Annotated in this window: 849 protein-coding genes, 19 tRNA genes, 2 other RNA genes, 10 pseudogenes and 1 riboswitch (2 of these 881 only partly in view); of the genes and pseudogenes, 469 read left to right on the top strand and 411 right to left on the bottom strand. The window is 64.5% G+C overall.

Annotation, left to right across the window (positions count from 1 at the left end):
* The 11 genes from ACLBKT_RS09550 to ACLBKT_RS09500 form a co-directional block, all read left to right on the top strand.
* Positions 1-192, top strand: partial view of a YbjN domain-containing protein gene (locus tag ACLBKT_RS09550; protein WP_234032071.1) — the 3' portion only. The gene continues 315 nt to the left of window position 1, outside the view; the window shows 192 of its 507 coding nt (coding positions 316-507); its start codon lies beyond the left edge, outside the window; the stop codon is at positions 190-192.
* Positions 193-303: 111 nt separating this feature from the next.
* Positions 304-1098 carry a pyrroline-5-carboxylate reductase family protein gene (locus ACLBKT_RS09545; RefSeq protein WP_410182678.1) on the top strand — a complete coding sequence of 265 codons (795 nt, stop codon included), beginning with the start codon at positions 304-306 and terminating at the stop codon, positions 1096-1098.
* A gap of 141 nt (positions 1099-1239) precedes the next feature.
* On the top strand, positions 1240-1986 hold the full coding sequence (locus tag ACLBKT_RS09540; RefSeq protein ID WP_410182677.1) for a Bax inhibitor-1 family protein: 747 nt from the start codon (positions 1240-1242) through the stop codon (positions 1984-1986).
* Between the two features lie 190 nt (positions 1987-2176).
* A complete protein-coding gene (locus ACLBKT_RS09535) occupies positions 2177-3106 on the top strand; it encodes a hypothetical protein (RefSeq protein ID WP_410182676.1) in 930 nt (309 codons plus the stop codon).
* A 117-nt stretch (positions 3107-3223) separates the two neighbouring features.
* Positions 3224-3299, top strand: a tRNA-Ala gene (locus ACLBKT_RS09530).
* A gap of 255 nt (positions 3300-3554) precedes the next feature.
* Positions 3555-3761, top strand: a riboswitch (cobalamin riboswitch).
* Positions 3762-3874: 113 nt separating this feature from the next.
* The gene (locus tag ACLBKT_RS09525; protein ID WP_410182675.1) at positions 3875-5821 is read left to right on the top strand and encodes a TonB-dependent receptor plug domain-containing protein; all 1947 of its coding nucleotides are present in this window, start codon (positions 3875-3877) and stop codon (positions 5819-5821) included.
* 13 nt (positions 5822-5834) lie between these two features.
* A complete protein-coding gene (locus tag ACLBKT_RS09520) occupies positions 5835-6347 on the top strand; it encodes a hypothetical protein (RefSeq protein ID WP_410182674.1) in 513 nt (170 codons plus the stop codon).
* Complete coding sequence (locus ACLBKT_RS09515) at positions 6344-7258, top strand: cobalamin-binding protein (RefSeq protein WP_410182673.1); 915 nt, start codon at positions 6344-6346, stop codon at positions 7256-7258. Before ACLBKT_RS09520 ends, ACLBKT_RS09515 begins: the two co-directional genes overlap by 4 nt.
* 48 nt (positions 7259-7306) lie before the next feature.
* The gene (gene cgtA / locus ACLBKT_RS09510; protein ID WP_410182672.1) at positions 7307-8383 is read left to right on the top strand and encodes an Obg family GTPase CgtA; all 1077 of its coding nucleotides are present in this window, start codon (positions 7307-7309) and stop codon (positions 8381-8383) included.
* Positions 8349-9509, top strand: coding sequence for a glutamate 5-kinase (gene proB / locus ACLBKT_RS09505; RefSeq protein WP_410182671.1), 1161 nt, complete (start codon positions 8349-8351; stop codon positions 9507-9509). The genes cgtA and proB overlap by 35 nt, the downstream gene beginning before the upstream one ends.
* The gene (locus ACLBKT_RS09500; RefSeq protein ID WP_410182670.1) at positions 9506-10423 is read left to right on the top strand and encodes an NAD-dependent epimerase/dehydratase family protein; all 918 of its coding nucleotides are present in this window, start codon (positions 9506-9508) and stop codon (positions 10421-10423) included. The genes proB and ACLBKT_RS09500 overlap by 4 nt, the downstream gene beginning before the upstream one ends.
* Before the next feature lie 104 nt (positions 10424-10527).
* On the opposite strand, the gene ACLBKT_RS09495 is transcribed toward ACLBKT_RS09500, so the two are convergent.
* The 10 genes from ACLBKT_RS09495 to ACLBKT_RS09450 all read right to left on the bottom strand — a co-directional run bounded on the left by ACLBKT_RS09495 (position 10528) and on the right by ACLBKT_RS09450 (position 19371).
* Complete coding sequence (locus ACLBKT_RS09495) at positions 10528-11313, bottom strand: phosphoadenylyl-sulfate reductase (RefSeq protein ID WP_410183674.1); 786 nt, start codon at positions 11311-11313, stop codon at positions 10528-10530.
* On the bottom strand, positions 11303-11764 hold the full coding sequence (locus tag ACLBKT_RS09490) for a DUF934 domain-containing protein (RefSeq protein WP_410182669.1): 462 nt from the start codon (positions 11762-11764) through the stop codon (positions 11303-11305). Before ACLBKT_RS09490 ends, ACLBKT_RS09495 begins: the two co-directional genes overlap by 11 nt.
* Positions 11757-13424, bottom strand: a complete 1668-nt coding sequence (locus ACLBKT_RS09485; protein WP_410182668.1) for a nitrite/sulfite reductase — start codon at positions 13422-13424, stop codon at positions 11757-11759. Before ACLBKT_RS09485 ends, ACLBKT_RS09490 begins: the two co-directional genes overlap by 8 nt.
* Positions 13424-13861, bottom strand: a complete 438-nt coding sequence (locus tag ACLBKT_RS09480) for a hypothetical protein (RefSeq protein ID WP_410182667.1) — start codon at positions 13859-13861, stop codon at positions 13424-13426. Before ACLBKT_RS09480 ends, ACLBKT_RS09485 begins: the two co-directional genes overlap by 1 nt.
* A 14-nt stretch (positions 13862-13875) precedes the next feature.
* Complete coding sequence (locus ACLBKT_RS09475; RefSeq protein WP_410182666.1) at positions 13876-14175, bottom strand: DUF2849 domain-containing protein; 300 nt, start codon at positions 14173-14175, stop codon at positions 13876-13878.
* A complete protein-coding gene (gene cobA, locus ACLBKT_RS09470; RefSeq protein ID WP_410182665.1) occupies positions 14172-14984 on the bottom strand; it encodes a uroporphyrinogen-III C-methyltransferase in 813 nt (270 codons plus the stop codon). The genes ACLBKT_RS09475 and cobA overlap by 4 nt, the downstream gene beginning before the upstream one ends.
* A gap of 67 nt (positions 14985-15051) precedes the next feature.
* Positions 15052-16065 carry a mechanosensitive ion channel family protein gene (locus ACLBKT_RS09465; RefSeq protein ID WP_410182664.1) on the bottom strand — a complete coding sequence of 338 codons (1014 nt, stop codon included), beginning with the start codon at positions 16063-16065 and terminating at the stop codon, positions 15052-15054.
* A complete protein-coding gene (metC, locus tag ACLBKT_RS09460) occupies positions 16062-17255 on the bottom strand; it encodes a cystathionine beta-lyase (RefSeq protein ID WP_410182663.1) in 1194 nt (397 codons plus the stop codon). Before metC ends, ACLBKT_RS09465 begins: the two co-directional genes overlap by 4 nt.
* Entirely contained in the window at positions 17252-18109 is an 858-nt protein-coding gene (locus ACLBKT_RS09455; protein ID WP_410182662.1) for a sulfurtransferase, read from the bottom strand. Before ACLBKT_RS09455 ends, metC begins: the two co-directional genes overlap by 4 nt.
* A 146-nt stretch (positions 18110-18255) precedes the next feature.
* Positions 18256-19371 (bottom strand): hypothetical protein, encoded by a 1116-nt coding sequence (locus ACLBKT_RS09450; RefSeq protein ID WP_410182661.1) that lies wholly within the window; start codon positions 19369-19371, stop codon positions 18256-18258.
* 144 nt (positions 19372-19515) lie between these two features.
* On the opposite strand from ACLBKT_RS09450, the gene queF reads away from it, so the two are divergent.
* Positions 19516-19989 carry a preQ(1) synthase gene (gene queF / locus ACLBKT_RS09445; RefSeq protein WP_410182660.1) on the top strand — a complete coding sequence of 158 codons (474 nt, stop codon included), beginning with the start codon at positions 19516-19518 and terminating at the stop codon, positions 19987-19989.
* A 90-nt stretch (positions 19990-20079) separates the two neighbouring features.
* On the opposite strand, the gene ACLBKT_RS09440 is transcribed toward queF, so the two are convergent.
* Positions 20080-22272, bottom strand: coding sequence for a putative bifunctional diguanylate cyclase/phosphodiesterase (locus ACLBKT_RS09440; protein WP_410182659.1), 2193 nt, complete (start codon positions 22270-22272; stop codon positions 20080-20082).
* Between the two features lie 300 nt (positions 22273-22572).
* On the opposite strand from ACLBKT_RS09440, the gene ACLBKT_RS09435 reads away from it, so the two are divergent.
* From ACLBKT_RS09435 to ACLBKT_RS09410, 6 genes are all read left to right on the top strand, one after another.
* Positions 22573-28086, top strand: a complete 5514-nt coding sequence (locus ACLBKT_RS09435) for an AMP-binding protein (protein WP_410182658.1) — start codon at positions 22573-22575, stop codon at positions 28084-28086.
* A 104-nt stretch (positions 28087-28190) separates the two neighbouring features.
* Positions 28191-31883 (top strand): SDR family NAD(P)-dependent oxidoreductase, encoded by a 3693-nt coding sequence (locus tag ACLBKT_RS09430; RefSeq protein ID WP_410182657.1) that lies wholly within the window; start codon positions 28191-28193, stop codon positions 31881-31883.
* Positions 31884-31902: 19 nt separating this feature from the next.
* Entirely contained in the window at positions 31903-32829 is a 927-nt protein-coding gene (locus ACLBKT_RS09425; RefSeq protein ID WP_410182656.1) for an acetyl-CoA carboxylase carboxyltransferase subunit alpha, read from the top strand.
* A gap of 43 nt (positions 32830-32872) precedes the next feature.
* A complete protein-coding gene (locus ACLBKT_RS09420; protein WP_410182655.1) occupies positions 32873-33607 on the top strand; it encodes a hypothetical protein in 735 nt (244 codons plus the stop codon).
* Positions 33608-33996: 389 nt separating this feature from the next.
* Positions 33997-34539: a serine hydrolase domain-containing protein gene (locus ACLBKT_RS09415; RefSeq protein ID WP_410182654.1), complete on the top strand. Its 543-nt coding sequence runs from the start codon at positions 33997-33999 to the stop codon at positions 34537-34539.
* A 25-nt stretch (positions 34540-34564) separates the two neighbouring features.
* Positions 34565-36412, top strand: a complete 1848-nt coding sequence (locus ACLBKT_RS09410) for a DUF885 domain-containing protein (protein ID WP_410182653.1) — start codon at positions 34565-34567, stop codon at positions 36410-36412.
* 482 nt (positions 36413-36894) lie between these two features.
* Here ACLBKT_RS09410 and ACLBKT_RS09405 read toward each other — a convergent pair whose 3' ends face one another.
* The 3 genes from ACLBKT_RS09405 to ACLBKT_RS09395 all read right to left on the bottom strand — a co-directional run bounded on the left by ACLBKT_RS09405 (position 36895) and on the right by ACLBKT_RS09395 (position 40393).
* Positions 36895-37179: a hypothetical protein gene (locus ACLBKT_RS09405; RefSeq protein WP_410182652.1), complete on the bottom strand. Its 285-nt coding sequence runs from the start codon at positions 37177-37179 to the stop codon at positions 36895-36897.
* 50 nt (positions 37180-37229) lie between these two features.
* Positions 37230-38624: a hypothetical protein gene (locus ACLBKT_RS09400; RefSeq protein WP_410182651.1), complete on the bottom strand. Its 1395-nt coding sequence runs from the start codon at positions 38622-38624 to the stop codon at positions 37230-37232.
* Positions 38625-38707: 83 nt separating this feature from the next.
* Positions 38708-40393 (bottom strand): hypothetical protein, encoded by a 1686-nt coding sequence (locus ACLBKT_RS09395; RefSeq protein ID WP_410182650.1) that lies wholly within the window; start codon positions 40391-40393, stop codon positions 38708-38710.
* 774 nt (positions 40394-41167) lie between these two features.
* On the opposite strand from ACLBKT_RS09395, the gene ACLBKT_RS09390 reads away from it, so the two are divergent.
* The 4 genes from ACLBKT_RS09390 (at position 41168) to ACLBKT_RS09375 (ending at position 45432) form a co-directional block, all read left to right on the top strand.
* Positions 41168-41536: a ribonuclease HI gene (locus ACLBKT_RS09390; RefSeq protein WP_410182649.1), complete on the top strand. Its 369-nt coding sequence runs from the start codon at positions 41168-41170 to the stop codon at positions 41534-41536.
* Between the two features lie 544 nt (positions 41537-42080).
* Positions 42081-43652, top strand: coding sequence for a recombinase family protein (locus tag ACLBKT_RS09385; protein ID WP_410182648.1), 1572 nt, complete (start codon positions 42081-42083; stop codon positions 43650-43652).
* Entirely contained in the window at positions 43649-44545 is an 897-nt protein-coding gene (locus ACLBKT_RS09380; protein WP_410182647.1) for a plasmid partitioning protein RepB C-terminal domain-containing protein, read from the top strand. The genes ACLBKT_RS09385 and ACLBKT_RS09380 overlap by 4 nt, the downstream gene beginning before the upstream one ends.
* A complete protein-coding gene (locus ACLBKT_RS09375) occupies positions 44542-45432 on the top strand; it encodes a plasmid partitioning protein RepB C-terminal domain-containing protein (protein ID WP_410182646.1) in 891 nt (296 codons plus the stop codon). Before ACLBKT_RS09380 ends, ACLBKT_RS09375 begins: the two co-directional genes overlap by 4 nt.
* 408 nt (positions 45433-45840) lie before the next feature.
* Here the strand turns inward: ACLBKT_RS09375 and ACLBKT_RS09370 are convergent, their stop codons facing one another.
* From ACLBKT_RS09370 to ACLBKT_RS09360, 3 genes are read right to left on the bottom strand one after another with little or no spacing between them, the layout of a single operon-like run.
* Positions 45841-47295: a TniQ family protein gene (locus ACLBKT_RS09370; protein WP_410182645.1), complete on the bottom strand. Its 1455-nt coding sequence runs from the start codon at positions 47293-47295 to the stop codon at positions 45841-45843.
* Between the two features lie 8 nt (positions 47296-47303).
* The gene (locus ACLBKT_RS09365) at positions 47304-48200 is read right to left on the bottom strand and encodes a TniB family NTP-binding protein (RefSeq protein WP_410182644.1); all 897 of its coding nucleotides are present in this window, start codon (positions 48198-48200) and stop codon (positions 47304-47306) included.
* Positions 48193-50394 carry a Mu transposase C-terminal domain-containing protein gene (locus ACLBKT_RS09360; protein WP_410182643.1) on the bottom strand — a complete coding sequence of 734 codons (2202 nt, stop codon included), beginning with the start codon at positions 50392-50394 and terminating at the stop codon, positions 48193-48195. Before ACLBKT_RS09360 ends, ACLBKT_RS09365 begins: the two co-directional genes overlap by 8 nt.
* A 114-nt stretch (positions 50395-50508) precedes the next feature.
* Here ACLBKT_RS09360 and ACLBKT_RS09355 point away from each other — a divergent pair, with 114 nt between their 5' ends.
* Complete coding sequence (locus tag ACLBKT_RS09355) at positions 50509-51759, top strand: hypothetical protein (protein WP_410182642.1); 1251 nt, start codon at positions 50509-50511, stop codon at positions 51757-51759.
* A gap of 577 nt (positions 51760-52336) precedes the next feature.
* Positions 52337-53518: a tyrosine-type recombinase/integrase gene (locus ACLBKT_RS09350; RefSeq protein WP_410182641.1), complete on the top strand. Its 1182-nt coding sequence runs from the start codon at positions 52337-52339 to the stop codon at positions 53516-53518.
* Positions 53519-53534: 16 nt separating this feature from the next.
* On the opposite strand, the pseudogene ACLBKT_RS09345 reads toward ACLBKT_RS09350, so the two are convergent.
* Positions 53535-53812, bottom strand: a pseudogene (locus ACLBKT_RS09345) (IS630 family transposase); the annotation flags it as partial.
* Positions 53813-55040: 1228 nt separating this feature from the next.
* Here ACLBKT_RS09345 and ACLBKT_RS09340 point away from each other — a divergent pair.
* Both ACLBKT_RS09340 and ACLBKT_RS09335 read left to right on the top strand, forming a co-directional pair.
* Positions 55041-55409: a hypothetical protein gene (locus ACLBKT_RS09340; RefSeq protein ID WP_410182640.1), complete on the top strand. Its 369-nt coding sequence runs from the start codon at positions 55041-55043 to the stop codon at positions 55407-55409.
* Positions 55396-56064, top strand: a complete 669-nt coding sequence (locus tag ACLBKT_RS09335; RefSeq protein WP_410182639.1) for a YiiX/YebB-like N1pC/P60 family cysteine hydrolase — start codon at positions 55396-55398, stop codon at positions 56062-56064. The genes ACLBKT_RS09340 and ACLBKT_RS09335 overlap by 14 nt, the downstream gene beginning before the upstream one ends.
* On the opposite strand, the pseudogene ACLBKT_RS09330 reads toward ACLBKT_RS09335, so the two are convergent.
* Positions 56043-56219, bottom strand: a pseudogene (locus ACLBKT_RS09330) (ATP-binding protein); the annotation flags it as partial. The gene ACLBKT_RS09335 and the pseudogene ACLBKT_RS09330 sit on opposite strands and share 22 nt — an antisense overlap.
* 49 nt (positions 56220-56268) lie before the next feature.
* On the opposite strand from ACLBKT_RS09330, the pseudogene ACLBKT_RS09325 reads away from it, so the two are divergent.
* Positions 56269-56550: pseudogene (locus ACLBKT_RS09325) on the top strand (type I restriction endonuclease); the annotation flags it as partial.
* Positions 56551-56820: 270 nt separating this feature from the next.
* On the opposite strand, the pseudogene ACLBKT_RS09320 reads toward ACLBKT_RS09325, so the two are convergent.
* Positions 56821-56998, bottom strand: a pseudogene (locus ACLBKT_RS09320) (IS5/IS1182 family transposase); the annotation flags it as partial.
* A 741-nt stretch (positions 56999-57739) separates the two neighbouring features.
* Between ACLBKT_RS09320 and ACLBKT_RS09315 the strand changes: the two are divergent.
* Both ACLBKT_RS09315 and ACLBKT_RS09310 read left to right on the top strand, forming a co-directional pair.
* Positions 57740-58105 (top strand): excalibur calcium-binding domain-containing protein, encoded by a 366-nt coding sequence (locus ACLBKT_RS09315; RefSeq protein WP_410182638.1) that lies wholly within the window; start codon positions 57740-57742, stop codon positions 58103-58105.
* A gap of 96 nt (positions 58106-58201) precedes the next feature.
* A pseudogene (locus ACLBKT_RS09310) lies at positions 58202-59191 on the top strand (IS110 family transposase); the annotation flags it as partial.
* A 482-nt stretch (positions 59192-59673) separates the two neighbouring features.
* Here ACLBKT_RS09310 and ACLBKT_RS09305 read toward each other — a convergent pair.
* Positions 59674-60477, bottom strand: a complete 804-nt coding sequence (locus ACLBKT_RS09305) for a DUF805 domain-containing protein (protein WP_410182637.1) — start codon at positions 60475-60477, stop codon at positions 59674-59676.
* Positions 60478-60501: 24 nt separating this feature from the next.
* Here ACLBKT_RS09305 and ACLBKT_RS09300 point away from each other — a divergent pair, with 24 nt between their 5' ends.
* The 8 genes from ACLBKT_RS09300 to ACLBKT_RS09265 all read left to right on the top strand — a co-directional run bounded on the left by ACLBKT_RS09300 (position 60502) and on the right by ACLBKT_RS09265 (position 72162).
* Complete coding sequence (locus tag ACLBKT_RS09300) at positions 60502-62061, top strand: hypothetical protein (protein WP_410182636.1); 1560 nt, start codon at positions 60502-60504, stop codon at positions 62059-62061.
* Between the two features lie 15 nt (positions 62062-62076).
* Positions 62077-62652, top strand: a complete 576-nt coding sequence (locus ACLBKT_RS09295; RefSeq protein ID WP_410182635.1) for a hypothetical protein — start codon at positions 62077-62079, stop codon at positions 62650-62652.
* 49 nt (positions 62653-62701) lie between these two features.
* Positions 62702-64306: a tubulin-like doman-containing protein gene (locus ACLBKT_RS09290; protein WP_410182634.1), complete on the top strand. Its 1605-nt coding sequence runs from the start codon at positions 62702-62704 to the stop codon at positions 64304-64306.
* Between the two features lie 16 nt (positions 64307-64322).
* On the top strand, positions 64323-67973 hold the full coding sequence (locus tag ACLBKT_RS09285) for a hypothetical protein (protein ID WP_410182633.1): 3651 nt from the start codon (positions 64323-64325) through the stop codon (positions 67971-67973).
* Entirely contained in the window at positions 67973-69118 is a 1146-nt protein-coding gene (locus ACLBKT_RS09280; protein WP_410182632.1) for a hypothetical protein, read from the top strand. The genes ACLBKT_RS09285 and ACLBKT_RS09280 overlap by 1 nt, the downstream gene beginning before the upstream one ends.
* Before the next feature lie 16 nt (positions 69119-69134).
* Positions 69135-70199, top strand: coding sequence for a TonB family protein (locus ACLBKT_RS09275; RefSeq protein WP_410182631.1), 1065 nt, complete (start codon positions 69135-69137; stop codon positions 70197-70199).
* A gap of 53 nt (positions 70200-70252) precedes the next feature.
* A complete protein-coding gene (locus ACLBKT_RS09270) occupies positions 70253-71551 on the top strand; it encodes an SH3 domain-containing protein (protein ID WP_410182630.1) in 1299 nt (432 codons plus the stop codon).
* Positions 71552-71622: 71 nt separating this feature from the next.
* Positions 71623-72162 (top strand): hypothetical protein, encoded by a 540-nt coding sequence (locus ACLBKT_RS09265; protein WP_410182629.1) that lies wholly within the window; start codon positions 71623-71625, stop codon positions 72160-72162.
* A 77-nt stretch (positions 72163-72239) separates the two neighbouring features.
* On the opposite strand, the gene ACLBKT_RS09260 is transcribed toward ACLBKT_RS09265, so the two are convergent.
* Positions 72240-72464, bottom strand: coding sequence for a hypothetical protein (locus ACLBKT_RS09260; RefSeq protein WP_410182628.1), 225 nt, complete (start codon positions 72462-72464; stop codon positions 72240-72242).
* Between the two features lie 420 nt (positions 72465-72884).
* Positions 72885-73610, bottom strand: a complete 726-nt coding sequence (locus ACLBKT_RS09255) for a hypothetical protein (RefSeq protein WP_410182627.1) — start codon at positions 73608-73610, stop codon at positions 72885-72887.
* 595 nt (positions 73611-74205) lie between these two features.
* Between ACLBKT_RS09255 and ACLBKT_RS09250 the strand changes: the two genes are divergently transcribed.
* Entirely contained in the window at positions 74206-74925 is a 720-nt protein-coding gene (locus ACLBKT_RS09250; RefSeq protein WP_410182626.1) for a uracil-DNA glycosylase family protein, read from the top strand.
* Positions 74926-74942: 17 nt separating this feature from the next.
* On the opposite strand, the gene ACLBKT_RS09245 is transcribed toward ACLBKT_RS09250, so the two are convergent.
* The 8 genes and pseudogenes from ACLBKT_RS09245 to ACLBKT_RS09210 form a co-directional block, all read right to left on the bottom strand.
* Positions 74943-75521: a hypothetical protein gene (locus ACLBKT_RS09245; protein WP_410182625.1), complete on the bottom strand. Its 579-nt coding sequence runs from the start codon at positions 75519-75521 to the stop codon at positions 74943-74945.
* A gap of 4 nt (positions 75522-75525) precedes the next feature.
* The gene (locus ACLBKT_RS09240; RefSeq protein WP_410182624.1) at positions 75526-75906 is read right to left on the bottom strand and encodes a DUF3768 domain-containing protein; all 381 of its coding nucleotides are present in this window, start codon (positions 75904-75906) and stop codon (positions 75526-75528) included.
* A gap of 46 nt (positions 75907-75952) precedes the next feature.
* On the bottom strand, positions 75953-76534 hold the full coding sequence (locus ACLBKT_RS09235) for a tyrosine-type recombinase/integrase (RefSeq protein WP_410182623.1): 582 nt from the start codon (positions 76532-76534) through the stop codon (positions 75953-75955).
* Positions 76535-76894: 360 nt separating this feature from the next.
* Positions 76895-77262, bottom strand: a pseudogene (locus ACLBKT_RS09230) (integrase core domain-containing protein); the annotation flags it as partial.
* A 361-nt stretch (positions 77263-77623) separates the two neighbouring features.
* Complete coding sequence (locus ACLBKT_RS09225; RefSeq protein ID WP_410182622.1) at positions 77624-78472, bottom strand: hypothetical protein; 849 nt, start codon at positions 78470-78472, stop codon at positions 77624-77626.
* Positions 78473-78493: 21 nt separating this feature from the next.
* Positions 78494-80308 (bottom strand): M23 family metallopeptidase, encoded by a 1815-nt coding sequence (locus ACLBKT_RS09220; protein WP_410182621.1) that lies wholly within the window; start codon positions 80306-80308, stop codon positions 78494-78496.
* Positions 80309-80403: 95 nt separating this feature from the next.
* Positions 80404-80787: a hypothetical protein gene (locus ACLBKT_RS09215; protein WP_410182620.1), complete on the bottom strand. Its 384-nt coding sequence runs from the start codon at positions 80785-80787 to the stop codon at positions 80404-80406.
* Positions 80788-80887: 100 nt separating this feature from the next.
* On the bottom strand, positions 80888-81145 hold the full coding sequence (locus ACLBKT_RS09210; RefSeq protein ID WP_410182619.1) for a hypothetical protein: 258 nt from the start codon (positions 81143-81145) through the stop codon (positions 80888-80890).
* Positions 81146-81361: 216 nt separating this feature from the next.
* On the opposite strand from ACLBKT_RS09210, the gene ACLBKT_RS09205 reads away from it, so the two are divergent.
* The 5 genes from ACLBKT_RS09205 (at position 81362) to ACLBKT_RS09185 (ending at position 91112) form a co-directional block, all read left to right on the top strand.
* Positions 81362-82126, top strand: a complete 765-nt coding sequence (locus ACLBKT_RS09205) for a hypothetical protein (RefSeq protein WP_410182618.1) — start codon at positions 81362-81364, stop codon at positions 82124-82126.
* A gap of 29 nt (positions 82127-82155) precedes the next feature.
* Complete coding sequence (locus ACLBKT_RS09200) at positions 82156-83529, top strand: MFS transporter (protein WP_410182617.1); 1374 nt, start codon at positions 82156-82158, stop codon at positions 83527-83529.
* Positions 83530-83606: 77 nt separating this feature from the next.
* The gene (locus ACLBKT_RS09195) at positions 83607-90146 is read left to right on the top strand and encodes a Calx-beta domain-containing protein (protein ID WP_410182616.1); all 6540 of its coding nucleotides are present in this window, start codon (positions 83607-83609) and stop codon (positions 90144-90146) included.
* A gap of 336 nt (positions 90147-90482) precedes the next feature.
* A complete protein-coding gene (locus ACLBKT_RS09190) occupies positions 90483-90785 on the top strand; it encodes a DUF2752 domain-containing protein (protein ID WP_410182615.1) in 303 nt (100 codons plus the stop codon).
* Between the two features lie 3 nt (positions 90786-90788).
* The gene (locus ACLBKT_RS09185) at positions 90789-91112 is read left to right on the top strand and encodes a TM2 domain-containing protein (RefSeq protein ID WP_410182614.1); all 324 of its coding nucleotides are present in this window, start codon (positions 90789-90791) and stop codon (positions 91110-91112) included.
* A gap of 1351 nt (positions 91113-92463) precedes the next feature.
* Here the strand turns inward: ACLBKT_RS09185 and ACLBKT_RS09180 are convergent.
* Positions 92464-92712 (bottom strand): annotated as a pseudogene (locus tag ACLBKT_RS09180) (transposase); the annotation flags it as partial.
* A 221-nt stretch (positions 92713-92933) separates the two neighbouring features.
* Here ACLBKT_RS09180 and ACLBKT_RS09175 point away from each other — a divergent pair.
* The 4 genes from ACLBKT_RS09175 to ACLBKT_RS09160 all read left to right on the top strand — a co-directional run bounded on the left by ACLBKT_RS09175 (position 92934) and on the right by ACLBKT_RS09160 (position 96355).
* Positions 92934-93806 carry a CsgG/HfaB family protein gene (locus tag ACLBKT_RS09175; RefSeq protein ID WP_410182613.1) on the top strand — a complete coding sequence of 291 codons (873 nt, stop codon included), beginning with the start codon at positions 92934-92936 and terminating at the stop codon, positions 93804-93806.
* A gap of 2 nt (positions 93807-93808) precedes the next feature.
* The gene (locus ACLBKT_RS09170; protein ID WP_410182612.1) at positions 93809-94741 is read left to right on the top strand and encodes a hypothetical protein; all 933 of its coding nucleotides are present in this window, start codon (positions 93809-93811) and stop codon (positions 94739-94741) included.
* Positions 94742-95411: 670 nt separating this feature from the next.
* Entirely contained in the window at positions 95412-95831 is a 420-nt protein-coding gene (locus ACLBKT_RS09165; RefSeq protein ID WP_410182611.1) for a hypothetical protein, read from the top strand.
* A gap of 182 nt (positions 95832-96013) precedes the next feature.
* Entirely contained in the window at positions 96014-96355 is a 342-nt protein-coding gene (locus tag ACLBKT_RS09160) for a hypothetical protein (protein ID WP_410182610.1), read from the top strand.
* Positions 96356-96572: 217 nt separating this feature from the next.
* On the opposite strand, the gene ACLBKT_RS09155 is transcribed toward ACLBKT_RS09160, so the two are convergent.
* The 4 genes from ACLBKT_RS09155 to ACLBKT_RS09140 form a co-directional block, all read right to left on the bottom strand.
* Positions 96573-96648, bottom strand: a tRNA-Thr gene (locus ACLBKT_RS09155).
* Between the two features lie 22 nt (positions 96649-96670).
* Positions 96671-97558, bottom strand: a complete 888-nt coding sequence (locus ACLBKT_RS09150; protein ID WP_410182609.1) for a hypothetical protein — start codon at positions 97556-97558, stop codon at positions 96671-96673.
* Entirely contained in the window at positions 97555-97911 is a 357-nt protein-coding gene (locus ACLBKT_RS09145) for a hypothetical protein (RefSeq protein WP_410182608.1), read from the bottom strand. The genes ACLBKT_RS09150 and ACLBKT_RS09145 overlap by 4 nt, the downstream gene beginning before the upstream one ends.
* Complete coding sequence (locus ACLBKT_RS09140) at positions 97908-99221, bottom strand: replication-associated recombination protein A (protein ID WP_410182607.1); 1314 nt, start codon at positions 99219-99221, stop codon at positions 97908-97910. Before ACLBKT_RS09140 ends, ACLBKT_RS09145 begins: the two co-directional genes overlap by 4 nt.
* A 119-nt stretch (positions 99222-99340) precedes the next feature.
* Here ACLBKT_RS09140 and ACLBKT_RS09135 point away from each other — a divergent pair, with 119 nt between their 5' ends.
* The gene (locus tag ACLBKT_RS09135) at positions 99341-100003 is read left to right on the top strand and encodes a PadR family transcriptional regulator (protein ID WP_410182606.1); all 663 of its coding nucleotides are present in this window, start codon (positions 99341-99343) and stop codon (positions 100001-100003) included.
* Positions 100004-100088: 85 nt separating this feature from the next.
* Positions 100089-100523 carry a hypothetical protein gene (locus tag ACLBKT_RS09130; RefSeq protein WP_410182605.1) on the top strand — a complete coding sequence of 145 codons (435 nt, stop codon included), beginning with the start codon at positions 100089-100091 and terminating at the stop codon, positions 100521-100523.
* A gap of 13 nt (positions 100524-100536) precedes the next feature.
* Here ACLBKT_RS09130 and ACLBKT_RS09125 read toward each other — a convergent pair whose 3' ends face one another.
* The gene (locus ACLBKT_RS09125) at positions 100537-101727 is read right to left on the bottom strand and encodes a glycosyltransferase family 4 protein (RefSeq protein WP_410182604.1); all 1191 of its coding nucleotides are present in this window, start codon (positions 101725-101727) and stop codon (positions 100537-100539) included.
* Between the two features lie 165 nt (positions 101728-101892).
* Between ACLBKT_RS09125 and ACLBKT_RS09120 the strand changes: the two genes are divergently transcribed.
* The 4 genes from ACLBKT_RS09120 (at position 101893) to ACLBKT_RS09105 (ending at position 106389) form a co-directional block, all read left to right on the top strand.
* Positions 101893-103071 carry a phosphoserine transaminase gene (locus ACLBKT_RS09120; protein ID WP_410182603.1) on the top strand — a complete coding sequence of 393 codons (1179 nt, stop codon included), beginning with the start codon at positions 101893-101895 and terminating at the stop codon, positions 103069-103071.
* 117 nt (positions 103072-103188) lie between these two features.
* Positions 103189-104775, top strand: coding sequence for a phosphoglycerate dehydrogenase (serA, locus tag ACLBKT_RS09115; RefSeq protein ID WP_410182602.1), 1587 nt, complete (start codon positions 103189-103191; stop codon positions 104773-104775).
* A 100-nt stretch (positions 104776-104875) separates the two neighbouring features.
* Positions 104876-106000, top strand: coding sequence for an ATP phosphoribosyltransferase regulatory subunit (locus tag ACLBKT_RS09110; protein WP_410182601.1), 1125 nt, complete (start codon positions 104876-104878; stop codon positions 105998-106000).
* On the top strand, positions 106000-106389 hold the full coding sequence (locus tag ACLBKT_RS09105; RefSeq protein WP_410182600.1) for a RidA family protein: 390 nt from the start codon (positions 106000-106002) through the stop codon (positions 106387-106389). The genes ACLBKT_RS09110 and ACLBKT_RS09105 overlap by 1 nt, the downstream gene beginning before the upstream one ends.
* Positions 106390-106444: 55 nt before the next feature.
* On the opposite strand, the pseudogene ACLBKT_RS09100 reads toward ACLBKT_RS09105, so the two are convergent.
* Positions 106445-107224, bottom strand: a pseudogene (locus tag ACLBKT_RS09100) (alpha/beta hydrolase); the annotation flags it as partial.
* Between the two features lie 3 nt (positions 107225-107227).
* Positions 107228-107503 carry a hypothetical protein gene (locus tag ACLBKT_RS09095; protein WP_410182599.1) on the bottom strand — a complete coding sequence of 92 codons (276 nt, stop codon included), beginning with the start codon at positions 107501-107503 and terminating at the stop codon, positions 107228-107230.
* Positions 107504-107644: 141 nt separating this feature from the next.
* On the opposite strand from ACLBKT_RS09095, the gene ACLBKT_RS09090 reads away from it, so the two are divergent.
* The 3 genes from ACLBKT_RS09090 (at position 107645) to ACLBKT_RS09080 (ending at position 110765) form a co-directional block, all read left to right on the top strand.
* Positions 107645-108934, top strand: a complete 1290-nt coding sequence (locus ACLBKT_RS09090) for an adenylosuccinate synthase (protein WP_410182598.1) — start codon at positions 107645-107647, stop codon at positions 108932-108934.
* Between the two features lie 175 nt (positions 108935-109109).
* Positions 109110-109664: a murein L,D-transpeptidase family protein gene (locus tag ACLBKT_RS09085; RefSeq protein ID WP_410182597.1), complete on the top strand. Its 555-nt coding sequence runs from the start codon at positions 109110-109112 to the stop codon at positions 109662-109664.
* A 105-nt stretch (positions 109665-109769) separates the two neighbouring features.
* Positions 109770-110765 carry a MarR family transcriptional regulator gene (locus tag ACLBKT_RS09080; RefSeq protein ID WP_410182596.1) on the top strand — a complete coding sequence of 332 codons (996 nt, stop codon included), beginning with the start codon at positions 109770-109772 and terminating at the stop codon, positions 110763-110765.
* Positions 110766-110767: 2 nt separating this feature from the next.
* On the opposite strand, the gene ACLBKT_RS09075 is transcribed toward ACLBKT_RS09080, so the two are convergent.
* The 4 genes from ACLBKT_RS09075 to argH are packed head-to-tail and all read right to left on the bottom strand — an operon-like array spanning position 110768 to position 114498.
* Positions 110768-111607, bottom strand: coding sequence for an NAD(P)-dependent oxidoreductase (locus tag ACLBKT_RS09075; protein WP_410182595.1), 840 nt, complete (start codon positions 111605-111607; stop codon positions 110768-110770).
* 7 nt (positions 111608-111614) lie between these two features.
* Entirely contained in the window at positions 111615-112874 is a 1260-nt protein-coding gene (lysA, locus tag ACLBKT_RS09070; protein ID WP_410182594.1) for a diaminopimelate decarboxylase, read from the bottom strand.
* 11 nt (positions 112875-112885) lie between these two features.
* On the bottom strand, positions 112886-113125 hold the full coding sequence (locus ACLBKT_RS09065; protein WP_410182593.1) for a hypothetical protein: 240 nt from the start codon (positions 113123-113125) through the stop codon (positions 112886-112888).
* On the bottom strand, positions 113122-114498 hold the full coding sequence (gene argH, locus ACLBKT_RS09060; protein ID WP_410183673.1) for an argininosuccinate lyase: 1377 nt from the start codon (positions 114496-114498) through the stop codon (positions 113122-113124). The genes ACLBKT_RS09065 and argH overlap by 4 nt, the downstream gene beginning before the upstream one ends.
* Before the next feature lie 154 nt (positions 114499-114652).
* Between argH and ACLBKT_RS09055 the strand changes: the two genes are divergently transcribed.
* Positions 114653-115096, top strand: coding sequence for a TlpA family protein disulfide reductase (locus ACLBKT_RS09055; protein ID WP_410182592.1), 444 nt, complete (start codon positions 114653-114655; stop codon positions 115094-115096).
* A 1-nt stretch (position 115097) separates the two neighbouring features.
* Here ACLBKT_RS09055 and asd read toward each other — a convergent pair whose 3' ends face one another.
* Entirely contained in the window at positions 115098-115946 is an 849-nt protein-coding gene (gene asd / locus ACLBKT_RS09050) for an archaetidylserine decarboxylase (protein WP_410182591.1), read from the bottom strand.
* Between the two features lie 45 nt (positions 115947-115991).
* Positions 115992-116744 carry an SDR family oxidoreductase gene (locus tag ACLBKT_RS09045; RefSeq protein WP_410182590.1) on the bottom strand — a complete coding sequence of 251 codons (753 nt, stop codon included), beginning with the start codon at positions 116742-116744 and terminating at the stop codon, positions 115992-115994.
* Positions 116745-117236: 492 nt separating this feature from the next.
* On the opposite strand from ACLBKT_RS09045, the gene ACLBKT_RS09040 reads away from it, so the two are divergent.
* Positions 117237-117506, top strand: coding sequence for a GlsB/YeaQ/YmgE family stress response membrane protein (locus ACLBKT_RS09040; protein WP_410182589.1), 270 nt, complete (start codon positions 117237-117239; stop codon positions 117504-117506).
* Positions 117507-117716: 210 nt separating this feature from the next.
* Here ACLBKT_RS09040 and ACLBKT_RS09035 read toward each other — a convergent pair whose 3' ends face one another.
* Positions 117717-118253, bottom strand: coding sequence for a sigma-70 family RNA polymerase sigma factor (locus tag ACLBKT_RS09035; RefSeq protein ID WP_410182588.1), 537 nt, complete (start codon positions 118251-118253; stop codon positions 117717-117719).
* On the bottom strand, positions 118253-118429 hold the full coding sequence (locus tag ACLBKT_RS09030; RefSeq protein ID WP_410182587.1) for a NepR family anti-sigma factor: 177 nt from the start codon (positions 118427-118429) through the stop codon (positions 118253-118255). Before ACLBKT_RS09030 ends, ACLBKT_RS09035 begins: the two co-directional genes overlap by 1 nt.
* A 180-nt stretch (positions 118430-118609) precedes the next feature.
* On the opposite strand from ACLBKT_RS09030, the gene ACLBKT_RS09025 reads away from it, so the two are divergent.
* From ACLBKT_RS09025 to ACLBKT_RS08995, 7 genes are all read left to right on the top strand, one after another.
* Entirely contained in the window at positions 118610-119389 is a 780-nt protein-coding gene (locus ACLBKT_RS09025; protein ID WP_410182586.1) for a response regulator, read from the top strand.
* Between the two features lie 79 nt (positions 119390-119468).
* Positions 119469-120977 carry a sensor histidine kinase gene (locus ACLBKT_RS09020; protein WP_410182585.1) on the top strand — a complete coding sequence of 503 codons (1509 nt, stop codon included), beginning with the start codon at positions 119469-119471 and terminating at the stop codon, positions 120975-120977.
* 52 nt (positions 120978-121029) lie between these two features.
* On the top strand, positions 121030-121440 hold the full coding sequence (locus tag ACLBKT_RS09015) for a response regulator (protein WP_410182584.1): 411 nt from the start codon (positions 121030-121032) through the stop codon (positions 121438-121440).
* A complete protein-coding gene (locus tag ACLBKT_RS09010; RefSeq protein WP_410182583.1) occupies positions 121437-122495 on the top strand; it encodes a sensor histidine kinase in 1059 nt (352 codons plus the stop codon). Before ACLBKT_RS09015 ends, ACLBKT_RS09010 begins: the two co-directional genes overlap by 4 nt.
* 70 nt (positions 122496-122565) lie before the next feature.
* Positions 122566-122808: a hypothetical protein gene (locus tag ACLBKT_RS09005; protein ID WP_410182582.1), complete on the top strand. Its 243-nt coding sequence runs from the start codon at positions 122566-122568 to the stop codon at positions 122806-122808.
* An 81-nt stretch (positions 122809-122889) separates the two neighbouring features.
* On the top strand, positions 122890-123465 hold the full coding sequence (locus ACLBKT_RS09000) for a hemerythrin domain-containing protein (protein WP_410182581.1): 576 nt from the start codon (positions 122890-122892) through the stop codon (positions 123463-123465).
* Between the two features lie 227 nt (positions 123466-123692).
* Positions 123693-123938 carry a hypothetical protein gene (locus tag ACLBKT_RS08995; RefSeq protein ID WP_410182580.1) on the top strand — a complete coding sequence of 82 codons (246 nt, stop codon included), beginning with the start codon at positions 123693-123695 and terminating at the stop codon, positions 123936-123938.
* A gap of 326 nt (positions 123939-124264) precedes the next feature.
* Here the strand turns inward: ACLBKT_RS08995 and ACLBKT_RS08990 are convergent.
* Positions 124265-124340 (bottom strand) — tRNA-Val (locus ACLBKT_RS08990).
* 124 nt (positions 124341-124464) lie between these two features.
* Here ACLBKT_RS08990 and ACLBKT_RS08985 point away from each other — a divergent pair.
* Both ACLBKT_RS08985 and ACLBKT_RS08980 read left to right on the top strand, forming a co-directional pair.
* The gene (locus ACLBKT_RS08985) at positions 124465-125055 is read left to right on the top strand and encodes an N-acetyltransferase family protein (RefSeq protein WP_410182579.1); all 591 of its coding nucleotides are present in this window, start codon (positions 124465-124467) and stop codon (positions 125053-125055) included.
* A gap of 20 nt (positions 125056-125075) precedes the next feature.
* Complete coding sequence (locus tag ACLBKT_RS08980; RefSeq protein WP_410182578.1) at positions 125076-126065, top strand: asparaginase; 990 nt, start codon at positions 125076-125078, stop codon at positions 126063-126065.
* Positions 126066-126159: 94 nt separating this feature from the next.
* Here the strand turns inward: ACLBKT_RS08980 and ACLBKT_RS08975 are convergent, their stop codons facing one another.
* The gene (locus tag ACLBKT_RS08975; RefSeq protein WP_410182577.1) at positions 126160-126465 is read right to left on the bottom strand and encodes a YdhR family protein; all 306 of its coding nucleotides are present in this window, start codon (positions 126463-126465) and stop codon (positions 126160-126162) included.
* A 78-nt stretch (positions 126466-126543) separates the two neighbouring features.
* Here ACLBKT_RS08975 and ACLBKT_RS08970 point away from each other — a divergent pair, with 78 nt between their 5' ends.
* Positions 126544-126903: a winged helix-turn-helix transcriptional regulator gene (locus ACLBKT_RS08970; protein WP_410182576.1), complete on the top strand. Its 360-nt coding sequence runs from the start codon at positions 126544-126546 to the stop codon at positions 126901-126903.
* Between the two features lie 502 nt (positions 126904-127405).
* On the opposite strand, the gene ACLBKT_RS08965 is transcribed toward ACLBKT_RS08970, so the two are convergent.
* The 3 genes from ACLBKT_RS08965 to fmt form a co-directional block, all read right to left on the bottom strand.
* A complete protein-coding gene (locus tag ACLBKT_RS08965) occupies positions 127406-128518 on the bottom strand; it encodes a zinc-binding dehydrogenase (RefSeq protein WP_410182575.1) in 1113 nt (370 codons plus the stop codon).
* A 110-nt stretch (positions 128519-128628) separates the two neighbouring features.
* A complete protein-coding gene (gene truA / locus ACLBKT_RS08960) occupies positions 128629-129381 on the bottom strand; it encodes a tRNA pseudouridine(38-40) synthase TruA (protein ID WP_410182574.1) in 753 nt (250 codons plus the stop codon).
* A gap of 105 nt (positions 129382-129486) precedes the next feature.
* Positions 129487-130392: a methionyl-tRNA formyltransferase gene (fmt, locus tag ACLBKT_RS08955; protein ID WP_410182573.1), complete on the bottom strand. Its 906-nt coding sequence runs from the start codon at positions 130390-130392 to the stop codon at positions 129487-129489.
* Positions 130393-130515: 123 nt separating this feature from the next.
* Between fmt and recR the strand changes: the two genes are divergently transcribed.
* Positions 130516-131112, top strand: coding sequence for a recombination mediator RecR (recR, locus tag ACLBKT_RS08950; protein ID WP_410182572.1), 597 nt, complete (start codon positions 130516-130518; stop codon positions 131110-131112).
* On the opposite strand, the gene ACLBKT_RS08945 is transcribed toward recR, so the two are convergent.
* Positions 131109-131483, bottom strand: a complete 375-nt coding sequence (locus ACLBKT_RS08945; protein ID WP_410182571.1) for a DUF1330 domain-containing protein — start codon at positions 131481-131483, stop codon at positions 131109-131111. The genes recR and ACLBKT_RS08945 overlap by 4 nt on opposite strands.
* A gap of 80 nt (positions 131484-131563) precedes the next feature.
* On the opposite strand from ACLBKT_RS08945, the gene ACLBKT_RS08940 reads away from it, so the two are divergent.
* From ACLBKT_RS08940 to ACLBKT_RS08930, 3 genes are all read left to right on the top strand, one after another.
* Positions 131564-132136 carry a peptide deformylase gene (locus ACLBKT_RS08940; protein WP_410182570.1) on the top strand — a complete coding sequence of 191 codons (573 nt, stop codon included), beginning with the start codon at positions 131564-131566 and terminating at the stop codon, positions 132134-132136.
* A 238-nt stretch (positions 132137-132374) separates the two neighbouring features.
* Positions 132375-133805 (top strand): DNA recombination protein RmuC, encoded by a 1431-nt coding sequence (locus ACLBKT_RS08935; RefSeq protein ID WP_410182569.1) that lies wholly within the window; start codon positions 132375-132377, stop codon positions 133803-133805.
* A 5-nt stretch (positions 133806-133810) separates the two neighbouring features.
* Entirely contained in the window at positions 133811-134326 is a 516-nt protein-coding gene (locus ACLBKT_RS08930; RefSeq protein ID WP_410182568.1) for a DUF3291 domain-containing protein, read from the top strand.
* Positions 134327-134537: 211 nt separating this feature from the next.
* Here the strand turns inward: ACLBKT_RS08930 and ACLBKT_RS08925 are convergent, their stop codons facing one another.
* The 7 genes from ACLBKT_RS08925 to ACLBKT_RS08895 all read right to left on the bottom strand — a co-directional run bounded on the left by ACLBKT_RS08925 (position 134538) and on the right by ACLBKT_RS08895 (position 139952).
* Positions 134538-135332, bottom strand: coding sequence for a TrmH family RNA methyltransferase (locus ACLBKT_RS08925; protein ID WP_410182567.1), 795 nt, complete (start codon positions 135330-135332; stop codon positions 134538-134540).
* A gap of 93 nt (positions 135333-135425) precedes the next feature.
* Positions 135426-135704 (bottom strand): HPr family phosphocarrier protein, encoded by a 279-nt coding sequence (locus tag ACLBKT_RS08920; protein ID WP_410182566.1) that lies wholly within the window; start codon positions 135702-135704, stop codon positions 135426-135428.
* 11 nt (positions 135705-135715) lie between these two features.
* Positions 135716-136141, bottom strand: coding sequence for a PTS sugar transporter subunit IIA (locus ACLBKT_RS08915; RefSeq protein WP_166545569.1), 426 nt, complete (start codon positions 136139-136141; stop codon positions 135716-135718).
* A 110-nt stretch (positions 136142-136251) separates the two neighbouring features.
* Positions 136252-137166 (bottom strand): RNase adapter RapZ, encoded by a 915-nt coding sequence (rapZ, locus tag ACLBKT_RS08910; RefSeq protein ID WP_410182565.1) that lies wholly within the window; start codon positions 137164-137166, stop codon positions 136252-136254.
* Positions 137163-137639 carry an HPr kinase/phosphorylase gene (locus tag ACLBKT_RS08905; RefSeq protein WP_410182564.1) on the bottom strand — a complete coding sequence of 159 codons (477 nt, stop codon included), beginning with the start codon at positions 137637-137639 and terminating at the stop codon, positions 137163-137165. The genes rapZ and ACLBKT_RS08905 overlap by 4 nt, the downstream gene beginning before the upstream one ends.
* On the bottom strand, positions 137636-139180 hold the full coding sequence (locus ACLBKT_RS08900; protein ID WP_410182563.1) for a stimulus-sensing domain-containing protein: 1545 nt from the start codon (positions 139178-139180) through the stop codon (positions 137636-137638). The genes ACLBKT_RS08905 and ACLBKT_RS08900 overlap by 4 nt, the downstream gene beginning before the upstream one ends.
* Positions 139173-139952, bottom strand: coding sequence for a response regulator transcription factor (locus tag ACLBKT_RS08895; protein ID WP_410182562.1), 780 nt, complete (start codon positions 139950-139952; stop codon positions 139173-139175). The genes ACLBKT_RS08900 and ACLBKT_RS08895 overlap by 8 nt, the downstream gene beginning before the upstream one ends.
* Before the next feature lie 354 nt (positions 139953-140306).
* Between ACLBKT_RS08895 and ACLBKT_RS08890 the strand changes: the two genes are divergently transcribed.
* Positions 140307-141923 (top strand): phosphoenolpyruvate carboxykinase, encoded by a 1617-nt coding sequence (locus ACLBKT_RS08890; RefSeq protein WP_410182561.1) that lies wholly within the window; start codon positions 140307-140309, stop codon positions 141921-141923.
* 121 nt (positions 141924-142044) lie between these two features.
* The gene (locus ACLBKT_RS08885) at positions 142045-142374 is read left to right on the top strand and encodes a hypothetical protein (protein WP_410182560.1); all 330 of its coding nucleotides are present in this window, start codon (positions 142045-142047) and stop codon (positions 142372-142374) included.
* 29 nt (positions 142375-142403) lie between these two features.
* On the opposite strand, the gene ACLBKT_RS08880 is transcribed toward ACLBKT_RS08885, so the two are convergent.
* The 3 genes from ACLBKT_RS08880 to ACLBKT_RS08870 form a co-directional block, all read right to left on the bottom strand.
* Positions 142404-143963: a hypothetical protein gene (locus ACLBKT_RS08880; protein ID WP_410182559.1), complete on the bottom strand. Its 1560-nt coding sequence runs from the start codon at positions 143961-143963 to the stop codon at positions 142404-142406.
* Between the two features lie 108 nt (positions 143964-144071).
* Positions 144072-145697, bottom strand: a complete 1626-nt coding sequence (locus ACLBKT_RS08875) for an FAD-dependent oxidoreductase (RefSeq protein ID WP_410182558.1) — start codon at positions 145695-145697, stop codon at positions 144072-144074.
* 84 nt (positions 145698-145781) lie between these two features.
* Positions 145782-147632 carry a DUF885 domain-containing protein gene (locus ACLBKT_RS08870; RefSeq protein WP_410182557.1) on the bottom strand — a complete coding sequence of 617 codons (1851 nt, stop codon included), beginning with the start codon at positions 147630-147632 and terminating at the stop codon, positions 145782-145784.
* Between the two features lie 72 nt (positions 147633-147704).
* Between ACLBKT_RS08870 and ACLBKT_RS08865 the strand changes: the two genes are divergently transcribed.
* Entirely contained in the window at positions 147705-147917 is a 213-nt protein-coding gene (locus ACLBKT_RS08865; RefSeq protein ID WP_410182556.1) for a hypothetical protein, read from the top strand.
* A gap of 30 nt (positions 147918-147947) precedes the next feature.
* Here the strand turns inward: ACLBKT_RS08865 and ACLBKT_RS08860 are convergent, their stop codons facing one another.
* Both ACLBKT_RS08860 and ACLBKT_RS08855 read right to left on the bottom strand, forming a co-directional pair.
* A complete protein-coding gene (locus tag ACLBKT_RS08860) occupies positions 147948-148628 on the bottom strand; it encodes a TonB family protein (RefSeq protein ID WP_410182555.1) in 681 nt (226 codons plus the stop codon).
* A 304-nt stretch (positions 148629-148932) separates the two neighbouring features.
* Positions 148933-149589 (bottom strand): alpha/beta hydrolase, encoded by a 657-nt coding sequence (locus ACLBKT_RS08855; RefSeq protein ID WP_160760491.1) that lies wholly within the window; start codon positions 149587-149589, stop codon positions 148933-148935.
* A gap of 90 nt (positions 149590-149679) precedes the next feature.
* Here ACLBKT_RS08855 and ACLBKT_RS08850 point away from each other — a divergent pair, with 90 nt between their 5' ends.
* The 3 genes from ACLBKT_RS08850 (at position 149680) to ACLBKT_RS08840 (ending at position 152214) form a co-directional block, all read left to right on the top strand.
* Positions 149680-150684, top strand: a complete 1005-nt coding sequence (locus ACLBKT_RS08850; RefSeq protein WP_410182554.1) for a cysteine desulfurase family protein — start codon at positions 149680-149682, stop codon at positions 150682-150684.
* A 103-nt stretch (positions 150685-150787) separates the two neighbouring features.
* Positions 150788-151882 carry a cysteine desulfurase family protein gene (locus ACLBKT_RS08845; protein ID WP_410182553.1) on the top strand — a complete coding sequence of 365 codons (1095 nt, stop codon included), beginning with the start codon at positions 150788-150790 and terminating at the stop codon, positions 151880-151882.
* A complete protein-coding gene (locus tag ACLBKT_RS08840; protein WP_410182552.1) occupies positions 151879-152214 on the top strand; it encodes a 2Fe-2S iron-sulfur cluster-binding protein in 336 nt (111 codons plus the stop codon). Before ACLBKT_RS08845 ends, ACLBKT_RS08840 begins: the two co-directional genes overlap by 4 nt.
* 1 nt (position 152215) lies before the next feature.
* Here ACLBKT_RS08840 and ACLBKT_RS08835 read toward each other — a convergent pair whose 3' ends face one another.
* Both ACLBKT_RS08835 and ACLBKT_RS08830 read right to left on the bottom strand, forming a co-directional pair.
* Entirely contained in the window at positions 152216-152752 is a 537-nt protein-coding gene (locus tag ACLBKT_RS08835) for a type 1 glutamine amidotransferase domain-containing protein (protein WP_410182551.1), read from the bottom strand.
* Positions 152753-152859: 107 nt separating this feature from the next.
* Positions 152860-153744 (bottom strand): DUF4349 domain-containing protein, encoded by an 885-nt coding sequence (locus ACLBKT_RS08830; protein WP_410182550.1) that lies wholly within the window; start codon positions 153742-153744, stop codon positions 152860-152862.
* Between the two features lie 197 nt (positions 153745-153941).
* Here ACLBKT_RS08830 and parC point away from each other — a divergent pair, with 197 nt between their 5' ends.
* Positions 153942-156251, top strand: coding sequence for a DNA topoisomerase IV subunit A (gene parC, locus ACLBKT_RS08825; RefSeq protein WP_410182549.1), 2310 nt, complete (start codon positions 153942-153944; stop codon positions 156249-156251).
* 211 nt (positions 156252-156462) lie between these two features.
* On the opposite strand, the gene ACLBKT_RS08820 is transcribed toward parC, so the two are convergent.
* Genes ACLBKT_RS08820 through ACLBKT_RS08800 form a run of 5 tightly spaced genes read right to left on the bottom strand, consistent with a single transcriptional unit; the run spans position 156463 to position 160549 of the window.
* Positions 156463-157656 (bottom strand): CCA tRNA nucleotidyltransferase, encoded by a 1194-nt coding sequence (locus tag ACLBKT_RS08820; protein WP_410182548.1) that lies wholly within the window; start codon positions 157654-157656, stop codon positions 156463-156465.
* Positions 157646-158254, bottom strand: coding sequence for a CoA pyrophosphatase (locus tag ACLBKT_RS08815; RefSeq protein ID WP_410182547.1), 609 nt, complete (start codon positions 158252-158254; stop codon positions 157646-157648). Before ACLBKT_RS08815 ends, ACLBKT_RS08820 begins: the two co-directional genes overlap by 11 nt.
* A complete protein-coding gene (locus ACLBKT_RS08810; RefSeq protein ID WP_410182546.1) occupies positions 158251-158805 on the bottom strand; it encodes a DUF1285 domain-containing protein in 555 nt (184 codons plus the stop codon). The genes ACLBKT_RS08815 and ACLBKT_RS08810 overlap by 4 nt, the downstream gene beginning before the upstream one ends.
* A 50-nt stretch (positions 158806-158855) precedes the next feature.
* Positions 158856-159386 (bottom strand): GNAT family N-acetyltransferase, encoded by a 531-nt coding sequence (locus ACLBKT_RS08805; RefSeq protein ID WP_410182545.1) that lies wholly within the window; start codon positions 159384-159386, stop codon positions 158856-158858.
* Positions 159386-160549: a PQQ-dependent sugar dehydrogenase gene (locus ACLBKT_RS08800; RefSeq protein WP_410182544.1), complete on the bottom strand. Its 1164-nt coding sequence runs from the start codon at positions 160547-160549 to the stop codon at positions 159386-159388. Before ACLBKT_RS08800 ends, ACLBKT_RS08805 begins: the two co-directional genes overlap by 1 nt.
* Between ACLBKT_RS08800 and ACLBKT_RS08795 the strand changes: the two genes are divergently transcribed.
* From ACLBKT_RS08795 to folP, 3 genes are all read left to right on the top strand, one after another.
* Positions 160548-161171: a ribonuclease HII gene (locus ACLBKT_RS08795; RefSeq protein ID WP_410182543.1), complete on the top strand. Its 624-nt coding sequence runs from the start codon at positions 160548-160550 to the stop codon at positions 161169-161171. The two genes, ACLBKT_RS08800 and ACLBKT_RS08795, sit on opposite strands and share 2 nt — an antisense overlap.
* A 340-nt stretch (positions 161172-161511) precedes the next feature.
* Positions 161512-162636, top strand: a complete 1125-nt coding sequence (locus ACLBKT_RS08790; RefSeq protein ID WP_410183672.1) for a site-specific DNA-methyltransferase — start codon at positions 161512-161514, stop codon at positions 162634-162636.
* Between the two features lie 93 nt (positions 162637-162729).
* Positions 162730-163842 (top strand): dihydropteroate synthase, encoded by a 1113-nt coding sequence (folP, locus tag ACLBKT_RS08785; RefSeq protein WP_410182542.1) that lies wholly within the window; start codon positions 162730-162732, stop codon positions 163840-163842.
* Between the two features lie 32 nt (positions 163843-163874).
* On the opposite strand, the gene ACLBKT_RS08780 is transcribed toward folP, so the two are convergent.
* The gene (locus ACLBKT_RS08780; protein ID WP_410182541.1) at positions 163875-164021 is read right to left on the bottom strand and encodes a hypothetical protein; all 147 of its coding nucleotides are present in this window, start codon (positions 164019-164021) and stop codon (positions 163875-163877) included.
* A 14-nt stretch (positions 164022-164035) separates the two neighbouring features.
* Between ACLBKT_RS08780 and ACLBKT_RS08775 the strand changes: the two genes are divergently transcribed.
* Positions 164036-165226, top strand: coding sequence for an alkaline phosphatase D family protein (locus ACLBKT_RS08775; RefSeq protein WP_410182540.1), 1191 nt, complete (start codon positions 164036-164038; stop codon positions 165224-165226).
* Positions 165227-165293: 67 nt separating this feature from the next.
* Here ACLBKT_RS08775 and ACLBKT_RS08770 read toward each other — a convergent pair whose 3' ends face one another.
* Positions 165294-166067 carry an SDR family NAD(P)-dependent oxidoreductase gene (locus ACLBKT_RS08770; RefSeq protein ID WP_410182539.1) on the bottom strand — a complete coding sequence of 258 codons (774 nt, stop codon included), beginning with the start codon at positions 166065-166067 and terminating at the stop codon, positions 165294-165296.
* A 33-nt stretch (positions 166068-166100) separates the two neighbouring features.
* On the bottom strand, positions 166101-167546 hold the full coding sequence (locus tag ACLBKT_RS08765) for a sigma-54-dependent transcriptional regulator (RefSeq protein ID WP_410182538.1): 1446 nt from the start codon (positions 167544-167546) through the stop codon (positions 166101-166103).
* A gap of 288 nt (positions 167547-167834) precedes the next feature.
* Between ACLBKT_RS08765 and ACLBKT_RS08760 the strand changes: the two genes are divergently transcribed.
* The 16 genes from ACLBKT_RS08760 (at position 167835) to ACLBKT_RS08685 (ending at position 181123) form a co-directional block, all read left to right on the top strand.
* Positions 167835-167957 carry a hypothetical protein gene (locus tag ACLBKT_RS08760; RefSeq protein WP_286165985.1) on the top strand — a complete coding sequence of 41 codons (123 nt, stop codon included), beginning with the start codon at positions 167835-167837 and terminating at the stop codon, positions 167955-167957.
* Between the two features lie 12 nt (positions 167958-167969).
* Positions 167970-169091, top strand: a complete 1122-nt coding sequence (locus tag ACLBKT_RS08755) for an NAD(P) transhydrogenase subunit alpha (protein WP_410182537.1) — start codon at positions 167970-167972, stop codon at positions 169089-169091.
* 4 nt (positions 169092-169095) lie between these two features.
* Positions 169096-169461 (top strand): PH domain-containing protein, encoded by a 366-nt coding sequence (locus ACLBKT_RS08750; protein WP_410182536.1) that lies wholly within the window; start codon positions 169096-169098, stop codon positions 169459-169461.
* 9 nt (positions 169462-169470) lie between these two features.
* Positions 169471-169860 carry a hypothetical protein gene (locus ACLBKT_RS08745; protein ID WP_410182535.1) on the top strand — a complete coding sequence of 130 codons (390 nt, stop codon included), beginning with the start codon at positions 169471-169473 and terminating at the stop codon, positions 169858-169860.
* 1 nt (position 169861) lies between these two features.
* The gene (locus ACLBKT_RS08740; RefSeq protein WP_054117330.1) at positions 169862-170143 is read left to right on the top strand and encodes an NAD(P) transhydrogenase subunit alpha; all 282 of its coding nucleotides are present in this window, start codon (positions 169862-169864) and stop codon (positions 170141-170143) included.
* Between the two features lie 164 nt (positions 170144-170307).
* The gene (locus tag ACLBKT_RS08735) at positions 170308-171702 is read left to right on the top strand and encodes an NAD(P)(+) transhydrogenase (Re/Si-specific) subunit beta (RefSeq protein ID WP_410183671.1); all 1395 of its coding nucleotides are present in this window, start codon (positions 170308-170310) and stop codon (positions 171700-171702) included.
* A gap of 4 nt (positions 171703-171706) precedes the next feature.
* A complete protein-coding gene (locus ACLBKT_RS08730; protein WP_410182534.1) occupies positions 171707-172048 on the top strand; it encodes a hypothetical protein in 342 nt (113 codons plus the stop codon).
* Positions 172049-172258: 210 nt separating this feature from the next.
* On the top strand, positions 172259-173464 hold the full coding sequence (locus ACLBKT_RS08725; RefSeq protein WP_410182533.1) for a parallel beta-helix domain-containing protein: 1206 nt from the start codon (positions 172259-172261) through the stop codon (positions 173462-173464).
* A complete protein-coding gene (locus ACLBKT_RS08720; protein ID WP_410182532.1) occupies positions 173461-174480 on the top strand; it encodes an SO2930 family diheme c-type cytochrome in 1020 nt (339 codons plus the stop codon). Before ACLBKT_RS08725 ends, ACLBKT_RS08720 begins: the two co-directional genes overlap by 4 nt.
* Entirely contained in the window at positions 174477-175460 is a 984-nt protein-coding gene (locus ACLBKT_RS08715; protein ID WP_410182531.1) for an alpha/beta fold hydrolase, read from the top strand. Before ACLBKT_RS08720 ends, ACLBKT_RS08715 begins: the two co-directional genes overlap by 4 nt.
* A gap of 94 nt (positions 175461-175554) precedes the next feature.
* A complete protein-coding gene (locus ACLBKT_RS08710; RefSeq protein ID WP_410182530.1) occupies positions 175555-176259 on the top strand; it encodes an aspartate/glutamate racemase family protein in 705 nt (234 codons plus the stop codon).
* A 297-nt stretch (positions 176260-176556) separates the two neighbouring features.
* Positions 176557-177720, top strand: a complete 1164-nt coding sequence (locus tag ACLBKT_RS08705; protein ID WP_410182529.1) for a deoxyguanosinetriphosphate triphosphohydrolase — start codon at positions 176557-176559, stop codon at positions 177718-177720.
* Complete coding sequence (locus ACLBKT_RS08700) at positions 177713-178435, top strand: NAD(P)H-binding protein (RefSeq protein WP_410182528.1); 723 nt, start codon at positions 177713-177715, stop codon at positions 178433-178435. Before ACLBKT_RS08705 ends, ACLBKT_RS08700 begins: the two co-directional genes overlap by 8 nt.
* Positions 178432-178884, top strand: a complete 453-nt coding sequence (locus ACLBKT_RS08695) for an ABA4-like family protein (RefSeq protein ID WP_410182527.1) — start codon at positions 178432-178434, stop codon at positions 178882-178884. Before ACLBKT_RS08700 ends, ACLBKT_RS08695 begins: the two co-directional genes overlap by 4 nt.
* A 60-nt stretch (positions 178885-178944) precedes the next feature.
* Complete coding sequence (locus ACLBKT_RS08690) at positions 178945-180507, top strand: long-chain-fatty-acid--CoA ligase (protein WP_410182526.1); 1563 nt, start codon at positions 178945-178947, stop codon at positions 180505-180507.
* 16 nt (positions 180508-180523) lie between these two features.
* The gene (locus ACLBKT_RS08685; RefSeq protein WP_410183670.1) at positions 180524-181123 is read left to right on the top strand and encodes a DUF938 domain-containing protein; all 600 of its coding nucleotides are present in this window, start codon (positions 180524-180526) and stop codon (positions 181121-181123) included.
* Here the strand turns inward: ACLBKT_RS08685 and ACLBKT_RS08680 are convergent.
* The 3 genes from ACLBKT_RS08680 to ACLBKT_RS08670 form a co-directional block, all read right to left on the bottom strand.
* The gene (locus tag ACLBKT_RS08680) at positions 181120-181251 is read right to left on the bottom strand and encodes an Entericidin EcnA/B family protein (protein ID WP_410182525.1); all 132 of its coding nucleotides are present in this window, start codon (positions 181249-181251) and stop codon (positions 181120-181122) included. The two genes, ACLBKT_RS08685 and ACLBKT_RS08680, sit on opposite strands and share 4 nt — an antisense overlap.
* A gap of 96 nt (positions 181252-181347) precedes the next feature.
* Positions 181348-181479, bottom strand: a complete 132-nt coding sequence (locus ACLBKT_RS08675; protein ID WP_410182524.1) for a hypothetical protein — start codon at positions 181477-181479, stop codon at positions 181348-181350.
* A gap of 65 nt (positions 181480-181544) precedes the next feature.
* Positions 181545-182456: a DMT family transporter gene (locus ACLBKT_RS08670; RefSeq protein WP_410182523.1), complete on the bottom strand. Its 912-nt coding sequence runs from the start codon at positions 182454-182456 to the stop codon at positions 181545-181547.
* A 65-nt stretch (positions 182457-182521) separates the two neighbouring features.
* On the opposite strand from ACLBKT_RS08670, the gene ACLBKT_RS08665 reads away from it, so the two are divergent.
* A complete protein-coding gene (locus ACLBKT_RS08665) occupies positions 182522-182761 on the top strand; it encodes a hypothetical protein (RefSeq protein ID WP_410182522.1) in 240 nt (79 codons plus the stop codon).
* Positions 182762-183009: 248 nt separating this feature from the next.
* On the opposite strand, the gene ACLBKT_RS08660 is transcribed toward ACLBKT_RS08665, so the two are convergent.
* Positions 183010-184533 carry a CpaF family protein gene (locus ACLBKT_RS08660; protein ID WP_410182521.1) on the bottom strand — a complete coding sequence of 508 codons (1524 nt, stop codon included), beginning with the start codon at positions 184531-184533 and terminating at the stop codon, positions 183010-183012.
* Positions 184534-184727: 194 nt separating this feature from the next.
* Here ACLBKT_RS08660 and glmS point away from each other — a divergent pair, with 194 nt between their 5' ends.
* Positions 184728-186563 carry a glutamine--fructose-6-phosphate transaminase (isomerizing) gene (glmS, locus tag ACLBKT_RS08655; protein ID WP_410182520.1) on the top strand — a complete coding sequence of 612 codons (1836 nt, stop codon included), beginning with the start codon at positions 184728-184730 and terminating at the stop codon, positions 186561-186563.
* Positions 186564-186714: 151 nt separating this feature from the next.
* Positions 186715-189024: a putative bifunctional diguanylate cyclase/phosphodiesterase gene (locus tag ACLBKT_RS08650; protein ID WP_410182519.1), complete on the top strand. Its 2310-nt coding sequence runs from the start codon at positions 186715-186717 to the stop codon at positions 189022-189024.
* Between the two features lie 9 nt (positions 189025-189033).
* Here the strand turns inward: ACLBKT_RS08650 and purQ are convergent, their stop codons facing one another.
* Positions 189034-189723 (bottom strand): phosphoribosylformylglycinamidine synthase subunit PurQ, encoded by a 690-nt coding sequence (gene purQ / locus ACLBKT_RS08645; RefSeq protein ID WP_410182518.1) that lies wholly within the window; start codon positions 189721-189723, stop codon positions 189034-189036.
* A complete protein-coding gene (gene purS / locus ACLBKT_RS08640) occupies positions 189723-189965 on the bottom strand; it encodes a phosphoribosylformylglycinamidine synthase subunit PurS (protein WP_410182517.1) in 243 nt (80 codons plus the stop codon). The genes purQ and purS overlap by 1 nt, the downstream gene beginning before the upstream one ends.
* A 289-nt stretch (positions 189966-190254) precedes the next feature.
* Between purS and ACLBKT_RS08635 the strand changes: the two genes are divergently transcribed.
* Complete coding sequence (locus tag ACLBKT_RS08635) at positions 190255-192486, top strand: TonB-dependent receptor (RefSeq protein WP_410182516.1); 2232 nt, start codon at positions 190255-190257, stop codon at positions 192484-192486.
* A gap of 81 nt (positions 192487-192567) precedes the next feature.
* Here ACLBKT_RS08635 and ACLBKT_RS08630 read toward each other — a convergent pair whose 3' ends face one another.
* From ACLBKT_RS08630 to infA, 7 genes are all read right to left on the bottom strand, one after another.
* Positions 192568-195438 (bottom strand): M16 family metallopeptidase, encoded by a 2871-nt coding sequence (locus ACLBKT_RS08630; RefSeq protein WP_410182515.1) that lies wholly within the window; start codon positions 195436-195438, stop codon positions 192568-192570.
* 70 nt (positions 195439-195508) lie between these two features.
* Positions 195509-196312 carry a phosphoribosylaminoimidazolesuccinocarboxamide synthase gene (gene purC, locus ACLBKT_RS08625; protein ID WP_410182514.1) on the bottom strand — a complete coding sequence of 268 codons (804 nt, stop codon included), beginning with the start codon at positions 196310-196312 and terminating at the stop codon, positions 195509-195511.
* A gap of 41 nt (positions 196313-196353) precedes the next feature.
* Positions 196354-196428: transfer RNA gene (locus tag ACLBKT_RS08620), tRNA-Phe, on the bottom strand.
* Between the two features lie 130 nt (positions 196429-196558).
* Positions 196559-196738: a DNA gyrase inhibitor YacG gene (locus ACLBKT_RS08615; RefSeq protein WP_410182513.1), complete on the bottom strand. Its 180-nt coding sequence runs from the start codon at positions 196736-196738 to the stop codon at positions 196559-196561.
* Positions 196735-197688: a ribonuclease gene (locus ACLBKT_RS08610; RefSeq protein WP_410182512.1), complete on the bottom strand. Its 954-nt coding sequence runs from the start codon at positions 197686-197688 to the stop codon at positions 196735-196737. Before ACLBKT_RS08610 ends, ACLBKT_RS08615 begins: the two co-directional genes overlap by 4 nt.
* Positions 197689-197729: 41 nt before the next feature.
* A complete protein-coding gene (locus tag ACLBKT_RS08605; RefSeq protein ID WP_410182511.1) occupies positions 197730-198302 on the bottom strand; it encodes a Maf family protein in 573 nt (190 codons plus the stop codon).
* 15 nt (positions 198303-198317) lie between these two features.
* Positions 198318-198563, bottom strand: coding sequence for a translation initiation factor IF-1 (gene infA / locus ACLBKT_RS08600; protein WP_007163491.1), 246 nt, complete (start codon positions 198561-198563; stop codon positions 198318-198320).
* Between the two features lie 235 nt (positions 198564-198798).
* Here infA and ACLBKT_RS08595 point away from each other — a divergent pair, with 235 nt between their 5' ends.
* Positions 198799-201978 carry a TonB-dependent receptor domain-containing protein gene (locus ACLBKT_RS08595; protein WP_410182510.1) on the top strand — a complete coding sequence of 1060 codons (3180 nt, stop codon included), beginning with the start codon at positions 198799-198801 and terminating at the stop codon, positions 201976-201978.
* Positions 201979-202048: 70 nt separating this feature from the next.
* Here the strand turns inward: ACLBKT_RS08595 and ACLBKT_RS08590 are convergent, their stop codons facing one another.
* On the bottom strand, positions 202049-203233 hold the full coding sequence (locus tag ACLBKT_RS08590; protein ID WP_410182509.1) for an NAD(P)/FAD-dependent oxidoreductase: 1185 nt from the start codon (positions 203231-203233) through the stop codon (positions 202049-202051).
* A gap of 65 nt (positions 203234-203298) precedes the next feature.
* Here ACLBKT_RS08590 and uvrC point away from each other — a divergent pair, with 65 nt between their 5' ends.
* Positions 203299-205260: an excinuclease ABC subunit UvrC gene (uvrC, locus tag ACLBKT_RS08585; protein ID WP_410182508.1), complete on the top strand. Its 1962-nt coding sequence runs from the start codon at positions 203299-203301 to the stop codon at positions 205258-205260.
* Positions 205261-205349: 89 nt separating this feature from the next.
* On the opposite strand, the gene ACLBKT_RS08580 is transcribed toward uvrC, so the two are convergent.
* The 3 genes from ACLBKT_RS08580 to ACLBKT_RS08570 all read right to left on the bottom strand — a co-directional run bounded on the left by ACLBKT_RS08580 (position 205350) and on the right by ACLBKT_RS08570 (position 209871).
* Entirely contained in the window at positions 205350-206255 is a 906-nt protein-coding gene (locus tag ACLBKT_RS08580) for an OmpA family protein (RefSeq protein ID WP_410182507.1), read from the bottom strand.
* Between the two features lie 188 nt (positions 206256-206443).
* Positions 206444-208267, bottom strand: a complete 1824-nt coding sequence (locus tag ACLBKT_RS08575; RefSeq protein WP_410182506.1) for a DUF885 domain-containing protein — start codon at positions 208265-208267, stop codon at positions 206444-206446.
* Positions 208268-208374: 107 nt separating this feature from the next.
* Positions 208375-209871, bottom strand: coding sequence for a carotenoid oxygenase family protein (locus ACLBKT_RS08570; protein ID WP_410182505.1), 1497 nt, complete (start codon positions 209869-209871; stop codon positions 208375-208377).
* 151 nt (positions 209872-210022) lie between these two features.
* Between ACLBKT_RS08570 and ACLBKT_RS08565 the strand changes: the two genes are divergently transcribed.
* Complete coding sequence (locus ACLBKT_RS08565) at positions 210023-210838, top strand: universal stress protein (RefSeq protein ID WP_410182504.1); 816 nt, start codon at positions 210023-210025, stop codon at positions 210836-210838.
* A gap of 113 nt (positions 210839-210951) precedes the next feature.
* On the opposite strand, the gene ACLBKT_RS08560 is transcribed toward ACLBKT_RS08565, so the two are convergent.
* The 8 genes from ACLBKT_RS08560 to hisG form a co-directional block, all read right to left on the bottom strand.
* Positions 210952-211875 (bottom strand): acyl-CoA thioesterase, encoded by a 924-nt coding sequence (locus ACLBKT_RS08560; RefSeq protein WP_410182503.1) that lies wholly within the window; start codon positions 211873-211875, stop codon positions 210952-210954.
* Positions 211876-211897: 22 nt separating this feature from the next.
* Positions 211898-212776 (bottom strand): cupin-like domain-containing protein, encoded by an 879-nt coding sequence (locus tag ACLBKT_RS08555; protein ID WP_410182502.1) that lies wholly within the window; start codon positions 212774-212776, stop codon positions 211898-211900.
* Positions 212773-213918: a GNAT family N-acetyltransferase gene (locus ACLBKT_RS08550; protein WP_410182501.1), complete on the bottom strand. Its 1146-nt coding sequence runs from the start codon at positions 213916-213918 to the stop codon at positions 212773-212775. Before ACLBKT_RS08550 ends, ACLBKT_RS08555 begins: the two co-directional genes overlap by 4 nt.
* 181 nt (positions 213919-214099) lie before the next feature.
* A complete protein-coding gene (locus ACLBKT_RS08545; RefSeq protein WP_410182500.1) occupies positions 214100-216217 on the bottom strand; it encodes a sodium-translocating pyrophosphatase in 2118 nt (705 codons plus the stop codon).
* Between the two features lie 178 nt (positions 216218-216395).
* Positions 216396-217253, bottom strand: a complete 858-nt coding sequence (gene thiL, locus ACLBKT_RS08540; protein ID WP_410182499.1) for a thiamine-phosphate kinase — start codon at positions 217251-217253, stop codon at positions 216396-216398.
* Between the two features lie 138 nt (positions 217254-217391).
* Positions 217392-217856 carry a transcription antitermination factor NusB gene (gene nusB / locus ACLBKT_RS08535; RefSeq protein ID WP_410182498.1) on the bottom strand — a complete coding sequence of 155 codons (465 nt, stop codon included), beginning with the start codon at positions 217854-217856 and terminating at the stop codon, positions 217392-217394.
* On the bottom strand, positions 217853-219148 hold the full coding sequence (gene hisD, locus ACLBKT_RS08530; protein ID WP_410182497.1) for a histidinol dehydrogenase: 1296 nt from the start codon (positions 219146-219148) through the stop codon (positions 217853-217855). Before hisD ends, nusB begins: the two co-directional genes overlap by 4 nt.
* Positions 219145-219837 carry an ATP phosphoribosyltransferase gene (gene hisG, locus ACLBKT_RS08525; protein ID WP_410182496.1) on the bottom strand — a complete coding sequence of 231 codons (693 nt, stop codon included), beginning with the start codon at positions 219835-219837 and terminating at the stop codon, positions 219145-219147. The genes hisD and hisG overlap by 4 nt, the downstream gene beginning before the upstream one ends.
* A gap of 45 nt (positions 219838-219882) precedes the next feature.
* Between hisG and ACLBKT_RS08520 the strand changes: the two genes are divergently transcribed.
* Positions 219883-220968, top strand: coding sequence for a DUF2332 domain-containing protein (locus ACLBKT_RS08520; protein ID WP_410182495.1), 1086 nt, complete (start codon positions 219883-219885; stop codon positions 220966-220968).
* A gap of 153 nt (positions 220969-221121) precedes the next feature.
* Here ACLBKT_RS08520 and ACLBKT_RS08515 read toward each other — a convergent pair whose 3' ends face one another.
* From ACLBKT_RS08515 to ACLBKT_RS08495, 5 genes are read right to left on the bottom strand one after another with little or no spacing between them, the layout of a single operon-like run.
* The gene (locus ACLBKT_RS08515) at positions 221122-222015 is read right to left on the bottom strand and encodes an alpha/beta fold hydrolase (RefSeq protein WP_410182494.1); all 894 of its coding nucleotides are present in this window, start codon (positions 222013-222015) and stop codon (positions 221122-221124) included.
* On the bottom strand, positions 222015-222824 hold the full coding sequence (locus ACLBKT_RS08510; RefSeq protein ID WP_410182493.1) for an SDR family NAD(P)-dependent oxidoreductase: 810 nt from the start codon (positions 222822-222824) through the stop codon (positions 222015-222017). The genes ACLBKT_RS08515 and ACLBKT_RS08510 overlap by 1 nt, the downstream gene beginning before the upstream one ends.
* 21 nt (positions 222825-222845) lie before the next feature.
* A complete protein-coding gene (locus ACLBKT_RS08505; protein WP_410182492.1) occupies positions 222846-223736 on the bottom strand; it encodes a pirin family protein in 891 nt (296 codons plus the stop codon).
* Positions 223733-224185, bottom strand: a complete 453-nt coding sequence (locus tag ACLBKT_RS08500) for an NUDIX hydrolase (protein WP_410182491.1) — start codon at positions 224183-224185, stop codon at positions 223733-223735. The genes ACLBKT_RS08505 and ACLBKT_RS08500 overlap by 4 nt, the downstream gene beginning before the upstream one ends.
* Positions 224182-224448 (bottom strand): BolA family protein, encoded by a 267-nt coding sequence (locus ACLBKT_RS08495; RefSeq protein ID WP_410182490.1) that lies wholly within the window; start codon positions 224446-224448, stop codon positions 224182-224184. Before ACLBKT_RS08495 ends, ACLBKT_RS08500 begins: the two co-directional genes overlap by 4 nt.
* Positions 224449-224527: 79 nt before the next feature.
* Here ACLBKT_RS08495 and ACLBKT_RS08490 point away from each other — a divergent pair, with 79 nt between their 5' ends.
* Positions 224528-225124, top strand: coding sequence for a J domain-containing protein (locus ACLBKT_RS08490; RefSeq protein ID WP_410182489.1), 597 nt, complete (start codon positions 224528-224530; stop codon positions 225122-225124).
* A 3-nt stretch (positions 225125-225127) separates the two neighbouring features.
* On the opposite strand, the gene aac(6') is transcribed toward ACLBKT_RS08490, so the two are convergent.
* From aac(6') to ACLBKT_RS08465, 5 genes are read right to left on the bottom strand one after another with little or no spacing between them, the layout of a single operon-like run.
* Entirely contained in the window at positions 225128-225574 is a 447-nt protein-coding gene (aac(6'), locus tag ACLBKT_RS08485) for an aminoglycoside 6'-N-acetyltransferase (protein ID WP_410182488.1), read from the bottom strand.
* On the bottom strand, positions 225571-226023 hold the full coding sequence (locus ACLBKT_RS08480) for an SRPBCC domain-containing protein (RefSeq protein ID WP_410182487.1): 453 nt from the start codon (positions 226021-226023) through the stop codon (positions 225571-225573). Before ACLBKT_RS08480 ends, aac(6') begins: the two co-directional genes overlap by 4 nt.
* A complete protein-coding gene (locus ACLBKT_RS08475) occupies positions 226020-226655 on the bottom strand; it encodes a glutathione S-transferase family protein (RefSeq protein ID WP_410182486.1) in 636 nt (211 codons plus the stop codon). Before ACLBKT_RS08475 ends, ACLBKT_RS08480 begins: the two co-directional genes overlap by 4 nt.
* 3 nt (positions 226656-226658) lie before the next feature.
* Positions 226659-227030 carry a DUF1428 domain-containing protein gene (locus ACLBKT_RS08470; RefSeq protein WP_410182485.1) on the bottom strand — a complete coding sequence of 124 codons (372 nt, stop codon included), beginning with the start codon at positions 227028-227030 and terminating at the stop codon, positions 226659-226661.
* Between the two features lie 52 nt (positions 227031-227082).
* Positions 227083-227922 carry an oxygenase MpaB family protein gene (locus tag ACLBKT_RS08465; RefSeq protein ID WP_410182484.1) on the bottom strand — a complete coding sequence of 280 codons (840 nt, stop codon included), beginning with the start codon at positions 227920-227922 and terminating at the stop codon, positions 227083-227085.
* A gap of 115 nt (positions 227923-228037) precedes the next feature.
* Here ACLBKT_RS08465 and cobS point away from each other — a divergent pair, with 115 nt between their 5' ends.
* Both cobS and ACLBKT_RS08455 read left to right on the top strand, forming a co-directional pair.
* Positions 228038-229027 carry a cobaltochelatase subunit CobS gene (gene cobS, locus ACLBKT_RS08460; protein WP_410182483.1) on the top strand — a complete coding sequence of 330 codons (990 nt, stop codon included), beginning with the start codon at positions 228038-228040 and terminating at the stop codon, positions 229025-229027.
* 49 nt (positions 229028-229076) lie between these two features.
* On the top strand, positions 229077-231260 hold the full coding sequence (locus ACLBKT_RS08455; RefSeq protein WP_410182482.1) for a transglycosylase domain-containing protein: 2184 nt from the start codon (positions 229077-229079) through the stop codon (positions 231258-231260).
* Here ACLBKT_RS08455 and ACLBKT_RS08450 read toward each other — a convergent pair.
* The 10 genes from ACLBKT_RS08450 to pyrE form a co-directional block, all read right to left on the bottom strand.
* Positions 231257-231652, bottom strand: coding sequence for a PaaI family thioesterase (locus tag ACLBKT_RS08450; protein ID WP_410182481.1), 396 nt, complete (start codon positions 231650-231652; stop codon positions 231257-231259). The genes ACLBKT_RS08455 and ACLBKT_RS08450 overlap by 4 nt on opposite strands.
* Positions 231645-232124, bottom strand: coding sequence for a PaaI family thioesterase (locus ACLBKT_RS08445; RefSeq protein WP_410182480.1), 480 nt, complete (start codon positions 232122-232124; stop codon positions 231645-231647). The genes ACLBKT_RS08450 and ACLBKT_RS08445 overlap by 8 nt, the downstream gene beginning before the upstream one ends.
* A gap of 88 nt (positions 232125-232212) precedes the next feature.
* Positions 232213-232398: a hypothetical protein gene (locus ACLBKT_RS08440; RefSeq protein ID WP_410182479.1), complete on the bottom strand. Its 186-nt coding sequence runs from the start codon at positions 232396-232398 to the stop codon at positions 232213-232215.
* Positions 232399-232887 (bottom strand): Holliday junction resolvase RuvX, encoded by a 489-nt coding sequence (gene ruvX / locus ACLBKT_RS08435; protein ID WP_410182478.1) that lies wholly within the window; start codon positions 232885-232887, stop codon positions 232399-232401.
* Positions 232869-234014 carry a DUF3089 domain-containing protein gene (locus ACLBKT_RS08430; RefSeq protein ID WP_410182477.1) on the bottom strand — a complete coding sequence of 382 codons (1146 nt, stop codon included), beginning with the start codon at positions 234012-234014 and terminating at the stop codon, positions 232869-232871. The genes ruvX and ACLBKT_RS08430 overlap by 19 nt, the downstream gene beginning before the upstream one ends.
* A 30-nt stretch (positions 234015-234044) precedes the next feature.
* Positions 234045-234935, bottom strand: coding sequence for a signal peptidase I (lepB, locus tag ACLBKT_RS08425; RefSeq protein WP_410182476.1), 891 nt, complete (start codon positions 234933-234935; stop codon positions 234045-234047).
* A gap of 9 nt (positions 234936-234944) precedes the next feature.
* Positions 234945-235349: a holo-ACP synthase gene (acpS, locus tag ACLBKT_RS08420; protein ID WP_410182475.1), complete on the bottom strand. Its 405-nt coding sequence runs from the start codon at positions 235347-235349 to the stop codon at positions 234945-234947.
* 106 nt (positions 235350-235455) lie between these two features.
* Complete coding sequence (locus tag ACLBKT_RS08415) at positions 235456-235623, bottom strand: hypothetical protein (protein WP_410182474.1); 168 nt, start codon at positions 235621-235623, stop codon at positions 235456-235458.
* 113 nt (positions 235624-235736) lie between these two features.
* Complete coding sequence (locus ACLBKT_RS08410) at positions 235737-236480, bottom strand: pyridoxine 5'-phosphate synthase (RefSeq protein ID WP_410183669.1); 744 nt, start codon at positions 236478-236480, stop codon at positions 235737-235739.
* Positions 236481-236483: 3 nt separating this feature from the next.
* Complete coding sequence (gene pyrE, locus ACLBKT_RS08405) at positions 236484-237065, bottom strand: orotate phosphoribosyltransferase (RefSeq protein WP_410182473.1); 582 nt, start codon at positions 237063-237065, stop codon at positions 236484-236486.
* Positions 237066-237309: 244 nt separating this feature from the next.
* Between pyrE and coxB the strand changes: the two genes are divergently transcribed.
* From coxB to ACLBKT_RS08325, 16 genes are all read left to right on the top strand, one after another.
* Positions 237310-238329, top strand: a complete 1020-nt coding sequence (coxB, locus tag ACLBKT_RS08400; RefSeq protein WP_410182472.1) for a cytochrome c oxidase subunit II — start codon at positions 237310-237312, stop codon at positions 238327-238329.
* A 37-nt stretch (positions 238330-238366) separates the two neighbouring features.
* The gene (gene ctaD, locus ACLBKT_RS08395) at positions 238367-240085 is read left to right on the top strand and encodes a cytochrome c oxidase subunit I (RefSeq protein WP_410182471.1); all 1719 of its coding nucleotides are present in this window, start codon (positions 238367-238369) and stop codon (positions 240083-240085) included.
* A gap of 81 nt (positions 240086-240166) precedes the next feature.
* A complete protein-coding gene (locus ACLBKT_RS08390; protein ID WP_410182470.1) occupies positions 240167-241093 on the top strand; it encodes a heme o synthase in 927 nt (308 codons plus the stop codon).
* Complete coding sequence (locus ACLBKT_RS08385) at positions 241090-241221, top strand: hypothetical protein (RefSeq protein ID WP_286165987.1); 132 nt, start codon at positions 241090-241092, stop codon at positions 241219-241221. The genes ACLBKT_RS08390 and ACLBKT_RS08385 overlap by 4 nt, the downstream gene beginning before the upstream one ends.
* On the top strand, positions 241221-241820 hold the full coding sequence (locus ACLBKT_RS08380; protein WP_410182469.1) for a cytochrome c oxidase assembly protein: 600 nt from the start codon (positions 241221-241223) through the stop codon (positions 241818-241820). Before ACLBKT_RS08385 ends, ACLBKT_RS08380 begins: the two co-directional genes overlap by 1 nt.
* Before the next feature lie 34 nt (positions 241821-241854).
* A complete protein-coding gene (locus ACLBKT_RS08375) occupies positions 241855-242724 on the top strand; it encodes a cytochrome c oxidase subunit 3 (protein WP_410182468.1) in 870 nt (289 codons plus the stop codon).
* Positions 242724-243098: a DUF983 domain-containing protein gene (locus tag ACLBKT_RS08370; RefSeq protein WP_410182467.1), complete on the top strand. Its 375-nt coding sequence runs from the start codon at positions 242724-242726 to the stop codon at positions 243096-243098. The genes ACLBKT_RS08375 and ACLBKT_RS08370 overlap by 1 nt, the downstream gene beginning before the upstream one ends.
* On the top strand, positions 243095-243664 hold the full coding sequence (locus tag ACLBKT_RS08365; protein WP_410182466.1) for an SURF1 family protein: 570 nt from the start codon (positions 243095-243097) through the stop codon (positions 243662-243664). The genes ACLBKT_RS08370 and ACLBKT_RS08365 overlap by 4 nt, the downstream gene beginning before the upstream one ends.
* 13 nt (positions 243665-243677) lie before the next feature.
* Complete coding sequence (gene thrC / locus ACLBKT_RS08360) at positions 243678-245090, top strand: threonine synthase (protein WP_410182465.1); 1413 nt, start codon at positions 243678-243680, stop codon at positions 245088-245090.
* Complete coding sequence (locus ACLBKT_RS08355) at positions 245090-245977, top strand: class I SAM-dependent methyltransferase (protein ID WP_410182464.1); 888 nt, start codon at positions 245090-245092, stop codon at positions 245975-245977. Before thrC ends, ACLBKT_RS08355 begins: the two co-directional genes overlap by 1 nt.
* Before the next feature lie 105 nt (positions 245978-246082).
* The gene (locus ACLBKT_RS08350; protein ID WP_410183668.1) at positions 246083-246469 is read left to right on the top strand and encodes a dihydroneopterin aldolase; all 387 of its coding nucleotides are present in this window, start codon (positions 246083-246085) and stop codon (positions 246467-246469) included.
* 4 nt (positions 246470-246473) lie between these two features.
* Positions 246474-246791 (top strand): Rossmann fold domain-containing protein, encoded by a 318-nt coding sequence (locus tag ACLBKT_RS08345; RefSeq protein WP_410182463.1) that lies wholly within the window; start codon positions 246474-246476, stop codon positions 246789-246791.
* Positions 246784-247851, top strand: a complete 1068-nt coding sequence (moaA, locus tag ACLBKT_RS08340; protein WP_410182462.1) for a GTP 3',8-cyclase MoaA — start codon at positions 246784-246786, stop codon at positions 247849-247851. The genes ACLBKT_RS08345 and moaA overlap by 8 nt, the downstream gene beginning before the upstream one ends.
* 1 nt (position 247852) lies before the next feature.
* On the top strand, positions 247853-248104 hold the full coding sequence (locus tag ACLBKT_RS08335; protein ID WP_410182461.1) for a MoaD/ThiS family protein: 252 nt from the start codon (positions 247853-247855) through the stop codon (positions 248102-248104).
* Positions 248104-248565 (top strand): molybdenum cofactor biosynthesis protein MoaE, encoded by a 462-nt coding sequence (locus ACLBKT_RS08330; RefSeq protein WP_410182460.1) that lies wholly within the window; start codon positions 248104-248106, stop codon positions 248563-248565. The genes ACLBKT_RS08335 and ACLBKT_RS08330 overlap by 1 nt, the downstream gene beginning before the upstream one ends.
* A gap of 69 nt (positions 248566-248634) precedes the next feature.
* Positions 248635-249072, top strand: coding sequence for a hypothetical protein (locus tag ACLBKT_RS08325; protein ID WP_410182459.1), 438 nt, complete (start codon positions 248635-248637; stop codon positions 249070-249072).
* Positions 249073-249124: 52 nt separating this feature from the next.
* Here ACLBKT_RS08325 and ACLBKT_RS08320 read toward each other — a convergent pair whose 3' ends face one another.
* Complete coding sequence (locus ACLBKT_RS08320; RefSeq protein ID WP_410182458.1) at positions 249125-249814, bottom strand: Crp/Fnr family transcriptional regulator; 690 nt, start codon at positions 249812-249814, stop codon at positions 249125-249127.
* Positions 249811-250311: a hypothetical protein gene (locus ACLBKT_RS08315; protein ID WP_410182457.1), complete on the bottom strand. Its 501-nt coding sequence runs from the start codon at positions 250309-250311 to the stop codon at positions 249811-249813. The genes ACLBKT_RS08320 and ACLBKT_RS08315 overlap by 4 nt, the downstream gene beginning before the upstream one ends.
* A 235-nt stretch (positions 250312-250546) precedes the next feature.
* On the opposite strand from ACLBKT_RS08315, the gene rplU reads away from it, so the two are divergent.
* The 4 genes from rplU (at position 250547) to ACLBKT_RS08295 (ending at position 252617) form a co-directional block, all read left to right on the top strand.
* Entirely contained in the window at positions 250547-250927 is a 381-nt protein-coding gene (gene rplU, locus ACLBKT_RS08310; protein ID WP_410182456.1) for a 50S ribosomal protein L21, read from the top strand.
* Positions 250928-250941: 14 nt separating this feature from the next.
* The gene (rpmA, locus tag ACLBKT_RS08305; protein WP_068351314.1) at positions 250942-251211 is read left to right on the top strand and encodes a 50S ribosomal protein L27; all 270 of its coding nucleotides are present in this window, start codon (positions 250942-250944) and stop codon (positions 251209-251211) included.
* Between the two features lie 211 nt (positions 251212-251422).
* Entirely contained in the window at positions 251423-251959 is a 537-nt protein-coding gene (locus ACLBKT_RS08300; protein ID WP_410182455.1) for a GNAT family N-acetyltransferase, read from the top strand.
* A gap of 61 nt (positions 251960-252020) precedes the next feature.
* Positions 252021-252617, top strand: a complete 597-nt coding sequence (locus tag ACLBKT_RS08295) for a TetR/AcrR family transcriptional regulator (RefSeq protein ID WP_410182454.1) — start codon at positions 252021-252023, stop codon at positions 252615-252617.
* Here the strand turns inward: ACLBKT_RS08295 and ACLBKT_RS08290 are convergent.
* Positions 252614-253342 carry a YgfZ/GcvT domain-containing protein gene (locus tag ACLBKT_RS08290; protein ID WP_410182453.1) on the bottom strand — a complete coding sequence of 243 codons (729 nt, stop codon included), beginning with the start codon at positions 253340-253342 and terminating at the stop codon, positions 252614-252616. The genes ACLBKT_RS08295 and ACLBKT_RS08290 overlap by 4 nt on opposite strands.
* 137 nt (positions 253343-253479) lie before the next feature.
* Here ACLBKT_RS08290 and pyrC point away from each other — a divergent pair, with 137 nt between their 5' ends.
* Positions 253480-254523 (top strand): dihydroorotase, encoded by a 1044-nt coding sequence (pyrC, locus tag ACLBKT_RS08285; RefSeq protein WP_410182452.1) that lies wholly within the window; start codon positions 253480-253482, stop codon positions 254521-254523.
* An 82-nt stretch (positions 254524-254605) separates the two neighbouring features.
* On the opposite strand, the gene rarD is transcribed toward pyrC, so the two are convergent.
* Entirely contained in the window at positions 254606-255511 is a 906-nt protein-coding gene (gene rarD, locus ACLBKT_RS08280; protein WP_410182451.1) for an EamA family transporter RarD, read from the bottom strand.
* 351 nt (positions 255512-255862) lie between these two features.
* Here rarD and ACLBKT_RS08275 point away from each other — a divergent pair, with 351 nt between their 5' ends.
* Positions 255863-256555, top strand: coding sequence for a hypothetical protein (locus tag ACLBKT_RS08275; RefSeq protein ID WP_410182450.1), 693 nt, complete (start codon positions 255863-255865; stop codon positions 256553-256555).
* A 10-nt stretch (positions 256556-256565) separates the two neighbouring features.
* On the opposite strand, the gene astD is transcribed toward ACLBKT_RS08275, so the two are convergent.
* Both astD and ACLBKT_RS08265 read right to left on the bottom strand, forming a co-directional pair.
* Positions 256566-257990, bottom strand: a complete 1425-nt coding sequence (astD, locus tag ACLBKT_RS08270) for a succinylglutamate-semialdehyde dehydrogenase (RefSeq protein WP_410182449.1) — start codon at positions 257988-257990, stop codon at positions 256566-256568.
* Positions 257991-258077: 87 nt separating this feature from the next.
* On the bottom strand, positions 258078-259499 hold the full coding sequence (locus tag ACLBKT_RS08265) for a protein adenylyltransferase SelO (protein WP_410182448.1): 1422 nt from the start codon (positions 259497-259499) through the stop codon (positions 258078-258080).
* Positions 259500-259572: 73 nt separating this feature from the next.
* Between ACLBKT_RS08265 and ACLBKT_RS08260 the strand changes: the two genes are divergently transcribed.
* From ACLBKT_RS08260 to ACLBKT_RS08240, 5 genes are all read left to right on the top strand, one after another.
* Positions 259573-260439, top strand: coding sequence for an alpha/beta fold hydrolase (locus ACLBKT_RS08260; RefSeq protein ID WP_410182447.1), 867 nt, complete (start codon positions 259573-259575; stop codon positions 260437-260439).
* Between the two features lie 86 nt (positions 260440-260525).
* Positions 260526-261575: a glycosyltransferase gene (locus ACLBKT_RS08255; protein ID WP_410182446.1), complete on the top strand. Its 1050-nt coding sequence runs from the start codon at positions 260526-260528 to the stop codon at positions 261573-261575.
* A 164-nt stretch (positions 261576-261739) separates the two neighbouring features.
* Positions 261740-262540, top strand: coding sequence for a tetratricopeptide repeat protein (locus ACLBKT_RS08250; RefSeq protein WP_410182445.1), 801 nt, complete (start codon positions 261740-261742; stop codon positions 262538-262540).
* 34 nt (positions 262541-262574) lie between these two features.
* Positions 262575-263912, top strand: coding sequence for a PQQ-binding-like beta-propeller repeat protein (locus ACLBKT_RS08245; protein WP_410182444.1), 1338 nt, complete (start codon positions 262575-262577; stop codon positions 263910-263912).
* Positions 263913-264060: 148 nt separating this feature from the next.
* Positions 264061-265485 (top strand): methyltransferase family protein, encoded by a 1425-nt coding sequence (locus ACLBKT_RS08240; protein ID WP_410182443.1) that lies wholly within the window; start codon positions 264061-264063, stop codon positions 265483-265485.
* 2 nt (positions 265486-265487) lie between these two features.
* Here the strand turns inward: ACLBKT_RS08240 and ACLBKT_RS08235 are convergent, their stop codons facing one another.
* The 3 genes from ACLBKT_RS08235 to ACLBKT_RS08225 form a co-directional block, all read right to left on the bottom strand.
* Entirely contained in the window at positions 265488-265790 is a 303-nt protein-coding gene (locus ACLBKT_RS08235; protein WP_410182442.1) for a putative quinol monooxygenase, read from the bottom strand.
* Between the two features lie 14 nt (positions 265791-265804).
* The gene (locus ACLBKT_RS08230; RefSeq protein WP_410182441.1) at positions 265805-267175 is read right to left on the bottom strand and encodes a glutamate--cysteine ligase; all 1371 of its coding nucleotides are present in this window, start codon (positions 267173-267175) and stop codon (positions 265805-265807) included.
* Positions 267176-267297: 122 nt separating this feature from the next.
* Positions 267298-268050, bottom strand: a complete 753-nt coding sequence (locus ACLBKT_RS08225; protein ID WP_410182440.1) for a 16S rRNA (uracil(1498)-N(3))-methyltransferase — start codon at positions 268048-268050, stop codon at positions 267298-267300.
* A 39-nt stretch (positions 268051-268089) separates the two neighbouring features.
* On the opposite strand from ACLBKT_RS08225, the gene ubiA reads away from it, so the two are divergent.
* Entirely contained in the window at positions 268090-269010 is a 921-nt protein-coding gene (gene ubiA / locus ACLBKT_RS08220; RefSeq protein ID WP_410182439.1) for a 4-hydroxybenzoate octaprenyltransferase, read from the top strand.
* 7 nt (positions 269011-269017) lie between these two features.
* Positions 269018-269647: an SOS response-associated peptidase gene (locus ACLBKT_RS08215; RefSeq protein ID WP_410182438.1), complete on the top strand. Its 630-nt coding sequence runs from the start codon at positions 269018-269020 to the stop codon at positions 269645-269647.
* A 106-nt stretch (positions 269648-269753) separates the two neighbouring features.
* Here ACLBKT_RS08215 and ACLBKT_RS08210 read toward each other — a convergent pair whose 3' ends face one another.
* Positions 269754-270125: a VOC family protein gene (locus tag ACLBKT_RS08210; protein WP_410182437.1), complete on the bottom strand. Its 372-nt coding sequence runs from the start codon at positions 270123-270125 to the stop codon at positions 269754-269756.
* Between the two features lie 118 nt (positions 270126-270243).
* Between ACLBKT_RS08210 and soxR the strand changes: the two genes are divergently transcribed.
* From soxR to ACLBKT_RS08195, 3 genes are all read left to right on the top strand, one after another.
* Positions 270244-270696 carry a redox-sensitive transcriptional activator SoxR gene (soxR, locus tag ACLBKT_RS08205; RefSeq protein ID WP_410182436.1) on the top strand — a complete coding sequence of 151 codons (453 nt, stop codon included), beginning with the start codon at positions 270244-270246 and terminating at the stop codon, positions 270694-270696.
* A 144-nt stretch (positions 270697-270840) separates the two neighbouring features.
* Positions 270841-271734, top strand: coding sequence for an ABC transporter ATP-binding protein (locus tag ACLBKT_RS08200; protein WP_410182435.1), 894 nt, complete (start codon positions 270841-270843; stop codon positions 271732-271734).
* Between the two features lie 14 nt (positions 271735-271748).
* Positions 271749-275354 carry a M1 family aminopeptidase gene (locus ACLBKT_RS08195; protein ID WP_410182434.1) on the top strand — a complete coding sequence of 1202 codons (3606 nt, stop codon included), beginning with the start codon at positions 271749-271751 and terminating at the stop codon, positions 275352-275354.
* On the opposite strand, the gene ACLBKT_RS08190 is transcribed toward ACLBKT_RS08195, so the two are convergent.
* Together ACLBKT_RS08190 and ACLBKT_RS08185 are read right to left on the bottom strand one after the other, a co-directional pair.
* Positions 275351-275890, bottom strand: a complete 540-nt coding sequence (locus ACLBKT_RS08190) for a SixA phosphatase family protein (RefSeq protein ID WP_410182433.1) — start codon at positions 275888-275890, stop codon at positions 275351-275353. The two genes, ACLBKT_RS08195 and ACLBKT_RS08190, sit on opposite strands and share 4 nt — an antisense overlap.
* Positions 275887-278514, bottom strand: coding sequence for an ATP-dependent DNA helicase (locus ACLBKT_RS08185; protein WP_410183667.1), 2628 nt, complete (start codon positions 278512-278514; stop codon positions 275887-275889). The genes ACLBKT_RS08190 and ACLBKT_RS08185 overlap by 4 nt, the downstream gene beginning before the upstream one ends.
* A gap of 402 nt (positions 278515-278916) precedes the next feature.
* Between ACLBKT_RS08185 and ACLBKT_RS08180 the strand changes: the two genes are divergently transcribed.
* Both ACLBKT_RS08180 and ACLBKT_RS08175 read left to right on the top strand, forming a co-directional pair.
* The gene (locus ACLBKT_RS08180) at positions 278917-280533 is read left to right on the top strand and encodes a lysine--tRNA ligase (RefSeq protein WP_410182432.1); all 1617 of its coding nucleotides are present in this window, start codon (positions 278917-278919) and stop codon (positions 280531-280533) included.
* Positions 280530-281063, top strand: a complete 534-nt coding sequence (locus ACLBKT_RS08175) for a DUF1003 domain-containing protein (RefSeq protein ID WP_410182431.1) — start codon at positions 280530-280532, stop codon at positions 281061-281063. Before ACLBKT_RS08180 ends, ACLBKT_RS08175 begins: the two co-directional genes overlap by 4 nt.
* A 10-nt stretch (positions 281064-281073) precedes the next feature.
* Here ACLBKT_RS08175 and ACLBKT_RS08170 read toward each other — a convergent pair whose 3' ends face one another.
* Positions 281074-281736 carry a prolyl hydroxylase family protein gene (locus ACLBKT_RS08170; protein ID WP_410182430.1) on the bottom strand — a complete coding sequence of 221 codons (663 nt, stop codon included), beginning with the start codon at positions 281734-281736 and terminating at the stop codon, positions 281074-281076.
* Positions 281737-281817: 81 nt separating this feature from the next.
* Positions 281818-283059, bottom strand: coding sequence for an RcnB family protein (locus ACLBKT_RS08165; protein WP_410182429.1), 1242 nt, complete (start codon positions 283057-283059; stop codon positions 281818-281820).
* A gap of 179 nt (positions 283060-283238) precedes the next feature.
* Here ACLBKT_RS08165 and ACLBKT_RS08160 point away from each other — a divergent pair, with 179 nt between their 5' ends.
* A complete protein-coding gene (locus ACLBKT_RS08160; RefSeq protein ID WP_410182428.1) occupies positions 283239-283823 on the top strand; it encodes a pyridoxamine 5'-phosphate oxidase family protein in 585 nt (194 codons plus the stop codon).
* A 52-nt stretch (positions 283824-283875) separates the two neighbouring features.
* On the opposite strand, the gene ettA is transcribed toward ACLBKT_RS08160, so the two are convergent.
* Positions 283876-285549: an energy-dependent translational throttle protein EttA gene (gene ettA, locus ACLBKT_RS08155; protein WP_410182427.1), complete on the bottom strand. Its 1674-nt coding sequence runs from the start codon at positions 285547-285549 to the stop codon at positions 283876-283878.
* A 120-nt stretch (positions 285550-285669) separates the two neighbouring features.
* Between ettA and ACLBKT_RS08150 the strand changes: the two genes are divergently transcribed.
* Complete coding sequence (locus ACLBKT_RS08150; protein WP_410182426.1) at positions 285670-287082, top strand: M28 family peptidase; 1413 nt, start codon at positions 285670-285672, stop codon at positions 287080-287082.
* A gap of 122 nt (positions 287083-287204) precedes the next feature.
* Entirely contained in the window at positions 287205-288026 is an 822-nt protein-coding gene (locus ACLBKT_RS08145; RefSeq protein WP_410182425.1) for an SDR family NAD(P)-dependent oxidoreductase, read from the top strand.
* 267 nt (positions 288027-288293) lie between these two features.
* Here ACLBKT_RS08145 and ACLBKT_RS08140 read toward each other — a convergent pair whose 3' ends face one another.
* From ACLBKT_RS08140 to ACLBKT_RS08105, 8 genes and pseudogenes are all read right to left on the bottom strand, one after another.
* A complete protein-coding gene (locus ACLBKT_RS08140; protein WP_410182424.1) occupies positions 288294-288818 on the bottom strand; it encodes a hypothetical protein in 525 nt (174 codons plus the stop codon).
* 50 nt (positions 288819-288868) lie between these two features.
* Positions 288869-289765 carry a CPBP family intramembrane glutamic endopeptidase gene (locus ACLBKT_RS08135; protein ID WP_410182423.1) on the bottom strand — a complete coding sequence of 299 codons (897 nt, stop codon included), beginning with the start codon at positions 289763-289765 and terminating at the stop codon, positions 288869-288871.
* Between the two features lie 51 nt (positions 289766-289816).
* Positions 289817-289927 (bottom strand): annotated as a pseudogene (locus ACLBKT_RS08130) (M13-type metalloendopeptidase); the annotation flags it as partial.
* Between the two features lie 472 nt (positions 289928-290399).
* Entirely contained in the window at positions 290400-291149 is a 750-nt protein-coding gene (locus tag ACLBKT_RS08125; protein WP_410182422.1) for a hypothetical protein, read from the bottom strand.
* A gap of 172 nt (positions 291150-291321) precedes the next feature.
* Positions 291322-291744 carry a hypothetical protein gene (locus ACLBKT_RS08120; RefSeq protein ID WP_410182421.1) on the bottom strand — a complete coding sequence of 141 codons (423 nt, stop codon included), beginning with the start codon at positions 291742-291744 and terminating at the stop codon, positions 291322-291324.
* Positions 291741-292226, bottom strand: a complete 486-nt coding sequence (locus ACLBKT_RS08115; RefSeq protein WP_410182420.1) for a CPBP family intramembrane glutamic endopeptidase — start codon at positions 292224-292226, stop codon at positions 291741-291743. The genes ACLBKT_RS08120 and ACLBKT_RS08115 overlap by 4 nt, the downstream gene beginning before the upstream one ends.
* 309 nt (positions 292227-292535) lie before the next feature.
* Entirely contained in the window at positions 292536-293216 is a 681-nt protein-coding gene (locus ACLBKT_RS08110; protein WP_410182419.1) for a hypothetical protein, read from the bottom strand.
* Positions 293217-293249: 33 nt separating this feature from the next.
* The gene (locus tag ACLBKT_RS08105; protein ID WP_410182418.1) at positions 293250-293993 is read right to left on the bottom strand and encodes a hypothetical protein; all 744 of its coding nucleotides are present in this window, start codon (positions 293991-293993) and stop codon (positions 293250-293252) included.
* Here ACLBKT_RS08105 and ACLBKT_RS08100 point away from each other — a divergent pair.
* From ACLBKT_RS08100 to ACLBKT_RS08090, 3 genes are all read left to right on the top strand, one after another.
* Complete coding sequence (locus tag ACLBKT_RS08100; RefSeq protein ID WP_410182417.1) at positions 293967-295292, top strand: helix-turn-helix domain-containing protein; 1326 nt, start codon at positions 293967-293969, stop codon at positions 295290-295292. The two genes, ACLBKT_RS08105 and ACLBKT_RS08100, sit on opposite strands and share 27 nt — an antisense overlap.
* A gap of 27 nt (positions 295293-295319) precedes the next feature.
* Positions 295320-295766, top strand: a complete 447-nt coding sequence (locus tag ACLBKT_RS08095; protein ID WP_410182416.1) for a hypothetical protein — start codon at positions 295320-295322, stop codon at positions 295764-295766.
* A 210-nt stretch (positions 295767-295976) separates the two neighbouring features.
* Positions 295977-301940 carry a beta strand repeat-containing protein gene (locus ACLBKT_RS08090; protein ID WP_410182415.1) on the top strand — a complete coding sequence of 1988 codons (5964 nt, stop codon included), beginning with the start codon at positions 295977-295979 and terminating at the stop codon, positions 301938-301940.
* Between the two features lie 267 nt (positions 301941-302207).
* Here ACLBKT_RS08090 and ACLBKT_RS08085 read toward each other — a convergent pair.
* The 4 genes from ACLBKT_RS08085 to ACLBKT_RS08070 all read right to left on the bottom strand — a co-directional run bounded on the left by ACLBKT_RS08085 (position 302208) and on the right by ACLBKT_RS08070 (position 305292).
* Positions 302208-302284: transfer RNA gene (locus ACLBKT_RS08085), tRNA-Pro, on the bottom strand.
* Positions 302285-302322: 38 nt separating this feature from the next.
* Positions 302323-302395, bottom strand: a tRNA-Ile gene (locus ACLBKT_RS08080).
* A gap of 83 nt (positions 302396-302478) precedes the next feature.
* The gene (locus ACLBKT_RS08075) at positions 302479-303480 is read right to left on the bottom strand and encodes a polysaccharide deacetylase family protein (protein WP_410182414.1); all 1002 of its coding nucleotides are present in this window, start codon (positions 303478-303480) and stop codon (positions 302479-302481) included.
* Positions 303481-303507: 27 nt separating this feature from the next.
* On the bottom strand, positions 303508-305292 hold the full coding sequence (locus tag ACLBKT_RS08070) for a histidine kinase dimerization/phospho-acceptor domain-containing protein (protein ID WP_410182413.1): 1785 nt from the start codon (positions 305290-305292) through the stop codon (positions 303508-303510).
* A gap of 274 nt (positions 305293-305566) precedes the next feature.
* Here ACLBKT_RS08070 and ACLBKT_RS08065 point away from each other — a divergent pair, with 274 nt between their 5' ends.
* The 3 genes from ACLBKT_RS08065 to ACLBKT_RS08055 are packed head-to-tail and all read left to right on the top strand — an operon-like array spanning position 305567 to position 306854.
* Positions 305567-306028, top strand: a complete 462-nt coding sequence (locus tag ACLBKT_RS08065) for an Lrp/AsnC family transcriptional regulator (RefSeq protein WP_068862764.1) — start codon at positions 305567-305569, stop codon at positions 306026-306028.
* A complete protein-coding gene (locus tag ACLBKT_RS08060; protein WP_410182412.1) occupies positions 306025-306471 on the top strand; it encodes a GFA family protein in 447 nt (148 codons plus the stop codon). Before ACLBKT_RS08065 ends, ACLBKT_RS08060 begins: the two co-directional genes overlap by 4 nt.
* Positions 306472-306494: 23 nt before the next feature.
* Entirely contained in the window at positions 306495-306854 is a 360-nt protein-coding gene (locus tag ACLBKT_RS08055; RefSeq protein ID WP_410182411.1) for a hypothetical protein, read from the top strand.
* 33 nt (positions 306855-306887) lie between these two features.
* Here ACLBKT_RS08055 and ACLBKT_RS08050 read toward each other — a convergent pair whose 3' ends face one another.
* Both ACLBKT_RS08050 and ACLBKT_RS08045 read right to left on the bottom strand, forming a co-directional pair.
* Positions 306888-308198 (bottom strand): NAD(P)/FAD-dependent oxidoreductase, encoded by a 1311-nt coding sequence (locus ACLBKT_RS08050; RefSeq protein ID WP_410182410.1) that lies wholly within the window; start codon positions 308196-308198, stop codon positions 306888-306890.
* Between the two features lie 137 nt (positions 308199-308335).
* Complete coding sequence (locus tag ACLBKT_RS08045) at positions 308336-308701, bottom strand: hypothetical protein (protein ID WP_410182409.1); 366 nt, start codon at positions 308699-308701, stop codon at positions 308336-308338.
* A 67-nt stretch (positions 308702-308768) separates the two neighbouring features.
* Here ACLBKT_RS08045 and ACLBKT_RS08040 point away from each other — a divergent pair, with 67 nt between their 5' ends.
* Positions 308769-309359 (top strand): TetR/AcrR family transcriptional regulator, encoded by a 591-nt coding sequence (locus ACLBKT_RS08040; protein WP_410182408.1) that lies wholly within the window; start codon positions 308769-308771, stop codon positions 309357-309359.
* Between the two features lie 6 nt (positions 309360-309365).
* On the opposite strand, the gene accC is transcribed toward ACLBKT_RS08040, so the two are convergent.
* The 7 genes from accC to ACLBKT_RS08005 form a co-directional block, all read right to left on the bottom strand.
* Positions 309366-310715: an acetyl-CoA carboxylase biotin carboxylase subunit gene (gene accC / locus ACLBKT_RS08035; protein ID WP_410182407.1), complete on the bottom strand. Its 1350-nt coding sequence runs from the start codon at positions 310713-310715 to the stop codon at positions 309366-309368.
* Positions 310716-310719: 4 nt separating this feature from the next.
* Positions 310720-311247 carry an acetyl-CoA carboxylase biotin carboxyl carrier protein gene (gene accB, locus ACLBKT_RS08030; RefSeq protein ID WP_410182406.1) on the bottom strand — a complete coding sequence of 176 codons (528 nt, stop codon included), beginning with the start codon at positions 311245-311247 and terminating at the stop codon, positions 310720-310722.
* Between the two features lie 106 nt (positions 311248-311353).
* Positions 311354-311794, bottom strand: coding sequence for a type II 3-dehydroquinate dehydratase (locus ACLBKT_RS08025; RefSeq protein WP_410182405.1), 441 nt, complete (start codon positions 311792-311794; stop codon positions 311354-311356).
* Positions 311791-312072, bottom strand: a complete 282-nt coding sequence (locus tag ACLBKT_RS08020; RefSeq protein WP_410182404.1) for a Txe/YoeB family addiction module toxin — start codon at positions 312070-312072, stop codon at positions 311791-311793. The genes ACLBKT_RS08025 and ACLBKT_RS08020 overlap by 4 nt, the downstream gene beginning before the upstream one ends.
* Positions 312069-312323: a type II toxin-antitoxin system Phd/YefM family antitoxin gene (locus ACLBKT_RS08015; RefSeq protein WP_410182403.1), complete on the bottom strand. Its 255-nt coding sequence runs from the start codon at positions 312321-312323 to the stop codon at positions 312069-312071. The genes ACLBKT_RS08020 and ACLBKT_RS08015 overlap by 4 nt, the downstream gene beginning before the upstream one ends.
* Before the next feature lie 62 nt (positions 312324-312385).
* Positions 312386-312799 carry a holin family protein gene (locus ACLBKT_RS08010; RefSeq protein ID WP_410182402.1) on the bottom strand — a complete coding sequence of 138 codons (414 nt, stop codon included), beginning with the start codon at positions 312797-312799 and terminating at the stop codon, positions 312386-312388.
* A 68-nt stretch (positions 312800-312867) separates the two neighbouring features.
* On the bottom strand, positions 312868-313770 hold the full coding sequence (locus ACLBKT_RS08005; protein WP_410182401.1) for an HpcH/HpaI aldolase/citrate lyase family protein: 903 nt from the start codon (positions 313768-313770) through the stop codon (positions 312868-312870).
* A 137-nt stretch (positions 313771-313907) separates the two neighbouring features.
* On the opposite strand from ACLBKT_RS08005, the gene ACLBKT_RS08000 reads away from it, so the two are divergent.
* The 3 genes and pseudogenes from ACLBKT_RS08000 to ACLBKT_RS07990 form a co-directional block, all read left to right on the top strand.
* Positions 313908-314384, top strand: a complete 477-nt coding sequence (locus ACLBKT_RS08000; protein WP_410182400.1) for a (2Fe-2S)-binding protein — start codon at positions 313908-313910, stop codon at positions 314382-314384.
* On the top strand, positions 314384-316651 hold the full coding sequence (locus ACLBKT_RS07995; RefSeq protein ID WP_410182399.1) for a molybdopterin cofactor-binding domain-containing protein: 2268 nt from the start codon (positions 314384-314386) through the stop codon (positions 316649-316651). Before ACLBKT_RS08000 ends, ACLBKT_RS07995 begins: the two co-directional genes overlap by 1 nt.
* A pseudogene (locus tag ACLBKT_RS07990) lies at positions 316545-317132 on the top strand (NTP transferase domain-containing protein); the annotation flags it as partial. The gene ACLBKT_RS07995 and the pseudogene ACLBKT_RS07990, both read left to right, overlap by 107 nt.
* Positions 317133-317158: 26 nt before the next feature.
* On the opposite strand, the gene ACLBKT_RS07985 reads toward ACLBKT_RS07990, so the two are convergent.
* Positions 317159-318163 carry an XdhC family protein gene (locus ACLBKT_RS07985; RefSeq protein ID WP_410182398.1) on the bottom strand — a complete coding sequence of 335 codons (1005 nt, stop codon included), beginning with the start codon at positions 318161-318163 and terminating at the stop codon, positions 317159-317161.
* 109 nt (positions 318164-318272) lie between these two features.
* Positions 318273-318349, bottom strand: a tRNA-Pro gene (locus tag ACLBKT_RS07980).
* Between the two features lie 256 nt (positions 318350-318605).
* On the opposite strand from ACLBKT_RS07980, the gene yajC reads away from it, so the two are divergent.
* The 3 genes from yajC to secF are packed head-to-tail and all read left to right on the top strand — an operon-like array spanning position 318606 to position 321558.
* Positions 318606-318935 (top strand): preprotein translocase subunit YajC, encoded by a 330-nt coding sequence (yajC, locus tag ACLBKT_RS07975; RefSeq protein WP_410182397.1) that lies wholly within the window; start codon positions 318606-318608, stop codon positions 318933-318935.
* Positions 318936-318992: 57 nt separating this feature from the next.
* A complete protein-coding gene (secD, locus tag ACLBKT_RS07970) occupies positions 318993-320567 on the top strand; it encodes a protein translocase subunit SecD (protein WP_410182396.1) in 1575 nt (524 codons plus the stop codon).
* Between the two features lie 13 nt (positions 320568-320580).
* The gene (secF, locus tag ACLBKT_RS07965; RefSeq protein WP_410182395.1) at positions 320581-321558 is read left to right on the top strand and encodes a protein translocase subunit SecF; all 978 of its coding nucleotides are present in this window, start codon (positions 320581-320583) and stop codon (positions 321556-321558) included.
* 34 nt (positions 321559-321592) lie between these two features.
* On the opposite strand, the gene ACLBKT_RS07960 is transcribed toward secF, so the two are convergent.
* Positions 321593-322771 (bottom strand): glycosyltransferase, encoded by a 1179-nt coding sequence (locus tag ACLBKT_RS07960; RefSeq protein ID WP_410182394.1) that lies wholly within the window; start codon positions 322769-322771, stop codon positions 321593-321595.
* A 10-nt stretch (positions 322772-322781) separates the two neighbouring features.
* The gene (locus ACLBKT_RS07955; RefSeq protein WP_410182393.1) at positions 322782-323360 is read right to left on the bottom strand and encodes a helix-turn-helix domain-containing protein; all 579 of its coding nucleotides are present in this window, start codon (positions 323358-323360) and stop codon (positions 322782-322784) included.
* Between the two features lie 129 nt (positions 323361-323489).
* Between ACLBKT_RS07955 and ACLBKT_RS07950 the strand changes: the two genes are divergently transcribed.
* Positions 323490-323969, top strand: a complete 480-nt coding sequence (locus ACLBKT_RS07950; protein ID WP_410182392.1) for a DUF6456 domain-containing protein — start codon at positions 323490-323492, stop codon at positions 323967-323969.
* Here ACLBKT_RS07950 and ACLBKT_RS07945 read toward each other — a convergent pair.
* Together ACLBKT_RS07945 and ACLBKT_RS07940 are read right to left on the bottom strand one after the other, a co-directional pair.
* Positions 323954-324562, bottom strand: coding sequence for a uracil-DNA glycosylase family protein (locus ACLBKT_RS07945; RefSeq protein ID WP_410182391.1), 609 nt, complete (start codon positions 324560-324562; stop codon positions 323954-323956). The genes ACLBKT_RS07950 and ACLBKT_RS07945 overlap by 16 nt on opposite strands.
* Positions 324559-326403, bottom strand: coding sequence for an ABC-F family ATP-binding cassette domain-containing protein (locus ACLBKT_RS07940; RefSeq protein WP_410182390.1), 1845 nt, complete (start codon positions 326401-326403; stop codon positions 324559-324561). Before ACLBKT_RS07940 ends, ACLBKT_RS07945 begins: the two co-directional genes overlap by 4 nt.
* Before the next feature lie 115 nt (positions 326404-326518).
* Between ACLBKT_RS07940 and ACLBKT_RS07935 the strand changes: the two genes are divergently transcribed.
* From ACLBKT_RS07935 to ACLBKT_RS07905, 7 genes are all read left to right on the top strand, one after another.
* Entirely contained in the window at positions 326519-327259 is a 741-nt protein-coding gene (locus ACLBKT_RS07935) for an SIMPL domain-containing protein (protein ID WP_410182389.1), read from the top strand.
* Between the two features lie 48 nt (positions 327260-327307).
* Positions 327308-327619, top strand: a complete 312-nt coding sequence (locus ACLBKT_RS07930; RefSeq protein WP_410182388.1) for a PepSY domain-containing protein — start codon at positions 327308-327310, stop codon at positions 327617-327619.
* 123 nt (positions 327620-327742) lie between these two features.
* Positions 327743-328420 (top strand): response regulator transcription factor, encoded by a 678-nt coding sequence (locus ACLBKT_RS07925; protein ID WP_160760637.1) that lies wholly within the window; start codon positions 327743-327745, stop codon positions 328418-328420.
* Positions 328421-328538: 118 nt separating this feature from the next.
* Positions 328539-329882, top strand: coding sequence for a sensor histidine kinase (locus ACLBKT_RS07920; protein ID WP_410183666.1), 1344 nt, complete (start codon positions 328539-328541; stop codon positions 329880-329882).
* Positions 329883-329973: 91 nt separating this feature from the next.
* Positions 329974-330591, top strand: a complete 618-nt coding sequence (locus ACLBKT_RS07915; RefSeq protein WP_410182387.1) for a sigma-70 family RNA polymerase sigma factor — start codon at positions 329974-329976, stop codon at positions 330589-330591.
* A complete protein-coding gene (locus ACLBKT_RS07910) occupies positions 330588-331535 on the top strand; it encodes a hypothetical protein (protein ID WP_410182386.1) in 948 nt (315 codons plus the stop codon). Before ACLBKT_RS07915 ends, ACLBKT_RS07910 begins: the two co-directional genes overlap by 4 nt.
* Before the next feature lie 79 nt (positions 331536-331614).
* Positions 331615-332013, top strand: a complete 399-nt coding sequence (locus tag ACLBKT_RS07905; protein ID WP_410182385.1) for a hypothetical protein — start codon at positions 331615-331617, stop codon at positions 332011-332013.
* On the opposite strand, the gene ACLBKT_RS07900 is transcribed toward ACLBKT_RS07905, so the two are convergent.
* Complete coding sequence (locus tag ACLBKT_RS07900; protein ID WP_410182384.1) at positions 332010-332318, bottom strand: chorismate mutase; 309 nt, start codon at positions 332316-332318, stop codon at positions 332010-332012. The two genes, ACLBKT_RS07905 and ACLBKT_RS07900, sit on opposite strands and share 4 nt — an antisense overlap.
* A 69-nt stretch (positions 332319-332387) precedes the next feature.
* On the opposite strand from ACLBKT_RS07900, the gene ACLBKT_RS07895 reads away from it, so the two are divergent.
* From ACLBKT_RS07895 to ACLBKT_RS07855, 9 genes are all read left to right on the top strand, one after another.
* Complete coding sequence (locus tag ACLBKT_RS07895; RefSeq protein WP_410182383.1) at positions 332388-333398, top strand: polyprenyl synthetase family protein; 1011 nt, start codon at positions 332388-332390, stop codon at positions 333396-333398.
* A 106-nt stretch (positions 333399-333504) separates the two neighbouring features.
* Positions 333505-335931: an ATP-dependent helicase HrpB gene (gene hrpB, locus ACLBKT_RS07890; RefSeq protein WP_410182382.1), complete on the top strand. Its 2427-nt coding sequence runs from the start codon at positions 333505-333507 to the stop codon at positions 335929-335931.
* A gap of 112 nt (positions 335932-336043) precedes the next feature.
* Entirely contained in the window at positions 336044-336322 is a 279-nt protein-coding gene (locus ACLBKT_RS07885; RefSeq protein WP_410182381.1) for an ETC complex I subunit, read from the top strand.
* 98 nt (positions 336323-336420) lie between these two features.
* An RNA gene (gene ffs, locus ACLBKT_RS07880) (signal recognition particle sRNA small type) lies at positions 336421-336515 on the top strand.
* 59 nt (positions 336516-336574) lie between these two features.
* Positions 336575-338389: a DNA polymerase III subunit gamma/tau gene (locus tag ACLBKT_RS07875; RefSeq protein ID WP_410182380.1), complete on the top strand. Its 1815-nt coding sequence runs from the start codon at positions 336575-336577 to the stop codon at positions 338387-338389.
* A gap of 13 nt (positions 338390-338402) precedes the next feature.
* Positions 338403-338744 carry a YbaB/EbfC family nucleoid-associated protein gene (locus ACLBKT_RS07870; protein WP_410182379.1) on the top strand — a complete coding sequence of 114 codons (342 nt, stop codon included), beginning with the start codon at positions 338403-338405 and terminating at the stop codon, positions 338742-338744.
* Between the two features lie 7 nt (positions 338745-338751).
* The gene (locus tag ACLBKT_RS07865) at positions 338752-339057 is read left to right on the top strand and encodes a DUF1905 domain-containing protein (protein WP_410182378.1); all 306 of its coding nucleotides are present in this window, start codon (positions 338752-338754) and stop codon (positions 339055-339057) included.
* Positions 339058-339138: 81 nt separating this feature from the next.
* Positions 339139-341547, top strand: a complete 2409-nt coding sequence (gene lon / locus ACLBKT_RS07860; protein ID WP_410182377.1) for an endopeptidase La — start codon at positions 339139-339141, stop codon at positions 341545-341547.
* A 230-nt stretch (positions 341548-341777) separates the two neighbouring features.
* Positions 341778-342050, top strand: coding sequence for an HU family DNA-binding protein (locus ACLBKT_RS07855; protein WP_166545733.1), 273 nt, complete (start codon positions 341778-341780; stop codon positions 342048-342050).
* Positions 342051-342143: 93 nt separating this feature from the next.
* Here ACLBKT_RS07855 and ACLBKT_RS07850 read toward each other — a convergent pair whose 3' ends face one another.
* Entirely contained in the window at positions 342144-343046 is a 903-nt protein-coding gene (locus ACLBKT_RS07850; protein ID WP_410182376.1) for a hypothetical protein, read from the bottom strand.
* A gap of 25 nt (positions 343047-343071) precedes the next feature.
* The gene (gene rlmB / locus ACLBKT_RS07845) at positions 343072-343863 is read right to left on the bottom strand and encodes a 23S rRNA (guanosine(2251)-2'-O)-methyltransferase RlmB (protein WP_410182375.1); all 792 of its coding nucleotides are present in this window, start codon (positions 343861-343863) and stop codon (positions 343072-343074) included.
* A gap of 169 nt (positions 343864-344032) precedes the next feature.
* Here rlmB and ACLBKT_RS07840 point away from each other — a divergent pair.
* Positions 344033-344118: transfer RNA gene (locus tag ACLBKT_RS07840), tRNA-Tyr, on the top strand.
* A gap of 138 nt (positions 344119-344256) precedes the next feature.
* Here ACLBKT_RS07840 and ACLBKT_RS07835 read toward each other — a convergent pair.
* Positions 344257-346638 carry a YbcC family protein gene (locus ACLBKT_RS07835; RefSeq protein WP_410182374.1) on the bottom strand — a complete coding sequence of 794 codons (2382 nt, stop codon included), beginning with the start codon at positions 346636-346638 and terminating at the stop codon, positions 344257-344259.
* A gap of 25 nt (positions 346639-346663) precedes the next feature.
* Complete coding sequence (locus ACLBKT_RS07830) at positions 346664-348229, bottom strand: proton-conducting transporter membrane subunit (protein ID WP_410182373.1); 1566 nt, start codon at positions 348227-348229, stop codon at positions 346664-346666.
* A gap of 130 nt (positions 348230-348359) precedes the next feature.
* Between ACLBKT_RS07830 and ACLBKT_RS07825 the strand changes: the two genes are divergently transcribed.
* The 16 genes from ACLBKT_RS07825 to rpmE all read left to right on the top strand — a co-directional run bounded on the left by ACLBKT_RS07825 (position 348360) and on the right by rpmE (position 364198).
* On the top strand, positions 348360-349274 hold the full coding sequence (locus ACLBKT_RS07825) for a LysR family transcriptional regulator (protein WP_410182372.1): 915 nt from the start codon (positions 348360-348362) through the stop codon (positions 349272-349274).
* 12 nt (positions 349275-349286) lie between these two features.
* Positions 349287-350429: a beta-ketoacyl-ACP synthase III gene (locus ACLBKT_RS07820; protein ID WP_410182371.1), complete on the top strand. Its 1143-nt coding sequence runs from the start codon at positions 349287-349289 to the stop codon at positions 350427-350429.
* A 48-nt stretch (positions 350430-350477) separates the two neighbouring features.
* Positions 350478-351230, top strand: coding sequence for a phosphatidylserine decarboxylase (locus ACLBKT_RS07815; protein ID WP_410182370.1), 753 nt, complete (start codon positions 350478-350480; stop codon positions 351228-351230).
* Positions 351227-352120, top strand: coding sequence for a CDP-diacylglycerol--serine O-phosphatidyltransferase (gene pssA / locus ACLBKT_RS07810; protein WP_410182369.1), 894 nt, complete (start codon positions 351227-351229; stop codon positions 352118-352120). The genes ACLBKT_RS07815 and pssA overlap by 4 nt, the downstream gene beginning before the upstream one ends.
* 481 nt (positions 352121-352601) lie before the next feature.
* Positions 352602-353384, top strand: a complete 783-nt coding sequence (gene rpsB / locus ACLBKT_RS07805) for a 30S ribosomal protein S2 (protein WP_410182368.1) — start codon at positions 352602-352604, stop codon at positions 353382-353384.
* 130 nt (positions 353385-353514) lie between these two features.
* Positions 353515-354441, top strand: coding sequence for a translation elongation factor Ts (gene tsf / locus ACLBKT_RS07800; RefSeq protein ID WP_410182367.1), 927 nt, complete (start codon positions 353515-353517; stop codon positions 354439-354441).
* A 151-nt stretch (positions 354442-354592) separates the two neighbouring features.
* A complete protein-coding gene (pyrH, locus tag ACLBKT_RS07795; RefSeq protein ID WP_410182366.1) occupies positions 354593-355312 on the top strand; it encodes a UMP kinase in 720 nt (239 codons plus the stop codon).
* A gap of 23 nt (positions 355313-355335) precedes the next feature.
* A complete protein-coding gene (gene frr / locus ACLBKT_RS07790; RefSeq protein WP_101792687.1) occupies positions 355336-355893 on the top strand; it encodes a ribosome recycling factor in 558 nt (185 codons plus the stop codon).
* A gap of 101 nt (positions 355894-355994) precedes the next feature.
* Entirely contained in the window at positions 355995-356678 is a 684-nt protein-coding gene (uppS, locus tag ACLBKT_RS07785; protein ID WP_410182365.1) for a polyprenyl diphosphate synthase, read from the top strand.
* The gene (locus ACLBKT_RS07780; RefSeq protein ID WP_410182364.1) at positions 356665-357426 is read left to right on the top strand and encodes a phosphatidate cytidylyltransferase; all 762 of its coding nucleotides are present in this window, start codon (positions 356665-356667) and stop codon (positions 357424-357426) included. The genes uppS and ACLBKT_RS07780 overlap by 14 nt, the downstream gene beginning before the upstream one ends.
* A 7-nt stretch (positions 357427-357433) precedes the next feature.
* Positions 357434-358600 (top strand): 1-deoxy-D-xylulose-5-phosphate reductoisomerase, encoded by a 1167-nt coding sequence (gene dxr / locus ACLBKT_RS07775; protein ID WP_410182363.1) that lies wholly within the window; start codon positions 357434-357436, stop codon positions 358598-358600.
* 16 nt (positions 358601-358616) lie between these two features.
* A complete protein-coding gene (gene rseP, locus ACLBKT_RS07770) occupies positions 358617-359714 on the top strand; it encodes an RIP metalloprotease RseP (protein WP_410183665.1) in 1098 nt (365 codons plus the stop codon).
* 228 nt (positions 359715-359942) lie between these two features.
* Positions 359943-362675: an outer membrane protein assembly factor BamA gene (gene bamA / locus ACLBKT_RS07765; RefSeq protein WP_410182362.1), complete on the top strand. Its 2733-nt coding sequence runs from the start codon at positions 359943-359945 to the stop codon at positions 362673-362675.
* Entirely contained in the window at positions 362675-363361 is a 687-nt protein-coding gene (locus tag ACLBKT_RS07760; protein ID WP_410182361.1) for an OmpH family outer membrane protein, read from the top strand. The genes bamA and ACLBKT_RS07760 overlap by 1 nt, the downstream gene beginning before the upstream one ends.
* Before the next feature lie 19 nt (positions 363362-363380).
* Positions 363381-363857 (top strand): 3-hydroxyacyl-ACP dehydratase FabZ, encoded by a 477-nt coding sequence (fabZ, locus tag ACLBKT_RS07755; protein WP_410182360.1) that lies wholly within the window; start codon positions 363381-363383, stop codon positions 363855-363857.
* Between the two features lie 113 nt (positions 363858-363970).
* Positions 363971-364198: a 50S ribosomal protein L31 gene (gene rpmE / locus ACLBKT_RS07750; RefSeq protein ID WP_410182359.1), complete on the top strand. Its 228-nt coding sequence runs from the start codon at positions 363971-363973 to the stop codon at positions 364196-364198.
* 69 nt (positions 364199-364267) lie between these two features.
* Here rpmE and ACLBKT_RS07745 read toward each other — a convergent pair whose 3' ends face one another.
* Positions 364268-364585 (bottom strand): TraR/DksA family transcriptional regulator, encoded by a 318-nt coding sequence (locus ACLBKT_RS07745; RefSeq protein ID WP_410182358.1) that lies wholly within the window; start codon positions 364583-364585, stop codon positions 364268-364270.
* The gene (locus tag ACLBKT_RS07740) at positions 364585-365220 is read right to left on the bottom strand and encodes a prolyl hydroxylase family protein (protein ID WP_410182357.1); all 636 of its coding nucleotides are present in this window, start codon (positions 365218-365220) and stop codon (positions 364585-364587) included. Before ACLBKT_RS07740 ends, ACLBKT_RS07745 begins: the two co-directional genes overlap by 1 nt.
* A gap of 232 nt (positions 365221-365452) precedes the next feature.
* On the opposite strand from ACLBKT_RS07740, the gene ACLBKT_RS07735 reads away from it, so the two are divergent.
* From ACLBKT_RS07735 to ACLBKT_RS07685, 11 genes are all read left to right on the top strand, one after another.
* Positions 365453-365529, top strand: a tRNA-His gene (locus tag ACLBKT_RS07735).
* Positions 365530-365577: 48 nt separating this feature from the next.
* On the top strand, positions 365578-366645 hold the full coding sequence (locus ACLBKT_RS07730; protein ID WP_410182356.1) for a Leu/Phe/Val dehydrogenase: 1068 nt from the start codon (positions 365578-365580) through the stop codon (positions 366643-366645).
* Between the two features lie 98 nt (positions 366646-366743).
* Entirely contained in the window at positions 366744-367502 is a 759-nt protein-coding gene (gene ccmC, locus ACLBKT_RS07725; protein WP_410182355.1) for a heme ABC transporter permease CcmC, read from the top strand.
* Positions 367502-367642 carry a heme exporter protein CcmD gene (locus tag ACLBKT_RS07720; RefSeq protein ID WP_301749847.1) on the top strand — a complete coding sequence of 47 codons (141 nt, stop codon included), beginning with the start codon at positions 367502-367504 and terminating at the stop codon, positions 367640-367642. The genes ccmC and ACLBKT_RS07720 overlap by 1 nt, the downstream gene beginning before the upstream one ends.
* A gap of 13 nt (positions 367643-367655) precedes the next feature.
* Entirely contained in the window at positions 367656-368117 is a 462-nt protein-coding gene (gene ccmE, locus ACLBKT_RS07715; RefSeq protein ID WP_410182354.1) for a cytochrome c maturation protein CcmE, read from the top strand.
* Between the two features lie 27 nt (positions 368118-368144).
* A complete protein-coding gene (locus tag ACLBKT_RS07710) occupies positions 368145-370130 on the top strand; it encodes a heme lyase CcmF/NrfE family subunit (RefSeq protein ID WP_410182353.1) in 1986 nt (661 codons plus the stop codon).
* Positions 370131-370134: 4 nt separating this feature from the next.
* A complete protein-coding gene (locus tag ACLBKT_RS07705; RefSeq protein ID WP_410182352.1) occupies positions 370135-370665 on the top strand; it encodes a DsbE family thiol:disulfide interchange protein in 531 nt (176 codons plus the stop codon).
* The gene (locus ACLBKT_RS07700) at positions 370662-371090 is read left to right on the top strand and encodes a cytochrome c-type biogenesis protein (RefSeq protein WP_410182351.1); all 429 of its coding nucleotides are present in this window, start codon (positions 370662-370664) and stop codon (positions 371088-371090) included. Before ACLBKT_RS07705 ends, ACLBKT_RS07700 begins: the two co-directional genes overlap by 4 nt.
* Positions 371087-371734: a tetratricopeptide repeat protein gene (locus ACLBKT_RS07695; protein WP_410182350.1), complete on the top strand. Its 648-nt coding sequence runs from the start codon at positions 371087-371089 to the stop codon at positions 371732-371734. The genes ACLBKT_RS07700 and ACLBKT_RS07695 overlap by 4 nt, the downstream gene beginning before the upstream one ends.
* A gap of 138 nt (positions 371735-371872) precedes the next feature.
* Positions 371873-373816 carry a potassium transporter Kup gene (locus ACLBKT_RS07690; RefSeq protein WP_410182349.1) on the top strand — a complete coding sequence of 648 codons (1944 nt, stop codon included), beginning with the start codon at positions 371873-371875 and terminating at the stop codon, positions 373814-373816.
* 41 nt (positions 373817-373857) lie between these two features.
* A complete protein-coding gene (locus ACLBKT_RS07685; RefSeq protein ID WP_410182348.1) occupies positions 373858-374295 on the top strand; it encodes a VOC family protein in 438 nt (145 codons plus the stop codon).
* On the opposite strand, the gene ACLBKT_RS07680 is transcribed toward ACLBKT_RS07685, so the two are convergent.
* The 5 genes from ACLBKT_RS07680 to ACLBKT_RS07660 all read right to left on the bottom strand — a co-directional run bounded on the left by ACLBKT_RS07680 (position 374296) and on the right by ACLBKT_RS07660 (position 379594).
* Entirely contained in the window at positions 374296-374946 is a 651-nt protein-coding gene (locus ACLBKT_RS07680) for an inner membrane-spanning protein YciB (RefSeq protein ID WP_410182347.1), read from the bottom strand.
* Positions 374946-375869 carry a signal recognition particle-docking protein FtsY gene (gene ftsY / locus ACLBKT_RS07675; RefSeq protein ID WP_410182346.1) on the bottom strand — a complete coding sequence of 308 codons (924 nt, stop codon included), beginning with the start codon at positions 375867-375869 and terminating at the stop codon, positions 374946-374948. The genes ACLBKT_RS07680 and ftsY overlap by 1 nt, the downstream gene beginning before the upstream one ends.
* Positions 375866-377041, bottom strand: coding sequence for a MiaB/RimO family radical SAM methylthiotransferase (locus ACLBKT_RS07670; RefSeq protein WP_410182345.1), 1176 nt, complete (start codon positions 377039-377041; stop codon positions 375866-375868). Before ACLBKT_RS07670 ends, ftsY begins: the two co-directional genes overlap by 4 nt.
* The gene (gene dapF / locus ACLBKT_RS07665; RefSeq protein WP_410183664.1) at positions 377038-377841 is read right to left on the bottom strand and encodes a diaminopimelate epimerase; all 804 of its coding nucleotides are present in this window, start codon (positions 377839-377841) and stop codon (positions 377038-377040) included. The genes ACLBKT_RS07670 and dapF overlap by 4 nt, the downstream gene beginning before the upstream one ends.
* A gap of 91 nt (positions 377842-377932) precedes the next feature.
* Positions 377933-379594, bottom strand: a complete 1662-nt coding sequence (locus ACLBKT_RS07660) for a putative bifunctional diguanylate cyclase/phosphodiesterase (RefSeq protein ID WP_410182344.1) — start codon at positions 379592-379594, stop codon at positions 377933-377935.
* Positions 379595-379773: 179 nt separating this feature from the next.
* Between ACLBKT_RS07660 and ACLBKT_RS07655 the strand changes: the two genes are divergently transcribed.
* Together ACLBKT_RS07655 and ACLBKT_RS07650 are read left to right on the top strand one after the other, a co-directional pair.
* Positions 379774-380181 carry an EVE domain-containing protein gene (locus ACLBKT_RS07655; protein ID WP_410182343.1) on the top strand — a complete coding sequence of 136 codons (408 nt, stop codon included), beginning with the start codon at positions 379774-379776 and terminating at the stop codon, positions 380179-380181.
* 169 nt (positions 380182-380350) lie between these two features.
* Entirely contained in the window at positions 380351-380521 is a 171-nt protein-coding gene (locus tag ACLBKT_RS07650) for a CsbD family protein (RefSeq protein ID WP_410182342.1), read from the top strand.
* A 57-nt stretch (positions 380522-380578) separates the two neighbouring features.
* Here ACLBKT_RS07650 and ACLBKT_RS07645 read toward each other — a convergent pair whose 3' ends face one another.
* Positions 380579-382285, bottom strand: a complete 1707-nt coding sequence (locus ACLBKT_RS07645; RefSeq protein WP_410182341.1) for a thiamine pyrophosphate-binding protein — start codon at positions 382283-382285, stop codon at positions 380579-380581.
* A gap of 178 nt (positions 382286-382463) precedes the next feature.
* Between ACLBKT_RS07645 and ACLBKT_RS07640 the strand changes: the two genes are divergently transcribed.
* On the top strand, positions 382464-382655 hold the full coding sequence (locus ACLBKT_RS07640) for a hypothetical protein (RefSeq protein WP_410182340.1): 192 nt from the start codon (positions 382464-382466) through the stop codon (positions 382653-382655).
* Here the strand turns inward: ACLBKT_RS07640 and ACLBKT_RS07635 are convergent.
* Complete coding sequence (locus ACLBKT_RS07635) at positions 382645-383973, bottom strand: MFS transporter (RefSeq protein WP_410182339.1); 1329 nt, start codon at positions 383971-383973, stop codon at positions 382645-382647. The two genes, ACLBKT_RS07640 and ACLBKT_RS07635, sit on opposite strands and share 11 nt — an antisense overlap.
* Before the next feature lie 163 nt (positions 383974-384136).
* Here ACLBKT_RS07635 and pgsA point away from each other — a divergent pair, with 163 nt between their 5' ends.
* Both pgsA and ACLBKT_RS07625 read left to right on the top strand, forming a co-directional pair.
* Positions 384137-384745, top strand: coding sequence for a CDP-diacylglycerol--glycerol-3-phosphate 3-phosphatidyltransferase (pgsA, locus tag ACLBKT_RS07630; protein ID WP_410182338.1), 609 nt, complete (start codon positions 384137-384139; stop codon positions 384743-384745).
* Between the two features lie 97 nt (positions 384746-384842).
* On the top strand, positions 384843-385124 hold the full coding sequence (locus ACLBKT_RS07625) for a hypothetical protein (RefSeq protein ID WP_410182337.1): 282 nt from the start codon (positions 384843-384845) through the stop codon (positions 385122-385124).
* A 12-nt stretch (positions 385125-385136) separates the two neighbouring features.
* Here the strand turns inward: ACLBKT_RS07625 and ACLBKT_RS07620 are convergent, their stop codons facing one another.
* The 3 genes from ACLBKT_RS07620 to rnd form a co-directional block, all read right to left on the bottom strand.
* Positions 385137-385313, bottom strand: a complete 177-nt coding sequence (locus ACLBKT_RS07620) for a hypothetical protein (RefSeq protein WP_410182336.1) — start codon at positions 385311-385313, stop codon at positions 385137-385139.
* A gap of 25 nt (positions 385314-385338) precedes the next feature.
* Positions 385339-386235, bottom strand: coding sequence for a hydrogen peroxide-inducible genes activator (locus tag ACLBKT_RS07615; RefSeq protein WP_410182335.1), 897 nt, complete (start codon positions 386233-386235; stop codon positions 385339-385341).
* A 104-nt stretch (positions 386236-386339) separates the two neighbouring features.
* The gene (gene rnd / locus ACLBKT_RS07610) at positions 386340-387545 is read right to left on the bottom strand and encodes a ribonuclease D (RefSeq protein ID WP_410182334.1); all 1206 of its coding nucleotides are present in this window, start codon (positions 387543-387545) and stop codon (positions 386340-386342) included.
* A 255-nt stretch (positions 387546-387800) separates the two neighbouring features.
* Here rnd and aspS point away from each other — a divergent pair, with 255 nt between their 5' ends.
* Complete coding sequence (gene aspS / locus ACLBKT_RS07605) at positions 387801-389594, top strand: aspartate--tRNA ligase (protein ID WP_410182333.1); 1794 nt, start codon at positions 387801-387803, stop codon at positions 389592-389594.
* Here the strand turns inward: aspS and ACLBKT_RS07600 are convergent.
* Positions 389591-390607 carry a histone deacetylase family protein gene (locus ACLBKT_RS07600; protein WP_410182332.1) on the bottom strand — a complete coding sequence of 339 codons (1017 nt, stop codon included), beginning with the start codon at positions 390605-390607 and terminating at the stop codon, positions 389591-389593. The two genes, aspS and ACLBKT_RS07600, sit on opposite strands and share 4 nt — an antisense overlap.
* A gap of 120 nt (positions 390608-390727) precedes the next feature.
* On the opposite strand from ACLBKT_RS07600, the gene ACLBKT_RS07595 reads away from it, so the two are divergent.
* From ACLBKT_RS07595 to ACLBKT_RS07570, 6 genes are all read left to right on the top strand, one after another.
* Entirely contained in the window at positions 390728-391708 is a 981-nt protein-coding gene (locus ACLBKT_RS07595) for a tetratricopeptide repeat protein (protein WP_410182331.1), read from the top strand.
* A gap of 81 nt (positions 391709-391789) precedes the next feature.
* A complete protein-coding gene (locus tag ACLBKT_RS07590) occupies positions 391790-392026 on the top strand; it encodes an acyl carrier protein (RefSeq protein WP_017666217.1) in 237 nt (78 codons plus the stop codon).
* 193 nt (positions 392027-392219) lie between these two features.
* The gene (fabF, locus tag ACLBKT_RS07585; RefSeq protein ID WP_410182330.1) at positions 392220-393479 is read left to right on the top strand and encodes a beta-ketoacyl-ACP synthase II; all 1260 of its coding nucleotides are present in this window, start codon (positions 392220-392222) and stop codon (positions 393477-393479) included.
* 10 nt (positions 393480-393489) lie between these two features.
* The gene (gene mltG / locus ACLBKT_RS07580) at positions 393490-394446 is read left to right on the top strand and encodes an endolytic transglycosylase MltG (RefSeq protein WP_410182329.1); all 957 of its coding nucleotides are present in this window, start codon (positions 393490-393492) and stop codon (positions 394444-394446) included.
* A 57-nt stretch (positions 394447-394503) separates the two neighbouring features.
* Positions 394504-395034 carry a 2'-5' RNA ligase family protein gene (locus ACLBKT_RS07575; protein WP_410182328.1) on the top strand — a complete coding sequence of 177 codons (531 nt, stop codon included), beginning with the start codon at positions 394504-394506 and terminating at the stop codon, positions 395032-395034.
* 114 nt (positions 395035-395148) lie between these two features.
* Positions 395149-395225, top strand: a tRNA-Met gene (locus ACLBKT_RS07570).
* Positions 395226-395378: 153 nt separating this feature from the next.
* On the opposite strand, the gene ACLBKT_RS07565 is transcribed toward ACLBKT_RS07570, so the two are convergent.
* Positions 395379-395504 carry a hypothetical protein gene (locus ACLBKT_RS07565; protein ID WP_410182327.1) on the bottom strand — a complete coding sequence of 42 codons (126 nt, stop codon included), beginning with the start codon at positions 395502-395504 and terminating at the stop codon, positions 395379-395381.
* A gap of 30 nt (positions 395505-395534) precedes the next feature.
* Between ACLBKT_RS07565 and ACLBKT_RS07560 the strand changes: the two genes are divergently transcribed.
* The 4 genes from ACLBKT_RS07560 to ACLBKT_RS07545 all read left to right on the top strand — a co-directional run bounded on the left by ACLBKT_RS07560 (position 395535) and on the right by ACLBKT_RS07545 (position 398024).
* Positions 395535-395807 (top strand): hypothetical protein, encoded by a 273-nt coding sequence (locus tag ACLBKT_RS07560; RefSeq protein ID WP_410182326.1) that lies wholly within the window; start codon positions 395535-395537, stop codon positions 395805-395807.
* The gene (locus tag ACLBKT_RS07555; protein ID WP_410182325.1) at positions 395804-396853 is read left to right on the top strand and encodes an AAA family ATPase; all 1050 of its coding nucleotides are present in this window, start codon (positions 395804-395806) and stop codon (positions 396851-396853) included. Before ACLBKT_RS07560 ends, ACLBKT_RS07555 begins: the two co-directional genes overlap by 4 nt.
* 31 nt (positions 396854-396884) lie before the next feature.
* Positions 396885-397763, top strand: coding sequence for a hypothetical protein (locus ACLBKT_RS07550; RefSeq protein WP_410182324.1), 879 nt, complete (start codon positions 396885-396887; stop codon positions 397761-397763).
* Positions 397764-397829: 66 nt separating this feature from the next.
* Positions 397830-398024: a hypothetical protein gene (locus ACLBKT_RS07545; RefSeq protein ID WP_410182323.1), complete on the top strand. Its 195-nt coding sequence runs from the start codon at positions 397830-397832 to the stop codon at positions 398022-398024.
* A gap of 262 nt (positions 398025-398286) precedes the next feature.
* On the opposite strand, the gene ACLBKT_RS07540 is transcribed toward ACLBKT_RS07545, so the two are convergent.
* Entirely contained in the window at positions 398287-398910 is a 624-nt protein-coding gene (locus ACLBKT_RS07540) for an outer membrane protein (RefSeq protein WP_410182322.1), read from the bottom strand.
* 1059 nt (positions 398911-399969) lie between these two features.
* On the opposite strand from ACLBKT_RS07540, the gene ACLBKT_RS07535 reads away from it, so the two are divergent.
* The 3 genes from ACLBKT_RS07535 to ACLBKT_RS07525 all read left to right on the top strand — a co-directional run bounded on the left by ACLBKT_RS07535 (position 399970) and on the right by ACLBKT_RS07525 (position 402354).
* A complete protein-coding gene (locus tag ACLBKT_RS07535) occupies positions 399970-400278 on the top strand; it encodes a hypothetical protein (protein WP_410182321.1) in 309 nt (102 codons plus the stop codon).
* Between the two features lie 75 nt (positions 400279-400353).
* Complete coding sequence (locus ACLBKT_RS07530; protein ID WP_410182320.1) at positions 400354-401301, top strand: tyrosine-type recombinase/integrase; 948 nt, start codon at positions 400354-400356, stop codon at positions 401299-401301.
* 270 nt (positions 401302-401571) lie between these two features.
* Positions 401572-402354, top strand: coding sequence for a hypothetical protein (locus ACLBKT_RS07525; RefSeq protein WP_410182319.1), 783 nt, complete (start codon positions 401572-401574; stop codon positions 402352-402354).
* A gap of 53 nt (positions 402355-402407) precedes the next feature.
* Here the strand turns inward: ACLBKT_RS07525 and ACLBKT_RS07520 are convergent, their stop codons facing one another.
* Both ACLBKT_RS07520 and ACLBKT_RS07515 read right to left on the bottom strand, forming a co-directional pair.
* Positions 402408-402701 carry a hypothetical protein gene (locus tag ACLBKT_RS07520; protein ID WP_410182318.1) on the bottom strand — a complete coding sequence of 98 codons (294 nt, stop codon included), beginning with the start codon at positions 402699-402701 and terminating at the stop codon, positions 402408-402410.
* Between the two features lie 291 nt (positions 402702-402992).
* Entirely contained in the window at positions 402993-403721 is a 729-nt protein-coding gene (locus ACLBKT_RS07515) for a protein NO VEIN domain-containing protein (RefSeq protein ID WP_410182317.1), read from the bottom strand.
* Between the two features lie 71 nt (positions 403722-403792).
* On the opposite strand from ACLBKT_RS07515, the gene ACLBKT_RS07510 reads away from it, so the two are divergent.
* Both ACLBKT_RS07510 and ACLBKT_RS07505 read left to right on the top strand, forming a co-directional pair.
* Positions 403793-404134: a hypothetical protein gene (locus ACLBKT_RS07510; RefSeq protein ID WP_410182316.1), complete on the top strand. Its 342-nt coding sequence runs from the start codon at positions 403793-403795 to the stop codon at positions 404132-404134.
* Between the two features lie 168 nt (positions 404135-404302).
* The gene (locus ACLBKT_RS07505; protein ID WP_410182315.1) at positions 404303-405034 is read left to right on the top strand and encodes a hypothetical protein; all 732 of its coding nucleotides are present in this window, start codon (positions 404303-404305) and stop codon (positions 405032-405034) included.
* Between the two features lie 132 nt (positions 405035-405166).
* Here the strand turns inward: ACLBKT_RS07505 and ACLBKT_RS07500 are convergent, their stop codons facing one another.
* Entirely contained in the window at positions 405167-406858 is a 1692-nt protein-coding gene (locus ACLBKT_RS07500) for a hypothetical protein (protein ID WP_410182314.1), read from the bottom strand.
* 313 nt (positions 406859-407171) lie between these two features.
* Complete coding sequence (locus ACLBKT_RS07495) at positions 407172-409916, bottom strand: NACHT domain-containing protein (RefSeq protein ID WP_410182313.1); 2745 nt, start codon at positions 409914-409916, stop codon at positions 407172-407174.
* 635 nt (positions 409917-410551) lie between these two features.
* On the opposite strand from ACLBKT_RS07495, the gene ACLBKT_RS07490 reads away from it, so the two are divergent.
* The gene (locus tag ACLBKT_RS07490; protein ID WP_410182312.1) at positions 410552-410950 is read left to right on the top strand and encodes a hypothetical protein; all 399 of its coding nucleotides are present in this window, start codon (positions 410552-410554) and stop codon (positions 410948-410950) included.
* A gap of 217 nt (positions 410951-411167) precedes the next feature.
* Here the strand turns inward: ACLBKT_RS07490 and ACLBKT_RS07485 are convergent, their stop codons facing one another.
* A complete protein-coding gene (locus ACLBKT_RS07485; protein WP_410182311.1) occupies positions 411168-412370 on the bottom strand; it encodes a methionine gamma-lyase in 1203 nt (400 codons plus the stop codon).
* A 106-nt stretch (positions 412371-412476) separates the two neighbouring features.
* Between ACLBKT_RS07485 and ACLBKT_RS07480 the strand changes: the two genes are divergently transcribed.
* The 5 genes from ACLBKT_RS07480 (at position 412477) to ACLBKT_RS07460 (ending at position 416584) form a co-directional block, all read left to right on the top strand.
* On the top strand, positions 412477-412935 hold the full coding sequence (locus ACLBKT_RS07480; RefSeq protein WP_410182310.1) for an Lrp/AsnC family transcriptional regulator: 459 nt from the start codon (positions 412477-412479) through the stop codon (positions 412933-412935).
* 300 nt (positions 412936-413235) lie between these two features.
* Positions 413236-414255 (top strand): CHASE2 domain-containing protein, encoded by a 1020-nt coding sequence (locus ACLBKT_RS07475; protein ID WP_410182309.1) that lies wholly within the window; start codon positions 413236-413238, stop codon positions 414253-414255.
* Between the two features lie 435 nt (positions 414256-414690).
* Positions 414691-415815, top strand: a complete 1125-nt coding sequence (locus tag ACLBKT_RS07470) for a TonB-dependent receptor plug domain-containing protein (RefSeq protein WP_410182308.1) — start codon at positions 414691-414693, stop codon at positions 415813-415815.
* Positions 415815-416024, top strand: coding sequence for a hypothetical protein (locus tag ACLBKT_RS07465; protein ID WP_410182307.1), 210 nt, complete (start codon positions 415815-415817; stop codon positions 416022-416024). Before ACLBKT_RS07470 ends, ACLBKT_RS07465 begins: the two co-directional genes overlap by 1 nt.
* A 200-nt stretch (positions 416025-416224) precedes the next feature.
* A complete protein-coding gene (locus ACLBKT_RS07460) occupies positions 416225-416584 on the top strand; it encodes a glycine cleavage T C-terminal barrel domain-containing protein (RefSeq protein WP_410182306.1) in 360 nt (119 codons plus the stop codon).
* On the opposite strand, the gene ACLBKT_RS07455 is transcribed toward ACLBKT_RS07460, so the two are convergent.
* Genes ACLBKT_RS07455 through ACLBKT_RS07435 form a run of 5 tightly spaced genes read right to left on the bottom strand, consistent with a single transcriptional unit; the run spans position 416522 to position 422647 of the window.
* Complete coding sequence (locus ACLBKT_RS07455; RefSeq protein WP_410182305.1) at positions 416522-418993, bottom strand: 2Fe-2S iron-sulfur cluster-binding protein; 2472 nt, start codon at positions 418991-418993, stop codon at positions 416522-416524. The two genes, ACLBKT_RS07460 and ACLBKT_RS07455, sit on opposite strands and share 63 nt — an antisense overlap.
* Complete coding sequence (locus tag ACLBKT_RS07450; protein ID WP_410182304.1) at positions 418990-419262, bottom strand: sarcosine oxidase subunit delta; 273 nt, start codon at positions 419260-419262, stop codon at positions 418990-418992. Before ACLBKT_RS07450 ends, ACLBKT_RS07455 begins: the two co-directional genes overlap by 4 nt.
* A complete protein-coding gene (locus ACLBKT_RS07445; protein ID WP_410182303.1) occupies positions 419262-420509 on the bottom strand; it encodes a sarcosine oxidase subunit beta family protein in 1248 nt (415 codons plus the stop codon). Before ACLBKT_RS07445 ends, ACLBKT_RS07450 begins: the two co-directional genes overlap by 1 nt.
* Before the next feature lie 44 nt (positions 420510-420553).
* A complete protein-coding gene (locus tag ACLBKT_RS07440; RefSeq protein ID WP_410182302.1) occupies positions 420554-421186 on the bottom strand; it encodes a TetR/AcrR family transcriptional regulator in 633 nt (210 codons plus the stop codon).
* A 36-nt stretch (positions 421187-421222) separates the two neighbouring features.
* Positions 421223-422647, bottom strand: coding sequence for an APC family permease (locus ACLBKT_RS07435; RefSeq protein WP_410182301.1), 1425 nt, complete (start codon positions 422645-422647; stop codon positions 421223-421225).
* Between the two features lie 339 nt (positions 422648-422986).
* Here ACLBKT_RS07435 and ACLBKT_RS07430 point away from each other — a divergent pair, with 339 nt between their 5' ends.
* The 6 genes from ACLBKT_RS07430 (at position 422987) to ACLBKT_RS07405 (ending at position 431311) form a co-directional block, all read left to right on the top strand.
* The gene (locus tag ACLBKT_RS07430; RefSeq protein WP_410182300.1) at positions 422987-424798 is read left to right on the top strand and encodes a gamma-glutamyltransferase; all 1812 of its coding nucleotides are present in this window, start codon (positions 422987-422989) and stop codon (positions 424796-424798) included.
* A gap of 28 nt (positions 424799-424826) precedes the next feature.
* On the top strand, positions 424827-426068 hold the full coding sequence (locus ACLBKT_RS07425; RefSeq protein WP_410182299.1) for an amidohydrolase family protein: 1242 nt from the start codon (positions 424827-424829) through the stop codon (positions 426066-426068).
* A 40-nt stretch (positions 426069-426108) separates the two neighbouring features.
* Positions 426109-427809 (top strand): DUF885 domain-containing protein, encoded by a 1701-nt coding sequence (locus ACLBKT_RS07420; RefSeq protein ID WP_410182298.1) that lies wholly within the window; start codon positions 426109-426111, stop codon positions 427807-427809.
* Positions 427810-427949: 140 nt separating this feature from the next.
* The gene (locus ACLBKT_RS07415) at positions 427950-429134 is read left to right on the top strand and encodes a spinster family MFS transporter (protein WP_410182297.1); all 1185 of its coding nucleotides are present in this window, start codon (positions 427950-427952) and stop codon (positions 429132-429134) included.
* 129 nt (positions 429135-429263) lie between these two features.
* Positions 429264-429746 (top strand): MaoC family dehydratase, encoded by a 483-nt coding sequence (locus ACLBKT_RS07410; protein ID WP_410182296.1) that lies wholly within the window; start codon positions 429264-429266, stop codon positions 429744-429746.
* Positions 429743-431311 (top strand): class I adenylate-forming enzyme family protein, encoded by a 1569-nt coding sequence (locus ACLBKT_RS07405; protein WP_410182295.1) that lies wholly within the window; start codon positions 429743-429745, stop codon positions 431309-431311. The genes ACLBKT_RS07410 and ACLBKT_RS07405 overlap by 4 nt, the downstream gene beginning before the upstream one ends.
* Before the next feature lie 279 nt (positions 431312-431590).
* Here the strand turns inward: ACLBKT_RS07405 and ACLBKT_RS07400 are convergent, their stop codons facing one another.
* Positions 431591-432457, bottom strand: a complete 867-nt coding sequence (locus ACLBKT_RS07400) for a LytTR family DNA-binding domain-containing protein (protein ID WP_410182294.1) — start codon at positions 432455-432457, stop codon at positions 431591-431593.
* A gap of 116 nt (positions 432458-432573) precedes the next feature.
* Between ACLBKT_RS07400 and ACLBKT_RS07395 the strand changes: the two genes are divergently transcribed.
* Both ACLBKT_RS07395 and ACLBKT_RS07390 read left to right on the top strand, forming a co-directional pair.
* Complete coding sequence (locus ACLBKT_RS07395; protein WP_410182293.1) at positions 432574-433050, top strand: DUF2141 domain-containing protein; 477 nt, start codon at positions 432574-432576, stop codon at positions 433048-433050.
* 11 nt (positions 433051-433061) lie between these two features.
* The gene (locus ACLBKT_RS07390) at positions 433062-434489 is read left to right on the top strand and encodes a carotenoid oxygenase family protein (RefSeq protein ID WP_410182292.1); all 1428 of its coding nucleotides are present in this window, start codon (positions 433062-433064) and stop codon (positions 434487-434489) included.
* Positions 434490-435020: 531 nt separating this feature from the next.
* Here ACLBKT_RS07390 and ACLBKT_RS07385 read toward each other — a convergent pair.
* Together ACLBKT_RS07385 and ACLBKT_RS07380 are read right to left on the bottom strand one after the other, a co-directional pair.
* Entirely contained in the window at positions 435021-435680 is a 660-nt protein-coding gene (locus ACLBKT_RS07385) for a response regulator (RefSeq protein WP_410182291.1), read from the bottom strand.
* 52 nt (positions 435681-435732) lie between these two features.
* On the bottom strand, positions 435733-437628 hold the full coding sequence (locus tag ACLBKT_RS07380; RefSeq protein ID WP_410182290.1) for a sensor histidine kinase: 1896 nt from the start codon (positions 437626-437628) through the stop codon (positions 435733-435735).
* Between the two features lie 173 nt (positions 437629-437801).
* On the opposite strand from ACLBKT_RS07380, the gene ACLBKT_RS07375 reads away from it, so the two are divergent.
* The 12 genes from ACLBKT_RS07375 to ACLBKT_RS07320 all read left to right on the top strand — a co-directional run bounded on the left by ACLBKT_RS07375 (position 437802) and on the right by ACLBKT_RS07320 (position 448184).
* The gene (locus ACLBKT_RS07375; protein ID WP_410182289.1) at positions 437802-438203 is read left to right on the top strand and encodes a lysozyme inhibitor LprI family protein; all 402 of its coding nucleotides are present in this window, start codon (positions 437802-437804) and stop codon (positions 438201-438203) included.
* Complete coding sequence (locus ACLBKT_RS07370) at positions 438200-439216, top strand: DUF4424 family protein (RefSeq protein WP_410182288.1); 1017 nt, start codon at positions 438200-438202, stop codon at positions 439214-439216. Before ACLBKT_RS07375 ends, ACLBKT_RS07370 begins: the two co-directional genes overlap by 4 nt.
* Before the next feature lie 119 nt (positions 439217-439335).
* The gene (locus ACLBKT_RS07365; RefSeq protein WP_410182287.1) at positions 439336-439653 is read left to right on the top strand and encodes a hypothetical protein; all 318 of its coding nucleotides are present in this window, start codon (positions 439336-439338) and stop codon (positions 439651-439653) included.
* 46 nt (positions 439654-439699) lie between these two features.
* Positions 439700-440491 (top strand): hypothetical protein, encoded by a 792-nt coding sequence (locus ACLBKT_RS07360; protein WP_410182286.1) that lies wholly within the window; start codon positions 439700-439702, stop codon positions 440489-440491.
* 89 nt (positions 440492-440580) lie between these two features.
* Positions 440581-441426, top strand: a complete 846-nt coding sequence (locus ACLBKT_RS07355) for a hypothetical protein (protein ID WP_410182285.1) — start codon at positions 440581-440583, stop codon at positions 441424-441426.
* A gap of 83 nt (positions 441427-441509) precedes the next feature.
* On the top strand, positions 441510-442379 hold the full coding sequence (locus ACLBKT_RS07350) for a hypothetical protein (protein ID WP_410182284.1): 870 nt from the start codon (positions 441510-441512) through the stop codon (positions 442377-442379).
* A 202-nt stretch (positions 442380-442581) separates the two neighbouring features.
* A complete protein-coding gene (locus tag ACLBKT_RS07345; protein ID WP_410182283.1) occupies positions 442582-443013 on the top strand; it encodes a copper resistance protein CopC in 432 nt (143 codons plus the stop codon).
* 270 nt (positions 443014-443283) lie between these two features.
* Positions 443284-443724 carry an RrF2 family transcriptional regulator gene (locus ACLBKT_RS07340; RefSeq protein WP_410182282.1) on the top strand — a complete coding sequence of 147 codons (441 nt, stop codon included), beginning with the start codon at positions 443284-443286 and terminating at the stop codon, positions 443722-443724.
* A gap of 143 nt (positions 443725-443867) precedes the next feature.
* The gene (locus ACLBKT_RS07335; RefSeq protein WP_410182281.1) at positions 443868-444035 is read left to right on the top strand and encodes a YezD family protein; all 168 of its coding nucleotides are present in this window, start codon (positions 443868-443870) and stop codon (positions 444033-444035) included.
* Between the two features lie 85 nt (positions 444036-444120).
* On the top strand, positions 444121-446562 hold the full coding sequence (locus tag ACLBKT_RS07330; RefSeq protein WP_410182280.1) for a TonB-dependent receptor: 2442 nt from the start codon (positions 444121-444123) through the stop codon (positions 446560-446562).
* A 28-nt stretch (positions 446563-446590) separates the two neighbouring features.
* Positions 446591-447364, top strand: a complete 774-nt coding sequence (locus ACLBKT_RS07325) for a sulfite exporter TauE/SafE family protein (protein ID WP_410182279.1) — start codon at positions 446591-446593, stop codon at positions 447362-447364.
* 16 nt (positions 447365-447380) lie between these two features.
* Positions 447381-448184, top strand: coding sequence for a lipid II flippase Amj family protein (locus tag ACLBKT_RS07320; RefSeq protein ID WP_410182278.1), 804 nt, complete (start codon positions 447381-447383; stop codon positions 448182-448184).
* Here the strand turns inward: ACLBKT_RS07320 and chrA are convergent.
* Positions 448181-449500: a chromate efflux transporter gene (gene chrA, locus ACLBKT_RS07315; protein WP_410182277.1), complete on the bottom strand. Its 1320-nt coding sequence runs from the start codon at positions 449498-449500 to the stop codon at positions 448181-448183. The genes ACLBKT_RS07320 and chrA overlap by 4 nt on opposite strands.
* A 327-nt stretch (positions 449501-449827) precedes the next feature.
* On the opposite strand from chrA, the gene ACLBKT_RS07310 reads away from it, so the two are divergent.
* The 3 genes from ACLBKT_RS07310 to ACLBKT_RS07300 all read left to right on the top strand — a co-directional run bounded on the left by ACLBKT_RS07310 (position 449828) and on the right by ACLBKT_RS07300 (position 452321).
* Positions 449828-450601, top strand: coding sequence for an SDR family NAD(P)-dependent oxidoreductase (locus ACLBKT_RS07310; RefSeq protein WP_410182276.1), 774 nt, complete (start codon positions 449828-449830; stop codon positions 450599-450601).
* 244 nt (positions 450602-450845) lie between these two features.
* Positions 450846-451175, top strand: a complete 330-nt coding sequence (locus ACLBKT_RS07305; protein ID WP_410182275.1) for a DUF6481 family protein — start codon at positions 450846-450848, stop codon at positions 451173-451175.
* Positions 451176-452321: a JmjC domain-containing protein gene (locus tag ACLBKT_RS07300; protein ID WP_410182274.1), complete on the top strand. Its 1146-nt coding sequence runs from the start codon at positions 451176-451178 to the stop codon at positions 452319-452321.
* Positions 452322-452336: 15 nt separating this feature from the next.
* On the opposite strand, the gene ACLBKT_RS07295 is transcribed toward ACLBKT_RS07300, so the two are convergent.
* Positions 452337-452885 carry a pseudouridine synthase gene (locus tag ACLBKT_RS07295; RefSeq protein ID WP_410182273.1) on the bottom strand — a complete coding sequence of 183 codons (549 nt, stop codon included), beginning with the start codon at positions 452883-452885 and terminating at the stop codon, positions 452337-452339.
* 229 nt (positions 452886-453114) lie between these two features.
* Here ACLBKT_RS07295 and ACLBKT_RS07290 point away from each other — a divergent pair, with 229 nt between their 5' ends.
* Positions 453115-453912 carry a transglutaminase-like domain-containing protein gene (locus ACLBKT_RS07290; protein ID WP_410182272.1) on the top strand — a complete coding sequence of 266 codons (798 nt, stop codon included), beginning with the start codon at positions 453115-453117 and terminating at the stop codon, positions 453910-453912.
* Positions 453913-454160: 248 nt separating this feature from the next.
* Entirely contained in the window at positions 454161-455180 is a 1020-nt protein-coding gene (locus ACLBKT_RS07285) for a fatty acid desaturase (protein ID WP_410182271.1), read from the top strand.
* 19 nt (positions 455181-455199) lie between these two features.
* Here ACLBKT_RS07285 and ACLBKT_RS07280 read toward each other — a convergent pair whose 3' ends face one another.
* The 4 genes from ACLBKT_RS07280 to ACLBKT_RS07265 all read right to left on the bottom strand — a co-directional run bounded on the left by ACLBKT_RS07280 (position 455200) and on the right by ACLBKT_RS07265 (position 459789).
* Positions 455200-456705, bottom strand: coding sequence for a helicase HerA domain-containing protein (locus tag ACLBKT_RS07280; protein WP_410182270.1), 1506 nt, complete (start codon positions 456703-456705; stop codon positions 455200-455202).
* A 72-nt stretch (positions 456706-456777) separates the two neighbouring features.
* Complete coding sequence (locus tag ACLBKT_RS07275) at positions 456778-457416, bottom strand: class I SAM-dependent methyltransferase (protein ID WP_410182269.1); 639 nt, start codon at positions 457414-457416, stop codon at positions 456778-456780.
* Positions 457416-458630 carry a DUF3419 family protein gene (locus ACLBKT_RS07270; RefSeq protein ID WP_410182268.1) on the bottom strand — a complete coding sequence of 405 codons (1215 nt, stop codon included), beginning with the start codon at positions 458628-458630 and terminating at the stop codon, positions 457416-457418. The genes ACLBKT_RS07275 and ACLBKT_RS07270 overlap by 1 nt, the downstream gene beginning before the upstream one ends.
* 196 nt (positions 458631-458826) lie before the next feature.
* A complete protein-coding gene (locus tag ACLBKT_RS07265; protein WP_410182267.1) occupies positions 458827-459789 on the bottom strand; it encodes a threonine/serine dehydratase in 963 nt (320 codons plus the stop codon).
* Between the two features lie 68 nt (positions 459790-459857).
* Here ACLBKT_RS07265 and ACLBKT_RS07260 point away from each other — a divergent pair, with 68 nt between their 5' ends.
* From ACLBKT_RS07260 to ACLBKT_RS07245, 4 genes are all read left to right on the top strand, one after another.
* Positions 459858-461084, top strand: coding sequence for a saccharopine dehydrogenase family protein (locus ACLBKT_RS07260; protein WP_410182266.1), 1227 nt, complete (start codon positions 459858-459860; stop codon positions 461082-461084).
* Positions 461085-461125: 41 nt separating this feature from the next.
* Positions 461126-461536 (top strand): GxxExxY protein, encoded by a 411-nt coding sequence (locus ACLBKT_RS07255; RefSeq protein WP_410182265.1) that lies wholly within the window; start codon positions 461126-461128, stop codon positions 461534-461536.
* Positions 461537-461599: 63 nt separating this feature from the next.
* Entirely contained in the window at positions 461600-461950 is a 351-nt protein-coding gene (locus ACLBKT_RS07250) for a DMT family protein (RefSeq protein ID WP_410182264.1), read from the top strand.
* Positions 461950-463143, top strand: coding sequence for a carboxynorspermidine decarboxylase (locus tag ACLBKT_RS07245; protein WP_410182263.1), 1194 nt, complete (start codon positions 461950-461952; stop codon positions 463141-463143). The genes ACLBKT_RS07250 and ACLBKT_RS07245 overlap by 1 nt, the downstream gene beginning before the upstream one ends.
* Here the strand turns inward: ACLBKT_RS07245 and ACLBKT_RS07240 are convergent.
* Positions 463136-464122, bottom strand: a complete 987-nt coding sequence (locus tag ACLBKT_RS07240; RefSeq protein ID WP_410182262.1) for a DUF3137 domain-containing protein — start codon at positions 464120-464122, stop codon at positions 463136-463138. The genes ACLBKT_RS07245 and ACLBKT_RS07240 overlap by 8 nt on opposite strands.
* 67 nt (positions 464123-464189) lie before the next feature.
* Between ACLBKT_RS07240 and ACLBKT_RS07235 the strand changes: the two genes are divergently transcribed.
* The 3 genes from ACLBKT_RS07235 to ACLBKT_RS07225 all read left to right on the top strand — a co-directional run bounded on the left by ACLBKT_RS07235 (position 464190) and on the right by ACLBKT_RS07225 (position 467513).
* Positions 464190-464747: a LemA family protein gene (locus ACLBKT_RS07235; protein WP_410182261.1), complete on the top strand. Its 558-nt coding sequence runs from the start codon at positions 464190-464192 to the stop codon at positions 464745-464747.
* A gap of 212 nt (positions 464748-464959) precedes the next feature.
* Positions 464960-466165, top strand: a complete 1206-nt coding sequence (locus ACLBKT_RS07230) for a type III PLP-dependent enzyme (protein ID WP_410182260.1) — start codon at positions 464960-464962, stop codon at positions 466163-466165.
* Between the two features lie 160 nt (positions 466166-466325).
* On the top strand, positions 466326-467513 hold the full coding sequence (locus tag ACLBKT_RS07225; RefSeq protein WP_410182259.1) for an acyl-CoA dehydrogenase family protein: 1188 nt from the start codon (positions 466326-466328) through the stop codon (positions 467511-467513).
* Positions 467514-467598: 85 nt separating this feature from the next.
* Here the strand turns inward: ACLBKT_RS07225 and ACLBKT_RS07220 are convergent, their stop codons facing one another.
* The 4 genes from ACLBKT_RS07220 to ACLBKT_RS07205 all read right to left on the bottom strand — a co-directional run bounded on the left by ACLBKT_RS07220 (position 467599) and on the right by ACLBKT_RS07205 (position 471071).
* A complete protein-coding gene (locus ACLBKT_RS07220; protein WP_410182258.1) occupies positions 467599-468780 on the bottom strand; it encodes an acetyl-CoA C-acyltransferase in 1182 nt (393 codons plus the stop codon).
* Between the two features lie 140 nt (positions 468781-468920).
* Complete coding sequence (locus tag ACLBKT_RS07215; protein ID WP_067401388.1) at positions 468921-469370, bottom strand: MaoC family dehydratase; 450 nt, start codon at positions 469368-469370, stop codon at positions 468921-468923.
* A 101-nt stretch (positions 469371-469471) separates the two neighbouring features.
* Positions 469472-470854 carry a DUF5935 domain-containing protein gene (locus ACLBKT_RS07210; RefSeq protein ID WP_410182257.1) on the bottom strand — a complete coding sequence of 461 codons (1383 nt, stop codon included), beginning with the start codon at positions 470852-470854 and terminating at the stop codon, positions 469472-469474.
* The gene (locus ACLBKT_RS07205) at positions 470847-471071 is read right to left on the bottom strand and encodes a hypothetical protein (RefSeq protein ID WP_410182256.1); all 225 of its coding nucleotides are present in this window, start codon (positions 471069-471071) and stop codon (positions 470847-470849) included. The genes ACLBKT_RS07210 and ACLBKT_RS07205 overlap by 8 nt, the downstream gene beginning before the upstream one ends.
* A gap of 88 nt (positions 471072-471159) precedes the next feature.
* Here ACLBKT_RS07205 and ACLBKT_RS07200 point away from each other — a divergent pair, with 88 nt between their 5' ends.
* From ACLBKT_RS07200 to ACLBKT_RS07180, 5 genes are all read left to right on the top strand, one after another.
* Positions 471160-472413, top strand: coding sequence for a TIGR04063 family PEP-CTERM/XrtA system glycosyltransferase (locus ACLBKT_RS07200; RefSeq protein WP_410182255.1), 1254 nt, complete (start codon positions 471160-471162; stop codon positions 472411-472413).
* A gap of 7 nt (positions 472414-472420) precedes the next feature.
* Positions 472421-473371 carry a hypothetical protein gene (locus ACLBKT_RS07195; RefSeq protein ID WP_410182254.1) on the top strand — a complete coding sequence of 317 codons (951 nt, stop codon included), beginning with the start codon at positions 472421-472423 and terminating at the stop codon, positions 473369-473371.
* Between the two features lie 276 nt (positions 473372-473647).
* Positions 473648-478288: a glutamate synthase large subunit gene (gene gltB, locus ACLBKT_RS07190; protein WP_410182253.1), complete on the top strand. Its 4641-nt coding sequence runs from the start codon at positions 473648-473650 to the stop codon at positions 478286-478288.
* 118 nt (positions 478289-478406) lie between these two features.
* The gene (locus ACLBKT_RS07185) at positions 478407-479843 is read left to right on the top strand and encodes a glutamate synthase subunit beta (protein WP_410182252.1); all 1437 of its coding nucleotides are present in this window, start codon (positions 478407-478409) and stop codon (positions 479841-479843) included.
* 89 nt (positions 479844-479932) lie between these two features.
* Positions 479933-481168: a hypothetical protein gene (locus ACLBKT_RS07180; protein WP_410182251.1), complete on the top strand. Its 1236-nt coding sequence runs from the start codon at positions 479933-479935 to the stop codon at positions 481166-481168.
* A gap of 4 nt (positions 481169-481172) precedes the next feature.
* On the opposite strand, the gene ACLBKT_RS07175 is transcribed toward ACLBKT_RS07180, so the two are convergent.
* The 3 genes from ACLBKT_RS07175 to murI form a co-directional block, all read right to left on the bottom strand.
* Positions 481173-481865 carry a nitroreductase gene (locus tag ACLBKT_RS07175; protein ID WP_410182250.1) on the bottom strand — a complete coding sequence of 231 codons (693 nt, stop codon included), beginning with the start codon at positions 481863-481865 and terminating at the stop codon, positions 481173-481175.
* Positions 481866-481949: 84 nt separating this feature from the next.
* Positions 481950-483170, bottom strand: coding sequence for a 5-aminolevulinate synthase (gene hemA / locus ACLBKT_RS07170; protein ID WP_410182249.1), 1221 nt, complete (start codon positions 483168-483170; stop codon positions 481950-481952).
* A gap of 173 nt (positions 483171-483343) precedes the next feature.
* Positions 483344-484144: a glutamate racemase gene (gene murI, locus ACLBKT_RS07165; RefSeq protein WP_410182248.1), complete on the bottom strand. Its 801-nt coding sequence runs from the start codon at positions 484142-484144 to the stop codon at positions 483344-483346.
* Positions 484145-484258: 114 nt separating this feature from the next.
* Between murI and plsY the strand changes: the two genes are divergently transcribed.
* From plsY to ACLBKT_RS07135, 6 genes are all read left to right on the top strand, one after another.
* Complete coding sequence (gene plsY, locus ACLBKT_RS07160; protein WP_410182247.1) at positions 484259-484846, top strand: glycerol-3-phosphate 1-O-acyltransferase PlsY; 588 nt, start codon at positions 484259-484261, stop codon at positions 484844-484846.
* A gap of 16 nt (positions 484847-484862) precedes the next feature.
* Positions 484863-485999 (top strand): DNA-processing protein DprA, encoded by a 1137-nt coding sequence (dprA, locus tag ACLBKT_RS07155; RefSeq protein ID WP_410182246.1) that lies wholly within the window; start codon positions 484863-484865, stop codon positions 485997-485999.
* A 58-nt stretch (positions 486000-486057) separates the two neighbouring features.
* Positions 486058-486360, top strand: coding sequence for a GIY-YIG nuclease family protein (locus tag ACLBKT_RS07150; protein ID WP_410182245.1), 303 nt, complete (start codon positions 486058-486060; stop codon positions 486358-486360).
* Positions 486361-486493: 133 nt separating this feature from the next.
* Complete coding sequence (gene topA, locus ACLBKT_RS07145) at positions 486494-489064, top strand: type I DNA topoisomerase (protein ID WP_410182244.1); 2571 nt, start codon at positions 486494-486496, stop codon at positions 489062-489064.
* A 113-nt stretch (positions 489065-489177) separates the two neighbouring features.
* The gene (locus tag ACLBKT_RS07140; protein ID WP_410182243.1) at positions 489178-489480 is read left to right on the top strand and encodes a hypothetical protein; all 303 of its coding nucleotides are present in this window, start codon (positions 489178-489180) and stop codon (positions 489478-489480) included.
* Between the two features lie 2 nt (positions 489481-489482).
* The gene (locus tag ACLBKT_RS07135; protein WP_410182242.1) at positions 489483-490121 is read left to right on the top strand and encodes a PleD family two-component system response regulator; all 639 of its coding nucleotides are present in this window, start codon (positions 489483-489485) and stop codon (positions 490119-490121) included.
* 568 nt (positions 490122-490689) lie between these two features.
* On the opposite strand, the gene era is transcribed toward ACLBKT_RS07135, so the two are convergent.
* From era to lepB (ACLBKT_RS07120), 3 genes are all read right to left on the bottom strand, one after another.
* Positions 490690-491607, bottom strand: a complete 918-nt coding sequence (era, locus tag ACLBKT_RS07130) for a GTPase Era (protein ID WP_410182241.1) — start codon at positions 491605-491607, stop codon at positions 490690-490692.
* A gap of 196 nt (positions 491608-491803) precedes the next feature.
* Positions 491804-492535 carry a ribonuclease III gene (gene rnc / locus ACLBKT_RS07125; protein ID WP_410182240.1) on the bottom strand — a complete coding sequence of 244 codons (732 nt, stop codon included), beginning with the start codon at positions 492533-492535 and terminating at the stop codon, positions 491804-491806.
* Complete coding sequence (lepB, locus tag ACLBKT_RS07120) at positions 492484-493335, bottom strand: signal peptidase I (protein WP_410182239.1); 852 nt, start codon at positions 493333-493335, stop codon at positions 492484-492486. The genes rnc and lepB (ACLBKT_RS07120) overlap by 52 nt, the downstream gene beginning before the upstream one ends.
* A 49-nt stretch (positions 493336-493384) precedes the next feature.
* Between lepB (ACLBKT_RS07120) and pgi the strand changes: the two genes are divergently transcribed.
* From pgi to ACLBKT_RS07100, 4 genes are all read left to right on the top strand, one after another.
* Entirely contained in the window at positions 493385-494947 is a 1563-nt protein-coding gene (gene pgi / locus ACLBKT_RS07115; RefSeq protein WP_410182238.1) for a glucose-6-phosphate isomerase, read from the top strand.
* Between the two features lie 392 nt (positions 494948-495339).
* Complete coding sequence (locus ACLBKT_RS07110) at positions 495340-496902, top strand: DEAD/DEAH box helicase (RefSeq protein ID WP_410182237.1); 1563 nt, start codon at positions 495340-495342, stop codon at positions 496900-496902.
* Between the two features lie 130 nt (positions 496903-497032).
* Entirely contained in the window at positions 497033-498388 is a 1356-nt protein-coding gene (gorA, locus tag ACLBKT_RS07105; RefSeq protein ID WP_410182236.1) for a glutathione-disulfide reductase, read from the top strand.
* A gap of 60 nt (positions 498389-498448) precedes the next feature.
* A complete protein-coding gene (locus ACLBKT_RS07100) occupies positions 498449-499474 on the top strand; it encodes an NAD-dependent epimerase/dehydratase family protein (RefSeq protein WP_410182235.1) in 1026 nt (341 codons plus the stop codon).
* Here the strand turns inward: ACLBKT_RS07100 and ACLBKT_RS07095 are convergent.
* Positions 499471-500574, bottom strand: coding sequence for an NAD(P)/FAD-dependent oxidoreductase (locus tag ACLBKT_RS07095; RefSeq protein ID WP_410182234.1), 1104 nt, complete (start codon positions 500572-500574; stop codon positions 499471-499473). The two genes, ACLBKT_RS07100 and ACLBKT_RS07095, sit on opposite strands and share 4 nt — an antisense overlap.
* A gap of 72 nt (positions 500575-500646) precedes the next feature.
* Between ACLBKT_RS07095 and ACLBKT_RS07090 the strand changes: the two genes are divergently transcribed.
* From ACLBKT_RS07090 to ACLBKT_RS07055, 8 genes are all read left to right on the top strand, one after another.
* Complete coding sequence (locus ACLBKT_RS07090) at positions 500647-501369, top strand: SDR family oxidoreductase (RefSeq protein ID WP_410182233.1); 723 nt, start codon at positions 500647-500649, stop codon at positions 501367-501369.
* Positions 501370-501451: 82 nt separating this feature from the next.
* Complete coding sequence (locus tag ACLBKT_RS07085; protein ID WP_410182232.1) at positions 501452-502957, top strand: acyl-CoA carboxylase subunit beta; 1506 nt, start codon at positions 501452-501454, stop codon at positions 502955-502957.
* Between the two features lie 2 nt (positions 502958-502959).
* Complete coding sequence (scpA, locus tag ACLBKT_RS07080) at positions 502960-505113, top strand: methylmalonyl-CoA mutase (RefSeq protein WP_410182231.1); 2154 nt, start codon at positions 502960-502962, stop codon at positions 505111-505113.
* Positions 505114-505229: 116 nt separating this feature from the next.
* Complete coding sequence (gene bioB / locus ACLBKT_RS07075; RefSeq protein WP_410182230.1) at positions 505230-506240, top strand: biotin synthase BioB; 1011 nt, start codon at positions 505230-505232, stop codon at positions 506238-506240.
* Between the two features lie 107 nt (positions 506241-506347).
* On the top strand, positions 506348-507199 hold the full coding sequence (locus tag ACLBKT_RS07070; protein ID WP_410182229.1) for an alpha/beta hydrolase: 852 nt from the start codon (positions 506348-506350) through the stop codon (positions 507197-507199).
* A 107-nt stretch (positions 507200-507306) separates the two neighbouring features.
* Positions 507307-508095, top strand: coding sequence for a heme-dependent oxidative N-demethylase family protein (locus tag ACLBKT_RS07065; protein WP_410182228.1), 789 nt, complete (start codon positions 507307-507309; stop codon positions 508093-508095).
* An 89-nt stretch (positions 508096-508184) separates the two neighbouring features.
* Positions 508185-510245 carry a biotin carboxylase N-terminal domain-containing protein gene (locus ACLBKT_RS07060; RefSeq protein WP_410182227.1) on the top strand — a complete coding sequence of 687 codons (2061 nt, stop codon included), beginning with the start codon at positions 508185-508187 and terminating at the stop codon, positions 510243-510245.
* A 142-nt stretch (positions 510246-510387) separates the two neighbouring features.
* Positions 510388-510663 carry a hypothetical protein gene (locus tag ACLBKT_RS07055; RefSeq protein WP_410182226.1) on the top strand — a complete coding sequence of 92 codons (276 nt, stop codon included), beginning with the start codon at positions 510388-510390 and terminating at the stop codon, positions 510661-510663.
* A gap of 15 nt (positions 510664-510678) precedes the next feature.
* Here the strand turns inward: ACLBKT_RS07055 and ACLBKT_RS07050 are convergent, their stop codons facing one another.
* The 3 genes from ACLBKT_RS07050 to ACLBKT_RS07040 are packed head-to-tail and all read right to left on the bottom strand — an operon-like array spanning position 510679 to position 512812.
* Positions 510679-511137, bottom strand: a complete 459-nt coding sequence (locus ACLBKT_RS07050) for a GNAT family N-acetyltransferase (RefSeq protein WP_410182225.1) — start codon at positions 511135-511137, stop codon at positions 510679-510681.
* Entirely contained in the window at positions 511134-512252 is a 1119-nt protein-coding gene (aroB, locus tag ACLBKT_RS07045) for a 3-dehydroquinate synthase (protein WP_410182224.1), read from the bottom strand. The genes ACLBKT_RS07050 and aroB overlap by 4 nt, the downstream gene beginning before the upstream one ends.
* Positions 512243-512812, bottom strand: coding sequence for a shikimate kinase (locus ACLBKT_RS07040; protein ID WP_410182223.1), 570 nt, complete (start codon positions 512810-512812; stop codon positions 512243-512245). Before ACLBKT_RS07040 ends, aroB begins: the two co-directional genes overlap by 10 nt.
* A 38-nt stretch (positions 512813-512850) precedes the next feature.
* Between ACLBKT_RS07040 and ACLBKT_RS07035 the strand changes: the two genes are divergently transcribed.
* From ACLBKT_RS07035 to ACLBKT_RS07015, 5 genes are all read left to right on the top strand, one after another.
* Positions 512851-513051 (top strand): hypothetical protein, encoded by a 201-nt coding sequence (locus ACLBKT_RS07035; RefSeq protein ID WP_410182222.1) that lies wholly within the window; start codon positions 512851-512853, stop codon positions 513049-513051.
* A complete protein-coding gene (locus ACLBKT_RS07030) occupies positions 513048-514949 on the top strand; it encodes a hypothetical protein (protein ID WP_410182221.1) in 1902 nt (633 codons plus the stop codon). Before ACLBKT_RS07035 ends, ACLBKT_RS07030 begins: the two co-directional genes overlap by 4 nt.
* A complete protein-coding gene (locus tag ACLBKT_RS07025) occupies positions 514949-515833 on the top strand; it encodes a tyrosine recombinase (protein WP_410182220.1) in 885 nt (294 codons plus the stop codon). The genes ACLBKT_RS07030 and ACLBKT_RS07025 overlap by 1 nt, the downstream gene beginning before the upstream one ends.
* Before the next feature lie 9 nt (positions 515834-515842).
* The gene (locus tag ACLBKT_RS07020; protein ID WP_410182219.1) at positions 515843-516787 is read left to right on the top strand and encodes an acetyl-CoA carboxylase carboxyltransferase subunit alpha; all 945 of its coding nucleotides are present in this window, start codon (positions 515843-515845) and stop codon (positions 516785-516787) included.
* Positions 516788-516895: 108 nt separating this feature from the next.
* Complete coding sequence (locus ACLBKT_RS07015; RefSeq protein WP_410182218.1) at positions 516896-518371, top strand: M48 family metalloprotease; 1476 nt, start codon at positions 516896-516898, stop codon at positions 518369-518371.
* Positions 518372-518485: 114 nt separating this feature from the next.
* On the opposite strand, the gene ACLBKT_RS07010 is transcribed toward ACLBKT_RS07015, so the two are convergent.
* Together ACLBKT_RS07010 and ACLBKT_RS07005 are read right to left on the bottom strand one after the other, a co-directional pair.
* Positions 518486-518665 (bottom strand): Flp family type IVb pilin, encoded by a 180-nt coding sequence (locus tag ACLBKT_RS07010; protein WP_410182217.1) that lies wholly within the window; start codon positions 518663-518665, stop codon positions 518486-518488.
* 113 nt (positions 518666-518778) lie between these two features.
* A complete protein-coding gene (locus tag ACLBKT_RS07005; RefSeq protein ID WP_410182216.1) occupies positions 518779-518961 on the bottom strand; it encodes a Flp family type IVb pilin in 183 nt (60 codons plus the stop codon).
* 136 nt (positions 518962-519097) lie between these two features.
* On the opposite strand from ACLBKT_RS07005, the gene ACLBKT_RS07000 reads away from it, so the two are divergent.
* On the top strand, positions 519098-519475 hold the full coding sequence (locus tag ACLBKT_RS07000) for an NUDIX domain-containing protein (protein ID WP_410182215.1): 378 nt from the start codon (positions 519098-519100) through the stop codon (positions 519473-519475).
* 57 nt (positions 519476-519532) lie between these two features.
* Positions 519533-519609, top strand: a tRNA-Arg gene (locus ACLBKT_RS06995).
* A 52-nt stretch (positions 519610-519661) separates the two neighbouring features.
* Here the strand turns inward: ACLBKT_RS06995 and ACLBKT_RS06990 are convergent.
* Positions 519662-520051 (bottom strand): metallopeptidase family protein, encoded by a 390-nt coding sequence (locus ACLBKT_RS06990; RefSeq protein WP_410182214.1) that lies wholly within the window; start codon positions 520049-520051, stop codon positions 519662-519664.
* Positions 520052-520250: 199 nt separating this feature from the next.
* Here ACLBKT_RS06990 and folE point away from each other — a divergent pair, with 199 nt between their 5' ends.
* The gene (gene folE / locus ACLBKT_RS06985) at positions 520251-520877 is read left to right on the top strand and encodes a GTP cyclohydrolase I FolE (RefSeq protein ID WP_410182213.1); all 627 of its coding nucleotides are present in this window, start codon (positions 520251-520253) and stop codon (positions 520875-520877) included.
* Here folE and ACLBKT_RS06980 read toward each other — a convergent pair.
* A complete protein-coding gene (locus ACLBKT_RS06980) occupies positions 520855-521805 on the bottom strand; it encodes a phosphatase PAP2 family protein (protein WP_410182212.1) in 951 nt (316 codons plus the stop codon). The genes folE and ACLBKT_RS06980 overlap by 23 nt on opposite strands.
* 254 nt (positions 521806-522059) lie before the next feature.
* On the opposite strand from ACLBKT_RS06980, the gene ACLBKT_RS06975 reads away from it, so the two are divergent.
* From ACLBKT_RS06975 to ACLBKT_RS06965, 3 genes are all read left to right on the top strand, one after another.
* Positions 522060-522509 (top strand): hypothetical protein, encoded by a 450-nt coding sequence (locus tag ACLBKT_RS06975; protein ID WP_410182211.1) that lies wholly within the window; start codon positions 522060-522062, stop codon positions 522507-522509.
* Between the two features lie 135 nt (positions 522510-522644).
* Positions 522645-523157, top strand: coding sequence for a c-type cytochrome (locus ACLBKT_RS06970; RefSeq protein ID WP_410182210.1), 513 nt, complete (start codon positions 522645-522647; stop codon positions 523155-523157).
* Positions 523158-523163: 6 nt separating this feature from the next.
* Positions 523164-523856 carry a cytochrome b/b6 domain-containing protein gene (locus ACLBKT_RS06965; protein ID WP_410182209.1) on the top strand — a complete coding sequence of 231 codons (693 nt, stop codon included), beginning with the start codon at positions 523164-523166 and terminating at the stop codon, positions 523854-523856.
* A gap of 47 nt (positions 523857-523903) precedes the next feature.
* Here the strand turns inward: ACLBKT_RS06965 and ACLBKT_RS06960 are convergent, their stop codons facing one another.
* Positions 523904-524383, bottom strand: a complete 480-nt coding sequence (locus ACLBKT_RS06960; RefSeq protein WP_410182208.1) for a peroxiredoxin — start codon at positions 524381-524383, stop codon at positions 523904-523906.
* 189 nt (positions 524384-524572) lie between these two features.
* Here ACLBKT_RS06960 and ahcY point away from each other — a divergent pair, with 189 nt between their 5' ends.
* The 8 genes from ahcY (at position 524573) to trxA (ending at position 537577) form a co-directional block, all read left to right on the top strand.
* Positions 524573-525997, top strand: coding sequence for an adenosylhomocysteinase (gene ahcY / locus ACLBKT_RS06955; protein ID WP_410182207.1), 1425 nt, complete (start codon positions 524573-524575; stop codon positions 525995-525997).
* A 101-nt stretch (positions 525998-526098) separates the two neighbouring features.
* Positions 526099-528459, top strand: coding sequence for a PAS-domain containing protein (locus ACLBKT_RS06950; RefSeq protein ID WP_410182206.1), 2361 nt, complete (start codon positions 526099-526101; stop codon positions 528457-528459).
* On the top strand, positions 528456-528920 hold the full coding sequence (tsaE, locus tag ACLBKT_RS06945; RefSeq protein ID WP_410182205.1) for a tRNA (adenosine(37)-N6)-threonylcarbamoyltransferase complex ATPase subunit type 1 TsaE: 465 nt from the start codon (positions 528456-528458) through the stop codon (positions 528918-528920). The genes ACLBKT_RS06950 and tsaE overlap by 4 nt, the downstream gene beginning before the upstream one ends.
* Entirely contained in the window at positions 528917-529906 is a 990-nt protein-coding gene (locus ACLBKT_RS06940; RefSeq protein ID WP_410182204.1) for an aminoglycoside phosphotransferase family protein, read from the top strand. The genes tsaE and ACLBKT_RS06940 overlap by 4 nt, the downstream gene beginning before the upstream one ends.
* Positions 529903-530619, top strand: coding sequence for a nucleotidyltransferase family protein (locus tag ACLBKT_RS06935; RefSeq protein ID WP_410182203.1), 717 nt, complete (start codon positions 529903-529905; stop codon positions 530617-530619). Before ACLBKT_RS06940 ends, ACLBKT_RS06935 begins: the two co-directional genes overlap by 4 nt.
* Entirely contained in the window at positions 530612-533668 is a 3057-nt protein-coding gene (gene addB, locus ACLBKT_RS06930; protein WP_410182202.1) for a double-strand break repair protein AddB, read from the top strand. Before ACLBKT_RS06935 ends, addB begins: the two co-directional genes overlap by 8 nt.
* The gene (gene addA, locus ACLBKT_RS06925) at positions 533665-537186 is read left to right on the top strand and encodes a double-strand break repair helicase AddA (RefSeq protein WP_410182201.1); all 3522 of its coding nucleotides are present in this window, start codon (positions 533665-533667) and stop codon (positions 537184-537186) included. Before addB ends, addA begins: the two co-directional genes overlap by 4 nt.
* Positions 537187-537256: 70 nt before the next feature.
* Positions 537257-537577, top strand: coding sequence for a thioredoxin (trxA, locus tag ACLBKT_RS06920; protein ID WP_101793476.1), 321 nt, complete (start codon positions 537257-537259; stop codon positions 537575-537577).
* A 72-nt stretch (positions 537578-537649) separates the two neighbouring features.
* Here the strand turns inward: trxA and ACLBKT_RS06915 are convergent, their stop codons facing one another.
* Both ACLBKT_RS06915 and argJ read right to left on the bottom strand, forming a co-directional pair.
* Entirely contained in the window at positions 537650-538444 is a 795-nt protein-coding gene (locus ACLBKT_RS06915) for an inositol monophosphatase family protein (protein WP_410183663.1), read from the bottom strand.
* Positions 538445-538446: 2 nt separating this feature from the next.
* Positions 538447-539673 carry a bifunctional glutamate N-acetyltransferase/amino-acid acetyltransferase ArgJ gene (gene argJ, locus ACLBKT_RS06910; protein WP_410182200.1) on the bottom strand — a complete coding sequence of 409 codons (1227 nt, stop codon included), beginning with the start codon at positions 539671-539673 and terminating at the stop codon, positions 538447-538449.
* Positions 539674-539760: 87 nt separating this feature from the next.
* Between argJ and ACLBKT_RS06905 the strand changes: the two genes are divergently transcribed.
* From ACLBKT_RS06905 to ACLBKT_RS06895, 3 genes are all read left to right on the top strand, one after another.
* On the top strand, positions 539761-540036 hold the full coding sequence (locus ACLBKT_RS06905) for a hypothetical protein (RefSeq protein ID WP_410182199.1): 276 nt from the start codon (positions 539761-539763) through the stop codon (positions 540034-540036).
* Positions 540037-540156: 120 nt separating this feature from the next.
* Positions 540157-542919, top strand: coding sequence for a preprotein translocase subunit SecA (gene secA / locus ACLBKT_RS06900; RefSeq protein ID WP_410182198.1), 2763 nt, complete (start codon positions 540157-540159; stop codon positions 542917-542919).
* Positions 542920-542962: 43 nt separating this feature from the next.
* On the top strand, positions 542963-543718 hold the full coding sequence (locus ACLBKT_RS06895; RefSeq protein ID WP_410182197.1) for a sulfite exporter TauE/SafE family protein: 756 nt from the start codon (positions 542963-542965) through the stop codon (positions 543716-543718).
* 61 nt (positions 543719-543779) lie between these two features.
* Here the strand turns inward: ACLBKT_RS06895 and ACLBKT_RS06890 are convergent, their stop codons facing one another.
* On the bottom strand, positions 543780-543920 hold the full coding sequence (locus ACLBKT_RS06890; protein WP_410182196.1) for a hypothetical protein: 141 nt from the start codon (positions 543918-543920) through the stop codon (positions 543780-543782).
* 379 nt (positions 543921-544299) lie between these two features.
* Here ACLBKT_RS06890 and ACLBKT_RS06885 point away from each other — a divergent pair, with 379 nt between their 5' ends.
* The 5 genes from ACLBKT_RS06885 to ACLBKT_RS06865 all read left to right on the top strand — a co-directional run bounded on the left by ACLBKT_RS06885 (position 544300) and on the right by ACLBKT_RS06865 (position 547404).
* Positions 544300-545052: a tyrosine-type recombinase/integrase gene (locus ACLBKT_RS06885; RefSeq protein ID WP_410182195.1), complete on the top strand. Its 753-nt coding sequence runs from the start codon at positions 544300-544302 to the stop codon at positions 545050-545052.
* A gap of 38 nt (positions 545053-545090) precedes the next feature.
* Entirely contained in the window at positions 545091-545315 is a 225-nt protein-coding gene (locus tag ACLBKT_RS06880; RefSeq protein WP_410182194.1) for a hypothetical protein, read from the top strand.
* Positions 545316-545415: 100 nt separating this feature from the next.
* The gene (locus tag ACLBKT_RS06875; RefSeq protein WP_410182193.1) at positions 545416-546282 is read left to right on the top strand and encodes a ParA family protein; all 867 of its coding nucleotides are present in this window, start codon (positions 545416-545418) and stop codon (positions 546280-546282) included.
* On the top strand, positions 546282-546710 hold the full coding sequence (locus ACLBKT_RS06870; RefSeq protein WP_410182192.1) for a hypothetical protein: 429 nt from the start codon (positions 546282-546284) through the stop codon (positions 546708-546710). Before ACLBKT_RS06875 ends, ACLBKT_RS06870 begins: the two co-directional genes overlap by 1 nt.
* Complete coding sequence (locus tag ACLBKT_RS06865; RefSeq protein WP_410182191.1) at positions 546703-547404, top strand: hypothetical protein; 702 nt, start codon at positions 546703-546705, stop codon at positions 547402-547404. The genes ACLBKT_RS06870 and ACLBKT_RS06865 overlap by 8 nt, the downstream gene beginning before the upstream one ends.
* A gap of 216 nt (positions 547405-547620) precedes the next feature.
* Here ACLBKT_RS06865 and ACLBKT_RS06860 read toward each other — a convergent pair.
* Together ACLBKT_RS06860 and ACLBKT_RS06855 are read right to left on the bottom strand one after the other, a co-directional pair.
* Positions 547621-547695, bottom strand: a tRNA-Asn gene (locus ACLBKT_RS06860).
* A 145-nt stretch (positions 547696-547840) separates the two neighbouring features.
* Complete coding sequence (locus ACLBKT_RS06855; RefSeq protein ID WP_410182190.1) at positions 547841-548635, bottom strand: NAD kinase; 795 nt, start codon at positions 548633-548635, stop codon at positions 547841-547843.
* A gap of 132 nt (positions 548636-548767) precedes the next feature.
* Between ACLBKT_RS06855 and ACLBKT_RS06850 the strand changes: the two genes are divergently transcribed.
* Positions 548768-549610 carry an EAL domain-containing protein gene (locus ACLBKT_RS06850; RefSeq protein ID WP_234031880.1) on the top strand — a complete coding sequence of 281 codons (843 nt, stop codon included), beginning with the start codon at positions 548768-548770 and terminating at the stop codon, positions 549608-549610.
* 231 nt (positions 549611-549841) lie between these two features.
* On the opposite strand, the gene mfd is transcribed toward ACLBKT_RS06850, so the two are convergent.
* Together mfd and ACLBKT_RS06840 are read right to left on the bottom strand one after the other, a co-directional pair.
* Positions 549842-553342 carry a transcription-repair coupling factor gene (gene mfd, locus ACLBKT_RS06845; protein ID WP_410182189.1) on the bottom strand — a complete coding sequence of 1167 codons (3501 nt, stop codon included), beginning with the start codon at positions 553340-553342 and terminating at the stop codon, positions 549842-549844.
* A gap of 50 nt (positions 553343-553392) precedes the next feature.
* Positions 553393-553671: a succinate dehydrogenase assembly factor 2 gene (locus tag ACLBKT_RS06840; protein WP_410182188.1), complete on the bottom strand. Its 279-nt coding sequence runs from the start codon at positions 553669-553671 to the stop codon at positions 553393-553395.
* Between the two features lie 165 nt (positions 553672-553836).
* On the opposite strand from ACLBKT_RS06840, the gene recG reads away from it, so the two are divergent.
* Positions 553837-555912 (top strand): ATP-dependent DNA helicase RecG, encoded by a 2076-nt coding sequence (recG, locus tag ACLBKT_RS06835; RefSeq protein WP_410182187.1) that lies wholly within the window; start codon positions 553837-553839, stop codon positions 555910-555912.
* On the opposite strand, the gene ACLBKT_RS06830 is transcribed toward recG, so the two are convergent.
* From ACLBKT_RS06830 to ACLBKT_RS06820, 3 genes are all read right to left on the bottom strand, one after another.
* Positions 555909-556409, bottom strand: coding sequence for a low molecular weight protein-tyrosine-phosphatase (locus ACLBKT_RS06830; protein WP_410182186.1), 501 nt, complete (start codon positions 556407-556409; stop codon positions 555909-555911). The genes recG and ACLBKT_RS06830 overlap by 4 nt on opposite strands.
* A gap of 148 nt (positions 556410-556557) precedes the next feature.
* Entirely contained in the window at positions 556558-557940 is a 1383-nt protein-coding gene (locus ACLBKT_RS06825) for an ABC1 kinase family protein (RefSeq protein WP_410182185.1), read from the bottom strand.
* 95 nt (positions 557941-558035) lie between these two features.
* Positions 558036-558809, bottom strand: coding sequence for an SDR family NAD(P)-dependent oxidoreductase (locus tag ACLBKT_RS06820; RefSeq protein WP_410182184.1), 774 nt, complete (start codon positions 558807-558809; stop codon positions 558036-558038).
* A 78-nt stretch (positions 558810-558887) separates the two neighbouring features.
* Between ACLBKT_RS06820 and ACLBKT_RS06815 the strand changes: the two genes are divergently transcribed.
* The 9 genes from ACLBKT_RS06815 (at position 558888) to ACLBKT_RS06775 (ending at position 568733) form a co-directional block, all read left to right on the top strand.
* Positions 558888-559358 carry a DUF3429 domain-containing protein gene (locus tag ACLBKT_RS06815; protein ID WP_410182183.1) on the top strand — a complete coding sequence of 157 codons (471 nt, stop codon included), beginning with the start codon at positions 558888-558890 and terminating at the stop codon, positions 559356-559358.
* Positions 559359-559467: 109 nt separating this feature from the next.
* Positions 559468-561837: an EAL domain-containing protein gene (locus tag ACLBKT_RS06810; RefSeq protein WP_410182182.1), complete on the top strand. Its 2370-nt coding sequence runs from the start codon at positions 559468-559470 to the stop codon at positions 561835-561837.
* Between the two features lie 626 nt (positions 561838-562463).
* Positions 562464-563570, top strand: coding sequence for a glycosyltransferase family 4 protein (locus tag ACLBKT_RS06805; RefSeq protein ID WP_410182181.1), 1107 nt, complete (start codon positions 562464-562466; stop codon positions 563568-563570).
* A complete protein-coding gene (locus tag ACLBKT_RS06800; RefSeq protein WP_410182180.1) occupies positions 563567-564499 on the top strand; it encodes a glycosyltransferase in 933 nt (310 codons plus the stop codon). Before ACLBKT_RS06805 ends, ACLBKT_RS06800 begins: the two co-directional genes overlap by 4 nt.
* Entirely contained in the window at positions 564496-565539 is a 1044-nt protein-coding gene (locus ACLBKT_RS06795) for a glycosyltransferase (protein ID WP_410182179.1), read from the top strand. Before ACLBKT_RS06800 ends, ACLBKT_RS06795 begins: the two co-directional genes overlap by 4 nt.
* The gene (locus tag ACLBKT_RS06790) at positions 565536-566639 is read left to right on the top strand and encodes an acyl-CoA dehydrogenase (protein WP_410182178.1); all 1104 of its coding nucleotides are present in this window, start codon (positions 565536-565538) and stop codon (positions 566637-566639) included. The genes ACLBKT_RS06795 and ACLBKT_RS06790 overlap by 4 nt, the downstream gene beginning before the upstream one ends.
* Positions 566640-566647: 8 nt before the next feature.
* Positions 566648-567301 (top strand): PIG-L deacetylase family protein, encoded by a 654-nt coding sequence (locus tag ACLBKT_RS06785; RefSeq protein WP_410182177.1) that lies wholly within the window; start codon positions 566648-566650, stop codon positions 567299-567301.
* On the top strand, positions 567298-567879 hold the full coding sequence (locus ACLBKT_RS06780) for an SAM-dependent methyltransferase (protein ID WP_410182176.1): 582 nt from the start codon (positions 567298-567300) through the stop codon (positions 567877-567879). Before ACLBKT_RS06785 ends, ACLBKT_RS06780 begins: the two co-directional genes overlap by 4 nt.
* Positions 567876-568733, top strand: coding sequence for a glycosyltransferase family 2 protein (locus tag ACLBKT_RS06775; RefSeq protein ID WP_410182175.1), 858 nt, complete (start codon positions 567876-567878; stop codon positions 568731-568733). The genes ACLBKT_RS06780 and ACLBKT_RS06775 overlap by 4 nt, the downstream gene beginning before the upstream one ends.
* 137 nt (positions 568734-568870) lie before the next feature.
* On the opposite strand, the gene ACLBKT_RS06770 is transcribed toward ACLBKT_RS06775, so the two are convergent.
* Positions 568871-568947, bottom strand: a tRNA-Pro gene (locus tag ACLBKT_RS06770).
* A 112-nt stretch (positions 568948-569059) separates the two neighbouring features.
* Here ACLBKT_RS06770 and thyA point away from each other — a divergent pair.
* The 5 genes from thyA (at position 569060) to ACLBKT_RS06745 (ending at position 573978) form a co-directional block, all read left to right on the top strand.
* On the top strand, positions 569060-570028 hold the full coding sequence (gene thyA, locus ACLBKT_RS06765) for a thymidylate synthase (protein ID WP_410182174.1): 969 nt from the start codon (positions 569060-569062) through the stop codon (positions 570026-570028).
* Positions 570029-570139: 111 nt separating this feature from the next.
* Complete coding sequence (locus tag ACLBKT_RS06760) at positions 570140-571435, top strand: thiamine pyrophosphate-dependent enzyme (RefSeq protein ID WP_410182173.1); 1296 nt, start codon at positions 570140-570142, stop codon at positions 571433-571435.
* A complete protein-coding gene (locus ACLBKT_RS06755) occupies positions 571432-572487 on the top strand; it encodes an alpha-ketoacid dehydrogenase subunit beta (protein WP_410182172.1) in 1056 nt (351 codons plus the stop codon). Before ACLBKT_RS06760 ends, ACLBKT_RS06755 begins: the two co-directional genes overlap by 4 nt.
* A gap of 8 nt (positions 572488-572495) precedes the next feature.
* Positions 572496-573785: a dihydrolipoamide acetyltransferase family protein gene (locus ACLBKT_RS06750; protein ID WP_410182171.1), complete on the top strand. Its 1290-nt coding sequence runs from the start codon at positions 572496-572498 to the stop codon at positions 573783-573785.
* 116 nt (positions 573786-573901) lie between these two features.
* A tRNA-Asp gene (locus ACLBKT_RS06745) sits at positions 573902-573978 on the top strand.
* 44 nt (positions 573979-574022) lie between these two features.
* On the opposite strand, the gene ACLBKT_RS06740 is transcribed toward ACLBKT_RS06745, so the two are convergent.
* From ACLBKT_RS06740 to ACLBKT_RS06720, 5 genes are all read right to left on the bottom strand, one after another.
* Positions 574023-574274 (bottom strand): DUF2842 domain-containing protein, encoded by a 252-nt coding sequence (locus ACLBKT_RS06740; protein WP_410182170.1) that lies wholly within the window; start codon positions 574272-574274, stop codon positions 574023-574025.
* Positions 574274-574852: a 5-formyltetrahydrofolate cyclo-ligase gene (locus ACLBKT_RS06735; protein WP_410182169.1), complete on the bottom strand. Its 579-nt coding sequence runs from the start codon at positions 574850-574852 to the stop codon at positions 574274-574276. Before ACLBKT_RS06735 ends, ACLBKT_RS06740 begins: the two co-directional genes overlap by 1 nt.
* Positions 574853-574995: 143 nt before the next feature.
* Positions 574996-575169, bottom strand: a non-coding RNA gene (gene ssrS, locus ACLBKT_RS06730) — 6S RNA.
* Between the two features lie 11 nt (positions 575170-575180).
* Positions 575181-575645: a cell division protein ZapA gene (locus tag ACLBKT_RS06725; protein ID WP_410182168.1), complete on the bottom strand. Its 465-nt coding sequence runs from the start codon at positions 575643-575645 to the stop codon at positions 575181-575183.
* Between the two features lie 6 nt (positions 575646-575651).
* Positions 575652-575882, bottom strand: coding sequence for a hypothetical protein (locus tag ACLBKT_RS06720; protein WP_410182167.1), 231 nt, complete (start codon positions 575880-575882; stop codon positions 575652-575654).
* Positions 575883-576101: 219 nt separating this feature from the next.
* Between ACLBKT_RS06720 and tkt the strand changes: the two genes are divergently transcribed.
* The 6 genes from tkt to ACLBKT_RS06690 all read left to right on the top strand — a co-directional run bounded on the left by tkt (position 576102) and on the right by ACLBKT_RS06690 (position 582359).
* Positions 576102-578099, top strand: coding sequence for a transketolase (gene tkt / locus ACLBKT_RS06715; RefSeq protein WP_410183662.1), 1998 nt, complete (start codon positions 576102-576104; stop codon positions 578097-578099).
* Positions 578100-578114: 15 nt separating this feature from the next.
* Positions 578115-579122: a type I glyceraldehyde-3-phosphate dehydrogenase gene (gene gap, locus ACLBKT_RS06710; protein ID WP_410182166.1), complete on the top strand. Its 1008-nt coding sequence runs from the start codon at positions 578115-578117 to the stop codon at positions 579120-579122.
* Between the two features lie 116 nt (positions 579123-579238).
* A complete protein-coding gene (locus tag ACLBKT_RS06705; protein WP_410182165.1) occupies positions 579239-580444 on the top strand; it encodes a phosphoglycerate kinase in 1206 nt (401 codons plus the stop codon).
* Positions 580445-580446: 2 nt separating this feature from the next.
* Positions 580447-580872, top strand: a complete 426-nt coding sequence (locus ACLBKT_RS06700) for a YybH family protein (RefSeq protein WP_410182164.1) — start codon at positions 580447-580449, stop codon at positions 580870-580872.
* A gap of 2 nt (positions 580873-580874) precedes the next feature.
* Complete coding sequence (locus ACLBKT_RS06695; RefSeq protein WP_410182163.1) at positions 580875-581327, top strand: PaaI family thioesterase; 453 nt, start codon at positions 580875-580877, stop codon at positions 581325-581327.
* Positions 581328-581474: 147 nt separating this feature from the next.
* Positions 581475-582359 carry a fructose bisphosphate aldolase gene (locus ACLBKT_RS06690; protein ID WP_410182162.1) on the top strand — a complete coding sequence of 295 codons (885 nt, stop codon included), beginning with the start codon at positions 581475-581477 and terminating at the stop codon, positions 582357-582359.
* Positions 582360-582362: 3 nt separating this feature from the next.
* Here the strand turns inward: ACLBKT_RS06690 and ACLBKT_RS06685 are convergent, their stop codons facing one another.
* Positions 582363-582770: a hypothetical protein gene (locus ACLBKT_RS06685; protein WP_410182161.1), complete on the bottom strand. Its 408-nt coding sequence runs from the start codon at positions 582768-582770 to the stop codon at positions 582363-582365.
* Between the two features lie 79 nt (positions 582771-582849).
* Between ACLBKT_RS06685 and thiE the strand changes: the two genes are divergently transcribed.
* Both thiE and ACLBKT_RS06675 read left to right on the top strand, forming a co-directional pair.
* Positions 582850-583479, top strand: coding sequence for a thiamine phosphate synthase (gene thiE / locus ACLBKT_RS06680; protein WP_410182160.1), 630 nt, complete (start codon positions 582850-582852; stop codon positions 583477-583479).
* 64 nt (positions 583480-583543) lie between these two features.
* Entirely contained in the window at positions 583544-584533 is a 990-nt protein-coding gene (locus ACLBKT_RS06675) for a hypothetical protein (RefSeq protein WP_410182159.1), read from the top strand.
* A gap of 46 nt (positions 584534-584579) precedes the next feature.
* Here ACLBKT_RS06675 and ACLBKT_RS06670 read toward each other — a convergent pair whose 3' ends face one another.
* Positions 584580-585002, bottom strand: coding sequence for an elongation factor P (locus ACLBKT_RS06670; RefSeq protein ID WP_410182158.1), 423 nt, complete (start codon positions 585000-585002; stop codon positions 584580-584582).
* Between the two features lie 237 nt (positions 585003-585239).
* Between ACLBKT_RS06670 and efp the strand changes: the two genes are divergently transcribed.
* From efp to ACLBKT_RS06655, 3 genes are all read left to right on the top strand, one after another.
* A complete protein-coding gene (gene efp, locus ACLBKT_RS06665) occupies positions 585240-585803 on the top strand; it encodes an elongation factor P (protein ID WP_410182157.1) in 564 nt (187 codons plus the stop codon).
* A gap of 99 nt (positions 585804-585902) precedes the next feature.
* Complete coding sequence (locus ACLBKT_RS06660; protein ID WP_410182156.1) at positions 585903-586721, top strand: inositol monophosphatase family protein; 819 nt, start codon at positions 585903-585905, stop codon at positions 586719-586721.
* Between the two features lie 134 nt (positions 586722-586855).
* Positions 586856-586940: transfer RNA gene (locus tag ACLBKT_RS06655), tRNA-Leu, on the top strand.
* Positions 586941-586959: 19 nt separating this feature from the next.
* Here ACLBKT_RS06655 and ACLBKT_RS06650 read toward each other — a convergent pair.
* Genes ACLBKT_RS06650 through ACLBKT_RS06635 form a run of 4 tightly spaced genes read right to left on the bottom strand, consistent with a single transcriptional unit; the run spans position 586960 to position 593528 of the window.
* Positions 586960-588126: a M14 family metallopeptidase gene (locus tag ACLBKT_RS06650; protein WP_410182155.1), complete on the bottom strand. Its 1167-nt coding sequence runs from the start codon at positions 588124-588126 to the stop codon at positions 586960-586962.
* Between the two features lie 13 nt (positions 588127-588139).
* Positions 588140-591193 (bottom strand): TonB-dependent receptor domain-containing protein, encoded by a 3054-nt coding sequence (locus ACLBKT_RS06645; protein ID WP_410182154.1) that lies wholly within the window; start codon positions 591191-591193, stop codon positions 588140-588142.
* Positions 591194-591195: 2 nt separating this feature from the next.
* Entirely contained in the window at positions 591196-592143 is a 948-nt protein-coding gene (locus ACLBKT_RS06640; protein WP_410182153.1) for an alpha/beta hydrolase, read from the bottom strand.
* A complete protein-coding gene (locus ACLBKT_RS06635; protein WP_410182152.1) occupies positions 592140-593528 on the bottom strand; it encodes a dicarboxylate/amino acid:cation symporter in 1389 nt (462 codons plus the stop codon). Before ACLBKT_RS06635 ends, ACLBKT_RS06640 begins: the two co-directional genes overlap by 4 nt.
* A gap of 210 nt (positions 593529-593738) precedes the next feature.
* Here ACLBKT_RS06635 and ACLBKT_RS06630 point away from each other — a divergent pair, with 210 nt between their 5' ends.
* Genes ACLBKT_RS06630 through ACLBKT_RS06620 form a run of 3 tightly spaced genes read left to right on the top strand, consistent with a single transcriptional unit; the run spans position 593739 to position 597674 of the window.
* A complete protein-coding gene (locus ACLBKT_RS06630; RefSeq protein ID WP_410182151.1) occupies positions 593739-595421 on the top strand; it encodes an ATP-binding protein in 1683 nt (560 codons plus the stop codon).
* Positions 595418-596743: a sigma-54-dependent transcriptional regulator gene (locus tag ACLBKT_RS06625; protein ID WP_410182150.1), complete on the top strand. Its 1326-nt coding sequence runs from the start codon at positions 595418-595420 to the stop codon at positions 596741-596743. Before ACLBKT_RS06630 ends, ACLBKT_RS06625 begins: the two co-directional genes overlap by 4 nt.
* Positions 596744-596774: 31 nt before the next feature.
* A complete protein-coding gene (locus ACLBKT_RS06620; protein ID WP_410182149.1) occupies positions 596775-597674 on the top strand; it encodes a hypothetical protein in 900 nt (299 codons plus the stop codon).
* 21 nt (positions 597675-597695) lie between these two features.
* Here ACLBKT_RS06620 and ACLBKT_RS06615 read toward each other — a convergent pair whose 3' ends face one another.
* From ACLBKT_RS06615 to ACLBKT_RS06605, 3 genes are read right to left on the bottom strand one after another with little or no spacing between them, the layout of a single operon-like run.
* Positions 597696-599258 carry a sensor histidine kinase gene (locus ACLBKT_RS06615; protein WP_410182148.1) on the bottom strand — a complete coding sequence of 521 codons (1563 nt, stop codon included), beginning with the start codon at positions 599256-599258 and terminating at the stop codon, positions 597696-597698.
* A gap of 9 nt (positions 599259-599267) precedes the next feature.
* Positions 599268-599993, bottom strand: a complete 726-nt coding sequence (locus ACLBKT_RS06610) for a response regulator transcription factor (protein ID WP_410182147.1) — start codon at positions 599991-599993, stop codon at positions 599268-599270.
* A gap of 16 nt (positions 599994-600009) precedes the next feature.
* Positions 600010-601551: a DUF4153 domain-containing protein gene (locus ACLBKT_RS06605; RefSeq protein ID WP_410182146.1), complete on the bottom strand. Its 1542-nt coding sequence runs from the start codon at positions 601549-601551 to the stop codon at positions 600010-600012.
* Between the two features lie 160 nt (positions 601552-601711).
* Between ACLBKT_RS06605 and ACLBKT_RS06600 the strand changes: the two genes are divergently transcribed.
* Together ACLBKT_RS06600 and ACLBKT_RS06595 are read left to right on the top strand one after the other, a co-directional pair.
* On the top strand, positions 601712-603571 hold the full coding sequence (locus ACLBKT_RS06600) for an SLC13 family permease (RefSeq protein WP_410182145.1): 1860 nt from the start codon (positions 601712-601714) through the stop codon (positions 603569-603571).
* Positions 603572-603593: 22 nt separating this feature from the next.
* Positions 603594-604919, top strand: a complete 1326-nt coding sequence (locus ACLBKT_RS06595) for an amidohydrolase (RefSeq protein ID WP_410182144.1) — start codon at positions 603594-603596, stop codon at positions 604917-604919.
* Between the two features lie 247 nt (positions 604920-605166).
* On the opposite strand, the gene ACLBKT_RS06590 is transcribed toward ACLBKT_RS06595, so the two are convergent.
* Both ACLBKT_RS06590 and ACLBKT_RS06585 read right to left on the bottom strand, forming a co-directional pair.
* A complete protein-coding gene (locus ACLBKT_RS06590; RefSeq protein ID WP_160760846.1) occupies positions 605167-605346 on the bottom strand; it encodes a hypothetical protein in 180 nt (59 codons plus the stop codon).
* Between the two features lie 100 nt (positions 605347-605446).
* Positions 605447-607045, bottom strand: coding sequence for an isocitrate lyase (locus ACLBKT_RS06585; protein ID WP_410182143.1), 1599 nt, complete (start codon positions 607043-607045; stop codon positions 605447-605449).
* A gap of 180 nt (positions 607046-607225) precedes the next feature.
* Here ACLBKT_RS06585 and ACLBKT_RS06580 point away from each other — a divergent pair, with 180 nt between their 5' ends.
* On the top strand, positions 607226-608578 hold the full coding sequence (locus ACLBKT_RS06580; protein WP_410182142.1) for a short-chain fatty acyl-CoA regulator family protein: 1353 nt from the start codon (positions 607226-607228) through the stop codon (positions 608576-608578).
* A gap of 4 nt (positions 608579-608582) precedes the next feature.
* Here ACLBKT_RS06580 and ACLBKT_RS06575 read toward each other — a convergent pair whose 3' ends face one another.
* Positions 608583-609023, bottom strand: a complete 441-nt coding sequence (locus tag ACLBKT_RS06575; RefSeq protein ID WP_410182141.1) for a nuclear transport factor 2 family protein — start codon at positions 609021-609023, stop codon at positions 608583-608585.
* A 254-nt stretch (positions 609024-609277) separates the two neighbouring features.
* Here ACLBKT_RS06575 and ACLBKT_RS06570 point away from each other — a divergent pair, with 254 nt between their 5' ends.
* From ACLBKT_RS06570 to ACLBKT_RS06550, 5 genes are read left to right on the top strand one after another with little or no spacing between them, the layout of a single operon-like run.
* Positions 609278-610663, top strand: a complete 1386-nt coding sequence (locus ACLBKT_RS06570; RefSeq protein WP_410182140.1) for a TIGR03013 family XrtA/PEP-CTERM system glycosyltransferase — start codon at positions 609278-609280, stop codon at positions 610661-610663.
* Positions 610642-612780, top strand: a complete 2139-nt coding sequence (gene prsK, locus ACLBKT_RS06565; protein ID WP_410182139.1) for an XrtA/PEP-CTERM system histidine kinase PrsK — start codon at positions 610642-610644, stop codon at positions 612778-612780. Before ACLBKT_RS06570 ends, prsK begins: the two co-directional genes overlap by 22 nt.
* Positions 612780-614144, top strand: coding sequence for a PEP-CTERM-box response regulator transcription factor (prsR, locus tag ACLBKT_RS06560; protein WP_410182138.1), 1365 nt, complete (start codon positions 612780-612782; stop codon positions 614142-614144). The genes prsK and prsR overlap by 1 nt, the downstream gene beginning before the upstream one ends.
* Positions 614128-615612: a tetratricopeptide repeat protein gene (locus tag ACLBKT_RS06555; protein WP_410182137.1), complete on the top strand. Its 1485-nt coding sequence runs from the start codon at positions 614128-614130 to the stop codon at positions 615610-615612. Before prsR ends, ACLBKT_RS06555 begins: the two co-directional genes overlap by 17 nt.
* 51 nt (positions 615613-615663) lie before the next feature.
* Positions 615664-616641, top strand: a complete 978-nt coding sequence (locus ACLBKT_RS06550; RefSeq protein WP_410182136.1) for a bile acid:sodium symporter family protein — start codon at positions 615664-615666, stop codon at positions 616639-616641.
* On the opposite strand, the gene panB is transcribed toward ACLBKT_RS06550, so the two are convergent.
* Complete coding sequence (gene panB, locus ACLBKT_RS06545) at positions 616638-617510, bottom strand: 3-methyl-2-oxobutanoate hydroxymethyltransferase (RefSeq protein WP_410182135.1); 873 nt, start codon at positions 617508-617510, stop codon at positions 616638-616640. The genes ACLBKT_RS06550 and panB overlap by 4 nt on opposite strands.
* A 191-nt stretch (positions 617511-617701) precedes the next feature.
* On the opposite strand from panB, the gene ACLBKT_RS06540 reads away from it, so the two are divergent.
* From ACLBKT_RS06540 to ACLBKT_RS06505, 8 genes are all read left to right on the top strand, one after another.
* On the top strand, positions 617702-619264 hold the full coding sequence (locus ACLBKT_RS06540) for an amino acid permease (protein ID WP_410182134.1): 1563 nt from the start codon (positions 617702-617704) through the stop codon (positions 619262-619264).
* 99 nt (positions 619265-619363) lie between these two features.
* Entirely contained in the window at positions 619364-620158 is a 795-nt protein-coding gene (locus tag ACLBKT_RS06535; protein WP_410182133.1) for a recA-like protein, read from the top strand.
* Positions 620079-621677, top strand: coding sequence for a DUF6504 family protein (locus tag ACLBKT_RS06530; RefSeq protein WP_410183661.1), 1599 nt, complete (start codon positions 620079-620081; stop codon positions 621675-621677). The genes ACLBKT_RS06535 and ACLBKT_RS06530 overlap by 80 nt, the downstream gene beginning before the upstream one ends.
* Before the next feature lie 56 nt (positions 621678-621733).
* On the top strand, positions 621734-622066 hold the full coding sequence (locus tag ACLBKT_RS06525) for a PilZ domain-containing protein (RefSeq protein ID WP_410182132.1): 333 nt from the start codon (positions 621734-621736) through the stop codon (positions 622064-622066).
* Positions 622067-622145: 79 nt separating this feature from the next.
* A complete protein-coding gene (locus ACLBKT_RS06520; RefSeq protein WP_410182131.1) occupies positions 622146-623384 on the top strand; it encodes a putative DNA modification/repair radical SAM protein in 1239 nt (412 codons plus the stop codon).
* Entirely contained in the window at positions 623384-624850 is a 1467-nt protein-coding gene (locus ACLBKT_RS06515) for a UdgX family uracil-DNA binding protein (protein ID WP_410182130.1), read from the top strand. The genes ACLBKT_RS06520 and ACLBKT_RS06515 overlap by 1 nt, the downstream gene beginning before the upstream one ends.
* A gap of 86 nt (positions 624851-624936) precedes the next feature.
* Complete coding sequence (locus ACLBKT_RS06510; protein ID WP_410182129.1) at positions 624937-628677, top strand: error-prone DNA polymerase; 3741 nt, start codon at positions 624937-624939, stop codon at positions 628675-628677.
* A gap of 9 nt (positions 628678-628686) precedes the next feature.
* Positions 628687-629406: an extensin family protein gene (locus ACLBKT_RS06505; RefSeq protein ID WP_410182128.1), complete on the top strand. Its 720-nt coding sequence runs from the start codon at positions 628687-628689 to the stop codon at positions 629404-629406.
* Here ACLBKT_RS06505 and phoB read toward each other — a convergent pair.
* The 8 genes from phoB to recJ form a co-directional block, all read right to left on the bottom strand.
* Positions 629403-630092 carry a phosphate regulon transcriptional regulator PhoB gene (gene phoB, locus ACLBKT_RS06500; RefSeq protein WP_410182127.1) on the bottom strand — a complete coding sequence of 230 codons (690 nt, stop codon included), beginning with the start codon at positions 630090-630092 and terminating at the stop codon, positions 629403-629405. The two genes, ACLBKT_RS06505 and phoB, sit on opposite strands and share 4 nt — an antisense overlap.
* A gap of 226 nt (positions 630093-630318) precedes the next feature.
* Positions 630319-630987, bottom strand: a complete 669-nt coding sequence (gene phoU, locus ACLBKT_RS06495; RefSeq protein ID WP_410182126.1) for a phosphate signaling complex protein PhoU — start codon at positions 630985-630987, stop codon at positions 630319-630321.
* Entirely contained in the window at positions 630987-631754 is a 768-nt protein-coding gene (gene pstB, locus ACLBKT_RS06490; RefSeq protein WP_410183660.1) for a phosphate ABC transporter ATP-binding protein PstB, read from the bottom strand. Before pstB ends, phoU begins: the two co-directional genes overlap by 1 nt.
* 17 nt (positions 631755-631771) lie before the next feature.
* A complete protein-coding gene (gene pstA / locus ACLBKT_RS06485; protein WP_410182125.1) occupies positions 631772-633010 on the bottom strand; it encodes a phosphate ABC transporter permease PstA in 1239 nt (412 codons plus the stop codon).
* A gap of 44 nt (positions 633011-633054) precedes the next feature.
* The gene (pstC, locus tag ACLBKT_RS06480; RefSeq protein ID WP_410182124.1) at positions 633055-634440 is read right to left on the bottom strand and encodes a phosphate ABC transporter permease subunit PstC; all 1386 of its coding nucleotides are present in this window, start codon (positions 634438-634440) and stop codon (positions 633055-633057) included.
* 127 nt (positions 634441-634567) lie between these two features.
* Complete coding sequence (locus ACLBKT_RS06475; protein WP_410182123.1) at positions 634568-635821, bottom strand: sensor histidine kinase; 1254 nt, start codon at positions 635819-635821, stop codon at positions 634568-634570.
* A gap of 114 nt (positions 635822-635935) precedes the next feature.
* A tRNA-Glu gene (locus ACLBKT_RS06470) sits at positions 635936-636010 on the bottom strand.
* A gap of 92 nt (positions 636011-636102) precedes the next feature.
* Positions 636103-637914 carry a single-stranded-DNA-specific exonuclease RecJ gene (gene recJ / locus ACLBKT_RS06465; RefSeq protein WP_410182122.1) on the bottom strand — a complete coding sequence of 604 codons (1812 nt, stop codon included), beginning with the start codon at positions 637912-637914 and terminating at the stop codon, positions 636103-636105.
* An 82-nt stretch (positions 637915-637996) separates the two neighbouring features.
* Here recJ and ACLBKT_RS06460 point away from each other — a divergent pair, with 82 nt between their 5' ends.
* From ACLBKT_RS06460 to ACLBKT_RS06450, 3 genes are all read left to right on the top strand, one after another.
* A complete protein-coding gene (locus tag ACLBKT_RS06460) occupies positions 637997-638485 on the top strand; it encodes a flavodoxin family protein (RefSeq protein WP_410182121.1) in 489 nt (162 codons plus the stop codon).
* A gap of 64 nt (positions 638486-638549) precedes the next feature.
* On the top strand, positions 638550-639383 hold the full coding sequence (locus ACLBKT_RS06455) for a hypothetical protein (RefSeq protein WP_410182120.1): 834 nt from the start codon (positions 638550-638552) through the stop codon (positions 639381-639383).
* Positions 639384-639944, top strand: coding sequence for an AHH domain-containing protein (locus ACLBKT_RS06450; protein ID WP_410182119.1), 561 nt, complete (start codon positions 639384-639386; stop codon positions 639942-639944).
* Here the strand turns inward: ACLBKT_RS06450 and ACLBKT_RS06445 are convergent.
* The 6 genes from ACLBKT_RS06445 to ACLBKT_RS06420 form a co-directional block, all read right to left on the bottom strand.
* Positions 639905-640909 carry an NAD(P)H-dependent flavin oxidoreductase gene (locus tag ACLBKT_RS06445; protein ID WP_410182118.1) on the bottom strand — a complete coding sequence of 335 codons (1005 nt, stop codon included), beginning with the start codon at positions 640907-640909 and terminating at the stop codon, positions 639905-639907. The two genes, ACLBKT_RS06450 and ACLBKT_RS06445, sit on opposite strands and share 40 nt — an antisense overlap.
* An 83-nt stretch (positions 640910-640992) precedes the next feature.
* Positions 640993-642054 (bottom strand): amidohydrolase family protein, encoded by a 1062-nt coding sequence (locus ACLBKT_RS06440; RefSeq protein WP_410182117.1) that lies wholly within the window; start codon positions 642052-642054, stop codon positions 640993-640995.
* A gap of 33 nt (positions 642055-642087) precedes the next feature.
* Entirely contained in the window at positions 642088-642873 is a 786-nt protein-coding gene (locus ACLBKT_RS06435; protein WP_410182116.1) for a DUF2189 domain-containing protein, read from the bottom strand.
* A 65-nt stretch (positions 642874-642938) separates the two neighbouring features.
* Entirely contained in the window at positions 642939-644627 is a 1689-nt protein-coding gene (gene leuA / locus ACLBKT_RS06430; RefSeq protein ID WP_410182115.1) for a 2-isopropylmalate synthase, read from the bottom strand.
* A 205-nt stretch (positions 644628-644832) separates the two neighbouring features.
* Positions 644833-645294, bottom strand: coding sequence for a hypothetical protein (locus ACLBKT_RS06425; protein WP_410182114.1), 462 nt, complete (start codon positions 645292-645294; stop codon positions 644833-644835).
* 73 nt (positions 645295-645367) lie between these two features.
* A complete protein-coding gene (locus tag ACLBKT_RS06420; RefSeq protein ID WP_410183659.1) occupies positions 645368-646519 on the bottom strand; it encodes an alpha-hydroxy acid oxidase in 1152 nt (383 codons plus the stop codon).
* Between the two features lie 163 nt (positions 646520-646682).
* On the opposite strand from ACLBKT_RS06420, the gene ACLBKT_RS06415 reads away from it, so the two are divergent.
* On the top strand, positions 646683-647174 hold the full coding sequence (locus ACLBKT_RS06415) for a YHS domain-containing (seleno)protein (protein WP_410182113.1): 492 nt from the start codon (positions 646683-646685) through the stop codon (positions 647172-647174).
* 58 nt (positions 647175-647232) lie between these two features.
* Here the strand turns inward: ACLBKT_RS06415 and ACLBKT_RS06410 are convergent, their stop codons facing one another.
* The 6 genes from ACLBKT_RS06410 to miaA all read right to left on the bottom strand — a co-directional run bounded on the left by ACLBKT_RS06410 (position 647233) and on the right by miaA (position 653172).
* Positions 647233-647895 (bottom strand): YceI family protein, encoded by a 663-nt coding sequence (locus tag ACLBKT_RS06410; RefSeq protein ID WP_410182112.1) that lies wholly within the window; start codon positions 647893-647895, stop codon positions 647233-647235.
* A 71-nt stretch (positions 647896-647966) separates the two neighbouring features.
* Positions 647967-648566 carry a DUF4329 domain-containing protein gene (locus ACLBKT_RS06405; RefSeq protein ID WP_410182111.1) on the bottom strand — a complete coding sequence of 200 codons (600 nt, stop codon included), beginning with the start codon at positions 648564-648566 and terminating at the stop codon, positions 647967-647969.
* An 18-nt stretch (positions 648567-648584) separates the two neighbouring features.
* Positions 648585-649604 carry a ketol-acid reductoisomerase gene (ilvC, locus tag ACLBKT_RS06400; RefSeq protein ID WP_410182110.1) on the bottom strand — a complete coding sequence of 340 codons (1020 nt, stop codon included), beginning with the start codon at positions 649602-649604 and terminating at the stop codon, positions 648585-648587.
* Between the two features lie 123 nt (positions 649605-649727).
* Positions 649728-650243 carry an acetolactate synthase small subunit gene (gene ilvN / locus ACLBKT_RS06395; RefSeq protein ID WP_410182109.1) on the bottom strand — a complete coding sequence of 172 codons (516 nt, stop codon included), beginning with the start codon at positions 650241-650243 and terminating at the stop codon, positions 649728-649730.
* 27 nt (positions 650244-650270) lie between these two features.
* Positions 650271-652016: a biosynthetic-type acetolactate synthase large subunit gene (gene ilvB / locus ACLBKT_RS06390; protein WP_410183658.1), complete on the bottom strand. Its 1746-nt coding sequence runs from the start codon at positions 652014-652016 to the stop codon at positions 650271-650273.
* A 199-nt stretch (positions 652017-652215) separates the two neighbouring features.
* Positions 652216-653172, bottom strand: coding sequence for a tRNA (adenosine(37)-N6)-dimethylallyltransferase MiaA (gene miaA / locus ACLBKT_RS06385; RefSeq protein ID WP_410182108.1), 957 nt, complete (start codon positions 653170-653172; stop codon positions 652216-652218).
* On the opposite strand from miaA, the gene serB reads away from it, so the two are divergent.
* The 3 genes from serB to ACLBKT_RS06370 all read left to right on the top strand — a co-directional run bounded on the left by serB (position 653165) and on the right by ACLBKT_RS06370 (position 655825).
* A complete protein-coding gene (serB, locus tag ACLBKT_RS06380; protein ID WP_410182107.1) occupies positions 653165-654049 on the top strand; it encodes a phosphoserine phosphatase SerB in 885 nt (294 codons plus the stop codon). The genes miaA and serB overlap by 8 nt on opposite strands.
* 120 nt (positions 654050-654169) lie before the next feature.
* Positions 654170-655015 (top strand): Coq4 family protein, encoded by an 846-nt coding sequence (locus tag ACLBKT_RS06375; RefSeq protein WP_410182106.1) that lies wholly within the window; start codon positions 654170-654172, stop codon positions 655013-655015.
* Positions 655016-655027: 12 nt separating this feature from the next.
* On the top strand, positions 655028-655825 hold the full coding sequence (locus ACLBKT_RS06370; RefSeq protein ID WP_410182105.1) for a Coq4 family protein: 798 nt from the start codon (positions 655028-655030) through the stop codon (positions 655823-655825).
* A gap of 4 nt (positions 655826-655829) precedes the next feature.
* Here the strand turns inward: ACLBKT_RS06370 and ACLBKT_RS06365 are convergent, their stop codons facing one another.
* Genes ACLBKT_RS06365 through ACLBKT_RS06350 form a run of 4 tightly spaced genes read right to left on the bottom strand, consistent with a single transcriptional unit; the run spans position 655830 to position 659630 of the window.
* Complete coding sequence (locus ACLBKT_RS06365; protein WP_410182104.1) at positions 655830-656237, bottom strand: DUF3052 family protein; 408 nt, start codon at positions 656235-656237, stop codon at positions 655830-655832.
* A 3-nt stretch (positions 656238-656240) separates the two neighbouring features.
* On the bottom strand, positions 656241-658481 hold the full coding sequence (gene purL, locus ACLBKT_RS06360; RefSeq protein ID WP_410182103.1) for a phosphoribosylformylglycinamidine synthase subunit PurL: 2241 nt from the start codon (positions 658479-658481) through the stop codon (positions 656241-656243).
* Between the two features lie 29 nt (positions 658482-658510).
* On the bottom strand, positions 658511-659188 hold the full coding sequence (locus tag ACLBKT_RS06355; RefSeq protein WP_410182102.1) for a hypothetical protein: 678 nt from the start codon (positions 659186-659188) through the stop codon (positions 658511-658513).
* A 16-nt stretch (positions 659189-659204) separates the two neighbouring features.
* Positions 659205-659630 (bottom strand): DUF2177 family protein, encoded by a 426-nt coding sequence (locus ACLBKT_RS06350; RefSeq protein ID WP_410182101.1) that lies wholly within the window; start codon positions 659628-659630, stop codon positions 659205-659207.
* Positions 659631-659714: 84 nt separating this feature from the next.
* On the opposite strand from ACLBKT_RS06350, the gene ACLBKT_RS06345 reads away from it, so the two are divergent.
* The 12 genes from ACLBKT_RS06345 (at position 659715) to ACLBKT_RS06290 (ending at position 670291) form a co-directional block, all read left to right on the top strand.
* Entirely contained in the window at positions 659715-659987 is a 273-nt protein-coding gene (locus ACLBKT_RS06345; RefSeq protein WP_410182100.1) for an exodeoxyribonuclease VII small subunit, read from the top strand.
* A 4-nt stretch (positions 659988-659991) separates the two neighbouring features.
* Complete coding sequence (locus ACLBKT_RS06340) at positions 659992-660903, top strand: polyprenyl synthetase family protein (protein WP_410182099.1); 912 nt, start codon at positions 659992-659994, stop codon at positions 660901-660903.
* Between the two features lie 34 nt (positions 660904-660937).
* The gene (locus ACLBKT_RS06335; RefSeq protein WP_410182098.1) at positions 660938-661702 is read left to right on the top strand and encodes an AIM24 family protein; all 765 of its coding nucleotides are present in this window, start codon (positions 660938-660940) and stop codon (positions 661700-661702) included.
* 37 nt (positions 661703-661739) lie between these two features.
* A complete protein-coding gene (coaD, locus tag ACLBKT_RS06330; protein ID WP_410182097.1) occupies positions 661740-662252 on the top strand; it encodes a pantetheine-phosphate adenylyltransferase in 513 nt (170 codons plus the stop codon).
* Positions 662253-662339: 87 nt separating this feature from the next.
* Complete coding sequence (locus ACLBKT_RS06325; RefSeq protein ID WP_410182096.1) at positions 662340-663068, top strand: peptidylprolyl isomerase; 729 nt, start codon at positions 662340-662342, stop codon at positions 663066-663068.
* Between the two features lie 42 nt (positions 663069-663110).
* Positions 663111-664148 carry a tRNA preQ1(34) S-adenosylmethionine ribosyltransferase-isomerase QueA gene (gene queA, locus ACLBKT_RS06320; RefSeq protein WP_410182095.1) on the top strand — a complete coding sequence of 346 codons (1038 nt, stop codon included), beginning with the start codon at positions 663111-663113 and terminating at the stop codon, positions 664146-664148.
* Between the two features lie 9 nt (positions 664149-664157).
* On the top strand, positions 664158-665099 hold the full coding sequence (locus tag ACLBKT_RS06315) for an ABC transporter ATP-binding protein (RefSeq protein WP_410182094.1): 942 nt from the start codon (positions 664158-664160) through the stop codon (positions 665097-665099).
* Positions 665099-665866, top strand: a complete 768-nt coding sequence (locus ACLBKT_RS06310) for an ABC transporter permease (protein ID WP_410183657.1) — start codon at positions 665099-665101, stop codon at positions 665864-665866. The genes ACLBKT_RS06315 and ACLBKT_RS06310 overlap by 1 nt, the downstream gene beginning before the upstream one ends.
* A gap of 161 nt (positions 665867-666027) precedes the next feature.
* Positions 666028-666588 (top strand): outer membrane beta-barrel protein, encoded by a 561-nt coding sequence (locus ACLBKT_RS06305; protein ID WP_410182093.1) that lies wholly within the window; start codon positions 666028-666030, stop codon positions 666586-666588.
* A 122-nt stretch (positions 666589-666710) separates the two neighbouring features.
* Positions 666711-667847, top strand: coding sequence for a tRNA guanosine(34) transglycosylase Tgt (gene tgt / locus ACLBKT_RS06300; protein WP_410182092.1), 1137 nt, complete (start codon positions 666711-666713; stop codon positions 667845-667847).
* Positions 667848-667901: 54 nt separating this feature from the next.
* Positions 667902-669926 (top strand): alpha/beta hydrolase family protein, encoded by a 2025-nt coding sequence (locus ACLBKT_RS06295; protein WP_410182091.1) that lies wholly within the window; start codon positions 667902-667904, stop codon positions 669924-669926.
* 53 nt (positions 669927-669979) lie between these two features.
* The gene (locus tag ACLBKT_RS06290) at positions 669980-670291 is read left to right on the top strand and encodes a chorismate mutase (protein ID WP_410182090.1); all 312 of its coding nucleotides are present in this window, start codon (positions 669980-669982) and stop codon (positions 670289-670291) included.
* 78 nt (positions 670292-670369) lie between these two features.
* Here ACLBKT_RS06290 and rpsD read toward each other — a convergent pair whose 3' ends face one another.
* From rpsD to ACLBKT_RS06240, 10 genes are all read right to left on the bottom strand, one after another.
* Positions 670370-670984, bottom strand: coding sequence for a 30S ribosomal protein S4 (gene rpsD, locus ACLBKT_RS06285; protein WP_166546283.1), 615 nt, complete (start codon positions 670982-670984; stop codon positions 670370-670372).
* A gap of 184 nt (positions 670985-671168) precedes the next feature.
* Entirely contained in the window at positions 671169-671441 is a 273-nt protein-coding gene (locus ACLBKT_RS06280) for a hypothetical protein (protein WP_410182089.1), read from the bottom strand.
* 83 nt (positions 671442-671524) lie between these two features.
* Complete coding sequence (locus ACLBKT_RS06275; protein WP_410182088.1) at positions 671525-672271, bottom strand: RNA methyltransferase; 747 nt, start codon at positions 672269-672271, stop codon at positions 671525-671527.
* A gap of 7 nt (positions 672272-672278) precedes the next feature.
* Positions 672279-672740 carry a transcriptional regulator NrdR gene (nrdR, locus tag ACLBKT_RS06270; RefSeq protein WP_066528190.1) on the bottom strand — a complete coding sequence of 154 codons (462 nt, stop codon included), beginning with the start codon at positions 672738-672740 and terminating at the stop codon, positions 672279-672281.
* 8 nt (positions 672741-672748) lie between these two features.
* Complete coding sequence (locus tag ACLBKT_RS06265) at positions 672749-672961, bottom strand: hypothetical protein (RefSeq protein ID WP_410182087.1); 213 nt, start codon at positions 672959-672961, stop codon at positions 672749-672751.
* 13 nt (positions 672962-672974) lie between these two features.
* Positions 672975-674294, bottom strand: coding sequence for a serine hydroxymethyltransferase (gene glyA / locus ACLBKT_RS06260; protein ID WP_410182086.1), 1320 nt, complete (start codon positions 674292-674294; stop codon positions 672975-672977).
* Complete coding sequence (locus ACLBKT_RS06255) at positions 674291-674770, bottom strand: RpiB/LacA/LacB family sugar-phosphate isomerase (RefSeq protein WP_410182085.1); 480 nt, start codon at positions 674768-674770, stop codon at positions 674291-674293. Before ACLBKT_RS06255 ends, glyA begins: the two co-directional genes overlap by 4 nt.
* 108 nt (positions 674771-674878) lie before the next feature.
* Positions 674879-676906 carry an RNA polymerase sigma factor RpoD gene (gene rpoD, locus ACLBKT_RS06250; RefSeq protein ID WP_410182084.1) on the bottom strand — a complete coding sequence of 676 codons (2028 nt, stop codon included), beginning with the start codon at positions 676904-676906 and terminating at the stop codon, positions 674879-674881.
* A gap of 73 nt (positions 676907-676979) precedes the next feature.
* On the bottom strand, positions 676980-678839 hold the full coding sequence (gene dnaG / locus ACLBKT_RS06245) for a DNA primase (protein WP_410182083.1): 1860 nt from the start codon (positions 678837-678839) through the stop codon (positions 676980-676982).
* A 141-nt stretch (positions 678840-678980) separates the two neighbouring features.
* On the bottom strand, positions 678981-679433 hold the full coding sequence (locus ACLBKT_RS06240; RefSeq protein WP_410182082.1) for a GatB/YqeY domain-containing protein: 453 nt from the start codon (positions 679431-679433) through the stop codon (positions 678981-678983).
* Between the two features lie 140 nt (positions 679434-679573).
* Between ACLBKT_RS06240 and carA the strand changes: the two genes are divergently transcribed.
* The 5 genes from carA (at position 679574) to ACLBKT_RS06215 (ending at position 685577) form a co-directional block, all read left to right on the top strand.
* On the top strand, positions 679574-680755 hold the full coding sequence (gene carA / locus ACLBKT_RS06235; RefSeq protein WP_410182081.1) for a glutamine-hydrolyzing carbamoyl-phosphate synthase small subunit: 1182 nt from the start codon (positions 679574-679576) through the stop codon (positions 680753-680755).
* A 10-nt stretch (positions 680756-680765) separates the two neighbouring features.
* Positions 680766-681365 (top strand): hypothetical protein, encoded by a 600-nt coding sequence (locus ACLBKT_RS06230; protein WP_410182080.1) that lies wholly within the window; start codon positions 680766-680768, stop codon positions 681363-681365.
* A 3-nt stretch (positions 681366-681368) separates the two neighbouring features.
* Positions 681369-684695 (top strand): carbamoyl-phosphate synthase large subunit, encoded by a 3327-nt coding sequence (carB, locus tag ACLBKT_RS06225; RefSeq protein WP_410182079.1) that lies wholly within the window; start codon positions 681369-681371, stop codon positions 684693-684695.
* Positions 684696-684808: 113 nt separating this feature from the next.
* Positions 684809-685285: a transcription elongation factor GreA gene (gene greA / locus ACLBKT_RS06220; RefSeq protein WP_410182078.1), complete on the top strand. Its 477-nt coding sequence runs from the start codon at positions 684809-684811 to the stop codon at positions 685283-685285.
* A gap of 4 nt (positions 685286-685289) precedes the next feature.
* Complete coding sequence (locus ACLBKT_RS06215) at positions 685290-685577, top strand: hypothetical protein (protein WP_410182077.1); 288 nt, start codon at positions 685290-685292, stop codon at positions 685575-685577.
* A 31-nt stretch (positions 685578-685608) separates the two neighbouring features.
* Here the strand turns inward: ACLBKT_RS06215 and ACLBKT_RS06210 are convergent, their stop codons facing one another.
* From ACLBKT_RS06210 to ACLBKT_RS06185, 6 genes are all read right to left on the bottom strand, one after another.
* Positions 685609-686097, bottom strand: a complete 489-nt coding sequence (locus ACLBKT_RS06210; RefSeq protein ID WP_410182076.1) for a GNAT family N-acetyltransferase — start codon at positions 686095-686097, stop codon at positions 685609-685611.
* A 19-nt stretch (positions 686098-686116) separates the two neighbouring features.
* The gene (locus ACLBKT_RS06205) at positions 686117-686347 is read right to left on the bottom strand and encodes a DUF4170 domain-containing protein (RefSeq protein ID WP_410182075.1); all 231 of its coding nucleotides are present in this window, start codon (positions 686345-686347) and stop codon (positions 686117-686119) included.
* Positions 686348-686430: 83 nt separating this feature from the next.
* On the bottom strand, positions 686431-687009 hold the full coding sequence (locus ACLBKT_RS06200; RefSeq protein WP_410182074.1) for a hypothetical protein: 579 nt from the start codon (positions 687007-687009) through the stop codon (positions 686431-686433).
* Positions 687006-687374, bottom strand: a complete 369-nt coding sequence (locus ACLBKT_RS06195; protein ID WP_410182073.1) for a hypothetical protein — start codon at positions 687372-687374, stop codon at positions 687006-687008. Before ACLBKT_RS06195 ends, ACLBKT_RS06200 begins: the two co-directional genes overlap by 4 nt.
* Positions 687371-687808 (bottom strand): phage holin family protein, encoded by a 438-nt coding sequence (locus tag ACLBKT_RS06190; protein ID WP_410182072.1) that lies wholly within the window; start codon positions 687806-687808, stop codon positions 687371-687373. Before ACLBKT_RS06190 ends, ACLBKT_RS06195 begins: the two co-directional genes overlap by 4 nt.
* 21 nt (positions 687809-687829) lie before the next feature.
* Entirely contained in the window at positions 687830-688447 is a 618-nt protein-coding gene (locus tag ACLBKT_RS06185) for a hypothetical protein (RefSeq protein ID WP_410182071.1), read from the bottom strand.
* Between the two features lie 201 nt (positions 688448-688648).
* Here ACLBKT_RS06185 and eno point away from each other — a divergent pair, with 201 nt between their 5' ends.
* Positions 688649-689929 (top strand): phosphopyruvate hydratase, encoded by a 1281-nt coding sequence (eno, locus tag ACLBKT_RS06180; RefSeq protein ID WP_410182070.1) that lies wholly within the window; start codon positions 688649-688651, stop codon positions 689927-689929.
* Between the two features lie 44 nt (positions 689930-689973).
* On the opposite strand, the gene ribH is transcribed toward eno, so the two are convergent.
* The 9 genes from ribH to ACLBKT_RS06135 form a co-directional block, all read right to left on the bottom strand.
* Positions 689974-690393: a 6,7-dimethyl-8-ribityllumazine synthase gene (gene ribH / locus ACLBKT_RS06175; RefSeq protein WP_410182069.1), complete on the bottom strand. Its 420-nt coding sequence runs from the start codon at positions 690391-690393 to the stop codon at positions 689974-689976.
* 7 nt (positions 690394-690400) lie between these two features.
* Complete coding sequence (locus ACLBKT_RS06170) at positions 690401-690796, bottom strand: hypothetical protein (RefSeq protein ID WP_410182068.1); 396 nt, start codon at positions 690794-690796, stop codon at positions 690401-690403.
* A 6-nt stretch (positions 690797-690802) separates the two neighbouring features.
* The gene (gene ribB, locus ACLBKT_RS06165; protein ID WP_410182067.1) at positions 690803-692050 is read right to left on the bottom strand and encodes a 3,4-dihydroxy-2-butanone-4-phosphate synthase; all 1248 of its coding nucleotides are present in this window, start codon (positions 692048-692050) and stop codon (positions 690803-690805) included.
* Between the two features lie 163 nt (positions 692051-692213).
* A tRNA-Lys gene (locus tag ACLBKT_RS06160) sits at positions 692214-692289 on the bottom strand.
* 117 nt (positions 692290-692406) lie between these two features.
* Entirely contained in the window at positions 692407-693540 is a 1134-nt protein-coding gene (rodA, locus tag ACLBKT_RS06155) for a rod shape-determining protein RodA (protein WP_410182066.1), read from the bottom strand.
* Entirely contained in the window at positions 693537-695672 is a 2136-nt protein-coding gene (mrdA, locus tag ACLBKT_RS06150; RefSeq protein ID WP_410182065.1) for a penicillin-binding protein 2, read from the bottom strand. The genes rodA and mrdA overlap by 4 nt, the downstream gene beginning before the upstream one ends.
* Positions 695672-696226: a rod shape-determining protein MreD gene (locus ACLBKT_RS06145; RefSeq protein WP_410182064.1), complete on the bottom strand. Its 555-nt coding sequence runs from the start codon at positions 696224-696226 to the stop codon at positions 695672-695674. The genes mrdA and ACLBKT_RS06145 overlap by 1 nt, the downstream gene beginning before the upstream one ends.
* A complete protein-coding gene (gene mreC / locus ACLBKT_RS06140) occupies positions 696226-697173 on the bottom strand; it encodes a rod shape-determining protein MreC (RefSeq protein ID WP_410182063.1) in 948 nt (315 codons plus the stop codon). Before mreC ends, ACLBKT_RS06145 begins: the two co-directional genes overlap by 1 nt.
* A gap of 47 nt (positions 697174-697220) precedes the next feature.
* The gene (locus tag ACLBKT_RS06135) at positions 697221-698264 is read right to left on the bottom strand and encodes a rod shape-determining protein (protein ID WP_160760924.1); all 1044 of its coding nucleotides are present in this window, start codon (positions 698262-698264) and stop codon (positions 697221-697223) included.
* A gap of 195 nt (positions 698265-698459) precedes the next feature.
* On the opposite strand from ACLBKT_RS06135, the gene mutL reads away from it, so the two are divergent.
* A complete protein-coding gene (mutL, locus tag ACLBKT_RS06130) occupies positions 698460-700334 on the top strand; it encodes a DNA mismatch repair endonuclease MutL (protein ID WP_410182062.1) in 1875 nt (624 codons plus the stop codon).
* Between the two features lie 55 nt (positions 700335-700389).
* Here mutL and ychF read toward each other — a convergent pair whose 3' ends face one another.
* The 8 genes from ychF to ACLBKT_RS06090 form a co-directional block, all read right to left on the bottom strand.
* Positions 700390-701490 carry a redox-regulated ATPase YchF gene (ychF, locus tag ACLBKT_RS06125; RefSeq protein WP_410182061.1) on the bottom strand — a complete coding sequence of 367 codons (1101 nt, stop codon included), beginning with the start codon at positions 701488-701490 and terminating at the stop codon, positions 700390-700392.
* 82 nt (positions 701491-701572) lie between these two features.
* Positions 701573-702079 carry a topology modulation protein gene (locus tag ACLBKT_RS06120; RefSeq protein ID WP_410182060.1) on the bottom strand — a complete coding sequence of 169 codons (507 nt, stop codon included), beginning with the start codon at positions 702077-702079 and terminating at the stop codon, positions 701573-701575.
* 5 nt (positions 702080-702084) lie between these two features.
* Positions 702085-702666 carry an aminoacyl-tRNA hydrolase gene (gene pth, locus ACLBKT_RS06115; RefSeq protein WP_410182059.1) on the bottom strand — a complete coding sequence of 194 codons (582 nt, stop codon included), beginning with the start codon at positions 702664-702666 and terminating at the stop codon, positions 702085-702087.
* Between the two features lie 91 nt (positions 702667-702757).
* A complete protein-coding gene (locus tag ACLBKT_RS06110; RefSeq protein ID WP_410182058.1) occupies positions 702758-703369 on the bottom strand; it encodes a 50S ribosomal protein L25/general stress protein Ctc in 612 nt (203 codons plus the stop codon).
* A gap of 129 nt (positions 703370-703498) precedes the next feature.
* The gene (locus tag ACLBKT_RS06105) at positions 703499-704428 is read right to left on the bottom strand and encodes a TraB/GumN family protein (protein WP_410182057.1); all 930 of its coding nucleotides are present in this window, start codon (positions 704426-704428) and stop codon (positions 703499-703501) included.
* Between the two features lie 16 nt (positions 704429-704444).
* The gene (locus tag ACLBKT_RS06100) at positions 704445-705356 is read right to left on the bottom strand and encodes a TraB/GumN family protein (RefSeq protein ID WP_410182056.1); all 912 of its coding nucleotides are present in this window, start codon (positions 705354-705356) and stop codon (positions 704445-704447) included.
* Between the two features lie 79 nt (positions 705357-705435).
* Positions 705436-706131 carry a hypothetical protein gene (locus ACLBKT_RS06095; protein ID WP_410182055.1) on the bottom strand — a complete coding sequence of 232 codons (696 nt, stop codon included), beginning with the start codon at positions 706129-706131 and terminating at the stop codon, positions 705436-705438.
* Positions 706118-706312 (bottom strand): helix-turn-helix transcriptional regulator, encoded by a 195-nt coding sequence (locus tag ACLBKT_RS06090; protein WP_086607507.1) that lies wholly within the window; start codon positions 706310-706312, stop codon positions 706118-706120. The genes ACLBKT_RS06095 and ACLBKT_RS06090 overlap by 14 nt, the downstream gene beginning before the upstream one ends.
* A gap of 308 nt (positions 706313-706620) precedes the next feature.
* Between ACLBKT_RS06090 and ACLBKT_RS06085 the strand changes: the two genes are divergently transcribed.
* From ACLBKT_RS06085 to ppdK, 3 genes are all read left to right on the top strand, one after another.
* Positions 706621-707553 (top strand): glycine--tRNA ligase subunit alpha, encoded by a 933-nt coding sequence (locus tag ACLBKT_RS06085; RefSeq protein ID WP_410182054.1) that lies wholly within the window; start codon positions 706621-706623, stop codon positions 707551-707553.
* Positions 707553-709790, top strand: coding sequence for a glycine--tRNA ligase subunit beta (gene glyS / locus ACLBKT_RS06080; protein WP_410182053.1), 2238 nt, complete (start codon positions 707553-707555; stop codon positions 709788-709790). Before ACLBKT_RS06085 ends, glyS begins: the two co-directional genes overlap by 1 nt.
* Before the next feature lie 122 nt (positions 709791-709912).
* Entirely contained in the window at positions 709913-712585 is a 2673-nt protein-coding gene (gene ppdK, locus ACLBKT_RS06075; protein ID WP_410182052.1) for a pyruvate, phosphate dikinase, read from the top strand.
* Here ppdK and ACLBKT_RS06070 read toward each other — a convergent pair.
* Positions 712582-713346: a methyltransferase gene (locus ACLBKT_RS06070; RefSeq protein WP_410182051.1), complete on the bottom strand. Its 765-nt coding sequence runs from the start codon at positions 713344-713346 to the stop codon at positions 712582-712584. The genes ppdK and ACLBKT_RS06070 overlap by 4 nt on opposite strands.
* 56 nt (positions 713347-713402) lie before the next feature.
* Between ACLBKT_RS06070 and ACLBKT_RS06065 the strand changes: the two genes are divergently transcribed.
* From ACLBKT_RS06065 to ACLBKT_RS06050, 4 genes are all read left to right on the top strand, one after another.
* Positions 713403-714098 (top strand): ComF family protein, encoded by a 696-nt coding sequence (locus tag ACLBKT_RS06065; RefSeq protein WP_410182050.1) that lies wholly within the window; start codon positions 713403-713405, stop codon positions 714096-714098.
* Between the two features lie 401 nt (positions 714099-714499).
* On the top strand, positions 714500-714889 hold the full coding sequence (hisI, locus tag ACLBKT_RS06060) for a phosphoribosyl-AMP cyclohydrolase (RefSeq protein ID WP_410182049.1): 390 nt from the start codon (positions 714500-714502) through the stop codon (positions 714887-714889).
* 37 nt (positions 714890-714926) lie between these two features.
* Complete coding sequence (locus tag ACLBKT_RS06055; protein ID WP_410182048.1) at positions 714927-715412, top strand: MerR family transcriptional regulator; 486 nt, start codon at positions 714927-714929, stop codon at positions 715410-715412.
* A 54-nt stretch (positions 715413-715466) separates the two neighbouring features.
* The gene (locus tag ACLBKT_RS06050) at positions 715467-717272 is read left to right on the top strand and encodes an acyl-CoA dehydrogenase C-terminal domain-containing protein (protein WP_410182047.1); all 1806 of its coding nucleotides are present in this window, start codon (positions 715467-715469) and stop codon (positions 717270-717272) included.
* A gap of 69 nt (positions 717273-717341) precedes the next feature.
* Here ACLBKT_RS06050 and ACLBKT_RS06045 read toward each other — a convergent pair whose 3' ends face one another.
* The 6 genes from ACLBKT_RS06045 to tyrS form a co-directional block, all read right to left on the bottom strand.
* Positions 717342-718820, bottom strand: a complete 1479-nt coding sequence (locus tag ACLBKT_RS06045) for a M20/M25/M40 family metallo-hydrolase (RefSeq protein WP_410182046.1) — start codon at positions 718818-718820, stop codon at positions 717342-717344.
* 113 nt (positions 718821-718933) lie between these two features.
* Entirely contained in the window at positions 718934-719539 is a 606-nt protein-coding gene (locus ACLBKT_RS06040) for a hypothetical protein (protein WP_410182045.1), read from the bottom strand.
* An 80-nt stretch (positions 719540-719619) separates the two neighbouring features.
* Positions 719620-720540, bottom strand: coding sequence for a cysteine synthase A (gene cysK, locus ACLBKT_RS06035; RefSeq protein WP_410182044.1), 921 nt, complete (start codon positions 720538-720540; stop codon positions 719620-719622).
* Positions 720537-721844 carry an MFS transporter gene (locus ACLBKT_RS06030; protein ID WP_410182043.1) on the bottom strand — a complete coding sequence of 436 codons (1308 nt, stop codon included), beginning with the start codon at positions 721842-721844 and terminating at the stop codon, positions 720537-720539. The genes cysK and ACLBKT_RS06030 overlap by 4 nt, the downstream gene beginning before the upstream one ends.
* Positions 721845-721871: 27 nt before the next feature.
* Complete coding sequence (locus ACLBKT_RS06025; RefSeq protein WP_410182042.1) at positions 721872-722210, bottom strand: PilZ domain-containing protein; 339 nt, start codon at positions 722208-722210, stop codon at positions 721872-721874.
* A gap of 79 nt (positions 722211-722289) precedes the next feature.
* Positions 722290-723519, bottom strand: coding sequence for a tyrosine--tRNA ligase (gene tyrS / locus ACLBKT_RS06020; RefSeq protein WP_410182041.1), 1230 nt, complete (start codon positions 723517-723519; stop codon positions 722290-722292).
* A 77-nt stretch (positions 723520-723596) separates the two neighbouring features.
* Here tyrS and ACLBKT_RS06015 point away from each other — a divergent pair, with 77 nt between their 5' ends.
* Positions 723597-724112 carry a DOMON-like domain-containing protein gene (locus ACLBKT_RS06015; RefSeq protein ID WP_410182040.1) on the top strand — a complete coding sequence of 172 codons (516 nt, stop codon included), beginning with the start codon at positions 723597-723599 and terminating at the stop codon, positions 724110-724112.
* On the opposite strand, the gene ACLBKT_RS06010 is transcribed toward ACLBKT_RS06015, so the two are convergent.
* Positions 724109-724612 (bottom strand): TspO/MBR family protein, encoded by a 504-nt coding sequence (locus ACLBKT_RS06010; protein ID WP_410182039.1) that lies wholly within the window; start codon positions 724610-724612, stop codon positions 724109-724111. The genes ACLBKT_RS06015 and ACLBKT_RS06010 overlap by 4 nt on opposite strands.
* A gap of 88 nt (positions 724613-724700) precedes the next feature.
* On the opposite strand from ACLBKT_RS06010, the gene ACLBKT_RS06005 reads away from it, so the two are divergent.
* Together ACLBKT_RS06005 and ACLBKT_RS06000 are read left to right on the top strand one after the other, a co-directional pair.
* Entirely contained in the window at positions 724701-725900 is a 1200-nt protein-coding gene (locus ACLBKT_RS06005) for an exo-beta-N-acetylmuramidase NamZ domain-containing protein (RefSeq protein ID WP_410182038.1), read from the top strand.
* Positions 725901-726004: 104 nt separating this feature from the next.
* Positions 726005-727300, top strand: coding sequence for a spinster family MFS transporter (locus tag ACLBKT_RS06000; protein WP_410182037.1), 1296 nt, complete (start codon positions 726005-726007; stop codon positions 727298-727300).
* Here the strand turns inward: ACLBKT_RS06000 and ACLBKT_RS05995 are convergent.
* Together ACLBKT_RS05995 and ACLBKT_RS05990 are read right to left on the bottom strand one after the other, a co-directional pair.
* Positions 727297-727425 (bottom strand): hypothetical protein, encoded by a 129-nt coding sequence (locus ACLBKT_RS05995; RefSeq protein WP_410182036.1) that lies wholly within the window; start codon positions 727423-727425, stop codon positions 727297-727299. The two genes, ACLBKT_RS06000 and ACLBKT_RS05995, sit on opposite strands and share 4 nt — an antisense overlap.
* 81 nt (positions 727426-727506) lie before the next feature.
* The gene (locus tag ACLBKT_RS05990) at positions 727507-728691 is read right to left on the bottom strand and encodes a vWA domain-containing protein (protein ID WP_410182035.1); all 1185 of its coding nucleotides are present in this window, start codon (positions 728689-728691) and stop codon (positions 727507-727509) included.
* Between the two features lie 131 nt (positions 728692-728822).
* Between ACLBKT_RS05990 and ACLBKT_RS05985 the strand changes: the two genes are divergently transcribed.
* Positions 728823-730223: a methyl-accepting chemotaxis protein gene (locus ACLBKT_RS05985; protein WP_410182034.1), complete on the top strand. Its 1401-nt coding sequence runs from the start codon at positions 728823-728825 to the stop codon at positions 730221-730223.
* Positions 730224-730259: 36 nt separating this feature from the next.
* On the opposite strand, the gene ACLBKT_RS05980 is transcribed toward ACLBKT_RS05985, so the two are convergent.
* Positions 730260-731117 carry an AAA family ATPase gene (locus ACLBKT_RS05980; protein WP_410182033.1) on the bottom strand — a complete coding sequence of 286 codons (858 nt, stop codon included), beginning with the start codon at positions 731115-731117 and terminating at the stop codon, positions 730260-730262.
* Positions 731118-731198: 81 nt separating this feature from the next.
* Entirely contained in the window at positions 731199-732509 is a 1311-nt protein-coding gene (locus ACLBKT_RS05975; protein WP_410182032.1) for a serine hydrolase, read from the bottom strand.
* Positions 732510-732619: 110 nt separating this feature from the next.
* Here ACLBKT_RS05975 and ACLBKT_RS05970 point away from each other — a divergent pair, with 110 nt between their 5' ends.
* Positions 732620-733813: a glycosyltransferase family 87 protein gene (locus ACLBKT_RS05970; RefSeq protein ID WP_410182031.1), complete on the top strand. Its 1194-nt coding sequence runs from the start codon at positions 732620-732622 to the stop codon at positions 733811-733813.
* Position 733814: 1 nt separating this feature from the next.
* On the opposite strand, the gene parE is transcribed toward ACLBKT_RS05970, so the two are convergent.
* Positions 733815-735815 (bottom strand): DNA topoisomerase IV subunit B, encoded by a 2001-nt coding sequence (gene parE / locus ACLBKT_RS05965; protein ID WP_410182030.1) that lies wholly within the window; start codon positions 735813-735815, stop codon positions 733815-733817.
* Between the two features lie 56 nt (positions 735816-735871).
* On the bottom strand, positions 735872-737077 hold the full coding sequence (locus ACLBKT_RS05960; RefSeq protein WP_410182029.1) for a penicillin-binding protein activator: 1206 nt from the start codon (positions 737075-737077) through the stop codon (positions 735872-735874).
* Between the two features lie 38 nt (positions 737078-737115).
* Here ACLBKT_RS05960 and rsmI point away from each other — a divergent pair, with 38 nt between their 5' ends.
* From rsmI to ACLBKT_RS05940, 4 genes are read left to right on the top strand one after another with little or no spacing between them, the layout of a single operon-like run.
* Positions 737116-737973, top strand: a complete 858-nt coding sequence (gene rsmI / locus ACLBKT_RS05955) for a 16S rRNA (cytidine(1402)-2'-O)-methyltransferase (RefSeq protein WP_410182028.1) — start codon at positions 737116-737118, stop codon at positions 737971-737973.
* Complete coding sequence (locus ACLBKT_RS05950) at positions 737970-738347, top strand: YraN family protein (RefSeq protein ID WP_410182027.1); 378 nt, start codon at positions 737970-737972, stop codon at positions 738345-738347. Before rsmI ends, ACLBKT_RS05950 begins: the two co-directional genes overlap by 4 nt.
* A 17-nt stretch (positions 738348-738364) precedes the next feature.
* Entirely contained in the window at positions 738365-739333 is a 969-nt protein-coding gene (gene gshB, locus ACLBKT_RS05945) for a glutathione synthase (protein WP_410182026.1), read from the top strand.
* A gap of 31 nt (positions 739334-739364) precedes the next feature.
* Positions 739365-739982 (top strand): DedA family protein, encoded by a 618-nt coding sequence (locus tag ACLBKT_RS05940; protein WP_410182025.1) that lies wholly within the window; start codon positions 739365-739367, stop codon positions 739980-739982.
* Here ACLBKT_RS05940 and ACLBKT_RS05935 read toward each other — a convergent pair.
* Positions 739973-740878, bottom strand: coding sequence for a tyrosine recombinase XerC (locus ACLBKT_RS05935; RefSeq protein ID WP_410182024.1), 906 nt, complete (start codon positions 740876-740878; stop codon positions 739973-739975). The genes ACLBKT_RS05940 and ACLBKT_RS05935 overlap by 10 nt on opposite strands.
* Positions 740875-742053, bottom strand: coding sequence for a radical SAM family heme chaperone HemW (gene hemW, locus ACLBKT_RS05930; RefSeq protein ID WP_410183656.1), 1179 nt, complete (start codon positions 742051-742053; stop codon positions 740875-740877). Before hemW ends, ACLBKT_RS05935 begins: the two co-directional genes overlap by 4 nt.
* A gap of 90 nt (positions 742054-742143) precedes the next feature.
* On the opposite strand from hemW, the gene ACLBKT_RS05925 reads away from it, so the two are divergent.
* Positions 742144-742647, top strand: coding sequence for a CAP domain-containing protein (locus tag ACLBKT_RS05925; protein WP_410182023.1), 504 nt, complete (start codon positions 742144-742146; stop codon positions 742645-742647).
* A 4-nt stretch (positions 742648-742651) separates the two neighbouring features.
* On the opposite strand, the gene rdgB is transcribed toward ACLBKT_RS05925, so the two are convergent.
* Together rdgB and rph are read right to left on the bottom strand one after the other, a co-directional pair.
* The gene (gene rdgB / locus ACLBKT_RS05920; protein ID WP_410182022.1) at positions 742652-743278 is read right to left on the bottom strand and encodes an RdgB/HAM1 family non-canonical purine NTP pyrophosphatase; all 627 of its coding nucleotides are present in this window, start codon (positions 743276-743278) and stop codon (positions 742652-742654) included.
* Complete coding sequence (gene rph / locus ACLBKT_RS05915; protein ID WP_410182021.1) at positions 743275-743988, bottom strand: ribonuclease PH; 714 nt, start codon at positions 743986-743988, stop codon at positions 743275-743277. The genes rdgB and rph overlap by 4 nt, the downstream gene beginning before the upstream one ends.
* Positions 743989-744142: 154 nt before the next feature.
* On the opposite strand from rph, the gene hrcA reads away from it, so the two are divergent.
* The 3 genes from hrcA to ACLBKT_RS05900 all read left to right on the top strand — a co-directional run bounded on the left by hrcA (position 744143) and on the right by ACLBKT_RS05900 (position 746145).
* Entirely contained in the window at positions 744143-745186 is a 1044-nt protein-coding gene (gene hrcA, locus ACLBKT_RS05910; protein ID WP_410182020.1) for a heat-inducible transcriptional repressor HrcA, read from the top strand.
* 17 nt (positions 745187-745203) lie between these two features.
* Positions 745204-745773 carry a nucleotide exchange factor GrpE gene (locus ACLBKT_RS05905; protein WP_410182019.1) on the top strand — a complete coding sequence of 190 codons (570 nt, stop codon included), beginning with the start codon at positions 745204-745206 and terminating at the stop codon, positions 745771-745773.
* A gap of 111 nt (positions 745774-745884) precedes the next feature.
* Positions 745885-746145, top strand: coding sequence for a hypothetical protein (locus tag ACLBKT_RS05900; RefSeq protein ID WP_410182018.1), 261 nt, complete (start codon positions 745885-745887; stop codon positions 746143-746145).
* Between the two features lie 9 nt (positions 746146-746154).
* Here ACLBKT_RS05900 and ACLBKT_RS05895 read toward each other — a convergent pair whose 3' ends face one another.
* Both ACLBKT_RS05895 and ACLBKT_RS05890 read right to left on the bottom strand, forming a co-directional pair.
* Positions 746155-746679 (bottom strand): vgr related protein, encoded by a 525-nt coding sequence (locus ACLBKT_RS05895; RefSeq protein ID WP_410182017.1) that lies wholly within the window; start codon positions 746677-746679, stop codon positions 746155-746157.
* A 2-nt stretch (positions 746680-746681) separates the two neighbouring features.
* Positions 746682-747167, bottom strand: a complete 486-nt coding sequence (locus tag ACLBKT_RS05890) for a copper chaperone PCu(A)C (protein ID WP_410182016.1) — start codon at positions 747165-747167, stop codon at positions 746682-746684.
* A gap of 169 nt (positions 747168-747336) precedes the next feature.
* Between ACLBKT_RS05890 and dnaK the strand changes: the two genes are divergently transcribed.
* Both dnaK and dnaJ read left to right on the top strand, forming a co-directional pair.
* A complete protein-coding gene (gene dnaK, locus ACLBKT_RS05885; protein ID WP_410182015.1) occupies positions 747337-749259 on the top strand; it encodes a molecular chaperone DnaK in 1923 nt (640 codons plus the stop codon).
* A 128-nt stretch (positions 749260-749387) separates the two neighbouring features.
* Positions 749388-750530, top strand: a complete 1143-nt coding sequence (gene dnaJ, locus ACLBKT_RS05880) for a molecular chaperone DnaJ (RefSeq protein ID WP_410182014.1) — start codon at positions 749388-749390, stop codon at positions 750528-750530.
* A gap of 75 nt (positions 750531-750605) precedes the next feature.
* Here dnaJ and ACLBKT_RS05875 read toward each other — a convergent pair whose 3' ends face one another.
* Positions 750606-752933, bottom strand: a complete 2328-nt coding sequence (locus ACLBKT_RS05875) for a patatin-like protein (RefSeq protein WP_410182013.1) — start codon at positions 752931-752933, stop codon at positions 750606-750608.
* 73 nt (positions 752934-753006) lie between these two features.
* Here ACLBKT_RS05875 and radA point away from each other — a divergent pair, with 73 nt between their 5' ends.
* The 8 genes from radA to rnr all read left to right on the top strand — a co-directional run bounded on the left by radA (position 753007) and on the right by rnr (position 762816).
* Positions 753007-754374 (top strand): DNA repair protein RadA, encoded by a 1368-nt coding sequence (gene radA / locus ACLBKT_RS05870; protein ID WP_410182012.1) that lies wholly within the window; start codon positions 753007-753009, stop codon positions 754372-754374.
* 12 nt (positions 754375-754386) lie between these two features.
* Positions 754387-754932 (top strand): CvpA family protein, encoded by a 546-nt coding sequence (locus ACLBKT_RS05865; RefSeq protein ID WP_410182011.1) that lies wholly within the window; start codon positions 754387-754389, stop codon positions 754930-754932.
* A gap of 5 nt (positions 754933-754937) precedes the next feature.
* Positions 754938-755378 carry an iron-sulfur cluster assembly scaffold protein gene (locus ACLBKT_RS05860; RefSeq protein ID WP_410182010.1) on the top strand — a complete coding sequence of 147 codons (441 nt, stop codon included), beginning with the start codon at positions 754938-754940 and terminating at the stop codon, positions 755376-755378.
* 49 nt (positions 755379-755427) lie between these two features.
* Positions 755428-757059 carry an MFS transporter gene (locus ACLBKT_RS05855; RefSeq protein ID WP_410182009.1) on the top strand — a complete coding sequence of 544 codons (1632 nt, stop codon included), beginning with the start codon at positions 755428-755430 and terminating at the stop codon, positions 757057-757059.
* Positions 757052-758137 carry an alanine racemase gene (alr, locus tag ACLBKT_RS05850; RefSeq protein WP_410182008.1) on the top strand — a complete coding sequence of 362 codons (1086 nt, stop codon included), beginning with the start codon at positions 757052-757054 and terminating at the stop codon, positions 758135-758137. The genes ACLBKT_RS05855 and alr overlap by 8 nt, the downstream gene beginning before the upstream one ends.
* Positions 758138-758223: 86 nt before the next feature.
* Entirely contained in the window at positions 758224-758790 is a 567-nt protein-coding gene (phaR, locus tag ACLBKT_RS05845) for a polyhydroxyalkanoate synthesis repressor PhaR (RefSeq protein ID WP_410182007.1), read from the top strand.
* Between the two features lie 60 nt (positions 758791-758850).
* Positions 758851-760395: an aminoacyl--tRNA ligase-related protein gene (locus ACLBKT_RS05840; protein ID WP_410182006.1), complete on the top strand. Its 1545-nt coding sequence runs from the start codon at positions 758851-758853 to the stop codon at positions 760393-760395.
* Between the two features lie 51 nt (positions 760396-760446).
* Positions 760447-762816, top strand: coding sequence for a ribonuclease R (rnr, locus tag ACLBKT_RS05835; protein ID WP_410182005.1), 2370 nt, complete (start codon positions 760447-760449; stop codon positions 762814-762816).
* Positions 762817-762819: 3 nt separating this feature from the next.
* On the opposite strand, the gene ACLBKT_RS05830 is transcribed toward rnr, so the two are convergent.
* Complete coding sequence (locus ACLBKT_RS05830; protein WP_166548103.1) at positions 762820-763272, bottom strand: universal stress protein; 453 nt, start codon at positions 763270-763272, stop codon at positions 762820-762822.
* Between the two features lie 151 nt (positions 763273-763423).
* Between ACLBKT_RS05830 and ACLBKT_RS05825 the strand changes: the two genes are divergently transcribed.
* The 7 genes from ACLBKT_RS05825 (at position 763424) to ACLBKT_RS05795 (ending at position 769961) form a co-directional block, all read left to right on the top strand.
* Positions 763424-764881, top strand: coding sequence for a 2-oxo acid dehydrogenase subunit E2 (locus ACLBKT_RS05825; RefSeq protein WP_410182004.1), 1458 nt, complete (start codon positions 763424-763426; stop codon positions 764879-764881).
* Complete coding sequence (locus ACLBKT_RS05820) at positions 764878-765450, top strand: hypothetical protein (protein WP_410182003.1); 573 nt, start codon at positions 764878-764880, stop codon at positions 765448-765450. Before ACLBKT_RS05825 ends, ACLBKT_RS05820 begins: the two co-directional genes overlap by 4 nt.
* Positions 765447-765845, top strand: a complete 399-nt coding sequence (locus ACLBKT_RS05815) for an acyl-CoA thioesterase (RefSeq protein ID WP_410182002.1) — start codon at positions 765447-765449, stop codon at positions 765843-765845. Before ACLBKT_RS05820 ends, ACLBKT_RS05815 begins: the two co-directional genes overlap by 4 nt.
* Before the next feature lie 2 nt (positions 765846-765847).
* Complete coding sequence (lpdA, locus tag ACLBKT_RS05810; protein WP_410182001.1) at positions 765848-767257, top strand: dihydrolipoyl dehydrogenase; 1410 nt, start codon at positions 765848-765850, stop codon at positions 767255-767257.
* Positions 767258-767277: 20 nt separating this feature from the next.
* The gene (locus ACLBKT_RS05805; protein ID WP_410182000.1) at positions 767278-768132 is read left to right on the top strand and encodes a class I SAM-dependent methyltransferase; all 855 of its coding nucleotides are present in this window, start codon (positions 767278-767280) and stop codon (positions 768130-768132) included.
* A 100-nt stretch (positions 768133-768232) separates the two neighbouring features.
* The gene (locus ACLBKT_RS05800) at positions 768233-769399 is read left to right on the top strand and encodes an aspartyl/asparaginyl beta-hydroxylase domain-containing protein (RefSeq protein ID WP_410181999.1); all 1167 of its coding nucleotides are present in this window, start codon (positions 768233-768235) and stop codon (positions 769397-769399) included.
* Positions 769400-769466: 67 nt separating this feature from the next.
* Positions 769467-769961, top strand: a complete 495-nt coding sequence (locus ACLBKT_RS05795) for a hypothetical protein (RefSeq protein WP_410181998.1) — start codon at positions 769467-769469, stop codon at positions 769959-769961.
* Between the two features lie 67 nt (positions 769962-770028).
* Here ACLBKT_RS05795 and ACLBKT_RS05790 read toward each other — a convergent pair.
* Positions 770029-770118: transfer RNA gene (locus ACLBKT_RS05790), tRNA-Ser, on the bottom strand.
* Positions 770119-770299: 181 nt separating this feature from the next.
* On the opposite strand from ACLBKT_RS05790, the gene ACLBKT_RS05785 reads away from it, so the two are divergent.
* The 9 genes from ACLBKT_RS05785 to mazG are packed head-to-tail and all read left to right on the top strand — an operon-like array spanning position 770300 to position 778269.
* Positions 770300-771349 carry a lytic transglycosylase domain-containing protein gene (locus ACLBKT_RS05785; RefSeq protein WP_410181997.1) on the top strand — a complete coding sequence of 350 codons (1050 nt, stop codon included), beginning with the start codon at positions 770300-770302 and terminating at the stop codon, positions 771347-771349.
* Positions 771350-771401: 52 nt separating this feature from the next.
* Positions 771402-772586, top strand: coding sequence for a D-alanyl-D-alanine carboxypeptidase family protein (locus tag ACLBKT_RS05780; protein WP_410181996.1), 1185 nt, complete (start codon positions 771402-771404; stop codon positions 772584-772586).
* On the top strand, positions 772583-773215 hold the full coding sequence (gene tmk, locus ACLBKT_RS05775) for a dTMP kinase (RefSeq protein ID WP_410181995.1): 633 nt from the start codon (positions 772583-772585) through the stop codon (positions 773213-773215). Before ACLBKT_RS05780 ends, tmk begins: the two co-directional genes overlap by 4 nt.
* Positions 773212-774168: a DNA polymerase III subunit delta' gene (locus ACLBKT_RS05770; protein ID WP_410181994.1), complete on the top strand. Its 957-nt coding sequence runs from the start codon at positions 773212-773214 to the stop codon at positions 774166-774168. Before tmk ends, ACLBKT_RS05770 begins: the two co-directional genes overlap by 4 nt.
* Positions 774161-775714, top strand: coding sequence for a methionine--tRNA ligase (gene metG, locus ACLBKT_RS05765; protein ID WP_410181993.1), 1554 nt, complete (start codon positions 774161-774163; stop codon positions 775712-775714). Before ACLBKT_RS05770 ends, metG begins: the two co-directional genes overlap by 8 nt.
* Entirely contained in the window at positions 775714-776490 is a 777-nt protein-coding gene (locus ACLBKT_RS05760) for a TatD family hydrolase (protein ID WP_410183655.1), read from the top strand. Before metG ends, ACLBKT_RS05760 begins: the two co-directional genes overlap by 1 nt.
* Positions 776487-777269, top strand: coding sequence for an MBL fold metallo-hydrolase (locus ACLBKT_RS05755; protein ID WP_410181992.1), 783 nt, complete (start codon positions 776487-776489; stop codon positions 777267-777269). The genes ACLBKT_RS05760 and ACLBKT_RS05755 overlap by 4 nt, the downstream gene beginning before the upstream one ends.
* A 56-nt stretch (positions 777270-777325) precedes the next feature.
* Positions 777326-777463, top strand: coding sequence for a hypothetical protein (locus tag ACLBKT_RS05750; protein ID WP_410181991.1), 138 nt, complete (start codon positions 777326-777328; stop codon positions 777461-777463).
* Between the two features lie 38 nt (positions 777464-777501).
* Positions 777502-778269, top strand: a complete 768-nt coding sequence (mazG, locus tag ACLBKT_RS05745; protein ID WP_410181990.1) for a nucleoside triphosphate pyrophosphohydrolase — start codon at positions 777502-777504, stop codon at positions 778267-778269.
* A gap of 4 nt (positions 778270-778273) precedes the next feature.
* Here mazG and hflX read toward each other — a convergent pair whose 3' ends face one another.
* The 7 genes from hflX to dusB all read right to left on the bottom strand — a co-directional run bounded on the left by hflX (position 778274) and on the right by dusB (position 787649).
* The gene (gene hflX, locus ACLBKT_RS05740; protein ID WP_410183654.1) at positions 778274-779596 is read right to left on the bottom strand and encodes a GTPase HflX; all 1323 of its coding nucleotides are present in this window, start codon (positions 779594-779596) and stop codon (positions 778274-778276) included.
* Positions 779593-780177, bottom strand: coding sequence for an RNA chaperone Hfq (hfq, locus tag ACLBKT_RS05735; RefSeq protein ID WP_410181989.1), 585 nt, complete (start codon positions 780175-780177; stop codon positions 779593-779595). Before hfq ends, hflX begins: the two co-directional genes overlap by 4 nt.
* A 159-nt stretch (positions 780178-780336) precedes the next feature.
* Positions 780337-781719, bottom strand: coding sequence for a sigma-54-dependent transcriptional regulator (locus tag ACLBKT_RS05730; protein WP_410181988.1), 1383 nt, complete (start codon positions 781717-781719; stop codon positions 780337-780339).
* Positions 781720-781765: 46 nt separating this feature from the next.
* Positions 781766-784003 carry an ATP-binding protein gene (locus ACLBKT_RS05725; protein WP_410181987.1) on the bottom strand — a complete coding sequence of 746 codons (2238 nt, stop codon included), beginning with the start codon at positions 784001-784003 and terminating at the stop codon, positions 781766-781768.
* A 72-nt stretch (positions 784004-784075) separates the two neighbouring features.
* The gene (ntrC, locus tag ACLBKT_RS05720) at positions 784076-785521 is read right to left on the bottom strand and encodes a nitrogen regulation protein NR(I) (protein ID WP_410181986.1); all 1446 of its coding nucleotides are present in this window, start codon (positions 785519-785521) and stop codon (positions 784076-784078) included.
* 14 nt (positions 785522-785535) lie between these two features.
* Positions 785536-786630: a two-component system sensor histidine kinase NtrB gene (locus ACLBKT_RS05715; protein WP_410181985.1), complete on the bottom strand. Its 1095-nt coding sequence runs from the start codon at positions 786628-786630 to the stop codon at positions 785536-785538.
* Positions 786631-786632: 2 nt separating this feature from the next.
* Complete coding sequence (dusB, locus tag ACLBKT_RS05710; protein ID WP_410181984.1) at positions 786633-787649, bottom strand: tRNA dihydrouridine synthase DusB; 1017 nt, start codon at positions 787647-787649, stop codon at positions 786633-786635.
* A 79-nt stretch (positions 787650-787728) separates the two neighbouring features.
* On the opposite strand from dusB, the gene ACLBKT_RS05705 reads away from it, so the two are divergent.
* Genes ACLBKT_RS05705 through ACLBKT_RS05695 form a run of 3 tightly spaced genes read left to right on the top strand, consistent with a single transcriptional unit; the run spans position 787729 to position 789999 of the window.
* Positions 787729-788901, top strand: a complete 1173-nt coding sequence (locus ACLBKT_RS05705; protein ID WP_410181983.1) for a bifunctional 2-C-methyl-D-erythritol 4-phosphate cytidylyltransferase/2-C-methyl-D-erythritol 2,4-cyclodiphosphate synthase — start codon at positions 787729-787731, stop codon at positions 788899-788901.
* Positions 788898-789479, top strand: coding sequence for a hypothetical protein (locus tag ACLBKT_RS05700; protein WP_410181982.1), 582 nt, complete (start codon positions 788898-788900; stop codon positions 789477-789479). The genes ACLBKT_RS05705 and ACLBKT_RS05700 overlap by 4 nt, the downstream gene beginning before the upstream one ends.
* A 7-nt stretch (positions 789480-789486) precedes the next feature.
* Positions 789487-789999, top strand: coding sequence for a CinA family protein (locus ACLBKT_RS05695; RefSeq protein WP_410181981.1), 513 nt, complete (start codon positions 789487-789489; stop codon positions 789997-789999).
* Here the strand turns inward: ACLBKT_RS05695 and ACLBKT_RS05690 are convergent.
* The 3 genes from ACLBKT_RS05690 to ACLBKT_RS05680 all read right to left on the bottom strand — a co-directional run bounded on the left by ACLBKT_RS05690 (position 789960) and on the right by ACLBKT_RS05680 (position 792873).
* Positions 789960-790421, bottom strand: coding sequence for a type II toxin-antitoxin system RatA family toxin (locus ACLBKT_RS05690; protein ID WP_410181980.1), 462 nt, complete (start codon positions 790419-790421; stop codon positions 789960-789962). The two genes, ACLBKT_RS05695 and ACLBKT_RS05690, sit on opposite strands and share 40 nt — an antisense overlap.
* A complete protein-coding gene (lipA, locus tag ACLBKT_RS05685; RefSeq protein ID WP_410181979.1) occupies positions 790421-791380 on the bottom strand; it encodes a lipoyl synthase in 960 nt (319 codons plus the stop codon). Before lipA ends, ACLBKT_RS05690 begins: the two co-directional genes overlap by 1 nt.
* A 140-nt stretch (positions 791381-791520) precedes the next feature.
* Entirely contained in the window at positions 791521-792873 is a 1353-nt protein-coding gene (locus ACLBKT_RS05680; RefSeq protein WP_410181978.1) for a hypothetical protein, read from the bottom strand.
* 319 nt (positions 792874-793192) lie between these two features.
* On the opposite strand from ACLBKT_RS05680, the gene gyrA reads away from it, so the two are divergent.
* On the top strand, positions 793193-796003 hold the full coding sequence (gene gyrA, locus ACLBKT_RS05675; RefSeq protein WP_410181977.1) for a DNA gyrase subunit A: 2811 nt from the start codon (positions 793193-793195) through the stop codon (positions 796001-796003).
* Here gyrA and ACLBKT_RS05670 read toward each other — a convergent pair.
* Positions 795996-796661, bottom strand: coding sequence for a lysoplasmalogenase family protein (locus ACLBKT_RS05670; RefSeq protein ID WP_410181976.1), 666 nt, complete (start codon positions 796659-796661; stop codon positions 795996-795998). The genes gyrA and ACLBKT_RS05670 overlap by 8 nt on opposite strands.
* Before the next feature lie 78 nt (positions 796662-796739).
* Between ACLBKT_RS05670 and trmFO the strand changes: the two genes are divergently transcribed.
* Entirely contained in the window at positions 796740-798125 is a 1386-nt protein-coding gene (trmFO, locus tag ACLBKT_RS05665; protein ID WP_410181975.1) for a methylenetetrahydrofolate--tRNA-(uracil(54)-C(5))-methyltransferase (FADH(2)-oxidizing) TrmFO, read from the top strand.
* 3 nt (positions 798126-798128) lie between these two features.
* On the opposite strand, the gene ACLBKT_RS05660 is transcribed toward trmFO, so the two are convergent.
* On the bottom strand, positions 798129-798590 hold the full coding sequence (locus tag ACLBKT_RS05660; RefSeq protein ID WP_410181974.1) for a hypothetical protein: 462 nt from the start codon (positions 798588-798590) through the stop codon (positions 798129-798131).
* Between the two features lie 44 nt (positions 798591-798634).
* Positions 798635-799300, bottom strand: coding sequence for a hypothetical protein (locus ACLBKT_RS05655; protein WP_410181973.1), 666 nt, complete (start codon positions 799298-799300; stop codon positions 798635-798637).
* Positions 799301-799512: 212 nt separating this feature from the next.
* Between ACLBKT_RS05655 and ACLBKT_RS05650 the strand changes: the two genes are divergently transcribed.
* The 3 genes from ACLBKT_RS05650 to ACLBKT_RS05640 are packed head-to-tail and all read left to right on the top strand — an operon-like array spanning position 799513 to position 802822.
* Positions 799513-801522 carry a pilus assembly protein TadG-related protein gene (locus ACLBKT_RS05650; protein ID WP_410181972.1) on the top strand — a complete coding sequence of 670 codons (2010 nt, stop codon included), beginning with the start codon at positions 799513-799515 and terminating at the stop codon, positions 801520-801522.
* Entirely contained in the window at positions 801519-802136 is a 618-nt protein-coding gene (locus ACLBKT_RS05645) for a TadE/TadG family type IV pilus assembly protein (protein WP_410181971.1), read from the top strand. The genes ACLBKT_RS05650 and ACLBKT_RS05645 overlap by 4 nt, the downstream gene beginning before the upstream one ends.
* Positions 802133-802822 (top strand): TadE/TadG family type IV pilus assembly protein, encoded by a 690-nt coding sequence (locus ACLBKT_RS05640; RefSeq protein WP_410181970.1) that lies wholly within the window; start codon positions 802133-802135, stop codon positions 802820-802822. Before ACLBKT_RS05645 ends, ACLBKT_RS05640 begins: the two co-directional genes overlap by 4 nt.
* A 30-nt stretch (positions 802823-802852) precedes the next feature.
* On the opposite strand, the gene ACLBKT_RS05635 is transcribed toward ACLBKT_RS05640, so the two are convergent.
* The 4 genes from ACLBKT_RS05635 to ACLBKT_RS05620 form a co-directional block, all read right to left on the bottom strand.
* A complete protein-coding gene (locus ACLBKT_RS05635; protein ID WP_410181969.1) occupies positions 802853-804226 on the bottom strand; it encodes a pyruvate dehydrogenase complex E1 component subunit beta in 1374 nt (457 codons plus the stop codon).
* Between the two features lie 3 nt (positions 804227-804229).
* Positions 804230-805243, bottom strand: a complete 1014-nt coding sequence (gene pdhA / locus ACLBKT_RS05630; protein WP_410183653.1) for a pyruvate dehydrogenase (acetyl-transferring) E1 component subunit alpha — start codon at positions 805241-805243, stop codon at positions 804230-804232.
* Positions 805244-805445: 202 nt separating this feature from the next.
* A complete protein-coding gene (locus tag ACLBKT_RS05625) occupies positions 805446-805745 on the bottom strand; it encodes an FtsB family cell division protein (protein ID WP_410181968.1) in 300 nt (99 codons plus the stop codon).
* A 116-nt stretch (positions 805746-805861) separates the two neighbouring features.
* On the bottom strand, positions 805862-807025 hold the full coding sequence (locus ACLBKT_RS05620) for an acyl-CoA dehydrogenase family protein (RefSeq protein WP_410181967.1): 1164 nt from the start codon (positions 807023-807025) through the stop codon (positions 805862-805864).
* A gap of 149 nt (positions 807026-807174) precedes the next feature.
* On the opposite strand from ACLBKT_RS05620, the gene ACLBKT_RS05615 reads away from it, so the two are divergent.
* Both ACLBKT_RS05615 and ACLBKT_RS05610 read left to right on the top strand, forming a co-directional pair.
* Positions 807175-808092: a haloalkane dehalogenase gene (locus ACLBKT_RS05615; RefSeq protein ID WP_410181966.1), complete on the top strand. Its 918-nt coding sequence runs from the start codon at positions 807175-807177 to the stop codon at positions 808090-808092.
* A complete protein-coding gene (locus ACLBKT_RS05610) occupies positions 808089-809294 on the top strand; it encodes an MFS transporter (RefSeq protein ID WP_410181965.1) in 1206 nt (401 codons plus the stop codon). The genes ACLBKT_RS05615 and ACLBKT_RS05610 overlap by 4 nt, the downstream gene beginning before the upstream one ends.
* Here ACLBKT_RS05610 and ACLBKT_RS05605 read toward each other — a convergent pair.
* The 4 genes from ACLBKT_RS05605 to grxC all read right to left on the bottom strand — a co-directional run bounded on the left by ACLBKT_RS05605 (position 809295) and on the right by grxC (position 811110).
* Positions 809295-809371 (bottom strand) — tRNA-Arg (locus ACLBKT_RS05605).
* Between the two features lie 180 nt (positions 809372-809551).
* Positions 809552-810019: a DUF1178 family protein gene (locus ACLBKT_RS05600; protein WP_410181964.1), complete on the bottom strand. Its 468-nt coding sequence runs from the start codon at positions 810017-810019 to the stop codon at positions 809552-809554.
* Between the two features lie 6 nt (positions 810020-810025).
* On the bottom strand, positions 810026-810847 hold the full coding sequence (locus ACLBKT_RS05595; RefSeq protein ID WP_410181963.1) for a carbon-nitrogen hydrolase family protein: 822 nt from the start codon (positions 810845-810847) through the stop codon (positions 810026-810028).
* On the bottom strand, positions 810847-811110 hold the full coding sequence (gene grxC / locus ACLBKT_RS05590; protein WP_301749408.1) for a glutaredoxin 3: 264 nt from the start codon (positions 811108-811110) through the stop codon (positions 810847-810849). The genes ACLBKT_RS05595 and grxC overlap by 1 nt, the downstream gene beginning before the upstream one ends.
* A 164-nt stretch (positions 811111-811274) precedes the next feature.
* Here grxC and ACLBKT_RS05585 point away from each other — a divergent pair, with 164 nt between their 5' ends.
* Entirely contained in the window at positions 811275-811754 is a 480-nt protein-coding gene (locus ACLBKT_RS05585; protein ID WP_410181962.1) for an Hsp20 family protein, read from the top strand.
* Positions 811755-812183: 429 nt separating this feature from the next.
* On the opposite strand, the gene ACLBKT_RS05580 is transcribed toward ACLBKT_RS05585, so the two are convergent.
* The 3 genes from ACLBKT_RS05580 to tpiA all read right to left on the bottom strand — a co-directional run bounded on the left by ACLBKT_RS05580 (position 812184) and on the right by tpiA (position 815228).
* On the bottom strand, positions 812184-813821 hold the full coding sequence (locus tag ACLBKT_RS05580; protein WP_410181961.1) for a CTP synthase: 1638 nt from the start codon (positions 813819-813821) through the stop codon (positions 812184-812186).
* 127 nt (positions 813822-813948) lie between these two features.
* Entirely contained in the window at positions 813949-814332 is a 384-nt protein-coding gene (secG, locus tag ACLBKT_RS05575; protein WP_410181960.1) for a preprotein translocase subunit SecG, read from the bottom strand.
* A 122-nt stretch (positions 814333-814454) separates the two neighbouring features.
* Positions 814455-815228: a triose-phosphate isomerase gene (tpiA, locus tag ACLBKT_RS05570; RefSeq protein WP_410181959.1), complete on the bottom strand. Its 774-nt coding sequence runs from the start codon at positions 815226-815228 to the stop codon at positions 814455-814457.
* 244 nt (positions 815229-815472) lie between these two features.
* Between tpiA and ACLBKT_RS05565 the strand changes: the two genes are divergently transcribed.
* The 9 genes from ACLBKT_RS05565 to lexA all read left to right on the top strand — a co-directional run bounded on the left by ACLBKT_RS05565 (position 815473) and on the right by lexA (position 824875).
* On the top strand, positions 815473-817404 hold the full coding sequence (locus ACLBKT_RS05565; protein WP_410181958.1) for a SurA N-terminal domain-containing protein: 1932 nt from the start codon (positions 815473-815475) through the stop codon (positions 817402-817404).
* Between the two features lie 83 nt (positions 817405-817487).
* A complete protein-coding gene (locus ACLBKT_RS05560) occupies positions 817488-818978 on the top strand; it encodes an anthranilate synthase component I family protein (protein WP_410183652.1) in 1491 nt (496 codons plus the stop codon).
* 170 nt (positions 818979-819148) lie between these two features.
* Positions 819149-819817: a phosphodiester glycosidase family protein gene (locus ACLBKT_RS05555; protein ID WP_410181957.1), complete on the top strand. Its 669-nt coding sequence runs from the start codon at positions 819149-819151 to the stop codon at positions 819815-819817.
* A complete protein-coding gene (locus ACLBKT_RS05550; protein WP_410181956.1) occupies positions 819814-820425 on the top strand; it encodes an anthranilate synthase component II in 612 nt (203 codons plus the stop codon). The genes ACLBKT_RS05555 and ACLBKT_RS05550 overlap by 4 nt, the downstream gene beginning before the upstream one ends.
* Entirely contained in the window at positions 820422-821414 is a 993-nt protein-coding gene (gene trpD, locus ACLBKT_RS05545; protein WP_410181955.1) for an anthranilate phosphoribosyltransferase, read from the top strand. Before ACLBKT_RS05550 ends, trpD begins: the two co-directional genes overlap by 4 nt.
* Before the next feature lie 106 nt (positions 821415-821520).
* The gene (gene trpC / locus ACLBKT_RS05540) at positions 821521-822321 is read left to right on the top strand and encodes an indole-3-glycerol phosphate synthase TrpC (protein ID WP_410181954.1); all 801 of its coding nucleotides are present in this window, start codon (positions 821521-821523) and stop codon (positions 822319-822321) included.
* Entirely contained in the window at positions 822318-822803 is a 486-nt protein-coding gene (gene moaC / locus ACLBKT_RS05535) for a cyclic pyranopterin monophosphate synthase MoaC (protein WP_410181953.1), read from the top strand. The genes trpC and moaC overlap by 4 nt, the downstream gene beginning before the upstream one ends.
* Positions 822800-823981 (top strand): molybdopterin molybdotransferase MoeA, encoded by a 1182-nt coding sequence (locus tag ACLBKT_RS05530; RefSeq protein ID WP_410181952.1) that lies wholly within the window; start codon positions 822800-822802, stop codon positions 823979-823981. The genes moaC and ACLBKT_RS05530 overlap by 4 nt, the downstream gene beginning before the upstream one ends.
* Positions 823982-824182: 201 nt before the next feature.
* On the top strand, positions 824183-824875 hold the full coding sequence (lexA, locus tag ACLBKT_RS05525; RefSeq protein WP_410181951.1) for a transcriptional repressor LexA: 693 nt from the start codon (positions 824183-824185) through the stop codon (positions 824873-824875).
* 87 nt (positions 824876-824962) lie between these two features.
* Here lexA and ACLBKT_RS05520 read toward each other — a convergent pair whose 3' ends face one another.
* Positions 824963-827314 (bottom strand): ComEC/Rec2 family competence protein, encoded by a 2352-nt coding sequence (locus tag ACLBKT_RS05520; RefSeq protein ID WP_410183651.1) that lies wholly within the window; start codon positions 827312-827314, stop codon positions 824963-824965.
* A gap of 91 nt (positions 827315-827405) precedes the next feature.
* Here ACLBKT_RS05520 and gltX point away from each other — a divergent pair, with 91 nt between their 5' ends.
* Genes gltX through ACLBKT_RS05505 form a run of 3 tightly spaced genes read left to right on the top strand, consistent with a single transcriptional unit; the run spans position 827406 to position 830378 of the window.
* Positions 827406-828842, top strand: a complete 1437-nt coding sequence (gene gltX / locus ACLBKT_RS05515; RefSeq protein WP_410181950.1) for a glutamate--tRNA ligase — start codon at positions 827406-827408, stop codon at positions 828840-828842.
* A gap of 43 nt (positions 828843-828885) precedes the next feature.
* Entirely contained in the window at positions 828886-830172 is a 1287-nt protein-coding gene (locus tag ACLBKT_RS05510) for a citrate synthase (RefSeq protein ID WP_410181949.1), read from the top strand.
* Positions 830173-830192: 20 nt separating this feature from the next.
* On the top strand, positions 830193-830378 hold the full coding sequence (locus ACLBKT_RS05505) for a hypothetical protein (RefSeq protein WP_410181948.1): 186 nt from the start codon (positions 830193-830195) through the stop codon (positions 830376-830378).
* On the opposite strand, the gene ACLBKT_RS05500 is transcribed toward ACLBKT_RS05505, so the two are convergent.
* The 4 genes from ACLBKT_RS05500 to ACLBKT_RS05485 form a co-directional block, all read right to left on the bottom strand.
* Positions 830379-831788, bottom strand: coding sequence for a sensor histidine kinase (locus tag ACLBKT_RS05500; RefSeq protein ID WP_410181947.1), 1410 nt, complete (start codon positions 831786-831788; stop codon positions 830379-830381). It lies immediately after the preceding gene.
* Positions 831788-832708, bottom strand: coding sequence for a hypothetical protein (locus tag ACLBKT_RS05495; protein WP_410181946.1), 921 nt, complete (start codon positions 832706-832708; stop codon positions 831788-831790). The genes ACLBKT_RS05500 and ACLBKT_RS05495 overlap by 1 nt, the downstream gene beginning before the upstream one ends.
* Positions 832709-832765: 57 nt before the next feature.
* Positions 832766-833962 (bottom strand): hypothetical protein, encoded by a 1197-nt coding sequence (locus ACLBKT_RS05490; RefSeq protein ID WP_410181945.1) that lies wholly within the window; start codon positions 833960-833962, stop codon positions 832766-832768.
* Positions 833963-834074: 112 nt separating this feature from the next.
* Positions 834075-834398 carry an Hpt domain-containing protein gene (locus ACLBKT_RS05485; protein WP_410181944.1) on the bottom strand — a complete coding sequence of 108 codons (324 nt, stop codon included), beginning with the start codon at positions 834396-834398 and terminating at the stop codon, positions 834075-834077.
* A gap of 69 nt (positions 834399-834467) precedes the next feature.
* On the opposite strand from ACLBKT_RS05485, the gene ACLBKT_RS05480 reads away from it, so the two are divergent.
* Positions 834468-837017: an ATPase gene (locus ACLBKT_RS05480; protein ID WP_410181943.1), complete on the top strand. Its 2550-nt coding sequence runs from the start codon at positions 834468-834470 to the stop codon at positions 837015-837017.
* Here ACLBKT_RS05480 and ACLBKT_RS05475 read toward each other — a convergent pair.
* The 23 genes from ACLBKT_RS05475 to ACLBKT_RS05365 form a co-directional block, all read right to left on the bottom strand.
* Positions 837014-837301, bottom strand: coding sequence for a DUF1467 family protein (locus ACLBKT_RS05475; protein ID WP_410181942.1), 288 nt, complete (start codon positions 837299-837301; stop codon positions 837014-837016). The genes ACLBKT_RS05480 and ACLBKT_RS05475 overlap by 4 nt on opposite strands.
* Positions 837301-838956 carry a ribonuclease J gene (locus ACLBKT_RS05470; RefSeq protein WP_410181941.1) on the bottom strand — a complete coding sequence of 552 codons (1656 nt, stop codon included), beginning with the start codon at positions 838954-838956 and terminating at the stop codon, positions 837301-837303. Before ACLBKT_RS05470 ends, ACLBKT_RS05475 begins: the two co-directional genes overlap by 1 nt.
* 26 nt (positions 838957-838982) lie before the next feature.
* Positions 838983-839777: a type III pantothenate kinase gene (locus tag ACLBKT_RS05465; RefSeq protein WP_410181940.1), complete on the bottom strand. Its 795-nt coding sequence runs from the start codon at positions 839775-839777 to the stop codon at positions 838983-838985.
* A gap of 17 nt (positions 839778-839794) precedes the next feature.
* On the bottom strand, positions 839795-840505 hold the full coding sequence (locus ACLBKT_RS05460) for a biotin--[acetyl-CoA-carboxylase] ligase (RefSeq protein ID WP_410181939.1): 711 nt from the start codon (positions 840503-840505) through the stop codon (positions 839795-839797).
* On the bottom strand, positions 840502-841980 hold the full coding sequence (gene nuoN / locus ACLBKT_RS05455; RefSeq protein WP_410181938.1) for an NADH-quinone oxidoreductase subunit NuoN: 1479 nt from the start codon (positions 841978-841980) through the stop codon (positions 840502-840504). The genes ACLBKT_RS05460 and nuoN overlap by 4 nt, the downstream gene beginning before the upstream one ends.
* Positions 841980-843557 (bottom strand): NADH-quinone oxidoreductase subunit M, encoded by a 1578-nt coding sequence (locus tag ACLBKT_RS05450; protein WP_410181937.1) that lies wholly within the window; start codon positions 843555-843557, stop codon positions 841980-841982. Before ACLBKT_RS05450 ends, nuoN begins: the two co-directional genes overlap by 1 nt.
* 14 nt (positions 843558-843571) lie before the next feature.
* A complete protein-coding gene (gene nuoL / locus ACLBKT_RS05445) occupies positions 843572-845563 on the bottom strand; it encodes an NADH-quinone oxidoreductase subunit L (protein WP_410181936.1) in 1992 nt (663 codons plus the stop codon).
* Between the two features lie 121 nt (positions 845564-845684).
* On the bottom strand, positions 845685-846005 hold the full coding sequence (gene nuoK, locus ACLBKT_RS05440; RefSeq protein WP_410181935.1) for an NADH-quinone oxidoreductase subunit NuoK: 321 nt from the start codon (positions 846003-846005) through the stop codon (positions 845685-845687).
* The gene (locus tag ACLBKT_RS05435; protein ID WP_410181934.1) at positions 846002-846625 is read right to left on the bottom strand and encodes an NADH-quinone oxidoreductase subunit J; all 624 of its coding nucleotides are present in this window, start codon (positions 846623-846625) and stop codon (positions 846002-846004) included. The genes nuoK and ACLBKT_RS05435 overlap by 4 nt, the downstream gene beginning before the upstream one ends.
* A 143-nt stretch (positions 846626-846768) precedes the next feature.
* Positions 846769-847257: an NADH-quinone oxidoreductase subunit NuoI gene (gene nuoI / locus ACLBKT_RS05430; protein ID WP_069310315.1), complete on the bottom strand. Its 489-nt coding sequence runs from the start codon at positions 847255-847257 to the stop codon at positions 846769-846771.
* Positions 847254-848387 carry an NADH-quinone oxidoreductase subunit NuoH gene (gene nuoH, locus ACLBKT_RS05425; RefSeq protein WP_410181933.1) on the bottom strand — a complete coding sequence of 378 codons (1134 nt, stop codon included), beginning with the start codon at positions 848385-848387 and terminating at the stop codon, positions 847254-847256. Before nuoH ends, nuoI begins: the two co-directional genes overlap by 4 nt.
* Positions 848388-848542: 155 nt before the next feature.
* Positions 848543-850558: an NADH-quinone oxidoreductase subunit NuoG gene (gene nuoG, locus ACLBKT_RS05420; protein ID WP_410181932.1), complete on the bottom strand. Its 2016-nt coding sequence runs from the start codon at positions 850556-850558 to the stop codon at positions 848543-848545.
* Entirely contained in the window at positions 850558-851850 is a 1293-nt protein-coding gene (gene nuoF / locus ACLBKT_RS05415) for an NADH-quinone oxidoreductase subunit NuoF (protein ID WP_410183650.1), read from the bottom strand. Before nuoF ends, nuoG begins: the two co-directional genes overlap by 1 nt.
* Positions 851837-852025 carry a hypothetical protein gene (locus ACLBKT_RS05410; protein ID WP_166546950.1) on the bottom strand — a complete coding sequence of 63 codons (189 nt, stop codon included), beginning with the start codon at positions 852023-852025 and terminating at the stop codon, positions 851837-851839. Before ACLBKT_RS05410 ends, nuoF begins: the two co-directional genes overlap by 14 nt.
* Positions 852022-852165: a hypothetical protein gene (locus ACLBKT_RS05405; protein ID WP_410181931.1), complete on the bottom strand. Its 144-nt coding sequence runs from the start codon at positions 852163-852165 to the stop codon at positions 852022-852024. The genes ACLBKT_RS05410 and ACLBKT_RS05405 overlap by 4 nt, the downstream gene beginning before the upstream one ends.
* A gap of 124 nt (positions 852166-852289) precedes the next feature.
* On the bottom strand, positions 852290-852958 hold the full coding sequence (gene nuoE, locus ACLBKT_RS05400; RefSeq protein ID WP_410181930.1) for an NADH-quinone oxidoreductase subunit NuoE: 669 nt from the start codon (positions 852956-852958) through the stop codon (positions 852290-852292).
* On the bottom strand, positions 852958-853263 hold the full coding sequence (locus tag ACLBKT_RS05395) for a nuclear transport factor 2 family protein (protein WP_410183649.1): 306 nt from the start codon (positions 853261-853263) through the stop codon (positions 852958-852960). The genes nuoE and ACLBKT_RS05395 overlap by 1 nt, the downstream gene beginning before the upstream one ends.
* A 23-nt stretch (positions 853264-853286) precedes the next feature.
* Positions 853287-854498: an NADH-quinone oxidoreductase subunit D gene (locus tag ACLBKT_RS05390; protein WP_410181929.1), complete on the bottom strand. Its 1212-nt coding sequence runs from the start codon at positions 854496-854498 to the stop codon at positions 853287-853289.
* The gene (locus ACLBKT_RS05385; protein ID WP_410181928.1) at positions 854495-855286 is read right to left on the bottom strand and encodes an NADH-quinone oxidoreductase subunit C; all 792 of its coding nucleotides are present in this window, start codon (positions 855284-855286) and stop codon (positions 854495-854497) included. Before ACLBKT_RS05385 ends, ACLBKT_RS05390 begins: the two co-directional genes overlap by 4 nt.
* A gap of 6 nt (positions 855287-855292) precedes the next feature.
* The gene (locus ACLBKT_RS05380) at positions 855293-855871 is read right to left on the bottom strand and encodes a NuoB/complex I 20 kDa subunit family protein (RefSeq protein ID WP_410181927.1); all 579 of its coding nucleotides are present in this window, start codon (positions 855869-855871) and stop codon (positions 855293-855295) included.
* Positions 855868-856242: an NADH-quinone oxidoreductase subunit A gene (locus ACLBKT_RS05375; protein ID WP_160761620.1), complete on the bottom strand. Its 375-nt coding sequence runs from the start codon at positions 856240-856242 to the stop codon at positions 855868-855870. Before ACLBKT_RS05375 ends, ACLBKT_RS05380 begins: the two co-directional genes overlap by 4 nt.
* A gap of 139 nt (positions 856243-856381) precedes the next feature.
* Positions 856382-857590, bottom strand: a complete 1209-nt coding sequence (locus ACLBKT_RS05370; protein ID WP_410181926.1) for an SMP-30/gluconolactonase/LRE family protein — start codon at positions 857588-857590, stop codon at positions 856382-856384.
* Positions 857587-859017: a coniferyl aldehyde dehydrogenase gene (locus ACLBKT_RS05365; RefSeq protein WP_410181925.1), complete on the bottom strand. Its 1431-nt coding sequence runs from the start codon at positions 859015-859017 to the stop codon at positions 857587-857589. Before ACLBKT_RS05365 ends, ACLBKT_RS05370 begins: the two co-directional genes overlap by 4 nt.
* A 175-nt stretch (positions 859018-859192) precedes the next feature.
* Here ACLBKT_RS05365 and ACLBKT_RS05360 point away from each other — a divergent pair, with 175 nt between their 5' ends.
* Positions 859193-859729, top strand: a complete 537-nt coding sequence (locus tag ACLBKT_RS05360) for an MAPEG family protein (RefSeq protein ID WP_410181924.1) — start codon at positions 859193-859195, stop codon at positions 859727-859729.
* Between the two features lie 158 nt (positions 859730-859887).
* Positions 859888-861084, top strand: coding sequence for a thiolase family protein (locus ACLBKT_RS05355; RefSeq protein WP_410181923.1), 1197 nt, complete (start codon positions 859888-859890; stop codon positions 861082-861084).
* Between the two features lie 20 nt (positions 861085-861104).
* Here ACLBKT_RS05355 and ACLBKT_RS05350 read toward each other — a convergent pair whose 3' ends face one another.
* Positions 861105-861602, bottom strand: a complete 498-nt coding sequence (locus ACLBKT_RS05350; RefSeq protein ID WP_410181922.1) for an SH3 domain-containing protein — start codon at positions 861600-861602, stop codon at positions 861105-861107.
* A gap of 96 nt (positions 861603-861698) precedes the next feature.
* Here ACLBKT_RS05350 and ACLBKT_RS05345 point away from each other — a divergent pair, with 96 nt between their 5' ends.
* Positions 861699-862712: a 2-hydroxyacid dehydrogenase gene (locus ACLBKT_RS05345; protein WP_410181921.1), complete on the top strand. Its 1014-nt coding sequence runs from the start codon at positions 861699-861701 to the stop codon at positions 862710-862712.
* A 25-nt stretch (positions 862713-862737) separates the two neighbouring features.
* Here ACLBKT_RS05345 and ACLBKT_RS05340 read toward each other — a convergent pair whose 3' ends face one another.
* The 6 genes from ACLBKT_RS05340 to ACLBKT_RS05315 form a co-directional block, all read right to left on the bottom strand.
* The gene (locus ACLBKT_RS05340) at positions 862738-864141 is read right to left on the bottom strand and encodes an NAD(P)H-dependent flavin oxidoreductase (protein ID WP_410181920.1); all 1404 of its coding nucleotides are present in this window, start codon (positions 864139-864141) and stop codon (positions 862738-862740) included.
* A 92-nt stretch (positions 864142-864233) separates the two neighbouring features.
* Positions 864234-864962, bottom strand: coding sequence for a class I SAM-dependent methyltransferase (locus tag ACLBKT_RS05335; protein ID WP_410181919.1), 729 nt, complete (start codon positions 864960-864962; stop codon positions 864234-864236).
* Positions 864963-864967: 5 nt separating this feature from the next.
* Entirely contained in the window at positions 864968-866095 is a 1128-nt protein-coding gene (gene prfB / locus ACLBKT_RS05330) for a peptide chain release factor 2 (protein WP_410181918.1), read from the bottom strand.
* A gap of 89 nt (positions 866096-866184) precedes the next feature.
* The gene (locus ACLBKT_RS05325) at positions 866185-866733 is read right to left on the bottom strand and encodes a peroxiredoxin (protein WP_410181917.1); all 549 of its coding nucleotides are present in this window, start codon (positions 866731-866733) and stop codon (positions 866185-866187) included.
* A gap of 42 nt (positions 866734-866775) precedes the next feature.
* Positions 866776-869310, bottom strand: a complete 2535-nt coding sequence (locus ACLBKT_RS05320; RefSeq protein ID WP_410181916.1) for a penicillin-binding protein 1A — start codon at positions 869308-869310, stop codon at positions 866776-866778.
* Positions 869311-869364: 54 nt separating this feature from the next.
* Positions 869365-870264, bottom strand: coding sequence for an N-acetylmuramoyl-L-alanine amidase (locus ACLBKT_RS05315; protein WP_410181915.1), 900 nt, complete (start codon positions 870262-870264; stop codon positions 869365-869367).
* A 426-nt stretch (positions 870265-870690) separates the two neighbouring features.
* Here ACLBKT_RS05315 and ACLBKT_RS05310 point away from each other — a divergent pair, with 426 nt between their 5' ends.
* Complete coding sequence (locus tag ACLBKT_RS05310; RefSeq protein ID WP_410181914.1) at positions 870691-873486, top strand: ribonuclease E/G; 2796 nt, start codon at positions 870691-870693, stop codon at positions 873484-873486.
* Positions 873487-873547: 61 nt separating this feature from the next.
* Here the strand turns inward: ACLBKT_RS05310 and ACLBKT_RS05305 are convergent, their stop codons facing one another.
* Entirely contained in the window at positions 873548-874180 is a 633-nt protein-coding gene (locus ACLBKT_RS05305; protein WP_410181913.1) for a class I SAM-dependent methyltransferase, read from the bottom strand.
* Positions 874181-874250: 70 nt separating this feature from the next.
* Complete coding sequence (locus tag ACLBKT_RS05300; RefSeq protein WP_410181912.1) at positions 874251-875006, bottom strand: SDR family NAD(P)-dependent oxidoreductase; 756 nt, start codon at positions 875004-875006, stop codon at positions 874251-874253.
* A gap of 141 nt (positions 875007-875147) precedes the next feature.
* On the opposite strand from ACLBKT_RS05300, the gene ACLBKT_RS05295 reads away from it, so the two are divergent.
* Genes ACLBKT_RS05295 through zapE form a run of 3 tightly spaced genes read left to right on the top strand, consistent with a single transcriptional unit; the run spans position 875148 to position 877569 of the window.
* On the top strand, positions 875148-875927 hold the full coding sequence (locus ACLBKT_RS05295) for a succinate dehydrogenase iron-sulfur subunit (RefSeq protein WP_410181911.1): 780 nt from the start codon (positions 875148-875150) through the stop codon (positions 875925-875927).
* Between the two features lie 32 nt (positions 875928-875959).
* Positions 875960-876457 (top strand): PaaI family thioesterase, encoded by a 498-nt coding sequence (locus ACLBKT_RS05290; protein ID WP_410181910.1) that lies wholly within the window; start codon positions 875960-875962, stop codon positions 876455-876457.
* A complete protein-coding gene (zapE, locus tag ACLBKT_RS05285) occupies positions 876454-877569 on the top strand; it encodes a cell division protein ZapE (RefSeq protein WP_410181909.1) in 1116 nt (371 codons plus the stop codon). The genes ACLBKT_RS05290 and zapE overlap by 4 nt, the downstream gene beginning before the upstream one ends.
* On the opposite strand, the gene ACLBKT_RS05280 is transcribed toward zapE, so the two are convergent.
* The 12 genes from ACLBKT_RS05280 to ACLBKT_RS05225 all read right to left on the bottom strand — a co-directional run bounded on the left by ACLBKT_RS05280 (position 877566) and on the right by ACLBKT_RS05225 (position 892707).
* Complete coding sequence (locus tag ACLBKT_RS05280; RefSeq protein ID WP_410181908.1) at positions 877566-879464, bottom strand: XrtA/PEP-CTERM system amidotransferase; 1899 nt, start codon at positions 879462-879464, stop codon at positions 877566-877568. The two genes, zapE and ACLBKT_RS05280, sit on opposite strands and share 4 nt — an antisense overlap.
* Positions 879465-879475: 11 nt before the next feature.
* Complete coding sequence (gene xrtA, locus ACLBKT_RS05275; protein WP_410181907.1) at positions 879476-880480, bottom strand: exosortase A; 1005 nt, start codon at positions 880478-880480, stop codon at positions 879476-879478.
* Positions 880470-881690, bottom strand: a complete 1221-nt coding sequence (locus ACLBKT_RS05270) for a TIGR03087 family PEP-CTERM/XrtA system glycosyltransferase (RefSeq protein ID WP_410181906.1) — start codon at positions 881688-881690, stop codon at positions 880470-880472. The genes xrtA and ACLBKT_RS05270 overlap by 11 nt, the downstream gene beginning before the upstream one ends.
* A complete protein-coding gene (locus tag ACLBKT_RS05265) occupies positions 881690-882751 on the bottom strand; it encodes a FemAB family XrtA/PEP-CTERM system-associated protein (RefSeq protein ID WP_410181905.1) in 1062 nt (353 codons plus the stop codon). The genes ACLBKT_RS05270 and ACLBKT_RS05265 overlap by 1 nt, the downstream gene beginning before the upstream one ends.
* On the bottom strand, positions 882748-883707 hold the full coding sequence (locus ACLBKT_RS05260; protein ID WP_410181904.1) for an XrtA system polysaccharide deacetylase: 960 nt from the start codon (positions 883705-883707) through the stop codon (positions 882748-882750). The genes ACLBKT_RS05265 and ACLBKT_RS05260 overlap by 4 nt, the downstream gene beginning before the upstream one ends.
* 4 nt (positions 883708-883711) lie before the next feature.
* Complete coding sequence (locus tag ACLBKT_RS05255; RefSeq protein ID WP_410181903.1) at positions 883712-884884, bottom strand: XrtA/PEP-CTERM system-associated ATPase; 1173 nt, start codon at positions 884882-884884, stop codon at positions 883712-883714.
* A 15-nt stretch (positions 884885-884899) separates the two neighbouring features.
* A complete protein-coding gene (locus ACLBKT_RS05250) occupies positions 884900-886570 on the bottom strand; it encodes a preprotein translocase subunit YajC (RefSeq protein WP_410181902.1) in 1671 nt (556 codons plus the stop codon).
* Complete coding sequence (locus tag ACLBKT_RS05245) at positions 886567-887547, bottom strand: AAA family ATPase (protein WP_410181901.1); 981 nt, start codon at positions 887545-887547, stop codon at positions 886567-886569. Before ACLBKT_RS05245 ends, ACLBKT_RS05250 begins: the two co-directional genes overlap by 4 nt.
* A 16-nt stretch (positions 887548-887563) precedes the next feature.
* Entirely contained in the window at positions 887564-889084 is a 1521-nt protein-coding gene (locus tag ACLBKT_RS05240; RefSeq protein ID WP_410181900.1) for an XrtA system polysaccharide chain length determinant, read from the bottom strand.
* A gap of 15 nt (positions 889085-889099) precedes the next feature.
* The gene (locus tag ACLBKT_RS05235) at positions 889100-889741 is read right to left on the bottom strand and encodes an XrtA/PEP-CTERM system exopolysaccharide export protein (RefSeq protein ID WP_410181899.1); all 642 of its coding nucleotides are present in this window, start codon (positions 889739-889741) and stop codon (positions 889100-889102) included.
* Between the two features lie 198 nt (positions 889742-889939).
* Positions 889940-891166: a pyridoxal-dependent decarboxylase, exosortase A system-associated gene (locus ACLBKT_RS05230; RefSeq protein ID WP_410181898.1), complete on the bottom strand. Its 1227-nt coding sequence runs from the start codon at positions 891164-891166 to the stop codon at positions 889940-889942.
* Positions 891163-892707, bottom strand: a complete 1545-nt coding sequence (locus tag ACLBKT_RS05225) for an acyl-CoA ligase (AMP-forming), exosortase A system-associated (RefSeq protein WP_410181897.1) — start codon at positions 892705-892707, stop codon at positions 891163-891165. The genes ACLBKT_RS05230 and ACLBKT_RS05225 overlap by 4 nt, the downstream gene beginning before the upstream one ends.
* Before the next feature lie 57 nt (positions 892708-892764).
* Between ACLBKT_RS05225 and ACLBKT_RS05220 the strand changes: the two genes are divergently transcribed.
* From ACLBKT_RS05220 to ACLBKT_RS05205, 4 genes are all read left to right on the top strand, one after another.
* On the top strand, positions 892765-893715 hold the full coding sequence (locus ACLBKT_RS05220) for a GNAT family N-acetyltransferase (RefSeq protein ID WP_410183648.1): 951 nt from the start codon (positions 892765-892767) through the stop codon (positions 893713-893715).
* A gap of 105 nt (positions 893716-893820) precedes the next feature.
* Positions 893821-894117: an acyl carrier protein gene (locus ACLBKT_RS05215; RefSeq protein ID WP_410181896.1), complete on the top strand. Its 297-nt coding sequence runs from the start codon at positions 893821-893823 to the stop codon at positions 894115-894117.
* A 33-nt stretch (positions 894118-894150) separates the two neighbouring features.
* Positions 894151-894840, top strand: a complete 690-nt coding sequence (locus tag ACLBKT_RS05210; RefSeq protein ID WP_410181895.1) for a hypothetical protein — start codon at positions 894151-894153, stop codon at positions 894838-894840.
* Positions 894837-895628 carry a hydrolase 1, exosortase A system-associated gene (locus tag ACLBKT_RS05205; protein WP_410181894.1) on the top strand — a complete coding sequence of 264 codons (792 nt, stop codon included), beginning with the start codon at positions 894837-894839 and terminating at the stop codon, positions 895626-895628. Before ACLBKT_RS05210 ends, ACLBKT_RS05205 begins: the two co-directional genes overlap by 4 nt.
* On the opposite strand, the gene ACLBKT_RS05200 is transcribed toward ACLBKT_RS05205, so the two are convergent.
* The 8 genes from ACLBKT_RS05200 to ACLBKT_RS05165 form a co-directional block, all read right to left on the bottom strand.
* The gene (locus tag ACLBKT_RS05200) at positions 895625-896821 is read right to left on the bottom strand and encodes a class I SAM-dependent RNA methyltransferase (protein ID WP_410181893.1); all 1197 of its coding nucleotides are present in this window, start codon (positions 896819-896821) and stop codon (positions 895625-895627) included. The genes ACLBKT_RS05205 and ACLBKT_RS05200 overlap by 4 nt on opposite strands.
* The gene (locus tag ACLBKT_RS05195; protein ID WP_410181892.1) at positions 896818-898206 is read right to left on the bottom strand and encodes an NAD(P)H-hydrate dehydratase; all 1389 of its coding nucleotides are present in this window, start codon (positions 898204-898206) and stop codon (positions 896818-896820) included. Before ACLBKT_RS05195 ends, ACLBKT_RS05200 begins: the two co-directional genes overlap by 4 nt.
* The gene (locus tag ACLBKT_RS05190) at positions 898203-898550 is read right to left on the bottom strand and encodes a hypothetical protein (protein WP_410181891.1); all 348 of its coding nucleotides are present in this window, start codon (positions 898548-898550) and stop codon (positions 898203-898205) included. Before ACLBKT_RS05190 ends, ACLBKT_RS05195 begins: the two co-directional genes overlap by 4 nt.
* Positions 898531-900252, bottom strand: coding sequence for a dihydroxy-acid dehydratase (gene ilvD / locus ACLBKT_RS05185; RefSeq protein ID WP_410181890.1), 1722 nt, complete (start codon positions 900250-900252; stop codon positions 898531-898533). Before ilvD ends, ACLBKT_RS05190 begins: the two co-directional genes overlap by 20 nt.
* A 41-nt stretch (positions 900253-900293) precedes the next feature.
* Entirely contained in the window at positions 900294-901010 is a 717-nt protein-coding gene (locus ACLBKT_RS05180) for an N-formylglutamate amidohydrolase (RefSeq protein ID WP_410181889.1), read from the bottom strand.
* An 87-nt stretch (positions 901011-901097) separates the two neighbouring features.
* Positions 901098-901901 (bottom strand): 4-(cytidine 5'-diphospho)-2-C-methyl-D-erythritol kinase, encoded by an 804-nt coding sequence (locus ACLBKT_RS05175; protein WP_410181888.1) that lies wholly within the window; start codon positions 901899-901901, stop codon positions 901098-901100.
* A 7-nt stretch (positions 901902-901908) separates the two neighbouring features.
* On the bottom strand, positions 901909-902709 hold the full coding sequence (locus tag ACLBKT_RS05170) for a hypothetical protein (protein ID WP_410181887.1): 801 nt from the start codon (positions 902707-902709) through the stop codon (positions 901909-901911).
* A 16-nt stretch (positions 902710-902725) separates the two neighbouring features.
* On the bottom strand, positions 902726-904375 hold the full coding sequence (locus ACLBKT_RS05165; protein WP_410181886.1) for an electron transfer flavoprotein-ubiquinone oxidoreductase: 1650 nt from the start codon (positions 904373-904375) through the stop codon (positions 902726-902728).
* A gap of 126 nt (positions 904376-904501) precedes the next feature.
* Between ACLBKT_RS05165 and ACLBKT_RS05160 the strand changes: the two genes are divergently transcribed.
* Positions 904502-905311: a hypothetical protein gene (locus ACLBKT_RS05160; RefSeq protein ID WP_410181885.1), complete on the top strand. Its 810-nt coding sequence runs from the start codon at positions 904502-904504 to the stop codon at positions 905309-905311.
* On the top strand, positions 905308-906492 hold the 5' portion of the coding sequence (locus ACLBKT_RS05155; protein WP_410181884.1) for a lytic transglycosylase domain-containing protein. 573 nt of this gene lie beyond the right edge of the window; only the first 1185 of its 1758 coding nucleotides appear in the window; it begins with the start codon at positions 905308-905310; the stop codon falls past the right edge of the window. The genes ACLBKT_RS05160 and ACLBKT_RS05155 overlap by 4 nt, the downstream gene beginning before the upstream one ends.

The following is a 906492-nucleotide window of genomic DNA, read 5'->3' as shown; positions in this document are numbered from 1 at the left end:
CTGCTTTACCGCCACGGTGCCCTGCTGGGCGAGCACGGCCGGCTGAGCATCGACATGGCGCAGGCGCTGGTCGAATGCGCGATCGACGAATGCGACCGGTTCTACCCGGCATTCCAGTTCGTGCTGTGGGGCGGCAAAACCCCGCGCGAGGCGCTGGATGCCGCGATGGTTGACGCGGCGGGCGAGGCTTAACACAACGTCCCTTCGGGCTGCGCTGGTCGAAGCCGCGTGTTTTCTTTTGTCCCTCTATTGGAAGTCGAAGAACAGCCCTTCGACTGGCTCAGGGCGAACGGGTGTTGTGATATGCTGAACCACCTCCTCATCATCGGCTGCGGCAATATGGGCGGAGCGATGCTGGCCGGGTGGCTGGCGGCGGGCGAAGATCCGGCGCGGTTTGCCGTGCTCGATCCCGCTTTGCCCGAAGCGCCCGAGGGCGTGGCGCTCTACCGCGATGCCGCCGAAGTGCCGAGAGCGCATGATGCCGTGCTGCTCGGGTTCAAGCCGCAGCAATTGGGGGCGCTCGGGCCGGGCTTGCAGGAGCTGAACGAGGGGCGGACGGTGTGCTCGCTCCTCGCCGGGATCACCCGCGCGCAGCTCGCAGCGGCTTTCCCGACCGCCAGCGCGCATATCCGGGTGATGCCGAACCTGGCTGCGCGTATCAACAAGTCGCCGGTAATCCTGTGCGAGGCCGGACTGGGCGAGGCAGCCCGCACGGCCGCCTTCGCGCTGTTCGACACCCTTGGCAGCGCCGTGTTGCTGGCGGACGAGGCGCAATTCGATCTTGTCACCGCGCTGGCCGGTTCGGGGCCGGGTTTCGTCTATCGGTTCATTGACGCGCTGGCAGGAGCGGCCGTCGATCTCGGGCTCGACGAGCAGACCGCTGCCAGCCTCGCGCTTGCCACGGTCGAGGGCGCGGCGGCTTTGGCAGCGGCATCGGATGTCGGGCCGGCCACGCTCGCCGACCGGGTCGCCAGTCCCGGCGGGATGACGCGCGAAGGCCTCAACGTGCTCGACGAAGGCGCAGCCCTGCGCCGCCTGCTGGCCGATACCTTGCGGGCCACGCGCGACAAGGGTGCGGCGCTGTCGAAAGGTAGTTAAGATTAACATCGGTTAAGCTGAATGGATTGCGCGCTTTGCAATCCGGTTTCGCTTGAAATGCGCCAAGGAAACCCCGATATTCCCCCCATTGGAGAGCGCGGGCATGTCCGTGCTCCGATAGGAAAGGCTAAGGGTTTCGCAATGGCTGACTGGAATGACACCTCGCGCAATGCGCAGCGTTTGGGCTCCGTGCCCCGCGCCGGAGGCGATGTCGCCGGCCGCGCAAGCTATGATGAGGGCCTGCGCAAGCACATGCTCTCGATCTACAACTACATGACTTCGGGTATTCTGCTGACCGGGATTGTCGCGCTGCTGGCCTTCACCAGCGGTCTGGCGGCGACGATCTTCACCGGCGGGATCCTGCGCTGGATCGTCGCGCTGTCGCCGATGGCCATCGTTTTTGCGATGAGCTTTGGTGCCAACCGCTTCAGCACCGCCACGCTTCAGCTGATGTTCTGGGGCTTCGCCACGCTGATGGGTCTGTCGCTGTCTTCGGTGTTCCTGGTTTACACCGGCGGCTCGATCGCCACGACCTTCTTCGCCACCGCGGCGGCCTTTGCCGGCCTGTCGCTCTATGGCTACACGACCAAGCGGAGCCTCTCCGGCATGGGCAGCTTCCTGATCATGGGCGTGATCGGCCTGCTGGTGGCGATGGTCATCAACCTGTTCCTGCAGAGCCCGGCGTTCCATTACGCCATCAGCTTCATCGGCGTGCTGATCTTCGCGGGTCTCACCGCCTATGACACGCAGCGCCTGAAGAATGAGTATGAGTATCTGCGCGGCACCCAGTTCGCTGGCAAGGCCGTCGTACTTGGCGCGCTGAGCCTCTATCTGGACTTCATCAACATGTTCCAGTTCCTGCTCAGCTTCCTCGGCAATCGGGAATAACCAATCTGCATCAGGCAACCGCCTGACACAGGTGTTGAAATGTCGGATGCCCGGGGCCTTCCACAGGCTCCGGGCATTTGCTTTGTCGGCGCGGGCGGCTATCCCCGACGCTTCAGGTTGGAGCAAGCCGGCGGCGCACATGGTTGCCCCGCCACTGGCAGCACCGCCCGCAGCAGGAGAGGTTAATTCAATGAGCGCGGCCCCGCACACGTCCCCGTCCTCGTCATCGGCGCAGGAACGCACCCGCACGCGCACGCCATTCGGCCTGGCGATCACCACTCTGACCATGGGCGGCGCGCTGCTGTCGGCCTGCGCGACCCCGGCACCGCCCCCGCCCCCGCCGCCGCCCCCGCCGCCGCCCCCGGCGGTGGTTGAAGCCGTGCCCTACCGTCCGTTGCCGCCCGGCGGGGCGCACTACGTGATGGACATTCCTCCGCGCGGGCCCGATGGGCGGCGCGTCACCGTCAATAGTGGCCTGACCGATGACCAGCTGGTCTGGAACCTGCGCTCGGCCTGGAATGTCGCGGCGCTCAATTGCCTCACACCCGAATATGAGCCGATCCTCGAAGGTTATCGCGCCTTCCTCACCAAGAACGTCAAATCGCTGAAGGCGGTGAATGACCGGCTCGAAAAGAGCTACACCAGCCGCTTCCGGGTCCGCCGCGATGCGATCGTGGCGCGCGATGGCTATACCACGCAGGTCTACAATTTCTTCGCCGAGCCCGCCGCCCGCGCCGGGTTCTGCCGCGCCACGCTCGACATGGCGAACCGCGCGCTGGCCGCACCGCCGACCGATGTGCTCGCCTTTGCCCGCGCGAATTTTGACGGGCTGTTGCTGCCGTTCGACCAGTTCTTCACCGAATACGAAGCCTATCAGCAAGCGTCAGCGAAATGGGACGACAAGTGGGGCGCGCAGTATGGCGCCTCGCAGCCCGGATGGGTCGCGGTGCAGCAGGCCCGCGCCAGCGGCGTCATCGTGCCAACGGTGGCAGCGCAGACTGTGATCGACCCTGTAACCGGGCTTCCGGTCCCGGTGATCCCCGTCAACGAGGGCGTGGTTTCGCAGCCGATCGTCGAGCCGATGGCGGCACCCCCGGCGGAGCGCAAATCCGGGCAATAATCGCACGTGTTGAGCGTGGCCATTCGGCGAAATCTTGCGTTGCAAGGGCCCGCGCTTCTCGCTAATGCGCGCGCTCGCCCGCTTCCTGCAAGGAAGGGCGGGCGCGAAACCTGGAACGGGGCCGTAGCTCAGATGGGAGAGCGCGTCGTTCGCAATGACGAGGTCAGGGGTTCGATCCCCCTCGGCTCCACCAGTGAAACGCAAAAGGCCCTCCCTCCGCGGGGAGGGCCTTTTGCGTTTTTGTTTTCGTCCTCAGGCGCCGTGTAAGCGGCGGCGGCCGTTCGGCCTTGCGGCCCTTTGGGCCGATACACCGCGACCATCGCAGTCCCCTTGTTGTCATCCCGCGCAGGCGGGGATCCAGCTCGTTTGGAGTGCTCCGGCGAAGGTAGTTGGTTCCCCGTATGCGCGGGGAAGACAAGAATGTCATGACAACGCCGCTTGCTGTCAGCTTCGCCTGACGCTATCCAGTTCTCGCGTTTCGGTAACGGGAATGCGGTTTGATTCCGCAGCTGTCCCTGCAACTGTAAGCGGTGAGTATCAGGTCGCGCGCCCTCTTCCACGGGGGCAGCCACTGGAGCGGCAACGCTCTGGGAAGGTGAGCACCGGATGCGCTGATCCGTGAGCCAGGAGACCGACCGGGGCGTGTCGCTCTTTGCTTGGCTCAGGGATTGGCCAGGCGCGGAAACTGACTTTCGTTGTGAGCGACATCGCTGGGCTGTGAGGGAGGTTCCCTCGCGGCCATCATGTTGCTTATGACGGGAGGAATCCGTGAAGAATTTGACATTGTTGGGCAGCGTCGCAGGGGCGGCGCTGGTTTGGGCTGTGCCTGCCTGGGCGCAGGATCCGGGCGCGGTCGCAGATGATTGCTCCGATGGCGGATGCATCGTCGGTCCGGCGATTGTTCCGATCCTCGTCTCGGCGAGCCGCGGCCAATCGGTGACCATCAGGGATTACACCGGATCTTTCTCCGTCATCACGGCCGAACAACTCGAAGACCGCCAGACCCGTGACATCGCCGACATTCTGCGCGACATTCCCGGCGTGGCGGTCGCAGGCGTCGCGGGCCAGACCCAGATCCGCTTGCGCGGCAGCGAAGCCAACCACGTCCTCGTGCTGGTCGACGGGATCGAGGTCTCCGATCCCTTCGCGGGCGAGTTCGACGTGGGCACTTTGCAAGCCGAACCCGGCGCGCGGCTCGAAGTGCTGCGCGGGCCGCAGTCCGCGCTCTACGGCTCGGACGCGATCGGCGGGGTGGTCGCCTATGAAAGCGCCTCCGGGCGCAGCCTCCCCGGATTTGCGGCAAGGGTCGAGGGCGGCACGCAAGGCACCATCAACGGTGCGGCGCGCTACGGCACCAGCGGCAACGACTGGGACGCGGCGCTCTCCGCGGTGGTGGTCAGCACCGATGGCCAGCCCAACGCCCGCAATGGCGTGCGCGATATCGGCCGCGACAGCTACACCCTCGCAGGCAAGGGCAGCGTGGCGGTGAGCGACACCCTCACCCTGCGCGCCGCGGCCCGTTTCATCCGCACCGAGGGCCAGTCGAACGACAGCGATTTCAATCCCGCCAGTCCCACCTTCGGCTTCACCGTCGACAGCCCCGGCGTGACCTACACCAACGAGGCGATCTACGCGCTCGTCGGAGCGCGGCTCAAGACGCTGGACGGGCGCTGGACGCACGATCTCTCGGCGCAGATTGCCAATGTCGACCGCGAAACAGACAGTCCTTTCGGTCTCACCTCGGCCAGCGAGGGCGACCGCTTCAAGGCCTCCTATGTCAGCGCGCTCGATGTGGCAGATGACCACAACCTCACCTTCGCCGCCGATTACGAGGTCGAAGGCTTCCGCAACGCCACCCCCGGCGGCTTCGTGTTCGACGAGCGGCGCGAGATCGAGCAGGTCGGGTTGGTCGGCGAATACCGCTACAGCGGGCAGGCCCTCGACTTCTCGGCAGCGATCCGTCACGACTTCAACGATCTGTTCCGTGATGCCACCACTTTCCGCGTTGGCGCAGGCTGGCGCGTCACCGACAGCACGCGGCTGCGCGCGGCGGGCGGGAGTGGGGTCAAGAACCCGGGCTTCTTCGAGCTCTACGGCTTCGTCGACGGGCGTTTCATCGGCAATGCGAGCCTGAGGCCCGAGAAGTCGAACGGCTGGGAAGTCGGCATCGACCAGCGCCTCGGCAACCTCGCCAGTCTGGCCGTGACCTATTTCGACAGCGAGCTCGAAGGCGAGATCTTCACCACCTTCCCGCCGCCGAACTTCATCGCCACTCCGGCCAACCGCACCACCGTGAGCGAGCAGCGCGGGGTCGAGGTGTCGCTCGCCGCGCAGCTGGCCGAGCAGTGGAGCCTCGACGCGGCCTATACCTACCTGGATGCCGAGGAAAACGGCGTGGAGGAAGTCCGTAGGCCTCAGCACATCGCCAGCGCGGCGCTGACCTGGAGCGCGCCGCGCGATGCCGCTTCGGCCACGCTGGTGGTGCGCCACAATGGCGCGACGCCCGATGTCGCCTTCACCGATCCGAGCTTCGTGCCGGTGCGGGTGCAGCTCGATGATTACACCCTCGTCAACCTCAACGCCCGGGTGAAGCTGGCCCAACGCCTCGACGCCTTCGCCCGCGTCGAGAACCTGCTCGATGAGCGTTACGAGCAGGTGTTCAGCTTCGTCTCGCCGGGCCGGACGGCGGTGGTGGGAATCGAGGCGCGGTTCTGAGGAGGGCTGGACGATGACCGATCTCAACAAGTCGCTCGCGTCATGGGCGCTTCCCGCGATCCTTGCCGCGACCACGCTCACCGGCTCGGTGGTGCTGGCCTGCATGATGCCCTTCGCCGCCATCGCTACCATCGCTGCGCTCGCCATGCCAGTGCGGCGCGGGCTGGCGGCGGTGGTGCTGTGCTGGCTCGGCAATCAGGTGCTCGGCTTCGGCCTGATGGGCTTCCCGTGGGATGCGCCGACCTTCGCGGCGGGCCTCTCGCTGCTCGCTGCGAGCCTCATCGCCTTTGCCGCCGCGCGCGCTGTGCCGGGGCGGGGTGGGGCGGTGCCAGCCTTCCTTGCCGCCTTCGCCGCGTTCGAGCTGAGCCTCTTCGCCTATGCGCTGCCCTTCGGTGACCCGGCGCTGTTCACGCCCGACATCGTCGGCCTGATCGCGCTCAACGACGCGCTGTGGTTCGCCGGACTGTGGCTTGGCTGGCAGGTGCTCGCGCGCATCCCCGCGCTGGCCGTGCAAACGGCCCGATGAGCGCGCCCCTGCGCATCGTCTCGCTGCTGCCCAGCGCCACCGAGATTGCGGTGGCGCTGGGTTTGCAGGACAATCTGGTCGGCCGCTCGCACGAATGCGATTTCCCGCCCGCAGTGAAGGCGCTGCCGGTCTGCACTTCGACCAAGCTGGAGAACGGCCTGACCTCGCAAGCCATCGAAGACCGGGTGAAGGCGATCGTCGAGAAGGGGCTGTCGGTCTATGATGTCGATGCGCCGCTGCTGAAATCCTTGAGGCCCGACGTGATCCTGACGCAGGCGCAATGCGCGGTCTGCGCCGTGACGCCCGCCGATCTGGAGGAGGCGCTGGCAACATGGGTGGGCACGCCGCCCCGGCTGGTCTCGCTCGCGCCCGACGATCTGGCGGATGTGTTCGGCGATCTCGCCCGCGTGGCCGATGCCGCTGGCGTGCCCGAGCGTGCGCCGGAGGCGAAGGCGCGGATGCAGGTGGGGCTGGGCGCACTGCCGCCTGCGCCGGCGACCCGCCCCCGGATGCTGGCGATCGAGTGGATCCAGCCGCTGATGGTGGCGGGCAACTGGGTGCCCGAACTCGTCACCGCCGCCGGGGCCGAGCCGCTGCTCGCCGATCCCGGCACCCATTCGCACTGGATCACCTTCGACGCGATTGCAGCTGCCGATCCCGATATCATCGCGCTGATGCCCTGCGGCTACCAGCTCGCCCAGACCCTCCCCGAAGCCCGCGCGCTGCTGGCACAGCCGCCGTGGCAGGCCATCAGGGCGGTGCGCGAGGGGCGGGTCTTCGCGGTCGACGGCCATCACTTGTTCAACCGCCCCGGCCCGCGTCTGGTCGAAAGCGCCGAGGTGCTCGCCTGCCTGATCCATACGCCCGACGCCGTGCCGGAGAGGCTCCAGCCTTTCATCCAAAAGCTCTAAAATGCCATTCTCCTCGCAATTGCAGCAGGAATTGCATAAGGGGCGCCCATGCATTTCCTCGACCAGGCCAAGATCTATGTGAAGTCCGGCGGAGGCGGCCCCGGGGCCGTCTCGTTCCGGCGTGAGAAATACGTCGAGTACGGCGGCCCCGATGGCGGCAATGGCGGGCGCGGGGGCGACATCGTGTTCGAGGCCGTCGCGGGGCTCAATACGCTGATCGACTTCCGCTACTCGCAGCACTTCAAGGCGCCGCGCGGCGGCCACGGCATGGGCAAGGACCGCACGGGGGCGAGCGCCGAGCCGCTGGTGATCAAGGTGCCGGTCGGCACGCAGATCCTCTCGGAAGACAAGGAAGAGGTGCTCGCCGATTTCACCGAGGTGGGCCAGCGCATCGTCTTTCTCGAAGGCGGGATGGGCGGGCGCGGGAACGCCTCCTACAAGACCTCCACCAACCGCGCCCCGCGCCAGCACCAGCCGGGCATTCCGGGCGAGGAAATGTGGGTGTGGCTGCGGCTGAAGCTGCTCGCGGACGTGGGTCTTGTCGGCCTGCCCAATGCGGGCAAATCGACCTTCATCAACGCGGTCAGCAATGCGCAGGCGAAGGTCGGCGACTATGCCTTCACCACGCTCGTCCCCAAGCTCGGGGTGGTGCGCCACAAGGGCCGCGAATTCGTGCTGGCCGACATTCCCGGCCTGATCGAGGGTGCGGCGGACGGCGTCGGGATCGGCGACCGCTTCCTCGGCCATATCGAGCGCTGCCGGGTGCTGATCCACCTCATCGACATCACCGGCACCGACGACGCCGACCCGGCCGAGGCGATGCGGATCGTCGAGGAGGAGCTCGCCGCCTATGGTGACAAGGAACACACCCGGCTTGACGAAAAGCCCCGGCTGGTGGTGCTGAACAAGCTCGATCTGGCCGACGCCGAATTGGTCGAAGGCTTCCGCAAGGAACTGCTTGAGGCAGGTGCGGAGCAGGTCTTCGCGGTCTCGGGCGCGACCGGCGCGGGTATTCCCGATCTGCTCGACGCGGTGCTCGGCTACCTGCCTGCCTCGACCGCCACCGAGACGAAGGCCGAGGAAATCGAGGATGATGGCGACGCGCCCGCGTGGTCGCCGCTCTGATCCCACCATGCTGACGACCCTTGCCGACATCACCGCCGCGCGGCGGATCGTGGTCAAGATCGGTTCGGCGCTGCTGGTCGGCGGCGGGCAGCCGCGTGAGGGGTGGCTGACGCGCATGGCGGCCGATCTGGCGGCGCTGCGCCAGGCGGGCGCGCAGGTGATCGTGGTGAGTTCGGGCGCCATCGCGCTCGGCGCGGCGCGGCTGGGGCTGGCGAAAGGCGGACGCGGGAGCCTCGCCGATGCGCAGGCCGCTGCCGCCGTGGGCCAGATTGCCTTGGCGGACCTGTGGTCGCGGGCCTTGGGCGGGGAGGGCATCACCGCGGCGCAGATGCTGCTGACCCTGGGCGACCTTGAAGACCGCCGCCGCTATCTCAACGCCTCGGCCACCCTCGACCGATTGCTGGAGGCGGGCACGATCCCCGTCATCAACGAGAACGACTCTGTCGCCACCGAGGAAATCCGCTTCGGCGACAATGACCGCTTGGCCGCGCGCGTGGCGCAGGCGGCCAATGCCGATGTGGTGCTGCTGCTCTCCGATGTGGACGGCCTCTATGACCGTGACCCGCGCGAGCCCGGTGCGGCGCTGGTGCCGGTGGTGGAGGCGGTGACGCCGGAGGTCATGGCGATGGCGAGCGGGGCTTCGTCCTCCGGCCTCGGGTCGGGCGGGATGGTGTCCAAGCTGCAAGCCGCGCAGATTGCGACCCGCGCCGGGATCGCGCTCGGCATCCTCAACGGGACGCACGAGGCCCCGATTGCGAAGGCATTGGCTGAGGGCACGGGGACGCTGTTCCTCCCCGTCAGCGCCGCCTCGGCCCGCAAGGCGTGGCTGGGCGGTCGACTTGCTCCGGCGGGCGAATTGCGCGTCGACAAGGGCTGTGCCGAGGCATTGCGGAGCGGGGCGAGCCTGCTCGCGGCGGGGGTGGTCGGCGTCTCGGGCCAGTTCCGGCGCGGCGATCTCGTCAGCGTGCTCTCAATGCGGGGCGAACGCCTCGCGCAGGGCCTTGCCGAGTATGACGCGGCCGAAATGCAGCTGATCGCCGGCAAGCGCGCCGAGGATCAGGCCGAGCGATTGGGCTATGCGCCGCGCTCCTGCGTGATCCACCGCGACCACATGGTCTTGCTGTGAGCCTCATCGCCATCACCGGCGTGACCGGGTTCGTCGGCTCGGCGGTGCTGGACGAGGCGCTGCGCCAAGGCCACACAGTCCGCGCACTTGCCCGCCGCGAGCAGGCCCCGCGCGAAGGTGTGGAATGGCTGCGCGGCGATCTCGGCGATGCGGCGGCGCTGGCGGCTCTGGCCCAAGGCGCGGACGCGGTGATCCACGTTGCGGGCCTTACCAACACGCCGGACCCCGCCGCCTTCGAAGCGGCCAATGTCACCGGCACCGCCAACGTCATCGCCGCGATGAAGCAGGCAGGGGCGCGGCGACTGGTGTTTGTTTCCTCGCTCTCGGCCCGGATGCCCGCGCTCTCGGCCTATGGCGCATCCAAGGCCAAGGCCGAGGCGCTGGTTGAGGCCTCTGGTCTCGACTGGACCACGGTGCGCCCGCCCGGCGTCTACGGCCCGCGCGATGTCGATTATCTGGAAATGTTCCGCACCGCCAAACTGGGCTTTGTCCCCCTGCCACCGGGTGGGGCGAGCTCGATCATCCATTCGCATGATTTGGCCCGCTTGCTGGTAGCGCTGGCGGCCAGCAACGCCGCTGCGACGAAGAAGCAGACCTACGAGCCCGACGACGGGCGTGAGGGCGGGTGGAGCCACAAGGAGCTCGCCGCCGCAATCGGCCGGGCGGTGGGCAAGAGCAGGGTCTTCGCGCCGCATCTGCCGCGCGCCGTGCTCGATGCCGCCGCCGCCGCCGACCGCATCGCGCGCGGCGACCGCGCCAAGCTCACGCCCGACCGCGTCGGCTACATGGCGCACCCCAACTGGGTCTCGCGCTTCGACAGGAAGCCCCCGCCGGGCCTGTGGCAGCCGCAGATCGCAGGCGAGGTGGGGCTGAAGGCGACGGCGGAGTGGTACCGCCGCGAGGGGTGGCTTTAGCCAATAGTCTCACCCCGTCCCGGGCTCGACCCGGGACCCAGCTATCTTTGTCGGCAGGCAAAACAGCGGGGCCCCGGGTCAAGCCCGGGGCGGGGGTTCCGGGTTTACAGGAACGGTTCCTCGCCCGGCTTGTGGATGCCGCATTCGGTCTTGTCCCAGCCCTTCCACCGGCCCGAGCGCGGGTCTTCGCCCGGCGCGACCTGTGAGGTGCAGGGCGAGCAGCCGATCGAGGGGTAGCCCTGCGCGATCAGCGGGTGGCGGGGGAGATCGTGCTGGATGAAGTATCCCTCGATCTGGCCTGCATCCCAATCGATCAGCGGGTTGATCTTGAGCCGGCCCTGCGCGTCCGAGGTGTCCACTTCGAAGCGCGGCAGGTTGGCGCGGGTCTTGGCCTGAAACGCCTTCCTGCCGGTGAAGCTGGCGTCGTAATTCAGCAGCGCCTTTTCCAGCGGCTTGACCTTGCGGATCTCGCAGCAGCCATCGGGATCGTAGGACCACCGGAGGCCGGTCTCGTCCCGCTTGGCCAAGTCCTCGGCATCCGGCGTCAGCACCACCAGATTGAGGCCGAGCCGCGCAACCAGTTCATCGCGATAGGCCAGCGTTTCGGGGAAATGCTTGCCCGTGTCGAGAAACAGCACCGGGACCGACGGATCGACGCTGGCGATCAGGTGCAGCAAGACCGCGCTCTCCGCGCCGAAGCTGGAGACCACCGCGAGGTCGCCCGCCAGCCCGTCACGGATCACCGCTTCGAGCATTTCCGAGGTGCTGCTGCCGCGAAACATGTTGTTGAGCCGCACGGCGTCATGCTCGGTGAAGCGCGGCGCGAGGTCGAGGATGTCGGGCGTGTGCGCGATCATCCCGATCTTGGCGATGGAAACGTCAGGCTTCATGGCGCTTGTCCGCAATGGTGCGGCGGCCATCAGCCGCGCGCTGATACACGTTTTCCCACGTCGCAAAGGCGCGGCGCGCATCCTCCTCGTCGAGGCGCTTGTCGGGGGCGAAGCTGTCGAACCCGCAGCGGCGCATGTGCGAGAGCTGGTCGATCAGCACCTGACCCACCGCGCGCAATTCGCCGGTATAGCCGGCCTCGCGCAGGATGCGCGCGGCCGAGTAGCCGCGCCCGTCACCAAAGCTCGGGAAGTTGATCTCGACCAGTGCGAGGCGATCAAGAAAGGGCAAGAGCAGCCGCGCATCGTCGCCCGGCTCGATCCGCACAGCGGCGGCGTTGGTCTGGTCGCAGCAGGCGTCCACCGTCACTGTGCCGTGATCGACGGGCTCATCGTCGCGAAAGCGAAACTGCACCTCGTCGGGCGAAGCGCCGAGATTGGTGGTATCAACCATACAAGGCCTCCTTGAACGGCTCCATGCCGATGCGGCGGTAGGTGTCGAGGAAGCGCTCGCCCTCTGCGCGCGACGCGAGATAGACGTCGGTGACCTTCTCGACCGCGGCGACCACCCCGTCCTCGTCGAAGCCGGGGCCGGTGATCTTGGCGAGGCTGACGTCCTCGGCTTCCGAACCGCCCAATGAGAGCTGGAAGTTCTCCTTGCCCTTCTTGTCGACGCCGAGGATGCCGATGTGGCCCGCGTGGTGGTGCCCGCAGGCGTTGATGCAGCCGGAGATTTTCAGCTTCAATTCGCCGACCACTTCGGTGCGGCCGGTTTCGGCGAAGCGCTCCGAAATGCGCTGGGCGAGGGGGATCGAGCGGGCGTTGGCGAGGCTGCAATAATCAAGGCCCGGGCAGGCGATGATGTCCTCGATGGTGTCCATGTTGGCCGCGCCGAGACCCGCTGCGTCGAGCGCCTGCCACACCGCCGGAAGATCGGCGATGGCGACATGGGGCAGCAGCAGGTTCTGGGTGTGCATCACCCTGAGCTCGTCGAAGGAATATTCGCGCGCCAGCCGGGCGACGACGCGCATCTGCTCCGAGGTCGCATCGCCGGGGATGCCGCCTGCGGGCTTGAGGCTGATGACGGCGGACACGTAATCGGGATGGCGGTGGGGATGGGTGTTGCGGCGGACCCACTGCCCGAACGCGCTGCCCTGACCGCCGTTCGCCTCGAGCGTAGTCGAGAGGCGCTGCTCGAAGGGTGTCTCGACTTCGCTCGACACGAACGGAGGATCGACGAAATGCGCCTTGATGCGTTCAAGTTCGGCAGTCGGCGGCTCCACCCCCACGCTCAGCATGTGGGCGAATTCTTCCTCGACCTGCCGGGTGTATTCCGCTGCGCCCAGTTCATGGACGAGGATCTTGATCCGCGCCTTGTACTTGTTGTCGCGCCGACCGTAGCGGTTGTAGACCCGAAGGCAGGCCTCGGCATAGGTGATCAGCTGGTCGAGCGGCACGAAGTCGCGGATCAGCGGGGCGATCATCGGCGTGCGGCCCATGCCGCCGCCGGCGTAGAATTGCGCGCCGATCTCTCCGTCACGCTTGACGATGCGGATGCCGATATCGTGAAGCCGCATCGCGGCGCGGTCCGTTTCGGAGCCAATCACCGCGATCTTGAACTTGCGCGGCAGATAGGTGAACTCCGGGTGGAAGCTCGACCATTGGCGCATCAGCTCGGCATAAGGGCGGGGGTCCACCACCTCGTCCGCCGCCGCACCCGCGAAGTGATCGGCGGAGATGTTGCGGATGCAATTGCCGCTGGTCTGGATCGCGTGCATCTCGACCTTCGCCAGATCGGCGAGGATATCGGCGGCGTCTTCCAGCTTGATCCAGTTGTACTGGATGTTCTGCCGCGTGGTGAAGTGCCCGTAGCCGCGGTCATACTTCTCCGCGATGTCGGCCAGCGCCTCCATCTGGCCAGCGTTGAGCGTGCCATAGGGGATGGCGACGCGCAGCATGTAGGCGTGAAGCTGGAGGTAGAGCCCGTTCATCAGCCGCAAGGGCTTGAACTGGTCCTCGGTCAGCTTGCCTTCGAGGCGGCGGCGGGCCTGATCGCGGAATTCCTCCACGCGGGCATCGACCATCGCCTGGTCGTAGGAATCGTAACGGTACATCAGCGGGTTCCAGTCAGAACGGGGAGGCGCTCGGTGCCGAGGATGGTACCAAGCTCGCGCAGGGTCTTGCCCTCGACGGGCACGGTCTTGTGCGCGGCGCGGATGGCACCGAAGGCGGCCTGCGTGGCGGGTTCGTCGTAGCCGAGCGCGGTGGGGTAGCCGACCTCGACAAGCAGATCCCACTCGCCATCGGGCGCGGGGTTGGCGATCAGGCGGTAGGAGGTGAACAGCCCCTGCTCCACCGCCTTGGCGTCCATCGCGAACCAGTTGAGGTGGATGAAGGCGGTGAGGTTGGCGCGCTCGCCGGGGAGCGCCTTGAGGCGGGTCCACTCGACCACCATCGTGGTGCGGGCCTGCGCCGGAGCGGGCGCGGTTTCGGCGACGGCGGGCGCAGCGGCGAAGGCGAAGGCCGAGGCCAGCCCAAGGGCGGGGGTCATGGCAGGCAGGCGCATCAGATCACCCAGTCCCAGCCGGTCTTGTCGGCGGTCGGCACGGCGAGGTCGCGGCGCACCGTGGGGCCGAGCGCGCGCACGCGGTCCTTGATATGCGCGGGGCGGACGTGGCCGGCGGCGTCGATGCTCGCCTCGATCGCGTAGGGCACGTTGACCCGGCGCGCGGCTTCCTCGCGGGCAAGGATTTCTTCCGCGTCATCGCCAACATCGACGGCATCGTCGACGAACAGGGACCAGCCGCTGCCGTTCCACCAGGTGACAGCGCCCGAGCGCAGGTCGTTGCCGGTGAGGATTTTCATGCACTATCTCCGTCATCCCGGGCGTGACCCGGGATCGCTTCCAGCAAGGCGCGAACCTCCGACCGATCCTGACTTTCGTCAGGATGGCGGGAGAGGCGTGCGGTGACGTCGCCGATGACGATGAGCGCGGGGCTCTTCACCGCTTCCCGCTCCACCAGTTCCGGCAGGCCCGCCAGCAACCCGCGCAGCACCCGCATTTCCGGGCGCGCGGCGTTTTCGATCACGGCGACGGGCATCGAGGGGGCGAGACCGTCCGCCATCAGCTTCTCGGCGATCTGCGGCGCGGTGGAGACGCCCATGTAAATCACCAGCGTGCGGCCCTTGCCCGCGAGGCCCGACCAGTCCTGCTCGGCGAGGCCCTTGCACTGGCCCGCGACGAAAGAGACGATGCTCGAGGCGTCACGATGCGTGAGGGCGATCTGCGCCGCCGCGCCTGCGCCCTGCGCCGCAGAGATGCCGGGGACCACCTCCACGGGGACGCCAGCGGCGCGCGCCGCCTCGGCCTCCTCGCCGCCGCGGCCGAAGATGAACGGATCGCCGCCTTTCAGTCGCACCACATCGTGTCCGGACTGTGCCTCGCGCACCAGCAGGGCGTTGATCGCCTCCTGCGGCAAAGTGTGGCGCGCGCGCTGCTTGGCGACCGAGATCAGCCGTGCATCGGGCCGGGCAAGGCCGAGGATGTCCGGCCCGATCAGCCCGTCATGGACGATCACTTCCGCGCGCTCGATCAGGCGGGCGGCGCGCAGGGTCAGGAGGTCCACCGGACCCGGCCCCGCGCCGACGAGATAGATGGTGCCACTCTGCTGCATGACCCGGCAGATGGGCCAGCGCGCCGATCCGTTCCAGCGAGAATGGTTTGGCCGCGGCGAAGCGGAACTATTGCGCCTCGGGCTTGGGCAGTTCGCCGCGCTGTTCCAGCACCGCGATCAGGCGCTCCAGCTCGCCGCTTTGCCGCAGGCGCAGATCGCGCTGGGGATAGGGAATCTCCACCCCGTGCTCCTTGAACAGCGCCCATAGGTGCTTGATCACCTCGCTGCGGACATTGCCCACGCCTTCCTCGGGATCGTTGATCCAGCAGTGGATGGTGAAATCGACCGAATTGTCGCCAAACCCGCCCCACCACACCGTCGGCGGCGGGGTATCGAGCACGCGCCGCGCGTTTCTGGCGGCCTTGAGCATCAGCTCTTCGGCCAGCGCCATGTCGGTATCGTAGCTCACCCCGACGGGCACCTGAATGCGGACATTGCGCGAGGAATAGGACCAATTCTCGACCTGATTGATCATCAGGTTTTCGTTCGGAATCAGATATTCGCGCTCATCCCGGGTGACGACCGAGATCGCGCGGATGCCGATCTTGCGGATCTGGCCGAAGGTCTGCACCCCGGCCTGATCGGTCACGGCGATGACGTCCCCCGGCTTGATCGACTTGTCCATCAGCAGGATGATGCCGGAGATGAGGTTGCCGAAGGTCTTTTGCAGGCCAAACCCGATGGCGAGGCCGAAGGCGCCGGAGAACACGGTCAGCGCTGTCAAATCAATGCCCAGCAGGTCGACGCCGATCAGAAAGGTCGTGATCCAGATCACGATGGTGGCGACCTTTTCGGCGAGCACGCGCTGGGTGCCGTCGAGCGCGGTCAACCGCCGCAGCGCGCTCCGGGTGAGCCGCGTCGCGGCCCAGGCAAAGGCGAGCACCAACAGGATCGCGGCGACCGTGAACAGCACGTCGAAGGACGAAATGCGCCAATCACCGACCTCGACCGCGAAGCTGTCGAGCCGGTTGAGGATCCCGCCGATGGTCTCGCTGCGCTCCCCCACCTCCTCGCGCAGATTGTCCGCGCCGCTGACGATCTCGGCGGAGTCCGGGGCTGGCGTGGGGGCGGGCTGGGTCATCCGGCTTGCGCCAGCGCTTGCGCCAGGTCGGCGATCAGGTCGTCCGTATCCTCCATCCCGATAGAGAGCCGGAGCGCAGGCCTGCCTCCGGTCGCGCAGGGCATCACGCTGCGATAGGTCCGGGGCGTGATCGGCAGAACGAGGCTCTCGAACCCACCCCAGCTATAGCCGATCCCGAACAGATCGAGCGCGTCGGCCACGCGGGCCGAGGCGTGCGGATCATCGCTCGCCAGCACGAAGGCGAACAGCCCGCAGCCGCCGGTGAAATCGCGCGCCCACACAGCATGGCCGGGGTACGAAGGCAGCATCGGGCAGAGCACCTTGGCCACTTGCGGCTGAGCCTCAAGCCATTGGGCGATTCTCAGCGCCGAGCGGGTCTGCGCTTCCAGCCGCAGGCCCATGGTGCGCAGGCCGCGCGCGGCGAGCGCCGCATCATCGGGCGCGACCACCTGACCCAGTTCCTGCGCGGTGCGGCGCAGGGCCGTGTACCAGCGCTTGCCCGCACTGGCGCTGCCCATCATCAAATCGGAATGCCCGCCGACATGCTTCGAGAGACTCATCATCACGATGTCGCAGCCGTGTTGCAGCGCGGCGAAGCCCAAGGGGCTGGCCCAGGTGTTGTCGACCATGCTCACCGCGCCATGCTGCCGGGCGATGGCGGCCAGAGCGGGGATATCGCAGACCTCGAAAGTAAGACTGCCGGGATTTTCCAGCCACACCGCCTTCACCGGGTCGGCGAACAGCGCGGCATAGGCGTCCAGATCGCGCGGGTCGAAAAAGGTCGTCGTCACCCCCATCCGCGTCAGCAGCCCCGTCGCCATGCTGCGCGAGGGGTCATAGGCGTTGTCGGCCATCAGCAGCCGGTCGCCGGGTTTGAGCACCGCGAACATGCACCCGGCAATCGCCGCCACGCCGCTGGGGTAAAGCTGGGTGCCGTAGGCGCCCGGCTCGATCTGGGTGAGCGCTTCGGCCAGCGCCCACTGGGTCGGCGCGCCGCGGCGGCCATAGAAGAACTGCCCGTCGGCATTGTTGCCGCCCGCCGCGTGGCGATCAGCGTCCTTGTCATAGAGGTGGGTGGAGGCGCGCCACACCGGCGGGTTCACCACCGGCCCGGTCCATTCCTTGCGCCGTCCGCCCCGCACCAGCCGGGTGGCGGGCTTCAAAGGCTTGCCGCTATCGCTGCCGCTCATGCAGCGGGGCCCTGAAGCTTGGGGGTATCGGGGTCCGCGCCCCATTCGCTCCAGCTGCCATCATAGAGCGCGGTGTCGTGCTTGCCGATCAGGTGCATCGCGAACATCAGCACGCTCGCGGTGACGCCGCTGCCGCAGGTGGTGGTGACGGGCTGGTCGAGGTCGATCCCGGCGTCGATCAGCGCGGCGCGGATGGCGTCCGGCGACTTGTAAGTGCCGTCAGCGTTCAGCACGCCGCCGAAGGGCAGGTTCAGCGCGCCCGGAATGCGGCCATTGGGGCCGCCATGCACCGGGTCGATCCCGGTGCCATAGACCCGGTCAGCCCCGCGCGCGTCGAGCACCTGTTCGCGGCCGCTGGCGATGTTGGCGAGCATATCGGCCTTGCTGCGCACCCGCCGCGGCGGGGCGAGGTGGACGGGCGCGATGGTTGCGCCATGCTCCGCGCCGCTGGTGAGCGCGCGGCCCTCTGCGCGCCATTTGCCGAGGCCGCCATCAAGGATCGCGACATTGTCCCATCCCATCGCGGTCAGCACGAACCACGCCCGCGCCGAGGTGCGGATCGCGCTGTCATCATAAAGGATGATCGCGTCTTCGCCCCGCACCCCCAGCAGGCCGAGCCGCGCGGCGAGCTGGTCGGGGGTGGGGAAGGCGTAGGGCACGCTCGATCCGGCATCGAACAGGCTGGCCAGCCCAAGGAAGCGCGCGCCGGGGATGTGGCCGGCGGCAAACTCCGCCCCGGCATCGCGCGCGGCGGAGGGCAGGTGATAGGAGGCATCGAGCACGGCAAGGCCGGGCGCGCCAAGGTTGTCGGCGAGCCAGTCGGTCGAAACGAGCGAAGAAGGAAGCTTGGTCATGGGCCGGACCCTAGCGTGCCGCGGGCGGCGGCGCAAAGGGGGCGCGGTCTGCGGGACGAGAGGGGTGGTGTGCGGGGGGCCGAGCTGGTCCCTCCGCGTCCCGGACGCGATCCGGGATGGGGAGGCGGCGCGTCTCAGCCAGCGAATCAGGCCGCGGCTGCGGCCGGAGGCAGCGACACCGCCTGCGCCACCAACCCGGCGATCCGGCCCGGCGGCGCATCAAGCAGGATCGGGTGGACGCGCCCGCTTGCCGAAGGCGGGCCGATCACGAAGCTGCGGTTGATCGGGAGCAGGCCCTCACCTTCGAGCGTGATGTGGACGAGCGGCACGAACAGCGGTGTCATCCCCTGCCGCAGCGGCTGGATCGCAGACAGCGGCATCTGCACTTCGCCGGTGATGCTGCGCGCCTGTTGCGGGCCGACGCGCGCGATCCCCGCAGTAGACTGTGCCGCTCCGACAGAGGGCGCAGCGCCCGCACTCGCCCGCGCGCAGGCGAGCTGTATCGCGGCGTTGAGGTCGGTCACCGCGCGGTCTGATCGGTTGGCGATGTTGAGGCGGTATTGCAGCGTGAACATCATCAGGCTGCGGGTCGCCGAGACGATCTCGAGCGTGAGGTCGAGCCGGGGCGCGTTGTCGAGGGGGGCGGGCGCTGCGGTGTCACCGGCATCGACCGGCGGAGCGAGGCGCACCATCTTGGGCTTGCGCCGCCGCCGCCAAATTGCAAACCCGCCCAGCACGGCGATCGCAGCGAGCGCGCCTGCCACAAGCGGCCACCCGCCGACCCCATCGAACAGCGGTTCGCCCACAGCCACGCTCGGGCTGGTCGGCGGCGCGGCAGGGACCGCTTGTGGCCCGGCAGGCGGGAGCGTGAGGATATCGCCAGCGGCGCTGTCCGAAGGCGTGGCGGCGGGCGCGATGGCGGGGGACGCTGGTGCGCTGGCGCCCACTTGCGGCGCGGGTCGGGGCGCGGCTGACGGGCTGGGGGTGAGGATGTCGCGCGGGCTCGGGCTGGGCGAGCGTGCCGCGCTCGGTGAAGGGAGCGGCGCGATCACTGGCGAGGGCGCGGCACTCGGCACGGCGCGCGGCGGGATGGCCACCCCGGCGCGTTCGTCGGCAGGGCCCGCCGGGGCAGGGCTGGGCGTGGGTGTCGCTTCGGGCAGAGTGAAGGTGTCGGGTTGCTGCTGGGCGAAAAGCGGAGCGGGCAGCGCCAGCGCGGCGGCCGTCAGGCAAGCGGGAAAAAAGCGGGCAGGCAAGCGGATCATGGCGCGGTGCAGCTCAACTGAGTCGGGAAAGCCGGGAATTGTGGGCGGGGCAGGGTGAACCTGCGCTGTCCCCATAGGGATTTGCGTGCCGCCGCGTCCAGTTCCCCGCTTGCGTCCCTGCGCGCTTCAAGGCAACAGCGCGGCATGGAAAGCACACCCGATACGCCCGCGCGCGCGCCGCAATTTCTCGGCCGCGATACCCCGCTGCCGGCCTCGCCCGAAGAAGCGGTGCTCGACTATGTCCCCAATCCGCGCCCCGGCTTGACCTTTGTGGTGCGGTTTGTCTCGCCCGAGTTCACCTCGCTGTGCCCGGTGACCAACCAGCCCGATTTCGCGCATCTGGTGATCGACTATGTGCCGAACGAAACCATCGTCGAGAGCAAGAGCCTGAAGCTGTTCCTTGGGTCGTTCCGCAACCACAACGGCTTCCACGAAGACGTGACCGTGGGGATCGGGGTGCGCCTGTTTGAGGAGATGCGCCCGCACTGGTTGCGGATCGGCGGCTATTGGTATCCCCGCGGCGGCATTCCGATCGACGTGTTCTGGCAAAGCGGTGCGCCGCCCGAAGGTCTGTGGCTGCCCGATCAGGGCGTGCCGACCTATCGCGGTCGCGGCTGAGGACGCACAGCGGTCATCACGTGGTTGTCGGCGCGTAAGCGAGTGGTTGCGGGTTCATTCGCTGTTCCACGTGAAACACGTGGGCGTGCTTCAGAGCCCAGGCGCGCTCAGCTCTAGCTGCACGAACTTGGGCACGGTCTTGTTCGCCTCGCGCCACTTGGCGAGCGGGAAGGCCCCTGCGCCGAGCGCCGCCAGCGGGATTCCCGCTTCGGCGAGGGAATAGGGCGAGATGCGGTGCCGGGTCATGAACCCGCCACTGCCATCGCTGATCAGCGAGGTTTCGAACTTCAGACCCTGGCTGTTCTCGGTGGCGTTGACCACCTTGCTCACCACCAGCTGCCCATGGCCGAGATCGAGCACCACGTCAGTCCCGACCGGCACCCCGGCCAGCCCGGTAATCCGCGCGCCGGTCTTGGACAGGTTGCGCAGGATCACGTCGTAATAATGATCCTCGTGGATCAGCCCGACCTTGCGGAAGATCGTGATCCGCTCGGCGCGGTGGCGGGGCGGGCCGCTGGGGCGGAAAACACTTGATGCTTCGGAGAACTGTGCGAGCACCTGATCCTGCGTGATCGGCCGCGAGAAGATGTAGCCCTGAACCAGGTCCGCGCCGCGGGCCTTGACCAGTTCCAGCTCGTCCATCGCCTCGACGCCCTCGGCAACCGTCTCCATGCCGAGCGCCTTGGCGAGCGCGACGATCGCGGTGATGATCGCGGGGTTGGTGTCGCCATTCTCGGTGCAGCCGCGCACGAAGCTCTGGTCGATCTTGATCTTGTTGAAGTGGCCGTGCTTGAGGTAGCCGAGCGAGGAATAGCCCGTGCCGAAATCATCAAGCGACAGGCGCACGCCCAGCTTCTTCAGATCGCGGAAGATCGCATCGACCGTCTCCAGATCGCCCACGAACACGCTTTCGGTGATCTCCAGCTCAAGTCGGCCCGGCGCGAGGCCCGAGGCCTGCAACGCCGCTGCCACCGCCTTGCGATAGCCGGGTCGGATAAACTGCTTGGCCGAGACGTTGACCGCCACCCGGATGGTATCGGGCCAGGACAACGCATCCATGCACGCCTGCTTCAGCGCCATTTCGCCGATGCGGATGATGAGATCGTCATTCTCGGCGACGGGAATGAACTGCGACGGGCTGATATCGCCCTCGTCCTCGTCGTGCCAGCGCAGGAGGGCTTCGAAGCACTTCACTTCGTTGGTGTTCGGATCGACGAGCGGCTGATAGGCAAGTTGCAGCTCCCCGCGATCCACCGCATCGCGCAAGCGGTCGCCCAGCATCGCTGTCTTCGAAGCGGCATCGCGCAATTCGCTGGTGAAAAAGCAGAAGGTGCCGCCGCGGGTTTCCTTGGCAGAGTACAGCGCCATGTCGGCCGAGCGGGTCAGCTCGTCCGTCTCCACCCCGTCATAGGGCGCAATCGCGATGCCGACCGACGTGCCGATGATCGCCCGGCGGCCATTGATCTGGTAGGGCTGCGAGATCGACTGGACAATGCGATTGGCCAGCTCGCCCAGCGTGCCGCGGTCATCCATGTCGGGTAGCAAGACCTGGAACTCGTCGCCGCCCAGCCGGCCCACTTCGCCCGCGTCCTTCACGATCGAGGACAGGCGCTGGGCCACCTGCTTGAGCAATTCGTCGCCCGCGGGATGGCCCATGGTGTCGTTGACCTGCTTGAAGCGGTCGAGATCGAGCATCATCAACGCGCAGCTGCGCTGGCTGACCCGAAAGGCGGACAGCATCGCCGTCAGCCGTTCGTTGAGCTTGCGGCGGTTGGCGAGTCCGGTCAGCTCGTCCACCTGCGATTGCCGCGCGACTTGCGTTTCGTAAGCATATTGCGCCGAGATATCGACAGCGCTGCCGCGATAGCCCCTGAAGTTGCCCGCCGCGTCAGACAGCGGCCGCCCGTTGAGCCGCCACCAGCGGGTGGCACCGCGCCCATTGGGCACCGCGACGATCTGCTCGTCCAGCTTGGAACGGGCCTTGAGCTTGAAGGCGAGACTGCGCTGCGACGGGCCACCGTCTTCCTCGTCGACATCATGAAACAGCTGCGTCAGCGGCTTGCCGATCATCGCCTGGCTGTCAGTGCCGAGATCGACCATAGCGCGTTGCGACAAAAAGCTCAGATGGCCCTCCGCGTCGGTCGCCCAGAACATGCCGATGCCGAGCTCCTCGACTTCGCCCAGCACAGCCGCACCGTCGGGACGCGGTTCCGCGACCGGGGTCTGCGCGTCTGGCACGGGGCGCTTGGGCTCACGCGCGGATTTGAGAAAGCCAAGGGGCATTGCTCGTCCTTGTTTGGGGGCTGGCTGGCGCAGCACTCACGACGGTCACGAGGGATAGACCAAACGTGATTGATAAACCGTTACAGCTAACGTCACGCGCGGGGGCGCAGGCTCAAGCGTGAGAATATCGCGGCAAAGGGTGCGGAACTGTTTTCGATGCGCGGCGTTGTCGGGACAGGTGGCTGCCGTGGCATATTCTTGCTCACGATCGCTGCCTTGTGTAATTTTGCTGCATTGTCGCCGAGCGTGGGGGATCGCGCACTGCGGATCTTTTGCGAATCGGGGGACGGCGTCATTCCTGTGAATAGCTTGCTTGCGAATGCGCCGGTGGCGCTGACCAATCCTGTCCGCACGCGTGCCGACTGGGAGGCGATGCGTGCCGCGGCGCTGGCTGATCCCGGCGCGTTCCACGGGGCGATTGCGGCCCGCAACATGCATTGGTTCGTGGCCGATGTCGGCCCGTCGGGCGCGTGGATCGCCAAGGGTGACGATGGCCGGTGGTCCGGCTGGGATGCCGCTTCCGCCGCGCCCGTCAGCCCGGTTCTGCCCGCAGACTTTACCCCGTGGACGGCCGGGTTCGATGGATCGAATGCCCCGCACTGGCGCTGGTTCGTGGGCGGGCGCACCAATGCGGCGTTTTCGGAATTGGATCGCCATGTGCTGGCCGGGCACGGCGAGGAAGCGGCATTGATCTTCGAGGGTGACCGCTGGGACATGAGCGCGAACGGCGGCAAGGGCGCGCCGATCGACTGCTTCACCATCAGCCGCAAGCGCCTGCTACTGGAAGTGGCCAAATGCGCCGTGGCGCTGGAGGCGCTGGGCCTGAAGCCGGGTGACCGCATGGCATTGAACATGCCGAGCATCGTGCCGCAGATCTACTGGACCGAGGCCGCCAAGCGGATGGGCGTGGTCTATACGGCGGTGTTCGGGGGCTTCTCGGACAAGACCCTGTCCGACCGCATCGCCGACACCGGCGCGCGGGTGATCGTCACCAGCGACGGTTCCTACCGCAACGCGCAGGTCGCGGCCTTCAAGAACGCCTACACCGACCCGGCGCTCGATAACTTCGTGCCGGTGACGACGGCGCTCGACATCCTCGGCGGGCTCGATCTGGAATTGCCCGAGGGCGGGCATGACACGATCCTCGATACCGTGCGCGAGGCGCTCGCGGGGGAGATCACGGTCGACCGTTCGGACGTGATGCGCGGCGTGGGCCGGGCGCTGATCAATCTTGGGGCGGAAGGGCGTATAACGTCAGCCGATGCCGCCCGCGTGCGGATCGCGATTGCCTCCAGCCTCGTCACCCTGCCGCCGCGCGTGGAGGCGGTGATCGTCTGCCGACACACCCATCAGCCCGACATGATCTGGCGCGAGGAGCGGGACCGCTGGAGCCATGAACTGACCGACGCGGCGCTGGTGACCGTGCTGGAGAAGGCGCGCGCTGCGGGCTTTGCGGTGCAGTCCGAAGCCGAGCTGATGGCGCTGCCCGATACCGATTTCATCCACGCGATCTGGGCTTCCTCGAAGCCGTTGCCGGTCGATGCCGACTATCCGATGTTCTTCATCTACACCTCGGGTTCGACCGGCAAGCCCAAGGGGATCGTCCATTCGCACGGCTATGCGGCGGGCGTGGCCGAGACCATGGCGGCAAGCTTCGACGCGCGTCCCGGCGACACCCTGTTCGTGGTCGCCGATCCGGGCTGGATCACCGGGCAGAGCTATCTGATCTGCGCGCCGCTGATGACGCGGGTGACCTCGCTGGTGAGCGAAGGCTCGCCGGTCTTCCCCCACGCGGGCCGCTTCGCCTCAATGATCGAGCGGCACAAGGTGCGCATTTTCAAGGCGGGGGTGACGTTCCTCAAGTCGATCATGTCCGATCCGGCCAACCTCGCCGAGGTCGAGCGCTACGACATGAGCGGCTTGCGCGTGGCGACCTTCTGCGCCGAACCCGTCTCGCCGAGCGTGCAGGCCTTCGGGATGGAGCACGTCACACCGCGCTACATCAATAGCTACTGGGCGACGGAGCACGGCGGGATCGCGTGGACGCACATGTTCGCCAATGACGATTTCCCGCTGCGGCCCGATGCGCACGCCTATCCGTTGCCGTGGATCGTGGGCGACGTGTGGGTCGAGGATGAAGCGGGCAAGGGCGCGGATGCTCCCTTCGCCCGCTCGGACGATGGCGGCGTGCCTTGGCGCAAGGCGGAAATCGGCGAGAAGGGCGAAATCGTCATCGCCGCGCCCTATCCCTACCTCGCGCGCACCATCTGGGGCGACATCGCGGGCTTCAAGGTCGCGGATGGCCGGGTCGATCCCGCCTGGCGCGGCGATGCCAAGCGCTGGGAGGAGGGCTACTGGAAGCGCTGGAGGGGTGCATGGGCCTATACCCAGGGCGACTTCGCGATCCAGCATGCGGACGGTTCCTTCTCGCTGCATGGGCGGAGCGATGACGTCATCAACGTCTCGGGTCACCGCATGGGCACCGAGGAAATCGAGGGCGCGGTGCTGCGCGACAAGGCATTGGCGCCGGACTCGCCGGTCGGCAATGTGCTGGTGGTCGGCGCCCCGCACCGCGAGAAGGGGCTGACCCCGCTCGCCTTCGTGGTGCCGGTGGCGGGTCGCAAGCTGACGCATGAGGACAAGCGCCGTCTGTTCGATCTTGTGCGCACCGAGAAGGGCGCTGTCGCGGTTCCCGCCGATTTCATCGAGGTCAGCCAGTTCCCCGAGACCCGCTCGGGCAAATACATGCGCCGCATGGTCCGCGCGCTGGTGGTGGGCGAGGACGTCGGGGACATCACGACGCTCAGGAACCCCGAGGCGCTGGACGAACTGCGCACCGTCATCACCGACTGGCAGCGCAAGCAACGCATGAGCGACGAACAGGCGCTGTTTGACCGGCACCGCTACTTCCTCGTGCAATACAACACCGTCGCACCCGGCAAGCAGGTCGCGACGGTCACGGTCACCAATCCGCCGGTCAATGCCCTGAACGAACGCGCCATCGACGAGCTGGTGCTGGTCACCTCCACCCTCGCGCGCGATGACTCTGTGGTCGCTGTTGTGTTCACCGGCGAGGGCACCAGCTCATTCGTCGCCGGAGCGGACATCCGGCAGATGCTCGAGGAGATTCACACGGTCGAGGAGGCCATGGTGCTGCCCAACAACGCGCACCTCGCCTTCCGCACCATCGAGAGCATGAACAAGCCTTGTGTGGCGGCGGTGCAGGGCGTCGCGCTGGGGGGCGGCATGGAGTTTGCGCTCGCCTGCCATTACCGCATTGCCGAGCCGGTCGCGCGTTTCGGCCAGCCCGAAATTCGCCTCCGGCTGCTCCCCGGATATGGCGGCACCCAGCGCCTGCCGCGCCTGCTCGCCGACCGGCGCGGGGCGGAAGGCGTGCGCGATGCGCTCGACCTTATCCTTGGCGGGCGCAGCATCACGGCGGAACAGGCGGCCGCGATTGGCGTGGTCGATCAGCTTGTGGACGGCGCCGAGGACGCGCTCTCCGCCGCCCATGCCGCGGTGCGCGACTTCGTGAAGCGCGGCCCGGCCAGCGCGCTCGGCTTCGCTTTCGCGGAACGGCAAGCGGCGACGGTGCGCTGGGAGGCGGCATCGGACATCAGCCTCGACGCGGTGCTGGAGGACGACTTCCTGCAGCGCATCCTCAGGCAGCTCGCATGGGCGGGCCGCGACGTCGCAGGGGCGCGGGCGCTGGACGCGGTGCGCACCGGCCTCGAACACGGCATCACCCAAGGGACAGCGCGCGAGGCGCGGCTGTTCTCCGAGGCCATCGTCGATCCCGAGGGCGGCAAGACCGGCATCAAGCAATTCATGGACAAGGTCGCGCCCCCGCTCCCGGTGCGGCGCGATGGCGTGTGGATCGACGCCGAGCATGAGATGCACGCGCAGGCGTTGGAAGCGGCAGGCGATCTGCTCCCCGTCGGCGCGCCCTTCTATCCCGGCGTCACCCCGATCCCGAGCCACCAATATGCCTTCGGCATCGCCCGCGATCCCGATACCGGCCAGCCCCGCTTCGGCCCGCCCGCGAGCCATGAGAAGGAGCTGATCGTCAAGGTGCCAGAGCCTGCGCCCAACGAGGCGCTGCTCTACATGCTGACCAGCGAGGTCAACTTCAACGACATCTGGGCGCTGACCGGCATCCCCGTCTCGCCCTTCGATGCGCATGAGGAGGACGTGCAGATCACCGGATCGGGCGGGATCGCGCTGGTTGCTGCGCTCGGCTCGGAGACGCGCGCGCAGGGGCGGATCAAGGTCGGCGATCTGGTGACGGTCTATTCGGGGACGAACGACCTCCTCAGCCCGCAAGTCGGCAATGATCCGATGTATGCGGACTTCTCCATTCAGGGCTACGAGACCGAGACCGGCAGCCACGCGCAGTTCCTGACGGTGCAGGCCCCGCAGATGCACAAAGTGCCGCCCGATCTGACGCTGGAGCAGGCGGGGAGCTATGTGCTGAACCTCGGCACCATCGCGCGCTGCCTGTTCACCACCTTGCAGATTGCGCCGGGGCGGACGCTGTTCGTCGAGGGCGCGGCGACGGGGACGGGGCTCGATGCCTTGCGGTCTTCGGTGCGCACCGGCTTGCAGGTGACGGGGCTGGTATCCTCCGAGGAACGCGCAAAGTTCATCACGCAGGTGCAGGGCGCGGTGGGCGCGATCAACCGCAAGGATGCGCGTTTCGCCGACCTCTACACCGTGGTGCCAGAGGACAAGGCAGAAGCGCAGGCGTGGGAAGCCGCAGGCGCGCCGCTCATCGAGGAATACAAGGCACTGAACGGCGGCAAGCTTGCCGATTATGTCGTCAGCCATGCGGGCGAGACGGCCTTCCCGCGCTCGTTCCAGCTGTTGGCCGAGGGCGGCACGCTCGCCTTCTACGGCGCCTCGTCGGGCTACCACTTCAGCTTCATGGGCAAGCCGGGGACGGCGAGCCCCGAGGAAATGCTCCGCCGTGCCGCGCTCAGGGGCGGAGAGGCAGTGCTGATCTTCTACGGGCCGGGGTCGAGCGAACTGCTCGACGAAACCGGTCTCGAAATGATCGAGGCCGCGCGCCGCTTCAACGCCAAGAGCGTCATCGCCACCACCACCGACGGCCAGCGCGAATTCCTGCAATCGCTGGGGCTGGAGGACGCGATCGAGGGTATCGTCTCCCTCGAAAGCATCCGCCGCCGCGAGGGCGCGAATTTCCACTGGCCCGACACCATGCCGCGCCTGCCCGATGCCAAGGCCGATATCGAGGTCTTCAAGGCCGCGGTGCGCGACTATCAGGACCGGGTGATGAAGCCCTTCGGCTCGGCGGTGGGCAAGATCCTGCGCTCGCCCGACAATCCGCGCGGCAGCCCCGATCTGGTGTTCGAGCGCGCGGGGCAGGACACGCTCGGCATCTCGACCTCGCTGGTCAAGCCCTTCACGGGTCGCGTGATCTTTGCCGAAGACCTGACAGGCTGCCGCTTCACCTTCTACGCGCCTCAGGTCTGGACCCGCCAGCGGCGCATCTTCATGCCCACCGCGCAGATCTTCGGCACGCACCTGTGCAACGCCTACGAGGTCGCGCGGATGAACGACATGATCGCGGCCGGCCTGCTCGAAGTGACCGAGCCCGAGGTGGTGCCGTGGGACGGGTTGCCCGAAGCGCACCAAGCGATGTGGGACAACCGGCACACGGGCTCGACCTACGTGGTCAACCATGCGCTGCCCGAAATGGGCCTGCGAAGCCGGGATGCGTTGCTCGAGGCGTGGGCTGCATTGGGGGCCGCGTTGAGTGCGACATCTGCAACTTCCGGGGAACCGGAAGCCTAGCCCGCGCATTGCGCTTTTTGAAACGTTCGAAGCTCTCCTCCCCAGGGTTTGAACGAAACGCAAAGCGAAGCCCCGCTTCGCGGTAATTCTGTGAGGAGAGAGTCATGGCCAAATTGAAAGCCGTTGCCGCTGCGCCTGCTCTGCAAGGCGATATTCCGGGCCGCCTCGCCGGCAAGATCGCCGTCGTCACGGGGGCCGCGGGCAATCTCGGCGGGCACATCGTCACCCATTATCTTGCAGAAGGTGCAACCGTGGTGATGACGGGGCGCACCCCCGACCGCACCAAGGCGGCGGCCGAGGCGCTGCTGAAGGCGACCGGTGCGGACCCGGAGCGGCTCGCCACGGTGGCACTGGATGGCGGCGACATCGCCTCGGTCCGCGCCGCCATCGCCGAGGTGGTAAAGCAGTTCGGCCGGATCGATATTCTCGTGAACAACGCCGGGAGCGCCGGGCCCAAGCAGCCGATCGAGAATCTGCCGCTGTCGGCGGAGGAATTGGCAGCGCTCCAGAAGACCGGCTCGACCGACAGCGAGACTGTGGGTCAAGCGCTGCGCAACATCTTCGGAGTCGCCTGGAATGTCGCGCGGGTGGCCGCCGAGCACATCCCGGAAGGCGGCTCGATCATCAACGTCTCGACCATCTTCAGCCGCACGCCCTATTACGCGCGCGCCGCCTACGTCGTCCCCAAGGCGGCGATGAATGCGTGGAGCCGCGAATTGTCGCTGGAGCTCGGGCCGAAGGGCATCCGCGTCAATCTGGTCTACCCCGGCCCGATCGAGAGCGAGCGTATTCGCAATGTCTTCGCTGCGATGGACGCCGCGCGCGGGGACGCGGCGGGGACCACCGCGACGCAGTTCTTTGACATGATGAGCCTCGAGCGGGCAACGGGCGGCAACGAAAAGGCCAAGACCTTCCCCACGCCGACCGACATCGCCACCACCTGCGTCTTCCTCGGTTCGGACGAGAGCGCGGCCTACAACGGCCACGATTTCGAGGTCACTCACGGGATGAGCGTGCGCAAGGAACAGCGCTCGACCTACCTTGCGCGGCCCACCATGCGCTCGATGGACGGCACGGGTCTGGCCGTGCTGATCGCGGCGGGCGACGACTGGGAAGAGGCGCTCGAAATCGCGCAGGTGCAACTCGCCTGCGGGGCCGAGGTCGTGCTCGGCCTGCCGCGCGCGGCGGATGTCGCCATTGCCGAGAAGCGCAGCGCGGCGCTCGGCCTGTCTGACAAGCTCTCAATCATCCGCTTCAGCCGCAAGGACCCCGCGGCGATGGAAGCCGCGCTCGAGGACTATACCAAGGGCGGCACCCCCATCAGCGGCGCGCTGTTCCTGCCGGCCCTGGGCGCAGGCGAACTGAGCGGTGCGATCACCGCGGCGGATGATGGCGTGGTCGAGGCGCTGATGGATGCCGAACTGGCGGGCAACATGGCGCTCGCGCGGACCATGAGCCGCTACTGGAAGCGGCACGACAACCTGCTGCAACCGCCGCGCTTCGTCTTCGTCAGCCATGCGAGCGACGGGAAGGGCGACATCTACGGCCACATCCTGCGCGCCGCGACCGAGCAGCTGATCCGCATCTGGCGCGACGAGAGCGAGATAGACACCGCGCATGGCCGCCGCCGACAAGCCGAGTGGGGCAACCAGATCGTGCGCTTCACCAACACCGAGGCCGAGAATATCCGCTTCACCGCAGGCCACGCCGCGCGCATCCTGCTGAAGGAAAGCAAGCTCGGCGAGATCACGCTCTATGTCCCCGCGAACATCGGCGAGGCGACCGGGGCCCGCAAGGCCATGCCCGGCTTCTCGGAGAACATCACCGGGCTGCATCTGGGCAAGGTCGCGCTGATCACCGGCGGTTCGGCCGGGATCGGCGGGCAGGTCGCGCGACTGCTCGCGCTGGCGGGCGGCAAGGTGATGATGGTTGCCCGCCGCGAGAGCGAACTCGCGGTGGCGCGGGCCAAGATCGTCTCGGAACTGGAAGACATCGGCTTTGCGGGCGTCGAGCGCCGGGTGCAGACCCTCGCCAATGTCGATGTCAGCAATTTCGAAAGCCTCAAAGGCGCGGTCGATGCGACGCTCAAGGCCTTCGGGCGGATCGACTACCTGATCAACAACGCGGGCGTTGCGGGCGCGGAGGACATGGTGGTCGACATGGGGGTCGACGCGTGGAACTACACGCTCGATGCGAACCTCGTGTCGAACTACTTCCTGATGCACCACGTCGCGCCGCTGATGAAGGCGCAAGGATCGGGCTATATCCTCAACGTTTCGAGCTACTTCGGGGGCGAGAAATATCTGGCGGTCGCCTATCCCAACCGTGCCGACTACGCCGTGTCGAAGGCGGGCCAGCGCGCGATGGTGGAATCGATGGCGCGCTATCTCGGCCCGGAGGTGCAGTTCAACGCCATCGCGCCCGGCCCCGTGGATGGCGACCGCCTCTCGGGCACCGGCGGCAAGCCCGGGCTGTTCGAGCGGCGTGGCAAGCTGATCCTCGAGAACAAGCGATTGAACGCCGTCCACGCCGCCGCGATCAAGGCGATACGGCGCGGGGTGCGGGTCGAGGCGGTGCTGGCGCGGCTTGCCCGCAACGACACCACCAAGATGAGCCACGACACCAACAACCCGCGCGAATTGCGCGAGCTGGCACTGGCCTGCGCGCGCGAAGGGGACGGCACCTGCACCTGGGACCAGTATCTCCTCACCCCCGCGATCGCCGCCGCGCTGATCGGGCGGCTGCGGCAGGCGGGGCTGTTCCTCGACGCGCCCGAATGGAACGACCGTCCGGCATCGGAAGACGGCGACTGGCTGATGCGCGTGCCGCCGGAAGACGCGCCTTACCTACCTGCCGACAAGATCGCGGTCGAGGCCAAGAAGGTCGGCAGCGGGGTGCTCTCCAAGCTCTACCTCGGCAAGATGCCGACCGAGCATGATGTGGCGCAGGCGACGGTGTTCTTCCTCGCGGACCGCGCCGTCTCGGGCGAGACCTTCATGCCTTCGGGCGGCCTCAGCGTCGAACGCTCGACCACCGAGCGCGAGCTGTTCGGAAGCCCCAAGCAGGAACGCCTCGACCAGATGCGCGGCAAGACCGTGTGGATCATCGGCGAGCATCTCGCCGACTACCTCGCCGAGACCGCACGCGCCTTCATTGAGGATTGCCACGCGGCCAATGTGGTGCTGATCACCCGCACCGCCGAGGCTTTCGAGGCGATCAAGGCGCAGCTCGAACCCGAGACCGCCGAGGCGCTGACCTCGCTGGTCAAGACGAGCGACATCGAAGCCGCGATGGACGAGGCGCTGCTCGCCTGGGGCAAGCCGACCACGATCCTCTCGACCCCGATGTCGGCGCTTCCCGGCAAGCTGTTCGCGACCGACGATCCGCTCACGCCGGAGGAGTTCCGCAATGTGGTGGCCGACAACCTCACCCACCACTTCCGCGTCTCGCGCCGCGCCTCGCTCTACGACGATTGCCAGTTGGTGCTGACCAGCCCGGATGTGCCGATGGGCGACAAGTCCCCGGCCTTTGCGCTGGCGAACTTCATCAAGACCACGCTCCACGCTTTTACCGCCACTCTTGCGGTCGAGAACGAGCGGCTGGTCCACGATGTGCCGGTCAACCAGATCAACCTCACCCGCCGGGTGCAATCGGAGGAGCCGCGCGATCTCGACGAGCATCTCGAAGAGGTCCGCCGCTTCGCCCGCGCGGTGCTGCTCGTCGGCGCGCCGCTGCCCGATGCCGAGGACTCGCGCTACCGGGCGCGGATCTATCGCGGCATGTCGATGACGGTGTGACGCTGGGGGAGGGGGCCTCGTGATCCAGTACCTGCCCTTCGAAAAGCCGATCGAGGCGCTCGACAAGCATGTGGCGGAGCTTGCCGCCCATGCCGAGGGCACCGAGGAGGCGCGGATGCTGCGCGAGCGGGCGGACAAGCTGCTCGCCGACACCTATGCGCGGCTCTCCCCGTGGGAGCGCACGCTGGTCGCCCGCCATCCGCAGCGGCCGCGGTTCGAAAAGCTGGTCGCAGGGTTGTTCACCGAGTTCCTCCCCATCGCGGGCGACCGCACCTTTGGCGATGATCAGGCGATCATCGGCGGCTTCGCCCGCTTCGAGGGGCGCAAGGTTGTGGTGATCGGCCATGTGAAGGGCGAGGACACGCCGGGCCGGCTCAAGCACAATTTCGGCATGGCGCGGCCCGAGGGCTACCGCAAGGCGATCCGGTTGATGGAGCTCGCCGACCGTTTTGGGCTTCCGGTGGTGACGCTGGTCGATACCCCCGGCGCTTTCCCCGGCGTCGATGCCGAGGCGCGGGGGCAGGCGGAAGCCATCGCCCGCTCGACCGAGGCCTGTCTTGCGCTCGGGGTGCCGCTGGTGGCGGTGATCATCGGCGAGGGCGGATCGGGCGGGGCGGTGGCGCTCGCGGCGGCGAACCGCGTGCTGATGTTCGAGCACGCGGTCTATTCGGTGATCTCGCCGGAAGGCTGCGCCTCGATCCTGTGGCGCAGCAGCGCGCAGGCCGCCACCGCAGCCGAGGCGATGCGGGTGACGGCGGGCGATCTGCTCAAATTGGGCGTGATCCACCGCATCGTCTACGAACCGCGCGGCGGCGCGCACCGCGACCATGGCGAAACCGTCAAGCGCCTCACGCTCGCCCTGCGCGCGGAACTGAATGCGCTGTCGGCGCTGACCCCCGCCACGTTGCGGCGCGAGCGTGAGGAGTTCTTCCTGCGCTTGGGCTAGGCGGCGAGCCCTGCTGAAGCCGAGGGACTGGCGGATTCACGCCATGTTCATGGCCGTTGGCCAGAACTGCCAGCCATTATGCGTCGCCATTCTCGAAGTTAGGAAAGCCAGTGTGCTGCGCGCGGCCCTGATTGTTGCGATTGCGGTGCCGCCGCCGGGCTTTGCCGCCTTGGCCGAGGACGCTCCGAGCACGGCGCAGCTATCCGCGCATCTCCCCGACCTTGACGACGCCGACCTGCCGCTCAAGGCCGTGCGTGCCGCGCTCCCTGATTGCGAAGCCGGTTGCATCACGCCCGACGAGGCCACTGCGATGGCGCTTTCTGCGGCCGAGGGCGAGGCCCAGCCCGGCCGCTTCCTGATGGATATCCGCGGCGGCGGGCAGAGCTTTCAGGGCGAACTCGGCACCATGATGTTCGTCAATTCCCGGCAGGACTATGCGACACTCGGCACGCTCACCATCGCGTTTGAGCCCGAGGCGTTGCGAGCCCTGTTGCGCCGCGCACAGGTGTGCGGCGCGGCCGATGTGGTCGAAGGTCAGATCACCGTCAAAGCCTGCTACACTGACGGGCCCCCCGATCTCAACATGTTCACGATGATGCAGCGTCTGAGCGGCCGGCGCATCATCGTGGAGGGCGATGTGCGCAGGCAATGGATCGACTCCCCGCTCGGTTCGCCGAGCCCGGTTGCGAACAAGCGCGGCGAGCATGAGCTGGGATACTATCAGGTCTGGGTGCACGTCACCGAAGCCGCGCAAGTGACCTTCGCCGACGAGGGATAGCGGGGGTTGCGGATCCGAGTGCGCGATACCCTCACTACCGAAGCACGCGCCGCCTCTCTCCGATTTCCGGGGCACCATCCGGCTGTCGCTTCCATCACTGGTTCGGGCTGGGCTGTGTCGGCCACATAGCCCGTGAGGGGAAGATCGAACTCTATTGCGCTGCATCCTTGATGGGAAATGTCTGTTTTCGCATGAAGCGGTCGTTCCCTTAAGGGTGCCTGCTGTTGGCCTTTGCGTGTGCGTGAACGCATCTGCATCCAACCACGGCTGACGATGCATCTAACCTGTCGACACCTTGCATGGCTTTGCCTCCGACGGAGAGACGACAGTGAAACGAACATTCCGAGACATTCTCCACAGCGCCAACCCGCTTGTGCCGCTGCTGGCTGGTGCGCCTTCTCTGGCCGGGCCGGCCAGCACAACGCTTCCTGATAGCGAAGCAGGGCGGATCCCTGTTCGAACCGGGCACGGACCGGAGCTACAGCAAGGCGGGCTACGTCCTCTTGGGCCGGATCATCGAAAAGGTCTCCGGCGAGAGCTACGTTGACTATGCCGAGCAGCACATCTTCGCGCCTTCGAACATGGTGGCCAGTGAGTATGACACGCAGGAGGATGTGACCCCGAAGCTCGCCACCGGCTATTTCCGGGAAGGCGCCTTCGCCGCGACGTGGAAGGCGAACTGGCTGACTCTGCCTTTCAAGGGCAGCCCCGCCGGGGGCGACTATTCGACCAACGCCAATCTGCGCGGCGGCAAGTGGGTCGGGGAGGAGACCCTCAATGCCATGTTTGCCGACAGCGTCCCGCCTGGACGCTCGCCGAGGCGCAAGAGCAGGCTTCCTAGCATCGCGCGCCGCCCCCTTTTGTTTGGCGCGAAAGCCCCTTCACCCGCTTGGCAATGCCCGCTAGGCCGAGCGCTCATTGCTATTGATTGATCATCGCCCAGCGACAGGAATCCAGATGACACGCACATTTTCTCGCAGCCTTGCCACTGTCATCGCCGCACTGATGCTGCCGAGCACGGCCGCATTGGCGCAGGATGGTGCCGCTGCTGTCGCTGGTTCAGATGCCGATTTCGCACAAGAAGACGCGCGCTTGACCGCCTTTCTCGATGCGGAATTTGCCGAGTGGCTGAGAATGCAGCCGCAGCTTGCCACCCGATTGGGAATGCAAGACGGCGGGGATCGCTGGAATGACATTGGTGATGCAGCAGCCGAGGCGCAGGTCGCTTGGCGCGCAGCCAGTGTGGCCAAGATGCGCAGCGCCTTCGACCGCGCCCGACTGTCGCCCGAAGCGCAGGTCAATTTCGACATCTGGGCGCTTGAGGCAGAGCGCGCGGCGCTGTCACAGAAGTTTCGGATCTATCGCCCACCGTTCTATTCGCGGCTGTATTCGGCGCACAGCCAGTTGCCCGACTTTCTGGTCAACACCCACACGGTCGAAGACCGAACCGATCTGACACATTACATCGCCCGGCTGCGCGGGATTCCGGCTGTGCTTGATCTCGCCATTGAACGGACCAAGGCGAGCGAGGCGGCGGGCATTCGTGTGCCGCGCTTCCAGATCGAAACCATTATCGCAGGCAGCCGCCAGCTGATTTCCGGCGCGCCTTACGGGGACGGCCCTGATGCTGCGCTGTGGGCGGACGTCAAGGCCAAGGCCGAGGCTTTGGTTGCCGCTGACAAGCTCACGCGCGGCGATGCCGATGCGCTGCTGGACGAGGCGCGCAGCGCGATTGTGGCCTTGCAACCTGCTTATCAGCGGGTGATCGACTGGGCCGAAGCGCGCCTGCCCGATGCACCCAGCGGCCGGGTTGGGGCGATTACGCTACCGGGCGGCGCCGACTATTACGCTGCCGAGCTGAAGCTCAACACCACCACCGATCTGACCGCGGAACAGATCCACGCGATTGGCCGCTCGGAAGTGGCGCGGATTGAGGCAGAGCAGGATGCGCTGGCGCAGAGCGCGGGCCTGGCGGATCGGCACGCCTATTACGATGAACGCGCCCGGCTCTTCCCGCCGCGCCCTTATGATGATGCGGCGCGCAAGGAATATCTCGACACAGCCAACGCCTTCGTCGCCAAGACCCGCACCTTGCTTGAACCTTTTTTCGGCACCTTGCCCGCCTATGGCATTGAGGTGGTGCGCGAACCGGCCTTTTCGGAAGTGGCAGGCGGCGCAGCCCATGCCTCGGCTCCAAGCCCCGATGGTTCCCGCCCGGCGCGCACCTATGTCCACCTGGTCGGCAACACGCCCGATCCTGCCGCGATGTACACGCTGATGTGTCATGAGGCGATCCCCGGCCACAACATGCAGGGCGACATTCAGGTGCGCCAGAGCGGCGGGCCCAAGTTCCGTTCGGTCACCGGCTATGTTGCGTTCGGTGAGGGTTGGGGCCTCTATGCCGAGGCCATGTGCAAGGAAATGGGCGCTTTCCCCGACATTGCTGCCGATTTCATGCGGCTCGACGCCGAATTGTTCCGCGCCGCGCGGCTGGTGGTTGATACGGGCCTCCACGCCCTTGGCTGGACCGAGGACGAAGCGGTGGAATACATGAACGTCACGGGTCGCCAGCCGCTGCAACGGTCGCGATCGGAGGTGCGCCGCTACATAACGCTGCCCGGACAGGCGACCGGCTACAAGATCGGGATGATCAAGATCATCGAGCAGCGGCGCAAGGCTGAGGCAGCGCTCGGTGAAAAGTTCGATATCAAGGGCTTCCACGACCTGCTGATAGCGTCGGGTTCGCAACCTTTGTCGATCCTTGAACGCCGCGTCAATGAGTGGATTGCCCGCCGCTCGATGTGAGGAAAGGCGGCGCCTCAGAGCAATAACTCGCGGAGGGGCAGCGTCAGATTTCGCGCAGAGACGGCCGGTCTGATCGCCCACCCTGATTAGCCGCATGTGACCGAACCGGGCCGGTCACCGCGCTCCGAAGCGGACGGTTAGCGGGGGCCTTCACCCGCGCCACCGGTCCTTTCGGCGGTGCGGTTTACACGGGGCAGCATGGTGGATCGGCAGAGCTGCGACACGGTCGCGCCCGATTGCCTTTAAACATCCCCCTGAATATTCGGGGTTTTTGTAGGACGTAATGACAGCTTGGACAGGCAAAACCAAAATACAATTACTTAGTCAGATCGCGTTTCCAGTATGCTTGGACAGAGCGCCACGAAAGCCTGGACAATCCGTTAAATAATTCAAAATAGCTTGGATCATCCAGTAGCTCGCCTCGGTGGAGGATCGAGCGAACCCTTCACGGGTCCATTGAGTTAGGTTTCGGGTCACCATTGTCACGCAGGATGGCAATGGCCACAGGTTTTTGAGAATGAGCCATCTGCACGGCCAGCGCGGCGGGCGAAACCTCGCAGTTCATCGAGATCATTGGCCACCACCTTCTGATAACCTCGATCGGTGTAAGCACCATCGTCACGAGCCTTCGCAATCGTTGAACAGGTCGCGCGGTGGAGGATCAGATATTCAGGCCGTGGAGATCGATCAACATTGACCACAAAACCGTCGGGATTATCGGTGATCCACCTTAGGTAGCCTGCGTCATCATTCTCAAAGTGCTGCATCGGTTAGTCATCCTGCTCGCGGGACCGGCGCGTTTTGCGACCTGCATAGACTAGATGACAGTGCGCTCGATGACCCACTGTGGGCACAATGTTTGGCGTTCATCGGGTGTCAATGATTGCGAGGGAACGAGCCGTGTCTTCCAAGATGTGGGATCGGGAACAAACGATCGAGGCATTGGCCGATCGTCTGATAGCCCGAACATTGACGCGGAGAGCGCGAACCGTTCACGCCAGTTCGCGCGTTCAGTGGCCGTGAGACCGTCTTCTCCCAACGCATCGACAAAGAACGCGACGTCTCGACCGTTTCGGTCGGCCCGTTGGCGGGTCGGGATTAGAATTTGGGAAATCGCCTGCCTGACCTGCCAATTGGCATATGGAGGACTTCCCAACTTTGCCATGATCTGCTCCGCTCGGCGAAGGGCGGCCCCTACTGAATTGGCTGAGACGCCACTGATATCTGATGTGACCCCACTCGTATGAGTCGCGCGGTCAAGAAAGAACGCATGATCGATCTCCGAAGGTGCGACGCCGAGCTTCTCATAAAGCGTGTAGAATCCTCGCACTTTACTGCCGTCAAAGCCCGCCGATGCGTAGATTTCATTGTACACCGAACGTACCATCGCCGATGAGCCGAGTTGGGCGAAGGCTTGGGACCAGGTTGAGGCACGCGCCGGATCGAGCCATATCGAGCACATGTAGAGCTCGAGATCGCTCACATTTGCTAAGGTTCGAACTTTCCCCTTTTCGGGCTCAATTGACGGCGACTTGCTGAGAGCCAACGACCGGTCGAGCGCGGCATATTCGACCCCGAATGCAGAATGAAGCAAGTGGGGCGCTCGCTGGCGCAACTCAATAATCACCGCCTGGATCTCGCTGCCCCCCATCATGGTTGCTCCGCGGGGTCCCCAAGTAAGGAGGCTGTCGTCGTTGGTCCGGCATTCAGGTCGTCTAGTTACCTTCTTTCCGTCTGTTCCAAGCTTTGGATTCTGACAGAAATTCCAGGACGCGATCTTGTTGAACTCGGTGGCCTCATATGTGAGGATCAAGGTCATGGACCGCTCTTCCCGGCTGGGTGGAGCAACCCCAGGCATCAGCTTCCGCCACAACGCTTCTGATATCCGGAGAGGCTGTCCCTTGCGCGGAGCGAATGCCGAATATTCAGCGGTGGCTAAAAGGCGCTGCAACGCATGACCCGACTTGGGACCGAACTGGCCGTCAGCGATTAACGCATCCGAGATGCCGGGATCGATGGGACGCAAGAGCTCTTTCATGCGAAGCTGTAACGCTGCGATCGGACCAAAGCCGCCGTCACGCAGGACGACCGGCTTCGCGCGCGTAACGTAGACATAAAGCGTGGGGGATGGGTCGTCCGCTGTGGCAGAAGTGGCGAGCGTGGCGAACGGAATGGAAAGCAGTAGAACTAACTTTCTACCAAGTACGCGCATCAGAATTCTCCCTGTTTGCGAGTCCCGCGAGGTGCTTGCCACTCCCGGCTCAGCCGCTGGGCAGTGCCTGAAAGCGGTCGCGCCTAGCTTCCAAAAACAAGCTCAGGCTTGTACCCACTAGCCGAGCATTTCGCGCCGTTGGCAGTCTGGATCTTGGCCTTTTGGTCGGCGCTGATTGAAGGCGTTACGTCGATAGCCTCGATTTTGGCATCTTCTGTACTCGGCACATTCGCGAACGTGATCGTCAGCAACGCCTGCGTCGCGCTCTTCCCTGGCATCATGTCGGCAACCGCATACATGACCGACTTTCCGGCGGGGTCCGCAGCCGCAACATAGGTGTAGCAGCCTATGCGCTCGACCACTGGCGTGGCGTCAGTGTGGAGCGCAAGCCACTGGTCCACATTGTCGAGGGCGGATGAGGAGTCGAATATCAGCCCGCCGGCATCGGTGTATTGGACTGGATATCTGAAGAGGCCTGCCGCGATCTTCCGGCGCTCCTTCCAGACCGTGGTCTTGAAGAAAATCGCGAATGAATCATCGATCTGCGTCGCGGCCTTCATCTGCTTGACGGTCGCGGGCACGCCCGGCGTGACGACGGGCTTGGGCGTCGGAGGCGCCGGCTCCGTCGTATCGCGGGTCGCGACGACCTCCGTCGGCGCAAACCGCCACGCGTCCCTCAGGCACGACAGATTGTCGATATCGAAGCTATCTACCGCGGCCGGTGGCCGGTCGTGGGTGATCGCCCACATCAGCAATCCCTCGTCGCGATCGGACAAGCCCATTGCCTGGACGCGCGCCAGGATCGGATCGCAAGAGTTCGACGCTTCGCTCTTCGTGGCAGCCTTGCGGAAATTCGCGATGTCGGTGGCCGCGGTGGAGGAAATATAGCTCCCTAGCGTGCCGCCTGGGTTGACCCCGGGTGAAAGGTTGGCGGCAAACGGCGACGAGAGCACATCGGACACGTCCCATACCGGCGAGCCTCCCGACGCCGCCGGCGGGTCGGGGATGAGCGTGGCAACGGGAATTAGCCGAGCGGTCAGAATGACATCGAGCGGCGTGCTCTTATCCTTAGCAGTGAACAGGCCGTTGGTGCGCCATTGAAACTCGGCATCTGCCGGTACGGGCCCAGGCCTGATGATGGGGTGCTTGGAGAATCTTTCGTTGTTGCTCACCGACATCTGACCCAGCACGTTCTTCACCTGGCCCTGATAGGGCGCGGCGATTTCGGCTGGCACTGCTGCGAGCTTGAGCGCGATCGAAAGCGCCGTGTCGATCGTTGCCGAAAGGCCCGGGTTCGCCGAGGTAGTCTGCTTGTAGGTCGGCGCAACGGTAAACTGCTGCTGCTCGTAGCTTCGGACGTAAAACGCCGGCGAAAGGTAGCGCATCTGGTCGATCATGACATCGCAAGTCTTGTTCGAACCTAGAAAGCCGGAGCTTTTCCGGTCGATCGACAGCGGCGTGAACTCAAGCGCACCCATGCCGGGCGACGTAATCGATACACCCATCGTAACATTGTTGGATCCGGACAAGAGCTCCTTGAGATCAATTCCCCAAAGCGATTGCTTCGGGCAAGCGCTGTTAAAGATCATAACCTTGTCGGTTGCAGTAGTAGTGAGCGTAACTTCCAGCCGGACGTAACCGCCGCGCTCGATGTTTGCGGCCAAAGGCGCATCGGTGCTTACGCTCGCGGCATTTTGCGCGTTAGCAGGGCCGGACGCTGTACAGATGGCTGCTATGGCCAAGCAGGCCAACAATACATCACGATTCACGTGGCGCCCCCTTTGCAAATTTCCGGAGCGATGCTGGGCCGTTCGCTCTTGCAAGTCAAATGGATTTGAGAGGGAGTCAAGCGAAAAATTGGATCGGGCATCAGGTGATCAAATACTGGCGAAACCTCGCGCAAAATGTGCTTCAAATTTTCTATGTTAGCCCTCGAGTGATATCCAAATCCAGGTGATTTGTTTAGTTGGATCAATATGCGAACGCATTGACTTAAGGGCACATGCTCCCTGCATACATCGGGGGTAAAAATAAATATATTGAAAAATGATAATAAAAAATCGGATTAATTGTCGTAATTTTCGGTGAAGTTATGAACAGAGTTATATATTTGAAAAAATACTATTCAATTGTCATATAGCAAAAAGAATAATTTATTACAGAAGAATTGAATTACCGATCCCGCTCGACAAAAGATCGTTGCGGGGGCGGTGGCAGATGATAAAATTTTAATCGTTACGACGAGCGGAAATTGCGCGAGGATGCCGGCAGAGTGCTGGCTGCGCGGTAGCATGAGAGGCGCATTCGTTGTTGGACCAGCGGAACTGAATGAGGAGGGGAGGCTCTATCGATCGCTTGCGTTAAGCTCAGCATCGAAGAACTTCTCTCGAGAAATGCGGGCGCGGAAGGCCTGACGCTCGATTTGACTACTCTACTACCCTAGGTCCTAGCTTTCTAGGCGACGACTCTAGGGGCACGCGTGTTCCGGCGCTGCCCAGCGCTACGTTAGGTAGGATTGCATGGTTCGACAACGACGACTCAAGGTGTATTTCGAAGGCGGTTGCCAGCCCAATCCGGGCGCCATCGAGGTGGCCGCCGTCGCGCGCGGAACCACCTATTTCTTCGACGACCTAGGCTGCGGCACGAGCAGCGATGCCGAATGGATGGCCCTGCGTCAGGCACTGCAGGTCGCGCAATCTTTAGGCGAGCCTGACTTTGATCTGATCGGCGACTCTCTGGAGGTCATCCGGCAGGCCAGCGGCATGACCATTCCCGGCTCAAATGCTGCAGCGGAGCACCTCGCGAGATACGAGGTATGTGCTGCACATGGGCAGCCCAGACGCGTAAAGTGGACGCCTCGTGGTCAAAATCTTGCCGGTATTGCCCTTGCTCGACGCAATGCCTCACGATGAAATCTTGATCGGCTAGCACCCAAACAACGACAAGCCTGGTCAACCTTACCCAGCAATTAGATCAGCTTCTGCCCCACTCAAGGGCCACCTGTCGGCTGATTGGCGATCAGTTATGGTCGGTCCAAACCACGGAGCGCACGGATCCTTGCCAGACTGGTTTCGAGCAGATGCTCCACGGCTGCTAAATCGTGAGCAATCTGCAGCCCGGTGTGCCCGGTTGCCCTAAGGATCGCCGCCATCACGTTCTCAGACTGGGTAGCAAGCTCGAGCAGATGCAGGCTGCTAGGGCTTGTTTGTCCGTTCAGCCAGGATCGAGCGGTGTGGTCGCTGACATGGGTCCAACGCATCACTGTCTTGGTTGCTTGGCGCGTTCCTCCGAGCTCTGCCTTTAGGGCTGCACCAATCATATGGGCGAGGACCGCATCGGACAGGTCCGTGGGCGTTCCGCGAAGTTTGCTTCCGCTAATAGGAACCATTTTTCCCTGCTTTCTCGTGTAGCGCAGAGGACCGAAGCGCATTTCGCATTCCGCGCTCGAGGTATCGCATGGTCATTCGATGGACGGACGACAATCATGAAGAGCCCAAGCCGCCCTCGATGATCCGGGCGGCGCAGTACGTCCGCATGTCGACCGAGCATCAGCAGTACTCAACCGATAATCAGGCCGCGACGATCGCCGTCTATGCGCAAAAGCGTGGACTTGAGATCGTCAAGACCTATGCGGACGAGGGCAAGAGCGGGCTGAACATCAAGGGACGACCAGCGCTTCAAGCCCTCCTCGACGACATCGAAAGCGGACGTGCCGACTTCAAGGTTCTGCTTGTTTACGATGTCAGCCGCTGGGGCCGTTTCCAGGATCCCGACGAGGCCGCCAGCTATGAACTGCGCTGCCGGACGAAGGGGGTACGGGTTCTCTACTGCGGTGAGGAATGGGAGAACGACGGGAGCATCGGGTCATCGATCATCAAGACCGTCAAACGCGCGATGGCTGGAGAGTATAGCCGCGAGCTCTCCGTCAAGGTGTTCGCGGGCCAGGCCAATCTCATTCGGCTCGGCTATCGCCAGGGCGGCCCTGCCGGCTTTGGGCTTCGCCGCCAGTTGGTCGACCAGCGTGGTGAGGCAAAAGGCTTGCTAGGCCGCGGCGAGCACAAGAGCATCGCCACCGATCGCGTGATACTCGTGAGGGGACCAGACGAGGAGATCTCTATCGTCCGCGAAATCTATCGGCGCTTTGTCGATGATGGCGAGAGCGAAACCGAGATTGCCCTTGATCTCAATGCCCGCGGCGTTCGCACCGATCTTGGCCGGGAATGGACGCGCGGAACCGTCCACCAACTGCTGATCAACGAGAAGTACATCGGCAACAATGTCTGGGCGCGAACCTCCTGCAAGCTCAAGGGCGAGCATGTCGAGAATGCGCCCGAGGACTGGGTGCGTGCGAACGGCGTCTTCGATGCCATCATTCCCGCGCCGATGTTTGAGGCAGCACAGGCTATCATCGCCAAGCGATCGGAAAAGCTTTCTGACGAGCAGATGCTGGCAGCGTTGTCGCAGATCTTTGCGCAGCGTGGCTTCTTGTCCGGCCTGATCATCGATGAAGCGGACGATTGCCCTTCGAGCAGTGCATTTCGCTCGCGCTTTGGCAGTCTGCTGCGGGCCTACACGCTGGTCGGCTTCGCTCCAGACCACGACTATCGCTATCTTGAGATCAACCGCCGGCTGCGGGCGATGCACCCGGAAATCCTGACGGGCATCATCGACGGCATCGAGGAGGCAGGGGGCACTGTCGTTTGTGATCCGCATACGGAACTGCTGCGGATCAATGGCGAGTTCTCCGTCTCGATCACGATTGCGCGATGCTTCCAAACGGCGGCCGGTGGCAACCGATGGAAGCTCCGGCTTGACGCGAAACTGCGGCCCGACATCACACTGGCCGTTCGGATGGACACGGACAACGAGACCCCGAAGGACTACTATCTCCTCCCGGCGCTCGACATGCGCGAGGCGGCCCTGCGCCTTGCCGATTTCAACGGTCTCTCGCTCGATGCTTATCGGTTCGACACGCTCGAGTTCTTCTACCGGCTGACGGCCCGTGCTGCGCTGAGGGCAGCAGCATGACCGGTGCAAAGCCTGCCCAGCGGATCGAGATGATCCCGATTGACCGGGTCAACATCGTCAATCCGCGCGTGCGCAACAAGAAGTCCTTCCGCGACATCGTCGACAACATCGCCAAGATCGGCCTCAAGAAGCCGATCACCGTCACCAGGCGGATTGAGGCGGAAGGGCCGTTCTATGATCTCGTTTGCGGCCAGGGACGGCTCGAGGCGTTCAAGGCGCTCGGTCAATCCGAAGTCCCAGCTCTGGTTGTCTCTGCTGATCCTGAGGACTGCCTCATCGCGAGCCTCGTCGAGAACTGCGCGCGCCGTCAGCATCGGGCGATCGATCTTTTGCAGGACATCAGGGGGATGCAGGAGAGAGGACACTCCAATCCCGACATTGCGCGTAAGACAGGGCTGTCCCTCGAGTATGTGAACGGTGTGGCCCGCCTGATCGAGAAAGGCGAGCAGCGGCTTCTGCGCTCAGTCGAGAGTGGGATTATCCCCGTGAGCGTTGCGGTCGAGATCGCGGAGGCAGCCGACCACGATGTACAGGCAGCTCTCTCCAGAGCTTACGAAACCGGCCAACTCAAGGGCCGCAAACTCCTCGCGGCTAGGAAGCTGATCGAGACCCGTCGTCGGCGCGGGAAGGGGTTGGGAACCAAGGAGACCCGCTCTCGCGAGCGGGTGTCCGCCGATACCTTGGTCAAGGCGTATAAGGAAGAGACCGAGCGTAAGCGTGCTCTGATCGCGCGCGCAGAGACGACTCAGAACAGGCTGATGCTCATCACCGAAGCGATGCGGCGTCTATCGGTCGACGAGAGCTTTTTGGCGCTACTGGAGGACGAAGGCCTCACGACGATGCCCGGGCGTTTAGCAGAGCGCTTGCATCCATCATCAGGGCTCTCAGCATGAGCAGCAAGAGGCCCATTTCGCTGCCCGACGGTTTCGAGCACACGACCCTGCGCATCCCGATCAGCGAGATCATGCCGTTGCGGGAGGTTCCGTCATCGGTCCGCAAATCGGTGAAGTACAAGCAAATCGCAGCCTCAATCGCTGAGGTCGGCATAATTGAGCCTCCTGTCGTGTTTCGAGATCGCGATGACCCAGCACGTTATCACCTGCTTGAAGGCCACCTGCGGCTAGCGATCCTGCTCGAACATGGCGAGACCGAGGTCGTGTGTCTTGTCGCAATTGAAGATGAGGCTTTCACATACAACCGGCGCGTCAGCCGGATGGCGATCATCCAGGAGCACCGGATGATCCTCAATGCAGTTAAGAAGGGCGTTTCGGAAGAGCGGCTTGCCCGGGCGCTCAACGTCAACATCGGCAATATCCGCGCCAAGCGGAACCTGCTCACCGGGATCTGCCCGGAAGCCGTCGACCTGCTCCGCGACAAGCATGTGCCGCTAAATGCCTTCACCGAGCTGCGTCGAATGAAGCCGATGCGCCAGATTGCCGCTGCCGAGATGATGGTCGCGATGAACCGTTACTCGACCGGCTATGTCAAATCGATCGTCGCAGCGACGGCAGAAGAAGACCTCGTCGAGAAGAAGCACAAGGCTGTCCGCGGCCTGACCGAAGCGCAGATCGAGCTGATGAGCCGGGAAAGTGCCCAGCTTGACCGTGATTTCAAGCTGATCGAGCAGAGCTACGGAGCCGACCACCTCGATCTGGTTCTGGCTATAGGTTACCTTGGCAACCTGCTGCGGAGTGCACCCATTGTGCGGTACCTGGCCCAGCACCATCCGCAGCTCCTCGCCGAATTCCAGAGGATTGCTGAGCTGCAGCAGGCGGCATAATGGGGACCCGGACCCGATAAGCGCGGGGACCGCGGGAGACGCCGCACTGTGGCGCGGATCGAGCGCGGAGGTGGGAATGGCGGCGAACCCGCTCTGAGCCTACCAAGAGCCCGATAGGGCTTATTGGAAGAGTGTGCCGGATTGCTGGGGTCCGGCACACTTCACCTGCGGCATAACCAGATTATCTCAAAAGTGGAGGGTGTTCCTGAGCCTGATTCATCAGGCTGGAGCCTTGGGTTACAAGCGCGCGCAATGCCCGGCGGGAGAGCTATCGAAACACGTCCTTCTGCAAATATAAAGACGCCCGAAGCATATGACCTGCGTTATGACCTTCTGGATCGCATGACATGTCGCACCTTAAGACGTGGGGGCATCGCCCCGTCATTCATGTTCGATACGGGTTCGGTATCAAGCAACCACTTCCGCTTCGGCGACTTTCAAGCCCGCGAAAAGGGGGAGCAGGGGGTCGTGCTCGACTACCAAAAGGCTCTTGTCTCGAAGGATTCGTGAGCAAGCCTCAGCCAATGGAACTCCCCTGCTCATCAGGAATTCCCGAAGAGGCTGGGAACCATTAACGCAACGATCGGCGTCATATGATAGTAAAAGCGTCGAGAAATGATTTATGTCGGATTGATTATACCTAAAAACTCCCCGCATCTGAAAATCCATATTTAGTAATCTACGTTTTACCAGACTATGAACATCATAAGTTGTGCAACCAAGTAGACGCGACACATCATCAGGGCAAAGAGAATTGTTAATATAATTCTGAACGAGATGGATTTGTTCGCGGGACAGCCGGAAGGCTCGCGTATATTGGCAGCGGTAGCTATCTATTCCAAGTTTTCTAATTAAGACTCCAAGCGTATGTGACGTCACGTCTAAACTACGAGCGGCGCTCTTGAGATTGCGACGATCATCCTCACCGTCGTACTTCGACAGTCTGCCCGACGGTGTGGCCAATCCATTTCTCACACGTGCACGCGCGAATGCGTCGGTAATCAGGCTACGGAGACCATCGTCTTCGATAGCTTGGAGCATATTGGGTACGTCATTACATCGAACCTTATAGCGACCTTTGTCGCTGTCCCGTTGCAGCCAGGCGGCTCCGCTCAGGAAATCCGTGATCGTGTCGCCTCCTCCGACAAGTGAGTCAAAGCCGATCTGACAGAGGCTTCTTACGTTTTCATGCGTTGGCGTGTGCTTTTCATCGCCGCGGAATAGCTTTCCGACGCAGACCGATGCTGTCAGTACCGTATTCAGCGACAGGTCCTTCAAATGGTCGGGCAGACCAACGTCATCTGCGATGAAGGACCTTACAATGTAGTGATCAAGTTCACTGGCTATCTGCATCTTTGCATGTTCTGCCCCAATCTTAGTTCCGCTTTTTGTCCAACCAATCTCAGGGTGCCTCCAATCAAGAGGGTCACTGGGCAGGCCGTCGATCAACGCAACATCATGATGGGGGCAGCTGGCGACGGGGACGACATCGAACCATGTGCGAACGTATCGACGCTCATCCAGACACATGGGGCACACCCGGCGACTGCTCTTCGTAATGAATCGAAGGGACAACTTATGCCCGCATATCTCGTAGATGTTGTCGCAACGCTTCGGTGTGCTTGCTTCGAGCGCGTCCAAGCCATCAATCGGCAACTGATGCACGACCTTCAGCATCTCATCATAGTCCCAGTCACGGCCACTGAGGCCCAAGGAGTCGACGAAAGCATCTGCACTCAAGGCATAGTTCCGCTTGGCGGCTCTTTGGAACCAGCCCTGAACGGGCTCCAGAGGGTAGATCTCCGCTGGCCAGATCGGCATGGGCAGGGCTTCGATCGCGCTCGCTGACACGGTACTGGGCATCGTAGGCTTCACCCCTGTGAGACTCGAAACGGGTTGAAGATCTCGCCCGGCCGCCTCCTCGCATCGAAAGCATCGGCAAAGTGGCGAAGTTCCACCTGATTGGAGCCGTCCTTAATCGCGCGATTGCCCGCATCGATCAGGTAGTTCTTAAGGTGCCCGATGCACCCACCGGAGGCCTGGAAAAGGCGATAGGCGAAATCTGTGGCGCTGAAGCCGGACTTCTCGAAGGGCATTTCGAGGTCGAACTTGTGGCACATAGCACGAAAGTGCTTCCGATCATGCTCATCGTTCCAGTCGTAGGGTGACAGGTGCTTGTGCTCCAAGCCACCTCGGCCAAGCAACTGCGGGTCTTCCGCGATGATAGAATAGGTCTCCGGCAGGCCTATGCAGGCGATGTTGAACCGGTTCAGGTTCAGCATCTTGCGCAGAAGCCCTCGTGCGAAGGCCAGGATCCTCTTGTTCTTTTCGGGGAAGAGTTCCTGCGCCTCGTCGAAGATAACGAACTCGACTTCAGCACGCCGCAGTTCACGCAGGATCACGTTGATCAGATTGGCGTTGGTCATGCGAGAAGACACTGTAAGTTCGAGCGCATCTGCGATGCTGTCCAAGATACCACGGGGCCCACCTTCGATGGGGCAATCGACCAGAAGGACAGGGCGCTTGATCCCGTCTTGACCAACTCGCGGCTCATGTGCGGCGACGATGTCGTTCGCTGCGAAGCTTTTACCGGTGCGACTTGGTCCGATCAGTGCGCAGACGGACCCACGGCTATGAATGCCGCCTTCCACTGGCATGTAGAAGTGGTTGAGAGCCTGAATGGCTTGTTGATGGTTACGGTGATCAACAAAGATGTCCCGGATGCGCTTCTGGCGCTCGCCAGGGGTGACGAGGGAATTGTCATTCATCGGTGCGCACTCCCGATGCCATCTCGGCCGCGAGCCGATCGATTTCGTCGTCGTCTTCTTCGGTGGACATGGTGTGCCAATGGGCATTCACATGTTCTGGCTGCGCGACATGTTTCGCAACCGCTGCGCCCTGCTCTGTTCCAATCAATGCAGGCGTCGAGACAATGGGAGAAAGAGGCATGGGTTCGTGCCCCTTGGTCGACTTTCCTTCTGCGGCAATCTCCGGCTGCAGAAGCTGCAAACGGGGCCCGTACAGAAAGCGCACAAGGTTGCGTTCAAGCTTTTTGCGGGTCCCTGACCGCAGCGCCCCCCGACCGGCTTCGATGATTTTAGCCTTCGCCTTCATCAGCGCGACCGGGTCGCTCCGCTGCTCCTCACGGATGAGCTCATGCTGGCGACAAAGCCGATGCTGATGGACAGAAAGGCCATTCGCATAGCTGGCCCATTTCTCGACGGCAGGAAGCGTGATGATCTCATCCGCATGGCGACTGTGGAGATAAATCTTCGACAGGTCATACGGATCACGGTGGACCTGATACTTGGCGGGCTGCCCAGCACTTGACTTCAAACGATGATCGGGATGCGTCAGGATGCGATCGAGCTCACGAGACCAATAGCGGATGTGGTCCCATTCGACCCCGTACCTCTGGACGGTGCGTTCTTCGTGTTCTCCCGCAAGAGCCACGAAGAGATTCACGTCCGGGAGGCTCGGGACGTCGAAAACACCAAGCTTGTCACGCCAAGCATCAATCGGCCTACGAGCCACGCCAGGCACTTGTCCCAAGGCGCGGTTCGGCCTGACATTATGGACTGTGACGATCCACTTGGTCACCATGTCGCGAAATTCAGCCATGGTCAGAACAGGAAGCTCAGGCTCCTCGTATTCGCGGTGCTCGACCGCATTGGAATGCGTGGTTCCAGGCAGGCGGTGGGCAAACCTTGCCACCTCGCCCATGAAGCGCTCGACAAGCCCCTTGAGCCACGGCTCGCGGGGCGGAAGGCGACAAATCTGAAAGCCAAGCTGGGCTGCAGCGGTCTGAAGGTGACTGTTGGCGAACTCGCGGCCATTGTCGATGAAAAGGCTCTCGATCCGGCCCATGCAAGGCCAGTCTTCGTCCTTGAGGCCATCAATGTGGCTAATTTCCTTTCGGTAGGTGGCGTGCTTGATCCCGTCCATCACCGCAGCATAGGTCGGCACATCGAACGTCACCGAGAAGCCGAGCACCATGCGGGTGGCGCGATCAAGGAGGGCGAGGAGATAGGGACGGCCCAACAGCGCCCCTGACTCTGCCACCAGGATGACATCCATCGGCGTGAAGTCGATCTCGACCTCTTGGTATGGGCGCTCAGGCAAGCGACGCGTCTGGAAGGTCGTGAACTTTCGACGGGCAGAATACTTCCCGACCCGGCCGGCTTGGACAACGAAATGTGAAAGCTTCTGAGAGATTTCTCGCCGCAGCGTCGAGATGCTCGGTGCGGCTAGCGTTCCATCCTTGCGGAGGAAGCGCTGAGGAGCAACCTGACAATACTTCTTGCCCTCCGCTGTCTGATTGAAGTCGTGGATGAACGTCTGCGCCTCGACGTGCGCATCTTCTATGGAGCCACCTTGCAAATAGCGGTCAACAGAGCGATCCAGCGCTTCCCGCAAAATCGGAGGCATCCTCGAACCTCGCTTACCCTTGAGGTCGTGCCGGGCGGCATAGGCGGCAAAGCCGATCTCGTTGAAGTATGCATCATGAAGGCGCTTCCAGTTGATGACCGATCCAGGGGAGGGCGGTTGCCGATCTCCAAGCTGTTCCGCCTTCTCCGCGATGCGCGCTTTGATCCAGGGCTTGCTCGTCCGATAGCCATCGGGGTGATCGCTAATGTACAGGACGTACTCATGCTTGCGCGAAGCGTCGCACTGCGCTGCCTCCGTCAAAACCTGCGGAGCGAGCGGGGAGAGAGGTTGGTGCCGGGTGGGCCGCGAACGAAACTTCAGCTGCCCCGAGCCATGAAGGCGTAGTAATTCGTCATCGGACTTGAAGATGGGCTCGTTGGTATTGAGCTTAAGCAGGAGCCATTTGTCGCCGTGACGGGATTGCGCAAGGCACTCCTCGCCTTTGAGCCAAACAACATCCCTGGCAGCAATCCGCAGCCTCGGATAAAGGGAGGTCGGCTCATTCGGTTCTTTGAAGGCAAGCGCGGAGGTCATTCACCGACGCTCCGGAACCTGACCACGGTGTCACGGCTATACTTCGTCCGCTCGTCGAGGATGAACTCGCCGGTCAGAGCCAGGCGCATGATGGCACCATAGACCTCCGCGGGGGTGCCTGCCTCGATTTCGCACGAAGCGCCGGATAAGCGCGACAATCGCCGTCGCAAACCGACGTGGGCCGTCCTCGCGGCGATCGAGGCCGCGCAGAAGCAGCCGCACGCGCGTGAGTTTGATGCGATTCAGAAGGCCTGGGCATGGGTGGCGCCAATGGATGCTACGCTCCAGTCTCTTCTCACGATGCGCCATGAGGCTGAGCCGATTAGCTGGATCAGCAAATCGGAGCTCGACGCGCTCGTTGACATGGCGCTTGGCGCGCCGGGCGTCGTCGCAGGCCGCGCGCTATATCGCCACCTGCCAGAGCTGTTTAACTATGAGGGTCAGCATTACAGGAAGCTGGCGCGGTTCTGCTGGACGAAGTTGCGGACCTATCTTGACCGTCCTGTCTTTTGGTCGGTGTTGCCGGGAGATGACGCCACAGCCAAGTATCAGCGCGCCTGCGTCGAGGGATGTTTCGAGGCAGTGCTCGACGAACATTTTTGGCTCCGCAAATCGAAGGTGGGCTCAACCGGTCTCATCGACGATCTATCCGCAGCACTTTCAGCCAATGTCGGTACGTTCGGTTTCCAAGGGCGCGCGCGGAAGGAAAAGATCCGCATCCGCTGTCATGCGGCCGTGCCGTTCGGCGGAACCGAGAGCGATGCCCTGCGACGGGAGCAGGATGACAACAATGAGGCTCCTGCACGCTCAGAGGAGATTCGGAGCGCATTCAACACGCCCTTTTGGCCCTATATCCTCGCAACAACCTCGGTCGGGCAGGAAGGCCTTGATTTTCATAGTTGGTGCGATCGCCTCGGGCATTGGGACCTGTGTTCGAGCCCTGTAGACCTCGAACAACGCGAGGGTCGCGTACAGCGCTTTGGCGGGCTCACTGTCCGTCGCCCTCTCGCCGACAAACTCGGCAAAGATGCGTTAACCGCCGCCCGCCATGGCCTGACGTCTCCATGGGACTTAGTGGCGGGCAACGCCAACGAAGCGTTCAAGGAAGACGAGACAGGCATGACGCCATGGTGGACGCTCCCGGGCGCGGAGCTCAAGCGCCACCTGTTCGTCCTGCCGCAGAGCCGCGACATTGATCGGTTTGCCAAGCTGAAGGCGCAGCGCCTGCTCTACCGCGTAGCGCTGGGACAACCTGACCAAGAAGATCTTGTCGAGCTTCTCATGGACGACGATCCAGAGGCGATGCGATTGTTGCAGGGCTTGACTCTGAACCTCTCAGCCTTTGCGCACCGGAAAACCGGCTAGCTCATGTTTGCTGCAAAAAAGACTATTCGACATGTCTGACCTTGCAGCTTCGGAATGTTCGGTCCCGGAGTAAGCTGACGCTCAGCAGTTAGATCCGGTTAGATCCGGAGCGTCGGGTTTGTCCCAGTTCCTGCTAATCAGGAAGGCCGTGGAAACCTTGCTCGTTTTTAACCGATCTACAGGCGAGCCGCGGTGACCGAGATGAGGGCGCAAAGCTGATGGCGGTCTTATGATCTCAGAGGTGAGCGGTTGCCTTCGTCTGAAAAGGATCGATCATTGATCGAAATTTCAATAGCTTGCGCCTGAGAATTGTCCAAACTTCTTGGATTTTGTCCAAGCTTCTGTGACGTCCCACAGTTTTCGGTGCCGGCTACAGGATTCGAACCCGTGGCCCCCTGATTACAAATCAGTTTTCATGCTTTTCCCACTGATTGCTATACAGCGGCATAATATCTCATAGATCACTGATATATAGATAATATATATAACTGGGCAGTTGCCTGCCAATGCCACTGAATGCCCATTGTTACTACTGGCGGTGGTTGCTATGTGGTTGCTGAGAAGCAACCGTAGGGTGGTGGTTGACGTGGTGAAAATTACCAAGAGGGTTGTCGATACGTTGGAATCCAAAGGTTCGTCTCCAGCGTTTCTATGGGACGATGCCCTCCCGGGGTTTGCCGTCAAGGCGTTGCTTTCCGGAACCAAGCGCTATGTGCTGAAGTATCGGGTTGGTGGTGGGCGGGCGGCCAAGCAGCGTTGGTTGACACTGGGCACTCATGGCCAGTTGACGCCTGACCAGGCGCGTGCCTTGGCTCAGCAAGCACTTGCCGCAGTGGCGCGGGGTGAGGATCCCCAAGCCGAGAAGTACAAGTCACGCAATCAGCCAACGCTGACGGACGTCTGGAACCGGTTTCGGGCGGAGCATTTACCGCAGCGGAAGCCTCAAACGCGCTACGAGTATGAAAACCAGTGGCGTGAGGCGATTGCACCGAAGCTTGGCAGGGTGGCCATTGACGATGTGACCCGCAGTGAAGTGGACCGGCTACACAAGAGCATGCGTCTTACCCCCTACCGCGCCAATCGGATATTGGCATTACTGTCTCGCCTGATGACGATGGCCGAGGTTTGGGAATTGCGACCTGCTGGATCCAATCCATGTCGCCATGTTGAGCGTTTTAAGGAACAGCCGAGAAGTCGCTATCTCTGTGCCGAGGAACTAGTTCGATTAGGGGCCACCATGCGCGAAATGGTGGAAAAGGGTAATTTGTCTCCGTCGGCTGCGAATGCGGTCCGCCTCTTATTGCTGACGGGTGCGCGACTGAACGAGATTCTGACAGCTCGTTGGGATTGGGTCGATCGTGACCGTTGTGTGCTCTCTCTTCCCGACAGCAAGACCGGGGCAAAGCCGGTCTATCTAAGCGCTGGGGCGTTATTAGTTTTGGACGATCAACGAAGTCATTCAGCTGATAATCCGTACATCTTTCCAGGCCGGAGCGCCGAAGGCCGCATGATCAACTTGCGCAAGCCGTGGGTACGTATCTGCAAGGGTGCAGGTCTGGACGGCGTCAGGCTGCATGATTTACGGCATACTGCTGCCAGCATTGCAGTAGGGCAAGGCGCATCACTTCCCATAATCGGGCGATTGTTAGGGCATTCACAGGCTCAGACCACACATCGCTACGCGCACGTTGATGCCGATCCAGCCCTTATCGTCGCCAACGCGATTGGCGACGTGCTCGTCGCCAAAATCTCCGGCTAATACCAACGTGCATTGTTCACGACCCATGCGCCCACTGCGTCAATCCGATGGACATAATGCGCCATAATTGGCTGACCAGGTTGCTCCAGGCGAAGCAGCAGTAGTTGACGGTGTCGTCGTAGGGTTAGAAGATCCTGTTCGAGAGCCAGTTCTTGCGCTTGAACTGCCAGACGTTCTCGACCGGGTTGAGCTCGGGGCATCGCGGCGGCGGTGGCGACAGGGTTGTGTTGGGTGGCACGACTAGCCCGGTAGAACCGTGCCTGCAGCCTGATCTAGAACGACCGCGGCGTGGGCGCTAGCTTGAAATTGCCGTTGGCTGCCAGCACAGGTTCAAGCTCAAGCTGTTGCCATAGAAGCGCTGCCAGGCTGCGGCGCGGTGAATGGCCCTCGGTCTTGCCGCTGAAATGGCAGCGTTTCGCGAGCGAGCCTCCACGCCCAATGTACACCAGCCCACCAGCAGCTGGGACCAGATCGGCCAAACTGCATCCCTTACGGAGGAACAAGGCGTAGACTCCCGATGTAATCGGTAGCGTCAGCTCGCATCTTGGCTTCCGAGGCCATAAGTATGGGTCGATAACATCGAGCGTTGATCTGCCCGATGGGCCGTGTGCAACTAGTCGCGTCGTTTCCGCTGTCTTTCCCTTCCTGGCATGGACAGATGGGCTGGCGTGTGGACGGATAATGCTCAGCACGAAGGCCAAGTCTTCCGGGCCGTACGTCCATTTGCTATTCCCGAGGTCAGCGAGCGTCCCACCGAAATGTTTTCGGAGCCGGGCTCGAGCGGACTTTGCACGGATCCCTTCGCGCCGGGCGAGGTCCGCGATCGAATAGGCACCTTTTGGCAGTCGGCTTATTCCAGTCACGTGTCGCACATCCAACGCTGTCCAAGTGGCAATGCACCATCAAAGACAGCACGAAAACAAACGAATCCGGAACTCATGAACGTTATCTAATTATGACACCAAACGCGGGCGGCGATGTGGAAATTTGGTTGGATAGTGGCAACTTTGCGCCCTCATGTCGGTCATTGAGGCTCGTATGCCGACTGCCGAAAAGCGGACAAGATTCTCAATCGGCGTGGGTGGCTGAATCGGGGGCATTCCTGCCATGCGTGAGCGGCGCGTCTAGCGGCAGGTTTCGTCGGGAACGGACACTCACTCTCGCCAAGCCGCTGCTGCGCCAGCGCCGCAACCGCCTTGTGGGATGGGGCGGAGGGGTGACGGCGCCCAATCCCGTCGGCAACTCGGTGCCCTGCGCGCCAGACGCAATGCATTGGTGGCGGTCGATGGACTGTCGACCCATGTCATCTTCTACGTTTCGGTGCCGCGCGACATGGTGCATTAATGCCCCGAGACCCTTGCCGAACTGGCCCGCTTTCCCGGTGCGGGCGCGCGCAAGTTGGAGACCTGGGGCGCGGAATTTATCACCGTGGTTCGCAATCATTTGCTAGGCTGACGCACTGCAGTTGACACGGGGGTAGACTCTTGAAATGCATGAGCCACACCTACCGGGGGGATGCTACATGACCAGATTTCTCGCATTGATCTGCGGCACCGTGCTGCTGGCAGGTTGCGCCCAGCGCCCCGAATCCGTGATCGTGGAGTTCCACCGCGCAGTTGAAGACGGGCAGCATGACAAGGCGATGAGCAAGCTTTCGCCGCAGCTAACCGGGATGCTGGGCGAAGAAAAGCTACGCGGGGTGCTGGCCACGCAGACTGAGGAGATCGCCGCTTGCGGGGGCATCGCCGATATCACCACCGATCTGAACGGCGACAAGACGGTGCAGCGCGGCATGGTCAGTATCACCTATGGCGGCACCTGTGAGCCCAAGACCCAGAAGGTCAAGCTGGTCAAGATCGACGACGAGTGGAAGATAAGTGCTGACAAATAGACCGCTGGGGCTGGCGCGTGTGGTCTTGGCCGGGCTGCTGATCTGGCCGCTGGCGTCCTTCGCCCCCGGTCGTTCCGAGGTTGGCCCGCCGCAGCCGGTGGGTGAGATACGGGCAGCGGCGTTGCAGGACGGCGACATCATCTTCCGGCGCGGGAGAGATCTGATGGCGGCGAGCGTGCTGGCCGCCGATGGCGCGGCGCGCTTTTCCCATGTTGGGCTGATACTACGCGCAGACGAGAATGAGGGCGAGGGTGCGCTGGTGATCCATGCCGTGCCGGGCGAGGATGGCGGTGCCGGCGGCGTGATTGCCGAACCGCTGGCCGATTTCCTCGCGCCCGAAGCCGCCGCCGATCATGCGATCTACCGCCCGCGCGCACTCACGCCCGGCCAGCAGGCGCGCCTGCGTTCGGTCGCGCTGGGGCAGGTGGGGCGGCCCTTCGATTACGATTTGCGTCTGTCCGATCCCGGCGCGGTCTATTGCAGCGAGTTGGTGCTGCGCGCCTTTGCAGAAGCCGGGGCAGGGCTGGATGAGGGCCTGCGTGAAGTCGACACGGTGATGATGGCCGAACCGGCCATCGCGCCCGATTCGCTTCGTGCCTCGCCACTGCTGGCAAACATCACCGCGCGCGTCACTCAGCCCGTTATCAGCCGATAGAACAGCGCCTCGGCAATTTGGACGCGGCCCACTGTCTCAGCCCCGGCGAGGTCGGCGACGGTGCGTGAGACGCGGAGCATCCTTATTTAGCCGAGCGCGGACAGGCACCGCTTCTCAGCTGGTTGCAGCAACAGCTTGTGTCCCGCCTCATCCGGCTGGTCATAGCATGACCAGCCGGGGCCGAATAACACCTATCGCCGGCCGAGCCTGAGGGAGCCGCACCTCCTGGCCCGGCTGCGAGCGGCTCTGACGACGCTCAACCGAGGCCTCCCACAGAGGGACCTGCGCATTGCCGAAGACGAACTTAGACGATACAGGACAGTTAATCTGGCGGTATCATCCAACCGAGAGGTCTTGAGGCCCCTCAGGGAGGGCATCAAGGTCGAGGTGAGAAACGACCAGAGCCGGTTCGAGGATTTGCTGGTTCGGGTGAGCAACTGGAAGAACCAAGCCAACAACGAATTTCTGGTCTCCAACCAAGTGTAGATCGAGGGTCTGCTTCACAAGCGGCGGCCCGACACGATTGGCTACTTCAACGGCCTCCCTCTGCTGCTGGCCGAGTGGAAGTCACGCACCTCGCCACTGGCCGACGCCTAATCCCCACGATGCTCCTCGGCCATCCGCACCGCACGGTCGCGAAACTCAGGTAAAAACTTTTTCTATTTAGTGCTCATTTGGCTACTTCTGACTATTACGAGCCTCCGGAAAACCCTGGACGCGTCATAGCGGGTGACGGACGCTCCGAGCTTCCTCCTCTCAGGCAGGTGCGAGCCCCAAGATCGACTTGATCTCGGCCAGCTTTCGGAGGTTTGGGCAGCTGCTGTGCGAGTCGAAGGTCTTACTTGGCTCTGTTGAGACCGCGCAGGCGCAAGCGGTCCAGCTTCAGGATGCGTTTGAGGTGAGCGAACAGCGCCTCGACCTTCTTCCGCTGCCGGAACGCACAAGGCTGGCAGTCCTGCTGGCCGGCCCGCATAAGGATCGATCCATCGTTATCGATGTCGCTACGCGGATTGCTGAAGTTGCGGTTGGGCCGCCGCAGTCGATGCCCGGCCAGACAGATGCAACCGACGCTGGTTGGAGCTAAATTTGGTCAGCTGAATTTTCGCAAGACCTGCGCGAGCATACCGATCAGTCACGACCGTGCTCGCATTCGACCTAACGATCTGATAATAAAATCAGGCGATTGATGTATAGCCAACGGTAAAGGTGTTCCAGTTCGCGGCGGTGATGGACGCAAAAAGGATCGACAAAAGATGCTTTCACTAATTCTTCTAGCAGCTGTGCCCGCAGGTGAAGCCTTCGCGTGCACCCCGGTTGCCGTGTGGGATGGTGATGGACCAGTTTGGTGCGATGAAGGTCCACGGATCCGGCTCGCAGGCATCGCGGCGCGCGAAATCGACGGTTCCTGCAGCGCCGGCCATCCTTGCCCGAGTGCGAATGCGATCGATGCGCGCAACGCGCTGGTTCGCCTTTTGGGTGAGCCCACCGGGGTGGGCCCACATGGCCACGTCACCGTCCGGGGCCCGACGATGAAGTGTCTCTCGGACGGGTCTGGTGGTGGAAAGCGCACTGCAGCTTGGTGCATATCGCCCAAGGGCGGGGACCTGTCATGCGCAATGGTTGCATTGAAAATGGCTCTTAAGTGGGACCGATACTGGAAAGGCCACGTCTGCAAATGAATGATTGGGATCAGAACCAAAAGCATTCATCGGTCCCATTGAAGGTCGAGCTCATAGCTATAACGGTCGCGAGGGCGCTGACCTTGGTAGCCACCATGATTTTCCTCCTTGGACCCCGTCCATCTGACGCGCACCCTGGCGGTCTTGCTGCCGATGGTTGCCATAACGATCGAAAGAATGGTGGGCGGCATTGCCATCGCAGTACTAATGCAGTTCAGTCGACTGAGCGTCCAAGCAAGGGCAGCGTCTACTACCCAAATTGCGCTGCAGCGCGTGCGGCCAATGCGGCACCAGTCTATCGTGGGCAACCGGGATATGGGCGGCACCTCGACAGGGACAATGATGGCAAGGCCTGCGAATAAGGTGTTGGTACTGATGTGATGGCGTGGACGGTCTCTGCTACGGCGTAGTCGTGTCATGACGTAGCTGGTGATAGGTCAACGTCCAAGAGGCGGCAGATGAAGCAGGAGGTTGTTGCCGTCGAATTGGATCTGGCGGAGAGTTTTTTCCAAGTGCACGCGATCGGCGACGACCGTACCGTCCTCGTCTGCCCCAAGCTTTGATGAGCAAAGGTGATCGGCTTTTTTCCACCGATCTTCCAAGTTGCGTTGTCGGCACGGAGGCGGCGCATCATGGGGCTCGGGAGCTCCAAAAGCTGGGGCCCGATGTTCGACTGATGCCAACTGCCTTTGTGAAGCCCTACGTTTAAGCTCGGTAAGACTGATGCAGCAGACGAAGAAGCGATCTGCGAGACGGTGACGCGTCCGACGATGAGGTTTGTAGCGGTGAAGATTGTTGAACAGCAGGCGGTGTTGATGCTCCACAAGAGCCGCGACCTGATGGTGCGACGGCGGACTATGCTATTCAGCGCCTTGTGAGGGCACCTGGCTCATTACGATATCGTAACCGGCGTCGGCCCGGCGGCGTGACTGTAGTGATCATAGCGTTGCATGACCGGCAGGGAGAGCTGCCTGTTCGTGCTCGGTCAGCACTGCATGGCCTGGCTGCCCAACTGAGGGCGCTGGCCAGTGAGGTCGACCGGTTAGAGGCGCAGATTTGAGTGGCACCTCGCCAACGAGACGAGCCGGCGGCTCGCCACCATCCGGGGAGTCGCTCCGATCACCGCGTCGGCCATATCAGCGGAGATGCCAGATGTGTCGCTGTTCTGATCAGGGCGCCAGTTCGCGGCATGCCTCTCGAGCGAATAGCCCCGGCGGCAAAGAACTGCTGGACGGGATCACCAAGCGGGGCGATGACTACTTACGCCGCCTGCTCGTGGTCGGTGTTTTGGCAGCGATGCGTATGACGCGCAAAACGCTGATCGGCAGCCGTGGATGCCCCAGCTCCTCGAACGCAAGCCTGCGAAGATCGCGACAGTCGCGCTTGCTAACAAGACAGCGCGTATTGCCTGGGCGGTGATGTCGCGCAAAGAAGTCTATTTGCCGCCCGCCGCGTGCCCGTCGTTCGCACCGCCGAATACTGGATCCTGTGAGGCGTCCAGCAGGTTTAGCAAAGGCCGTGTTTATAACCCTGGGCTTTGCGGATGCTCAAGGTTGCCGCAGGCGTCATGGAAAGCGCTTCCTGCATCCTGACCGCGTTCGCCTAAACCTGCCGGGGTGGCGGATCTGTTTCTTACCATCGCTCTCGAGTTGGAGTCTGGGACTACGTCGCTTGCGCGGCAGTGCCGCCAAATCCCCGATCCCAGTTCGTCAACTCACTCAAGCCCATCGCCCCCAACGCGGTCAAACAGACGACAAACACCCCGCACATCTTCCTTATACAGCGACGATCGACACCTACACCGAGTGGCCGAAAAGCACACCATCTTTAATAGGATGGGCTAAAATTGTCCATCAAACTAAGCCAACTTTTCGCCATTTTACACCTCAAGTTGTGCCGAACATTCTGACAACGGGCAGGATCGAGGGGATCAGCTCTTGGGGTCGGGCCCGTATGGGTTTTGGCCATTCGTGCCTGGGAGCGCCAACACGACGATGAAGCCCAGGCCGATCAGGAAGCCCACGAAGGGTATCAGAGAAAGCAGGCCGGCCAGCACGACCAGCCATCCCGAGAGGCCGCGATCATGCAACCGTCTGACGGTGACGGCCACTGATGGAATGAGCAGGCCTAGCCATATGAGGAAAATAATGCCGACCAGCACATCGCTGTTTACCGCGCCGGCTACTCCCAACATGAAAAAAAGCGGTAAGATCACGAAGAGTTGGAAATTCCAGTACTCGCTGCGCCGGGCGCGGCCTTCGAAGACTGCATAGCGTTTGAGCGGCAGCATGGCCCATCCTGGGCCCGAGCGCTCGATTGCAAAGTCGACATTTGGCGCGGTGGCGATTGTCCGCTCGGATGAATTGAGCTGGGGCTTGATCCTTAGCGCATTGCCGGGACGGGCGGGCTGGTCGGCTCGCGTGGCGGCGATTTCCGCCTCGATATGGGCCAGACGAACGGCCTGGGTCTCGTTGGAGTGCGGGGCGGATTGCTCAATCACCGGCTCCTGCTTGGGCAGGGAACCTTTGATTTCGTCGAACAGGGGGGCCAGTTCGGGACATGCCCCGGCCTCGATGATCAACCCGCTGCCTGGTCCCGATTCGAAATAAACCGGCGTGGGGCGATCAAGCTCGCCGTTCTCGATCGCGCGGCGCCATTGACGCATCAGAGTAAGCCGCCGTTGCTTGCCTCCGATTGACGCGGTGATCGCAGGATAAATCCCAATTTCCGACATATTCCGTTCATTTCCAAAAAGCGCTTGGCGAATCGTAATTACCCTTGCAGACTGGAGTTAAATAAAAATTCTGCTTTTGTCGGGGGTAAATTGGCAAAGAAGGTGTCTGCAGGACCGAACTGGTTAATGATTGCCGGTGGTGGTGCGATTGTAATTGCGGTTGCTGCTGTGGTGGCCATTTTCGCTTTTTTCCGTTCCAGTGATGATCCTGATATGAGCAAAATCGCTGCGTGTCTTCCCGGCTCTGTTGCCGAAACACGCGCCCGTGGTGCGGACTTGCAGCGCAATCTTGGCAATGTCGTGGTGTACCTCGATGCTTCAGGTGGGATGGCGGGCTACGCGGCGGGTCTGCCCAATGCGATCGGCAATCTTTCCACCATCGCACGCGATTACACCCAGAGCAGCCTATATCCGGAGGGGCAGAAGGGAAACGTCACCTTCCGCAAGTTCGGCGAGTACCAGTTCGATCCCGTCGCGCCCTCTCCACCCGCTGTCATCGAAGACACCGGTGCCTTTACCCGTCCGGCCGCCTACACCGAAAAGGACTCGCGGATTGCTGACCTGCTGAAGTGGATCAAGCATGAGCGCAGCACCGGCACTGCGCCCCTGTCGGTCATCGTCACCGACCTCATGCTGGATGACAAGCAGGCCGCCGACCAGTTCGAGACAGCAGTGGGCGGCTTGCTGCGCAACATGATCATAAAAGACGATCTGGCGCTCGGGATGATGGCCGTACGGGTGCCGTTCAGCGGGAAGATTTTCGTTGGCACCACAACCATCGAAGCGACCCTTGGCGACCGCCCACTGGTGATCATGTTACTGGGCGATCCCTATCAGGTGCGCAGATTCTACGAATATCTCGGCACGACCCAGGCCGCGCCTTTCTCCGACGACACGCCGGCATTCGACCGTGCCTTTGCGCTGTTCGGGCTGGAGGCCGGGTCGATCGTGCTGGCAGAGCCGAGTGCGGAAGGGGTGTCGCGTGCGTTCTCCCAGCTTCCAGCTAAGACCCGCGTTCCAGGGGCTGAAGATATCCCCTCGGTGCGGTTTGATCCATCCGCCGAGGAAAAGGATACCAAGGCAGGGATGCAGCTGACCCTCGCCGCTAACGCCGGGGTCGCCGACTTCGAAGTTATCGGCAACACGCCGGTCTACTCGGCGTCGGTGTGGAAGCTTGAAAAGACCAGCCTCACCCCGCAAAAGTGCAAGTCTGGCGCGGCGTGGCTGAACGTCGGGGGGCTTCCGCCTTCGGGCTGGAAGGTTGATGGCCAGAACGTGACCTACCGCCTGACTGCCGAGGAAATGGAGCTGGCCGGGCTCACGGATGATGGCCTTTACATGGTCGAACTTGTCGCCGGTCAGCGGGGGGTGGTCAAGGATCACCCCGCGGCTGCCTGGATGCAGGACTGGTCGATGGCCAATCCCGAGATCATCGCGCGCCTGACGCGCCGCGGGGGGGCGGCCCGGATCGGGGTGCCCGGTTTGGAACCCCTGCGCCGCATCCTGTTGGCCGAGTTGACCATGCCCGGCAGCGAGAAGATCAAGCGCACAGCGACACATCTGATTATCGAGACCGAAAAATAGGGAGGCACGGCGTCAATGATCCAGGCCATGTTCAAATTTGTTGCCGTGTGGTTTGCCGCACTCCTTTTGACGGGAGCCGCGGTCTATTTCAGCAGCTCCAGTGTGGATGCGCTTGATCCGGTGATCGAGATCGAGCGGCAGAAGAATTGCGACAAGGCAGACACCGCTTTCGATACCGGCGGCAAGGCCCAGTGTCTCGAACAGGTAGAACGCTATCTGGAATCGGAACTCGCCGATGCGCGGTCCAATCTGGTCTATTGGCATACAATGGCTGGGATCGTGGTTCTCGTGATCGGGTTGATCTTCATGGTGCAGATAGTGCAGCGCAGTGCGACTGCCGGGGTGCCGGCTGATTTCCGCTCGATGAAGGGGCCTTGGCTTGGTTATCTTCTGGCCATCCTCGGGGTGGCCGTGGGCGCGGCGGTGCTGGCCCATGTCACCGAAGTGTTCGGTCAATGGGCATCTATCCTCAACCCTGCGCGCGGCTGGGGCATCCCGACCTTCATGTCGCTTGTCTGGCCGCTGGCCTACTGGGGCGGAACCCTGCTGGGCACACCTGACAAGATGAAGCCTTCCATCCCGGGCGCGTGAGCCCCGCCGGGGCCCTAACCTATTTGCTCTACGAAACGGATCGGCAGTTATGAATATTATCATTGGCGTTGGGGGGACGGGGGCCAAGGTGGTGGAGGCGGTCCAGCATCTTGCCACGATGGGCCTTGGCCCCAACGCGCTGTCCATCGGCTTTGTCGATCAGGATGAGAGCAACGGCAACCTTATCCGCGCCCGCACGGTGTTCGACGCCTATCGCAAGGCGCGGGTGTCGTGGCGCGACGGCTCGACCCACCGGATTGCGGGGACGGACGAATGCCCGTTGCTAAAGACCAATCTCTCGGCGCTGGGCGGAGAGGGCGGTTTGTGGATCCCGGACGCTCAGCCCAACACGACGCTGGCGCGGGTTTTCGGCCCGATGAACGAGGACCAGTTCCTGTTTGACGCCCTGTTCGATCCCTCAAGCGATCCGGAACAGGCCGAACAGCGCCTCGATCTGAGCCAGGGTTACCGCGGGCGCCCGCATATCGGCGCGGCGGCCATGACCTTGCGGGCCGAGGCGCGCAGCCGCTTCTGGGATGCCATTACCGAGGCGATCAAGGGCGCGGGCCAGCAGGGCGCTGTACGAATCCTGATTGCCGGATCGGTGTTTGGGGGCACCGGCGCCGCCGGCTTCCCCACCATCGCGCGGCTGGTCCGCAACCGGCTCAAGGATGAGGGAATCGAGCGCAACGTCGACATAGGCGGCATCCTGATGTTGCCCTATTTCCGCTTTCCCGACCCCGGCGAGGATCAAGATCAGAACGTCGCGCGCGCCAACGAGCAGCAGGCACAGGCTCGGGGTGCGCTTCTGCACTATCAGCACATGCTGGGCGATGGCGGCAACGAGGAGGGAGAGCATATCTTCGATCAGCTCACGCTGGTAGGCTGGAGCCCGCCTTTCAAGATCGATGTACATTCCAAGGGCACCGGCACCCAACGCAATCCGGCCCTGCTGCCCGAACTGCTCGCCGCTTGCGCTGCGATGCATTTCTTCCATTCCGGCGCGCTCGACAACGGCGGCGGTGAACAGAGGATCACTGTCTCGGCCCGGCGCGACGAGAAGGCGGTGGGCTGGCCAGATATTCCGTCCGTCACCGAAAACGTATCCGAACAGCGCTATCTGCAAGAGGCCGTTGCCCGGTTCCTGCGTTTTGCTGCGGCGTTCAAGTACTGGAAGCCGCAAATTTCCGACCCGAACAAGCGCAAAAGTCTCCAGCGCGACCGGTGGTACAAGGCGCAAGGGCTCGACCAGATAGGTTGGCAGGATGACAGTCCCGCGCAGGCGCTGGATGATCTGGAAAACCTTGTCGACATGGCGCTCAGCTGGTGTGCGGCGATCGATGCCTATGCGCGGCGCGATGCCGACCACCGCTTCGGCCTGTGGAACGTCGGCGAGCCGCTGGTCGAGCGGATCGCGTTCGACCGGATCGACGAAGACCCGCGCGTCACGCTCGCGCTGTCCGACGACCAGTTCCGGCGCGTCTTCAATGCCATCGCGATGAAGTATTCCGACATCGACGAGGACATGCCGAACGAAGCGAAGCTGGCCGACTACCTCACCGAATATGCGCTCGAAGGGCAACACGAGAAGATGGGGCGCTTCATAGCAGCGCTTTACAACTTCAGCGATGTCCGCCCGATCGACGATAACTAGAGCCCGGACGACCACCATGCCCAACATCTACAACTTGCCAAAGCTGACCGATGAAGCCGACTATCCGAGCCCGCCACGGGCCGGTGAGTGGCTGGAGTCCGGCCGTTTGGGCGATCTGGCGACCTCTCTCGACAACAACACCGATGCGATCGACATCGACCGACTGAAGTCGCTGCCCGACCCATGGGCACGTCCGCTGCTGTTCAATCAGGCGCTGACAACCAAGGATCACATCGCCAAGGCGGGTGCGCGGGCGCAATGGCGGGGCTTGCTGGCGCTGGTGGCGCTGCGCCACTTCTATCCCCAGACTTACTTGCTGGCGGTGCAAACGGTCGATCTGACCGATCAGCGCGTCGGCAATGCCAAGTTCCGGCAGGTGCTGCGGGCTTTGGCCCCGGTCGATACGCTCGTCTCGGGTGTGGACTGGAGCCGGATCGGAGTGCTGACGATCCGCACTGCCGGGCAGGACGTGTTCGATGTCGGGCGGCCGGAAGCCATCGGCCTGATGGTGCCGAACTGCCTGTTCGCACCCGCGCGCGGCGCGACCAACGTGGTGATGCCCGACATACCGTGGATGCGCCTGGGCCTGAGCGATCCAACCAACTGCAAGGACATTTCCGGTGAACAGTGGGTCGCGCTCTACCAGTATCTGGTAAAGGTGGCCGAGCGACTGCTCAAGTCTGACATCTCGACCATGCGGGGCGGGTTGATGGTGGAGGAAATCCGCGCTTTCGCCACTGCCTGCCGCGAAAAGATCCAGCAGGCAGGGGCAACGCCGTTCGACATCAAGCTCGAAGGCTCCTCCGACACTTTGCCGCACCCCTTCTATGCGGATCTGTGGAACGCGCCTGCTGCGACCGAAGAAGCTGTCAAGGGCGGGTCGGAATGCCAGATCCTGCTCAACGAAAGCAACGGAATCGCCTTCACCCCCGAAGAATTGAAGGAACTGGCTAAGGCTGGCGGACCGGCCACCAAGGACCGTAAATTGACGGGCGTGATCCTGCTCGATCAGGACATCGCCTCGCGTACGCTGGGGAAGCGTGCCGAGGATGTGCGGCTGTTCGGCCGCTACAAGCTCGGCACCATCGATCAGGGCGGCAACCGCATCGCGATGCAGGCCGATGCCGAGCGAGAAGGCTTCATGGTCATCACTCCGGACCAGATCTTCACCCGCAAACTCGTGCGTCTGGTGAACGAAGGCCGGGTTGATGCGCATGGCCCCAAGTGGGAGCGTTTCCTGCTGCCGCTTAGCCCGCTGGCGCTGTTTCTGGTGCCGCGCGACCGCGTCATGCAGCAGCTTGCCATCACCGATCGCGGCGATCGCTTCGAGGTCAGCCTTACCCTGTTGCTGGTGGCGCCCGACGCCCAATCGCGTGCGCCACAGCACACCATCACCCGGTTTTACGACAAGGCCGGCGATGTGGTCGAGGATAGTGTGCCTGATGACATCATCATGTGGCCCGATGTCGATGTGCCGCGCTGGCCGTGGAACTTGATGCGTTACAGCTTCAGTTCCGAATACGAGATGGCTCCGCGCTTCGCGGCTTCGATGAAGAGCCTGTCGGAGATTATCACCCTCAGGGCCAACAAGAACCGCGATGAGGCGGTGCAACTGCTCAAGTCGCTGGGCTCGTCCGAGGACCTCGTGTTCGAGCGGATGGAGCGGTTTTTCCAGGGTAATGTCGGGGAACTGCGGGATGCGCAGAACAACCTGATCGCCCACCGCTTCCGCTTTATCGACCTCGGAGATTCGATTGGCGAACAGCACATTCTGGGCGAAGGGGCCGACTACCTGTTCTTCGGGATGCAGCCGGAAAGTGGCGGCGGGCTGATGCCGGCAGGATGCATGTTGCTGCCCGAGCGCCGAGTGGCTCAGGGCCAGGGGACGATGGAAGTCGCGGTCGATTTCGGTACGACCAATACGGTCGTCTATATGAAGTCGGCCGACCGCATCGAAAAGATGCTGTTCCAGTCGCGCGTGACCCGCCCGATTTCTAGCCGGCTTGCCGACGAGGATCAATTCGCTTTCGATTGCGTCGCGTTCCTGCCGGGAGCGGAGGTTGAATCGCCGTTCCCGACGGTGATGCACATGCGCAGTTTCGATGTGTCCGACCACGGACTTTCCGCGCAGCTTGCGGATAGCGTCCCCGTGGCCGCCGACAACATCTTCTTCATGCCCGAAGTGGCCGACAAATTCGGCTATGCGGTCGAACGCCAGAAGAGCGGCGCTCTGGAGTTCGATCTCAAGTGGCGACCGGGCGACGAGAATAAACGGCGCGTGAAGCGCTTCCTGCGGCAGATCGTGATGATGTGCAGCGTCGAGGGCATGGCGCGGGGCGTATCGCCCGATCGCATCAAGTGGCATTTCTCTTACCCGCAGGCATGGAATTCGGGTCAGTCGAAGAACTTCAAGGAGTCCGTGTCCAACGCCTGGAAGGAAATTATGCGTCCGATGCTTGGCACTGACAGCCCGGCACGGAATGACGAGATTATCGGTCAGTATATCCACTTCGAAACCGAAGGCGCTGCTGCGGTCCGGTTCTTTACCCATGGCAAGGGTGAGGTCGGCGGGGCGGCGAAGCTCATGATCATGTTTGACATCGGCGGTGGGACAACCGAAATCGCAGTCTATTTCCGCGGCGAGGAGATCATCTGGCGCAGCTCGTTTCGTCTGGCAGGGGGCGATTTCTTCACCCGCTTCCTGTCGCAGAACATCAGTATCTTCAATCAGTTTCGTGACGGCGGATCGAGCATGGAAGATGTGCTGCGCAAGTTCGGCACCAACTCCTCGACCAATCATTTCGTCGAGCTTTACATCAGCCAGCCCAACTTCAACGACGTCTTTGCCGAGAGCTTCCCGATGTTCAGTGATGAACCGGAAGGTATCGGGCTGCTCAACACGGCAACGGTCGCGCTGGCGGGGCTGTGCTATTACTCGGGTCTCGCGCTGCGCAACCTGATGCGTAAGGGGCTAATCAACGAAAGCGACGTCCGCGACCTCACCATCGCCTTTGCCGGGCGGGGTTCGAGCTTGTTCCGCTATCTCGGCAAGGCCAATGATCCGGACAGCACCATGTCCCAGATTGCGGCGATGATCGGCGATGTCGTTCACGCCAAGGCCGACGGGCGCGAAAACGCCGATCCGAGCGAATGGGAGCTCACCAACCTGCGGACTCGCGACTTGTTCTCCACCCTTCCCAAGCACGAGGTCGCTCACGGCATGTTGTGCGGCGAACCGAACATGAAGAGCCGCCACGCGCTCAACCGGGATACCCCGCTGGGTGAGAAGGTCGATCTGACGGACGGGGAGCGTAAGATCTTCGAGGCGGACCAGTTCGTCGAAAAGCTGCCATCCGGGGCGCGGCTCAACGAAGTCGGCAATGACGAATTTGATCGGTTCCTCAACCTACTGGCAATTCGCACCGGGCTGCACGTGAAGCTCGATTCCAAAGGCGGTCTGGCGCGAGACGAGATCAACAACAAGGTCGACCGTGAGTTCGCCCGGGCGCTTCAGGGGCTTGAACACGCCGATGACGACGAGACCGGCGAGACGCTCGATATCGAGCCGCCCTTCATCACTAAGCTGCGCACGCTGGTTCACCTACTCGCCCGCAATGTCGAGGAGCGCAAGAACATCTTCGTGGTCCAGAACAGGGAACCTCGCTAATGCCGCAGCGGCTCGAGACAAGGTCAACCACCGTCAGGGCCGTATTCGGGGCAGCACTCGTGCTGTTGGCGGCAGCGGGCGAAGCGCCTGTCGCCGCGCAGGCTTCCGCAACCAGGGGGACAATACAGGTTCCCGCCAGCTCGAAAGACTCTTCGGCTCCGGTCGGGCAAGCTGCTGAACCCTCTTCCCAAGTGCCGGTGGCGCCAGCATCTGCGTCGAGTAGCGCAACAGACGCATTCGAAGGTGTCGATGCGGGTCAGACCGCGGCCGAGATGGAACAATACGGTAGTTCCGGTCATATTATTTTTATGGTTATTGGCGTATTACTTGCGTTGGTAGCCGCTGCGATCGCCGTACTGCTTATCAAGCGGCGGCGTGATCCCAAGGCGTCTCATGAGAGCGAGGAACTGGGCATGGGCTCTGACAACCGACCTTCGGCCCGGCGGGGCCTCGTTCCGGGAGACCACCGGGATACTGTCATCGACGATCTACTTCGCCGGGTGACGGTGATGGAGCAGCGCATTATCGCACTGGAGAACGGACCGGCGATGCGGCCCCGTCCTGCTTCGGCCGAAGTGCCTCCGCCGCCACCTCAGCCCCCGTCGCAGCCCGGCTATGGGACCGATCAGCAGGACAATTATTATGATCGCAGGCGCGAACCGCAGAACCTGCCGGAAGATGGCTGGCCTGCATCCGAGCGCACACCCGTGCAAAGCTACAATGCCGAACCGCCGCGCGCCAAGCAGCCGGGCGCCGAGTTGGCGCAGCAATTTGCCGCCGACCTCGCCGAGTTTTTCAATCGCGCGAACAAGCCCGACTTTGATGCGCTCGCCACCCAGTATGGTGCGGAGTCCTTCACCAATGACCGCCGTGGCGATTTGGCCCAGCTCATCAAGGACCCGAATGATCGCTTCTGGGTGGTGCCCGTCCCCGGCCGGCCCGAAATCGCGCTGATGATCCCCGGCTTCACCGTCAAGAAATCATGGGCCAAGTTGCGCCAGCCCGAAACCGATCACCCGCTTGCGTATCACTTCGAACTGCGCCGCGGGGACCGGTTGCAAGTGATAAAGCCCGCGGTTCTGCAGCGCAACTCCAACAACTTCTGGGAATTGCAACAGAAGGGCGAGGTTGTGGGAATTTCGTGAACCGGCGCATGCTTTGATGTCGACTGAAGGGGGCAGAGCAGTCGTTACGGCCAGGGTCGCAGGGCGGCCGAGACGGCTGGCGACCGAAAAGCAATGGCGCGCTGCCATTAGCGGCGGCGATCTCAAACCGGACGATCTGGTGGAATACGAGGCTCCAGATTGTTCGCCCGAAACCCGCGCGGCCGGTTATGTGCCGGAATTGCAGGGGCTCTTTGAAGAATTGCTGCCCGCTTTTAGCGATTGGCGCAAGCCTGCCGATCCCGTCCTGGAGGTTCTGCACCAGACATACGACCACGTGCCCTCGGATGAGGTCGATTACCTAAAGGGTTACACGGCTCCTATAGAGGTTGCCGCCTCGGTACCGGTTGGGGGGCGTGCCAGCCGTCAGGCGCCGAAGAAGAGCGCGCCCGTCGCATCGGTCAAGCCGGTCTGCCCTGACCCAGGTGGAACAGGCAGGCAGGATCAGGGCAAGTCCCCATCGCCCTTCCTGATCGGCAGCGGGGCGATCGCGGTGCTTTTGCTCGCCTATGTCGTGTTCGGTGGCCCGGGAGACGAGTCAGAGCCAGCGGAACAAGTTGCCGCCAGCACCGCAGCGCCCAAACCGCTCACGCCTGTCCCGACCAAAACAGCCGTCGCGCCTGAGTCGGATGTGGCGACGCCGTCACCGACGCCTGTAGCGCGCGCGGTGGCGCAAAGCGAACGGCAAAGATTGCAGCGTGAGGCGCGTTCGACGCCGACGCCCACTCCGACTTACGTGCCCCCTCCTCCGGCGGCCTTGGTATCTCAGGCGCGCGCGGTGCAGCCGCGTGATCAGTCGCGCTGGGCCAATCGCATCGGGGAGGATTACCCCGCGCGTGCCCGGCAGCGCGGAGAGGAGGGCACAGTCGGCTTTCGTGTGACAGTAGGGCCGAACGGCAGGGTCGAAGCATGCGATGTCACTAGTTCCAGCGGATCTACCGATCTCGACAAGGCCGCCTGCCAGGGATTACGCCGCTATGCCCGCTTCAACCCCGCGTTAAACGACGCCGGTGAACCGGTCGCCGTGACTTGGAGCTCCGCTCTGACGTATCGGCTGGACTAGCAATACTGATGCTCGTCCTCTTGAGGGCGGCGATGACGAGTGGGAAAGACCGAATGACTGACGAGGGACGCAACCCGATTATCTCTGTCAAGGTTGCAGGGCGGATGCGCCGACTGGCGACGCCCAAGCAGTGGCGAAGTGCAATCGCCAATGGCGAGTTGACGCGCGACACGTCGGTCACGATCGAGCGCGGTCCGGGGTTGCAGTCCCAGCGTCAGGCCGGCGAGATCGAGGAACTGTCAGCACTGTTCGACGAACTGGTGGGGTCGGCGATTGCGCCGCCACCCGCTCCGCCTCCGCCTCCGCCTCCGCCTCCGCCTCCGCCTGCACCCGCACGTCCGTGGGGCGAGGAAGCATCGCCGCCGCCCCCTTCGCCACTCGCTCAGGGCGCTTCGTCGGACGAGGAAGTGGTGGAGACAGTTGACCAGACATCCGATTGGCCCATATTGTCGCAGACAGGCACAACCGGAGGCAGCAAGGCACCGTTGGTGATCGGAGGCGGACTGCTGGCGTTTCTGGCGGTCGGTTACGCCCTGTCCTCCGGGTCGGGGGATCCATCAGGATCGGGTGCGCAGGAAGAAGCGGTAATCGCCGCCGACAGCCAGTATTCCGAACGCTTCTTCGCATCGCGCGATCTTCCAATCCGCACCAGCCGCAGCGAGGGTGCGCGGCAAAGCGGCCTGCTTTCCCGCGGAGAGCAGGTAGCGACCAAGCCGCCCGTGGATGGCTGGGTCGAACTGGCCTATGGCGGGTTTGTGCGCGTTGCTGATCTGCTGCCCAGCGCGCCGCCCCAGCTGGACCAGTCGACGCGCGACGATTACTTCACCGTGGAGCCCGTGCAGGTCTTGGCCGCGCCTGAATCCGGCGCCGCACCCATCACGTCGATCGACAAGTTGAAGCGCGTCAGCGTGCTGGGCACGGTTAACAGCGAATATGCCGAAATCATCACCGAACAAGGCGAGGTCGGCTATGTGAACTGGGAGAGCTTCGGCGGCACTGGAGGGAGGGGCCGGAACGCCTGGGTGGCGGTCAACAACCGCTGTAATCGCACCAAGAACATCGCCTTCAGCCTGACGATCAATGGCACCCGCACGACCCATGTCGGCTATTGGACCTTCGCTCCGGGCGTTAATGGCCAGATCGAATATAGCAACGCTCCGGGCCAGCGCATTTATGTCGATAGCGTCTTCAATTTCTTCGCTGACCTCGGGGATGATTTCCATCTGTACAGTGACGATGCGGTCGTTCAGCAAGGCGATGACAAGGTCCTCGTCAACGGCAGGTTGGTCGAGATGAAGCGCATGGTGGCCGAATTGACTCCGGATGGAGCCTATCAAGTCACATTCTGCTAAGTATCGAAAAACTTTATCATTCTCACCAGACCCGGCATCACCATCCGGTCACAAGCGCAAGGAACTGCCGAATGCTGCTCCACCAGCGCCGCCTTTTTTTGGCTGTGGCGATCGTGGTCATGTTGGGCGGTGTGATCGGCTGGACATGGCGCGACTGGGCACAGCTTATGGGCCGGGAGCAGAGCGAAGGATCGTTTTCATCGCCGCACATTGCGGCTGGCGCGGCGACGAACCGTTCCACTAACCTGCCGATCCAGCCTGGCGACTGGAAATGGCAGCGCGAGGGCGACACCTCGGCGGCGCAATTCGCCGGGACGCTAGTCACGGTCACCTGCGATCTGTCTGCTCGCACTGTCTCGATCGGGCGGCGGGCAGAGGCGGCAGAGGCTCCGGCGGTCACGATTCTGACCAGCACGCAAAGCCGTACCTTTCGCAGCCGGAAGCTGCGCAGCCAGATCGTGGTGACGCTCGCGGCGGACGACGCCTTGCTCGATGCCATCGCGGTCAGCCGTGGGCGTTTCGGGGTCGAGGCGGCGGGGCTTGTAGGAGTCTATCCGGGCAGCTGGGCCGAGGTCAGCCGTGTGGTCGAGGACTGCCGCGTGCCGCTCTAGGCGGCTTCAATTCGGGCAATAAACATACTCCGCGTACCCGTCAAAGCGCTGCGCCAGCGACTGGTCGACCATCACTGTCATGTCGAAAGTGCTGGGATAGAGCGGAGCGCGGCGTCCGGCGTGGTGGGCGGCGAGTTGGCCCTCCCACTGGGCGCGTTTTGCGAATAATTGGCGGAAAGAATGCGCTGCCAGGTCGGCTGCTCGGCGAGGTTGAACAGCCATGCCTTGGGCTGCTTTTCGTTGACCTGAAGCTTCCAGTTGCCCGCTCGCACGGTCTCGTAATTGCTGTAGTTCCAAAACACATGGCGTACTAAGGCAGCACTCGGACGACGATCAGTCTACGCGACTAATTGGGCAAATCGATTACTCCCGCAAGCCCTTTCGATCACGGTCATGACACTGATAATTTTACATAATTCACAAACTGTCACATGTCGGCAAACTGCGCGCTTCTGATCCCGGATGTGCAGCTCCCGCAGCGATTTTGAAGAAAGCGGAACAGCAGCAACCGACCCAGACCCAGTCGTTCACGTGAGCCACCATACACGTACGCGTTTGACAGAAGCAGCCAACAAGTCGCAAGCGACGGCAATACGGCATTGCTCCTTCATTCGTAAAGAAGAAGCAGTCGTTCGCACAGGAGTGCGGCCGCGTTGTGTATTACGATATATCCTATGTCGCGCGAGGGCTGGGTGCGCGTTAGTGCTCCCCTATCGAAATCCCTAGATGTCCTCCGGCTTCAGCCAGCTGGCCGCCCAGACGATGTATCGATCTTCCAGCGCTGTCTGAATTTCTTCAGTGACCTTGCTGTCGATCGCGGCTTTAACCGCAGCCAGCTGTGTAGCATCGAGACCGCTGACGCTCGCTTTCACGTCCGCGGCAATTCGAGTTGCGATGGATGAAGCGGATTGCGATTTGCCAATGTGGAAGACAGTGATGGCCTTCATCAGGGCGTACTCAGGATTGCTCTGCAAAAATTGACGGCATGCTGCAAGGCGCGGGTTGTTGTCCATGCGCACCTCGTCCACGAAGATCTGCTTCAGAAGAACAATCCGCATTTGACCGGTCGTCGTTACTTCACGGTTCTTTGCCTTATCATAGGCCGCCTTCGCGGCTGCCTCTACGCAGTCGACGGCGCCAGTTGGAAGTCCAGCCGCGACCGCTGCCTGAACAAGATCGGCGTCGGCGCCCGCCTTCAGATTGCTTTCGAGCTTGTAGCTGTAATCGAGCGTCCCGCTTGCGGACTGAGTGTCGAGATCGGTTGCAGCAAAGGGCGTCGTCGCAGCATTGTTGCACGGACTTCCCAACGCGCCGCGCGTGTAGGGCTGACGATAAGCCCTGCCGACGAAGCTAAGATAGATTGGTTCACCCGCGACCTTCTCGATCACCGGCGGATTGAGATTAAAAATTAGAGCCCGGGGGGGCATCGTCGGGATGACAGCGGACATTTTGGAAGCCTGGGCAAGCATCCGCGTAACTAAGCTTCTTGTGCGGCAATTGTACCCCCGCGCAACCCGTAAGCGAAGCAGCAATAACAGCGAATATCGCAAGCTTTTTCATGACCCCCCCTCGAACCGTTACTTTGACTGAGTTACCATCCAACGGAGATTCTGCAAATAGCGGCTACGGTTCATTCTTGATGCCCGGGAGCAGTTTAGGTCGTTTGCCGAATGTCCGCTCTCGGTGTTTCGAGAACCAGAAGTCGGCAAAAGGCTTAGGAGCCATCGATATGCCGGTTGGTTCGTGTGAACAGGGATTGTCGGCTTTTGGCAGATCTTGCCGTCGGACAAGTCGCGCGAGAATGACCGGAAAGTCGGCGAAAGCTGACGCTCAGCGGCGTGGGCGGCACCGGTGGCTAAGTTCCAGATCCGGCCATCGAAGCCGATAGGCGACCCCCTCTGCTTTCGGGCATCGGCGCTTCAATCCAGTTGATTTTGCCGTCATCATGTTCGTCACAACCCATTCGCTCGAGCTGCTTGCCAATACGTTTCGGCCCGATATTTGTAGGAGCTTATAAAAAGCATATTTTCAGAGGGTGGTGAAATGAACGATAGCGCGACAGACGCGTCCAACCAGCTTTCACCGGTTGAGATGCAACGCGAGATACAGGCGAGCTATGATCGGATCTCAGCGCTTTGGGACACGCATCACACCGAAATACTAGGCGGCAAGTGCGGGTTTTCGATACTGGGCTCAAAGCCGGTGCAGAATACCCCGCTGATGATTTTGGGGCTCAACCCTGGGTTCAATTCCGAGGATGAGAAGGGTGATCCCCATGTTCAAAGGACCTGGCCGGACCAATCGTACTTTGAGCATGACCAGCATAGATACAAGGACCGGCTCGCAGACCTTTTAGACTTAGACGGCCAACGGAACATTCTTGCGGAAGCGGTCGTTGCGAACTTCAATTTTTTCAAGAGCAATAAGCTGACCGGCAAGCATCATCTGGCGTGGTCCCAGGTCCCACGAGAGTTGCGCAGGACACTTGAAACAGCGTGTCTTGAAGAGCTGCAAAACATTCTATCCGTTCTCAACCCCAAGAAGAATTTGGTCCTCGGCATGAAGGCCGCAGACGCTCGCCTGCCAGGTGCGCAGCAGCAACTTTGTGATGCACGCGGTAATTGGCTGATAGCAAAGGGTGACCTTTGGGGTAGGCCCGCCGTTGTGGTCAAACATCCAAACGGTGCAAGGTGGTCAAGTTGCGATTGGGATAGAGCCAAGCAGTGGTTTGCTGACAACGGCTTATCCAGCGGCCAAACCTAATCCGATTGATCGAATCACTATGACATACGGATGACGGCTGCGCTGCTGCGCACGATCCGATGCCGCGCAGTGGCGTGATGATGGGCAAGCTCACACGAGGCCGCAGCGATCCAGCGATAGCCATAGCTGTCGAATAGCAGCAGCCGGTTGTCGCTGACGCCCACAATGGTGGTGTAGTGCTGATAGCTGCCAGCCAGTTCGACCAGCACGGGCTCGCCCATACGCGTATGGCTATCGATCAGGGCAAGCGCACCGTAGAGGTCAGATCGCTTGATCTTTTGCAAGATCGGCACACGGCGCAGTCTGGCGCCCGATAAACGGCTCGCTTCAGCCAGCAGCTTGTCGGTGAGCCACGTCCACGTTGGTTCGTCCATCCCATGCTTGATCGCACTGTGCAGCAAACCCCGGTGCTCAAGCGCTGCAATACCATGCTGGAACATTCGCCGTGAGCGATAGGCATTGCGCTCCAGCATTGGCCACTGGGCCAATTGGATAGCGTTGAGCGCCGAGTATAGACCGCACAGATTATCAAACCGGCCCTGGCGAAAGGGGATTAGCCGTTCAGCTGCCTCCTGCAATGCGCAGCGCTGGACCATGGGCTCAATACTCCCCAGCCAGCATGATGGTCAGCACGCGCGTGGTGACGGCAGGATCAGCTGGATCGGGTGAACCGAACTGCAGATTGCGGTCGTAGTAGTCGATTTTCCAGAAGATGCGGTGTCCCAGCACAGTCAGTGCCCCAAAGTCGCGTTCGCCGTAGGGATTATTGTTGGGTGAGAACTGATCGAAACTGCGCACGGCCTCGAGCACCGCTGGAACCGCGCGTGGCCCCAGATCCATAATGCCTGACGTGATGGCCAACTGGCCATCACGTGCACGACAGCGCAGCTCATCATTGAGCTGGGCAATCACGCTGGATCTGGGAATGGTGGTTGAATTGTCGCCTTTGCAGGCAAAGTTGTCCTGTTCGCTGCCAGCCATGGCATCGTTTCCTTGTTCCAAATTGTGGGGAGAATGGGGAGGGCTGTTAGATCAGCTTGATCAGACGGCGCTGCGCGGCACGGTCGCCGGCGATGTAGCGCTCAGTCGTAGTGAGTGCCTTGTGGCCTGCGAGTTCCTGGATATCGCGCAAAGAGCCACCGGTGCGTGCCAGCATCCGCGCCGAGCGGGTGATGAACGTGCGCCGTCCGGAGTGCGACGAGCAGCCGATAAGACCCAAATCGCGATAGCTTGCTGCAAACCAGTTGACGACGCTGCGCGCTGTCATGTGCTCGCCCCGCTCGGATCGAATGACTGGACCATGATGAGGTGAGCCATCATGAGCATGCAGTTCCATCAGCGCGCTTCGAATGTCGGGGTGCAATGGAATAGTTCGGCCCGAGCCTTTCTTGGCAATCCTCGGCGGGAGTGTAAGCAGCGCACCAACCTTGTGTGTGCTGGTCAGCAGCATAGTCCAGTCGACGCCAGCGATCTCGCAGGCTCTGAGGCCCGCCTTGAAGCTGAGCAAGACAATGACCCGATTTCGGTAGGCGTGACGTTGGTGCTCGACGAGCCTGAGCAGACGACGCACGTCTGCTGGCTCCAGCACCCTGGCGGGTTGCCGGTCCATTGTAGGTTCCTTGTGATTGTGGGAAAGTGCGTGTCAGCTATGTGTGCTGCGCGCTCATTATGAATAGCACAGCCAATGCGCTGCGTCAATTAAGACATTGAATTAAAAAATTTCTATCGCATTTTTCGTGGATTCCGCCGCATTTTCCGGGTTTGACGTAAAGTGCTACAGGCACGCGTTTTTCGCTCATAGTCGACACTGAATAGAGGCACACAACGGAGGTGGTTTGCCCCATTTCAGCCAATGTCAACCGTAGTTCCACAAGCGTCACATCCTCGGGCGCTTCCTCGCTCTCGAGGATGTGACGTGACTCCCAGCTTTGCCCCAGCTGCAAATAGAGCCGCGCGGTTGTTTGCACTGCTACCCACCCTTGGACCGCTCGGGTCTGGAGTTTTCCGGCCTTCCCAGATCCGGAGGGCTGGTTTTACCGGTTGAGCATGCCCGCATGATCGGGGGGATATTCCCGATCGCGCTGTTCTGTCGCACTTCGTTGTATTGCCTCCGCCAGGCCTCCAGCTTTTCGCAAGCAACTTCTAGCATTAGTAACCAGTGAGCGTTCAGGCATCCACTGCGCAGGTGCTGTTGGACGCCTCGATAAACGCATTGTCTATGGGCTTGCCAGGGCGGTAGAAGTCAAGGATCACACCGCCCTGGTAAGCCCCCAGATCCATGTCCCGAGAGATAAACTCACTGCTGTTGTCGGCCCGGATCATCCTAGGATAGCCGATATGGTAAGGGCAGGGGCAGGGGCAGGGGCTGGAGAAATCACCGCTGTGCGCGCGACGATAGAGGGTGGTGCGCGACTTGAAGCCGGTGACGTGCAACACGTCGGTCACGGTCAGAAGCTGGTCTCGATCAGGTGGCATTGCGATGTCCTTTCATTCGTTGGAATGCAGGATGTGGCTCAGCGGGGCGACCTATGCCATTCAGTAGCACTTTCACCGAAATTCATCGGGCGGTGAGAAGTGAATGAGTACATTCACGATCAACATTGAGCAGCAAATACGTTGCTACATGAAAGTGAGCGCCTTGCTCCCCGTGGCCACGAGGCGTTCACCAGCAGTATATGGGGAATATCCTACGCCCCCGCTAGAAGCCGGTCACTGGCTTTGCCTGCTCCACCTCAGAACCTAATCTTTGCTGGCGAAGCATCTCGGCGTTCGCACGTCCGATCTCGAGAGCCTTCCGCGCGTAAGAATCATCAGAAAGGGTGGCACCATAGCGATAGATCAGCCCAGGGTTGTTCTGACCCCCACCGTAGAAATGAACGACAAAGGATTGGCCGCAGACGATCCCATCAACATTGGCGTTCGCGCCGGTGCTCTTCGAATTGCGATTATGCTCGTAGCCACACATGTTGACCATTCTCTCGTCGGTCGACACCTGTCCTCCCGGTAGGACCGTAAAGCCGATTTCTCGTCGACCCCCACGTCCGTTGTAGGGAGCTAGTTCCTTGGCGCGGGGAAACTTTCTCAGGGTGTTGGCTACAAAATCTTCCACCGAGGGCCCTGCTTGGTGATCATGCTGCGCCTCGCGTTTGACCTGTACGACCTTCTCCTGTCCCATAACGCCGGCTAAATCCACGATGATTGCGTCTTCGAAGTTTTCGCCGATGATCTCGATTGATCCGTCAAAACCGTCTCTGCCGCGAATTTCAAATTCAAACGTGAACTCTCCACACATCAATTGCTGAAGTACCGAATCGACGTTGTCGCCGATGGCGATACCCCCAAGACTGTTTACGCGCTGCGAGCCATCCTGGAATCCAGCGCATTCTGACACTTGGGAGTCGGTCGGGGCTTGGGTTGCATCAATTGCAGCAGAAGCGGCATCCTCTGCGGCGGAAAGTTCATCCCCGGGTGCTGACGCATCCGGAACATCAGAAGGCCCGCATCCGAAAAGGGCGATGGCTATAGCACTGACTGCAAATGATCGCATCGAATCGGTACTCCATTAGGCCTACGAGCAATTCAAGATGACCTGACCCCGGCTATAACTCTCGAGCGTGGCACGGACGACTCGTTGTTCGCCGCTCCGGATCGCCGGGCTAGAGAAGCGGCAGACGATGGTCGTGGGGGAGGCTATATTCTGGGTGACATTCATCCAGTCCCCCCAATTGAAGTCGCGCTGCATGCGCTCGTTTGATCGCCGGACGTCGGAGGCGGTAACCTTCATCGTGGCGACATATCTCCCGCCGTTGAACGAAATACTTGAAGGCTTGAACAAGACTTGCGCGCCAGCCGCGAAAAATTCGATCGCACGCGCCTCGTCGCACAGGAACATGTCGCCGACATTTTCGATCACACCTGACCAGCGGGCGAACTGGCAATTGGGGTTGGTGCTCTGGACTGGGCTTGAGGCCTGGCGCGACTGGGCTGCGACTGCATTGGCCTCGGCAGCAAGGCGCGCTGCTTCGCGGCGCTGGTCCTCGGCAGCGCGTTCAACACGGGCCTTCTCGACTGCTGCAAGGAAATCACGCCGATTGCGATCCGCCGGTGTCTGTCCCTTGGCAAAATTGCGTGAAGCTTTGACGATCAGGCGATTGCCTTCGATGCGATAGAGAACATAGGGCAAGTTGGTCGTCTTCGACCGTTCCCGCGCTTCCGATGAAACGATCACAAGGTTGCCAGATAAATCCTCGAAGGCGGACACAGCGCCGCTAGGAACTGCTGCAACATCGCCTACCGGAACTCCCTTCCAGATCAACTGGTAGATGCCCGGATTAGCTTCGGATATTAGCCAATTTTCTGCCAGAACAAGATCATGCCCCGGCGTCGTAACCGCTCCTACACAGGAGGCGCGCGGTCTCGAGAGCTTCTTTATCAGTGATTTCTGGGCCTTGGTGCATTCGGTGGTGTCGGAAAGTAGCTTCAGCGGCTCGTCGAAGCTCAACGTCCCTTTGACAGACGTGCCTGAGAGCTCATGGACCCGCGTAAATCCCTCTCTGACAGGGGTTTGGGCAGCAACTGGCGCCGGACCTCGATCAACCGAAAGATTGCCATCCCAGACGAAACTGCTGCTCCCGGTCTTCAGCCACCTGCTATTGCCATCCGTCCCGCCAACCCATGTGCCCTTGATCGTTGTTCCGGCAGGGAATGTTCGTAGGATCGTCGACCCTGTGGTCGATGGCTTGTTCCGCTCCCTTGCAGCCGCTGTTACCCGCGCTTCGACGACTGGCCCGTATGTTGCGAAGGCACCACTCTGCGCGGGTGAAGCGGTCTTGAGATAGGGATCGGTCCAGTCGCGCAGGAACTCGGGTGAAGAGCGCCGATTACCTTGGCCGTAGATATTCAACCAGTCCGGGCTGAAGCGGCTCGAGAAATGGCGCAATTCGAAATGTAAGTGACAGCCCTGAGCGGCACCGGTTTCGCCCACGAAACCGATTTGCTCCGCCTTCGCTACCGTGTCGTTGATCGTCAGCTTGCGCCCGTCTGCGCGTTTCGGCGCATCGTTGAGATGAAAGTACGAGGAGAAGGTCCGCTTCCCGAGCGCATCGACGACGCCGTGATCGATGATGATCATGTAGCCGAGGGACTTGAAGTTTCTGTCCTTCTTGCTGTCGATCAGGTCGATCACAACGCCATCGCGCCATGAGCGGACGCTCGAGGTCTTGCAGGGTGCCGGGATGTCGATTCCGGCGTGGGTCCGGTCGCCTTCAGAAGGGAACGTACCGTGTGCGTACACGCCCGCTCGACCGCTCGGCACGATGTCGGTGAGGCGCACTAGCTGTTCGTCTTGAGCCATGGCTGGCGTGCTCATCAGCATGCCGACCATGGCGCTCGCCCAACCTGTTTTCCTCGTCAACACAATCCCCTCCCCAGAACATCGACGCAAGCGGCATTGAGCCGCAATTCAGGGCGACCTCTCGATCATTCGGTGACCGGTCGGGATGAGACGCCGACGATGATTGCGGCGAGATGCATTCCGGTTGGAATGAGCGGGATCCAGTTGAGGCCCGGCACCATGTCGAAGACCGAAGCCAGGATCGGGAAGATTACCAGCCAGCCCTTGTCGACCACTGCTCCGCGTAGCCAACTGATGAGGACCAGTCCGCCAAGGCAGGCCAAATGCGCGAACATGAGAATGTTGAGTCCGTTACCGCCGCCAGCGGCCGCATCGACTGCCGCGAGGCCAGCGTTCACGACCGCGGAGTTCGACCCGAAATAGGGAAGAAAGTATGTCGGAAACATAAGGAGAAGGTAGAGAACGACGAACGAAGGCCCTGCGGCCACATACTTCTTGATGGCATCCATCAAATGATCCTCTTCATGAATGGTTTGCAGATGCGTTGAAACGATCCGCCGGTTGCAAGTGTCCGGGGATGAAACCATTCGTCCGCCACATGGCGGCCCATCAGTTCATCTTGGAGCAGGTGGCGTCAGAGCGCCCAGTGATCACAGTGCAGCGATAGTTGCCGATTGCGGTCATCGCGACCCAGCTTTCGCTTCCGTCGGCCTTCTCGACATTCTCGATCTCGATATGGCGCGGCACTAACTTCTGACCCTCAGGACCAATTGCAGCTATCGTGGAAGCGCGCCGTTCCTGCTTGCCCATGATGCCCTTGCCCATTTCGTCCGACCCAACAATAGAGCCGGCCATCAGGGCTGCCACGCACCCTGAAAGTGAAAAGGCGCACGCCGCTGCAAAAAGAAATCGTAGCATCAACAATGTCCCCATTCATCGCCGGTCACGAACGACTCGGCGGCTTTGGGATAGCTTGAGGCGAAAGATGCGTTTCTCGATTTTCTCGAAAAAACCGAGAAAGCGACCGCTTGCCTATGGCTGAATTCTCGTCGAAACTAGGGCAATAGAGAAGAGGGGGCGGGGTTGCGGTTCTTTGTCGACACAGGCCATGTGCGCCTTCTTCTCAAGGAACAGTTCGGCGGAATCGAAAATTTCGTTGAAGAGTGGGCTGCGCGCCAGAGCGGGGCTGGGCATAGCGCGCAATCACGGAGTATAAAGACGGTCTACAAGTGGCTTGCCGAAGGCATGCCCAAGCACGAGGAGTCATTCTTCGCGTTTTTCGGTGCGCTCGACGCGGACCCGATCGCGCTGATCGATTTCGAGCGCAGCGGCTTTGCCAGGCACTTCGGGCGGTTCCGTCAAGCCATCATGCTCGCGGGCCTCAATGTCGGCGGCTTCAGGTCACTCACCCACCTGATGCGGCCGGCGCAGCACTGGCCCGACAATCAACTGACCGAACTTTACTACGGTAAAGAGTGGTCGGCGCACGAATTCGAGCACGATGCGCAGTCGGTGATCAATTCCTACGTCACGTTCCGGATTGGCGGCACTCAAGAGGAACAGCGCGCTTGGCCGCGCGCCTACCACATTGCCTATCGCCGCAAGTCCAATGCTGATGGGCTCTGGAGGCCGTTTGGATCGATTATCGCGCGGCAATCCGAACTTATCCTCGTTCATGAGAACGGTGCCGTCCAGACGGCGAAACCCAAGACATCGGATACGCCGATCGAATTCAGGACTTTCTTTGGTCCGAGTGCCGCCGAGTTCCGGATTGCTTGCCTTCATCCGTTCGACGCGAGCCTTGATCTGATTGATGATCCGGATGTGCCTCTGGTGTTCGCAGGATGAACCCGGCGCCAGCGGGAACAGAAATGCTTATGGTCGACCAGATCGAAGGCTCAGCCGGTTTATGGCGAAACGCGGTCTACGGTGGCGGCGATCTCGGCTTCAATCTCTACTGGACTACGGTCAGCCTGTACATTTTGTATTATTACACCGACGTTCTCGGGATTCCCGCGAGTGCAGCAGGCCTGATCTTCCTCGTATCGATGCTGTGGGACGCGGTTACCGACCCAATCATGGGGGTGATTGCACAAAAAACCCAAACCCGTTGGGGCAGCTATCGGCCCTACATCGCCGCCGGAGCGGTGCCGCTGTGCCTTTCGATGATGTTGCTGTTCTACGATCCCGGGCTTGAGGGTGCTGCACTCATAGCTTACGCCCTTGCGGTGCAAGTCCTATTCCGAACCGCCTACACCGTCGCCAACATCCCATACAGTGCTCTGGCATCGAGCATGACGCACTCTTCGCGTATCAGAAATGTCCTGTCTGCATGGCGGATCTCACTTGCCACCATAGGCAGCGCATTTGTGGGCTATTCGACACTCAAGCTGGTGCCGGTGCTGGGCCAAGGGGACGTTTCACGTGGATTCTTTCTGACTGCCACGCTCTATGGCATCCTTTCGCTTCCATTCCTTCTGATGGTCGGCTGCATGTTGGGGAAGACCCGCGAGGCACCGTCAGCCAATACCAGCGTGTCCGTTCGGGAAGCGCTGGATGTGCTCCGCAAGAACCGGCCATTCCTGATCGTCCTTGCCGCCACCATGTGCGCGACACTTGGCGGTGTCATCAGCAGCAAGACGTTGGTCTACTATTTCAAGTACTCGCTCGGAAACGAGGCGGCGGTGGGCATGGCGTTTGCTGCCAACTCGCTGACGATCCTGATCGCCACGCCCTTATGGGCTCTGGTGACCGCACGCACTTCGAAGCGCTTTGTATGGCGTGCAGGAGCGAGCTGTTCGATCACGGGGTCGGTGCTGCTCTTCCTCAATCCGTTCGAAACGATCTGGGTGGTGGTCGCACTTGTCACGATCGTCGCTGTCGGCGCTTCGGCAGGCTATTTAAGCTTCTGGTCCGCCCTCCCGGACACCGTCGAGTATGGTGAGGTGCGGAGCGGCAAACGCGTTGAATCGCCGACCTTCGGCGTAATGAGCTTTGCTCAGAAGGCAGCATATGGCCTTGCCGTCGCTCTTGCCGGGTTCCTCCTCGATGTGATCGGCTACCGGCCTAATGAGGTGCAGGCTCAGGCCACGATCGAGGGCCTCAGGACGATCATGACAATTGTTCCAGCAATCTTCATCTCGGCCGCATTCCTGATCATTGGTCACTACCGTCTTGATGCCGAAACACACGCAAGACTGGTGGCCATATTGCGCAGGAGGCGGTGCCAAGAACAGCTGCTCAGTCGATGAAGGGTGGCATAGGGATGGAAGCTCATCCGCAACAGGAAAATGTCAAAATCCATAAATAAATCGGGAGGTTGAATTCCATGTCGGTTTTGATCCAGGTCGATCGAGCGGTTGTCGAGGAGGGGCAGGATGGTGCGTTCACGGTTCGCCTGAGCGAAGCGTCGGCCACCCCGGTTACGGTTCAGTACCGGCTTTTGAGTCGCGACAGCTTTGGGACCTTGAGTTTTTCCGATCTCATTGGCGGCTCCGACTTCGATGAAGGACAGGTCTACACTTTGACCTTCCAGCCCGGAGAGACGATCAAAACGATTCCGATCAGGCTGGACTCCACCATTGCCGGAAGACTTGATCAGCACTTCACGCTGGAACTGTTCAACGCGATCAACGCCGAGTTTGCCGGGGAAGCCGAAATAATGCGGACCCAGGGCTTCGCCCTTGATGATGGCTTCGATGGAGGCCTATCCCTTCCGATCATCGCAGTCGGCAGTCCGATCATCCTCGAGGGCGACAGCGGCGTGAGGACTGTGCGCTTCGAGGTCAGCCTGTCGCGCCCGGCGCCCTCGCAGTTCACCGTCAACTTCACCACTGCTGACGGTAGCGCTCTTGCCAATCAGGACTACCGTGCCAGAAGCGGCACACTGACCTTCCTCCTCGGCCAGACCACCGCCTTTGTCGAGGTCGAGGTGCTGGGCGATACCGCCATCGAAGCCAATGAGAGCTTCTTCCTGCAGATCACGCCGCAAGCCGGAGCAAACTACCAGGTCGCCAACCTCGGAACAGCGACACTGGTCAATAATGATACGACGGGCTCTGCGCCTTCGATCCAGGTCGATCGAGCGGTTGTCGAGGAGGGGCAGGATGGTGCGTTCACGGTTCGCCTGAGCGAAGCGTCGGCCACCCCGGTTACGGTTCAGTACCGGCTTTTGAGTCGCGACAGCTTTGGGACCTTGAGTTTTTCCGATCTCATTGGCGGCTCCGACTTCGATGAAGGACAGGTCTACACTTTGACCTTCCAGCCCGGAGAGACGATCAAAACGATTCCGATCAGGCTGGACTCCACCATTGCCGGAAGACTTGATCAGCACTTCACGCTGGAACTGTTCAACGCGATCAACGCCGAGTTTGCCGGGGAAGCCGAAATAATGCGGACCCAGGGCTTCGCCCTTGATGATGGCTTCGATGGAGGCCTATCCCTTCCGATCATCGCAGTCGGCAGTCCGATCATCCTCGAGGGCGACAGCGGCGTGAGGACTGTGCGCTTCGAGGTCAGCCTGTCGCGCCCGGCGCCCTCGCAGTTCACCGTCAACTTCACCACTGCTGACGGTAGCGCTCTTGCCAATCAGGACTACCGTGCCAGAAGCGGCACACTGACCTTCCTCCCCGGCCAGACCACCGCCTTTGTCGAGGTCGAGGTGCTGGGCGATACCGCCATCGAAGCCAATGAGAGCTTCTTCCTGCAGATCACGCCGCAAGCCGGAGCAAACTACCAGGTCGCCAACCTCGGAACAGCGACACTGGTCAATAATGATACGACGGGCTCTGCGCCTTCGATCCAGGTCGATCGAGCGGTTGTCGAGGAGGGGCAGGATGGTGCGTTCACGGTTCGCCTGAGCGAAGCGTCGGCCACCCCGGTTACGGTTCAGTACCGGCTTTTGAGTCGCGACAGCTTTGGGACCTTGAGTTTTTCCGATCTCATTGGCGGCTCCGACTTCGATGAAGGACAGGTCTACACTTTGACCTTCCAGCCCGGAGAGACGATCAAAACGATTCCGATCAGGCTGGACTCCACCATTGCCGGAAGACTTGATCAGCACTTCACGCTGGAACTGTTCAACGCGATCAACGCCGAGTTTGCCGGGGAAGCCGAAATAATGCGGACCCAGGGCTTCGCCCTTGATGATGGCTTCGATGGAGGCCTATCCCTTCCGATCATCGCAGTCGGCAGTCCGATCATCCTCGAGGGCGACAGCGGCGTGAGGACTGTGCGCTTCGAGGTCAGCCTGTCGCGCCCGGCGCCCTCGCAGTTCACCGTCAACTTCACCACTGCTGACGGTAGCGCTCTTGCCAATCAGGACTACCGTGCCAGAAGCGGCACACTGACCTTCCTCCTCGGCCAGACCACCGCCTTTGTCGAGGTCGAGGTGCTGGGCGATACCGCCATCGAAGCCAATGAGAGCTTCTTCCTGCAGATCACGCCGCAAGCCGGAGCAAACTACCAGGTCGCCAACCTCGGAACAGCGACTATCGTCAGTGGCGTTGAGAGCTCAAGCATATCCTCGCAAAGCCCACCGGCTCTCCTGATCTCTGATTCCGAAGGATCAATCTACACCTGGAATCTCCAAAGTGGGGCGGTCACCAAGGTTGTTGCAACCGGCCGGTTTATCGCGGATCTAGCCGTCTCTCCGTCGGGTGTCATCTATTTCATAACCAATAGCACTCTGTTCCGGATTGATAATCTGGGCGTTCCGTCACAGGCCGTAGTTGAAGTCGCTAGATTTGCATTTTCAGACGCCGTGGGCTTCGACATCGGCCCCGATGGAACTGCCCTCATTACAAGAAGCCAAAACTCGGGCATTTTCGCAGTAAATCTCTCAACGGGAGCAACCACGCAGGTTGCCACTCTGGCTGGAGGCAAGACTTCCGCTGGCGATATCGCCATTGATCCTGATGGAGCAGGTTTCAGCTACGTCGTCACGACGAATTCAGCGACGATCGAGCGGTTTTCCGGAACTGCAGCTAGCCAGATCTTCGTCGAAAGCACCGGCACTCTGAGTTCCGAACTGTTCGGGGCTTCGCCGACCCCGACAGGAGCCTTCGGAAATAATGATTTCATTACTTTCGATCGCGGCATTGCATATTACAATAACGTGGACAACGCTTCCATCGGCTTGCCACTAAAGAGCTTTAATCTCGATGGCTTCGTCACGGGTTCGTCGCTGATTCCGACATCATTGAAGATACCCGGGCTTTCAGCTGATCCGGGCGGTTTGTCGCTTCTTTCGAAGATTTTCCTTTTGGCGGATGCTGCCTATCCTTCTGACGGCGCTTCGATCCCTGATTTCGGGAAATTGACAGCTGCGGGTTGGGCCCCGATTGCCTTTGGCGATTCGCGATCCGAAGTGAATATTCCACTCAACGGGCTCCAAAATGATCTCGTATTTGCAGAGAGCATCATCGGAGGCGAGCGGACGCTAGCTTTTGCGTTCAGTGGAACACAAAACCCACCCGTGGATTTTATCACACAAATCGTTCAGTGGGCTGAATTATACGCGGGGCATCGCCAAGTTATTATTGATGTGCTTCAGTGGGCTGGTTCGGCGAACAGTCGCGGTGAAACGGCATTTACTAAAATGATAATCACGGGGCACAGTCTTGGTGGGATCCTTGTCGAAGAACTTCTTAATGACCAAACTCTGGCCAACTTCCCCCTAGTGAAGAACGCCTACGCCGTCACGTTTGGTTCTCCCGGTTCTCCGCGTGAGGTGGTAGATGACGCTAGGCTTCTGAATTTTGTCACGCTGGGCGATCCGGTAGCCCTGTTCAATACTGGCGATTTTTTCGATTTTGATGTCGACCCTAACTCAAATGTCGATGAGCTGGCGATTGGCGTCCTTGAGGTTGGCTTGACGCTCTTTGGCGCTGCAACAAATCCCCTCGCCACAGCGGCTTCGCTCGTTGGAGATGCTCTTGGCCCGAAGCGCGAAGGCACGACCATTACGATGGTCCAAGATCCCGGATTTGATCTCGGGCTTGCGCTTTTGCCGCTCCATTCGAGGGGTGGCGCGAAGGGTTATGCTGCGACTATCGCGGACTTGGAGCAGGAGTTCGGCCTTAACGGGTTTAGAGATTTTGCTGCACTCGATTTCTGGCTTGATGTCGGTCCCGGTTGGTATCCTGTCGCGCCCCTTGATTTCGGCGACATTGTTATCACGGGGATCGGCGCGACACTTGTTGGCACCTTCGATTTTGTCGTAACGCCATTTTTACAGGCGGCCGTCGGCGTAGCCAGCGTCGAGAAGATCGACGACGTCACATTCTCGTTCAAGAATTTCTTGGACGAAAGCATTTCGAAAACGATCACAAACTCTGGGACCGTTATTTCTGGAGCCAAGGTTCTCCTGAACACCACCCTTGGCCGTCTCGCAGACCTGACCGAGGTGGTTTACCAGGGCACGCCATTCTTCGTGACAGATGTGCGGGCTTCAAGAGGCTCAGCAATCCTTGAGATCGACGCCGATGGCGATGGCCTCGTCGATATCACCACCACATTCACAGGGGAATACGATCTTGACCGCTTCTTTGTCGCGCCCTCACTCGAACAGGGAAGCATCTTCTATTCTGCGGCCGTGCAAATCGAGGCGACGTCAGGAGGCGACCGGATCTTCGGTTCGGCTGCGGCTGAGGTTTTGCAGGGTCTCGCGGGAGACGATCTGATCTTCGGCTCTGCGGGCAGCGACACACTCCGCCCCGGCCAGGGTAAGGATCGCGTCGGGACTGGCCTCGGTGCGGACAGGATTGAGGGGATGCTCGGCGAGCTGAACGGGGATACGATCTTCGACCTGTCCGCCGAAGACACAATCGTGTTTCTTGGGGCACAGATATCTCTTGTGGAAGTGCGGATTGATTTCGGCGATACTAACTCGACAGTGCCCGGGCCAGATTATGCTATGCTTTCCATTGACGATGGTCTGGACGGCGTCGTTGACGCCCAGCTTCTTCTCTTCGGAAATTTTGAGAACGCCAGCTTCAGCGTCGCTCCCAACGGGGCCAATACGCTACTAAAGGTTTCCGGCAGCAATTCTGCACCGGCCATCACATTCCAAGGGGGAGCTAGCAACGCGTCAGTCAACGTCGATGAGGGATCTCTGACGGTCGCCCGGATCACGGCGCAGGATAATGATAAAGATCTACTGACCTTCGAGATTTCGGGCGGGGCGGATGCCGATAAATTCACGATCGACCGCACAAGCGGGAGTCTAGCATTTCTGGCTCAACCCCCGTTCCAAATGCCCGGCGATATTTCTCAGGATAATGTCTACGATGTCGTCGTATCTGTCAGTGACGGCTTGTTGAGCGCTACGCAAAGCCTAGCCGTGAACATTTTGCCGACTGTCCAACAGGTAACGATTACCTCTAACGCTGGTGGAGACAGTGCGGCATTCAGCGTGCCGGAAGGGCAGTCCGCAGTCACACAAGTACTTGCTATCGCGCCTGCCGGAACGACTGTCAGCTATGCGATTGCGGGCGGCGCGGATGCGAGCCGGTTCACGATCAACCCGCAGACGGGACAGCTGAGCTTTGTGGCAGTGCCTGACTTTGAGCGGCCGACCGATAGCGGTGGCGACAACGTCTATCAGGTGATCGTCAGCGCTAGCGATGGTAGCCTTAGCGATACGCAGACGCTGAGCGTTACGATTGAGGATCGCAGCGTGGCTCCGCGCCTGATTGCACCAGATGGCTTCGCTGGCGGGATTGGCGGGACCACAGCGGTATTTTTAACTTCGGGATTCCAAGACATCCGCTTCGTCGATGCTCCCGGCACGATCACGCTAAGCGGTGCGCCGGGCGGTGATGATATTATCCGCTTTGCTGGTGCTGCCAGCGCCTACACTATCACCCGGGTGGGCTCACGGGTAGATATCGCCGACGGCGATACGCGGGTGAGCATCCCGGTCAGCCCCACAAGTATCAATGTCGTCTTTGCTGATGGTCCGCGTACGTTGGGCATTGTCAACGGGCAGGTAAGGATCGGCAGTCAGTTGGTGAGCAATGCTGGAGCTGCGATCACTGCCCCGGCCGAGATAGACCCGCTTCCCAACCTTGCTGATCCTGCGGTCCGCGGGCGGCTCATCGTGGCTGAAGGCTCGCCGGTCACAGTCGCTGGCAAGATCGATGTCTTTGGTACTAGCTTCGACAATGAGCTGTTTGTGGCGGCTGGCGGCGATGTTGCCATCCGCGGCGGCTTCACCGGCGGCATGGATACAGTCGGCTTTATGGGACCAGCAAGCGACTACACGGCGGTGCGTTCAGGCAGCACGGTGTTAATCGAGACGAATGGCACAAGGGTTAGCATCCCGATCAGCCCCACCGGGACAAAGCTGCTATTCGGCAGTGAAGATCGCCTGCTTAAGGTGGACACTGTTACCGGCAAAACCCTCATCGGAACGCAGGAGATCGGTGCTTCGCCAACCCCACTGACGACCAGCCTCCAAACCAGTTCGATCGATGCCAGTGACGTCACTGGCTCTATCTCGCCCAACGGCGGCGACCTCATGGCGTTGGCACCAGACTCGTTTGAGGAGATGCTGGCCTTTGCCGACGCTAACAGTTCTACCGGTCCGCAGCGCCTGATCGATATGGCCGAAAGCGGGGGCCTCGCAGACACCCAAGCCGACTTGCAACGGCTGCTGTCCGATGTCAGCGGCTTCGACCCGCTGGGCCCGGCCGACATGCTGCGGTTGTATTACGCCACGGCCTACACCGGCATGTTTGCCCAAGCCTATTTGGCACTCGATGATGATGCGCTGATGGACCTCCATCAGAGCGGAAGCCAGTTTGGTGGCTTAGCGCCAAGCCCGGTCATGTTGGCCTCGTTTGACAGCTTCGCTCCAGGAGGGTGAAAACACCATCAACTAGCGCCAATGGGTCGGCTTATCGAAATCCATCACCTGCACAGGGTACTTCGTGGCAGACTCTAATCGCTCTTGGAGGAAAATTAGGGAGTCACGTCAGGGTTTATCCTTCTCATTTGAAGGGGGCTGGGTGCCGATCTTCATCTAAGGTGCCCCAATTTGCGCCTTGCCCGGAGTCGAAGGTCTGATACCTTTTACCAATAGCTGCGACTGAATATCAGTCCTATCCGATTAGTTTTCGAGGGTTGGCGTTATCCAAGGCCGACCTTGAGAAGGGAGAGAACGGTATTGCGGCCCCAGGTAGACGCAATTAAAGCAAGTGCTATGATCGAACCCCGTCAGCGGACAATATCGCAGATAGAGAAGCTGTTGGCACTGCCAAGCGTAGTCGTTTATGCTCTGCTCCCCGACTTGGGGCTTCAATCCATACAGGCGTTCTGCATTTTCCGTACCCTTACGGGACTAGAATGCTGGGGATGCGGCATGACCAGAGCGCTGCATAATCTGCTGCATCTCGATTTTTCCACGTCTATTGCACACAATTTTCTTGCTGCTCCCGTTGTTATTATTCTAGCTATCGTCTGGCTCACGACAATAATGTCAGTCTATCGACAAAAGGGGTCTTAAAATATGCCAGACTTCACCGCCATGGAACAGGCGACGCTGATCAAGGATTTCAACGACCAACAGAAGATGCTGTTTGTGTCACAGTATGAATCTGTACGGAAGGATCCAGGTACGGTCCTGATATTGTCGGTGTTGTTTGGTGCATTTGGTGTAGACCGGTTCATACTTGGCGACATGGGTATGGGGTTAGTGAAATTGTTCACGTTGGGCGGATGTGGTATCATTACAATTATCGACTGGTTCACGACAAAAGGACGCGCGAACGACTATAACCGCGCTCGTGCACATGAGATCGCTGAATCAATTCGTATCACAAGCGCAAGTTGACCCAAGTACGACCAAAGTGGGCAGATGCTACAGGTTGAAACAATTCTGTTTTAAGCTTCATGCGCGACCAGCCGTACGGCCCTTCAACCAAATGATTCCCAAGGCAAGGGCTGATGCCCTATGTCTCAATCGCCGGGTCTGGACTGGTATTGGACTTCAAAGGAGGAAAAGCCACGCCTTGCAGCGCAAGGCCTTCTTTAGAGGGCCCATGATTTCCTTTGGGAAAGTGCCTCAAGGAAGGTTGTGCCGCTTACCTGACTCGAAAACGTGATCCCATCATTACGAATTTAGCTTTAGCGCAGCGGTAAACTTCATTATTTCATGCTGTTGCTGTTCAGATTTGGCACTTCGGCTGGTACGACCCGCAGAGAACCCAAATTCGCTATTCTGCATGCTTCGCCGGCTTCTTAGCCAAAGTGCTTCTGCTTGGGTCGGTGCTAGGAATGTGACCCGGCCAGGACCCGGTTGCCCCAGCACCTTGCCACCTTTCACGACGCGTACGAGGTGGCATCCGTTCGCTTATCATAACGTGACCAAAAATGGGTTGGGCGGCTGATTGTAACCCTAGTATTCCGATGGGAAGGGGTTCTCTTCGATTTCTTCAGGGTACAACTCTCCGGCAGTTCACCTTCGACGCGGTTGCCAAGCTCTGTGCAAACCGTGTCCAGGTCAGCTTTCCTATCATCGAGCCAGTAACTGCGGACACCGGCCATCATTGCGGTAAAGCCGAGCGCGAATACGAGTGCCTGCCGGTCCGGCTTTGCGCCCCCGGAGCGCACGGACAACACGATGCAGTACACTGCGGGACCGATTGCGATACCATACCACAACACCTTACTGATCAGAGCTTCTAGCATCGCGCGGCATCGCGGGAAGTCTTGGATCTGACAAGGGGCATGACATGGTTGGGCCCGGATGGATGTGTGCGTTCCCATTCATCATCAGAGCGCTTCAGATAAATAGCTGCCCGTCAGCAAGCGACCCAATTGCGGAATGTCACCTCTTGCTTCAAGCTCTTGAGGTTATGACTTCGGACCGACCGCCATTAACTCTCCAACGCCAGATGATCTGCGGTTGGACGATGTATCCCGGCTATGGGAGTAGCCCTTAGCCCTTCGTCCCGCTCCAAATCGATCGATGAACCTCCGTTTTTCACCCAGCTTGCGACATAAAGCCGCTCACTAAGCAGTCCCGAAAGCGGCCATTCCGGATCCGTTCTGATGCGGACCATGCGAACAGCAAAAGATATACCCCAGCCCCGCTCAGCACGATGCCATGGAGGACCGGGTTGAGGAAGTCAGAGTGTGGGTCAGTTGCGTCCACCACGAACGCGATTACAATGACGGTGGGTTATCCGCCATGGCAACCCGCCGCGCAGCAGATTCAAGATCGCCTCGACGATGCGACGCAGCGGCTATTTGCGCGGGCGCCCAAAGTGTGAAGGATTCAGAAACAACGGCTCCAGCACGGCCCATTCCCCGTCAGTCAAATCGCTCAGCAAAGTCAGCTGTGCACGGGCAAACCGCGCCTGAGTGGTGTCGGTCCTATTCGTTGTCTTCCTTTGGTGAGTAGCAAAACCGTTGGAAGCGAAGCTGTGCAAAGCACAATCAACGGTTGGGATGGCACCAAGCTAACCCGCTGGCGAAACTCAACTTAATTCTAAATCAGACCTTTATCGAGGTCTGTTGGTAGCCAGCTTCGGGATCGCCCGTCAGCCACAATTTTGCGTGACACCGTGGTTAGTTGTTGGCATCTTATCCCAACAACTAAGGGGGCCTTTTGATGTTTAGAGTTTTGCTAGCGTGTCTGGCTGCGGTCGGGATGATGACGCCGCTTGCAGCCCAACAGAATGACAAGCCGGTAGTCGGGATCGCCGAAATGAAAGATCTCACAGGCGCTGCACAAGCAGACAACTTCATTGCCATGATCGAAACAGCGATCATTGGAAGTGGTAAGTTTCGTATCATCGAGCGTGGCAGACTGGCCACTTTGATGAAAGAGCAGGGGCTTGGTCGAGGCGGAATCGTAACCACGAGCACCAAAAAGAAAACTGGCGGCTTCGAAGGCGTTGATTATCTAATCTACGGGACCATCACTTCGATTTCGGCGGTGAATAAGTCAAATCTCGGCGACAATATGCTGCGCGGCGTGCTGGGCGGAAACCGCGGCCAGAGTGCGGAGTGCTTTAATACGAGAGTGCGGATGGAAGCGGACATTCGCATCACCGACACCAACACCGGGGAAGTCCGTTACGCAACGCGCATCAGTGAGGAACAGGAATCTGCCACTGTCTGCGGGGGCGGTTCGCAAATTGACAGCGCCGGTTTGTTCCGTTCTGCCGCCGACAACGTTGCCACAGGACTTGTGACAACCATCTTTCCGATTCAGGTTGCAGCGATCCAGGCTGATGGAACCGTCATTCTCAACTATGGGGCTGGCGCACTCGATCGGGGGGAGTACCTGATGGTCTATGGGCAAACTACCGAGATTCCCGATCCGTCTGGCACTGGAACGATCAAGATCGACGGGGAAAAGGTGGGCGCAATCCAGATCACCGACGTGCAGACCTCATTTTCTCGTGCGGTACAGGTGACGTCCTTCACCGTACCGCTCACGGTCGGAGCCGTGGCGCGCCCGGTACCGGCTGCCGATGTTAAGGCTTTGCAGAAGCCAAGCGGTAAGAAGGGGCGTTGAGAATGAAGCTGCGAATGCGTTTGAACGCGCTCATCGGCTTCTTGGCGGTCGCGTTCACAGCCTCGTCTCTGCCTATTGCTGCTAATGCGCAGGGGCTGCAACGGGTCAACGTAGGCACAATTACCTCAACCCAAAGCTGCACCTACTATCGCAACTATTCAGGCAGCAAGCTCGAGTATAGCGAGGAGTACTATGCGCGAGTATGGGGCGCTGCGGCTGCTGCCCGCTATTATGCTGCTCACACGACGTGGCGAAGCTGGGTGGTTAAGGACTGCCAAAGCAATTTCCAAACGATGCGAAGCGCCGTCGAAGCGGCTTTAGCTTCATCTGGGCGGCTGACCACCGGGCGCGGTGGCTATTCGCTGGATATAACCATTTCGGACATAGGAGAGACTGCCCCAGCCCGTTCTTTGCCCGTCGATGGTCCGGATGATTATTCCACAAGCTGGGGCACCGCCAGCGCGACGGTATCCTTCACTCTCAAGGATGCAGCAGGGCGCAGTATCGACGGCGGTGTCGTGACGAAGCAGATCGAGATGTCGCGCACCATCGACACGGCAGATTTGGCTGTACGCGTCTCTGAACCCGGTGCGTCTGTTTATGATCTTATGCAGCGTGAGGTGGCGCAAATGATAGCCCGGCGCATAGCGTTCAAAATTGATCCTTTGCGAGTGACAGCAATCGAGGATGATCTCGTCGAATTGAATTATGGAGGGGCTTTGCTTGCGGTGGGGAGTATCGTCGATGTGAGCAAGACTCGCGGGATCGGCGTTGTCCGGTACCGCGTGATTTCGGCTACTGGCAGCAATGCTGCCGCGCAGGTCGATGGTGACAACGATACGTCGGACATTGACGTAGGCAACCTTGGCACTTTCATCGAAGATGACAGCGACGCGGCAAGCGCGCGAAGGTTTCGACGCAAACGGTTGCCTTAGCTAGCGAGCGAACCAAACTTACCGCTCAAAACTCGCATCCTTCATGGACTTCAATGCCTGCTTGGTGTGTCGCCCTGTGCAGGGCAATGCTCGGATTTGAGCTAGTGCCGTCCTTCCCCCGCCGCACCTTGCCCGTTTTGCTGTCAGGGATTAGCCAGAGCCGCTAGTCGAGGCTGACATGTTCGCGCTTGGCCTTTAGCAGTTCCGACCGCCGGGCCCCGGATAGCTAAGAACGCTCGTCGCCGTGCAACCTGCTCGCTTTGCTGCAGCGCTAATTGACAAGTTGAAAGACGAAGTCTTTATCAAAGCAAAATAGGGCTTTAGAGTTTGAATGCTTTTGTATCGCGAGGGGGTTGGATGAGATGGTCAGAGTATCCGCCCATCCGACAGCGAGAACTGGCTCTTCAGACGCATCACGCAGCGCGGCGCAAGGTGTGTCTTGGACGGCGGCCCAGAAGGAACAACATGTGAGCGTCCGCCACCCTCGAGCAACCGGACTTGTCAATACCAAGAATTGTCGAGCCCTGAAAAAAACTCTTTGTTTTAGAGGGGGATGCCCCCTAATCGATGCATCCCTTTCGAGAAGGAAAAAACAATGAGGAAGTTACTACTGTGTGGATTGGTCTTCGCATCGGTAGGCACAGCTACACCAGCTCTCGCGGACGGCTTAGTGCTCGAGGGCAACGGAGCGCGTTCCGAGGGGGTTTGGGGAGCTGAAGCAGGCCTTGGGTATGAGATCACCGCTGGTGGCTTTTCGCTCCGCCCGGTTGGCGGTGTTTTCGTCTACCAAGGCAATGATGATCGTTACGTATCGGATACATTCAACAACGGCCAGACCCGTTGCCGCGACACGACAAATGGCCAGTTCGCAGACGATCGTCTGTGCGATGACACAGCGCTGAAGGCCTATGGCAAACTCGAAGCATCATACACCTTCGCTGGCAGCATCGAGCTTGGCGGCGGCGGGCGATACGATGGTGGCGAGGTCCGACCGTACGGCTTGGTGAGCTTTCCGATTGCGCCACGCTTTCGGATCCATGGAAATGTCGGCGAGGAGTTCATCGCTGTAGGCCTGCGCGGAGCCTTCTAAAATGATGAGGTGCCGGCTTCCTTCAGGGCGTCGGCACCTATCTGTCGGCCTTGAATGTAAATTGAGAGACCCATTGGTCAGGGTCCCCTTCAGCCATTCAAATGGTACCTAAAGGTCTAATTGGAAATGCCTTTCGAATAAGTCGGTTTCGCTGTTAGTGATTGGCGTGGGTCAGACCACGCTTGCAGTTCGACACCGCCGAGGGGAAAGACCAGATGCAGGAGATGTTGAGAGAGGTCCTGAACCTCCAACTCGAGTTCTCGTCCGAGAATACTCCCGCCATGGAGCGCAGGGGCCAGCTCGTTCGCAACCTGATGCCCGAAGAGCTGCGCCAATGGATAGCGGTGATTGGTGCAGTCTCCAGCCCAGTCACGGAATGTCGAGCGAAACCCATGTGTGGTAATGTGGTGATAGTTCATCCGGCGCAGCAGCATCGCCTTGGCCATATTGCTGCGCGCTGCACCACCAACGGCAAAGACCGGGTCAGTCAGTTGAACCTTTTGCCCACGCAGCTTGTCGAGTAACGGCTATGAACCGCCGTTCCCGCGTAGCCGGTGCCGTTAAGCGGGTTAGTTGGGCGCAACGCCACCCCGGCAATCTCGATAAACTTGTCGCATCATCTCAACCGGAATCGAGTAAGCGGATCTCACTGCTTCCTACAGAATACTACCTGGAGTGGTTGCTATGTGGTTGCTAGGAAAAATTGGTTAGCAAGGGTATTGGCATAAGTTTCTGAATTTATGGTGCCGGCTACAGGATTCGAACCCGTGGCCCCCTGATTACAAATCAGGTGCTCTACCAACTGAGCTAAGCCGGCGGACCGTGAGCGCGCCTTAAACTCACAATGCACCGAAAGTCCAGCCTTCGGTGCGGGCGATCTCGGGGGTGAGGGTGGGCGGATGCCACAGATCGCGCTCGCCATGCACGCGGCGCAGCCACGCGGCGGTCAGCAGCGCGTCGGAGGAGTGGTCATCGATGGCGCCCGTCCCTCGCACCGGCGGCGAGCCGAGTGCGTCCAGGGCGTCGTTGAGAGCGTCATAGCTCCTGATCTTGGTCGCTGGCCCCGTCACGCCGCCGAGGCGCGCGGCCATCGAGGTGTAGATTTCGGTCACGACCGAGCCTTCCTGCGGCAGCGGATCAACCGGCCAGACGGGCACTGTGCGACCCAGCCGGTGCAGCATCCGCATCCCGGTCAGGCTCGACTTGCCGACCTGGGCCGCGCCGACGAGGTTGAAATTGCTCACCGGGCGCACGCCCTGCTGGCGCTGGGCGGCCTCGGCCACGCGGAAGCGGCCTTCGCGGGTGGCCGCGCCGGGGAGGAGGAAGCGGTCGCCTGTCGCGCCTGCGCCGTGGCGGAAATAGCGTGAAGCCTCGGGGTGGGCCACAAATCCGCCCGCTTCGAGGTGCGGATGACTTGCGCACAACCCGTCAATGAGTGCCCAAAGACCGCGCGCATCGGGCGGACTGGCATCCCACCCCGGAAAGAACGCGCCCGCGTCCACAAACGGCAATGAGATGCCGAGATCGAGCCCCACCAGCGTCGGTGCCTCCAGCCCTGCGATCAGCGCCAGCACCTCCCCCCGCGCCCAACCGCGTGGATCGGGCGGGGCGATCAGCACCGGCGCGCCGCCATCGGCCAGCGCGGCTGCCAGCGCGATCCCCTTCTGGCGCGGCCCTTTGGCCCCCGACCAATCGACCGCCAGAAATTGCGTGAAACGACCCGTCACCGCTTGCGCTTCGCCACCGGCTTCATCGCCGCCGCCTGCTGATGCGCCAGCCGTACGGCATGGCGCACCCGCTCGGGATCGGGGCTGTCGAAGCGCACCAGCACCGCGCCGTAGCCTTCGTAGTGGGGGGTCTGCCAGAAGGTTGCGGGGTCGGTCGCCATCAGCATTTCGGCGGTCGCAATGTCGATGTGGAGCGCGAAGGAGGTCTCGCTCTCGCGACCCGTGCCGAGGAAAGCACGGCCGTTCGTCGCCACCTTCACCGCAGGCTTGCCGTAGCTGGTCGAGAGCTCCGTTCCCGGCAGGGTCAGTGCGAAATCGCGGGCGGCGTCCCAACGATCGAGTGCCCCGCTCATCCGCGTTCCCTTCGCAGCTTGTCCCAGTAATCGAGCCGCTTCTTCACCTCGCGCTCGAACCCGCGTTCGACGGGGGTGTAGAACTTCTGGGGCTCCATCTCCTCCGGCCAGTAATTGTCGCCCGAAAAGCCCTCGGGCGTGTCGTGGTCATAGGTGTAGCCCTTGCCGTAGCCGAGGCTTTCCATCAGGCCAGTCGCCGGATTGACGATGTTCATCGGCGGCATCAGGCTGCCGGTCTCTTTCGCGCTTTTCCAGGCGGACTTTTGCGCCAGATAGACGGCGTTGGATTTGGGCGCGGTCGCCAGATAGACGCACGCCTGCGCCAGCGCCAATTCACCCTCGGGGCTGCCGAGGAAGCGGTAGGCCTCCATCGCGGCCATGCATTGCGTCAGCGCGTGGGGATCGGCGAGGCCGATGTCCTCCACCGCCATCCGCACCAGCCTGCGGGCGAGGAACAACGGCTCTTCGCCCGCCGTCAGCATCCGCGCGAGGTAGTACAGCGCCGCCTGCGGATCGGACCCGCGCACGGCTTTGTGCAAGGCGCTGATGAGATTGTAATGCCCGTCGCGGTCCTTGTCGTACACCGCCACGCGGCGTTGCAGGAAACTGCCCAGCATCGCCGGATCGAGCGGTTCGCTGAGACCCGCGGCATAGAGCGTTTCGGCCTGCCCCAGCAGGAACCGCCCATCGCCATCGGCCTGCGCGATCAGCGCGCTGCGGGCCTCGGGCGTGACGGGGAGGGGGCCTTCCAGGCCTTCCGCCTTTTCGAGCAATGCCGCCAGCGCCGTCTCGTCCAGCCGGTTCAGCACCAGCACCTGCGCGCGGCTGAGCAGCGCGGCGTTGAGCGCGAAGCTCGGATTTTCGGTGGTCGCGCCGACCAGCGTCACCACCCCGCGTTCGACATAGGGGAGGAAGCCGTCCTGCTGCGCGCGATTGAAGCGATGGATCTCGTCCACGAACAGCAGGGTCTTGCGGCCAGCGCCCGCCATCGTTTCGGCCTCGGCAAAGGCCTTCTTCAAATCCGCCACGCCCGAGAACACCGCGCTGATCGCGACATAGCGCATACCCACGGCGTCAGCGAGCAGGCGGGCGATGCTGGTCTTGCCGGTGCCGGGCGGCCCCCACAGGATCATGCTGGCGAGCTTGCCCGCCGCCACCATCCGCCCGATCGCGCCCTCGGGGCCGGTCAGGTGCTCCTGCCCCACCACCTCGGAAAGCCGTCGCGGCCGCAGCCGGTCGGCGAGTGGGGCGTCATCGCTTGCGCCCTCGCGCGGAGCCTCCTGGGCGTCTTGTCCGAACAGGTCAGTCATTCGTCGGTCTGGATAGGGCATCGGTCAGAAAAGGAAACTCCCGCCAGCGGGACGCCTTGAAACGATAGCTCTAAGATATATCTTGGGTGTATCGCTGATATAGGCGAGGAGGAACGAATATGACCTGGAACCGGTATGGCCGCGGTGGCGGCTGGGAAAAGCTCGCCGAGGCAATGGCGACGATGGCGATGAATGGGAACGTCAACTTCGGCGGCCCGGGCTTCAAGATGCGCGCGCGCTTCGACGAGGATTTCCCGCGCGGCCGCGAGGCTGATGGCGAAGAGGGCGGCGAGGGCTATCGTGGCCGTCGTGGTGGCCGCCGCGGGCGGATGTTCGGCCAGGGTGAACTGCGCCTCGCGCTGCTGGCGCTGATCGCCGAAAACCCCTCGCACGGCTACGAACTCATCAAGGCAATCGAGGAAATGACCGGTGGCGATTATGCCCCGAGCCCGGGCGCGGTCTATCCGACGCTCCAGCTTCTCGAAGATGAAGGCAGCATCGAGGAAGCCGAGGCCGAGGGCGCCAAGAAGCCCTTCGCCGCGACCGCGCAGGGGCTCGAGGAACTCGAGGACCGCCGCGACGAGGTCAAGGCGCTGCTGCGCCGTCTCGGTCGGCATGGCGAACGCACCACCACGGTCCGTTCGCACGATGTCTTCCGGGCGATGGGCAACCTGGGCAGCGTGCTGAAGAACCGCGCCAAGGCGGGCAAGCTCGACGAGGAGACGATCAACCAGATCGTCGACATGATCGACGAGATGGCCAAGCGTATCGAACGCCTGTGAGCGTGCGCAACCGCAATTGCGGTTGATGTAGGTTAGGAATACACTCTCCCCCGACCGGGTCGCGCCGGACGGGGGAGGGGCACCCATGAATGATACGACACTCGGCACGGCCAAGGTGCCGTGGCATCTGTGGCTGATTGGCGGATTGACGCTGCTGTTCAATGCCATGGGTATCATCAGCTACACCATGACCAAGTTCGACATGCTCGCTGACGCTGGCATGACGGCGGATCAGATTGCTTTCATGAACGCCTATCCCGCCTGGGCCAGCGCTTTCTGGGCGCTGGGCGTGTGGGGGGCCTTTGCCGGATCGGTGCTGTTGCTGCTGCGATCGCGCTTTGCGGTCCCGGCGATGGTGGCGGCGACCATCGGCCTCGTCGGCACGACGGTTTACAATTATGGCCTGATAGACGTGCCAGCCGCGATGGAAGCGCCCGCGCTCGACATCGCGATCTGGGCGGTGACGCTTTTCCTGCTGCTTTACGTGCGGCGGATGGCGGCGGCCGGGGTGCTGAAGTAACGCTGCGCGCCCATCAGGCGGCCCGCGCCGCCTGCGCCGCGCGGCGTTCTTCGACCAGCCGGACATAGGTATCGGCGACGACCTGATTGATCGCCTCCCAGCTATAGTCGCAGGCCCGCGTCTCGCCTGCCGCGCCGTGTGCGGTGCGCAGGGCGGGATCGGTGCAGTAGGGTGCAAGCGCGTCAGCGAAGGCGGCGGCGTCGCTGCCCTTGGCCCCTGACGGCGCGACCAGTCGGCCAATGACGCCGTCGGCAACCAGACTGGCGCTGCCGGTGGCCCCCGCGGCGACCACCGGAAGGCCGCTTGCCATGGCTTCCAGCGTGACATTGCCGAAGGTCTCGGTGACGCTGGGGTTGAAGAACACGTCCCCGCTGGCGAGCGCCTGTCCCAAGGCCTCGCCGGTCTTGAACCCGGCAAAGATCCCGCCGGGCAGATTCGCTTCGAACCAGCCGCGCGCCGGGCCGTCGCCGATCACCAGCACCTTGTGCGGCGCACCCGCGGCGCGCAGGCGCACGATGGTTTCGGCAAAGACATCAAGGCCCTTCTCCATCACCAGCCGCCCGAGGAAGACGATGGCCACATCATCTTCGGCCAGACCCAGCGAGCGTCGCCATTCGGGATCGCGGCGGGCGGAGGAAAAGATCGTGCGGTCCACCCCCCGGCTCCACAACCCGATGCGGGTGTGCATTCCCATCGCCAGCAATTCGTCGATCATCGACTGTGACGGCGCCACCAGCGCATCGCAGCGATTGTAGAACCGCCGCAGACCCTTGACGATCAGCGGTTCGAGAAAGGCCATGTTGTAATAGCGCGGATAGGTCTCGAACCGGGTGTGGACGCTGGCGAGCACCGGCAGGCCCCGCGCGCGCGCCCAGCGCAGCGCGGCGTGGGCTGACATATCGGGCGAGGACAGGTGGACGATGTTGGGCGCGAAGGCCTCCAGATCCTGTTTCACGGATCGCCCAAGATGCGTGGGGAAGCGGTATTCGCCGCGCCCTTTCACCGGCATCGGGACATTGGGCAGGCCGATCAGATCGCCCGTCGCCGGGAAATCGGGATTGGCGACCTTGGGCGAATAGACGCGCACCTTGGCGCTCTTGGCCAGCAGCGAGCCGACCAAGCGGTTCAACGCCTGATTCGCCCCGTCGCGGGTGTAGTTGTAGTTGCCACTGAACAGGGCAATGCGGAGATCGGAAATGTCCATGGAACGGGCTGATTAGTAACATTTGCCGCGCTTGGCGAGGGGCTATCCCCGCGGCCATGCCCGCGGCCGATGATTCATTCATTGACTTGTTACAGCCCGCCACTAAAGCCGCCCACGGGCCACGCGGTCCCAACGCCGCGCGAGCTCTCTGCAAGGAGAGAATACATGACTGAGTATGCACGCGGGCTCGCACACGAGCCGACGCTTAAGCCTGAACGCCCCTTCTTTTCCTCGGGCCCCACGGCGAAATTCCCCGGCTGGTCGCTGGACACCCTCAAAACCGACGTTCTCGGCCGCTCGCACCGTTCGGCGCTGGGCAAGGCGCGTCTGAAGTACGCGATCGACCTGAGCCGCGAACTGCTCGGCATCCCCGATGACTATCTGATCGGCATCATGCCCGCGTCGGACACCGGCGCGCTCGAAGCCGCCATGTGGGCGATGCTCGATCCCGCGCGCCCGGTCACGGTCGCGGCGTGGGAGAGCTTCGGCAATATCTGGATTCAGGACGCGGTGAAGCAGCTGAAGCTGCCCAACCTGCAGGTCCTCACCGCCGATTATGGCGAGATCCCCGATCTCACCACCATCCCGCAGCGCAATGACGTGGTGTTCACCTGGAATGGCACGACCTCTGGCGCGATGATCCCGAACACCGACTGGTTGGAGCCGGGCCGCGAGGGCATCACCATCAACGACGCCACCAGCGCGATCTTCGCGCAGGAAATGGACTGGTCGAAGCTCGATGCCACCACCTATTCGTGGCAGAAGGTGATGGGCAGCGAAGCGCAGCACGGCATGCTGATCCTCAGCCCCAAGGCGGTTGCGCGTATCGAAAGCTACGATCCGCCGTGGCCGCTGCCCAAGCTGTTCCGCATGAAGAAGGGCAACAAGATCAATCTCGGCATCTTCGCGGGCGAGACGATCAACACCCCTTCGATGCTGGCGACCGAAGATTACATCGCGGCGCTGGAATGGGCCAAGAGCATCGGCGGGCGCAAGGCGCTGGTCGAACGGGCCAATGCCAACGCCAAGATCGTCAAGGACTGGATCGAGGCCACCCCGTGGCTGCGCAACATGGTGTCCGATCCGGCGCAGCAGACCAATACCGGCGTTTGCCTGGTGTTCCAGGGCGAATGGTATGATGCCCTCTCGGACGACGACAAGGCCGCCGTGCCCAAAAAGATCGTCAAGCTGCTCGAAGAACGCAATGTCGGCTTCGACTTCAACGGCTACCGCGACGCGCCGCCGTCCTTGCGCATCTGGTGCGGTTCGACCGTCGAGCAGGAGGATCTGAAGCGCCTGCTGCCGTGGATCGAATGGGCCTACGAAAAGGTCAAGAACGGCTGAGGCCGTCGCAATTCGCGTCGCCCCGGACCTGATCCGGGGCCGCTCTCCCCAATGCACCAGCGCGTGTTGCGCGCGATCCCGGGTCAGGCCCGGGATGACGAGTGGAAGGTATTCAAAATGACCCGTCCCAAAGTTCTCATTTCCGACAAGATGGACCCCAACGCCGCGCGCATTTTCGAAGAGCGCGGCTGCGATGTCGATGTCATCACCGGCGAAACGCCCGAACAACTGATCGCCCGCATCGGCGACTATGATGGCCTCGCGATCCGTTCCTCGACCAAGGTGACCAAGGCGGTGCTCGACGCCGCGACCAATCTGAAGGTCATCGGCCGCGCCGGGATCGGCGTTGATAACGTCGACATCCCCTATGCCTCGTCCAAGGGCGTGGTGGTGATGAACACCCCGTTCGGCAACTCGATCACCACCGCCGAACACGCCATCGCACTGATGTTCGCGCTGGCCCGGCAGATCCCGGAAGCGAATGCGCAGACGCAGGCAGGCCAATGGCCGAAGAGCGGGTTCATGGGCGTGGAGCTCACGGCCAAGACCCTCGGCCTGATCGGCGCGGGCAATATCGGCTCGATCGTCGCCACCCGCGCGCTCGGCCTCAAGATGAAGGTGATCGCCTATGATCCCTTCCTTACTGAAGAGCGCGCCGTCGAGATGGGCGTGGAAAAGGTCGATCTCGATACGCTGCTGAGCCGCGCCGATTTCGTCACGCTGCACACACCGCTGACCGAGGAAACCCGCAACATCCTCAGCCGCGAGCGGCTGGAGAATGCCAAGAAGGGCATCCGCATCATCAATTGCGCGCGCGGCGGCCTCATCGACGAAGCGGCTTTGAAGGATTGCCTCGAAAGCGGTCAGGTGGCCGGGGCCGCGCTTGACGTGTTCGAGACCGAACCGCCCGCCAAGGATCACCCGCTGTTCGGCGCGCCCAACTTCATCTGCACCCCGCACTTGGGCGCATCGACCACCGAAGCGCAGGTCAATGTCGCACTGCAAGTGGCCGAGCAGCTTGCTGATTACCTCGTCAATGGCGGTGTCACCAATGCGCTCAACGTGCCGTCGCTCTCGGCCGAGGAAGCGCCCAAGCTGCGCCCCTATATGTCGCTGGCGGAAAAGCTTGGCAGCCTTGTCGGCCAGCTGGCGCATGGCAATCTGACCCACATCAGCATCGAGCGTGAAGGCGCCGCGGCGGAACTCAACGGCAAGCCGATCACCGCCGCTGTGCTGTCGGGCTTCATGCGCCGCTATTCGGACACGGTGAATATGGTCAACGCCCCGTTCCTCGCCAAGGAGCGCGGGCTCGACGTGAGTGAAATCCGTCATGACCGCGACGGCGCATTCAATACGCTGGTGCGTGTGACAGTGGAAACCGCGCAGGGCCCGCGTTCGGTCGCGGGCACGCTGTTCGGGACGGAATCGCCCCGACTGGTCGAAATCTTCGGCATCGGGATCGAGGCCGAGCTGTCGGGCCACATGCTCTACATCGTCAACGACGACAAGCCGGGCTTCATCGGCCGTATCGGGACGCTGCTGGGCGCACGCGGGATCAACATCGGCACCTTCAACCTTGGCCGCCGCGAAGCGGGCGGGGAAGCGGTGCTGCTCTTGAGCCTCGACGAAGCCCTGACGCCAGAAGTGGTGGCCGAGGCCGAGAAGGTCGAAGGCGTGAAGCTGGTCAAGGCGTTGGCGTTCTAAGGAACGCTTGCAATTCATCGTCACCCCGGCGAAGGCCGGGGCCCAGAGGCGAGGGGCGGGACTGGGTCCCGGCCTTCGCCGGGATGACGAGCGATTGCATATGACCCAACCCAACGACCTCCTCCCCGAAGGCCTCGAAGACCGCCTGCCGCTCGAAGCCGCGCGGATCACGGCGATGATGCGCGCCTGCCTCGATGTGCTGGACGCGCATGGCTATGACCGCGTGCGCCCGCCGCTGCTTGAATTCGAAGCCTCGCTCGCGGGCCGAATGGCCGGTGCCGTCGCGGGCGAGGCGCGGGCGATGTTCCGCTTCGTCGATCCGGCGAGCCTGCGCACGCTCGCTCTCCGTTCTGACATGACCCCGCAGGTCGGACGGATCGCCGCGACCAGCCTCAAGACCGCCGCCCGCCCACTGCGCCTCGCCTATTGCGGCGACACCGTGGTGATCAAGGCGAGCCAGCTCGATCCGGCGCGGGAGCGCCTGCAACTTGGCGCGGAGCTGATCGGGTCGGATTCGGTCGCCGCCGCCAGCGAAGCGGTCATGCTCGCAATCGAGGCGCTGACCGCGGCTGGTCTCACCGGCATTTCGGTCGATTTCACGCTGCCCGACCTCGTCGATACGCTGTCGGCCAAGGCCTTCCCCCTGTCCGACGACCAGATCGAGGCGGTGCGGCGCGAACTCGACACCAAGGATGCGGGCGGATTGAAGGCGGCGGGCGGCGCAGCCTATCTGCCGCTGCTCTATGCCACCGGGCCTTTCGGGGCCGCGCTCGCCGCATTGCGCGATGTCGATGCGGGCGGGGCGCTGAAATCGCGGCTGGACGGGCTGGAGCAGATCGCGGCCCATATTGGCGATGCGGCCCGTATCACGCTCGACCCGACCGAGCGGCACGGGTTCGAATATCAATCGTGGTTCGGCTTCACGCTTTATGCCGAAGGCCTGCGCCGCGCGGCCGGGCGGGGCGGTACCTACCGGATCGCGGGCAGCAACGAGCCGGCCACCGGCTTCACGCTCTATCTCGATCGTCTGGCCGACGCAGCCCCGCAGCCCCAGGCGGCGCGCACCTGCTACCTCCCGCTCGGCCATGACCGGGCGGCGGCGGCCAAGCTGCGGGCAGAAGGCTGGCGCACGCGGGCGCAGCTGGCCGAAGGGGAGGACGCAGCGGCACTGGGCTGCGACTATGTCCTCACCGCCAGCGGCCCCGCCGGGTGGGAGCGGCCCTGATGACCGACGCCCCCAAGGCCATCACGCTCGAAAACGATCCGCTGGCGGCCTACTGCTTTTCGCCCGCATGGCAGGTCGGCAATCTGCTGTTCCTGTCCGGGCAGGCGAGCATCGGCACAGATGGCAGCATCGTGGGCGCGGGCGACTTCGACGCGCAGCTGGCGCAGACCTTCGCCAATATCGAGCGCGTGCTGGCGGCGGGCGGGAGCGATCTCAGCAAGGTGGTCAAGGTCACCATCTACCTCACCGACATGGCGAACTTCCCCAAGATCGTGGAAGCCCGGCAACGCTGGTTCACGCCGCCCTATCCGGCCGATACGACGGTCGAGGTGAAGGGCTTGGCGCTGCCCGAACTGATGGTCGAGATCGACGTCATCGCAGCGGTCTAAGCGGGATACCTTCTAATCCCCTGTCCCGGGTCAAGCCCGGGACCGGGATTGGTCCTTATCCCAGCACCTTCTTCAGCCACGCATCCATCACCGGGGTGGCGGGATAGTCCGGCTCTCCCAGCTTGCGGTTGATTTCGGCATGGCCGCGCAGGCCGTCACCGGGGAAGCTGCCGACCTCGACCGCCGTGCCCGCGCGCCGCAGGGCTTCTGCCAGCGCCTGGTTCTGCGCCACTCCGTCCTCGCGCTGGACGTGGATCAGCAGGAAGGCAGGTGCATTGGGGGCGGATGCGTGGAGGGTGGGGGAGAGGGCCCGCTGGCGCGCGGGATCGGTGCCGAACGCCTGTTCGTAGGTGCCGCCCATCAATCGCCCGGCCTGCGCCATCTGCGCGGGGACATCATAGGCCGCGCCGTCATTGGGCATGACGCCGTCGATATCGGCGAAGCTGAGGCCGGCGGCGCGCAAATAGCGCTCGTCCGTCCCCACCAGCGCCACCAGATGCGCGCCCGCGCTATGCCCGGTCAGCACCACGCGGCTCCGGTCAATGCCGAGCGCGTCGGCACGTTTCAGCAGATGGGCGAGCGCCGCCGCGACATCCGCCGCCTGCTGCTCGACCGTGGCAGCCGGGACCAGACGGTAATCGATCGAGGCAAAGGCATAGCCTTGCGCCAGCATATGCCCCGGCAGCGCGCGGCCCATGGCGTTGCTCTTCGACCCGCGCTTCCACCCGCCGCCATGGACGAACAGGACGAGCGGCGCAGGCTTGGCCCCTTCGGGCACCCACAGGTCGAGCCCTTGCAGAGGATCGCTGCCATAGGCCAAAGTCTGCGGGGCAGGCGCCTAAGCCGCTGCGCCGCCACCGCGCGTGCCCCGCTCACCGCCGCGTGCTTCCATCCGCGCACGCAGCTCCGACTGACAGCCGTCCGACAGCTCGCCCCGTTTTTCGCGGAGGCAGGCGCGCATCTGGCTGCGATCACTGCCGCAGAGTTTCACGATCTCGGCGCGGCATTCGCCCGCGTTTCGCTCTCCACTTCCGCGCCGCTGTTGGGCGAGGATCGGGCTGGCGAGCACCGCAATAGCGGCGACGGCGATCAGGGCTTTGGCTGGGGTGTTCATCGGCAATATCCTTGTGACATGTTGTCCGCTCAACGCCGCCGTCCGCAAAACCCTTCGCGTCCGGCCCCGACCCTTGCCACTCCCGCCCCAAACGCCTAGGCCCCGCGCGGCTTTTCTCGCCACCAGTTTACAAGGATACACATGGCCAACGTCACCGTGATCGGCGCCCAGTGGGGCGATGAGGGCAAGGGCAAGATCGTCGACTGGCTCGCCAGCCGGGCGGACGCCGTGGTGCGTTTCCAGGGCGGGCACAATGCCGGCCACACACTGGTGATCGACGGGAAGACGTACAAGCTCTCGCTGCTGCCTTCGGGCATCGTCTCGGGCACGCTGTCGGTGATCGGCAATGGCGTGGTGCTCGATCCCTGGGCGCTGCGTGACGAGGTCGCCAAGGTCGAGGGGCAGGGCGTTTCGATCACGGACGAGAACCTCGCGATTGCGGACAACTGCCCGCTGATCCTGCCGCTCCACCGCGATCTGGATGGCCTGCGCGAGACGGCGGCAGGGAAGGGCAAGATCGGGACGACCGGGCGCGGGATCGGCCCGGCTTACGAGGACAAGGTCGGCCGCCGCGCGATCCGGGTGTGCGATCTGGCGCATCTCGACACGCTGGAGCCGCAGCTTGACCGGCTTTGCGCGCACCATGACGCGCTGAGGGCGGGTTTCGGCCAGCCCCCGGTCGACCGTGCCGCGCTACTCGAGGAACTGCGCGAAATCGCGCCCTTCGTGCTGAAATTCGCTCAACCGGTCTGGAAGCGCCTCAAGAAGGTGCGCCGCGCGGGCGCCAAGATCCTGTTCGAGGGCGCGCAGGGCGTGCTGCTCGATGTCGACCACGGGACCTATCCCTTCGTCACCAGCTCCAACACGGTGAGCGGCACGGCGGCGTCCGGCTCCGGCCTCGGCCCCAATTCGACCGGCTTCGTGCTCGGCATCGTCAAGGCCTACACCACTCGCGTCGGCTCGGGCCCGTTTCCTACCGAGCTTGAGGACGCAATCGGGCAGGGTCTGGGTGAGCGCGGCCATGAATTCGGCACCGTTACCGGGCGCAAGCGCCGGGTCGGCTGGTTCGATGCCGTGCTGGTGCGCCAGTCCTGCGCGATCAGCGGTGTCACCGGCATCGCGCTCACCAAGATCGACGTGCTCGACGGGATGGAGAAGGTGAAGATCTGCACCGGCTACCGTCTGCGCGGCAAGGTCTATGACTACCTGCCCAGCCACGCCGCCGATCAGGCCGAATGCGAGCCGATCTACGAGGAAATGCCCGGCTGGAGCGAGAGCACCGCGGGCGCGCGCAGCTATGCCGATCTGCCGGCAGCGGCGATCAAGTATATCCAGCGCATCCAGGAGCTGATCGAATGCCCCGTCGCGCTGGTCTCGACCAGCCCCGAGCGCGACGACACGATCCTGATGCGCGATCCCTTTGTGGACTAGTAAGCTGCTTGCAACTCTTACTCTCCCTTCCCCTTGGGGAAGGGTTGGGATGGGGGTTCGGCGGTGAGGGGGCAAGGCATGGTCGCGGGCGTGGAGCCCCCACCCCCGACCCCTCCCCGAGGGGAGGGGAGATGGAGATTGATTGCAGGGTCGTCCGCAGGCTAATCTCCCCTGCGTGACACGTTTCGCTTTACTGCCGCTGCTGGCCATTGCCGCCTGCGCCAACCCGCCGGTCAAGCAGGCCGAGGCCCCGTCCTCCCAGCCGCCGCTGGCGCGGGAGGCGGCGCGCATCGTGCCGGAGCGGCGCTTCTCCACGGTCGATTACCTCATCGTCGACAAGTCCGAACGGTTGATGATCGCCTATGCCGGGGGGCAGCCGGTCAAGGCATGGCGCGGCCTGCAATTCGGCGATGCCCCGTCCGGGCACAAGCAGTTCGAAGGCGACGAGCGCACGCCCGAAGGTCGCTATGTGATCGAAGGTCGCAATCCCGGCAGCGCCTATCACCTGAGCCTCAAAATCTCGTACCCCAACGCCGCAGATCGCGCCTTCGCCCGCCAGTATGGCCGCTCGCCCGGCGGTGATATCTTCCTCCACGGCCAGCCCAATGCCCTCCCAATGGGTCGGATGCCGGGCGATTGGACGGATGGCTGCATCGCCCTTTCCAACGATGAGATCGAGGAACTGTGGCGGATCGTACCCGATGGCACGGTGATCGAAATCCGGCCTTGAATCAGAGCACGGCCAGCCGCGCGCAGGCCACCTGATCGAGGCGGGTGGTTTGACCTTGATCCGTTTTTGTTCTACACACGTTCCAACATTGTTGGAGTCGCGCGCATGTTGAACAATGCAGCCAATCTGGCCGATTTTTCCTATGACATCGTTGACGATGGATCGGGCCTGCCCGCCCGCGTGGCGATCTTTGCCGAGGATGAAGGCTTGCGCCATCAGATCGGCGCAGACCTGGGCGGGGCGGGGTTTCGCAGCATTGATGGCGGGACGCTGCGGTCGCTGCTCGAGGGGCCGATTGCCTTGCTGGGCGATGTGGTGGTGGTCGATTGCGTGGTCACGGGCGCGCGCGGGATCGACGGGATGATGCTGGCGGGCCTTGCGCGGCTCGATATGCGGGTGGCGCGGTCCGGGGCGAAGCTGATCGTGGCGACAAATCTGGCGGGGCTGGATGATGTGTTCGCGGTGCTTGATCAGTCCAATCCGCTTATCCTGATCGCGCCCAGCCGCGCCGAACGGTTGATCGCGGTGGGGCGGGTGATGGGTGAAGCGGGCGCGGCGCGCTTGCGCGAGATGGGTGAGGAAGACCGCGTGGCCTTGCTGCGCCTTTCGCAGCAGGTTGAAGCGATTGCCCATTCGCTCGACCGGATGGGCCACGGCGCCGCACTGTTCGCGCCGAAGCTGGGCGAGCACAAGCGGGATTATCACGCGCCCGAAGCGGGTTTGGTCAGCGGTTTTGGGGCTGCGCAGCCGCCGCTGCCCGATCCGCAGCTGGTGCGACAATTGATCGCGAACCGTCAGGCACGCGCGCGGTTCTTCGATCCGGCGCTGTTCGGCGACCCGGCGTGGGACATGCTGCTCGATCTGACCGCTGCGCATGGCGAAGGCGCGCAGGTGTCGGTCACGTCGCTGTGCATAGCGGCAGGCGTCCCGGCGACGACGGCGCTGCGCTGGCTGACCCAGATGGTGGAAAGCGGGATCTTCCAGCGCGTGCCCGATCCAGCGGATCGCCGCCGCGCTTTCATCGCGCTGAGCGACAAGGCAATCGCGGCGATGTCAGCCTATTTCGCCAGCCTGCGCTCGCCGGTGTTGCAGGCCGCTTGAGCTTATGACTCAGGCGGAGCGGGCCGCCAGCGCAGGATAAGGGTCAGGCCGGTTGTGGCGGTGCCTGGCGCCGGCTCGGTCCGGTCGAGCCCGGCTTCGCGCTCGCGCAAGGTCTCACGCTCTGCATCGGCGCGGGCACGGGCCAGAATGGCAGGCGGAACTGGGCCGTCGATCAACAGGACATCCGCTTCACCCAAGAGGCGCGCCTGCCGCAGGGTCAGGTCCTCAGGATCGGGGCTGGTCAGGGTGACGTCGACAGTCGCGCCGGTGGCGGGAGGGACGCTGCCCTCCATCCAATCGCCGACCTTCTGAAAGGACGCAGGATCAAACGGATCGAGCGTACCGCCTTCCCGCAACGCGGCGTCCACCGCACGCCGCCGGGCTGCGCCTTCGGGAAACCGCTGCCGCAGCGCCGGCCTTGCGGCCTCCAATGCCTTGGCCAGCAACCCCAGCGTCTCGGGCAACACCCGCTCCAGCCGCAGCCGGACATGCTTCGCCAGTCCCGCCGAGGCTCCGCCCGTCCCAATTGCCACCAGCAGCGGATCACGGTCCAGGATGCTCGGCGTGGTAAAATCGCACAGTTCCGGCCGGTCGACGACGTTGACCAGCATCCCCGCACAGCGCGCATTGATCGCCGCCACCTCACAGGCCTGCGCGTCCTCGTAGGCGATGAAGGCGAGCCGCACGCCCTCGTCGATCGCGCGGGGCAAGTCATCGATGATCACGCCGCCCGCCCGTTCGACCAGCCGCCGCTTGGGCTCCGCTGCGGGCCCATCGCCCAGAACCAGCACGCTCTGCCCGGCGATCTGGTGGAACAGCGGCAGGCTGGCGATCTGGCTCATCAGAGCCTCATGCCAGCCATTCGGGCACGCGCTCGGCATCCATGATCGCGCCCGCTTCGATCCGGTCGGCGACCACGGCGAACTTGTCGCCATCGACCAGCACCTCGGCTACGAACCCGCGCGAATTGTAGGACGAGGCCATGGTCGCGCCGTAAGCCCCCGCGGTGCGAAACACGGCGAGGTCGCCCGCTTCCAGAAGGTCGCATTCGCGGCCCATCGCGAAGGTGTCGCCGGTCTCGCAGATCGGGCCGACGATGTTGGCGGTCATCTGCGCGCCCTTCGGCTGCACTGCCTCGAAGTGGTGATAGGCCCCGTACAGCGCAGGCCGTGCGAGATCGTTCATCGCCGCATCGACGATCACGAAGGGGTCCTTGATCCCGCGCTTGACCCGCACCACGCGGGTCAGCAGCACGCCCGCATTGCCTGCGATCACCCGGCCGGGCTCGAAGATCAGCTTGACGCCCCAGTCCTTCGTCACCCGCGCCACCATCGCGCCATATTCAGCAGGCTGGGGCAGCACCTCGCCCACGCGGTAGGGCACGCCGAGGCCCCCGCCGAGGTCCACGTGCGTCACCTCATGCCCCGCGCCGCGCAGCGCCTGGACCAGCACGCCAAGCTTTGCGAAGGCGGTTTCCAGTGGTGCGAGATCGGCGAGCTGGCTGCCGATATGCACCGCCACCCCGCGCAGGTTCACGCCGGGCAGGCCTGCGAGCTTGCCGAAAATCTGCCCCGCCTCGCTGATGGGCACGCCGAACTTGTTGTCGGCCTTGCCGGTGGAGATCTTGTCGTGCGTCCCCGCGTCGACATCGGGATTGATGCGCAAGGTGCACTGCGCGGTCATCCCCCGCGCGGCGGCGATTTCGGCGAGCTCGATGCCTTCTTCCTCGCTTTCGATATTGAACTGGCCGATCCCCGCATCGAGCGCCGCGACCATTTCGGCTGCGGTCTTGCCCACGCCCGAGAACACGATCATCTCCGGCGCGATCCCCGCCGCCAGCGCGCGGCGCATCTCGCCCACCGACACGACATCGGCGCCCATGCCCTGCGCGCCGAGCACCTTGAGCACCGCAAGGTTGGGGTTCGATTTCACCGCAAAGGCGATCAGCTTGTCCGGCACATCCGCCAGCGCCTCGCGGAACACCCGCGCATGACGTTCGAGCGTGGCGCGCGAATAGACATAGACGGGCGTGCCGACCGCCTCGGCGATCAGCGGCAGCGGCACATCTTCGGCGTGCATCACGCCGTCACGATAGGCAAAATGGTCCATGGTCTTCGCTTCTATTCAGGCGGCAGATCGAAGGGGTCGTCCGCGCGCTCCTCCGAGCGGCGGCGCAATTCGACCGAGCGTTCGGGCGCGGCAAGGGCATCGCGGCGGAGCAGTTCCTGCGCGGTCGGTTTGTCGGGCGCGCCATAGGGCGCGTCTGGCAGGGTCGCGCCTTCGGGCGGGGTCAGCGGCGAGACAGTGCCACAGGCCGATAGCACGCCCGCGAGGCCCAATATGGCAAACTTGCGCATCATTCCTCCATACCCAGCGCAGCGCGCGCGCGGGCGACCTGCAAACGGACCTGATCGGGCGCGGTTCCGCCATAGGACGCGCGCGCCGCGACCGACGCGTCGACCGACAGCGCAGCATAGACGCTTTCGTCGATCCGCGCATCAATCGCCTTGAGGTCTTCAAGCGGCAGGGCGTCCAGTGCGATGCCGCGCTGTTCGGCGAGCTTCACCGCCGCGCCCGTGATGTGATGCGCCTCGCGGAACGGGATGCCGCGGGCCCGCACCAGCCAGTCGGCCAGATCGGTCGCGGTGGCATAGCCGAGCTCGGCCGCGGCGCGCATCCGGGCGGTGTTGAAGGTGGCGCCCGCGATCATCCCGGTCATCGCCGCAATGCTCAGCGCCATTAGGCCAGCCGCCTCGAACACCGGCGGCTTGTCGTCCTGCATGTCCTTGGAATAGGCGAGCGGCAGGCCTTTCATGGTGATCATCAGGCTCGTGAGCGCGCCGATTACCCGCCCGCTATGGCCGCGCACCAGTTCGGCGGCGTCGGGGTTCTTTTTCTGCGGCATGATCGACGAGCCGGTCGAGAGGCTGTCGGGCAGGCGGATGAAGCCGAAGGGTTGGCTCGCCCACAGGATCAGCTCCTCGGCGAGCCGCGAGAGATGCAGGGCCGTCGCGGAACAGCACCACAGGAAATCGAGCGCGAAGTCACGGTCGGACACAGCGTCGAGCGAGTTTGCCGTCGGCCGATCAAAGCCGAGCGCGGCGGCTGTGGCCTCCCGGTTGATCGGGAAACCGGTGCCAGCCAGCGCCGCGCTGCCGAGCGGACATTCGTTCATCCGCACCCGCGCGTCGGCGAGCCGCGCCCGATCACGCCGGATCATCTCGTAATAGGCCATCAGGTGGTGGCCCAGCGTCACCGGCTGCGCGGTCTGCAAATGGGTGAAGCCGGGCATGATGCTGTCCGCGTGCTCGCCCGCGCGGGCAACGAGCGCGCGCTGCAAGGCGGCCAGCCCCTCGTCCATCTGCGCGGCGGCATCGCGCACCCAGAGGCGGAAATCGGTCGCCACCTGATCATTGCGGCTGCGCGCGGTATGGAGCCGCCCGGCGACCGGGCCAATCAACTCGGCCAGCCGCGCTTCGGTGGTCATGTGGATGTCTTCGCGGTCCCAATCCTCGGGCACGCCATCGCGTTCGTATTCGGCGGCAACCGCGTCGAGGCCTTTGGCGATCATCAACGCATCGTCAGCAGCGATGATGCCCGCTGCGCCCAGCATCGCAACATGGGCTTTGCTGGCGGCGATATCCTGCCGCCACAGCGCCTTGTCGAACGGGATCGAGGCGTTGATTTCGCGCATGATCGCGCTAGGGCCATCAGCGAAGCGCCCGCCCCACATGGCGTTGGTCGCACCCGTATCGGAGCCTGTCATGTCCCGCTCGTCGCTCATTCTGGCCCTACCGCTCCTGCTGCTGGCGGGATGCGATAGGGCTGCCGAGGCCCCGGCGCAACCGGTTGCGCAGGGCGAAGCGGCGAAGACTCCGACGGGCCTGATGACGCGCCAGTTTGCCGGCGCGCCCATCCCGGCGATCACGGTCACCGATGCGGCAGGCCAGAGCCTCGATCTGGGCGCGCAGGAGGGGCCGGTGCTGCTCAATCTGTGGGCGACCTGGTGTGCACCCTGCGTCAAGGAAATGCCGCAGCTCGATGCGCTCGCCGCCGCGCTGGATGGGGAGGTGCGGGTGATCACCGTCAGTCAGGATCTGCGCGGGGCCGAGGTGGTGACGCCGTTCTTCGCCAAGGGCGGCTACCAGCGGCTCGAACCGTGGCTCGATCCCGAAACGGCGCTATCGGCGCAGTTCACCCCGGAAGGCGCGCTGCCGCTGACGATCCTGTTCGACGCCAGCGGCAAGGAAGTGCTGCGGGTGGCGGGCGGCTACGCGTGGGACAGCGCGGAAGCGGCGGCGCTGATTCGCGAGAGCCTTTCCGCGCAGTAGGTCAGGCGCTCAGCCGCCGCCCGATCGCTTGCCCCATGCGCAAGGGATCACCGGGCTTGAGGCCGTCGAGCCAGTCGACGCGGCCCGGCTCGAACAACAGCACCACAGTCGAGCCCAGGTAGAAGCGGCCCATCTCGTCCCCGGCGGCGAAATCATGCGCCTTGCCGGTGAAGTCCTCGTGCACCGGGGCCGAGGCATGGGTGCGGAAGGTGTTCGGCCACACCGTATCGATCCCGGCGACGATCATCGCACCGACCATGACGCTGGCGAAATGCCCGTCCGGCCCGTCGAACCGGCACGACAGCCGCTCATTCCGCGCGAACAAGCGGTCGACCCCGGCGGCGGTGGCGACATTGACCGAGTAGAGGTCACCCGGAATGTAGCGGGTCGCCTGCAAGGTGCCCGCGGCGGGCATGTGGACGCGGTGATAATCCTTGGGGCTGAGGTAGATGGTCATGAACCCTCCGCCCTCGAACCGCGCGGCCTCTGCGGGGGGGCAGCCGAGGATTTCCGCGACCGAATAATCACGCCCCTTGGCCTGAATGATCCGCCCGCTGCTGATCGGGCCAAGCTGACTGACCGCGCCATCGGCAGGCGAGAGGATAAACGCCGCGCTATCGGCCAGCGGACGGGCGCCGGGCTTCAGCTCGCGGGTGAAGAAGTCGTTGAAGCTCGCAAACTCCCCGATCCCGCGCGCCGCTTCGCTGAGGTCGACGCCGTAGGCCGCGACAAAGCGGCGGATCAGCCGGTCACGCAGCCACGGCGTCTCACTCGCGGCCAGACGCCCGGCAAAGCGCGAGAGCGCGTGCTGCGGCAGGATGTGCTGGAGCGCGATGAAGGCAGAGGACATGGCCCCGCGCTACCGGCCTGCGGCGAGCGGCGCAAGCGATGCGGGTCAGAGCGTGGCGGTTTGCCCGCCATCGACCTTGATGGCGCAGCCGGTGATGAAACCGGCGCGCGGGGAGGCGAGGAAGGCGGCGATGTCTCCGAACTCCTCGGGGCGACCCAGCCGCCCCGCCGGGATGGCCGCGATTGATCGCGCCGTGATCTGTTCCGGCGTCATCCCGCTCCCCGCCGCCATCGCGCCGTGGAGGCTGGTGAGCCGGTCTGTGGCGATCTGGCCGGGGAGCAGCAGGTTGACCGTCACACCCTCCGCCGCGACTTCGGCCGCGAGCGTCTTGCACCACGACGCCAGCATCGCCCTCACCGCGTTGGACAGCACGAGGCCGGGGATCGGGGTGATCAGGCTGGTCGAGGCGACCGCCAGAACCCGGCCGAACCCGCGCGCCCGCATCTCCGGCAGGAACGCCTGCGCCAGCGCCAGCTGCGCGTTGAACATCCGGTCCATCACGGCCGCAAAGTCCCCCGGCGTGGTGGTCGCCGCCGCTCCGGTGGGCGGGCCACCTGCGTTGAGGACGAGGATATCGACCGGCTTGCCCGTCTCGCGCACGCGGGCGATGATCTGGGCAGGGGCGGCGGGATCATCGAGATCGGCGACAATATGCCCGAGCCCCTGCGGCCCCTCTGCTGAACGCGCCACGGTGATCACATCCGCGCCCTCATCGGCCAGCGAGACGGCAATGGCGCGCCCCAGCCCCTTGCTCGCGCCGAGCACCAGAGCGGTTTTGTCATCGAGTTGCAGATCCATCGCCGTTCTCCGTGAATTTGATGTGCGCGCAGATTGCCAGCATTTCCCGCGGCGCGCGCCTGACAGTATGGGCGGGGTGAGGGCATGACACCCCTCCGCTTGCGCCCGCCAGCATCCGTCAGTTGGCCCCATGCCGCCACAGTGCCGAATGTGCGGCGCGATCGACATGGCAGATGCGACCACCCGGTACATCACTTATGCGAGAATGATCAGATCGACGGGCTTCCTCAAAGAAATGAGCAGCGCGAAAAAATTTCAGCTCAGGCGAAACATTCGGCTCGCTACGCGCTTATAACCTTGCATCGGCAATGACCCGCCGTGCCCCAATAATCCTTGGCCTTCGTCAGCAAATGCTGTCGAAGGCCATTTTTTAATAAGGTGCCTGTTTCATTAAATTCAGCTTCGACAAGAGAAGACAAAATAATTTTGCTCTTGATGAAACATCTTCCGCTGGCTGGGATTTTGCCTCTCACTTAATGTGGAGATCATGACATGAACCTGATTATCATCCTTATCGTCGGCGGTATCCTTGGATGGCTTGCCAGCATCGTGATGCGCACCGACGGGCAACAGGGCATTTTCCTCAACATCGTGGTCGGCGTCATCGGCGCTGTGATCGCTGGGTTCCTGGTTACCCCGCTCATTGGAGGTGCCCCCATCACCAGCGGCGCGTTCGATATCCGTTCGCTGTTTGCTTCGTTTATCGGTGCAGTGATCCTGCTGGGTGTGATCAATCTCTTCCGTCGCGGCAGCGTCCGTTAATCGCCCGGACGTGAGGCAATAGAGATATTGAACGACTTACGGCACACTCGGACGGTATCTTGTGACGGGTCCGCTAATCTCGGCGGGCCCGTTTATTTGTGCGCGATATGCGGCTTGATGGCGCCAAACCCGCGCGTCCTGAAAGTCGATGCGCGAACGGAGACTTTTGAACCGCAGCCCGGCTCATCAATGCTGTCAGGTACGTGCCGGTCAGGCAGTCGCTGCGGCCTTCTCGCCTTCCAGCAATGCCTTGACCCCAGCACGGCCGCGATTGAGGCGGCTCTTCACTGTGCCCATGTTGGCACCGGTCACGACGGCGGCCTCCTCGTAGCTCAGGCCTGCACCGGCCACGAGGAGCAGGATTTCGCGCTGCTGGTCGGGCAGGCGGTGGATCGCGCGCATGACGTCATCGACGTGGACACCCGATTCCTGCGTGGCCTCTTGCACGAGGATCCGTTCTGCCGCTTCGGGATCCCACACGGAGTAGCGCGAGCGCTTTTTGGAATCGGCGAAGTAGTGATTGCGAAGGATCATGAACATCCAGGCCCGAAAGTTTGACCCGGTGATAAACGTGTGACGCGAGGCCCATGCGCGCATCATGGATTCCTGGACCAGATCATCTGCAAGAACCTTGTCTCGGCACAGCCCGCGAGCAAATCCGCGTAGTGCGGGGATGAGAGCGACCATCTGCGCCTTGAACGAATCCAACTCTGCTGGGGACAGCGGCTCCGCATCTGGCTGGGGCATCATTTGTCCTTATTTTGACTGGACTTGGTGGTGAGCTGGGCGACCAGATCGGCGAAATCGTCAGGAATATCCTCGGCAGCTACGTCATCAAAAATCTGACGTAGCGCAGCCTCCACTGGGTCAAATGCAACCGGGGGTTGCGATGCCTTGGGCTTGGGCTGGTTATCGTCTGTCATTCGGTTGATCCCGTTCATCGATCTTTCGCTGGGTGACATCCAAGCTCGATTGGAGCATTGTCGACGAGGTCCGTGCAGCGGGTGCTTACCAAAGCGAAAGTGATGCTTCCGAGAAATGTTCCACCGGGATGGAACAAACTACCCGCTTTTGGGCTTGGCGACGGATTGGAGAAATAACCTATGTCGTCATTCCAGACTGCCGTTACCGCCGAACTGCCCTATCTGCGCCGCTACGCGCGCACCCTTACCGGGTCGCAGTCGATAGGCGATGCCGCCGTGCGCGAGACTCTTCAGGCGATGATCGCCGCGCCCGATGAGATAGACGAAAATGCGCCGGTCCGCGTTGAGCTTTATCGCGTATTTCACCGCATCTGGAGCGATTCCTCTCTGCGTCCGATCGATATTCCCGGTGCGATCGTCGGATCATTGCCGCGGCGATTGCGGAAGGCCTTGCTGCTGACCACAATCGAAGGCTTCACGGTTGACGAAACGGCCCACATTCTCGGCATGACAGAAAGCGAGGTCGAAGACTTCGTCGCCCAGGCCCGCAGCGCGATCCACGCGCTGCTCTCCGCCAAGATCATGATCATCGAGGATGAGGCCATCATCGCGCTCCATCTTAAATCGCTGATGGTATCGATGGGCAACGATGTCGCCGCTATCGTTCGCACCAAAGACGAGGCGGTGGCCATGGCCGAACAGGTTGAGCCGGAGCTTATCCTCGCCGACGTAAATCTGGCGGATGGCTCCAGCGGGATTGATGCGGTTCGGGAAATCCTCAGCAACATGAGCTTGCCGGTCATCTTCATCACCGCGTTCCCCGAAAAGTTGCTGACGGGCGACGGAAGCGAGCCTGCCTACGTCATCAGCAAGCCTTTCGATCCCGACAATGTCGTGGCGACCGTGTGGCAAGCGCTCCTGGTGAGCCGCGAAAAGGCCGCCATGGCAGAGATCGACTGACCGCCAAACCTTCCGCAATTTTGCGGCGACGACCGGTGCGGGCTCACGCCCGCATCGGCATCGGCAAAGTGACCTTGTGATGCTCCCGACTGCCTCCGATCAAACCGCCGATGCTCCGGCGCTGTTGTCCCCGAGGGCCCTGCTCCTTTTCATCATGACCCGCCCGTGGATCCCGCTGATGCTGGGATTTGCATTGGTGTTGGGCGTAGGGATCGTCACCACGCGGACTGTCATGGCAACCGAGCAGTACAATGCCGACGTGCAGCAAGCTTTGGTCACTATCAGCGCCGCAGATACGCTTGCGCTGTCGATGTTGGAGCTGAATTCGGCTCAGCGCGGCTATATCATTAGCCCGGATCCTGCATTCAGGGCCCGTTATGACGACGCCCGGCGCGATTTCGATAGGGATTTCCCCGCTCTCAAGGCCCAGTACGCCAGCCTCGATATGCCGCCGGGCCTGATCGTAGAAATCGATGACGCGGTCGATGCACGCAAGGAATCATTCAACAAAATCAACACTCTGATTGGCTCCGGCAATATGGAGGCCGCGGGTAAGGCTTCGGTCGCGGGCCGGGTGTTCACAGACAACGTCCGCGTCGCGTTGGGCAAAGTCAAAGGCGTTGCTGTCGCAAAACTCAACGAAAGCCAACGCGCGGCCGCTGAGGCCGGCAACCGGGCCTACCTGCTGAACGTGGCAGGCCTTGTCATGGCGTGTTTGCTGATCCTCGGCGCCATCGTGCTCTTGGTACGCCGTGCTGGCGAACTGGAACGCGCAAACGCCGATGTGCGCGAACTGGCAACCACACTCGAAGAGCGCGTTGAGGAACGTACCTCTGATCTTGCCGCGGCGAATGAGGAAATCCAGCGCTTCGCGTATATCGTCAGTCACGATCTTCGTAGCCCATTGGTCAACATCATGGGCTTCACCGCCGAGCTGGAAGAGGCGCAGGCGGTCATGGCGGATTATGCGCGCGCAGAAGAAAACGCTGTACCGGAAGAGGTTCGCACCGCCATTCTCACCGATATGCCCGAAGCGATGGGTTTCATTCGCGCCTCAACCGGGCGGATGGACCGCCTTATCAAGGCCATCCTCCAGATTTCGCGGGAGGGCCGCAGAACCCTGACCAAGGACACCATCGACCTCACCGCCATGTTTAACGAACTCGTCGACGGCATCTCCGTGCAAGCAGATGCGGTCGATGCACAGATCGAGATCGGGGAATTTCCCGAAGTGGTGGGCGACCGTCTCGCGTTTGAGCAGGTGTTTGGCAATTTGCTCGACAATGCAGTGAAATACCTGCGTCGGGGCGTGCCGGGGCGAATTTCCGTGTCAGGCGAGGAACGCGGCAAACGGATTGTGATCCGCATTCGGGATAACGGCAGGGGGATCGCCGAACATGACCGGCGGCGGGTGTTCGAGTTGTTCCGCCGTTCTGGCGACCAGGACAAGCCGGGCGAGGGCATCGGCTTGGCCCACGTGCAGGCCTTGGTGCGCCGCCTCGGAGGCGAAATCCATGTCGAAAGCGAGCTGGGCGAGGGAAGCTGCTTTACCGTCACTTTGCCGCTGACTATGGCGACGAAGACGTAGGCAGGAGAACGGCACAATGGCTCCCGGAGACCATCATCAAGTCACAATCCTCATGGTTGAGGACGATTTGGGCCATGCGCGCCTGATCGAAAAGAACATTCGCCGCGCAGGGGTGATGAACGAAATTGTTCACGCCGCTGACGGCACGACGGCGCTCGAACATCTGCGCAAAGGCCTTGGTCCGGCGCACAGACCCTTTCTCGTGCTGCTCGACCTTAACCTGCCTGACATGAGCGGAACCACGATCCTCGAACATCTCAAGTCCGATCCCGGTTTGCGCCGTTTCCCTGTGATCGTGTTGACCACGACCGACGATGAACGCGAGATCCAGCGCTGCTATGATCTCGGGGCGAACGTCTACATTACCAAGCCGGTCGATTACGACGCCTTCACCACCGCGATCCGCCAGCTAGGCCTGTTTCTGGCCGTCATGCAGGTGCCTCAGGCGGAAGACATGGCGTGACAACAGAGGCGCCTGCACCGCGCCTGCTTTATATCGATGACGACGACGGCTTTGCGCGGCTGCTGTCGCGCGCGCTGACGCGGATGGGCTTCGACGTCACGCACGCGCCAGACGGGGCGAGCGGACTTTCCGCGCTGGACGGGCAGAGCTTCGACGTCGTTGCGCTGGATCACTACATGCCCGGCCTTTCCGGCGAACAGACGCTCGAGAAGATCGTGGCCATGCCCTCTCCCCCGCCGGTCGTCTATGTTACCGCGTCGGACGAAACTCAGGTCGCTGTTTCGGCGCTCAAATCCGGGGCGTCTGATTACGTCATCAAAGACATGGGCAGTGGGTTTTTCGAGCTGCTGGCGGAAATCCTGCGTCAGTCGATCGAAAGCGACCGCCTGCGCAAAGCCGAAAAGGCGGCACAGATCGAAGTCGCCGCTGCGCGCGAGCGGGCGGAGCTGCTGCTGGTCGAGGTAAACCACCGGGTGGCCAACAGCCTGACATTGGTCGTCTCCATGGCCCATTTGCAGGCCGCAGCCCTTCCACGCGGCGAAGCGCGCGACGCGATCGAGGACTTTGCCACCCGGGTTTATGCGATCGCTCAGGTGCACAAGCGGCTCTACACCTCGCAAGACATCCGCGCCGTCCAGCTCGACAGCTATCTCAGTGAGCTCGTGCGCGATCTGCACCGCAGCGTGACGAGTCAGAAGTCGATCACCAAGATCACCTTCGATTGCCCCCCGCTGCGGGTCAGCATCGACCGCGCGATCTCGCTCGGCGTGATCCTTTCCGAACTGATCACCAATGTCGGCAAGTATGCCTACCCCGACGACCTTCGCGGCGCGGTGCGCGTGCGGGTGCATTGCAATGATGGCAAGGCGGCTCGACTTGAGGTGGAGGACGATGGGGTCGGCATCAAGGCCGGGGCATCGGATGGCACGGGGGTGGGGACACAGGTCATGGACGCGTTGGCGCATAGCCTTAATGGTCGTCTGGAGATGATGAAACTCGAGCGCGGGACCCGCGCGATTTTGCATTTTGATGTGGTGCTTTTGCCCGCCCGATAGGCCCATTCGTCCGCGACGATGGAACATTCACGCGTCTCTCAGGCTTGAACCAGGCCAAAGGAGATTACGCATGATCAAGAACATCATCGGCGCGGTTGCAGGTGCAAAGCTCGCGCAGAACACCAAGGTCGATAATGGCACGGGTGCGATCCTCGGTTCGATCGCTCCTGCGCTGATCGCTCGTCTCAGTCTGCCTGCGCTGGTCGCAATCGGTGCCGGGGGCTACTTGCTGAAGCGGTACCGCGACCAGCAGGCCGAAAAGCAAACGGACCCCCAGACCCCGACCCCCACCAGTCGCATCCCGGCTGCCTGAGGGGCACCTCGCGCTGCATTCGATGGCCTGGCCCGCGCGCCTCGTCGTCCCTTCATGCCAGAACGCTCAAGGAGACCCATCATGACCTCATCCACCATGCCGATCAACGAAAGCGACGCCAAGTCCAGCGCAATTGCCCGGGCGAAGCGTCTCGCGCCTGACCTCGCTGCGAGGATTGGCAGCACCCCGGCGACCAAGTTTCGCGGAAACCCGGATATCTTCGGACGGCTGGTTGCCGACCATGATGAACACCGCGCGCTCATCGCCATGATCGAACAGACTTCGGGCGATTCCCCTGACCGTCGGCGCCTGTTCGATGAAATGGTCAAGGAGATGCAAGCCCATGCTGCCGCAGAAGAACAGGCATTGTGGTCTGTCGTGCTGCGAAATCCTGACACCACGGAACACGGGCGCCACGCTGTCGCCGAGCACAAGCAGATCGACGATCTGATTGAGGAACTGCAGGAGGCCGACATGGCCTCTCCCGGTTGGCTGCGACGCTTTGCCGCGCTGAAGGATAAGTACCTCCATCACATTCGCGAAGAAGAGCAGGAGCAATTCGTCGCCGCCGAGCAGCACCTTAGCGAAGCAGATCTGACCCATTTGCGGGCGGTGTTTAATCGCCGCAAGCAGGCCGAAAAGGCAATGGCCGCGTGATGATCTGGTAAGCTGAGGCACGATAGCCTCGGCTTACCGCTCTTGTCTTTAAGGGCCGGGGACACGGTCTCCGCATAGTCGTAACCCGACACCTGTCGGATCCTATCCCTGTGCCTGTAGTAATATCGCCCATACCATTTAGCGTTTATTTTTCACGCAGCGATGGAACATTCGATTTACTAATCAATACCAACCATTTGACTGACGTATCAATAGGAGAGATTGCAATGAAGAAGCTGATCATTAGCGCCGTTTTCGCCCCGCTCGCTGTCAGCCTCGCTGCATGCGATGTTGACCAGACCAAGGAAGGCGAGCTTCCTGCCGTCGAGGTGAAGGGTGGCGAATTGCCGGAGTTTGATGTGGAAACCGCGGAAGTGGATGTCGGTACCAAGACCACGGAAGTCGAGGTGCCGGACGTCGACGTCAAAATGCCCAGCGATGCCGAAGGTGCGCCCGTGACTGGCGACGAGTAAAGCGCCAACTTGTCGTTGACCAGACCGCCGCCTGGAGCGGGGCAAATTCTGCCCCCTCCAGGCGGCGCTTTCTCATTTGCGTGGCGTCCAGATTGTCCATGGATTGCCCAGTAAGACGGGCAATGCTTGCCCGGCAGAGCCGCGGTCTTTCCAGCTTGAACGGACGGTAAATGCCGTCTCGCAAGTACGCCAGCGCGATAAAGCCATAGCGGATCGAGAAAATACGGAAGAACCTTCGAGCCACGAGGGACTTCTGGGCGAAGACCCAAGCCGGTAGGCAAAATCTTCCATCATAACCGGAAACCGCGCTTCTCCGCGGGTTTGCCTGGTGGGCGGTAACGGGCTCGAACCGCTGACCCTCTCGGTGTAAACGAGATGCTCTACCAACTGAGCTAACCGCCCGCGCAGTGCGGGTGGGAGCGATTTAGCGACAAGTGGGCGGGGGTCAAGCGGCCATTGCCGCCTTTGCTCCGGGTCCGGCAAAGATGCTAGAACTCCGCCGCAACCGCAGCAGGACGCCGACGGCATGATCATCGAGACGCAGCTGAATGACGGAACCCCGGTGTGCATCCGCCGGGTGCGCAAGGATGATGAGCAGCGCATCAAGGACGGGATCGCGCAGCTTTCGCCCCAATCGCGCTATCTGCGGTTCTTTTCCGGGATGCGCGAAGCGCCGCCGCAGGTGCTGCGCGCGCTGGTGACGGTCGACGGGCATGATCATATCGCCTGGGGCGCGCTCCGCTCCGATCTGCCGGACACGCCCGCGCTGGGCGTCGTCCATGCCTTCCGCGAGGCCGACGATCCCGGCACGGCGGAATTCTCGGTCGCGGTGGTGGACGAATATCACGGACGCGGCCTCGCGCGGCTGCTGTGCGCGGTGCTGCTGCTGGATTGTCAGCGCGAAGGGCTGGAGCACCTGTCGGTCAACATCCTGCCCGAAAACCGCCCCGCATTGACGCTGGCCCGCTCGCTCGGGGCGGAGGGGACGGGGTACGAAGACGGGATCACCCAGCTCGAAATCGACATCGGCGAAGCACTGGCCTCGCTGCGCGCGGAGAGCGATGTGCCGGGGCTGGCGGCCGTGTTCGAACAGTTCAACGCTTCCCCCGCAGACTGACAGGCTCTAGGGCCGGGTGCATGAGCACGGTCCCACGCATCCTCGTTCTCGGCACCGGCGGCACGATTGCCGGCGCAGGCAGCGGCGCCACCGGCGCGGCCTATCGTCCCGGCGGGCTGGCGCTGGAAACCCTGATCGCGCACCTCGATGCGCTGGGGCTGGCGGCGGAGCTGGTGCCGCAGGATGTGGCCCGGATCGGCTCGCAGGATATCGGCTGGGCCGAATGGCAGGCGCTCCATGCGGCCTGCGCGGGCGCGCTCGACGATCCGGCCATCGCAGGGGTGATCATCACCCACGGCACGGATACCGCCGAAGAGACCGGCTTTCTGCTCGATCTCACTCTGCCGAGCGCCAAGCCGATCGTGCTGGTCGGCGCGATGCGGCCTGCGGACGCGGTGGGCGCAGACGGAATGCGCAACTTTGCCAATGCGGTCAAAGTGGCGAGCGATCCTGACGCCGCCGGGCGCGGGGTGATGCTGGTGATGGGCGATGCGGTGCTATCGGCCCGCGATGCACGCAAGGCGGCGACCTCCGCCATCGACGCGTTCCGCAGCTTCCCGAGGGGGCCGCTGGCGCGTGTGACCCCGTCGACCCTCGACTGGTTCGGCCCGCCGCACCGTCTGGGCGAGGGCGAACGCTATCCCTTCCCGCAGGCCTTGCCCCGCGTGGCGATCCTCACGGCTGGTGCAGGCATGGACGAACAGCCGGTCGAAGCTCTGCTCGGCATCGGATGCAAGGGCGTGGTGCTGGCCGGCATGGGGCAGGGCAACGCCCCTGCAAGCGTGATCGCAGCCTTGTCCCGCGCCGCGGCGCGCGGCGTGCCGGTGGTGCGATCCACCCGCGTGGACGAAGGCATCGTCGACCGAAATGTCGAGGTCGATGATGACGCGCTCGGCCTGGTGGCGGCACGAGCGCTCGGCCCGGCCAAGGCGCGGATGCTGCTGATGGTGCTGATCGCGAACCGGGTGACCGATCCGGCAGCAGTGCAGGCGGCGTTTGATGGAGGGTGAAGGCAGCTTCTCCGGACAGGAGCTGCGGTTCGGCGGGCGACCCCGATCTCACCATGGCTCCCCTCTTTGACGGTTCGGAACCAGACCTTTTTGGCTACACGCCGCGAGTGATGGCCGATGCGCTCTCGGCAACCGGCAGCGAGGTTATGACCAGATCTTTCAGAAACGGCTCAGCGGCAACTTGGGCGATAGCCGGTGAGGCCATGAAGGCGTCCATCGCCTCCTTGCTCTCCCACAGGTAGAAGCTCGCAAATTTGCCGTTCAGGTGATCGGCCATCCAGGTCTTGCGAATGAGCCCCGGAAAATCGGCGATGGCTTGCGCATAGGGATCGACGAACCTCGGGCCATAGGCGGTTTGATCGAGCGTTAGATCATATTGAAATATCTGGGCGTGGCGCATCGTCTTCTCCTCGATAGTCAAGGAATTACCGGCCAACCGCCGCTTGGACCAGTACGCACTTTCTGGTAACAATTGAAAATGTTTGGAAAAGCCAATCCCTACAATCTCGACTGTCCCTCTCGTGACTTTCTCGCGCTTGCGGGAGGCAAGTGGACAGTCTTGCTGCTGTGCGCGCTCCGCGACGGGCCAATGCGGACGGGCGACCTCAAGCGTAAGGTCGGCGGCATCTCGCAGAAGATGCTCGTGCAGACGCTCAAGGCATTGCACTTCAACGGGCTTGTCGAGCGAACGAGCTACGGTGAAGTGCCGCCCCGCGTGGAGTATAGACTGACCACACTTGGTCATTCTCTTAGCGACCTGGCCGCGGGGATCGAACAATGGGTGGTATCGAATTATCCCGAGATATTGAAGCATCGCGAGTCTGGCCGATGGGACTAAGGCCAGGAATGCAAAGGGTCAGCATCCATCCAGCTCAAGCCATGTGCTGCCGCGCGGCGCGGTCCTGACTTTCGCCGGGCCGTGTCCGCCGCACTTCGACTGAAAGCGGATATTCTGAAATTGTCCCCTAAGCGGTCATGGGGCGGCGGTCACAAGCGGCGGCGAGGCGCGGGCCCGAAGGCCGCCATCCCCGCCGCCGCGCTCGCTGTGCGTGCTTTCCTACACGGTCAGGTGCTGGCAGTCTGGCCCGATGATTGTCCGACCTGCCCCTGATCCGTTTCTACGCGCAAAGTCCGTTTAAGACTGCGCCGGGGTCGCTGGCACGGGCTCATTCTGGCGGCAGCAGATGACGAGCGTATTGCACATCACCCGTCACCCCGTGCTTGACACGGGGCTTGGCTGCCTTTCGCTGCCTCGCAGGAAAAAAGCCTAGCCCCGGATCAAGTCCGGGGTGACGATAGGGGCGAAATCAAACCGTCACCCCGCCTCCTGAGACACCCCCTCACCCCCAAGGCGTGACCAAATACTTCTCGCCGGTCTTCATCTGGCGGTAATCGCAGATCGCGTCCTTCTCCAGCATCCCTTCCAGCGTCACCTTGGCCTTGTAGTGGCTGGCGAAGGTGGTGGTGAGGTTTGCCTGCACCCGCTGGCGCATCCGCACCACGGTCTCCATGCCCGCGCGCTGGAGGAACGGCGTCAACAGCCAGCCGGCCACGCACCACTGGAGCCCGTAGGAGGCGGTCAGGATGGTCGGGTTCTGGAGATCGAGCCGGCCGTAGATATACATCTTCTTCTGCTGGTTCGATCCATAGCGCGAGAACTCGCCCATCTGGCTCGCCGCGACCTGCTCCATCGCCTTCAGCACGCCGTCAGAGGCTTGCCCGCCGCCGATCGGATCGAAGCCGAGATAGGCGCCGGTCTCGGCGATCGCGGCGCGCAGGTCGGCCATGTAGGTGGAGGCGGACGAGTTCACCACCCAAGTCGCGCCCTGCGACTTCAGCAGTTCGACATGCTCGTCCTTGCGGACGATGTTGACCAGCTTCATCCCGTCCTCGATGCAGATGCGGTTGAGCATCTGGCCGAGGTTTGAGGCGGCGGCCAGGTGGACGATGGCCGAGTGCCCCTCCATCTTCGCCGTCTCGACAAAACCCAATGCGGTCATTGGGTTGACGAAGCTCGACGCGCCGGTTTCGGACGAATGATTGCCCAGCGGAATGCACATCATCGCGTCTGCAATTGCATATTGGCTGAAGGCATTGCCGGGGACGCAGGCGACCCGCTGGCCCATCAGCGCCTTGGCCATGTCGCTGTCGCCGGTGGCGATCACCGTGCCCGCGCCCTCGTTGCCCGCAGGCAGGCGCTGACCGTGGCGGCCCTTGTTGCCGGTGAGGAAGGGCTCGGGCATGGTGGCGACGACCTTGCCGGGGGTGTAGTCCGCTGTCTCGAAATCGGCAGCGCTGGTGAGGATCGCAAGATCAGAGGGGTTGATCGGCGCGGCCTCCATCCTGACCAGCACCTGATTGCCAGTGGGGGCGGGGAACTGGCTTTCCGCCACCTCCAGCGTCAGCTTGCCGTCGGCGGTGAGGGTGGTGAAGAGCTGCTTTCCGGTGGTCATGACGCGTCCTCTCTTTTCGTCATTGCAAGGAGCCGAAGGCGACGTGGCAATCCAGCTCCTGATCTGGATTGCTTCGCTACGCTCGCAATGACGAGAAGGCTAGGGTGACGTTACGTCACGATTGAAGGATAGCTCGCTTCGACGAAATAAAGCCCGTGCGGCGGTGCGTTGAGGCCCAGCGCATTGCGATCCCGCGCGGCCAGCGCTTCCGCCATGCGCTCCTCGGGCCATGTGCCCGCGCCGACCAGCTTGAGGCAGCCCACCATCGAGCGCACCTGATGATGCAGGAAGGAGCGCGCGGCGGCGTGGATGTGGATCTCGTCACCGACCTTCTCCACGTCCAGCACGTCCAGCGACTTCACCGGGTCGGCGGCCTGACAATGGACCGAGCGGAAGGTGGTGAAATCGTGCCGCCCCACCAGCGCCTGCGCCGCGCGGTGCATCGCGTCCGCGTCGAGCGGCTGGGCGACATGCCAGGCCCTGTCGCGCTGAAGCGTCAGCGGCGCGCGGCGGTTGGCGATCCGGTAGAGATAGCGCCGCCCGGTGCAGGAAAAGCGCGCATGCCAATCGTCCGGCACCACCTCGCAGGCGGTCACAGCGATGGAATCGGGCCGCAGATGCGCGTTCACTGCCGCCATCAGCCGGAAGGGATCGAAGGGCTTTTCGATGTCCACGTGGCTGCGCATGGCGAGCGCATGAACGCCCGCATCTGTGCGGCCCGCGGAGTGCATGACGACGGCCTCGCCGGTGATCCGGTGCAGCGCATCCTCGACCGATTGCTGCACGCTCGGTCCATGAGACTGGCGTTGCAGCCCGAAGAACGGGGTGCCGTCGAATTCGAGGGTCAGGGCGAAGCGGGTCATGAACCTATCCGTCACCCCGGCGCAGGCCGGGGCCCAGAGCGGCACGCTCCGCGCTTGCGGCACTGGGTCCCGGCCTGCGCCGGGATGACGAGGAGGGCGACTTCGTCATGAGAGCACCACCCCCGACGCCACAGCCCGCCCGCGCAGGAATTCGTCGCGTGCCATGGCCGGCTTGCCCGCGCGCTGGAGTTTCAGAGGCCGGATCGCGCCCGACCCGCAGGCGATGGTGAAGTCGTCGTCCAGCACCGTGCCGGGCGCGCCGCTGGCGTCCACCACCTCGGCGAGCAGCAGCTTCACCCGCTCGCCCTCAAGCTCGAACCAGGCACCGGGGAAGGGGGCAAGGCCGCGCACGGTGCGTTCAATCACGGCGGCGTCCTGCGCCCAGTCAATCCTCGCCTCTGCCTTGTCGATCTTGGGCGCGTAGATCGCGAGGCTCTCATCCTGCACCTCCGGCGGGAAGGCCGCGAGATCGGCCAGCACCTCCACCATCGCCGCTGCGCCCATCGCGCCCAGTTCTGCGAACAGTTCTCCCGTCGTCTTGGTCCCGACCGGCGTGCGCACCTTGTGGAGCATCGGCCCGGTATCGAGCCCCGCTTCCATCTGCATGATCGTCACGCCCGTCGCGGCATCGCCCGCCATCACCGCACGGTGGATCGGCGCCGCCCCGCGCCAGCGCGGCAGGAGCGAGGCGTGGATGTTGAGGCAGCCGTGGCGCGGCGCGTCCAGCACTGCCTGCGGCAGGATCAACCCGTAAGCCGCGACCACCGCCACATCGGCCCCCAGCGCCGCGAACGCCGCCTGCGCCTCGGTGTTCCGCAAGGACCCAGGCGATTTGACCTCCACCCCCAGCCGCTCCGCTTCGACCTGCACCGGGGACGGCATCAGCTTCTTCCCCCGGCCCGCCGGGCGCGGCGGCTGGGTGTAAACGCACGCCACCTCATGCCCTGCCTCCGCCAAAGCGCGCAGGGCGGGCACCGCGAAATCGGGCGTTCCCATGAAGATGATGCGCAACTGAACAATCTCCGTTGGTGCTGAGCTTGTCGAAGCACTGTGTTTCGCCTTAGCAGTGGCCCATAAAGAGAAGTGCAGCCCTTCGACAAGCTCAGGGCGAACGGAAAAGGGAAGACGCGCGCCTTGGCCTCACAGGAAATCGAAGCTCTGAGTTCCGCGCTCGCCCGCCTGCCGGGGCTTGGGCCCCGCAGCGCGCGGCGGGCGGTGCTGTGGCTGGTCAAGCACCGTGAGAGCGCGCTGCCCGCCCTGCTCGAAGCCCTCGCGGACGTCGCCGAGACGCTGGTCGAGTGCCACATCTGCGGCAATGTCGACACCTCCGACCCCTGCGGCATCTGCACCGACCCGCGCCGCGACGGGCGCGCGCTGTGCGTGGTGGAGGAAGTGTCCGACGTCTGGGCGCTGGACCGCGCGCGCCTGTTTCCCGGGCGCTACCATGTGCTCGGCGGCAGGCTCTCGGCGCTCGACGGCATCGCGCCTGAAGACCTCAACATCGCCAGCCTGCTCGCGCGGGTCGAGGCGGGGGGGATCGACGAGGTGGTGCTCGCCATGAACGCCACTCTGGAAGGCCAGACCACCGCGCACTACATCGCCGAGCGGCTTGAGGTCTTCCCCGTCCGCGTGACCCAGCTCGCCCACGGCTTGCCGGTGGGCGGGGAGCTCGATTACCTCGACGAAGGCACGCTGGCACAGGCGCTCCGGGCGAGAAGGCCGGTGGGTTAGGGCGCGACGCCCTCGACCAGCAGGATCCGCGAGCGCGCATTGGCATGGCGCAGATGCGCGACCGCCTTGTATTCCGGCCCGTCAAGACACGCCCGCGCCGCCGCCAGCGAGGCGAACTCGATCACCACCATCCGCCCGGCCGCCGCCTCGCCCTCGCGCGCCTCGCTCGCCCCGCCGCGCACCAGATAGCGCCCGCCGCAAGCCGCGATCACCGGGCCGACCTTGGCGACATATTGCGCATAACCATCGGGATTGGTGACCGCGATCTCGCCCACGACATAGGCCTTGGGTATGGCCGTCTCGCCTGCCATCACCAGCGCCGCCCCGGCAAGGCACAGCCCCGCCGCTCCTGTCATCACCGCCTTACGCATCCCTGTTCCCCCATCGTCATTGAATCCTGCACCATCCTGACAGCTTGATAAGCCGCGGTCACGGGCCTATCTTTCCGACCATGGCTATCCGCGAAATCCTTGAAGTGCCGGACCCCCGGCTGAAGATCGTCTCGACCCCGGTTGAACCCCACGAGTTCAACGACGACCTGCGCACACTGGTCGAAGACATGTTCGAGACCATGTACGACGCCCCCGGCATCGGGCTGGCCGCAATCCAGATCGGCGTGCCCAAGCGCGTGCTGGTGATCGACCTCCAGCCCGAAGACCCGGACGCTGAGCCCGTGGAATGCAGCCACGATGGCCACAAGCACACCCACCCCGCGACCAAGAATGATCCGCGCGTGTTCATCAACCCGGTGATCGTCGATCCGGCGGCGGAGCTTTCGACCTATCAGGAAGGGTGTCTCTCGGTCCCCGAAATCTATGCCGATGTGGATCGCCCGGCGACCTGCACGGTGCGTTATCAGGACTTGGACGGCAACAGCCATGAGGAACACCTCACCGGCCTGATGGCGACCTGCCTTCAGCACGAGATGGACCATCTCGAAGGCATCCTCTTCATCGACCATCTGTCGCGCCTGAAAAAGGCGATGGTGCTGAAGAAGCTCGAGAAGATCCGCCGCGCGGCGTAGTTTTTTTGCGAAGGCGCCTCCGCGCCTTCGTCCTCGGGGCTGTTCTCTTCCCCCGGCTCAAGGCCGGGGTCCGAGGCCCCTGCGGCTCGCGCGCGTGCGCTCGCGGCGCGTGCCGTGCCGATGCTTGCGCTTGCCTTTCCCACCCTCGTCACCCCGGCGGAGGCCGGGATCCAGCTTTCTTGTTGGAAAGCATGACGCAGGCCTAGCGTTCCCCATTCGTTCCTTGTAGGAATGCGCGATGGACCCTGCGATTCTCTCGATCATTGCCCTCCTTGCCGGTGCCGCGCTCGGCTGGTTCCTCGCCTCGCGCCCGCTCGCCGATCTGCGCGCGCGGCTGGGGGCGGCTGAGGCGGCGGGGGCCGAGGGGGAGGCGAAGTTCGCCCGCGCCATTGCGGAGCTGGGCGAGGCGCGGGTCGAGATTGCCGCACTCGGTGAACGCGCCGCACGCGCCGACAGTCTGGGGCAGCAGCTCGACGCCGCGCGCGAGGAAAACGCCCGCTTCCGCGCTGAACGTGCCGCCTTCGAGGAACAGAAGCGCCTGCTGGAAGAATCGCGCGCGAACCTGCTCAAGGAGTTCGAGAACACCGGGGCGCAGGTCCTGAACCGTGCGCAGGAAGCCTTTTTGAAACGCGCCGAGGAACGCCTCGGCCATTCCGAGAAGGCGAGCGAGGAAAAGCTGAAGGCGCTGCTTTCTCCGGTGGGCGACAAGCTGGCGAGCTACGAGCGGCAGGTCGCCGAGCTGGAGGCCAAGCGCACCGATGCCTTCGGACAGCTGGCTGGCCTGATCCAGTCGATGCGGGAAGGGCAGGAACAGGTCCGGCGCGAGGCGCAGCGGCTCGGCAATTCCTTGACCAGCGGACCTAAGGCGCGCGGTCGATGGGGAGAGCGCGCGTTGCAGAACGTGCTCGAACAATGTGGGCTGGCCGAACATACGGATTTCCATCTCGAGCAATCGATGGACACGGACGAGGGGCGGCTGCGGCCCGATGCGATTGTGAATGTGCCGGGCCAGAAAAAGCTGGTGATCGATTCGAAGGTATCGTTGAACGCTTATCAGGCAGCCTTCGAAACGGACGATGATGCCGATCGCAAGCGCCATCTCGATCTCCACGCCAAGTCGATGCGCGGCCATGTTCAGACGCTCGGTTCAAAGAGCTACCAGAGCCAGTTCGATGATGCGCCTGATTATGTAGTAATGTTCGTGCCGGGTGAGCACTTCGTTGCCGCCGCGCTGGAACATGATCCCGAATTGTGGGATTTTGCTTTCCGCAACAAGGTGCTGCTGGCGACGCCGACCAACCTTGTCGCGATAGCGCGCACAGTCGCGCAGGTTTGGCGGCAAGATCGGATGGCAAAAGAAGCTGCCGAAATTGGAAGATTAGGGGCGGACTTGTACGATAGGCTTCGCAAGGCTGGGGAGCACTTGAAGCGGGTCGGCGGTGGGCTTGAGTCCGCTGTTAAGAACTACAACAGCTTCGTTGGTAGCTTTGAACGGAATGTCTTGTCCTCTGGCCGACGCCTTGCAGAAAAGGGCGTCGAAATCGGCAAAGGTGAAATCGACGAGGTGCCACTTGTTGAGTCATCGCCGCGCTACAACGCGGAGGATGTTGCAGCGCTCGAAGCGCCTGATAGGAATGCGGAAAGCGGTAATCGCGACGTAGCGGATTAGGTCGGATGGACGGGCAGAACAGCGGCTGGCAGCTGGCACAGATCAACATAGGCAAGCTGCTCGCGCCCGAGGGTGATCCGCGCGTCCAGCCCTTCTTCGACGCGCTTGAGCGCATCAACGCCATCGCCGATGCCTCGCCCGGGTTCGTCTGGCGGCTCCAGTCCGACAGCGGCAATGCCACCGATTTCGACGTCGCCTCCGATCCGCTGCTGCTCGTCAACATGTCGGTGTGGCAGGATGCGGAAAGCCTGTTCGCCTTCGTCTACCGCTCGGGTCACACGCCGGAAATGGCGCGGCGGCGCGAATATTTCCACCGCTTCGAGGGCGCCTATCAGGCCCTGTGGTGGGTGCCCGCAGGCCACCGCCCGAGTATCGACGAGGGCCTTTCGCGCCTGTGGATGCTCGACCGCTACGGCCCGACCCCGCAGAGCTTCACCTTCAAGGCGCGCTTTCCCCAGCCCGGTCTTGCCGATCCGCCGGTCGACATGAAGCCCGATCCGTGGTGCATCGGCCACGCGTAAGGCAAGGCTTTCCTACATCCGCGCGGCAGACAATGATGCGGGCCGCTCTTTCCCATCGTCCGCACGCATCAGCCGCCCGAAACCGGTGTCGGGCAGAGCTTCAAAGCCCCGTTTCCCTGTCCGTCCGCTTGCGTTGGCGGGGTGCAAGTATCGGGAAATATGTCGAAAATTGGCGCATTGCCCAGCGGACACGGTGTCACCTTTGTAACGCTTATTCCAGCGCCGCCAGCACCTCGTAAGCCAGCACTGCGCCCGCCACGGCCGCATTGAGCGAATCCGCGCGGCCCTTCATCGGCATCGTCACCCGCAGGTCGCAGGCTGCCTCGTAATCCTCCGGCAGCCCCTGCGATTCGTTGCCGACCAGAATGAAGCACGGTGCAGCATAAGGCGCCCCGCGATAGGGCACAGCATCGCGCAAGGACGCCGCGACCAGTTGGCTGTCTCCCGCCCGCAGCCATGGCAGAAATTCGTCCCACCGCGCCTGCACCAGCCCCACGGTGAACAGCGCGCCCATGCTCGCGCGGACGGCTTCGGCGCTGAAGGGGTCGGCGCAGTCATCGATCAGGATCAGCCCGCCCGCGCCCACCGCGTCGCAGGTGCGCAGCATCGTGCCGAGGTTGCCCGGATCGCGCAAAGCCTGAGCGGCGAGCCAGATCGGCGCGGCTTCGCGGTCCAGCGTCGCCAGCGACGTGTCCCATTCGTCGAACACCCCCGCGACGCTCTGGGCATTGTCCTTGCCGGTGATCTTGGAGAGGATGTCAGGCGTGGTTTCGATCACCTCGCCCCCCGCCGCCATGACGTCAGCCTCAAGCCGGACGAGCAGCGCGTGTGCGCGCCCCTCGGCCATCACCAGCGTCTGCGGCACCCGGCCCGAAGCGCGCGCGTCCTCCAGCAGCCGCAGCCCTTCGACCAGGAACTGGCCGGAACGCTTGCGATGCTTCTTGTCGCGCAGCGAGCGCAGATATTTGACGGTCGGATTGGAAAAGCCGGTGATGTGCTTGCGCATGGTCCTCGGCCTATGCCGTTCGTGTCGAGCGAAGTCGAGACACCAGCGCACCAGCGCCTCCCGACTGCGCTCGAGGCGAACGGAATCTCCGCGTTAATCCTCGCCGAAGCCGTCGGCGATCAGCGCGATCAGATCGGCGAGCACGGCGTCCGCGCCGTCCCCCTCGACCGCGACCTCAACCGTGTCGCCCTTGGCCGCGCCGAGCATCATCAGCCCGAGGATCGATCCGCCCGCCGCGCTGTGCGGGGCTTTGCTCACGGTGACCTTCACGCCATCGGGCAGGTTCGCCACCGCGCCGACGAACTTCGCACTCGCCCGGGCGTGCAGGCCCCGGCGGTTGACGATGGTGACGCTTTGCCGTGCTTCCCCCACGCAGCGCGCCTTCAGGCCTTGGCCCGCGCGGGGGCGGTGTCCTGCCCCAGCAATTCGCTGGCGATGGTGATGTAATTGCGCCCGGCGGTCTGCGCGGCATGGACCGCGGCGGAGACATCCATCGCCTTGCGCGCACCAGCCAGGCGGATCAGCATCGGCAGATTGATTCCCGCGATGACCTCGACATGCCCGGCATCGAGCAGCGAGATCGCCAGATTCGACGGGGTGCCGCCGAACAGGTCGGTGAGGATGATGACGCCCTTGCCATTGTCGACCGAAGCAATCGCGTCCGCGATATCGGCGCGGCGCTGCTCCATATCGTCACTGGGGCCGATGCAGACCGTGACGATCCCGTCCTGCGGGCCGACCACGTGCTCCATTGCCTCGACAAACTGGTCCGCGAGGCGGCCATGGGTTACCAGGATCAAGCCGATCATGCGTGAATAGGGGTCCGTTAACTGCCCGCCAAGGGGGCTGCCTTACGCGTTTCTACCTTAACCGACAATGCGTGCGGGGTGCATTGCGGCGGATTCTACCGTGCCGGGTCCTAGCGCCGATCCCGTTCAATGGTATCGGCCGCTCGCGAGCCCAGATTGCGATGCCGGACAGTGGGCGAAAACCCGGCGGCGCGCAAGGCCTGAGCCATGCGCTCGGTGGTGAAGACCGATCTGTGTCTCCCGCCGGTACAGCCAAAGGCGATATGGACATAGGGTTTGCCCTGCCGGGCGTAGCGCGGGAGCAGCATCAGCAAGAGATCGCGGATGCGCTCGAACGCCTCGGCAAAGGCGGGGTCGCGCGCGATATGCTCGCCCACGGCGGCATCCTGCCCGGTCTGTTCGCGCAGCTCCGGCACCCAGTGCGGATTGTCGAGAAACCGCATGTCGAACACCAGATCGGCCAGCGGCGGCATTCCGCGGGCGAAGCCGAAGCTCGACAGGGTGATGGTGACGCCTGCTTCCTCGCTGGCCGGATCGAACAGCTCGCGGATGCGGGTTTGCAGATCGTTACTCGTCATCGCCGTGGTGTCGATCATCACCTCGGCCCAGCGGCGCAGGGGTTCGAGCAATTCCCGCTCGGCGGCGATGCCTTCCTGCACCGGGCGTCCGTCAGCCATCGGGTGGCGGCGGCGGGTTTCATTGAAGCGGCGTTCAAGCTCGCCCCCGGCGCAGTCAAGGAACAGGAAGGTCAGCGCGATATCGGGCCGGGCGGCGAGGTCTTTGACCAAGGCAATGATGTCGCCCGGGACAAAGCCGCGGGTGCGCGAATCGAACCCGATGGCAAGGGGGCCGCGCGCGTCGTCGGGCATGGTGACGAGACGCTTGAGCATCCGCACCGGGAAATTGTCGATCGTCTCCCAGCCGAGATCCTCCAGCACCGCCAGCGTGGTCGATTTGCCCGCACCGGCAAGGCCAGTGACCAGCAGCAGTTGGCGCTGGGGAGGAGGGGTGTCAGGCTCGCTCATGCGCTGTCATCTGGCGCGTCTGGGCGGCAAAGGGAAGCGGGTTTGCTGTCGAGGCCATGCATGGCGAGCGCCCATTCGGCGCGCGGGGCGGGGGCAATGGTGCCGGGATCGAAGGCGAGTACCGGCACCGCGACCCCGTTGATGACGCGCCGGGGGAGCGGTGCTTCGGGAAGGCGCTCGGGTGTTGGGCCGCCAAGAGAGAGGATCAGCGCAACCGGCGCGGGCGGGGCGAGGGGGAGGGTGACAAGGCCCACGCCGCGCACTTCCATAAGCCCGGCAATATGCGGGGGCGGGCTGGCGATCAACGCGCCATTCTCGACTGTCAGCGTCACCCCATCATCGCCGATCAGCCCCGCGCCGCGATCCACCAGCGCCAGCGCGAGGCTGGACTTGCCGCTGCCCGGTGGCCCTTCGATCAGCAGCGCGCGGCCCCCGATCGCCACCGCGCTGGCCTGCATCACAGCGCCGCTCATGCTGCGGGCAGACGCAGCCGCAGGCACGCGCCGGGCGTACCGTCGGGGCGGGCGTCGGCGCTGAGTGTGCCGTCATGCGCCTCGGCAATCGCGCGGCCGATGGCGAGGCCGAGGCCGGAGTGATTGCCGAAGCTTTCACCTTCCGGCCGGTCGGAATGGAACCGTCGGAACACCGCCTCGCGCGCGTCGGCGGCGATGCCGGGGCCTTCGTCGCAGACCTCGGTGACGCTCTGGCCTCCGGTCCGGCGGATCGACACGCTGACCACGCCGTCCGGGGGCGAGAAGGACACCGCGTTGTCGATCAGGTTTTCGGCCACGCGTTCCAGCTGGGTCGGCACGCCCATCACGATGTGGCTGCCGGGTGCCGCGTCGAGCACGATTCGGCGCCCGCCGTTCATCCCGCGATCTTCGCGGCTGCGGATCAGGTTCGCGAACAATTCCGCCAGATCGACCCGTTCCAGAGTCGCGCGGCTGATCTCGGCATCGACCCGGCTGGCAGCGGCGATTTCGGTCACGAGGCGGTCGATCCGGCGCACGTCATGGGTGGCGATCTGGATCAGTTCGGAACGCAGTTCCGGGTCTTCCACGCGCGGCAGCGTGTCGATCGCACTGCGCAGGGAGGCGAGCGGGTTCTTGATCTCATGCGCCACGTCGGCCGCGAAGCTGTCGACCGCGTCGATTCGCTGCCTGAGCGCGCCCGTCATGTCCGAAACCGCGCGGGCGAGCAGTCCGATCTCGTCGCTGCGTTGGGGCAGGCGCGGCACTTCCACCTCGCGGTCGCGACCCTGCTTCACCCGCACTGCTGCACGCGCCAGCAGCCGCAGGGGCGTGACGATGGTGCGCGCCAGAAACAGCGAGAGCAGCGCAGAGGCCGCCAGCAGCAGCACCATCGCAAAGCCCAGCGTGGTGCGGGCGGCGCGCACGCTTTCGGTGATGTCGACCGCATTGCGCACCGTCAGCAGTGTCGCGCCTTGCAGACCGACCGGCACGGCGGCGGTGATCACGGGCGTGCCGTCGCGCCAATCATAGAGCCGCACCTGGCTCAGGCCCAATTCGCGCGCGCGGGCGAGTTCGGGCCAGGCGTCCGCCTCCTGCGCTTCGGGCTCGACATAGTCCTGCACGGCCTCGGCGCTGACAATGGTGTCGACCGTGCGGTCGAGCCAGCGGGAGAAGCGCTGCTCCCAATCGTCATCGCTGATGTCGTTGAACCGGAAGGACGGTTCGGCCAGGGTGAAGCTGTCGGCGGTCAGCGCGCCTTTGGCATCGAACATCCGCAGCCGCATCCGCTGCTCCTTGCCGATCTGCACCAGCAGCGCCTCCTGCCGCTCACGGGTCGCCCCGGCCAGTGCCTCGGCCGTGATCTGCGCTTCGATGCGGGCGAGCTTGAAGCGCTCGTTGATCAGCTGCGTGCGGTACGAGTCGAGATATAGCAGCCCGCCGCCCATGATCAGCAGCGGCAGGATGTTGACCGCCAGAATGCGGCCCGTCAGCGCGAACCGCCCGGTGGCGGTCAGCTGCTCGCCGCTGGTGCCTTTAGCCATCAGTGAAGCTGTAGCCCGCGCCGTAGAGCGTTTCGATGCCATCGAAGGTGGGATCGACCAGCCGGAACTTGCGCCGCATCCGCTTGATATGACTGTCGACCGTGCGATCATCGACGAAGACGTCATCGGGATAGGCCGCGTCCATCAACTGGTTGCGGCTTTTGATCACGCCGGGACGGATCGCGAGCGCTTCGAGGATCAGGAATTCGGTGACGGTGAGGCTGACGGTCTCGCCATCCCACATCACCTGATGGCGCGCCGGGTCCATGAACAGGCGCCCACGGGTGAGGGTCGCGGGCGCAGGCTCGGGCGAGGCGGCGGGGTGGGCTCCAGCCGCCAGCGGCTCGGCCCGGCGCAGAATCGCCCGGATGCGGGCGATCAGGAGGCGCAGGCTGAACGGCTTGGCGATGTAATCATCCGCGCCCAATTCCAGCCCGGCTTCCTCGTCGCTTTCATCATCCTTGCTGGTGAGGAAAATCACCGGCAGCGGTGAATGCGCGCGCAGGCGGCGCAGCAGCTCCATGCCGTCCATCTTGGGCATCTTGATATCGAACACGGCCAAGTCCGGCGGATTGTCGAGCAGCGCCTTCAACGCGGTCTCGCCGTCCGAATAGAGCCGCGTGGCAAAGCCTTCGGCCTGCAAGGCAATCGAAACCGTGGTGAGGATGTTGCGATCATCATCGACCAGCGCGATCTGGAGCTTGCGGGTATCCGCGCTGACAGGGTCGGTGGCGGCGGCCAAGGGGGGCTGTTCGGTGGTGCTGTCGGACATGGCGTCTATCCTCTTTGCCCCTGCGATTGCATGGCGCAAGGGGTAGCGCCAAGCGGCACCAATCGCAATGCTGGCGCGGGGCGGTGGTAACATACGGGCGGGAAAGCTGCATTTGGCCGCTCCCCAAATTTGCTATGGCGCAGCGCGTTTGACGCCACGAGGCGTGCCAACTAAGGCATCGGATCAGGGATCGAACGGCTGCTGACAGGAAACTCCGCCCGTAGTTGCATACGTATGCGCTGATGCTAAGGGGCAGGTGCTACGGACGTGACGAACAGGTGCGGGGATTCGCTGGGATCAGCCGGTCCGTCACCTGCCGAACACGACCTTGCTGCTGTCCTGCCCAGGAGACGTATGTTGACCTCGCTCGCAACCCCGTTGGCCGCCCAGAATCTCCACACTGGTGCCACACTCCACGCCAACCTCGGCACCGCCGCTCTGGTCGAGCACGCGCTCAAGAAGGGTGAAGGCAAGCTGACCAAGCATGGCGCGTTGCTGGTTGACACCGGGCGCTTCACCGGGCGCAGCGTCAAGGACAAGTATATCGTCCGCGATGCCGAAACCGAGAACAGCATCAACTGGGGCACGATCAACCAGCCGATGAGCGAGGCGCATTTCGCCGCGCTGAAGGCCGATTTCCTCAAGGAGCTGGAAGGCCAGAGCGAACTCTATGTCGCCGATCTGTTCGGCGGCTCGCAGCCCGAATACCGCGTGAACGTGCGCGTCATCAACCAGCTGGCGTGGCACAACCTGTTCATCCGCACTCTGCTGGTGCGCCCGACGGCGGACGAACTGGCGAGCTTCGTCCCCGAATACACCATCATCAACCTGCCCAGCTTCAAGGCCGATCCCGAACGCCACGGCTGCCGCAGCGACACGGTGATCGCGGTGAGCTTCACCGAGAAGCTGATCCTGATCGGCAACACCGAATATTCGGGCGAGATGAAGAAGGGCGTGTTCGGCCTGCTCAACTACCTCCTGCCCGCTCAGGGCGTGATGCCGATGCACTGCTCGGCCAACATCGGCGCTGACGGCAAGAGCGCGATCTTCTTCGGCCTCTCGGGCACCGGCAAGACCACGCTTTCGGCTGACGCCAGCCGCACGCTGATCGGCGATGACGAGCATGGCTGGTCGGACACCGCGGTCTTCAACTTCGAAGGCGGCTGCTACGCCAAGATGATCAACCTCTCGGCCGAGGGCGAGCCGGAGATCTATGCCACCACCAAGATGTTCGGCACGATCCTCGAAAACGTGGCGATGTATGAAGACACGCGCGACTTGGACTTCACGGATTCGTCGAAGACCGAGAACACGCGCGGCGCCTACCCCATCGAGTTCATCCCGAACACGTCCGAGAAGAACCTCGGCCCGGCGCCGTCGAACGTGATCATGCTCACCGCCGATGCCTTCGGCGTGCTGCCCCCGATCGCGCGGCTGACTGCGGATCAGGCGATGTACTATTTCCTCAGCGGCTACACCGCCAAGGTCGCGGGCACCGAAATCGGCGTGACCGAGCCGGAAGCGACCTTCTCCACCTGCTTCGGCGCGGCCTTCATGCCGCGTCACCCGAGCGTCTATGGCAACCTCCTCAAGGAACGGATCGCCAAGGGCAATGTGCAGTGCTGGCTCGTCAACACCGGCTGGACCGGTGGCAAGTACGGCACCGGCTCGCGTATGCCGATCAAGGCGACCCGCGCGCTGCTCAACGCCGTGCTCGATGGCGACATGGACAATGTCGAGTTCCGCAAGGACCCCAATTTCGGCTTCGACGTCCCGGTGCACGTGCCGGTGCTGGCCGCAGCCGGGATCGATCAGACCATCCTCGATCCGCGCAGCACCTGGGCTGACGCCGCCGAATACGATGCGACCGCCAAGAAGCTGGTGCAGCTGTTCATCGACAACTTCGCGCAGTTCGAAGCCCATGTCGATGAAGGCGTGCTGCAAGCCGCTCCGGCACCCGTCGCCGCCTGACCGTCAGTCCCCGTTGGAGAGGGAGAGCCCCGCCCGGCGCAAGATCGGAGCGGGGCTTTTTCATTGAATCGCCGCGCAGTTGGCCCACACTCGCTACCGGTGCGACTCGGAGGACAACGACATGAGTATTCTCGACGGCATTCTGAAGAACATCGGCGGTGCGCCGGACGATGTGGTGAACCTCGCGGCCAAGATCGGGATCGACCCGGCGATGGCCGAACAGGCAATCGCGGCGCTCGGCAAGACCCATCAGCTCGATGGCGACACGGTGACGCTGGCGGCGGAAAAGACCGGCCTCAGCCCCGACATCCTCAATCAGATCGTCGCTGCAATCGGCGGCGAAGGCTCGCTCACCAACTTCGCGTCGATCATCGACCGCGATGGCGACGGCAACCCGGTCGACGACATCATGGACATGGCCAAGGGGTTGTTGGGCGGCGGAAAGAGCTGAAGAGCGTCTTTTCGCGCTCGACGTATGGATCAACTTCCGGCGGCAGAGACGTCGGGGGTTTCCACGGGCTCGGGCAGGTTACGTAAGTCCACCGTCTCGCCATCGGCTTTGTTCGCGATCAGAGCCATCAGCAGCTTGGCCCGCTCGGCCGCGCCACCGCCGTGCGGATTGGCAGCCACTGGCGCGAGGAAATCGCGCGCAATCGAATGCTTGCCCTCGTCAATCAGCATCATCCCGGCATTGAGCTTCAAGCCCTGATCGAAGGGCGCCAGCTTCGATGCGGCAAATTCCAGCGCCGCGCGCGCGTTCTCGCTTGGCTCGACGCCGCGTTCGACGAAGCTGCGGTAGTGATAGATCAGCGGCAACGGATGATCATTCTCGATCGCGTTCAGGGCCTTGAACGGCTTCATTGCTGCTTCATAGGCTGCTTGCTTATCTTCGGCTTCCTGAGCCTGCCGAAACAAAGCATAGCCTTTCTGCACATAGGCGTTGGTGCGCGAGGAATCGCGCGCGATCGCCGCATCGGCGGCAGCGATGGCTTCGGCATCATTGCCCGCGTCATACTCCGCCTCGGCCAGCGCAGCGAGTACGCCTGCATCTTCAGGATACCGTGCAGCGATCGCACGCGCTTCGACTAGCAGTTCGGCTGCCTGTTCATCGTTCACCCCGCGTTGTGAGCGGATCATGACGGGGACGATGGCGGCCTCTCCCAAGGGCAGTTTACGCAAGGTGATCGGGTTGCCTGTGCTGAGCTGGTTCGGCGTCAGCACAAAGGTCAGCATCCGGCGCGAGCGCAGATAGGTCGCAAGTTCGCGTTCCAGCACGTCAAGATCGCCGAATGCTTCTTCGCCTGCTTCAAGCTGCGGCGTGCCATTGTAAAGGCTGACAAGATATTTGCTCAACTGCCCACGCCGTTCGTCCGAAAAGGTGAGGTAGTGATACAGCAGCCAGCTTTTGCCGTAGAAGGCGTCATAGCCCTTGCCGCGCTGCTTTTCGTACAGCGCCGGATCGAGCAGCTCGCGCACATGGACAGGGTCGGCAAACACCAATTCGCCCCCCCGATGCTGCGCCGGGCGTCCGATCAACAGGCTCCCGTCCGAATTGAAGCCCGCCGCCGCGAAGAATTCTGCCGACCCCTCACTCAACCAACGCGGCTGGGCAAAGCTGGATGACGAGATCAGGAAGTGGTGGGCATATTCATGCAGCAGCACAATGGTCGAGAAATGTGGATAGCCCTTGGTGTTGCGGATATCCTGCACAAAGGCGCGGCTGCCGCCCGCCCGCGGAATATAGAACCCGCCGATCGTTCGACTGCCCCCCGTCAGCGCGCGCATATCGCGCTCTCCGCCGACCACATAGATCGTCACCCGGTTTGATGGGCTCGGCTTTTCGATCTTGGACTTGAGCACAAAGGCCATCGCGCTGTGATAGCGCTCCAGGTTCTCGGCGAACTTGCGGATGTCGGCTTCCTTGTCGTCGGCATAGATGACGAAGTGGTCGCTCGACGCCTCATACCATTCCGCCCGCGCGGGCAGGCTCGCCAGCAAGGCAAGCGTGGCGGCAAGAATGCGAATAAACGCGGTCATCATGGCAAGCCCCCCGTGTTCGCAGCGCCTGTGATTGCCCCGCGAGTGACATGAGATTACCCCGATTTCCGCATCTGACCAGAGGCTTGCGACGAAAGGATGCGCGCAGCGTCAGCCGCCCGCCGCCCGCGTGTCCTCCAGATATTGCCAGATCCGGCTGACCACCACCGAGCCTTCGCCCACCGCGCTCGCCACGCGCTTGACCGAGTTCGACCGCACATCACCGACTGCGAAGATGCCCGCTGCGGTGGTAGCGTAGTCGTCCGCCTGCCCCGCCGCAGCGCCGGTCAGCACGAACCCCTTGTCGTCGGTTTCGGCCATGCCGGACAGCCAATCGGTATTGGGCGCGGCGCCGATCATGATGAACAGCGCGCGGGTGGCGATCCGCTGCTCGGTGTCCCGGGCCTTGAGCGTGATCGCTTCGAGCCAGCTCTCGCCATGCAGCGCGGTCACTTCGCTGTGGTAGTGGATGGTGACGCGCGGATCGGCCTCCAGCCGCTGCGAGAGGTAGCTCGACATTGATGCCGCCAGACTGCCCGATCGCACCACCAGATGCACATGGCTCGCCGCGCGACTGAGGAACATTGCGGCTTGCCCGGCCGAATTGCCGCCGCCGATCACCACGGCTTCGGTCTTGCCGCAAAAGCGCGCTTCCATTTCGGTCGCCGAGTAGAAGATGCCCGCGCCTTCGAGCGCTTCGAGATTGTCGAGCGGCAGGCGGCGATATTGCACCCCGGTCGCCACCAGCACCGCGCGGGCGCAGAGTTCGTCGCCATCGTCCAGCGTCGCGCAGAACGCGCCGTCCGCGCGCCGCGACAGGGCCTCGACCCGGCGCGGCATCACGAAGCGGGTGCCGAACTTCATCGCCTGCACCTGGCCGCGCCAGGTCAGATCGGTGCCGCTGATCCCGGTGGGAAAGCCCATGTAATTCTCGATCCGGCTCGAGGTGCCTGCCTGCCCGCCGACAGCGGTATCCTCCACCACCAGCGCCGGAATCCCCTCGCTCCCCGCATAGACCGCCGCCGCGACGCCCGCCGGGCCGCCGCCGACGATCAGCAGCTCGTAGGTTCGTTCGGTGCAGATGCCGAGATCCATGCCGAGATATTGCGCGATCTTGCGCGGGGTGGGGTCGTCCAGCCGCGTGTCGGCGCCGACGATCACCCCTGGCTCGTGCCCCATCAGACTGCATACCGACGCGGTTTCGCGGTCGGTCGCGTCCATGTCATAGCTCTGGAACGGGATGCGGTTGCGCGACAGGAAGCGCTCGACCGCCTGGACCTTCGGATCGCGGTCCGCGCCGATCACCTTGATCGTGTCGTTGCGCGCCTCGAATTGCTTGCGCCGCCGCGCCGCGAACACGGTGATGAGGTGGTCGGACAGCTCCGGCACCCGGCTCATCAGTTCGAGCATCGCTTCGCGCGGAGCCTCAATCACGCGGGTGTCGACCGAGGCACGCATCCGCATGATGTTGGTGCCGCGGTTGAGGAACCCGATCTCGCCGAGAAACTGCGTCGGCCCGAGCGAGGACGGCAGCATCCGTTCGCCCGTGTAGGGATCGACCACCTCGATATCGCCTTCGAGGACATAGATGAACCGGTCCATCGGCTCACCAATATCCATGACGATCGTACCGGCCGGGTAGAACACCTCTCCCCCGATCGCGCAGATGGCATCGACATGCGCAGGCGCGAGCGGCACCCGGCGCATGGTTTCAAGGTCTTGTCCCAAAGTTTCCATGCGTCCCTCCTGCCCGTCCGCCTACCTGCCATGCAAGCGTTGCAACATGGGGTCAGGGAGGGGGATTGCAATTCGTCCTTCGGATCACCCCTTGGCCCCGGCGATGTAGCGGCTGACCGTGTTCGCCATCACGCTCAGCGGGGCATTGCCGCCCAGCACCAGCGCGGTGTTGAATTCGCGCATGTCGTATTTGCCGCCCAGCTCCGCCTTGGCGCGTTCGCGCTGGCGCAGGATCTGGCTGTGGCCGATCTTGTAGCCGCAGGCCTGTCCCGGCCAGCTGCAATAGCGATCGACCTCGGAGGCGACTTCCTCGACCTTGGAGCCATTGCGCTCGACAAAGAAGGCGCGGCCCTGTTCGCGGGTCCATTGCTTGGAATGCAGCCCGGTATCGACCACCAGCCGGCAGGCGCGGAAGGCGAGGGATTGCAGGAAGCCCAGCCGCCCGACCTCGAAGCCCTTGTAGGCGCCGAGCTCATCCGCCAGCTGCTCGGCATAGAGCGCCCAGCCTTCGGAAAAGGCGTTGAAGGCGAGGATCGAGCGGATCAGCGGCAGGCGGTTGGAAAACTCGCCTTCCCACACGTGGCCCGGAATCGCCTCGTGGAAGGTGAGGTCCGCGAGGTCATAGCGGCGGTGCAAATCCGTGGTTCTGAGGTTGATCCAGAACCGCCCGGGAATGCTGCCGTCCTTGCTGCCCGCTCCGCCGTAGGCACCGGGCGCGCCGGGCTCTTCGGAGAGCGGCAGACGCACCACCTCCATGCGCGGGTTGACCACCTGCGTGAAGGCGCGCGGCATCTGCGCCTTGATCCACTGAAGGCGTTCCTCGATGAAGGCGAAGATTTCCTTGCGGCCCGGATCGCCCTCGGCAAACTGGTAACGCGGATCATCGGCCAGCGCCCGCATCCGTTCGCCCACACTGCCCTTGGAATAGCCGATCTTTTTGAGGATCGGGTCCATCTTGCCGTGAAGTTCGTCAAGCTCGGCGAGGCCCTGACGGTGGATTTCGTCAGGCTTGAGATTGGTGGTGGTCGATGCGCCCAAGGCCCAGGCGTAATATTCCTCGCCCATCGGCTGCGCCCAGACCCCGGCGGAATCCTTGGCGGAAGCGCGCTGGGTCTTGAGTTCGGCAAGCTGGCGTTCGAGGGCAGGGACGATCCCGCGCTTGGCAATGCGGGCGGCCTGGGCGGCGGCGCCTTTGGCTTCCGACAGTTCGGAGCCTTCGAGCGGCCCGGCATAGGCCTCGGTCGCGCCCGCAATGCTCGCTTCCATCTGGGCAATCGCCTTGTCCAGCAGAAAGGCGGGTGGAACGACGCCCATTGCGCGGGCGGCGGTGATCCGCTCCCGCTCGCCATCGAGGATCGCAGGGACTTCGATCAGCCGGTCGAGATAGGGGCCGACGTCATCGGCCGTCGCCAGCGGCTGGGTCGAGGAGAAGAAGCGCGGCATGTCGATATAGCCGCCGACATTCTGGATCACCACGTAGGGCGCATTGCGCCAGCTGCCGACCGCGACATCGCCGTAGGGCATGGCCATGCCCTCGATGGCGCGGGAGAAGGCGGTTTCGACCACTTCGAACCCGATCTGCTGGTCGCTGGTGAGGCCATCCTTCGGGTAGGCGCGCACTTCGGTGACCATCTCTTTCAGGCTGGCGGCATAGGCCTGCCGTCCCGCCTCGCCCGGCGTGCCGAAGGTGGAACGCCACGCGGCATATTCGCCAGTGTCGACACCCGCGCCGGTCGCGCGGCCCGGTTCATGGGCGAGCATCCGGTAGGCGATCCGGTCGAGCGCGGCATCGGGGTCGAGCCCGGCAATCGGGCCGCCGGCGGGCGGTGCATCGCTTGCCGCGCGGACGGCGGCAGGGAGCAGGGCCAAGGTGGAAACACCGCCCAGCGCAGCAAGCGTCCGGCGGCGGGTGAATTGGGCAAATCTCTCTCTCATGTCCCAAGGTTTGGCGGGGCCGGCACCCCAAGTCAATTGCGCCGGGCCGCCAAGGCGGGTTAGGAGCGCGGCATGACCGACATTGTGCTTTCCATCGTGATGCTGGCCGCGCTCGCGCTGGTTGCGGGGGCCTTCGCCCTGTGGCGACGGACGGGCGAGGTGAAAAACCCGGCTCTGATGGTGCTGCTCGCCGTGATCGCGGTGATCAACGTGCTGATCTGGACGATCCCGACCGGTGGGGGTGAGGCCCCGATCGAGCAACTGAAGGCCGCCGGAGAAGGCTAGGGGGAACCCTCCCCGGCGGGCCTCGTCGGCTTACTCGGGGATTCGCCAGGTGATCGTGCCGGTATAGCTGCCCGCGACCGGCTTGCCATTGCCGTCGCGCGCGGCTTCGAACCGGGCGCGCTTGGTCACAAGGTCGCAGGTCGCCGCATCGAGCGGGGCGTGCCCGGTCGAGCGGGTGACGGTGCAGCCGGTCACCTTGCCACTGGCGTCAATCGCGAGGGTGAAGCGCGCGGTGCCGGCCATCTCCTCCATGATCCAGCGCGAGCGGTAGTCGTTGTTCGTCACCCACTTGCCCGGATTGCCGCGCGGGCGCGCACCGACGGGATCGAAGGGCGCTGCGCTGGGGCCGGGGATGGGAAAGCCGATCTCGCCCGTGCCGGTTCCCGCCGGTGTGCCGGTGACGGGAAAGTCAAACACGGTAGTGCCAAGAGTGATGTCGCTCGGCAGTTCGGCAGGCCGCGGCGCGTCCGGGATGGGCGTCGTGGTGGTAGAGGTCGTTTTCTGATCCGGCTGGGGTTTGTCGGGCGTGGGCGGCGGCGGGGGAAGAATGGTTTCGGTGATGATCTCGCCCTTGATCCGGGGTCCGGCAGGCTTGGTCACCACCGTCACCGCAAGGCCCACCACCAGCAGGGCGCCAAAGGCACCGGGAATGCCGAGCGCGCCAACAAGGGCAGCAGGATTGGGACGGCGATTGGCAGAAGCATAGTTCATCGCAAGGGGGCTCCTCTCTCCATCAACGTGGGAGCAGTGGCCGGAGTGCGAATGACACCAACGCTGCGAGCACAAACCCTCCGGCCCTGCTCGGGATCGAAAGTACTATGCTTTTTGTGAGGGGCGAAGAACTTTCGCGTTGTTTTTCAGGACTGTAATTTTTGCAACTGAATTGGTAGAGAAAGATGAAGAAATTGAATTGCTTCGCCCCGTCCCGGGCTTGACCCGGGACCCAGCTTTCTTCCGGTGGGCACAAAGGGAGCGGGGCCCCGGATCAAGTCCGGGGCGGGGAAGGCACTCTGACTTATTTGATCGGGCAATCGGGCGAAAGCCGGAAGTCGAGATAATTGTCCACCGACTTCATCAATTCCTCAAGCTCGTTCTCGAAGAAGTGGTTGGCGCGGGGGATTTCCTCGTGGTGGATGGTGATGTGCTTCTGCGTGCGCAGCTTGTCGACCAGCTTCTGCACCGCATTGGGCTGCACCACGGTATCGGCCGCGCCCTGCACGAAGATGCCGCTCGCCGGGCAGGGGGCGAGGAAGCTGAAATCGTACATGTTGGCAGGCGGCGCGACCGAAATGAAGCCGCGCACTTCGGGGCGACGCATCAGCAATTGCATCCCGATCAGCGCGCCGAAGGAATAGCCCGCGATCCAGGTGCTCTGCGCCTCGGGGTGGATCGACTGCACCCAGTCGAGCGCGCTCGCCGCATCCGACAGCTCGCCGATGCCGGAATCGAACGACCCTTGCGAGCGGCCCACGCCGCGGAAGTTGAAGCGCAGCGTGGCAAAGCCGCGGTCCGCGAAGGTCTTGTAGAGCCGCTGCACGATCCGGTCGTTCATCGTGCCGCCGCCCTCGGGGTGCGGGTGCAGGATCATCGCCACCGGCGCACGCGGGCGCGGGGGCGGGGAGAAACGGCCTTCAAGACGGCCTTCGGGGCCGGGAAAGATGACGGACGGCATCGGTGAACCCTGACTGAGTGATCGCAAGCGCCGGGTGGCGCGGGAAATTGTCGGGCCTATATAGGGGCCCTGCCAAAAACCGCAATTATTGTGAGGACCACCGCCATCCCCGAGCGGATCTATCTCGACCACGCCGCCACCTCACCCCTGCGCCCCGAAGCGCGCGCGGCGATGGAGGAGGGTTTTGCGCTGTGGGCCAACCCCTCGTCCCCCCACGCCGAGGGCCGCAAGGCCCGCGCCGCGCTGGAGGATGCCCGCGAGCGGATCAAGCGGTCGCTGGGCTGGGAGGGGGAGCTGATTTTCACGAGCGGGGCGAGTGAGGCCCTTTGGATCGCGCTCAACAGGGCGAAGGTGGATCGCCGGATCGTCAGCGCGGTGGAGCATGACGCGGTGTTCCGCGCGGCCGCGGATGCCGAACTCTTCACGGGCGGCGAGCCGCCGGTCGAAGGCACGCTCATCGCAGTCCAGCACGTCAACCCGGAAACCGGCACGATACTCAGGATCGCAGACACCGCCGACGCGATGCGCGAAGACGGCGCGTTGCTCCTTTCAGACTGCGCCCAGAGCGCGGGCAAGCTCCCGCTGCCCGAGGCCGACATGATCGTCGTCAGCGCCCACAAGTTCGGCGGGCCGATTGGCGTGGGCGCGCTGCTGGTACAGGACTTTTCAGTGCTGGAACCCGTCGGCGGGCATGAGCGCGGCTATCGTCAGGGCACCGAGAATCTTCCCGGCGCTATGGGCATGGCGGCAGCGCTCGAGGCGGGCTGCTGGGTAACCTCGCCCAATGAACGCCGCGCCTTCGCCGAGGCGCTGTCGCCATACCAACTGGAGCGGGGCGAGCAGGTGGATTACATTTTCGCACTCGCTCACCCCACGCTGAGCGCGCAGGCCCTTCTCATCCGCCTCGACGCGATGGGCTTTGCCGTCTCGGCAGGGAGCGCGTGTTCTTCGGGGACGCTCAAGAAAAGCCGGGTGCTTGATGCCTTCGGGGTGCCCGACGATGTCGCCGCGCGCACGATCCGGGTGAGCCTCGGGTGGAACACCACGCCGGAGGAACTGGAGCGGTTCAGCGAGGCTTGGGCTGCGCTATGTTGACTCTCCACCCCCGTCCCGGGCTTGACCCGGGACCCCGCTGCCTTTTCCCATCCCCTCACCAAGCGGGACCCCGGGTCAAGCCCGGGGCGGGGGGGAGCAGGCCATGATCTACCTCGACTACCAGGCCACCACCCCGCTCGCGCCCGAAGCGCGAGACGCCATGCTCAGGTGGCTCGGTGGGCCGGAGAGCGACACCTTCGGCAACCCCCATTCTCCGCACCGCATGGGCCGCATGGCTGCCGCCGCGGTCGAAACCGCGCGCGAACGGATCGCGGCGCTTCTGCCGGGTGGCGGGCGCGTGGTGTTCACGTCGGGCGCGACCGAAGCGATCAACACGGTCATTCAGGGCACCCCCGGCGATGTCGTCACCTTCGCCACCGAACATGCCGCGGTGCTCGATTGCCGGCGGGTGGTCGAGGCGCAGGGGCGGCGCTTTTCGGTACTGCCCGTTACGCCCGATGGCCGGGCCGATGTCAGCGCAATGGCCGATCATGTCACGTCATCGACGGGTCTTGTCGCGGTCATGGCGATCAACAACGAGATCGGCGTGCGCAATCCGCTCAACGCCGTGGTCGACATTGCACGGCAGGTTGGAGCCAAGGTGCTGGTCGATGCGGTGCAGGCCTATGGCCGGGTGCCGGTTGAGGTCGCCGCCGATTTCATCGCGATCTCGGCGCACAAGTGTCATGGTCCCAAGGGCATCGGGGCGTTGTGGGTGCGTGACCAAGTGGTTGTCGCACCGTTGCTGCTTGGTGGCGGGCAGGAGGCCGGTCTGCGTTCCGGCACGCTCTCGCCTGCCCTGTGCGCCGGATTCGGTGCGGCGGCGCAGGTCGCAGAGGAGGGCTTGTCGGCGCAAATGTTTCACGTGGAACATTTGTGGAACAAGGCCCGAGAGGCATTTGCGGACTGGGAATTGAACGGCAGCGCGGTGGATCGCTGGCACGGCAATCTGAACATCCGCAAGGACGGTCTCGACGTCGCCCGGTTGATGAGCGATTGCCGCAGCGTGATGTTCTCCGCCGGGAGCGCCTGCGCCAGCGGGTCGGGGCGGCCGAGCCATGTGCTGCGCGCTATCGGCCTCAGCGACCCGCAAGCAAAGTCCTCTATCCGCCTTGGTTTCGGGCGCTATACAAGTCTTCGGGATATTGCAGACGCCGCCGCCATCATCAACGCCGCCGTCAGGGAGCAGGGCTTGTGAGCATCACCATCACCTTCGTTGATCCGCGCGGGCGTCCGGTGGCGGTGACGGCCGAACCGGGCGACAATCTGCTGCGCGCAGGCCAGGCGGCGGGCTTGCCGCTCGAAGGCACCTGTGAAGGGCAGATGGCGTGTTCAACCTGCCATGTGATTGTTGCCGCCGAATGGTTCGACCGCCTCCCCCCCGCGTCCGAGGAGGAGGAGGACATGCTCGATTTCGCGGCTGGCGCGCGCCGCACGTCTCGTCTGTCGTGCCAGATTGAGCTGACGGACGAGATGGACGGATTGACCGTCAGCGTGCCGCCTACAAGCAGCGACGCGCGCCGGATGTAGCCTAGGCCTCGGCCGGTTCCATGTTCAGCGCAGCCATCAGCGCGTCGGTGAAGGCGGGGATATCGTCCGGCTTGCGGCTGGTGATGAGGTTGCTGTCGACCACCACCGCTTCGTCCACCACGGCGGCGCCTGCATTAGACAGATCGGTGCGGATCGAAGGCCAGCTGGTGACGGTGCGCCCCTCGATCAGGTCGGCTTCGGCCAGCAGCCACGGCGCGTGGCAGATCGCTGCTATCGGCTTGCCCGCTGCGTCGAATTCGCGGATCAGTTCGATCACCGCGCGTTGGGTGCGCAGCACATCGGGGTTGATCTGCCCGCCGGGGAGCAGCAGCGCGTCGTAATCCTCGGCCGAGACGTTCCCGACCAGCAGGTCGACGGCGACGCTCTCGCCCCAGTTTTCCTTGTCCCAGCCGCGGATTTCGCCCGGCCGCAGGCTGCCCACGGTGACTTCCGCCCCCGCCGCTTCGAGCAGTCGCTTGGGCTCCATCAGTTCGGATTGTTCGAAACCGTCGGTAGCGATGATGAGGACGCGCTGCATTGTGGTCTCCTGTGATTGGTGATCACCGGACTAGCCACCCGCGCGCCCCCATGTTCCGCCGGCCAAGGCCAAGCGGGAGCAGCGCGCGGTGGGCCGTTGATGCGCGCCTATTGCGGGCCGGGTGCAGGAGCGGCGAGGCGGCGGCGGATCGCGCGGTTCGCCCACCACACCCCGCCTGCGGGCACGGCAACCGCTGCGGCAAGGATCAGCAATGCGACGATCCAGCCGAAAATCGTCCCCAGCGATCCCAGCGCGCCGCTGACCGGCCCGAGGAAATCGCGCGCCACCGGCGTGCCGGTCTCATAATGCACCGTGACCCGGCTGAAGGCGACGCGGCCCTCCATCTCCTTGAGCCAGCTGCGCGCCTGATCGATCTCCTCGTTTACGGCGGCAACGCTGCGTTCGGCTTCGATCAGTTCCTCCACCGAGCCCTTGCGGGTCCGCAAGACCTGTTGCAGCCGGTCGCGCAATTGCTTGCGGGCTTCCAGCCGCGCTTCGGTATCGACCAGTTGCTTGGAGAGTTCTTCCGAGGCGATTTCGGCGGCGACCTGTTCGGCCCCTGCATCCAGCGCCTCATCCTCCAGCAGTGCGCCAAAGGCCCGCGCCTGCCGGGTGGCGACCGCCATTTCGAGCTGGCCCGCAACCTCGCCCTCAAGCTCGCCGGTCTTGGTCATGCCGAGGATCTGGCAGACGGCGGGCCCCTGCTGTTCGCACAGGGTCGCATGGCGGCGCTGGAGCCCGCCGATGGCGTCTGCCGCCATGCGCCAGCGGAAATCATAGACATAGGCCAGCTGCGGCAGGTTGACCGGGATGGCATCGAGCTGGGGCAGGGCAGGGGTTGGCTGCGGAGCATCGGCAGGGGCGGTTTCGGCCACGATGGCCTCATTCACGGCCATATCGGCGGCTTCGCTGGCGGCGGGATCATTATCGGCGCGGCTGCACGCAGCAAGCGCGAGGGTGGCGGTGGCGGCAAGAATCAAGGGCTTACGCATGTTTCTCTCTCCTCGTGAAGCGGAGCGGCGGGGCGCGACTCGCAACGCCCGCGTCAGCCTCGCCGCAATGATGCCTTATTTTCGCCATAATTAAACCGCAATTTCGCCACATTCTTGGGAAGCGGCCTGTTTTGGCGAAATGCAACCCTGTGGAAACCCCTCTCCCGGCGCCGCTCGCGGATTGCTAGACGGGGGGCATGACCGACCCCGTCACCACCGAGCCAGCCGATGACGGCTTCGACGCCATCGTCGACGCCCCCTTCGATGCCGCCTTGTCCGAGCGCTATCTGGTCTATGCGCTCTCGACGATCACCGCCCGTTCGCTGCCTGATCTGCGCGATGGGTTGAAGCCAGTGCACCGCCGCCTGTTGTGGGGAATGCGCCAGCTGCGCGTGACGCCCGACAGCGCCTTCAAGAAATGCGCCCGCGTGGTCGGCGATGTGATGGGCAAGTACCACCCCCACGGCAATCTCGCGCTGTATGACGCGCTGGTGCGCCTCGCGCAGCCGTTCATGCTGCGCTACCCGCTGATCGAGGGGCAGGGGAATTTCGGCAATATCGACGGCGATAACGCGGCTGCCGATCGCTACACCGAATGCCGCCTGACCCGCACCGCGATGGAGCTGATGGCGGGGCTGGATGAAGGCACGGTCGACTTCATCCCGACCTATAACAACGAGGAGCAGGAACCGGTCATCTTCCCCGGCCTGTTCCCCAATCTGCTTGCCAATGGCGCCAGCGGGATCGCGGTCGGCATGGCGACGAGCATCCCCAGCCACAATGTCGCCGAGATCATCGACGCCACTCTGGAGCTGATCGACAACCCGTCTGTCACCCATGAACGGCTGATGGAGCTGTTCCACGGGCCCGATTTCGCCACCGGCGGGCAGGTGGTCGACAGCGCCGCCGCCATCGCCGAAGCCTATCGCACGGGGCGCGGCAGCTTCCGCCTGCGTGGCCTGTTCCATGCGCCCGAGGCCAAGGAGCCGGACGACATCGCCGCCGGGATCGAACGGCTGAGCGGCGGGCAGTGGCAGCTGGTCATCTCGGAAATCCCCTATCAGGTGCCCAAAGGCAAGCTGATCGAACAGATCGCCGCCGCGATTGCCGATCGCAAACTGCCGATCCTCGAAGACGTGCGCGATGAAAGCGACGAAGCGATCCGCATCGTGATCGTACCCAAGAGCCGCAATGTCGATCCCGAGCTGCTGAAGGAAAGCCTCTACAAGCTGACCGACCTCGAAACGCGGTTCAGCCTCAACCTGAACGTGCTCGACGAGCGCCCCGGTTTTGGCCGCACCCCGATGGTGATGGGGTTGAAGGAGCTGCTCGAAAGCTGGACCTTCGCGCAGATCGACATCTTGCAGCGCCGCTCGCGCCACCGGCTTGCGCAGATCGCCAGGCGGCTGGAACTGGTGCGCGGCTATATCATCGCCTACCTCAACCTTGACCGGGTGATCGCGATCATCCGCGCGGAGGATGAGCCCAAGCCGGTGCTGATGGCCGAGTTCGCGCTGAGCGATGTGCAGGCCGAAGCGATCCTCAACATGCGGCTGCGCAGCTTGCGCAAGCTGGAGGAAATGCAGCTGCGCAAGGAACAGGATGACCTGCTGGCGGAAGAGGCCGAATTGCAGGCCTTGCTCGAAAGTCCAGCCAAGCAGCGCACCCGGCTGAAGCGCGATCTGCGCGCCCTGCGCAAGACCTATGCCGAGGACACGCCGATCGGTGCGCGCCGCACGCTGATTGCCGAGGCTGCGCCGACCGCCGTGTTCAGCATGGACGCGATGATCGAGAAAGCACCTGTCACCGTGATCCTCAGCCAGAAGGGCTGGATCCGCGCGGCGAGCGGCCATGTGCCGCTGGATCAGGAGTTCAAATACAAGGAAGGCGACGGCCTCGCCTTCATCCTCCATGCGCAGACCACCGACAAGCTGCTGCTCGCGGCGTCGGACGGGCGGTTCTACACGCTCGGCTGCGACAAGCTGCCCGGCGCGCGCGGCTTTGGCGAGCCGGTGCGCACGATGGTCGATCTGGAAAGCGACGCCAGTGTCAGCGCGATGATGGTGCACCGTCCGGGCGGACGGCTGCTGCTCGCCTCCAGCCATGGCAAGGGCTTTGTGGCGGAGATGAACGAGCTGCTGGCCGAGACCCGGAAGGGTCGGCAGGTGGTGAACCTCAAGGACGGTGCAAGGCTTCAGGTGGTCCGCCCGATTGCCGAAAACCACGACCACGTCGCCTGTGTCGGGGATAATCGCAAGCTGGTGGTGTTCAATCTGGAAGAGCTCCCCGTGATGACCCGCGGGCAGGGGGTGCAGTTGCAGCGGTATCGCGATGGCGGCATGTCGGACGCGATCACCTTTGTGCTAGCCGATGGCCTCAGCTGGCAAATGGGCGGATCGGGCGAACGCACCCGCACCGAAACCGAAATCCGCATGTGGAAGGTGGCGCGCGGCGCCGCCGGTCGGATGCCGCCACAGGGCTTCCCGAAATCGGGCCGGTTTGATTGAGTTAGGGCTCGCGCGCCGACATCCAGAAGGTCGCGCTAGGACGCTGAGACTTCGGACGTGCTTCGCCTGCGGCGAATTTTTGCACATGAAGCCACGAAGTCACGAAGAGTGCACGCAAGACCTTAAGGTCGCACAACATCTTCGTGCCTTCGTGCCTTCGTGTGAATCAACGCGCAGCATCGCTGCATAACCGACCCAGCATCAACCCATTCTAATCAAACCGGAACGCGCTGGTCCCCAGTTCTTCGGCGAGCATCTGGTTCACCCGGTCGCTCGAAGGAAAGCCCTCGGCCACCCAGCGGGCTTCGATTTTCTGGAGCAGTTTGGCAACCTCCGGCCCGGCGGTGATCCCGCGCGCCACGATGGCACCGCCCTTGAGCGGGAAGACCGGCACCGCCCACCCATCGAGCACCCGGACGTCGCCGCCTGTCAACAGCAAGCGGTCGATCGCCAGCGGCAGGCTCAGGCGATAGGCGAGCGCCTTGGGGTCTTCCCCATCGCTCGCCCCGCGCTCGGCGGCGCTGACGAGCCGGGTGCGTTGCGCTTTGGAGAGGCGCAGGCGGGCGGCAACGGTCTCGGCAATCTCGGGGGAGGGCGGCAGCAGCGCGGCCAATCGCCGCACCGGATCGGCAGCGATGCCTTGCGCGGCTTCGGCAGCGATCACTTTTGCCAGCAGCGCGACCTGGGGTGGGCAGGCCTCGGGCAGAATGACGCCGAGAACGCCGCGCTGGCGCATCCGGGCGATGGTGGCGTGCGGATCGGGCAGGGCCAGCAGGTTGAGCAATTCCGCCGCGATCCGTTCCCGGCTGAGACCTTTCAGCGTGTGGGCGAGATCGGCGCAGGCATCTTCGGCCGTCTCGTCCAACGCGGCACCGAAGCGGGTCTGGAAGCGGTAGTAGCGCAGGATCCGCAGGTGATCCTCGGCAATCCGCTGGCGCGCATCGCCGATAAAGCGCACGCGGCCTTCGCGCAGATCGTCGAGCCCGCCGAAATAGTCTGCGATCTCCAGCGTTTCGGGATGGGCGTAGAGCGCGTTGATGGTGAAATCGCGCCGCGCGGCGTCCTCTGCCCAGTCGGAGGCGAAGGCGATGGTCGCGCGCCGCCCATCGGTGGCGACATCGTGGCGCAGGGTGGTGACCTCGACGGGACCGTCCTTGAGGATCACGGTGACGGTGCCGTGGTCGATCCCGGTCGGCACGGTGCGCAGGCCTGCGCGCTTGCAGGCGGCGATCACCTCTTCCGGGAGCAGCAGGGTGGCGCAGTCGACATCGTGGACGGGCACGCCCAGCAAGCCGTCGCGCACAGCGCCGCCGACCCAGCGGATGTTCTCGGCCCCCAGCGCTGCGGTCAGCGCGGCCAGCCCGGCGCGGCGGGTCCAATCGGCCTCGGTCAGGTCACGCAGCATCGCGCAAAGCCTCCAGCGTGATCCGCCGCGACAGGTTGGCGATGATCGCCGCGGTGACGCCCCAGATGCGAAAACCCTGCCACTCCAGTTCGAGATAGCGCCGGTTGGCCCCGCGCCAGAACACCTCGTTCGCGGTCCAGCTGGCAGGGTCGAGCAGCATCGCGAGGGGCGCTTCGAACCACGCTTCGACCTCGGTCGGGCTGGGGATGAGGGCGAGGCCGGGCGGGACGAGGCCCACCACCGGCGTCACCAGAAAGCCGGTGCCGGTGTGGTAGATGTCGCTGGTGCCGATCACCCGCACTGCCTCGCGCGGGAGCGCAAGCTCCTCCTCGGCCTCGCGCAGGGCGGCCTTGACGGCGTCCTCACCCGGATCGATCTTGCCGCCGGGAAAGGCGACCTGCCCGGGGTGGTCACGCATCGCCCGTGGGCGCTGGGTGAGGATCACCTGCGGATCATGCGGCACATCGGTGATCGCGATCAGCACCGCCGCAGGCGTAGCGCGGCCATCGCGGGCGAAATGGGCATCGCTGAGCAGGTCGGGGATGTCGCGCGCATGGCCTGCCGCGAAGGCCCGGGCGAGCGGCTCGTAAAGGCTCATGGCAGCAAGGAGAAGGTCGCGCCCTGGCTGGTGACCTGCCAGCCATTGTCCTGCGCCCCTTCGGCCACGGCGATCCCAGCGAGCTGCGCCCAGGTCGAGCGGTTGAGCCGCGCCTCGCACCCGCGCCGGACGTGGAGATAGAGCGCGGGCTCCTCCGCCGTCCCCGCCGCGCGCAAGGCATGATCCGGCCCGGCGATCACGATGTCATCGGTGTTGAGCCGGAACGCCAGCGCGCCGTCTGCCCGCACGCAATCGGTGGCGATGAAGGCAGCATCCTCGACTTCGATGGCGAGCTTCTCGAACGGGGTGACGAGCCAGTGATGCCCCTCCGCATCGCGGGTCAGCAGGCCCGCAAAGGCCCGCACCATCGCCTCGCGCCGGATCTCGCCGCCTTCGTGGAACCAGGTGCCATCGGCGGCGATCACCATGTGGCTTTCGCCGATCACCTTGGGTGCCCAGCCTTCGACCGGCGGCAGCTTGCGATCCGCAACCAGCGCGGCGATTTCGGCCAAAGTCAGGCTGGCGAGGTAGGGGGGCGGTTCGTAGGGCATGGGGTGACGGATGGCAGAAGCGGGGAGGAAGGTGAAGGGGTTACCTTACCTTACCCCTCCCAAGGCCCCAGCATCCCCTCGGCCGGCATGGCGGCAAGTCCGTGGCCGCGCGCCAGCAAGCGGTGCTGTTCATAGGGGCCGGGGCAGCGCCACCCCCCCGTCAGCGCTGCGGAAAAGCCCCAACGGCCGTAATATTCCTTGTCCCCGATCAGCACCTGGGGAAGCGCGCGGCCACCTTGGGCGGCCAGCCGCGCATCTTCGGCGATCATCGCGCTCATCAGGCCAACGCCGAAGCCTTCGCCCTGTCGTTCGGGCACCACGGCGACCGGCCCCACCATTACCAGCGGCACCTGACCCTGCTTGGTCTGCAAGCCAATCGGCCAACACTGGATGGTGGCGACCAGCATGTCATTCTCGTCCAACGCGGCGAGGCTGAGGCCTGGAAGCCACGCCATCCCTTCGCGGATGCGGTAAGCGGTGCGGGCATGGCGATCCGGCCCGAAGGCGCGGTCCAGCACCTCCTCGATCATGGCGGGATCGACCGCTTCGAGCGGGATCAGGGTCGCGGTTGCGGCAGCCATCAGCGGGCGGTGAGCTTCAGCAGCTTGGCGCCCTTGCCATCCTGTGCCACCCACAGCGCGCCGTCCGGCCCCTGCGCGATCGAGCGCAGGCGCGCGTCGAATTCGTGCCGGGTGACTTCGCGGGCGGCTTCGCCTTCGATCGCGACATCGACGATGGCCTGCGAGGCGAGGCCTGCCATCAGCGCATGGCCCTTCCAGGCGGCGAACATGTCGCCGGTGTAGATCAGCATATCGCCCGGCGCGATCACCGGGTTCCAGCTGGTCGCGGGCTGGGCAAAGCCATCATCGGCGGTGTGATCGGGGATCGGGTCGCCGTTGTAATGTTCGCCATTGGAGCGGATCGGCCAGCCGTAATTGGCGGCGGGCTTCACCAGGTTCAGCTCGTCACCGCCGGCCGGGCCATGCTCGACTTCCCACAAGCGGCCCTCCGCATCCCAGTCCATGCCGAGAATGTTGCGGTGGCCGTAGGACCAGATTTCCGCCGTGACACCGCCCTTGTCGGCCATGGGATTGCCAGCCGCAGGCGTGCCATCAAGGTTGAGGCGGACGATCGTGCCGAGCGTGTTGCTGGTGTCCTGTGCCGGCTGCATCTTCTGGCGCTCACCGCTGGCGACGAACAGGTATTTGCCATCGGGCGAGACGGACAGGCGGTGCGAGTAGTGCCCGCGTCCCGTCACCTTGGGCGTCTGCCGCCAGATCACCGACAGGCCTTCGATGGCGCAGGTGGTTGCGGCGGAGCAGACCAGTGTTCCCTTGCCGACGACCGCGCCGCGCGTGTCGGCTTCGCCCGCTTCGGCCCAGCTCAGATAGATTGTGCGATTGCCCAGACTGTCCGACGCCTCGGCAGGCAGGAAGGCGACATCGCCCAATCCGCCCTGACCGCCGTAATCAACGGTCGGAACCCCGCTCACCGTGCCGATCTGGCCGCTCGCGGTGTCGATGAACTTGAGCGTCCCGGCCTTTTCCGTCACGAACAGCGTCGCGGTGCCGGGCGCGAAGGCGATCGCCCAGGGTTCTTCGAAGGTGGCGACCTCCGTGACCGCAAAGGGCTGCGCCGAAGCGGCGGCGGGCGGGGCGGTTTCCCCACTTTCGGCATTCGCGCAGCTTGCCAGCGCCAGCGTGGAGACGGAAAGAGCAGCGAACAGACGGGCAGAACGGATCATGCTAGGGGTCACTCCGGGTTTCAGGCACGCAGGCGAGGCGATCGTCGTGGGCGTTGACGAGGCTGGCCGCGGACCGCTGGCCGGGCCGGTGGTGGCCGCGGCGGTGGTTCTGGCGGAGGCGATACCTGCGGGGCTCGACGATTCCAAGCGCCTTTCGGCAAAGCGCCGTGCGGTGCTCGATACGGCGATCCGGGAGAGCTGCGGTTGGGCGGTCGCGGTGGTCGAGCCGGAGGAGATCGACCGGGTCAACATCTTCATGGCGACCATGCTGGCGATGACCCGTGCGGTTGGCAGCCTCACCGCGGCCCTTGGCGCGGAACCGAGCGACGTGCTGATCGACGGCAACATGACCCCCCACGGCCGCTGCGCCGACTGGCGCTGGCCCGCCCACGCGATTGTCGGCGGGGACGGGATCGAGCCGTGCATCTCGGCGGCCTCGATCATCGCCAAGGAATGGCGCGACCGCATGATGCAGGAAGCCGCCGCTGTGCACCCGCATTACGGGTGGGAGCGCAACAAGGGCTATGGCACGGCGGAGCACATGGAAGCGCTGCGGGTGCACGGCGCGACCCCGCTCCACCGCCGCAGCTTTGCGCCGGTGGCACAGTTGTCGCTGATTTGATCCTGCAGTCCTAAACTTCGTCGCCCCGTGTCGAGCACGGGGCGACGGAGAGGTTAATGGTGGGGCCGAAGGCAGGGGCAAGCAAATCTTCTCCGCACCGATAGCCTTCGTTGTGAGTCCTCCCCGCCACACCCCTGCATCTGGAGTCTCGTCGCTGGCGCCGGACTCAACATCTTGTGGCGGTCTCGCTTCGTTCCGCGCAACGGGTGGGGCCTTAACCCCCTGTCAACCATAATCTGCACAAAATTAGTCGCTTGACGCGGACTCTTCAAAGACTCATGCCTGTGGATAAGTTGACAGCATAAGAAGCGGGGCCAGACCGGTGAGTGTGACAGAGCAGGTGAAAATACGGGCGAAAAGCGTTGTAAAAGCGCCAGAAACGGCCCGTGCCCGCGATTTGCCGCTGGGCCGGATCCTGCCGGGTGATTGCATCGCCGCGATGCGCTCGCTGCCCACCAACAGCGTCGATCTCGTCTTCGCCGATCCGCCCTACAACCTGCAATTGGGCGGCGATCTCAACCGGCCCGATGGCAGCCATGTCGATGCGGTGACCGATCACTGGGACCAGTTCGCCAGCATGGCGGTGTACGACAAATTCACCCGCGAATGGCTGACCGAAGCGCGCCGCGTGCTCAAGCCCGATGGTGGGCTGTGGGTGATCGGCAGCTACCACAACATCTTCCGCGTCGGCTCGATCTTGCAGGATCTCGGCTTCTGGATCCTCAACGACATCGTCTGGCGCAAGACCAACCCGATGCCCAATTTCCGCGGCACCCGCTTCACCAATGCCCACGAGACGCTGATCTGGGCGAGCATGGGCGAAAAGGCGCGCTACCACTTCAATTACCGCGCGATGAAGACCTTGAATGACGAGCTTCAGATGCGCTCTGACTGGGTCATGCCGATCTGTGCCGGCGGGGAGCGGCTCAAGGAAAATGGCAAGAAGGCGCACCCCACGCAGAAGCCCGAAGCGCTGCTTTACCGCGTGCTGCTGGCCACGACCGAGAAGGGCGACGTGGTGCTCGATCCCTTCTTCGGCACCGGCACCACCGGCGCGGTCGCCAAGCGGCTGGGCCGCGAATGGATCGGCTGCGAGCGGGAGGCGTTCTATCGCGAAGTCGCGATGAAGCGGATCGAAAAGGAACTGCCGCTGGATGAAAGCGCGCTCACCACGATGCAATCCGCCCGCTCGGCGCCCAAGGTGGCGTTCGGCGCGGTGGTCGAAGCCGGACTGATCCCGCCCGGCACGCAGGTATTCGACAAGAAGCGCCGCTGGATCGCGACCGTTCGTACCGATGGCTCGCTGGAATGCGGCGGCCAGACCGGCTCGATCCACGGGTTGGGCAAGGACTTGCAAGGCGCACCAAGCTGCAATGGCTGGTCGTTCTGGCATTATGAGACCGCCGGGGATGTCCAGCCGATCGATGCTGCGCGGCAGCTCTACCTGCTAGCGGCGGAGGATTGATTTTTGCGTGAGTCCCCGTGAAGACGGGGACCTTATTCGGTAGAGCGCCAGGTTGCGGGAGGTCCCCGCCTGCGCGGGGAATCACGACTTGGCATGACCGCTACAGCCTATCTCCATCCGCTTACGCTCGTGCCCGGCCCGCAGGCTGTGGAGGGCGAGGCGGTGCGGCTCGCCGGTTCGATGGCCTATGCGCGCGAGTTCGCGCTGGTGCTGCGTGACGGCGGGGCAGTGGCCGAGCGGATTGTCGGCACGCCCAAGGTGATCGAGGCGGCGCTGGCGCGGCTGTCAGGCCCGCTGGCGCAGGACGCGGTGGCGCAATGGGACAACCTCACCAAAGCCCACGCGCCGCTCCAGCTCGGCAGTCGCACCATCCGGCTGGATCAGCCCCAAATCATGGGCATCCTCAACGTCACCCCCGACAGCTTCTCTGACGGCGGCCAGCATGACGCCATCGACGCAGGCCGCGCGCACGCCGCCGCCATGCTGGAGGCGGGCGCGGCGATCATCGACATCGGCGGAGAGAGCACTCGCCCCGGCGCTGCCGCGACTTTTGAGGACGAGGAAATTCGCCGCGTCGTCCCCGCCGTCGAATATTGCGCCAGCATGGGCGCGGCGATCAGCCTCGATACCCGCCGCGCAGGCGTGCTGGCCGCAGGGCTTGCGGCAGGCGCGCACATGGCGAACGACGTCTCGGCCTTGCGCTACGACCCTCGGAGCATCGAAGTGGTCGCCAGCGCCGCTTGCCCCGTCATCCTGATGCACGCCCCCGGCGCGGGCGAGGATCTCCACGCGGGCGGCACCTATGCCGACGTGGTCAGCGACGTTTTCGATTTCCTCAAGGCGGCGCGCGCCCGCGCCATTGCCGGCGGTATCGCCGAGGATCGCATCATCCTCGACCCCGGCATTGGCTTTGGCAAGTCGCTCGCCGAGAACCTCGCGCTGCTGAACGCGCTGCCGCTGTTCCATGCGCTCGGCAGCCCGCTGATGCTGGGGGCGAGCCGCAAGCGGATGATCGGCGCGCTGTCGGTAGAGGAAAGCGCCGACCAGCGCCTCGCCGGATCGATCGCCCTGGCGGTGAAGGGCATGGAGGCGGGTGTTCACCTGCTGCGGGTGCATGACGTTGCCGAGACCGTGCAGGCGCGCAATGTGTGGCGCGGGCTGCGGGATGCGGCGCTGACCGATTTCAGCATGCTGCCGATGATGTAAACCGGCGGGCAAGCGCAGTTGCTCCGCCGCAATCATCCGGTATGCTTGCCATTCGCCATGATCACGCCGCTCCGCCAACCCGCCATCAACGCTGTGTCCGGCCGGAGCGCTGACGACGGCAGCCGTGTCGCATAGCTGTAACCCAGCGCCTTCAGCAGACCATCCGTTCGACGTTTCATTTCAGGAGCCTTCCATGCGCCGTTTCCCGTCCTTGCTGGCCACAACCGCCCTGCTTGCCGCCGCGATCATGCCCGCGCCGGTGATCGCGCATGAGGACGAGCCTGCACCGTCAAGCAAGGCTCCGGTCGCGGTCAGCCTGACGCCCGATCAGCTGCTCGCGCCCTATTACGAGGCGCTGCGCCAGCAGGTCGTGATGCCGGTCGCAGGGCCCAATCCCGCGCTCGCCGCCAACACCACGCTGACCCGCATCGCGGTGGGCAGCTGCAACCACCAGAACGCGCCGCAGCATATGTGGGCGCAGATCGCTTCGGCCAATCCGCAGCTGTTTCTGATGATCGGCGACAATGTCTATGGCGACAATGGCTGGGATGCGGACGCTGGTCTTGAGAGCCTGCGCGCGGCCTATGCCTTGCAGGCCTCGCACCCCGAATTCGCGGGCTTCCGCGCCAAGGTGCCGATGATGGCGACGTGGGACGACCATGATTTCGGCCTCAACGATGCGGGCGGCAATTTCCCGATGCGCCGGTGGGGGGAGGCGCTGTTCGAAACCTTCTGGGGGTCGTCCGATGCCGTCCGCTCGCGCCCCGGCGTTTACGAGAGCACCATCACCGGCCCGGCAGGCAAGCGGGTGCAGGTCATCCTGCTCGATACGCGCTTTTTCCGGTCCGATCTGAAGCGCGCCGCCTGGACCAAGGATCGTCCGCCGCTCGGGAGCTATCTGCCGGACGAGAGCCTCGACAAGACCATGCTCGGCGATGCGCAATGGGCGTGGCTGGAGCAGGAGCTGGCCAAACCGGCCGATCTGCGGATCGTCGTGTCCTCGACCCAGGTGATCACCACCGCGCATCAGTTCGAAGGCTGGACCAATATGCCGGTGGAGCGCAACCGCTTGCTGGAAATGCTCAGGAACCGCGCGGCGAGCGGGCTGGTGATCCTGTCGGGCGACCGCCACGCCGCGGGCATCTACAAGACCGCGCACAAGGGCGAGACGATGTGGGAGCTGACCAGTTCCTCGCTCAACCTCTCATTCGGCAGCGACAATGACCGCAGCACCGCGCGCGAACCCGATCCTGCGAGGGTGACGAAGTTCTTCTCGGAGGAGAATTACGGCCTCGTCGATATCGACTGGAAAACCAAGCGCCTGACCATGACGCTCAAGAACAACACCAGCGCGACGCTCGCGGAGCAGGCTTTCAACTGGTGATGTTCTTGCTATGTTTCACGTGAAACATTTGCCCCCTGTTGGATGTGCGCAAAAAATGCGCGCAAATTCAGAGGGTAAACCCGCCGTCCGACACCATGACATGGCCGGTGATGTTGGAAGCGGCGTCGCTCAGCAGATACAGAATGCTGTCGGCCATTTCCTCTGAGGTGGCGAAGCGGCCCAACGGCGTGGTCTTGGCCATCGCCTTCAGCGTCGCCTCTCGCCCGATGGCGGCGACGGAGCGCTGGAAATCCTCGCCGCTTTCCCAGATCGCGGTATCGACCCCGCCGGGAGCTATCGCATTGACGCGGATACCCTTGCGCGCGTTCTCCGCCGCAGCGATGCGTGCCATGTGGGCGACGGCGGCCTTGGCGACGCCATAGGGACCGATGCCGGGAATGGGCTTGAGACCCGTGGTCGACGACACGACAACCACGCTGCCACGGTCGGGTGAGGGTTTGGCCTCCATCGCCCGCAGTGCGGTGGCAAGTGTCAGGAACGCCCCATCGAGGTTGACCGCCATGACCCGCCGCCATTCGGCCAGCGAGATCGCCGACATGGCTCCGCCCGATCCGATGCCTGCGTTGACAACTGCATGGTCAAGACCGGTCAACGACCCGGCAACGGCCTGCCAAAGACCTTCATCCGCCACACTGCCGACGACACGTTCGACGGCGCAGGCCCCAAGGTCGAGCGCATCCAGCCCCGGCCCGTCGACATCGACCAGCACCAGCCGCGCCGCACCCCTTGCTGCCAGTGCCTTGGCGCAGGCCGCGCCGATCCCCGATGCCGCGCCGGTAATGAGCGCCGAACGTCCGGCGAAATCCTGAATTGCTGTCATGGGGTCTGCGGCTAGTCCCGCAAACCCCGGCGATCAAGCCGCGTTGTCGATCCCGAGATCGGAAAGCTTGCGGTAAAGCGTGGAGCGTCCGATCCCCAGACGCCGCGCGACTTCGGTCATGCGTCCGCGATAATGGCCGATGGCGAGGCGGATCACGTCGGCCTCGATTTCTTCGAGCGGACGCAGATTGCCGTCGTCGGTGTAGAGCATGATGCCGACGCCTTCATGCGCGCTGGCGGTGGTGACGCTGCCCTGTTCGCCGAGCATTTCGGACAATTGCGGGAAGCTGTCGGCGGTCAGCGAATTGCCCTCGCAATAGACCGCCGCGCGGAACAGCACGGACTGGAGCTGGCGGACATTGCCCGGCCAATCATAGGCAGCGAGCAGGGCCAGCGCGGAGTCGGAGACCGACAGATGGTTGAGACCCGGCTGCTCGCCGATCCGGGCGAGGAAGTGACGGGTCAGTGCCGGAATGTCGCCGGTGCGCTCGCGCAGGGGTGGCAAGACGATCCGGGTCGCGCCCAGCTTTGCGGCGAGGCCGGCGTCGAATTGTCCGGCCTGCACCATCCGGTCGAGCCCGACATTGCTTGTCACCAACAGGCGCACATCGACGCGAAAACCGTAGCTTGCGCCGACGGGGCGGATGATCCCGCTGTCGAGCGCTTCGGCAAGGCGTTGTTGCAGCACCGGCGTCAGGCGGTCGATCTCATCAAGGATCAGCGTTCCGCCGTCGCAATGCTGGAACGCGCCGATCTGACGGTCGAAGGCTCCGGGGAAGCTGCCCGGTTCATGGCCGAACAGCACGGAATCGATCGATCCGGGGGGGACCGAGGCGAGGTTGATGGTCCGCAAGGGATCCTTCGCGCGCGGGGATGCGCCGTGCATCGCGCGCATCAGCATTTCCTTGCCGGTCCCGGTTTCGCCCTCGATCAGCACATGGCCATGCCCGCGCGCGGCCTTGGCCGCCTGCGCCAGAGCAGCGCGGAATTGCGGTGCGGTGCCGATCATCGCGTCGAAATCGAGGCTGGCGGACATTTTCTCGGTCAGCGGCGCGAGTTCATCGCGCGGCGCTTCGCGGGTGGTGACCGTGCGCAGCGCTTCCATCAGCCGGTCGGGTGAGACAGGCTTCACGAGGTAATCCGATGCGCCCGCGCGCATGGCCTCCACGGCCAGCAGCGGCGAGGCGCTGGTGGTCAGCATCAGGATCGGCAGAGCCGGGCGGCGCGATTTCAGCTCGGCGATCAACGCACAGGCATCGTCGCCCGGCACCCATTGGTCGAGCAGGATCGCGCTGAGCTGCATCCCCTCGCGCGTGCCGAGCATCGCAATCGCGGTCTCGGCATCCGGGGCGACGATCGTGCGCCAGCCATCACGCGCGGCAATCGCGGTGATGAGGCGCGACTGCGCTGGCTCGTCATCGATGAGCATGACGATTCGCGCGTCTTCCTGCGCTTCGGGGTGGCAATCAATATCCGCCATCGGTCCTGCCGCTCGCTTTCCCTTGTTCTGCCGGGCCTTGCTGGGCACCGTCCGACACAGGCCCTCTGCATAAGGCGGGGAGGTAAAAACGGGATTAAGACTGTGCCGCGGCGGGACAGGTGGGGGAGGCGGGGAAAGGCGCCTCTCACTAAAGGTGACTTGAGATAGCGGGGCTGCTCCGATACGGGAACGTCGCAGGGGCCTTGCGGCCCGACGCAAATTTAAGGCAACCATTCGGCAACCAATCGCGCTTCGGTGCGTTCGATAGCCCAAGGGGAATAACGACCAATGACTGTTCACGACATGGAAAAGGCCACGGCCACCTACAGCGGCTTCATGGCCACGCTCAAATGGGCTGTGCCGGTGATCGCGGTGATCGCGTTCGCTGTCGTCGCCGCGATCGCCAGCTAAGCGCGCGCCCACGTGAAAATCGCCATCCTGACAGAGCGCGCCTCGGGCGAGACGCGCGTTGCCGCCACGCCGGAGACGGCGAAGAAGTTTGCCGCCCTGGGCTGCACGGTCGCGGTCGAGGCGGGGGCCGGGGTGATCTCATCGATCACCGATGCGGCCTATGCCGAGGCTGGTGCGAGCGTCGGTGACGCAGGGGCAACGGTCAAGGATGCGGATATCGTCCTCGGGATTCAGGCGCCCGATGTGGCGCTGCTGGCAGGCGCGAAGCCCGGCGCGATGGTGGCGGCGCTGTTCGATCCCTTCACCAAGCGTGATGTGGTCGATGCCTATGCGGCCGCCGGTTACGAGGCGCTGAGCATGGAGTTCATGCCGCGCATCACCCGCGCGCAGTCGATGGACGTCTTGTCCTCGCAGTCGAACCTTGCGGGGTACAAGGCCGTGCTGGCGGCGGCGGATGCTTACGGGCGCGCCTTCCCGATGATGATGACGGCCGCCGGCACAGTGCAGGCTGCGCGCGTGTTCATCATGGGTGTGGGCGTGGCGGGCCTTCAGGCGATCGCCACCGCGCGGCGTCTGGGTGCGCAGGTTTCGGCGACCGACGTGCGCTCGGCCACCAAGGAGCAGATCCAGTCGCTGGGTGCCAAGCCGATCTTTGTCGAGAACGTCGCGGGGATCGAGGGCGAAGGCTCGGGCGGCTATGCCACCGAGATGAGCGAGGAATACCAGAAGGCCCAGGCCGAACTGGTTTCCAGCCACATCGCCAAGCAGGACATCGTCATCACCACCGCCCTGATCCCGGGCCGCGCCGCCCCGCGCCTGATCACCGACGCGCAGATCGCGACGATGAAGCCGGGCAGCGTGATCTATGATCTCGCCGTGGCGCAGGGCGGAAACGTGGAAGGCTCGGTCGCCGATCAGGTGGTCGAAAAGCACGGCGTCAAGATCATCGGCTATTCGAACACCCCGGCGACGCTCCCCGCCGACGCCTCGGCGCTGTTCGCACGCAACCACTACAACTTCCTCAGCGCCTTCTGGGACAAGGAGCAGGGCAAGCCCGTGCTCGACGAGGAAATCGGCAACGCCATCCGCCTGACGCAGGGCGGCAAGGTCGTCAACGAGCGGCTGCTCGGCTGAGCCGATGGGCCTGATCAACGCCTCGCCGTGGGACGTCGCCGACGCCGCTGAAGACCTCGCCTATGCGCTCGGCAAGGGCGAGGTGGTGCGGCTGGCCTTCAAACTGGTGCGCGATTCGATCGTCTTTACCGATCGCCGCATCCTGATGATCGACATTCAGGGGCTGACCGGATCGAAGAAGCGGTTCGTGACGATCCCCTACCGCGCGATCACCACTTTCACGCTGGAAAGCGCCGGGCACTTCGATCTGGATACCGAAGTCACGCTGACCGTGTCGGGCAGCGCACCGATCGCCTTCAATGTCAGCCGCGGTGCGGATGTGCCGGGGCTGGTGACGCTGCTCACCGAATATCTGGCACCGGGGAAGTAGGGGATACGCATGGGCAGGCTTTCACATCATCTCGCGCGGCTTGCCATCGTTCCGCTGGCTGCAGTGCTTGTGGCGGCAACCCCCGCTGAAGAGCGTGCCGCCGCGCTTTCGGGCACATGGACTGTCGATTTGCGGGTCGAGCTCGCGGACGAGCCCTATTCGCAGCCGATGGTTCTGACCGTGGCCGCCGACGGCGTGATCACCGGCAGCTTCTACAACAGCGAAATCCTCGCCGGGCGCGCCGGGTCGGCACAGGGGCGCAGCTGCGTCGCCTTCCGCACGACCGACGGGCAGGGACTCTATCACACCTCGGCTTGCCTCGTGGATGGCAAGATGGTCGGCCAGACCTGGGCCGAGGGCCGCAATTTCGTTCTGCCATGGACCGCAACAAGGGGCTGACATGGACTTTATTTCGATTCTTTCGATCTTCGTGCTGGCCTGCTTCGTGGGCTATTACGTCGTCTGGTCGGTGACTCCGGCGCTGCATACTCCGCTGATGGCGGTGACCAATGCGATCTCCTCGGTGATCATCGTCGGCGCGCTGATCGCCGCGGCCGAGGCGGAGAACCCGGTGGCGAAATATCTCGCGCTGGCGGGCGTGGTGATGGCCAGCATCAACATCTTCGGCGGCTTTGCCGTGACCGAGCGGATGCTCGCGATGTACAAGAAGAAGGAGAAGTGAAGATGGGCTTCGCTTCCCTCGTCACCCCGGCGCAGGCCGGGGTCCAGCTTGCTTCGGCAGCGCGCAAGATCGGTAAAAGCTGGATCCCCGCCTTCGCGGGCATCACGGCTCTGTTTTCCACCCCGGCCCACGCCGCAGGGAGCGGCACCACCCCGGCCTGGGCGATGCTCGCCTATCTGGTCGCGGGCGTGTTCTTCATCCTCGCGCTGCGCGGGCTGTCGAGCCCGGCCAGCAGCCGCGCGGGCAACCGCAACGGCATGATCGGCATGGCAATCGCGGTCGGCACGACGCTGGTGATGCACGGCACCAACCTCGTCGAGATCGGCATCGCCATCGCCATCGGTGCGATCCTCGGCGTCACCATTGCGCGGCGTATCGCCATGACCGCGATGCCCGAACTGGTGGCGGGCTTCCACTCGCTGGTCGGTTTGGCAGCTGTGGTGGTAGGCCTTGCCGCATGGCTCAACCCGGCCGCCTTCGGGATCACCGATACGGCAGGTCAGATCATGGCGGTGAGCCGGGTCGAGCTTGGCCTCGGCATCGCCATCGGGGCGATCACCTTCTCAGGGAGCGTCATCGCCTTCCTCAAGCTGTCGGGCCGGATGAGCGGTTCGCCGATCATGCTGCCGGGCCGCCATGTCATCAACCTCGGCACGCTGGCTGCGATCCTTGTGCTGATCGGGCTCTACACCGTCTCGCCGCAGGGCGGGGCGGGTGAAGGGTGGATGGTGATTGCTGTCACCGTGCTGGCCTTTGCCATCGGCTTCCTGCTGATCATCCCGATCGGCGGGGCGGACATGCCGGTCGTGGTGTCGATGCTCAACTCCTATTCGGGTTGGGCTGCGGCAGCGATGGGCTTCACGCTGGGCAACTCGGCGATGATCATCACCGGAGCGCTGGTCGGCTCCTCGGGCGCGATCCTCAGCTACATCATGTGCCGGGCGATGAACCGCAGCTTCATCAGCGTGATCGCGGGCGGCTTCGGTGCCGACGCGGGCGCTGGCGGCGGCGGCGGCGCGCGCGAGCAGCGGCCCTACAAGCAGGGCTCGGCCGAAGACGCGGCCTACATGCTCGAACAGGCCGAAAAGGTCATCATCATCCCCGGCTACGGGATGGCGGTCGCCCAGGCCCAGCACGCGCTGCGCGAAATGGGCGACAAGCTCAAGGAAAAGGGCGTGGAGGTGAAGTATGCCATCCACCCCGTCGCGGGCCGTATGCCGGGGCACATGAACGTGCTGCTGGCCGAAGCCTCGGTGCCCTACGATGAAGTCTTCGAACTGGAGGACATCAACTCCGAATTCGCCCAGTGCGACGTTGCCTTCATCATCGGCGCGAACGACGTGGTGAATCCGGCGGCGAAGACCGACAAGTCCTCGCCGATCTACGGGATGCCGGTGTTCGACGTCGACAAGGCCAAGCAGGTGTTCTTCATCAAGCGATCGATGGGCGGGGTGGGCTATGCCGGGGTCGACAACGACGTGTTCTACATGAACCAGACCGTCATGCTCCTCGCCGACGCGAAGAAGATGGTCGAGGAAATCGTCAAGTCGCTGGACTGACCTCATGCGGAAACTGCTGCTCTGGATTGTGGTGCTGGCCGTGCTGGCGGGCGGGGCGCTGTTTAGCGGCCTCGCCAACCCGCTGGTGGAAATGCAGGTCAAGGGCGCGCTGGTCGAATCCGGCATCGGCGAAAAGCGCGCCGCCTGCATGGCGGAGCGTATGGTCGACCGTCTGACCATCCCGCAGCTGTGGAAGTTGCGCCAAGGCATGGCTGCGCAGGCTGGCGAGCCTGAGGAAGGCTATGGCCTTGGCGAGCTGATCAAGCGGCTTGACCGCGTCGATGACGGCGAGGCCGTGGCGGTGCTGACCACGTCAGCCGGGCTGTGCGCGATCGGGATCGGCTGATTACCCCTCCGTCACGTGCCTGCAGCACGTGCCACCTCCCCATTGCTCCGCAACGGAGAGGGACTAAAGGTCAGAACGTATCTCCCCGTCCCGAAGGGATGGGGAGCTGGCAGCGCCGCAGGGCGCTGACGGAGCGGCAAGAAGCCACGCTCCCCGCTTGCATTCCCCCTCCCGCTTGCGCCAGAGTGCGCGGTGGAGAGGGAGACTATCATGAACCGATTGGCCATTGCCGCCGCGTTGCTGGCCACAGCAGCGCCGCTCGCCGCCGAGACGCACCGGGTCGAACCGGGCGAGGGTGCCGCCCAACGCTTGCAGGAGGCACTGATCCTCGCCGCACCGGGCGACGTGATCGAGCTGGGCGCGGGACGCTTCGTCCTGACCGATGGGCTCAGCCTTGACGTTGACGGGGTCACGCTGCGCGGCGCAGGCATGGATGGCGAGGGCGCCAGCGTGCTCGATTTCACTGGCCAGCAAGGCGCAGGCGAGGGGCTGCTGGTCACCTCCGACAATGTCACCTTGCGCGATTTCGCGGTCGAGAACCCCAAGGGCGACGGGATCAAGTCCAAGGGCGCGGACAACATCATCTACAGCGGCATTCGGGTCACATGGACTGGCGGGCCCAAGGCAACCAACGGAGCCTATGGCATCTACCCGGTGGAGAGCACCGGCGTGCTGGTCACGAATTCCAAGGTTTCGGGCGCGTCCGATGCGGGCATCTATGTTGGCCAGAGCCGCGACATCACGGTTCGCCAGAACATCGTCGAGTTCAACGTCGCGGGCATCGAGATCGAGAACAGCCGCAACGCGCTCGTCACCGAGAATATCGCCACCCGCAACACCGGCGGGTTGCTGGTGTTCGACCTGCCGGGCCTGCCGGTGATGAACGGCGGCAATGTCATCCTGCGCGAGAACATCGTCGCGGATAATGACACCCCGAACTTCGCGCCGCCCGGCAACATCGTCGCCAGTGTCCGCCGCGGCACGGGCGTGTTGGTGATGGCGAATGATGGCGTGCTGATCGAGGAAAACGCCTTCGAGAACAACCCGACTGCGCACATCATGGTGATCGCTTACACCCAGCCTTTCACCGACGAGCGCTACAATCCCCATGCCCGCAATGTGATCGTTGGCCTCAACGCCTTCGGGCGGGGCGGCGATGATCCGCAGCTCGATGGCAAGGAGCAATTGCTGGCGGCTTTCGGCGGCGCGCTGCCGCCGGTGCTGTGGGACGGGATCGTGGAGAAGGATAACGGACTGAAGATTGCGCCGGGCGTGACCGGCTGGTCGCTCAATCTGTCGAAGCCGGGACAGAGCCTTGCCGAAGCGCAGCCCGGGCCGCTGATGCTGACCCCGGTTGAAAGCTGGGACTTCCCCGAAGTGGGCGCCCCCGCAGCGCTGGAGGCGCGGCTGAAGTGAAGCGGCGGGGTCTCGGCCTTCTGGCTTTGGCCAGCGCCACCTTCGGCGCAGCGCTGAGCCATGCGACGGTGATCGCGCCTGCGTCGGTCAACGATGCGGCGATCACCGGCGCAGCCTTTCCCAAGGCGCTGAGCGAGTTCGCATTCTTTCAGGATGCCCGCGATCACCACCCGAGCGCGCGGGTGTATCCCTATGCGCTCAACACGCCGCTGTGGTCGGACGGGGCGGAGAAGCTGCGCTTCATCTACCTGCCCGAAGGCACGCAGCTAGCGGCGGATGGCGCGGGGCTGCTGCAATTCCCGGTCGGCGCGGCGATCATCAAGACCTTTGCCTTTGGCGAAGGCGAGGCGCGGCGGTTGATCGAGACCCGCGTGCTGCTCCACCGCGCCGAGGGCTGGGTGGCGCTGCCCTATCGCTGGAACGCCGAACAGACCGAAGCGACGCTGGCGCTGGCAGGTGGGCGGATCGATCTGGTGACGCCTGCGGGTGAGGCGATTTCCTATGCCATCCCCAACAAGAACCAGTGCAAGGGCTGTCACGCCAAGGACGGGCAGGTGATCCCGATCGGCCCCAAGGCGCGCAACCTGTCGGTCAAGTGGATGGCGCAGATGCGCGACGGCGGCGCGCTTGACCGCATTCCGCCGGGTGGGGCGACGATGCCGGTCTGGGCCGGCTACACCGCCGCAAGCCCCGCAGCGCCCTTTGCCCGCGCCTATCTCGACGTCAACTGCGCCCATTGCCACCAGCCGGGCGGCGGTGCGTCCAATTCCGGCCTCGATCTGCGCTGGGAGCAGTCCGATCCTCACGCGATTGGCATCATGAAGCGGCCCGTGGCGGCCGGTCGCGGGGCAGGGGGGCATGACTTCTCGGTCCTGCCCGGAGAGCCCGATAAATCGATCCTGCTGTTCCGAATGGATAGCGCCGAACCCGGCATCGCCATGCCCGAACTCGGCAAGGCGAGCGTCGACAAGGAAGGCGTCGCCGTCGTGCGGCGCTGGATTGCGGAGATGAAATGATGAAGTGGGTCTGGCGCGGCTTGCTCGCGCTCCTTGGCGTCCTTGTGATCGCCTTCCTGATCTTCCGCACCCCCGATACGGACGCAGCCGCCATGCGCGCCAAGTATGGCGGACCGCCTTCGCAATTCGTCGCCATCGGTGGCGGTGTGACCGTCCACCTGCGTGACGAGGGGCCGAAAGATGCGCCCGCGATTGTGCTGCTCCACGGTTCCAATGCCGATCTCCATACGTGGGAGCCGTGGGTCGCGGCGCTCAAGGGCCAATACCGGGTGATCCGCTTCGATCAGGTCGGCCACGGCCTTACCGGGCCTGATCCCAAGGATGATTACAGCCGCGACAATTACGTCGCCGATATCCTCGAAGTGGCGAATAGGCTAGGACTGAAGCAGTTCATTCTCGGCGGCAATTCGATGGGCGGAAAGCACGCGCTGGCCTTTGCGATCGCCCACCCGGAACGGCTGACCGGCCTGGTGCTGGTCGATGGCAGCGGGGGGCCGATGCTCAAGCTCGACACCAAGAAGGACGAGGACAGCGGCAATATCGGCTTCAAGATTGCGCAGACGCCGGGGATCAATCTGCTGGTCGAGCAGATCACGCCGCGCAGCCTGATCCAGCAAAGCCTTGAACAATCGGTCTCGGTCAAATCCGTCGCGAGCGAGGCGGCTGTGACGCGCTACTGGGAGCTGCTGCGCTACCCCGGCAACCGCCGTGCGACCTTGAAACGCTTCGGCTATCCCTATGATCCGCTGGCGGAGGCGGAGATCGCCAAGGTCACCACGCCAACGCTGATCCTGTGGGGTGAGGAGGATCGCGTGATCCCGGTCGAAGCGGGCAAGTGGCTTGCCAAGACCATGCCGAACGACACGCTTGTGATCTATCCCGGGATCGGTCACCTCCCGCATGAGGAAGCGCCCGAGGCCACGCTTGCCGACCTGCAACCGTGGCTTGCCAAGCACGCCTTGGCTGCAAAACCGGAGTAAACCCCCGCCCGCACGTCCGCGCCCACTGGACGCCAAGGTTGCTTGCACCCTACACCCTTTCGCACCTGCACACAGAATCGAAAGGCTGGCGACTTTGCGCAAACTCGGGATCATCGGCGGCATGAGCTGGGTGTCGACCGCGACCTATTATGATCGCATCAATCGCATCGTCCAGAAACGCGCCGCGCCGATGGCAAGCGCGCCGCTGCTGATCGAGAGCCTCGATTTCTGCCAGCTCTACGCCTTGCGCGAAGAACGTGACTGGCAGCGTGCGGCACAGGTGCTGATCGAGAGTGCCAAACGGCTCGAAGGGGCGGGCGCGCAAGGTCTCATCATCGGGGCCAATTCGATGCACCGCCTGTATGACGATGTGGCGGCCAGCGTGACCATCCCGATCCTGCACATCGCCGAATATGTCGGCCTCGCCATGAAGCGCGCCGGCGTGACGAATGCGGCGCTGCTGGGCACCCGCAACGTGATGACCGAAAGCTTCTATCGCAAGCGTCTGGTCGCTCACGGGATCGACCTGCTGCCGCCCAATCTCGAATATGTCGAAATGCTCGACCGGATTATTTATGACGAGCTGATGGTCGGTAAGGTCACGCGCGAGGCCGAGCGGACGCTGAAGACCATCATCACCAACAAAGCCCAGGAAGGGGCCAGCGCAGTGGTGCTGGCCTGTACCGAACTGGATCTGGTGGTCGATGTGGATGCCAATGTTCTGCCGATCTTCGATAGCACCCGAATCCATTGCGAAGCGGCTGCGGACTGGATTTTGCTTGATGATGCCGAGGGTTAGCACTCAGCTCATCGGGCGAGACGTGCAGTTGGTCGATTAGCTGGGTTGCAAGGGGTGCAACCGGTTAACTTTTCCGCCTATGGCGCGCTCGGATTTTGTCGCGGAAACGTAATGGCATTATCCGGGTCTTCGGGTCGCACCGATTGGCCCTTGGGGCCGCTTTCCTCCCCCCCAATCACCGGAAGGCGGCCCCATAATTTTTCGGACCCAACCGGCTGTATTTCCGCTGTTTTTGCAGTGTTCTTGCCTCGTTCCGGTTGAGAAGCCTGTCCGGCTCGCCTACGCGCTCGACCTGTGATGACCCGCGCCCCCTATGCTGCTGACCCCGAGGCCCACGGGCCGCGCGAATTCGGCGGCGCTGGCGATGGCGAACGGCGCGGTCCGCGCAGCGCCTTCCAGCGCGATCGGGACCGGATCATCCATTCGATGAGCTTCCGGCGGCTGAAATCCAAGACCCAGGTGTTCATCGCCCCTGATGGCGATCATTATCGCACCCGCCTCACTCACAGCCTTGAAGTCGCGCAGATCGGTCGGGTGATCGCGCGCGCACTGGGGCTGGACGAGGATCTGACCGAAGCCCTGTGCCTTGCGCATGATCTCGGCCATCCGCCATTCGGCCATGCGGGGGAAGCGGCGCTTTCGGACGCGATGGAGCGCCATGGTGGCTTCGATCACAATGCGCAGGCGCTGCGCACGGTGATGCGGATCGAATGCCCCTATCCCGCGCATGACGGGCTCAACCTCACCTGGGATCTGCTCGAAGGTCTGGCAAAGCACAACGGCCCGGTGACCGCGCCGAACTGGGCGCTGGCGGAACTGGACGAAGCCTTCCCGCTCATGCTCGGCACTTGGCCCTCGCTCGAGGCGCAAGTGGCGGCGGTGGCGGACGACATTGCCTATGACAATCACGACATCGACGATGGCCTGCGCGCCGGGTTTCTGAGCCTTGACGATTTGCTCGCCCTCGATTTCCTCGCAGAGCAGTGGCGGAGCGTCGAAAAGCGCTTCCCCCACGCCCCGCGTGAACGTTTGCTGCGCGAGATGATCCGCGATCAGATCGGGCTGATGGTGAATGATGTGATCGCGCACACTTCGGAGCAGGTGAAGGGCTTGCGTTCGGTGGCAGACGTGCGCGAGGCCGGGCGCCAGCTCGCCGGGTTCTCCCCCGCCATGGCCGCGCAGGAACGGCGGCTGAAGACTTTCATGTACGAACGGCTCTACTACCACCCCGAACAGATCGCAGCGGCCGAGCGCGCGCGCGATGTCGTCGCACGGCTCTACGCCGCCTATGCGCAGGACGCGCGCCTGATGCCGGACGACTGGCAGGCCCGCCTGCCGCAGCGCGATCCGAGCCGCGCGCGGGTGATCGCCGATTTCATCGCCGGGATGAGCGACCGGTTCGCGATGCAGGCGGTGAGCAAGATCTATGGCGAGCGGCCGTTGGGTTTGATCAATGTCTGATCCGCGTAGCATCGCCCCGGTCCGCATCGCTCTGGTCGGGGCCACAGGGCTGGTCGCCCGGCGCGTGATCGAGCTTGCCAGCGCGGGCGATGAGGTGCGGATCGTCGGCATCGCCCGGCGCGAGGTGCCGCTGCCACCCGGCGCGCGGATGGAGATGTTCGTGGCGGAGCCCGCCAAATGGGGCGAAGTCCTCGATGCGGTCCGCCCGCGTGCGCTGATCTGTGCGCTGGGCACCACCTGGAAGAAGGCCGGACGTGATGAAGCCGCCTTCCGCGCGGTCGATTTCGATCTGGTGCTCGCCACCGCCGAAACGGCCAAGCGGGCCGGGGTGCCCAATATGGTGGTGGTCAGTGCCGCAGGCGCCGATGCCCGGTCCAAGAGCCTCTATATGCGGGTCAAGGGCGAGACCGAGGAAGCGCTGTCGCGCGTCGGTTTCAAGCGGCTCGATATCCTTCATCCCGGCCTGCTGCGCGGGACACGGACCGATGACCTGCGCTTTGCCGAGCGCGCGGCGATCATCGCCGCGCCGCTGATTGACCCGCTGCTTTCGGGCAAGTGGGAGCAATACCGTTCGATCGATGCCGGGCTGGTCGCCGAGGCCGCATTGGGCCTTGCGCTGCGCCGGGCCGGTGGACGATTTACGCACGACAACGAGGCGATGCGCCGCGCCGCGCGCGAATGGCGCCGCCTGAGCGAGACCGGAGAGGCGCAATGATCGACTGGAATGCGTGGTTCAGCATGGTCAACCTGCTGGCGCTGATCGCGTGGACGGGGCTGATCCTGCTGCCGCGCTGGCCTGCGCTGCTATCGGGCATCCTGTATCTTGGCATTGGCCTGCTGTGCCTGATCTACGCCACCGGGTTGATCGGCTTGTTGAGCGGGCTGATCCCCAATCCGCAGGGCGGCGGCGCGGATTTCACGACCATCGAAGGTGTCCGCGCGATCTTCGGTTCGGATGGCGGCGTAACGATCGGCTGGACGCATTACCTCGCCTTCGATTTGTTCGTCGGACTGTGGATTGCCCGCGATGGCGATGCGAAAAACATCTCGCGCTTCATTCAGGCGCCGGTTTTGCTGGCGACCTTCATGGCCGGGCCGCTCGGCCTGCTGGTGTGGCTGGGCTTGCGCGAGCCGATTGCGCGGCGGCAGGGGCGGTTTCGCTAGACCGCCGCGCCACGTTGCGCTTAACCTCTCCCCACACAGCTTTTGGGAGAGAGCAGCGCCATGGCGAGAAACGCCTATCACGACTTTTCGACCTTCGATGCGATCCTGCATTTCTGGGCGAAGGAGCGGCCTGACGGGCCAGCCTTCGATCAGGACGGGCGGGTTACCTCCTATGCCGAAGCTGATCTTCTCACCCGCCAGCTGATCGCCTTGCTGCACGCCCGCGGGATCGCCGCCGGGGACCGGATCGCGTGGCTCGGCAAGAACCGCGATATCTATTTCCTGCTCTACATCGCCGCCGCGCGGATGGGGGCGGTGATGGTGCCGATCGGCTGGCGGCTCGCCCCGCGCGAGATTGCCTATATCCTCGGCGACACCGAGGCGAAGCTGCTGTTCGCCGATGCGGAATTCGTCGCTGTCGCGCATCAGGTCGCAGGCGAAGTGCCCGCCAATCCCGAGGTGATCGAGGCTGAGGCCGCGCGCACCGCCGCCGCCGGGTTCGAACCCGCGGATTACGCGCCGCCGGGGCAGCATGATCCGGTGTTGCAGCTCTATACCTCCGGGACGACCGGCAACCCCAAGGGCGCGATGCTGACCAACACCAATCTGCTGGGCTTGAGGAATGCGGGCAACCAGGCGGGGCTGGACTGGCAGTTCTACGAACCCGGCGATTGCATGCTGGTCGCCATGCCTTGCGCACATATTGGCGGCACGGGGCTGGTGAATATCGCGATTGCCAATGGCGTGCGCAGCCTGGTGCAGGCGGAATTCTCCCCCGTCGGCGTGCTCGAAGCCATCGAGGCCGGGGCGACGCACATGTTCATCGTGCCCGCCGCACTTCAGATGGTGGTGCAGCACCCGCGCGCGGCGACCACGGATTTCAGCAACCTCAAATACCTCATGTATGGCGCAGCGCCGATGCCCCTGGAACTGCTCAAGGAAGCGGTGCGGACCATGCCGACCACCAGGTTCCTGCAAGCCTATGGCATGACCGAAACCAGTGGCACGATCTCGATCCTGCCGCCCGAGGATCACTCGCTTGAGGGCAATCAACGAATGCGCTCGGCGGGCAAGGCCTGTCCGGGGGTGCAAATCGAAGTGCGCGGGCCGGACAATGTCGAAGTGCCGCGCGGCGCAATCGGCGAGGTCTGCATCCTCTCGCCCAGCAACACGCCCGGCTACTGGAAGCTGCCCGAAGCGACGACCAAGACGATTGACCCCGATGGCTGGCTCCATACCGGGGACGCGGGCGTGATGGACGAGGACGGCTATGTCTATATCCAGGACCGCATCAAGGACATGATCATCTCCGGCGGCGAGAACGTCTATCCGGCCGAGGTCGAAAGCGCGATCTACGGCCACCCCGCTATCGCCGAGGTTGCCGTCATTGGCGTGCCCAGCGCCAAGTGGGGCGAAGAGGTCAAGGCCTGCGTCGTCGCCAAGCCGGGCATGACGGTCGACGAGGCCGACGTGATCGCCTGGACGCGCGAACGCATCGCGGCGTTCAAGGCGCCCAAGAGCGTCGATGTCATCCCGCTGATGCCGCGCAATGCCAGTGGCAAGATCCTCCGGCGCGAGCTGCGCGCGCCCTATTGGGAAGGCCAAGAGCGGCAAGTAAGCTAGCCGCAGGTCGCCTGACATAAAACAGCACGCCCCCGCCACAGAGCGCAACCGCGCGCCGATTGCTGAAGTGCTGGCGCGCGAATTGCCGGATAGCGGCACGGTGCTCGAAATTGCGGCGGGCACCGGGGAACACGCCGTGTTCTTCGCAGAGGCCTTCCCCGCACGCGCGTGGCAGCCGACGGACCCTTCGCCCGAGGCGCTGGCCTCGATTGCCGCCTACCGCGCGGACTATCCGGGCGACAATCTCGCCGCCCCGCTGCTCCTCGATGCGGCTGCGCCTGAATCGTGGCCGGTCCACCAGGCTGCTGCCATTCTGTGCATCAACATGGTGCACATCAGCCCTTGGGAAGCGACTCTCGGCCTGTTCCGGGGCGCTGCGCGGGTACTGCGCACCAGCGGCGCGCCGCTGATCCTCTACGGCCCCTATATCGAACAGGGCGTCGAAACCGCGCCCTCCAATCTCGCATTCGATGCCAGCCTGAAAGCCCGCAACCCGCTTTGGGGCTTGCGCGAGGCAGAGGCTCTCGATGCGCTCGCCGCCACGCATGGCATGCGGCGGACAGCGCGTTACGCGCTGCCCGCTAACAATATCATGCTCATTTATCGCAAGATTTAGTCAATCGCGCGCTTGCCGGCCTGGCCGACCGACTTGATGTCATCGCCAATGCCGTCAACCGTGTTGCAGGCAGTGGCAGTCAACGCGAGAGCGGCGAGGGCGGCGGCAGTCAGTACATGGCGAATCATCGGTCAGAGTCCTTTGTTGGCTGTGATGTTCATTCAACGCACGACCCTGCATAAATTTTCCTGACAATCCCCTGAAGCGACGCCCGCGCCGAAGGTTCAGATTTCCTCTTTCACCTCGCGCGAGGCCGATTGCAGGTCTTCGCCAGCACCTTCGACGGTGTTGCATGCGGTGGACGCCAGCAGGGCTGGCACAGCGACGATGGCAAGAAGCAGATTACGAGTGGTCATGGCGGGGTACTCCTTCGTGATGGACCCGAAGGCGCGTACCGGCGATGCGGTCGCAAAGGTCCATGCTATTCGCCAGAGTGCACCCGGGATCGGGCAAGCTGCCGCTCGCGCCAGGCAATCAGCAACCCGGCCGCGATAATCAGGGGCGCGCCGAGCCACAGGCTGGCGGGCGCGGCACGGTCAAAAATGGTGTAGCCGTAGAAGCTCGCCCAGAGCAGCGCGGTGTAATCCATCAGCAGGATCACGGCGGCCGAGCCGAACCGCAGCGAGGTCGTCAGCAGCATCTGCGCGCCAGCGCCGACCAGTCCCATGCCAAGAATCAGCGCCCAGGTCACCGGATCATGGCCCGCCATCACGAAGGGCAGGGCAAGGGCCGCAACCGGCGTGGTCAGCGCGCTGAACCAGAAGACGATACTCCACGGGTTTTCGGTGGTGTTGAGGTCCTGGAGCTGGAAGCTGATCAGGGCGACCATGAATGGCGCGACCAGTCCGACCGCGACACCGGCCAGAGTCACGCCTTCGTGCAGCCCGGAAAAGGGCTGCATGACCACGATCACCCCGGCAAAGCCCATCGCCACCGCGCCCCAGCGGTATGGGCCGATCCGCTCGCGAAACAGCACAATGGCGATCAGCACGGCGAACACCGGCGCGGTGAATCCGAGTGTCGTCGCCTCGGTCAGCGGCAGCAGCAAGACCGCGCCATAGGTAAAGATCATGCCGAACAAGCCGCTCGCCGCGCGGCGGGCGTGGGCAGGGAGGCGCTTGGTCCTGAGCAGCGCAAGCTTGCCCGTCAGTGCCAAACCTGCGCCGAGCAGCACGACGGTGAGCAATTGCCGCCAGAAAATCAGCTCGATCAGATGCGCGCCGCGGGTCCCTGCCAGCTTGACCAGCATACCCATCGTCGCCAGCGCGAAGGCGGCCAACAATCGGACGCCAAGCGCAAGCAAGGGGCGGGGGCGGGCGATCGAGCCATCCATCGCCAGAGGGCTTGGCCGAGGCAAGAGGCTTGCGCAAGCCGTGCGCGCACCCACATTGCGCGCCGATGGACATTGTCGCGCAATTCGAACTGCTGAGCGATGCCGCCCAGCTTGCGTGGGCGGGCGGGGTCTTGTGGGTGCTGGCCGGCCTTGCCGCCCTTATGGAGCGACGGCGGGCCAAGCGGCGCGATGTCGCCCGGCTGGAGCAGGTTGGCTGGGTGCCCTGGACCAGCTTGTTCATGCTGGCAGCGATCGCGGGTGGCGGATGCCTTGCGATGAGCCTGCCGGCGGTGATGAAGGGGTGATTTCCGTTCCTGCCCGTCCCGCAAGGATGGGGAGGAGGACCGCCGGCGTAGCGGGTGGTGGAGGGGCTTTTGTGTGCCTCGTAACCCCTCCGTCACCGCTGCGCGGTGCCACCTCCCCATTCCTGCGGAACGGGGAGAGAATCATGCCTCGCTTTGACAAACGACGCCGAAGGCGTCGCAAGGGCAACCGGCCGCCGGCCGGTTAGGCCGAAGCTATTGGCCCGGAGGGGCCGATAGCGCCTGTCGCTTTAGAGGCAGGCCTCAAGATACGCCTGATCAAACCCGAACTGCCGCGCCTTTTCCAGCGTGTAGGGGCGCAGGCCCGACGAGCGGAATTCGCCGAGGATCTTCCCGTCGTCGCTCTCGTCGAGATATTCGAACTTGAACAGCTCCTGCGTCACGATCACGTCGCCTTCCATCCCGATCACTTCGGTGATGTTGGTGGTGCGGCGCGAACCGTCGCGCAGACGCTTCACCTGCACGATCAGGTCGACCGATTCGGCGATCTGGCGGCTGATGGCTTCCTTGGGGATCTTGATGTCGCCCATCAGGATCATGTTTTCCATACGGCCAAGGCACTCACGCGGGGAGTTGGCGTGGAGCGTACACATCGAACCATCGTGACCGGTGTTCATCGCGGCGAGGAGATCGAAACACTCCGCGCCGCGAATTTCCCCGAGGATGATGCGGTCAGGACGCATACGCAGGGCGTTCTTCACAAGGTCGCCGATGGTGATCGCGCCCTGGCCTTCGAGGTTCGGCGGGCGGGTTTCAAGCGGCAGCCAGTGCGGCTGCTGCAGGCGAAGTTCCGCCGCGTCTTCGATGGTCAGCACGCGTTCGCCCGGGTCGATCATCTTCGACAGGGCGTTGAGCATGGTGGTTTTACCCGAACCGGTACCGCCCGAGATAACGATGTTCATCCGGCTTGCGCCCGCAATCTTGAGCGCGGTTGCCATCTTGTCCGACATCGAGCCGAAATCGCGCAGCATGTCGATGGTGATCGGCTTTTCGGAAAACTTACGAATCGAGATCGCGGTGCCGCGCAGGCTGAGCGGGGGCACAATCACGTTCACACGCGAGCCGTCTTTCAAGCGGGCGTCGGCGAGCGGCGTGGTCTGGTCGACGCGGCGACCAACCTGGTTCACGATCCGCTGCGCGATCTGGAACAGGTGCTGTTCGTCGCGGAACCGGATCGGGGCGAGCTGGAGCTTACCCTTCTTTTCGATGTAGGTCTGATCCGGGCCGTTGACCATGATATCGGTCACGTCGGGATCGTTGAGCAGTTCTTCGAGCGGACCGAAGCCGAGCAACTCGTCGATCAGCACCTTTTCCAGCGCGAATTGTTCGCGCCGGTTGAGGGTGACCTTCAGCTCGGCCAGCACTTCCATGATGATCGGGCGGAATTCTTCCGACAACTCCTCCTTCGAGAGGGTCGCCGCCGCTTCGGGATCGACACGTTCGAGCAGGCGCGGCAGCACCTGTTCCTTGATCTTGTGGACGCTGGCTTCAAAACCGCCGACTTCAGAGTCGCCCGTGTTGACGGCCGCCATGCGCTCGTTGAGGCGTTCCATGGCTTCTGCGGTTGACGTGGGTTTGGCCAGCGAAGGCGCCGGAGCCGGACGCGGGGCAGGGGTTTCACCCGGAATAGGCGGGAACTGTTCGCCCCCGCGCGGACCTGCGCCCGCACCCTTCATAGGCCGCGCGACACCGAAGGCGGGCCGAGAGCCCGGCTTCATTCCGCCAGCATTGCCCTTTTTTCCGAATGCGCTCATTCTCAGCCCCCGAGGCTCTCTAAAACCCTGCGCACCTCGCCTGAAGGAAGCGAAGGCTGCGTCTCGAAAAATGGTGAATAAGCAGGAAAGGTTGTTTTTTTCCTAAGCTCGCCCGGACGGCGCAATCGGGGGGCTTGCTGTTCACTTTAGGGCAGCTAGAGCGGCGGAAACGACAGCGAGGGAACAGCCAGGCGATGTGCGGCATTATCGGGATCGTGGGAAGTGCCAGCGTCGCTGACCGGCTGGTCGACGGGCTGAAGCGGATGGAATATCGGGGCTATGACAGCTCCGGGATTTGCACGCTGCATGACGGCGCCCTCGTGCGGCGCCGTGCGGAGGGGCGGCTCGCCAATCTGGTGACAGTGCTCGCCAGCGATCCGGCCCCCGGACACGTCGGCATCGCGCACACCCGCTGGGCCACCCACGGTGCCCCGACTGCGGCCAATGCTCATCCGCACGCGACCGCGGAAGTCGCCATCGTTCACAACGGCATCATCGAGAACTTCAAGGAACTGCGCGCCGAACTCGCCGCCAAGGGCCGGGTGTTCGAGAGCGAGACCGACAGTGAAGTCGTCGCGCACCTGATCTCCGCCGAGGTCGAAGCCGGGGCCGACCCGGTCGCCGCCGTGCGCGCTGTCTTGCCGCGCCTGCGCGGTGCCTTTGCTCTGGCCATCGCGTTCCGCGCGCATCCTGAGCTGCTGATCGGCGCGCGATTGGGCTCGCCGCTGGTTCTTGGCTATGGGCCGGAAGGCGAGGAGGCCGAGATGTATCTCGGGTCCGACGCGCTGGCGCTCGCCCCGCTGACCCAGCGTATCACCTATCTCGAAGAAGGTGACTGGGTGGTGCTGCGGCGCGACGGCGTCCAGATCTATGACCTGCACAACACCCCTGTCACCCGCGAAATCCGCCCCTCGGGCGCATCGGCGGCGGCGGTGGAGAAGGGCAATTACCGCCACTTTATGCAGAAGGAGATCTACGAGCAGCCCACCGTGGTGGCGCAGACGCTCGCTTCCTATCTGCGGCGCTCGGACAATTCCGTGGCCCTGCCACAGATCGACTTTGACCTGTCGAGCATCCGCCGCCTGACGATCGTGGCCTGCGGCACGTCCTACTATGCCGGGATGGTGGCGAAGTACTGGTTCGAACAATTTGCCCGCGTCCCGGTCGACATCGATGTCGCGTCTGAGTTCCGTTACCGTGACCCGGTGCTGGAAGACGGCGGTTTGGCGCTGTTTATCTCGCAGAGCGGGGAAACGGCGGACACGCTGGCGGCGCTGCGTCACTGCAAAGCCAATGGGCAGACCATCGGCGTGGTCGTCAACGTGCCGACCAGCACAATGGCACGCGAGGCTGACTTGCTGCTGCCGACCCACGCCGGGCCGGAAATCGGCGTCGCTTCGACCAAGGCCTTCACCTGTCAGCTGGCCGTGCTGGCCGCGCTGGCAGCCCACATGGCGGTGAAGAAGGGCCGTCTCAGCCGCGATCAGGAATCCGAGATCGTGCGCCACCTGCTGGAAGCGCCTGCTGCGCTGAACGCGGCGCTCGCGCATGATGATGATATCGCCGCCATGGCGCACCTGATCGCGCCGGCGCGCGATGTGCTCTATCTGGGGCGCGGGCAGGATTATCCGCTGGCGCTGGAAGGCGCATTGAAGCTCAAAGAAATCAGCTACATCCATGCCGAAGGCTATGCGGCGGGCGAAATGAAGCACGGGCCGATTGCGCTGATCGACGATGCGGTGCCCGTGGTGGTGATCGCGCCTTCGGGCCCGCTGTTCGAAAAGACCGTCTCCAACATGGAGGAGGTGCGCGCGCGCGGCGGGCAGGTGGTGCTGATCTCTGACGCCAAGGGCATTGCCGAGGCGGGCGAGGGCTGTATCGCCACAATCGAGATGCCAGTGGTCCACCCGCTGATCGTGCCGATGGTCTATGCCGTTCCGGTGCAGCTGCTCGCCTATCACGTCGCGGTGGTCAAAGGCACGGATGTCGATCAGCCTCGCAACCTCGCCAAATCTGTGACGGTCGAATAGCCCCAGATGAGGGTAATGGTGCCCGCGGCGGGTTAACTATTGTCAGGCCGCGGCTGCTCGCGTTCCTTTACCGCAATCTAACCATTGGCCGTTAAGCCTGCTGTCAGTGGCCAAGCAATCCGCCTCCTTATCGCCGCCTTCCGCGGTCGAATTGCCGATATCCGATATTCTCGGACTGTCGAGCAATCCGGCGTTCGATCCGACGCGCCTGCGGGGGGACGAATATGCCGAGCTGGCGAAAGCGAGCCGTAACCGGATGCTGGCCAATGCGCTGGTGGTGGCGTTCGTGGCCTCGATCTTTGCGCCGCTGATCGGGCTGCTGATTGTCACACCCTGGGCCGCGCTGCTCGCCTTCATCCTCTACCGGTCGCGGCAGACCGATCTGCTGCTGGTCGATCCGACATACCGCGCCGGTCCCGCCGCCCTTGCGCAAACGCAGAACGTCAACGCCATTGCCTCAGCCTTATGCTGGGTGGCGGCGCTTATCGCCTTTCCGCTGCTGGCCGATGGCGCCCAAGCGACCGCGATGCTGTTGATCGTGATGGTGATGATGGTCTCTTCGACCTTCGTTTTCTCAACCTCGCCGCTCAGCGTGCTGATCTACATCGCCATTCTCGGGGTCGGCGCAATCGTGTCGCTCGCTTTGCAAGCTGAATGGCAGGCGCTCTGTGCGGCGATCCTGTTCACGATTGCGAACCTCGTCGCGACGGTTCAGATCCGCTCGACCTTCGTCAAGGCCCGGCTGGCCGAAGCGGCCGTGATCGAAAAGGAGGCTGTGGTCTCCTTGCTGCTGCGCGAGTTCGAAGAGAACGAGGCGGACTGGCTCTGGGAAGTCGATCCTGCACGGCGGCTTCGATCCGTTTCGCCGCGCTTCGCTTTCGCGCTGGGCCGCTCGCAGGCTGATGTCGAGGGCAAGCCGCTGCTTGAGATGATCGCGGGCCGCAACTGGGAAAACGGGCAATTCCCGGCGAGCCTGCATGATCTGGCCGAGCGGCTGAAGAACCGCGAGAACTTCTCGAACACGCTGGTGCAGGTGTCGATCCTCGGCGAAGAGCGCTGGTGGGAACTCTCAGGCACGCCGATGCGCGACGAACAGGGGCGCTTCACCGGCTTCCGCGGTGTCGGCTCGGACGTGACCGAACAGCGCAAGTCCTCCGAGAAGATCGCCTATCTGGCGCGGTATGACACGCTGACGCAGCTGCCCAACCGCCTGCACCTGACCGAAGCGCTGGGCGAGGCGCTGCGTTATGCGGTGCAGTGGCGCACGCGCTGCGCGCTGCTGATGGTCGATCTCGACCGGTTCAAGGCGATCAACGATTCACTCGGCCATATGACCGGCGACAAGCTGCTGGGTCAGGTCTCGGCCCGCCTGCAAGCCCTAATGGGCGAGAACCAGATGTGCGGGCGACTCGGCGGAGACGAGTTTGCGATCGTGATCCGCGATGCGAGCACACCGGGCGTGATCCGCAATCTTGCCCGCCAGGTGATCGATCGCCTGTCCGAACCCTATCAGGTCGACCACCATACGCTGTATGTCGGCGCGAGCGTCGGTTCCGCCGAGGGTCCGCGCGATGGCAACAGCGTCGAGGAAATGATGCGCAATGCCGACCTTGCGCTCTACCGCGCCAAGGACATGGGCGGGGGCGAACATTGCCGCTTCGAGCAGGAGCTCCACGCCTCGGCCGAAGAACGCCGCTCGCTCGAAGCGTCGCTCCGCAAGGCCCTGGGCCGCGACGAGATGATCCTGCATTATCAGCCCGTGGTCGACGCTCGCAGCGAAAAGGTGGTCAGCTTCGAGGCGCTGGTGCGGTGGAACAGTGCCGAGCATGGCTTTGTCAGCCCGGGCAAGTTCATTCCGCTCGCCGAAGACACCCGCCTGATCGTGCCGATCGGGCAGTGGGTGATGCGGCAGGCCTGCCAGGAAGCGCGCAACTGGCCCGAAGACATCAAGGTCAACGTCAACGTCTCACCCGAGCAGTTGCTTGAGCCCGGCTTCCATGAGGAAGTGGTGCAGGCGCTTGCGGTGTCCGGTCTCCGCCCGGAACGGCTCGAGATCGAAGTGACCGAGAGCATCTTCCTGCGCGATGCCAGCGTTGCGCGCAACGCGCTGGAACAAGTGATGGCGCTGGGCTGTTCGGTCGCGCTGGATGACTTCGGGACCGGCTATTCCTCACTCGGCTATCTGCGCAAGCTGCGGTTCTCGACCATCAAGGTCGATCGCACCTTCGTGCAGGGCGCGGCGCAGGGCAGTGCGGAAAGCCTCGCGATCATCAACGCGGTGGTGGCGATGGCGCAGAGCCTCAAGATGACCACGACTGCGGAAGGCGTGGAAACGGTCGAAGAGGCCGAACTCATCCGAAATCTGGGTTGCGACAAGATCCAGGGCTTCTACTTCGGCCGACCGATGACGGCGGATGATGCGCGCGGGCTGTTCCGCCACCTGAGCGAGCGCCGCGCCTGACGCACAGCGCTACGCGGTGGCGAAGTTCGCCAAAATGTTCTCGAACAGGCGCCGCCCGTCAGCCCCGCCCAGTGCCGCCACTGCCGCAGGTTCGATCGCGCGTTCAGGGTGCGGCATCATGCCGAGCACGCGGCCATTGGCGCTGAGCACCCCGGCGATATCGCGCGCCGATCCGTTGACAGCCTCGCCGTAACGGAAGGCGACGCGGCCTTCGTTTTCCAGTTGATCGAGGGTTTCAGCGTCGGCGAAGTAATTGCCGTCATGATGGGCGACCGGCACGCGGATCGTCTCACCCGCAGCAAAGCCCGCGGTGAAGGGCGAGGTGGTGTTTTCTACCGTCAACGCCACGGTGCGGCAGACGAACCGCTGGCCGGCATTGCGCAGCAACGCACCCGGCAGCAGGCCGGCTTCGGTGAGCACCTGAAAGCCATTGCAGACGCCGAGCACTGGCACGCCGCGCTCCGCCGCCGCAATCACCGCCCGCATGATCGGGCTGGTCGCCGCCATCGCGCCGGAACGCAGATAGTCGCCATAGGAAAAGCCGCCCGGCAGCGCGATCAGATCGAGCCGGTCCGGCAGATCGGCATCGGCATGCCACACCCGCAGCGCGGGCTGGCCCGACACTGCTTCGAGTGCGCTGGCCATGTCCCGGTCGCAGTTGGAGCCGGGGAAGGTGATGACCGCCGCCCGGAACGCCATCAGCCTTGCGCTCCTGCGGTTTCGATCGAGAAGTTTTCAATCACGGTGTTGGCGAGCAGCTTTTCGCACATCGCCTTGATCGTGTCATGATCAGTGCCATCGGCCACATCGAGTTCGATCAACCGGCCGATCCGCACGTCTTCGACCCCGGCGAAACCGAGGCCTTCAAGCGCATGGTGCACGGCGCGGCCTTGTGGATCGAGCACGCCGGGCTTCAATCGGACGAGGACGCGCACTTGCATGGCTGATGCTCCAATATGGGGGGCTGTCTTGGCGCCGCTATAGCGTTCCAGCCCGCACACGCAATCGCACTGATCGCGCTTGTGCACCGCAAGCCGGGTCGAATTGCTGTCAAAAACCAGTCGTCAATAGCATAGGATTGTAACCTTGGTGCAACAACTCGCCAGAGAACGCCGCGCAAGCGTCGTTTTGACGCAACATTGATGCTGCCTCGCCTCGCGCGAATCGGACAAAAATGTCACGGGCACATCACCCACTCTCCATCCGCTCAAACCAAAGGGGCGCCGTCTGATGTCTCACCGTTATTCCGCATTTCGTGCTGTCTGGGCCGGCTCGACCGCGCTCGCAGCCGCCGCTGCCTTCAGCATTGCCGCTCCTGCCGCCGCACAGGATAGCGAAACGGCCGAGGCCACCGACGGTCAGCTGGCGACAATCATCGTCACCGCGAACCGCCGCGAGGAAAATCTTCAGGACGTGCCGGTGTCGGCCGACATTCTGGATCAGGAACGCATCGGCGCGATCTTCAGCGGAGCGGGTGATATCACCGCGCTGGCGGGCACCGCGCCGGGTCTCAACGTCGAAAGCTCGAATGGCCGCGTGGCGCCGCGCTTCTACATCCGTGGCCTTGGCAACACCGATTTCGATCTTGCCGCCTCGCAGCCCGTCTCGGTGGTGCTTGACGATGTCGTGATGGAAAACGTCACCCTCAAGAGCTTCCCGATCTTCGATGTCGAGCGGGTCGAAGTCCTGCGCGGGCCGCAGGGCACGCTGTTCGGGCGCAACACCCCGGCGGGGATCGTGAAGATCGATTCGATCAAGCCGAGCCACGACACCAGCGTTGTTGCCGGCCTGTCGTTCGGCAGCCTCGACACGATTTCGCTCAATGGCGCGGTCGGCGGATCGATTGCCAAGGACGTGCTGGCCTTCCGCGTCGCAGCGCAGATGCAGAAGCGGGGCGATTGGATCAGCAACGGCTTCACCAATCAGGATAACGCGCTGGGCGGCTACGCCGATTTCGCCGTGCGCGGGCAGTTGCTGTTCACGCCGAACGACCGGACGAGCATCAATGCCGCGGTCAATTTCCGCGATCTTCAGGGCTCCTCGACCTTCTTCCGCGCCAATATTCTGGGCCCGGGCAACAACAAGCTGAACGCCAATTACGATCGCGACACGGTCTTCTACGATGCAGGCGGCGGCAATCAGGCCGATTACCAGCAGTTCGGGGCAACGCTGACCGCGGCCTATGAATTCGATGGCGCGACGCTGACCTCGATCACCAGCCACTGGACCAGTGAAGGCTCGAGCCGCGGCGATGTCGATGGCGGTTTTGGTGCGGTGTTTCTGCCGGGCGGGGGTGGCCCCGGCCTGATCCCGTTCCCCTCGGACACGCAGGATTCGATTGATCTGAAGCAGACAACCCAGGAAATCCGCCTCGCCTCGACCGGTGAGGGTCCGCTGAGCTGGCAGGTCGGCGGGTTCTATTTCGAAAGCGATTTCGACGTCACCACCGTCGGCTTCACCTTCCCGCCGCCGGTCACGGTCAACCACACCAACGAAGCCTGGGCGCTGTTCGGGCAGGTCGGCTACCAGCTGACCGAAAAGCTGCGCGTCACCGGCGGCCTGCGCTACACCGATGACCAGAAGGATTTCTTCGTCCGGTCCGGCGCTGCCCCGCAGCCGCGCAGCGTGGGTGACGATCAGTTCGATTGGGACATCAGCATCTTCGGCGATGTGTCGGAAGATGCCAGCGTCTATGCCAAGATCGCCAACTCGTTCCGCGGGCCGACGATTCAGGGCCGCGATGTCGCCTTCTTCAACCCGCCCTCAGTCGCGCAGTCGGAGAACATCACCTCCTACGAAGTCGGTTTCAAGAGCGAGCTGGCGGATCGCACCGTCCGCTTGAATGGTGCGGCCTATTACTACACGGTTGAAGACCCGCAGTTCACCGCTGTCGGCGGTGCGGGCAACCTCGTCCAGTTGATCAATGCCAACAAGGGCGAGGCATGGGGCGTCGAATTCGACGGCGCGTTCCAGGTGTCGCCGCAGTTCCTCGTCACTCTCGGCGTGGCTTACAACAACACCGCGATCAAGGATTCGACCCTTGCCGTCGGTATCTGCGCGCAGTGCACCGTCACCGATCCCACGCGCGTGATCAGCGGCAGCACCCGCGCGCTGATCAACAACAATCCTTTCCCCAACGCACCGGAGTGGAGCGGCGATTTCACCGCCCGCTACAGCATCCCGGTGGGCAATACCGGTGAGTTCTTCATCTTCACTGACTGGGTATTCCTCGGTGACACGAACTTCCTGCTTTACGAAAGCCGCGAATTCAACGCCAAGAGCCGCATCGAAGGCGGTCTCAAGGTTGGCTATTCGGGTGACGATGGCCAGTGGGAAGTCGCTGCCTTCGCGCGCAACATCACCGATGAAGACAACGTCCTTGGCGTGGTCGACTTCAACAACAACACGGCCTTCGTCAACGATCCGCGCATCATCGGCGTGATGTTCGGCGTGAAGTACTGATAGGTCTTGCGTCCCCGCCGCGGGCGGGGGCTTCGCCAAACAGAAAGGGGCTGGCAGGCGGTGACCTGTCAGCCCCTTTTCTTATTCCGCAGCCACCGATGCTTCGGGCACCACCACAAACTCCACCGCGCCATCGGGGATGAGATATTTCAGTGCCATCTGGTGGATGTCTTCGGGCATGATGGCCCCCATGATCCCCGGCGCGTCGAAGTAATCATCCAGCTCCGCCGGATCGCTCTGAGCGTCGGACGCCAAGGCCAGCCAGCCGCCCAGGTCTTTCAGGTAATTGTTATAGGCCTCGAAATACGGCTTGCGGGCGCGCTCGATGATGTCGGCATCAAGCGGCGCCTGACGCAAGTCGGCGACCAGTTGTTTGAGCGCTTCGCGGCTGGGTTCGACCTGATCGACCGCAACCGATGTGCTGATCGTAAACGTCCCGAACCCGGGATAGTCGTCGCTGGTGTCGGACGCGGCTGAGGGAGAATAGGCCTGCCCGAGCTTTTCGCGCAGACGGTCGGTCAGTTCGAGCCGCACGATCCGCGCCAGCAGGTTCAGACGCATCGATTCGGCGAGGTCGCTGTCATCGGTGGTCGGCCAGACCCAGTGGAGCAAGGCCTGATCGGGCTCACCCTTGTGGGTCAGCACCCGCTGACCGCGTTCGGCAGTGAAGGTCACCACCCGCGCTTCGTCGCGAGGATTGAATTCAGCCTCGCGTGCGGGGAGCGCGCCGAAGGTCGAGGCGACCGCCGCAATCGCTTCCGCCTCGTCCAGATCGCCCACCAGTGCAATCTCGATCGCACCGGACGCCAGACGGTCTGCGATCACGTCGCGCAACTGCGGGAAATCGAGCGCGAAGAACGCCTCCTTGGGCTGGAGTGCGAAGCGCGGGTCATTGTCATGAATGACGCCGCCCTGCGCTGCGGCGAGCGCGCGGCCCGGAGTCGAATCGAGCGTCTTGTAGAAATTCTCGATGCCCTTGCGGAACTGCTCGACGGCTTCGGGGCGGTATCCCGGGTCGGTAATCAGCGCGGCCATCACCTGCATCTGGAGTGTCAGGTCGCGCGGGGTGGTGACGGCGGACGCCGTGAAGGCATCAACGCCGCGCCCCAATCCGAACGCCACGCTGCGACCGGCCAGCAATGTGGTGAGCTCGTCCCGGCTGTGCTTGCCCAGCCCGCCGCCCTCGAGCGATCCCGCCAGATAGGTGCGCAGCGGCTGCTCCTTGGTGTTCATCAGATTGCCGCCGTCGAGCGCGAAGGAAAAGGCGATGCGGTCTTTACGCACATCGGTCATCTTGAGCGTCAGCCGCACCCCGTTGGCGAAGCGGATTTGGCGCAGGCCGAGGCGCGGCTCGATGGAATCGGACACAATTGTCCCGGCGGGCCCGAAGTCGGTGTAACCAAAGGCCAGCGGGCCTTTGTCGACCGGTGCGGTGATCGGCTGGGCCATGCCCTCCGCGAAGGCCGTGCGCAAAGCTGCTTCGCCGCCTTCGGGCGCGGTGCGGCCCTCGAAGCGGATCAGCGGATCGGCAAGCGGCGCGGCATCGGCTGTCACCGCTTGCCAGAGGGCCTGCGGGGTCATGTCCGGGACCAGACGCTCGAATTCGGCCAGCTGCCATTCGGGCGTGGTTGGCACGCGCTCATCGCTGGCCAGCGCCAGCGCTGCGCCAGCGAAGACGGCATTGCTGCGGGTCTCCGCCGACTTCACGCCGTTTTCCAGCGATGTGCGGATATTGGCGAGCTGTTCGTCGACTTCGGCCTGCGTGAAGCCATAGGTGAGGGCCTGATTGACCTCGCGGGTCGCGGCGAGCACGCCTTTCTTCCACTCGCCATCGACGCTGCTGACGCTGAGGCTGGTAATCCGCGCCGCTTCGAAGATATCGCCCGAGCTGAAGCTGGCGCCCCGGAACGGCGCATCGGCGCTCCGCGTCAGCCGCGCGAGCCGGCGGTTGATGATGGCGTAGCCGACCCCGCGCAGGAACGCTGCTTTGCGATTGGCGATCGTGTCAGGCTCGTCCCGCCACGGGGCGAGGCGGCTGATGGTGACACTCTCGCTCAAAGCCGGATCGAGGTGAATGTCGGTGATTCCCTTGCGGGTCACGTCGATGGGGCCCGCCTCGGGCTCAGCCGGAGCGGGGGCTGGGGCCCAATCGGCAAAGCGGGTGCGGATGGCGGCCTCGACGACCTCCACCGGAAAGTCCCCCACCACCACCAGCACGGTGTTCGATGGCCGGTACGTGCGTTGATAGAGCGCGCGGATCTGGTCCGCCGTCGCGCTTTCCAGCACGGCCAGCGTGCCGATCGGAATGCGGTGGCGATAGCGCGCATCGGGGGCGAGGAATTCGACATTGTCCTCGAAGTTGCGCTGCTGGTAGCCCGCGCGGTCACGCCGTTCGGCGAGGATCACCCCGCGTTCGCGATCAACCGCGTCCTGCGTGATGAGAAGCTCGCTCGCCGTTTCGCGCATCAGCATCAGCGCCGTGCCGAGCAGTGCCTCGTCGTTGCGCGGCAGGTTGAGCATGTAGGTGATCGCCTCGAACCCGGTCGAAGCATTGGTGTCCGCGCCGAAGGCCAGCCCCTCGCGTTCGAGCAGCTTGACCATCTCGCCTTCAGGGATGCCCTTCGATCCGTTGAAGGCCATGTGTTCGAGATAGTGGGACAGGCCGCGCTCGTTGTCGGCCTCCTCCAGCGCGCCCGAATCGATCCGCATCCGCACCAGCGCCGTGCCTGCGGGCGTGGCGTTCTGGCGGATGATGTAGCGCATCCCGTTGGGGAGTTGGCCGAAGGTGTAGCCGGTATCGACCGGCACGTCGCTGTCCTCGAAAGCCCAGACAGGTGCGGGCGCGTCAGTGGTTGCTTCGGCCGCGGGGGCATCTTGCGCAGCGAGCGCGGTGGTGAAGGCGAGCGACGACAGCGCCAGCAGCAGGCTGGCAGCAAGGGGGAAATTCCGCATCGAAATCAGGCGTCTCTCTCGGGTCGTTTACACGGGGGGCGAGAGTAGCGCGTCAATCGGGGCTGTCAGCCTATTTCTTGAGCGGCGGCGGCCCGCGCAGGCGCGAGCGGGCGTGGGAGAGGTCGAACACCTCGCCCGGGCCATTGTCTTCGCCATTGAGCAGGCCGAGGCGGCGCGCCACTTCGCGATACGCTTCTTCCTCACCGCCCAGATCGCGGCGGAAGCGGTCCTTGTCGAGCTTTTCGCCTGTCGCCATGTCCCACAAGCGGCAGCCATCGGGGCTGATCTCGTCGGCGAGGATCACGCGGCTGTAATCGCCATCGTAAAGCCGCCCGAACTCGAGCTTGAAGTCCACCAGACGGATGTCGATCGCAGCGAACATCCCGCACAGGAAATCATTGATGCGGATCGCCATCGAGGAAATGTCATGCATCTCCTCGTTCGAGGCCCAGTTGAAACAGGCGATGTGTTCTTCTGCGACCAGCGGATCGCCGAGCGCATCGTCTTTGTAGTAATATTCGATCAGCGTGTGCGGCAGCGGCTCGCCTTCCTCGATCCCGAGGCGCTTGCTGATGGAACCGGCCGCGACGTTGCGCAGCACCACTTCGAGCGGGATGATGTCGACCTGCCGGATCAGCTGCTCGCGCATGTTGAGGCGGCGGATGAAGTGGGTCGGGATGCCGATGTGGGCGAGGCGGGTGAACACATGCTCGCTGATGCGATTGTTGATCACGCCCTTGCCGTTGATCGTGCCCTTTTTCTCCGCGTTGAAGGCGGTCGCATCATCCTTGAAATACTGGATCAGCGTGCCCGGTTCAGGACCCTCGTAGAGGATCTTGGCTTTGCCTTCGTAGATCTTGGTGCGGCGGGACATCAGGTCGGCACTCCCAGCTCGCCTCTTTGGCCTTTAGCGAATGGTGCCCGGGGGCGGATTTGAACCACCGACACGCGGATTTTCAATCCGCTGCTCTACCCCTGAGCTACCCGGGCATTCGCTGCGAGCGACGGGATCGAGCCATGTGGCTGCCCCGGCGAGCAAATGAGAGCGGCCCTATGGCGAAGGCTGCGGGGGTTGGCAAGGGGTTTTCACGCCCTTTTTGTCGCCTTTTCCCGCTGCACCTCAATCCTGCTCGCGCCAGCTTTCCCGTGCGAGTTCCTCGGGGTCGGCTGGCGGGCCGGGGAGGGCGTAGGAATCAGAGAACCAGCGCGCCAGATCGCGGTCCTTGCAGCGTGCAGAACAGAAGGGATGGTGGTCCGGGTGCCGGGGCTTGCGGCAGATCGGGCAGGGCTTGTTGGTCATGCTGCCACGATCTGGGCACTGGGTGCTTCGAGCGCAAGCCCGGGATCGGTTTCCACGCGCACGGTGCGGCCGGTGCGGCGGGCCAGTTCGTCGAGCCATGCGGGCTTGAGCTTGGCCTTGAGCGCGGGATGGATTCGCAATTCCAGCACCGGGCCATGGCCCTCGGCGCGCTCGGCGATCCGCAGGGCGAAGCGGGCGCACATGCCGGTGCGGGACATCGCGAAGCGGTGCAGTAGCGAGGGGCCCTCAAGCCGCGAGACGATCTGCACGAAGCCGAATCCGTTCATCGCGGTGCGTTCGTGCGGCCAATCGGCGAGCGCGGCCTCGAGAGCGTCATCGACTGCCCGGCGATCAGCCTTGGCGGGGAGGGTGGGGAAGTCGATCCCGATATTCCCGGCAAGCTCGAACAAGGCCAGCGCGCGGGCAATCGCAGGCACTGCCGCCAGGGCCACGTCACGCGGCGCGCCGATGCCGTCGATGTCGATCACGGTCATGGCCGGGGTGACGCTGACGAGCACTTCGCCGTTCGGAAAGTCGAGACGGGCCGATGAGGCCGCGTGCCATACCTCTTCCCACAGCCCAATCGGCAGGCGGCGGACAATGCGCCCTTCAGCGAGGGGGGCGGGCAAGGCGCCATTGTCTGCTCCCGCCACCCGCGCCTGCGCGCGTTTCAAGCGCCCCCGCTCGGCGAGAGGCGCACGGGTGATGACGAGGTCGAGCATCTGCCCCTCGGTCACAGCCTGTGGCAAGTGATCGACAAGCGCCTCGATACCGCCCTCAAGCAACGCAACGCCGCGGCGGGTGCCTTTGAGCTTGGCGATGAGCCTGCCCGAGGCGCGCGTGCCTGCGGCCAACTCGCCCGGCCACAGCAGCCTCGCCGCCAGCACTTGTTCGCCCTCGACCAGCAGAGCGCGGGTTTCGCCGATGCCTTCCTCGATCAGCCAGGTCATGCGGGAGCCTCGCTGCGCTCGTGCCCACACGCCCGGTCACGCTACCCAATCGCGAACCTCGCCGCCTTGAGCAGCGCCCTCGTGTGATAGAGCGGCAGGCCCATCACGCCTGAATGGCTACCGCGGATCCACTGGATCAGGCCCTCCGCCGCACCCTGGATGGCATAGCCGCCCGCCTTGCCCTGCCACTCTCCCCCAGCGAGGTAGGCAGTGATTTCTTCGCCGGAGAGACGCTTGAAGCAGACCACCGTCTCGTCCAGCCGTTCGCGCAAGGTGCCGTCGGGCGCGCGCAGCACGACACTGGTGAGCACCTGATGCCGCCGCCCGCTCATCAGTTCGAGACAGGCGCGTGCTTCGGCTTCGGTTTCGGTCTTTGGCAGGATGCGTCGCCCGACCGCCACCACGGTATCGCCCGCCAGCACAAAGCCGGGCGCGTCCACCGCCAACGCCTTTTCCCGCCCCATGCGCAAGGCATAGGCGCGGGGCAGTTCGCCTTTCAGCGGGGTCTCGTCGATGTCGGCAGGGGTGACAGCGTCAGGCATCAGGCCGAGCCGCCCGAGCAACTCTCGCCGTCGGGGCGATGCCGATGCCAGCGTGAGATGAAGCGCGCCCACCAGGGCCGCCCGCAATTACTGCGGGCCGGGGCCGCCGCGACCCGGCATGAAGCGATAGGTGATGCGCGCCTTGGTCAGATCGTACGGCGTCAGCTCGCACAGCACTTCATCGCCCACCAGCACACGGATGCGGTTCTTGCGCATCTTGCCTGCCGTGTGGCCGAGCACTTCATGGCCGTTTTCAAGCTCCACCCGGAACATCGCATTGGGCAGCAACTCAACCACGCGCCCGCGCATTTCGAGGAGTTCTTCCTTGGCCATGTAATTCCTTTTGTCCGTTGCGGCGCACAATACGCCCGTCGATTGCTGGCCGCGCTTTAGCGATGCGGGAACCAAAAGGGAAGGCTCGTGCGTTAGGCCCACGAAGTTCGGGAATTTGCAGGTTCGGTTCAGGGTGTATCGCGCATCCTTGGGCCGTTCGTCTGCGTAGCCAGTCTGCCCTCAAGGGAGCGGTAACAAGCCGCCCTGTCACAAGAATTGTCATTAAAGGGACTCCATGAACCTCTCCCCGCTTTCCCGCGCCGGCCTGCGCGCTGGCACCTGCGCTCTTGCTCTTGCCCTGACCTTGCCGCTGGCAGCCAAGGAAACGGCGACCGCGCAGCCGCAGCCTGAACCGGCAGCCCAGCCTGAACAGGATGACCTCGAAAGCGCCAGCGATACGACCACCGATGGTGGCGAGATCGTTGTGCGGTCGGGGCGACTGCGGGGACAGTTGTTCGTCGATCAGGCCCCGCTGCTTGAGCTGGATGAAACCGCGATTGCTTCCGAAGGCGTCACCTCCATCACCGACCTCATCGCCCAGATCAGCGCGCGCACCGGTTCGGCTCGCGGGCGTGGCGGCGGCGGGCAGCCGGTGATTCTCGTCAATGGCATTCGCATCGGGAGCTTCCGAGAGTTTGCCAACTATCCGCCTGAAGCTCTTGCCCGGGTTGAGGTTTTTCCCGAAGAGGTTGCCCAGCGCTTCGGCTTTCCGCCTGATCGCCGGGTGATCAATCTCATCCTCAAGGACAATTATTCCAACCGGCAGGTCGATCTGGAATATGAGATGCCGTCGCGCGGGGGCTATGCCCGCAACGAACAGCAGCTCGGCATCCTCAAGATCGCCAATGGCGGCCGGATCAATGCCAATATCGAGGTGCAGGACACGACCCTGCTGACCGAGGCCGAGCGCAATGTGCCGCAGACCGATGGCTCGCAGTCGCAGGTCGCGGGTGATCCCGATCAGGCCGAGTTCCGCAGTCTGCTGGCCGACACCTTCGGGCTCGAAGCCAATCTTTCGTGGGCCAAGGCGATCATCGACAGCGGGACGTCGCTCAGCGCCAACCTCAATTACGCGCGCGACGAAAGCCGCAGCCTCGACGGGCTCAATACGGTGACGCTGACCTCGCCCACGGGCACCAGCGCGCGGCGCACGTTCGGCGCGGACACGCCGCTTGCCCGGCGCTCCTCGAGTGACACGGTCTCGGCCGCCGGATCGATCAACCAACCGATCAATGCCTTCCGTCTCACCACCACCTTCGACGGCGCCTTCAGCGAGACCGAGACCGAAATCGACCGGCGTCTGGGGACCGCCCAGCTCCAGGCCTTCCGCGATGCGGCAGCGGCAGGTACGCTGGCGATCACCGGCCCGCTGCCGACCAGCGCCGACAACGGTTTCGATGTCGCGCTGCGCCGGACAATTACCACAGAGACCCTGGCGACGCTCGAGGGGCCGCTCGCCGAGCTGCCGGCGGGCGAGGTGCTGGCGACCTTCGACCTCGGGTTCGACTGGCGGCGGATCGAAAGCAGCGACACGCGCTCGCTGACGGGCGCTGAGCTGACCCGCCGCCGCCTTTCGACCGGCGCCAATCTGGTCGTGCCGCTGACAAGCACCCGCGAGGAATTCCTCGATGGGCTGGGCGACTTCACTCTGAACCTTCAGGCCGGGCTCGAAGACCTCAGCGATTTCGGCCTACTCGGAGACTGGAACGCCGGAATCACCTGGAAGCCGATCGACGGTCTCGACCTGTCGGCGACCTATATCTTGCGCGAGGTCGCGCCTTCGCTCTCGGCGCTGGGCGATCCGCAGGTCACCAATTTCAACGTTCCCGTGTTCGATTTCGTGCGCGGCGAGACGGTGCTGGCTGAGGTGCTGACTGGCGGCAATCCCGCTCTGCCGCCCGAGACTCAGCGCGACTGGAAGTTCTCGGCCAACTGGGAGCTGCCCTTCTGGGAGAATTCCCGCCTGACGGTCGACTATATCATGAACCGTTCGGATGACGTGGTGAGCAGCTTCCCGCAGATCACGGCCGAGACTGAGGCGGCGTTCCCCGGGCGGGTGACGCGCGATGCGAGCGGCCGCGTGGTGCGGGTTGACCGGCGTTCGGTGAGCTTTGCCGAGACGAAGGCGGACCGGATCCAGTTCACTTTCTCGACCAATGGCAGCATCGGCGCGCCGGCGGAAGGCGCAGGCGGCCGTGGTGGCGGCGGTGGCGGTCGGTTCGGTGCAGGCGGCGGCGCTCCTGCTGCGGCTGCGCCCGCTGCGCCGACCACTGGCCCGGCCCCACAAGCAGGCGCGGGTGGTCCTCCTGCGGGTGGCTTCGGCGCGCCGACAGCCGAGCAGCGTGAGCAGTTCATGGCCTTCCGCGCGCGCTTGTGCGCCGATGATGGTCAGGCCTTCCTCGAAAAGCTGGTGGCCGCGATTGATAGCGGCGCAGATATCTCGGCGGAGTTCCCCGGCATTGACCCGGCGCGTCTCGCCCCGATGCTGGCGCGCATTCGCGGGGCAGACGGCACAGTCGATCCGGCCCGTCTGGCGCAGTTCCGCACGCGGATCTGTAGCATTGATCCGGCCATGATGGGCGGCGGTGCGCCGGGCGCTCCGGCAGGCACGGTTTCGGCCAGCATCCCGCCGCAGCTCGCCGCCTTCCGTGAGCGCGCGTGTGGCCCGGACGGTACGGCGGCGATTGCCGAGCTGGTCGCCAAGATCGAACGCGGCGAAGATGTCTCGGCCGAGCTGCCGGGCGTCGATCCCACCTTTATCAAGATGGCACTTGACCGGTCGCGTCTGCCCGATGGCACCATCCCGCCCGAGGCGCTGGCCCAGTTCCAGCAGCGCTTCTGCGCCGCCGCGCCTCCTGCTGGCGCACAGGGCGCCGGAGCCCCTGCGGGCGGACCGCCTGCGGGTGGCCCTGCCTTCAACCCCCTCGCCGGGCGCAACTTCCAGGGCTGGCGCTACTTCTTCAACCTGACCCACACGATCGAGCTCGCCAATGAGATCCTGATCGCCCCCGGCCTGCAACCGCTCGACCAGCTGGACGGTCAGGCGACCAGCGCCTTCGGCCAGCCGCGCCATTCCAGCCGCCTCGAGGCCGGTCTGTTCGGCAAGGGCGTCGGCTTCCGCCTGTCGGGCATCTACACCGGCACCACCCGCCTCGACGGGGCGGTCGGCACCAGCGATCTGTTCTTCGACGACATTGCGACCTTCAACCTGCGCATCTTCGCCAACCTCGGCGAAGTCACGGGCAAGAACGAGGGCCTGTTCAAGGACTTCCGCGTGAGCCTTGTGGCTGACAACGTGTTCGACGCGCAGCGCAAGGTGCGGGATTCGGCGGGTGAGACGCCGGTCAACTACCAGCCGTTCGTGATCGACCCGCTCGGGCTGTATCTCGGGATCGATCTGCGGAAGTTGTTCTGACGAGGTGGATCAAACATCTCGCCAAACATGGTCATCTCCGCCTGCGCGGGGATGACGGGGGAAGGAGAGCTTACGATGCCAGCGCTTCAGCGCAAGCAAAGCCGCTCGCCCACGCCCACTGGAAATTGTAGCCGCCGAGCCAGCCGGTGACGTCCACGGCCTCGCCGATGGCGTAGAGGCCGGGGACCTTGGCGGCTTCCATCGTCCGACTGGAAAGTTCGGCGGTGGCGATACCCCCGGCGGTGACTTCGGCCTTGGCGAGGCCCTCGGTGCCGTTGGGGGCGAAGCGCCAGTCGGCGAGCTTTGTTTGGGCGGCGCGCAGGTCTTTGTCCGACAGGTTCCCCAATTCCCGCTCCATCGCCAAGCGATCCGCCAAGGCATCGGCCAACCGCGCAGGCAGGCGTTCGCGCAGCAGAGTGCGCAGGTGCGTGCGGGGGCGGTCGCGCTTGGCTTCGACCAGCCAGTCGCTCGCAGCATCGGGCAGGAAGGTGATGCCGACCTCTTCGCCACGCCGCCAGTAGGAGGAGACTTGCAGGATCGCGGGGCCGGACAGCCCCTTGTGGGTGAAAAGCGCGGCTTCGGCGAATTCGGCTGATCCGGCTCGCGCCAGCACTGGGGCGGCAACGCCTGACAATTCGCGGAACAGCGCATCCTCGCCCCCCAGTGTCAGAGGCACGAGGGCAGGGCGGGGCTCGACCACCTTGAGGCCGAACTGGCGGGCAAGGCGATAGGCAAAGTCGCTCGCACCCATTTTCGGAATCGAAGGCCCGCCGGTGGCGATCACCAGCGCGGGGGCCTGCCATCGGCGGCCATCGGCGGCGGTGACGGTGAAACGGCCATCTGCGCCCCGTGCGACGCTGGCGATGTCGACCCCGCAGGTCAGACTGACCTGCTCTGGCGGGCACTCGTCCAGCAGCATCGCCACGATCTGCTTCGCCGAGCCGTCGCAGAACAGCTGGCCCAGCGTCTTTTCATGCCATGCGATGCCGTGCTTCTCGACCAGCGCGATAAAATCGGCGGGGGTATAGCGGGCGAGCGCGCTCTTGGCGAAATGCGGGTTGGCTGAGAGGTAATTCCCCGGTCCCGCGCCAAGATTGGTGAAGTTGCAGCGCCCCCCGCCCGAGATCAGGATCTTCTTCCCCGGCGCGTCCGCCTTCTCCAACAACGCCACGCGCAAGCCGCGTTGCCCTGCCTGGCCTGCGCAAAACAGCCCGGCCGCGCCCGCGCCGAGAATGATGACGTCATGCTGATCCATCCCGGTGCGGATAGGCGTGCTGGCGGGAATTGCCAATCGCCCCCCGCAGTCCCTATCTGCACCTGATGTCAAAGACCCCCGCAGGCTCCCCCCACGATCCGCGCGGCGGCGATCGCTTCAACGAGGAGCGCGCCGCCTATACCGTGTCGAGCGCCAAGCCCGATCTGGAAGGCGGCGTGCAGGCGATCCGCGAGGTGGTGAAGGTGCTGAAGCCTTCGCCCGGCGTTTACCGGATGCTCGATGCGCGCGGCGAGGTGCTCTATGTCGGCAAGGCGCGCTCGCTGAAGGCGCGGGTGGCGAATTATACGCAGATTGCCGGATTGTCGGGCCGCTTGCAGCGCATGGTCAGCCAGACCCGGTCGATGGAAATCATCACCACCAATTCCGAGGCCGAGGCGCTGCTGCTGGAAGCGCAGCTGATCAAGCGCTTCCGTCCGCCCTTCAACGTGCTGTTGCGCGATGACAAGAGCTTCCCCTTCATCCTGCTGCGTGCCGATCACGCCTTCCCGCGTATCCAGAAGCACCGCGGCGCGCGGCGGGCCAAGGGCAACTACTACGGGCCGTTCGCGAGCGCGGGGAGCGTCAACACCACGCTGAACGCGCTGCAAAAGCTGTTTCTGCTGCGCTCCTGCACCGACAGCTTCTTCAACAATCGCGACCGGCCCTGCCTGCTCTATCAGATCAAGCGCTGCTCGGCGCCCTGTGTGGGGCGGATCGACGAGGCGGGCTATGACGCGCTGGTGCGGCAGGCGAAGGATTTCCTTTCGGGCAAGTCGGGGGCGGTGCAGGCGGATCTGGAGCGCCAGATGGCGGAGGCCGCGGCGAACCTCGATTTCGAGACGGCGGCGATGCTGCGTGACCGGTTGCGCGCGGCGACCTTCATTCAAGGCTCGCAGGCGATCAACGCGCAGGGGCTGGGCGATGCCGATATCTTCGCGCTTGCCGCCAAGAACGGGCAGATGAGCGTCCAGTCCTTCTTCATCCGCGGCGGGCAGAACTGGGGCCACCGCGCGCTGTTCCCGCGCCACACCAATGAGGTGGACGAGGCGCAGGTGCTGGCCGATGTGATGCTGCAATTCTACGAGGAAGTCCCGCCGCCGGCCACGATCCTCGTCGACCGCGAACTCCCCGAAACTGAGCTTATGGAAGCGGCGCTGTCCGAAGTCGCGGGCCGCAAGGTGCGCATTTCCGTTCCCGAGCGCGGCGACCGGCGCAAGCTGATGGCACAGGCGCAGAGGAACGCGGTCGAGGCGCTCGAACGGCGGCTGGCCGAGACCGGCACCAAGGCCAAGCTCAACCGCGAGCTGGCGGAGTTTCTGGAGCTTGACGCGCCCCCGCAGCGGATCGAGGTTTACGACAACAGCCATATCCAGGGCACCAAAGCCGTGGGCGCGATGGTGGTCGCGGGGCCCGAGGGCTTTGAGAAGGGGCAATACCGCAAGTTCAACATCCGCGAGGCGCAATCGAACGACGACTTCGCGATGATGCGCGAGGTGATGGCGCGGCGGTTCCGCAACTTCGCGGAAGGCGAGGAAAACCCCGAGGTCAAGGCGGGCGGGCACGAGACGACGCTGCCCGACCTCATCCTGATCGACGGCGGCAAGGGGCAGCTTTCCAGCGTCATGCGGGTGCTGGAAGAGATCGGCATCGCGGACGAGATCGCGGTGATCGGCGTCGCCAAGGGGCCGCATCACGGGCGCGATGGGCGCGAGGTGTTCCACTTCCCCGACGGGCGCGAGAGGATGCTGCCGGTGAATTCGCCGCTGCTGTTCCACTTGCAGAACCTGCGTGACGAGGTGCACCGCTATGTCATCGGCGCGCACCGGGCCAAGCGATCGAAGGCGATCACCGCCTCACCGCTCGACGAGATTCCGGGGATCGGCCCGGCCAGAAAGCGCGCGCTGCTGCTGCATTTCGGCACCGCGAGCAAGGTGCGCGCCGCCGCTCTCGAAGACCTGCAACGCGCCCCCGGCGTCAGCGCGACGGTGGCGCGCAAGGTGTATGATTTCTACCACGCGGGGGGGTGAGGGAATGGCACGGTGCCCTCACCCCTCCGACAGCCGCCTGAGGCGTCTGCCACCTCCCCATCCCTGCGGGACGGGGAGGGCCGTGATGCTTACTGGCCGTCGAGCGCCTTGCTCACCAGCACATTGACCGAAACGCGGCGGTTCTGCGCGCGTCCGGCGGCTGTGGTGTTGTCGGCGGCCGGATCGGAGGTTGCCATGCCGGTCGGCGTGAGCATCCGGTAGGGCTTCCACTTGCACACCTGTTGCAGGTGGTTGACCACTGCCGCTGCGCGCTTTTCCGACAGCGTCTGGTTCACTTCCTGCGAACCGGTCGAATCGGTGTAACCCAGCACCAGCATCAGCGAATTTTCGTTGGCATTGGCTGTCTGCGCAGCGGCGCACAGTTCCGCCTTGGCACCGGGCGAGAGCACCGCCTTGCCGGTGTCGAAATAGACGTTGGTAGTGCTCTTGAGGTTGTACTTGTCGATATCGCCCAAGCGGCCGCGCAGCGCTTCGGTGGCGGCGGCATTAGCCTGGATCGCAGCGCCTTGTTCGCCGAACTGCTGCTGCGTGCCGCCGCGGATCATCGCCGCGATCTGGCGGTCATCGCTGGTAAAGCGGACTTCGCTGGCAACCAGACCTTCGCCGTACTGGCTGGTCTTTACGATCACCGGCAGGCCGTTGATCAGCGCGCTTTGATCGAATGCCTTGTTGCCGATGCCAAGGAACCCGCCGCGGGTGCGGATTTCGGTTTCGGGGTGGAGCGTGATCATAGTGTTCGTGCCATCGTCAGCCGTCACTTGCAGGCGCGAACCCTTGCGCGCCGAGATGATGCCGGTGACCTTGGGGCCTTCGCTCATTTCGGCAAGCGGCGGCAGCGAACCATAGACAGTGGTCAGCACTTCGCCCTGGTCCTCGACGGGTGCCTGCGTTTGGGCGGCAAGGCCAGTGGCAGAAACAGCGCCCAAAAGGGCGATCAGCGCGAGATTGCGCGCCTTATGCGTGATGGTGGTCACAGTGGTATTGCTCCTGTGGTGCGGGCCGCGATCCCGTATGGTGGCCCTTGTTGAATTCAGTACGCGAGGCGTGGTTGTTCAGCCACACCTTGCTCGCAGGTGAACGTCAATTCCCCGGCTGCCACAGGAGCGGGCAACCGGGGATGGGATGCGATGAGTTGAGGCGCGAGGGGCCCTCGCGCGCTCGATCACGTGCCGGATTGGGCTGCAATCCAGCGGTCGATCTTGGCTTCGAGCACCGCCAGCGGGAGGCCACCGGTGTTCAGAACCTGCTCGTGGAAGGCCTTGATGTCGAACTTTCCGCCCAATTGGGTTTCGGCCCGCTTGCGCAGTTTCTGGATGGTCAGCGCCCCGATCTTGTAGGCCAGCGCCTGCGAGGGGATGGCGATGTAACGATCCACCTCGGCCACGACCTCGGTGCGGGTCATGCCCGAATTGTCCATCATGAAGGCAATCGCCTGATCGCGGGTCCAGCCCTTGGCGTGGATGCCGGTGTCGACCACCAACCGCATGGCGCGCAGCTGTTCGTCCTGCAAGGTGCCGTAACGGTTCCACGGGTCCTTGTAGAAGCCCATCTCGTAGCCCAGCGTCTCGGCGTAGAGCGCCCAGCCTTCGACATAGGCCGTGGTGCCGCCGTACCGCATGAAGGCGGGCAGCGCCTCGTTCTCCTGCGCCAGACTGATCTGGAAGTGGTGGCCCGGCGCGCCTTCATGCAGGTAGAGCGTGACATTGCCCGGGGTCAGGCGGCTCGGCAGGTCATAGGCGTTGAAGTAGAACACGCCCGGACGCGATCCGTCAGCCGAGCCGGACTGGTACGAGCCACCCGCTTCGAACTCCTCGGTCGAAGGATCATAGGGGCGGATTTCCAGCGGCGACTTGGGGATCAGCGAGAAGTAGTCCCCGATCTTGGCATCGACCTGCTTGCCGATGTCGTAATAGGACTGGGTCAGCGCCTCGCGGGTCTTGGGCTGGAACTTGGGGTCGGTGCGGACATAGTCGAAGAACTGGGTCAGCGTGCCCTTGAACTTCACTTCCTTCTTCAGCTTTTCCAGATCTGCCTTGATCCGCGCGACTTCCGACAGGCCAAGCTGGTGGATCGTCTCGGGATCCATCGGCAGCGTGGTCGAATCCTCAACCAGACGGGCGTAAAGCTTGTCGCCGCCCTTCATCTGCGACAGGCCAATGCTGTCGCGCGCGACGGGGAGATATTCGTCCCGCAGGAAATCGCGCAGCCGCGTGTTGGCGGCATAAAGTTCGGCGGTCTTGGCTGCGTAGGCTGCGGCAAGGCGGGTGCGGTCCGCCTCGGCAATGGTGTCGGGGAATTTCTTCACCGGCGCCATGAACATCGAATCTGCCAGCGGGGTCTTCAGCTGGGTGTCGAGCTGGCTGACCATGATGCCGACCGTGAGCTTGGTTTCCACCACGCCGCTCGCCATGCCTTCGCGGAACTTGGCAATCGCGCGATCGATGAAGGCGATATAGTCATTGTGGCGCGAGAGGTTGTCCTCGTAATTCGCGAGCGTCTTGAACGGGGCGACCCCGGTGCCGCTGGCGAACTGCGGGTAGAAGGTGTGCAGGCCAAAGAAGTGGTTGAGCGGCCGCACCTCGGTCAGCGCGCGCATCTCGTCACTGACCCCTTCAAGCGCGCGCTGCTGCGTGTACTGGAACACGTCATAGGCGAGCTGGTCGGTCTCGGACAGCTTGCTGCGGTCGATCTGGGCCAGCAGCGCAAGGTTCAGCTTGATGTCGGTGCGGCTGGCCAGAAAGCTGGAATCGGTCAGCAGATCGCCGAGCCGCCCGGCATTTTCCTCCTCGCCCCGGAACAGGCGGCTGAGCGGATTGAGCGCGAGTTCGCGCGCGTCGGCATCCGCGAACAGCGCGAACAGCTTGTCGTGTTCGGACTGCTCGGCAGAGGCGGTGGCTGCGGCAGGCGCAGCGGCCGTCTGGGCGAGCGCCGGGGCCGCCGTCAGGAACAGCGCGGTCGAGGCGGCAAGGGCAAGGCGAAAGGTCATATGAAAAGTCCCCGGGAACAGTCGTCCAATCCCGGGGCGCTAGGCGTGGGGGTGGTCAGGCGCAAGCGCGCGGGCGACGAGCGTTCAAGTCACCTCGACCGGTGACGTCATGCCGCCGCGAAACGCTGCGCATGGAACGCCGCGTCGGCGCGCAGCTGATCATGCTCGACCCACACCGAGTGGGTGCCTGAGCAGATCTTGTGCGGCAGCGCGAGGCGGCAGATCGGGCCTTTGGTCACGTCGCTCGCGTCCATGATCGCACATTCGGAGGTGCCGGTGTTCTCGTCGATCAGGAAGGTGACGAGGTAGCCGTCATCCTCCAAGATCGCACCCTTCCTCGGGATCATCGGGCTTTCGCTGGCATAGACACCCTCGGGCAGCTGAAAGACCTGCTCCGCGCCTGTCTGCGTATCGTGGCGGACATAGCCGTTGAACAGGAACCAACCCGGCCGCGTGGTGGTGGACCAGACATAGCGGCTCTTGCGCATGGCGTATTGCGGGTTGATCATCCCGAATTCGACGATGCGGTCGGTCAGCCGCTCCTCGCGCGTCTCACCAGTCTTCAGGTTGAAGCGCCAGCGGTGGAGGCGGGACTGGAACGAGTGTTCGTCCACATAGGCCATCATGTGGCTGTAACGGCCCATTTCCTCGAGGGGATCGGGCATCGGCTTGGCTTGGTGGTAGCCTTCGAGGATGACCTCGTCCCCTTCCTCCCAGGCGTTGGTCCAGTGGAGCACATAGGTAGGCTCCGCCTCGAACCAGCGGATATCCTGCGGCTGGCCGTGGCGCGGGATCAGGGCAAAACGCGTCGGCACGCCATCGTGAAGGCGCGCCGCATGGATATTCCGCCCGAGCAACTCCTCGTCCCAATAGAGCGGCATGTCGTTGAGGATCGACCAGTTGGGCGTGATCGCCATGTCATGCGGCAGGCGCGGGCCGGGCAGGGGGATGGGCACGTAATGTACCAACTGCCCGGTGCGATCGACCACGCCGTAATGCATGAAAGGGGCGTGCTTCGAGTAGTTGAAGAACATCAACTCGCCGGTCGCCTCGTCCACCTTCGGGTGAGCGGAGATGCCGTCAAGCGGCACCCACGGCGCCTTGCCCCGGCTGCCGAGCGTGACGGGGTCGAGCATCCACGCCTCGCCGCACTGATACAGCGTCGCATAGGCCGTCCCGGCGTGCACGATGATGTCGGTGCTGCCGGTGTCCTTCAGCCCGCCATGCGCGCCAAAGCCGGGCCGCACACTGGTGCCCCACGGGTCCATCAGCCCGCCCCACAGGCTCCGCCCCGCGATCTGCTCGGCCTCGAAGCAATGAGTGCGAACGAAACGGTTGCGATAGCTGGCCTTGCCGCCGGAGATATTCACCTGATGGATCATCGCATCGCCATCGAAGGGGTGATGCCGGCCCAGAGGCTGGTGCACCTGATTTTCGGTGTTGCGCAAGTAAATGCCGTCAATGTCAGCAGGAATAGCGCCCGCAATCACCCGTAATTCCGCAACGTCCGTCTCTTCGTGCAGCGGCGTCCATGGCCCGGTGAGATACGGGTGGTTTGACGGCTCCAGCGACGTCTTCACCGGCGGATGGCGCGTGATCTGCATGTTGGTCTCTCCCTGTCCGCAGAATGAGCGCGCGCCTTGGCGAAGGCAAGATGCTATGGAGACCGCAGGGGCGCGGCGAAGAAATTGATCTCTGTCAAAGCCAGTTGCGGCGATCGGGGCGATTATCCTCACCATGAATGGGAGACACGCCATGAAATCCATCTTGCTGCACATTGACCATGACCGCGCGATGACCGCGCGGCTGCAAGTTGCGCTCGATATTGCCCGCGCGACCAATGGGCACCTCACTTGCCTTCAGGCGGTCAGCTACGAAGTCTTCGCACCCGGCGATTTCTACGGCTCGGCCATCGCGGCGGCGATGCCCGTGATCAAGGAAAATGCCGAGAACCTGCGCGCCCAGATCGAGAAGGAGTTGGAGCACGAAGGCGTGCCGTGGGACTGGCGCTTTGTCTATGGCATCGCCCCGCACCGCTTGCTGGAAGCTTCGCCGCTGGCCGATATCGTGATCCTCGGCCCAGCCGAGGCTGGCACGGATGGGCGCGGGCCTTCGGCTTTGGTGGGCGATGTGGTGCTGAAGGCGCCGGTGCCGGTGCTGGTGGTGCCGGAGGGCGCCAAGAGCTTCGACATCGGCGCGCCGATGCTGGTCGCCTGGAATGGTTCATCCGAAGGCGCACACGCCTTGCGCGCGGCAGTGCCGCTGCTCGCCTGTTCGTGCAAGGTCACGCTGGCAAGCGTCATTGAGGAATCGGACAAGGCGCGCTTTGACCTGCCTTCGACCGAGGGGGCCAAGTACCTCAGCCGCCACGGGATCGAATGCGAGATCGTCGAGCTTCCGCGCGGCGAGGCGAGTATTGCCGACACGCTGTTCTCTGCGGCGCAGATCCGCGATTGTTCGCTGATGGTGATGGGAGCCTATGGCCACTCGCGCCTTGCCGAGCTGCTGCTGGGCGGGGTCACGCGGCGGATGCTGAGCGAGCCGCAGATGCCGGTGTTTCTCGCCCACTAACCTCGTCATTGCGAGGAGCTTAGCGACGCGGCAATCCATGGAGGAACGTCATCGCACGCGGATGGCTCGGTTCGTGGATTGCTTCGCTACGCTCGCAATGACGAAGGGTTGACTTAACCCTTCACCCTTTTCCGCATCATCCCCTCCTGCGCGACGCTGGCCACCAGCTCGCCGGAGAGGTTGAAGATCCGCCCACGGTTGAACCCGCGACCGCCGCCGCTCCACGGCGCGTCGGTGGCGTAGAGCAGCCATTCGTCCGCGCGGGCGTCCCGGTGGAACCAGAGCGCGTGATCGAGGCTCGCGCCAACCAGCTCGTTGCGCATCCAGCTGAGGCCATGCGGCAGCGCGCTGGTGCCGAGCAGGGTGTAGTCGCTGGCATAGGTGATGATCGCGCGGTGCAATTCGGGCGTGTCGTCAGTGCCGGTGATCGGCGCGCAGACCCGGAACCACGTATGCGCGCGCGGCTCGCGCGGTTCGCTGCTCATCCAGTGCAGGCGGTCGGTGGTGCGCATCTCGATCGGGCGCGGGCGCAGCATCATGCGGCGCTGCTGATCGCTCAGGCGGTCAGCCCATGCCGCGGCAATTTCCCGGCGCTGCTCCATGTCGGACCGCAGATCATCGGGGAAGGGCACATCGGGCATCGGCGAGTCGATGTGCTCAAGCCCGTCCTCTGGCTGCTGGAAGCTGGCGGTGAGGTTGAGGATCGGGACGGCGATGCCTTCCTCGTTCTCCTGCGCGGCGACCACCCGGCGGTTGGCGAAGCTGCGCCCGTCGAAGTCGCGTTCGATGCGGTATTCGATCGGCACGCCTTCGCGCCCGCCGCGCAGGAAATAGGCGTGGAGCGAATGGGCGCGCTTGCCATCAGTGACGCTGGCCTGCGCGGCCTGAAGCGCCTGTGCCAGCACTTGCCCGCCAAACACGCGGCCGATGCCATCAGCCTGTGGGGGGCCTGCATAAACGTCGGCGGCGCGTTTTTCGACCGTCAGCAGCCGGATCAGGCTGGCAACCAGTTGCTCAGGGGTTGGAGTCTCGCTCATGGCGCAGGGCCATGCGAGGCGCTTACGAACCCGTCAAGCCAAGCTTGCGCATGATGCGGAAGGCATAGGCCTTGCCATAATTCTGCTGCGGCCAGCGACCGGGGGCGGCAGGCGTGAAACCGCGCTCACGCAGGATCGCGTTGAAGATGCGCGCGTCGCTTTCACGGTAGCTCCATTCCGAACGCCAGGTGATCGACAGCGAGACCGAGGGGGCGGGGCCGTTCTGCACGAAATGCGGCGCCATCACTGGCACGAACAGCGCCTCGCCGGGGGCGAGCGGGAATTCGCGCCCATGTGCGAGAAAGCTGTCATCCCACTTCAATTCGCGGGGCCCGCCCGAATGGTAGGTCTCATGCGCTGTGTCGGGCACGAAGCGGGTGTCGCCGGCCGGGAATTGGGTCATCACCTTGCTGCCGCGGATCTGGAGCAGGATGTTGTGTTCGGGATCGAAGTGATAGGGCGTGACCGAATTGGGGCTGGACACGAAAATGAAGCCCTGCGGCGTCAGCATCGCGCCGGTCGCGGCTTCGATTTCGGGGCGGATTTCTTCCAGCAGGCCCAGCAGCAAGTCCTGATAGGCGGGCACCTGCTCGATATTCTTGAGCACCGCCCAGCTTTCCGCCTCGGCCACCTTGCGGATGGTCTCGGCAATGGTCAGCCCGTTGGAGCCGGGCTTGCCGTCGACGCCAATCGGCAGATCGCCGCGGTTGTATTCGACACTGGTGAGGGGCAGCCGCTCCGCCAGCTGCGCCAGCGCCTCGATCTCCAGCAGCGGGTGGCTGGTGAGGCCGTGGGCGAGGATATGCGGCTTCTCGGGATAATGCGCGGCAAACTGCGCGCGCGATGCCTGCGGGAAAACGGGCGCGGACAGCGCGTCGGCAAAGTGGGCAGGGGCATTCATGCATTGCTCCTTGGGCGGGTTTCGTATGCCATCAGCAGGCGGAACAGGCCGCGTCGCAGCGGCCCGCCTATGGCGATATTGCGGCTGATCATGCGGCGCTTGTCGCGCCACAGGCGCTCAATCATCGGATGGCCTTCCGCGGCGCAGCTATCGGTCCACTGGATTGCGGGCCGTGCCAGAAGCGCGAGGTTTTCAAGCTGCAACAGCATCCCGGGAGAAAAGCGCGCGTAATCCTCGTCAAAGGCGGTCTTGAAGCTGTAGGCACCCGGCGCGGTGACAAAGTTCACCAGCATCGCAATCGCCCGTCCATCAAGCCGGAGCGCGAGGCGTTCGAGCCGTCCTGCTGCCGCAGCGCCTGCAAGCGATTGTTCAAACAGGCTGCGCGTGTCCGGCGCGCTGGCCAGAGCCGAACCCGCCTCGCCCTTCCATCCGGCTGCTTCCAGCGCGAGGAATTCGGTGGTCCATTCCGCCAGCCCGGTGTCATCTTCCAACCGTTCGAAGACGAGCGCACCTTCCTCGGCCAAGCGATTGTGCTGGCGGCGCAATTCCTTGCGCTTCTTGGCGCTCATCGCGGCTTCGAGATAGGCTTTGGCAGAACGCTCGCCAGTCAGGAGCGCGCGGTTTTCCTCGGCAACGGTGTAATGCGCGCGCGGTGAGGCGGCGAGCACGCGTTCAAGCGCTCTATTCGCAGGGCCATCGGCGGGCATCATCGGCAAGTGCAGGAACAGCGCATGTCGTGCCCGGCGGTCAAAATGGGCGAGCATGTCGCGCCAGAAGGCGTCCTCGTTCCCGGCCGCAATCAGCGGCACGCCGCAGAAGGCATTGGCGTGGAGCCAGACGCTCGCATGGGTCAGCGGGTGGCCGTAATAGCGCGCGGCCCGCGCCACCGGCATCAGCCCGGCGAGCCGCCCCTCGTGAAACCACGCCTTGACCCGCACGCCCTCGCCCCACTGGCGCAAGCTCGGGAGGAGGTACCACGGCTCGAAGAAGGGATTGGGCTCGGCCGCGCGTGAGGCAAGGCGCTCCCACGCGGCGAGGAGGGCAGGCTCTTCCAGCTCGGCGAGGATCAGCAGGCGCAACGCGGCCCCTGCGGCAGGCTGCCGCGCGCGGGTGCGAAAGCTGCTCGCCGACCCCATGTCCATGCCCGTTAACCCCGTCTTGCCGCATCACTCTGCGGCTTCGTGCAGGTTGATGGCACAGGGCGATTAAGAAAGCCTCAGCGCGGGCGGCGGCTGTCCGAGACGGGGACAGGGGCGCGGGCAAAGATAAACCCCGCCGGGCGGGTGGCCCGGCGGGGTTTGGAATTGTCGCACGGCTGGCGGGTTACACCGCCGCGTGCGCCAGCGCCGCGAGCAGCAGCAGCGCGACGATGTTGGTGATCTTGATCATCGGGTTCACGGCAGGCCCGGCGGTGTCCTTGTAGGGATCGCCGACCGTGTCGCCCGTCACCGCGGCCTTGTGGGCTTCTGAGCCCTTGCCGCCGTGATTGCCGTCCTCGATGTACTTCTTGGCATTGTCCCACGCCCCGCCGCCCGCGGTCATCGAGAGCGCGACGAACAGCCCGCCCACGATTACGCCCAGCAGCAGCGCGCCCAGCGCCGCGAAGCCGTTGGCTTGTCCGGCGATGGCGGTGATGACGAAGTACACCACCACCGGCGCCAGAACGGGCAGCAGCGAGGGGATGATCATCTCCTTGATCGCCGCCTTGGTGACGAGGTCGACGGTGCGGGCATAGTCGGGCTTGGAGGTGCCCGCCATGATCCCCGGATTGGTGCGGAACTGCTCGCGCACGTCGACCACCACGTCGCCCGCCGCGCGGCCGACCGCGGTCATGCCCATCGCCCCGAACAGGTAGGGCAGCAAGGCCCCCAGCAGCAGACCGACGATGACGAAGGGGTTCTCGAGGCTGAAGTCCACCTCGACATTCGGGAAGAAGGTCCGAAGGTCGGTGGTGTAGGCCGCGAACAGCACCAGCGCGCCGAGGCCCGCCGAACCGATCGCATAGCCCTTGGTCACGGCCTTGGTGGTGTTGCCCACCGCGTCGAGCAGGTCGGTCTTCTCGCGCACGCTATCGTCCAGACCCGACATTTCGGCGATGCCGCCCGCGTTGTCGGTCACCGGACCATAGGCGTCGAGCGCCACGACCATGCCCGCCAGCGCCAGCATCGCAGTCGCCGCATAGGCGATGCCCATGAGGCCCGCGAGCCCATAGGCGATGATGATGCCCGCCACGATCACGAGGGTCGGCAACGCGGTCGCCTCCAGGCTGATCGCGAGGCCCTGGATCACGTTGGTGCCGTGGCCCGTCTCCGAGGCCTTGGCGATCGAGCGCACCGGACGGTACTTGGTGCCGGTGTAATACTCGGTGATCCAGATGATGAGGCCGGTGATGGCAAGGCCGAGCAGGGCGCACAGGAACAGGTCCATGCCGGTGAAGCCGAGCGTGGTCGCGCTTGTCGCATCGCCGTTGAGCGGGGTGTTCATGTCGCCCAGCGCATATTGCATCACGCCGTAGATGGCGGGAATCGAGGTTACCGCGGTGACGATGAAGCCCTTGTACATGGCCCCCATCACGTTGGTCCCGCCGCCAAGGCGCACGAAATAGGTGCCGAGGATCGAAGTGACGATGCACACGCCCCCGATCAAGAGCGGCAGCGCCATCATCGGCAGCAGCAGATCGCCGAGGCCGGTGAGCAGCAGCGCGGTCAGCACCATGGTCGCGCCGACGGTGACGACATAGGTCTCGAACAGGTCGGCGGCCATGCCCGCGCAGTCGCCGACATTGTCGCCCACGTTGTCCGCGATCACGGCAGGGTTGCGCGGATCGTCCTCAGGGATGCCCGCTTCCACCTTGCCGACAAGGTCCGCGCCGACGTCGGCCGCCTTGGTGAAGATCCCGCCGCCAAGGCGCGCGAAGATCGAGATCAGCGAAGCGCCGAAGGCGAGGCCGACGAGGCCGTCGATCACGGCACGGCTCGACGGGGTGAGGCCCATTGGCCCGATCATCGCAGCAAAGAACACCGCAATCGCCAGCAGCGCGAGGCCCGCCACCAGCATACCGGTGATCGCACCCGCGCGGAAGGCCAGCGTCAGGCCCGCCTGAAGGCCCTCGGAGGCCGCCTGCGCTGTGCGCACGTTGGAACGCACCGAAATATTCATGCCGATATAGCCCGCCACGCCCGACAGCACCGCGCCGGTAACGAAGCCGATCACCGCGGTCGTGCCCAGCGCAAAGGCGACAATCGCGGCGACGACGACGCCGACGATGGCGATGGTGGTGTATTGACGGTTGAGGTAGGCCTGCGCGCCTTCCTGAATGGCGGCGGCAATCTCCTGCATCCGCGCGTTACCGGCGCTGGCACTCAGCACCTGCGAGCTGGTGATGATGCCATAGACAATGGCAAGCACCCCCAGCCCAATCGAAATGAGCAATAGATTCACGAGCAATCCCCTCTCGTCTTATGTTGCTTCCCCTTGCGGGGCGCACGCGCCTCTTTTGTGATCCCTCGGGCGCGAGGCGCATAGTCATAGGGGCTTGCGAGGGGCTGGCAAGCCTCCCGGAGAGTGCCAAGCCGGTTTTGCGCCGGTTTCAGCAGTTTTGGCAGGCAGATCGGGCGTGTCAGCCGTGCTGGTAGCCGAGGGAGGCGGGATCCGAGAGCGGCGCATCACCCAGCATCAGCGGTGCGTCTGTGCGTTCGATGACGGTGCCGATACGGTGCGCTGCAATCGGCAATGGGGCAGCGGGTGCGGCAGTGAAGAGCAGTTCGTAATCATCGCCCCAGCGGATGCAGTCGGCCAGCCGCAACGGGTCGGCAACCGGGATGGCATTGGGATCAAGCGCAAAGGTCACGCCGCTCGCCTGCGCCATGCGCCAGCTATCGAGCAGCAGCCCGTCGGAGACATCCATCATAGCGCTGACATGGGGGACGAGGGCTTGTCCTTCGGCAAGGCGCGGCTGAGGGCGATTAAAAGCGGCGAGGTGCTCGGGGTGCCCCTCGAAGCCGAGCATCGCTCGCCCGACCGGGCCGGTCAGCCACACGCCGTCACCCGCCCGCGCACCGCTCCGCGCCGGAACCGGGGTGAATGTCGCCCGCCCGATGGCTGTCAGGCCGAGGGCGCGTGCGCTTGTGGCAGCGATGGTATCTCCGCCAACCAAAGGCGTGTCGAAAGCCTTGAGCGCCGTGCGCAGCCCTTCGAGAAACCGCGCATCATCGCGCCCCAGCGTGTGGCCAAGCAGCACGCCGACCGGCGTCGCGCCCTTGGCGGCAAGGTCGGACAGGTTGGTCGCCACCAGCTTCCACGCTACGTCTGCCATGTCGGCGTCGGCGCGAAAGTGGGTGCCCTCGGCCATCATGTCGTGGGTGATGACGAGGGTTTCGCTGCCGATAATCAGAACCGCGCAATCATCCGCCAATCCGCGCGCGCCGGGGTGGAGCGGCAGAGCGCGCAGGGCGGTGATGAAATCGGCTTCGTTCACCTAAGTCCCTCCCCGTCCTGCAAGGATGGGGAGGTGGCACAGCGCAGCGGTGACGGAGGGGTAAGGCGCAGGGGCAGAACCCCTCCGACCGCGCTCACGCGCGGCCACCTCCCCATTCCTTCGGAACGGGGAGGGACGTTACCGCGCGTCCTTTGCCACCGCATCCAGAATGCCATTGACGAACTTCGCCTGCCCATCATCGAAGAACGCCTTGGCCACATCGACATATTCGTTGATCGTGACCGCAGCGGGCACATCGACGCGGGCGATCAGTTCATAGGTCCCGGCGCGCAGCACTTGCAGCATGGTCTTGTCGAGCCGCGCGATGTTCCATCCGGCGGCGAGCTTGCTCCCCACCAGCGCGTCGATCTCGTCCTTGCGGGCATCCACGCCGCGCACCACGTCATCGAAGAACGGCACTTCGGCATCCGCATATGCGGCGTCGTCGAAATCGTCATCGTCGATCGTGCGGCCCAGGCGGTGCTGGTGGAATTCGTCGAGCAGCCGCGCCAAAGCGGTGCCTTCCATGTGCTGCTGGTAAAGCGCCTGGACGGCGGCGAGACGCGCAGCCGAGCGGGCTTTGGAGCGGGCGGGGTGGTTCATTTGATCCTCAGTTCCACGGACTTGGCGTGGGCAGGCAGACCCTCGGCATGGGCAAGGGTTGCGGCGGCGGGGCCAATCGCGGCGAAGGACGCCGCATCAAGCCCCAGAAAGCTGGTGCGCTTCATGAAATCGAGCACTGACAGCCCGCTCGAAAAGCGCGCGCGGCGACCGGTTGGCAGCACGTGGTTCGGGCCAGCGACATAATCGCCGACGGCTTCGGGCGTCATTCGGCCGAGGAAGATGCTCCCGGCGTGACGGATCGCCTTGAGGTAAGGCTCGGGATCGTCGACCGCGATCTCGACGTGTTCCGCAGCGAGGCGGTTGGCGAGGGCAGGGGCTTCCGCGAGCAGGTCATTGACCACGATCATCACGCCATGCGCGTCCCACGATGCGCGGGCGGTCTTGGCGGTCGCAAGCTGCATGATCTGCAAGTCGATGCAATCCTCGACCTGCCGCGCGAAGCCCGCGTCGTCAGTGATGAGGATCGATTGCGAGGTCGGATCGTGTTCCGCCTGGCTGAGGAGGTCGGCGGCGATCCAATCGGGATCGTTCTTGCCGTCTGCAATCACGAGGATCTCGGAAGGCCCCGCGACCATGTCGATCCCGACCACGCCGTAAAGCTGGCGCTTGGCTTCGGCGACCCAGGCATTGCCAGGGCCGGTGATGACGTCGACCGGCTTGATCCGCTGCGTGCCGTAGGCAAGCGCGCCCACCGCCTGCGCCCCGCCGACGCGCCAGATCTCGTCCACACCGGCGATATGCGCGGCGGCGAGCACCATCGGGTTCGACTGGCCCTTGGGCGTAGGGGTGACGACCACCAACCGCTCGACCCCGGCGACGCGGGCAGGGATCGCGTTCATCAGGAGCGAGGAGGGGTAGGCCGCGCGCCCGCCGGGCACATAGAGCCCCGCCGCATCCACGGGCCGCCAGATCGCACCCAGCCTGACTCCGGCCGCGTCCACATAGTCGCGGTTCTCGGGCAGCTGCGCCGCATGATAGGCGCGGATGCGGGCCGCTGCGAGTTCGAGCGCGTCGCGCAAATCGGGGGCGAGTTCGTGATAGGCCTGTTCACACCGCTCGCGCGTGATCAGCCAGTCGGCCTCGTCCGCCAGCGTATAGCCATCGAAGCGCTGCGTGTATTCTGACAACGCCGCATCACCGCGCAGCTTCACCGTCTGAAGAATATCGGCGACCTGGCCCGCGACTTCGCTGTCGGATTCGCGTCGGGCATCGACGATGCGGTCGAACACTTTCGCGAAATCGGGCTGGAGGGTGGAGAGGATCGGGATCATGCGGCGGCGGCCTTAGCAGTGCGGTCCTGCGCCTCGCGGCGGAAAGCATCGACCAGCGCGGCGACGCGGGCGTCGGTCTTGAGCGCGGTGCGGTTGACGATCAGGCGGGCCGAGATTTCGAGAATCACATCGGTTTCGACCAGCCCGTTCTCCTTGAGCGTCTTGCCGGTCGAAACGAGGTCGACGATCTGCCGCGCGAGCCCGAGCGAGGGCGCAAGCTCCATCGCACCATTGAGCTTGACGCATTCGGCCTGGACCCCGGCCGCCTCGAAATGGCGGCGGGTGAGGCTGGGATACTTGGTCGCAACGCGCAAGTGGCTGACGCTGCCCGGCTCATCAAGGTCGGTTGCAAGGCGGGCGACCGACAGGCGGCACAGGCCGATGCCGAGATCGACCGGCGCATACAGATCGGCGTAGTCGAACTCCTCGATCACGTCCGAGCCGACGATCCCGATTTGCGCTGCGCCATGCGCGACGAAGGTCGCGACGTCGAAGGCGCGTACGCGGATCATCCGCATGTCGTTGCGGGTGCATGCAAAGGCGAGCGCGCGGCTTTTGGGATCGTGGAACTCGGCGTCAGGCTCCACACCGGCGCGCGCCATCACCGGCAGCGCTTCATCGAGGATGCGCCCCTTGGGGACAGCGAAGGTCAGCTGTCCGGGATTGTCTTGAATGCCATCGGTGGTCATGATTGGCCGCGCACTTAAGGACGAGCGGGCAAAAGGGCAATGGTGATGGCGGCAGAAGATACGGGAATCATGGGTCTGGAAGACTTCACTGCCGCGCTCGACTGGCAGGCGCATCATGCCGAGGAAAACGGTGCGCCCGCCACGGCGCGGGTGATCCGGGCGCTGGCCGGGGTGCGAGCAAGCGACACGGCGACCGGCCGCCGGATCGCGGCATGGCCGGGGCTGACGCTGAAGGATGCGATGCCCTTGCGGTTGGCGGGGGGCTTTCACCACCTGCTCCTGACCGGAGCGGATGACCGATTGGCCGAGGTTTACGCCGGAGCGATCACCGATCAGATTGCGGTTGACGCCTTGGTGCTCGATCTGACGCACACGTTCGATACGCGGCTGCTGCCGTGGCTCGACGGCCCGCCGCAGACCAACGAAGCAGGCCGCTCCGCCAGCATCATGGCCGGATTGCTGTGGCTGGCACAGCGGGTGCGCGCGCCGCAGTTCGATCTGTTCGAACTGGGGGCAAGCGCCGGGGTCAATACCATGATCGACCGCTATTTCTTCCGACTGGGCGAGACCGAGGTCGGCCCTGCGGATTCGCCCATGCGGATCGTGCCCGAATGGCGTGGAGCCTCGCCGCCCGTGCCGCCTGCCGGGTTCGGCATCACCTCCGTCAAGGGCTGCGACATTGCTCCGATCAATCTCGCCGATGCTGACGCGGCGCTGCGGCTCAAGGCCTATGTCTGGCCTGATGCGGGGGAGCGCATGGCCCGGATTGACGCCGCAATTGCGCTGGCGGGGGCACAGCCGCCCGATCTGGTCGCCGCCGACGCCGGTGACTTCGCCGAAACCATGCTCGCCCGGCCCGCACAGCCGGGTGTGGCGCGGGTGATGTTCCATTCGATCATGTGGCAATACATGCCCGCCGCCACCCAAGCGCGGATCACCGCCGCGTTTGAAGCCGAAGGCGCTGCCGCCACCCCCGACACTCCGCTCGGCTGGGTCGCGCTCGAGACCGACCCCGCCACCTTCCGCCACGAATTGCGCGTGCGCCTGTGGGAAGGGGAGACGCACCATGGCGAAGACCACATGCTGTCCCACGCCCATCCGCATGGGGCGTGGGTGGAGTGGCTAGCATAGCCGCAACAAGTCCCTCCCCGTTCGCTGGCGAATGGGGAGGCGGGCGAGGCCGCAGGCCTCGGTCGGAGGGGTAAGACGGGCGGTGATGACCCCTCCGTCAGCGCTCCGCGCTGCCACCTCCCCATCCTTTCAGGACGGGGAGGGACTTCGCGGTCAACCTGCGAGAAACGCGTCCATCGCCGCGTTGACCGCCTCCGGGGCCTCCCACGGCACGAAGTGCCCACAATCGGGCACCTTCACGATCGTGAGCGGGTCGATGATTGCCTCCAGCCCGTCGAGATTCTCGGGCGGGAGAGCGAGATCGTCGAGCGCCCAGATCACCAGCGTCGGGATCGTGAGCTTGGGGAGGGCCGGGGGCGTCCAGCCCTCGGGAATGGCGAAGGGCGCGTCCATGGTCGGCACGTCGATGGGGCTGGCGCGGTAGTAGTTGAGCATCCCGAAGGCCGCATCGCGGTTTTGCCAGTCGAGCAGCAGCGCGTCACGTTCCTCGGGCTCCATCGCGCTGGGGCGGTCCCACTTCACTTCCTTGAGCAGCAGGCCGGTGAGGCCGTGCTCCTTCACCAGCGCGTCGTTCGCCGGATCGCGGAAGCCGCGGATATACTGGCTCGCCTCACGCTGGCCGGGGTGGGTGTAGAGCAGGCGCTGGAAGGTGACGGGGTGAGGCGCATTGGCGATCACCGCGCGGGTCACCCGCGCGTGCTGCCCGCCCAGCGCCACGCCCCAGGCAATCGCGCCGCCCCAGTCGTGCCCGACGATGGTGAAATGCGCGATCCCCAAGGCATCGGCCAGCAGGAACACATCGCCTATCAGTTTGTCGGGTGTGTAGGCGGCAACCTCCTGCGGCTTGGACGATCCGCGATAGCCGCGCTGATCGGGGGCGATGCAGCGGAACCGGTCCTTGAAATGCGCGATCTGGTGACGCCAGGTGCGGTGGCTCTCGGGAAAGCCGTGGAGGAAGATCAGCACGGGCGCATCGACCGGGCCCTCATCGACGATATTGAGGCTGATGCCGTTGGGCAAATGCACCCGCTTGAGATCGAAGCTCATCACTGCTGCTCCAGCTTGTCCATGTAACCCTTGGCGACCATGCCGGCGACCTGATCGAACAGCGCCTCGGGCGTGCGGCGCGCTTCGCCCATGGCGAGTTCCATGCCTTCGGCGACGATGATTTCGCGCTCCCCTTTAGCGATGCCGTCGAGCATCTGGCGGGCGGCGATGTCGGCGGGAATGCCCTCGTCAATCGCCTTGTCGGAGCGCCCGCGCTGCGTGCCATCGGCGTTGAGCGCGTTCCGCGACACATTCGTCGCGACCGAGCCGGGGTAGATGGTGTGGACAGAAACGCCATTGATCGACAACTCGGCCCGCAACGCATCGGCATAGCCCGCAAGGCCGAATTTGGCCGCGCTGTAAGCGGTGCGCATCGGCACGCCCACCTTGCCCGCGATCGAGGAAATGAACCCGAGCGCGCCCGATCCGCGCTCTGCCATGTGGCCGATCAGCCCCTGGGTGAAAGCAATCTGGGCGAGCAGATCCACTGCGATGATGTCGCGGTAGACCTGCATCGAGGTTTTCAAGGCGCGGCTGCGCTGCGAAATCCCGGCATTGGCGAAAGCGAGGTCGACATGGCCTTTCCACGCGATGGCCTTGGCCGTGGCATCGGCCAGCGCGGCTTCGTCCCGCACATCGAAGGCGAGGATTAGCGTCTCACCGCATGTTGCCGCCACTTCGGTCAGCCGCGCTTCGTCCCGACCTGACAGCACCACATGCGCGCCGCGTGCTGCCAGTTCCTGCGCCAGTGCTGCACCGATCCCCGATGACGCACCGGTGATCCAAGCCACCTTGCCTGCGTAGTCCATTGCTCTCTCCCGAATGCGATTTCAGGGATAGCTGACGGTCTTGGGCTTGTCGGGCAAGGGGATAAATTCGTCCGCATCGCCGGGAATCGTCGGGAAGCGGCCCGCGCGCCAATCGTCCTTGGCCTGATTGATCCGCTCCCGGTGGGAGCTGACGAAGTTCCAGAACACGTGGCGGCGGGTGGCGAAGGCCTCACCCCCCAGCAGCATCACCCGCCCGCCGCGCTGACTGGACAGCCGCATCGCCTTGCCCGGGGCCAGCACCGCCAGCTGATAGCGTTCGAGCGCCACGCCATCGACACTGGCATCGCCGCTGACCAGCATCACCGCGCGTTCATCCGCGTCCGCATCGAGCGGGATTGTGCCGCCCGCTTCGAGCAGGATTTCGGCATAGATCGTTGCGGCATAGGTGGTGGTCGGCGCCGTCGCACCCCACAGGCTGCCCATGATCACCCATGCTCTGGCCCCGCTGTCCGACACCATCGGCAGGTCGGTGACTGCTTCGAAGGCGGGATCGATTTCCTCGCGACCATCGGGCAGGGCGAGCCAGGTCTGCATCCCGGACATGCCGGGACGGGTCGCCAGTTCGGCCTTGGGGCTGCGCTCGGAATGGACGATCCCGCGCCCGGCGGTCATCAGGTTGACCTGACCCGGCCGGATCGTGGCATAGCTGCCGATGCTGTCGCGATGGTCGATCGCGCCGTCGAACAGCCAGGTGACGGTGGCGAGGTTGATATGCGGGTGCGGGCGCACGTTCATGCCATCGCCGGTCAGGTCGGCCGGGCCGAACTGGTCGACGAAGATGAACGGCCCCACCATCGTGCGTTCCCGCGCCGGAAGCACTCGGCGCACGGTGAATGCGCCCAGATCATGGCTGACCGGGGTGATGGTCTGCGTAATGGCGGGCGTGCTCATGCGCGCGTCTCCTGATCGATCATGTCACCGAGGTTCGCAGGAAACACCGCTTCGGGCCAATCAACAAGCTCGGCGCGGGTGAACCAGCGGTGCTGCGTCATCAGCTGTTGCTCCAGTGCGGTGTGCCGAGAGGTGTCGATCCGCGCCTCCGTAACGCGCACAAGGAAGAAGCGCTCGTCGGCCTGCACGGGCTCGCCCTCCACGGTAACGAATTCGGGCGTCATCCGCGCGATCTCGGGGCCGGGATCGGCGGCGATGCCGGTCTCCTCGTAGAGCTCGCGCCGCGCGGCTTCGGCGAAGCTTTCGTCCGGCTCGCATTCGCCGCCCGCCGTCACCCAGAAGGGATCGCGCCCCGGCACGTCATAGCGGAACATCAGCGCACGGTCATCCGGGTCGAGCACGATCAGCCGCGCCGCGCGTCGCAGGCGCAGGTTGGGGTTGAGCGTCATTCCTCCGGCACGCCCGCCTTGATCGCCACGGCATGGACCCGCTGGCCGACAATATCGCCCAAGGCCGCGATCACCGCGCGCTGGCGGGCGAGGCGGTTCATCGCGGCAAAGGCTGCCGCGTCGATCTCGATGGTGAAATGCGATTCGCCTGAGCCATCGTCCCCCATGTGACCCGAATGCTTGGCGCTATCGTTGATGATCGCAAGCCGTGCGGGCGCGAAGGCCTCGGTCAGCAGGACGCGCATTTCCTCGGCGACACTCATCGGGACTTTCCTTCTTTGCAAGCTGATCGGCCAAATTCAGGCTTGGAACTTGGGAGCCTGATCGCCATTCTCAAGGGCTATGCCTTCACCACGATTTCACGGCCGCGTCGAGAGCGAGGGACGCCGATGCGAAGCGCCCGGCTGCCGCGAGGCGGGCGAATTCCGCGCGCCCGGACGCCGCCCCAACGGGTTTGACGGGCCGGGCGAGTGGCGCTGGTTCTGTCTTGACCATGTGCGCGAATTCAACGCGGGCTACGATTGGTTCGAAGGCATGAGCGCCGAAGAAATCATCGCCGCGCAGTCGCCCATCGCCGGTTGGCGCACCGAAACCCGCGCCTTCCGTGCTGATGCAGGGGTGGACGGGGTGCCGCGCTGGGCCGACTACGCCGACCCGCTCGATGCCATAGCCGCGCGGGCGCGGGGTATCCGCAGCCGTGCCGAAGGCCGCGCGCGGGACGCCGCGGCGCAGGTGCGCTTCTCCGCCGATGAAGCCCGGGCGCTGGAGGTCATGGGCCTCGGCCGCGACATCGACCGAACCCGGCTGCGGCGGCGTTATTCCGAATTGGTGCGGCGGTATCACCCTGACCGGAACGGCGGGGATCGGCAGCACGAGGCCAAGCTGGGTGCGGTGGTCGAAGCCTACCAATTGCTCAAGAGCAGCGCGGCCCTGGCCTGATCTTCACAACATCCGGCGGAAGAACACCACGCGTTCAGTTTCTTCGAAGCCGACTGCTTCGTGAAACGCGTGGCTGGCGGTGTTCTCCAGCAGGGCGTTGGAGGCAAGCTCGGTGCAGCCCTTGGCGCGGCCCCATTCCGCCACCGCCTCGACCAGCGCGCGGCCCACGCCGGTGCCCCGCCATTCGGGGAGGATGAAGGCTCCCTCTCCGAAAGCCACGGGCGAAGTGTCGCACCCGTCGACATAGTCGCACCGGATGCTGGCCTCGACAAAGCCGAGCAGCGCGCCGTTCGCGCCTTCGGCCACAAAGGCGACCTGATCGGGATCGCCGGAAAGGAAGGTCTCGGCGATGTCCTCGGAGTGGGCCGCCGCGTCATCGTCAGGCCAGAGCTGCGCGCGCATCGCTGCCCATTGCGGCACGTCGTCCGCCGTGGCGGGACGCACCTTCATGCCTCGGCAGCCTGCGCCTCGCACAGCTCCGCAAGCTGCGCGGCTGCCGCATCCCAGCCCTGAGTGAAGCCCATTGCCTCGTGCTGCTCGCGCGCCTCGTCCGACCAGTGCCGCGCGCGCGCGGTGTAGCGGGTGCCCTCGCCCTCGGGCGCGACGTCCCAGATCCCGATCATGAAGGGGCCGGAAGGCTGGAGATCGGCGGTGATCGCATCGGTGACGGCGAACATCCGGCCTTCCTCCCAGGCAAGAAAGATGCCCTCCTGCGGCATTTCCTCGCCTTCGGGGCCGTACATGACCATCGCGCTGCGGCCGCCCGGTCTGCGATCCTGTTCGACCACCTCGGCGCGCCACGGGCGGGGGCACCACCATTCGTTCATGCGATTGACCATTGTGTCCCACACCACTGCGGGCGGCGCGGCGATGAAGCGGGTGACGGAAAGCTCGCTCATTGCCCTGTCCCCTGCGCTGCCTTGATGATCGCAGCGTCGATGGCATTGGCCGCGGCATAGGCGGGGCGCTGGGTGATGCGCTCGACGTAGGCGCGGAACGACGGGCGTTCGGGGATCGAGCCGAAGCGCAGGCCCCACACGAACTGGCTGCCGACATAGGTATCGGCCATGGTGAAGCGGTTGCCCGCGACAAAATCATTCGCCGAAAGCCAGCTGTCGAGCGCGTCGAGCGTCAGCTCGAGGCTGCCGAAGCCTGCCGTGCCGCTCTTGCCCTCAGGCACCTCCCAGCCGAGCGCGCGGGCCATGATCGCCTGCTCCAGCGGTCCGGCGGCGAAGAACAGCCAGCGGAAATAGGCGGCTTTCTCGTGCGCGTCGGGCAGTAGACCGGCCTGCGGGTGGGTTTCGGCCAGATAGTGATTGATCGCCGCGCATTCGGTGACGACGTGGTCGCGGCCTTGCGTGTGGTGCACCAGTGCGGGCACCTTGTTCATCGGATTGATGTCTTTGAACGTCTCCGGCCGGGTCGCCCAATCGAACACCACATGCTCGTAATCCGCGCCGGCCTCGTGCAGCGCCCAGCGGGCAATCTGACCGCGGCTCATGGCGACGGTGTAGAAGGTGAATTCGGCCACGGCTCAGGCCTCCCCGACGAACATGGGCTCGAACCCGCCGAAGATCATCCGCTTGCCATCGAAAGGCATGTCGCTGCCATCGGGATTGCCGAACTGCTCGGCCATGCGCGGGTCTGCCATCAGCTTTTCGTGGCTGGCCTCGGCGGTGGCGCGGTCGGGCCAGGTGGTCCATGAGAAGACGATCTTCTCGCCGGGCTCGGCCTTCACGGCCATGCGGAAATCGGTGGTGGTGCCGTACTTGATGTCGGCCTCCCAGCATTCGATCTGTGACAGGCAACCATAGTCCTTGACGATGTCCCAGAACTTCTCGGCTACCTCGCGGTAAGCGTCTTTGTTGCCCTCCGGCACGGCGAGCACGAATCCCTGAACGTACATGATGCATCTCCTCCCATCCGCGCTTGTAGCAGGGGGAAAACACGCGTGCGTATCAATTTTGGCGGAAGGCCCAGCGGATCGTCCGGCCCATGCCCCATGTTGCCGCACGCGCGGGCAGGGCGGTCAGCACCGGGCGTTGCAGTCGCAGCATCTGCCGTGCCCAATCGGGCAGCATCGCGACCGCATCGGCGGTGACCATGGTCTGCACCGCCTGCGGCGTGCCTTGCGGGCGCTGGCTGAGCACCAGCTGCGCCACCTCGCGGGCGGCGGGCGAGGCGCTGAGATCATGGCGCAATTCGCGGAAGATCGCCTCGGCCTCGGCGCGGGTCTCAGGCACCGGATCGGCGCCCAGCGCGCGGGCAATGACGGCGAACTGGCGGTAATATTCATCCTGCTCGGCGCCCGGCATATGGGGGCGCACATGCCGCAGGTAGCCGGCAAGGAAGCTCTGCGCTTCGGTGACATGGACCCAGGCGAGGGTTCGCGGATTGGTCGCCTCGTAGCGCGAACCATCAGGCAGCGTCCCGCCAACCTTGGCATGGATGCGGTTGACTCGGTCGATCGCCTTCATCGCCTCCTCATGGTGGCCAAAGGTCGTCACCGCGATGAACCGCGCCGTGCGCCGCAGCCGCCCGTGCATATCCTCGCGGAAGTTGGAGTGATCGAGCACGCCTTGCAGCGCATGGGGGTGCAGCATCTGAAGCAGCAGCGCGCGCACTCCGCCGGTCATCATCCCGACAAGATCGGCGTGCACCTGCCGGATCGGCGTATCGCGTTCGAACAGCGCTTCATCGGACGGCGGGGTCGGCGTCTGTCCCGCGCTCGCATCGTGAAACACGCCGCGCACCTGAGAGACCAGTTTGCGGCGCAGCGATTCGACGGGATCGGGCATAGCCACCATATAAGCGTGCGGCGGGTGCGATGGAAACGAACTCGCCAAATTGCCAGCGATTTGCTGCAAACCACTGCTTGCGGCCAAGCGACTTGCGCTCTAACCGAAGCCCACGATGACTGCACCCTCCAGAACCAATGTCACCGGCGATAGCGCCATGCCCAGCCAGCCCGACACCACGGTCGACGTCCGCGAGACGTTCGGCATTGATATCGATTGGCAGGTTCCCGCGTTCAGCCACGCCGAAGAGCACGTGCCTGACACGGACAGCGCCTATGTGTTCGATCCCGACACCACCTTGGCGATCCTCGCAGGCTTTGCGCACAACCGCCGCGTGATGGTGCAGGGCTACCACGGCACCGGCAAATCGACGCACATCGAACAGGTCGCCGCGCGCCTCAACTGGCCGAGCATCCGGGTGAACCTCGACGCGCATATCAGCCGTATCGATCTGATCGGACGCGATGCAATCGTGCTCAAGGACGGGTTGCAGGTCACCGAGTTCAAGGAGGGCATCCTGCCCTGGGCGCTCCAGCACCCGGTGGCGCTGACCTTCGACGAATATGACGCGGGCCGCCCGGACGTGATGTTCGTGATCCAGCGCATCCTCGAATTCGATGGCCGCCTGACCCTGCTCGATCAGAACCGCGTGATCACGCCCAATCCGTGGTTCCGCCTGTTCGCCACGACCAACACCGTCGGCCTCGGCGACACCTCGGGCCTGTATCACGGCACGCAGGCGATCAATCAGGCGCAGATGGACCGCTGGAACATCGTCGTGGCGCTCAACTACCTTGCACCCGAGGTCGAACAGCAGATCGTCAAGTCCAAGACCCCGGCGACCGATGACAAGCTGATCGCCGACATGGTCAAGGTGGCCGAACTGACCCGTCAGGGCTTTATCAATGGCGATATCTCGACCGTGATGAGCCCGCGGACGGTCATCACCTGGGCGCAGAATGCGGCGATCTTCAAGTCGGTGGGCTTCGCCTTCCGCCTCAGCTTCCTCAACAAGTGCGACGAGGCGGAGCGCACGCTGGTGGCCGAATACTACCAGCGCGTGTTTGGCGAAGACCTGCCCGAAGGCGCCGCGAAGAAGCGCTAAGCAAGCCGCTTGCAGGTCAGTGTCCTAGGCTGGTAACACAGCAGTTACCATGGCGCTGTTCGACCGATTCTGGAAAGGCTCACGCTCCGGCGCTCCCGAAGGGGATGGCACGCCTGCGGGGTTCTTCCCGCTATACGAATCGACCCGTCCCCTGGACGACGATGAGACTGATAGACCGCGCCCGCGCGCTTCCGCTGCGCCTTCATTCGATGAATGGGACGCGAAGCTCGCCAGCATTGATGAGGCGCTCGTCGTCGAGGAAAAGCGCCACCTGCGCTGGTGGCAGCGCGATTACTGGCGCGCGCGGTCGAAATGGTGGTGGACCGGACGCAGTATCATGGGGGCGATGGCGGTGCTCGCACTGCTGATCGGCTGGCTGACCATCACTGCGCCGCTGTCCAAAAGCCTTGAGCCCATCGCCCCGCCGCAAGTCACCCTGCTCGCCAGCGACGGCACGCCCATCGCCCGTCAAGGCGCGGTGGTCGAAGCGCCGGTCAAGGTTGCCGATCTGCCGCCGCATGTCACCCAGGCCTTCCTCGCGATCGAGGACCGGCGGTTCTATTCGCATTGGGGAATCGACCCGCGCGGAATCGCCCGAGCGGCGTGGACGGGATACGGCGGCGGCTCGACGATAACCCAGCAGCTCGCCAAGTTCACCTTCCTCACGCCTGAACAATCGCTCACCCGCAAAGCGCGCGAGGCCCTGATCGCGGTGTGGCTGGAAAGCTGGCTGACCAAGGACGAGATCCTCGAACGCTACCTCTCCAACGCCTATTTCGGCGACAATCAGTATGGCCTGCGCGCGGCAAGCCTGCACTATTTCTACCGCCAGCCTGAAAAGCTGCGCCCCGAACAGGCGGCGATGCTGGCGGGCCTGTTGCAGGCGCCCTCGCGCTATGCGCCGACCAAGCATTACGACAAGGCCAAGGCGCGGATGGAGCTGGTGATCCAGTCGATGGTCGATGTCGGCTATCTGACCCCCGCCGAAGCCGCCGCACTGCCCGATCCGCGCGTCGATGTGCGCAAGCGCGACGATAACCTGCCGACCGGCACCTATTTCGCGGACTGGGCATTGCCGCTGGCGCGTGAGGGGATGGACGCGAGTTACTCGCAGCAGGTGCTCACCACCACGCTCGATTCCCGGCTTCAGGCGCTGGCGAACCGCATCGTCGCGCGCGCGCCTCTGGGCAGGGCGCAGGTCGCGCTGGTGGCGATGCGGCGCAATGGGGAGGTCGTGGCGATGGTCGGCGGGCGCGATTACGCCAAGTCGCCCTTCAACCGGGTAACGCAGGCCCGCCGCCAGCCCGGATCCACCTTCAAGACCATCGTCTATCTGACCGCGCTGGAGGCCGGGTGGGAGCCGGATGATACCATCCCCAACACGCCGATTACCCAAGGCAGTTATCGCCCCAAGAATGCGCGCGAGCAGTATTCCGACCAGATCACGCTCGAAAACGCCTTTGCTCAATCAAGCAACGTCGCCGCCGTGCGCCTGTTTCAGGCGGTGGGCAGCGACAAGGTGATCCGCACCGCGCGCAAGCTCGGCATTACCGCGCCCATGACCGAGGGCGATCCCAGCCTGGCGCTCGGCACCTCATCGATGACGCTGATGGAGCTGACCGCGGCCTATGCCGGGATTGCAGCCAACGACTATCCGGTCGAACCGCACGCCTTCGCGCGTGGTGAGCAGGGGTGGTGGGAATGGTTGACGACCCCCAAGGATTCGATGTCGTCGGACACCCACGAAGACCTTGAAGGAATGCTGCGCGCCGCGATCAATCGCGGCACCGGGCGCAATGCGGTGCTGCCGGTCGCCAATTTCGGCAAGACCGGCACGACGCAGGATTATCGCGACGCGTTGTTCGTGGGTTATGCGGGCGATCTCGTGGTCGGCGTGTGGGTTGGCAATGACGACAACACGCCGCTCAACGGTGTCACCGGCGGCAGCACGCCCGCTCGCATTTGGCGCGATTTCATGCGCGGCGCTTTGAAGGTGGAAGCGGCACCCCAGCCCCAAACCGCAGACACACCCGATCCCGAAGGGCCGGTCCAGCCGCTCGACGTGCTGGAGGGCGAGGAAATCCCCTTGGGTCAGGACGGCACCAGCCTGCGGATCGAGGAGGGCGGCGTCACCATCCGGCAGGACGGCGTGCCGGTGGAAGTCCGGTTGAACGAGGGCGGGGTGGTGGTGCAGCCCTCGGCGTCGCCCTCACCGGGGCAGCCCCCGCCTTAGACCATCAGGATATTCATTACGGCCGTGGCAATCGGGCGGGACCGGTCATCCTGCCACGCCTCGACGGTGACATTGGCATTGCGCCGCCCCAACCGGGTGATGCGGCCGACCGCGAAACTGGCCCGGGATTTGCCCGCGGCGAGGTATTGCACGGTGATGTTGATCGGCTTCAGCTGCGGATCGCGCCCCGCCGCCCGTAACGCCGCGCCGAGCGCCGCGTAGCCCGCCGCCTCCAGCAGCCCGGCGGTCGCCCCACCGTGGAAATGCTGCGGGCGGCCCTCGACCATCGACCCGAACTCGACCGACAGGACGGGCATCCCGCCGTCAACCTCGCCGGTCGTCACGATCCCCAAGGAGCGGGCATAGGCGGGCAGTTCCAGCGCGTCAGCCATGATCGCCGCCTTTCAGCGCCGGGTTGGCTTCGCGCGGGTCAGCCGCAATCGTCATGAACACGCCCGCGACATGGGCGACCGGATCGTCCGGGTTGCCATCATGGGCGATCCCGCGCACGAACGCCGCCGAGCGGGTCCGGCGATAGCATTCCACCCGTCCGCGCACGCTCGCCCGTTCGCGCGCGGGGCGCTGATAATCGACTCTGAGATCGAGCGTCGCGACCGGATTGAAGCTGCCGCTCGCCTGCCAGATCGCCATGCCGCTGGCCATGTCCATCAGGCTGATGATCGGGCCGGAGGCCAGCACAAGGCGGCTGGCATCGCCCAGCAAATCCTCGCGCCAGGGCAGTTCCAGCTCGACCCAGTTGTCGCCCTGATCGGCGAACTTGAGGCCGAGCCAACCGGTATGGCCGTGGCGGAAAAACCAGCGCGAGGCTTCGCGGGCGTCAAACCGGGCAGGGGGCGTGGTCATGGCGGGGTGCATAGGGGCTGGGGCGTGGGGCGCGCAAGCGTATCGTAGATTGTCATCCCCCTCTGCTCGGGTGCGACAATGTGAGGCGTCAGGATTGGGTTACGACCATCACCGCACCGACGATCAGCGCCACCACCATCACGATCAGAACCAACCGCGAGCAGCCCCGCCGCCTTCGCCGCCCGCTGTCTGCCGCTGAGCCGATGTCGCCGAGCGTCTCGATCGCCACCTCGGCCGCATCGCCGATCAGCTCGCCGATCCCGTCCTCGACCACCTAAAGCACGCCCCCCGCCAGCCGATCAATCGCGCCTTGCAGGATCACCGCAGCGGCATGGCTGTCGATTGCGGCGGCGCGTTTGGCGCGGCTCATGTCCTGCCCGATCATCGCGGCCTCGGCAGCCTGAGTCGACCAGCGTTCGTCCCACAGCAACAGCGGCAGGCCGAAAGCTTCGGCGCAATTGCGGGCATAGGCGCGCGAGGCCTGCGCGCGCGGGCCTTCGCTGCCGTCCATATTGCGCGGGAGGCCGAGCACGATCCCCTTGATGGCCCGCGCCCTGATCAAGGTGGTGAGCGTCTCGCGATCACGCCCCCATTTGCCGCGCTGGATCGTGGTGCCGTTGGTCGCGAAGCGCCATCCGGCATCGCAGGTCGCCGTGCCCAAGGTCTTGGTCCCGAGGTCAAGCCCGAGCAGCACCCCGCCGCTCTCTCCGACAGCATCGGCAAAGCCGCGCGCGTCCTCGAAGATCAGCCCTGCGGTTTCCACGCATTCGCCCGGTTGTTCACATCGGCCTTGGTGTTCGCCCAGAACAGCGGCAGATCGTAGACGTGGTAGTTGTTCCCCGGCAGCACATAGGAACCCATTTCGGGCGGCGGGCCGATCAGCAGCAACCCGCGCGGATCGCACGAGGCGGGGACGAAGCCGAGGCGCAATTCGCCCTTTTCCATGCTGTCTTCGGGCACCAGCGTGCCGAGATTGGCGCTGGCCGGGGCGGTGCCGCCGATCCGGCCGGTCAGGGGATTGGAGCACAGCATCGGATCCGTGCCGGGCGCCTTGCCATCAAGCGCCAGCATACTGCCATAAGCGTTCAGCACCGCCGCCGGATCGGCCGGCTCGGCAAAGCTCGACCAGCTGATGATGCACCCGGTCTGGCCCGGTGCGGCGCACGCGGGAAAGCCGATGACCGGCAGATCATGGGCCATCGAAACCGGCCAGCCGATCAGATAGGCCGCCACCAGCCGCGCTGCCTCAGGCGATCCCTTGACCTCTTCGGCGAGCAGCCGCTTCAAATGCAGCGCGCCCTGCGAATGGCCTGCCAGCACGATCGGCGTGGCCGGGTCTACGCTGGAGAGGAAAAAGCGGTACGCCTCGCGCACGTCGGCATAGGCGGCCTCGATCGCCTGCTGGCCTTGGGGCGCATCGGTCAGGAAGGCACCCATGGTCGCCTGCCGGTAGCGCGGCGCCCAGATTTCGGTCGCGGCGTTGAACGGGCTGGCCATGCCGCGCAGATAGACCCGCGCGATCCGCTCAGCCTCGGGATCGCCACCATTTTCGAGCGGGGCGTTCCAACGCGTGCGGTTGAGATAGCTGGTCGGATGCACGAAGAAGACCGCGAAGGGCCTCGCGGTCTGGGTGAGCGTCGGCTTCGGTCCGGCGTCACCGTCCCACGCAGGCTGCCAGCGTGCCGGGTCGCTCACACCGATCCCGGGGCGCGAGAACCACAGCGTGGGGTCTTCATAGGCATTGGCCTGAAGCGGTGGGACCGGCGTGAACTCCGCCGAAGGCACCAGCGCGAATTGGGCCAATTCTTCCTGAAACAATTCGTAGGCAATCCGCCCGCCGATCACCAGCACGATGCAGAACGCCACGAAATAGAGGAACTTGCGGGCCATTCCTGTTGCCTCAGTTCACCGTCGCACAGGTCACTTGGCCGCTGCACCTTCGGCCAGCGGCGGCCGCAGCGTGGTCCACGCCCGGTCACCGCGCAGGCTGGAGAACCAGCTCGCCGGGTTCCAGGTGGTTGACCCGTCGAGGCTGAAGGTGATGAATTCGGCCCGCCCGCCGATATTGGCCATCGGCACTGGCCCGCCGAGCCCGTCGGCAATCGCCAGCGCGCGGCTGTCGGCCGAGAGATCGCGGTTGTCCCCCATTACGAACACGCTGTCTTCCGGCACGGTGATCGGCCCGTAATTGTCGAGCTCCTGATCGCGGTAATCGATCGTCAGATAGGTCGCGCCATTGGGCAGGGTTTCGCGCCAGGTCGGCGGATCGAAATAGTCGCGCCCATCGGGGCCGGTCTTGCGGAAGGCTTCGAAGGCCTGAAGGCAGGGGCGCTCACCCGCGCCATCCTGACACATCAGCTCGGGCTCGAACGGGAGTCGCACCGCCGGCACCGCTTCGCGCTTGATGGCCTTGCCGTTGAGGATGATCTGACCGCCGCGCACTTCGATGGTATCGCCCGGCAGCGCGACCACGCGCTTGATGTAGTCGATGTCCTGATCCGGGTGCACCGGGATCACGATATCGCCATACTCCGGCGTCGAAGGGAGCACCCGCCAGTTGGCGCGGGGCAGGATGTGGAAGCTCGCCGAGGCCCATGACCAGCCATAGGGATACTTGCTTACCACTAGCCGGTCACCCACCCACAGGCTCGGCATCATCGAGGTTGAGGGGATGTAGAACGGCTTGGCAACCAGACTGTGAAACGCCAGCACGGCGAGCAGCATCAGCCCGAGCCCTCGGATTTCGGCGAGCCAATTGACCTTGTCCGGGGTGCTGCTGTCAGTCACGGGCGGGCTTTCGATTGTTGCCATGGGAGCGGCCTAGATCAGGGGGATGGCTTCGATGATCACAAAGGCCTGGGCCCACGGGTGATCGTCAGTCAGGGTTAAGTGAATGCGCGCCTCATGGCCTTTCGGCGTGATTTCTTCAAGCCGCAAAGCCGCGCCGCCGGTGAGCGCCAGCGTCGGCGCGCCCGAGGGAGCGTTCACCACGCCGATGTCCTTCATGAACACGCCCCGCTTGAACCCGGTGCCGACCGCCTTGGAGAAGGCCTCCTTGGCGGCGAAGCGCTTGGCGTAGGTGCCGGCGATGGTGAAAGGGCGGCGGCGGGCCTTGGCGATTTCGGTTTCGGTGAAGACGCGGTTCTCGAACCGCGCACCATAGCGCTCGAGCGAATTGGCGATCCGTTCGATGTTGCAGAGGTCGGAGCCCATGCCGATGATCACGACGTTTTCCTTCCCTTGTCATCCCCGCGCAGGCGGCGATCCAGCTTGTTCTGGCGTCGGAGAGGCTGGATCCCCGCCTGCGCGGGGATGACGGGAATGGGATTGATCACTTGAACGCCCTAATCATAACGGCGATGAGCAACCCTACGGCGACCACATGCAGCATCACCTGTGACTTGAAGAGCGGGTGCGCAAAATCGCCCTTCGCCATCTTGAGCGCGCCGACATAGCCGAAGATCATCAGCGCCAGCCAGCCGACCGCGAAAACGACCATGACCTGCGCATTGAGCGCAAAGCCGAGAAAGCCGACTGCCAGCAGGAACAGCGCGCAGGCCGCAAGGGCCCAGCGCTTCTGTTCACCGGTCAGGGCAGGCAGGTCAGGCTCGCTCAGCGCACTTCATCCATCAATTCGCGCATCCGGCGGATCGCAGTCTCGAGGCCGACGAAGACGGCCTCTCCGATCAGGTAGTGACCGATGTTGAGTTCTGCAATTTGCGGGATCGCGGCAATCGGCTGGACGTTTTCGAAGGTGAGGCCGTGGCCCGCGTGGGGTTCGATCCCGTTCTTGGCGGCGAGCGCGGCCATGTCGGTGATGCGGCGAAGTTCGCGCTCCACCCGGTCACGGTCGCCATCGAGGAAGGCGTGGGCATATTCGCCGGTGTGAAACTCCACCACCGGCGCGCCGAGACGCAGCGCAGCGTCAAGCTGCCGCTCGTCGGCCTCGATGAACAGCGACACACGAATGCCCGCCGCGCGCAGTTCCTCGGCAATCGGGGCAAGGGTGTTGTGCATTCCTGCCGCGTCGAGGCCGCCTTCGGTGGTGCGCTCCTCGCGCTTTTCGGGGACGATGCAGGCGGCGTGGGGCTTGTGACGCAGGGCGATGGCCAGCATTTCGGGCGTCGCGGCCATTTCGAGGTTCAGCGGCAGATCGGTCGCCGCCTGGATGCGGGCGAGGTCCTCGTCGCGGATATGGCGGCGGTCTTCGCGCAGGTGCGCGGTGATGCCGTCACCGCCGACGCTCGCTACGATCTCGGCCGCGCGCACCGGATCGGGATGATCCCCGCCGCGCGCGTTCCTGATGGTCGCGACGTGATCGATGTTGACGCCGAGTCTGAGGTGTGAAGGGGTCAGGGTCTATTCCTTCCGGCTGCCGGGCTTGGTCACTTCTACGGCAGCCAGCGCCGCGGGGATGTCGTTTTCGTCATAGGTCGGGAAATCAATGGCGAGCAGCGGGTAGAATGGCACGCCCAGATCGACCGACCCGCAAGACCGGTCGATGATGGCGCATTCGGCGATCACCTCGCCGCCCTCGCGCGCCACGGCGGCGATGGCTTCGCGGCTGGAGAGGCCGGTGGTGACGACGTCCTCGACCATAAGCACCTTGGTGCCCTTCGCCAGAGCGAAGCCGCGGCGCAGGTGAAACACGCCTTCGGGCCGTTCGAGGAACAGCGCGTCCTTGCCGAGCGCGCGGCCGACCTCGTGGCCGATGATGATCCCGCCCATCGCCGGGGAGACGACAACATCCACCTGATAAAGCACTTCGGCAGGGATGCCCGCCACAACCGCTTCAGCCAGACGTGCAGCGCGCGCGGGGTTCATCAGCACCCGGGCGCATTGGAGATAATGGCCGCTATGCCGACCGGACGACAGCTTGAAATGCCCTTCGAGCAGAGCGCCCGAGGCCCGGAACTCGGCCAGAACTTCATCTTGCGTCACGGAGGAACCCCCTAGAAAACATGAAAGAAAGCGCCGACTTGCGTTGGCGACATGGAGCCTTGCATAATTTTCTCCCTAGAAGCGCTTGAGGCCCTCGGCAAGCGGGGCTAAGGGCAGGATTGAAGCTGGCCCTTGGGCTGGCCAAACGCTGTCTGCACCAAGTCTCGAGGGGGCTGAGTGGTGGGCGGTATGGGATCAGATTAGAACCACTTGGACACATGTGATGGGTCAAAGGCACACCCGTATGAAAAATGCTATTCTGGCAGCGATCGCTGCCGGGCTCGCGGCGTTCGCTCCGCTAAGCGTTGCGGCGCAGGACGCGCCGACGACCACTCCGGTTGAAGCGACGGCCCCGGCGGCCGAAGCAGCCCCTGCGGCAGCCGCGGCCGCTGACGCTGCGCCCGCCGAAGCGGCAAGCACCTATACCCCGATGGCTCCGACCAAGGGCAAGGGGATGCCGACGTCCTACGACGACGATGCGCTTCAGAGCATGACCTTCCAGGATCAGTATTCCGAAAACGGCAAGTACGCCCAGTGGATGCATGACGGCATCCTGATGCCGGTGATCACCGCGATCAGCCTGCTGGTGCTCGGCCTGCTGCTCTATGTGGTGGTGCGGTTCAACCGTCGCCGCAACCCGGTCGCTTCGCGCACCACGCACAACACCGCAATCGAAGTGATCTGGACGATTGTTCCGGTGATCATCCTGGTGGTCATCGCTGTGCCGTCCATCACGCTGCTGGCCCGCCAGTATGAAACCCCGCCTGCCGACGCGGTCACCATCAAGGCGACCGGTTATCAGTGGTACTGGGGCTACACCTATCCCGATCACGGCGAGATCGAGGTGATCTCGAACATGCTTGATGAAGGCGAGGCAGTGCGCCGGGGTGAGCCCGGTCAGCTGGCGGTCGACAACCGCATGGTCGTTCCGGCTGGCGTGCCGCTGCGCATCCAGACCACCGCGAGCGACGTGATCCACGCCTTTGCCGTGCCGTCGCTGTGGTTCAAGATGGACGCCGTTCCGGGCCGCCTCAACGAAAAGCTGCTGACCATTGAGGAGCCGGGCGTGTATTACGGCCAGTGTTCCGAGCTTTGCGGTGCGCGTCACGCCTACATGCCGATCGCCATCGAAGCGCTTCCCCCGGCTGAATTCGCCGCTTGGGTGAAGGCCCAGGGCGGCTCGATGCCGGGCGAAGAAGCGGCGGCTCCGGCTGCTGCGCCCGCTGCCGATGCTGCCGCCGCCGCTCCGGCTGCGGCCCGCTGAGACTGAACAAGAGATAGAAGCAGAAGAGTAGCTGACCATGGCAACCACCGCAGAAGGCTTCGACGCCCACCACGATCACGGGCATGGGCATGACGCCCACGACCACGCGGACCACAAGCCGGGCTTCTTCGCCCGGTGGTTCATGTCGACCAACCACAAGGACATCGGCACGATGTACCTGATCTTCGCGATCATCGCGGGGATCGTCGGGGGTGCCATCTCGGGCATCATGCGTGTCGAGCTGCAGGAGCCGGGCATCCAGTACCTGCAGTGGTGGGCCCAGTTCATGGGCGGCGGCAATGATCTGAACACCGCGCTCCACATGTGGAACGTGTTCATCACCGCGCACGGCCTGATCATGGTGTTCTTCATGGTCATGCCGGCGATGATCGGCGGCTTTGGCAACTGGTTCGTGCCGCTGATGATCGGCGCGCCGGACATGGCCTTCCCGCGCATGAACAATGTTTCCTTCTGGCTGACCGTGGCGGGCTTCTTCTCGCTGCTGTTCTCGCTGTTCGTGCCTGGCGGCACAGGCCCGGGTGCGGGCACCGGCTGGACGGTCTATGCGCCGCTGTCGACCAGCGGTTCGGTCGGCCCCGCGGTGGACTTCGCGATCTTCTCGCTGCACCTTGCGGGCGCGGGCTCGATCCTGGGTGCGACCAACTTCATCACCACCATCTTCAACATGCGCGCGCCGGGCATGACGCTGCACAAGATGCCGCTGTTCGTGTGGTCGGTGCTGGTCACTGCCTTCCTGCTGCTGCTGGCGCTGCCGGTGCTCGCCGCCGCGATCACCATGCTGCTGACCGACCGCAACTTCGGCACCACCTTCTTCAACCCGGCTGGTGGCGGCGACCCGGTGCTCTACCAGCACCTGTTCTGGTTCTTCGGCCACCCCGAGGTCTACATCATGATCCTGCCGGGCTTCGGCATGATCTCGCAGATCATCGCCACCTTCTCGAAGAAGCCGGTGTTCGGCTATCTCGGCATGGCCTACGCGATGGTTGCGATCGGTGTCGTCGGCTTCATCGTCTGGGCGCACCACATGTACACCGTCGGCCTCGACGTGAACACGAAGATGTACTTCACCGCCGCCACCATGGTGATCGCCGTGCCGACCGGCGTGAAGATTTTCAGCTGGATCGCGACGATGTGGGGCGGCAGCCTCAGCTTCAAGTCGCCGATGGTCTGGTCGATGGGCTTCATCTTCCTGTTCACCGTGGGCGGCGTGACCGGCGTGGTGCTCGCCAACGGCGGGATCGACGACAACCTGCACGACACCTACTACGTCGTGGCGCACTTCCACTACGTGCTGTCGATGGGCGCGGTGTTCTCGATGTTCGCCGGCTTCTACTACTGGTTCCCGAAGATGAGCGGGCGGATGCACTCCGAGCTGCTGTCGCACATCCACTTCTGGACCTTCTTCATCGGCGTGAACGTGATCTTCTTCCCGCAGCATTTCCTCGGAATGCAGGGCATGCCGCGTCGTTACCCTGACTATGCCGAGGCCTACACCTACTGGCACCAGATCAGCACCCTCGGGTACTACATCATGGCCGGTTCGATGGTGTTCTTCTTCGTCAACATTCTTTACTCGCTGCTGGCGGGCAAGAAGGCCGAGGCGAACCCCTGGGGCGAAGGCGCGACGACGCTCGAATGGACGCTGCCGAGCCCGCCGCCCTACCACCAGTTCGAAACGCTGCCGGTCATCACCGACGCGCATGACTACCACGATCACCGTCCGGTGACGGCCTGATCGGCTCCTTCACCGGAGCATAGGACAAGGGGGAGCGCGGGCCTTGGTCTCGCGCTCCTTCGCAATGGAACCGATGGAATAATGGCAAGCACCGCACCCACGACTGCCGCGACAATGCCCACGGAATGGCGTGATTTCTTCACGCTGACCAAGCCGCGGGTGATGACGCTGGTGATCTTCACCGCGATCTGCGGTGTGCTGGCGGCGCCGGGCTCGATCCATCCGGTGCTGGGCTTCACCGCGATCCTCGCCATCGCGATGGGCGCGGGCGGCTCGGCAGTGCTCAACATGTGGTGGGAAGCCGACCTCGACGCAGGGATGAGGCGCACGATGAACCGTCCGCTCCCCGGCGGACGGATGCGGCGCGAGGATGCGCGCGATTTCGGGATTTTCCTGTCGGCGGTATCGGTTGGCCTGATGGGCGTGGCGATCGGCTGGCTGGCGGCGTCGCTGCTGTTCGGTGCGATCATCTACTACGCGGTGATCTACACGATGTGGCTGAAGCCGCGCACGCCGCAGAACATCGTCATCGGCGGCGGCGCGGGTGCCTTCCCGCCGCTGATCGGCTGGGTTGCGGTGACGGGCGAGATCACCGCTATGCCGATCCTGCTGTTCGCGATTATCTTCTTCTGGACCCCGCCGCACTTCTGGGCGCTCGCCCTGTTCGTGCAGTCTGACTATGCCAAGGTCGGCATTCCGATGCTGCCGGTGGTCGCGGGCGAAAAGCCGACGCGCCGCCAGATCATGCTATACACCGTGCTGCTCGCCCCCATCGCCATCGCGCCCTGGGCCATCGGCGGGACGAGCTGGATCTACGGCTCGGTCGCGGTGGTGCTTTCGGTGCTGTTCGTAGTGCTGGCGATGCCGGTGTTCACCCGGATGCGCGCCGAGGTTGACGCCATGACGCCCGAAAAGACCCTGTTCAAGTTCTCGATCGTCTATCTCTTCGTGCTGTTCGCCGCGCTGGTGGCAGACCGCGTGGCGGCCTATCTGGGGTGGATCGCATGACGCCCGAAGAAGAGCGCGAGTTCCTGCGCCGCCGCAAGGCGCGCAACTGGGTCGTAGCGGGCACGCTGATCTTCTTTGTGGTGCTGTTCTACGCCATCACCATCGTGCGCATCGGAGGCCAGAGCTGATGGCTACCCTGCCGCCCGTTGCCGACGATTCCGCTCGCCGCAATCTGCGCGTGGGGCTGATGGCGTTTGCGGGCGCGCTGGCGATGTTGGGGCTGGGCTATGCTTCGGTGCCGCTCTATCGCCTGTTCTGCCAGGTAACGGGGTTCGGCGGGACCACAATGCAAGCGACCGAGAGCGACGCCGCGCGCGCAGCCACGCTCGCCACCGGCCAGACGATCTCGATCCGCTTCGACGCGTCGGTCCCGGCGGACATGCCGTGGAGCTTCCACCCCAGCGCACCGACCGACACCGTCACCATCGGTGAACGCGACATTGCCACCTATGTCGCCCGCAACCTCGGCTCCACCCCGGTGACCGGGATGGCGACCTTCAATGTCACGCCGGAACAGGCGGGCAAGTATTTCAACAAGATCCAGTGCTTCTGCTTTACCGAGCAGACATTGCAGCCCGGGCAGGAAGTGACCATGCCGGTGCTCTACTATGTAGATCCGGCGATGCTGGACGATCCGAACATGCAGGGCGTCGAACAGATCACGCTCAGCTACACTTTTCACCGCGCCAAGGACCCGGTAAACCCGGCGTCCACCGGCACCAACTGAACCTTCAAGCACAACCCAGGGACGGGAACGACCAATGGCTGGCAAGGCAAACCACGATTACCACATTCTTGAACCCGATATCTGGCCGCTGATCGGCTCGTTCTCGGCGCTCACCTTCACCAGCGGCATGGTGCTGAGCTTCCACCCCGATCTGTTCGGCTCGTCCGCCAGCATCGTGATGTGGGCAGGGCTCGCCGGTCTGATCGCGACCTTCTTCATGTGGTTCAAGAACATCGTCATCGAAGCGCAGCGCGGCGACCACACTCCTGTGGTGCAGCTGCACATGCGCTACGGCATGATCCTGTTCATCGCGTCCGAAGTGATGTTCTTCGTCGGTTGGTTCTGGAGCTTCTTCGACTTCGCGCTGTTCCCGACCCCGCTGGCCTATGACCACACGACCGGCGCGACGACCAGCCTGTTCGGCGAAGCGGGCGCGATTGCGGCCTTCATCCCTGAAGGGATGGAAGTGCTCGATCCCTTCGCGCTGCCGCTGCTCAACACGCTGATCCTGCTGTGCTCGGGCACGACGGTCACCTGGGCGCATCACTCGCTGATTCATGGCGACCGCGTGGGTCTCAAGCAGGGCCTTTGGGCGACCATCGCGCTTGGCGTGCTGTTCAGCTCGATCCAGGCTTATGAATACAGCGCCGCGCCCTTCGGCTTCGGCGGGAACACCTATTCAAGCGCCTTCTACATGGCGACCGGGTTCCACGGTTTCCACGTCTTGATCGGGACGATCTTCCTCGCTGTGTGCCTTTACCGCGCCTATCTCGGCCACTTCACCCCGCGCCAGCACTTCGGCTTCGAAGCGGCGGCATGGTACTGGCACTTCGTCGACGTGGTGTGGCTGTTCCTGTTCGTCGCCATCTACGTGTGGGGCGGCTGGGGCGCTGAATACCACTAATGAACGCGGACTCCGGTCCGACGGAAAAGCAGGGGCAGCCGGGATTGGTCTCGGCTGCCCTTTCCGGTTTGTGCCCCCGGTGCGGCGCCAAGACCCTGTTCGCCGCGCCCGCGGCACTGGCTGAGACCTGCGCGAATTGCGGGCTCGACATCGTCAGCCTGGAACGCGGCGGGCGCTTCGTGGGCGTGGTGACCATGCTGCTCGCGCTGGTCCTGATTCTGGCTGCTCTTGGCGTCGACGAATGGCTCCGGCCGCCGATCTGGGCCTCATTGATGTTCTGGGGCCCGGTGACGGTCGGCGCGGTGATCTTTGGCCTGAGGTTCTACAAGACCATGTGGGTCTACCACCAATACGAAGAGAGCCAGCAGCCATGACCCGCCGTATCCCGATAGTCTCGACCATCGTCGTGATTGCGGCTGTGCTGACGATGGTGGGGCTGGGCATCTGGCAGCTCGGCCGCAAGACCGAGAAAGAGGCCCTGATTGCGCAGTATCAGGCGGCCTTGCAGGACGACACTCTGGTGCCTTGGCCCGCTCCTGCCGATTACACCCGCGACCTGTTCCGCCGCACAACGATCAATTGCCTTGCCGTGCGCGGCACCGATCCGATTTCCGGCAAGTCCGCCACGGGCCGCTCGGGCTGGGTGCATATTGCGCGGTGCAGCCACACAGGCGGGGGTGAGGCCGACGTTACGATCGGCTGGTCGCGCTCGCCCGAGTCCCCGCAATGGAGCGGCGGCCCGGTGACGGGACGCATCGCGAACTATGGCGACACCATCCGGCTCGTCGCCGAAACGCCGCAAGCCGGGCTTGAGCCGCTCGCCAAGCCTGATCCGGGCGACCTGCCCAACAACCACCTTGCCTATGCCGGGCAGTGGTTCTTCTTCGCCCTGACCGCGCTGGTCATCTACGTGCTGGCATTACGCCGCCGCCGCAGCTAGGCGCTGTTCGCATATGCAATACGTCTCGACACGCGGGAGCGCACCGGCGCTCGATTTCGAAGGGGTCACGCTCGCAGGGCTGGCCAGCGATGGTGGCCTCTATGTGCCCGCCGAATGGCCGCGTTTCTCGGCTGACGAGATCAGGGCGATGCGCGGCCTCGCCTATCCTGATCTGGCGGCGCGGATCATGGCGCCGTTTGTCACGCCCAGCCTGACCGAGGATGAGCTGCTCGCCCTGTGCCACACAGTCTATGGCGATTTCGGCCACGCCGCCGTCACGCCATTGGTGCAGCTCGATCAGCAGCACTGGCTGCTCGAACTGTTCCACGGCCCCACGCTCGCCTTCAAGGACGTGGCGCTGCAATTGCTGGGCCGGCTGTTCGAGACCTTCCTTGAGCGGCGGGGTCAGCGCCTCACCATTGTCGGCGCGACCAGCGGGGACACGGGCTCGGCCGCGATTCAGGCGGTGGCCGGGCTGGAGCGTGTCGAGATCTTCATGCTCCACCCCAGCGGGCGGGTCAGCGACGTGCAGCGCCGCCAGATGACCACGGTGCTGAGCCCCAACGTCCACAACCTCGCCATCGACGGCAGCTTCGATGATGCGCAGGCGCATGTGAAGCGGATGTTCAATGATCGGGATGTAACCGCCACGCTCAACCTCGGCGCGGTCAATTCGATCAACTGGGCGCGGCTGATGGCGCAGGTGGTCTATTACTTCGCCAGCGCGCTGCAACTCGGCGCGCCTGACCGGACGGTGGCCTATTCTGTGCCGACCGGCAATTTCGGGGACGTGTTCGCGGGTTATGTCGCGGCGAAGATGGGTCTGCCGATCGAGAAACTGATCGTCGCCACCAACATCAACGACATCCTCCACCGCGCGCTGTCCAGCGGGGATTATTCGGCGGGCGGGGTGACGCCGACGATCACGCCGTCGATGGATATTCAGGTCTCCTCCAACTTTGAGCGCCTGCTGTTCGATGCAGGCGGCCGCGACGGGGCGGCGATGGCCGAGCAGATGCGCGCCTTTGAAGCCTCCAAGGCGATGCATCTGACCAACGCGCAGGCCAAGGGCGCGGCGGCGCTCTTCACCAGCGCCCGGGCCGACCAGGTCGAGACCGCCCGTGCGCTGCAATGGGCCTATCGTTCGGCCGGGCAAGTGATCGACCCGCACACCGGCGTCGGCCTCCACTGCGCGCAGGCCGTTGCCGCGAGCGTGCCGGTGGGCGTTCCCATCGTCACCCTCGCCACCGCGCACCCCGCCAAGTTCCCCGACGCGGTCGAGCGCGCCGTCGGCGTCCGCCCCTCGCTGCCCGCGCGGGTCGGCGATCTGTTCGGTCGGGAAGAGAGCTTCATCGCGCTGGCCGGTGATTATGCCACCACCCGCGACCATGTGCTGAGCCACGCGGCCTCGACCAGCGCCAGCTAATGGCTGAGCTCATTCAGCAACCGCTGGTGATGGAGTGCACCGGGTGGGACGGGTACCGCCTGCTCGACAGCGGGCTGGGGCGCAAGTGGGAGGCCTTTGGCCAGCGCGCCTTCATTCGCCCCGAACCCCAGGCAATGTGGCACCCGCGACTACCCGACTGGCCCGCAGCAGGCGAGTTCATCCCCGGCTCGGACGAGGATGGCGGCGGCCGCTGGCAATTCCGCGAGCGCCTGCCCGACGATGGCTGGCCGCTGGCGTGGAACGAGGTGCGCTTCACTGCGCGCCCGACCCCCTTCCGCCACCTGCAATTCTTCCCCGACATGGCGCCGGTGTGGGACTGGATGCGCCAACAGCTGGGCGACATGACCGAGGCGGAAACGCTCAACCTGTTCGGCTATACCGGCCTTGGCACGTTGGCGCTATCGCGGCACGGCAAGGTCACCCATGTCGATGCCTCGAAGAAATCCGTGGCGCAGGCGCGCGAGAACGCTCTGCTGTCGGACATGGCGGAACGTCCGATCCGCTGGCTGACCGATGACGCCGCCAAATTCACCGCGCGTGAGGTCCGGCGCCAGAAACGCTATGACGGGATCATCCTTGATCCCCCCAAGTTCGGGCGCGGGCCGGATGGCGAAGTGTGGCGGCTGGAGGAACACCTCGCCGGGCTCGTCACCGATTGCGCGCGGCTGCTCGATAATGACAGCCGGTTCCTGTTCCTCACCGTCTATGCCGTTCGGATGAGCAGCCTTGCGATTGCGGGTCTGCTGGAAGAGGCACTGTCGCACCTGCCAGGCCGGATCGAGCATGGCGACCTCGCCGTACGGGAGGAGGGGGAGGGTGGCAGGCTGCTCCCCACTGCGATCTTCGCGCGGTGGTCGAACGCCTGACGGACCCACCCCTGACCCCTCCCGCTTGCGGAAGGGGTCAGGGGTGGGCCTGTCCGAATGCCGCAACACTGGACACCGCGCCCCCATCCTGCCAACGGCCTCGCGATGCGCGATACCCTCACCCTTGAAGTCAATGATCTCGTCGTCGATGTCCTGACCGGCATCTATTCCGAAGAGACCGGCAAGCCGCAGCCGCTGCGCATCTCGATCGCGGCGCGGTACCAGATCGCGGATCGCTACGAACCCGACACGCCGCTCGATGCGTCCAAGAATTACATGGACCTGAAGTTCGCTGCCTCGGGCGGATTGCCGCAGGGGGTGCATTTCAAGCTGATCGAGGCGGTGGCGGATCACATCTGCACCACGCTCTTCGTGCAGGACGCGCGGGTAGAGGCGGTGACGGTCAAGATCGTCAAGCTCGCCATTGCCGAAGCGGAGGAACAGATCGGCATCACCCTGCATCGTGAACGGCCTGCGGCCCACGGGGCGTGAGCCGATGATGCGGCTGATCGAGGTCGGACGGTTACCCGACAACGCGCTCGACGCGGCAGCCGCGTTCATGGCCTTCCACCTTGAAGGCGCCCGTGCAGCCTTGGCGGAGGCGCAGACCACAGCGATCGCGATCATCCTGCCGCCCGCCGCGCACGATCACCGCGACTGGCGCCTGGCGCTCGCCCGCGATCTGGCCCGCGAGGCGGCACCCAAGCGGGTCAATCTTGTTGCTGGCCCTGACGGCGAGGCGCGCGCGGCGACGTTACGCTTTTTGTCAGATGCACCCGGGGTGACAGGGCAGTATCTCGTGTGCCATGAATGACAATGTGCCGCGCCATCCGCCTCGCAAGCCTGATCTGATTGTTCTGCGCGACGTGGCGGACAGCGCGCCGCCGCTTGTCGACAGCTTCCAGCGCCGCATCACCTACCTGCGCCTCTCGGTGACAGACCGCTGCGACCTTCGGTGTTCCTATTGCATGCCCGAGCGGATGACCTTCCTGCCCAAGAAGGAGGTGCTCACCCTTGAGGAGCTTTACGATCTTGCCACCGGCTTCATCGCCCGCGGCGTCACCAAGATCCGCATCACCGGGGGCGAGCCGCTGGTGCGGCGGGACATCATCGACCTGTTCACCGCGCTGGGCCGCAGGCTGGGGCATGATCTGGCCGAACTGACGCTGACCACCAACGGGACCCAGCTGGCCGAGCATGCCGAGGCGCTGGCCAAGGCAGGGGTGCGGCGGGTCAATGTCTCGCTCGATACGCTCGACCGCGCGAAGTTTGCCGAACTCACCCGGCGCGACATGCTGCCGCAGGTGCTCGAAGGGATCGCGGCGGCCAAGGCGGCGGGGCTCAAGGTCAAGCTCAACGCCGTGGCGCTGAAGGGCGTCAACGAAGGCGAATTGCCCGATCTGATCGCCTGGGGCCATGCGCAGGGCCACGATGTGACACTAATCGAAGTCATGCCGCTGGGCGATGTTGAGGAAGAACGGCTCGACCAATATCTCCCGCTTGATGATGTCCGCGCCGCGTTGGCGCAGCGCTGGACGCTCAAGGACATGGCCTTTTCGACCGGCGGCCCGGCCCGCTATGTCGAGGTGGCCGAGACCGGGGGCAGGCTGGGCCTCATCACCCCGCACACCAACAATTTCTGCTCCGGCTGCAACCGGCTGCGGGTGACGGCCACCGGCCAGCTTTACCCTTGCCTCGGCGGGGGCGAACGGGTCGATTTGCGCGCCGCGCTGCGCTCTGACGCACCGGAGGAGAACCTCGCCGCCGCCTTGAACGAGGCGCTGCGGATCAAGCCCGAAAAGCACCATTTCCGCATGGACCAGCGCGGGGCCGCCCCGGCGACTGCGCGGCATATGTCGATGACGGGGGGCTGAGTTGGCCACCATCGTGATGCTCGGCAAGCTCGCCGATCTGGCAATGGCGTCGACCATCGACCTGCCGCTGCCGCTGTCCAAGCCGCTCGATTGGGAGGGGCTCAAGGCCGCGCTCCCGCCTGCTCTGGCAGATGCGCTGGACGATCCGCGCATCCGCGTGGCGATCAACGGCGCGCTGCTGCCCAACAAGCTGAAGATGCAGGCCGGCGCGGGTGACGAGATCGCGCTGCTGCCGCCGGTATCGGGGGGCTGATGCGCGACATCCGCCTGCTCGACCAGATGTTCCTGCCCGGCACGCTGATCGGCCCGTTCACGCAGGCCAACAAAGGGCTGGGTGGGGTGTGCACCTTTGTGGGCGAGGTGCGGTGTGATGAAGGCGTCGAGGCGCTGGAGCTTACCCATTACGAGCCGCTGACCCTGCCGGGGATGCACGCTCTGGCTGACCGGGCGTTCGAGCGGTTCACGCTGATGGGGTTGCTGATGGTTCACCGGGTCGGCCAGATGCGCCCCGGGGAGCCGATCGTCTGCGTCTCCGCCGCCGCGCTCCACCGCCGCGACGCGATCGACGCGGTCGATTTCTGCATGGACCATCTCAAGAGCGCCGCATGGTTCTGGAAGCGCGAGAAGCGCGCCAAGGAGGGCGGGGGCTCCGAATGGCACTGGATCGAACCGCGCGAGCAGGATCACAGCGATCTCGCCCGCTGGCAAAGCTGATTTGATCCCGGTCAAAGCGAGGCGCTGCGCCGCCCGCTAATCATGCCTCCAACATCAAGGAGGATCACCATGAGCCACATCGTCCACAACCTGATCGCCCGCGGCGATGCCCGCGTTGTTGCCGGGCCGGTCGAAGCGCCCGTCCGCCACCAAGTCGAAGGCGACCGCAATTTCGGCCTCCCCACCGCGCTCTACGGTGCGACCGTGGCGGGCTATCTCGGGTTTCTGCTGGTGGTCGGCAGCGCCTTTGCCAACCCGGTGCTGGCGATCCCGATGGCGATTTTCGTGGTGTTCATCATTGCCGGTTTCGGCGTGCCCGCGCTGTGGACACGGCTGGCGGGCAACACCAGCGCGCCGCAGACCCTCGGCGAGTTCGAGGTGCGCGGCATTCAGACCCACACCGGGCGCCTCGCCGCGAAGGACGCGAGCATTCAGGTGCTGATCCTGCCGGTCCTGCTGGTGGTCTGGGGCCTCGCCGTGGCGGTGATCGCCGCGATTGTGACCTGACAAGCTCCCCTCGGGGCGGCAGCACCTCTCCCAAGCCGCCGCCCCGAACTCCTTACCTTCCCGAGATGTCCTGCAACATCGTCGCATCGAGCAGCGTGATGCCGCGCTTACCCTCGCGCCGGATCGCGCCCATGTCTTCCAATTCGCCCAGTTTGCGGCTCACCGTCTCGATGGTGAGGCCGAGCATATTGGCGATCTCGCCGCGGGTCAGCGGCAGTTCAAAGAACTTCGCGAGATGGCATGAGCTTTCGCTCGCCGCTGCGGCAAAATCGTGGAGCAGCGCCGCAAGCCGGGCTTCGGCGCTGGCATGGCCGGTGAGTTCGAGCAGATTGCGGGTCGCCAGCAGATCGGCCTGACTGCGGCGCAGCAGCGCGCGCGCCAGCGCGGGGTAATCCTCGATCGCGCGCTCGATATCGCGCTTGGCGAAGGTGCACAGGCGGCTTTCGGTCAGCGCCACCACATCGTGATGCGCAAAGGGGGCGAAGAGTTCGCCGATGAAGCCCGCCGGGTGGACGAGGGCGAGGATCTGCTCGTTCCCATCTTGGTCGATGGCCGAAACCTTGAGCGCACCCGATTGCAACGTGGCACAGGCAGCGTCTTCATCGCCGGCGGCAAACAGCATCTCGCCGCGCTTCAACGTGCGGGTGCGTCCGGCAGCGGCCATGGCGTTGCGCTCTTCCGGGGTGAGCACCGCACAGGCCGCGGTCTCGTTCACGGGGCAGGTGGTGCACGCGAGGTTCATGATCCCATAGCCTTCCACAGCCGCGCGATGCTCTCGTCCTCACGGCCGAGCAGGGCGGCGACTTCGGTTTGCGTCTGGCTGAGCGCCGGATCGGGGCTGAGCGTGGCGGCAGCCTCGGCGGCCAGCGTGTCGAGTGCAGCCAGCGTGGCGGCGGTCGCCCCACGTGTTGAGTCCAGATCGGCCAAGGCCACCATAGCGGCGGCGCGCGATGCGCTTTCGAACGGCTGTCCGGCGGCGCTGCGCACGAGTCGCCCTGCGTCATCCTCGCGGGCCAGAAAGGCCGCGTGCGAAGCGGCAGCAGCATCGCGCAATTCAGCGAGGCGGGCTGCGGGTGTCGCCGGGCGAATCACTTGCGGCGGGGCAGGGGTTTCGGGCGCAGGGCCGCGCTCGAACGGGCGCATCGCCAGCGAGGGATAGCGTCCCGCATCCGCAGCGCACCCCGTCAGCGCCGCAGCGAGCAGCACCACACCCAACGTATTTTTCGAATTTGCCTGCATAAAAATCCCATGTCCTGTTAGCATGACACCCGGGGATGGCAAAGAGACCTCACACCTGAGAGCGTGATCCTTTTCAGGCGGCTTTCCCATCAAGCGGGCGTTGACTTGGCCCCGCCTTTCCCCTAACGGCACGCATCTTTCCGGGGCTGCATCCGCGCATGCCTCGCATTGCCGTTCGGTTGGCTTGGCGTTTCCTGGCTGTTCCCGATTGGCTCAGACACGAGAGTATAAAGCCATGTTCGCTGTAGTGCGCACTGGTGGCAAACAGTACCGCGTTGCCGCCGGAGACAAGATTGCCGTTGAAAAGCTCGCTGGCGAAGCCGGTGACACCATCACGCTGGGCGACATCCTGCTCGCCGGCGAAGGCGACGATCTCGCCGATGTGAGCAAGGTGACCGTTTCGGCGGAAATCATCGCTCAGGCCAAGAGCGAGAAGGTGATCGTTTTCAAGAAGCGTCGCCGTCACAACTATCGCCGCAAGAACGGCCATCGCCAGCAGATGACCCTGCTGCGCATCACCGCCGTTGGTGCAGCCGAAGCCAAGCCCGCCAAGAAGGCGGCTGCGAAGAAGACCAAGACCGAAGCGCCGGCTGAAGCCGCGGCATCGGCCGAATAAGGAGCGACTGAACCATGGCACACAAGAAAGCAGGCGGTTCGTCGCGTAACGGTCGTGATTCGGCCGGTCGTCGCCTTGGCGTGAAGAAGTTCGGCGGTCAGGAAGTGATCGGCGGCAACATTATCATCCGTCAGCGCGGCACCCGCGTCTATCCCGGCGTCAATGTCGGCATGGGCAAGGATCACACGCTCTATTCGCTCGCCGAAGGCGTGGTGCGATTCCACTCGGGCAAGCTTGGCCGCAAATACGTCAGCGTAGATGCGATGGCCGAAGCCGCCGAATAAGCGGACGATTCGATAAAGGGATCGTCCGGCAAGGATGGTCCCGGCAGGTGCAAAACCTGCCACAAGAGGGAGACAGGACCGTCCTCGCCAGAGGGGGTCCGTCTCCCTTTTTGCTTTCTCCCTCACCTGCCGCGCGAATCACAAAGTTTCGCGGCCATGAAATTGTCATGCGTTGCCTCTAGGGGTGCGCCGGGCGAGGAAGGGAGTTCTCGTGTTCCATCGCAGCCACAGACTGTTCCTGAGACCCGCTTTCCCGGAGGATTGCGAGGCCATTCTGGCGGGAATCAATGACGAGGCGGTCGTGCGCAATCTGGCGCGCGCGCCCTGGCCCTATGGCATGGACGATGCGCGCGCCTTTGCTGCGCTGCCGCAGGATATGCGCCTGCCGCACTTCCTCGTGACTTTGCCCGGCGTCGGCGTGATCGGTTCGGCCGGGATGGGCGAGCATGAGGGCCAGCCCGAGATCGGCTACTGGATTGCGCGCGACCATTGGGGCCGCGGCTATGCTACCGAGGCAGCGGGCGCAGTGCTGCGGATTGCGCGCACGCTGGGTCACAGGCGGGTGACCGCGGGACACTTCGTCGACAACCCCGCCTCGGGCAAGGTGCTGCGCAAGCTTGGCTTCGTGCCGACGGGCCGGACGGGCGGTCGGCATAGTCTGGCGCGCGGCGGCGCGGTCGAATCGGTCGAGTACGCGCTCGATCTGGAGGCGGACATGGATCCGGCTCCATTTGCCCGCGCGGCCTGATCCGACGTCCTCGTCCCGGCACCTTGTTCGCAACCGCAAAACCGGTTAGTGCCGCGCTCCTATGGTCAGTCGCAAACGGTTAACGCCCGAGGAATCCCGCAGTTCTGCGCTCTCGGCCGCGCGTGCGCTGCTCATCGAGACCGGGCCGCAGGCGGTGACGCTGAAGGCGGTCTCGGCCCGGATTGGGCGGACGCATGCGAACCTGCTGCACCATTTCGGCTCGGCATCCGGCCTGCAAAAGGCGCTCGCTGAACACATCGCGCGCACCGTGTGCGAGACGATCCTCCAAGCTGTCCACGCCAGCCGCGCCGGCATGGGCTCGGCGCGGGAGGTGGTGGATCTCGCGTTCGACGCTTTCGACCGCGAAGGGGCGGGCGCGTTGACCAGTTGGATGCTGCTGACCGGCAATGATGACGCGCTCGATCCGATCATCTCGATCATCCATGAGTTGCTCGACGAGCTCGCCCCGGATGAGACGGAGGAACATCTGGTCGAACGGCGACTGCACCGCGACACGCTGTCGCTGGTTCTGATGGCGTTGGGCGACGCCCTGATCGGCGGGGCGCTGGCCAAGTCGCTGGACCTGCCGCGCGATGCCGCGCGTGAGCGGGCGACCGCGATGCTCGAAGCGAGCCTCGCCGGGCACCAGACGGTTTAGGCCTCGCGCGTCACGCCCGCGCGCTGCCAGGTGGGCAGGGCAGCGGGATCGAGGGTCTCCACCCGCAAGTGATCGACCGCCAGCCCGAGCGCGGGATAGGCCGCCACGCGCCGCGCTTCGTCCGAGGCAGCCAGCGGCACCACGACCAGCCGCCGATTGACCTTCTGGCGCCAGTTCATCCGCGCGGTGTTCTCCTGCCCGACATAGCAGCCCTTGGTGAAGCTGACGCCGTTCAGTTCGACCGCGTTGGTTTCCAGCCACAGGATATCGCCGAGTTCCCCGCGCCCTTCGGACACACCGAGCGACAGGCGGTGGGCGAGCCAGGCGGCGTCGGCGGGTTCCCCACCGGGCGCGGCGAGCCAGCGGTAGCCGAGATCTGCGAGGCGCGGATCGGGGACTGCGCCGGGATGGGCGTCCACGCTCCAGTGCACCGCCAGCGCTGCCTCGCGCGCAATCGCGATCTTGCGGCGCAGGCGGTACATGCTGAGGCGCTTGACCAGATCGTCCGCCAGCGCTGCCTCGCAATCGAGCAGCAGACCCGCCGGGTCGGCCCAGACCAGAAAATCGAACAGGTGCTTGCCCTGCGCGCTGAGCAGCGCAGCGTAGCAGGGCAGCGGTCCCGCGGTGTCATTGGTGACGAGGCCCTGAAGGAAGGCGGCGACATCCTCGCTTTCGTCCAAGGGGGAGAGGCGGATCAGCGCGCGGGTGGTCAGATGGGTTTCCATAGCGCAGACGTAGGGATGCAACCGCTACGCATCAATCACCGTTCGCCCTGAGCTTGTCGAAGGGCCGCAGTTCTTCTAGCGCCCGAAGCCAGAAGAAAGACGGTGCTTCGACAAGCTCAGCACGAACGGAGTTTTTGATGTCCGCGCCAGACCGCCTCACGATCCGCCGCCCTGATGACTGGCATCTGCATTTCCGCGATGGCGCGGTGATGCGCGAGGTGGTGCCCTATACCGCGCGGCAGTTTGCCCGGGCGATCGTGATGCCCAACCTCACTCCGCCGGTGACGACCACGGAATTGGGCGCAGCCTATCGCGACCGCATCCGCGCCGCCGTCCCTGACGGCGTGCAGTTTGAACCGCTGATGACGTGCTACCTCACCGATAACACCGATGCCGACGATCTGGCGCGCGGCGCGGCGACAGGCGTGTTCACCGCCGCCAAGATGTACCCCGCCAACGCCACCACCAACTCGGCCGCCGGGGTTTCGAACATCGAAAACCTCTACCCGGTGCTGGCGCGGATGGAGGCCGAGGGCATCGTGCTGTGCATCCATGGCGAGGTGACGGATCACAATGTCGATGTGTTCGACCGCGAAAAAGAATTTATCGAGCGGCACTTGCGCGCGATTGTTGCGAGCTTCCCGAAGCTGAGAGTGGTGTTCGAGCACATCACCACCAGCGACGCGGTGGACTTCGTGATGGCGGCTGGCCCCCAGGTCGCCGCGACCATCACGCCGCAGCATCTCCACATCAACCGCAACGCGATGCTGGTCGGCGGTATCCAGCCGCACAATTACTGCCTGCCCGTCGCCAAGCGGGAGACGCACCGGCTGGCGCTGCGGGCGGCGGCAACGGGCGGGTCGGGGAAATTCTTCCTCGGCACCGACAGCGCCCCGCACCTGCGCAGCGCCAAGGAGAGTGCCTGCGGGTGTGCCGGCATCTTCGGCGCGCCGACGGCGCTGGAAAGCTACGTTACCGTGTTCGACGAGGAAGGCGCGCTCGACCGCTTCGAAGGCTTCGCCTCGCTCTACGGCCCGGCGTTCTACAGGCTGCCGGTGAATGAGGAGAGCGTGACTCTGGAACGCGCCGAATTTGCCGTCCCGCCGGTGCTGCATGTGACGGGTGAGGAAATCGTGCCGTGGCACGGCGGCCAGACGCTGGGGTGGCGGTTCCTCGGTTAAATCCTGCCATCCGTTCGCCTCGAGCGTAGTCGAGAGGCGGAGTGCAGGTGTCTCGACTACGCTCGACACGAACAGCGTTGGATCAGGTTAGCGCCGCCTTGCGCTTCGCCCACATATCCCAGACGAACACCCCGACCGCGACCCAGATCAGCACGAAGCTCGCCAGTTTTGCGGGGGCGAGCGGCTGGTGGAACACGAACAGGCCGAGGAAGAACACGATCGTGGGTGAGAGATACTGGATGAAGCCCAGCGTCGAATAATCCATCCGCCGCGCCGCAATCGCAAACAGCAGCAACGGAACGGCGGTGGCGACGCCTGAGAACATGATCAGCCCGCTCATCCACCAGTCCTGTCCGAAGGACGAGCCTTGCGGGCTCATCGCATACCATGCTGCAATCCCGGCAGCGGGCAGCAGCAGGATCGCGCTTTCGATGGTGAGGCCAGGCAGTGACCCGACCGCCACCTGTTTGCGAACAAGGCCGTAGAGCGCAAAGCTGAAGCCAAGTGTGAGGCTGATCCACAGGCTCGTGACCGCGCCTGCCGCGAGCAGCGCCACGGCGAGGGCAGCGATGGCGACCGCCAACCATTGGCGGCGTGACAGCTTCTCCCCCAGCACCAGCGTGCCCAGCAGCACATTGAGCAGCGGGTTGAGGTAATAGCCGATGCTTGTCGCAAACACCTCGCCCGCCATGATCGCCCAGATATAGACGAACCAGTTGATCCCGATCAGCACCGCGCTCGCCAGCAGGGCCAGCAAGCTGCGCGGGGATTTCAACGCGGCCAGCAGTTCGGGAAACTGGCGGCGGTAGGCGACGATCAGCAGGCACAGCGGCAGCGTCCACACGATCCGCCAGCCGACGAATTCGAACGGCGGCACGGTCTTCACCAGGATCAGGTAGAGCGGGAGGAAGCCCCAGATGAGGTAAGCGCCCAGCGCTGGCGCAAGGCCGGATACCGCGGGGGCAGGAGAGGGGGCGGGACTGGTCATGGCCGGGCGGCGTTAGGGGCCGCAGCCGTGCGGTGCAAGCGGCCCGGACCGCGCTGGCCAAATGAATGGCGGCTGACAGGCGTGATGCCGATTCGTTCAGATTGGAGCCCGTATAAATGAACAACAGTTCGGAAACCCGCTGGCGCCGATCCCGGCCCTTGCGCGTGTTTCACCCTCTTGCGGCCATTCCCACCTAGTGGTCGCCAGCGCGCGGGCAAATTCGCCTTCGCGGAAAGCGCCTTCGGAGTCCTTGGACTCCGGGGGCGTTTTCATGTCCGGGTAAGGCGCAAATTAACCATCCCGTGGCACAGCAGACCGATGCGCCGGATGCTTGCTCCCTTGATGTGCCTGATGGCCGCCGCTTGCGCGGACCCGGCCGCGGAGGTCGCCCAGAATACGGCGCTGATCGCGCGCGACCCGGTCATCGCCCGGGCGCTGCACGATCCTTTGATGAGCGATCCCGATCTCGCCAGCCGGAATGAGGCCAACGCCGCGATCGGCTTTGTCGATTCGGGCGCGCTTCCCGTGATCACCGCCAGCCCGGAAATGGCGAGCAAGGCGCGTGAGGCACTGCGGCTTGACCTGCTCGAACGCGGATCGATCCCAGAACTGCCGCCGCCCGCGCGCGGTGTGGCAAGCGGCCAGGAGCTAGGCCCACTGACCAGCGCCGCCGAACTGCTTGCCGCGATGGGCGCCCCGGCGGTGTGCGAAAACCAGTTGATCGAGGACTTCGCGCTCGCCGCCGACTTGCCGCGCGTCGCCGCGATCCCGCCAGGGGCCATGGTGATGCAGGCGGGCGGGGCCAATGGCGAAACATGCGGACTGAGGATCATCCGCTATCACAGTGTCGCCCCGCCCGAGGATGTGCTGCAATATCACTACACCGAGGCGCTGCGTGGTGGTCTCAGAGTGCTGCGCTTTTCCAAGCCGGAGGACATCATTGCCGCCACGGGCGAGGGCGGGGAGACCCTGTTGGTCCATCTCCGCCCGGCCGCCACTGGCCTCAGCGGGGTGCTGGTGCTCTACCGCGCACCGTCAGAATGAGACCGACGGGTCAGGATCGCAGGCCGACCATGATCGTGGCGCGGGGCTGGTCCATTTCGGTGCTCGCGACCGGATAGGCGCAATAGTCGGCGGCGTAATAGGCAGCGGGGCGGTGATTGCCTGACAAGCCGATCCCGCCGAACGGGGCCTTGGACGATGCGCCATTGGTGGGCGAATTCCAGTTGATGATCCCGGCGCGGATATTGGCCCAGAACCGCCCGTAATCATCGGGATTGCCCCCGATCAGCGAGGCGGACAGGCCAAAGCGGGTGTTGTTGGCCTCGGCAATGGCCGTGTCGAAATCGGGGACGCGGATCACCTGCAGCAGGGGGCCGAACAGCTCGATATCGGGACGGTCGGGAATGTCGGTGACATCGATGATGCCGGGGCTGAGGAAGGGCAGGTCAGGGACGCTGCGGCGCATATGCAGCAGCGCGCGGCCCCCGGCGGTGATCAAGGCGACGAAGCTTTCGGACAGGCGATCAGCGGTCTCGTTATCGATCACCGGCCCCATGAAGGGCTGGGGTTCGCCCAGCGGGTCGCCCACCATCAGCTTGCGCGCCATCGGCACGAGTTCGGCCATCAGTTCGTCGTAGATGCTCTCTTTCACGATCAACCGCCGCGCGGCGGTGCAGCGTTGCCCGGCGCTGGTGAACGCGCTCTGCAAGATCACCGCGGCGGCATCGGTCAGCTTGGGCGTGTCGATCACGACGATGGGATTGTTGCCGCCCATTTCCAGCGCGACGATCTTGCCCGGATTGGCGGCGAGTTTGCGGTTGATCGCGATCCCCGCCTGTGCCGATCCGGTGAACAGCACGCCGTCGATCCCCGGATGGGCAACCAGCGCCTTGCCTTCCTCCGGTCCGCCGATAACCAGCTGGATCACATCTTCGGGCACCCCCGCGCGGTGGAAGGCCGACACCAGCGCTTCGCCGACGGCAGGCGTCTTTTCCGAAGGCTTGAACAGCACCGCGTTCCCCGCGATCAGCGCCGGAACGATGTGGCCATTGGGCAGGTGCGCGGGGAAGTTATAGGGGCCGAGCACCGCCATCACCCCATGCGGCTTGTGCCGCACAGCGGCGCTGCCATTGATCCCGGAGTCGAATTTCTTCTTGCCGGTGCGCTCGGCATAGGCCTGCACCGCGATATCGACCTTGTTCACCACCGCGTCGACTTCGCTCCGGGCTTCCCACAGGGGCTTGCCCGCTTCGCGCGCGATCAGCGTGGCGAGCTCTTCATTGTCGCGCTTCACGATATTGGAGAAGGTGCGCATCACCGCGATCCGATCGGTCAGCGCCCGGGCGGCCCACGCGGCCCACGCGCGGCGCGCGGTGCTGACCGCTGCGTCGACGTTGCTGATCGGCCCGCGCCACAATTCCTCGCCGCTGGCCGGTTCGGTCGAGATAAGGATATTGTCGGTCACGTTGCCGTCCATTGTGCCGCTATCCGCCTGATTGGTTTGCCCCCGCAGTCACTTCGCGCCCTATCGCGGCTGGGACTGAAAAGATAGGGGCGGCGCTGGCTATCCATGACCGGCGGGGATCGGCGCAGCGCCGTGGGCCTCACCCATCCGGCGCAGCGCGGCGACCTTGGCGGTGAGGGGCGCCCAGTCGTCATTCTCGGCGATGGCGGCCCAGATCGCTTCGACCTCGTCAATCAGCAGGGATTGCGGGGCGGGGTCGCTCCAATAGGGGTGGGTGTCTTGGACCCGCGTGTAACCCGCCAGCGTCTCGGCCACGGCATCCGTCGCAGGCCCGCGCCCGCCGCGATGGTCGAAGAAGAAGGCATCGGGCTGCGCCTTGCTGTCGCGCATGGCCGCCTCGCAGGCGGCGACCAGGTGGGTGTCGGCCTCAAGCCCTTGCGGCACCACGCCCAGCCGCCAGCACCACCGCCGCGCCACCGCCGCCATATAGAGTGGCCCGAACCGTTCGAGCGCGGCGACCAGCGGCGCGGTCTCGGCATGGAGGCGGAGCGCGACCGCCAACTGACCGCAGTTCCAGTGCAGCGCCTCGGGCTGGCGGCCGAAAGCGTAGAGCCCGCCGTGATCGAAATAGGCGGCGGTGAAGTCCGGCTCCCACGCGGGCAGCCAGCGCCACGGGCCGTAGTCGAAGCTCTCGCCGGTGACGTTCATGTTATCGGTGTTGAGCACCCCATGGACGAAGCCTGCGACCATGTAGCTCGCGGCAAGATCGGCCATGCGTTCCACCACCGCGTGCATCAGGCGGATCGCGGGATTGTCGCGGTCGGGCGCGTCCTCGGGCGGGGGCGGGCCAGGGAAGTGGGCGAGGCAATAGTCGATCAGCGCCGCCATTTCGTCCGCTTGCTCCAGCGCCAGCAACCGCTGGAACGTGCCGATGCGGATATGCGAGTGGCTGAGGCGCACCAGCACGGCGGAACGGGTGGGGCTGGGCTCGTCCCCGCGCCATAAGCGCTCGCCGGTCTCGATCACGCTGAAGGTCTTCGAGGTGTTGACGCCAAGCGCTTCGAGCATCTCGGTTGCGAGAATCTCGCGCACCGCGCCCTTCAGCGTCAGTCGGCCATCGCCTGCCCGGCTCCACGGCGTGGTGCCCGAACCCTTGGTGCCGAGGTCCATCAGCCGGCCGGACGCATCCCGCAGCTGCGCGAACAGGAACCCGCGTCCGTCGCCGATCTCGGGGTTGTAGACCCGAAACTGATGCCCGTGATAGCGCAGCGCCAGCGGGCTGGGGAGGTTATCCGGCAAGGGCTTGAAGCGCCCGAAATGTGCGGCCCAATCGGCGTCCGAAAGGCCTGCCAGCCCGACGCTCGCCGCCGCCCGGTCATTGCGCCAGCGCAGCCGCGTCTCCGGGAAGTCGGCGGGGGCCACCGCGTCGCCCAACCAATCCGCCAGAGTCAGGATCGCAGGGTCGCCACGATAGGCCGCAGACGGGTGATTTTCAGGCGGGTGTTGCACAGGCTCGCTCATCCCGCGATAGTGGGGACAAGCGTAGCGCAGCGCAAGGCGCGCGCCACTTGGACCAAAGGGAATATCGCCGGTCATGGCCGCCACATACGAAGATCGCTTCTGGACCAGCAGCGATGGGTTGAACCTGCATTACCGCAACTATCCCGGCCCGGAGGGGAGCACCCTGTGCCCGGTGCTGTGCATGCATGGCCTCACCCGCAACGCTCGCGACTTTGCCGGGCTGGCCGAGGTGCTGTCGGCCACGCGCCGGGTGATCGTGACCGAGATGCGCGGGCGCGGGGAAAGCGACTACGCGCCGGATTCGGACACCTATTCGCCCGTCACCTATGTCGCGGATGTGGAAAAGCTGCTGGCCGAACAGGGCATCTCCCGCTTCGTGGCGATCGGCACCTCGATGGGCGGGCTGATGACGATGCTGATGGCGCATGGCGCGCCCGGCCGGATGGCGGCGGTGGTGATGAATGACATCGGCCCGGTGGTGGATGCCGAGGGGCTGGCGCGCATTTCGGGCTATGTCGGGCAGGGCCGCAGCTACCCCACCTGGGTTCACGCGGCGCGCGGTCTGGCCGAGGCGCACGGCGCGGCCTTTCCCGATTACGGGATCGACCAATGGCTCGACATGGCCAAGCGGACGATGGTGGTGACGCAGAACGGGCGGATCAGCTTCGATTACGACATGGCGATTGCCGAACCTTTCGCCAAACCCGGCAATGCAGCGCCGGCCAACCTGTGGCTCGCCTTCGAGGCCTTGCGCGATGTGCCGATGCTGCTCGTGCGCGGCGGCCTGTCCGATCTGCTCAGCCCGGAAACGGTCACGCAGATGGGCGTGCGCAATCCGGCGATGCGGACGATCACCGTCCCGCGCGTGGGCCATGCGCCGACGCTGGACGAGCCCGAGGTGCGCGCCGCGATCCTCGATCTGCTGGACGGGGTGGAGTGAGCCAGAGCCCCGGGGGCGTTCCCCGGATCCTGCAGCTCCATTCAACCTTCAGCGCCGGCGGCAAGGAAGTGCGCTGCGCCCGGCTGATGAATGCTTGGGGGGCCCGTCTCCACCACACCATTATCTCCGCAGAGCCGGATGCGATGGCGGCTGCTGCGTTGATCCATTCCGGCGTGCCCGTGGCCTATCCGCAGGATTTTCCCGCGCTGAAAGGCAAGCCGACCCCATGGCGGCTGGCGCGGCTGGCGCGGGCGATGCAGGGGTTCGATCTCGTCTGCACCTATAACTGGGGCGCAATGGATGCGGTGATGGCGCACCGGCTGTTCGCGCGCGCCTTCGGTCTGCCGCCGCTGGTGCATCACGAGGACGGCTTCAACGAGGACGAGGCCGAGCGGCTCAAACCCACGCGCAATCTGTACCGCCGGGCGGCGCTGGGCGGGGCGGAGGCCGTGATCGTGCCTTCGACCGGGCTCGAAGCCACCGCGCGCGAGGTGTGGGGCCAGCCCGCACGGCGGGTCGAGCGCATCGTCAACGGGATCGACACCGCCGCCTTCGCCGCCGCGCCCGATCCGGCGGCGCTGCCGATGCGCAAGCCCCAAGGCCAGCGCTGGGTCGGCACGCTCGCGGGTCTGCGCCCGGTCAAGCAGCTTCCCGCGCTGGTCGAGGCCTGCGCCGCGCTCCCGCCCGAATGGCATCTGGTGATCTGCGGGGAGGGGCCGGAGCGCGCCGCGATCCTCACTGCGGCCCAGCGGTTCGGCATGGCGGACCGCCTGCACCTTCCCGGCGCGGTCGATCCGGCGCGGGTGGTGGGCCTGTTCGATATCTTCGCGCTATCGTCCGCTTCCGAGCAGTTCCCGCTCTCGGTGGTGGAAGCCATGGCGGCGGGGTTGCCCGTGGCCGCGCCCGATGTCGGCGATATTGCCGCGATCCTCGCTGTGCCGAACCGCGCTATCATCACGCCGCCGAATGATACGCCCGCGCTCTCTGCCGCGCTGGTGCAACTGGCCGCGGACGCAGCCCTGCGCGCAAGCCTGGGCGCCGCCAACCGGACCCGCGCGCAGGACGAGTTTGATCTTGCCGCCATGCTCGCCCGCTACACCGCAGTCTATGCCAGCGCGATGGAGCGCGATTTTTGAAACCGAGGCGCTTCATCCCCCGTTCAATTCACCTGAGCCATTCCCCGCCTCGCCCTGCTGCGACCCCACGGCCTACCATTGCGTGCAGGGCCTCACCTGCCTAAAGAGCGCGCTTCCGGCCGCCACGCGCGGCGCATGACATTGATCAGGATTACGAGGCCCCCATGGCGCGCACGCCTACCACGACCCCGGCCCCCGCTACCCCCTCGCCCGAGGACGAAGTCCTGATCCGCGAGATCGACGAGGCTGTGCGCGAAGATGCGCTGTACAGCTTCATGCGTGATCACGGGATGAAGGTGCTGGGCGTGATCCTGCTCGGGCTGGCTGGGCTTGGCGGCTATCTGATCTGGGATCATTACGCGGAAAAGGCGCTGGAGGAGCAGTCCGAAACGCTGATCTCCGCGCTCGATTACATGGACAGGCGCGATTTCAAGACCGCGTCGGAAAAGGTCGCTCCGCTGCTGGCTGACGATGCGTCACCCGCTGCGCGCGCGGCGGCGCGGTTCCTGCAAGCGGCCGCGGCGCTCGAAGAGGGCAACAACGACAAGGCGACCGGCCTGTTCAAGGCCATCGCTGCCGACGCCGAGGCACCCCCGGCGCTGCGCGATCTGGCCCGCGTGCGCGACGTGAGCCTTAACTTTGACCGGATGAAGCCCGCGGATGTGATCGCTCAGCTGGCGCCGCTCGCCAAGCCGGGCAGCGCCTATTTCGGCTCGGCCGGGGAACTGGTGGCGATGGCCCATCTCGAAGCGGGCAACCGTGCCGAGGCGGGCGCAATGTTCGCCGCGATTGCCAAGGATGAAGACCTGCCCGAAACGCTGCGCAGCCGTGCGCGCCAGATGGCGGGCCTGATGGGCGTGGATGCGGTGGTCGACGTGAAGAAGCTGCTCAAGGACGAAGGGGTCACGGACGACGCGGCCGGAGCGCCCGAGGCTGGCGCCGGGACCACTGCTGCGGCCGAATAAGGCACGAAGTTTAGGACGGACGGGAATGACGGATATGAAATTTGCACGCGCTGCCCTGCTGGCTGGCCTTGCCGCCGCAAGCCTGACCGGCTGCAAGGGCGGGCTGTTTGGCGGCGGGGACGACAAGACCACGCCGACGATCGGCAACCGTATGCCGATCCTTTCGCGGATCGAAAGCGGGGCCGAGGTCGATCCGGCGCTGGCCGGGATTTCCGTCGTCCTCCCGCCGCAGCGCACCAACCCCGAATGGGGTCAGACCGGCGGCGCGGCGAGCAAGTCCTACGGCCACCTCGCTCTGTCGGAAAATCCCACCAAGGTGTGGACCGCCAGCGTCGCGGGCTCGACCAACCGGATGCGCCTGGCCTCTGCCCCGGTGGTTGGCAGTGGCAAGCTGTTCGCTGAAGGCACGGACGGGGTGATCGTCGCCTTCGACAAGGCCACCGGCGCCCGGCTGTGGACGCGCGGCGAAGAGGACATGACCAAGGATCAGGCACCTTCCGCTTTCGGTGGCGGGGTGAGCTACGAAGCGGGCAAGATTTACGCCACCAATGGGGTGGGCGATGTGAAGGCCGTCAACGCCGAGACCGGCGAAGTCCTGTGGAAGGTCAAGCCCGCTGGCCCGTTGCGCGGTTCGCCGACGATTGCCTTCGGCCAGCTGTTCGTGATGACGCAGGACAACCAGATCATCTCGCTCAACATCAACGATGGTTCGCTGGTGTGGGACGAATCGGGTTCGAACACCCAGTCAGGCGTGTTCGGCGTGGCCGCGCCTGCCGCCGGGCAGGGCACGATCGTCGCCGGCTATTCGAGCGGCGAGCTGTCGGCCTATCGCTACGAGAACGGCCGCACCTTGTGGTCGGACGCCTTGGCGCGCACCAATATCTCGACCACGGTCGGCTCCATCACCGATATCGACGCCGATCCGATCATCGATTCCGGCCGGGTCTATGCGCTCGGGCAGGGTGGCCGCATGGCCGCCTATGAACTGGTCACCGGCCAGCGCATCTGGGAATTGAACCTGGCGGGCATCTCCACCCCGGCGATTGCGGGCGAGTGGATCTTCACCCTCACCGATGACGCACGCTTGCTCGCCATTGCGCGGTCTTCGGGCCGGGTGCGCTGGATCACGCAGCTCCAGCGCTACAAGGACGAGGAAGACAAGAAGGGCCCGATCTTCTGGACCGGTCCGGTGCTGGCCGGCGGCCACCTCTGGGTCGCAAGCTCGCGCGGCGAGATGTGGAAGATCAGCGCAGGCGAAGGCTCGGCATCGCTGTTTGCCGATATCGGCCAACCGGTCAGCCTGCCGCCGCTGGTGGCTGACGGGATGCTCTACCTGTTGGACGATTCCGGCACGATCCACGCCTGGAAGTAGCGTCCAACAGGCGTTTTCGGCTGTCGCGGCGTTTGCGCCCACTTTACCCCGGTTTGACCCGCTTTTGGTCGCGGCATATGCTTTTTTGACCCGGTTTCGGCCGCGTTTTGCCGAGCTGTTAACCAATAGGCTGTAGGGCGGAGCGGTCATGACCGCGCCGTTCTCGACCGTTCCAACCTCGCGCTCTGCGCCGCCGCTGCGCCGCCCGGAAAGCGACGTATCGACCGGCGTGGGGTTTGCCGGGCTGGCGGGCTTGTTTGTATGGATCGCATTCTGCCGATCCTACCCCGAGATCGCGGGCGTGCTGGGGCTGGGCGGCGGATTGTCGGGAGAGCGCGGCGTGCTCTCCGGCCCCTATGCCGCGCTGGCCGCGATGCTCTTTACCGCCGTGCCGATGGCCCTGTGGTCGGTGCTGATCGACAAGGTTCACCTGCGCCCCTCAACCGGGATCGACTGGAAACAGGCGCGCCCCATCGCCGACGTGCTGGCGGTGTCGGTGGTGAAACTGTGCGGATTGTGGGCGACCTGGGCGCTGCTCGCAGCGTTCTATGGGTTGGCGCGGTGGTACTGGAGCGGGAACTATCTGTTCGCGATGGAGGTGCTGACCATCGCCATCCTGCCGCTCGTAATCCTCTCCGTTCCCTACGTCATCTGGATCGACCGCTATCTGGTCGAGCCGCGCGATGCGACCTTCCAGTTCGGCGCCTTCGTGCTCGGCGGCGGGGTCATCGGGCGTGAGCAATGGGACAGGGGCACCCTCGCCAAGCACTGGCGGGCCTGGGCGATCAAGGGCTTTTTCGGGGCCTTCATGATCTCGATCCTTCCCCCCGGCTTTGCGCAGATTGTCGAGAGCAATCCGGCGCAACTCATTGCCAATCCTGTCGAATTCGTGATGCTGCTGGTCACGCTGCTGTTCGTGATCGACGTCCAGATCGGCACGGTCGGGTACTTGCTGACCCTGCGCCCGCTGGACTCCCACATCCGCTCCGGCAACCCGTTCCTCGCGGGCTGGCTGGCGGCGCTGCTGTGCTATCCGCCGTTCGTGTGGGGGATCATCGGGCCGAACGACCAGATTTTGAGCTACGAATTCGGCACGCCGGGCTGGGCGCACTGGTTTGCCGGGAATGATGCGCTGCTGTGGGCGTGGGGCGGCCTTCTGCTGGTGCTGACCGGGATTTACGCCTGGGCGACGGTGGTGTTCGGCATCCGCTTTTCGAACCTCACCTATCGCGGGGTGCTGACCCACGGGCCGTATCGCTTCACCCGCCACCCGGCCTATCTGTCGAAAAACCTGTTCTGGTGGGCATCGGTCCTGCCCTTCCTGGTGACCAGCGGATCGCTGGCGGATGCTATCCGCAACTCGGTGTTCCTGCTGGTCGTCAACGGCATCTACTACTGGCGCGCCCGGACCGAGGAGGCGCACCTCCTCGCCGAAGACGCCAAATATCGCGATTATCACGCGTGGATGGAGCAGCACGGGTTGATCACCGCCCCGCTCGCGCGGCTGAAGCGGATGCTCAGCGGCAGCCCTGCACCTCGCCGTGAAGAGACGCATCCCTTCCCGGCGGAGTAGGGTTACATCACCGGTGCGCCTTCATCAGTGTGGAACTTGAGCGCTTCGATCACCTGAAAATCGAGCCCGCTGATCGCTGCGCCGAAGGCCGCCATATGCGGAGTTGCGAAATGCGCGGCGAGGGCGGCTTCGTCCACCCACTTCTCGACAATGTGCAACACCGAGGGGTCGAGCACGTCCTGCGTGAAGGCATAGGCGATGCACCCGGGCTCCGCATTGGAGGCAGCAACCATATCGGCAATCGCCGCGCGCGCCGGTTCCATGGCGCCTGCACCCACCTTGGCCTTGGCTAGCACGATCAGCATAGTGTCACTCTCCCTCAGAACGACTGTTCATAGACGCGGGAGATGTCCCCGTTCCACTCGCCATTATAGGCATCGAGCAGGCGCTGGGCGGGCACCTTGCCGCTGGCGACGATCTCGTCGAGCGTTTCGAGGTAACCGGTCTCGTTGTCGCCGCTGGCATTGAGGCGCGCGCGCGCCTTCAGCCCTGCATGCGCGATCTTGAGCACCTCGCGCCCCAGATCCTGCAAGGTGCCGCCATCCGGCGCGCGGGTCGCAAGGGCAAGGCGCGGGACTTCATTGCGGAGCCGTTCACGCTCCTCCATCGACCAGCCCTTGACCAGATCCCACGCCGCATCGAGCGCGCTTTGATCATAAAGCAGCCCGACCCAGAAGGCGGGGAGGGCACAGATGCGGCTCCACGGGCCGCCGTCGGCGCCGCGCATTTCGAGGAAGCTCTTGAGGCGCACCTCGGGAAAGGCGGTCGAGAGGTGATCCCACCAGTCGCTCTGCGTCGGGCGCTCGCCGGGCAGGACGGACAGCTTGCCATCGAGGAAATCGCGGAAGCTGAGGCCCGCCGCGTCGATATATTTCCCGTCGCGAAAGACGAAATACATCGGCACATCAAGCATGTAACGCACCCAGCGCTCGTAGCCGAAGCCGTCCTCGAACACGAAGGGCAGCATCCCCGTGCGAGCCGGATCGGTGTCCGACCAGATGTGCGAGCGGTAGCTCAGGAACCCGTTGGGCTTGCCTTCGGTGAAGGGCGAATTTGCGAAGAGTGCTGTCGCCAGCGGTTGCAGAGCGAGGCTGGTGCGGAACTTCTTCACCATGTCGGCTTCCGACTGGTAATCGAGGTTCACCTGAATCGTGCAGGTGCGCAGCATCATGTCGAGGCCCATCGTGCCGACCCGCGGCATGTGGCGGAGCATGATGTCATAGCGGCCCTTTGGCATGATCGGCAGCTCGGCGCGGGTCTTGTCCGGCCACATCCCGAGGCCGAGATAGCCGACGCCGCATGTCTCGCCGACTTCCTTCACCTGCGCGAGGTGGCGGCCGGTTTCGGCGCAGGTCTGGTGCAGGTTTTCGAGCGGCGCGCCCGACAGCTCAAGCTGGCCCGCCGGTTCCAGACTGATCGCGCCGTCTTCGCCTTTCAGAGCGATGACGTTGCCGCCTTCTTCAACGGGTTCCCAGCCGAACTTCTCAAGCCCGCCCAACAGGTCGCGGATGCCGCAAGGCTCGTCATAGGAGGGCGCGCGCTTGTCCGAATGCTTGTAGACCAGTTTTTCATGCTCGGTGCCGATGCGCCAGCGCTCGGGCGGCTTTTCGCCCTTCAGCATCGGTATGACGAGTTGGTCGAGGCTTTCGATCACCGGATCGTCGGCAGTGGAAGCTTCGCGTGTGCTCATGGAATGAGGCCCTCTCTGGCCCGTTGCTCTAGAAAACTGGTTTGCCGGTGGGAAGGCAAATTCGCGTTTGGCGCGGTGAAGCCGAATTGTCTTGCCGTAAAGTGATGGTCGGGTGGGCGGCGCTACCAATCCCCGGCGGTGGCCATCCATACCGCAAGCGCGGCGATGGCGGCCGTCTCGCCTCGCAGGATGCGCGGGCCGAGGGTGATGGCGCGCGCGGCCGGGTGCGCCCGGATCGCGGCGCGCTCGGCCGCGTCAAACCCGCCCTCGGGGCCGGTGAGGATGGCGGCCTTGGCACGCTTCGAGCCAAGCGAGGCGAAAGCCTCTGCGGCGTGCTCGCCCCCGTTCTCATCCGCGAAGAACAGCACCCGGTCATTCGGCCAGCTGGCGAGCAGCGCGTCGAGCTTCACCGGATCGACCAGCTCGGGCAGCGCGGTGCGGGCGCATTGTTCTGCGGCCTCGGTGGTGATTATGCGGGCGCGCTCAAGGTTGAGCTTGTCGGCCACGCAGCGCCGGGTCACGACCGGCTGGATCCGCGCGGCCCCAAGTTCGGTCGCCTTTTCGAGGATGAGGTCGAAGCGGTCCTTCTTCAGCAGGGCAGGGCAAAGCCACAGATCGGGCACCGCCTCGCGCACCCGCAAGTTCTCCACCACCTCCAGCACCACATCCCGCTTGCCTGCATCGACCACCCGTGCCGCCCATTCGCCGGTCACGTCGTCGCACAGGATCACGATATCACCCGCCGCAACCCGCATCACACGGGTGAGGTAATGCGCCGGATTGCCCTCGATCCGCACCGAGGTACCTGCCGCCAAGGTCTCGGCGACAAACAGGCGCGGGGCGCTTTTCGGCGGCCAGGCGGGGGTAGCGGGCATGGCTTTGCTCTAGGCGCTGCTGGCGCTAGGGAGCAAGTCATGACCGAACAGATCGTCCCCGACAGCGAGCGCCAGAGTCTTTCGGGCGGCCTCGTCGCCCGTCTGCCGCAAGGCCTGCGCGATCTGGCGCTGCTGGCCCGGTTTGATCGTCCGATCGGGTGGTGGCTGCTGTTCTGGCCCTGCGTGTTTGGCGTATGGCTGGCGGGTGCCGGTGCGCAGCCAGTGCTGCTCGGCTGGCTGTTGCTCGGCAGCATCGCCATGCGCGGCGCGGGGTGCGTCTACAATGATATCGTCGATGCCGATCTCGACGCGCAGGTGGCGCGGACGGCCCTGCGCCCCGTGGCGAGCGGGCGGGTGTCGAAGCGCGGCGCGTGGGGCTGGCTGCTGGCGCTGTGTCTGATTGGCCTGATCGTGCTGCTGCAATTGCGCTGGGAAGCGCAGCTGATCGCGCTCGGCAGCCTTGCGCTGGTGGCGGCCTATCCCTTCATGAAGCGCATCACCTGGTGGCCGCAGGCGTGGCTCGGCATGGTGTTCAACTGGGGCCTGCTGGTCGGCTGGACCGAGCTCCGGTTCGACAATTGGCCGGCGCTGGCGGCGGTCTATACCGGGTGCATTGCCTGGGTGATCGGGTACGACACGATCTATGCCCTGCAAGACCGCGAGGATGACGCGATGGTCGGCATCCGCTCCTCCGCTCTGGCGATGGGTTCGCGGGTGACGGGCGGCGTGGCGGCATTCTATGCGGCGGCGGTCGGCTTGTGGGGCCTGGGGTTCTGGCTCTATCGCCCCGATCCCTTGGTGCTGCTGGCGCTGGTGCCCGTGGCGGGGCATCTCGCCTGGCAGGTGGCGACGCTCGACGCCGATGATCCCGCAAACCCGCTCGCCCGGTTCCGGTCGAACCGCTGGGCCGGGGCGCTGATGGCCGCGGCCTGCTTCGTGGTCGGCAACGCGGGAGCCTGATCGCGCCATGTGCAACCTCTACCGCATGACCAAGAACGTGAGCGAGGTTGCTGCGTGGTTCGATGCGGTGGCGGCCGCCGGGGGCGCGAACTTTGCCGCGGAGGTCTATCCCGGCTACCCGGGCCTCGTCGTGGCGGAGGGAGCGGTGAGACCGATGACCTGGGGCTTCCCGCTGGTGCTCAAGGGCGCGAAGGGTCAGCCGCTGAAACCCAAGCCGGTCAACAATGCCCGCACCGACAAGCTCGGCACCTTCTTCTGGCGCCATGCCTTCGAGAGCCGCCGCTGCCTCATCCCGCTGACCGCATGGGCCGAAGCGGAAGGCGCCAAGGGTCGCATGACGCGCACGTGGCTGTCGCTCCCCGATGCGCCGCTGTTCGCGGCGGCAGGCGTGTGGCGGCCCTCGGACGAATGGAGCGATTGCTACGCGATGGTCATGACCGACAGCGAAGGCACCGCTGCGGCGAATGTGCACGAACGCATGCCGGTGCTGCTCGCGCCTGACGATTACGCGGGCTGGCTCGGCGGTCCGCCCGATGAGGCGCTGGCGCTGTGTCGTCCGTGGGACGAGCCGATCACCATTGACCGCACGGGCGAGCCCTGGGCGAAGAACGCGGCGAGCCAGATCAGCCTGTTTTGACACAATCCGTTCGGGCTGAGCTTGTCGAAGCACCGTCCTTCTTTCGGGAGCAATGGCCGAAGCAGGAACGGCCCTTCGACATGTTCAGGGCGAACGAAAGCTGGGTTCAATCGTAGCTCACCATTTCAAACTCGATTCCGTCCCAGTCGAAGAAATAGAACCTGCGGCCGGGCTCGTAATCGGCGTGATTGAAGGGCTCCAGCCCGGCAGCCTTGACCACCGCTTCGGCCGCATCGAGATCGTCGACCACCAGCCCGACATGGTTCAGCGGCATCCCCTTGGCGAAGCGATCAACCGGAGCGCCCTTGGTATAGACCGCGATGTAATCGCGCTCCCCGCCGACATGGATTGTCTCACCGCCCAGCTGCGACGGGCCGCGCCAGCGGTCGTGCCAGCCCATCAGGTCGCGCAGCAGGGCGGCGCTGCGGTCAATGTCGCTGACAGTGATGTTGATGTGTTCGAGAAAGCCTTGGGGCATTGTGGGTCCTTTTGTTCACGTCGATCAAACACCCGCCAGACCGCGGGCGAATCAATCACCTTGCCCAGTCTGCAATCTCAACCTAACTTGAGGTCAAGCTTTATCGGAACGCCTCACCATGCCCGCCCGTCTCAAGCCATCCGACCTGCTCTCCATCGGCGAAATCGCGCGCCGCACGGGCCTTAGCGTCTCGGCGATCCGCTTCTACGAGGACAAGCGCCTGATCGAGCCGGTGCGATCCGGCGGCAATCAGCGGCGCTTCCTGCGATCGGATATCCGCCGGCTTTCGTTCATCCTCATCGCCCAGCGGCTCGGCCTGACCCTGACCGAGATCGAGGCGGAACTGGTCAAGCTGCCCCAAGGCCGCACGCCGACGGCCCGCGACTGGGAGGCGATCAGCGCCGCGATCCGCGCGCGTCTGGACGAACGCATCGCGGAACTGACCCGCACCCGCGACCGGCTCGACGGGTGCATCGGCTGCGGCTGCCTCAGCCTGACGCATTGCGCGATCTGGAACCCTGAGGATCGGCTGGGCGCAGAAGGGCCGGGCGCGCGCAAGCTGTGCGTTTGACGGGCGCAGGCGCACTTCAGGCGGTCAATTCCGTCCGACGAACAGCAATCGCGTCGATCAATGGCGCAGCGCGCTCCACCAACATGGCTGTTTTGGCGCCAGTGTGGTGCTATTGAGGAATGGGGCCAAAATCAGGGGACTACAATGCTCGAACTCAGCAACGTCAGCCACGTCTATGCCAATGGTACGCGCGCACTGGATGATGTGTCCCTGACCATACCCAAGGGAATGTTCGGGCTGCTCGGCCCCAATGGTGCGGGCAAATCGACGCTGATGCGCACCATCGCGACGCTTCAGGCGCCGACCCAAGGCAGCATCCGCTTCGGCGATATCGACGTGCTGGCCGAGCCGGATCGGCTGCGCCGCACGCTCGGCTATCTGCCGCAGGATTTCGGCGTCTATCCGCGCGTTTCGGCCTATCAGATGCTCGATCACATGGCGGTGCTGAAGGGCGTGAACGCGGCGGGCGAGCGCAAGGCGATGGTCGAGCACCTGCTCAATCAGACCAACCTGTGGAATGTGCGCGGCAAGGCGATTGCGGGCTTTTCGGGCGGGATGCGCCAACGTTTCGGCATTGCGCAGGCGCTGATTGGTGAGCCGGAATTGATCATCGTCGATGAACCCACCGCTGGGCTCGACCCGGAAGAACGCAACCGCTTCCTCAACCTCCTCGCCGGGATTGGCGAGAATGTGGTGGTGATCCTGTCCACCCACATTGTCGATGATGTCGCTGATCTGTGCCCGCGCATGGCGGTGCTCGCCGGGGGCAAGGTTCGCCTTGAGGGGGCGCCGCGCGAACTGATCGCCTCGACCCAAGGGCGGGTGTGGCAGCGCACCATCCCGCACACGCAACTGGCCGAGATGCAGGCCGCCTACGATGTCATTTCGCACCGCTTCTTTGCGGGCGATATCGTGGTCCACGTGCTCAGTGACACCCAGCCGGAGGGCTTTGCACCCGTATCGGGCGGGCTGGAGGACGTGTATTTCGCGACGCTGGCGGAAACCCGCCGCGCCCCTGCCGCCGCTCAAGCGGCTTGAGAGGAGCGCGCCCCATGCTCACCGCCAGCATTGCTGCATTCGAAATCCGCTACCAGCTCAAGAACCCGGTCTTCTGGGTGTCGGTGCTGATCTTCTTCCTGATCGGCTTCGGCTTTTCCGCAAGTGAGAACGTCAGCTTCGGCACGCCCGGGTCTGTGCATGAGAACTCGCCCTATGCGGTGGTGTTCGCGCTGGGGCTGCTGGCAACCTTCTACCTGTTCGTCATCACCTCGTTCGTGGCCAATGCCGTGGTGCGCGACGATGCCACCGGCTTTGGTCCGATGATCCGCGCAACGCCCGTGGGCCGTATCCCGTTTCTCGCCGGCCGGTTCCTCGGCGGGCTGGTGATCGCGATCCTTGGCTACCTGTCCGTGCCGCTTGGCATTGCGCTGGGCACGGCCATGCCGTGGGTGGACCCGGAGACGGTCGGGCCGGGCGGCTTTGCGACCTATGCCTGGCCGTTCCTGGTGATCGCCATACCCAACCTCATCCTTTCGTCAGCGCTGTTGTTCAGTCTGGCGACGGTCACTCGGTCCATGCTGGCGAGCTATCTCGGCGTTCTGGCGCTGGTGATGGGTTACCTCGTTATCAGCGTGATCCTGTCGGCCGATCCCAGCTATCAGGACGCGATTGCCCGTTACGAACCGCTCGGCATGGGCGCGATCGGCGAGGTTTCGCGCTACTGGACGGCGGCGGAGATGAACACGCGGTTGATCCCGCTTGAAGGCAACCTGCTGTTCAACCGCGTGTTCGTGCTGGTGCTGTCGGCGCTGTTCCTGGGCATTGCGGCGGCGCGGTTCAGCATGACGGAGCGCGCGCCCTCGCGCTGGCGCCAGCGGCGGCTGGCCAAGCAGGCTGCCAAGGCTGCCAAGGCTGCCAAGGCCGGTGAGGTGGCTCCGCGTGTGCTGACCGTGCCCGTGCAACGCAGCTTCGGGGCAGGCCATGCGATGCAGAGCTTCTGGGTGCGTCTGAAGTCCGAAGTGTTGCTGGTGGTCAAGAGCCCCGGCCTGATCGTGCTCTTGCTGATCGGGCTGGCCTTCTCCGCGATCAGCCTTGCATTTGGCCAGACCACTTTCGGCACGCCGTCCTATCCGCTGACCGCCGATGTGATCACTGTGGTGCTCGGCAACATGTTCCTGTTCAGCCTGATCGTCGCGGTATTCTACGGCGGCGAGCTGGTCTGGCGCGAGCGCGATGTGAAGATCGGCGAGATCGTCGATGCGACGCCGGTTCCGGCCTGGGCGATGTTTGTGCCGAAAATCCTCGCGATCTTTGTGGTGCTGCTGGCGATGTCCTTGGTCGGCATGCTCACGGGCATTGGCTACCAGGTGCTCAAAGGCGCGCCGAGCATCGATGCCGGGCTGTACCTTTCCGCCTTCGTTGTGCCGCAGAGCATCGACCTGTTGCTGGTCGCGGTGCTGGTGGTGTTCTTTCAGGTGCTCAGCCCCAACAAGTATATCGGCTGGGGGCTGTTTCTGGTGTGGTTCGTGGCGCGGATCTTCCTGTCGAACCTCGGCTACAGCAACATCCTCTACAACTTTGGCGGCACGCCAGGCGAGCCGCTCTCCGACATGAACGGCACCGGCGGCTTCTGGGTCGGCGGGCTGATCGCGCGGGCTTACTGGGCGTGTTTCGGCGTGCTGCTGCTGGTGCTGTCGCATTGGGCATGGCCGCGCGGCACTGTGGTGGCAGTGGTGCCGCGGCTCAAGGGCATGGCGCAGCGCATCACGGCAGCATCAGGCGGTATCGCGCTGGCGGCGGTGGCGGGCATGATCGGCACCGGTCTTGTGATCCATCACAACATCAAGACGCTCAATGCCTACGAAACCTCCGACGAGGCCGAAGCGCGCATGGCCGAGTATGAGCGCAAATACCTCAAGTTCGCCGCACTCCCGCGTCCGGTGGTGACCGATGTGGAGTTCAATGTCGCCATCGACCCGGCTGAGCGGCGGCTGGATGTGACCGGCCACTATGACCTGCGCAACGACAGCGGGGTGCCGATCACCGAAGTGCATATCCGTCAGGGCGACGATGCGGTCGAATACAGCCGTCTCGCCATCGCGGGCGCCAAGCTGGCGGTGCATGACAAGCGCCACTTCCACCGCATCTACCGCTTCGATACCCCGCTGGCACCGGGCGCGACCACGCGGCTCGATTTCACCTCGCGGGTGTGGCGGCGCGGCTTTGCCAATAGCGGGGCTGCGACCGATATCGTCGACAACGGCACCTTCGTGAACAATTCGGTCTTCGCGCCGGTCATCGGCATGGACCAGCGCGGCCTGTTGCAGGATCGCACCGCGCGTCGGCGGCAGGGCCTGCCTGATGAGCTGCGGATGGCCAAGCTGGAGGACGTCAAGGCGCAGGGCGAAAACTACGTCCATTCCGACTGGGTCAATTCACGCATCACCATCAGCACGGCGGCCGATCAGGTGCCGATCGCGCCGGGCAACAAGATCTCGGACGAAGTGAAGGGCGGCCGCCGCATCGCGGTGTTTCAGAGCCCGGCGCCGATCCTCAACTTCTTCTCGGTGCAATCGGCGCGCTATGCCGTGGCCGAGGAGCAGGCGGGCAAGGTGCTGCTCAGCGTCTATCACGACCCGCGTCACGCCTGGAATGTGCCCGCGATGCTCAAGGCGATGAAAACGAGCCTCGGCTATTTCGAGCGCAATTTCGGCCCCTACCAGTTCGGTTATGCCCGGATCATCGAGTTCCCTGGCTATCAGAGCTTTGCGCAGGCCTTTGCCGGGACGATGCCCTATTCCGAAAGCATCGGCTTCGCCGCTGACGTGCGCGATCCCGAGACGATCGACTATGTCTCTTACGTCACCGCACATGAATTCGGCCACCAGTACTGGGCGCATCAGGTGGTGGGCGGGGATATGCAGGGTTCGACCCTGCTGTCGGAAACGCTGGCGCAATATTCCGCGCTGATGGTGATGAAGCAGCTCTATGGCGAGGACAAGATCCGCCGCTTCCTCAAGTTCGAGCTCGACCGCTATCTCGAAGGGCGCAAGGGCGATGTGCTGGACGAACAGCCGCTCATGCGGGTCGAGAACCAGCAGCACATCCACTACCGCAAGGGCAGCCTTGTGATGTATCTGCTCCAGCACCGGCTGGGCGAGGAGGCGGTGAACCGGGCGCTGGCGCGGCTGGTGGCGCGCTACAAGTTCAAGGGCGCACCCTATCCGCGCAGCCTCGATCTGATCGCCGAGCTGCGCAAGGAGGCCAAAACGCCGGAAGATCAGGCGCTGATCACCGATCTGTTCGAAACAATCACGATCTATGATCTGAAGGCGAAGGAAGCGGTGACCACACAGCTTCCCGATCTTACCTACCGCACCCGTATCACCATCGAAGCGGCCAAGTTCACCGCCGATGGCAAGGGCAATGAACGCCCGGCGCAACTGGCCGAGAGCATCGAAGTCGGCGTGTTCACCGACAGGCCGGGGTCAGGCGCCTTTGCCAAGGCCAACGTGTTGTCGATGACACGCTATCCGATCCGCAACGGCAAGCAGGTGATTGAGGTGGTGACCAAGGGCAAGCCGACCTTCGCCGGGATTGATCCTTACAACTTCTACATCGACCGGGATTCGGACGATAATCTGGTGGAGGTGAGCTAGCTCTCCGGCCCCAGTTCCGGGTCAAAATCCCGCGGCCGCGCGAAGTGGACCAGTTCGGCGCAGTAGCGCTTCAGCTCGCTCCAGTGCTGGATGTCGCATTCGAGCACGGCGTAGGCGGCGGTCGGGAATTTCACGACCGCTTCCTTGAACAGCGCGTTCTCCTTCCCCGGCGCGACCAGTTCCAGCAGCACGTCCTGCAAGCCCGGATTGTGGCCGGAAATGAGGATCGTCTTGGCCTCGTCGTCGCCGCTGCCGGCGTGGGCCTCGATCGTCTCGACAATGGTGTCGAAACTGGCGAGGTAGAGCCTCTGGTCATAGATCACCGGCACATCGGGCAACGCGCCTTCCAGCGTCAGCTTCACCCGCACGGCGGGGCTGGCAATCAGGCGGTCCCACGTCACCCCGTGGTCGCGGATATGCTTGCCAATCAGTTCCGCGCCCTTGCGTCCGCGCGCATTCAGCCCGCGGTCGAAATCGCGCTGGGCGGTGTCGTCCCAATCGGATTTGGCGTGGCGCAGAAGGCCGAGGATCTTCATGGCAGCGGGGCACCTTGCGCAAGGGACGTCGGATTGCCCACAACACCAGCCGCGAGGCGTTGTAAAGCCTGATCGAGCGTGACGCGCAGCACCGGGGTACCCGGCGGGAAAGCTGACAGCAACCGTGAGGGGAAGGCGGGGGAGAGCACAATGAAGTGCCCCGCATCATCCTTGCTGCGGATCAAGCGCCCGAAGGCTTGCGCCAGCTTGGCGCGGATGATGCGGTCGTCATAGGCCGAACCACCGCCCGCGAGCCTGCGCGCCTTGTGGAGGATGTCGGGGCGGGGCCAGGGCACTTGCTCCATCACCACGCAGCGGAGCGAGTGGCCGGGCACGTCCACCCCGTCGCGCAGGGCGTCGGTCCCGATCAGGCTGGCGCGCGGGTCATCGCGGAAGATGTCGACGAGGGTTCCGGTGTCGATCGGGTCGACATGCTGGGCATAGACCGGCAGGCCCGCCCGCGCGAGGCGGTCGGCGATGCGGCCATGCACCGCGCGCAGACGGCGGATGGCGGTGAACAGGCCCAACACCCCGCCGCCGCTCGCCTCGATAATCCGGGCATAGGCGCCAGCCAGCGCGGGCAAATCGCCCTTGGCCACGTCGGTGACGATCAGCACTTCGGCGCGGGTCGCATAGTCGAACGGGCTTTCGGCGGCCGACAGCAGCGGCGTGCTTTCGACATGCGCGGCGCCCGAACGCTGGATCGCGCTGGCCCACAGGTCATCGCTCGGGGCGCGGTCGGTGAGGGTGGCGCTGGTCAGCAGCACGCCGTGCGCAGGTTCGAGCACCACGCGCGCAAAGGGCTTCATCGGATCGAGCCAGCGGCGGTGGATCGCGACATCGAATTCGCGCGCGTCGGAGCGGTCGACGGCGAGCCAGTCGACGAAATCGGGATCAGCCGGTCCGCCCAGCCGCGCCAGCAGCGCCTCCCACGCGGCCAGCAGATCGATCCGCCATGCCAGCGCAAAGCGCGCCCCGTCTATCCGCGCGCGGCCTTGCGCATCGAGCCAGTCGGGCGGGTCGGCCAGGATCGCCTCCAGCCGTCCGCCCAGCCGGATCAGCGGCACCCGGATGGAGGCGAGCGCCTCGGCGGCATTGCTGGCGGCCTCGATCACGTCGCCAGGCAGGCCCGCCGCCTCGGTCTCGATCCCGTAACCTGCGTCGATCCCGCCGCTTTCGTCGCGGGCATAGGTCGCGGTGCGCACGGCGGCGAGCAGGGCTTCGACCGGGCCGAAGGGCGCGTTTTCGGCAAGGCGTTGCAGCCAGCCGTCGGAGGGCAGGAGCTGTCCGGCCTTGCACGCGGCGGCGATGGCTTCGGCCCCGGCCTCGTCATAGCTGGCAATATCGGCAAGCCGCGCAGCAAGCCCGCGCCTGCGCCCGCGCGCCTCGCGCTCGGGGCCGATGATCCAGCGGCGCAGCTCGATGGTTTCCTGCCCGCTTAGCGTGGCGGCGAAGGTCGAATCCGCCGCGTCGAAGACGTGGTGGCCTTCGTCGAAGATCAGCCGCGTCGGGCGCTGGTTCGGGTCGCGCGCGCGGGCGGCGTTGACCATCACCAGCGCGTGATTGGCGATCACCAGATCGGCCTGCGCCGAATCCCGCGCCGCGCGCTCGATGAAGCACTTCCGGTAATGGGGGCAACCCGCATAGATGCACTCGCCGCGCTGGTCGGTGAGGGCTGCGATGCCCCGCTTGCGGAACAAGGTGCCGAGCCAGCCCGGCAGATCGCCGCCCACCATGTCCCCGTCGCGGGTGAAAGCGCCCCAGCGCGCCACCAGCTGCGCCAAAATCGCCGCCCGCCCCGCGAACCCGCCTTGCAGCGCGTCCTCCAGATTGAGCAGGCAGAGGTAATTCTCGCGCCCCTTCCTCACCACCACTGGCGGCGAGCCATCGGCGCGTTTGGCCGGCCACGCCCGGCGACTTTCGGCGCGCAGCTGGCGTTGCAGGTTCTTGGTGAAGGTCGAGACCCACACCGTGCCGCCCGATTGCTCGGCCCAGAGCGAGGCGGGCGCGAGGTAGCCCAGCGTCTTGCCGATCCCGGTGCCCGCCTGCGCCAACCCGAGATGCGGGCGGCCCTCGCGCAGCCGCGGGGCGAAGATGCGGGCGGCGTCCCTGGCATAGGCGCGTTGGCCTTCGCGCTGTTCGGCACCGTCGCCGGTGAGGCGCGCCAGTTGCGCCTCCACCGCTGGCGCGGCGAGTTCGACCTGACGCGGGGCAGGGCGCTCGCCCGCCTCCTCCCACTCGGGCAGCTTGGCGAACAGCCAGCGCTCGGCGCGTTCCGGCTTGGCGATATGCGGCCTGAGCACCTGCGCCCACGGCCAGCGCAAGCGCTCCAGCGATTGCACCGCGCTCCATGCCCCTTCACGCTCGAACCACTCGGGGTCCCGGCACGCCGCAATCAGGGCGCCAGCGGCCAGCTGGAGCATTTCCGGCACGGCGTCGTCGTTTTCCGGCACCGGCAGTCCCAGCGCCTCGGCCAGCCCGCGCGGGGTCGGCACACAGAAGCGGGCGGGGTGGATGAAGGCGAAGGCCTCCAGCAGATCGAGCCCCGACAGGTCAGGATAGCCCAACCGGCTCGCCACCAACGGCGCGTTGAGCATCAGCACCGGCGTATCGGCGGCGGCCATGATCGCATCGCCCTTCGACACCGCATTGGTGCGCCCGTCTGCGGCCCGCAGCCAATGGCCGCCGTGGCTGGCGTGGAGGGCGGGCAGGGCAAGCGGATCGGGGAGGGTCACCTGCGCATAGATGGGCGAGGGCCGCAGCGATGTAAACGCCAAGCGCTTCGGCTTTGCCCCGCCGCCTGTCCTACACCGCTTCGGCGGGCTACAGAAGCGAAAATGGCGGGCGATGGCGCGGCAACAAGCATCCCGTCCCCCTGTCCGTCCGCCACCGGTTATGGAGTGTAATTCTATGATTAAAAACAGAAATATTGGCTTTTGCTAAGGTGACAGAATGTCACCTTTGTCACCTTTATGCCGCCCATTCCGCTTGCAAGCCTTTGCTCTATCCCTAATAGCCGCCCCACTATGACCATCACTCGTGAAGCCCTCATCGCCGCAGCGCAAACCTCCAAGGCCTGGCCGTTTCAGGAGGCGCAGCGCCTCGCCAAGCGCTACCCGGATGGCAAGCCTGGCGGCGTGCTGTTCGAAACCGGCTACGGCCCATCCGGCCTGCCGCATATCGGCACGTTTCAGGAAGTGCTGCGCACCACGCTGGTACGCCGCGCCTATGAGGCGCTGACGGGCGGCGCGGCCACGCGGCTGGTCGCCTTCTCCGACGACATGGACGGGCTGCGCAAGGTGCCGGACAATGTGCCGAACCGCGCGATGCTGGCCGAACATCTCGGCAAGCCGCTGAGCCGCATCCCCGATCCGTTCGAAAAGTTCGATAGCTTCGCCGCGCACAACAACGCGATGCTGCGCGACTTCCTCGACCGCTTCGGGTTTGAGTATGAATTCGTCAGCTCGTCCGATTGTTATAACGGCGGCAAGTTCGACGCGGCGCTCAAGGGCGTGCTCGCCAATTTTGGCGCGATCCTCGATATCATGCTGCCCACGCTGGGTGAGGAACGCCGCCGCACCTATTCGCCCGTCATGCCGATTTCGCCGACCACCGGCGCGGTGTTGCAGGTGCCGGTCGAGGTGGTGGATGCCGCCGCTGGCATCATCCGCTTCACCGACGAGGACGGCAGCACTGTCGAACAATCCGCTTTGGGCGGGATGGCGAAGTGCCAGTGGAAGGTCGATTGGGCGATGCGCTGGGTCGCGCTGGGCGCCGATTACGAGATGTATGGCAAGGACCTGACCGACTCGGGCATTCAATCCGGCAAGATCGCCCGCGTGCTGGGCGGCTCCAAGCCCGAAGGCCTGATCTACGAGCTGTTTCTGGATGCCAAGGGCGAGAAGATCTCCAAGTCCAAGGGCAATGGTCTCTCCATCGAGGAATGGCTGCAATATGGCAGCGAGGAGAGCCTCGGCCACTATATCTTCGCCAATCCCAAGAGCGCCAAGCAGTTGCACGCCGGCGTGATCCCCAAGGCGGTGGATGATTACTGGCAGTTCCGCGCGGCCTTGCCGGGGCAGGAAATCGACAAGCAGCTGGGCAATCCGGTGTGGCACCTGCTGCGCGCCAATCAGGCTTTCGCGGGTGCGGATGCGCCCGGCGCGGGCGATACGCTGCCGGTGCCGTTCAGCCTGCTCCTGAACCTTGTCGGTGTGCTCGGCGCGGGCGCGACGCGGGAGGCGGTGTGGTCTTACCTCGGCAATTATGTCGAGGGTGCCGATCCGCAGGAGCATCCGGCGCTCGATGGCCTGGTGGGCAAGGCGCTCGCCTATAACCGCGATTTTGTCGCCCCGACGCTGGCCAAGCGCGCGCCGGTGGGCGGCGAGGTGGGTGCCTTGCACGCGCTCGACGCGGCGCTGGCCGAAGCCGATCCGGCGACGAGCGCCGAGGACTTGCAGACCATCGTTTACGAGATCGGCAAGATCGAGGAGTTCGGATTCGAAAGCCTGCGGGACTGGTTCAAGGCGCTCTACGAAACCCTGCTGGGGAGCGAACAGGGCCCGCGGATGGGCAGCTTCATCGCGCTCTACGGCATCGCGCCGACCCGTCAGTTGATTGCCGAGGCGCTGGCCAAGGCATGAGGCGCGAGGCCGATCCGCACCAGCTTGCGCGCGACCTTCTGGGCCGCGAGTTCGACGATCTGGAGGCGGACGAGCAGCGGGTTTTGCGGCGGGTCGCCTCGGGCAGTTTCACCGGCCGGGATGCCGATGAACTGGCGCAAGGGCATGAAACCCGCGCCGACCGTCTGGCGGACCGCGTGGCTGAGATCGGAGGAAGCTGGGCTTTCATCATCGGCTTCGGCGTGGTGCTGATGGTGTGGGTGGTGCTCAACAGCGGCGCGTTGGAAATGCTGGGGATGGGGCCGTTCGATGCCTATCCCTTTATCTTCCTCAACCTGATGCTGTCGATGCTGGCCGCCGTGCAGGCGCCGATCATCCTGATGAGCCAGAACCGGCAGGCGCGCAAAGACCGCATCACTGCACGCCACGACTACGAAGTGAACCTGCGCACACAGCTGGAAATCCTGCGGCTGGCGCATCGGGTGGAGAAGCTGGCGCAGGCCGCGCACGTCGAGCGCAAGGACACCGGCGAAGCCTCGCCCAAAGATTGATCGGGGTTTCCTACCGCCAGGTGCGGGTGCGATACCACTTGGTGATGACGTATTTCGCGCCGCTCTCGACCGGCAACCCCGCATGAAGCGTCGCCTCGTTGGGGCGGCCATCGGGCAGGGCATTGTTCCACAGCAGGAGCACGCCCGGCTTGGGTTCGATCTGGATGCCGAGCGCGGTGAAGGCGGTCGCACCGCCCGCCTCGACCGCGTTGAGATAGGCCATCGCGGTCCACGACCGCTGCCCGCCACGCGCTTCTTCCTGCGGCCAATAGCTTTCGGTCACGTAGAACCAGTCATTATGCGGCTTGAACTGCTGGCCCGGCAGGTAGCGCTGACCCTGCACCGGCTCGCCAATGGTGGCCTCGACGCCGAGCAGCGCGTCGATCCGCTGCGAGATTCCGGCAACGAAGGGATCGTGCGGATCAAGATCGCCCGAATAGGAGGTGCGAAATCCGCTTGCGTAATCCAGCTCATGCAGCGCCGAAGGCCGCGCCACGGCGTCGATCATTGCGCACAGCCGGTTGCATTCATCCGCGCTGAGGAAGTCGCCGATCGCGAACAGCTCAACGGCCTCGGCGGGCAGCCGGTAGACGGCTGGATCGGCGGCCAGCCGCGCGCGCACCTGTTCGCCAAGGCGGGCAAGGGCGCTCTGGTCGGGCACGCAGGCAGTCATCGCCGCCGGGTAGCAAGCCGGCTCCCACAAAAAAAGCCCCGCCGGATGGCTCCGACGGGGCTCCTTTGCGGCTGTGACGACCTACCAGAAGAAGTCGTGGATCACGTCAACCACTTCACCGGTGTAGATGTCGACCAGCACCACATCGTCGTAATACCTGACCCACTGGTAAGGACCGTACACCGGCGGCAGGCGGTAGGCGTAAGGGTCGTTCAGGAAGAACCGCGGCTGGAAGAACAGGCTGTCGAGATAGAAGCCAATTCCCACCCGGCTGTAGCGGTGCGAGCGGAACGGGGCGTAGTAGGGGCCGGGGCGGAACAGGTAGCTGTTGCTGCGCCGCCAATCGGCCCAGCCATAGCGCCGGTCGTTGCGCCAGCTGTTGTTCCAGCGGCGGAAGTCACGATTGTCCCATCCCGGACGGCCGTTCCAGCTGTGGCGCCAATCGTCACGCCGCCAGTTGTTCCGGCCATCGCGCCAGTTGTCGCGGCGGCCATCGCGCCAGTCATCACGGCGACCATCACGCCAGTCGTCACGGCGACCGTCGCGCCAGTCGTTACCACGCGCGTCGGCACGGCGGGCATCGCGGGCAATATCGCGTACCTGACCGTTGAAGCCACCTCCGCGATTGTCGAAGCGGCCATCCCGGCGGCCGTCGCGCCAATCGTCACGGCGGCCGTCAACCCGGTCGGCGCGGCGGTCACCACGATTCTCGATGCGGTCAGCCCGGCGATCCCCGCGGTTTTCGATCTGATCGGCCCGGCGATCGCCACGGTTTTCGATCCGGTCGGCGCGCGCGTCGGTGCGGCGGTCGACCCGGACTGCGGCACCATCGCGCCCGCGCCGTTCCAGCTGGCCGGCACGGAAATCGCCGCGCTGTTCGACCCGTTCGGCCCGCGCTTCGCTGCGACGGTCGATGGTATCGGCGCGCCGCTCGCTGCGACGGTCGACCTGAGCGGCGCGCGCTTCGCTGCGGCGATCAATCCGCTCGGCTCTCGCAGGGTCGCTGGCGCGCTGGGCTGCCTGAACGCGCGCGGCGACCTCGCCGCCGAAGCCTCCACGCGCCGGACGCGGAGCAGCCGCCCGTTCAGGCCGGGGTGCGTCGACCCTTGCAGCGCGCTGCGGAGCGGCGCGTTCGGCCTGCACCCGCGCTGGGCCGCTGCGGTTTTCGGCGCGGACCTGCTGGCGTTCGGCGCGCGCCTGCGCTCGGGCTTCGCCGCGGCCATTCTGAAAATCCTGCGCGGCGGCAGGGGTGGCGGGAAGGGAGAAGGCGAGCGCCGCGGCCAGAGCCGCAAGCGATCCGCTTCTCGCAAAGCGAGTCATCATTGGGAATGCCTCCAAAAGCGCCGGCCCACCACAACCGGCTTGTTGAGATGATGGGTCTTACGATTCGCAGACTGTCGCAGGGATGAACCGGCCTGCCGATGTTCAGAAAAAATGCGATGAATGTGAACGCGGCTGCGGGATGCTTGACGGCGCAGGCTTTGCCGCCAAAGGCGTGCGGCATGTTTGACAAGCTCGATGACGTCCTCACCGATTGCCGCAACCGCCTGATCCGGGCGCCGCGCGACCGCAAGTCGCCGATGCACACGCCGGTGATCGTAACCGGCGATGTCGATGCGCGGGTGATGGTGCTGCGAGCCTTCGACAGCGAGCACTGGACGCTGCGACTTCACACCGATGCGCGCGCGCCCAAGGCAAACGTGGTCAGCGCTGACCCGCGCATGGCGGTGCTGTTCTATGACAAGGGCGCCAAGATCCAGATTCGTGCTCGCGGCACGGGGGCAATTGTCACCAGCAGCGCCGAAGTGGACGCGGCCTGGGGCTCAAGCACCAATTTCGCGAGGCGCTGCTATCTGGGGGATGGGCCGGGAAACAGCTCGGACGTGCCGACATCGGGCCTGCCTGCCGCGTTCGAAGGGGTCGAGCCGGATGACGCCCAGCTCGTCCCGGCGCGGGAGAATTTCGCCCTGCTGCGCATTACCCTCACCGCGTTGGACTGGCTCTATCTGGCGCATACGGGCCACGTTCGCGCGCAGTTTGCCCGCGCGGCAAAGGGTGGCTGGGAGGGGCGCTGGGTTTCGCCCTGAACGCCAAGGCGGCGCGATCGAGCCGGGCTGTTTCACCCGGCCCTCTGGCAAATCAGCGCGTCAGCTTCTTGTAGGCGAGGCGTGTCGGGCGGTCGGCCGCATCGCCCAGACGGCGGCGCTTGTCTTCCTCGTAGGCCTCGAAGTTGCCTTCGAACCATTCGACATGGCTGTTGCCCTCGAAGGCGAGGATATGGGTGGCGAGGCGGTCGAGGAAGAAGCGGTCGTGGCTGATGACCACGGCGCAGCCCGCGAAGTTCTCGATCGCGTCTTCCAGCGCGGCAAGGGTTTCGACATCGAGATCGTTGGTCGGCTCGTCCAGCAGCAGCACATTGCCGCCCTGCTTGAGCATCTTGGCCATGTGCACGCGGTTGCGCTCACCACCCGAGAGCTTGCCGACGTTCTTCTGCTGGTCGGGGCCCTTGAAGTTGAACGCGCCGACATAGGCACGCGTCGACATGTCCTGCCCGTTGACCTTCATGTAATCGAGCCCGTCGCTGATTTCCTGCCAGACATTGTTGGCAGGGTTCAGGTGATCGCGGCTCTGATCGACATAGCCGAGGTGGACGGTCGAACCGATTTCGATCGTGCCGCTGTCGGGCGTTTCCTTGCCGGTGAGGATCTTGAACAAAGTCGACTTGCCCGCGCCGTTGGGGCCGATCACGCCGACAATCCCGCCCGGCGGCAGGGTGAAGCTGAGGTTTTCGAACAGCAGCTTGTCGCCATAGGCCTTGGTGAGGTTCTTGGCCTCGATCACCTTGCCGCCCAAGCGCTCGGGCACCTGAATGACGATCTGCGCCTTACCGACCTGGCGGTTGTCCTGGCTGTTCTGCAGCTCTTCGAACTTGCGAATACGCGCCTTGGACTTGGTCTGGCGCGCGGCGGGCGTCTGCCGGATCCATTCGAGTTCGCGCTGGAGCGCCTTCTGCTTGCCCGACTCCTCGCGGCTTTCCTGCTCCAGCCGCTTGGCCTTCTTTTCGAGGTAGGTCGAATAGTTGCCTTCGTAGGGATAGTAGGAGCCGCGATCGAGCTCGAGGATCCATTCGACCACGTTGTCGAGGAAATAGCGGTCGTGGGTGATCATCAGCACCGCGCCGGCATATTCCTTGAGGTGGTTTTCCAGCCACTGGACGCTTTCGGCATCGAGGTGGTTGGTCGGTTCGTCCAGCAGCAGGATCGAAGGCTTCTGGATCAGCAGGCGGGTCAGCGCGACGCGGCGCTTTTCTCCGCCCGACAGGCTTTCCACGGCCCAGTCACCCGGCGGGCAGCGCAAGGCTTCCATCGCGACTTCAAGCTGGTTGTCGAGCGTCCAGCCATCGACCGCGTCGATCTTGTCCTGAAGCTCGCCCATCTCCGCGCCGAGGGTTTCGAAATCGGCATCGGGTTCGCACATCAGCGCGCTGATTTCATTGAAGCGGTCAACCATGTCGGCAATTCCGCGCGCGCCGTCCTTGACGTTTTCGAGCACGGTCTTGCTGTTATCCAGCTCCGGCTCCTGCTCAAGGTAGCCCACGGTGATGTTCTCTCCCGGCCATGCCTCTCCGGTGAAGTCCTTGTCGATCCCTGCCATGATCTTGATCAGGGTCGATTTGCCCGCACCATTGGGGCCGACGATGCCGATCTTGGCGCCTTGATAGAACTGGAGCGAGATGTTCGAAAGCACCGGCTTCTGGGCACCGGGGAAGCTCTTGGTCATGCCCTTCATGACATAGGCGTATTGCGCGGCCATCGGATTGGTCCTTCGGGATCGATAAATCGGGTGGTGAGGTTTGGCTGCGCAGATAGGGAAGGGGAAGGGCGAGGGCAAGCGGCTAGACTTGGCCGCGGGGCAGAGATAGCACCCTGCGCCATGAACCGTATCACACCTGCGCTTGCCGCACTTTCGCTCGCTCTGCTTTCAACCGCCGCTCTGGCCCAAACCCCGACGCTGGAAGCGCAGGCGGACACGGCCTTGGAAAGCGACAGCTTCGCCTGGGATTTCGTCGAGGGGATCACCACCGAAGTCGGCCCGCGTCAGGCTGGCACCGAGGATGAGGCGCGCGGGCGGGCATGGGCTGTCGCATGGCTCAAGGCCAAGGGCTTTGCCAATGTCGCGGACGAGCCGTTCATGATGGACACCTGGGTGCCAGGCGACATCGCCCGCGCCCGCGTCACTGCGCCCTTTGCGCAGGATCTTGCCGTGCTGCCGCTGGGTGACAGCGCCGCGACGCCAGTAGGCGGGATTGAAGCCGAGGTGGTGTTTTTCCGCACGGTCGATGAACTGCGCGCCGCCCCCGCAGGCAGTCTCAAGGGCAAGATCGCCTATATCAGCCACCAGATGCGCCCCGCGCAAGACGGCTCGCATTACGGCTTCGCCGGTCCGGCGCGGTGGGTCGGCGCGGGCATTGCCGCCAGCAAGGGCGCGGTGGCCACGGTCATCAAATCGGTCGGCACCGATCACCACCGCAACCCGCACACTGGCGGCACGACCTTCCCCGAAGGCGTCAATCCGATCCCCGCCGGCGCGCTGAGCCTGCCCGATGCCGAAAACCTCGAACGGATGTTCGCGCGCGCCGGAGGGCGTCCGATCACGCTGAAGCTGGAGATGAACCCGCGTCAGGTGGGGCAGACGCAGAGCGGCAATGTGGTCGGCGAGATCGTTGGACGCAATCGCTCGCTCCCGCCGGTGCTGCTCGCCTGCCATATTGATAGCTGGTGGAACTCCCCCGGCGCATTTGATGATGGGGCTGGCTGTGCAATCATCGCGGCGGCGGCGCTCAACGCAGGCAAGGCGGGCCAGCCGCTGCGCACCATCCGCGTTCTCATGGCAGGGGCAGAGGAAACCGGCCTGTGGGGCAGCGCGGCCTACAGCAAGGCGCATATCAGCGAGCCGATCGCAGTGGGCCTTGAAAGCGATTTCGGCGCGGACCGCATCTGGCGCTTCGACAGCAATTTCCGCGAGACCAATCCCGCGTTGCACAAGAAGATCGCGTCTGCCGTGGCCCGTTTCGGGGTGTCGAGCGGCAGCGATGTCGCAGGCGGCGGTGCGGACCTCAACATCGTGCGCGATCAGAAGGGCGCGCTGATCGATCTCCAGCAGGACGGCACCCGCTACTTCGACCTGCACCACACCCCCGACGACACGCTCGACAAGATCGACATCGTGCAGCTGCGCCAGAATGTCGCAGTGTGGACTCAGGTGGTCGGCATTCTGGCGAATGAAGGCATGTCGATCCAGACCGGCACCCCGATCCCCTCAGCCCCGGCGATCGCGGGCCAATAGCCGCGCAAATCCGGCCGCGCCCGGCGCATATTGCGCCGCCCGCCTATCACTTCAGCCGCTTGGGAACGCGGGTGGCTGTTGTAACCTCGGGGCTGCAACGCGGGCACGAGGGAGGATAGGCGATGCAGGGATCACTGGCGGGCAAGGCGGCCATCGTAACGGGTGCGGCGCGCGGGCAGGGACGGGCGATCGCGCTTGCTCTGGCCGAGGCGGGCGCGGACGTGGCAATCTGCGATGTCGGCGCGGCAGCGATGCCCACGGTCGGCTATGCGATGGGCGGCGCGTTGGATGACGTCGCGCGCGGCATCGAAGCTCACGGGCGCAAGGCCGTGGCGATGGCCTGCGATGTCCGCGACCAGGCGCAGATCGATGCCTTCATGGCGGCGACGCTTGAGGCCTTCGGGCGGCTCGACATTCTGGTCAACAATGCCGGAATTCTGACCGGTGGGCTCCCCGCTCACGAACTGGATGATGCGATGTGGACCACCATGATCGACATCAATCTGACCGGCGCCTGGCGCATGGCGCGGGCGGCGGTGCCGGTGATGATCGCGGGCGGCGAAGGCGGGCGGATCGTCAATATCGCCTCGGTCGCAGGTCATGTCGGCACGCCCGGCTATGCGCATTACTGCGCCTCGAAACACGGGCTGATGGGGCTGACCCGCGCGATGGCGGGCGAACTTGCGGGCGAGGGGATCACGGTCAACGCGCTCTGCCCCGGGCTGGTGGATACACCGATGGTCGCCCACGCCACCGATGAAGTCGCCGCCGCGCGCGGCCTCACCACCGATGAGGCTTACGAACTCCAGCTCACACCGCATCTGATCAAGGAGAAGATCACCGCCGAACAATCGGCAGCGGCGGTGATGTATCTGGTGAGCGAACCGGCGCGGGTGGTGACGGGGTCAGCGCTGATGATCGATGCGGGATGGTCGGCAGTATGAAGCATGGGATCTGACAAAAACTCGTCGGGGAGAATGGGTTCGAGCGGAAGATTTCGAAACTTGGTTTATCCCAGATAATTACGTTATCTCTGGTACTTGGATAATTTCGACCGATCGCGTTCAAACCAAACCAGCACCGATCCCCCGTAAAGCCGCCGTGACCCTTCCGGAAACACGCATCCACCGCGCTCATGACCGCCGCCGGTTGGGGCGCTGCTGTCCTGAACGACGATCGATGCACGCCGTCGATGCCACTGCGGCGGACACCTATACCGTACATTGAAGCGATGCTCCTTCGCCCGTTGTGACGATCAGCATCCGTCCCCGTCGCTGGGCAGTCAGGAAGGGTTGCCAACTGCTCCCGCCTGATCTCGTTGCGGCTGCGCCAATGATCCTGCGCTGCCGATCAAGCAGGAATATCTGACCGTCTTTGACAGCAACCGCCGCGATCGCCGCATCATCGCAGCGCGCCGCAAGCACCTTCGTCGTCGGCTCAAGATCGCCCAGCAACGCCAGCCGTTCGCGATAGGCCGCCATTGCGCACGCATTGTGATCCTCGGCGAAAGCGCAATGGCTGCGGCGCAGGAACCACTGGCTTTGTGGCTCGAACCAGGGCGAGTTGGGCAGAGCGCCGGCCGCGAGCGCCCGTGCCAGCTCGCTGTCGAGCGCGCGCAGCGTCCGATCGCCGCAGACCAGCTGATCTGTCGCGAACACGGGCGCGCTGCAATCGGCAGTCTGCTGTTCGGCGGGCGGAGGCACAGGAGCGGTTTGCAGGGTTGCCGCGCTGGCCATGTCAAGCACCGCAGCGAGCAGCGACACCTTCGCCAGTGTCAACCCCATGTTCAGGCGTTCGCCAATTGCAGATCAGGCGCTTCCTTCACATGGCGCCACGACGGAAGCACCACGTTGCCGGTGCGTACCGCCTTTACCGCCAGCCACACCCCGGTGGTGGTGGCGATCAGGCAGGGGATCAGCGAGGCTTCGAGCCCGAAACCACCGCCGGTCATCAGATCGGGCCCGGTGAACACCGTCTTGAACAGGCCGGGTTGCGCGATGCTGCCCGAAACCACTCCGCCGAACACCGCCGACTGGGTGTAGTTCCACGCGATATGGAAACCGATTCCCAGCCACAGCCGCCGGGTCAGCATATAGGCCGCCGCAAGCAGCAGCCCTGCCTCAATGCTGATGAAGATCGCGCCGGTCAGCGTTGCGTCCGGGTTCATCAGGTGGACAGCGCCGAACACCACCGAGGACACCACCACCGAGATCCAGCTCCCGAGCCATTCCTCGACGATGCGGTAGAGCGCGCCGCGGAACAGCAGTTCTTCGAGAAAGCCCGCGCTGCACGCCTGATACAGCGCGGGGATCATCACCACCACAGGGTTCATGCCCTCGATCCGACCATATCCGAGCACGATCAGCACCACTACGCCGAGGGTGTAGAGTCCCGCGCCGACCAGCAAGCCGATGCCCAGCTCCTTGAGGCCGGGGCTCAGCGCCAGATCGCTGGGCTCGCGACGCTCGATGAAACGCGCAAAGCCGACATAGACCCACATCGCGAGCGCAACCATTCCCGCCACGCCGAAGCTCGCCAACACGTGATTGCCCGCCGACAGCTCCAAAAACGCATTGCTGAAACCGAGGCAGTAGAACAGCGGGGTGCCGAGCAGGATGAGCTTGATCGGCGGGAATTGCAGGATGCGCAGCCACAGTGGTGCCGCTTCGGTCTGGTCGGACATGACATGATCCCCTTGTCATTGGTCGGAAAGAAGGTGTGCCGCCCTGCATCCTCACCAGATGCGCACGCGCTGTTCGGGCCGCAGGTAGAGCTTGTCACCCGGCTTGACCCCGAAGGCCTCGTACCAGGCGTCGACATTGCGCACGACGCCGTTGACCCGGAAGTCGCCGATCATCTGTTCGGGGCTGCCGGGTTGGTCGGTGCTGTCCCTCGCCAACGCGATAAGTCCTGCGACGCGCTGTTCCGTGGCGAGATAGACCTCGACCGAGGCATCGATATAGGGAACGCCGTCAGGCGGCGTGGCTGTCTTGAGCCACGCTTCGTTGACATAGCGGTAGAAGTCGTCGCCCGGGCGGACAGTGGCTGAAAAGCCAGTCGGATCGACACCCCAACCGGGCAATCCCAGAGCGGGAGTGGCACGCGCCGCAGCCACAGGTTGCAGCATGAGGGCGACCGCCGAGGCGGTCATGAGCAGTGACTTCATTGCACTCCTCCCGATGACAAACTCCCACGCTTGGCAACGCATAAGCGGCATCGACATGCGGCTGACCGGGTTTGCCTCACACCCCGGTCGGCCGCCTCGCGTCATGCGCAGAGCGCGGGACTTCGAGCTGTCAACACCTTCGGAAGAGCGGTCAGTCCCGGCAGGTGCGAGGCGAGACGCTCTCGATCGAGTAGATCGTGCCACCGCTCGAGTTGGTCACGATGCATTGCTGCGAAGCCTCACGCCAGAAGGTCATGTAGCGCGTGTCGCCGTTGATCTTGTTGTCGCGCATCACGAAGCCGCGGCTCAGCAGCTGGCTGACGGCATATTTGCGGTCCTGGCCTTGCAGGTCGTTGAACTCGGCATAGGCGCTGTAGCCGCCGCCGTAGTTGTAACCGCTGCGGTAACTGGTCTGGTTGGACCTCTCGCGCACGCCGCTGTCATAGCCCGACGAATAGGAGTCCGAGCGGTTGTAGTTGTGATAGGCCTGTCCGTAGAGCCCGTCGCGGTGGCCGCGTTCGAATTCGGACATGCCGCGCTCGTCGTAGTCCTTGTCTCCGCGATGGTGCGACTTGCTGGCGAGTGCCGCGATGCCGAGCAGCGCTGCGGCGCCGACAGCGATCGCCGCAGTCTTGTCGCCGCTGCCGCCCTTCTGATTGCAATCAGCATTGGTTGTCTGGTCGATCGACTGGAAATCGCCGTCGTACGTCACGACCTTGATGCATTCCTTGGTGTTGCCGTTCCACCAGTAGTTGATCTTCCTGTCATGGTCGGCGTGTCCCGAAATCAGGTGGAAACCGCGAAATTCGAGCTGGTCGTTACCGCTCGAACCTTTTGCTCCTACCAGATCGCGGACCGACCCCGGTGTCTTGGCGACGGCAGCAACCGGCGCAATAACCATCGCTGCGGTCGCCAAAAGTGCACACGCTCTACTTGCAATATTCATCTCAGATCCCCCTTCCACCAAACCCAAATCTGAGTGCGGAAGGTGACATAAGTTTGTCCCGAGAGCATTGGACAATTAAGGCCACTATCTGGACGTTTCGCGCCAGCAGGAGGTTGACTGGCCAGCCCTATCCGGTCGCGCCGATGGTGATGGTGAAGTTCGTCGTTTCACCGCGGCGTGCGGCGTTGCGCATCATGTAGAGATCGACCGTGTAATCGCCCGATGACGGGATCACCTCGGTCATGGTGTTGCCCGATGTCGAGCCGATGAACATGGCCTGCGCTGCGCCCGGCGCCGTCACGTTGAAATAGGTCGAACCGTTGCTGGCATTCAGCGTCACGGTCATCGTCTGCCCGGCGCGCAGGTTCACCACGAACTGGCGCGACTGATCCCCCTTGAGAGTGCCCTTGATTGTCTTGGATGACTTGCCCTTGGCGAACTGCACGCGTTCGGTCTTGGCGTTCTGTGCTTCGGCAATCGTGGCAAAAGGAATGGTCGCAGCCGTCACGGTCAATGCCGCTGCAGCGAGAGGAAGTAGATAACGCATCATGTCTCTCCTGCTGGATGGGCTGGGGGTTGTGCTCCGTCGTCGCGCCAGCCCGCGCGCACGCTTTCGCTTCGCACAAGCCACAGCCCGTAGAGGAACAGCGGACCGGTCAGGATGAGGCCGAAGGTCAGTTGCTGCTGCAACAGGTCCGGGTCGGGCGCGGCGGCCTTGTCGGCGCCGCTGCCGACAAGGAACACGACAAAGTCCCACACAGCATGGATCACCATGATCGGAATGATCGAGCGGGTCCGGATACGGATTGCCAGATAGGCGCCGCCGCTCATGAAGGCATTGAGCGCCTGCACTCCGGCCCCGGCCAGTTCCCCGGTCAGCACAGCGTTGAACACATGGACCGAGCCGAAGGCGAGCGTGACAAGTAGGAAGGCGGGCCAGAACGAAAGCGCCTTGCGTGCCGCGCCCCACAGCACGCCGCGAAACGCCAGTTCCTCGCTGAACCCCACGATGGCAGTGTTGATCAGCACCATCGTCACTGCGGCAGCATCGAGCTTGCCGGTGGTCAGCCCGACCGCGGCGAGGCCCGCCAGATACAGAGCCGGCAGCCACAGCAGCTTCCACCAGCCCGGCGGAGAGGGTGCATGGAAACCGAGATCCCGCCAGCCATGCCGTCACAGCCAGAAACAACGCCGCCCCGGCCACACCCCAGGCAAGGTGCTTCGTCACCAGATCCTGCAGGCTTATCTCGGAATCGATCAGCAGGGTGGGCACCACCAGGGTGATCGATGCCCAGATTGCAACGACAATGATCGACAACAAAAGACGCGGACGCGGCGAAGTCATGGCGTGACATCCTCCATGGTGGCGACCAACACGACAAATCCGGTCATGAAGATGAGGATCGCCGCCGTCACCGTTGCACCCACGGCGTTGGCGGCGGCAACGCCCGTCCCGCAGGCGAGCTTGCTGCGGAACCACAAGGTCTGCTGCGCCAGATACCAGATGAGGCCTCCCACAAAGACGCCGTTGGACACCATTCGCGCGCCCGCCCAGTGCATATGGCTGATTGCCGCGCCGACCCCGATCAGCAGGGTGATCGGGGCGGTCACGAAGCATTGGGCGTAGAACACCGGCCGCAATGTCTCGCGGTCCAGCATGGTACCCAGCTTCTGCATCAACCGAAGCGCGAGGATCAGCGGCAACAGGCTGAACATGAACACCCGAAAGATCAGCAGGTTTTGGGTATCTTGCAGGATGGTGGGCAGGGCGCCTTGCAAGCCTGCGGGCGCGGCCCGTTCCAACAGGTGATTGATGACCAGGCAGATCATCAGGAAGAGCGGCGGGCTCAGCGTGTCGCTATATTGTTCGGACTGCACATCGCCGAGCTCGGTATCGGCATAATCCATCATCCGCTGCGGATGGCGGATGGTGAGGAACAGCGTGCGCGGGAAGAACACCAGCATCACCATGACTTCATAAAGCAGCTCTTCGAGCGACTTGATCAGTCTCATGAAGTCCATCGGCCGATCCCCCTGCCGCGCCAGCTGTGCCGCTTAATCGCCGGTTAGGAAGACGTCGGGAATCTCATAGGTCTCGGTTCCGAGCCTGGCGATCGTCACGTCGCCCTTCTTCGTCGAACTGATCGGCATCGCCGCTGTGCCATCGGCCTCGGCGGTGGAGAATGACAGGAAGCTGCCGTCGGGATTGAAAAAGATCGCGCGCTTGGTTCCGTCGGCCAGCTTCACCTCGACCGTGATTCCGGCGTCGCCGCCGCGGATCACACCGGCTTCGCACTGGCCCGCTGCGGCACCTTTGTATCCGGCACAGGAAATCTGCGCAGTGGCGTTGTAATTGGTGCCTGCCACAAGCGCGTCGCCCTCGCTCGACAGGCCAGCGTGGTCATTCGGGACCGATACGAGTGTCACGCCGTCGATCGTGGTGAGGACCTTGCCGTCGAGCTTATCGGCTTCCGCCTGCGTCGGGCACCCGACCAACGCGGCACTGTCGTCAAGGTAATCGACGGTTGCCGCGGTCTCGCTGATGCGGCGGCACGGCGCACCCGGGCCGGGATAGCCGTCGCCGACCACCGTAAGGCTGTCGGGCCAGACAAAATCCGCGGATGGCGCGGCCGCCGGCGCATCATCGCCCGGGGAGGCGGCATCATTGCAGCCCGACAAGAGGATGATGGCAGCGCCAGCCCAGAGAATTCCGACGGTTTTCCGAATATTGTCCATGATCCCCCCTCTGCCGTGCCGTAACGCGGCCCCGGGATGATATTGCGTCAGCGCGCGGCCCATGACCATTGTCATTGTTCGCCAATTTTTGGACAAATCACGCCACTGGCGCTGCTTCACACGCGTGAAGCAATAACGATAACTTGTCTTTTCATCCATTTAGGTTTTTACTGCCTGGGAGACCGGATCGCCGGTCTTTGGGACACCACGGCCATGTTTGATCCGCTTGACTGGCGCAGTCTACAGGTCACAGCCGATACCGCGTTCGACCTTGCGCGAACGGGGCGCGCTGACGCAGAATTTGCGATCAGCATGCTTGGCACCAAAGCGCAAAAGCAAGTGCCGACCGCGACCGCGCTGCATTTCGGTCAATGGCTCGACTGGCCGGAATGGCTTCGGGATGGCACATCGCTTACCGATCCGGGCCCGCTGCCAGCCAAGGTGTCGATGGCGGATGATCTGATCATCATCGGCAACATTATCGACAATGCCGACTACTTTGCGCTGGTAGAGCGGATGCTCACCTCGCCGCGGCCGGTCATCGGCACAACTGGTGCGCTGTCACTGCTGCACGCGCCTGACTTGGGGCTGGCATTGGCATCGCTGGTGCGGGCAATGGCAGCGCAGAACCCGTTCGTGTTAATCCACATCGAGGAGCGCGGTGATGTGGTCGATGTCGCGTTCCTTCCGCCATGGCCGATGGGGCCGCTGTTTCGCTTCACGGCGAGCGCCGGCTTGGCCGTCATCTACCGCGCGGTCGAATCGCTGCATTGTAACGATCTCGGGGCGATGGTGATCGAGACGCATCTTCATGATTTCCCAGCAGCGCAGCCCATGCTGGCCCGCTACGATTGCCGGGTTATCCCTTCGACCGGGGGCGATTGTCTGCGCTTTCCGCGTGCATGGCTGGACACGCCCAACCCGCATCATGATGCCATGCTGTGGGCGGTGGCGCAGACCAAGCTGTCGGCCCTCGAGAACGAGACGGGCGAACCTGACGATGTCGCCGCCGTGCGCGCTTTTATCGTCCAAATGCTGATGTGCGAGCATCGCGTGCCCCGGCTCAAGCAAGCAGCAGCGCATCTCAACCAGTCCGGCCGGACCATCGTACGGCAGCTCGCCCGTCACGATGTCAGCTTTCATGCGTTGGTCGAACAGGAGCGCAAAGCGCGGGCGATACTGCTGATTGCGGACCAATCCGTCTCGCTGGCCCAGGCGGCGCGGCTTTTGGGTTTCAGCGATATGTCCAGTTTTGGCCGCTCGTTCCGCAGCTGGTTCGGCGATACGCCCGGCAATCTGCGCAAGCGTTGGGCAAACCACGCTGCGGTGGCGACACCACCGGGTTTTCGCGCCCATTCCTGAGATGACACGGTGCGCGGGGCTTCCCGTATGCCCAAGGTTGCGCCGTTGTCCCTGATTGGCCTCGACATCGCCGCAGCCCTGCTCTCCGCGCCCAACGCGCCATTGACCAGTGCCAACCTGCTCTGGGCCAAAGACGGGTTTGTACGCGACATGGCCAGCTGGTGCATGGCGGTGAGCTGGTTGATCGCTGCCGATGGCATCGTCAGTCTTGTCGTCTTGGCAGCAAGCGGAGTGTTCGGGGCTTGGCATGAACAGCGGCGGGGTGCGGTCATGGCGAGCGTCGGTCAATCGGGAGGGCCACGCGACGGGGCAACGACGATGGCAGGGTTCTGTCTTTCGCTGTTTGTCGGCGGGCTGCTTGGCACCTGGCTGGGCCGTCAATTTGTCTCTCTGCCAGTTGCGACGGAAGGTCTGACTTGGGGGCGTTTGCAGATGGTCTGCTTTCGCCTCGCGAGAAGCGATAGCTGCCCTTGATCCCAGCCGAGTAGAGTGTCGTCCCCCGACCCGTACCTGATCGCAGATCAGCCACCCTTACCGTCGGCCCCAGCCAGAAGGCAGCGATACGACGTCGCGAAGTAGCCACTTAGCAAAGCGCTGGAAAGTTTCGCCAAGTTGAGCGCGTTTTACCGATTCTAAATGCCACCGCTGTAGCCGTGCAACGGTCTAGAAAATTGGGGGACACTCATGGCTGTGTATGTGCGTTCGGGCGACGAGATTGTCGTGAATTCGACCTATGCGAGGTCACAAGCGCAGTCGGATGTGACACGGCTTGCTAATGGCGGCTTCATCGTCACGTGGATTGACGCTGACTTCAGCACAACGGCCAATCGGTTTGTCAGGGCGCAGATGTTCAATGCCGATGGCAGCGCCTCCGGCTCGGAATTGACGCTGCTCGGTCCGCTTAATGGTGCGATTAGCCCCACGATAACGGCGCTTGCCAATGGCGGCTTCGTGGTGACCTATGGCGGGATGCCGCGGGCCGCCATCTTCGACGATACCGGCGTCCAGATCGGACCGACCTTGTCTCTCGGCACATCATTCGCATCGTCGATGGCATCGACGGGGCTTGCCAGCGGCGGCTTTGCCGTCGTGTGGAGCGACAGCCGCAGCAGCGGTGCCGACACGTCCGGTTCGGGCATCCGTGTTTCTACCTTTGATGAGGCAGGAAACGCCGTGATCGGAGATGTTCTGGTCAACACCACGACCAGCGGCAATCAGGCAGATGCCTCGGTCGCATCGCTTGCCGGTGGCGGGTTCGTTGTTACCTGGACCGACCGGTCCACCAGTTCATGGCTGATCAAGGCGCAGATTTTCGATGCGACCAACACCAAGGTTGGTGGAGAATTCACCGTCAATTGGTCGGCGGGCCCCAATGCCGCATCGGTCGAATCATCGGTAGCCGCGCTGACGAATGGCAATTTTGCGGTGGCCTGGTACGAGGGCTCGCTACACCGGATCCAGGTTTTCACCGCCTCGGGCGTGCCTGTCGGGGCCGAGATTGCGGTTGCCGCGGGCTTTTCCGGCACGCAGGCCGGACCGGAACTGACGGCACTGAGCACTGGCGGTTTCGTGCTCACATGGGTCGGCAATGCTGGCGCGCTCTCTGACGGTTCAGGATCGGGCGTCTATTTTCAAGCCTTTGACGCCGCAGGCGCGCCGATCGGATCGGTGCAACTGGCCAACTCCACGCTGGCAGGAGACCAGATCCTGCCCAGCGTCGTCGCGCTCGATAATGGCAGCTTTGCGATCACGTGGACCGATCTGAGCGTAGCCGGGAAAGACAATGATCAGATCCGCAGCCAGATTTTCGTTCTGAACGAACCGGGCACCCCGCCGAGCGAAGTTACCATCACGTCGGCCGGAGGCGGTGCCTCGGCAACCATCCATGCCGTTGAAGGCGACACCGCCGTGGCATTTGTGACGGCACAGGCTCCGCAGGGCAGTCCTGCTGTGCAGTATGCCATCACGGGCGGTGCCGATGCGGCGCAGTTCACCATCGATGCCGCGACCGGTCTGCTTCGTTTTGCTGTGCTGCCGGACTTCGAGGCACCGACCGATGCAGGCGCCGACAACGTCTATGACGTGGTCGTGACCGCCAGCAATGGCATCACGGCAGACAGCCAGACTTTGACGATCCAGCTGACAGACATGAACGATGCGCCGGTCATCACCTCACCGTTGGCGTTCTCGATCAACGAAAACACCGTTGCCGTGACGACTCTGGCAGCCACCGATCTGGACGGAGACGCCGTCTCCTTCACCATCGTCGGCGGAGCTGACGCGGCACGATTTGCGATTAACTCCCAGACCGGAGCGCTCAGCCTGATCTCCGCGCGCGATTTCGAAGCGCCAGCCGATGCCAACGCTGACAACGTCTACGTCGTCTCGGTCAGGGCTGAAGACGCCAACGGCATGATTTCGGCCGAGCAGACGATCTCTGTCACCATCAACAATGTCATTGAAGGCACGGCAATCGTCTCGAATGGCGGCGGCACGTCAGCAGCGATAAGCATGACCGAAAACTTGACCGCCGTGACGACCGTCACCGCTGTCGATTATGCCGGGTCTACGGTCACTTACGCGATCAGCGGTGGCGTGGACGCGGCAAGGTTTACCATCAATGCCGCAACCGGCGCTCTGGCGTTTGTCGCTGCGCCCAATTTCGAAGCCCCGAACGATTCCGGCCTCAACCGCGTCTATGACGTCGTTGTTTCGGCGAGCGACGGGATCGTCACGGACACCCAAGCTCTGGCGATCACTATCACCAACGTCAACGAAGCGCCGGTCATCACCTCCAACGGCGGCGGCAGCACAGCAAGCATCGCGCTCACTGAAGGTTCGACTTATGTCGGCATGGTCGCATCGACGGACCCAGAAGGCACGGCGCGCACCTACTCGATCATTGGCGGCGCAGATGCCGCACGGTTCGCCATTACGGCGAGCAGCGGTGTCCTGACACTCACCAGCGCTCCCAATTTCGAAGCCCCCACCGATGCCAATGGCGACAACGTCTATGACGTCATCGTGCAGGCGAGCGATGGCGTGCTGACCGATACACAAGCCATTTCGGTCAACATTACCAACGTCAATGAGACGCCTGTCATCTCCTCGCCCGCTGCGTTCACAATTCAGGAAAACACGGTGCTTGCGGGCACGGTGGTTGCCGCAGACCCCGATGGTGTGCCGCTGGCGTTCGCGATCACGGGCGGCCTGGATGCTGCACGTTTCGCCATCAACGCCCAAACCGGCCAGTTGTCCTTCCTCGCCTCGCCCAATTTCGAAGCACCGGCCGATAGCAATGCCGACAACATCTATCAGGTGATCGTGCGCGCCAGCGATGGCGTGCTGAGCGCCTCGCAGACGGTCAATGTTACCGTGTCGAACCAGTTTGACTCGCCCGAATTTACGTCGCCGGCAAGTTACAGCGTCGCCGAAAACACGCTTGCGGTTGGCACGCTGGCGGCAGTTGCTCCCGGAAATCTGCCGATCACCTACGCCATCAGTGGTGGGCTTGATGCGGCACGCTTTGCGGTTGATGCACAGACCGGCGCGCTGAGCTTTGTGGCCGCTCCCAATTTCGAAGCGCCGAACGACAGTGGTGCGAACCGCATCTACAACGTGACGGTTAGTGCCAGCAGCGGTGGCGAAACGAGCACACGCGCACTGGCCATCACGCTCACCAACGTCAATGAAGCGCCGATCATCTCCTCAAACGGCGGAGGGGACATCGCCAGCGTGTCGGTGGCGGAGAACGGCACGACCGTAACGACCGTGGTGGCCACTGATCCCGAAGGCACCGCGCGAACCTACGCGATCATCGGCGGGGCCGATGCCGCGCGCTTCTCAATCGTTTCGACGAGTGGCGCCTTGCGCTTCATCACTGCGCCGAACCACGAAAGCCCGACCGACGCCAACGGTGACAATGTCTATGAGGTTATCGTTCGCGCAAGCGATGGCACATTGAGCGACAGCCAGACCTTGCTGGTTGGCGTGACGAACGTGAACGAGGCGCCGACGATCACTTCCAATCTCGGCAACACCACCATCGCGCTGGCCGAAAACACGCTGGCCGTGACCACTGTCACCGCCAGCGATCCTGATGGCACCGCGCAGACCTATTCCATTGCCGGCGGAACCGATGCCGCCCGCTTCACCATCGATGCCGCGTCCGGCGCGCTGGCGTTTGTGCAAGCCCCCGATTTCGAAGCGCCAGGCGATGCCAATGCGGACAACAGCTATCAGGTCATCGTGCGGGCCAGCGATGGCACGCTTTCGGCCACGCAGACGCTGACGATCGTCGTGGGCAACATCAACGAAACGCCTGTGATCGGCTCCGATGGCGGGGCCGACAGTGCCACCCTTCAGGTGCTGGAGAACACCACCGCTGTCACCACGATCGTCGCCAGCGATCCGGAAGGTACGCCGCGCAGCTATGCGATTGCCGGCGGCAGCGATGCGGAAAAGTTCACGATCGACGCAGCGACCGGTGTGCTGCGCTTTGTTGCGGCTCCGGATCACGACATTGCCGGAGATGCCGATGGCAACAATGTCTACGAGGTGATCGTACAAGCCAGCGATGGCTCAACCGCCGATACGCAGGCATTGTCCATTGCGGTCGGCAACGTCAATGAAGCGCCGGTGCTAGCGCCGGTGGCTACGCTCCCGGTCCTTGAAGGTCAGCTTGCCGCCGGGACCATCGTGGCCACCGACGTGGACGGACAGGCACTCGTCTTCAGCATTTCGGGCGGTGCGGATGCAGCACTGTTTGCCATCGATGCGGAAACGGGGGCCCTCAGCATCCTTGCTGCACCCGATTTTGAAGCGCCCGCCGATGGCGATGCCAACAATCTCTACGATGTCGAAATCACCGTAAGTGATGGCAGCTTGTCTGCGTCACAGGCGCTGACAGTCGCAGTGATCCTGTCTGACGAAGCGCCTCTGTTCACGTCGGGCGCAAGCATCGGCGCGGTGGAAAACGCAAGCGCAATTGGCTTCGTGACCGCCATCGATCCCGAAGGAGCCACGCTAGCCTATGCCATCAGTGGCGGCGCCGATGCCGCGCTGTTCTCAATCGATGCCGCAAGCGGTGCGCTGTCGTTTACCATGGCACCCGATCACGAAGCGCCAGCCGATGGCAATGGGGACAATCTCTACGAAATCGTGATCACCGCCACCGATGGGCTCAACACCACGGCCCAAACGCTGTCGGTGTCCGTGGCCGACGTCAATGAGGCCGTTGTCATCACATCTGCGCCGTCCTTCGCGCTGAGCGAGAACGTCACTGCCATTGGCAATGTCGCTGCGGTTGACCCCGAAAACTCGCCCATCACCTTCGCCATTGCGGGCGGTGCCGATGCGGCGATATTCGCAGTCGATGCCAATACGGGAGCGCTTACTTTCGTTACCGCACCCGACTTTGAAGCGCCGGGCGATGCCAATGGTGACAACCTGTACGAAGTGAACGTAAGCGCCAGCGATGGTGTGTCCGAGACGATGCAGGCCGTAATCGTGGCGGTGGGCAACGCCAATGAAGCGCCGCAGATTATTTCGGTGCCGGCCATGACGGTGACTGAAGACAGCATTACCGTGGGGTTGGTGACCGGCACGGACATCGATGGTGACGCTCTGACCTACGCCATCACCGGCGGCGCAGATGCGCGCCGCTTTGCCATTAACTCCGCCACCGGAGTGCTGAGTTTCGTCTCTGCGCCAAACTTCGAGGCGCCTGCCGATGTTGACGCCAACAATGTTTATGACGTCGTCGTCACTGCCAGCGATGGCACGCTCTCGGGCAGCCAGACGCTTGCCATTACGGTCGGTAACGTCAACGAGTCACCGGTGATCTCGTCGTTCGGCGGGCAGAACGTTGTGAACCTCCTGCTCAGCGAAAATTCCAATTCCGTAGCGGCCATATCCGCCAGCGATCCCGATGGATCGGCGCTGACCTACAGCATCGGCGGCGGTGCCGATGCGGCGCGGTTTGCAATCAATACCGTAACCGGACAACTCTCGTTCATCACAGCGCCCAACTTCGAGGCACCGGTCGATGTAGGAGCCGACAATAACTATCAGGTGATCGTCAATGTCACCGACGGCGAGTTGAGCGACAGCCAGACCTTCTCAATAAACATTCTCGATGTCATCGACGGTATTACCCTCACGGGAACATCGGCAGGCAACACGTTGACCGGCGGAACGGGCGATGACGTGATCAATGGCTTGGCCGGTAATGATACATTGAACGGCGGAGCAGGTGCCGACCGGATCGACGGCGGCAACAACAACGACGTGATTATCGGCGGGGCAGGCGCTGACCGGCTCACGGGCGGTACCGGCGCAGACACCTTCACATTCCAGAACCTCAGCGACAGTGGTCTGGACAACATCGATTTCATCACCGACTTCTCGACCTCGCAAGGCGACAGAATTTCGCTCAGTGCCATCGATGCCAACGCCAACGTAGCGGGAAATCAGGCGTTTACCTTCATCGGTACAGCAGAATTCTCAAACGCAGCGGGCCAGCTTCGCTATTACCAATCGGGCGGTGATACTTTTGTCACCGGCGATGTGAACGGGGATGGTGTCGGCGATTTCGTGATACGGCTGGATCCGCTGTTGATGCTGGCTTCAACACACTTCGTTCTCTGAGGTGGCCGCCTTCACGACATCGCAGGTCGCAACCTAACGTCAGACATGGGTCGGTGGCAGAACGGCAACTTCTAGAGCAGAGCGGACCCGAATCCGCCGACCGACCACAGCGGTGATACCGTCACGATCAACCAAGCGCGGATGTGCGTCATGCGATGCGCATCGGCCTTGGTTGCGGCGCAGGCAGTTGCAAAGCCCGTCGCGGTGTCGAGGAATGTGTCACGGTGTTCCTGAGGAAAACCGGAGAAAAACGGGAGTTTGAGAAACTGGTCGGGGAGACAGGATTCGAACCTGCGACATCTTGCTCCCAAAGCAAGCGCGCTACCGGACTGCGCCACTCCCCGACTCTGTTTCGTCACGCCCGCTCCGCGCTCGCCTCCGGTGGGCCCGGCAGGATTCGAACCCGCGACCTAGCCGTTATGAGCGGCCAGCTCTAACCGCTGAGCTACAGGCCCTTGGAAACAAGGCACCGGAACGCAGGGCGAGCCTGAGCCCCTACTCTGCCGCCGACAGGGAGACAAGCAGGTAAACGTGCCGCCTATCCGCCGGTTGCGGCGATGATATCGGTCACTTTGCACGTCGTCACTCCGCGCGCGGTGAGGCGGGCATAGACCGTCTCCAGCCAGCCGTAGAGCGCGTCCACGTCCGCAGGGGTGGAGGTGTAGGGCGTATAGCCGGGCGCGAGGGAGGGGCTGTGGAGCGACAGCACCAGCACCGGAAGACCGTCATCCAGCGCGATATCGATGCCGCGCAGCGCCTCTTGGCTTGAGACGCCTTCCGGCGTCAGCGCGATCCGCTCCAATAGGCCCAGTCGCGATAAAGCGCCCATGCCGCGCGGGATCCGCTCGCCGATCCGTTGCAGCGGTCGGCCCATGCCGCGCAGGCGTCCGGCATGAACCGATGTGACCGGCAGTTCGAGCAGCCGCATCGCGCCGTCGACCCAATAGGGATCAAGCGGATGCGCGGTATAATCCGGCCCGCCGCCCGCACTGTAATCGAACAGCGAGCGCACCGAGGTGTCGATCCTGATTCCGGCCTGCTTCAACAGGTCGGCGGTGTGCGGCCCCAGGCCATATCGCCCCGCGCGGTAGATCAGCGGTGCGGTGCCGAACCTGGCTTCAATCGCATCGCGCAGACCCGTGAACTTGGCCATCTCCAGCGCTTGCGGGAGATTGCCGGCAAAGGAGTTGAAGGCGCTCACCTCTTCGTCGAAGGGCGGGTTCACCCACGGGTGCAATTGCACACCGACTTCCGCCGTGCCGCGCCGCACCGCATCGCCTATGATCTCAATGGCGCGCGCACTTTGCACGATCGGCCAATCGACCAGATAGACCGGGTGCGCGCCGATCCTCTCGCAGAAAGCCTGAAAGCGCGGGATCGCCTCGACATGCTTGACGCCGTAGCCGTCACGCCGGAAGGGGGCGGCCCAATTGAAACACTCTTCTGTATCGACGGTCAGCAGCACGCGCTGGCCGAAGCCGGGCGCAAAGGCGGCCCTGCGCCCGGCTGGCGGCACATCGAGCATTGATCCCGTGGTCATTGTCCCCGCACGCTCCCGCGCATCAGCCTAAGCCTCAAGGGCGCTAGGCAGAGCGGGAATTTCGGTCAAGAGCGGCAGGGTCAGCACCAGCGTCGCGCCATCGCGCCGCAACGCACCGTCTGCCGCGCGCGCCTCGGCCCGAGCCAGACGTAGGGCAAAGCCGGTGCCGAACAACCCGGCATTGATCGCGCTTTCCGCAGATCGGGTCGTCGCAGCAAACAGGTTGTCTTCGGCTGCGAGCCGCACGGGCAGAGCGCAAACCAGCCGCGCCATTGCGCCGCCCGCGCCGATCAGGGGATCGAGCTGCACCGCAATCCGTTCACCCCCACCGCAAGCCGCGCCGAGGCTGGCAAGCAGCCGCCACACCAGAGCTTCGGCGTCCTCAGGGTCGAGCCCGATCAACAGCGTGGCCGTATCGGGGAAGGCGAGGGCAAGCCCTGCGCCCTGCGGTGCCAGCACCGGATCCAGTTGTGCAGCGGTGCGGCGCACCAAGGCCGCCAGATCAGCCTCGCCCGGTTCGATCCTGATGGCCCCGGTCTCCAGCCGCGCCAGCCGGTCAAGCTCTTCGAACCCGGCCAGAATGCGCGCAGCATCGGCAGCGATGGCGGCGGCGAGCGCGCGGTATTCGTGGGGGGCAGGGCCGAATAGCTGCTGCTGGATCACCTCGGCATAGCCCTGCACGGCGGTGACAGGCGTGCGCAGCTCATGGAGCAGCTGGCGGATGCGGTCAGCCTCGCGTGCTTCGGGGCCGGTAGAGGCGTTGGCCGCATCGGGTGCGCGGCGGAACCGACCGAAATAGCCGGTGAAGTGGCCTTCCTTGCTGAAGCGCGGCTCGGCATCGACGATCCAGTCACCCATGATCGCAGGCGCTCCGGCCAGACGGATTTCGCCGCCGGTGATCGGTTGACGGCGAGCGAAGGCACGGGCGAGGCTCGCGTGGCCCGTGCCATCCCCGTCGCCGGGGCTCGAAGCGAACAGCCGGGTGCCAACCACCATCGGCGCGACGTCGCTGACGGCCCAGGCGATCCGCCCGCTGGTGTCCGCGGCAAATCCGAAGCTGGAGATGGTGCGCTGGTTGCGCTCGGGCAATTCGTCCAGCGGCAATCGCGGCGAGCTTTCCAGATCCACCGGGCCGTCACCGCGCGTTCGGCGGAACTGGGCGATCCGCTCCACCAGCGCGGAGATCTCGGTGCGGCCATTTTCGTCCCGGTCGCGCTGACGAATCGGGATGGCGGAGGCTGCGGGACGCCCATCCTCGGGAGCCTTGTGCAACAGGATCGGCGCGGACGGCGGGGGAGGGCTGGGCTCGGCCGCGGGCGCGAGCATCGCGGGTGCGACCTGCGGATCGGCCTCTGCAGCGGCAGGGGCGGGGAGGCCGCGATCATGCACGCCGAGCCGCGAGAGCAACGCTTCGACATCGATCGGCAGATCGCGGCGCAGGCGCAGAAACCCGCGCGCGCGCACCGGCAGGCGTGGGATCAGCGCGGTCCAGTCATCCGAGGTCAACTCCGCGCGGTTCAAGGCGGCCGAAGCCACTTCGGGTTCGTGATCGGACAGGTGCGACGCCAGATCGGGGCTGCGGAACCGCCAGCCAGGCTCGCGGATGATTTGTGCGCGGGTGGCGGCAGGGATCGCCTCGGCCAGCGCGTCCATCCGCAGCCATGCAGCGGCCAGCAGGCTTGGATCGCTCGCGCGCGGATGGACGCGGTCCTTGCCCAGCAGATCGAGCAATTGCCGGTACTGTGTGCGCAGGCTCGCCTCGCCAGTGGCGCGTTGGCGCAGCACGGTGGCTAGGCGATCATCGAAGAACAAATACGTCTCCCCAAGCGGGCGCAGGCAACACGAATCACACACACCGAAACCCGGCGCCGCATACCCATACGCCGCGCCAGCCTGTTCGTCCTATCAGGATGGAACGATAGTCACAGTCTGACGCGCAAGGCGCGTTGCAAAGCGGGACAATTGCTGGCAGACCTAATAATATTAGCCAAGCGAGCCATCCGGCGCGCGTCTTGTTTCTTTACGATCATAGTGCACGCGCGTTGCCGTGGGGTGAACGCTGGCGTGATGGGGGAGCTTCAGCCACGTGGCCAATCTCGACGATATCGACCGCCGATTGCTGGCGGAATTGCAGGCAGAAGGCCGCGTCACCAATGTCGAACTCGCTCAGCGCGTCGGGCTGACCGCCCCGCCATGCCTGCGCCGGGTGCGCGGGCTGGAAGAGGACGGTGTGATCCGCGGCTATCACGCCGATCTTGACCCGTCCAAACTCGGCTTTGCCATCACCGTCTTCGCGATGGTCAGCCTCAAGAGCCAGGCCGAAAGCAGCTTGCGCGAGTTCGAGGAACATATGCGCGCGCTGCCCGAAGTGCGCGAGTGCCACATGCTTAATGGCGAGATCGATTTCATTCTCAAGATCGTCAGCAAGGATTTGCAGAGCTTCCAGGAGTTCCTCACCGGCAAGCTGACGCCCGCGCCCAATGTCGAAAGCGTCAAGACCTCGCTCACGATCCGCACGGCCAAGCAGGAACCCGGCGTTCCCCTGTGAGTGAAGCGGCCCGCCTTGCGGAGCCTGTCACCGGGCGCTGCCTGTGCGGCGCGGTGACGATCACGGTGACGGCGATGCGGAGCGAGGTCGATATCTGCCACTGCGCGATGTGTCAGCGCTGGGGCGGGGCATTCTACGCCGGCGTGAAAGGCGAAGCGGCTGACGTGACGGGTGAGGATGCGGTGACGGTCTATCGCTCCAGCCCGTGGGCCGAACGCGCCTTTTGTGGCACTTGCGGCAGCAATTTGTGGTACCGCTTCCTGCCGACCGGCGGGCGCTCGTTTCTGGCGGGCCTCTTCGATCTGCCGCCGGGCTTCGGGATCGAGCAGCAGATTTTCGTCGACGAAAAGCCCGATTGGTATGATATTGTTCAGGAAAGCCCGATGAAAACGGGCCCTGAAGTGATCGCCGAGGCGATGGCGCAGGGGCTCACCTTCGAATAGTTGCCGAGGGAGATGAGTGCCCTGTGATTGCCGAGCCGCCGCCACCCGATCCCGTCCCGTTGGCCGCCGAAGCGCCATCTCCTCTTGCCGAGGGCGGGGTGGTGATCGACCTCACCCAATTTGTGCCGAAGCCCCCGCATGAGGATTGCCGCGCGGACGATCCCGACCCGCTCAATCCGGCCATCGTGGTGTGCGAGACTACCGACTCCTCGCCGCGCCTTGGCCCGATGGTGGGGCCGATCGACGAGGAATTCGGCAGCGCCATCCCGCGCGCCCGGTTCAAGCTGTCAGAGAATGCCGAGGCCGAGGCCAATCTCATCAAGCAGGGGGTCGGCGGGTTTGATGCGGACGGGGCAGAAGTGCGGCTGAAGATTGACTTCTGAGATCAAGTCTCGCTGTCGCGGCGCGAGACGCGGTCAGTGCAGCTTGAGCCTGGGCCGGACGATGCGGTTCACTCGGCCCACCAGCATCAGGAAGGTCGCCTTGATCCAGCCGTGGATACCGATCAGGTGCAGCCGGTAGAGCGAAGTGTAGATGAACCGGGCCAGCCGCCCCTCGATCGCCATGCTCCCGCCGATCAGGTTGCCCATCAGGCTCCCCACGGTCGAAAAACGGCTGAGCGACACCAGCGAACCCTTGTCTTGATAGACGAAGTGTCGGAGCGGCTTTCCGCGTTGCATCCGGCAGATATTGTCGAACACCGTGCCCGCCATCTGATGCGCCGCCTGCGCGCGCGGGGGGACGGGGCGATCCTCGCCGGGCGGGGTGTAGCTGGCGCAGTCGCCAAGCGCGAAAATGCTCGGATCAACCGTCGTCTGGAGCGTGTCGGTGACAAGGATCTGGTTGCGCGCATTGGTCTCCAGGCCGAGGCCTGAGAGATAGTCCGCCCCCTTCACGCCCGCCGCCCAGACGATCAGATCGGCCTCGATCACTTCGCCTGTTCTGGTGATGAGCTGGCGCGGGCGGGCTTCGACCACCTGCACGTCAGGGCGGACCTGCACGCCGAGCACGCCGAGCTCATGCTTGGCCGCAGCGGCCAGCTTTTCGGGCAGGGCAGGCAGAATGCGCGGCCCCGCTTCGAGCAGGGTCACGTGCATTCGGCTCTCGTCGAACACCTCCAGCCCGTAGTGCCGCAGGGCGCCCGCCGCATTGTACAGCTCGGCCGCGAGTTCCACCCCGGTTGCCCCGCCGCCGACGATGGCGATGCGGACCTGTTCGTTGGCGGTCGGATCATTCATCATCGCCCGGCTGACGCGCAGGCAATGGTTGAGCAGCCGGGTGCGGAACCGGTCCGCCTGCGCGCGGCTGTCGAGATAGAGGCAATGCTCCTTCACCCCCGGAACGCCAAAATCGTTCGACACGGACCCCATCGCCAGCGCGAGGATATCGTAGCGGATGGTGTGCGCTTCGATCAGTTCGCTTCCGTCCTCGTCCGTCACGGGCGCGAGGCTGATGGTCTTGGCCTCGCGGTCGATCCCGTCGAGGCTGCCCTGGAAGAAGCGGTAGCCCCAGCGATAGCAATGCCCGCGATAGCCGACCTCATCGAGGTTCGCATCGAGCGAGCCTGCTGCGACCTCGTGCAGCAGCGGCTTCCAGATGTGGGAGAGGTTCTTGTCGACAAGGATGATGTCGTGCCGCTTGCGGCCATACTTGGCGCCGAGCCTGCGGACCAACTCGAGCCCGCCCGCGCCCCCGCCGACGACGACAATCTGGGTCTTGCGGTTCATTCGGCACTCCTTGCCACACGTCGTCCAGCGCAATCCCGTGCCCCTGTTAGCGGGTGCGGTGGACAATTGCGCGTCAAATCAACGTGGCGACATGCAACTTGTGTTGCAGTGCAGCATGAATGCCACAGGCGCGCGCGTCAATCGCCCGGATCGAGCCGCCCGAAGAAGCCGATCACCTTCACGACCTTGCCCGCATCATTGACCTCGGTGACGTCGAAGCCCTCCATCACGGTCTTGCCGTCCATGTCGATCGCCCAATGATGGCGGCAGAAATTGTTCTGCATCTCGATCCGGCTGTTGTGGCGATAGACCGCGGTGGGGAAGGCGGCGCGGGTGTCCTCGACCATCTTCAGGAAGGGTTCGCGCCCGATGATGTTGTGGCGCGGATCGACGAAATGGACGTTGTGCTCCATCGAGGCCTCGGCCATCGCGCGGCGCTGCTCGGGATCGGGTGTGTTCCAGATGGCGAGCATCGTCTTGAGGTTTGTTTCGTAAGGCGGCATCTTCGACTCCATAAACCGACCAGCGGTTTGTTTTGTGCGAAACCATATCCGCAGTAAAGGGGTGATCATGCCAACCCAGCAGCAGAGGTCAGACTCGACGCGCGAGGCATTGCTGGCGGCGTGTCGCAAATTGCTTCTGGAACAGGGGCCTGAGGCGACAACACTGGCCGCCGTGCTGGCCGAAACGGGGCTGAGCAAGGGCGCGCTCTACCACCACTTCGCCAGCAAGGCCGAGCTGATCGCGGCGATCTACAAGGCCGAATCCAAGGGCGCGATTGCCCGCGCGCTGGCCCAAGCGGAGCAGGCGGGGGCGACTGCGCCGCTCGTCCAATTGACCACGATGTGCGCCGCGTGGCTGGAGGAAATCCGCGCGCCCGATGTCGCGGCGATCCTCCTGCGCATCGGCCCCACCGCACTTGGTCTGGAAGAAGCGCAGCGGATCGAGAACGCCAACAGCCTCGCTCTGTTCGAACGCCAGCTGGCGCGGGCGGCTGAGGCTGGGGAAATCGGCGCGATCGACCAGCCGCTCGCCGCGCGGTTGGTCAACGCGCTGATGACCGAACTGGCTATGGCAAGCCTGCGGGGGCGCGGACAGTCGCTGCCCGATGTGCGGGCGCTGATCCTCGCGGTGCTGAAGGGGATGGAAGGCGCGGGCTGACCGGGATCAGCCCTCGCGCTCCTCCAGCCACTTTTCCAGCCACTTGATCGAATAGTCGCCGTTCAGCACGTCGGTCTCGCGCAGCAGTTCCTGGTGGAGCGGGATGTTGGTCTTGACTCCCTCGACCACCATTTCCTCCAACGCGCGGCGCAGGCGCATGATGCAGCCTTCGCGGTTGCGGCCATAGACGATCACCTTGGCGATCATCGAATCGTAATAGGGCGGGATGCGGTATCCGGCGTAAAGCCCTGAATCGACGCGCACATGCATGCCGCCGGCCGGGTGGTAATAGGTGACGAGGCCGGGCGAGGGCGCGAAGTTGAAGGGGTCTTCGGCGTTGATCCGGCACTCGATCGCGTGGCCGGTGAACTCCAGATCCTCCTGCGCCACCGACAGCGGCTTGCCCTCGGCAATGCGGATCTGTTCGCGCACCAGATCGACCCCGGTGATCGCTTCCGTCACGGGGTGTTCGACCTGAAGCCGGGTGTTCATCTCGATGAAGTAGAACTCGCCGTTTTCCCACAGGAATTCGATCGTGCCCGCCCCGCGATAGGCCATGTCGCGCATCGCCTTGGAGCAAACCTCGCCCATCCGCATCCGCTCTTCGGTCGAGATGACCGGGGAGGGGGCTTCTTCGAGCACCTTCTGGTGGCGGCGCTGCAAGGAACAGTCGCGCTCGCCCAGATGGATCGCGTTGCCCTGACCGTCGCCGAACACCTGGAACTCGATGTGGCGCGGGTTGCCGAGATATTTCTCGATATAGACCGTGGCATCCCCGAAAGCAGCCTTCGCCTCGGAGCCCGCCTGCTGCATCAGGGTTTCGAGCTTGTCCTCGCTCTCGCACACCTTCATGCCGCGCCCACCGCCGCCAGAAGCGGCCTTGATGATCACAGGATAGCCGATGTCCTTGGCGATGCGGCGTGCCTCGTCGAAGTCGGAGACTGCGCCATCCGAGCCCGGCACCAGCGGCAGGCCGAGGGCGCCCGCGGTGCGCTTGGCCTCGACCTTGTCGCCCATGGTGCGGATGTGTTCGGGCTTGGGGCCGATCCAGATGATGTCATGCGCTTCGACGATGTCGGCGAACTTGGCGTTCTCCGACAGGAAGCCATAGCCCGGGTGGATCGCATCGCACTGGGCGATCTCGGCGGCCGAGATGATGTTGGCAATGTTGAGATAGCTCTCGCCCGCAGGCGGTGGGCCAATGCACACGGCATGGTCGGCGAGCCGCACATGCATCGCGTCGGCATCGGCGGTGGAGTGCACCGCGACCGTCTCGATCCCCATTTCGTGCGCCGCGCGGTGGATGCGCAGCGCGATCTCGCCGCGATTGGCGATCAGGATGCGTTTGATGCCCATGATGTTAGGAAATCACCACAAGCGGCTGGTCGAATTCGACCGGCTGGGCGGTTTCGATCAGGATCGCAGTAACGGTGCCGGCGCGCGGGGCGGTGATCGGGTTCATCACCTTCATCGCCTCGACGATCAGCAGCGTGTCGCCTTCCTTGACCGCCTGGCCCACCGCGATGAACGGCGCAGCGCCAGGTTCAGGGGTGAGGTAGCAGGTGCCGACCATCGGCGATTTGACCGCGTTCTTGAGATCAGGGCCAGCGGGGGCGGCAGACTCTACGGGTGCAGGTGCGGCGGCGGGGGCGGGCGCAGGTGCAGGTGCAGCCGCGACCGGAGCGGGCGCTGCGGCATAGACCGGCGCGGCCGAAGCCACGCTCCCGCGCGAGACGCGGATCTTGCGGTCATCATCCTCGACCTCGATTTCGGTGAGGCCGGTTTCGTTGAGCAGTTCGGCGAGTTCGCGCACCAGAGCGGTGTCGATGTTCATTCCGCCCGACTTGCGGCCGTTTGCCTTGCCGGATTGGCCAGCGTCGTTTGCCATGTATGCCCCTTGTTGCGTGGTGCGACCTTAAAGCGCGAGCGTCTATTGCCACCAATTGCGGCAGGCAAGTGGCAGAGGTGCAATTTGTGAAAGTCCGATGACGATTTCAGACCTTACCTGCCGCTACGGCTTCGAGCGCGATGATGTAGGAACGCGCGCCGTGGCCCTCCACGGTCATGGCAGCGGCCATGCCCACATAGGAGAGGTGGCGGAAAGCCTCGCGGGTCTTCGGGTCCGACAGGTGCACCTCGATCACGGGTGTGCGGATCGCCTTGATCGCGTCAAGCAGCGCGACCGAGGTGTGGGTGTAGGCCGCCGCATTGAGCAGAACGGCCCGCGCGCCTTCGGCTTGCGCCTCATGCAGCCAGTCGACCAGCATCCCTTCGTGATTGGTCTGGCGCATCTCGATTTCGAGCCCGAGTTCGCGCGCGCGGTCCTCGAGCATCCCGGCGATGTCATCGAGCGTGGTGGTGCCATAAATCTCCGGCTCGCGCGTGCCGAGCAGATTGAGGTTGGGGCCGTTGAGGACGTAGACGAGGTTGGTCATTTTGATCGCTTTTCGTAGTGATACATGCACTGAGCGATGATCAGCACTTGCGCGTCGCCCGGGCCACTAATTTTGTAAACGAGTCGGTGCTCGCGATCGATCCGGCGTGACCAATAGCCTTGAAGTTCTTGTTTGAGCGGCTCCGGCTTGCCAGTGCCCTTGAAGGGGTGGCGGGCGCACTCCTTGATCAGGCCATTAATCTTTCGCACCATTGCCGGGTCGGTTTCGGCCCATTCTGCATATTCGCGCCATCCACTGACCGTGAAGGTGATTTTCATGGCTCAATGAGATCGTGCTCTACCAATTCGCCGCGTTCAGCCTGCGCAATGCTCTCGCGAAGCTGGCGCGCGTTTTCGGGGCTGCGCAGAAGGTGTTCTGTCTCCAGAATGGAATTCCATTCCGAAAGCGAGACCATCACCACCGCTTCGCCATTGCGACGGGTGATGATGGCTTCGGAATGATCGGCGACGACCTTGTCCATCACGGACTTCAGGTTCTTGCGCGCTTCGCTGTAGGTCATCACATCCATGGCAAGGCTCCTTGCGCCTTCATATGTACATTGAATGGTACAAACGCAAGGTGAATGAAGCCCTACCGATCCACCCCCTTGACCTTCCCCCACTGCCGCGCCGCCGTGTAGCCGAGGTAGCCGGTGCCGAAGAGCGCGTAGAGCGGCTCGGGCAGCCCCCCGAGATAGGCGTTCATCCCCGCGGCGATATCCCTCGCGGCGGCGGGGTTGAAGGCCGAGAGCACCCCCATCGGCAGCGAGGCGAGCAGCAGGACATACATCACGTAAAGAAAGCTGGGCCGGGCGCGGCTCGTCCAGGGGTCGGCGGAGTTGGCCTCGGCGACAATCGCCTGAAGCTGCGCCTCGATCATCCGCATTTCCTGCGTCCCTTCGAGCGCGATCAGTTCGAGCTTGGCTTTGGCGCGGGCTTCCTTGTCGGGGATGATCTTGTCGATGATCGAAGCGAGTGGGCCGATCAGGGCGTCTACGAGGGACATTGGTGCGCTCCTTGGCTGTGAGTCGCACGAAAATGACCAAACTGGTTCAAGTAGGAAAATGAAATAACCTAATTCGCATCTGACTCAGCCAGCAACCGCTGCGCCAGTGCCAGATGTGGCCGGTCGAGCATCGCGCCATCCAAGGCCACCACCCCTGCGCCCGGATGATCGGCGAAAGCCTGCACCACGGCGCGGGCGTGGGCCAACTCCTCCGCGCTGGGGGTGAAGGCCGCGTTGATCGGATCGACCTGCGCGGGGTGGATCGCCAGCATCCCGCGGAACCCCTGCGCCCGCACCCGACGCGCGCGCGCGGCCAGCGCGTCAAGGTCGCGGAACTCCGGCTGCACGGTCTCGATCGGCGCAACCCCCGCTGCCGAGGCACCGATGAGGCACAGACTCCGCGCCATTTCGTAGGTGTGGGAATATTCGCCGTCCGGTCCGCGCTGCTCGCGTGCGCCCAGCGCCGAAGACAAGTCTTCCGCCCCCCAGCTCATCGCCACCAGCCTCGCCTTGCCCGGATAATCGCCCGCATATTCGCCGGTGCGGAACATCGCTGCTGCGGTCTCGGTCACCAATGCGGCCACCAAGGTGCGGCCCTGCGGGATACCGTTCGCGGCTTCGAGCGCGGTGAGGTAGTGGTGCAGCTGGGTGATATCCGCCGCCCCTTCGGCCTTGGGGAGAAACACCCCGCCGGGACGCGCGGGAATGATCGCGGCGAGATCGGCGATGCAATCCGCGGTGCTGATCGGATTGATCCGCACCCACAACCGCGGGGCCTTGTCCGATGCGGCGATCTGCTCTGCCACCATCGCGCGGGCGGCGGGCTTGTTTTCGGGCGCAACCGAATCCTCCAGATCCAGCAGCGCAATATCCGCCGGGCTGGCGATCGCCTTGCCCATCTTCTTTTCGCTGTCACCGGGCGCGAACAGCCAGGAACGCATACGGGGCAGGGTGGGGGCGGTGTGGGGCATGGAAAGTTCCTCTCTCACCCCTGCGCTTACGAAGCGCGCCGCCCGCCTGCAAGCCTCCTCGCCGCGCGTCTTTCCGTTAGGCGGCGCGCCGACAGGTTGCTATATGGGACGCATATCAACCAGCGGGGGAGCCAGCTGTGGCAATCGCATTTTCGGTCAATGGCAAGCCAGTCGAGGTGGAGGCTGAGGCTGATACGCCGCTCCTATGGGCGCTGCGTGATGATCTCGGCCTGACAGGGACCAAGTTCGGCTGCGGGATTGCCGCCTGCGGGGCCTGTTCGGTGCACGTCGATGGCGCGGTGACCCGCTCGTGCAGTGTGCCGATCAGCGATGTCGCGGGCAAGTCCGTCACCACGATCGAGGGGCTGAAGGGGGCCGACGGGACGCTCCACAAGGTGCAACAGGCCTGGATCGACGCGCAGGTGCCGCAATGCGGGTATTGCCAGTCGGGCCAGATCATGGCGGCGGTGGCGCTGATCGAGCAGGTCGGCGCGCCCAGCGATGCGCAGATTGACGAGGCGATGACCAATATCTGCCGCTGCGGCACCTATCCGCGCATCCGCTCCGCTATCCTCGCTGCCACGGGCGCAGCCGCTCAGACGGGAGAGGCATGATGGCCGACAACCCCACTCCCGATCTCGACTTTCCCGAAACGGCAGCCCCGGCGGCAAAGCCGAAGCGCAAGGGCGTCAAGCGCCGCATCTTCCTTGCCGGCTCCGCACTGGTGGTGGGCGGCGGCATCTTCGGTGTGTGGTGGACGGACAGCAGTGCCAGGGGCCGCGCCAACACGCTGATCGGGGGCGAAGGCAAGCACGCCTTCAACAGCGTGATGACCATCGCCGAAGACGACACCGTCACGCTGTTCTCGCCCCACATCGATTTTGGTCAGGGATCGCACACGGCGCTGGGCCAGATGCTGGCGGATGAACTCGATGCGGCGTGGGACAAGGTCACAATCGAACAGGCTCCGGCCGACATGGCGTTCGCCAACGCGGCGCTCGCCAAGGGTTTCCTGCCCACCATCGTGGGCGACACAGTGGCCGGGCTGATCCCCGACGCCGTGATTGGCACGATGGCGCGGTCCATGCCGCTGATGATCACAGGCGGGTCATCCGCGATCCGCTTCACCGGAGAGGTCGCCATGCGCCGGACCGGTGCCGCCGTGCGGGCGGCGCTGGTGGCCGAAGCGGCTGACCGGATGGGCGTTCCCGAAAGCGAACTGACCACGGCGGATAGCAAGGTGATCCACGCCACGTCGGGCCGCAGCTTGCGCTATGGCGAGCTGGCGGCAGGCGCAGCGACGCGGTCGCTCAGCAGCGATCCCGTGCTCAAGACCCGCGATCAGTGGAAGCTGATCGGCCAGCCCGTGCCGCGCCGTGATATCCCGGCCAAGGTCGATGGCTCTGCGGTCTACGGGATCGACTTCACGCTGCCCGAGATGCGGGTCGCGACCATCGCGGCAGCACCGGTGCGCGGTGGCAAGCTGGAATCGGTCGACGAGGCCCCGGCGCTCGCCATCAAGGGCGTCGAGAAGGTGGTGAAACTGCCCGACGCCGTTATCGTGGTCGCCAAAGGCTATTGGCCCGCGAGCAAGGGCCTCGCCGCGCTGAACCCCAAGTTCACCGATGGCGGTCACGGCGCCATGTCGACCCCGGCGATTTACGCCGCGCAGGAAAAGCTGCGCAAGGCGGGCGGCGAGCCCGACAATGTCGGCGGCGACGGCGATGTCGATGCGGCCTTCGCCGCGGCAGGCGTCAAGGTGGTCGAAGCCGAATACCGCGTCCCCTTCCTCCACCACGCGATGATGGAGCCGTTCGCGCTCACCGGCCACTTCAAGGACGGCACGCTCCACTTGTGGGGCGGCTTGCAGGACCCGCTTTCGACCCGCGCGAAGGCTGCCAAGGCCGCCGGGCTGGAGGTCGACAATGTCGTCTTCCACCCGATGATCATGGGCGGGGGGTTTGGCCGACGCTTTCCCGATATGGTCGAGATCATCGACCAGATCGCCGTGCTCGCCAAGCAGGTGCCCTATCCGGTCAAACTGGTGTGGAGCCGTGAGGAAGAGTTGCGCCACGGCACCTACCGCCCCCAGTCCTCGGCGGGGCTCAAGGCCGCGCTCAAGGACGGCAAGATCACCGCCTGGCGCACCGATTACGTGCAGAGCGGCAGCGCGGAAGGCGAGGTGCCCTTCATCTACGCCATCCCCGCAACCTCGCGCCGTCATTTCGCTTATCAGTCGAACCAGATCGACGGGCCGTGGCGTTCGGTGAATGCGACCCAGATGGGGTTCTACACTGAAAGCTTCATGGACGAGCTAGCAGCGGCAGCGGGCGAGGATCCGTATCAGTTCCGGCGCAAGCATCTTCCCCCCGGATCGCGGCATCTGGCGGCACTTGATATGGTGGCGAAGCGTTCGGGTTGGGGCACGCCGCTGCCCGACGGTGTTGGCCGCGGGATCGCGATTGTCGAGAGCTTCGACACCATCGTCGCCGAAGTGGTCGAAGCCAGCCTCAAGGAAGACGGCAGCCCCAAGGTCTTGAAGGCCTGGGCGGTGGTCGACTGCGGCACCACGGTGAACCCCTTGAACGCCGATGCGCAGATCGCGGGCGGTCTGATCATGGGCCTGTCCTCGGCAATCGGAGAGCAGGTCACGCTCGACAAGGGCGCGGTGGTGGAGAGTAACTTCTCGGATTACCCGATCCTGAAGCTGGCCGATGCGCCGCCCGCGGTGGATGTGCACTTCATCGAAAGCGGGGCCAAGACCGGCGGCATCGGTGAACCGGGCCTGCCGCCAGCGTCGCCCGCGCTCGCCAACGCATTGGCGGCGGCAAGCGGCAAGCGCATCCGCAACCTGCCGCTGCTCACACAGGCCAAGGCGTAACTTGCAGGCCTGGTCAGCGCTGATCCTCGCCGGAGGGGCAGGGCGGCGCTTTGGCGGGGGCAAGTTGCTGGCCGATCTGGCGGGCGTCCCGGTGATTCGGCGCGCTGCGGAGGCGGTTGCGACAGCGGACTTTGCGGAGGTCGTGGTAGTGACCGGCGCGGAGGACGCGGGCATTCGTGCGGCGCTGGAGGGGCTAGGCGCGCGCATCGTCCCCGCGCCGGATTGGGCCGAGGGCATGGCGGCCACCTTGCGCACCGGCATCCTTACTCTCGCGCCTAACGCCAAGGGTGTTTGCGTGTTCCTCGGCGATATGCCGCTGGTGCCGGTTTCCCTTTGCCCCGCGCTCACCGAGGCCGCTGAACGGGCGGGCTATGCCGCGCGCCCACGGCGCGACGGCAACCCCGGCCACCCGGTCGCCTTCACCCGCGCAGCCTTTGCCGACCTGTTGACGCTGACAGGCGATCAAGGCGCAACCGCACTGCTGAAACAGCGCCCCGAGGCGGTCGCCTATATCGACACGGCTGAAAGCGGCGCGCTGCTCGATATCGACACGCCTGCCGATCTGGCCGCTGCGGCACGCGCATGGAACGCCTGCGCGACCTCCGCCACCAACGACAACGCCACCTCACGCGGGGCCTTGCCAAAGCCGTAGAGCCCGATCGGGGCGTGCAGGCGCGCAATCGCCGCCTCGCTCACGCCGTGACCGCGCAGGCGCGCCTCCCGCGCCTCCAGCCGCGCCCTTGCGCCGATGGCCCCGACATAGAACGCCTCGCTGAGCAACGCCGCCGCCAGCCCGCGCTCGTCATCCTCGCGATCATGCGAGAGCACCGCAATTGCCGTCCAGCGGTCAAGCCCGATCGCGGCGAGCGCGCTTGCGGGATCGTTGCGGTGATAGGTGATCCCGCGGAACGGCGCCGCCTCCGGCCCGCCGGGCGCGATCAGCGCCACGTCCCAGCCCATCTCCAGCGCGAGCCTCGCCGCTGACAGCGCCGCGCCGTCCTCACCGATCAGCACCAGCCGCAAGGGCGGGATGAACAGCCGCGTGTAACGCGCGCCGTCCCATGAATCGGAATGGGCCTCGTCGCTCGCCGCGGCAAGGCGCGCGCGTCCGTCGCTCGACCACAGGACGGGGTGGCGCGCGTCCCAGCCTTCGAGCAAGGCCGTAATCGCCCCTTCGTCGGCCGTTATCGGCTCGACCAGCACGGAAATCCCCGATCCGCAGGCGAGCTTGATGTCGATCCATGGACTGCCCTCGCCATAGCGCAGCAGACGCGGGGCACCCTCGGCGAGCGCCTCGCGCCCGTGGCGCGCGACATCCGCTTCTATGCAGCCGCCCGAAAGGAAGCCCCAAAATTCATCGTCGGTGATCAGCATCTGCGCGCCCACATCACGCGGGGCCGAGCCGTCCACCGCGACGAGGGTCGCCAGCGCAAAGCGATCAGGCACAGCAGGGCTGGCCCGCAATGCGGCGCGAATATCGTCGACGGGGGCGGCAAGACGCCAGCGGGTCATGGGGACAGGGCTTTCGTGAGAAGCGAGCCGCCCAGCCTAACCCGCCCGCACCCCGCGCGCAATTGCCTGCGCGGCGCGGAGTGATGCAGGCGGATAAAGGGGAAACCACTGGTCGGGACGAGAGGATTCGAACCTCCGACCCCCACACCCCCAGTGTGATGCGCTACCAGGCTGCGCTACGTCCCGACACCAGTGGAGCGGGGCCTATAGGGGGCATGGTTGGGGCTGGCAAGCGGGTTTGGCGGTGTTTTGCAAGCATCGGCGGCACAGTCCCTCCCCAGCCTTGTCTGGACGGAGAGGGACTTGCGGCTCTGCCTGTGGCCCTTGCACAACGGCCCGGCCCAATCATTGCGACCCGCTTGCAATGCTGCTAGGCGCGCCCACTTGAACGGCAGGGGGCAACCCTTGCATATCTTTCACGGGATCCTGACGGGCTTAACCTATGACATTCGACCTTCTTGCCGCCGCTGGCGCAGGTGCCGCAGGCGCGCCGCCGGCCTGGATCAGCTTCCTGCCGATCGTCGGCATGATCGCCATCTTCTGGTTCCTGATCATCCGCCCGCAGATGAAGCGGCAGAAGGACCACCAGGCCAAAATCGCCGCCGTCAAGAAGGGCGATCAGGTCGTCACTGCTGGCGGGTTGGTCGGCAAAGTGATCAAGGTCGACGAAACCTATGTCGAGCTTGAACTGGGCACCAATGTCCGCGTGAAGGCGATCAAGGCCACGCTCGGCGACATCATTCCGCCGGGCGGCAAGCCCGCCAACGACTGACGCTTTGGCCTGATGCCGCTGCCGTACCTGACCTTCTGCGCGTGAGACCCTGACGCAATGCTCGAATTCCCGCTCTGGAAAAAGCTTTGGCTGTGGGGGCTGACACTGGCCGCCACCGTGCTGGCCTTGCCTTCGCTGTTCAATGTCTCCGGCCTCGACTGGCCCTCGGCGCTGCCCAATCCGCAAGTCAATCTCGGTCTCGACCTTGCGGGCGGCTCGCACCTGCTGCTCGAAGCGCGGGCCGATGATGTGCGCGCCCAGCGGCTGACCAACATGGAAGAGACCGTGCGCCAGCTGATGCGCAACGCCAAGCCGCGCATCCGCATCGGCGATGTCTCGACAGCGGGCGGGCAGCTGTCCTTCATGCTCGAAAACGCCGGTGACATTGACCGGGCGCGCGGGCTGATCGAACCGGTGATGCAGGGCCAGACCACGGTGCGCGAATGGAGCCTCCAGGTCGTGGATGGCCAGCGCATGGTGCTGAGCCAGACTGATGCGGGGGTCAATCAGGCGCTCGACGATGCGATGGACAGCGCGACCGAAGTCGTGCGTCGCCGGATCGACGAGCTTGGCACGCGAGAGCCGACCATCATCCGTCAAGGCGATACCCGGATCGTGGTGCAGGTGCCCGGCCTGCAGGACCCCGATGCCTTGCGCGAATTGCTTGGCAAGACCGCGCAGCTCGAATTCAAACTGGTGGCCGATCCGGCGGGATCACAGGTCGGCACCGAGACCTTCCCCTATGCGCCCGGCTCCGGTCTTGATGGCCAGTTCGTCACAGTGAACCGGCTGGGCGGCATTCGCGGGGACAATCTGACCGGCGCTCAGGCCGGGGTCGATCCCGAGACCAACCGCAATATCGTCAACATCACCTTCGATTCGCAGGGCGGCGCCAAGTTCGCCAAGCTGACCACCGAGAATGTGGGCAAGCCCTTCGCGATCATCCTCGACAAGCAGGTGCTGTCCGCGCCGACGATCCAGACGCCGATCATCGGCGGCAGCGCGCAGATTTCAGGGAGTTTCACCCCGGAAAGCGCCAACAGCCTTGCGATCAGTCTGCGCTCGGGTGCCTTGCCGGTGCCGCTTACTGTGGTCGAGGAACGCACGGTTGGGCCTGACCTGGGTGCGGACTCGATCCGTCAGGGTCTGCTTGCCATGGCGATTGGCAGTATCGCGGTGATCGCGCTGATGATCGCATCCTATGGCCGCTTCGGCGTCTATGCGACCATCGCGCTGGTGTTCAACGTGCTGATGCTGCTCGGCCTGATGGCGGCGGGCGGCTTCACTCTGACCCTGCCGGGGATCGCGGGCTTCGTCATCACCATCGGCGCTGCGGTGGACGCCAACGTGCTGATCAACGAACGCATCCGCGAAGAACGTGCGCGCGGCCGCAGGGTCGTCGCCGCGGTCGAGACCGGCTACAAGGAAGCCAGCCGCGCGATCTGGGACGCGAACCTCACCAACGTCATTTCCGGCGTGGCGCTGTTCGCCTTCGGTTCGGGGCCGGTGAAGGGTTTTGCCGTGGTGCTGGTGATCGGCATCATCACCTCGGTCTTCACCGGGGTGACGCTGACCCGCATGTTTGTCGCCGGGTGGCTGCGCAAGGCGCGGCCCAACGACATCACGATTTGAGGAGCAAGCACCCATGAAACTCCTGAAGCTTGTTCCTGACAACACCAACATCAAGTTCCTGAAACTGCGCATCCCGTTCTTCGTGCTCAGCCTCGTGCTGATCTTCGGCAGCTGGGCGGCGGTGCTGGTCAACGGCCTCAATTTCGGGGTCGATTTCGCTGGCGGGCAGGAAGTGCGGATGACCTTCGTCGAGCGTGAGACGGCGCCGATCCCGTCGCTGCGCGAGCTGGTCGGCGGGCTTGGGTACGGCGAGCCGGTGGTGCAGGAATTCGGTGCCCCCAACCAGGTCTCGATCCGCGTCTCCCTGCCCGAAGGCACCGAGAACACGCCGGGCGCCGCCACTGCCATTGGTGACAAGGTGATCGCGGCGATTGCGAAGGAATATCCCGACGCGCGCAAGGACGGTAACGACACTGTTTCGGGCAAGGTCGCGGGCGAGTTCCGCAATCAGGCAATCCTCGCGTTGCTGGCGGCAATGGCGGCGGTTTCGGTCTATATCTGGATCCGGTTCGAATGGCAGTTCGGCGTCGGCGCGATGTTCGCGCTGGTGCATGACGTATCCGTCACCGTGGGCCTGTTTGCGCTGACGCAGATGGAGTTCAGTTTGCAGATCGTCGCGGCGATCCTGGCGATCATCGGCTATTCGCTCAACGACACCATCGTCGTCTATGACCGCATCCGCGAGAACCTGAAGAAGTATCGCAAGATGCCGCTGGGCGAGCTGCTCGATCTGTCGGTCAACGAGACGCTGGCGCGCACCGTGATGACCTCGCTGACGCTGTTCGTGGCGCTGATCCCCTTGCTGATCTTCGGCCCTCCGAGCTTGTTCGGCATGGTCGCGGCGATCACCGTGGGCCTGTTCATCGGCACCTATTCGTCGATCTACATGGCGGGTCCGCTGCTGATCTGGATGGGCGTCACCTCGAACAGCTTCGTGCCGACCGAGACAGCTACCGACCGTCAGGACAAGCTGGCGCGCGGCGAGGTTTAAGTCCCTCTCCATTGCGCTGCAACGGGGAGGGACTTTACGCTAGCAGCCGCTCATAATGCGCGGCCAGCGCTGCGGCATTGGCGTCCCAGCTGAACGCCTCCGTGAGCGCAGCCACAGCCTCGCGCGCCGGCGGGTTGGCGAGCACGGCATTGATCCCTGCCGCCACAGCCACAGGGTTGCGCGCCACTAGCCGCCCGGCGGTATCGCAGGCAATCAGCTCGCGCGCGCCGCCGACATCGCACGTCACCACCGGTGTCCCGCAGGCGAGCGCTTCGACCCAGGCATTGGCCAACCCTTCGCTGACAGTCGGCAGCACCATCACATCGGACGCCGACAGGATCAGCGGCATGAGATCATGGTCGATCGACCCGGCGAAATGCACCCTGTCCGCCACGCCCTCGCTCACCGCCAGCGCGCGCAGCCGGGCTTCGTCCTCACCCTTGCCGATCAGCACCAGCCGCGCGCCCGGTATCTCGCGCAAGGCGGTGATCGCGATGCCCTGACCCTTGCGCTCGATCAGCGCGCCGACGCAGGCGAGCAGCGGGGCATTGTCGGGCATTTCGAACCCCAATTCGCGGCTCAGCTGCGCGCGCAATTGCGTATGGCCGAAGGGGCGGAACCGGTCGCGGTCGAGCCCGGTGTAGTGCACCGTGATCCGCTCCGCATCCATGCCCAACTCCGCCATCTGGCCAGCCAGATCGCGGCTCACGGCAAGCATCCCGGTGGCCGTCTGTGCGGCGCCCAGCATCTGCTTTCGGGCAAAGTCCTGCTCCCCCCAGAAGCTGATGTCGCTCCCGCGGGCCTTGATCGACAGCGGCTGGCCCATTGCCTGTGCGATTGCGGCGGCGGCGGGGCCATCGGGGAAGAAGAATTGCGCGTCGAGCATGTCGATGGGCGTTGCCGTATGGATGCGGCGCACCAGCGGCAGGCAGGCGCGGGCGATGGCCCCCGCGTTGCGGCGTGCGCCGATGCGCGGGATCAGCGTGAAGCGCGGGCGGTGAACGGTGATGCCGCCTTCCTCGCTCACTGCGGGCAGATCGGCGAGCGGGCGGTAACGACCGAGGGCCAAGGGCGGCAGGCCAATGGGATTGACCAGCGTCACCTGCCAATCGCCGCGCTTGGCCAGCGCCTCCAGCGACCGCGCCACGAAGGTGCCGAACCGCGGATTGACCGGGTTCGGATAGAGCGTCGAAAGGGCGAGGACGTGTTTCATCGCCCGTCCCTCACAGCGGCCTGACCAGCATGAAGGCGACCGCGATCCATGCCGGATTGTCGACCACCACCTGCTTCTGCCCCGCACCCGGCGGAAGCAGGCCGACCAGCGTGCCGCGCCGGTCGATCAGCCGTCCGAAGGCAAAGCGCCCGCCGGGACGGGGCAGCAGGCAATCGCGGTTGATCGCGCTGGCCGCGTCGGCGGGGTCAAGCGGGCGCAGCCACACCAGATCACCGGGGCGATATTCGCCCACGCTGTCCTTCACCGTCAGCACCAACGGGGCAGGGCCATCGTCGGCGGCGAAGTCGCTCGGCAACACGGCCTCGCGCGGGGCGGTGAGCGCCTCGGGACCGCTGGCAGCCAGTTCGGCAATGATTTGCGCAGCCGCGGCGGTCTCGGCGCGCATCAGACTGGCGGGCTCGACGCCGAGTGCGGCGGCGATCCGGTTCATCCAGGTGAGCGAGAGCTGGCGCATCCCGGTCTCGAGCCGCCCGATGGTCTGCGCGGTGGTCGGCGGGGTGCAGGCGGCGGCCACATCGGCCAGCGTCAAGCCCTTGGCCTTGCGGATATCGCGAATGCGGTTGGTCATACGACACCCTCTAATGTCACAGCGGAAGGCGCACAGGAACACGCCCGAATTAACCGGATTGGTTTTTTCTTTCCTACAGATGTGCGCCCTTGGCAAGCCGCTTTCCGCTCAGCAAGCGGAGGTTATGCCATGAAGCGCCAATTGGTCGAACGCGAACTTACCCCTGAAGGCCCGTGCCGGAGGGCGATCAAGAGGGGGGCGAGACCGCGGCGCACGGTGACGGTCAATCTCGCCGAAAGCCCGCTGGTCTGGCTGCACGCGCGGGGACATCTCTCCGATCGCCTTCTGGATGCAGGCGAGGCTTTGCGCGCCGATTTCGAACGGGCGCAACTTTCGCCCAGCGTGACGATGCGGTGGGACCCGGTGCGGGTGAAATCCACGGGTGTGCGCGGACTCTCGGCGGGGGAGCGTCAGGTCGCTGCGCGCCAGCGCTTTGACGGGGCGATCAAGGCGGCGGGACACGGGCTGGAGGACATTCTGTGGCGCGTCGTCTGCGCGGGCGAGGCTCTGCCGGACGCGGAAAAGACCCTCGGCTGGCCCGCGCGCAGCGGCAAGCTGGTGCTACGCATCGCGCTGGAACGGGTGGCGGAATTCTACCGGATCACATGACCCAGCATCGCCTGCACCTTGGCGCGAAGCTGCGGCAGTATGTCGCGCTCAAACCACGGGTATTTGGCCACGAACAGGCGGGCGCGCCATGCCGGGTGGGGCAGGGCGATGAAGGGCTCGTCCTGCCCGAAGCGGCTGACCCGTTCGGCCAGCGAGAGGAGCCTCAGATGCGGCAGATAGCGTGCCTGTGCATAGGTGCCGACCAGCAGGGTCATCCGGCTCGCGGGGAGCACCTCCATCACCGCATCGTGCCACCGCGGCGCGCATTCCTTGCGTGGCGGGGCGTCTCCGCCGCGCGACTTGCCGGGGTAGCAGAACCCCATCGGCATCTGCGCGACCTTGGCTGGGTCATAGAAGGTCGCCTTGTCCAGCCCCAGCCAATTGCGCAGCCGGTCGCCGCTGTCATCGTCCCACGGCACGCCGCTGGCATGAACCTTGGTCCCGGGCGCCTGTCCGATGATCAGCAGGCGGCTGGTGGCGGAAAAGCGGGCGATGGGCCGCGGGCCGAGCGGGAGGTGCGCAGCGCACAAGGTGCAGGCCGCGATCCGCGCCCGCAGCGCTTCGACATGGTCCCCCGGTGCGGGGGCGCTCACCCCTCGACCAGCTCGGCGAGCATGAGCCAGCGTTCCTCCGCCGCGTCCTTTTCCGCCCGGGCATTTTCGATGCCCTTGCTGATGGTGGCGAACCTTTGCGGGTCTTTCGCGTAGAGCTCGGGATCGTTCAGCAGCGCTTCGCCCTTGGCGATGACACCTTCGAGCTCCGCGATCCGCGCAGGCAGGATTTCGTAATCGCGCTGGTCTTTGTAGGACAGCTTGGGCGCAGCGCCGGGCTTTGCAACTTGTGCCTTCGGTTGGCCGTCCATTGCATCGCTTGGCCGCGTTTGCGCACGTTCAGAGCTGGTGTGTCGCGTATTTGTCGGGGCTTTGCGCTTGGCCTCCCAATCGGCATAGCCACCCGCGACAATGTCTACCTTGCCGGACCCGTCGAGGCCCAGAGTGACCGTCACCGTGCGGTCGAGAAAGTCGCGGTCGTGGCTGACGATCAGCACCGTACCGTCAAAATCGGCGATGACTTCCTGAAGCAAATCAAGCGTTTCGAGGTCGAGATCATTGGTCGGCTCGTCCAGCACCAGCAGGTTGGCAGTGCGGGCGAATTCGCGCGCCAGTAGCAGCCGGGAGCGTTCGCCGCCAGACAGAATGCCGATCTTGGTATCGACCAGGCCGGGATCGAACAGGAAGTCCTTCAGGTACGCCTGAACGTGCTTGCGCACCCCGCGAACATCGACCCAATCGCCCCCTTCGGCGATAATCTGGCGCACGGTCGCTCCGGGTTCGAGCAGCTTGCGTTGTTGGTCGATCATCACTCCTGACAGGGTGCGGGCGTGGGTGACGCTGCCGGTGTCGGGCACCAGCTCCTTGGTGAGCAACTTCAACAGTGTCGTCTTGCCCGCGCCGTTCGATCCGACGATCCCGATGCGGTCGCCGTTCTGGATCCGCAGGGTGAAGGGCTTGATGATCGGGCGGTCGCCGAAGGACTTGGAAATGTTCTCCGCGACAATCACCGACTTCGATTTGAAGTCGTCATCGCTCGACAGCTTGAGCTTCGCCGTTCCCGCGCCCGAAATCATCGCCGCCCGTGCCGCGCGCATCTGGTACAGCTTCTCCAGCCGCCCCTGATTGCGCTTGCGCCGCGCCGTCACCCCGCGTTCGAGCCAGTGCGCCTCCAGCTTCAGTTTGGCGTCCATCCGCTCGGCCGCGCGGGCTTCTTCGGCATAGACCTGCTCTTCCCAGGCCTCGTACCCGCCGAAGCCGATCTCCTTGCGCCGCAGCGTTCCACGATCGAGCCACAGGGTCGCCCGCGTCAGGCGAGTGAGGAAGGTGCGATCATGGCTGATGGTGATGAAGGCGCCGCGATAGCGCGACAGCCAGTCCTCCAGCCAGTCGATCGCGGCCAGATCCAGGTGGTTGGTCGGCTCGTCGAGCAGGATCAGATCGGGGTCCTGCGCCAAGGCACGGGCGAGGGCGGCACGGCGGCGTTCCCCGCCGCTCGCGGTTGCAGCCTCGCGGCTCATGTCGATGCCAAGCTGCCCTGCGATGGCTTCAACCTCATGCCGTTCGGGCGGGAGTTCGCCGCCGAGAGCGAAATCCATCAGCGTTTCGGCGCCGCCGAAATCCGGGTCCTGCTCCAGAAACACGATCCGCGTCCCCGGCTTCACCCGCCGGGCGCCACGGTCGGCATCGATCCGCTCCATGATCAGCCGCAGCAGCGTCGTCTTGCCAGCACCGTTGCGCCCGATCAGCGCCAGCCGGTCCCCCGGCAGCACATGGAGATCGATCGGCGCCGCGCCGCTGGTGGGGGTCGGGCCGCCGAACAGCCAGCGCCCGCCTTGCTGCAATGCGATGCCTTCGAGCGAGAAGATGGGGGGCTGTGCCATGGGAAGCGCCAAGTAGGGGCTTGCCCCCCGCGCCACAAGAGCGCGTTTCCGTCCGGTTCAGTGCAGCGAAAGCTGAACGGGTGCAGAGGCGCGACCAATCGGAGGAATACTGACCATGATGAAACCCGCCATTGCCTTTATCGCCGCCTCGGCGCTCACGCTTCCTGCGGCGGCGCTTGGTGCCAATGTCGAGATTGCCACGGGCGGCCCGGTGGTCGAACTCAACGTCTATGAAAGCGTCAATGTCGCCCCGGATACGGCCACCATCGGCGCAGGCGTCACCACGGAAGCACCGACCGCGACCGAGGCGCTCCGCCAGAACTCGGCCGACATGCAGAAGGTGATCGCGCGGATCAAAGCGCTGGGCGTGGCCGAAAAGGACATCCAGACCACCGGCATCAACCTGAACGCTCGCTACGATTATGATCAGGCCACGCAGCGTCAGGTGTTTCGCGGCTATATGGCTTCGAACCGCGTCAGCGTGATCCTGCGCAAGATCGATGACACCGGCCGCGTGCTCGATGCGCTGGTCGAAGCCGGGGCCAATGACATCAACGGGCCGAGCTTCAGCATTGACGATGACACCGCCGCCAAGGACGCGGCTCGCAAGCGTGCGGTCGAGCGGGCTCAGGCGCAGGCCACGGCCTATGCCGCGATGCTCGGCTATGACGGGGCCAAGGTGCTGGCGATCAGCGAAGGGCTGACCGGCAATGGCCCGATGCCGGCCATGGCGGAAATTCGGTTGAGCGCCACGAAGGTCGACGCTGCGCCGGTCCAGCCGGGCATGGTTCAGGCCGGAGTGAACATTTCGATCACCTACGAACTGGTCAAGAATAACAGCTCCCCCGCGAAGTAGTGCTATTCACGACTTGTTCAATGGACCTCAGCTAGGCATGATCCTGTGATGAAACGCTTTCCCGCCCTGATCCTTGCTTCGCTGGCCGCTGCGGCGCTGGTGACTGCGCCCGCTGCGGCGCAGCAGGATCAGACGCGCGGGGATCAGGGTGAAGCCCGGCGCGAAGCGCAGGCGGGCAACATCATGCGCTCTGGCGAGATCGAGGCAAGGATCCTGCCAATGATGAAAGGCGCCGAATATCTTGGCTTTGCCTATGATTCGACCGCGCGGGCTTACCGGCTCAAGTTCATCAAGGATGGCCGCGTCACCCATGTCGATGTGGACGCCCGCACCGGGCGGATCATCGGCCGTTCGCGCTGACGGGCGGGCGGCGATGCGCTTTCATCGGGGGAAAGCAGCGGCACAGGCGCGCGGCGCTTGCTTGACGCGTGAGCGGCAAAAGCGCACGACCCGGCGCAACATTAAGCTTGGAAATGGTGGATCATGCGCATTCTGATCGTCGAAGACGAACCGACCCTTGGCGCGCAGCTCAAATCGACGCTTGAAGGGCAGGGCTATGCTGTCGACCTGTCAGTCGATGGTGAAGACGGGCACTTCATGGGCTCGACCGAGGATTACGACGCGGTGGTGCTCGATCTGGGCTTGCCCGAGATCGACGGGCTGACGGTTCTCGGCATGTGGCGGCGCGAAGGGCGGAGCTTCCCGGTGCTGGTGCTGACGGCGCGGGACAGCTGGTCGGACAAGGTCGCCGGGCTGGATGCGGGAGCGGATGATTATCTCGCCAAGCCGTTCCAGACCGAAGAGCTGATCGCCCGCCTGCGCGCGCTGATCCGCCGCGCTTCGGGCAATACCTCGTCGGAACTGACCGCCGGCGACGTGCGGCTGGACACGCGTTCAGGCCGCGTCACGCTTGACGGCGAGCCGGTCAAGCTGACCGCGCAGGAATACAAGCTGCTGAGCTACCTGATGCACCACAAAGGCAAGGTGGTCAGCCGCACCGAACTGATCGAGCATATCTACGATCAGGATTTCGACCGCGATTCCAACACCATCGAAGTCTTCGTCACCCGCATTCGCAAGAAGCTTGGCGCAGACGTGATTACGACCATCCGTGGCCTCGGTTACAGCCTCGACGACCCCGCCGACCAGCCGCGCGCCTGAGGCGACGGCGCTCGGCGGCGATGCGCCTGTCGTCTTGCCTGCGGGCGAGGCTGGGAGTGTGCCGGATGACGTGAGCACAGCTACCCCATCGCAACCGCGCGCCAGCCTTGCGCGGCGCATGGGCCTGATCGCGGCAGGGTGGATCTTCGTCCTCCTGCTCGGCGGTGGCATCGCGCTCGAACGCACGCTGACGACGCAGGTCGAAGCCAATTTCGACGAACAGCTCGACTACATTCTGACCGCCATGATCGCCTCGGCCGAAATCGATGCGAGCGGAGAGGTCTATTTCTACCGCACTCTGGGCGATCAGCGCTTTCTTGAACCCGGCAGCGGACTCTACTGGCAGATATCGGGCGGCAATTACGAACCCTGGCCCTCGCGCAGCCTGTGGGACCGCACCCTGAAGCTGCAAGGTGCTGACGCCAAAGGCGACCATTTCGACAGCGATATCCATTTCTACAACTCGGACCAGTTCAAGGGCGAGCCGCTTCGCCTTGCCGAGCGTACCGTGATCCTGCCCGGCAGCGAGACGCGGTGGACCTTCGCCGTCGCCAGTGCAACCGAGCAGATGGACACGCAGATCGGGCGGGTGCGGCTGATCCTGATCTGGAGCTTTGCGGTGCTGGGGCTGGGCCTGCTGGTGATGGCACTGCTGCAGATCCGCTACGGCCTTTCTCCCCTGCGGCGCGTGCGGGCGGCGATCCAGAACCTGCGGACCACGGGCGCAAACCGCATCACCGAGCCGCTGCCGCTGGAAGTGCAGCCGCTGGTCGAGGAGCTGAACGCGCTGCTCGAACATTCCGAGCGGCAGGCGGAAGAAGCGCGGCGGCACGCGGGCAATCTCGCCCATGCGCTGAAAACCCCGCTCACCGTACTGACCAACGCCGCGACCGCGCACGCGCCCGATCTTGGCGAGGCGGTGATGCGCGAGACACGGACCATGCAGCGCCATGTCGACCACCACCTCGCCCGCGCCCGCGCCGTCGGCCGCCGCGCTGTCGGTCATGCGCGCACCAATGTCATGGCCAGCGCTGAAGCCGTGCGCCGCGCGGTTGAGCGGCTCTATCCCGAGGGTCGGCTCGACATCGCCGGCGACCGGAATGCCGCTGTCTCGCTTGAGCGGCAGGATCTCGATGAACTGCTCGGCAACCTGATCGAAAACGCGGCCAAATATGGCGGCGGTTCGGTTTTCGTCACCATTGACCCGGACGAGGCTGACGCCCCGCGCGATCCCAAGATGTGCCTGATCTGGGTTGAGGATGATGGCACCGGCATCCCCGAGGCCGAGCGTATCCGCATTTTTGATCGCGGCGTCCGGCTCGATACCGACAAGCCGGGCACCGGCCTTGGTCTCGCCATCGTGCGCGATGTGGCCGAGATCTACGGCGGCAGCGTCACGTTAGGCGAGAGCGAGGATCTGGGCGGCTTGCTGGTCGAACTCCGCTTGCCACGCGCGGATTGACGCCCCCTGCGAAGGGTTTTCGCAAGGCGCGCGTTGTAAGTGCGACGGACCTGTCCGGTCCAAGGGCACACGGGGTCATTTGCGCCAAGAGATGAACGCCAGCAGCGAGTCTTCCACTTTTGCCCCGCCTGACGCCGGCTCCGGCGATGATGCGGCATTGGCGGCACGGCTGGCGGCGCGCGATCCGGCGGCGCTGCGTGAGGTGATCGCCTGTCACGCCGCCGCGCTCCACCGCGTGTGTTACCGGATGACCGGCGATGCCCATGAGGCCGAGGATATTGTGCAGGAAGCCTGTTTGCGATTGTGGGATCAGGCGGCGAAGATCGCGGCGCGCCATCCGGTTGGCAGCCAGGCGGCGGCCACACTGAGGCTCGGCGGCTGGCTGCAGCGGGTCGTCACCAATCTCGCAATTGACCGCCTGCGCCGCACCCGGCGGCTGTCGGAGAGCGAGGTGCCCGACAGCGCGGACGAGGCTCCGCTGGCCGACACGCTGATCGAAGCAGGCGAGCGTGACGGCACCGCCCGCGCGCTCATCATGGCGCTGCCCGAACGGCAACGCGCCGCAATCGTGCTGACCTATTACGAGGAACTGCCCAATGCCGAGGCGGCCGAGGCGATGGACATGAACATCAAGGCGTTCGAAAGCCTGCTGCACCGCGCCCGCGCGGCCTTGCGGCAGGCGTGGACGGCGCAAGGAGACGCGCCATGAGCGGGAGTGAACAGGAGCAGGGCGCGCCCATCATCCCAAGTAGCCCGCTGGCCCGGGTGCTAGACGATTACGCCGTGCCGAGCCTCTCCGCCGGGTTCGCCGACCGCGTGCTCGCCGCCGCCGCAGTGCGTCCTGCGGCCTTGCCGGATTTGCGCCAACAGCGGCGTGGTCGCGGCTGGCGGCTGGGGCGGGGGATCGTCATCGGCGTCGCCAGCTTCGGCGCGCTCGCCACGGCCGCAGCGGCGACGGGCTTGCTCCAGCAATTCGACATCCCTGTCCCCTCGGCGGAAAAGGTCTGGGCCAGCATCACCGGCAAGCCGCCCGCCCGCGCCGCAGCGCCCGCGCCTGTGATCGCCTCAGCACCGGACACGGCCAGCCAACCGGCCAGCCTTGCGCGGGCCGAAATTGTCGGCCCGATTGACACGCCCGAGGAGCTCAGCGAGGCCTTCCGCCGGATCGATGAGGTGCGCGAGGGCCGCTACGCCACCCGGCGCGAGCATATCGATCAGCGCATCGACAAGGCAATCGCGCAACGCCGCGCTGCGGGGCTCCCGGTGCCGACGCCGGAGGAAGAAGCGGCGCTCCGCCAGCGCGTTGACGAAGCGCAGGCCCGCCGCCGGCAGCTTGCCGATGAGCGTATCGCCGCAAGGCGCGCGGAGATGGCCCGCAAGGTCGAAAACGGCGAGGCTTTGACCCGCAAGGACATCGCCCAGCCGCTGCGCGAAGATGCTCGCGCGCTCGAACGGTTGCGGCAGCTGCGGCGCATGTCGCCCGAACAGCGGCGCGAGGCCCTGCGCCAGTTGTCACCGGAAGAACGCCGCGCTCTGATGGAGGAGTATCGTGCCCTGCGACAAGGACCGGTAGCGCCGACGCCCGTAGTCCCAGCCGAAAATTCGCCTGCTGAGCCAGAAAGCGCAGGCACCGGGAAGAGTGACCCGCGCTGATCCCTTTCCTGCTCAATTCACGCTCGGTTCATGGCGCTCAAGCGATTGAAAGCATGTCCTAAACCGGAGCCGCGCTGGCATGATGCCGATCCGCCCCAGACTGATCCTCGTCGCGGCGCTGCTCGGCGGGTGCGCCACCGGCGATGCGCTTGAAGGTCAGCGTACCGTGTTCAGCAATCCCTACGTCGCGCCGGAGATCGACCAGACCGGAATTGGCCCCGAGTGCAATCGCGCGCGGGGGCAGGATGCGACCTGTCTGGGCGTCCCGCTGACCCGCAAGGGGCGGGGCAACAGCATCGGCGAAGGCAGCTTCGCCAATACCCGCAGCTACAACCGCAATCAGCGGCGTATCCTGCGCGAACGAGAGGAATTGCTGAGGCAGATCAGCGCGCAACAACGGCAGGAGCCATCCGCTCCGCCGCCTCCACTGCCTGAACCGACCTTGCCCACCGCCGCCGAAGACAGCGAAAGGCCTTAGCCCGCAGCCGCGCGTTCGTGATGGCGGATCACTTCGTCGATGATGAAGCGCAGGAATTTCTCCGAGAATTCAGGATCGAGATCGGCCTCTTCCGACAGCTTGCGCAGCCGCGCGATCTGCCGGGCTTCACGGTCGGGATCGGCCGGGGGCAGGGTCACCTTGGCCTTGTACTCGCCCACGGCTTGCGTGATCCGAAACCGTTCGGCGAGCATATGGATCAGCGCAGCATCGATATTGTCGATGCTCTTGCGGAAAGCAGCGAGGATCGGATCGGGCTCGCCCGGAGTTTGCGTTTTGTCGGACATCGGCTGCGAAACTAGCAGCAAATCTGCGCTTGCCAAGCACGCTGGGGCCGCCCTAGAGCCACAGGCAGCATGAGTGCCGAAATCGTTCCCCTGCCGCGCAAGGCACCGACACTCGATCCGATGCTGTCGCTGACGGCTGCGGGCATGAACTCCGTCAACGCCGTCATCCTAGAACGGATGCAGAGCGAGATCCCGCTGATCCCGCGGTTGGCCGGGCACCTGATTTCCGGCGGTGGCAAGCGGCTGCGGCCGATGCTGACGCTCGCCGGGGCGGAGCTGGTCGGTTACAAGGGCACCCGCCATTACAAGCTCGCCGCCGCGGTCGAATTCATTCACACGGCCACACTGCTGCACGATGATGTGGTGGACGGCAGCGAACTCAGGCGCGGCAAGGCGGCGGCCAATATCATCTTCGGCAATCCGGCGACCGTGCTGGTCGGCGATTTCCTGTTCAGCCGCGCTTTTGAACTGATGACCGAGGACGGGAGCTTGCGCGTGCTGTCGATCCTGTCGCGCGCCAGCGCAGTGATCGCGGAAGGCGAGGTCTCGCAGCTCTCCGCCCAGCGCCAGATCACCACCAGCGAGGAACAATACCTCCACATCATCGGCGCCAAGACCGCAGCCCTGTTTGCGGCCGCCAGCCAGATCAGCGCGGTGGTGGCGGAATGTTCCGAGGAACAGGAACGCGCGCTGGAATCCTATGGCCGCAACCTTGGCGTTGCGTTCCAGCTGGTCGACGACGCAATCGACTACGATTCCGACGCCGCCGAAATGGGCAAGGATCAGGGTGACGATTTCCGCGAAGGCAAGATGACCCTGCCCGTGATCCTCGCCTATGCCCGCGGCAATGAGGCAGAGCGCAAGTTCTGGAAAGACGCGATCATCGGGCATCGCACTTCGGACGAAGACCTCGCCCACGCGATCGGCCTGATCGGCAAGCACAACGCCTTGGAAGACACGCGTGAGCGCGCCCGGCACTTCGCGCAGCGGGCGATCGACGCCATTTCGATCTTCCCCGATGGCAAGGCGCGCGCAGCGATGGCCGAAGCCGCGCAATTCGCGGTCGCGCGCGGGCATTGATTTTTTTCCCGTCACCCTGAACTCGTTTCAGGGTCCATCGTGCGGCATTCTCCGGGCTTGATGGCTGGATGGATGCTGAAACACGTTCAGCATGACGAATGATGTGATGACTGATCTTCCGATCCATGCTGTCCTTGCCGATATCCGCGCCGCGCTGGCGAGCGCGGGCGCGGCTGTGCTGATCGCGCCGCCCGGGGCGGGCAAGACCACCGCGGTCGCGCCTGATCTGCTGAACCAGCCGTGGTGCACTGGTCAGATTATCCTGACCTCGCCCCGCCGGGTCGCCGCCCGCGCTGCGGCCGAGCGCATGGCTGAGATGCTCGGCGAGAAGCCGGGCGAGACCGTCGGCTACATGACCCGGCTCGACAGCAAGGCTTCTGCCAGGACCCGGATCCTTGTGGTCACGGAAGCGATCCTCGTGAACCGGCTGGTGGAAGACCCGGAGCTTCCCGGTGTCTCTGCCGTGCTGTTCGACGAGGCGCACGAACGCGCGCTCGACAGCGATCTGGGCCTTGCACTGGCGCTCGAAACCCGCGCTGTACTGCGCGACGACCTGCGCGTGCTAGTGATGTCGGCGACGATCGACGGTGCGCGGTTCGGCCGGTTGTTGGGCGAAGGCGCAGCGATTATCGAAAGCGAAGGACGCAGCTTTCCGCTGACGATCAAATGGCTTGGCGGCGATGCCTCGCAGACTATCGAAGATCGTGTGGCCGCAGCCGTGCTGACCGCATGGCGTGAGGAAGCGGGTGACATCCTCGCTTTCCTCCCCGGCGTGCGGGAGATTGAGCGGGTGCGGGAGCGGATCGAACCGCGCCTGAAGGACGTGCCGATCCACGCGCTTCACGGCCAGAACGAACCCGCTGCCCAGCGCGCCGCGATCCGCCGCGACCCGGAAGGCCGCCGCCGGATTGTCCTCGCCACCGCCATCGCCGAGACCTCGCTGACGCTGGACGGGGTGAGCGTGGTGGTCGATTCCGGCCTTGCCCGCCTTGCCGAGTTCGACCGCGCGGCAGGCTCGACCCATCTCGTCACCCGACGCGCCAGCCAAGCCTCGGCAGCGCAGCGAGCCGGGCGTGCGGCGCGGCAGGGGCCGGGGGTGGCATATCGGTTGTGGGAGGAAGCGGGTCATGCCGGCCGCCCCGAATTCGCGCCCGCCGAAATCATGCAGGCTGACCTCGCGCCGCTCTTGCTGCGGTTGGCGAAGTGGGGGACGGCCGATCCACAGGCGCTGCCGTGGCTCGATCCGCCGCCCGAAGCCTCGGTCGCAGCGGCGAGGGGAGCGCTGGAAGCGCTCGGCGCGCTCGATGCCAGCGGACGGATCACGCCCTTGGGTGAAGCCATTGCCAGCCTGCCGATGGCGCCCGATCAGGCCGCTGCCGTGCTTCACGGAGCGAGCGCTGGCTGCGGTGAGGATGCAGCGCGGCTGGTCATGCTGTTGCAGGAACGCGGGCTGGGCGGGCGGGGCGAAGACTTGGCGCAACGCCTCACCCGCTGGCGCGGCGACCGGGCACCGCGCAGTGTGGCGGCCGCGCGGATTGCAGAGGGCTGGGCGCGGCAGGCGGCGAAAATGGCAAACGTCATCGTCGAGAGCCCCGCTGCCGACGCCGCCGAAGCACTCGCGCTGGCGCGCCCCGATTTCGTTGCGCGTCGGCGTGATCCCTCGGGCGAAAATTGGCTGAGTGCCGGGGGGCGGGGCTATCAGCTCGACCCCGCTTCGCCGCTGGCGCGCGCCGAATGGATCGTGATCGGCGATGCGCAAGGTCAGGCCAAGGGCGCGCGGATCACCGCCGGAGCGGAAGTCCTGCCCGACCGGATTGCCGTCCTGTTTGGCAAAGAGCTGCAAGAACGCGTCACAACCCGCTGGAATGGCGACAAAGACCGTGTTGAAGCGCGGCGTGAGCGGCGACTGGGAGCCATCGTACTGGCGAGCGTCCCGGAACCCGCGCCTGATCCGGGGCTGCTTGTGGATATCCTTGTGGGCAGGGCTGTGGAGCGGTTGGAGGATGTACTCCCGCAAGGCTTCCTCGCCCGCACGCGCTTCGCCGGGATCGAGGCGCTCGCGCCCGAGAGCCTGCGCGAACGGGCAGGCGAGTGGCTGGCACCGCTGCTCACCGGACGCCGCGACCTTGACCTGCCACCCCACCGCTTCGCCGAAGCCGCATTGAACCTGCTCGACTGGAACGCGCGCCAGCTGCTCGAAAGCGCCGCGCCGACCCATTTCACCTCGCCCGCCGATACGCGCCACGCCATCGACTATGCTGGCGACGATGCCCCCAGTGTCGAGGTGCGGGTGCAGGCGCTGTTCGGGCTCGACAGCCAGCCCATGATCGGGCGCTCGCCTCTGTTGCTGAAATTGACCAGTCCTGGCGGCCGCCCCGTTCAATCGACTCGCGATCTGCCGGGCTTCTGGCGGGGTAGTTGGCGCGATGTGGTGAAGGACATGAAGGGTCGCTATCCCAAGCACCGCTGGCCGGACGAGCCATGGCTGGAAAAGCCGAGCCTCAAGACCAAAAACGCCTTCAACCGCCAATAGGATTGCGCTATCGGCTTGGCACAATCCGGGCCGCGCAGCGCCCTGAAAGGGCGACCGCCCGCCCGCAGCGACGCGACCTTGCGGTCGCATGAGCGAGGATCGAAAAAGAGAAATGTCCGCACGTATCTATCAGAAGACCAAGCACGCGATGCAGTCCGGCAAGGCGCATACCGATGAGTGGGTGCTGGAGTTCGAACAGTCCGAAGCACGGTTCGCCGATCCCCTGATGGGTTGGACCGGGAGCGCCGACACGCAGTCGCAGGTGAGCCTGACCTTTCCCTCCAAGGAAGCGGCCAAGGCCTATGCCGAAAAGTACGGCATCGCCGCCCGTGTCCATGCAACCCCGCCCAAGCGGCTCAAGCTGCAAGCCTACGCGGATAATTTTCGTTAGGCCCTCACACGCCGGGCGGCGGGCGTTTGCCCTTGCGGCCCAGCGGGCCGATTTTTTCGCTGAGTTGATTTTCTGTTCGGCCCGCTCCATATGCTCGCGTGGGAGTCGGGTGGACGTTTGCGTCCGCTCACCGAGTCAGGTCCGGAAGGAAGCAGCTCAGGTGGATTGCGGCGGGTCGCTCGGCTCCTTTTTCATCCCGATCGCGGCGATGCGCACCATGACAAAGCGGGTTTGAACGCCTAGCTTGCCCGCATGACCGATTCCGATCCCGATCTGCCTGAGGACACTGACACCGGCCCCACCGCAGCGGAGCTGGAGGCGGCCGGGCAGAACGCGCTGTTCGGTGACCTTATGCCGCCGACACCGGCGGCAGCCGTGGCCGTTCCCGCGACCGCTCCCGAACCCGCCTCTCCTCCTCCAGCCCCCGCAGCGCCGCCCGCTCCCGCCGCGCAGCCTTATCGCGTGTTGGCGCGCAAATACCGCCCGCAAACCTTCTCCGAGCTGATCGGGCAGGAGGCGATGGTGCGCACCCTCGCCAATGCCATCGCGCGCGACCGGCTGGCCCATGCCTTTCTGATGACCGGCGTGCGCGGGGTCGGCAAGACCTCCACCGCGCGGCTGATCGCCAAGGCGCTCAATTGCGTCGGGGCTGACGGGCAGGGCGGGCCGACGATCGACCCCTGCGGGGTGTGCGAGGCCTGCGTCGCCATCGCGGAAGGCCGCCATATCGACGTGATCGAGATGGACGCCGCCTCGAACACGGGGGTCGACGATGTGCGCGAGATCATCGAGCAGGTGCGCTATGCCGCGGTTTCGGCGCGCTACAAGATCTATATCATCGACGAAGTTCACATGCTGTCGCGCAATGCGTTCAATGCTTTGCTCAAGACACTTGAGGAACCGCCTGCACATGTGAAGTTCCTCTTCGCCACCACGGAAGTCGACAAGCTGCCGGTCACGGTGCTGAGCCGCACGCAGCGGTTCGACCTGCGCCGAATCCCCGCGCCCATGCTGGCGGAGCACTTCGCCAAGGTCTGCCGGCTGGAGGGTGTCGAGGCCGAAGCCGAGGCGCTCAGCATCATTGCCGCCGCCGCCGAAGGATCGGTGCGCGACGGGCTATCCATCCTTGATCAGGCAATCGCCCACGCGGATCTCGATGGCGAAGGCAAGGTCGGCGGTAGCCGGGTGCGCGACATGCTGGGCCTCGCAGACAAGAGCGCGCAGCGCCGCTTGCTGGGTCATCTTTTGTCGGGCGATGCCAAGAGTTTGCTGGCGGCCGTTGATGAGCAATATGCACTCGGGGTCGAGCCGCTGGCGTTGGTGCGCGCGCTGATGGACCTCACCCACCGCGTGACGCTGGCGCAGGTGTCGGGCGGCGAACCCGATGCGCCTACGGAAGAAGAACGCGCCGCGCTCGCCGATTTTGCGGCGAGGCTCGGGGCGGGCGAATTGCACCGCCTGTGGCAATTGCTGCTCAAGGGGCATGACGAAGTGCGCACCGCGCCCGATCCGCTCGTCTCGTTGCAGATGGCGCTCCTGCGCATTCTTCATGCGGCGCAGATGCCCGATCCCGGCAAGCTCGCACGGAGGATCGAGGAGCTAGCGGCCGCCGGCTTCACCGCCGCGCCTGCCACGGCTGCGGAAGGTGCCGCGCCCGCTGCCGCACCTGTCGCGGCTTCGCCCGTGCCGGATTGGGCTGCGCTGGTCGAGGCGGTCGATGCCGCCGGTCAGCTGCGCGTTGCTCAGATGATGCGGGACCGGGTGAGAGTGATCGAGCTCGCTGCCGAGCGGCTGGTGTTTCAGCAGGCCGACAACTTCCCCGACGATCCCGCGCCCGATATGCGGGAGGCCCTGTTGAAGGTCACCGGAAAGCGCTGGCTGATCGAACGCGGGACAGGCACCGCCCAGCCCAGCCTGCGCGAAGTCGCCGAGGCCGAGGCGGCTGCCGAAGACGCGCGCATCCGGTCCGATCCGTTGGTCAAGGCCGCGTTTGAGGCCTTTCCCGATGCCGAGTTGATCACCCCCGCCAAAGTCGCCGCAGGCGCTGGCAATCCCCCTTGGAATTAAGGAGTCCCCCGCAATGAAATCGATGGAAGAGATGATGGCCGCCGCGCAGCAGGCCGCCGAAACCATTCAGAAGCAGATGAACGAGATGCAGGTGAAGCTCGACTCGATTGAGGTCGAAGGCACGGCAGGCGGTGGGCTCGTCAAGGTCCGCGCCAGCGCCAAGGGGCGCATCCTTGGTGTCAGCATCGACGACAGCCTGATGGTGCCGGACGACAAGCAGATCCTCGAAGACCTCGTCGCTGCCGCCTTCAACGACGCGCGCGACCGGGCCGATCGGGTCTCAGACCAGCAGATGCGCGAAATGCAGGGTTCAATGGGCCTGCCGCCGGGATTCAATCTGCCGGGTCTGGGGTGAGGCGAGGGTGAGCGGCGCGCTCGCCCGCATCACCTTTGCGGGCGAGATCATCGAATGGCGCGGCCCGGCGCCCTTCCTGTTCGTTCCCGTGCCCGCGGAGCACGTTGCCGAACTGCGCTATGCCGCGCGCGAGGCGAGTTACGGCTGGGGCTGTATCCCGGTCGCGGCGCGGATCGGTGCGACCGATTTTGCCACCTCGCTGTTCCCGCGCGGCGAGACCTATTTCCTCCCCGTGAAGGTCGCGGTACAGCGCGCCGAAGGGGTGGGGCTGGGGGACGGCGTGACGGCCGAGATTGCCGTCATCCGCCGTTGATCTCCGTCCAATCGCGCCCCCATCCACAGCCGAATGGGATAAGTTGTTGCAGGCCGCGAAGCCGCTACCCATATCTCCAACATGACCCAGACTTTTCCCCTTCTCCCCCTCCGCGACATCGTCGTTTTCCCCGGCATGGTCGTTCCCCTGTTTGTCGGGCGTGACAAGTCGGTGGCGGCGCTTGAGGCCGCGATGGAAGCTTCGAAGGACATTGTCCTCCTCGCTCAGCTCGATCCGGGCTGCGATGATCCCGAGGGTGAAGATCTCTACGATGTCGGCGTGATTGCGCAGGTGCTTCAGCTCTTGAAGCTGCCCGATGGCACGGTGCGCGTGCTGGTCGAAGGCAAGGCGCGGGCGCGGCTCGCGGCGCTCGAGAACGTGGGCACGTACCTCTTGGCTGAAGTCCAGGAACTGGGGCCCGAGACCGTTTCGGGCAGCGAAGTCACGGCACTGATGCGGCAGGTGACCGAGCAGTTCGGCGAATATGTGAAGCTCAACAAGAAGCTCGGCGATGATGCCGCGATTGACCTTTCCGAGGTCGATGATGCGGGGCAGCTGGCCGATACGATCGCCGCTGCGATCAGCGCCAAGGTTTCGGACAAGCAGTCGCTGCTGACTGAGGGCAATCCCCTGAAGCGGCTCGAACTCGTCATGGCCTTCATGGAAGGCGAGCTGTCGGTGTTGCAGGTGGAACGCCGCATCCGTGGGCGCGTGAAGCGTCAGATGGAGAAGACGCAGCGTGAATATTACCTCAACGAACAGCTGAAGGCGATCCAGAGCGAACTGGGCGGCGGAGATGATGGCGAAGGCAATGAAATCGCCGAACTCACCGAGAAGATCGAAAAGACCAAGCTTTCCAAGGAAGCCAAGACCAAGGCGCTCAGCGAACTGAAAAAGCTGCGCGGCATGCAGCCGATGAGCGCTGAGGCGACGGTGATCCGCAACTATCTCGATGTGCTGCTCGGCCTGCCGTGGGGCAAGAAGTCGAAGCTGAAGCGCGACATTGCGCAGGCGCAGGCCGTGCTGGATGCCGATCACTATGCGCTGGAAAAGGTCAAGGACCGGATCGTCGAATACCTCGCGGTGCAGGCCCGCACCAACAAGCTGAAGGGGCCGATCCTGTGCCTCGTCGGCCCTCCGGGCGTGGGCAAGACATCGCTGGGCAAGTCGATCGCCAAGGCGACGGGCCGCGAATTCGTGCGCCAGTCCCTGGGCGGCGTGCGCGACGAGGCGGAGATCCGCGGTCACCGCCGCACCTATATCGGCTCGATGCCGGGCAAGATCGTCGCCAACCTCAAGAAGGCGGGCACATCGAACCCGCTGTTCCTGCTCGACGAGATCGACAAGCTGGGTCAGGATTTCCGCGGCGATCCGGCCTCGGCGCTGCTTGAGGTGCTTGACCCGGAGCAGAACGCCAAGTTCCAGGACCACTATCTCGAGCTCGATCTTGATCTGAGCGACATCATGTTCGTGTGCACCGCGAACAGCCTCAACCTGCCGCAGCCGCTGCTTGACCGGATGGAGATCATCCGGCTGGAAGGGTATACCGAGGACGAGAAGGTCGAGATCGCTCAGCGTCACTTGGTCGAAAAGCAGGTCAAGGCGCATGGCCTCAAGAAGGGCGAATTCACCCTTGAAGAAGAGGCCCTGCGCGATCTGATCCGTTACTACACCCGCGAAGCGGGTGTCCGCACGCTGGAGCGGGAGATTGCCAAGCTGTGCCGCAAGAGCCTGCGGCAGATCCTCGAAAAGAAAGCCACCAGCGTCACCATCACGCCCGACAACCTTGGCGACTTCTCGGGCGTGCGGAAGTTCAAGCACGGCGTTTCGGAGGAAGAGGCGCAGGTCGGCGCTGTGACCGGCCTTGCATGGACTTCGGTGGGGGGCGAATTGCTCACCATCGAAAGCGTGACCACGCCGGGCAAGGGCGAGGTCAAGACAACCGGCAAGCTCGGCCAGGTGATGAACGAAAGCGTGTCTGCCGCCTTCAGCTTCGTGAAGGCGCGTGCGCCTGCCTATGGGATCAAGCCGAGCCTGATCAACCGCAAGAACGTCCACATCCACCTGCCCGAAGGTGCCGTGCCCAAGGACGGGCCGAGCGCCGGGATCGGCATGGTCACCTCGATCGTCTCGACCCTTACCGGTATTCCGGTGCGCCCTGATGTGGCGATGACGGGTGAGGTGACGCTGCGGGGCCGGGTGCTGGCGATCGGTGGCCTGAAGGAAAAGCTGCTCGCAGCGCTGCGCGGCGGGATCACGACCGTCCTCATCCCCGAGGAGAACGTCAAGGACCTCGCCGAAATTCCGGCCAACGCCAAGGCGGGGCTGGAAATCGTGCCGGTGTCCCATGTTGACGAGGTGCTGGCCCGGGCGCTGACCGAGCCGCTGGTGGCGATCGAATGGACCGAAGCGGACGATCTGGCGAGCCAGCCAGCAGGTCCCGCTGCGGGGACAGGTCCGGCAACCCCAGAGGTGCCGACCGCGCATTGAGCCTTGGGGATTCGCGCCTGCCGCAATTCGCGGTAGCTCCGCGATATTCCTTATAGGCCCCACAAGCGCCCAACCTATGTTGGGCGCATAAACTGCTTTGGCTAATGGCCTGGTGGCTCTGAACCGGCTATTTGCCTTTGACAGCCTATCAAAAAACGTCTCAGTCTCCGCGCTTCTTACGTGCGCGATTCATACCGATAATCGATATCCAGCAGCTAGGGGGTTCCCATATGAACAAGAACGACCTGATCGGCGAAGTTGCCAACGCGAGCGGTCTGTCCAAGAGCGATGCCTCGAACGCCGTCGAAAGCGTGTTTGACGCAATTACCAAGGCGCTTTCGGGCGGGGACGAAGTGCGGTTGGTGGGTTTTGGCACCTTCTCGGTCGCCAAGCGCAAGGCGTCCACCGGGCGCAACCCGCGCACTGGTGAGCCGATGAAGATCAAGGCCTCCAATCAGCCCAAGTTCAAGGCGGGCAAGGGGCTGAAGGACGCAGTCAACTGACCGGCCACCAGCGCGCCTGATCCACTTCGAAGGCCAAGAAAAAACCCCGCCAGCCTCGCGGCCGGCGGGGTTTTTCGTTGCTGCGCGCCCCAGTCAGGGAGCGGCGGCGATCAATGCGGTCGGGGCCTGCGCGGTGCGCTGGTTGATGCGCCAGACCAGCGTCTCGCCGCCAGCCTCAGCCACAGGGCCTTCGTCGGTGTTGTTGGCGAGAATCCGCATTCCGGCTGCAGCGCGTACCGTGAAGGTGCCATCCATCACTGGCACCCCGGGCATGGCCGCCGGATTCTCTCCGGCTTCCCGCGACTGCTCCGCAGCGCCCATGGCTGCCAGCCCGGCGAAGGAGCCTGCACCCAGAATCGTGCCGAGCCCGGAGCTGTCCGCGCTCTGCGCGGCAAAGCCCGGCGCGTTGATCCGCACCTGAGCACCCTTGCGCAGGAACACCTGCACGAAGGGATTGGTCTGCGGAAAGCCTTCGATCATCGGGAAGGTAAAATCGTGGCCCATCGTGCCCGAGACGCGATAGCTGACGTCGAACACCCCGTCGCCCTTGTGCACCACCCGCTCCCAGCCCTTCTGGCGCTGGAGCAGCTTGACGAGTTCGTCTGCGGCCTTGGGGTCTGACGGGTCAATCCCGCCCATGATTGCGGCCATCTGCTGGGCCTGCTTCTTGGCCTGCTCTGCCCTCTCGGCGGCACCCGCTTCCCACTCTTCGCGTTGGATCGCCACCTCTTCCGCGGTGCAATCGCGGCTCTCGTAGGTTTCATCGTCAAAACAATTGGCGGTAAAATTGTCGGCATTGGCCGCGTCCATCTGCGCCAGCTTGGAAAGGCCGAGGAAGAAGATTTCGCCTTCGTAGCGGAAGGTGAAACTGTCTGGCCCGGTGATTGCCAGTTCGGCCGTGAACTTGCCTGGTGTCATGAAGCAGCCGCTTAGCACAAGCGCGAAGCCTGCCAGCACCCCCGCGGCGCGCAGGCGGATAGACGAGAACATGGTCATGGCAATTCCCTCCCTTACTCTGCTTCTAGCTGCGCGTTGCCACCGCATAAAGTGCAATCGCGGCCGCGTTCGAGACATTGAGGCTCTCGATGGCCGAGCTGATCGGCAACTTCGCCAGCACGTCGCAGTGGGCCGCGATATTATGGCGCAGGCCTTCGCCCTCCGCGCCGAGCACGATCGCCAGCGGCCCGGTGGGCATGACATCGGCGAGCACCGCCTCGGCTTCGCCTGCCAGCCCGATGCGCCAATACCCGGCCTCGGCCAGTTCCTCCAAGGCGCGGGCGAGGTTGACCACCCGGACCCACGGCACGGTCTCCAGCGCGCCCGATGCGGCCTTGGCCAGCACTCCGCCTTCGGACGGCGCATGACGGTCCTGCGTGACGATCGCCGCCGCACCGAAGGCCGCGGCCGAGCGGAGGATCGCGCCGACATTGTGCGGATCGGTCACCTGATCGAGCACCACGACCGGCCTCGCCGCTTCGCCGTCGGCCACTTCGTCGAGGAACACGTCTTCCAATGGGGCGCATTCCAGCACCAGCCCCTGATGCGGCGCGTCCTTGGCGACCAGGCGGGCGAGATCGGCCGCCTGGGCATGTTCGACCGGGAAGCCTGCGGGCAATTCGCCGTCGAGGCTTTCAAGACCCTCCGGCGTGGCCCACAGCTTGCGGTGCTGGCGATCAGGGTTCTTGAGCGCGGCCTCGACCGCATGGCGACCCCATAGGCGCACCTGCCCCGCACTGCCACGACCCGAGCCGCGCCCGCCCTTCATGCGCCCCGCGCGGCCCCGCAGGGCGCGCTTTTTTTCACCTTTGCTCATGTTGTTTCCCGCCTGAGGCTTTTCAAAGCCACCCCCTGCCAGCAGGGCCATTGACAGGCAAGCAGTGCTTCGCCAAAGGGGCGCCTCTCGGCAGCGGGCCCCTACGGGACTCGCGCAATTTCAGAGCATACCATGCTCAGGAACGCCCCCCTCAAGCAGGGGACTGTGTGGACAGGTGGCCGAGTGGTTAAAGGCAGCAGACTGTAAATCTGCCCGCGCAAGCGTACGCTGGTTCGAATCCAGCCCTGTCCACCACTTCCTCCCGCTCCTACCCGACCGAAGACGTTTGGGTCGTTCCCCGCCCGCGAAATGCCGTGCGTCGCCCGCTCGCCCTGCCGATGGTTCGGCGGGCTGCGACTGTCGGGCGGGCGACGCGGGTGTGTTCGGCTGTGCTCAGGCTGCGAGCATTTGCGGTTGTTGATCGGCCCACTTGAGGCCCGGCAGATAGCGCGCATCGACCTTGCCGTCTTTCAGGGCGAAGAGATGCAGCCAGCCATTATCGAACAGCGCGCGGACGCTCGGGTGCTTTTCGAGGATCTTGCGCATTTCCTCACGCGGAGCCTCGATCATGACCGAGAGGCGGAGGGGCTCATGCGCGAGGCGCTCGCCATCATGCACCGCTTGCCAGGGCAGGCCGGCGCGAAGCTTGCCGCCATTGCCTTCGATCACGCCAATCCCGCCGACCACGTTGTGGATCAGCTTGTTGCCACCGCCGAAGATTTCAGGTGCCACGCTGGAGCCGTAATATTGCAGGCTGATCCAGCTCGCCACAACGACCGGGGCGGTGATGATCAGTTCCAGCGTGCCGAAGCCTGCGTCCGCTTGCCAGTCATAGGAATGCAGAAACGCGCGCCCGCCAAGGTCGCGGCCAGCGGTTGCCTCGCGCGGGGCGGCGATAAAGGCGGCGCATCCGGCCAGGCCCCATTCCGGCCGGATTTCGGCCCAGTTCTGAGCGCGGGCGGCAATGGTGTTCCAGCGCGCGCCGGGTAGCCGCACCGCGCGCTCGGCACGCGCAACCTTGGCCGCCTGCGCCAGCCACTTGCGCACCGTGCCAAGATCGCCGCTGCGGGCGGCGGGCAGGCCATCTTCGTAGAGGGTGATATCGTCGGTGGTGGTATCGTGCAGACCTGCCACGAACAGCGTGTCCGCCGGAACATCCACGCCCCGTTCAGCCAATCCGGCGCGGGTTTCAGGATCGTTGAGCAGGATGGCGAGCAGCCGCGCGGAGACCTCGCCAGTGTACCCGCCGCAGGCCCCGCAGTGGTAAGCGCTCTCATGTGGGTTGTTGGTGGTGTTGCCCCCGTGGCCGAGCAGCAGCACGATGGCGCCATGGCCTTGCGTCAGGCTCATCGCCTTGAGCACCGCTGCGCCGGTATCGGCCTTCGCTGCGGCGCTCATGCCGCCGATCACTTCGGGGGCAGGCTCGGCTTTGGTGGCATTGCCGAGACCGAGCGCAGACTTCACCAGCTTCACCGCATAGACCGGCCCCATCGCCTCGACAAAGGCGAAGGAGGACACCGCCGCCTGGCGGAACCGTCCCCAGGCGCGCTGGCTCCGGGCCGTGATCCGCGCGGCCTGATCCGTGGCCGGATCACCCGCGCTGGTCGTGTTGACCGCGGGGTTGAGCAGCACTGGCAGGCGCGCTTCGAGGATGTCCGAACCATGCGCGTGGTGCGCCAGCGGCAGGCCGAAAAACCCTGCAAAACCGATGGTTGCGATGGAATGGTCGACCGATTCGAGCGCCCGGCGGAAGACTTCGGAGCGCACGTCGATGCAGAAGGCGGCTTGAAGGAACGGCCGTTCGCCCTGCGGGGCAGCGCCATCGAGTGCGGCGGCAAGGCGGCGCTGGTGCCCGCGATCGGCGGCGTCTTGCAGGATTGCGAGTGCCACATCCGCGGCGGTCGCGCTGATCGGCACCGCGTGAGCCGCAACGGTCGCAGCCCAGCGGTCGGCGATCTGCGGCGTGCGCAGGAGCAGCGCCTCGTCCCAGATCAGGCGGATGGCGAGCAGGTCCATCAGCGTGCGGTCGGTATCGCCGACCAGTTCGGCCTGCCACAGCAGCCAGCGCGCGTGCTGCGCCCAGCCGCCAAGGCTCATGGCCAAGCGGTGGAACGCGGTGGGGGCAGCGGCGTCAGACAGGCCAAGGGTCTCGGCAGCGGAAAGGATCGCCCGTTCGGTGGTGTCGGGCGCGCAAGCGACATGGGCGCAGAATCCTTCCAGACCGGCGATTTCCGGGGTGAGGTCATGCAGGGCCCAGCCGCGCCAAGCGGTGAAGGCTTCAGCACCGGGCGCGGGTGACCACAGGGCCTGGCCGCGGTCGAAATGGCCTGCGGCCCACAGGCCGATGCACTTGTCGATCAGGGCGGGCCAATCGATTCCGGTCGCCTCGGCCGCAAGATCGGCCACGGAGGGCAGGGCACGCGGCGCGGGGCCATCACCCAGCGTCTCGGCGATATTGCGCAAGGCGGTGATCGTCGCAGGCTTCAAGGGCGAAGACGAGGCGGCGAGCGCGTCCGCAAGGTCGTCAGCGCCGATCCGGCCCTCCTTGATGGCAGCGGCATATTCGGCGCCCGTCCGCGTGACGCGGACCCCGGCGACGCGGGCGAGGCGGGCGGCGGTGCTGGCGAGGTCTTCGCCGGTTTGCCCGAGGAAGGGGTTCACCGCCACGGTCGCATCCAGTGGAAAGGCGGGCGGAATGGCGCGGCCTGCAGCCTCGGCGGCTTCGAGCACCGCCGAAAAGCGGGCCGGGGCGATGTCAGCGTGGTTCATCAGCATGGCATTGTCTCCGTTGGTGCGTTCATCAGCGGGTGGTTGTGGTGCGGAAGCCACCGATTGCGCGGTCCAGCAGGGCGTTGAGGTAGAGGCCGTTGGCAAGATGGACGCGCAGGCCAGCGGTGGCCGGGTGGTGGGCCCACAGGGGGAACAGGGCCTGGGCAAAGGCGACGAGGCCGAAGCTCGCCACCGCGATCACCAGCATGGCCCATTCGAGATCCGTCGGCATTGGTGCCTGCGGCAGGATCGGGCCCCAGATGGCTTGGGCCAGGGTCTGGAAGCTGAAGTAGCCGATTGCTGCCGCCAGCGCGGCACCCGCGGTACGCTTGGTCAGGGCGACCGGCGCACGGTCGGCAAGGCCTTGCGCGACAAGGTAAGCCACCCCAAAGATCAGGATCGCGCCCAACGCCAGCGCCTGCGGGGACTTCGGCCCGAAGGCTGCCGAGAAGGCCCCGGCAATCGCGGCGAAGATGGCGAGCGCCAGGGCGAAGCTTTTGAGCACCGCAGCAACGTTCGGCACCGCGACCGGGCCGGGACGGCGGATATTGGCGACCTCGGCCACCGCGCCGCCCGAGGACAGGAAGGCGTGCGCCTTGTAGAGTGAGTGCGCGATGATGTGCAGCAGCGCCAGCGTCCACAGGCCGAGCCCGCATTGCAGCAGCATGAAGCCCATCTGCGAGATGGTCGACCAGGCGAGCGCGGTCTTGATCGCGCTCTGAGTCAGCATCACGGCCGCGCCGAACAGGGCGGTCAGCCCCCCGATCAGGACAAGCGCGGCCATCGCGCCGGTGCTCGCCTGCACCAGCGGGGCAGCGGTGATGAGCAACACGCCGCCCGAGTTGATGATCCCGGCGTGGAGCAGCGCGGAGACGGGGGTGGGGGCCTCCATCACCTCGGTCAGCCAGCCATGGAGCGGGAAAGCGGCGGTTTTCAGAGCGGCTGCGGCAACGATGGCAGCTACGGCGAGCGTTCCGGCAATCCCTAGCCCGGTGGCAGCTGCAATAGCTGGCAGTGCGGTCACGTCGAGTGTGCCGAAACGGGCGAACAGCAGCCCGGCAGCGATCACCAGCATCACGTCACCCGTGTGCCAGACCGCGGCAAACTTGGTCGCGGCGCGCTGGGCTTCGGGTCGGTCGGGGTAGAACAGCAGCAAGCGCTTGAGGGTGAGGCCGACCGCGATGGCGGCGAGGATCATGGTGGGCAGGGTGCCCGCCTGCACGAACACCAGCACCGCAGCGAGTGTGGTCAACATCAGCGCATGGAACGCGCCCTCGCGCGCTTCGCCATCGAGATAGGTCCGGCTGTAGCGCATGACGATCCAGCCGATGAAGCCGACCAGCGTGGCGACACTCGCGCTGACAAGATCGGCGCGCAGGGCGAGGGCGACCGGGCCATCCAGCAGGGCAAGACCCGGGGAGGAGAACAGGGCGGTCTGGACCAAGCCTGCAAGCGCAATCCCGAAAGCGGCGAGCGCTGCGCCTTCCGACCAGCGCGGCAGGCTGCCGGGACGCTTGCCGGGACGGGCGAGGGCAAGCAGGATCACCGGCACAAGCGCCAGCGGAGCAAACAGCGTGAGGGTGATGGTGTCAGACATGGCAGCGCTCCGGCAAGAAGAGAGGGCTTCAGGAACGCTTTGCCGGATAGGGGGTGGACGAAATTAAAGAAAATACATATTTTTTCGTCAAACGTTCGCCTCAATCGAACGATCAAGCGGAAATGGCACCATGGCGACCCTGAACCTGCACCACCTGCGATTGTTCCGCGCCACCGCACGCGAAGGCACGCTGACTGCCGCGGCGCGCGCGCTCAACATCTCGCAAAGCGCGGTTTCCACGCAAATCAAGGCGCTGGAAGCGGATCTCGGCCATGATCTGTTCGAACGGCGCGGCCGCAATCTGGTCTTGACCGAGGCGGGGCGGATCGCGCTCGATTATGCCGAGCAGATTTTCCGCGCCTCCGAACAGCTCACCGCCACGTTCCGCGCCGTCGGCGGGCAGCGCAAAGTTCTCAGGATCGGCGCGCTGGCGACCTTGTCGCGCAACTTCCAGATGGGCTTTCTCCAACCTCTGATCGGGCGTGATGATGTGGAGGTGGTGCTGCGGTCAGGCACACAGGCGAGCCTGCTGCGCGCGCTGGACGCGCTGACGATTGACGTGTTGCTCACCAATCAAGTGCCCGCCCGTGATGCGGCGAGCCCCTATCTGGTGCGGCGCCTGGCGGAGCAGCCGGTCAGCCTGGTTGGCACACGCTCGCGCCTGGCCATGGCGGCGCAGGGCCTCACCCGGCTGCTCACCACCGCGCCGCTGATCCTGCCCACGCCCGAGACTGCACTCAGGGCCGGGTTCGATGCCATGATCGAAGGACTGGGCATCGTCCCGCGCGTTGCCGCCGAAGCGGACGACATGGCGATGATCCGGCTTCTGGCCCGCAATGATGTCGGCGTGGCGGTGATTCCGCCCATCGTGGTCCGTGATGAATTGGCCGCCGGGACGCTGTACGAGCTGTTCCAGCTGCCCGAGATCACCGAGGAATTCTACGCTGTTACCATCGCGCGGACCTTCCCCAATCCGCTGCTGCGCGATGTGCTCGAGCCGGAGGCGCAGGCGGCGGGGCTTGCAGCAGGAGAGGGGGGGCAGTAAGGCGTGCGCCCCATGCAAGAGAGTTCCATGCAGGAAATGCAAGCACCCCTCACCGGCCGCCCAGTCATCTCCGCGACGGGCCTGTACACCCCCGCCGAGACGATCACCAACGAGGAGCTGGTCGCCAGCTTCAACGCCTTCGTGGATCGCCACAACGCGGCCAATCCCGATGCCGAGCCGCTGGCCTATTCTTCGGTCGAGTTCATTGAGAAGGCGAGCGGGATCAAATCGCGCCATGTGATGAGCAAGGCGCCGATCCTTGATCCAGACATCATGTGCCCGCGCCTGCCCGAGCGCGGCAATGACGAACTCTCGTTCATGGCCGAAATCGGCGTGGCTGCCGCACGGCAGGCCTTGGCGCGCGCAGGCCGCAAGCCGGAAGATGTCGATGCGGTGCTGTGCGCGGCCTCGAATATGCAGCGCCCCTATCCGGCGATGGCGATCGAGATCCAGCAGGCGCTGGGCATTGACGGCTTCGGCTTCGACATGAATGTCGCCTGCTCATCGGCGACCTTCGGCATCCAGACCGCCGCTGACTACATCCGCGCGGGCAATGCCCGGTCGGTGCTGGTGGTGAGCCCGGAAATCACCTCCGGCCACCTCAACTGGCGCGACCGCGATAGCCACTTCATCTTCGGCGATGTCGCCACCGCTGTGCTGGTCGAGGATGCCGCCATCGCCCCGGCGGAGCATTGGGCGATCCTCGGCACCAAGCTGAAGACGGTGTTCTCCAACAACATCCGCAACAATTTCGGCTTCCTCAACCGCGCCGCGCCCGAGACGGCCGATACCGCCGACAAGCTGTTCGTGCAGGAAGGCCGCAAGGTGTTCCGGGAAGTCGTGCCGATGGTGGCGCAAATGATCCTTGATGAAGCCGGGCGGCTGGGGATCGATCCCGAAGGCCTGCGCCGCCTGTGGCTGCATCAGGCCAATGCGGGCATGAACCGGCTGATCTCGACCAAGGTGCTGGGCCACGAGGCGAACGAGGACGAGAGCCCGACGGTGCTGGATACCTATGGCAACACGTCGAGTGCGGGCTCGATCATCGCGTTCCATCAGCATAGCGACGATCTTGTGGCTGGCGATACCGGCCTCATTTGCAGCTTCGGCGCGGGCTATTCTGCGGGCACGGTGTTCGTACGCAAGGTGAGCTGAGGGCCGAGTTGCTTGCGGCCTCGGGCTGCACTCCCTAGAAGCCCTCCGATGGCAGGCGAAATTCTCGATAACAAAGGTCGCGGTGAGGCGGGCTGGGACTGGCCCGCGATCCATCCCGAAGGTCGCAAATTCGGGCTGATCGCGGTGGCGGTGAGCCTGTTCTTCCTGCTCGCGCTTGATTGGGAGCTGATTGGCTGGCCGCTGCTGCTGCTCAGCTTCGGCGTGTTCGCCTTTTTCCGCGATCCCGAACGTGTGGTGCCGCAAGGCGACGCTGCGATCATCGCTCCGGCCGACGGGATCGTCACGCTGATCGAGGAGGTCGAACCGCCGCTCGAATTGCAGATCGACGACGGGTCAGGCTTTGCCGGTTTGCCCAGTGGCACCGTGACGCGGGTGTCGATTTTCATGAGCGTGTTCGATGTTCACATCAACCGTACGCCGGTGGGCGGAACCGTACGGCGGGTGGTCTACATCCCCGGCAAGTTCATGAACGCCGAGCTCGACAAGGCGAGTGAGGAAAACGAACGCCAGCATATCCTGATAGAACGAAGCGACGGGCTGAAAATCGGCTTTACGCAGATCGCCGGGCTGGTGGCGCGGCGGATCGTGCCCTTCGTCAAGCCCGGTGACATGGTGGCCAAGGGCCAGCGTGTCGGCCTGATCCGCTTTGGCAGCCGCGTCGACGTCTATCTTCCGGCCGGAACCGATCCCAAGGTGATGATCGGCCAGACCACCATTGCCGGTGAAACCGTCATCGCGGAGATCGGCCAGCGCGGGTTGATCGAGGGAATTTCGCAGTGAGCCGACCGCCCCGCAAGCGCGGTCCACGCAAGATTCCGGGCGCGCGATTCTTTCCGGCACGGCTCGGCCCAAAGGCTGCCGAGGATGAAGACGAAGCTGTGCGCAGCCCGGGTGCTGGCGGCCTGACATTGCGGGCCATGCTCCCCAACGCGATCACGGCGGCAGCCCTGTGTTCGGGGCTGACCGGCATCCGCTTCGCAATTGATGCGCAGTGGACCTATGCGATTGGGCTCGTGGTTCTGGCTGGCGTGCTCGACGGGATTGATGGTCGCATCGCGCGGCTGCTCAACGCCCAGTCCCGATTTGGTGCCGAGCTCGACAGTCTGGCGGACTCGATTTCCTTTGGCGTTGCCCCAGCGCTGATCCTGTTCCTGTGGTCCTTGCAGGACTGGCCGCGCTTTGGTTGGTTTGCGGCGCTTGCCTTTGCGATCTGCTGTGCGCTCAGGCTCGCGCGGTTCAATGCCCGGATCGATCTCGACGATCAGCCGCACAAATCTGCGGGGTTCCTCACCGGCGTCCCTGCTCCGGTCGGGGCAGGGCTGGCCTTCACCCCGTTCTATCTGTGGCACGAGACTGGCCTTGCGCTGTTCCGCGATCCGGTTTTGATGACGCTCTGGCTGGCAGTGATCGCGATCCTGATGATCTCGAACATGGCAACCTTGAGCTGGGCATCGATCCGGCCGCGCCGTTCGATCCGCTTGCCGTTGATTGCCTTTACGGGGCTGGCGTTTGCCGCGTTGTTGCTGGAGCCGTGGTGGACACTCGCGGCGATCTGCATCACCTACCTTGCACTGATGCCTTACGGCCTTGTGAAGTACGGGCGGATCAAGCAGCGGCGCAAATTTGATGCGGCAGCCTCCGCAGTGGGGCCGACCGCCGACGCGGCGTGACGTCCTGCCGACGGGCGGTGCGCAGTTGCATGTCAACCGCCGCAGCCTGAAGCGCAAACCCTGCCCGCATCACTTCGCCTTCCCGCATCAGCTGCGCATAGGCCCCGCGCGCGCCGATCAGGCTGTGGGTGATTGTGGCCACGGCAATGATACCGGTCAGAGTGAAAAGGACAGAAATGGCAAGAGCAAGCATGGCGGGTTCCCCTGATGCGTTCGTTCTTTGTTCCTCCGTGTTGTTCCCTACATGTTCTTTCGTGTCAAGCGCCTTTCTCACTGACCCATGCGCGATTTTTTCGTGAGCGCGTGCATTCATGACTGGATTTCTGCCGACGACGCGATTAAGGGCGCGCTCGCTCGGAGCAAGGCGTTCGGTCTTCGCCCCCTGCAAATTCACATGGAAGGCGCACATACCGGTGCCGTTTGCGGGATCTCCGCATCGCGGTTCCAGTCTTCCAGAGGAACAACCGGAAAGGAATTACTTATGGCGGCACCTGTCGTCACGATGCAGCAATTGATCGAGGCCGGCGCTCACTTCGGCCACCAGACCCACCGCTGGAACCCGCGCATGAAGCCGTACATTTTCGGCGCGCGCAATGGTGTCCACATCATCGACCTGTCGCAGACCGTGCCGCTGTTTGCCCGCGCTCTGGACTTCGTCGAATCGACCGTTCGCTCGGGCGGCAAGGTGCTGTTCGTCGGCACCAAGCGCCAGGCGCAAGAGCCGATTGCCGAGGCCGCGCGCATGTCGGGCCAGCACTTCGTCAACCATCGCTGGCTGGGCGGGATGCTCACCAACTGGAAGACCATCTCGGGTTCGATCCGCCGTCTCAAGAGCCTCGAGGAAATGCTCTCGGGCGATGTTTCGGGCTTTACCAAGAAGGAAGTTCTCCAGCTCACCCGTGAGCGTGAGAAGCTCGAAGCCTCGCTTGGCGGCATCCGTGACATGGGCGGCATCCCGGACGTGATGTTCGTGATCGACGCCAACAAGGAAGATCTGGCGATCAAGGAAGCCAACGTGCTTGGCATTCCGGTGATCGGCATTCTCGATACCAATGTCGATCCCAATGGCATCGCCTTCCCGGTTCCGGGCAACGACGATGCGAGCCGCGCCGTGCGTCTTTACTGCCAGGCGATCGGTGAAGCTGCGCTGGCCGGCAAGGGCAAGTTCCAGGCCGACGTGTCGAGCGATTTCGGCGCGATGGCCGAACCCCCGGCTGAAGCGGTGATCGCCGACGAACCGGCTGCGGAAGACGCCGAAGCCTGATCTCTTGAACGGGTGATTGGCGCGAGCCGTCAACCACCCGTCACATTCCCCCTCTAGCGCGCCCGGCATTGCCCTCCATCTGGAGACGGCAGGGCCGGGCGCCCGAACAACACACGAAAAGGAATTTCTCATGGCTGATTTTTCCGTCGCTGACGTGAAGAAGCTGCGCGAGCGCACCGGCGCTGGCATGATGGACGCCAAGAAGGCGCTGACCGAAGCCGGCGGCGATATCGAAGCTGCGGTTGACGCACTGCGCGCCAAGGGCCTCGCCACCGCCCAGAAGAAGTCGAGCCGCACGGCTGCCGAAGGTCTGGTCGGCGTCGCCGTCTCGGGCACCAAGGGCGTGGCTGTCGAAGTGAACTCGGAAACCGACTTCGTCGCCAAGAACGACCAGTTCCAGAGCTTTGTCCGCAATGTGACGGCGGTCGCGCTGGAACTTGGCAATGATGACGTCGAAGCGCTCAAGGCTGCTGCCTACCCCGAGGGCGGCACCGTCTCCGAGAAGCTGACCGACAATGTCGCCACCATCGGTGAAAACCAGCAGATCCGCCGCATCAAGACCGTTTCGGTCGAGAAGGGCGCTGTCATTTCCTACATGCACACCGCCGCTGCCGAAGGCCTCGGCAAGATTGGCGTGCTGATCGGTCTGGAAAGCGAAGCTGGCGCCGACGTGCTCGAACCGCTCGGCAAGCAGCTGGCCATGCACGCGGCCGCCGCCTTCCCGATGGCGCTCGACGCCGATGGCCTCGATCCTGAAGTGCTTGAGCGTGAGCGCAAGATCGCTGCCGAAAAGGCTGCCGAAAGTGGCAAGCCCGAAGACGTGCAGGCCAAGATGGTCGATGGCGCGGTGAAGAAGTTCGCCAAGGAAAACGCGCTGCTCAGCCAGATCTTCGTGATGGACAACAAGACCGTCATCGCCGATCTCGTCGCGCAGGCTGGCAAGGCCGCGGGCACCCCGATCGTGCTCAAGGACTACGCCCGCTTCCAGCTCGGCGAAGGCATCGAGAAGGAAGAAGTCGATTTCGCAGCGGAAGTCGCAGCCACGCTCAAGGGCTGATCTTTCGCCAACAAGCAACGGACGGCCGTCGCAGCGGATGCTGCGGCGGCCGTTTGCTTGAGCGTGCGCAGCGTTACCTTACCCTTTGCGCAACGGCGGATTGCCGGTTAAGTGCCCCCACTCAGATTCCTGCCCGGAGCCCCGCAACCCCATGTCTCTTCCCCCGATCAAGCGCGTCCTCCTGAAACTGTCAGGCGAAGTGCTGATGGGCAGCCAGCAGTTCGGGATCGACCCGGCCTTCGTCGCCGAACTGGCGGCCGAGGTGAAAGCGGCCAAGGAAACCGGGCTTGAAATCTGCCTCGTGATCGGCGGCGGCAATATCTTCCGCGGCATGGCGGGGGCGGCCAAGGGGATGGACCGGGCGCAGGCCGATTACATGGGGATGCTGGCGACGGTGATGAACGCGCTCGCCATGCAGAACGCGCTCGAACAGCTTGGCGTCCAGACCCGCGTGCAATCCGCGATTGAGATGGACAAGGTGTGCGAGCCGGTGATCCGCCGCCGCGCCGAGCGCCATCTGGAAAAGGGCCGCGTCGTGATCTTCGCCGCCGGAGTCGGCGCGCCCTATTTCACCACCGACAGCGGGGCGGCACTCCGCGCGGCGGAGATGAAGTGCGACGCACTGCTCAAGGGCACCAGCGTCGACGGCGTCTATGACAGCGATCCCAAGCACAACCCCAATGCCGTGCGGTTCGATACCGTCACCTATGACCGGGTGCTGGCCGATAATCTCAAGGTGATGGACGCATCCGCCGTCGCGCTGTGCCGTGACAACAAGATCCCGATTGTGGTCTTCTCGATCCGCGAGAAGGGCAACCTGGCCCGCGTGCTCGCGGGTGAGGGCGTGCAGACCATTGTTCAAGACAGCTAAGGCAACCGAAGGAAACCCCAGCCATGCCGCAATATGACAAGGCCGATGTCGAACGCCGGATGAAGGGCGCTGTGGAAGCGTTGAAGAGCGATCTGCAAGGCCTGCGCACGGGCCGCGCCAACACCAGCTTGCTCGATCCGGTCGTGGTCGAAGTCTATGGCTCGATGATGCCGCTCTCGCAGGTTGCGACCGTCTCGGCGCCCGAGCCGCGGATGCTGAGCGTTCAGGTGTGGGACAAGTCGAACATGACCCCGGTCGAAAAGGGCATTGCTCACGCCAATCTCGGCCTCAATCCGATCATCGACGGGCAGACCCTGCGCCTGCCGATCCCCGATCTGACGCAGGAGCGCCGTAAGGAGCTGGCGAAGCTCGCAGGTCAGTATGCGGAGAAGGCCAAGATCGCGATCCGCAACGTGCGCCGCGATGCGATGGAAAGCCTCAAGACCGACGAGAAGAAGAAGGAAATCTCCGAGGACGACCGCAAGCGGTCCGAAGAGCAGGTCCAGAAGCTGACCGATCAATACGTCAAGGAGACGGATGAGGCGGCTGCCAAGAAGGAACAGGAAATCCTGACGCAGTAAGGCGTTCCTGAGACCCGCCCCCGTTCGTGTCGAGCGCAGTCGAGACACATGGCGCAGGGCACGGCCTCTCGACTTCGCTTGAGGCGAACGGACAGTTGAGGATGGTATTGGACCAATCGCGCGCCAGACACGTCGCCATCATCATGGATGGCAATGGCCGCTGGGCCAAGAAGCGGGCGTTGCCGCGCGCGGTCGGGCACCAGCGCGGCGTGGAAGCAGTGCGCCGGCTTGTGCGCAGCCTCGAGCCGACCGGGCTGGATTGTCTGACGCTCTATGCCTTTTCCTCCGAAAACTGGAAGCGGTCGGAGGACGAGGTTGACGATCTGATGAACCTGATGCGCCGGTTCATCAAATCCGACTTGCCTGAATTCGTCGCCAACAACGTGAAGCTGAAGATCATCGGTGACTGGCAGTCGCTCGCGCCCGATATCGTCGCGATGCTGGAAGACGCGCTGGCGCAGACGGCGAATGGCAAGCAAACCCTGGCGGTGGCGCTCAATTATGGTGGGCAGCACGAAATCGCGCGCGCCGCGGCCAAGGCAGCGGCCGCAGGCGAGGTGACAATCCAGACGATTGCCGCGCATCTCGACACCGCCGATCTCCCGCCGCTTGATCTGCTGATCCGCACGAGCGGGGAGATCCGCCTGTCGAACTTCCTGCTGTGGCAGGCGGCTTATGCGGAGATGCTGTTTGTGGATACGCTATGGCCCGATTTCGAACCGGCGCATCTCACCACGGCGCTTGACGATTTTGCCCGAAGGGAGCGACGTTATGGCGGACGATGAGGCACGCGTGCGCGACACAAAAGCTGGCGTGACCGATTTGCCGGTGCGGCTGGCCTCCGCCATCGTTATGCTGGTGCTGGCCGGCGGGGCGCTGTGGCTGGGCGGGTGGTTCTGGACCCTGTTTGTGGCGCTCGTTGCCTGCGGCGTGCTGTGGGAATGGAACCAGCTCGTCGGGCGCTTTGGCCAGTCGGCGGTGGCCGAGACCGTCTGGTTCTTCGGCGGGGTCGTGTATATCGGCGGGGCGGCGCTGGCGATGATGGCGGTGCGCAACGGTCGCCAGATCCTGCCCGATCCCGAACTCGCCGGCTATGGCCCCTTCGAGGTGTTGCTGGTGTTCCTGCTGCCAATCGTCGCGGTTGATGTGGGGGCCTATTTTGCCGGACGCGCCATTGGCGGGCCGAAAATCGCGCCGCGGATCAGCCCGGCCAAGACCTGGGCTGGCCTTTTTGGCGGGGCGCTGCTCGCCGGGCTGGTGGGCATCACGGTCGAGCTGGCCGATATCGGACCGGCCGCAGTGCCGGGCTTTACATGGGTCAGCATTGCCGGCGCGCTGTTCGGCGGCTTGTTGATTGCCGTGATCGCGCAGAGCGGCGATTTTTTCGAAAGCTGGATGAAGCGACGCGCGGGCGTGAAGGATTCAGGCAGGCTCATTCCGGGACATGGCGGATTGTTTGACCGCCTCGACGGGTTTGTCGCGGTGTTCTTCGTGCTGTTTGTGATTGCCACGGCCACCACTTTGCTGGGATGATGGGGAGATGACGCGTGTCCTCACACTGCTAGGCGCCACCGGCTCGATCGGCGCATCGACGCTTGATCTGGTGCGGCGCAATCGTGACGAGTGGCAGATTGAGGCACTGACGGCGCAGTGCAGCGCGGCGGAACTGGCAGCGCTCGCGATTGAATTCGGGGCCAAGCTGGCAGTGGTTGGAGACGAAGCGTGTCTGCCCGAACTGCGCGAAGCGCTCGGCAATAGCGGGATTGAAGCGGCGGGCGGGCGCGCGGCGCTGGTCGAGGCGGCGGCGCGTCCGGCGGATATGACGGTCGCCGCGATCGTCGGCTGCGCCGGTCTCGCCCCTGTCATGGCGGCCGTGGAGCGGGGCGGCACTATCGCGCTCGCTAACAAGGAAGCGCTGGTTTCGGCGGGCGAAGTGCTGATGCAGGCTGTCGCCAAGCATGGCGCGACGCTGCTGCCCACCGATTCCGAACACAATGCGATCTTTCAGTGCCTCAACGGCAACCGGATCGAAGATGTCGCCAAGATCACCCTGACGGCCAGCGGCGGCCCCTTGCGGACGTGGACGCAGGCGCAGCTCGATGCGGCGACCCCGGCTGAGGCGGTCGCGCACCCCAACTGGTCGATGGGCGCCAAGATCAGCGTCGATTCCGCCACGATGATGAACAAGGGGCTTGAGTATATCGAAGCCTATCACCTGTTCCCGGTTGGGCTCGACCGCTTGGGGATCGTCATTCACCCGCAGAGCGTAATCCATTCGATGGTCGAATTCCGCGACCGGTCGACTTTGGCGCAGCTTGGCCCGTCGGACATGCGCGTGCCGATTGCCTCGTGCCTTGCCTGGCCGCAGCGGATGGAAACGCCGCTCGCCCCGCTCGATTTGGCCGCGATTGGCGCGTTGACCTTCTTCCCACCCGATGAAGACCGCTTCCCTGCCACACGGCTCGCGCGGGAAGCAATTCAGGCGGGCGGCTCTGCTCCGGCCATTCTCAACGCCGCCAATGAAGTCGCGGTCGCCGCTTTTCTTGCCGGTCAGATCAGGTTCACCCGGATCGCGGCAGTGGTGGAAGAGACGCTTGCCCGTAATAATGACGCACCGCGCCCGACCAGCCTTGAAGAAGTGCTGGCCGTCGATCACTCCGGACGGATGCAGGCCATGAGCCTGCTGGAGACCAACGCCCTTGTTTGAATCGCCCCCTTTCTGGATGTACGTGATCGGCTTCCTGCTGCTGCTCGGGCCGCTCGTCACCCTGCATGAACTTGGCCACTTGCTGGTCGGCCGGTTGTTCGGCGTGAAGGCCGAATCTTTCTCGGTCGGGTTCGGCAAAGAGCTGGCAGGCTTCACCGACAAGCGGGGGACACGGTGGAAACTCTCGGCCCTGCCTCTGGGCGGCTATGTTCAATTCAAGGGCGACATGAACCCGGCGAGCGTGCCGGATGCCGACGCTCCGGTTGAGGAAGGCAGCTTCCAGCACGCCGCCTTGTGGAAGCGCGCTTTGATCGTCGCGGCCGGGCCGATCACCAATCTGGTGGTTGCCATTGCCATTTTCGCGGCCTTCTTCGCGATCATTGGCAAGCCCGTAATCGTCGGCGAAGAGGATTCGCGCACCATCGGTGCCTTCAGCGAAGGCAGCGTGGCCGAAGCGGCAGGCCTTGAAGTGGGTGATGTGGTGGTCGCCATTGACGGGCGCCCGATCCGTGATTTCACCGATCTGAAAACCAAGGTCGCGCTCCATCCGGGCAAGCAGATGGTCTTCACCGTCGAGCGCGCGGGTGAGGAAATCGACTACACGCTCACCACGTCGCGCATCGAACGCAAGGATACGTTCGGCAATGTCAGCACCGAGGGGCTGATTGGCGTGGCGCCTGCTGGCGGCAAGTATGAACTTGAAAAAGTGAGCGTCCTTGAAGCGATCCCGCTCGGCGCGAAGCAGAGCTGGGACTTCATGGGCATGATGATCACCGGCATCCAGCAGATCGTCACGGGCGAGCGGTCGGTCAAGGAACTGGGCGGCCCGCTCAAGATCGCAAAATACTCCGGCGAGCAGATGAGCATGGGGGCGGCGGCCTTCCTCCATTTTGCCGCGCTGATTTCGCTTAATTTGGCATTCATCAATTTCTTGCCAATCCCCGCGCTCGATGGCGGGCACCTGATGTTCTATGCGGCCGAGGCGATCCGCCGTAAGCCGGTAGGGCCGCAGGCGACCGAATGGGCCTACCGCACCGGCATTGCGCTGGTCCTGATGCTGATGGTGGTGGTGACGGTGAATGACATTGTCTCGCTTCCCATTTTTGGAAGCTGACAGCGCGGCCGAGGAAGCCACGCTTGATGCCTCAGTGCTTTGCCGGGGAAAGCGCGACCATCCGCGCTCATGCGGCGACCACGCGGCTTGATTGCGCGGGGCACATGGGGCAGAGGCGGGGGCCGTGGGGATGGAGCCATGAGCGGGGGCGCATGGATCTGGGCACGAAGAGTGACTGGCAAGGCTTGACGACGCGGGTCGCAGGGTTGGAAACGGGATTTTAGCTGCATGAACCGATTGAGCAAGACAGGCCTTGGGCCGGTCATTTGCAATCCCGCCCCCTCGCGCGGCCCGATCCGGCTGGCGAGCCTGCTGTGCTGCGGCTCGATCCTCGCTGGCTTGCCCGCGATGGCCGGCGCGCAGGAAGCGAGCCCGGCTCCCGCCGCGCAGCCGACGGCTGCCCCGGCTCCGGCTCCGGCACCTGCTGCGCGCAGCAACACCATCCGCACCATCACCGTGGTCGGGGCTGAACGGCTCGAGCCGACCACCATCCTCAGCTACATTCGCCTGCGGGTGGGCCAGGAATATACTTCGGCTGCTGCTGACGAGGCCCTGAAGGATCTCGGCGCGACCGAACTCTTCGCCAATTTCTCGATCCGCAATGATGCCGGCAATGTCGTCATCACCGTGACCGAGAACCCGGTGATCAACCGCATCGTGCTTGAAGGCAATGAACGCCTCAAGGCCGACAAGATCCTGCCCGAAATCAAGCTTTCGCCGCGCCAGATTTTCACCCGTTCCAAGGTGCGCGCGGACGTGGCCCGCATTATCGAGCTCTACAAGCGCCAAGGCCGGTTTGCCGCGCAGGTCGAGCCCAAGATGGTGCAGCTGCCGCAGAACCGCGTCGATATCGTGTTCGAAATCACCGAAGGCCCCAAGTCCAAGGTCCGCCAGATCAACATCCTCGGCAACGAGAAGTTCTCTGATGGTGAACTGCGCGGCGAGATGGTGACCAAGCAGGCGCGTCTCACCAGCTTCTTCAGCTCCAACACCAGCTATGACCCGGACCGTCTGGCCTTCGATCAGCAGAAGCTGCGCCAGTTCTACCTGACCGAAGGCTATGCCGACTTCCGCGTCGTCTCTGCCGTGGCGGAACTCACGCCCGACCAGAAGGACTTCATCATCACCTATGTGGTGGAGGAGGGCGAGCGCTACACCTTCGGCGACGTCAAGGTCGACAGCCAGCTGCGCGACTTCGACAGCGATGTGATGAGCACGCAGTTGCCGATGAAAGCGGGCGATTTCTACAACGCCAAGATCGTCGAGGACACGGTCGAGCAGCTGACCGAGCTGGCGGGCCGCTACGGCTATGCCTTTGCCGACGTCCAGCCGCGCTTCAATCGCGATCCCGACAACCTCAAGATGAACATCACCTTCGTTCTTCGCGAGGCACCGCGCGTCTATGTCGAGCGGGTCGACATCAACGGCAACACGCTGACGCAGGACAAGGTGATCCGCCGCGAGTTCCGCCTGGCCGAGGGCGATGCGTTCAACTCGCTGGGCGTGCAGCGGACCACCGCGCGCATCAACTCGCTCGCCTATTTCCAGGAAAACTTCGAGGTCACCCAGACCGAAGGCAGCGCGCCTGACCGGATCATCCTTGAGGCGAACATCGAAGAGCGTCCCACCGGCGAATTGCAATTCTCGGCCGGTTTCTCCTCGATCGAACAGTTCATTCTCGCCGGCTCGATCCGGCAGCGCAATTTCCGCGGGCGCGGGCAGACCATCGGGCTGAGCGTCAACTATTCGCAGTTCTCGCGCTCGGCGCAGGTCAGCTTCTCCGATCCGTACATCTTTGATCGCAACATCTCCGGTGGGATCGACATTTACCGGCGCGATTTCAACAGCTTCAACTTCACCGGCAACAACCGCAACACCACATTCGAACAAGCCACGACCGGCTTTTCGATGCGTGCAGGTGTGCCCTTGACCGAGTATATGTCGCTGGTTGGCAGCTACACCCTCAACTACGAAGATGTCTCGCTCGACGAAAACCTGTTCTTCTCGGACATCGACGGTAACGGAACGCTGGAATGCGATCCGCTGCGTGCGGGCCGCTTCTTGTGCGATGCCATCGGCACCCGGTTGAGCTCGATCGTCGGCCTCAGCCTCAACTACAACTCGCTCAATTCGCGCGTCCGTCCGACCCGCGGCAAGACCATCTCGCTCAGCGGCGAGTTTGCCGGGTTGGGCGGGGACGTCCGCTATGTCCGCTTCCGTGGCCGTGGACAGCAGTTCTGGAACGTCGGCAACTCGGGCTTCATCTTCTCGATCCTTGCTGAAGGTGGCACGATCATTCCGTTGCAGGAACGCCCTGGAGCGGGTGTTGACGATGTTCTGCTGACCGACCGCTTTTTCCTGGGTGAACCGCAGTTCCGCGGCTTTGCGATCCGCGGCGTCGGTCCGCGCATCCTGACGCAGACCTCGCAGCTTGATGGCACGGGCCGTCCGATCCTCGATGCCAATGGCAACATCACCTTCTTCACCGACCGCAATCAGGTCCGCGACGACGCCATTGGCGGGCGCAATTACTATCTCGGCCGCGCCGAGTTGGAAATTCCGCTTGGCACCGGTGCGCGCGAGCTGGGTCTGCGGCCTTCGATCTGGGCCGATGTCGGTGCGCTCTGGGGGGTCGAACAGCCCATCCTCACCGTTAATCCGACGGGCATTCCGATCACGAATGCCGCGGGTGAGCCGCTGTTCCAGATCCCGAACACCAATACCACGACCACCAGCCCGACCCAGGCTGACGGATCGCTTAACATTCGCCTGATTCAGCCCAACTCCAATATCCGCGAGCTGTTTTTGGGCAACTCGCCGAGCCCGCGCATCACGGCCGGGATCGGGGTTAACTGGAACTCGCCCTTCGGACCTTTCCGCATCGACTTCGCCCAGACCATCCGCAAGGTCGAAGGCGATGACGAGCGGCGCTTCACCTTCAACGTAGGAACCCAATTCTGATGACACGTCTTGCCAAGCTTCTTGCTCCGGCCGGCCTGGTGCTCGCCGCCACCGCCGCGCTTCCCGCACAGGCACAGGTCGATGGCCGCATGGCCTCGGTCGATGTCACGCGCACCATTATCGGCACCACCGCCTTCCAGACCTCGTATGAGCAGGTTAACACGACTTATGCTCAACAGAACGAGCTGCGTCGCACCAAGGCGCAGGAGCGGCAGACCATGCTCGCGAAGTTCGACAAGAACGCCGACAAGCAGGTCGACGAGACCGAACAGGCGGCCATGCAGAAGTCGGCCGACTTCCCCAAGCTTCAGGCGCTGGAGCAGGAAATTCAGGGCCTTTCGAATCAGATCGATGGTGCCCGCGTCTTCGCGATCGAGCAGATCATCATGCAGTACGGTTCGGCCTTGCAGGACGTGACCACGGCTGAGCAGATCAAGGTCGTGCTGGATCCGGGCACGGTGCTGTTCGCGGTGCCGGAAATGGATATCACCCCCAAGGTGACCGCCGCACTCAACGCCCGCGTTCCCGCCGTCGGTGTGGTTCCGCCCGCTGGCTGGCAGCCGAGCCGCGAAGGCGTGCAGGTCTATCAGGAAATCCAGCAGCGCCTCGCGCTCGCTGCGCAGTTGCAGCAGCAGCAGGGTGCCCCCGCACCGCAGGGCAATCCGGCCGCGCCGGCTGGCCGCTGATCCTGACGGAGACTGTAAGATGAGCGAAGCGGGTAGCGCGCCGGCCGAGGTGCTGGATTACGACATCGTCAAGATCCTCAAGGCCTTGCCGCATCGCTACCCGCTGCTGTTGGTCGACCGCGTGCGGTCGATCACGCTGGGGGAGCGGATCCACGCGGTCAAGGCCGTGAGCATGAACGAGCAGTTCTTCCAGGGCCATTTCCCCGGCGCGCCGATCATGCCCGGCGTGCTCCAGATCGAGGCGCTGGCGCAGGCTGCCGGCATCCTCGGGATCGAGACAATGGAACTGGCGGGCACGGGCAAGCTGGTGATCTTCATGGGGATCGAGAACGCCAAGTTCCGCGCGCCCGTTACGCCAGGCTGCCTGCTCGATCTCCACGTCGAATTCACTCAGAAGCGCAGCCGCGTCTTCAAGTTCAAGGGCGTTGCCAGCGTTGAAGGCAAGACCACCTGCGAGGTCGAATTCACCGCCATGATGACGGATCCGCCCGCCTGACGTCAGCAATTCTCATCTAAGGTTGCATTGCACCGCGTTCGCCACTAAGGCGCGCGCTTCCCATTCATAGCTGTGCCGGTCGGTACCGGTGCCACGCTGCAAAGGATCACGTCATGAAGGCCGAAGGTCACCCCGATTACCACATGATCACGGTCAAGATGACCGATGGCACCGAATTCCAGACCCGCTCGACTTGGGGCAACGAAGGCGACACCCTGTCGCTTGAAATCGACCCCCTCAGCCACCCGGCATGGACCGGTGGCCGTCAGCAGGCGTCGGAAGGCGGCCGTGTGGCCCAGTTCAACAAGCGCTTCGGCGGGCTCAGCCTCAAGAACAAGTAATCGGTCTTTTCAGCTTGCGGCCTTCGGGCCGTGCGAGGAAGGCGGCCCGACGGGGTCGCCTTTTTCGTTTCAGGTTGCACATTTGATGCAGCGGGTGGCCATCGGCTGCGCTTCCAGTCGCGCGACCGCAATCTCCGCGCCGCAATTCGCGCAAGCCCCGTAGGAGCCGGCCGCGATTCGGGCGAGGGCCGCGCGAATCTGGCGGGCCTCGGCGCGCAGCACATCATCCACCCCTTCGAGCGCTTCGTCATCGGCAAGGTCGGTCGCCTGCTCAGCGAAATCGGCATCGAGAGGGCTACGCAAGTCCTCCTCGATGTCCGCGCTGCGTGCGACGATATCGGCGAGCCGCGTCTTCAGCTGCTGCTCGATTGTGGCGTAGTCGTTCATCAACCCCTCCATTCGCGCTCGCGATACCACTTGGTGATCACGTATTTGACGCCCTTCCTGACCTTCATCCCGTGGTGGAGCGTCGCGTGATTCACCCCGCCATCGGCCAGCCGGTTGTTCCAGCAGAGCAATTTGCCGACCTCGGGCTGGAAGGTCTTGTCGAGCAGTTTGAACCGGGTAGCACCGCCCGCGGTGACGTCATTGAGGTAGATCATGAAAGTCCAGGTCCGGTTGCCGGACAAGGCGCAGAACTTCTCGAAATCCCGGCCACCCGGCGCGAAGTAGTCGGTGTGCGCCTTGAACTCCTGCCCTTCGGCATAGCGCTGGCCTTGCAGCGGCTCGCCAAAGGCTGGGTCGATTCCCGACAGGTCGGCCAGCAGCGCTTCGATCGTCTGCACCGCTGGATGATCGGCAGAGAGGTCGCAGGTCTCGCTGGTGCGGAACACGGGATCGCCATTGTCGTCCGCGATGGTCGATGGACGACGACCGGCGTCGATCAGCGTAATGAGCTCATCTGCCAGATCCGTCGTAACGAATCGCTTTCGCTGGAATAGCAGCACCTTGGAGGTCGGCACGCGCTGGACACCGGGTTGCGCGCCGATCCGGGCGGCGATGGAATCGGAGAAGGTCGTCATGGCCACCCAAGGATAGATGCGGGTGGAGGCTTGGCAATGATTCACCGGGCCGCGTAATAATCTTGCGTAGCGGGCCGCCCAAAGCAGTTTTCGCTTCCCATGAAGAGGCCTTTGTGCAAGAGGCGCGCCTCCCTTGCCAGCGCACTTGACGTGCGTCTGCCTTGCGTACACCGCGCCATTTCGCGCGGGCTTGGCAGCGACCGAAATGGTGGTATGCGGGCAGGGGCGTGTGGCGATCATAGCTCAGCTGGTTAGAGCGCCGGTTTGTGGTACCGGAGGTCGCGGGTTCGAACCCCGTTGATCGCCCCATCTCCCCCCATGCAGCAGGTGTGCACCGCGCCCGACAGGGGAGACGACATGACCGCATTCTGGGCCGAGCCTGATTTTGACGCGCATGAGCTTGTGCAACTGGTCCACGACCGGGCGAGCGGTCTGACGGCGATCATTGCGGTCCATTCGACCCATCTCGGCCCGTCTGCGGGCGGTACCCGTTTCTGGCATTACAACGATCCCGCAGGTGCGATGCGCGATGCGCTTCGCCTGTCGCGCGGGATGAGCTACAAGAACGCGATGGCCGGTCTGCCGATGGGCGGCGGCAAGGCGGTGATCCTCGCAGACGAACAGCGGATCAAGACCCCCGAGATGCTTGCCGCCTTCGGTGATGCGGTCGAAGGCCTGGGCGGGCGCTATGTCACGGCGGAGGATGTTGGCATCTCCGAGGCGGACATGGTTGCCGTGTCGCAGCGCACCGCGCACGTATCGGGCTTGCCGGTGGCGGGTGAGGGCAGCGCAGGCGGCGATCCCGGCCCGTTTACAGCCTATGGCATTTATCTCGGCATCAAGGCGGCGGTGCGGCACAAACTGGGCAAGGACAGCCTCGCGGGCGTCCACGTCGCGGTGCAAGGCACGGGCTCGGTCGGGGGCGGGGTGGCCCGGTTGCTGGCGCGCGATGGCGCGAAGCTGACGCTGGCCGATATCAACGCTGACCGTGCGGCGGCACTGGCTTCGGAGCTTGGCGGTGTGGCTGTTGCATCTGACACGATCATGGCGACGGCGTGCGACGTGTTCAGCCCCAATGCGCTGGGCGCGATCCTCGATGATGCGGGGATTGCTGCGCTCGACTGTCCGATTGTGGCAGGCGGGGCCAATAACCAGCTCGCCCGTCCCGAGCACGGCGCGTTGCTGGCAGCGCGCGGCATCCTTTATGCGCCCGACTATGTCATCAATGCGGGCGGCATCATCTCGGTCGCGACCGAATACCTCGCCCGGCGCGACAGCCGCACCGGCAATGTTGCCGAGGTCAATGCGTTGGTCGAGCAGATCCCCGGCCGACTCGAAACGATCTGGCAGGAGAGCGAAAGCACCGGCATTTCGTCCGATGTGGTGGCCGACCGGATGGCGCAAAAGCTCATCGGCCGCGGGTAAGGCTGCGGGGCGCTGTGGGAACTAATCCACGCGCGCATGATTTGCTCTCTTGTCCGGTTCGGGTGTAAGGCTACAAGCCCGGCCAGACGCAAACGATCATGCACATCTACGCCAACCCCACCCGTTTTCTGTCACTGGCAAAGTGGCTCATGCCGCTCCTGTTCTGGAGTGGGTTGGTGCTGTCTGTGGGCGCGGTGGGCTGGGGCCTGTTCATGGTTCCGCCCGACCGGCTGATGGGCGATACGGTGCGCATTCTGTTCATCCACGTGCCTGCCGCATGGCTCGGCATGGGCGGATGGGCGGGGATCGCGATTTCGAGCGCCATGCTGCTGATCTGGAAGCACCCACTGGCCGCCCTGTCCGCCCGCGCGATTGCAGTGCCGGGAATGGTGTTCTGCGCGATCTGTCTTGCCACGGGATCGATCTGGGGCCGCCCAACCTGGGGCACGTGGTGGGAGTGGGATGGCCGGCTGACGTCGATGCTGGTGCTGCTGTTCCTCTACGCCGGTTACATCGCCCTGACCGAAGCGGCCGAGAAGGAAGGCTCCTCAACCAAGATCGCTGCGATCTTTGGCCTTGTGGGCGCCGTCAATGTGCCGATCATCAACCGGTCGGTGGTGTGGTGGAACTCGCTCCATCAGCCCCCCAGCATCACGGCAGGCAAGAGCGCGATTGAAGCGACCTTCCTCGTGCCGCTGCTGGTCGCCGTGGTGGGCTTCTCGCTCCTGTTCGGCGCGATTGTGCTGATGCGGATGCGCGCCCTGATTGCCGAGCAACAGGTCGAAGCGCGCCTGCGCCGCCGTGCGCTTGATGATGACGCGCCGACACCGGCAGCCCCTGCGATGGAGCAGGCGTGATGCGCGAAGAATTGAACCAGTGGGATTTCGTGTGGCTCGCCTATGGCGTAGGCGCGATTGCGCTGGCTTTGCTGATCGTCTGGGCATGGCGCTCGATGGCCCGCGCCGAAGCGCGGCGCGATGCGTCGCGGCGGCGCTGAACGGGACAATGCAATGAAAGCCAAGCACCAACGTCTGATCCTGGTGATCATCGCCCTTCTCGCGATTGTCGGCGCGGGCCTGCTGGCAGCGTGGAGCCTGCGCAATCAGGCGAATTACTTCTACCTGCCCGAGCAGATGGCGTCGGCCCCGCCAGAAGTGGGGCAGGCCGTGCGCCTCGGCGGGATGGTAAAAGCTGGCTCGATCAAGACCGAAGCTGACGGTGTGACAGTGAACTTCCTGGTCACCGGCAACACGGCGGACGCGATTCCGGTGCGCTACAGCGGCATCCTGCCCGATCTCTTCGTCGAGAACTCGGGCGTGGTGGCAGAAGGCAGCCTTGGCCCGGACGGAGTGTTCATGGCCACCAACCTGCTCGCCAAGCATGACGAGAATTACGTGCCCAAGGAACTCGAAGGCATGGGCACGGATCAGGCCGCCAAGATGGCAGCCGAAACGACCGTCGGGCTGAAATAGCATCGTGGCACACATGAGGGCCAAGCAATGATCCCCGAAATCGGACTGGCCGCCCTGTGGCTCGCCGCCGCGCTGGCGGTGTTGCAGATGGTCTCGGGCGCATTTGCTCTGAAAGCCCCGGACGGCGCGGCCAATCCGCTGGCGATCTATGCACGCCCCGCTGCGGTGGTGCAGGCCTTCCTTGCGGTGCTGGCCTTCCTGATGCTGCTGTGGTCCTTCGCGATCACGGACCTCTCGCTAAAGCTCGTCGCGAGCAATTCGCACTCGATGAAGCCGCTGCTTTATAAGCTGACGGGAACGTGGGGCAACCACGAGGGCTCGATGCTGCTGTGGGTCGGCGTACTGGCCCTGTCGGGCGGGTTGCTGGCCGGGTTCGAGAAGCGCCTCCCGGACCGCACCATGGGCGCGACGCTGGCGGTGCAGGGGTTTGTGGCGCTGGGCTTCTATGCCTTTCTGCTGTTGTCCTCCAACCCGTTTGAGCGGCTTCCGGTCCCGGCGGCCGAGGGCACTGGGCTCAACCCGTTGCTGCAAGACATCGGCCTCGCGATCCACCCGCCGACGCTTTATGCAGGCTATGTCGGCCTGTCGGTCGCGTTCAGCCTGGCGATGGGCGCGCTGCTGACCAATCAAGTGAATCCGTCCTTCGCCCGCGTGCTGCGCCCTTGGGTGCTGGGCGCGTGGGTGCTGCTGACCTTTGGGATCACCGCTGGTTCCTACTGGGCCTATTACGAGCTGGGATGGGGCGGCTGGTGGTTCTGGGATCCGGTCGAGAATGCCTCGCTGATGCCGTGGCTTGCGGCAACCGCGCTGATGCATTCGGTCAGCGTGCTGGCCGCGCGCGATGCGCTGCGGACGTGGACGATCATGCTGGGCGTGCTGGCGTTCTCGATGTCGATGCTGGGAACCTTCCTTGTCCGTTCGGGCGTGCTGACCAGCGTCCATGCCTTTGCTGTCGATCCTGAGCGCGGAGCGTTCATCCTCGGCCTGCTGGGCCTCTACATTGGTGGGGCGTTCACGATCTTCGCCCTGCGCGCTGGCGCCGTGGCGGAGGGCAAGCGCTTCGCCATTGCCAGCCGTGAAGGCGCGTTGGTGTTCAACAATGTGATGCTCTCGGCCATTCTGGCGATCGTGCTGCTCGGCACGCTCTATCCGCTGCTGACCGAGGTGTTCGATGTGCGCGTCTCGGTCGGCCCGCCTTATTTCAATCCGGCGGGCGCAATCTTCGCCATTCCGATGCTGCTTGTGATGGCGGTCGGCCCGCTGCTGCGCTGGAAGAGCGACAAGCCCGCTCGGCTCCAGTTCGAGTTGGCGTTGATCGCGGCGCTGGTGATCGGGGTGATCGCGCTGGTGAGCTTCTTCGGTCAATTTCCGCTGCTGCCGCTGTTGGGCCTTGGCCTTGCGGCAGCGCTGGCCGTGGCGGCCTTCCTGCCGCTGCGTGGGCGCCATCTCGGGCGCGTGCCGGTCGCAACCTGGGGCATGGTGATCGCCCATTTCGGCATTGCGGTCTCCTTGTTCGGCATGGCCTGCGAAGGCGCGTTCTCGCAGGAGCGCCTCGCTGCGGTCGCACCGGGCGGCACCGAACAGATCGGCGATTTCGCGGTCACGCTCGAAAGCGTATCGCCGGTTGCCGGGCCGAACTGGACCGCGATCGAAGCGCGGCTCGCAGTGAGCCGGAGCGGCGGCGAGCCGGTGATCCTCAATCCGCAGGCGCGCAACTTCTGGTCGCCGCCGCAATCCACCAGCGAAAGCGCGCTGCTGACCCGCTGGGACGGGCAGCTTTACGCGGTGATCGGCAATCAGGCCGAGGATGGGCGCTGGCAGATCCGGGTGTGGTGGAAGCCTTTTGTCACCTTCATCTGGTATGGTGGATTGCTCGTCGCACTGGGCGGTATTCTGGCGATTGCAGGCCGGGTGCAGGTCGATGTGAAGCGTCGTGCAGCAGTGACCAAGGGCGCAGAGCGCCGCGCCGATGTCGAGGCGCTTGATGCCGCCTCGCCGGTCCCGGCGGAGTAGGCCGATGCGCTCGCGTCTGTTCCTCTGGGTGCCGCTCGCCCTGTTTGCGTTCTTTGCGGGGGTCGCGGGCTATATGCTCACGCAGGAGAAGGACGAGTTTGTCGAAAGCACGATGATCGGCCAGCCCTTGCCCGATTTCGCGCTGGACCCGGCGTTCGGCGGCTTGCCAGGAGCGGCCAAGGCGGACTTTGTCGGAGGCAAGCCGCGCCTCCTGAACATCTGGGCCAGCTGGTGCACGCCTTGTATTGCCGAAGCCCCGCAGCTCGAAGCGCTGCAAGCCCGCGGCGTCGAGATCGTTGGCATCGCCATCCGCGACCGGCCGGAGGACGTCGCCAACTTCCTGGGTCGGTATGGCAATCCCTATACGCGGATCGGAAGCGACCGCATTTCCGAGGTGCAGTTGGCAATCGGATCATCAGGGGTGCCGGAAACCTTTGTGATCGATGCCAAGGGCGTGATCCGCTATCAGCATATCGGCGACATCCGACCGGAGCATGTCGCGGTGCTGCTGGACGAACTGGAGAAGGCCCGATGATCCGCGCTTTCGTGGCTCTGCTGCTGGCCCTGCTCGCGATTCCGGCTGTGGCGCAGGATTCCCTGCCGCCGGCGCCCTATGCCTACAACCAGCTCGACGATCCGCGGCTCGAGGCCGAAGCGACCGCGCTGATGCACACGTTACGCTGCCTCAAGTGCCAATCGCAGAGCATCGCGGATTCCGACGCGCCGATGGCGGGCGATATGCGCCATCAGGTGCGCAGCCGGATCTTGGCCGGCGAAAGCCCTGACCAGATCCGAGGCTGGCTGATCGCTCGCTATGGCGATTACGTCAGTTACGAGCCCGAGGTCAGCGCGACCACATGGCCGCTGTTCGCAGCGCCGGTGCTGCTGCTGCTGATCGTCGGAGGCGTACTGCTGCGGCGGTTGGGCAAGCGGCGCAGCGATGCGGGGGATGCGGCATGATTGGCGGCTGGCTGGCAATCGTTGCTTTGGCGCTGGCAGCTTTTGCGCTTGCGGTGTTGCTGCTCAGGCTCCCGCGTGAAGGGATGACGCTGTTCGGCGCCGTGCTGGTGTTCGGGCTGGCGGGCTATGCCTGGCAAGGCTCCCCGGGGCAGCCCTCCGCACCCAAGGCGGAGACGGAGGCTGCGTCAGGGCAGGGCGAGGCCATGGTCGAAGGGCGGGCGGCGTTGTTCTCGCGCACATTGCCTGCGCCTGACTACCTCGTCACCTCCGACGCCTTTGCCCGCCGCGGCAAGTTTGCCGATGCGGCCAACCTGCTCCAGCGCGGTCTGGCCGAGAACCCGCGTGATGTGGAAAGCTGGCTCGCATTGGGTCTGGCATTGGTCGGTCATGCCGATGGCTTTGTGACACCGGCCGCGGTGCAGGCCTTCGGGCGCGCCAAGGCAATTGACCCGGGCCATCCGGGCGCCGAGTACTTCCTCGGCTTTGCCTATCTCCAGAGCGGTGAGATCGTCGCGGCGCGCAGTGTCTGGCAAGGCCTGCTCGCCAACTCGCCGCCCGAGGCACCCTGGCGCGAGGGGCTTGCGGCCGAAGTTGCCCGGCTCAACGACATGATCGCCCGCGCGCCCATGCTCCAGGGTCAATGACGCCTTGTTATCTGGCGCCTGCCACCCGCGCTGATATTGTTGCAGGTGCGAATGGGCAGTGCTAGGCGCGCTGCCTCATCGGCCTGAATGGTTCCGGCAGGATGGGCAGTACCGCGGGATACGGGAAATCCGATCAAGATGAGCAGCATAGCCAATAGTGACGAACCTGTCGCCGCGAGCGCCCATGGCCACGGGCACAGCGCTTCAACGCTGACTCTTGCGGTCGGCGCGGTCGGGGTCGTGTTCGGTGATATCGGCACCAGCCCGCTTTATGCCTTCCGCGAAACCTTCGCCTCGCACCACGGCGCGCCGGGCATCTCGCCCGACGCCGCGCATATCCACGGGGTGCTGAGCCTCGTGTTCTGGTCAATGATGATGGTGGTGACGGTCAAATATGTCCTCACCATCATGCGTGCCGACAACAAGGGCGAAGGCGGCAGCCTTGCCTTGCTGGCGCTGATCCGGCGCGTGTCGGACAATCGCCGGTGGACTGCGCCCCTGATCCTGCTGGGCGTGTTCGCGACCGCGCTGTTCTACGGCGACAGCATGATCACCCCGGCGATCTCGGTTCTCTCCGCGACCGAGGGTCTGCAATACATCGTTCCCGGCTTCAAAGCGTGGATCGTGCCGACGGCGGTGGCGATCCTGTTTGGTCTCTTCGCGATCCAGTCGCGCGGTTCTGGCAGGGTCGGCAAGCTGTTCGGCCCGATCATGCTGACCTATTTCGCAATGCTGGCAACGCTGGGTGTGATGCATCTCACCGTCTATCCCGCGATCATTCTGGAAACGATCAACCCTCTCAATGCGCTGCGGTTCTTCCAGTCGGATGGCTTTACCGCCTTTGTAGCGCTGGGCAGCGTGGTGCTGGCGGTGACCGGGGCTGAGGCGCTTTACGCCGATATGGGCCATTTCGGGCGCAAGCCGATCGGGCTGTCGTGGCTGACCTTCGTGTTTCCGGCGCTGATGCTCAATTACATGGGGCAGGGCGCGATGATCCTTTCGGCCAGTTCGCCCGCGGCTGCGGCTGCGCTCGTGAAGGATCCGTTCTTCCTGATGATCCCGGACCTGGTGCGCGTCCCCGTGATCATCCTCGCGCTGCTCGCCACGATCATCGCCAGCCAGGCGGTGATTTCGGGTGCCTTCAGCCTGACCCAGCAGGCGATCCAGCTTGGCTTCATCCCGCGCATGGAAATTCGCCACACCAGCGCTTCGGCTGCGGGACAAATCTACATCCCCACGATCAACTGGGGTCTGATGGTGATGGTGATCCTGCTGGTGCTGTTCTTCCAGTCTTCGACCAACCTTGCCGCGGCCTATGGCATCGCGGTGACCGGCGCGATGTTCATCGACACCCTGCTGCTGGCGGCCGTGCTTTTCTCGCTATGGCGCTGGCCGGTGTGGAAGGCGCTGCCGCTGGTCGCGGCATTCCTGATTGTCGACATTGCCTATTTCGGAGCCAATCTGATCAAGGTGCCGCAGGGCGGCTGGGTGCCGCTGCTGATTGGCTTTGTGATCTTCACCCTGCTCACCACATGGTCGCGCGGGCGTGAGCTGATGCGGGCCAGCATGTCCGAAAGCGCGCTGCCGATCGAGATCTTCGCCAAGAGCGCGCAGAACAGCGCGACCCGCGTGCCGGGGACAGCGGTGTTCATGGCTTCGACCAACACCGGCGTACCATCGGCGCTGCTGCACAATATCAAGCACAACAAGGTGCTGCACGAACGCATCCTGATCCTGACTGTGGCGGTGCAGGATGTGCCCTATCTCGATTCCATCGAACGCTATTCCTGCAAGGATCTGGGCAACGGCTTCTACCGCGTCACGATCCGCTGCGGCTTCCTTGAAGAAACCGATGTGCCCGCGCTGCTGCGCACGCTCGACCTGTGCGGCGCGCCGTTCGACATGATGCACACCAGCTTCTTCCTCTCTCGCCAGACCCTGCTCGCATCGGCCAAGCCGGGCATGGCGATCTGGCGCGAGAAGCTGTTCGCCTGGATGCTGCGTAACGCGGCGAGCGCGATGGAGTTCTTCCGGCTGCCCACCAACCGCGTGGTGGAGCTGGGGAGCCAGGTGGAAATCTGACCTTGCGCGCGCTCGCTCTCGCGCTTGCGCCGGTTTGCCTGTTGGCATCGGCCTGTGCGCGAGAGGCGGCTGACGAAGCGCAGGCGCCCGTCGAGGAGCAGGCAGAGGTGACGAACCCGGTCTTTCATTTCGAGATCCCTGTCACCGACATGGACCGCGCCATCGCCTTCTACGGTGATGTGTTCGGCTACCGCCTGACCCGCGAAGAGGTGGACGGCTATGATATGGCCTTCTTCCCGCGCGCAGATGATGCGCCCGGTGCAAGCGGAGCCTTGGCCAAGGGCGACGTGTACCGCCCGTCGCATAATGGGCCCGTGATCTATTTCGATGTGCCCGATATCGACGCGGTGATCGCGCGGGCGACGGCCCGCGGATCAAAGGTACTCTATCCCAAGAAGGATATCGGCGCGGCGGGCTTCGTTGCCGAAATCGAGGATAGCGAGGGCAACCGGATTGCCCTGTCACAGGTGAAGCCCTGATCAGCCTCCCGTCGGCGGTTCGTCCTTCAGCGGTTCGTCGCGGTCCTCAAAGCTGAGCCCGTGCTTCAGCAGCATCGGGATCTGGCTGAAGGTGAACAGGAAGGTCAGCGGCAGGAACACCCACAGCTTGGCCCACAGCCAGCCTTCGAAATCCATCTGCGCACGCAGGACTTCATTGAGCCCCGCCAGCACCAGGAAAAACACCCCCCAATTGCGCGACAACTTGAGCCAGCCTGCGTCCGACAGGCCTTCGAAGGCGGCTTCGAGCAGGATCTTGAGCATCGCTCGCCCGGCAAAATAGCCGGCGAGCAGAACCGCGCCAAAGGTCGCATAGATGATCGTCGGCTTGATCTGCACGAAGGTCGGATCGCCGAAGACAATCGTCAGGCTGCCGAAGCCGACGATCAGTGCGGTCGAAAACCACAGCATCGGCGACACCTTGCCCAGCCGCCACTTCGATACCAGTAGCGCGATGACAGCGGCGACCATGAACGCGCCGGTGCCATTGATGATCGCGCCGAGTTCGCCCGTTGCACTCACCTTATCGGGCGCGCTCCAGCGATAGACGGCGAGGAACACCACCAGCGGGCCGTAATCGACCGCAACGTTGAGCCAGTTTGAGGCGGCCTTCTTCCCTTCGCTCTCGCTCATCACGCCACCCCCGCGATCACGCGCGCCACAAGGTCCGGGTCGAAGGGGCGCAGGTCCTCCATCCTCTCGCCGACGCCGATGGCGTGGATGGGGAGGCCATATTGCTCCGCCGCCGCGACCAGAACGCCGCCGCGGGCGGTGCCGTCAAGCTTGGTCATGATGAGGCCGGTGACGCCCGCGACTTCCTTGAACACGTCGATCTGGGCGAGCGCGTTCTGGCCGTTGGTGGCATCGAGCACCAGCACCACATCATGCGGCGCTTCGGGGTTGAGCCTGCCGAGGACGCGGCGGATTTTCGCCAGCTCCTCCATCAGCTCCTTCTTGTTCTGGAGGCGGCCTGCGGTGTCGACGATCAGCGCGTCGATCCCGGTGTCGGTGGCCTGCTTGACGGCATCGAACACGATCGCCGCCGGATCGCCGCCTTCAGGCCCGCGTACCAGATCGACCCCGATGCGGCCCGCCCATGTGGCGAGCTGGCCGATGGCGGCCGCGCGAAACGTGTCACCGGCTGCCAGCAGCACGCCGTAATCGTCCTCCTGAAACAGGTGAGCGAGCTTGGCGATGGTGGTGGTCTTGCCGCTGCCGTTGACCCCGATCACGAGGATTACCTGCGGGCGCGGGAAGGCGGTGATTTCGAGCGGCTTGGCGACGGGGCGCAGGATCGCCGCGATTTCCTCCGCCACGGCTTCCTTCAGCTCGCGGGTGGTGATTTCCAGTCCGAAACGCTTTTCGGAGAGCCGCGCACGGATCCGTGCTGCCGCCGCCGGGCCAAGATCGGACATGATCAGCGCATCCTCGACCTCGTCGAGCGTGGCGTCATCAAGCTTCGCGCTGCCGCCCACCCCGGCAAGGTTGGCGGTCAGGCGCTCCGATGTCTTGGCGAAGCCGCCGAACAGGCGCTGGCTCCAGCTGGTTTCACTCATCCGAGCAGGCCCTCCCTGACCTCGCGCACATTCACTGCGATGATGTCGCCCGCTGCTGTCCCGTCAGGCAGCGCGACGCGGGCATAGTTGGGGGCATAGCCCGTGCCGTCGCGTTCGGCGAGGACGGGGAGCGTTTCGCCCACAAACCTGTCGAGCCAGACCGCGCGGCGCGCGGCGGCGCGGGCGCGCAGTTCGGCGGCACGGGCCTTCACCACCTCGCGCGGCACCTGCGGCATCCGCGCAGCGGGGGTGCCGGGGCGGGGGGAAAAGGGGAAGATGTGGGCGTGGACGATGTCGAGCGCGTCGATGATACTGAGGTTTTCGGCGTGCTGCGCCTGCGTCTCGGTCGGGAAGCCGGCGATCAGGTCAGCGCCGACGGCAATCTCCGGGCGCAGCGCCTTCAGTCGCCCGACCAGTTCCACCGCATCGCGGCGCAGATGGCGGCGCTTCATGCGTTTGAGGATCAGGTCGGCGCCGTGCTGCAAGCTGAGGTGCAGATGCGGCATCACCCGGGGCTCGTGAGCGAGCAGGTCGAACAACTCCGCATCAATCTCGATCCCGTCCACCGATGACAGGCGCAGGCGAGGGAGACGCGGAAAGGCCGCAAGAATCGCTGCGACCAACGTTCCAAGGCGTGGCTCGCCCGGCAGATCATGGCCCCACGAGGTCAGATCGACCCCCGTGAGCACCACCTCCTTTGCCCCAGCAGCAAGATGCGCTTCAACCTCGCGCAGCACTTCCGCCACGCCTGACGAGCGGCTCACCCCACGCCCCTGCGGAATCACGCAGAAGGTGCAGGCGTGATCGCAACCATTTTGCACCGCCACGAAAGCGCGCGTGCGCGCCGGGGCAAGCGGCGGGGCATCAGCGGCGACATTCCACGCCCGCGGATCGAGCTTGGCCGCATTCGCCACCAGCCCGTCAACCTCGTCCATCGCGCCAATCACGCTGCGGTCGATCTCCGCCGCGCAGCCCGTTACCACCAGCCGCGCTGTCGGATGGTCGCGCCGCGCGCGGCGGATGGCCTTGCGGGTCTGGCTGAGCGCCTCACCCGTGACGGCGCAGGAATTGAGCACCACCAGATCGGTTTCGCACGCCAGCATGGCCCGCATCCGCTCGCTCTCGGCGATGTTCATGCGGCAGCCGAGCGAGATAATCTGCGGAGCGTTCAAACCCCGGCTCCTGCGGCGTAATCATCCCAGTTGAAGGTGCCGCGATAGCTTTCTGCTGCTGGGCCGCTCATCAGGATCGAGCCGCCCGGCTCCCACGCGATCACAAGGTCGCCGCCCGGCAGCGTCACGCGCACGGGGCTCGCCACCAGCCCGCGCCGGATCGCCGCGACCGCCGTCGCGCAGGCCCCGGTGCCGCAAGCGCGGGTCAAGCCAGCGCCACGTTCCCACACTCGGAGCTTGAGGTGATCTGGCCCCGCAAGACTCGCGACGTTGACATTCACCCGTTCGGGAAACAGCGGGTCATGCTCGATCACAGGGCCAAGCGTTGCCAGCGGGACGGCATCGGCGTCATCGACGAAGAAAATCGCGTGGGGATTGCCGACATTGACTGCCATCGGTGCTTCAAGGCTGTCCCACCCGACCGGCATGGTAAAGGTGTCCATCGGGTAGGCGAGAGGGATCGCGTCCCAGTCGAAGCGCGGCAGACCCATATCGACCCGTGCGCCGGTTTCGAGCGGTTCGAGCGCGATCGGACCGCCGCCGGTCTCGATCACTACGGGTTCGCCATGCAGCAGCGCCACGGCCCGCGCGGCATTGCCGCAGGCCTCGACCTCACTGCCATCGGAGTTGAAGATCCGCATCCGAAACGCTTGGGTCGCGCTCGGCTCCAGCAGCACCAGCTGATCGAAGCCGATCCCGGTGCGCCGGTCACCCAGCGCGCGTGCCACGACGGGCGTCATCGCCGGCAGCGCAGCGATGCGCGCGTCGAGCACGACGAAGTCGTTGCCGAGCCCGTGCATCTTGATGAAGGCAATCGTCTGCGTCACGGCTGCGCATCTATGCACGCGGGCCCTCCGCGTCCAGTCCTGCCCGCAGGCAGGGCGCGCGATCTCAGGGTCGGGCGATGCGATAGAGGGTCGGGCCGTCCTCGGTGCCGGTGCGGGGCAGAGACGGCGTCTGGTTGGAGACGCCAGTCAGCTTGCCCACCGCTTTCAGCCGCGCGCGGACGGCTTCGGCATCTTCGGGCTGGCCATAGAGATAGCCCTGCGCCTTCAACCGGCCCATGGATTTCAGAGCCTTGAGAATCTGTTCGTCCTCGACACCTTCCGCCGTCAGCGGCAGATCAAGCCCGCGGCCGAGCGAGATGATCGCTTCGACAATCCGCGAACGGGTGCCCGGTTCGCGCAATTCGCTGACAAAGCTGCGGTCGATCTTGATTCGGTCGAACGGCAGATTGCGCAGTTGTTCCAGGCTCGAATAGCCCGTGCCGAAATCGTCGAGGCTGATCTGCACGCCCTGATTGCGCAGGCTCATGATCATCGAGCGCACCAGACCGATGTTCTCATGCAGGCAGCTTTCAGTGATCTCGATTTCGAGCCGCTGCGGGGGGAAGCCTGTGGCGACCAGCTTTTTGAGCAGGCGCTGCGCAAACCACGGATCGCGCAGCTGCACCGGCGAGATGTTGATCGACAGGGTCAGACTGTCATCCCATTCGCGCGCATCGGCGAAGGCCTGTTCCATCAGGCGTTCGGACATTTCGTTGATGAGGCCGATTTCCTCGGCGATGGGCACGAAGATATCGGGGCTGATCACGCCAAGCTGCGGGGAACGCCAGCGCGCAAGCATCTCGAACCCGACCAGCGCGCCGGTTTCGACATCGACCTGCTGCTCGTAGTACGGCACGAACTCGCCGCGCGCGAGGCCGCGGCGGATGCCGGTTTCGAGCTGGTTGCGGAAGCGCATCTCGCTTTCCATGCTCGGCTCGAACCAGAAATAGCGATTCCGGCCCTGCTTCTTTGCATGGTACAGCGCCATGTCTGCGCGCTGCATCAGCGTACCCGCATCGACCACCAAGCCGATGGTGCCGTCCGCATCATGATCGGCGGACAGCCCGACCGACAAGGTCAGCTCAACCGTAATGGTCGGCAGACGGAAGGGGTGGGCAAGGCTTTCGAACAGGCGGATGACCAAATCATCGACCCGGTCGGCGTGGCCTGCGGGGTAGGGCATCACAAAGGCGAATTCGTCCCCGCCGAGCCGCGCCAGCCGCGCGTCTCGCGGGAGTATTCCGCGTACCCGCTCGCACAACATCACCAGCACCGCATCGCCCACGGGATGGCCATGCATGTCGTTGATCTGCTTGAAGTTGTCGAGATCCATCATGCAGTAGGCGACCGCCTCACCGCGAACGGCCGCGAGCGACCGCAGTTCCTCCGTCGCTTCGAGCATGCTGCGGCGGTTGAGGCACTGGGTCAGCGGATCGGTGGCAGCCAGCATTTGCGCGCGGGCTTCGGCCCGGCGGCGCTCCTCGATTTCACGGGTGAGTTCACGGTAACGCCGCCAGCCGAAGATGATCAGGGCGATGTTCAGCAACAGGGCATTGACCAGCAGAACGTCCGGACGCGAACCATTGCCGAACAGGGCGTCCATGACTTTGGGCAGCACGGTTCCGCCGGTTCCCACCAGCATGATGATGGCCGCCACGGCAATTCCCAGCGCGATGATGTCGCGCTCAGCCGCTTGCAGTGGGTTGTGGGGCTCGTGATCTTTCAAAATCTTTGCCTTAATCGTCCCGCGCATGTCGCTGGGTGGGTACGCCAGCGGTGCCTTCGCCCGATTCATCGCAGATTGCGCTAAAGAACGAGTTAACTTGCACACTGTGGATACTGGCTTGGCGAGGTGGGTGTGGGCGGGCTACGGGGGCGCTGTTTAAGCAAGGGAGCGCGCTGTCCATGGCCTATTGGCTGATGAAATCCGAACCGTTCAAATACAGTTGGGACGACCTTGTCGCTGAGGGCGAGGGGACGTGGGATGGCGTGCGCAACTATCAGGCGCGCAACAATCTGGCCGCGATGCAGGTTGGCGACGAGGCGTTTTTCTACCACTCGCGCGAAGGGCTGGAAGTGGTCGGAATCTGCACGATCAGCGTTGCCGGGATCACCGATCCGACGGACGAGACCGGCAAGTGGGCGGCGGTGAAGGTCAAGGCGAAGGAGAAATTCGCCCATCCCGTCACACTGTTGGCGATCAAGGCCGAACCGCGGCTCGCCGAAATGCAGCTCATCCGCCAATCGCGCCTGTCGGTGTGCGGCGTCACCCCGGCGGAATGGCAGGTGATTTGCGAGATGGCGCGCGGCTGACCCAGAGCAAGGCCACGCCTGATCGTCAGAATCGCACCACAAACGGCAGGTGGTCGCAATCAGGCAACGTCTTGACCCGCGCCGAGGCGGGCAAAGGAACAATGGCTCCCGGATTTCCCTTTACCCTTCACATGACGCGATTGAAGTCATTGAAAAAAGGAGAAATTTTATGGGTAAGCTGACCGAAACCGTCAAGGGTACCGCCAACGAAGCGATCGGCAAAATCAAGCAGCAGTCGAACAACCCCGAAACCCGCGCGGAAGGCAGGGCTCAGGAACTGAAGGGCGAAGCCCAGAAGGTGAAGGGCAAGGTCCAGGGCGCCATGGGCGACGACATCTGATCTCAGCCTGATCAGTGATAAAGGAAAGGCCGCTCCGTTCGGGGCGGCCTTTTCGTGTCAGGCGGTGGCTTTGGCTCTCGCCCGCAGGCTGGCGATGGTCGCGCCGCTGGCGGCGATCCGGTTCAGATCGGTCACGGCGTGGATAAGGCGCAGCCCGCTGCGGGCCTTGGCGTCATCGAGCGCGGCGATGAACTCCTCCGTCGTCGTCGCCTTTGCGCTCCACGCGCCATAGGCCGTGCCCAGCATCGCAAAATCGGGGTTTGACAGCTGGGTCGCCGAGACGCGGCCGGGATATTCGCGCTCCTGATGCATCCGGATCGTGCCGTAAGCGCCGTTATCGACCACCACGACGATCATGTTCGCGCCATATTGCGCGGCGGTGGCGAGTTCCTGGCCATTCATCATGAAATCGCCGTCGCCTGCGACAGCGACCACGGTGCGGTCAGGGAAGCGCAGGGCTGCCGCGACGGCGGCCGGCACGCCGTAACCCATCGCCCCGCAGGTCGGGGCGAGCTGTCCGGGATAGGCGGTGTAGCGCCAGTAGCGGTGCCACCATCCGGCAAAATTGCCCGCGCCGTTGCAGATGATCGTGTCCGCCGGAAGCGCGGCGCGCATCGCGGCGACGCAGGCAGCCAGGTCCATCGACGCATCCGACGGCTGGGGTGTCGACCAGTCGAGCCATTCCGCGTGAGCCTCGGCCCCGGCATCGAAGGGGATCACCGCTGCATCTTCCCACAGCGCGGCACATTCGGCGAATTCATCGACCGAACAGCACAGCGCGAGATCGGTGCGATAGACCCGGCCCAGCTCCTCCGGGTCGGGGTGGATATGGACCAGCAGTTGACCGGGATGTTCGAGCGTGGGGACCTCGTAACCATCGGTCGTCGCCTCCCCCAGCCGTGCCCCAACCGCAATGATGAGGTCGGCGTTCCTGACCCGCTCGACCAGCTTGGGGCCGGGGCCGTAGCCCAGGTTCCCGGCATAGACCGGGCTGTCGGGCGCAATCGCGTCCTGACGGCGGAAGGCCGTCGCCACGGGAAGCCCGATGCGTTCGGCGAATTGCTGAAAATATTCTCGCGCCTTGGCGTTCCAGCCCGCGCCGCCGATGATCGCGATCGGACTCGCCGCGTCCGCGATCATGTCGAACAGCGCCTGCATCGCATCCGGGCAGGCGGCCTGCGCGGTGCGGGTGACGAAGGGGCGGGGCTGGAGGCTGGCGGGCACCTGCTCCACCAGCATATCCTCGGGCAGGGCGAGCACCACCGGGCCGGGCCGCCCATTGATCGCGACCGAATAGGCGCGGGCAATGTATTCGGGGATGCGGGCCGGATCATCGATCCGCGCGGCCCATTTGCAGATCGGCGCGAAGAAGGCGGTGAAATCGACCTCCTGAAAGCCCTCGCGCCCCTGCATGTTGCGCGCGACATCGCCGACGAACAGGATCATCGGCTGCGAATCCTGATGCGCGACATGGACGCCGATGCTGGCATTGGTCGCGCCCGGGCCCCGCGTGACAAAGGCGACGCCGGGGCGGCCTGATCCGGCCGCGTTCATCGTGCCATCGGCGCAGGCCATGAAGGTGACCCCGCCTTCCTGCCGACAGGTGACCACGTCGATCTCGGGCCGGTCGGGCAGGGCATCCAGCACCGCGAGGAAGCTTTCGCCCGGCACGGTGAAGATCCGCTCGCAGCCCTGTGCTGCAAGGCAATCGACCAGCAGGGCAGCCGCGCTTCTGGTGGCCGCGGCGCGCGTGGAATCAGGCATCGAAAAGTCTCCCGTCGTCTTCGGCGGCCTCTACCGGTGTGGGCGGAGCGGTGCAAATCCGCCGAGCCCGGATTGCCCCCATCACAGCCTGTCCCAGCTTGCGACAGCTTCGTCGCAAACCGTTTCCAATGGTTAAGAAAGTCTTAAGACTGGCGGCCCTGCCACAGGAGAGTCGTACATGCGCCGCAGCCTGGTTCTCACAGACGAGACCGCCCGCCACTGGTTCCGGGCGAGCCTGCCGCCGCATGTGAAGCGCGATCTGATCCCGATCCCGGCCGAGGGTCTCTGGCGGCTCACCGTGGCCGACGTGCGCGGCGTTGCCAGCACTTACGTGGCCATGACGCTCGCGATTTTCGCCTTTATTGTCTGAGCGGCGCGCTGTCCGCGTCACGCAGCGCTTCGGTGGCGTGCAGCTTGCGCGCAAGCTGGGCCGAGAACACGCACAGGATCAGGCTGAGCAGCAATTGTTCCTGCAACGGAATGCCGAAGAACCCGAGCGCGCCGGCAAGCCCGGCGCCGATCACCATGAAGATCGAGGAAATGAAGTTGTTGGCCGCGACCGAGCGTGAGGCCTCCGACTTGTCGACCCGTGTGGTGAGAAAGGCATACAGCGGCACCACGAACATCCCGCCTGCCACCGCAATCAGCAGCAGATTGAACGTCAGCACCAGCGCCAGCGGCTGAGCCAGGAACTCCCACACGGTGAACAGTTCATCTTCCGGTTGAAGGTTCCACATCCGGCATACGCCGTAAAAGGCGATCAGCAAGACGCCCAGCACCAGCACCGAGCGCGCGGAGTAGCGGGCCGAGATATCGCCTTTGAGCAGCGCATTGATCGACACCGAACCGATTGCAATCCCGGCCGAGAATGCCACCAGCAGCACCGCGGCGACTTGCTTGTCCGCCAGCAGCACGTTCTTGGCGAGCGGGATGAATTGCACCGAAAGGATCGCGGCAATCGCCCAGAAGTAGCTGATCGCCAGCACCGAATAGCGCAGTTCCAGATTGCCCATCGAAAAGGCGATCAGATCGCGCGAGGCTCGGATCGGGTTCCAGTCGACGGTATTCTCGTCGCTTTGTGCAGGGGCGGGCGGCACCCAGCGGCAGGTGACATAGCCGATCACCGCAATCACGATCACACCCACAATCGAATACATGATCGGCATGGCGCCGCCCAGCATCATGCCGACAAGGATCGCGACGTAGGTTCCGGCCTCCACCAGACCGGTGCCTGCGAGCACTTCATCCTTGTGGAGGTGCTGCGGCAGGATCGCGTACTTGATCGGGCCGAAGAAGGTCGAATGCACCCCCATCGCGAACAGCGCGACGAACATCAGCGGGATCGCAAGGCTTTCGATCTGCATTCCGCGCGACGCCAGCAGAAGGCCGGTGGCGCCGACGCTCATGATGAGGATTTCGGCAAACTTGATCCAGCGGATGATCTTGGTCTTGTCGCGCATGTCGGCGAGCTGGCCCGCAGTGGCCGAGAACAGCACGAAGGGCAGCACGAACAGCGCGGTGGCGACGCCGCTGATCAGGGTCTCCATTTCGGGCGAATCGTAGACCGAATAGACCACGAACAGCACCATCGCGTTCTTGTAGAGATTGTCGTTCAGCGCATTGAGCAACTGGGTCAGGAACAGCGGCAAGAATCGCCGCTGGCGCATCAGGTGTGTCGATGTGGTCATGCGATGGTTACGCTGGCGCTTCCCTGTGAGTTACCGCGACATAGCGGGCGTGCAGGCTTTCACAAGAGCGCAAGGGGAGCGCGCGCCTGACCGCATCAATGTGGGGGAAGTCAGGACGAGGGGTTTTGCAGCAGTTCGTGCCGCGCTAGAGCAGGGAACAATCATGTCGAGCCTTCCCAATATCCTCACGCTCTCGCGCATCTTTGCGGTGCCGTTGCTGGCGTTCTTCCTGTGGTGGCCGGAATGGCGGCTGGGCTATCTGATCGGCTTCGGGTTGTACTGCGTTATCGCACTGACCGATTACCTCGATGGCTATCTTGCCCGCGCGCAGGGCACAGTATCGAAGATGGGCACCTTCCTGGATCCGATCGCGGACAAGATCATGGTGGCCGCCGTCATCCTGGTCCTGACCGCGCAAGGATATCTGCGCGGGCCCTATGCCGGCGATGTCCATGTGATCGCCGGACTGATCATTCTCATTCGCGAGATCGCGGTTTCGGGCCTGCGCGAGTTCCTCGGCGGGCTTCAGGTCTCGATGCCGGTCTCCAAGCTTGCCAAGTGGAAGACGACCTTCCAGCTTGTGGCATTGGGCGCGCTGATCCTGGGCGGGGCGGTGCACGGGCCACCGTGCCAATCGGTGTTCGAAGGCTGCGGATCGATTGGCGAAAGCTGGGTGCATCTGGTCGGCCTCGTCAGCCTGTGGACTGCCGCCGTGCTGACCTGCATCACCGGCTGGGATTACCTGCGGGTCGGCCTCAAGCATATGGACTGACTTGCGCCTTTCGCACTGGAATCGGTGGGGTTGTGTGCGCTAAGTCACCTGTATGGGACCGGATTCGACGCGCGGAGAAGGCGCATTTGTCGGACAATTGGCAGACCACGCCCGCCAGCTGCAACGCGAGGCGCGCGAGGCGATTGCGCGCGGAGATTACGCCCGCGCTTCCGCGCTGATCGGCGACGCCGAGCTGCTGGCGGACGATGTCCACGGCATCGTCGATGATTTCGAGCACCGCGAGGCAAACCGCATGATGGGCCTCGCCGCCGCCGAGGCCGAGGCCACTCGCTCCCGGCTCCGCAAGTCCCGCCCGTGCCGTTTGCGCCTCGCTATTGGAGCAAGCCTTGCGATCAGCCTCGCGCTGGTGGAGTGCTGAGGCGGCTTCCGATCAATCGTCCGAAGGCGCTGAGTCTTTCGGCGTGACGATATAGGCGACGGCAAAGCCCAGCGTCATCAAGGCGATCCCCCAGATGAACGGGCCAAAATCAATATCGAAGGCATATTGCGAAACCAGCATGCTTGCTCCGGCAATCACTCCGGCCAGATAGCCATCTCTTTTGTCCATCGCGGTGCCCCTCCCTTGGCGCGTCCTATCCTGCCCGCAGCTCCTCGGCCAGCAGTTGGAAATCGCTCTCGCGCGGGGAATTCTTGCGCCAGGCGAGCACGATCTCGCGTTTGGCGGTGGGGCTGTCGACGGGCCGCGCGACCACCTGCGTTCCGGCAAGAATACCCGCTTTCAACGCCATCTCCGGTAGCATGGTCAAACCAAGGTCGTTGTCGACCAGTTGTACGAGCGTGTGCAGACTTGTGCCGATCATTGCCGCGCTGGCGCGCAGTTCAGCGCGGTTGCAGGCAGCGAGCGCGTGATCGCGCAGGCAGTGCCCGTCTTCCAGCAGCAGGAGGCGGCCCTGGTCGATCATGTCCGGCTTGATGCTGGCCGGCGGATCGCGCGGGTCGTCTTTCGGGAAGGCGACAAACAGACGGTCGTCGGTGATGTGGGCGATGGCGGCATCGCCCGTGTCGAAGGGCAGGGCCAGCAGCACGCAATCGACCCGTCCGTGGTTGAGCGATTCGAGCGCGTCGTGGCTCGTCTCCTCGCGCAGCAGCAGCTTGAGGTCGGGCCGTTCGCCCTTCAGGCGCGGGAGCATCCGGGGGAGGAGGAAGGGGGCGATGGTGGGGATCACGCTCATCCGCAGCTCGCCCGAGAGCGGCTTGCCGGAAGCCTGCACCAGATCGGCCAGCTCCTCGGCTTCGCGCAGCAGGCGGTTGGCCTTGGCCACCACTTGCTCGCCCAGCGCGGTAAAGCGCACCACGCGGCGCGAGCGCTCCACCAGCGTCACGCCCAGCAGCGATTCCAGTTCGCGCAGGCCTGCCGACAGTGTCGATTGCGACACGAAGCTGGCATCGGCCGCTTTGCCGAAATGCCCGTGTTCGTGAAGCGCCACGAGATATTGCAGCTGCTTGATGGTGGGGAGGTAGGTGCTCACTTGCGCAACAATACCCGTTCGGGCTGAGCTTGTCGAAGCCCTGCACTTTTCTCTGGAAGGGAAAGACGGCCCTTCGACAAGCTCAGGGCGAACGGAATCATGACCTATTCCGCCGCCAGCGTGTCCGGGGCCTCGGCCACCACCACATCGTCGATATGGGTCATCTTTAGCCGCCCCTTCTCGACCGCGAAGGCGAGCTTGCCTTCAACCAGATCGAGCGCGTCCTTGCCGAACACCTCGAACCGCCAGCCTTGCAGCACCGGCAGGTCACGCGCGCCGGCGGCCAGCGCTTCCATCTCGTCGGCGCGGGTGAGCAGGCGCGGGGCGACGTCGATTTCGCGGGCACGAATCTTCAGCAGCAGCTTGAGCAGGTCGGCGACCAGCGCCCCTTCCTTGCCCAGCGGCGCGCCCTGCTTGATCTTCTCGGGCATTTCATCCTTGGGCAGGGGCTCGGCCTCGGCCAGCACCTTCATCAGCCGCTTGCCGATGTCATTGTCCTTCCATGCCGCCGAAAGCCCGCGCACCTTGGCCAGATCGGCCTGCGCTTTGGGCGGGTGGCTGGCGATATCGGCGAGGGTTTCGTCGCGCATGATCCGGCCGCGCGGAATATTCTTGTGCTGCGCCTCGGCCTCGCGCCACCCGGCGAGCGCCTTCATCCGGCCCAGCACCTGCGGATTGCGGCCCGGCTGGCGAATGCGCTTCCAGGCCTGACCCGGATCGGTGATGTAGTTCGCAGGATCGGCGAGCTTTTCCATCTCGGCATCCAGCCACAGCCCGCGTCCGGTCTTGATCAGCTTCTTGAGAATGCGCGGGAAAATCGTGGCGAGGTGCGTTACGTCGCCGATGGCATATTCGATCTGGCGGTCGCTGAGCGGGCGGCGGCTCCAGTCGGTAAAGCGCGCGCCCTTGTCGATGGTGAGGCCCATCCAGGTTTCGACCAGATTGGCATAACCGATCTGTTCCGACTGGCTGATCGCCATCATCGCGATCTGGGTGTCGAAGATCGGATGCGGGGTCCGTTGCGTCAGGTTGACGATGATCTCGACATCCTGCGACCCGGCGTGGAAGACCTTGAGCACGTCTTCATTGTCGCACATCAGATCTAGCAGCGGCTTCAGATCGATGCCCGGCGCCATCGGATCGATCGCGGCGGCTTCTTCGGTGTTGGCGATCTGCACCAAGCACAGTTCGGGCCAATAGGTGTTCTCGCGCATGAATTCGGTGTCGACCGCGACGAAATCGGACTTGGCGAGACGGTCGCAGAGGTTGGAGAGGGCCTCGGTGGTGGTAATCAGCGGATGGATTTTCATGTCATCTTTTCGCGTTTAGCGAGCGGAGTGCCGCCCTCGGGGTCGTGCCCCATCACATTGGACGCTGCCAAACCCGCAGCGCGCTTACTCTGATACAGTCAAAATGGAAAAGAGTTTAGAGGCGGGGCGGTGATGCCCACAGATCGCGGTGGGCGCGGCTGGCCTCGTTTGCCTATGCATCCCCCACTGGATTTGTGCCGCCCGCTCGCTTAGAGGCGCGCCTTCGCAATCCTTACAGTGTCGGACAATCAAAAAATGCACCCCTATCGCACGCATACCTGCGCACAGCTTACCTCCGCTCATGTCGGCGAGACCGTCCGCCTGTCGGGCTGGGTGCATCGCAAGCGCGATTTCGGGGGGCTGCTGTTCGTCGATCTGCGCGATCATTACGGCATCACCCAGATTGTCGCCGATGCAGATTCGCCCGCGCTGGCGGTGCTGGACCGGCTGCGGGTGGAATCGGTCATCACCATCGAAGGGAACGTCAAGGCGCGCTCAGCCGAGACGGTGAACCCGCGCCTCGCGACGGGGGAGGTCGAGGTTTATGCCCGGCAAATCACCGTGCTGAGCACGGCGGAAGAACTGCCTTTGCCCGTGGCGGACGAACAGCCTTATCCCGAGGACATCCGGCTCAAGTACCGCTTCCTCGATCTGCGGCGCGAGACGCTGCACAAGAACATCATGACCCGCGTGGCGGTGATCGCCGATATGCGCCAGCGGATGAACGCGGCCGGGTTCAACGAGTTTTCGACCCCGATCCTGACGGCCTCCTCGCCGGAAGGTGCGCGCGACTTCCTCGTGCCGAGCCGCATCCATGCGGGCAAGTTCTACGCGCTTCCGCAGGCGCCGCAGCAGTACAAGCAGTTGCTGATGGTCGCGGGCTTCGACCGCTATTTCCAGATCGCCCCCTGCTTCCGCGACGAAGACCCGCGCGCCGACCGTCTGCCGGGCGAGTTCTACCAGCTCGACCTTGAAATGAGCTTCGTCACCCAGGAAGAAGTGTGGGAGACGATGGAGCCCGTGATTCAGGGCACTTTCGCCGCCTTTGCGGGCGACAAGAGCGTCACCCCCGCCGGTGAATTTCCGCGCATCCCCTACGACGAAGCGATCCTCAAGTATGGCAGCGACAAGCCCGATCTGCGCAACCCGCTGATCATCTCGGACGTCTCGCACCACTTCACGCAGTCGGGCTTCGGCCTGTTCGAGAAAATCGTGGGCGGCGGCGGCGTGGTCCGCGCGATCCCCGCGCCCGCCACGCACGAGAAGAGCCGCAAGTTCTTCGACGACATGAACGATTGGGCGCGCAAGGAAGGCTATGCGGGCCTTGGCTACGTGACCCGCAAGGGCGGGGAATTCGGCGGCCCGATCGCCAAGAACCACGGGCTCGAGCGCATGGCTGAACTCTACGCCGAATTGGGCCTTGGCGAGAATGACGGGCTGTTCTTCGCCGCGGGCAAGGAAGCCGATGCCGCCAAGCTGGCGGGCGCGGCGCGGATCCGGGTGGGTGAAGAGCTGGGCCTCATCGACGAAAGCCGCTTCGCGTTGTGCTGGATCGTCGATTTCCCGTTCTACGAATGGAACGAGGACGAGAAGAAGGTCGATTTCAGCCACAACCCCTTCTCCATGCCGCAGGGCGGGATTGAGGCGCTGAACGGGCAGGACCCGCTGACGATCAAGGCCTTCCAGTACGATCTGGTCTGCAACGGCTTCGAAATCGCCTCGGGCTCAATCCGCAACCACATGCCGGAAACGATGGTCAAGGCGTTCGAGCTGGTCGGCCTTTCGAAGGCGGACGTCGAGGAACGCTTCGGCGGGATGTACCGCGCCTTCCAGTACGGTGCGCCGCCGCACGGGGGGATGGCCGCGGGCGTCGACCGGATCATCATGCTGCTGTGCGGCGCGAAGAACCTGCGCGAAATCTCGCTCTTCCCGATGAACCAGCGCGCCGAAGACCTCCTCATGGGCGCGCCGAGCCCGGCGGAGCCGCGCGCGCTTCGGGAGCTGCACCTGCGTGTGGTTGAACCGCAGGCGAAGCCGACCGCTGGCTAGGCGCTCTCCAGCCCAGCGATGAAAGCGGCAACGTTGCGGCCCAGTGCCGCGACGTTGTAACCGCCTTCCATCACCGTGACGGTAGGCAGGCCGAGCGCGCCGATCCGCGCGCCCATCCGGTGCATGTCGTCGGTCGTCAGGGCGAACTGCGCAATCGGGTCTTCGGCAAAGGTGTCCGCACCGTAACTGACGATGAGCGTTCTCGCGCCGAACCGCGTGACCGCGTCCAGCGCCTTGCCGAGCGCGTCTTGATAGGTCGCCCAGCCCGTCCCGCGCGGGAGCGGCAGATTGAGGTTCGCTCCTTCGCCCTCATCTGTGCCGTGTTCCTCGGCGTGGCCCCAGAAATAGGGGAAATCGGTGCGCGGATCGGCGTGGATCGAGGCAAAGAACACGCTTCCGTCCGCGTAGAAAATGTCCTGCGTGCCATTGCCGTGATGGTAATCGACATCGAGCACCGCAACCGGTCCCATCCCTCGCGCCGCCGCCGCCCGCGCGGCGATGGCGGCGTTGTTGAGGTAGCAATAGCCGCCGAAATAGTCCGCCCCCGCGTGATGCCCGGGCGGGCGGCACAGGGCGAAGGCCTGCCGCGTCTCGCCGCTCGCCACCGCTTCCAGCGCTCCCAAAGCCGATTGCGCCGCGCCGTAAGCTGCCTCCCACGTGCCCGCCGCAATCGGCGTTACGGTGTCGAAGCTGTATTGACCGAGCCTGCCGTCGATCCGCTCCAGCGCCAGCGGCCGCCGTCCGCGCACGGGGAAGGCATAGCCGATGGCATCGCCCTCGCGTCCCGCCGCCAGCCAGGCTGCGTGGGCGGATTGGAGAAAAGCGACGTAATCCGCATCGTGCACGGCGAGGATCGCCTCCATCCCGTGATCGGCGGGCGCGCACATGGGGCCCATCGCCGCCAGCATGTTCGCAAGCCGCGCCGGGGTTTCGGCGTGCGCTTCCGCCTGTCCGTTGACGAGCTCGACAAGAGGCGCGTGGGCGTTCTGGGCGGGAGAGCAGAAGGTCAGCATGATGAACCGGCCTTCGCACGGCGGCGCAGCGGCTGGCAAGGTTCTCGCACGGCGGCTTGTTTGCGCGGGCAAATCCTGCAAGGTTTCCGCGCGGGTTGGGTCGGATAAGGGGGAAGGGTGATGCGGCTGGCATTGATGATCGGGGCAAGTGCGCTGCTTTGCGCTGGGGCGGCGCAAGCCGAAACGATCCCTGTCGCGGGGATCTATGCGGCAGGGACCGATGCGCCATCGCGCGCGCGCTCGATCGCGATTGCGGGCTTTGCCGGGAGGGGCGGTGAACGGCTCGCCTTTGCGATCGACACGGCGCTGCGCGGGGCGGTGATCGAGGGGCGTCCGTGGTTCGATCTCACCTTCGCAGAGCCTCCACGCGGATCCACCTACACCTATGACCGCGATGCTGATCCGGCCGCCTATCGCGGCGGGGCGGACGCGGTGATGCGCGGTATCGCCGAGGTCGAATGGCGCGATACCGACAGCGGCACCAAAGAGGTGGAGGAATGCGTCACCAAGGATGATCGCGGCACCTGTACCGCAAAGAAGAAGGTCAATGTGCCCTGCCGCGCCCGTAATGTGACGCTGCGCCCCGAGCTCCGACTGGTGTCGCGCGAAGGCGAGCTGCTCTATGCCAAGGGCGACGTGGTCACCACCAGCCGCCGCTTCTGCAAGGACGAGGAAGTAACGCCGTCGGTCGACTCGATGGTGGAGGAACTGGCGCGCGGTTTCGCCAGTGCGGTGCGCCGCGATCTCGCCCCCGAATTCCGCGACGAGGACATCCGGGTGCTGGAAAGCCGCGATGGCATGAGCAAGCCGGATCAGGCAGCCTTCCGCACCGCGCTGCGCCTGACCAAGACCGATGTGTCCGAAGCCTGCGCAGCCTTCGGGGACTTGCGGGCGAATAACCCCGGCTCCGTCACGATCCTGTTCAATATCGGCCTGTGCCTGGAACGTCTCGGCGCGTTGGAGGAGGCAACCCAGCTCTATGATGAGGCACTGGCGATCAGTCCGCGCAAGGCAGAACCGCGCGAGGGCCTCGCCCGCATCGCTTCGCGTCTGCGCGCCGAGACCCAGCGGCAATTGCAGGAAAGCGCGCTGTCACGCTGACTGTCATCCCCACTTGCGCTTGTCCGCGCCGTTCATTAGGGCGGGGCGACTTATACTAACCCCAGTTCAAGAGGGAATACCATGAGCGATACTGCCGACCGGGTGGCCAAGATTGTCGTCGAGCATCTCGGCGTGGAAGCTGACAAGGTCACTCAGGATGCGAGCTTCATCGATGATCTCGGTGCGGACAGCCTCGACATCGTCGAATTGGTGATGGCCTTCGAAGAGGAATTCGGTGTCGAAATCCCCGACGATGCGGCCGAGAAGATCACCACCGTCGGCGACGCGACCAAGTACATCGAAGAGCACAAGGGCTAAGCATCGGGGGCTAACACCCCCGGGGACGCCCCGGTGTCCGTGCTGGCCAGCCGCTTGCCTGTTCGGCAAAAGGCGGGGCATTTATCCGGCAACCCATTTGCCGGAGCGCGGATCAGGGCTTAGACAGGCTCAGCCCTAGGCGGGTTGGGCCTGTTGTCTTTTTGCGAGCCAACCCCTTTATCGGAGAACGCGAATGCGCCGTGTGGTTGTTACCGGGCTTGGCCTCGTCACCCCGCTGGGAGCCGATGTCGAAACGACATGGGCGAACCTGATTGCGGGGAAGAGCGGGGCGGGCCAGATCACCCGGTTCGATGCCTCGAACCAGAAGTGCACCATTGCCTGCGAGGTGAAGGGCAAGGATCACCCCTGGGGCTTCGACCCTGACAAGCGGGTGGATCACAAAGTCCAGCGTCAGGTCGATCCCTTCATCATCTATGGCATTGATGCGGCGGGTCAGGCGCTCGAGGACGCTGGCCTTACCGAAATGACCCAGGCCGAGAAGGAGCGCACCGGCTGCTCGATCGGTTCGGGTATCGGCGGTTTGCCGGGGATCGAGATCGAGAGCGTCAACCTCCACGAACGCGGCCCGTCGCGGGTCAGTCCACACTTCGTACACGGGCGGTTGATCAATCTCATCACCGGTCAGGTGCAGATCAAGTACGGTTTCATGGGCCCGAACCACGCGGTCGTGACTGCGTGCTCCACCGGCGCGCACTCGATTGGCGATGCGGCGCGGATGATCGCGATGGATGATGCGGACATCATGCTGGCGGGCGGGGCGGAATCGACCGTCAACCCGCTCGGCATCGCCGGTTTCGCCCAGGCACGGGCCCTCAACATGAGCATGAACGACCGCCCGACCGAGGCGAGCCGCCCCTATGACCGCAACCGTGACGGCTTCGTCATGGGCGAGGGCGCGGGCGTGGTGGTGCTCGAGGAATATGAACGCGCCAAGGCACGCGGCGCCAAGATCTATGCCGAAGTCACCGGCTATGGCCTCTCGGGCGATGCCTATCACGTCACCGCCCCGCACCCGGAAGGCAAGGGCGCTGAATTGGCGATGCGGATGGCGCTCAAGAAGGCGGGCCTTGGGCCGGGCGACATCGACTACATCAACGCCCACGGCACCTCGACCATGGCCGACACCATCGAACTCGCCGCGATCAAGCGCGTGCTGGGCGAGGGGCTGTCCGGCGCGTCGATGTCCTCGACCAAGAGCGCGATCGGCCACCTGCTCGGCGGCGCGGGCGCAGTGGAGGCGATCTTCTGCATCCTCGCGATGCGCGACCAGATTGTCCCACCGACGCTCAACCTGCACGACCCGGACGACGGCACCGAGGGCATCGACCTAGTGCCGCTGGTGGCGAAGAAGCGAGAAGTGCGCGCCGTGCTGAACAACAGCTTTGGCTTTGGCGGCACCAACGCGTCGCTCATCATGCAAAAGGTCGACTGATCCGGTGAGGATGCTGCGGCTTGCCCTGGCGGGCCTCGGGGCCATCCTTGCCGCCGTGGTGCTGGCGTGGGTCTTTCTGGGCTCGGCGACGATTTCCAAGGAGACCAGCTTCACCATCCCTGCGGGGGCTTCGGTGGCGTCGGTCGCGGACAAGCTGGAAGCCGAGGGGCTGATCTCCTCGGCTTCGGGCTTTGTCCTGCAAGCGCGCATCTTTGGTTCGGATACGCCGATCCAGGCGGGCGAGTTCCTGTTGACCCCGGACATGAGCCAGGGAGACATCCTCGCCGCGTTTCAATCGGGCGATGTGATCCGCCGGTTCGTCACCGTACCCGAAGGCATGCCTTCGATCCTCGTGTGGGAACGGCTAATGGCCGAAGAGCTGCTCACCGGTGAGGTCGGGGTGCCGCCCGAAGGCTCGATCCTGCCCGATACCTATGCCTTCGAACGCGGCCAGTCCCGCAAAGCCCTTGTCGAGCAGATGCAGGCCGCGATGGACAAGGCGCTGGCCGAAGAATGGAGCAAACGCGCGCCCGGTATCGCGGTCGACACAATGCGTGATGCGCTGATCCTCGCCTCGATCGTCGAAAAGGAAACCGGCAAGCCCGAAGAACGCCGCATGGTGGCGGGGCTCTACTCCAACCGCGTGCGCACCGGGATGAAACTGCAAGCCGATCCGACGATCATCTACCCTATCACCAAGGGAAAGCCGCTCGGACGCCGGATCAAGCAGTCCGAGATTAGCGCGGTCAATGGCTACAACACCTACACGCGCACCGGGCTTCCCGAAGGGCCGATCACCAACCCGGGCCGCGCCAGTATTGCGGCGGTGCTGAACCCCGAGAAGACGGCCGCGCTGTTCATGGTTGCCGACGGGACGGGCGGGCATTGGTTCGCCAGCACCTTGGCTGAACACAATGCCAACGTCGCCAAGTGGTACGCCATCCGCCGTGAGCGGGGCGAGATGTGACAACCCACCTGCCATCCCGGACTTGATCCGGGCTCGCTAGCGTCGCAGACCCACCCGGTGCCGCATCCGTTCATCCTGACCGCAGCCCTCCCGCCCGATTTGGCAGGCTTTGCCGAAGGGCTGCGGCGGGCGCATTATCCGGCGGAAAAGAACCACCTCCACGCCCACGTCACTCTGTTCCATGCCTTCGCTCCATCGCTGCTGGAGGAACTCCGCGACTTTCTGCCCAAGGTGGCGCGCGAATTCGCCGCTCCTGAGGGTGCGGTGAAAGGCGTGATGGATCTCGGCAAGGGCACTGCCATCGCGTTGGAAGCGCCGCAGCTGCTTGATCTGCGGGCGCTTATTGCCGACCATTTCCATGGCAGCCTGACGTCCCAGGACCTCCACGAGCCGCGCCCGCACATCACGATCCAGAACAAGGTCACCAAGGACGAGGCGCGGGCGCTTCAGGCGGCGCTGGCGCCTGACCTTGCCGCATGGATTGCCAAGGGGCGGTTCGCTTTCCCCGCGCTGGAGCTGTGGCACTATCGCGGCGGGCCATGGGAGCAGGTGAAGACATGCGCTTTCCGGGGCCGCGAACGGCTCTGAGCCAAGCGCGCCAACAGGGCTTGACCCGGCAACGCGCCCGCCCTAAGTGCCCGCCTCGCCCGGGCCGACACCCGGCGCCGAATCCGGCCGAAGAACGCCGCCGGATGCCCTTGGGGCGGAGTAGCTCAGCCGGTTAGAGCAGCGGAATCATAATCCGCGTGTCGGGGGTTCGAGTCCCTCCTCCGCTACCATTTTTCAAGCACTTAGCTCGAAGTATGGTGAGCGGTTTACACGGTGCTGTAAACCGTGACGCATCTTGTCGCACCTTCGCGGGGTTGGAATTGGCTCAGCCTAGGCGGGCGCGGCGATGCTTCGCGGGTTGACCGGCGAGCTGTGCGCCCTGCTCAACCCGCGCCCGCGCCGCGCCCGAGACCTAAGCCGGTGCGCGCCGTGCTCGCCAGCAATCCCGCGATGCAGCGCAAGCTCGCCGAGCACGCCTTCAAGCCGTGGTGGATGCGATGACGGCTCACGCGGGTTCCCTTCCGATCGAGGCTAGATCCGTGCTGCACTATTTGCCGACCTCGGCGGGCGCAGACCTCGAGCTGCGCGTGCGGCTGCACAAGGCGCGCGACATGGCGGCGGCGCTGCGCGGGCGATCGGAGAGCGCGCTGGCGAGCTGGTGCGCCTGCCAGTGTCACGAGATAGCGGGCGCGGTGGTTTTCGCGGCGGGCGTCACCGAGTCGCAGCTCGACCTGGTCTTGCAGCTTTGCCGGTCGCTGATGCGCGCGGCGCTGGCAGCGGACAGTCTGAATTCTGACGAGTTCCCCCTATGAGCAACTACACTGACGAGGAATTCGACGCGATGCTCGGCCAGCGGCTCGCCGGTGCGCCTGCCAAGCAGGTCGAGCGGCTGCGCACCATGGACCTCGCCGCGCTCGCTGGGGTCGAGCCCTTGCCGGTGCGGTTCATTGTCGAGGGCCTGTTGCCCGCCTGCGAGACGACGCTGCTGACAGCACCGGGCGGCGGGAACAAGACGACGCTTTCACTGATGATCGCGGCGGCCATGGCGGCGCGGCTCGACACGGTGCTCGGCATGGCGATCGAGCCGGGGCCCGCCGCTTACATCGGGATGGAGGACTCCGAGGGGCGGCTGCACTGGACGCTGCACCATATCTGCGCGGGGCTGGGGGTTTCGATGCTCGACCTCGCCGGAAGGCTCCACGTGGTTTCGATGCGGCAGGTCTTGCACAATGGGCTCGCCCATTTCGACCACGCGGGCGAGGTCGAGCCGACCGACCTCTATCACCAGGCAGCGGCGCTGATCGAGGAAACTGGCGCGAAGCTGCTGGTGCTCGACAACCTCGCGCACCTGTTCCTCGGGAATGAGAACGACCGAATGCAGGCGACGCGGTTCCTGTCGCTGCTGAACAAGCTCGCCAGCGATACCGACGCGGCAATCCTCTTGCTGGCCCACACGCCGATCCCTCCCGCGTCCAAGGAACAGCGTGATGCTGTGGCACTGCTTGCTGAGGCCGCGCAGAAAGCTGCTGAGAGCCGTTACAAGCTCCAGCAGGAAATCACCCGGCGCATCCCCGACCTTGCCGCAAGTCCGGCCAGCGCCAAGCTTTCAATCTCGCTTAAGGAATGGTGGACCCTACCTGACTTCGCAGCATTCCAGCGCGAAGTGAAAAAGGCGCTGAAGGCCGAAATGCCGCTTAAGCAGCGCAGCGAATGGGAAGACTGGATCACAACCACCCGCGCCGAGATTAACGCGCTCAGCGCCAAAATTTCGCGGCTGGAAACCGAAATCAACGCTAAGGTCTATGCCCTGTTCAATCTCACCCCAGCTGAAATCAAATTGCTGGAGGAAAACATATGACGCGTATTCCGCCATTCAGGGAGTTTGAGTAATGGGTAACGGCTATACCAAGCCTAAGCTAATTTCGCTTCGTAACCACCCTCAGCTTTCCGAAAAATGGGTGCAGGACATTATCGCCGAAGACCCGTCGGTCCTTGGTCTTGGCAGTCTGGTATTGCGCGACAGGGAGCGCATCCAGCCGAAAGCGGGGCGATTGGATTTGCTCCTGCAAGACACCGAAACCTACAAGCGCTTTGAAGTCGAATTGCAGCTTGGATCGACCGATGAAACACACATCATTCGAACTATCGAATACTGGGATTTGGAGCGACGGCGCTATCCACAATATGAACATTGCGCGGTGCTAATTGCAGAAGATATTACCTCACGTTTTTTGAATGTTGTGTCCATGTTCAATGGCTCGATTCCGCTAATTGCAATTCAGATGCAGGCCTACGAGGTTGGCGAGCACACCACGCTTGTTTTCACAAAGGTGCTGGATGAGTTTGAGCGAGGCTTGGTGGATGAGGATGAAGATGCGGCCAGTGCGCCTACGGATCGGCAATACTGGGAAACTGTAAAGGGGACGCCTGCCACTGTCGCGCTTGCTGATAGTGTCCTAAGCATAGCGCGCGAATTTGACGCAACCTTGGAGCTAAAATATAACAAATTCTACATTGGACTATCAAGACAAGGTCAGGCCTATAACTTCATTTCGATGAGACCGAAAAAGAACTTTCTAGTTTTGGAGATAAAGATTCCAAAATTAGAAGAAAACGATGCGATCATTGAGAATGCGGGACTTGAGACGCTTGAGTATAATACGCGATGGGGATATTATCCAATCCGATTGAAGGCGCCAGAAATCAAAAAACATGAGGAAGTCCTAAGAACATTAATTGAGATGGCGCATGAACTTAAGGTTAGTTGATCGAGCGGATTCGGTTCGGGATAGCGCTATGGAAGGCCAACCGCCGATGAGTCCCGGCGCATCGATATGGCATGGATGATTCCCAACGGAATTGTGCTTCCCGTTGCGATCCGGGGCGGGCAATTGAGCTGGTCTCGGGGCGATGAACCCGCTGGCCGCATTGGCTGCACTTGCGATATGTTCGATCCCGAACAGTCATCGCTGATGCTCCAATTCGCTCTAATCGATCACGCCTGCGGCGAAGCGCGCGACTTCACCTAGCGCATCCGACTAAGCTACCCGATTGGCTATTGAGCATGCCACCTAAAGAGTGAGTTTTTTTCGAACTACGGCGGCGACATTCCCCCAATTTCAATTGGGCGGTGTAGCGCAATCTAAAGATCGGAATTCTAAAAAGATGAACCTCGAAGCAATAACGATGGCCGCTGATCGGGTCCAAATGGCTGAAGAGGCGCTAGGACACCTACGGGCCTCGCAACCGATCATTAACTGCGAGGCCCAATTTGTAGGCAATTGGATCGCCTCAGAACTTGCCGAGCAGCGTCACAATGCCTTGGTTGCGGCTAACGCCGATCCCAGTGTTCACGCCCAGGAACTCAAGATCGCCGTAGTCGGAATACCGGTATTCCACACGGATGGCGTAATTGCTTGAGAGGTCGATTTCGCCGCCAGCGCCGATGCGAAGGCCACCGAACGAAATTTCGTCAGAGATCTCGCCGGTGCCGTCGTCATATTCTCCTTCGATCGACGCATCGGTGTAACCTGCCTTTACGTAAAGCAGACCGTTACGCCCGGTCCGATAACCAAGGCGCGCTCCGACGTATAAATCACGGCCGGCATTGATGGACACTCGATCTCCGGGAATTGTGAAGTCGGTGGTCGATACGCCGACACTTGAGTCAGAATATTCGACTTCTGCGCCGATCAGGAGGCCAGTTTCGGTTTCGAAGTCATAGCCGATGGTCACGCCGACGAGGAGATCTTCCTCAGCGTCCGAGAAGCCGTCTACTTCGGTGTTGACGCTGTCTACCCCGACGATCGCTCCAGCGACAAACTTGCCTCCAGCGGTGCTGTCTTCTTGGGCCAGTGCAGGGGAGGCCAAAGAGACAGCTGCGACCGCACTCGCGAGAATTGCAAATTTCATCATTAACCCTTCGTAGCGCTCTGAATTGAGCGCCCCGGCGGTTAGTCATCAATCGTTTCTAAAGCGCTAATCTTATGTGATTTTCTCAAGGCCAGTTGAGCCCTTAGCACATCATTCGGATCAGAATTATTGCACGGAGACGGCCTAGCGGTCTTGGTGACTCACGGCTGGCTCACGCAAACCCGTTTGAACCTACCTCCATGTCGTTCGCGAAAACACCCTGAACCATACCGAACCATGTATTGCGCTGTTTCATGGTGTCATGGGAGATATGGTTCGCATGATTTAGCCGATTTCGTGATTATCTGGTGTTCTTGGTGTCCATGGTTTCGGTGTTTATGAGAGCGATGGTTTCCATGGTTAAGGCGCTACCGGGCGTTGCCCGGTAGCGAAGCGACGCTGCTTGGCAGCAGCATCGCTTCTGAAGGATCTGAACGAATATAATCATCATTCATCATCCCCTTCCCAAAGACGACGAAATCCCCCCTGCGCCTACGAAAAGAGATCATCGCAAGCGCAGAGGGTCGTTCGTTGGTTTTCCCGTCGAAGTGGTGAAGAGCAGTGAGCTGAGCGACAGCTGAGATCGGTGGGACTCCTTACCGACCTATTTGCTCCGAGACCCCGGCCTCTCGGCCAGTCCGGTTATCCAGCGCATGCTGGACGCACCCCGCTGAGCTTTCCTTCAACTCTCACGGGGCAGGGGGCGCTAACCCCCATCTTTATGGTGATCTTTTGCTCTCGCTGGGGAGAGCTGGGGCTTTCACCAGCCGGTCGTAACGGCTGATTTTCCCTCGGCGTGCACTCGCCCGGCTCCGGTCTTATTCCCGGCTACCGTGTTGCCGCAGGGCTGGCGGCGTGATCCCTTGTGCTATGGCAACTCGCGGACGCAAACCCATCTGTCGCAGGCCAGTGATGACTTGCGACCAGTATAGCACAATCGTCTTCCATCTCGGACTGAAATCCCGGCCGACAGATCCCCGCTGATGACGAAAATCTCGATCACCGGAGTGCCGATGATCGATTATGTTGACTGTGATATATAGACGCGTCTACAAATTCGTGATGACTGACCCGAACAAACGCGACAACGCTTATTGGCTACGCAGGCTTGAACAAGATGGCCGCAGCGATCTGGTTCAAAAGATCAAGGACGGCGAGCTAACCGTCTACGGTGCGGCCATGGAAGCTGGGCTGCGCAAAAGGCGCTCGGCGACATCGAGGTCAGACCAAATTTCGTATCACTATTCGCGCGCAAACGTCGCCGAGAAGCGCCGGTTTATCGTGGAGAATTGGACTAGTGTGGCCCGTATCGTTGGTGAGCTGGCGAAGAAGCAACGTGCCCGCGACGAGGCTCAAAAACCCAGCGAGTAGGCACAAAATTAGCCCGACAACTCACTCCGCGTCTCCTAGAATAGCGGGATAAACCAAAGCTCTAGGATATGCTCGATGACAACCTCTTCCGACCAGACCACCATCGCTGACGCGGCCAAACTTTGGCTCGCGCGCTGCGAGCTTGAACAGCTCGAACGAGCCACACTGCATTCATATCGCAGCCATGTGAAACACCACATTGAGCCGAAGATAGGAGATCTGCTGCTCAATGACCTAACCGCCGTCCATGTCCGGGATTTCCTCGACAGCATGCTGCGCGACAGCACGCGTGCGATGGCGAAGAAGTGTCTGACCTCGCTCCGTTCAATCATCAGCGCCGCCCAGGAACGTGGCCTCGTGATGCACAATGTCGCGCGCGACGTGAAGTTGCGTCGCTCAGAGCGCCATGACCCCGATCGCGTCTTCCCAACCAAGGAGGAGATCAGGGCGATGCTCAATAACGCACCGGAGCGTCACAAGCCGCTGATCATGACGGCGCTGTTCACCGGCATGCGCATGTCGGAGCTGCGCGGCCTCAGCTGGGACGCCGTCGATTTCCAGCGCAGTATCATCACCGTCAGGAAGCGCGCCGATCGCTACTGCGACATGGGAAACACGAAGAGCAAGTCAGGTCGGCGTGAAATCCCGATCGGCTCGCAGCTCGCCGCGGTGCTCAAGGCTTGGAAGATCGCATGCCCCAAGGGTGAGCTTGACCTGGTGTTCCCGAACGGCAAGGGCAACGTTGAGACGCATTCGAACATCTACAACCGCATGTTCAAGCCGCTCATGTTGTCCTGTGGTATCGTGAACGGGGAGGGCGGACCTCGGTTTTCGCTGCACGCCATGCGCCATGCCGCTGCCTCGCTGTTTATCGAGCAGGGTTGGCCACCGAAGAAGATCCAGACCATGCTCGGGCACTCGTCGATCACGATGACCTATGACGTCTATGGCCACCTGTTCCATGACCCGGCGAAGGATGTGGACCTCATGGATGCGATGGAGCGGGGGCTGTTGGCAGCATGAGCGCTCTGTTCCATCGCGAGGCACTGGCTTTTGGTTTTCGGACAGTGCCAGAAATCGCTCTTGTAGGTTTCACTTAACCCGGAACGGACTTGAGGAGCTTGGGCCGACCATGCTCTCGCAGCGTTTGTCCGTGCGTCTATCAAGGCAGGTGGTCAAGCTACGGACCGGTCTTTCAAGCCTGAGCATGCGGCTCCCGGCCGAACCCGGTGGATTTCGAAGCGTTTGTGTGGGATGCGACCTCAAAATCCACCATGAAAGTCGCCCACTTAGATGCCCTTCTTTCGAAAATCGACCCCGCAGGAAAGACGCCGTAAGCTGCTGGAGAGCCTGCGGGCGCGCTTCAGAATGAACCGACAAAGAGCAATCAAAAGCATCAAGGAGAGTTATGCTGACGCAAATGTCCTTCATTCTGAATATGGAACTTCGATCCTCGCTTATTCGCAGAAGCGCAGGACAATAATCTCAGGAGAGATTATCGACTATCCTACAATTACGCCGGCTCTGGTTGCAGACGAAAGTGACGATTTTGGAAGAGAGATCGACGACCTGCGCGCCAAGTTCGAGCGGTTTGAAGAGTTTTGCAAGACTGGATCGCCTCTGTCGATGATATTCGATCTGGGAATGGATGAATATCAAGATATTGTAAGGGGGTATAAGTTCGAGATTTTCGATTCCCGACGTATCAGAAGTTGTAGTCTATTTTTCAATGATGAAGAAATCTGGTCTTCTGGTATCGAAAAAGGCGGAAACGTGGAAAGTTTAATAACAGCATTGGAGCGAAAATGGCATTTTTCTTCTCAAATGTCCGATAAAGAATTTTTAGATATCAAGATCGATATTGAATTTTTTGCCATCGCTTTTGAGGAGGTCCGCAGTTGGAGTTCCGTCTATATTGGGGGCGGTCAATTGAGCGGGAAGGCCAAGGCCAATTTTACGCGCCATACCATCGATCCGCTCGTCGATTTTGTCGGTGCTTTACCCGTGTGGACTGGAGATGAAGACCAGTGGCTTGAAAAGGTTCTCGCGTTGGAGTTTCATGATGGGAGGCTATAGGTCGGCCGCCTGCACGAGCCTGTGCTATGGCGCAAATTTGGCTCAGAAACCCGCTATAAACCGGTTTGGGTAACTGCGCCAAAGCCACAACGACGAGCCATATTCCTTCTCCATGCGCATTTGCTATGAACCCTGTTGAGATCGCTGATGCCGTCACGAACCTCGCTTAGCAGCCCTTCGGCGCGGCCGAGTTCCCGTTCCGGTTCTTCCAGGCGTTCGGAAACAATAAGGCGATGATCGACCGCCTGCGTGCTGGCAATACTAACCAGTCGGACGTGATCGGCGGCGTGCTCCAGCGAAGCAACATCCACATCGCCACCGCCGCACCGGTGCAGCTCCAGCTGCATGCGCAGCAGCGCAGTTTGCGTAATGAACTGAATTATATCACTGCGGTGTCATGGTCTTGCCGGCTTGCGGATCACGGTGGCAATGGCGGCCATGCGGGAAACCCATGCGCACCTCACTCACCCCGGTCGTCCAGCATGTGCAAGGCGATTTCTCGACTGATGAGTGATGCTCCTGAGCACATTGCAGCAGACACCAGCACTGAGTTAAGGTCTGAGCCAGCATTTATCTGAAAATATTGAGAATCCTTGGAAACGCGTTGCCTAAGAGTGCGTGACGCGCGCGGGCCGTCATTAAGCTCCTTCCACTTCACGACCGATCCAGACCATCGGTTGGAGGGAGAAGCGTTGTTCCATTTGCTTACATGTGAAGAATGTCACATCCGGATTGCCCAAAGTGTCAGTGACTATGGCCAAACGCCAGCCATCGGTTGAGGTAAATTCGCGTTCCTTTGGGGTCATGTAGAAGCGCCGGTCAGGGCCAGAGGTGCCTTTGACTTCCACATAGAGCTGGCTGTCGCCTCGGTTGGGTATCGCTTGCAGGTCGTAACCGATTTTTTCGTCTGACCTGCGCACGACACTGTAGCCCATCCGCTCCAGTTCAGCCGCAACCGCTCTCTCTGCTGCCAATTCGACAGCTCGGCGATGCTCCGGCGTGCCAAAACGACCGAGGGGATCAATGTCATCTTCTAGTTCGTCTGGCGCGTTGGCTGGGTTGGGCTGCGCAATCGCCAGGGGGGTCAGTCGAGCAAGCTCTGCCTCTAAGATCTCCAAAACCTCAGCCTTTGCGTTATCCCCCTGAATGCCCGGCCCAGCGAGGTAAGAGAACTTCGCGCTCCCGACACTAGTGTGCGAAAAAGGGGCAGCGCGGTGCTCCGGCGGCACAAAAAATGCCTCTCTAGATTTGATCGAGAAAGTGAACTTCTCCCCCTTGTTATCAAGACGAAAGCCAACTCCTGCCTCATATTCTGGCCGTGGAACTTCATTGCCCATGAGCGTGGCGTTTTCATACCAACCGACCACATGCACCCCCTTCTGCGAAGGGAACTTAGCCAAACAGATTACTGTCCAGCCGTTTGGATCAGCATTCGACGGTGACGCCGCTGAAGGTCCATGCGGCGGAACATAGCAATAATATCCGCCATCCGGTCCTGGCAGGAAGTTGGGCGGAGTCTCCAGAGCTTCTTGTTAGATGGAGCGTTAGCTGGACAACCGACTTCGCTGAAGCTGAAGCATTCTTATCTCTCAACAGCGCTTCGAGATTGCGTGGTCAGCAGCCTTTTCATCTGCGAGCAGAAATCGATTTCGCCCAGATCTTGATGGTCTTCGCACACGAGTGCGAGGCGATCATTGACCCTGACTTAATTCTGCGCTGGGAAGAAGTAGGTTCTCCAATTGTGGAGCGGTATAGGCCGCTTGCTGCCTTCTTTGCTTGACCCGGAGGGCGGCAAAACTGATTTGCGGAGCCGTAGCTCATTGCGACATTCGCCGCATGTGACGCTACAGTCATTGCCAGAAGCAACACGACGCTCGATCACCGCGTTGTTTATCTGACCAAGATGTGGGTATCAGCGCCTGCTACGTTGATTTGACTGGATGCCTGTATGCCTTGCAAGAACTGTTCTGCCGATAAGACTATCAAGGCTCACTTGATTCCACAGGCTTTTGCGCGCGAGGTTCGTGGCGAAGGCAAGGTAATGGCGCTAACAAATGGTGACCTGTCATCGTTTCAGCCCAGCCAAAACGGTCGATACGATGACGGAATACTCTGCGCAGAATGCGATAACCTTCTCGGCAAAGACGAAAAATACGCCTTCGAGATACTCGCTAAGGTTAGAGGGGCACTTAGAGATAGGACTTCGCACCAAATCATCGAGGGCTTAGAAGGAGATCGGCTTTTTCGCTGTGCTACCGGTATCGCCTGGAAGTTCGCGCTAACGCGAGATCATTACGGACGGATCGACATCGGGCCATATGCGGATGCACTAAAAAATCTTCTGTTCGACCGATCGAAAGCAGTTGCTCATGTCGATGCCTTCATGATGCGATTTCATGATGGAACCAGCGAGGCGAGGTTCTTTCGGGCACCCAAAACTGAACGCTATAACTCAGTGAATTTTATCCGACTGGGCGTTGGAGGATTCGTATTCCTCATCAAGATTGACAAGAGGCCACTCCCTGAAATTCCTCGCGAAGTGTGGCTTCGCGGAAATAAAGAGGTTCTGGTGCCATTGATGCCCGCAAACTTTCTTGAAGAAGGAAAACTTCTCCAAAATGTCGAAGGAAAAAATGAAAAGTTGGCGTTGTTTCTCGAACGAGTAGCGCTAAGCGAATAATTTACAATTTCTACTAGCACTTACTATAAATCCGCGAAGAACGTGGGCCTGGTAAGTGAGATTAAAAAAGGTTGCTGGGGGCCCGAGTCTAGAAGCCGCAGTTCAAAGTGGTGAAACGCCGGGTAGCTACGTCTACCATTCTCGTTTTAGCGGCAACCGTGCGACCTCTTCTCGGAGCATGTCCACGGCATCTATAGGATTTCCAGCCAGCGCTGAATCCAACATTGCCACCAAATGTCTATCAAAGGCGGAGTTGTTAATGGGAGACCCCTGCGGCGCGATCACGAAATTATAAGGTGTTACGTATCGCTTCCTTAGTTGAGTTTGGCCTATCGTATCGACGTATTTTCCATCCAAATAAGTGCCGCCATCATCATATTCCTCGCGGGATATGTAGTGCTTTCCCCTTAGCAGTCCATATTCCTCCGTGACGTAACTACGAGTTTTTAGTCGCTCATCGATCGAAAACTCATTATAATCGTATAGACCCGTTGGCTCCATGGCATGGGTTTCAATGTATACAAAATTCCATTTGTAACTTGGACCTGGCACTGCGGCGGCACGGCGAATTTTCAGTTCGTCGTGGTCCATCAAAGCCAAATCGGGTTCCAATAATTTGAATGCTTCGATCTGAAAGTTACCGCCTCGCCACCACCAGATTGGAGAGGCGTCGGCGAATTTCAGGGGGGGGCTTAATAGGCGACTCAAGCGGTCTAAAATATCCTTTGGATCGTCGAACCAAGTGGTTTCTCGAACACCGGGAAAGGCTTGTCGGAAACGATCCTCGAAAAAAGCTAAGGAAGTGCCGCCTTTGAATGGGGGGAGCATACTTGTCGATCGACCCGTCGCTCCGAATGCCTCCCGTTCATGGTCAGAGTGGTTTTCCGGCGGGCCGCCAGATGGTGCTTGGGATTGGCCAACTGCTGGTGCTTCAACCACAGGTTTGATATTTGATGTGCTCGCATTATGCGTAGACGCTGCATTTGAGCCCGCAGTTATCTGATCGGGAGCGTCTCCCGCTTTCGCAGCCAGCTCATAAACGATTTCTGCTAAAAGCAGTTGGTAGGCTTCCGAGAGGGGGCCGCTACGACCCCGGCCCCCGCGCCGCTCTGAGACTAGTTTGTTGAGGGCTTGCAGCCGTTCACTGCTGCTCTCCTGATCAAACAGATACTTACACACGTAGTCTAGACCAAGTCGTAAATCGTATTCGGCGCCGCGCTTCGCGCCATTCACGGTGAGACTTCGGGCCATTGCGGCGGCACGCATGATTGGTTTTGGGATTGGATCGGAGCCGCTATGCGGCTCAAGCAGAAAGCGCCGTGTGTTTGCTGCAACGCCTAGAAATCTGTGACGCATGCTTTGCGCCATACTCAAGCTACCAGCCATGAAACGATGGCATTCTTTTGTTGCCGCACCCACGAGGCCCTCATTTAAGCCTTCTGTTTGAAGATCGAGGAATTGATTAGCTGAAAAAAAGCTCGGTAAATTTTGCTTGTGTAGATCGATTTCGATTTCAAGTTGTGTTACCGGAATTACACTAGAGAAGGGCTCTTCAATTATATCGCGTTGCAGAACCTTTAAAAGCTCGAATTCTAATTTCTCTTTATGGGGAAAGAACCTTTCAAGCCATTCTGCCCGCGCGACTGGACCTTCGGCGGACTTCGGAACCAAGATCACAAGATCAATGTCGCTCGAAGCCGTAAGCTGCTCTCCTTCTAGGTAGACTAGGCTGCCAAAGGCATATGCTCCGTCGGCCTTGTATTGTGTCACGGCTTCCTGACCCCATTCGGCGATGACCTTCAAAATTTTCTCGGCACCTGACATTGGCGATCGCTTTTCCCTTTGTTTGGCTGCTCACATGCCGCAGTTCCGACTTGTCAGCAAGATTAGCCAGTTCAAGATATCGGGACCGGTCATCCGTTTCGTCGCCCAGATGTCGTTCGACAATCGATTTATTGAACTGGGTCCTGTGTAAAGAAGAAAAAGCGTCTACATAGAAGCGTCTATGCCTACGTTTCCTGTGGAATCATAATCTGCGGCTCCGCCACTCACCATGCACCTGTTTCGTGACCCCGCGACGAACGTGGTCCTTATCGGGGAGATGGAGCGAGGGATGTTTGAAAAAGCAAAAGGCATGCTAATCGTCGATATACAGTTCGACACCTCTAGGCAGAACCAAATCGATTGCACTAGGGACCCGTCGCGCAAAGACAGTCTTAAGTCCAATCATGCTCTCGAGAAATTCTAGGTCCATTATCGGGCAGTAATCTATCCAAAGTGTCTTGATACTGGTGTTTCCACTAAGGGGTGCGATCGACGTCACTCGGGTGAATGAAATATCTAAGCTCTCAAGGATCGGGAGATCAGCTACAAATGAGATATCCAAAAGCCTGGTCTTTGTGAGATTCAGTGACTTCAGATTAAACAATCGATCGTCGAATGCAATTTGCCTGATATTAGCATAGGCTAGATTAAGTTCTTCTGGATCTCTGGAAAGTGCCGGCCCTATGTCCGTAATCCGTTTAGCCACGTCTGAGGGTATCGGTAGGCCCTGAACAACCATGTCGCAGTAGTCGGGAATGTAGAGTGGATTGATCCGATCAATAAGCTCACGCCTGACTAGAGAGCGAGAATCTGAGACGTAGAGCAGCAACTCCTCATGTGCACGCTCAGTCCCGAGCAAAGATAGGCTCCTGACACAAGCAGCCGCAATCTCCGGTTGCATGCCTTCGTGATACTGCAAGTGATCTATGATCGTTGGGCCTGCGATTACAATCGCCTCTGCAGAATCAAAATCAGATGGAGGCAGAAGGGTGTCTACGATTGTCTGAATTTGTTGCCACTGACGCGGCGAGAGCGACACAGCACGTCCCGCTGCGCTGAGCGCTATTCCGGCGAACCCTTTTGAGGTAGGTTGGTCAAGTGACGCCAGCCTAATGAGTTCGTCAATTAGACGGCGCGCGAACGAACCGTTCCCAGATGCGATCAGGTAACGCGAAACGTCTTCCCATCCCGGTTCGCCGATCTTCGACACAGCATAGTCGGCGTCCTTGCTATTGATCACGGCGTCGGCGGTTAGCACCTCCCTAATTGTGTTGTGCACGAACTCGAGGCTATTTGTCGTCGAGTAACGGACGATGCCAGATCTTTCGATCAAAAGGTGGCAATCATCATCGTTCAACTCAATTCGGTATTCGGCGGCGGTGGAAGCTAGACGCGCCATTGCTTCGTTGAGCGGGATCCGCGAATAGGATTTCTCGGTCATTTCCAACGCAAGAGATCTGAAGATATGGCGCTTCTTGCTGTAGTTCAGTTTTCCGATGTTTGTTTCAGCGATAATGGCTAGACGACTTTCGCGGTCACGTTGATCGATGAGCGCGTCGATTAATGAGAAGCAGAGGTGCCAGATGTCGTCTGGCATCGTTCCACCCCGTTGCACTGCAAGCGCACACATGGCGGAGCATAGAAAGGGATTGCTTGCGAGCCGTTTGAGTTGTGGAACATTGCGGAACTCGGAAAGTAGGTTGTCCTCTATTTGAGCGAGCGATTCCCAGCTTTCTTGTCTATTGAACGATGTTAACCGTGCAGTGTCGAACCAAAGTTCAACTAACGACTGTTTCTGGTCATCTGATAGTGCGTTCACCTCAAGATCGAAATGTGTCGGAAAATCGTTCCACGGCTGAGGCACGGAATTGGGCCTAGTGGTTACGATGATGATCGTTTCGGGATACTGGTCATTGATGTTGTGGAGCCAATTGGCCACTTTTGTGCGAGCTGAGGGGGAAGACTCATCAAGCCCATCTATGAACAATACCGCGTCGCCATTTCTTAGCTTGCTTTCAATCCAGTCTTCGGTGATTCGGACACCTGGGCATTTTCGCGCAAAATCTCTCAGTTCTGGTGTGTCGGCGAAAGAATCCCTTAGCTCGAGCAAGAATGGAGTTTTGCCAAAAAAAGCCTTCTCAAATGCAGCGTCTCGAGCAGGAAATGAAGGACGCTTACCAAACGTATTCGATAGTTTATTGCCACCCAAGCAAAGCTGAAGTATCAACCACTTACATATCGTGCTTTTGCCCGAACCCGCATCCCCACGTAGCAGCAATGTCCGCTCACCGGGCTTTGACTCGATAAGGCGCAGGAGGACATCTTCTGGTTTAGGGTAAACCTCCTCTGCAGAAGCTCGATCATTGATTGACAGTGAAGTATAGCTGCCTTGAAGGGGATAATGCTTCAAATTGCTGGCTGCATCGATACCAAGGAGCTGAAGGGTATCACACTCTCGGAAAATCGCTCTAAGATATGGCTCTAGAAGGGCGTCATTTTTGATCTCTTCCTCATGAGCAATTCGAGTCCCAGAGATCGACTCGTCAATATTCTTGACGAGATCATAGATGCTCAAGAGCTTTTGCACCTGCCACTCGAATCGGTCTCGGCTGAAGCCGTCCATAGTTGAGACAACCTCGAACAAGAGTTCCGCGGCGTTTCTCAACGACGCTTCTAGAATCTGATGCGCGCGTTCTCCTAAAGGCGAGAGCCTTGTTTTAACCATGGAGGATTTAGACAGGTCTCCGGTGCGAAGAGAAGAAGGTAATAGTGGCGGCTCGGTGTCCGGATCCTTAGGGTAACCAGACTTCGCCAGTTCTAGGAATGGCGCAATACTTTCAGATGTGAATCTCTCATAGTTCCTACTTGTGTCCAGAATTTGTTGAACGGAGCAAAAGTATGAAATATAGACATAAATATAGCGGTAAACCTCCTCGACGTCCGCTTCAGCCAGCTCCCTTTCATATGGGCCGATCGAGTTCTCGATAGTTTCGATGATCTCTTCGGCGATTAACTCAAGATGCGCATTGACCCGACGCGCGTCTGATCTGGATTCCATGATCTTTGAGAGTTCAATCTTCTGATTATACCGAACCAGCTTGGGGTGATTCAGGACATACCTATTTGTGAACAGACCCATCAACGGATTGAGTAGAAGGGGCCCAAAACTAGTAAGATCTATCGGCAAGATCACTTCCTTCGACGGCTGACCGGTTCAAACGGCACTATTAATTGCCTTTTGGCTCTTCGCTGCCTCGCTCGCAAGCAAAGTGCCCAGCATTTGTTTGATCACTGCACTACGTAGACGCGTCTACCGCGTGTATCCGTTGGAATCATAACCTGCGGCTCCGCTATTCGATGGGCACCACTTTCGCGCCCTGGGAAGAACGTGGTTCATATCGACGAGACATAGCGGAAGTCGATGGCGGCGTAGCCATGTTCCGCCAGTTCCACGAAACTGGCAGGGGAGGCCCTATCTGACAGTTTCGTCAACCTGACAGTTTCAAGACATTTGCGCAATTTCTCAGAACATTGATTACAAATTTTGAGCCTTTTGACCTAAGCAAGAATATGCATATGATCAGACGCCATCAACAGGGAGAATCACCCAATGGATGGCATTACTCGAACCAAAAATTCTTCTGACGGCCCCTTGAACTGCGTGGCTCGAAGCCACCGGAAGCCGGTGCGCTGATGGATACGGTCAAGATCGAACGAGAGAGTGACAGGATCGTCCTTAGCTTCCGTCGTGAGGTCGGCGATATCCGCAAGGTGCGCTACCTGCGCCTCGAGGAGGCTTCCTCGCTTGGCCTGCTGATGGCAGCCGATGCACCAGAGCATGCGATAAATCTGGACGTAAGCTCTGACGTATCTGTGCAGATCATCAACGCGCCATACAAGATGGCATTTTTAAGCCTCGCCGATTTACGCGGTGGCCGAACGTTCATCGCCTGCGTGGAGGGGAAGACCGTCAAGCAGATCGGCCAGCGGCTACTTCGTCTCGGACAAGCCAGGTTTCGCTCAGCAAAAGCAGGACGAGCCTTTGTCCGGCGAGTATCGCACTGTTATATGGAAGATGCGGATGTTGAATGAACCTCTCGCTACTCGGCGCTCGCGGGAAGAACTGCTTTCTCTGCACTTGAGCTATGGCCATCTTCCGCAGGCCCGAACCCATCGTGGACTATTGCGCGACACCTGTCTTTGGTAAGCTCAGTGTAAGGGCGTAGCAGCTTCGCATAGCGTAAGGGGCCTGCCTCTGTAGAGCTCGATCCGCTGCCGCGTCGCGCGGGTAAACCGCGTCGCTTTGCATTCAGCGGGAAAGCGCCTGATCTAGATCAGCGATCAGGTCGACAGCGTCCTCCAATCCGACCGAAATGCGCACAAGACTATCGGCAATGCCGTGTTCGCGGCGTTCCTCGGGCGAATAGGCCGAATGGGTCATGCTGGCGGGATGCTGGATCAGGGTTTCGGTGTCGCCCAAGGATACCGCACGATGGATCAATGTCAGCCGGTCCATCAAGGCGATCCCGGCATCGTAACCGCCCTTAAGTTCGACCGCCATCATCCCGCCGAATTGATCCATTTGTTTGCGTGCCAGGTCGGCTTGCGCGAAGCTCGGCAGCCCCGGGTAATGCACCACTGAAACCGCCGGATGACCATGTAGGAACCGCGCGATTTCGGCGGCGGTCTGGGCGTGTTGGCGCATCCGAAGCTGGAGCGTCTTGAGTCCGCGCAAGACAAGCATCGCATTGAACGGGGCCATCACCGCGCCGGTCATGTCCTTCATCCCGACGAGGCGGATCGCGCCTATATCCTCGGCGCTGCCCACCACCAGTCCGGCCACTACATCACCGTGCCCACCCAGATATTTGGTGGCCGAATGGACGACAATATCCGCGCCCAGCTCAATCGGGCGCGTGATCACCGGGGTAGCATAGGTGTTGTCTACGATGCAGCGCGCGCCCGCGCGCCGAGCGATCGCCGAAATCGCGGCAATATCGACCAGCCGCATATTGGGATTGGCGGGGGTTTCGAAATAGACGATCTTGGTCTTTGATGAGATCGCCCGTTCGAGCTGATCGGGATCAGTCATATCGACATGGGTCACGGCGATCCCGAACCGGGTCAGCCCGTGGCGCATGAAGGCAAAGGTGCAGCCGTAAAGCGTCTTATCGGTGATCACCTCGTCGCCCGCTTGCAGAAACGTCCAAAAGGTCGATGTGATCGCGCTCATCCCCGATGCGGTGGCGAGGCCCGCTTCGGCATTTTCGAGAGCTGCGATGCGCTTTTCGAGCAAATCATTGGTCGGGTTGGAGATGCGGGTGTAAAAATGACCCTCGCGCGTCCCAGCGAACATTTCGCCGCCCGCTTGAGCGTTTTCGAATACAAAGGTCGAGGTCAGATGGAGCGGCGGGGTCAGTGCTCCCTCGGCTTCGCTTGGATCATATCCATGATGGATCGCGCGGGTGGCGAAACCCATATTGTGCATCGCGGGGTGGATTTTCGTGGCCATAGAACAACTCCAATTGCACAATTATTGCACGAGCGAAGGAGTGTTACCTTGCTATGTTCGCCCCAAAAGGTCACAATATTGGCATATTTGACCCTTGGAGGCGCGAATGGACCGGAAAGATCGGCAGATCGTCCGCGAATTGCAGAAAAATGGCCGCCTCACCAATCTCGAACTGGCGGAACGGGTAAACCTGTCGCCGTCGCCGTGTCTGCGGCGGCTGCGCAATCTCGAAGAGAGCGGGGTGATCGAAGGCTATGCCGCGCTGGTCAATCAACGCGCTTACGGCGTGCCGTTGACGGTGTTTGTAAACATCGCACTCGACAAACACGCGAAGGATACGGTCGACGGCTTTGAGCGTAAGGTCTGCGAAATCGATTCCATCCTCGATTGTTTCATGACCACCGGGGATTCGGATTACCTGCTGCGGGTGGTGGTCGCTGATCTCGAAGAATACGAAGCTTTCGTGCGCAAGCAGCTCCACGCGCTCCCCGGCATTCGGTCGATCGACACGCGGTTCGCCTATAGCGTGGTCAAGAACACCAGTGTCTTTCCGAACCGCGATTAACGCAATGCGGGCCTGAGCGGCTGCGCACGTTAATCTGTTCTTTTGCTCGTCAGCCAGCCACTGTCCGGCAGAAATCCAGAGCACGCCAAGCGCGCAGAGACGCCGCTAAGCGCGCGTTGCTGTTGGTTGGGAAATTAGGTGGGCGTGTTTGGGCTGCGATCTCTTCTCGAAGCGTGGACCCAGACACGTTGCCATCTCATCAAACAACCATCATGAAAGGTCGATAGTCTGTCTGTGACTGGTAGCAATTGGGGCAGCCTCAACCCGCAACGGCACCTGATGTGAGAGGAATACATTCACATGAAGGCACTGCTAGGGGAAATCTGGATTGCGGTGGCGATGGGGCTGCTCGCATGGGCGGGAATTGCTCTCCTGACGAATGAGAGCATTATCGACGACTGGCTCGTCGCCGTAGCACAACAATCTGCTGATCAACATTTCGAAGACACTGCAAGTGATGCGGAATCTGTCGGCGTGGGAGTCATACTGATTGATGACGACGCCTTGCGCGAGGAATTTGAGCGAACCCAGAACAACAATGGCGCGGATCGGATTGCCTCAGCCTATAGAACCATAAGTTCTAGAATTCTCGAAATTGCTCAAAGTGACGGGAGCGCCCGGGCTGTCGTGCTTGATTTCTACGCCAGTCCGCTTTCAGATGTTGCGCCACCAGCGAAGTCGATAGCCGTCGATTGTCGTTTGCCCATTATCCAAGTGGCGCTTCCTCCGCCGTCCCCTTTTGGTCAAGAATTTGTCCAGCCTGACTCCCGACTGATCGACCCACGTTCCCCGTGTTTGTTTGTTGCATACAGCTTCGCAAATCAGGGTGCAGACACCGAGAAGCTTCGGACAGTTGAGCATAACCCAGTGCCCCAAGCGCTGGGCTGCCCCGTAATTTCGCTTTCCGCCAGCGCGTTTGCCTTGGCCAACCCAGACATGAATGCCGCCAGTGGTTTGAACGGACAGCCATGCCAGCGCCAGCAGGCGCTAAGGGAATTGTGCACCGATCTACCGTCATGCAAAGCAGCACTTCAAAAGCGGATGCCACTGACCGAACCTCCTGAGAATTTATCAGTTCGGTTGGCGAACGACTTTTTCGACCCCGCTCTCTCGGACGACGCTCGGCAGTGGTTGGAAAACCGTCTGGTCTTTGTCGGTTCATCGAACACGCAAAGTGACGACTTCTACTATTTGGCCGACGGATCGATCGTTGACGCGCTAAGCCTAACCGCGCAGCCATCAGGCATCAAATGGCCAGGCGTAGTGGTGCATGCTGGCCTCACACAGCACCTGCATAAGCTCAAGCAATGTGGTCGCTAGCTCGGCTCGCGCATCTTCGCTGACGCGGTGGAGCAGGCCTAGCGTTATGGCCTTGGGCTCCATCGGCGCGGCGAGAGAGGGTGGGTCCAGATCGCGGGCTGCCTGATTCGCTGATCCGAGCGGGAGCGTGTTGGCGCGGATTGTCTTCTTCGCGGCTTCGATGGGGAGCACGTTCATCAGGCCGATCGCCGCCATTCTGGCTGAGCCACACTTGGACTGGCTGAAGTTGCTGGCGATGCCGGACAACGAGCTCATCGTCACAAGAGCCACATCCTCGAGTCTGCCGGGGCGGCGACTCCTTGGTCGCCGATCCCTCTCTCTGGAGTCGCAATTTCGCTTCGTTCGGAGGCCTTTACCCAAAGAATTCAAGCGCTCTTGACAAAAAGACACTACTGTATAATTGTAGGCGGCGATATTTGTAAGGAGGGGCTTCTAATGAAAGGCTTGTTGGTAACCTGTGGTGTCCTCGCCATCGCGATAGCGAGCCCGGCCATGGCACAGTCTTCCGCCGAACGGACCGAAAGCGACGCTTCCATCGCAGGTCTCGACGAGATCGTCGTCACTGCCAACAAGCGGGAAGAGCGCTTGCAGGACGTCGCCGCGGCCATTTCGGTGCTCGACGGCGAGGCGCTGGAGAAGGCTGGCGAAGTCCAGTTCTCTCAGTATTTCGACAAAGTGCCGGGTCTCGCGGCCGTGGTCGGTGCCGCGCCTGGACGGCTGATTGTCGCGCTGCGCGGTATCTCAACCGGACAAGCGCAGACCAACGCGGCGGTCGGCTTCTATATCGGCGAAGTGCCTTTCGGATCGAGTGGTGGTCTCGCGATCGGCGGGACCTTTGCGAGCGATCCCAACACCTTTGACGTCCAGCGGATCGAAGTGCTGAAGGGTCCGCAGGGCACATTGTACGGCGCGAGCACGCTCGGCGGGCTTATCAAGACGGTTTATAATCCGGCCGAGATTGGCGAGACGGCAGCGCGGGTCGTGGTCGACGGCAGCACCGTGCGCTACGGCGGCGAGGGCTACTCCGGCAGTGCAATGATCAACCTTCCGGTGGGCGACGCTTTCGCCGTCCGTTCGACCTTTAACTACCGGCGCGATGCGGGCTTCATCGACAATGTCGTACCCATCAACCTTCGTAACAACCAGAACACGCAGGACGCATTCGGCGGTCGCATCACGGCGCTGTACGCGCCCGACGGCCCCCTGAGAATCGAATTGACCGGCATTTACCAGGAAGTCGATTCCAACGGCCTCAACGAGGTGGACGTCGACGCGGTCACCCTGAAGCCCGTAGTCGGAGATCTGAAGACCCGGGCGAACCGCATCCAGCCCGAAGCGAGGCTGGAATATCAGATCTACAGTGCGAAGATGGATTACGACTTCGGTGCGGCATCCCCTACACGCCGCGCTTTCAGATCGCCGCAACGGCCGACTACACGATTGATCTCGGCAAGGATCGCTCGCTCACCTTTGGAGCGTCGGCGCGCCATGTCGGCAATCGCACCACCTACTTCTCGGGCCTGCCGGGCGGCGATCCGGGCGGCAACATCAATGCGCTGATGCCGTCCTATGAGATTGTCGATCTGCGCGCATCACTGGTGCTCGGCAAGACGGAGATCGCGGCCCGGATTACCAATCTGACGGACGAGCGGGCAATCCTTTCGGCGGTCAGCAAGGGCGTCGATCCTGCGACATTCGCATTCACAACGGCCCAAGCCGCAGTGGCACAGCCTCGGACGTTCGGGCTGACAATCAGCCGCGACTTCTGATCAAGAACTAACCCGCGGCCGTCCGTCGCTTGTCAGGGCGGCGGCCGCGGGAAGCCTTCTCGGCGGCGCGCTTGAGGGCTGCTCGCCTACAAGGATGAATACGAGGTAGCGCGTCTGCTTTCAACATCCTGCGGACCGAGAAGGGCTATCTCCACATCGGCGTCGACACCGACGGCACCACCTTGCCGGGCGATGTCGGCATGGCCGGACCGATGGCGAAAAAGGCCTCCGATTTCGTCGGCCGCCGCTCGCTGCTGCGAGAGGACGCGATGCGCGCGGACCGCCTCCAGCTGGTCGGTCTCCTGAGCGATGGTCCGCTGCTCGCGGTGGGTGCGCAGGTGCTTGCGCCCGGCGGGGCGGTCCCGGGCCGCAGCGATGGCCATGTCACATCCTCGGTGTTCAGCCCGACCCTCGATCGCCCCATCGCGCTGGGACTGGTGCGTGCCGGGCGCTCGCGGGTCGGAGAGAGTGTGGAAATCTATGACGTCGGACGCCGTTCACGGGCGACAATCGTCGAACCGGTGTTCGTCGACAAGACGGGTGAGCGGCTCAATGGCTGAACTTGCGTCATGGCCCGTTATCGACGGCGGCACCGTGTCCTGGGACGGCGCGGCGCTTGGAGCGCGGCGTTGCGAAGGCCTCGGCCTGCTGCGCGTCAAGTTCCTCGCGAGCGACGCGGAGCGCGCAATGGCGCTTGGCCTGAGCGCCTCGACCCCGAGCGGGACGACGCCCGCTGCACCGAAGCGCTCGGCAAGAACCACGGCATGGCGCGCGGCGACGCTGATCTCGTAGCTCGCCTCACCGGTGAAGCTCGCCCGCAGCACGCGCGCCGCAAAGCCTGCGACTGTGCCTTCGCGATAGGCCATATGCGGGAAGTCGGCGAGGTCGATGTCGGTGCCGACCGCGGCGATGGTCTCGCGGGCGCTCGGTCCGCTGATCGTCATGACGGCCCATTGCGAGGTCGCCGGCAGCGTCACCACGGCGAGATCGGTCCACTCGCACTGGAGCCATTCCTCGAGCGCGAGTGCAATCCGGTCGGCGCCGCCGCTGGTGGTGTGGACGAGGAAGCGGTCCTCTGCGAGGCGAACGAGAATCCCGTCGTCGGCAATCACCCCGTGCTCGGTGAGCATCAACCCGTACCGCCCTCGACCAGGCTTCAGGGTCGAGGCGTTGCCGACATAGATGCGGTCGAGGAAGGTCGCGGCGTCAGGGCCGCACACCTCGATCTTGCCGAGCGGCGATCCGTCGAAGAGCACGGCGGAGGTGCGCGCCTCGCGCGCTTCGCGCAGTGCTGCGTCCTCCCAGCTTTCCCCCGCGCGCGGATAGGCGGTGGGGCGGATCCAGCGACCATGTTCCTCGAAGACCGCGCCCTGCTGCGCGTGCCACGTGTGCGCCGGAAGGCACTTGATGGGGGTGTGCAGCGCACCCACCATCGGGCCTGCGAGCGTGCCGAAGGTGACGGGGTTGTACGGCGGGCGGAACTTGGTCGTGCCCACCTCGCCCGGCGCGCGGCCGGTGTGCTCCCCCATGAGGGCGAGGCCGTTGACGTTCGATGTCTTGCCCTGATCGGGACCCATGCCAAGCGTCGTGTAGCGCTTGAGGTGCTCGACCGATCGGTAGTTCTCCGAGGCGGCGATGGCGATGTCGCGCGCAGTTACGTCGTTGGCGAAGTCGACGAATTTCTTGCCGCTCCCGGGGCTTTCCCAGAACGGCTCGATGCGGAGCGGGCCGAAGTCGCCGGCTGCACCGCCGACGCATTCGACCTGCTGGCCTGCGCTGTGCGGCACGAAGGCGGCGATCGTATCGTCGTAGCGCAGCTTGCCGCCGCTCTGCGAATAGAGGTGCACCACCGGTGACCACCCGCCCGACATCAGCACGAGATCGCAGGGCAGAACGCGGCCGTCGCCGAGGCGCACGGACTTGACGCCAAGCGCACCTCTGGCTTCGGCGATGCTGGCGCCGAGGCGGCTGTCGACTACTTCGACCGAAGCGCCCGCTTGTGCAAGAATCTCAGCAATTTCGCGCGTGCTGTCGTTGTTGGTTGCGATCACCACCCGGCGGCCGGGGAGCACGCCGAAGCGCCCGACATAGGCTTGCGCCGCCGAGGCCAGCATGACGCCGGGCCGGTCGTTTCCGGCAAAGACCAGCGGCCGCTCGATCGCGCCGGTCGCGATGATCACCCGTCCGGCCCGCAGCTTCCACAGGCGCTGGCGCGGGCCGGAACCGCCTTCGAGGTCCTCGACGGCGGCGAGGCTGTTGTGGTCGTAGTAGCCGAAGGCCTCTGACCGGGTGAGGATCGTGACGTTGGCGAGGGCGCGCAGTGCCGCGATCGTTTCGGTGACGTCCAACCCGCTGCGCCAGAGGGCCGAGCCGCCGAGCACAAAATCGCTTTCGAGGAGCAGCACGCGCGCCCCTGTCAGAGCAGCCTCATGCGCGGCCTTCAGCCCACCCGGCCCGCCGCCGACGACGATCACGTCATGGCGCGCATGGGCGTGGACATAGCGGTCGGGATCGCGCCCCTCCGGCGCGACACCGAGTCCCGCGGCGCGGCGGATCGGGCCTTCGAAAAGGTGCCAGTCCGGCCACATGAAGGTCTTGTAGTAGAAGCCCGCGATGAACAGGGGGGACGCGAGCTGGTTTACGCCGCGCCAATCGAAGCGCGGGCTTGGCCAGCAATTGACGCTGGTCGCCTCCAACCCGTCGCGCAGCGGCACCTGCGTCGCCTTGCGGTTGGGCTCGAGCCGGTTGCCACGACCGAGTTGGACCAGCGCGTTGGCTTCCTCGGGCCCAGCCGCCATGATTCCGCGCGGACGGTGATACTTGAAGCTGCGCCCGACCAGCCGCACCCCGTTCGCGAGCAGCGCCGAGGCCAGCGTGTCGCCCTCGTGGCCGACATAGTCGCGGCCATTGAAGGTGAACCGCAGCCGCGTCGATCGGTCGACAAGGCCCCCTGTCGGTAACCGCGTCATGGCAGCTCCGGCTTTGTGTCAGTCATGGCGTAGACCGCCTTGATTTCGTGGCTGAAGGTGCAGCGCGCGACGTTGAACCAGCGTTCGCAGCCATAGGTGTGCCGCCAGCGCTCGAAAGTCACGCCGGCGGGATTGCGGCGCTGGAAAAGGTATTCGGCCCATTCATCCGCGCCGACGGTAAGGTCCGGGCGCTGGATGTGGCTTTCGCCGCCGCAGGTGAACTCGGCTTCGTCGCGCGGGCCGCAATGGGGGCATGCGATCAGCAGCATCAGTGTGCGATCCCCGAGGCGGCCGCCTCGTCGATCAGCGCGCCTTTGGCGAAGCGGTCGAGTCCGAAGGCGGCGGTGAGCGGATGGGGCTCATCCTTGGCGATCATGTGCGCCATGCACCAGCCGCCAGCAGGGATCGCCTTGAAGCCGCCAGTGCCCCAGCCGCAATTGAGATAGACACCCTTGACCGGTGCCGGGCCGAAGACCGGGGTGGAATCGTGGACAACGTCGACGATCCCGGCCCATTGCCGCAGCATCCGCATCCGGGAAAAGGCGGGGAACATCGTCAGCATCCCGGCCACCACCGCCTCAAGTGTCGGCAGGTTGCCACGCTGGGCGTAGGAGGCATAGAGATCGAGCCCGCCGCCGATCACCAGCTCGCCCTTGTCGGACTGGCTGAGGTAAACGCCGGTCGCGGGCGAGAGGACGACCTTGTCGAGCACCGGCTTGACCGGCTCCGAGACAAAGGCTTGGAGCGCATAGGGCGTTATCGGCAGGCGGAAGCCGAGCCGGTCGGCAAGGATCGTCGAGTGTCCCGCTGCGGTCAGGCCGACCTTGCCCGCGCCGATCACACCGCGGCTGGTGCGCACCGCGCACACGCCGTCCGCGTCGACGTCGAAGCCGGTCACTTCGCAGTTCTGGATGATATCGACCCCCAGCGCATCGGCCGCGCGCGCATAGCCCCACGCGACCGCATCGTGCCGCGCGGTTCCGCCGCGGCGCTGGATGAAACCGCCGACCACCGGAAAGCGCGCTTCCGGGGAATAGTCGAGCCCGGGCACCTGCTCGCGTAACTCCTCGCGGCTCAGGAGGTCGCTGTCTACGCCGTTGAGGCGCATCGCGTTGACCCAGCGTCGCTGCGCCTCGAGATCGTGTCGGCTGTGCGCGAGCGTGATCATGCCGCGCTGAGAGAACATGATGTTGTAATTGAGTTCCTTGGACAGGCCTTCGTAGAGCCTGACCGAATGATCATAGAAGGAAGCGCTTTCCGGGAAGAGGTAGTTGGAGCGCACAACGGTGGTGTTGCGGCCGGTATTGCCGCCGCCGATCCAGCCTTTCTCCAACACCGCAACGTTGCGAACGCCGTGGTTCTTCGCAAGATAGTAGGCGGTTGCGAGACCGTGTCCGCCGCCGCCCACGAGGACGACATCGTAACGCGGCTTCGGCACAGGGCTGCGCCATGCCTGCGGCCAGCCGCGATGGCCTTTGGTCGCCTCGCGAGCCAGTGACATGAGGGAATACCGCATAGGTACTCCGCTAATATACACTAGTGTATTTTACAAGAGCCTTGTCAGGCAATCAGCCGTACGCGGCGTTCCTCGGATGTGGAGGGGCTTTGAGCGCGTGCCGCTTCGAGCGCGCGCTGCCCGCACAGGATCTTGAGATAGGTCCCCGCCGTCTGGAGACGCTCGGCCGGAGTGCCTTTCACGCCGATTGCGTAATATCCGATCTGATGGAAATAAAAGGTGTTGGCGCGGATAATCGCCTCGTCGGCCGGATGCCCGAGCAGTTCGAAGAACCGCTGCAATGTGGCGATCCGCTCCTCGTCCGACGCATTGACTGCGGCTGCTGCCCGCTCATCCGAGCGGGCCCATTCGCGCACCGCCATGTCGAAACGACTGTCGTAGCCGCGCTCCTCCACCATGCGCGTCGCGGCCATCTCGATCCAGTCGACCGCCTCGCTCGGCGAAAGGTCGGGGTCGAGGGGCGGCAGGAACTTGCACGTTTCCTCCCAACGCGCGAGCAGCGCCGCGAGCAGCGCCTCGCGATCCTCGAAGTAGTGGTAGAACCCACCGCGCGTCACGCCGATGCGAGCCGCCAGCCGATCGACTTTGACCCCGCCGATCCCCTCTTCGATGAGGGCAGCGCGCGCTTCGTCGATCCAGGTGGAAACGGGTGTCTTGGGCTTACGAACCTGCTTCATGGAGAGCGGCATAGCATACCGCCGCCGCTCTTTCTATCAGCCTCGGCTCTCGCCTTTCAGCAGGTCGAGCCTCGCTTCGTCCGGCAGCGCCTTGATCCGCGCCTGTGCGCCGAACCAGACCAGCAGGCTGACGACAGCCCAGCTTCCGAGCGTGATCCATTCCGGCGGGACGGTGCCGCCCGAAAGGAACCATGGCTGGAACAGCGCTACGAGCGCGATGATCACAGAGAACACGATCGCCGTAACGACCAGTGGCGAACCACCCGGCGCCGTGAAGCTGGCTTGCATGCCCGATTTGCGCATTTTCAGCACCGCAAGGCAGGTGGCGACATAGATGATCCCGAAGCAGGCCGAGATGATGTTGATGATCGGAAGGATAAAGCCGCGACCGAGCGGCAGGGCGACCAAGGTGGCCGCAGTGACCGCAAGGATCGCCAGGGAAGGGGCCCCTTGCACATTCAGTCGCGCGAAGGCCGCGGGCGAGAGGTGAGCGCGGCCAAGCGCGAAGTAGACGCGACTCCCGGCGAGCAACAGCGCGTTCCATGCCGTCACGCTCCCAAGAATGGCGGTGACCAGCACGATCTTCGCCACTTCCGGCGTCCCCATCGCAATCTCAAAGGCTTGTGCGGCGGGGAGCGGCAGTGTCTTCAGGGTTGCAACTGGTACCAGCGCTCCGACCGAGAGCACCAGCAGGATATAGAACGCTGCCGAGCCGAGGATCGCGAAGATCAAAGCACGGCCCGCCGCCGTCATCGACGTCGAGCATTCCTCAGCGGTGGTGACCGCCGCATTGAAGCCGGCGAACCAGAACGGCGCGCTGCCAAGCATCGAAAGGATCGCTGCAAACTTGAGCGTTGCCGTTTCGCCAGGGACAAGGGGCGTGAGATTGGCCGGATCCGCATAGGCAATCGCGATTGCGATGAAGCCTGCCATCATCGCGATGCGAAGGTATGTGACCCATTCCTGCACCACCGCCGCTCCGCGCACGCCGCGCATCGCGAGGGCAGCAAGCGCGATCGCGAGGCCTCCGCCGATCACCAGATTGCCGACCCGCACCTCGTGCCCCAGGATGCTGTAGGCCACCGGGCCCTCGATCCCCGGGAAAAGCAGTCCCAGCAGCTGTCCGATTGAGATTGCCTGAAAGGCGCACGCTGCGGTGTAGACGAGCGCCAGAGTCCACCCCGTGAGATAGGCAGTGCCCGAGCCGCCGAGCGCTTGCGCATAGACGATCTCGCCTCCTGCGCCCGGAAGCCGCGCTGCCATTTCGGCGTAGCAGAACGCCACCAGCAGGATACCGAGCGCCCCTATGAACAGCGCAAAGGCCGTCCCCACCGCGCCCGCACTCGCCACGGCATCGCCCATGATGATGATCCATGCGACCCCGACGATGCTGCCGAACCCGACCGCGAAGTACTGGGTCGCGGAGATCGATCTGCGCAGCGTGCGAACCTCAGGGTTCATTCGGCGTGCCTTTCGAGACTTGCAGGCGGTTTGCCCTACAGGCTTGCCCCGTCCGACGCGGTTCCGGGGCCCGGGCGATCGGCGGCAGGGATCGCCGGACGTGCCTCGTTCCAAGCGGTCCGAGGTCCCCGGCGCGGGCAGATGCCGTACACGGCGTTGAAATACATGACTGCATGTTTATGTCAAATGGGGCGCGTCATGATCCATAGGTGTCATTCGGAAAGCGGATCAGCGCGCCAAACCGGCGACGGGACAGGAAGGGAAACGTTGACTGCCTCATAATATACAGTTATGTATTTTAATCTCCGCGGTGCCGGACCTTCTATGGGGAGACAGCTCTTGGACCTTACCCGCCGCAACGCGGCTCACCTGCTCGCCGGTTCGATCGCCGCGGCGGTGACGGCGCCATCACTCCTTGCGGCGACCCCTGCGCTTGCCCGAACGAATCTCTCGCCGGCATCCTGGCCCGCGGCAGACCTGAGGAAGTACACCCGCGCACAGCTTCACGACAGGACCGCGGCGGGCGCGGCGATGGGAACGCGCGGCGCGGTCACTGTGTCCTACAACGCTTTCGCCGCCCGCGCCGGGCTCGAGGCGCTCAAGCAGGGCGGCTCGGCGGTCGATGCCGCGATGACCACGGCGCTGACACAGATCGCGCTCACTGCGGGCGCGCCGGTCAGCTATTTCGGCATCCAGTCGCTCGTGTACTACGAAGCGAAGACCGGCAAGGTCTACACCATGAATGCCGAGTGGAACACCGTGACGGGCGAGACGGATCCGCGCTCCATCCCCGGCGGGATCGATCTGTCCAGCGAGGCAGGGCGGCGCGGGAGCGGCGCAACGAGCGGGCGGACGGCGCTAGTCGGCGGCTTTCTCAAAGGGGTGGAGTCGGCCCACAAGCGCTTCGGCAAGCTGCCCTTCGCAAGCCTGTTCGACCCGGCGATCTTCGTCGCCGAGGAAGGGATGCCGGTGTCGACCGAGCTGGCCGGGCAGTTCAAGTTCCGGCGCGATGATCTCGCCCGCCTCCCCGAAACCCGCGCGACCTTCCTGAAGCCCGACGGCTCGCCCTATGCAGCCGGCGAGACCTTCCGTCAGCCGGCTCTCGCGCAAACCCTGCGCAACATCGCGGAAGCCGGGGCAGGCTACGTCTACGGCGGACCCTGGGGCCGCAAGCTCGTCGACGCGGTGCGGGCCAACGGCGGCAAGATGACGCTCGACGATCTCGCCGCCTATGAGGTGATCTGGGCCGAGCCGATCTCGGCACCGCTCGCTGGGGGCTATTCCGTCTTTACCAATCCCTGGCCCAACTCCGGTGGCACCTCGCTGATTGAGGCGCAGAACGTCGCGGCCGTCTCGGGTTTCTCCGAAGGACCGCACTGGACCACCGATGGCGACGCGCTGCGCAAGGCGCTCGACATCACGACACTGGGATACATCAGCGAGCTGCCTGCCGCTGCGGTTGCCGCTGCCCTGCCGGGCATCGACATGTCGCCCGAGGCGCGTGTGACTATGAAGCATGCCGAAGAAATCTGGGCGGCCATTCGCGACGGCAAGGCGCTCGTTCCTTTCGCCAAGGCGACCGTGCGCCACTCCGACGATGTGGTGGCGGTGGATGCCGAGGGCAACATCGCTGCGATCACCCATTCGATCAACTCCCTGATCTGGGGCAAGACCGCGATCGCCATCGACGGAATCACCATCGGCGATCCCGGATCGTTCCAGCAGGAAGCAATCGCTGTCACCGGCCCCGGCAAGCGCCTTCCGGCGATCACCGAGACTGGCATCCTGATGAAGGGCGGCCGGCCGGTGCTCGGTTTCGCCTCCATGGGCGCGGGGCTTCACCACAAGACCTTCCAGTGCCTCCAGAACGTGACCGCCTTTGGCATGAATGTGCAGGAGGCAATCGACACGGCCGACTTCTTCGTTCCGGGCCTTGATCTTGCCACGATGGAGCAGACGGTACACGTTCCGCGCGGGCGGTTCGATCCGGCGGTGCTCGATGCCACCGGCTATGCGTGGAAGGAGTTCCCGATGAACGAGGCGCGGCTGGGCGGCGAAGGCAAGTGGGTCGCGATCAGTCGCAACCCTGACACCGGCCTGCTCCACGCAGCCTCGCACAACCGCAGCAACAGCGATGCCGTTGCCTTCTGACGCCGCTGGGCGAGGGTAGAGAAAAAAGATGACAGTCCTGACGAATGCGCTGATCTTCGACGGTGTCGAACCGAAATTGGCGGAAGGACGCAGCGTCTTCACCGCCGAAGGCAGGATTGTGGAGGTTTCGGATCGCCGGATCACCGAGGCCGACGGGGAGGTGATCGATTGCGGTGGCCTCACTCTGATCCCCGGCATGATCGACGCGCACGTCCACGCGCTCGGCATTGCCGCTCATCCCGAGACAGTCGACAAGGCGCCCGACACCTTGCTCACCGGCTGGGCGAGCCACATGCTCGGGCGGATGCTCGACCGCGGCTTCACCACGGTGCGCGATGTCGGCGGCGGCGACTATGGCTTGGCACAGGCGCTCGAAAAAGGCTTCATCCGTGGCCCGCGCATGATCTATTGCGGGCGGGCCCTGTCGCAGACCGGCGGCGGCTTCGACCTGCGCGATCCGCATGATGCGCGGTTCAACACCCATGAAGGCAGCTGCGGCTGCGGTCGCTTCAGCAATTTCGCCGCAGTCGTCGACGGCGTCGACCCGATCCGCACGGCTATTCGCGAAAACTTCCGCCGCGGGGCTTCCTTCATCAAGTTCATTGCGTCGGGCGATGTCACAACTGCGGGCAGCCGTCTCGATGCGCTCGAATTCAGCGACGAAGAAGTGGCAACGATTGTCGCCGAGTGCGAACGCTATGGCACCTATTGCACGGCGCATGTCCATACCGACAAGGGCATCCGCCGCGCCGTCGAGCTTGGTGTCCATTGTCTCGAGCACGCCAGCATGGTCACGCCCGAGACCGCGAAGTTGCTTGCCGAGCGCGGCACCTTTGTGGTCGCGACACTGGCGGTGGTCGATTCCTACGCGACCCGCGCTGCCGAGGCGGGGCTGCACCCCAACAGTGCCGCCAAGCTGGAAGAAGTGCGGCACCGGATGATCGAGGCGATCGCCATCCTCAAGGAAGCGGGCGTCACGGTCGGCCTTGGGAGCGACCTTCTGGGGCCGCTCGAATCCGACCAGCTGAATGAGCTCACCCTGCGTGCCGATGTCTATTCACCGGCGGAAATCCTGATGCAGGCGACCTCGATCAACGCCAGGATCCTGCGCGCCGAGGGGGAGATCGGCGTGATCCGCGAAGGCGCTCATGCCGATATGGTGCTGCTGCGCGGCAATCCGCTGGATACCGTCGATGTCTTCCGCAGCGAGGACAATATCGCGCTCGTCGTCAAGGGCGGCAAGATCGTGAAGCAGCGCGGCGAGTGGTGAGGGGCGGGTCGGGCGGCGACGGAGCCGAGGGAGCACGGCGATGATCGACAATCCGGCCCGGGCGGCGAAGCACATCATCGATGAGGTGTGGTGCGAAATGCAGCGCTCGCCCTTCGTCCAGCGCGAAATCGGTCGCCCGCTCGAGCACTTTCCCGAGATCGGCGAGGATGAGGCGCTGCGCCGCGCGGCGCTCGGGACCGCATTGCTCGCCCGCTGCGATGCGCTCGCCGATGCGCCGCTCGATGAGGAATTGCGGCTGACGCTGGAGGTCGCGCGCTACCGGGCGGCCGCATGGGCGCGCGAGGCCGAATGGTACTGGCTGGTGTTCGATCCCATGGGCGTCGGCTTCTATGCCCTCTTCGCACCCACAGCTTATGCCGGGGGCTTCCTCCTCAACGAGGTGCACACCACGCTCAAATCGGTCGACCTTGCGGCAGAGGAGGGGCGCAACCGCTATCTCGACCTGCTGTCCGGCTATGCACGCCTGCTGCAACAGCTACTCGCGCGCACGAAGGGCCAGGCCGAGCGTGGCATTCGCATTCCGGCCCCGCAGCTGACGCAGTCGATCGAATTGTTGACCGCGTTCCGCAAGCGTGTGGGGGAGGAGCTTGTATCGGACCCAAGCCAGCCCGCTGCCTTCCGGGATGCGACCGAACGCTGCGTCAAGGAGAGGATTCTGGCGGGCTATGATGCCTTCATTGCCCTGCTGGAAGGCCCATCCTACCGTGACAAGGCACCCGAGCGCGTCGGCATCGGCCAATATCCCGGGGGCGATGCCGTCTATGCCAGCCTCGTGCGGCTGCACACCACACTCGACCTCACCCCGCAGCAGGTTCATGATCGCGGCCTTGCCCGGATGGACGAGGTGCGGCGCGACATGGCCGCGCTGTTCGACCGCATCGGCTTTGCCGGGACTCCGGCCGACTATCTCGAGGCGCTGAGCCACGATCCGCGCTGGCGCGCCGCTGACAGCGATGCGCTGCAAGCTCTGTTTCGCCGCTATATCGACCGGCTTGAGCCGCTCATTGCGGACTGCTTCGAATTTCGCCCTGCGGCGGGCTACGACGCCGCGCCGCTGCCCGAGGCGCTTGAGGGGTCGATGTCCTTCGGCTTCTATTCGACGCCCAACGCTGATCAGGCCAAGGGGCTTTACCTCTTCAACACCCGTAATCTGACCGCCGGCCCGCTGCCCAATATCGCCGCGCTCAATTACCACGAGCTCGTGCCCGGGCACCATTTCCACGAGGCCTCTCAGCGCGAGAATACCGCGCTGCACCCGATCCGCCAGCACAGCTTCGTCAATGCCTTCAACGAGGGTTGGGCCGAATATGCCGCGACATTGGCAGGCGAGGTGGGCATGTACCGCGAGCCTGAAGAGCAGTTCGGGCGGTTGATGATGGACGCCTTCCTGACCTGCCGCCTCGTCGTCGACACCGGCATGAATGCGCTCGGCTGGTCGCTCGAACAGGCGCGTGACTACATGCGGGCAAACGCCTTCATGCCCGAGCAGGAAATCCGCACGGAATCGATCCGCTATTCCTGCGACATTCCCGGCCAATCCCTGGCTTACAAGCTTGGCGACGAGTTCATCCTCGCCGAGCGCGAGGCGATGCGGGCGGCTCTGGGTGAGATGTTCGACCTGCGGGCCTTCCACAATGCGGTGCTGAAACCCGGCGCGCTGCCGCTGCCGGTGCTCGCCGCCCGCCTGCGGGCCGAGACCGAAAGGGCGCTGGCCGCGTGACCACGCACGGGGCGCCGACTGTTGCGGGACCGATCGACCCCGAAGGGTCCGCTGGAGACGGCTTGGACAGCACCCCCTCGTGGCAGAAAATCACACCTGGCCAGCGGTCGCGGCTGCTTGCCATTCTCTTGGCCGTCGGCGTGATCAATTACGCGGACCGGACTTTGCTCAGCGTCTTGCTCGAGCCGATCAAGGCAGAGTTCGGGGCTTCGGACACGATGCTGGGCTTGCTGTCGGGCGTTGCCTTTTCGCTGTTCTATGCGACTCTCGGGATACCGGTCGCGCGGTTGTCGGACCGGGTCGACCGGCCGAGGATCATCGCTGTGATGATCGCGATATGGAGCGCGATGAGCATCCTGTGTGGGCTCGCCTCGAGCTTTTGGCTGCTCGCGCTGGCGCGGATCGGAGTGGGGGCGGGGGAGGCGGGGGCGGTGCCCGCTTCGCAAGGGCTGATCGCCGACGCCTACCCGCCTGAGGAACGCGCCAAGGCGCTGTCGATCTATATGCTCAGCTCCACGATAGGGCTGCTGATTGCGACAGTCTGCGGGCCGTGGATCGCGGAGCATTATGGCTGGCGCATCGCTTTCGTGGCCATATCAGCGCCGGGACTGGTGATCGTCGGCATCGTCATGCGCTTTCTGGTGGAACCGCGCGCGGCCATCGCGCCGACCGCGATGGAGCCTCTCGGCAGCGCCTTTCGGTTGCTGTGGCGCAAGCCGAGTTACCGGGGGATGGTGATCGGCGTCGTGCTGTACTTCCTCCTCGCCTACGGGGCCTTCGTCTTCTTCCCTTCCTACCTTGTCCGTACGCATGGGATGTCGCTGACCGAGGCGGGCACCCTCTTTGGCGTCTCGAACGCGGCGGGCGGGTTGGCCGGCACCTACCTTGCCGGTGTGCTTGCCAGCCGTCTTGCCCAAGACGACCCGCGCTGGTTATTGCGGCTGCCAGCCCTGTGCCTGCTCGCCTGCCTGCCGGTCCTCGCCATCTTCCTGACGACCGGGAGCCTCGCCGCCCTGTGGATCACGCTGCTTCTGGCGAGCCTGTTCACCGGCGGTGCGCTCCCTCCCATCTTCGCCGCGCTGCATTTCGTCTGCGGTTCGCAACGGCGGGCGACCGCAGTCGCGATCATGTTTTTTTTCGGCAATCTCATCGGTCTCGGTCTCGGACCATTGCTGACGGGGGCGGCGAGCGACATCCTTGCGGCAGGTCGTGGGGATGCGGAAGGCTTGAGGATTGCCCTTCTGGTGACCTGTGGGCTGTTCGTGCCCTGTGCGCTGGCTCTGTGGCGCGCGGGGAACATGGTGGCCCACGACAAGGAAATCTGAGAGCGGCCTCTCCAAACGATACGTCCCCCATTGAAACATACAGTAGTGTATATTAAGGCCAGCGCTGAGGATCGGGGCCAGCGCTTCGGCACCGCACCGAATTGACGGCTTGCCGCGAAAGGGAGACACATGGCGAATGCACTGACGGAGCAGGGGTGGTCCGCGCTCAAGATCGGGGACGAGATCGGCTATTCGAACTGGTTGACGGTCGACCAGCAACTCCTTGACCAGTTCGGCAGCGCCACGCTGGATGATGATCCGATGCACCTCGATCCCGAGTGGGCGAAGGAAACCGGACCCTTCGGCGGAACCATCGCCTTCGGCTTCTGGACCATGTCGACGCTCACCCATTTCTTCCATGAGGCCAGCGGCACCGTGGCGTCCCGCGTACCTTCCAAGGAAGGATACTACCTCAACTACGGAATGGACCGCCTGCGTCTGATCACGCCGGTCCCCGTCGGCAGCCGCATCCGGGGCCATTTCAAGGTCGCCAATGTGCGCAAGGACGAGAAGAACCGCACCCTCGTCACCTTTGACGCCAAGATCGAGATCGAAGGTGTCGAACGCCCTGCGCTGGTCGCCAAGTGGCTCTCGATCTGGGTCCGCCCATGAACGGGACTGCGACGCCCGAGCGCATCAGCGATTTCGTGTCGCTCCATGCCCTACAGCAGCCCGAACGTCAGGCTGCGGTTCTTGACGGCCGCACAGTCAGTTACGCGCAACTCGACGCGGCGATGCAGGCCTATGGCCGGGCCATGATTGCATCCGGCATCCAGAAGGGCGACCGGGTGGCGACGCTGGCGCCGCCGGGGATCGAATACCTCGTCACCTTCCTCGCCGCGATTTCGGTCGGCGCGATCTGGATCGGGCTTAACCCGGTCTACCAGTTGCGCGAACTGCTGGTTGTGTTGCGCGATGCCAATCCGTCGCTGCTGCTTGCCCGCACCCGCATCCGGGACCGGTCGTTCGATGACGAGCTCGCGGCTATCGCGGCCGAGATCGGCTCGATCAAAACGATCGTCGCGCTGGACGAGATGGTGCCCGGTGCCGTCGATTGCGACAGCTTCCTTGCGCGCGGTGCACAGGTGTCCGACGCGGCATACGAAGCCGCCCGCCGGAGCCCCGCTCCCGCCGATCCCTGCCTGATCGTTTACACCTCCGGCACGACAGGCACGCCGAAGGGGGCGGTTCTGAGCCATCGGGGCCTCGCTGGAACCAGCGTCGAGCAGAACCGGATCTGGCCTGTCGAGGATTTGCGCATCCTCAACTACTTCCCGATCAACCATGTCGGTTGCGTCGCCGACGTAACCTGCCCGACGCTGACGGCCGCAGGCTGCCTCGTCTTCCTTGAGAAGTACGACACGGCCGAAAGCCTGCGTCTGATCGAGGAGCAGCGCGTCACCTGCCTGCTGACCGTGCCGAGCGTCTACCAGATGCAGCTCGATCACCCTGATTTTGCCCGGCGCGACCTTTCATCGGTCGAGCTGATCATCTGGGAGGGGGCGGCGCTTCCTCGCGAGATCATCAGGCGTCTGCTTGATTGGTGCGACCGGCTCGCCACCAACTACGGCCTGACCGAAAGCGTGGGCGCGGTAACCGTGTTGCCGCCCAGTTCCGACGTTGACGAGCTGGATGGCTCGGTCGGTTTTCCCAACATCGGCGTCGAGGTGCGGCTTGTCGATCTTGAGGGAAACCTCGTCGAGGGCGAGGGGGAGGGCGAGCTTCAGGCGCGCAGTGCCTACAACATGCTCGGATACTGGAACAATCCCGAAGCGACCGCGGCTACCATCGTCGACGGGTGGCTGCGCACCGGCGATCTTGCCGCTCGAACGCAGGACGGGCGATACAAGATCGTGGGCCGCCTCAAGGAGATGTACAAGTCGGGCGGGTACAACGTCTATCCGCGCGAGGTTGAGACCGTCATCGAGGAGATTCCGGGCGTCGCGCTTGCCGCAGTGGTCGGCGTCGCCGATCCGGTTTGGCAGGAAGTGGGCATTGCCTACGTGATCGCCGACGACAACCTCGATGCGGACACGATCCTGAAGCACTGCCGGACACGGCTCGCCAATTACAAGATTCCCAAGCGCGTCTTTGTGCACAAGGAACTGCCGCTGCTGCCGATCGGGAAGGTCGACAAGGGCGCGCTGCGCAATCTTTATGCCGAGCAGCCGGCCTGAAGGCGACGTCACCCGGAGACGATCAAACGCGCGCAAGAGTCGTCCGGGGATGACGCCGCCTTCAGGTCATGGGCCGCTTAGGCGGCTTGACAGACTTTGGCAGTGTCCCTGTCGGAAAATGACAGCCGTTGATGATCGCTAACAGCCCATCTCGCAAGCTGGGCCAGATGGATCCTCCCGGGGAGAGCCCGTTGTGCAGCCGCTCTCCAATCGGGCATGGATCGGCGTAGCGCATGATCCGGTGATCGAAGCGGCGGTGACATGGTGCGCCGGGCAGGGCTAGCCCCAGCCCTGTTCGCGCAAGGTGGCCTGCATCGCGCGGCTGACGGGAATAATCAGCCCACCCCGCAACGCCAGTTGGGCCTTTCCGTTGTGGCGCATCAGCCCCTCGGCCGCGCCGCGTGCCGCCCACCAGCTACGATGCACCCGTGCACCCGCCGTCTCGGGCAGCAACGCGCAGGCATCGGTCATGCGCATCAGCACCAGATCGCTTCCGGCCTCAGTGTGGATGCGCAGATAATGATCCTCAGCCGCAATGGCGATCAACCGCGCGCTGCGCAGGCGGACAGGGAGCTTTTCGGCGATGAGTTCGGGCAGGGCAGGCAGCGATAATGTTGAGGCCGCTTGCGGTTCCGAGGACGGCTGGAACTCGGCGGCGGCAGCCTCGGTCGGTACGCTAACGGCTCCTTTGGGGGCGGCCGCAGGGACTGGCTCGGACGCGGGAACAGCGGCGAGGTGATTGATCGTGGTCAGCACGAGCGCCACCATTAGCACTGTCAGCCCAAAGAACCCGACCACCCCCGGCGTGATTGCGTCGATCCCGAAGAAGAGTGCCGTGGCGACGATTACCATAAAGGTGTGCGGTACCGAAACCAGCACTGCGACGACTGCGATCTCGGTCCAGCGCCGACCGGCAAGGCCGCCCCAGGCCAGCACCGCCGTCTGTATTGCAATGCCGAGCAAAGACCCCGGCAGGATTACGCAAGCCCAGTAGAGCAGCCGGTAACCGAAGGGCGCTTGCCCCGTGTTCATCGCGCCAAGCACAGCCAGCACCAGCGCTGCCGCCAAGCCGATCATCACCCCGCGCAGCGCACGGGCGCGCAGCGGATGTGCAATTGGCGAAGCGTGAACTGCAGGCCCGGTCATCTCGCGTATCCCACGACGCAACCGGCGAAAACCGGCGCGACGGCCATGCCTTAGCGAGGGCAAAGCAGGTTCTGCAAGGTCCGGCCCGAACTGGCCGGCATGAAGGAGAAGCTGAAGTGAATAACCGTTTGCGTTCCATAGTTTTCACCGCTGTTGCCGCACTGCCGCTGGGGGGCTGCGCCGTCAGCATCGGCGACACCGCCGAGATCGCCCGCGTTCCCGCCCCCGTGGCAGCCTCATTGACCATACGCTTCCAGGGGATCGAGGCGCCTACGGGTCAAATTATGCTCAGCATGTTCGACAGCCAAAGCGCACATGACGAGAACGGCGCACCGGTGCGGGTAGCGGCGGTCCCGGTTGCGGGGGGCAGCGCCGTGGTTCAGTTCGAAGGCCTTGTCCCCGGAGACTACGCGGTCAAGGCGTTCCACGATGTGGACGGCGACGGGAAAATGGGCACGAATCCCTTCGGAATGCCGCTGGAACCTTTCGCCTTCTCGAACGACGCCAAAGCCGAAGCAGGGCCGGCCAAGTGGGCGGCGGCACGGTTTCCTGTCGTGGCCGGTGCCAACACCATCGCGATCACCATCAAGTAAGGAACGCTGCCGTGCTCACTCGTCGCACCCTGATTGCCCGCGGCCTTGCCGGTGCCGCCGCCGCCGCTCTGCCTGCGCCCCTGCTGGCCGCGCCCGTCCGGCCCGACTGGACGCTTGGGTTAACGGATGTCCTCGGCGATATCGCGCCGCAGACCCTTACCCGGCTCCATGGCCGCGCGCCGGATGACCTGGCGGGCACGCTCTATCGCAACGGCCCGGCGCGCTTTCGGCGGGGGAGCAGCACCTCGGGCCACTGGTTCGATGGCGACGGGTTGGTGCGCGCATGGCGCATTGCCGGGCAAGAGGCGCATCTCGCCGCGCGCTTCGTCGACACCCCGAAGCGGCGCATTGAGGAGCAGCTCGGCGCCATCGTCCAGCCTGGCTTTGGAACGGCGTCAGGGCCGGGGGCGGTCGTCGCCAATCCCGATGATGCCAACGCTGCCAACACCCACGTGATTGCCGCCGGGGACAAGCTTCTGGCTTTGTGGGAGGCAGGATCGGCCTTCGCGCTCGACCCTGAGACCCTCGCCACCCAAGGCCCCGTCACCTTCCGCCCCGAGCTCAAGCACATGCCTTTCCTCGCCCATCCGCGTATCGAGCCTTCGGGACGGATCTGGAATGTCGGCCCGGGCGGCAAGTATGCCTATATCTGGCGCCTGTCGGCGGACGGCACCTTCGAAGCGGGCGAACTCGTGGAGCTGCCGATGGCGAGCTACATGCATGATTTCACCGCGACCGAGCGTCACTTGGTGATCGTGTGCCAGCCGTGGGTCGCCGCATCGAGCCGCCTGCCGTTCTCGAAGAGCATGGCATGGGAGCCCAAGCGCGGAACAAGGGTGCTGGTGCTCGACAAGAACGATCTCACCAAACGCCGCGAGTTTGAATTGCCGCCACTGTTCTTCTTCCATCTGGGCGATGCATGGGAGGAGGCGGATGGCACGATCCGCTTCGACGGCTGCTTTCACAAAGACCCCACCTTCGCGCTTGAAGGGGCACCGGGGTTGATCGACGGACGGCAGGATAAGGCCGAGCGGCCTGAACTGACGCTGGTGAGCCTCCACCCCGATGGCCGTGCTGCGCTCGCGCCTGCCGGGGTCACCGCCGAGTTTCCGCGTGTCGCCCCTGACATCGCTGGCCTGCCGCGCCGGCACACCGTGTTCGTAGGCGGCTTCGGCAGCGACCGCCCCTTTGCCCGGACCGTCGGGGTTTGGGACTGGGAAGCTGGCCGCGCTGACAGTTTCGATTTTGGCGCGCGGCAGCTGGTCGAGGAATTTGTGCCAACGGGTCCTTATCTGGTGGGCACCACGCTCAACCTTGCCGCCCAAGCGACAGAGTTGCACATCTTCGATGTCCGCCGCATGGCCGATGGCCCGGTCGCTTCATGGCGCAGTGGGGTGGCCTTGCCGCTGTCGTTCCACGGCAGCTGGGTGAATGTCTGAGACCTGTGCGATAGCCCTGTGCACATGGGAGCGACGATTGCGGGCGAAACAGTCCTCAGGCCGTTACTGACCGACCCCCGCGCGCCGCGGCTTGCGTTTTGCTGGTGCTGCGTTTGCGCTCACCGCATCGTTCCCCGCGCTGGCTGAAGCCCCCACGCCGGCACAAAGCGCTGCCATCGCCAAAGCGCTTGAGGAGACGGGAGCCAAAGGGCTTGTGGTGGCGCTTATCGCAGACGGCGATGTCTCTTGGGTGCGTACTCGTCGGTGCGCTGCTCGGCGATACGGGTGTGCCGTTTGCTTGGGAGTCCCGGGCTTAACCGCTAACTGATGTGGTCAGCGTGTTTTCGATGGAGTTCCGGGGCGAGCGACCAAAGTGGAGGCACAATCAGGTAATGACCTGACAGCACTCAGTCGAACGAGAGGTGACTGGCATGTCGCGCGGGTCCAGACTTCCGCGCACCGCTGGGCTGGCCGATACCCCTGCGAAAGCCGCCAGAAGCATGAAGCCCGGCAACCCTGCGCTGCACCCTGTCATTTGTGGAATGCCTGACGGATGGCATCGCTGCGCGAGTTGACCTCAAGCTTGCGGTAGATTGCCTTGACGTGCGTGCCCACAGTGTGGGGCGAAATGCCCAGCGCGCGGGCTGCCTCCTTGTAGCTTTTGCCCTCGGCAAAAGCCCGCAGCAGTTCGGTCTCGCGGATCGTCAGACGGTCATCCAAGGCATTGTCGGGCGCCCCCTGCGGGGCCGGCGGCGGGGCGCGCAGCAGATCGAGCAGATAGACCGCCGCCGCCGGGCTGACCGGAGCGCCGCCGTCCAGCGTGATGGCGATGCCGTCCAGAATTTGCTGCGGAGTGCTGTCCTTCAGCAGGTAGCCGTCTGCGCCCGCGCCAAGCGCCTTGACCACAGTTTCGCGGTCGCCAAACGAGCTGATGATCAGCACCTTCGCAGCGCACCCGGCCTTGATCTCGGGCACCAGATCATAGCCATTGCCGTCCGGCAGGCCGATATCCATCAGGAACAGATCGGGCTGAAGCGCGATCAACCCGCGCCCGGTTGCCAGATCGGGGGCCATGGCGATGACGTCATGGGCTTCGGCCATGCCCATGATCTGCATGAAATAGCGCCGGACCGCCGGCTCATCCTCGATGATCGCGATGCGGACAGGGGCGCCAGGCTGGGGATGGGTCATGTAGCTGTCCTAGCGTGTTTGCCGGGCGGGGCGTATCCCATGGAACGGCCGATTATATGGGATGCGCGCTGAGCGCAGGCTCGCGCAGGGTGAGGGTCACGCGGGTGCCTTCGCCGGGGCTGGCGTGAAAGGCGTAGTCCGCGCCAACCGCCCGTGCCCGGGCCCGCATGTTAGCAAGCCCGCGCCCGGCCCGGCCATCGCCAGCGCCCCCTTGGCCATCATCGGCAATCGTGACGGCGACCGTCCCGCCGCCGAGCGACGCGACGTCGACCGTGATCGTGCTCCCGCCCGAATGCTTGAGCGCGTTGGTGACCGCCTCCTGCATGATGCGGAACACTTGCAAGACATCGCGCGGGCCAAGATCGGGGGCCTCCAGCGCATCGGGCTGGCTCCAGCGGAAGGTGAACCCGGCGGCCTCGACGCGTGGCTGGATCCGGGCGCGGAAGGTGGCGAGGGCGGCTTCGAGGGATTCGCCGACCGAATCCATCGAATCCACCATCATCCGCATCTCGTCGATCACGCTTTGCAGACCCTCCGCGACTCTGGGTGGATCGGCCTCGCCCAGCCGCGCGCTCAGCATCATCGTCATCAGCTGGCTGCCAAGCCCATCGTGGAGATCGCGCATGATCCGGCGGCGCTCCTCATCATGCGCCTGCGCGCGCACCAGCGCCTGTTCCCGCACCGCCGCTTCGGCCAGTTCGGCTTCGCGCTGCGCAACCTTGGCTTGCAGCATTGCATTCAGCGCGCCCTGCGACTGGAACAGGCGGAAATTGCGCGCGAGAAAGGCAGCTGTCATCGCGAGAAGCAGGAACACCGATGAATAGCGAACATTGCCCGCCTGCACGTGTTGTTCGGGAAACCACGCAGAAGCGGCATCCATTGCCAGAGCGGCGGCCATCACGGTCAGCAATGCGCTCTCCAGCAGGCGATCCTCGGCGCTCGTGGCGAAGTGCCAGATCAGCCGCGCCGCCACTGCCACCGCCGATGCCCCCAGATGCCAGATCCAGATCATGGTCGGCACGTCATAGCCTTCAGGCATCGGCACCCGGTAGATGTACCAGGCAATTAGCCCCAGCGCGCCCAAATAGACGGCCATGGTAACGGGTTGCAGCCACCGGATCGGCCGACCTGTCCAGCTGTCGATAAAGCATAGCATCGCCGCCGGGATGAGCTGCGAGATCGCAAAGAACGCCACCATCCGTCCCCAGCCATCCACTGGGGGATCGAGCCACAGGAAATATCCTGCGTTGGCCACGAAAGCCGCACACAGCAGGCTGAGCCATGCGGCAAAGCGCCAGTCGTCCGAACGGAACACCATGATCGTCGCGATCAGCCCCAGCAGGCCGAGCAGACCGCCCGTGAGCAGATTATAGCCCGAGGCCAGGAACAGCCCCCGCGCACTATACTGCTCCAGCGCCGCGTAATCAGCGATCTTCGGTGCCAGCACGTCAGTGTAGGGAAAGCCGTCGCGCAGGGTGATGTAGGTCAAGGTGTTCGCGCCCGGCTTCAGCAGGCCCGATGGCATCCGGGTGAGCGTGCGGATCTGGCCGTGAAAGCTGCCATTGCCGGGCTCCATCCGTCCGCGCGCGACGATCGGCGCACCGTTGAGCGCGAGCAGATAATTGTCAGCCTCAAGGTAGGAGATGATCCCGAGGCCGTTGGCAGGGACATTGTCGACCGTGAACGTCATCCGCACCGCGAAAAGGGCGGTGTCACAACAGTGGGTCCACGGCAATTCGGCAGGCTGGTAACGCGCATCCGCAGCCTCGGCGAAGCTGGGCGCTGTCAGTCGGGCGGTTTCGACGGCGGTGATCGGAGCGAATGGCGGAGCCTCACCCGGATCAGCGCGGAACAAGGGTCGGTCGATTGCGAGCCAGTAGATCGCCTGCACCAGCAGAACCACAGCGAACAGCTGGCCAAGCTGCCCCCAATTCACACGGCTTATCATCGTCGACTGACATCCCCCCGGCTGCCCTGCTGCGATGCCGCAAAGGCAGCCTGCTGAAAAGAGCGCAATTCCTGCAACTGCCAAAGATATGGCACCATGAAATGGTCGGTGCCCCGATTGAAACACGAAGCTACCATGTGCGTTCAGGCAGTCTGGCGGGGGAGAGTAGGGTGATGAGACGGACAGAAGTTGGTACACTGGCATTGGTCATCGCGGCGCTTGGTGCGCCATTTGCGCCCTGCGCGGCGCAGGTGCAGGCGATCCCGCCCCGCCATGTCGCCCCCAGCTTCGATTGCGCCAAGGCGAGGCCGGGCTCCATCGATCAGGTGATTTGCAAGGACCGCGAACTTGCGATCCTCGACCGCACGATGGGCCTCGATTACGAACGCGCCAAGCTCCAGACCCCGCCTGTCGAAGCAGCGAACCTGCTGCGTGAACAGCGCGAATTCATCGCCAATCGCAACAAGTGCATGAAGCGCCGGGAGGACCGGCAGGCGTGTATCGCGTTTGCGTATGAAAGCCGGATCGCGCGGCTGGGCGAATGGATCGACCGTTCGGCATGGATGGGCGAATGATGCGCTGCGCACTCATCGCGCTCGCCGCTGCGCTCGTGGCCACGCCCGCGCTCGCCAACGATACCGAGGCGCAGATTGCGCTTGGGGGGCTGATCTTCGAAAAGAATGACCAGATCAGCATGGACGCGGAAGACCTGTTCCTCAGCCTTGATAAGGTGCGGGTGCGCTACACCTATACCAACCACTCCAGCGCCCCGATCACGCTGCTGGTAGCCTTCCCGCTGCCTGCGGTGCCGCTGCCGGGCGCGGATCCCGAATGGACCGAGGTGGCCTATCCCGATTGGGGCCAGATCGACATGGAAACCCGCGTCGATGGCAAGGTGGTCGGCCTCATGCGCATCGACATCGCCAAGGTCGCCGGGGCCGATGTCGACAAGCGCCTCAAGGAACTCGGCTGGCCCGCACGGCACTGGGAAGACCCCGATTTCCTTGCCCGCATCAATGCGCTGCCCGATGCCGAGAAATTTGCGCTCACGGGTGAGGGGCTGCTGGCGATGGATGAGGATGAACCCGGCAGGGTCCGCCCGTTCTGGAGCGTCGAGACCAGCTTCGTGCGCACTCAGACCTTCCCGCCCGGCGTGCCCATCACCGTGGAGCACAGCTATACGCCGATGCAGGGCGGCACCGTGGCCAGCGCGCTGGACCGCGAATATCGCGGCCAGGCTCTCGCCCCTGACAGCGATTACACCACGCGCTTCTGCGTCGATGATGCTTTCCTGCGCGGCTATGACCGCAAGCGCTATAAGTCCGATGGTGCCAAGAATTACAATGTCTTCCCGGTCGAAGGCTGGATCGGCTACACTCTGTCGCCGGGGGCCAACTGGCGCGGGCCGATCGGGCGGTTCCGGTTGACCGTGGACAAAGGCTACGCGGACCGCCTCGTCAGCCTGTGCATGGACGGGCTGCGCAAGATCAGCCCCACCCGGTTCGAAGTGATCAAGACCGATTACGAACCGACCCATGACCTCGACGTGCTGTTCGTCACCTTCGCGCCCACCGAAGGGGGGCAATAGCCCCGCAAGGCAGGGAGCGCATCCCATGATATGGGAGCCATAACCCATGGGATGCCGCCCCGCCGTCCGCCCGCCTAATCCTGTTGCCACCGAATTCACCAGCAACAGGAGAGTGATCCATGGACCGAACTGAAAGCCGCAGCCGCCTGCTTGTCGCTGGCACGTTGAGCCTCGCCAACCTTGCGCTGATCGGCAGCCTTGCTCTCGCTGGCCTGACCACGCCCGCCCATGCGCAGGGACAGAACCGCGAGGCAATCGTCAAGACCACCAAGGCCGCCCCGTGCCCTTCGGGCTGGCGCCATCCCGATGGCAGCACCAGTGTGTGCGAGCCGATGGGCACCACCGCGCCCAAGGTCTACGCCAAGAAGGAAAGCGAGAGCTGCGCGTCGGGCTATTACGAAGTCTACCGCGTGTGGTGTTCGACCAAGAAGCCCTGACCCGGCTCCGTCCCGGTCCTTCGCGACCTTTCAGGAGTTTCACGAGATGAACAAGAGCATCTTCGCGGCTGCCGCACTCGCCGTTCTTTCGGCCACCGCTCTCATCCCGGCCCCCGCCATGGCACAGGATGCTGTGCCTCTGGAAAGTGGTTCGGGTCGTTGCCCGATGAACTACTACCGCGGCGGCTTCCATTCGTGGATGGAAGATTACGACATGAAGGACCGCAACATGTGCTACCGCAAGCCCAAGGCCGTCGAGGACGCCGAGGATGCGCGCAGCAGCGGCCCCGTCTACACGCCCCCAACCTACGGCTCGATCAAAAAGGCCAGTGCCTTTGATCGCTGCCCGGTCGGATACCACACGTCCGAACCTGACGTGATGGAGTGCGTGTCCTATGACTACGCCGCCGGAAAGCAGCCGCTGACTCGCGCCAAGAACGGCAAGCCCTGCGCCGCTGACGAGGTGGATGAATGGGGCCTGTGGTGCACTTCCAAGGTGACCCAGCTTACCCGGAACGAGGCCGAACAGGAGGCCGTCGCTGACGTCAACCACCTGTTCCCGCGGGATGGGAAGGGCGGCAACCAGGGCGCGGAACATTACAACACGCCGGGCCTCGTTGCGATCTTCGGCCCCAAGGGCGGCAAGCAAGCCGCCGCCAGCACCGCCTCCGAGGGTTCGGGCGATCAGCCTGCCGCCCAGCAGGCCGCGCAATGCACCACCGACAGCGGCTCGGCCACGGGCGCGGTGGTCGGCGCCGCGGTGGGCGGCGAGGCCGGGGCGGCGCTGGGCGGGATGCTCGGCGGGCTCGGCAAGAAGAAGAAAAAGAAGGGCTGCTGACGGCGCGGGCGTGCCGGGTGCCAAACCTGCAGGGCGCGCCCGCAGCCAGCCCGGCTCCATCCGAAATTCAGGAGTTTCACACCATGAAGATGATCACGACCCTCGCCGCCGGTGCGGCCATGGCCTTCACCGCCATCCCCTTTGCCAGCCCTGCCATGGCGCAGGGAACCACGGGGGTTGTTCCGGCCCATTTCAGCAGCAATTGCCCTGATGGCTACCGGAGTGGCACTACGACCGGTCCTCGGGCAAGCAAGAATCCGGATCCCAAGATGTGCTACCCGGAAACGGACAATCCTCCGGCCGTTGTGACGAGGCAATCGATCAGCGATCCTTGCCCATCGGGAATGCGGCCCGAAAGCAATACATCGTTCTGGTGCACCACGAAGGCTGATCTGGGGGGCTGGGCACCCGAAGATGATGCGAAAGGTGCGAATTTGCGCAAGCCCCGCAATGATGTTCGGTGTCCGGTTGGCTGGCAATCGACCCGATCGCACAATGATTGCTTTACCGCGCTTCCCAATCCACCTCGCGCACGATTGAGCAATGGCCGCCCATGCGGTGCCGGGGAACTTGCGGAATGGGGTGTGTGGTGCACTTCGAACTATCAGCATCTGACTTACGATGAGGTCGAAGGCGCGGGGGTCAATGATGCCAACGTCTACTATATCATCACGAACGGAAGCCTGGAGAACGGCACATATTTTTCGCCTGAGGCAACGCCGTTCTTCAACAGCCGGAAATCTTCCGGGACTGCATCAGCCATATCTGCCCCTTCCGGCGATCAGCCCGCAGCCCAGCAGGCCGCGCAATGCACCACCGACAGCGGCTCGGCCACGGGCGCAGTGGTCGGCGCTGCGGTAGGCGGCGAGGCCGGGGCGGCGCTGGGCGGGATGCTCGGCGGGCTCGGCAAGAAGAAGAAAAAGAAGGGCTGCTGACGGCGCGGGCGTGCCGGGTGCCAAACCCGCAAGGTGCGCCCGCAGCCAGCCCGACTCCATCGCAAATTCAGGAGTTTCACACCATGAAGATGATCACGACCCTCGCCGCCGGGGCGGCCATGGCCTTCACCGCCATCCCCTTTGCCAGCCCGGCCATGGCGCAGGGGGGGCTGACCAAAATGCCATTGCCCGAATACAGCAGCTGCCCGAAATCCTGGGACAAGATCAAGCGGTCTCCCGACCCCAACTACGCTTGCTACCCGAACAAGAACTCGAGACCCGCCTACCCCAGGCAAGGCTCGGAAAAATGTGCTGACGGCTATGAAGCCCACTACACCTTCTGCGAAGCGAAAGAGGACAAGGCGTCGAGCGCGTCATCCTCCAGCAGTTCAAGCTCGTTCCAAGGTTCCGCCGCCGACCGGCTCGTCTCCTACGGGACGATCACCAAGGCAAACCCCCTCGACCGCTGTCCGCTTGGTTATTTCTCCAAGTCGGACATGACCATCTGCACCACCACGCTTTCACCCGCGCCCAAATCGCGGCGCAAGGATGGTGCCTGCAACAGCAACGAGATCGACGAATGGGGCCTCTATTGCACCGCTGACGCCAACGTGATCACCCGCAAGCAGGCCGAAGTGGAAGCCACCCGCGATTTCAACGCGATCTACACGGCCAATGGCGCGAACTACCCGGCACAGGGCAACGACACCGAGAACTATCCCTCGATGGTCGCCGCCTATGGCCCCAAGGGCGGGGCGCAGGCTGCTGCGAGCACTTCCTCATCGGAATCCTCGGGCGATCAGCCTGCCGCCCAGCAGACGGCGCAATGCACCACTGACAGTGGCTCGGCCACGGGCGCGGTGGTCGGCGCCGCGGTGGGCGGCGAGGCCGGGGCGGCGCTGGGCGGGATGCTCGGCGGGCTCGGCAAGAAGAAGAAAAAGAAGGGCTGCTGACCCCTTGGCGGACCGAACCACAAGGATCCGGTCTCGCCCCTCATTCTTCATCTGGGACGCGCGCACCATCGCGAAAGGGTGCGGGCGTTCGAGGTTCACGGGGGCCATTTGCGACCCGGACCCCGTCGAACACTTGCGGGGGCGCTGCCGCGATGCGGCGCTCCCGCCTTTTGCTGTCTGCCCGATCAACAGGAGATTGCCGATGCGCTGCGCCCCGATCCTCGCCTTGCTGTTAGCTGCGGTCCTCACCGCCGCACCCGCCGCTGCCGAACTGCCCGCTCCGGAATTGATCGGAGCCTTCCCGGCCGATCAGGAGCAGGTTGAAGCCCCGCTTGACGCAATCACCTTGATCTTCGCGGCCGAGACCGATCTGGTCAATGTCACCATCATAACTCCGGATCAGCGGCGTCTGGTGCTGCATGATGCCGCGACGGCAGACGAAGCGCGTCGCGACTCGATGTTTGTCCTCAGCTTGCCCGAAGCGGTGACATTGCCCGGCGTCTATCTGGTCGAGATCGCCGCCTCGGTCACCGACCTCAGCGACAGCACAGCCTCGGCGCTCAGCACCATGAACAGCTTCGTCATCACCGAGGTCGCTGCGGCCAACGAACCGGCGGCAGCCTCACCCGACTAGGGGCAAGCTGGGGGTCGCGTTACCGGAAATATCCCGGCCCAAACTCTCCAGGGCTGAATAGTGGTACCGATCAGAAACAGCGGCTTCAGGCTTTTCGGTGGCAAGTCATCGGCATCATCTTGCTTGGGCCCAGACTTGCGGCTGCTTGAGATCTCCCTGCCTAAAGCAAAGCCTTCAAGCTGAAATCGACACCTTTGCCGTTACGGCGTGCAAGTCTGCGGCGCGGGGTGGGTTGACCGGTTTGCCTACTTGGCAGATAGACAATGCGCGATGCTGTCCCAGAAGACCCGCTATGCCATACGCGCGATGCAGCACCTTGCTGATCACTTTGGCGAGGGACCGGTGCAACTGGCCGCGATCGCGGACACGCAGAATATTCCTGCGAAATTCCTGACCGTCATCCTGTCGGAATTGACCCGCGCGGGCCTAGTCGAATCCCAGCGCGGGCGCGATGGGGGCTATTGGCTGGCGATCCCGCCGGTCGATATCACCTATGGCGATCTCATCCGGCATATGCGCGGGTCTCTCGCGCTGGTGCCCTGCGCCAGTCGCTATGCCCATGAGAAGTGCAAGAACTGCCTTGAAGAAGGCGAATGCCGCACGCGCGCCTTGCTGCTTGATGTGCGCGACCGGACCGCACAAATCCTCGATGGCATCCGGCTGTCCGATCCCATCATGCCCGTGCCCCCCTTTACCGGCGACGAGGCCTGACCGCCCCGGCCGTTCGCCCTGGCGCACAAAGCCCACCTTTCGTCGCCTGACAGAAAATCTGTGTGGCCACCCTATTGTCAAGCAAAACACTTGAGTTTAATTGCTTCGTTGCGGATCGAGTCCGTGTAACGAAAGGCCCACTTATGGACCGTAACGAAAAACAATCTGGCGCAGGCGGTGTTCTGCCGGACGCGCTGGCGCTGGTCAGCGAGGCGCTCGGGCGTTTGCGCTACGGCGCGATCCAGCTGACCGTGCATGACGGCAAGGTCATGCAGATCGACGTGACCGAAAGGAAGCGGCTGGCCGACTGACCGGCGCCGTGACCACCCACCACACATCAACGCAGGACCAGCAGACCGGACCGCCGGATGCATGTCTGCTTGCAAAGGCGAGACCATGTATCCGTTTTCCACACGCAGCACCCTGTTGCTCGGCGCAGGCCTGGCCGCGCTGCTTTCCACCCCCTCTACCGCCTACGCACAGGATCAAGCGCCTGACGAAGCCGGCGAGACCGCCGAGGAGCCGAACAGCAATGACATCATCGTCACCGCCCGTCGCCGCTCCGAAAGCGCGCAGGACATTCCCCTCGCTGTGTCGGTGATCGATGCCCGCCAGCTTGACGAGACCGGGGCGTTCAACGTCAACCGGCTCCAGCAGCTGGCTCCGACGTTGCAGTTCTATTCGTCGAACCCGCGCAACACAGCGGTGAATATCCGCGGTCTCGGCGTGCCCTTCGGCCTCACCAGCGACGGGTTCGAACAGGGCGTCGGCATCTATGTCGACGATGTCTATTACTCGCGCGTCGCCTCGGCCACATTCGATTTTCTGGATGTGGCGCAGATCGAAGTGCTGCGCGGACCGCAAGGCACGCTCTACGGCAAGAACACCACGGCGGGCGCGATCAACATCACCACCAACCAGCCGAGCTTCGACTTCGAGGGGCGGGCCGAGATCAGCCTTGGCAATTACGAGTTCCGGCAAGCACGGCTTGCGGTTTCCGGCCCGCTGTCCGAGCGGGTCGCGGCGCGCGTGGCTTTTTCGGGCACCTCGCGCCGCGGCACGATCCGCAACGTCGTCACCGGGCAGGACATCCAGAGCCTCGATAACCTCGGTGTGCGTGCGCAGGTGTTGTGGGAAGCGGCCGACAATCTCAAGATCACGCTGGTGGGTGACTACAACAAGCAGGACGCCAATTGCTGCGGTTCGGTGTTCGTGCGCACCGGTACGACCCAGCGGCCCCTGAACCGCCAGTTCGCCGCCCTTGCCGCCGCGCAGAATTATGCGCCGCCCAGCACCAACCCGTTTGACCGACTGAGCGATCTGGACTCGCAACTCAACGCCGGCAACGTGATCGCTGGCGCCTCGCTCAGGGCGGTGTGGGACATCGGGCCGGGCACCTTCACGTCGGTAACGGCATGGCGCTACTGGGACTGGAAGCCCGAGAATGACCGTGACTTTACCGGCCTGCCGATTGTTTCGCTGTCGCAGAATCCTTCGCAGCAGAACCAGTATACGCAAGAGTTCCGCTACGCTTACACGGGCGACAAATTTGATTTCGTGCTCGGCGCCTTTGCCTTCGACCAGCGCATCGACACCCAGGGGACAGAGGCACAGGGCCTCGCCGCAAGCCGCTGGAACATCGCGCCAAACAATGCGCTCTCGAACGATCCGAGCGTGCTCAACGGGCTGACGGCGCGCAACACCCAGTTCCTCGAAAGCACCAGTCTGGCGCTGTTCGGGCAGCTCAGCTGGAAGGTCACCGACGCCTTCACCATCCAACCGGGCGCGCGGGTGAATTATGACAAGAAGAAGGGCTTCTACCAGCGCCGCGTCTTCACCGGCGCAGGCACCGAACTTCTCGGCACCGAGACCGACGCCCGCAGCCGTGCGCAGCTGGGCGTGTTCCAGCCGCAGGTCAGCGCGCCCGAGGATACCGACTGGAACCTCACCTATGATCTCACGCTCAGCTACGAACTCGCGCCTGATGTGCTGGCCTATGGCACCTATGCCAGGAGCTTCAAGACGATCGGGATCAACCAGAACGGATTGCCGACCGACGCCAGCGGCCAGCCGATCGCGGCAGCAGGGACGATCCGGCCCGAAACAGTCGACCATTTCGAGTTGGGCCTCAAGTCGCAATTCTGGGATCGCAAGGCGACGCTGAATCTTGCCGCGTTCCGCACGGACATTCGCGATTATCAGGCGACCGTGAACAACGGTCAGTTTGGCGTGCTGCGCGGGTTCCTTGCCAATGCCGACAAGGTGCGTTCCCAAGGGATCGAGGCAGATTTCTCGATCCGACCGAGCCAGCGCTTCACCGCCTATGCGAGCGGCGCCTACACCGACGCCAAATATGTCCGCTTCACCGATGCGCCGTGCCCGCCCGAGCTTGCGGGCGGCACCATCGCCGGCCCCGGCCAAACCCCGTCCGCGCCCAGCACACCCGGCGGAATCAGCCCGGCCAATTGCGATATCTCCGGGCAGCGCCTGCCCGGCGTGTCGAAATGGGCGTTCTCGTTCGGCGGGGAGGGCAATGTCCCTGCCACCTTCCTCGGCAAGCCGGGCGAGTTCTATCTCGGCTATGACGGGTCCTATCGTTCAAGCTTCTCCTCCAACCCTTCGCCCTCCGCCTTCACCAATGTCGATGGCTACCACCTGTCCAACTTCCGCTTTGGCTTTCGCTCGGATGACGGGTTCAACCTGTTCGCCTGGGTCAGGAACGCCTTTGACGAAAACTACTTCGAGCAGCTATTCGTTGGCCCGGGCAACACCGGGCTGATCGCAGGGCTTCCGGGCGATCCACGCACCTGGGGCGCGACCGCCGCGATTACCTTCTAGCCCTGCCACGTGCAGAGAGGACCGCCTCATGCCTGACATCACCTCGATCCTCATCGACATCGCGCCGTTCATCGCCATCGGCATGGCCGCGCAGATGATCGATGGGGCACTGGGCATGGCCTTCGGGGTCATTACCCAGACCTTGCTGGTGAGCGCCCTCGGGGTGCCAGCCGCGACGGCGTCGGCCAGCGTCCATCTGGTCGAGCTGTTCACCACCGGGGCATCGGGGGCGAGCCATATCTGGCACCGCAATGTCGATTGGGGGCTGTTCTGGCGGCTGGTCCCCTTCGGCGTGCTGGGCGGGGTGAGCGGCGCCTATCTGTTGTCGAGCATTGATGCCTCGGCGGCGCGGCCTTTTGTGATGATCTACCTCACGGGGATCGGGTTCTATCTGTTGTGGCGGGCGGTCCGTATGTCCCAGCCGCGGTTCGAGGACCCGCGTTACACTCGGCCGCTGGCGCTGGCCGGCGGGTTCCTTGACGCGGCGGGCGGGGGCGGGTGGGGGCCCGTGGTCACCTCCAACCTGCTGATCCAGGGCGGCGATCCGCGGAAGATCATCGGCACGGTCAATTCCGCCGAGTTCCTGCTGACCTTGTCGATCTCGATCGCCTTCATCGCCACGCTTGGCTTTGCCGCCTTCACGACGATCACCGTCGGCCTGATCATCGGCGGGGTGATCGCCGCGCCGTTCGGGGCGATCCTTGCCAACCGCGTTCAGCCGCGCATGCTGCTGCTGGCGGTGGCGATGGTGCTGATCGTGACCAGCAGCTACAGCATCATCAAGGCGTGGCCGATCATCTAGGCCCTTGGGAAGCAGCATGGATACCGAACTGATCGCAATTTGCGCGCTGACCGGCGTGATCAACCTTATTGGTGCGCTCGCCTATGCCGCGCGCATCGCCGGGGTGCGCACGGGGCGGATCGCGCTGAGCTTTGCGCTGTTCAACGTCCTGCTGCTGGTCTCGCGCACGTCGAACGGTTTCCTCGGGCCTTTCCTGGCCAAGCGCATCGAGACCGGGCTGGCGAAGGGCGCGGGTGACGCCTTGCTGTTCGACCTGCGGCTGGTGCTGCTATCCGCCGCCGCGGCCGTGGCGCTCGGGATTGTGCTGGTGCCGACCTTTCAGCGCCTGTTCGCCGCCGCGATCGGCTTCTTTCAAGTGAACCGTTCCACCACACGGCTGCTGCTCAGGAGCATCACGCCAGCGGGCCTCAGCACGATCCGGGATTCGGTCGCGCTGCCGTCTGCCGAGACGTTGCGATCGCTCAAGGGCCCGCGCGGCGTGAGCTGGCCGGTGCTGATCGCCAATGCTGCGGCGCAAGGCCTGCTGGCGGTGGGCGTGCTGGCCTCGCTCTATGCCGGATACCTGGTGCCGGAGTTCCGGGTCACCGCGTCGCAGATGACCGCCATCGTCAACGGCTTTGCCACGATCCTGCTATTCGCGCTGATCGACCCGCAAATCTCGGCGCTGACCGACGATGTGGTCGATGGCAGCGTCAGCGAGGCAACCTTTCGCCGCGCGATGATCTGGGTGTCGTTGAGCCGCCTTGCCGGCACGCTGCTGGCGCAAGCCCTGCTGGTGCCAGCCGCGGTGGTGATCGCTTGGGCGGCAGGATGGCTCTAAAGCGGGAGGCTCAAGGCGAGCCCGCCTGCGGCGCAGACCACGAGGATGCGCAGCACCGACCATTTCAGACCGAATGCGAGCCCGCAGGCGAGCGCCGCCAACAAGGCCGCGCGCCAGTCCAAGCTTGCCGGATCGGGCCAATAGAGGCGCAGGGGCCCGAATTGGCGCTGGCCGACCTCGGCAAACAGCACATGCAGCGCAAACCACGCGGTCAGGTTTGCAATCACACCGACGACCGCCGCTGTGACGGCCGCCAGCCCACCCTTTAGCCGCACGGCATTGCCGAGCCGGTCGATCCACGGCGCAAAGGCAAAGATCCACATGAAGCACGGCGCAAAGGTCACCCACGTCGTCAGCCCCGCGCCGAGGAGTCCGGCAAGCAGGGGCGAAAACGGCTCGGGCGCGCGAAACGCCGCAAGATAGCCGACGAATTGCGTGACCAGGATCAGCGGTCCCGGCGTCGTTTCGGCAAGACCCAACCCGTCGGCCATCTCGCCGGGCTGAAGCCAGCCGAAACCCTGCACAGCTTCCTGCGCCATATAGGCCAGCACAGCATAGGCCCCGCCAAAGGTGACGATCGCCAATTGCGAGAAGAATGCGCCGATCTCCCACAACACGTGGTCCCGACCCAGCGTCACCGCGATCAGCACCATCGGTGCGGCCCAAACAGTGCCCCACACCGCCACCGACAGGACCGTGCTGCGCCAGGGACGTTCCGGCGGCACCGCTCCCGCTTTGCCTGTCTTGAGCGCCAGCAAATCAGGCCGCTTTGCCGCGACCGCCATGCCGATGAGCCCGGAACCCAGCACAATCAGGGGGAAGGGCAGATCGAACAGGAACAGCCCGACAAACGCCGCCATTGCCAGCACACGCTTCAGCTGGGTGTCCAACGCGCGCCCCGCGATCCGCAGCAAAGCCTGAACGACAATCGCCAGGACGGCGGCCTTTACGCCAAGGAACAGCGCTTCAACCCAGTTCAGGTTGGCCGCAACGCCATAAAGCACCGACAGCGCCAGAATGATCAGAGCGCCGGGGATGACGAACAGCAGTCCCGCCGCCAGCCCGCCGCGCCATCCATGCAGCCGCCACCCGATCCATGTGGCAAGCTGCTGCGCTTCTGGCCCGGGCAGCAAGTGGCAGAAGTTGAGCGCGTGGAGGAAATCATCCTCGCCGATCCATGCGCGGTCTTCGACCAGCTCGCGGTGCATCAGCGCGATCTGGCCCGCAGGCCCGCCAAAGCTAAGCAGGCCGACGCGGGTGAACACCCGCAACAGATCAGTGAATGTGACAGAAGGAGAAGCAGTGAGTGACGCCAAGTGAACCTCGCACCATGCACCTTGCCCGATGAGGCAAGATTACGAGGCAACGCTTGGGCTTTTCTCGGCCTGAACGGGAGGTTGCTTCGCCCCGCTGACGCGAGGTCTAACTGCTCGGATCCGTGAGATCAAGCCAGCGACCGCTATTCTTGAAGCCACCCACCTTGGGCCGAAAGCCCGGCGATGCCCGGCAGCATTGCCCAACAACCCACGCCCTCGCCAGCGGTTCCAACGGCCAATCGGGATGGTGCGCCTATTTGAAGCGTCAGTATTCCTGGTCCGTCGCGGCCGTAGGTTTGTCTGCGGCTTTGCAACGCAGGGGGTGTCATGGGGATTCTGGATCGGTTTCGGCTCGATGGGGAGGTGGCGGTGGTCACCGGAGCGGGCAAGGGGATCGGGCGGGCGATCGCGATGGCCTTGGCCGAAGCTGGCGCGGATGTCGTGGTGGCGTCGCGCACGCAGGCGGATCTTGAGGCTGTCGCGCATGCAATCACTGCTCTGGGCCGCCGCGCCCTTCCGCTGGTCACGGACGCGACCGATGGCGCGGCGCTCGACCGCTTGGCCGAGGCAACCATTGCGCACTTTGGCAAGCTGACCATCTGGGTCAACAATGCAGGGGGCATTCCCGATGCCACGCCGCGCTATCTCACTCGGACGCCTGAAGAGAATTTCGACGCGCAGATCGCGCTGAACCTCAAAGCGGTGTGGATGGGAGCCAGTGTTGCGGCACGGCATATGGGCGAGAGGGGCGGGGCGATCGTCAATATCTCGTCACGCTCGGCCTTCGGTCCGCAGGTCAAGAACGGGCCCTATGGCGCGGCCAAGGCGGCGGTGAACAGTCTGACAAGCACGCTCTCGGTTGAACTGGCGCCCAAGATCAGAGTCAACGCCGTCGCGCCGGGCCCGGTGCCGACGGAGAATTTCGATGAATGCATGGGCACGGATACCGAAGAGAAGCGCGAGAAGCTGCTCGGCATGATCGGGATCCCGCTGGGCCGTTATGGCGACCCCGAGGATATCGCCGCCGCGGTGGTCTTCATGGCCTCGCCCGCGGCAAGCTGGGTAACGGGTCAGTGCCTCTATGTCACCGGCGGTCGATAGGGAGGGAGCTGCGCCCTGTCGACGCCCGCATCGAGCAATATTGCATGGCCACCGTCGATCAGGCCTGTTGATCCCGGCGATGATCCTCTAGGGGCCACGTCGTGAGCGTTTGATCCGCGCGTTTTTGTGGCGCGGATACGACCGGTTGCCATCGCGCGCCGCAGACACCGCCACCGCCGGGATTTTCCCGTAGTCATGCAATTGGGCCGTGCTGCGATTGGCATGCCGGCAGGAGAAAATACCGATGAGAGGTTTCAAAGAGCCGAGCTTTCAGGACAGGGCTGCGGCCTCTGCCCAGGCGAAGGACAGGGCTCTGGAAAAGATGAAGGTAGCACCGCAGCTGGACGCTGCCGCCTTGGCCGAACGGCTTGAACGCCGCGCAAAGCGCGAAGCGCTTGCCGCTGAAAAGAGCGAGAAAGCCCGGCAATTGCGCGAGGAAAAGCAGCGTCTGCTTGAGGAAAAGCGTGCCGAAGCGCTGCGTAAGAGCGAGAAGGCCGACGCTCCGAAGAAGACCGAGGCCGAGTTGAAGGCGGCGCGCGATGCGCGTTATGCCGCGCGCAAACGCCGCAAGTGAATGCAGCTCAGCAACTTCGACCTTACCGCCTTCCTGAAGGATTATTGGCAACAAAAGCCGCTGCTGATCCGCTCGGCATGGGACAGCTGGACCAATCCGGTCGACCCTGACGAGCTGGCGGGCCTTGCCTGCGAGCCGCTGGTCGAATCGCGCATCATCACGCGGCGGGATCATGCGTGGGAGCTGGAACACGGCCCCGTGCCCGAAAGCCGCTTTGCCAAGGCGGGCCGTGATCCGTGGACACTGCTGGTGCAATCGGTCGACCACCATCTGCCGAGCGTTGCCGCCTTGCTTGAGCCGTTTCGCTTCGTGCCCAATTGGCGCATCGATGATGTGATGGTCAGCTATGCGGTCGATGGTGGCGGGGTGGGCGCGCATTTCGATCACTATGACGTGTTTCTGGTGCAGGGCCTCGGCCGCCGTCGCTGGGAACTTGGCGGCTTGTGCGATGACGAGACCGAGCTGCTGCCGCATGATGGGTTGCGCCTGCTCGCAGAGTTCGAGGCGACCGAGGAATGGATCCTCGAACCCGGCGACATGCTCTACGTGCCCCCGCGTGTGGCCCATCGCGGCGTCGCGATCGGGGATGATTGCATGACCTATTCCATCGGCTTTCGCGCGCCCTCGCGGGCGGAACTGATCGAGGCTTGGGCCGATGACATGATCCCCGATCTGTCGGACAGTGACCGCTACAGCGATCCGCACCTTCAGCAACAGGACAACCCCGGCGAAATCACCGCCGATGCGCTTGCGCAGTTGCAGGCCATGATTGCCGAGACCCTGTTCGACAAGGCCCGGTTTGCGCGGTGGTTCGGTCAATACAACACCACACCCAAGAACCCGGAGATCGACTGGCGCCCGGAACACGCTGAAGACGCGGATGACGTTCAGCAGCGGCTTGCCGCCGGCATGACGCTGGTGCGCAATCCGGCCAGCCGGTTCTCGCTGATCCGCGAGACGGAGACATCGCTTCTCCTGTTTGTGGACGGGCAATGTATTGCGTGCAGTGACGAAACGGCCCGCTTTGCCGAACGGGTCTGCGCGGAAACCGAGCTGGCGGTGTCGCCGAACAGCGCGCCTGCAACGCTGGAGGTCATCGCGCTGTTGGTCAACGCGGGCAGTCTTGCCTTTGACGCTGAGGACTGACGCCAGCGCGGCTGACTAGACCGTGATCTCGGTAAAATCGCCGGGGGCGATCCCGGCGACGGTCCAGTCACCGATTGACCAGCGCACCAATCGCAAGGTCGGAAGCCCCACCGCCGCTGTCATGCGCCGCACCTGCCGGTTGCGACCTTCGCGGATCGTGAGCTTCAGCCAGCTATCGGGGATCGACTTGCGCTCGCGGATGGGCGGATTGCGCGGCCATAGGTCGGGCGGAGCGATCCGCTCGACCGCGGCGGGCAGGGTCATACCATCCTTGAGGCGGACGCCCTTGCGCAAGGCCGCCAAAGCCTCATCCTGCGGATCGCCTTCGACTTGCACCAGATAGGTCTTGGGCAGCTTGAACCGCGGGTCCGCGATCCGCGCCTGCAATCGGCCATCGTCGCACAACAGCAGCAGCCCCTCGCTATCGCGGTCGAGCCGTCCGGCGGGATAGACATCCGGCACCGAGATGAAATCCGAAAGGGTCGCACGCACCGTCTCGGATCCGCGATCGGTGAATTGCGACAGCACACCGAAGGGTTTGTTGAACAGGATCAGCCGGGCCATGCCGGGGCCTATATCGGCCCGCAGCGGCTTTGTCTCCCGGCGGCGGATGCTCCCGCGCGGCGAGGCTGGCTTGCAAGCCTGTGGTGCCTTACAAGCCCACGTGGGCAAGGCGCGATTGGCGCCGTGCTGATTCTTTCGACCACTTCAGAAACAATGCACCGGCTGGCGAGGTACATGCGGGATACCCCGTGGCACCCGCTGGGATCTTTTTGCGAATGGAACGCTGATCGTGACTCTCCAAATCAACGTGCAGCTGGATTACTGGTTCGAGGCACCATGTGATGTCCTGCTGCAAGTGGAGGCTGCCGCCATTGCCGGGCAGCGGATTGAGCAAGCGCACATCACGGTCACGCCGCATGACTATTTCGGCCGCGTCGCAGCGCAGGACCATATCGGTGAGCGCATCTGGCTTCGCACGGCAGGGCAGATGCAGGTCGACTATCAGGCCAGGGTGACCATCGACCGCAGCCCGGCCGATTACGCGCTCCTGCCGGCGGTGCCGTTTCACCGTTTGCCGGGCGAGGCTGTCCCCTACCTGTTCGCCTCCCGTTACTGCCCGTCGAACCAGTTCGTCGATCTGGTGCAGACCGAGTTCGGCGCGCTGGAGGGTGGCGCCAAGATCGCGGCGATGCGGGACTGGATCGCCCGGCACCTGTCCTACGTGCCGGGCTCCAGCAATTCGGATACGACCGCGATCGACACCTTCCAGGGCCGGGAGGGTATCTGCCGGGATTATGCGCATCTGATGATCACCTTCGCCCGCGCGGCAGACATTCCGGCGCGGATCGCCAGTGTTTACGCGCTCGGCGTGACCCCGCCAGATTTCCACGCCGTGGTCGAAGTCTTCCTCGACGGGGAATGGCATCTGGTCGATGCCACCGACATGGCCAAAGCCGATGAAACGGTGCTGATCGGGGTGGGCCGCGATATTGGCGATGTGGCCTTCCTGACCGCCTTCGGGCCGCTGGAGATGAACAGCCAGAACGTGTCGGTTACCGCTGTCGCCCCGGTTGTTCCCGCCGACTGACATCGCCCCGCGAGTCCCAGGGGGCCGCTTGTCTCGGTTTTGACGTCTGGAAAACGCATGGTGTGCCCGGCTTTAATGGACCCGCAATGCTTGCCGATGCACCATGCGCAGCAGCTGCCCGTTTGCGCTGTGCGGCGCGGCAGGATCCTTGGATTTGCTAGCGCCGCGCTGACTGGTGGTTTGGCAAAGATGCCTGTATCGGGTTCTGGAATGTTATTGGGTTGGGAAGAGAATTAATGCACGCTCCTATGTCCGCGGCCGCTGCGGACGCTGTTTCGCTGGAACCGCGAAAGCTGGTTTCGCAGCTCAAGCCCTTCATCAAACCACATACCGGGCGGAGCATCTGGGAGCTGGCGATCACTCTGGTTCCGTTCCTCGCGGTGATTCTCGGCATGCTGTTCGCTATCGATGCGGGCTATTTCGTGGCGCTGGCATTGGCACCGCTCGCAGGGCTGCTGCTGCTGCGGGTTTTCATCATCCAGCACGATTGCGGGCATGGCGCGTTCCTGACCAAGCGGGCAGGCAATGACTGGATCGGCCGCGCGCTCGGCGTGCTGACCTTCACACCCTATGATTGTTGGCGCCGGTCGCACACGCTGCACCACGCCAACACCGGCAATCTCGACGCCCGCGGATTTGGCGATGTCGACACTCTGACGGTGAGGGAGTTTCGGGCGCTCAACCCGCTGCAACGCTTCCTGTACCGCGCCTATCGCCACCCGCTGATCCTTCTGGGGTTGGGCCCGGCCTATCTGTTCCTGCTCCGCCATCGCTTGCCGATCGGTCTGATGAAAGAAGGCTCGATCTATTGGGTGAGTTCGATGGCGACCAATCTGGCAACCGCTGGTGTCCTTGCAGGCCTGATCTATGCCTTTGGCCTCGGGACGACGCTGCTGGTGGTGCTCCCTGCGCTGATGATCGCTGCGTCAACCGGCGTCTATCTGTTCTACATCCAGCACCAGTTTGAGGATGCGCATTGGGACCGGCGCGAGAATTGGACCTTCCATGAGGCAGCGTTGCGCGGGAGCTCCCACCTCGATCTGCCGCAGCCGCTGCGCTGGTTCACCGCCAATATCGGCGTCCACCACGTTCACCACCTCGCGAGCCGCATTCCGTTCTATCGCTTGCAGGAGGTGCTGAAGGCCCACCCGCAGCTGCGTGATCTCAACCGCTTTACGGTGCCCCAGACGCTCAGCCCGCTGCTGTTGACCCTGTGGGACGAGGACAAGCGCAGGCTCGTCACCTTCCGGGAAGCCGCCGCGGGCTGACCCGCGCGGCTCCGCTGCGTCAGGCGGCTTTGGTGGTATTGTCGCAGTCGGACACGCCGGGGACGGTGATAACCCGCTCTCCGCCGAATTCCTCGCGCACCACGATCAATCCGCTGCGCTCGAGATGGTCGAGCAAGCGGCGGATGCGGCTGGGTGAGGAGCTGCCATAAAGCCGCGCGAGTTCCTCCTCGTCCGGCATTGGTTCTCCCAAGACCTCTGCGACCAGCATGGCGAGATAGGGCGCGAGCACATCGTCATCGACGCCTGCGATCATCGCCTCGACCCTGTCACGCAGCGCGCCTTCGAGCCGACCAAGTCCGCCGATTTCGCGGGCGAACATGCGACGGAACCGCGCGAGGTCGATCTGCACGCTGGCGACTCCCTGCTGGCGGCACCGGATCGCGAAATCGCGGAACAGCGCGGTTGCGGGCCGGAAGGTGGCCCCTTCGCTGCGCGCAAGTTCGCGCACGACATCCTCCGCGCTGGCTGCGGACATGGCAGGCGGGGGCGGAGCGGCAGCAGGCTTGGGAGCCGGCGGTGCAGCGCTAGCCTGCGGCACCGGCTGAGGCGCGGGCGGCAGGGGCGGGACGGCGCGCAAGGCTTGTTCGAGATCGACCGCCGGGCGGGGTGGGGGCGGCGGACGGCGAATACCCGTGTCACTGGCCGCTTCGGCCAGCCGGTCGGTCAGCAGCGCTTCCATCGCATCGCCATCGGCCTCGGGGAGGGGGAGCAGCCCGCCGCCACCACTGCGACCACCCGTGCGGACCGGGCCGACATTGACCGCCACCGGCCGACGGCTGATCGCCGGGCCGAGGCCGAGAAACTGCCCGCGTTGCAGATCACGGATGCGCTCGGCCTGCCGTCGCTCCATCCCGAGCAGATCGGCTGCGCGCTGCATATCGATGTCGAGAAAGGTACGCCCCATCAGGAAGTTGCTGGCTTCAGCCGCGACATTCTTTGCGAGCTTGGCAAGGCGCTGAGTCGCGACAATCCCGGCCAGCCCGCGCTTGCGGCCCCGGCACATCAGGTTGGTCATGGCGGACAGCGTCAGGCGGCGGGTGTCATCGCTCATCTCGCCCGCAGCGGCGGGCGCGAACATCTGTGCTTCGTCGACCACCACCAGCGCCGGATACCAATGCTCCCTCGGGGCATCGAACAGCGCGGTGAGGAACAGCGCGGCACAGCGGATCTGCTGTTCCACTTCAAGTTCGTCGAGCGTGAGCACGACCGAGGCCCGGTGTTGCCGCACCCGCGCCGCCAGAGCTTCGATCTCGCGCGGGGAATAGGCCGCGCCGTCGATCACCACATGGCCGAAGGCGTCCGCCAGCGTGACGAAGTCGCCCTCGGGATCGATCACCACCTGCTGCACCTGCCCGGCGCATTCCTCCAGCAAGCGGCGCAGCAGGTGCGACTTGCCCGATCCCGAATTGCCCTGCACCAGCAGGCGCGTGGCGAGCAGTTCCTCAAGGTCAATCGTGACCTTTTGCCGCCCTGAATCCTGGCCGATGTCGATATGTGCGCTCACCCGCAAGGGATTAGGGAGGCGGCAGCATCAGGCAAGGGCGAACCCTGTAGTTTTCCAGCGATTCGAACGCTGTCAGGCGCTCAGCACGTGCAACTGGTAATATCCGAGCGGGCCGCGCCGACTTTCCAGCCGAAGCCCTCGGGCATGGGCAATCCGGGCGGCAACGGCGGGCAAGGCGGTGCGCGGCTCCACGTGAAATCTGGCTAGCCACGCCCGCAGCAGGGCCTGGAAGGGGCCCGGCAGACCCTGGAGGTCACCAAAGTCGACGACGTGCAGCTCGCCCGCATCCGCCAGCTGCCCTGCCGCGTGATCCAGTGCGCCTTCCCAATCGGGGATCATCGACAGCGAATAGGACAGCACGATCCGTTCAAACGCCGGTTCGCCGAGCAGCGCCTGCGGATCGAACGCACAGGCATCGTCTTCGCCCAGCCGCGCTTCAGCCCCCAGCGCCGCACGGGCACTTTTCAGCATTTCGGCGGAGATATCGAGGCCGAACAAGCGCACCCCCGGCCACGCCTTGCCGACTTTCGCCAGATTGCGTCCCGTCCCGCACGCCACTTCGAGCACCCGCATCCCCGGCCGCGCATCCAGCCCCGCAATCAGCGTATCGCGCCCGAACAGGTAGTACTTGCGAGTCAGGTCATAGATGTGCCGCTGCCCGCGATAGACCTCGTCCATCAGCGCCGCGTGAGACGAACCCGCGCTAGCCACTACGCCAGCTCGTACACATGCACGCCGCCATAGATCGACGAGCGGTCGCGGCGGGTGCAATCGGCGGAAGTCTCTTCGAGGTAGCGCCACTTCGACAGGATCGCGTCATCCAGACGGCCGGGCAGCAGGCTCGGCTCGGCAGCGGTGCGGAACAGCACCCGCGCGCCGGGGCGGCTGGCACGGGTGATCCTGGCCCACAGGTCATCAAGCTGCGCGTTGTTCATCCAGTCCTGCGCGTCGAGCAGCACGAAGCGGTCCATGCTCGCTTCCTCGCGCGCGCCGATCCAGTCGACCATATTGGCGCGGGTCACGTCGAGCCGGTCGATCCGCTCCTTCATCACCTCCCAATTGTCGCGCTGGAGATAGGGCGGCAGCGGCGCATCCGCCCCGCGGCTGTAGCCCCGTCCGAACGCCTGCCACGCGAAATAGTTGTCCTTCACCGCGAAATCGCAGGCCAGCTTCTCCAGCCGCCGCCGCAGCACTTCGGCCATGCGCTCATCACCCGCGAGATGCTCGAACTGCGCCGGCGGAATGCCGAGGCCGAACAGCGAGGCGGGCTGATCAGTCAGCCAACGGATGAACTTCTTTTCGAAAACCGGCGCCAGCTCCCGCTCGAACACCGCGCGCTGTTCCTCCAGCGTTTGCGCCGCGAGCACCTTGCCGAGATCGATCTTGTAAAGCCTGGCAAAGACATGCGCCACACCGATGAAATTGCCGAGCAGGCCTTTCCGGTAAATCCCGCGCGTGAAGTAGGAGATGCGCCGTCGCCCGCGAATGTCGCGCTGTTCCCAATAGGCACGGCTGACCAGATCGAGGTGCGGCGCGATCATGCTGCGATAGACTTCGGCGTTTTCCTTGTGATCGGCGTGCGCGAAGAAGCGGTGGAACCGCTCGTAATTGGGCAGGTGCCTGATTGCCGCGATCTTGAGCCGGCCGAGCGCGACATGCGCGTGGTTGAGATCGACCGCCGTGACGCTTGCGGGGTTTGCGGTCAGATAGGACAGCGCGTTGCAGCTGCCGCTGGCGATGCACATCACGCGGTTGTCCGGCTGGATGGCGAGGCCCTCCATATCGACCACCGGGTCTTCCCAGATCTGGGCATAGACCAGCCCCTTGAAGGCGAGGGCGAAGGCCTTGTCGAGCAGCTTGTCGCCGAGCCCTGCATCCTTGCGGACCACCGCGTCCTCGATGATCCGCTTTGCCTGTGTCGCCATGTGCCTGCCCTTTCGTGAGGTCAGGTGCGCCATATGGCCGCCGCGTGTCGGCCGTATGACGCTTTCCACAAGGGCGATACCGGGTTTGATGCCCGTTCGTCCTGAGCCTGCCGAAGGATCGTTCTTCGTCTCTTGCTTGGCGCGAGACGCAAGCAAGACAGCCCTTCGACAAGCTCAGGGCGAACGGGGCAGGGCGCTAGTCGCCGCCCGCGATCGTTGCCGCATAGGCCGCAGGATCGGCATTGCCTCCGGTGAGCATGATCACGGTGCTCTCATCCACCGGCACCTTGCCCGCAAGTGCCGCCGCCAAGGCCGCCGCGCCGCCGGGTTCGACCACCAGCCTGAGGTTGGCGAATGCAAAGCGCTGGGCGGCGCGCACTTCGGCATCGGTGACAGCCACGCCGGGTTCCGCGCGGCCTTGCAACACGGCGAGGTTGATCGGCTTGGTCGCGAGCGGCTGGAGCGCGTCGCAGATGGTCCGCGGGGCATCGGGGGCAGCAGGAACGATGGCTCCGGCGGCGAGCGATTGCCCGACCATGTCCCACCCCACCGGCTCGACCGGATGGATCGCGCTGTCGGGCGCGCCGAGCGCCAGCCCCGCCGCAAGCCCTCCGCCGCCGCAGCAGGCGACGATCCGCGAGGGCGCGCGGCCCAGTTGCGCGGCGATCTCGATCGCGGCGCTCCCCTGGCCTTCGATCACCCACGGATCGCCAAAGGCATGAACCAGCGTGCCGCCTTGTTCGGCGATCAGCTTGGCCGCCACCGCATCCCGATCTTCGCCGGGGCGTTGATAGAGCACGACCTCGGCGCCGAGTGCGCGGGTGTTCGCCAGTTTCACCGCGGGCGCATCATGCGGCATCACGATGGTGGCGCTGATCTCGAGCCGCCGCGCCGCCCAGGCCACGCCTTGCGCGTGATTGCCTGATGACACCGCGACCACACCGCCAGCGCGTTCCTCCGGCGAGAGGCTCACCAGCCGCCACCATGCGCCCCTGATCTTGAACGCGCCGATGGGTTGCAGCACCTCGGCTTTGACCCAGGCCTGCACGCCGCCGATGTCGATGGGCAGCAGCGGGGTAGGGGGCAGGATTGCGGCGACGGCTTGCGCAGCGGCACTCACGCCTTCGGTCGTCGGCATTCTGACATTGTTCTGGATCATTTGTCCCTCGCCCCGCGTTGCACTAAGGCCCGCGCAAGATTCGCATCGCATAACGAAAGGTTCCTGTCATGTCCGCAACCAAGTCCAGCACCGTCCTTGTTATCGGTGCGGGCGGGGTCAGCTCGGTCTGCGTCCACAAGATGGCGTTCAACCCTGACATCTTCCCCGAGATCCACCTGGCCAGCCGCACCAAATCGAAATGCGACGCCATCGCCGCGAGCGTGAAGGAGCGCTGCGGGCGCGATATCGCCACCTACGAGATCGACGCCGAGGAAGTCCCGGCGATGGTCAACCTGATCCGCAAGACCGGTGCCGGCCTGGTGGTCAACCTCGCGCTGCCCTATCAGGATTTGCCGATCATGGACGCCTGTCTTGAGGCGGGTGTGGATTACCTCGACACCGCCAATTACGAGCCCAAGGACGAGGCCAAGTTCGAATACAAGTGGCAGTGGGCCTATCAGGAGCGCTACAAGGACGCCGGTCTGATGGCGCTGCTGGGGAGCGGCTTCGATCCGGGCGTGACGTCGGTGTTCACCATGTGGCTCAAGAAGCACAAGCTGAAGACCATTCGCCAGCTCGACATTCTCGATTGCAACGGCGGCGATCACGGCCAGCATTTTGCGACCAACTTCAACCCGGAAATCAACATCCGCGAAGTGACCGCGCCCGCGCGCCACTGGGAGAACGGCGCGTGGGTCGAGACCCCCGCGATGAGCACCAAGGTCGGCTTCGATTTCGAGGCGGTCGGCCCCAAGAACATGTACCTGATGTATCACGAGGAGCTGGAAAGCCTCCCCAAGTTCGTCCCCGAGCTGGAGCGGGCGCGGTTCTGGATGACCTTCGGTGACCAGTACATCACCCACCTGACCGTACTCCAGAACGTCGGCATGACCTCGATCGAGCCGGTGAATTATCAGGGCAAGGACATCATCCCGCTGCAGTTCCTCGCCGCCGTCCTCCCCAAGCCCGAAACGCTGGGCGAGACCACCAAGGGCAACACCAACATCGGCGTGATCGCCACCGGCGAGGCGCTGGATGGCAGCGGCGAGAAGACGTTCTACATCAAGAACATCTGCTCGCACGAAGCGGCTTACGAGGAGACGGGCAACCAGGCGGTCAGCTACACCACCGGCGTCCCCGCCATGATCGGCGCGGCGATGATGGTGCAGGGCGAATGGCAGGGCGAGGGCGTGTTCAACATCGAACAGATGGACCCCGATCCCTTCATGGCGATGCTCAACGCCCACGGGTTGCCGTGGACGGTCGAGGAGATGGACGGGCCGGTGGAGTTCTGAATGTAGCCATCAGGGGCACACGAAGGCACGAAGACACGAAGATGGAGCATCAAGATCGGATTGAGGCACTCGCCGCAATCGTTATCGATTGCGGCTACCATCTTCATAGAAGCCTCGGACCGGGGCTGCTTGAGTCTGCGTATGAACTGATCTTGGCCAAGGTCATCGAGGGCAGAGGATTGCAGGTGAGCCGGCAGGTCTCGATTCCGATTACCTATGATGGCGTTGTCATAGACAACGCATTCAGGGCCGACTTGTTGATCGAAAACACCTTGCTGGTTGAACTTAAATCCTCGGAGAGAATTGCGCCCGCCCATGCCAAACAGGTGTTAACCTACCTTCGGCTCATGAACCTGCCTCTGGGTTTGCTAATGAATTTCGGGCAGCCAACGTTCAAATCGGGTCTCCAACGCATCGCCAATGATTATTTCGGACAGATCGGCAAGCGATGACCCCTTCGTGTCTTCGTGTCTTCGTGTGAAAAATTGCTGCGTCTCTGCGAGAAACCTTCCCATATGACCACTCCCGCAATCCTGCCCATTGCCATGCTGGCGGCCTCCGCGTTGATTATGAACGTCGCGTGGTATTGGCATCTCAAGCCCCCCTCTTGGGGGATGCTGGCGGCAATCGGGGCGGCCTGGGGCATCGCGCTGTTCGAATACACGCTGGCGGTCCCGGCCAATCGGATCGGCATCGCCCACTATTCGCTCGCCGAGTTGAAGACCATTCAGGAGGTCCTATCTCTCGGCGGCTTCGTGTTGGTGGCCTGGGCCCTGTTCGGGCAGACGCCTGGGCCGAGCCAGCTCGCCGGTTTCGCACTCATTGCAGGAGGTGCCTTTATGATCTTCAAGAGCCCGCTCGGCTGATGCAAACCAAAGCCGGTGATCCGGGCGCTTTCGCCCATTTCGATCTGTCACGGGTGGATAGCCCCGCCTTCGTCGTGGACGCGGCCAAGCTGCGCGCCAATTGCCGGGTGCTGGCCGAGGTGCGCGATGCAGCGGCGGCCGACGGCGCGGACATCAAGGTGTTTGCCGCGCTGAAGGCGTTCTCGATGTGGTCGGCGGCGCCGATTATCGGGGAGTATCTCGACGGCGTATCCACCTCCGGTCTGTGGGAAGCGCGGCTCGCGAGTGAGTTCTACGATGGCGAGATCGCGACCTATTCTGCCGCCTTCAAGCCCGAGGAGCTGGAGGAAATCTGCCGCCTCTCCGATCACGTGATCTTCAATTCGCCGTTCCAGCATGAACGGGCGCGGCTGATCCTCGATCATGCGGCGGCCAATGGCGCAGCCGTCAGCGTTGGCCTGCGGATCAACCCGCAGGTGCCCACCGGCGAGGTCGCCAAGTATGACCCCAGCGCCCCCGGATCGCGGCTCGGCTTCCCGCTCGACCAGCTGACCGAAGAGCATATGGAGGGGGTTGAGGGCATCCACTTCCACAACCTGTGCGAACAGGATTTCGAGCCTCTGAAGGCCACCTGGGACCGCGTCTTCGACGTGATCGAGCCCTTCTTCGGGCAGCTGAAGTGGATCAACATGGGCGGCGGCCACCACATTACCCGCGCCGATTACCAGCGCGAGGAGTTGGTCGAATTCCTCAAGGATGCGGCCGCCGACACCGGCTGCCAGATCATCCTTGAGCCCGGAGAGGCGGTAGCCTTGGACGCCGGCATTCTGGTCGGCACGCTGCTCGACACGCATTTCAACGAGATGCCGGTGGGAATCACCGATATCTCGGCGACCTGCCACATGCCCGATGTGCTGGAAGCCCCCTATCGCCCGGCGATGCTGGGCGAATTGACCGATGAGGACATGATTCCGATCCGCTTGGGCGGGCCATCGTGCCTCGCGGGCGATGTGATCGGCGATTATCGCCTTCCCGTCGCCGCCGAACCGGGCGCGCGTTTCGCGTTCCTCGACCAGGCGCATTATTCGATGGTCAAGACCAACACCTTCAACGGGGTGGCCCTGCCGTCGATCTGGATGTGGGATTCCGAAACCGATGCGCTCGATTGCATCAAGCGCTTCGATTACGCCGACTTCCGCGACCGGCTCAGCTAAAGTCGTTTGCGGACGGAAGGTCGGCCCCGATCACCCGTCCGCGTTCGTTCTGATTGATCGCCAGCGCCAGGCCCGCAATTGCGCTGAACTGGCGCTGGGCACGTTCGGCATTGGCGCGGTCGGCGCTGGCATCCATCGCCCCGCTTTCGAACATATTGTCCGCCTCGACCGCGATGATCACGTCGCCCTTGGTGAACAGCGCACGCAGTTCCTGTGCCTCGAACGCGCTTTCGAGGCGCAGCAGGTGTTCGATATAGGTCGGGTGCACCAGCACCCGCGCTTCGACCTGATCGTCGCTGAACAGCGCGAAGGTTTCACCAAACGCCGGGTTCACCTGATCGACCCGGTCCAACCGGTGGCCATCGAAGCTGACATGATCGCTCGCTCCGCCGAGCCCCATCCACTTGCGGTGCTTGCCCGCGCGCTCCAGCAGCGTGGTGGAGTGGAAGCTGCGGCCAAACCCCATGTGGATCACCGGGCCGCGAAACACCGTCACCCAGCGCCGGTTCTTGCCCGATCCGCGCTGTTCTTCGAGGTGGGTTTCATAGAGATTGAAGTCATGCCCCTGAAGGGTGCCGTACCAGCGATCTTCAAAGCTTGACCGGTCATAGCTCGGCACCAGGCCATAGGTCCGCGCCGCCTCGAACTCGGCCCCCGGTTCGACCTCATGGGCATAGGCGACACCGAAGCTAGCGGCGATGGCGGAGTTGATCCCGATCTTGATCGCCTGCTTGGCTGCGTCGATCGGGCGGTAACCCCACCACGCGATCAGCGCGGCAGCGGCCATCGTGGCGAAGAGCCGCAACTCGACATCAAGGGTAGGGCCGAACCACAGTAACGCCAGCACCGGCAAGGCTATCGCTGCACCCCACGTCCAGCGCGACGCCGCCTTCTTCTTCGCGCCCGCGCGCATGTCTGCCTGTCCGGCGAGCCACTGTTCCAGCCCGCCCTGCATCAGGCCGTCGATCCCGTTGCGCATTGCCTCTCCCGCGCGATTCTTTAACCTGTGTCAGCACAAATGGGGCTGTCTGGTAAAGGGGATGACAATGAATTTGATCGGCTTGGTGGTGATTGGCGTGGTTGTTGTGGGGGTGCTGATGGTGATCGGCATCTACAACAATCTGGTTCGCCTGCGGCAAAGCGTGCGTCAGGGCGTCGCCGATATCGACGCGCAGCTGCGCCAGCGGCATGACCTGATCCCCAATCTGGTCGAGACGGTAAAGGGATATGCCGGTCACGAATCGGCGACGCTGGAAGCGGTGATCGCGGCGCGCAACGCGGCGGCGTCAGGCCAGCCGGATTCGGGGAGCGAGCAGCAATTGCGCGGCGCGCTCGACAATCTGCTGGCGCTGGGGGAGGCCTATCCCGACCTCAAGGCGAGCGCGAACTTTCAGTCACTTCAAAGCGAACTCGCTGATGTCGAAGACAAGCTGGCCGCCGCGCGACGCGCGCTGAATGCCGCGGTGGCGCGGTTCAACGGCGCGCGCGAGGCCTTCCCGGCGGTGCTGTTTGCGAGCGGCCTCGGATTCGCGGAGGCCGATTTCCACCGGCTGGACGCGAGCGAACAAGGGACGGTCGATAAGGTTCCCAAAATCGGCTTCTGACGCGAAAAAAAGGCGGATTTCCGTCACATTCCGGTCGTGCAAGGTGGGGTGTCTTCGAAAAGAAACATTTCACCCCGGCGGGGTGCATTTTTCGTTTGCATTTCCCCCCCCAAGCCCTAATTGCGCGCTTCCGCTGCCCCAAGGGGACTTCCAAACCGCAAGGCAGCTTGTCGTTTTATGGTTCAACAGAGCCGTTTTGGGGGTCCCTTGAGTTGCACATTTATCCCGACGCACTGGCTGTAGTTCGCGACCTCCGTCCGGACGAACCCGTCATCCTCAACCGCCCGCACGCCGCGCGGCGCGCCGCCCGTTTCTTCGTCGAGAAGTTTCCGGGCAAGGTGCTCTATGCGGTCAAGGCCAACCCGGCGCCTGATCTGATTAGCGTGCTGTGGGACGCCGGCGTGACCCACTTCGACGTCGCTTCGATCACCGAAGTCCGGCTGGTGCGCGGTATTCTGCCGAACGCGGTGCTGTGCTTCATGCACCCGGTGAAGACCCCGGCGGCGATTGCGGAGGCCTATTTCGACCATGGCGTTCGGACCTTCAGCCTCGACACGGTCGAAGAGCTGGAGAAGATCATCGATGCCTGCCGCAATCGCGAATCGGGTGAGGCCCCGCGCGATCTGCGCCTGTGCGTGCGGCTGCGCGTGTCGTCTGAGTATTCGGAGCTCAGCCTCGCATCGAAGTTCGGCTGCGACCTGATCGAAGCGCCCGCGCTGCTGCGCGAAGCCCGCCAGCATTGCGACTGGCTGGGCGTGTGCTTCCACGTTGGCAGCCAGGCGATGACCCCGTTTGCCTTCGTCCAGGCGCTGGACCGCACCCGTGCGGCCATCGCAGAGGCATCGGTGGTGATCGACATGATCGACGTGGGCGGGGGCTTCCCGAGCGCCTATCCGGGCCTCGAGCCGCCGCCGATGGAAGATTACTTCGCAATCATCGCCCGCCACTTCGAGGCGCTGCCGGTCGCCTACAACGCCGAGCTGTGGTGCGAGCCCGGCCGCGCGCTGTCGGCCGAGTACTCCTCGATGATCGTGCAGGTGAACAAGCGCCGCGGCGAAGAGCTCTACATCAATGATGGCGCTTACGGCGCGCTCTATGATGCCGCGCACGTCGCATGGCGTTTCCCGGTGAAGGCGCTTGAGGACGATCTGATCGAGGACGAGGAAGACTTCGCCTTCTACGGCCCGACCTGTGACGATGCCGATTACATGAAGGGCCCGTTCCGGCTCCCGGCTGACATTCAGGCGGGTGACTATATCGAGATCGGGATGCTCGGCGCGTACGGCGCGGCGATGAAGACCGGCTTCAACGGCTATGGCAATGCAAGGCAAGTGACCGTGCAGGACGAGCCGATGATGAGCTTGTTCAACGGGAGCCGCAAGCGTGAGGCGACCGATAACGTGGTGAGCCTGCGCTGAACCGCATTGCTTCTGCCCCGCATTGTCCCTGACCGGGCCAGTGCGGGGCAGGATTTTCTTCACTTGTCATTTCTGCGGCTCGACGCGCGGAGGCGGGCAGGGCAGGCATGGGCCCGAACGGTGCGACGCTCTTGCCTCGCCCGAACGGGAGACACCACACATGACCATCAGCAACGAAGCGCTCGAAATGGCGGCGAAAGTCGAGGCCTTCGTGCGCGGAACGATCTTCGCCTATGAACAGGATCCGCGCCGCGATCACCACGGCGCGCCGACCGACGAACTGGTCATGGAGATGCGCGAGCTCGCCCGCGCGGCCGGGGTGCTGACCCCGCATATCCGCCCCGATGGCAGCCATTTCAACCAGCGCGAGACCGCCGTCATCCTCATCAAGTCCGGCCTTACGCCGCTCGGGATGCTGGCCTGCAACACCCAGGCGCCCGACGAGGGCAACATGTATCTGATCGGCAAGGTCGGCAGCCCCGATCTCAAGGAGCGTTTCCTGACCCCGCTGGTGTCAGGCGAAGCGCGCTCGGCCTTCTTCATGACCGAGCCGGCGGAGCTCAACGGCGCGGGCGCTGACCCCTCGATGATGATCACCACCTGCCGAAAGGACGGCAATCACTGGGTGGTGAACGGCAAGAAGTGCTTCATCACCGGGGCGGAAGGCGCGAAGGTCGGGATCGTAATGGCGAAGTCCGAGGACCCCGACAGCGCCGGCGGGGCCTGCATGTTCCTCGTCGATCTGCCTGATCCCGCGATCCAGATCACCGCCGTGCCGAACACCATCGACAGCTCGATGCCCGGCAGCCATGCCGAGATCACCATCGACAATCTGCGCATCCCCGCCGATCAGATGCTGGGGCAAGCGGGCGAGGGCTTCAAATATGCCCAGATCCGCTTGTCGCCTGCACGCCTGTCGCACTGCATGCGCTGGCTCGGTGGCTGCATCCGCGCGCAGGAGATCGCGACCGACTACGCCAACCGCCGCATGGCCTTCGGCAAGACCCTGATCGACCACGAGGGCGTGGGCTTCATGCTCGCCGAGAACATGATCGACCTCAAGCAATGCGAGCTGATGATCGACTGGTGTGCGGGCGTGCTCGATACCGGGTCGCTGGGCACGGTCGAAAGTTCAATGACGAAGGTTGCCGTGTCCGAGGCGCTGATGCGCGTCGCCGACAAGTGCGTGCAGGTGATGGGCGGGACGGGCGTGACCGACAAGACCATCGTCGAGACCATGTTCCGCGAAATCCGCGCCTTCCGCATCTATGACGGCCCCACGGAAGTTCACAAATGGAGCCTCGCCAAGAAGCTCCGCCGCGACTGGAAGGCAGCGCAGGGGATGTGAAAACGGCGCGGGAGTTGTCTCCCGCGCCGTTCCTATCCTGGTGCTATCGGCCTGGCGGAGCGAAGCGCCAGGCCGCCAAGGCCGCTTAGAAGACTTCGAACAGCCCCGCAGCGCCCATGCCGCCGCCCACGCACATGGTGACGACGACATACTTCGCGCCGCGGCGCTTGCCTTCGATCAGCGCGTGGCCGGTGCAGCGTGCGCCGGTCATGCCGTAGGGGTGGCCGATCGAGATCGAGCCGCCGTTGACGTTGAGGATGTCATTGTCGATGCCGAGCTGATCGCGGCAGTAGAGCACCTGCACCGCGAAGGCCTCGTTCAGTTCCCAGAGGCCGATGTCGTCCATCTTGAGGCCGGTCTGCTTGAGCAGCTTCGGGATCGCGAAGACAGGGCCGATGCCCATTTCGTCCGGCTCGGTGCCCGCAACCGCCATGCCGACATAGCGGCCGAGCGGCTGGAGGCCCTTCTGCTCCGCCAGCTTGGCTTCCATCAGCACAGATGCCGAGGAGCCGTCCGAAAGCTGTGAGGCGTTGCCCGCGGTAATGTTCATGCCCGGGCCCATCACGGGGTTGAGGCTCTGGAGGCCTTCAAGGGTGGTCTCAGGACGGTTGCCTTCATCCTTGGTGAGGGTGAATTCCACCTGCGAGACTTCCTTCGTCTCCTTGTCGACCACGTTCATGGTGGTGGTGACGGGGACGATTTCATCATCGAACTTGCCCGCGGCCTGCGCGGCCGCCGTGCGCATCTGCGACTGGAAGGCGTATTCGTCCTGCGCTTCGCGGCTGATGTTGTAGCGCTTGGCCACGGTCTCGGCCGTGCCGAGCATCGGCATGTACACGTCCTTGTGCATCGCGATCAGCGAGCGATCCGGCGCAACGCGCATCTCGGGGGTCTGCACCATCGAGATCGAATCCTGCCCGCCGCCGACGACGATATCCATGTTGTCGACGATGATCTGCTTGGCGGCGGTGGCGATGGCCATCAGGCCCGAGGAGCACTGGCGGTCGATGGTCTGGCCCGAAACGCCGACCGGGCAACCGGCGCGCAGGGCGACCTGGCGGGCGATGTTGCCGGCCTGAGTCCCTTGCGTGAGGACGGCGCCCCACACCACATCGTCAATCGCGCCCGCTTCGATCCCGGCGCGTTCAATCGCCGGAGCAAGGCTGAGCGCGCCCAAGGTGGCGCCGGGGGTGGCGTTGAAGGCGCCCTTGTAAGCACGGCCGATGGGCGTGCGGGCGGTGGAGACGATAACGGCGTCACGTGCCATGGTTGGGGTATCCTTTTTCAATCATTCTTCACCGTCACCCCGGCGCCAAGAAATCTTGGGGGCCGGGGCCCAGTGGAGGTGAGGGCAGAGCCATGCAGCTCTGGGTCCCGGCCTGCGCCGGGATGACGATGGTTGAGCGATCACACGAAGTATTGTGTGATCCACTCGCAGATCAGGGCGGGCTTTTCTTCGCCTTCGATCTCGATGGTGATTTCGCAGGTCTGCTGCCACTGGCCGGGGCGCTTTTCGACCATTTCGGTGAGCTTCCAGACACCGCGGATCCGCTTGCCCGCGCGCACGGGGGCGATGAAGCGAGTCTTGTTGCCGCCATAATTCACGCCCATCTTCACGCCGTCGATGCGCGGAGCGCCGCCCTGGGCACCGAGATAGGGGATCATCGACAAGGTCAGGAAGCCGTGCGCGATGGTCCCGCCGAACGGGGTCATCTTGGCCATCTCTTCATTGACATGGATGAACTGGTGATCACCGGTCGCCTCGGCGAACTGGTTGATGCGTTCCTGGCTCATTTCGGCCCATTCGCTGGTGCCGATCACTTCGCCGACCTTGGCGGCCAATTCCTGCGGGTTCATGGGAGCTCCTCCTCACATTGTGCCGGCGAGATCCCGTGCCCGCCGTGCTTGTCCGTGGGCGGCTTCATGGCGCAACACGCGGGGGAGCGCAACGCTCTGCTCTATGCCGCTACGGCACCGCCCATCTTGGCTGCGATGGCCTGCTTGCGCAACGCGCTGCGCTCCAACAACCCGCGCGCCGAATCGATCCGCGCGCAGTAGGTGTTGAGCCCGATCTGCAGGCCGACCAGCATCAGCATCACTGGCTGATAGGCGATCCCCTGGAAGGTCGCGCCGACCAGGTAGATCACCGCACCCATCTGCAAGGCAGCGGCGAGCGGTGCAATCCAGCGTTCGGCCTCGGCCTCGGCATGTTTCCAGCGGCGCTGGATACGCTCCATCTGCCATAGCCCGATCAGGTGCAGCGCAATCCAGATGATGAGGCCCGGCCAGCCCTGTTCTCCCAGCATCTCGAAGAACGAGGAGTGATAGGCGCGGCCCTTGTCCTCGACCGGCTGATAAGTCACCGTCGTGGTGTTCCCGTCGGTTTGCTTGACCGGCATCACATAGTTGAACTTGTTGCCGCGGAAGGCATCAAACCCGCCGCCGAGCGGTTTCTTCGCGACGTAATCGATAGTCCATTCCCACACTGCGATGCGGGTCGATGCGCTTTCATCGCCACTCGGTTGTGCAAGCGTCGCCATGCGGTCGTAATAGGATTGCGGGAGGAAGGGCAGGGCGACGAGGCCCATCATGCCCGCCCCGGCCACAAACAGGAACCGCCGCTTGGTGTAGCGCAGCATCAGCACCGCCAGGGCAGCGATGCACAACAGGCCGGTGCGCGCTTCGGTGCCGATGGGCACCAACAAGGCCGCAAATGTCAGCGCGGCGGCGAAGACCGTTACCGTCCAGTGCTTCGGAAAGATCGTGCCATGCCGCACCAGCCACCACAGCATCGGGATCAGCCCGATCGCGACCGTCGCCAAGGTCGAGCTTTCGTAGATCCCGCTATTGTCGTCGACGAAGAAGTTGAGCTCGCCATAGCCGCCGCCACCGGTCACCACTTTCAGGCCCGTCGCGATCACGATCATCGCCACGGTCAGCAGCAGCGAGAGCGCAAGCCCCTCGATCCGCGCGCGGGTGGTGAGGGTAAGGGGGAGGAAGATCGCAAACAGCAGCGCCTTCCACACCCAGTCCCACTTGGTCGCGGCCTCGATCGGGAAATCGGCATGGCCCGTCGTCCAGAAGCAATAGGCCAGCAGCAGCACCATCAATCCCTGCCGCAAGGTGAAGCGCGCGCCTTCCTTGCGGTCGAGCGCGATCCAGCCGCCGAAGGCAGCAGCAAAGGCGATCAGCGACAGCGGCAGGCTGGCAATCGCGGAATAGCCGATCCGCTGCGGCGCGAGGATGTCGATATAGACATAGAGCAGCACCCACAGGAACGGGCGCCGGAGACCGAGCACCAGCACGTATCCGATGAAAGCAAGGAAGAAGAGGTCAAGCATCGGCGGGCGGGACACCCTCTGCTTTGTCCGCGCCGCCAGTTCTGGCGCGCCGCGCGGAGTTGCGGCCGGCAGTGGTGGTCGCCATGCGGTTGCCTTCGGTCTCGGCCTTGAGTTCGCTGATCAGCGGGTCGGCGTCCAACCCCTCGCGCAGCATCAGGCGCAGCAAGGCGATGGCCAGCAGACCATGTCCAAGAGCAAGCGCGAAATAGTCGATCATAGGTCGGGCGGGTCCAGCCGGGGTTTGTGCTGCTTTACGCCCAGCCAGTTGACGCGGCGTTAAGCACGCCTGCGATAGATGGTTGCGCATGACCCGCGTTCTGCATGTGCTCGATCATTCGCTCCCGCTCCACAGCGGCTACACCTTCCGCACCCGTGCGATTCTGAAAGCGCAGGAGGGGCTGGGGCTGGAGGTGCGCGGCATCACCGGGCAGCGCCATAACCTTGAGGCCGTGCTGAACGGCTCGCCCGAGGAGGCGGATGGCCTGACGTTCCACCGCACACCCGGCACCCCGTCGGGTCCGCCGCCCTTGCGCGAAATGGGTGAGATCGAAGCGCTTACCGCCGCGATCATCGCCCTTGCCGATGACTGGCGGCCCGACATCATCCACGCCCATTCGCCCGCCCTGTGCGGAGCCGCGGCGCAGCGCGCGGCGCGGGCGCTGGATGTTCCCTTCGTCTATGAAATCCGCGCTTTCTGGGAGGATGCCGCCGTCGGCAATCTCACCGGCACCGAGGGCAGCATCAAATATCGCCTGACCCGGGCGCTCGAAACGCAGGTTGCCAAGGCGGCGGACGCCTTGTTCACCATCTGCGAGGGGCTGCGGCAGGATCTAGCCGCGCGCGGCATTCCCGAAAGCCGGATTCACGTGATGCGCAACGGGGTCGATCTCGACCTGTTCGGTGATCCGCCCACGCGGGACGGCGCACTGGCCGCCGAACTCGGGATTGCCGATGGCGCGCCGGTGATCGGCTATATCGGCAGCTTCTATGCCTATGAGGGTGTCGATGATCTGATCGCCGCCATGCCGCTCCTCCGCCGCTCGCACCCCGATTCGCGGCTGCTGCTGGTGGGCGCGGGGCCGATGGACGAAAGCTGGCGCGCTGCGGCGGCAAAGCTGCCCGATCCCGAAGCGGTGATCTTCGCCGGCCGCGTGCCGCACGCCGCAGTCGAGCGCTACTATTCGCTGGTCGATGTGCTCGCCTATCCGAGGAAGGCGCAGCGTCTGACCGATCTTGTCACGCCGCTGAAGCCGCTGGAAGCCATGGCACAGCGCCGTCTGGTGGCAGCCTCGAGCGTGGGCGGGCATCGCGAACTCATCACCGATGGCGAAACCGGGACGCTGTTTGCCCCTGATGATCCGGCCGCCTGCGCCGCCGCGCTCAGCCGCTTGCTGGATGCGCGCGAAGGCTGGGAGGCGATGAAGGACCGCGCCGTCACCCATGTGCGCACTCGCCATGACTGGGCGGCCAATGCGCGTGATTATCTGTCTGTTTACCATCTGTTGCTAGCCCGGAACGAGAGCGGCGCTGCGGGGCGCATGGCCGCCATGGCAGGATGACGTGACAATGAAGTTCGGGCAGCAGGATCGGCCGAAGCAGCGGGCGCCTCGCAAGGCGAGCGGACGCACCGTGGGATCGCTTGTGGCGCACCGGGCTTTTGCGCCCATTCTCGGGCTGTGGGGCACGATGCTCGCCGGTTTGACCGTCATGGTCCTTCCGTCCGCCGTGATCGAGCAGACGCTGGGCGGAACGATGATGGGCGCATCCGGCTTGCCACTTCAGCCGCTTGCGGCTGCCATTGCGGCGCTGGTGCTGGGCGGCGGATTGTTCGCGCTCGCGACTGGCGCAAGCCTGCGAGCCCGCCACCGAGCCGGGGAGACATCCGTAGCGAAGCGCGCGGTCCGCCCGATTGACCCGTTGCGCGATCTTGGCAGCAGCAGCCTTGATGATCCGATTGAGACACTCCCCTTCGCCGCGTCCGCCGCGGGCGACGAGGACAGGCCGGAACGTGAGCCCGAGCCGCAGAGCGTCCCGCGTGAGCTCAATCTGGCCGAATTTGCCGACCTGCCCGGTCGCAATGCGGTGTGGGTGGAAGATGTGGCAGAGCCTGTCGCTCAACCCGCGCCTGAGCCGCTGCCGATCGTCGAACCTGTGGCCGAGCCGATTGCCGATGAACCCACCATCGACACTCCTGTTACTGCGCTGCGCCAGGCCTCGTCGCAGCCCGGTCCCGGCACGGCTGCGCTCGCCCGTCTGCGCGCTGTCCCGACAAGCGAGCTGAGCATGGCCGAAATGGTTGAACGCTTTGCTGGAGCGCTCCACGAACACCGCACCAGCCCGCCGACGCGCGCGCTGACTGCCGCCGATCTCGCTGCACGCGAAGCCGCGCTCGCCGAGGCGCTCAAGGCACTTGCGGCCCTCAGCGGGGACAACACCGACGATTCCGCCAAGGAACCGCTGCGGGCGGCTTTGGCGCAGCTTCAGACCCCGCGCAAAGCCGGCGGCGGGGTGGGCTGAGTCCCCGTACTGGCGCAAAAGCTGCAACCGAACCCGGCTGCGCGTGCAACATGCGCAATCTAACGATAGTCTGAATAGGTCTGCGAGAAATTTTGCTTCGCGCAACCCCATTGCCAAACCCGCTTCCTGTCGGCATGAGGGGCCCGAAAACGGGCAAGAGCAACCCTGCGAGGGGCTGGGCGCGCCCGATAGACCTGCCAAGAGGCGTGTTCCCTGCGTGAGCCAGTCTGCCGCAGAGTGCGCGCCTGTCGGCATCTGACAGATCGGACTTTTGCCATGGGATACCCTTCCTCCCAGGGTCTCTATGACCCCGCCAACGAACATGACGCCTGCGGCGTCGGTATGGTTGCGCATATCAAGGGCGAAAAAAGCCACGCAATCGTCGCGCAGGCCTTGGACATCCTCGACCGCCTGGATCACCGCGGCGCGGTGGGTTCCGATCCCTTGCTGGGCGATGGCGCGGGCATCCTGATTCAGATCCCCGATCCGCTGATTCGCGGCTGGGCCGATGCCAATGGTCACGATCTCCCCGCACCCGGTGACTATGGCGTCGCCATGTGCTTCCTCCCGCAGGACGATGCCGCGCGCGAATTCGTCAAGGCGCGGATGGAGGCTTTCACCGCCAAGGAAGGCCAGCGCTTCATCGGCTGGCGCGAAGTGCCAACCACCATGGATGGCCTCGGCGCGGCGGTGATCGCCTCGATGCCGGTGATCGAGATGGCGGTGATCGCGCGCGGGGCGATCTGCGCCGATCAGGACGCCTTCGAGCGCAAGCTGCTCACCATCCGCAAGCAGGTGCAGAACCCGCTTGCGCAGCTGGCCGAAAAGCACGGCCTGCCGGGCGTGACCGAGACCTATATCCCGAGCTTTTCGACCCGCACGCTGGTCTACAAGGGCCTGCTGCTGGCGACGCAGGTGGGCAGCTTCTACGATGACCTGCGCGATCCGGCCTGTGTCTCGGCGCTGGGGCTCGTCCACCAGCGCTTCAGCACCAACACCTTCCCCAGCTGGCGTCTCGCCCACCCGTTCCGGTTCATCGCCCACAATGGCGAGATCAACACGGTGCGCGGCAACGTCAACTGGATGAACGCGCGCCGCCGCACGATGGAAAGCGAGCTGCTGGGGCCGGATCTCGACAAGATGTGGCCGATCATCCCGCACGGGCAATCGGACACAGCGTGCCTCGACAACGCGCTCGAACTGCTGATCGCGGGCGGATATTCGCTGGCGCACGCGATGATGATCCTCATCCCCGAGGCGTGGGCCGGCAATGCATTGATGGACCCGGCCCGGCGCGCCTTCTACGAATATCACGCCGCGCTGATGGAGCCGTGGGACGGCCCGGCGGCGGTGTGCTTCACCGATGGCCGCCAGATTGGCGCGACGCTCGACCGCAACGGGCTTCGCCCTGCGCGCTTCTGCGTGACGAAGGACGACATCGTGTGTCTCGCGTCGGAAAGCGGTGTGCTGCCCTTCCGCGAGGAGGACATCGTCAGGAAGTGGCGCCTCCAGCCCGGCAAGATGCTGCTGATCGACCTCGAACAGGGCCGGATCATCGAGGATGACGAGCTCAAGGCCGATCTCGCCAATGCCGAGCCCTATGCAGAATGGCTCCAGCAGGCGCAGTACAAGCTGGAAGACATCACCGATGTCGTGCCCGAGCTCGCCGCGATCCCCGCAGAAGAGGGCACGCTGCTGCAACGCCAGCAGGCCTTCGGGTATACGCAGGAAGACATCACCCGCTTCCTCGAACCGATGGCGGTGGATGCCGACGACCCCATCGGCTCGATGGGCACCGATACGCCGATTGCCGTGCTGTCCGATCGCGCCCGGCTGCTCTATGATTACTTCAAGCAGAACTTCGCGCAGGTCACCAACCCGCCGATCGATCCGATCCGCGAAGAACTGGTGATGAGCCTCACCAGCATGATCGGCCCGCGTCCGAACCTGCTCGGCCGCGATGCGGGAACGCACAAGCGGCTCGAAGTGCATCAGCCGATCCTGACGAATGAGGATCTCGCCAAGATCCGCTCGGTCGAAGAGGCACTGGACGGCGCCTTCCGCTGCGCCACCATCGACATCACATGGGATGCCAAAAGCGGGGCCGAAGGCCTTGAAATGGCGCTAAAAGAGATGTGCTGGGCCGCGACCGAAGCGGTGCTTCAGGATCACAACATCCTCGTCCTCAGCGACCGGGGCCAGAGTGAGAACCGCGTGCCCATGCCCGCGCTGCTGGCGACGGCGGCGGTGCACCATCACCTCGTCCGGCAAGGCCTGCGCATGCAGACTGGCCTCGTGGTCGAGACCGGCGAGGCGCGCGAGGTGCATCACTTCTGCGTGCTCGCAGGCTACGGTGCCGAGGCGATCAACCCCTATCTCGCCTTCGAAACCCTCGAAGCCCTGCGCGCCAAGCGGCACCCCGATCTGCCCGCCTACAAGGTGCAGCAGAACTTCATCAAGGCGATCGGCAAGGGCATCCGCAAGGTCATGTCCAAGATGGGCATCTCGACCTACCAGTCCTATTGCGGCGCGCAGATTTTCGACGCGGTGGGGCTGTCGAGCGCCTTCGTGGAGAAGTATTTCACCGGCACCGCCACCACCATCGAAGGCATCGGCCTTGCCGAAGTCGCCGAGGAAGCGCTGCGCCGCCACGGTCAGGCTTACGGCGACAACCCGCTCTATGACGGGATGCTCGATGTCGGCGGCATCTACCAATATCGCCTGCGCGGCGAGGAGCACGCCTGGACGCCGCAGAATGTCGCGCAATTGCAGCACGCGGTGCGCGGCAATGATCCGAAGAACTACGAGGAATTCGCGAAGTCGATCAACGAGCAGTCCGAGCGGCTGCTGACGATCCGCGGCCTCCTTGAGTTCAAGAAGGCCGACCAGCCGATCCCGCTTAGCGAAGTGGAACCGGCGTCCGAGATCGTGAAGCGTTTCAGCACCGGGGCGATGAGCCTTGGCTCGATCAGCCACGAGGCGCATTCGACCATGGCGATCGCGATGAACCGCATCGGCGGGCGCTCGAACACGGGCGAGGGCGGGGAGGAGCCGTTCCGCTTCAAGCCGCTCGCCAATGGCGATTCGATGCGCAGCCGGATCAAGCAGGTCGCCTCGGGCCGCTTCGGCGTGACCACCGAATATCTCGTCAACTCGGACGACATCCAGATCAAGATGGCGCAGGGCGCAAAGCCGGGCGAGGGCGGTCAGCTGCCCGGGCACAAGGTCGACAAGCGCATCGGCGCGGTGCGGCACTCGACGCCGGGTGTGGGCCTCATCAGCCCGCCGCCGCACCACGACATCTATTCGATCGAAGACTTGGCGCAGCTGATCCACGATCTCAAAAACGTGAACCCGGTCGCGCGGATCTCGGTCAAGCTGGTCTCCGAAGTCGGCGTCGGCACGGTCGCTGCGGGCGTGTCCAAGGCGCGCGCGGACCATGTCACCATCGCGGGCTATGACGGCGGCACGGGCGCTTCGCCGCTCACCTCGCTGACGCACGCGGGTTCGCCGTGGGAAATCGGCCTGGCCGAGACCCAGCAGACCCTTCTCCTCAACGATCTGCGCGAGCGGATCGCGGTGCAGGTCGACGGCGGCCTGCGCACGGGCCGCGACGTTGCCATCGGCGCGCTGCTCGGCGCAGACGAGTTCGGCTTTGCCACCGCGCCGCTGATTGCGGCAGGGTGCATCATGATGCGCAAGTGCCACCTCAACACCTGCCCCGTCGGCGTTGCCACGCAGGACCCGGTGCTGCGCGCGCGCTTCACCGGGCAGCCCGAGCATGTGGTCAACTATATGTTCTTCGTCGCCGAGGAGCTTCGCCAGATCATGGCCGAGATGGGCTTCCGCACCGTCGCCGAGATGGTCGGCCGGGTCGACCGGCTCGACACCCGCCGGATGGAGCGCCACTGGAAGGCGCGCGGGATCGACCTGTCGCGCATCCTCCATCAGGTGGAGATCAAGGAAGGTGCCTCGCTCTGCCAGATCGGCACGCAGGATCACGGCCTCGACGGCGCGCTCGACAACCGCCTGATCGCCGATTGCCGCATGGCCATCGACACCAAGGCGCCGGTGCAGCTCGAATATGCCGTGCGCAACGTCAACCGCACGGTCGGCGCGATGCTCTCGGGCGAGGTTGCCAAGGCGCATGGGCACGAAGGCCTGCCGACCGATTCGATCCGCATCAACCTCACGGGCGTTGCGGGCCAGAGCTTCGGCGCATGGCTCGCCCATGGGGTGACGCTCGATCTGGTCGGCGACGCCAACGACTATGTCGGCAAGGGGCTGTCGGGCGGTCGCATCATCGTGCGTCAACCGGCCGAGGCTCCGCGTGCGTCGAATGAGAACATCATCGTCGGCAACACCGTCATGTACGGCGCCATCGCGGGCGAGGCGTACTTCAACGGCGTTGCGGGCGAGCGTTTCGCCGTGCGCAACTCGGGCGCCATCGCTGTGGTCGAGGGCACCGGGGACCACGGCTGCGAATACATGACCGGCGGCGTCGTCGTCGTGCTCGGCAAGACCGGGCGCAACTTCGCGGCGGGCATGAGCGGCGGGGTCGCCTATGTCTACGACCCCGATGGCGCCTTCGAAAAGCTCGTCAACCACGCGCAGGTCGATCTGCTGCCGATTGCGGCCACGCCGGATGCGGAAGAGGGGACGGGACGCCCATCGCAGCGCCCGCGCTCGGTCCACGATTTCGGCATGGGCGACATGCTGCGCCACGATGCCGAGCGGCTGCGCATTCTGGTCGAGCGGCACCAGCTTCACACCGGCTCCAAGCTGGCGGGCGCGCTGCTCGCCGATTGGGACGCGGCGCTGGGCAAGTTCGTCAAGGTGATGCCGCGCGACTATGCGGCGGCCTTGCGCAAGCTTGAAGCGGAGCGCCACGAGGCTGAAAGCGTCGCGGCGGAATAACCCTTTTCGTCATCCCCGCGCAGGCGGGGATCCAGCTGCCGCTCCGGCGGCGCGTAACAACAAGTTTAGCTGGGTCCCCGCCTTCGCGGGGATGACGGCCAAATCGGAGATTTGACCTATGGGCAAGGAAACCGGATTTCTCGAGCTGGATCGCCGCGAGCGGGATTATCTCGACCCGAAAGAGCGCCTGAAGAACTACCGCGAGTTCGTCATCCAGCCGGATGATGCGACGCTGACGGGGCAGGCCTCGCGCTGCATGAATTGCGGCATTCCTTACTGCCACAACGGCTGTCCGGTGAACAACATGATCCCGGACTGGAACCACCTCGTCTATGAGGCGGACTGGAAGCGCGCGCTGGCGATGCTGCATTCAACCAACAACTTCCCCGAATTTACGGGCCGTATCTGCCCCGCGCCGTGCGAGGCGGCGTGCACGCTCAACATCATCGATCAGCCGGTCACCATCAAGTCGATCGAATGCGCCATCGTTGATCGCGGATGGAAGGAAGGCTGGATCCACCCGCAGGTGCCTGCGAAGAAGACCGGCAAGTCGGTCGCGGTGGTCGGCTCGGGCCCGGCGGGACTCGCCTGCGCCCAGCAGCTGGCGCGCGCGGGCCATTCGGTCACCGTGTTCGAAAAGAGCGACCGCGTCGGCGGGCTGCTGCGTTACGGCATTCCCGACTTCAAGATGGAAAAGCACCTCATCAACCGCCGCGCCCAGCAGATGGAAGCGGAAGGGGTGACGTTCAAAACCTCGAAGGAAGTCGGCGTCGACATCTCCTTCAAGAGCCTTCAGGAGAATTTTGACGCGGTGGTGCTGGCCGGCGGCGCGGAAGATGCGCGCCAGCTCCAGATCCCCGGCGCGGAGATGCCGGGCGTGCGCTTGGCGATGGAATTCCTCACCCAGCAGAACAAGCGGGTGGCAGGCGACGATGAATTGCGCGCCGCGCCGCGCGGCTCCCTGCTGGCGACCGGCAAGCACGTCGTCGTGCTCGGCGGCGGGGACACGGGGAGCGACTGTGTCGGCACCTCGAACCGGCAGGGCGCGCTGAGCGTCACCCAGCTCGAAATCATGCCCAAGCCGCCGGAAAAGGAAGACAAGGCGCTGACCTGGCCCGATTGGCCGATGAAGCTGCGCACCTCCTCCAGCCACCAGGAAGGCGTCGAGCGCGACTGGGCGGTCCTTGCCAAGCGCGTGATCGGTGATGGCGAGAAGGTCACCGGCCTCGAATGCGTGCGCGTCGAATGGGCCCAAGGCCAGATGCAGGAAATGGCGGGCAGCGAATTCACGATTCCTGCCGATCTGATCCTGCTCGCGATGGGCTTTGTCGGGCCGAAGAAGGCGGGCTTGCTTGAACAGGCGGGCGTAGCGCTCTCGCCGCGCGGCAATGTTGATGCCGACACGGAAAGCTACGCCACCAGCGAGCCCGGCGTCTTTGCCTGCGGCGACATGCGGCGCGGGCAGAGCCTTGTGGTCTGGGCGATCCGCGAAGGGCGTCAGGCAGCACGCGCTGTGGACGCGGCCTTGATGGGCGTGAGCGAACTGCCGCGGTGAGGGGCGGCGGGGGGCGCTCCCCCCGCTACCGGCTATTTCAGGTTGCACATTGTGTGGTATCCTCCACCCGATTTGGGGGGAGAATCACGATGCGTCATACTGTTACGGCTTTCGTCACGCTCGCTGGGCTTGGCTGTGCCGCCACGCTGGCGTCAACCACCGCATTGTCGCAATCAGCAGCCAGCCCTCCGGTGCGCTATGCGATGGATGCCGCCACCATGAGCGGCATGGGCGCGATGGCCAGTGGCGGCGGGCTCGGGGCGATGATGGGCATGATGACCGGCCGCTCGCCGCAAGCCGTGCGCACGCTGGTGCTGCAACACGGCGCCAGCACGACGGCGCCAAAGCCCCAGGCCGATCACTTCATGCCGCAGGGCGCGGGCCTCGGCACCTCGCTGCGGCTGCTGCCGTCGACCAAGGGAGACTACGAGGGAACCCCGAATTTCGAGCGGCCGAGTGGACGGTTGCTGCTCTACTGGGGCTGCGGCGCCCGTGCACCCAAGGGACAGCCGGTGGTGATTGATTTCGCCAAGCTCGCCGCTGGCGAGATCCCGCCCGGTCTGTTCGCAAGCGGTGTCAATCTGCCCGAAGACTGGACGCTGACCATTTCGGGAAGCAAGACCTACACCTCATGGCCCAATGGCAAGGACAACAAGTCCGTCCCCGCCAAGGGGTCGCTGATCGGCGCACACCGTATCGCTGCCAATTACGCCAAGGAGATCAATTTCACTCTGGCCGAGGATTTCATGCCTCCGCTCGATGCGCGGACCAGCGAGGTTGCAGGTGGTGCCAGCAATCTCGCGTGGAACGGGCTGGACAAGGCGACCGGCTACTATGCCTGGGCGATAGGGGCGAAAGGCATGGGGCGCGGCGGCACGCCGACCGAAATGGTGTGGTGGGCCTCGTCGAAGCAGCAGGCCTTCGGCGGCCCGCTGTGGGACTGGATCTCGCCCGCAGGGGTGCGCAAGCTGATCGCGGCCGGAACCGTGATGCCGCCCGAGCAGCGGGACTGCACCATCCCCGCTGAAGTGATGCAAGCCAGCGGGGAGGGGATGATGGTCAACCTGCAAGCCTATGGCCCGCAGGTCGATTTTGCCTATCCGGCACGTCCGGCCGATGCCCGCAAGCCCTGGAACCCCGAATGGATCGCACGGGTGCGGTTCCGCTCGTCGACCATGCTGCTCCCGGGGATGGAAGGCATGGGCGGAGGCATGTCGGGCTCCGATACGGCTGCCGAGGGGAGCGCGGAACCGGCCAAGCCCGCCAAGAAGAAATGCAAGGGGCTGAAGGGCATCGCTGAACGCGCTGCCGGATTGTGCGAATAGCGCCCTAGTCGAAGCCGATGAAGCGTGCCGCCTCGGCCACGGTCTTGCGGTGGCTGACGACGGCATTGGCGGGGAAGTCAGGATCGGGCCAGCCCAGCGCGACCGCTTTCATGATCACCTGATCCTCAGGGATGCCTGCGTGTTCGCGCACCACGGGGCTTTGCATGATGCCTTGGGAATTAATCACGCAGCCGAGCCCGCGCGACCATGCCGCATTGACCAGCGCGGTCGTCACCGCGCCGCAATCAAAGGCGGTGTCGTCGGAATCGCCAAGCTCGCGGTCATAGGTGACGATCACGCAGACCGGCGCGTCGAACTGGCGGAAGCCGCGCAGCACCCAGTCCCGCCGCGCATCCTTGTCATCGCGGGCGATACCCATCGCCCCGAACAATTGCTTGGCGACTTCGACCTGACGATCACGGTGCACGCCCGCAAAAGCCTCGCCCCGGCGGAATTCGCGGCTGTCGGGCACGCCCGCGAGGATGTTCTCGGTGTTGCCCTTGCGAATGCGATCAAGCGATTCGCCGGTGATGACGTGGAAGTGCCACGGCTGGGTGTTCATCGAGGTTGGCGAGCGCATCGCCATCGTCAGGATTTCCTCGATCAGCGCACGCGGCACGGGCTTGTCGACATAGCCACGAATACTGCGCCGCCCGAGGACGATCTCGGCGTAAGTCTGGTCAGGCGTACCGCCCATTAGGTCTCTCCCGAATCTATGTTCCGGGAGGCGTTAGCCCAGCCGGAGCGCCGCTCAAAGGACGCTACGGCAGGGCGGGTTCGATCACGCCGCCTCGGCGAGCCTCAGCTCCAGCCGGTCCCAGATTTCGACCAGCGCCGCGGTCAGCTCGTCCATCATTTCATCGGTGTGGTGCGGGCCGGGGGTGAAGCGCAGGCGCTCGGTGCCGCGGGGGACGGTGGGGAAATTGATCGGCTGCACATAGACGCCATATTCGGCAAGCAGGACGTCGCTAATCTTCTTCGCGCGCACCGGATCGCCGACCATCAGCGGGACGATGTGCGTGACGGAGTCCATCACCGGCAGGCCTGCTTCGGCAAACTTCAGCTTCAGCATAGCGGCGGCGCGCTGCTGGGCGTTGCGCTCGACCGAGGACTCCTTGAGGTGCCGTACCGAAGCCAGCACGCCCGCCACCAGCACCGGCGACAGCGAGGTGGTGAAGATGAACCCCGGCGCGTAGGAGCGGATGCAGTCCACCACCTTGTGGCTCGCCGCGATATAGCCGCCCATCACGCCGAACGCCTTGCCCAGCGTGCCTTCGATAATGTCGATCCGGTGCGCCGCGCCGTCCCGCTCGGAAATGCCGCCGCCGCGCGCGCCATACATGCCGACCGCGTGGACCTCGTCGATATAGGTCAGCGCGTTGTACTTCTCGGCGAGATCGCAGATGGCGTGGATCGGGGCGACGTCGCCATCCATCGAATAGACGCTTTCGAAGGCGATTAGCTTGGGCGTGTCGATATCGACGCTGGCGAGCAGTTCTTCGAGGTGGGCCACGTCATTGTGGCGGAACACCTTTTTCTCGCAGCCCGAATTGCGGATGCCGGCGATCATGCTGGCGTGGTTCAGCTCGTCCGAGAAGATCACGCAGCCCGGCAGCAGCTTGGCCAGCGTCGAGAGAGTGGCGTCGTTCGAGACATAGCCCGAGGTGAACAGCAGCGCCGTGTCCTTGCCATGCAGATCGGCGAGTTCGGCTTCCAGTTCGACATGGAGATGGGTGTTGCCGCCGATATTGCGGGTGCCGCCCGAGCCTGCGCCGACATCGTGCAGCGCGGCTTCCATTGCGCCGATCACCTTGTCGTGCTGGCCCATGCAGAGGTAGTCGTTGGAGCACCACACCGTGATCGGCTTGGGGCCGTTGTGGCCATGAAAGCAGCGCGCGTTGGGATAGGCACCCTTGTTGCGCATGATGTCGATGAAGACGCGGTACCGGCCTTCCTCGTGCAGCCGGTCGATCGCGGAATCGAAGATCTGGTCGTAATTCACTCGCATCTCGCTGCTCTCGCGGCCGCTGACGCGGGCGCTAGGTTCCTGCCGTGCTTCTTTTGTCCCGCCATAACGTGCCAGATGGCGGTTGGTTTCGCGCGATTATCTAAGGGGCGAGTGCAGTTTTTGCCACAGCGATCTTTGCGAGTGCTTCGCAAGGCTGGCGGCACGCATCAGAACGCTTCTGCTGGCCCGAACCCGCGCGTGGCGAGGGCGTCTTCGAGCCCTTGGGCCCCGGTCAGCGGCCCGGTGACGACGAAGCGGTTGGGGCCTTGCGCGGCAAAGCTTTGCCCTTCGAGCAAATGGGCGATCCGCCGCGCGATACCCTCGGCGCCGTCCACCTGCGCAACATCATTCCCGAAGGCAGCGGCCAGTTCATCCGCCAGCAGCGGGAAGTGGGTGCAGGCGAGCACCAGCGTGTCGATGTCCGCTCCGCCGGGCATGGCGGCAAGCCGGGCGTGCACGTCGGCGATCAGCGCGGGATCGACCGGCTGCCCGCGCAGCTTGGCCTCGGCAGCGGCGACCAGTCCGGGGGCAGCGACCCGCAGCAGGCGCTTGCCGCTGGCAAACTGCGCTTCGAGATCATCGACATAGGCTTGTCGGATTGTCGCTTCGGTGCCGACGAGGCCGATGGTGCCGGTGCGGGTGAGCGAAGCGGCTGGCTTGATCGCGGGCACGGTGCCAACCACCGGAATCTCCAGCACATCGCGCACCATGCCCAAGGCGATGGTCGATGCGGTGTTGCAGGCAATGCAGGCGAGGCGCGGCTGATACCGCTCCGCCATCCGCCCGAGCAATCCCGCGACCCGGGCGGCGATCTGGGCTTCGGTCTTGGTGCCATAGGGCAGGCCCGCAAGGTCGGCGGCGTAAATCACCGGAGCCTCGGGCAGCACCTTGCGCAGGGCGTCGTAAACGGTCAGCCCGCCAACGCCGGAATCGAACAGCAGGATGGGGGAGGCAGCTTCGACGTTCAAAAAAATCTCCGTTCGGGCTGAGCTTGTCGAAGCCTCGTCCTTTTCTTTTCAAGTCACGCCATTAGAAGAAAGTGCGGCCCTTCGACAAGCTCAGGGCGAACGGGATGGGATTTGATGGACGTTGTTTTCGCCGCCTTGCTAGGCTTTGCGCTCGGCTCGATCCCCTTCGGCCTGATCCTCACCCGCGCGGCGGGGCTGGGGGATGTGCGCAAGATCGGCAGCGGGAGCATCGGGGCGACCAATGTGCTGCGTACCGGCAACAAGGGGCTGGCGGCGGCAACGGTACTGCTCGATGCCGCCAAGGCGGCGGTGCCGGTGCTGGTCGCAGGGCACCTCTGGCCCGGCACCGAAGGCGTTGCAGCGGTCGCGGCGGTCGCGGGCCATTGCTTCACACCGTGGCTCGCCTTCAAGGGCGGCAAGGGCTTTGCGAGCGCTGCGGGTGCGCTGCTGGCGTTGGCCTGGCCGGCGATGCTCGCTTGCGCTGCGATCTGGGCGATTACGCTTTATGTCAGCCGGATTTCCTCGGTGTCGTCGATGGTGACGGTGGTCGCAGCACCGCTGGTGGCGTGGGGGCTGGGCTTTCCTGACGCCATCGCGCCGCTGGTCTCGATCGCTGCCATCGTGTTGTTGCAGCACCGCGCCAATATCGGGCGGCTGATGCGGGGAGAGGAGCCGAAGGTGGGTTCCTCCGCCAAGCCGTGACCCAGGGCCGCATCTGATGGAGAGCACGGGGTCGCAGCCAACGCTCTCACAAAAGGAAGCCTTCGCGCGGATCCGTCTGCTGCGATCGCCCCATATCGGGCCGGTGAGCTATCGCCAGCTGCTGGCGCGGTTCGGCACGGCGGCGGCGGCGCTCGATGCACTGCCCGATCTGGCGAGCCGGGGGCGAGGTCCATATCGCCCTGCCAGCGCCGACAGCATTGAGCGCGAGGTGGTGGCCGTGCGGGCAGCGGGCGCGCGCTACCTGTTCCACGATCAACCCGATTACCCCGCGCTGCTGGCCGAGCTGGACTCCGCGCCGCCAATCGTCACCTGCCGGGGCAGGATGGCGCTCGCGTCCGAGCCGTGCGTCGCGCTGGTCGGCGCCCGCAATGCCAGCGGGGCAGCGGTCAAGCTGGCGCGCGATTTCGCCGCCGCTCTGGCCGAGGCGGGCTTTACCGTGGTCTCCGGCCTCGCGCGCGGCATCGACGGCGCGGCGCATGAAGGCGCGTTCCCGCAGACCATCGGCGTGATCGCCAGCGGTATCGACATCGCCTACCCCCCGCAGCACGCAGGCTTGCAGGAGCGCATCGCCACTGTCGGCCTGCTGATCGCCGAACAGCCCCCCGGCACCGAACCGCGGGGGCGGCATTTCCCCTCACGCAACCGCATCATCGCAGGCCTCGCCAGCGGCACGCTGGTCGTCGAAGCCGCACCGCAATCGGGCAGTCTCATCACCGCGCGGCTGGCGGGCGAGGCGGGGCGCGAGGTGATGGCAATCCCCGGCTCCCCGCTCGATGCCCGCGCGAGCGGCTGCAACCAGTTGATCCGCGAAGGCGCGGTGCTGGTGCAGACCCCCGACGAGGTGGTGGAACTGCTGCAAAGCTTCACCGGCGCCCCGCGTTCGCGCTTCCGGTTAGGCGACGGGGCGGCTGACTTTGACTACGCCGAACTCGCCAAGCTCAACTGGGGCGAGGCGCGCGCCGATCTTTCCCGCGATATCGCCAGCCTGCTGACCAACGCGCCGGTCGCGATCGACGAACTGATCCGCCAGTCGGGCGCCAATGCTGCGGAAGTGCACATGGCCCTGCTGGAGCTGGAACTGGCGGGCGAGCTGGTGCGCGAAGCGGACGGGGCCGTGCGGAGACTCATGTAAATGCAACACCGTCACCCCGGACTTGATCCGGGGCGGTGCTGACCTTCAGGTGCGCGAAATGGACAAGGCGGAGCATGGGGGCTGGGTCTACATTCTGGCGCGACGCTATCGCGGCGAACTCTACATCGGTATCACGTCCGATCTGGCTGCGCGAATGACGCAACACCGCGCAGGTAAAGGATCGCAATATGCCGCCGACCGGAGGATTGTGCGGCTGGTCTGGGCCGAATTTATCGAACCGATTGATCTTGCCATTGCCCACGAAAAGCGAGTTAAGCGTTGGCGGCGCGCGTGGAAGTTTGCGCTGATCGAGAAAGGAAACCCTGACTGGCGTGATCTGTTCGACGAATTGGCAGGGTGAGGAGGACAGCCTTGCCCCGGATCAAGTCCGGGGTGACGGGTTAGAGGTCACGGACCGCAAAACACCTTGACGCTCTGACCCGCAGCCCGCCACCCTCGCGCGTACGTACACGTAAGGACACATCTCTCCGCTTATGCAGCTTGTCATCGTCGAATCCCCCGCCAAGGCAAAGACCATCGAGAAATATCTCGGCAAGGACTTCAAGGTTCTCGCCTCCTATGGCCATGTCCGCGATCTGCCCCCCAAGGATGGCAGCGTCGATCCCGAGGCCGATTTTGCGATGGAGTGGGAACTTTACCGGGACAAGCAGAGCCGCTTCAAGGACATCGCTGATGCGGCCAAGGGCGCAAGCCGCCTCGTGCTGGCGACTGACCCTGACCGGGAGGGCGAAGCGATCAGCTGGCACGTGCTGGAGCTCCTGAAGAAGCGCAAAAGCGTCCCCGCCAATGTCGAGCGCGTCACCTTCAATGCGATCACCAAGCAGGCCGTGACCGAAGCGATGGCCCGCCCGCGCGAGCTCGATCAACCGCTGATCGACGCCTATCTGGCGCGCCGGGCGCTCGATTATCTGTTCGGCTTCACCCTCTCGCCCGTCCTGTGGCGCAAGCTGCCGGGTGCCAAGTCTGCGGGCCGGGTGCAGTCGGTCGCGCTCCGCCTGATCGTGGAGCGCGAGCGCGAGATCGAAGCCTTCCGGCCGGACGAGTATTGGAGCGTCGTCGCCCGGATGATGCACGACGGCACCGAGTTCGATGCGCGCCTCGTCAAGTTCCGGGGCGACAAGCTGGAGAAGCTCAGCCTCGGACAGCAGGGCATCGCGATGGAGGCGAAAGCCGCGGTCGAAGCCGGGCGCTTCACCGTCGAGGGCGTCGAGACCAAGCCGGTCAAGCGCAACCCCGCGCCGCCGTTCACCACTTCGACCTTGCAGCAGGAGGCCGCGCGCAAGCTCGGCTATTCGGCGCAGCATACGATGCGCCTTGCTCAGAGCCTCTACGAAGCGGGCGCAATCACCTATATGCGGACCGACGGCGTGCAGATGGACATGAGCGCGATCATGGCCGCGCGCGATGCGATCACCGCGCGCTTCAGCGAGGATTACCGCCCGGAAAAGCCGCGTTTCTACAGCACCAAGGCGAAGAACGCGCAGGAAGCGCACGAAGCGATTCGCCCCACCGATTTCACCCGTGACCGGGTCGGCAGCGGGGACGAGGGCAAGCTCTACGACCTGATCTTCAAGCGTGCGATGGCGAGCCAGATGGCGACCGCGCAGCTCGAACGCACCACGGTCACCTTCCGCGATGCCACCGGCCAGCACGAGCTGCGCGCCACGGGTCAGGTGATCCGCTTCCCCGGCTTCCTTGCCGTCTATCAGGAAGGTTTTGACGACGCCGATGATGATGAAAGCGGCCTGCTGCCGGTGATGAAAGCGGGCGATTGCCCGGCCAAGCGCGCGGTCGATGCCACCCAGCACTTCACTCAGCCGCCGCCGCGTTTTTCCGAAGCCAGCCTGGTGAAGCGTCTGGAGGAGCTCGGCATCGGGCGTCCGTCGACCTACGCCTCGACCATCCAGACGCTGCGCGACCGTGCCTATGTGCGGATGGAGAAGAACCGCTTCTTCGCCGAGGAATCCGGCCGCTTGCTGACCGCGTTCCTCGAACGCTTCTTCCCCACCTATGTCGCCTATGAATTCACGGCGGGCATGGAGGACGAACTCGATATCGTCTCGGATGGGCGGGAGGATTACAAGCTGCTGCTCGCCCGGTTCTGGAGGGACTTCAAGCCCAAGGCCGACGAGGTGATGGAAAAGCTGCCGTCGGAAGTGACCGAGGCGCTGGACGAATATCTCTCCGACTTCCTCTTCCCCCCGCGCGAGGACGGCAGCGATCCGCGCGCCTGCCCGCTCTGCGCCGCCGAGGGTCGCGCCAATGGCCGTCTGGCGCTGCGCGGCGGCAAGTTCGGCGCGTTCGTCGCCTGTGCCAATTATCCCGAATGCAAATACACCCGCCGCTTTGCCCAGCCGGGCGGCGCGGGTGAGGGCGGCGCGGATGATGGCGTTATGGGCCAGCATCCCGAAACAGGCGAGGACATCCACCGCAAGACCGGGCGCTTCGGCCCCTATGTCCAGATGGGTGACGGCAAGGATGCCAAGCGCGCCAGCATCCCCAAGGACTTGGACGACTTCGATTTGGATTGGGCGGTGAAGCTGCTCGATCTGCCGCGGATCATCGGCGCGCACCCCGATACGGGGCTGGAGATCGAAGCCAATATCGGGCGTTACGGGCCCTATCTGCGGCACGACGGCAAGTATGGGAAGCTCACCAACACCCGCGAAGTGTTCGAGGTGGGGATGAACCGCGCCGTCGATCTGCTCGCGCAGGCTGCCAATCGCGGCGGGGCGACACGCGGGACGTCAGAGCCCATCGCGGCGCTCGGCGCGCATCCGGTGAGCGGCGGCGAGATCAAGGTCATGCCGGGGCGCTATGGCCCCTATGTGACCGATGGCACCACCAATGCCACCATCCCGCGCGATGTGAAGCCCGAGGATGTGACGCTGGACGCCGCGATCGCGCTGATCGACGCGCGCATCGCCAAGGGCCCGCCCGCCAAGAAGGGCAAGAAGAAAGCCGCGCCCAAGAAAGCGCCCGCCAAGAAGCCGGCGGCGAAGAAAACGCCTGCGAAAAAGAAGGCGCCGGCCAAGAAAGCCTGACAAAACGACGAGCCGAGCGCCGGGGGGCGACAAAGACCCTTCCGGCGCTCGGACGTTTGCAAATAATAAAGCATTTGGACCTTACCACGGTGGTCGGAAAAAGGGCTCCCGCCGTGATAGAAATCGAAATCCAGAACGAGACCCATCAGACTCAGAGCCGCATCCGCTTTGCCGCGGTGCCGCGGATCGGCGAAGGCATCCGCCTGCGCGAACCCGATGGCATGTGGGCGAGCTATGATGTGCTCGACGTGTGGTACCAGAAAGCCGAATTCGGCGATGTCTGGATGCCCTATCTCCATATCCGCATGACACCCGGCGAAGAGGTCGGCACGCTTGATGCCGCTGATCCCTATTCCGACGATTACGCCGCCAGGGCGTACGAATCGGGCTTTGCGACAATGGGCGGGGGGCGGTAAGCATGCAGAACCTGATCAAGCGCAATTCCGGCCCCAATCGCCGCACCGTCACCGACGGCAAGACGCTGGCCGAAAAGCTCGCGCAGAACGAAAAAGCGCTCGCCGCCGCTGCCGAAGAGGATGAAGCCCGCGTCGCTGCCGAAACGGCCGCACCGCCGCGTCCGGCACCGACAGGCCCGTCCGCCGGGTCCGAATCCGACGATACCGCCGCGATTGTCGCCGCCGCCAAGGCGATGCGCGACCGCTATGCCGGACAACCTGCGCCCGCTGCGACCACCAAGACCTGCCTGATCGTCGATGACAGCCGGGTGATCCGCAAGGTCTCCAGCAAGATCGCGCTGAGTCTGGGCTATGTCCCGATTGAAGCCGAAAACGGCGAAGAAGCCTTGGCGCGCTGCAAGAAGTCGATGCCCGATCTGGTGCTGACCGACTGGAACATGCCTGAAATGGACGGCATCACTTTCGTCACCAAACTGCGCTCGATCCCCACGCCCAAGGAGCCGGTGGTGGTGTTCTGCACCTCGAACGGCGAGGCCAAGGACATCCACGATGGCATCGCCGCGGGCGCGGACGACTACATCGTCAAGCCGTTCGACGAAGCCGCGCTGAAGGCGAAGCTGGAGAAGTTGGGGCGGGGGTGAGAAACCCTTCGTCGCCCCGGACGTGATCCGGGGCCGCTTGCAGTCATGCTCCAAGCCGAAGCGCACTCCACACCGCACGGCACCCGATCCCGGCTCAAGGCCGGGATGACGGAATCTCGTCATGGCGAGTAGCCGCAGGCGACGAAGCAATACATGGCCCGATGCCCGCAACCGGAAACGCCGGTTCATGGATCGCCACGGCCCTACGGGCCTCGCGATGACGAGGATTGTGGGCTGGAGAAGCTGGGGCGGGGGCTAGCTCCCATTGTAACAATACCCCTCCCCGGGCCTGACCCGGGGCCCCGCTGCCCTAATCCTCACCACCGCCACAAGAAGCGGGGTCCCGGGTCGAGCCCGGGACGGGGAGCTTAGGCTTTACCAAGGACGCAAACTTACACTGTCGCCCGGGACTCGATCCGGGGCTTGGCATAAGGATCGCTCATCGCGCTTTATGCCCTCTTCCCTTGAGGGAAGGGCTGGGGATGGGTGTGCGACGCCAGCTGGTGTTGAGCCCCCACCCCTAACCCCTCCCCACGGGGAGGGGAGAAGCGGCAACGCTCCACTGCGCTCACCGCACCCAATCGAGCCCCATCTCCTCGAAAATCTCCTTGTCTTCGGCCCAATTTTCCAGCTGCTTGACGTGGAGATAGAGGTGCACCGGCACGCCCAGCACTTCGCTCAATTCCTTGCGCGCGGCGGCCCCGATCTGCTTGATGCGCGCGCCGCCCTTGCCGAGCACGATGGCGCGCTGGGTTTCGCGGGCGACCACGATCTGCTGGTGGATTTCGATGCTGCCGTCCTTGCGCACCTCGTATTTCTCGGGCCGCACCGCGCTGTCGTAAGGCAGTTCCTCGTGGAGCTGCTGGTAGAGATGCTCGCGGGTGATTTCGGCGGCGAGCAGGCGTTCCGATGCGTCGGAGACCTGATCTTCGGGATACATCCATTCGCCTTCGGGCATCATGTCGGCCAGCGCGCCCTTCAGTTCCGGCACGCCGTCCCCGGTCAGGGCCGAGACGAAGTAAATCTCGGCAAAATCGACCTTGCCCGCCAGCTCCTGCGCGAGCACCAGCATCGGCTCCTTCTTCGAGCGGTCGACCTTGTTGATGACGAGGATCTTGCGCTCCGGGCGGCCCGCCAGCGCTTCCAACAGGGGTTCCAGCTCGTGACGGCGCTGCTTGATCGGATCGACCAGCAGCAGCACGGCATCGGCGCTCTCCGCGCCTTCCCATGCGGCGCTGACCATTGCGCGGTCGAGCCTGCGGCGCGGCGCGAAGATGCCGGGGGTGTCGACGAGGATCATCTGGGTGGGGGCGCCGTCCAGTTCATGCAGCGCAATCCCGAGCATCCGCGCGCGGGTGGTTTGCGCCTTGGCGCTGGTGATCGCGACCTTCTGGCCGACCAATTGGTTCACCAATGTCGATTTGCCCGCGTTCGGCGCGCCGATCACGGCAACGACTCCGCAGCGGGTAGGGGGTGAGGTGTTCATGGCGTGTCCTTATCAATTTCGCGGCAGCTTGTCGAAGCGCAGCGCGCAGGTGCGAGGCGGTTGGCTCGGGTGTTGCGGTGTGGTTGCCAAGTGGTTGTCGGCTCATGGTGCCGTCATTATGGCGCGGTGAAGCGGGGGCGGGCGATGTTTCACGTGAAACATTTCAGGAACATCGGGGGTGACCGGCTTTCAGCCTTCACCCATATTGTTCAAGAAACGCCTTGGCTGCGAGCCGTTCGGCCTCGCCCTTGCTGGTGGCGGTTGCTTCAGCCGCGCCGACGTTGCGGACGCTGACCTGAACCGTGAAGCGCGCAGCGTGATCTGGGCCGCTGCGGTCGATGACTTCATAGACCGGAGGCGCACGGCGGTTGCCCGCGGCCCATTCCTGAAGCGCGCTCTTGGGATGCTTTGACTTGCCCTCGTCGCCTTCCAGTTCCTGCGACCACAGGCGGTAGATGATGGTCTGCGCGGCATCGAAGCCGTTCTCGATGAAGCAGGCGCCGATCAGGGCTTCCATCACATCGCCGAGGATCTTGTCACTGTCGGCCCCGCCATCGTCACGCGCCTGCTTGCCGAGGCGAATGTGGATCGGGAGGTCGATCGCACGGGCGATGCGCGCGCACGTCGTTCCGCTGACGAGCGCGTTGAGCCGCTGCGAAAGTCGGCCTTCTGGCGCGTCGCCGGCGCGAAACAGCCAGCTCGCGACCGAAAGCCCCAGCACCCTGTCGCCCAGAAATTCCAGCCGCTGGTAATCGGCCACTTCCGCGCCCGAGACGTTGTAGCTGCCATGGGTCAGCGCCTCGATCCACGGCGCCTCGTTGGTGATGACAAAGCCTTTGGCCTCAAGCCATTCGCGGGTAGCAGGGGCGAGCCCTTTCACAGCGTGTCTCCGATCCGGTCCCAGCGCGCGGCGGAAAACCAGCTCCATGGCTTGCCCCAATCGGCGCTGCCATCGGTCGACCAGATGATGATCGCGGCGCGCCCGACCAGCAGGTCTTGCGGGACAAAGCCAACCCCGTCGCCCGCCACCGCCGGAAAGCGGCTGTCGCGCGAACTGTCGCGGTTGTCGCCCATCACGAACAGCCGGCCGGCGGGCACTGTGACCTCGGCAAAGCCATCATAGGGGGTCAGGCCGAAGTCGAGCGTGGTGTAAGTGACGCCGCCGGGCAGCGTCTCGCGGAACGCGGGGTAGCGACACACTTCCAATCCGTCCGTTCCCTTAACGAGATCGCCGCCCCAGGCGCAGCCGGTATTGGGCGATTGCGTCACCGGAACATCGGCGATCCGTTGGCGCGGCAAACGCGTCCCGTTCAGCACGACCGCCCCACCGATCACCGCCACCCGGTCGCCCGGCAGGCCAATCACCCGCTTGATATATTCGCGCCTGTCGACCGGGTGCTTGAAGATCACGATATCGCCGCGCTCCGGCGTGCCGGGCAGCACGCGGCCGCTCGGCAGCGGCAGATCGAAGGGCAGGGAGTGCCGGGAGATGCCATAGGGCCACTTGGCCGCCAGCAGGTAATCGCCGTTCATCAGCCGCGGCAACATGCTCTCCGAGGGGATCGAGAAGGGCGAGAACACCAGCGTGCGGAACGCCAGCACCGCCAGCAGCAGCTTGGCAAGGAACCAGATGAAGCCGCCCCAGCTGTCGCGCGACCGAACGCCACTGGCCGCGGTCTGGCCTGCGTCGAGCGTTGGGGTCTCAAGCGATTGGGTCTTAACATCCATCGCCACTGCCCTTACTCGCAGCCGCACACTTGCGTAAAGGGAAACGGCGATGAGCATTTCGGGTGGGGCAACAGATCATGCGGCGATGGCAGCGGCATGGACGCAGCTGAAGGCTCTGGAGCAGCCCAAGCTCGCCAACCTGTTCGCTACCGATCCTGATCGGCCCGCCAAGCTGACCCGGCGGATCGCCTGGCCCGTGGAGCCCGGCAGCCCCGCCGAGGCCGGTATGCGGATCGACTTTTCCAAAACCCATCTCAGCGATGACGCGCTGTCCGCCTTCGAAGCGCTGGCCGCAGCGGCAGGTTTTGACGCCGCGCGCGAGGCGCTGTTCGGCGGCGGCATCGTCAACGTCACCGAAGGCCGCGCCGCGACCCACGGTGCACTGCGCGGCAGCGGCACGCCCGCGCAGGTCGATGAGGCCGAGGCGCTGCTCGCCCGCATGGGAATGCTCGTCGAGGCGATCCACGAAGGCGCGCTGGGCGAGATCAGGCATTGCATCGCCATCGGCATCGGCGGCTCGGCGCTCGGCCCCGCGCTTGCCATCGACGCGCTCACCCGCGATCTGGCGCTGGTCGATGTGCACGTGGTCTCCAACATCGACGGGCTGGCGCTGGAGCAGGCGTTCAGGGACTGTGATCCACACACGACCCTCATCGCGGTCGCCTCCAAGACCTTCACCACCATCGAGACGATGACCAATGCCGACAGTGCGCTGGCATGGCTGGCGGAAAACGGCGTGGATGATCCGGGCGGCCGCGTCGTTGCGCTCACCGCGTCGCCCGAGAAGGCGGTGGAGTGGGGCGTGGACGAGACCCGCGTGCTGCCCTTCGTCGAAAGCGTGGGCGGGCGCTATTCGCTGTTCTCCTCGATCGGGTTCCCGGTCGCGCTGGCGATCGGCATGGAGGAGTTCCGCGCGATGCTGGCGGGGGCCAAGGCGGTGGACGATCACTTCCGCGCGGAGGAGGGCCGCGCCAACGCCCCGCTGCTCGCTGCGTTCGCGGACCAGTATTACACCCGGCTGCGCGGCTGCCAGACCCGCGCGGTCTTCGCCTATGACGAACGGCTCGCATTGCTGCCCGACTATCTTCAGCAGCTCGAAATGGAATCGAACGGCAAGAGCGTGAAGACCGATGGCAGCCCGGTCGACGGGCCGACAGCGGCGATCACCTGGGGCGGGGTGGGGACCGACGCGCAGCATGCGGTGTTCCAGCTGCTGCATCAGGGCACGCATCTGATCCCGGTCGATTTCCTCGTCAGCATCGGGCCGGGTGACCAGCTCGATCCGGCGCATCACCGCATCCTGCTGATGAACTGCCTCGCGCAGGGGGCCGCGCTGATGGCGGGCAAGTCGGCTGACGATCCGGCGCGGGCCTATCCGGGAGACCGGCCGTCGACGACGTTCCTGATCGACGACTGCGATGCGGCCGCCTTGGGCGCGCTGATCGCCTTCCATGAACATCGCACCTTCGCCAATGCGGTGCTGATGGGGATCAACCCCTTCGATCAGTTCGGAGTAGAGCTGGGCAAGGCCATCGCCAAGCAGATCGAGAGCGGGGAGGGGGAGTTTGATCCGAGCACGAAGGCGCTGATGGCGGCGGCAGGGCTGGGTTAATACCCACCCCCGTCCGTCGCCCCGTGCTTGACACGGGGTTAGGCTCTTTGCGGCCCGGACGCCGCCAGCCAACGGCAGCCAAGCCCCGTGTCCCCGGCCTCCGCCGAGGCAGGCAAGCACGGGGTGACGGGTAAGGTCAGGCGGGAAAAGCGCGTATTAGATTGACTTTCGCGCGCTTCGCCCCCACATGGCCCCCATCGAAGCGCGCTAGCCATGCGTGAAGCGGCGGAAATCTGAAAACATCCGCCCCGGCCGCACTTCGGTTCTACCTTTCAAGACTTCCCTTTTCACGCGGGCGGTTTCAACCCCCGCGCCGCGCGTGGCGTGCCTTCGGACGTTTGAGTCCGGGGCAGCCCAGTGCGCGTCGCAGACGATTTGCGAGCTTATTTCATATGACGACTTTTGCTGACCTCGGGCTGTCGCAGCCCGTGCTCCAGGCTCTTGACCTCAAGGGCTATTCGACGCCGACCCCCATCCAGGAACAGGCCATCCCCGCCGTGCTCAAGGGCCGCGACCTGCTCGGCATCGCGCAGACCGGCACCGGCAAGACGGCGGCCTTCATGCTTCCGAGCATTGACCGGCTGCGCGAAGCCGACAAGCCGATCCCGTTCAAGTCCTGCCGCATGCTGGTGCTGGCCCCGACCCGCGAACTCGCGGTGCAGATTGCCGACAGCGCCAAGGATTACGGCGCGCTCGCCGGGCTGAAGGTGCAATGCATCGTCGGCGGCACCTCGGTGGGCAAGGATCGCAACAAGCTCCACCGTGGTACCGACATTCTCGTCGCCACCCCGGGCCGCCTGCTCGATCTCGTCGACCAGAAGGCCCTGAACCTCAATGGTATCGAAGTGCTGGTGCTCGACGAGGCCGACCAGATGCTCGACCTCGGCTTCATCCACGCCCTGCGCAAGATCCGCGAGCTCGCGCCCAAGGAGCGTCAGACGCTGTTCTTCAGCGCCACTATGCCCAAGGCGATCAAGGAGCTGGTGAGCGGCTATTGCCACAACCCGGTGCAGGTCTCGGTCACGCCGGAAAGCACCACCGCCGAGCGGATCGACCAGTATCTGTTCATGGTCCAGCAGGATGAGAAGCTGGCGTTGCTCGAAATGATCCTCAAGGGCCGCCACGCGGTTCCCGGCGCGATCGAGCGCGTGCTGATCTTCACCCGTACCAAGCATGGCGCGGACCGGGTGGTGAAGCGCCTGTCGCACGCGGGGATCGAAAGCAACGCGATCCACGGCAACAAGTCGCAGCCGCAGCGCCAGCGCGCGCTCGATGAGTTCCGCAAGGCGCGTGTCCCGGTGCTGATCGCGACAGATGTGGCCGCGCGCGGGATCGACATTCCGGGCGTCAGCCACGTGATCAATTACGAGCTGCCCAATGTGCCGGAACAATATGTGCACCGCATCGGCCGCACCGCGCGGGCGGGCAAGAGCGGGATCGCCATTGCCTTCTGTGCCGAGGACGAACGCGCATACCTCAAGGATATCCGCAAGACGACCGGCGCCGAGCTTGAGCGTCTGCCGCTGCCGGACAATTTCCGGGCCGTGGTGGAGGGCGAAGGCCCGACCAAGCCCGCCGCTCGCACGCCGATGAAGCGCGTCAACCCGCGCCCGCTCGGCCAGCGTCCGCAGGGTGATCGCAAGCCGCAGGGTGATCGTCGTCCCGCCAATGCACCTCAGGGCGAGCGCCGTCCGCAGCATAGTGGTGAACCGCGCCGCGCGGACGGTGATCGCAAGCCGCAGGGCGAGCGTCGTCCTGCCAATGGACAAGAGGGTGATCGTCGTGCCTTCGGCGCCAAGCCCGGCGGCAATGGCGGCGGCCAGCGTCACCCCGGCGGTGGCGGGCGTCCGGCCGGTAACGGCGGTGGCCATGGCGGTGGAAACCGCGGCCGTGGCCGTGGTCGTCCCGGCGGTGGTGGCGGCGGTGGCGGTCGTCCCCGCGCAGCCAGCGTCTGATCGGCAGAACACAATGGGCGGGAGCGGCAAACTCCCGCCCTTTTCTCATCGAAATCCGGCATTTCACCTGCACATGGTTGCCGCTCCGCCCCTGTGACGCCATATGCGTGTCCGCGACGATGGGAGCAGCATGATGACGGCCGAATACGACTTTGATCTCTTCACCATCGGCGCAGGATCAGGGGGTGTCCGGGCCAGCCGGGTGGCCGCAGCCCACGGTGCCAAGGTGGCGGTGGCTGAGGAATACCGTGTCGGCGGCACCTGCGTGATCCGCGGCTGCGTGCCCAAGAAGATGCTCGTCTACGGCGCGCACTTCGCCGAGGACCTTGAGGACGCCAAGGCGTTTGGCTGGACCATCGAAAGCAAGCGCTTCGATTGGGCCTCCCTGCGCGATGCGGTTCAGGCTGATGTGACCCGGCTTGAGGGGCTCTATGGCCAAACCCTCGGCAACCACGAGGTCACGATCTTCAATGAACGCGCGACCATTACGGGTGATCACCAGATCACGCTGGCCAGCGGCCGCGTGGTGACGGCCCGGTACATCCTCGTCGCGACCGGCGCGCGCGCGCATGTCCCGGTGTTTCCGGGCAGCGAACATGTCATCACCTCGAACGAAGCGTTCCATCTCGAAACCCTTCCGCGCCGCATCCTGATTGCGGGCGGGGGCTATATCGCCAACGAGTTTGCCGGGATCTTCAACGAATTCGGCTGCAAGGTGACGATCGCCAACCGCTCGGACACAATCCTGCGCGGCTATGATGCATCCGTGCGCGACCGGCTGCTCCAGATCTCGATGGTGAAGGGGATTGCTTTCCAGTTCCACGCCGAATTCGAACACATCGAAAAGCAGGACGACGGTACGCTGCTGGTCAAGCTGACCGGGCAGGAGCCCTGCGAATATGACGCGGTGATGGTCGCCACCGGCCGCGTGCCGAACACCGAGGGGCTGGGGCTGGAGACGGTCGGCGTGGAGCTCGGCGCAAAGGGCGAGATCGTGGTCGATGCCTTCAGCAAGACCAATGTCGACCACATCTATGCCGTCGGCGACGTGACCGACCGGGTGCAGCTGACCCCGGTGGCGATCCGCGAGGGTCAGGCCTTTGCCGATTCGGTCTTTGGCGGGGTCGAGCCCTATGCCGTCGACCACTCCTGCGTGCCCTCCGCGGTGTTCTGTCACCCGCCGATCGCCGCTGTCGGCCTGACCGAGAGCGAGGCGCGCAACCAGCTCGGCAATATCAAGGTCTTTCAGTCGGATTTCCGGCCGATGAAGAACGTGGTGGCCGGGCGTAACGAACGCAGCCTCTACAAGATGATCGTCGATGCAGCGAATGACCGGATCGTCGGCATCCACATGATCGGCCCCGACGCGCCCGAGATCATGCAGGCGGCCGCCATCGCGGTGAAGGCGGGGCTGACCAAGGCGGATTTTGACGCGACTGTCGCGATCCACCCGACGATGGCGGAAGAGCTGGTGCTGTTCAAATAGGCTGCGCGCCGCCGCCGTGCTGCTAAGGTGCGGTGACACTTCATCAGGGGGAGGCGCAGCATGGCCAATACCATCCTTGTGACCGGCGGCACGGGCTATATCGCGGGCGAGATCATCGATCAGGCACTGGCGGCGGGCAAGACCGTCCACACCACCGTCCGCAATACCGCCAAAAGCGAACCGCGCCTGCGCGCCCGCTGGCCTCAGGCAGGCGAGCGTCTGCGGGTGTTTCAGGCCGATCTGGAGACTGACGCAGGCTGGGCTGATGCCTGTGCGGGCTGCGATGGCGTGGCCCATGTCGCCTCACCGTTCCCGCTCGCTGTGCCAAAGAGCGCCGATGCGCTGGTGATCCCGGCGCGCGAAGGGGCTTTGCGGGCGCTGCGTTTTGCCCATGCGGCGGGGGCGGGGCGCTTCGTGTTGACCAGTTCGGCGGCCGCGATTGCCTATGGCCACGGCCCCGGCAAGGACCGCTTTGACGAGCGGGACTGGACCGTGCTCGAAAATCCGGCGGTGCCGCCCTACCATCGCTCCAAGACCGTGGCTGAAAAGGCCGCGCGCGAATGGGTGGCGGCGAACGCGCCTGAGATGGCGTTCTGCTCGGTCAATCCGGTCGCCGTGCTGGGGCCGGTGGTGAATGATGATCTGTCGACCTCGATTGAATTGGTCCGCAAGCTGCTGACCGGTGAAATCCCGGCGCTGCCGGCGGTCGGCTTTGGCATTATCGACGTGCGCGATGTGGCGCGGGCCCATCTGCTGGCGCTTGATGCACCGGCTGAAACCGTCCGCGGCGAACGCTTTCCGGTGCAGGACCGCTTCGTGTGGATGAGCGAGATTGCGCGGGTGCTGCGAACCCGCACGCCGGAGCTTGCCCGCAAGGTGCCGACCCGCAAATTGCCTGACTTCGTCGTCACTCTGCTTGCCCCGCTGCTGGCCGAGATGAAGCAGGTGAAGGCCGAGCTCGGCCGCACCCGCGATGTCTCGGGCGAGCATACGCGGCGCGTGCTGGGGATGGATTTTATCGCGGCCGACGAGAGTATCGAGGCGACCGCGCGCAGTCTGGTCGAACAGGGGATCGTGCGGGTCTAGGCCCCAAACCGCGCCGGGGCGAATTGCGCGGGAGCGAGGCCTGCGGCGGCACAATCCGCAGGGAAGGGCAGTCCGAGGACCGCGCTCTCGGCAATCCGTGACAGGGCTGGCGCCGTCTGAAAGCCCGCGCCGCCTTGCCCCGCAACCCACACGAAACCGGGCGCGCTTGAAGCGTGGCCGATCACCGGCAATTCATCCGGGGCGAAGCTTCGGAGCCCCGCCCAGCTATGCGCGATCCGGCGAATGGGGAGGGTGGTTGCCTGTTCGACCCGGTCGGCGGCAATGGCGATGTCGAGCTCCTCAGGCGCGGCATCGCACGGCGCGCTGGGGGTCTGGTCCATCGCCGACGCGAGCAGCTGTCCTCCGCCTTCGGGCAGCAGATAGAAGCCTTCGCCGACCGTTTTGGTGAAAGGCCAGGCCCGCACATCTTCGCCTTCAGGCGCCGCGAAGGCGATGACCGTACGACGGCGCGGCTCGATCCCGATCGGGGTGACGCCCGCAAGGCGCGCAATCTCATCCGCCCATGCGCCCGCCGCGTTGATGAGGAGCGGCGCGGCATACGTCTCGCCCGAGGCTTTGACCTGCCAACCTGCGCTTTCACGGGCAATCGCGCTGACCCGCGCGCCTGAAACCACCCCGCTGCCCGCCGCGCGCAAGGTGGCCACATGCGCCTGCAACATCGCGTTGGTATCGAGCTTGAGCGCGCCGTGATCGATCAGCGCCGCGCCGCACGCGTCGGACTTCAGCACCGGCAGCAGTGCGCGCGCTTCGTCACCGCTAAGCCGCGCATAATCGCAGCCGAACTGGCGGTGCGTGTCCTCCAGCGCATCAAGCGCCGCCCCTTGCGCCGATGAGGCGATGTGCAAGGCCGGATGCCGCGTGCCATGTTCGGCCAGCGCGGGCAGGCTGAGCGCGGTCAGCGTGCGCACCACCCGCTCTCCCAACCCGAAGTGCGCAACCGCCACGCTGCGGCCCGAGGCGTGGTAGCCGGGCGCACTCTCGCCCTCCAGCACCACCACCCGCCCATGTGCGGCCAGCCGCGCGGCGCAGCTCAGCCCCGCGATCCCGCCGCCGATTACCAGAAAATCGCACTGCTCCATGACACCGGTCTCGCCTAATGCGTTGCCCTATGCAACCGTTGTTCGTAAGCCACGGGCTGGGAGGCGGGCATCATGCAGCTAGCAGGAAAGACGGTATTGTTGACCGGCGGCAGTGCCGGAATTGGACGCGAGATCGCGCTGCAACTCAGGGCCAAGGGCGCGCGGGTGATTCTCACCGGACGCAGCCCCGAACGGCTCGAGGCGATGCGGGCCGCGGGGTTCGAAGTGATCGCCGCCAATCTGTCCCACCCTGCCGGGGTCGATGCGCTGATCGCGCAGCTGGCCGAGACCGAGCTCGATGTGCTGATCAACAATGCCGGTCAGCTGGTCGATCACGATTTCCGCAAGGCCGCGCCTGATGCCGATGCGGCGGATGCGGCAATCTATGCCAATCTTTCCGCCCCGATCCGGCTGATCACCGCGCTGGTGGAGCGCCTGCGCGCCCGTCCGCAGGCGGCGATCGTCAACGTCACGAGCGGCCTCGCGATCGCCCCCGCTGCGCGTCAGCCGGTCTATTGCGCCACCAAGGCGGGCCTGCGGTTCTACTCGCTGGCCCTGCGCGAACAGCTCAAGGGCAGCGCGATCCAGGTGATCGAGGCTCTGCCACCTGTGGTCGACACCCAGATGAATGATGGCAACCCGATGAAGAAGATGCCGCCCGAAGAATGCGCCCGCCAGATCATCGCCGCAATTGAGCAGGACCACGACGAGGCCAATATCGGCATGACCAAGATGCTGCGCGCGGTCGAGGCGGTCGCCCCCTGGCTGGCGCGGCGCATGACGCTGCGGTTCTGACCGCCCGCACTTTTGCCACGTTGACGCTTGGGACAGGCTAAGGCAACGCAGCGGCCAATCACGCCAAACAAGGGGATGCCCATTGTCCGCCAATATCGCCGAAATGGAACGCCGCCGCGAAGCCGCCCGCATGGGCGGTGGCCAGAAACGCATCGACGCCCAGCACGCCAAGGGCAAGCTGACCGCGCGCGAACGGCTCGACGTGCTGCTCGACGAAGGCAGCTTCGAAGAGATCGACACCTATGTCGAGCATGACTGCATGGACTTCGGCATGGAAACCCAGCGCATTCCGGGCGACGGGGTGGTAACGGGCAGCGGCACCATCAACGGCCGCTTGGTTTACGTGTTCTCGCAGGACTTCACCGTCTTCGGCGGCTCACTGTCGAAGCGCCATGCGGAGAAGATCTGCAAGGTAATGGACACCGCGATGAAGGTCGGCGCGCCGGTGATCGGCCTCAACGATTCGGGCGGCGCGCGAATTCAGGAGGGCGTGGCGAGCCTCGGGGGCTATGCCGAAGTGTTCCAGCGCAATGTGCTCGCATCCGGCGTCGTGCCCCAGATCAGCCTCATCATGGGGCCGTGCGCGGGCGGGGCGGTGTACAGCCCGGCCATGACCGACTTCATCTTCATGGTGAAGGATTCGAGCTACATGTTCGTCACCGGTCCCGATGTGGTGAAGACCGTGACCAACGAGGTCGTGACGCAGGAGGAACTGGGCGGGGCGATCACCCACACTACCAAGACCAGCGTGGCGGACCTCGCCTACGAGAACGATGTCGAAGCCCTGCTGGCCACCCGCCGCTTCTTCGACTTCCTGCCGCTGTCGAACCGTGACGAGGCCCCCGTGCTCCCCACCGGCGATGCATGGGACCGGATCGACAACAGCCTCGACACGCTGATCCCCGACAACGCCAACCAGCCCTATGACATGCACGAGGTGATCACCAAGGTACTGGACGAGGGCGATTTCTTCGAAATTCAACCCGCCCACGCTGGCAACATCATCTGCGGTTTCGGCCGGGTGGAAGGCCGCACCGTGGGCGTGGTGGCGAACCAGCCGATGGTGCTCGCGGGCGTGCTCGACATCAATTCCTCGAAGAAGGCCGCGCGCTTCGTGCGCTTCTGCGATGCCTTCGAGATCCCGATCATCACCTTCGTCGACGTCCCCGGCTTCCTCCCCGGCACCGCGCAGGAGCTGGGCGGGATCATCAAGCACGGCGCGAAGCTGCTCTTCGCCTATGCCGAGGCGACCGTGCCCAAGATCACCGTCATCACCCGCAAGGCTTACGGCGGGGCCTATGACGTGATGGCCTCCAAGCACTTGCGCGGCGACTTGAACTACGCCTGGCCCACCGCCGAGATCGCGGTGATGGGCGCCAAGGGCGCGGTGGAGATCATCTTCCGGCAGGACCGCGACAATCCCGAGAAGATCGCCGAGAAGACCAAGGAATACGAAGACCGCTTCGCCAATCCGTTTGTGGCGGCGCAGCGCGGCTATATCGACGAGGTGATCCACCCGCACTCGACCCGCCGCCGGATCGCTTTGGGGCTAAGGAAGCTGCGGACGAAGCAGTACGGGATTGTATAGGTATGACCCAAAAACCGACCCTCTCCGACTGGAACGCCCTCGCCGCCAAGGAAGTGAAGGGCCGCGACCTTATCTGGCACACGCCCGAGGGCTTCGCGATCAAGCCGCTCTATACGGCGGAAGATCACGCGGGCTTCGATCCGGGCCTCCCCGGCTTCGCGCCCTTCACGCGCGGGGTGAAGGCTTCGATGTATGCGGGCCGCCCGTGGACCATCCGCCAATATGCGGGCTTCTCCACGGCAGAGGAATCGAACGCTTTCTACCGCCGCAATCTGGCGATGGGGCAAAAGGGCCTGTCGGTCGCCTTCGACCTCGCCACGCACCGCGGCTATGACAGCGATCACCCGCGCGTCGTCGGCGATGTCGGCAAGGCGGGGGTGGCGATCGACACGGTCGCCGACATGGAGATCCTGTTCGACCAGATCCCACTCGATTCCATGAGCGTGTCGATGACGATGAACGGCGCGGTGATCCCGGTGCTGGCCTTCTTCATCGTCGCCGCCGAGCGTCAGGGCGTGAGCCAGGAGAAGCTCGACGGGACGATCCAGAACGACATCCTCAAGGAGTTCATGGTCCGCAACACCTATATCTACCCGCCCGAGCCGAGCATGCGGATCATCTCGGACATCATCGCCTATACCTCGGCCAACATGCCGAAATTCAACTCGATTTCGATCAGCGGCTACCACATGCACGAGGCCGGGGCGACCGCGGTGCAGGAGCTCGCCTTCACCATCGCCGACGGCAAGGAATATGCCACCCGCGCCATGGCCGCAGGCCTGGATATCGACGCCTTCGCGGGGCGGCTCAGCTTCTTCTTCGGCATCGGCATGAACTTCTTCATGGAGATAGCCAAGCTGCGCGCCGCGCGCACCTTGTGGTGGCGGGTGATGGACGGCCTCGGGGCGAAGGACGAACGCTCCAAGATGCTGCGCACCCATTGCCAGACGAGCGGCGTCTCGCTGCAAGAGCAAGACCCCTACAACAACGTCATCCGCACCACGGTGGAAGCCATGGCGGCGGTGCTCGGCGGCACCCAGTCGCTCCACACCAATGCGCTGGACGAGGCGATTGCGCTCCCGACCGATTTCTCGGCCCGCATCGCCCGCAACACCCAGCTGGTGCTGCAGGAGGAAAGCGGGATCACCAGCGTCGTCGATCCGCTCGGCGGCTCGCACTACATCGAGGCTTTGACCGCCACCCTCGTCGACGAGGCGTGGAAGCTGATCGAGCAGGTCGATGCGGCGGGGGGCATGACCGCCTTCGTCGCCACCGGCGCGCCCAAGGCCGCGATCGAGCGGGCGGCGGCGGAGAAGCAGACCAAGGTCGACAAGGGCGAGACCGTGATCGTCGGCGTCAACAAGTACCGCAAGGAAAGTGAAGACGCGCTCGAGACGCTCGAGGTCGACAACCAGAAGGTCCGCGCAGGCCAGATCGCCCGCCTCGCCAAGGTGCGCGAAGGCCGCGACGAAGCCGCCTGCCGCGCGGCGCTCGCGGCGTTGACGGAAGGGTGCACATCGGGCGCAAACCTGCTGGCGCTGGCGGTGGAAGCCGCGCGCCACGATGCGACGCTGGGCGAAATCTCGTCGGCGATGGAAGAGGTCTTCGGCCGCCACGATGCCACCCCCGCACCGGTCACGGGCGTCTACAAGAGCGCCTATGAATTCGACCGTCGCTGGGCGCAGGTCACCGATGGCGTCGAGGCCGTGGCCCGCCGCCTGGGCCGCAAGCCCCGCATCATGATCGCCAAGATGGGTCAGGACGGCCACGACCGCGGCGCCAACGTGATCGCGAGCGCCTTCGGCGACATGGGCTTCGAGGTGATCTCCGGGCCTTTGTTTCAGACCCCGCAGGAATCGGCCGCGATGGCGCTCGAACACAATGTCGACGTGGTGGGCGCATCGAGCCTTGCCGCAGGCCACAAGACCCTGATCCCCGAACTGATCCGCCTTCTGCGCGAAGCCGGTCGCGGCGACATCAAGGTCACCGCCGGCGGCGTGATCCCTCCGCAGGACTATGACTTCCTGCGCGAGGCGGGGGTGCAGGGGATCTATGGCCCCGGAAGCAATGTGGTGGAGTGTGCGGCGGATATTCTGGTGCTCCTCGGCCACAACATGCCGCCGCTCGGCGAGGGGCTGGACGAGGCGGCGGAGTAGGGGTTCCTAAACTCCGTTCGCCCTGAGCTTGTCGAAGGGCCGCTTTTCCCTTTATCGGCCGAATGAAGTAGAAAAGCAGGGCTTCGACAAGCTCAGCCCGAACGGAGTTTTGAGGTTTGACCCACCCCCGCACCGACTGGACCCGCACCGAGATCGCGGCGCTCTTCGACCTGCCCTTTACCGAGCTGCTGTTTCAGGCGGCCTCGGTCCACCGCGCATACCACCCCGCGACCGAAGTGCAGCTGTGCACCCTGCTCAGCATCAAGACCGGCGGGTGCCCTGAGGATTGCGGCTATTGCTCGCAGTCGGTGAAGGCCGACAGCGGCGTGGAAGCCACAAAACTGATGGACGTGCAGGCCGTGCTCCAGCGCGCGGCGCAGGCCAAGGATGCGGGCTCCCAGCGCTTCTGCATGGGCGCGGCGTGGCGCAATCCCAAGGACCGCGACATGCCCGCGATCGTCGAGATCGTGAAGGGCGTCTCCGCCATGGGCCTTGAAACCTGCATGACGCTGGGGATGCTCGAACCGCATCAGGCCGCAATGCTGGCCGAGGCGGGGCTCGATTACTACAACCACAATATCGACAGCTCGCCGGAGTACTACGAGCGGGTGATCAGCACGCGCGATTTTCAGTGCCGCCTCGATACCCTCGATCACGTCCGCAAGGCGGGGATCAACGTGTGCTCCGGTGGGATCGTCGGCATGGGCGAGACGCGCGAGGACCGGGTGGGCTTCGTCCACACCCTCGCCACTCTGCCGCGGCACCCCGAGAGCGTGCCCGTCAACGCGCTGGTGCCGGTCAAAGGCACGGTGCTGGGCAACATGCTGGCGGATACCCCCTTGGCGAAAATTGACGATATCGAGTTCGTCCGCATGGTCGCGGTCGCGCGCATCACCATGCCGCGCTCGATGGTGCGGCTCTCGGCGGGGCGCGAGTCCATGTCCGAGGCGACGCAGGCCCTGTGCTTCCTCGCGGGCGCGAATTCGATCTTCACCGGCGACAAGCTGCTGACCGCCCCCAATGCGGGCGACGACAAGGACGGCGCTCTGTTCGCCAAGCTCGGTCTCACCGCGCTGAAGGGCGAGGAGCCTGCGCGGGCCTGCAAGGCAGCGGTTCCGGCGGAGTGATCCTTTCGTCCCTCCCGTCCCCCCGGCGCAGGCCGGGGCCCAGTGACGCGGATTGCGGCGCGTGCCGCTGTGGGTCCCGGCCTGCGCCGGGATGACGAGGTGAGTTTATGCGGGCACGCCTGATCCTGCTTGCGCTTGTTGCTGTTGCTGGTGTGGCGCGCGCGCAGCCCGCGGCCGAGCCGCAGCCGCTCACTATCGGCGAAAGCGTGACGCTGGAGGTGCTGGGCGCCGAACGCAGCGTCAATATCGTCCTCCCGCCCGACTACGCGAAGGAGCCGGACAAGCGCTGGCCGGTGATCTACCAGCTCGACGGGGCGATGACGCAGGACCTGATGATGGGTGCCGGGCTGATGCGCTGGGGGGCGCTGTGGGGGCGCAGTCAGGACGCGATCATCGTCGGGATCGAGACAAGGGATCGCCAGCGCGAGTTGCTTCCACCGACGGGCGACACCGCCGAGCGCAAGCGTTGGCCGAGCGCGGGCGAAAGCGCGATGTTCCGCCAATGGCTGGCCGACACCGTCAAACCCATGATCGAGGGGCGCTACCGCACTGATGGCACCGCCTTCCTCGTCGGCGAAAGCGCGGCGGGGCATTTCGTGGTCGAGACCTGGGCGGTCACCCCCGGCCTGTTCACCGGCTACGCGGCGATCTCGCCCAGCCTGCAATGGGATGGCGAGGCGCTGAGCCGCAAGCCCTTGGGCGATCAGAAGCGCCCGCCGATCTACCTCAGCCTCGCCGACGAGGGCGGGGCGACCGAGAGCGGGATGCTGCGGCTGCTGGGGGTGCTCCCGCACAGCCAGCCCTATTGCTTCTCCGACCGCCGGAAAGAACTGCATCACGCCACCAGCTTGCACGGTCTGCTGCCCGAGGCGCTGCAATATCTGCTGCCGACCGGGGCCGATTATCTCGAGGAATACGGCTTCACGCTGCGCTGCGAGCAGCGGGGAGGGGCGGGGTGATCCATCTTCGTCATCCCCGCGCAGGCGGGGATCCATCACGGGTTGTGGCACGCGCAGCAGCGGACACATGGGCCCCCGCCTGCGCAGGGGCGACGGAGTAATATGGCATGACCCTCGGCTTCTCGGTCGACACGCTGCTCCCCAAGGCGCGCGGGGGTGGTCAGCTGCGGATGGGGCTGGTCAAGCTCGAGGAGCACCAGTGGCTCCAGCCCACGCCCGATCTGGAGGCGCGGGCGACGGGGTTTGCCGAGTGGCCCGAGGGCGTGCAACTCACCCCGGAGGTCGAAGCGCCGGGCCGCGAGTTGGCGGCGATGCTCGGTGTGGAGGGCGCACTCCCCGAGGCTGCACTCGCGGTGCATGAAGACCTCGCCCTGCTGACCCAGCGCCCGGGCGAGGACGTCTACCGCCTCATCGGCGCGGCGGTGGCATGGCCCTCGGATTGGCACCCGGCGGAAAAGATCGGTCTGCCTCTGCGCGCGCTCCACGCGCCGATTGCGGGCTACGAGGAGCAGCTCGCCACCGGGGTCGACCGCTTCATGGAAACCCTGCGCCCCGGCCCCATTTACGCCCGCTGCAACTGGTTCATCGCGGCAACGGGCGAGCGCCGCTGGCTTCCCGACCGCCCGCCTGCCGAGGCCTTCGCCCATGTGACGCCCGACAACGCCGGCGAGACCCTGTTCGTGCGCTCCGAGCGCCAGACCTTGCGGCGGCTCCCGCAAACGGGCGCAATCCTGTTTGGCATCGGGATTTACGTGGAACCGCTCGGCAAGCTCTCCCCAGCGAATATCGCCATGCTGGGCAAGGCGGTGCAGACCCTCGTCAGCGGCGAGGGTGATCGGCGCGGCGCACCCGCCTATGCCGAGAGCCTGATCGCCTATGCCGCCGCACGCGCCTGACGATGCCGCAAATCCGCTAGCTTGCTTGCGATGCAATCCCTCGGCATAGCCGCTGGCGAGTTATGTCCTTTGGAGAGAGGCCCCAACCCTTGTTCTCGAAAATCCTGATTGCCAACCGCGGCGAGATCGCCTGTCGGGTCATCACCACCGCGCGGAAAATGGGGATCAAGACCGTCGCGGTCTATTCCGACGCTGACGCACGCGCGCCCTTCGTGGCGATGGCGGACGAGGCGGTGCATATCGGCCCTTCGCCCGCGGCGGAATCCTACCTGATCGCTGACAAGATCATCGCCGCCTGCAAGCAGACCGGGGCCGAGGCTGTCCACCCGGGCTACGGCTTCCTGTCGGAACGCACTTCCTTTGCCGAGGCGCTGGCGAAGGAAGGCATCGCCTTCATCGGCCCGCCGGTCGGCGCGATTGCCGCGATGGGGGACAAGATCGAATCCAAGAAGTTGGCGAAAGAGGCGGGCGTCAATGTCGTCCCCGGCTTTGTCGGCGAGATCGAGGATACCGAGCACGCGGTGCGCATCTCGAACGAGATCGGCTATCCGGTGATGATGAAGGCCAGCGCCGGGGGCGGGGGCAAAGGGATGCGCCTGGCCTATTCCGAAGCCGACGTGCGCGAAGGCTTTGAAAGCGTGAAGCGCGAGGGGCTGAACAGCTTCGGCGATGACCGCGTTTTCATCGAGAAGTTCATCCTCAACCCGCGCCATATCGAGATCCAGATCCTCGGCGACCAGCACGGCAATATCCTCTACCTGAACGAGCGCGAATGCTCGATCCAGCGCCGCCACCAGAAGGTGGTCGAGGAAGCGCCGTCGCCCTTCGTCACGCCCAAGATGAGGAAGGCGATGGGCGAGCAATGCGTCGCTCTGGCGCGAGCGGTGGGGTATTATTCTGCGGGGACGGTCGAGCTGATCGTCAGCGGCGCCGACCCGACGGGGGAGAGCTTCTACTTCCTCGAAATGAACACCCGGCTTCAGGTGGAGCACCCTGTCACCGAGGCGATCACCGGCATCGATCTCGTCGAGCAGATGATCCGCGTCGCAGCGGGCGAGAAGCTTGCCATGACGCAGGACGATATCGGGATCGACGGCTGGGCGATCGAAAACCGCGTCTATGCCGAAGATCCCTATCGCGGCTTTTTGCCGAGCACCGGACGGCTGGTGCACTACCAACCCCCGCTCCCCGGTTGGAGCGAGGACGAGCGGGTGGCGGGCAAGGCGCGGCGGGGCGTGGCGCGAGGACCCGGCTCGGTGCGTGTCGATGACGGGGTCTATGAAGGCGGCGAGGTCTCGCGCTTCTACGACCCGATGATCGCCAAGCTGATCACCTGGGCCCCGACCCGCGACGAGGCGGCCGATCTCCAGATCGAGGCGCTCGACAATTTCCGGATCAAGGGGCTCGGCCACAATGTCGATTTCCTCAGCGCGATCATGCAGCACCCGCGCTTCCGCTCGGGCGAGCTGACCACGGGCTTCATCGCCGAGGAATACCCGGAAGGCTTCCACGGTGCGGCGACGTCGGACGAAGTGAAGCGGCTGCTCGCGGCGGTCTGCGCGGGCAACGAGTTCACCTTGCAAAGCCGCGCGCGCCGCATCTCGGGCCAGCTCGATGGCGATGACGGGCGCGAGGGGGTGATCCGCGTCACCACCGAATGGATGGTGAAACTCGGCGATGAGCGCTTCCACGTCACCCTCGGCGAGGGCCATGCGGTGGTGGACGGCGTCAAGGTCGAGGGCACCTGCAACTGGCAGCCCGGCATGGCGCAGGCCGAAGCCACCGACGGCGCGGGCCTCAAGCTGGGCCTGATCGTCGAGCGGCAGGGCAACCAGTGGAAGGTCACCACCCGCGGCGCGCAGCATACCGCGCTGGTGATCCCGCAGCGGCTCGCGCGGCATGAAAGCCTGATGCTCGAGAAGGTCCCGCCCGATCTCTCGCGCCTGCTGATCTGCCCGATGCCGGGGATGCTGGTGAAGCTCCACGTCGCCGAGGGCGAGACGGTGCAGCCCGGCCAGCCGCTCGCCACGGTCGAGGCGATGAAGATGGAGAACATCCTGCGCGCCGAAAAGGAAGGCGTCATCGCCAAGATCAACGCCGCGGAGGGCGAGAGCCTGGCGGTGGATGCGGTGATCCTCGAACTGGAGTGACACCCCGATACTCGAAGCTCTGGCCTTGAACATGGCGGTGCCGGTGGAGCCTGCGACGATTGCGGACCTGACCACGCATGAGGTGACACTGACCCATCACGGGGAAACGTAGACCTGCACCGGGCCGCTGCTTGCCGATGTGATGGCAAGGCTGGGCGCGCCGTCTGGCAATGCCCTGCGCGGCCCTGCGCTGCTGATGGCCGTGGTGGTCGAGGCGCAGGACGGTTATCGGGTTGTCTTCACGCTCGGCGAACTCGATCCATTGCTGGGCAAGGCCGAGGTGGTGCTGGCGGATCGTTGCAACGGCGCGATGCTCGACGCCGAGGACGGCCCGTTCCGGCTCGCTGTGGCAGGCGACACACGCGGCGCAAGGTCGGTGCGGCAGGTTGTGACCTTGCAGCTTGTTGCTGTGCCCTAGGTCAAGCCGCCCTGATCAATCCAAGGTCAGGTGCAGGCACTGGTTGAAGTCGGTGAGGGCATAGTCGCCGAACGCCGCGCCATTTACAAAGCCGCGCTTGCGGTAAAGCGCCAGCGCCGGATCAAACGCCGGGCCGCTGCCGGTTTCGAGGCTGAGCCGCGTGATCGCTTGGCTGCGCGCATGGTCGATGATCACCTCCAGCAACCGGGCGGCAATCCCGCGGCGCAGGAAATCGGGGTGAGTGCGCATAGATTTGAGCTCGGCCTGACCATCGCCCAAAAGTTTGAGCGCGCCGATCGCCGCCACCCGATCATCCACCCGCACAGCCCACACTGTCACCGCCGGATCGGACAACCCCGACAGGTCGAGCGCAAAGCTGCGACCCGGGGGTGAGCCAGCCTGCATCGCCTGTTGGTGAAAGGCGATCAGCGCCCGCACTTGGGGATCCCCAAGATCGGCGCGCGCGATGATCATGCGGCCAGTTCGCTGTCCAGAAACGCCGCGATATCAGCCAGATCGACATCGCGTGCCACGTAAGCCTCGCCCAGCCCGCGCAGCAGGAGGAAGGGCAGGGTGGCGGCCTCCGCCTTCTTGTCATGCCGCATGTGATCCACCAGCGCCGCACCGTCGCAGGTGAGGCCCAGCGCAGGCAGGCTGGCAGGCAGGCCGGATGCTGCGATGGCGCAGGCGGCGCGTTCAGCGGCAGCCGCTGAAATCTCGCCCCGCCGCGCCGAATAACGCGCGGCCAGCACCATGCCGAGGGCAACTGCCTCGCCGTGCAGCAACCGTTGCGAAAAGCCCGTCTCTGCCTCCAGCGCGTGGCCAAAAGTATGGCCGAGATTGAGCAGCGCACGCCGGTCTTCGGTCTCGCGCTCGTCTTCGGCAACGATCCGCGCTTTCATCGCAATGCTGACAGAAATGGCGTGTTCGAGCGCGGCAGGTTCGCGCGCCAACACACTGTCGCCATGCGCTTCCAACCAGGCGAAGAACGCCGCATCACCGAGCAAGCCATACTTCAGCACCTCGGCATAGCCGGCGCGCATTTCGCGATCCGGCAGAGTGGCGAGCACCAGCGGGTCGATCAGCACACGGCTTGGCTGGTGGAAGGCCCCGATCAGGTTCTTGCCCGCGGCGGTATTGATCGCGGTCTTGCCGCCGACCGACGAATCGACCTGCGCCAGCAAGGTCGTGGGCAATTGCACGAAGCCGCAGCCGCGCTTGGTGATTGCGCAGGCGAAGCCGACGAGATCGCCCACCACGCCGCCGCCGAGCGCGAAGACGTGATCCTTGCGGGTGACGCCCATGGCCAGCAGCCAGTCGCACAGCTGTTCGAGCACGCCCCAGGTTTTCGCATCTTCGCCCGGCTCGACCACGAACCATTCGGCCGCCAGCCCGTGGGCAGCCAGATTGGCTGCGACACTCTCGCCATAAAGTCGCTGGGTGTTGGTATCAGCCACGAAGGGCACGCGGCGTCCGGCACCATAGCTCTTCAGAAACGGCGCAGCTGCTTCGGCAAGACGCCCAAGCAGGCCTTCCTCAATCACCACATCATAGGCGCGCCTGGCCAGCGCGACAGGAATCACAGCCATTGATCAATCGCCTCGATGATCGCGCGCGCGGTATCGGCATGCGGGCCGGTTTCGCTGATGACGCGGATATGGGCCTGCCCATAGAAAGGCGCGCGCTCCTGCGCCAGCCGGGTGAGAATGTCGTGTGGATCGCCATTCTTGAGCAATGGCCGGTTCCCGCGCCGCGCCGTGCGTTCGACCAGCGTGTCGATGTCGCAATCGATCCACACCGCGATCCCGCGTTCCAGCACCAGTGCCCGGGTGGCAGGATCGACAAAGGCCCCGCCGCCGGTGGCGATGACCCCGTGGGATTCGTCCATCAACCGGGCGATCACGCGACGTTCGCCATCGCGGAAATAGGCCTCGCCAAAGGTTTCGAAGATTTCGGGGATCGAGCGCTGGGCCGCTTCGACGATCGCTTCGTCAGCGTCGACAAAATCGCGCTGCAACAGGCTGGCCAGCTTGCGCCCCACGGTTGATTTGCCCACGCCCATCAGGCCCACCAGCACCACGGGCCGCGTGATGCGCGCAGCAATCGCGGCAAGCGGGGCAGGATCGTTGAGAGGCGGCGCAGCGGACATTGCCGCAGGGCCTATAGATGGGCTAGGGCACGCGCAATATGCGAAACTCTCGCTCCTCGCGTCTCTCACCGACCAGCCTTCAGGAGGCACCCGCTCCGAGTGTTCCGGCCGGGCGGGGCTGGATGGTGTTTGCGGGCCTCGCAGTGGCCGCTTTGCTCGCGCTCGCGTGGTTCGATGGCGGCGAGGAACCGCTGCGCCCTATCGCCGATGATGTGGCTCTGCCGGAGCAGACGCAATGAGCGGCAGACGGTTCGGTGCCAGCGTGCTCGCTATCGCGCTGGCGGGCGTGCTCGGAGGGGCAGGGCTGGCCGGTTTCGCTGGCGCTCAGGGCAAGCCCGAATCGCTGCTGCCACCGGGGTTTGATGATCCGGCGCCCGCACCGTCTCCGCGTCCGAGCCCTGCGCCAGCCCCGCAGACTGGCAATCCGCCTCCGTCTGCCTCCCAGCCCGGGGCTGCGCCAGTGCCTGGCGTGCCCGTCGATCCGTCGACCCTGCCGCCGATGCCGAGCATCACGCGCGGCGATTTGTCGCGCCTGCCAAGCCTTGAGGCGCTGGAAAACATGTCGACCGAGGAGCTGGACAGGCTGCTCGGGTTGAAGCCCAAGTCCGACATTCCCGCTGGGGCGCGGCGCGCTCTGACGCGGATCGGTGTGCTGGCAACAGACGAGGGCGGGTTGCCGCCGGCTGCGCTCGCGAATCAGCCGGACAAGCTGGTGCGCGCGGTGCTGGCAGGCACCCGCGGACCGATGGTGTCGCGCTGGGGCCACATCCTGATGCGTCGCGCACTCGCGAGCCGCTTGGCTGCGCCGCTTGGCATGGACCCGATCGAGTTTGCGGCCCTGCGCGTCGGCGTGCTCAACGGGATGGGCGAATATGCGCTTGCCCGCGCGGTGGTGCAGGATGTCGACAGCGCTGACTGGTCGCCCAGCCTGACGCAGGAGGCGCTCACCGCCTATCTCGGCAGCGGCGACATCACCGGCGCGTGTCCGGCGGTGCGGCTGCAAGGCTCAACCCGTGAGGACGGCCAGTGGCAGATGTGGCAGGCGATCTGCAACGCCTATGCCGGGGAAAGCGCGCTTGCGGCCTCGCAGCTTGATCGCGCGCTGTTCCGGGGCGTGGCACCCCGGGTTGACGTGCTGCTGGCGCGTCGGTTTGCGGGCGCAGCCGGACGCGGTCAGCGCGGTGTTCAGATCGAATGGAACGGGGTGGACGATCTCAACCCATGGCGCTTCGGCCTTGCCACCGCGCTTGGCGAGCCGCTCCCCGATGGCCTGCTCGACGGCGCGATGAAGGATAAGGGCGGGGCCTATTACGCCCGCGCCGGGGCGCTGCTGCCGATGCTGCCTGCGACTCAGCGGGCTGCCTTCGCCGGGCGGGCCGCGCGCGAGGGGATCATGTCGGCTGACGCGATGGTCGATCTCTATTCCGAGGTTTTCGCCGATCCGGCTGCCAGCGGCGATCCGCAGACCCATGCGGCGGCCTTGCGGGAAGCCTATCTTGCGGCAGACCCCGCCGCACGGATTGCGGCGATGGAGCGACTTTGGGCCGCAGGTGCCGCGCTTGGCGGCGGGGACGGCTACGGCGCGCGAGTGCTGACGGCCTATGCCGCCGCGCGCATTCCCGCCGATGCTGCCCATGCCGATGCTGCGGGTGAGCTGATCGCGGCGATGCTGACGGCTGGGCTGGATGGCAACGCGGTGCGATGGGCCAATGTGGTGGAGGAAGGCTCGCTTGGCTGGGCGCTGATTGCGCTCGCCAATCCGCGCGGAGACGACGTTGGCCAAGGCGCGGTTGAAAGCTTCACGGGCAGCGACGACAGCGAAGGCGCGCGCAAATCGGCCTTCCTCGTGGCTGGGCTCGCCGGAATTGGACGGCTGAGCGAGGGTGACGCCAATGCTCTGGCTGGCGACCTTGATTTCGATCTGGCGCGCGAAACCCGCTGGACCCGGGCCATTTCGCGCGCGGCCGAAGTCGGGAATCCGACGCTGGTGGTGTTCCTTGCCGGGCTCGGGATGCAGGGGACGAGCTGGCAGCAGATGACACCGCTGCATCTCTATCACATCACCGCGGCGCTGACCCGTGTGGGGATGCAGGCCGAGGCCCGGATGATCGCCGCCGAGGCTGTGGCGCGGGGCTGATGTCCGCCGGGACCGAGGCGTTTCTTGCAATGCTGGCGGCTGAACGGGGCGCTGCGGCCAATACGTTGGCGGCGTATCGCCGTGATTTGAACCAAGCCGAAGACGCCATCGGCGATCTGGCGGCCGCACCGCGCGATGCCGTCGCCAGCTTGGCCGGCGAATGGGCGGACCTTGCCCCGTCAAGCGTCGCGCGCAAGGCTTCGGCCCTGCGCCAATTCTTCGGCTTTGCCGTCGACGAAGGCTGGCGCGGCGACGATCCTTCTGGAGCCCTGCCACGTCCGCGCGCGCGCCGTCCGCTGCCCAAGGTGCTCGGTCATGACCAGATCACGGCGCTGTTCGCGCGCGCCGAGGAAGAGGCGGCTGGCGATGATCCCAAGGCCGTGCGGCTGCTGGCGCTGATCGAATTGCTGTACGGTTCAGGCCTGCGGGCCAGCGAGCTGGTAACGCTGCCGATCCACGCTGTGCCGCGCGATGCACCTTTCCTGACAGTGACGGGGAAGGGCGGGACAACGCGGCTGGTCCCGGTTGGCGGGCGAGCACTGGACGCACTGGCGCGTTGGTTGGCGCTGCGCCCTCACAGCCAGTCGCGCTACCTGTTCCCTTCGGGCGAGGGCAAGCCGCTGAGCCGGGTGCGCCTGTTCCAGCTGCTCAAGGCGCTGGCGGCGCGCGCCGGGCTCGATCCTGCCACCATCAGCCCGCACGTCCTGCGCCACGCCTTTGCCACGCACCTGCTGGAGGGCGGTGCCGACCTGCGCGTGCTGCAAACCCTGCTCGGTCATGCCGACATTTCCACCACCCAGATCTACACCCATGTCGATGCTGCGCGGCTGGTTGCCCTCGTCAATTCCCGCCACCCGCTTGCAACCCGCTCAACATCCGACTAGCCCCGCGCGATGATTTCCTACCTCGATTTCGAGAAACCGGTCGCCGCCCTTGAAGAGCGCATCGCACAGCTGCGCAGCGTCAATGCGCTGCATGATGTTGATGTCGCCAGTGAGATCGGGCGGCTTGAGGCCAAGAGCGCCGAACTTCTCGCCAGCACCTATGCCTCCCTGACGCCGTGGCAGAAGACGCAAGTGGCCCGCCATCCGCAGCGGCCGCATTTCCGCGATTATGTCGCCCATGCCTTCAGCGAATTTGTGCCGCTCGGCGGCGACCGGCTCTATGGCGACGATCTGGCGATCATGGGCGGCTTTGCGCGGCTCGATGGCCGCCGGGTGATGCTGATCGGGCACGAAAAGGGCCACGACACCACCACGCGCATTGCGCACAATTTCGGCATGGGCAAACCCGAAGGCTATCGCAAGGCGATCCGCCTGATGGAATTGGCGAGCCGATTCGGCCTGCCGGTGGTGACGCTGGTGGACACATCCGGCGCGTTTCCGGGGATTGAAGCGGAAGAACGCGGTCAGGCGGAAGCCATCGCCCGCTCGACCGAGGCGTGTCTCGCTCTGGAAGTGCCGATGGTTGCGGCCATCGTTGGCGAGGGCGGATCGGGCGGCGCGGTTGCACTGGCGTCGGCCAACCGGGTGCTGATGATGGAGCATGCGGTCTATTCGGTCATCTCGCCAGAAGGCTGCGCTTCGATCCTGTGGCGCACGTCGGAAAAGGCTGCCGACGCCGCGCAGGCGATGAAGATCACCGCCCAGCATCTCAAGCGCGACAAGGTGATTGACCGCATCGTCAAGGAGCCAGTCGGCGGCGCCCAGCGCGATCCGCAGGCTGCGGCCCGGATGCTCGGCGCGGCGCTGAGCGAGGAGATCGAACAGCTGTCACGCCTGAGCCGTGCGGAACTGGTCGCCCAGCGCGAGGAGCGTTTCCTCGGCATCGGGGGTTAAGCTCGGCAAAGGTGCCATCCCAAGTTAAGGTTTCGTTTGCCAAGTCTTTCCGTTGCGCTGCTTTGCCGATAGGCTTGCAGCAGAACAAGACAGCGGAAGGAGCCACCTATGGCACGCATTTCACGCAAGATGCTGGCGCTCGGGGTAGCGCCTTTGGCGTTGACCGGATGCATGGGCGCAGGCGGGGCCATTCCCTCTGCCTCGACCCCGATTACACAGGCTGAAGCACAGCAGGGCGCGCAATATCACCCGCAATTGCTCGCCGAATTTGGCGGCGCGATGACCGGCACCCACGCCCAATATGTTGAACAGGTGGGAAAGAATATCGCGGTCCAGTCAGGCCTCGGCAACGCGCGTGAGAGCTTTACCGTCAGCCTGCTGAACTCGCCCGTGCACAATGCTTTCGCGGTGCCGGGGGGGTATATCTACACCACCCGCCAGTTGGTTACCCTGATGAACAACGAGGCGGAACTTGCCGGCGTGCTGGGGCATGAAGTCGGCCATGTTGCCGCGCGCCATTCGCAGCGGCGTCAGGCTGAAGCCCAGAAGAATACTCTGCTCGGCGGCGGTCTGGCGATCCTTTCGGGGATCCTGCTGGGCGATTCGGGGCTGGGCAACACCCTGTCGCGCACCTTCCTGGAAGGCTCGCAGATGCTGACGCTCAAATTTTCACGCCAGCAAGAGCTGGAGGCGGATGATCTCGGTATCCAGTATCTGGGTCGTGCGGGCTATGATCAGCGCGCGATGGGCACTGTTCTTGCCAGTCTTGCTGCGCAAAACGGGCTTGATGCGCGTCTCGCCGGGCGCAATGCGAGCGTTCCCGAATGGGCTTCGACCCACCCTGACCCCGCCAGCCGCGTACAAAGCGCGCTCGCCAAGGCGAGCGCGGCGGGTGCTGGCGGTGTAACGAATCGCGACACCTTCCTCACCCGAATCGACGGGATGCTCTACGGTGACGACCCGGCGCAGGGCATGATCGAGGGCAGCACCTTCATTCACCCGGAAATGCGTCTCGCCTTCACCGCGCCTCAGGGCTTCTACATGGTCAACGGCACCCGGGCGGTCAGCATTCAGGGGCAGGGAGGGCAGGCGCAGATGACGCTGGCAGCCTATAGCGGCAACCTGGAGACCTATGTGCGCCAGCAGTTCACCGCCCTTGGCGGACAGAACAGCACCCTTGCCCCCTCTCAGCTTGAGCGAACGACGGTGAATGGCCTGCCTGCGGTGTATGGCACTGCGCGGGTCAACAATGGCCAGAGCCAAGTGGATGTGGTCGTGTTTGCCTATGAATTCGCCCGCGATCGTGCCTATCACTTCACCGCGATTGCGCCTGCGGGCCGCGCGGCGACCTTCAATTCGATGTTCCAGTCGATGCGGCGAATCACGCAGGCGGAGGCAGCTTCGGTGGTGCCGAAGAAATTGCAGGTGGTGACTGTCGCCCGCGGCGACACGGTGGCGAGCCTGGCGCGGCGGATGGCCTATGACAGCGCCCAGGAAGATCGCTTCCGCGTGCTGAACGCGCTCAGCAGCAGCGCGACGCTGACGCCGGGTCAGAAGGTCAAGCTGGTCGTGCGAGCCCGCTGATTTCTGCGCATGATGGCCGTGCGGGCTGCCGCAACGCGCATTCTTTCGAACGACAAAAGAAAAGGCGGCGGGAATTGCTCCCCGCCGCCTTCCTGTTTGCTTTCAGCGACCGCCTTACGGGGTCGAGGTGCCAGCTTCCATCTCGGTGCTGACGTTCTGGAACGTCGCGCTCAGGGTCGAACCCAGCGAGGTCATGGCGGTGATCGCGGCGACGGCGATGAGAGCGGCAATCAGGCCGTATTCGATGGCGGTAGCGCCCTGCTCGTCACGGACGAGGTTCTTGAAGAAGGTCATCTGTAGTCTCCTGGTTTGGTCTTCGGTACCCAAGCCCCCCCTGTTCGGCGGCGGGCTATTTGTGAGATAATCGATACGTATTGAGAAATTCCTAATTCGAAACGAAATTGAAATTACCCGTTCATTGCATCGACGCCTTTGCTCTCGATCATGTTCCACATGGCGATGGCCGTGTCTGCGACGCCTTGCAGCGACACAATCATGGCGATCACGATAAGAGCGACAATCAGGCCATATTCGACAGCGGTAGCTCCCGAGGCGTCGTCGACGAGGTCCTTGATGAAAGTCGACAGCATTGGTGGTTCCCCCCGTTCGTCACGGCCTGATGTGTCTAAAATCCGGGCTTCGAGTTAATAAATGGTTGAGATCGGGAAGGGTCATGGAAAGTAATCCGACATGACAGGGAACTGGATGACAGTTGTCGCAGGCGCATTGCACCGCGGTGATGGGCTCTGGCTGATGCATCAGCGGCCTGTCGGCAAGCACCATGCAGGCCTGTGGGAGTTCCCCGGCGGCAAGGTGGAAGCCCATGAAATACCTAGAGAATCCTTGGTTCGAGAACTGGAGGAAGAGCTGGGAATTACCTGCCGTTCTTCTGACTGCGCGCCCGCTGGCTTTGCCGACGGCGGAACGGCCGTTAGCGGCCAGGCGCTTGTCATTCTGCTTTACACCTTGCGCCTATGGGAGGGCGAACCGCGGTCACTTGAGGGCGGGGCGGTGGGCTGGTTCACCCCGATCGAGGCGCTTGCGCTGCCGAAGCCGCCGCTTGATGTCATGCTGGCCGAGCGGCTGTTTCAAAATCTCGAATGAAAGCCAAACGCCTCTTGCCAAGCCTCACGCACCCCCCTATGTGCCGCCCCTCAGCGCGCACCCGTAGCTCAGCTGGATAGAGCATCAGACTACGAATCTGAGGGTCGGACGTTCGAATCGTTCCGGGTGCGCCAACAAAGCCCGCTCCTTGCAAAAGGGGCGGGCTTTGTCGGTTCTGGGCTGGGCCTATTCCGGCACACTCTCCTCGAGAGCATGCATATCATCGTCCGACAGACCGAAATGGTGACCGGCTTCGTGAATCACCACATGGCGGATGAGGGCGGCAAAGCTCACGCCGGTTTCCTCCATCTCGGCCAGCAGCGGCTGGCGGAACAGCGTGATGACCGGGGGTAGCCCTTCGCTGTCCCACTGCGACCGCTCGGTCAGTGCGACGCCTTCATAGAGCCCGGTCAGCTCCCAGCGATCGGCAATCCCGACAGCGTGGAGCTGCTCGGCGGTCGCGAATTCCTCGATTCGCAGCACCACATCGGCCAGTGGCTGGCGGAAGGCCTCTGGCAGACGAGCGAGCACGGAAGCAGCGGCGGCTTCGAAATCGGCGATGCTGGGCTGAGGCACGATCGAAGTCCTTTATCGTCACCATGGGGGATGAATTGCCGCGGCAATCCCTTACATAAAGCAAGATGGGGACAGCATCCTTCCCGCGCAACCGGCGTATCTGCATGGAACGCCTCGGGAGTTGATGGGTTGACGTCACTCGGGATCGACAGGCGAGGGGGCTCTGACCGGGCCAATGAGTAAAGAAAGACGACAGACCATGAATTACGTTTCGGCCCATGATCACGATGATGCGTTCGATCCGGAAAACCCGATGGGCAAGCCTGAAGTGCCGGAGCATGTCCAGAACGCGATCCGCACGCTGATCGAGTGGGCAGGCGACGATCCAAATCGCGAAGGCCTGCGCGATACCCCCAAGCGGGTCGGCCGCGCGTGGCTGGAATATTGTGAGGGCTACAAGGAGGATCCGGCGATCCACCTGTCGCGCATCTTCGAGGAAGTGGGCGGCTATGACGAGATCGTGCTGCTCAAGGACATTCCGTTCCAGTCGCATTGCGAACACCACATGGCCCCGATCATCGGCAAGGCAGCGATTGCCTATCTGCCCAACAAGAAGGTGGTGGGCATTTCCAAGCTCGCGCGTGTCCTGCACGGTTATGCCCAGCGCTTGCAGATTCAGGAGCGCCTGACCGCTGAAGTTGCGCAGTGCATCTGGGACAATCTCGATCCGCATGGTGTGGCCGTGGTGATCGAAGCACAGCATGGCTGCATGACCGGTCGCGGCGTCAAGACACCGGGCGTGGGCATGATCACCAGCCGCATCCTCGGCTGCTTCCTCGACAATGACAGCAGCCGCAAGGAAGTTATGAGCTTGATGGGCTACTGATACGACGGGCGATGACGGCAGCGATCAGCCAAATGAGCGTTCCTGCGAGGATGTCTGTGACATAATGCCCGCCGATCGGGATGGTCGACACGATGACAATGGTGCTGGCCGCCACGCCAAGCCAAGCGAAGCGCGTCTCGGCCAAGGCCTGGGCGAGCAGCAGTCCCAGCACCGTATGGAACGAAGGAAAGGTCACCAGCCCCGACATGTCGGCAATGCCGAAACGTGGGTCGGTTCCGGCATGAAGGTGATCGAAGGCGGCCAGATGGTAAATCCCGGCGCCTTTCGGTAGCCCGTTGCCCTGGAGGTACAAGAGATCGAAATGGGCCATCGCTCCGCGTGCCGGAGCCATGATCGAGATTGCCGCGATGGCCTGCATCGTCATCAATGTCGTGTTGAAAAGTTCCCAGGCTTTGCGTGTTCGGCCTGCCAGTAGGGTGAGCACGATGCAGCCGGCGGCCACGGGGCCGGACAGATTGTAGGCGATCGCGAGGCTATCAATCAGCCAAGGGTGGGCGGTGAAGGCCGGTACTGCGACGCTCACGTCCCAGCCGATGATTTCATCCATCCGCGCAAGCGCAGCATCAATGGTTGGCGCTCGAAGGCGCAAGCCCACATTGGAAATGAGTCCGCAGAACAACAGGGACAGCGTGCCCGCTGCAACAATTGCGGCCGCGTGAGCAAATCGCGGCTCCATCTTTCGAAAATGAGCGTAGGCCGTGACCAGACCCATTCCCAGAGCGAGAGCGACGAAAGGGGCAAATTCCGACAGCTTCACCTCAAGGCCGGAAGCAGCAATGACAGTGGCCGCTAACGCCGCCGCTGCGGCAAGCACGCCTGCCGGAACAAGTGCCCAAGCGGACGGAAGCTTGCCGGCCAATCCAAGGCTTGCGAGATGCGTCGTAAGGCGGGCGGCAGGTTGGTCCATGTCGCGGCCCTACCTTCAACAGCGTAAATTTCGGCTTAAGGTTGAAATGACCGGTGTTTGGCTCTCGCAACCCGCTCCTCGGCGTTGATCGCATATCTGCGAATATTCAGGCTTTGAATTTCCTCACCTTCCAGTGTTCGAAATGCACCTTCCACGCTCGGTCAGGGGCGAGCCAAGCCTTGGATTGCGCGATTCGCAATGGTAGTCTGGCCCGATCCACGGCCCTAACGGCCGGGACCAAGCAGGAGAGTACCATGAAGAAGTACGTCTTTGCCGGGCTGGCGCTGAGCGCCTGCCTCGCTTCGCCTACCTTCGCACTCGAGCATGAGGTCGTGATCGACCATGCGGATGGCCCGATCGCGGCCGATTACAAGGGTTCGGTCACGATCGAAACCACGCAGGTCGGGGCTGCCGGTCCGGCCGGACGGCCGAACACGCTGCGCTGCAATTGGACCGCCACGCTGAATGTCGAGCGGGTCGCCAAGGTTGGCGAGACGCTGCAATCGCGCCGCACCCTCACCAGTGATGATGTGGTGAGTGGCTCGCGTCCGGGCTGGTGCGAAACCCATGCCAAGGCGATCGACCGTCTCGTCGATACGCGCCGGGACAATATTCGCACCGCCATGCTCGCATTGATCGATCAGGATCGCGCGGAGCTTCTCGCGGAGGCCGAGGGCGCACAGGCCAGCCGCCGCGGCGTCTGATTTCACAAAGAGGTCGCAGCCAAGCGGGGCGCTTCCATCGTGGAGGCGTCCCGCTTTCGCATTTGCGATCAGGGGCAAAGCATCGTAGCCTTCGGGTCCGGCCCAGTCTATGAGGCTTACCGACGGAGATTGCTGATGCTGCGCAGACCTGCCACCCGTTTTGTTGTTGCCGCCACCCTGGCGGGCGTGCTTGCCGCCTGTTCGGGCGAAGGGGCTTCCGATGCCGCGCCCAGCGGTGATGTCGCAGCTGCGGGCGAAGTCCCGCCGGTGCTCAAGGAGCGCCATGACAATTTCGAAGGTATTGGCGACGCATTCAAGGCAGTGCGCGGGGAGCTCGACAAGGACGCGCCCGATTTCACGCTGATCGCCGCCAAGGCGGGTGATATCAACACGCGCGCAAAGCTGATCGAAACCCACTTCCCGGCTGGCACCAGCGTCGATGATGGCTTCAAGACCGAAGCCCTGCCGTCGATCTGGCAGAAGCCGGAGGAATTCAAGGCCGCCGCGCAAAAGCTGGTCGATGAAAGCGCCAAGCTGGTGACCGTCGCAGGTGAAGGCGACAAGGCTGCGACGGGAGCGCAGGCGATGGCGATGGGCGGCGCGTGCAAGGGCTGCCACGACCAGTTCCGGCTCGACGACAAGAAGTAGGCCCTGATGACCGATCCGCTCGGTACGGCGCCCGCTGCTTCTCAGGATGTGAAGGTGTGGGATCCCTTGCTGCGGATCACGCATTGGAGTTTTCTGCTGATCATCCCGATGATGTGGTGGACGGCGGAGAACTCCAAATGGGCCCTCCATCGCCGCACCGGACTGGTGTTGCTCGGTCTGCTGGTGTTCCGTTTGCTGTGGGGATTTCTCGGGCCTGAGACCGCGCGCTTTTCCAGCTTTGTGAAGGGTCCGGGCGAAGTCATCGCCTATCTGCGCGGGGCCGTGTCAGATGCCGCGACCCGCATCGGACATTCGCCGATTGGCGGGTGGAGCACCTTGGCGCTGCTTGGGGCGATGTTGCTTCAGGTCAGCATGGGACTGTTTGCGGGCGATCCCTATGACGGGATGACCGGACCGCTCAATCCGCTCGTCGGCGTGATGACGGCCGATGCCATCACCGAATGGCACGAGACATTCTTCTGGGTGATCGCAGGCCTGATCGGCCTGCACTTGGCCGCGATCACCTTTTACGCGGTGAAGGGCAATGATCTGCTGAGCCCGATGGTGAGCGGTGATCGTCCGCCGATGCCGGGCGTGACGGGGATTGGCCCAACGCCATGGGCGCGCGCGGCGCTGGCGATGGGGCTGGCAGCCGGCTTTGCGCTATGGGTGGCGTATGGCGCGCCGCCGCTGACCTAGGGTAACGTCCCTCCCCGTCGCGCTGCAAGGGGGAGGGACTGGCTCGCTTACAGCTGGCCGAGCATGTGGTCGGCGCTCGAAACCTTAAAGTCGCCCGGCTCTTCGACATTGAGCTGCTCGACCACGCCATCATTGATGACCATCGAGAAGCGCTGGCCGCGCTTGCCGAGGCCAAAGGCCGAGCCGTCCATGGTGAGGCCCAGCGCTTCGACGAAATCGGCATTGCCGTCGGCCAGCATGGTGATGTCGTCGCTGCCGGCGGCCTTGTTCCAAGCGCCCATCACGAAGGGGTCGTTGACCGCGGTGCCGACGATCTCGTCCACGCCCTTGGCCTTGAGGTCGCTCGCCTTTTCGACGAAGCCGGGCAGGTGTTTGGCTGAGCAGGTCGGGGTGAAGGCACCGGGGACCGAGAACAGCGCCACGCGCTTGCCGGCGAAATAGTCGGACGACTTGACCGGCTGGGGGCCTTCGGCGGTCGCCTTGATCAACGTGACTTCGGGGATCTTGTCGCCAACGGAAATTGTCATGATGTGTGCATCCTCATGCCTTGGTGGGGGTGTCCGGGTGTTCTATAGCGGGTGCGGGCTGGCGGGCAACAAATAGACATATAAAGATAAGTTTATATTTGCTTCACGGTGTCCATGGCGCTAGGGGCAGGGCGCATAAGCAGACCTTCGCACACCGATGTGCCGATCTGCGCCTAGGAGATTGACACAATGGCTACTCTCGCTGCCGCCCCGACCACCGAATATGTGATCAAGGACATCGCGCTGGCCCAATTCGGCCGCGACGAGATCATGATTGCCGAGACCGAGATGCCCGGCCTGATGGCGCTGCGTGAAGAATATGGCGCGGCCCAGCCGCTCAAGGGCGCGCGCATCACCGGATCGCTCCACATGACCATTCAGACGGCAGTACTGATCGAGACGCTTGTCGCTCTCGGCGCCGAAGTGCGCTGGGCGACCTGCAACATCTTCTCGACCCAGGACCACGCCGCCGCCGCGATCGCCGCGCGCGGGATTCCGGTCTTCGCCATCAAGGGCGAAACGCTGGCCGATTACTGGGACTATGTGGGCCGCATCTTCGACTGGTCGAGCGAAGCCGACCCCGACCTCACCTGCAACATGATCCTCGATGATGGCGGCGATGCCACCATGTTCGCGCTGTGGGGCGCACGCCTTGAAGCGGGCGAGGAAATGGGCGAGCCGACCAACGCGGAAGAAATCGAATTCCAGCGCGCGCTCAAGGCCTTCGTTGCTGCGAAGCCCGGCTACCTCACCAAGACAGTGAAGGCGATCAAGGGCGTCTCGGAAGAGACCACCACGGGCGTCATGCGCCTCTACCAGATCGCCAAGCAGGGCAAGCTCCCGTTCCCGGCGATCAACGTGAACGATTCGGTCACCAAGTCGAAGTTCGACAACCTCTACGGCTGCAAGGAATCGCTGGTCGACGCGATCCGCCGCGCGACCGATGTGATGCTCGCCGGCAAGGTCGCCTGCGTTGCCGGTTACGGCGATGTCGGCAAGGGTTCGGCGGCCTCGCTGCGTGACGGCGGCGCCCGCGTCATGGTCACTGAAATCGACCCGATCTGCGCCCTCCAGGCCGCCATGGACGGCTTTGAAGTCGTCACCATGGAAGACGCCGTGAAGCGCGCCGACATCTTCGTCACCGCCACCGGCAATGAAGACGTCATCACCGCCGAACACATGCAGGCGATGAAGCCGATGGCGATCGTCTGCAACATCGGCCACTTCGACAGCGAGATCCAGATCTCGGCCCTTTCGAACTACGAGTGGAAGGAAATCAAGGAAGGCACCGACCTCGTGACCTTCCCCGATGGCAAGTCGATCATCGTGCTCGCCAAGGGCCGCCTCGTGAACCTCGGCTGCGCCACCGGCCACCCGAGCTTCGTGATGAGCGCGAGCTTCACCAACCAGACCCTCGCCCAGATCGAACTGTTCACCAAGGCCGAGCAGTACGAGAACGACGTCTACGTGCTGCCCAAGCACCTCGACGAGAAGGTCGCCGCGCTCCACCTCGCCAAGCTCGGGGTGCAGCTGACCCAGCTCAGCCAGAAGCAGGCGAGCTACATCGGCGTGCCGCAGGCCGGCCCGTTCAAGCCGGACCATTACCGCTACTAAGCCACGCAATCCGCCCGCCTCGCCCCGTTTTGTCACGGGGCTGGGGGCGGGCGGACTGTCACCCGTTGCACTCCCGCGCGCACGCGCATAGCGGTTGAGCGATGGACCTCTCGCCCCTTTCCTTGGTGCTGATCGCGCTCGTGCTTGCCGCCTGGGCGGTGGGTGCGGCGATTGTGGTGCTGCGCGCGAACCAGAGCGTCAAGCGCGCCAAGGCGATGCGCACCAGCCTCAAGCGGATGCAGACGCTGCTGGATGTCGCCCCGGCGCTGCCCTTGCTGGTTCGGGTCGATGGGCGGATCGAGGCGCCGGAAAAGCTGGCCCGGATGTTGGGCCTGCCAGCAATGCCCAAATATCTCAGCGAACTCGCCACGCCAGCGGGCAATCCCACGGGCGGTGGACTGGCGCAGGCACAGCTCGATCAGCTGTGGTCCCGGATCCAGACGACTCAGAAGAGCGCTGCGCCGTTCCGCATGGCGATCAACCTGCCGGGCGCGCAACGCAGCCTTGCGCTCTACGGGACGCTCGCCGATCCGCAGGTCTCGCCTGGCGGGGCCGCGCTGGTGTGGGTGTTCGACTTTACCGAGAGCCATACCGAGATGGCCCGCCTGCGCGCCGCTGCTGCGCGGGCGACCGGGGATTTCGCCGCCTTGGTCGGACTGATCGAAGCGGCGCCTATGCCAATGTGGTTCCGCGGTTCCGACCTTACCCTCCAGCTCGTCAATCAGGCCTATGTCGATGCGGTTGGCGCAATGACGGCGGCCGAGGTGGTGCAGAACCAGATCGAATTGCTTGAGGCCGAGGAGGGACGCTCTCCCGCCGATATCGCCCGCGCCACGCTGACCAGTCAGGCCAAGTCGGAGCGGATCATCGCCGCCACGATCCATGGCGCGCGCCGCACGCTTCGGGTCAGCGATCTTCCGCTCGGGCTGGAGGGGGTGGCAGGCTACGCCATCGACATCGAGGAGCAGCAGCAGGTTGCGCGCGAGTTCCGCGCCTTCCGCGATGCGCAGCGCGCGCTGCTCGACCAGCTTTCGGTCGGCGTTGCCCTGTTTGACGGTGAAGAGCGCCTGACCTTCGCCAACCGTCCGTTCCGTCGCCTGTTCAGTCTGACCGAGGAAGCGATCGAGGCCCACACCCCGTTTCAGCGCTTCCTCGCCGAGGCGCGCGAGCGCGGTCGCACGCCGGAAGTGCGCGATTTCCCCGAGTGGCGGCGCGAGCGCACCGGGTGGTTCGGGATGCAGGATACGCAGGAAGAAGCCTGGCCGCTGCCGGGGGGGACGCACTTGCGCGTTGTCGCCCAGCCGATGCCGGATGGCGGCCTCATCCTGATCACTGAGGATCGCACCGAAAGCCTCGCTCTCTCCGCCGTGCGTGACACTTTGCTGCGCACCCGCACTGCGACATTGGACAGCCTCTTCGAAGCCTTGGCGATCTTCGCGCCCGATGGCTCGGTGCAGCTGTGGAACCGTAGCTTCGCGGGAACGTGGGGTCTCACGACCGAACTGCTCGATCTGCATCCCAGCGCCGATGAACTGCTCAGCGCAATCGGGCGCAATCTGGTGAACCCGGAAGAAGCGGGGTTGATCGGGGCCGCCGTGCGCGCGGCGACGCTCGACCGGCGCGAGAAGGGCGGGCAGGTTGATCTGGCCGACGGCCGCACGCTGCGCTTTGCCGGCATACCGCTGCCGGATGGCAATGGCTTGCTGACCGTGCTCGACATCACCGCGTCGCAAAAGGCCGAACAGGCCCTGCGCGAACGGGCTGAGGCGCTGGAGGAGGCTGACGCGGTCAAGGCCAAGTTCCTCGCCAATATGAGCTACGAGTTCCGCACGCCGCTCACCACCATCGGCGGCTATGCCGAACTGCTGAAAAGCGGCGCGGCGGCTGACCCGCAAGCGGCGGGCGAATATGTCGATGCGATCCTGAGCGCGGTCGAACGCCTGACAGAGCAGGTCGAAAACGTGCTTGACCTGTCGCAAAGCGAGGCGGGATTGCTGCCCATCCGCAAGGAACGCCTCGATCTGCTCGATTTCCTCACCACGCTGGTGCGCGAGCGTGAGGGCGCGATTGTCGCGGCCGGGCTGAGCCTCGATCTCAAGGGCCGCCGCGGCCGGGTGATTGAGGCCGATCCGCGCCAGATGGGCCGGGCGATCGGCAACCTCATCGACAATGCCGTGGTGGGCACGCCGGAAGGCGGCCGCATCGTGATCGAAATCCGCCGGGCACCCGAAGGCACGGAGTGGGGAGTGGAGATCAGCATCGCCGATAACGGCCGGGGGATGACCTCGAAGGAACTTGCCCGCGCGCAGGGCGGGGTGAAATCCGCGGGCGAGGGCGCACCGGAACGCCGCACCGGGCTTGGCATCCCGCTCGCTCGGCAGCTGATCGCCGCGCATGACGGGTCGCTTGAGATCGTCAGCCGCAAAGGCGCGGGCACCACGGCGACGATCCGTCTGCCGTGACCGAAACCCAGTCCAGCCTCCCCGACCTGCCGTCCATGGCCACCTACGGCGCAGCGATTGCCGCGCGGCTTCGCGCGGGCGATGTGGTGGCGCTGACCGGCGGATTGGGGGCGGGCAAGACGACACTGGCGCGCGCCATACTGGCGGGTCTGGGGCATGAAGGTGAGGTGCCGTCGCCGACCTTCACCATCATCGAGACGTACGATTCGCCCCCGCTCCGGCTTGCGGCGGTGCATGCGGATTTCTATCGGCTTGAAGACCCCGCCGAACTCGCTGAAATCGGCCTCGATGATTATCGCGAGGGTGCGGTGCTGCTGGCGGAGTGGCCGGATCACGCGGGCGGCTTCGCCCATGAACCGGGATGCCTGTCGATCACGCTGGAACCGGTAGGAGAAAGCGGGGAAGGCGGGCGGATTGCGATTGCCCGCGGCGGGGCGGATTGGGTAGGGCGGATGCCATGACCGCGCTTCCCCAAGGCCTTGCCGAATTCGTCGCCCACGCCGGATGGGAGGGCGCGGACATCGACCCGCTGCCGGGGGATGCCTCGTTCAGGCGGTATTTCCGGCTCAGCCGGGCCAGCGGCGAATCGGCCATGCTGATGCATGCCCCTCCGCCGCACGAAGACCCCGCGCCGTTCCTTCACGTTGCCCATTGGCTCAACGCCCACGGGATGCGCGGCCCCGCGATCCTGGCCGAAGATGCGGGTGAGGGCTGGGTGCTGACCGAGGATTTCGGCAATGACCGGATGCGCGACTGGCTCGATTGTAACCCCGCGGATGAGCGCGCCGCTTATGAAGCCGCGGTCGAAGCGCTGGCCGCGCTCCACCGCCTGCCGCCGGGGCCGTTTCCGGCTTACGACATGGCGGTCTATGCGCGCGAGGCGGCGCTGTTGACCGAGTGGTATTGCCCCGCGCAGGGTCTTGCGGTGGACGCAGTGGGCTATGCCGCCGCATGGGAAGAAGCCCTCGCACCGTTGCTCGTCCGCCAGAACCCCGGTGTGACGGTGCTGCGCGACTATCATGCCGAGAACATCATGCTGCTGGGCGGCAAGGCGACCGCGCCGCAGGGGCTGATCGACTTTCAGGACGCCCTGGTGGGACACCCGGCCTATGACCTCGTCTCGCTTTTGCAGGACGCGCGGCGGGATGTGCCCGAGGCGCTGGAGGCGGCGATGCTGACGCATTACTGCGCAGCAGCGGGCGTCAGCGGCGATGATTTCCTCGCCGACTACGCCCGGCTTGGCGCGCAGCGGAATGCCAAGATCGTTGGTATCTTCACCCGGCTCGACCGGCGTGACGGCAAGCCCAAATACCTCGCGATGATCCCGCGCGTCTGGGCGGCGATGGAGCGCGATCTGGCGCATCCCGCGCTGGCTCCCGTGGCGCGCTGGTTCGATGCCAATATCCCGACCGATCTGCGTGCTGCGAATGGCGCTTTCGCCGCATGAACAGGCTCGCATCCGACACCGCGATGATCCTCGCCGCTGGCCTGGGCAAGCGGATGCGGCCGCTCACGGCGACCCAACCCAAACCGTTGGTGCGCGTGGCGGGCAAGGCGCTGATCGACCACGCGCTTGATCGGCTCGCCGAGGCGGGCGTGGCCAAGGCGGTGGTGAACGTCCACTATCTCGCCGATGCGCTCGAAGCCCATGTGCTCGCGCGCGCCGTGCCCAAGGTGATCGTTTCGGACGAACGCGCGCAACTGCTCGAAACCGGGGGCGGGATGGTAAAGGCGCTCGGCCAACTGCCCAATCCGTTCTTCGCGCTCAACGCCGACAATATCTGGCTGGATGGCCCCAAGAGCGCGTTTCACGACCTGTCGCGGCGCTGGGATCCTGCGGCCATGGATGCGCTGTTGCTGGTGGTGCCGCACGCGCGCGCGGCCAATTTCAACGGCACAGGCGATTTTCATATGGACCCGCTCGGTCGTCTCTCGCGCCGTCGTGATGGACGGATTGCGCCGTTCATCTACACCGGGATCCAGCTGGTCAGCCATCGACTGATGCGCGACGCACCCGAGGGACCGTTTTCGACCAACATCCTCTGGAACCGGGCGATGGCTGAGGGGCGGCTGTACGGTCTCAGTTTCACCGGGCTGTGGTTCGAAGTCGGCACGCCGCAAGCCATCCGCCCGACCGAGGAGGCGCTGCTGGGTGGCTGAACCGCGCCACATCGGCCCGCAGGTCTATTCCATCGCCGCGCACCGCGGCTTTGCCGATGCGCTGGTGGCAGGGCTGGTGCCGCGATACCGCGAGCCGGGTTTCGGGCTGGCGCGTCTCACCCTTCTGGTGCCATCGAGCCGTGCCGCGCGTACCCTGTCAGAGGCTTTCATCCGTCACGCGGGGGAAACGGGCGAGGGCGGCCTGCTGATGCCGCGCATGATCGCGGTGGGCGATCTCGATCTGGATGAAAAGCTGGGCGCGGCGCTCGATCCCTTGGGGGCGGCGGATATTCCTCCGGCCTGCGATCCGGTGGCGCGCTGGCTGATGCTCGACCGGCTGATTGCTGAGGAGCGCGAAGCCGAGGGGATGGAGCCGCTCCCGGGCCGCGCGCGGCTCAACCTCGCGCGCGAGATGGCGCGGACGATGGACCGGCTGCTGGTCGAGGAAAAGACTTTCGATGACTTGCTGGGAGAAGCGGTTCGCGACAGTCTCGCCAATCTGGCGAGCCATTGGGAAAGGTCGATCCGTCTTTTCGCGCGGGTCAATACGAGCTGGCAGGTGGAACTGGCGGAGCGCGGCGAAGTCGATGCCGCCACCCGTCGCAATCTGCTGTTCGACCGGGCCGCCCGCCGCTGGCGCGAGACCCCGCCGCCGCATCCGATTGTCGCGGCCGGGGTGACAAGCGCTGCGCCTGCGCTCGCGCGGTTGCTCAAGGTGGTGGCGGAACTGCCCGAAGGTGCGGTGATCCTGCCGGACCTCGATCTGGCGATGGACGACGCGGCATGGGCGGAGCTTGGCCTTGCCGGCGCTTCCGAGGAGCCCGGCGGGCCGGTTTTCGCTTCGGGCGATGCGCTCAGCCATCCGCAATATCATCTGAAACTGCTGCTGAACCGCATGGGCGTGAACCGCGCCGAAGTGCAGCCGTGGCACCGGCGCGGCATGGCAGCGGCGGAACCTTCGCGCAGCCGGGCAATTTCTTCGCTGTTCTTGCCCCCGCAGGCGAGTCGGGCGTGGATCAAACTTGATGCTGATCGGCGGCGGCTGTCAGGCGTGCGGCTGCTTGCCAGCGCGACGATCGAGGAAGAGGCACAGGCCATCGCGCTGCTGGTGCGTGAGGCCCTGGAGCAAACGGAAAAGCGCATCGCCGTGATCACCGCCAACCGCGGCTTGGCGCGGCGGGTGGCGCAGCATTGCGAGCGTTGGAACATCGCGGCAGACGACACGGCGGGTCGCCCTCTGGCGCTGACCCCGGCGGGGCGGTTGTTCGGCTTGCTGGCAGAGGTCGCGGCGAACGGTCCCGATCCGGCCAATCTTGTCGCCGCTTTCGGGCATCCCATGGTGCGCGGACACGATGGTGAGGCGCGGCGCGATTGGCTCAAGGGCCTGCGTGCTTTTGATCGCCGCTTGCGTGGGCCCGCGCCTGCGCCCGGCATGGAGCCCTTGCGAAAGGCCGCTGCCGAAGCAGAGGTCGCCGCGTGGTGGAGCGAAGCGGAAGCCTTGCTCGCGCCGCTGCTCGATTGGCCGCGCGAGATTGCCTTGGCCCAAGCGCTGACCCGGCTCGCGGACGCGGCCGAGGGCTTCGCCCTGACGCAGGTGTGGGAGCGCGAAGATGGGCGCGCGCTCGGCTCCATGATCGACGATTTGCGCGGGCAGGCCGAAGCGGCAGGCACTGTGATCGAGACGGCCGATCTGGCCGGGATCTTGCGCGATGCGATGGAGGCGGTTGCGGTGCGTCCCGGCTATGGCGGGCACCCGCGCGTGGCGATCTATGGCTTGCTCGAAGCGCGTATGGCGCGGGCCGATCTGGTGATCTGTGGAGGGCTGAACGAAGGGTCATGGCCGCAGCCGCCCGGAGCCGACGCGTTGCTGGCACCTGCGATCCTGCGCGCGCTGGGCGTACCGGGCGCGGAGTTTCGCATCGGCCTCGCCGCGCATGACCTCGCGGGCGCGATGGGCGCGCCGGAGGTGGTGCTCAGCCGGAGTCTGCGCGATGCCGAGGGGCCGACGCTGCCCTCGCGCTTCGTGCTGCGGGTCGAGGCACTGCTCGGCGATGATCTGGACAAGGAGCACCGCGAGCGCACCATTCCGGCGCTGCTGCCGCATCTCGACCGGTTGCGCCCGGCCGCGCCTGAATATCCGCGCCCCGCGCCCAATCCGTCGCCCGCTCTGCGCAACGTGCCGATCAAAGTGACCGCACTCGACCGGCTGCTGGGCGATCCTTACCAGTTCTACGCGCAGGCGATCCTCGATCTGCGCCAGCTGCAACCGCTCGCCGCCGATCCGTTCAGCGATCCGGCCCTGCGCGGCACCTTGGTGCACGATCTGCTCGACACATGGCACAGGGCGAAGGCGAGCGATCCGGGCCTTGCGCTTGCACCCTTTGCTGCCGCTTATTTTGCGCGCGAGCGCGTGCATCCCCTGTTCCGCGCGCTGTGGCAGCCGCGTCTGATTGCCGCGCTCGAGCGCTTCGAGGGCTGGATCGAAGCGGACGCTTCCGAGAAGGGCCGCATCGTGCTCGCCACCGAGATTTCGGGCGAGATGGAGGTCGACGGCGTCAAGGTGCAGGGCCGGGCCGACCGCATCGACCGGCTTGCTGACGGGACGCTAGGGATCGTCGATTACAAGACCGGCCGGGTGCCCACCAAGGAGGAGGTGAAGGCGGGCTTCGCGCTACAACTCGGGCTCCTGGGGCTCATTGCCGAGCATGGGCGCTTTGCCGACAAGGATACGGCCAAGGTGGTGCAGGGCGCGGCGGGTGACTTCGAATATTGGTCCTTCAAGAAGGACGATGGCAGCTTCGGCAAGCGCGAAACGCCGATGAAGGTAGGGCAGGCCAAGAAGGGCCTCACGTCGGAAGAGTTCCTCCCCCATCACCGCGACAAGCTGCGCCTTGCGATTAGCGAATACATCAAAGGCCGCACGCCGTTCCGGGCGCGCGAGAACCCCGATTACAAGGGCTACACCGATTACGACCAGCTGATGCGCCTCGAGGAATGGCTGGTGCGCCTCACCGAGACAGCGACTGCCGACAAGGACGGCGCGTCATGAGCGGCGGAAATGGTCTTGTCTTCCCGTTGATGGACAACCAGCTGCTCGCCGCGGACCCGGAAGACAATGTTTGGCTTTCAGCCTCGGCGGGGACGGGCAAGACGCAGGTGCTCTCCGCCCGGGTGCTGCGTCTGCTGCTGCGCGAGGATGTCGCGCCGTCGCAAATCCTGTGCCTGACTTTCACCAAGGCGGGCGCGGCCGAAATGGCGAACCGGATCAACGCGGTGCTGGCGCGCTGGGTGCGGCTGCCGGAGACTGTGCTGTTCAAGGAACTGGGCTTCCTTGGTGCCCCGCAAGACGATACCACCCGTGACCGCGCCCGGAGCCTGTTTGCGAGTGTGCTCGATTGCCCCGGCGGCGGCCTCAGGATCGACACGATCCATGCCTTTGCGCAATTCCTGATTGGCAACTTCCCCGAGGAGGCGAACCTCGCCCCAGGCACGCGGGTGATGGACGACCGCAGCCGCGAACTCCTCGCGCGGGAGGTGCTGTCCGACTTGTTCGAGGAGGCCGAGCGTACGCATGATGTGCGGGTGCTCGACGGGATCGAATTGTTCACGAAGCGCAAGGACCCGGCAGCGCTCCACAAGTGGCTGATGCGCGCCGCCGATGCCCACGAGATGTGGGCAGGGCCGGGCAGTTGGCAATCGCCGATGGCCGGACGCGTGCGTCAGACACTCGGCATTCCCTCCGACGCGGACGAAGCCTGGGCGAGCGAGCCGCTGCATCCCGATATCTTCCCTGATGACGCGCTGCTCGGCATTCTTGCGGCGCTGCGGCAGTGGGGCAAGGCGTCGGGAGACAAGGCAATCGCCGGTATCGAACGCTGGCTGCGGCTCGAACACTTTGAGAGAGCCGGTTCAATCGACTGTCTGGTAGGCGGGGTGCTGAATGGGGACCTCCTTCCCAACGGCAACCTCAGGCACGCTGCCAAGTTCGATCCCGATTTCGTCGACCTGCAAAGAACGGTCGGCGATGCATTGGTGCTTGCAGAAGACCGCCGCTCACTCCTTGCCTGCGCCGAAATCGTAACGTCGGCGCTGGAAATCGGGCGTGCCTTTGCGCTCAAGTGGGAGGCCCGCAAGGCGCGGGAAGGGCTGCTCGATTTCTCCGACCTGATCCGCAAGGCGGCCGCCTTGCTCGACCAATCTGAAGCGGCGGATTGGATCCGCTACAAGCTCGATCGCCACTTCGACCACATCCTGATCGACGAAGCGCAAGACACCAACCGCAGCCAGTGGGACATCGTCGAAGCGCTGATCGATGACTTCTTCAGCGGCGAAGGCGCACGCGGGGACAAGCTGCGCACCATCTTCACCGTGGGCGATTACAAGCAGGCGATCTTCGGCTTTCAGGGCACCAGCCCCGAGAACTTCGCCCGCGCCAAGGAGCGCGTCTTTGCCCGGATCGACGCCGCGCGCACCGGCATTCGCCAAAGCCGCATCAACCGTCGCGAGCCCGGCTGGCAGGATCTCGACCTCGGCCACTCGTTCCGCACCGCCGATATCGTGCTCGGGTTTGTCAACCGCATGATCGGGATGCTGGGCTTTGCCGAATTCGGACTGGACAAGGACCCTGCGCCCCATGTCGGCGCCCAGCGGCCCGGCCTGGTAACGCTCTGGCCCCCGGTCGCGCCCGACAAGGCCGAGGCGGAGGACGAGGAAGACGATGAGGGCGAAAATCGCGACTGGCTGCCCCGGCACGATACGCTGCTGGCGGAACGCATCGCCAATCAGGTGCAGCGCTGGCTGACCGATGATCCCTTTGTCCTCGCCAAGGGCACCCGGCGCCATGCACAGGCGGGCGACATCATGGTGCTGGTGCGACAGCGCAAGGAGCTCGCCGCGCAGATCGTCGCCAAGCTCTATGCGCGCGGCGTGCCGGTGGCGGGGGTCGATCGGCTGCGGCTCGGTGCGCCGCTGGCGGTCAAGGATGTGCTCGCCGCCTTGCGCTTCGCCGCGCAGCCGCAGGACGATCTGAGCCTCGCCAATCTGCTCGCTTCGCCGCTGGTGGGCTGGAGCCAGGATGACATCCTCGCCTACGTGCCGCGGCCCGGAAAAGTGCGGCTGTGGGATCATCTGAAGCGGAGCGACGCACCGCCTGATGTCGCGCCCACGGCCGAGAAGCTGAGAGACCTACTGCGCCGCGCTGATTACCAGACCCCGCAGGCGTTGATCGCGTGGCTGCTGACCGGCCCGTGGCAGGGCCGCGCCCGGCTGGTCGAGCGACTCGGGGCCGAGGCGAACGATCCGCTCGACGAACTGATCAACGCCGCCTTCGCCTATGAAGCCGAGTATTGGCCGAGCCTGTCGGGCTTTCTCGCCTGGTTCGATGCCGGGACGGGTGATCTGAAGCGCGATTCCGACAGCGCCTCCGGGCAGGTGCGGGTGATGACCGTGCACGGGTCCAAGGGGCTTCAGGCGCCGATCGTGATCCTTGCTGATGCCACCGGCGCGCCGGGGGAGGCGGGTGATCTGGCGTTGGAGGATGATCTGCTCGGCCAGATGGGTGATCGCAAGCGCACCGTGCCGCTCCCTCCGCTCGGCAAGGACGAGAAGCGGGGCCGGATCGCCGAGGCCGAGGACGCCAAGAAAGCAGCGGTTTTGCAGGAGCACTGGCGCTTGCTCTATGTGGCGCTGACCCGGGCGGAGGAGGCGCTGTTCATCGGCGGGTCGCTCAACAAGAACGAGGCGAAGAAGGGCGTGCCGCACGCCGATAGCTGGTACGCCCGCCTCGCGCCGCTGTTCGAAGGTGAGGAGCTCAGCGATCCGATCTGGGTGTGGCGCAAGGAGTGGGGTGAGCGGGCCGAGCCGCTGGTGCCGGAGGATGCCAATACCGAGGCCGCCGTCCCGCCCGCACTGCCGCGCTGGGTGACCACACCGATTGGCCCCGAACCGCGCCCACCGCGCCCGTTGGCCCCGTCGAACGTGGGTGAGGATGGCGGGGCCGCACCGCCGCTGCCGCCTGAAGCCGCGCGCCATGCGGCCCGGCGCGGGAGCCTGATCCACACGCTGCTCGAACGCCTGCCCGATGTCGCGGTGGCGGACCGCGAAGCTGAGGCGCGCGGGTGGCTGCAACGGCAGGCGGGCGATCTCGACATTGCGCTTCGGGATGAGCTGCTGGGTTCCGCGCTGGCCGTTCTCGATCACCCGCAGTTCGCTGCGATCTTCTCCCCGCAAGCGCTCGCCGAAGTGCCGCTCGCCGCGACGGTCGAGGGCGTGGTCGTGGCCGGCACGGTTGACCGGCTGCTGATCGAGCAGACCCGCATCACGGTGGTCGATTTCAAGACAACCCGCCGACCGCCGTCCACCGCTGACGCCATCCCGGTGGCAACCCTCAGGCAGATGGCGGCCTATGTCGCCGCGCTCGAGGTGATCTATCCCGGGCGCGAGATCCGTGCAGGTGTGCTCTATACCCATGCCCCGGTGTTGTTCGATCTGGCCCCCGCCATGCTCGCTGCGCACAAGAACGCGTTGCAGACCACGCAGCAATCCTTGTTGCCGCTCGATATTGAGTGAACAGACCTGCGCATTAGATTGCATTCCCATGACCGGCGCTCTTATGGTCGTCGGCAAAGGAGAATGCGACATGGCGACCGTCAATGTGACCGATGCAAGCTTTCAAGCCGATGTGCTGGACAGCGACACCCCCGTGCTGGTGGATTTTTGGGCTGATTGGTGCGGCCCCTGCAAGATGATCGCGCCCGCGCTGGAAGAGATCAGCGACGAGCTCGCCGGTCAGGTGAAGATCGCCAAGATCGACATCATGGAGAACACCGACATCGCCGCGCAGATGGGCGTGCAGTCGATCCCGCTGATGGTGCTGTTCAAGAATGGCGAAGCGGTCGCACGCAAGCTCGGTGCAGCGCCAAAGGGCCAGCTCAAGGCCTGGCTCGAAAGCGAGCTTTGATGAAGGCGTCGGCCCGGACTTGATCCGGGGCCGTCTGCGGCCAGCGATCCCGGCTTTCGGCGGGATGACGCTTCAAGCGAGCACCCGCGCGACAAATTCGTCCCAGATCGCCGGGCTGGACGCGCCGACGAGCCCCGGCTTGTCGGCCTCGTCCACCCGGTATTCGCTGCCGTCGAGCCGCGCGGCCTTGCCGCCCGCTTCGTTGAGCCACAGGATGCCCGCAGCGTGATCCCACGCCAGCGTGCGCTTGAAGCTGGACACGTCGTTTTCGCTCAGCGCGAGGCGGGGGTATTGTTCGGCGGCGCAGCGCGGGATGTCGACCAGCGTGTAGTGCGGGGCGAGTTTGGCATCGACCATCGCCGATTGTTCAGGGGTAAGGAAGATGCGGCTGACGGCGGTGACGGGCCGGTCCTGTCCGGTGGTCCGCGCCGCAATCCGCTCGCCGTTCACAAAGGCTCCTTCGCCCGCGCGGGTGTGGCAGAAGCGATCCTTGTTTGGATCATAGATCCACCCCGCGACGGCGCGGCCGGCATCGGCCAGCGCGATGATGATCCCGAACGGCTCCTTGCCTTCCGCGAAGTTCGCGGTGCCATCCAGCGGGTCGATGATCCAGCACTGGCCGGAGAGGTGATCGAGCACGCCCCTGTCCGCGTGCACCGCTTCTTCACCCACCACCGCCACGCCCGGAGCAAGCCTGGTCAGGGCTTCGGTGAGGAAGGCTTCGACCTCGCGGTCGACGATAGTGACCGGATCGTCCGCGCCCTTCATTTCGACCTCATCCGCGGCCAATTGGCGGAAGCGCGGCAGCATCGAGCGCTGCGCCGCAAACCGCATGAGATCGCGGATTTCAGCGTCGAGGGCAGACAGGCTCACGAACGATAATCCGCATTGATCGCGATGTAGCCATGCGTGAGATCGCAGGTCCACACGGCGGCGCGGCCATCGCCGAGGCCGAGATCGACCGCGATGTCGATCTCTTCGCCCTTGAGGTGCGCGGCGACCGGGGCTTCGTCATAGCCTTCGACCGGCAGGCCGTCGCGCGCGGCCCAGACCCCGCCGAACGCGATCGAGAGCCTGTCGCGGTCCGCCGGTTCGCCCGCCTTGCCGACCGCCATGACCACCCGGCCCCAGTTCGCGTCCTCACCCGCAATCGCGGTCTTCACCAGCGGTGAATTGGCGATGGCGAGGCCGACGCGGCGCGCGCTTTCGTCGCTGGCCGCGCCGCTAACGCGGATGGTGATGAATTTCGCCGCGCCTTCCCCGTCACGCACCACGAGTTGGGCCAGCTGACGGCACACATCGGCCAGCGCCGCCGCAAAGGCATCCGCACCGGGGCTGTCCCAGCTTTCGATCCGCGCATTGCCCGCCCTGGCCGTAGCGAACACCATCACCGTGTCGCTGGTCGAGGTATCGCCATCGACCGTGATGCAGCTGAAGGTTGCCGCATTGGCGCGTTCGAGCGCGTCCTGGAGGAAGGGCGCTGCGACATCGGCATCGGTGAAGATATAGCCGAGCATCGTCGCCATATCCGGCGCAATCATGCCGCTGCCCTTGATGATCCCGGCGAGTTCCACGCGGGTGTCGCCAGTCATCGCCGAGGCGCCTGCGCCCTTGGCGAAGGTATCGGTGGTGCCGATCGCGTGGGTCGCATCCTCCCATCCGCACGGCTCAGCCGCCAGCGCCGCTTCGATCCCGGCGCGGGCCTTGTCCTTCGGCAGCGGCACGCCGATCACGCCGGTTGACGACACGAACACCTCGTCCACGCCGCAGCCCAGGGCCGCGCTTACCTGCGCTTGGATCGCCTCGACCGCGTCACGTCCGCGCCAGCCGGTGAAGGCGTTGGAATTGCCCGCATTGACGATCAGCGCCCGCGCACGCCCCTGCTTCACGGCTTCGCGACCCATTTCGACTTCGTACGAGGCGCAGGCGCTCTTGGTGAAGACGCCCGCGACGCTGGTGCCCTCGGCCAGCTCGGCCAAGGTCAGGTCGCAGCGGTCCCATGTCTTGTACTGCGCACGCGCAACGCGCAGCGTGACGCCGGCGATGGGGGGCAATTCAGGAAAGGGGCGAGCGAGGGGCGAGCGTTGAATATCCATGGCAAGCGCCTCTAGGCGGGTGACGCGGCGGCGTAAATCCGCAAATCAGGTGGACGAAACGCGCGCGATTCCCTATCTATGCTTGCAATGACCCGGCGTTTTCTTGCCTTTCTGGCCCTGCTTACAGGCCTTGTCGCACTTGGCGGCCCGGCGCAGGCGTCTTTGTCTGAGGCGCTGGCGTGCGGTTCCAGCATCGCGGCTGCGGCAGGCGATGAGGCAGTTGGCGGTGAACATGTCGCGGTGCAGCCTGCACCTGCCACGATCAGCGCCACCCGCGCGGTTGAAGCGCCACTCCGCGCGCCGGCCAAGCCAGAAACGCTGCGGCTGCCGGTGCTGATGGGTATCGAACGCGCCTACGAATAGGCACGCTTTTCCGTTCCCACACTAACTCCTGCGCGCCGGGCCTGAGGGCCGCGCGCACTTTCCCCCTATCCGTTTCGGGCCCGCACGCCGGGCTGCCGTCCGCATCAAAGGTTTGTCCCTATGTTCAATAACGTCATCAAGTCGGTCTTCGGTTCGGCGAATGACCGCTACATCAAGTCCGCGCGCAAGGTCATCGCGCAGGTCAACGCGCTGGAGCCGGAGATTCAGGCGCTCACCGATGCCGAGCTCCAGGACCAGACCGTCAAGCTGCGGGCCCTGATCGACAAGGGGGCAACACTGGACGAGATCCTGCCCGAAGCCTTCGCCACAGTGCGCGAAGCCTCGGTGCGCGTGTTCGGAATGCGCCACTTCGATGTGCAGTTGATCGGCGGCCTCGTGCTCCACCGCGGCGAGATCGCCGAAATGCGCACCGGCGAGGGCAAGACGCTGATGGCGACGCTGGCGGTCTATCTCAACGCGCTTGAAGGGAAGGGCGTGCACGTCGTCACCGTCAATGATTACCTCGCCCGGCGCGACGCGGCCGAGATGGGCAAGCTTTACAACTGGCTCGGCCTCAGCGTCGGCGTGATCGTCCCGGGGATGCCCGAGGAATTCAAGCGCGACGCCTATAATGCCGACATCACTTACGGCACCAATAACGAATTCGGCTTCGATTACCTGCGCGACAACATGAAGCACGAACGTAGCGCCATGGCGCAGCGCCCGTTCAACTTTGCGATCGTGGACGAAGTGGACTCGATCCTGATCGACGAAGCCCGCACCCCGCTGATCATCTCCGGCCCGACCGAGGACAAGAGCGAGCTTTACGTCGCGCTCGATCAGGTTGCGCGCGAAATCCCGGTCGAATGGCTCGACATCGACGAGAAGACCAAGCGCGTCCAGCTCACTGAGGAAGGGATGGAAGAGGTCGAGGCGATCCTGATGGCAAAGGGCCTGCTCGCCACCGAGAATCTCTACGATACGCAGAACACGCAGGTCGTCCACCACCTCGACCAGGCGCTGGTCGCCAATTTCGCCCGCAAGCGGGACACCGATTACATCGTCAAGGATGGCAAGGTCATCATCATCGACGAATTCACCGGCCGCATGATGGACGGTCGCCGCTGGTCGAACGGTCTCCATCAGGCGGTCGAGGCCAAGGAAGGCGTGCGGATCGAACCCGAGAACCAGACGCTCGCCTCGATCACCTTCCAGAACTACTTCCGCATGTATCCCAAGCTCTCCGGCATGACCGGCACCGCGGCGACCGAAGCGGCGGAATTCTGGGACATCTACAAGGTCGGCGTGGTCGAAATTCCGACCAACCTGCCCGTCGCGCGTATCGACGAGGAGGACGAGTTCTACAAGAACACCGCCGACAAGTTCGGCGCCATCGCCCGCGCGATCAAGGAGAAGCAGGAGATCGGTCAGCCGGTGCTGGTCGGCACGGTCTCGATCGAGAAATCCGAGCTGCTCAGCCAATATCTCGACAAGGAGGGCGTCAAGCATTCGGTGCTCAACGCCCGCTTCCATGAACAGGAAGCGCATATCGTGGCGCAGGCTGGACGCTTCGGCGCCGTCACCATCGCCACCAACATGGCCGGGCGCGGGACCGACATCCAGCTTGGCGGGAATATCGAATACCGCATCCTCGACGAGCTCGCCGACATGCCCGAAGGCCCGGAGCGCGATGAAGCGATTGCCCGCATCAAGGCCGAAGTGGCTGCGGAAAAGGATCGGGTGCGGGCAGCGGGCGGCCTGTTCGTGCTCGGCACCGAACGCCACGAATCGCGCCGGATCGACAACCAGCTGCGCGGCCGTTCGGGCCGTCAGGGTGACCCGGGTCTGTCGCGCTTCTACCTGTGTCTTGAGGATGATCTGCTGCGCATCTTCGGCCCCGACACGCTGTTCTCCAAGATGATGAAATCGAACCTCGCCGATGGTGAGGCGATCGGGAGCAAGTGGCTGTCGAAGGCGATCGAGACCGCGCAGAAGAAGGTCGAGGCGCGCAACTACGACATGCGCAAGCAGGTCGTGGAATACGACGACGTGATGAACGACCAGCGCAAGGTGGTCTATGAACAGCGCTCCGAGATCATGGACAGCGAGGCGGTGGACGATGTCGTGCTCGACATGCGGCATGACACGATCAACGCCATTGTCGGCACCGCTTGCCCCCCGGGCTCCTATCCCGAACAGTGGGACGTCGCCGGCCTCAAGGCCCGCGTCGAGGAGGTGCTGGGCTTCAACCCGCCGATCGACGACTGGCTCGCCGAGGATGAGGTCGAACCTGAACTGATCGAGGAGCGGCTGCGCGAGCTGACCGACGCGATGATGGAGGAGAAGATCACCGCGTCCGATCCGGCGATCTGGCGGATTGTCGAAAAGGACGTGCTGCTGCGCCAGCTCGATCACCACTGGAAGGAGCACCTCTCCACACTCGATGCGCTGCGTCAGGTGATCTGGATGCGCGGCATCGCGCAGAAGCAGCCGATCAACGAATACAAGCAGGAAGCCTTCGCCCTGTTCGAGACGATGCTCGAAACCCTGCGCGAGGAAGTGACCAAGATCCTATTCCGCTCCCAGCTGCGGGTCGAACAGCCGCCGGTTCAGGCGCTGCCCGATCTGCCCGACTTCCTCACCGGCCACATTGATCCCTTCACCGGGATGGACAATTCGGACGACGGGGACGGGTCGGAACTGCGGCCTGAACTGTTTGGCTCGCTTGCCGGAAGCCCGGGCGCGGCAACCGGGCCGGGCGGGGCGAACACCGACAACCCCTTCGCCAATCTCGACATCAGCCGCAATGCGCCGTGCCCCTGTGGCTCGGGCAAAAAGTACAAGCATTGCCACGGTGCCATCGCTGCGGCGCCGCTCGTCTGACGGACGCGCGCAGGCTTAGGCGGGACGAGGGGGCGCGGATGTGATGATCGGGGCGGTTCCGGCGCTGCTGGCGCTCGCCTTTCTGGTCACTGCGCTGCTTTATGCCAGTGTCGGGTTCGGCGGCGGATCGACCTATTCGGCGCTGCTGGCGCTGTCGGGGCTCGATTACCGCCTGCTGCCGCTGGTCTCGCTCGCCTGCAATATCGTGGTGGTGACGGGCGGATCGATCCGCTTCGCCCGCGCCGGGTTGACCCCGTGGAAGAAGGCGCTGGTGATCGTGGCGCTGGGCGCTCCGGCGAGTTTCCTCGGCGGGCTGACGCCGATCAAGGAGGCGACCTTTCTTACGTTGCTGGGCGCCAGCCTGGTGCTGACGAGCCTGTTCATGCTGGTGCCGGTGCGCGAGAATGCCGAAGGTGCGCCGACCCGGTTTGCGCGCTGGATGCCGCTCGCCGCCGCGCCGCTTGGCTATTTCGCCGGTCTCGTCGGGATCGGCGGCGGGGTTTTCCTCAGCCCCTTGCTGCATCTGGCGCGCTGGCACGAAGCGCGGGGCATCGCGGCGACGGCGAGCCTGTTCATCCTCGTGAATTCGCTGTTCGGGCTGGCGGGGCAGATGGTGAAGAACGGCCCCGATCTGTTCGGGCAGGCGGTGGGCGCGGCGCTGCCCTTGCTGATCGCGGTGGTGATCGGCGGGCAGGTGGGCAGCCTGTTGGCGACCCGCGTGCTGCCGCCGCAGTGGATCCGCTGGCTGACGGCGCTGTTGGTGCTGGTGGTCGGTGTGCGGTTGCTGGTGGGCGTTTAGGCGGCGTTGGTCGTGGCCAGATGGGGTGGCTCAACGCCTGTCCCGCATCATCGCCAAGCCGCTAGGCCCCTTCGCCGTCCGCTGAGTCCGGCTTCGTGATCTTGGCCTCGAGCGACTCCTGCGCCAGCTTGTCCTCGGCGGCCTTGCGTGCCGACGTGGTGCGGGCCCGCTTGTGGGGTGTCGGTTCATCAGTCGCTGGCATAGGCGTCTCCTGACGACGGGCAGAGGCGCGTAGCAATAAACTGATCTATGTGAAAGCCGAAGTGCCAATCCCCGCCGCGTTTTGGGGGGTGGCCCGGGCGTTCCCGCACGCCCTGCCAGTCAGCATCCGATGCCGCATCGCCCAATCGGAGACCTCCGCGCGGTCCGCAGATGATAGCGGGACCACGGGGAACAAGGCTGACTTGTGAGAAAGGAAATTGGCTCCCCGAGTAAAATCAAATGGCCTGTCCAACGCCAACCAGTGACGGCCTCAATAAGCAATAAAATACAGTGCAATAATCTGCCCTTTTGGCCAGTCATGGCCATTGCCATTCACTCACAGCCACCATATTATGTGGGGAAGAAAGTGGGGAAGAATAATGGGCAAGCTGACTGCTGCCAAGGTGAGAACCGCCAAGCCGAGGATTGGCAAGGATGGCCAGCCAATCAAAGCGACCTTTCAGGATGGCCAAGGCCTTTTCCTCAATTGCTCTCCCACTGGTGCGAAGTCATGGATTTTGCGGGTGCAGGTTGACGGCAAGCGCCGCGACGTTGGGCTACCCGCGTTCTTTGCGAGTGAGTATGACAAGGGCAACGCTGCTGGCCGATCTGCGCTGCTGTTCGCTGTTCTGACAGCCGCCCGATCGGGCGAAGCGCGGCAAGCGACTTGGGAGCAAATCGATCTGGAGGCCCGCACTTGGACGCTGCCAGCCGAACTGATGAAAATGAAACGTCCTCACGTTGTCACCCTGTCCGATGCGGCGCTGGCGTTGCTGGAGGCCTATACCCCTGAGGATATGCGCGAGGGCCTGATTTTCCGAGGGCTGCGCGGCAAGCCGCTATCCGACATGGCGCTTTCTATGACCATGCGTAGCGCGGGCCGCACCGAAACCGTGCACGGCTTCCGCTCCTCTTTCAGAGATTGGGCAGCCGAGAAAATGCCGACTGTCCCCGCGATGGTGGCGGAAATGGCGCTGGCGCACAAAGTCGGCACGGCAACGGAACAAGCCTATTTGCGCAGCGATCTGCGCGACATGCGCCGCGCTCTCATGGATGCATGGGGCCGTCATGTTGCCCCCCAGCTGTCCGGCGTAGCAGACAATGTGACTGCGATAGCCAAGGCTTCCGGATAAGCCCTTGCCGCTTTGTTCTTAGTCTGTTCTTTGGGGGCATGAGTAGCAAACGCCTTGATTCTCTCTCCGACTTTTCGCGGCATAAATACCTGCTGAGGATCGATTGTGAGTGCGGGCGCGTGGTGCTGGCTGATCCCCACAAGATCATCGCTGCCTGTCAAGCAAAGCGCATCAGCTACCGGCTGGAGGCGGTTGCCAGCCGGTTGCGCTGCGAAAGCTGTGGGCGCAAGCCGTGGCGCGTGGGGCCGGGGCTTGGCAGCTAAAGCTATCAGACACTTGGCGGCTGGCAGCGGTGCGGTTACCTCTTGATTAGTACCGCGGCGTCTTCCATCGTTAGGAATTAGGAAGAGGGGAAACTGCCCTATGGGGATAGTGGTAACGGTGATGAATATGAAAGGCGGGGTCGGGAAGACGACAGTTTCCGCCAATCTTGCAGGCGTGCTAAGTCGTTATATGATCGGAGGAAAACCAGCATTGAAAGTGTTGGCAATAGACTACGATCCGCAGTTCAACCTCTCCCAAGCATATCTCCCTGCAAAAACCTATTTTTCGTTGGAGAAAGCTCGCAAAACCACCTTAGCTGTTCTCATGGACAGCGCCATTGAGCTCAATCCTTATGAGCTTCAGGTCCCCGGAAATCACCAGCCGCCATCCAGCTCAACATTGGTCACCAATATCTATAAGGGCAAAAATGGCGCACTCGACTTACTGCCTGCTACGCTCGACTTAATGTATGTCGCCCTCGGACAAGCCAATACGACTGTTAAGCCCATCGAAGAGCGTTTCGAGAAATTTGTGGCAGAATGCCGAGAGCAGTATGATCTAGTGCTAATTGATTGCCATCCAGCAGGCTCACTCTTTACGAAAACCTCGCTTATGAATTCCGATTTTGCTCTGATTCCCGTTATGCCGCAAAAGTACGCTGTCCGTGGAATCGGCCTAATGCTTGAATTCATGAAAGCAAAAAAAGCCGGCTCAAGTGAACCAAAGCCAATAATTCTTTTCAATGCCACAGCGAGGAACGGCGTCTCTGCAGAAGAAGCAACAATTCGCGGTAATCCAAAATACTCAGCTGCATGTATGGGTCAAACGTTGAAGTGGTATAAAGCCTTTGGTGAGCCCGAGGAGGGCCATGGTTTTGTGTGGCAAAGTACAAAGCCTTACAGCACGACGGCTTGGCAAAATCTGACAGCTGTGGCTAGAGAATTTAGAACAAGGGTAGGATTGTGATGGCTAGTGCTAGATACAGATCACTTCTTAGGGCGATTTTTTCAACAATTCTCGCATCTAGACTATCACCGGCAGACCTTAAGGTACTTGCACGGGAGCTTCGTGATGGTCGTCTTGGCGACGAACTGGCGTTTATGTTGGATCAAGTATCACCGCACTTTTCTGATTCAAGGGATGATACAGATGTCTTAGAAGACACCAAGGCGCTTGAAAACTTGGTTAAATCGAAAAGACTTTCGAAAAGGACGCTATCAAATATAATCATGAGCCTTGGTATTGAACCAAGTCAAGGAACCGTTCGTGAGATGCTAAATGAGTTCCTATTAGAAGCATCGCCTGCGAAGGTGCAAAAGCTAATTGATACCATCTCGGCCTCAGAGGCGGGTGACAGCTTCTTACGGGGTATTTCGCGAGAAAAATATGACTAGTCTCGAAGGCATACTTCAATCAATTGATTGGAAATCAAACTGCAAAATCGCTTTATCGCATAATGATGCTGAAGAAATGATAAGGGAGTTAAATACGAGAATTGCAGTTTGGTCTAAACAGCTTGAAATTGTCGATTTTGGAAATCCCGCGCTTTCATTTGTTCGAGAAATGCAGGCATCAGCCCAAATGAGTGGCGCACTTGTGGGGCTTTGCCTCTATAAAGCTTCGGCTGCGGCATCAAGGTCATTGGTTGAATCCTGCCTTTACTACAGCTATTTTAGGACGCATCCTGAGGAGCTAGCCACACTTGCAAATAATGAAAAATTCTACATAAGCAAACAGGAAATTATTGAATATCACAAGCTGCACACGGTCGGTTTTGTTGCCGCGCAAGGCCAATTTGGATTAGTTAGCGAATTGCAGTTATGGTATTCGCAGGTATCCGCTGTTGTGCATGGTCAGGTTCCGGGCACTTGGGGCGGATATCAGTCGTTGAGTGACATCGGTTTTGTGGACACCGTGCAAGATCAAGCGATGGCTACGCTTTTGACTGCAGGTCGTCTCGCTAACGACCTACTACTGTGCACTGTCTCTGGGAAATTTTGGGCGAGCTTCGCCCCCGACGCAAAGCAGTTTCTGCTTAAAGGGATGGCTGGTAGCAAGCGTCAAGCGCTCGGGCTGGATGCCAAATAGGCATGCCATAGCATCGCTGATTTAAGTTGATGTCGCATGATGATGTCGCAGGCGGCGTTCGCACGCTTCTCGTCTTCTACGGCGATGCATTGCGCTAGAGCTTGAGGACAGCCGACAGAAAAACCAAATTTTTCGCGAAGTGTGGGGAAATTTGTGGGGAAAACCCTGCGAGGCCCGACCTAACGTGCTGCAAAATCTCAGTATTTAGAAGAAAATTGGCTCCCCGAGTAGGATTCGAACCTACGGCCAAGTGATTAACAGTCACCTACTCTACCGCTGAGCTATCGGGGAGCAACTCTTCCAAGCGGTCTCAGGAAGAGCGGAAGCGCGCCTATATGGGGCGGTGCGGATGATTGCAAGAGGGTTTTGAAGGGCTGTCGCTCGTTCGCCCCATTGCGCGCAGGGCGATGGCGAGGCGGCCTTGCTGTGGGGCCAACTACGCGGTGATGAACTGCTCGGCCACGATCCGTTCCTCAAGGCTCTGGCCCGGATCGAACAGCAGCGTGAGCGCGCTGTCCTGCGCGATTTCGAGCCGGACTTCGGCGATGTCGCGCAGCTCCTTCTGGTCGGCGACGGCGGCGACCGGGCGCTTGGCCGGGTCGAGCACGCGGAGGATGATCTTCATCCGGTCCGGCAGAATCGCCCCCTTCCAGCGGCGCGGGCGGAAGGGGCTGATCGGGGTCAGCGCCAGCATCTTGCTGTCGAGTGGCAGGATCGGGCCATTGGCCGAAAGGTTATAGGCCGTCGACCCCGCCGGTGTCGCCACCAGCACCCCGTCACACACCAGCTCCCGAATCCGCACGCGGTCCCCCACGGTGACTTCGATCTTGGCGGTTTGCCGAGTCTCGCGCAGCAGCGAGATTTCATTGATCGCGCTCATCACATGGGTCTCGCCATCCTGCGTCACGGCCTCGACCCGCAGGGGCGAGATCGTCCAGTGGCGCGCCTTGTTCACGCGCGTGGCAATCGCCGCGCGCCGATCATACCGGTTCATCAGAAACCCGACCGTGCCAAGATTCATCCCGAAGGCCGGGATCACGCGGCCCGCATCGAGCATCGCGTGCAGGGTCTGGAGCATGAACCCGTCACCGCCGAGCACGACGACGGCGTCGGCTTGGTCCAGCGGCACCCAGTCGCCCTGGCTCAGCAGCGCATCATGGGCTTCCTGCGCGCGCGCCGTATCCGATGCGAGCAACGCCAACCGCTCAAAGCTCGTACCATTGCTCGCCATTCAACCCCCTCAGGCAGCGCTCGCCACTTATCCCCGGCGCATCGCTCGGCGTCATGCCTGATGTGCCAGATTCGGGCGGATTGCAATTGATGCGAGGCAGGCTTGCATTCAAGGGTTAAGGGGTAACGGGGCATGAGGAATGTGATGGAACAGGGTCGTACATCCTTGCGGGGCGCGGTGCGCGGGCGCTTTCCGGGCGTGAGTCCCGACGTGCTCGAAGCCGATCTGCTGAGCGCGCTCGACCGGCGCGAGATCGAAGTGCTGTTCCAGCCGCAGTTCTCCTGCGTGACCGGGGCTGTCGTGGGGGCCGAGGCGCTGGCGCGCTGGCGGCATCCGACGCTGGGCGCCATCGGCGCGCGCGATCTGTTCGCTGTGGCCGAGAAGGCCGCGCTGGTCGCGCCGCTTTCGCGCCATGTGGTCGCCCGCGCGCTGGAGGATGCGGCGACCTGGCCCGACAATCTCACTCTGTCGCTCAATATCACCCCTGAGGAGCTGGGCGACCCGCGCTTTGCCGCCGATTTCGCCGCATTAATCGGCCGCTCGGAAATCGCGCCGCAGCGGCTGATGCTGGAAATCACCGAGGATCTGCTGCTGCGCAATCTCGCGCAGGCAGCGTCCGCGCTCAAGGCGTTGCGGGGGCTGGGCTTCCGCACGGCGCTTGACGATTTCGGCGCGGGGTTCTGCAACTTCCGCTACCTGCGCGAATTGCCGCTGGATGCGCTGAAGCTCGACAAGGCCATGGTCGAAGGCGTGCCGGGCGATGCAACTGCGCTCGCCGTGCTGCGCGCGATCGTGGCGCTGGGCCGGGCGCTGGGCCTCGCCGTCTATGCCGAGGGGATCGAGGACGAAATCCAGCGTGCCGCGATCACCGCGGAAGGCTGCGATTACTGGCAGGGATTCCTTCGCGCCCAACCGATGCCGAGCGAGAGCGTGCTGGCACTGGCCCGCACCGCGCGGGGGATGGGGCACGGGTAGGGGTTTTGCCTCCGCATCGCTGGCCGCTTTTGGGAACGCAGTCTGACCCTGAGACAAGGCCGGATTTGGGTGGTTAGCTGCCATCCGTCGTCATCCCGGCGAAGGCCGGGATCCAGATCGGCAGGCACTGCACCATGAGGCGCTGTGCCCCGGCCTTCGCCGGGGTGACGGTTAGGGCAAGATCGGCCCCTTTCCCTGTCCGCCCGCCTTGTCCGGCATTCACCGCAGCAATCAGGCTGCCTTGTTCGCTTTTGCTGCCCGTTTGACGATCCCGGAGAGCCCCTTGGTGAGCTGGAACAGGCCATTGAGGCGGCTCAGCGGATCGCCCCAGGCGCGGTTGATGACCAGCTTCATGTCCGGGCGCAGCTTGGCAGTGTCCTTGCCGCCGCTATTGAGCCGCTCGACATAGGCGATGAGGCCCGCAGGATCGGGGAAGTCGTCATTGTGGAAGGTGACGAGCGTGCCGCGCGCGCCGACATCGATCTTGGCAACGCAGGCAAGGATCGCCTGATGCTTGATCTCGATCAGGCGGATGAGGTTCTTCGTCGGCTGCGGCAGATCACCGAAGCGGTCGATCATCTCGGCGGCCAGGCTTTCGATCTCGTGCTGCCCTTCGGCCTGATTGAGGCGGCGGTAGAGCGCCATGCGGACCGCGAGGTCGGGCACGTAGTCCTCGGGGATCATGATCGGCGCATCGACGGTGATCTGCGGGGTCAGCTTATCGCGGGGCTTGTCGAGGCCCATCTCGCCTGCCTTGGCGGCCATGATCGCCTCTTCCAGCATCGCCTGATAAAGCTCGAAGCCGACCTCGCGGATATGGCCCGATTGCTCGTCGCCGAGCAGGTTGCCTGCGCCGCGAATGTCGAGATCGTGGCTGGCGAGCTGGAACCCGGCACCGAGCGAGTCCAGATCGCCGAGCACCTTCAGCCGTTTCTGCGCGACTTCCGACAGGGCGACGCCGGCCTCATGCGTCAGATAGGCATAGGCGCGCAGCTTGGCTCGGCCCACACGCCCGCGCAGCTGATAGAGCTGGGCGAGGCCGAAGCGGTCGGCGCGGTGGATGATGATGGTGTTGGCGCTGGGGATATCGAGACCGCTTTCGACGATGGTGGTCGATAGCAGCACATCATACTTGCGGTCGTAGAACGCGCCCATGCGTTCCTCGACTTCGCTGGGCGACATCTGGCCATGGGCGGAGACGGACTTGATTTCGGGTGCGCGTTCGCGGAGCCATTCCTCGACCTCGGCCATGTCGGAGATGCGCGGCACGACGATGAAGCTCTGTCCGCCGCGATGATGTTCGCGCAGCAGGGCCTCGCGCATCACCATGTCGTCCCATTCCATGACGTAGGTGCGGACCGCAAGGCGATCGACCGGCGGGGTCTGGATGGTCGAAAGTTCGCGCAGGCCCGACATCGCCATCTGGAGCGTGCGCGGGATCGGCGTGGCGGTAAGGGTGAGGACATGAACGTCGGCGCGCAGCTGCTTCAGCTTCTCCTTGTGGGTGACGCCGAACCGCTGCTCCTCGTCCACGATGACGAGGCCGAGGTTCTTGAACTTGGTCGATTTGGAGAGGATCGCATGGGTGCCGACCACAAGGTCGATCTGGCCGTTCTCCAGCCCCTCCCGGGTTTCCGCTGCTTCCTTGGCCGTCACCAGCCGCGACAGGCGACCGACGTTGAGCGGGAAGCCCGCAAACCGTTCGGCGAAGTTCTGGTAGTGCTGGCGGGCGAGCAGGGTCGTTGGCGCAACGATGGCCACTTGTTGCCCATTCATTGCCGCAACGAAGGCGGCCCGTAGCGCCACTTCGGTCTTGCCGAAGCCGACATCACCGCACACCAGCCGGTCCATCGGGCGGCCGCTTTCCAGATCGCCCAGCACATCGGCAATGGCGCGTTCCTGATCCTCGGTCTCGGACCAAGGGAAGCGATCGGTGAACTGGCCGAGGGTCACGGGATCGGCGGGGAGGGCAGGGGCCTGCCGCAAGGCGCGCGCGGCGGCGACCTGCATCAGCTCGCCCGCGATGGCGGTGATTCGCTCCTTGAGCTTGGCGCGGCGACGCTGCCATGCCTCGCCTCCCAGCTTGTCGAGCGCCACCGCCAGCTCGGACGAACCATAGCGGCTGAGCACGTCGATATTCTCGACCGGGATGAACAGCTTGTCCCCGCCCGCATATTCCAGCGCGACGCAATCGTGCTGGCTCTTGCCGACGGGGATGGGTTCGAGGCCGAGATAGCGCCCGATCCCGTGCTCGATATGCACCACCAGATCGCCGCGCGACAGCGCCTGAAGTTCGGCGAGGAAGGCATCGGAATCCTTGCGCTTTTTCTTGCGCCGCACCAGCCGGTCGCCGAGAATATCGGCTTCGGTCAGGACCTCCAGCGTGTCGCTGGCGAACCCCGTTTCGAGCGGGAGGACGACCACGGCGGTCTTGTTCTTCGCCGCCAGCCCCAACGCCTGCTGCCAGCTATCGGCGAGCGCGGTAGGGGCACCTGCTTCGTCAAGGATCGACGCCATCCGCCGGGCGGAGCCGGTGGAATAGGCTGCCACCAGCGACTTGCGCGATCCCTTTGCGACCGACGTCAGGTGCTTGGCAGCGGCTTCGTAGACATTCTCCCCGCGCCCGCGTTCCGGCGAAAAGTCGCGGGCGGAGCGGAACCCGAAATCGAGCGTGCCTGCCTTTTCCTCGCTGGCAAAGCCGGTCGCGCGGTGTGCGTGCATGGCGGCCAGCCCCGACTCAAATTCCGCGCGCGTCAGGTACAGCGCATCGGGCTTCAGCGGGCGGTAGCTGCCCTTCTTTTCGCCCGCGATCCGGCCGCGCTGCTGGTGGTAATCGGCAATGTCAGTGAGCCGTTCTTCCGCCGCGCCCAGAGCGCCTTGATCGATGACGACAACATCATCCTTGGCGAGGTGATCGAACAGGCTCGCCATCCGCTCCTCGAACAACGGGAGCCAGTGCTCCATTCCTGCCAGACGCCGCCCCTCGGACACCGCTTCGTAGAGCGGGTCCTGTGTGGCGTTCGCGCCAAACAATTCGCGGTAGCGGCTGCGGAACCGCTTGATGCTTTCCTCGTCGAGCAGCGCTTCGGAGGCGGGGAGCAGCAGGTGTTCGTCGATCCGCTCCACGGTGCGCTGCGTGGCAGGATCGAACAGGCGCAGACTTTCCAGCTCGTCCCCGAAGAAGTCGAGCCTGAGCCCGGAATCAAGGCTGGAGGGGAAGATGTCGACAATCGACCCGCGCACGGCGAACTCGCCGTGGTCGATCACCGTATCCGTGCGGCTGTAACCTTGCCGGACAAGCAGTGCGGCGAGGCTTTCGTGCCCGATGGTGGTGCCGACACGGAATTCGCGCACGCTCTCGCGCACCCGGAAGGGGGTGAGCACCCGTTGCAGCAGGGCGTTGACCGTGGTCACCAGCAATTGCTGCGCACTGCCCGGTTGCTGTAAACGGTGCAGCGCAGCCAGTCGTTCGGCACTGATCGTCAGCGCGGGGCTCGCCCGGTCATAGGGCAAGCAGTCCCACGCGGGAAAGGCGATTACCTCGATCTCCGGCGCGAAGAAGCGCGCCGCTTCAGCTGCGGCCCGCATGGCCGCATCGTCCGGCGCGACGAACACCGCCCGGCGCTTGGCCGCCCGCGCCAGATCGGACAGCACCAACGGCAGGCTCCCGCGGGGGAGCGAGGCGAGGGTCAGCGGTTCACGGGCCGCGAGGATGCGGTTGAGATCGGGCATAGGTTTCCAGTCAAGCGGCGCGAGACCGAAGGGTTCCCGCGCAGGCCCTGTCAGCGCGGGATGTCGACGTAATCGAGCTTTTGCATCACTACCAGCAAATCGCCCGCCAAATGCTCCGGTGGCGGTTGTGAACCCAGCGCCCAGGCCATCACATCGACGTCATCCTCGTCGAGCAGGGCTTCGAACCACGCGAGTTCGGCCTCGCCCCAGGTTGCGTGGTAGCGATCAAAATAGCCGCCGATCATGTAATCGGCCTCACGCGTGCCGCGGTGCCATGCGCGGAACTTGGCGCGGGCGAGACGTTGATCAAAAGAGGGCGTGTCGGTCATGGGGGTCGTCTAGCGTTGCGCCCGCTACCCTTCAACTCGTCATTGCGAGCCGAAGGTGCGGCGATCCATGAACGGACCTGTCCACATCCTGCAACGGTGGAACATGGATTGCCGCGTCCCCTTCGGCTCCTCGCAATGACGAGAATTGGGTGGTAGTGGTTATCCATGCGCCCTGAGGCTCTCAATCCGCTGTTCGCCGAAGTCACGACGCTGGAAGGCGTCGGCCCGAAGCTGATGAAGCCGCTCGAACGGCTTGGCCTGACGCGGGTCAAGGATGTCGCGTATCATCTGCCCGAGCGCTTCGTCAGTCGCCAAGCGATTGCCGATCTCGACTCCGGCAGCGAGGGCGAGCAGGTCATCATCGCGCTCACCGCGATCGAACACCGCGCCCCGCGTGCGGGAAGCCGCGGGCCGTACCGGGTGCTGGCGCAGGATGCGGTGAGCAATGTCTGCGCGCTGACGTGGTTCGGCAAGGCGGCCTACAGCGCGAAGAAGCTTGTGCCGGTGGGTGAGAAGCGCTGGGTGGCCGGGCGGCTCGACCGTTATGGAGACATGCTCCAGATCGTTCACCCCGATCATATCGAGGCGGAAAGTGCCGCCAATATGGGCCGCCTCAGCGAGCCGGTCTATCGCCTCTCGGAAGGGCTGACTCAGCCACGGATTGCCGATTTCGTCCGGCAGTCGCTCACCCGCCTTCCGGTGCTGCCCGAATGGATCGAACCCGGGCAGCGGGAGCGCGCGGGTTGGCCTGCCTGGGCCGATGCGCTGCGGTTGGGGCATGAGACCACCGACGCCAGGGCGCTCGACCGGCTCGCCTACGACGAGTTGCTGGCGAACAGCCTTGCGCTGCTGCTGGTCAAGGCGGAGGGGCGGCGGAGACGCGGGCAAGCCTTGGCGGGTGACGGGAGCCTGCGCGCCAAGCTGCAACTGCCCTTCGCGCTGACGGGCGCGCAGGCGCGCTCGATTGCCGAGATCGCCGGCGACATGGCCCAGGAAGCGCCGATGCTGCGGCTGCTGCAAGGCGATGTCGGGGCGGGCAAGACGGTGGTGGCGCTCAACGCGATGCTGATCGCGGTGGAATCGGGAAAGCAGGCAGCCTTGCTCGCGCCGACCGAGATTCTGGCCCGACAGCACTTCGAGACTTTGCGCAAGATGCTTGGGCCGACGGGGGTCGAGATCGCCTTGCTGACCGGCCGCGCGAAGGGGCGGGAGCGCGAATCGATCCTGATGGGGCTGATGGACGGTTCGATCCAGATGCTGGTCGGCACCCATGCGATCTTTCAGGACACGGTCAATTACCGCGATCTGGGGCTGGTGGTGATCGACGAGCAGCATCGCTTTGGCGTGGCGCAGCGATTGGCGCTCGCGGCCAAAGGCAGGCGTGCGCCGCATACGCTGGCGATGACCGCGACCCCGATCCCGCGATCGCTGACGCTGGCGCAATATGGCGAGATGGACGTGAGCCGGCTCGACGAATTGCCCCCCGGGCGGCAGGCGATTGACACGCGCGTGGTGCCGCAAGACCGGATGGACGAGGTCGTTGCCGGGGTCGAACGCCATCTCGCAAGCGGGCAACAGGCCTATTGGGTGTGCCCGATGGTGCGCGAGATCGACGGCGTGCCCGATCTTGCGGACATCGCCGCGGCCGAAGCGCGCTATGCCGCGCTGAAGGAGCGGTTTGGCGAGGCAGTGGTGCTCGTCCACGGCCAGCTCCGTCCCGAGATCAAGGATGCGGCGATGGAACGCTTCGCCAGCGGTGCGGCGCGGCTTCTGGTGGCGACCACGGCGATCGAGGTCGGGGTGGACGTGCCGTCAGCCACATTGATGGTGATCGAACAGGCCGAACGCTTCGGCCTTGCCCAGCTTCACCAGCTGCGCGGTCGGGTCGGTCGGGGGGCGGAAAAATCGACCTGTCTGCTCCTGCGCGGCAGTGCGCTGTCCGAAACGGGTCGCGCGCGGCTCGCCCTGATGCGCGAGACGCAGGACGGGTTCCGAATCGCTGAGGAAGACCTCGCCCTGCGCGGCGGCGGCGAGTTGCTGGGCACGCGGCAATCGGGCGAGGCGGCGTTCAGGATCGCCAATCTGGAACAGATGCAGCGCCTCTTGCCGATCGCGCACGGCGATGCCCGGTTGCTGATGGAGCGCGATGGCGGGCTCACCAGCCCGCGCGGGGAGGCGGCGCGGATTCTGCTTTATCTGTTCGAGCGCGACTGGGGAGTGCAGTTGCTGCGGGGTGGCTAGACCCGCTGTTGCACGCTTTCGCGGATGAAGCGGTCGACCCAGGCGCCTGTGCCGAGCGCAATCATGCGCCACGCTTCCTCAAATGCGGCGGTATCGCCATAATAGGGATCGGCCACGGGCTCGCCCCGGCGACCATCGACCGCGTCCATCAGCATCGCCAAAGTGGCCGTGCCATCGCGCGGTGCGCGGGCGCGCAGACCTTCGAGATTGGCGCGATCCATCGCGATGATGTGGCTGAACCGGTAGAAATCATCCCGCGTGATCTGCCGTGCCGATTGCTCGGTGATGTCGATGCCATTCACACTGGCAACGGCGATGGCACGCGGATCGGGCTGGCTCCCGACATGAAAGGACGCGGTTCCTGCGGAATCGACATGAACCGAAAGCTGTCGTTCCAGCGCGGCTGCGCGGAACGCACCCTCCGCCAGCGGTGACCGGCAAATATTGCCCAGACACACGAACAAGACGCCGACCCTATGCTCAAATCCCCCATGCATTGGCGGGCGTTAGTATAAAATATCATGCCTGTCCACGCCCTATCACCTTGGTTTAATGCAAAACATGTAACTTTGTTGGTCAGTGTTAGGAAGATTAGCAAAGATCGACGTGTGCAGGACGCATGGGCCACGCGGGGTGCGGCCCAGCCTAGGCTGCGGCTGCGGGAAGCGGCGCGGTGGTCGCCAGAACCTCTTCGGTGATCCGCCGAATATTGACCTTGGCCTTCAACCGCGCGCCGAGCAGTGCGGTGCCGCTTACCTTGCGCTGCACGAACAGCGTCTCGATCGGCGGAAAGGCCCAGGTGTCCTTGTCCTGCGCGATTGCCCAACCTTCCTCGCGCAGCAGCGGGATGAAGGCCCGGTCACCGAAGTCAAAGGGCGCATCGGCGCGCATTTCGTTGATGACGATATCGATCATGCGGTTCACCCGCTCGGGGTGCTTTTCCGCCACAATCGGCATCATGAAACCGGCTTCGATGGTGGCGGTGAGAACCTCTTCGGCATTGCCGCGCAGGCCGGCGGCGAGCATCTTGCGATAGCCGTTGGACACCATCGGGTCGACCGGGCGGCAGGCCCCGAAGTCGAGCAGGATGATCTCACCTGTCTCCCGCCGATAGCGGAAGTTGGCGAAGTTGGGATCAGTCTGCATCACGCCGAATTCGAACAATTCGCGCGCCACCAGCCGGATCAACCGGCCAAACACCGCGTCGCGGCGTTCCGGCGGCTCGTTGCCGAGTTCCTCGATGCTCACCCCGTCTTCAAAGCTCATGGCAAGGATCGAGCCGCGGGTCAGGCCTTCGTGAAGCTTGGGCACCACAAAGCCCGGCGTGTCGGCCAGCCGCTCGCGATAGAGTGCCATCTGCTCGCCTTCGCGCTTGTAATCGGCTTCCTCATGCAGCTGCTGCTTGGCCGCCGCCATCAGCTTGCCCATTTCCAGTTCGGGCGGAGCAAAGCCTGCGACCTTGAGCAGCGTCATGACGTTGTCGACATCGGAATCGATGCTTCTGGCCACGCCCGGATATTGCACCTTGATCGCCAGCTCCTCGCCATCGCGGGTGAGGGCCTTGTGGACCTGACCGATGGAGGCCGCGGCGATAGGCCGGGGGTTGAACCAGCGGAACTGCTTGCGCCAATCCGGCCCCCATTCGGCGCGCAGCACGGCATCGAGCTGCTTGGTCGGCATGAAATTGGCCTGATCGCGCAAGGTGGCGAGGATCTTGGACAATTCCTCGGGCAGGAAATCGCCCGCATCCAGGCTGATCATCTGCCCCATCTTCATCGCCGCGCCGCGCAGGTGGGACAGGCGATCGGTCATCCGCTGGACATTGCCGGGCGTGAGGATCAGGTCGCGGGCATTGATCCCCTCGCCGCTGGCGATCCGGCGTGCGCCTTCGGCCACCATCCCGCTTGCCACGCCGCCAACCAGCCGTCCGAACGTGCCGAACCGCGCGATCCGCCCCGCAGGAACGGCGCGCTGGCGGCGCTTGTCTTGGGGGGGCGTGTCAAAGTCGGGAATGTCGTCGTCGGCCACGAGGAGGGGTGTTCCAATTGCGAGAGGCTTTCGCGGGCAACGGCTCGGGCGCGCCTGCGTTCCACCGGAAATGATACCGCTCAGCGCATACGCAACTAGGAAATGCTCAGCCCGCCATCGACCGGGAGACACTGCCCGGTGATGTAATCGGAATGCGGCGAGGCGAAGAACACGGCGAGGCCTTCGAGCCCCGCATGATCGCCCGGACGGCGCAGCGGGATGCGCTTGGCCATCCATGCCGCGAATTTGGGATCGGCCTTGGCGGTGATGTCGGTTTCGTAGAAGCCAAACAGCAGGGCATTGGCGGTGATCTGATAGCGCGCCAGTTCGAAGGCGGCGGCGCGTGTCAGCCCGTTGAGCGCGGCCTTGGAGGCGGCATAATCGGACGAGCGGTTGACGCCCATGATCGACTGGCCCGATGAGGTCGCGATCAGCTTGCCGCCCGGATCGCCCTGCGCGGCGCGATCAATCATGTGACGGGTGACATGCTTGTATACCAGCGCCGCGCCCCGCGTGTTCACCGCCATCGTGTGATCCCAGCCCGCCGCCGTGATGTCAGGAATAGCGGTGCCCGCACCCGAAATCCCGGCATTGGCAAAGCAGGCATCAATCCGCCCGAACGCGCCGAGCGTGCGTTCGATTGCGGCAGCGACATCCTCCTCTTCGGTCACATCGCAGGTGAGGGCAATGACATCGCCATCACCAAGCCCGCGCAACGTCTCGACCGCGGCGGCGTTCTTGTCCGCATTGCGCGCCAGAATTGAAACGTGTGCGCCCGCCCTGGCCAGCCCGCGCGCCATGGCGAGGCCAAGCCCGCCATTGCCGCCGGTGATGATGGCCGCAGTGCCGCTGAGATCGAAGATGTTCATGGCCCTGAGTGGTGGCGCAAACCGGCGTGGCTCGCAAGAGGATCGGGAACCGCAACGCTTGGCAGGGTTTGAGCCGCCATGGACGCAGCAACACCACATTCTCCCGCTTCGCTTTCCCCAGCCGCCCGCGCCTTGGGTTATGCCGGGCTATTGCCACAGATCATCTGCATCGCGTTGATCCTCATGGGGCACGAATGGCGCTATTCTGCGCTCGCAGGCGGGTTTGCCTATGCTGCGGCGATCTTCAGCTTTCTGGGCGGGGTGTGGTGGGGTCAGGCGCTCGCCAGCGGCCGCGCGACCACGGGCGCCTATGTGATCGCTGTCATGCCAAGTCTCTTGACCCTCGCGCTGTTCCTCCCCTGGACGTTTGGCTGGGAATGGCCCGGCCCCGCGCTGTTCTATCTGGGGGCGCTCATCCTTGGTTCGCCGCTGATCGACCGGGCGCTTGGCTATGCTGCGCCAGACTTTCTGCGGCTGCGCTGGCACCTCTCGATTGGGCTCGGCAGTCTGACGATTGCGCTTGGCTTTCTGTCCGACCGGGTGATCTGATGCGCCGGATGCGCAGGTACTTGGGTCAGTGCTGCGGCTTTCGTTTGCGATGAATTAACCAACGTATCCTAGGGACAAGCTTGACTTTGCCCTCGGGAATGCGCGTTTGATGTTCGGAAAGCTTCAGTTTCTGGCCGACACGATACGGCGCAAGTTCGGCTTGGCCGGCGAGGAAGTCGCTGGATTCAAGCAAGAACTTGCGCAGCGTTCGGGTGCCGCCTTGCTGCGCCGCAAACGCACCAAAGTCGCAATTCTGGCCGTTCTGTTCGGGGTAGTGTCGTCTGTTATCGAGCTTCCGCTGCCGCTGGAAGATGTCTACCGCGCCGCACGTGCAGAGTTGCGGTCCCGCCCCGCGCCGCGCGATGTCGTGATGATCGCGATCGACGACAAGACACTTGCCGCCAACAAGCGCAACCTTCCCAACCGGGCGCAAGATACCAAGGTTGTCGATACACTGATCGCTTCCGGCGTGCGCCGGGTGGTGTTCGACCGCGCGCATGCCGATCCCGAAACGCCGAAATCCGACGCGATGTTTGCCGATATGCTGGCGCGTCATAGGGGCAAGGTGTGGCTGGGCGTTGTCCCGGCAAGCGATATCGGCTTCCAGCGGGTCGACGAGATCGCGCCGCTCCCGGAATTCCGCAAGACCGTCAATCTCGCAGCGATGAATGGGCGCGCCAATCTTTTCGGTCTGTCGGTGATCTTCCCGACCTCGATCGACCTCGGTGGCAAGAAGGAGGGATCTATCTCTGCCGTCCTTGCCGAATATCAGGGGCCGGAGCGACAGTATCGGCCCGACACCGCCTTCGATGCCTCGAGCGTTCCCACATTCAGCTATGTCGATGTGATGAATGGCCGCGTCCCTGCGGCCGAGTTGCGCGGTAAAAATGTGGTGATCGGGCAAGCCTTCTTCGGATCGAGCGACTACTACTTCTTGCCGTTCCGCCCGAACACGAAAGTGCCGGGCTCCTATTTTCATGTTCTGGGTGCGCACACATTGAAGCGCGGCGTCCCGCTTGACATGATGTGGTATCCGGCGATGCTCCTGGCTACGCTCGCCATGGCGGTGCAGGTGGTGAGCCGGCGGCGGGCATCTAAGTCCTTGCTGATTACATCGTTCGGGCTGCTGATCGGGACATTCGTGCTCGACGAATTCACGGTCAATATCGATATCATGTCCGCTTTGCTTGCCATGGGGGCTGCCGCTATCGGCTTCCAGCGGATCAATCGCAGGTATTACAGTAGTGATGTTGATGCGATGACGACCTCGGCGATCGCCTCGGATCGCCCGAGCGAGGAGCGCGACGTCTACGCGCTCAAGATCGCCAATCTCGCCGAATTCTCGGAAGAATGGACCGCACGCGAGATCGGGGAATTCGTAAACACGCTGATCGCTTACGTGAAGGGGCCGGGCGAAGTCGGCGATGTCGCGTTCGAGCGGGACCTGCTGGTCTGGCTCGCGCCGCGCATGGAGAATGGTGAGCTCGAACGCCATGCCGATGGGCTTGCCATGATGCTCAAGACCGCGATCAGCTATGACTGGCAGTCATCCAACAGCGCTCCTGCGCTCGGGATCGACACCAATCACGACCTGCCGGTCGCCTCGCGCATCAAGAAAGCGATGCAGGCGGCAGACGAAGCCGCCAACCGCGGGGTGCGTTTCATCATCAACGACGCTGCGTATCTCGAAGCGCGCAATAATCGACTTCAACTGATCAAGGTGCTGGAAAAGGGCCTGCGCGACCGCGACATCGGCGTGGCCTACCAGCCCAAGATCGACCTGGCCTCAGGTCGGATCGTCGGTGCGGAAACCCTGATTCGCTGGCAACCCGAGGGTGAGGAGCCGGTCAATCCGCAAGAACTGGTGCTCGCAGCCGAGGCGGGCGACCGCATCAATGAGCTTACCTTGGTTGTGATGGAGCAGGCATTGCTCGAGGGCAAGCAGGCGATTGCGCTGGATCCGCGCTTCAAGCTGGCGGTCAATATGTCGGCCAAGAGCCTGTCGGATACGCACCTGCTGTTCGATATCATGACCTTGCTGGGTCGCTTTGCCTTCCCGCCCGAGAATTTGACGCTGGAGCTGACCGAAACCGCCAAGCTTGAAGATGACCGGATTTCTCCGCAGATCGCGGCGCTCAAGGCGCGTGGCATCGGCCTGTCGATCGACGATTTCGGCACTGGCCAATCCAATCTCGAATATATCGAGAAGCTGCCGAGTTCCGAACTCAAGATCGACAAGCGCTTCGTGCAGCACATGGCCACATCCGAGGAAAGCCGCGCGGTGGTTCGTGCCACGATCGAGATTGCGCATTCGCTCGGGAAGGTCGTCGTCGCCGAAGGCGTTGAGGACATCTCGGTTGCCGCAGCGCTCAAGGCGATGGGCTGCGATCAGGCGCAAGGCTATCTGTTCTCGCGTGCCATTCCGATGGCCGAACTTCTCGCAATGATGGGCGGAGGGCGCATCGCAATTTACGGTTGATTAAGGTTAATAATGTGTTAAACACCTCCTACAGCTTTTAGCGCTGATAGGAGTGTATTTTATGTGGGGTTGGATCACGCACATGTTTGGCAGCCGCTAAGACGGCTCCGTCAGACATAGAAGAAAGCCTCGGGAAACCGGGGCTTTTTTCGTTTCAGGGGCCGCGTTTGGCCAAGCATTCCGCGCGCAGAAACGGATAAGATAGCCCGTCGGCCGCGCATCGTTTCGCGGCTCGAATGTCGATAAAGTCGGACGCTGAGCGATTCTCATTAACCATTGCGCTGGATGGGACGACGGCGGCGACGGGTGCGGATCGACTTGCCTTTTCGCCAACGTGCGATTCGTCATGTCGGTTCGCTGACACTTCGCGATGAGCGCGCCTCGCGCCGCAGGCTGTTCGGTCTCCAACATCCGGGAGACCCTTCGTGGCCATCCAGACTTGACCCGCCAGTGCCGGGCTCGGTGATACCACCAAGGCCTTTGCCTGCCGCCGCGTCCGCGTCCTGCTGCGCAGCAGGGCACAGGGTCCTGGTGTTCCAAACGCATGATCATTTCGGGAGTTAGGGACAGCACCGTTCATAGGGCCCATGGTTCTGAGCTTAGGCCGCTCAACCCCCAGAGGCTCCATGCTCAAGATCGCGATCATCGCACATCTCAAATACGCGATTGCCGAGCCCTTCGCCGGCGGCCTCGAAATGCATACCCATTTGCTCGCCAAATCGCTGCGCGAGCGCGGCCATGATGTGACGTTGTTTGCGTCGCTTGCGTCCGATCCGGCGCTGGGGATGGAGGCGATTTGCGAGGAAACATCGCTTCTGGAAACCGGCCTTGCGGAAGCGGGGAATGTCGCTTTCTTTCGCGAACACCACGCCTATCTGCGCCTGATGACCGATTTGCAGACGCGGTCTTTCGACATCATCCATAACAATTCGCTGCATTATCTCCCGCTGACGATGGCTGCGACTTTGCGTGCGCCGACGGTCACCACGCTGCACACCCCGCCGTTCTGCTGGCTGGAAAGCGGCGTCAGGCTGAGCCGCAATTCGAACCACCTCGTCGCGGTTTCCCAGGCGACTGCCGATCTGTGGCAGAGCGTCACAGCTGTCGACTGTGTCATCCCCAACGGGATCGACCTCGATCTTTTCCCCTTTAGCCCACAGGCTGCCGCTGATCGCTATCTCGTGTGGTATGGAAGGATCGTCCCGGAAAAGGGACTGCACCTCGCCATAGATGCCGCCCGCGCGGTTGGTTTGCCACTCAGGATTGCCGGGCCCCGTTCCAACCCCGCCTATTACAGCGAGCGGATCCTTCCCCGTCTGGGCGATGATGTCACCTACGTTGGTCATCTGGCGCACCGCGATCTCGCCAAACTGATCGGTGGTGCCAGCGTTGCGCTATGCACCCCGTGCTGGGAGGAGCCCTACGGCCTCGTCGTGGCCGAGGCACTGGCGTGCGGCACACCGGTTGCCGCGTTTCGCCGGGGCGGGATCCCGGCGATCGTTGATGAGACCTGTGGTGCCTTGGCCGAGCCGGATGATGTGACAAGCCTTGCCGCCGCCATTCGCGCCGCGCTGACCATTGATCGCGCTGCCTGCCGCCGCCGGGCTGAGGCGCATTGCAATGCACACCGCATGGTCGATTGCTACGAGCAGCTTTATCGCCGCTTGACCAGCCGGACGGCGGATCTCGCACAGCAGCCAGATCGCGAAGCGGCGTTGGCTCTCAGCGCATGACGCGGCCGGTCGTCGTCTGTGTCCCGGCCCGCAATGAGGCGAAGCGATTGCCGGTGCTGCTTGCGGCCTTGGCGCATCAAACCTTGCCGTCGCCGATCAATGTGGCCTTGTGCGTCAACAATTCGGCCGACGGGAGTGCCGAGGCGGCGCAGGCGGCGGCTGCGAAGACCGATGGGCGCTTGCGGCTCAAGCTGCTGAACTGTGAATTCGCGCCGGAACAGGCTCATGCCGGATCAGCGCGGCGGGCAGCGATGGAACTTGGCGCTGAATGGCTGAATGATGACGATGCGTTGCTCGTCAGCACCGATGCGGATTGCCGCCCGCCTGCGAACTGGCTCGAAGCCAACCTAGCGAGTGCAGGTCCATTGCGAATCGTTGGCGGACGCATCGAACTTGACGAGAGGGAGGCCGACACATGGCCTCTGCTGTTCGATTTGCGCCACCGCTTTGACGATTACTGGAGCAAGGTTCGCACAATCGAGGATGCGGTCGATCCCGTTGCGTGGGATTTGCCGCCCCGCCACGGAGATCACACCGGCGCGAGCCTCGCGCTGACGGTCGGGCTGTATCGCGCCGCGGGGGGCGTTCCAACGATCCCGTCAGGTGAAGACCGCGCGCTGGTGGCGGCGGCGGTTGCCGTGGGCGGCGAGCTCATTCATCCGCCGACCATCTGGACCCGCACGTCTGCGCGGCCTGAGGGCAGGGCGAATGGTGGCATGGCAGAGGAGCTGCGCGGTTGGCTTGTTGCCGGGGCGGACGGCATAGACCCCAAGGTTCCGGCATTCCACCACTGGCAATCCCGCGCGCTGTGGCGCCGCGCGATGCGCCGAGCGCTTGGGCCCGGTGAGCTGATGCTGGCCGAAGCCAAGCTGCCCCCCATGCCCTGCGACATGGCTCTGCCTCAGCGAGTGCGAGCATCGGCGGCATGATCGGATACTATGTCCACCATCAGGGCGAAGGCCACAGACAGCGCGCCGCCGCGATTGCAGCTGCCTATCGCGGGTCGATGATGTTGATCGGCACAGGGCTGGGCGACCGGTTGAATGGAATACCTTGTCTTGACCTGCCCGATGATCGCCTGCCGCATGGCCAGTTCGATGGGCGGGATGGGGCCACACGGCCGTCCGCGCTGCACTACGCTCCGCTGCACCACAAGGGCGTGCGCGATCGGGTTGCGCTGATCGCCAAGTGGATTGCGGACGCTCAGCCCGATCTGATGATCGTCGACGTGTCGGTCGAGGTCGCGATGCTCGCACGCCTGGCCTCCGTCCCGGTGGTCTATGTTCGCTTGAGCGGCAGACGCAGCGATCCGCCACACCGCGATGTGTTTGGATCGGCGCAGGCGCTGCTCGCACCCTTTGCCGAACCGCTGGATGATAGGGCCACCCCAGGTTGGGTGAAGCAGAAGACCTTTTACGCCAGTGGGATCGTTTCTGCGGGAGACGCGCGCAGTGCAGATCCTGGCCGCGTACTCGTCGTGGCGGGGCGGGGCGGCGAGGCGGCTGACGGTGCACGATGGGCCGAAGCCGCTGCTGCGGTGCCGGACCGGCAGTGGCGGGTGATTGGGCCTGCCATCGCGCCAGCAAGAATACCGGATAATCTCGAGTTCGCTGGATGGGTGACAGGCGCCGATGCGGAGATTGCCAGCGCGGGCGTCGTCATCGGGGCGGCGGGCGACGGGCTGGTCAGCGCCGTCCTCTCGCATGAGCGGCCCTTTATCTGCTTTCCCGAGCCCCGTGCTTTTGATGAGCAAGCGATCAAAGCCCAAAGGCTCGCCGCGCTTGATGCTGCGATTGTGCCCGCGATCTGGCCTGAGGGGAACCATTGGCGGCTGGTCATCGCAGCGGCCGAGCGTCAGCCGGATCGGCGCCCGCCCGCGCTTCGGGTCAGGGACGGAGCGGCGCGGGTCGCCCGCTGGCTCGAACAATGCACCCAAGCACCCCATGCCCTGCGAGAGGCCCGATCATGACCGCCATTCCCAGACCCCGTGATAATCCGGCAGTGAGTCTGTCAGACGATTTGGCGCGGCTGGGCGAGCGCTATGACGCCGTTTCGCGCTTCCCATCGGACAGTCTCGACATGCTCGTCGCCCGCGGCCTGCACCGCCGCTTTGCGCCGCCTGAGGCTGGCGGTCAGGCGTTTGCCGATGAGGAAGCTTGCAACGCCCACATGCTGACGGCTCTGGCCGAGGTGGGGCACGGCGACCTCAGCGTCGGGCGCCTGTTCGAAGGCCATGTGAATGCGCTGCTGCTGTTTCGCTGGTATGGCTCGGCATCGCAGACGCAGTGGCTGCGCGAGCAATTGGCGCGCGGCGCATGGTTCGGCGTATGGGCGAGCGAACCACCCCCGGGTGTACGGTTCCAAGGCTCGGAAAGCCTCCGGCTGACTGGCGCTAAGAGCTTCGCCAGCGGCGCAGGCGGGATCGACTGGTCGGTGGTAACCGCAAGCAGCGAAGGCGAAGCGCGCCGTCTTGTCATCGTCTGCGCCAATGATCCTGAGCGGAGCGATCTGTCAGGCTGGCGGGTGCGCGGGATGCGGGCCAGTGTCAGCGGGAGCTATGACCTCGAAGGCATGGCCGTGACCGATGCCATGCTGCTTGGCGAGGCGGGCGAATATGACCGCGAACCGCGCTTCACGGCCGGAGCGTGGCGGTTCTGCGCAGTGCAGCTGGGCGGCATCGAGGCCCTGATCGCGGAGACGGCGCGGGGCATGCATCCCAAGGCTCGCGAAGACGCGATCCTGCGTCAGCGCTTTGCCAAGGCCTATGTCGCCGCCCGCAATGCGCGGTTCTGGGTCGAGGAAGCCGCCCGGAAAGCCGCCACGGAGACAGACGACGCCATCACCACCGCCCGCATTGCGCGCGGCATGACGGAGGATGCCGGCCTCCTTGCGATCGAGACCGCTGCCCGCATTCTCGGCACCCGCAGCGCCTTTGATGGCCAGCGCGCGGACAAGATTGCGCGCGATCTATCGCTCTATCTGCGGCAGGCAGGCCCGGATTACGCCCGCGACGAGGCGGCCAAAGACATTCTGGCGCGCGAGTTTGCGCTGCCCGGCTCATTGCCATGAGGGCGGCCATGCTTGCGCGCAGCCCATGGCGCGGTGCGCGGTGGCTCGTGATCGCGCCGCATCCCGATGACGAGACGCTCGGGGCGGGCGCGTTGATCCATCACGCGGCGTCGCGCGATCGGCTGGGCGGGGTGGTCTTTCTCACCGACGGCGGCGGATCGCATCCCCAAGGCACACCACACCTGCGCGCTGTCCGCAGGCGCGAAGCACGGCGCGCGGTGGGTTTGCTTGCCGAACGCCTGGTCCCGATTGACTGGTTGGGATGGGCCGACGGCAAGCCGAGCCATGAAGCGAGCAGGGCGTTTGGCCGGTCGGCGCGGCGACTGGGAACCATGATCCGTACCCGCCGGATTGATGCGCTCGCGGTGTCAGACCCGGGGGATAGGCACTGCGATCATGTTGCGGCTTTCCAGCTCGCGCTCGCTGCCTGCGACCGATCGCGGCGCGCTTTGCAGATTTTCACCTATTCGGTCTGGCATGAACCGGCCTCCCGCGGGACGCGGTTCGCAACGCCTTCGATGCCGAATGGCTTGCGCCGCCGCGCGCTCGGCGCGCATCGTAGTCAACTCACACCGAGCATGGGCGAGGGGTTCCGCCTGCCGAAGCCGATGCGGCGGATGCCCCCCGCTGACCAGCTCATCGCAGTGCATTGGCCAAGATGAGCGGCGCACGCACCCTCGGGGCCGACTATTTCGAAGGCATCTTCACGGCCGATGCAGATCCGTGGGATCTCGCCACCAGCGAATATGAGCGGCGCAAGTTCGACCGGACCATCGAAGCACTGGCTGACCGCCGCTATGCATCAGGGCTTGAAATTGGCTGCGCGCATGGTGTGCTGACTTCACGGCTCCATCCTCTGTGCGATCAGTTGCTGGCGATCGACATCAGCCAGACGGCGCTCGCCCGCGCTCAGCAACGGGTGGGGCCTAAGTCAGGAATCGAATGGGCACGGATGGGCTTCCCCGCCGAATCCCCAGCAGGGTTGTTCGACCTGTGCGTGGTGTCCGAGGTCGCCTATTACTGGGGCGCCGCTGACCTTTCCCGGGCGGCGCATTGGCTGGCGGACCACCTTGTTCCGGGTGGGCGCGTGGTGCTGGTGCACTACACCGGCGAAACCGATTACCCCTGCACGGCTGACGAAGCGGTAAGGGCGCTCGAGCAGGGTACATCCGGGCAATTCCTGCCCTGCCTTGCCGAGCGGCATGAACGCTACCGCCTCGATCTATGGGAGCGGCGATGAGCCTCTCCGTCCTCACCCTTGTCCGCAACCGGACGGACCATCTGGTCAACCTGCTGGAGGGTGTGGCGCGCAGCGCTGTACAGCCAGACGAGGTCATCGTGGTCGACATGAGCGACACACCGTTGCGCCTTGCGGGGCAGCATCCGCTGGTGCGGTTCGAGCATCTGGAGACCGATGGCCTCCCGCTGGCGCAAGCGCGCAACCATGCTGCCGCCTGCGCCAAGGGCGAACGGCTGGTGTTCCTCGATGTCGATTGCATCCCGATGCGCGATTGTCTGGGTATGCTTTCGGACGCGATCGGCGCGCACGACCGGCTTGTCTGCGCAGAGGTGCGGTATCTCGGGTCGGGCGATGCGTCAGGTGCGTGGGACGAGGCGACATTGCTCGCCAAGGGTGCCGTCCACCCCGTCCGCCCCTTTCCCGCAGAAGGGCTGGAGCAGGTCGACAATCCCGGACTGTTCTGGTCGCTCGCCTTTGCCATCCGCCGCAGCGCATTTCAGCGGATCGGCGGGTTTGACGAGCGTTTCACAGGCTACGGTGCCGAAGACACCGATTTCGGTTTTTCCGCGCGCGATGCCGGACTGCCACTCTGTTTCCTCGGCGGCGCGCTGGCCTGCCACCAATATCACCCGACGTTCGATCCGCCGTTGCAACATCTCGACGATATCGTCGCCAATGCGCGGCGGTTCCACGACAAGCGCGGGTTCTGGCCGATGGCAGGCTGGCTGGAACAGTTCGCCGCGCTGGGGATAGTGGCATGGCAAGACGACACGCTCAACATCCTGCGCCAGCCCACACAACGCGAACGTGACCAAGCGCTGAGCCTTTGGCCCGCAGGCGGGACTGCGCTCTGAAAGGGGTGAGAGATCACTCGGATCAGGACCGCGCAACCAAGTCCGGTCGCACGCAACCACAACGCCAACCGACCCGTTTCCTCAGCAAGAGGAAAAAGGCGGATTGGCGCGGGGCTAAGCGCCGTGATTGGCGAAATTGGTCGGGGAGAGAGGATTCGAACCTCCGGCCCCTGCCTCCCGAAGACAGTGCTCTACCAGGCTGAGCTACTCCCCGACCGTGTCGGTCCCGCTTGGGCAAAAGCACCACGCGGGTCGAGGCAAGGCGCGCCCTATAGGTGTGGAAGACGAGGGTGGCAAGCGGGCAATTGCGGCTTATGATGCCACGCATGGCCAGCGCTGCGATTCCTCTCAATGATACCGCCTTGCCGCATCCCGAGCAGCAATATCTCGATCTGATGCGTGCGATCTGGGAAACCGGGAGCGAGCGGGTCGACCGCACGGGGATCGGCACGCGGTCGGTGTGCGGAGCCATGCTGCGATTCGATCTGGCGGGTGGCGCGATGCCCCTCCTCACGACCAAGCGGGTCTATTGGAAAACCGCGACGCGCGAGTTGCTGTGGTTCCTGACCGGGTCAACCAACATTCGTCCGCTGGTACTGCAAGGGGTGAAGATCTGGAATGAATGGCCCCATGCGCGCTATGTGCGCGAGACGGGCGATCCGATCGCCCTCGATGATTTCGTCCAGCGAATCGCCGAAGACGAAGTCTTCGCGGCCAATTGGGGCGATCTTGGGCCGGTTTACGGCAAGCAGTGGGTCGATTGGCCAACCTATCGCTACCGCGCCGACGGGCTTTACGAGAAAGGCGAGGGTATCAACCAGATCGCCGCGGTGATCGAATCCTTGCGCACCAGCCCGGGCAGCCGCCGCCATATCATCGAAGGCTGGAACGTCGCCGAGCTTGACCGCATGGCGCTTCCCCCGTGTCACAAGACCTATCAGTTCCATGTCGCTGGGGAAGGCGATGAGGCGCGGCTCAACTGCCTGCTCTATCAGCGCAGCTGTGATGTCGCACTGGGCCTGCCGTTCAACCTGTGGTCGGCCGCGCTCCTCACGCGAATGATCGCGCAGCAGGTGGGGATGCAGCCGGGCGAGCTGGTGTGGATGGGCGGGGACGTCCACCTTTACCTCAACCACGCGCATCTGATCGAGGAACAGCTCGCGCGTCAGCCGCAGGGCCACCCGACGCTTGAGATCACGCGGACACCCCAAACAATATTCGAATATACCATCGATGATTTCGTGGTGCATGATTACGCGCCGCTACCCCCGATCAGCGCGCCTGTTGCGGTTTAGCGGCACCACCCGCGCCGTGCTTGACCGCTTGACGACGTTGAAATAAAAATACGTATTCAAGCAATGATCGCACCGGTTCTGCCCGGTGTCACGCGAGGGGAAAGCGCAAGGATGGCCGAACCAGCGAAACCGGCGGACACCAATCGGCCAGCGCTCGCGTTGCACGTGCCTGAGCCGAAATATCGGCCGGGTGATCGGGCCGATTTCTCGCATCTCGACGTCGGCCAACCCGGTGATCAACCGCGCCCCGACGAAGGCGTCCATCCCTCGCAGATGTCCGGCCTCGCCTATGGCCTGATCCGGGTGCTGGGCGACGACGATCAGGCTCATGGCCCCTGGAACCCCCGCCTCGCGCCCGAAACGCTGCGCGCCATGCTCGGCCATATGGCGATGGTGCGCGCTTTTGACGAGCGGATGTTCCGCGGTCAGCGGCAGGGCAAGACCAGCTTCTACATGAAGTGCACCGGCGAGGAGGCGACCTCGATCGCGCCCGCTATGGCGCTCGCCAGCGACGACATGATCTTCCCCAGCTATCGCCAGCAGGGCATCCTGCTGGTGCGCGGCTATCCGCTGATCGACATGATCAACCAGATCTATTCGAACCGCGCCGACAAGCTGAAGGGCCGCCAGCTGCCAATCATGTATTCGAGCCGGGAGCACTCTTTCTTCAGCATCTCCGGCAACCTTGCCACCCAATGCCCGCAAGCGGTGGGCTGGGCGATGGCGAGCGCGGCGCGGGGCGACAGCCGGATCGCTGCGAGCTGGGTGGGCGAGGGTTCGACGGCGGAGGGCGACTTCCATTCCGCCTGCACCTTTGCCGCGGTCTACAACGCGCCGGTGATCCTCAATGTGGTCAACAACCAGTGGGCGATCTCCAGCTTCTCGGGCTTTGCCGGAGCAGAGCGCACCACCTTTGCCGCGCGCGGGCCGGGCTATGGCATCGCCGCCCTGCGTGTCGACGGCAATGATGCGCTCGCCTGCTATGCCGCTGCCGAATGGGCCGCCAACCGTGCGCGCGGCAATCATGGGCCGACGCTGATCGAATACTTCACCTACCGCGCCGAAGGCCACTCCACCTCGGACGATCCGAGCGGCTATCGCTCTGCACAGGAACGCGAGGAATGGCCCTTGGGTGATCCCGTCACGCGCCTCAAGAAGCACTTGATCGCGATCGGCGAATGGGATGAGGAACGCCACGCGGCGATGGACCTCGAATGTGCGGAAACGGTCAAGGCCACCACCAAGGAGGCCGAGAAGAACGGCATCCTCGGCCATGGCCTCCACCACCCGTTCCATACGATGTTCGAAGATGTTTACGAGGATCTGCCTTGGCACCTCAAGGAACAGGCCGATCAGGCGATCCGCGAACGCATCACCAAGTTCGGCACCGAAAGGCCCTTCGGATGAGCGAGAACCCTGCCAGCGTGGGCGAAGCGGTCATCGCGGAACGCCGCCTCAACATGATCGAGGCGATCAATGAAGCGCTCGACATCATGCTCGACCGCGATCCCGATGTGATCATCATGGGTGAGGATGTCGGCTATTTCGGCGGGGTGTTCCGCGCCACGGCCGGGCTTCAGGCCAAGTATGGCAAGACCCGCGTGTTCGATACCCCGATTTCGGAATGCGGGATCATCGGCGCGGCAGTGGGGATGGGGGCATATGGCCTGCGCCCCGTGCCGGAAATCCAGTTCGCCGACTACATCTACCCCGGCCTCGACCAGCTGATCTCGGAAGCTGCGCGCCTGCGCTACCGTTCGGCGGGTGACTATATCGCGCCGCTGACCGTGCGCTCGCCCTTCGGCGGGGGGATCTTCGGCGGCCAGACCCACAGCCAGTCGCCCGAGGCCCTGTTCACCCATGTCGCGGGCCTCAAGACCGTCATCCCGGCGACGCCCCACGATGCCAAGGGCCTGCTGATTGCCGCCATCGAAGACAATGATCCGGTGATCTTCTTCGAGCCCAAGCGCATCTACAACGGCCCGTTCACCGGCTTCTACGACAAGCCGGTGGAGCCATGGAAGAAGCACCCCGACAGCGTGGTGCCCGAAGGCTATTACAAGGTGCCGCTGGGCAAGGCGCGGCATGTGCGTGAAGGTGAGGCGCTGACCGTGCTCGCCTATGGCACGATGGTCCATGTCGCGCAGGCGGTGTGCGAGGCCAAGGGCGTCGATGCCGACATCCTCGATCTGCGCACGCTGGTGCCACTCGACATCACGGCGATTGAGGCTTCGGTCGAGAAAACAGGCCGCTGCATGATCGTCCACGAAGCGACCCGCACCTCCGGCTTCGGCGCGGAATTGTCAGCGCTCGTCACCGAGCGTTGCTTCTACCACCTCGAAGCGCCGGTCGAACGCGTCACCGGCTTCGATACGCCCTATCCCCACAGCCTCGAATGGGCCTATTTCCCCGGCCCGGTCCGCATCGGCGAGGCTATCGACAAGCTTCTCAAGGACTGACCGGCGCCATGGCGAGATTCATTTTCAAGATGCCCGATGTGGGCGAAGGCGTGGCTGAGGCGGAAGTCGTCGAGTGGCACGTGAAGGTCGGTGACCGGGTTGAGGAAGATCAGCACCTCGTCGACGTGATGACCGACAAGGCGACGATCGATATCGAAAGCCCGGTTGCGGGCACGGTTGTGGATGTCGCGGGCGAGGTTGGCGACGTGATCGCCATCGGCTCGATGCTGTTGGTGATCGAGGTCGAGGGCGAGGTTTCGGAAGCCGAAGCCGAAGCGGCGGCCGAGCAGATCGAGGACGAGGTGTCGGATGAGGGGCAGGCCGAAGGCTCGGAACCCGTTCGTGCTGAGCCTGTCGCAGCACCGCACTTTTCGTCGGATGCGGCGCAGGAAGAAAAAGACAGCCCTTCGACAAGCTCAGGGCGAACGGAAGCAAAAGTCCTCGCATCCCCCGCTGTGCGCCAGCGTGCGCGCGATCTGGGGATCGATCTGGCGCAGGTGAAGCCCGCCGCCGACGGGCGCGTGCGCCATGCCGATCTCGACGCCTTCCTCGCTTATAACGGCGGCTTCAGCGCGGCAGGCAAGGCCCGCGCGGACGAGACCATCAAGGTCATCGGGCTGCGCAAGCGCATCGCCCAGAACATGGCTGCGGCCAAGCGCCACATTCCGCACTTCACCTATGTCGAAGAATGCGACGTCACCGATCTGGAAGAGCTGCGCGCGCAGTTGAACGCCGCACGCGGTGACAAGCCCAAGCTCACGATGCTGCCGCTGCTGATCACCGCGATCTGCAAGGTGATCCCGAAATTCCCGATGATCAACGCGCGTTACGATGACGAGGCGAATGTCGTCACCCGTTACGGCGCGGTGCATCTCGGCATGGCGGCGCAGACCGACAGTGGGCTGATGGTACCGGTGATTCGCGATGCGCAGGCCAAGAACCTGTGGCAGCTCGCCCGCGAGATCGGCCGACTGGCCGAGGCGGCACGCAGCGGCAAGGCGACCTCGGAGGAGCTTTCGGGCTCGACCCTGACAGTCACGTCCTTGGGCCCGCTCGGCGGTGTGGCGACCACGCCTGTCATCAACCGTCCCGAAGTCGCGATCATCGGCCCGAATCGCATCGTCGAACGTCCCATGTTCATCAGCGACGGCATGGGCGGGGAACGAATCGCCAAGCGCAAGCTGATGAACATCTCGATTTCCTGCGATCACCGCGTGGTTGATGGCCACGATGCGGCGAGCTTTGTGCAGGGCATGAAGAAGCTGATCGAGACGCCGGCACTGTTGCTGGTCGACTGATGAAAATAAAGCGTCAGGGCAGGGCAAGAGGGCGTTGACAGCCCGAACGCCCGCGCCTAATGGCGCTGCTCCACGGGCGGGACGGCACAGCCGGAACGTTCGGAAGAACAAGATGCGCGGGTGTAGCTCAGTTGGTTAGAGCGTCGGCCTGTCACGCCGAAGGTCGCGGGTTCGAGCCCCGTCACTCGCGCCACTTGTTCCTCAAGGACGCCGAAACGGCATTGATAAAGGCGGGCGTCAGTCCGCCTTTTCTTTTGTCTGCGATGCGGCAGGCGGGCTCCAGCGGCCCGTCTCCATCCAGATCAGAAACCGCTTGAGCGGCAGCAGCCAGATCAGGCCGAGCACCACATAGACCACCGTCTGCGCCCCCCCCGACCAGCGCCCGATGACCCCGGGCGCATAGCGGGCGATCACCACGCCATAGATGATCAGCGCGATGAACAGGCTGACAATGCCAAACGGAATTCGCCAGGTCGGGGTCTCGCGCATCAGGTCAGTCCATAAATCCGAGTGGGGGTGACGATGGCATCCAGCGCCACGTCATGGGGTTCGATCGGCAGGGTGTCGCAGGCTTGCGCGTCCCATGCCAGCCCAACGGCAAGCTGCGGGCGATGTTCCGCCAACCAGCGATCGTAATGCCCGCCCCCTTGCCCCAGCCGGGCGAGGGCGGGGGTGAAGCCCACCAGCGGCACGAACAGCACGTCGGGCACCAGCGCTTCGGCCTCGGGGCCGGGCTGCATCATGCCGTAGGGGCCGCGGGCGAGGTCGCTTTCGGCATAGGGGTCGGAGAAGCGGGCGAATCCCATGGGGCTGCCGGGCGCAGCAAAGCGGGGGAGGGCGAGCGTGTGCCCGGCATCGTGAAAGAACCGCGCATAGCCGCCCGCGGGTGCCTCGTAAGGCCCCGAGTGATAGAGCCCTATCACCGCCTCATCCCCGATCCGCGCCAGCAGCGGCGCAGGCGGGCGGTGGAACAGCAAGGCGCGGATATTGTCCGGCAGCGCTTCGACATGGGTGCGGCGCGCAGCGCGCAGCGTACGACGGAGTTCTGCTTTCAAAGGATGGGTCATTGCACCGTTAGCGGTAGGCCACGGTCCGCAGGGCCGCAAGGGCGACCGCTCGCCCGGAGGGGTGGCCCCGCAGGGGCCGGGCCCCCGGAGGAAAGCCAAGCGCGCGGATGCGAGCGCCGGCGCTTGAGGCCAAACAAAAACGTGGCGGAACCACCATGGGTCGTTTGCGCTAGAAATCCTCTGACGCGTGGTACGTCAGGTGGGCGCCGTATACCCAAGCCTTCCGGACGAACCAGCAGACAAGGGCAGGGACAACTCCCATTTGGATTACTTATAGCCTCAGGGATATTCAATCGGCTCGTGCCGGGCAGTCCCGCCGCCGACCTATCTAGGCGCTTGGTGCCGCCGCTTCAAGCGCCGCAGCGCTGGCTTCGATGCGGGCAGCCAGCGCTTCAAGCTGATCGGCGACCGCTTTGCTCGCATTGTCTGCCGTCGCATCGGCGACGAACAGGTCTGACTGAGGTGCCGGCGCGGCTACGGCCTTGCGCGCGGCATCAAGCTCACGTTCGAGCTGGGCGATGGTCTTGCGGAGTGCGTCGGTCTCTGCGGTGTCGGGCTGAGGGGCGACCGGTGGTTCGGCGTGACCGCCACGTTTGCGGGTTTCAGCCAATTCGTCAGCCAGAAACAGCGCGGCAAACAGCAGGTTCTGCGCTTCGAGCGGCGCGCGTGAATTGCCGAGAAGCGCATATTTCTCGGCAATCATGGCACCGAGCGCCTCGACATGGGCTTCCTCGCCATCGGCGCAGGCGACGGTGTAGGTTTTCGGGCCGATGTTCAGCGTGACGGTGCTCATCAGGCGTCAATCTTCCAGCTTGGCGAGAATGTCATCAAGTTCGCGAAGGCTTTCGGCGACTTGCTCGCGCAACCTCTCGTGAACATTGACCAGTTCGATCACCCGGGCAGAGCTGCCCGCGGCCTTGCTTTCGGCGTTGGTGCTGGCGTCACGCGCGATATCGCTCGACGCCGCGTCGATCCGGGCGATTGCGGTCTCGATACGGGCAAGCGCGGTGGCGATGCGGTCGGCGGTCATGGGCGCTAGCGATACCAACAGAAAGCATGGGGTGCAAAGGCTTGGGCGGGGCTGTTGATAAGTGATGCGCCCTCGCAGAGAAGGCTGATCCGTCACGGGCGCACGCACGCAAGGTTGACCTGCCTGTTGGCCTCGGCAATGGCACGCCCATCTGAGCCGAGCCGAGTCGGGCGCGATGGCGCGCGGGGCCGGTGGCTGAAGCAGGAGAATTTCGTGCCGATGAGCCTCGAGCCCGCCCGCCTCCAGCCGATGGCGAATGCCATCCGCGCGCTTTCGATGGATGCGGTCGAAGCGGCCAATTCCGGGCACCCCGGGATGCCGATGGGCATGGCCGATGTGGCGACCGTGCTGTTCACCGGCCACCTCAAGTTCGATCCGACCGCGCCCGATTGGGCCGACCGCGACCGCTTCGTCCTGAGCGCGGGCCACGGCTCGATGCTGATCTACAGCCTGCTCTATCTCACCGGCTATGCCGCGCCGACGATCGACGACATCCGCAATTTCCGGAAGCTCGGTAGCCCCTGCGCAGGCCACCCGGAGAATTTTCTGCTCGACGGCGTGGAATGCACCACCGGCCCGCTGGGACAGGGCCTCGCGATGGCCGTCGGCATGGCGATGGCCGAGCGGCACTTGAACGCCATTTACGGCGACGATCTGGTCGACCACCGCACTTGGGTGATCGCGGGTGATGGGTGCCTGATGGAGGGCATTAACCACGAAGCGATTGGGCTTGCCGGGCACCTCAAGCTTGGCCGCCTGAACGTGTTGTGGGACGACAACCGCATCACCATTGACGGGGCGACCGACCTGTCCTCGTCCGAAGACATCAAGGCGCGCTACATCGCGACCGGATGGCACGTGACCGAGTGTGACGGCCACGATTTCGCCGATATCGAGCGCGCCTTGCAAGAGGCCAAGGCCGATCCGCGGCCCTCGCTGATCGCCTGCCGCACGCTGATCGGCAAGGGGGCGCCCAACAAGCAGGGCACCAGCGGCGTCCACGGCGCGGCGCTCGGCGGGGCTGAGGTGGCCGCGACACGTGAGGCGTTGGGTTGGAGCGCCGAGCCGTTCGTGATCCCCTCCGAAATCCTTGCCGACTGGCGCTTGGCGGGGGAGCCGGGCCGGGCAGCGCATGGCGCCTGGGCCGGACGGCTTGAGGCTTCGGAAAAGAAGGGTGACTTTACCAGCCAGATGGCGCCGATCGGCGATCTCGTCGGACCGGCGATCGCGGGTTACATTGATGATCTTGCCCGCAATCCCAAGACAGTCGCGACGCGCAAGGCATCCGAAATGGCGCTCGGCCCGCTGACAGCGGCGATCCCGCAGCTGGTCGGCGGCTCGGCGGACCTGACCGGATCGAACAACACCAAGACCCCCTCGACCTTGCCGATGACGGCAGACGATTACGCAGGGCGCTACGTCTATTACGGCATCCGCGAATTCGGCATGGCGGCGGCGATGAACGGCATGGCTTTGCATGGCGGCATCGTGCCCTATGGCGGCACCTTCCTGATCTTCTCCGATTATTGCCGCAATGCGATCCGCCTCTCGGCGCTCCAGCAGATCGGAGTGGTCTATGTGCTGACGCACGATTCCATCGGTTTGGGCGAGGACGGGCCGACCCACCAGCCGGTCGAACAGGTGATGAGCCTGCGGCTGATCCCCAACCTCAATGTCTATCGCCCCGCCGATGTGATCGAGACGGCCGAGTGCTGGGCGCTGGCGCTGTCTACGCCGGAGACGCCATCGGTGCTGGCGCTGACCCGGCAGAACCTGCCGCAGCTGCGCGGGAGCGGGGACGAGAACTGGTCCCAGGCGAACAATCGCAGTGCCAAGGGCGGCTATCGCCTTCGTGACGCTTCGGCGGCCCGCAAGGTCGTGTTCGTCGCGACGGGCTCCGAAGTGGCGCTGGCGATGACCTGCGCTGATGCACTTGAAGCGCAGGGGATCGGTGCCGATGTCGTTTCCATGCCCTGTGCCGAGCTGTTCGACGCTCAACCCGAAGCCTACAAGGCCGATCTGCTGCCGTCCGATGCGCTGATTGTCTCGATCGAGGCCGGATCGACGCTGGGCTGGGAACGCTACACCGGGCGCGGCGGCATCAATATCGGGCTTGATACCTTCGGTGCTTCAGCGCCGGCAGAAGATCTGTTTGCCCACTTCGGCTTCACGGCGGAGGCGATTGTCCCGCAAATCCTGAACAAACTGAACGCTTAAGCAGGAGAACCTCTCATGGCCACCAAAGTTGCCATCAACGGCTTCGGCCGCATCGGCCGGCTCGTCGCCCGCGCTATTCTCGAGCGCACCGATCACGATCTCGAACTGGTCGCGATCAACGATCTGGCGGATGCCAAATCCAACGCGCTGCTGTTCGCGTTCGATTCCGTCCACGGGCGCTTTGGCGGCGAGGTGACCGCCGATGGCGATGCGATCATCGTCAATGGCAAGCGGATTGCCGTGACCAAGGAGCGCGATCCCGCCAACCTCCCGCACGCCGCCATGGGTGTGGATATCGTGCTCGAATGCACCGGCTTCTTCCAGTCCGACGAAGCGAGCCGCCCGCATCTGGCCGCCGGGGCGAAGCGCGTGCTGATTTCGGCCCCCGCCACGGGCGTGTCGAAAACCATCGTGTACGGCGTGAACCACGAAACGCTCACCGCCGAGGACGTGATCATCTCGAACGCGAGCTGTACCACCAACTGCCTCGCCCCGGTGGCCAAGGTGCTGAACGACGTGATCGGGATCGAGCGCGGGTTCATGACCACGATCCACTCCTACACCAACGACCAGCGCATGCTCGACCAGATCCACTCCGATCTGCGCCGCGCCCGTGCAGGGGCGCAGAACATGATCCCCACCACCACCGGTGCCGCGCGCGCGGTGGGCCTGGTGCTGCCCGAGCTGAAGGGCAAGCTCGACGGCTCGTCCGTCCGCGTGCCGACGCCGAACGTCTCGATGGTCGATCTCGTCTTCGTGCCGAGCCGCGACACCACTGCGGAAGAGATCAACGCTGCACTGAAGGCCGCGGCCGAAGGTCCGATGAAGGGCGTGCTCGACTACACCGACCAGCCGCTCGTCAGCTCGGACTTCAACCACTATCCCGCATCCTCGACCGTCGACAGCCTCGAAACCAGCGTGATGGAAGGCAAGCTTGCCCGCGTGGTCAGCTGGTACGACAACGAATGGGGCTTCTCCAACCGGATGATCGACACCGCCGGGGTGATGGCGAAGTTCCTCTAGGATACATGCCCAGCACCCGTTCGTGCTGAGCTTGTCGAAGCACCGCATGTTCTTTCAGCCCTGCGCCACGAAGGAAGGACGGCCCTTCGACAGGCTCAGGGCGAACGGAGTTGGTTGTGCCCAAGTTCAAGACCCTCGATGATCTCCCTGCCGACCTGAGCGGCGAAGTCGCGCTGGTGCGCGTCGATTTGAACCTTCCCATGAAGGATGGCTCGGCCACCGATGTCACCCGGGTCGAGGCGGCACGTCCCACGATCCTCGAACTCGCGGGGCGGGGGGCCAAGGTGCTGCTGCTGGCGCATTTCGGGCGTCCCGGCGGGCAGCGGTCGTCGATGCTGTCGACCAGCATGGTGATCGGCGATGTTGAGCGGGTGCTGGGCAAGGAAGTCATGTTCATCCCAGAGATCGCCGGGCCGGTGGTCGATCAGGCGGTCAGCACCATCCTGCGCAGCGGCGATATCGGCTTGCTCGACAACACCCGCTTCTGGCCGGGCGAAGAGGGCAATGATCCCACCTTCGCGCAGGCCATCGCCGCGCACGGCACGCTCTACGTCAATGACGCCTTCAGTGCCGCGCACCGCGCCCATGCGACGACCGAGGGGCTGACGCATTTCCTGCCGTCCTATGCCGGTCGTTCAATGGAGGCCGAGTTGAAGGCGCTCGACGCCGCGCTTGGTACACCTGAAACGCCCGTCGCAGCGGTGGTCGGCGGGGCAAAGGTTTCGTCCAAGCTCGCGGTGCTCGAACATCTGGTCGGCAAGGTGCAGCACCTCATCATCGGCGGCGGCATGGCCAACACCTTCCTTGCTGCCCGCGGGGTCGACGTCGGCAAGTCGCTGTGTGAGCATGATCTGGCCGCAACCGTGGCCCGGATCATGGACGAGGCGGATAATGCTGGCTGCACTATCCATCTGCCCTATGATGTGGTGGTGGCGAAGGAATTTGCGGCCAACCCGCCGAGCCTGCGCACTTGCAATGTCCACGAAGTCGCCGCCGACGAGATGATCCTCGATGTGGGCCCGCAGGCGGTGGAAGCGCTGGCCGATGTGCTCAAGACCTGCCGCACATTGGTGTGGAACGGCCCGCTCGGGGCCTTCGAGACCGAACCGTTCGATGCTGCGACCGTCGCTCTGGCGCGCACGGCGGCGGCGTTGACGCTGGAAGGCTCGCTGATCAGCGTGGCGGGCGGGGGTGACACGGTCGCGGCGCTCGCGCAGGCCGGCGTGTCGGACAATTTCTCTTATATTTCAACCGCTGGCGGTGCGTTCCTCGAATGGATGGAAGGTCGGGTGCTGCCCGGCGTGGCGGCGCTTGAAGTCTGATCATGGCTGACGTTACTGCCGAAATCGAAGCGCTGGCGCTCGGCGCAATGCGCGCCTGGGTGGCAGGCGATGTCAAGGCGATGAAGAAGATCACCGCCCGCGATTTCATGCTGCTGGTTGGCAGTATGCCGCCGCAACTGCTTGATCGTCCGAGTTTTCTCGCAGCAATGGAGCGCGGTTTTGCCTGCACGCGCTTCGCCTTTCGCGAAGTGATCGTGCGCCCCTATGGCAAAAGCGCGTGGTTCGTTGCCGGAGCGGAGCTTGAACTTGCCTTCGGACCAAAGGTCTGGAGCGGCGGGTTCCTTGTCACCGATCTCTGGCGCAAGGGCACGATCGGAGGCTGGAAGCTGGCGGAACGCAACCTCGCACGGCTCGATCAGGACGATAGCGTCGCGGCGGCCGTCAGCCGTCTGCAATTGTGGAAGTAGTGATGAGCGAAGCGGTAGAAACCAGTTACGGCCAGTTGAGCGTCATGGAGAGCGGCGAGTTTGCCGGGTGGCGCTATTGGCAGGGCGATCCGTTCGAGACGCGCTCGGGCCCGTTCTATTACCGGCGGGAGGAAGACGGCTCCTATGTCAGCGCCTTCCGCGCGGAACCGCGCCACATGAACGGCGGCGGCTTCATGCATGGCGGCTGCTTGCTGACCTTCGCCGATTTTGCCCTCTTCGCCATCGCGACCGACGAATTGAACGGCGATCACGCGGTCACTCTGAACCTTGCGGGTGATTTCCTCGGCTCGGTTGCGGATGGCGCGCTGATCGAGGCGCGGGGCGAGGTCACACGCGGGGGCGGCAAGACGATCTTCGTGCGCGGGATCATCACCGGCGACGGCAAGCCCGCACTGAGCTTTACCGGCATCATCCGCCGCCTCACCCGGCGCTGATCGCAACGCCGCCGCCTTCGCGGTTGCAGCATCCTTGGCGGCTCGCTAATGGCGCCACAGCGGGTTTGTGCATACCTATGCATAGACCGAAGCATAGACGCAATCAGGCCGCATCGCGGACCACCTTCGCACCGGAGAAAGCCAGCCATGAACACCCTCGAAATGACGACGCGAATCGCCACCGGACAGGGATTCATTGCCGCGCTGGACCAGTCGGGAGGCTCGACCCCCAAGGCGCTGCGCGGTTACGGGGTGGAAGACTCCGAGTGGTCGGGCGACGAGGAAATGTTCGCGCAGATCCACGCCATGCGCGCCCGCGTCATCACCTCGCCCTGTTTCGGGAGCGGCAAGGTGATCGGCGCGATCCTGTTCGAGCGCACGATGGACGGCGTGGTGGACGGTGTTTCGACCGGCGATGCGCTGAAGGCCCGCGGGATCGTGCCTTTCATCAAGGTCGACGAAGGCCTCGCCGATGAAGCGGATGGCGTGCAATTGATGAAGCCGATGGGGAAACTGGCGGCGCTGCTCGAAAAGTCGGTCGCGGCGGGGATGTTCGGCACCAAGATGCGCTCCGTGATCAAATCAGCCAATCCCGCCGGGATCGCCGCTGTGGTTGCGCAGCAATTCGAAGTCGGCGCACAGATCATCGCGGCGGGTCTGATGCCGATCATCGAGCCGGAATATGACATCACGGCGGATGACCGTGCGGCGGGGGAAGCGATCCTGCTCGAAGAAATCCGCAAGCACCTCGACACCTTGCCCGAAGGCCAGCAGGTGATGCTGAAGCTCTCGATCCCCGCGACCGCCGGGCTCTACACCCCGCTGACGCAGCACCCCAAGGTGCTGCGCGTGGTGGCGCTCTCGGGCGGGTTTTCGACCGACGATGCCTGTTCGCGCCTCGCCCAGAACCCCGGCATGATCGCCAGCTTCAGCCGCGGGCTGTTGCAGGATCTGCGAAAGGGCCAGTCGGATGCCGAGTTCAACACTGTGCTCGGCAAGGCGATTGACAAGATCGCCAGCGCGAGCGCCTGAGGCTCAACGCGCCTCGAAGGTGAAGCGGTAGTCTTCCTTGGCGGTCTCACGTCCGGCTCCGGCTTCGGGCGCGGGTTCCCCTGAGGTCAGCGCGATCACTTTGCCATGCGTGCCGAACGGCTCGCCGAGTGTCAGATCAGCCGTGTCGCGCCAACCTGCGCCGTCGATCCGGGTGCGGACCACCAGCCGCCCGGCCCAGATGCAGCGGGCATTGATCGGGCAGCGGCTGTCTTCGACGACCTCCTGCGGGGTCACGGTCAGATCGCCGACCGCCACGGTCTGGAGTAGCGCCGCGGGGCTTCCTTGGGGCAGCGGAATATTCTCCACCCCGGCGCGGTCCGGGATAACGGCGCAAGCACCGAGCATCGCGGCGAGGGTGAGGGGCAGGGCGGCACGGAGCAGAGGGTTCATGCCGCCCTTAAGCGCGCCAATGGCTGAGTGGCGGCTGAACAGGTGACAGCGACCGCGTGAGCGATTAGCGCTTCCAGCTATGATCGAAACACAGCTTTATCTCATCTCCCCGCTCGACGTCAGCGGCACCTTTCCCCAGCGGCTCGAACGTGCGCTGGAAGCGGGCAAGGGGCTCGTCACCGCGTTCCAGTTTAGGGTGAAGGGGGTCGACAGCCACGCGGCCGCCGCACTGGCAGCGCCGCTTCAAGCCATCTGCGCTGCGCATGACGTGGCCTTCATCGTCAATGATTCGGTTGCGCTGGCCAAGCGGTTGAAGGCCGACGGTGTGCACTTGGGGCAGGACGACGGCTCGCCCCGCGATGCGCGCCAGGAATTGGGGCGCGAAGCGCAGATCGGCGTCACCTGCCACGCCAGCCGCCACATGGCGATGGAAGCGGGGGAGGCGGGGGCCGATTACGTCGCGTTCGGCGCGTTCTACCCCTCGACCACCAAAGACAAGGGCCCCGATGCCGAAGTGCCTGACGTCGAAATACTGCAATGGTGGACCCAGATCTTCGAAATCCCTTGCGTCGCCATCGGCGGGATTACCCCGGACAATTGCAAACCTCTGATTGACGCGGGAGCCGATTTCCTTGCGGTATCGGGCGCCGTCTGGAACGGAGATGAGGTCGCGGCGATCAAGGCATTCGCCAAGGCGATGCGCGGCTGAAGCGCAGGGGCGCTGTTGGGAACGTCGTTGCACAGCTGAGCTTTCCGGTCGATATTATGCCGGAATGACGACACTAACCCACATTCTATCAAATCCTGATTGGTTGCCGCATCAGATTGATCCGTCTGGCAAAGAGATGCTGTTTGTCCGGTTGGCCCGCGACGAATTCAACGCACATGCGTTCCTCGCCAATCAAACGGGTACGGACCAGCAGTGGGTGTCGATCAACGATCTTCATGGCGCGCGTCTGCAAACAGGGCCCGCTAGCTTTATTTTTCATTCGGGCTTTTGCCGCTCCACGCTGCTGCTCAGGGCGCTTGGTGTCGAGGGCAAGGTGCGCGGCCTTAACGAGCCGGAAATTCTGAACAGTCTTTCCCGCCTTGCCGATCCCAGTGATGACCTGATCGCCTTGGTCATAGACCTCTTGTCGCGGCCACATTCGGCCGGAGCGGCGGTGGTGATCAAGCCGAGCAATTTCCAGAATCGTCTGATTCCCAAGATCATGGCGACGCGCAAAGGAATGCGGGCGATCCTGCTGACAAACGCGCTGGATGAGTTTCTGTGGGCGATTGTGCGCAAGGGTCTCTTGGGTCGGCAATGGGGCAGACAAACCTATCTCGTGGCGGCGTCATACGCGGGCCAAGTAGATGGTTTTGCGGCGCATATTCCTGGCATGACCGATCTGCAAGTTGCTGCGCTGGGGTGGCTCTTGATGCAAAACTGGTTCGAAACGTCCCAAGGCGACATCGGCGCATCGCGCGCTGCCGTGCTGCACAGTTCACACTTCGACGAGAACCGCGCTGCCACTATCAGATCGTCAGCCGCGCATCTCGAGCTTGGGCTGCACGATTGCGATATCAGAGCGATTCTGGACGGCCCGGTGTTTGCTACCGACGCCAAGACAGGGTCGGATTACGCCACCAAAGAAGCACGCGATATTGAGCGGTCGCGCAGTGCGGTCACTGCAGACGAAATCCGCGAAGTGTGTGCTTGGATTGGCGAACTCGCCCGTGTCTCGGGCCTGGCGGTCCCACTGAAGCAAACGCTTTGCTAGAGACTTCGGGCTGCATGACACCCGACACAGGGGCCGTGGTCTGGGACTAGTTGCCGTTCCCAATCCGCGTGCAGATCAGCTTGCTGAGGCTCCCGTCCGGGTTGAGCTTCTGCAAGGTGTTCTCGCCCAGCACCCGGAAGCGCTGGTCCTTCTTGGGGCCACGGGTGAAGACGAGCTCGGTGCCGCGCAGCAGATAGATGCCGTTGCCTTCGGTGTTTTCATAGCTGGAGGCGGTGCCGATCCGAAACGCCTCTTCGGGGACTTCGAGAAAGGCCTCACCCCCGGCATCGCCCGGCAGCGCGCATTGCCAGTTGCCGTGCTGAAGAATGCCGAGCATTCCGCTGGCGGGCGCAGTTGCCCGACCTTGCGGGCGGGAGGCATTGCGGTCTTGCCCTTGGGCGCCGCCCGGCAGGAAAGCAGCGGCAGCCGCGGCGCTGATGATCAGCAGGAACACATAACGGGTCTTCATGGGAGCGCCCTCTAACATCGGCTGCGGCCGCACGCCATGCGGTTAATCATAATGTGGTCGAGTCACTCTCCATCCGCAAAGGTGGACGGGGAGGGGCATTGGGCCTCCGCCTGCCACCATCTCCCCCCGCTTGCCCGCACGGGTCTGCTCGGCTATGGGCGCGCATCATTTGCGGGCGTGCGCCGTTGCGGTAGCGCGCCCTAACGCTCTTTCCACCTCGTAATAAGGCCCACAGCCATGAAGATCAGCGGCGTCGACATTCGCCCCGGCAACATCCTGGAATATGAAGGCGGCATCTGGAAGGTCGCCAAGATCCAGCACACCCAACCCGGCAAGGGCGGGGCCTATATGCAGGTCGAAATGAAGAACCTGCAGGATGGCCGCAAGACCAACGTGCGCTTCCGCAGCGCCGACACGGTGGAGCGCGTGCGGCTCGATACGAAGGACTTCCAGTTCCTCTATGCCGAGGGCGATGACCTCGTCTTCATGGACAATGACACCTACGATCAGATCACCCTGCCGGGCGACCTCCTGGGCGATGCGCGCCCCTTCCTCCAGGACGGGATGCAGGTCGCGCTCGAACTGTGGGACGAAAAGCCGATCTCGGTCGAGCTGCCCGCGCAGATCGAAGCCACCATCGTTGAGGCTGACGCCGTGGTGAAGGGGCAGACCGCCTCGTCCAGCTACAAGCCCGCGATCCTCGACAACGGCGTGCGCATCATGGTCCCGCCGCACATCGGCAGCGGCACGCGCATTATCGTCGACGTCTACGAGCAGGCCTACGTCGGCAAGGCGGGCTGAAACCCTGATCCCGTTCGTGTCGAGCGAAGTCGAGACACCATAGCGCCGTCACCCAAGCCTCTCGACTGCGCTCGAGGCGAACGGCAAGAGAGTATTGTAATGGCAGCTATTTCCGGCCTCATCCGCGTCATGGAACGCGCCGCGCGCAAGGCGGGCGGGCGTCTGCGGCGCGATTTCGGCGAAGTCGAGCACCTTCAGGTCAGCCGCAAGGGCCCGGCCGATTTCGTCAGCAAGGCCGATATGCGCGCCGAGCGCACGATCTATGACGAACTGCTCGCGGCCCGTCCGGGCTGGGGCTTCGTGATGGAAGAGGCGGGCGTGATCGAGGGCGATCCGGGGATGCCGCGCTGGATCGTCGATCCGCTCGATGGCACCAGCAACTTCCTCCACGGCATCCCGCATTTCGCGATTTCCATCGCCGCGCAGGAACCGCGTCCCGACGGCAAGGGCTGGGGCGATGTGGTCGCGGGCGTGGTCTACCAGCCGATCACCGACCAGACCTTCTGGGCGGAGAAATCGCGCGGAGCATGGCTCCACGATGCGCGCCTGCGCGTCTCGGCCCGCTCGCGCCTGTCGGACGCGCTGGTGGCGACGGGCGTGCCCTTCTTCGGGCACGGCGACTTTGCCGAATGGAGCCGCATCTTCGGCGCCATCGGCCCCGAGGTTGCGGGCATCCGCCGCTTCGGCGCAGCGTCGCTCGATCTGGCCTATGTTGCGCAGGGCCGGTTTGACGGGTTCTGGGAAAGCGGCCTGAGCGAATGGGACACGGCAGCCGGCTGTTTGCTGGTGCGCGAAGCTGGCGGCTTTGTCAGCGACTATCGCGGCCGGTCCGAACCGATCCACTCCGCGCAGGTGCTCGCCGCGAACGATGCGCTGCATTCGAAGCTGCACAAGCTGCTGGCGGGCGCGCTGCGCTAGCCCCGCGCCTTGGCAGGTGTTGCGCAGGTCTTGTCGCGCGGTGTCGCGATTTGGCTGAGTTTCACGTGAAACAAGCGGCGTGATGCTTGATGCGATGCGCAAGCCGCGCTAACAGCCTGCGCTCCTGCACAGGCGCCCCTGTGGTGGAATTGGTAGACGCGCTCGACTCAAAATCGAGTTTCGAAAGAAGTGCCAGTTCGAGTCTGGCCAGGGGCACCATTCCGGCATCTTCCCGGCTTCACCGGTCGAGCGTATTAAGCGCTCCCAGCAGGCCCTCTGCCAAGCCGCTGGCAGCAGAGCGCGTTGCGGTGCGATCTGCGGTATCGGCGACCTCATAGGTATAGGCCGGAATGGCATAGCGGGCGTGGAACCAGTTCTTCGCCGTGCCACTGCCAGGGTTGGCGTTGCGCGGTTCGATCGTGAAGGGGTAGCCCGCAAAGGCCTGCTCCCGCCCGCCCAGCCATGCGGCGAGGAAGCGCTGCTGCGCCGGGCTGGCCTCGTCACCCTGCACATAGAACAGGTTGCGACCCGTCGAATGGAAATCCACCATCAGCACCGGCCGCACGCCCGCGGGCAGGGCATCGAGCCATGACTTCACGCTGCGGGTCTCGGGCTGCGAGAAATCGCCCCAGTCCCGGTTGAGATCAACCGCGCCGCGATTGGCGCGCCAATGCCCGCGCGCGGTGCCATCGGGGTTGAGCATCGGCACAACCAGAAATTGCACATCGCCGAGCCCGTCACGTAAGGCGGTGCCGACCAGTGCCTCGACAAATGCCTGCATCGCGATCGCCCCGGTGACCTCGGGCGGGTGCTGGCGGCCGAGGAGGATCACCAGTCTCGGCGCCTCCGGCCGGCCGATGCGGATCGCCTCGATCGCCCGCCCGTCCAGCGACCGGCCGAGGGTGAAGGGGGGCACGCCCAGCATCGTGCTCCAGCGCCGCAGATCGGCGCTGGTGTCGGTGGGAGTGATCAGCTCCTGCGCGGAGACGACCGCCGCGCCCGCTGGCAGCTCCATGCTGGCGGCCGCGCCATCGGCGCTGACTGTCACCGGCAGATCGCGGGCCAGATCCCCGCTCTGCCACTTCGGCGCGTAGCGGTGCGTGCCGCCGAGATAGCGCAGCGTGACGCTTACGGGCGCAGTGCCATCGGCGTCATAGCGGAAGGCATACCATGGGCTGGGATTGATCGGCGGCGCGTGTTCGGGCGTGATCAGCAGCGTGAAAGCCCGCTCCCCCGTGACGGAGCAGCGCGCCGGAGCGGCTCCGTCGAAATCGAAAGCGAGCAGGACCGAAGCGGTGCGGCAGGCACTGTCCGGCGCCGCGATTGAGGCAGGGGGCGGCGTTTGCGCGCACGCCCCCAACACCACGGCAAGACCTGCCCACAGGTATCGCAGCAAGATCCCCATGGGTGCGGGCCTATCAAAACGTCTTGCGGATATCGACCCGGAACACCCGCCCACGCGGCGAGTGCAAGGCGCTGAAGAAGCCATAGGTGTCATCGGCCAGTGGCGGATCGACATCGAACAGATTGTTCACCCCCAACCGGATGCGGGTGCCTTCCAGCGCGCCGCCGTCCTCGAAAGTGTAGCTGATCGCGGTGTTGATCGTCAGCATATCGTCCACGCGGAAGAAGTTCGCGTTGGGATCGTCCGACACCAGCGGCACGTCGCGGCTGACACTGGTGTTCCACACCTTGCCAACATAGCTGGCGAAGAGCGACGCGTCGAACGGGCCGCTGCCCCAGTTGATCGAGCCGCTGTAGCGCCACTTGGGCCGACCTTCGATCTCCAGCAGCTGGCCAAGACCTTCGATCCTGACTTCGGGCGGCAAGTCCCCGTTGGCCACGGCATCGACCAGAGTCTGCCCATCCGCCCCGGCGGACTGGACAAAGCTTTCCAGCCGCGCCGCGTTGAAGCGCAACCGGAACTTTCCGAGGCCGAATTCGGGGACGTTGTAGGCGAGGCCGAAGTCCCAGCCCTTCGATACGCGGCTGTCGAGGTTGATATAGGGATCGAGCACCCGGATGATGTCACCCGCCGCGGCAAGGCTGGTGCCTTGGTAGAGGGCGATCTGCTCCGCGTTCGGCGCAGCGCGGATCACGTTGGGGTTGCTGCTGCCGTTCTGACGCAGCAGCAGATCGAGCGCGATGGCATTGTCGTCACCGAAGACGCCGACCAGCCCGGTCTGCTTCACGCGCCAGTAGTCCGCCGTCAGCGTCAGGCCGGGAATGAATGCAGGCTCGAGGACGGTGCCCAGATTGATGCTCTCGCTATCCTCGGGCCGCAGCTGATCGGTGCCGGACCGGAAGCTGATGATACCCTCACCCGGACACACGCCCAGATTGGCGATCACCCCCTTTTCGACCTGCGCCTGACAACGCACGAAATCGTCGCGGGTGTTGGAGCGGGTGGTGCCTTCGTCGTTGACCTGCACCAGGTTCGGCGCGCGGAAGCCCTGCGACCATGCGCCCCGGAACATCAGCCCGGGGACCACCGTCCACGATGCGGCGGCACGCGGGACGATAGCCGTCTCGCCGATATCCTTGAAGTGCTCGATCCGCCCTGCCAATTGCAGGTTGAGTGCGCTGACCAAGGGGATGTCCATATCCTCGCTCACGAGTGGAACGAAGGTTTCGAGAAAGCCCGAATAGGCCGTGCGGACCCCGCGGGTATCCGGAGAGGCGCTGGTGCCGGCAACGTCGCTGCCGTCGAACACACCGGTGACGCTGTCGGTCCATGTGATGGTCCCATCAATGCGCGGATCGCGGTCATCAAAGAAAGTCTCGCGCCGCCATTCGATCCCCGCTGCCACCCCGACATCGCCGCCGGGCAGAGCGAACAGAGCGCTGTTACTGACCTTGAAATCCGCGAGCGCAAGACTGGTGCCGCCGGTGCGGAACACGCTGATGCGGAACGGGTCGATCGCGCTGGCGGGGTTGGGGGTGCAATCGTCATTGCCCGGATCGCCGGTCACGCAGCCGCCGTTGAAGGGGTTGTAGGCATCCGATGTCGACTTGTTGATCGCCTGCTGCAACAGCGTCAGCGAGACACGGTTGCCTTCAAGATCGGTGCTCCTAGCCTCGGAATAGACGAAGCCGGTGTCGAAATCCCATGCGCCGAAGTTGCCGCGCAGACCGGCGACAAGGCGGAAGGAGTCCTTGTCGACATCAACCGTGCGATTGCCGGCATCGACGAAGCGATACCGCTCCATGATGAGGTCCGCACCGCCTGCGGGGACAGTGATGCCGGGTACGCGATTGGGGTTGGCTGCTCCGCCCGGGAAGGTCACGGGGCCGAACGGGTTCCAATAGGCATTGCGCGAAATGCCCACCGGCACCGCGCTGAGAATCGCGGCAGGCGTGATGTTGCGGCTGCTTTCCGAACGGTAATAGGTGCCTTCGAAATAGCCTTCGACATTGTTGCTGAATTCGTAGTTGAACAAAGCGACGGCGTTGATGCGGGTCTTCTCACTGATGAGCGTCGTGCCGAAGGCGCGGTTGTAGCGCACGCCAACCGCCGGGTTATCGCCGTTGCGCGCGCACAATCCATTCCCAAGCTCAAGGCGGCAGCCGGTCAGGGTCGAGGGCTGGAGATAGAAGTCATCGTCGCGGATCGGGGTCTGGTTGTTGTTCGTGATCTGAATATCGAACTGGCCGAACGGGCCGAAGGTGTTGCGGTTGTTGAACTGCGTATCGCCTTCGAACGGCGTGCCGACCAGCAGCGGGGTCTTGTCATCATCGGCGGAATAGGCGCGCTCCGAGGCGTCCATTCCGTTCTCGTAGAAATAGCCGCCATAGACCGTCAGGTTGGCGCGCCCGCCGGCAAAGTCGAAGCCATAGCCGCCGTTGATCTGGGTGCTGTAAAGGCCGGTGCCGTCCGAGTTGCGATATTCGCCTTCGATGAAGCCGCCCTTCCGGTTGCCGCGCAGGACGGTGTTGACCACGCCCGCCACCGCGTCCGCGCCATAGATCGCCGATGCGCCATCACGCAGCACTTCGAGCCGCCGGACACTGCCGGGTGCGATTTCGTTGGTGTCGGGGCTGACGACCGGCACCAGCAGCTCGGTCTGGAAGCCGGGGTTCAGCACCATGCGACGGCCGTTGATCAGCAGCAGGGTGTTGCCCGTGCCCAGATCGCGCAGGTTGATCGAGGCGGCATCGCCGCGCGCGTTGTTCGAAGACACATCGTTCTGTTCATTGAAGGCGACCGCGCCCGCTTGCGGAATGGCACGGAACAGCTCGTCACCCGATGTCGCCGCGACATTGGCAATGTCGGTTTCGTCCAGCACGGTAACGGGGAGCACATCGTTGATCTTGGCGCCCTGGATCTGGGTGCCGGTGACGACGATTTCGTTGGCGACATCGTCTTCCGGCGCTGGCGCGGGCGGCGGTGCCTCCTGCCCATAGGCGGCGCTCGCAGCAATCAGACTTCCGCCGCACATCAGGGCGAGCCTGCTCAGAAATTTCGTCGACATCCTTATTCTCCCCGTTTTTCCGTTATTTTGAGTGACTGTGCCCAATGCGCGAACAGCGCGGGCCATTGGCTGATGACTTGCTCGGGCGTGCCGAGGCCCCATCCGTGTCCCCCATCGCGGAACAGATGCAGTTCGGCGCTGGCCCCGGCGGCGATGAGGGTCTGGAACAGCAGGATCCCGTGCCCAGGCGGCGTGGTCGGATCGTCGGCCGCGGCAAAGATGATGGTCGGCGGCGCGTCCTTGCTGGCATAGGTATCGAGCGACCATGCGTCCTCGGCCTCGGGGCCGGCTGTGTCGCCGATGATCTCCCGCCGGGTGCGGGTGGTGTCGTAGGGCTTGCGCAAAGTGACGACGGGAAACAGCAGCACGGCAAAGTCAGGCCGGGCGGACGCCGCTTCAAAACGATCCGCCCCGGCGTAGAGGGCGCGGGCGGGTTGATACGCGGTGAAGCCCGCCAGATGCCCGCCTGCGGAAAAGCCCATGATCCCGATCTTGTTCGGCGCAATACCGAATTCGCCCGCGCGGGTGCGGATGATCTTCATCGCCCGCTGCGCATCCATGAAGGGCGCGGCGGCGTCCCAGCCATCATTGGGCAGGCGGTAGATCAGCTCGAACACGGTAAAGCCCTGGGCTTGCAGCCACTCGGCCGCCGGCGTGCTCTCCTTCTTGAGCTGAATGCGGAAATAGCCGCCGCCGCCCGCCACCAGGACGGCGGCGCCATTGGGCTCAGCGGGGCGATAGACACGCATCCGGGGTGTCGCGATGTTGGAGACGGCCCCGTAGCCAGCCCCTTCGGCACCGATCTTCTCCGGCCCGGTGACCGCGCCATGGCCCGGAGGCGTGCCCGGCCACAGCAGGATTTCCTCAGCCGAGGCGGCGGCAACCGGCAGCGGTGCCGCAAGCAGCGACAGCAGCGCGGTCAGGACCAGCAAGAGGTGGCGGGCGATCATGGCCGTTTCTCGAGCGCGCTGGCGATCGTCTCGCTCACCGGGCCGCTGCGTTCGTGGCGCTCGATGTCCTCTTCGGGCAGTGGCATGGGCGCGCCTGCGAGCGCGGCGGCGAGCCGCTCCCGGTCGAGCGCGTTTTCCCAGCCCGCCACCACGATCGTCGCCACCGCGTTGCCGACGAAATTGGTGAGCGCGCGGCACTCCGACATGAAGCGGTCGATGCCGAGGATAAGCGCCATGCCCGCCACGGGCACCCCCGGCACGACTGACAGTGTCGCGGCGAGAATGACGAAGCCCGATCCCGTGACGCCAGCTGCCCCCTTGGAACTGATCATCGCCACCAGCACCAGCGTCAGCTGTTCGGCGAGACTCAGCTCCACGCCCACGGCCTGCGCGATGAACAGCGCGGCGAGCGTCATGTAGATGTTGGTGCCATCGAGGTTGAAGGAATAGCCGGTCGGCACCACCAGCCCGACCACCGCCTTGCGGCACCCGGCGATCTCCATCTTCTCCATCAGGCTCGGCAGCGCGGCTTCCGAGGATGACGTGCCCAGCACCAGCAGCAATTCTTCGCGCAGGTAGCGGATCAACGCGAAGATCGAAAAGCCGCTGAACCAGCCGACCAGTCCCAGCACGACCAGCACAAACAGCAGCGAGGTGAGGTAGAAGGTCGCCACCAGCGCGGCGAGGTTGGCGAGGCTGCCGATCCCGAATTCGCCGATGGTGAAGGCCATCGCCCCGAAAGCACCGATGGGGGCGAGCTTCATCAGCATGTGCACCAGCCGGAACACCACCTCGCTGAACGACGAGAGCACGTCCATCACCAGATCGCTCGCCGGGCGGGTCATGGCGATGGCGACACCAGCGAGGATGGCGACCAGCAGGACTTGCAGGATCTGGCCGTCGGTCATCGCGCTGAACAGCGTGTCGGGGATGATGTTGAGCAGGAACCCGCTGATGCTCTGCGCCTCGGCCTTGTCGGCAAAATCGGCGACCGCGGCGGTATCGAGCGTGGCAGGGTCGATGTTGAGCCCTTCGCCGGGGCGCACGATGTTGCCGACCAGCAGCCCGATCACCAGCGCAAGGGTGGAGAAGGTGAGGAAATAGGCGAAGGCCTTGCCCGCAACGCTGCCCACCGCCTTCATGTCGCGCATCCCGGCGATGCCGGTCGCGACGGTGAGGAAGATCACCGGCGCGATGATCATCTTCACGAGCTTGATGAAGCCGTCACCCAGCGGTTTCAGCGCGGCTCCGGCCTCCGGGAACAGGTGGCCGACCAGCGCTCCCAACGCAATCGCGGTGAGCACCTGCACGTAAAGCTGACGATAGAACGGCTTTCGCGCAGGCGCGGGGCGTGCGTCGGGCGTCATGGCTGCTTGCAAACCCATGGGCTGCGCGGTTCCCTCCCCTTTCGTGTCTCTCCACTTTCAAGGATCGGCCCTGTGCAAGCGCGTGGCAAGATTGGCGGTGATTGTGACACGGTCGTGCCATATCAGAGGGTTAAGCCGTTCATTCAGCCGTTCTGTGCGGAAATCCGCACAAGTTTGTTGCACCGTCTGCGGAAATCCGCACAATCCGTTCGCGGAATCGGAAGGGGGATGGTGCGACAGATCAGGCTTGGGCGGTGGTATCTGGTGGCGGTGGGGCTGATTGCCCTGATGCTGCTGGCTGCGCTCGCCATGCTCGGGATCGAGCGGGCGGTGCGGGTCAATGCGCTGGCGGAGACCCGCGCCGAAGCGACGAGCCAAGCAGCGATCCTGGCGGCCGGACTGGAGAGCGAGCTCAACAAGTTCAGTCTGGTGCCGCGCGTCCTGGCGGTCGATCCCGAGGTCGCGGCGCTGCTGGGAGGGCAAAGCGCAGGGCGCGATGTGCTCAACCGCCGGCTTGCCGCGTTGGCCGGACAGACCAATGCCGCCGCGATCTACCTGATGGACGCGCGGGGGACGACGCTGGCAGCCAGCAATTGGGACCGCCCCGACAGTTTCATCGGCTCGAACTACGGTTTCCGCGAGTACTTCTCCGGCGCAGCCCAACGCGGCACAGCGAGCGAATTCGCGCTCGGCACGGTCAGCCGCCGCCCGGGTCTGTATCTGGCCGAACGGGTCGGCCCGGCAGCAGCCCCGCTCGGGGTGGTGGCGGTCAAGGTTGAGTTCGACAGTCTGGAACGCAAATGGCGCGATGCCGAAGACGGCGTGTTCGTTACCGATGAGGGCGGTATCGTGCTGCTGGCGAGCAATCCCGATTGGCGTTTCAGAACGGCGGAGAGACGCGACGCCAGCGGCCAAGCGGACGACCCGGTCCACAACACCAGGCGCTTTGGTGTGGCGCAGCCCAAGCGCTTTGTCTTTCCTGCCACCAGCGATGCGACCTCACCCTTGCAGATGATCGAAAAGATCCAGCCGATCACCCCGGTGGGCTGGGAACTTCACCTTCTTGCCGACCCTGCGCCGCGCCTGTCCGTGGCGCTCGCCAATGGCAGGCTCGCGGGCGTGATCGCGCTGGTGTTGCTCGGGCTGGTGGGGGCGGGGGCCTATCTGTGGCAGCGCCAGCGCCAATCGCGCGCGGCTGCTCGGGTTGCGGCACAGACGGCGCTGCTGCGCGAGCAACTTCAGCAAGCCAACCGGCTCGCGACGCTGGGGCAGATCACCGCAGGGCTCGGCCACGAAATCCGCCAGCCGCTCGCCGCGATGCAGGTCTATGCCGAAAATGGCGAACGCCTGCTGGCCGCGGATCGCCAGACCGAGGCTGCGGCCAATTTCGAGAAGATTGCCCAACTTGCCGGACGGATCGGTGAGATCACCGCCGAACAGCTTCATTTCAGTCGCCGCTCGCCGGAGGAGCCGCGCGAAATCATGCTCGCAGAGGTGATCGATGGGTCGCTGTTGCTGCTGCGCGATCAGATCCGGCACAAGGGCATTTTGCTCGACCGTCCCGCCGCCGACCTTGCCGCCACAACTGTGCGCGCCCGCCACGTTCAACTTGAGCAAGTGTTGGTAAATCTGCTCCAGAACGCGGTGCAGGCCTGCGAGGAGGGCGGCCAGATCGCTCTCGCGATTGCGGTTGAAGGTGACACGGTGCGTCTCAGCGTCAGCGATAATGGGCCGGGCGTACCGGGTGAACTGCGCGAAACCCTGTTTCAGCCCTTCGTCACCTCCAAAAGCGAGGGGATCGGGCTGGGCCTCGCCATTTCGCATGACATCATGCGCCAGCTCGGCGGCGATCTGGTTCACGAAGCGACAGCGCAAGGCGCGCGCTTCACCATGGTCATGCCCGCCGCATGAGCGCCTCTGCCATCCCCCCGATTCAGGTCGCCTTGGTCGAGGATGACGCCGATCTGCGCGATGCGACGGTTCAGACCCTCACGCTCGAAGGGGTGGAGGTGGTCGCATTCGCTGATGCTCGCGCTGCGCTCGGATGGCTGGATGCCGACTTCCCCGGCGTCGTCGTCAGCGATGTGCGGATGCCGGGGATCGACGGGATCGCCTTCTTCGCCGCGCTGCGCGAGATCGACCGCGACCTTCCGGTGATCCTCACCACCGGTCATGGCGATGTCGCAATGGCGGTGGCGGCGATGAAGAATGGCGCGGCCGATTTCCTGACCAAGCCCTACGCCTCGGCCGATCTGATCCGCGCCGTGCGCGCGGCCAGCGAACGGCGCGCCCTGGCGCTGGAGAACCGGCGTTTGCGTGAAGAGGCCGGGCGCAATGTCGGCCTTGCCATTCCCGGCTCCTCTCCTGCGGCCCAGCGGCTGCGGTCAGTTATCGAAGGCGTCGCGCGGTCAGAAATCGACGTTGTGCTGACCGGCCCGGCGGGGACGGGCAAAAGCTACGGCGCGCGACTGATCCATGATTTCAGCCCTCGGCGCAGCCGCCCGTTCGTGACGGTCGATGCCGGTGTCCTCGCGCATGAGGATGCGGAGTTGCTGCTGTTCGGGCGCGATCCGGGCGCGGGGCAGTTGTCCCGGACCGGGCTGATCGAGCGTGCCAACGGGGGAACGCTGTTTCTCGACGACATCGCCGCGGCCAGGGGTGTTTTGACCACGCGGCTCGTTTCGCTGATCGAGAAGCGCGAGGTCTGGCCGCTTGGTGCGGCCACCGCGCGGCGGCTCAACATCCGCATCATCATCGCCCGGCTTGCCGAACAGCCGCAGGACAGCCTGCGCGATCCGGCGTGGCACCGGTTGGGCGCGGTCCAGATCGCCTTTCCGCCGTTGGCTGACCGGCGTGAGGATGTGCCGGAAATCTTCCGGCTGTTCGTCGCCCGTCATGCGCGCGACGCGGGCGTGTCAGCACCCACAATCGGCGAGAGCCATTGGCGCCATGTCCAATCGCACGACTGGCCGGGTAATCTCCACGAGCTGAGCGGCTATGCCCGCGCGGTTGTGCTCGGTCTGGCGGAGATCGAGGGACCGGCGAGCCCGCTCACCGGACAGCGCCCGCTCCATGCAATCGTCGCCGATTTCGAACGGACGGTGCTGGAAGACGCGCTGCGCCAGTGCCGGGGCGACATTGCGCAGCTGCAAGCCATGCTGCAAACCCCGCGCAAGACGATCTATGACAAGCTGGCGAAGTATGATCTCAAACCGGCGCGGTTCCGTGAGTGATCTGTTGGTCGGGCCGAATGGGAAAAGTGGAATGATACCGAGTGCCGCTTTGGGTTTGCGACTGTTCTTCCGCGTGATCGCCACGGCGATGGCGCTGTTGCTCGGCTGTGCCACGTCCCTTTCCGCCGAAGACGGGCGAGGGCGGTTCGTGTTCGCCGGATGGGAGGGGCCGCCGCTGCCAGTATGGTATCAGCTGCCCGCAGAGGTGAGGCCTGACACGCCGGTCGTCGTGGTCATGCATGGTGTGAACCGTGACGCTGATCGCTACCGCGACGAATGGGCGGGCCTCGCCGTGCAACACCGCTTCATCGTGATCGTCCCGGAATTCAGCCGCTCGGACTTTCCCGGCGCGGCCAGCTATAACATGGGCTTCTTTGCCGAGGAGGATGGCGCCCTGCGTCCGCGCAGGCTGTGGTCCTTCGCCGCGATCGAGCCCCTGTTCGACGTGGCCCGCCGCCGCTTCGGGACGGCTGCGGAACGCTACACGATCTATGGCCATTCAGCGGGCGCACAATTCGTCCATCGTTTCGTGATGTTCATGCCCGAAGCGCGGATCGAGCAGGCTATCGCTGCCAATGCCGGGTGGTACACCATGCCCGATCCGGCCATTGCCTTTCCCTATGGACTGGGAGCCGCACCGGTCGCTCCAGACACGTTCAACGCCGTGCTGGCCAAGCCGCTGACAGTGCTGCTCGGCACGGCGGATACGGATACGGCCGATCCCGATCTGCGCACCACGCCCGAGGCGAACCGGCAGGGGCCACATCGCTTTGCGCGGGGGCAGAGATTCTTTGCCGAGGCGCGCGCGCTCGCCACGCGGTTGGACACGCCGTTTGGCTGGCGAATGGAGCACGTGCCCGGCGTAGGCCACAAGAATGGTCTGATGGCTCTGGCGGCGGCCGAATTGATTGCGGCACGGCAGGAAGAGTAGGTCGAGCGGCTACGTCCCTGGCTAAAGGGCCAGCGGCAGCTCGAGCGTAAAGGCCGCTCCGCTTTCGCTGTCCACCAAGGCCAACGAGCCACCGGCCGCCTCGATCAGCGATTTGATGATCGGCAGGCCAAGGCCGCTGCCGCCGCTTGCCCGGCGGGTGGTGAAGAAGGGCTCGAAGATGCGGGTGCGATCGGCTTCGGCGATGCCGGGGCCGTTGTCGGCTACCGTGATCTGCACGGCGCCTCCCCGCTGCTCGGCGGTGAAACGCACCCGGCTCGCCCCGGCCTGGCGGCTGTTGTCGATCAGCGCGCTGGCAATGGCTTCGAGAGATGCGTCGCGAATGGCGAGGAGGGGCAGGCTGTCGGGCAGGGTCGCGGCAACGGCAAACCCATCGGCCTGATAGGCATCCGCGAGCCGGTTCAGGATGGCCCCGAGGTCTGCCCGCCCGGCAGGGTCGTTGGCGCTGAGGTCGGCGCGGGCGAGTTCGAGCAGACGGGTCGAGAGCATCGTCAGCCGCGCCGCATCGGCATCGGCATTGGCGAGGAAGCGGCGGCGCTCGTCCGGGGCCATGCTCTCGCCATGATCGCCAAGAATTTCGAGCGTGCCGCGAATGCCGGACAGCGGTGTCTTGAACTCATGGCTGACCGCGTGGGCAAAGTCGCGCAGGTACCGCGAGCGTTGCTCGATCGCTTCGGCCATGCGGGCGAAATCGGCGTAGAGGTCTTGGATCTCGGCGGCGGCGGTGCGGGGCGGTTCGGGAAAGTCCTGCCGTCCCGAGGCGAGCGCCCGGCTTGCGCGGGCCAAGGCTTCGACCGGACGCACAATGCCGCGCGACAACACGCTGCTCAGCACGAGCAGCACCATGAAGATCGCCGCGATGCCGAGCAGGATCTTGCCGCGATCGGCATAGAGCCCCTTGAACAGGCTGCGGGCCGAACGGGACAGCAACAACACGCCGACGACGCGACCATTCACGATGACGGGGCGCGCATGATGCACCCGCACCGCCGCCGCCCGCGACAGCCATTCGAATTGGTAAGTAGCGCGGTAATCGCCGTTGCGCCGCAGCACCGTCTCGGGGCGGCCTAAGCGTGCGGTGGCGACTTCGGGAAGGGCGGCGAGGCTTAGTCCGTCGGGTTCGGCAGCGATCAGGCCCCGCCGGTCGAGCAGCAGGATCGACGATAGCGTGACCTGCCGTGTGCGCGCTGCGACCGGTGCGAGCGTGCGCCAGACAGCGGCGGCATCGGCATCCGGCGCCAACCCGCTGGGTAGCGGCACAGGGCGCTCGGCTAGGATGTCGCTGCTGCTGAGATCAATCGTCGGTGGCTCGGGACGGAAGTCTTGCGGATCAGGCATCGTGACGGCCGCACCCGGCCATTGCGCGGCGGCCACGGCGGCCAGCGCCGCGCCTTGGGCGACCAGCTCGGCTTCGGTCTGGCGCACCAGGGTGTTCTCGTAAACCCGCAGGAACATCGCCGCGATGCCGGGCAGGGCGGCGACGGTGAACAGGGTGGCGAAGACGATAGTGCGCAGCCGAAGTCGCGGCCACCGCGCCTTGAGCCATTCCTTTACCGCGCGGATCACGCTGCGCCCTCAGCCGCCCGCGCGGGTGCAGGGGCCGAGCGCGTAGCCGATACCGGGGCGCGTCTCGATAAGCGCATCGGCGCCGACTGCCGCGAACTTTGCCCGCAGGTTGCGGATGTGGCTGTCGATCGTGCGGTCGGTGACGGCAAAGCCGGGGCCGTGCAACTGGTCGATGATCGCATCGCGGGTGAACACCTTGCCGGGCCGCGCCGCCAGCGTGCGCAGCGTTGTGAACTCTGTCACGGTCAGCGCGACGTCATGCCCATCCCACGAGGCGCGCCAGCTTTCGCAATCGAGCGTCAGGCAATTATGCGTGATGATCGCCGTGCCGGGTTTCTCCTCCGACACAGCCGGGCTGGCGGCGCGGCGCAGGATCGCCTGCGTCCGGGCGACCACTTCGCGGGGCGAGAAAGGCTTCACCACATAGTCGTCCGCACCAAGCTCGATCCCCAGCACCCGGTCGATCTCGTCATCGCGCGAGGAGAGGAACAGGATCGGCACGCTGCTTGTCGCCCGCACCCTGCGGCACACCTCCAGCCCGTCCATCCGCGGCATGTTGATATCGAGGATCACCAGATCGGGCCTCAGCGCGGTGATGAGGGCCACTGCTTCCTCCCCATCTTCGGCCTCGAGCGTCGCGAGTCCGGCCTTGCCCAGCGCGAAGACCAGCAGCTGGCGGATGTGGGGATCGTCATCGACGACAAGGATCGAGCGCGGCATGGGATGCAAGATCACGGCTTTTCTCCCGGCGTCAATGTTGCAGTTGGCGGCTGAGGCAGTGCGACCGGCGGGGCGGAGGCGGCAGGATCTCACCCCCGCACATCCGGCCATGGGGCGCGGGCAGCGGCGTGAGGGCATTGCCCGCCAGCAGCGCGTCCGCTTCGGCAAGGCGCAGGGCGCCGCGCACGGTCCAGCTTTGCCAGTCGCTCTGGCTTTCCGCCAGCCTGCGATAGGCCACGCCGCTCAGATAGCTGGCCTGATCGCGCAGCCTGTTGCCAACGGGAGCCTTGCGCAGTTCGAGTAGCGGGATCAGCGCGGAACTTTCCAGCCGCTCCAGATAGCACAGGTCAAGCCGCGCCGGATCGCGCAGGTGGTCGACATTCCACCGTGCCGCAATCGCGCCGTAATCGACCAGCGTCGAAACGCTCAGCACGATCCCGGCGGCCAGCACATTGGCATTGATCAGCCACGCCGCCGATTGGCCATGCAAGAACCGCCAGCAAATCAGCACGAGCCCGGTCGCCACCAGCACCATCCACACCAGCGCTGCGATCCGCCATTCGGTCAGCGAATAGGCATCGATGTAGTCGAGCAGGCGCAGGATGCTGGAGGCGACCAGCAGGAGATTCTGCGCAACCCAGGCCAGCAGCAGGCGGCGGATGATCGGGGTCTGGGCCGAGGGCGAGCCCGGTCGCAGCGCAACCAGCACGAAGAGTCCGGCCAGCAACGCCGTGGCGATCAGCGTGTACGCACCGCGGTGGGCATAATCGGCCAGCGTGATGCCATCAGGCAGCGGCGCTCCGCTCCACAGGAAGACGATGTCGAGGCCGTTTTCCAGCGCGAACACCGCGTTGAAGACCAGCAGCGTCACCAGCATCATCGTCACCGAGGGATCGGGCATCTGCGGCAACCACGCCTGTCGCGCGCTGGCGAAACGCAAGGCGCGGGGTCGCAGGGTCGGCCAGACGAAAACGAGCGTCACCCCAAGCAGCAGCCCATGGCCGATGAGAGTCGTGAGGTCGGGCCATTCGATGGCCGCAACGGCATTGCCGAGCACCGGATTGGCGCTGGCAAACAGGCTGAGGAACAGCGCCCCGCCGATCAGCGGCAGTGCGACATTGAGCAGGATGGACTTGCCCATCGATCCGCGTTGGCCGGACATGCTGGCGAGCCGCCATGCATCGGCAATGGGCCAGAATGGCGCGCCCATGCCCAGCGTCGTCAGCCGCAAGAACCACAGCCCGGCATGATCGAACACATGCCGGGGAAGCAGCGCCGCGCTGCCGATCGCGATCAGGAACAGCAAGCCGGCCAGAGGACCGGGGTTATGGATCAAACTCGCCGCAAACAAGGCGCCGCACAACAGGGCGATCCACCCGCCGCGTGCGTGTCGGACCGCGGGCCGGACCAGCACCATGACCGCGAGCCAGATCAGCGCGAACAGGCCGATCACCGCTCCGCCGCCATATCCGTAAAGCAGCCCATCGGCGACGACGAGCAGGGCAAGCGCGCCGCCCAGCTTCATCGCGAAACTGTAGCGGGACCAAGAGGGTATGGTCAGAGCACCAGGCATGCAAATTCTCCGTCTGTTCGACGAGGGTTTGCCAACATGGGATGGTGCAAAGGTGGTGGAGGCTGTGCTGATGCAGCCTGCTTGTCGTGCAGATTTGGTGCAGAGCCTGAGCGCGACCAAGCCGCCAAATCCATAAACCGCTTGCCCGGCACCCAGCCGATTGGCTAGCCCGTTAGGCAACGCCATGCTGGAAGCTCCATCCTATCACGCGATAGCGGCCATGGCGGTGACCATCGCCATGTTCATCGGCTTTGCCCGGGGCCGTTACCCTGAGGAGATCATCTCGCTCGTCACCATCGCGGTGATCGGGGTGGGTCTCTACTTCGCACCGCTCGAAGGCACCAAGCCGACGGACGGACTGGCAATTGCGTTTGGCGGCTTCGGCCATTCGGCGCTGATCACGATTTGCGCGCTGATGATCATGGGGCGCGGGTTGGTGGTGACGGGGGCGCTGGAGCCCTTTGCCCGGCTGCTGGAAACCGTGTTCCGCTTCAATCCGCAGATCGGCCTGCTGACGGCGCTGCTGCTTGCGTTCTTCATGTCGATGTTCGTCAACGACACGCCGGTGATGGTGCTGCTGATCCCGATCATCGTGGGGATCGCCGCCAAGGGGCTGATGGCCTCTTCGAAAATTCTGATGCCGGTCAACACCGCCGTGCTGCTCGGCGGCATGGCGACGACCATCGGCACGTCTACCAACATTCTCGTGGTGACAATTGCCGCCGACATCGGGATGGCCCCGTTCGGGGTGTTCCAGTTCACGCCCATCGTGATGTTGGCGGGCCTTGTGACGATCCCCTATCTGTGGCTGGTGATGCCGCGGATGCTGCGTGACAACAGCGTGGTGCCTGACAATGCGCGCCGCATTTTCCACACCCGCTTGCGCGTGGGGGCGAGCAGCCTGCTGGCAGGGGGCGATCTCTCCGCCGCGCGGGGCAATCTGCCCGATGGGATCACCTTCCACGACGCGCCGTCAGGACCGCTTCGGCCGGAAGAACGCCTGCACATCTCCGGCACGCACGAAGCGCTGGAGGAGGCCGCGCGCGCCCTGAAGGGCGAGCTTGCGCCGTCGTGGGTGCTTGAGCGCATCCGCCGCGTTTCCAAGGCGCAGGGTCAGGATATCGTCGCGGTCGAGATGACCGTGACGGCGGATTCACGCCTTGTCACGCGCACGCTCGCCAGTTCGGGGATTGCCGATCTCTACGGTGTGGCCGTGCTCGGCATTCACCGCCCCAACCGCGTTCTGGGGGAGCGCGATAGCTACACCGAAGCTGGCGATCTCAGGATCCTCGAAGGTGACGTGCTGCTGGTGATGGGGATCGACGAGGACTTGCAGGCCTTCGCCCGCAATGACGGGTTGCTGCGGCTTGAAGGCGCGCGCGAATTGCCGCGCCGCTCCAAGGCGGTGCTGGCAGGCGCGATCATGCTCGGCGCCATCGCCACCGCCTCGCTTGGCCTGCCGTGGTTCGACGGCACGAGCTATGCGCCGATCAAGTTGCCGATCGCGATTTCCGCGCTGGCGGGCGCGATTGCGATGTTCGTCACCGGCTGCGTCAAGTTCGACCGGGTGGGGAGGGCGCTGTCCGCCAAGGTGATCGTGTTGATCGCGGCGAGCCTCGCCATCGGCCGGGTGATCGATGAAAGCGGGGCGGCGGAATGGCTGGGTCAGGCGCTTTCGCTGGGCCTTGCCTACCTGCCTCCTGCTCTCATCCTGTCGGCCATCATGCTGTTCGTGACGATCCTGACGAATTTCGCTTCCAATGCGACCGCCGCGACCATCGGCACGCCGATTGCCTATAGCATCGCGATGCAGCTCGGACTGCCGCCTGAACCGCTGGTGCTGGCGGTGCTGTTCGGGTGCAACCTCTCCTTCGCCACGCCGATTGCCTATCAGACCAACCTGCTGATCATGTCCGAAGGCGGCTACGAATTCGGCGATTACATCCGCGCGGGGGTGCCGCTGGTGGCCCTGATGGTAACGGTGCTCTCGGTCCTGCTGGTGGTGTGGTATGGATTGTAACGACTGACAGGGAGAGCGTGCGATGAGACGGGTGTGGCAATGGGCGGGAGCGAGCGTGCTGGTGCTGGCAGCGGCGCCGGTGCAAGCGGATGAACTGCGTGATGCGGTCGCGGCAGACCTGCCCGCTCTCGTGGAGCTCTACAAGGACTTGCACGCGAACCCAGAGCTGAGCTTTCAGGAGGTCGAAACCGCCAAGAAGCTCGCCGCGCGCGCGCGGGCCATGGGGTTCGCAGTGACCGAAGGCGTCGGCAAGACCGGTGTGGTTGCGGTGCTGCGCAACGGTGATGGCCCAACGGTGATGCTGCGCGCCGACATGGACGGCTTGCCGGTCATTGAGCAGACGGGGCTGCCCTATGCCTCGAAACGGCGCGCCGTCGCGCCCAATGGCACCGAGACCGGGGTGATGCACGCCTGCGGGCATGACACCCACATGGCCGCCTGGATCGGGACCGCGCAGCAGCTCGTCGCGCGCAAGGCGCAGTGGTCGGGCACGTTGGTGATGATCCTCCAGCCCGCCGAGGAAGTGGGTGAGGGTGCCAAGGCGATGCTCGACGACGGGCTGTTCACCCGCTTTCCCAAGCCCGACTATGTGCTCGCCTTTCACGACGCCGCGCAGTTTCCGGCCGGGCATGTCGGCTATGCCAAGGGTTTCGCGCTGGCCAATGTCGATTCGGTCGATATCGTCGTTCCGGGAGTGGGCGGCCACGGCGCCTATCCGCACACGACGAAGGACCCGGTGGTGCTCGCCGCCGCGATCGTGATGCGCTTGCAGACGCTGGTGAGCCGCGAGCTGAACCCGACCGATTCGGCGGTGGTGACCGTCGGCAGCTTTCAGGCCGGCGCCAAGCACAACATCATTCCCGACGAGGCCCGCCTTCAGCTGACCGTCCGCAGCTACTCCGACGAATCGCGCCAGCAATTGCTGGACGGGATCGCCCGGATCGCCCGGGGTGAGGCGATTGCCGCAGGAATGCCGGATGACAAGCTGCCGACCATGACGGTCAAGACGCCCTATACCCCCGCCACCTTCAACACCGCTGCTCTGACCGAACGCGTGGTCGCCACGCTCACCCCGCGCTTTCAGGACCGGTTGATGGAGGTGCCCGCGGTGATGGGTGGGGAGGATTTCAGCCAGTATTACCGCGCCGACCGCGAGAATGTGGAATCCCTGATTCTGTGGGTCGGCGGCGTTCGGGCCGAGGAATGGGCCAAGGCGCAGGCGGGCGAGATTACGCTGCCGTCGCTCCACTCCCCGTTCTGGGCGCCCGATGCCCCTGTGGTGATCGCCACCGCAACCGAGGCGCTGACAGCGGCAACGCTTGATCTGATGAAGAAGCAGGGCGGTTAGGACGACTCGTCGACCCTGCACCCGCTCACCCTGAGCCTGCGACGGGTTGTTCTGCGGCTTTTTTGGGTTCGCGCTGAACGCGGAAGCGAAGAGCAGTCCTTCGTCAGGCTCACGGCGAACGGGGGCTGTTCAGGACGGATGGAGCCGTCTTGCTCCGCGCCAAAAATTCGGCCGCCGGAGCGCGCCTTGAAGGCGCATTCCGACGGCCGTTTCTCCTCCCCAGGAGAACTGTTAAGCGGGTGCGGCCTTACGACGGAACGTAAGTGCCCAGACGGTGGTGCAGGGCGTTGATCTTGGCCAGCTCCTCACGGTCTTCGGTGTTACGGGCGTGGCTTTCCAGCGCGCGGCGCAGCAGCTTCATGTCCGCAGTCGAGAGCAGCGCGCGGGCGCGGGCCGGCTCGGGATTCGGGGTTTCGGTATCGGTCATCGTCACTCTCCTCGGGGTGATGGTCTCACGCCCTTAGGCGGCTTTGCAGGCAACCGGAAGGCCACAATGACGCGACCCTCCGGCCCCCCTCCCGGGCGGCTTATGCCGCCTCGAACTGGTTCATCGTGTTGTGCACGCCGCCCGCCTTCAGAGCGGCTTCCCCGGCGAAGTATTCCTTGTGATCATCGCCGATGTCGCTGCCCGACATGTTCTGGTGCTTCACGCAGGCGATGCCCTGACGGATTTCCTCGCGCTGCACGTTCTTGACGTAACCCAGCATCGCCTGCTCGCCGAAATACTCGCGCGCGAGATTGTCGGTGCTGAGCGCGGCCGTGTGGTAGGTCGGCAGGGTGATGAGGTGGTGGAAGATCCCGGCCCGCGCAGCGGCATCGCGCTGGAAGGTGCGGATCTTCTCGTCGGCTTCGTCCGACAGCTCGGTGCCGTCGTAGTCGACGCTCATCAGCTTCGCGCGGTCATAGGCCGACACGTCCTTGCCCGCCGCTTCCCAGGCGTCGAACACCTGCTGGCGGAAGTTCAGCGTCCAGTTGAAGCTGGGCGAGTTGTTGTAGACCAGCTTGGCGTTCGGCACGACTTCGCGGATGCGATCGACCATTTCGGCGATCTGCTCGACATGCGGCTTCTCGGTCTCGATCCACAGCAGGTCTGCCCCATTCTGGAGCGAGGTGATGCAGTCCAGCACCACGCGGTCCACACCCGTTCCTGCGCGGAACTGGAAGAGGTTCGAGGGCAGGCGCTTGGGGGCGAGTAGCTTGCCGTCGCGGCTGATGAAGACCTGACCATTGGTGATGTTCGCCGGATCGACCTCATCGGCATCGAGGAAGCTGTTGTACTGATCGCCCAGATCGCCCGGCTCCTTCGAGAAGGCGATCTGCTTGGTCAGGCCAGCGCCGAGCGAGTCGGTACGAGCGACGATGACGCCGTCGTCGAGACCCATTTCGAGGAAGGCCATGCGGCAGGCGCGGATCTTCTGGAGGAAGTCCTCGTGCGGCACGGTGACCTTGCCGTCCTGGTGGCCGCATTGCTTTTCGTCCGAGACCTGGTTCTCGATCTGGAGCGCGCAGGCCCCCGCTTCGATCATCTTCTTGGCGAGCAGGTAGGTCGCTTCCGCATTGCCGAAGCCTGCGTCGATGTCGGCGATGATCGGCACCACGTGGGTTTCGTAGTTGTCGATCGCGTTCTCGATGCGCTTGGCTTCGACCGCGTCACCGGCCTTGCGGGCGGCGTCGAGGGCGCGGAACATCATGCCGAGCTCGCGGGCGTCGGCCTGCTTGAGGAAGGTATAGAGCTCCTCGATCAGCGCGGGCACGCTGGTCTTTTCGTGCATCGACTGGTCGGGCAGCGGGCCGAACTCGCTGCGCAGCGCGGCGACCATCCAGCCCGAGAGGTAGAGGTAGCGGCGCTTGGTCGTACCGAAGTGCTTCTTGATCGCGATCAGCTTCTGCTGCGCGATGAAGCCGTGCCAGCAGCCGAGTGACTGGGTGTATTGCGCCGGGTCGGCATCATAGGCGGCCATGTCGGCGCGCATGATCTTGGCGGTGTACTTGGCAATGTCGAGGCCGGTGGGGAAACGGTTCTGGATCGCCATGCGCGCGGCGCTTTCGGGATCAATCGCGGCCCAGCTCGGTCCATTCGTCGAAACAATGCTCTGCATCCGGGTGATGGTGTTCTGGTAGGTCATAGGTATCTCCTGTCCATCCTGGGGAGGGGTTTGAGGCCTTGCAGACTCGCGCCGCTGGATGAGCAGGCTTTGGCGTGGTGCGGCGCAGCAAGACAGGAAAACTTACAGATATTCGTGTCGCTATGCCGACAATTGCCTGCATTCTTGTGTCAATCCGTAAATTAATTTACAAGACCGGTTATGGCTGACACTAACCTCCTCGCCGGGCCTGCCTTGCGCCGTCTGCGCAAACGCGAAGGCCTGACCCAAGCCGGAATGGCCGGAATCCTCGGGATTTCGCCGTCGTACCTCAACCTGATCGAGCGCAACCAGCGCCCCCTGTCAGCGCGCGTGCTGGTGCAGGTGATCGAGCGGTTCGATTTCGATCCGCGCTCCTTGCGTGAAGACGATGCCATCGGCGGACTCGACGGTCTGGTGCGGCGCATGTCCGACAAGCGCTTCGGCGATCTCGGGATCGACCGGGAGGAAGTGCAGGAGTTTCTTGCCGCCGCACCACAAATCGCCGCTGCCTTTGCGCGTCTGTATGACACGGGCGGGGGTGAGCGCCTTGTGGTTGAGGATACCGCTGCTGCTTCCCGCCGAGCGGTGGAGCGCTGGCAGAACCACTTTGCCGATCTTGACCACGCCGCAGAAGACCTTGCCGATGAGCTGCGCCTCTCACGCGGGGAAATCAGCGCGGCCTTGGGTGAACGACTGCGGGAGAAACACCAGCTTCAGGTGCGCATTCTGCCGGCCGAGGTCATGCCGGGGCAGGTCCATCGGCTCGATCTTCACGCGCGCCAATTGCAGCTCTCCGAAATGCTCCCCGGCGCCGCGCGGCGCTTCCAGATTGCCCGGCAGGTCGGGCAGCTGGAAATGCGCGACGGCATCGAGACGCTGGTGGCAGGTGCGAACCTTGCCAGTGCGGATGCGCGGGACGCCTTTCGCGAGCATATCGCCGATTATCTCGCGGGAGCGCTGCTGCTGCCCTATCGCCGCTTCCTGCGGGCCTGCGAGGCGACGGGGTATGATTTGGCGGTTCTCCAGCGCCGCTTTGCCGTGAGCTTCGATCAGGTCGCCCAGCGTCTCACCACCTTGGGCCGCGTGGGCGAACGGGGCTTGCCGTTCTTCATGGCGGTGATTGACCGGGCGGGACGGATGACCAGTTTCACCGCGGGCGGGAGCGGCGCGATCTATCCGCTCGAAGGCGCGCGCTGGCCTGCATGGGTGCCCTTTGCCGCATTCGAGCGTCCTGGAACCGTGCTCACCCAGGCCGTCACCTTCGCTGAGGGGGAAGCAGCAGCGCGGCACTGGTTCACGATCACCCGCACGGTGGATGGCGACGGGGTGATGTGCGCAGGCCGCCGCGCGGTGGTGCTGGGGATCGAGGCGCGCTTTGCGGGTGACCTCGCCCATGCCCGCGGCGTCTCACTCGACCGACTTGATGCTGTGCCGCTGGGTGTGCCGTGTGGCCGGTGCGGCCGGGCCGAGTGTCTGACCCCCGCTCCGGCGCGGATCGCCAGCGCGCTGCCGCGCCCACGCATTGGCGTGTGACGGTTCAGAAGTGCTGGTTGGAGGCGTGGATGTGAAGAATGCGCCAGTCAGCGCCGCGCCGCACGAGCACGATGGTGCGGCGTCCGAGCCGTTCAGGATTGTCGAAATGGAAGGTGCACAGCGCCATGTCTCCCACCACCTGTACGTCCAAATCCTGAATGAGGTCAGGTCGATGATAGGGCGGACCGGGCCGCTCCTTTGGCAAGGCAAGCGCGATGCGTCGCATCCCAGCCGGCATTCCGTTCGCGCGCTTCAGGCCTTCCCGTGGAGGCGAAGGTTCATCAGTGCCGGCATAAATCCCGTCGAAGCTGGTGGCCTCAGATGCGAAGGCCGCTTCCATTGCGGCAAGGTCGCAAGCAGCGAAACTGCGCAGAAAACCCATCAAAGCGGCCTCTGCCGAGGCCGCGTCGCCGCCACTCGGGGAAAGCGACGGGGTTGCCGCCATCGCCAATCCGATCCCAATCGCCTCACGTCGGTTGCTCCGCCCAGCCATTGCCGACCCCTTTTGCCACCCGGTTGCAGAACCGGAGTATAGCCCGAACCGGCGGCGAAGGCACCCCACGGGGGTAGGCCGTGAAACGAAGGCATTAACCCTTGCGCGGCGCAGAATTGCGGGCTTGCAGAGCGGTGTAAAGTTTACCGACACTTAAGGTCTCGGGTCTAGAAGCGGCAGGGCATGCACCAGAGGCCGCCCCTGACATGATCCGCCTGTTTAAGCATTACATCCCGCACGCCGTGCTGCTGCTCGGATTGCTCGATCTTGGCTTGCTGGTGCTGGCGAGCGAGATCGCCTGGCAATGGCGTGCGCACCAGATCGGCATGGATCTGGGCGACTTCGGTGGCCGCGGCCTGGCGCTATTGGGCACGGCTTCGGTGATCTGGCTGGCGATGATTGCGGTCGGGGTCTACGGCCCCAATTCGCTGCGATCGCTCCGCTTTGCAGGAGCGCGGGTGCTGGTGGCGATCAGCTTGGGCATCATTGCGCTGGCGGTGGTCGACTTCGTCCTGCCGAGCGACCTGTTCTGGCGTTCGACGCTGCTCTACACCATGGGGCTTGCGATTGTGGTGCTGGTGGCAGACCGGCTGCTGCTCAACTCTTTCCTCGGTTCCTCGGCGTTTCGTCGCCGCGTGATGGTGCTGGGTGCTGGCAACCGGGCACAGCGCCTGCGCGAATTGGGCGATAAGCCCGAGACCGGCTTTGTCATCGTCTCCTATATTGCCATGAGCGATGATGCCCGGGTCGTTGAAGAAGCGATCCCGCGCTCGGCCATCCACGATTTGGGCCGGTTCGTTGAGAATCTCGGCGTGTCCGAAGTGGTGCTCGCCCTTCAGGAGCGGCGCAACGCCTTGCCCCTGAAAGACCTGCTGCGGATCAAGACCAAGGGCGTCCACGTCAACGACTTCTCCAGCTTCATCGAGCGGGAGACCGGCCGGGTCGATCTCGACACGATAAATCCCAGCTGGCTGATCTTCTCCGATGGCTTTTCCAGCAGCCGGATGTTCTCGAGCGCGGTGAAGCGCATTTTCGACATCACCGCGAGTGTGATCCTGCTGACGCTGACGCTGCCGGTGATCGCGCTGTTTGCCCTGCTGGTGAAGCTCGACAGCAAGGGCCCGGCCTTTTTCCGTCAGACACGGGTGGGGCTTTATGGCGAGCCGTTCACGCTCATCAAGCTGCGCTCGATGCGGACCGATGCCGAAAAGGACGGGGCCAAGTGGGCCGAGGAGAATGATCCGCGTATCACCCGTCTCGGGCGGTTCATCCGCAAGGTCAGGATCGACGAACTCCCTCAGACATGGAGCGTGCTGAAGGGCGAGATGAGCTTCGTCGGTCCGCGTCCCGAAGTGCCGTCATTCGTCGAAAGTCTTGAGGAGGAAATCCCCTTCTACGGCGAGCGGCACATGGTGAAGCCCGGCATCACCGGATGGGCGCAGATCAATTATCCCTATGGCGCGTCGGTCGAGGACAGCCGCTGCAAGCTCGAATATGATCTCTACTACGCGAAGAATTACACACCCTTCCTCGACTTTGTGATCCTGTTGCAAACACTGCGTGTGGTGCTGTGGCCGGAGGGTGCGCGGTGATCTGGCTGGGCGGCATTGTGCCCTTGGCGGGCTTCCTCGCCTGGGTTGTCGGCGCCGTGCTGAGCGCCGGCGCGATGCTGTGGATCTGGCGCCACGGGGAGCGCGCGCGGCCGGATCGGACCACGCTGATGATCGCCGCCGGCGCAAGCAGCGTGTGGTGCGCACTCGCCGCCGGGCTCGGCACCGAACATGATGCGACCATTATCGCAGCGATGGCGCGCAACCTCGCGCTGATCGCCACGATCTTCTGCCTGTTTGGTGCCGATGGCCGCGCGGCCAGCCTCAAGCCTGTTCGCCCGGTCATTGTCGCTTTGGTGCTGGTGCAATTGCTTCAGCCCGTGGTGCTGCTGGTCGGGTTCAGGTTCTCAGGTGCGCCTCAGGTCAGCCAGGCGGTTTTCGAGGCGCGCGCCCTGATCGATATGCTGGTCGCGATCGGCGCGCTGATGCTGCTGCACAACCTCTATGCGGGTGCGGCAAGCGCCTTGCGCCCGGTGCTGCGCTGGACCGGCATCGCACTGGCCGGGATATTCGCCTACGATCTCAACCTCCAGACCGTGGCCTATCTCGGTGGATCGACGGCCGGAGCGCTCGGCGATGCGCGCGGGCTGTTCGCCGGGATTATGGCGGCGCTGTTCGCGCTTGGGATGAATGCCGCCGGGCCGCGCGCGCAATTCAGCCCGTCACGCGCGGTGACCTTCCGCACGCTCTCGCTCCTGCTGATCGGCGGCTATCTGGTGGGAATGGTGCTGGTGACCAAGTCGCTGGCGCTGCTCGGGGGCGATATGGCCCGTGCCAGTCAGGCGGCCTTCGTGGTGATCGCGATCATGGGAGCGGTGCTGGCGCTGCCGTCGGCGCGTCTGCGCGGGTGGCTGCGCGTCACCGCGACCAAGCACCTGTTCCAGCACCGCTATGATTACCGCGAGGAATGGCTGCGGTTCACCCGCACCATCGGGCGCAGCGGCGCAGGCAACGCCAGCCTCGAGGAACGCGCAGTCAAGGCGCTCGCCGACATTACCGAAAGTCCGGCAGGCCTGCTGCTGATGCCGAACGAGGAGGCCCAGCTGGAACTCACCGCGCGCTGGAACTGGCCGACCATCGCCATCCCGGCCGTGGCGGGCGACTATGCGTTGTCGGGACTGCTCGAACGGCACAACTTCATCCTCGCCATCGACGAAGCGCGCGGCGGGATCGACCATCATGGCGAAGCGGCGCAAGTGCCGGACTGGTTGATTGAGGCAGAGGATGCCTGGGCACTGGTGCCGCTGCTCCACTTTGACCGATTGGTTGGCGTCATCGTCCTCGCCCGCCCGCGCAATCCGCGCCAGCTTGATTGGGAGGATTTCGATCTGCTGCGTGTCGCCGGGCAGCAGCTGGCCAGCTATCTGTCCGAACAGGCCGGGCAGCAGGCGCTGATGGATGCGAGCCGGTTTGACGAATTCAATCGCCGCATGGCCTTTGTGATGCACGATATCAAAAATCTGGTCAGCCAGCTTTCCCTGTTGGCGGCCAATGCCGAAAAGCACGCCGACAATCCCGCCTTCCGCGCCGATATGTTGGTGACTTTGCGCAATTCGGCGGACAAGCTTTCCGCGCTGCTCGCGAGGCTTGGGCGCTACGGCTCCGGGCAGGTCAATGCGCTCGGTTCGATTGAGCTGGTCGAGCTGGCGCGCGGCATTGCCGAGCGCTTCAAGGGCGTTCACCGGGTCGCCCTGACCCGCGAACACCCCGTCCGTGTGGTGGGCAATCGCGAAGCGCTCGAACAGGCGCTCATCCATCTGGTGCAGAACGCCATTGATGCGAGCGAGCCGGAAATGCCGGTGTTTCTCGACATCACCAGCGAAGGCTTGCACGGCGCGATTGACGTGGTCGATGCCGGCAAGGGCATGAGCCCGGCCTTTGTGCGCAGCGGGCTGTTCAAACCTTTCGTCTCGTCCAAATCGGGCGGGTTCGGCATCGGCGCCTTTGAGGCGCGCGAACTCGTCAAGGCGATGGGCGGGCGGATTGCGGTGGAGAGCCGTGAAGGGCTCGGCACGCGCTTTTCCGTGGTGTTGCCGCTGGCCGATGCGGTGCAGCTACTGCTCGCGCAAGACAGCGAAAATGAACGAGGTGTCGCATAATGCCCGAGAAGAAACCCGTGCTGCTGGTGATCGAGGACGATCCTGGCCTGCAGGCCCAGCTCAAATGGGCCTATGATGATTTTGACGTCGTGATCGCCGGGGACCGCGACAGCGCGCTGGCCGCGTTGCGATCTGAGACGCCGGGCGTGGTGACTCTCGATCTCGGACTGCCGCCCGATCCTGACGGCACGACCGAGGGTTTTGCCGTGCTCGATGCGATCATGGCGCTGAAGCCCGACACCAAGGTGATCGTCGCCAGCGGCCACGGCGCGCGCGAAAGCGCCTTGGCGGCGATCGCGCGGGGGGCTTACGATTTCTACCAGAAGCCGATCGACATTGACGCGCTGGGCCTGATCGTGCGGCGCGCGTTCAACCTGCGAAGCATCGAGGAGGAGAACCGCCGCCTCGTCGCCAGTGCCAGCGCCGACAAGACCGTGCTTGGCCGGATGATCACCGGCGCCCCCGAGATGGTCAAGGTCGCACGCACCATCGAGCGTGTGGCGCGCACTTCGGTGTCGGTCATGCTGCTGGGCGCAAGCGGGACGGGCAAGGAACTGCTGGCGAAAGGCCTCCACGACGCGAGCGACCGCGCCAATGGCCCGTTCATCGCGATCAACTGTGCCGCGATCCCCGAAAACCTCCTCGAAAGCGAGCTCTTCGGTCACGAAAAGGGCGCCTTCACCGGCGCAGTCAAAACCACCGAGGGCAAGATCGAAAGCGCCAATGGCGGCACCCTGTTCCTTGATGAGGTGGGCGACATCCCGCTGCCGCTTCAGGTCAAGCTGCTGCGCTTCTTGCAAGAACGCACCATTGAACGGGTCGGCGGGCGAAAAGCCATTGCGGTCAACACTCGGATCGTCTGCGCCACGCACCAGGACCTCGAAGGCATGATCACCGCCGGCAGCTTCCGCGAGGATCTGTTCTACCGCCTCGCCGAGATCGTGATCCGCATCCCCAGTCTGGCTGAGCGGCACGGCGATCCGGTGTTGCTCGCCAAGGTGTTCCTGAAGCGCTTTGCGGCCGAGATGAACCCGTCCGTCACCGGCTTTGCCGCCGACGCGCTGGCGGCGATCGATGCGCACGAATGGCCGGGCAATGTCCGCGAGCTTGAAAACCGGGTAAAGCGTGCGGTGATCATGGCTGATGGCAAGCTGGTGAACGCTGACGACCTCGATCTGGGCGCTGGCGAGGACGAGGATGCCGACGTGCTCAACCTCAAGGCAGCGCGCGAGGCAGCGGACCGCCGGGTGATCCGCCACGCGCTGTCGCGTAGCGAGGGCAACATCTCCAGTACTGCCAAGCTGCTCGGGATCAGTCGCCCCACGCTGTATGACCTGCTCAAGCAATATGACCTTCAGGCGTGACACAGCCGCCGGGCTGACCGCACTGTGTCTGGCACTGGCGGGCTGCTCGGAGGACAACGGGGCGGGGGTGTCCGCATATGACGAGGCGCGGAAACCCGCGGTGGTGCAGCTGCTGGGCGATGCTGACCGGGCCATGGCGGCCGGCCAATTGGCGGATGCCGGGCGGAAACTGGATGCAGCGCGCGGGCTTGCCCCGAACGATCCGGCCCTATGGGTCGCCATCGCGCGGCTACGCTTTCGCGGCGGAGAGCATCTGACGGCGATCGAAGCGGCCGATCGCGCACTGGAGCTTGGGCCCGATTATCCGCCTGCGCTGTTGATGCGCGCCATGATGGTGCGCGACGCGCATGGCTTTGCTGCTGCCCTGCCTTGGTTCGAGGCGGCGTTGGCGGCGGATCCCAATTACCGCGACGGATGGGCCGAATATGCCGCAACCCTTGGTGATGCCGGGGAGGCCGGGGCCATGCTTGAAGCGGTGCGCAAGCTCACCGACGTCGCGCCTGCCGATGACCGCGTGCCCTATCTGCAAGCCGTGCTGGCGGCACGCGGCGGAGAATATGCGCTCGCTCGCAGCCTGCTGGCGCGCAGTGGCATGGCGGCGCGCGGCGTTCCAGCGGCGTTGCAGCTGGATGCGGTCATCAGCTTGGCAGAGGGCAACGCCGATAGTGCTGCGGTGATCCTCGAAGGGCTCGTCGCGCGCCAGCCCTCCCATGCCAAGCTGCGCGAACTGCTTGCCAAGGCGATGCTCGAATCAGGGCGAGGGGACGAATTGATCGCCCGCTTTGGGCCGGAAACGGGGCTGCGGGAGGCATCGCCTTACCTCGTGATGCTGGTCGCGCGGGCCTATGAGCAGCGCGGTGACCGAGTGAGCGCAGCCCCCCTGCTGGCGTGGGCGATGCGCGGAGCAAGCACGGCGCCGGTGGTGCTTGCGCTGCGCGAAGGCCTGCCGCAACCGACGGCAACGGCGCGGCAGGCAGGCTCGGCGGGGGATTGGGGCACCGCACGGGCGAATATGCAGGCGCTTGGCAAACGCTTCCCGGCGTCGGCGGATGTTTCCGTGCTGAGCGGCGATGTTTTGCTCGGGGCCGGCGATCCGAGGGCCGCGCTCACAGCCTATTCTCGGGCCACGCAAGTGAAACGGCCGTGGCCACTCGCGCGCAAGTTGATGCAGGCATATGCAAGCTCGGGTGACGCGGCGTCGGTCGATACATTATTGGTACGCCATGTGGCGGGTGAGCCCGATAATGCGAGTGCGCTGATCGCCTTGGCCGAGCGCTATGGCCAGCGCGGCGATTGGATGCGGGCGGCGCGGCTGCTCGATCATGCCATCGCGCTGGGGGCAGGGCATGATCCGGCGCTGCTCGGGCTGCGCCTGCGCGCAGCGCAGTCGCTGAGCCAGCCGAACGATGCCCGCCGCTATGCCGCCTTGCTTGCAGAGGTCCATCCGCGCCACCTCGTACCGCACTGACCGCGCTGCCGCTCGACAAGCGCCCCGAGGCAGGGCAGGGGGCTGACGCCTATGCCCAAGCCTGCTGCATCCCGCTTTCCGTTCCTGTCCGATCCGATGATCGCCGTGCTGGTGATTGCGACGGGACTTGCCTTGCTTGTGCCCGCCGCCGGGGAAGCGCGAGCGGCTGCAACGATGGTGTCGAACGCCGGTATCTTTCTGCTATTTCTCGTCAACGGGATGCGTATCCGCCGCTCCGAGATCGCGCGGGGCATGGCCAATTGGCGCTATTTCGGGCCGTTGCTGCTGTTCGTGTTCGGCGCGATGGCACTGGGCGGGGTGGGCTTTGCGAGCCTCGCCGGACAGGTCCTGCCGCCGATGGTGGCGCTGGGCTTCATCTATCTCGGCTGCCTGCCGTCGACGGTCCAGTCAGCCACCAGTTACACGAGCCTGGCCGAGGGTAACGTGGGCCTGGCGGTGGTCGGCGCAGCGCTCATCAACATCGCGGGAGTCTTCATCAGCGCGCCGCTGTTTGCGCTGCTGGGCGGCGGCGGCCCAGGGGAAATCGGGAGCGAGGCGATCATCCGGATCGGACTTATTCTCGTGCTGCCTTTCGTCATCGGGCAGGTGGTGCAAGACCGCGTGATCGACCGCATCGCCGCCCACCGCGCGCGGATTGCATGGCTGGACCGGGCGGTGATCGGGATTGCTGTCTATGTCGCGTTCTCCGGCGCGGTTGAGCAGGGGCTCGCCACCATGTTCGCACCCGCCGATTGGGCGGTGATGATCGCGCTGGTGCTGGCGATGCTGGCGCTGGCGCTCGCGGGGGCCTGGGGCAGCGCGAGCCTGCTCGGCCTGCCGCGACCTGACCGGATCGCGTTCCTGTTCGCCGGATCGCAAAAGAGCGTCGCCATCGGCGCGCCGCTCGCCGCGATCCTGTTTCCGGCATCAGTGGCCGGCTTCGTGATCGCGCCGCTGCTGCTTTACCATCTTGCGCAGCTGGTGCTGGCCGCACCGCTGGCGCTGCGCCTGGCGAAGGACGCGGGCTAGGCCTTGGGCTGGTAGGTCTGGTCTTCGGTCGGGAAGGCGCGGCTGCGCACTTCCTCGGCATAGCGGGCGACGGTGCGGTCGATTACGCCTGCGATATCCTCATACCGCTTCACAAAACGCGGCACCCGCTCGAACATGCCGAGCATGTCTTCGGTGACGAGCACCTGTCCGTCGCATTGCGCCGAAGCGCCGATGCCGATGGTCGGGCAGGTGACGGCCTGCGTCGCGGCGATAGCGATGGGTTCAACCACGCCTTCGATCACGATGGCAAAGGCACCCGCTTCATCGAGGGCCTTGGCATCGGAGACGATCTTCTCCGCCTCGGCATCCGACCGGCCACGCGCGCCATAGCCGCCGAGCACGTTGACGGCCTGCGGGGTGAGGCCGACATGGCCCATCACCGGAATGCCGCGCTGGCTCAGGAACGCGACCGTCGGCGCCATCGCCGCCCCGCCTTCGAGCTTCACCGCCGCCGCCCCCGTCTGTTTCAGCAGGAACGCCGCGCTTTCGAAGGCTTGCTCTGGCGACGCCTCATAAGAGCCGAACGGCATGTCGACGACCACGACCGAATGATACGACCCGCGGACAACGGCTGCGCCATGATTGGCCATCATCTCAAGCGTCACTGGAACGGTCGAGGGCAGGCCATAGATCACCTGCCCAAGCGAATCCCCCACCAGCAGAATATCGCAATGCGCGTCGAGCAGTTGCGCCTGACGCGCGGTATAGGCCGTCAGCATCACCAGTGGCGTGTTGGTGACACCATCCTTCTTGCGCGCGCGAAGAGCGGGTACGGTCAGCCGCTTCATCACCTGCGGAGTGGGGTTTGCACGGCTTGTGCTGGTGTCGAGCTGGAAGGTCGTGGACATGGCAGGCGGTGTAGCGCTTGCGCGCACCGGGGGAAACCCGCTCTTTCGGCTTGTGTTGCGGGCCTGTTACGCTAGCGTGCAACGCATTCGATCGCGCGGGGGATCTGCCTGCGGTCAATGGGAGACCTATTTCCGATGTTTCTTGACAGGATCAAGCCGCGCGCCGCGCAGGCGCGCAGGGGGAAAGTGTAATGGCAAGCAAACCCAACCGCTCCATTGCCGAGCGGATGTTCGCGCGCAAATCCATCGCTCAGGTGCAGCGTGAAACCGCCAACAGCGAACTCAAGCGTTCGCTCGGCAAGTGGAACCTGCTGCTTCTGGGCGTGGGTTGCATCATCGGGGCGGGTATCTTCGTGCGCACCGGCAGCGCGGCGGCACTTCACGCCGGGCCGGCGGTGCTGCTGAGCTTCGTGGTGGCGGGCATCGTCTGCGCCTTTGCCGGGCTTTGCTATGCCGAACTCAGCTCGACCCTGCCGGTCTCGGGCTCGGCCTATACCTATGGCTATACCACGCTGGGCGAATTCGTGGCCTGGACCATGGGGGTGCTGCTGCTGCTCGAATATGGGATCGCCGCGGCGGTGGTCGCGGTGGGCTGGGGCGGCTATGTCGTCAGCCTGCTGGCGGACTTCGGCATCGTCATTCCCCCGCAGCTGACCGGCCCCACGGGCTACACGCTGATGCGTGACGGGGTGCCGGTGCTGGTCGATGGCCAGACGGTTACGACGATCTTCAACCTGCCCGCTTTCCTCATCTGCATCGCTCTGTCGCTGCTGCTGATCCTGGGCGTGTCGGAAAGCGCCAAGGTCAACAACATCATCGTTGCCATCAAGGTCAGCGTGCTGGCGGCCTTCATCGTGGTCGGCGGTCTGATCGTGCTGGGCAATCTGCCGGAACTGATCGCGACCAACTGGACGCCGTTCATCCCCGAGAACACCGGTGACGGCGAGTTCGGGGTCGACGGGATCATGCGTGCCGCTTCAATCGTGTTCTTCGCCTATATCGGCTTCGAAGCGGTCTCGACCGCCGGGCAGGAGGCCAAGGACCCGGCCAAGGACATGCCGTTCGGCATCATCGGATCACTGGTGGTCTGCACCGTGATCTACATGCTGGTCGCCGCGATCATGACGCTGCTGGTGCCTTACAACACCCTCAACGTTCCCGATCCGGTGGCGGTGGTGGTCGATGCCTTCGGCCCGCAGTGGGGCTGGCTCGCCAAGATCATCAAGATCGGCGCGATCATCGGTCTGACCTCGGTGGTGCTGGTGCTGATGTATGGCCAGACCCGCATCTTCTACACCATGGCGCGCGACGGGTTGCTGCCGCACGTCTTCTCGAAGGTGCACCCGAAGTATCAGACCCCGTGGATCAACACCCTGCTGGTCGGCCTCATCACCGCGATGGCGGCGGGCTTCCTCGACATCAACCTGCTGGGCGATGCGACCTCGGTGGGGACGCTGGCGGCGTTCGCCATCGTGTGTCTCTCGGTGATCTACCTGCGCCGGGCCGCGCCTGATCTGCCGCGCGGGTTCAAGGTGCCGTTCTATCCGGTGCTGCCGATCCTCGGGATCGCGTCCTGCGGCTACCTGATCACCACGGTGCCGGGTCACGTGCTGCTGCTGTTCCTCGGTTACCTGGCGGTCGGGATGGTGATCTACTTCTTCTACGGGATGCATTTCTCGAACTTGCAGACCGGACGGGATCAGGACGAAGGGCCTGATATGGGCGAGTTCCCCGGGCCGGTCGTCGACGACTGACAGGATCGGGCGTTAGCGCTTCGGGGGGCGCGGGGAGCATAGGCTTCCCGCGCCCTTTGCATTTGCCAGCGCGCCAATGTTGGAACATAAAGCGAACATATGAGTCGTTCGCCTATGCCCTTTACGCCCTCCAAACCGTCACCCGCCCGTGTGCTGTCCCGCGCTGCTGGCCTGTCTGCGCCCGATGCGCGCTGGCGGCCGGGGCTGGATGCGCAGCCGTTCCACTCGGAAATCTTCGCCTCCGCCCATGAGGCGAGCGGGGCGGGCTTGGCGCTCGCGCTGGCGCGTGACGCCTTGGCGTCAAATGCAGCGGATGGCGCGGTCGAGGATACGCGCCAGGTGCTGTGGGTGCAGGACCGCGCCGCGATCCGCCTGGGCGGGCGGCCCTTTCTTGCGGGCCTGCCGCCCGATCTGCGCCGCCGCCTGATCCATGTCGCCGCCGCCACGCCGGAGGACGCGCTGTTCGCGCTGGAGGAGGGGCTGAAGTGCCGCGATCTCGCCTGCGTGATCGGGGAGATCGCGGGCAATCCGCGCGCGCTCAGCTTCACCGCCTCGCGCCGGTTGAGCCTGACGGCGGAACGGCACGGGGTGCGATTGTGGCTGGTGCGGCTTGATGCCGAGCGCGACCTTTCCTCGGCCAGGATGCGCTGGCAGGCCCGCGCCGCGCCGTCCCCGCCGCCGCTCTGGAACCCTGCCGCCCCCGGCACCGCCAGCTGGCATGCCGAACTGTTCCGCGCGCGCGCCCATGCGCCGGGCGAATGGATGCTTTGCGATGACACTGGAACCCTGCGCCTCCGCTCCGATCCTGACACCGATGTCGCCGCCGCGCCGGATCCTGTCCATCTGGCTCGCCCGACTGTCGGTCGATCGCTGGCGGCGCGCGCACGCGCCTGACGCGCAGGCTGCCGCCGATGCCGCGCCCACAGCGCTGATCCTCGAAACCGCGCACGGCCCGCGCATCACCGCTGCCAATGACGCGGGGCTTGCCGCAGGTGCGCGGACGGGGATGTTGCTGGCGGATGCGCGCGCGCTCTGCCCTGATCTGGTCGCGGTTCCGGCTGATCCGGCAGGCGATCTCGCGGCGCTGGAGAAGCTCGCCTTGTGGGCGCAGCGCTGGGGGCCGTGGAGCGCGCTCGATCCGCCTGACGGTCTGCTGGTCGATGTTACCGGAGCCGCCCATCTGTTCGGCGGCGAGGAGGCGCTGCTCGCTGATGTCGCCGCCGTCTTCGCGCAGCGCGGCCTTACCGCCCGCGCTGCGCTCGCGCCGACGGCGGGGGCGGCCTGGGCGCTGTCGCATTACGGACGGGGAGGCGCGATCATTCCTTCCCCATTGAGGGAGGAGATGCTGCGCTTCCTCGGCGATCTTCCCGTCGCCGCGCTCAGGCTCGATGACGACGTGCTCACCGTGCTGCGCCGGCTCGGGATCAAGCGGCTCGGCGAGCTTGCGGGGGTGAGCGGCGCGGGCGAGGATCCGGGGCGGGAGGCCGCCGCGCGCGATGCCCTGCGCCGCCGGTTCCGCAATCACCGCTCCCCCGCCGCCAATCCGCTGCTCCGGCTCGATCAATTGCTGGGCCGCGTGCCCGAACCGATGCTGCCGGTGGTCGAGCGGCCGATACCGCTGGTGCAGCGCCGGTTGATGGAGCCGCTGCGCCACCGCAACCTGCTCGACCGGGTGGTGGTGGACCTCGCCGCTGACATGGTGCGCGCACTCGAAGCGCGGGGGGAGGGGGCACGGCGCCTCGAACTGGCGCTGTGGCGGGTGGATGGCGAGGTGTTGCAGCGCCGCATCGAGCTCGCCGCCGCCACGCGCGAGGTCAGCCATATCACCCGGCTGTTTGCCGCGCGGCTCGATGATGTCGAGGCCGGGTTCGGGATCGAGGCGGTGCAGCTGCGCGCCAGTTGGAGCGAGCCGCTCAGCCTCAGCCAGGCCGATCTTGATGCGGCGGCGGAAGACCACGGCACCGCGCTGGCTGCCTGCATTGACCGACTGACTGTTCGGCTCGGCCCCAAGGCGGTCACTCGCCCGGTCGCTCGTGCCAGCCACATCCCCGAACGCGCGCAAAGCTGGCAACCGCCGCTCGCTCCGGTGCCGCCTTCGCAGGATGCGCTGGCCTTCCACACCCGTCCGCTGAAGCTGCTTGATCGGGCCGAGCCGATCGCGGTGCTCTATGCTTCGCCCGATGGCGTGCCGCAGCGGTTCCGCTGGCGCGGGACTGTGCGCGATGTCTGCCGCGTCGAGGGGCCGGAGCGGATCGCGCCCGAATGGTGGCGCGAACGCTCGACTGCGCGGCTGCGCGACTATTACCGGATCGAGGACGAGGCCGGGCGGCGGTACTGGATTTACCGACAGGGAACCCTTGGCGACGGCCGGGGCGGGGTGCCCGACTGGTTCCTGCAAGGGCTCTATGCCTAACCTCTGTTTACCGGCTTGCTCAGGTTTCTTTTACGGATTTGTGCAAAGCATCACCCATGCACCTTCATTCGATCCCACGCGCGTCCGAACGTCGGCCGATGAGTCTCACGGTGAAGAGCCGGGTGCGCTCACGCGTGGTGTTTGTCGATCTGATCGATATCTCCGAAGGCGGCTGCAAAATCCGGGCAAAGGCCGGATTTGCCGAAGTCGGCGACCGGGTGATGATGAAGGTCAATGGCATCAACGCCCCGCTCGGCACGGTCGCCTGGATCGAAGGGCAAGTCGCCGGTGTTGCTTTCGAAGGGGCGATCCACCCCGCTGTGATCGACTATCTGTGCGATCAGCAGGACGACCGTGACACCGGCCCAAGGCTGCGCCGCATCGTCTGACAGGCGCTTGCAACCTTTGCATTTGGCGATGGAGTGATAGGAACATATAAGGAACACTTGAAAGGTGTTCCCCGTTCCGATGGCTCAGCAGACTCTCCGCCAGAAACTCGAGATCCTCGCCGATGCGGCGAAATATGATGCGTCCTGCGCGTCATCCGGCACAGCGAAGAAAAACTCGCTGGGCGGCAAGGGCATCGGCTCGACCGAGGGGATGGGCATCTGCCACGCCTATGCGCCGGACGGGCGCTGCATCTCGCTGCTCAAGATCCTGCTGACCAATCACTGCATTTTCGATTGTCACTACTGCATCAACCGCAAGAGCTCGAACGTGGCCCGCGCGCGCTTCACGCCGCAGGAGGTGGTGGATCTCACGCTCAATTTCTACCGCCGCAACTATATCGAAGGGCTGTTCCTGTCCTCCGGCATCGTGAAGAATGCCAACCACACGATGGAGCAGCTGGTCGAGGTCGCGCGGATATTGCGCGAGGAGCACGATTTTCGCGGCTATATCCACCTGAAGACCATTCCCGAGGCCGATGCCGAGATCATCCACGCTGCGGGCCTCTATGCCGACCGCGTCTCGATCAATGTCGAACTGCCCACCACCGCCGGCCTGACCCGCCTCGCGCCCGACAAGAATGCGGGCCAGATCGAGGGCGCGATGGGGCGCACCAAGGCGCGCATCATCGAGGCCAAGGACGAAAGGAAGCGCTTCCGCCACGCGCCCCGCTTCGCACCCGCAGGCCAATCGACCCAGATGATCGTCGGCGCGGACGGCGCCAATGACGCGGCGATCATCGGCAAGGCGAGCCGACTCTATGGCAGCTTCGGGTTGAGGCGCGTCTATTACAGCGCCTTCTCGCCGATCCCCGATGCCTCCGCGGTGCTGCCGCTGAAGCGCCCGCCGCTGCTGCGCGAGCACCGGCTCTACCAGTCCGACTGGCTGATGCGCTTTTATGGTTTCGCCCCGCAGGAAGTGGCCGACGCGGCCGAGGCGGATGGCAATCTGCCGCTCGATATCGACCCCAAGCTCGCCTGGGCGCTGAAGTTCCGCGCAAGCTTCCCGGTCGACGTCAACCGCGCGCCCCGCGAACTGCTGCTGCGGGTGCCGGGGCTGGGCACCAAGGCGGTGGCGCGTATCCTCACCGTGCGGCGGCACCGGACATTGCGGCTCGAGGATGTCGCGCGGTTGACGGCCTCGGTCGCCAAGGTGCGGCCCTTCATCTGCACGGTCGACTGGCGCCCGACCCTGCTCACCGACCGCGCCGATCTGCGCGGGCTGCTGGTGAAGAAGTCCGAGCAGCTGGAGCTGTTCTGATGACAGCGATGCAGCACGTCTCGCTCGGCGCGCACTACGCCGTCCACCTTCCGGCTCCGGATGATTTCGCCTTCTGGCGCGAGCGGGCGCGGGGGCTTGTCCAGTGCGACGTGCCGCCCGACCGGGTGAGCTGGATCGAGCCGGGCGGGACGGGCGATCTGTTCGCCTCCGAAGGCCCGTCCCGCGGCGAGAAGCGCCTGCCCCCGCCTCCCGCCGACCCGCGTGCCGTGCGCGCCAGCCAGCGCTTCCTCACCGTCGCCCGCAGCGCTGCGCTGCATTCCGACCCTGCGCGCTTCGGGCTGCTCTACCGCGTGCTGTGGCGGCTCCAGCGCCAGCCCCGCCTGATGGAGGACAAGGCCGATCCCGAAGTCCGCCGCCTTGAAGAACTCGCCAAATCGGTGCGGCGCGACGCGCACAAGATGCACGCCTTCGTCCGTTTCCGCGAGGTGCAGGAGGAAGACGCCACCCCGCACTTCGTCGCCTGGTTCGAGCCCGATCACCACATCGTCCGCGCCGAGGCTGCCTTCTTCATGCGCCGCTTCGCCAACATGCGCTGGTCGATCCTCACCCCGCGCGGCAGCATCCACTGGGACGGCGAGGTGATGCGCGAGGGGCCTCCGGCGCGGCGCGAGGATGCGCCGCAGGGCGATCCGGTCGAGGCGCTGTGGCGCTCCTACTACGCCTCGATCTTCAATCCGGCGCGGCTGAAGGTCGGCGCGATGCTCTCGGAGATGCCGAAGAAATACTGGAAGAACCTGCCCGAGGCCGAGCTGATCCCGCAGCTGATCGCAGGCGCTCAGGCGCGGGAGGCGGCGATGGTCAGGGCGGGCGAGCGCGAGGAACGGGCGCGGCCCGCCAGCCTCGCCGAGGTCGCGCAAGGGGCGGCCGCCTGCCGCGATTGCCCGATCGCCGACTGCGGCACCCGCGCCGTAGCGGGGGAGGGGGCACCGGGCGCGGCTCTCATGATCGTCGGCGAGCAGCCGGGCGATCAGGAGGACATCGCCGGTCGGCCCTTCGTCGGCCCCGCCGGGCAATTGCTGGACGATCACCTCACCCGCGCCGGGATCGACCGGCAGGCGGCTTACGTGACCAACGCCGTCAAGCACTTCAAGTTCGTCTGGAAGGGCAAGCACCGCCTCCACCAGTCGCCGGGGGCCAAGGAGATCGACACCTGCCGCTGGTGGCTTGAGGCCGAGCGGGCGATCGTGCAGCCGCGCCTCGTGCTGGCGCTGGGGGCGAGCGCGGCGCGCGGGTTGCTGGGCAAGACGGTGAGCATCACCAGGGCGCGCGGCACGCCGATGCGCCTCGATGACGGCACCGAGCTGTGGGTCACCGCGCATCCCTCCTACCTGCTGCGTCTCGAGGGCGAGGCGCGCGAGGCGCAGGCGCGCCTCTTTGCAAGCGATCTTGCGGCGGTGAAGGAGCGGCTTGGCGAGCTTGAGGAGGCCAATTCCCGTTCGCCCTGAGCCTGTCGAAGGGCCGTCCTTCCCTTTGGCCTCGCACCGAAGAAGGGCAGTCCTTCGACAGGCTCGGACGAACGGAGGTTTGCCCTATGCCAGACGCCCCGCTCACCCCCGATAAGCGCACCTTGCAGGTCGATCCCGACGGGATTGCGCCCCCGCCGCGTGCGGACTTCGTCGAGCTCGGCCTTGTCAGCTGCTTCAGCTTTCTGCGCGGGGCGTCCGATGCGGTCGATCTGGTGCTGGCGGCGCACGCGCTGGGCTACGACGCGCTGGGGATCGCGGACGTCAATTCAATGGCTGGTGTGGTGCGGTTGCATACCGAGGCCAAGACGCTGAAGCTGCGCCCCGTGATCGGCTGCCGGATCGAGACGGTCGAGGGTCTCGCCTTCCTCGCCTACCCCGAGGATCGCGCCGCCTATGGGCGCTTGTGCCGGTTGATCAGCGCAGGCCGGATGCAGACGCTTGCCGGGGAGTGGCAGGACAAGGGGGTGTGCGAGATCGACCTGGCGCTGCTGGCGGCCCATGCCGAGAGCGTGCAGCTAATCCTGCTGCCGCCCGATGATCTCGAGGCCGAGCTCACGATCGCGGTGCCAAGCAATGTCATCCCTTTTCCCCGTCCCGGCCCCCGAGCCGGGACCCCGCTGCCCTCCGATAGCGGCCCGCAAGAGAGCGGGGCCCCGGATCAGGTCCGGGGCGGGGGGAGTATGGAACGCACTGCCAGCTTCACCGATCTTGTTTCCGATATCGCAGAGCAGCTCCCCACCCTCCGCCACCTCGCCGCAAGCTACCTCTACCGCGGCGATGACATTGCCCGGATCGAGCGCCTCGACAGCCTCGCGCGCGACCACGGCCTGACGCTGCTCGCCACCAACGACGTCCACTACCACGCCCCCGAGCGCCGCGCGTTGCAGGATGTGATGACCGCGATCCGGCACAAGACCACCGTGGCGGCGGCCGGGCACCTGCTCCACCCCAATGCCGAGCGGCACCTGAGGTCGCCGGAGCAGATGCAGCGCCTCTTCGCCCGCTGGCCCCACGCCATCGCTGCCGCGCGCGAGGTGGCGGACGCTTGCGATTTCAGCCTCGATGAGCTGCGCTACGAATACCCCGAGGAAATCTACCCCGACGGCCAGACCCCGCAGGCCTTTCTGGAGAGCGAGGTCTGGGCGGGGGCAGGGCGGCGCTACCCCTCGGGCGTGCCCGATAGCGTGCGCCAGACGCTGGAGCGCGAGTTGGCGCTGATCGCCAAGCTCGATCTCGCCCGCTACTTCCTCACCATCAAGGACATCGTCGACTTCGCGCGCGGCTGCGATCCGCCGATCCTGTGCCAGGGGCGGGGGAGCGCGGCCAACTCGGCGGTGTGTTACGTCCTCGGCATCACCAGCGTCGACCCCGCCAAGCACCAGCTCCTGTTCGACCGCTTCATCTCGGAGGAGCGGAAAGAGCCGCCCGATATCGATGTCGATTTCGAGCACGAGCGGCGCGAGGAGGTGATCCAGTACATCTACAAGAAATACGGTCGCCACCGCGCGGGGCTGTGCGCGACCGTGATCCACTACCGCCCGCGCATGGCGATCCGCGAGGTGGGCAAGGCGATGGGCCTCTCCGAGGACGTCACCAGCGCCTTGGCGCGCACGGTGTGGGGCGGGTGGGGGCGCGAGATTTCCGAAAAACACGCCGCCGAAACCGGGCTCGACGTGACCGACCCGCACTTGCGGCGCGTTCTGAAACTCACCGAGCAGATGATCGGCATGCCGCGCCATCTCGGCCAGCACGTCGGCGGCTTCATCCTCACCGAAGGCGCGCTCACCGAGACTGTCCCGATCGGCAATGGCGCCATGCCCGAACGCTCCTTCATCGAGTGGGACAAGGACGATATCGACGCCTTGGGCATCCTCAAGGTCGATGTGCTGGCGCTGGGAATGCTGACCTGCATCCGCAAATGCCTCGATTTGCTCGGGGCGCATCATGGCCGCCCCCTGACCCTCGCCACCGTTCCGCGTGAAGACCCCGAGACCTACGCCATGCTGCGCAAGGGCGATTCGCTCGGGGTGTTCCAGGTGGAAAGCCGCGCGCAGATGAACATGCTGCCGCGCCTGCGCCCGCGGGAGTTCTACGACCTCGTCATCCAGGTTGCGATTGTCCGCCCCGGGCCGATTCAGGGCGACATGGTCCACCCCTACCTCAAGCGCCGCCGCGGCGCGGAGCCCGTCCGTATCCCCGCGCCTGCCCCTGAACACGGGCCGCCCGACGAGCTCACCAGTATCCTAGGGCGCACCTTGGGCGTGCCGATCTTTCAGGAACAGGCGATGAAGATCGCGCTCGACGCGGCGAAGTTCTCCAGCATTGAGGCCAACCGGCTGCGCAAGGCCATGGCGACCTTCCGCAGCCGCGGCATGGTCGATGAGCTTCAGGACATGATGGTCGAACGCATGGTCGCGCGCGGATACGACCGCGACTTCGCGCAGCGCTGTTTCAACCAGATCAGGGGCTTCGGCGAATATGGCTTCCCGGAGAGCCACGCGGCGAGTTTCGCGCAGCTGGTCTATGTGTCGAGCTGGCTCAAGTGCCACTACCCGGCCGCCTTCGCCGCCGCGCTGCTGAACTCGCAGCCGATGGGCTTCTATGCCCCGGCGCAGATCGTGCGCGATGCGGTGGAGCACGGGGTGATGGTGCTGCCCGTGGATGTGAACGCGAGCGCGTGGGACTGCACGCTGGAGCCGCTCGAAGAAGAGGTTTCACGCAGAGATCGCAGAGGAGCAGAGAGGCGCGGAGATGTTGCGCTTGCGGCGAAGCCGCAGATTATCTCACACGAAGACACGAAGATGTCGCACGAGGTTGCGGCCAGTGCCGCTCTCTTCGTGTCTTCGTGTGAGAATTCTTCAAGGCCGCTGCGCGGCGGTTGCGATGCCTCTGCTCCTCTGCGGTCTTTGCGTGAACCCGTGCGCGACCGCAGCCACGCCCTGCGCCTCGGCCTGCGCCAGATCGATGGGTTGCCCGAACACGTCGCCGCCGCGTTGGTCTCGGCGCGCGAGAGCGGGGGGGCTTTCCGCGACATCGCCGATCTGCGCGCGCGGGGCGGGTTGTCACCTGCCCATATCGAGCGCCTCGCCAGCGCCGATGCTTTCACCTCGCTGGGCCTCACCCGCAGGCAGGCCCTGTGGGATGCCCGCAGCCTCATCCCCGCACCCGATCTGCCGCTGTTCCGCGCGGCGGGGGTGCGCGAGGAGGGGGGCGAGCGTGCCGCGATCCGTCTGCCCGCCATGCCTCTGTCGGAGGAAGTGGTGGCCGATTACCAGACCACCCGCCTCAGCCTCAAGGCGCACCCGATGGCCTTCCTGCGCGCCGATCTCGCCGCGCGCGGCTTCGTGCGCGCGGCCGATCTGCGTTCGCGCAAGTTCCGCAGCATGGTGCAGGTTGCTGGCGTGGTGCTGATCCGCCAGCGGCCAGGCAGCGCCAAGGGGGTGACCTTCATCACGCTCGAGGACGAGACCGGGGTGGTCAACCTCGTGGTCTGGCCCGATCTCAAGGAAAAGCAGCGCAAGGTGGTGATGGGCGCACGGCTGATGGAGGTGCGGGGCCGCGTGGAATATGATGACGAGGTGATCCACGTCATCGCCGCCCACATGACCGATGCGACGCACCGGCTGCACGCGCTGTCCGACGATCTGCTCGACGCCCCGCTCGCCCGCGCGGACGAGGTCAACAAGCCGATGCCCGAGCGCGGGCCGCGCCCGCGTGACATGATCGACGAGCTCGCCCCGCTCCCGAATGTGACCGGCCACCCGCGCGATCACAGAATCCTGCCCAAGTCGCGGGATTTCCATTAGGCTCGGATCATGCCCCGCACGAAGCCCAATCGCCACTATCGCGCCGCCCGTCTTGCGCTCGCCGCGCTGGTGCTGCTGGCAGCGGCAATTGCCGGATGGCAGTGGCTCCAGTCGCACCCGGAACATAGCCCATGGGCGCCGCTCGATCTGCGCGATCCGCCGGGCTGGGCGACCCGCTCGAAGCTGATCGCCCTGCGCAGCGATGTGACCGAGTGCCGCGCGGTGCTGGAGCGCAGCGATATTGCCTTCACCGCGCTGCCAGCCACGGGCAAGGGGGCCTGCGCGCGGCCTGACCGCACCCAGCTCGGCGATTATCCGCTCACACCCGATACGCCTGCGGTGACCTGTCCGGTGGCGGCAGCGCTCGCATTGTGGCGGCGCGATAGTGTGGCGCCCGCGGCGCGCAACATCCTCGGTAGCGATCTGGCGCGGATCGAGCACCTCGGCGCGTTCTCCTGCCGCCGGATGTATGGCGGGGCCGATGGGCCCTGGAGCGAGCACGCCACCGCCAATGCCATCGATATCGCCGCCTTCGTGCTGGACGACGGGCGGCGGATCAGCGTGCTGGGCGATTGGGATGGGGAAGGGGACAAAGCCACCTTCCTGCGCGCTGTGCGCGACGGGGCGTGCGGCAGCTTTGCGACCGTGCTTTCACCCGATTACAACGCTGCCCACGCCGACCACTTCCACCTCGATCAGGATGATCGCTGGGCGGGCGTGTGCCGCTAGCTCGCCTCGAGTGCGTAACCCGCTGACCGTACCGTGCGGATAGGGTCTTTCGCCCCATCAACCCCGATGGCCTTGCGCAGGCGGCGGATGTGGACATCGACCGTTCGCAGCTCGATATCCGAACCGGTGCCCCATACCCCGTCAAGCAGTTGGCCACGGCTGAACACCCGGCCCGGGCTTTCCATGAAGAACTTGAGCAAGCGATATTCGGTCGGTCCCAGCTGGAGCGCACGGCCGCGGCGCTGGACCTTGTGGGCGACGGGATCGAGCCGCAGATCGCCCACTTCGATGGTTTCGCCTGCCAGTGCCGGGCGGATGCGGCGCATCACAGCGGCGACGCGGGCCAGCAGTTCGCGCGGGGAGAAGGGCTTGGTCAGGTAATCGTCGGCACCGGTTTCCAGCCCGCGCACCCGGTCATCCTCAGCCTCACGCGCGGTGAGCATGATGATGGGCACGTGCGCGGTGCCCTTGTCGCGGCGCAACCGGCGGCAGACCTCGATCCCGCTGGTGCCTTCGATCATCCAGTCGAGGATGATCAGATCGGGGGTCTCTTCTGCTGCCAGAACAAGGGCTTCGTCGCCATCGCCGGTGCAGCGCACGGCGTAGCCCTCGTTCTGGAAACGGTATTCGAGCAATTCGGACAGCGCCGGATCATCTTCGACCAGCAGCAACTTCGCAGCGGACATGCCACACGTCTCCTCAAGCCCGCTGATGCGGGCGACACCAAGCGCTATGTGTCACTCGCGCGACAATTTGATGAAACACCGCCACGAATGCAACCGGATCGCCAGAAGTCCCGCGGTTGCGGGCGACAAACCGTGACTGTTCCACGTGAAACACCCGCGCGAAGCGGTAGGGCGTGTCTAAAACCTGCGATAGGCCGACAAAAACGCGACAGCGGAAACGCCCGGTCTAGCGGTCGCCCTCGGGCGGGTAGACCCCGGTTGCCGCGAAGTGCACCATTTCGGCCACGTTGGTTGCATGGTCGCCGATCCGCTCGATATTACGGGCCACGAACAGCAATTGCGCCGCGCTCGAAATGGTCGAAGGGTTTTCCACCATATAGCTGACAAGATTGCGGAAAATGCTGTTGTAGAAGCCATCAACCTTGGCGTCGGTCGCGATCACTTCGCGCGCCAGATCGGGGTCACGCGCGGCATAAGCGGTGAGCACGTCGTGCACCATTTCGCCCGCGAGTTCGCCCATGGTGGGGAGCAGGGTGAGCGGTTCGAACCGGGCGCGGCCTTCGATCATGCCGGTGCGCTTGGCGATGTTCTTGGAATAGTCGCCGATCCGTTCGAGGACGCCGCCGATCTTCAATGCGGCGATCACTTCGCGCAGGTCGTCTGCCATCGGCGCGCGCAGGGCGATGATCCGCACGGCGAGCTTGTCGACTTCGATTTCCAACGCATCGATCCGCTTGTCACGCGCCACCACCTGCTCGGCCAGCGCCTCATCCCCGCGCACCAGCGCATCGAGCGATTCGGCAATCGCGACTTCAGCCAGACCGCCCATTTCGGCGATCAGGCCACGCAGCCGGGTGATATCCTCGTCGAATGCCTTGACGGTATGTTCAGCCATCAGCCGTAACGTCCTGTAATATAATCCTTGGTGCGTTCTTCAATCGGATTGGTGAAGATTTCCGAGGTCGGGCCATATTCCACCATCTTGCCGAGGTGGAAGAACGCGGTGCGCTGACTAACGCGGGCGGCTTGCTGCATCGAGTGGGTGACGATCACGATAGCGTAGCGCCCGGAGAGTTCATCGATCAGTTCCTCGATCTTGGCGGTTGCGATCGGATCGAGCGCGCTGGCCGGTTCATCCATCAGGATGACTTCGGGGTCTACCGCGATGGCGCGGGCAATGCAAAGCCGCTGCTGCTGGCCGCCCGAGAGCGCGGTGCCTGAATCGTCGAGCCGGTCCTTGACCTCGTCCCATAGGCCCGCACGGGTCAGCGAGCGTTCGACGACGATATCCAGATCGGCCTTCTTCTCCGCGAGGCCGTGGATCTTGGGGCCATAGGCGATGTTTTCGTAGATCGACTTGGGGAAGGGATTGGGTTTCTGGAACACCATCCCCACGCGCGCGCGCAGCTGCACCACGTCCATCCGGCTGCCGTGAATGTCCTCGCCATCCAGCTCGATCAGGCCGGTTACCTTGGCGGTGCCGATCGTGTCGTTCATGCGGTTGAAGCACCGCAGGAAGGTCGATTTCCCGCAGCCCGACGGACCGATGAAAGCGGTGACATAATTGGGCGAGATGTCGATCGACACCTCGTCGATCGCCTTCTTGTCGCCGTAGAAGACGCAGACGTCCCGCGCGCGGATCTTCGCGCTTTCGTCAGCCATATTGGGATGGATTACAGTCACCAGCGTTTCTCGAACTTGTTGCGGAGGTAAATGGCGAGGCCGTTCATCGTGAGCAGGAACACCAGGAGCACGATGATAGCCGCGCTGGTGCGTTCCACAAAGCCACGGTCAATTTCATCGGACCACAGGAAAATCTGCATCGGCAGAACCGTGGCAGGCGACGAGAAGCCTTCGGGCGGGGTGGCCACGAAGATGCGCATCCCGATCAAGAGCAGGGGCGCGGTTTCGCCCAGCGCGCGGGCCATGCCGATGATGGTCCCGGTCAGCATCCCCGGCAGCGCCAGCGGCAGCACATGGTGGAACACCACCTGCACCGGCGAGGCCCCGATGGCGAGCGCGCCGTCGCGGATCGAGGGCGGGACCGCCTTGATCGCATTGCGCCCGGAAATCACGATCACCGGCATCGTCATCAGCGCGAGCGTCATCCCGCCGATGAGCGGCGCGGATCTGAGGTTTGGAAACAGCGCGAGGAACACCGCCAATCCCAGCAGGCCGAAGATGATCGAGGGCACGGCGGCGAGGTTGCTGATCGACACTTCGATGATGTCGGTCCAGCGGTTCCTGGGGGCGTATTCTTCCAGATAGAGCGCCGAGAGCACCCCGATCGGGAAGGCCAGCACCAGCGTTACCAGCATCGTCAGCATCGAGCCCTTGAGCGCGCCCCAGATGCCGACCGCCTGCGGACTGGTCGCGTCCGACCGGCTGAGGAAGCCCATATCCCAGTTGCGCGACAGCTTGCCTTCCTTTTCGAGCCGCTCCGCCAGCGCTTGCATGGCAGGCGGGCCTTCGCCCTGAAGTCCGGCTGCCAGCGCCGAAGAGGTCGGCAGGTTGAACGTCTGGCTGCGGGTGATGAGATCGGGATCTTCGGCCAGCGCCGCGGCGATATCGCGCCATGCCTCGGCCGAGATTTCTGCGGCCGCATCCTTGCCCAGTTGCTCTTCGGCAAAGAAGGTCACGATGTCGGGCAGGCCCTGCATTTCGAGCGTTTGCATCGCGCTCGGCGCAGTCAGCGAGACAGCATCGCCGGTCACGCCGCTGGTGGGAAAATCAATCGTCACTTCAACTTCGGCGCGCTGGAAACCGGCAACGCCATTGATCAGCATATTGCCGAGCAGGAACACCAGCACCGCAACCGAAAACAGCACAGCGCCAAGGCCGACCCGGCGGAAATTGCGCTCGGCCCGGTAGCGCTTGGCAAGGCGCTGCTCGAACTCTGGCGTGCGAGTTGGGCGCATTGTTTGCTCTTCTGCAACATCGTCGTGGGGAAGGGCGGAACTGCTCATTCGTAGGCCTCGCGGAAACGCTTGACGACGCGCAGGGCGATGAAGTTGAGCGCCAGCGTCACCATGAACAGCACAAAGCCCAGCGCATAGGCGCTGAGTGTCGCGGGGTGATCGGTGCTCTGCTCGCCCGTCAGCAGCTTGACGATCTGCACCGTAACAGTGGACATTGGTTCAAGCGGGTTGGCGGTGAGATTGGCGGCGGGCGACGCGGCCATCACCACGATCATCGTTTCCCCAATCGCGCGGCTGACAGCGAGCATGATGCCAGCGACGATGCCCGGCAGGGCGGCGGGGAACAGCACCTTGCGGATCGTTTCAGACTTGGTCGCGCCCATCGCGAGGCTCCCGTCACGCATCGCGCCGGGAACAGCCGCCATGGAGTCGTCCGCCATCGAAGAAACGAAGGGGATGATCATCACCCCCATCACGATCCCGGCGGCGAGCGCGCTTTCGGTTGAAGCGTTGGTTATCCCGATGGCAACCGCTGCGTCGCGGATCATCGGGGCGAGCGTCAGCGCGGCAAAATAGCCGTAAACCACCGTCGGCACACCCGCGAGCAGCTCAAGCAGCGGCTTGATCCAGGTGCGGACCTTGGGATCGGCATATTGGGTAAGGTAGATTGCGCTCATCAGGCCCAGCGGGATCGCCACGATCATGGCGATAATGGCGCCAATGAAGATCGTCCCCCAGAACAACGGAATCGCGCCATAGCGCGACGGATCGACCGCATCGGGGCTGCCCATCGTGTCCGGCCCCCACTTGGTGCCGAACAGGAAATCAATCGGCGAGACCATGCCGAAGAAGCGCACGGTTTCGAACACCAGGCTGACGAAAATGCCGAGCGTCGTGAGAATCGCCACCAGCGAGGCCAGCAGCAGGATCGTCATCACCGTGCGTTCAACCCGCGTGCGCGCCCCGAATTGCGGGCGCAGCCGCAGGAAAGCGAGCGCGCCGCCTGCCACCGCGATCAGGATGGTCACCAGAATGCCGATGGTGTTGTAATGGGAAAAGGCGTCGCGGAACGGCACGATCAGCGGTTCCGCCTCGTCATTGAACACGCCGGGCGCCTGCCCCAAGGCCACGGCGCGAGCTTCGCCAAGGAAGGCGTCGCGTTCAAAACCGAAGAGGGGAAGGCTTTCGGCAGCGGGCGAGGCCAGCACGGTTTGCAGCACCAGTTGCGGCGCGATGACCGACCAGGCGACCACAAACACCAGCACCGGAATCACCACCCACAGGGCGACGTACCAGGCATGATAGACCGGGCGCGAGGCCGGACGCAGCGCCGGGTCGCTCGACGCAAAGCTCCATGCCTTCGCCCGGCCAGCCAGCCAGCCCAACAGGCCCAGGCCCAAAGCAATCAGGATCAGCGTGATCGGCGACATGTAAGAGACCTGTGTTCCCTGCAGGAGATGCGCTTTGGCGTTCAGGCCTCCGAATCTCGGAATCGAGACCGGCGGGCAGTCCGGCCCCTATGCCATGACGGGCGCATGTTGAAGAAATAAGACACTACTATGACAGTTGTTGCGTTTCCGTCTGAGGCGCGGTGGTTTCTTCGGGGGCAATCGGGGCAGCAACGGTGGGCGGATCGGGCTCGGCGAGGGGGATTCGCACAACCACCCGCGTGCCTTTGCCAAGCTCGCTGGTGATGTCGAGCCGCCCACGGTGACGCTCGACGATGTGCTTGACGATGGCGAGGCCGAGCCCCGTTCCGCCTGATGCACGGCTGCGGCCCGGATCGGTGCGATAGAAGCGGCGGGTGAGATGCGGGATCTGCTCAGGTGCAATCCCTTCGCCTTCGTCGGCCACTGCGATCCGCGCCAGATCACCCTGCGCCAGATCGAGCACGACGTTGACCGGCGTGTCCGGTGCGCCATATTTCAGGGCATTATCAACGAGGTTGCGCACCACCTGCTCAAGCTGCTGAAGGTCGCCCAGCACCACCGGTTCAGCCGAAATGTCGAGCATCAGCCGATCCAGCCGTGCAGGCCCCGCCGCATCGCGCGCCGCGCGTTCGACCAGCGAGGCAAGGTCGATGCGTTCGGTCGGCAGGTCGTGCTTTTCGGCTTCGACGCGCGACAGGCTCATCAGGTCACTGACCAAGGCGTGCAGCCGCTGCGCCTCCCGCTCGATAATCCCGAGGAACTTGCGCGCGGTCGGCGTATCGAGCCCCTCGTCGCCTTCCTGCAAGGTTTCGACATAGCCAAGAATGGCGGCGAGCGGCGTGCGCAATTCGTGGCTGGCATTGGCCACAAAATCGGTGTGGGCGCGGCTGATGTCGGCCTCGGCGGTCTGATTGATGAATTCGAGCATCGCCAGCCGTTCGTCGAGCCGCTGGCGATTGATCTGCCAGATATCGCCGCGCCGCACGAGCCCGCGCACGATGGCTTCGCCCTGGCGATTCTCGTTGAGGAGCGAAATCGCCTCGGGCTGGCGCAGGGCAACGCGGGCGTCCTGGCCGATCACATGCGGCCCCAGCATCTTGCGCGCCGCCCGGTTGGCAATCGCGATCGTGCTGCGTTCGGTGATGACCAGCGGGGTGGAGGAATTCTCGATCAGGTCGCGGATCGAATCGAGTGACAGGCGTTGCTTCACCTTGGCTTGGGGCGGTTCTGGCGGGCGGCCGGCGGCGACCAGCAAGGAGCCTACCCACACCGTGAGCACCGCAATCGCGATGACCACCTCAGTCCCCAGCAGCAACAGCGCCACGAATGTCACCGCCGCAAGGCTGATGCCGGCGATGGGAATGTTCTGGCCGTTGCCCATGGCTCCGGCTCTTACAGCCAAGCATTGGGTGTGGAAAGGGTGGGCGCTCGGAACCGGGCATGAAAAAGGGCGGCAAGACCGAAGCCTGCCGCCCTGTTTTGTCGCATCCGAAGATGGTGACCCCTACGGGAATCGAACCCGTGTTTCAGCCGTGAAAGGGCCGCGTCCTAACCGCTAGACGAAGGGGCCGTCGCGATTGCGAGAGCGCGCAACTAGGGGCGTGAATCGGATCGGTCAAGCCCCGTTTGTGCAGCGCGCGGGAAATTTACGCCGCAGCTGGATCAATCGGCGAAGGCGGCGTCTTCCAGATGCAATTCGGCTGCCGGGCGGTTGCCCCAGTCGTCCAGCTTGACTCTCCCGGCGAGGTAGAACCGGCGGCCCTGGTGGCGGTGCAGCAGAGTCTGGCCCATCTCGCTTTCGCCCGCCCGGAAAGCGATGGCCTTGAAGCTCTTCCCGTCATTGCCGCTGGCGACCAAGCGCAGGTGATCCTTGCCGACGATATCCGCCTTGATGATCCGCACCGGGCCAACGGCGATGCGCGGGGCGGGCCAGCCCACGCCGTAAGGGCCAGCCGCTTCCAAGGTTTCAACCAGTTCAGGAGTCAGTCCGCCCGGTGCCAGCGCGAGATCAAGGAGCATCGCAGCGCCCGCCCGCGAGCGCTCGACGTCGCGGGCGAGACGTTCATCGAGGAACCCGGCAAAATCGGACAGGCGCGCCGGATCGATTGTCAGACCCGCTGCCATCGCATGGCCGCCGCCTGCCACCAGCAACCCGGCCTCACGCGCAGCGATGATGGCCGCGCCAAGATCGACGCCGCTGATCGAACGGCCCGAGCCTTTGCCCTGCGTCTCATCCAGCGCGATGACCACAGCAGGCTTGCCGGTCTTTTCCTTGATGCGTCCGGCGACAATCCCGATCACGCCGGGGTGCCAGCCGTGTCCGGAGAGGACCTGCACGGCCATATTGTGCTGCCCGGCGAGCTGCGCCTCGGCTGCCTCCTGTACCTCCGCCTCGATCGCGCGGCGTTCCTCGTTCAGTTGCGAGAGCTGCGCGGCGATGGCGCGGGCTTCCTCCGGGTCGGCGGTGGTGAGCAGCCGCACGCCCAACGTCGATTCGCCGATCCGTCCGCCAGCATTGATCCGCGGGCCAAGCGCAAAGCCGAGGTCGCTCGCTTGCGGGGCGCGCGTGAGGCGGCTTGCATCCATCAGCGCCGCCATCCCGATGCGTTCGCGCCTTGCCAGCACCTTCAACCCCTGCGCGACAAACGCGCGGTTGAGCCCATGAAGCGCCGCGACATCCGCCACGGTGCCAAGCGCGACCAGATCGAGCAGACCCATCAGATCAGGTTCACGGCGGTGTTCGCCAAACCAGCCGCGCCCTCGCAAGGTCCGCACCAGCGCCACGCCGAGCAGGAACGCGACCCCCACCGCCGCCATATGGCCGTGCGCCGCGCCAAGATCGCTCTCGTCCAGGCGATTGGGATTGACCAGCGCAGTCGCTGGGGGAAGGTCGGGCGAGCACTTGTGGTGGTCTACCACGATCACGTCGACCCCGGCATCGCGGGCCATGCCAAGCGCCTCATGCGCCATCGCGCCGCAATCGACCGTGACGACAAGGCTCGATCCGGTTTCGCCGAGCCTGATCAGCGCTTCGCCCGAGGGGCCATAGCCTTCGAGCAGGCGGTCTGGGATGTAGTAACCCGCATCCAGACCCAATTGGCGCAGCAATTCCACCAGCAGCGCGGCACTTGTGGCACCATCCACGTCATAATCGCCGTAGATCGTCACCCGCTCGCCGGTCATGACGCTGTGGGCGAGGCGTTCGGCGGCGGTGTCCATGTCGCGGAAGGTCGATGGGTCGGGCAGGAAGGCTCGGATTGTCGGTTGGGCATGACGCGGCAGGTCATCCTCGGACACGCCGCGGGTCAGCAGCAGCTGATCGAGGATCGCATGATTGAGACCATGCGGACCACCAGCCTGTGCTTCGTCCAGCTCCATGTTGCCCCCACGCCAGCGCCACGCCTTGCCCGACAGCGAGACGGCAACGCCGAGTACCGGTGCAAACGGAGGGGGTGACAGGGTGTGGGAGGCCATCCGGGCGTGTTAGCGCAACTGCGTGGCCACTGACAGGTGCGGGCGGTTGACAATCGACAGGTGCAAAGCCCAGCCTCGCGCCATGACCACAGAACCTTGCCTGCTGATCATCTGGCATAGCCGCACCGGAGCGAGCGCGGCCATGGCGCAGGCCGCGGCCAATGGCGCAGGGGCCGTGGGCTTACTGGTGTCCGCCAGCGATGTTTCGCCCGAAATGCTGCTGACATCTGACGGCTACATCTTCTGCTGCCCTGAAAATCTGGGCAGCGTGAGCGGGATGATGAAGGAAATGTTCGACCGTGCCTATTACCCCGTGCTCGGGCAGATCGAAGGCCGCCCCTACGCCACGCTGATCGCAGCCGGATCGGACGGGGAGGGCGCTACGCGCCAGATCGACCGGATCGTGACCGGGTGGCGATTGCGGCGGGTTGTGGAACCCTGCATCGTCAATCTGGCAGCGCAGACCCCTGAAGCCATCACTGCGCCCAAAAGAGTCCCGGGCGAGGCTCTGGATCAGTGTCATGACATCGGTGCCGCCATGGCCGAAGGGCTCCGGCTCGGGCTGTTCTAGGAATTGCTCCAGAACGGTACAGGTGGTTGGTTGGGGGACTCGACGACGACAGGCAAAATCGTCATTGAGTTCGCAAATTGGGGTGCCCTTATCGGGCAAGAAATGGGGACGAGGGGCAATTTCACCATCGCAGCGCGTTTATGACGCTGAACTGCACCTGCTGTTTGACCGTGGCACGCGGCCGGATCGGGATGCGATCAGGGCGTTTGCCGCGCGATGTCCGCCTGTCAGCGTCAGCCACGATTCTCACCCTGAAGACGCGCCTTACGTCGACGCGCTCCAGCGCAGCGGGCAGTACTGGTTCGAATTGTTGCGCGATGGGCTGACCTTCGATCTCGTTGGCCTTGCCCCCGGACCCAAAAGCGCTTCGCCTGACATGGCCCAGCGCTTCGATCTGCCCGCGCTGCCGGAGTTGCATCATTACGAAACGCTGACGCTGCGGCCCGGTCCGCATGTCGCCGCTGCCGGAAAGAGCATGCCGGTGGTCCGAACGATGATGGCGCTTGCCTGCGATCTGGTGCGGCATTTCGATGATCTGCTTGCCATCGGATGGGAACCGGCAGGCAGCGTGATCGGGCGGCGGTTCTTCGAATCCGTTACTGCCGCATGGCTTGATGGTGGACCATTCCCGGCCTTGGGGCTGACGGCCTTTGTCGAAGCGCCCGATGGCGCGTTGCAAAGCGTGGGATTGGCGTTCTGGATTGGTCGGGAACTTCGGATCGAACCACCGCTCAGCGACGACCGGGTGGCGGCAACCCGGCTTGCGATCCGTCTGGTCAATCACCTCATCCTTATGGGTGGGTTGGAGGCGGATGATCACATCACGGCGCCAGATGGCTCGCGTCTGGTCTTGCGACCCTCGCGCGAGCGAGCGCTTATCAGTGTGTGGCGCGAATAGATGCTGCTTTGGGGTCGCACTGCAAGTTCGAATGTCATTGCGTTTCGCTCGGTCAACAGGCCGGGCACGCAGGCGTACGATCCCGGCCTGCAACGCCACCACCTTTTGCCCCGGCAATTGCTCTCGCAGCGCTGTTTTGGTGCGCTGTTTGCCCATGTCGGACGGGCACGGGTCGGGTTTGACGATTTCCGCCGCAATGGCCTGCTGCTGCCCGCGACCGAAACGGCCAGCGTCAGCACCGGGATGCCGCTCCACCGTGGTCCGCATCGGCGTTACAATGAAGTGGTGATTGCCCGGGTTGGTCAGATCGAGGCGCGCTGGTCGACTGCGAGGCACGCTAACCCGGATGCGGCGCTGGATGAAGCGCTGCTGCGGCTGCACGTGTTGCAATGTGCTCTGCGGCGGCAATTGCTCGCCCAGCGCCGGCGAGTCCTGCTCAATCGCAAGGATCCGCTCGGCGCCGGATTTGATTTCAGCGAACTCGACGCGATGGCCGAGATGCTGTGGGCAGCGGAGTATTCCTACTCTGCGGCTTCGGCCATGGCACCCCACGAGGCATAGCCCGAATTGGCTGCGAGGCGCGCCTTGGCCTCGTGATATTCGCGCTCGAACCGGGCGACGAGGTCTTCCACCGTGCCGACCTCCTTGATCGTGCCGATCCCCTGGCCCGAACCCCAGATGTCCTTCCACGCCTTGGCCTTGGTGTTGCCGCCGCTGCCGAAGTTCATCTTGCTGGGATCGCTTTCGGGGAGGTTGTCCGGGTCCATCCCCGCTGCCTCGATCGAGGAGCGCAGGTAGTTGCCGTGCACCCCGGTGAAGAGGTTGGTGTAGACGATCCCTTCCGAAGAGCCCTCGACGATGCCGTTCTTGTAACCCTCGGTGGCGTTCGCTTCCTTCGTCGCGATGAAGGCGCTCCCGGCATAGGCAAAGTCGGCGCGCAGGGCTTGCGCGGCCAGGATCGTCGCGCCGTGGCCGACCGCGCCCGAGAGCGCCACCAGACCGTCGAACCACTCGCGGATTTCCTGCATAAGGGCGAAGGGCGATAGCGCCCCCGCGTGCCCGCCCGCGCCGGCCGCCACGGGGATGAGGCCCGTCGCGCCCTTCTCGATCGCCTTGTGCGCGAAGCGGTTGTTGATGACGTCGTGCATCGTCACGCCGCCCCAGTTGCGCACGGCGGTGTAGATGTCTTCGCGCGCGCCCAGCGAGGTGATGACCATCGGCACCTGCCACTTTTCACATGTGGCCATGTCGGCATCGACGCGGTCATTGGTCTTGTGGACGATCTGGTTGACCGCGAAGGGCGCCGCCGGGCGATCAGGGTTCGCGCGGTTGTGCGCGGCCAGCTCCTCGGTGATCTGGTGGAGCCATTCGTCGAGCTGCGACTGGGGGCGGGCGTTCAGGGCCGGGAAGCTGCCGATGATCCCCGCCTTGCACTGCGCGATCACCAGCTCGGGGCCGGAGACGATGAACAGCGGCGATCCGATCAGCGGCAGGCGCAGGCGATCGAAGGGGGCGGGAAGGGGCATCGGTTTCTCCTGAAAACGTGTTCGGCTTCAACCCGCGTCTCTAGCGCCGGTTCCGCCTCTGCCAAGCGTGATTTTGAGGGGCTCTATGCCAGCAAATGCTCGAGCCCATAGAACCGCGCCGCCGTCCCGGCATAGAGCGCCGTCTTCTCGTCCGCGCTGGCGCTGCGAGTGAGGCGCTTGAAAGCGTTCCACAGCACCGCGTAATCCGCGCCCCAGTAATCGACCGGATAATTGCTCTCGAACATGGCGCGCCGCGGCCCAAAGGCCTCGATACAGGTGTCGATATAGGGCCGCCACAGCGCTGCGAGATGCTCCGATCCATGACCTGCCGCAGGACCATCTTCTGGTAGCGCGCAAAACGCCATGGCAAGACCGCCGAGCTTCACCACCACGTTCTCGCACTTGGCGAGTTCGTGGATATTGCGGCGCCATTCGTCAAAGCGTTCGTGTAACCTGCCCTTGTAGGCCGAGACCCCAACCGGCGTGCCGCAATGGTCGAGGCAGATCGGCTGATCGGGGAAGGCGCGTGCGAGGTCGATCACGTCGGGTAGCTGTGGTTCCAGTACCCAGGCATCGAATGTCATCCCGCGCTTGCCGAGTTCGGCGAAGCCTTTGCGGAAAGTCGCGTCGCGGTAGAGGCCCTCAGGGTGATGGAACGGCGGGCCGAGAACATTGGCGTCGGCATCCCAGGCCCCGGCGTGGCGGATGCCCTTGAACCGGCGCGGCGCTGCCGCCTGGAGTGCATCAAGCACCGCGCCAGCCTCGCTTCCAAGCAATAGATTGGCGTGGCCAACAATGCCTGCGCAATAGCGAGACGGCCCATACAGCCCGCTCGCCGATTGCGCCGCGACACCGTTCACGAACTCGACCTCGCCCACTGGCTTCAAGGCATCGCCATAGGACCCGTTGTAGAACGCCCCGCACTCCATGAAGACCGTGCCGATGATATTGTGGCCGGTGGTCAGATGGGCGTGAAGCTGGTCGAAGGTGTAATGCGCATTGTCGACCAGCGCGGCAATGAAGTGGTGGCGTGGTTCGGGGAACATGCCCAGCATGGGCCGCAGGTCCCACAGGTGGTGATGCGGGTCGATGATCGGCAGATCGGGATCGAGGATGTCCTCGGGTGTATGGGTCGGGGTGTTCAAGGCTCTCTCCGCTTGTGGTTATGTGTATCGCCGTCAGTCCACCGCCCGCACATAGAGATGCCATGTCGCGTGGCCCAGCACCGGCAAGGCCACGAACAGCCCGAGAAACCCCGGCAGCATCGCCACGAACAGCAGCGCGGCAATCACCGCCGCCCAGCCGAGCATCACCGCAAAATTGCGCCGCACCACGCCGAGACTGGTGAAAATGGCGGTGAGGAAGTCGACCTTGCGCTCCACCAGCAACGGCAGGCTGATCACGGTCATCACATAGAAGGCAAAGGCCATCAGCCCGCCGACCGCGCTTCCTACCGCGAGCATGGCGAGGCCCGGCGGCGTGAGGAAGGCAGCGACCGCATCGTGACCCATGCCGCTTTCCGCCATGAACACTGCGAAAATGGCGTGGGCCACGATCATCCAGAACGAGAAAGCGACGAATACGATCACGCCCATCGACAGGATCTGATCGTCACCATGGCCTTTGAGCGCGCCCAGCACCGCGCGCCATGACAAGGCCTCGCCAGCGGCGCGGCGGCGGCTTGCCTCGTACAGGCCCACAGCGACGAAGGGCGCGACCAGCGGGAAGCCTGCAATCGCCGGGATCAGCCAGGTCAGCTCTCCGCCCGTGACGGTGAACCACCCGATGGCGAGGCCCGCCAGGACATAGACACCGCCGAAAAACAGCCCGAAGCGCGGCATGGCGAGAAAATCCCGCCAGCCGTCACCCAGCGCGGCGGCAAGGTCGCTCCACCTCAGGTCATCCGCAATCTGCGGCCCAGCGGCCACCGTCGGGACGGGGGAATGTTGCTCCCAACTTGTCATCGCCTGCGTCTCCTCCCTTGCCGCGCAAGTTGCGCCGAAATCCGGCGCGGCGCAAGCGCGGGCGGTCAGGCTGCGGGGGACGCGACAGCGGTGTTGGCGGCGCTCAGCACCGCGCGGACGCTCGCCGTGGCGATATCCTCGTCGATCCCGCAGCCCCAGATGGTGCGACCGTCAGTGGCGCGGCATTCGAGATAGGCGGCCGCGCGCGCGTCGGTGCCTGCGCCCAAGGCGTGTTCGGTGTAATCGACCACCTCAAGCTCGACCCCAAAGGCTTCGCGCAAGGTGCCCATCACGCTGGAGATGAGGCCGTTGCCGCGGCCCGAAACGCTTTGCTCCGCGCCTTCGACCGCGATGGTCCCCGCGAAGATCCGCGTGCCGTCGGTCGCGCGGCTTTCCTCGTAGCGGACGAGCTGGAAATGCTTGGGATGGATCTTGACGTGGTAGGCCTTGCGGAACGCGTCCCAGATGTCGGCAGCATTGAGTTCGCGGCCCAATTCGTCCGCCATCGTCTGCACATGGCGGCTGAAATCGGCCTGCATCTTCTTCGGGAGCTTGAGGCCCTGATCCTTCTCCAGCACCCAAGCGAACCCGCCCTTGCCGGACTGCGAATTGACGCGAATCACGGCTTCGTAGGAGCGCCCGAGATCGGCGGGGTCGATCGGAAGATAGGGCACGCGCCATTGTTCGTCATTCTGCGTCTCGCGGGCCTCGAAGCCTTTCTTGATCGCATCCTGATGGCTGCCGCTGAAGGCGGTGTAGACCAGCTCGCCGCCATAGGGGTGGCGCTGGTGGACGGGGATGTCGTTGCAATACTCCACCGTCTCAATCACCCGGTCGATGTCAGAGAAATCGAGCTCCGGGTCGACGCCTTGGGTGTAGAGGTTCAGCGCCATGGTCACCAGGCAGCAATTGCCGGTGCGCTCGCCATTGCCGAACAGGCAGCCCTCGACCCGGTCAGCGCCTGCCATCAGCCCCAGTTCCGCCGCCGCGACGCCGGTGCCGCGATCATTGTGGGTGTGGAGCGAAAGGATCGCGCTTTCGCGGTTCGGCAGGTTGCGGCCGAAATATTCGATCTGGTCGGCATAAATATTGGGCGTCGCCGCCTCGACCGTGGCGGGCAGGTTGAGGATGATCGGGTGTTCGGGCGTAGGCTGGAGAACCTCCATCACCGCGGCGCAGACCTCGATGCTGAAATCGAGTTCCGCTGTGGAGAAGGTTTCCGGCGAATACTGGAAGTGCCAGTCGGTGCCGGGATAGCGTGCGGCCTCGTCGCGCATCACCTTGGCGCCCGCGACGGCGATGGCCTTCACCTCTTCCTTCGACATGCGGAACACGATGTCGCGCCACGCGGGGCTGACCGCGTTGTAGAGGTGGACGATCGCCGCACGCGCGCCTTCGAGGCTGGCGAAGCTGGTGCGGATCAGGTCCTCGCGGCTTTGCGTCAGCACCTGCACGATCACGTCCTCGGGGATCGCGTCGGACTTTACGAGGCCGGAGATGAAATCGAACTCGGTTGCGCCTGCGCTGGGGAAGCCGATCTCGATTTCCTTGACGCCGACGTCCAGCAGCAGGTCGAAAAAGCGGCGCTTCTTCACGGCGTCCATCGGGTCGATGATTGACTGGTTGCCGTCGCGCAGGTCGGTGGAAAGCCAGCGCGGGGCTTTCTCGATCATGCGGGAAGGCCACTGGCGATCAGGCAGGTTGATCTGGCCGAACGGGCGATATTTGGCGGAAGGCTGCTTGAGCATGGGCATGGTGGATGGCTCGTCGCGAAAGGGAATGGGAAGCTGCGGCAGGTTACCCTTGGGAGCGGTGCCGCGCTGATCTTCGCGCGCGGCCGCCTACGCCCAAGGGCGCATAAGTCGAAGCAGCGTAAGTCCGTTCCGCGTCATGCGCGCTGTCTATGCCGATTATTGCGCTGGGTGCAAGCCGGGAATGACGCTTGTTTCAGCGTTTCGTTCAGCCACAGCGCGCATCGCGGATGATGTTCTGCGCATCGAGCATGATCGACAGGCGCGGATTGGTGGCATCCGGGTTGACCGTCCCGGCGCTGCCATAGGCGACGAAGCGCAGGTTATCGGTGCGGCCAAGCATCCTGGCAATCTCGGCGCGGGTGGTCTGATCAGCGAGCTTGCCGATGAACGGGCCCATCAGCGGCGCACCGCAGGTGCGCGAGGCCGGATCGGTCAGCGTGCCCTTGGCAAAGGGCCCGGGCGCGGCACCCGGCAGCGGGGTCGCGATCTGCGGCGTGGCTGTTGCCGCAGGCGCGGGCGTGGCCCCAGGCACAGGCGTCGCCTCGCCAGCGCCGATCCGAGCGGCGAAGCTTTCGGCGTCATTGCCCGGCTGTGCGGGTTTGCTCCCGCAAGCGCTGAGAGCGAGGGCAGCGATGGGGAAAGCAATAGCGCGAGCAGCGGTGATCATCGGGTCCGGTCCATACATTAGGCTTCGCGTGCCAAAACGCGCTTTGCGTTACCGGATTATGACACGCGCCGCACTAACCGCGACGCCGGAGCCGGTCCGGGGTCAGCTGGTCGATCCGGGTGACACCCATCAACCGCATCCCCCGCTCCACCTCGTCCTTGAGGATGCCCAGTGCCCGCTCGACCCCGGCTTGCCCAGCAGCGGCCAACGCATAGAGGTACAATCGCCCGCCAGACGCTGCCGTCGCCCCGGAACACAGGGCCTTCAAGACATGCGTGCCGCGTCGGATGCCGCCATCGCAGATGATCTCGATCTGCCCGCCAACCGCATCGACGATCTCAGGCAGCTGGTCGAAGGGCGCGCGGCTGCCGTCCAGTTGGCGGCCGCCATGATTGGAAATCATGATCGCGTCCGCTCCGATGGCGACCGCGCGGCGCGCATCGGCGGCGCTCATGACGCCTTTCAGGACGAAGGTGCCGCCCCATTGCTCGCGGATGCGGGCCGCGGTGTCCCAGTCCATCGAGGTGTCGAGCATCGTGTTGAAATATTGCGCAATGCTGACCGCCTGCCCGGTGCCTTCGGTAACATGGGTGTCGAGATTGGGCAGACGGAACCTTTCGCGCAGCACATAGTCGAGCGTCCAGCGCGGGCGGGTGGCGTAGCTCCAGATGCTCGCCGGAGTGAACCGCGGCGGCGTGGTGAAGCCGGAGCGCAAGCACCGCTCCCGCTTGCCCGAAACAATCGTGTCGACTGTCAGCGCCAGCGCATCGAACTTTGCTGCCTGACACCGTTCGATCATGTGGGTGTTGAGCCCCTTGTCCTTGTGGACATAGAGCTGGAACAGCTTGGGCCCGCTGGTCAGGGCGGCGATTTCCTCGATGCTGCGCGTGGCGAGGCTCGAAATGCCGAACCACAGCCCGTATTTCTCCGCCGCCTTGGCCACCGCCCGCTCGCCTTCCCAATGAAAGGCGCGCTGCACGGCGGTGGGGGAGAGCATCAGTGGCAAGGCGGACTTGCGGCCGAGGATGGTGCAGGACGTATCGATGTCGGCCACACCGGCGAGGACATCGGGCACCAGATCGACCTCGGCAAAGGCGGCGGTGTTGCGCTCTTTGGTCAGCTCGTCATCGGCCGCGCCGTCGATATAGTCGAAAACGGGGAAGGGCAGGCGCGCCTTCGCCAGCACCCGAAAATCGTCGATATTGTGGCAATCGGAGAGGCGCATCGGGCCACCGTCTTGAAACAGCCGCGCGGCCCTGTCGAACATTTTTGCGCTGGCATGTCACGTTTCGACCGAAGCTGTCGAACGAGGGGCAGACGCCGCTGGGCTGATATTCCGGCTCCACCCCTTGCACTGCGGCTCAGGAAAAGGACAGCTTCCAATGAAAATGAACCGCTTGCTTCTGGCCTTTGCCGCCGGGTTGGCCCCACTCACTACGCCCACCGCCGCGCTGGCCGAGGGCGGCATCTACGTCGGCACGGAGGGCAAGACGGTTGCGGTGGGGGGCTTTGACACGGTCAGCTATTTTCGCGGCACGGGTGCGCCGGTGAAGGGTAATGCCCGCTACAAGCTGAGATGGAAGGGTGCCGAGTGGCACTTTTCGAGCGAAGCCAATGCGGCCGCGTTCAAGGCCAATCCGATTGCCTATGCCCCGCAATATGGCGGCCACTGTGCCTGGGCGATGGCGCAAGGCTATCTCGCGCCGGGTGATCCGACCGCCTTCGACATCGTCGGCGGCAAGCTCTACCTGAATTACGATCAGGAAATCCGGGCCAAGTGGCGCAAGAATATTACGGGTTTCATCGCCAAGGGCGGCCCCAATTGGGCCAAGACCCCAGCGGGCAAGACCTATAGCGGATCATCCTGGTTCGGGTTCTGACCCGCTTAAAGAAGTGTGGCTGGCGGGACGTGCGGCCCCGCCAGCCCATCCGGCGCGCTTACTGCTTTTCGAACGCCGCGCTGATGGTGAGCGTCACGTCCTTGCCGACCAAGGGTGCGCCGTAGTTCACGCCCCACTGGGTGCGGTCGATGGTTGTGCGGGCGTGGAAGCCGACGGTCTCTTTCTTGTTGAAGGGATTGGCACCCGCACCGACGAATTCCGTGGTGAGGGTCACGGGTGCGCTCTTGCCGTTCATGGTGAGCGTGCCGGTGACGTCAGCGGTCATCGGGCCCGTCTTCACCACTTTGGTTGAGGTAAATGTGGCCATCCCCGGGTTCGGCCCGAAGAAATCCGGCGCGCCGCCATCCTTGCCGGGGCGCAGGAGGTGATCCTTGAGGCCAGCGCTGGCAACCGTGACGTCGGCGACCGGCACCATGACCTCAACCTTCGCAGCCTCGATATTGGCCGGGTCCAGTGTCATCGTTCCGGTAATGTTGCCGAACAGGCCGAGATAGTCGTTGAAGCCGAAGTGGCTGACTTCCCAACCCACCAGCGTGTGCCCGGCATCCAACGCATAGGTTCCGGCGGTGACGCGCGCGGGATCCTGCACGCCGGGCACCTGCGGCGCATCCTGCGCAAAAATCGAGGGGGCGGCGGCGATTCCGCCAGTCACGGCGGCAAGAGCAGCGGCTGTGGCAGCGGCGAAAGCATAACGGTTCATCGAATAGGTCTCCTTCTTCAAAGGGTCCTAATTCGCCGGAGCCATCGCGGTTCCAATCACGCCACGGCCGGTCAGCACTGCACGACAAGCCGACGATTCCGCGCGGTCAGTTGTGCAGAGCTATAGGCCGGGGCAATCGGATCGCCGGGGCAAGGGCGATAGGCGGGGTCTTGTCGCAGGCAGCCTTCGGGGCAGACCAGCACGGCACGCTCCTGCCGCCAATGGACCCGCCACAGCCGCCCGCCCGGGGTCGCGACATAGCCATCGATCTGGCTTTCAATGTCGCCTTCCAGATCGATCAGCGACGGCACTTCGCTGTCGTAGTTCTCATCGAACGCGCCATGCGTGTGGATGCTGGCCAGCGGGGCCATGCCCGGTTGGTCGAAATAGCGCAAGTCGCACGTCGCTTCATCGCCCACCTTTACCTCGGTGGAGTCGAGCTCGCCCGTGCTGGTTTCGAAGACGATGGCGCACAATTCGACCTTCTCGGCGAAGGAGCGTGCCTGCATCGCGTCAAGCCGCTCACGGGCAAAGGCCTGCACCTCGCTTTGCGCGACGGTGACGACGAAATCTTCCGGCCCTTTGACGTTGAACGCGGCGCGCACGACGATCACCACCCAGATGATGGCGATCGCCGTGTATATCAGTTTCGCGCTGCGGCCCTCAAACATCAGGCCGTTGCTTTGGCGTTAGTTCTTGGCCTTGTCGACCAGCTTGTTGGCGGCGATCCACGGCATCATGGCGCGCAGCTTTTCACCGGTCTGCTCGATCGGGTGAGCGGCGGCCTGCTTGCGCGCGGCCTTGAGTTCGGGCTGGCCGGCGCGGTTGTCGAGCACGAAGTTCTTCACGAAGCGGCCCGACTGGATGTCGGCCAGCACGCGCTTCATCTCGGCTTTGGTCTCATCGGTGATGATCCGCGGGCCGGTGGTGATATCGCCATATTCGGCGGTGTTCGAAATCGAATAGCGCATGTTGGCGATGCCGCCTTCATAGAGCAAGTCGACGATCAGCTTGGTTTCGTGGAGGCACTCGAAATAGGCCATTTCGGGGGCGTAGCCAGCCTCGACCAGCGTTTCGAACCCGGCCTGGATGAGATGGGTGATCCCGCCGCACAGCACCGCCTGTTCGCCGAACAGGTCGGTTTCGCATTCCTCGCGGAAGTTGGTCTCGATGATGCCCGAACGCCCGCCGCCGACGGCGCTGGCGTAGGCGAGGGCCACGTCATGCGCCGCGCCGCTCGCGTCCTGATGCACGGCAATGAGGCACGGCACGCCTCCGCCCTTCACATATTCGCTGCGGACGGTGTGGCCCGGGCCCTTGGGCGCGATCATGATCACGTCGATGTCCGACGGCGCCTCGATCAGGCCGAAGTGGATGTTGAGCCCGTGCGCGAAGGCGAGCGCGCTGCCCGGCTTCATGTGGCCCTTGAGGTCGTTCTCCCAGATCGCGGCCTGATGCTCGTCGGGCGCGAGGATCATGATGATATCGGCCCACTGCGCGGCTGCGGTGTTGGAGAGCACCTTGAAGCCAGCGCCTTCCGCCTTCTTCGCGGTCGCCGAACCTTCGCGCAGAGCGATGGCGACTTCGGCCACGCCGCTGTCGCGCAGGTTCTGGGCATGGGCGTGCCCCTGCGAGCCATAGCCGACAATCGCGACCTTCTTGGGCTTGATCAGATTGAGATCGGCATCGGCGTCGTAGTAGACTTTCATTTTCTGTCCTTGCTTTTGATTGATCGCCTCCCCGGCCTTGAGCCGGGGCCCCGCTGCCTTTCTTGCGTGCGGAAAGAAGCGGGGTCCTGGGTCAAGCCCGGGAAGGCGGAGTTACGTGACTTTTCATGCCCCCAGCGGCCCGCGGAGCATCCCGACCACCCCGGTGCGGCCGACCTCGACCAGCCCGAGCTCGCGCATCAAGGCGATGAAGCTGTCGACCTTGTCGGGCGGTCCGGTGATCTCGAAGATGAAGCTCTCGGTGGTGGTATCCACCGGTCGCGCGCGGAAAATGTCGGCGAGGCGGAGCGCCTCGACCCGCTTTTCGCCCGTGCCGGTGACTTTGATCAGCGCCAGCTCACGCTCGACGTGCGGCCCGGCGGTGGTGAGGTCGAGCACCTTGTGCACCGGCACCAACCGTTCGAGCTGCGCTTCGATCTGGTCAATCACGGACGGCGGGCCGTTGGTGACAATGGTGATACGGCTGACCGCGTGATCCTCGGTGATGTCGGCCACGGTCAGGCTGTCGATGTTGTAGCCGCGCGCGGTGAACAGGCCGGTGATCTTGGCGAGGATCCCGGGTTCGTTATCGACCATCACGGTCAGCACATGGCGTTCAGAGGCTGCTTCGGTGATTTTCATGGCATGGTGTCCCGTCAAGCAGTGGCCTTAGACCAGCGCCTTGGCCTCGTCGTCCATCGTGCCGTCGACCTTGTCGCCGTACAGGATCATCTCAGTATGCGCCGCGCCTGACGGGATCATCGGCAGGCAATTGGCATCCTGCGCCACAAGGCAATCGACAATCACTGGGCCGAGATGATCCAGCATCCGCATAATCCCGTCATCCAGCTCGCGCTCCTCCGTGATGCGGATGCCCTTCCACCCATAGGCTTCGGCGAGCTTCACGAAATCGGGGAGGCTGTCGGAATAGGAGTTCGAATAGCGGCTCTCATAGGTCAGTTCCTGCCACTGGCGGACCATGCCCATGTATTCGTTGTTCAAGATGAAGATCTTGACCGGCAGTCGGTATTGCGACGCCGTGCCGAGTTCCTGAATGTTCATCTGGATCGAGGCTTCGCCCGCAATGTCGATCACCAGCGCGTCAGAGTGGCCGAGCTGCGCGCCGATCGCGGCGGGCAGACCGTAACCCATCGTGCCGAGCCCGCCCGAGGTGAGCCACTTGTTGGGATCCTCGAAGCCGAAATACTGCGCCGCCCACATCTGGTGCTGGCCGACTTCGGTGGTGATGATCGGATTGCGGCGATGGGTGAGGGCGTGGAGCCGCTCAACCGCCTTTTGCGGCATGATCATGTTCGGGTGCTTGGCCGAGCGTTCAGGATAGGCAAGGCATTCGCGCGCCCGCCAACCGGCGATCCGGGCTTTCCACTCGCCCAGATTGCGCGCTTGCCGCGCACCCCACGCCTCGATCATCTGCGCCAGCACCGTGCCGCAATCACCGACGATGCCCATGTCGACCGGCACGGTCTTGTTGATCGAAGAGCGGTCGATATCGATGTGAATCTTCTTGGAGTCCGGCGAGAAGGCGTCAAGCCGCCCGGTCACCCGGTCATCGAAGCGCGCGCCGATGCAGACCATCACGTCGCACTTGTTCATCGCCATATTGGCTTCATAGGTGCCGTGCATCCCCAGCATCCCAAGCCAATCGGGGTGCTGCGAGGGGAAGGCGCCGAGGCCCATCAGCGTGGAGGTGACCGGAGCGCCGGTGATGTCCTGCAACTGGCGCAGCAGGCGGCTTGCTTCCGGACCCGAATTGATGACGCCGCCGCCCGTGTAGAAGATCGGGCGCTGGGCATTGGCGATCAGTTCGACCGCCTCGATGATCTGCTCGACCGGGGCAACCGTCTGCGGCGCATAGCGATGCGCGCCCGCCCGCGTCAGCGCGCGGCGTTCCGAGGGGACGGCGATCTGCACGTTCTTGGGGATGTCGATGACGACCGGACCGGGACGGCCGGTCGTGGCGATCAGGAACGCTTCCTTGATCGTCGCGGCCAGATCGGCCGGGTCCTTCACCAGATAATTGTGCTTGGTGCAGTGACGGGTGATGCCGATGGTGTCGGCTTCCTGAAACGCATCCGTGCCGATCAAGCTGGTGGGTACCTGCCCGGTGATGACGACCAGCGGGATCGAATCCATCCATGCATCGGCAATGCCCGTGATCGCGTTGGTCGCGCCGGGGCCGGAGGTGACCAGCACCACGCCCGGCTTGCCTGTGGCACGGGCATAACCTTCTGCCGCATGCGCCGCGCCAGCTTCATGGCGGACCAGAATGTGGCGAATGCGCTCATCGCCGAACAATTCGTCGTAAATCGGTAGCACCGCGCCGCCGGGGTAGCCGAAGACATATTCGACGCCCTGTTCGATCAGGCACTGCACGAGGATCGCCGCGCCGCTCAAGGCGCTGCTATTGTCCGAAGGGCGCTTGGTCGGGGCAGAGTCCGGCTTGCCGGGCACGGGGCAACTCCATCTGATGAATCACATGAAGCCGGAATAGGGCCGCACGGACAAGGCGTTAACAACAAAACTGGCCCGACGCAGGGGGCGCACCGGGCCAATGGATGACGCCGCTAAAGGTTACAATCTGATAGGTCAAGCCCTAATTGCGCAATAATGATGCGAAATGCGCGTCCACTTCGATACTTTCGGATTCGCACCCGAGAGTCGCCCGAGGCCATTCCGCCGGAGGTTGACGCCGGAACCATGTGAACTGGCGCTTGGCAAAGTTGCGGGTCGCCTGCGCACCGGCGGCGATCATCGCCTCGTAGGTGATGTCTTCGTGGAGAAACGCAGCAATCTCGGGCACGCCGATGGCGCGCATGACCGGCAAATCGGGGTCAAGCTGGCGGGTCAGCAGAGCTTCGACCTCGGCAATCGCGCCCGCTTCCAGCATCGCTGCGAAGCGCAGGTCGCAACGCTCATAAAGCCACGGTCGGTCTGGTTCGAGCACCAGCGGGTAGAGCGTCACATCGTCGCCGATCCCGCCGGCCTTGGCGAGCTGCCAATCCCCCAGCGTCACGCCGGTCGAGCGTTTCACCTCAAGCGCGCGGGCGATCCGCTGGCGATCTCCCGGATCAAGCTCCGCAGCGCGTAGAGGATCTTCCAGCTGAAGCAGCTTGTAAGCCGCGTCCTCGGGTAGGGCGCGGACGGCGGCACGCACGGCGGGGTCGATTTCGGGGATTGGCGCAATGCCTTCGATCAGCACCTTCACATACATGCCTGTGCCCCCGACCAGGATCGGCACATCGCCCACCGCATGGCACGCTGCAATCTCCGCCTTGGCACGTGCGGCCCATGCGGCGACCGAGCAGGCCTCGGCCCCGTCCCATGCCCCGAACAGGCGGTGCTCGATGCCCGCCATCTCTTCCTCGGAAGGGCGCGCGGAAAGCACCTGCAAATCGGCATAGACCTGCGCGCTATCGGCATTGATGATGACGGGCCGCTTGCCGGTCTCGGCGAGGGCGTGGGCCAATGCGAGCGCAATCGCGCTCTTGCCGCTCGCGGTCGGCCCTGCAATGAGCGCGAGCGGTGCTGGTGGAGATACAGGAATGCTCATTGCGCGGCTGATAGCAGAGACGGCAGAATGTGAAACGCGTCTCGATGCGCTGTCGGGCGCTTTGGCGCAAAGCGGCGTGCCGCTGGAAGCCGCCGCCATGCCCAAGGGTGATGACGAGGTGCTGGAACTGCGCATGGGCGAGGGCGATCCAGCCGCCGTGCTGGACGCGATCGATGCGGTTTTCGCGCCTGCCGCGATGCTGGTTGCGCGCGGGTCAATCGAGGTGCCTCGGCTGTTCGTCTCCGACATGGATTCGACCATGATCGGTCAGGAATGCATCGACGAGCTGGCGGACTATGCGGGCTTGAAGCCGCAAATCGCCGCGATCACCGAACGCGCGATGCAGGGCGAGCTCGATTTCGAAGCCGCCTTGCGGGAGCGGGTGGCGTTGCTTGTGGGCCTGGACGAAAGTGCGATCCACGCCTGCCTCGCCGACCGGATCACGCCGACACCGGGGGCAAAAGTGCTGGTGGCGACCTTGGCGGCGCTCGGCACGCGGACGGTGTTGGTGACTGGCGGTTTCCACCACTTTGCCGATCCCGTGGCCGAGATGCTCGGCTTTCATCGCGTGGTCGGAAACCGGCTTGCGGTCGAGGGTGGCAAGCTCACCGGGGGCCTCATCGGCCCGATCACTGACAGCGCGGTCAAGGCCGCCGTGCTGCGGGATGAACTGGCTGGGCTGGGCGAGGGCGCGCACAGCCTCGCGACGGGAGACGGGGCCAACGATATCCCGATGATCGAAGCGGCAACCTATGGCTTTGCCTACCGCGCCAAGCCCAAGGCGCGCGCGGCGGCCAATGGCCGGGTCGATGTCGCTGATCTTTCGGCTGTTCTGACCTTGCTGGGGGTGCCGAAAGCCGATTGGCGCGAAGGCTGAGTTCTTCGCTTGCGTGACCCATTGGAAAAAAAGAGTTTCACATCGCAAACCGAATCGGCTATTAACACTCATGTAAGCAAGCTGTGGCTACACCAGTGCTGCAGCACAGGAACTGCCCGCATGACCCAGAACGCCGATCGCCAGTACACCCGGATGTTTGCCGCTGACGGCACGGTGCTGCTGCACCCTGACCGTCCGCAAGCGAAGTATCGCCCGTTGCGCGCGGTCAGAAACTTCCAGATTCTGGTTCGGGACAAAGAAGACACCGCGGCGGTGTTCCGGATCTTTGAATCGCTCCCGTCGAAGGATTTGCTGCCGCGCGTCGCCGCGCTCGCTCTGTCCGAACGCGGGGCCCATTTGCGCCAGACCGAGCCTTGCCTGCCCGAGATCCTCGACGATCACGCCGCGCTGCGCCGCACCCCCAAGGGCTCGCTCGCCCACGCCTATTGCGACTTCATGGAAGCCGAAGGGCTGACCGCGGCAGGGCTGGTCGCCGAAAGCGACCGCGCCGGACGTCCGCGCTTCCCCGATCTGGTCGAGTGGTACATCAACCGCTCGCGCGACACGCATGACATGTTCCATGTGCTCACCGGCTACGGCCGCGACGCGCTGGGGGAACAATGCGTGCTGCTGTTCACCCACGGCCAGGCGCCGAGCCAAGGGCATCTGCTGATCGGCTATGCCGGGGCGGCGAACATCAAGAAGATGGTGAAGCGCACGAATGCGCCGGTGTTCGGTGCGGTGCGTGAGGCTCACCGCATCGGCAAGGGCGCGCCGCCGCTGATCGATCAGCCGATCCGCCAGCTGCTCGAGCGCCCGCTCGAGGATGTGCGCGCGGCGCTGCGCATCCCGCACCCCGTGCTGTATCGCGAATGCCACCGCGCGTGGCAGGCCGAGGGCATCGATCCCTACGACCTGCTCTCCAGCCGCGACGCCGCCGAACAGCCCGAATTGCTCGCAGCCTGAAGGGCTACATCCATGGCCGTCACTGATCTTCCCCTGGTTGCTCCCGACCGCAAGGCCGCGGGCTTTCGGCCGCTCAAGGTGCTCCACCACTTCGGCAAGCTGGTCGAAGACAAGGAGGACACCGAGCAGGTGTTCCACATTATCGAGGCGACCAAGGGCAGGAAGAGCCACGCGCAGGCGCGCGCCTTCGTCACGTCGCCCGAGGGGCGCCGGATGATGGCGGAAGGCGTCGACATCCCCGCCATGCTCGATGATCACGCGCGCTGGGCCGATTGTGCGCCGAACAGTGTCGCGGCGCATTATATCGCATTCATGAAGCGCGAAGGCCTGTCTGCGGCCGGACTGGTGGCCGAAAGCCACCGCTGGGCACCGCCTGAAAGCCTGCCGCGCGACCAGATCCAGTGGTATTTTGATCGCCAGCGCGACACGCATGACCTGTTTCATGTGCTGACCGGTTATGGCCGCGATGCGCTGGGCGAGGTGAGCCTGCTGGGCTTCACCTACGAGCAGAACCATAACACCGGCATCCTCTTCATCGCCTATGCGGGCGCGCGGCAAATCAAGAAGGTGAGCGGCACCAAGGCGCCGATCTTCGCCGCGATCAAGGAAGGGCGCAGGCTCGGCCGTGCTGCCGCCAAGATTTCGCATCAGGACATTGCCGCGTTGATGCACGAGGATATCGGCGCAGCGCGGGCGCGGCTCGGCATTGGCAGGCCCGAGGTCTATCGCCAGTGCCTCACGATCCTCGAAAGCGAAGGCACAATGCGTGACGAACTCACGCTCGGCGGGGCTGGCGCGCAGGCGGCCTGAGGCTTCAGCGCAGTTCCTTGCGGATCACCAGCTTGAGGCCTGACCAGACCTCATCAATCGCGCAGACCTTGGTGTCGACCAGACCGAGCGGCAGAGCGATCTCGCGGATCGTGTCTTCGGTGATGTCGGTCGGGACTTTCGCGGCTTTCTTCGGCCAGCTCACCCAGATCTGACCATCCGGCGCGATCTGTTGGCGCAGCGCGGTGAGGTGCGCCTCCAGCGCGGCGCGGGCTGTCACGAAGATATGCGCGGCATCAATTCCTTCGGCCGGGTCGGCGACGAAGAACAGCTCGAGCGCATATTCGTCGATCTCGTCGATGACAGGCTCGGGCATGGCGTCGAACCACACCCGCATCCCGTCACGCAGGTTCAGCTTCTTGACCAGCGGCGTGCCGGAATAGCCGGAGGCCACCCCTCAGGCTTCCATCCACGCGTCGAAGAACCGCTGGTTTGCGGCACGCAATTCGCTGAGCGGGATGCCGAGCACATGATCGCCGCCCACGGTGCCGATCCGCTGGAAGCCAATCTGCGCGGTGTCGGCATCGCGCGTGCCCTTGGCGAGCGCGGCATTGAGCGCTGCGACATCGGGGACAGTCACCAGATAGCGCCCCTGATCCTCACCAAACCACCATTGCGCCGGGGTGTAATCGGGGTTGCCTGCCAGATCGGCTTCGGCACCGATACCGCCCGCCAGCGCCATTTCCGCCAGCGCCACCGCGAGGCCGCCATCGCTGAGATCATGCACAGCGTTGACGAGGCCATCGGCGATCAACTCGTGGATGATCTCACCCGCCGTCCGTTCGACGACCAGATCCGTCGGCGGGGTGCGGCCCGCTTCCATGCCCTTGACCACCCGGAGCCACAGCGACTGCCCGAGGTGCGAGCGGGTCGGATCGGGCTTGGCCCAGAATTCCGGGCCGACGAGGTAGATCGCATCACCCTCGTTCTTGAAGTGCATCGTCATCATCTTGGCGAGGTCGGTGATGATGCCGACGCCCCCGATCGCCGGGGTGGGGAGGATCGCCGAGCCGCCGCCGGTCGCCTTGCTCTCGTTGTAGAGGCTGACGTTCCCCGAAACGATGGGAAAGTCGAGTGCCCGGCAGGCATCGCCCATGCCTTCGAGGGCGTGGACGATCTGCGCCATGATCTCGGGGCGCTGCGGATTGGCGAAATTGAGGCAGTTCGTCACCGCCAGCGGACGCGCGCCAACTGCGCAAAGATTGCGGTATGCTTCGGCAATGGCTTGCTTACCACCCTCGTACGGATCGGCGAAGACATAGCGCGGCGTGCAGTCCGTGGTGATCGCGAGCGCCTTGCCGGTCCCATGCACCCGGACCACGCCCGCATCGCCGCCGGTCTGGAGCGTGTCGGCGCCGACCTGCGAATCGTACTGCTCGGCAATCCAGCGGCGCGAGGCGAGGTCGGGGGAGGCCATCAGGGTGAGGAGGTCCGCGGCGACATCATCGGTCGCGGGCACTTCGCCCAAGGGCTTCACGCCTGCCCATGCCGCATAATCCTCCTTCGAGAGATAGGGCCGGTCATAGAGCGGGGCTTCATCCGCCAGCGGGGCGAGGGGGATGTCGCACACCACTTCGCCGTTGAATTCGAGCACCATGTGCCCGGTGTCGGTGACTTCTCCGATCACCGCGAAATCGAGCTCCCACTTCTTGAAGATCGCTTCGGCCATGGCTTCCTTGCCGGGCTTCAAGACCATGAGCATCCGCTCCTGGCTTTCCGAGAGCATCATCTCGTAGGGGGTCATGCCGGTTTCGCGGCAGGGCACCTTGTTCATGTCGAGCCGGATGCCCGCGCCGCCCTTGCTCGCCATTTCCACCGAGGAGGAGGTCAGCCCCGCCGCGCCCATGTCCTGGATCGCGACGATCGCATCGGTCGCCATCAGTTCAAGGCAGGCCTCGATCAGGAGCTTCTCGGTGAAGGGATCGCCGACCTGCACCGTCGGGCGCTTGGCCTCGGCATCCTCGCCGAAGTCGGCCGAAGCCATGGTTGCGCCGTGGATGCCGTCGCGGCCGGTCTTGGAGCCGACATAGACGATCGGGTTCCCGAGGCCGGTGGCGGCCGAATAGAAGATCTTGTCCTGGTCAGCCACGCCCACGGTCATGGCGTTGACGAGGATGTTGCCATCGTAGGCCGGGTGGAAATTGGTCTCGCCCGCCACGGTCGGCACGCCGACGCAATTGCCGTAGCCGCCGATGCCTGCGACCACGCCCTGCACGAGGTGCTTCATCTTGGGGTGTTCGGGCCGCCCGAAGCGCAGCGCGTTGGCGTTCGCCATCGGCCGCGCGCCCATGGTGAAGACGTCGCGCAGAATCCCGCCCACGCCCGTCGCCGCGCCTTGGTAAGGCTCGATATAGGAGGGGTGGTTGTGGCTCTCCATCTTGAAGATCGCCGCCTGCCCGTCGCCGATGTCGATCACGCCCGCATTCTCGCCCGGGCCGCAGATCACCCAGGGTGCTTCGGTGGGGAGCTTCTTCAGGTGGATGCGCGAGGACTTGTACGAGCAATGCTCCGACCACATCACCGAGAAGATGCCGAGTTCGACAAGGTTCGGCTCGCGGCCCAGCGCGTGCAGGACACGCTCATATTCCTCGGGGGAAAGGCCGTGCTGTTCGACGATTTCGGGGGTGATTGCGGTCATCGTGGGGACTCCTTGCGCCGCCCCCTAGATTACTGAAGCGCGAAGGCCAAGTTGCCGCGTTTGCGGAACCAGCGATTCTCCCCGACCCAGGTCGCCAGTGCGGTCATGATCCCGAACGCGATCAGCGCCTGCATGGCGAAGACAATCCCGGCACTCTCCGGGTGAGGGCCAAACCAGCTGATCGCCTGCAACAGCAGCATAACGCCGATCAGAATCAGAGGCGGCCCCGCTGGCCCGCGCGTCCGGCGCAGATAAAAGGCGAAAGCGCCAAGCGTCAGCCCCAGTTCCAGCGGGATCGCGACCCAAGGCATGTCCCACAGCCCCAGCCCGAGCTTGGGCGGCGCGCCGTCCAGAGTGAGATCGGGCACGTGCACCAGCCAGTCGAGCAGCCAGTGCGACAAGACCACCAGCCCGGCCAGCACCCCCAGCTTCAGATCGCGCCGCTGCAGCGCCACCACGCCGAGCAGCGCGGCGGCAAAGACCGCGGTTCCGATCAGGCTGTGGCTATAGGGCATGTCATGAAAGTCGATCGGCGACATCACGCTCGCCGGTGGATCGACGATGCGCATATGCTCGACGCCGATGATGGTGAAGACGAAGAACGCCCAGTCCACCAACTGCGCAGCCACGAACATCAGCCCCAGCCGCGGCCGCTCCGGGCTGACCGCGGCGGCGACGAAGGCGGGGGCGAAGTGGCCGATGAACATGGAAGCAGCGTTGGCCTCAGCTTGGCGTGGCGGCGGTGGCGGGGACGAAGCGGAGCACCACGAAAGTGGCAATCCCGCTCGCCGTGCCGGTTACGAACGCGCCCCATAGGATATCGAGCACGCTGATATGCGTCGCCCAGACCTTCATCACCGCTTGCGAGGTCAGATCAAAAGTGGCGTAGCACAGCGCGCCAAGCAGAATGCCGTTGAGCACGGCCGCTTGCACCGTCCCGCTCTCAATCCCCGGACGGATCGCGAACCACGTGATCCCCGCGATGTAGATCAGGTAGAAGGCAATCGCCGCGCCCGCGTTGAAGTCCTTGGCCATGATCTCGCCGATCACCGGGCGATAGAGATTGCCCGCCGCCCAGCGCAGCCAGACGATGTCGAACGCCAGGAAGGATACGGCTGCGACGCCATAGGCGATGATCCACTTGAGCATATTGCGTGCATTTCCTGTTTTGGTGATCCTGCCCGTCACGGCCAGCCTTGACCGCGCCCGCGCGCCCCGTCAATGCTTCGCACCATGGACGAGGGCACAGCAGCGCCGGCAGCGGCCGGACAAGACATTGCAGGCATGAGCTTCGAGCAGGCGCTGGCCGCGCTCGAACAGATCGTGCAGGCGCTTGAACGCGGGGATGTGCCGCTCGATCAGTCGATCAGCCTTTATGAGCGCGGAGAGGCGTTGCGGCTTGCCTGCCAGCAGCGGCTCGATGCGGCGCAGGCCCGGATCGAGCGGATTGTGACGGCGGCCGATGGCCGGGCGACCGGCACGCAGGCCTTTGACGCGGAAGGCTGAAGCGATGTTGGCAGAGACCCAAGGCAATGTGCTGCGTGACGCCATCCGCAGCGTGCAGTCCGAAATCGATTCGCTGTTCGATGCGCTTTTGCCCGTCCCGGACGACACCAGTGCGCGCTTGATCGAAGCGATGCGTTATGCCGCCATCGGCGGCGGCAAGCGGGTGCGGCCATTGTTGGTGTGCAGCACCGCGAGCCTGTTCGGCGTCTCACGCGATGCCGCGATGCGAGTGGGGGCAGCGATCGAGGCGATCCACGTCTATTCGCTGATCCACGATGATCTGCCCTGCATGGACAATGACGATCTGCGCCATGGCAAGCCGACCCTCCACAAGGTCTATGACGAGGCGACGGCGGTGCTGGCAGGCGATGCGCTTCATGCGCTGGCCTTCGAGATTCTCGCCGACGATGCCACCAGTGAAGATCCCTTCACCCGCAGCGAATTGATCCTGACCCTGGGCAAGGCATCGGGGATGCACGGCATGGCCGGCGGACAGATGATGGACATGGTCGCGGATGAGGAAGGGGTCGAGTATGACCTCCACACCATCACCCGGCTGCAACAGCTGAAAACCGGCGCGCTGCTGGCGGCCAGTGTCGAGATGGGGGCGATCCTCGGCAAGGTCGCGCCGCAGGGCCGCGCGCATTTGCGGGCCTATGCCCGCGATATCGGCCTCGCGTTCCAGATTGCCGACGATCTGCTGGATGTCGAAGGCGATATCGAAAAGGCGGGCAAAGCGCTGCGCAAGGACGAAAGTCAGGGCAAACAGACCTTCGTGACGCTGATGGGCGCGGACAAGGCGCGCGAACAGGCCCGCGCGCTGGTCGATCAGGCCGTGTTGCGGCTCGCTTCCTATGGCAGCGAGGCGGATATCCTGCGCGCGCTCGCCCGCTTTATCGTTGAACGCGAATCCTGAGCGACATTCTCAAGGCACGAAGAGGGGAAAGCGGATGGCATTCCGGCAGGTGATTCAGGAAGAAAGCCGCGGCGGTGTCACCATGCGGGTGCATCGCTACGTCGAAAAGAAGATGGTCGCACGCGGACTGCCCACCGGGGTGGAAGGGCAGATGCACTATATCGCCGAGCCGACGGATGTGCATCAGCTCGAAATCGAGATCAGCAATGCCGCTGTCCTGATCGAGCCGGGCGCGCTGCAATATTCCTATGGCAATCTCAGCGCCGAAGTGGTCCGCCACGAAGCGAACAAGGGTTTCTTCGCGCGCGCCGCCGCTTCGGCTGCGACAGGCGAATCCGCCCATGCGACGCGCTACTCCGGATCGGGCACGATCTGGTGCGAACCGGTGCGCCGCCACTTCGTGCTGGCGACGATGGACGGCCCGCAGGATGCGCTGCTGCTGGATGACCGGGCGTTCTATGCCTGTGCGGCCGAGATTTCCCTCACCACGCATATGCACAAATCGATTTCGGGGATGTTTTCGGGCAATGGTCTGGCCCAGCCCAAGATCACCGGCTCCGGCGTGTTTGCGGTCGAAAGCCCGGTTCCGGTGCACGAGATTGACGAGGTGCCGGTGCGCCCGGGCGAGGAAGTCGTGGTCGATGGCGATTTCATGCTGATGTATTCCGCCTCGCTCGAGGTGACGATTGGCCCACTGGTGCAGGGCCTGCGCAGCGCGATGCGGTCGGGCGAGGGCTTCGTCTACAAGATGCGCGGATCAGGCAGCGTCTGGGTCACGCCGTCGGCCCGGATCGCCTGAGCCAGGCACGCGCCAGACCTAGGGAGAGGACATTGTCATGAGTCGCCGCATCGGGATTTACCCGGGGACATTCGATCCCATCACGCTGGGCCACGCCGACATCATCCGGCGCGGGTCAAAGCTGGTCGATCACCTGATCATTGGCGTGACGACCAATCCATCCAAGAACCCGATGTTCTCCACCGACGAACGCTTCCGCATGGTCGAGCGCGAGGTGGCGAACATGGGCCTCACCAATGTCGAGGTGGTGGGCTTCAACGCGCTGCTGGTGAAGTTCGCGCAGAAGCAGGGCGCCAGTGTCATCATCCGGGGGCTGCGCGCTGTTGCCGATTTCGAATACGAATATCAGATGGCGGGCATGAACCAGCAGCTCGACGACAACATCGAAACCGTGTTCCTGATGGCGGATGTCTCGCTCCAGCCGATCGCGTCCAAGCTGGTGAAGGAAATCGCGGTCTATGGCGGCGATATCGCCCGCTTTGTCAGCGCGCCGGTGTGCGAGGAAGTGAACGCCCGCGTGCGCGAGCAGGGGCTGAAGGGCGATTACTGAGGTGCTGCCCGCGCTGTCATGCGCCTCTCATTCATTGCAGTGTCAGCCGGGCAGGGCTAAAGCGCCCGCACAAATCCGGATGGAACCATGATCATCACCAAGCTTGCGCCTGCTCTTGCCGCCCTGTTGCTGTTTGCCGCCCCGCAGGCGGTGTTCGCGCAGAAGCAGAAGGACGATACCCCGCCCGAGGCTTTCGGCGACAACGCCGAAAAGCCCGATGAGGACGCTGTCCCCACGGTTGCGCGCACCTATCCGCCGATCAATTTCGATCCCACGGTCGATCCCGAGAATGTCTGGGTGCTCGATCTGTCGAACGGCCAGCGGGTCAAGATCCGCCTGGCTGCCGATTGGGCACCCGCCCATGCCGAACGGATCAAGACGCTCACCCGCGCAGGCTTCTACAATGGCGTGGTGTTCCACCGCGTGATCGAAGGCTTCATGGCGCAAGGCGGCGATCCGACCGGGACCGGGCAGGGGGGCAGCGAGCTTCCCGATCTGAAGGCCGAGTTCAACCCGATGCCGCACGTGCGCGGGACGTTGTCGATGGCGCGCGCTGCGGACGAGGACAGCGCCAACAGCCAGTTCTTCATCGTCTTCTACCCGCGCTTTAGCCTCGACAAGAAATACACCAATTTCGGCCGGGTGATCGAGAATATGGACGCGGTCGACGCGATCAACCGGGGTGAGCCGCCGGCGTCGCCGACCTATATCGTTCAGGCCTCGCTCGCCAGCGACATCCTGCCGCCCCCGCCGCCGCCCGCACCGGCGCAGGATGCGCCGATTTCGGCTGACATGTTGAGTGCGCCGATCCCCTAAGGGGCTTCCCGGCGGCGCGCCATCGGGCTAGGGGCGCGCGCCATGAAGGTTGACCTGTTCGATTTCGATTTGCCCAACGGACGCATAGCGCTGCGCCCCGTGCGTCCGCGCGATGCGGCGCGGATGCTCGTCGTACGCGGGGCTGATGCGCCATTCGAAGACCGCGGCGTGCGCGACCTGCCGAGCCTGCTCAATGCGGGCGATGTGCTCGTCTTTAATGATACCCGCGTCATCCCCGCTCAACTGGAAGGCCGCCGCGCTGATGGTGAGGCCAAGATCGGTGCCACGCTCCACAAGCGGATCGACCTTAGGCGCTGGCAGGCGTTCGTTCGCAACGCCAAGCGGGTGAAGGAGGGCGATCAGATCGTGTTCGGCGGCGGTGTCACCGCGATTGCTGAGGCACGGTTTGCGGACGGCTCGATCACGCTGTTTTTCGAGGGCGAGGAACCGGTTGAAGTCCTGCTCGACCGCGCGGGCACCATGCCACTGCCGCCCTATATCGCGTCGAAACGCGGGGTCGATGCGCAGGATCTGGAAGATTACCAGACCATGTTCGCGCGGGAAGAGGGCGCGGTTGCCGCGCCGACCGCCTCGCTGCATTTCACGCAAAGGTTGGTCGATGCGATCGACGCCGCCGGGATCGGACGGGCGATGCTGACGCTCCACGTCGGGGCGGGCACGTTCCTGCCGGTCAAGGCCGACGATACCGACGATCACCAGATGCACGCCGAGTTCGGCCGCATCTCCGCCGAGACCGCCGACCAGCTCAACGAAGCCCGCGCCAAGGGCGGCCGGATCATCGCGGTCGGCACGACGTCGCTCCGCTTGCTCGAAAGCGCGGTCGATAGCGAGGGCATCATCCAGCCCTTCGCCGGGGACACGAGCATCTTCATCACGCCGGGCTACAAGCTGCGCGCGGTCGACGGGCTGATGACCAATTTCCACCTGCCCAAATCGACCCTGATGATGCTGGTGAGCGCCTTGATGGGCCGTGAGCGGATGATGGCGGCCTACCAGCACGCCATCGCGAATGAATACCGGTTCTATTCCTATGGTGACTCCTCGCTGCTGCTCCCGTAATCGGTAGCTATGAGCGAACCTATCCTCTCGATCCGCGGCCTGACGAAGACCTACAAGAACGGCCCGCGGGCGCTTGATTCGGTCGATCTCGATATTCGGCCGGGTGAGATCTTCGCGCTGCTGGGGCCGAACGGGGCGGGCAAGACCACATTGATCGGCGCGGTGTGCGGGTTGGTGCGGCCCACGGGCGGGACGATTACGGCCTTTGGACAAGACCTGTCGCGCGATTGGCGCAAGGCCCGCGCCCGCATCGGGCTGGTGCCGCAGGAACTCGCAACCGACATGTTCGAAAGCGTGTGGCGCGCCGTCGCCTATTCGCAAGGCCTGTTCGGCCGCCCCCATGATCCCGCGCGGCTCGAGGAAATCCTGCGCAGCCTGTCGCTGTGGGACAAGAAGGACGCGCAGATCCGAGCGCTCTCCGGCGGGATGAAGCGCCGGGTGCTGATCGCCAAGGCGCTGGCGCATGAGCCGGAATTGCTGTTCCTCGACGAGCCGACCGCGGGTGTCGACGTCGAGCTGCGCAAGGACATGTGGCAGCAGATCGCCGCCCTGAAGGAGCGCGGCGTCACCATCATTCTCACCACGCACTACATCGAGGAAGCCGAGGAAATGGCCGACCGTGTGGGTATTATCCGCGGGGGCCGCATCCTGATGGTGGATGAGAAGCGCGCGATGATGGAGCGGCTTGGCACGACCGAAGCGGTGATCAGCTTGGCCGCGCCGCTGGCGGCGATCCCGCCCGCGCTCGCCGGGTTTCCGGTGGAGCTGGCTGAGGGCGGGATGCAGCTCACCTATCGCGGCGGGAACGGGCAGGGCGGGGGCCGGGCTCAGGTCGCGCAGCTGACCCAAGCGCTGACCCGCGCGGGGATATCCTATACCAGTCTCGACATTCACGATTCCTCGCTGGAAGATATTTTCGTCGGCCTGCTGGGCGAAAAGGAGGCCGCGTGATGCATTTCAACGCGCGCAGCGCGCTTGCCATTTATCGCCGCGAAATGGCCCGTGCATTCCGCACCGCCTTCCAATCGATCCTCTCCCCGGTGCTGACCACTTCGCTTTATTTCGTGGTGTTCGGATCGGTGATTGGCGCGCGGATGGAGCCGATTGGCGGGGTGCCATACGGTGCCTTCATCATCCCCGGCCTGCTGATGCTGACGCTGCTGGGCGAGACCACCAGCAACGCGAGCTTCGGCATCTACATGCCGCGCTTCACGGGGACGATTTACGAACTGCTCTCCGCTCCCGTCGGCGTGGCGGAGACACTCGCCGGGTTCGTGGGAGCGGCGGCGACCAAGGGGCTCATCCTCGCCGCCATCATCCTCGGCACGGCGACCTTCTTTGTCGATTACGAGATCAAGTATCCGCTGCTGGCGGCCATCTACATCATGCTGGTGGCAGCCAGCTTTGCGCTGTTCGGGTTCATCCTGGGCATTTGGGCGGACAGCTTCGAAAAACTCGGGATCATCCCCCTGCTGATCCTCACGCCGCTGACCTTTCTGGGCGGCACTTTTTACTCCATCCGCGAATTGCCGACACCGTGGGACGCGGTCGCGCTTGCCAATCCGATCGCCTTTCTGGTGAGCGGGCTGCGCTATAGCTTCTATGGTGTGTCCGATGTGCCGATCGGCGTGTCGCTTGGCCTCACCATCGGCTTCCTGGCGCTGTGCACCCTTGTGATTGCAGTGATTTTTCGCACCGGATGGCGCCTGCGCGAGTGACGTTCGTGGATCGGCCAAGGCTCTTGGTCGGAGCATATGCACTGTCTGGCCGACATTAACGGCAAGTCTAACCTTCGTTCATTGCGCAGAAAGTCGCCGATTCCTAAATGCTTGGCCACCTGCTGCACCCCCTGCGGCCGGTCCAACGAAGGATAACAAGAATGAAAAAGATCGCATTCGCTTCGCTCGCAGCGATGGGCGCGATTGCGCTGCCGGCCGCAGCGCAGGCCCAAGATTCGACCAAGCCGGAAGTCACCATCGGTGCTTCTGTCGGTCTCCATGACCTCGCCGTGGATGTTGACGATGCCGACCTCGACGGCTTTGACATCGACGAGAGCGGCGAAATCTTCGGTGGCTTTGCTGCGGTCGACTTCCCGCTCGGCACCAACCTGTTCGCCGGTGTGGAAGGCAACGCCCACTTCGGCAGCGGCCCGATTGATGCGGAATACGGCGTTTCCGGTCGTCTCGGCTTCCGCACCGATGGCGGCTCGAAGATCTATGCCCGCGGTGGCTACCAGTGGGTCGACCTCGACGCCGGTAACCTGATCGGCGTGCCCGATTTCGACGAGAGCGACTTCCCCGGCCTCGACACCACCGCCGGTGACTACCTCGTCGGCGTCGGCGTTGAAGTTCCGGTGAGCTCGGTTGTTCTGCGCGCCAACGTCGATACCATCGCGTTCGACACTCTGCGCGGCACGGTCGGCGTCGGCTTCAAGTTCTGATCGTCTGATCGAAACTGAAACCAGCAGCGGGTCGTTCGCCATCATGGCGAGCGGCCCGTTTGCTTTTCCCCGCTCGCTTTAGGGGTGACAGGCGCGCGCCGCCTCGCTAGCGCGCGGGGCCAATGACCGCCCCCCGTTTCTCCTTCACCCTCCACGCCACGGACGGCAAGGCGCGCACTGGCTCCATCGCCATGCAGCGCGGCGAAATCCGCACGCCGGCCTTCATGCCGGTTGGCACGGCGGCGACGGTCAAGGCAATGAAGCCCGAAGCCGTGCGCGGCACGGGCGCGGACATCATCCTCGGCAACACCTACCACCTGATGCTGCGCCCCGGCGCGGAGCGCGTCGCGCGGCTCGGGGGCCTGCACACCTTCATGAACTGGCAGCGCCCGATCCTGACCGATAGTGGCGGGTATCAGGTCATGAGCCTGAGCGAGTTGCGCAAGCTGACCGAACAGGGCGTTGAATTCCGCAGCCACCTCGATGGCAGCAAGCACATGATCACGCCCGAACGCTCGATGGAAATCCAGCGGTTGCTCGGCAGCGACATCGTCATGGCCTTTGACGAATGCCCCCGCGCAGACCGCCCGCGCGACGAGATCGCGGCTTCGATGGAACTCTCCATGCGCTGGGCCAAGCGCAGCCGAGAGGGTTTTGACAGCGGCGCAGACCACGCAAGCCGCGCCGCCTTGTTTGGCATCCAGCAGGGCGCCTTGCACGAAGACCTGCGCCGGATCAGCGCCGAGAAACTCATCGACATCGGCTTCGATGGCTACGCCGTTGGCGGCCTGGCTGTGGGCGAGGGGCAGGAGGCGATGTTCGGTGTGCTCGACTACGCGCCCGACATGCTACCTAAGGATCGTCCGCGCTACCTGATGGGCGTCGGCAAGCCTGATGACCTCGTCGGCGCGGTTGAGCGCGGGATCGACATGTTTGATTGCGTGCTGCCGACCCGTTCCGGCCGCAACGGGCAGGCCTTTACGTGGAACGGCCCGCTCAACCTCAGGAACGCGCGCTTTACCGAGGACACCGGCCCGCTGGACGATCGCTGCCAGTGCCCGGTCTGCACCACCTATAGCCGCGCCTATATCCACCACCTCGTCAAATCGGGCGAGATGCTGGGGGCGATGCTGGTCACAGAGCACAACCTCAGCTTCTATCAGGCCCTGATGCAGGGGATGCGCGATGCCATTGCGGGCGGGCGCTTTGCCAGTTTTGCCAGCGACTTCCGCCGCGATTATCTGCACCGAGGGGCTTGAAGCCTGCTGTTCCCCCGCTAGTCTCCACGCCTTGGTAGGAGCGGGGGAACAATCATGAATTTGGCAAGCACGGCCGCGTCGGCGGTGCGCAACCTGCTCATTGCGGGCACTGCGCTTGCCTTGGTCGCCACGGGCGCCGTCGTCCAAGCGCAGGCGGCCACCGATGAGGCGGCCGTCCGCTTCGGTGCGCGCGCCGATGTGCTCGACATCAGCCTTTCGCCTTCGGGCAACAAGATCGTCTTCGTTTCAGCCGGGCCCGGGCACACGGAGGTGGTCAATGTCATCGACTTCACGGCCGAGGCGGCGGTCAAGGCGGTGCTGACCAATGGCGAGAAGTTGGTGGACATCGATTCCTGCGAGTGGGCGAGCGAAGTGCGGCTGCTGTGCCAGTTTTCGGGAATGGGCGGCGCGGACGGAGGAATTCTGATCCCGTTCGACCGCCTGATTGCGCTCAATGCTGACAGCACCAACATCCGCATGATCAGCCAGCGCGATTCCCCGCGCGCCTTGGGCTTCAACCAGTTCGGCGGCGATGTCCTTGCGCTCGATGTGGCGGGTGAGGAGGGCATGATCCTCATGACCCGCAACTTCATCCCGGAAATGACGGTCGGAACGCGGCTCGGCAACGAAAAGCGTGGCCTGGGGGCGGAGCTGGTCGATATTGCCAACGGGCGGTCGCGCATCCGCGAACAGCCTGATGATGCGACACTGCGCTATATCGCCGATGAGCAGGGGCGGGTTCGCGTGAAGATGCAGGCCCAGCGGGATTCGAATGGCAATCTCATCGGCACCTTCCGCTATTTCTTTCGCACGCCCGACAACAATAGCTGGGCACCGCTCGAATCTCTCACGATTGATGGGCAGCCGACCGAGCGGATGGTACCGCTCGCGGTTGATAGCACGCGCAATGTCGCTTTCGGCTTTGTGACCAAGAACGGCTATGATGCGATCGCCGAAGTCGCACTGGACGGCACCGGCATCGGCAAACTGCTGATGGCGCGCGGCGATGTCGACGTGGATGGTCTGATCCGCATCGGTCGCAAGAACCGGGTGGTCGGTGCAAGCTACGCGACGGAAAAGCGCGAGATCGCCTATTTCGACCCGGCGATGGCCAAGCTTGCGGCCGATCTTGGCAAGGCGCTGCCCGATCAACCGCTGGTCAATATCGTTGGCGCCAGTGCGGACGAGCAGAAGCTGCTGCTGATCGCATCGAGCGACACCCAGCCCGGCATGGTCTACCTCTTCGACCGCAAGGCCCGCGCGCTGGAGCCGCTGCTGCCGCTGCGCTCACGGCTTGAAGGGCAGGCCATGGGGCAGATGAAGCCGGTCAGCTATCCCGCGGCTGACGGAACACAGATCCCCGCCTACCTCACCCTTCCGCCCGGATCGGACGGCAAGGGCCTGCCTGCCATCGTTCTTCCCCACGGCGGCCCGGCGGCGCGGGACGAATGGGGGTTTGACTGGCTAGTGCAATACTTCACCGCCAAGGGCTATGCCGTGCTTCAGCCCAATTACCGCGGCTCATCGGGCTATGGCGAGGCATGGTACGGGCGCAACGGCTTCAAGGCATGGGAAGTCGCGATTGGCGACGTCAACGACGCGGGCCGCTGGTTGGTGAGCGAAGGCATTGCCGTGCCGGACAAGCTCGCCATCGCCGGTTGGTCCTACGGAGGTTATGCGGCGCTGCAATCGCAGGTCCTCGACCCAGCGCTGTTCAAGGCGGTGGTGGCGATCGCACCGGTCACGGACCTCGGCTTTTTGATCGACGATGCGCGCGACTATACCAATGCGCGGATGGTCCGCGAATACGTGGGCGAGGGGCCGCATGTGGCCTCGGGCAGTCCGCGCCGCCATGCCGAAAGGTTCGCAGCGCCCGTCGCGCTGTTCCACGGGACGCGCGATCTCAACGTCGATGTGCGACATGCGCAGGCGATGGAGCGAGCGCTCAAGGCCGCGGGCAAATCCGTCACCTACCGCGAATATGCCGATCTCCAGCATGGGCTCGATGACAGTGCGGTTCGTGCCGAAATGCTGGCCGATATCGGGCGCTTTCTCGAGACGGCTTTGAATGGCGGATGATGGGTGGGGAAGCCCCTCGACAAGAGGCGGTTTGACCGCCTAGGGCGCTGGCCATGACCGATTGTCCCCTGAACCCTGAAGACTGCACAACCATGCCCGAAGTCCGCGCGGGGGTCGATGCGCTCGATGTCGAACTGGTCGCATTGCTCGCCAAGCGCTTCGGCTACATGCGCGCCGCTGCCCGGATCAAGCCCACCCGCGATGCCGTGCGGGACGAGTCGCGCAAGGCCAGCGTCATCGCCGCCGCCGTGGCCGAGGCCGAAGCCCACGGCATTCCGGCAGACGTGATTGGCGACATCTGGGAGCGTCTCGTCGAAGGTTCGATCGCCTATGAATTCGGCGAATGGGACCGGATCAGGGACTGACCTCGGTTTTCCCAGCCGGCAACGAAAAAGGGCGGCCCCGCAAGGCCGCCCTTTTCGTATGCATCACTGTCCGAAGGATCAGCGCGAGTAGAATTCCACCACCAGGTTCGGCTCCATCGTGACCGGGTAGGGCACTTCGTCGAGCTTCGGCACGCGGGTGAAGGTGATCTTGTCGTTGCCATCGGGCTGGACGTAATCGGGAATGTCACGCTCGGCGAGGCCCTGGGCTTCGATCACGAGAGCCATTTCCTTGGCCTTGCTGCCGAGGCTGACGACATCGCCGATCATCACGCGGCGCGAAGCGATGTTGCACTTCACACCGTTCACATAGATGTGGCCGTGGCTGACAATCTGACGGGCCGAGAAGATGGTCGGCGCGAACTTGGCGCGGTACACCACCATGTCGAGACGCTGTTCGAGCAGGCCGATCAGGTTCTGGCTGGTGTCGCCCTTCATGCGCGATGCTTCGGCATAGGTGCGCTTGAACTGCTTTTCGGTGACGTCACCGTAATAGCCCTTCAGCTTCTGCTTGGCGCGCAGCTGGAGGCCATAATCGCTCATCTTGCCCTTGCGGCGCTGACCGTGCTGGCCGGGGCCGTAGGAACGCTTGTTCACCGGGGAATTGGGGCGACCCCAGATGTTTTCGCCCATCCGGCGGTCAAGCTTGTACTTGGCGCTTTTGCGCTTCGACATACGTCTTCCTTCAAATTGCTGGGCCGCCCCCATTGGGCAGCCATCAAACCCGGCATCGCTCCATCACGCCCGTAGGCGAGATGCGGCCACTGCTTCACCGGGGTGCAGGGCCCATTTGCGAAGGCGCGCGCATAGCAGGATGACCGCGAAGGTCAAGCGTTGCGCGCCGTTTGGTTTGCTCCGGTCAGAGCGGCACGTTCAATCCGCGCCATTCTTCCATGGTGCGGCAGACGCGGGTCTTGCGGCGGCTCGATGCGTCGGCCCGGACAGACTTGCACACGCGCTTGTTATCCTCGGCGGTGTCTTTCTTGGCAGTTTCGTCCTCCGGCTTGGGAGCGGGGGTCTCAGTTGCGGTCGGTGTTTCTCTGGCCTGCTCGTCAGACTGAGCGGCGGCGGCGAAAGGCAAAAGCAGCAGGCCGCCGGCACAGGCCAGCAGGAGGCGACGCGGGGGAATCATCAAAAATCTCACTTGGTTGGATCCGGGGTGGTCCAGAGCTAACCGCTGGCGGGCGCGTGTCCAACACCGTTCGACGAACGACGTTACTCGATCCGTCCGCGCTCGATCGTGCTCAGAACGCCTCTCAGGGTCCGCACTTCGAGGTGGTTCCAGCCCGGCTTGGTGAGCACCCCGCGCAAGGTGCGGCGCGACGCTTCGGCGCGGGCTTCGGGGCGGAAATAGCCGCGGGGGGTGAGCAGCGCCTCAAAGTGGGCGATCAAACCCTCAAGCTCTTCCTGCGGCGCCGGGGGCAGGATGTCCTCGACCGTCGGCTGCACCAGAACCGGATCGATCTCCGTCATCTCGCGACCAGCGCGTGACCATTCATAAGCAACCAGAATCACCGCCTGCGCGAGATTGAGCGAGCCGAATTCGGGATTGATCGGAATAGTGAGGATATTGCGGGCCAGCGCGACATCTTCAGTTTCAAGGCCCGAACGTTCGGGCCCGAAGATGATCGCGTGGCGGCCTGCCTGAGTGTGAACCAGCCGACCGGCCTCATCCGCGCCGATCACCGGCTTGGTCACGCCGCGCTTGCGCACCGTCGTGGCGTGGACATGCGCGCAGTCAGCGACCGCTTCGGCCGTTGTGGCGTAAACCTTGGCCTGTTCCAGAACGATATCCGCGCCTGAGGCCGCAGGCCCTGCCGAGGGGTTAGGCCAGCCATCGCGCGGGGATACCAGCCGCAGTTCGGTCAGCCCGAAATTGAGCATCGCGCGCGCCGCCTTGCCGATATTCTCGCCCAATTGCGGACGCACGAGAACGATCACCGGCTTGTTGAGGTCAGCCATGGTCTGCCTATTCTTTCGCGGCTTGCTGCACGGTGCTGGCAAATTCCTCGAAATCCCGCGCTTCGGAGAAATCGCGGTAGACAGAGGCGAAGCGGATATAGGCGACCGAATCGATCTGCCTCAAACCCTCCATCACCAGCTCGCCGATATGCGAGGACGGAACCTCGGCCTCGCCTGAAGTCTCGACCTGCCGCTGGATGCCCGAGATCAGCTGATCGAGCCGTTCCTGATCAATCGAACGCTTGCGGGTGGCGAGCGAGATTGATTGTTCGAGCTTGGAGCGTTCGAACGGCTCGCGACGGTCACCCGATTTCACCACCACGACTTCGCGCAGTTGCACGCGCTCGAAGGTGGTGAAGCGCGCTCCGCATGACGAGCACTGGCGACGCCGCCGGATCGAGGCATTGTCCTCGGTCGGGCGGCTGTCTTTTACCTGCGTATCGTCATGGGCACAAAAGGGGCAGCGCATTCAGAGGGTTATTTCTTTATTCTCGTATAGAGCGCAACACCCGCTCCGGCCAGCGCACCAAGGATCGGGCCGCCAACGACCAGCCAGCCCGCCGCAAGACCAATGGCTGCACCGGTCAATACAGTCGGTGTTGAAGGATGGTTCATCCCCTCCTTGGCCATGCCGGTGACTTCGGTCTTCACATCCTCGACCCAGTCGGGGGTGCCTTTGGGATCATTCATGGCTGAGGCCTCCTCACATTCCGGGATAGACAGGGAAGGCAGCGCACAGCGCGCTGACCCGGCTTCGCACGCTCTCTTCGATCTGTGCATCGCCTTCGGGGCCGTTCTTGGCGAGGCCTTCCACCACTTCGGCGATCAGCTTACCGACGGTGCGGAACTCCTCCGGGCCGAAGCCGCGGGTGGTGCCGGCGGGCGTGCCGAGGCGAATGCCGCTGGTCACGAAGGGCGAGCGGGTGTCGTAGGGGATGCCGTTCTTGTTGCAGGTGAGGAAGGCGCGGTCGAGGCCCTTCTCGGCGTCCTTGCCGGTCACGTCCTTGGCGGTGAGGTCGACCAGCATCGAATGGTTGTCGGTGCCGCCGCTGACGATCCTGAGCCCGTTCTCCTCAAGGCTCGCCGCCAGCGCGCGGGCGTTTTCGACGATGCGGTGCGCGTAGTCACGGAACGAGGGATCGAGCGCTTCCTTGAAAGCCACCGCCTTGGCCGCGACGATGTGCATCAGCGGGCCGCCCTGAAGGCCGGGGAAGACCGCCATGTTGAGCGACTTGGTGTATTTCTCGTCATTCCACAGGATGATGCCCGAACGGGGGCCGCGCAGGCTCTTGTGGGTGGTCGAGGTGACGATGTCGCAATGTGGGAAGGGCGAGGGGTGAGCGCCGCCCGCGACGAGGCCGGAGATGTGGCTCATGTCGCACAGCAGCACCGCGCCCACTTCATCGGCGATGGCGCGGAAGGCGGGGAAGTCCCAGGTGCGCGAATAGGCGGTGCCGCCGCAGATGATGATCTTGGGCTTGTTTTCCCGTGCCTTGGCGGCGACTTCGTCCATGTCGATGGTCTCGGTCTCGCGGGAAACGCCATAGGAGACGACGTTGAACCACTTGCCGCTCATGTTGACCGGCGAGCCGTGGGTGAGGTGTCCGCCCGAGTTGAGGTCCAGCCCCATGAAGGTATCGCCGGGATTGAGCAGGGCGAGAAACACCGCCTGGTTCATCTGCGAGCCCGAATTGGGCTGCACATTGGCAAAGTTGCACCCGAACAGCTGCTTGGCACGTTCGATCGCCAGGGTTTCGACCACGTCGGCATAGTCGCAGCCACCATAGTAACGCTTGCCCGGATAACCCTCGGCATACTTGTTGGTGAACACCGAGCCTGCCGCTTCGAGCACCGCGCGGCTCGCGATGTTTTCCGAGGCGATCAGCTCGATCTTGTCACGCTGACGTGCGAGTTCCTTGCCGATGGCTGCCGCGATCTCGGGATCGGCGTGGGCCAAGTCATTATGCCAGAACCCGTCCATGGGAGAGGTGCGGGTAACGAAGTCGAGGGGGGCGGTGCTCATTGGTGGGTCTCGATATGGTCGGGAGAGAAGGGCGGCTTGCCGAGCTTGCCGACCCGGCGTTGGTGGCGCCCGGCCGGATCGCCGGCATCGGCGAATTCTGTATCAAGGAACGTGGCTAGGCAGGATTTGGCCATCTCTATCCCTACGAGCCGCGCACCCATTGCGATGCAATTGGCATCATTATGTTCGCGGGCGAGGGCGGCCGACAGGGGCTCGGAGACCAGAGCACAGCGCACCTGCGGGTGGCGGTTGACGCTGATCGAGATGCCGATGCCCGACCCGCACAGGGCAACGCCGAATTCGACTGTACCCTCGGCGATGATCTCGGCGAGGCGATAGCCGTAATCGGGGTAATCGACGCTCTGCCCGGGTTCGGGGCCGAGGTCGGCGACGTCGTGGCCTTCTTCGATGAGCCACTCGGCGAGTTCCGCCTTCAGCTCGACGGCGGCATGATCAGAGGCAATGGCGATGCGCATGGCGTGCACATAGTCGCATAGGCAAGGATTCTCTACCCCTCGCGCAAGGCTTTTCGACCGGCGGTTCGGCGCTGTGAAAAACCCCGCCAAAGCGGGGCCCTTCGGATGTTACTGATCCAAGAACGAGCGCATCTTGCGCGACCGGCTCGGGTGCTTGAGCTTCCGCAGCGCTTTCGCCTCGATCTGGCGGATACGTTCGCGGGTCACCGAGAACTGCTGGCCAACTTCTTCCAGCGTGTGATCGGTGTTCATCCCGATGCCGAAGCGCATGCGCAGCACGCGCTCTTCACGCGGAGTGAGCGACGCCAGCACGCGGGTCACCGTCTCCTTGAGGTTAGCCTGAATCGCGGCATCCACCGGGATGATCGCGTTCTTGTCCTCGATGAAATCGCCGAGGTGGCTGTCTTCCTCGTCCCCGATCGGGGTTTCGAGCGAGATCGGCTCCTTGGCGATCTTCATCACCTTGCGCACCTTCTCGAGCGGCATCGAGAGCCGCGCGGCCATTTCCTCCGGGGTCGGCTCGCGGCCTTCCTCGTGGAGGAACTGGCGGGACGTGCGCACCAACTTGTTGATCGTCTCGATCATGTGCACCGGTATGCGGATGGTGCGGGCCTGATCGGCGATCGAGCGGGTGATTGCCTGACGGATCCACCACGTTGCGTAGGTCGAAAACTTGTAGCCACGGCGGTATTCGAATTTGTCGACCGCCTTCATCAGGCCGATATTGCCTTCCTGAATGAGATCAAGGAATTGCAATCCGCGATTGGTGTATTTCTTGGCAATCGAGATCACCAGACGCAGGTTCGCCTCGACCATTTCCTTCTTGGCGATGCGCGCCTCGCGTTCGCCCTTCTGGACCATGTTGACGATGCGGCGGAACTCGGTGAGGCTCATGCCGGTCTGCGCGGCAATGTCGGCGATTTCAGAGCGGATACGCTCAATCGCGTCTTCCTCGCGCTCGGCAAAAGCGGCCCACTTCTTGTCCTTCTTGGCGCGCTCCTTGATCCAGGCGTCGTCCATCTCGTTGCCGACATAGGCGGTGAGGAAGTCGGCGCGCTTGACCTTGTGACGCTCGGCCAGACGCAACATCTGGCCGCCCAGCGTGGTCAACCGGCGGTTGAAGGCGTAGAGGTTGTCGACCAGGAATTCGATCTTGGTGGCGTGAAACTGGACGCTTTCGACCTCGGCGGTGAGGTCTTCGCGCAGCTGTTCGTACTTCTTTTCCTTGGCGGCCGGGAAATCATTGCCCACCGCCAGCGTATCGACACGCTCGCCCTGAAGTTTTTCGAAGGCATTGAACAGCGCGGTGATGCGGGCGAACCGCTCCAGCGCCTCGGGCTTCAGCGCGGCTTCCATCTGGGCGAGGGAAAGGGTGTTGTCCTCCTCCTCTTCCTCTTCGCGCTTGGGCCGGCCTTCGCCATCCTCGTCGTCATCGCCGTCCGCATCGGGCTCATCGGCGACTTCGTCATCCTCGCGGATGGTGGGGCCAGCGGTGGCTTCGGAGATTTCGCCGTCGTCGTCGTCATCCTCGGCACCTTCGGCCATCTTGTCGGCCGGCGGTTCCTTGGAGAGCATGGCGTCAAGATCGAGGATCTCGCGCAGCTGCATGTCGCCATTGTTGAGCGCTTCGGACCACTGGATGATCGCGTGGAAGGTGATCGGGCTTTCGCACAGCCCCATGATCATCATGTCGCGGCCCGCCTCGATCCGCTTGGCGATGGCGATTTCACCCTCGCGGCTGAGCAGTTCGACCGCGCCCATTTCGCGCAGGTACATGCGCACCGGATCATCGGTACGTTCGCCGGTGACGAGCTTGCGGTTGCCCGCGCGGGCATCCTTGGCCGGGCCCTTCTTCTCGTCATCATCCTCGTCGTCATCGTCATCGGTGACGACGTCTTCGGCCTCGCCCTCTTCACCTTCGGCCTCGGCATCTTCGTCGCTTTCGACGATCTGCACGCCCATTTCGGACAGAGCGGTCTGGATATCCTCGATCTGGTCGGGGCTCATCTCGCCCGAAGGCAGCGCCTCATTAAGCTCGTCATAGGTGACATAGCCGCGCTTCTTGGCCTTGCTGATCAGCTTCTTGATCGACGAATCGTTCAGATCGATCAGCGGGGCATCTTCCTTCTCGGCCATATTTTTCGTGTCTATCCGTTGCCGGGCGGTCCGCGAGATGCGCGGGGCCGCCAATTAATCCAATATCCGCCGCTTACGCGGTATCGTCACCCGTGGCCGCAGCGCCCGCTTTGCGGCGCCCGAAGGCCTTGAGGCGTTCTTCAACTGCCATGAGCTGCGCACGCAGGCGGGTCTGTTCCGCAAACGACCCTTCCGGGTCGCTTTCGAAACGCGCAATGGTGGCCGCAAGCGCAGCCTCCAGCGCTGGCCTTTCGACCAGCAGCGACACAGCTTCAGCCAGTTCCTCGCACGCAGCGCCGGGATCGTTGCCTTCATCAAGAAAGGCGTAGCGGATATCTGCCGGCGGGGCAGGTTGGCCTTGCGCGTTGCATATGGCGGTTGCGGCTCGCGAATCAAGCGTTTCTGCAAGTTCGAACAGCGATTCGATCAAAGCGGCATTTTTGGGGTTAGCCCGCGCCAGAACCGAAAGCGCTTCGGCATGGCGCGCAATCTGGTCAGGATGGCGCAAGAAACCGGCCAGAACCGCGCTGAGCAGTCCTTGCTGCTGGCCGCCGGCCATCATTCCCGAAAGCTGCACGCGCGCGCCATCGGACAGGCCTTGCACTTGCGGCGGGCCGCCCTTCCACGGTCCGTGCTGACCGGGCTGAAACGCGGGCTTGGGCGGGCGCGGCGGATAAGCGAAAGCAGAAAACCGGTCAGACAATTCCCGGCGATACAGCGCTTTGATCTCGGGATCGGCAATGGTGTCAACATGCGCCATCAGCCGCGCCTTGAGCCCCGCCTTGGCTTCGGGGGTGGTGAGGGGCTGGGCGTCGCGCTCGAATTCCCATAGCGTGTCGATCAGGCTGGAGGGCGTCTCGAGGAGCCGTTCCATCGCTGACTTGCCCTGGGCCTTGATCAGATCATCGGGATCAAGCCCCGCTGGCAGGCGCACGATATTGAGCGAACGCATCGGCGCCAGCATCGGCAGGGCGCGGGTAATGGCCCGCATGGCGGCGCGCTGACCTGCGGCATCGCCATCGAAGCACAGCACCGGCACCTCGACCATGCGCCACAGCAGTTCCAGCTGCATCTCGGTCAGCGCCGTGCCGAGCGGGGCGACCGCATCCGCAATCCCGGCATTGGCAAGCGCGATCACGTCCATATAGCCTTCGACCACCACCACGCGCCCGCTCTGACGCGCGGCGGGAGCAGCGCGGTGCAGGTTGTAAAGCGTGCGGCCCTTGTCGAAGAGATCGGTGTCGGGGGAGTTGAGGTATTTCGCCACGCCCTCCCGTTTGTCGAGGATACGTCCCCCGAAGGCGATCACTCGTCCTCGCGCGTCCTGGATGGGCAACATGACGCGGCCCCGGAAGCGGTCGTACCGCTCGCCCTGTTCGTTGGACGCGCGCATACCGGCGGCTTCGAGCATGTCCTCGCTGAATTGGGAGAGCGCTTTGGGCAGGGCTTGCCGGTCCTCCGGTGCCCAGCCGAAGCCGAACTCCGCCATGACCTGCGGAGAAAAGCCGCGCCTCTGGAGGTATTCGCGCGCCGCGCCGCCGCTCGGCCCCGCAAGGCTCGTCACGAAAAATTTCTGCGCCGCCTCGGTCACGTCGATCAGGCTGGCGCGCGCTTCGGCTTTCTTCGCCATGACCGGATCGGGGGCAGGGACCTCCATCCCGGCCATGCCCGCCAGCTCCTTGACCGCGTCCATGAACTGGAGGCCCTGTTGGTCCACCATCCAGCTGATCGCATCGCCATGCGCGCCGCAGCCGAAGCAGTGGTAGAACTGCTTCTGGTCGTTGACGTAGAAGCTCGGCGTCTTTTCCTCATGGAACGGGCAGCACCCCTTCCACTCGCGCCCCGCGCGGGTCAGCTTCACCGACCGCTGGACAAGCGTCGAGAGCGTGATCCGCGCACGCAGCTCGTCCTTCCATTGCGGGGTGATGGCCATGGGGGGATTATTGGTCCGCAAGCGCAAACTGTCCAGCGCCCGGCCTCAAATACCCGTTCGCCCTGAGCCTGTCGAAGGGCCGTTCTTCACTTGAAGCAAAAAGAACGGTGCTTCGACAAGCTCAGCACGAACGGCGTCAGGTTACGAAAGCGCCGCCTTCACCAGCGTGCTCGCCAGCTTGCCAACAAGCACCGCGCCGTGGCGGGCCTTCAGCTCGGCCATGACGGTGCCCATGTCCTTCATGGTGGACGCGCCGGTCTCGGCCTTGATCGCTGCGATTGCGGCCTTGGTAGCGGCCTCGTCCATCATCTGCGGCAGGAATTCCTCGATCACCGCGAGTTCGGCACGCTCCACGGCCGCCAGTTCCTCGCGCCCGCCCGAGACATACATCTCGATCGATTCGCGGCGCTGCTTGGCCATTTTCTGAAGGACGCTCACCACCAGCTCATCGTCAGGGATATCCTTGCCCGAGGTCCGCTCCTCGATGTCGCGGTCCTTGATCTTGGCGCTGATTTGGCGGAGCGCCGCGGTGCGGTCTTTCTCGCCCGCCTTCATCGCGGTGATGGTGGCGGCCTTGATATCGTCACGGATCATTACGTGTTTCCTGTGGATTGAACTCAGGCGCGCGCCTCTAACGCAATTAGGGCGGCACGCCTAGGTTGACGCGGCCCGCCACCGCGCCTAGCGGACGAAACTTAGCAACATCGCTGGCATCACCGCAAACGGAGCGCCCCATGGCCGACCCCGCATCTTTCCGCGCGCAACCTTCTGGCGCGACGGGAGTCCTTGTTCTGGCCGATGGCACAGTGGTCTGGGGCCGGGGATTCGGCGCGGTGGGAGCGGCTGTGGGTGAGGTGTGCTTCAACACCGCGATGACCGGGTATCAGGAGGTGATGACCGATCCTTCCTACGCCGCGCAGATCGTCACCTTCACCTTCCCACATATCGGCAATGTCGGCGCCAATGGCGAGGACATCGAGAGCAAGGTCGAGGGCGCGGTCGGCTGCATTGTGCGTGAGGATGTGACCGAGCCGAGCAACTTCCGCTCGGTCGAGCGTTTTGCCGAGTGGATGGTGCGCAATGGCAAGATCGGGCTGGCGGGCGTCGATACCCGCGCGCTCACCCGCCGCATCCGCCAGACCGGCGCGCCCAATGCGGTGATCGCCCATGCGCCGGACGGCAAGTTCGACATCCCCGCACTGCTGGAACGCGCCAAGGCATGGCCGGGGCTGGAAGGGATGGACCTTGCGATACGTGTCTCGCGTGAGGCGCAGGAAGGCTGGGAGGGCGGCTACTGGACGCTCGGCAAGGGCTATGGCCGCGCGGCCTTCGACGCCAAGCCGCACGTGGTCGCGATCGACTATGGGTCAAAGGACAACATCTTCCGCAATCTGGTCAAGGCCGGCGCGCGGGTGACGGTGGTTCCGGCGAAGACCAGCTTCGACGAAGTGATGGCGCTGGCGCCCGATGGCGTGTTCCTGAGCAACGGCCCGGGCGACCCGGCGGCGACCGGCGAATATGCCGTGCCGGTGATCCGCGCGCTGCTCGACGCGGATGTGCCCCTGTTCGGCATCTGCCTCGGCCACCAGATGCTCGCGCTCGCCGCGGGCGCGAAGACGATCAAGATGCATCAGGGCCATCGCGGCGCAAACCACCCCGTCCAGCGCGTAGGGGAAGGGTGGGGCGAGACCACCGGCCTCGTCGAGATCACCTCGATGAACCACGGTTTTGCGGTGGATGCGGCAACCCTGCCGGAGAATGTCGAGCAAACCCATGTGTCGCTGTTTGACGGGACGAATTGCGGGATTGCGATCAAGGGCAAGCGGGCCTTTGCGGTGCAGTACCACCCCGAGGCGAGCCCGGGGCCGCAGGACAGCTTCTATCTGTTCGAGAAGTTCGTGGGGGGGCTGGGCTAGGCCCTCGGAGATGGAGAACGACGAGAAATTTGGCTTTTCACCTTTCGAATTGCGCGTCCTCCGCGCGATCGCCAAGATTTCTTCGATGTATCCTCGTCCAATGAGTGGTCCGACCATCCCACTTCAAGAAGGTTGGATCACAAGCGGTAAGCTGCGGGAGTACCTGCAATCTAAGAGCCTTGAGACGCGTGCTACGCTAAACAGCCTCGCAGATGATGGCTTGCTTGAGCAGGAAAAAATATTTGGCGTCCAGCAATATAGATTGACGGATCTTGGGAGGCAGTACCTCGATCCAGATGCAGACGTTGATGCCCAACCTTTAATCGAACGCTCGTCAATCGATAGTTCGGCGTGGACGGGGATTGTGACGCCACCACAGATTTACCACGTTCTTCAGATTGTCAGCCAGATCGAAGATGTTGCTGAGGAAATTCAAGAAAATGAAGCTCGGGCCCAAATAATGGGATTGGTTGCAGCTCTAAAAATACTTCTAGATCTTCCGTCTCCGCCCAGACAAGGAATCGTCGCGCTCGCCCGAGACCCCGCATTCGCAAACTTGATACAAATTGGAACACTGCTTGCGGCTGTAGTGGCTGCTGTAAAGGCCTAAGAAATGCCCAAAAGAACCGACATCTCCTCGATCCTCGTCATTGGCGCTGGCCCGATCATCATCGGTCAGGCCTGCGAGTTCGATTACTCCGGCACGCAGGCGATCAAGGCGTTGAAGGAGGAGGGCTACCGCGTCATCCTCGTCAACTCAAACCCCGCGACGATCATGACCGATCCGGAGTTCGCGGACGCGACCTATATCGAGCCGATCACGCCCGATATCGTCGCCAAGATCATCGCCAAGGAACGGCCCGATGCGCTGCTGCCGACGATGGGCGGGCAGACGGCGCTCAACTGCGCGCTGAAGCTCGACGAGATGGGCGTGCTCGCCGAATACGGCGTCGAGATGATCGGCGCCAAGGCCGACGCCATCGACAAGGCCGAGAACCGCCAGCGCTTCCGCGATGCGATGGACAAGATTGGCCTCGAAAGCGCCCGTTCCGGCGTCGCCAACACGCTGGAACAGGCACGCGAAATCCTTGAGCGGACCGGGCTGCCCTCGATCATCCGCCCCAGCTTCACGCTTGGCGGCACGGGGGGCGGGATTGCCTACAACAAGGCCGAGTTTGACCAGATTGTCCGGGATGGCCTCGACGCCTCGCCCACCACTGAAGTCCTGATCGAGGAATCGCTCCTCGGGTGGAAGGAGTTCGAGATGGAGGTGGTGCGTGACCGCAAGGACAACGCGATCATCATCTGCTCGATCGAGAACGTCGATCCCATGGGCGTCCATACGGGAGACTCGATCACCGTCGCCCCGGCGCTGACGCTGACCGACAAGGAATACCAGATCATGCGCAGCGCCAGCATCGCGGTGCTGCGCGAAATCGGCGTGGAGACGGGCGGCTCCAACGTCCAGTTCGCGGTCAATCCCAAGGATGGCCGCCTGATCGTGATCGAGATGAACCCGCGCGTCAGCCGCTCCTCGGCGCTGGCGTCAAAGGCGACGGGCTTCCCCATCGCCCGCGTCGCGGCCAAGCTCGCGGTGGGCTACACGCTCGATGAACTCACCAACGAGATCACCGGCGCAACGCCCGCGAGCTTCGAGCCGACCATCGACTACGTCGTCACCAAGATCCCGCGCTTTGCCTTCGAGAAGTTCAAGGGCGCCGCGACCGACCTTTCGACCGCGATGAAGTCCGTCGGCGAGGTCATGGCGATCGGCCGCAATTTCCAGGAATCGATGCAGAAGGCCCTGCGCGGGCTGGAGACCGGGCTCGACGGGTTCAACCGCGTGCCCGAGCTGGAAGGCGTGGCGAAAGACGTGATCACGGCTGCCCTGTCGCGCCGCACGCCCGACCGGCTGCTCAAGGTCGGCCAAGCCTTCCGCGAAGGCATGAGCGTGGAGGAGATCGCCGCCGTCACCTTCTACGACCCGTGGTTCCTGCGTCAGATCGAGCAGATCATCTCCGCCGAACGCGAGGTGCAGAGCAATGGCTTGCCACGCGATGCGGCGGGGCTGCGGCGGTTGAAGGCCTTGGGCTTCTCCGACAAGCGCCTTGCAACGCTGGCGGTGCGGTCGGTCGGCGTGGCGGGCGGCATGGGGGAAACGCAGGCCAAGCGTTCGGGTCTGCTCCACGATGCGCTCGTCGCGATGGCGGGCGCGACCAGTGCGGACGAAGTGCGCGCGCTGCGCCACAAGCTGGGTGTCTATCCTGTCTTCAAACGCATCGACAGCTGCGCGGCCGAGTTCGAGGCGATCACGCCCTACATGTACTCGACCTACGAAGCGCCCAGCTTTGGTGAGCCGGAATGCGAGGCCGCGCCGTCGGATCGCAAGAAGGTCGTCATCCTCGGCGGCGGCCCCAATCGGATCGGGCAGGGGATCGAGTTCGATTACTGCTGCGTCCATGCCTGTTTCGCGCTGGCGGAGCAGGGGTTCGAGACGATCATGGTCAACTGCAACCCCGAAACCGTCTCGACCGATTACGACACCTCGGACCGGCTCTATTTCGAGCCACTGACGGACGAGGACGTGCTGGAAATCCTGCGGGTCGAGCAGTCGAAGGGCGAATTGCTGGGCGTGATCGTCCAGTTCGGCGGGCAGACCCCGCTAAAGCTTGCGCAGGCGCTTGAAGACGCCGGCATCCCGATCCTCGGCACCTCGCCTGATGCGATCGACCTTGCCGAAGACCGTGAGCGCTTCGCCAAGCTGGTCAGCAAGCTGAAGCTCAAGCAACCCGACAACGGCATTGCCCGCAGCCGCGATGAGGCTGCCGCTGTCGCCGCCCGCATCGGCTATCCGGTGTTGCTGCGCCCGTCCTATGTGCTCGGCGGCCGGGCGATGGAGATTGTCGACAGCGAAGCCCAGCTCGACAATTACATCGCCACCGCCGTGAACGTTTCAGGCGACAGCCCGGTGCTGATCGACCAGTATCTGCGCGACGCGATCGAATGCGATGTCGATGCGCTGTGCGATGGCGAGGAAGTGCGCATCGCAGGGGTGATGCAGCACATCGAGGAGGCCGGCGTCCATTCGGGCGACAGTGCCTGCACGCTGCCACCCTATTCGCTCGCCCCCGACGTCATCGCCGAGATGGAGCGGCAGGCTGTGCTGCTGGCCCATGCGCTCGGCGTGGTCGGCCTCATGAACATTCAGTTCGCGGTCAAGAATGGTGAGGTCTACCTGATCGAGGTGAACCCCCGCGCCAGTCGCACGGTACCCTTCGTCGCGAAGGCCATCGGACAGCCGGTCGCCAAGATTGCGGCGCGGGTGATGGCAGGCGAAAAGCTCAGCGCTTTCCCAGCCTTCATGCGCGATCTGCCTTACATGGCGGTCAAGGAAGCGGTGTTCCCGTTTGCGCGTTTCCCCGGTGCCGACCCGGTGCTCAGCCCGGAGATGAAGTCCACCGGCGAGGTGATGGGGATCGATGCGACCTTCGAGGCCGCCTTCCTCAAATCGCAGCTGGGAGCCGGCATGGTCCCACCGCAATCGGGCACGGTCTTCGTGTCGGTCAAGAACACCGACAAGCCGGTGATTGTGGCGGGCGTGCGTCAGCTGATCGAACATGGGTTCAAGGTGATCGCCACGGGCGGGACGCAGACTTATCTTGCCGAACAGGGCCTTGCGGTCGAACGCGTCAACAAGGTGGCCGAGGGGCAGCCGCATATTGTCGACAAGATCATCGATGGCGAGATCGCGCTGATCTTCAACACCACCGAAGGTTGGCAATCGCTGCTCGACAGCAAATCCATCCGCATGGCGGCGCTGGCGAACAAGGTTCCCTACTACACAACGGCGGCCGGATCAGCGGCTGCGGCGGCAGCGATTTCGGCGATCCGGCCCGATCAGCTTGAAGTCCGGTCGATGCAAGACTATTATGGGATCTGACTGACGCTTCCCCACAGATTGAAAGTCCCGCGCCGTATGGATCGAACGGCCGGGATCGCTTTCTTTCCACGCGGGGTGAGGCGCCAGGCCTAACAGACAGAAAGACAACAAAAATGGCGACGATGGACAAGGTGCCGATGCTGGCCGAAGGGTATGAGCGGCTGACAGCCGAGCTCAAGACGCTCCGCGAGGAACGCCCGAAAATCGTCGAGGCTATCGAAGAAGCGCGCGCCCATGGCGACCTGTCGGAAAACGCCGAATACCACGCTGCCAAGGAACGGCAGGGCCAGGTCGAAGCCATGATCGGCGATATCGAGGGCATGGTCAGCCGCGCGCAGATCATCGATCCGACCACGCTGTCGGGCAACAAGATCGTGTTCGGTGCAACCGTGACCCTGCTGGACGAGAACGACAAGCCGATCCGTTACCAGATCGTCGGCCAGACCGAAGCGGATGCGGCCAAGGGACGCATCTCCTACACCTCGCCGCTCGCCCGCGCGATGATCGGCAAGCAGGTGGGTGACGATATCGAGGTGACGGTTCCGTCTGGCGAGAAGTTCTACCACGTCGACAAGATCGAGTTCATCTAACATCATGGCTGTCCCACCCGTCAGGCCGATTGCCGAGCGACGGGTGGTGCAGCACTTTCTCGATGCTGGCGCGATCAGCATGGCCGACGCGATCGCCTATGATCCCGGTCTGCCAAGCCGTCAGCGTGCCTTCGCGCGACTGAAAGGTGCAGATGTCCTCAGGACGGATGGGCAGGGCCGCTGGTATCTCGACGAGGAGCGCTGGGGCTCAAGACGGTCGGACCGCCGCACGCGCGTGGTGCTGACGATGCTGGCGGTGGCTGCTGCCGGGGCTTTTGCCGCGCTTCGCTGAACCGGGTTGCGCGAGCATTGGTGCCCAGCGTTCAGCCGAGCCGCTTTTCCATCGCATAGTTGTGGATCGCCACCGCGCCGCCCTCAAAAGGAATGGTGAAATCGCGGCGGTGGAGCAGAGCATATCCGGCCCGGGCGAACACCGGACGAGCCAGCTCGCTCGCTTCGGTGTAGAGCCGTTCGGCGCCCAAAGAGCGCGCCGACACCTCCGCCGCGCTCAGAAGCCTGAGGCCGAGCCCATGCCCCGTGTGATCCGGGTGGCAGAACAGCATATCAAGATGCCCGTCTGCTTCCAGAACAGTATAAGCCGCTGGTTGGTCAAGCGCGTCAACGGCGACAAGGATCACATCCCCCCGCGCCGCGCTTTCGCCGAGCCGCGCCGGTGAATAGCGTGCCGACCACGCGGCAACCTGCTCGGCCGAATAGGCCCGCAGCGCCGTCTGCCGGATCGCCGCCAGTGTCAGCGCCGCAATGGCCTCCGCATCGCCGGGCGCAAAGGCGCGGATGGTGTAACCGGCCACGGCGCTGATGTCCGCGCCCTCAGTCCTCAGGCGTCAGCAGCTTGTGGATGTGGACCACCACATACTTCATCTCGGCATCGTCAACCGTGCGTTGCGCCTGTGCGCGCCACGCGTCGACCGCCGCTTCGTAGGAGCTGTAGACGCCGACGACGTGGATGCTCTCGGGATCCTGAAACTCGATCCCGCGCGGGTCGATCACGCGGCCGCCCATCACGAGGTGGAGGCGCTGGGTGGGGGTGGTTTCTGCCATGATAAAAGTCCCTGGGGAGGAAAGATGCGCGCGCCTTTAGCGCCTTGGAGCGCGAGGGCAAGCCTTCAGGGACGCTGGCAGGATCAGCCTTTGGTCTTGCGCCCCAGATCGCGCACAATATCCGCCGCCGCAGCACGAGTCTTGCGGGCGAGCGCGCGGGTGCTGTCTGCCGCCGAGCCTGCGGCATCGGTCGTGCGTGCGGTGATCTTCTTCGCTTGCACGCCCGCCGCATCGCCCAGTTCCTCGGCGCGTTCCTGACCGGCCCGCGCGGTCTCCAGCACCTCGTCAATCAACGTCATGGCATAGGTCACCGCGGCCTGACCGATCATCTGGCCAAAGCGCGAACCCCCGCGCGAAGCGACGTTCTTTACGCCCGAACTGGCGGATGAGGCCGCACCGGAAATGGCATCGGCCGTGCTGTGCGCGACCCGGCTTGCCACTCGGCGGCCGGGGCGAGTGAGCAAGCCGATGATCAGGCCCGCCGCCAGCGCGCCGCCAATCACCGTCAGCGGGTTGGCGCGGGTGTAATCGACTGCTGCCGCTGCGGCTTCGCGCGCCTGGTCGGCCAGCGTCCGGTCGGCATTGCGGCGCTCGGCCGCCTCGATCCGGGCACGCAGCGCATCGCGGCTGCCGGTGGGCGAGATGGGTGTGGGTTCGGTCATGCGGGATCTCCTTGCGCATCGCCTTCGGGGGAGGCGGCGTCGGTATCAGTGTCTTCGTCAATCTCGGCGAACTCGTCGAGCCAATTGAGGATCGGTCCGCGCGCGAACCACAGGACAATCGCCCCGATAAGCACGGCGAGCACACCCTTGTGATCGCCCGCCTGCGCCTTGGCCTGTGCCAGCACATCGCGTGCGCCGGTGCGGATGCGGCTTGTGATCGTGGAGCTGACGCCAGCCGATACGCGGCTCGCGATGCCTTCTTCGCTGAGACTGGCGCGCAGGCGTTCGATATCCTCGACCAGCACGGCACGGGCCGCATCGCGCAGCGCGCGGTCTTCGATGAAGCTTTGCGGCAGGCGGGTCATGCGTCCTCTCCGGCATCAAACATCGCCGAAAGCACCTTGCCATCACCCGCAGCGCTCCACACCAGCAACGCAACGCCGATCAACAGCACGCCCACCACGATGGCAATCGCGCCCCAGATCGTCACCAGCGGCGCCAGCGCGATCACCGCGCCCACAGCCAGCGCGATCAAGGCAATGTGGAGCAGCACCAGAGCCAGCACCAGCAGCACCAGCGCCCGGCCCGCCCGCTTTCCGGCGAGGCTGGCGCGGGTCTTCTGGAAGGCGATCTCCGCCTCGGCATAGGTGCGCGCGTCATCCACCAGCGCGGTGATATCGTCACGCAACGAGGTAAAGCTGGTGCTGTCCTCTATCGCCTCAGCGTCCTCGGGCGTCACCGCCGGATCGGCAAGAGTGCCATCCAGCGGCGGCGACTGGCTGGGCTCGGTATCATACATGAGCGTGCCTTTTCAGCAGGATCAGCGCTTGTTCCCGCCCAGCATCCGCGCCAGGAAAAAGCCGACGACCGCGGCGATCCCGACAGCCATGCCGGGGCTCTTGCGGACCATCGCGCGGGCATCCTCGCTCAGTTCATCGACGCTCTTGGATTCGAGCTTGGCCGAGGTTTCCTGCAAGGTGCGCGAGGCTTTGCGGGCGTAATCGCCATATTGCTCGCCGAGCTTTTCGTCGATCTGCGCAGCCGTGTCGCCCACGACCTTGCCGAGCGAGGCGATGGCATCGGTGGCCACCTGCTTGCCTTCGACCGCGAGTTCGCTGGCCTTGCCCTTGGCCTGTTCGCCATAGGCCTTGGCTTCGGCGACCAGATCGGTGCCCTTGCCCTTGGCCTGACCGCTGACGCTGCTGAGGCGGTTTTCCGCTTCGGCGCGCAGCGCGGCGGCGCCAGCCTTGGCTTCTTCGAGCGCCGCGTTGAAGCGGCTCTTGGCTTCGATCACCGGAGCCGAAGCCGGGGCCGCATCTTCGCCCTTGGTCGTCGCTGCCAGCTTGACCGGTGCAGCCTTGGTCGGGCCGTCGGTCTTCGTGGTCGCGCCCTTGGTCGATTTCGCCGGGGTCTTCTTCGGGGGGGTAGTGTCAGCCATTGCGGTGCTCCTTGTCGTCTGGGCATGTTTCGATCGATGCCGTGCGCGTCTCGTCATCCGCTTGCACGAGGTCATTCCCGCGCATAGGGACGTCACGCGTCCGGCCCATGCTGGAATCATCGAACCAGAATCATGCCGTTCCCATTATCATAGCGTCGAAGTGTCTTAACACCCTAAACCACATTACAGCCGGAGCCAAACATGACCGCCATCATCGACCTGCACGGGCGTGAAATCCTCGATAGCCGCGGCAATCCGACCGTTGAAGTCGACGTATTGCTCGACGACGGTAGCTTTGGCCGCGCTGCTGTCCCCTCGGGTGCGTCGACCGGTGCACATGAAGCGGTGGAACTGCGCGATGGGGATGCGTCGCGCTACCTAGGCAAGGGCGTGCTCAAGGCGGTGGAAGCGGTCAACGGCGAGATCCGCGAGCTGCTGACCGACAATTTCGACGCCGAAGACCAGCGCGATATCGACCTTGCGCTGATTGCGCTCGACGGCACGGCGAACAAGGCGCGCCTCGGCGCGAACGCGATCCTCGGCACGTCGCTGGCGGTTGCCAAGGCCGCTGCTAATGCGCGGGGCCTGCCGCTCTATTCCTACCTTGGCGGAGTTTCGGCCCACATGCTGCCGGTGCCGATGATGAACATCATCAATGGCGGCGAGCACGCTGATAACCCGATCGACATTCAGGAATTCATGATCATGCCGGTCGGCGCGGTCTCGCTGACCGAAGCCGTGCGCTGGGGCGCTGAAGTGTTTCACACCCTGAAGAAGGGCCTGCATCAGAAGGGCCTCGCCACTTCTGTGGGCGATGAGGGCGGCTTCGCCCCGAACCTCGCCAGCACCAGCGCGGCGCTTGATTTCATCATGGAGAGCATCACCAAGGCCGGCTTCACCCCGGGTGAGGACATCGTGCTGGCGCTGGACTGCGCGGCGACCGAGTTCTTCAAGGGCGGCAAATACGAAATCTTGGGCGAGGGGTTGAGCCTCTCCCCGCATGAAATGGCCGATTATCTCGGCAAGCTGTGTGCCGAATATCCGATCCGCTCGATCGAGGACGGCATGAGCGAGGATGATTTCGAAGGCTGGGCGGCGCTGACGGGCCTGCTGGGCGACAAGGTCCAGCTGGTGGGTGACGATCTGTTCGTGACCAATCCTGCGCGCCTGTCGGACGGGATCGGGCGCGGCCTGGCCAATTCGCTGCTGGTGAAGGTCAATCAGATCGGCACGCTCACCGAAACCCTCGCGGCGGTCGATATGGCGCACCGCGCGCGTTACACCTGCGTGATGAGCCACCGCTCGGGGGAGACCGAGGATGCGACCATCGCCGATCTCGCGGTCGCCACCAATTGCGGGCAGATCAAGACCGGCAGCCTCGCGCGTTCGGACCGGCTTGCCAAGTACAACCAGCTGATCCGCATCGAGGAAGAGCTTGGTGACAGCGCAAATTATGCCGGGAAGGGTTGTTTCGGCCGCTGAGAAAGTGCCGGGCGCTTGCTCGCCCGGCCACCTTGAAGAACGTCTCAGCCGAAGCGCTGGCCAATGGCGAGCAGCGCAAGCGCCGCCTTGGCCGCTTCACCGCCCTTGTCCTTCTGCGCCGGGTCAGCGCGTACCAGCGCCTGGGCTTCGTTTTCGACGGTGAGGATGCCGTTACCGATGGCAATGCCGTCCATCGTCAGCGCCATGATCGCACGCGCACTTTCGCCCGCGACGATCTCGAAGTGGTAGGTTTCGCCGCGGATCACGACACCGATGGCGACGAAGCCGTCGTAACGGTCAGCCTCAGCCGCGAGCGCGATGGCGCCGGGGATTTCGAGCGCGCCGGGCACGGTGAGCACCTCGACCTCATGCCCGGCAGCTTCAAGCGCGGCCCGCGCGCCTGCGACCAGCATATCATTCAGGTGCGCGTAGAACCGCGCTTCGACAATCAGGAACTTGGCCATGGTCTCACTATTCCGGTTGCGATCCGAGGGATCGTGCTGATGAAGGCAGAGTGATGCTCAACCACATTCCGGCGAGCGATACAATGAAGGCGACCCCGATCAGGGGCGTCAGGATGCCGAGATCCCAGTTTCCGGCCTCACTGGTCTGCGGCGCGAAGACCTTGCCGAAAAAGCTGGTGTAAAGCATCCCGGCCGCGGTTCCCCAGGCTGCGGCAAAAGCGGCGCGCGTGCGCACCGTGTCTGTGCCGACGGCAATTGCCGCCGCAATCAGAAAGCCACCGATGAGCATGTCGTCGAGCACGAACATCACCGGCCGTCCGACGCCCCAGCTACGCCATGACTCGCCGATCATGAGCGACAGCGAGAGCGCGATCGCGACAGCACGCAGGGCCTTCATCGCCACGACGATTTACTCCGGAATGGGGTGGAAGTCTGTGATGGTCAGGCCATAGCCTTCGAGCGCGACGTAATCGGGTCGGCTGTTCGACAGCAGCACCATGTCTGACACGCCGAGATCGACGAGAATCTGCGAGCCGATGCCGATATTGCGCAGTTCTTCGTCGGGACGCCACTCGCCAGTGCCGACACGGCCGGTGAGAATGACGATCACGCCCGAACCATGCGCACCAATCGCCTGCATCGCGCGCTGGAGCGTGCGCTTGCGCGGACCGGGCGCGCCGAGGACGTCGTCAAACACCGAAATCGGGTGGACGCGGGCGACGGTGGGTTCGCCCGGGATGACATGGCCCTTCTGGAGGACATAGGCCTCCGACCCCGCCACACGGTCGCGATAGGTGATCATCCGCCACTGGCCGCCGTAGTCCGAAGTGAAGGCGCGTTCGTTCAGCCGCTCGACGAGATGGTCATTGCGCATCCGATAGGCGATCAGGTCGCGGATCGTGCCGATCTTCAGATCGTGCTTGCGCGCGAAGGTGATGAGGTCATCGAGCCGGGCCATCGTGCCGTCCTCGTTCATGATCTCGCAGATCACGCCCGAGGGGTTGAGCCCCGCCAGACGCGAGATATCGACCGCCGCCTCGGTGTGCCCGGCGCGCACCAGCGTGCCGCCGTCGCGCGCCATCAGCGGGAAAACGTGGCCGGGGGTGACGAGATCATCCGCGCCCTTGGCTGCATCAATCGCGACCGAGATGGTGCGGGCGCGGTCAGCCGCCGAGATGCCGGTGGTGACACCTTCCTTCGCCTCGATCGTGATGGTGAAGGCGGTCTGCATCGATTCCTTGTTGTTGCGGCTCATCGGCTGCAACCCGAGCGTCTCGACGCGATCCTTGGTCAAAGCCAGGCAGATCAGCCCGCGCCCGTACATGGCCATGAAGTTGATCGCTTGCGGGGTCGCCATCTGCGCGGGGATGATGAGATCGCCCTCGTTCTCACGGTCCTCATCGTCGACGAGGATATACATGCGCCCATTGCGCGCCTCGTCGATGATCTCCTCGATGGTGGCAAGGACCGGACGGTCGGCGTTGGCCTCAAGAAAAGCATCAAGCTTGGCGAGGGTCTCGGCAGTGGGGTTCCACGTGTCCTCGGTACAATCGCGCAGGGTGTTGGCGTGGAGCCCCGCGGCGCGGGCAAGACCGGCGCGGGTCATCGTGTTGGATGTGACCAGATCGCGAACGCGTGTGATAGTGGATGTGCTCATGAGTCGCAGATATCACATTACGATGTGATTGCAAGTCGACGAGGCCTATCCTTGCTGACCAGCCACCTGCGAAATTGATCAGCGTGGCTGCACGCGCCTCACAGCGAACTTACGCCAAGGCAACTTGACGAAGCGTCTTTGAACCGGTGCGGAGTTGGAGGGATGGTGGACGCACTAGGGCTCGAACCTAGGACCCGCTGATTAAGAGTCAGCTGCTCTACCAACTGAGCTATGCGTCCATTCCGACAAGGTCGGACAGCGAGGCGGTGGGCCGAGGCCGTGTGCCGATTCGCGTGAGGCGCTGCATTTAGCGCGTCTCGGCCTGATGGCAAGGGCCTATTCGCGCCAAATCATTGCTAGACCGTCAGGCCCCGGCGCGGGGCCATGCGGTTCCAGCGGTTGACCATCATCAACAGACCGATGCAGATCATGTTGGTCATCATCGACGAGCCGCCGTGGCTCATCCACGGCAGCGGAATGCCCTTGGCGGGGGCCATGCCCATCACCATCAGCAGATTGATCGCGATGTAGAAAAAGATGGTCGCGGTCGCCCCGGCAGCGAGCAGGGCGCAGAAGCGGTCCTGCGATTCGTTGGCGACCTTCCACCCCCAGCGCAGGATCAGCGCATACATCGTCAGCACGAACAGCCCGCCCACCAGGCCCCATTCCTCGGCCATACTGGCGAAAACGAAATCGGTGTGGGGTTCCGGCAGATAGTTGAGGTGGCTCTGGGTGCCGTTGTTGAAACCCTTGCCGAAGAGCCCACCCGATCCAATCGCGATCTTGGATTGGGCGATGTGATAGCCCGCGCCGAGCGGATCATTTTCGGGATCGAGAAAGGTCGTCACCCGCGCCTGTTGGTAGGGGCGAAGCGCGAAGAAATAGATCAGCGGCATCGCGGCAATGCCGGTGCCGCCCGCCAGCAAAAACCACCAGAGCGGCAGCCCCGCGAGGAACATCACCACCACGCCGCCGAAGGCGATCGCGACAGAGGTGCCAAGATCGGGCTGCAACAGCACGAGCGAGATCGGCAGCACGATCAGCATCCCGGCCGGCACCAACGAGCGCCACGATCCGATCATCCCGGCCGGGAGCGTTTCGTAAAAGCGCGCCATGGCCAGCACCACGGCGGGCTTCATGATCTCGGACGGCTGGATGCGGATCGGCCCGGCCTCCAGCCACCGCTGGCTCCCGCCGCCCACCTGGCCGACGATCTCCACCCCCAGCAGCATGACCAGCACTGTCAGATAGGCTGGGTAGGTCAGCACCCGCACAGCGTCGCGCGGCATGGAGGCGATGATCGCCGCCATCACCGAAAACACCAGAAACCGGATGAAGTGCGACATCGCAAAGGGCTGCATCGAACCGCCACCCGCCGAATAGAGCACGAGACCGCCAAAGCCCGTGATCAGCAGCAAGGGGATCAGCATCTCCCACGGCTGCCGGGCGATCGGTTCGGGTACGATTCCGCGGGCGGCGATAGTGCTCATTCACTGATCTCCGCGGCCGACGGGGCAGGGGCGGGGGCCGCAGGCGCTGTCGCTGGCGCCGGAGCCGGAGAACCCGGCGGTGTGCCGGAGGGATTGGCTTCCGGGCGCGGCGCGATCACCTCGTCAGCGATGGCTTCGGGCTGTGTGGCGGCGCGGCGGGCTTCGGCCTCGACCCGGTCGAAAATCTCTTCCTCCCGGCGCGGCGGACGGCTGACGCTGGCCCCACGCTCGGCAGCGTAGGCCGCGTAGCGCGCTTCGAGCCGCTGCTGCGCGGTGCCACCCCAACCGGCTTCCAGCGCGGCGAGCGCCTCCAGCCCCTTGGCCGGATCGAACATGAAGGTCATCACGTCGCGCGCAATCGGATAGGCCGCGCCTGACCCGCCGCCATGCTCGATCACCACCGCGCCAGCATAGCGCGGGTTGTCATAAGGGGCGAAGAAGATGAACAACCCGTGGTCGCGGTACTTCCACGGGCCGGACTTGCCGTTGGAGATCGACAGCGACACAACCTGCGCCGTCCCGGTCTTGCCCGCCATCAACGTGCCATCGATCGGCAGGCGCGCGCGGCCTGCGGTGCCGGGACCGTTGACCACGTCGCTCATCGCCTTGCGGACATATTCGACCTGCTCGGCAGGGAAGTCGATTTTATCGAAGCCCTGCGGCTTGGTGTCGAGCGTCAGCCGCGGCATCACGTGCTTGCCGGTGGCAAGGCGCGAGGCCATCACCGCCAGTTGCAAGGGGCTGGACAGCATGTAGCCCTGGCCGATGGTGGCGTTGACCGTGTCGAAGGCCTGCCATTCGCGGCCCCACTTCTTCATCTTCCACGCCGGGTCAGGCACGGTGCCGAAGAACTGGCTGGTGACGGGCAGGGGGAATTCCTGCCCCATCCCACACCGGCGCGCCATCGCGGCAATCGGGTCCATCCCGATGCGCTGGGCCATGGCATAGAAATAGACGTCGCAGCTCTGGTAAATGCCCTTGGCCATGTCGACCGCACCGTGGCCGCGCCGGTTCCAGCAGCCGAACCGCCGATTGCCGACCTGGAGACCGCCGCCGCAGAACACCGTCTCGTTCGGGTCGATCCCGGCCTGCATGAAGGCCATCGAGACCATCGGCTTGACGGTGGAACCGGGCGGGTAGAGCCCCTTCAGCACCTTGTTGCGCAGCGGCACGCGCTCGTCATCCCGCAGCATCGCATATTCGACCCCGCCGATCCCGTCGGAGAAGGAATTGGGATCGAAGCTCGGCATCGAGGCCATGCACAGCAGGTCGCCCGTCCGGCAGTCCATTACCACCACCGAGCCGCTCTCAAGCCCGATGCGCCGCGCGGCGTAATCCTGCAATGGCCCGTCAATCGTCAGGCGGATCGGCTGGCCCTGCACATCCTCGCGCGTTTCGAGATCGCGCACGATGCGCCCGCCCGCCGTCACTTCGACCCGCCGCGCGCCGGGGACGCCGCGCAGGCTTTTTTCGAACTGCTTTTCCAGCCCGTCCTTGCCGATCTTGTAACCCGGGGTGATCAGCAGCGGGTTGGGGTCTTTCTCGTATTCCTCGGCCGAGGCCGGGCCGACATAGCCGATCAGGTGGCCGACGCTGGAGGCAGTCGGGTAGAAGCGCGAGAAGCCGCGCTGCGGCACGACGCCGGGGAGGTCGGGCAGGCGCACGCTCAACGCCGCGAATTGTTCATATCCCAGACCGCTCGCCACCTCGACCGGCTGAAACCCGCGCGCGGTCGATACCTTGTCCTTGATGTCGGCAATCCGGGCCGGTTCCAGCGATAACAACTGGCCGAGCCGGTCGATCGTCGCGTCGGCATCCACCAGGCGTTCCGGGATGAGATCGACGCGGAAATCGGCGCGGTTCGAAGCGAGCGGCGCACCGTTGCGGTCAAGGATCCAGCCCCGCCGCGGGGGGACCAGTGTCAGATTGACGCGGTTGCTTTCGGATTCGAGCCGATATTTTTCGTTCTCGGCAATAGCGAGATAGCCGAGCCGCAGCGCCAGCAACACGCCAACCCCGCCTTGCACGGCTCCGATCAGCAAGCCCCGACGCTCGAAACTGCTGCGCAGAATCGAGGCGTTGATCATGCGCGGGGCGCGCTCCGGTCCGTCACGCAGGAACGGGATTTTCATCAGTCGATCTTCCGCGCCCGGGCGAGGCGGAAGCGGTCAAGACCTGCAACCATGCGCGCGATTATCGGATAGAGCATGACGGACAGCAAGGCCTGCGGGAGCGCGACGATCAGCAATTCTGGCGTCACGCTAGCGCCCGAGACGAGCAGGGCGGCCAACCAGTAACCGACGGCGATGACCCCGGCGGTGAACCAGTCTTGCCAGAACCCGCGCCAGGGAAACCGGGTTTCGATCAGTTCGATCACGATCATCGCCAGCGACCACAGCAAAATCGCGCTGCCGAAGGGCTGGCCGCTCACCAGATCGTCAAACGCCCCAAGCGGCGCGCCGGCCCACAAGGGCAGCAGCCCCGGGCGGACCATGCGCCATCCGAGCAGCAGCAGAAACCCGAGCGAAGGGAACAGCGGCATCAGGTCCGCGATCAGCAGCACCGGCAGAAGCGATCCGAACATGATCGTCAGATAGGGAATGCTGCGGACCCGCCACGCATAGGGTGCGCGGTTGATACGCCGTCCATAGATATCCGACCGGGCGCGGGGGTCGATCCGCTCCATCACTCCCCCCCGGCTGCAGCGCCAGAACGCGGCGCAGGCGTGGGCGTCGCGCCGGCAGCGGGTGAGGGGCCGGGCAGGACGGTGTCTTCGAGTTCAGCCACGGCGGCAGATTCGTGCACCGGCTCGACCGCGACGAAATTGGTCGCCGAAGGCTCGGCCACCAATCGGGCAATCCCGCCATCGGGTGTGATCTTGGCAATCACGGCGACCGCGACGCCGGGGCGGTAGTATCCACCTGCTCCGCTCGTCACCATCATGTCGCCCACCTTGAGCGGGTTCACGCCGAGATTGACCAGGCGGATGCGCAGCAAGCCATCGCCGCGCCCTTCGGCGAAGGCGATCACATTGTCCTTGGCGCGGCGCACCGGCAGCACGCTCTCGCTGTCGGTCAGCAACAGCACACGGGCCGAATTGCGCCCGGTCTCGAGCACGCGGCCGATCACCCCCCGCTCGGACACGACGGGCATCCCCGGCGCCACCCCGCTGCTGCTTCCCACGCTGATATAGGCGTGGCGGCGCACGCTGGTCGCAGTCGAGCCCACCAGCCGCGCCATCGCGACAGGCTTGGCCTCACCATCGCGCAAGGCCAGCAGACCTTTGAGGCGCTGGTTTTCAGCCTTGATCGCCTCGGCTTCGGCAAGGCGAATGCGGGCAAGCTCATTCTCCCGGCGGAGTTCAGCATTCTGCTGACCCGCGTTGAAATAGCCGGAGATGGTCGCGAAAATGCCCTGCGAGCCCGAACGCGCCACGGCACCGCCCGTGCCAACCGGGGCCACGGCATCGCTAGCCACGCCGCGCAGGGGTGCGAAAGCCGCCGGCTGCCACAAGGACAGCGCCAACAGCGCCAGGCCAAGCACAGCCCCCGCTCCGGCCAGGAGGTAGCCGGTGAACAGCGAGAACTGCGCCTTCTTCGAAAAGCCCGAGCGGCGCGAAGAGGGGGGCGCCATGGGTTAGAGTCCCTTCTGCCGATCAGCCCGGCTCAGTTGCAGGCGCGTCACGCGGTCATCAGCACGCCGCGATAGATCGGATCCTCCATCGCCCGGCCAGTGCCAATGGCGACGCACAGGAGCGGATCTTCGGCGACCGAGACCGGCAGGCCGGTTTCCTCACGCAGATGCTCGTCGAGCCGCCGGATCAAGGCACCGCCGCCGGTGAGCACTATACCCTGATCGACGATATCCGCCGCCAGTTCCGGCGCGGTGTTTTCCAGCGCGATGCGCACGCCTTCGACGATGGCACCGATGGGTTCCGAGAGCGCTTCGGCGACATGCGCCTGATTGATCGTGATTTCCTTGGGGACGCCGTTCACGAGGTCGCGGCCCTTGAGGGTGATGGTCTCGCCAATCCCGTCTTCGGGGATCATGGCGATGCCGTAATCCTTCTTGATGCGCTCCGCGGTCGCATCGCCGATCAGCAGGTTGTGGTGGCGGCGGACGTAGGAGACGATCGCCTCGTCCATCTTGTCACCCCCGGTGCGAACCGAGGTGGTGTAGGCGAGACCGCGCAGCGACAGCACCGCGACTTCGGTGGTGCCACCGCCGATATCCACGACCATGCTGCCGACCGGTTCGGTCACCGGCATGTCGGCGCCAATCGCGGCGGCCATCGGTTCAAGGATCAGGTGCACATCGCTCGCGCCTGCGTTCGAGGCCGCATCACGGATCGCGCGGCGTTCGACCGAAGTTGAGCCCGAAGGCACGCAGATCACGATTTCCGGATAGCGGAACATCGACTTCTTGCCGTGCACCTTCTGGATGAAGTGCTTGATCATTTGCTCGGCCACTTCGATGTCGGCGATCACGCCGTCACGCAGCGGGCGGATCGCTTCGATGCTGTCCGGGGTCTTGCCCATCATCATCTTGGCATCATTGCCGACGGCCTTGACCCGGCGGATCCCGTTGATCGTCTCGATGGCGACCACGGAAGGTTCGTTCAGCACGATCCCCTGATCCTGCACATAGACCAGCGTATTGGCGGTGCCGAGGTCGATCGCCATGTTTTGCGACCGGAATTTGAAGAAGTTAGACAGAAAGCTCATCGGTGGTGGTGTTCCAGTGGTGGCGAGGCTGCAAGCTGAACACGCGGTCGTTGCAGGGATTTCGACCCGGTTATGACATGACACGGCGCGCCTAGCGAATCCGCGCACAAAAGGCCAAAATATTTGTCCACCGCAGAGGTGATTTCTGGGGGTGCGGTCTCGAAATTACGGCGGCTCACCGCTAGCGTGCGACAAATGCCCGAAATCCGCCGCCTCCCCTCCGCCCTTGTGAACCGTATTGCTGCGGGTGAGGTGGTCGAACGCCCGGCGGCGGCGCTGAAAGAGCTGGTCGAGAACGCGATTGATGCAGGCGCCCGGCGAATCGGCGTGGTGCTGGCAGAGGGCGGATTGCAGCGGATCGAAGTGGTCGATGATGGCTGCGGGATGGGGCCGGACGGCATGGCGCTCGCGCTGGAACGGCACGCAACATCCAAGCTGCCCGATTCGCTGATCGGCCCGGACGGTGCGATCGAATTGGTGACGACTCTGGGATTTCGCGGAGAGGCCTTGCCGAGCATCGCGAGTGTCGCACGCCTGACCATCGAAAGCCGCGAGGCAGGCGCGGCAGAAGGCTGGCGCCGCGTCGTCAACCATGGCGCGGTGCAGGCCGATGAACCGGCTGCGCTCCCGCCCGGAACCCGGGTGCGGGTCGAAGACCTGTTCGCCAAGGTTCCCGCCCGCCGCAAGTTCCTGCGCACGGCGCGGAGCGAGTATGCGGCCTGCCTTGATGTGGTGCGCCGGCTCGCCATGGCGCGGCCGGATATTGCCTTCACGCTGGAGACTGTCGGTGATGCGGGCAAGCGCACCGTGCTCTCCCTGCAAGCAGATGAAGAGCTGGCGACCCGCGTCGCGCGGATCATTGCGCATGAGCTGAAAGACAATTCGGTCGCGATCGCGCAGGAACGCGACACGCCCTATGGGATGATGCGGCTGACGGGGCTGGCGGGCCTGCCGACCTATAATCGCGGCGTGGCCGACCATCAGTACCTGTTCGTCAACGGCCGCCCGGTGAAAGACCGGCTGCTGGTCGGCGCGGTGCGCGGGGCCTATGCCGACATGCTCGCGCGCGATCGTCACGCGGTGCTGGCGCTGTTCCTCGACCTGCCGCCGCAGGATGTCGATGTGAACGTCCACCCGGCCAAGACCGAGGTGCGCTTTCGCGATTCTGCGGGGGTCCGCGGGTTTATCGTTTCGGGGCTGCGGCAGGCCTTGGCAACGGGTGATCGCCGCTCGGCGCAGGGGCCGGACCGCGCGGCGATGGGGCGTTGGGTGAGCGAGGCTCTAAGCCCCTCCCTTTCAGGGGAGGGGTTGGGGTGGGGACCATCCAATCGTACGCTGCCGATGACCACCCCCACCCCCGGCCCCTCCCGTGAAGGGGAGGGGGGATTGCTGTTGCGCGACGCCTCTGCTGTCTGGTCACAGCCGCAGGGCCGCGCCGAGGAAGCCGCGCCGGTACCCGCCGAAGCGCAAGCCTACCCCCTCGGCATCGCGCGCGGGCAGGTCGCCAACACCTATATCGTCGCCGAGGCCGCCGATGGCCTCGTGCTGGTCGATCAGCACGCGGCGCACGAACGCCTCGTCCTCGAACGCCTGCGCGCGGCCGGGGCCGAGGAAACGAACCGCCGCAGCCAGGCCCTGCTGGTGCCCGATGTGGTCGAACTGGACGAGGTCGATTGCGACCGGCTCGAAGACGCGGCCGAGGGGCTGGCGCGCTTCGGCCTCGTGATCGAACGCTTCGGGCCGACTGCAATGCTTGTCCGCGCGGTTCCGGCTGCGATTGCCAAGGCGGACAGCGCGAGGCTGCTCCGCGATCTTGCCGACGACATCGCCAAGCACGGCAAGCAGGAGGACAGCGGGGCGTTGCTGTTGGCCGAGCGGCTCGAACTGGTGCTGGCGACGATGGCCTGCCACGGATCGGTGCGGGCCGGACGTGTGCTCAGCGTGGCGGAGATGAACGCGCTGCTGCGGGAGATGGAAGCCACCCCGCGCTCAGGCCAGTGTAATCACGGGCGGCCGACTTGGGTGAAGCTGAGCATGGAAGACGTCGAGCAGCTGTTCGGACGGCATTGATTTCGCCAACAAGGCCGTCGCCCCGCGCTTGGCACGGGGCGACGGGGCGGGCGGGTCAGACGTTGAACTTGAACAGCAGCACGTCGCCGTCCTGCACCACGTATTCCTTGCCTTCCTGCCGCAGCTTGCCCGCTTCCTTCGCGCCCGCTTCGCCGCCCAGCGCGACGTAGTCGTCATAGGCAATCGTCTCGGCGCGGATGAAGCCGCGTTCGAAATCGGAGTGGATCTCGCCCGCCGCCTGCGGAGCCTTGGCGCCATCCGGGAAGGTCCAGGCGCGGGCTTCCTTGGGTCCGGCAGTGAAGAACGTCTTGAGGCCCAGAAGCTTGTATCCGGCGCGGATCACGCGGGCGAGGCCGCTTTCGGTGAGGCCGAGCGCTTCGAGGAATTCGCCCCGATCTTCCACTGGCATGGCGACCAGTTCGGCCTCGATCGCGGCGGAGACGACCACAGCTTCAGCGCCTTCAGCCGCCGCCTTGGCGAAGACCTTGGCCGAGAGTTCGTTGCCTTCAGCCGCATCTTCTTCGGCGACGTTGCAGACATAGAGCACCGGCTTGGCTGTCAGCAGCTGGGCCTGCTTGAACAGGCGCGCTTCCTCGTCGTCGTTCGGTACGGTGAGGCGCGCGGGCTTGCCTTCGCGCAGCAGTTCGAGCGCCTGCCCGAGCACGCTCGCCATCGCCTTGGCTTCCTTGTCCCCGGCAGCGCCGCGCTTGGCGGCGGCAGGCACGCGCTTTTCGAGGCTTTCGAGGTCCGACAGCATCAGCTCGGTCTCGACCACTTCGGCGTCCGCAATGGGATCGACCTTGTTGGCGACGTGCTGGATATCGTCATCCTCGAAGCAGCGCAGCACGTGGACGATCGCGTCCACCTCGCGGATATTGCCGAGGAACTGGTTGCCAAGCCCTTCGCCCTTGCTCGCGCCCTTCACGAGTCCGGCGATATCGACGAAGCCAAGCTGGGTTTCGATGATCTTGGCGCTTTTGGCGATGGCGGCGATCTTCTGGAGGCGCTCGTCGGGGACGGCGACCTGACCGACATTGGGCTCAATCGTGCAGAAGGGATAATTCGCGGCCTGCGCGGCCTGCGTCTCGGTCAATGCATTGAACAAGGTGGACTTGCCCACGTTGGGCAGGCCAACGATCCCGCAACGGAAACCCATGATGATTGTCTCTTGGCTATCTGGAAAGCGCCGCCCTTAGCGGGACGCCTCGCCGCTGGCTAGAGGCGTGACGGACGGGGGGTCAGGCGAGGCCGTTGCGCATCCGCCATTCGGTCAGAGCGGTGGGGGAGCGCAGGCGGATAACCGTGCCCGAATATCCCGCCAGCTTCGCCTCGGTGCGCACCCGCGGCCCGGTGTTCCAGTTCATCACGTACCAGAAGAACGCCGCATCGAAGCGTTCCGGGCAACCCTCCGGCATATCGGGGCGCGAGCGGTCGCGATGGGTGATGATGCGCTTTGCGAGCCGCCAGAGGCACAGGCGGATCGGGAAATCGAGGTAGATCACCGTGTCGGCGCGGGCGAGCCGCGGAGCGAGGGTACTGCCGTAATTGCCCTCGATCAGCCAGGCATCTTGCGCCACCACCTCAGCGAGCCGCGCATGCAGTTCGGCCTTCTCTGTCTCGACCCACCCCGCCTGCCAGCCCAGCTGATCCATGTGGACGAGCGGAAGGCGCATCAGCGGCGCCAATTCGCGGGCGAGGGTGCTCTTGCCCGATCCGCAGGGGCCGATGACGAGAACGCGGCGCATGGGCCTCAGCCCTGCATCCTCAGCGCGACATCATTCATGAAGCGCACGTCATCGCCTTTTGCCAGCCATTCGGCCTCTGCACCGATCGCGCCCAGCATGGCGACCAGATCGTCCTGCTCGTCCTTGGCGTAATTGCCGAGCACATGACCCGTGACGCGGTCCTTGTGTCCCGGATGGCCGATGCCGAGGCGGATGCGGCGATAATCGGGCGCGCCCAGATTAGCGCAGTGCTGGTCGATCGAACGCAGGCCGTTATGCCCCGCGTGCCCGCCGCCCTGCTTCACCTTGACCTTGAAAGGGGCGAGGTCGAGCTCGTCATGGAACACGGTCAGCGCATCGGTGCCCAGCTTGTAGAAGCGCAGGGCCTCACCCACCGCCCGGCCGCTTTCGTTCATGAAGGTCGCGGGTTTGAGGAGCAGCACCTTCTGGCTGCCGATCCGGCCTTCCTGCACCCAGCCCTGAAACTTGGTCTGGATCGGGCCGAAGCCATGCATATCGGCGATGACGTCCACAGCCATGAAGCCGACATTGTGCCGGTGGAGCGCATAGCGCGGTCCGGGATTTCCAAGGCCGACCCAGATCTGCATGATGTCCCCCTAGCGATCCCCCATAAAAAGCGAAACGCCGGACTTCCCGCGAAGGAAGCCCGGCGTTGTCGTGCCGAAACCGGCGCGCGGCTTACGCCACGTCGGCCTGGGTCGTGTCGCCTTCGCTGCTCTTGAGCGCGGACGGAGCGACCAGCGTGGCGATGGTGAAATCGCGGTCGGTGATCGCGCTCTTCACGCCCTTGGGCAGGGTCACGTCGCTGATGTGGATCGATTCGCCGACATCGCGGCCCGTCACGTCGATCTGGATCTCTTCCGGGATCGAGTCGCTGGCGCAGACCAGTTCAAGCTCGTGACGCACGATGTTGAGCACGCCGCCCTTCTTGAGGCCGGGCGAGGCGTCTTCGTTGACGAACACCACCGGCACCGAGACTTCGACCTTGCTGTCACCCGTCAGGCGCAGAAAGTCGACATGGGTCGGACGGTCGGTCACGGGGTGGAACGCAACATCCTTGGGCAGAGTGCGAATGGTCTTGCCACCGATCTCGATGTTGACGATCGAGTTCATGAAGTGGCCGGTCATCAGCTGACGCACCAGTTCCTTCTGCTCGACGTGGATCAGGGTGGGTTCTTCCTTGCCGCCATAAATGACAGCAGGTGTCCGACCATCGCGGCGAAGTGCTCGGGAGGCTCCCTTGCCAGCCCGTTCGCGCGCTTCAGCCGGCAGGTTCAGAGCTTCGCTCATAATCGTGCCTTTCGAATGCGTGTGTGAGAGTAGTCATTCCGCGCACCGCCTCCAGGGATGACCGGAGCGCCGAAGCGCGGGCCCTTAGAGAGAGAAGGCCTGTTTGGCAACCGCTTTGGGCTGTTGCCCTCAGGGCAGGCGCCGGAGAAGGTAGCCTTGCGCCTCCAGCAGCGCGGCAAGTCCTTCCGGCCCGACAAGATGCGCGGTGCCGACCGCGATCAAGGGGCGGGGTGTCTTTTGCAGTACCGGGACAAGCGCAGCGGCCCAGCGGCGATTGCGATCCGTCAGCAGAGCGGCGCGCAAAGCCGGATCGGCGAGAAAGCCCTCGCGGGTGGATTCTTCGATCGTCGCAGCGTCACCCGCCAGCCACGCGCGCTGGAGCCGGGAAGGGTCCTTGCGCGCAGCCTCGCTCTCCCGCACCACGGCGGCAAGCATGGTCCGCTGCTGGGCTTCAGGCAGGCGGTCAAAGATCGCAAGCTGCGCCGCAGCGCCCTCCAGCTCGCGCACCGGACGGCCGGCAAAGTCACGGATCAGTGCGCGGTCGACGCCATTGGATGGATCGCCCGTCGCATCGACCTGCGCCAGCATGATCGCCGCCGCCCAGGTTTCGACAGTGGCAAAGCGCGTGCGTTCGATCCCGCCGCGCGCCAGCACGTCGTTGAGCAAAGTGGCCAGATCGTCCGGCAGTCTCTGTTCGAGGGGAGGCAGGCCCGGCGTGGTGCTCAGGTCCGAGAAGGTTCCGGCAACGCCTTTGCCATCATCCAGTGCGGCAATCTCGACCACGAGCAGATCAGCGGCGTCAGTCGCTTGCATGATCGCGGGCGTGCGCCATGCGGTGTCATCGGGGAGGGCATGGATCGTGCCGATCATCCAGCCCTCCACCGTCCCATCGGCCGAGGCGATTTCATAGAGCAGCGGGTTGGGCGGGGCCCTGTCCGCTGCGGCATCACCGGATGCATCGCTGCATCCGGCAAGGCCAAGCAGGAGGAGGGGGGCAAGGATCGCCGCCGCGGTTTTCCGCACCGCCTTCAGCCATCCCGCCCCCTCATCCGTGGTCATTTCGGCAGCGCTCCGATCACTTCACGCGGCTGACGGTGATGCCCTTTTGCGCAAGGTAATCCTGCACGCTCTGGGCACCGGCCAGGTGACCTGCACCGACCGCGATAAACACCGTGCCGGGCGTGTCGAGCCGGGTGTCGATCCACTCGGCCCAATTGGCGTTACGGCTGTAGAGCAGGGCATTGGCAACGGCAGGATCGGTCATGCCTTCGTTCATGATCGCGGCGAGTTCATCCGCATCGCCCTCGGCCCATTCGGCGACCATCCGGTTCAGCATCGGCGCGGTCTTGTCCATGCCTTCGATGGCTTCCATCATGAAGGTGACCTGCGCGGCCTGATCCATCCCGTCAAAGATGCCGATTTGGAACTCCGCCGTCTCCAGCGCGCCCTGCGGCTTGTCAGGCACCTTCGACAGCAGCACCTTCTCCACACCCGCGCCGGGGGTGTAGCCTTGCTGCATCAGCGGGATCAGCGACATGGTGAGGCCCACCATCCAGGGCTTGAGCGGGTCGAACGCTTCGGCCGGGGCGCCCAGCTTGGCAACGGCCGCTTCGTAAGTTGCTGTCTGCTCCGACGTCAGAAGCGAACGCAAGGTGGTGCCTGCGGGCAGCATGCCCTTACTTTGGGCCAGCTGGCCCATGGCCGCTTCACTCGCCGGATCCATCGGAATTTCCGTGACGATCATGTCGGAACCCGTAAGCGCCGTAGCGATGGTGTCGTCATACCACTGGATGCCTTCGGGAAGGATGTGGACGGTGCCGAACAGATAGATCGTGGTGTCCGCATCCGCGACCTTCCACAGCGCGGGGCCCTTGCCAGCAGGTGCTGCGGCGGTTCCGGTTGCGGCATGGTTGTCCGCCAGAGCGGGGCTGGTGGACAGCAGCGCAAAGGGGGCAACGGTCAGAGCAAGCAATTTGGCAAGTTTCATCGGGAGGTTCCTTTCGGGGGTCATGAGAGTGTGGGGAAGGGCAAAGGTTGGGGCAAGGAGGATGACAGGTTTCGGCGGATCATAGCCGCCAGCGAGCAAAGATAAATGACGCAAACATCGACACATAAGCGATAGCGAAGATCCCGAAGGCATGCGGCGGCGGCACGAAGCCGCCTGCGTGAAGCACTGCCCAAACCGGGAAACCTGCCAGCACGGACACGCAGCCGCCGGTGAAGGCGATGAAGTTCTGCTCGCGCTTGTAGTCATCGATCATGCGGAAGCCGTAGAGCGGCAGGACGATGAAGGCGCCGATCAGCAGCCCCGCCAAGACGAGCGCCAGAAGCGGCGGCAGCTTGAGATCTTCCCAATTGCCGCCAAACAGGTTGCCGTTGCCCTGATCGAAGAAGCCGGTGGCCAGTCCGATCACGCCGCCAATCGCGGCGGCAAGGCCGATATAGAGCATCTGCTTGCGATTGCGCTGGCGGGTGCGCGCCTCGCCGGGACCGCTGGAGAGCGCCTCGCCCGAGGTCGCGCGGGGCCAGAGCCGCCAGATCGCGTAGAGAATGCCAGCCATGGCCAGCACTATGCCGCCGATGATGGCGACATCCCTCGCACTGGTGTTGCCACCGTCTGCCACCGCATGGACGAAGCCAACAGCCGTAGCGCCGAGGAACAGCAGCGCGATGAAGCCACCGATCACGATGGCAAAGCGGACAAGCATGGTCGCGCCTTCGGTCATCCCGGTGCCGGTGCGAGGCGGATCAAAGTTCGTCATCGAAAATCTCCTCGATCCGCATGTCGAACAGGCGGGCGATTCTGAAGGCGAGGGGGAGCGAGGGGTCGTGTTTGCCCGTCTCAATCGCGTTGACCGCCTGCCGCGAGACATCAAGCCGTCCGGCGAGCTCCGCCTGCGACCAGTCGCGTTCGGCGCGCAGGACTTTGAGGCGGTTTTTCATGAGGTCAAAAGCCCAGCGCATTGGCGATCCGGGCGGCGGCAGCGCCGAAGGCATAGCCCGCTGCGCCGATCGTCAGGATGCCGAGCATGAGCCTTATCCGGGCGTTTCTGGTAAAGACGTTCATCACCAGTCTCCTTCAGGTCAGCCTGACCAAATGTCAGGTATGCCTGACTATATGTCGCGATTCGCTGACTATGTCAAGATAACCTGACTTTATGTCGCCATCGCCTGACCTGACTTTGGCTGCTTCACGGGCTGCTGCGCTGCGGCATTGACGCAAATGGGGTGTTCGGCCATGGCGAGCCGCCATGAGTGCTGCACCCCTTTACAAGCCTGCTCCGCGCGACCCGGCGCGTTCGTTTCAGGACATGATTCTGACGCTCCACGACTTCTGGAGCGCCGAGGCGGGCTGCGTGATTCTCCAGCCCTATGACATGCGGATGGGCGCGGGCACATTCCACACGGCGACCACGCTGCGCGCGCTCGGGCCGGAGCCGTGGAATGCGGCCTTCGTGCAGCCCTGCCGCCGCCCCACCGACGGGCGTTATGGGGAAAACCCCAACCGGTTGCAGCACTACTACCAGTATCAGGTGATCCTGAAGCCTTCGCCCAGCGACATTCAGGAGCTTTACCTCAAGAGCCTCAGCGCCATCGGCATCGACCCGCTGGCGCACGACATCCGCTTCGTCGAGGACGACTGGGAATCGCCCACACTCGGCGCGTGGGGCCTTGGGTGGGAGGTCTGGTGCGACGGGATGGAGGTGACCCAGTTCACCTATTTCCAGCAGATGGGGGGCTTCGACTGCAAGCCGGTCGCGGGCGAGCTGACCTACGGGCTCGAGCGCCTTGCGATGTATATCCAGGGCGTCGACAACGTCTATGATCTGGCGTTCAACACCGCTGGCGTGACGTACGGCGAGGTGTTCCTCGAGAACGAGCGCCAGATGTCCAAGTGGAATTTCGAGGTCGCGAACACCGACGCGCTCTTCGACCTCTTCGCCAAGGCCGAGGCCGAGTGCCGCAATGCGCTGTCGGCAGGCGTCCCCATCGCCGCTTATGAACAGGCGGTCGAGGCGAGCCATGTGTTCAACCTGCTGCAAGCGCGCGGCGTGATCTCCGTCCAGGAACGCGCCAGCTACATGGGCCGGGTACGCGATCTGGCGCGGTCTTCGTGCGAGGCCTATGCGCAGAAGATGACGCCGGAATGGCAAGCCAAGTTCCCCGGGTGGAGTCTCGTCTGATGGCCGACTTCCTGCTCGAATTGCGATGCGAGGAAATCCCCGCCCGGATGCAACCGAAGGCCAAGGAGGATCTGGCGCGCCTGTTCACCGAGGCGCTGGCCAAGGCCGGTTTGCCGGTGGGCGCGATTGAAACCTTCGCCACGCCGCGCCGGTTGGCGCTGATCGCCAAGGACCTGCCGCTGGCGACCCAAGCGGTGAGCGAGGAAACCAAAGGGCCCAAGGTCGGCGCACCGCCGCAGGCGATCGAAGGGTTCCTGCGCAAGGTTGGCCTCACGGCCGAACAGCTCGTCGAGCGCGACGGGGTGTATTTCGCGGTCGTCGAAAAGCCGGGGCGTGACACCGCCGAGGTGCTCGCCGAAACCATCCCCGCGATCATCCGCACCTTCCCCTGGCCCAAGTCGATGCGCTGGGGTGCAGCCTCGCTCAGCACGGAGTCCCTGCGCTGGGTGCGCCCGCTCTCGGGCATCATCGCCCTGCTGGACGGCGCGGTTGTCCCTTGCGAGATCGACGGCATTGCCAGCGGGAGCACAACGATGGGGCACCGCTTCCATCATTCCGGCCCGGTCGAAATTGCTGACGCCGGGAGCTATATCGAAACCCTGCGCGCGGCCCATGTGGTGGTCCATTTCTCCGAACGCTGCGACCTGATCCGCGACGGCGCGGCCAAGGTCGCGGCAGAGGCGGGGCTGTCTCTGGTGGCCGATGAAGGCCTCGTGATCGAGAACGCCGGGCTCACCGAATGGCCGGTGCCGCTGCTTGGGCGGTTCGACGAGACCTTCCTCGACGTGCCGCCCGAGGTGATCCAGCTCACCGCGCGGGTGAACCAGAAGTATTTCGTGTGCCAGACGCCGGATGGCAGCCTTGCCAACGCCTTTGTTTGCACCGCCAACATCGACGCCGCCGATCCCGCCGTGGTGGTGGACGGCAACCGCAAGGTCCTCGCCGCGCGGCTGTCCGATGCCCGCTTCTTCTGGGAGCAGGACCAGAAGACCTCGCTCGCCGAGCACGCCAAGAAGCTGTCGCGCATCACCTTCCACGAGAAGCTGCGCACCGTCGCTGACAAGGTCGAGCGCGTGGCGAAGCTGGCGCGGTGGTTGGTAGAAGCTGAAATCGTGAAGCCAGTCGAGGATACCCCGCAGGCCAAGACCAAGCTGTACAATGACGTTCAGAATGCAGCTGCCTTGTGCAAGGCCGATCTCGTCACCGAGATGGTCGGCGAGTTCCCCGAATTGCAGGGCCTGATGGGCGGCTACTACGCCGCGAAGGAAGGTCTGCCGCAGGAAGTGTCGGACGCGATCCGCGATCACTACAAGCCGGTCGGGCAGGGTGACGAAGTGCCGACTGCGCCGGTGACGGTGGCGGTGTCGCTGGCGGATAAGCTGGATACGATCGTTGGTTTCTTTGCAATCGACGAGAAGCCGACTGGCTCAAAAGATCCGTTTGCTTTGCGCCGCGCAGCCCTCGGTGTCATTTCTACGGTGCTGACGAACCGACTTCGCGTTCGACTTTCAGTGCTAATCGGTGAAGCTAGTCGTGCCATCGCGCAGACGCCGTATGTTTCTGACTACATCGAAGCTGGTGCAAAGTTCAAAGGTGCGGCGATCAATCCTCGGCACGTCGGTTTCGAATCTATCGACTTCTTCGCCGACCGCCTCAAGGTCCAGCAGCGCGAGGCCGGGGTCCGCCACGATCTGATCGACGCGGTCTTCGCGCTCGGCGGGGAGGATGATCTCGTCCGTCTGCTCGCCCGCGTCCATGCGCTCCAGGCCTTCGTCACCACCGAGGACGGCACCAACCTCCTCGCGGGCTACAAGCGCGCGGCGAATATCCTCAAGAAGGAGGATTGGCGTGGCATTGAGGGGGAGATTGCCCAGACCGGCGAGGAAGACCCGCTGGCGATGGTCGATGATCCCGATCTCGCCCCGGTGATCGCCGCAAAGATGGCCGATCGCCACGCCGCAGCTGAGCATCTTTCCTACACGCCCGAACCGGCTGAAAAGGCGCTGATCGACGCGCTCGATGTCGCCGCCCCGCGCGCTGCGCAGGCGGTCGAAGCCGAACAGTTCGCCGATGCGATGGCAGCGCTCGCCACCTTGCGCGCTCCCATTGACCGGTTCTTTGAAGAGGTGACTGTCAACGACGCTGACGCGAACAAGCGCGCGGCCCGGCTGGCCCTGCTGGCGCGCTTCCGCGATGCCGTCCACCGCGTCGCCGATTTCAGCAGGATTGAAGGATAAAGGCCCCCGTTACCCTGTCCGTCCGCTTTTCAAAAAGCGCGCAATATCAAGGGGTAGAGATACATTTCGAAGCGGACACGGTGTCCGCTTTGTAACGCTTAACACCTGACCCGGGAACTGCCATGACACTGAAGACGGTCTATGTATTCGGAGGCAACGCCGACCACTCCGATCCGCGTCAGAAGGACAAGACCGTGGTCGGCGGCAAGGGCGCGAACCTTGCCGAAATGGCCAGCATCGGCCTGCCGGTGCCGCCGGGCTTCACCATCACCACCGAGGAATGCGTCGCCTATCTGAAGGACGGGGCGGATTTCTCTGATGGCTTGCGCAGCGCGGTCTCTGCCGCGCTGGCCCATGTCGAAGCGACGGTGGGCAAGACGTTCGGCGACGCGGCCGATCCGCTCTTGGTCTCGGTCCGCTCGGGCGCGCGGGTGTCGATGCCCGGGATGATGGACACCGTCCTCAACCTCGGCCTCAATGATGCGACGGTTCAGGGGCTCGCTGCCTCCTCGGGCGATGCGCGGTTTGCCTGGGACAGCTATCGCCGCTTCATCCAGATGTATTCCGACGTGGTGCTCGGGATCGATCACGGATTGTTCGAGGAAGCGCTTGAAATCGCCAAGGAAGACAAGGGCTTTTACAACGACACAGAGATGGCGGCTGAAGACTGGCAGGCGCTGGTGGCCGAGTACAACAGCATCGTCGCCGACGAATTGGGTCGCCCGTTCCCGCAGGATGTCCACGAACAGCTGTGGGGCGCGATCCGCGCGGTGTTCGACAGCTGGGACAGCGACCGCGCCAAAGTCTACAGGCGGTTGAACGACATCCCGGGCGACTGGGGCACCGCGGTGAACGTGCAGGCGATGGTGTTCGGCAACATGGGCGAAACCAGCGCCACCGGCGTCGCCTTCACCCGCGATCCGGCGACGGGCACCAGAGCCTATTACGGCGAATACCTGATCAACGCCCAAGGCGAGGACGTGGTCGCGGGCATCCGCACGCCGCAATATCTCACCAAGGCGGCGCGCGAGACAGCTGGTGCCAAGCCGCTGTCGATGGAAGAGGCGCTTCCGCAAGCCTATGCCGAACTCGCCCGCGTTTTCGATCTGCTGGAACTGCATTACAAGGATATGCAGGACATCGAATTCACCGTGGAACGCGGCAAACTGTGGATGCTCCAGACGCGCTCGGGCAAGCGGACCGCCAAGGCCGCGCTCAAGATGGCGGTCGACATGGTGGCCGAAGGGCTGATCGACGAGCGCGAGGCGGTGCGGCGGGTCGATCCGATGGCGCTGGATCAGCTGCTCCACCCGACGCTCGATCCCAAAGCCGAACGGCATGTGCTGACCACGGGGCTCCCCGCTTCGCCGGGTGCGGCGGCGGGCAAGATCGTGCTCGATGCCGATACGGCCGAGCAATGGGCCGGGCGCGGCGAGAAGGTGATTCTGGTGCGGGTCGAAACCAGCCCCGAGGACATCCACGGGATGCACGCGGCGCAAGGCATTCTGACCGCGCGCGGCGGGATGACCAGTCACGCGGCGGTGGTCGCCCGCGGCATGGGGCGGCCGTGCGTGTCTGGTGCGGGGGCCGTGTCGATCGACCGTGCCGCCCGTAAGCTCAGGATCGGCAGCACGGAGCTGAAGGAAGGCGACGCGATTACCCTCGATGGGGCGACGGGTCAGGTGATGCTCGGCATCGTTCCCACGGTCGAACCCGAGCTGGCGGGCGATTTCGGCACGCTGATGGTATGGGCCGACAAGCTGCGGCGCATGAAGGTGCGCACCAATGCCGAAACGCCCGAGGATTGCCGCATGGCGCGGCAGTTCGGCGCGGAAGGCATCGGGCTGTGCCGGACGGAACATATGTTCTTTGAAGCGTCGCGTATCTCACTGGTGCGCCAGATGATTCTGGCCGACGATGAAGCGGGACGCCGGCGCGCCTTGGAGCAACTCCTGCCCGAACAGCGCGCCGATTTCACCGCGATCTTCGAGGTGATGGCGGGTCTCCCCTGCACGATCCGCCTGCTCGATCCGCCACTGCATGAATTCCTCCCCCACGCGGACGAGGACTTCGCCGATCTGGCCGATGCGACCGGGCTGGGGGTGGATCACCTCAAGCGCCGGGCTGGCGAACTGCATGAATTCAACCCGATGCTCGGCCATCGCGGCTGCCGGCTCGGGATTACCTATCCCGAAATCTACGAGATGCAGGCCCGCGCGATCTTTGAGGCGGTGTGCGCGGTGAAAGCGTCATCGGGCGAAGCACCTTTGCCGGAGATCATGATTCCGCTGGTGGCCACCAAGCGTGAGCTCGCAATCCTGCGCGCGCTGGTAGACCAGGTGGCCGAAGCGGTGTTTGCCGAGGTCGGCACGCGGGTCGAATACCTCGTCGGCACGATGATCGAACTGCCGCGCGCCGCGCTGATGGCGGGCGAGATTGCCGAAGAAGGCGCGTTCTTCAGCTTCGGCACCAATGACCTCACGCAGACCACGCTCGGCGTCAGCCGCGATGATGCGGCGCGGTTCCTTTCTGTCTATGTCGACAAGGGCATCTTCCCGCGCGATCCCTTCGTCAGCCTTGATATCGAAGGCGTCGGCCAGTTGGTCGAACTGGCGGCAGAGCGGGGCAGGGCGACCCGGCCTGACATCAAGCTCGGCATCTGCGGCGAACATGGCGGCGATCCGGCGAGCATCGCCTTCTGTGAGAGGGTGGGCCTCGATTACGTCAGCGCCTCGCCTTACCGCGTGCCGATCGCGCGGCTTGCGGCGGCCCAGGCGGCGCTGAAGCAGGCCTAGGTTCCAGCCAGAGAGCGTCGCCCGGTCAGGGTGATGATCTCGAACCTCTCGGCTGTTTTGCCATCAGCGTCGGCGCGCGCGGCGAAGGCGGCGCGGGCACGGGCGAGGGCGGCTTTGCCCAATGGCGCGGCAGGCTTCGCAAGCGCATTGCCGAGCCCCTGATCGCGCAGATCGGCGATCAGACGGTTGAGGCTTGCGTAGCGCACCGTCAGTGTATGCGTGTCGACCACCGGGTCTTTCCATCCGGCGCGCTGGAGCAGTCCCGGCGCGGCGCGCGGATCGACCAATGGATGGATCCGCGCCGCCGGACGGTCGGGCTCGGCGGCGAACATGGCGGCGCGCAGTGCGGGAAGGCTCTGGCCGCCGATGAAATGCGCCATCACCAACCCCCCAGGGGCAAGCGCATTGCGCAGATGGATCAACGCACCGGGCAGGTCATTGATCGCATCGAGCAGGCCAAGCACGACGATAAGCTCGTACCCGCAAATGGGATGCGGCGCCTCGAGATCGAGCAAGGCGGGTTCCTCGACTGCGGCACCCCGCTGCCGAAGCGATGCCGCAAGCGCGGCGGTCGGATCGCCAAGCACCAATGCCCGCGCAGGCGAATGGCGCAGGAAGGCAAGGCGCTCCAGCGTATCCTCGATCATGTCCTCGGCGATAAAGCGCGCCGCATCGGAGGCCGCCGCGCGATGCCGCGCGCGGGCGAGGCGCTGGCCGCGGCGATGGGGGCTGAAGATCGTGGGGATCGCAGGAGCATTCATCGCCAGCGCCCTGCCGTGCTTGCCAGCGCAGTGCAAGCCGTGCGACACCTTGCGCCATGGTCGCGGTCGCACGCTTTGCCAGACATTTCGGGCCCGTGGTGGATGCGCTTTATCCGCCGCGGTGCCCCTCCTGCGGGATGGCGATTGCCAGTCAGGCGGGGCTGTGTGGCGAGTGCTGGAGCAGCCTTGAGGTGCCCACCCACGCCGACAGCGATACGGCCGCAATCCCGGTCTTTGCGGCGACCTATTACAACGAGACTTCCCGCAAGCTGGTGCTGGCTTACAAGCATGGCGGCCGGATCGCGCTGGCGCGGCTGCTCGCTCAGCTGATCGCGGCGCGCTTGCCCGAATCGCACGTGGGGCATCGGCTTCCGGTGTTGGTGCCGGTGCCGCTCCATCGCTGGCGACTGTGGCAGCGCGGGTTCAACCAGGCTGCGCTGCTGACACATGAGCTCGCACGGCTGGGAAGGGGCGAACCCCTCGTCGAAGCTTTGGTGCGGCACAAGCGCACGCCCAATCTTGGCGGGTTGGGGCGCGAGGCGCGTGAGCGGGCGCTCACCGGGGCGATCCGGCTCAATTCTGCAAGGTCGGAGCACTTGGCGGGGCGTGACGTCATACTGATCGACGATGTGCTGACCAGCGGGGCAACCAGCAGAGCCTGCATTGCGGCGATTGCCGGGGCAGGGCCCGCATCAATTTCGGTCGCCTGTTTTGCGCAGGTCGATCAGGATCACCGACTCACCCACCCATAAAACATAACGCCCGAGGTCTTTCGACCCCGGGCGCCACGTGACGAAACGGTGCGGATCCACCCTTGCGGGCTGTGGCAGCGACCCCCTAACTTCGCTGCCGGGATCCAGTCCCTATCGTTCAATCGGTCGCGCTGGCACCCCGTTGCCAGTCTGCGGCCCGATCACCCCCTGAACCTGACACCGGGCGGTGCCATTGTTCGGCGGAGAACCCCTTGCGAAGGCTCCTGACACGCTTGTTCCACGCTGTTGCATTCGGCGGAAGATCAAACCTGTGATAGGCGCATTTTTTGCGTGCGCCTGTTGTGTGCGTGCAACAATCGTCGCATGAGCGCGCCGGTTCGGACATTTATTGCGCATCGGGACGGGCCGGCGCGCATCGCCAGTCTGCGAGGAGTTTCAAGGTGACCGGCTCAACCCTGACCTCTGAAGAGCGTGAGAGCGGCGCCGTGTTCGCGCCGAAGTTTGATGCGGCCGGACTGCTCACCGCAGTGGTCGTGGATGATGCCAGCGGCGAGGTGCTGGTGGTCGCGCACATGAACGCCGAGGCGCTTGAAGCGACACTGAGCACGGGCAAGGTCCACTTCTGGTCACGCTCGCGCGGGGCCTTGTGGATGAAGGGCGAGACATCGGGCAACGTCTTGAAGGTTGCGCAGGTTCTGGTCGATTGTGATCAGGACGCGCTGGTGATCCGAGCTGTGCCTGCAGGGCCAACCTGCCACACCGGCGCACGCAGTTGCTTTTATCGGCAGATCGAATCGCGCGATGGCAAGCCGGTGCTTGTGCGGGCCTGAACTTGACGCTCACGTAAACGGAAGGTAAGAGGCGGGCATGGCTACCGCTCCTGCACCCACCGAATCCTCGGACCCCGCCCAGCACCTTCCCAAGGATCTCGCCAGCGAGCCGCGCCGCAACGGCGCGCATCTCGATCGGCCCGATGTCCACGAGCGGGAACAGTTCACGATTTCCGATCTCACGTCGGAATTCGGCTGCACCGCGCGTGCGCTGCGGTTCTATGAGGACGAGGGGCTGATCAACCCGGCCCGAGTGGGTCTCACCCGCGTCTATTCCAAGCGCGACCGCGCCCGGCTTGCCTGGATCATGCGCGCCAAGAATGTCGGGTTCAGCCTCACCGAAATCCGCGAGATGATCGACCTTTACGATCTTGACGATGGCCGCGTTGAACAGCGCCGCGTCACGATTGCCAAGTGCCGCACGCATATCGCCAAGCTCAAAGCGCAGCGCGACGATATCGATAGCTCGATCAAGGAGCTTACCGACTTCGTCGCCGAGATCGAGAAGCTCGATCTCGGTTGAGCCGATAGGCCCACTGCTACTTCAAACAAACCTGCTCACTAAAGGGATCAAGTGATGCCGACCTACACCGCCCCCACCCGCGATACGCGTTTCATCGTCAACGAAGTGCTTGATCTGGCCAGCTACGGCAATCTGCCGGGCTTCGAGAACGCCACGCCCGACATGATCGACACGGTCATCAACGAGGCCGGCAAGTTCTGCGCCGAGGTGCTCGCGCCGGTCAACCAGTCGGGCGATGAGCATGGCTGCACGCGCCATGAAGACGGCAGCGTCACCACCCCGCCGGGTTTCAAGGAAGCCTATCAGGCCTATGTCGAAAGCGGTTGGGGCACGCTTGCCCAGCCCGAGGAATTCGGCGGGCAGGGGCTGCCGCATGTGCTTGGCTTCGTGCTGGAGGAATACACCGGTACCGCCAATCAGGCCTTCGCGATGTATCCCGGCCTCACCGCCGGCGCGATCTCGGCGATCCTTGCCAAGGGCTCGGACGAGCAGAAGGCGACCTATGTCCCCAAGATGATCTCGGGCGAATGGTCGGGCACCATGAACCTGACCGAGCCGCATTGCGGCACCGATCTCGGCATGATCCGCACCAAGGCCGTGCCCAATGGCGATGGCACCTATGCGATCACCGGCACCAAGATCTTCATCTCGGCCGGCGAGCATGACCTCACCAGCAACATCATCCATCTGGTGCTGGCCAAGACCCCGGGCGCGCCCGACAGCACCAAGGGCATCTCGCTGTTCATCGTGCCCAAGTTCATCCTCGACGAGAACGGCAACCCTGCCGCCCGCAACGGCGTCACCTGCGGTTCGATCGAGAAGAAGATGGGCATCCACGGCAACGCCACGTGCCTGCTCAACTATGACGGCGCCACGGGCTACATGGTGGGCGAGGAGAACAAGGGCTTGGCCGCCATGTTCATCATGATGAACGCCGCGCGCCTCGGCGTCGGCATCCAGGGCTATGCCCAGGCCGAAGTCGCCTATCAGAACGCGGTCAACTACGCGCTCGATCGCCGTCAGGGCCGTGCGCTGACTGGCCCCGCCGATCCCGAAGCCAAGGCCGATCCGATCTTCGTCCACCCAGATGTGCGCCGGATGCTGATGGACGCCAAGGTGTTCACCGAATCGATGCGCGCCCTGTGCCTGTGGGGCGCGCTCCAGGTCGATCTCGCCCACAAGGCGCAGACCGCCGAGGAGCGCGAGCTGGCTGACCTGCTGATCGGGCTGATGACCCCGGTGATCAAGGGCTATGGCACCGACAAGGGCTATGACATCGCCAATAACATGCAGCAGGTCTTCGGCGGGCACGGCTATGTGCGCGAATGGGGCATGGAGCAGTTCGTGCGCGATAGCCGCATCGCGATGATCTACGAAGGCGCGAACGGCGTGCAGGCGATGGACCTGTGCGGCCGCAAGCTCGCCGCGGGCGGGGGCAAGGCGATCCAGGCCTTCTTCGCCATGATCGACGAGGAGATCGCTTCGGCCAAGCAGATCCCCGAACTGGCCTCGGTCGCCGAACGCCTCGAAAAGGCGCTCGGCGAGCAGAAGGCGGCGACCATGTGGTTCATGCAGAACGCGATGGCCAACCCCAACCACCTTGGCGCGGGCGCGCATCACTACATGCACATCATGGGCATCGTGACGCTGGGCTTCTTCTGGCTCAAGATGGCCAAGGTGGCGCTGAACAAACTCTCCGAGGGTTCGGACGACAAGGCCTTCTACGAAGCCAAGCTTGTCTCGGCCAACTACTACGCCGAACGCTTCCTCCCCGATGCGGGCGCGCTGCGCCGCAAGCTCGAAGCGGGCAGCGAATATATGATGAAGCTCCCGGCCGAGGCCTTTGCCACGGCGGCGTAAGTTTCAACCGCCAATGGAAAACCGAGGGGCCGTCCTGCCATCCGCAGGGCGGCCCTTGGCTTGTGTCTCCTAGCGTTCAGCCTCTTCGGCCAGCGCGTAGAGGTAGTCGACATAAGCCATGGTCACCTCATCGAGACCATAGACCTTGGGATTGGTGCTTTCGATCAGGAACCACTCATTGGGCGCATGAGCCCCGCCGCCGCGGCCAAGGCCGAATTGCGAAGCGGGCAGGTTGAGCGGCGGACCATTGAACACCACGCCCGGCCAGCTTCCGGCATTGCGTGGGCGGATGGTGTAGGGCACGCCGCTTTCGTCGAACATGCGCTTCTGGGCCCGGATCAGAATTGAGTCCTCATCGGTTTCATTCGGGCCGTAGCCACCCGAGATCGTTACCTGCACATCGTCGAACCCGCGCTTGGCGAGATGCGCCCGCAGCTTGGTGACCGCCTCGTCCTTGGTCATGTTCGGCACCAGGCGGAATTCCAGCTTGGCCTCGGCGCGGCCGGGTAGCACGGTCTTGCCGCCTTCACCGGTGTAGCCCGCGACCAACCCCTGAATATTGACCGTGGGCTGCGAGAAGAACCGCTCAAGACTGGTGACGTAGTCCTCGTCATTGATCCACCGCCCGACGCCGAGCAGCGCTTTTTCACCTGCCTCCGCGTCTGGCTTTACACTCTGCGCGATCAGCTCTTTCTGGCGAGCGGTCAGCGGCTGGACGTTGTCAAACCATCCGTCGATCGCCGGGGTATGGCCGTCATCGGCGACAAGCGTGTCGAGCGCCTTGACGAGCCGCCACGCCGGGCTTTCGATGCGGGCATGGTTGGACGAGTGGATGTCGGTCTTGGGGTACTTGTCCGACGTCTCACCGCCCACAACCAGCTGGAACTCGACCGCACCCTTGGCACCAAGCGTGATGCCCGCGCTCCCATCGCGGTTTTGATTGGCCGAGGGGATGAATACGCCGACTGCCTTGGAGAGCGCAGCCTGCACCTCTGGCACGGCGATGACCTGATCGAAATGGGTCGAGGCGACTTCCTCTTCACCTTCCGCGACCAGCACCAGATTGACGGGCAGCTTGCGCCCACTCGCCTGAATCGCCTTGATCGCGGCGAGAAACGCCATCTGCGGCCCCTTCTGGTTGACGACCCCGCGCCCGACAATGGCGGTGCCTTCGCCGGGGCGATCGACCAGTTTCGCATCGAGCGGAGGAGAGCTCCATTCCGCCGGATCGAACTGCTTCACGTCATACATGAAGTAGATGCCGACGGTGGTCTTCGCGCCGGAATCGAGGGTCGCAAAAACCGCGGGGACGCCATCGGTCGGGATGATCTTGGCCTGCTGGAACCCGGCGTAGAGCGCCAGCTTGCGCATATACTCCGCGCCTTCGGGCGTGCCGCGTTTCTCGGCGGCGATGGTGGGAAGGGCGACCCAGTCTTGCAGCGCTTTGACCGTTGCGTCCTGCTGGGCTTCAACCACTGTGACAATCGCCTCGCGATTGGGCGTTTCGGCGACCAGCGGCGTCGCCGCGAGCGCGATTGCCGCCGCCATTGTCATTCCTGCAAGTCGCCTCATCGCCAATCTCTCCCCATGCTGTGAGGACAGAGAGGTAGCAGCCGAGCTTGCTTTCGCAACGGCTATTGCGGGAAGCGGCGAGAGCTTGCCTAGTCCAGCCTGCCCATCATCCGCTGTGAGCTAGCCTTGATCTTGAGACCCTTGGCAGCGGCGGGCGCGGCGGGGCGCTCCCACAGGCTTGCCGAATTCCGAATGACGGGTCGCGGTCGTGCGGTAGCTGTAGCAGGGTCTTCCGCCGTTTTCTCGCGCACCGGCTCGGAGACGGGCTGGCGAACGGGGGTCGTCGCAGCCGGTGCCGGTGCGGCGGCGGGTTCAGGCTCAGGCTCTTCGGCCATGGGCTCGAGGGCTTCTACGACCGGTTCAAGAGCAGGGGCTGGGGGCGAGGGGGGCGGGGCGACGGGTTCGGGCGCTGGTGCAACGGCTTCGCGAACGGGTTCAGCCACTGGTGGTGCGGCGACAGGTGGAGGCGGCTCAATGGCTGCGGCCGGGGCGGGCGGTGCTGCCGGTGGTTCTTCATTGGCGGTCGCGCTGAGGATTTGCTCCGCCACCTCTTCGATTGAGCCCACCACCAACAGCGGTTGCCCGCCGACCATGCCAACGTTGGTCTGGCCGTTCTCGGCGGTGCGCAACCAGGCGATATTGCTGGCCACGACAAGATAATTGCCGCCGCGCGAATGGAGCTTGACGAATTTCATGGGTGGCGGTTCCCGGGCAGTGACGCAAGAAGCGTGATAATCCTGTGCCCGGGATAGCCCACTAGGGTTAAGGAATCGCTTTATTCCACCGGCAGGAAGTCAGGGACGGAAAGGTAGCGCTCCCCCGTGTCATAGTTGAAGCCCATGACTCGCACGCCTTGCGGCAGCTCAGGTAGCTTGCGCGCAATTGCGGCAAGGGTCGCGCCGGAGGAAATCCCGACCAGCATGCCTTCCTCACTCGCGGCGCGGCGCGCCATCTGCTTGGCTTCCTCGGCATCAACGGTAATCGCCCCGTCAATCGCGTTGGTGTGGAGGTTGCCGGGGATGAAGCCAGCCCCAATGCCCTGGATCGGGTGGGGGCCGGGCTGACCGCCGTTGATCACGGGCGAAAGCGCCGGCTCGACGCCATATGCCTTCATGCTGGGCCAGTGCTTCTTCAGCTCTTCGGCGCACCCCGTGAGGTGGCCGCCGGTGCCGACCCCGGTGATCATCACGTCGATCGGCGTGGCGGCGAAATCGGCGAGGATTTCCTGCGCGGTGGTGCGGGCGTGCACGGCGGGGTTGGCGGCGTTGTCGAACTGGCTCGGCATCCATGCGCCGGGGGTCTGCTCGACGAGCTCCTGCGCCCGCTCGATCGCGCCCTTCATGCCGCGTTCGCGCGGGGTGAGATCGAAGCTGGCGCCATAGGCCAGCATCAGGCGGCGACGCTCAATCGACATGGATTCGGGCATGACCAGCACAAGCCTGTAGCCCTTGACGGCGGCAACCATGGCGAGGCCGATCCCGGTGTTGCCGCTGGTGGGTTCGACAATGGTGCCGCCGGGCTGAAGCTTGCCGGTCGCCTCGGCATCCTCGACCATGGCGAGGGCGATGCGATCCTTGATCGAGCCGCCGGGGTTCGACCGCTCGGACTTCACCCACACCTCGTGATCCGGGAACAGGCGCGACAGGCGGATATGCGGGGTGGCGCCGATGGTGGCGAGGATGTTGTCAGCCTTCATGTCGATACCTCTCGTTTGAGCGCAGCTGGCTCGAAGCTTCTGGCGCGGCGCAGTTCGGGGAAATACCACGCCCAGACCATGGTCACGAATATCGCACCCGCGCCGCCGAATACAACCGCGCCGGTTGCGCCGAGAATGGCAGCGGCGAGCCCCGATTGCATTTCGCCCAGCTCATTGGATGCGGAGATGGCGAGGCCCGAAATCGATGACACCCGTCCCCGCTTGTCGTCAGGCGTGAACAGTTGCACCAGCGACGAGCGGATGAAGACCGAGACCATATCGACCGCGCCCATGGCAGCCAGAATCGCCAGCGACAGCAGGAAGTTGCGCGAAAAGGCGAAGGTGATCGTCAATGCCCCGAAGGCGGCAACCGCCCACAGCATCTTGAGCCCGACCTCGCGTTCAAGCGGGCGGAAACTGAGCCACAAGGCCACACTCGCCGCGCCTAGCGCTGGCGCTGCGCGCATCAAGCCGAGACCTTCCGGCCCCACAAACAGGATATCGCGCGCAAATACCGGCAGCAAAGCCGTGGCCCCCGCCAGCAGCACCGCGAACAGATCGAGCGTGATGCAGCCGAGCAGGAACCGCTCACGCCAGACATAGACCAAGCCTTCGATGATCTGCTTGAGCGGCTTGAGCCGGGGACCCTCATGCTTCGCCTTGATCGGCCGGACCGTGAGAATCAGCACCATCGCCGCGCCCAGCAATCCGGCGGACATCGCGTGCGGCAGCCAGTCTGCCTCGGCAAAGATCACCCCGCCTATCGCGGGGCCTGCAACGCTCGCAGTCTGCCACGCGATTGACGATAGGGCGATGGCGCGCGGGAGAAGGGCGGGCGGCACGATATTGGGCGCAATCGCGCTCATCGAGGGGCCGACAAACACCCGCGCTGCGCCATGCGCCGCGGCAAGGCTGAACAGGATCGGGATGTTGAGCGCATCGGCCCAGGTCGCCAGCGCCAGGATCACCGCCACACAGCCATCGATCCCGTTGGCAAAGGCCGCGACATGGCGCCGGTCGAATCGATCAGCAGCGAGGCCTGCCACAGGCGTCAGCACAAACAGCGGGATAAATTGTGCCAGCCCCAGCAAGCCCAACTGGAACGAGGCCTCGGCCACGCTCATGCCGTAATCGTCGCGTGCGACTTCGTAGAGCTGGTAGCCGAGCAGCACCACCATCGACATCGTGGCGAACACCGCCATGAAGCGGGCAAGCCAGTAACGCCGGTAATCGCCGATCTGTAGCGGAGAGGTTGGTTCGGTCACGGCTGCGCCATGGCAGGCCGCAGGGCCGCTGCCAAGCATGTGAAACTTGCGCGGCCTAAGGCTGCTCTATCGCGAGCGGCGCAGGCGCGGATTGGGTTGAAGCTGGTCGATGATGCCGACGAAATCGTCGAGCCGGATGATCCGCTCGAACTGCAAGCCCGCACGGGTATCCCGCGTCCAGATCACATAGGCCTCGATCCGGCCCACGACCGGCAGACGGATGATGATACGGTCGCCTCGCTGAAGTTGCGTGGCATTGTCGACCATGAAGCCATGGGCTGAAAGGTTGCAGACGTGCAGATGCAGATCGCCGTGCACGAAGTGCTCGACAATCGCCGGGAAATCGACCGGATGCCGCGCCGCGCGCCGCATTTCGGTAACGCTGAGATTTGCTCCACCCGTCACGTGATGCGTTCCTTCTCTCCGTCTGGGCACAAAGAGGGAATGCAGCAGAAAGGCTGACAATTCGTAAAAATTCGGAGGTTTAGCGATGCACCAGCGCGTGACGCTTTTTGCCGAGGCTGACCCGCAGCGTCTCCCCCTCCGCCGGTAGGATGAGTTGCGCAGGATCCGTTACAGTCTCACCCTCGAGCTTAACCGCACCCTCGGCGAGTTTGCGCTTGGCTTCCCCCCCTGATGCTGTGAGGCCCAGAGCGGTGAGCAGCGCGGCCAAGCGCATCCCCTCCGTGCCAACCGCAAGCGTGGGCAAATCCTCGCCCGCACCCGAGCCGGCAAAGGTTTCGCGCGCAGTAGCCTCGGCCCGGACGGCGGCATCTTCGCCGCGCACCAGCCTGGTGACTTCGTTGGCAAGCACGACCTTGGCCGAATTTATCTCTGCGCCTTCAAGCGTTTCCAGGCGATTTATCTCATCCAATGGCAGGTCGGTAAACAGCCGCAGGAACTTGCCGACATCACGATCATCGACGTTGCGCCAGTATTGCCAGAAATCATAGGCGGGCAGTTGATCCTCGTTCAGCCAAACCGCACCCGCCGCGGTTTTGCCCATCTTCGCACCGTCAGCCGTCGTCAGCAGCGGCGTGGTAAGCCCGAACAGATCGGCCCCGTCCATGCGCCGACCGAGTTCCATCCCGTTGACGATATTGCCCCACTGATCGCTTCCCCCCATTTGCAAGCGCACGCCAAGCTCACGCGACAAATGTCTGAAATCATAGCCTTGCAGGATCATGTAGTTGAATTCGAGAAAGGTCATCGGCTGCTCGCGCTCAAGCCTGAGCTTGACCGAGTCGAAGGTCAGCATCCGGTTGATGGTGAAATGCGTGCCAACCTGTTGCAGCAGTTCGATGTAGCCCAACTTGCCCAGCCAATCGTGATTGTTGACCATGACGGCATCGGTCGGCCCATCGCCGAATTTCAACAGCTTATCAAAGACAGTGAAGATCGATTGGATGTTCGCTTCGATCGTCTCGTCGGTGAGCATCTTGCGGCTCTCGTCGCGGCCGGTGGGATCGCCGATCCGGGTTGTGCCTCCGCCCATCAGCACGATCGGCTTGTGCCCGGTCTGCTGCAAGCGGCGCAGCATCATGATCTGCACCAGCGAACCGATGTGAAGCGAGGGCGCGGTTGCGTCGAACCCGATATAGCCCGGCACGATCTGCTTTGCGGCCAGGGCATCAAGCCCGGCTGCGTCGGTCAACTGATGGATGTAGCCACGCTCGTCGAGCAGGCGGAGGAGGGCTGAATCGTAAGTGCTCATGGCGCGGGGCCCTACCAGTGCGCAGGCGTGACGGGAAGTGGCTTGCCGGGGGCAGGGCGCAAGGGCAGTAACGGGTGATGCACCCGCTCATGCTCCACGTCGCCTGTGATCTCGGCCCGATCCGCGCTGTCACCGCCTCGATCACGGCCACTCCCCTCGGCTGCGAGGCGGAATTCCGGCTCGACGGGCATGTTCCGGCGATCATCGTGCCGCCGCACGCCGCGCCGGAGCGTAAGGACGATCTGTGGAAGACAACCTGTTTCGAGATTTTCTGGCAGCCACTGGGCGGCACGGCCTATCGCGAGTTCAATCTCTCACCTTCAGGACGCTGGGCCGCGTATGATTTCGACTCGTTCCGCGAAGGGATGCGTGATGCACCGGTGGATGCCATTGCCATCGCCTGCGTTCACGACGAACAGGGTCTGGCGCTGAAGGTCAGCATCGCTGCTGATCTGCCCGCGCCCGCCCAAGTCGCCCTCAACGCGATTGTCGAACATGCCGATGGCGGCAAGCAATATTGGGCCCTCGCCTTCCCGCCCGGCAAGCCGGAGTTTCACTCCGAAGCCAACCGCCAGCTAATCGTCGAACGCTAGGGCGCGGTCGCTTCCGAGCCGAACGGGCGGTTGAGCTGCACGATTTTCAGATTGAGTACGAAGGCGAAGCTGACCCACACGAAATAGGGCACGTTCAGCCAACGGGCAAAGCTGTCCCCTGCGAGGCGCGGCAGCACCACCATCAGCGAGGTCACCGACAGCCACAGGAACACATTCTCGGCGAGAGCCCAGTCGGGCCGCTTCAGCTTGAAGAACAGGGGCGACCACAGAAAATGGAGCACGAAGTTCACGATGAACAGCGCCCATACTCCGGCGCGAGCCTCAGGCGTGGGGGCTTGGGTCAAACCGATATAGAAGCTCCAGCCCGCCAGCCCGAGAATAATCGTCCAAGCGGGTCCGAACAGCCAGTCAGGCGGCTGCCACGGCGGCTTGCGCAGATTGCGATACCATTGGCCGATCTCGGTCAGCGCGCCGCCCGCGCCGCCAAGGATAATCGCCCATCCCGCGGCGATGGCTATCGGTGTCCAGTCTGTGTCCATATGTCTGTAACAAGGCGAGGGGGCGCAATGTTCCCGTCACCGCGCAAAGCGATTGCCTTTCATAACGCGCTGATCCAACGCTAGGCAGATGAAGACAGGCATCGACCGGCTGCTGGCCGACCCCGAACTCCTCCGCCAATTGCAGGGCCGCCGCGTTGCCCTGGTGGCGCATCCGGCCAGTGTGACGGCGGATCTCACCCATAGCCTCGACGCGCTGATCGCGGCGGGCGTGCCGGTGAACAGTGCCTTCGGCCCGCAGCATGGGCTGAAGGGCGACAAGCAGGACAACATGGTCGAGACCGCGGACGAGATGGACCCGCGATACGGCATCCCGATCTTCTCGCTTTATGGCGAGGTGCGCCGCCCCACCGGCCAGATGATGTCGAGCGCGGATGTATTCCTGTTCGACCTTCAGGATCTGGGCTGCCGGATCTACACCTTCGTCACCACGCTGCTCTATCTGCTTGAGGAAGCCGCCAAGGCGGGCAAGGAAGTGTGGGTGCTGGATCGCCCCAATCCCGCCGGCCGCCCGGTCGAAGGGACGCTGCTGGTGCCGGGGCAGGAGAGCTTTGTCGGCGCCGCGCCGATGCCCATGCGCCACGGCCTCACCATGGGGGAGATGGGCCACTGGTTCATCGAGCATTTCAGTCTCGACGTCGCCTACAAGGTGGTGGCGATGGAGGGCTGGGAGCCAGACGCCATGCCGGGCTTCGGGTGGCCGACGTCACGCCTGTGGATCAACCCTTCGCCCAATGCCGCCAATGTGAACATGGCGCGCTGCTATGCTGGCACCGTGATGCTGGAAGGCACCACGCTGTCAGAGGGCCGCGGCACCACGCGGCCCTTGGAGGTGCTGTTCGGCGCGCCCGATATTGACGCGGGCGGTGTGCTGAAGGTCATGCGAAAGCTCGCGCCCCAGTGGCTTGAGGGCTGCGCGATCCGGGAATGCTGGTTCGAGCCGACCTTCCACAAGCACAAAGGTATGCTCTGTAATGCATTGATGATTCATGCAGAAAATACCTTCTACGATCACGCTGCTTTCAAGCCGTGGCGGCTTCAGGCCTTGGCATTCAAGGCGATCCGACTGCTCTATCCCGATTACCCGTTGTGGCGCGATTTCCCTTACGAATACGAACTCGACCGGCTCGCAATTGACGTCATCAACGGCGGCCCGGGCTTGCGGGAATGGGTCGACAATCCGGGTTCGACGCCGGACGAGCTTGACGCCATGACGTCACATGACGAAGCCGCCTGGATTGCCGCAGTGCGGCCGCACCTGCTTTACTGATTGACGTCATTCCAGTCATTGCGGCGTCAATGCGCCGGCGATGACCGGGCAATGCTACAACAACGGATGGCGGATGAACCGTCACCGATGGGAGAGAACACGACATGGCAACCACGGCGGGCACCGCCTCCGGCACGCAATCGGTCAGGATCACCCTGTGGATCCTGCTGGTCGTCTATGTCTTCAATTTCATCGACCGCCAGATCGTCAACATTCTGGCCGAGCCGATTGCCCGCGACCTTGACCTCAGCGACACTCAGATCGGGTTGATGACGGGACTGGCCTTTGCGCTGTTCTACACGGTTCTCGGCATCCCCATCGCGCGCTTTGCCGATCGCGGGACGACGAGCCGGCCCAAGGTGATCGCGCTCGCCCTGGCGGTCTGGTCGGCGATGACGGCGCTGTGCGGGCTGGCGCAGAACTTTGCGCAGCTGCTGCTCGCCCGCATCGGCGTAGGGGTAGGCGAGGCGGGGTGCACGCCGCCGGCGCACTCGCTGATCAGCGACATGGTGCCACCCGAAAAGCGCGCTTCGGCGCTCGCCTTCTACTCGCTCGGCATTCCGGTCGGAACGCTCTTGGGCATGATGATTGGCGGGACGCTCGCCGATTATGTCGGTTGGCGCGAGGCGTTCGTGATTGTCGGCCTGCCGGGCGTCGCGCTCGCCTTGGTGGTGCTGCTCGTGATCAAGGACCCCCGGCACAGCGATGCGGCCGCGATTCTGCGCGGCAAGAGCCAACCCGCCGCCCTGCCGCTGGGACAGGCGGTGGCGGAGGTCATGCGGTCGCGCGCTTTCGTGCTGCTGCTGATTGCCGGGTCGGCCGCGTCATTTCTGGCTTATGGCAAGACGACCTGGACCACGATCTTCTTCCAGCGCACCCATGAACTGACCCCGGGGCAGGTGGGGCTGTGGTTCGGGCTGCTGGGCGGGGTCGCGGGTATTCTCGGCACATGGGCGGGCGGCTATCTCGCCGACCGGTTCGGTGCGATCAACCGCCGCCACGTGCTGAGCGCCCCCGCGATCGGCATGGCGCTCGCCGTTCCGATCGCGATCGCAGCCTATCACGCCCCGAGCTGGCCCTTGGCCCTGGCACTGCTGTTCATCCCGACGGTGTTCAACTCGTTCTACTACGGCCCGACCTATTCCGCCGCACAGGGCCTCGTGCCGGTCCGCGCGCGGGCCATTGCGGCAGCGAGCCTACTGTTCTTCCAGAACCTGATCGGGCTGGGGCTGGGGCCCTTGTTCTTCGGGATGCTTTCGGACTGGCTGCAACCAAGCTTCGGCGCGGATTCGGTGCGTTATGTGCTTTACGGCGCGGCGGTGCTAGGGCTGGTGCCGGCGTTCTTCTTCTGGCGGTGCAGCCTGCATCTGGACGCCGAGCTGGACCAGAAGGACGGCTAGTCTGGCGCGCGGGCAGGCTGCACCAGCGTCACCAGCAAGCCGCTGAACAGCAGGAACGCGTCGAGCCACATCCGCCAGCCCGTGCGGGGATCGAAGGCTTCGCGTTTGAGGTGGACGGCTTCCAAGCGGGTGTGGCGGGGTAACGCATCCTCTAACCGTCACCCTGAAACAAGTTCAGGGTGACGGATAGAGGAGAAAACTTGGCCTCAAGCCCCGTGCTTGCGGCTCAGCTCCCGCATCGCATCGTCCAGCCCGTCCAGTGTCAGGGGATACATCCGGTCGCCCATCAGCTGCTTGATCATCTTGGTCGACTGCGAATAGTTCCACTGCTTCTCCGGCACCGGATTGAGCCACACGGTCGCGGGATAGGTGTTGGTGACGCGCTGCAACCACACCGCGCCCGCTTCCTCGTTCATGTGCTCGACCGAGCCGCCCGGGTGCGTGACCTCATAGGGGCTCATCGCCGCGTCGCCGACGAAGACGATCTTGTAATCGTGGCCGTACTTGTGGAGGACGTCCCAGGTCTTGGTGCGTTCCTGCCAGCGGCGCTTGTTATCCTTCCACACGCCTTCGTAGAGGCAGTTGTGGAAGTAGAAGAACTCCATGTTCTTGAATTCGCTGGTGGCCGCGCTGAACAATTCCTCGACCAGCTTGATGAAGGGGTCCATCGACCCGCCGACATCGAGGAACAGCAGCAGCTTCACCGCATTGCGGCGCTCGGCGCGCATGTGGATGTCGAGCCAGCCCTGCTTGGCCGTGCCTTTGATCGTGGCGTCAATGTCGAGCTGATCCTGCGCGCCTTCGCGGGCGAAACGGCGCAAACGGCGCAGCGCCATCTTGATATTGCGGGTGCCAAGCTCCTTGGTGTTGTCGAGGTTCTTGAACTCGCGCTTTTCCCAGACCTTGATCGCCTTGCCGTGGCGCGCCTCGCCGCCGATGCGCACGCCTTCGGGGTTGTAGCCCGAATTGCCGAACGGCGAGGTGCCACCGGTGCCGACCCACTTGTTGCCGCCCTGGTGGCGCTTTTCCTGTTCTTCGAGCCGCTTCTTCAGCGTCTCCATGATCTCGTCCCAATCGCCGAGCGACTTGATCGCTTCCATTTCCTCGGGCGTCAGAAACTTCTCGGCGACCGCTTTCAGCCAGTCTTCGGGGATGTCGACCGGGTTTTGCCCGTAATCGGTCATGATCCCCTTGAACACCTTGTGGAACACCTGATCGAACCGGTCGAGCAGGCCTTCGTCTTTCACGAAGGTGGCGCGGGAGAGGTAGTAGAAGGCCTCGGGCGTCTGATCGATGACATCCTTGTCGAGCGCCTCAAGCAAGGTGAGGTGCTCTTTGAAACTGGCGCCGATACCGGCCGCGCGAAGCTCGTCGATGAAATTGAAGAACATGGGCTGGTGATTAACCCGCGGCGTGAAGCCTGACCAGCCTCATTCTTGGCAGGCAGATCGCCCCCCTTTAACGCTTCGCTTACCATCCTGCGGCTAGACATTCGGTGCACCCAACAAAGGCCGCTTGCGCAATGCATCAGATCGCTATCGACACCGCCAACGCCCAAGCCTTGGCGATGATCCCGGAAAGCTGCGGCGCCGTGACCGTGGGCTGCACCGATGTGGCCGGGGTGGTGGAGGCGGTGATCGCCTCCTCCAAGTCCCTGCGATCCGAGCACGAGGCGCTGGCCGAAACCGTGCGCGCGCTTGAGGCCGACCAGAGCAAGGTCTCGCAGGCCAGCGACGAGGCACGGCTTTTGTCGGAACGCGCGATCGAGCGCCTCAACGAAGGCACGGCGCTGATCCAGTCCTCACTCGGCCAGATTGCCGGTCTGATCGAGTTGGTCGATACGCTCGGCCAGCACGTCACCAGCTTCTCCGCCGCGATGGAACAGGTGCGCCGTTCTGCGCAGGACATCGACAACATTGCCGAGACAACCAACATCCTCGCGCTCAATGCCACCATCGAAGCGATGCGGGCAGGCGAAGCCGGGCGTACCTTCGCGGTGGTCGCCGCCGAGGTCAAAAGTCTCGCCAGCGACACCCGCAAGGCGACCGAGGAGATCGCGGCCACTATCGACGCGCTGGGCGGCGAGGCAGAGGAAGTGATCGGGCGGATCGAGGCGGGCGCGAAAGCCAGTGGCGAGGCGCGTGCCAGCGTGGCCCGTATCGAAAGCAGTCTCGCCAATGTCGGCAGCCTCGTCGAGGAGGTCGACAAGCAGAATGATGTCATTGCCCGTTCGACCGGCACGATCAGCAACCATGTCGACAAGGTGCAGCGCGTGCTGACCAGCTACGATGCGGCCGCGCGCAGCAACGAAGACCGCTTGCACGGCGCGCATCGCAAGATGGAAGACCTGGAAATCACTGCGAGCGAGATGTTCGACCGCATCGTTCACGCCGGGCTCTCGCCGGAAGACAGCGTCATGGTCGCACAGGCCCAGACTATGATGCAGGAGCTTGTCGCGCATACCGAGGCAGCACTGGCCCGCGGCGCGGTGACGATGTCAGCGCTGTTCGATACGGATTACCAGCCTGTCCCCGGCACCAATCCCCAGCTCTATCGCACCCGGCTGACGGACTGGGCCCATGCCGAATGGCGCCCCTTCCTCGACCGCGCCACTGCGAGCGATCCGCGTGTGCTGGCCGCTGCCTGCACCGACATGAACGGCTTCCTGCCCACCCATCTCACCGATCGCTCCCGCACGCCGACGGGTGACGTCAATCACGATACGCAGTTCTGCCGCAATGGGCGGATCATGCTCGAGGCCATCGACCGCAAGGCCAAAGTCTCGGCCGCGCCCTACATGATGGCGGTCTATCGTCAGGAGAACGATGGCGACAGCTATGTGGTGGTGCGCAATGTCTACGTCCCGCTGGTGCTGGGCGGCAAGCGCTGGGGCAATTTCGAGCTGGCTTACAGCTTCGATTGAAGCGTGAGGGCGGGCTCCTGACCCGCCCTGCGCGCCTTAGGACGGGTTGCGCCGTGCCATGAACGCGAGGCGTTCGAACAGCATGATGTCCTGTTCGTTCTTCAACAAGGCGCCGTGCAGTGGCGGGATCGCGCTCGCCGGATTGCTGTTCTGCAACACCTCCAGCGGCATATCCTCGTTCAGCAGCAGCTTCAGCCAGTCGAGCAATTCGGAGGTCGAGGGCTTCTTCTTGAGGCCCGGCACTTCGCGCAGGTCGTAGAAGATATCCATCGCCTTCTTCACCAGCACCTTCTGGATGCCGGGGAAGTGGACGTCGATGATCTCCTGCATCGTCTCGCGGTCGGGGAACTTGATGTAGTGGAAGAAGCAGCGGCGCAGGAAGGCGTCGGGCAGCTCCTTCTCGTTGTTCGAGGTGATGACCACGATCGGGCGTTCCTTGGCCGCGATCCGCTCCTGCGTTTCGTACACATCGAAGCTCATCCGGTCGAGTTCCTGCAAAAGGTCATTCGGGAACTCGATATCGGCCTTGTCGATCTCGTCGATCAGGAGGACGGGAAGCTGTTCGGAGGTGAAAGCCTCCCACAGCTTGCCCTTCTTGATGTAGTTGCGGATGTCGTGGACGCGCTCGTCGCCCAGCTGGCCGTCGCGCAGACGGGCGACCGCGTCATATTCGTAGAGGCCCTGCTGCGCCTTGGTGGTCGATTTGATGTTCCACTCGATCAGCGGGGCGTTGAGCGCCTTGGCAATTTCATGCGCCAGCACGGTCTTGCCGGTGCCGGGTTCGCCCTTCACCAGCAGCGGGCGGCGCAGCATCACGGCGGCATTGACCGCGACCTTGAGGTCTTCGGTCGCGATATAGGACTTGGTGCCTTCGAAACGCTGCTGATCGGTCATCGGTTTTCCTGTGAGACTGAATTTCAGGCGCCAGCGATAAGGGGCGGGCGGCGCGGGTGCAAGGGGGTGGAGGCTGGCAAATCAGCGAGGCAGCAGCAGAATGCGCTGCGCGATGCCTTCCAGCTTGCCCTCGTCCACGACCGCCTCGGGGTTGTTCCACCCCAGCGTCAGCGCCCAATCGCGCCCGGCCGTGTCGGTCAGCAGCCAGGTCAGGTTGATCACGCCCGGCTCACTGCCGCCCTTGAAGCCGATATAGCGCCAATTCGCCTTGATTGCCGCCGTGGCTGAAGGGCTGATCGCCATGATCGCGAACACGCGCGGATCGGCAGTGCGGCGCATATAAGCGAACAGCTTGGCGAGATCGGCGGGTGAGGCGAACCATTCGATGTCGAGCGCCTTGGGGCCATTGGCGAAGGCGGCGTTGATCTGGTCGAGTGAGGGGTCTTCCTTCGCCACCTGCATGGCCTCGATAATCGCCTGTTTCGCAGAGTCACCACTCCGCCAATCAGCGAGGGTCTGGGCATCACTGGCTTTGAGGACGAACAGCTGCTTGGTGGTCAGGAACGGATCGTTCGCGCCCGGATCGGCGTGACCGCTATCCTTCATCAGTTTGAGGATGCGCGCCTTGCCAAGCACTTTGATCAGTTGGTCGGTCGCGGTGTTGTCGCTGATCGAAATCATCAGGCTGGCGAGGGTGTGGAGTGTGACCGGCGCACCCTTGGGCCAGTCCTGCAAGCGCCCACTGGGGTAGCTTGTCTCGGTCAGCGGCACGACGTCGCTCCACTGGCGACGACCTGCCTTCACATCCTCGGCCAGCGCGGCGAGCACATACAGCTTGAAGGCCGATCCCAGTGCGAGGGGCTGCTCGGCATTGCGGCTGATCACCGGCGCTCCACCATCCAGCGGGCCGAACCACGCATTGACGCTGCCCGGTAGCGCGGCCAGATCGGCGGCGATCTTCGCAGGGCTGTCATCCGCGATGGCAAGCGAATCCACACTCGTAAAGCGCAGTTCGTTCACGCGGTTGTTATCGGCCGGATCGATGGCAATGCCCCCCTTGGCCAGTCCGCGTGCGAAGCGGATCTCGAGAGCGGCCCGCGTGCCTTCGGTCGGCGCCAGCAAGGCAACCTCGGTCGCCGGACCGAACTGCGCCACCAGGCTCGCGCTCAAGGTCACGATTTGGGCATCGGCAACGGCCGCACGAAAGCCTGCGGTGAAAATGTCGGCGGGATCGGCCTTCCCATTGAGCAGGGCCACGACCTGATCGGCGCGCATTTCAAGCGGCGTCTGCTCGGCGGCGGTGGCTGTGGCGGGGGGCTCGACCTGCGCCGCAAGGGGTGTTGCGGTCAGGGCCAGCGCTCCCGCAGCGAGCGTTGCAAGGACTTGGCGCATCTCGGTTCTCTCCCACCTGTGGCTGCCAGCCAAAGCTGCCACGGAATTTCCCCACATGCCAGCGCTCCCCGACAATGGACATGGCCGCGAGCGCGCGGCAGGGAGGCGGCATGGGATGGGACGTTCTTCGCAAGGCAGAATGGCTCGGCGCGGAGCGGGCGCGCGGCTATCTTGTGCTCCTTGCGCTGGTCAATGGAGCGACCCTCGCGTTCCTGCTGCTGACGTCGACCAACGGAATCGACCGCAACGGCTTTCTGATCGGCACGGATTTCATCAGCTTCTGGACATCGGGCCGGATGCTAGTGGCTGGCACGAATGTCTATGACACGCTCGCCCATGTCGCCGCGCAGCGCGAATTCTACACCCTGCCGGGGGAATATACCGCGTTCTTTTACCCGCCGAGCTTTCTGTCCTTCGTCTGGCCGCTCGGTTTCTTGCCCTATTTCCCGGCGCTGGCCGTCTGGCTGGCGCTGACAGGCGGCGCTTTTTTTGCCGCGGTGCGCGCGTGGTTCGCGGCGCTCGGGCTCAAGGGCCCGGCCTTGGTGCTGATCGCGGCTTTCCCACCGGTGATCGTCACGCTGACCCACGGCCAGACCTCCTTTCTGGTGGCGGCTCTGCTCGGCGGCGGATTGTTGCTGGTGCGGGAGCGGCCCTGGCTCGCGGGCGTGCTGATCGGGCTGGCAACGATCAAGCCGCAGCTCGGCCTGCTGGTGCCGGTGGCGCTGCTGGCGAGCGGGCAGTGGCGCACGATTGCAAGCGCGGGCGGAGCGGCGCTGGGGCTCGCGGGGCTGGCGGCGCTGATGTTCGGGCCGCAGGTGTGGGCGGATTGGCTCGCCATCACTCAGACCGCCAGCAGCGCAACCGACAACGGCACGATCGGCTTCGCCAAGATGGTGAGCCTGTTCGCGGGCCTGCGCCTGATCGGTGCCCCGAGCGGCCTCGCGATGGCGCTCCAGGTTGGCGTCACGCTCGCTGTGGCGTCGGTGGTGGCAGCGGCGTGCTGGCGACGCGGCTTCACGCCCGGCATGGGCGCCTTGGTGCTGGCAGGCGCGCCGCTCGCCACGCCCTTCGTGCTCGATTACGATATGGTGCTGACCGCCGTTCCGCTCGCCTACCTGTTCGCGCGCGGACGGACCGAGGGGTTTGGTGATTGGGAGCGGATCACCATCGCTGCGACCTTCGCCGCCGTGGCCTTTGCCCGTCCGCTGGCGATCAATGCCGGGGTGCCGATCATGCCGCTGCTGCTGATCGCGCTCTTCGTGCTGGTGTGGAAGCGGGTGCGGGCCGAAACCGCCTTCGCCTAGATCACGCGTCGATCAGATCGCGGTCAATCTCGCCCGCGCGGTTCTGGATGAAGTTGAAGCGGTGTTCGGGGTTGCGGCCCATCAGCTCGTCAACCAGGCGCGCTATTCCAGCCCGGTCCTCGAACTCCTGCGGCAAGGTGATGCGGATCAGCCCGCGCGTTTCGGGCGCCATCGTCGTTTCGCGCAATTGCTGCGGGTTCATCTCGCCCAGACCCTTGAAGCGGGCGACTTCGACTTTCTTGCCCTTGAACACGGTCGCTTCCAATTCGGCGCGCGCGGCCTCGTCACGCGCGTAGCGGCTCTCCTTGCCAGCGGTCAGGCGGTAGAGCGGCGGCTGGGCGAGGAACAGGTGCCCCCTGCGGACGATGTCCGGCATTTCCTGGAAGAAGAAGGTCATCAGCAGCGTCGCGATATGCGCGCCGTCGACGTCCGCGTCGGTCATGATGATGATGCGGTCGTAGCGCAGATTGTCGGCGTTGCAGTCCTTGCGCGTGCCGCAGCCCAGCGCCAGCGCGAGGTCGGCGATTTCCGAGTTGGCGCGGATCTTGTCGGCGGTGGCGCTGGCGACGTTCAGGATCTTGCCGCGGATCGGCAGGATCGCCTGGCTCTTGCGGTCACGCGCCTGCTTGGCGCTGCCGCCCGCGCTGTCGCCTTCGACAATGAACAGCTCGGTCTCACGACCACCTTCGCCGGAGCAATCCGTGAGCTTGCCGGGCAGGCGAAGCTTCTTGGCGTTGGTGGCAGTCTTGCGCTTGATCTCGCGTTCCTGCTTGCGCTTCAGGCGCTCGTCCATCCGCTCCATCACTTCACCGAGCAGGGCTTTCCCGCGCTCCATATTGTCGGTGAGGAAGTGGTCGAAGTGGTCGCGCACCGCGTTCTCGACCAGCCTTGCAGCCTCGGGCGAGGTGAGCCGATCCTTGGTCTGTGACTGGAATTGCGGATCACGGATGAAGACGGAGAGCATCACCTCGGCGCCGGTCATCACGTCATCGGCGGTGATGTCCTTGGCCTTCTTCTGGCCGACCAGCTCGCCGAAGGCTCTGAGGCCGCGCGTCAGAGCAGTGCGCAGGCCCTGCTCGTGCGTGCCGCCATCCGGCGTCGGCACGGTGTTGCAGTACCAGCTCGTCGAGCCATCGGAATAAAGCGGCCAGGCAATCGCCCACTCGGCCCGACCTTGCCCGAGCCCGTCCACCATCGGGAATTCCTGCAAGCCGGTGAAGGGCTGGGCTGTGACACATTCGCGCGTGCCGACCTGTTCGGCGAGATGATCGGCGAGGCCGCCGGGGAACTTGAACACGGCCTCGGCGGGCACATCCTCGCTCGCCAATGAGGGCGCGCATTTCCAGCGGATTTCGACGCCCGCGAACAGATAGGCCTTCGAACGCGCCAGTTTGAACAACCGCTTGGGATTGAACTTGCGGTCGCCGAAAATCTCCTCGTCAGGGACGAAAGTGACCGTGGTGCCGCGCCGGTTCGGCGTCGCGCCGAGCATCTGCAACGGCCCTTGCGTGATCCCGCGCGAAAACTCCTGTGCGTAGAGCTGCTTATCCCGCGCAACCTCGACCCGGGTATGCGCCGACAGCGCGTTGACGACGCTAATGCCCACGCCGTGCAAGCCGCCGCTGGTGGCATAGGCTTTGCCCGAGAACTTGCCGCCAGAGTGGAGCGTCGAGAGGATCACCTCGAGCGTCGATTTGCCGGGAAACTTGGGGTGTTCGTCAACCGGCATCCCGCGCCCGTTATCGGCGATGGTCAGTCGGTTGCCTTCGTCGAGCCGCACCTCGATCCGGGTCGCGTGGCCCGCCACCGCTTCGTCCATGGAGTTGTCGAGCACCTCGGCTGCGAGGTGGTGGAAGGCGCGGTCATCCGTGCCGCCGATATACATGCCGGGACGGCGGCGAACAGGCTCCAGGCCTTCGAGCACCTCGATCGCGGAGGCGTTGTAATCGCCGCTGGAGGTGGGGGTATTGGCAAAGAGATCGTCGGGGGTGGTATCGGCCATGCGCGGGTTATAGGCCCTCTGCGCGCAGCCTCACAAGCCACCCCCCGTGGTTTTACTCACTTGCCGAAGCCGGTGGGGGCGGGGTCCACCGGGGTGACCTCGCCGCCCTTGACCTCACGCACTTCAAGCGCGCGTTCGATCACACCATTGCGGGCGAAGCGGAACGCGCCGTCCACACCGAGAAAGCCGCCTTTGTCGTAAAGCTCAGCCTTGGGGAAGGGCGAGCCGACCTTCCAGTCGCGCGCGACACGCAAGGTCAGCAGCACCGCGTCATAGCCCAAGGTCGCCGCCCGGTAAGGCTGCGCTCCGAAGCGGGCGGCGTAGCTATCGGCGAAGCGCCTGTAGCGCAGGTCCGAAACCGCCGCGAACAGCGCGCCTTCCAGCGCCGGGGCGCGGGCGAGGGCGGAATCACCGCTCCACAATTCGGTGCCAAGGATGCGCGCACGGGTGCGCGCGCCGCGCTGCAATTCGCCCGCAGCGTCGATCCCGAGCCGGGCGCTGTCGGCGACCAGCACGGTGTCAAAGCCGCCGGCAGCCCGCAGCCTCGCCGCCGCGCTGACAATAGAAGTGTTGCCGCGCGCATAGCTTTCTCTGCGCACCAGCGTCCCCCCGTAATCCCGCAGCGCGTTTTCCAAGGCCGAGAAGGCACGCGCGCCATAATCGCCCTCAGGCACGAGGACGGCAAAGCGCGCCGCACCGCGCCCCCGCGCGAAGGCGACCGTGCGGCGGATTGATTGTTCCGGCATGTGGCCGATGACGAAGACATCCGGCCCGGCAACCGCAGCGTCATTGGCAAAGGCAATCACCGGCACGCCCGCAGGGCGCGCTGCGGCCTGGACAGCGGGAACGGCGTCGGCGGTCAGCGGGCCGAGGATCAGCTTGTTTCCGTCCGCAATGGCTTTGCGCGCCGCCGTCGCCACGCCTTCGGAGGTGTCATAGGTGGTGATGCGCAGGTTGTCGGCGGTGGTATCGAGCAATGCCATCGTGGTGGCATTGGCAATCGCCTGACCGACCGGCGCGGTATCGCCGCTCAAGGGCACCAGCAACGCGATGCGGTGGCGGCCGGTATCGGTGGGGAGCGCGGTCGCCGAAGGCTCGGGCGCGGGTGCGGGCGGCGGGGCCGTGGCAACGTCGGTCTTGGGGATCACCTGACAGCCTGCCGCAAGCATCGCCGCTCCGGCGAGCGCGACATTGCGCCCCCGCAGCCGCCGGGCCGCATCCATCAGCCAACCGGTCCAATCCGGTGTGTTCCAAAGCTTCATTCTTGCCGACCCCTCAGTCGTGCTCCATGGACAGATCGATGACCGTGGAGCTGCCATCCATTCCCGCAAACATGCCCGAGCCCGGGCTGTATATCGTTGCAACCCCGATTGGCAATCTTGGCGACATTACCCTGCGCGCGCTCGGCGTGTTGCAGGGGGCTGCGATGATCGCCTGCGAGGATACGCGGGTGACCGGCAAGCTGTTGAAACATTTCGGGATCAAGGGGCGGCTTCAGCGGCTCGACGATCACGCCTCGCCCGAAACCCGCTCGTGGATCATCGACGAAGCGAGGCGTATGCCGGTTGCGTTGGTGAGCGATGCGGGCACGCCGCTGATTTCCGATCCGGGCTTTCGTCTCGTGCGCGAGGCGCGTGCAGCGGGCGTCAATGTCGTGAGCATCCCCGGTGCCTGCGCGGCGGTTTCGGCGCTTTCGATCGCGGGGTTACCGAGCGACCGCTTCCTGTTTGCCGGCTTCCTGCCGGTCAAGGACAAGGCTCGCAGCGAGGTCTTGGCAGGGCTCGCCGATGTCGCGGCAACGCTGGTGTTCTACGAAACCGCCCCGCGGCTCGAACGCGCCTTGTGCGCCATTGCTGAGCTGTGGCCGGACCGTGAGGTGGCGGTGGCGCGCGAACTTACCAAGCTGCACGAGGAGTGCCGCAGTGGCACCGCCGCCAGCCTTGCCGCGCATTACGCCGCGCACCCGCCCAAGGGTGAGATCGTGCTGTTGATCGGCCCGCCGTCAGAGGCGGAGGCACCGGTGCTTGATGCCGATGCCATGCTCAGGGCAGCGCTCACGGCTGCGGGGCCGGGGAAGGCGGCGGGGATCGTTGCCAAGGCCTCGGGCATCGACCGCGCAACGCTTTATGCCCGCGCGCTGGAGCTGAAGGGCGAATGAGCGCGGGTCGCAGTCCCGAAAGTCGCCGCGACGCTGATCAGCGCGGGCGCGAGGGAGAGGCCGAGGCGGCCATGTTCCTCGCCCAAGCTGGCTGGCGGGTGGTGGCAGAGCGGGTCAAGACCAAGGCCGGCGAGATCGATCTGATCGCGCGCCGCAGCGGCCTTGTCGCCTTCGTCGAAGTCAAATGGCGCGCGCGCAGCGTTGCACTCGCCGACGCGATTGACGAGCGCCGGCTCAAGCGCGTGGCCGCGGCGGTTGAATGCGTGTGGCAGGACTACGCGACCGAGGGAGAGGATGTCCGCATCGACGTCATCCTGCTTGCGCCCGGCCGCAAGCCCACCCACATCGAAAATGCCTGGATGCCGTTCGGCTGATCCCTCGGAGTGAATTCATGACATTGCGCGTAGCCGTCCAGATGGACCCCATCGATCAGATCAATATCGCGGGCGACAGCTCCTTTGCGCTGATGCTCGCCGCACAGGCGCGCGGATATTCGCTCTACGAATATCACGTCGAAACCCTGACACTGGACGAGGATGACCGCCTGTTCGCCCATGCCTTCCCGGTGACGGTGCAGCGCGTGGTCGGTGACCATTTCACGCGTGGCGATCAGGTGCGGCTCGACCTTGGCCGGGATGTTGACGTGGTGCTGATGCGGCAGGACCCGCCGTTTCACATGGGGTATATCACCGCAACCCACATGCTGGAGCGGATCGGGGCGGAGACGCTGGTAGTCAACGATCCCGCCAATGTCCGCAATTCGCCTGAGAAGGTGATGGTGCTGAACTACCGCCGCTTCATGCCGCCGACGCTGGTGACGCGCAGCGTGGACGAGGTGCGGCGCTTCATGGCCAAACACGGCGCGATCGTGGTGAAGCCGATCCACGGCAATGGCGGCAAGGCGATCTTCCGCATCGGTGAGAACGGGGAAAACCTGACCGCGCTGTTCGAGGTGTTCAACCAGACCTGGCCCGAACCGCACATGGTCCAGCCCTTCCTCCCCGAGGTCGCGCAGGGAGACAAGCGGATCGTGCTGATCGACGGCGAGGTCGCGGGCGCGATCAACCGCGTGCCGGGCGAGGGCGAATTCCGCTCCAACCTCGCCATGGGCGGATCGGCGCAGCAGACGGAACTGACCGAGCGGGAACAAGAGATTTGCGCGGCGCTCGGCCCGGATCTGAAACGCCTGGGCCTCACCTTTGTTGGCATCGACGTGATTGGCGGGCACTGGCTGACCGAGATCAACGTGACCTCGCCCACGGGCATTGTCGCGATTGACCGGTTCAACAACACTGATACGGCGGGCAAGATCTGGGACGCCATCGAACGCCGGCTTGCCGCGCGTGCCGCTGCGGCCTGATTGCCCCTGCTAGACCATAGATCGAGACCCGATGACCGCTTTCCTCCTCGAACTGCTCAACAAGGGCGGCTACCTCGGCATTTTCCTGCTGATGGCGGCCGAGAACATCTTTCCGCCAATCCCGTCCGAGGTGATCATGGGCGGCGCCGGGGTGCTCGTCGCCAAGGGTGAGATGACGTTCTGGTCCGTGTGGATTGTCGCCACGCTCGGCACGGTAGCGGGCAACCTGTTCTGGTATTGGATCGGGGTGCGCTGGAGCGAGGAGCAATTGAAGCGCATCATCGACCGCTGGGGCCGCTGGCTGACCTTCGAATGGGACGAATTCACCAAGGCGCGCGACATTTTCCGCAAATATGGTGACGGGATCGTCTTCGTTCTGCGCTTCTCGCCGATCCTGCGGACCATCGTATCGCTGCCTGCAGGCCTCGCGCATATGAAGCTCTGGCGCTTCATGCTGTTCACCTTTCTCGGATCGGGCATCTGGAACGCGGTGCTGATTTTCGGCGGGCGGGCGGCAGCGCCGCTGATCGAACGGTTCGAGAAGCTGGCGGGCTACGGCGTGGTTGCCATGGTGCTCGCCGGGGTGTTGTTCTATGTTTACCGCGTGGTGACGTGGAAACCGGTCAGGGCCCACGAAAATCAAGACTGACCGCGGTCCGCTCGCGGGTGCGCATTGCGATAATTCTCGAGCAGGGTGGCCGCATCGACGCGGGTGTAGATCTGCGTTGAACCGAGCGAGGCGTGGCCGAGCAGCTCCTGCAAACTTCTGAGGTCCGCCCCGGCGCTGAGCAGGTGGGTGGCAAAAGAGTGACGCAGCGCGTGCGGCGTCGCCGTCTCAGGCAGACCGAGCGCGCGGCGCGCTTGCGCCATCACCCGTTGCACCATCGCGGGCGAAAGCGGCCCGCCCTTGGCCCCGCGAAAAAGGGGGTCCCCTGGGATGAGCGGCCAGGGGCAAGCCTGCGCATAGGCCGCCACCGCCGCGCGGGTGATCGGCAGGATCGGGACCACCCGCTGCTTGCCGCCCTTGCCGGTGATGTGCAGCACATCGCCCAGCATCGCGTCGCGCCCGGTTAACGACAGCGCCTCGGCTATCCGCAGGCCTGATCCATACATGAGCAGCAGCACTGCCCGGTCACGCGCGCCGATCCAATCGTCGGCGGCGAGCGTGTCGACCAGTTCGGCGAGATTGACCGCCTCGTCCGGGGTGACAGGGCGAGGGAGCCCCTTCTTGATACGCGGACCTCGCAACCGGGGGGCGGAGGGCTCGGGATCACCCGCCTGCACCCGCGCAAAGGCGACGAAGGCTTTGAGTGCCGACAGTTCCCGCGCGGTGCTGGCATTGCCCAATCCCTCGGCCCGGCGTGCGGCGAGGTGGGCGCGCAAACCGTGCGCCTCGGTCCGGGCGACCGCGTCCCAGTCCTCCAGCCCGCCCGCTGCCAACAGGCGTTCGGCAGCAGCGACATAGGCGCGCACCGTATGCGGCGAGCGGCGGCGGCTATCGGCAAGGTGCGCGCGCCACGCTGCGATCAGCCCGCTTCCGTTCATGCCGCGACCAGCGTGTCGGCGACCAGCTCGGCGAGCAGCGCATCCAGCAGGCCTCGTCCCGGTGGCGCGACCCCGAGGCGGGTACCGTGAACCCATACCAGACCAAGTGCTTGCAGACGGGCGAGCGCGGACTCGTCCACCAACCCCGCCCGGGGCAAGCCGAAGCGGGTCGATAGCGCCGCGAGGTCAATCCCCTCAGTCAGGCGCAACCCCATCAAGAGCGCTTCAGCCGCCTGTTCGGACACCGCCAAGGCGCGGGCTTCGGCGATACCGTGACCTTGTCGCGCGACGGCGGAGAGGAAGTTCTCGGGCTTCTTGTGCCGTATCGTCGCCACACCCCCGCGCCGCCCATGCGCGCCGGGGCCGATCCCGGCGTAATCCTGATAACGCCAATAGGCGAGGTTGTGGCGGCTCTGTTCGCCCATGCGCGCATGGTTGCTGGTCTCGTATGCGGGCAGCCCAGCCGCAGTGGTCAGCGCCTGCGTGATATCGAACAGCTCGGCCGCCTCATCATCATCGAGCGGCACCAACCGCCCGCGCCGAACATCGCTGGCGAAGCGGGTGCCGGGCTCGATCGTCAACTGGTAGAGCGACAGGTGCCCCGTGCCGAAACCCAGCGCGCGGGTCAGGCGATCATGCCACAATTCGGGCGTATGGCCGGGCAGGGCGTAAATGAGATCGAAACTCACGCGCCCGAAATGGGCCTGCGCAGTTTCGAGCGCCTCAAGCGCTTCCGTGGCTCCATGCAGCCGCCCGAGAAACTTGAGCTCGGCATCATCGAGTGACTGCACGCCTAGCGAAACCCGGTTGATTCCGGCGGCGGCGAGCGCGGCGAAATTGGCGGTTTCCACTGAGGAAGGATTGGCTTCCAGCGTGATCTCGACACCCTCGGCAAAACCCCAAAGTCGCTCGGCTTCGGCCAGCAGAGCATCGACCAGCGCAGGCGGCATCAGCGAAGGCGTGCCGCCGCCGAAGAAGATCGACATCAGCGGCTCACCGCCGGCCAGCTCGGCCTCAGCGCGCATATCGGCCAGCAACGCCGATTGCCAGGCTGCCACGTCCACACTGTCGCGGACATGCGAGTTGAAGTCGCAATAAGGGCATTTCTTGGCGCAGAACGGCCAGTGAATATACAGCGCGCGGGCGCCAGGGGAGGTTGGCGGTGAAATTTTCAGCCCCGCTTAATCACTGGCGGATAGATCGATGTCATGCGGAGGTCCTGTCTCGTGTCCACCATTGTCCGGGTTTTTGGCCTTGCGCTCGTTATGGCAGCCGCGCCGGTGCAGCCGCAACCCTTTCACTACCCGTCACCCGCCGAACGCGACTTTCTGACCGCGCATAATCTGGCCCGGGTCGATGCTGGCGCTACGCCCTTGGTGTGGAGCGAGCAACTGGAACGTGACGCGCAGGACTGGGCCGAACACCTTGCCGCCAGCGGCCGCTATGATCACGCCCCGCCGGCAAGGCGCAAGGGGCAGGGCGAAAACCTCTGGCGCGGTCCGCGTGATCGGTGGTCGCCATGGGAAATGGTGGGGTTCTTCGTCGAAGAGAAACGCCATTTCCGCGATGGCGATTTCCCCAACGTCTCGCGCACCGGCCAGTGGAGCGATGTCGGGCATTACACGCAGGTGATCTGGCCGCAGACCCGCGAGGTCGGCTGCGCCATTGCTCGCACCCCATCGGAGGACGTTCTGGTGTGCCGCTATTGGCCTGCAGGGAATGTCTGGGGTGCGCGGGTGGAAACCGCCGATCCCGTATCGCGGCGCTGAGGCATCAGCCGAATTGTTCGGCGACCAGCTTGGCAAAGGCGTCCGCGCGGTGGCTGATCGCGTGCTTTTCCTCCGGCGCGATTTCCGCGAAAGTCTGCGTCCGGCCCACCGGCACGAACACCGGATCATAGCCAAAGCCGAGCAGCCCGCGCGGCGGCCATGTCAGCGAACCATCGCAGCGGCCTTCGTAAATCGCATATTCGCCATCGGGCCATGCCAGCGCGAGCACGCAGTGGAACGCGGCGGAACGGTCGACGTCGGCGCCCTTTTCCGCCAGCATCCCTTCAACCTTGCCCATCGCCATGTACCAATCGCGCCCCGGAGCGCCCTCGAACCATTGCCGCGCAGCCCAATCGGCGGTGTAGACGCCGGGGCGTCCATCCAGCGCCGCTACACTGAGGCCGCTATCGTCCGCCAGCGCAGCAAGCCCCGAGGCCTCCGCCGCCGCGCGCGCCTTCAATAAGGCGTTCTGAGCAAAGGTGGTGCCGGTCTCGTCCGGCTCGGGCAGGCCGAGCGACCCGGCGGACAGGCACTTGACCCCATAGGGATCGAGCAGCGCCGAAATCTCTTTCAGCTTGCCCGCATTATGCGTGGCAATCACCAGCGATCCGGAGCCGAGGCGGCGCGTCATTTCACCGCGTCCAGCTGCGCGGCAAAGATGCGGTCGCAGCCGATGCGGGCAAGGCGCAGGAGGCGCAGGAGGGCTTCCTCGTCATAGGTCGCGCCCTCGGCTGTGGCCTGCACCTCGGCGATCTTGCCGCCGGACAGCAGCACGAAGTTGCCATCGGCCTCGGCGTTCGAGTCCTCGTCGTAATCCAGATCGAGCACCGGCGTGCCCTTGAAGATGCCGCACGAGATGCCTGCGACTTGCGCGGTGATCGGATCATGCTTGATATCGCCCGAGGCCATCAACCCGTTGATGGCGAGGCGCAGGGCGATCCACGCGCCCGAGATCGCGGCGGTTCGGGTACCGCCGTCTGCCTGAATGACGTCGCAATCGAGCGTGATCTGCCGCTCACCGAGCTTCTGGAGATCGACCACGGCGCGCAAGGACCGGCCGATCAACCGCTGGATTTCCTGTGTGCGACCCGACTGCTTGCCCTTGGCGGCCTCGCGCGCGCCGCGGGTGTGGGTGGCGCGCGGGAGCATCGAGTATTCGCCCGTCACCCAGCCTTCACCCTTGCCGCGCAGCCACGGCGGCACCCCGCGCTCGACGCTGGCGGTGCAGAGCACCTTGGTGTCTCCGAAACCGATCAGGCAGGAGCCTTCGGCGTGCTTGGTGAAGCCGGTTTCGATCGTGATGGCGCGCATTTCATCGGGCGCGCGTCCTGAAGGGCGCATATGTGTTCTCCAATCGGGAAGATCCCGTTCGCCCTGAGCTTGTCGAAGGGCCGTTCTTCTTTAGTCACCCTGCGCTAGAAGAAAGTACGGTCCTTCGACAAGCTCAGGACGAGCGGAATTTGAGTTTCCTCGCCAGTTTTTCTAGCTTGCCACCATGACCTCGCTCCCCGTCACCGAACTGACCCAGCGCGCCCGCGAAATCTTTCGCCGGGTGGTGGAGGGGTATATTGATAGCGGGCAGCCGGTCGGGTCCAAAACGCTTGCGGCGGATGGCACCTTGAACCTCTCGCCCGCCTCGATCCGCAGCGTGCTGGCCGATCTGGAGATGGCAGGCCTGCTCGCCGCGCCGCACACCAGCGCAGGGCGGATGCCGACTGACGCGGGTCTCAGGATTTTCGTCGACGGGATGATGCGCGTGGCCGAGCCCACGGCGCAGGAACAGGCGGCGATCGAAGCGCGTCTTGCTGAAGCTGGGCCGGTCGAGGCTGCGATCAAGCAGGCGAGCGCGATTCTCTCCGACCTGTCGGGTGCAGCCGGGATGGTGCTGGTGGCGCCGCGCGAGCAGAAACTGGCGCAGTTCAGCCTCGTCGATTTGGGGCAGGGCCGCGCGCTTGCGGTGCTGGTGGGCGAGGATGGTGGTGTCGAAAACCGCGTCCTTACCATTGGTGGCGCCCTCAATCCGGGGGCGCTGGATCGGGCGAGCAATTATGTCACCGCGCGGCTTGCGGGCCGAACCCTCGCTGAAGCCGCGCAGGCGATGCGCGCCGAAATCAAGGCCGGCAAGTCACAGCTCGATGATGCGTCCCGCGATCTGGTCGAGCGCGGGCTTGCTGTCTGGAGCGAAGATGCGGCCGCACGCCCCGTGCTGATTGTGCGCGGCGCGGCCAACCTGCTCGATGACAGCGCCTTGGGGGATATCGAACGTGTCCGCAGCCTGCTGGAAGATCTCGAAAACAAGCAATCGGTCGCCGAATTGCTCGACAGCGCGCGCGACGCGGAGGCGACCCGGATTTTCATCGGCTCGGAGAACCGGTTGTTCGCGCTTTCGGGCTCCTCCGTCATCGCGTCGCCCTATCGTGATCGTGAGGGCCGGGTGGTCGGCGTGCTTGGTGTGATTGGCCCCACCCGGTTGAATTACGCGCGGGTAGTCCCCATGGTGGATCTGACCGCCCGCTCGCTGGGCAAGCTCATCGCTTGAATGGAAAGCCACACGACATGACCGAGAATGAAAAGCCGCTGGATCAGGCGGTTGAGGACGAATTGAAGGGTGTACCCGAGCATCCGCGCGAAGGCGGGGACGCCAATGACGTGGTGACCGAAATGCTCGAATCGCTGCGCCGCGATCTCGAAGGTGCCAAGCAGGAAGTGCTCTACGCGCAGGCCGAAACGCAGAACGTGCGCCGCCGCCTTGAGCGCGAGAAGGACGAGGCGCGCGCCTATGCCGCGACCGGCTTTGCGCGCGATATTCTGTCGGTCGCCGACAACCTCGCCCGCGCCGTGCAGGCGATCCCCGAAAGTCTGCGTGCCGATGAGAGCATGAAGGGCCTCGTGATCGGGATCGAAGCGACGCAGCGCGAGCTGGAGAAGGTCTTCGCGAGCCACGGCATCACCCGTATCGCGGCGGTGGGCCTCCCGCTCGATCCGAACCAGCATCAGGCGATGTTGGAAGTGCCAACGACGGATCATGAGCCCGGTACGGTCGTCTCGGAAATGCAGGCCGGGTGGATGATCAAGGACCGCCTGCTGCGCGCTGCGATGGTCGCGGTCGCAAAGGCGCCGGACTGATCGCAACCCAGGCACGGCTCACCCTCAGCCATGGCTTTTCTGCGACGGGCGGGGGAATAATCTTGGCCTTTCCTGCGTTTAGGCAATGTGTCTGAACATCAGGAGATAGTCATGATTACGCGTATGAAGACAACCGCCGTTGCCGCTGCCTGTGCGCTTGGCCTTGGGGCCTGTGCAGGCAACTATGCTGGCGAAGGTGCCCTGGGCGGCGCGCTGGCGGGTGCTGCGGGCTCGGCCGTAACCGGCGGCGATGTCGCGACGGGGGCCGCGGTTGGCGCGGCAGTCGGCGGCGCAGGCGGCGCGCTGATCAAGAAGAACGGCCGCTGCTACCGGGTCGACAATCGGGGTCGGGAACGCCGGGTCCGGTGCTGATCTCCCCGGCTAAGCGGGATTGAAGCGCAGGATCGATTGGTAGGCCGAGAGCGGCGGAGCGCCTGCGACGTCAGCGCCTTCACGTAGCAGAAAGGCGTGGCGCACGATCTCGGCCTGCTGCTCGATCCCGTAGCGCTCGAGCGTCCAGCCCGGCCGCAAGGCGTAATCATACCGGCACCACGGGTGGCGGCGCAGCACCAGATACCAACGGCCCAGCCTTTGCGCCTGCCAGACGTGGACCATTTCGTGAATGAAATGGGCCTGACGCTCCAGCGAAGCGCTGGCGAAATCGTCGCAATAATGCGCCGCGCCGGGATGAAAATGCAGGTGGCCCATCGGCGCCATGGTCACGGTCTTGGGATGCAGCGGGAAGAACTTGCGGCGCTTCACCTTGACGCCATGGTAGTCGATCGCATCCCCGAAAACGCTGCGGGCAAGCGCGACTTCTCCCTGCGTCAGTGGCCGTTCGCCGCCAGCGGGACAGGCGAGGGCCGTGGTTTCCCTCTGGATGCTGCCGTCCACCGGCCGCGTCATGATCAGCGTTCTTCTCCGGCCGCGCGCACCGGCGCATCGACTGTGGCGGTCGTGCCGTCGGACAAGGTCAGCGTAACCTTTGCGGTGCTGCCAGCGGTGAGCGTATCGGACGGCTCCATTGCCATGACATGCAGGCCGCCCGGCGCAAAAGTTACCGGCGCATCAGCGGAAAGCGGGACCGCGTCCGTCATCGTCATCTGCAACTTGCCAGCGCTCTCGGCGTAGTCATGGATCATCGTCATCCCCGCGCCCTCAACCGCAACGCTGGTGAGGGTGACGGGAGCCGATCCCCTGTAGGAAAGGTCGAAATAGACGGCCGCCGGATTGCCCGCGACGGGGGCGAGCACCACCCGCGCATTGCTCACCGTGAGGCTGGTGGCCCCTTCGGCCTGACCCGTGGGCGCGTCAGCGGTGCCTGAGCAGGCGGCAAGCCCCGGGAGGCTTGCGCCAAGGGCAATTGCCAGAACGGCACGTCGGATGGTGTTCACCTTGAAAGTCTCCCTTGTGGAATGGCCGCAAAACTAGGCGCGCGGGTCTCTTGTGCCAAGCAAAACCACACCTATATCGCCCTCACAAACGAGCCGCCAAAGCGCTTTGCCCAGATCGGGGAAGCCTACCGGCGCGGTGTCCAACAATTGTCCTATGGATGGGGTAAAAATGGCTAAAGTTATCGGTATCGACCTCGGCACTACCAATTCCTGCGTTGCTGTCATGGACGGCGGCAAGCCCAAGGTCATCGAAAATTCCGAAGGCGCGCGCACCACGCCGTCGATCGTCGCTTTCACCAAGGATGGCCAGCGCCTGATCGGGCAGCCGGCCAAGCGGCAGGCGGTCACCAACCCCGACAACACCCTCTTCGCGATCAAGCGCCTGATCGGCCGCCGGTTCGAGGATCCGCTGACCAAGAAGGACATGGAGCTCGTCCCCTACAAGATCGTCAAGGGCAAGAACGGTGACGCGTGGGTCAATGCCGGCGGGGAGGATTACAGCCCGTCGCAGGTGTCCGCTTTCATTCTCCAGAAGATGAAGGAAACCGCCGAGAGCTATCTCGGTGAGACCGTGACGCAGGCTGTCATCACCGTGCCCGCCTATTTCAACGACGCCCAGCGTCAGGCCACCAAGGATGCAGGGCAAATCGCCGGGCTTGAAGTTCTGCGCATCATCAACGAGCCGACCGCCGCGGCGCTCGCCTATGGCATGGACAAGGAAGACGGCAAGACCATCGCCGTCTATGACCTTGGCGGCGGCACCTTCGACGTCTCGATCCTCGAAATCGGGGACGGCGTGTTCGAAGTGAAGTCGACCAACGGCGACACCTTCCTCGGCGGTGAAGATTTCGACAATGCGATCGTCGAGTTCCTCGCGGACTCCTTCAAGAAGAAGGAGAGCATGGACCTGAAGACCGACAAGCTCGCACTCCAGCGCCTGAAGGAAGCTGCCGAAAAGGCCAAGATCGAGCTGTCGAGCGCGGCGACCACCGAAATCAACCTGCCCTTCATCACCGCGCGCATGGAAGGTGGCAGCACCACCCCGCTGCACCTGGTGGAGACGATCACCCGTGCCGACCTCGAAAAGATGGTCGATGGTTTGATCCAGCGCACGCTTGATCCGTGCAAGAAGGCCATGGCGGATGCTGGCGTTACCAAGGACCAGATCGACGAGGTGATCCTTGTCGGCGGCATGACCCGTATGCCCCGCGTGCGCGAAGTGGTGGAACAGTTCTTCGGCGCCAAGCCCCACACCGGCGTGAACCCGGATGAAGTCGTCGCCATGGGCGCGGCAATCCAGGCGGGCGTGCTGCAGGGCGACGTCAAGGACGTGCTGCTGCTCGACGTGACCCCGCTCTCGCTCGGCATCGAGACGCTCGGCGGCGTGTTCACCCGCATGATCGACCGCAACACCACCATCCCGACCAAGAAGACCCAGACCTACTCGACCGCCGAAGACAACCAGAACGCGGTGACGATCAAGGTCTATCAGGGCGAGCGCGAGATGGCGGCGGACAACAAGCTGCTCGGCAATTTCGACCTGATCGGCATTCCCCCCGCACCGCGCGGCGTGCCGCAGATCGAAGTCACCTTCGACATCGACGCCAACGGCATCGTCTCGGTCGCGGCCAAGGACAAGGGCACCGGCAAGGAGCAGACGATCAAGATCCAGGCCTCGGGTGGTCTGTCGGACGCTGACATCGACCAGATGGTCAAGGACGCCGAGAAGTTCGCCGAAGAGGACAAGAAGCGGCGGGCGGCCGCGGAAGCGCGCAACCAGGCCGACAGCCTCGTCCACGCGACCGAAAAGCAGCTCGAGGAGCACGGCGCCAAGATCGACGCCGCGACCAAGACTGAGGTCGAGGAAGCCATTGCCGCAGTAAAGACCGCGCTCGAAGGCGGCGAAGCCGATGACATCAACGCCAAGGCGCAGGCGCTGACCCAGTCGGCGATGAAGATGGGCCAGCAGATCTACGAACAGCAGCAGGCCGCAGGGCCGGATGCGGCTGCCGAAACGGCTGGCGAAACGGCCGCCGACGAAGACGTCGTCGACGCCGAGTTCTCCGAGGTCGACGAAGACAAGAAAGGCTGAGCGATCAACCTGATCACCTCCTCGTCATTCCCGCGCAGGCGGGGATCCAGCTAGGCTCCGCGCCACCCGGCACGTCAGCTGGACCCTCGCCTTTGCGGGGGTGACGGGTGGGTAAAGAAGGCTGAAACATGGCTACCCAGACCGACTATTACGCAACGCTCGAAGTCACTCGCGATTGCGACGGGGCAACCCTGAAGAGCGCCTACCGCAAGCTCGCCATGAAATTCCACCCGGACCGCAATCCGGGGGATGCCTCGGCGGAATCCAAGTTCAAGGCGATCAACGAGGCTTACGATTGCCTCAAGGATCCGCAAAAGCGCGCGGCCTATGACCGTTATGGCCATGAGGCCTTCACGCAAGGCATGAACGGCGGCGGCGGCGGTGGTGGCTTCGGCGGCCGGGGCGGCGGCGATTTCGCCGATATCGGCGACATCTTCGAAACCATCTTCGGCAGCGCCTTTGGTGGAGGCGGTGCGCAGCGCCAACAGAAGCGGCGCGGTGCAGACCTGCGCTATGACATGCAGGTTACGCTCGAAGAGGCCTTCCACGGCAAATCGACCGAGATCGAGATCGAGGTCAGTCAGGCTTGCGACACCTGCGACGGCACCGGGGCCACGCCCGGTACCAGCGAACGCCAGTGCAACCTGTGCAACGGCATGGGTTCGGTGCGGGCCAAGCAGGGCCTGTTCGTTATCGAACGTCCATGCCCCACCTGCAACGGCCGCGGCAAGGTGATCGAAAACCCGTGCCGGGTCTGTCGTGGTGAAGGCCGGGTGGACAAGCCCCAGACCCTTCAAATCGATATTCCCGCAGGCGTCGACACCGGCACCCGCATCCGCCTACCCGGCAAGGGTGAGGCGGGCCAGCGCGGCTCACCCGCTGGCGATCTTTACATCTTCCTCCATGTCAAACCGCACCGGGTGTTCGAACGGGATGGCACCACGCTGGCCACCCGCGTACCGGTGAGCTTCACCACCGCGGCACTCGGCGGCTGCGTGGAGATTCCCGATCTGGACGGCTCGACCAACCGGCTCGAAATCCCCGCTGGAATCCAGTCGGGCAAGCAATTGCGCATTCGCGGGGCCGGGATGCCGGTCCTGCAAGGACGCGGGCGCGGCGATCTGGTGGTGGAAATCGCCGTCGAGACCCCGACCAAGCTCAGCCGCCGCCAGAAGGAAATCCTCGAGGAATTCAAAGCGACCGAAACCGGGGACGAATGCCCGGAAAGCCGCGGCTTCTTCGACAAGCTGAAAGACGTATTCGGGGGCTGAGGCACTTGATGTGCCTCGGCCGCTAATCGGTCCCGCCAGCCCTGTGCCGCAGTGCGGCCTCGGGCCGCGGTCCTTTCACCCCATCCGCTCGCGCACTTCGAGCCGGATCTGGTCGATCAGCCCGCGCTGGCAGCGGCCGGACAGTTCCTCTTCCTCCAGCACCGCCAGGAACACGGCGCGCTTGGCCGCCGTGACGGTTTCCGGGCTAACGCCGCCCGTCACCGTCGACGCCACCAGATCAATCATCCGCTCCGCGCCGTGCAGACGTCCCCACAGATAGTCATTCTCGCGGTAATCGCGGCTGAAGAACGCGCCAAAGTTGTAGAATTCGATCCCGCGCAAGGTCGCCGCCGTCCCGCCGTCCCGGATCGAACGCGCGTCATCGGGCGAGATGCGGTCGATCTTGACCGGGTTGAACTCATCCAGCCCCTCGCGCCGCGACAGGGGGAGCGTGGCAACGTCGTAGAACGGAAAGCCCAGATAGGTCAGCAGCATCCGCCGCTTGAGGTTTTTCGGCATGTCCTCCAGCGCGTCGATCAGCAGCTCCTCGGCGGCAAGATCGGTCGCGGGCAGCAGGCGTTCGGCGCTCAGGTAATCGATCACCGCAGCAGGATCCTGTAGCGCGTTTGCCGCCAATTCGCGGAAGCGCGGGGCGTGCAGCACATCCTCGTCCGCGCGGTAATAGAGCGCCAAAATCTCGAACAACCGATCCCGCGCTCGGTCGAGCGCATCTTCGGAAATCTCGGGATCGACCTGCCAATCGCGGGCGAGCTTGCGCGACAGCATTTGCAACCGGCGGATTCGGAAACCGGTGTCATGCGCACGGAAAAAGGTGATCGCGCCCAAGGTCGCGCCGCCCTGCGCGCCGGTGAGCTGGTGCAATCCGCGCGCCTCAAGCTCGCAGCGCAAAGCCTCGATCAGGGCACCGGTATCGGCCAGCGGCTGCCCGGCGGCACGCAGGATTAGCGTCGCCAACTGGCCGAGGATGCCATCGAACTTGGTGAGCGCATAGGCACTGAAGGCATAGCCCGCCCGCTCGGCCGCGGCCTGCTGCGCCCTGGAGCGCCAGGCCGCAAGTCGCTTGGGCGTGGGCCGGTCGAGCAGGAAGGTGTAGCCGAACAGCTTCTCCACCGCGCGGTCGATATCCGGCTGCAAGTCCATCACGATCCGCTTCAGCCGCGCAGCGTCCCGCGATTGCTGGTCGATGCGTTCCAGATCATCGCGGATCGGCTGTTCGCGCGGGATGGTGGAGAGCGAGCCGAAGATCGCGCCAAAGAAGCCCACATCGCGGGTGCGGGTGCCGGGCGCGGGGCGAGCCCCATCGGGGCGCGGATCGAGATAGACGAAGCGGCGGTCAACCTCACGCTGCGCCGGACGACCATGGAGCGCAGCGAGGGCGGCGCCAAACGGCGCGCCCACCAGCACCGCCCCGTCGATCAGCGCGACTTCAGCCATGCTGCCACGCGCGACATGGGCGGGCATGATCCGGGCGAGGAACGCGTCTCGATTGGGCCATGCCTGCCCCTCGGCGGCGGCGAGGGCGTCAATCTCGGCCAGGGTCAGCGGCGGAAAGGCCCCGGGAAAGCTCGCCGTCGCGCGGGCGGCCAGCACCAGTTCGAGCGGATCGGCCAGCATTGCCGGCATGCCGTCCCGGTTCCCTTCGCCCACTCGCGCGCGGAAGGTGATCGGCAGGCGATGCTCGGTCTCCTCGACATGGGGCGGGGAATTGAGCCGCAACCGTTCGGGGTGCCCGCGAAAATCGGTGGCCGTCACCGTCAGGTCCAGCGGATAGCTGGCAGGCAGCAAGGGCAAGCCGTCGCCCTCCGCCTCCATCTTGCTCAGCGCTTCAAACAGCATCGCCGAAAACCGCGCGCCGGAGAACGGCGGGCTGAACCACCGCCCGCGCACCAAGCGTGAGACCTTGGCGCGCACCTCGGCGCGGGTTTCGGGCGAGACGGTAGCGCTGACCGCATTGCCCGGCCGGCTGAGGAACCACTCGGCAATCGGCTGCGCCCAGAGCTTGCCATAGCGCCAGAGCGGCTCGGCATCGGGATCGGTCAGCTCGCTCGCGTCAGCATTGGTGAGCCACAGGTCGGTGAGCGGCTCCAGACTGTGCCCGGCATAAATCGCCTGGGCGAGGAACACCGCATTGATCCCGCCCGCACTCGCGCCGGTGAGGATATCGGGCAGCACCCGCAGCCGCAGCCCATGATCGCGCTCCACCGTGCGCAGGAAATCGCGATAGGCGGCCGCGACACCATCCAGCGGAACGGCGGCGGGATGATGAAACGCACGGCTTGCCCGGGCAAGGTGCCACACCTCCTTGGTGATGCCGTGCATGTAGACCGCCAGGCTGACCCCGCCGTAACATACCAGAGCAAGGCGCAGTTCCTTCTGGCGCATGACCACTGTGTAACGACCAAGTCCACAGCAATGCAATTGCGTTCGTCATCTGTTCTCGTTATTGCGCCTATCCATGGCAAAATCGAAACGCCGGTTTGTGTGTCAGGAATGCGGCTCGGTCTCTCCGCGCTGGCAGGGGCAATGCGCCGATTGCGGGCAATGGAACACGCTGGTGGAGGATGTTCCGGCAACGGTGTTCTCGCAGAAGCATGATCTGTCGAGCGGCGGTCGGCCGGTGCTGTTCGAACCCCTGAATGCGCCGACGCAGCTCCCTATCAGAAAGTCCACCGGGCTGGCCGAATTCGACCGCGCGCTGGGCGGCGGGCTCGTGCCGGGGAGCGCGGTGCTGCTCGGCGGCGATCCGGGCATCGGCAAATCGACATTGCTGCTGCAATGCGCTGCGACCATCGCGCGCGGCGGCAATGATGTGGTCTATGTCAGCGGCGAGGAGGCGGCGGGGCAGGTCCGCCTGCGCGCAAGCCGCATGGGATTGGTCGACGCGCCGATTCGACTCGCGTCGGAAACCTCGGTCCGCGACATCCTGACGACGCTCGGCAATGGTGAGCCGCCCGCTTTGTTGGTGATCGATTCGATCCAGACCATGCATTCTGACACGATCGAAGGCGCTCCGGGTACCGTCAGCCAGGTGCGCGGCTGCGCGCTCGAATTGATCCGCTACGCCAAGGAAAGCGGCTGCGCGGTGGTGCTGGTCGGCCATGTCACCAAAGATGGCACGATCGCTGGCCCCCGCGTGCTGGAACATATGGTCGACGTGGTGATGAGTTTCGAGGGCGAACGCTCGCACCAATACCGCATCCTGCGCGCGCTCAAGAATCGTTTCGGCGCTGTCGACGAGATCGGCGTGTTCGCGATGGCGTCCGAAGGGCTGGAGGAAGTCGCCAATCCCTCGCTGCTGTTCCTGTCGGGTCGAGACACGCCGCTGGCCGGGAGCGCGGTGTTCCCGGCATTGGAAGGCACCCGCCCGGTTCTCGTGGAAATTCAAGCGCTCATCGTTCGCCTGCAATCCGGCGCGACCCCGCGGCGGGCGGTGGTGGGATGGGATTCCGGAAGGCTGGCGATGCTGCTCGCCGTGCTGGAATCGCGCTGCGGGCTGAACTTCTCGTCGGCTGAAGTCTATCTCAACATCGCCGGCGGATACCGTCTGACCGACCCTGCGGCGGACCTTGCCGTGGCGGCTGCGCTGGTCTCGGCGCTGGCGGACCGGCCGCTGCCGGACAAGACCGCGTGGTTTGGCGAGGTCAGTCTGGCGGGTGAGATCAGGCCGGTTGCCCACGCGCCCTTGCGGATGCGCGAAGCGGCCAAGCTCGGCTTTGCGCGCTGCTACGGCCCGGCTGGCGGCGCCACGGCCAGCGCGGGTGCGGACTATCGTGGGCTTGGCGCACTGGCGAACGTCGTTGACCAGGTGATGGGCAGCGCATAACCTTTGCCGCCTATGGCCGGTCTCGACATCATCATCGCCATCATTGTGGTCATCGCTGCCATTGGCGGGTTCATGCGCGGGTTGGTGCAGGAAGTGCTCTCGCTCGCAGCCTGGGTGCTGGCGGCCTTCGCACTGCATTTTCTCCATCCCGAGCTGACCAAGGGACTGCGGATGCTCTATCCGGTCGAACCGGGTGACGCGCTGCTTGCTTTCGTGCTGCTGCTGCTGATCCCCTATGCCGCGATGAAAGTGATCATCGGCACGGCCAGCGAGGCGTCGGACGGAGCGGTGCTGGGGCCGGTTGACCGCGTGCTCGGGTTCGGCTTCGGCGCGGTGAAGGGCGCGCTGATGGCGGTCTTCGCTTTTGCCTTGCTGGTCACCGGATATGACGAAACCTGGGGTTACATGGGCCGCCCGCAATGGATGACCGAGGCGCGCACCTATGCCGCCGCCGATGCCTTCTCGCGCCAGCTGCTTCCGGCCATCGCAGTGCGGCGCGACCGGCTGCGCAGCGAGTTCGAAGCGCGGGAGGCCGCGGCCAAGCGGGCCGCCCGCTGACCGCCGTGGCCACCCGCCCCGCGGCCAAGCTCTATTCACCCGCACTGCTCGGGCTGGCGACGGAGCTTGCCGAGTTCCCGCTCCAAGACGCCCTACCGCTGCGCGCCGAAACCCGCTCGCGCAGCTGTGGGAGCGTGATCGCGCTCGGCCTGACATTGGCAGAGGATGGGCACATCAGCCAGATCGGCATGACGGTAAGCGCCTGCGCCATTGGACAGGCCTCAGCCGCGTTGCTCGCCCGCAGCGCTATCGGAGCCGAAGCTGCTCGGATAACCGCAACCACTGCCTCGCTCTCCGCTTGGCTGGCGGGTGAGGGCGACCTGCCGGATTGGCCGGGCCTGGACCTGCTCACTCCCGCACTTCCCCATCCTGGGCGGCACGGCGCGCTGCTATTGCCGTGGAAGGCGGCGTGCGAGGCGCTTTCAAGCGGCGCAGAGCAGGGCTAGGGACACAGGCAAGAGGCCGCCCGTCAGGGGCAAAGGGGATGTAACAGACATGGCAGAAGCCGAAGCGCTCGCCGCACGTGAGCCGAGCGAGCAGGAAATCCGGCTGGTGATCGGCGCATCGAGCGCGGGCACCATCTTCGAATGGTACGATTTCTTCATCTACGGCACGCTTGCCTACATCCTCAAGGATGCCTTCTACGCCACCGACAACGAGACGTTGGGCCTGCTGCTGGTGTGGTCGACCTTTGCCGTCGGCTTCGCCTTCCGTCCGCTGGGCGCGGTGCTGTTCGGCTTTCTGGGGGACCGGCTGGGGCGCAAATATACCTTTCTCGTAACGGTTACCCTGATGGGCATCGCCACGGCAGGCGTTGGCCTGATCCCGACGGTGGACACCATCGGCATGGCCGCGCCGATTATCGTCATCATCCTGCGGGTGCTGCAAGGCCTCGCACTCGGCGGCGAATATGGCGGGGCGGCGATCTATGTTGCCGAACACGCGCCGCCCGAAAAGCGCGGGTTCTACACCAGTTTCATTCAGGCGAGCGTGGCAGGCGGCTTCGTGCTGTCGATCATCGTCGTGCTGGCCTGCCGCGCGCTGATCCCGGCGGATGCCTTCGCCGCATGGGGCTGGCGCGTGCCGTTCCTCCTGTCGATCGGCCTCCTCGCGATTTCGCTGTGGATGCGGTTGAAGCTGTCCGAGAGCCCGGTGTTCCAGGCGATGAAGGCCGCCGGGGAGACCTCCGGCAATCCTTTCGTCGAAAGCATGACCTATCCCGGCAATCCCAAGCGGTTGTTCGTCGCGCTGTTTGGCATCACCGGCATTCTGACGACGGTGTGGTACACCGGCTTCTTCTCGGCGATGAGCTTCCTGCGCGGGCCGATGCATGTTGACGATCTGACGGTCGAGCTGGTGCTGCTGGTCTCGGGCCTGATCGTGATGAGCTTCTATGTCATCATCGGCAAATGGTCGGACCGGGTGGGGCGCAAGAAGCCGATCATCATCGGCGCAGCGCTGAGCCTCGCGCTGCTGTTCCCGCTGTTCTGGCTGATGGGGAGCTTTGCCAACCCGCAGCTGGCTGCGGCGGCAGAAGCCACGCCGATCGTGGTCAGCGGGCCGGCGTGCGAGACCGATCCCTTTGCCGAGATGTTCCAGCGCGATCAGACCGATTGCGGCAAGATGCTGGAGACACTCACCGCCTCGGGCGTCGCTTACACCCTGAAACCGGGCCAAACCTTGCGCGTGACAGCGGGCGGCAACCCGATCGCGATCGATCCGGCCTGGTTTGCCGATGGCGCAGCGCGGCGCGCCGGGCTGCACGCAGCGCTGGGCGCCTACGGGTTCGATTTCGCCAAGCAGCAGCCACCGCTGGCCAATGTGGTCGGAATCGTGGGTGTGTTGCTGGCGCTGGGGATGCTGTCGGCCTTGACCTACGGGTCGGTGGCGGCCTTGTTGTCCGAGATGTTCCCGCCGCGCATCCGCTATTCCTCGATGTCGATCCCCTACCATATCGGCGCAGGCTATCTCGGCGGGTTCCTGCCGCTGATCGCCGGGGTGATCGTGGCGCGGACCGGGGATATCTATGCCGGGCTGTGGTACACGTGGGCTGTGGTGGCCTTCGGGCTCGTCGTGGCTTGGTGGGGCATTCCGAGCGGGCCGCCGCGAGATTTTGCTGATGACTGACACTGCCTCGGACGGTGAGCGCGCTGATCGCAGTGCGCCTCCGCCGCCCGCCAGCTTGCGATTGACCGTCGATCGGGATGCGCTCGCCGCCAATTGGCGCGCGCTGGATGCGCGCTCGGGATCGGCAAGAGCGGGGGCGGCGGTCAAGGCGGATGCCTATGGGCTTGGCGCTGCGACCTGCGTCCCGGTGCTGCGCGATGCCGGGTGCGAGACCTTCTTCGTCGCCCATTGGAGCGAGGTTGCCGCTGTGATCGCTCATGTCCCGCCGCAGCAGGTGGCGGTTTTGCATGGCGTTCGGAATGAAGCGGAATGCGCCTATGCCCGCGCGGTTGGGGCCGTGCCGGTGATCAACTCGCTGGAGCAGGCGGCGTTGTGGGCCGCGACCGGGGGAGGGACGTGTCACCTGATGGTCGACACCGGCATCAACCGGCTCGGCATTGCCGCAAGCGAGGCGAATGAGGCTGCGATTTCCGCGCTCGACATCGATATTCTGATGAGCCACCTCGCCAGCGCCGATGAAGCCGATAGCGCGCTGAACCCCCGGCAATTGACCGCATTCCAAAGCGTTTTGGGAGCCATCCGCCACCGCCGCGCCAGCCTCGCCAACAGCGCGGGGATTGCGCTGGGAGAAGATTATGCCTTCGACCTGACCCGCCCGGGCCTCGCGCTCTATGGCGGTGCGCCGCGGCCCGAACTCGCCGCGGCGATCCGTCCGGTGGCGCAGGTGCAGGCGGCGATCCTCCAGACCCGCGCTCTCGCAGCCGGAGAAAGCGTCGGCTACAACGCCACTTTCACCGCCCCCGCGCCGATGCGGGTTGCGACGGTGTCGATGGGCTATGCCGACGGTTTCTTGCGCAGCCGCGGTCCGGGCAATGCCTTTTCGCACAACGGCCGCCGTCTGCCGATCCTGGGCAAGGTGTCGATGGACATGGTGGTCATCGATTGCACCGCCGCCCCCGATCTGGCCGCCGGAAACTGGATCGACGTGCCCTGGAACATCGCCGATGCTGCGCAGCAAAGCGGGCTGTCGCCCTATGAAATGCTGACGGTGATCGGCGGACGCCTCAGGCGCGACTAAGCCGTCCGACCGGTGCGTGTTGCACCGCAGCTTGTGCAGGTGCTAAGAGACGTGCTCAGGGCACGTGTAACGGGATCAAACACACAATGGTCGGCAAGGCAAAAGCAGCATCGGGCGAAGTCGGCGATGCGATTATCATCAAGAAATACGCGAACCGGCGGCTCTACAACACGGCCTCGTCAAGTTACATCACGTTGGAAGATCTCGCCCGGATGGTGCGCGAGAATGTCGATTTTCAGGTGCTCGATGCCAAGACCGGCGATGACATCACCCATGCGATCCTCACGCAGATCATCATGGACGAAGAAGCCAATGGCGAGCAAATGCTGCCCGTCAGCTTCCTGCGTCAGCTGATCGGCATGTACGGCAATTCGATGCAGGCGATGATGCCGTCCTATCTCGAAGCCAGCATGGCCAATTTCCGCGAGAACCAGTCGAAGATCCGCGAAGCCTTCGAAAAGGGCATCAGCGCCACACCCTTTGCCGCCATCCATGAAACCAACATGGCGATGATGCGCGCAGCCGCGGATGTGTTCCTGCCAGGCATGGGCAAGACCAAGGATAAGCCCAAGCCGGCCGCGACAGATGAGCTTGCGGCGCTGCGCGAACAGATGGCGGCGATGCAAAAGAAGCTGGACGAACTGGGCAAATAGCCCGAAGGGCGGCGCGCCAGCGGTAACAGCCGCAAACGTTGAAGCAGGAAGCCAGCACCCGTGTCCCAGATCCGCCACGCGCTCACCGTGAAGCGCGAAGACGACTTCGCCAAGTGGTACCAGGAAGTCATCAGCGCCGCCGACCTCGCCGAGGAATCGGGGGTGCGCGGCTGCATGGTAATCAAGCCGTGGGGCTACGGCATCTGGGAGCGCATCCAGCGCCTGATGGATGACCGCATCAAGGCGGCAGGGGTGCAGAATTGCTACTTCCCGCTGTTCATCCCGCTCGCCAACTTCACCCGCGAGGCGGAACACGTCGAAGGCTTTGCCAAGGAAATGGCGGTGGTCACTCATCACCGCCTTATCGCTGACGGCAAGGGCGGCCTGATCCCCGATCCCGCCGCCAAGCTCGAAGAGCCGCTGGTGGTGCGCCCGACCTCGGAGACGATCATCGGCGATGCGATGGCACGGTGGGTGCAGAGCTGGCGCGATCTGCCGCTGCTCACCAACCAATGGGCCAATGTCGTGCGCTGGGAGATGCGGACCCGGATGTTCCTGCGCACCAGCGAATTCCTCTGGCAGGAGGGCCACACCGCGCACGAGACCCGCGAGGATGCGCTCGCCGAAACGCACCGCGCGCTGGAAATGTACCGCGCCTGTGCCGAGGATGACTTGGCGCTCCCCGTGATCGCGGGCGAAAAGCCCGAGAACGAGCGCTTCCCCGGCGCGGTCGAGACCTGGTCGATCGAAGCGATGATGCAGGACGGCAAGGCGCTGCAGGCGGGCACCAGCCACTATCTCGGCACCAATTTCGCCCATGCGGCCGGCATCCAGTATCAGGACCGTGAGGGCACCCAGCAGTTCTGCCACACCACCAGCTGGGGTGTCTCGACCCGCATGATCGGCGGCGTCATCATGACCCACGGCGATGATGACGGGCTGCGCGTGCCACCCGCCATCGCCCCCCAGCAGATCGTCATCATCCCGATGCTGCGCGAGGCGCCGGAAGACGCCGAACTCGTCGCCTATTGCGAACAGGTCCGCGCCGCTCTCGCGGGGCAAACGGCGCTGGGCGAGCGCGTCCGCGTGCTGCTCGACGTGAAGCCCGGCAAGGCTGCGGCCAAGCGCTGGGACTGGGTGCGCAAGGGCGCGCCTGTCATCATCGAGGTCGGGCAGCGCGATATGGCCGAGGGCAAGATCGCTGTTCTGCGCCGTGACCAGCTGTGGAACCAGGCCAACGGCAAGCCCGCCTTCACCTATCCCGCCCACGCCACCTTCGTGGCCGAGGCCGGCGCGGTGCTCGAAGCGATCCAGTCCAGCCTCTACGAAGAAGCCCGTGCGCGGCGTGATGCCAATATCACCCGCGGCGTGACCGAGTGGCAGGCAGTGGTGGACCATTTCGAGAAGGGCGGGAAGTATCCCGGCTGGGTCGAGGTCGAGTGGGCCAAGCCCACCGGCGATGTGCTGGAAAAGGTGGTTGAGAAGCTGAAGGCGGTGAAGCTCACCGTCCGCAACGTCCCGCGCGGTGCCGAGGCAGCGAGCGGTGTGTGCATCTTCACCGGCGAACCGGCGGTTGAGCGCATTCTGGTGGCGCGGGCCTATTAAGCGCGTGCCTCGCGCTCGCATTGTCGGGGTGTTTGGGCTAGGAGCTTGACCATGCCCAAACTTCCCAAGCTCCCTCAGGGGATGCCGACACCGCAGCAGGTGCTCGACTTCATCCAGTCCTCCGACATTCCCGCGGGCAAGCGCGAGATCGCCAAAGCGTTCGGGCTGAAGGGGCAGGAGAAGATCAAGCTGAAGGCCCTACTCAAGGACATGGCCGAAGACGGGCTGATCGACGGCAAGAAAAGCGCCTTCCACCGGATGGGCGGGGTGCCGAAGGTGACGACGCTCAAGATCGTCGACATCGATGATGGCGAGCTGATCGCCGAGCCCGACAATTGGGACCCCGAAGCCCCCGGCAGGCCGCCGCGCCTCACCATCCGCGAACCGCGCCCGAAGCCCGGCGTGAAGCGCCCGCCTGCGCTCAAGCGCGGCGACCGGGTGCTCGCGCGCACCGAGGAGACGGAAACGGGCTGGCGCGCGCATGTGATGAAGAAGCTGCCCTCGCGCACCGAGGGGCTGATGGGCGTGGTCGAGATCGACAAGACCGGCAAGGCGTGGCTCGCGCCGGTGGACAAGCGCGTGCGTCAATCGGCAGCGATTGCCGACCTCGGCGGGGCGGAGGCGGGCCAGCTGGTGATCGCCGAGCGGGTCGGCCGGTCGGAACGGGCCGGGGTGAAGGTGGTCGAGGTGGTGGGCGACCCGCTCGCGCCGCGCTCCTTCAGCCTGATCGCCATTGCCAAGCACGGCATCCCGCACATCTTTCCCGAGGAGGTGCTCGAAGAAGCCCCGCGCGCGGCGAAGCTCAAGCTTTCGGAGAAGGCGCGAGAGGATCTGCGGCACTTGCCGATCGTCGCGATCGATCCGGCCGACGCGCGCGATCACGACGATGCGATCTGGGCCGAGCCGGACGGGCAGGGCGGGTTCAACGCGCTTGTCGCCATCGCCGATGTCAGCTTCTACGTCCGCCCCGGCTCCGCGCTCGACCGCGAGGCGAGGAAACGCGGCAACTCGGTCTATTTCCCCGACCGCGTTGTGCCGATGCTGCCCGAGGTGCTGAGCGCCGACGTCTGCTCGCTGAAAGAGGGCGAGGACCGCGCGGCGATGGCGTGCCACCTCCACATCAACGCCGACGGCAAGGTCTCGAGCTTCCGCTTCACCCGCGCGCTGGTGCGGATCGCGCATAACATCGCCTATGAGGACGCGCAGGCGATTGTGGATGGAGAAACCCGTTCGCCTCGAGCGAAGTCGAGAGGCGCCGAGGAAAGTGTCTCGACTGCGCTCGACACGAACGGTGAGGTGGCAAAGATCCTCGCCAACCTGTGGGCCGCATGGAAGGCGCTCGCCGCCGCGCGCGATGCCCGCGATCCGCTCGAACTGGAACTGCCCGAGCGCCGCGTGGTGCTCAACGAGAAGGGCCAGATCACCGAAATCGCCATCCGCGAGCGGCTCGACGCGCACCGCGTGGTCGAAGATTTCATGATCGCCGCCAACGTCGCCGCGGCCAAGGCGCTGGAGGCCAAGACCGCGCCGGTCGTCTACCGCATCCATGAACCGCCAAGCCGCGAGAAGCTCATCGCGCTGCGCGATTATCTCGCCACCATGGGCAAGAAGCTGGCGCTGGGGCAGGTGGTGACGCCGAGGCTGTTCAACCGGATGCTGAAGGACGTCACTGACGAGGCGGAAAAGGCGCTGGTGATGGAGGCGGTGCTGCGCAGCCAGACGCAGGCCTATTACGGCCCTGCCAATGCCGGGCACTTCGGGCTGAGCCTCGGCTCTTATGCCCACTTCACCTCGCCGATCCGCCGCTATTCCGACCTGCTGGTGCACCGCGCGCTGGTGGATGCCTACAAGCTGGAGCAACCCGCTCCGCCCGGGTCGATCCCGGCCACCTCGGGCCTGTCCGACCGCGACCGTGCCAGCCTCCAGCAGGTCAGCGACGCAATCAGCCAGACCGAGCGCCGCGCGATGGAGGCCGAGCGCGACACCATCGATCGCTATGTCGCTGCGTGGCTGTCAGCCCGCGTGGGCGAGGTGTTCGACACCCGCATCACCGGGGTGCAGGCCTTCGGCTTCTTCGCCACCATCGTCGGGCTGGGCGGGGACGGACTGGTGCCGATCTCCACGCTCGGCGGCGAATATTTCCGCCATGACGAGGCGGCGCAGGCGCTGGTCGGTTCGGACAGCGGCACGACCTATGCCAGTGGCGACCGGCTGAAGCTCAAGCTGGCGGAGGCCAACCCGCTCACCGGCGCGCTCAAATTCGTGCTGCCCGACGCCGATGCGCGCGCCATCGAACCGCGCGGGACACGTCCTGATGATCGCAAGCGCACCTCCGGCGGAGGGCCCCGCAAGGCGGGCAAGTTCATGGTCGGCCAGCGCGGTCGCCCGGGCAACATCCGTCACCAGGGCCGCAAGAAATAGCGCCTAGACCTGATGGTCGCTCTTGGTCTCGTCGTAATCGGCGGGGATTATGTAGAGCGGGCAGGGCAGGTTCCCCGCTGCCGCGGAGAAATGCGACACAAGCGGCCCCGGCGCCGCGCCCTTGGCCGCGCCCAGCACCAGCGCGGCGACTTCCTTGTGCTCGGCCAGAAACTCGCTGACGATCTTCTGGCCTTGCCCGATCTTCACCGAGATGGTCGGCATGATCCCGCTTTCGGCGAGCAGATTGCCCGCCACACCATGCGCCAGCATCTCGGCCCGGTCACGCGCTTCGGCTTCGATCGTCGCCTGCACCGCACCGAAGGCGCTGAAATTCTGCTGCGCCACCAGCGCGAGCAAATGCACGGCGCCCCCCACCGCTGCCGCGCGCCGCGCAGCGTAGCGCAAGGCCGAGGTCGCCTCCTCGCTCTCGTCGATAATGACCAAAAATGTCCGCATAGTGCTGAGGCCCCGTTGGGGTGCAGGGTATCAATGCATTCGTATGGATTGGCAAGTCCCTAGCGTTTTGGGGCAATTCTGGGCCTTGCCCGCCGCTAGGGAATTGGCCAGAGACGCAGGCAATGGATCGTTTACGGGAGTATCGCGGATCATGGCCTTGGACATCAAGATGCCGGCTTTGTCGCCCACCATGGAAGAGGGCACGCTCGCCAAATGGCTGGTCAAGCCAGGGGACACCGTTCGTTCCGGCGACGTCATGGCCGAGATCGAGACCGACAAGGCGACGATGGAGTTCGAAGCGGTCGATGAAGGCGTGATTGCCGAAATCATCGTGCCGGAAGGCAGCGAGAACGTGAAGGTCGGCGCGGTGATTGCGCGGCTGACCGTGGAGGGCGAGGAGGCTGCGCCCGCGCCGGCTGCTGCTCCGGCGGCCGCAAAGGAAGCGGCCCCGGCACCGGCCGCAAGTGCGCCCGCAGCCGCCCCTGCTGCCGATGGCCCCGCTGCCACGCCCACCGCCAAGAAGCTCGCCGAAGCGAACGGCATCGACCTCGCCAGCATCACCGGCACCGGCCCCAAGGGCAAGATCACCAAGGAAGATGTCGAGGCGGCGATTACCGCTGGCGGCGGCACGCCTGTTGCTGCTCCTGCCGCAGCTGCACCCGCTGCGGCCCCTGCTCCAACCCCCGCTGTCTCGGGCGAGCGCATCGTCGCCTCGCCGCTCGCCAAACGGATTGCGGCCGAAAAGGGTATCGATCTGGCGCAGGTCAATGGCACCGGCCCGAATGGCCGTATCGTCAAGGAAGACGTCGAGAACTTCACGCCCTCCGCCGCCGCCGCGCCCGCTGCGGCTCCGGTGGCTGCCGCAAGCGCGCCTGCCCCTGCCGCGACCCCGGCACCGGCCCCCGCCATCGAAGGCGGCGCGCCTTTTGCCGAGGAGAAGCTGTCAGGCGTCCGCAAGGTCATCGCCCGCCGCCTCACCGAGTCCAAGCAGACCGTTCCGCACTTCTATCTGACCATCGATATCCGGCTCGACCCGCTGCTGGAGCTGCGCGCCCAGCTCAACAAGTCGCTCGAACCTGACGGCGTGAAGCTGTCGGTCAACGACCTCCTCATCAAGGCGCTCGCCCGCGCGCTGATCCGCGTGCCGCAGTGCAATGTCAGCTACCACGGCGACACGCTGCGCCGGTATAGTCGCGCCGATATCTCGGTGGCGGTCGCCGCGCCCTCGGGCCTGATCACGCCCGTCATCACCAGCGCCGACACCAAGGGTCTCGCCGCGATCTCGACCGAGATGAAGACGCTCGCGGGCAAGGCGCGTGATGGGAAGCTGATGCCGCACGAATATCAGGGCGGCACGGCGAGCCTCTCGAACCTCGGGATGTTCGGGATCAAACAGTTCGACGCGGTGATCAACCCGCCGCAGGGCATGATTCTCGCGGTCGGCGCGGGTCAGCAGCAGCCCTATGTGGTGAACGGCGCGATCGAGGTTGCGACCGTGCTCCACGCGAGCGGCAGCTTCGACCACCGCGCTATCGACGGCGCGGACGGCGCGCAGCTGATGGAGGCACTGAAGCAGCTGGTGGAGAACCCGATGGGGTTGGTGGTGTGAGCGAGTTCCTGCTCACACTTGCGGGGATTCTGTTGCCGAGTTTAATCGGTTATGCGGTCTATGTGTATCGACCACGTATCGGATTTATATCTCAATCACTTAGTGCGGAATTTTCCGTTGAAGATGGGAAAATTAAGCACGGTGTCTTTCCATCGAACAAGTCGATCGAGATAGGCTCATATGAATTTCGTAACGAGACTAAGACCGATATCGAGAATTTCGAGATCGGGCTGGAGGTCCGCGAGCCAAACGTTCAGTTCAAGGTTTCCGAGACAAAAGCACTGGCAAAGTCTGCGGTCGTCATTCGGTGTGAGAATGAGGGTATATTCGTCGCCATTGAGCGGTTCCCGTCCGGTGAGCGCGTCCTCCTTTCTTACTCGCTAATCGGCTATCCCGGATTTAAATATGTTGAGCCAAAAAAACTAAGGGGAAAATTCAATCTCTACTCGATCGAAGAGCAGAGAAGGGCGGTGAAATTTTTCGCCATCGGCTTTTACTATGCGATACTCATTTTGTTCATAGCCACTGTGGTTGGGATGGGTGTTGGGTACATTCTGGATCGTCAATGACTGATCGCTCCCCACAAATCCGCGTCACTGCCATGCCGGCCGACACCAACCCCTATGGCGGCGTGTTCGGCGGGTGGCTGATGGCGCAGATGGCGCTGGGCGCAGGGTCGCTGGCGAGCCGGGTGGGGCAGGGCAAGGCGGTCGTCGTCTCGGCGACCGACTTTGCCTTTCCGGGCGCGATGGCAGTGGGGGACGAGCTCTCCGTCTTTTGCGATGTGCTCGCGACCGGCACCACTTCGCTCACCATCGCGGCCGAGGCCATCGCGCGCGAGCGTAATGGCGAGGCGACCCAGACAGTGGCGCGCGGCACCTTCAAATTCGTCCTGATCGGCGAGGACGGGCGCCCGCGCGCGCTGCTCGCCAATCCCCCACTCCTCCTCCCCAAGGATGACTGACAATGGCTACTGAATATGACGTGATCGTGCTCGGCTCCGGCCCCGGCGGCTATGTCGCGGCGATCCGCTGCGCGCAGCTGGGCCTCAAGACCGGGATTGTCGAGCGCGAGAACCTCGGCGGCATCTGCCTTAACTGGGGCTGCATCCCGACCAAGGCGATGCTGCGTTCGGCCGAGATATTCCACTACATGCAGCACGCGGGCGATTACGGTCTCGTTGCGCAGGGGATCGAGGCGGATCTGGCCGCTATCGTCAAGCGCAGCCGCGGGGTGGCCAAGCAGCTCAATCAGGGCATCGCCCACCTGATGAAGAAGAACAAGATCACCGTGCACATGGGCACCGGCACGCTGACCGGTGCGAACAGTCTGACGGTGAAGGGCGAGAAGGGTGAGGAGGCCCTCACCGCCAAGCACATCATCGTCGCCACCGGCGCGCGGGCGCGGGATCTGCCCTTCGCCCCTGCGGACGGCAAGCGGGTGTGGACCTATCGCCACGCGATGACTCCGACCGAACTGCCGGCCAAGCTGCTGGTGATCGGATCGGGTGCGATCGGGATCGAGTTTGCCAGCTTCTACAACGATCTCGGCAGCGAAGTGACCGTGGTGGAAATGCTCGACCGGATCGTTCCGGTGGAGGACGCCGACGTCTCCACCTTCCTCGAAAAGTCGCTGCGCAAGCAGGGCATCAACATCATGACCGGCGCGGGAGTGGAGGCGATCAAGGTGTCCGACAAGGGCATCACCGCCACCATCAAGGACAAGGCTGGCAACGCCGCCACCAGTGACTTCACCCACGTGATCGTCGCAATCGGCATCGTGCCCAATACGGAGAATATCGGGCTCGAAGGGCTGGCGGAGATGGAGCGCGGCTTCATCCAGATCGACCCCTATGGCCGCACCAAAACCAAGGGCCTGTGGGCCATCGGCGACTGCACGCCGGGGCCGTGGCTGGCACACAAGGCGAGCCATGAAGGCGTGACTTGCGCCGAAGCGATCGCGCAGGAACTCGGCAACACCGAAGTTCACCCCCATCCGCTCAACCGCAACGCCATCCCCGGCTGCACCTACTGCCACCCGCAGATTGCCAGCGTCGGGCTGACCGAGGCGAAGGCGAAGGAAGCGGGCTATGAGCTCAAGGTCGGCAGCTTCCCCTTCATCGGTAACGGCAAGGCCATCGCGCTCGGCGAGGTGGAAGGCTTCGTCAAGACCGTGTTCGATGCGAAGACCGGCGAACTGCTCGGCGCGCACATGGTGGGCGCGGAAGTGACCGAGCTGATCCAGGGCTATACTGTCGGCAAGGTGCTCGAAACGACCGAAGCCGAACTGATGCAGACCGTGTTCCCGCACCCGACCTTGAGCGAGATGATGCACGAAAGCGTGCTCGACGCTTACGGCAGGGCGCTGCATTTCTAGCCGCGAAAAGGACCATCCGCATGACCCAGACCGGACCTGATGCATTGAAGGGCGAAGACTGGGCAGGGGAGATGGGTGAGCGCTGGCTCGCCAACCTCGATCGGTTCGAGAGCATGATCGCGCCCATCGGCACGGCGCTGCTGGAGCGGGCAGAGTATCAGCCCGGCGAGCGCGTGCTTGATCTCGGCTGCGGCGGCGGAGCGACAACGCTGGCGATTGCCGAGGCGGTGGGGCCGGGAGGCGCTGCGCTCGGTCTCGATGTCGCGCCGATGCTGATCGCACGGGCACAGGAACGCGCGGCGGCTGGGGGAAGCGCCGCGCGGTTCGTGTGTGCAGACGCGGCCACAGTGCAGTTGGACGAACCCCCGTTCGACCGCCTGTTCTCGCGCTTCGGCTCGATGTTTTTCGAGGCCCCGGTGCCCGCCTTTACCAATCTGCACAGTCTGCTGAGGCCCAGCGCGCGGATCGACCTCGCGGTCTGGGCGCATCCGCGCGACAATGCGTGGATGATGGAAGTGATGGGGGTTGTCCGCCAGCATGTCGAAATCCCGCCCGCCATCCCCCGCGCGCCCGGCCCCTTCGCCTTCGAAGACCTCGGCTATCTTGAGGATGTGCTTACGGGTGCAGGTTTCTCCGGTATGGACGTCGCCCCCTATGCAGGACTGCAACCCGTGGGCGGACCCGGCGCAACGCCGGACGAGGCGACCGAGTTTGTCCTCGCCTCAATGGCCGTCGGACGGGTCTTGGCCGAGCAGGGGGCAGACGTGTGTGATTCGGCGCGGGCTGATCTGACAGCCATGTTCACCCGTCATCACCGCGTGGGTGAGGGTGACATGCTGCCCTGCAAGGTCTGGCTGATCACCGCCCACGCCTAAGCGCATTTATCGAACGTTTTCGCGCAACAGCATGTCGCGTTGAACCGTGCAGCAGCTGAGGCAACTTGCACTAAATCCTAATCTATATCATTTCGGCGTCATGACCCTCGCCGAACCCGACCTTGCCCAGCGTCTGGCCGCCGCAGACCGCGCCTTGGCGGCAGGTAGTCTTGTGCAGGCTCGCAACATCCTGGAGGAGGCCGCGCGGCTCGATCCGCCCGTGATGGCGTTCTGGCAGCGCCTCGCGACAGTGCGGAAGATGGCCGGCGCGCCGCTGCTGGCAATCGAGGCGATTGACCGTGCGCTGGCGCTGTCGCCGCTCGATTTCGTCAACCTGCTGATGCGCGCGCACCTTCTCGATTCTGCCGGTCATCCCGAAGCGGGCGAAGCCTATGGGCGCGCGCTCGCACAACCGCGCCCGCACCCGCTCCCGCCGATGCTGGTGCAGACCATCATGCGCGCCGAAGCGCTGTGGGCCGAGCATCAGCATTCGCTGCAGCGACGGCTCGGCGCAGCGGTCGAGGCGAGCGGCGCTGACCTCACCCCCACCGAACGCCGCCGGACCGAGCGCTTCGCGACCAACATCGCGCGAACCACGCGCACCTTTCATTCCGAGGCAACCCATTTCGCCTATCCCGGCCTGAGGGAAGCGGAGTTCCATGAGCGATCGGACTTCCCCTGGGCAGAAGAGCTCGAAAGCCTCACCGCCACGATCCGTGCCGAGATGGACCGGGTCGCCAATGCGCCGGATGCGAGCCTCGTGCCTTATGTCAAATACCACGACAGCGAGCCGCTGGCGCAATGGCGCGAGTTGAACCACAACCGCGATTGGACCGCGATCCACCTGATCGAGCGCGGGAGCAATGTTGCTGCCAACGCCGCCCATTGCCCCGCAACAATGGCCTTTCTGGCGCGGATGGATCAGCCCGTTATCCCGGGATGCGGCGCCAATGCGATGTTTTCGCTGCTCGCCCCGCACACCCACATTCCGCCCCATGTCGGCGTCGCCAATTTCCGCCTTCTGTGTCACCTCCCGCTGATCGTACCCCAGCGCTGCTGGTTCCGCGTCGGCGCGGAAACCCGCGATTTTGCCGAGGGCCAGTCGTGGGTCTTCGACGACACAATCGAGCATGAGGCCAAGAACGAGACCGATCACCTGCGGGTGATCCTCATCTTCGACCTCTGGCATCCAGACCTTTCGCCGGCGGAGCGTTCGGCGATCCAGGCGGCGGTTTCAGCGGCGGCCTTTCCGGTTGGCGCGTTGTAGTCTGGAGCTTCGGGCATACTGCCGAGGGGGGTGCTTTCCCTTGTCACATCGTGATAATCATTCGGCCATGCTGGATCTTCAGAGAATCACCGTCCTCTATTCGGAAGAGCAGGATCGCATCTCGATCAACGCGGCGGTGCGCGACGGGGAAACGGCGCGGATCTGGCTCACCCAGCGGATGACCAACCGCCTGATCCCGGCGCTGATAAATGTCATCAAGCCCCGCCATGAGGACCCTGTTTACGCCGACATCATCGCAGGCGTCTCGCTCCAGAAGGCGGTTGCCCGGCAGGAGCCTTCAGCTCCGGTCACAGCGACTGAACCTGAGCATGAATGGCTGGTCAGCAAGATCGACCTGCAAATGCCACCCTCCGGGACCGTCGTGATCTTCTACAGCCCGAGCGGCGAAAGTGCGCGGATCGGCTTCAATGGCGATCTGATGCGCCAGTGGTTGTCGATCCTTCAGCGGGTCTATGTTGCCGCCGAATGGCGCGGGACCGATTGGCCAGACTGGATGGCTGCGCCCGCGGCTGGGCAAGGAACGGACCGGGTGCTGCACTGATGGGCGGTCACGGCGATGTTCGGCCGCCAGACAGCAAGGACCGAGATTGAGGCAATGCTGAGGCGATTGGCGGACAGGGTGGGATTCGAACCCACGGTAGGCTTGCACCAACGGCGGTTTTCAAGACCGCTGCCTTAAACCACTCGGCCACCTGTCCTCTGCGCCAAGCGGCTAGCGCCGAAGATCGCGATTGTCACCTGCCTTGTGGCGCGTTTATCGCCGCGAGGCACAGCAGGTCGTCCTGATTGCAGGCTGCTTTGCCGCCTAACGGGGGACCAACCGCAACTTCGCCAATCAGGTTGTTGGGAATTCATCCAAGGTATGACATCCCTATTGTCATGATTCCCCGGCTTCTCTCCGCCGCGGCGCTGACTGTTGCAGCGTTTGCGATTCTCGGCGCCCCGCCTGCGTCCGCCCCGGCGACCGCGCAGGTCAGTGCGGACGGGATACCGTTCGATGCCTATCTCGAATTGCTCAAGGCCCGCGCATTGGGAGAAGGGGTGCGGGAGGAGACGTTGGCGCGCATGACGGCAGGGCTCACGCCCAATCCGACCGTCATCCGGCTCGATAACAACCAGCCTGGCAGTGCCACCACGCGCGGCTATCCCCCCATGTCGGCCTATGTCGCGACCCATGTCGATTCGGCGCGGATCGGCGGCGGCCGTTCGGTTTACCGGCAGCATCGCGATCTGCTTGGCCGGATCGAAGCACAATATGGTGTGCCGGGGCCGATCATCGTCGCGATCTTCGGACATGAGACCAGTTATGGCCAGGTGAAGGGCAACTTCGATCTTGCCCGCAGCCTCGCCACGCTGGCGTGGGAGGGACGGCGGCGTGAGCTGTTTGCGGGCGAGTTCATCGCGCTGATGAAGGTCGCCGACAAGGGCTATGACCGTTCGCAGCTGGTGGGCTCCTATGCCGGAGCCTTCGGCAATCCGCAGTTCCTCCCCAGCGTCTATCTCCGGCTGGCCACCGATGGCGACGGGGACGGGCGGGCCGACATCTTCACCAACCGGCCTGACACCTTTGCCTCGATCGCCAACTATTTCCGCGATGCCGGATGGCGCCCCGGTCAACCCTGGGGGGTGCGAGCGTCGGTGCCGGCCGGGTTCGATGCCTCGGCTTACCGCACCCGGCTCGTCTCGCCGGTCTGCCCGCGCGTGCATGAACGCCTGAGCCGCTGGATGACCGTGGCCGAATGGCGCGCGCAGGGCGTGATCGCGCAAGGGGGCCTCGGCGATGATGTGATGACCGCGTTCTTCCAGCCAGATGGCCCCGGAACGCCGGCGTGGCTGCTGACCGGCAATTACCGCGCGATCCTCGAATATAACTGCTCAAGCTATTATGCCCTGAGCGTCGGACTGCTGGCCGACGAAATCGTGAACTGACGCGACCCACGCCTCGCCAAGCGGCGAGGGGGCGGGTATAGGCGAGACGGTGATGCCCCCGAAATCCTCGCGCCTGCCGCTGTCCCTGCTTGCCCTGTTTGCCGTCACCTTTGCGCCGCCTCTGCGCGCGCTGGTGCCCGATTCCGGTCCGGTCATGCCCGCCGTTCCGACCGCGACAGAGGCTCCGGTGGCGCTCCTGGTCGATCTGGGCAGCGGGCAGGTGCTCCATGCGCGCAATCCCGATGCGCGGTTCATGCCGGCGTCGGTCACCAAGGTCATGACGCTGTATCTCGCCTTCGAGCTGATCGCAGCCGGGCGCCTCGACCCCTCGCAGGTCTTCGAGATGAGCCCGGTTGTGGCAAGCGAGTGGCGGCGCAAGGGTTCGACCATGTTCCTCGACCGGGGGGAGCGGGTGCGGGTGGATGATCTGCTGCTCGGTATCGCCAATGTCTCGGCCAATGATGGGGCGGCGGTGCTGGCCGAAGGGCAGGCGGGTTCGGTCGCGGCATGGACGACGCAGATGAACCAGACGGCGCTCGGGCTCGGGATGACGGGGAGCTACTTCGCCAGTCCGAACGGCTGGCCGGATGAGGGGCGCACCTTTACCACCGCCAATGATCTGGCGCGGCTGGCGCGGGCGCTGATTACGCGGCACCCGGACAAGTTCGGCTATTACATCGGGCGTGCGGGCTTCGATTACAAAGGCATTGCGCAGGTCAATCACGATCCCATGATCGGACGCGTGCCGGGGGCGGACGGGATCAAGACCGGCTTCACCAACGAAGCCGGGTTCTCTTACCTCGGCACCGCGCGGCGTGATGGGCAGCGGCTGGTGCTGGTGCTCGCCGGGGTCGAGAACGGGCGGCTGCGTGCGAAACTGGCGCGGTCCTATGTCGAGTGGGGCTTTTCCGCCTTCGAACGGCGGCAGCTGTTTGCCCCCGGCGCCGAGGTTGGCACGGCGCGGGTGCAGGATGGCGATGCGCGCGGGGTCGCCCTCAAAGCCGCAGGGCCGGTCGCAATCAATCTGCCGCGCGGGAGTAACGGCAAGCTTACGGCCACGATCCGTTACGAAGGCCCGCTGCGCGCACCGATTGCCGCCAATCAGGAAGTCGCCGTGATGGAGATCTCCGCGCCCGGCGTCGCACCGGCCCGTATCCCGCTATACGCGGCCGAGGCGGTGGGGACGGCTGGCCCGATCGACCGCGTGATCAACGCCATCGCAGCGGTGTTCTCATGAGTCCGCCAAGCGGCCGGTTCATTGCCTTTGAGGGCGGGGAGGGGGCCGGGAAATCGACCCAGGCTCGCCTGCTGGCCGAAGCGTTGCGGGCGCGAGGGCTGACGGTCCTCGTCACCCGCGAACCGGGCGGGACACCGGGGGCCGAGGCGATCCGCAGCTTGCTGCTGGCACCGCCAGGGGAAGGCTGGCCCGCTCAGGCAGAAGCGTTACTGTTTGCCGCTGCCCGCGCGGATCACGTCGCACACTTGATCCGCCCCGCGCTCTTGCGAGGCGAGTGGGTCATCTGTGACCGCTTCGTCGATTCAAGCCGCGCCTATCAGGGCGGGGCGGGGGGCTTGGGCGATGCGGCGATCACGGCGCTCCACGCCTTCGGCAGTGACGGATTGCGGCCGGACCGGGTCATCCTGCTGGAAGGCGATGAAGCCGCCTTGGCGGGGCGCATCGCTTCCCGAGGAGAGGCGTCGGACGCGATCGAAGGCCGCTCCGCCGAATACCACCGCGCCGTCGCCGCGGCCTTCCGGGCCCTTGCCGAGGCCGACCCGCACGGTTTTGCCTGCATCGACGCGCTTGGCGACAAGCAAGCCATCCATGCCCGCATCCTTGCCGCAATCGGCGACCTGCTTCCATGACCGACTGGCCCAACCACGCCGAGGCCTGGCGCCAGTGGCACGATGCGCTCTCGGGTGAGCGGATGCACCATGGCTGGCTGCTTGCGGGCAAGGCGGGGCTCGGCAAACGCGACTTTGCGATGGCCGCCGCACGCGAACTGGTCGCACAGCCGGGCGTGCCGCAGCCGCAGGGCGAGCACCCCGACATCATCACCCTCACGCATGGCCCCAAAGACGACAAGGGCGAGAAGGCCCAGGCCGAGGGCAAGCCCTTCGAGCTCGCCCGCTCGATCCGCATCAAGCAGATCCGCGCGATGCAACGCCGCCTGACCACCCGGCCGACGCTCGGGAGCCGCCGCGCGATCATCATCGATCCGGCCGACGATCTCGAACGCAACGCGGCCAACGCGCTCCTCAAAAGCCTTGAGGAACCGCCCGCGGGCACCTTTTTCCTCCTCGTCACCCACCGGCCTGCGCGGCTGCTGCCGACGATCCGCTCGCGTTGCCGAACCCTGCGCTTCCCCGTCCTGACCGACAGCCAATTGGCGACGTTGCTGGCGGCCGAGGGCCTTCCACCCGACCCGGAGGCCATCGCCGCCGCCGAAGGCTCCTACGGCGCAGCGTTGCGCTTTGCCGAACAGAACCTCGCTCCCATCGCCAAGGTCATCACCGCGCTGCTGGCGCATGGCGATAATGGCATCACGGGGCGCGGCGAGCTGGCCCGTCTGATCGGCCCCCGCGCCGATCGCGAGCGGGTGCAGGCTGTGCTCGACCTCGCGCAATCGCTGGTCGCCCGGGCCGCGCGGGCCTCGGACGACCTGCAAACCCGCGCGCGATTGCTCAACGCTCATGCAGCCTTGGTCGGCCTCGCTGCCGAAGCGCCGACCGCCAATTTCGATGCAGGGATGCTCCCCTTCGAGATCGGCAGCTTGCTTGTCGCCGCCGCCCCCGCTAGCGAACCGGCCCATGGCTGACACGACCCCATTCTACATCACCACCGCGATCAGCTACCCCAACGGGAAGCCGCATATCGGCCACGCCTATGAGGCGATTGCCGCCGACGTGATCGCGCGCTTCCAGCGCCTTCAGGGCCGCTGCGTACGGTTCCAGACCGGCACCGACGAGCACGGGCTGAAGATGGCGCGCAAGGCCGAGGAGCAGGGCCGCACGCCCGCCGATCTCGCGGACGAGATGTCCGGCTATTTCCGCGCGATGTGCGATGCTCTGAACGTCTCCTATGACCGCTTCATCCGTACGTCAGAACCCGATCACCACCGCGCCAGCCAAGCGATCTGGCAGGCGATGGAGGCCAATGGCGACCTCTATCTCGATCGCTACGAAGGCTGGTACTCGGTCCGCGACGAGGCCTATTACGACGAGAGCGAGTTGGTGGAAGGCGAGGGCGGCGAAAAGCTCTCCCCGCAAGGCACGCCGGTCGAATGGACCGTCGAGGAAAGCTGGTTCTTCCGGCTTTCGAAGTATCAGGATCAACTGCTGGCGTTGCTGAAGACGCCCGGCTTTCTCGAACCGGCAAGCCGCCGCAACGAGATGATCGCCTTTGTCGAACAGGGCCTGCGCGATCTTTCGGTCAGTCGCACCTCTTTTGACTGGGGGGTGAAGGTGCCGGGCAGCGATGGCCACGTGATGTATGTGTGGGTCGATGCGCTCACCAACTATCTGACCGGGCTGGGTTATCCCGATGACATGGGCGATTTCTGGCCCGCCAGCCTGCACCTCATCGGCAAGGACATCGTGCGCTTCCACACGATCTACTGGCCCGCCTTCCTGATGAGCGCCGATCTGCCGGTGCCGCAGAAGGTGTTCGGTCACGGGTTCCTGCTCAATCGCGGGCAGAAGGAATCGAAGTCGCTCGGTAATGTCACCGACCCGGTGGAACTGGCCGAACGCTTCGGGGTGGATGCCTTGCGCTACTTCCTGATCCGCGAAGTCGCCTTCGGGCAGGATGGCAGCTATTCACCCGAGGCGATTGTTCAGCGTGCCAATGGCGAGTTGGGAAATGCCTTCGGGAACCTTGCCCAGAGGACGCTCGGCTTCATCGCCAAGAACCTCGAGGGCTACCTGCCGGCGATCCGTGGACACGATCCGGCCGATACGGCGCTGTTCGAGACGGTCGACCGCGCGATTACGACGGAAATTCCCGAAGCGTTCGAGAGCCTTGCGCTCCAGCAGGCGGTCGAGGCATGGCTTCAGGCGGTGTTCGCCTGCAACGCCTATATCGACGCGCAGGCCCCATGGACCCTGCGCAAGACCGACCTTGAGCGGATGGAAACCGTGCTTGCCACGCTCTACATCTGCATCGCGCAACTGGCGGTAGCGATCAGTCCGGTGATCCCGGCGAGCAGCGCCAAGCTGCTCGACGTGCTTGGGGTTCCGGAAGACCTACGCAATCTCGAAGGGATCCGCAGCCACTGGTATTCGCCGCTGGCCGAGAGCGACTACCAGCTTGCCGCGCCGACCCCGCTGTTCCCGCGGCTTGAGCTTCCCGCAGAGGCAGAGTGATGCTGGTCGATAGCCATTGTCACCTTGAATACAAGGGCTTGGTCGAGGATCGTGAGGGCGTGCTCGAACGCGCACGCGCGGCGGGCGTTGGGGCCTTCCTCAACATCTCGACCCGCCAGAGCGAGTGGGATCAGGTGGTCGGCACTGCCGCGCGCGAGCCTGATGTCTTCGCCAGCGTCGGCATTCACCCGCACGAGGCCGACGCGCATCAGGACCTCGGCCGCGCCGCGCTGCTTGAGGCGACGCGCCATCCCAAGGTAATCGCGATCGGCGAAACGGGCCTCGACTATTATTACGACAAGTCGGACAGAGAGGCGCAGAAGCGCTTGTTCCGCATGCATATTGACGTCGCACGCGAGACCCAGCTGCCGCTCATCATCCACACCCGCGATGCCGAGGACGATACCCACGCGATCCTCGCCGAGGAAATGGGGAAGGGGGCCTACCCCGCGCTGATCCACTGCTTCACCGCCTCGGCCGACTTTGCAGAGAAGGTGCTGGCGCTGGGGCTGACGATCTCGCTGTCGGGGATCGTGACCTTCAAGAATGCCAAGGACTTGCAGGAGGTCGCGAAGGTGATCCCTGACAACAAGCTGCTGGTCGAGACCGATAGCCCCTTCCTCGCCCCCGTCCCGCATCGGGGGAGGGTGTGCGAGCCCGCCTATGTGGTAGATACCGCCGCTTTCGTTGCTGCCTTGCGCGGAACAGATGTGGAACGTCTGAAGCAGGTGACCTCGGCGAATTTCTTCAACCTGTTCAGCAAGGCCACCCTGTGAAGCTGGTGATGCTCGGATCGGGCACCTCGACCGGGGTGCCGCGACTGGGCGGGCCGGATGGCACGGGGGACTGGGGCGACTGCGATCCGACCGAACCGCGCAACCGCCGTACGCGGGTCTCGATCCTGGTCGAAAGTGACGAGGGTCGTCGGCTACTGGTTGACACATCATCCGATTGTCGTGCGCAACTGCTTGCCAATCGGATCGGCCACATCGACGCGGTATTCTGGACCCACGATCACGCCGATCATTGCCACGGCATCGATGATCTGCGGGTGCTGCGATATGGACGTGGCGGGCCGATTCCGGGCTTTGCGGAGACGGAAACCGTGCGGCGGCTGCGCCAGCGGTTCGGTTATGTCTTTGCCGGTCAGGATGGCTATCCGACAATCTGCACGCTCGACTCGCTTGATCGGCTGCGGATGATTGCGGGGTTTGGCGTGGACTGGTGTCAGATGGCGCATGGCCCTGGCGAGACCACCGCCTATCGCTTTGAAGCTGATGGCAAGAGTATTGCCTATGCTACGGATTTCAGTGCTATTTCTGATGAAATGATTGATCTGTTCTACAAGGTCGACATCCTCGTGAGCGACTGTCTGCGCCGCGAACCGCATCCGACCCACGCACATCTGGCGATGTCGATCGAGCTCGCCGAAAAATGCCGCGCCGGCCGCGTGGTCCTCAGCCATCTCGACAAGAGCATGGATTACCGAACCCTATGCGACGAAGTGCCGGACTTCGTGACGGTTGGCTATGACGGGTTGGAGATGGTGGCGTGAACCCGGATTTGATCTTGCCAATTGTCACGAGCGTCGGGTGGCTGGCTCTCTGCTGCGTGTCCCTGGCATCCCGGCGTTTGCCATGGAGCCGGGTGATCAAGATGGCCTTGGCCTGGGTGGTGATTTTCGGCGGCCTTTATCTGATCGTGGAGTGGTTCATGGTGATCCGTGGAACCACCAGCGCAGTGCTCTAGATTTTACATAATATATATTATCAAACTTGAGGACCGGCATGACCGAGACCCCGAATCAGTCCCCTATCGACCGCCTTCTCGCCATCATGGCCCGGTTGCGCGATCGCGAACGCGGCTGTGAATGGGATCTCGCGCAGGACTTCGCCAGCATCGCGCCTTACACGATCGAAGAAGCCTACGAGGTCGCCGACGCTATCGCGCGCAATGACATGGCGGACCTGCGTGACGAACTTGGCGACCTGTTGCTCCAGGTCGTGTTCCACGCCCGGATGGCCGAAGAAGCCGGCCACTTCGCTTTCAACGATGTTGCCGACGCTATCAGCGCCAAGATGGAAGCGCGCCATCCCCACATCTTCGCCAGCGCCGGCGGCACCATGGACGAAGCCCGGTGGGAAGATCTCAAAGCCAAGGAACGCGAAGCCAAGGGTGTTGCGAGCGCTCTGGACGGCGTAGCGCTGGCACTCCCGGCCTTGCTGCGCGCCGAGAAACTCCAGAAGCGCGCCGCGCGGACCGGATTTGACTGGCCTGATCCGTCTGGCTCCGAAGCCAAGATTGCCGAAGAAATCGAAGAACTGAAAGCCGCATCTTCGGGCGACCAGAAGGTCGAGGAAGCAGGCGATTTGCTGTTTGCAGCGGTGAATTTCGTCCGTGCGCACGGCATCAGCGCCGAAGACGCGCTGCGCGCAGCCAACGCCAAATTTGAACGTCGCTTCAGAGGCATGGAAGCGCTGGCTGGAACGGATTTCCCGACACTGTCACTCGAAGCCCAAGAGGCGCTCTGGCAGAGGGTCAAGCACGGCGAGTAAACGCTCAGGAAAGCGCGGCAAACTGCCCCAGCTCTTTGGGATTGAGCCGCACGGTGAGCCGCCGCATCGGGCCCTCATCGCTGTCCTCGATCTCATCCTCGGCCAGCACATCACCATGCGCATGCAGCCAGGCAATCCGCCGACCATCGGTCGCCGGCAGGATAAAGCTGACCTCCCGCGCGGTGCCGGTCAGCATGCGGGTCAATTCAGCCTCGAGCAGGTTCACCCCCTGCCCCGTGGCCGCAGAGAGGATCACAGCCCCCTGCCCCTCAGCCGCTTCCCGCAATTCTGCAAGACTTTCAGCGTCTAACAGGTCAGCCTTGTTCCAGACTTCGAGGATTGGAATTGTGGTGGTGCCCGTCTCGGCATCGACGACACCCAGGTCAGCCAACACATCCAGCACCTGCTTTTTCTGCGCCGCGTGGCTGGGGTTCGCCATGTCGCGCACGTGGCAGATCACATCGGCTGCGGTGACCTCTTCCAACGTGGCGCGAAACGCGGCGACGAGCTGGGTCGGCAGGTCCGAGATGAAGCCCACCGTGTCTGACAGAATTGCCTTTTCGACACCCGGCAAGCTGATCGCCCGCATCGTCGGATCAAGCGTTGCGAAGAGCAAGTCCTCGGCCATCACCTCGGCGCCGGTCAAGCGGTTGAATAAGGTCGATTTTCCGGCATTGGTATAGCCCACGAGTGCCACCACCGGCCAAGGCGCCCTGCCCCGGCGGTCACGGTGGAGCGTGCGGGTCTTCCTCACCTGATCGAGCTCGCGCCGAAGCCGCGCCATCCGCGCGCGGATCATGCGGCGGTCCGCCTCGATCTGCGTCTCACCGGGGCCGCCGAGAAAGCCGAACCCGCCGCGTTGGCGCTCAAGGTGAGTCCAGCTGCGCACAAGTCGGCTCTGCTGGTAATCGAGATGTGCCAGCTCAACCTGCAAGCGACCTTCAGCGGTCGCCGCACGCTCGCCGAAAATCTCGAGGATCAGGCCGGTGCGGTCGATCACCTTGCGCTTGAGCTTGTCTTCGAGGTTGCGCTGCTGGATCGGAGTCAGTGCACCATCGACGATCACCAACTCAGCCTCGTTTTGCTCGCACCAGACGCCGATATTCTCGACTTGGCCCGACCCGAACAAGGTGTTGGGCTGCATCTGGCGCACGGGCAGGATGGCCGAGTGCGCAATCACCACCCCGATCGCCAGCGCCAGCCCTTCTGCCTCAGCCAAACGCTCGGCAGAATCGAGGTCATAGCGCAGCGCCCTGATATCCGGGCACAGCACAAGCGCCCGCGCACCGCGGGTTACCTCGTCTTGAAGATCACTATCGAAACTCAGTCGTCTGCCCCGAAATCGTCGCCATCCTCGTCATCGACACTCAAATCGACGGGGCTGGCGGGCTGAATGGTCGAAACCGCATGCTTGTAGGCCAGCTGCACCGCGCCGTCGCGCTCGAGCAACATGCAGAACAGGTCATAGGCCGCGATCCGGCCTTGCAGCATCACACCATTCACGAGGAACATGGTGACTTGGACATTCGCGTCGGCAACGCGGCTCAGGAACACGTCCTGAAGCAACTTCTGCTTGCGGCTGCCCGACTGGCTGCCGAATTGCGCAGGGTCGAGCGACTGGCCTGGCATGATCGTGCTGATCGCATGCTTGTAGACCAGTTGCGACTGGCCATCGCGGCGCAGCAGGATCGAGAAATTGTCAAACCACGTCACGATCCCTTGCAGCTTCACACCCTTCACCAGAAACATGGTGACGGGAATTTTGTTCTTGCGCAGCAGGTTAAGGAAAGCGTCCTGAAGATTGCCACTCTGACGATGAGGGGGGCTGCCGGCGTCGCTGTTACGCGGTTCACTGGATGCGGCAGCACGTGCAACCGGACGGGGGGAGAGCGTTCGCCCGCTGGACATTGTCGTGGCTCCTTTGTTCTTGGCGTCCGATTTTCGGTCCGCAGGTAGCAGGTCACCGCAAAAAACAAGCTGCGGCACCTTACGTGATCCATAATGGCGACTGGACCGCCGCGGGACAAGGACTGATTTTCGTCAAAACTATGACGGGATCATCTGACCCTATTCGTCGTCATCGCGCCGGTCAGCCATGCCAAGCAGCTTCAACTTGCGGTGCAAGGCCGAGCGTTCCATGCCGATGAAGCTCGCCGTTTTGGAAATGTTGCCTGAGAAACGCCGGATCTGGATCGCGAGATATTCTCGCTCGAAGCTGACCCGCGCCTCCCGTAGCGGCACGCCCATGATCGCTGACAGGCTGTCGCTCGCCAGCCCGATCTGGCCGCCGATGATTTCGGGGGGCAGCATGTCGGGCTCAACCGTGCCGAGCTTCTCGCGCGGGGTCATGATGATCGTGCGTTCGACCACATTGCGCAACTGGCGCACATTTCCCGGCCAGTCATAGGCCTGTAGCGCCGCCATCGCCTCCGAGGAAATATCCGGCGGAACGAGGCCTTGGTCATTGGAATAGCGGGTGAAGAAGTGCTCAGCGAGCGCAGGAATGTCCTCGCGCCGCTGCGACAGGGCAGGCAGCACCACCGGCACCACATTGAGCCGGTAGAACAGGTCCTCACGGAAGCGCTTTTCGGCCATTTCGACGGTCAGATCGCGCGTGGTGGAGGACACAACGCGCACATCAACCCCAATCTGGCGCGTACCGCCCACGCGCACGAAGCTCTGATCTGTCAGCACTCGCAGGATGCGCGCCTGAGTGGACAGAGGCATATCAGCGATCTCGTCGAGATACAGCGTGCCGCCATCAGCCAATTCGAGCAGGCCGGGGCGAACTTGCTTGCCATTGGCTTCCTCACCGAACAGTTCCTGCTCGAAACGCTCGGGTGTGATGCGGGCCGAATTCACCAACACAAATGCGCCATTCGCCCGCGCGCTCCATGCATGAAGCAGGCGTGCGGCGACCTCCTTGCCCGCCCCCGCCGGGCCTGAAATCAGAACCCGGCTACCCGTACTCGCCACGCGCTTGAGAGTCGCACGCACGGCATTGATGGCGGGCGAGTTACCGGTGAACTCGGCGCTCCCCCAGCTGCCTTCGCGCAGGCGCGAGTTTTCACGCCGCAGCCGTTCGGTCTCGGTCGCTCGTTCGACCAACAGCAGCAGGCGCTCGGCTTCGAAAGGCTTTTCGATAAAGTCCATCGCCCCGCGCCCGACCGCAGCGACGGCCGTGTCGATATTGCCGTGGCCCGAGAAGATGATCACCGGCAGGTTCGGCTCGCGCGCCTTGATCGCATCGAGCAGTTCCAGCCCGTCCATCTGACTGCCGTGGAGCCACACGTCGAGCAACACCAGTGAAGGCCGGCGCTCGTCAATCGCGGCGAGCGCTTCGGTGCTGTCGGCCGCGGTGCGACAGGCATAGCCTTCGTCGCCGAGCACGCCGGCCACCAGCTCGCGGATGTCGCGCTCATCATCGACGATCAGGATTTCTAGCGCCATGGGAAGGGTCCTTTGGCTGTGTGGTCATGGTCAAGCGAAGACAGGATCACAGGGGGCCGCCTTCAATTGGGTTGGGATTGCGCGCAAAGCGCAAGGTAACGCGGGTGCCGCCGCTGGGCGCACTGGCAAAGCTCATATCCCCGCCATGCTCGTCCACGATCTTGTTGACGATGGCGAGCCCGAGGCCAGTGCCCTTCTCGCGCGTGGTCACATAGGGTTCGGTGATGCGCTCGCGGTCCGCCGGAAGGCCGATGCCGTTGTCCTCAATCGTGACGACAATCGCATCGCCAGCGTCGCGCATCGTAACGGCAATTTCGCCCGCGTAAGCCCCCTTGGCTTCGATGGCCCGCGCCTCGACCGCTTCGACCGCGTTCTTGAGCACATTGGTCATGGCCTGACCAAACTGGTGCCGGTCGCAGCGCACTTCGCGGTTGATCAGCTCTGACGAGGCAACGCTGAAGGCGATGCCGGAATGGGCGACTTCGTGCAGGAAGACGGCTTGCCGGACGAGATCGAGCGCATCCTCATCGCGGAACACCGGCTTGGGCAAGCGCGCGAAGGATGAGAATTCATCGACCATCTTCCTGAGGCCACCTACCTGCCGCACGATCGTGCTGGTCAGTTCGTCAAACAGGTCACGATCCTCATCATTCACCTGCTTGCGGTAGCGACGCTTCAATCGCTCGGTCGCGAGTTGAATGGGTGTCAGCGGATTCTTGATCTCATGCGCGATCCTGCGCGCGACATCCGACCACGCCGCCTGTCGCTGGTCGAGCAGTTGGCGCGTTATATCCTCGAAAGTGATCACATGGCCGCTGGTGCCTGGCGCGACCTTCACCGCAAGGGTCAAAAGCTCGGTGCCTTTGGCATGGGTAATGATTGCACGCTCCTTGCCATCGGCGATGACGCGGCACAGTTCGGGCGAGAGCACTTCGAGCGACTGGCCGATCATACTGACGCCGCCGTTGCCGTCACCCTGAGGCGCCAACAGGTTCTGCGCGGAAGAATTCATCAGCGTCACTCGCGATTCCGCGTCGACCGACACCACCCCAGCGGTCACGGATTCGAGCACAGCTTCGGTAAAGGCACGCCGATCGTCGATCTGGCGGTTGGCGCTGACCAGCGCTTGGGTCTGCTTTTCCAGCTGGCCGGTCATGCGGTTGAAGGCGCGGTTGAGCAGCCCGATCTCGTCCGGCCCGGTGCGCCCATCGAGCCGGAGCGCAAAGTTGCCCTGCCCCACCTTGCGCGCGGCACCTACCAAAGCGGTCAGCGGCTCAACCTGCCGGTCGGCGAACCGCAACGCAAACCAGATGGCAAGTCCCACCAGCAGCAGACTGACCGCCACCAGCGCGACATTGAATTGCAGCTGGAGCATCCGCGCGCTGCCGGTCAGACGGTCATAGGCGGTGACGATCGACTGCGCCTTGGACCACGAGTTGAACATCGTCTCTTCGGTGGTGCGGGCGTTGTAAAGATAGACGCCGGACTGTGCATCAATGGGAGCCAGTGCCTCAATCCGATTAGGGCTCCCGATCACCACCGCGATGTCGCCGCTATCGAGTTGCGGCAGGGCATCGCGACTGAACTTCAGGTGGTCGGTGTCCTGCGACAGGTTGAACGCGAAGGCGGTGCGGAATGAGTTGTCAGGCATCCGCTGCAAAATCGCGCTTTCGGAGATTTCGCGCCCCTGCGCCTGATAGAGGTAGAAATCGGGGAAGTCCGGGTCAGTGATCGGCACCCGCGCCAGCGTATCGCGCATGTCCGAGGCCATGATGACGGTGTTCTGTTCAACGTCGCGCTGGTTCGCGTCATAGTAGTTCTGCGCCAGCGCATTGGCGTTCTCCATCAGCCCGCGCGACTCGTCGGAGAACCAGAAGTCGACACCGGTCTGGAACAGGAACGCCGCAAAGCCCGCGACGAGCAGCGTCGGCAAAGCGGCGACCATCGAGAAGAAGAATACGAGCCGCACATGCAAGCGCGCGGTGCTCCCGGCCGCCCGGCGGAGAGCCACGCGGCGACCAATCAGCACCAAGAGCGCCATCGCCGGCACCAACGTGGCCATGAGCAGCAACGAAACCTTCATCGTCGGCAGCAGATCATCACCTGCGCCCGAACGACTATAGGCCGACCACGTGGCGACGACCGCGGCAAGAAAGGCAACTACCGCAATGCCTTCAAGCCACAGAAAGACGTTGGCCCGCCGCGCCGCAATCATAAATCGCCGCCACCACCGCGGCGGTTGCCGGGGGATGATGTTCAATGCGCGGGTGTTGGAAGGGTCCATCGTTGCCGCTTTACAACAATGGTGTGGCAGAAATGCAAGGGCAATCCGACAATCCGCCCTGCGTCAGCGCCGTTATGATGAGGTAAAGCGCTCTGGCTCCAGCCCAAGCTCGCCAATGCGCTTGCGTAGCGTGTTCCGATTGATGCCAAGCAGCTGCGCCGCACGCAACTGATTTCCTCCGGTTCGCCCGAGCGCATATTCGATCAGCGGCTTTTCAAACGCCGCCAGAGCGCGGTGGTACAGAGCACCAGGTGGAGGACTTTCCGCCGTGAGCCAGCCCGCCAGCGCCGCGCCGAAGCCGCCCTGCCCGTCTCCCTGTGGCAGGATCGCAGGGGTGTTCTCCGGCCCGATGATGTCATTGACGCTGTCCGCATCGATCCGCTCCTCGCGCGCCATCAGCGCAAGGCGATAGACCACATTGCGCAGTTCGCGGACATTGCCGCGCCAGGTGCGCTGTTCAAGGCGCTCCATCGCATCGGGCGTCAGCGTGCGACGCGGCAGGCCGTCCTCTGCGGCGAGCACCAGGAAGTGTTGCGCCAACGCGGAAATATCCTCACGCCGTTCACGCAAAGGTGGCAGCACGATCGGCACCACATTGAGGCGGTAGAACAGATCTTCGCGGAAGGTGCCGTTGGCAATCATCGGCGTGAGGTCGCGATTGGTGGCAGCGATGATGCGGACATTAACCGCGATCTCCTGCCGCCCGCCCACGCGCCGGATGCGTCCCGATTGCAGCGCGCGCAGCAGCCGGGTCTGGGCCTCGGCGGGCATGTCGCCAATCTCGTCGAGGAACAGCGTACCGCCATTGGCCTGCTCGAACTTGCCGATGGCTTGCGCAATCGCACCGGTGAACGCGCCCTTCTCATGCCCGAACAACTCGCTTTCGACGAGGTCGGCGGGGATCGCGGCGGTGTTGACCGCCACGAACGGGCCGGTCCGGCGATTGCCGAGTTCGTGGATCGCCTCGGCCACCAGCTCCTTGCCGGTGCCACTTTCTCCCGTGACCAGCACGGTCAGATCATTGCGCAGCACACGCGTGATCATCCGGTAGACGCCCTGCATCGCCGGACTGCGCCCGACCAGCGGCATCTTTTCGCCTTCACCGCCCGCGAGAGCATGGCCGGGCTCGTCAACCGCAGGCGCGCGGGCGCCAGCAGCCTGGCGCACGGCATGAACCAGCTCGTCGAGGTCGAAGGGTTTGGGGAAATACTCGAAGGCGTCACTCTCACTGGCGCGCACGGCGGTATCGAGCGTGTTCTGGGCCGAAAGCACGATGACCGGCATGTCCGGCGCGCGGTCCCGGACAGCCGAAAGGCTCGCCAACCCGTCCCCGTCTTCCAGGATCACATCGGTCAGCATCACCGCGAACCGCCGCCCGGCCAGCTGCTTGTCGCGCGCGGCGATGCTGCTGCAATGGGCGATAGCGAAGCCCTCGTCCTCGAGCGCGGCGATGATCACCGTGGCAATCGCGGCATCATCTTCCACCAGCAAGATCGGATCGGATAGGGTTGCAGACATTGGCCGGGCGTGTCCTAGGCCTGCGGCAGATGCAGGCGGAAATGGGTAAGCCCGGCACGCGGATCGCGGTCATGGCTGACATTGCCGTTCATATCGCGCACCAGCTTGCGCACCAGCGAGAGGCCGAGGCCCTGACCGGACGGCTTGGAAGAGACAAACGGCTCAAACACATGGCCCTGCAAGCTCGGGTCGATACCGGGGCCATTGTCACTGATCGTGATTTCAATCGGCAACGGCACCGCGCGCCCGTTGCGGATCGCGCTGAAGGCGAGCCCGCTGACAAAACGCGTCTGGACGATCACCACGCTGTCAGCCCCTGCCCCGCGCGGCCCGAGCGCCGCATCGCGCGCATTGGAAATCAAGTTGATCAGCACCTGCTCAAGCGCATCACGATTGGCGAGCACCGGTGGGAGCGAGGGGTCGAACTCCTCGCGAATCTCGATCTCGCCCAAAGTCGATCCGGCCGCGCGCATGGTCGCGATGGCCGCGCGGATCGCCTCATGCGGATTGCAGGCATCGACCGGGCCGGTGCGTGTGCTGCCGAGCTGCTGCATCCGGTCGATCAGCCGCGCGATCCGATCAACTTCATCGGTGATCATCCGGGCGAGCTTCTTGTCGGCGTGTGGCAGCTTGCGCGCGGCCAGCTGCGCCGCCCCGCGGATTGCGGCAAGCGGGTTCTTGATTTCGTGCGCCAACACGGCGGGCGCACCCAGCAGCGCTTCACCGCCCACGCTGCCCGCCGCCTCGTCGTGGCCGATCTGCGACAGGGTCACCACCCTCCAGCCCGCAAAGCCCCCCAGCGGCGAAGCGGTGAGATTGATGCGGATTTGCACGTCGCCCACAGCTATGGCCAGATCGCGCGCCACCAGCGCTTCGTCACTGGCGATCAGACGCGCTTCGACACGGGGATCAAGCGGCCCAATCCTGTCGGTCAGCAGCGTGCCGACCAAGCGGCTGGCGCTGGTGCCGAGCAGATCCTCTGCCGAATGGTTGACCTCTGCGATGCGGCCCTCGCCATCGATCAGAATGACCGCGAAAATGAGCCCGGATAGCTGCGCGCGGGCATCGGGACGGCCATCGCCCTGCGGCCCGATCTGACTGGTTGCCATTCTCAGGCGGCCTGCTGCATCAGAAAGGGTGCGTAGAACCGCTCGATCTCGCCGAGCACCTGATCGGCATCATCAATGAAATTGGCCATGTTGCGGAACTCGGCCGAGCCGTGCAGCCCCTTGGTATACCAGCCCAGATGCTTGCGTGCCATCTTGACCCCGGTGTCGCGGCCATAGTGATCGAGCATCCGGTTGTAGTGCTCGACGACCAGCGCATATTGTTCGTCAATGCCGGGCGTGGCGCGCGCCTCCCCAGTGCGCCACCAGTGCATCACCTGACCCAGCAGCCACGGCTTGCCATAGGCACCGCGGCCGATCATCAGCCCGTCCGCACCCGATTGTTCAAGCGCTTTGGCAGCGTCCTCAATCGAGCAGATGTCGCCGTTGACGATCACGGGGACCTTCACCGCTTCCTTTACCTTGCGGATGAACGCCCAGTCGGCATTGCCCTTGTACATCTGATTTCGGGTGCGGCCGTGGACAGTGATCATTTGCACGCCGATGTCTTCCGCCATCCGGGCAAGCTCCGGCGCGTTGAGGCTGTTGTGGTCCCAGCCCATCCGCATCTTGACGGTCACCGGCACTTTCACTGCCTTGACCGTCGCTTCCATCAGGCGCACCGCAAGCGGCACTTCGCGCATCAACGCCGAGCCCGCCAACTGGCCGACGACCTTGCGAACCGGGCAGCCGAAATTGATGTCGATGATCGCCGCGCCGTTGCCTTCCTGGATCTTGGCGGCTTCGGCCATGCTCGCGGGATCGCAACCGACCAGCTGCATCGAGACCGGTTCTTCGATCCGATCCCACGCGGTCTTCTGCGTGCTGACCCGGGTCTCGCGGATCGCGGCCTCGCTCGCCACCATTTCGGTGACGTTGAGGCCTGAGCCGTAGCGCCGTACCAGGGTGCGAAACGGCATATCGGTGACACCCGTCATCGGCGCCAGCACGACCGGCTCGGCCACCGTGACCGGGCCGATGGCAATCGGCTTCAGAGCCGGCGGAGGGGGGAGTGAGTTCATCTTGCGGGTGATGCCTAAAATATGGGCAGGCGCATAGTGGATTGCCGAAAGCGCGTCCAGACCCTAAGCGAAGCCCCCGATGGTCAGCGCCGCTCCCCTCTCCCCATTTGCCGCGATTGTTGTGGCTGCTGGCAAGGGTCTGCGTGTGGGGGGCGACACCCCGAAACAGTTCCGTGAATGGCGCGGCAAGCCGCTGATCCGCCATTCGGTCGAGGCGCTGAAGGCTGCTGGCGCCGATCCCTTGGTGGTGGTGGTTGCGGCTGATGCGCAGGATCATGCCGAGTTGGCGTTGGCGGGGATTTCCGGGGTAACCTTCGTCAACGGCGGCTTGACCCGGCAGGACTCGGTCCGCTGCGGGTTGGAAGCACTGGCCGCGGCCGAGCCCCAGAGCGTGCTCATTCACGATGCCGCCCGCCCAGATCTGCCGCGCGAGGTGATCGATCGCCTCCTGACGGCCTTGAGCGAGCATCCGGGCGCAATTCCCGTACTGCCGGTGGTCGATAGCCTCGCGGTCGACAATGGTGGTGTGATGAGCGGCAAGGCAGAGCGGGAAGCCCTCCGCCGCGTCCAGACCCCCCAGGCCTTCCGCTTCGATACCATCCTCGCCGCGCACCGCGCTTGGACCGGACCGACCGATGCCGGCGACGATGCCCAGGTGCTGATGGCCAGCACTGGTTCAGTTGCACTCGTCCAAGGCGACGAGCGGCTCAAGAAAATCACCTTTGTCGAGGATTTTGCCGCCCCCATGACTGCCCCTGCATTCCGTATCGGCCAAGGCTTCGACGTCCATCGCCTTGAGGCGGGTGAGGAACTGTGGCTGGGCGGCGTGCGGATCCCGCATGACAAGGGCCTCGCCGGCCATTCCGATGCGGATGTCGCGCTCCACGCGATTACGGATGCAGTGCTTGGCGCGGTGGGCGAAGGCGATATCGGCACGCATTTCCCGCCGAGCGATCCGCAATGGCGCGGCGCGCGATCGGGGCAGTTTCTTGAGCACGCTGTCAGCCTCGTGCGCGCGGCTGGCTATGCCATCGCCAATATCGACCTCACTCTGATCTGCGAAGAGCCCAAGATCGGGCCGCACCGCCCGGCCATGCGCGCCGAAGTGGCGCGGCTGATGGGGCTCCGTGAAAATGCGGTGAGCATCAAGGCCACCACCACCGAAAAACTCGGTTTCACCGGCCGCGGCGAAGGGATCGCTGCGCAGGCCATCGTTTGTGTCATGCTAGCATCGGAAGGACCCACGTCATGAAGCACCGCCTGCCCACCCGCTTGATCGCCCCTGCCCTCGCCTTGACCGCGCTGGCCACGTCCCAGGCTGCGCTTGCCCAGCAACAGGCCTGTGTCGCCCCGGCCGATCTGTCGGATGCGGTGGTCTATGTCATGCCGATCGCGTTTGACGCGGCGCAGACCGCTTGTGCCAACCGCCTGTCGCGCGATGGCTTCATGGCAACGGGGGGTGAGGCCTATATCAGCCAGTTCCGCAGCGGCCAGGACAAGGCGTGGCCCGGTGCCTTCCGTTTCCTCAAGACCTTCATGGACAAGGACAACGGCGGCGAAGGCGGATCGCAAGATCAGATGGGCGCAATACTCGGCTCGATGCCCGAAGAAGCCCTGCGTCCCTTCGTCGATGCCCTGGTCGGACAGATGATCGCGGCCGAGATCAAAGGTGACGCCTGCGGCCAGATCGAACGCGGGCTCGAACTCTTCAGCCCCATGCCGGTTGAAAATGTCGGCGGTATCGTCGCCTTCATCGCCGAGCTGACCGACCTCAAGAACCCGCCGGTCTGCGGGGCGTCGTCGGCCACCACCGGCACGGCGCGCAAGTAAGCCCGCCATGCCCCTCTCCCTGCTCCCTGACGATATTGCCGCCCTTGCCGCCCGCGTCGTGAGTGAAAACACCGCGACCGGACGCAAGGTCGTCACGGCGGAAAGCTGCACCGGCGGACTGGTCGCGGCGGCGATCACCGAGATCCCCGGGTCCTCGGCCGTGCTTGATCGAAGCTACGTGACCTATTCGAACGAAGCCAAGATGGAGATGCTGGGCGTTGCCCGCGACATCATCGAAACCTTCGGCGCGGTTTCGATTGCCTGCGCCTGGGCGATGGCCAAAGGAGCACTGGACCGGTCAAACGCCGATGTGGCGGTGGCGATCAGCGGAGTGGCGGGGCCTGGTGGCGGGACACCGCAAAAGCCGGTCGGCACGGTCGTCTTTGCCCGGCTCGTGCGCAATGCGACCGGAGAGCCGGAGGGTGAGCTCAAGTTCTTCGAAGGGGGCGAAGGCCCGGATGGCCGCGCCGAAATTCGCCGTCAGGCGACGCTCTGCGCGCTGGAACTGCTGTTGCCATAAAGCTGCGCCGCACGCGCTTCAAAGGCCTCGACCATCTTGCGGAAGGCCTTGTCGAAATACTGTCCGGCGATCTTTTCGAACAGGCGGTTCTTGAAGGTGAAGTCGACGAGGAAGTCGATTTCGCAACTGTGGTCATCCACAGCGCGAAACGTCCAGACATTGTCGAGATCGCTGAGCGGGCCATCGAGATAATGGACGTCAATCTCCAAGGGCCGGACTTTCTTGACCCGTGAGGTGAAGCTTTCACGGATCGCCTTGAAACCCACCACCATGTCAGCGACCATCTCGGTTTCGGTGTTGGAACGCACGCGGGTAGCGATCACCCAGGGTAGGAATTCACCATATCGCCCGACATCGGCGACCAGATCGAACATCTGCTCGGCGCTATAAGGCAGGCGGCGGGTTTCGCGGATGCCGGGCATCAGGCCTTGGCCTTCGCTCCAGAGCGGGCAAGCTTTTCCTCACGCGCCGCCCGCATCTTCGCGAAATCGTCACCGGCGTGATAGCTTGAACGGGTCAGCGGGGTGGCCGCAACCTGCAAGAAGCCCTTGGCCCGGGCAATCGCACCATAGGCTGAAAAGGCCTTGGGCGTGACGAATTCCTCGACCGCCGCGTGCTTCGGTGTGGGCTGGAGATATTGGCCCATGGTGATGAAATCGACCTCAGCCGAACGCATGTCGTCCATCACTTGGTGCACTTCGAGGCGCTGTTCGCCGAGGCCCAGCATGATGCCCGATTTGGTGAAGATCAGCGGATTGTGGGCCTTCACTTCTTCCAGCAGCCGGAGCGAGGCGTAATAGCGCGCGCCCGGGCGGATCGTCGGGTACAGCCGCGGGACGGTTTCGAGATTGTGGTTGTACACGTCCGGTCCCGCCTCGCAGATCATCTCCACCGCGCGGCGCATCTTGCCGCGAAAATCGGGGGTGAGGATCTCGATCGTGGTATTCGGCGTATTGCGGCGAAGCGCCTCGATCACCTTGACGAATTGCGAGGCGCCGCCATCGGGAAGATCATCGCGGTCGACGCTGGTGATGACGATGTGTTCGAGGCCCATCTTGGCCGCGGCAATCGCTGTATTCTCGGGCTCGAACGGGTCGACCGCCTTGGGCATGCCGGTCTTGACGTTGCAGAAGGCGCAGGCCCGGGTGCAGACATCGCCGAGGATCATCACCGTCGCGTGCTTCTTGGTCCAGCATTCGCCAATGTTCGGGCAAGCAGCCTCCTCGCACACGGTGTGGAGGTTCAACTCCCGCATCAGCTTGCGCGTCTCGTTGTAGCCTTCGCTTACGGGCGCGCGCACACGGATCCAGTCGGGCTTGCGCTGGCGGGCGGGCCGCTCGGCGGGTGAGGCAGGCTGCGGCGTGCTGGCGAGGTCGTTCATGGCACGCCATTTAGGCGCGCAAAGCCTCGCCCGCAAGCACGGCGCTGGTTGCATTTTGCACCATGGCACCTGCCAAAAAAGAGCGCCGGACGGTGAGACCGCCCGGCGCTACCCTTGATCCCGGCTATCGCGCGGTACGATCAGCTACCGACCGCGGCCACGGCTGGCGCGGCCGGAGCGGCCGACTGCGAGGCATAAGCGCTCCACAACTTCGCAATCGGCGAGCGCGGACCATCGACCTTCGCCAGCGTCTCGCGCGCCGCATCGATATTGCCAGCGCCGATCTGGGCGATGCCCAGTCGGGTCAGTGCGAGATTGCGATCAACCTCGGGCATGGTCAGGCTGCGTTCGTAGAAGCTGGCCGCCTTGGCGTATTCGCCATAGCTGAGGAAGGTATCTCCTGCGGCCAGCACGGTGCGCAGCCTGGCAGTCGGCGCGTTCGCATCACGCTCAAGCGCGGGAAGAGCGGCCCGGTCCTCAGCGATCAGGCCGTTGGCGGTGGCGAGCTGCTCGTCCACCCACGGATCGCTGCCCTTGGGAATCGCGCCGGTAGCATTGGCTTCATCGATCACCGACTTCACTTCCATCGGCAGGCGGCGCGTATCGGCCGCCTCGATGTAGAACACGTAGTCGTTCTTATCCTTCAGCGTTCCCACCCGCTTGCCGAGACGCAGCAAGTCGAGCAGCACCGGACCGTCATAATCATTCAGATTGCGCGTCAGGTTCACCGCATCGCGCCAGTTTTCCTGGGTCGGAACGTCGGTCACCCAGACCTGCACGAAGTCATAGATCTGCGGCACAAGCTCGTTGTTGTAAGCGATCTGAACCCCGCGGCGATACCAATTGGGATTGACCGGCTGGCCTTCCGCCTTGCGGGCAGCGATCAGCTGGCTGATGTAGGCTACGCCTTCGGCAAAACGCTCTTGCGAGAAGTAGAGCTCGGCCATGTTCATGCGCACATCATAGGAGCTGAGATTCGGCGCGCTGTAGTTGAGGTCGATCGCCTTCTGGAGATAGGTCTCGGCCTTGCTGAACTGGTTTTGCGCCGTGGCAAGCTGCGAGGCTACGAAGGCGAAGCGGCCGGTATCCTCGGGCTTTACCTTGCCACTTCCGAGCATCAATTCGGCGCCGCGCAGCTGGAGCGCCAAGTCCTTGCCGGTGATCCCGGCGTTGAACAGCATCCCGCCGGCCGCAAGCTGCTCATCCGGCGACGCCGCCATATTGGCAATGGCTTCGATTTGCGGCTTGAGTGCGGCGATATTGGCCGCCGGGTCCTTCAATGCGGTTTCGACCGGCGTGTAAGCGGCTACGAATTCCTTCGCATAAACAGGCGCGGCGGCCTGAGCCTTCTCGTCCTTCTTTTTCTTCTGGGCGTGTGCTGCATCGGTCAAACCCGGAACGGCGAGCACAGCGGTACCGCTGGCGAGCGCCACAGCCAGAGCAAGCTGGCGCGCTAAGCTGGCGGGGCGACGGGGCGAAGACATATTGGTCACTGCATCCTCCACAAGTAGTGCAGCGGCGTGCCAGACGTGGCCCGGACGCTGCCCGAATTCCGGGTGAGCCTTTGAACGGCTCGCACGGGATTTGCAATTCCCGCTAGGCACGCCGTGCTGAACGGGCTTTGAATGCCCGGGAAGCCGATGCTGGCCACTCCGCCCCGCAAATGTGGAAAAATGCGGCAGGTTCATGGTGTGTTCCCTGCTCAAGGTGGCGAAACCCCCGGCACATGCCTAGATAGCGGGGGATACGCGGCCCTACCAAGGCCCGAACTGCCGCATCGGCATCAGAACACAATCAGAAACGGCCCAGACCTTGAGCGACGACAGCGACATTATCGATTCCCCCGCGCCTGCACCGATGGGCGGCTTTGAACGCATCGACATCGTCGATGAGATGAAGTCGAGCTATCTCGATTATGCGATGAGCGTGATCGTTGCCCGCGCGCTGCCCGATGTGCGTGACGGGCTGAAGCCGGTCCACCGCCGGATTCTCTTCGCCAGCCAGGAAGGCGGCTTTGTCGCGGGCAAGCCGTATCGCAAAAGCGCCAAGATTGTTGGCGACGTGATGGGCAACTATCACCCGCATGGCGATAGCGCGATTTACGACGCCCTCGCCCGGATGACGCAGCCATGGTCGATGCGGGTGCCGCTGATCGATGGTCAGGGGAACTTCGGTTCGATGGACCCCGATCCGCCAGCCTCGATGCGATACACCGAAGCGCGTCTCGCACGGGTCGCGAACGCGCTGCTCGACGATCTCGACAAGGATACGGTCGATTTCACCGATAACTACGATGGCTCCCGCAAGGAGCCGACGGTACTGCCCGCGCGCTTCCCCAACCTGCTGGTCAACGGCGCGGGCGGGATCGCGGTCGGGATGGCGACCAATGTGCCGCCGCACAATCTGGGCGAAGTGATCGATGCCTGTTTCGCCTACATGGACAACCCCGCGATCACTTCAGAAGAGCTGATCCAATACATCCCCGGCCCCGATTTCCCCACTGCGCCCCTGATCCTCGGCACGCACGGCGCGCGGCAGGCCTACACCACCGGGCGCGGGTCGATCCTGATGCGCTGTCGCCATGAGATCGAAAGCACCCGCGGGGCCAAGAGCGAAGGGCGCGAAAGCATCGTCTTCACCTCGATCCCCTATCAGGTTGGCAAGTCCGCGCTGGTCGAAAAGATCGCTGAAGCCGCCAAGGACAAACGGATCGAGGGCATCAGCGACATCCGCGACGAAAGCTCGCGTGAAGGCGTGCGCGTGGTGATTGACCTCAAGCGCGATGCTACCCCCGATGTGGTGCTCAACCAGATCTGGCGGCACACCCCCGCGCAGTCCTCGTTCCCGGCGAACATGCTGGCGATCCGCGGCGGACGCCCGGAAACACTGCGCCTGCGCGATTTCATTGCCGCCTTCATCGCCTTCCGCGAGGAAGTGATCACGCGGCGCACCAAGTTCGAACTCGCCAAGGCGCGGGACCGGGCGCACATCTTGCTCGGCCTGGTGGTCGCGGTGTCCAACCTCGACGAGGTGGTGGCGATGATCCGCAGCGCCCCCAACCCGGCCGAAGCACGCCGGCGGCTGCTCGCCAAGGAATGGCCGATCGGCGATATTGCACAGTATATCCGGCTGGTCGAAGCGATCGAACCTTCCGCAGACCAGGAAGGCGGCACCTATCGTCTGTCGGAACGGCAGGTGAAGGCAATTCTCGAACTGCGCCTCCATCGCCTGACAGCGCTGGGTCGCGATGAGATCGGCGGCGAATTGCAAGGGCTATCGGTCGCAATCGAGGAATATCTTGCGATCCTTGCTGACCGGGTGAAGCTCTATACGCTGATGCGCGAGGAATTGGTTGAAATCCGCGCAACCTACGCCACCCCGCGCCTGTCCGAAATCGCCCCCGCTTGGGACGGGCTCGAAGACGAGGACCTGATCGAGCGCGAGGAGATGGTCGTCACCGTCACGCACGGCGGCTATATCAAGCGGACACCGCTCGACACCTTCCGGGCGCAGGCGCGCGGCGGCAAGGGCCGTTCGGGCATGGCGACCAAGGACGAGGACGCGGTTGTCGAGCTCTTCGTCACCTCAACCCACAACCCCGTGCTCTTCTTCACCAATACCGGCCGCGTGTACCGGATGAAGGTGTGGAAGCTGCCCGAAGGCGGCCCGCAGACCAAGGGCCGTCCGATGGTCAACCTCCTGCCGCTGGGCGAGGACGAGCGCGTCACCAACGTGCTGCCGCTGCCCGAGGACGAGGCGACCTGGTCCAATCTCAACATCGTCTTCGCGACCGAACAGGGCATGGTCCGCCGCAACTCGATGGATGCCTTCGCCAACATCCCCACTGCAGGCAAATATGCGATGGGCTTCGTCGAAGGTTCGGGGGACCGGCTGATCGGGGTGCAGCTGCTGACCGAGGATCAGGAGATTTTCCTCGCCAGCGACAGCGGCAAGGCGATCCGCTTCGCCGCCACCGACGCGCGCGAGACCAAGAGCCGCACCGGTATCGGCGTGCGCGGCATGAGCCTCAAGAAAGGCGGCAAGGTCGTCTCGATGGCGGTGGTCGATCCGCTTACTGCCGACATGGAAACGCGCGAGGCCTATCTGCGCGCGGCGGCATGGAAGAACAACGAAGCCGTCTCGGCTCTGCCCGCCGAACAAGTCGCCGCTATGGCCGAGGCTGAGGAATTCATCCTCACCATCACCGCCAATGGCTACGGCAAGATTTCCTCGGCTTACGAGTACCGCACCACGTCGCGCGGGGGTCAGGGCATCACCAACATCGGCACGCCGGAAAGCAACCCGGAGCGCAACGGCCCTGTGGTGGCCAGCTTCCCGGTCAAGCACGGATCGCAGCTGATGCTGGTAACCGATCAGGCCAAGCTGATCCGCCTCAGTATCGATTTCCGTCACCTGATCGAAGGCGGGTTCGAGAATCTCAAGGGCTTCAGCATCTCCGGGCGCGGGTCTTCGGGCATTCGCATCTTCGACGTCGCCAAGGACGAGCACATTGTCGGTGCGGCGCTGATCGACGAGACGACCGAGCCGGAAAACCCGGCCGAGGAAGCCGTTGCCGCCGAATTGAATGCCGCGCCTGATGCGGGCGAGCCTCCCGTCACCTGACGGGTTGTTCGCCCCGCAGGCACTGCACGATGCCGGTCGCAATCATCACCTGACCCGCGTAGTACAGCGGCCAGATCAGCAGATCGGGCAGCGATGCCAGATTGATCGTGCCTGTGCGCGAAAAGATCAGCCAGTCGCTCAGCACGAACAGCACCGCCCCGGTGCCGACGCGGTAACGCGGATAGTGGCTCATCCACGCCGCTGAGGCCATTGCGCCGAGGAAGCTGGCATAAAGCGCGATCTGGACTTGCCCGCTCAGCAGATAGCTGATGAGCGGGGTGCCGATCAGCAGAGCGGCGCCCGTCATCTTCTGGGTGGGCGAAGGGCGCTTGTGCAGGTTGCGGAGATAAAGCGCCACCGAGACACAATGCGCAGCAGCAAAGAACGCACCACCGACGAAAAAATCCAGCTCGATCGCCACATCGCCCGCCGCCGCCAGAAGCAGCATTGCGACCAAAAGCGCACCGTCCAGCCCGCGACGATCATGCGGAAAGCGCAATAGCACATAAAGCGCCAATAGTCCGACCGAAGCCCCTTTTGCGAGCAAGCCCCAGGTGCCCTCGAAAACCGGATTGTCGCTCAGAAAATAGTACGCGGTCGCCGCCGTGATGCTCGCCAGCAGCCACGGCCTTTGTTCGATCAGCGCCTGCTTTGCCATGTCCGCCCTTCCCTTGCCGGATGTGCTGCTCCCCGTCGGGGCTTGCCGCGGAGCTATCACGCAATTACCTGCCCTGCCATGACCGGAAACCCGACAAAATACGATGTGCACATCATTGGCGGCGGCCTCGCGGGGAGCGAGGCGGCGTGGCAACTGGCCCAGCGCGGCGTGAAAGTGCGCCTGTCGGAGATGCGCGGGAGCGGGGAGATGACCCCGGCGCACCAGACCGATGGGCTGGCCGAGCTGGTGTGCTCCAATTCATTTCGCTCGGACGATGACACCAAGAATGCCGTCGGTTTGCTTCATCACGAGATGCGCCAGCTCGACAGCTTGGTGATGCGCGCTGGCCATGTCGCGCGGGTGCCTGCGGGCATTGCCATGGCGGTGGACCGCGATGTCTTTTCCGCTGAGGTCGAAAAGGCGCTTTCAAGTCACCCTAATGTCACCATCGTGCGCGAGCGGATCGATGCTTTGCCCGAAGCTGGTCTCACCATCGTCGCTACCGGGCCGCTGACGGCCGAGGCACTCGCAGGCAGCATCGTGCGCGCGACCGGGGCTGAGCGGCTCGCTTTCTTTGATGCCATCGCGCCGATCGTGCACCGCGACAGCATCGACATGTCGAAGTGCTGGATCCAGTCGCGCTGGAACAAGCGCACCGATGCCTCCAATGAGGGCGGAGATTACATCAATTGCCCGATGAACGAGGAGCAGTACCGCGCCTTCCACCGCGGGTTGATGGAAGGCGAGAAGTCCGAGTTCAAGCAATGGGAAAAGGACACGCCCTATTTCGATGGCTGTATGCCGATCGAAGTGATGGCCGAGCGGGGCTGGGAAACGCTGCGCTATGGCCCGATGAAAGGCGTCGGGCTCGACAATCCCTTCGATGTGACGCCTGAATTTCCGCAGGGCCGCTGGCCCTATGCCGTGGTGCAGCTCAGGCAAGACAACAAGCTGGGCACGCTGTGGAACATGGTGGGCTTCCAGACAAAGCTCAAATACGCCGCCCAGATGGAGCTGTTCCGCACTATTCCGGGGCTAGAGAATGCCGAATTCGCGCGGCTCGGCGGATTGCACCGCAACACCTTCCTCAATTCGCCGGAAGTGCTTGATCGCCAGCTGCGTTTGCGCGCTGCGCCGCATATCCGTTTCGCTGGGCAGGTGACGGGTTGCGAAGGCTATGTCGAGAGTGCCGCTATCGGCCTCGTCGCCGGGATGATGACCGCCGCCGAACTGGCCGGACACGATTGGCGGCCCCTGCCCGCCACTACGGCGCTGGGCGCGCTGCTGAGCCACATCACCGGCGATGCCGAGGCCGAGACCTTCCAGCCCATGAACGTCAATTTCGGCCTGTTCCCGCCGCTTCACGAGGTAGGCAAGAAAGTGCGCAAGGAGGCCTACACCGCCCGCGCCAAGGCCGATCTCGCCCGCTGGATCAGCGCCAGCCGTGAGGCCGTGCCAGCCTGACGGTCAGCATTTGCAGACGGGCTTACTCGCCGCAGGCTTGGGCGCAGTCGTCGCGAATTCACGCGGGGTCAGGCGTTGGTCCCGGTCGGCATCCGCCTTTTCGAAGCGCACCACGGTCGATACCGCCCATTCCTCGAAGGTCAGCAGATTGTTGCCATCCTTGTCGAGCGCGCGGAACCCTTCGGTCCGGGTACTGAGCATTTCGTTGCGGGTGATCAGCCGATCGCGGTTGCGATCATAGCGGAAGAAGCGCTGCTCCTCGCGGCTGAGCTCGCTCATCTCGGGGGGTGACGGGCCGGACATGCTGCCGGGATCAGCGTTTGGGAGCGCCTCGGGATCAGCCGCCGGCGGGGCCATCGGCGGCGGCAGGGCGGCCTGTTCAACCGCGGCGCGGCCCTGCCACCAGAACGTTCCAATCCCGGCAAGGGCCAACGCCCCTAAACCTCCCAAGACGGCTTGTCGCAAAGGTCTGCCCCTTTTGCTGAACACCCTCGCGCGAATATACCCAATCAGTTCAGAAAGATAGCACCCCTGAGTGCCGCAAGTGAGGCCCCCCTCCCCTCCATCAAGGGCCGTCCACCGCGCCTAAGCGCTCTCGTAGCCAACACATCAAGCACGGCGATTCCGCGCAAGCCCCGCGGAAGGCGTCCGGTCGCGCCGCGCTGCGCGGTTGCAAGGCCAGCAGCGACCAATGCGGCCCGCTCCTCTTCGTCCGAGACGGCAGCCGCAGCATCGGCCAGCGCCCAGCGTGAGCCTGCCGCCGCAAGTCGCGCCGCTAAAGCTGGCGAGCGATCTGGAGCCAAGGCTGCGAAGAACGCCCCGCGCGCTGCGCCGAAGGCTTCGGCTTCGCCTCGCCCCATCCGCTCTGCGCTCAGCAGAACTTCCCAGCCATCGACCATCTCGGACAAAGCGTTTTCGCGCCCGCCCCAATGCACCCCGATGCCATCGAGCACCACATCGCCCCGCGGGCGCTCCGCGACAGGTTTGGCAAGAGCGTCACGCCACCACGCCAGCCGCATCTGACCCAGCATCGGTTCGCTGGTGCGCATGACGATCCGCGCCAGCCGCCGATCAAGCTGAAGAGCTATGCTTAACGGCCCGCGAACCTTTGGGCTGCTCCATGCAAGCGCCAGATCGGCTTCGGGCGATAGGGGTTCGGGGGTCTCGTTCCTCACGCTTCCAGCGCGTAGCCAAGCATTCACACGCTTGGCAAGCAAACTGTCCCGGCCCGGGACGTCGACAATTCAGGAACCGCCAAGCGGTGCGTTAGCGCTTTGCTAACCATGTCCTTTCGCACTCCGCTTACCAGAACCACTTAAGGGCGAAGGCTGCATCTGGATTGTCCGCGGTAGTTCCGTGCGGACATCGGGGGAAGGGCACCTACGTAATGGCGCGAGAAAAGCAGGCCAAGATGGCGTTCATGCGCAGACTAGCGCGCGACAAGACCGCAAACGCGCTCGTGATTTCAGCCGCTGCGCTGGTTCCGATCATGGCAATGGTGGGCGGCGGTGTCGATGCGAGCCGCTATTACATGGCCACTGCACGTATGCAGGCTGCGTGCGATGCGGGCGCACTTGCCGCGCGCCGTGCGATGACGAATGACACGTTCACCTCGGCGCATCGCACGATCGGGCTCAACTTCTTCGATCAGAACTTCAACGAAGGCATCTTCGGCACCGAGGGCCGGACCCGCGACTATACCACCGACGGCGACGGGATGGTCATCGGCAATGCCAGCGCAACCTTGCCCGCCACGATCATGGACGCCTTCGGCTACGGCGAATTCAATATCGAGGTCAGCTGCACGGCCGAAATCAACATCTCCAACTCCGACATCATGTTCGTGCTCGACGTTACGGGCTCCATGTCGGAATGTCCCAATGGCACTCAGTGCAATTCGAACTCCAGTTCGAAGATTGTCGCACTGCGTAACGCGGTGATGAACTTCTACGACACGGTGGAAGCGGCAACCTCGACCAGCGCCCAAGTGCGTTACGGCTTCGTGCCCTATTCGCAGCAGGTCAATGTTGGCTTCTCGATCCCGCGTGCCTTCATGGCTGACACGCACAGCTATGAAACACGGGTGGCACGTTACAATCCCGCCCCCTTCCCCAATTCCGACCATCCGGACGTGGACCAGATCGGCGACCCGATCCTGATTTCGGATCAGGACGAGTGGTTGCCGCGGAACACGTCGCGGTTCAACTCCACCAACACGGATGATTACCGCTTCCGTACTGATGGCTCCAACGGAACGACCGCGCGCAACTTCTGTCAGAGCACTCTTCCGGGCACCCGTAACGTGACGGTCAGCGGCCAGACCCAGAGCTGGCAGGTCTTTGCAACGCCGCAGATCGTTCTCAACCAGTGGTCGGGCGGCAACTCGAACAACCGCGCAGGTTGCCGTGGACGCGTGCGCAAGACCCGCCCTGCGACCGCTGCAGACGTGGTTCCGCAGTTCCGCGAGTGGATCTATTGCGAAGTTACGCCGGGCGAGGCCAATCCATGCAACGTCAACAACCCGCCTCGCAGCCCTGCTGGCTGGGAGTCGGTCAACCTCGCGTCGATCTATGCCAACAACACGCTTCAGATCCCGGTCGGCACCAATGGTGCGATGACCACCCAGTCCTGGAGCGGTTGCATCGAAGAGCCGGTGTGGATGGACACCACGGGTAATTATAGCCCGATCCCTCCCGCTGCCCATGATCTCAACATCAATCTGGTTCCGGCGAACGAGTCGCAGAAGTGGAAGCCGGCGCTGAACACTGCGGCCTATGAACGGCGCGATGGAGCTGGCAACCGCACGACGAACACGGTGACCGACTCAGAGCGGATCGCCGCCGGATTGTCGACCACTCAGGACCGCCCTGGTTGGGTCTGCCCCGCGGCAGCGCGCAAGTTGACCGAAATCAGCCGGACGGATCTGCAAACCTACGTGAATGGTCTGGCGGCCAGCGGTAACACCTATCATGACATTGGCATGGTATGGGGCGCACGCTTCATTTCGCCGCGGGGCATGTTCGCCGCGGAAAACTCCACCGCGCCGAACGGCGACGCAATTGCCCGCCACATCGTGTTCATGACGGACGGTATCCTTGTCACCGGCATCGAGAACTATTCGACCCAGGGCATTGAATGGTGGGATCGCCGCGTCACGGGTAACGCCGATGCGAACCGCGAAGCAACTCGGCGCGCGGCCCGTCTGCAAGCTATCTGCCGCGCTGCGCAGCAGGAGAACATCACGGTCTGGGTGGTGGCCTTCGGGACAGCATTGACTCAGAACCTGATCGACTGCGCTTCGCCCGGCCGTGCCTTCCAGGCCAGCGACTCCGCAACCCTGAACGCCCGGTTCCAGGAAATCGCGCAGAAAATCGCCGCGCTGAGGTTGACCTCGTGATCGGCCGGCTGTCACGCACAGGCGCGCTGCTGCGCCGCCTGCACGCCGACCGTGGGGGTAACACCCTTATCGAGTTCGCGATCGTTTCGCCGGTCCTGCTTCTAATGATCATGGGCCTGTTCGACATGGCGCATACACAGTACTCACGGTCAGTCCTGCACGGCGCCATGCAGAAGGCGGGCCGCGACCTTACGCTGGAGAACGCCAACAGCCAGCAGGTCAATATTGATCAGCGGGTTACGGATCAGATCACGTCAGTTATGCCGTCGGGCGCGACGATCGATCTTGAAAAGCTGTCATTCTTCGAGTTCGCCGACGTCAGCGAACCGGAGGAGTTCACTGACATGAATAACGACGGCATCTGCAACAACAACGAACCCTACATCGATGCCAACGAAAATGGCGGCTGGGATGCAAATCGCGGCAGGGACGGGATCGGGGGCGCACGCGATGTCGTGCTCTACACCGCTACCGTTACCTACCCCCGGCTGTTCCCAATGTACTCCATGGCTGGCCTGCCAGACAACGTCACGATTGAGGCGTCGACCGTGCTGCGCAATCAGCCGTTTGACGAGCAGAATGACCGTGTCACCACTCCGGGAAATTGCCCATGACCAGCTCCACGAGAAAACCGCTGCGTAGCCGTATGCGTCGCATCGCCCATCGGCTTTCGGGCGACACATCCGGTCTGGCGCTGATCGAATTCGCCTTCGCCGCACCACTGGTGCTCGGCATGGGGATGCTTGGCACTGATACGGCCTTTCTGGTGATCACGCACATGCAGGTCAGCCAGATCGCGATGCAGGTTGCCGACAACGCTTCGCGTGTGGGTGAACAGGACGTGCTGACCGCGCGCAAGGTGTTCGAACGTGACATTGCCGAAACTCTGATCGGTGCAGAAAAGCTCGGCCAGAACCTCGATTTCTATGAAAACGCACGGGTCATCATTTCAAGCTTGCAGCGCAATTCATCGGGCGGTCAGTGGATCGCCTGGCAACGGTGCCGGGGGGCGGTGGTGCATAACTCCAGCTACGGGGTGGAAGGCAACGGCGCGACGGGAACCAGCTTCCCCGGAATGGGCGTGCCCGGCCGCTACATCACGGCATCACAAGGCACCGCCGTGATGTTTGTGGAAGTGGCGTTCGATTTCGAGCCGATCACACCAATCACCGTGTTTGAGAACCGCCGCATCGTCTACACGGCGGCCTTCAACGTTCGCGACAATCGCGACTTGACTCGCCTGTATGCCGGCGGCCCGGTTGCGCGTTGTAACGTATACTCGGCAGCCCGCCCGACCTGACCCAGGCCGGGCGGTTCGCGCCGTCAGCCCTTATTTATAGCACACCTTGCGCGCCGCCGCAGCGATGCGGGCGGAATCGATCAGTGCCAACTTCTCGAGGTTGGCAGCATAGGGCAACGGCACGTCCTCGTTGCACACCCGAAGCACCGGCGCATCGAGGTGGTCGAAGCCTTCCTCCATGCAGATGCTGATGATCTCGCTTGCGATCGAGCAGGTCGGCCAGCCTTCTTCGGCCACGATCAACCGGTTGGTCTTGGCGAGGCTATCCAGCACAGTTTGCTTGTCGAGCGGGCGAAGGGTGCGCAGGTCGATCACTTCGGCATCGATCCCCTCGTCCGCCAACGTCGCCGCCGCTTCAAGCGCCATGCCGACACCAATCGAATAGCTGACGATGGTCACGTCCTTGCCTTCCCGCACGATCCGCGCCTTGCCGATGGGCAGGACGTAATCCTCGACGTCGGGCACGTCGAAGCTGCGGCCGTAGACCAGCTCGTTTTCGAGGAAGACGACCGGGTCCTCACAGCGGATCGCGGCCTTCAACAAGCCCTTGGCATCGGCGGCATCGTAAGGCGCGATGACGATCAGGCCCGGAACGCTGGCATACCACGGGCCGTAGTTCTGCGAGTGCTGCGCACCGACGCGGCTCGCCGCACCATTGGGGCCGCGGAACACGATCGGGCAGCGCATCTGACCGCCCGACATGTAATTCGTCTTCGCTGCCGAGTTGATGATGTGGTCGATCGCCTGCATCGCGAAGTTGAAGGTCATGAATTCGACGATGGGCCTGAGGCCTCCCATCGCCGCGCCCGTACCGATCCCGGCAAAGCCGTACTCGGTGATGGGCGTGTCGATCACGCGCTTCGGGCCAAATTCCGCCAGAAGCCCTTGGGTGACCTTGTAGGCACCCTGATACTCGGCGACTTCCTCGCCCATCACGAAAACGCGCGGGTCAGCGCGCATTTCCTCGGCCATCGCGTCGCGCAGCGCCTCGCGCACGGTGGTGCTGACGAGTGCCGTCCCTGCCGGTATGGCGGGATCGGCGGCCGGGGCAGCCGCAGCGGGCTTCTTCTCGGCCTTGAGGGCCGGAGCCGGAGCCGGAGCGGGCGTCGGAGCAGACGCCGGTTCTTCCGCAGCAGAAGCGGGAGCAGGCGCAGCCGCTTCCCCTTCCCCCGCGATCAGCGCAATGACCGCGCCAACCGCGACATCTTCCGTCCCGGCGGCGACCAGAATCTTTTCCAGCACGCCTTCATCGATCGCTTCGAATTCCATCGTCGCCTTGTCGGTCTCGATCTCGGCGAGGATATCACCCGGTTCGATCCGGTCGCCTTCCTGCTTCAGCCACTTTGCGAGCGTGCCCTGCTCCATGGTAGGCGAGAGCGCCGGCATCTTGAGTTCGATCGACATGGCTCAATACTCCTCCACCAGAACATCGGTGTAGAGTTCGGCCGCACCCGGCTCAGGCGAGGTTTCCGCAAAATCGGCGGCTTCGGCCACTTCGGCGCGGATCGCCTTGTCGATCGCTTTCAAATCGTCCTCGGTCTTGCCTGCTTCGATCAGGGTCTTCTTCAGTCCCTCGATCGGATCGTGATGGTCACGCTGTTCCTGCACTTCCTCTCGGCTGCGGTACTTAGCGGGATCGGACATGGAGTGGCCGCGGTAGCGATAGGTGTTGCACTCCATCAGCACCGGGCCCTTGCCCGAGCGGACATGGGCGAAAGCGACTTCGGCCGCAGCGCGCACTTCGAGCACGTCCATGCCGTTCACTTCCATCCCCGGAATGCGGAAGGCGGTGCCGCGGCGGTAGAAACGGGTTTCGGCGGACGAACGCTTGGTCGCGGTGCCCATCGCGTACTGGTTGTCCTCGACAACGAAGACGATGGGGAGGTTCCACAAGGCGGCCATGTTGAAGGTTTCATAAACCTGGCCCTGGTTCGCCGCGCCATCGCCGAAATAGGCAAGGCACAGGCCGCCGTCCTCGTTGTACTGATGCGCGAGCGCGAGCCCGCCGCCCAGCGCCACCTGCGCGCCGACGATGCCGTGGCCGCCGTAGAACTTATGCTCGGTCGAGAACATGTGCATCGACCCGCCCTTGCCGCGCGAAATGCCGGATTCGCGGCCCGTCAGCTCGGCCATGATTACCTTGGGATCGATCCCGTAGGCGAGCATGTGGCCGTGGTCGCGGTAACCGGTGATGACGCTATCGCGGTCATTGTCGAGCGCCGATTGCAGCCCGATCGCGACGGCTTCCTGCCCGATATAGAGGTGGCAGAACCCGCCAATCAGGCCGAGCCCGTAAAGCTGGCCCGCTTTCTCCTCGAAGCGGCGGATCAGCAGCATCTGGCGGTAGAATTCGAGCATCTCTTCCGGAGAAGCGTCATAGCGCTTCTTGGCCTCGAAGGCGGCTTGCAACGAATGGAGCATGAAATCGGCGTCGTCCGCAGCGGTTGCGGACTTCTTTGCAGGCTGTTTGGCCAAGACAAGTATCCCTCTCTCTGGCGCACTCATGGGGAGGAGAAGCGCATCGTGGTTCTATAGGCAGGGAGATAAGGCCCGCGCAACGCCAAGCCGTAAGGGTAACCGCTCACGCATACGAAATCAGGTGAGCGGAGCCGATGGCCCGACGTCAGTCTTCGAGCGTGATCACGACCTCATCTTCGCGCATCACGCCGAGCTGATCGCGCACCAGCTCACTGGCCAGATCGGGATCGGCGGCCTCAGGATCGAGGAGCATCACACGATTGCGCAGTGCGTCGCGCTTCGCCGTCAGCTGCGCGATTTCGCTCTCACGCGCTTCAAGCGCGGCAGCGTTCTCGCTCCAGGCGAGCAGGCCGGTCGGACCGGCCACAGCCACGCCCGTCAGAAGCAGCAAGGCACCAAGGGCACCAAACCGCTTCAGCCTGTTTTCAGATCCTGATTTGCGCATTGCCGCGAATGATCCCTCGTCCGTTGCGTCGGACAGAATCACATCTGCTCGCCCTCTGCAAGAACAATGCGACACAATGGGACACAATGCATGCAATTCGTTGGGGATTGCGGGCCTCAGTAGCTGCGCGGCAGGCCCAGCACATGTTCGGCGAGGTAGGAGAGAATGAGGTTGGTCGAGATCGGCGCGACGGTGTAGAGTCGCGCCTCGCGGAACTTGCGCTCGACATCATATTCTTCGGCGAATCCGAAGCCGCCAAAGGTCTGCACGCACATGTCGGCCGCCGCCCAGCTGGCTTCGGAGGCGAGCAGCTTGGCCATGTTGGCCTCCTCGCCCGGATTGCCGCCCTCGTCATAAACCTGCGCGGCGTGGTGCACCATCAGCTCAGCGGCCCGCATCTGCGCGTAACAACGGGCGATCGGGAACTGGACGCCCTGGTTCTGGCCGATGGGCCGGGCGAACACGCTGCGATCCTTGGCGTAACCGGTGGCCTTCTCGATGAACCACTTGGCATCGCCAATGCACTCGGCGGCGATCAGGATGCGCTCGGCATTCATGCCGGAGAGGATGTAGCGGAAGCCCTTCCCCTCCTCGCCCACCAGGGCCGAGGCGGGTATGCGCAGGTCGTCGAAAAACACCTCGCAGGACGAGTGGTTCATCATCGTGCGGATCGGCTTGACCGTCATGCCACCCGCCAGCGCGGCCTGCATATCGAGGAGGAAGATCGAAAGGCCCTCGGTCTTGCTCGCCACTTCCTCGCGCGGCGTGGTGCGGGCGAGCAGCAGCATCAGGTCGGAATGCTCTGCGCGGCTGGTCCAGATCTTCTGGCCGGTGATGATGTACTCGTCGCCTTCCCGGACTGCGCGGGTCTTCAGGCTGAGGGTATCGGTGCCGCTGGTGGGCTCGCTGACGCCAAACGCCTGTAAGCGCAACTCGCCGCTGGCAATGCGCGGCAGATAGGCCGCCTTCTGCTCGGGCGAGCCGTAACGCAGCAGCGTGTTCATGATGTACATTTGCGCATGCGCGCTGGACCCATTGCATCCTGACGCCTGAATCTCCTCCATGATCACGCAAGCCGCCTCCAAGCTGAGGCCGCTGCCGCCATGCTCGACCGGGATCAGCGCGGCGAGGAAACCTGCCTTGGTCAGCGCGTCGACGAATTCCGCCGGGTACGCCCGCACCGCATCCTTGGCGCGCCAGTATTCCCCCGGAAAACCATCGCACAGGCTGCGCACCGCGCGGCGGATTTCGGCGATTTCCTCGGGTTCGTGGCGGGACATCGACAAGCCTTCTCTCCTGCAATCGGCGGGTGGCTTGCCCGCTCCTCGCTGGCAAGTCCACCTCATCAATTTGGGTGCTTTGAGCAAGACGGCGAGCATGGCAATCCCGTTTCGATCTGCTACCCACCATGGTGATGGGAGAAACCGCCATGCAAATCATCACGCACGATCCGGCGCGCTTTGCTGCTTTGCCTGATTATCCGTTTGCCGAAAACTGGCTGAGCATCGACCTGGGTGAGGGGTTGTCGGCGCGGATGCATTATCTCGACGAAGGGCCGAAGGACGCCCCTCCCCTGATCCTGTTTCACGGCGAGCCGAGCTGGAGCTATCTCTATCGCAAGATGATCCCGCTGCTGGTGAAGGCAGGGTTCCGCTGCCTTGCCCCCGACCTCATCGGCTTCGGCAAGAGTGACAAGCCGGATGACCCCGCTTTCTACACCTATGCGCGCCACGTCGACTGGCTCAAACAATGGCGCAATGCGGAGGTGCCCGAGGTCGCCGGGCTGTTCTGTCAGGACTGGGGCGGCTTGCTGGGCCTGCGCATCGTCGGGCAGGAGCCCGAGCGCTTTGCCTTTGTCGTCGCGAGCAACACCTTCCTCCCCACCGGCGGCGGCAAAGCCTCGCCGGGGTTTCTTGCGTGGCGGGCCTTTGCCAAGTCCTCGCCGGACTTCAAGATTGGCGGGATCATGGACCGTGGCTGCCAGAGCGAACTCAGCGCGGCCGAGATTGCCGCCTATGATGCCCCCTTCCCCGATGAACCCAGCAAGGCCGGCGCGCGCGCCTTCCCGCAACTCGTGCCGGTGGAAGATGACAAGGACGGAGTGACTGACAATATCGCTGCGTGGGAAGGCCTCGCCGCCTTCGACAAGCCGTTCCTGACCCTGTTCGGGGAGAATGACCCCGTGCTCGGCCAAGCAGGGCCGCTGCTTTCCAGACGCATCAAGGGCGCCCAGGGCCAGCCCCATGCGATGCTTTCGAAATGTGGCCACTTTAGTCAGGAAGATCGGCCGAACGAGTTGGCACAAGGGGTGATCGACATGGCGCGTCAGGCCGGTTTCCTGACTTGACCCAGCCCACGCCCGCCCCCGCCTACCTCACCCGCACGCAAGAGCGGGCGCTGGCGCTCACCATCGCGGTGGTGACGGCGAACGCCTATTACATCCACCCGATCATCGGCGAGGTCGGCCGCGCCTTCGGTGTTGGCGAGGCGGAGATCGGCCTGGTGCCGGCGCTCAACCAGTTGGCGCTGGCGCTGGGAATCCTGCTGCTGCTTCCGCTGGGCGACTTCTATTCGAACCGACGGCTGTGCCTCCTGTTCGTCGCCGCACAGACCCTATGCCTTGGCGGCATGGTGCTGGCGCAGCATGTGGTGCTGTTTACCGCTGCGTCCACCATGCTCGGCTTCGTCACCATCGCGCCCTATCTGATCCCCGCCTTCGCCTCGAAACGTGTCGCGCCCGAGCGGCTGGGACAAGTGACCGCACAGCTGACCGCCGCAGTAATTTTCGGCATTCTGGTTGCGCGGGTCGGCGCAGGGATCATTGCCGAGCACGCCGATTGGCACACGGTCTATGTCGCTGCGTTCGGGTTGATGGCGGCAGTGACCGCCTTCCTGCCCATCGCGATGCGCAGCGAGCCTGCCGCACCCAAGCAATCTGAGGCCCGTTATGGCGCGCTGATCGCTTCGGTGTTCACGCTGGCGGCCAAGCACCCTGACATGCGGATTTCAGCCACGATCCAAGGCCTGAACTTCGCGATTTTCACCGCCACCTGGCTGGCGCTGGCGCTGCACCTTACTAGCCCCGCCATGGGCTATGGCACGGATGATGTCGGCTATCTCGCGGGCGTGGCGGCGATAAGTGTCTTCACCACACCAAGGCTGGGGCGCTGGGCGGATAAAGTCGGACCGCGCAAAGCACGGCTGACGGCAGCGGCCGTGCAGATTTTTGGTATCGCGCTGTTCTATCCGCTTGGCTTCAGCATCTGGGGCGTGCTGGTGCCGCTGCTGGTGGTCAACATGGTCGGGCCGACCATTGATGTGACCGGGCGCATGACCCTGTTCACCCTCGCCCCAGACATCCGCACGCGGCTGACCACTTCCTACATCGTGACGATGTTTGTCGGCGGCGCGATCGGTAGCGCGCTGGGCACGGCGGTGTATGACTTTGGCGGTTGGGGTGGCACCTGCGCGCTGATGCTGGCCATGTCGAGTGGGGTGCTGGGCCTGGCTCTCCATGCCGAGCGGCGCTGGCATCGGCTGCAAGCATAGTGGTGACCCCGGCGCGATTCGAACGCGCGGCCCCCAGATTAGGAATCTGATGCTCTATCCGGCTGAGCTACGGGGTCCCGAGGCGAGCAATAGCAGCGTGAGCGTAGGGCGCAACATCGGCCCGTAGAACCGCTAGGCGAAGGGCCTCAAGCAGGGCAGCGATAGGCCAACAAGAGCGCCCGCCCGCAGGGGGCGCAGCTATGTTGCGCGTCTAGCGAGGACCGCATCGCGGAGGCGATGCGCAAGATAAACGCGTGTCAATTCAACTTTTCGGGCGGCGCCACGGGGAACGGCAGCGGAGCCACCGGCACGCCCTCTTCGATCAGCGCCTTGGCTTCGGCCAGACTTGCCTGCCCGTGGATCGGGGCTTCGTCCCGCTCGCCATAATGCATCTTGCGGGTTTCCTCCGCGAATTTGTCGCCGACCCATGTGCTGTTCTTGAGTGCAGCCGCCTGCGCTTTGGCCAATGCGGCGAGCGCCTTCTGCACCTCGGCCGACATTGGCGTGTTGGCGACCTGCCGCGATGCCTCGGGCGGCACAACATCCTGCCGGCTGTTGCCCTTGGCAGGCACGGCCGGGGCCATCGGAGCCTTGCTTACCTCGGCCGAGCCGCAGGACGGGCACGCGAGCAATCCGCGCGCTTGCTGATCTGCGTAATCGGTCGAGGAGGCAAACCAGCCCTCGAAGCGGTGGCCTTCATGGCAGGATAGGTCAAAAACGATCATCGCACGTCAGGATGTGGCAATTGGGCGGCGGTTGGCAAGAGCGGGCACCTGCGCGCGAACTGCGGCGATGCGGCTAAGGTCGATATCACAAAACGCCAGGCCGGGCGCATCGCCGCCCATGTCGAGCAAAACCTCACCCCACGGATCGACGACGAGGCTGTGGCCATAGGTCTCGCGCCCGTCCTCGTGGCTCCCCACCTGCGCGGCAGCAATCACGAAAGCGCTCGCCTCGATCGCGCGGGCGCGCAGCATCACGTGCCAGTGAGCCGCGCCGGTGGGCTTGGTGAAGGCGGCTGGCACGGCGATGGCATCGCAGCGACGGTTGCCGAGTTCCCCGAACAAGGCGGGGAAGCGCAGGTCATAACAGACCGCAAGGCCGAGCAGTCCGACGGGCGTGTTCTCGACGCTCACGACCGCGCGCCCCGGTTCATAGGCATTGCTTTCCCGCCAGGTCTCACCCGTCGCCAGTTCGACATCGAACATATGGATCTTGTCGTAGGTCACCGGCTGCGCGGCGCCGGGGGCGAACAGCATTGAACGGTTAGCGTTCTTGCCGTCCGGCACAGCCACAGCCATCGAACCAAGCGCGATGGTCAGACCTGTCTCGCGCGCCAGCTCGGCCAATCGAGGGACAAAAGGCGATTTGTCCTGCGGGACGATATAATCAGCGGCGCGCGTTCGGTTGCGATCAAGCAGCAGCGACATTTCAGGCGTGAAGAGCATCTCCGCCCCGCCGTCGCGCGCGGCGTGGGCGGCATCAAGGATGCAATCGAAATTTCGGCCCGGATCGATCCCCGAGCACATCTGCAGAACCGCAATCTTCGGCATTAGCCCGCCAGCAATGCGTCGAGCTTGCCCGCGGCTTCGAGCGCGGCGAGATCGTCGGACCCACCAACATGCACATCGCCGATGAAAATCTGTGGCACCGTCATCGCGTTCGGCGCGCGGGCGAGCATTTCGTCGCGTCGTGCGCCACCCATGGTGATGTCATGCTCTGTGAAATCGGCACCCTTTTGCGTCAGCAGCCGCTTGGCGCGCACGCAGAAGGGACAGGCGAACTTTGTGTAGATATCGATCTGTGGGCTGGCCATAGGTCCCTCTTGCCAAATGCTCTTGAAAGCGCGGGTTGGTAAACCAGATAAGCGGTGTCGCCGCGTTTCGCCAGTCTTGGGAAACGGTAACGGCGACAAGGCGGGTGCTGCATCCGGCAGGCCCGCATCCGAACCAAATTGCTCAACTCAGAGGATTTGCAACTATGTCCCGTTTTGATTTCACCCCCTACCGCCGCTCCACCGTAGGCTTTGATCGCCTGTTCGACCTGCTCGAAAACCAGGCGCGCCTGAATGCCGGCGACAATTACCCCCCCTTCAACATTTCGCGCCGCGGTGAAGACAATTACCGCATCACACTCGCTGTGGCGGGCTTCCGCCCACATGATATCGACATCACCGCGCAGCAGAACCTGCTCGTCGTGCAGGGTCGCAAGCGCGACGAGGTTGAGGACGGCTCGGAGCTGATCCACGTCGGTATCGCCAACCGCGGCTTTGAACGCCGGTTCGAACTGGCCGACTTCGTCCGGGTAGAGCGTGCTGATCTGGCCGACGGCCTGCTGATTATCGACCTGGTGCGCGAAGTGCCCGATGCGATGAAGCCCCGCAAGATCGCAATCGGCGGCACCACGACGCTCACCGCCGTCCCGACCAACGAAGGGGACGATACCGCCAGCGCTGCCTGAGGCACGCCCGGTTCATTCCGATCACCAAACTGAAAGGGGGCGGGTCTTGCGATCCGCCCCCGCGGCCTAAGCCGCCTCGTCTGAACCTATCCGTCCGGGTCGCAGAAGACGGACAAGACCAGACAAGCATGTTTCATAGAGACCCGCCAAAGCTGAATCGAATCACAGTATGTTTGTAAAACAGCAATCCGATAGACTCAGCGCAATTGTCCCTAGAAAATAGTTAAATCTACCCCCCGTCTAATGCGGAAAGGCAACAACGCGCAAGGCTTATCTGCAAACCTTGTAAGGAAGGGAAAGCGCAAGTCCCGCTTGTGAAACAAAGGATTGCAAAGCCTTGCTAAACATCGGTGGCGTTCGATCGAGGGTCGGGTGAACGGCGGCGGCACAGACCAGCGCGAGCGCTATGAAAAGTGACAGGGCCTCGACTTAAACGAGTCGCGACTGTTCCAGCGCCGCTGCGATGAACCCGGCAAACAGGGGGTGCGGATCAAAGGGCCGCGATTTCAACTCCGGGTGGAACTGCACGCCCACAAACCACGGATGATCGGGCCGCTCGACGATTTCGGGCAGCAGCCCATCGGGCGACATGCCGGCAAAGATCAGACCCTGCTTTTCCAGCGGCTCGATGAAGGCGCTGTTGACTTCGTAGCGATGGCGGTGGCGTTCGGAGATGACCTCGGCCCCGCCATAGATCTGCGAAGTGTGGCTGTTGGGGCTGAGTTTGGCCGGGTAGGCCCCCAAACGCATCGTACCGCCCAGATCGCCGCCTTCGGCGCGGCTTTGGAGGCCTTCCTTGCTCATCCACTCGGTGATGATGCCGACCACCGGGCTGTCCGTCGGACCAAACTCGGTTGACGAAGCATCAGCAAAACCGGCCGCGCGCGCGCCTTCGATACAGGCCATTTGCATCCCGAGGCAGATCCCGAAGAACGGGACGTTGCGTTCCCGCGCGAAGCGGACGCTCGCGATCTTGCCTTCGCTTCCGCGCTCGCCGAAGCCGCCCGGGACGAGAATGCCGTGCATCGGTTCCAATGCGGCGATGATCTGCGATTCGTCGTCGCCTTCGAAGATTTCGGCGTCGATCCAGCGGATGTTGACCTTGACCCGGTTGGCGAGACCGCCATGCACCAGCGCTTCATTGAGGCTCTTGTAGGCGTCCTGAAGGCCGACATATTTGCCGACCACAGCGATGGTCACTTCGCCTTCGGGGTTGAACTGGCGGTCGGTCACATCCTCCCACGCCGAAAGGTCGGGCGCGGGCGCATCGGTGATACCGAAAGCGCGGAGAACCTCGGCGTCGAGGCCTTCTGCATGATATTGCTGCGGCACCGCATAGATCGAAGGTGCGTCCAGGGCCTGGATCACCGCTTCGGTTCGCACGTTGCAGAACTGCGCGATCTTCCGGCGATCGCTCTCAGGGATCGGATGCTCCGCGCGGCACAGCAGGATATCGGGCTTGATCCCCAGGCTGGCAAGCTCGCGCACCGAGTGCTGGGTCGGCTTCGTCTTCAGCTCCCCTGCGGCCTTGATGTAGGGCACCAGCGTCACATGGACCGATAGGGTCTGGAGCGGTTCCAGTTCGTTTCTGAGCTGGCGGATCGCTTCCATGAAAGGCAGCGATTCAATGTCGCCGACTGTGCCGCCGATCTCGCACAGGATGAAATCGTGATCGTCCTGATCGGCCAGAGCGAACGCCTTGATCTCGTCGGTGACGTGCGGGATCACCTGCACCGTCGCGCCGAGATAGTCGCCGCGCCGTTCACGCGCGATAATATCGCGGTAAACCCGGCCCGAGGTGATATTGTCGCTCTGCCGCGCGGAAACGCCAGTGAAGCGTTCGTAATGCCCGAGATCGAGATCCGTCTCGGCCCCATCATCGGTCACATAGACTTCGCCGTGCTGATACGGGCTCATCGTGCCCGGATCGACGTTGAGATAGGGATCGAACTTGCGGATGCGGACCTTGTAGCCACGCGCCTGCAAGAGGGCCGCCAGTGAGGCTGCCATGAGACCTTTGCCGAGCGAGGAGACCACGCCGCCGGTGATGAAAATGTACCGCGCCATGGGATTTGGGCCTTAAGCAACAGGAGAGATTCGGGGCAAGCGAATTGCGCCGCACAGGATGCGCGCCATCCACAGTCACGTCGATTTTATGGCCGCAGGGCAGCAGCGCGCCGCCCCTTGCGGACGATTACTGGCCGGCCGGAGCCGCAGGTGCCGGTGCAGCGGGCGCAGGCGCCGCCTCGTTCGGGGCGGGAGCGGGATCGGCCAAAAGGTCAGGCACGGCCGGAGCGGCGGCGCCGGGAGCATTGCGGTCAAGCGTGCTCGTCACCCCGCCGACACGGCTTTCACGCACAGCGAGCGCGGCCAGAACGATCGAAAGCGTCACGAATGCAATCGCCAGCCACTTGGTCGACCGGGTCAGGAAATCCGCCGCACCGCGCGCGCCAAATGCCCCGCCAGGGCTGGAGCCGATGCCGAGCCCGCCGCCTTCGGACCGCTGCATCAGCACGACGGCGACCAGCGCGGCGGCCACCAGGGCCTGGATCACGGTGAGGAAGATGAACAAGGACATGAACGATTCTCGTGGCCAAGGGCGATGGATCGCCCGATTGCATTGCTTGCGCGCCATGTAGGGGCGCAAGGCCTGCGCGGCAAGCCCGCACCGCCCTGTCGCCCGTCACAGCATGGATGCGCTCAGTTCTCGAACGGCTCGCTTGCGGCAAGGGCGATGCCCATAAAGCTGTCCGCCGTCAGACTTGCCCCGCCCACCAAGGCACCGCCGACGTCGGGGACAGCAAAGATCGCAGCGGCATTCTCGGGCTTGACCGAGCCGCCATAGATGATGCGCACGTCGCGCCCCTGTTCTTCGCCGAACAGCTCAACCAAGAGCGCGCGGATCGCGCCGTGCATTTCGGCGATATCGTCGGTAGTGGCGGCCGTGCCGGTGCCGATCGCCCAGATGGGCTCATAGGCGACCGTCAGCTTGTCACCAATCTCGGCGGGCATTTGGTCGGCTGGGGGGAGCGAGGCCATGAGCTGCTTCTTCACAAAGGCCACCGCCTTGCCCGATTCGCGGGTTTCCGCGCTCTCGCCGCAGCACATGATGATCCGCAGGCCCGCTGCCAAAGCGGCTTCGGCCTTGGCGCGCACGCGGGCATCGCTTTCATTATGTCCGGTGCGGCGTTCGGAGTGGCCAAGGATCACGAACTTCGCGCCCGCATCGGCAATCATCGCCGCCGAGATATCGCCGGTATGGGCGCCGCCATCTTCATGGTGGCAGTCCTGCGCGCCGACGGCGATCTGTTCGGCCTCACGGTGGATCGGATGAATAAGGGTGTAAGGCGGCGCGAGCGCCACCTCCACCTTCATGTGACGCTGGGCTGCACGGTCGATCGCACGCGCTTCGGACAGCATCGCGCGGGTGCCGTGCATCTTCCAGTTTCCGACGATATAGGGTCGGCGGTTCATGACTTGTCCTGCACTTTATAGAATTGAGAGGGATAGCCCTGGGCGGGTTATGATTCTGTGCTCGCTGTAGTGCCCGGGGCCCGCGTCCGCTAGCCGAGGAAGCCGGACTAGTCAAAACGCGCAGCCACCTGTTGCCGTGGGGTCGCAGGGCCTCTAAAGCGCCCGGACAACGCGAGTGATCGCGGTGTGCGCCAAGGACGCTTGCGTCCGGCCATCAGCCAGCCTCGGATGGGTCAATTACGCCATGTTTTCGTTTTTTCGCCGCTTTTTCCAGTCGAAGATCGGGCTCCCGATCTTTCTCGCTTTCCTGGGTCTGATGGCGCTGGCCTTCGTGGCTTCGGACCTCGGCAACACGAATTTCGGCGGCGTGACCAATACGGACCGCATGGCTGTGGTGGGCGGCGAAGCCATTCCGATCTCCGACCTAACCGTCTCTGCAAACAATGCGCTGACGCAGGTTCGCCAGCGCAACCCGACGCTGACCATGCAGCAATTCATCGCTGAAGGTTCGCTCGACGAAGTCGTCAGGCAGATGATCGACCGCTTCGCCGTGGGCCAATATGGCAAGAACTATGGCCTGCGCGCGGGCGAAAACCTCGTGAACAGCGAGATTTTGCAGATCCAGGCCTTTCAGGGCCTCACCGGGCAGTTCGACCAGCAGGCCTATCTCGCCGCCCTCGGCCAGCGCGGTCTGACCGACGCGACCTTCCGCCGCGACCTCGCGATTGATCTGATCGAGCAGCAATTGCTCCGCTCGGCCGTGTCGGCGCCGCGCCTGCCGGAAAAGGTCGCACGCCAATATGCCGCACTGGTGCTGGAAAAGCGCAAGGGCGAGATCGCTCTCATCCCCAGCGCGGCCTTCGCGCCTGCCGGAAACCCATCCGAGAGCCAGCTGACAGCTTGGTATAACGACAACCGTGCCCAGTTTGTCCGCCCCGAGCGGCGCACACTCCGGTTTGCGGTGTTCGGCACGGACACGCTCAAAGTCAACGCGACCCCCACCCCGGCTGAGATCGCCGAGCGGTTCAAGCGCGACGCCGCGAAGTATCAGGCGAGCGAGAGCCGCATCGTCTCCAGCTTTGTCGTGCCGACCGAGGACGCGGCCAAGGCGCTCACCGCCCGGATCCGCGCCAGAGCCTCGCTTGAAGCGGTCGCACGCGAAGCGAACTTTACCGCCTCACGCTCCCCGGCACGCACCCGCGAAGCCATGGCGAGCGCCACCAGCTTTGCCTTTGCCCAGGCTGCCTTCAAGGCGAGCGAGGGCGGCGTGGTCGATCCGGCACAGGGCACGCTCGGCTGGTATGTCGCGCGGGTCGACAAGATCGAGCGCGCCCCGGCTCGCACCTTGGCACAGGTCACGCCGGAACTGACCGAACAGCTCACCACCGAAAAGCGGGCCGCCGCAATCGCCGACCTCACCGCGGAAATCGAAGCCGAAATCGACGGCGGCACGGCGCTGGCCGAAGTGGCCAAGGCCTATGGCCTCAAAGTCGAGACCACCCCGGCGCTGCTGGCAGACGGGCGCGCCTTCGGGCAGCCACAGGTGCAGATCGTCCCGCAGCTCGCCCAGGTGCTCGAAGCCGCCTTCCAGATGGAGGAAAGCGAGCCGCAACTGGCGCAGGTCGAAGCCGAGCAATTCGTGATCTTCGAAGTCGCCCGGGTCGATGAAGCGCGCGCCGCGCCGCTCGCCGAAGTGCGCGAAGCTGCTGTCGCCGGGTGGAAGCGCAGTCAGGGTGCGGTCCTCGCCAAGCAGGCGGCGGACCGGATCATGGCGAAGGTGCGGGCCGGAACGCCACTCGCCGCGGCGATGGCTGCCGAGAACAAGCCCGGTTTCGAGCGTGAGCAGATCAATCTGGAACGCCGCGAGCTGCTCGCCAGCCAGCGTCAACGGGTTGCGCCGCCGCTGGTGCTGCTGTTCAGCATGGCCGAAGGCACGGTGAAATCGCTCGAAGGTCCGCGCGGGCTGGGCTGGTATGTGGTCGCGCTGGAGGACATCAGCACCCTTCCGCTCGATCAGGAACCCGATCTCGTCGTCCAGACCCGTCAGCAGCTCGGCGCGGCGCTCAGCGATGAATATCGCGCGCAGGCGGCGGCCGCCATGCGCAAGTCGCTGGGCGTGACCCGCAACGAGCCCGCCATCGCGGCGGTGCGCAAGCGGCTCTCGGGCGAACAGTAAGCGACTGGCGGGCTGGCGTCGTGACTGCACCCCTTTCCGGCGCTGCCGCAGGCCTGCCCGAAAACGCCGCCGCGGCCACCGCCATGCTGGCCGAGGGGCGCGCGGCGCTGGTGTGGCGGCGGATCATTGCCGACAGCGACACGCCCGTGGGCGCCGCGCGGCGGCTGATCGTGCCGGGCCGCGGCGACTTCCTGCTGGAATCGGTGGAAGGCGGCGAAGTGCGGGGGCGTTACAGCTTGCTCGGGCTCGACCCTGATCTGGTGTTCCGAGCCAAGGGCAACGCGGCCGAGATCAATCCCGACTGGCGCACCGACCGCGCGGCCTTCACCCCCTGCCCCGGCGACGCGCTTGGAGAACTGCGCGCGCTGGCGGCGACCTGCCGCATCGACCCGATGCCGGACGGGCTACCGCCCGCGCTCGCGTGCCTTGTCGGCTATCTCGGTTACGAAACCATCGGGCTGGTCGAAACACTGCCCCGTGCGGCCGACAGCCCGCTCGATCTGCCCGACATGCTGTTCGTGCGGCCCACGGTCATCCTGGTGTTCGATGGCCTCACCAACGCGCTCTTCGCGATCGCGCCGATCTGGGAAGCGAGCGATCCTGCCGCCGCCGTTGAACGCGCGGGCGAGCGGATTGACGCGACCCTCAGCCAGCTCGGTCAGGCCATGCCGCCGGCCGCCACCGATGCGGTGCCCGACAGCTTACCCGATCTCGCCCCCGTCATCGCGCCTGACGATTACAAGGCGATGGCCCTGCGCGCCAAGGACTACATCCTCGCAGGCGACATCTTCCAGGTGGTGTTGGCCCAGCGCTTCACCTGCCCCTTCACCCTCCCCCCGCTGGCGCTCTACCGCGCTCTGCGGCGGGTGAACCCCTCGCCATTCCTCTATTTCCTCGACCTTCCGGGCTTCGCGCTGGTGGGATCGAGCCCCGAGATTCTGGTCCGCGTCCGCCCCAACGACAAGGGCGATGCCGAAGTCACCATTCGCCCGATTGCCGGCACGCGCCCCCGCGGGGCCACGCGCGAAGAGGATGTCGCCAACGAAGCGAGTTTGCTCGCCGACCCCAAGGAACGGGCCGAGCATTTGATGCTGCTCGATCTCGGACGAAACGACGTGGGCCGGGTCGCGGCGGCGGGGACGGTGGAAGTCACCGACAGCTTCACGATCGAGCGTTACAGCCACGTCATGCACATCGTCAGCAATGTCATCGGCAATCTCGCACCCGACAAGGACGCGCTGGACGCCCTTTTCGCCGGCTTTCCGGCAGGCACCGTGTCAGGCGCGCCCAAGATCCGCGCGTGCGAGATCATCGCCGAGCTCGAACCCGAGACCCGCGGCGCCTATGCGGGCGGCGTCGGCTATTTCGCGCCCGATGGCAGCCTTGATAGCTGCATTGTTCTGCGCACCGCGGTGGTGAAGGACGGCGTGATGCATGTGCAGGCGGGCGCAGGCATCGTCGCCGACAGCGATCCCGATTACGAACTCGCCGAATGCCGCGCCAAGTCCGGCGCGTTGATCGCCGCCGCGCGTGAGGCTGTGCGGGTTGCCGGCGAGCCGGGGTATGGCCAGTGACGCGCCTCGGTCTCATTGCTGCCTCACTGCTCCTGGCCCTCTCGGCGTGTTCCGAGGCACCTGCGGGCGACGCAGTGGTCACCGTCAACCTCGATGGGTCGCCGGTCGCACAAGGCGCATCGCCGTCGTCCACGCCAAGTGAGAATGGCGGACCGTCCGCTTGCCGCAGCGTGACCTTCGAGACCGTCCCGCTCACCCATTGCATTGCCGATCCCGCCACCCACGCGATCACCATGGCCAACCTCGGCGCGGACAAGCAGCCCTTCGGCTCGCTCTCCGCCTTTGCGGGCAGCGTCGATCCCAAACGTGTCGCCTTTGCCGTCAATGGCGGGATGTATGGCGATGATCTCAAGCCCATCGGCTACTTCGTCAAGAACGGCGAGCGGCTGGGCGAGCTCAACCGTGCAACCGGCGAGGGCAATTTCTACATGAAGCCCAATGGGGTTTTCTTCGGCACCGGCAAGACATGGCGCGTGTTGGGGAGCAACACCTTCTTCGAGACTGTGGGCGACCGGCCGGACTTCGGCACGCAATCCGGCCCGCTCTTGCTGATCGATGGCAAGCTCCACCCCGAGATTCAGGATGACGGCCCATCAAAGGCGATCCGTAATGGCGTGGGCGTGGATGCGTCGGGCAAGGCGCATTTCGTGATCTCCGATGCGCCGGTCAGCTTCGGGCAATTGGCGCGTTTCTTCCGCGATGAACTGAAGGTCGCGACCGCGCTCTACCTTGACGGGCAAGTGTCGAGTCTGTGGGACCCGGCAAGCGGGCGGCAAGACAAGGGCCGCGTCGGCCCGATCATCGTGGTGACAAAACGCGAGAAGGCAGCCGCAGAATGATTCTCGTCATCGACAATTACGACAGCTTTACCTTCAACCTCGTCCATTACCTGATGGAGCTGGGGGCCGAGGTGCGCGTGGAGCGCAATGACGCGCTGACCGCTGCCGAGGCGCTGCGGACCAATGCGGCCGGGTTCCTCATTTCACCCGGCCCTTGCACCCCCAACGAGGCGGGGATCAGCCTCGATCTGGTCGCCGCCTGTGCCGATGCCGGCAAACCGCTGATGGGCGTGTGCCTCGGCCATCAGGCCATCGGTCAGCATTTCGGCGGCACGGTGCAGCGCGGCGGGCTGATGCATGGCAAGACCTCGCCAGTGACGCATGACGGGACGGGCGTGTTTGCCGGCCTGCCTGCGCCCTTCATCGCGACGCGCTACCACAGCCTTGAGGTCGTGAATGTGCCGCCTGAGCTGATCGCCAATGCCCATGCCGAGACGCCCGGCGCGGACCACCTCAGCGTGATGGGTTTCCGCCACGAGAGCCTGCCCATTCACTCGGTGCAGTTCCACCCCGAAAGCATCGCCACCGAACATGGCCATGCGCTGCTGGCCAACTTCGTGCGGCTCTGCGGTCTCGAGCCGGTGATGCCCGCGAGGCTGACGGCATGACCACCCTTCCCGATGTCGCCGCACCCCTCAGCGAAGCTGAGGCCGAAGCGGCCTTCGGCGTGCTGCTCGACGGCGCACCGTCAGAGGCCGAGATCGAAGCCTTTCTCGTTGCCCTGTCCGGACGCGGCGAGACGGCGGACGAAATCGCAGGCGCGGCGCGGGCGCTGAGGGCACGGCTGATCCCGATCAACGCCCCCGAAGACGCCATCGATGTCTGCGGCACGGGGGGCGACGGGCATCACACCTTGAACGTCTCGACCGCCGTCAGCCTCGTGGTCGCTGCCTGCGGCGTGCCGGTCGCCAAGCACGGCAACCGCGCAGCCTCGTCGAAAGCGGGCGCGGCGGATACGCTGGAAGCGCTCGGCCTCGACATGGACGCCGCCGGGCGGACGGCGGAACGCACCCTCGCCGAAATCGGCATCTGCTTTCTCTTCGCCAAGAACCATCACCCCGCGATGGCGCGCATCCAGCCCATCCGCCTGAAAATCGGCAAGCGGACGATTTTCAACCTGATGGGGCCGCTGTCGAACCCGGCGAAAGTGACCAGCCAGCTGATCGGCATCGCCCGGCCCGCTTATGTTCCGATCTATGCGGGCGCAATGGCGCGGCTTGGCACCGGCAAGTCTCTGATCGTCTCGGGGGACGAAGGGCTTGATGAATTGAGCCTCGCGAGCGGCAACGAGGTGGCGGTGGTCACCGGCAACGCCTTCACGATGGAGCGCCTCGACGCGAGCATCGCAGGGCTGCCCCATGCCCCGATCGAAGCGATCCGCGGTGATGATGCGAAGCACAATGCGGCGGCACTGAAAGCGCTGCTAATGGGCACACCTGGCCCCTATCGCGATGCGGTTCTGCTTAACGCGGCCGGTGCGCTGACTGTGGCGGGACGCGGCGCGGACTGGCCAGAACGTGCTGCGATGGCCGCCGAGGCGCTCGATTCCGGCGCGGCAATGGGGCTGCTCGAACGCTGGATCGAAATGGCAAAGTAACCCCACCCGTTCGCCCTGAGCTTGTCGAAGGGCCGTACTTTCTCTTATCTGCCGCTCGAAGAGAAACGGTGCTTCGACAGGCTCAGCACGAACGGTAGTTTTTTAAGTGAACAAGCTCGAAGAAATCTGCGCCACCAGGCGCGAGGAAGTTGCCGCCCGAAAGGCTGCGACCACCACCGCCGCGCTGGCCAACCTCGCCGCCGCGCAGACGGCCCCGCGCGGGTTCGAGGCTGCCTTGCGTGCACGCGCTGCCACGGACTACGCGCTGATTGCCGAGATCAAGAAGGCGAGCCCGTCCAAAGGCCTGATCCGCGCCGATTTCCACCCGGCCGCACACGCCACCGCCTATGAAGCAGGGGGTGCAGCCTGCCTTTCGGTGCTGACCGATGCGCCCTATTTCCAGGGGCACGAGGATTACCTCGTCGCCGCCCGCGCCGCCTGCGCCCTGCCCGTGCTGCGCAAGGATTTCATGGTCGACCCGTGGCAATGTCTCGAAGCCCGCAGCATCGGTGCCGACGCGATCCTGATCATTGTCGCCGCGCTGGAAGACAGCGCCATGGCCGAGATCGAGAGCGCGGCGCGCGATCACGGCATGGACGTGCTCGTCGAAGTTCATGACGAGGTCGAGATGGAGCGCGCCGCGCGCGTGCTCACATCGCGCCTGATCGGGGTCAACAACCGCGACCTCAAGACCTTCACCACCAGCCTCGCCATCACCGAACGCCTCGCGCCGCTCGCGCCTGAAGGCACCCTGCTGGTGGGCGAGAGCGGGATCAACTCCCATGCGGATTGCCAGCGGCTCGAAGCGGCAGGGGTGCGCACCTTCCTCGTCGGCGAAAGCCTGATGCGTGCTGATGATATTGCGAGTGCCACCGCCGCGCTGCTCAGGCCACAAGCGCACGCATGAGCAAGCTCACCCACCTCGACAGCGACGGCGCGGCGCATATGGTCGATGTGGGCGGCAAGCCGCAGACGCATCGCCGCGCGGTCGCCTCGGGACGGATCACGATGTCGGCCGAGGTTCTCGAAGCGATCCGTCACGGCAACGCGCCCAAGGGCGACGTGCTCGGCACCGCGCGTATCGCCGGGATCATGGCAGCCAAGCGCACCGGCGATCTCATCCCTCTGTGCCACCCGCTCGGGCTCGAGGCTGTGAGTGTGGAATTTGCCTATGAGGACACTGGCGGCATCTGGGCCATCCGCGCCACCGCCACCGCGTCCCTGACTGGGCGTACCGGCGTGGAAATGGAAGCGATGACAGCGGTTTCTGTCGCACTCCTCTCGATCTACGACATGGCCAAAGCGATCGACAAGGGCATGGTCATCTCCGACATCCGCCTGATTGCCAAGTCTGGCGGCAAGTCGGGTGACTGGAACGCGCCTCTTTGAGCGAGCTGCTGGGCCTCGAACAAGCGCAGGCCCGCCTGCTGGCGCTGGCTCCGCTGCTGCCGCTGCAATCGGTCCCGACCGAGGCGGCGCTGGGCCGCATCATTGCCGAGGATATCCGCGCCGCCCGCACGCAGCCCCCTGCGGACCTGTCGGCGATGGACGGCTATGCCCTCACCCCGGACGAAGGACCATGGACGCTGATCGGCGAGAGCCGCGCCGGCTCGCCCTTTCCCGGCACGCTTGCTCCCGGCAAATGCGTGCGGATCTCGACCGGCGCAATCGTGCCCCCGGGTGCGGACCGGGTGCTGCTTCAGGAAGACGCCGTGCGCACCGAAAGCGCCATCACCGCCACCGAAATGCCCCCGCCCGGTCGCCATATCCGCTTGGCCGGGTTCGACTTTTGCAGCGGCGACCTGTTGCTGACCCGCGGCACGCGCATCACTGCGGGTCGCATGGCGCTGGCGCTCGCCGCCGGGCATGGGCAGGTCACGGTCACCCGGCCTGTCCGCGTCGCGGTGATGGACAGCGGCGACGAGCTGGCGAGCGACCCCGCCAACTGCCTCCCGCACCAGATCCCGGCCAGCAACGGCGCGATGATCGCCGCCATGATCGCGCCTTTGGGCTGCGAGGTTATCCGCATAGGACCCGTCCCCGATGACCGCGCCGCGCTTGCCGCGGCACTGGCACAGGCCGAAGCGGCCGACATCCTCATCACTTCGGGCGGCGCATCCGTCGGCGATCATGACCTCACCAAGCCGGCGCTGACCGATTGGGGCGCGCAAATCGCTTTTTGGAAGATCGCGATCAAGCCGGGCAAGCCGCTGCTGGTGGCAACGCGCGGACATCAGGTGATCCTCGGCCTGCCGGGCAATCCGGTGTCGAGTTTCGTCACCGCGCTGTTGTTTGCGTTACCGCTGATCCGCGCCAGTCAAGGCGATCCCGAGCCGCTGCCCCGCCCCGAAATCTTGCGTGCAGGCGAAGACCTGCCCGCCATCGGGCCCCGGCGCGAATTTCTGCGCGCGGTCCGCGATGGCGACAAGGTACGGCTCGCCGGATCGCAGGACTCCTCGGCACTGTCTGCATTGGCCGAGGCCGATTGCCTGATTGACCGCCCTGCGCATTCGCCGTCCCTCCCGGCGGGGGAGCCCGTTCTGGTCTACAAGCTCCAGAATGGCTGAAATGCGCGGGTTTGGCGCAGGGTGCGCTTGACACCTCCCATCGAGTTGCCTAATTGTTCCTTGTTCGTTCACCTTAATGGCGGATCGAACGTGCATGCAACGCACCATGCGCTAAACCGCGCGGGTGCCTCTTGGAGCACAAGTGGGACTGGCGCTTGGCCGATGGGCTGGGCGTGAATGCGACCAAGGGAGATTTGATCCATGCTGACGGCCAAGCAGCACGAGTTGATCCGTTTCATTCAGCAGCGGCTGGAAGAGACCGGGATCTCGCCAAGTTTCGAGGAAATGAAGGAAGCGCTCGATCTGAAGAGCAAGTCGGGCGTGCACCGGCTCATTTCCGCGCTGGAGGAACGCGGCTTCCTGCGCCGCCTGCCTAACCGCGCACGCGCGCTGGAAGTGATCCGCCAGCCTGAAGACGCCACTCCGGCCCGCGCCGCAGTCGCTCCGGGTGACAACGTGGTGCCCATGGTTCCGCCCGCCCCGCGCGTGGCGGAATCGGTCGCTGCCAACGATGTGATTGAACTCCCGTTGCATGGCCGGATCGCGGCCGGTGCCCCGATTGAGGCGCTGGAAGGTCAGACCACCTTGCCGGTGCCGGCTGCGTTGCTTGGTCCGGGTGAGCACTATGCGCTCGAAGTGTCCGGGGACTCGATGGTCGAGGCCGGGATTTTCGATGGTGACTTCGCGCTGGTGCGGCGCACGAACACCGCGCGTGACGGCGAGATTGTGGTCGCGCTGGTTCGCGGCGAGGAGGCGACGCTCAAGTATCTGCGGCGCGAAGGCAGTCAGGTGCGGCTTGATCCGGCCAATGCGTCCTATGATCCGCAGTTCTATCGCCCGGATGAAGTCGAGGTTCAGGGCAAGCTGGCAGGGTTGCTCCGTCGCTACCATTGAGTGGCTGGCGCAGTTTGCAGGTGCCAGGCATGTTCGCTCTCGTGAATGCGCTGCGATTGTAAGCCCTTAGAGCTACGCGAGGCCGCGTCAGGGATTTCCTTGAGGCGGCCTTGCTGTTTTCAGGCGACCACTGTCAGGCTGCGCTTGGCCTGCGTCAGGCCCGCTTGGCCCTGGACTCGTTGCGGTTGTCGGCAGAGCGCGGCGGGGGCGATCGTCCTCGATCCGCCACCAGCCATGGGAACCCTGCCCTGCTGCGACTGTGGTGATCGTCTGGTTAACGAGATTGATCGACAGACCGCCGCACTGGCGCAGATAGCGCCGATCCGCCTTCAGCCAGCGTGGACGACAGGAACGGGGAAGAAATCGCTCCGATACAACCACATCCGCCTCGGCACAGGCTGCAGCCATAGCACGCTCCTCGACCTGCTCGCGCCCTCGCCCGAGCAACAGAATCCAATCCCGCCCGCCGCGGTTCAGGATCAGCGTGCAGAAAGCGGAAGAACAGCGCGCCCCCTCCCAATCCGCCAGAGGAACAGGCTCAGCCGCGACACCGGCAATCTCCATCAGATTGTCGCGGGTGTAGGACGAGCGGCTGTCGCGCAAAGACAGTAGGCGCGGCGATCCGTCAGGACCGGGAACAATGATGCCCACCTGCCGGCCGTCGCCTGCCACCAGCAGATCGGGGATCGGGGTCAGCGCCACCAGCACGCTCGCCAGCGCCACGGGCGCGAGACCTGCGAGCCGCACCGGCCCCCGCCAGAGCGCGAGCCAAAGGCCCCCGGCCGAAAACAGGCTGACCACAAAACCGCTGATATGCGGCATCAGCGTCACCGCCCCCGCCTGCCGCGCCGTGACATGGGCAATGGATAGCAGCAGCGCGAGCGAGCGCTCGACCAGCCACCACACCGGATCGCCAAGCCCTACCAGATCGAACAGCAAGCCCAGCGCAATCAGCGGCATGGACACGAAGGTCACCAAAGGGATCGCGATGACATTGGCAACCGCGCCGTACAGTCCGGCTCGATGGAAATGGAACAAGACGATCGGCATCAGTGCGAGTTCGATCACCACTCCGGTCGCAAACAGCATCACCACCTGCCGGGCGATGCGCGCCAACCACAGCTCTTCGCGCGGGGCGAGAAAGGCGCGGACCGGTGCGCTGTTCGACAAGGCGATGATCGCCAGAACCGCGGCGAAGCTCATCTGGAAACTCGGACCGATCGCGCTCTCTGGCCAAAGCAGCAACACGACACCCGCCGCCACCGCCACCATCCTGAGCGACAGCGCATCCCGACCCAGAGCCAGCGCGCCCAGCACCAGCAGCGCCGCAATGCAGCTGCGCACCGTGGGTACTTCGGCGCCGGTCAGCAGCGTATAGCCGATCCCCGCGAGCGCTCCGATCCCGGCTGCCATCAAAGGCAGGCGCACCCGCAACGCCAGCGCCGGCCACAGCGCCAGTAGGCGCAGCGCTGCAAAATAGGCCGCTGCGATCACCGCGCTCACGTGGAGTCCGCTGATCGAAAGCAGGTGGGTAAGGCCCGAATCGCGCATCGCCACCTCGTCCGCCTCCGCGATCCCACCGCGATCACCGCTGGCAAAGGCCGCCGCGATGGCCCCCGGCGAACCTTCGACCCGGTTGCGAACATAGGCCGAAAGCCAACGTTGTACGCTGGCGATCCCCCCCTTGTCAGGCGCAGCCCGAACGAGCGTCAACGGGCCGACCATGGTTCCGGTGGCCGTCAGCCCCTTGAACCATGCTGCGCGCGCAAAGTCGTAACTGCCGGGTAGCATCGGGCTTGCCGGGGGCATCAACCGGGCGCGCAGGCGCACCACTGCCCCTTCGGCAAGGCCCGCAGGCACGCCCCCCTCACCCAGCGCCGCCAATGGCACGTTGACCCTGACCTTGCGCGCCGATCCGATCTCGGTGCCGTCCGCCGGCAGCCGCACCGCCAACGTCAGCCGCAACCGTGTATCCGCAGGCTGATCCTCGCGCGCCAGCACATGGCCTTCCAGCAGCGTGACAACCGGCCGGGGGATCGACGTCGCTCCGACGATGGCCGAGCGGGCCCACACCGTCGCCATTCCGCCTGCAAACACCAGCCCGCACAGGATCAGGGCGAGACGCAGGTTGGCGCGGGTTTCGTCCGCGATGCTCCCCATCGGCCACACCGCCAGCGTCACCAGCACGAGCCCTGCACTCAGAGCCATCGCTGCGATCCAATACGGCGGCGCGGGAAGCACAAACCATGCGATGATTCCGAGGGCGAAGACCACCGCCAGCCACGGCGCACGGTCGAAGCCGACCTCTCCCAGAAAGCGCTCCGCCGCGTCGAGCACCCGCCTGTGGAGGCCCGGGGTGCTGGACAATCGCCGTAGGGTTTGCCAAGGGCGCGGCGTCGGTTCTCCGGGGCTCTTCAGGCCACCCGGGTCCTCCCCCATCGGAATGATCGGCACATCGCGCATCGGCTTGCCCCTCAGACCAGCCCGGCATGCGCCCAAGCCGTTCAAATTGAACAGGAAGTCGAAGCCAATGGCAAGCGAAAGCAGCACCCCCCTCGCAAACGCGCCGGGCGAGATCGTGACCCGCTTCGCGCCCTCACCCACCGGTTTTCTGCATATCGGCGGCGCGCGCACCGCGCTGTTCAACTGGCTTTATGCGCGCCACCACGGCGGTCGCACGTTGCTCCGGATCGAGGATACCGACGCCAAGCGTTCCACTCAGGCCGCGATTGATGCAATCATCGAGGGGCTCGATTGGCTCGGGCTCGATTACGATGCACCGCCGGTGTTCCAGTCCGACCGGGCTGAACGCCATGCCGAAGTCGCGTGGCAACTGCTGAAGGCAGGCCACGCTTACAAGTGCTTTGCCACCCCCGAAGAGCTTGAAGCGATGCGCAACGACCAGCGCATGAACAAGCAACCACTGCGGTATGACGGGCGCTGGCGCGACCGCGATCCTGCGGAGGCTCCGGCAGGCGCGCCGTTCACCATCCGCCTCAAGACCCCGACCGAGGGTGAGGTCACCATCCCCGATCAGGTGCAGGGGCCGGTGACGGTCAGGAACGAGGAAATCGACGATTACATCATCCTGCGTGCGGATGGGACGCCGACCTATATGCTCGCAGTGGTGGTCGACGACCACGACATGGGCGTGACTCACGTCATCCGCGGCGACGATCACCTCAACAACGCCTTCCGTCAGCTGCCGATCATCCGCGCGATGAACGCGATCGAAGGCAATTGGCCCGATCCGGTCTATGCCCATATCCCGCTGATCCACGGATCGGACGGTGCCAAGCTGTCCAAGCGCCACGGAGCGCTTGGCGTCGAGGCCTATCGCGACGAATTCGGCATCCTGCCCGAAGCGCTGTTCAACTACCTGCTGCGTCTGGGCTGGGGCCACGGCGACCGCGAGGAAATCACCCGCGACGAAGCGATCACGCTGTTCGATCTGGCCGGTGTCGGCAAGAGCCCTTCGCGCTTCGACATGAAGAAGCTCGAAAACCTGAACGGCCATTACCTGCGCGAGGCCGAGGATGCTCGGCTCGCTGCATTGGTTGCCGCGCGCATTGGCGAGACGGCGGACGAGAACCTGCTCGCGCGGGCGATGCCGTTCCTCAAAGTGCGCGCGAAGAACCTCAATGAAGTGGTTGATGGCGCAGCATTTTTGTTCGCCAAGCGTCCGCTCGCCATGACCGAAAAGGCCGCTGCCCTGCTGGAAGGCGATGCGCCCACGATCCTGCGCACAATTCACGACCATCTGGCTGCGCAAAACGACTGGACAAGCGAGGCGCTCGAAGCCACTACGAAGGCGCTCGCCGAGGAGCAGGGATTGGGACTTGGCAAGCTGGCGCAGCCGATGCGCGCGGCGCTGACCGGGACGACCACCTCACCCGGTATCTTTGACGTACTGGTCCTCTTGGGCCGGGACGAAGCTCTCGCTCGGCTCGACGCTCAGGCTGCGTAGCCGCGCCGCTGCGGGGGCAGAAAACTTGGACAGGAGAAACATCGTGGCAGACAAGCTGGCGAAACTCGAACTCGGGGGCAAAGCCTTCGACTATTCCGTGCTCGAAGGCAGCACTGGGCCGGATGTGATCGACATCCGCAAGCTCTACGCACAAACCGGGGCCTTCACCTTCGATCCGGGCTTCACCTCGACCGCCAGCTGCGAAAGCGCGCTCACTTACATTGATGGCGATGAAGGTGTGCTGCTGCACCGCGGTTACCCGATCGGCCAGCTGGCCGAACATTCCAGCTTCATGGAAGTCAGCTACCTGCTGCTCAACGGCGAACTGCCGAGCAAGCAGGAACTCGACGATTTCAGCTACACCATCACCCGCCACACCATGCTGCACGAGCAGCTGATGACCTTCTACCGCGGCTTCCGCCGCGATGCCCACCCGATGGCGATCATGTGCGGCGTGGTCGGCGCGCTGTCGGCCTTCTATCATGACAGCACCGACATCTCCGATCCGCAGCAGCGCATGATCGCCTCGCACCGGCTGATCGCCAAGATGCCGACGATCGCGGCGATGGCGTACAAGTATTCCGTCGGGCAGCCCTTCATCTATCCCGACAACTCGCTGAGCTACACCGGCAACTTCCTGCGCATGACCTTCGGCGTGCCGGCTGAGCCCTACGAGGTGATCCCGGCGGTCGAGCGGGCGCTGGACCGCATCTTCATCCTCCACGCTGATCACGAACAGAACGCGTCGACCTCGACCGTGCGGCTCGCCGGTTCGTCGGGCGCCAACCCCTTCGCCTGCATCGCGGCCGGTATCGCCTGTCTGTGGGGCCCGGCGCATGGCGGCGCGAATGAAGCGGCGCTCAACATGCTCAAGGAAATCGGCACGCCCGACAAGATCCCGCACTACATCGAGCGCGCCAAGGACAAGAACGATCCGTTCCGCCTGATGGGCTTCGGCCACCGCGTGTACAAGAACTACGATCCGCGCGCGACCGTGATGCAGAAGACCGTGCGCGAGGTGTTCGATGCGCTGAAGGTCAACGACCCGCTGTTCGAAACCGCGCTGCAGCTGGAAGAGATCGCGCTCAACGATCCCTATTTCATCGAGAAGAAGCTGTTCCCGAATGTCGACTTCTATTCGGGCATCATCCTCTCGGCGATCGGCTTCCCGACTACCATGTTCACCGCGCTCTTTGCCCTCGCCCGCACCGTGGGCTGGGTGGCGCAGTGGAACGAGATGATCAGCGATCCCGGCCAGAAGATCGGGCGTCCGCGCCAGCTCTACACCGGCCCGACCGAGCGCGATTACATCCCGCTCGACAAGCGTTGAGAGACTGAAAGCCCATGGTGATGCTCAGGACGGCAGGGATTTTCCTCGTCGTCATGGGCATCATCTGGGCGCTTCAGGGTGCGGAGCTTTTGAACTGGCCCGCCAGCAGCTTCATGCTCGCGCAGCAGCAATGGGTGCTTTACGGCGCGCTGACCACAATGGTTGGCGCGCTTTTTCTGTGGTGGGTCGGCAGAATCAGCCGCTGATCAATGCGCCGGAAGTTCAAGCCGGAACAGCGCCCCTCCGCCCAGTGCGCTGTCCACTGTCAGACTGCCCGCCATCGCCTCGGCCAGTCGGCGCGAGATGTAGAGGCCAAGGCCTGACCCCCGATCCCGCCCACCGTCACTATCGCGGCCCAGACGTTCGCCCTTGTCGAAGATGCGCTCGGCCTGTTCGGGGGTGACGCCGGGGCCCTCGTCAGCGACGGTGACAACCACCCTGCCCTCGCTCCCCCCGTGCGCCGTGATGGTGACTGTGCTCGCCGCGGGCGAATAGGCGATGGCATTGCCGATCAGGTTGATGAGGATCTGGAGCACCCGCCGGAATTCGGCCGTGGCGACCGCATCGCCATGCGCACCCTCGGTCACCAGCACCGTGTCGCGATTGCGCGCCCGCACGCCGAGAATGCCAGCGGCCCGCATGGCTGCGTCGGCCAGATCGACCGGCTCCTTCGCCGTGGCAAAGCCGGGGGTTTCGACCACTTCAAGATCGGCGAGGTCATCCAGCATTGCGGACAAATGCTGTCCGGCGCTGGCGATGGTGCCGGCATATTCGCTGTATTCGTCCCGCAACGGCCCGGCGAGCCGCGCGCGGATCGTCTCGGCATTGGCGATGATGCGGGCGACCGGCTGGCGCAGCACCGGGGTGAGCGCGGTGCCGACCAGACGCGTGGGCGAGGTTTCGGGTGCGCCATCCTCCGCCGAATCCGGATCGGTCGGCGTGGTGAGCGGCTCTTCAGCGATCAGCAGCAATTCGAAGCCCGTGGGGTTCTGCGCATCGGGGCCGAGCGGGATCAGCCGCACGCGCCAGTGGCGCTGCGATCCGGCAAATCGGCAGGTCGCCCCGTCGAGCAGCCGCCAGTGCAACGGTTGTTGATGGGCGATGCCGATCAATTCGACCAGCTCGCTCCATACCGTGCCGGGCGCTGCCAGGGCTGCGACCTGAAGCGCAGCGGCATCAGGCGCGCGGGCGCTCAGCACCTGGAGGCGTTGGCGGGCATCGAGCCGGGCGCTGACTTCGGCGGTGGCACGGTCAATCGCGTCGATTGTCTCGGCGAATTCGCGGGCGCTGGGCGATGGGAGCGGGCTGCGCTGCCAGTTCTCGACCAGCACCTCGCACCCGCCGCCATCCTCCTCGCTCAGGGGGTGGATGCGGGCAAAGCCGGAAATCTCGGCCTCGCCGTCAAAGGCGCTGAAGGCCCGTGCGATCCTCAGACCCATGCGCCGCGCCTGCTGCACCAGCGCCAGCAGCTCGGGGATCGCCAGCGTGCCGGGCAGATCGCCGCCGCACCGCTCCTGCAATTCCGCGAGCGGCGCATCGGCGCTCAGCAGCCGGTCACGCGCATCGGTGAGGCCGTAAGTGCCCAGCAGGCCGTCCGTGCGGTCCATGGTGTTCATCACAGCCCGCCGCTGCCCAGCAGCGCGGCCGCGCGTTCGGACGAAACCCCGCCAAAGCCGCGCGGCAAGCGGCCCATAGGCTCGATCAGCAGCAGCTGACGCTCAATCGCGGCCGGGGACAATTCGGCCGCCCGCAGCATCAAGGCAAGCCGCAAGCCTTGTCCCTCGTGGCAGGCGAGCACCGCGTCGACGCGCTGCAGGCGGGTGGTGATCGACAGCGCGCTCGCGAACAGCGCCAGCCCGGCATGATCGAGCGCGAGTGCCGCCATCGCCCCGCGCCGCATCGCGGCGACGAGTCTGGCCAGCAGGCCGAGCCGTCCGGTCGCCTCGTCATACCCCGCTTGCAAACGCACCAGCGCCGCCGTGTCCTGCGCTTCGCTTTGCGCGCGACCGATCAGGCGGTGGAACAGTTCGGCGGGCAATTCGCCCAGCGGCAACTCCATCCGGCGCTGGCCTTGAACAAACCGCGACTGCGCCGCAAGCGTGCTCATGGCGAGGCTGGCGATGGCGGGGTCTTCGGAGGCGATCAGCTCCTGCAGCAGCGGGCTCAGCACCGGATCTATCGCATGGCGTTGATGCAGGCGTTCGGCAATCAGCCCCTCGGCCGCGAGCGCATGGCAGAAGCCGAGCAGGGCCTCGTCTACCATCAGGGTCGCGGCAAGCTGGTCAAGCGCGGCGGGATCGGCGCCCGTGTGCGCGCGGATGAGAGGATCGCGGCCCGACGACGCGGCCAGCACTTGCGCGGCGAGATCGAAGATCATGCCCCGGACCCGGGCGAGGATCGCCTCGCTGACCAGCGCTTCGGCCTCGCTGCGCAGCAGATGGCGCAGAACGGGGACGACCGCCGCCAGCGCGCGGCCTTCCCGCGCGAGTTCATCCGTAAGGATCGCCTCGACATCAGCGTCGGCGGCCAGGTCCATCGTCTTTTCGCCCATCCTTGCAGGCTATAGCGCCCACATAGTTAAGACGCCGTTAGATCAAACCCGGTCAGGACGCAGCAGCAAAGCGAGGAGTAGCCCCAAGGCGAGACAGGCCAATCCTTCCGGCAAGACGCCAAAGGCGGCGGTAAGCGCCATCACCAGCAGCAGGCTCGCACGGTCGGACGCGGGCGCGGCCAGCCGCGCGTCGGACGGGCGCGTGGCCAGGCGGGCGAGACCGATCACCACCGGCCCCAACGCCGCGAGCGGTTGCCATTCGGGCCAGGGCGACAGCGCAAACCACGTGGTAAGCGCCGCCAGCCCGTCCACCGCCGCTGCCAGCACGGCAGGGCCGCGCCCCGGATCGCCTGCCCGCCTGAGCCTTGCGGACAAAGCGGTGTAGCCAATCGCCACCCGCGCGGCGAAGGCTCCCAGCCCCGCCACCGCCAGCCCCGCAACCGCCGGACCGAAGGCTGCGAACATCACGCCGATCAGCAGCAGCGCCAAGGCCAGCCCGCCTGCCGCAAGCCCGCCCTGCTCAAGGCCTCGTGGAGCCAGCGCGCGCACCAGCATCGCCGCCAGCGTCGCCAGCGGTGCGCGCCAATCACTTGGCGCGGCGGCATCGGCGATCATGGCCTGCTCGGCCTCGGCCACCGCGGCAGTGCCATCGGCCAGCAGCCAGCGCTCCGGCACCAATTCGCGCGCGGCCAGATCGCGGCACGGCGTTCCGGCCTGCAAGGCAAGCCGCAGCAGCAGCGAGACGGCGTCGGCATCATCCGGGAAATCGGCCAATTGCTGGACCGGCGCGCCGCGCATCACCAGCACGCCCGCCCAATGGCGCGCAGCATCGATCCGTTCGAAATCATCGGGGTAAGCGGCGGCGAGCGCGTGATCCGCCGGGATCGCCGCGATCACCCGTTGCAGGGCACCGTCTCCCCCAAGCACCGCCTGCACCACCGCAGGATCGGGCACCAGACCATCGCGCAGAATGATGAGATCATCCTCGGCCCGCACCAAGGCCGGCAGAGCGGCGAAGTTGGGCAGCGCATGAAATGCGGCTCCGCCCGCTTCGGTCCGGTGCTGCAATTGTAGCACGTCGTCAGAAGTGGTCTCGGTCAGGCACAAGACCCGCTCGACCCCCAAGGATTGCAGCAGATCCGCCTGCCAGGCGAGAACGCTACGCCCGGCGAGGGGAAGATGCGCGCGAAGTCCGCCATCCGCGCTGCGCCGGAGTGCTGCGATGAGGCCGATGCGCATTCCAAACCCCTTCCCTCGATCCGCCCGCAGGCGGCCAAGGATTGGCGGTTTCAGCGCTGCGGTTCAAGCGGCACTGCGCGGTTTGCCCCGACACAGCGCACGGCGCGGCGAATCAGAAGCGGGTCGTGCGATTCTGCGCGCGGTTGAAGCGTGCGAGCACGGCCTCGATTTCGCGGATGGCCATCGGCTCGCCCGGCGCGGCGTGGAGCGCGATTTCAGCGGCCTGAAGCAGGTCTTCCGCATGGAAGCTGGCTGCAAGGCCTTTCAGCCGCATCGCGGCAACATGCCAATTGCCATCACAGCGCGCGCGCTTGAGCAGATCGAGCTGCTTGGCAGCGCTTGCGAGGAAGGCCGCGCGCAGCTCACGCAGCAAGGCGGCATCGTCGCCGGCCGCTGCCGCAAGGGTCGCATCGAGAGCACCGTGATTGAAAGCCATGGCAGGCACATAGGCCGAATTGGGTTAATGCGGGGTTTATCCCGATTCCGGCTGTGGTATGACGTGCCTATGGCAGGACGGCACCAGATGCGCGCCTTGGGGCGCAAGAGCGGCGATGACGGCGCGGATGACATGGCTTTTGCAGAAGCCGATGGGCGGGATGAGGCATTCGACGGGATGCTCGATCTGTCCGAAACCTGGGACGAGGAAGAAGAGGGAGCGTCCTCCCCTGCACGCTTCGGCTGGCTCGCGCCGAGCCTTGCGGTGCTGGTGACTGCCGGATGGAGCGGGTTTTTCGTCTGGGCTCACCTTCCCGACATCCGCGGCGGGGCCGCGCCTGCGCAATGGGCAGGCTGGGTGGTCGAATGGGCCGTGCCGGTTGCGCTGGTGGGGATCGTATGGCTGCTCGCCATGCGATCATCGCATGCTGAGAGCCGGCGATTTGCCGCAACCGCCGCGCTGATGGACCGTGAGGGCGCCGCGCTCGAAGCGCGGCTCAAGGTGGTGAACCGCGAATTGAGCCTCGCGCGCGAATTTCTCGCCGCAGAAGCCCGCGATCTTGAGGCGCTTGGCCGGATTGCGGCGGAACGCTTGTCCACCCATGCTGGCGAATTGCAGGCGCTGATCACCACCAATGGCGCGCAGGTCGAAGCGATTGGCTCCACCAGCGAAACCGCGCTCGGCAACATGAACCGGCTGCGCGACGATCTGCCCGTGATCGCCAATGCTGCGCGCGATGTTGCCAACCAGATTGGCGGAGCAGGCCGCGTCGCGGAAGATCAGCTGGCGCGGCTTTCGAGCGGATTTGACCGGCTCGGCACCGCCGGGGCCGAAAATGAGGCGCTGGTCGGGCGCCTGACCGCGCAGGTCGGCGATACGCTCGGCCAGTATGAGGCGCAGCTGACGCGTATCGAAGCTCTTGTCACGCAGCGCTTTGCGGCCTTGCAGACGGAGGCCGAAGCCTATCGCGCCCGCATCACGGCGTTCGAGGAAGAGGCGCTGGCTGCGCATCGTGAACGAGCACAGGCCGTCGCCAGCCAGAGCGAAGCGCTCGCCCATCAGCTGCGCGAAGCGGGAGAGACCGCGCGCGCCAGCTATGCCGCCGCCATTGCCGCGCTGCACGAAACGTTGGAAGAGAAGCTCGATATGGTCGACCAGCTCGACCGTAGCAGTGCCGCCGTCGCAAATGAACGGATCGCCAAGCTTCGCGAAGAAGCGGTGCAGTTCGACGAGCAGTTGGCGACACGCAATCGCCAGTTCGACGAGCTGATCGAACAGCGGCAGGCCGCCTTTGAAACCCATGAAGCGCAGGCAAGCGAAGTACTGTCCCAGCGGCTGGCGGCGCTTGACGATGCGCTCGCCCAGCGGCGTGAGGCGCAGGTTGCCGAGATCGAAAAGCTGGTCGTGCAGGGTGAGGCGATGACCGAGCGGGTCGCGGAACTCGGGCGGGTGTTGGCCGAAATCGACCGGACCAGCGCGGCTGCGCGCGAAAGCCTTGGCGCGGGCCTTGGCACGCTGGCCCAGCAGCTTGGCGAGAAGCGCGCGGCCATCGCCGCCACCGAAGCGCAAATGGTCCAATTGACCGACAGCAGCGTGCGATTGCTGGAGATTTTGCAATCTGGCGCGCGCACCTGCCACGAAGACCTCAGCAGCGCGATCAACCGGGCCAACACCGCTTTGGAAGGGGTCGAAGCGCGCGCCGACAATGTCGAGGCGCTGATGCTGCGCAGCACGCAGGCCGGCAGCGACCTGTCGGACTATCTGCTGCGCACCCGCGCAGAGATCGAAACGGCCGAAACTGCGCTTGCCGGGTTCAAGTCCCAGCTGGCCGACGAAACCGAGGATGCCCTCGCCCGGCTGCAAGGCCTGCGCGGCGGCTTTGCGCGGTTGGCCGAGGAGAGCGGCACGCTGGCGGTCGAAACGCAGGAAAGCCTGCGCGCATCGCTTTCGGCGCTCGAAACCGCAATCACCCGTGCCTTCGCCACCCTTGATGAAGGCGCGCGCGAGAAAATGCTGGCGCTGGCGAACAACCTCGGCAGCGAAGCGGTTGAGGTGCTCGAACGCGCGCTACGCAATGAGGCGGCTGCGACGCTCGGCAAGCTAGAGCAATCAGCCGCTCACGCCTCGGGCGTGGGCCGCGAGGCGGCGATCCAGCTGCGCGATCAGTTGGTGAAGGTGAACGAGCTCACCGGCAATCTCGAACAGCGGGTGATGCACGCACGGGAACGCGCGGAAGAGCAGGTGGGCAACGACTTCGCCCGCCGCATGGCGCTGATCACCGACAGCCTCAATTCGGCAGCCATCGACATTGCCGGGGCGCTGTCGACGGAGGTCGCCGACACGGCGTGGGAGGCCTATCTCAAGGGTGACCGCGGCATCTTCACCCGCCGCGCGGTGCGGCTGATCGACAATGGCACCGCCAAGGATATCGCCGCGCTCTACAGCGCGGACGACACGTTCAGGGCCAATGTCAGCCGCTACATTCACGACTTCGAAGCGATGCTGCGGCAGACATTGTCCACCCGCGATGGTCACGTCTTGAGCGTGACGATGCTCGGTTCGGATATGGGCAAGCTCTACGTGGCGCTGGCCCAGGCGATCCAGCGGTTCCGGACTTAGTCAGCAGCAGCAGCAGCAGGCGGCTTGGGCAGAAAGTCGATATCGGCGGCGGTGACCCAGCCATAGGTATAGTTGGCGACAAACAGCGCGGTCGCCACCGCCGCCACCACCGATGCGCGCGCGGCGACCTTGCCCGGCTGGAAGTTGACCGGCGCACTGTCGGCCTGCCCCGGCACCTTTTCGATCCCCGCCTCGTCTGCCGTCTTCACGCCGAACGGCAGCATCATGAAACCGCTCATCACGAAGAACAGGAAGTAGATCGCTGCAATCGAGGTGATCTGCATCAGGCCCCATCCCCCGGCATCACCACCCGCACCTGCGGCTTCTTGCCAGCCCAGCGCTGCGCTGCCCGGCGAGCGGCGAGCCGCGCGGCTTCGCGCACCGCTGCCTCGTCCTTAGCGTCGCGACCCTTGAGGCGTCCGATTGCCTTGAGCACATCGTCCGCCGCTTCCTCAAGGAAGTCGGGCAGGTCTTCGTCAAGCGGCAGGCCAATCGCCTCGATCACCGGCTTCGCGCCGCGGGCGAGCACCACCACCAGTACGCCCTCGCCTGCGATCCGACGGCGCATGGTGATCGCATCGCCATCAGCCGCGGTGATGATATCGCCATCCAGCACCAGACGTCCGGCCCGCACTTCAGCGAGTTTGCCCGGCTTGCCGGGGGCGAGACGGACCAGATCGCCGTTCTTCTGCACCACCTGATGCGGGATGCCCGCCGCCTTGCCGACCCGGGCCTGCTCGGCCATGTGGCGGATCTCGCCATGGACCGGCACGAGGATTTCCGGCTTCAGCCAGCTGTAGAGCGCTTCCAGCTCTGGCCGCCCCGGGTGGCCCGAGACGTGAATCAGCGCCTGACGGTCGGTCACCATCTGGATGCCGCGCGCGGCGAGCTGGTTCTGAATCTTGCCAATCGCGATTTCGTTGCCGGGGATCTGGCGTGAGGAGAACAGCACGACATCACCTGCCACCAATTCGATCGGATGGTTCATATCCGCCATCCGGCCCAGAGCGGCGCGGGGCTCGCCCTGCCCGCCGGTGGCGATGATCAGCACCTCGCCGCGCGGCAGGCCCATCGCAGTCTCGAAGCTGATCGGAGTCGGGAAGTCCTTCAGATAGCCATTGTCCTGCGCGACCTCGATAATCCGGTCGAGCGAACGGCCGGCAACGCAAAGCTTCCGCCCCGTCTCGATCGCGACTTCGCCGAGCGTTTGCAGGCGGGCCACATTGCTGGCGAAAGTGGTCACGACGACCCGCTTGCCTTTGTGCCGCGCGACTTCGTCCATCAGCGCACTATGGACTGCGCCTTCCGAGCCCGAGGGGTTCGGATTGAACACATTGGTCGAGTCGCACACCAGCGCGAGCACGCCTTCCTCGCCGATGTCGCGCAGTTCTTCCTCGGTGGTCGGCTCACCGATGATCGGATCATCGTCGAGCTTCCAGTCGCCGGTGTGGAAGATGCGCCCATGGGGCGTGTCGATCAGCAGCGCGTTGCCCTCGGCAATCGAATGCGCGAGCGGCAGGTAGGTGATGGTGAACGGGCCGAGCTCGATCTCGCCGTGGTCTTCCTCGATGATGTTGAGCTCGACCTGGCCGAGCAGCCCGGCCTCTTCCAGCTTGCGCGCCACCAGATCGGCGGTGAAGGGCGTGGCATAGAGCGGCACACCGAGCTCGCCCGCGAAATAGGGCACGGCGCCGATATGATCCTCGTGCGCATGGGTGAGGACGATGCCGATCAGATCCTTGCGGCGCTCCTCGATGAAATCGAGATCGGCGAAGACCAGCTCGACACCGGGATATTCACTGCCCGAAAAGGTCATGCCGAGATCGACCATGATCCACTTGCCCTGGCAGCCATAGAGATTGACGTTCATGCCAATCTCCCCGGAACCGCCAAGCGCGAGAAACAGGAGTTCGTCTTCGGGGGTAAAATCTTTCTTCAATGTGTTTCCGGTTCTGTGAGAGAGGATCAGGCGGCTTCCGCCTGCCTGGCAAGTATGGCGAGGCCGTCCAGTGTGAGGTCGGCATCGACGTGATCGAAAATTTCGGTGGCGTCGTCGAACAATATGGCGAGCCCGCCGGTGGCGACAACCTTTGCGGGGCGGCCAATTTCGGCCTTCATCTTGGCAACCATGCCTTCCATCATCGCGACATAGCCCCAGAAGACGCCGATCAGCATCTGGTCTTCGGTGTTGCGGCCAATGACCGAGCGGGTGGACGGCGCGCGGATCGCGATGCGCGGCAGCTTGGCGGTCTTGCCGACCAGCGCGTCCAAGGACAGGTTGATCCCCGGTGCGATCGAGCCGCCCTTGTAAGCGCCGGTGAAATCGACCGCTTCAAACTTGGTGGCGGTGCCGAAGTCCACGATGATGAGGTCGCCGCCATACTTGTGGTGCGCGGCAAGGATGTTGAGCGCACGGTCAGCGCCGAGCGACGAGGGTTGATCGACATCGATCTCGAACCGCCAGCGCGCTGCACCCTGACCTGCAAACATCGGGGTGATGCCGAAATACTTCTCGCACAGCACGGTGAGATTGTGGTCGGCACGCGGGACGACGGATGCGACGATGACCTGCGTGATGTCCGAACGTTCAAACCCCTCGATCTTGAGGAGCTGGAGCAGCCACACCGCATATTCATCGCCCGTCCGGCGCGGATCGGTGGCGATGCGCCAGCGCGCACGAATGTGATGCGTGCCGTCCTCCCCGTAGGTGAACAGGGCAAAGACGACATTGGTGTTCCCGACATCGGCGGCGAGCAGCATCTCTGGCAGTCCTTAACTTACGAAATGTCGCCTGCGCGAATGACACGTTCGCTGCCATCCGCCAAGCGTAGCCGCAAAGCGCCATCGTTTTCCTCAAGGCCAGCAAAGGAGCCCGACAGCACCGAGCCATCGGTATCGTGGACAGTTACGGGAGAACCCTGCGCATGGATGGAGAGCCCGAGAAAGCGTTCCAGCGTGCTCCCAAGATCATTCGCGCGCCAAAAGGCGAGATTGCGTGCGAACTGTTCGGCAAGCACCTGCGAGAAGTGCTCCACATCCGGGGCGGCAACAACATCGGCAAGAGCGGCGGTCTTGCGTCCCTCGATGTGCGGCGCACGGGCAAGGTTGACCCCGATGCCGACCACCACCTGCCCGCGCAACATCTCCAGCAAGATGCCCGACAACTTGCCACCATTCAGCAGCACATCATTGGGCCATTTCAGCGCGAGGCCTGCCGCACTGTCCTTGATGACCCGTGCGGCCTGAAATACCGAAATAGCCGCGACGAAGCTCAGGCTGGCGGGCGGCGGGCCACCCTCCCCCGGCGTCACAACGGTCGAGCCCATGAAATTGCCCGCTCCGTCGAACCATTCGCGCCCTTGCCGCCCGCGTCCTGCGGTCTGACGGCGGGCGACCAGCCAGCGTCCTTCGGCCCAACCCTCCCCGCTGCGGATCGCGGCGGCGAGGTCGGCATTGGTCGAGCCGGTCTGTTCGGCGAACTCGATCAAACCGAAAGGAACAGCGAGGCCGCAGCCTTGTCGGCCAGATCGGTGAGCGACGGGGTCAGCAGGTAACCCAAAGGCGAGACGATCAGCCCCGTCAGCCCCAGCAGCACCCAATGGGCCGCACCGCTCTTGCCGGTGACCACGCCTGCGGGTTCATCGAAGAACATCACCTTGACGAACTTGATGTAATAGAACGCGCCGATCACGCTTGCGGCAATGGCGATGGCGCCAAAGGCCACCAGCCCGGCCTCGATGGTCGCCTGAAACACCACGAACTTGCTGTAGAAGCCGAGCAGCGGCGGAATGCCGGCGAGGCTGAACATGAAGAGCAGCAGCGCCCACGCAATCGCAGGCTGCGTCACCGAAAGCCCACGGATGTCGGCAAAGGTTTCGAACAGCGCGCCATCCTCGCCGCGCAGCATCAGCAGCGCGACAAAGCTGCCGAGGCTCATGGCGACATAGATGAACAGATACACCAGCATCGCGCTCGCCCCGTCGGCATTGGCCACCGCAAGGCCGAGCAGGATGAAGCCGATATTGTTGATCGAGGAATAGGCGAGCAACCGCTTCAGGTTCTCCTGCCCGATCGCTCCCAATGCACCGAAAATGATCGAAGCCAGCGCCATGAACATCACGATCTGCTGCCACGCGGCGACTTGTCCGCCGAACACCTGGAACACCACCCGCGCGGTGAGTGCGACGGCGGCAACCTTGGGGGCGGTGGCGAAGAAGGCAGTGACCGGGGTCGGCGCGCCCTCGTACACGTCCGGGGTCCACATATGGAACGGCACGGCGCTGATCTTGAAGGCGAGGCCCGAGAGCACGAAGATCACCCCGAACAGCGCGCCGGTGCCCATCTCGCCCGTCAGGCCAGCGCGCACCGCGCTGAAGCCGGTGCCGCCGGTGAAACCGTAGAGCAGGCTCATGCCATAGAGCAGGATGCCGGAGGCCAGCGCGCCGAGCACGAAATACTTGAGCCCCGCCTCACCCGAGCGCGTGTCGCGCCGCAGGATCGCGGCGAGGACGTAGGCCGAGAGGCTGTTCAGCTCGAGCCCGAGGTAGAGGCTCATGAAATCATTGGCCGAAACCATGATGCTCATGCCGACCGCGGCAAAGATCACCAGAACCGGGTATTCGGCGCGCATTCCGCGCTCCGCACCAGCGGCGGGGCCGGCGAAGAAGGCGGGCGCGATCATCAGGGCGGCGATCGCCGAAAGGTAGATCAGCGCCTTGGCGAAGAGCGCGAAGCTGTCGATCTTGAGCAGGCCGCCAAAGGCCAGCGTCGCCGGGCCGTCGCTGCCGGTGTGGAGGCCGGGGACGAGCAGGAAACCCGCGACGAACAGCGCGGCCGCCGCGCCGATGGCGATCTGGCGGGCACCCGTGTCCCCGCCAAACGCGGCGACGAGCAGCAGCACGAGGCCGGTGAAGCTGAGCAGCAACTCGGGAATGACGAGCGCAAAGGAAGCAGCGAAATCCATCAGTGCGCGCCCTCCTTGGCGCTCTCGTGTTCCATGCCCTCATGTCCCGCGCCGTGGTGGCCCACCGCATTGGCGGCCTCGGCACGCGGGGTGCCCGGCGCAAGGCGGGCGTCACCGGCAGGCGCGGCCGCGGCAAGGCGGGCGTCAAGCGTGGCGATGTCCTTGCGCATCGGCGCGAGGAAGCTCTCGGGATAGACCCCCATCCACAGCACCGCTGCGGCGATGGGCGCCATCATCACCCACTCGCGCGCCGAGATGTCGGGCATCGCGGCGGCGTCCGCATTGGTCTGCCCGCCAAACGCCACGCGGCGATAGAGGTAGAGCATATAGGCCGCGCCCAGAATGATGCCCGTGGTGCAGATCAGCGCGACGAGGCTCGACGTCTGGTAGATCCCCGCGAGCGACAGGAACTCGCCAACGAAGCCGCTGGTGCCCGGCAGGCCGATGCTCGCCATGGTGAACAGCAGGAAGAACAGCGCATAGTAAGGCATGTTGATCGCAAGGCCGCCGTAGCGGGCGATCTCGCGGGTGTGGAGGCGGTCGTAGATCACGCCCACGCACAGGAACAGCGCGCCGGAAACGAGCCCGTGGGAGAGCATGACGATCATCGCGCCCTCAAGCCCCTGCACATTGAAGGCGAACAGGCCCACGGTGACGATCGCCATGTGTGCCACCGAGGAATAGGCGATCAGCTTCTTCATGTCCGCCTGCACCAGCGCGACCAACGAGGTGTAAACCACCGCGATCATCGACAGCGCGAAGACCAGCCATGCGAACTGGGCGGAAGCCTCGGGGAACATCGGCAGGCTAAAGCGGATGAAGCCGTAGCCGCCCAATTTGAGCAGCACGCCCGCAAGGATCACCGAACCGGCGGTCGGCGCCTGCACGTGCGCGTCAGGCAGCCAGGTGTGGAGCGGCCACATCGGCACCTTGACCGCAAAGCTCGCGAAGAAGGCCAGCCACAGCCACGTCTGCGCTTGCGGCAGGAAGCTGTATTGCATCAAAGTCGGGATGTCCGAGGTGCCGGCTTCGGCCACCATCCAGAACATCGCGATCAGCATCAGCACCGATCCGAGCAGGGTGTAGAGGAAGAACTTGTAGCTCGCGTAAATGCGGTTGTCCCCGCCCCACACGCCGATGATCAGATACATCGGGATAAGGCCCGCCTCGAAGAAGACGTAGAACAGAAACAGGTCCTGCGCCGCGAAAGTGCCGATCATCAGCACCTCCATGAACAGGAAGGCCGCCATGTATTCGCCGACGCGCTTCTGCACCGATTCCCAGCTCGCCAGGATGCAGACCGGCATCAGGAAGACGCTGAGCATGATCAGCATCAGCGCGATACCGTCGATCCCGAGCTTGTAGCTGAAGCCCGCGAAGAGGTTCGCTTCCTCGGTGAACTGCCACTGCGGGCCGCCAATCTGATAGTTCGACCACAGCACGACGCCGAGCACGAAGGTGACAAGCGTCGCCCCGAGCGCGATCCAGCGGGCAGCGCTCGCGCCCGCAAACAGGCACAGCGCCGCGCCGGCCAGCGGCACGCACATCATCAGCGACAGGATGGGAAGGCCTTCCATTACGAAGCGCGCTCCTAAAGCAGAACAAAGGTGACAGCGGCGACCAGCCCGAGCAGCATGATCAACGCGTAGGTGTAAACGTAGCCCGACTGGATCGACTTGGCGGCGACCGAGGAGCGCTCGACCGCCCAGGCGATGCCGTTGGGACCAAACCGGTCGATGGTGCCGATATCGCCGAGCTTCCAGAACGCGCGGCCCAGCGCGAAAGCGGGCTTCACGAAGATCGCGTCATACAGCTCGTCGAAGTACCACTTGCGGTAGACGAAGTTGTGCAGCGCGCCGAAGGTTGCAACGAAGCGTGCCGGTATGTCGGGCTTGGCGATGTAGGCCAGATAGGCGCCGGCAAAGCCCACAACCATGACGATCAGTGCGGTGTACTTCACCCAGTAAGGCACGGCGTGCATCGCATGGATCAGGTCTTCGTTGTAGAATATCGACCCGTTCCAGAAGGCCGCGCTGTCGAGAAAGCTGGGTGCGAACACCTGTCCGGCGGCAATTGCGCCAATGGTCAGCAGGCCCAGCGGGATCAGCATCGTGATCGGACTTTCATGCGGGTGATAGCCGCCCGTGGTGTCCTCGCCTGCTTCGGCAGGGGTCTTGTGCACCGAGTGCTGGATATGCTCGCTCTCGATCCAGCGCGGCTTGCCCCAGAAGGTCAGGAACATCAGGCGCCAGGAATAGAAGCTGGTGAGCAGCGCCGCGATGGCACCGGCCCAGAAGGCGAACTGCCCCGCACCATTGTGGCGAGCATAAGCGACTTCGAGGATCGCGTCCTTCGACCAGAAGCCCGCAAAGCCGACCCCAAGGTGATAGACCCCCAGCCCCGTGATCGCCAGCGTGCCTGCCAGCATGGCATAGAAGGTGAACGGGATATGCTTACGCAGGCCGCCGTAATAGCGCATGTCCTGTTCGTGGTGCATCGCGTGGATCACCGAGCCCGCACCAAGGAACAGCAGCGCCTTGAAGAAGGCGTGGGTGAAGAGGTGGAACATCGCCGCCCCGTAGGCCCCGACGCCTGCGGCAAAGAACATGTAGCCGAGCTGCGAGCAGGTCGAATAGGCGATCACCCGCTTGATGTCCCACTGCGTCGTCCCGATCGTGGCGGCGAAGAAGCAGGTCGCGGCCCCGACGATGGTGACGATGGTCAGCGCGGTCGGCGCGGTCTCGAACATCGGCGAAAGGCGGCACAGCATGAACACGCCTGCCGTCACCATGGTCGCGGCATGGATCAGCGCCGAGACCGGGGTCGGGCCTTCCATCGCGTCAGGCAGCCAGGTGTGCAGGCCCAGCTGCGCCGACTTGCCCATCGCGCCGATGAACAGCAGGATGCACAGGATATCCATCGTGTAGAGCCGCATGCCGACGAAGGTGATGGTCGAGCCGCTCATGCCCGGAGCTGCCGCCAGGATCTCGGGGATCGAAGTCGTCTGGAACACCAGATAGGTGCCGAAGATGCCGAGCATGAAGCCCAAGTCACCCACGCGGTTGACCACGAAAGCCTTGATCGCCGCCGCGCCGGCCGAGGGCTTGCGGAACCAGAATCCGATCAGCAAATAGGACGCCAGCCCCACCCCTTCCCATCCGAAGAACATCTGGACGAGGTTGTCGGCCGTCACCAGCATCAGCATCGCGAAGGTGAACAGCGAGAGATAGGCGAAAAACCGCGGCTGATCCGGGTCTTCCTCCATGTACCCCCACGAATAAAGGTGCACGAGCGCCGAGACCGAATTGATCACCACCAGCATGATCGCGGTGAGTGTATCAACGCGCAGCGACCAATCGAAGGTCAGCGTGCCGCTCTGCACCCACTTCAGGACCGGCACGACCTCTGCCGTGGCAGTGCCCGAGAGGAAGCCGAGGAAGATCGGCCAGCTGAGGCCAGCGGCGAGGAACAGCCCGGCGGTGGTCACGCTCTTGGCGGCGACATTGCCGATCATGCGGTTGCCCAGCCCTGCGATCAGGGCAGCGGCCAACGGCGCAAAAACGATGATGAGGATCGGATGCATTAACAACCCCCGTTCGGGCTGAGCTTGTCAGAGCCCTGCACTTCTTCGAAGCGCACGGGAGCGAAGAAAAGACGGCCCTTCGACGAGCTCAGGGCGAACGGACTAGAGACGATCACGCAAATCACCCCTTCATCCGGTTGATGTCGTCGACCGCAATCGAACCGCGAGTGCGGAAATAGATCACCAGGATCGCGAGGCCGATGGCCGCCTCGGCCGCGGCCACCGTCAGCACCAGCATCGCGAAGACCTGTCCCACCAGATCCTGCATGAAGGCGCTGAAGGCCACGAGGTTGAGGTTCACGCTCAGCAAGATCAACTCGACCGCCATCAGGATGACGATCACGTTCTTGCGGTTGAGGAAAATTCCCAGCACGCCGAGCACGAACAGGATCGCGCCGACGGTGAGGTAATGTTCGATGCCGATCCCACCTGCACTAATCATAGTTCGACCCCTTGCCCGATCTCCGGGTTCTTCATGACGGTTGCATCCTCCGGACGGCGGCGGATCTGCTTGCCCACGTCCTGCCGCGCGCGGGCACCCGGCTTGGGCGGCTGGAAGGTCAGCACAATCGCGCCGATCATCGCGACCAGCAGGATGATCCCGGCGATTTCGAACAGCACAATGTAGCGGCCATAGAGCAACGCACCGAGCGCCTCGATGTTCGACGTATCGGCGGCCTGCACGGCAGAACCGTCAGGCGTGCCGAGGCTCAGACCGCCTGCGTTGTAAGCGCCCACGGCCAGCAGCAGCTCTGCGAGCAGGATCGCGGCGATCAGCAGACCCAGCGGCGCGTTGCGGGAAAAGCCTGCACGCATCGCGGCAAAATCGATGTCGAGCATCATCACCACGAACAGGAACAGCACCGCGACCGCCCCCACATAGACGATCACCAGCAGCATCGCGATGAACTCGGCGCCAACCAGCACCATCAGCCCGGCAGCGTTGAAGAACGCCATGATCAGCCACAGCACCGAGTGCACCGGATTGCGCGCCATGACGACCATTACGGCGCTGGCAACGACAATCGTCGCGAAGAAATAGAAGGCGATGGCCTGTATCATGGTTTTACTCCGCCGTTACGTCACCCCGGTGAAGGCCGGGGTCCCGCAAGCGGCTATGTGATCCCTTTGTCCGCACTGGGCCCCGGCCTTCGCCGGGGTGACGTGCGTTGTTGATTGACCCCGTTTCCTCGTCGCCGCGCGCCCTAGCGATAGGGTGCGTCGGCTTCAAGGTTGGCCGCGATGGCCCGTTCCCATTTGTCACCATTCGCAAGCAGCTTGGCCTTGTCGTAAAGCAGCTCCTCGCGGGTTTCGGTGGCGTATTCGAAATTCGGTCCTTCGACGATGGCATCGACCGGGCAGGCTTCCTGGCAGAAGCCGCAGAAGATGCACTTGGTCATGTCGATGTCGTAGCGGGTGGTGCGGCGGCTGCCGTCCTCGCGCGGTTCGCTCTCGATGGTGATCGCCTGCGCGGGGCACACGGCCTCGCACAGCTTGCACGCGATGCAGCGTTCCTCGCCGTTCGGATAGCGCCGCAGGGCGTGCTCACCGCGGAAGCGGGGCGAGAGCGGGGCCTTCTCGAAGGGGTAGTTGATCGTCACCTTGGGCTTGAAGAAATACTTCAGCGTCAAGGCGTGGGCCTTGAGGAACTCCCAGAGGGTGAACGATTTGATGAGGTGGGAGACGGTGGTCATGACTGGCCTCTCACAGCAACAGGCTGCGCAGGGGTGGTTTGGACGATTTCGGTCGAGGTCGCAGGAGCCGTCGGTGCGATTGAGCGGTCAAAATGCCCCGTCGCCATCAGGTAGCCGCTGGTCGCCGCCACAAACAGCAGGCTCATCGGCAGGAACACCTTCCACCCGAGGCGCATCAGCTGGTCGTAGCGGTAGCGCGGCACGGTCGCCCAGATCCAGCTGAACATGAAGAAGAACACGAAGGTCTTGACGAGGAACCAGATAATCCCCGGCACCATGTAAAGCACCGGAATGTCGAGCGGCGGCAGCCACCCGCCCCAGAACAGCAGCGTGTTGAGCGAGCACATCAGCAGGATATTCGCATACTCGCCGAGCCAGAACAGCGCGAAGCTCATCGAGGAATATTCGGTCTGGTAGCCCGCGACGAGCTCGCTCTCGGCCTCGGTGAGGTCGAAGGGCGCGCGCGCGGTTTCAGCGAGGGCCGAGATGAAGAACACCACCCACATCGGGAACAGCAGCGGGTGCACCGCATAGGCGTTGATGAAGCCCAGCCCGAACCCCTGCTGCGCATTGACGATGCCGGAGAGGTTGAAAGTCCCGGCAAACAGCACGACGCAGACCAGCACGAAGCCGATCGAGACCTCGTAGGAGATCATCTGCGCCGAGGCACGCATCGCCGAGAAGAACGGATATTTGGAGTTCGACGCCCACCCGCTCATCACCACGCCGTAAACCCCCATCGAGGAGATCGCGAGGATATAGAGCAGGCCGACATTGATGTCCGAAATCACGACGCCCGCGTCGAACGGGATCACCGCCCACGCCGCGAGCGCGACCGTGAAGGTGATAATCGGCGCGATCAGAAAGATGCCCTTGTTCGCGGCGCTCGGGATGATGGTCTCTTGCAGGAAGACCTTGAGGCCGTCCGCGAAGGATTGCAGCAGCCCGAACGGCCCCACCACATTGGGCCCGCGCCGCATCATGATCGCGCCCAGCACCTTGCGGTCGACATAGATCACCATCGCCACAGAGAACATGACGAGCAGCGAGACGATCAGGATCCCCGCGAGCGTCGCCACAGTCCAGGCCCATTCGTAAGGCAGGCCTAGGGATTGGAAGAAGGCGGTCACTTACATTCCTCCCCGGCACGGGGAGGGGGACCACGCAGTGGTGGAGGGGCACCCCGCCCGGTTCAATTTGTCAGATTTGCGGAGAAGCCGAGCCTGCCCCTCCACCATCCTGCGGATGGTCCCCCTCCCCTGAAGGGGGAGGATTTGGTGCGCACTCATTCCGCAGCCTCCTTCACATCGGCCCCGTGCAGCAACTCATCCGAGCAGCGCTGCATCACCTCGCTGGCGCGGGCGATGGGGTTGGTGAGGTAGAAGTCCTTGACCGGGTAGCCCGCGATCTCGCCTTCGAACTTGGCGCCGCTGTCGGCCTTGGAGAGCGCGCCGTAATCGGCGAGGCCCTCTTCGCCCAACGCGGGCACGGCAGCGATCATCGCGGCCTGAAGCTGGTCGAAACTGTCGAAGCCCACCGTCACGCCCAGCGCATCGGCGAGCGCACGCAGGATCGTCCAGTCCTCGCGCGCGTCGCCGGGAGCGAAGACGGCCTTCTCGGCGAACTGCACCCGGCCCTCGGTGTTGACGTAGGTCCCGTCCTTTTCGGCGTAGGAAGCGCCCGGAAGGATGATGTCGGCGTGATGCGCACCCTTGTCGCCGTGGTGGCCGATATAGACCTTGAGGCTCTTCGCGTAGGGCGCGTAGTCCATCTCGTCCGCGCCGAGGCTAAGCAGCACCTTGGGGCTGGCCGCCGCAATGTCGCCCATCCCGCCCGGAAGCGTGAAGCCGAGCATCAGCGAAGCCATGCGCGCCGCCGAGATGTGCAACACGTTGAAGCCGTTCCAGCCCTCACGGACGAGGTTGAACTTATCGACCAGCTTGAGCGCCCCCGGAAGTGCACCCTTGGCCAGCGCCGCCGCGCCGAGGATCACCGCCGGACGCTGGGCCGACTTCATGACGTCACCCAATTCCTTGGGCACGCGGTTCAGGAGCTTCAGATCGCTGCCGAGGAAGGTCGCCGGATAGGTGGGATCCCATTCGGGCCCGATGATGTAGACCTTGGCCCCCGCCTTCACCGCCTTGCGCAGACGGACGTTGAGCAGCGCGGCCTCCCAGCGGACATTGCTGCCGACGATCAGGATCGCGTCGGCGGTCTCGATCCCGGCGAAGGTGCTGTTGAAGTTCACCGCCGCGAGGTTCGACACGTCATAGGTCATGCCAGTCTGACGCGCCTCGGTGAGGTTCGACCCGCAGGCATTGACCAGCGCCTTGGCGGCAAACATGGTCTCAGCATCGAGCAGGTCGCCCGCCACCGCCGCGATGCTGGCCTTGTCGCCTTCGAGCGCGGCGGCGATCATGCCGAAAGCCTCGGTCCATTCGGCGGGCTGGAGCTTGCCTTCGCGGCGTACCCACACGCGGTCGAGGCGGCGCTTGGTCAACCCGTCGACCTGATACCGGCCCTTATCCGAGAGCCACTCCTCGTTGACGTCGTCATTCACCCGCGGCAGCGCGCGCATGACTTCGCGGCCCTTGGAGTGGAGCGTGATGTTCGCCCCCACCGCGTCCGAGACGTCGATGCTGAGCGTCTTCTTCAGCTCCCACGGCCGCGCCTCGAAGGCATAGGGACGCGAGGTCAGCGCGCCGACCGGGCACAGGTCGATCACATTGGCGCTCAATTCATGCGCCGCCGCCTGTTCGAGGTAGGTCGTGATCTGCATGTCCTCGCCGCGGTACAGCGCGCCGATTTCGTCCACGCCCGCGATCTCTTCCGAGAAGCGCACGCAGCGGGTGCAGTGGATGCAGCGGGTCATGATCGTCTTGATCAGCGGGCCCATGTATTTCTCGGTGACCGCGCGCTTGTTCTCGTGATAGCGCGAACCGCCGCGGCCATAGGCGACCGCCTGGTCCTGTAGATCGCACTCGCCGCCCTGATCGCAGATCGGGCAATCGAGCGGGTGGTTGATGAGCAGGAACTCCATCACCCCTTCGCGCGCCTTCTTGACCATGGGCGAGTCGGTGCGGATTTCCTGACCCTCGGCAGCCGGCAGCGCGCAGGAGGCCTGCGGCTTGGGCGGCCCGGGCTTCACCTCGACCAGACACATGCGGCAATTGCCGGCGATGGAGAGCCGCTCGTGATAGCAGAAGCGCGGGATTTCCTTCCCCGCCAGCTCGCACGCCTGCAACACAGTCGCGCCCGCCGGGACTTCGATTTCCTGACCGTCTACGGTGACCTTGGGCATTACTCGGCTGCCTCTTGGAATTGCGCATTATGTTCGTTGATCCGCCGCTCGAGCTCGGGGCGGAAGTGGCGGATGAGGCCCTGGATCGGCCACGCGGCGGCGTCGCCCAGCGCGCAGATGGTGTGGCCTTCGACCTGCTTGGTGACTTCCTGCAGCATGTCGATTTCCTCGATCGCGGCGTCACCCGTGCGCAGGCGCTCCATCATGCGCCACATCCAGCCCGTGCCCTCGCGGCAGGGGGTGCACTGGCCGCAGCTCTCGTGCTTATAGAAATAGGAGAGGCGGCTGATCGCGCGGACGATGTCGGTCGACTTGTCCATGACGATGACCGCCGCGGTGCCGAGGCCGGAGCCCAGTTCCTTGAGCCCATCGAAGTCCATCGGCGCGTTGCGGATCTGTGCGGCGGGCACCAGCGGCACGGACGAGCCGCCGGGGATGACCGCCAGCAGATTGTCCCACCCGCCGCGGATGCCGCCGCAGTGCTTCTCGATCAGCTCTTCGAAGCTGATGCTCATCGCCTCTTCGACCACGCAGGGCTTTTCAACGTGGCCGCTGATCTGGAACAGCTTGGTGCCCTTGTTGTTCTCGCGCCCGAAGCTGGAGAACCACGCAGCGCCGCGCCGCAGGATCGTCGGCGCCACCGCGATGCTCTCGACGTTGTTGACCGTGGTCGGGCAACCATAGAGCCCCGCACCCGCCGGGAAGGGGGGTTTGAGGCGCGGCTGACCCTTCTTGCCCTCAAGGCTCTCGATCATCGCGGTCTCTTCGCCGCAGATGTAAGCGCCCGCGCCGCGGTGCATGAAGACGTCGAAATCGTAGCCCGAACCGCAGGCGTTCTTGCCAATCAGCCCGGCGTCATAGGCTTCGCTGATCGCCTTCTGCAGCGTCTCGGCCTCGCGGATATATTCGCCGCGGATGTAGATGTAGGCAGCGCGCGCCCGCATCGCGTAACCGGCAACCAGCGCGCCCTCGACCAGCTTGTGCGGATCGTGGCGGATGATCTCGCGGTCCTTGCAGGAACCGGGTTCGGACTCGTCGGCATTGATGACGAGGAAGCTCGGGCGGCCATCGCGCGATTCCTTGGGCATGAAGGACCACTTGAGCCCCGTCGGGAAGCCCGCCCCGCCCCGCCCGCGCAGGCCGCTGGCCTTGATTTCCTCGATGATAGCATCCTGCCCGCGTGCGAGCAGCGCCTTGGTGTTGTCCCAATCCCCGCGCGCCTGCGCTGCCTTCAGGCTCCAGTCCTGAAAGCCATAGAGGTTGGTGAAGATGCGGTCCTTATCCGCCAGCATTGCTGCCATCCCTTTGTTTGGCGCGCTTGATGCGCACCAGCGAAATCACTTGAAATACAAGACCCAGACCCATCACGATCACGCCCATTTCGAGCGGACCGGTCACAGTCAGTATCGCCCCGAGCGCGAAGCCGCCCAGCCCGAGGATCGCCAGCAGAAGCGTCACCGGGTTCATCCGATCGCTCCCGATTGCCACAGGCCCGCGAGCACTGCGACGATCAGCAGGATTACCCCAACGCGCACCAAGCCCATCAACACCTTGTAGGCGATGAAGGCCAGCAGCAGCGCGCCGAAGATGGAGACGACGGCGGTCATGCCTCAAATCTCCACATCCGTTCGCCCTGAGCTTGTCGAAGGGCCGCCGTTCCTTCTTCACGTCGCACGCAAAGAAAGAACGGTGCTTCGACAAGCTCAGCACGAATGGTGCTTTGGGGCCTCATCACCACTCGCCCCGGTAATCGTGGTTGGCATCAACCATCGCGGTGAGCGTCGTGGGCCCGCCCGAAGGTTCGGAGGTGTGACGCCCCGGCTCCTGCGTGCCCGCCTTGGGCATCTCGCCCGCCGCCAGCGCGTCCAGCACCGCGTCGAGCCGTTCTGGCGTCAGATCTTCGTAATTGTCGTCATTGATCTGGACCATCGGCGCGGTGGCGCAATTGCCCATGCATTCGACTTCGGTGAGGGTCCAGAGACCATCGGCCGAAACCCCACCCTTCACCATCCCGCGCTTCTTGCAGGCGGCCATGATGTCGTCGCTCCCGCGCAGCATGCAGGGCGTCGTCCCGCACACCTGCACGTGGAATTTGCCGACGGGCTTGAGGTTGTACATGAAGTAGAAGCTGGCGACCTCGAGCACGCGGATCACCGGCATGTCGAGATACTTGGCGACATATTCGATCACCGGCAGCGGCAGCCAGCCCTGCGTATCGGTCTCTGCGCCGACCTGCCGCTGGGCAAGATCGAGCAGCGGCATCACCGCGCTGCGCTGACGCCCTTCGGGATACTTGGCGATGTGCCAGTCGGCGATTGTCTTGTTCTCCGGCGTCCACGCGAAACCGCCCCAGCGGGCGCGCAGTTCGGGGGTGTCGGGAGCGGGGGTACGGTCAGCCATTAGCGGATGAACTCCACGCGAGAGCACAGGTCGCCCTCGAAGGAATAGACGGACATGACTTCGAAGGGCTCGGCAGTCGGGGAGCGGTAGACCCGCTCATGCAACACCGCGAATTCGCCCAGTTCGTAGCCGGTAATGATCTCAGCGCGGTTCTCGGGAAACTCGGCGAACATCGCCTTGAGGCCCGCCCGCGTGCCTTCCTTGCCTTCGCGGATCACTGCGCCGCGGTAGCCCGCCTCGCAGGCACCATCGGTCATCAGCGCGACATAGGCGTCGGCATCCTGCGCATTGTAATGCGCAATCATTTCTTCGGCGATCGCAAGCCTGCTCACCGGTCGCACTCCCCGAACACCACGTCGATCGCGCCCAGAATGGCGGTCGCATCGGGCAGCATGTGGCCCTTGCTCATGAAATCCATCGCCTGAAGGTGGCTGAAGGCCGTGGGGCGGATCTTGCAGCGGTAGGGCTTGTTGGTGCCGTCGCTGACGAGGTAGACGCCGAACTCGCCCTTGGGGCTTTCGGTCGCGACATAGACCTCGCCCGCGGGGACGTGGAAGCCTTCGGTGTAGAGCTTGAAGTGGTGAATCAGGCTTTCCATCGACTGCTTCATCTCGCCCCGCTTGGGCGGCGAGACCTTGCCGTCGGTCGAGGCAATCGGGCCGCCCGGCATGTCGCGCAGGCACTGCTTGATGATCTTCGCGCTCTCGTAGACTTCCTTCACGCGCACCATGAAGCGGTCGTAGCAGTCCGAGTTGGTGCCGACCGGGATGTCGAATTCCATGCGGTCATAGACATCGTAGGGCTGCGACTTGCGCAGGTCCCACGGGATGCCCGCGGCGCGGATCATCGGGCCGGAGAAGCCCCAGGCAACCGCGTCCTCACGCGACACGACGGCGATGTCGACATTGCGCTGCTTGAAGATGCGGTTGTCCATGACGAGGCTCATCGCGTCCTCGAACAGCTGGAAGAAGCGGTTGTCGAGCCAGTCGCCGATATCGACCAGCAGCTTCTCCGGCACGTCCTGATGGACGCCGCCCGGGCGGAACCACGCGGAGTGCATTCGCGCGCCGCTCGCCCGCTCGAAGAAGTTGAGGCAGTCCTCGCGCAGGTCCATGATCCACAGGTTCGGCGTGAACGCGCCGACATCGAGGATGTGCGCGCCCATGTTGAGCATGTGGTTGCAGATGCGGGTCAGCTCGGCGAACAGCACGCGCAGATATTGCGCGCGGATCGGCACTTCGAGGTTCAGCAGTTTTTCGATCGCGAGCACATAGGAGTGCTCCATCGCCAGCGGCGAGCAATAGTCGAGCCGGTCGAAATAGGGCAGCGCCTGAAGATAGGTCTTGTGCTCGATCAGCTTTTCGGTGCCGCGGTGGAGCAGACCGACATGCGGGTCGATCCGCTCGATCACCTCGCCATCAAGCTCCATCACCATGCGCAGCACGCCGTGCGCGGCCGGGTGCTGGGGGCCGAAGTTGATCGTGTAGTTGCTGATGACCTCGCCCGTGGTGGTGAGCGATTCCTCGCGTTGCATGCTCATCGTCCACCCTCCTTCGAGGTGGGATCGGGGGCACCGGGGGCACCCTTGCCGCTGTCCTTCTGCGCGGGCGCGGCGGCGGCGACGGGCTTGGCCGCTGCCTCGTCCGCTGTCTTGCCCGCGCCGGTGTCGGCGGGCTTCTCGGTCGTCTTGGGCTCGGCCACCGTGGGCGCGCCGCGCGATTTCTCGTCACCGGGCAGCACGTAATCCGCGCCTTCCCAGGGTGAAAGGAAGTCGAAGCTGCGCATTTCCTGCGCAAGTTCAACGGGCTCATACACGACCCGCTTTTCCTCCTCGGAATAGCGCAGCTCGGTGTAGCCCGTCATCGGGAAGTCCTTGCGGAACGGGTGCCCTTCGAAGCCGTAATCGGTGAGGATGCGGCGCAGGTCCGGGTTGCCCGCAAAGGTCACGCCGTACATGTCGAACACCTCGCGTTCGAGCCACCCGGCGTTGGGCCACAGGGTGGTGACGGTGGGCACGGGCGTCTCCTCGGAGGCCGAGCACTTCACCATCACGCGGTGGTTCTTGGTGAGGCTCTGGAGCATGTAGACCACTTCGAAGCGCTCGGGCCGCGAGGGGTAGTCGACCCCGGCGATTTCCATGAGCTGCTGGTAGGCATGGTCGTCACGCAGGATTTGCAGCACCCGTGCGATAGCATCGCGCTCGACACGGAAGATCACCTCGCCGTGGGCTTCGACAGCCTCGATCAGCCAGACCGAAATGGTCTCGCTGATAGCGTCGATCACGCCCGCGTTGGCGGCAAAGCGCGGAGCGGAATGGAGAACGGCCATGCGCCCTTACCTCTCGATGGTGCCGACGCGGCGGATCTTCCGCTGCAATTGCATAACGCCGTAAAGCAGCGCCTCGGCAGTCGGCGGGCAGCCGGGGACATAGATGTCGACCGGCACGATGCGGTCGCAGCCGCGCACCACCGAATAGCTGTAATGGTAATAGCCGCCGCCATTGGCGCAGCTGCCCATGCTGATCACGTACTTGGGGTCCGACATCTGGTCGTAGACCTTGCGCAGCGCCGGGGCCATCTTGTTGCACAGCGTGCCGGCGACGATCATCACGTCCGACTGGCGCGGGGAGGCGCGCGGCGCGGCGCCGAAGCGCTCCATGTCGTAGCGCGGCATGTTGACGTGGATCATCTCGACCGCGCAGCAGGCAAGGCCGAAGGTCATCCACCACAGCGAGCCCGTGCGCGCCCACTGGAACAGCTCCTCTGTCGAGGTGACGAGGAAGCCCTTGTCGGTGACCTCGGTCTGGAGCGCGTTGAAGAAGCTCGCGTCAGGCGCGCGGACCTCGCCGCCTTGCGCAGTGGTAAGCTTCGAGATGTCGGGCAATCCTTGGGGAGGAGTAACGATGGTATTCATTCCCAGTCCAACGCCCCTTTCTTCCATTCATAAGCGAGGCCAACCGCGAGGATGAACAGGAACACCATCATGCCGCCCCAGCCAACCCAGCCCGTCTCACCCAGGCTCACCGCCCAAGGGAACAGGAAGGCGGCTTCAAGGTCGAAGACGATGAAGCTGATCGCGACCAGATAGAAGCGCACGTCGAACTGGCTGCGCGCATCCTCGAACGCGGGGAAGCCGCATTCATACTCCGAGAGCTTTTCCGCATCAGGGTTATGGGTGCCGGTGAGGCGCGAGACCGCCATGGGCGCGACCACAAACAGGATCGAGAGCCCGAAAGCCACAAGCACGAATAACAGTATCGGCAGATACTGACTGAGGTCGACCACGACGATGTCCAAGCTGTTAATCCCGTTCGTCGCCCTAAGCCTGTCGCACGCGGGGCGCAAGCCTGCGACTCGCGGAAAACCCCTCAGGTGTGTTGCAGGAAATCGAACAAAGGTTGCGGCAGAACGGCCCCGCTGCGCTCTAGCGCTCCAGCGGCAGGCGGCGGATGGTGGTGGGAAGAGCTGTCATGCCCTCTCGCAGCTGCCCCCTGTCATAGCGGTCCCACTGACCGGTGGCGACGTAGATCAGAGCCCCTTCGTGAAGGCTGCCGCCAAGCGGCTCGGTCCAGCCCGGATGCGCCTGTTCGAGCACGCGGTGCCCAACGATCCGGGTTCCGTCGGCAGAAAGAGCAAAAGCGCTGATCCGCATCGGACTGGTGCCGTTCTGAACGGCAATCAGCTCGCCATCGTGGAGCCATAACCCGTCCACCCCGTCGAGCGCGACGGAGATATCGCTCGCAAGCCGCGTCACCGCACCGCTGGCCAGATCGACCAGCGCCAAACCATAACCGTAATCGCTGACATAAAGCCGCGCACCATCTGCGCTCACGGCCAAGCCCTGGGGCGAGCGGAAGGTGCCGGGGGCCACCAGCGCCTCAAGCGTCCGCGCGCCAGACACCGCTCGGTAAACTCCGCCGTTGACCGGGTCGCTGGCATAGACCGTCCCATCCGGGCCTGCGGCGAGGTCCGATACCGTCACACCCTCGGGCGCGGGAATCGAGGCGAAGCGGCCCATGTCCCCCGTCAATCCGATCAGCCCGGAAAACCGCGCGCCATCCGCTTGCGCCCCGACGATATTGCCGGAGGCGACCCAGACGATCTTGCCTCCGGGCGCCGAGACGATTCCCGAAAGCGCTTGGGCCGACGCGATGGGGCTCTCCAGCCAGGCAAGCCCCGCGCCACCTGTGAACACCGACCGGCGCGAGACCGAGGTGGCGATCATGGCGCCCGCGGTGCCGGGTGAGACGAGGACACTTTCGATCAGTCCGGCTTCGGCGGGAAGCTCGGCCACCACCGAACTTGCGGTGACGACCTGCGCGGGGGCGGACATGAGCCGCGCGGCTTCAGCTGCATGGGCGGCACCGATGCGCTCGGCGATCTGCGCCTGCGTCTGCGTCCTGAACACCATCCCGCGCGCGGAAAGCCAGCGCAACGTCTCAAGCGCACCATCGGCGTCACCTTGCTCCAGCTGCGCGGCGAGCAGGCGGCGGCGCAGCGTGGTGCTATCGGGAAAGTCGGCCGCCAGCTGTTCGAGCCCCGTCGCGGCGTCGACATTCCGCCACGCCGGCGGCTCCTCGGCACCAAGAGGCGCTGCGAGAAGCACAGCCAGCGCGGCGGCGAGCGCCCTCATTTCATCATATTCGCCGCAGCCTTCTCGGTCGCCTTGCCATAAGGCGGTTTCATCCCGGCGAGCTTGGCGATGTCGATCTTGGGCTGATGATAGACCGCGCGGGCGTGGCTGAATTCGCGGAAACCCTCGATCGCGTGGTAGCTCCCCATCCCCGACGGGCCGACCCCGCCGAACGGCAGGTCTTCCATCGAGACGTGGAACACCACGTCATTGGTGGTCACGCCGCCCGAGATGGTGCGGGTCAGCACCCGCTCCTGCTCAGCCTTGTCCTCACCGAAGTAGTAGAGGCCGAGCGGGCGGTCATGCTCGTTGATGTAATCCACTGCCTGATCGACCGACTTGTAGGTCATCACCGGCAGGACAGGGCCGAAGATCTCCTCCTGCATCACGGTCATGCCGTCATTGACCCCGCGCAGCACGGTGAGTGGCATCTTGCGCTGGTTGGAATTGGCGAAATCCTCGCCCGCCGGATTGACCTCGATCACCTCGGCGCCCTTGTCCTTGGCATCCGCGACGAGGCCTTGCAGCCGCTCGAAATGGCGGTCGGAGACGATCGAGGCGTAATCATCATTGTCGAGCACGCGCGGGTACATCGCCGCCGCCGCGCCGGTAACACCCGCCACGGCCTCGTCGGCCTTTTCCTCAGGCACCATCAGGTAATCGGGGGCAAGACAGATCTGGCCAGCATTCATCATCTTGCCGAGCGCGATCCGCTCCCCGGCCTTGGCGAAGTCGGCGCTGCGGCCCATGATGACGGGCGACTTGCCGCCAAGTTCCAGCGTCACGGGCACCAAGTTCGCAGCCGCCGCCTGCATCACACGGCGGCCGGTTGCGGTCGATCCGGTGAAGACGAGGTGATCGAAGGGGAGCGAAGAGAATGCGGCGGCGACTTCGGGGCTGCCGGTCACGACAGCCACTTCCTCGGGCGCGAAACACTCCGCCGTCAGCTCGGCCATCAGTTCGCTGGTGCGCTCGGTGAATTCGGACGGCTTGATCATCGCCCGGTTACCCGCCGCCAACACCTGCATCAGCGGGCCGAAAGCCAGCTGCACCGGAAAGTTCCACGGCGAGAGAATGCCGATCACGCCCTTGGGTTCGTAGCGCACCTCGGCCTTGGCCCCCAACAGACCAAGCGGGAACTGCACCTTGCGCTTTTCCGGCTTGGCCCAGGCGTCCAAATGCTTGAGCGCGTGATTGCCCGCGCCCACCGTGGCGGCAATATCGGTCAGCATCGACTGCGCGTAGGAGCGGTTGCCGAAATCGGCGCTCATCGCCTTGGCGAATTCCTCGCCGTGGTCCTTCACCAGCGCGATCGCGCGGCGGATGCGGTCCTTGCGCTGCGACAGCGGCTCGGGGCGCGAGGCGGTGAAGGCGGCGCGCTGGCGCGCCAGCAGGGCTTCGAGTTCATCGCGGCGATCATCGGCCATGTCATTCTCCCGTGAGACATAGATGCGTTTTCATTTGCGACGTGTTGTTGCGCAAAGCGCGCAGGTGCGCAAGCGGCTTGGGTGGCGCGCCCGCCGGATGAAAAGATTGCTGGCCTTGGTGCACCGGGAAGGATAATCCGATCCGCAGAACGTCATAAAAAACAAGAGGATCGCCATGCACGACGCCGCAAGTCCTAATCTGAAGACGCAACAAATCTGGGTGTTCGGCCAGATTGCACTCTCGGTTCCGCTCCAGCTCTTGTTCGTAAGGTGGGGCTACAACCACGCCGGATTTGTTGGCCCGGCTGGTGACAGCATGGGTGATCGCCTCGCCTATGCCTTGCAGTGGGACTTGCTGGGAGCGCTCGTGCTGCTGGCGATGATTGGTTTTCTCGCCGGCTCGCGTCCGATCCGCCATGATACGATCGACGGCAACGACAGGGCCGAAGCGCTCGCCATCCACGTGCGCGTGCAGCGCAACACGGTGGAGCAGCTGATGCTGATGCTGTTCGGCCATCTGACGCTTGCGACCGTACTGCGGGTCGACCAACTGCATATCATTCCAGTGCTGGCGCTGCTGTTTGTCGTGTCGCGCGTCGCGTACTGGATAGGCTATGTTCGCGCGCCGCATTATCGCACCCTCGGGTTCGTGGCGACGTTCTATCCTAACATCGCGGCGCTGCTCTATTCGGCCTGGCGGATCTACCTTTAGGTCAAGCGGCCATTGCGAGGGCGATGATGCAGAGCATCGCCGCACCGGAGGCGCCTTGTTGCGACAGGCCCAACCCATCGCCCCCTGCATTGCCATTGCCGCAATGCAGCATTACATCGCCTCCCACGTTCTCTCCCCCGTGACGCAAGGACTTGCACATGACGCAGCTCTCTCCCGCCGACCCGATCGTGATCCTCTCCTACGCCCGCACCCCGATGGGCGCGATGCAGGGCGCGTTGGCCGATGTGTCGGCGACCGATCTCGGTGCAATCGCGGTGAAAGCCGCGGTTGAGCGCGCGGGGGTCAGCGGCGAGGACATCGACCGTGCCTATATGGGCTGCGTGTTGCCCGCAGGGCTCGGCCAGGCCCCGGCGCGTCAGGCGGCGATCAAGGCGGGCCTGCCGCTCTCGGTCGAGGCGACGACGGTGAACAAGGTCTGCGGCAGCGGTATGCAGACCGTGATCATGGGTGCCGAGGCACTGGCGAGCGGCACGATCGACGTGGTGGTCGCGGGCGGCATGGAGAGCATGACCAATGCCCCCTACCTTATGAAGAAGCACCGCTCGGGCGCACGCATGGGGCATGACACGGCCTATGACCACATGTTCCTCGATGGCCTCGAAGACGCCTACGAGCCCGGCCGCGCGATGGGCACCTTCGCGCAGGACACCGCCAACGCCTACCAGATGACCCGCGAGGAGATGGACGCCTACACCATCGAATCGCTCGCCCGCGCCAACAAGGCGATCGCGAGCGGGGCCTTTGCCGACGAGGTCGTGCCCGTGACCGTCAGCACCCGCGCGGGCGATGTCGTGGTCGAGCATGACGAGGCGCCCGGCAAAGGCCGCCCCGACAAGATCCCGCAGCTGAAACCCGCCTTTGCCAAGGACGGGACGATCACGGCTGCCACCTCCAGCTCGATTTCGGACGGCGCCGCCGCGCTGGTTCTGACCCGCGCGAGCGTGGCCGAGGGCAAGGGTCTGGCGCCGGTCGCCCGCGTCGTCGCCCTCGCCTCGCATGCTCAGGCCCCCGCGCAGTTCACCACTGCGCCGATCCCGGCGATCCAGAAGGTTCTGGCAAAGGCTGGCTGGGGCGTCGACGATGTCGATCTGTTCGAAGTGAACGAGGCTTTCGCCTGTGTCGCGATGTTCGCGATGCGTGACCTTGGCATCCCCCACGACAAGATCAACGTCAACGGCGGCGGCACCGCGCTCGGTCACCCGATTGGCGCGAGCGGCACGCGGATCATCGTCACCTTGCTCAACGCGCTGAAGCAGCAGGGCAAGACGCGCGGCGTCGCCTCACTGTGCATTGGCGGCGGGGAAGCGACGGCGGTCGCGGTTGAGCTGATCTGATTCGCGCGCGCCGGGCGGCCTTATTCGTCGCCCGGCAGCGTGTCGGAGCCCCACAGGCGCGCCGCGCTGATCCAGCCCTTGCGCCCGGCAATATCGACCTCGCACCAGCCCGTACGACAGGCTTTGAGCTTCGTCACCACCCCCGGCTCGGCCCGCCATTTCACCGCCGCCGCGCTGCTGGGCTCAGCCCGCACTTCGGCGAGCCCCGCGCCGATCACCAGCCCGCCCCGCGCCGGATCGAGCTGGCTTGATGCCACCCAGCCCTGCGTGCCTTCATGGTCTTCGACCAGACGCCAGCCTTCGCGCACCCGCACCACCTTCACCGGCAGGCCTTGCCGCAGGTAAACCCAAGTGACGGGATATTCCGCGCTCGGCCCCACCCGCATATTGACCTTCTCGTACCGCAGGCTCGCCCAATAGGGCAGCGTCCGGTCCTGCGCGCTGAGCGGCGCGAGCACGAAGGTGGCGGCCAGCATCAGCCCTAGGCCGAGCGTCGAGACAAAACGGATTCCCTGCATTCCCGGAGCGATAGCGCCTTAGCCCCTGCGGTTTCAAGCCGCGCGTGTGCATCCGCGCCTTGACCGCGAAGGCCCTGTGGCATTAGCCCGTCAGCCATGACCCAGCGCCCCACCCGTCCGCTCGCCAATGCCCCGCGCGTGATCGTCACCCGCCACCTGATGCCGGAGGTCGAAGCGCGGATGCGCGAGCTGTTCGATGTGAAGCTGAACGCAAGCGATGTGCCGCTCACGCGCGCGCAACTGGCCGAGGCAATGCAGGATTGCGACGTGCTGGTGCCGACCGTGACCGACCGGATCGACGCTGATCTGATTGCCGGAGCCGGCGAGCGGTTGGGCCTGATCGCCAATTTCGGCGCGGGCACCGAGCATATCGACCTTGCCGCCGCCGCCGCGCGCAAGATTCTCGTCACCAACACCCCCGGCGTCTTTACCGATGATACGGCCGATATCGCTATGGCCGGGATCATCGGGGTGCCGCGCCGGATCCGCGAGGGCACCGGGCTGGTGCGCAGCGGCAAGTGGACCGGCTGGGCGCCGTCAGGTCTGCTCGGACGCAAACTGGCGGGCAAGGTGCTGGGCATCATCGGCATGGGACGCATCGGTCAGGCCGTCGCCCACCGCGCCCGCGCATTCGGGCTGGAGATCGCCTATTACAACCGCAAGCCGCTACCCGAGGCTTTGGAGCGGATGCTGGGTGCGCGCTATGTCGGCGATGTCGATGCCCTGATGGCCGAGGCGGACATCCTCACCCTGCATTGCCCGCTGACCGAGGAGACCCGCCACCTCGTCGACGCGCGCCGGATCGCGCTGATGAAGCCGGGCAGCAGCATCATCAACACTGCGCGGGGCGAATTGATCGATCAGGAAGCGCTGATCGCGGCGCTGGAATCGGGGCATCTGGCGGGCGCCGGGCTCGACGTGTACCCGGACGAACCCCACGTCGACCCCCGCCTGATCGCGCATCCCAATGTCATGACGCTCCCCCACATCGGCAGCGCCACCGCCGAGGGCCGCGAGGATTCGGGCCACAAGGTGATCGCCAATATCCGCATGTGGGCCGACGGGCACCGCCCGCCGGATCAGGTGCTGGACGCGCTGGTGCGGGGCTGACCGCCGTCACCGCCGCGCCGCAAGGTCAATCCCCGGTCAAAATTCGCTCGACCAGTTCGCCCACGCTCGGCGTGTAGCCGTTTGAGAAGAACGGATCGGTCTTGAACCGGTAGGCCGCGTGGCCCGCGAAGGCGAGGTTGTTGTCGGGGTCGTCGCCGTGGGCAATGTCCTGGAGTGTCTTCTGAATGCAGAAGCTGCGCGGGTCTGCCAGACGTCCGGTGGTGTAGTCGTCGTGGTCCTTCCAGCTGGAAAAACCGCAATGCGACAGGCAACCCATGCAGTCCTGCTGGTCCTTGCGGATCGTGTCGCGCGCTTCGGGGGTGACGAACACGATCGTGTCATCCGGAGTCTTGAGCGGCTCGGTATGACCGGCGCGCATCCACATTTCGGCCTTGGCCTTGTCTTCCGGCTTCAGCCAGAAATTGCGCGCCTTGCCGTCTTCGCCGAGCTGCACCGTGCCGTCTTCCGCACCGCGCTTGAAGTAGGGCACCTGCCGCTCCGAACGGTGCATCAGATCATAGAGGAACGGGGTCTTCACTGCGCTCGAATAGAAGCCGGTGGGCGAGAACTTGTGGAGCAGCACGTCGCCGGGCTCGACCGTGCGCAGCATGTCCTTCCAGATCTGCGGGATCGGGCTTTCCTTGGTGAGCAGCGGCCGGGTGCCGAACTGGAAGGCGATCTTGCCCAGCTCCGGATTGTCGATCCAGTCGTTCCATTCGCGCAGGTACCACACGCCGCCCGCCATCACGATCGGCACGTCATCCGAAACGCCCTCGGCGCGCATCATGTCGCGCAGCACCTTGACGCGCGGATAGGGATCTTCGGGCTTGGTCGGGTCTTCGGCGTTGGAGAGGCCATTGTGCCCCCCTGCCAGCCACGGGTCTTCATAGACCACCGCCGCCATCAGATCGGGGACCTTGTGATAGGACCGCTTCCACAAGGCGCGGAAGGCGCGGCCCGAGCTGACGATCGGCAGGTAGCAGACGTCAAAGCGCGCGGCGATCTCGGCCAGCTTGTAGGGCATCCCCGCCCCGCAGGTGACGCCGGTCACCATGCCGCGGGTGTTTTCGAGTACGCCTTCGAGCACGGCCTGCGCCCCGCCCATTTCCCACAGCACATTGATGTTGATCGCGCCCTTGCCGTTCGCGATGTCATAGGCCTGTTTGACCTGCGTGGTGGCACCGTCGATGGCGTAGCGGATCAGTTCCTGATGCCGCTCTTCGCGGGTGCGTCCGTGGTAGATCTGGGGGATGGGGTTGCCGTTCGCGTCATAGCTGTCCGCATTGACCGCACTAACCGTACCGATCCCGCCAGCAGCGGCCCAGGCGCCGGAACTCGCATGATTGGTTGCCGATACACCCTTGCCGCCCTCAACCAGCGGCCAGACTTCACGACCGCCGTAAACGATCGGGCTCAATCCCTTGAACAATGAAAATCCCCTTTGCGCGAAAACCGCGCTTTCATACGTAACTGTGCCATAGGCGGGGCGGGCTCGCCTCGCAACCTCGCGCGTTAGAGCCCTCAGCCTGCCTCGCAGACCTTGATCGCATCAGGCGCGGTGCGATCGGTGCCGCGCTGGAAGCGAGCGAAATATCCCTTGATGTCAGGGCGTTCAATATATTCGATCAGCACATAGCCAACCGCTTCGAACTCACAGAACAGCAAGGTGTGCGGCAGGCCGTGGCGGCCGACCGGGCTGTCGCTTTCCACGACGACGATCTGCCCGCCAGCGTTCAGCGCGGGCCACATGTTCCACAGGAAGGCGTAGGGATCGGTCACCTCATGGTACATGTGCACCATGAAAATGCGGTCGAAACTGTCGGGCGGAAGCTGCGGGTTGTCGGCATCACCGAACTTGATCGAGATGTTTTCGAGCCGTTCGCGCTCCACCCGTCGGCCGAGCCGGTCGAGCGCTTCGCGGCTGATGTCCTGCGCCAGCACGCGCCCGTCGGCACCGACCCGTTCGGCCAGGCGGACGGTGTAGTACCCCTCCCCCGCGCCGATATCGGCAACGGTCATGCCGGAGCGCAGGTCGGCAAGGTCCATGACGACTTGCGCCTCGTTGCGCTCATCGCGCGCGTCTTCGTTGGAGAACTGGTTGGATACGACCTTGGCGATCGGACGATCAGGCTTGGGGAAGCTCACTTCGCCTGCGGCCGGATCGCCGGTGACGGGCGCAATGCCATCGCACCCGGCCAGCAGCAGCGCTGCACCCACTCCCCAACCGGACCAGACCGCCAGGCGCCGCATCGGGCTTACTCCACGTCCTCGATGTCGACCTTCTCACCCGTCACCCGCTGGGCAAGCGCAGCCGAGATGAAGGGATCAATCGCGCCGTCGAGCACATCGGCGGGCGTGTTCGAGACGACGCCGGTGCGCAGGTCCTTGACCATCTGGTAGGGCTGCAAGACGTAGGAGCGAATCTGGTGGCCCCAGCCAATGTCGCTCTTGGCGGAATGCTCGGCGCTGGCGGCTTCCTCGCGCGACCGCATCTCGGCCTCGTAAAGCCGCGCTTTCAGCATGTTCATCGCGATTTCGCGGTTCTTGTGCTGGCTGCGGTCCTGCTGGCTCGCGACCACGATGCCGGTCGGCTGGTGGGTGATCCGCACCGCGGAATCGGTGGTGTTGACGTGCTGACCGCCCGCACCGGATGCGCGGTAGGTATCGATCTTGAGGTCGGCCGGGTTGATCTCGATCTCGAAGCTATCGTCGATCACCGGGAACACCCACACGCTCGAGAACGAGGTGTGGCGGCGGGCAGAGCTGTCATAGGGACTGATGCGGACCAGCCGGTGCACGCCGCTTTCGGTCTTGGCATAGCCATAGGCGTTGTCGCCCTTGATGAGCAGCGTAGCTGACTTGATCCCGGCCTGTTCACCCGCCTGATATTCGACCGTCTCGACCTTGAAGCCGCGCCGTTCAGCCCAGCGGCCATACATGCGGAACAGCATTTCGGCCCAGTCCTGGCTTTCGGTGCCGCCAGCCCCGGCGTGGATTTCAAGATAGGTGTCATTGCCATCCACCTCGCCCGAAAGCAGCGCCTGCACCTTGTCGGCATCCGCCCGGTCGGCGAGCGCGGCGAGCGTCTTGAGACCATCCTCGACGATGGCGTCCTCGCCCTCGGCCTCGCCCATCTCGATGAACTCGATCGCGTCCGCCATTTCGGCAGCGATCTCGTTCACGGTGTTCACCGCCGTTTCCAGCGTCTTTTGCTCGCGGCTGATCGCCTGCGCCTGCTTGGGATTGTCCCACAAGTTCGGGTCTTGCACCCGCGCGTTCAACTCGTCGAGCCGCCGGAGCGCGCGATCCCAATCGAGCGACAGGCGCACCAGCGCCAGCGCCGCTTCGATCCGGTTGATGTAAGCCTGGCCTTCGGCCCGCATCGTCTATCCTTCAGTGATGCTCTAAAAAAGTCGGCCCCGCTTAGCGCTGCGCGCGCGATTGTAAAGCAGCTGCACCGCTCGCCTGAGGCCTACTTCTTGAGCGCGCGCACCGCCGCCAGAGTCTCTTCGACATGGCCGCGATAGTCGGCGGCGGAATGCACCGCGACAATCCTGCCGTCGCGCGCGATCACGTAGGATGTGCGGCTGGCATAACCCGAACCGCTGCCGTCCACATCATAGGCGGCCATGATCTTGGCCGAGGCAACACCGACCGGAAAGGCATCACGGCATTCTTCGCGGCTGAAGCGCTTGAGGGTTTCAATGTCGTCGTTCGACATGCCGATCACGCTCGCGCCCGCCGCCTTGAATTGCGGCATCGCGGCGGCAAAGGCGTTGGCTTCCAGCGTGCAGCCGCTGGTGAAGGCCTTGGGGTAGAAATAGAGCACCACCGGCCCCTTGGCCAAGGCGGCACTGAGCGTGAAGCCGAATTCCGACCCGGCGAGCGCGGCGCGGGTGGCAAAGGCGGGGGCCTTGGCACCCTTGGGCAGTTCAGCCGAAGCGGAGGTGACGGTCATCGCGGCAGCCCCGATCAGGGCGAATGCGGCGAAGCGGGTGAAGCGGGTCCGGGTGCTGGTCATGGCACACTAACCCGCCAGCCCCGCGACCGGTTCCACGCCCGATCAGTCAACGCCGCCTTCGTCGATGAATTCGACCGCCTCAGGCGCAGGCTCGTCCACCACGGCGCTTTCGGCATTCTGCCGCCCGGCGCGGATCAGCGCGAGGATTTCGTTGCGCTTGGCCGCGATGGCGTCCTGCCGGGTGTAACGCTCCGGCTCAGTGTCGGGCTTGAAGGCTTCCCAGATGATCGCGGAGCGCGGATCGTCGGTCGGCCAGCCATCGAACACGCGCTTGCCCGAGCGGCGGTCGACCCGCACCATGCGGACACCGGCAGGCGCGACGGCGGGAAGATCGGACCACTTGGGCTTGGTCTTCTCGATCAGGCTCTTGATGATCGGCGCGGCAATCGTGCCGCCAAAGGCATAGCCGCCCATGTTTCGCGGCTGATCGAAACCGATATAGGCCCCCGCGATCATCTGCTGCGTGCCGCCGATGAACCATACGTCCTTGGGGCCGGTGGTGGTGCCGGTCTTGCCGAACAGCGGCAGGTTCAGCGGGTTGAGCACGGTTGCGGTCCCCCGGCTGACGGCACCGCGCAGCATGTGCATAACCTGAAACGCGGTGCGTGCGTCCATCGCCTGAGCGCCGCGCACGCCGAAGCGCGGCATCGGCTTGCCATCCCATTTCGCCATGTTGCAGCCGCGGCAATCACGGTTGTCGGCGCGCCACAGCACCTTGCCACGACGGTCCTGCACATAATCGATCACGGTCGGCGGATTGAGCCGCCCGTGATTGGCGAGCGCGCTGTAGGCGGCGACCATCTTGACCAGCGTCGTCTCACCCGCGCCCAGCGCGGTCGAGGGATAGGCCGGGAACTTGCCGATGCCGAGCTTTTCGATGCCCTTCACGACATTGTTCATGCCTGCGGTCATACCGATCTGCACGGTCATGATATTCTGCGACTGCTCAAGCCCGAAGCGCATCGGGTGTTGGCCGCCGCTGCCCGAGCCACGAATGCACTTCTCGCCGAGATTGGCACCCTGATAATAGCAGAAACGGTTGTTATCGACCTGGGTCGAAGGAGTCATGCCGGTATCGAGCCCGGCGGCATAGACGAAGGGCTTGATAGTCGAACCCGGCTGCCGCATCGCCTGCGTGGCGCGATTGAAGTCCGACAGGCGGTGATCGAACCCGCCCTGCATTGCCAGCACCCGTCCGGTCTGCGCCTGCTCGACCACCAGCGCACCCTGCGCTTCGGGGATCGTGCGCACGTTCCAGCCATTGCCCGACGGGCTGGCCGCGATGACATCACCCGCTTTCAGTGCGTTCGGCAGATTGCCGAGCGGTGCCTCCTTGCCATCGGCAAAGCCGATCCGCGCCGATTGGCCGGTGCGGCTGGTGACAACGCCGACGCGCCAGTCCTTGTAGCTGATCCCCAGCGGCGAGCTTTGCAGCTGGCTTGCCCAGTTGCCCTCGGAGGCGTCGAGTGTCGCAATCGGCCCCGCCCAGGCGCGCCCCCCATGATAGCGCAGCAGGCCTTCGCGCAGCGCATCGCGCGCGGCGGCCTGCATCTGCGGATCGAGCGACGTGCGCACCCACAACCCGCCTGCATAGACCGAGTTTGGCCCGCTCTCCGCCGTTTCGCCAAACCGCGTGATCAGTTCGCGGCGGACTTCTTCGAGGAAGTAGCCCGCATCAACGCTCCGCTCCCGCCGTTGCGTGACGAGGCCCAAGGGCTGCGCAGCAGCCGCGCGGCGCTCCGAGCCGGTGATGAAACCGTTTTCCTCCATCTGGCCGAGCACGAAGTTGCGCCGTTCCAGCGCGGCGGCTTCCTGACCCTTGCGGCCATAGCGTTCGGGCGCCTTGGGCAGGATCGCAAGGAAGGCCATCTCGTGCAGTTCAAGCGCATCGACATCCTTGTCGAAATAGGCGCGCGCGGCCGCCTGCACCCCGAAGGAGCGCCGCCCGAGCGGGATTTCGTTGAGGTACAGTTCGAGGATTTCCTGCTTGGTGAGCACCTGTTCGATGCGTCCGGCCAGGATCATTTCCTTCAGCTTCCGGGTCACCGAGTATTCATCGCCGAGCAGCAGGTTCTTGGCGACCTGCTGGGTTATGGTCGACCCGCCAACCGCGCGCTCGCCCGAGCCAAACTTGGTGGCGTAGTCGAACACCGCATTGGCCGTGCCGAAGAAATCGACCCCGCCGTGGCTGAAGAAGGTCTTGTCCTCGGCGGCGAGGTAGGATTCGATCAGCTTTTGCGGGAAATCGGCATATTGCAGCTGCACCCGCCGCTCACGCGCATAGGTGTGAACGATCTCGCCGTCATAGCCGCGCACCACGGTGGGGAGCGGTGTTTCATAGGTCAGCAGCGCCTCGGCTTCGGGCAGGTCGCTCGCCAGCCATACGAACACCGCGATCCAGAGCGCGAGGAACGCGCCCAGCGCACCCGCGGCCAGTTTGAACCAGAAGCTCTGCCGCCAACGCTCACGAAACCACGCCAGCGCGCCGCCGAGATCGCGGTTCACGCGGTATCGCAGATAAGCCCAGGTCGAGGGCGGGCCGGGTTCGGCGACAGGTGAGGCGGTCGGCTCAGTCATGGACGGGCGGCAACTAGCACGCGGAGATTGGCGAAGGCTAGCCGGTTTCCCATCCTATTCCCCGTCCGCCGCAGTATCGCTGCGCCGTGCGAAATAGACCCGCACCGCGCGCGCCAGCACGGCGGCATATTCGGCCCGCCCCTCGGCCGTGGTGAGACGCGCCCGATCGGTCAGGTTGGTGACAAAGCCGCTTTCGAACAGGACCGAGGGCACGTCAGGCGCGCGCAGCACCGCGAGCGCTGCGGCACGCTTTGGCTGCGGGACAAAGGCCAGCTTGCGCTCGCCTTCGCGCAGAACAAGGCCGGCAAATTCGAGCGCGTCTTCCTGCGTGCGCTGCTGCGACAGCCCGACGAGGATCGCGCTCACCGCCGGGCTCTGCCCATCCAACGTGATGCCGTTCAAGCGGTCAGCATCGTTTTCGCGCGCGGCAAACCGCGCCGCCGCCTCGCTCGATGCTTCATCGGACAAGGTATAGATGCTCGCCCCGCTGACATCGGCGCGATCGCCAGCGGAATCGGCGTGGATCGAGATAAACAGATCGGCATCAAGCAAGCGAGCGATCTCCGGGCGATAAGGCAGCGGCACGATGCGGTCATCCGCTCGCGTCAGCGCCACCCGGATCCCGCCTTGCCGCAGCAGTTCGTCCCGCAACGCGAGCGCGATGGCGAGGGTGATGTCCTTCTCGTTGAACTTGCGCCCCTCGGGATCGGTACCGATTGCGCCCGGATCGCGCCCGCCATGCCCGGCGTCGATCACCACCAGCGGACGCGAGGGATCATCGGGACCCTGCACCTGTGGCAAATCGATGTTCGCGCCTTCGCCTTCGAGCGCAAATCGCAGCACATAATCGCGCCCCCATTCAGGCACCGGGATCGTCAGACCCAGCAGGCTCGCGCCCCCTAGCACGGCAATCGGTGCCAGAAACACGATCAACAGAAGCGTGCGAAAACTCATGATGGTAAGGTGCTTACGGTCTCGCGCGTTGCCAGCGCAATAGAGTTGCGGGGTTTGCCCCACAGTGCTAGCGCTATTGCCAGAGAGGTTGCATCACGGCGCACTTTGCGCTCCACCTGCGATCCTCTTGCGCCGGGGCATCACTATTTCTCGCATCCGGCCCAGTACAGGTTGATGTAGTGACAGAACGTTTTTCCCGATCGATGAGCATAATGCGCAGACAGCGCGTGCGTGCCTTCGCGGGTCAAGATGCGGCGCTTGGCCGCACGTTCCACATTGCAGACACGAGCTTCGCACTGCGCGCCGCTGGCGGCCAAAGCGCGATTTCCCCTTCCGGCACAGCTATCACGCGGGCCGGTTCACCACATAATGCGCGCCCCCTTCATGCCCCGTTGCGGGCAAGGCTGGGCGCATGGAGATTAGTCAATGGCAACGCGCATGCTTATCGATGCGCGCCACCCGGAAGAAACACGGGTGGCGGTTCTGCAGGGCAACCGGATTGAGGAATTCGATTTCGAATCTGCCGAACACAAGCAGATCAAAGGCAATATCTATCTCGCCAAGGTAACCCGGGTCGAACCCTCGCTGCAGGCGGCTTTCGTCGACTTCGGCGGCAATCGCCACGGCTTCCTCGCCTTCAGCGAAATCCACCCCGACTATTATCAGATTCCCAAGGCTGATCGCGACGCCCTGCTGGCTGAAGAAGCCGAAGCGGCGGAAGAAGAAGAGCGTCTGCGCGCGGAAGAGGAAGATGAAGGCATCTCCCCCGGCGAAGAATATGACGCCGAAGAAGAAAGCGGCGAATCCCTCGCCGAAGACTTTGCCGAAAACGGCGTCGAGGAAGTCGACACCTCTGACAAGGACGATGTCGCCACCTTCGAAGGCGGCGCATCGGACGACAATTCGAGCGACGACGACGGTTCGGACGACGACGCCGATAATGGTGACGATGACCGGAACGGCGATGAAAACGCCGATGGCTCGGATCAGGATCGCGGCCGTGGTCGCCGGGGTCGTCGCCGTCAGGGCGGCAAGGGCGGCGACAAGGACAAGGGCGGCCGCAGCCGCGCCAAGCAGGTCGACGAGGTGCGCGCCAAGCGCATGGCGCTGCGTCGCCGCTACAAGATTCAGGACGTGATCCAGCGCCGCCAAGTGCTGCTGGTGCAGGTCGTCAAGGAAGAGCGCGGCAACAAGGGCGCGGCGTTGACGACCTATCTCAGCCTGGCTGGGCGTTACACCGTGCTGATGCCGAATAGCTCCAGCGGCGGTGGGATCAGCCGCAAGATCAGCTCGACCAGCGATCGCAAGCGCTTGAAGGACATGGTGTCCGATCTCAAGCTGCCCAAGTCGATGGGCCTCATCGTGCGCACCGCCGGCATGAGCCGCACCAAGCCCGAGATCAAGCGGGACTTCGACTATCTCGCCCGCGTGTGGGACGAGATTCGCGAGAACACCCTCGCCTCGGTCGCGCCTGCGCTGATCCATTCGGACAGCGACCTGATCAAGCGCGCGATCCGCGACATCTACAACAAGGAAATCGAGGAAGTCGTCGTTGAGGGCGAGGACGGCTACAAGTCGGCCAAGGCCTTCATGAAGATGCTGATGCCCAGCCATGCCCGGCGGGTGAAGGCCTATTCCGATCCCGTCCCGCTGTTCCAGCGCTATGGCGCAGAAGATCAGTTGCGCGCGATGTATGATCCGATGGTGCAGCTGAAAAGCGGCGGTTATCTCATCATCAACCCGACCGAGGCGCTGGTCTCGATCGACATCAACTCCGGCCGCTCGACCAAGGAACACGGGATCGAAGCGACCGCGCTGCACACCAATCTCGAAGCGGCCAAGGAAATCGCCCGCCAGCTGCGCCTGCGCGACATGGCGGGTCTGGTCGTGATCGACTTCATCGACATGGAGTACCCCTCCAATGTCCGTAAGGTCGAGAAGGCGATGAAGGACGCGCTCAAGAACGATCGCGCGCGCATCCAGGTTGGCCGCATCAGCTCGTTCGGCCTGATGGAAATGAGCCGTCAGCGCCTCCGCACCGGCGTGCTCGAGGCGACCACCCGTCCCTGCCCGCATTGCGACGGCACGGGTCTGGTTCGCACCGCATCCTCGGCGGGCCTTTCGGCGCTGCGCCTGATCGAAGACGAAGCGGCGCGCGGCAAGGGCACGCTCATCCGGCTTGCGGCCAGCACCGAAGCGGCGATCTATCTGCTCAACGAAAAGCGCGCCGATCTGGTCGAGATCGAACAGCGTTACGGCGTGACTGTCTCAGTGGTCCCCGAGGGTGAGGATGAAGGGGCGAAGATGTCCGTCTCCAGCTCCGGCCCGCGCCCGGCCTTTGCCCCCAAGTTCGAACCGATCGTCGATGACGAGCCGGAAGATGATCTGCCCGAGGATGAAGACGACTTCGCCGAGGACGAGGTCGAAGAGCGTGATGCCCGTCAACCGCGTCGCGAACGCGCCGACAATGACGATGAAGGCGGCCGCAACAAGAAGAAGCGCCGCCGCCGCCGTGGCGGTCGCAACCGCAATCGCGGCGATGACGGCGAAGGCATCGAGAGCGAAAGCTCGGAAGACGGCGCTGGAACCGTTGAAGATGGCGACGACAATGGCGAAGCCCGCACCGCCGATGACAGCGCGACCGACAGCGAAGGCCGCCCCAAGAAGCGCCGCCGCCGTGGTGGTCGCGGGCGCAAGCGGCGCGATGGCACCTACGAGGGCAGCGAAGGCGGCACCGATGGTGATGCCGATAGCAATAATGGCGGCGAAGTGCAGCAGGATGACGGCGAGCCTGCCGCCGCAGCCGAAGTAGCGGCCGCACCGGCTGAAGCCGAGGCCGAGGTTGCGGCAGATTCGCCCGAAGCCGAAGTCGCTGACGCGGCTCCGGCCGAAAAGCCCAAGCGCGTGCGTGCGCCCCGCAAGAAGAAGGAAGCGGTGGCGGTTGGCGAAGTGCCAGCCGAGCTCGCGCCCGAAATCGCCGCCGACGCGGCCGATGCCGCCGCAGAGGCTCCTGCCGAAACCCCGGCCGAAAAGCCCAAGCGCAAGCGCGCGCCGCGCAAGGCCAAGGTGGCGGATGCCGAACCGGCCGAAACCGCAGAGGCCACGGAATCGGCAGTGGCAGAAGCGGCTCCGGCCGCTGCGCCCAAGGCCGAGGCCGAGGCCGAACCCGATGGCGAGGCCAAGCCGCGCCGCGGCTGGTGGCAGCGCACCTTCGGCGAGTAGTTTCGCGCCGAACAGGCCAGGCATTCACGGGGCGGGAGCGGGCAACCTCTCCCGCCCTATGCTAGTGCGGCTTGCGGGCGATGCCCCACTCCATCCACCCGGCAAAGCGCGGGGCCTTGGGCGTATAGCCTTCACCTAAGGTCTCGACCGCAAAGCCTGCACCTGCGAGCGCACCCGCAATCGGTCGCGTCAGGTGACAGCCGCCAGCGAGGCGCTTCCAGACCGGCTCGATCCGCTCCTGCCAGCGCCGCACGTCATGGTCGGGCGCGCGGCCATGTTCGAGGAACAGGGCCTGCCCGCCGGGGCGCAGGATGCGGCGCAGTTCGCGCATCACCTGTGCCGGGTCGCTCACCGAGCAGAGCGTAAAGGTGCAGACCACGCAATCGAAGCGGGCGTCATCGAAGGGGATCGCCTCGCCCCACCCTTGCCTGAGATCGGCCGCCCAGCCCTTGGCCCGCGCCGCCGCCCGCGCACCGTCGAGCAGGCCTGCATGCGGGTCGATCCCGGCATAGGAGGTGATTGCTGCGGGATCGTAGAAAGCATGGTTGATCCCCCCGCCGCAGCCCAGCTCGAACACGTCCCCGCGCGCAAGCGGCACCACGGCAGAGCGCCGCTTCATCACCTGCCCTTGCGAACAGGCGCAGGTGATCAGGCGCGGCATGACGTTCGCTTCGTACCAGCTCGTGATCCCCATGCGCAGTTCCCCTTCCCGCTCACCTTCGGGTTTAGCCCGATGCTGGCGCAAGGAAAGCTGTGCTTTGTGCTCAGGCGGGGACTTCTGCTCCACGGAAATCGAACACCCGGCCGGAATCTTCGGGTGTCAGGCCGGCGATCACTCGGAGCAGATTGGCTGCCGCATCCTGGGGCGTCGTCAGTTGACCATCCGCCAGGCCAGATTGGAACGGCCGGGACAGCCCGCTATCAACCGTCCCCGGATGCAGGCCGACGATGACACTGTCAGGATGGGTGCGCGCCATTTCCAGTGCGAAGTTCTTGAGCAGCATGTTGAGCGCCGCCTTGCTCGCCCGGTAGAAATGCCAGCCGCCGAGCCGGTTGTCAGAGATCGACCCGACCCGCGCCGAAAGCGCGGCAAAGGTGAAGGGAGACCCCCGCGGCATGATGCCCAGCATATGCTTGGCGATAAGCGCCGGGCCGATGGTGTTCAATGCCAGCACCTCCGCCATCGTGACGGGATCGAGGCGCTTGTAGGTTCGCTCCGGCCCGGTGCCGTCCGCCAACGTCAACACGCCGGTTGCCGCGATGACCAACTGGGGCGGATCAGCGCGCATCGCTTCGGCCGCCGCGGCAATGCTGGCCTCCTCCTTCAGATCGAAGGCGAAGGGCCGGATTCCCGCGCCATCAGGGCCCTGCCCGCTGCGCAATCCGGCATGGATTATCTCGGTCCCGCCTACTTCCAGCGCATCGCAGAGCGCATGGCCGATCCCCCCGCTCGCCCCGAAGATCGCCGCAACACGCGGCCAGCCCGCGCCTTTTTTCGATGATGGGGTTGCACTTGCCATTGTGGACCAAAGCGATTGGCCGGGCGCATGGTTCCGGCAGGTGAGGCGCTTTCAACTGGTGTGCGAAAGCGCGCAACACCGCCCGCTTGCGCCGGGGGACAATGGCGTTAGATAGGGTGCAAATCGAAACGGGATCAGTTCATGGCGACCTTCACTCTCCCCAAGAATTCCAAGATCAAAGCCGCGGGCAAGGTGCACAAGGCATCGGGCGGGCGCGTGAAGTCATTCAAGGTCTATCGCTATGATCCCGACTCCGGCCAGAACCCGCGTTACGACAAGTTCGAGATCAACCTCGACGAATGCGGCCCGATGGTGCTCGACGCCCTGTTCAAGATCAAGAACGAGATCGACCCGACGCTGACCTTCCGCCGGTCATGCCGCGAGGGGATCTGCGGGTCGTGCTCGATGAACATGAACGGCAAGAACGGCCTCGCCTGCACCACCGCGATCGAAGACCTCAAGGGCGAGATCCGCATCACGCCGCTGCCGCACATGGACGTGATCAAGGACCTCGTGCCGGACTTCACGCACTTCTACGCCCAGTATGCCAGCATCCGCCCGTGGCTCCAGACCGTCACCCCGACGCCGAGCGGCAAGGAGCGGCTGCAATCGCCCGAGCAGCGCGAACAGCTGGACGGGCTTTACGAGTGTATCCTGTGCGCCTGCTGCTCGACCTCGTGCCCGAGCTACTGGTGGAACAGCGACAAATTCCTCGGTCCGGCGATCCTCCTCCAGGCCTATCGCTGGCTGGCTGACAGCCGCGACGAGATGACCGGCGAGCGGCTGGACGATCTGGAAGATCCGTTCCGTCTCTATCGCTGCCACACCATCATGAACTGCGCCAACGTGTGCCCCAAGGGCCTGAGCCCGGCCAAGGCGATTGCCGAAACCAAGAAGATGATGGCCGAACGCGCGATCTGATTCGCGCAGACTGACCGGACAGGCGCGTAGACATGGCGACCAGCGAACCCATCAACGCGCCGTTCGATCACCACCCCCTCGCCCCCGAGGAATGCGGCGGCGAAGCAGGCTGGCACAGCTGGAATCTGGTCGACAGGACGCGGTTCAACACCGCCGTTCTCGGCGATATGCGGGTGCGCAAGGAAGGCGACAAATGCCGCCTGCGGATGTTCCCCGAACGCCGCCACACCAATCTGGGTGACAACATCCACGGCGCGGTGACGCTGGGACTGATCGACATTGCGCTGTTCGCCGCGATGCACATCAACGGCAGCGGCGAGGCCGGGCCGTCGGTGACGGTCGAGCTCTCGACGCAATTCGTGGGCGCGGGCGATCCCGCGCGGCCGCTCGACGCTGTCAGCGAGATCGTGCGCGAGACCGGGCGCATGCTGTTCCTGCGCGGCTTTGCGACTCAGCCCCGCGAGGACGGGACGGAGGACATCATCGCCAGCTATTCGGGCATCGTGCGCAAGATGCGCTCGCGCGCGTGAGCGGGCTGCTGGCCCGTTACGACGCGCTGATCGCCAGCGGTGAGCTTCGTGCAGACCCCGATCAGCGCGCAGCAGCGGAAAAGCTGGCCGCGCTTCAAACCGCGCTGGAAGCAGAGGCGCCAGCAGGCGGTTTGCTGGGCAAGCTGTTCGGCAAGAAGCCGATACCCCCGCGCGGCCTCTACATCTGGGGCGGTGTGGGCCGCGGCAAGTCGATGCTGATGGACCTGTTCGTCGAGACCCTCGCCATTCCGGCCAAGCGACGGGTGCACTTCCACGCCTTCATGCTCGAAGTTGACCGCCGCATCGCAGAGGCGCGCAAGGCACAATTGAAAGACCCCCTAATCGCAGTTGCAGCCAGGCTGTCCGAGGAGGTGCGCTGCCTCGCCTTCGACGAAATGGTGGTGAACAACACCGCCGATGCCGCGATCATGGGCCGCTTCTTCACCGCGATGATGGAGGCGGGCACAGTGATCGTCACCACCAGCAACCGCCCGCCGCGCGATCTCTACAAGGACGGGCTCAACCGCTCGTTGTTTCTGCCTTTCATCGATCTGGTCGAGCGTGAGATGGACGTGCTGTCGCTGAACGGGCCGACCGACTACCGACTCGACCGGATTGGCGACCTCACGACATGGCACGCGCCGATCGGAGATCATGCGACAGCGCAGGTGCGCGAAGCGTTCTTCCGCCTCACCGACTTCGAACCCGAAGACGCCGCCCATGTGCCGAGCGGCACGCTCGATCTGGGCGGCGGGCGCACGCTCCATGTGCCCAAAAGCCTCAAGGGGGTCGGCGTGTTCAGCTTCAAGAAGCTGTGCGGGGAGAACCGCGGTGCGGCGGATTACCTCGCCATCGCGCGCAGCTTTCACACCGTGATCCTCGTGGGCATCCCGCGCATGGGGCCGGAGAACCGCAATGAAGCGATCCGCTTCACCAAGCTGATCGACGCGCTTTACGAACACCGTGTGAAGCTGTTCGTGACCGCCGCGGCCGCGCCCGAACAGCTCTATCAATCGGGCGACGGTGCCTTTGAGTTCGAACGGACAGTGAGCCGCCTCAACGAAATGCAGAGCGCCGCGTATATGGCGCTGGGACACGGCACCGAAGACTAGGCGCTCACCCCAAGCTGGCTCAGCGACTTCTCCAGCATGAGCAATTGCCACAACGTGCGCGAATGATCCGCGCGGCCGGCGATATGGGCCTCCGCCATCGCGCTGATCGCCTGCGGGTCAAAGAACCCGGTCTGCGCCAGCCCGCCGCTCGCACCGATCCCCCGCGCCGCGCCTGCCAGCGGCCCCCGCAACCATTCCGCAATCGGGGTCACAAAGCCCTGCTTGGGCCGGTAGAGAATGTCCTGCGGCAGGTAGCGTTCGAGCGACTTCTTGAGCAGGTATTTGCCCGTCGAACTCTTGACCCGCATCCCCTCGGGCAGCCTTGCGGCGAACTCGACGAGGCGGTGATCTAGCAGTGGCTCGCGCGCTTCGAGGCTGACGGCCATGCTCGTGCGGTCGACCTTGGTGAGGATGTCGCCGGGCATCCAGAACGTGAGGTCCGCGTATTGCGCGCGGTCGAGCCCGCTGCGCCCCGGTGCGGCGCGCATCACGGCGATCAGCTCATCCTCGCCGCGGAAGCCTGCGAGGCTGGCGGTGAAGCTGTCCGAATACAAGGCGCGGCGCGCATCGGGGAGCGTCACCGATAGGCCGCGCGCATAGCCTTCTTCCCCGCTTTCGGCGAGAGCCAGCAGGGTGGCCTTGGCGCGCAAGGGACGGGGTGCCCAATCGGCCTTGGGCCATGCCCGGCCCAAGGTCCCGAACAAGGGCGCGCGCAGGCCAGCGGGCAAAATCGCGCGTGCGCGTTCCTCGTGGTGGTGGAACACCTGCCGCCGGTATCCGCCGAATGCCTCGTCCGCGCCGTCGCCCGAAAGCGCCACCGTCACCCGCTCGCGTGCGAGCTGGCACACGCGCCAGGTGGGGAGCGCGGAGGCATCGGCGAAGGGTTCGTCGAACATCGTCGCCAGCTGGTCGATGGCGTCGAAATCGTCGGTGGCGACGATCCGCTCGGCATGGTTTGCGCCGAACTTCGCAGCCACCTGACGGGCGTAAGAGGTCTCGTCATAGGCAGCGACATCGAAGCCGATCGAGCAGGTCTGCACTGGCTGGCTCGACGCCTCGCTCATCAGCGCGACCACGCCGGAACTGTCCACCCCGCCCGAAAGAAACGCGCCCAACGGCACATCCGACACCATGCGCGACCGCACGCCTTCGCGCAGGAGGTGGACGAGCTGGGCCGAGAGATCCGCCTCGCTCCCCCGCTCGCGCTGGGTGAAGTCAATGTCCCACCACCGCTGCGGACGGCCCGGCGCACGGCCCTGTTCCAGCAGCCAGAAATGGCCAGCAGGCAGCTTCTCCACGCCAGCCAGTATCGCGTGCGTGTCGGGGACATAGCCCCACGTCATGTAAGCCTCGATCGCCTGCGGATTGACCCGGCGACGCAGCTGCGGATGCGCGAGCAGGCCCTTCAGTTCCGAGGCAAAGGCGATGCTGCCATCCGACAGCGGCACATAGAATAGCGGCTTCACCCCGAACCGATCACGCGCAAGGAACAGCTGACGCTTGTCGCGATCGAACAGCACGAAGGCGAACATCCCGTCGAGCCGCTTGAGGCAATCCACTCCCCAGCGCTGCCACGCGGCGAGGATTACCTCGGTATCGCCCGAGGTGCGGAATGTGAAACCGGCCTGCTCCAGTTCGCGGCGCAGTTCGCGGAAATTGTAGATCTCGCCGTTGAAAACGATCACCGCGCGCCCATCAGGCGTGTGCATCGGCTGCGGAGAACCGGCGAGGTCGATGATCGACAGGCGGCGGTGGCCGAGGCCCACGCCATGATCGATCCACACCCCCGACCCGTCAGGCCCGCGATGGGCCAGCGCGTCGCACATCCGCTCGACCCGAGAGGGGTCAACCGGCTTGGGCGTTTCGGCATGGAAGATCCCGGCAATCCCGCACATGGTTGTGCCGCCTAGAGCAGCGCGGCGAGCGCGGCAATCGCCGCCAGGGCAATGATCGCGAGTGCGGCGCTGGTGGGCGCAAAGCGCAAGGCCTCGGCGCGGCCGAGCAAGGGCCAGTCGGCCATCGCGTCGGCGTGCCAGCCATAGGCCTCGGGCTCCCGCTCGAAGAACCGCCATGCTCCGCCGAGCAGTGCGGCGAGCACGATGGCGAAGAACACCCAACCATAGACGATGTGGTCGAAGCCGGTCGCCTGCTCGGCCCCGATGAACTGCGCGACATAGATCGTCGCCCAGGCGCGCACGCCATTCGCCAGGATCGGCAGGATGATGCAAGCGGCGAGAAAGGCCACGCGGCGGGTCCAGCTATCAAAGCGGGTGAAGCATAGGAGCACGCCGAGCGTCACCATCGCGATCAGGAATTTCACCCCGGAGCACGCCTCTGCGACAATGAACAGGCCGGCAGGCGTGTGGATGTGAATGCCCTCGATCTGGGCCGGCACCCCGCTCCAATGGGTGAGCGCGATCGCGATTTCGGCGGTGACGGTTTGCAGCGGCGGAATGATCTCGTCGCCGAACGGCACAAGGAAGCTGGCAAAGGCGAGCGGCAGAGCGAGCAGCAGGCTGACACGCAGGCCCAGCACAGTGACGACGGCCGCCTGCAACGCAGCCACCGCGCCCGCTTGCGCGACAAGGTTGATGCCGCGTGCCTCGCCCACCCACCACAGGCCCAGAGCGACGGCGACGCCAACCAGACCCGGCCAGAAGGGCTGCGGCGTGAGCGCGGCGAGCTCCTCCTCCTTCAGCCCCACCAGCCAGGCTGTGATGAAGGGGACGAGCAACAGATGGTTGTAGGTGTCGATATTCCACCACTGGTGGAGCATCGCGCTCCAGCTTTGCGCCGTCACTGCGATCAGCACCGCCGTCGCCAAGGCCAGCGCGCCCAGCGGACCGCGCCAAGCGACCGGAAGGCTGGCCGATGCCGGTGGTGAAGGCCAAGCGGCGCTCTCAGGCGGCATGACGCTGCCCCTGTTCGTCACAGCCAATCAACCCCGCGAGTGGCGCCAGCATCGCCTCCCACCCGTGATGGTCGAGCACGAAGCGCCGCGCTGCCGCGCCGATCCGCGCAGTTGCCTCGGGATCGCTCAGCACGGCCTCGATGCGCGCCCACATGGCGGCAGGATCGGGCGGGCACACCAGCCAATCCTTGCCATCACGAGCGGCAATGCCGGTGGCCGCATCGGGCGTCAGCACCACGGGCTTGGCCATTGCCATCGCTTCGAGCACCTTGTTCTGCACCCCGCGCGCGATCAGCAGCGGGGCGAGCACGGCATCGGCAGCGGCGATGAAGGGGCGCACGTCTGGCACCTCGCCCCACACCCGCACGCCGGGGGTGCCGTGATGAGCCATGAGCCGGGCCGTGGGGTTGCGGCCCACGACATGGAACGTCGCCTGCGGGTAGCGCGTGCGCACCTTCGGCATCAGCGCCTCGATCACCCACAGCGCGCCCTGTTCGTTGGGGCGGTAATCCATCTGGCCGGTGAACACGAAACGCGGCCCCGGTTGCTCTGCGATGCCCGGGTGCGGGGTGACGCAGGCGGGGTCGAACAATGCAGCGTCGATCCCGTTGCCGATCACCCGCGCATTGACCGTGTCGGGTGCGGTCAAGCGGCTGCGATAGAGCGCGGCCTCGGCCTCGGAAATCAGGATTGTCGCATCGGCGCGGCGGCCGAGCCGTTCTTCTTCCGCCGCCAGCAACCGCGCCTCGCGCGCGTAGAGCCACACGCGCTCACCCGCCGCGGCATAGCTTGCAAACTTGGCGCTATCGACGTCGCACAGGTCGATCAACACGCGGCCCTTGAAATCCGCCGGGACATATTGCCCCATCTGACCGGAGAACACGACGATAGCCGCAATATCCCGCGCCGCGATGGTGTCTCGCACCCAGCGTTCCAGCTGGCGCGAATGGAATGCGGTAAGGCTCACCGGCTTGCCCGACAGCACCGCCTCAACCCCGGCGAGCGGCAGCGGCTTGTTGCGCGGCGCGATGCAATGACTGGTGGCCACGACGGCGAGCGCGGCCTCACCCTCCCCTGGGCCATCGGCAAAGCACCCGACGTGGACCGGAGCCAGCCGCGCCAATGCCTTCAGCAAGTGGTGCGAGCGGATGCGGTCACCCCGGTCGGGCGGGAACGGCACCCGGTGGGCGAGGAACAGGATCTCCCCCATCACGCAAGCCCGCGCGCGATCCACGGCCCCAAAGTGTTGGCGATGGGGAGCGGCAGCTTCTTCCAGAGTTCGATCTTGCGGGAATAGCTCGCGTCTGTCGGGTCGATGTTGCGCGGTGGCTGACCGGGCGCGGTCCACGCGCCATAGGTGAGCGGCTGCGGCTCGAAGCCCCAGTTCTTCTTGAAGGCGAATGGCCCGCTGCCGGGCTTGGAGCGCCCGAAGTCGAACCGGGTCATGCCCTGTCGGCGGGCGTGGAGCATCAGTTCGTAATACATCACCTCGTTGGCGCGGGCCGCGCGGGCAGCAAAGACCCCGCCACCCCAGAAGGGCAGCACCGCGCCGTCGTGGTAAAAGCTCAGCACGCTCGCGAGCGGGGTATCGCCTTGCCACACGGTGAGAATGTCGCTGCTAGCGGGAAACGCCTCAAGCATCGCCGCAAACAGGCGCTTGGGAAACACCGGGGTGCCAAGATTGCGCACGCTTTCGCTGTAGCAGGCGTAATGCGCGGCCAGATCCGCCGCGCTCCGCCCCACCGTGACGCGGTGGCCAAAGCCCAAGCCCCTGCGCACCTCGGCGCGGGCCTTGCGCGGGATGGCGAGCAGTTCCGCTTCGTCGTCGGCGGCAAGCGCGCGTTCAAAGCCGCAATGCTTGTCCGACCAGCTTTCCCAGCCCTTTGGGATCGCCCCGCCCCGCACTTCAATGCCGGCAAATCCGCCGCGCGCCGCGTGGTCTTGCGCCGCAGCCGCAAGTGCCTCCGCAGCATCGCCGCTTGTCGCAACGATCCCGCCGCCCACGCCAAACCCGCTCGATACCAAGGCCTTGCCAAACAGCGCCGATCGCACTTCGGTGAGCGGCAGCCAGCCCGTCACCACGCCGAGCTGTTCGGCCACCAACCCCGCCGCGCGCTGGCCGCTTCCCGCCTCGACCGCTTGCAGCCATGCCGGACGGTGAAACAGGCTCGCGCCCGCTTCGGCGAGGAAGCCTTCGATCCGGCGCACATCCTGCGTATCGCGGACGTCAATGGCGCGCACATGCGTTCCGGCTTTCACCGGCGCGTTCATGCGGCAATATCCGCCGTCGCCGCGTCTGAGCGTGGGAGATACAGATCCTCGGCTCGTGCCGCCTCGCGGTGGGCGACCAGATCCATCCGGCCCCACCGGAACTCGTGGACCAGCTCGCGCAACTTGCCCGCCATCTTGCCGAGGCCCGTATAGTGCCGGAAGCGCGACCGCAGGGGCGCGTGGGCAACGCGCGGCTGATCGGGATCGACCTCCCAGGGGTGGAAGTAGAACACCGCCGGGCGGCCATCGGCACGGTTGACCTGCCGGATCGCCCAACGCGAAAAGGCGTAGGGCAGCACGCGGAAGAACCCGCCGCCGCCTGCCGCCACGCGCCGCCCGCCCAGCATCGCGGTGGTGACCGGAAGCTCGACCAACGGCGACCACGGCAGCGGTTTGAAGGCAAAGCGCGGCGCTTCGGGCCAGCCATAGTGATCGTGCACCACCGGCGCGACGCTAGAGGAATAGGCATAGCCCTGCTCGGCCAGTTCGGCGAAGGCCCAGGGGGTGCGGCTGTCGATCGAGAAGCTCGGCGCGCGGTAGCCGGTGACCGCCACGCCCGAACAATCCTCGATGATGGCTCGCGCCTTGCGGATGTCTTCGGCAAAGCCCGCGCGGTCCATGGTGAACACCCGCGCATGATCATAGCCGTGGCTGGCGAGTTCATGGCCCGCGTCGGCGATGCGGCGGATCATGTTGGGGTGCCGCTTCGCCACCCAGCCCAGCGTGAAGAAGGTCGCGCTGACATCGGCTTCGGCGAACAGATCGATCACGCGATAGACATTGTCTTCCACGCGGGTCTTGATGCTGTCCCACTCACCGCGCGCGATGACGTTCTCGAAAGCGCCGACCTGGAACCAGTCTTCGACATCGACCGACAGACCGTTCACGATGCCTTGCGCAGTGCCAAGACTATCGCCGGGCAGTCGTTCGGAGAGAGGCTGGAAGGGGGCATTCATGGCGTTACGCCGCCTCGCGCGACGGGTCTTCCTCAAGCCATTCGATCAGCATGGTGAGCACATGGCGGAAGGATTGCTCCTGCTCCTCGAGCCGCGCTTCGATCCGCTCAAGCGCGGTGGCAAAGCGGGCTTCGGCAATGCGGGCTTCCTCGGGCGAAAGCGCCTCGCCGTCTGCACCCTGCCCCATTCCGGCGGCCTGCAATTCGCTGATGGCGGCTTCCAGCTCGGCCGTGCGAGCATCGCGTTCGGCCAGCAGTGCGGCGACTTCGGTAGCGGGCAGGCTGCCCTGCGCGACCGGCGCGGCAGGCTGCGGCGCAGCGGCGGGTGCGGAGCGCAGATCGCTCGCCCCGCGCGCGCCGCGGTTCTGGTCCGCCGCCATTTCGGCGATCACATCGTCGAGCATGGCAAGGCTGAGGGTATCGGATTCCTCGATCGCGCCCAGCAGCAGCAGGCGGTTCATCACCTGATTGACCCGGCGCGGGATACCGGCGGTGTGGCGATAGAGGCTTTCGAGCAACCCGTCATCGAACATCGGGCGATTGTCCCACCCGACATGGCGCAGGCGGTGGCGCACGTAATGTTCGACCTCGCTGGCATCCAGCGCTTCGAGATGGTGGGACGCGATGATCCGCTGACGCAGCTGCTCCAGCCCGGGATGATGCGCGACCATACGGCGGAACTCGGGCTGGCCGAGCAGCAGGCTTTGCAGCAGGGGATGCGCGCCAAGCTGGAAGTTGGACAGCATCCGCAGCTCTTCCAGCGCGGTCAGCTCAAGGTTCTGGCACTCATCGACCACCAGCAGGCAGCGGCGGCCTGCGCGGGCTTCATCCTGAAGGAAGCGCTCGATCGCGCCCAGCGCCGCGGCCTTGTCCTGCCCTTCGACCGGAAGGCCAAACGCCTGTGCCACAACATGGACCACCTCGGCCCCGTCGAGCGCGGAGGTGACGACCTGCGCCACCGTCAGCGCCGCCGGATCGATCCGCTCCATCAGGTGCGCGACCAGTGTCGACTTGCCCGCGCCGACCTCGCCAGTGATGACGATGAAGCCCTCACCCTGCGCGAGGCCATAGCCAAGATAGCTCATCGCCTTCTTGTGGCTGGTGCTTTCGAAATAGAACTGCGGGTCGGGGGTGAGCTGGAAGGGTCGCCCGCTGAAGCCGTAGAATTGTTCGTACATGAGCCGCTTATCCCGTCAGAAATTGTAGCGCAGGCCAACCAGCGCGGTGGCAAAGGCGAAGTCCTGGGCGGTGAATTCGCTGTCGAAGTAATCGACCGCGATCGCAGCCCGGCCCACGAGCCGCTGGGTGATTGACTGATTGTAGGCCGCCGAAGCGCCCATCGCCGTCACGTCGTTGTTGTTACCGGCCGCGTTGAACCAGTTGACGTAGGCATTGGCGGTGATGTTCGCATCCTGCCCGATCTGGCGGGTGAGACCGCCGATCACGTAGTAGCTCTCATCCGTCAGCCCGTTAACCGGTGCGAGCACCGTCCCGGCCGCCGCGATGAAGGTGCGCCGATCATAGCCCGCGCCAAGCGCCGCCTCGGTGCGGCCCATCGTGCGCTGATACGACGCGCGCACCCCGCGCCCACGGAAGGCGGCGGAGCGAGTCGAGCCGATGCCGCCGATCAGCGCCTGCCCTTCGGTGCCGCTGACCAACCCGCCGAAATCGCCCGTCACCGGGTTGCGGATCGCCTCGAAATCGCTCGAAAGGCCCGCCAGCGCATTGTTGAGCGTGCCGCCAACACCGCTCACCCCGTCATAGGCCACCACAGCAAAGGCGCTGCGCTGGCTGGGGACATAGGTGAAGGTGCCGTAATAGGTGGTGGAATCATAGCGCCGCCCGACCGAAGCCTGAAGGCTGGTGCGCGAGGACGGCCGCCACAGCACGCCGACATCCCACAGCAGGCCATCGACATCGAAGGCGATCCGGCGCGGGGCATTGGGATCGGTGACAAAGCGGCCATCCGAGCCGATCACCGGCACGCCATTGGCATCGCGCAGCGCATCGCGGCTCGAAATCTGGACATCCTCGTAGCCCGCACCCGCCACCAGAGCGAGCGTGCGCGACACCGGCAGAGTCACATCTCCGCGCACAAACAGATCGCGGACCCGTTGATCGAGGTTGCCGATATCTTCCTGAAAGCCCCCTGCCGTGACCGCAAGGCCCACCGGCAGCACCTCGCCCGGACGAATCCCCGCGCGCAGCTGGCCGAGATAGGTCACGCTGTCATCAAACACATCGACGGTGTTGCCCGCCTGCGTGACCAGCGCATCATCGGCCTCGAAGCGGTTGTATCCGACGCGCGCCACGCCCTGCACATCGACATCGCCGACGCGGGTGTTGAGGCTCGGCCCGGCATAGAAGCTGTAGATCCGGCTTTCGGCATCTTCACGCACCAGCGGGTTGGCGGTGGTGCCGCCGCCCCCGTCGATCCGGCTGCGCGAGGCAAGCGCACCGGCTTCGAGACTCAGCGTGTTGGGCACCAGCGCCAGCGTACCACGCGCAATCCCGCTGATCGTGTCGGTGTCGACGCTGTCATCGCCGTAGCCGATATTGCGTTCATACCGGACCGAGACTGCTGCGCCGCTGTTGCGGCTCTGCACGTTGATATCGACACCCACCGCCACTTGCGTGAAAGTGACGACATCATCGCCGGGGCTCAGTTCGGCCGAGACGATCTGCGCGACCTCGATATAGGGCTGCACCACGCGGTTGCCGCGCTGGCCGGGGGTGTCGCCCCCCTGGCCTTGGCCTTGGCCGAATCCCTGATCTTGGGCCTGTGCATAAGCCGGATTGGCAGCCGCGGCGATCAAGCCGGCGGCCAGCAATGCGGCTGCTAATGAGCGGGCACGCATCGTCATTTCCCCTTGGTGCCATAGGTGCCGAAGCGCCGCCCCGACGGGCTGTAGCGCGCGGCATTCAGAAGCAGTTTGATATCGCCGCAGGCCGAGAGCAGCTGCTGCGCGTCTTCCAGGGCGGCGCGGCTGGTTTCGTCTGCGCGCACGACCAGCAGGGCTTGCCCGACATGCTGAGCCAATTCGGCGGCGGGCGCGGCAGCAAGCGCGGGCGGCGTGTCGAAAATCACGATCCGGTCCGGCGCACCCTGCGTGAGCCGGTCGAGCAGCTCACCCGTGCGAGCGCTCGCGAGATATTCGGCATCGCGCGAAGTGGCGGTCCCGGCGGGCAGGACGAACAGGCCCTCGATATCAGTGCGGATCACCAGACTTTCCGGCCGGATCGCCGGATCGGCAAGCGCATCCATCAAGCCTTGCTCGCCATCAATGCCGAGGCGCAACGCGACCGAAGGCTTCACCACGTCGGCATCCACCAGCAGCACCTCGAGCCCGCGCTCGGCGGCGAGTGCGATGGCGAGGTTGGTGGCGCAAAAGGTCTTGCCCTCGCCCGGATGGGGCGAACACACGAGAATGCGGCGCGCGAGTGCACTGGCGCCCGCGCGCGCATCGGCCAGCAGCTCGCGCTTGACGATGCGGAACTCTTCGAGAAGCCCTGTGACCGGGTCTTCCGGCACGATCAGCCCACCATCGCGCAGATGATCGCGGTCGATGGGGACGATTGGCCCGCCAAAGGCGACCGCGCGCGGCGCTTCGGGTTTAGGCGCAGCGGGTGCTGCGACAGGCGCGGGCTTGGCGACAGACACCGGCTGCGGCGCAACGGGCGCGGGCGCTGCGGGTTGCGGCGCAGGCGCGGGGCGCACGGCGTCAGGCACCGGCGGCACTGGCGGCGTGCGCACTGGGCCAAGCCCGAACGTCGCGTCGGCGCGCTCGAACAGCGATGCCGGCCGTGCGCCTTCGCGGTTGATCTTCCCCTGATCGGTCATGCTTTGGCCCCCATCCTCACGCTATCGACCCGATCGCAACGACCTCGATGGCGAGAAGGATCACAAACATCATGCCAAGCCCTGCACAGGCTCCGGCGAACTGCCTCAACCGGCGGCGTTCGATCACGCGGGCGGCGTCTGACACGGTCAGCGAGATCGAGCCGATCACCGGCAGATCGAACGTGCGCTCCAGCTTCTGCGGCGTGGCGAAGCTGGATTTGAGCTGCGCCAGCGCATAGGCCGCAGCGATCCCCGCCCCGATCCCGACAAGAAGCACGCCGAACAACAACAGCGGGCGGTTGGGCGCGGCGGGCTTTTGCGGCACGCCAGGCTGCTGGATGATGTCGAAGCGGAACTGGCTGGCCTTGTCCTCGACCTTGCCGCGCGTACGCAGCGCCTCGCGGTCTTGCAGCAGCTTTTCGTAATTCTGGCGCAACACGTCGTAATCGCGGCTGATGCGGTTGGCTTCGGCGGCGACCGCAGGCTCGCTCGCCTGGCTCGCCATCAGCGCGGCAAAGTTGCTTTGTAGCGCAGCGCGGCGGGCCTGGAGGGCTTCGACGGTGGCCTGCCGTTCGCTCTTGATCGCGATCAGCGAGGCATAGGCGGGGTTCGGCGTGCCGCCCGCGTCATCGCCCGCAGCCGCAGCCTGCCGTGCAAGGATCGCGACCTGCTTGGTGGTGGAGACGACATCGGGGTGACTGTCAGTCAACCCGCGCGAGCGCAATTCGGCCAGCTGAGTCTGCGCCTGTTGCAGCGCGGCGCGCGGGCCGGTCGCCTGCGGCCCGCCCGCAATCGTGCGCGGCGTGGCGGCCAGTTGCGACGAGATCGCCGCAAGGCCGCTGTCCGCCGCAGCCAGATCGGCATCGACATTGCGCAGTTCGGTGCGGGCCTGTTGAACCTTGGTGGACAGGCTATCCGAGCCGCCAGCCAGATCGGGATATTGCGCCTCGAACGCCAGACGGCGCTGCTCGGCCTGCTCGAGTTCAAGCTTGCGCTCATCCAGCTGGCGGTCGAGATCGCCAATCGCGGTGCTGATCCCGGTGCGGTTGCCGATCACGTGTTCCTCGCGCAGGATGTCGAGCAGCTTCTGCACCACATCGCGCGCCAGCACGGCGTTTTCAGCATCGGACAGGTCGCTGCGACCAATCGCAGCTTTGATTTCGAACAGGTTATCCTGCTCGCTGGTTACGGTGACCTTCTTCTCCAGCTCGCCGATCATCGAATCCAACGCGCCGCGTTCGGTGATGCCTTCGCCCAGCCGGGTCGAGGTGACGACCTTTTCGAGGTTCTTCGCGCTCGACAGCGTTTGCCGCACGCGCATGATCTCTTCCTTGCCGTCCCCGGCAATGCCGAGCTGCTTGGAGAGCACATCCTGCACATCGACATAGACGCGCGCCTTGGATTCGTAGCTGTTGGGAATCATGCTGACGATCAGCCATCCCAGCACACACACGCCCCAGGCGGTCGCGATGGCAACCCAGCGGCGGTGCCAAACTGACCACAGCGCCGCGCGCAGTTCGTCGAAAATCTCGCTCATCCCCCAGCGCGCCCCTTAGAACCGGCTCTCGGGGATGATGATCGTGTCACCCGGCTTGAGCATGACGTTGGCGGTTGAATCGCCCTTGCGGATCAGGTCCGACAGCCGCAGCCGGTATTCGGCCTGCTTGCCGGTTTCATGATCGAGCCGGATCAGCTTAGCGCGATTGCCCGCGGCAAATTCATTGAGCCCGCCCACCGCGATCATCGCGTCGAGCACGGTCATGTTGGCGCGGTACGGCAGCGACGCCGGCTGCCCGGTCGCGCCGATCACGCGCACCTGCTGCGTGAAATTGCCTTCGGGCGTGTTGACAATCACCGAGACGATCGGCTGCTCGATATATTTCGCGAGCTCGCCCGCGATGTAATCCTGCAACTGGGTCGCGGTTTTCCCCACTGCCGGGATGTCCTGCACCAACGGGATCGTCAGGCGGCCATCAGGACGCACGCGCACCTTGTCGGCGCTGAGCTCCGGGTTGCGCCAGACGTGAATGGTGATCTCGTCGAGCGGGCCGATGGTATATTCTTCGGAAGGAGCGACGCTGCCGTCCCCATAGCTGGCCGAGGGCAGTTCCGTGCCGCTGCTCGCACACCCCGCCAACAGGGCAGCGCTGAGTCCTAGAGCTGCGAGACGCATCGGGGGCAGACGGTACAACATCGGTCGAAAATCCTTGGCCAGTTCTTGCCGGACGGCGCGTATCAGCGCAGGAGCGACCTGCAACACGGACCGCCCGGTTATGGGGGTTCTTGTCGCTGGAAATGGTGAACATCTGGTTAGTTATACAGCGCCAAATCCGGCCCCATCCCGCGATGGGACAGCGGGTTTGCGGGGATTAACGCAGGCTGTGGTGGCGCGTCAGATCAGCAGCTCAGCCGCCGGGCCATGACCGAGGAAGGCACTGGGCGATGCGGTAGCGCCATAGGCCCCCGCGCAGAACACCGCGACCAGATCGCCCACATCGGCGTGCGGCATTGCGGCATTGTCGGCGAGCCGATCGAGCGGGGTGCACAGGCAGCCGACGATGTTGACGGCCTCGGTCGCTTCGGCCCCGTATCGTGTTGCAATCGCTGAGGGATAATTGCGGCGCACCACAGTGCCGAAATTGCCCGAGGCAGCGAGCTGGTGATGCAGCCCGCCGTCCGTAACCAGGTAAGTCACGCCGTGGCTAACCTTGCGGTCGATGATGCGGGTCAGATACACGCCCGCCTCGCCGACGAGATAACGGCCGAGCTCGATGCACAGCTCGGTTTGCGCGAGGACCGGCGGCAAATCGGCCACACGTTCGGCCAAAGCCGCACCCACCCGCGTCAGATCGACCGGCGTATCGCCCGGAAAATAGGGAATGCCCAGTCCCCCGCCCATGTTCAGCTTGGGCAGGCCATGGCCGATCGCGTCGGCCAGTTCGGCAGCCAGTTCGAGCACATTGCCCTGAGCTTCGATGATAGCGTCTGCACTCAGCGTTTGGCTGCCGGTGAAGATGTGGAGCCCACGCCACTCGGCCCCTTCGCCGATCAGCTGGCGGGCCAGATCGGGCACGCGATCGGCATCGACGCCGAATTGCTTGGCCCCGCCGCCCATTTTCATTCCTGACCCCTTCATTTCGAAGGAGGGATTGACCCGGATCGCGATGCGCGGCGCCGTGCCAAGCCGCTGGCCGATGGCGACCGCGCGCGCGCCCTCACCCTCGCTTTCGCAATTGAGCGTCACGCCTGCGGCAATCGCGGCCTCCAGCTCATCGTCACGCTTCCCCGGTCCGGCAAAGCTGATGCGCCGGGGATCGATCCCCACAGCGACGCACAGCGCCAGTTCACCCGAAGAGGCGATGTCGAAGCCATCCACCAGCGGCGCCATGTGGCCGATCACCGCGCGGTGCGGGTTGGCCTTCACCGCATAGTTCAGCCCCACCCGCGCCGGCAAAGCCGCACGCAATTCCGCCACCCGCGCATCAAGGTGGGCGCGCGAATAGACGAACAGCGGCGTGCGCCCCGCCTCGGCCACCAATTCGCTCGCGCGCTTGCCGCCGATGGCGAGTTCGCCCTCGATCGTCTCGTAACCAGCTGGGATCGGGCCGACGGGCTTCATGGGGCAAATTCCTGACTGAGCTGGTCCTGCAAGGCCGTGCGGTCGATCTTGCCATTGGGATTGAGCGGCATCGTCTCGCGCCAATGGATATGCTGGGGCTGCATGAAATTGGGCAGATCGCGCTGGAGCCGCTTGGGCAATTCGGCCCGCGCCGCTTCATCCGCAGTGCCGCGCACCACCAGATGCACCGCTTGGCCAAGCCGCGGATGCGCCACGCCGAGCGCCACCGCCTCGGCAGCGAGGCCTGTGGCCAGCGCCGCCTCCTCGATTTCCTGCGGGCTGATGCGGTTGCCTGCGCTCTTGATCATCGCATCGCGGCGTCCGGCGAAATAGAGCAACCCGTCGGCAGAGCGCCGGACCCGGTCGCCCGACCACACCGCCATACCGCCATAGGTCGATGCCGCCGGTGCAGGCTTGAACCGCTCCGCCGTGCGCTCGGGGTCCTGCCAATAGCCTTGTGCAACCAGCGGGCCGCAATGGACCAGCTCGCCCTCCTCGTCGTCCGCCGCGACGTTACCGGCATCGTCGATAACGAGAATCTCTGCGAAGGGTATGGCCTTACCCATTGAAGTTGGATGCAAATCCACCAATGCCGGATCGAGGAAAGTCGACCGGAACGCCTCGGTCAGACCATACATCGGGAACAGGCGCGCGTCAGGGAACTGGCCGCGCAACGAACGGACCAGATCCACCGTCAAGGCCCCGCCGCTATTGGTGAGCCGCCGGAGCGACGTGCGGGCTTCCTCGGGCCAGTCGATCTCGGTCAGCTGCACCCACAGGGGCGGCACCGCGGCGAGAGTCGTCACGCCATGCTTCGCGCAGGCCTTGGCGACATCCTTGGGGAAGAGAAAATCGAGCGGCACCACGCACCCACCCGCATACCACGTGCTGAACAACTGGTTCTGCCCGTAATCGAAGGACAGCGGCAGCACCGCCAGCGTCACGTCGTCCTCAGCAAGCCCAAGGTAATGCGCCACGCTGACCGCGCCGAGCCACATATTGGCATGGCTGAGCATCACGCCCTTGGGCCTGCCGGTCGAGCCCGAGGTATAGAGGATCGCCGCCAGCGTTGACGGCGGGATCGCCGATGGCCCCAGCGCGCCGAAGCTGTCGGCCTGCGCCAGGGCGGCCTCCTCCTCCAGCACATGGCACGCCTCCGGCAGATCGCCCGGCTCCAGCGCAGCAAGCCGCGACGGCGTCCCGATCAGCAACTGTGCCCCGCTATCGGCAAGGATATGCGCCACCTGCGCACGCTTGAGCAGCGGGTTGATCGGCACATGCACCAGCCCCGCCCGCGCGGCCGCGAGCGGCAGCAGGCAGGTCAGCTCGCCCTTGGCCGCCCAGCTTGCCACCCGTGCGCCAGGCTCGGGCAGCATCTCGATCAGCCACATCGCCAGCTGGCCAACACGCTGTCTTAACTGATTGTGGTTAAGCGTGCCCTCGCGCAGCACCAGCGCAGGCCTGTCCCCACGCCCCGCCGCCCCCGCCAGTTCGGCAAGGTGGTCGAGCGGACGCAAGGCGGGATCGGGCTGGTGCGGCATAGTCAGGAGCGTTCTACTACAGTGATCGAAGCGCGGTATCACGATAGCGTTAACGTCTTGCAAGCCTTGCGCGCCAAAGGCGCAGGCAGCAGCACCCCCGCGCCGTTCGACCGGGCCGAGTGGTTTGCGCTGCTGGCCGAGACCGGACTCGTGCCACTGATCGCGATGGCGAGCGACGCCGATAGTGCCGCGGCCTTGGCTCTGACGGAGGACCGCGGGCGAATCGCACCCTTGCGCAACTGGTACAGCTTCACCTGGCGCGAGCTTGCTCCGGCGGGAGCGGCGGGTGACAGTTTGCTCGAAGCGATTGCGCGGCAGTTGAAGACGCGCGGCCACCGGGTGACGCTCGAACCCGTGCCGAGCGAGGATGGATCGGCCGAACGGCTCGCCCGCGCATTCCGTAACGCTGGCTGGAAAGTCGTGGTGGAGCCCTGCGATATCAATCACATCCTCCCCGTGCGCGGGCGCAGCTTTGCCGCCTATTGGGAAAGCCGCCCTGGCCCGCTGCGCACGACGCTCAAGCGCAAGGCGAAGAAGGTCGAGGTGGAGGTGCTCACCCACTTCGACGCGGATGTCTGGGCGGATTACGAGGCGATCTATGCCGCAAGCTGGAAACCCGCCGAGGATCAGCCCGCCATGCTGCGCGCCTTCGCTGAAGCCGAAGGCGCAGCCGGACGACTGCGGCTGGGAGTGGCCCGTGCAGACGACCTCGCTGTCGCGGCGCAATGCTGGACTGTCGAAAATTCAATTGCTTATATCCACAAGCTCGCTCATCTTGAGAGCCATAAGCCGCTCTCTGCCGGAACCACGCTGACGGCGGCCCTGTTCCAGCACGTGATCGATGTGGACCGCGTTGAGCTCGTTGACTTTGGCACCGGCGATCAGGGCTACAAGGCCGACTGGATGGAGGACGTGCGTCCACGTTTCCGCATCGATTGTCTCGACCCGGCACAGCCCAAAAGCTGGCCCCCGCTCGCCAAGCGACTTCTGCGCCGCAGCGCAGCCTGAGGCGCGCACCTGCGGCCCCGCAGTGCTTGCACCCGGCCGCGCGCGTGGCTAAGCCCCGCCGCCACGGCCGAATACGCTGGGCCGAATACGGGGATTTGGGCATCAATGACCACCATTCCGAACATCGAAAGCGCAGCAGGCGAGGCAGCGCTCGATAGCGAACTCAAGGCGTTGATCGCCGATGTGCTGGGGCTTGACCCGGCGCAGGCCGCTGCCTTCGGTCTGGAATCAGGGTTGTTCGGCCACCTGCCGGAGCTGGATTCGATGGCGGTCGCGGGGCTCCTGACCGAAATGGAAGACCGGCTCGGCATCGTGATCGAGGATGACGATGTCGATGGCGAGATGCTGGAAACCTACGGCGGTCTGCTGGCGTTTGCGCGGGCCAAGCTCGACGCACGCTAGGTCGGTCTTGCCCCCCTCCAGGGTGCCTCTCGGGTGATTTTCACATGGAACCATCCGGCCCCCGATGGCGGACCGCCGTCCGAGGAATTGCTGGTCGCCTTCGATCGCGCCCGCCCGGCGCGGGTGCTTGTGTGCCCGGCTTGGTTTGACGAGGCGAACAAGCTGCGCCGGTTCACGGTGGAAGTCATGCGACGACTGGACGCAGCCGGGATCGACACGCTGCTGCCCGATCTACCGGGCTGCAACGAGAGCCTTGCTCCCCTCGACTATCAGACACTGGCAGGCTGGCGCGCGGGCATGATCGCTGCCAGCGAAGCGCTGGGCGCGACCCACGTGCTGGCGATCCGCGCGGGGGCGCTGATCTCACCGGCGACGTTGCCCGGCTGGCACTACGCCGCGCAAAGCGGCCCCAAGCTGCTGCGCGGCATGATCCGCGCGCGCACTATTGCCGCCCGCGAGGCGGGAATGGCCGAGACGTCAGATGGGCTGATGGTGCGAGGGCGCGAGAGCGGTCTGGTGCTCGGCGGCTGGCCCCTTGGCGCGGCGATGATCCGCGAACTCGAAACCGCAGAGCCGACGCTCGGCCCCGGCCAGTCCGACATTGCCCAAAGCATGGTCGGCGGCCCCGGCCTATGGCTGCGCGCCGAGCCTGACGAGGACGCAGGGCAAGCCGATTGTCTCGCCGGAATGATTGCTGAAAGTATCAGGAATTCAGCCGCATGACGCGCCTGTCTCACACCTTTGGTTGCGGGAGTCTGACGCTGGCCGGCACGCTCGACACAGCGCCGGGGACGACCGGGCTGCTGATCGTCAGCGGCGGCAACGAGATCCGCTCGGGCGCGTTTGGCGGTCAGGCCGACATGGCCGCGCGGATCGCCCGCGCAGGCTTCCCGGTGTTCCGGTTCGACCGGCGCGGGATCGGGGACAGCGAAGGCGAGAACCGCGGGTTTCGCCATTCCGCCAAGGACATTGCCTGCGCCGTCGATGCCTTCCGCGCGATGGTGCCACAGCTCGCTCGGGTGGTCGCCTTCGGCAATTGCGATGCCGCCTCGGCGCTGATGCTGGCAGGCGGTGCGGGCTGCGATGGGCTGGTGCTGTCGAACCCCTGGACGATCGAGCAGGACGAAAGCCATGGCGCGGGGGACGACACCCCGCCCCCGGCTGCGATCCGCGCGCGCTATCTGGAAAAACTGAAAAACCCGCGCGAGATCATGCGCTTGCTGGGCGGCGGTGTGAATCTCGGCAAGCTGGCGCGCGGCATCGTCCACGCCCTGCGCCCGCCCCCGCCGCCATCGAACCTTGCGCAGGACATGGCCGCCGGACTGGCAGGCTTCACCGGTTCGGTCCGCATCCTCGTCGCCACGGCAGACCGCACCGCGCAAGTGTTCGAAACCGCGTGGGACAGGAACGATGCGCGGATTGCGCGCTGCGAAGGTGCAGGCCACGCCTATGTCGAGCCGGAACACCGCGCGTGGCTGGAAGCTCGAATCCTTGAAAGCTTGCGCGCTTAACGCTCGAAATAGCTGACCAATTCGACATGGGTCGACCAGCGAAATTGGCCGACCGGGCGCAGCTTCGCAAGCCGGAACCCGGCCTCGGCCAGCACCGCCGCATCGCGCGCCCAGCTTGAAGGGTTGCAGCTGACATAGACCACCCGCGACACCGTGCTCGCGGCGATTTCCGCGACCTGGGCCCGGGCGCCAGCGCGCGGCGGATCGAGCAGGATACCCTCGAAGCGGTTAAGCTCCTCAGGTTGAAGCGGCGAACGGAACAGATCGCGGTGGAGCGCCAGCACCCGGCCCCCGCTGATCGCCCCCGCCGCTTTGCACGCGAGGTGGGCCGCGCGCTCCGCTTCGACCGCCAGCACCTTGCTTCCCCCTCGCAGCGCAAAGGCGAAAGTGCCGAGCCCCGCGAACAGGTCAGCGACAACCCGTGCACCCGCCAGCCATTCGGCGGCATCGGAGGCCATCACATGCTCGGCATCATGGGTCGCCTGAAGGAAGGCGCCGGGCGGCAGGCTCACCGGAACGCCCGACAGGGTCACCGTCGCCGGTTCGGGCTCCCAGACGGTCTCTGGACCGTAGCCTTGATCGAAGGAAAGGCGTGCAAGGCCCTGTTCGCGCGCGAAATCGAGCGCCGCTTCGGTCGGGCCGAGCCCTTCGAGCGGGAAGTGGGTGAGACACGCCTCCACGCCCTGATCCGCCAAGGTCAGATCGATCCCCACCATCCCCTTTGGCCCATGCGCCGCCACAAACTGCCGGAGCGGCGCGGTCAGCGCGACCAGCGCGGGGTGCAGCACCGGGCATTCGGCCAGATCGACCACGCGGTGCGAGCCGCCCTCACGGTAACCCAGCACAGCGCCCTTGGCCGTGCGCAGTCCATGGAGGCCTGCGCGGCGGCGGGTGGCAGGCGGGGAGAGGTGCACGGGGAGCAGTTCGGCCGGTTCCAGCCCCTGCCCCCGCGCGGCATTGACCACACGACCCTCGACGAACGCGGCGAGCGCTGTGTCGTCTGCGTGCTGCAACAGACAGCCGCCACACACGCCGAAATGGCGGCAGGCGGGCGCGATGTGATGCGGGCCCGGCGTGAGGGTGCCTCCCTCGTCCACCATGTCGCCGGGCACGCCGCCTGCGATATGGCGGCCGGACAGGGTCACGCCGTCGCCTTTGGCGGCGAGGCGGATGATGGTTTCAAGATCGGTCACAGGCAGGCCGCTAGCGCCTCGGACACCCGTTCGGCAAGCTGCGTCGGCGTGAAAGCCGCCCCGGCCCGCCGCGCGGCCTCGCCATGGAGCCACAGCGCCTCGCAGGCAGCGCTGAAGGGATCGGCACCGTTCGCCATGCGGCTGGCGGCAATCCCGGCGAGCACATCGCCCGTTCCGGCCACCGACAGCCAGCTGGGCGCGGGCGGCCCGAGCGCGAGGCGGCCGTCAGGCGCGGCAACGATGCTGTCCGGCCCTTTGGCGAGCACGACCATTCCGCTGACCTTCGCCAGTGCCAGAGCCCGGTCGCGGCGGGTTTCCGCGATGACGCCAAAGCTGCGGCACAGGGCCTCAAGCTCGCCGTCATGCGGGGTGGCTAGCATGGGTACTTCGCGGGTGAGCATCGCGGGGGCGAGCAGCATCAGCGCATCGGCATCGAGCACCAGGGCGCGCGCCTGTGCCAAGGCTGCTTCAACCCTGGCACGCGCCGCTTCATCGCGGCCCAGGCCCGGCCCAACCAGCACCGCAGCGATGCGCGCATCAGCCAGCGCCTCGGCCAGCGGCGCACAGTCGGTCACCACGTCGGGCGGCGTGCGCGGATCGGCGTGATCGGCGAACAGCTTCACATAGCCCGCGCCCGCGCGTTGGGCAGCGGCAGCGGCGAGCAGGCTCGCCCCCGGCATGGCTCCGCTAAGGATGCCAAGCAGCCCGCGCCGATATTTGTGGCTGTCAGCGGCGGGGGCGCTGAGGCGAGGCCGTTCGACCAGCTCCGCCGCTCCTGCAACGGGAGCGATCCCGATCGGTACAAGCCGCATCTGCCCCATCAATGCCCGGCCCGGCAGGCTCCAATGCGCGAACTTCCACGCGCCCAGCGCGAGGGTCAGGTCATAGGCGGGCAGCCGCTCGTTCAGCACCGCGCCGCTATCGCTGGCAATCCCCGAGGGCACATCGACCGCGACCTTGTAGCGATGCCGCCCTGCCAGATCGCGCAGCAGCAAGGCGTGCTCGGCGATCAGGGGCCGCGCTAGGCCGGAACCGAACAGGCAGTCGACGAAGACATCGCCCGCCGCCCCTCCGGCCGTGCTGACCGGCCCGTCCCACCGCCGCCGCGCTGCTTTGGCGGCATCGGTTGCGGGGTCGAGCGGCGCGATCACGGCCACCGCATTGCCCGCCTCCCGCAAGACGCGAGCGATGACATAGCCGTCTCCGCCATTGTTGCCGGGGCCGCACAGAACCGTCACCGCGCGTCCTCCGGCGATCCGGCGGATCCACTCGGCCGCGCCGCCCGCCGCGATCCCCATCAAGTCCGAAACGCTGGTCCCAGCATCGAACAGCGACTGTTCGGCAGCGCGCATCTGGGCGGCGGTAAGGACCTGTGCGGCGGTCACTTTTGCGGCGGATCGAGGAGCGTGCGGGGGATCAGATAGCGGTCCGCACCGATGGCAAAGGCCTCCACACCCGCCCCGCCCTGTTCGGGCACCAGCACCTCGGCCCCGTCTCGCGGAGCAAGCGCGCGGGTTGCAGGATCGCGGGTCAGCCGCCTGAAGCCGCCGCCGGGGTGGTGAAGAATGACGTCATTCCCCACCCGCTCAAGCGTGCAGACTGACGAGAGCGCCGCGCCTGCTCCAATCGCGCAGGCGACCTCGTCGCCCGGTGGCGGCACGCTTTCCGCCGCGCCGCAGCCTGCCAGCACAGCCAAGCCCGCGAGCGTGCTAGATATCCGCAAACACATGGGTCTCCGCCTTAGCACCCGGATGGGTGATGGCCCCATAGCGCGCGGGGCCGACGATCTGGCTGTAACGCCACAGGGCGCCCGACTGATAGTCATTGGTGCGCGGCTGCCAGGACTTGCGCCGTTCGGCCAGCACGTCCTCGGGCACATCGAGTTCGATCGTGCCGGCCTCTGCATCGATGCTGATGATGTCGCCATCCTCGATCAGGCCGATGGGGCCGCCGTCCGCAGCTTCGGGGCAGACATGGCCGATACAGAAGCCGCGCGTCGCGCCCGAAAAGCGCCCGTCGGTGATCAGCGCGACCTTCTCGCCCATGCCCTGCCCGTAGAGCGCGGCGGTGGTGGAGAGCATCTCGCGCATCCCCGGGCCGCCCTTGGGCCCTTCGTAGCGGATCACGATCACCGCGCCTTCCTGGATCTGGCGCGCTTCGACTGCGGCAAAGCAATCCTCCTCGCAATCGAACACCTGCGCCGGGCCCGTGAACTGAAGCCGCGCCATCCCGGCGACCTTCACGATCGCCCCGTCTGGCGCCAGGCTGCCCTTGAGGCCAACCACGCCGCCGGTGGGGCTGAGCGGGGTCTTTACGTCGTAGATCACCTTCTGATCAGGGTTCCAGGTGACCTGATCGATGTTCTCGGCCAAGGTCTTGCCCGTCACGGTCATGCAATCGCCGTGGAGGAGACCATTTTCGAGCATCGTCTTCATCAGCATATAGACCCCGCCCGCGTCATACATGTCCTTGGCCACGTAGCGTCCGCCGGGTTGCAGATCGGCGATGTAGGGGGTGGTCTTGAAGATCTCGGCGACATCGAACAGGTCGAAGGCGATACCCGCCTCGCTCGCCATCGCGGGCAGGTGCAGCCCCGCATTGGTCGAGCCCCCGGTGGCAGCGACGACGCGCGCAGCATTTTCAAAGGCTTCGCGGGTACAGATGTCACGCGGCCTCAGGTTCAGCGCAAGCAGTTCCATCACCTGCTTGCCCGCCGCCGTCGCGATTTCAGCGCGGTTCTTATAGGGCGCAGGCACCATGTTGCTGTTGGGCAGGGACAACCCGATCGCCTCGCCCACGCAGGCCATGGTGTTGGCGGTGTACTGGCCGCCGCAGGCGCCGTGCCCGGGGCAGGCGACCTTTTCCAGCGCGATCAGATCCTTGAGCGGGCAATTCCCGGCGGCATATTGCCCGACCGCCTCGAACACGTCCTTGACCGTCACGTCCTTGCCATCATGGCTGCCCGGCAGGATCGACCCGCCATAAACGAAGATCGCGGGCACATTGAGCCGCAACATCGCCATCATCATGCCCGGCAAGCTCTTGTCGCAGCCAGCAAACCCGATGAGCGCGTCGTAGCAGTGCCCGCGCATCGAAAGCTCGATCGAATCCGCGATCACCTCGCGGCTGATAAGCGAGGATTTCATCCCCTGGTGGCCCATCGCGATCCCGTCGGTGACGGTGATGGTGTTGAACCGGCGCGGGGTGCCGCCGCCGGCGATCACGCCCTCGCGGCAGATATCGGCCTGCGCGTTCAAGGTAGTGTTGCAGGGCGCCGAGTCGTTCCCGGCACTGACCACGCCGACGAAGGGGGCGGCGATCTCTTCCTCGGTCATGCCCATCGCGTAGTAATAGGAGCGATGCGGCGCGCGCTCCGGGCCAACCGAGACATGGCGGCTGGGGAGCTTCGACTTGTCAAACTTCTGCGACATAAGATTTCCCGTTAGCGGCAATTTACGACACGCCCTTGCCTCTAGCGAAGCGCTGACGCAACCCTTTGCGCAATATTCGCCAACAATGTCGCCCAGCGCATGTGAGCATCGGGGGTCTCAACAAGATCCTGGCGCAGCTCGATGCCGAGGTAAGGTCGGCCAGGCGCTTCGGCATGGCGGTTCATGGTGTAATTGAGATCGCGCCCCGAATAGGGGAGGTTGTCCCCGACCATCAGCCCTTCGGCTTCGAGCAGCGGAATCGCGATCCGCGCGGCGCGCTCGTCCTGATTGTAGAGCACCCCCACCTGCCACGGCCGCGCCGCCTCGGAGGTGGCAAGGCGCGGGGTGAAGGAGTGGAGCGAGAGGATCAGAGCGGGATCGGCCGCCGCCAGCCACTGCTCCAGCGCGGTGTGGTAGGGGCGGTGGAAGCGGGCCAGCCGCGCCTCGCGGTCCGCGCCAACATTGCCGGGGATCAGGTGTCCGTCGCTCTCCGGCGGGACGAGGCCGGGGGCGCTCTCCTCACGGTTGAGGTCGCAGACGAGGCGGCTGAACGCGGCGATGTGGGCGGGGATGGCGTGGTCGCGGGCCAGCAGCTCGGCAATGGCCTCGGTGCCGATATCGAGGGCAATGTGTTCGTGCAGCAGGTGTTCGGGGATTCCAAGGGGGATGTCGGCGGGCACGGCGTTGGAGGCGTGGTCGGCAGTGCAGACGATCCCGCCGGGGGTGGGCGTGCCAAGCTGGCGGAAGGCTTCACTCATGCCCCCACCTCCGTTCGCCGCGAGCGAAGTCGAGAGGCTTGTGCAGGGTGTCTCGACTACGCTCGACACGAACGGAGTTTGGAGCGATCACCGCAGCCGCCCTGCCATGGTCCACCAGCCGGACGGCATGGCTCCCGCCGCCGCATCGCGCGCCTCGGGGGTGTTATAGAGCGCAAAGCAGGTCGCGCCCGAGCCGGACATGCGGGCGAGCCACGGGTTGGTGGCCTGGAGGGCCGCCAGCACCTCGGCGATCACCGGGCAGAGGCTGATGGCGGGGGCTTCGAGGTCGTTGCGCCCTTCCCGCGCGATCCGGCTGGCCGGGCCCTGGGGAAGCGCGCCCCTGTCCACCCCGTCCCACGCCTTGAACACCGGCCCGGTCGCAAGCGGCACCCTCGGGTTGACCAGCAGCACGGGGGTTCCGGCAAGGTCGTCCTCGACATCAAGCTGCTCGGTGCCGGTGCCGAGGCCGATATGGGTGCGGCTCAGCACGCAGGCAGGCACATCCGCGCCGAGTTTTGCTGCCCGCGCCTGCCAGTCCTCGGGCAGGCCATGGAGCGCCTCCACAATCCGAAACACCGCCCCTGCATCCGCCGACCCACCGCCGAGACCCGCCGCAACGGGGAGATTTTTCTCTAGCGTAACGCCAAGGCCCTGCGCGCGCGGGAGAGCGTTCAGCGCGCGGGCGACGAGGTTGTCGAAGGGATTGTCGAGCACCCCTGCAAATTCACCCAGCGTGGTGACGCTGTCCTGCGCGGCGGGCATGGCGCTCAGCACATCGCCCGCATCGACGAAGGCGAACAGGGTCTCGAGCGCGTGATACCCATCCTCCCGCCGCCTGCGGACGTGCAGCGCAAGGTTGATCTTGGCGTAGGCGGTTTCGGTGACGGGCATGTCGGCGCTAGACCGCCGCCGTGTATTTGTCGGACGCTGCCTCGAAGTCGATCTTGGCGGCGCGGATGGCACCATCGGGGCGCATCGTGCCGCCCAGCGGATCGATCGCTTCGATCTCGTAATCGGCCTCGCCCGGATCGATCCCGGAGATGATCACATCGAAGGTCATGGCAGGGCCGCCTTGCGGGACGAACCAGTGAATATTGTCGCGCTCCGGGGTCATGGCTGAAAGCTGGCCCGTGCGGGCAATGTAATCGCGGGTCGGGCGCACGATCATCGCCCCGTCCTCGTCCCCCAGCCGGTCGAAATTGCGCACCCGGAACGCGCCTTCGACCACGAGGTGCGAGGAGACCATGTGGCGGTGCCCGTGAGGGGTGATGACATTGTGCGGCGCGAATGCGAACAGCGCCGCCCCGTAGCCGAGCTTGCGCGGCGCGCCGTCTGCGTCGAGGAAGCGGATGGCACTCTTGCGCGGGTCGTTGGTCGTGGGGAGCGCCTGTTGGACTACCTGCGCGCGGTCCAGCTCGGCCATCAGCTCGGCGACGTCAATTTCCTCCGCCAGCCGCTCGGCCTCGGCCATCCATTGCAGCGCCGAGACCTGCCCGCCCTTGAGCGCGCGCGCCAACTCGCCCTGCCGTTCGATCCAGTCGCGCGCGGCCATGCGGCGGGGCGGCTTGGCCGCGGACACCTCGCAGCCGAGCAGCGCGAAGGACAGCGCGGCAAGACCGCCTGCCATGGCCGAACGCCGGTCGATCCCGAACATCGCGAGACTCGCCGGTGCCGCATTCTCCCAATCGGTCTCGGTCACCGGCATCGCGCGCGCCTTACATATTCGGATAGTTCGGCCCGCCGCCACCCTCGGGCGTCACCCAGTTGATGTTCTGATTGGGGTCCTTGATGTCGCAGGTCTTGCAGTGGACGCAGTTCTGCGAGTTGATCTGGAACTTGGGTTCGCCGGTCTTCTCGTCAGTCAGCCATTCGTAGACCCCCGCCGGGCAGTAGCGCGCCGAGGGCCCACCGAAGACGCCGAGTTCGCTCACCTTCTGCAGCTCGAGGTCTTTCACCTGCAGGTGGCAGGGCTGGTCCTCGGCGTGGTTGGTGTAGCTGTAGGCGACATTGGTGAGGCGGTCGAAGGTGATCACGCCGTCGGGCTTGGGGTAGTCGATCTTCGGATAGAGATCGGCGCGGCCCGTCATGGTGTAGTCCTTGTGGTGCTTCATGCTGATCGGCAGGCCGATCTTCAAAGTGCGCATCCACATGTCGATGCCCGCCAGCACCGTCCCGATATCGCCGCCAAACTTGGCGACCGCAGGCTCGGCGTTCTGGACGACCTTGAGCTCGGTCGCGATCCAGCTGGAGCGGACGGCTGCGTCGTAATCGGCCAGTTCGGTGTTAGCGCTGCCCGCCGCAATCGCCGCCGCGATGCTTTCGGCCGCCAGCATTCCGCTCTTCATCGCGGTGTGGCTGCCCTTGATGCGCGGCACGTTGACGAAGCCCGCCGCGCAGCCGATCAGCGCCCCGCCGGGGAAGGCGAGCTTGGGCACCGACTGCCACCCGCCCTCGTTGATTGCGCGCGCGCCGTAGCTGACGCGCTTGCCGCCTTCGAGATATTCGCGGATCGCCGGGTGGTTCTTCCAGCGCTGGAATTCCTGATAGGGGGAGACCCAGGGATTCTTGTAATCGAGCGCGGTCACGAAGCCGAGCGCCACCTGACCATTGGCCTGATGGTAGAGGAAGCCCCCGCCCCAGCTTTCGCTTTCGGTGAGCGGCCAGCCCTGCGTGTGGATCACGCGGCCCGGCTTGTGCTTCTTGGGATCGATGTCCCACAATTCCTTGATGCCGAGGCCATAGACCTGCGGCTGGCAGTTTGCCTCGAGGTCGTACTTGGCCTTCATGCGCTTGGTGAGGTTGCCGCGCGCACCTTCGGCGAAGAGGGTGTACTTGGCGTGGATCTCCATACCGGGCTGGAAATCGCCCCTGTGGCTGCCATCTGCCGCCACGCCCATGTCCTGCGTGATGACGCCGGCGACCGCGCCGCTTTCATCGAACATCACTTCGGCGGCCGGGAAGCCGGGGAACACCATCACGCCCAGCCCTTCGGCCTGTTCGGCCAGCCAGCGCGTCATGTTGCCCAGCGAGCCGGTGTAGCAGCCGTGATTGCTCATCAGCGGCGGCATGATTGCGTGGGGAATCGAGGTCTTGCCGGTCTTCGACAGCACCCAGTGCCAATTGTCGGTCACCGGGGTCTGCGCCATCGGACACCCTTGATCGCGCCATTCGGGCAGCAGCTCGTCCAGCGCCTTGGGATCGACCACCGCGCCCGACAGGATGTGCGCTCCGATTTCAGAGCCTTTTTCCAGCACGATCACTTCGAGGTCGGCGTTGATCTGCTTCAGGCGGATCGCGGCTGCCAGCCCCGCAGGACCACCCCCGACGATCACGACATCGCAGGGCATTGATTCACGTTCGATCATGGGGCTTTCCTGATCCTTGTTGGTATTGGGCGCGCAGGCCGCACAGTCTGGCGATATGGCTTGATTGTCCACTTGCTAACACCCTCGGGGACAGTCAAGACCCGCGATGGATAGCATGACCCCTCCATGAGCCGGCCCGACCTTTCAATAGCGCGTGAATTCGAAGCGGCGCTCGCCTGGTGGCGCGCGGCGGGGGTCGATTGCGACTATGGGGATGACGCTACGGCGTGGTTGGCCGATGCGCCTTTGGCCAAGGCCCCAGCGGACACCAAAGCGGCCCACCCCGCCCTGGCTGGAATTGTTGAGGCACCTGCCCCAGCGAGCGAATCTGTTCCAGCCCGCGCTCTGCCTCCCGCGCACTCATTGCCCCCAGCAACGCTGCGCCGCGATCTGCTGGGCGAATCGCCGCCGCAGGATCTGGCCGCCTTCCGCGAATGGTGGATGACGGCGCAAGGGATCGACACCGCGCGCGCTTTTCCCCGGATTGCGCCGCGTGGGGACTGCGAACCCGCGCTGATGGTGCTGGTGCCTCAGCCTGAAGAAGCAGACCGTGACCGCCTGCTGTCCGGGCCGCAAGGGCGCCTGCTCGCCAATATCCTCGCCGCGATGAGGCTGGACGAGAGCGCGGTCTATATCGCTGCGGCCCTGCCCTGCCACACGCCGATGGCCGATCTGGCGATGCTGGCAGCGGGCGGGATGGACGCGGTGACGCGTCATCACGTCAGTCTGGTGCGTCCGGCGCGCGTGATCGCCTTTGGCACCGGCCTAGCGCCGATGATCGGCGCGAACGCGGCCGAACATCCTTTACGCGAAATCAACCATACCGGTGGCAAAGTCCCGGTAATCGTGAGCGAAACGCTCGATTCCCTGATGGACATGCCCCGGCTGAAAGCCCGGTTCTGGCGGAGATGGACGCAATGGTCGCCCCCACAATGAAACTTCGCCTGCGCGTGCTGACCGCGACAATATTGGCCGCCGCGACTCTGCCTGCGCCGCTCGCCGCGCAATCGGGCGATCTGGTGGCGCGCTGGAATGGCGCGACCCCGGCCGAGACGGCGATTGCGCCGGTGCTGACGCCGGAGGAGCGCAATGCCTATCGTCAGGTCTTCGCCGCGATTGATGCCGAACAGTGGGATGTGGTCGAAAACCTGCTCGCCCAGCGCCCCGAAGGCATCCTGACCCAGGCCGCGCGCGCCGAATTTTACACCCACGCCAAAAGTCCCAAGGTTTCGGCCGAACAGATCGCAAGCTGGTTCGCCGCCGGCACCGATCTCCCCCAGGCTGAACAGCTCGCCAAGATGGGGGCGAAGCGCGGGGTCAGCTATCTGCCACCCCTTCCGAGCGCACAGGGCTTTGCGCGCCAACCCTATGCGCCCAAGCGCATCCTGCCGCGCTCCGTCAACGACGGCACCATGCCAAGCGCCACGGCGAGCCTGATCCTCGAGGCGATCAAGGCTGACAATCCCGGCGAAGCGCAGCGCCTGCTCGCCGAAGTGGATCCGATGCTCTCCAGCGATGCGCGGGCCGAGTGGCGTCAGCGCGTGGCGTGGAGCCACTATATCGAGAACAACGACAACGCCGCTCTGGAGCTCGCACGCACCGTGGCCGAAGGCTCGGGAGAGTGGGTCGCGGAAGGTGCGTGGGTCGAAGGGCTGTCATCGTGGCGGCTGGGCTATTGCTCGCTTGCCGGAGAGGCCTTTGCGCGGGTGGCGGGCAGTGCTGCCAATGTCGAACTCGCCGCTGCCGGGCATTACTGGGCCCACCGCGCGCTGGTGCGGTGCCGGGAGCCGGAGCAGGCACAGCAGCACTTGTCTGCCGCGGCGCAGATGAACGAGACGCTCTACGGGATGCTCGCCGCTGATCAGCTCGGGGTCGAACTGCCTGCGAATGCACCGCCGCCGCCGTTCAGCGGGGCCGACTGGGCGCAGCTCGCTCAGCGTCCCAATGTCCGCGTCGCTGCCGCACTCGCGGAAATCGGGCGGCCCGGTCTGGCGGACGAAGTGCTGCGACACGAGGCCCGGATTGGCCCGGCCTACCAATACGGCGCTCTTGCCCGGCTGGCGCGTGAGATGGGACTGCCTTCCACTCAGCTGTTCATGGCGCACAACGCGCCCTAC

Source organism: Erythrobacter sp. W302b (assembly GCF_046452395.1).
Classification (GTDB): domain Bacteria; phylum Pseudomonadota; class Alphaproteobacteria; order Sphingomonadales; family Sphingomonadaceae; genus Erythrobacter.
The sequence above is the reverse complement of the archived record's forward strand: the minus strand, read 5'-3'. Positions and strand labels throughout refer to the sequence as shown.

Bases quoted from the DNA above. Each gene is read 5' to 3' on its own strand.
- ACLBKT_RS09545 (WP_410182678.1), top strand. From the start codon at position 304: ATGCTGAACCACCTCCTCATCATCGGCTGCGGCAATATGGGCGGAGCG.
- ACLBKT_RS09540 (WP_410182677.1), top strand. From the start codon at position 1,240: ATGGCTGACTGGAATGACACCTCGCGCAATGCGCAGCGTTTGGGCTCC.
- ACLBKT_RS09535 (WP_410182676.1), top strand. From the start codon at position 2,177: ATGAGCGCGGCCCCGCACACGTCCCCGTCCTCGTCATCGGCGCAGGAA.
- ACLBKT_RS09520 (WP_410182674.1), top strand. From the start codon at position 5,835: ATGACCGATCTCAACAAGTCGCTCGCGTCATGGGCGCTTCCCGCGATC.
- ACLBKT_RS09515 (WP_410182673.1), top strand. From the start codon at position 6,344: ATGAGCGCGCCCCTGCGCATCGTCTCGCTGCTGCCCAGCGCCACCGAG.
- cgtA (WP_410182672.1), top strand. From the start codon at position 7,307: ATGCATTTCCTCGACCAGGCCAAGATCTATGTGAAGTCCGGCGGAGGC.
- proB (WP_410182671.1), top strand. From the start codon at position 8,349: ATGATGGCGACGCGCCCGCGTGGTCGCCGCTCTGATCCCACCATGCTG.
- ACLBKT_RS09495 (WP_410183674.1), bottom strand. From the start codon at position 11,313: ATGAAGCCTGACGTTTCCATCGCCAAGATCGGGATGATCGCGCACACG.
- ACLBKT_RS09490 (WP_410182669.1), bottom strand. From the start codon at position 11,764: ATGGTTGATACCACCAATCTCGGCGCTTCGCCCGACGAGGTGCAGTTT.
- ACLBKT_RS09485 (WP_410182668.1), bottom strand. From the start codon at position 13,424: ATGTACCGTTACGATTCCTACGACCAGGCGATGGTCGATGCCCGCGTG.
- ACLBKT_RS09480 (WP_410182667.1), bottom strand. From the start codon at position 13,861: ATGACCCCCGCCCTTGGGCTGGCCTCGGCCTTCGCCTTCGCCGCTGCG.
- ACLBKT_RS09475 (WP_410182666.1), bottom strand. From the start codon at position 14,175: ATGAAAATCCTCACCGGCAACGACCTGCGCTCGGGCGCTGTCACCTGG.
- cobA (WP_410182665.1), bottom strand. From the start codon at position 14,984: ATGCAGCAGAGTGGCACCATCTATCTCGTCGGCGCGGGGCCGGGTCCG.
- ACLBKT_RS09465 (WP_410182664.1), bottom strand. From the start codon at position 16,065: ATGACCCAGCCCGCCCCCACGCCAGCCCCGGACTCCGCCGAGATCGTC.
- metC (WP_410182663.1), bottom strand. From the start codon at position 17,255: ATGAGCGGCAGCGATAGCGGCAAGCCTTTGAAGCCCGCCACCCGGCTG.
- ACLBKT_RS09455 (WP_410182662.1), bottom strand. From the start codon at position 18,109: ATGACCAAGCTTCCTTCTTCGCTCGTTTCGACCGACTGGCTCGCCGAC.
- ACLBKT_RS09450 (WP_410182661.1), bottom strand. From the start codon at position 19,371: ATGATCCGCTTGCCTGCCCGCTTTTTTCCCGCTTGCCTGACGGCCGCC.
- queF (WP_410182660.1), top strand. From the start codon at position 19,516: ATGGAAAGCACACCCGATACGCCCGCGCGCGCGCCGCAATTTCTCGGC.
- ACLBKT_RS09440 (WP_410182659.1), bottom strand. From the start codon at position 22,272: ATGCCCCTTGGCTTTCTCAAATCCGCGCGTGAGCCCAAGCGCCCCGTG.
- ACLBKT_RS09430 (WP_410182657.1), top strand. From the start codon at position 28,191: ATGGCCAAATTGAAAGCCGTTGCCGCTGCGCCTGCTCTGCAAGGCGAT.
- ACLBKT_RS09420 (WP_410182655.1), top strand. From the start codon at position 32,873: ATGTTCATGGCCGTTGGCCAGAACTGCCAGCCATTATGCGTCGCCATT.
- ACLBKT_RS09410 (WP_410182653.1), top strand. From the start codon at position 34,565: ATGACACGCACATTTTCTCGCAGCCTTGCCACTGTCATCGCCGCACTG.
- ACLBKT_RS09405 (WP_410182652.1), bottom strand. From the start codon at position 37,179: ATGCAGCACTTTGAGAATGATGACGCAGGCTACCTAAGGTGGATCACC.
- ACLBKT_RS09400 (WP_410182651.1), bottom strand. From the start codon at position 38,624: ATGCGCGTACTTGGTAGAAAGTTAGTTCTACTGCTTTCCATTCCGTTC.
- ACLBKT_RS09385 (WP_410182648.1), top strand. From the start codon at position 42,081: ATGGTCATTCGATGGACGGACGACAATCATGAAGAGCCCAAGCCGCCC.
- ACLBKT_RS09380 (WP_410182647.1), top strand. From the start codon at position 43,649: ATGACCGGTGCAAAGCCTGCCCAGCGGATCGAGATGATCCCGATTGAC.
- ACLBKT_RS09375 (WP_410182646.1), top strand. From the start codon at position 44,542: ATGAGCAGCAAGAGGCCCATTTCGCTGCCCGACGGTTTCGAGCACACG.
- ACLBKT_RS09370 (WP_410182645.1), bottom strand. From the start codon at position 47,295: ATGCCCAGTACCGTGTCAGCGAGCGCGATCGAAGCCCTGCCCATGCCG.
- ACLBKT_RS09365 (WP_410182644.1), bottom strand. From the start codon at position 48,200: ATGAATGACAATTCCCTCGTCACCCCTGGCGAGCGCCAGAAGCGCATC.
- ACLBKT_RS09360 (WP_410182643.1), bottom strand. From the start codon at position 50,394: ATGACCTCCGCGCTTGCCTTCAAAGAACCGAATGAGCCGACCTCCCTT.
- ACLBKT_RS09340 (WP_410182640.1), top strand. From the start codon at position 55,041: ATGACCAGATTTCTCGCATTGATCTGCGGCACCGTGCTGCTGGCAGGT.
- ACLBKT_RS09315 (WP_410182638.1), top strand. From the start codon at position 57,740: ATGAATGATTGGGATCAGAACCAAAAGCATTCATCGGTCCCATTGAAG.
- ACLBKT_RS09305 (WP_410182637.1), bottom strand. From the start codon at position 60,477: ATGTCGGAAATTGGGATTTATCCTGCGATCACCGCGTCAATCGGAGGC.
- ACLBKT_RS09295 (WP_410182635.1), top strand. From the start codon at position 62,077: ATGATCCAGGCCATGTTCAAATTTGTTGCCGTGTGGTTTGCCGCACTC.
- ACLBKT_RS09290 (WP_410182634.1), top strand. From the start codon at position 62,702: ATGAATATTATCATTGGCGTTGGGGGGACGGGGGCCAAGGTGGTGGAG.
- ACLBKT_RS09285 (WP_410182633.1), top strand. From the start codon at position 64,323: ATGCCCAACATCTACAACTTGCCAAAGCTGACCGATGAAGCCGACTAT.
- ACLBKT_RS09280 (WP_410182632.1), top strand. From the start codon at position 67,973: ATGCCGCAGCGGCTCGAGACAAGGTCAACCACCGTCAGGGCCGTATTC.
- ACLBKT_RS09275 (WP_410182631.1), top strand. From the start codon at position 69,135: ATGTCGACTGAAGGGGGCAGAGCAGTCGTTACGGCCAGGGTCGCAGGG.
- ACLBKT_RS09270 (WP_410182630.1), top strand. From the start codon at position 70,253: ATGACTGACGAGGGACGCAACCCGATTATCTCTGTCAAGGTTGCAGGG.
- ACLBKT_RS09265 (WP_410182629.1), top strand. From the start codon at position 71,623: ATGCTGCTCCACCAGCGCCGCCTTTTTTTGGCTGTGGCGATCGTGGTC.
- ACLBKT_RS09255 (WP_410182627.1), bottom strand. From the start codon at position 73,610: ATGTCCGCTGTCATCCCGACGATGCCCCCCCGGGCTCTAATTTTTAAT.
- ACLBKT_RS09250 (WP_410182626.1), top strand. From the start codon at position 74,206: ATGAACGATAGCGCGACAGACGCGTCCAACCAGCTTTCACCGGTTGAG.
- ACLBKT_RS09245 (WP_410182625.1), bottom strand. From the start codon at position 75,521: ATGGTCCAGCGCTGCGCATTGCAGGAGGCAGCTGAACGGCTAATCCCC.
- ACLBKT_RS09240 (WP_410182624.1), bottom strand. From the start codon at position 75,906: ATGGCTGGCAGCGAACAGGACAACTTTGCCTGCAAAGGCGACAATTCA.
- ACLBKT_RS09235 (WP_410182623.1), bottom strand. From the start codon at position 76,534: ATGGACCGGCAACCCGCCAGGGTGCTGGAGCCAGCAGACGTGCGTCGT.
- ACLBKT_RS09225 (WP_410182622.1), bottom strand. From the start codon at position 78,472: ATGCGATCATTTGCAGTCAGTGCTATAGCCATCGCCCTTTTCGGATGC.
- ACLBKT_RS09220 (WP_410182621.1), bottom strand. From the start codon at position 80,308: ATGGTCGGCATGCTGATGAGCACGCCAGCCATGGCTCAAGACGAACAG.
- ACLBKT_RS09215 (WP_410182620.1), bottom strand. From the start codon at position 80,787: ATGGATGCCATCAAGAAGTATGTGGCCGCAGGGCCTTCGTTCGTCGTT.
- ACLBKT_RS09200 (WP_410182617.1), top strand. From the start codon at position 82,156: ATGGTCGACCAGATCGAAGGCTCAGCCGGTTTATGGCGAAACGCGGTC.
- ACLBKT_RS09195 (WP_410182616.1), top strand. From the start codon at position 83,607: ATGTCGGTTTTGATCCAGGTCGATCGAGCGGTTGTCGAGGAGGGGCAG.
- ACLBKT_RS09190 (WP_410182615.1), top strand. From the start codon at position 90,483: ATGATCGAACCCCGTCAGCGGACAATATCGCAGATAGAGAAGCTGTTG.
- ACLBKT_RS09185 (WP_410182614.1), top strand. From the start codon at position 90,789: ATGCCAGACTTCACCGCCATGGAACAGGCGACGCTGATCAAGGATTTC.
- ACLBKT_RS09175 (WP_410182613.1), top strand. From the start codon at position 92,934: ATGATGACGCCGCTTGCAGCCCAACAGAATGACAAGCCGGTAGTCGGG.
- ACLBKT_RS09170 (WP_410182612.1), top strand. From the start codon at position 93,809: ATGAAGCTGCGAATGCGTTTGAACGCGCTCATCGGCTTCTTGGCGGTC.
- ACLBKT_RS09145 (WP_410182608.1), bottom strand. From the start codon at position 97,911: ATGAGCGGGGCACTCGATCGTTGGGACGCCGCCCGCGATTTCGCACTG.
- ACLBKT_RS09140 (WP_410182607.1), bottom strand. From the start codon at position 99,221: ATGACTGACCTGTTCGGACAAGACGCCCAGGAGGCTCCGCGCGAGGGC.
- ACLBKT_RS09135 (WP_410182606.1), top strand. From the start codon at position 99,341: ATGACCTGGAACCGGTATGGCCGCGGTGGCGGCTGGGAAAAGCTCGCC.
- ACLBKT_RS09130 (WP_410182605.1), top strand. From the start codon at position 100,089: ATGAATGATACGACACTCGGCACGGCCAAGGTGCCGTGGCATCTGTGG.
- ACLBKT_RS09125 (WP_410182604.1), bottom strand. From the start codon at position 101,727: ATGGACATTTCCGATCTCCGCATTGCCCTGTTCAGTGGCAACTACAAC.
- ACLBKT_RS09120 (WP_410182603.1), top strand. From the start codon at position 101,893: ATGACTGAGTATGCACGCGGGCTCGCACACGAGCCGACGCTTAAGCCT.
- serA (WP_410182602.1), top strand. From the start codon at position 103,189: ATGACCCGTCCCAAAGTTCTCATTTCCGACAAGATGGACCCCAACGCC.
- ACLBKT_RS09110 (WP_410182601.1), top strand. From the start codon at position 104,876: ATGACCCAACCCAACGACCTCCTCCCCGAAGGCCTCGAAGACCGCCTG.
- ACLBKT_RS09105 (WP_410182600.1), top strand. From the start codon at position 106,000: ATGACCGACGCCCCCAAGGCCATCACGCTCGAAAACGATCCGCTGGCG.
- ACLBKT_RS09095 (WP_410182599.1), bottom strand. From the start codon at position 107,503: ATGAACACCCCAGCCAAAGCCCTGATCGCCGTCGCCGCTATTGCGGTG.
- ACLBKT_RS09090 (WP_410182598.1), top strand. From the start codon at position 107,645: ATGGCCAACGTCACCGTGATCGGCGCCCAGTGGGGCGATGAGGGCAAG.
- ACLBKT_RS09080 (WP_410182596.1), top strand. From the start codon at position 109,770: ATGTTGAACAATGCAGCCAATCTGGCCGATTTTTCCTATGACATCGTT.
- ACLBKT_RS09075 (WP_410182595.1), bottom strand. From the start codon at position 111,607: ATGAGCCAGATCGCCAGCCTGCCGCTGTTCCACCAGATCGCCGGGCAG.
- lysA (WP_410182594.1), bottom strand. From the start codon at position 112,874: ATGGACCATTTTGCCTATCGTGACGGCGTGATGCACGCCGAAGATGTG.
- ACLBKT_RS09065 (WP_410182593.1), bottom strand. From the start codon at position 113,125: ATGATGCGCAAGTTTGCCATATTGGGCCTCGCGGGCGTGCTATCGGCC.
- argH (WP_410183673.1), bottom strand. From the start codon at position 114,498: ATGTGGGGCGGGCGCTTCGCTGATGGCCCTAGCGCGATCATGCGCGAA.
- ACLBKT_RS09055 (WP_410182592.1), top strand. From the start codon at position 114,653: ATGACGCGCCAGTTTGCCGGCGCGCCCATCCCGGCGATCACGGTCACC.
- asd (WP_410182591.1), bottom strand. From the start codon at position 115,946: ATGTCCTCTGCCTTCATCGCGCTCCAGCACATCCTGCCGCAGCACGCG.
- ACLBKT_RS09045 (WP_410182590.1), bottom strand. From the start codon at position 116,744: ATGGATCTGCAACTCGATGACAAAACCGCTCTGGTGCTCGGCGCGAGC.
- ACLBKT_RS09040 (WP_410182589.1), top strand. From the start codon at position 117,237: ATGAACCTGATTATCATCCTTATCGTCGGCGGTATCCTTGGATGGCTT.
- ACLBKT_RS09035 (WP_410182588.1), bottom strand. From the start codon at position 118,253: ATGCCCCAGCCAGATGCGGAGCCGCTGTCCCCAGCAGAGTTGGATTCG.
- ACLBKT_RS09030 (WP_410182587.1), bottom strand. From the start codon at position 118,429: ATGACAGACGATAACCAGCCCAAGCCCAAGGCATCGCAACCCCCGGTT.
- ACLBKT_RS09025 (WP_410182586.1), top strand. From the start codon at position 118,610: ATGTCGTCATTCCAGACTGCCGTTACCGCCGAACTGCCCTATCTGCGC.
- ACLBKT_RS09020 (WP_410182585.1), top strand. From the start codon at position 119,469: ATGCTCCCGACTGCCTCCGATCAAACCGCCGATGCTCCGGCGCTGTTG.
- ACLBKT_RS09015 (WP_410182584.1), top strand. From the start codon at position 121,030: ATGGTTGAGGACGATTTGGGCCATGCGCGCCTGATCGAAAAGAACATT.
- ACLBKT_RS09005 (WP_410182582.1), top strand. From the start codon at position 122,566: ATGATCAAGAACATCATCGGCGCGGTTGCAGGTGCAAAGCTCGCGCAG.
- ACLBKT_RS09000 (WP_410182581.1), top strand. From the start codon at position 122,890: ATGACCTCATCCACCATGCCGATCAACGAAAGCGACGCCAAGTCCAGC.
- ACLBKT_RS08995 (WP_410182580.1), top strand. From the start codon at position 123,693: ATGAAGAAGCTGATCATTAGCGCCGTTTTCGCCCCGCTCGCTGTCAGC.
- ACLBKT_RS08985 (WP_410182579.1), top strand. From the start codon at position 124,465: ATGATCATCGAGACGCAGCTGAATGACGGAACCCCGGTGTGCATCCGC.
- ACLBKT_RS08980 (WP_410182578.1), top strand. From the start codon at position 125,076: ATGAGCACGGTCCCACGCATCCTCGTTCTCGGCACCGGCGGCACGATT.
- ACLBKT_RS08975 (WP_410182577.1), bottom strand. From the start codon at position 126,465: ATGCGCCACGCCCAGATATTTCAATATGATCTAACGCTCGATCAAACC.
- ACLBKT_RS08970 (WP_410182576.1), top strand. From the start codon at position 126,544: ATGTTTGGAAAAGCCAATCCCTACAATCTCGACTGTCCCTCTCGTGAC.
- ACLBKT_RS08965 (WP_410182575.1), bottom strand. From the start codon at position 128,518: ATGACCACCGGAAAGCAGCTCTTCACCACCCTCACCGCCGACGGCAAG.
- truA (WP_410182574.1), bottom strand. From the start codon at position 129,381: ATGACCCGCTTCGCCCTGACCCTCGAATTCGACGGCACCCCGTTCTTC.
- ACLBKT_RS08945 (WP_410182571.1), bottom strand. From the start codon at position 131,483: ATGCGTAAGGCGGTGATGACAGGAGCGGCGGGGCTGTGCCTTGCCGGG.
- ACLBKT_RS08940 (WP_410182570.1), top strand. From the start codon at position 131,564: ATGGCTATCCGCGAAATCCTTGAAGTGCCGGACCCCCGGCTGAAGATC.
- ACLBKT_RS08935 (WP_410182569.1), top strand. From the start codon at position 132,375: ATGGACCCTGCGATTCTCTCGATCATTGCCCTCCTTGCCGGTGCCGCG.
- ACLBKT_RS08930 (WP_410182568.1), top strand. From the start codon at position 133,811: ATGGACGGGCAGAACAGCGGCTGGCAGCTGGCACAGATCAACATAGGC.
- ACLBKT_RS08925 (WP_410182567.1), bottom strand. From the start codon at position 135,332: ATGCGCAAGCACATCACCGGCTTTTCCAATCCGACCGTCAAATATCTG.
- ACLBKT_RS08915 (WP_166545569.1), bottom strand. From the start codon at position 136,141: ATGATCGGCTTGATCCTGGTAACCCATGGCCGCCTCGCGGACCAGTTT.
- rapZ (WP_410182565.1), bottom strand. From the start codon at position 137,166: ATGAGCGAGCCTGACACCCCTCCTCCCCAGCGCCAACTGCTGCTGGTC.
- ACLBKT_RS08905 (WP_410182564.1), bottom strand. From the start codon at position 137,639: ATGAGCGGCGCTGTGATGCAGGCCAGCGCGGTGGCGATCGGGGGCCGC.
- ACLBKT_RS08900 (WP_410182563.1), bottom strand. From the start codon at position 139,180: ATGGCTAAAGGCACCAGCGGCGAGCAGCTGACCGCCACCGGGCGGTTC.
- ACLBKT_RS08895 (WP_410182562.1), bottom strand. From the start codon at position 139,952: ATGTCCGACAGCACCACCGAACAGCCCCCCTTGGCCGCCGCCACCGAC.
- ACLBKT_RS08890 (WP_410182561.1), top strand. From the start codon at position 140,307: ATGTTGACCTCGCTCGCAACCCCGTTGGCCGCCCAGAATCTCCACACT.
- ACLBKT_RS08885 (WP_410182560.1), top strand. From the start codon at position 142,045: ATGAGTATTCTCGACGGCATTCTGAAGAACATCGGCGGTGCGCCGGAC.
- ACLBKT_RS08880 (WP_410182559.1), bottom strand. From the start codon at position 143,963: ATGATGACCGCGTTTATTCGCATTCTTGCCGCCACGCTTGCCTTGCTG.
- ACLBKT_RS08875 (WP_410182558.1), bottom strand. From the start codon at position 145,697: ATGGAAACTTTGGGACAAGACCTTGAAACCATGCGCCGGGTGCCGCTC.
- ACLBKT_RS08870 (WP_410182557.1), bottom strand. From the start codon at position 147,632: ATGAGAGAGAGATTTGCCCAATTCACCCGCCGCCGGACGCTTGCTGCG.
- ACLBKT_RS08865 (WP_410182556.1), top strand. From the start codon at position 147,705: ATGACCGACATTGTGCTTTCCATCGTGATGCTGGCCGCGCTCGCGCTG.
- ACLBKT_RS08860 (WP_410182555.1), bottom strand. From the start codon at position 148,628: ATGAACTATGCTTCTGCCAATCGCCGTCCCAATCCTGCTGCCCTTGTT.
- ACLBKT_RS08855 (WP_160760491.1), bottom strand. From the start codon at position 149,589: ATGCCGTCCGTCATCTTTCCCGGCCCCGAAGGCCGTCTTGAAGGCCGT.
- ACLBKT_RS08845 (WP_410182553.1), top strand. From the start codon at position 150,788: ATGATCTACCTCGACTACCAGGCCACCACCCCGCTCGCGCCCGAAGCG.
- ACLBKT_RS08835 (WP_410182551.1), bottom strand. From the start codon at position 152,752: ATGCAGCGCGTCCTCATCATCGCTACCGACGGTTTCGAACAATCCGAA.
- ACLBKT_RS08830 (WP_410182550.1), bottom strand. From the start codon at position 153,744: ATGCGTAAGCCCTTGATTCTTGCCGCCACCGCCACCCTCGCGCTTGCT.
- parC (WP_410182549.1), top strand. From the start codon at position 153,942: ATGACCGACCCCGTCACCACCGAGCCAGCCGATGACGGCTTCGACGCC.
- ACLBKT_RS08820 (WP_410182548.1), bottom strand. From the start codon at position 157,656: ATGCTGCGTGACCTGACCGAGGCCGATTGGACCCGCCGCGCCGGGCTG.
- ACLBKT_RS08815 (WP_410182547.1), bottom strand. From the start codon at position 158,254: ATGAGCCTTTACGAGCCGCTCGCCCGGGCCTTCGCGGCAGGCCATGCG.
- ACLBKT_RS08810 (WP_410182546.1), bottom strand. From the start codon at position 158,805: ATGCCCTACGAACCGCCCCCCTACCTCGCCAGCCTGACTTTGGCCGAA.
- ACLBKT_RS08805 (WP_410182545.1), bottom strand. From the start codon at position 159,386: ATGGCTGCCGCAACCGCGACCCTGATCCCGCTCGAAGCGGTCGATCCC.
- ACLBKT_RS08795 (WP_410182543.1), top strand. From the start codon at position 160,548: ATGCTAGGGGTCACTCCGGGTTTCAGGCACGCAGGCGAGGCGATCGTC.
- ACLBKT_RS08800 (WP_410182544.1), bottom strand. From the start codon at position 160,549: ATGATCCGTTCTGCCCGTCTGTTCGCTGCTCTTTCCGTCTCCACGCTG.
- folP (WP_410182542.1), top strand. From the start codon at position 162,730: ATGACCGCTACAGCCTATCTCCATCCGCTTACGCTCGTGCCCGGCCCG.
- ACLBKT_RS08780 (WP_410182541.1), bottom strand. From the start codon at position 164,021: ATGAAACGTCGAACGGATGGTCTGCTGAAGGCGCTGGGTTACAGCTAT.
- ACLBKT_RS08775 (WP_410182540.1), top strand. From the start codon at position 164,036: ATGCGCCGTTTCCCGTCCTTGCTGGCCACAACCGCCCTGCTTGCCGCC.
- ACLBKT_RS08770 (WP_410182539.1), bottom strand. From the start codon at position 166,067: ATGACAGCAATTCAGGATTTCGCCGGACGTTCGGCGCTCATTACCGGC.
- ACLBKT_RS08765 (WP_410182538.1), bottom strand. From the start codon at position 167,546: ATGGCGGATATTGATTGCCACCCCGAAGCGCAGGAAGACGCGCGAATC.
- ACLBKT_RS08760 (WP_286165985.1), top strand. From the start codon at position 167,835: ATGACTGTTCACGACATGGAAAAGGCCACGGCCACCTACAGCGGCTTC.
- ACLBKT_RS08750 (WP_410182536.1), top strand. From the start codon at position 169,096: ATGGGCCTGATCAACGCCTCGCCGTGGGACGTCGCCGACGCCGCTGAA.
- ACLBKT_RS08745 (WP_410182535.1), top strand. From the start codon at position 169,471: ATGGGCAGGCTTTCACATCATCTCGCGCGGCTTGCCATCGTTCCGCTG.
- ACLBKT_RS08740 (WP_054117330.1), top strand. From the start codon at position 169,862: ATGGACTTTATTTCGATTCTTTCGATCTTCGTGCTGGCCTGCTTCGTG.
- ACLBKT_RS08735 (WP_410183671.1), top strand. From the start codon at position 170,308: ATGCTCGCCTATCTGGTCGCGGGCGTGTTCTTCATCCTCGCGCTGCGC.
- ACLBKT_RS08730 (WP_410182534.1), top strand. From the start codon at position 171,707: ATGCGGAAACTGCTGCTCTGGATTGTGGTGCTGGCCGTGCTGGCGGGC.
- ACLBKT_RS08725 (WP_410182533.1), top strand. From the start codon at position 172,259: ATGAACCGATTGGCCATTGCCGCCGCGTTGCTGGCCACAGCAGCGCCG.
- ACLBKT_RS08715 (WP_410182531.1), top strand. From the start codon at position 174,477: ATGATGAAGTGGGTCTGGCGCGGCTTGCTCGCGCTCCTTGGCGTCCTT.
- ACLBKT_RS08705 (WP_410182529.1), top strand. From the start codon at position 176,557: ATGACCCGCGCCCCCTATGCTGCTGACCCCGAGGCCCACGGGCCGCGC.
- ACLBKT_RS08700 (WP_410182528.1), top strand. From the start codon at position 177,713: ATGTCTGATCCGCGTAGCATCGCCCCGGTCCGCATCGCTCTGGTCGGG.
- ACLBKT_RS08695 (WP_410182527.1), top strand. From the start codon at position 178,432: ATGATCGACTGGAATGCGTGGTTCAGCATGGTCAACCTGCTGGCGCTG.
- ACLBKT_RS08690 (WP_410182526.1), top strand. From the start codon at position 178,945: ATGGCGAGAAACGCCTATCACGACTTTTCGACCTTCGATGCGATCCTG.
- ACLBKT_RS08680 (WP_410182525.1), bottom strand. From the start codon at position 181,251: ATGATTCGCCATGTACTGACTGCCGCCGCCCTCGCCGCTCTCGCGTTG.
- ACLBKT_RS08675 (WP_410182524.1), bottom strand. From the start codon at position 181,479: ATGACCACTCGTAATCTGCTTCTTGCCATCGTCGCTGTGCCAGCCCTG.
- ACLBKT_RS08670 (WP_410182523.1), bottom strand. From the start codon at position 182,456: ATGGATGGCTCGATCGCCCGCCCCCGCCCCTTGCTTGCGCTTGGCGTC.
- ACLBKT_RS08665 (WP_410182522.1), top strand. From the start codon at position 182,522: ATGGACATTGTCGCGCAATTCGAACTGCTGAGCGATGCCGCCCAGCTT.
- ACLBKT_RS08660 (WP_410182521.1), bottom strand. From the start codon at position 184,533: ATGAGCGCATTCGGAAAAAAGGGCAATGCTGGCGGAATGAAGCCGGGC.
- glmS (WP_410182520.1), top strand. From the start codon at position 184,728: ATGTGCGGCATTATCGGGATCGTGGGAAGTGCCAGCGTCGCTGACCGG.
- purQ (WP_410182518.1), bottom strand. From the start codon at position 189,723: ATGGCGTTCCGGGCGGCGGTCATCACCTTCCCCGGCTCCAACTGCGAC.
- purS (WP_410182517.1), bottom strand. From the start codon at position 189,965: ATGCAAGTGCGCGTCCTCGTCCGATTGAAGCCCGGCGTGCTCGATCCA.
- ACLBKT_RS08635 (WP_410182516.1), top strand. From the start codon at position 190,255: ATGTCTCACCGTTATTCCGCATTTCGTGCTGTCTGGGCCGGCTCGACC.
- ACLBKT_RS08630 (WP_410182515.1), bottom strand. From the start codon at position 195,438: ATGCGGAATTTCCCCCTTGCTGCCAGCCTGCTGCTGGCGCTGTCGTCG.
- purC (WP_410182514.1), bottom strand. From the start codon at position 196,312: ATGTCCCGCCGCACCAAGATCTACGAAGGCAAAGCCAAGATCCTCTAC.
- ACLBKT_RS08615 (WP_410182513.1), bottom strand. From the start codon at position 196,738: ATGACCAACAAGCCCTGCCCGATCTGCCGCAAGCCCCGGCACCCGGAC.
- ACLBKT_RS08610 (WP_410182512.1), bottom strand. From the start codon at position 197,688: ATGACCTGGCTGATCGAGGAAGGCATCGGCGAAACCCGCGCTCTGCTG.
- infA (WP_007163491.1), bottom strand. From the start codon at position 198,563: ATGGCCAAGGAAGAACTCCTCGAAATGCGCGGGCGCGTGGTTGAGTTG.
- ACLBKT_RS08595 (WP_410182510.1), top strand. From the start codon at position 198,799: ATGAACCTCTCCCCGCTTTCCCGCGCCGGCCTGCGCGCTGGCACCTGC.
- ACLBKT_RS08590 (WP_410182509.1), bottom strand. From the start codon at position 203,233: ATGGATCAGCATGACGTCATCATTCTCGGCGCGGGCGCGGCCGGGCTG.
- uvrC (WP_410182508.1), top strand. From the start codon at position 203,299: ATGTCAAAGACCCCCGCAGGCTCCCCCCACGATCCGCGCGGCGGCGAT.
- ACLBKT_RS08575 (WP_410182506.1), bottom strand. From the start codon at position 208,267: ATGACCTTTCGCCTTGCCCTTGCCGCCTCGACCGCGCTGTTCCTGACG.
- ACLBKT_RS08570 (WP_410182505.1), bottom strand. From the start codon at position 209,871: ATGCAGATCACGCGCCATCCGCCGGTGAAGACGTCGCTGGAGCCGTCA.
- ACLBKT_RS08565 (WP_410182504.1), top strand. From the start codon at position 210,023: ATGAAATCCATCTTGCTGCACATTGACCATGACCGCGCGATGACCGCG.
- ACLBKT_RS08560 (WP_410182503.1), bottom strand. From the start codon at position 211,875: ATGAGCGAGACTCCAACCCCTGAGCAACTGGTTGCCAGCCTGATCCGG.
- ACLBKT_RS08555 (WP_410182502.1), bottom strand. From the start codon at position 212,776: ATGAATGCCCCTGCCCACTTTGCCGACGCGCTGTCCGCGCCCGTTTTC.
- ACLBKT_RS08550 (WP_410182501.1), bottom strand. From the start codon at position 213,918: ATGGACATGGGGTCGGCGAGCAGCTTTCGCACCCGCGCGCGGCAGCCT.
- nusB (WP_410182498.1), bottom strand. From the start codon at position 217,856: ATGAACCACCCCGCCCGCTCCAAAGCCCGCTCGGCTGCGCGTCTCGCC.
- hisD (WP_410182497.1), bottom strand. From the start codon at position 219,148: ATGATCCCGATCCTCTCCACCCTCCAGCCCGATTTCGCGAAAGTGTTC.
- hisG (WP_410182496.1), bottom strand. From the start codon at position 219,837: ATGACCACCGATGGCATTCAAGACAATCCCGGACAGCTGACCTTCGCT.
- ACLBKT_RS08520 (WP_410182495.1), top strand. From the start codon at position 219,883: ATGGCGGCAGAAGATACGGGAATCATGGGTCTGGAAGACTTCACTGCC.
- ACLBKT_RS08515 (WP_410182494.1), bottom strand. From the start codon at position 222,015: ATGAGCTTCGATCTCAAGCGGGTGCATTTGCCCAACGGCATCAGCCTC.
- ACLBKT_RS08510 (WP_410182493.1), bottom strand. From the start codon at position 222,824: ATGGACTACGCAGGCAAGGTGGCTTGGATCACCGGTGCGTCATCGGGG.
- ACLBKT_RS08505 (WP_410182492.1), bottom strand. From the start codon at position 223,736: ATGAGCACGCCCGCCATTACGCAGACCATCACCCCGGTCAGCCATGAT.
- ACLBKT_RS08500 (WP_410182491.1), bottom strand. From the start codon at position 224,185: ATGACGCTCAACCCCAACCTGCGCCTGCGACGCGCGGCGCGGCTGATC.
- ACLBKT_RS08495 (WP_410182490.1), bottom strand. From the start codon at position 224,448: ATGAGTGTCGCCGAGGAAATGCGCGTCCTGCTGACCGAGGCCTTCGCG.
- ACLBKT_RS08490 (WP_410182489.1), top strand. From the start codon at position 224,528: ATGCCTTCACCACGATTTCACGGCCGCGTCGAGAGCGAGGGACGCCGA.
- ACLBKT_RS08480 (WP_410182487.1), bottom strand. From the start codon at position 226,023: ATGAGCGAGCTTTCCGTCACCCGCTTCATCGCCGCGCCGCCCGCAGTG.
- ACLBKT_RS08470 (WP_410182485.1), bottom strand. From the start codon at position 227,030: ATGTACGTTCAGGGATTCGTGCTCGCCGTGCCGGAGGGCAACAAAGAC.
- ACLBKT_RS08465 (WP_410182484.1), bottom strand. From the start codon at position 227,922: ATGCCCGATCCCGTCGAATCGCTGCGCCGCAAACTGGTCTCTCAGGTG.
- cobS (WP_410182483.1), top strand. From the start codon at position 228,038: ATGACTGCACCCTCCAGAACCAATGTCACCGGCGATAGCGCCATGCCC.
- ACLBKT_RS08455 (WP_410182482.1), top strand. From the start codon at position 229,077: ATGGCGCTGTTCGACCGATTCTGGAAAGGCTCACGCTCCGGCGCTCCC.
- ACLBKT_RS08450 (WP_410182481.1), bottom strand. From the start codon at position 231,652: ATGGCTGACGCGCTGGAACTGCCCGCCTATGCCCGCTCCTTGGGGATC.
- ACLBKT_RS08445 (WP_410182480.1), bottom strand. From the start codon at position 232,124: ATGACCACGCCCCCTGCCCGGTTTGACGCCCGCGAAGCCTCGCGCTGG.
- ACLBKT_RS08430 (WP_410182477.1), bottom strand. From the start codon at position 234,014: ATGGCCCGCAAGTTCCTCTATTTCGTGGCGTTCTGCATCGTGCTGGTG.
- lepB (WP_410182476.1), bottom strand. From the start codon at position 234,935: ATGGCAACAATCGAAAGCCCGCCCGTGACTGACAGCAGCACCCCGGAC.
- ACLBKT_RS08415 (WP_410182474.1), bottom strand. From the start codon at position 235,623: ATGGTCGTTTTCGCGGTCGGCTGGCTGGCGCTGATGATCTTCGGCTAT.
- coxB (WP_410182472.1), top strand. From the start codon at position 237,310: ATGAAAAATGCTATTCTGGCAGCGATCGCTGCCGGGCTCGCGGCGTTC.
- ctaD (WP_410182471.1), top strand. From the start codon at position 238,367: ATGGCAACCACCGCAGAAGGCTTCGACGCCCACCACGATCACGGGCAT.
- ACLBKT_RS08390 (WP_410182470.1), top strand. From the start codon at position 240,167: ATGGCAAGCACCGCACCCACGACTGCCGCGACAATGCCCACGGAATGG.
- ACLBKT_RS08385 (WP_286165987.1), top strand. From the start codon at position 241,090: ATGACGCCCGAAGAAGAGCGCGAGTTCCTGCGCCGCCGCAAGGCGCGC.
- ACLBKT_RS08380 (WP_410182469.1), top strand. From the start codon at position 241,221: ATGGCTACCCTGCCGCCCGTTGCCGACGATTCCGCTCGCCGCAATCTG.
- ACLBKT_RS08375 (WP_410182468.1), top strand. From the start codon at position 241,855: ATGGCTGGCAAGGCAAACCACGATTACCACATTCTTGAACCCGATATC.
- ACLBKT_RS08370 (WP_410182467.1), top strand. From the start codon at position 242,724: ATGAACGCGGACTCCGGTCCGACGGAAAAGCAGGGGCAGCCGGGATTG.
- ACLBKT_RS08365 (WP_410182466.1), top strand. From the start codon at position 243,095: ATGACCCGCCGTATCCCGATAGTCTCGACCATCGTCGTGATTGCGGCT.
- thrC (WP_410182465.1), top strand. From the start codon at position 243,678: ATGCAATACGTCTCGACACGCGGGAGCGCACCGGCGCTCGATTTCGAA.
- ACLBKT_RS08355 (WP_410182464.1), top strand. From the start codon at position 245,090: ATGGCTGAGCTCATTCAGCAACCGCTGGTGATGGAGTGCACCGGGTGG.
- ACLBKT_RS08350 (WP_410183668.1), top strand. From the start codon at position 246,083: ATGCGCGATACCCTCACCCTTGAAGTCAATGATCTCGTCGTCGATGTC.
- ACLBKT_RS08345 (WP_410182463.1), top strand. From the start codon at position 246,474: ATGATGCGGCTGATCGAGGTCGGACGGTTACCCGACAACGCGCTCGAC.
- moaA (WP_410182462.1), top strand. From the start codon at position 246,784: ATGAATGACAATGTGCCGCGCCATCCGCCTCGCAAGCCTGATCTGATT.
- ACLBKT_RS08330 (WP_410182460.1), top strand. From the start codon at position 248,104: ATGCGCGACATCCGCCTGCTCGACCAGATGTTCCTGCCCGGCACGCTG.
- ACLBKT_RS08325 (WP_410182459.1), top strand. From the start codon at position 248,635: ATGAGCCACATCGTCCACAACCTGATCGCCCGCGGCGATGCCCGCGTT.
- ACLBKT_RS08320 (WP_410182458.1), bottom strand. From the start codon at position 249,814: ATGAACCTCGCGTGCACCACCTGCCCCGTGAACGAGACCGCGGCCTGT.
- ACLBKT_RS08315 (WP_410182457.1), bottom strand. From the start codon at position 250,311: ATGCAGGCAAATTCGAAAAATACGTTGGGTGTGGTGCTGCTCGCTGCG.
- rplU (WP_410182456.1), top strand. From the start codon at position 250,547: ATGTTCGCTGTAGTGCGCACTGGTGGCAAACAGTACCGCGTTGCCGCC.
- rpmA (WP_068351314.1), top strand. From the start codon at position 250,942: ATGGCACACAAGAAAGCAGGCGGTTCGTCGCGTAACGGTCGTGATTCG.
- ACLBKT_RS08295 (WP_410182454.1), top strand. From the start codon at position 252,021: ATGGTCAGTCGCAAACGGTTAACGCCCGAGGAATCCCGCAGTTCTGCG.
- ACLBKT_RS08290 (WP_410182453.1), bottom strand. From the start codon at position 253,342: ATGGAAACCCATCTGACCACCCGCGCGCTGATCCGCCTCTCCCCCTTG.
- pyrC (WP_410182452.1), top strand. From the start codon at position 253,480: ATGTCCGCGCCAGACCGCCTCACGATCCGCCGCCCTGATGACTGGCAT.
- rarD (WP_410182451.1), bottom strand. From the start codon at position 255,511: ATGACCAGTCCCGCCCCCTCTCCTGCCCCCGCGGTATCCGGCCTTGCG.
- ACLBKT_RS08275 (WP_410182450.1), top strand. From the start codon at position 255,863: ATGGCCGCCGCTTGCGCGGACCCGGCCGCGGAGGTCGCCCAGAATACG.
- astD (WP_410182449.1), bottom strand. From the start codon at position 257,990: ATGGACGGCAACGTGACCGACAATATCCTTATCTCGACCGAACCGGCC.
- ACLBKT_RS08265 (WP_410182448.1), bottom strand. From the start codon at position 259,499: ATGAGCGAGCCTGTGCAACACCCGCCTGAAAATCACCCGTCTGCGGCC.
- ACLBKT_RS08260 (WP_410182447.1), top strand. From the start codon at position 259,573: ATGGCCGCCACATACGAAGATCGCTTCTGGACCAGCAGCGATGGGTTG.
- ACLBKT_RS08255 (WP_410182446.1), top strand. From the start codon at position 260,526: ATGAATGCTTGGGGGGCCCGTCTCCACCACACCATTATCTCCGCAGAG.
- ACLBKT_RS08250 (WP_410182445.1), top strand. From the start codon at position 261,740: ATGGCGCGCACGCCTACCACGACCCCGGCCCCCGCTACCCCCTCGCCC.
- ACLBKT_RS08245 (WP_410182444.1), top strand. From the start codon at position 262,575: ATGAAATTTGCACGCGCTGCCCTGCTGGCTGGCCTTGCCGCCGCAAGC.
- ACLBKT_RS08240 (WP_410182443.1), top strand. From the start codon at position 264,061: ATGACCGCGCCGTTCTCGACCGTTCCAACCTCGCGCTCTGCGCCGCCG.
- ACLBKT_RS08235 (WP_410182442.1), bottom strand. From the start codon at position 265,790: ATGCTGATCGTGCTAGCCAAGGCCAAGGTGGGTGCAGGCGCCATGGAA.
- ACLBKT_RS08230 (WP_410182441.1), bottom strand. From the start codon at position 267,175: ATGAGCACACGCGAAGCTTCCACTGCCGACGATCCGGTGATCGAAAGC.
- ACLBKT_RS08225 (WP_410182440.1), bottom strand. From the start codon at position 268,050: ATGCCCGCTACCCCCGCCTGGCCGCCGAAAAGCGCCCCGCGCCTGTTT.
- ubiA (WP_410182439.1), top strand. From the start codon at position 268,090: ATGACCGAACAGATCGTCCCCGACAGCGAGCGCCAGAGTCTTTCGGGC.
- ACLBKT_RS08215 (WP_410182438.1), top strand. From the start codon at position 269,018: ATGTGCAACCTCTACCGCATGACCAAGAACGTGAGCGAGGTTGCTGCG.
- ACLBKT_RS08210 (WP_410182437.1), bottom strand. From the start codon at position 270,125: ATGCCCCAAGGCTTTCTCGAACACATCAACATCACTGTCAGCGACATT.
- soxR (WP_410182436.1), top strand. From the start codon at position 270,244: ATGCCCGCCCGTCTCAAGCCATCCGACCTGCTCTCCATCGGCGAAATC.
- ACLBKT_RS08200 (WP_410182435.1), top strand. From the start codon at position 270,841: ATGCTCGAACTCAGCAACGTCAGCCACGTCTATGCCAATGGTACGCGC.
- ACLBKT_RS08195 (WP_410182434.1), top strand. From the start codon at position 271,749: ATGCTCACCGCCAGCATTGCTGCATTCGAAATCCGCTACCAGCTCAAG.
- ACLBKT_RS08190 (WP_410182433.1), bottom strand. From the start codon at position 275,890: ATGAAGATCCTCGGCCTTCTGCGCCACGCCAAATCCGATTGGGACGAC.
- ACLBKT_RS08185 (WP_410183667.1), bottom strand. From the start codon at position 278,514: ATGGCCGCCGCCGATACGCCGGTGCTGATGCTCAACGCGCCGTTGGTG.
- ACLBKT_RS08180 (WP_410182432.1), top strand. From the start codon at position 278,917: ATGACCATCACTCGTGAAGCCCTCATCGCCGCAGCGCAAACCTCCAAG.
- ACLBKT_RS08175 (WP_410182431.1), top strand. From the start codon at position 280,530: ATGAGGCGCGAGGCCGATCCGCACCAGCTTGCGCGCGACCTTCTGGGC.
- ACLBKT_RS08170 (WP_410182430.1), bottom strand. From the start codon at position 281,736: ATGACTGCCTGCGTGCCCGACCAGAGCGCCCTTGCCCGCCTTGGCGAA.
- ACLBKT_RS08165 (WP_410182429.1), bottom strand. From the start codon at position 283,059: ATGATGACTCGCTTTGCGAGAAGCGGATCGCTTGCGGCTCTGGCCGCG.
- ACLBKT_RS08160 (WP_410182428.1), top strand. From the start codon at position 283,239: ATGTTTGACAAGCTCGATGACGTCCTCACCGATTGCCGCAACCGCCTG.
- ettA (WP_410182427.1), bottom strand. From the start codon at position 285,549: ATGGCCGCGCAATACGCCTATGTCATGAAGGGCATGACCAAGAGCTTC.
- ACLBKT_RS08150 (WP_410182426.1), top strand. From the start codon at position 285,670: ATGAACCGTATCACACCTGCGCTTGCCGCACTTTCGCTCGCTCTGCTT.
- ACLBKT_RS08145 (WP_410182425.1), top strand. From the start codon at position 287,205: ATGCAGGGATCACTGGCGGGCAAGGCGGCCATCGTAACGGGTGCGGCG.
- ACLBKT_RS08140 (WP_410182424.1), bottom strand. From the start codon at position 288,818: ATGGCCAGCGCGGCAACCCTGCAAACCGCTCCTGTGCCTCCGCCCGCC.
- ACLBKT_RS08135 (WP_410182423.1), bottom strand. From the start codon at position 289,765: ATGTCCGACCAGACCGAAGCGGCACCACTGTGGCTGCGCATCCTGCAA.
- ACLBKT_RS08125 (WP_410182422.1), bottom strand. From the start codon at position 291,149: ATGGTTATTGCGCCGGTTGCTGCCGTCGCCAAGACACCGGGGTCGGTC.
- ACLBKT_RS08120 (WP_410182421.1), bottom strand. From the start codon at position 291,744: ATGATGCGTTATCTACTTCCTCTCGCTGCAGCGGCATTGACCGTGACG.
- ACLBKT_RS08115 (WP_410182420.1), bottom strand. From the start codon at position 292,226: ATGGTGCTGATCAACACTGCCATCGTGGGGTTCAGCGAGGAACTGGCG.
- ACLBKT_RS08110 (WP_410182419.1), bottom strand. From the start codon at position 293,216: ATGGACTTCATGAGACTGATCAAGTCGCTCGAAGAGCTGCTTTATGAA.
- ACLBKT_RS08100 (WP_410182417.1), top strand. From the start codon at position 293,967: ATGATATTGCGTCAGCGCGCGGCCCATGACCATTGTCATTGTTCGCCA.
- ACLBKT_RS08105 (WP_410182418.1), bottom strand. From the start codon at position 293,993: ATGGGCCGCGCGCTGACGCAATATCATCCCGGGGCCGCGTTACGGCAC.
- ACLBKT_RS08095 (WP_410182416.1), top strand. From the start codon at position 295,320: ATGCCCAAGGTTGCGCCGTTGTCCCTGATTGGCCTCGACATCGCCGCA.
- ACLBKT_RS08090 (WP_410182415.1), top strand. From the start codon at position 295,977: ATGGCTGTGTATGTGCGTTCGGGCGACGAGATTGTCGTGAATTCGACC.
- ACLBKT_RS08075 (WP_410182414.1), bottom strand. From the start codon at position 303,480: ATGACCACGGGATCAATGCTCGATGTGCCGCCAGCCGGGCGCAGGGCC.
- ACLBKT_RS08050 (WP_410182410.1), bottom strand. From the start codon at position 308,198: ATGAACCGCAAGACCCAGATTGTCGTCGTCGGCGGGGGCGCGGGCGGG.
- ACLBKT_RS08045 (WP_410182409.1), bottom strand. From the start codon at position 308,701: ATGCCGCCTTACGAAACAAACCTCAAGACGATGCTCGCCATCTGGAAC.
- ACLBKT_RS08040 (WP_410182408.1), top strand. From the start codon at position 308,769: ATGCCAACCCAGCAGCAGAGGTCAGACTCGACGCGCGAGGCATTGCTG.
- accC (WP_410182407.1), bottom strand. From the start codon at position 310,715: ATGGGCATCAAACGCATCCTGATCGCCAATCGCGGCGAGATCGCGCTG.
- accB (WP_410182406.1), bottom strand. From the start codon at position 311,247: ATGGCAAACGACGCTGGCCAATCCGGCAAGGCAAACGGCCGCAAGTCG.
- ACLBKT_RS08025 (WP_410182405.1), bottom strand. From the start codon at position 311,794: ATGACCAACCTCGTCTACGTCCTCAACGGCCCCAACCTCAATCTGCTC.
- ACLBKT_RS08020 (WP_410182404.1), bottom strand. From the start codon at position 312,072: ATGAAAATCACCTTCACGGTCAGTGGATGGCGCGAATATGCAGAATGG.
- ACLBKT_RS08015 (WP_410182403.1), bottom strand. From the start codon at position 312,323: ATGGATGTGATGACCTACAGCGAAGCGCGCAAGAACCTGAAGTCCGTG.
- ACLBKT_RS08010 (WP_410182402.1), bottom strand. From the start codon at position 312,799: ATGTCCCTCGTAGACGCCCTGATCGGCCCACTCGCTTCGATCATCGAC.
- ACLBKT_RS08005 (WP_410182401.1), bottom strand. From the start codon at position 313,770: ATGCCCCACACCGCCCCCACCCTGCCCCGTATGCGTTCCTGGCTGTTC.
- ACLBKT_RS07995 (WP_410182399.1), top strand. From the start codon at position 314,384: ATGGCCGACAACCCCACTCCCGATCTCGACTTTCCCGAAACGGCAGCC.
- ACLBKT_RS07985 (WP_410182398.1), bottom strand. From the start codon at position 318,163: ATGACCCGCTGGCGTCTTGCCGCCCCCGTCGACGATATTCGCGCCGCA.
- yajC (WP_410182397.1), top strand. From the start codon at position 318,606: ATGACATTCGACCTTCTTGCCGCCGCTGGCGCAGGTGCCGCAGGCGCG.
- secD (WP_410182396.1), top strand. From the start codon at position 318,993: ATGCTCGAATTCCCGCTCTGGAAAAAGCTTTGGCTGTGGGGGCTGACA.
- secF (WP_410182395.1), top strand. From the start codon at position 320,581: ATGAAACTCCTGAAGCTTGTTCCTGACAACACCAACATCAAGTTCCTG.
- ACLBKT_RS07960 (WP_410182394.1), bottom strand. From the start codon at position 322,771: ATGAAACACGTCCTCGCCCTTTCGACGCTCTATCCGAACCCGGTCAAT.
- ACLBKT_RS07955 (WP_410182393.1), bottom strand. From the start codon at position 323,360: ATGACCAACCGCATTCGCGATATCCGCAAGGCCAAGGGCTTGACGCTG.
- ACLBKT_RS07950 (WP_410182392.1), top strand. From the start codon at position 323,490: ATGAAGCGCCAATTGGTCGAACGCGAACTTACCCCTGAAGGCCCGTGC.
- ACLBKT_RS07940 (WP_410182390.1), bottom strand. From the start codon at position 326,403: ATGGCACAGCCCCCCATCTTCTCGCTCGAAGGCATCGCATTGCAGCAA.
- ACLBKT_RS07935 (WP_410182389.1), top strand. From the start codon at position 326,519: ATGATGAAACCCGCCATTGCCTTTATCGCCGCCTCGGCGCTCACGCTT.
- ACLBKT_RS07930 (WP_410182388.1), top strand. From the start codon at position 327,308: ATGAAACGCTTTCCCGCCCTGATCCTTGCTTCGCTGGCCGCTGCGGCG.
- ACLBKT_RS07925 (WP_160760637.1), top strand. From the start codon at position 327,743: ATGCGCATTCTGATCGTCGAAGACGAACCGACCCTTGGCGCGCAGCTC.
- ACLBKT_RS07920 (WP_410183666.1), top strand. From the start codon at position 328,539: ATGGGCCTGATCGCGGCAGGGTGGATCTTCGTCCTCCTGCTCGGCGGT.
- ACLBKT_RS07915 (WP_410182387.1), top strand. From the start codon at position 329,974: ATGAACGCCAGCAGCGAGTCTTCCACTTTTGCCCCGCCTGACGCCGGC.
- ACLBKT_RS07910 (WP_410182386.1), top strand. From the start codon at position 330,588: ATGAGCGGGAGTGAACAGGAGCAGGGCGCGCCCATCATCCCAAGTAGC.
- ACLBKT_RS07905 (WP_410182385.1), top strand. From the start codon at position 331,615: ATGATGCCGATCCGCCCCAGACTGATCCTCGTCGCGGCGCTGCTCGGC.
- ACLBKT_RS07900 (WP_410182384.1), bottom strand. From the start codon at position 332,318: ATGTCCGACAAAACGCAAACTCCGGGCGAGCCCGATCCGATCCTCGCT.
- ACLBKT_RS07895 (WP_410182383.1), top strand. From the start codon at position 332,388: ATGAGTGCCGAAATCGTTCCCCTGCCGCGCAAGGCACCGACACTCGAT.
- hrpB (WP_410182382.1), top strand. From the start codon at position 333,505: ATGACTGATCTTCCGATCCATGCTGTCCTTGCCGATATCCGCGCCGCG.
- ACLBKT_RS07885 (WP_410182381.1), top strand. From the start codon at position 336,044: ATGTCCGCACGTATCTATCAGAAGACCAAGCACGCGATGCAGTCCGGC.
- ACLBKT_RS07875 (WP_410182380.1), top strand. From the start codon at position 336,575: ATGACCGATTCCGATCCCGATCTGCCTGAGGACACTGACACCGGCCCC.
- ACLBKT_RS07870 (WP_410182379.1), top strand. From the start codon at position 338,403: ATGAAATCGATGGAAGAGATGATGGCCGCCGCGCAGCAGGCCGCCGAA.
- lon (WP_410182377.1), top strand. From the start codon at position 339,139: ATGACCCAGACTTTTCCCCTTCTCCCCCTCCGCGACATCGTCGTTTTC.
- ACLBKT_RS07855 (WP_166545733.1), top strand. From the start codon at position 341,778: ATGAACAAGAACGACCTGATCGGCGAAGTTGCCAACGCGAGCGGTCTG.
- ACLBKT_RS07850 (WP_410182376.1), bottom strand. From the start codon at position 343,046: ATGACCATGTTCTCGTCTATCCGCCTGCGCGCCGCGGGGGTGCTGGCA.
- rlmB (WP_410182375.1), bottom strand. From the start codon at position 343,863: ATGAGCAAAGGTGAAAAAAAGCGCGCCCTGCGGGGCCGCGCGGGGCGC.
- ACLBKT_RS07835 (WP_410182374.1), bottom strand. From the start codon at position 346,638: ATGCTGATGAACCACGCTGACATCGCCCCGGCCCGCTTTTCGGCGGTG.
- ACLBKT_RS07830 (WP_410182373.1), bottom strand. From the start codon at position 348,229: ATGTCTGACACCATCACCCTCACGCTGTTTGCTCCGCTGGCGCTTGTG.
- ACLBKT_RS07825 (WP_410182372.1), top strand. From the start codon at position 348,360: ATGGCGACCCTGAACCTGCACCACCTGCGATTGTTCCGCGCCACCGCA.
- ACLBKT_RS07820 (WP_410182371.1), top strand. From the start codon at position 349,287: ATGCAAGAGAGTTCCATGCAGGAAATGCAAGCACCCCTCACCGGCCGC.
- ACLBKT_RS07815 (WP_410182370.1), top strand. From the start codon at position 350,478: ATGGCAGGCGAAATTCTCGATAACAAAGGTCGCGGTGAGGCGGGCTGG.
- rpsB (WP_410182368.1), top strand. From the start codon at position 352,602: ATGGCGGCACCTGTCGTCACGATGCAGCAATTGATCGAGGCCGGCGCT.
- tsf (WP_410182367.1), top strand. From the start codon at position 353,515: ATGGCTGATTTTTCCGTCGCTGACGTGAAGAAGCTGCGCGAGCGCACC.
- pyrH (WP_410182366.1), top strand. From the start codon at position 354,593: ATGTCTCTTCCCCCGATCAAGCGCGTCCTCCTGAAACTGTCAGGCGAA.
- frr (WP_101792687.1), top strand. From the start codon at position 355,336: ATGCCGCAATATGACAAGGCCGATGTCGAACGCCGGATGAAGGGCGCT.
- uppS (WP_410182365.1), top strand. From the start codon at position 355,995: ATGGTATTGGACCAATCGCGCGCCAGACACGTCGCCATCATCATGGAT.
- ACLBKT_RS07780 (WP_410182364.1), top strand. From the start codon at position 356,665: ATGGCGGACGATGAGGCACGCGTGCGCGACACAAAAGCTGGCGTGACC.
- dxr (WP_410182363.1), top strand. From the start codon at position 357,434: ATGACGCGTGTCCTCACACTGCTAGGCGCCACCGGCTCGATCGGCGCA.
- rseP (WP_410183665.1), top strand. From the start codon at position 358,617: ATGTACGTGATCGGCTTCCTGCTGCTGCTCGGGCCGCTCGTCACCCTG.
- bamA (WP_410182362.1), top strand. From the start codon at position 359,943: ATGAACCGATTGAGCAAGACAGGCCTTGGGCCGGTCATTTGCAATCCC.
- ACLBKT_RS07760 (WP_410182361.1), top strand. From the start codon at position 362,675: ATGACACGTCTTGCCAAGCTTCTTGCTCCGGCCGGCCTGGTGCTCGCC.
- fabZ (WP_410182360.1), top strand. From the start codon at position 363,381: ATGAGCGAAGCGGGTAGCGCGCCGGCCGAGGTGCTGGATTACGACATC.
- rpmE (WP_410182359.1), top strand. From the start codon at position 363,971: ATGAAGGCCGAAGGTCACCCCGATTACCACATGATCACGGTCAAGATG.
- ACLBKT_RS07745 (WP_410182358.1), bottom strand. From the start codon at position 364,585: ATGAACGACTACGCCACAATCGAGCAGCAGCTGAAGACGCGGCTCGCC.
- ACLBKT_RS07740 (WP_410182357.1), bottom strand. From the start codon at position 365,220: ATGACGACCTTCTCCGATTCCATCGCCGCCCGGATCGGCGCGCAACCC.
- ACLBKT_RS07730 (WP_410182356.1), top strand. From the start codon at position 365,578: ATGACCGCATTCTGGGCCGAGCCTGATTTTGACGCGCATGAGCTTGTG.
- ccmC (WP_410182355.1), top strand. From the start codon at position 366,744: ATGCACATCTACGCCAACCCCACCCGTTTTCTGTCACTGGCAAAGTGG.
- ACLBKT_RS07720 (WP_301749847.1), top strand. From the start codon at position 367,502: ATGCGCGAAGAATTGAACCAGTGGGATTTCGTGTGGCTCGCCTATGGC.
- ccmE (WP_410182354.1), top strand. From the start codon at position 367,656: ATGAAAGCCAAGCACCAACGTCTGATCCTGGTGATCATCGCCCTTCTC.
- ACLBKT_RS07710 (WP_410182353.1), top strand. From the start codon at position 368,145: ATGATCCCCGAAATCGGACTGGCCGCCCTGTGGCTCGCCGCCGCGCTG.
- ACLBKT_RS07705 (WP_410182352.1), top strand. From the start codon at position 370,135: ATGCGCTCGCGTCTGTTCCTCTGGGTGCCGCTCGCCCTGTTTGCGTTC.
- ACLBKT_RS07700 (WP_410182351.1), top strand. From the start codon at position 370,662: ATGATCCGCGCTTTCGTGGCTCTGCTGCTGGCCCTGCTCGCGATTCCG.
- ACLBKT_RS07695 (WP_410182350.1), top strand. From the start codon at position 371,087: ATGATTGGCGGCTGGCTGGCAATCGTTGCTTTGGCGCTGGCAGCTTTT.
- ACLBKT_RS07690 (WP_410182349.1), top strand. From the start codon at position 371,873: ATGAGCAGCATAGCCAATAGTGACGAACCTGTCGCCGCGAGCGCCCAT.
- ACLBKT_RS07680 (WP_410182347.1), bottom strand. From the start codon at position 374,946: ATGAGCGAGAGCGAAGGGAAGAAGGCCGCCTCAAACTGGCTCAACGTT.
- ftsY (WP_410182346.1), bottom strand. From the start codon at position 375,869: ATGAGTGAAACCAGCTGGAGCCAGCGCCTGTTCGGCGGCTTCGCCAAG.
- dapF (WP_410183664.1), bottom strand. From the start codon at position 377,841: ATGCACGGGCTCGGCAACGACTTCGTCGTGCTCGACGCGCGCATCGCT.
- ACLBKT_RS07655 (WP_410182343.1), top strand. From the start codon at position 379,774: ATGGCCTATTGGCTGATGAAATCCGAACCGTTCAAATACAGTTGGGAC.
- ACLBKT_RS07650 (WP_410182342.1), top strand. From the start codon at position 380,351: ATGGGTAAGCTGACCGAAACCGTCAAGGGTACCGCCAACGAAGCGATC.
- ACLBKT_RS07645 (WP_410182341.1), bottom strand. From the start codon at position 382,285: ATGCCTGATTCCACGCGCGCCGCGGCCACCAGAAGCGCGGCTGCCCTG.
- ACLBKT_RS07640 (WP_410182340.1), top strand. From the start codon at position 382,464: ATGCGCCGCAGCCTGGTTCTCACAGACGAGACCGCCCGCCACTGGTTC.
- ACLBKT_RS07635 (WP_410182339.1), bottom strand. From the start codon at position 383,973: ATGACCACATCGACACACCTGATGCGCCAGCGGCGATTCTTGCCGCTG.
- pgsA (WP_410182338.1), top strand. From the start codon at position 384,137: ATGTCGAGCCTTCCCAATATCCTCACGCTCTCGCGCATCTTTGCGGTG.
- ACLBKT_RS07620 (WP_410182336.1), bottom strand. From the start codon at position 385,313: ATGGACAAAAGAGATGGCTATCTGGCCGGAGTGATTGCCGGAGCAAGC.
- rnd (WP_410182334.1), bottom strand. From the start codon at position 387,545: ATGAAAATCCATCCGCTGATTACCACCACCGAGGCCCTCTCCAACCTC.
- aspS (WP_410182333.1), top strand. From the start codon at position 387,801: ATGCACCCCTATCGCACGCATACCTGCGCACAGCTTACCTCCGCTCAT.
- ACLBKT_RS07600 (WP_410182332.1), bottom strand. From the start codon at position 390,607: ATGCTGACCTTCTGCTCTCCCGCCCAGAACGCCCACGCGCCTCTTGTC.
- ACLBKT_RS07595 (WP_410182331.1), top strand. From the start codon at position 390,728: ATGCGGCTGGCATTGATGATCGGGGCAAGTGCGCTGCTTTGCGCTGGG.
- ACLBKT_RS07590 (WP_017666217.1), top strand. From the start codon at position 391,790: ATGAGCGATACTGCCGACCGGGTGGCCAAGATTGTCGTCGAGCATCTC.
- fabF (WP_410182330.1), top strand. From the start codon at position 392,220: ATGCGCCGTGTGGTTGTTACCGGGCTTGGCCTCGTCACCCCGCTGGGA.
- mltG (WP_410182329.1), top strand. From the start codon at position 393,490: ATGCTGCGGCTTGCCCTGGCGGGCCTCGGGGCCATCCTTGCCGCCGTG.
- ACLBKT_RS07555 (WP_410182325.1), top strand. From the start codon at position 395,804: ATGAGCAACTACACTGACGAGGAATTCGACGCGATGCTCGGCCAGCGG.
- ACLBKT_RS07550 (WP_410182324.1), top strand. From the start codon at position 396,885: ATGGGTAACGGCTATACCAAGCCTAAGCTAATTTCGCTTCGTAACCAC.
- ACLBKT_RS07545 (WP_410182323.1), top strand. From the start codon at position 397,830: ATGGCATGGATGATTCCCAACGGAATTGTGCTTCCCGTTGCGATCCGG.
- ACLBKT_RS07540 (WP_410182322.1), bottom strand. From the start codon at position 398,910: ATGATGAAATTTGCAATTCTCGCGAGTGCGGTCGCAGCTGTCTCTTTG.
- ACLBKT_RS07535 (WP_410182321.1), top strand. From the start codon at position 399,970: ATGACTGACCCGAACAAACGCGACAACGCTTATTGGCTACGCAGGCTT.
- ACLBKT_RS07530 (WP_410182320.1), top strand. From the start codon at position 400,354: ATGACAACCTCTTCCGACCAGACCACCATCGCTGACGCGGCCAAACTT.
- ACLBKT_RS07525 (WP_410182319.1), top strand. From the start codon at position 401,572: ATGCCCTTCTTTCGAAAATCGACCCCGCAGGAAAGACGCCGTAAGCTG.
- ACLBKT_RS07520 (WP_410182318.1), bottom strand. From the start codon at position 402,701: ATGCAGCTGGAGCTGCACCGGTGCGGCGGTGGCGATGTGGATGTTGCT.
- ACLBKT_RS07505 (WP_410182315.1), top strand. From the start codon at position 404,303: ATGCCTTGCAAGAACTGTTCTGCCGATAAGACTATCAAGGCTCACTTG.
- ACLBKT_RS07500 (WP_410182314.1), bottom strand. From the start codon at position 406,858: ATGTCAGGTGCCGAGAAAATTTTGAAGGTCATCGCCGAATGGGGTCAG.
- ACLBKT_RS07495 (WP_410182313.1), bottom strand. From the start codon at position 409,916: ATGGAATCCAGATCAGACGCGCGTCGGGTCAATGCGCATCTTGAGTTA.
- ACLBKT_RS07490 (WP_410182312.1), top strand. From the start codon at position 410,552: ATGGATACGGTCAAGATCGAACGAGAGAGTGACAGGATCGTCCTTAGC.
- ACLBKT_RS07485 (WP_410182311.1), bottom strand. From the start codon at position 412,370: ATGGCCACGAAAATCCACCCCGCGATGCACAATATGGGTTTCGCCACC.
- ACLBKT_RS07480 (WP_410182310.1), top strand. From the start codon at position 412,477: ATGGACCGGAAAGATCGGCAGATCGTCCGCGAATTGCAGAAAAATGGC.
- ACLBKT_RS07475 (WP_410182309.1), top strand. From the start codon at position 413,236: ATGAAGGCACTGCTAGGGGAAATCTGGATTGCGGTGGCGATGGGGCTG.
- ACLBKT_RS07470 (WP_410182308.1), top strand. From the start codon at position 414,691: ATGAAAGGCTTGTTGGTAACCTGTGGTGTCCTCGCCATCGCGATAGCG.
- ACLBKT_RS07465 (WP_410182307.1), top strand. From the start codon at position 415,815: ATGCCGTCCTATGAGATTGTCGATCTGCGCGCATCACTGGTGCTCGGC.
- ACLBKT_RS07460 (WP_410182306.1), top strand. From the start codon at position 416,225: ATGGCCGGACCGATGGCGAAAAAGGCCTCCGATTTCGTCGGCCGCCGC.
- ACLBKT_RS07455 (WP_410182305.1), bottom strand. From the start codon at position 418,993: ATGACGCGGTTACCGACAGGGGGCCTTGTCGACCGATCGACGCGGCTG.
- ACLBKT_RS07450 (WP_410182304.1), bottom strand. From the start codon at position 419,262: ATGCTGCTGATCGCATGCCCCCATTGCGGCCCGCGCGACGAAGCCGAG.
- ACLBKT_RS07445 (WP_410182303.1), bottom strand. From the start codon at position 420,509: ATGCGGTATTCCCTCATGTCACTGGCTCGCGAGGCGACCAAAGGCCAT.
- ACLBKT_RS07440 (WP_410182302.1), bottom strand. From the start codon at position 421,186: ATGAAGCAGGTTCGTAAGCCCAAGACACCCGTTTCCACCTGGATCGAC.
- ACLBKT_RS07435 (WP_410182301.1), bottom strand. From the start codon at position 422,647: ATGAACCCTGAGGTTCGCACGCTGCGCAGATCGATCTCCGCGACCCAG.
- ACLBKT_RS07425 (WP_410182299.1), top strand. From the start codon at position 424,827: ATGACAGTCCTGACGAATGCGCTGATCTTCGACGGTGTCGAACCGAAA.
- ACLBKT_RS07420 (WP_410182298.1), top strand. From the start codon at position 426,109: ATGATCGACAATCCGGCCCGGGCGGCGAAGCACATCATCGATGAGGTG.
- ACLBKT_RS07410 (WP_410182296.1), top strand. From the start codon at position 429,264: ATGGCGAATGCACTGACGGAGCAGGGGTGGTCCGCGCTCAAGATCGGG.
- ACLBKT_RS07405 (WP_410182295.1), top strand. From the start codon at position 429,743: ATGAACGGGACTGCGACGCCCGAGCGCATCAGCGATTTCGTGTCGCTC.
- ACLBKT_RS07400 (WP_410182294.1), bottom strand. From the start codon at position 432,457: ATGACCGGGCCTGCAGTTCACGCTTCGCCAATTGCACATCCGCTGCGC.
- ACLBKT_RS07385 (WP_410182291.1), bottom strand. From the start codon at position 435,680: ATGACCCATCCCCAGCCTGGCGCCCCTGTCCGCATCGCGATCATCGAG.
- ACLBKT_RS07380 (WP_410182290.1), bottom strand. From the start codon at position 437,628: ATGATAAGCCGTGTGAATTGGGGGCAGCTTGGCCAGCTGTTCGCTGTG.
- ACLBKT_RS07375 (WP_410182289.1), top strand. From the start codon at position 437,802: ATGAGACGGACAGAAGTTGGTACACTGGCATTGGTCATCGCGGCGCTT.
- ACLBKT_RS07370 (WP_410182288.1), top strand. From the start codon at position 438,200: ATGATGCGCTGCGCACTCATCGCGCTCGCCGCTGCGCTCGTGGCCACG.
- ACLBKT_RS07365 (WP_410182287.1), top strand. From the start codon at position 439,336: ATGGACCGAACTGAAAGCCGCAGCCGCCTGCTTGTCGCTGGCACGTTG.
- ACLBKT_RS07360 (WP_410182286.1), top strand. From the start codon at position 439,700: ATGAACAAGAGCATCTTCGCGGCTGCCGCACTCGCCGTTCTTTCGGCC.
- ACLBKT_RS07355 (WP_410182285.1), top strand. From the start codon at position 440,581: ATGATCACGACCCTCGCCGCCGGTGCGGCCATGGCCTTCACCGCCATC.
- ACLBKT_RS07350 (WP_410182284.1), top strand. From the start codon at position 441,510: ATGAAGATGATCACGACCCTCGCCGCCGGGGCGGCCATGGCCTTCACC.
- ACLBKT_RS07345 (WP_410182283.1), top strand. From the start codon at position 442,582: ATGCGCTGCGCCCCGATCCTCGCCTTGCTGTTAGCTGCGGTCCTCACC.
- ACLBKT_RS07340 (WP_410182282.1), top strand. From the start codon at position 443,284: ATGCTGTCCCAGAAGACCCGCTATGCCATACGCGCGATGCAGCACCTT.
- ACLBKT_RS07335 (WP_410182281.1), top strand. From the start codon at position 443,868: ATGGACCGTAACGAAAAACAATCTGGCGCAGGCGGTGTTCTGCCGGAC.
- ACLBKT_RS07330 (WP_410182280.1), top strand. From the start codon at position 444,121: ATGTATCCGTTTTCCACACGCAGCACCCTGTTGCTCGGCGCAGGCCTG.
- ACLBKT_RS07325 (WP_410182279.1), top strand. From the start codon at position 446,591: ATGCCTGACATCACCTCGATCCTCATCGACATCGCGCCGTTCATCGCC.
- ACLBKT_RS07320 (WP_410182278.1), top strand. From the start codon at position 447,381: ATGGATACCGAACTGATCGCAATTTGCGCGCTGACCGGCGTGATCAAC.
- ACLBKT_RS07310 (WP_410182276.1), top strand. From the start codon at position 449,828: ATGGGGATTCTGGATCGGTTTCGGCTCGATGGGGAGGTGGCGGTGGTC.
- ACLBKT_RS07305 (WP_410182275.1), top strand. From the start codon at position 450,846: ATGAGAGGTTTCAAAGAGCCGAGCTTTCAGGACAGGGCTGCGGCCTCT.
- ACLBKT_RS07300 (WP_410182274.1), top strand. From the start codon at position 451,176: ATGCAGCTCAGCAACTTCGACCTTACCGCCTTCCTGAAGGATTATTGG.
- ACLBKT_RS07295 (WP_410182273.1), bottom strand. From the start codon at position 452,885: ATGGCCCGGCTGATCCTGTTCAACAAACCCTTCGGTGTGCTGTCGCAA.
- ACLBKT_RS07285 (WP_410182271.1), top strand. From the start codon at position 454,161: ATGTCCGCGGCCGCTGCGGACGCTGTTTCGCTGGAACCGCGAAAGCTG.
- ACLBKT_RS07270 (WP_410182268.1), bottom strand. From the start codon at position 458,630: ATGGCGACACAGGCAAAGCGGATCATCGAGGACGCGGTGGTCCGCAAG.
- ACLBKT_RS07265 (WP_410182267.1), bottom strand. From the start codon at position 459,789: ATGATCCAGAACAATGTCAGAATGCCGACGACCGAAGGCGTGAGTGCC.
- ACLBKT_RS07260 (WP_410182266.1), top strand. From the start codon at position 459,858: ATGTCCGCAACCAAGTCCAGCACCGTCCTTGTTATCGGTGCGGGCGGG.
- ACLBKT_RS07255 (WP_410182265.1), top strand. From the start codon at position 461,126: ATGGAGCATCAAGATCGGATTGAGGCACTCGCCGCAATCGTTATCGAT.
- ACLBKT_RS07250 (WP_410182264.1), top strand. From the start codon at position 461,600: ATGACCACTCCCGCAATCCTGCCCATTGCCATGCTGGCGGCCTCCGCG.
- ACLBKT_RS07245 (WP_410182263.1), top strand. From the start codon at position 461,950: ATGCAAACCAAAGCCGGTGATCCGGGCGCTTTCGCCCATTTCGATCTG.
- ACLBKT_RS07240 (WP_410182262.1), bottom strand. From the start codon at position 464,122: ATGCGCAACGGGATCGACGGCCTGATGCAGGGCGGGCTGGAACAGTGG.
- ACLBKT_RS07235 (WP_410182261.1), top strand. From the start codon at position 464,190: ATGAATTTGATCGGCTTGGTGGTGATTGGCGTGGTTGTTGTGGGGGTG.
- ACLBKT_RS07225 (WP_410182259.1), top strand. From the start codon at position 466,326: ATGACCATCAGCAACGAAGCGCTCGAAATGGCGGCGAAAGTCGAGGCC.
- ACLBKT_RS07220 (WP_410182258.1), bottom strand. From the start codon at position 468,780: ATGGCACGTGACGCCGTTATCGTCTCCACCGCCCGCACGCCCATCGGC.
- ACLBKT_RS07215 (WP_067401388.1), bottom strand. From the start codon at position 469,370: ATGAACCCGCAGGAATTGGCCGCCAAGGTCGGCGAAGTGATCGGCACC.
- ACLBKT_RS07210 (WP_410182257.1), bottom strand. From the start codon at position 470,854: ATGCTTGACCTCTTCTTCCTTGCTTTCATCGGATACGTGCTGGTGCTC.
- ACLBKT_RS07205 (WP_410182256.1), bottom strand. From the start codon at position 471,071: ATGATCGACTATTTCGCGCTTGCTCTTGGACATGGTCTGCTGGCCATC.
- ACLBKT_RS07200 (WP_410182255.1), top strand. From the start codon at position 471,160: ATGACCCGCGTTCTGCATGTGCTCGATCATTCGCTCCCGCTCCACAGC.
- ACLBKT_RS07195 (WP_410182254.1), top strand. From the start codon at position 472,421: ATGAAGTTCGGGCAGCAGGATCGGCCGAAGCAGCGGGCGCCTCGCAAG.
- gltB (WP_410182253.1), top strand. From the start codon at position 473,648: ATGGGATACCCTTCCTCCCAGGGTCTCTATGACCCCGCCAACGAACAT.
- ACLBKT_RS07185 (WP_410182252.1), top strand. From the start codon at position 478,407: ATGGGCAAGGAAACCGGATTTCTCGAGCTGGATCGCCGCGAGCGGGAT.
- ACLBKT_RS07180 (WP_410182251.1), top strand. From the start codon at position 479,933: ATGCGTCATACTGTTACGGCTTTCGTCACGCTCGCTGGGCTTGGCTGT.
- ACLBKT_RS07175 (WP_410182250.1), bottom strand. From the start codon at position 481,865: ATGGGCGGTACGCCTGACCAGACTTACGCCGAGATCGTCCTCGGGCGG.
- plsY (WP_410182247.1), top strand. From the start codon at position 484,259: ATGGACGTTGTTTTCGCCGCCTTGCTAGGCTTTGCGCTCGGCTCGATC.
- dprA (WP_410182246.1), top strand. From the start codon at position 484,863: ATGGAGAGCACGGGGTCGCAGCCAACGCTCTCACAAAAGGAAGCCTTC.
- ACLBKT_RS07150 (WP_410182245.1), top strand. From the start codon at position 486,058: ATGGACAAGGCGGAGCATGGGGGCTGGGTCTACATTCTGGCGCGACGC.
- topA (WP_410182244.1), top strand. From the start codon at position 486,494: ATGCAGCTTGTCATCGTCGAATCCCCCGCCAAGGCAAAGACCATCGAG.
- ACLBKT_RS07135 (WP_410182242.1), top strand. From the start codon at position 489,483: ATGCAGAACCTGATCAAGCGCAATTCCGGCCCCAATCGCCGCACCGTC.
- era (WP_410182241.1), bottom strand. From the start codon at position 491,607: ATGAACACCTCACCCCCTACCCGCTGCGGAGTCGTTGCCGTGATCGGC.
- rnc (WP_410182240.1), bottom strand. From the start codon at position 492,535: ATGGAGCTGGTTTTCCGCCGCGCGCTGGGACCGGATCGGAGACACGCT.
- lepB (WP_410182239.1), bottom strand. From the start codon at position 493,335: ATGGATGTTAAGACCCAATCGCTTGAGACCCCAACGCTCGACGCAGGC.
- pgi (WP_410182238.1), top strand. From the start codon at position 493,385: ATGAGCATTTCGGGTGGGGCAACAGATCATGCGGCGATGGCAGCGGCA.
- ACLBKT_RS07110 (WP_410182237.1), top strand. From the start codon at position 495,340: ATGACGACTTTTGCTGACCTCGGGCTGTCGCAGCCCGTGCTCCAGGCT.
- gorA (WP_410182236.1), top strand. From the start codon at position 497,033: ATGATGACGGCCGAATACGACTTTGATCTCTTCACCATCGGCGCAGGA.
- ACLBKT_RS07100 (WP_410182235.1), top strand. From the start codon at position 498,449: ATGGCCAATACCATCCTTGTGACCGGCGGCACGGGCTATATCGCGGGC.
- ACLBKT_RS07095 (WP_410182234.1), bottom strand. From the start codon at position 500,574: ATGGAGCAGTGCGATTTTCTGGTAATCGGCGGCGGGATCGCGGGGCTG.
- ACLBKT_RS07090 (WP_410182233.1), top strand. From the start codon at position 500,647: ATGCAGCTAGCAGGAAAGACGGTATTGTTGACCGGCGGCAGTGCCGGA.
- scpA (WP_410182231.1), top strand. From the start codon at position 502,960: ATGACCCAAAAACCGACCCTCTCCGACTGGAACGCCCTCGCCGCCAAG.
- ACLBKT_RS07070 (WP_410182229.1), top strand. From the start codon at position 506,348: ATGCGGGCACGCCTGATCCTGCTTGCGCTTGTTGCTGTTGCTGGTGTG.
- ACLBKT_RS07065 (WP_410182228.1), top strand. From the start codon at position 507,307: ATGACCCTCGGCTTCTCGGTCGACACGCTGCTCCCCAAGGCGCGCGGG.
- ACLBKT_RS07055 (WP_410182226.1), top strand. From the start codon at position 510,388: ATGGCAAGGCTGGGCGCGCCGTCTGGCAATGCCCTGCGCGGCCCTGCG.
- ACLBKT_RS07050 (WP_410182225.1), bottom strand. From the start codon at position 511,137: ATGATCATCGCGCGCGCCGATCTTGGGGATCCCCAAGTGCGGGCGCTG.
- aroB (WP_410182224.1), bottom strand. From the start codon at position 512,252: ATGGCTGTGATTCCTGTCGCGCTGGCCAGGCGCGCCTATGATGTGGTG.
- ACLBKT_RS07040 (WP_410182223.1), bottom strand. From the start codon at position 512,812: ATGTCCGCTGCGCCGCCTCTCAACGATCCTGCCCCGCTTGCCGCGATT.
- ACLBKT_RS07035 (WP_410182222.1), top strand. From the start codon at position 512,851: ATGCGAAACTCTCGCTCCTCGCGTCTCTCACCGACCAGCCTTCAGGAG.
- ACLBKT_RS07030 (WP_410182221.1), top strand. From the start codon at position 513,048: ATGAGCGGCAGACGGTTCGGTGCCAGCGTGCTCGCTATCGCGCTGGCG.
- ACLBKT_RS07025 (WP_410182220.1), top strand. From the start codon at position 514,949: ATGTCCGCCGGGACCGAGGCGTTTCTTGCAATGCTGGCGGCTGAACGG.
- ACLBKT_RS07020 (WP_410182219.1), top strand. From the start codon at position 515,843: ATGATTTCCTACCTCGATTTCGAGAAACCGGTCGCCGCCCTTGAAGAG.
- ACLBKT_RS07015 (WP_410182218.1), top strand. From the start codon at position 516,896: ATGGCACGCATTTCACGCAAGATGCTGGCGCTCGGGGTAGCGCCTTTG.
- ACLBKT_RS07010 (WP_410182217.1), bottom strand. From the start codon at position 518,665: ATGACCTTCTTCAAGAACCTCGTCCGTGACGAGCAGGGCGCTACCGCC.
- ACLBKT_RS07005 (WP_410182216.1), bottom strand. From the start codon at position 518,961: ATGCTGTCGACTTTCATCAAGGACCTCGTCGACGACGCCTCGGGAGCT.
- folE (WP_410182213.1), top strand. From the start codon at position 520,251: ATGAATTACGTTTCGGCCCATGATCACGATGATGCGTTCGATCCGGAA.
- ACLBKT_RS06980 (WP_410182212.1), bottom strand. From the start codon at position 521,805: ATGGACCAACCTGCCGCCCGCCTTACGACGCATCTCGCAAGCCTTGGA.
- ACLBKT_RS06975 (WP_410182211.1), top strand. From the start codon at position 522,060: ATGAAGAAGTACGTCTTTGCCGGGCTGGCGCTGAGCGCCTGCCTCGCT.
- ACLBKT_RS06970 (WP_410182210.1), top strand. From the start codon at position 522,645: ATGCTGCGCAGACCTGCCACCCGTTTTGTTGTTGCCGCCACCCTGGCG.
- ACLBKT_RS06965 (WP_410182209.1), top strand. From the start codon at position 523,164: ATGACCGATCCGCTCGGTACGGCGCCCGCTGCTTCTCAGGATGTGAAG.
- ACLBKT_RS06960 (WP_410182208.1), bottom strand. From the start codon at position 524,383: ATGACAATTTCCGTTGGCGACAAGATCCCCGAAGTCACGTTGATCAAG.
- ahcY (WP_410182207.1), top strand. From the start codon at position 524,573: ATGGCTACTCTCGCTGCCGCCCCGACCACCGAATATGTGATCAAGGAC.
- ACLBKT_RS06950 (WP_410182206.1), top strand. From the start codon at position 526,099: ATGGACCTCTCGCCCCTTTCCTTGGTGCTGATCGCGCTCGTGCTTGCC.
- ACLBKT_RS06940 (WP_410182204.1), top strand. From the start codon at position 528,917: ATGACCGCGCTTCCCCAAGGCCTTGCCGAATTCGTCGCCCACGCCGGA.
- ACLBKT_RS06935 (WP_410182203.1), top strand. From the start codon at position 529,903: ATGAACAGGCTCGCATCCGACACCGCGATGATCCTCGCCGCTGGCCTG.
- addA (WP_410182201.1), top strand. From the start codon at position 533,665: ATGAGCGGCGGAAATGGTCTTGTCTTCCCGTTGATGGACAACCAGCTG.
- trxA (WP_101793476.1), top strand. From the start codon at position 537,257: ATGGCGACCGTCAATGTGACCGATGCAAGCTTTCAAGCCGATGTGCTG.
- argJ (WP_410182200.1), bottom strand. From the start codon at position 539,673: ATGGATATTCAACGCTCGCCCCTCGCTCGCCCCTTTCCTGAATTGCCC.
- ACLBKT_RS06905 (WP_410182199.1), top strand. From the start codon at position 539,761: ATGACCCGGCGTTTTCTTGCCTTTCTGGCCCTGCTTACAGGCCTTGTC.
- secA (WP_410182198.1), top strand. From the start codon at position 540,157: ATGTTCAATAACGTCATCAAGTCGGTCTTCGGTTCGGCGAATGACCGC.
- ACLBKT_RS06895 (WP_410182197.1), top strand. From the start codon at position 542,963: ATGATCGGGGCGGTTCCGGCGCTGCTGGCGCTCGCCTTTCTGGTCACT.
- ACLBKT_RS06890 (WP_410182196.1), bottom strand. From the start codon at position 543,920: ATGCCAGCGACTGATGAACCGACACCCCACAAGCGGGCCCGCACCACG.
- ACLBKT_RS06885 (WP_410182195.1), top strand. From the start codon at position 544,300: ATGGGCAAGCTGACTGCTGCCAAGGTGAGAACCGCCAAGCCGAGGATT.
- ACLBKT_RS06880 (WP_410182194.1), top strand. From the start codon at position 545,091: ATGAGTAGCAAACGCCTTGATTCTCTCTCCGACTTTTCGCGGCATAAA.
- ACLBKT_RS06875 (WP_410182193.1), top strand. From the start codon at position 545,416: ATGGGGATAGTGGTAACGGTGATGAATATGAAAGGCGGGGTCGGGAAG.
- ACLBKT_RS06870 (WP_410182192.1), top strand. From the start codon at position 546,282: ATGGCTAGTGCTAGATACAGATCACTTCTTAGGGCGATTTTTTCAACA.
- ACLBKT_RS06865 (WP_410182191.1), top strand. From the start codon at position 546,703: ATGACTAGTCTCGAAGGCATACTTCAATCAATTGATTGGAAATCAAAC.
- ACLBKT_RS06855 (WP_410182190.1), bottom strand. From the start codon at position 548,635: ATGGCGAGCAATGGTACGAGCTTTGAGCGGTTGGCGTTGCTCGCATCG.
- ACLBKT_RS06850 (WP_234031880.1), top strand. From the start codon at position 548,768: ATGAGGAATGTGATGGAACAGGGTCGTACATCCTTGCGGGGCGCGGTG.
- mfd (WP_410182189.1), bottom strand. From the start codon at position 553,342: ATGCCCGATCTCAACCGCATCCTCGCGGCCCGTGAACCGCTGACCCTC.
- ACLBKT_RS06840 (WP_410182188.1), bottom strand. From the start codon at position 553,671: ATGACCGACACGCCCTCTTTTGATCAACGTCTCGCCCGCGCCAAGTTC.
- recG (WP_410182187.1), top strand. From the start codon at position 553,837: ATGCGCCCTGAGGCTCTCAATCCGCTGTTCGCCGAAGTCACGACGCTG.
- ACLBKT_RS06830 (WP_410182186.1), bottom strand. From the start codon at position 556,409: ATGCATGGGGGATTTGAGCATAGGGTCGGCGTCTTGTTCGTGTGTCTG.
- ACLBKT_RS06820 (WP_410182184.1), bottom strand. From the start codon at position 558,809: ATGAACATCTTCGATCTCAGCGGCACTGCGGCCATCATCACCGGCGGC.
- ACLBKT_RS06815 (WP_410182183.1), top strand. From the start codon at position 558,888: ATGGACGCAGCAACACCACATTCTCCCGCTTCGCTTTCCCCAGCCGCC.
- ACLBKT_RS06810 (WP_410182182.1), top strand. From the start codon at position 559,468: ATGTTCGGAAAGCTTCAGTTTCTGGCCGACACGATACGGCGCAAGTTC.
- ACLBKT_RS06805 (WP_410182181.1), top strand. From the start codon at position 562,464: ATGCTCAAGATCGCGATCATCGCACATCTCAAATACGCGATTGCCGAG.
- ACLBKT_RS06800 (WP_410182180.1), top strand. From the start codon at position 563,567: ATGACGCGGCCGGTCGTCGTCTGTGTCCCGGCCCGCAATGAGGCGAAG.
- ACLBKT_RS06795 (WP_410182179.1), top strand. From the start codon at position 564,496: ATGATCGGATACTATGTCCACCATCAGGGCGAAGGCCACAGACAGCGC.
- ACLBKT_RS06790 (WP_410182178.1), top strand. From the start codon at position 565,536: ATGACCGCCATTCCCAGACCCCGTGATAATCCGGCAGTGAGTCTGTCA.
- ACLBKT_RS06785 (WP_410182177.1), top strand. From the start codon at position 566,648: ATGCTTGCGCGCAGCCCATGGCGCGGTGCGCGGTGGCTCGTGATCGCG.
- ACLBKT_RS06780 (WP_410182176.1), top strand. From the start codon at position 567,298: ATGAGCGGCGCACGCACCCTCGGGGCCGACTATTTCGAAGGCATCTTC.
- ACLBKT_RS06775 (WP_410182175.1), top strand. From the start codon at position 567,876: ATGAGCCTCTCCGTCCTCACCCTTGTCCGCAACCGGACGGACCATCTG.
- thyA (WP_410182174.1), top strand. From the start codon at position 569,060: ATGGCCAGCGCTGCGATTCCTCTCAATGATACCGCCTTGCCGCATCCC.
- ACLBKT_RS06760 (WP_410182173.1), top strand. From the start codon at position 570,140: ATGGCCGAACCAGCGAAACCGGCGGACACCAATCGGCCAGCGCTCGCG.
- ACLBKT_RS06755 (WP_410182172.1), top strand. From the start codon at position 571,432: ATGAGCGAGAACCCTGCCAGCGTGGGCGAAGCGGTCATCGCGGAACGC.
- ACLBKT_RS06750 (WP_410182171.1), top strand. From the start codon at position 572,496: ATGGCGAGATTCATTTTCAAGATGCCCGATGTGGGCGAAGGCGTGGCT.
- ACLBKT_RS06740 (WP_410182170.1), bottom strand. From the start codon at position 574,274: ATGCGCGAGACCCCGACCTGGCGAATTCCGTTTGGCATTGTCAGCCTG.
- ACLBKT_RS06735 (WP_410182169.1), bottom strand. From the start codon at position 574,852: ATGACCCATCCTTTGAAAGCAGAACTCCGTCGTACGCTGCGCGCTGCG.
- ACLBKT_RS06725 (WP_410182168.1), bottom strand. From the start codon at position 575,645: ATGAGCACCGTCACGCTGAACATCGGCCCGAAAACCTACACCGTCGCC.
- ACLBKT_RS06720 (WP_410182167.1), bottom strand. From the start codon at position 575,882: ATGACCGCCGACCGCATCGCCACCGCGCTTGCCCGTATCGAGACCGCA.
- tkt (WP_410183662.1), top strand. From the start codon at position 576,102: ATGAGCCTCGAGCCCGCCCGCCTCCAGCCGATGGCGAATGCCATCCGC.
- gap (WP_410182166.1), top strand. From the start codon at position 578,115: ATGGCCACCAAAGTTGCCATCAACGGCTTCGGCCGCATCGGCCGGCTC.
- ACLBKT_RS06700 (WP_410182164.1), top strand. From the start codon at position 580,447: ATGGCTGACGTTACTGCCGAAATCGAAGCGCTGGCGCTCGGCGCAATG.
- ACLBKT_RS06695 (WP_410182163.1), top strand. From the start codon at position 580,875: ATGAGCGAAGCGGTAGAAACCAGTTACGGCCAGTTGAGCGTCATGGAG.
- ACLBKT_RS06690 (WP_410182162.1), top strand. From the start codon at position 581,475: ATGAACACCCTCGAAATGACGACGCGAATCGCCACCGGACAGGGATTC.
- ACLBKT_RS06685 (WP_410182161.1), bottom strand. From the start codon at position 582,770: ATGAACCCTCTGCTCCGTGCCGCCCTGCCCCTCACCCTCGCCGCGATG.
- thiE (WP_410182160.1), top strand. From the start codon at position 582,850: ATGATCGAAACACAGCTTTATCTCATCTCCCCGCTCGACGTCAGCGGC.
- ACLBKT_RS06675 (WP_410182159.1), top strand. From the start codon at position 583,544: ATGACGACACTAACCCACATTCTATCAAATCCTGATTGGTTGCCGCAT.
- ACLBKT_RS06670 (WP_410182158.1), bottom strand. From the start codon at position 585,002: ATGAAGACCCGTTATGTGTTCCTGCTGATCATCAGCGCCGCGGCTGCC.
- efp (WP_410182157.1), top strand. From the start codon at position 585,240: ATGAAGATCAGCGGCGTCGACATTCGCCCCGGCAACATCCTGGAATAT.
- ACLBKT_RS06660 (WP_410182156.1), top strand. From the start codon at position 585,903: ATGGCAGCTATTTCCGGCCTCATCCGCGTCATGGAACGCGCCGCGCGC.
- ACLBKT_RS06650 (WP_410182155.1), bottom strand. From the start codon at position 588,126: ATGGGGATCTTGCTGCGATACCTGTGGGCAGGTCTTGCCGTGGTGTTG.
- ACLBKT_RS06645 (WP_410182154.1), bottom strand. From the start codon at position 591,193: ATGTCGACGAAATTTCTGAGCAGGCTCGCCCTGATGTGCGGCGGAAGT.
- ACLBKT_RS06640 (WP_410182153.1), bottom strand. From the start codon at position 592,143: ATGATCGCCCGCCACCTCTTGCTGGTCCTGACCGCGCTGCTGTCGCTG.
- ACLBKT_RS06635 (WP_410182152.1), bottom strand. From the start codon at position 593,528: ATGGGTTTGCAAGCAGCCATGACGCCCGACGCACGCCCCGCGCCTGCG.
- ACLBKT_RS06630 (WP_410182151.1), top strand. From the start codon at position 593,739: ATGGTGCGACAGATCAGGCTTGGGCGGTGGTATCTGGTGGCGGTGGGG.
- ACLBKT_RS06625 (WP_410182150.1), top strand. From the start codon at position 595,418: ATGAGCGCCTCTGCCATCCCCCCGATTCAGGTCGCCTTGGTCGAGGAT.
- ACLBKT_RS06620 (WP_410182149.1), top strand. From the start codon at position 596,775: ATGATACCGAGTGCCGCTTTGGGTTTGCGACTGTTCTTCCGCGTGATC.
- ACLBKT_RS06605 (WP_410182146.1), bottom strand. From the start codon at position 601,551: ATGCCTGGTGCTCTGACCATACCCTCTTGGTCCCGCTACAGTTTCGCG.
- ACLBKT_RS06595 (WP_410182144.1), top strand. From the start codon at position 603,594: ATGAGACGGGTGTGGCAATGGGCGGGAGCGAGCGTGCTGGTGCTGGCA.
- ACLBKT_RS06590 (WP_160760846.1), bottom strand. From the start codon at position 605,346: ATGACCGATACCGAAACCCCGAATCCCGAGCCGGCCCGCGCCCGCGCG.
- ACLBKT_RS06585 (WP_410182143.1), bottom strand. From the start codon at position 607,045: ATGACCTACCAGAACACCATCACCCGGATGCAGAGCATTGTTTCGACG.
- ACLBKT_RS06580 (WP_410182142.1), top strand. From the start codon at position 607,226: ATGGCTGACACTAACCTCCTCGCCGGGCCTGCCTTGCGCCGTCTGCGC.
- ACLBKT_RS06575 (WP_410182141.1), bottom strand. From the start codon at position 609,023: ATGGCGGCAACCCCGTCGCTTTCCCCGAGTGGCGGCGACGCGGCCTCG.
- ACLBKT_RS06570 (WP_410182140.1), top strand. From the start codon at position 609,278: ATGATCCGCCTGTTTAAGCATTACATCCCGCACGCCGTGCTGCTGCTC.
- prsR (WP_410182138.1), top strand. From the start codon at position 612,780: ATGCCCGAGAAGAAACCCGTGCTGCTGGTGATCGAGGACGATCCTGGC.
- ACLBKT_RS06555 (WP_410182137.1), top strand. From the start codon at position 614,128: ATGACCTTCAGGCGTGACACAGCCGCCGGGCTGACCGCACTGTGTCTG.
- ACLBKT_RS06550 (WP_410182136.1), top strand. From the start codon at position 615,664: ATGCCCAAGCCTGCTGCATCCCGCTTTCCGTTCCTGTCCGATCCGATG.
- panB (WP_410182135.1), bottom strand. From the start codon at position 617,510: ATGTCCACGACCTTCCAGCTCGACACCAGCACAAGCCGTGCAAACCCC.
- ACLBKT_RS06540 (WP_410182134.1), top strand. From the start codon at position 617,702: ATGGCAAGCAAACCCAACCGCTCCATTGCCGAGCGGATGTTCGCGCGC.
- ACLBKT_RS06535 (WP_410182133.1), top strand. From the start codon at position 619,364: ATGAGTCGTTCGCCTATGCCCTTTACGCCCTCCAAACCGTCACCCGCC.
- ACLBKT_RS06530 (WP_410183661.1), top strand. From the start codon at position 620,079: ATGTCGCCGCCGCGCCGGATCCTGTCCATCTGGCTCGCCCGACTGTCG.
- ACLBKT_RS06525 (WP_410182132.1), top strand. From the start codon at position 621,734: ATGCACCTTCATTCGATCCCACGCGCGTCCGAACGTCGGCCGATGAGT.
- ACLBKT_RS06520 (WP_410182131.1), top strand. From the start codon at position 622,146: ATGGCTCAGCAGACTCTCCGCCAGAAACTCGAGATCCTCGCCGATGCG.
- ACLBKT_RS06515 (WP_410182130.1), top strand. From the start codon at position 623,384: ATGACAGCGATGCAGCACGTCTCGCTCGGCGCGCACTACGCCGTCCAC.
- ACLBKT_RS06510 (WP_410182129.1), top strand. From the start codon at position 624,937: ATGCCAGACGCCCCGCTCACCCCCGATAAGCGCACCTTGCAGGTCGAT.
- ACLBKT_RS06505 (WP_410182128.1), top strand. From the start codon at position 628,687: ATGCCCCGCACGAAGCCCAATCGCCACTATCGCGCCGCCCGTCTTGCG.
- phoB (WP_410182127.1), bottom strand. From the start codon at position 630,092: ATGTCCGCTGCGAAGTTGCTGCTGGTCGAAGATGATCCGGCGCTGTCC.
- phoU (WP_410182126.1), bottom strand. From the start codon at position 630,987: ATGGCTGAACATACCGTCAAGGCATTCGACGAGGATATCACCCGGCTG.
- pstB (WP_410183660.1), bottom strand. From the start codon at position 631,754: ATGGCTGACGAAAGCGCGAAGATCCGCGCGCGGGACGTCTGCGTCTTC.
- pstA (WP_410182125.1), bottom strand. From the start codon at position 633,010: ATGCGCCCAACTCGCACGCCAGAGTTCGAGCAGCGCCTTGCCAAGCGC.
- pstC (WP_410182124.1), bottom strand. From the start codon at position 634,440: ATGTCGCCGATCACGCTGATCCTGATTGCTTTGGGCCTGGGCCTGTTG.
- ACLBKT_RS06475 (WP_410182123.1), bottom strand. From the start codon at position 635,821: ATGGGCAACGGCCAGAACATTCCCATCGCCGGCATCAGCCTTGCGGCG.
- recJ (WP_410182122.1), bottom strand. From the start codon at position 637,914: ATGGCCTCCCACACCCTGTCACCCCCTCCGTTTGCACCGGTACTCGGC.
- ACLBKT_RS06460 (WP_410182121.1), top strand. From the start codon at position 637,997: ATGACCACAGAACCTTGCCTGCTGATCATCTGGCATAGCCGCACCGGA.
- ACLBKT_RS06450 (WP_410182119.1), top strand. From the start codon at position 639,384: ATGCTGCTTTGGGGTCGCACTGCAAGTTCGAATGTCATTGCGTTTCGC.
- ACLBKT_RS06445 (WP_410182118.1), bottom strand. From the start codon at position 640,909: ATGCCCCTTCCCGCCCCCTTCGATCGCCTGCGCCTGCCGCTGATCGGA.
- ACLBKT_RS06435 (WP_410182116.1), bottom strand. From the start codon at position 642,873: ATGACAAGTTGGGAGCAACATTCCCCCGTCCCGACGGTGGCCGCTGGG.
- leuA (WP_410182115.1), bottom strand. From the start codon at position 644,627: ATGCCCATGCTCAAGCAGCCTTCCGCCAAATATCGCCCGTTCGGCCAG.
- ACLBKT_RS06425 (WP_410182114.1), bottom strand. From the start codon at position 645,294: ATGATCACCGCTGCTCGCGCTATTGCTTTCCCCATCGCTGCCCTCGCT.
- ACLBKT_RS06420 (WP_410183659.1), bottom strand. From the start codon at position 646,519: ATGCGCCTCTCCGATTGCCACAATATCGACGATTTTCGGGTGCTGGCG.
- ACLBKT_RS06415 (WP_410182113.1), top strand. From the start codon at position 646,683: ATGAACCGCTTGCTTCTGGCCTTTGCCGCCGGGTTGGCCCCACTCACT.
- ACLBKT_RS06410 (WP_410182112.1), bottom strand. From the start codon at position 647,895: ATGAACCGTTATGCTTTCGCCGCTGCCACAGCCGCTGCTCTTGCCGCC.
- ACLBKT_RS06405 (WP_410182111.1), bottom strand. From the start codon at position 648,566: ATGTTTGAGGGCCGCAGCGCGAAACTGATATACACGGCGATCGCCATC.
- ilvC (WP_410182110.1), bottom strand. From the start codon at position 649,604: ATGAAAGTCTACTACGACGCCGATGCCGATCTCAATCTGATCAAGCCC.
- ilvN (WP_410182109.1), bottom strand. From the start codon at position 650,243: ATGAAAATCACCGAAGCAGCCTCTGAACGCCATGTGCTGACCGTGATG.
- serB (WP_410182107.1), top strand. From the start codon at position 653,165: ATGCTCATTGCGCGGCTGATAGCAGAGACGGCAGAATGTGAAACGCGT.
- miaA (WP_410182108.1), bottom strand. From the start codon at position 653,172: ATGAGCATTCCTGTATCTCCACCAGCACCGCTCGCGCTCATTGCAGGG.
- ACLBKT_RS06375 (WP_410182106.1), top strand. From the start codon at position 654,170: ATGACCCAGAACGCCGATCGCCAGTACACCCGGATGTTTGCCGCTGAC.
- ACLBKT_RS06370 (WP_410182105.1), top strand. From the start codon at position 655,028: ATGGCCGTCACTGATCTTCCCCTGGTTGCTCCCGACCGCAAGGCCGCG.
- purL (WP_410182103.1), bottom strand. From the start codon at position 658,481: ATGACCGCAATCACCCCCGAAATCGTCGAACAGCACGGCCTTTCCCCC.
- ACLBKT_RS06355 (WP_410182102.1), bottom strand. From the start codon at position 659,188: ATGTTCATCGGCCACTTCGCCCCCGCCTTCGTCGCCGCCGCGGTCAGC.
- ACLBKT_RS06350 (WP_410182101.1), bottom strand. From the start codon at position 659,630: ATGCTCAAGTGGATCATCGCCTATGGCGTCGCAGCCGTATCCTTCCTG.
- ACLBKT_RS06345 (WP_410182100.1), top strand. From the start codon at position 659,715: ATGGACGAGGGCACAGCAGCGCCGGCAGCGGCCGGACAAGACATTGCA.
- ACLBKT_RS06340 (WP_410182099.1), top strand. From the start codon at position 659,992: ATGTTGGCAGAGACCCAAGGCAATGTGCTGCGTGACGCCATCCGCAGC.
- ACLBKT_RS06335 (WP_410182098.1), top strand. From the start codon at position 660,938: ATGGCATTCCGGCAGGTGATTCAGGAAGAAAGCCGCGGCGGTGTCACC.
- coaD (WP_410182097.1), top strand. From the start codon at position 661,740: ATGAGTCGCCGCATCGGGATTTACCCGGGGACATTCGATCCCATCACG.
- ACLBKT_RS06325 (WP_410182096.1), top strand. From the start codon at position 662,340: ATGATCATCACCAAGCTTGCGCCTGCTCTTGCCGCCCTGTTGCTGTTT.
- queA (WP_410182095.1), top strand. From the start codon at position 663,111: ATGAAGGTTGACCTGTTCGATTTCGATTTGCCCAACGGACGCATAGCG.
- ACLBKT_RS06315 (WP_410182094.1), top strand. From the start codon at position 664,158: ATGAGCGAACCTATCCTCTCGATCCGCGGCCTGACGAAGACCTACAAG.
- ACLBKT_RS06310 (WP_410183657.1), top strand. From the start codon at position 665,099: ATGCATTTCAACGCGCGCAGCGCGCTTGCCATTTATCGCCGCGAAATG.
- ACLBKT_RS06305 (WP_410182093.1), top strand. From the start codon at position 666,028: ATGAAAAAGATCGCATTCGCTTCGCTCGCAGCGATGGGCGCGATTGCG.
- tgt (WP_410182092.1), top strand. From the start codon at position 666,711: ATGACCGCCCCCCGTTTCTCCTTCACCCTCCACGCCACGGACGGCAAG.
- ACLBKT_RS06295 (WP_410182091.1), top strand. From the start codon at position 667,902: ATGAATTTGGCAAGCACGGCCGCGTCGGCGGTGCGCAACCTGCTCATT.
- ACLBKT_RS06290 (WP_410182090.1), top strand. From the start codon at position 669,980: ATGACCGATTGTCCCCTGAACCCTGAAGACTGCACAACCATGCCCGAA.
- rpsD (WP_166546283.1), bottom strand. From the start codon at position 670,984: ATGTCGAAGCGCAAAAGCGCCAAGTACAAGCTTGACCGCCGGATGGGC.
- ACLBKT_RS06280 (WP_410182089.1), bottom strand. From the start codon at position 671,441: ATGATTCCCCCGCGTCGCCTCCTGCTGGCCTGTGCCGGCGGCCTGCTG.
- ACLBKT_RS06275 (WP_410182088.1), bottom strand. From the start codon at position 672,271: ATGGCTGACCTCAACAAGCCGGTGATCGTTCTCGTGCGTCCGCAATTG.
- nrdR (WP_066528190.1), bottom strand. From the start codon at position 672,740: ATGCGCTGCCCCTTTTGTGCCCATGACGATACGCAGGTAAAAGACAGC.
- ACLBKT_RS06265 (WP_410182087.1), bottom strand. From the start codon at position 672,961: ATGAATGATCCCAAAGGCACCCCCGACTGGGTCGAGGATGTGAAGACC.
- glyA (WP_410182086.1), bottom strand. From the start codon at position 674,294: ATGAGCACCGCCCCCCTCGACTTCGTTACCCGCACCTCTCCCATGGAC.
- ACLBKT_RS06255 (WP_410182085.1), bottom strand. From the start codon at position 674,770: ATGCGCATCGCCATTGCCTCTGATCATGCCGCCGTCGAGCTGAAGGCG.
- rpoD (WP_410182084.1), bottom strand. From the start codon at position 676,906: ATGGCCGAGAAGGAAGATGCCCCGCTGATCGATCTGAACGATTCGTCG.
- dnaG (WP_410182083.1), bottom strand. From the start codon at position 678,839: ATGGCCATCACCCCGCAATGGAAGGACGAGCTGCGTGCGCGGATCACG.
- ACLBKT_RS06240 (WP_410182082.1), bottom strand. From the start codon at position 679,433: ATGATCCGTGACGATATCAAGGCCGCCACCATCACCGCGATGAAGGCG.
- carA (WP_410182081.1), top strand. From the start codon at position 679,574: ATGGCCGACCCCGCATCTTTCCGCGCGCAACCTTCTGGCGCGACGGGA.
- ACLBKT_RS06230 (WP_410182080.1), top strand. From the start codon at position 680,766: ATGGAGAACGACGAGAAATTTGGCTTTTCACCTTTCGAATTGCGCGTC.
- carB (WP_410182079.1), top strand. From the start codon at position 681,369: ATGCCCAAAAGAACCGACATCTCCTCGATCCTCGTCATTGGCGCTGGC.
- greA (WP_410182078.1), top strand. From the start codon at position 684,809: ATGGCGACGATGGACAAGGTGCCGATGCTGGCCGAAGGGTATGAGCGG.
- ACLBKT_RS06215 (WP_410182077.1), top strand. From the start codon at position 685,290: ATGGCTGTCCCACCCGTCAGGCCGATTGCCGAGCGACGGGTGGTGCAG.
- ACLBKT_RS06205 (WP_410182075.1), bottom strand. From the start codon at position 686,347: ATGGCAGAAACCACCCCCACCCAGCGCCTCCACCTCGTGATGGGCGGC.
- ACLBKT_RS06200 (WP_410182074.1), bottom strand. From the start codon at position 687,009: ATGACCGAACCCACACCCATCTCGCCCACCGGCAGCCGCGATGCGCTG.
- ACLBKT_RS06195 (WP_410182073.1), bottom strand. From the start codon at position 687,374: ATGACCCGCCTGCCGCAAAGCTTCATCGAAGACCGCGCGCTGCGCGAT.
- ACLBKT_RS06190 (WP_410182072.1), bottom strand. From the start codon at position 687,808: ATGTATGATACCGAGCCCAGCCAGTCGCCGCCGCTGGATGGCACTCTT.
- ACLBKT_RS06185 (WP_410182071.1), bottom strand. From the start codon at position 688,447: ATGGCTGACACTACCCCCCCGAAGAAGACCCCGGCGAAATCGACCAAG.
- eno (WP_410182070.1), top strand. From the start codon at position 688,649: ATGACCGCCATCATCGACCTGCACGGGCGTGAAATCCTCGATAGCCGC.
- ribH (WP_410182069.1), bottom strand. From the start codon at position 690,393: ATGGCCAAGTTCCTGATTGTCGAAGCGCGGTTCTACGCGCACCTGAAT.
- ribB (WP_410182067.1), bottom strand. From the start codon at position 692,050: ATGAGCACATCCACTATCACACGCGTTCGCGATCTGGTCACATCCAAC.
- rodA (WP_410182066.1), bottom strand. From the start codon at position 693,540: ATGAGCACTATCGCCGCCCGCGGAATCGTACCCGAACCGATCGCCCGG.
- mrdA (WP_410182065.1), bottom strand. From the start codon at position 695,672: ATGAAAATCCCGTTCCTGCGTGACGGACCGGAGCGCGCCCCGCGCATG.
- ACLBKT_RS06145 (WP_410182064.1), bottom strand. From the start codon at position 696,226: ATGGAGCGGATCGACCCCCGCGCCCGGTCGGATATCTATGGACGGCGT.
- mreC (WP_410182063.1), bottom strand. From the start codon at position 697,173: ATGGCGCCCCCCTCTTCGCGCCGCTCGGGCTTTTCGAAGAAGGCGCAG.
- ACLBKT_RS06135 (WP_160760924.1), bottom strand. From the start codon at position 698,264: ATGAGCTTTCTGTCTAACTTCTTCAAATTCCGGTCGCAAAACATGGCG.
- mutL (WP_410182062.1), top strand. From the start codon at position 698,460: ATGCCCGAAATCCGCCGCCTCCCCTCCGCCCTTGTGAACCGTATTGCT.
- ychF (WP_410182061.1), bottom strand. From the start codon at position 701,490: ATGGGTTTCCGTTGCGGGATCGTTGGCCTGCCCAACGTGGGCAAGTCC.
- ACLBKT_RS06120 (WP_410182060.1), bottom strand. From the start codon at position 702,079: ATGCGCCGCGTTCTCGTCATCGGCCCCTGCGGATCGGGCAAGAGCACC.
- pth (WP_410182059.1), bottom strand. From the start codon at position 702,666: ATGCAGATCTGGGTCGGCCTTGGAAATCCCGGACCGCGCTATGCGCTC.
- ACLBKT_RS06110 (WP_410182058.1), bottom strand. From the start codon at position 703,369: ATGAGCGAAGCTCTGAACCTGCCGGCTGAAGCGCGCGAACGGGCTGGC.
- ACLBKT_RS06105 (WP_410182057.1), bottom strand. From the start codon at position 704,428: ATGACCACGGATGAGGGGGCGGGATGGCTGAAGGCGGTGCGGAAAACC.
- ACLBKT_RS06100 (WP_410182056.1), bottom strand. From the start codon at position 705,356: ATGAAACTTGCCAAATTGCTTGCTCTGACCGTTGCCCCCTTTGCGCTG.
- ACLBKT_RS06095 (WP_410182055.1), bottom strand. From the start codon at position 706,131: ATGACGAACTTTGATCCGCCTCGCACCGGCACCGGGATGACCGAAGGC.
- ACLBKT_RS06090 (WP_086607507.1), bottom strand. From the start codon at position 706,312: ATGAAAAACCGCCTCAAAGTCCTGCGCGCCGAACGCGACTGGTCGCAG.
- ACLBKT_RS06085 (WP_410182054.1), top strand. From the start codon at position 706,621: ATGAGTGCTGCACCCCTTTACAAGCCTGCTCCGCGCGACCCGGCGCGT.
- glyS (WP_410182053.1), top strand. From the start codon at position 707,553: ATGGCCGACTTCCTGCTCGAATTGCGATGCGAGGAAATCCCCGCCCGG.
- ppdK (WP_410182052.1), top strand. From the start codon at position 709,913: ATGACACTGAAGACGGTCTATGTATTCGGAGGCAACGCCGACCACTCC.
- ACLBKT_RS06070 (WP_410182051.1), bottom strand. From the start codon at position 713,346: ATGAATGCTCCTGCGATCCCCACGATCTTCAGCCCCCATCGCCGCGGC.
- ACLBKT_RS06065 (WP_410182050.1), top strand. From the start codon at position 713,403: ATGGTCGCGGTCGCACGCTTTGCCAGACATTTCGGGCCCGTGGTGGAT.
- ACLBKT_RS06055 (WP_410182048.1), top strand. From the start codon at position 714,927: ATGGCTACCGCTCCTGCACCCACCGAATCCTCGGACCCCGCCCAGCAC.
- ACLBKT_RS06050 (WP_410182047.1), top strand. From the start codon at position 715,467: ATGCCGACCTACACCGCCCCCACCCGCGATACGCGTTTCATCGTCAAC.
- ACLBKT_RS06045 (WP_410182046.1), bottom strand. From the start codon at position 718,820: ATGGCGGCGGCAATCGCGCTCGCGGCGACGCCGCTGGTCGCCGAAACG.
- ACLBKT_RS06040 (WP_410182045.1), bottom strand. From the start codon at position 719,539: ATGAAATTCGTCAAGCTCCATTCGCGCGGCGGCAATTATCTTGTCGTG.
- cysK (WP_410182044.1), bottom strand. From the start codon at position 720,540: ATGAAGGCTGACAACATCCTCGCCACCATCGGCGCCACCCCGCATATC.
- ACLBKT_RS06030 (WP_410182043.1), bottom strand. From the start codon at position 721,844: ATGCTTGGCAGCGGCCCTGCGGCCTGCCATGGCGCAGCCGTGACCGAA.
- tyrS (WP_410182041.1), bottom strand. From the start codon at position 723,519: ATGAGCACTTACGATTCAGCCCTCCTCCGCCTGCTCGACGAGCGTGGC.
- ACLBKT_RS06015 (WP_410182040.1), top strand. From the start codon at position 723,597: ATGCACCCGCTCATGCTCCACGTCGCCTGTGATCTCGGCCCGATCCGC.
- ACLBKT_RS06010 (WP_410182039.1), bottom strand. From the start codon at position 724,612: ATGGACACAGACTGGACACCGATAGCCATCGCCGCGGGATGGGCGATT.
- ACLBKT_RS06005 (WP_410182038.1), top strand. From the start codon at position 724,701: ATGAAGACAGGCATCGACCGGCTGCTGGCCGACCCCGAACTCCTCCGC.
- ACLBKT_RS06000 (WP_410182037.1), top strand. From the start codon at position 726,005: ATGGCAACCACGGCGGGCACCGCCTCCGGCACGCAATCGGTCAGGATC.
- ACLBKT_RS05990 (WP_410182035.1), bottom strand. From the start codon at position 728,691: ATGTTCTTCAATTTCATCGACGAGCTTCGCGCGGCCGGTATCGGCGCC.
- ACLBKT_RS05985 (WP_410182034.1), top strand. From the start codon at position 728,823: ATGCATCAGATCGCTATCGACACCGCCAACGCCCAAGCCTTGGCGATG.
- ACLBKT_RS05980 (WP_410182033.1), bottom strand. From the start codon at position 731,117: ATGACCGATCAGCAGCGTTTCGAAGGCACCAAGTCCTATATCGCGACC.
- ACLBKT_RS05975 (WP_410182032.1), bottom strand. From the start codon at position 732,509: ATGCGCCAAGTCCTTGCAACGCTCGCTGCGGGAGCGCTGGCCCTGACC.
- ACLBKT_RS05970 (WP_410182031.1), top strand. From the start codon at position 732,620: ATGGGATGGGACGTTCTTCGCAAGGCAGAATGGCTCGGCGCGGAGCGG.
- parE (WP_410182030.1), bottom strand. From the start codon at position 735,815: ATGGCCGATACCACCCCCGACGATCTCTTTGCCAATACCCCCACCTCC.
- ACLBKT_RS05960 (WP_410182029.1), bottom strand. From the start codon at position 737,077: ATGAAGCTTTGGAACACACCGGATTGGACCGGTTGGCTGATGGATGCG.
- rsmI (WP_410182028.1), top strand. From the start codon at position 737,116: ATGACCGTGGAGCTGCCATCCATTCCCGCAAACATGCCCGAGCCCGGG.
- ACLBKT_RS05950 (WP_410182027.1), top strand. From the start codon at position 737,970: ATGAGCGCGGGTCGCAGTCCCGAAAGTCGCCGCGACGCTGATCAGCGC.
- gshB (WP_410182026.1), top strand. From the start codon at position 738,365: ATGACATTGCGCGTAGCCGTCCAGATGGACCCCATCGATCAGATCAAT.
- ACLBKT_RS05940 (WP_410182025.1), top strand. From the start codon at position 739,365: ATGACCGCTTTCCTCCTCGAACTGCTCAACAAGGGCGGCTACCTCGGC.
- ACLBKT_RS05935 (WP_410182024.1), bottom strand. From the start codon at position 740,878: ATGAACGGAAGCGGGCTGATCGCAGCGTGGCGCGCGCACCTTGCCGAT.
- ACLBKT_RS05925 (WP_410182023.1), top strand. From the start codon at position 742,144: ATGGCAGCCGCGCCGGTGCAGCCGCAACCCTTTCACTACCCGTCACCC.
- rdgB (WP_410182022.1), bottom strand. From the start codon at position 743,278: ATGACGCGCCGCCTCGGCTCCGGATCGCTGGTGATTGCCACGCATAAT.
- rph (WP_410182021.1), bottom strand. From the start codon at position 743,988: ATGCGCCCTTCAGGACGCGCGCCCGATGAAATGCGCGCCATCACGATC.
- hrcA (WP_410182020.1), top strand. From the start codon at position 744,143: ATGACCTCGCTCCCCGTCACCGAACTGACCCAGCGCGCCCGCGAAATC.
- ACLBKT_RS05905 (WP_410182019.1), top strand. From the start codon at position 745,204: ATGACCGAGAATGAAAAGCCGCTGGATCAGGCGGTTGAGGACGAATTG.
- ACLBKT_RS05900 (WP_410182018.1), top strand. From the start codon at position 745,885: ATGATTACGCGTATGAAGACAACCGCCGTTGCCGCTGCCTGTGCGCTT.
- ACLBKT_RS05895 (WP_410182017.1), bottom strand. From the start codon at position 746,679: ATGACGCGGCCGGTGGACGGCAGCATCCAGAGGGAAACCACGGCCCTC.
- dnaK (WP_410182015.1), top strand. From the start codon at position 747,337: ATGGCTAAAGTTATCGGTATCGACCTCGGCACTACCAATTCCTGCGTT.
- dnaJ (WP_410182014.1), top strand. From the start codon at position 749,388: ATGGCTACCCAGACCGACTATTACGCAACGCTCGAAGTCACTCGCGAT.
- ACLBKT_RS05875 (WP_410182013.1), bottom strand. From the start codon at position 752,933: ATGCGCCAGAAGGAACTGCGCCTTGCTCTGGTATGTTACGGCGGGGTC.
- radA (WP_410182012.1), top strand. From the start codon at position 753,007: ATGGCAAAATCGAAACGCCGGTTTGTGTGTCAGGAATGCGGCTCGGTC.
- ACLBKT_RS05865 (WP_410182011.1), top strand. From the start codon at position 754,387: ATGGCCGGTCTCGACATCATCATCGCCATCATTGTGGTCATCGCTGCC.
- ACLBKT_RS05855 (WP_410182009.1), top strand. From the start codon at position 755,428: ATGGCAGAAGCCGAAGCGCTCGCCGCACGTGAGCCGAGCGAGCAGGAA.
- alr (WP_410182008.1), top strand. From the start codon at position 757,052: ATGACTGACACTGCCTCGGACGGTGAGCGCGCTGATCGCAGTGCGCCT.
- phaR (WP_410182007.1), top strand. From the start codon at position 758,224: ATGGTCGGCAAGGCAAAAGCAGCATCGGGCGAAGTCGGCGATGCGATT.
- rnr (WP_410182005.1), top strand. From the start codon at position 760,447: ATGCCCAAACTTCCCAAGCTCCCTCAGGGGATGCCGACACCGCAGCAG.
- ACLBKT_RS05830 (WP_166548103.1), bottom strand. From the start codon at position 763,272: ATGCGGACATTTTTGGTCATTATCGACGAGAGCGAGGAGGCGACCTCG.
- ACLBKT_RS05825 (WP_410182004.1), top strand. From the start codon at position 763,424: ATGGCCTTGGACATCAAGATGCCGGCTTTGTCGCCCACCATGGAAGAG.
- ACLBKT_RS05815 (WP_410182002.1), top strand. From the start codon at position 765,447: ATGACTGATCGCTCCCCACAAATCCGCGTCACTGCCATGCCGGCCGAC.
- lpdA (WP_410182001.1), top strand. From the start codon at position 765,848: ATGGCTACTGAATATGACGTGATCGTGCTCGGCTCCGGCCCCGGCGGC.
- ACLBKT_RS05805 (WP_410182000.1), top strand. From the start codon at position 767,278: ATGACCCAGACCGGACCTGATGCATTGAAGGGCGAAGACTGGGCAGGG.
- ACLBKT_RS05800 (WP_410181999.1), top strand. From the start codon at position 768,233: ATGACCCTCGCCGAACCCGACCTTGCCCAGCGTCTGGCCGCCGCAGAC.
- ACLBKT_RS05795 (WP_410181998.1), top strand. From the start codon at position 769,467: ATGCTGGATCTTCAGAGAATCACCGTCCTCTATTCGGAAGAGCAGGAT.
- ACLBKT_RS05785 (WP_410181997.1), top strand. From the start codon at position 770,300: ATGATTCCCCGGCTTCTCTCCGCCGCGGCGCTGACTGTTGCAGCGTTT.
- ACLBKT_RS05780 (WP_410181996.1), top strand. From the start codon at position 771,402: ATGCCCCCGAAATCCTCGCGCCTGCCGCTGTCCCTGCTTGCCCTGTTT.
- tmk (WP_410181995.1), top strand. From the start codon at position 772,583: ATGAGTCCGCCAAGCGGCCGGTTCATTGCCTTTGAGGGCGGGGAGGGG.
- ACLBKT_RS05770 (WP_410181994.1), top strand. From the start codon at position 773,212: ATGACCGACTGGCCCAACCACGCCGAGGCCTGGCGCCAGTGGCACGAT.
- metG (WP_410181993.1), top strand. From the start codon at position 774,161: ATGGCTGACACGACCCCATTCTACATCACCACCGCGATCAGCTACCCC.
- ACLBKT_RS05760 (WP_410183655.1), top strand. From the start codon at position 775,714: ATGCTGGTCGATAGCCATTGTCACCTTGAATACAAGGGCTTGGTCGAG.
- mazG (WP_410181990.1), top strand. From the start codon at position 777,502: ATGACCGAGACCCCGAATCAGTCCCCTATCGACCGCCTTCTCGCCATC.
- hfq (WP_410181989.1), bottom strand. From the start codon at position 780,177: ATGTCCAGCGGGCGAACGCTCTCCCCCCGTCCGGTTGCACGTGCTGCC.
- ACLBKT_RS05730 (WP_410181988.1), bottom strand. From the start codon at position 781,719: ATGGCGCTAGAAATCCTGATCGTCGATGATGAGCGCGACATCCGCGAG.
- ACLBKT_RS05725 (WP_410181987.1), bottom strand. From the start codon at position 784,003: ATGGACCCTTCCAACACCCGCGCATTGAACATCATCCCCCGGCAACCG.
- ntrC (WP_410181986.1), bottom strand. From the start codon at position 785,521: ATGTCTGCAACCCTATCCGATCCGATCTTGCTGGTGGAAGATGATGCC.
- ACLBKT_RS05715 (WP_410181985.1), bottom strand. From the start codon at position 786,630: ATGGCAACCAGTCAGATCGGGCCGCAGGGCGATGGCCGTCCCGATGCC.
- dusB (WP_410181984.1), bottom strand. From the start codon at position 787,649: ATGAACTCACTCCCCCCTCCGCCGGCTCTGAAGCCGATTGCCATCGGC.
- ACLBKT_RS05705 (WP_410181983.1), top strand. From the start codon at position 787,729: ATGGTCAGCGCCGCTCCCCTCTCCCCATTTGCCGCGATTGTTGTGGCT.
- ACLBKT_RS05700 (WP_410181982.1), top strand. From the start codon at position 788,898: ATGAAGCACCGCCTGCCCACCCGCTTGATCGCCCCTGCCCTCGCCTTG.
- ACLBKT_RS05695 (WP_410181981.1), top strand. From the start codon at position 789,487: ATGCCCCTCTCCCTGCTCCCTGACGATATTGCCGCCCTTGCCGCCCGC.
- ACLBKT_RS05690 (WP_410181980.1), bottom strand. From the start codon at position 790,421: ATGCCCGGCATCCGCGAAACCCGCCGCCTGCCTTATAGCGCCGAGCAG.
- lipA (WP_410181979.1), bottom strand. From the start codon at position 791,380: ATGAACGACCTCGCCAGCACGCCGCAGCCTGCCTCACCCGCCGAGCGG.
- ACLBKT_RS05670 (WP_410181976.1), bottom strand. From the start codon at position 796,661: ATGGCAAAGCAGGCGCTGATCGAACAAAGGCCGTGGCTGCTGGCGAGC.
- trmFO (WP_410181975.1), top strand. From the start codon at position 796,740: ATGACCGGAAACCCGACAAAATACGATGTGCACATCATTGGCGGCGGC.
- ACLBKT_RS05650 (WP_410181972.1), top strand. From the start codon at position 799,513: ATGGCGCGAGAAAAGCAGGCCAAGATGGCGTTCATGCGCAGACTAGCG.
- ACLBKT_RS05640 (WP_410181970.1), top strand. From the start codon at position 802,133: ATGACCAGCTCCACGAGAAAACCGCTGCGTAGCCGTATGCGTCGCATC.
- ACLBKT_RS05635 (WP_410181969.1), bottom strand. From the start codon at position 804,226: ATGTCGATCGAACTCAAGATGCCGGCGCTCTCGCCTACCATGGAGCAG.
- pdhA (WP_410183653.1), bottom strand. From the start codon at position 805,243: ATGCTCCATTCGTTGCAAGCCGCCTTCGAGGCCAAGAAGCGCTATGAC.
- ACLBKT_RS05625 (WP_410181968.1), bottom strand. From the start codon at position 805,745: ATGCGCAAATCAGGATCTGAAAACAGGCTGAAGCGGTTTGGTGCCCTT.
- ACLBKT_RS05620 (WP_410181967.1), bottom strand. From the start codon at position 807,025: ATGTCCCGCCACGAACCCGAGGAAATCGCCGAAATCCGCCGCGCGGTG.
- ACLBKT_RS05615 (WP_410181966.1), top strand. From the start codon at position 807,175: ATGCAAATCATCACGCACGATCCGGCGCGCTTTGCTGCTTTGCCTGAT.
- ACLBKT_RS05600 (WP_410181964.1), bottom strand. From the start codon at position 810,019: ATGATCGTTTTTGACCTATCCTGCCATGAAGGCCACCGCTTCGAGGGC.
- ACLBKT_RS05595 (WP_410181963.1), bottom strand. From the start codon at position 810,847: ATGCCGAAGATTGCGGTTCTGCAGATGTGCTCGGGGATCGATCCGGGC.
- grxC (WP_301749408.1), bottom strand. From the start codon at position 811,110: ATGGCCAGCCCACAGATCGATATCTACACAAAGTTCGCCTGTCCCTTC.
- ACLBKT_RS05585 (WP_410181962.1), top strand. From the start codon at position 811,275: ATGTCCCGTTTTGATTTCACCCCCTACCGCCGCTCCACCGTAGGCTTT.
- ACLBKT_RS05580 (WP_410181961.1), bottom strand. From the start codon at position 813,821: ATGGCGCGGTACATTTTCATCACCGGCGGCGTGGTCTCCTCGCTCGGC.
- secG (WP_410181960.1), bottom strand. From the start codon at position 814,332: ATGTCCTTGTTCATCTTCCTCACCGTGATCCAGGCCCTGGTGGCCGCC.
- tpiA (WP_410181959.1), bottom strand. From the start codon at position 815,228: ATGAACCGCCGACCCTATATCGTCGGAAACTGGAAGATGCACGGCACC.
- ACLBKT_RS05565 (WP_410181958.1), top strand. From the start codon at position 815,473: ATGTTTTCGTTTTTTCGCCGCTTTTTCCAGTCGAAGATCGGGCTCCCG.
- ACLBKT_RS05560 (WP_410183652.1), top strand. From the start codon at position 817,488: ATGCTGGCCGAGGGGCGCGCGGCGCTGGTGTGGCGGCGGATCATTGCC.
- ACLBKT_RS05550 (WP_410181956.1), top strand. From the start codon at position 819,814: ATGATTCTCGTCATCGACAATTACGACAGCTTTACCTTCAACCTCGTC.
- trpD (WP_410181955.1), top strand. From the start codon at position 820,422: ATGACCACCCTTCCCGATGTCGCCGCACCCCTCAGCGAAGCTGAGGCC.
- moaC (WP_410181953.1), top strand. From the start codon at position 822,318: ATGAGCAAGCTCACCCACCTCGACAGCGACGGCGCGGCGCATATGGTC.
- lexA (WP_410181951.1), top strand. From the start codon at position 824,183: ATGCTGACGGCCAAGCAGCACGAGTTGATCCGTTTCATTCAGCAGCGG.
- ACLBKT_RS05520 (WP_410183651.1), bottom strand. From the start codon at position 827,314: ATGGGGGAGGACCCGGGTGGCCTGAAGAGCCCCGGAGAACCGACGCCG.
- gltX (WP_410181950.1), top strand. From the start codon at position 827,406: ATGGCAAGCGAAAGCAGCACCCCCCTCGCAAACGCGCCGGGCGAGATC.
- ACLBKT_RS05505 (WP_410181948.1), top strand. From the start codon at position 830,193: ATGCTCAGGACGGCAGGGATTTTCCTCGTCGTCATGGGCATCATCTGG.
- ACLBKT_RS05500 (WP_410181947.1), bottom strand. From the start codon at position 831,788: ATGAACACCATGGACCGCACGGACGGCCTGCTGGGCACTTACGGCCTC.
- ACLBKT_RS05495 (WP_410181946.1), bottom strand. From the start codon at position 832,708: ATGGACCTGGCCGCCGACGCTGATGTCGAGGCGATCCTTACGGATGAA.
- ACLBKT_RS05490 (WP_410181945.1), bottom strand. From the start codon at position 833,962: ATGCGCATCGGCCTCATCGCAGCACTCCGGCGCAGCGCGGATGGCGGA.
- ACLBKT_RS05485 (WP_410181944.1), bottom strand. From the start codon at position 834,398: ATGGCTTTCAATCACGGTGCTCTCGATGCGACCCTTGCGGCAGCGGCC.
- ACLBKT_RS05480 (WP_410181943.1), top strand. From the start codon at position 834,468: ATGGCAGGACGGCACCAGATGCGCGCCTTGGGGCGCAAGAGCGGCGAT.
- ACLBKT_RS05475 (WP_410181942.1), bottom strand. From the start codon at position 837,301: ATGCAGATCACCTCGATTGCAGCGATCTACTTCCTGTTCTTCGTGATG.
- ACLBKT_RS05465 (WP_410181940.1), bottom strand. From the start codon at position 839,777: ATGCTGCTCGCCGCCGATGTCGGGAACACCAATGTCGTCTTTGCCCTG.
- nuoN (WP_410181938.1), bottom strand. From the start codon at position 841,980: ATGGATTTCGCTGCTTCCTTTGCGCTCGTCATTCCCGAGTTGCTGCTC.
- ACLBKT_RS05450 (WP_410181937.1), bottom strand. From the start codon at position 843,557: ATGGAAGGCCTTCCCATCCTGTCGCTGATGATGTGCGTGCCGCTGGCC.
- nuoL (WP_410181936.1), bottom strand. From the start codon at position 845,563: ATGCATCCGATCCTCATCATCGTTTTTGCGCCGTTGGCCGCTGCCCTG.
- nuoK (WP_410181935.1), bottom strand. From the start codon at position 846,005: ATGATTAGTGCAGGTGGGATCGGCATCGAACATTACCTCACCGTCGGC.
- ACLBKT_RS05435 (WP_410181934.1), bottom strand. From the start codon at position 846,625: ATGATACAGGCCATCGCCTTCTATTTCTTCGCGACGATTGTCGTTGCC.
- nuoI (WP_069310315.1), bottom strand. From the start codon at position 847,257: ATGACCACCGTCTCCCACCTCATCAAATCGTTCACCCTCTGGGAGTTC.
- nuoG (WP_410181932.1), bottom strand. From the start codon at position 850,558: ATGCCCAAGGTCACCGTAGACGGTCAGGAAATCGAAGTCCCGGCGGGC.
- nuoF (WP_410183650.1), bottom strand. From the start codon at position 851,850: ATGCTGGCGGATAAGGACCGCATCTTCACCAACCTCTATGGCTTTCAG.
- ACLBKT_RS05410 (WP_166546950.1), bottom strand. From the start codon at position 852,025: ATGAACCCGGTGACGCTTCTGCTGGCGATCCTCGGGCTGGGCGGCTTC.
- ACLBKT_RS05405 (WP_410181931.1), bottom strand. From the start codon at position 852,165: ATGACCGCCGTCGTCTCCATCTTCGGCGCGCTGCTGCTGGCCTTCATC.
- nuoE (WP_410181930.1), bottom strand. From the start codon at position 852,958: ATGGCTGACCGTACCCCCGCTCCCGACACCCCCGAACTGCGCGCCCGC.
- ACLBKT_RS05395 (WP_410183649.1), bottom strand. From the start codon at position 853,263: ATGATTGCGCATTACAATGCGCAGGATGCCGACGCCTATGTCGCGCTG.
- ACLBKT_RS05390 (WP_410181929.1), bottom strand. From the start codon at position 854,498: ATGAGCATGCAACGCGAGGAATCGCTCACCACCACGGGCGAGGTCATC.
- ACLBKT_RS05385 (WP_410181928.1), bottom strand. From the start codon at position 855,286: ATGGCCGTTCTCCATTCCGCTCCGCGCTTTGCCGCCAACGCGGGCGTG.
- ACLBKT_RS05380 (WP_410181927.1), bottom strand. From the start codon at position 855,871: ATGAATACCATCGTTACTCCTCCCCAAGGATTGCCCGACATCTCGAAG.
- ACLBKT_RS05370 (WP_410181926.1), bottom strand. From the start codon at position 857,590: ATGAGGGCGCTCGCCGCCGCGCTGGCTGTGCTTCTCGCAGCGCCTCTT.
- ACLBKT_RS05365 (WP_410181925.1), bottom strand. From the start codon at position 859,017: ATGGCCGATGATCGCCGCGATGAACTCGAAGCCCTGCTGGCGCGCCAG.
- ACLBKT_RS05360 (WP_410181924.1), top strand. From the start codon at position 859,193: ATGCACGACGCCGCAAGTCCTAATCTGAAGACGCAACAAATCTGGGTG.
- ACLBKT_RS05355 (WP_410181923.1), top strand. From the start codon at position 859,888: ATGACGCAGCTCTCTCCCGCCGACCCGATCGTGATCCTCTCCTACGCC.
- ACLBKT_RS05350 (WP_410181922.1), bottom strand. From the start codon at position 861,602: ATGCAGGGAATCCGTTTTGTCTCGACGCTCGGCCTAGGGCTGATGCTG.
- ACLBKT_RS05345 (WP_410181921.1), top strand. From the start codon at position 861,699: ATGACCCAGCGCCCCACCCGTCCGCTCGCCAATGCCCCGCGCGTGATC.
- ACLBKT_RS05335 (WP_410181919.1), bottom strand. From the start codon at position 864,962: ATGCGGCGCCTGGCGGTCTGGTCCGGTTGGGGAGTGGGTGCAGCGCTG.
- prfB (WP_410181918.1), bottom strand. From the start codon at position 866,095: ATGCGGGCCGAAGGCCAGGCTTACATCAACCGGATCGAAGCGGCGCTG.
- ACLBKT_RS05325 (WP_410181917.1), bottom strand. From the start codon at position 866,733: ATGACCAGCACCCGGACCCGCTTCACCCGCTTCGCCGCATTCGCCCTG.
- ACLBKT_RS05320 (WP_410181916.1), bottom strand. From the start codon at position 869,310: ATGACTGAGCCGACCGCCTCACCTGTCGCCGAACCCGGCCCGCCCTCG.
- ACLBKT_RS05315 (WP_410181915.1), bottom strand. From the start codon at position 870,264: ATGAGTTTTCGCACGCTTCTGTTGATCGTGTTTCTGGCACCGATTGCC.
- ACLBKT_RS05310 (WP_410181914.1), top strand. From the start codon at position 870,691: ATGGCAACGCGCATGCTTATCGATGCGCGCCACCCGGAAGAAACACGG.
- ACLBKT_RS05305 (WP_410181913.1), bottom strand. From the start codon at position 874,180: ATGGGGATCACGAGCTGGTACGAAGCGAACGTCATGCCGCGCCTGATC.
- ACLBKT_RS05300 (WP_410181912.1), bottom strand. From the start codon at position 875,006: ATGGCAAGTGCAACCCCATCATCGAAAAAAGGCGCGGGCTGGCCGCGT.
- ACLBKT_RS05295 (WP_410181911.1), top strand. From the start codon at position 875,148: ATGGCGACCTTCACTCTCCCCAAGAATTCCAAGATCAAAGCCGCGGGC.
- ACLBKT_RS05290 (WP_410181910.1), top strand. From the start codon at position 875,960: ATGGCGACCAGCGAACCCATCAACGCGCCGTTCGATCACCACCCCCTC.
- ACLBKT_RS05280 (WP_410181908.1), bottom strand. From the start codon at position 879,464: ATGTGCGGGATTGCCGGGATCTTCCATGCCGAAACGCCCAAGCCGGTT.
- xrtA (WP_410181907.1), bottom strand. From the start codon at position 880,480: ATGCCGCCTGAGAGCGCCGCTTGGCCTTCACCACCGGCATCGGCCAGC.
- ACLBKT_RS05270 (WP_410181906.1), bottom strand. From the start codon at position 881,690: ATGGGGGAGATCCTGTTCCTCGCCCACCGGGTGCCGTTCCCGCCCGAC.
- ACLBKT_RS05265 (WP_410181905.1), bottom strand. From the start codon at position 882,751: ATGAACGCGCCGGTGAAAGCCGGAACGCATGTGCGCGCCATTGACGTC.
- ACLBKT_RS05260 (WP_410181904.1), bottom strand. From the start codon at position 883,707: ATGAATGCCCCCTTCCAGCCTCTCTCCGAACGACTGCCCGGCGATAGT.
- ACLBKT_RS05255 (WP_410181903.1), bottom strand. From the start codon at position 884,884: ATGTACGAACAATTCTACGGCTTCAGCGGGCGACCCTTCCAGCTCACC.
- ACLBKT_RS05250 (WP_410181902.1), bottom strand. From the start codon at position 886,570: ATGACGATGCGTGCCCGCTCATTAGCAGCCGCATTGCTGGCCGCCGGC.
- ACLBKT_RS05245 (WP_410181901.1), bottom strand. From the start codon at position 887,547: ATGACCGATCAGGGGAAGATCAACCGCGAAGGCGCACGGCCGGCATCG.
- ACLBKT_RS05240 (WP_410181900.1), bottom strand. From the start codon at position 889,084: ATGAGCGAGATTTTCGACGAACTGCGCGCGGCGCTGTGGTCAGTTTGG.
- ACLBKT_RS05235 (WP_410181899.1), bottom strand. From the start codon at position 889,741: ATGTTGTACCGTCTGCCCCCGATGCGTCTCGCAGCTCTAGGACTCAGC.
- ACLBKT_RS05230 (WP_410181898.1), bottom strand. From the start codon at position 891,166: ATGAAGCCCGTCGGCCCGATCCCAGCTGGTTACGAGACGATCGAGGGC.
- ACLBKT_RS05225 (WP_410181897.1), bottom strand. From the start codon at position 892,707: ATGCCGCACCAGCCCGATCCCGCCTTGCGTCCGCTCGACCACCTTGCC.
- ACLBKT_RS05215 (WP_410181896.1), top strand. From the start codon at position 893,821: ATGACCACCATTCCGAACATCGAAAGCGCAGCAGGCGAGGCAGCGCTC.
- ACLBKT_RS05205 (WP_410181894.1), top strand. From the start codon at position 894,837: ATGACGCGCCTGTCTCACACCTTTGGTTGCGGGAGTCTGACGCTGGCC.
- ACLBKT_RS05190 (WP_410181891.1), bottom strand. From the start codon at position 898,550: ATGTGTTTGCGGATATCTAGCACGCTCGCGGGCTTGGCTGTGCTGGCA.
- ilvD (WP_410181890.1), bottom strand. From the start codon at position 900,252: ATGTCGCAGAAGTTTGACAAGTCGAAGCTCCCCAGCCGCCATGTCTCG.
- ACLBKT_RS05180 (WP_410181889.1), bottom strand. From the start codon at position 901,010: ATGAGTGAAGCCTTCCGCCAGCTTGGCACGCCCACCCCCGGCGGGATC.
- ACLBKT_RS05175 (WP_410181888.1), bottom strand. From the start codon at position 901,901: ATGCCCGTCACCGAAACCGCCTACGCCAAGATCAACCTTGCGCTGCAC.
- ACLBKT_RS05165 (WP_410181886.1), bottom strand. From the start codon at position 904,375: ATGATCGAACGTGAATCAATGCCCTGCGATGTCGTGATCGTCGGGGGT.
- ACLBKT_RS05160 (WP_410181885.1), top strand. From the start codon at position 904,502: ATGAGCCGGCCCGACCTTTCAATAGCGCGTGAATTCGAAGCGGCGCTC.